This is a genomic window from Cytophagaceae bacterium (assembly GCA_016722655.1).
Taxonomy (GTDB): Bacteria; Bacteroidota; Bacteroidia; order Cytophagales; family Spirosomataceae; genus Leadbetterella.
The window spans coordinates 288,358-1,211,103 of record JADKIR010000004.1 but is presented as its reverse complement, the minus strand read 5'-3'; the positions used below and the strand labels follow the sequence as shown (position 1 = coordinate 1,211,103).

At 37.4% G+C, this 922,746-nt stretch carries 749 protein-coding genes, 8 tRNA genes, 3 rRNA genes, 10 pseudogenes and 1 riboswitch (2 of these 771 cut by a window edge); of the genes and pseudogenes, 409 read left to right on the top strand and 361 right to left on the bottom strand.

Going from position 1 to position 922,746, the window contains the following annotated elements; translation table 11 throughout:
- The 4 genes from IPP61_05805 to IPP61_05790 form a co-directional block, all read right to left on the bottom strand.
- Nucleotides 1-150, bottom strand: partial view of a hypothetical protein gene (locus IPP61_05805; protein ID MBL0324685.1) — the 5' portion only. Its footprint begins 822 nt before the window's first position; 150 of the gene's 972 nt are visible here — the first part of the coding sequence; it begins with the start codon at nucleotides 148-150; its stop codon lies beyond the left edge, outside the window.
- Between the two features lie 138 nt (nucleotides 151-288).
- On the bottom strand, nucleotides 289-2,520 hold the full coding sequence (locus tag IPP61_05800; GenBank protein ID MBL0324684.1) for a TonB-dependent receptor: 2,232 nt from the start codon (nucleotides 2,518-2,520) through the stop codon (nucleotides 289-291).
- Nucleotides 2,521-2,658: 138 nt separating this feature from the next.
- A complete protein-coding gene (locus IPP61_05795) occupies nucleotides 2,659-3,099 on the bottom strand; it encodes a hypothetical protein (GenBank protein ID MBL0324683.1) in 441 nt (146 codons plus the stop codon).
- 221 nt (nucleotides 3,100-3,320) lie between these two features.
- Complete coding sequence (locus IPP61_05790; GenBank protein ID MBL0324682.1) at nucleotides 3,321-4,775, bottom strand: FAD-dependent oxidoreductase; 1,455 nt, start codon at nucleotides 4,773-4,775, stop codon at nucleotides 3,321-3,323.
- A gap of 294 nt (nucleotides 4,776-5,069) precedes the next feature.
- On the opposite strand from IPP61_05790, the gene IPP61_05785 reads away from it, so the two are divergent.
- From IPP61_05785 to recG, 3 genes are read left to right on the top strand one after another with little or no spacing between them, the layout of a single operon-like run.
- On the top strand, nucleotides 5,070-5,810 hold the full coding sequence (locus tag IPP61_05785; GenBank protein ID MBL0324681.1) for a glycosyltransferase family 2 protein: 741 nt from the start codon (nucleotides 5,070-5,072) through the stop codon (nucleotides 5,808-5,810).
- A gap of 15 nt (nucleotides 5,811-5,825) precedes the next feature.
- Nucleotides 5,826-7,103, top strand: coding sequence for a hypothetical protein (locus IPP61_05780; protein MBL0324680.1), 1,278 nt, complete (start codon nucleotides 5,826-5,828; stop codon nucleotides 7,101-7,103).
- Nucleotides 7,104-7,145: 42 nt separating this feature from the next.
- A complete protein-coding gene (gene recG / locus IPP61_05775) occupies nucleotides 7,146-9,239 on the top strand; it encodes an ATP-dependent DNA helicase RecG (GenBank protein MBL0324679.1) in 2,094 nt (697 codons plus the stop codon).
- On the opposite strand, the gene IPP61_05770 is transcribed toward recG, so the two are convergent.
- Complete coding sequence (locus IPP61_05770; protein ID MBL0324678.1) at nucleotides 9,232-9,621, bottom strand: HEPN domain-containing protein; 390 nt, start codon at nucleotides 9,619-9,621, stop codon at nucleotides 9,232-9,234. The two genes, recG and IPP61_05770, sit on opposite strands and share 8 nt — an antisense overlap.
- Nucleotides 9,618-9,938 (bottom strand): nucleotidyltransferase domain-containing protein, encoded by a 321-nt coding sequence (locus tag IPP61_05765; protein MBL0324677.1) that lies wholly within the window; start codon nucleotides 9,936-9,938, stop codon nucleotides 9,618-9,620. The genes IPP61_05770 and IPP61_05765 overlap by 4 nt, the downstream gene beginning before the upstream one ends.
- Before the next feature lie 130 nt (nucleotides 9,939-10,068).
- Here IPP61_05765 and IPP61_05760 point away from each other — a divergent pair, with 130 nt between their 5' ends.
- The gene (locus tag IPP61_05760) at nucleotides 10,069-11,433 is read left to right on the top strand and encodes a Gfo/Idh/MocA family oxidoreductase (GenBank protein ID MBL0324676.1); all 1,365 of its coding nucleotides are present in this window, start codon (nucleotides 10,069-10,071) and stop codon (nucleotides 11,431-11,433) included.
- A 78-nt stretch (nucleotides 11,434-11,511) separates the two neighbouring features.
- On the opposite strand, the gene IPP61_05755 is transcribed toward IPP61_05760, so the two are convergent.
- The 4 genes from IPP61_05755 to lipB all read right to left on the bottom strand — a co-directional run bounded on the left by IPP61_05755 (nucleotide 11,512) and on the right by lipB (nucleotide 16,222).
- Nucleotides 11,512-13,647, bottom strand: a complete 2,136-nt coding sequence (locus tag IPP61_05755; GenBank protein ID MBL0324675.1) for a SurA N-terminal domain-containing protein — start codon at nucleotides 13,645-13,647, stop codon at nucleotides 11,512-11,514.
- Nucleotides 13,648-13,910: 263 nt separating this feature from the next.
- Complete coding sequence (locus IPP61_05750; GenBank protein ID MBL0324674.1) at nucleotides 13,911-14,360, bottom strand: META domain-containing protein; 450 nt, start codon at nucleotides 14,358-14,360, stop codon at nucleotides 13,911-13,913.
- Nucleotides 14,361-14,505: 145 nt separating this feature from the next.
- Entirely contained in the window at nucleotides 14,506-15,516 is a 1,011-nt protein-coding gene (locus tag IPP61_05745) for a dipeptide epimerase (protein ID MBL0324673.1), read from the bottom strand.
- A 10-nt stretch (nucleotides 15,517-15,526) separates the two neighbouring features.
- Nucleotides 15,527-16,222 (bottom strand): lipoyl(octanoyl) transferase LipB, encoded by a 696-nt coding sequence (gene lipB, locus IPP61_05740; protein MBL0324672.1) that lies wholly within the window; start codon nucleotides 16,220-16,222, stop codon nucleotides 15,527-15,529.
- Between the two features lie 50 nt (nucleotides 16,223-16,272).
- Here lipB and IPP61_05735 point away from each other — a divergent pair, with 50 nt between their 5' ends.
- From IPP61_05735 to IPP61_05720, 4 genes are all read left to right on the top strand, one after another.
- Nucleotides 16,273-16,623, top strand: a complete 351-nt coding sequence (locus tag IPP61_05735) for a YraN family protein (protein MBL0324671.1) — start codon at nucleotides 16,273-16,275, stop codon at nucleotides 16,621-16,623.
- A 91-nt stretch (nucleotides 16,624-16,714) separates the two neighbouring features.
- Nucleotides 16,715-18,625, top strand: coding sequence for a DUF1800 domain-containing protein (locus IPP61_05730; GenBank protein ID MBL0324670.1), 1,911 nt, complete (start codon nucleotides 16,715-16,717; stop codon nucleotides 18,623-18,625).
- Between the two features lie 4 nt (nucleotides 18,626-18,629).
- Nucleotides 18,630-20,147 (top strand): DUF1501 domain-containing protein, encoded by a 1,518-nt coding sequence (locus IPP61_05725; GenBank protein ID MBL0324669.1) that lies wholly within the window; start codon nucleotides 18,630-18,632, stop codon nucleotides 20,145-20,147.
- A 41-nt stretch (nucleotides 20,148-20,188) separates the two neighbouring features.
- Nucleotides 20,189-22,501, top strand: a complete 2,313-nt coding sequence (locus tag IPP61_05720; protein ID MBL0324668.1) for a hypothetical protein — start codon at nucleotides 20,189-20,191, stop codon at nucleotides 22,499-22,501.
- A gap of 8 nt (nucleotides 22,502-22,509) precedes the next feature.
- Here the strand turns inward: IPP61_05720 and IPP61_05715 are convergent, their stop codons facing one another.
- The 5 genes from IPP61_05715 to IPP61_05695 form a co-directional block, all read right to left on the bottom strand.
- A complete protein-coding gene (locus tag IPP61_05715; protein ID MBL0324667.1) occupies nucleotides 22,510-23,220 on the bottom strand; it encodes a 2-phosphosulfolactate phosphatase in 711 nt (236 codons plus the stop codon).
- 82 nt (nucleotides 23,221-23,302) lie between these two features.
- Nucleotides 23,303-24,094, bottom strand: coding sequence for a glycoside hydrolase (locus tag IPP61_05710; GenBank protein MBL0324666.1), 792 nt, complete (start codon nucleotides 24,092-24,094; stop codon nucleotides 23,303-23,305).
- A 179-nt stretch (nucleotides 24,095-24,273) separates the two neighbouring features.
- Nucleotides 24,274-26,172, bottom strand: coding sequence for a family 20 glycosylhydrolase (locus IPP61_05705; protein ID MBL0324665.1), 1,899 nt, complete (start codon nucleotides 26,170-26,172; stop codon nucleotides 24,274-24,276).
- A gap of 208 nt (nucleotides 26,173-26,380) precedes the next feature.
- Nucleotides 26,381-27,202: an endonuclease/exonuclease/phosphatase family protein gene (locus IPP61_05700; GenBank protein MBL0324664.1), complete on the bottom strand. Its 822-nt coding sequence runs from the start codon at nucleotides 27,200-27,202 to the stop codon at nucleotides 26,381-26,383.
- A 121-nt stretch (nucleotides 27,203-27,323) separates the two neighbouring features.
- Nucleotides 27,324-28,181, bottom strand: coding sequence for a YegP family protein (locus tag IPP61_05695; protein MBL0324663.1), 858 nt, complete (start codon nucleotides 28,179-28,181; stop codon nucleotides 27,324-27,326).
- Nucleotides 28,182-28,416: 235 nt separating this feature from the next.
- Between IPP61_05695 and IPP61_05690 the strand changes: the two genes are divergently transcribed.
- From IPP61_05690 to leuB, 6 genes are all read left to right on the top strand, one after another.
- Nucleotides 28,417-29,001, top strand: coding sequence for a bifunctional precorrin-2 dehydrogenase/sirohydrochlorin ferrochelatase (locus IPP61_05690; protein MBL0324662.1), 585 nt, complete (start codon nucleotides 28,417-28,419; stop codon nucleotides 28,999-29,001).
- Nucleotides 29,002-29,062: 61 nt separating this feature from the next.
- Nucleotides 29,063-31,168 carry a PQQ-binding-like beta-propeller repeat protein gene (locus IPP61_05685; protein ID MBL0324661.1) on the top strand — a complete coding sequence of 702 codons (2,106 nt, stop codon included), beginning with the start codon at nucleotides 29,063-29,065 and terminating at the stop codon, nucleotides 31,166-31,168.
- 212 nt (nucleotides 31,169-31,380) lie between these two features.
- Nucleotides 31,381-32,775, top strand: a complete 1,395-nt coding sequence (gene leuC / locus IPP61_05680) for a 3-isopropylmalate dehydratase large subunit (protein MBL0324660.1) — start codon at nucleotides 31,381-31,383, stop codon at nucleotides 32,773-32,775.
- A 143-nt stretch (nucleotides 32,776-32,918) separates the two neighbouring features.
- Complete coding sequence (gene leuD, locus IPP61_05675; GenBank protein ID MBL0324659.1) at nucleotides 32,919-33,515, top strand: 3-isopropylmalate dehydratase small subunit; 597 nt, start codon at nucleotides 32,919-32,921, stop codon at nucleotides 33,513-33,515.
- 87 nt (nucleotides 33,516-33,602) lie between these two features.
- Complete coding sequence (locus IPP61_05670) at nucleotides 33,603-35,096, top strand: 2-isopropylmalate synthase (protein ID MBL0324658.1); 1,494 nt, start codon at nucleotides 33,603-33,605, stop codon at nucleotides 35,094-35,096.
- 89 nt (nucleotides 35,097-35,185) lie between these two features.
- Complete coding sequence (gene leuB / locus IPP61_05665) at nucleotides 35,186-36,247, top strand: 3-isopropylmalate dehydrogenase (protein MBL0324657.1); 1,062 nt, start codon at nucleotides 35,186-35,188, stop codon at nucleotides 36,245-36,247.
- A gap of 73 nt (nucleotides 36,248-36,320) precedes the next feature.
- On the opposite strand, the gene IPP61_05660 is transcribed toward leuB, so the two are convergent.
- From IPP61_05660 to IPP61_05650, 3 genes are all read right to left on the bottom strand, one after another.
- On the bottom strand, nucleotides 36,321-37,196 hold the full coding sequence (locus IPP61_05660; GenBank protein MBL0324656.1) for an FKBP-type peptidyl-prolyl cis-trans isomerase: 876 nt from the start codon (nucleotides 37,194-37,196) through the stop codon (nucleotides 36,321-36,323).
- A gap of 67 nt (nucleotides 37,197-37,263) precedes the next feature.
- Nucleotides 37,264-38,106 (bottom strand): FKBP-type peptidyl-prolyl cis-trans isomerase, encoded by an 843-nt coding sequence (locus IPP61_05655; protein MBL0324655.1) that lies wholly within the window; start codon nucleotides 38,104-38,106, stop codon nucleotides 37,264-37,266.
- 29 nt (nucleotides 38,107-38,135) lie between these two features.
- Complete coding sequence (locus tag IPP61_05650; GenBank protein ID MBL0324654.1) at nucleotides 38,136-39,182, bottom strand: bifunctional oligoribonuclease/PAP phosphatase NrnA; 1,047 nt, start codon at nucleotides 39,180-39,182, stop codon at nucleotides 38,136-38,138.
- Between the two features lie 118 nt (nucleotides 39,183-39,300).
- Here IPP61_05650 and IPP61_05645 point away from each other — a divergent pair, with 118 nt between their 5' ends.
- Together IPP61_05645 and IPP61_05640 are read left to right on the top strand one after the other, a co-directional pair.
- Nucleotides 39,301-39,720 (top strand): nucleoside-diphosphate kinase, encoded by a 420-nt coding sequence (locus tag IPP61_05645; protein MBL0324653.1) that lies wholly within the window; start codon nucleotides 39,301-39,303, stop codon nucleotides 39,718-39,720.
- Between the two features lie 85 nt (nucleotides 39,721-39,805).
- Entirely contained in the window at nucleotides 39,806-41,326 is a 1,521-nt protein-coding gene (locus tag IPP61_05640; protein MBL0324652.1) for a hypothetical protein, read from the top strand.
- A gap of 3 nt (nucleotides 41,327-41,329) precedes the next feature.
- On the opposite strand, the gene IPP61_05635 is transcribed toward IPP61_05640, so the two are convergent.
- From IPP61_05635 to IPP61_05625, 3 genes are all read right to left on the bottom strand, one after another.
- Nucleotides 41,330-41,971 carry an outer membrane lipoprotein carrier protein LolA gene (locus IPP61_05635; protein MBL0324651.1) on the bottom strand — a complete coding sequence of 214 codons (642 nt, stop codon included), beginning with the start codon at nucleotides 41,969-41,971 and terminating at the stop codon, nucleotides 41,330-41,332.
- A 96-nt stretch (nucleotides 41,972-42,067) separates the two neighbouring features.
- A complete protein-coding gene (locus tag IPP61_05630) occupies nucleotides 42,068-44,542 on the bottom strand; it encodes a DNA translocase FtsK 4TM domain-containing protein (GenBank protein ID MBL0324650.1) in 2,475 nt (824 codons plus the stop codon).
- Between the two features lie 245 nt (nucleotides 44,543-44,787).
- On the bottom strand, nucleotides 44,788-46,251 hold the full coding sequence (locus IPP61_05625; GenBank protein MBL0324649.1) for an ATP-binding cassette domain-containing protein: 1,464 nt from the start codon (nucleotides 46,249-46,251) through the stop codon (nucleotides 44,788-44,790).
- Between the two features lie 104 nt (nucleotides 46,252-46,355).
- Between IPP61_05625 and IPP61_05620 the strand changes: the two genes are divergently transcribed.
- Nucleotides 46,356-47,303: an N-acetylornithine carbamoyltransferase gene (locus tag IPP61_05620; protein MBL0324648.1), complete on the top strand. Its 948-nt coding sequence runs from the start codon at nucleotides 46,356-46,358 to the stop codon at nucleotides 47,301-47,303.
- 10 nt (nucleotides 47,304-47,313) lie between these two features.
- On the opposite strand, the gene IPP61_05615 is transcribed toward IPP61_05620, so the two are convergent.
- Entirely contained in the window at nucleotides 47,314-47,949 is a 636-nt protein-coding gene (locus IPP61_05615; protein ID MBL0324647.1) for a NeuD/PglB/VioB family sugar acetyltransferase, read from the bottom strand.
- Nucleotides 47,950-48,112: 163 nt separating this feature from the next.
- Here IPP61_05615 and IPP61_05610 point away from each other — a divergent pair, with 163 nt between their 5' ends.
- The gene (locus tag IPP61_05610) at nucleotides 48,113-49,423 is read left to right on the top strand and encodes a hypothetical protein (protein MBL0324646.1); all 1,311 of its coding nucleotides are present in this window, start codon (nucleotides 48,113-48,115) and stop codon (nucleotides 49,421-49,423) included.
- Here the strand turns inward: IPP61_05610 and IPP61_05605 are convergent, their stop codons facing one another.
- Together IPP61_05605 and IPP61_05600 are read right to left on the bottom strand one after the other, a co-directional pair.
- On the bottom strand, nucleotides 49,424-50,308 hold the full coding sequence (locus tag IPP61_05605) for a hypothetical protein (protein ID MBL0324645.1): 885 nt from the start codon (nucleotides 50,306-50,308) through the stop codon (nucleotides 49,424-49,426).
- A 36-nt stretch (nucleotides 50,309-50,344) separates the two neighbouring features.
- Entirely contained in the window at nucleotides 50,345-51,205 is an 861-nt protein-coding gene (locus tag IPP61_05600) for a DUF58 domain-containing protein (GenBank protein MBL0324644.1), read from the bottom strand.
- Nucleotides 51,206-51,298: 93 nt separating this feature from the next.
- On the opposite strand from IPP61_05600, the gene IPP61_05595 reads away from it, so the two are divergent.
- The 6 genes from IPP61_05595 (at nucleotide 51,299) to IPP61_05570 (ending at nucleotide 57,033) form a co-directional block, all read left to right on the top strand.
- Nucleotides 51,299-51,676, top strand: a complete 378-nt coding sequence (locus IPP61_05595; GenBank protein ID MBL0324643.1) for a DUF4296 domain-containing protein — start codon at nucleotides 51,299-51,301, stop codon at nucleotides 51,674-51,676.
- The gene (locus IPP61_05590; protein MBL0324642.1) at nucleotides 51,636-52,367 is read left to right on the top strand and encodes a polyprenol monophosphomannose synthase; all 732 of its coding nucleotides are present in this window, start codon (nucleotides 51,636-51,638) and stop codon (nucleotides 52,365-52,367) included. The genes IPP61_05595 and IPP61_05590 overlap by 41 nt, the downstream gene beginning before the upstream one ends.
- A gap of 150 nt (nucleotides 52,368-52,517) precedes the next feature.
- The gene (locus tag IPP61_05585; GenBank protein MBL0324641.1) at nucleotides 52,518-55,046 is read left to right on the top strand and encodes a zinc carboxypeptidase; all 2,529 of its coding nucleotides are present in this window, start codon (nucleotides 52,518-52,520) and stop codon (nucleotides 55,044-55,046) included.
- 51 nt (nucleotides 55,047-55,097) lie between these two features.
- Complete coding sequence (gene nadC / locus IPP61_05580) at nucleotides 55,098-55,949, top strand: carboxylating nicotinate-nucleotide diphosphorylase (GenBank protein ID MBL0324640.1); 852 nt, start codon at nucleotides 55,098-55,100, stop codon at nucleotides 55,947-55,949.
- Nucleotides 55,950-55,994: 45 nt separating this feature from the next.
- Nucleotides 55,995-56,390 carry a hypothetical protein gene (locus IPP61_05575; GenBank protein ID MBL0324639.1) on the top strand — a complete coding sequence of 132 codons (396 nt, stop codon included), beginning with the start codon at nucleotides 55,995-55,997 and terminating at the stop codon, nucleotides 56,388-56,390.
- A gap of 73 nt (nucleotides 56,391-56,463) precedes the next feature.
- Nucleotides 56,464-57,033 (top strand): hypothetical protein, encoded by a 570-nt coding sequence (locus IPP61_05570; protein ID MBL0324638.1) that lies wholly within the window; start codon nucleotides 56,464-56,466, stop codon nucleotides 57,031-57,033.
- A 76-nt stretch (nucleotides 57,034-57,109) separates the two neighbouring features.
- Here IPP61_05570 and IPP61_05565 read toward each other — a convergent pair whose 3' ends face one another.
- The 3 genes from IPP61_05565 to IPP61_05555 all read right to left on the bottom strand — a co-directional run bounded on the left by IPP61_05565 (nucleotide 57,110) and on the right by IPP61_05555 (nucleotide 60,093).
- Nucleotides 57,110-58,036 (bottom strand): helix-turn-helix transcriptional regulator, encoded by a 927-nt coding sequence (locus tag IPP61_05565; GenBank protein MBL0324637.1) that lies wholly within the window; start codon nucleotides 58,034-58,036, stop codon nucleotides 57,110-57,112.
- Nucleotides 58,037-58,332: 296 nt separating this feature from the next.
- Entirely contained in the window at nucleotides 58,333-59,490 is a 1,158-nt protein-coding gene (locus IPP61_05560) for an acyl-CoA dehydrogenase (protein MBL0324636.1), read from the bottom strand.
- Between the two features lie 108 nt (nucleotides 59,491-59,598).
- Entirely contained in the window at nucleotides 59,599-60,093 is a 495-nt protein-coding gene (locus IPP61_05555) for a hypothetical protein (GenBank protein ID MBL0324635.1), read from the bottom strand.
- A 146-nt stretch (nucleotides 60,094-60,239) separates the two neighbouring features.
- On the opposite strand from IPP61_05555, the gene IPP61_05550 reads away from it, so the two are divergent.
- The 9 genes and pseudogenes from IPP61_05550 to ruvX all read left to right on the top strand — a co-directional run bounded on the left by IPP61_05550 (nucleotide 60,240) and on the right by ruvX (nucleotide 68,952).
- Complete coding sequence (locus IPP61_05550) at nucleotides 60,240-61,052, top strand: 3'-5' exonuclease (GenBank protein MBL0324634.1); 813 nt, start codon at nucleotides 60,240-60,242, stop codon at nucleotides 61,050-61,052.
- A 66-nt stretch (nucleotides 61,053-61,118) separates the two neighbouring features.
- Nucleotides 61,119-61,463 carry an NADH-quinone oxidoreductase subunit NuoK gene (gene nuoK, locus IPP61_05545; protein ID MBL0324633.1) on the top strand — a complete coding sequence of 115 codons (345 nt, stop codon included), beginning with the start codon at nucleotides 61,119-61,121 and terminating at the stop codon, nucleotides 61,461-61,463.
- 15 nt (nucleotides 61,464-61,478) lie between these two features.
- Nucleotides 61,479-63,413: an NADH-quinone oxidoreductase subunit L gene (gene nuoL, locus IPP61_05540; protein MBL0324632.1), complete on the top strand. Its 1,935-nt coding sequence runs from the start codon at nucleotides 61,479-61,481 to the stop codon at nucleotides 63,411-63,413.
- Between the two features lie 12 nt (nucleotides 63,414-63,425).
- Complete coding sequence (locus IPP61_05535; protein ID MBL0324631.1) at nucleotides 63,426-64,865, top strand: NADH-quinone oxidoreductase subunit M; 1,440 nt, start codon at nucleotides 63,426-63,428, stop codon at nucleotides 64,863-64,865.
- 32 nt (nucleotides 64,866-64,897) lie between these two features.
- Complete coding sequence (locus tag IPP61_05530; protein MBL0324630.1) at nucleotides 64,898-66,292, top strand: NADH-quinone oxidoreductase subunit N; 1,395 nt, start codon at nucleotides 64,898-64,900, stop codon at nucleotides 66,290-66,292.
- A 188-nt stretch (nucleotides 66,293-66,480) separates the two neighbouring features.
- Nucleotides 66,481-66,663, top strand: a complete 183-nt coding sequence (locus IPP61_05525) for a hypothetical protein (protein MBL0324629.1) — start codon at nucleotides 66,481-66,483, stop codon at nucleotides 66,661-66,663.
- 131 nt (nucleotides 66,664-66,794) lie between these two features.
- Nucleotides 66,795-67,228, top strand: a pseudogene (gene tnpA / locus IPP61_05520) (IS200/IS605 family transposase).
- Nucleotides 67,229-67,349: 121 nt separating this feature from the next.
- Nucleotides 67,350-68,546, top strand: a complete 1,197-nt coding sequence (locus IPP61_05515) for an insulinase family protein (protein ID MBL0324628.1) — start codon at nucleotides 67,350-67,352, stop codon at nucleotides 68,544-68,546.
- A gap of 1 nt (nucleotide 68,547) precedes the next feature.
- Nucleotides 68,548-68,952 carry a Holliday junction resolvase RuvX gene (gene ruvX / locus IPP61_05510; GenBank protein ID MBL0324627.1) on the top strand — a complete coding sequence of 135 codons (405 nt, stop codon included), beginning with the start codon at nucleotides 68,548-68,550 and terminating at the stop codon, nucleotides 68,950-68,952.
- Between the two features lie 132 nt (nucleotides 68,953-69,084).
- On the opposite strand, the gene IPP61_05505 is transcribed toward ruvX, so the two are convergent.
- The 4 genes from IPP61_05505 to IPP61_05490 form a co-directional block, all read right to left on the bottom strand.
- Nucleotides 69,085-71,559, bottom strand: coding sequence for a ribonucleoside-diphosphate reductase subunit alpha (locus tag IPP61_05505; protein ID MBL0324626.1), 2,475 nt, complete (start codon nucleotides 71,557-71,559; stop codon nucleotides 69,085-69,087).
- A gap of 365 nt (nucleotides 71,560-71,924) precedes the next feature.
- Entirely contained in the window at nucleotides 71,925-72,599 is a 675-nt protein-coding gene (locus IPP61_05500; protein MBL0324625.1) for a thiamine diphosphokinase, read from the bottom strand.
- Between the two features lie 39 nt (nucleotides 72,600-72,638).
- Nucleotides 72,639-73,067, bottom strand: a complete 429-nt coding sequence (locus IPP61_05495) for a DUF5606 domain-containing protein (GenBank protein MBL0324624.1) — start codon at nucleotides 73,065-73,067, stop codon at nucleotides 72,639-72,641.
- Nucleotides 73,068-73,139: 72 nt separating this feature from the next.
- Nucleotides 73,140-73,844 carry an SDR family oxidoreductase gene (locus IPP61_05490; GenBank protein ID MBL0324623.1) on the bottom strand — a complete coding sequence of 235 codons (705 nt, stop codon included), beginning with the start codon at nucleotides 73,842-73,844 and terminating at the stop codon, nucleotides 73,140-73,142.
- A gap of 164 nt (nucleotides 73,845-74,008) precedes the next feature.
- On the opposite strand from IPP61_05490, the gene IPP61_05485 reads away from it, so the two are divergent.
- The 3 genes from IPP61_05485 to IPP61_05475 are packed head-to-tail and all read left to right on the top strand — an operon-like array spanning nucleotide 74,009 to nucleotide 76,877.
- Nucleotides 74,009-74,740, top strand: coding sequence for an ABC transporter permease (locus IPP61_05485; GenBank protein MBL0324622.1), 732 nt, complete (start codon nucleotides 74,009-74,011; stop codon nucleotides 74,738-74,740).
- On the top strand, nucleotides 74,737-75,483 hold the full coding sequence (locus IPP61_05480; GenBank protein MBL0324621.1) for an ATP-binding cassette domain-containing protein: 747 nt from the start codon (nucleotides 74,737-74,739) through the stop codon (nucleotides 75,481-75,483). Before IPP61_05485 ends, IPP61_05480 begins: the two co-directional genes overlap by 4 nt.
- Nucleotides 75,484-75,506: 23 nt before the next feature.
- Nucleotides 75,507-76,877, top strand: coding sequence for a hypothetical protein (locus IPP61_05475; protein MBL0324620.1), 1,371 nt, complete (start codon nucleotides 75,507-75,509; stop codon nucleotides 76,875-76,877).
- Here the strand turns inward: IPP61_05475 and IPP61_05470 are convergent, their stop codons facing one another.
- Together IPP61_05470 and bshC are read right to left on the bottom strand one after the other, a co-directional pair.
- Nucleotides 76,878-77,678, bottom strand: a complete 801-nt coding sequence (locus IPP61_05470; GenBank protein ID MBL0324619.1) for a 2-oxo acid dehydrogenase subunit E2 — start codon at nucleotides 77,676-77,678, stop codon at nucleotides 76,878-76,880.
- Between the two features lie 49 nt (nucleotides 77,679-77,727).
- Nucleotides 77,728-79,275, bottom strand: a complete 1,548-nt coding sequence (gene bshC, locus IPP61_05465) for a bacillithiol biosynthesis cysteine-adding enzyme BshC (GenBank protein ID MBL0324618.1) — start codon at nucleotides 79,273-79,275, stop codon at nucleotides 77,728-77,730.
- Between the two features lie 86 nt (nucleotides 79,276-79,361).
- On the opposite strand from bshC, the gene mnmD reads away from it, so the two are divergent.
- The 4 genes from mnmD (at nucleotide 79,362) to IPP61_05445 (ending at nucleotide 83,211) form a co-directional block, all read left to right on the top strand.
- Nucleotides 79,362-79,994 (top strand): tRNA (5-methylaminomethyl-2-thiouridine)(34)-methyltransferase MnmD, encoded by a 633-nt coding sequence (gene mnmD / locus IPP61_05460; GenBank protein ID MBL0324617.1) that lies wholly within the window; start codon nucleotides 79,362-79,364, stop codon nucleotides 79,992-79,994.
- A 57-nt stretch (nucleotides 79,995-80,051) separates the two neighbouring features.
- The gene (locus tag IPP61_05455; GenBank protein MBL0324616.1) at nucleotides 80,052-81,398 is read left to right on the top strand and encodes a sugar porter family MFS transporter; all 1,347 of its coding nucleotides are present in this window, start codon (nucleotides 80,052-80,054) and stop codon (nucleotides 81,396-81,398) included.
- 628 nt (nucleotides 81,399-82,026) lie between these two features.
- Nucleotides 82,027-82,230 (top strand): helix-turn-helix transcriptional regulator, encoded by a 204-nt coding sequence (locus tag IPP61_05450; GenBank protein ID MBL0324615.1) that lies wholly within the window; start codon nucleotides 82,027-82,029, stop codon nucleotides 82,228-82,230.
- An 87-nt stretch (nucleotides 82,231-82,317) separates the two neighbouring features.
- Nucleotides 82,318-83,211: a Fic family protein gene (locus IPP61_05445; protein ID MBL0324614.1), complete on the top strand. Its 894-nt coding sequence runs from the start codon at nucleotides 82,318-82,320 to the stop codon at nucleotides 83,209-83,211.
- On the opposite strand, the gene IPP61_05440 is transcribed toward IPP61_05445, so the two are convergent.
- Nucleotides 83,180-85,162: a hypothetical protein gene (locus IPP61_05440; protein ID MBL0324613.1), complete on the bottom strand. Its 1,983-nt coding sequence runs from the start codon at nucleotides 85,160-85,162 to the stop codon at nucleotides 83,180-83,182. The two genes, IPP61_05445 and IPP61_05440, sit on opposite strands and share 32 nt — an antisense overlap.
- 168 nt (nucleotides 85,163-85,330) lie before the next feature.
- Here IPP61_05440 and IPP61_05435 point away from each other — a divergent pair, with 168 nt between their 5' ends.
- Nucleotides 85,331-86,419 carry a M48 family metalloprotease gene (locus tag IPP61_05435; protein MBL0324612.1) on the top strand — a complete coding sequence of 363 codons (1,089 nt, stop codon included), beginning with the start codon at nucleotides 85,331-85,333 and terminating at the stop codon, nucleotides 86,417-86,419.
- Nucleotides 86,420-86,463: 44 nt separating this feature from the next.
- On the opposite strand, the gene mazG is transcribed toward IPP61_05435, so the two are convergent.
- Together mazG and IPP61_05425 are read right to left on the bottom strand one after the other, a co-directional pair.
- Complete coding sequence (gene mazG, locus IPP61_05430) at nucleotides 86,464-87,279, bottom strand: nucleoside triphosphate pyrophosphohydrolase (GenBank protein MBL0324611.1); 816 nt, start codon at nucleotides 87,277-87,279, stop codon at nucleotides 86,464-86,466.
- 1 nt (nucleotide 87,280) lies between these two features.
- A complete protein-coding gene (locus IPP61_05425) occupies nucleotides 87,281-87,919 on the bottom strand; it encodes a thioredoxin family protein (GenBank protein MBL0324610.1) in 639 nt (212 codons plus the stop codon).
- A gap of 119 nt (nucleotides 87,920-88,038) precedes the next feature.
- Between IPP61_05425 and IPP61_05420 the strand changes: the two genes are divergently transcribed.
- A complete protein-coding gene (locus IPP61_05420) occupies nucleotides 88,039-89,025 on the top strand; it encodes an NADPH:quinone oxidoreductase family protein (protein MBL0324609.1) in 987 nt (328 codons plus the stop codon).
- A gap of 14 nt (nucleotides 89,026-89,039) precedes the next feature.
- Here the strand turns inward: IPP61_05420 and IPP61_05415 are convergent, their stop codons facing one another.
- Nucleotides 89,040-90,773 carry a DUF4153 domain-containing protein gene (locus tag IPP61_05415; GenBank protein ID MBL0324608.1) on the bottom strand — a complete coding sequence of 578 codons (1,734 nt, stop codon included), beginning with the start codon at nucleotides 90,771-90,773 and terminating at the stop codon, nucleotides 89,040-89,042.
- A 44-nt stretch (nucleotides 90,774-90,817) separates the two neighbouring features.
- Here IPP61_05415 and IPP61_05410 point away from each other — a divergent pair, with 44 nt between their 5' ends.
- Entirely contained in the window at nucleotides 90,818-92,263 is a 1,446-nt protein-coding gene (locus tag IPP61_05410; protein ID MBL0324607.1) for an alpha-L-fucosidase, read from the top strand.
- Between the two features lie 2 nt (nucleotides 92,264-92,265).
- Here the strand turns inward: IPP61_05410 and IPP61_05405 are convergent, their stop codons facing one another.
- The gene (locus IPP61_05405) at nucleotides 92,266-93,435 is read right to left on the bottom strand and encodes an OmpA family protein (protein MBL0324606.1); all 1,170 of its coding nucleotides are present in this window, start codon (nucleotides 93,433-93,435) and stop codon (nucleotides 92,266-92,268) included.
- 165 nt (nucleotides 93,436-93,600) lie between these two features.
- On the opposite strand from IPP61_05405, the gene IPP61_05400 reads away from it, so the two are divergent.
- Together IPP61_05400 and IPP61_05395 are read left to right on the top strand one after the other, a co-directional pair.
- Nucleotides 93,601-94,506 carry a phospholipase gene (locus tag IPP61_05400; protein MBL0324605.1) on the top strand — a complete coding sequence of 302 codons (906 nt, stop codon included), beginning with the start codon at nucleotides 93,601-93,603 and terminating at the stop codon, nucleotides 94,504-94,506.
- A gap of 53 nt (nucleotides 94,507-94,559) precedes the next feature.
- Nucleotides 94,560-95,033, top strand: coding sequence for a hypothetical protein (locus IPP61_05395; protein MBL0324604.1), 474 nt, complete (start codon nucleotides 94,560-94,562; stop codon nucleotides 95,031-95,033).
- Nucleotides 95,034-95,037: 4 nt separating this feature from the next.
- Here IPP61_05395 and IPP61_05390 read toward each other — a convergent pair whose 3' ends face one another.
- Nucleotides 95,038-95,481, bottom strand: a complete 444-nt coding sequence (locus IPP61_05390; protein MBL0324603.1) for a thermonuclease family protein — start codon at nucleotides 95,479-95,481, stop codon at nucleotides 95,038-95,040.
- A gap of 147 nt (nucleotides 95,482-95,628) precedes the next feature.
- Here IPP61_05390 and IPP61_05385 point away from each other — a divergent pair, with 147 nt between their 5' ends.
- Genes IPP61_05385 through IPP61_05350 form a run of 8 tightly spaced genes read left to right on the top strand, consistent with a single transcriptional unit; the run spans nucleotide 95,629 to nucleotide 103,549 of the window.
- Nucleotides 95,629-96,243, top strand: a complete 615-nt coding sequence (locus tag IPP61_05385) for a TetR/AcrR family transcriptional regulator (GenBank protein ID MBL0324602.1) — start codon at nucleotides 95,629-95,631, stop codon at nucleotides 96,241-96,243.
- Nucleotides 96,240-96,671, top strand: a complete 432-nt coding sequence (locus tag IPP61_05380; GenBank protein ID MBL0324601.1) for a DUF3995 domain-containing protein — start codon at nucleotides 96,240-96,242, stop codon at nucleotides 96,669-96,671. The genes IPP61_05385 and IPP61_05380 overlap by 4 nt, the downstream gene beginning before the upstream one ends.
- A 31-nt stretch (nucleotides 96,672-96,702) precedes the next feature.
- Nucleotides 96,703-97,281 (top strand): NAD(P)H-dependent oxidoreductase, encoded by a 579-nt coding sequence (locus IPP61_05375; protein ID MBL0324600.1) that lies wholly within the window; start codon nucleotides 96,703-96,705, stop codon nucleotides 97,279-97,281.
- A complete protein-coding gene (locus tag IPP61_05370) occupies nucleotides 97,282-97,629 on the top strand; it encodes a DUF4260 domain-containing protein (protein MBL0324599.1) in 348 nt (115 codons plus the stop codon). It abuts the gene before it with no gap.
- 9 nt (nucleotides 97,630-97,638) lie between these two features.
- On the top strand, nucleotides 97,639-98,049 hold the full coding sequence (locus IPP61_05365) for a PaaI family thioesterase (GenBank protein ID MBL0324598.1): 411 nt from the start codon (nucleotides 97,639-97,641) through the stop codon (nucleotides 98,047-98,049).
- A gap of 6 nt (nucleotides 98,050-98,055) precedes the next feature.
- A complete protein-coding gene (locus tag IPP61_05360) occupies nucleotides 98,056-99,402 on the top strand; it encodes a TolC family protein (protein MBL0324597.1) in 1,347 nt (448 codons plus the stop codon).
- A gap of 23 nt (nucleotides 99,403-99,425) precedes the next feature.
- Complete coding sequence (locus tag IPP61_05355; GenBank protein MBL0324596.1) at nucleotides 99,426-100,463, top strand: efflux RND transporter periplasmic adaptor subunit; 1,038 nt, start codon at nucleotides 99,426-99,428, stop codon at nucleotides 100,461-100,463.
- A gap of 41 nt (nucleotides 100,464-100,504) precedes the next feature.
- Entirely contained in the window at nucleotides 100,505-103,549 is a 3,045-nt protein-coding gene (locus IPP61_05350) for an efflux RND transporter permease subunit (protein ID MBL0324595.1), read from the top strand.
- A 2-nt stretch (nucleotides 103,550-103,551) separates the two neighbouring features.
- On the opposite strand, the gene IPP61_05345 is transcribed toward IPP61_05350, so the two are convergent.
- The 3 genes from IPP61_05345 to IPP61_05335 form a co-directional block, all read right to left on the bottom strand.
- The gene (locus IPP61_05345) at nucleotides 103,552-104,802 is read right to left on the bottom strand and encodes a porin (GenBank protein MBL0324594.1); all 1,251 of its coding nucleotides are present in this window, start codon (nucleotides 104,800-104,802) and stop codon (nucleotides 103,552-103,554) included.
- Between the two features lie 170 nt (nucleotides 104,803-104,972).
- Nucleotides 104,973-105,620: an ATP-binding protein gene (locus tag IPP61_05340; protein MBL0324593.1), complete on the bottom strand. Its 648-nt coding sequence runs from the start codon at nucleotides 105,618-105,620 to the stop codon at nucleotides 104,973-104,975.
- 138 nt (nucleotides 105,621-105,758) lie between these two features.
- Nucleotides 105,759-105,980 carry a DUF2795 domain-containing protein gene (locus tag IPP61_05335; protein ID MBL0324592.1) on the bottom strand — a complete coding sequence of 74 codons (222 nt, stop codon included), beginning with the start codon at nucleotides 105,978-105,980 and terminating at the stop codon, nucleotides 105,759-105,761.
- A gap of 173 nt (nucleotides 105,981-106,153) precedes the next feature.
- Here IPP61_05335 and IPP61_05330 point away from each other — a divergent pair, with 173 nt between their 5' ends.
- Complete coding sequence (locus IPP61_05330) at nucleotides 106,154-106,906, top strand: copper homeostasis protein CutC (GenBank protein ID MBL0324591.1); 753 nt, start codon at nucleotides 106,154-106,156, stop codon at nucleotides 106,904-106,906.
- Here IPP61_05330 and IPP61_05325 read toward each other — a convergent pair.
- Genes IPP61_05325 through IPP61_05315 form a run of 3 tightly spaced genes read right to left on the bottom strand, consistent with a single transcriptional unit; the run spans nucleotide 106,881 to nucleotide 109,326 of the window.
- Entirely contained in the window at nucleotides 106,881-107,594 is a 714-nt protein-coding gene (locus tag IPP61_05325) for a PorT family protein (GenBank protein ID MBL0324590.1), read from the bottom strand. The genes IPP61_05330 and IPP61_05325 overlap by 26 nt on opposite strands.
- Entirely contained in the window at nucleotides 107,564-108,292 is a 729-nt protein-coding gene (ubiE, locus tag IPP61_05320) for a bifunctional demethylmenaquinone methyltransferase/2-methoxy-6-polyprenyl-1,4-benzoquinol methylase UbiE (protein ID MBL0324589.1), read from the bottom strand. Before ubiE ends, IPP61_05325 begins: the two co-directional genes overlap by 31 nt.
- On the bottom strand, nucleotides 108,289-109,326 hold the full coding sequence (locus IPP61_05315; GenBank protein ID MBL0324588.1) for a quinone-dependent dihydroorotate dehydrogenase: 1,038 nt from the start codon (nucleotides 109,324-109,326) through the stop codon (nucleotides 108,289-108,291). Before IPP61_05315 ends, ubiE begins: the two co-directional genes overlap by 4 nt.
- Before the next feature lie 323 nt (nucleotides 109,327-109,649).
- On the opposite strand from IPP61_05315, the gene IPP61_05310 reads away from it, so the two are divergent.
- Genes IPP61_05310 through IPP61_05295 form a run of 4 tightly spaced genes read left to right on the top strand, consistent with a single transcriptional unit; the run spans nucleotide 109,650 to nucleotide 116,178 of the window.
- Nucleotides 109,650-110,246, top strand: a complete 597-nt coding sequence (locus IPP61_05310; GenBank protein MBL0324587.1) for a TetR/AcrR family transcriptional regulator — start codon at nucleotides 109,650-109,652, stop codon at nucleotides 110,244-110,246.
- Complete coding sequence (locus IPP61_05305; protein MBL0324586.1) at nucleotides 110,243-111,580, top strand: TolC family protein; 1,338 nt, start codon at nucleotides 110,243-110,245, stop codon at nucleotides 111,578-111,580. Before IPP61_05310 ends, IPP61_05305 begins: the two co-directional genes overlap by 4 nt.
- A 25-nt stretch (nucleotides 111,581-111,605) precedes the next feature.
- On the top strand, nucleotides 111,606-112,751 hold the full coding sequence (locus tag IPP61_05300; protein ID MBL0324585.1) for an efflux RND transporter periplasmic adaptor subunit: 1,146 nt from the start codon (nucleotides 111,606-111,608) through the stop codon (nucleotides 112,749-112,751).
- A 7-nt stretch (nucleotides 112,752-112,758) separates the two neighbouring features.
- Complete coding sequence (locus tag IPP61_05295) at nucleotides 112,759-116,178, top strand: efflux RND transporter permease subunit (protein ID MBL0324584.1); 3,420 nt, start codon at nucleotides 112,759-112,761, stop codon at nucleotides 116,176-116,178.
- Between the two features lie 105 nt (nucleotides 116,179-116,283).
- Here the strand turns inward: IPP61_05295 and IPP61_05290 are convergent, their stop codons facing one another.
- Nucleotides 116,284-117,369 (bottom strand): Gfo/Idh/MocA family oxidoreductase, encoded by a 1,086-nt coding sequence (locus tag IPP61_05290; GenBank protein ID MBL0324583.1) that lies wholly within the window; start codon nucleotides 117,367-117,369, stop codon nucleotides 116,284-116,286.
- Nucleotides 117,370-117,541: 172 nt separating this feature from the next.
- Here IPP61_05290 and IPP61_05285 point away from each other — a divergent pair, with 172 nt between their 5' ends.
- Nucleotides 117,542-118,417: an IS982 family transposase gene (locus IPP61_05285; GenBank protein ID MBL0324582.1), complete on the top strand. Its 876-nt coding sequence runs from the start codon at nucleotides 117,542-117,544 to the stop codon at nucleotides 118,415-118,417.
- Nucleotides 118,418-118,429: 12 nt separating this feature from the next.
- On the opposite strand, the gene IPP61_05280 is transcribed toward IPP61_05285, so the two are convergent.
- Both IPP61_05280 and IPP61_05275 read right to left on the bottom strand, forming a co-directional pair.
- Nucleotides 118,430-119,653, bottom strand: coding sequence for an MFS transporter (locus IPP61_05280; protein ID MBL0324581.1), 1,224 nt, complete (start codon nucleotides 119,651-119,653; stop codon nucleotides 118,430-118,432).
- A 28-nt stretch (nucleotides 119,654-119,681) separates the two neighbouring features.
- A complete protein-coding gene (locus IPP61_05275; protein ID MBL0324580.1) occupies nucleotides 119,682-120,272 on the bottom strand; it encodes a TetR/AcrR family transcriptional regulator in 591 nt (196 codons plus the stop codon).
- Between the two features lie 319 nt (nucleotides 120,273-120,591).
- Between IPP61_05275 and IPP61_05270 the strand changes: the two genes are divergently transcribed.
- Complete coding sequence (locus tag IPP61_05270; GenBank protein MBL0324579.1) at nucleotides 120,592-121,413, top strand: energy transducer TonB; 822 nt, start codon at nucleotides 120,592-120,594, stop codon at nucleotides 121,411-121,413.
- 59 nt (nucleotides 121,414-121,472) lie between these two features.
- Here the strand turns inward: IPP61_05270 and IPP61_05265 are convergent, their stop codons facing one another.
- On the bottom strand, nucleotides 121,473-122,357 hold the full coding sequence (locus IPP61_05265) for a helix-turn-helix domain-containing protein (protein ID MBL0324578.1): 885 nt from the start codon (nucleotides 122,355-122,357) through the stop codon (nucleotides 121,473-121,475).
- Between the two features lie 289 nt (nucleotides 122,358-122,646).
- On the opposite strand from IPP61_05265, the gene IPP61_05260 reads away from it, so the two are divergent.
- The 11 genes from IPP61_05260 (at nucleotide 122,647) to IPP61_05210 (ending at nucleotide 141,157) form a co-directional block, all read left to right on the top strand.
- Nucleotides 122,647-125,904 carry a TonB-dependent receptor gene (locus tag IPP61_05260; GenBank protein MBL0324577.1) on the top strand — a complete coding sequence of 1,086 codons (3,258 nt, stop codon included), beginning with the start codon at nucleotides 122,647-122,649 and terminating at the stop codon, nucleotides 125,902-125,904.
- A 22-nt stretch (nucleotides 125,905-125,926) separates the two neighbouring features.
- Entirely contained in the window at nucleotides 125,927-127,576 is a 1,650-nt protein-coding gene (locus IPP61_05255) for a RagB/SusD family nutrient uptake outer membrane protein (GenBank protein ID MBL0324576.1), read from the top strand.
- Between the two features lie 18 nt (nucleotides 127,577-127,594).
- Nucleotides 127,595-128,812, top strand: a complete 1,218-nt coding sequence (locus tag IPP61_05250; GenBank protein MBL0324575.1) for a hypothetical protein — start codon at nucleotides 127,595-127,597, stop codon at nucleotides 128,810-128,812.
- A gap of 272 nt (nucleotides 128,813-129,084) precedes the next feature.
- The gene (locus IPP61_05245; protein ID MBL0324574.1) at nucleotides 129,085-130,182 is read left to right on the top strand and encodes a beta-mannosidase; all 1,098 of its coding nucleotides are present in this window, start codon (nucleotides 129,085-129,087) and stop codon (nucleotides 130,180-130,182) included.
- Between the two features lie 5 nt (nucleotides 130,183-130,187).
- The gene (locus IPP61_05240) at nucleotides 130,188-132,011 is read left to right on the top strand and encodes a Na+:solute symporter (protein MBL0324573.1); all 1,824 of its coding nucleotides are present in this window, start codon (nucleotides 130,188-130,190) and stop codon (nucleotides 132,009-132,011) included.
- 33 nt (nucleotides 132,012-132,044) lie between these two features.
- Nucleotides 132,045-133,235: a glycosidase gene (locus IPP61_05235; GenBank protein ID MBL0324572.1), complete on the top strand. Its 1,191-nt coding sequence runs from the start codon at nucleotides 132,045-132,047 to the stop codon at nucleotides 133,233-133,235.
- 5 nt (nucleotides 133,236-133,240) lie between these two features.
- Nucleotides 133,241-136,510, top strand: coding sequence for a cellulase family glycosylhydrolase (locus IPP61_05230; protein ID MBL0324571.1), 3,270 nt, complete (start codon nucleotides 133,241-133,243; stop codon nucleotides 136,508-136,510).
- On the top strand, nucleotides 136,507-137,700 hold the full coding sequence (locus IPP61_05225; protein MBL0324570.1) for an AGE family epimerase/isomerase: 1,194 nt from the start codon (nucleotides 136,507-136,509) through the stop codon (nucleotides 137,698-137,700). The genes IPP61_05230 and IPP61_05225 overlap by 4 nt, the downstream gene beginning before the upstream one ends.
- Nucleotides 137,697-138,992 carry an acetylxylan esterase gene (locus tag IPP61_05220; GenBank protein ID MBL0324569.1) on the top strand — a complete coding sequence of 432 codons (1,296 nt, stop codon included), beginning with the start codon at nucleotides 137,697-137,699 and terminating at the stop codon, nucleotides 138,990-138,992. Before IPP61_05225 ends, IPP61_05220 begins: the two co-directional genes overlap by 4 nt.
- A 279-nt stretch (nucleotides 138,993-139,271) precedes the next feature.
- On the top strand, nucleotides 139,272-140,420 hold the full coding sequence (locus tag IPP61_05215) for a 1-deoxy-D-xylulose-5-phosphate reductoisomerase (protein MBL0324568.1): 1,149 nt from the start codon (nucleotides 139,272-139,274) through the stop codon (nucleotides 140,418-140,420).
- 5 nt (nucleotides 140,421-140,425) lie between these two features.
- The gene (locus IPP61_05210; GenBank protein ID MBL0324567.1) at nucleotides 140,426-141,157 is read left to right on the top strand and encodes an RluA family pseudouridine synthase; all 732 of its coding nucleotides are present in this window, start codon (nucleotides 140,426-140,428) and stop codon (nucleotides 141,155-141,157) included.
- Here IPP61_05210 and IPP61_05205 read toward each other — a convergent pair.
- The gene (locus IPP61_05205) at nucleotides 141,151-141,309 is read right to left on the bottom strand and encodes a hypothetical protein (protein MBL0324566.1); all 159 of its coding nucleotides are present in this window, start codon (nucleotides 141,307-141,309) and stop codon (nucleotides 141,151-141,153) included. The genes IPP61_05210 and IPP61_05205 overlap by 7 nt on opposite strands.
- A gap of 221 nt (nucleotides 141,310-141,530) precedes the next feature.
- Nucleotides 141,531-143,447: a glucosamine-6-phosphate deaminase gene (gene nagB, locus IPP61_05200; protein ID MBL0324565.1), complete on the bottom strand. Its 1,917-nt coding sequence runs from the start codon at nucleotides 143,445-143,447 to the stop codon at nucleotides 141,531-141,533.
- 254 nt (nucleotides 143,448-143,701) lie between these two features.
- Between nagB and IPP61_05195 the strand changes: the two genes are divergently transcribed.
- On the top strand, nucleotides 143,702-146,050 hold the full coding sequence (locus tag IPP61_05195) for a TonB-dependent receptor (GenBank protein ID MBL0324564.1): 2,349 nt from the start codon (nucleotides 143,702-143,704) through the stop codon (nucleotides 146,048-146,050).
- Nucleotides 146,051-146,053: 3 nt separating this feature from the next.
- Nucleotides 146,054-146,971 (top strand): DUF4249 domain-containing protein, encoded by a 918-nt coding sequence (locus IPP61_05190; protein MBL0324563.1) that lies wholly within the window; start codon nucleotides 146,054-146,056, stop codon nucleotides 146,969-146,971.
- A gap of 86 nt (nucleotides 146,972-147,057) precedes the next feature.
- Here IPP61_05190 and IPP61_05185 read toward each other — a convergent pair whose 3' ends face one another.
- A complete protein-coding gene (locus tag IPP61_05185; protein MBL0324562.1) occupies nucleotides 147,058-148,371 on the bottom strand; it encodes an adenosylhomocysteinase in 1,314 nt (437 codons plus the stop codon).
- A gap of 439 nt (nucleotides 148,372-148,810) precedes the next feature.
- Between IPP61_05185 and IPP61_05180 the strand changes: the two genes are divergently transcribed.
- From IPP61_05180 to IPP61_05165, 4 genes are all read left to right on the top strand, one after another.
- The gene (locus tag IPP61_05180; GenBank protein MBL0324561.1) at nucleotides 148,811-149,278 is read left to right on the top strand and encodes a hypothetical protein; all 468 of its coding nucleotides are present in this window, start codon (nucleotides 148,811-148,813) and stop codon (nucleotides 149,276-149,278) included.
- 222 nt (nucleotides 149,279-149,500) lie between these two features.
- A complete protein-coding gene (locus tag IPP61_05175; GenBank protein ID MBL0324560.1) occupies nucleotides 149,501-153,814 on the top strand; it encodes a T9SS type A sorting domain-containing protein in 4,314 nt (1,437 codons plus the stop codon).
- 12 nt (nucleotides 153,815-153,826) lie between these two features.
- The gene (locus IPP61_05170) at nucleotides 153,827-158,104 is read left to right on the top strand and encodes a T9SS type A sorting domain-containing protein (protein ID MBL0324559.1); all 4,278 of its coding nucleotides are present in this window, start codon (nucleotides 153,827-153,829) and stop codon (nucleotides 158,102-158,104) included.
- An 11-nt stretch (nucleotides 158,105-158,115) separates the two neighbouring features.
- A complete protein-coding gene (locus tag IPP61_05165) occupies nucleotides 158,116-162,366 on the top strand; it encodes a T9SS type A sorting domain-containing protein (GenBank protein MBL0324558.1) in 4,251 nt (1,416 codons plus the stop codon).
- A 152-nt stretch (nucleotides 162,367-162,518) separates the two neighbouring features.
- On the opposite strand, the gene IPP61_05160 is transcribed toward IPP61_05165, so the two are convergent.
- Nucleotides 162,519-162,591, bottom strand: a tRNA-Met gene (locus IPP61_05160).
- A 151-nt stretch (nucleotides 162,592-162,742) separates the two neighbouring features.
- Here IPP61_05160 and IPP61_05155 point away from each other — a divergent pair.
- The 3 genes from IPP61_05155 to IPP61_05145 all read left to right on the top strand — a co-directional run bounded on the left by IPP61_05155 (nucleotide 162,743) and on the right by IPP61_05145 (nucleotide 166,254).
- Nucleotides 162,743-164,665: a sulfatase-like hydrolase/transferase gene (locus IPP61_05155; protein ID MBL0324557.1), complete on the top strand. Its 1,923-nt coding sequence runs from the start codon at nucleotides 162,743-162,745 to the stop codon at nucleotides 164,663-164,665.
- Complete coding sequence (gene era / locus IPP61_05150; protein MBL0324556.1) at nucleotides 164,662-165,549, top strand: GTPase Era; 888 nt, start codon at nucleotides 164,662-164,664, stop codon at nucleotides 165,547-165,549. The genes IPP61_05155 and era overlap by 4 nt, the downstream gene beginning before the upstream one ends.
- Nucleotides 165,550-165,744: 195 nt before the next feature.
- The gene (locus tag IPP61_05145) at nucleotides 165,745-166,254 is read left to right on the top strand and encodes a phosphoheptose isomerase (GenBank protein MBL0324555.1); all 510 of its coding nucleotides are present in this window, start codon (nucleotides 165,745-165,747) and stop codon (nucleotides 166,252-166,254) included.
- Between the two features lies 1 nt (nucleotide 166,255).
- On the opposite strand, the gene IPP61_05140 is transcribed toward IPP61_05145, so the two are convergent.
- Nucleotides 166,256-167,158, bottom strand: a complete 903-nt coding sequence (locus IPP61_05140) for an SMP-30/gluconolactonase/LRE family protein (GenBank protein ID MBL0324554.1) — start codon at nucleotides 167,156-167,158, stop codon at nucleotides 166,256-166,258.
- Nucleotides 167,155-168,837 (bottom strand): amino acid permease, encoded by a 1,683-nt coding sequence (locus IPP61_05135; protein MBL0324553.1) that lies wholly within the window; start codon nucleotides 168,835-168,837, stop codon nucleotides 167,155-167,157. The genes IPP61_05140 and IPP61_05135 overlap by 4 nt, the downstream gene beginning before the upstream one ends.
- A 435-nt stretch (nucleotides 168,838-169,272) precedes the next feature.
- Here IPP61_05135 and purH point away from each other — a divergent pair, with 435 nt between their 5' ends.
- Together purH and IPP61_05125 are read left to right on the top strand one after the other, a co-directional pair.
- A complete protein-coding gene (gene purH / locus IPP61_05130; GenBank protein ID MBL0324552.1) occupies nucleotides 169,273-170,787 on the top strand; it encodes a bifunctional phosphoribosylaminoimidazolecarboxamide formyltransferase/IMP cyclohydrolase in 1,515 nt (504 codons plus the stop codon).
- A gap of 173 nt (nucleotides 170,788-170,960) precedes the next feature.
- Nucleotides 170,961-172,355: an MBL fold metallo-hydrolase gene (locus tag IPP61_05125; GenBank protein MBL0324551.1), complete on the top strand. Its 1,395-nt coding sequence runs from the start codon at nucleotides 170,961-170,963 to the stop codon at nucleotides 172,353-172,355.
- A gap of 13 nt (nucleotides 172,356-172,368) precedes the next feature.
- Here IPP61_05125 and IPP61_05120 read toward each other — a convergent pair whose 3' ends face one another.
- Nucleotides 172,369-173,001, bottom strand: coding sequence for a hypothetical protein (locus tag IPP61_05120; GenBank protein ID MBL0324550.1), 633 nt, complete (start codon nucleotides 172,999-173,001; stop codon nucleotides 172,369-172,371).
- Between the two features lie 369 nt (nucleotides 173,002-173,370).
- Between IPP61_05120 and IPP61_05115 the strand changes: the two genes are divergently transcribed.
- Complete coding sequence (locus IPP61_05115; GenBank protein MBL0324549.1) at nucleotides 173,371-174,597, top strand: site-specific integrase; 1,227 nt, start codon at nucleotides 173,371-173,373, stop codon at nucleotides 174,595-174,597.
- An 8-nt stretch (nucleotides 174,598-174,605) separates the two neighbouring features.
- Here IPP61_05115 and IPP61_05110 read toward each other — a convergent pair whose 3' ends face one another.
- Nucleotides 174,606-175,433 carry a hypothetical protein gene (locus IPP61_05110; GenBank protein MBL0324548.1) on the bottom strand — a complete coding sequence of 276 codons (828 nt, stop codon included), beginning with the start codon at nucleotides 175,431-175,433 and terminating at the stop codon, nucleotides 174,606-174,608.
- A gap of 80 nt (nucleotides 175,434-175,513) precedes the next feature.
- On the opposite strand from IPP61_05110, the gene IPP61_05105 reads away from it, so the two are divergent.
- From IPP61_05105 to IPP61_05090, 4 genes are all read left to right on the top strand, one after another.
- Nucleotides 175,514-175,780: a LytTR family transcriptional regulator gene (locus IPP61_05105; protein MBL0324547.1), complete on the top strand. Its 267-nt coding sequence runs from the start codon at nucleotides 175,514-175,516 to the stop codon at nucleotides 175,778-175,780.
- Between the two features lie 115 nt (nucleotides 175,781-175,895).
- A complete protein-coding gene (locus IPP61_05100) occupies nucleotides 175,896-176,198 on the top strand; it encodes a hypothetical protein (protein ID MBL0324546.1) in 303 nt (100 codons plus the stop codon).
- A 53-nt stretch (nucleotides 176,199-176,251) separates the two neighbouring features.
- Entirely contained in the window at nucleotides 176,252-178,975 is a 2,724-nt protein-coding gene (locus tag IPP61_05095; GenBank protein MBL0324545.1) for a peptidoglycan DD-metalloendopeptidase family protein, read from the top strand.
- Nucleotides 178,965-185,156: a hypothetical protein gene (locus tag IPP61_05090; GenBank protein MBL0324544.1), complete on the top strand. Its 6,192-nt coding sequence runs from the start codon at nucleotides 178,965-178,967 to the stop codon at nucleotides 185,154-185,156. Before IPP61_05095 ends, IPP61_05090 begins: the two co-directional genes overlap by 11 nt.
- 35 nt (nucleotides 185,157-185,191) lie before the next feature.
- Here IPP61_05090 and IPP61_05085 read toward each other — a convergent pair whose 3' ends face one another.
- Nucleotides 185,192-185,788, bottom strand: a complete 597-nt coding sequence (locus IPP61_05085) for a hypothetical protein (GenBank protein ID MBL0324543.1) — start codon at nucleotides 185,786-185,788, stop codon at nucleotides 185,192-185,194.
- A gap of 757 nt (nucleotides 185,789-186,545) precedes the next feature.
- Nucleotides 186,546-187,529, bottom strand: a complete 984-nt coding sequence (locus IPP61_05080) for a WYL domain-containing protein (GenBank protein ID MBL0324542.1) — start codon at nucleotides 187,527-187,529, stop codon at nucleotides 186,546-186,548.
- A 90-nt stretch (nucleotides 187,530-187,619) separates the two neighbouring features.
- Here IPP61_05080 and IPP61_05075 point away from each other — a divergent pair, with 90 nt between their 5' ends.
- The 15 genes from IPP61_05075 to IPP61_05005 all read left to right on the top strand — a co-directional run bounded on the left by IPP61_05075 (nucleotide 187,620) and on the right by IPP61_05005 (nucleotide 207,233).
- Nucleotides 187,620-188,972: an AAA family ATPase gene (locus IPP61_05075; protein MBL0324541.1), complete on the top strand. Its 1,353-nt coding sequence runs from the start codon at nucleotides 187,620-187,622 to the stop codon at nucleotides 188,970-188,972.
- Nucleotides 188,973-188,993: 21 nt separating this feature from the next.
- The gene (locus IPP61_05070) at nucleotides 188,994-193,181 is read left to right on the top strand and encodes a hypothetical protein (protein MBL0324540.1); all 4,188 of its coding nucleotides are present in this window, start codon (nucleotides 188,994-188,996) and stop codon (nucleotides 193,179-193,181) included.
- 1 nt (nucleotide 193,182) lies between these two features.
- Nucleotides 193,183-194,667 carry an ATP-binding protein gene (locus IPP61_05065; GenBank protein MBL0324539.1) on the top strand — a complete coding sequence of 495 codons (1,485 nt, stop codon included), beginning with the start codon at nucleotides 193,183-193,185 and terminating at the stop codon, nucleotides 194,665-194,667.
- Nucleotides 194,668-194,697: 30 nt separating this feature from the next.
- Nucleotides 194,698-196,176 (top strand): SAM-dependent DNA methyltransferase, encoded by a 1,479-nt coding sequence (locus tag IPP61_05060; protein ID MBL0324538.1) that lies wholly within the window; start codon nucleotides 194,698-194,700, stop codon nucleotides 196,174-196,176.
- Nucleotides 196,170-197,342, top strand: a complete 1,173-nt coding sequence (locus tag IPP61_05055; protein ID MBL0324537.1) for a DUF1016 family protein — start codon at nucleotides 196,170-196,172, stop codon at nucleotides 197,340-197,342. The genes IPP61_05060 and IPP61_05055 overlap by 7 nt, the downstream gene beginning before the upstream one ends.
- Before the next feature lie 37 nt (nucleotides 197,343-197,379).
- The gene (locus IPP61_05050) at nucleotides 197,380-198,501 is read left to right on the top strand and encodes a restriction endonuclease subunit S (GenBank protein MBL0324536.1); all 1,122 of its coding nucleotides are present in this window, start codon (nucleotides 197,380-197,382) and stop codon (nucleotides 198,499-198,501) included.
- 120 nt (nucleotides 198,502-198,621) lie between these two features.
- Nucleotides 198,622-199,623, top strand: coding sequence for a hypothetical protein (locus IPP61_05045; GenBank protein ID MBL0324535.1), 1,002 nt, complete (start codon nucleotides 198,622-198,624; stop codon nucleotides 199,621-199,623).
- The gene (locus IPP61_05040) at nucleotides 199,604-199,894 is read left to right on the top strand and encodes a type II toxin-antitoxin system HicA family toxin (protein ID MBL0324534.1); all 291 of its coding nucleotides are present in this window, start codon (nucleotides 199,604-199,606) and stop codon (nucleotides 199,892-199,894) included. Before IPP61_05045 ends, IPP61_05040 begins: the two co-directional genes overlap by 20 nt.
- 125 nt (nucleotides 199,895-200,019) lie before the next feature.
- Entirely contained in the window at nucleotides 200,020-203,466 is a 3,447-nt protein-coding gene (locus tag IPP61_05035) for a DEAD/DEAH box helicase family protein (GenBank protein MBL0324533.1), read from the top strand.
- Nucleotides 203,467-203,508: 42 nt separating this feature from the next.
- Nucleotides 203,509-204,564, top strand: coding sequence for a hypothetical protein (locus IPP61_05030; protein MBL0324532.1), 1,056 nt, complete (start codon nucleotides 203,509-203,511; stop codon nucleotides 204,562-204,564).
- 89 nt (nucleotides 204,565-204,653) lie between these two features.
- Nucleotides 204,654-204,965 carry a helix-turn-helix domain-containing protein gene (locus IPP61_05025; protein MBL0324531.1) on the top strand — a complete coding sequence of 104 codons (312 nt, stop codon included), beginning with the start codon at nucleotides 204,654-204,656 and terminating at the stop codon, nucleotides 204,963-204,965.
- Complete coding sequence (locus IPP61_05020; GenBank protein ID MBL0324530.1) at nucleotides 204,962-206,116, top strand: virulence protein E; 1,155 nt, start codon at nucleotides 204,962-204,964, stop codon at nucleotides 206,114-206,116. The genes IPP61_05025 and IPP61_05020 overlap by 4 nt, the downstream gene beginning before the upstream one ends.
- A gap of 63 nt (nucleotides 206,117-206,179) precedes the next feature.
- Nucleotides 206,180-206,359, top strand: a complete 180-nt coding sequence (locus IPP61_05015) for a hypothetical protein (GenBank protein ID MBL0324529.1) — start codon at nucleotides 206,180-206,182, stop codon at nucleotides 206,357-206,359.
- Between the two features lie 107 nt (nucleotides 206,360-206,466).
- Nucleotides 206,467-206,859, top strand: a complete 393-nt coding sequence (locus tag IPP61_05010) for a hypothetical protein (GenBank protein ID MBL0324528.1) — start codon at nucleotides 206,467-206,469, stop codon at nucleotides 206,857-206,859.
- Between the two features lie 2 nt (nucleotides 206,860-206,861).
- Nucleotides 206,862-207,233: a hypothetical protein gene (locus IPP61_05005; protein MBL0324527.1), complete on the top strand. Its 372-nt coding sequence runs from the start codon at nucleotides 206,862-206,864 to the stop codon at nucleotides 207,231-207,233.
- A 211-nt stretch (nucleotides 207,234-207,444) separates the two neighbouring features.
- Here IPP61_05005 and IPP61_05000 read toward each other — a convergent pair.
- Nucleotides 207,445-207,519 (bottom strand) — tRNA-Val (locus IPP61_05000).
- A 196-nt stretch (nucleotides 207,520-207,715) separates the two neighbouring features.
- On the opposite strand from IPP61_05000, the gene uxuA reads away from it, so the two are divergent.
- On the top strand, nucleotides 207,716-208,909 hold the full coding sequence (gene uxuA, locus IPP61_04995; protein ID MBL0324526.1) for a mannonate dehydratase: 1,194 nt from the start codon (nucleotides 207,716-207,718) through the stop codon (nucleotides 208,907-208,909).
- Nucleotides 208,910-209,051: 142 nt separating this feature from the next.
- Nucleotides 209,052-210,059: a sugar kinase gene (locus IPP61_04990; protein MBL0324525.1), complete on the top strand. Its 1,008-nt coding sequence runs from the start codon at nucleotides 209,052-209,054 to the stop codon at nucleotides 210,057-210,059.
- Here the strand turns inward: IPP61_04990 and IPP61_04985 are convergent, their stop codons facing one another.
- From IPP61_04985 to IPP61_04975, 3 genes are read right to left on the bottom strand one after another with little or no spacing between them, the layout of a single operon-like run.
- A complete protein-coding gene (locus tag IPP61_04985) occupies nucleotides 210,060-211,301 on the bottom strand; it encodes a DEAD/DEAH box helicase (GenBank protein ID MBL0324524.1) in 1,242 nt (413 codons plus the stop codon).
- The gene (locus IPP61_04980; GenBank protein MBL0324523.1) at nucleotides 211,298-211,630 is read right to left on the bottom strand and encodes an RNA-binding protein; all 333 of its coding nucleotides are present in this window, start codon (nucleotides 211,628-211,630) and stop codon (nucleotides 211,298-211,300) included. Before IPP61_04980 ends, IPP61_04985 begins: the two co-directional genes overlap by 4 nt.
- Before the next feature lie 3 nt (nucleotides 211,631-211,633).
- Nucleotides 211,634-212,344 carry an ATP-binding cassette domain-containing protein gene (locus IPP61_04975; protein ID MBL0324522.1) on the bottom strand — a complete coding sequence of 237 codons (711 nt, stop codon included), beginning with the start codon at nucleotides 212,342-212,344 and terminating at the stop codon, nucleotides 211,634-211,636.
- Between the two features lie 204 nt (nucleotides 212,345-212,548).
- On the opposite strand from IPP61_04975, the gene IPP61_04970 reads away from it, so the two are divergent.
- Both IPP61_04970 and IPP61_04965 read left to right on the top strand, forming a co-directional pair.
- Entirely contained in the window at nucleotides 212,549-214,333 is a 1,785-nt protein-coding gene (locus IPP61_04970; GenBank protein ID MBL0324521.1) for a HAMP domain-containing histidine kinase, read from the top strand.
- Nucleotides 214,330-215,010: a response regulator transcription factor gene (locus IPP61_04965; protein ID MBL0324520.1), complete on the top strand. Its 681-nt coding sequence runs from the start codon at nucleotides 214,330-214,332 to the stop codon at nucleotides 215,008-215,010. Before IPP61_04970 ends, IPP61_04965 begins: the two co-directional genes overlap by 4 nt.
- Nucleotides 215,011-215,076: 66 nt before the next feature.
- On the opposite strand, the gene IPP61_04960 is transcribed toward IPP61_04965, so the two are convergent.
- Entirely contained in the window at nucleotides 215,077-215,409 is a 333-nt protein-coding gene (locus IPP61_04960) for a hypothetical protein (GenBank protein ID MBL0324519.1), read from the bottom strand.
- 285 nt (nucleotides 215,410-215,694) lie between these two features.
- On the opposite strand from IPP61_04960, the gene prfB reads away from it, so the two are divergent.
- Nucleotides 215,695-216,772, top strand: a protein-coding gene (gene prfB, locus IPP61_04955; GenBank protein MBL0324518.1) for a peptide chain release factor 2 whose coding sequence is annotated in 2 segments (ribosomal slippage) — nucleotides 215,695-215,745 and nucleotides 215,747-216,772 — 1,077 coding nt in all. Because the reading frame shifts where the segments join, the coding sequence is not laid out codon by codon here.
- A 77-nt stretch (nucleotides 216,773-216,849) separates the two neighbouring features.
- On the opposite strand, the gene IPP61_04950 is transcribed toward prfB, so the two are convergent.
- Nucleotides 216,850-217,365: a YceI family protein gene (locus IPP61_04950; protein MBL0324517.1), complete on the bottom strand. Its 516-nt coding sequence runs from the start codon at nucleotides 217,363-217,365 to the stop codon at nucleotides 216,850-216,852.
- A 177-nt stretch (nucleotides 217,366-217,542) separates the two neighbouring features.
- The gene (locus tag IPP61_04945; protein ID MBL0324516.1) at nucleotides 217,543-218,430 is read right to left on the bottom strand and encodes a phosphodiester glycosidase family protein; all 888 of its coding nucleotides are present in this window, start codon (nucleotides 218,428-218,430) and stop codon (nucleotides 217,543-217,545) included.
- Between the two features lie 97 nt (nucleotides 218,431-218,527).
- Here IPP61_04945 and IPP61_04940 point away from each other — a divergent pair, with 97 nt between their 5' ends.
- Nucleotides 218,528-220,246: a M3 family oligoendopeptidase gene (locus IPP61_04940; GenBank protein MBL0324515.1), complete on the top strand. Its 1,719-nt coding sequence runs from the start codon at nucleotides 218,528-218,530 to the stop codon at nucleotides 220,244-220,246.
- A gap of 71 nt (nucleotides 220,247-220,317) precedes the next feature.
- Here the strand turns inward: IPP61_04940 and IPP61_04935 are convergent, their stop codons facing one another.
- Together IPP61_04935 and IPP61_04930 are read right to left on the bottom strand one after the other, a co-directional pair.
- Nucleotides 220,318-220,818, bottom strand: coding sequence for a hypothetical protein (locus IPP61_04935; GenBank protein ID MBL0324514.1), 501 nt, complete (start codon nucleotides 220,816-220,818; stop codon nucleotides 220,318-220,320).
- A 156-nt stretch (nucleotides 220,819-220,974) separates the two neighbouring features.
- Nucleotides 220,975-221,463 carry a GAF domain-containing protein gene (locus IPP61_04930; protein MBL0324513.1) on the bottom strand — a complete coding sequence of 163 codons (489 nt, stop codon included), beginning with the start codon at nucleotides 221,461-221,463 and terminating at the stop codon, nucleotides 220,975-220,977.
- Nucleotides 221,464-221,663: 200 nt separating this feature from the next.
- On the opposite strand from IPP61_04930, the gene IPP61_04925 reads away from it, so the two are divergent.
- From IPP61_04925 to IPP61_04900, 6 genes are all read left to right on the top strand, one after another.
- Nucleotides 221,664-222,596, top strand: coding sequence for a sugar kinase (locus IPP61_04925; GenBank protein ID MBL0324512.1), 933 nt, complete (start codon nucleotides 221,664-221,666; stop codon nucleotides 222,594-222,596).
- A 133-nt stretch (nucleotides 222,597-222,729) separates the two neighbouring features.
- Nucleotides 222,730-223,101, top strand: a complete 372-nt coding sequence (locus IPP61_04920; protein ID MBL0324511.1) for a DoxX family protein — start codon at nucleotides 222,730-222,732, stop codon at nucleotides 223,099-223,101.
- 4 nt (nucleotides 223,102-223,105) lie between these two features.
- A complete protein-coding gene (locus IPP61_04915; GenBank protein MBL0324510.1) occupies nucleotides 223,106-223,474 on the top strand; it encodes a DoxX family protein in 369 nt (122 codons plus the stop codon).
- Between the two features lie 191 nt (nucleotides 223,475-223,665).
- A complete protein-coding gene (locus IPP61_04910; protein ID MBL0324509.1) occupies nucleotides 223,666-224,520 on the top strand; it encodes an acetyl-CoA carboxylase carboxyltransferase subunit beta in 855 nt (284 codons plus the stop codon).
- 77 nt (nucleotides 224,521-224,597) lie between these two features.
- On the top strand, nucleotides 224,598-224,891 hold the full coding sequence (locus IPP61_04905) for a hypothetical protein (protein MBL0324508.1): 294 nt from the start codon (nucleotides 224,598-224,600) through the stop codon (nucleotides 224,889-224,891).
- A 1-nt stretch (nucleotide 224,892) separates the two neighbouring features.
- The gene (locus tag IPP61_04900) at nucleotides 224,893-225,534 is read left to right on the top strand and encodes a nucleotidyl transferase AbiEii/AbiGii toxin family protein (GenBank protein ID MBL0324507.1); all 642 of its coding nucleotides are present in this window, start codon (nucleotides 224,893-224,895) and stop codon (nucleotides 225,532-225,534) included.
- 8 nt (nucleotides 225,535-225,542) lie between these two features.
- Here the strand turns inward: IPP61_04900 and IPP61_04895 are convergent.
- Nucleotides 225,543-227,884: pseudogene (locus tag IPP61_04895) on the bottom strand (glycoside hydrolase family 3 C-terminal domain-containing protein).
- A gap of 164 nt (nucleotides 227,885-228,048) precedes the next feature.
- On the opposite strand from IPP61_04895, the gene IPP61_04890 reads away from it, so the two are divergent.
- Nucleotides 228,049-229,320 carry an Hsp70 family protein gene (locus IPP61_04890; protein MBL0324506.1) on the top strand — a complete coding sequence of 424 codons (1,272 nt, stop codon included), beginning with the start codon at nucleotides 228,049-228,051 and terminating at the stop codon, nucleotides 229,318-229,320.
- Between the two features lie 2 nt (nucleotides 229,321-229,322).
- Here the strand turns inward: IPP61_04890 and IPP61_04885 are convergent, their stop codons facing one another.
- Genes IPP61_04885 through IPP61_04875 form a run of 3 tightly spaced genes read right to left on the bottom strand, consistent with a single transcriptional unit; the run spans nucleotide 229,323 to nucleotide 232,291 of the window.
- Nucleotides 229,323-230,108 carry a 5'-methylthioadenosine/adenosylhomocysteine nucleosidase gene (locus IPP61_04885; GenBank protein ID MBL0324505.1) on the bottom strand — a complete coding sequence of 262 codons (786 nt, stop codon included), beginning with the start codon at nucleotides 230,106-230,108 and terminating at the stop codon, nucleotides 229,323-229,325.
- Complete coding sequence (locus IPP61_04880; protein ID MBL0324504.1) at nucleotides 230,099-231,391, bottom strand: NCS2 family permease; 1,293 nt, start codon at nucleotides 231,389-231,391, stop codon at nucleotides 230,099-230,101. The genes IPP61_04885 and IPP61_04880 overlap by 10 nt, the downstream gene beginning before the upstream one ends.
- Before the next feature lie 51 nt (nucleotides 231,392-231,442).
- Entirely contained in the window at nucleotides 231,443-232,291 is an 849-nt protein-coding gene (locus IPP61_04875) for a hypothetical protein (protein MBL0324503.1), read from the bottom strand.
- Nucleotides 232,292-232,398: 107 nt separating this feature from the next.
- Here IPP61_04875 and IPP61_04870 point away from each other — a divergent pair, with 107 nt between their 5' ends.
- The 13 genes from IPP61_04870 to IPP61_04810 all read left to right on the top strand — a co-directional run bounded on the left by IPP61_04870 (nucleotide 232,399) and on the right by IPP61_04810 (nucleotide 254,261).
- The gene (locus tag IPP61_04870; GenBank protein MBL0324502.1) at nucleotides 232,399-233,088 is read left to right on the top strand and encodes an NUDIX hydrolase; all 690 of its coding nucleotides are present in this window, start codon (nucleotides 232,399-232,401) and stop codon (nucleotides 233,086-233,088) included.
- Between the two features lie 180 nt (nucleotides 233,089-233,268).
- Complete coding sequence (locus IPP61_04865; GenBank protein ID MBL0324501.1) at nucleotides 233,269-234,786, top strand: alpha-N-arabinofuranosidase; 1,518 nt, start codon at nucleotides 233,269-233,271, stop codon at nucleotides 234,784-234,786.
- 48 nt (nucleotides 234,787-234,834) lie between these two features.
- The gene (locus IPP61_04860) at nucleotides 234,835-236,808 is read left to right on the top strand and encodes an alpha-L-arabinofuranosidase (GenBank protein ID MBL0324500.1); all 1,974 of its coding nucleotides are present in this window, start codon (nucleotides 234,835-234,837) and stop codon (nucleotides 236,806-236,808) included.
- A 77-nt stretch (nucleotides 236,809-236,885) separates the two neighbouring features.
- A complete protein-coding gene (locus IPP61_04855; protein MBL0324499.1) occupies nucleotides 236,886-238,517 on the top strand; it encodes a ribulokinase in 1,632 nt (543 codons plus the stop codon).
- Nucleotides 238,518-238,558: 41 nt separating this feature from the next.
- A complete protein-coding gene (gene araA / locus IPP61_04850) occupies nucleotides 238,559-240,031 on the top strand; it encodes an L-arabinose isomerase (GenBank protein ID MBL0324498.1) in 1,473 nt (490 codons plus the stop codon).
- Between the two features lie 111 nt (nucleotides 240,032-240,142).
- Nucleotides 240,143-240,502: a four helix bundle protein gene (locus tag IPP61_04845; GenBank protein MBL0324497.1), complete on the top strand. Its 360-nt coding sequence runs from the start codon at nucleotides 240,143-240,145 to the stop codon at nucleotides 240,500-240,502.
- 47 nt (nucleotides 240,503-240,549) lie between these two features.
- Nucleotides 240,550-241,248 (top strand): L-ribulose-5-phosphate 4-epimerase, encoded by a 699-nt coding sequence (locus IPP61_04840; GenBank protein MBL0324496.1) that lies wholly within the window; start codon nucleotides 240,550-240,552, stop codon nucleotides 241,246-241,248.
- Nucleotides 241,249-241,534: 286 nt separating this feature from the next.
- The gene (locus IPP61_04835) at nucleotides 241,535-243,190 is read left to right on the top strand and encodes a sodium/sugar symporter (GenBank protein MBL0324495.1); all 1,656 of its coding nucleotides are present in this window, start codon (nucleotides 241,535-241,537) and stop codon (nucleotides 243,188-243,190) included.
- A 118-nt stretch (nucleotides 243,191-243,308) separates the two neighbouring features.
- A complete protein-coding gene (locus IPP61_04830) occupies nucleotides 243,309-244,928 on the top strand; it encodes a sodium/solute symporter (GenBank protein ID MBL0324494.1) in 1,620 nt (539 codons plus the stop codon).
- A 17-nt stretch (nucleotides 244,929-244,945) separates the two neighbouring features.
- A complete protein-coding gene (locus IPP61_04825) occupies nucleotides 244,946-246,088 on the top strand; it encodes a galactose mutarotase (protein ID MBL0324493.1) in 1,143 nt (380 codons plus the stop codon).
- Nucleotides 246,089-246,377: 289 nt separating this feature from the next.
- A complete protein-coding gene (locus IPP61_04820) occupies nucleotides 246,378-246,761 on the top strand; it encodes a hypothetical protein (protein MBL0324492.1) in 384 nt (127 codons plus the stop codon).
- A gap of 500 nt (nucleotides 246,762-247,261) precedes the next feature.
- On the top strand, nucleotides 247,262-251,257 hold the full coding sequence (locus IPP61_04815) for a M36 family metallopeptidase (protein MBL0324491.1): 3,996 nt from the start codon (nucleotides 247,262-247,264) through the stop codon (nucleotides 251,255-251,257).
- Between the two features lie 373 nt (nucleotides 251,258-251,630).
- Nucleotides 251,631-254,261 (top strand): valine--tRNA ligase, encoded by a 2,631-nt coding sequence (locus IPP61_04810; protein ID MBL0324490.1) that lies wholly within the window; start codon nucleotides 251,631-251,633, stop codon nucleotides 254,259-254,261.
- Between the two features lie 229 nt (nucleotides 254,262-254,490).
- Here the strand turns inward: IPP61_04810 and IPP61_04805 are convergent, their stop codons facing one another.
- The 7 genes from IPP61_04805 to IPP61_04775 form a co-directional block, all read right to left on the bottom strand.
- Nucleotides 254,491-255,852, bottom strand: coding sequence for an SUMF1/EgtB/PvdO family nonheme iron enzyme (locus IPP61_04805; protein ID MBL0324489.1), 1,362 nt, complete (start codon nucleotides 255,850-255,852; stop codon nucleotides 254,491-254,493).
- A 10-nt stretch (nucleotides 255,853-255,862) separates the two neighbouring features.
- Nucleotides 255,863-256,687: a hypothetical protein gene (locus IPP61_04800; protein ID MBL0324488.1), complete on the bottom strand. Its 825-nt coding sequence runs from the start codon at nucleotides 256,685-256,687 to the stop codon at nucleotides 255,863-255,865.
- A 72-nt stretch (nucleotides 256,688-256,759) separates the two neighbouring features.
- Nucleotides 256,760-257,044, bottom strand: coding sequence for a LytTR family transcriptional regulator (locus IPP61_04795; protein MBL0324487.1), 285 nt, complete (start codon nucleotides 257,042-257,044; stop codon nucleotides 256,760-256,762).
- A gap of 122 nt (nucleotides 257,045-257,166) precedes the next feature.
- A complete protein-coding gene (locus tag IPP61_04790) occupies nucleotides 257,167-257,718 on the bottom strand; it encodes a GNAT family N-acetyltransferase (GenBank protein MBL0324486.1) in 552 nt (183 codons plus the stop codon).
- Entirely contained in the window at nucleotides 257,703-258,392 is a 690-nt protein-coding gene (locus IPP61_04785) for a hypothetical protein (protein MBL0324485.1), read from the bottom strand. The genes IPP61_04790 and IPP61_04785 overlap by 16 nt, the downstream gene beginning before the upstream one ends.
- 118 nt (nucleotides 258,393-258,510) lie before the next feature.
- Complete coding sequence (locus IPP61_04780) at nucleotides 258,511-259,134, bottom strand: response regulator transcription factor (GenBank protein MBL0324484.1); 624 nt, start codon at nucleotides 259,132-259,134, stop codon at nucleotides 258,511-258,513.
- The gene (locus IPP61_04775) at nucleotides 259,109-260,947 is read right to left on the bottom strand and encodes a hypothetical protein (GenBank protein ID MBL0324483.1); all 1,839 of its coding nucleotides are present in this window, start codon (nucleotides 260,945-260,947) and stop codon (nucleotides 259,109-259,111) included. The genes IPP61_04780 and IPP61_04775 overlap by 26 nt, the downstream gene beginning before the upstream one ends.
- 126 nt (nucleotides 260,948-261,073) lie before the next feature.
- Between IPP61_04775 and IPP61_04770 the strand changes: the two genes are divergently transcribed.
- From IPP61_04770 to IPP61_04755, 4 genes are all read left to right on the top strand, one after another.
- A complete protein-coding gene (locus IPP61_04770; protein MBL0324482.1) occupies nucleotides 261,074-261,679 on the top strand; it encodes a hypothetical protein in 606 nt (201 codons plus the stop codon).
- Between the two features lie 616 nt (nucleotides 261,680-262,295).
- The gene (locus IPP61_04765; protein ID MBL0324481.1) at nucleotides 262,296-263,087 is read left to right on the top strand and encodes a sensor histidine kinase; all 792 of its coding nucleotides are present in this window, start codon (nucleotides 262,296-262,298) and stop codon (nucleotides 263,085-263,087) included.
- A gap of 9 nt (nucleotides 263,088-263,096) precedes the next feature.
- Nucleotides 263,097-263,744, top strand: a complete 648-nt coding sequence (locus IPP61_04760; protein ID MBL0324480.1) for a response regulator transcription factor — start codon at nucleotides 263,097-263,099, stop codon at nucleotides 263,742-263,744.
- 2 nt (nucleotides 263,745-263,746) lie between these two features.
- Nucleotides 263,747-264,109, top strand: coding sequence for a TfoX/Sxy family protein (locus IPP61_04755; GenBank protein MBL0324479.1), 363 nt, complete (start codon nucleotides 263,747-263,749; stop codon nucleotides 264,107-264,109).
- Between the two features lie 60 nt (nucleotides 264,110-264,169).
- Here the strand turns inward: IPP61_04755 and IPP61_04750 are convergent, their stop codons facing one another.
- Nucleotides 264,170-265,621 (bottom strand): MFS transporter, encoded by a 1,452-nt coding sequence (locus tag IPP61_04750; GenBank protein MBL0324478.1) that lies wholly within the window; start codon nucleotides 265,619-265,621, stop codon nucleotides 264,170-264,172.
- Between the two features lie 78 nt (nucleotides 265,622-265,699).
- Nucleotides 265,700-266,944, bottom strand: a complete 1,245-nt coding sequence (hflX, locus tag IPP61_04745) for a GTPase HflX (protein ID MBL0324477.1) — start codon at nucleotides 266,942-266,944, stop codon at nucleotides 265,700-265,702.
- A 614-nt stretch (nucleotides 266,945-267,558) separates the two neighbouring features.
- Between hflX and smpB the strand changes: the two genes are divergently transcribed.
- The 20 genes from smpB (at nucleotide 267,559) to IPP61_04645 (ending at nucleotide 287,783) form a co-directional block, all read left to right on the top strand.
- Nucleotides 267,559-268,011, top strand: coding sequence for an SsrA-binding protein SmpB (gene smpB / locus IPP61_04740; protein ID MBL0324476.1), 453 nt, complete (start codon nucleotides 267,559-267,561; stop codon nucleotides 268,009-268,011).
- Between the two features lie 99 nt (nucleotides 268,012-268,110).
- Nucleotides 268,111-268,638 carry an HNH endonuclease gene (locus IPP61_04735; protein MBL0324475.1) on the top strand — a complete coding sequence of 176 codons (528 nt, stop codon included), beginning with the start codon at nucleotides 268,111-268,113 and terminating at the stop codon, nucleotides 268,636-268,638.
- A 248-nt stretch (nucleotides 268,639-268,886) separates the two neighbouring features.
- Nucleotides 268,887-270,707, top strand: coding sequence for a 30S ribosomal protein S1 (rpsA, locus tag IPP61_04730; GenBank protein MBL0324474.1), 1,821 nt, complete (start codon nucleotides 268,887-268,889; stop codon nucleotides 270,705-270,707).
- 217 nt (nucleotides 270,708-270,924) lie between these two features.
- Nucleotides 270,925-270,998, top strand: a tRNA-Cys gene (locus IPP61_04725).
- Between the two features lie 226 nt (nucleotides 270,999-271,224).
- Nucleotides 271,225-272,427 carry a c-type cytochrome gene (locus IPP61_04720; GenBank protein ID MBL0324473.1) on the top strand — a complete coding sequence of 401 codons (1,203 nt, stop codon included), beginning with the start codon at nucleotides 271,225-271,227 and terminating at the stop codon, nucleotides 272,425-272,427.
- Between the two features lie 37 nt (nucleotides 272,428-272,464).
- Nucleotides 272,465-275,518, top strand: a complete 3,054-nt coding sequence (locus IPP61_04715; protein MBL0324472.1) for a TAT-variant-translocated molybdopterin oxidoreductase — start codon at nucleotides 272,465-272,467, stop codon at nucleotides 275,516-275,518.
- 56 nt (nucleotides 275,519-275,574) lie between these two features.
- The gene (gene nrfD / locus IPP61_04710; protein MBL0324471.1) at nucleotides 275,575-276,939 is read left to right on the top strand and encodes a polysulfide reductase NrfD; all 1,365 of its coding nucleotides are present in this window, start codon (nucleotides 275,575-275,577) and stop codon (nucleotides 276,937-276,939) included.
- 36 nt (nucleotides 276,940-276,975) lie between these two features.
- The gene (locus IPP61_04705; GenBank protein ID MBL0324470.1) at nucleotides 276,976-277,497 is read left to right on the top strand and encodes a DUF3341 domain-containing protein; all 522 of its coding nucleotides are present in this window, start codon (nucleotides 276,976-276,978) and stop codon (nucleotides 277,495-277,497) included.
- Nucleotides 277,498-277,515: 18 nt separating this feature from the next.
- A complete protein-coding gene (locus tag IPP61_04700; protein ID MBL0324469.1) occupies nucleotides 277,516-278,121 on the top strand; it encodes a c-type cytochrome in 606 nt (201 codons plus the stop codon).
- Between the two features lie 41 nt (nucleotides 278,122-278,162).
- Nucleotides 278,163-279,458, top strand: coding sequence for a quinol:cytochrome C oxidoreductase (locus IPP61_04695; protein ID MBL0324468.1), 1,296 nt, complete (start codon nucleotides 278,163-278,165; stop codon nucleotides 279,456-279,458).
- 156 nt (nucleotides 279,459-279,614) lie between these two features.
- The gene (locus IPP61_04690; protein MBL0324467.1) at nucleotides 279,615-280,742 is read left to right on the top strand and encodes a cytochrome c oxidase subunit II; all 1,128 of its coding nucleotides are present in this window, start codon (nucleotides 279,615-279,617) and stop codon (nucleotides 280,740-280,742) included.
- A gap of 8 nt (nucleotides 280,743-280,750) precedes the next feature.
- The gene (locus tag IPP61_04685; GenBank protein MBL0324466.1) at nucleotides 280,751-282,625 is read left to right on the top strand and encodes a cbb3-type cytochrome c oxidase subunit I; all 1,875 of its coding nucleotides are present in this window, start codon (nucleotides 280,751-280,753) and stop codon (nucleotides 282,623-282,625) included.
- Nucleotides 282,626-282,680: 55 nt separating this feature from the next.
- Complete coding sequence (locus tag IPP61_04680; GenBank protein MBL0324465.1) at nucleotides 282,681-283,625, top strand: COX15/CtaA family protein; 945 nt, start codon at nucleotides 282,681-282,683, stop codon at nucleotides 283,623-283,625.
- Nucleotides 283,625-284,506 carry a protoheme IX farnesyltransferase gene (gene cyoE / locus IPP61_04675; GenBank protein MBL0324464.1) on the top strand — a complete coding sequence of 294 codons (882 nt, stop codon included), beginning with the start codon at nucleotides 283,625-283,627 and terminating at the stop codon, nucleotides 284,504-284,506. The genes IPP61_04680 and cyoE overlap by 1 nt, the downstream gene beginning before the upstream one ends.
- The gene (locus tag IPP61_04670; GenBank protein MBL0324463.1) at nucleotides 284,503-285,078 is read left to right on the top strand and encodes a cytochrome c oxidase subunit 3; all 576 of its coding nucleotides are present in this window, start codon (nucleotides 284,503-284,505) and stop codon (nucleotides 285,076-285,078) included. The genes cyoE and IPP61_04670 overlap by 4 nt, the downstream gene beginning before the upstream one ends.
- Before the next feature lie 81 nt (nucleotides 285,079-285,159).
- Nucleotides 285,160-285,921, top strand: coding sequence for a cytochrome c oxidase subunit 3 (locus IPP61_04665; protein MBL0324462.1), 762 nt, complete (start codon nucleotides 285,160-285,162; stop codon nucleotides 285,919-285,921).
- A 22-nt stretch (nucleotides 285,922-285,943) separates the two neighbouring features.
- Nucleotides 285,944-286,267, top strand: coding sequence for a cytochrome C oxidase subunit IV family protein (locus IPP61_04660; protein ID MBL0324461.1), 324 nt, complete (start codon nucleotides 285,944-285,946; stop codon nucleotides 286,265-286,267).
- Nucleotides 286,267-286,947 carry an SCO family protein gene (locus tag IPP61_04655; protein ID MBL0324460.1) on the top strand — a complete coding sequence of 227 codons (681 nt, stop codon included), beginning with the start codon at nucleotides 286,267-286,269 and terminating at the stop codon, nucleotides 286,945-286,947. The genes IPP61_04660 and IPP61_04655 overlap by 1 nt, the downstream gene beginning before the upstream one ends.
- 79 nt (nucleotides 286,948-287,026) lie before the next feature.
- Entirely contained in the window at nucleotides 287,027-287,482 is a 456-nt protein-coding gene (locus IPP61_04650; protein MBL0324459.1) for a DUF420 domain-containing protein, read from the top strand.
- A 31-nt stretch (nucleotides 287,483-287,513) separates the two neighbouring features.
- On the top strand, nucleotides 287,514-287,783 hold the full coding sequence (locus IPP61_04645) for a hypothetical protein (protein MBL0324458.1): 270 nt from the start codon (nucleotides 287,514-287,516) through the stop codon (nucleotides 287,781-287,783).
- A 124-nt stretch (nucleotides 287,784-287,907) separates the two neighbouring features.
- Here IPP61_04645 and IPP61_04640 read toward each other — a convergent pair whose 3' ends face one another.
- On the bottom strand, nucleotides 287,908-289,629 hold the full coding sequence (locus IPP61_04640; protein MBL0324457.1) for a thrombospondin type 3 repeat-containing protein: 1,722 nt from the start codon (nucleotides 289,627-289,629) through the stop codon (nucleotides 287,908-287,910).
- A 135-nt stretch (nucleotides 289,630-289,764) separates the two neighbouring features.
- A complete protein-coding gene (locus IPP61_04635) occupies nucleotides 289,765-291,843 on the bottom strand; it encodes a S9 family peptidase (GenBank protein ID MBL0324456.1) in 2,079 nt (692 codons plus the stop codon).
- Nucleotides 291,844-291,997: 154 nt separating this feature from the next.
- Between IPP61_04635 and IPP61_04630 the strand changes: the two genes are divergently transcribed.
- The 9 genes from IPP61_04630 (at nucleotide 291,998) to IPP61_04590 (ending at nucleotide 301,576) form a co-directional block, all read left to right on the top strand.
- Nucleotides 291,998-293,473: a M28 family peptidase gene (locus IPP61_04630; GenBank protein MBL0324455.1), complete on the top strand. Its 1,476-nt coding sequence runs from the start codon at nucleotides 291,998-292,000 to the stop codon at nucleotides 293,471-293,473.
- A gap of 18 nt (nucleotides 293,474-293,491) precedes the next feature.
- Nucleotides 293,492-295,036, top strand: coding sequence for a YifB family Mg chelatase-like AAA ATPase (locus tag IPP61_04625; GenBank protein ID MBL0324454.1), 1,545 nt, complete (start codon nucleotides 293,492-293,494; stop codon nucleotides 295,034-295,036).
- 35 nt (nucleotides 295,037-295,071) lie between these two features.
- Nucleotides 295,072-296,778: a DUF262 domain-containing protein gene (locus IPP61_04620; GenBank protein ID MBL0324453.1), complete on the top strand. Its 1,707-nt coding sequence runs from the start codon at nucleotides 295,072-295,074 to the stop codon at nucleotides 296,776-296,778.
- 89 nt (nucleotides 296,779-296,867) lie between these two features.
- Nucleotides 296,868-297,269: a nuclear transport factor 2 family protein gene (locus tag IPP61_04615; protein ID MBL0324452.1), complete on the top strand. Its 402-nt coding sequence runs from the start codon at nucleotides 296,868-296,870 to the stop codon at nucleotides 297,267-297,269.
- Nucleotides 297,270-297,339: 70 nt separating this feature from the next.
- Entirely contained in the window at nucleotides 297,340-297,924 is a 585-nt protein-coding gene (locus IPP61_04610) for a GNAT family N-acetyltransferase (protein ID MBL0324451.1), read from the top strand.
- Nucleotides 297,918-298,817 carry a carbon-nitrogen hydrolase family protein gene (locus tag IPP61_04605; GenBank protein MBL0324450.1) on the top strand — a complete coding sequence of 300 codons (900 nt, stop codon included), beginning with the start codon at nucleotides 297,918-297,920 and terminating at the stop codon, nucleotides 298,815-298,817. The genes IPP61_04610 and IPP61_04605 overlap by 7 nt, the downstream gene beginning before the upstream one ends.
- A 14-nt stretch (nucleotides 298,818-298,831) precedes the next feature.
- Entirely contained in the window at nucleotides 298,832-299,029 is a 198-nt protein-coding gene (locus IPP61_04600; protein ID MBL0324449.1) for a hypothetical protein, read from the top strand.
- 7 nt (nucleotides 299,030-299,036) lie between these two features.
- Nucleotides 299,037-299,369: a DUF4180 domain-containing protein gene (locus IPP61_04595; protein MBL0324448.1), complete on the top strand. Its 333-nt coding sequence runs from the start codon at nucleotides 299,037-299,039 to the stop codon at nucleotides 299,367-299,369.
- Nucleotides 299,370-299,401: 32 nt separating this feature from the next.
- Nucleotides 299,402-301,576 carry a S9 family peptidase gene (locus IPP61_04590; GenBank protein ID MBL0324447.1) on the top strand — a complete coding sequence of 725 codons (2,175 nt, stop codon included), beginning with the start codon at nucleotides 299,402-299,404 and terminating at the stop codon, nucleotides 301,574-301,576.
- Between the two features lie 166 nt (nucleotides 301,577-301,742).
- Here the strand turns inward: IPP61_04590 and IPP61_04585 are convergent, their stop codons facing one another.
- Both IPP61_04585 and IPP61_04580 read right to left on the bottom strand, forming a co-directional pair.
- A complete protein-coding gene (locus tag IPP61_04585) occupies nucleotides 301,743-302,198 on the bottom strand; it encodes an RES family NAD+ phosphorylase (protein ID MBL0324446.1) in 456 nt (151 codons plus the stop codon).
- 2 nt (nucleotides 302,199-302,200) lie between these two features.
- Nucleotides 302,201-302,629 (bottom strand): DUF2384 domain-containing protein, encoded by a 429-nt coding sequence (locus IPP61_04580; protein MBL0324445.1) that lies wholly within the window; start codon nucleotides 302,627-302,629, stop codon nucleotides 302,201-302,203.
- Nucleotides 302,630-302,869: 240 nt separating this feature from the next.
- On the opposite strand from IPP61_04580, the gene IPP61_04575 reads away from it, so the two are divergent.
- Nucleotides 302,870-305,263: a DUF4982 domain-containing protein gene (locus tag IPP61_04575; protein ID MBL0324444.1), complete on the top strand. Its 2,394-nt coding sequence runs from the start codon at nucleotides 302,870-302,872 to the stop codon at nucleotides 305,261-305,263.
- 68 nt (nucleotides 305,264-305,331) lie between these two features.
- On the opposite strand, the gene IPP61_04570 is transcribed toward IPP61_04575, so the two are convergent.
- From IPP61_04570 to IPP61_04550, 5 genes and pseudogenes are all read right to left on the bottom strand, one after another.
- The gene (locus IPP61_04570) at nucleotides 305,332-306,243 is read right to left on the bottom strand and encodes a nucleotide-binding protein (protein MBL0324443.1); all 912 of its coding nucleotides are present in this window, start codon (nucleotides 306,241-306,243) and stop codon (nucleotides 305,332-305,334) included.
- Between the two features lie 19 nt (nucleotides 306,244-306,262).
- On the bottom strand, nucleotides 306,263-306,646 hold the full coding sequence (locus tag IPP61_04565; protein MBL0324442.1) for a hypothetical protein: 384 nt from the start codon (nucleotides 306,644-306,646) through the stop codon (nucleotides 306,263-306,265).
- A 22-nt stretch (nucleotides 306,647-306,668) separates the two neighbouring features.
- Nucleotides 306,669-307,564, bottom strand: a pseudogene (locus IPP61_04560) (DDE-type integrase/transposase/recombinase).
- 5 nt (nucleotides 307,565-307,569) lie between these two features.
- Nucleotides 307,570-307,878, bottom strand: coding sequence for a helix-turn-helix domain-containing protein (locus tag IPP61_04555; GenBank protein MBL0324441.1), 309 nt, complete (start codon nucleotides 307,876-307,878; stop codon nucleotides 307,570-307,572).
- Nucleotides 307,879-307,902: 24 nt separating this feature from the next.
- Nucleotides 307,903-308,556, bottom strand: coding sequence for a hypothetical protein (locus IPP61_04550; protein ID MBL0324440.1), 654 nt, complete (start codon nucleotides 308,554-308,556; stop codon nucleotides 307,903-307,905).
- Between the two features lie 493 nt (nucleotides 308,557-309,049).
- On the opposite strand from IPP61_04550, the gene IPP61_04545 reads away from it, so the two are divergent.
- The 7 genes and pseudogenes from IPP61_04545 (at nucleotide 309,050) to IPP61_04515 (ending at nucleotide 316,608) form a co-directional block, all read left to right on the top strand.
- A complete protein-coding gene (locus IPP61_04545) occupies nucleotides 309,050-310,069 on the top strand; it encodes an LD-carboxypeptidase (protein MBL0324439.1) in 1,020 nt (339 codons plus the stop codon).
- Between the two features lie 183 nt (nucleotides 310,070-310,252).
- Nucleotides 310,253-312,433, top strand: coding sequence for a GH92 family glycosyl hydrolase (locus tag IPP61_04540; GenBank protein MBL0324438.1), 2,181 nt, complete (start codon nucleotides 310,253-310,255; stop codon nucleotides 312,431-312,433).
- Nucleotides 312,434-312,595: 162 nt separating this feature from the next.
- Nucleotides 312,596-313,135, top strand: coding sequence for a cysteine hydrolase (locus tag IPP61_04535; GenBank protein ID MBL0324437.1), 540 nt, complete (start codon nucleotides 312,596-312,598; stop codon nucleotides 313,133-313,135).
- A gap of 65 nt (nucleotides 313,136-313,200) precedes the next feature.
- On the top strand, nucleotides 313,201-314,046 hold the full coding sequence (locus tag IPP61_04530) for a methylated-DNA--[protein]-cysteine S-methyltransferase (GenBank protein ID MBL0324436.1): 846 nt from the start codon (nucleotides 313,201-313,203) through the stop codon (nucleotides 314,044-314,046).
- A gap of 71 nt (nucleotides 314,047-314,117) precedes the next feature.
- Entirely contained in the window at nucleotides 314,118-314,783 is a 666-nt protein-coding gene (locus IPP61_04525) for a flavin reductase family protein (GenBank protein ID MBL0324435.1), read from the top strand.
- 88 nt (nucleotides 314,784-314,871) lie between these two features.
- Nucleotides 314,872-315,233 (top strand): annotated as a pseudogene (locus tag IPP61_04520) (VOC family protein).
- Between the two features lie 25 nt (nucleotides 315,234-315,258).
- Nucleotides 315,259-316,608: a glycoside hydrolase family 140 protein gene (locus IPP61_04515; protein ID MBL0324434.1), complete on the top strand. Its 1,350-nt coding sequence runs from the start codon at nucleotides 315,259-315,261 to the stop codon at nucleotides 316,606-316,608.
- A 63-nt stretch (nucleotides 316,609-316,671) separates the two neighbouring features.
- Here the strand turns inward: IPP61_04515 and IPP61_04510 are convergent.
- From IPP61_04510 to IPP61_04485, 6 genes are all read right to left on the bottom strand, one after another.
- Nucleotides 316,672-316,745: transfer RNA gene (locus IPP61_04510), tRNA-Asn, on the bottom strand.
- Nucleotides 316,746-316,957: 212 nt separating this feature from the next.
- A complete protein-coding gene (gene hutG / locus IPP61_04505) occupies nucleotides 316,958-317,881 on the bottom strand; it encodes a formimidoylglutamase (protein ID MBL0324433.1) in 924 nt (307 codons plus the stop codon).
- Nucleotides 317,882-317,886: 5 nt separating this feature from the next.
- Nucleotides 317,887-319,098 carry an imidazolonepropionase gene (locus tag IPP61_04500; GenBank protein ID MBL0324432.1) on the bottom strand — a complete coding sequence of 404 codons (1,212 nt, stop codon included), beginning with the start codon at nucleotides 319,096-319,098 and terminating at the stop codon, nucleotides 317,887-317,889.
- 102 nt (nucleotides 319,099-319,200) lie between these two features.
- Nucleotides 319,201-320,880: a urocanate hydratase gene (locus IPP61_04495; GenBank protein MBL0324431.1), complete on the bottom strand. Its 1,680-nt coding sequence runs from the start codon at nucleotides 320,878-320,880 to the stop codon at nucleotides 319,201-319,203.
- A complete protein-coding gene (hutH, locus tag IPP61_04490; protein MBL0324430.1) occupies nucleotides 320,852-322,393 on the bottom strand; it encodes a histidine ammonia-lyase in 1,542 nt (513 codons plus the stop codon). The genes IPP61_04495 and hutH overlap by 29 nt, the downstream gene beginning before the upstream one ends.
- Nucleotides 322,386-322,859 carry a MarR family transcriptional regulator gene (locus IPP61_04485; GenBank protein ID MBL0324429.1) on the bottom strand — a complete coding sequence of 158 codons (474 nt, stop codon included), beginning with the start codon at nucleotides 322,857-322,859 and terminating at the stop codon, nucleotides 322,386-322,388. Before IPP61_04485 ends, hutH begins: the two co-directional genes overlap by 8 nt.
- 241 nt (nucleotides 322,860-323,100) lie before the next feature.
- On the opposite strand from IPP61_04485, the gene IPP61_04480 reads away from it, so the two are divergent.
- A complete protein-coding gene (locus IPP61_04480; GenBank protein ID MBL0324428.1) occupies nucleotides 323,101-323,691 on the top strand; it encodes a DUF975 family protein in 591 nt (196 codons plus the stop codon).
- Between the two features lie 6 nt (nucleotides 323,692-323,697).
- On the opposite strand, the gene IPP61_04475 is transcribed toward IPP61_04480, so the two are convergent.
- From IPP61_04475 to pckA, 6 genes are all read right to left on the bottom strand, one after another.
- Nucleotides 323,698-324,435 (bottom strand): hypothetical protein, encoded by a 738-nt coding sequence (locus tag IPP61_04475; protein ID MBL0324427.1) that lies wholly within the window; start codon nucleotides 324,433-324,435, stop codon nucleotides 323,698-323,700.
- A 44-nt stretch (nucleotides 324,436-324,479) separates the two neighbouring features.
- Nucleotides 324,480-325,634 carry a DUF1624 domain-containing protein gene (locus IPP61_04470; GenBank protein ID MBL0324426.1) on the bottom strand — a complete coding sequence of 385 codons (1,155 nt, stop codon included), beginning with the start codon at nucleotides 325,632-325,634 and terminating at the stop codon, nucleotides 324,480-324,482.
- Between the two features lie 23 nt (nucleotides 325,635-325,657).
- Nucleotides 325,658-327,061 carry a leucyl aminopeptidase gene (locus IPP61_04465; GenBank protein ID MBL0324425.1) on the bottom strand — a complete coding sequence of 468 codons (1,404 nt, stop codon included), beginning with the start codon at nucleotides 327,059-327,061 and terminating at the stop codon, nucleotides 325,658-325,660.
- An 89-nt stretch (nucleotides 327,062-327,150) separates the two neighbouring features.
- The gene (locus IPP61_04460) at nucleotides 327,151-327,621 is read right to left on the bottom strand and encodes a hypothetical protein (GenBank protein ID MBL0324424.1); all 471 of its coding nucleotides are present in this window, start codon (nucleotides 327,619-327,621) and stop codon (nucleotides 327,151-327,153) included.
- Nucleotides 327,618-327,824, bottom strand: a complete 207-nt coding sequence (locus IPP61_04455) for a hypothetical protein (protein MBL0324423.1) — start codon at nucleotides 327,822-327,824, stop codon at nucleotides 327,618-327,620. Before IPP61_04455 ends, IPP61_04460 begins: the two co-directional genes overlap by 4 nt.
- A gap of 125 nt (nucleotides 327,825-327,949) precedes the next feature.
- Nucleotides 327,950-329,536, bottom strand: coding sequence for a phosphoenolpyruvate carboxykinase (ATP) (gene pckA, locus IPP61_04450; protein ID MBL0324422.1), 1,587 nt, complete (start codon nucleotides 329,534-329,536; stop codon nucleotides 327,950-327,952).
- A 300-nt stretch (nucleotides 329,537-329,836) separates the two neighbouring features.
- On the opposite strand from pckA, the gene IPP61_04445 reads away from it, so the two are divergent.
- A complete protein-coding gene (locus tag IPP61_04445; GenBank protein MBL0324421.1) occupies nucleotides 329,837-331,321 on the top strand; it encodes a GH3 auxin-responsive promoter family protein in 1,485 nt (494 codons plus the stop codon).
- Nucleotides 331,322-331,602: 281 nt separating this feature from the next.
- Here the strand turns inward: IPP61_04445 and IPP61_04440 are convergent, their stop codons facing one another.
- The 9 genes from IPP61_04440 to IPP61_04400 form a co-directional block, all read right to left on the bottom strand.
- The gene (locus tag IPP61_04440) at nucleotides 331,603-331,866 is read right to left on the bottom strand and encodes a hypothetical protein (protein MBL0324420.1); all 264 of its coding nucleotides are present in this window, start codon (nucleotides 331,864-331,866) and stop codon (nucleotides 331,603-331,605) included.
- 32 nt (nucleotides 331,867-331,898) lie between these two features.
- A complete protein-coding gene (locus IPP61_04435) occupies nucleotides 331,899-332,144 on the bottom strand; it encodes a hypothetical protein (protein MBL0324419.1) in 246 nt (81 codons plus the stop codon).
- Between the two features lie 53 nt (nucleotides 332,145-332,197).
- Entirely contained in the window at nucleotides 332,198-333,391 is a 1,194-nt protein-coding gene (locus tag IPP61_04430) for an ATP-binding protein (protein ID MBL0324418.1), read from the bottom strand.
- 170 nt (nucleotides 333,392-333,561) lie between these two features.
- Nucleotides 333,562-334,305: an NYN domain-containing protein gene (locus IPP61_04425; GenBank protein MBL0324417.1), complete on the bottom strand. Its 744-nt coding sequence runs from the start codon at nucleotides 334,303-334,305 to the stop codon at nucleotides 333,562-333,564.
- Between the two features lie 208 nt (nucleotides 334,306-334,513).
- Complete coding sequence (locus tag IPP61_04420) at nucleotides 334,514-335,491, bottom strand: alcohol dehydrogenase catalytic domain-containing protein (protein ID MBL0324416.1); 978 nt, start codon at nucleotides 335,489-335,491, stop codon at nucleotides 334,514-334,516.
- Nucleotides 335,492-335,561: 70 nt separating this feature from the next.
- Nucleotides 335,562-336,266 (bottom strand): hypothetical protein, encoded by a 705-nt coding sequence (locus IPP61_04415; protein ID MBL0324415.1) that lies wholly within the window; start codon nucleotides 336,264-336,266, stop codon nucleotides 335,562-335,564.
- 163 nt (nucleotides 336,267-336,429) lie between these two features.
- Nucleotides 336,430-337,185 carry an anti-sigma factor gene (locus IPP61_04410; protein MBL0324414.1) on the bottom strand — a complete coding sequence of 252 codons (756 nt, stop codon included), beginning with the start codon at nucleotides 337,183-337,185 and terminating at the stop codon, nucleotides 336,430-336,432.
- The gene (locus tag IPP61_04405) at nucleotides 337,182-337,616 is read right to left on the bottom strand and encodes an RNA polymerase sigma factor (protein MBL0324413.1); all 435 of its coding nucleotides are present in this window, start codon (nucleotides 337,614-337,616) and stop codon (nucleotides 337,182-337,184) included. Before IPP61_04405 ends, IPP61_04410 begins: the two co-directional genes overlap by 4 nt.
- 234 nt (nucleotides 337,617-337,850) lie before the next feature.
- Nucleotides 337,851-338,411, bottom strand: a complete 561-nt coding sequence (locus IPP61_04400) for a fasciclin domain-containing protein (protein MBL0324412.1) — start codon at nucleotides 338,409-338,411, stop codon at nucleotides 337,851-337,853.
- A 170-nt stretch (nucleotides 338,412-338,581) separates the two neighbouring features.
- Between IPP61_04400 and IPP61_04395 the strand changes: the two genes are divergently transcribed.
- Nucleotides 338,582-339,199: a hypothetical protein gene (locus IPP61_04395; protein MBL0324411.1), complete on the top strand. Its 618-nt coding sequence runs from the start codon at nucleotides 338,582-338,584 to the stop codon at nucleotides 339,197-339,199.
- Here the strand turns inward: IPP61_04395 and purU are convergent.
- From purU to der, 3 genes are all read right to left on the bottom strand, one after another.
- Nucleotides 339,196-340,035 carry a formyltetrahydrofolate deformylase gene (gene purU / locus IPP61_04390; protein MBL0324410.1) on the bottom strand — a complete coding sequence of 280 codons (840 nt, stop codon included), beginning with the start codon at nucleotides 340,033-340,035 and terminating at the stop codon, nucleotides 339,196-339,198. The two genes, IPP61_04395 and purU, sit on opposite strands and share 4 nt — an antisense overlap.
- 68 nt (nucleotides 340,036-340,103) lie before the next feature.
- On the bottom strand, nucleotides 340,104-340,445 hold the full coding sequence (locus IPP61_04385; protein MBL0324409.1) for a four helix bundle protein: 342 nt from the start codon (nucleotides 340,443-340,445) through the stop codon (nucleotides 340,104-340,106).
- A 96-nt stretch (nucleotides 340,446-340,541) separates the two neighbouring features.
- Nucleotides 340,542-341,855 (bottom strand): ribosome biogenesis GTPase Der, encoded by a 1,314-nt coding sequence (gene der, locus IPP61_04380; protein ID MBL0324408.1) that lies wholly within the window; start codon nucleotides 341,853-341,855, stop codon nucleotides 340,542-340,544.
- Between the two features lie 246 nt (nucleotides 341,856-342,101).
- On the opposite strand from der, the gene IPP61_04375 reads away from it, so the two are divergent.
- A complete protein-coding gene (locus IPP61_04375; protein ID MBL0324407.1) occupies nucleotides 342,102-342,341 on the top strand; it encodes a DUF433 domain-containing protein in 240 nt (79 codons plus the stop codon).
- A complete protein-coding gene (locus tag IPP61_04370) occupies nucleotides 342,331-342,702 on the top strand; it encodes a DUF5615 family PIN-like protein (GenBank protein MBL0324406.1) in 372 nt (123 codons plus the stop codon). The genes IPP61_04375 and IPP61_04370 overlap by 11 nt, the downstream gene beginning before the upstream one ends.
- A gap of 11 nt (nucleotides 342,703-342,713) precedes the next feature.
- On the opposite strand, the gene IPP61_04365 is transcribed toward IPP61_04370, so the two are convergent.
- The 3 genes from IPP61_04365 to IPP61_04355 all read right to left on the bottom strand — a co-directional run bounded on the left by IPP61_04365 (nucleotide 342,714) and on the right by IPP61_04355 (nucleotide 346,987).
- Nucleotides 342,714-343,610: an EamA family transporter gene (locus IPP61_04365; protein MBL0324405.1), complete on the bottom strand. Its 897-nt coding sequence runs from the start codon at nucleotides 343,608-343,610 to the stop codon at nucleotides 342,714-342,716.
- A 79-nt stretch (nucleotides 343,611-343,689) separates the two neighbouring features.
- Nucleotides 343,690-346,026 carry a hypothetical protein gene (locus IPP61_04360; GenBank protein MBL0324404.1) on the bottom strand — a complete coding sequence of 779 codons (2,337 nt, stop codon included), beginning with the start codon at nucleotides 346,024-346,026 and terminating at the stop codon, nucleotides 343,690-343,692.
- The gene (locus tag IPP61_04355) at nucleotides 346,001-346,987 is read right to left on the bottom strand and encodes a hypothetical protein (protein MBL0324403.1); all 987 of its coding nucleotides are present in this window, start codon (nucleotides 346,985-346,987) and stop codon (nucleotides 346,001-346,003) included. The genes IPP61_04360 and IPP61_04355 overlap by 26 nt, the downstream gene beginning before the upstream one ends.
- 65 nt (nucleotides 346,988-347,052) lie before the next feature.
- On the opposite strand from IPP61_04355, the gene IPP61_04350 reads away from it, so the two are divergent.
- Nucleotides 347,053-348,882, top strand: a complete 1,830-nt coding sequence (locus IPP61_04350) for an ABC transporter ATP-binding protein (protein MBL0324402.1) — start codon at nucleotides 347,053-347,055, stop codon at nucleotides 348,880-348,882.
- 114 nt (nucleotides 348,883-348,996) lie between these two features.
- Here IPP61_04350 and IPP61_04345 read toward each other — a convergent pair whose 3' ends face one another.
- From IPP61_04345 to IPP61_04325, 5 genes are read right to left on the bottom strand one after another with little or no spacing between them, the layout of a single operon-like run.
- Nucleotides 348,997-349,887 (bottom strand): carboxypeptidase-like regulatory domain-containing protein, encoded by an 891-nt coding sequence (locus IPP61_04345; GenBank protein ID MBL0324401.1) that lies wholly within the window; start codon nucleotides 349,885-349,887, stop codon nucleotides 348,997-348,999.
- 30 nt (nucleotides 349,888-349,917) lie between these two features.
- Nucleotides 349,918-350,289, bottom strand: a complete 372-nt coding sequence (locus IPP61_04340; protein ID MBL0324400.1) for a DUF423 domain-containing protein — start codon at nucleotides 350,287-350,289, stop codon at nucleotides 349,918-349,920.
- A gap of 49 nt (nucleotides 350,290-350,338) precedes the next feature.
- Nucleotides 350,339-351,010, bottom strand: a complete 672-nt coding sequence (locus IPP61_04335) for a YggS family pyridoxal phosphate-dependent enzyme (GenBank protein ID MBL0324399.1) — start codon at nucleotides 351,008-351,010, stop codon at nucleotides 350,339-350,341.
- Complete coding sequence (gene pepT, locus IPP61_04330) at nucleotides 351,007-352,254, bottom strand: peptidase T (protein ID MBL0324398.1); 1,248 nt, start codon at nucleotides 352,252-352,254, stop codon at nucleotides 351,007-351,009. The genes IPP61_04335 and pepT overlap by 4 nt, the downstream gene beginning before the upstream one ends.
- Entirely contained in the window at nucleotides 352,251-352,718 is a 468-nt protein-coding gene (locus IPP61_04325) for a nucleoside triphosphate pyrophosphohydrolase family protein (protein ID MBL0324397.1), read from the bottom strand. The genes pepT and IPP61_04325 overlap by 4 nt, the downstream gene beginning before the upstream one ends.
- Nucleotides 352,719-352,851: 133 nt before the next feature.
- On the opposite strand from IPP61_04325, the gene IPP61_04320 reads away from it, so the two are divergent.
- The 3 genes from IPP61_04320 to IPP61_04310 are packed head-to-tail and all read left to right on the top strand — an operon-like array spanning nucleotide 352,852 to nucleotide 356,003.
- Nucleotides 352,852-353,484 carry a hypothetical protein gene (locus tag IPP61_04320; GenBank protein ID MBL0324396.1) on the top strand — a complete coding sequence of 211 codons (633 nt, stop codon included), beginning with the start codon at nucleotides 352,852-352,854 and terminating at the stop codon, nucleotides 353,482-353,484.
- A gap of 57 nt (nucleotides 353,485-353,541) precedes the next feature.
- Nucleotides 353,542-354,663: a hypothetical protein gene (locus IPP61_04315; protein MBL0324395.1), complete on the top strand. Its 1,122-nt coding sequence runs from the start codon at nucleotides 353,542-353,544 to the stop codon at nucleotides 354,661-354,663.
- A gap of 8 nt (nucleotides 354,664-354,671) precedes the next feature.
- The gene (locus IPP61_04310) at nucleotides 354,672-356,003 is read left to right on the top strand and encodes a dihydroorotase (protein MBL0324394.1); all 1,332 of its coding nucleotides are present in this window, start codon (nucleotides 354,672-354,674) and stop codon (nucleotides 356,001-356,003) included.
- Nucleotides 356,004-356,019: 16 nt separating this feature from the next.
- Here IPP61_04310 and IPP61_04305 read toward each other — a convergent pair whose 3' ends face one another.
- Both IPP61_04305 and IPP61_04300 read right to left on the bottom strand, forming a co-directional pair.
- Entirely contained in the window at nucleotides 356,020-356,220 is a 201-nt protein-coding gene (locus tag IPP61_04305; protein ID MBL0324393.1) for a hypothetical protein, read from the bottom strand.
- A gap of 141 nt (nucleotides 356,221-356,361) precedes the next feature.
- Entirely contained in the window at nucleotides 356,362-357,591 is a 1,230-nt protein-coding gene (locus IPP61_04300) for a 4-hydroxy-3-methylbut-2-enyl diphosphate reductase (protein ID MBL0324392.1), read from the bottom strand.
- Nucleotides 357,592-357,722: 131 nt separating this feature from the next.
- Here IPP61_04300 and IPP61_04295 point away from each other — a divergent pair, with 131 nt between their 5' ends.
- Nucleotides 357,723-359,423: a hypothetical protein gene (locus IPP61_04295; protein MBL0324391.1), complete on the top strand. Its 1,701-nt coding sequence runs from the start codon at nucleotides 357,723-357,725 to the stop codon at nucleotides 359,421-359,423.
- 19 nt (nucleotides 359,424-359,442) lie between these two features.
- On the opposite strand, the gene IPP61_04290 is transcribed toward IPP61_04295, so the two are convergent.
- Together IPP61_04290 and IPP61_04285 are read right to left on the bottom strand one after the other, a co-directional pair.
- The gene (locus IPP61_04290; protein ID MBL0324390.1) at nucleotides 359,443-359,685 is read right to left on the bottom strand and encodes a hypothetical protein; all 243 of its coding nucleotides are present in this window, start codon (nucleotides 359,683-359,685) and stop codon (nucleotides 359,443-359,445) included.
- The gene (locus IPP61_04285) at nucleotides 359,648-360,253 is read right to left on the bottom strand and encodes an RNA polymerase sigma factor (protein MBL0324389.1); all 606 of its coding nucleotides are present in this window, start codon (nucleotides 360,251-360,253) and stop codon (nucleotides 359,648-359,650) included. The genes IPP61_04290 and IPP61_04285 overlap by 38 nt, the downstream gene beginning before the upstream one ends.
- 446 nt (nucleotides 360,254-360,699) lie before the next feature.
- On the opposite strand from IPP61_04285, the gene IPP61_04280 reads away from it, so the two are divergent.
- Both IPP61_04280 and IPP61_04275 read left to right on the top strand, forming a co-directional pair.
- Entirely contained in the window at nucleotides 360,700-361,020 is a 321-nt protein-coding gene (locus IPP61_04280) for a hypothetical protein (protein ID MBL0324388.1), read from the top strand.
- A 288-nt stretch (nucleotides 361,021-361,308) separates the two neighbouring features.
- Nucleotides 361,309-362,022, top strand: coding sequence for an outer membrane beta-barrel protein (locus IPP61_04275; protein MBL0324387.1), 714 nt, complete (start codon nucleotides 361,309-361,311; stop codon nucleotides 362,020-362,022).
- A 47-nt stretch (nucleotides 362,023-362,069) separates the two neighbouring features.
- On the opposite strand, the gene IPP61_04270 is transcribed toward IPP61_04275, so the two are convergent.
- The 3 genes from IPP61_04270 to IPP61_04260 form a co-directional block, all read right to left on the bottom strand.
- The gene (locus IPP61_04270) at nucleotides 362,070-363,614 is read right to left on the bottom strand and encodes a serine hydrolase (protein ID MBL0324386.1); all 1,545 of its coding nucleotides are present in this window, start codon (nucleotides 363,612-363,614) and stop codon (nucleotides 362,070-362,072) included.
- A 106-nt stretch (nucleotides 363,615-363,720) separates the two neighbouring features.
- Nucleotides 363,721-365,028, bottom strand: a complete 1,308-nt coding sequence (gene rimO / locus IPP61_04265; protein ID MBL0324385.1) for a 30S ribosomal protein S12 methylthiotransferase RimO — start codon at nucleotides 365,026-365,028, stop codon at nucleotides 363,721-363,723.
- Between the two features lie 66 nt (nucleotides 365,029-365,094).
- Nucleotides 365,095-367,164 carry a gliding motility-associated C-terminal domain-containing protein gene (locus IPP61_04260; GenBank protein ID MBL0324384.1) on the bottom strand — a complete coding sequence of 690 codons (2,070 nt, stop codon included), beginning with the start codon at nucleotides 367,162-367,164 and terminating at the stop codon, nucleotides 365,095-365,097.
- Nucleotides 367,165-367,336: 172 nt separating this feature from the next.
- On the opposite strand from IPP61_04260, the gene IPP61_04255 reads away from it, so the two are divergent.
- Together IPP61_04255 and recO are read left to right on the top strand one after the other, a co-directional pair.
- Nucleotides 367,337-367,930: a heme-copper oxidase subunit III gene (locus IPP61_04255; protein ID MBL0324383.1), complete on the top strand. Its 594-nt coding sequence runs from the start codon at nucleotides 367,337-367,339 to the stop codon at nucleotides 367,928-367,930.
- Nucleotides 367,920-368,603 (top strand): DNA repair protein RecO, encoded by a 684-nt coding sequence (gene recO, locus IPP61_04250; GenBank protein ID MBL0324382.1) that lies wholly within the window; start codon nucleotides 367,920-367,922, stop codon nucleotides 368,601-368,603. The genes IPP61_04255 and recO overlap by 11 nt, the downstream gene beginning before the upstream one ends.
- On the opposite strand, the gene plsY is transcribed toward recO, so the two are convergent.
- From plsY to IPP61_04230, 4 genes are all read right to left on the bottom strand, one after another.
- Entirely contained in the window at nucleotides 368,600-369,199 is a 600-nt protein-coding gene (gene plsY, locus IPP61_04245; protein ID MBL0324381.1) for a glycerol-3-phosphate 1-O-acyltransferase PlsY, read from the bottom strand. The two genes, recO and plsY, sit on opposite strands and share 4 nt — an antisense overlap.
- Nucleotides 369,200-369,310: 111 nt before the next feature.
- A complete protein-coding gene (locus tag IPP61_04240) occupies nucleotides 369,311-371,170 on the bottom strand; it encodes a glycogen synthase (GenBank protein MBL0324380.1) in 1,860 nt (619 codons plus the stop codon).
- A 136-nt stretch (nucleotides 371,171-371,306) separates the two neighbouring features.
- Nucleotides 371,307-372,332 carry a Holliday junction branch migration DNA helicase RuvB gene (gene ruvB, locus IPP61_04235; GenBank protein ID MBL0324379.1) on the bottom strand — a complete coding sequence of 342 codons (1,026 nt, stop codon included), beginning with the start codon at nucleotides 372,330-372,332 and terminating at the stop codon, nucleotides 371,307-371,309.
- A 135-nt stretch (nucleotides 372,333-372,467) separates the two neighbouring features.
- On the bottom strand, nucleotides 372,468-375,122 hold the full coding sequence (locus IPP61_04230; GenBank protein MBL0324378.1) for a gliding motility-associated C-terminal domain-containing protein: 2,655 nt from the start codon (nucleotides 375,120-375,122) through the stop codon (nucleotides 372,468-372,470).
- Nucleotides 375,123-375,379: 257 nt separating this feature from the next.
- Here IPP61_04230 and IPP61_04225 point away from each other — a divergent pair, with 257 nt between their 5' ends.
- Together IPP61_04225 and IPP61_04220 are read left to right on the top strand one after the other, a co-directional pair.
- Entirely contained in the window at nucleotides 375,380-376,438 is a 1,059-nt protein-coding gene (locus IPP61_04225) for a type IX secretion system membrane protein PorP/SprF (protein ID MBL0324377.1), read from the top strand.
- A 113-nt stretch (nucleotides 376,439-376,551) separates the two neighbouring features.
- The gene (locus IPP61_04220) at nucleotides 376,552-378,537 is read left to right on the top strand and encodes a thioredoxin family protein (GenBank protein MBL0324376.1); all 1,986 of its coding nucleotides are present in this window, start codon (nucleotides 376,552-376,554) and stop codon (nucleotides 378,535-378,537) included.
- A 150-nt stretch (nucleotides 378,538-378,687) separates the two neighbouring features.
- On the opposite strand, the gene IPP61_04215 is transcribed toward IPP61_04220, so the two are convergent.
- Together IPP61_04215 and IPP61_04210 are read right to left on the bottom strand one after the other, a co-directional pair.
- A complete protein-coding gene (locus tag IPP61_04215; GenBank protein ID MBL0324375.1) occupies nucleotides 378,688-379,665 on the bottom strand; it encodes a S1/P1 Nuclease in 978 nt (325 codons plus the stop codon).
- A 144-nt stretch (nucleotides 379,666-379,809) separates the two neighbouring features.
- Complete coding sequence (locus IPP61_04210) at nucleotides 379,810-380,433, bottom strand: DUF664 domain-containing protein (GenBank protein MBL0324374.1); 624 nt, start codon at nucleotides 380,431-380,433, stop codon at nucleotides 379,810-379,812.
- 303 nt (nucleotides 380,434-380,736) lie between these two features.
- Between IPP61_04210 and IPP61_04205 the strand changes: the two genes are divergently transcribed.
- From IPP61_04205 to IPP61_04190, 4 genes are all read left to right on the top strand, one after another.
- Complete coding sequence (locus IPP61_04205) at nucleotides 380,737-381,063, top strand: nucleotide pyrophosphohydrolase (protein MBL0324373.1); 327 nt, start codon at nucleotides 380,737-380,739, stop codon at nucleotides 381,061-381,063.
- 35 nt (nucleotides 381,064-381,098) lie between these two features.
- Nucleotides 381,099-382,007 carry a hypothetical protein gene (locus IPP61_04200; protein MBL0324372.1) on the top strand — a complete coding sequence of 303 codons (909 nt, stop codon included), beginning with the start codon at nucleotides 381,099-381,101 and terminating at the stop codon, nucleotides 382,005-382,007.
- 12 nt (nucleotides 382,008-382,019) lie between these two features.
- Nucleotides 382,020-382,532 carry a DUF2480 family protein gene (locus IPP61_04195; protein MBL0324371.1) on the top strand — a complete coding sequence of 171 codons (513 nt, stop codon included), beginning with the start codon at nucleotides 382,020-382,022 and terminating at the stop codon, nucleotides 382,530-382,532.
- 150 nt (nucleotides 382,533-382,682) lie between these two features.
- Entirely contained in the window at nucleotides 382,683-383,336 is a 654-nt protein-coding gene (locus IPP61_04190; protein MBL0324370.1) for a nicotinamide mononucleotide transporter, read from the top strand.
- Here the strand turns inward: IPP61_04190 and IPP61_04185 are convergent, their stop codons facing one another.
- The 5 genes from IPP61_04185 to IPP61_04165 all read right to left on the bottom strand — a co-directional run bounded on the left by IPP61_04185 (nucleotide 383,337) and on the right by IPP61_04165 (nucleotide 387,848).
- Nucleotides 383,337-383,738: a type II toxin-antitoxin system VapC family toxin gene (locus tag IPP61_04185; protein ID MBL0324369.1), complete on the bottom strand. Its 402-nt coding sequence runs from the start codon at nucleotides 383,736-383,738 to the stop codon at nucleotides 383,337-383,339.
- Nucleotides 383,738-383,974 (bottom strand): AbrB/MazE/SpoVT family DNA-binding domain-containing protein, encoded by a 237-nt coding sequence (locus IPP61_04180; protein ID MBL0324368.1) that lies wholly within the window; start codon nucleotides 383,972-383,974, stop codon nucleotides 383,738-383,740. The genes IPP61_04185 and IPP61_04180 overlap by 1 nt, the downstream gene beginning before the upstream one ends.
- Nucleotides 383,975-384,079: 105 nt before the next feature.
- The gene (gene murI, locus IPP61_04175) at nucleotides 384,080-384,829 is read right to left on the bottom strand and encodes a glutamate racemase (GenBank protein MBL0324367.1); all 750 of its coding nucleotides are present in this window, start codon (nucleotides 384,827-384,829) and stop codon (nucleotides 384,080-384,082) included.
- Between the two features lie 89 nt (nucleotides 384,830-384,918).
- On the bottom strand, nucleotides 384,919-385,557 hold the full coding sequence (locus tag IPP61_04170; protein ID MBL0324366.1) for a hypothetical protein: 639 nt from the start codon (nucleotides 385,555-385,557) through the stop codon (nucleotides 384,919-384,921).
- Between the two features lie 122 nt (nucleotides 385,558-385,679).
- Nucleotides 385,680-387,848 (bottom strand): TonB-dependent receptor, encoded by a 2,169-nt coding sequence (locus tag IPP61_04165; GenBank protein MBL0324365.1) that lies wholly within the window; start codon nucleotides 387,846-387,848, stop codon nucleotides 385,680-385,682.
- A gap of 84 nt (nucleotides 387,849-387,932) precedes the next feature.
- Here IPP61_04165 and IPP61_04160 point away from each other — a divergent pair, with 84 nt between their 5' ends.
- From IPP61_04160 to rrf, 5 genes are all read left to right on the top strand, one after another.
- A complete protein-coding gene (locus IPP61_04160; protein ID MBL0324364.1) occupies nucleotides 387,933-388,169 on the top strand; it encodes a hypothetical protein in 237 nt (78 codons plus the stop codon).
- 661 nt (nucleotides 388,170-388,830) lie between these two features.
- Nucleotides 388,831-390,333 (top strand): 16S ribosomal RNA (locus tag IPP61_04155).
- Nucleotides 390,334-390,430: 97 nt separating this feature from the next.
- Nucleotides 390,431-390,504 (top strand) — tRNA-Ala (locus tag IPP61_04150).
- Nucleotides 390,505-390,567: 63 nt separating this feature from the next.
- A 23S ribosomal RNA gene (locus IPP61_04145) occupies nucleotides 390,568-393,384 on the top strand.
- Between the two features lie 194 nt (nucleotides 393,385-393,578).
- A 5S ribosomal RNA gene (rrf, locus tag IPP61_04140) occupies nucleotides 393,579-393,690 on the top strand.
- Together the 16S, 23S and 5S rRNA genes with 1 tRNA gene alongside form the textbook arrangement of a ribosomal RNA operon.
- A gap of 833 nt (nucleotides 393,691-394,523) precedes the next feature.
- On the opposite strand, the gene IPP61_04135 is transcribed toward rrf, so the two are convergent.
- Nucleotides 394,524-394,600 (bottom strand) — tRNA-His (locus tag IPP61_04135).
- A gap of 169 nt (nucleotides 394,601-394,769) precedes the next feature.
- Between IPP61_04135 and IPP61_04130 the strand changes: the two genes are divergently transcribed.
- Together IPP61_04130 and IPP61_04125 are read left to right on the top strand one after the other, a co-directional pair.
- Nucleotides 394,770-395,543, top strand: coding sequence for a glucose 1-dehydrogenase (locus IPP61_04130; GenBank protein ID MBL0324363.1), 774 nt, complete (start codon nucleotides 394,770-394,772; stop codon nucleotides 395,541-395,543).
- Between the two features lie 19 nt (nucleotides 395,544-395,562).
- On the top strand, nucleotides 395,563-396,417 hold the full coding sequence (locus tag IPP61_04125) for a fumarylacetoacetate hydrolase family protein (protein ID MBL0324362.1): 855 nt from the start codon (nucleotides 395,563-395,565) through the stop codon (nucleotides 396,415-396,417).
- A gap of 70 nt (nucleotides 396,418-396,487) precedes the next feature.
- Here IPP61_04125 and IPP61_04120 read toward each other — a convergent pair whose 3' ends face one another.
- The 9 genes from IPP61_04120 to IPP61_04080 all read right to left on the bottom strand — a co-directional run bounded on the left by IPP61_04120 (nucleotide 396,488) and on the right by IPP61_04080 (nucleotide 411,520).
- Entirely contained in the window at nucleotides 396,488-397,900 is a 1,413-nt protein-coding gene (locus IPP61_04120; GenBank protein ID MBL0324361.1) for a glycoside hydrolase family 30 protein, read from the bottom strand.
- 201 nt (nucleotides 397,901-398,101) lie between these two features.
- A complete protein-coding gene (locus tag IPP61_04115) occupies nucleotides 398,102-398,860 on the bottom strand; it encodes a glucose 1-dehydrogenase (GenBank protein MBL0324360.1) in 759 nt (252 codons plus the stop codon).
- 20 nt (nucleotides 398,861-398,880) lie between these two features.
- The gene (locus IPP61_04110; GenBank protein MBL0324359.1) at nucleotides 398,881-400,914 is read right to left on the bottom strand and encodes a ThuA domain-containing protein; all 2,034 of its coding nucleotides are present in this window, start codon (nucleotides 400,912-400,914) and stop codon (nucleotides 398,881-398,883) included.
- 127 nt (nucleotides 400,915-401,041) lie between these two features.
- On the bottom strand, nucleotides 401,042-402,031 hold the full coding sequence (locus IPP61_04105) for a VWA domain-containing protein (GenBank protein MBL0324358.1): 990 nt from the start codon (nucleotides 402,029-402,031) through the stop codon (nucleotides 401,042-401,044).
- Nucleotides 402,028-402,864 (bottom strand): N-acetylmuramic acid 6-phosphate etherase, encoded by an 837-nt coding sequence (gene murQ, locus IPP61_04100; GenBank protein MBL0324357.1) that lies wholly within the window; start codon nucleotides 402,862-402,864, stop codon nucleotides 402,028-402,030. Before murQ ends, IPP61_04105 begins: the two co-directional genes overlap by 4 nt.
- Entirely contained in the window at nucleotides 402,848-404,239 is a 1,392-nt protein-coding gene (locus tag IPP61_04095; GenBank protein ID MBL0324356.1) for a dipeptidase, read from the bottom strand. The genes murQ and IPP61_04095 overlap by 17 nt, the downstream gene beginning before the upstream one ends.
- 245 nt (nucleotides 404,240-404,484) lie before the next feature.
- Nucleotides 404,485-405,498, bottom strand: a complete 1,014-nt coding sequence (locus IPP61_04090; GenBank protein ID MBL0324355.1) for a hypothetical protein — start codon at nucleotides 405,496-405,498, stop codon at nucleotides 404,485-404,487.
- Between the two features lie 4 nt (nucleotides 405,499-405,502).
- Complete coding sequence (locus IPP61_04085; protein ID MBL0324354.1) at nucleotides 405,503-409,282, bottom strand: WG repeat-containing protein; 3,780 nt, start codon at nucleotides 409,280-409,282, stop codon at nucleotides 405,503-405,505.
- 135 nt (nucleotides 409,283-409,417) lie between these two features.
- On the bottom strand, nucleotides 409,418-411,520 hold the full coding sequence (locus tag IPP61_04080; GenBank protein MBL0324353.1) for a S9 family peptidase: 2,103 nt from the start codon (nucleotides 411,518-411,520) through the stop codon (nucleotides 409,418-409,420).
- A gap of 179 nt (nucleotides 411,521-411,699) precedes the next feature.
- Here IPP61_04080 and IPP61_04075 point away from each other — a divergent pair, with 179 nt between their 5' ends.
- The gene (locus IPP61_04075) at nucleotides 411,700-413,322 is read left to right on the top strand and encodes a hypothetical protein (GenBank protein ID MBL0324352.1); all 1,623 of its coding nucleotides are present in this window, start codon (nucleotides 411,700-411,702) and stop codon (nucleotides 413,320-413,322) included.
- Between the two features lie 13 nt (nucleotides 413,323-413,335).
- On the opposite strand, the gene IPP61_04070 is transcribed toward IPP61_04075, so the two are convergent.
- Entirely contained in the window at nucleotides 413,336-414,370 is a 1,035-nt protein-coding gene (locus IPP61_04070) for a LacI family DNA-binding transcriptional regulator (protein ID MBL0324351.1), read from the bottom strand.
- A gap of 170 nt (nucleotides 414,371-414,540) precedes the next feature.
- Nucleotides 414,541-415,443: a sugar phosphate isomerase/epimerase gene (locus IPP61_04065; GenBank protein MBL0324350.1), complete on the bottom strand. Its 903-nt coding sequence runs from the start codon at nucleotides 415,441-415,443 to the stop codon at nucleotides 414,541-414,543.
- A gap of 116 nt (nucleotides 415,444-415,559) precedes the next feature.
- Between IPP61_04065 and IPP61_04060 the strand changes: the two genes are divergently transcribed.
- From IPP61_04060 to IPP61_04040, 5 genes are all read left to right on the top strand, one after another.
- Nucleotides 415,560-416,255, top strand: coding sequence for an HAD family hydrolase (locus IPP61_04060; protein ID MBL0324349.1), 696 nt, complete (start codon nucleotides 415,560-415,562; stop codon nucleotides 416,253-416,255).
- Between the two features lie 49 nt (nucleotides 416,256-416,304).
- Complete coding sequence (locus tag IPP61_04055) at nucleotides 416,305-416,547, top strand: DUF4160 domain-containing protein (protein MBL0324348.1); 243 nt, start codon at nucleotides 416,305-416,307, stop codon at nucleotides 416,545-416,547.
- Nucleotides 416,528-416,758 (top strand): DUF2442 domain-containing protein, encoded by a 231-nt coding sequence (locus tag IPP61_04050; GenBank protein MBL0324347.1) that lies wholly within the window; start codon nucleotides 416,528-416,530, stop codon nucleotides 416,756-416,758. Before IPP61_04055 ends, IPP61_04050 begins: the two co-directional genes overlap by 20 nt.
- On the top strand, nucleotides 416,752-417,393 hold the full coding sequence (locus IPP61_04045; GenBank protein ID MBL0324346.1) for a chloramphenicol acetyltransferase: 642 nt from the start codon (nucleotides 416,752-416,754) through the stop codon (nucleotides 417,391-417,393). Before IPP61_04050 ends, IPP61_04045 begins: the two co-directional genes overlap by 7 nt.
- Nucleotides 417,394-417,480: 87 nt before the next feature.
- A complete protein-coding gene (locus tag IPP61_04040) occupies nucleotides 417,481-419,031 on the top strand; it encodes a hypothetical protein (GenBank protein MBL0324345.1) in 1,551 nt (516 codons plus the stop codon).
- Here IPP61_04040 and IPP61_04035 read toward each other — a convergent pair.
- The 3 genes from IPP61_04035 to IPP61_04025 form a co-directional block, all read right to left on the bottom strand.
- Nucleotides 419,024-419,470: a GreA/GreB family elongation factor gene (locus IPP61_04035; protein MBL0324344.1), complete on the bottom strand. Its 447-nt coding sequence runs from the start codon at nucleotides 419,468-419,470 to the stop codon at nucleotides 419,024-419,026. The two genes, IPP61_04040 and IPP61_04035, sit on opposite strands and share 8 nt — an antisense overlap.
- A 6-nt stretch (nucleotides 419,471-419,476) precedes the next feature.
- Entirely contained in the window at nucleotides 419,477-420,682 is a 1,206-nt protein-coding gene (locus IPP61_04030) for an ATPase (GenBank protein ID MBL0324343.1), read from the bottom strand.
- Nucleotides 420,683-420,790: 108 nt separating this feature from the next.
- Nucleotides 420,791-421,183 carry a DUF1573 domain-containing protein gene (locus IPP61_04025; protein ID MBL0324342.1) on the bottom strand — a complete coding sequence of 131 codons (393 nt, stop codon included), beginning with the start codon at nucleotides 421,181-421,183 and terminating at the stop codon, nucleotides 420,791-420,793.
- Nucleotides 421,184-421,406: 223 nt separating this feature from the next.
- Between IPP61_04025 and IPP61_04020 the strand changes: the two genes are divergently transcribed.
- From IPP61_04020 to IPP61_04010, 3 genes are all read left to right on the top strand, one after another.
- Nucleotides 421,407-423,815 carry a transketolase gene (locus tag IPP61_04020; protein ID MBL0324341.1) on the top strand — a complete coding sequence of 803 codons (2,409 nt, stop codon included), beginning with the start codon at nucleotides 421,407-421,409 and terminating at the stop codon, nucleotides 423,813-423,815.
- Nucleotides 423,816-424,017: 202 nt separating this feature from the next.
- A complete protein-coding gene (locus IPP61_04015) occupies nucleotides 424,018-424,464 on the top strand; it encodes a GNAT family N-acetyltransferase (GenBank protein MBL0324340.1) in 447 nt (148 codons plus the stop codon).
- 203 nt (nucleotides 424,465-424,667) lie between these two features.
- Nucleotides 424,668-425,927: a sterol desaturase family protein gene (locus IPP61_04010; protein ID MBL0324339.1), complete on the top strand. Its 1,260-nt coding sequence runs from the start codon at nucleotides 424,668-424,670 to the stop codon at nucleotides 425,925-425,927.
- A 14-nt stretch (nucleotides 425,928-425,941) separates the two neighbouring features.
- On the opposite strand, the gene IPP61_04005 is transcribed toward IPP61_04010, so the two are convergent.
- The 3 genes from IPP61_04005 to rpsJ all read right to left on the bottom strand — a co-directional run bounded on the left by IPP61_04005 (nucleotide 425,942) and on the right by rpsJ (nucleotide 428,329).
- Nucleotides 425,942-427,195 (bottom strand): MFS transporter, encoded by a 1,254-nt coding sequence (locus IPP61_04005; protein MBL0324338.1) that lies wholly within the window; start codon nucleotides 427,193-427,195, stop codon nucleotides 425,942-425,944.
- A 27-nt stretch (nucleotides 427,196-427,222) separates the two neighbouring features.
- Nucleotides 427,223-427,867 (bottom strand): uracil phosphoribosyltransferase, encoded by a 645-nt coding sequence (upp, locus tag IPP61_04000; GenBank protein MBL0324337.1) that lies wholly within the window; start codon nucleotides 427,865-427,867, stop codon nucleotides 427,223-427,225.
- A gap of 156 nt (nucleotides 427,868-428,023) precedes the next feature.
- Nucleotides 428,024-428,329 carry a 30S ribosomal protein S10 gene (gene rpsJ, locus IPP61_03995; protein ID MBL0324336.1) on the bottom strand — a complete coding sequence of 102 codons (306 nt, stop codon included), beginning with the start codon at nucleotides 428,327-428,329 and terminating at the stop codon, nucleotides 428,024-428,026.
- A 141-nt stretch (nucleotides 428,330-428,470) separates the two neighbouring features.
- On the opposite strand from rpsJ, the gene IPP61_03990 reads away from it, so the two are divergent.
- The 4 genes from IPP61_03990 to hemB all read left to right on the top strand — a co-directional run bounded on the left by IPP61_03990 (nucleotide 428,471) and on the right by hemB (nucleotide 433,036).
- Nucleotides 428,471-429,286, top strand: coding sequence for a 4-(cytidine 5'-diphospho)-2-C-methyl-D-erythritol kinase (locus IPP61_03990; protein MBL0324335.1), 816 nt, complete (start codon nucleotides 428,471-428,473; stop codon nucleotides 429,284-429,286).
- 183 nt (nucleotides 429,287-429,469) lie between these two features.
- The gene (locus IPP61_03985; GenBank protein MBL0324334.1) at nucleotides 429,470-431,047 is read left to right on the top strand and encodes a F0F1 ATP synthase subunit alpha; all 1,578 of its coding nucleotides are present in this window, start codon (nucleotides 429,470-429,472) and stop codon (nucleotides 431,045-431,047) included.
- Between the two features lie 55 nt (nucleotides 431,048-431,102).
- Nucleotides 431,103-431,975: an ATP synthase F1 subunit gamma gene (atpG, locus tag IPP61_03980; protein MBL0324333.1), complete on the top strand. Its 873-nt coding sequence runs from the start codon at nucleotides 431,103-431,105 to the stop codon at nucleotides 431,973-431,975.
- An 80-nt stretch (nucleotides 431,976-432,055) separates the two neighbouring features.
- Complete coding sequence (hemB, locus tag IPP61_03975) at nucleotides 432,056-433,036, top strand: porphobilinogen synthase (GenBank protein ID MBL0324332.1); 981 nt, start codon at nucleotides 432,056-432,058, stop codon at nucleotides 433,034-433,036.
- 31 nt (nucleotides 433,037-433,067) lie between these two features.
- Here the strand turns inward: hemB and IPP61_03970 are convergent, their stop codons facing one another.
- The 5 genes from IPP61_03970 to IPP61_03950 all read right to left on the bottom strand — a co-directional run bounded on the left by IPP61_03970 (nucleotide 433,068) and on the right by IPP61_03950 (nucleotide 437,490).
- Nucleotides 433,068-434,135: a Fic family protein gene (locus IPP61_03970; protein ID MBL0324331.1), complete on the bottom strand. Its 1,068-nt coding sequence runs from the start codon at nucleotides 434,133-434,135 to the stop codon at nucleotides 433,068-433,070.
- A gap of 76 nt (nucleotides 434,136-434,211) precedes the next feature.
- Nucleotides 434,212-435,132, bottom strand: a complete 921-nt coding sequence (locus IPP61_03965; protein ID MBL0324330.1) for an AAA family ATPase — start codon at nucleotides 435,130-435,132, stop codon at nucleotides 434,212-434,214.
- 96 nt (nucleotides 435,133-435,228) lie between these two features.
- On the bottom strand, nucleotides 435,229-436,074 hold the full coding sequence (gene prmC / locus IPP61_03960; GenBank protein MBL0324329.1) for a peptide chain release factor N(5)-glutamine methyltransferase: 846 nt from the start codon (nucleotides 436,072-436,074) through the stop codon (nucleotides 435,229-435,231).
- A gap of 47 nt (nucleotides 436,075-436,121) precedes the next feature.
- The gene (locus tag IPP61_03955; protein MBL0324328.1) at nucleotides 436,122-436,904 is read right to left on the bottom strand and encodes a DUF1080 domain-containing protein; all 783 of its coding nucleotides are present in this window, start codon (nucleotides 436,902-436,904) and stop codon (nucleotides 436,122-436,124) included.
- Between the two features lie 67 nt (nucleotides 436,905-436,971).
- Nucleotides 436,972-437,490 carry an NAD(P)H-dependent oxidoreductase gene (locus IPP61_03950; GenBank protein MBL0324327.1) on the bottom strand — a complete coding sequence of 173 codons (519 nt, stop codon included), beginning with the start codon at nucleotides 437,488-437,490 and terminating at the stop codon, nucleotides 436,972-436,974.
- Between the two features lie 59 nt (nucleotides 437,491-437,549).
- Between IPP61_03950 and IPP61_03945 the strand changes: the two genes are divergently transcribed.
- The 8 genes and pseudogenes from IPP61_03945 (at nucleotide 437,550) to IPP61_03910 (ending at nucleotide 445,210) form a co-directional block, all read left to right on the top strand.
- Nucleotides 437,550-438,260, top strand: coding sequence for a DNA alkylation repair protein (locus IPP61_03945; GenBank protein MBL0324326.1), 711 nt, complete (start codon nucleotides 437,550-437,552; stop codon nucleotides 438,258-438,260).
- Nucleotides 438,261-438,366: 106 nt separating this feature from the next.
- Nucleotides 438,367-439,449 carry a class II fructose-bisphosphate aldolase gene (gene fbaA / locus IPP61_03940; protein MBL0324325.1) on the top strand — a complete coding sequence of 361 codons (1,083 nt, stop codon included), beginning with the start codon at nucleotides 438,367-438,369 and terminating at the stop codon, nucleotides 439,447-439,449.
- An 84-nt stretch (nucleotides 439,450-439,533) separates the two neighbouring features.
- On the top strand, nucleotides 439,534-439,926 hold the full coding sequence (locus IPP61_03935) for a Dabb family protein (protein MBL0324324.1): 393 nt from the start codon (nucleotides 439,534-439,536) through the stop codon (nucleotides 439,924-439,926).
- A 156-nt stretch (nucleotides 439,927-440,082) separates the two neighbouring features.
- A pseudogene (locus tag IPP61_03930) lies at nucleotides 440,083-441,038 on the top strand (alpha-E domain-containing protein).
- Nucleotides 441,039-441,083: 45 nt separating this feature from the next.
- Nucleotides 441,084-441,812, top strand: a complete 729-nt coding sequence (locus IPP61_03925; GenBank protein MBL0324323.1) for a peptidase — start codon at nucleotides 441,084-441,086, stop codon at nucleotides 441,810-441,812.
- The gene (locus IPP61_03920) at nucleotides 441,809-442,660 is read left to right on the top strand and encodes a transglutaminase family protein (GenBank protein MBL0324322.1); all 852 of its coding nucleotides are present in this window, start codon (nucleotides 441,809-441,811) and stop codon (nucleotides 442,658-442,660) included. Before IPP61_03925 ends, IPP61_03920 begins: the two co-directional genes overlap by 4 nt.
- An 87-nt stretch (nucleotides 442,661-442,747) precedes the next feature.
- Complete coding sequence (gene glmM / locus IPP61_03915) at nucleotides 442,748-444,145, top strand: phosphoglucosamine mutase (GenBank protein ID MBL0324321.1); 1,398 nt, start codon at nucleotides 442,748-442,750, stop codon at nucleotides 444,143-444,145.
- A gap of 72 nt (nucleotides 444,146-444,217) precedes the next feature.
- On the top strand, nucleotides 444,218-445,210 hold the full coding sequence (locus IPP61_03910) for a glycosyltransferase (protein ID MBL0324320.1): 993 nt from the start codon (nucleotides 444,218-444,220) through the stop codon (nucleotides 445,208-445,210).
- Between the two features lie 49 nt (nucleotides 445,211-445,259).
- On the opposite strand, the gene lgt is transcribed toward IPP61_03910, so the two are convergent.
- Complete coding sequence (gene lgt / locus IPP61_03905; protein MBL0324319.1) at nucleotides 445,260-446,078, bottom strand: prolipoprotein diacylglyceryl transferase; 819 nt, start codon at nucleotides 446,076-446,078, stop codon at nucleotides 445,260-445,262.
- A gap of 229 nt (nucleotides 446,079-446,307) precedes the next feature.
- Here lgt and IPP61_03900 point away from each other — a divergent pair, with 229 nt between their 5' ends.
- Both IPP61_03900 and IPP61_03895 read left to right on the top strand, forming a co-directional pair.
- Nucleotides 446,308-447,276, top strand: a complete 969-nt coding sequence (locus IPP61_03900; protein MBL0324318.1) for an N-acetyl-gamma-glutamyl-phosphate reductase — start codon at nucleotides 446,308-446,310, stop codon at nucleotides 447,274-447,276.
- A 92-nt stretch (nucleotides 447,277-447,368) separates the two neighbouring features.
- Nucleotides 447,369-448,490, top strand: coding sequence for an aspartate aminotransferase family protein (locus IPP61_03895; protein ID MBL0324317.1), 1,122 nt, complete (start codon nucleotides 447,369-447,371; stop codon nucleotides 448,488-448,490).
- A gap of 15 nt (nucleotides 448,491-448,505) precedes the next feature.
- Here IPP61_03895 and IPP61_03890 read toward each other — a convergent pair whose 3' ends face one another.
- Entirely contained in the window at nucleotides 448,506-450,041 is a 1,536-nt protein-coding gene (locus IPP61_03890) for a hypothetical protein (protein MBL0324316.1), read from the bottom strand.
- Between the two features lie 120 nt (nucleotides 450,042-450,161).
- On the opposite strand from IPP61_03890, the gene IPP61_03885 reads away from it, so the two are divergent.
- The gene (locus IPP61_03885; protein ID MBL0324315.1) at nucleotides 450,162-450,749 is read left to right on the top strand and encodes a phosphatase PAP2 family protein; all 588 of its coding nucleotides are present in this window, start codon (nucleotides 450,162-450,164) and stop codon (nucleotides 450,747-450,749) included.
- A gap of 3 nt (nucleotides 450,750-450,752) precedes the next feature.
- On the opposite strand, the gene IPP61_03880 is transcribed toward IPP61_03885, so the two are convergent.
- Nucleotides 450,753-452,201 carry an amino acid permease gene (locus tag IPP61_03880; GenBank protein ID MBL0324314.1) on the bottom strand — a complete coding sequence of 483 codons (1,449 nt, stop codon included), beginning with the start codon at nucleotides 452,199-452,201 and terminating at the stop codon, nucleotides 450,753-450,755.
- Between the two features lie 151 nt (nucleotides 452,202-452,352).
- On the opposite strand from IPP61_03880, the gene IPP61_03875 reads away from it, so the two are divergent.
- Together IPP61_03875 and IPP61_03870 are read left to right on the top strand one after the other, a co-directional pair.
- Nucleotides 452,353-452,994 (top strand): response regulator transcription factor, encoded by a 642-nt coding sequence (locus IPP61_03875; protein MBL0324313.1) that lies wholly within the window; start codon nucleotides 452,353-452,355, stop codon nucleotides 452,992-452,994.
- A complete protein-coding gene (locus IPP61_03870) occupies nucleotides 452,991-454,829 on the top strand; it encodes a tetratricopeptide repeat-containing sensor histidine kinase (GenBank protein MBL0324312.1) in 1,839 nt (612 codons plus the stop codon). Before IPP61_03875 ends, IPP61_03870 begins: the two co-directional genes overlap by 4 nt.
- 4 nt (nucleotides 454,830-454,833) lie before the next feature.
- Here IPP61_03870 and IPP61_03865 read toward each other — a convergent pair whose 3' ends face one another.
- From IPP61_03865 to IPP61_03840, 6 genes are read right to left on the bottom strand one after another with little or no spacing between them, the layout of a single operon-like run.
- Nucleotides 454,834-455,418 (bottom strand): hypothetical protein, encoded by a 585-nt coding sequence (locus tag IPP61_03865; protein MBL0324311.1) that lies wholly within the window; start codon nucleotides 455,416-455,418, stop codon nucleotides 454,834-454,836.
- Nucleotides 455,415-456,452: a hypothetical protein gene (locus tag IPP61_03860; GenBank protein MBL0324310.1), complete on the bottom strand. Its 1,038-nt coding sequence runs from the start codon at nucleotides 456,450-456,452 to the stop codon at nucleotides 455,415-455,417. Before IPP61_03860 ends, IPP61_03865 begins: the two co-directional genes overlap by 4 nt.
- A complete protein-coding gene (locus IPP61_03855; GenBank protein MBL0324309.1) occupies nucleotides 456,430-457,077 on the bottom strand; it encodes a hypothetical protein in 648 nt (215 codons plus the stop codon). Before IPP61_03855 ends, IPP61_03860 begins: the two co-directional genes overlap by 23 nt.
- 12 nt (nucleotides 457,078-457,089) lie before the next feature.
- Nucleotides 457,090-457,392, bottom strand: coding sequence for a hypothetical protein (locus IPP61_03850; GenBank protein ID MBL0324308.1), 303 nt, complete (start codon nucleotides 457,390-457,392; stop codon nucleotides 457,090-457,092).
- A 13-nt stretch (nucleotides 457,393-457,405) separates the two neighbouring features.
- Nucleotides 457,406-457,732 carry a LytTR family transcriptional regulator gene (locus IPP61_03845; GenBank protein MBL0324307.1) on the bottom strand — a complete coding sequence of 109 codons (327 nt, stop codon included), beginning with the start codon at nucleotides 457,730-457,732 and terminating at the stop codon, nucleotides 457,406-457,408.
- An 11-nt stretch (nucleotides 457,733-457,743) separates the two neighbouring features.
- Nucleotides 457,744-459,360, bottom strand: coding sequence for a tail fiber domain-containing protein (locus IPP61_03840; GenBank protein ID MBL0324306.1), 1,617 nt, complete (start codon nucleotides 459,358-459,360; stop codon nucleotides 457,744-457,746).
- 229 nt (nucleotides 459,361-459,589) lie between these two features.
- Between IPP61_03840 and IPP61_03835 the strand changes: the two genes are divergently transcribed.
- Nucleotides 459,590-460,153: a YceI family protein gene (locus IPP61_03835; protein ID MBL0324305.1), complete on the top strand. Its 564-nt coding sequence runs from the start codon at nucleotides 459,590-459,592 to the stop codon at nucleotides 460,151-460,153.
- Between the two features lie 48 nt (nucleotides 460,154-460,201).
- Here IPP61_03835 and IPP61_03830 read toward each other — a convergent pair whose 3' ends face one another.
- The 3 genes from IPP61_03830 to IPP61_03820 form a co-directional block, all read right to left on the bottom strand.
- Nucleotides 460,202-461,491 carry an ATP-grasp domain-containing protein gene (locus tag IPP61_03830; GenBank protein ID MBL0324304.1) on the bottom strand — a complete coding sequence of 430 codons (1,290 nt, stop codon included), beginning with the start codon at nucleotides 461,489-461,491 and terminating at the stop codon, nucleotides 460,202-460,204.
- Nucleotides 461,488-462,207 (bottom strand): WbqC family protein, encoded by a 720-nt coding sequence (locus IPP61_03825; GenBank protein ID MBL0324303.1) that lies wholly within the window; start codon nucleotides 462,205-462,207, stop codon nucleotides 461,488-461,490. The genes IPP61_03830 and IPP61_03825 overlap by 4 nt, the downstream gene beginning before the upstream one ends.
- 87 nt (nucleotides 462,208-462,294) lie before the next feature.
- A complete protein-coding gene (locus IPP61_03820) occupies nucleotides 462,295-463,566 on the bottom strand; it encodes a DUF349 domain-containing protein (GenBank protein MBL0324302.1) in 1,272 nt (423 codons plus the stop codon).
- Between the two features lie 142 nt (nucleotides 463,567-463,708).
- On the opposite strand from IPP61_03820, the gene ettA reads away from it, so the two are divergent.
- From ettA to IPP61_03805, 3 genes are all read left to right on the top strand, one after another.
- Nucleotides 463,709-465,373 carry an energy-dependent translational throttle protein EttA gene (ettA, locus tag IPP61_03815; GenBank protein ID MBL0324301.1) on the top strand — a complete coding sequence of 555 codons (1,665 nt, stop codon included), beginning with the start codon at nucleotides 463,709-463,711 and terminating at the stop codon, nucleotides 465,371-465,373.
- A gap of 11 nt (nucleotides 465,374-465,384) precedes the next feature.
- Complete coding sequence (locus IPP61_03810; protein MBL0324300.1) at nucleotides 465,385-466,206, top strand: aminotransferase class IV family protein; 822 nt, start codon at nucleotides 465,385-465,387, stop codon at nucleotides 466,204-466,206.
- A gap of 129 nt (nucleotides 466,207-466,335) precedes the next feature.
- The gene (locus IPP61_03805) at nucleotides 466,336-467,550 is read left to right on the top strand and encodes a hypothetical protein (protein ID MBL0324299.1); all 1,215 of its coding nucleotides are present in this window, start codon (nucleotides 466,336-466,338) and stop codon (nucleotides 467,548-467,550) included.
- Nucleotides 467,551-467,576: 26 nt separating this feature from the next.
- Here the strand turns inward: IPP61_03805 and IPP61_03800 are convergent, their stop codons facing one another.
- Complete coding sequence (locus tag IPP61_03800) at nucleotides 467,577-468,221, bottom strand: hypothetical protein (protein ID MBL0324298.1); 645 nt, start codon at nucleotides 468,219-468,221, stop codon at nucleotides 467,577-467,579.
- Between the two features lie 176 nt (nucleotides 468,222-468,397).
- Between IPP61_03800 and IPP61_03795 the strand changes: the two genes are divergently transcribed.
- From IPP61_03795 to IPP61_03780, 4 genes are all read left to right on the top strand, one after another.
- Nucleotides 468,398-470,293 carry a mucoidy inhibitor MuiA family protein gene (locus IPP61_03795; protein MBL0324297.1) on the top strand — a complete coding sequence of 632 codons (1,896 nt, stop codon included), beginning with the start codon at nucleotides 468,398-468,400 and terminating at the stop codon, nucleotides 470,291-470,293.
- Between the two features lie 283 nt (nucleotides 470,294-470,576).
- A complete protein-coding gene (locus IPP61_03790; protein MBL0324296.1) occupies nucleotides 470,577-471,782 on the top strand; it encodes a DUF2130 domain-containing protein in 1,206 nt (401 codons plus the stop codon).
- 92 nt (nucleotides 471,783-471,874) lie between these two features.
- The gene (locus IPP61_03785; protein ID MBL0324295.1) at nucleotides 471,875-473,332 is read left to right on the top strand and encodes a hypothetical protein; all 1,458 of its coding nucleotides are present in this window, start codon (nucleotides 471,875-471,877) and stop codon (nucleotides 473,330-473,332) included.
- Between the two features lie 312 nt (nucleotides 473,333-473,644).
- Nucleotides 473,645-474,643 (top strand): hypothetical protein, encoded by a 999-nt coding sequence (locus IPP61_03780; protein MBL0324294.1) that lies wholly within the window; start codon nucleotides 473,645-473,647, stop codon nucleotides 474,641-474,643.
- 159 nt (nucleotides 474,644-474,802) lie between these two features.
- Here the strand turns inward: IPP61_03780 and IPP61_03775 are convergent, their stop codons facing one another.
- On the bottom strand, nucleotides 474,803-475,504 hold the full coding sequence (locus tag IPP61_03775) for an SDR family oxidoreductase (GenBank protein ID MBL0324293.1): 702 nt from the start codon (nucleotides 475,502-475,504) through the stop codon (nucleotides 474,803-474,805).
- Nucleotides 475,505-475,601: 97 nt separating this feature from the next.
- On the opposite strand from IPP61_03775, the gene IPP61_03770 reads away from it, so the two are divergent.
- Nucleotides 475,602-476,090, top strand: a complete 489-nt coding sequence (locus IPP61_03770) for a dihydrofolate reductase (GenBank protein MBL0324292.1) — start codon at nucleotides 475,602-475,604, stop codon at nucleotides 476,088-476,090.
- Between the two features lie 45 nt (nucleotides 476,091-476,135).
- On the opposite strand, the gene IPP61_03765 is transcribed toward IPP61_03770, so the two are convergent.
- The 3 genes from IPP61_03765 to IPP61_03755 form a co-directional block, all read right to left on the bottom strand.
- A complete protein-coding gene (locus tag IPP61_03765; GenBank protein ID MBL0324291.1) occupies nucleotides 476,136-478,691 on the bottom strand; it encodes a phosphoenolpyruvate carboxylase in 2,556 nt (851 codons plus the stop codon).
- Nucleotides 478,692-478,842: 151 nt separating this feature from the next.
- Nucleotides 478,843-479,883, bottom strand: a complete 1,041-nt coding sequence (locus tag IPP61_03760; GenBank protein MBL0324290.1) for a PA0069 family radical SAM protein — start codon at nucleotides 479,881-479,883, stop codon at nucleotides 478,843-478,845.
- Between the two features lie 279 nt (nucleotides 479,884-480,162).
- Nucleotides 480,163-481,398, bottom strand: coding sequence for a DEAD/DEAH box helicase (locus tag IPP61_03755; protein ID MBL0324289.1), 1,236 nt, complete (start codon nucleotides 481,396-481,398; stop codon nucleotides 480,163-480,165).
- 275 nt (nucleotides 481,399-481,673) lie between these two features.
- Between IPP61_03755 and IPP61_03750 the strand changes: the two genes are divergently transcribed.
- Nucleotides 481,674-482,765: a Gfo/Idh/MocA family oxidoreductase gene (locus IPP61_03750; protein ID MBL0324288.1), complete on the top strand. Its 1,092-nt coding sequence runs from the start codon at nucleotides 481,674-481,676 to the stop codon at nucleotides 482,763-482,765.
- A gap of 77 nt (nucleotides 482,766-482,842) precedes the next feature.
- Here IPP61_03750 and IPP61_03745 read toward each other — a convergent pair whose 3' ends face one another.
- Nucleotides 482,843-484,201 carry a Gfo/Idh/MocA family oxidoreductase gene (locus tag IPP61_03745; GenBank protein MBL0324287.1) on the bottom strand — a complete coding sequence of 453 codons (1,359 nt, stop codon included), beginning with the start codon at nucleotides 484,199-484,201 and terminating at the stop codon, nucleotides 482,843-482,845.
- A 177-nt stretch (nucleotides 484,202-484,378) separates the two neighbouring features.
- Between IPP61_03745 and IPP61_03740 the strand changes: the two genes are divergently transcribed.
- Both IPP61_03740 and IPP61_03735 read left to right on the top strand, forming a co-directional pair.
- The gene (locus IPP61_03740) at nucleotides 484,379-485,518 is read left to right on the top strand and encodes an aminotransferase class I/II-fold pyridoxal phosphate-dependent enzyme (GenBank protein ID MBL0324286.1); all 1,140 of its coding nucleotides are present in this window, start codon (nucleotides 484,379-484,381) and stop codon (nucleotides 485,516-485,518) included.
- 171 nt (nucleotides 485,519-485,689) lie between these two features.
- Entirely contained in the window at nucleotides 485,690-486,784 is a 1,095-nt protein-coding gene (locus IPP61_03735) for a creatininase family protein (protein MBL0324285.1), read from the top strand.
- Between the two features lie 44 nt (nucleotides 486,785-486,828).
- Here the strand turns inward: IPP61_03735 and IPP61_03730 are convergent, their stop codons facing one another.
- The 29 genes and pseudogenes from IPP61_03730 to IPP61_03590 all read right to left on the bottom strand — a co-directional run bounded on the left by IPP61_03730 (nucleotide 486,829) and on the right by IPP61_03590 (nucleotide 517,817).
- Complete coding sequence (locus IPP61_03730; GenBank protein ID MBL0324284.1) at nucleotides 486,829-487,182, bottom strand: DoxX family protein; 354 nt, start codon at nucleotides 487,180-487,182, stop codon at nucleotides 486,829-486,831.
- A 421-nt stretch (nucleotides 487,183-487,603) separates the two neighbouring features.
- A complete protein-coding gene (locus IPP61_03725) occupies nucleotides 487,604-489,229 on the bottom strand; it encodes a sulfatase (GenBank protein MBL0324283.1) in 1,626 nt (541 codons plus the stop codon).
- A 46-nt stretch (nucleotides 489,230-489,275) separates the two neighbouring features.
- A complete protein-coding gene (locus IPP61_03720; GenBank protein MBL0324282.1) occupies nucleotides 489,276-490,889 on the bottom strand; it encodes a sodium/sugar symporter in 1,614 nt (537 codons plus the stop codon).
- Between the two features lie 142 nt (nucleotides 490,890-491,031).
- Nucleotides 491,032-491,901, bottom strand: a complete 870-nt coding sequence (locus IPP61_03715; GenBank protein ID MBL0324281.1) for an esterase family protein — start codon at nucleotides 491,899-491,901, stop codon at nucleotides 491,032-491,034.
- Nucleotides 491,902-491,913: 12 nt separating this feature from the next.
- Nucleotides 491,914-492,930, bottom strand: coding sequence for an esterase family protein (locus IPP61_03710; protein ID MBL0324280.1), 1,017 nt, complete (start codon nucleotides 492,928-492,930; stop codon nucleotides 491,914-491,916).
- Between the two features lie 50 nt (nucleotides 492,931-492,980).
- Nucleotides 492,981-494,009, bottom strand: a complete 1,029-nt coding sequence (locus IPP61_03705; protein ID MBL0324279.1) for a hypothetical protein — start codon at nucleotides 494,007-494,009, stop codon at nucleotides 492,981-492,983.
- Between the two features lie 73 nt (nucleotides 494,010-494,082).
- Nucleotides 494,083-494,832 (bottom strand): NIPSNAP family protein, encoded by a 750-nt coding sequence (locus IPP61_03700; GenBank protein MBL0324278.1) that lies wholly within the window; start codon nucleotides 494,830-494,832, stop codon nucleotides 494,083-494,085.
- A gap of 28 nt (nucleotides 494,833-494,860) precedes the next feature.
- Nucleotides 494,861-496,843 carry a beta-galactosidase gene (locus IPP61_03695; GenBank protein ID MBL0324277.1) on the bottom strand — a complete coding sequence of 661 codons (1,983 nt, stop codon included), beginning with the start codon at nucleotides 496,841-496,843 and terminating at the stop codon, nucleotides 494,861-494,863.
- Nucleotides 496,844-496,993: 150 nt separating this feature from the next.
- On the bottom strand, nucleotides 496,994-498,508 hold the full coding sequence (locus tag IPP61_03690) for a carboxylesterase family protein (GenBank protein MBL0324276.1): 1,515 nt from the start codon (nucleotides 498,506-498,508) through the stop codon (nucleotides 496,994-496,996).
- Nucleotides 498,509-498,604: 96 nt separating this feature from the next.
- Nucleotides 498,605-499,537, bottom strand: a complete 933-nt coding sequence (locus IPP61_03685; protein MBL0324275.1) for an alpha/beta hydrolase — start codon at nucleotides 499,535-499,537, stop codon at nucleotides 498,605-498,607.
- Nucleotides 499,538-499,750: 213 nt separating this feature from the next.
- Nucleotides 499,751-500,653 (bottom strand): hypothetical protein, encoded by a 903-nt coding sequence (locus IPP61_03680; protein MBL0324274.1) that lies wholly within the window; start codon nucleotides 500,651-500,653, stop codon nucleotides 499,751-499,753.
- A complete protein-coding gene (locus IPP61_03675) occupies nucleotides 500,650-501,747 on the bottom strand; it encodes a PepSY domain-containing protein (GenBank protein ID MBL0324273.1) in 1,098 nt (365 codons plus the stop codon). The genes IPP61_03680 and IPP61_03675 overlap by 4 nt, the downstream gene beginning before the upstream one ends.
- A gap of 4 nt (nucleotides 501,748-501,751) precedes the next feature.
- Nucleotides 501,752-502,021 carry a YHS domain-containing protein gene (locus tag IPP61_03670; protein MBL0324272.1) on the bottom strand — a complete coding sequence of 90 codons (270 nt, stop codon included), beginning with the start codon at nucleotides 502,019-502,021 and terminating at the stop codon, nucleotides 501,752-501,754.
- Nucleotides 502,022-502,084: 63 nt separating this feature from the next.
- Nucleotides 502,085-502,459, bottom strand: coding sequence for a hypothetical protein (locus tag IPP61_03665; protein ID MBL0324271.1), 375 nt, complete (start codon nucleotides 502,457-502,459; stop codon nucleotides 502,085-502,087).
- A gap of 83 nt (nucleotides 502,460-502,542) precedes the next feature.
- On the bottom strand, nucleotides 502,543-503,097 hold the full coding sequence (locus tag IPP61_03660) for a DinB family protein (protein MBL0324270.1): 555 nt from the start codon (nucleotides 503,095-503,097) through the stop codon (nucleotides 502,543-502,545).
- Nucleotides 503,098-503,100: 3 nt separating this feature from the next.
- Nucleotides 503,101-504,147, bottom strand: coding sequence for a cytochrome-c peroxidase (locus tag IPP61_03655; protein ID MBL0324269.1), 1,047 nt, complete (start codon nucleotides 504,145-504,147; stop codon nucleotides 503,101-503,103).
- A 50-nt stretch (nucleotides 504,148-504,197) separates the two neighbouring features.
- Nucleotides 504,198-504,989, bottom strand: a complete 792-nt coding sequence (locus IPP61_03650; GenBank protein ID MBL0324268.1) for a hypothetical protein — start codon at nucleotides 504,987-504,989, stop codon at nucleotides 504,198-504,200.
- 188 nt (nucleotides 504,990-505,177) lie between these two features.
- The gene (locus IPP61_03645) at nucleotides 505,178-505,570 is read right to left on the bottom strand and encodes a hypothetical protein (protein ID MBL0324267.1); all 393 of its coding nucleotides are present in this window, start codon (nucleotides 505,568-505,570) and stop codon (nucleotides 505,178-505,180) included.
- 106 nt (nucleotides 505,571-505,676) lie between these two features.
- Nucleotides 505,677-506,864, bottom strand: coding sequence for an exo-alpha-sialidase (locus IPP61_03640; protein MBL0324266.1), 1,188 nt, complete (start codon nucleotides 506,862-506,864; stop codon nucleotides 505,677-505,679).
- A gap of 50 nt (nucleotides 506,865-506,914) precedes the next feature.
- Nucleotides 506,915-509,272, bottom strand: coding sequence for a TonB-dependent receptor (locus IPP61_03635; GenBank protein ID MBL0324265.1), 2,358 nt, complete (start codon nucleotides 509,270-509,272; stop codon nucleotides 506,915-506,917).
- Between the two features lie 148 nt (nucleotides 509,273-509,420).
- Nucleotides 509,421-509,813 (bottom strand): hypothetical protein, encoded by a 393-nt coding sequence (locus IPP61_03630; GenBank protein MBL0324264.1) that lies wholly within the window; start codon nucleotides 509,811-509,813, stop codon nucleotides 509,421-509,423.
- A gap of 84 nt (nucleotides 509,814-509,897) precedes the next feature.
- Entirely contained in the window at nucleotides 509,898-510,440 is a 543-nt protein-coding gene (locus tag IPP61_03625) for a fasciclin domain-containing protein (protein MBL0324263.1), read from the bottom strand.
- Between the two features lie 24 nt (nucleotides 510,441-510,464).
- Nucleotides 510,465-511,232 carry an ABC transporter permease subunit gene (locus IPP61_03620; GenBank protein ID MBL0324262.1) on the bottom strand — a complete coding sequence of 256 codons (768 nt, stop codon included), beginning with the start codon at nucleotides 511,230-511,232 and terminating at the stop codon, nucleotides 510,465-510,467.
- A complete protein-coding gene (locus IPP61_03615; GenBank protein ID MBL0324261.1) occupies nucleotides 511,201-512,271 on the bottom strand; it encodes a hypothetical protein in 1,071 nt (356 codons plus the stop codon). The genes IPP61_03620 and IPP61_03615 overlap by 32 nt, the downstream gene beginning before the upstream one ends.
- Nucleotides 512,271-512,996, bottom strand: coding sequence for an ABC transporter ATP-binding protein (locus tag IPP61_03610; GenBank protein MBL0324260.1), 726 nt, complete (start codon nucleotides 512,994-512,996; stop codon nucleotides 512,271-512,273). The genes IPP61_03615 and IPP61_03610 overlap by 1 nt, the downstream gene beginning before the upstream one ends.
- 4 nt (nucleotides 512,997-513,000) lie before the next feature.
- A complete protein-coding gene (gene nosD / locus IPP61_03605) occupies nucleotides 513,001-514,245 on the bottom strand; it encodes a nitrous oxide reductase family maturation protein NosD (protein MBL0324259.1) in 1,245 nt (414 codons plus the stop codon).
- Nucleotides 514,242-515,262, bottom strand: a pseudogene (locus tag IPP61_03600) (nitrous oxide reductase accessory protein NosL). Before IPP61_03600 ends, nosD begins: the two are co-directional and overlap by 4 nt.
- 61 nt (nucleotides 515,263-515,323) lie before the next feature.
- Nucleotides 515,324-517,327: a Sec-dependent nitrous-oxide reductase gene (gene nosZ / locus IPP61_03595; protein MBL0324258.1), complete on the bottom strand. Its 2,004-nt coding sequence runs from the start codon at nucleotides 517,325-517,327 to the stop codon at nucleotides 515,324-515,326.
- A 34-nt stretch (nucleotides 517,328-517,361) separates the two neighbouring features.
- The gene (locus IPP61_03590; GenBank protein MBL0324257.1) at nucleotides 517,362-517,817 is read right to left on the bottom strand and encodes a cytochrome c; all 456 of its coding nucleotides are present in this window, start codon (nucleotides 517,815-517,817) and stop codon (nucleotides 517,362-517,364) included.
- Nucleotides 517,818-518,012: 195 nt separating this feature from the next.
- Between IPP61_03590 and ric the strand changes: the two genes are divergently transcribed.
- Both ric and IPP61_03580 read left to right on the top strand, forming a co-directional pair.
- On the top strand, nucleotides 518,013-518,750 hold the full coding sequence (ric, locus tag IPP61_03585; protein ID MBL0324256.1) for an iron-sulfur cluster repair di-iron protein: 738 nt from the start codon (nucleotides 518,013-518,015) through the stop codon (nucleotides 518,748-518,750).
- Nucleotides 518,747-519,178 (top strand): Rrf2 family transcriptional regulator, encoded by a 432-nt coding sequence (locus IPP61_03580; GenBank protein ID MBL0324255.1) that lies wholly within the window; start codon nucleotides 518,747-518,749, stop codon nucleotides 519,176-519,178. The genes ric and IPP61_03580 overlap by 4 nt, the downstream gene beginning before the upstream one ends.
- 70 nt (nucleotides 519,179-519,248) lie before the next feature.
- Here the strand turns inward: IPP61_03580 and IPP61_03575 are convergent, their stop codons facing one another.
- From IPP61_03575 to IPP61_03530, 10 genes are all read right to left on the bottom strand, one after another.
- Nucleotides 519,249-519,620: a TetR family transcriptional regulator gene (locus IPP61_03575; GenBank protein MBL0324254.1), complete on the bottom strand. Its 372-nt coding sequence runs from the start codon at nucleotides 519,618-519,620 to the stop codon at nucleotides 519,249-519,251.
- On the bottom strand, nucleotides 519,604-522,699 hold the full coding sequence (locus IPP61_03570) for an efflux RND transporter permease subunit (GenBank protein ID MBL0324253.1): 3,096 nt from the start codon (nucleotides 522,697-522,699) through the stop codon (nucleotides 519,604-519,606). Before IPP61_03570 ends, IPP61_03575 begins: the two co-directional genes overlap by 17 nt.
- A 12-nt stretch (nucleotides 522,700-522,711) precedes the next feature.
- The gene (locus IPP61_03565; GenBank protein MBL0324252.1) at nucleotides 522,712-523,881 is read right to left on the bottom strand and encodes an efflux RND transporter periplasmic adaptor subunit; all 1,170 of its coding nucleotides are present in this window, start codon (nucleotides 523,879-523,881) and stop codon (nucleotides 522,712-522,714) included.
- A gap of 44 nt (nucleotides 523,882-523,925) precedes the next feature.
- Nucleotides 523,926-524,426: a cytochrome b/b6 domain-containing protein gene (locus IPP61_03560; protein ID MBL0324251.1), complete on the bottom strand. Its 501-nt coding sequence runs from the start codon at nucleotides 524,424-524,426 to the stop codon at nucleotides 523,926-523,928.
- Between the two features lie 43 nt (nucleotides 524,427-524,469).
- The gene (locus IPP61_03555) at nucleotides 524,470-525,111 is read right to left on the bottom strand and encodes a TolC family protein (GenBank protein ID MBL0324250.1); all 642 of its coding nucleotides are present in this window, start codon (nucleotides 525,109-525,111) and stop codon (nucleotides 524,470-524,472) included.
- A gap of 38 nt (nucleotides 525,112-525,149) precedes the next feature.
- Nucleotides 525,150-525,782 (bottom strand): TolC family protein, encoded by a 633-nt coding sequence (locus tag IPP61_03550; GenBank protein ID MBL0324249.1) that lies wholly within the window; start codon nucleotides 525,780-525,782, stop codon nucleotides 525,150-525,152.
- Nucleotides 525,783-525,792: 10 nt separating this feature from the next.
- Nucleotides 525,793-526,080, bottom strand: a complete 288-nt coding sequence (locus IPP61_03545) for a hypothetical protein (protein MBL0324248.1) — start codon at nucleotides 526,078-526,080, stop codon at nucleotides 525,793-525,795.
- An 80-nt stretch (nucleotides 526,081-526,160) separates the two neighbouring features.
- The gene (locus IPP61_03540; GenBank protein ID MBL0324247.1) at nucleotides 526,161-526,757 is read right to left on the bottom strand and encodes a TetR/AcrR family transcriptional regulator; all 597 of its coding nucleotides are present in this window, start codon (nucleotides 526,755-526,757) and stop codon (nucleotides 526,161-526,163) included.
- Between the two features lie 3 nt (nucleotides 526,758-526,760).
- Nucleotides 526,761-527,165: a hypothetical protein gene (locus tag IPP61_03535; GenBank protein MBL0324246.1), complete on the bottom strand. Its 405-nt coding sequence runs from the start codon at nucleotides 527,163-527,165 to the stop codon at nucleotides 526,761-526,763.
- Nucleotides 527,166-527,442: 277 nt separating this feature from the next.
- Nucleotides 527,443-527,802, bottom strand: a complete 360-nt coding sequence (locus IPP61_03530) for a hypothetical protein (protein MBL0324245.1) — start codon at nucleotides 527,800-527,802, stop codon at nucleotides 527,443-527,445.
- Nucleotides 527,803-528,877: 1,075 nt separating this feature from the next.
- Here IPP61_03530 and IPP61_03525 point away from each other — a divergent pair.
- Both IPP61_03525 and IPP61_03520 read left to right on the top strand, forming a co-directional pair.
- Nucleotides 528,878-530,065, top strand: coding sequence for a hypothetical protein (locus IPP61_03525; GenBank protein MBL0324244.1), 1,188 nt, complete (start codon nucleotides 528,878-528,880; stop codon nucleotides 530,063-530,065).
- Nucleotides 530,066-531,068: 1,003 nt separating this feature from the next.
- Entirely contained in the window at nucleotides 531,069-534,176 is a 3,108-nt protein-coding gene (locus IPP61_03520) for an N-6 DNA methylase (GenBank protein ID MBL0324243.1), read from the top strand.
- A gap of 14 nt (nucleotides 534,177-534,190) precedes the next feature.
- Here the strand turns inward: IPP61_03520 and IPP61_03515 are convergent, their stop codons facing one another.
- Nucleotides 534,191-536,560, bottom strand: coding sequence for a TonB-dependent receptor (locus tag IPP61_03515; protein ID MBL0324242.1), 2,370 nt, complete (start codon nucleotides 536,558-536,560; stop codon nucleotides 534,191-534,193).
- Nucleotides 536,557-537,282, bottom strand: coding sequence for a superoxide dismutase (locus IPP61_03510; protein MBL0324241.1), 726 nt, complete (start codon nucleotides 537,280-537,282; stop codon nucleotides 536,557-536,559). The genes IPP61_03515 and IPP61_03510 overlap by 4 nt, the downstream gene beginning before the upstream one ends.
- A gap of 272 nt (nucleotides 537,283-537,554) precedes the next feature.
- Between IPP61_03510 and IPP61_03505 the strand changes: the two genes are divergently transcribed.
- Complete coding sequence (locus IPP61_03505) at nucleotides 537,555-538,169, top strand: class I SAM-dependent methyltransferase (GenBank protein MBL0324240.1); 615 nt, start codon at nucleotides 537,555-537,557, stop codon at nucleotides 538,167-538,169.
- A 2-nt stretch (nucleotides 538,170-538,171) separates the two neighbouring features.
- Here the strand turns inward: IPP61_03505 and IPP61_03500 are convergent, their stop codons facing one another.
- From IPP61_03500 to IPP61_03455, 10 genes are all read right to left on the bottom strand, one after another.
- The gene (locus IPP61_03500; protein MBL0324239.1) at nucleotides 538,172-540,436 is read right to left on the bottom strand and encodes a cbb3-type cytochrome c oxidase subunit I; all 2,265 of its coding nucleotides are present in this window, start codon (nucleotides 540,434-540,436) and stop codon (nucleotides 538,172-538,174) included.
- Between the two features lie 78 nt (nucleotides 540,437-540,514).
- Nucleotides 540,515-540,736, bottom strand: a complete 222-nt coding sequence (locus IPP61_03495; GenBank protein ID MBL0324238.1) for a hypothetical protein — start codon at nucleotides 540,734-540,736, stop codon at nucleotides 540,515-540,517.
- Nucleotides 540,733-541,296 carry a cytochrome c oxidase subunit 3 gene (locus tag IPP61_03490; protein MBL0324237.1) on the bottom strand — a complete coding sequence of 188 codons (564 nt, stop codon included), beginning with the start codon at nucleotides 541,294-541,296 and terminating at the stop codon, nucleotides 540,733-540,735. The genes IPP61_03495 and IPP61_03490 overlap by 4 nt, the downstream gene beginning before the upstream one ends.
- A gap of 3 nt (nucleotides 541,297-541,299) precedes the next feature.
- Nucleotides 541,300-543,054, bottom strand: a complete 1,755-nt coding sequence (locus IPP61_03485) for a VWA domain-containing protein (GenBank protein ID MBL0324236.1) — start codon at nucleotides 543,052-543,054, stop codon at nucleotides 541,300-541,302.
- A complete protein-coding gene (locus tag IPP61_03480; GenBank protein MBL0324235.1) occupies nucleotides 543,054-543,833 on the bottom strand; it encodes a CbbQ/NirQ/NorQ/GpvN family protein in 780 nt (259 codons plus the stop codon). The genes IPP61_03485 and IPP61_03480 overlap by 1 nt, the downstream gene beginning before the upstream one ends.
- A gap of 107 nt (nucleotides 543,834-543,940) precedes the next feature.
- Nucleotides 543,941-545,275, bottom strand: coding sequence for a cbb3-type cytochrome c oxidase subunit I (locus tag IPP61_03475; GenBank protein ID MBL0324234.1), 1,335 nt, complete (start codon nucleotides 545,273-545,275; stop codon nucleotides 543,941-543,943).
- A gap of 5 nt (nucleotides 545,276-545,280) precedes the next feature.
- The gene (locus IPP61_03470) at nucleotides 545,281-545,727 is read right to left on the bottom strand and encodes a cytochrome c (GenBank protein MBL0324233.1); all 447 of its coding nucleotides are present in this window, start codon (nucleotides 545,725-545,727) and stop codon (nucleotides 545,281-545,283) included.
- 232 nt (nucleotides 545,728-545,959) lie between these two features.
- Complete coding sequence (locus IPP61_03465) at nucleotides 545,960-547,759, bottom strand: hypothetical protein (protein ID MBL0324232.1); 1,800 nt, start codon at nucleotides 547,757-547,759, stop codon at nucleotides 545,960-545,962.
- Nucleotides 547,760-548,050: 291 nt separating this feature from the next.
- Entirely contained in the window at nucleotides 548,051-548,524 is a 474-nt protein-coding gene (locus tag IPP61_03460; GenBank protein ID MBL0324231.1) for a group 1 truncated hemoglobin, read from the bottom strand.
- A 60-nt stretch (nucleotides 548,525-548,584) separates the two neighbouring features.
- A complete protein-coding gene (locus IPP61_03455) occupies nucleotides 548,585-548,989 on the bottom strand; it encodes a hypothetical protein (GenBank protein MBL0324230.1) in 405 nt (134 codons plus the stop codon).
- Nucleotides 548,990-549,286: 297 nt separating this feature from the next.
- Between IPP61_03455 and IPP61_03450 the strand changes: the two genes are divergently transcribed.
- Nucleotides 549,287-551,179: an amidophosphoribosyltransferase gene (locus tag IPP61_03450; GenBank protein MBL0324229.1), complete on the top strand. Its 1,893-nt coding sequence runs from the start codon at nucleotides 549,287-549,289 to the stop codon at nucleotides 551,177-551,179.
- A 54-nt stretch (nucleotides 551,180-551,233) separates the two neighbouring features.
- Here IPP61_03450 and IPP61_03445 read toward each other — a convergent pair whose 3' ends face one another.
- Nucleotides 551,234-551,392, bottom strand: coding sequence for a hypothetical protein (locus IPP61_03445; GenBank protein ID MBL0324228.1), 159 nt, complete (start codon nucleotides 551,390-551,392; stop codon nucleotides 551,234-551,236).
- A gap of 208 nt (nucleotides 551,393-551,600) precedes the next feature.
- On the opposite strand from IPP61_03445, the gene hemH reads away from it, so the two are divergent.
- Complete coding sequence (hemH, locus tag IPP61_03440; protein MBL0324227.1) at nucleotides 551,601-552,635, top strand: ferrochelatase; 1,035 nt, start codon at nucleotides 551,601-551,603, stop codon at nucleotides 552,633-552,635.
- Between the two features lie 61 nt (nucleotides 552,636-552,696).
- The gene (locus IPP61_03435) at nucleotides 552,697-553,599 is read left to right on the top strand and encodes a hypothetical protein (protein MBL0324226.1); all 903 of its coding nucleotides are present in this window, start codon (nucleotides 552,697-552,699) and stop codon (nucleotides 553,597-553,599) included.
- A gap of 435 nt (nucleotides 553,600-554,034) precedes the next feature.
- On the opposite strand, the gene ffh is transcribed toward IPP61_03435, so the two are convergent.
- From ffh to IPP61_03420, 3 genes are all read right to left on the bottom strand, one after another.
- Complete coding sequence (gene ffh / locus IPP61_03430; GenBank protein MBL0324225.1) at nucleotides 554,035-555,351, bottom strand: signal recognition particle protein; 1,317 nt, start codon at nucleotides 555,349-555,351, stop codon at nucleotides 554,035-554,037.
- Nucleotides 555,352-555,542: 191 nt separating this feature from the next.
- A complete protein-coding gene (locus IPP61_03425) occupies nucleotides 555,543-555,917 on the bottom strand; it encodes a hypothetical protein (GenBank protein MBL0324224.1) in 375 nt (124 codons plus the stop codon).
- 37 nt (nucleotides 555,918-555,954) lie between these two features.
- Nucleotides 555,955-556,329 carry a hypothetical protein gene (locus tag IPP61_03420; GenBank protein MBL0324223.1) on the bottom strand — a complete coding sequence of 125 codons (375 nt, stop codon included), beginning with the start codon at nucleotides 556,327-556,329 and terminating at the stop codon, nucleotides 555,955-555,957.
- Between the two features lie 538 nt (nucleotides 556,330-556,867).
- Here IPP61_03420 and IPP61_03415 point away from each other — a divergent pair.
- From IPP61_03415 to IPP61_03395, 5 genes and pseudogenes are all read left to right on the top strand, one after another.
- Nucleotides 556,868-558,349 carry an acyl-CoA synthetase gene (locus IPP61_03415; protein ID MBL0324222.1) on the top strand — a complete coding sequence of 494 codons (1,482 nt, stop codon included), beginning with the start codon at nucleotides 556,868-556,870 and terminating at the stop codon, nucleotides 558,347-558,349.
- Complete coding sequence (gene madL / locus IPP61_03410) at nucleotides 558,346-558,714, top strand: malonate transporter subunit MadL (protein ID MBL0324221.1); 369 nt, start codon at nucleotides 558,346-558,348, stop codon at nucleotides 558,712-558,714. The genes IPP61_03415 and madL overlap by 4 nt, the downstream gene beginning before the upstream one ends.
- Entirely contained in the window at nucleotides 558,714-559,475 is a 762-nt protein-coding gene (gene madM / locus IPP61_03405; GenBank protein ID MBL0324220.1) for a malonate transporter subunit MadM, read from the top strand. Before madL ends, madM begins: the two co-directional genes overlap by 1 nt.
- 32 nt (nucleotides 559,476-559,507) lie before the next feature.
- Nucleotides 559,508-560,469 (top strand): annotated as a pseudogene (locus IPP61_03400) (sugar phosphate isomerase/epimerase).
- A gap of 132 nt (nucleotides 560,470-560,601) precedes the next feature.
- Nucleotides 560,602-561,972 carry an alpha-L-fucosidase gene (locus tag IPP61_03395; GenBank protein MBL0324219.1) on the top strand — a complete coding sequence of 457 codons (1,371 nt, stop codon included), beginning with the start codon at nucleotides 560,602-560,604 and terminating at the stop codon, nucleotides 561,970-561,972.
- 70 nt (nucleotides 561,973-562,042) lie between these two features.
- On the opposite strand, the gene IPP61_03390 is transcribed toward IPP61_03395, so the two are convergent.
- From IPP61_03390 to IPP61_03380, 3 genes are read right to left on the bottom strand one after another with little or no spacing between them, the layout of a single operon-like run.
- Nucleotides 562,043-563,005, bottom strand: a complete 963-nt coding sequence (locus tag IPP61_03390) for an SRPBCC domain-containing protein (GenBank protein ID MBL0324218.1) — start codon at nucleotides 563,003-563,005, stop codon at nucleotides 562,043-562,045.
- A gap of 21 nt (nucleotides 563,006-563,026) precedes the next feature.
- On the bottom strand, nucleotides 563,027-563,530 hold the full coding sequence (locus IPP61_03385) for an SRPBCC domain-containing protein (protein ID MBL0324217.1): 504 nt from the start codon (nucleotides 563,528-563,530) through the stop codon (nucleotides 563,027-563,029).
- The gene (locus IPP61_03380; protein ID MBL0324216.1) at nucleotides 563,527-563,847 is read right to left on the bottom strand and encodes a winged helix-turn-helix transcriptional regulator; all 321 of its coding nucleotides are present in this window, start codon (nucleotides 563,845-563,847) and stop codon (nucleotides 563,527-563,529) included. The genes IPP61_03385 and IPP61_03380 overlap by 4 nt, the downstream gene beginning before the upstream one ends.
- Before the next feature lie 208 nt (nucleotides 563,848-564,055).
- Between IPP61_03380 and IPP61_03375 the strand changes: the two genes are divergently transcribed.
- The gene (locus tag IPP61_03375; GenBank protein MBL0324215.1) at nucleotides 564,056-564,250 is read left to right on the top strand and encodes a YqaE/Pmp3 family membrane protein; all 195 of its coding nucleotides are present in this window, start codon (nucleotides 564,056-564,058) and stop codon (nucleotides 564,248-564,250) included.
- A 146-nt stretch (nucleotides 564,251-564,396) separates the two neighbouring features.
- Here IPP61_03375 and IPP61_03370 read toward each other — a convergent pair whose 3' ends face one another.
- Nucleotides 564,397-564,921 carry a DinB family protein gene (locus IPP61_03370; GenBank protein MBL0324214.1) on the bottom strand — a complete coding sequence of 175 codons (525 nt, stop codon included), beginning with the start codon at nucleotides 564,919-564,921 and terminating at the stop codon, nucleotides 564,397-564,399.
- Between the two features lie 244 nt (nucleotides 564,922-565,165).
- The gene (locus IPP61_03365; protein MBL0324213.1) at nucleotides 565,166-566,323 is read right to left on the bottom strand and encodes a LacI family DNA-binding transcriptional regulator; all 1,158 of its coding nucleotides are present in this window, start codon (nucleotides 566,321-566,323) and stop codon (nucleotides 565,166-565,168) included.
- Nucleotides 566,324-566,643: 320 nt separating this feature from the next.
- Here IPP61_03365 and IPP61_03360 point away from each other — a divergent pair, with 320 nt between their 5' ends.
- The 7 genes from IPP61_03360 to IPP61_03330 all read left to right on the top strand — a co-directional run bounded on the left by IPP61_03360 (nucleotide 566,644) and on the right by IPP61_03330 (nucleotide 579,648).
- Nucleotides 566,644-569,718, top strand: coding sequence for a TonB-dependent receptor (locus IPP61_03360; protein MBL0324212.1), 3,075 nt, complete (start codon nucleotides 566,644-566,646; stop codon nucleotides 569,716-569,718).
- Between the two features lie 19 nt (nucleotides 569,719-569,737).
- On the top strand, nucleotides 569,738-571,675 hold the full coding sequence (locus tag IPP61_03355) for a RagB/SusD family nutrient uptake outer membrane protein (protein ID MBL0324211.1): 1,938 nt from the start codon (nucleotides 569,738-569,740) through the stop codon (nucleotides 571,673-571,675).
- A gap of 104 nt (nucleotides 571,676-571,779) precedes the next feature.
- Nucleotides 571,780-573,069, top strand: coding sequence for a cellulose-binding protein (locus tag IPP61_03350; GenBank protein MBL0324210.1), 1,290 nt, complete (start codon nucleotides 571,780-571,782; stop codon nucleotides 573,067-573,069).
- A gap of 26 nt (nucleotides 573,070-573,095) precedes the next feature.
- Entirely contained in the window at nucleotides 573,096-575,657 is a 2,562-nt protein-coding gene (locus IPP61_03345; GenBank protein MBL0324209.1) for a glycosyl hydrolase 115 family protein, read from the top strand.
- A gap of 113 nt (nucleotides 575,658-575,770) precedes the next feature.
- On the top strand, nucleotides 575,771-576,886 hold the full coding sequence (locus IPP61_03340; protein ID MBL0324208.1) for an endo-1,4-beta-xylanase: 1,116 nt from the start codon (nucleotides 575,771-575,773) through the stop codon (nucleotides 576,884-576,886).
- A gap of 18 nt (nucleotides 576,887-576,904) precedes the next feature.
- Nucleotides 576,905-578,323 carry an MFS transporter gene (locus IPP61_03335; protein MBL0324207.1) on the top strand — a complete coding sequence of 473 codons (1,419 nt, stop codon included), beginning with the start codon at nucleotides 576,905-576,907 and terminating at the stop codon, nucleotides 578,321-578,323.
- Nucleotides 578,324-578,610: 287 nt separating this feature from the next.
- Entirely contained in the window at nucleotides 578,611-579,648 is a 1,038-nt protein-coding gene (locus tag IPP61_03330) for a glycoside hydrolase family 43 protein (GenBank protein MBL0324206.1), read from the top strand.
- Between the two features lie 323 nt (nucleotides 579,649-579,971).
- On the opposite strand, the gene IPP61_03325 is transcribed toward IPP61_03330, so the two are convergent.
- Together IPP61_03325 and IPP61_03320 are read right to left on the bottom strand one after the other, a co-directional pair.
- A complete protein-coding gene (locus IPP61_03325) occupies nucleotides 579,972-582,344 on the bottom strand; it encodes a tetratricopeptide repeat protein (GenBank protein MBL0324205.1) in 2,373 nt (790 codons plus the stop codon).
- On the bottom strand, nucleotides 582,344-583,180 hold the full coding sequence (locus IPP61_03320) for a hypothetical protein (GenBank protein ID MBL0324204.1): 837 nt from the start codon (nucleotides 583,178-583,180) through the stop codon (nucleotides 582,344-582,346). Before IPP61_03320 ends, IPP61_03325 begins: the two co-directional genes overlap by 1 nt.
- A gap of 265 nt (nucleotides 583,181-583,445) precedes the next feature.
- Here IPP61_03320 and IPP61_03315 point away from each other — a divergent pair, with 265 nt between their 5' ends.
- Together IPP61_03315 and IPP61_03310 are read left to right on the top strand one after the other, a co-directional pair.
- Complete coding sequence (locus tag IPP61_03315) at nucleotides 583,446-586,103, top strand: polysaccharide deacetylase family protein (protein ID MBL0324203.1); 2,658 nt, start codon at nucleotides 583,446-583,448, stop codon at nucleotides 586,101-586,103.
- A gap of 179 nt (nucleotides 586,104-586,282) precedes the next feature.
- On the top strand, nucleotides 586,283-587,644 hold the full coding sequence (locus tag IPP61_03310; protein ID MBL0324202.1) for an acetylxylan esterase: 1,362 nt from the start codon (nucleotides 586,283-586,285) through the stop codon (nucleotides 587,642-587,644).
- 1 nt (nucleotide 587,645) lies between these two features.
- On the opposite strand, the gene IPP61_03305 is transcribed toward IPP61_03310, so the two are convergent.
- From IPP61_03305 to IPP61_03295, 3 genes are all read right to left on the bottom strand, one after another.
- Nucleotides 587,646-588,662: a DUF4249 domain-containing protein gene (locus IPP61_03305; protein ID MBL0324201.1), complete on the bottom strand. Its 1,017-nt coding sequence runs from the start codon at nucleotides 588,660-588,662 to the stop codon at nucleotides 587,646-587,648.
- A gap of 4 nt (nucleotides 588,663-588,666) precedes the next feature.
- A complete protein-coding gene (locus tag IPP61_03300; GenBank protein ID MBL0324200.1) occupies nucleotides 588,667-591,102 on the bottom strand; it encodes a TonB-dependent receptor in 2,436 nt (811 codons plus the stop codon).
- 175 nt (nucleotides 591,103-591,277) lie between these two features.
- Nucleotides 591,278-592,057: a DUF1080 domain-containing protein gene (locus IPP61_03295; protein ID MBL0324199.1), complete on the bottom strand. Its 780-nt coding sequence runs from the start codon at nucleotides 592,055-592,057 to the stop codon at nucleotides 591,278-591,280.
- Between the two features lie 227 nt (nucleotides 592,058-592,284).
- Between IPP61_03295 and IPP61_03290 the strand changes: the two genes are divergently transcribed.
- The 17 genes from IPP61_03290 to IPP61_03210 all read left to right on the top strand — a co-directional run bounded on the left by IPP61_03290 (nucleotide 592,285) and on the right by IPP61_03210 (nucleotide 616,074).
- A complete protein-coding gene (locus IPP61_03290; GenBank protein ID MBL0324198.1) occupies nucleotides 592,285-592,947 on the top strand; it encodes an ABC transporter ATP-binding protein in 663 nt (220 codons plus the stop codon).
- Between the two features lie 61 nt (nucleotides 592,948-593,008).
- Nucleotides 593,009-594,304 carry a TolC family protein gene (locus IPP61_03285; protein MBL0324197.1) on the top strand — a complete coding sequence of 432 codons (1,296 nt, stop codon included), beginning with the start codon at nucleotides 593,009-593,011 and terminating at the stop codon, nucleotides 594,302-594,304.
- 56 nt (nucleotides 594,305-594,360) lie between these two features.
- On the top strand, nucleotides 594,361-595,686 hold the full coding sequence (locus tag IPP61_03280; GenBank protein MBL0324196.1) for a sigma-54-dependent Fis family transcriptional regulator: 1,326 nt from the start codon (nucleotides 594,361-594,363) through the stop codon (nucleotides 595,684-595,686).
- A gap of 58 nt (nucleotides 595,687-595,744) precedes the next feature.
- Complete coding sequence (locus tag IPP61_03275) at nucleotides 595,745-595,972, top strand: hypothetical protein (GenBank protein MBL0324195.1); 228 nt, start codon at nucleotides 595,745-595,747, stop codon at nucleotides 595,970-595,972.
- A gap of 1 nt (nucleotide 595,973) precedes the next feature.
- Nucleotides 595,974-596,384 (top strand): putative toxin-antitoxin system toxin component, PIN family, encoded by a 411-nt coding sequence (locus IPP61_03270; GenBank protein ID MBL0324194.1) that lies wholly within the window; start codon nucleotides 595,974-595,976, stop codon nucleotides 596,382-596,384.
- A gap of 6 nt (nucleotides 596,385-596,390) precedes the next feature.
- Nucleotides 596,391-597,359, top strand: coding sequence for a histidine kinase (locus tag IPP61_03265; protein ID MBL0324193.1), 969 nt, complete (start codon nucleotides 596,391-596,393; stop codon nucleotides 597,357-597,359).
- 9 nt (nucleotides 597,360-597,368) lie between these two features.
- Nucleotides 597,369-597,713: an ATP-binding protein gene (locus IPP61_03260; protein MBL0324192.1), complete on the top strand. Its 345-nt coding sequence runs from the start codon at nucleotides 597,369-597,371 to the stop codon at nucleotides 597,711-597,713.
- Nucleotides 597,714-598,211: 498 nt separating this feature from the next.
- The gene (locus IPP61_03255) at nucleotides 598,212-599,459 is read left to right on the top strand and encodes an efflux RND transporter periplasmic adaptor subunit (GenBank protein MBL0324191.1); all 1,248 of its coding nucleotides are present in this window, start codon (nucleotides 598,212-598,214) and stop codon (nucleotides 599,457-599,459) included.
- A 154-nt stretch (nucleotides 599,460-599,613) separates the two neighbouring features.
- The gene (locus IPP61_03250) at nucleotides 599,614-600,291 is read left to right on the top strand and encodes an ABC transporter ATP-binding protein (GenBank protein ID MBL0324190.1); all 678 of its coding nucleotides are present in this window, start codon (nucleotides 599,614-599,616) and stop codon (nucleotides 600,289-600,291) included.
- A gap of 78 nt (nucleotides 600,292-600,369) precedes the next feature.
- Nucleotides 600,370-600,720, top strand: coding sequence for a hypothetical protein (locus tag IPP61_03245; protein MBL0324189.1), 351 nt, complete (start codon nucleotides 600,370-600,372; stop codon nucleotides 600,718-600,720).
- A 35-nt stretch (nucleotides 600,721-600,755) separates the two neighbouring features.
- The gene (locus tag IPP61_03240) at nucleotides 600,756-603,179 is read left to right on the top strand and encodes an ABC transporter permease (GenBank protein MBL0324188.1); all 2,424 of its coding nucleotides are present in this window, start codon (nucleotides 600,756-600,758) and stop codon (nucleotides 603,177-603,179) included.
- A gap of 100 nt (nucleotides 603,180-603,279) precedes the next feature.
- Complete coding sequence (locus IPP61_03235; GenBank protein ID MBL0324187.1) at nucleotides 603,280-605,673, top strand: ABC transporter permease; 2,394 nt, start codon at nucleotides 603,280-603,282, stop codon at nucleotides 605,671-605,673.
- A 91-nt stretch (nucleotides 605,674-605,764) separates the two neighbouring features.
- Nucleotides 605,765-608,218, top strand: a complete 2,454-nt coding sequence (locus IPP61_03230; GenBank protein MBL0324186.1) for an ABC transporter permease — start codon at nucleotides 605,765-605,767, stop codon at nucleotides 608,216-608,218.
- Entirely contained in the window at nucleotides 608,211-608,810 is a 600-nt protein-coding gene (locus IPP61_03225; protein MBL0324185.1) for a class I SAM-dependent methyltransferase, read from the top strand. Before IPP61_03230 ends, IPP61_03225 begins: the two co-directional genes overlap by 8 nt.
- Nucleotides 608,811-608,814: 4 nt before the next feature.
- Nucleotides 608,815-611,211 carry an ABC transporter permease gene (locus IPP61_03220; protein ID MBL0324184.1) on the top strand — a complete coding sequence of 799 codons (2,397 nt, stop codon included), beginning with the start codon at nucleotides 608,815-608,817 and terminating at the stop codon, nucleotides 611,209-611,211.
- 75 nt (nucleotides 611,212-611,286) lie between these two features.
- Nucleotides 611,287-613,680: an ABC transporter permease gene (locus tag IPP61_03215; protein MBL0324183.1), complete on the top strand. Its 2,394-nt coding sequence runs from the start codon at nucleotides 611,287-611,289 to the stop codon at nucleotides 613,678-613,680.
- A gap of 27 nt (nucleotides 613,681-613,707) precedes the next feature.
- Nucleotides 613,708-616,074 carry an ABC transporter permease gene (locus IPP61_03210; protein MBL0324182.1) on the top strand — a complete coding sequence of 789 codons (2,367 nt, stop codon included), beginning with the start codon at nucleotides 613,708-613,710 and terminating at the stop codon, nucleotides 616,072-616,074.
- Between the two features lie 2 nt (nucleotides 616,075-616,076).
- Here the strand turns inward: IPP61_03210 and IPP61_03205 are convergent, their stop codons facing one another.
- Nucleotides 616,077-616,487, bottom strand: coding sequence for a putative toxin-antitoxin system toxin component, PIN family (locus IPP61_03205; GenBank protein ID MBL0324181.1), 411 nt, complete (start codon nucleotides 616,485-616,487; stop codon nucleotides 616,077-616,079).
- A complete protein-coding gene (locus tag IPP61_03200) occupies nucleotides 616,477-616,710 on the bottom strand; it encodes a hypothetical protein (GenBank protein ID MBL0324180.1) in 234 nt (77 codons plus the stop codon). The genes IPP61_03205 and IPP61_03200 overlap by 11 nt, the downstream gene beginning before the upstream one ends.
- Nucleotides 616,711-616,953: 243 nt before the next feature.
- Here IPP61_03200 and IPP61_03195 point away from each other — a divergent pair, with 243 nt between their 5' ends.
- Nucleotides 616,954-619,368, top strand: coding sequence for an ABC transporter permease (locus tag IPP61_03195; protein ID MBL0324179.1), 2,415 nt, complete (start codon nucleotides 616,954-616,956; stop codon nucleotides 619,366-619,368).
- A 117-nt stretch (nucleotides 619,369-619,485) separates the two neighbouring features.
- Here IPP61_03195 and IPP61_03190 read toward each other — a convergent pair whose 3' ends face one another.
- Nucleotides 619,486-620,427, bottom strand: a complete 942-nt coding sequence (locus IPP61_03190) for an alpha/beta hydrolase fold domain-containing protein (GenBank protein MBL0324178.1) — start codon at nucleotides 620,425-620,427, stop codon at nucleotides 619,486-619,488.
- 287 nt (nucleotides 620,428-620,714) lie between these two features.
- Between IPP61_03190 and IPP61_03185 the strand changes: the two genes are divergently transcribed.
- Nucleotides 620,715-621,296: a transposase gene (locus IPP61_03185; GenBank protein ID MBL0324177.1), complete on the top strand. Its 582-nt coding sequence runs from the start codon at nucleotides 620,715-620,717 to the stop codon at nucleotides 621,294-621,296.
- 250 nt (nucleotides 621,297-621,546) lie between these two features.
- Here the strand turns inward: IPP61_03185 and IPP61_03180 are convergent.
- From IPP61_03180 to IPP61_03165, 4 genes are all read right to left on the bottom strand, one after another.
- Nucleotides 621,547-621,618, bottom strand: a tRNA-Arg gene (locus tag IPP61_03180).
- 224 nt (nucleotides 621,619-621,842) lie between these two features.
- The gene (locus IPP61_03175; GenBank protein MBL0324176.1) at nucleotides 621,843-623,093 is read right to left on the bottom strand and encodes a glutamate-5-semialdehyde dehydrogenase; all 1,251 of its coding nucleotides are present in this window, start codon (nucleotides 623,091-623,093) and stop codon (nucleotides 621,843-621,845) included.
- A gap of 214 nt (nucleotides 623,094-623,307) precedes the next feature.
- Nucleotides 623,308-623,604, bottom strand: a complete 297-nt coding sequence (locus IPP61_03170) for a type II toxin-antitoxin system RelE/ParE family toxin (GenBank protein MBL0324175.1) — start codon at nucleotides 623,602-623,604, stop codon at nucleotides 623,308-623,310.
- The gene (locus IPP61_03165; protein MBL0324174.1) at nucleotides 623,589-623,822 is read right to left on the bottom strand and encodes a hypothetical protein; all 234 of its coding nucleotides are present in this window, start codon (nucleotides 623,820-623,822) and stop codon (nucleotides 623,589-623,591) included. The genes IPP61_03170 and IPP61_03165 overlap by 16 nt, the downstream gene beginning before the upstream one ends.
- A gap of 213 nt (nucleotides 623,823-624,035) precedes the next feature.
- Between IPP61_03165 and IPP61_03160 the strand changes: the two genes are divergently transcribed.
- Entirely contained in the window at nucleotides 624,036-624,674 is a 639-nt protein-coding gene (locus IPP61_03160; protein MBL0324173.1) for a hypothetical protein, read from the top strand.
- Nucleotides 624,675-624,761: 87 nt separating this feature from the next.
- The gene (locus IPP61_03155; GenBank protein MBL0324172.1) at nucleotides 624,762-625,931 is read left to right on the top strand and encodes a glutathionylspermidine synthase family protein; all 1,170 of its coding nucleotides are present in this window, start codon (nucleotides 624,762-624,764) and stop codon (nucleotides 625,929-625,931) included.
- 41 nt (nucleotides 625,932-625,972) lie between these two features.
- On the opposite strand, the gene IPP61_03150 is transcribed toward IPP61_03155, so the two are convergent.
- Complete coding sequence (locus IPP61_03150; GenBank protein MBL0324171.1) at nucleotides 625,973-627,643, bottom strand: phospholipase; 1,671 nt, start codon at nucleotides 627,641-627,643, stop codon at nucleotides 625,973-625,975.
- A gap of 319 nt (nucleotides 627,644-627,962) precedes the next feature.
- Here IPP61_03150 and IPP61_03145 point away from each other — a divergent pair, with 319 nt between their 5' ends.
- From IPP61_03145 to IPP61_03135, 3 genes are all read left to right on the top strand, one after another.
- A complete protein-coding gene (locus tag IPP61_03145) occupies nucleotides 627,963-628,430 on the top strand; it encodes a damage-inducible protein DinB (protein MBL0324170.1) in 468 nt (155 codons plus the stop codon).
- Nucleotides 628,431-628,593: 163 nt separating this feature from the next.
- Entirely contained in the window at nucleotides 628,594-629,718 is a 1,125-nt protein-coding gene (locus IPP61_03140; GenBank protein ID MBL0324169.1) for a hypothetical protein, read from the top strand.
- A gap of 96 nt (nucleotides 629,719-629,814) precedes the next feature.
- Entirely contained in the window at nucleotides 629,815-630,450 is a 636-nt protein-coding gene (locus IPP61_03135; protein MBL0324168.1) for a hypothetical protein, read from the top strand.
- Between the two features lie 56 nt (nucleotides 630,451-630,506).
- Here IPP61_03135 and IPP61_03130 read toward each other — a convergent pair whose 3' ends face one another.
- The gene (locus IPP61_03130) at nucleotides 630,507-631,442 is read right to left on the bottom strand and encodes a polysaccharide deacetylase family protein (GenBank protein MBL0324167.1); all 936 of its coding nucleotides are present in this window, start codon (nucleotides 631,440-631,442) and stop codon (nucleotides 630,507-630,509) included.
- A gap of 162 nt (nucleotides 631,443-631,604) precedes the next feature.
- Between IPP61_03130 and purD the strand changes: the two genes are divergently transcribed.
- From purD to IPP61_03065, 13 genes are all read left to right on the top strand, one after another.
- Nucleotides 631,605-632,894 (top strand): phosphoribosylamine--glycine ligase, encoded by a 1,290-nt coding sequence (gene purD / locus IPP61_03125; GenBank protein MBL0324166.1) that lies wholly within the window; start codon nucleotides 631,605-631,607, stop codon nucleotides 632,892-632,894.
- Nucleotides 632,895-632,989: 95 nt separating this feature from the next.
- Nucleotides 632,990-634,318, top strand: coding sequence for a Signal peptidase-like protein (locus tag IPP61_03120; GenBank protein ID MBL0324165.1), 1,329 nt, complete (start codon nucleotides 632,990-632,992; stop codon nucleotides 634,316-634,318).
- Nucleotides 634,315-634,788, top strand: coding sequence for a gliding motility lipoprotein GldH (locus IPP61_03115; protein MBL0324164.1), 474 nt, complete (start codon nucleotides 634,315-634,317; stop codon nucleotides 634,786-634,788). Before IPP61_03120 ends, IPP61_03115 begins: the two co-directional genes overlap by 4 nt.
- 300 nt (nucleotides 634,789-635,088) lie before the next feature.
- Nucleotides 635,089-635,778: a hypothetical protein gene (locus IPP61_03110; GenBank protein MBL0324163.1), complete on the top strand. Its 690-nt coding sequence runs from the start codon at nucleotides 635,089-635,091 to the stop codon at nucleotides 635,776-635,778.
- Between the two features lie 68 nt (nucleotides 635,779-635,846).
- Nucleotides 635,847-636,608, top strand: coding sequence for a site-specific DNA-methyltransferase (locus IPP61_03105; GenBank protein MBL0324162.1), 762 nt, complete (start codon nucleotides 635,847-635,849; stop codon nucleotides 636,606-636,608).
- On the top strand, nucleotides 636,605-637,660 hold the full coding sequence (locus IPP61_03100) for a hypothetical protein (GenBank protein MBL0324161.1): 1,056 nt from the start codon (nucleotides 636,605-636,607) through the stop codon (nucleotides 637,658-637,660). The genes IPP61_03105 and IPP61_03100 overlap by 4 nt, the downstream gene beginning before the upstream one ends.
- A gap of 97 nt (nucleotides 637,661-637,757) precedes the next feature.
- Complete coding sequence (locus tag IPP61_03095) at nucleotides 637,758-638,873, top strand: lactonase family protein (GenBank protein ID MBL0324160.1); 1,116 nt, start codon at nucleotides 637,758-637,760, stop codon at nucleotides 638,871-638,873.
- A gap of 6 nt (nucleotides 638,874-638,879) precedes the next feature.
- Nucleotides 638,880-640,232 (top strand): carbohydrate kinase, encoded by a 1,353-nt coding sequence (locus tag IPP61_03090; protein ID MBL0324159.1) that lies wholly within the window; start codon nucleotides 638,880-638,882, stop codon nucleotides 640,230-640,232.
- Nucleotides 640,233-640,441: 209 nt separating this feature from the next.
- Nucleotides 640,442-641,011 carry a sigma-70 family RNA polymerase sigma factor gene (locus tag IPP61_03085; GenBank protein MBL0324158.1) on the top strand — a complete coding sequence of 190 codons (570 nt, stop codon included), beginning with the start codon at nucleotides 640,442-640,444 and terminating at the stop codon, nucleotides 641,009-641,011.
- Nucleotides 641,008-642,348: a hypothetical protein gene (locus IPP61_03080; GenBank protein MBL0324157.1), complete on the top strand. Its 1,341-nt coding sequence runs from the start codon at nucleotides 641,008-641,010 to the stop codon at nucleotides 642,346-642,348. Before IPP61_03085 ends, IPP61_03080 begins: the two co-directional genes overlap by 4 nt.
- A gap of 31 nt (nucleotides 642,349-642,379) precedes the next feature.
- On the top strand, nucleotides 642,380-642,889 hold the full coding sequence (locus IPP61_03075; GenBank protein ID MBL0324156.1) for a Rieske (2Fe-2S) protein: 510 nt from the start codon (nucleotides 642,380-642,382) through the stop codon (nucleotides 642,887-642,889).
- An 18-nt stretch (nucleotides 642,890-642,907) separates the two neighbouring features.
- Nucleotides 642,908-643,570 (top strand): hypothetical protein, encoded by a 663-nt coding sequence (locus IPP61_03070; GenBank protein ID MBL0324155.1) that lies wholly within the window; start codon nucleotides 642,908-642,910, stop codon nucleotides 643,568-643,570.
- A gap of 32 nt (nucleotides 643,571-643,602) precedes the next feature.
- Entirely contained in the window at nucleotides 643,603-644,148 is a 546-nt protein-coding gene (locus tag IPP61_03065; protein MBL0324154.1) for a YceI family protein, read from the top strand.
- Between the two features lies 1 nt (nucleotide 644,149).
- Here the strand turns inward: IPP61_03065 and gatC are convergent, their stop codons facing one another.
- The 5 genes from gatC to IPP61_03040 form a co-directional block, all read right to left on the bottom strand.
- Nucleotides 644,150-644,437, bottom strand: a complete 288-nt coding sequence (gene gatC / locus IPP61_03060) for an Asp-tRNA(Asn)/Glu-tRNA(Gln) amidotransferase subunit GatC (protein MBL0324153.1) — start codon at nucleotides 644,435-644,437, stop codon at nucleotides 644,150-644,152.
- Nucleotides 644,434-645,180 (bottom strand): 1-acyl-sn-glycerol-3-phosphate acyltransferase, encoded by a 747-nt coding sequence (locus IPP61_03055; GenBank protein MBL0324152.1) that lies wholly within the window; start codon nucleotides 645,178-645,180, stop codon nucleotides 644,434-644,436. The genes gatC and IPP61_03055 overlap by 4 nt, the downstream gene beginning before the upstream one ends.
- Nucleotides 645,181-645,188: 8 nt before the next feature.
- Nucleotides 645,189-645,950 (bottom strand): TerC family protein, encoded by a 762-nt coding sequence (locus IPP61_03050; GenBank protein ID MBL0324151.1) that lies wholly within the window; start codon nucleotides 645,948-645,950, stop codon nucleotides 645,189-645,191.
- Between the two features lie 66 nt (nucleotides 645,951-646,016).
- On the bottom strand, nucleotides 646,017-647,054 hold the full coding sequence (locus IPP61_03045) for a PmoA family protein (protein ID MBL0324150.1): 1,038 nt from the start codon (nucleotides 647,052-647,054) through the stop codon (nucleotides 646,017-646,019).
- Nucleotides 647,055-647,223: 169 nt separating this feature from the next.
- Entirely contained in the window at nucleotides 647,224-648,174 is a 951-nt protein-coding gene (locus IPP61_03040; protein ID MBL0324149.1) for a hypothetical protein, read from the bottom strand.
- Nucleotides 648,175-648,333: 159 nt separating this feature from the next.
- Between IPP61_03040 and IPP61_03035 the strand changes: the two genes are divergently transcribed.
- Nucleotides 648,334-649,518, top strand: coding sequence for an MFS transporter (locus tag IPP61_03035; GenBank protein ID MBL0324148.1), 1,185 nt, complete (start codon nucleotides 648,334-648,336; stop codon nucleotides 649,516-649,518).
- Nucleotides 649,519-650,541 (top strand): hypothetical protein, encoded by a 1,023-nt coding sequence (locus IPP61_03030; GenBank protein MBL0324147.1) that lies wholly within the window; start codon nucleotides 649,519-649,521, stop codon nucleotides 650,539-650,541.
- Between the two features lie 325 nt (nucleotides 650,542-650,866).
- Here the strand turns inward: IPP61_03030 and IPP61_03025 are convergent, their stop codons facing one another.
- The gene (locus tag IPP61_03025; protein ID MBL0324146.1) at nucleotides 650,867-652,939 is read right to left on the bottom strand and encodes a BatA domain-containing protein; all 2,073 of its coding nucleotides are present in this window, start codon (nucleotides 652,937-652,939) and stop codon (nucleotides 650,867-650,869) included.
- 137 nt (nucleotides 652,940-653,076) lie between these two features.
- A complete protein-coding gene (locus IPP61_03020) occupies nucleotides 653,077-653,349 on the bottom strand; it encodes a hypothetical protein (protein ID MBL0324145.1) in 273 nt (90 codons plus the stop codon).
- Between the two features lie 136 nt (nucleotides 653,350-653,485).
- Here IPP61_03020 and lhgO point away from each other — a divergent pair, with 136 nt between their 5' ends.
- From lhgO to IPP61_02995, 5 genes are all read left to right on the top strand, one after another.
- Nucleotides 653,486-654,688, top strand: a complete 1,203-nt coding sequence (gene lhgO, locus IPP61_03015; GenBank protein MBL0324144.1) for an L-2-hydroxyglutarate oxidase — start codon at nucleotides 653,486-653,488, stop codon at nucleotides 654,686-654,688.
- 84 nt (nucleotides 654,689-654,772) lie between these two features.
- Complete coding sequence (locus tag IPP61_03010; protein ID MBL0324143.1) at nucleotides 654,773-656,887, top strand: NADH-quinone oxidoreductase subunit L; 2,115 nt, start codon at nucleotides 654,773-654,775, stop codon at nucleotides 656,885-656,887.
- Nucleotide 656,888: 1 nt separating this feature from the next.
- On the top strand, nucleotides 656,889-658,460 hold the full coding sequence (locus IPP61_03005) for an NADH-quinone oxidoreductase subunit M (protein ID MBL0324142.1): 1,572 nt from the start codon (nucleotides 656,889-656,891) through the stop codon (nucleotides 658,458-658,460).
- A complete protein-coding gene (locus IPP61_03000) occupies nucleotides 658,457-658,747 on the top strand; it encodes a hypothetical protein (protein MBL0324141.1) in 291 nt (96 codons plus the stop codon). Before IPP61_03005 ends, IPP61_03000 begins: the two co-directional genes overlap by 4 nt.
- Before the next feature lie 56 nt (nucleotides 658,748-658,803).
- Complete coding sequence (locus IPP61_02995) at nucleotides 658,804-659,907, top strand: NADH-quinone oxidoreductase subunit N (protein ID MBL0324140.1); 1,104 nt, start codon at nucleotides 658,804-658,806, stop codon at nucleotides 659,905-659,907.
- Here IPP61_02995 and IPP61_02990 read toward each other — a convergent pair whose 3' ends face one another.
- A complete protein-coding gene (locus tag IPP61_02990; protein MBL0324139.1) occupies nucleotides 659,908-660,612 on the bottom strand; it encodes a response regulator transcription factor in 705 nt (234 codons plus the stop codon). It abuts the gene before it with no gap.
- A 1-nt stretch (nucleotide 660,613) separates the two neighbouring features.
- The gene (locus IPP61_02985; GenBank protein MBL0324138.1) at nucleotides 660,614-661,663 is read right to left on the bottom strand and encodes a histidine kinase; all 1,050 of its coding nucleotides are present in this window, start codon (nucleotides 661,661-661,663) and stop codon (nucleotides 660,614-660,616) included.
- A gap of 244 nt (nucleotides 661,664-661,907) precedes the next feature.
- Between IPP61_02985 and IPP61_02980 the strand changes: the two genes are divergently transcribed.
- Nucleotides 661,908-664,430: a TonB-dependent receptor gene (locus tag IPP61_02980; GenBank protein ID MBL0324137.1), complete on the top strand. Its 2,523-nt coding sequence runs from the start codon at nucleotides 661,908-661,910 to the stop codon at nucleotides 664,428-664,430.
- 66 nt (nucleotides 664,431-664,496) lie between these two features.
- Here IPP61_02980 and IPP61_02975 read toward each other — a convergent pair whose 3' ends face one another.
- Nucleotides 664,497-664,937, bottom strand: coding sequence for a hypothetical protein (locus tag IPP61_02975; GenBank protein MBL0324136.1), 441 nt, complete (start codon nucleotides 664,935-664,937; stop codon nucleotides 664,497-664,499).
- Nucleotides 664,938-665,163: 226 nt separating this feature from the next.
- Here IPP61_02975 and IPP61_02970 point away from each other — a divergent pair, with 226 nt between their 5' ends.
- The 9 genes from IPP61_02970 to IPP61_02930 all read left to right on the top strand — a co-directional run bounded on the left by IPP61_02970 (nucleotide 665,164) and on the right by IPP61_02930 (nucleotide 677,058).
- Nucleotides 665,164-665,496: a PadR family transcriptional regulator gene (locus IPP61_02970; GenBank protein MBL0324135.1), complete on the top strand. Its 333-nt coding sequence runs from the start codon at nucleotides 665,164-665,166 to the stop codon at nucleotides 665,494-665,496.
- A gap of 8 nt (nucleotides 665,497-665,504) precedes the next feature.
- Nucleotides 665,505-667,961, top strand: coding sequence for a PspC domain-containing protein (locus tag IPP61_02965; GenBank protein MBL0324134.1), 2,457 nt, complete (start codon nucleotides 665,505-665,507; stop codon nucleotides 667,959-667,961).
- A 100-nt stretch (nucleotides 667,962-668,061) separates the two neighbouring features.
- Entirely contained in the window at nucleotides 668,062-668,481 is a 420-nt protein-coding gene (locus IPP61_02960; protein MBL0324133.1) for a nuclear transport factor 2 family protein, read from the top strand.
- Between the two features lie 193 nt (nucleotides 668,482-668,674).
- Nucleotides 668,675-670,324, top strand: a complete 1,650-nt coding sequence (locus tag IPP61_02955) for an altronate dehydratase (GenBank protein MBL0324132.1) — start codon at nucleotides 668,675-668,677, stop codon at nucleotides 670,322-670,324.
- A 21-nt stretch (nucleotides 670,325-670,345) separates the two neighbouring features.
- Nucleotides 670,346-671,764, top strand: a complete 1,419-nt coding sequence (gene uxaC / locus IPP61_02950) for a glucuronate isomerase (protein ID MBL0324131.1) — start codon at nucleotides 670,346-670,348, stop codon at nucleotides 671,762-671,764.
- 9 nt (nucleotides 671,765-671,773) lie between these two features.
- A complete protein-coding gene (locus IPP61_02945; protein MBL0324130.1) occupies nucleotides 671,774-672,814 on the top strand; it encodes a sugar kinase in 1,041 nt (346 codons plus the stop codon).
- A gap of 67 nt (nucleotides 672,815-672,881) precedes the next feature.
- A complete protein-coding gene (locus IPP61_02940; GenBank protein ID MBL0324129.1) occupies nucleotides 672,882-673,553 on the top strand; it encodes a bifunctional 4-hydroxy-2-oxoglutarate aldolase/2-dehydro-3-deoxy-phosphogluconate aldolase in 672 nt (223 codons plus the stop codon).
- Nucleotides 673,554-673,592: 39 nt separating this feature from the next.
- Nucleotides 673,593-674,888 (top strand): MFS transporter, encoded by a 1,296-nt coding sequence (locus tag IPP61_02935; protein ID MBL0324128.1) that lies wholly within the window; start codon nucleotides 673,593-673,595, stop codon nucleotides 674,886-674,888.
- Nucleotides 674,889-675,120: 232 nt separating this feature from the next.
- Nucleotides 675,121-677,058, top strand: a complete 1,938-nt coding sequence (locus tag IPP61_02930) for a hypothetical protein (GenBank protein ID MBL0324127.1) — start codon at nucleotides 675,121-675,123, stop codon at nucleotides 677,056-677,058.
- Between the two features lie 41 nt (nucleotides 677,059-677,099).
- On the opposite strand, the gene IPP61_02925 is transcribed toward IPP61_02930, so the two are convergent.
- From IPP61_02925 to IPP61_02910, 4 genes are all read right to left on the bottom strand, one after another.
- On the bottom strand, nucleotides 677,100-677,837 hold the full coding sequence (locus IPP61_02925) for a glycosyltransferase family 2 protein (GenBank protein MBL0324126.1): 738 nt from the start codon (nucleotides 677,835-677,837) through the stop codon (nucleotides 677,100-677,102).
- Nucleotides 677,806-678,912 (bottom strand): NAD-dependent epimerase/dehydratase family protein, encoded by a 1,107-nt coding sequence (locus IPP61_02920; GenBank protein ID MBL0324125.1) that lies wholly within the window; start codon nucleotides 678,910-678,912, stop codon nucleotides 677,806-677,808. Before IPP61_02920 ends, IPP61_02925 begins: the two co-directional genes overlap by 32 nt.
- Nucleotides 678,913-678,915: 3 nt before the next feature.
- Nucleotides 678,916-679,977 carry an NAD-dependent epimerase/dehydratase family protein gene (locus tag IPP61_02915; GenBank protein MBL0324124.1) on the bottom strand — a complete coding sequence of 354 codons (1,062 nt, stop codon included), beginning with the start codon at nucleotides 679,975-679,977 and terminating at the stop codon, nucleotides 678,916-678,918.
- A gap of 208 nt (nucleotides 679,978-680,185) precedes the next feature.
- Complete coding sequence (locus IPP61_02910) at nucleotides 680,186-680,962, bottom strand: LexA family transcriptional regulator (GenBank protein ID MBL0324123.1); 777 nt, start codon at nucleotides 680,960-680,962, stop codon at nucleotides 680,186-680,188.
- A 405-nt stretch (nucleotides 680,963-681,367) separates the two neighbouring features.
- Here IPP61_02910 and IPP61_02905 point away from each other — a divergent pair, with 405 nt between their 5' ends.
- Entirely contained in the window at nucleotides 681,368-683,092 is a 1,725-nt protein-coding gene (locus tag IPP61_02905; protein ID MBL0324122.1) for a GMC family oxidoreductase, read from the top strand.
- On the opposite strand, the gene IPP61_02900 is transcribed toward IPP61_02905, so the two are convergent.
- Nucleotides 683,082-683,435, bottom strand: coding sequence for an arsenate reductase (locus tag IPP61_02900; GenBank protein MBL0324121.1), 354 nt, complete (start codon nucleotides 683,433-683,435; stop codon nucleotides 683,082-683,084). The two genes, IPP61_02905 and IPP61_02900, sit on opposite strands and share 11 nt — an antisense overlap.
- A 225-nt stretch (nucleotides 683,436-683,660) precedes the next feature.
- Here IPP61_02900 and IPP61_02895 point away from each other — a divergent pair, with 225 nt between their 5' ends.
- The 5 genes from IPP61_02895 to IPP61_02875 all read left to right on the top strand — a co-directional run bounded on the left by IPP61_02895 (nucleotide 683,661) and on the right by IPP61_02875 (nucleotide 693,098).
- Nucleotides 683,661-684,911, top strand: a complete 1,251-nt coding sequence (locus tag IPP61_02895) for a thioredoxin family protein (GenBank protein ID MBL0324120.1) — start codon at nucleotides 683,661-683,663, stop codon at nucleotides 684,909-684,911.
- A 54-nt stretch (nucleotides 684,912-684,965) separates the two neighbouring features.
- Nucleotides 684,966-686,354 carry a GHKL domain-containing protein gene (locus tag IPP61_02890; protein ID MBL0324119.1) on the top strand — a complete coding sequence of 463 codons (1,389 nt, stop codon included), beginning with the start codon at nucleotides 684,966-684,968 and terminating at the stop codon, nucleotides 686,352-686,354.
- Nucleotides 686,355-686,506: 152 nt separating this feature from the next.
- Nucleotides 686,507-687,451 (top strand): hypothetical protein, encoded by a 945-nt coding sequence (locus IPP61_02885; protein MBL0324118.1) that lies wholly within the window; start codon nucleotides 686,507-686,509, stop codon nucleotides 687,449-687,451.
- A gap of 638 nt (nucleotides 687,452-688,089) precedes the next feature.
- Entirely contained in the window at nucleotides 688,090-691,353 is a 3,264-nt protein-coding gene (locus IPP61_02880) for a TonB-dependent receptor (protein ID MBL0324117.1), read from the top strand.
- 23 nt (nucleotides 691,354-691,376) lie between these two features.
- Complete coding sequence (locus IPP61_02875) at nucleotides 691,377-693,098, top strand: RagB/SusD family nutrient uptake outer membrane protein (GenBank protein ID MBL0324116.1); 1,722 nt, start codon at nucleotides 691,377-691,379, stop codon at nucleotides 693,096-693,098.
- Between the two features lie 71 nt (nucleotides 693,099-693,169).
- Here the strand turns inward: IPP61_02875 and IPP61_02870 are convergent, their stop codons facing one another.
- Both IPP61_02870 and IPP61_02865 read right to left on the bottom strand, forming a co-directional pair.
- A complete protein-coding gene (locus IPP61_02870; protein ID MBL0324115.1) occupies nucleotides 693,170-694,243 on the bottom strand; it encodes a mannose-1-phosphate guanylyltransferase in 1,074 nt (357 codons plus the stop codon).
- Entirely contained in the window at nucleotides 694,244-695,302 is a 1,059-nt protein-coding gene (locus tag IPP61_02865; GenBank protein MBL0324114.1) for a DUF3089 domain-containing protein, read from the bottom strand.
- A gap of 174 nt (nucleotides 695,303-695,476) precedes the next feature.
- On the opposite strand from IPP61_02865, the gene IPP61_02860 reads away from it, so the two are divergent.
- Nucleotides 695,477-698,512, top strand: a complete 3,036-nt coding sequence (locus IPP61_02860; GenBank protein ID MBL0324113.1) for a carboxypeptidase-like regulatory domain-containing protein — start codon at nucleotides 695,477-695,479, stop codon at nucleotides 698,510-698,512.
- Nucleotides 698,513-698,670: 158 nt separating this feature from the next.
- Here the strand turns inward: IPP61_02860 and IPP61_02855 are convergent, their stop codons facing one another.
- Together IPP61_02855 and IPP61_02850 are read right to left on the bottom strand one after the other, a co-directional pair.
- Complete coding sequence (locus IPP61_02855) at nucleotides 698,671-699,444, bottom strand: tryptophan synthase subunit alpha (protein ID MBL0324112.1); 774 nt, start codon at nucleotides 699,442-699,444, stop codon at nucleotides 698,671-698,673.
- An 87-nt stretch (nucleotides 699,445-699,531) separates the two neighbouring features.
- Nucleotides 699,532-700,551 (bottom strand): M28 family peptidase, encoded by a 1,020-nt coding sequence (locus tag IPP61_02850; GenBank protein MBL0324111.1) that lies wholly within the window; start codon nucleotides 700,549-700,551, stop codon nucleotides 699,532-699,534.
- 129 nt (nucleotides 700,552-700,680) lie between these two features.
- On the opposite strand from IPP61_02850, the gene IPP61_02845 reads away from it, so the two are divergent.
- From IPP61_02845 to IPP61_02835, 3 genes are all read left to right on the top strand, one after another.
- Complete coding sequence (locus IPP61_02845) at nucleotides 700,681-701,505, top strand: N-acetylmuramoyl-L-alanine amidase (protein ID MBL0324110.1); 825 nt, start codon at nucleotides 700,681-700,683, stop codon at nucleotides 701,503-701,505.
- A 160-nt stretch (nucleotides 701,506-701,665) separates the two neighbouring features.
- A complete protein-coding gene (locus tag IPP61_02840) occupies nucleotides 701,666-702,715 on the top strand; it encodes a hypothetical protein (GenBank protein ID MBL0324109.1) in 1,050 nt (349 codons plus the stop codon).
- 46 nt (nucleotides 702,716-702,761) lie between these two features.
- A complete protein-coding gene (locus IPP61_02835) occupies nucleotides 702,762-703,436 on the top strand; it encodes a response regulator transcription factor (protein MBL0324108.1) in 675 nt (224 codons plus the stop codon).
- Between the two features lie 43 nt (nucleotides 703,437-703,479).
- On the opposite strand, the gene IPP61_02830 is transcribed toward IPP61_02835, so the two are convergent.
- Entirely contained in the window at nucleotides 703,480-704,796 is a 1,317-nt protein-coding gene (locus IPP61_02830; GenBank protein ID MBL0324107.1) for a hypothetical protein, read from the bottom strand.
- 4 nt (nucleotides 704,797-704,800) lie between these two features.
- Here IPP61_02830 and IPP61_02825 point away from each other — a divergent pair, with 4 nt between their 5' ends.
- The 16 genes from IPP61_02825 to IPP61_02750 all read left to right on the top strand — a co-directional run bounded on the left by IPP61_02825 (nucleotide 704,801) and on the right by IPP61_02750 (nucleotide 717,764).
- On the top strand, nucleotides 704,801-705,334 hold the full coding sequence (locus IPP61_02825) for a hypothetical protein (GenBank protein MBL0324106.1): 534 nt from the start codon (nucleotides 704,801-704,803) through the stop codon (nucleotides 705,332-705,334).
- Nucleotides 705,335-705,339: 5 nt separating this feature from the next.
- Entirely contained in the window at nucleotides 705,340-705,657 is a 318-nt protein-coding gene (locus tag IPP61_02820) for a hypothetical protein (protein MBL0324105.1), read from the top strand.
- Between the two features lie 35 nt (nucleotides 705,658-705,692).
- A complete protein-coding gene (locus IPP61_02815; protein MBL0324104.1) occupies nucleotides 705,693-706,406 on the top strand; it encodes a hypothetical protein in 714 nt (237 codons plus the stop codon).
- 150 nt (nucleotides 706,407-706,556) lie between these two features.
- On the top strand, nucleotides 706,557-707,312 hold the full coding sequence (locus tag IPP61_02810) for a hypothetical protein (GenBank protein MBL0324103.1): 756 nt from the start codon (nucleotides 706,557-706,559) through the stop codon (nucleotides 707,310-707,312).
- A gap of 104 nt (nucleotides 707,313-707,416) precedes the next feature.
- Nucleotides 707,417-707,851 (top strand): hypothetical protein, encoded by a 435-nt coding sequence (locus IPP61_02805; GenBank protein MBL0324102.1) that lies wholly within the window; start codon nucleotides 707,417-707,419, stop codon nucleotides 707,849-707,851.
- An 18-nt stretch (nucleotides 707,852-707,869) separates the two neighbouring features.
- Nucleotides 707,870-708,964 (top strand): hypothetical protein, encoded by a 1,095-nt coding sequence (locus IPP61_02800; protein MBL0324101.1) that lies wholly within the window; start codon nucleotides 707,870-707,872, stop codon nucleotides 708,962-708,964.
- A gap of 284 nt (nucleotides 708,965-709,248) precedes the next feature.
- Nucleotides 709,249-709,692 carry a hypothetical protein gene (locus IPP61_02795; GenBank protein ID MBL0324100.1) on the top strand — a complete coding sequence of 148 codons (444 nt, stop codon included), beginning with the start codon at nucleotides 709,249-709,251 and terminating at the stop codon, nucleotides 709,690-709,692.
- 16 nt (nucleotides 709,693-709,708) lie between these two features.
- The gene (locus IPP61_02790; protein MBL0324099.1) at nucleotides 709,709-712,267 is read left to right on the top strand and encodes a T9SS type A sorting domain-containing protein; all 2,559 of its coding nucleotides are present in this window, start codon (nucleotides 709,709-709,711) and stop codon (nucleotides 712,265-712,267) included.
- 147 nt (nucleotides 712,268-712,414) lie between these two features.
- A complete protein-coding gene (locus IPP61_02785; GenBank protein MBL0324098.1) occupies nucleotides 712,415-712,735 on the top strand; it encodes a LytTR family transcriptional regulator in 321 nt (106 codons plus the stop codon).
- A gap of 46 nt (nucleotides 712,736-712,781) precedes the next feature.
- Nucleotides 712,782-713,171 carry a hypothetical protein gene (locus IPP61_02780; protein MBL0324097.1) on the top strand — a complete coding sequence of 130 codons (390 nt, stop codon included), beginning with the start codon at nucleotides 712,782-712,784 and terminating at the stop codon, nucleotides 713,169-713,171.
- 21 nt (nucleotides 713,172-713,192) lie between these two features.
- Nucleotides 713,193-713,981: a nuclear transport factor 2 family protein gene (locus IPP61_02775; protein MBL0324096.1), complete on the top strand. Its 789-nt coding sequence runs from the start codon at nucleotides 713,193-713,195 to the stop codon at nucleotides 713,979-713,981.
- A 22-nt stretch (nucleotides 713,982-714,003) separates the two neighbouring features.
- On the top strand, nucleotides 714,004-714,969 hold the full coding sequence (locus IPP61_02770) for a hypothetical protein (protein ID MBL0324095.1): 966 nt from the start codon (nucleotides 714,004-714,006) through the stop codon (nucleotides 714,967-714,969).
- A gap of 57 nt (nucleotides 714,970-715,026) precedes the next feature.
- A complete protein-coding gene (locus tag IPP61_02765) occupies nucleotides 715,027-715,518 on the top strand; it encodes a hypothetical protein (protein MBL0324094.1) in 492 nt (163 codons plus the stop codon).
- Nucleotides 715,519-715,638: 120 nt separating this feature from the next.
- Nucleotides 715,639-716,457, top strand: a complete 819-nt coding sequence (locus tag IPP61_02760) for a helix-turn-helix domain-containing protein (protein MBL0324093.1) — start codon at nucleotides 715,639-715,641, stop codon at nucleotides 716,455-716,457.
- A gap of 68 nt (nucleotides 716,458-716,525) precedes the next feature.
- A complete protein-coding gene (locus tag IPP61_02755; protein ID MBL0324092.1) occupies nucleotides 716,526-717,317 on the top strand; it encodes a hypothetical protein in 792 nt (263 codons plus the stop codon).
- 3 nt (nucleotides 717,318-717,320) lie between these two features.
- The gene (locus IPP61_02750) at nucleotides 717,321-717,764 is read left to right on the top strand and encodes a nuclear transport factor 2 family protein (protein MBL0324091.1); all 444 of its coding nucleotides are present in this window, start codon (nucleotides 717,321-717,323) and stop codon (nucleotides 717,762-717,764) included.
- Nucleotides 717,765-717,822: 58 nt separating this feature from the next.
- Here IPP61_02750 and IPP61_02745 read toward each other — a convergent pair.
- Nucleotides 717,823-718,089: pseudogene (locus IPP61_02745) on the bottom strand (NupC/NupG family nucleoside CNT transporter).
- A gap of 224 nt (nucleotides 718,090-718,313) precedes the next feature.
- Here IPP61_02745 and IPP61_02740 point away from each other — a divergent pair.
- Together IPP61_02740 and IPP61_02735 are read left to right on the top strand one after the other, a co-directional pair.
- Complete coding sequence (locus IPP61_02740) at nucleotides 718,314-719,600, top strand: Na+ dependent nucleoside transporter (protein MBL0324090.1); 1,287 nt, start codon at nucleotides 718,314-718,316, stop codon at nucleotides 719,598-719,600.
- A 40-nt stretch (nucleotides 719,601-719,640) separates the two neighbouring features.
- Entirely contained in the window at nucleotides 719,641-720,222 is a 582-nt protein-coding gene (locus IPP61_02735) for a hypothetical protein (protein MBL0324089.1), read from the top strand.
- 160 nt (nucleotides 720,223-720,382) lie between these two features.
- Here the strand turns inward: IPP61_02735 and IPP61_02730 are convergent, their stop codons facing one another.
- The 5 genes from IPP61_02730 to IPP61_02710 form a co-directional block, all read right to left on the bottom strand.
- Nucleotides 720,383-720,616: a DUF2442 domain-containing protein gene (locus tag IPP61_02730; GenBank protein ID MBL0324088.1), complete on the bottom strand. Its 234-nt coding sequence runs from the start codon at nucleotides 720,614-720,616 to the stop codon at nucleotides 720,383-720,385.
- 16 nt (nucleotides 720,617-720,632) lie between these two features.
- Nucleotides 720,633-720,938 carry a DUF4160 domain-containing protein gene (locus IPP61_02725; GenBank protein ID MBL0324087.1) on the bottom strand — a complete coding sequence of 102 codons (306 nt, stop codon included), beginning with the start codon at nucleotides 720,936-720,938 and terminating at the stop codon, nucleotides 720,633-720,635.
- 51 nt (nucleotides 720,939-720,989) lie between these two features.
- On the bottom strand, nucleotides 720,990-722,480 hold the full coding sequence (locus IPP61_02720; protein MBL0324086.1) for a cysteine--tRNA ligase: 1,491 nt from the start codon (nucleotides 722,478-722,480) through the stop codon (nucleotides 720,990-720,992).
- A 157-nt stretch (nucleotides 722,481-722,637) separates the two neighbouring features.
- Nucleotides 722,638-723,312 (bottom strand): response regulator transcription factor, encoded by a 675-nt coding sequence (locus IPP61_02715; GenBank protein MBL0324085.1) that lies wholly within the window; start codon nucleotides 723,310-723,312, stop codon nucleotides 722,638-722,640.
- A 38-nt stretch (nucleotides 723,313-723,350) separates the two neighbouring features.
- On the bottom strand, nucleotides 723,351-724,088 hold the full coding sequence (locus IPP61_02710; GenBank protein ID MBL0324084.1) for a DUF2490 domain-containing protein: 738 nt from the start codon (nucleotides 724,086-724,088) through the stop codon (nucleotides 723,351-723,353).
- 182 nt (nucleotides 724,089-724,270) lie between these two features.
- Between IPP61_02710 and IPP61_02705 the strand changes: the two genes are divergently transcribed.
- Complete coding sequence (locus IPP61_02705) at nucleotides 724,271-727,264, top strand: CHAT domain-containing protein (protein ID MBL0324083.1); 2,994 nt, start codon at nucleotides 724,271-724,273, stop codon at nucleotides 727,262-727,264.
- Here IPP61_02705 and IPP61_02700 read toward each other — a convergent pair.
- Both IPP61_02700 and IPP61_02695 read right to left on the bottom strand, forming a co-directional pair.
- Nucleotides 727,250-727,945, bottom strand: a complete 696-nt coding sequence (locus IPP61_02700) for a hypothetical protein (GenBank protein MBL0324082.1) — start codon at nucleotides 727,943-727,945, stop codon at nucleotides 727,250-727,252. The two genes, IPP61_02705 and IPP61_02700, sit on opposite strands and share 15 nt — an antisense overlap.
- Nucleotide 727,946: 1 nt before the next feature.
- Nucleotides 727,947-728,468, bottom strand: coding sequence for a sigma-70 family RNA polymerase sigma factor (locus IPP61_02695; GenBank protein ID MBL0324081.1), 522 nt, complete (start codon nucleotides 728,466-728,468; stop codon nucleotides 727,947-727,949).
- Nucleotides 728,469-728,576: 108 nt separating this feature from the next.
- Here IPP61_02695 and IPP61_02690 point away from each other — a divergent pair, with 108 nt between their 5' ends.
- From IPP61_02690 to IPP61_02655, 8 genes are all read left to right on the top strand, one after another.
- A complete protein-coding gene (locus tag IPP61_02690) occupies nucleotides 728,577-728,903 on the top strand; it encodes a LytTR family transcriptional regulator (protein MBL0324080.1) in 327 nt (108 codons plus the stop codon).
- A gap of 68 nt (nucleotides 728,904-728,971) precedes the next feature.
- Nucleotides 728,972-730,342: an OmpA family protein gene (locus IPP61_02685; GenBank protein MBL0324079.1), complete on the top strand. Its 1,371-nt coding sequence runs from the start codon at nucleotides 728,972-728,974 to the stop codon at nucleotides 730,340-730,342.
- Nucleotides 730,343-730,354: 12 nt separating this feature from the next.
- Nucleotides 730,355-731,527: a hypothetical protein gene (locus IPP61_02680; GenBank protein MBL0324078.1), complete on the top strand. Its 1,173-nt coding sequence runs from the start codon at nucleotides 730,355-730,357 to the stop codon at nucleotides 731,525-731,527.
- A gap of 2 nt (nucleotides 731,528-731,529) precedes the next feature.
- Entirely contained in the window at nucleotides 731,530-732,255 is a 726-nt protein-coding gene (locus IPP61_02675; GenBank protein ID MBL0324077.1) for a hypothetical protein, read from the top strand.
- Between the two features lie 22 nt (nucleotides 732,256-732,277).
- A complete protein-coding gene (locus IPP61_02670; protein MBL0324076.1) occupies nucleotides 732,278-732,775 on the top strand; it encodes a hypothetical protein in 498 nt (165 codons plus the stop codon).
- Between the two features lie 35 nt (nucleotides 732,776-732,810).
- On the top strand, nucleotides 732,811-733,083 hold the full coding sequence (locus tag IPP61_02665; protein ID MBL0324075.1) for a hypothetical protein: 273 nt from the start codon (nucleotides 732,811-732,813) through the stop codon (nucleotides 733,081-733,083).
- 8 nt (nucleotides 733,084-733,091) lie between these two features.
- Complete coding sequence (locus tag IPP61_02660; protein MBL0324074.1) at nucleotides 733,092-734,069, top strand: hypothetical protein; 978 nt, start codon at nucleotides 733,092-733,094, stop codon at nucleotides 734,067-734,069.
- A gap of 98 nt (nucleotides 734,070-734,167) precedes the next feature.
- Nucleotides 734,168-735,103 (top strand): DUF4412 domain-containing protein, encoded by a 936-nt coding sequence (locus tag IPP61_02655; GenBank protein MBL0324073.1) that lies wholly within the window; start codon nucleotides 734,168-734,170, stop codon nucleotides 735,101-735,103.
- A gap of 36 nt (nucleotides 735,104-735,139) precedes the next feature.
- Here IPP61_02655 and IPP61_02650 read toward each other — a convergent pair whose 3' ends face one another.
- Nucleotides 735,140-735,283, bottom strand: coding sequence for a hypothetical protein (locus IPP61_02650; GenBank protein MBL0324072.1), 144 nt, complete (start codon nucleotides 735,281-735,283; stop codon nucleotides 735,140-735,142).
- 40 nt (nucleotides 735,284-735,323) lie between these two features.
- Here IPP61_02650 and IPP61_02645 point away from each other — a divergent pair, with 40 nt between their 5' ends.
- The 4 genes from IPP61_02645 (at nucleotide 735,324) to IPP61_02630 (ending at nucleotide 740,890) form a co-directional block, all read left to right on the top strand.
- On the top strand, nucleotides 735,324-736,754 hold the full coding sequence (locus IPP61_02645; protein ID MBL0324071.1) for an alpha-L-fucosidase: 1,431 nt from the start codon (nucleotides 735,324-735,326) through the stop codon (nucleotides 736,752-736,754).
- A gap of 60 nt (nucleotides 736,755-736,814) precedes the next feature.
- The gene (locus IPP61_02640; protein MBL0324070.1) at nucleotides 736,815-737,348 is read left to right on the top strand and encodes a DUF2911 domain-containing protein; all 534 of its coding nucleotides are present in this window, start codon (nucleotides 736,815-736,817) and stop codon (nucleotides 737,346-737,348) included.
- 112 nt (nucleotides 737,349-737,460) lie between these two features.
- Nucleotides 737,461-739,035: a dienelactone hydrolase family protein gene (locus IPP61_02635; protein ID MBL0324069.1), complete on the top strand. Its 1,575-nt coding sequence runs from the start codon at nucleotides 737,461-737,463 to the stop codon at nucleotides 739,033-739,035.
- 253 nt (nucleotides 739,036-739,288) lie between these two features.
- On the top strand, nucleotides 739,289-740,890 hold the full coding sequence (locus IPP61_02630; GenBank protein ID MBL0324068.1) for a carboxylesterase/lipase family protein: 1,602 nt from the start codon (nucleotides 739,289-739,291) through the stop codon (nucleotides 740,888-740,890).
- A 53-nt stretch (nucleotides 740,891-740,943) separates the two neighbouring features.
- Here IPP61_02630 and IPP61_02625 read toward each other — a convergent pair whose 3' ends face one another.
- The 17 genes and pseudogenes from IPP61_02625 to IPP61_02545 form a co-directional block, all read right to left on the bottom strand.
- A complete protein-coding gene (locus IPP61_02625) occupies nucleotides 740,944-741,426 on the bottom strand; it encodes a hypothetical protein (GenBank protein ID MBL0324067.1) in 483 nt (160 codons plus the stop codon).
- Nucleotides 741,427-741,544: 118 nt separating this feature from the next.
- Nucleotides 741,545-741,772 (bottom strand): hypothetical protein, encoded by a 228-nt coding sequence (locus IPP61_02620; protein ID MBL0324066.1) that lies wholly within the window; start codon nucleotides 741,770-741,772, stop codon nucleotides 741,545-741,547.
- 90 nt (nucleotides 741,773-741,862) lie between these two features.
- Nucleotides 741,863-742,687 (bottom strand): YitT family protein, encoded by an 825-nt coding sequence (locus tag IPP61_02615; protein ID MBL0324065.1) that lies wholly within the window; start codon nucleotides 742,685-742,687, stop codon nucleotides 741,863-741,865.
- A gap of 653 nt (nucleotides 742,688-743,340) precedes the next feature.
- Nucleotides 743,341-744,387 (bottom strand): response regulator, encoded by a 1,047-nt coding sequence (locus IPP61_02610; protein ID MBL0324064.1) that lies wholly within the window; start codon nucleotides 744,385-744,387, stop codon nucleotides 743,341-743,343.
- Complete coding sequence (locus IPP61_02605) at nucleotides 744,384-744,752, bottom strand: response regulator (GenBank protein ID MBL0324063.1); 369 nt, start codon at nucleotides 744,750-744,752, stop codon at nucleotides 744,384-744,386. The genes IPP61_02610 and IPP61_02605 overlap by 4 nt, the downstream gene beginning before the upstream one ends.
- A gap of 17 nt (nucleotides 744,753-744,769) precedes the next feature.
- On the bottom strand, nucleotides 744,770-745,885 hold the full coding sequence (locus IPP61_02600; protein MBL0324062.1) for a GHKL domain-containing protein: 1,116 nt from the start codon (nucleotides 745,883-745,885) through the stop codon (nucleotides 744,770-744,772).
- A 278-nt stretch (nucleotides 745,886-746,163) separates the two neighbouring features.
- Nucleotides 746,164-746,475, bottom strand: a complete 312-nt coding sequence (locus IPP61_02595; GenBank protein ID MBL0324061.1) for a hypothetical protein — start codon at nucleotides 746,473-746,475, stop codon at nucleotides 746,164-746,166.
- A gap of 8 nt (nucleotides 746,476-746,483) precedes the next feature.
- Nucleotides 746,484-746,822, bottom strand: a complete 339-nt coding sequence (locus IPP61_02590) for a hypothetical protein (protein ID MBL0324060.1) — start codon at nucleotides 746,820-746,822, stop codon at nucleotides 746,484-746,486.
- Nucleotides 746,823-746,826: 4 nt separating this feature from the next.
- Complete coding sequence (locus tag IPP61_02585; protein ID MBL0324059.1) at nucleotides 746,827-748,080, bottom strand: DUF2236 domain-containing protein; 1,254 nt, start codon at nucleotides 748,078-748,080, stop codon at nucleotides 746,827-746,829.
- Between the two features lie 194 nt (nucleotides 748,081-748,274).
- Nucleotides 748,275-749,414 carry a hypothetical protein gene (locus IPP61_02580; GenBank protein ID MBL0324058.1) on the bottom strand — a complete coding sequence of 380 codons (1,140 nt, stop codon included), beginning with the start codon at nucleotides 749,412-749,414 and terminating at the stop codon, nucleotides 748,275-748,277.
- Between the two features lie 824 nt (nucleotides 749,415-750,238).
- Nucleotides 750,239-751,600, bottom strand: coding sequence for a histidine kinase (locus IPP61_02575; GenBank protein ID MBL0324057.1), 1,362 nt, complete (start codon nucleotides 751,598-751,600; stop codon nucleotides 750,239-750,241).
- Nucleotides 751,601-751,734: 134 nt separating this feature from the next.
- Nucleotides 751,735-752,652, bottom strand: a complete 918-nt coding sequence (locus IPP61_02570) for an AEC family transporter (GenBank protein MBL0324056.1) — start codon at nucleotides 752,650-752,652, stop codon at nucleotides 751,735-751,737.
- Nucleotides 752,653-752,724: 72 nt separating this feature from the next.
- Entirely contained in the window at nucleotides 752,725-753,615 is an 891-nt protein-coding gene (locus tag IPP61_02565) for a hypothetical protein (protein ID MBL0324055.1), read from the bottom strand.
- 321 nt (nucleotides 753,616-753,936) lie between these two features.
- Entirely contained in the window at nucleotides 753,937-755,325 is a 1,389-nt protein-coding gene (locus IPP61_02560; protein MBL0324054.1) for a cation:dicarboxylase symporter family transporter, read from the bottom strand.
- A gap of 151 nt (nucleotides 755,326-755,476) precedes the next feature.
- Nucleotides 755,477-757,810 (bottom strand): GDSL family lipase, encoded by a 2,334-nt coding sequence (locus IPP61_02555; GenBank protein ID MBL0324053.1) that lies wholly within the window; start codon nucleotides 757,808-757,810, stop codon nucleotides 755,477-755,479.
- A 74-nt stretch (nucleotides 757,811-757,884) separates the two neighbouring features.
- Nucleotides 757,885-758,715 (bottom strand): 5-dehydro-4-deoxy-D-glucuronate isomerase, encoded by an 831-nt coding sequence (gene kduI / locus IPP61_02550; protein ID MBL0324052.1) that lies wholly within the window; start codon nucleotides 758,713-758,715, stop codon nucleotides 757,885-757,887.
- Between the two features lie 113 nt (nucleotides 758,716-758,828).
- Nucleotides 758,829-759,592 (bottom strand): annotated as a pseudogene (locus tag IPP61_02545) (SDR family oxidoreductase).
- 122 nt (nucleotides 759,593-759,714) lie between these two features.
- Here IPP61_02545 and IPP61_02540 point away from each other — a divergent pair.
- Nucleotides 759,715-760,719: a LacI family DNA-binding transcriptional regulator gene (locus IPP61_02540; protein MBL0324051.1), complete on the top strand. Its 1,005-nt coding sequence runs from the start codon at nucleotides 759,715-759,717 to the stop codon at nucleotides 760,717-760,719.
- Nucleotides 760,720-760,749: 30 nt separating this feature from the next.
- On the top strand, nucleotides 760,750-762,096 hold the full coding sequence (locus tag IPP61_02535; protein ID MBL0324050.1) for a hypothetical protein: 1,347 nt from the start codon (nucleotides 760,750-760,752) through the stop codon (nucleotides 762,094-762,096).
- A 290-nt stretch (nucleotides 762,097-762,386) separates the two neighbouring features.
- Here the strand turns inward: IPP61_02535 and IPP61_02530 are convergent, their stop codons facing one another.
- Complete coding sequence (locus IPP61_02530) at nucleotides 762,387-783,950, bottom strand: DUF11 domain-containing protein (protein ID MBL0324049.1); 21,564 nt, start codon at nucleotides 783,948-783,950, stop codon at nucleotides 762,387-762,389.
- Between the two features lie 196 nt (nucleotides 783,951-784,146).
- Between IPP61_02530 and rhaT the strand changes: the two genes are divergently transcribed.
- The 3 genes from rhaT to IPP61_02515 all read left to right on the top strand — a co-directional run bounded on the left by rhaT (nucleotide 784,147) and on the right by IPP61_02515 (nucleotide 786,716).
- Entirely contained in the window at nucleotides 784,147-785,199 is a 1,053-nt protein-coding gene (gene rhaT / locus IPP61_02525; GenBank protein ID MBL0324048.1) for an L-rhamnose/proton symporter RhaT, read from the top strand.
- Nucleotides 785,200-785,248: 49 nt separating this feature from the next.
- A complete protein-coding gene (locus tag IPP61_02520; GenBank protein ID MBL0324047.1) occupies nucleotides 785,249-785,755 on the top strand; it encodes a heme-binding domain-containing protein in 507 nt (168 codons plus the stop codon).
- A gap of 91 nt (nucleotides 785,756-785,846) precedes the next feature.
- The gene (locus IPP61_02515) at nucleotides 785,847-786,716 is read left to right on the top strand and encodes a dienelactone hydrolase family protein (GenBank protein ID MBL0324046.1); all 870 of its coding nucleotides are present in this window, start codon (nucleotides 785,847-785,849) and stop codon (nucleotides 786,714-786,716) included.
- Between the two features lie 51 nt (nucleotides 786,717-786,767).
- Here the strand turns inward: IPP61_02515 and IPP61_02510 are convergent, their stop codons facing one another.
- Nucleotides 786,768-787,802 (bottom strand): energy transducer TonB, encoded by a 1,035-nt coding sequence (locus IPP61_02510; protein ID MBL0324045.1) that lies wholly within the window; start codon nucleotides 787,800-787,802, stop codon nucleotides 786,768-786,770.
- A 223-nt stretch (nucleotides 787,803-788,025) separates the two neighbouring features.
- Here IPP61_02510 and IPP61_02505 point away from each other — a divergent pair, with 223 nt between their 5' ends.
- The 7 genes from IPP61_02505 to IPP61_02475 all read left to right on the top strand — a co-directional run bounded on the left by IPP61_02505 (nucleotide 788,026) and on the right by IPP61_02475 (nucleotide 800,000).
- The gene (locus tag IPP61_02505) at nucleotides 788,026-789,747 is read left to right on the top strand and encodes a GMC family oxidoreductase (GenBank protein ID MBL0324044.1); all 1,722 of its coding nucleotides are present in this window, start codon (nucleotides 788,026-788,028) and stop codon (nucleotides 789,745-789,747) included.
- Between the two features lie 49 nt (nucleotides 789,748-789,796).
- Nucleotides 789,797-790,390 (top strand): gluconate 2-dehydrogenase subunit 3 family protein, encoded by a 594-nt coding sequence (locus tag IPP61_02500; GenBank protein ID MBL0324043.1) that lies wholly within the window; start codon nucleotides 789,797-789,799, stop codon nucleotides 790,388-790,390.
- Nucleotides 790,391-790,853: 463 nt separating this feature from the next.
- Nucleotides 790,854-793,874 carry a TonB-dependent receptor gene (locus IPP61_02495; GenBank protein ID MBL0324042.1) on the top strand — a complete coding sequence of 1,007 codons (3,021 nt, stop codon included), beginning with the start codon at nucleotides 790,854-790,856 and terminating at the stop codon, nucleotides 793,872-793,874.
- Between the two features lies 1 nt (nucleotide 793,875).
- Nucleotides 793,876-795,417, top strand: coding sequence for a RagB/SusD family nutrient uptake outer membrane protein (locus IPP61_02490; GenBank protein MBL0324041.1), 1,542 nt, complete (start codon nucleotides 793,876-793,878; stop codon nucleotides 795,415-795,417).
- Between the two features lie 49 nt (nucleotides 795,418-795,466).
- The gene (locus IPP61_02485; GenBank protein ID MBL0324040.1) at nucleotides 795,467-796,312 is read left to right on the top strand and encodes a LamG domain-containing protein; all 846 of its coding nucleotides are present in this window, start codon (nucleotides 795,467-795,469) and stop codon (nucleotides 796,310-796,312) included.
- Between the two features lie 103 nt (nucleotides 796,313-796,415).
- Nucleotides 796,416-798,062, top strand: a complete 1,647-nt coding sequence (locus IPP61_02480) for an Ig-like domain-containing protein (GenBank protein ID MBL0324039.1) — start codon at nucleotides 796,416-796,418, stop codon at nucleotides 798,060-798,062.
- Nucleotides 798,063-798,467: 405 nt separating this feature from the next.
- On the top strand, nucleotides 798,468-800,000 hold the full coding sequence (locus IPP61_02475; GenBank protein MBL0324038.1) for a M20/M25/M40 family metallo-hydrolase: 1,533 nt from the start codon (nucleotides 798,468-798,470) through the stop codon (nucleotides 799,998-800,000).
- A gap of 56 nt (nucleotides 800,001-800,056) precedes the next feature.
- On the opposite strand, the gene IPP61_02470 is transcribed toward IPP61_02475, so the two are convergent.
- Nucleotides 800,057-800,129 (bottom strand) — tRNA-Thr (locus IPP61_02470).
- Nucleotides 800,130-800,356: 227 nt separating this feature from the next.
- Between IPP61_02470 and IPP61_02465 the strand changes: the two genes are divergently transcribed.
- The 9 genes from IPP61_02465 to IPP61_02425 all read left to right on the top strand — a co-directional run bounded on the left by IPP61_02465 (nucleotide 800,357) and on the right by IPP61_02425 (nucleotide 811,096).
- A complete protein-coding gene (locus IPP61_02465; protein MBL0324037.1) occupies nucleotides 800,357-802,459 on the top strand; it encodes a bifunctional aldolase/short-chain dehydrogenase in 2,103 nt (700 codons plus the stop codon).
- 117 nt (nucleotides 802,460-802,576) lie between these two features.
- A complete protein-coding gene (locus IPP61_02460; GenBank protein MBL0324036.1) occupies nucleotides 802,577-803,857 on the top strand; it encodes a sugar isomerase in 1,281 nt (426 codons plus the stop codon).
- 39 nt (nucleotides 803,858-803,896) lie between these two features.
- Nucleotides 803,897-804,067 carry a hypothetical protein gene (locus IPP61_02455; GenBank protein ID MBL0324035.1) on the top strand — a complete coding sequence of 57 codons (171 nt, stop codon included), beginning with the start codon at nucleotides 803,897-803,899 and terminating at the stop codon, nucleotides 804,065-804,067.
- Nucleotides 804,057-804,563 (top strand): hypothetical protein, encoded by a 507-nt coding sequence (locus tag IPP61_02450; GenBank protein ID MBL0324034.1) that lies wholly within the window; start codon nucleotides 804,057-804,059, stop codon nucleotides 804,561-804,563. The genes IPP61_02455 and IPP61_02450 overlap by 11 nt, the downstream gene beginning before the upstream one ends.
- Nucleotides 804,560-805,270, top strand: a complete 711-nt coding sequence (locus tag IPP61_02445) for a (Fe-S)-binding protein (GenBank protein MBL0324033.1) — start codon at nucleotides 804,560-804,562, stop codon at nucleotides 805,268-805,270. Before IPP61_02450 ends, IPP61_02445 begins: the two co-directional genes overlap by 4 nt.
- Complete coding sequence (locus IPP61_02440; GenBank protein MBL0324032.1) at nucleotides 805,267-806,652, top strand: lactate utilization protein; 1,386 nt, start codon at nucleotides 805,267-805,269, stop codon at nucleotides 806,650-806,652. The genes IPP61_02445 and IPP61_02440 overlap by 4 nt, the downstream gene beginning before the upstream one ends.
- A gap of 3 nt (nucleotides 806,653-806,655) precedes the next feature.
- The gene (locus IPP61_02435) at nucleotides 806,656-807,225 is read left to right on the top strand and encodes an LUD domain-containing protein (protein ID MBL0324031.1); all 570 of its coding nucleotides are present in this window, start codon (nucleotides 806,656-806,658) and stop codon (nucleotides 807,223-807,225) included.
- Nucleotides 807,226-807,463: 238 nt separating this feature from the next.
- The gene (locus IPP61_02430; protein MBL0324030.1) at nucleotides 807,464-810,301 is read left to right on the top strand and encodes an outer membrane beta-barrel protein; all 2,838 of its coding nucleotides are present in this window, start codon (nucleotides 807,464-807,466) and stop codon (nucleotides 810,299-810,301) included.
- Nucleotides 810,302-810,349: 48 nt separating this feature from the next.
- Entirely contained in the window at nucleotides 810,350-811,096 is a 747-nt protein-coding gene (locus tag IPP61_02425; protein ID MBL0324029.1) for a GLPGLI family protein, read from the top strand.
- Nucleotides 811,097-811,147: 51 nt separating this feature from the next.
- Here the strand turns inward: IPP61_02425 and IPP61_02420 are convergent, their stop codons facing one another.
- The 5 genes from IPP61_02420 to IPP61_02400 all read right to left on the bottom strand — a co-directional run bounded on the left by IPP61_02420 (nucleotide 811,148) and on the right by IPP61_02400 (nucleotide 815,797).
- A complete protein-coding gene (locus tag IPP61_02420; protein MBL0324028.1) occupies nucleotides 811,148-811,879 on the bottom strand; it encodes a hypothetical protein in 732 nt (243 codons plus the stop codon).
- 6 nt (nucleotides 811,880-811,885) lie between these two features.
- Entirely contained in the window at nucleotides 811,886-812,629 is a 744-nt protein-coding gene (locus IPP61_02415; GenBank protein ID MBL0324027.1) for a hypothetical protein, read from the bottom strand.
- A gap of 47 nt (nucleotides 812,630-812,676) precedes the next feature.
- A complete protein-coding gene (locus IPP61_02410) occupies nucleotides 812,677-814,230 on the bottom strand; it encodes a hypothetical protein (GenBank protein MBL0324026.1) in 1,554 nt (517 codons plus the stop codon).
- A 100-nt stretch (nucleotides 814,231-814,330) separates the two neighbouring features.
- The gene (locus IPP61_02405; protein ID MBL0324025.1) at nucleotides 814,331-815,077 is read right to left on the bottom strand and encodes a DUF1295 domain-containing protein; all 747 of its coding nucleotides are present in this window, start codon (nucleotides 815,075-815,077) and stop codon (nucleotides 814,331-814,333) included.
- Between the two features lie 96 nt (nucleotides 815,078-815,173).
- Nucleotides 815,174-815,797 (bottom strand): DUF4230 domain-containing protein, encoded by a 624-nt coding sequence (locus IPP61_02400; GenBank protein MBL0324024.1) that lies wholly within the window; start codon nucleotides 815,795-815,797, stop codon nucleotides 815,174-815,176.
- Nucleotides 815,798-815,872: 75 nt separating this feature from the next.
- Between IPP61_02400 and miaA the strand changes: the two genes are divergently transcribed.
- The 11 genes from miaA to lpdA all read left to right on the top strand — a co-directional run bounded on the left by miaA (nucleotide 815,873) and on the right by lpdA (nucleotide 841,450).
- Nucleotides 815,873-816,796, top strand: a complete 924-nt coding sequence (gene miaA / locus IPP61_02395) for a tRNA (adenosine(37)-N6)-dimethylallyltransferase MiaA (GenBank protein ID MBL0324023.1) — start codon at nucleotides 815,873-815,875, stop codon at nucleotides 816,794-816,796.
- Nucleotides 816,797-816,862: 66 nt separating this feature from the next.
- A complete protein-coding gene (locus tag IPP61_02390) occupies nucleotides 816,863-817,540 on the top strand; it encodes a (d)CMP kinase (protein ID MBL0324022.1) in 678 nt (225 codons plus the stop codon).
- Nucleotides 817,540-818,604 (top strand): FAD-binding oxidoreductase, encoded by a 1,065-nt coding sequence (locus tag IPP61_02385; GenBank protein ID MBL0324021.1) that lies wholly within the window; start codon nucleotides 817,540-817,542, stop codon nucleotides 818,602-818,604. The genes IPP61_02390 and IPP61_02385 overlap by 1 nt, the downstream gene beginning before the upstream one ends.
- A gap of 37 nt (nucleotides 818,605-818,641) precedes the next feature.
- Nucleotides 818,642-820,954 carry a hypothetical protein gene (locus IPP61_02380; GenBank protein ID MBL0324020.1) on the top strand — a complete coding sequence of 771 codons (2,313 nt, stop codon included), beginning with the start codon at nucleotides 818,642-818,644 and terminating at the stop codon, nucleotides 820,952-820,954.
- Nucleotides 820,955-821,343: 389 nt separating this feature from the next.
- Nucleotides 821,344-830,649: a DUF11 domain-containing protein gene (locus tag IPP61_02375; protein MBL0324019.1), complete on the top strand. Its 9,306-nt coding sequence runs from the start codon at nucleotides 821,344-821,346 to the stop codon at nucleotides 830,647-830,649.
- A 155-nt stretch (nucleotides 830,650-830,804) separates the two neighbouring features.
- Nucleotides 830,805-831,794, top strand: coding sequence for a type IX secretion system membrane protein PorP/SprF (locus tag IPP61_02370; GenBank protein ID MBL0324018.1), 990 nt, complete (start codon nucleotides 830,805-830,807; stop codon nucleotides 831,792-831,794).
- 34 nt (nucleotides 831,795-831,828) lie between these two features.
- Entirely contained in the window at nucleotides 831,829-834,318 is a 2,490-nt protein-coding gene (locus IPP61_02365; GenBank protein ID MBL0324017.1) for an OmpA family protein, read from the top strand.
- 58 nt (nucleotides 834,319-834,376) lie between these two features.
- Nucleotides 834,377-835,279 carry a type IX secretion system membrane protein PorP/SprF gene (locus tag IPP61_02360; protein MBL0324016.1) on the top strand — a complete coding sequence of 301 codons (903 nt, stop codon included), beginning with the start codon at nucleotides 834,377-834,379 and terminating at the stop codon, nucleotides 835,277-835,279.
- Between the two features lie 347 nt (nucleotides 835,280-835,626).
- Complete coding sequence (locus IPP61_02355) at nucleotides 835,627-838,395, top strand: 2-oxoglutarate dehydrogenase E1 component (GenBank protein ID MBL0324015.1); 2,769 nt, start codon at nucleotides 835,627-835,629, stop codon at nucleotides 838,393-838,395.
- Between the two features lie 10 nt (nucleotides 838,396-838,405).
- Nucleotides 838,406-839,950 carry a 2-oxoglutarate dehydrogenase complex dihydrolipoyllysine-residue succinyltransferase gene (gene odhB, locus IPP61_02350; GenBank protein ID MBL0324014.1) on the top strand — a complete coding sequence of 515 codons (1,545 nt, stop codon included), beginning with the start codon at nucleotides 838,406-838,408 and terminating at the stop codon, nucleotides 839,948-839,950.
- 99 nt (nucleotides 839,951-840,049) lie between these two features.
- On the top strand, nucleotides 840,050-841,450 hold the full coding sequence (gene lpdA, locus IPP61_02345; GenBank protein ID MBL0324013.1) for a dihydrolipoyl dehydrogenase: 1,401 nt from the start codon (nucleotides 840,050-840,052) through the stop codon (nucleotides 841,448-841,450).
- A 57-nt stretch (nucleotides 841,451-841,507) separates the two neighbouring features.
- On the opposite strand, the gene IPP61_02340 is transcribed toward lpdA, so the two are convergent.
- A complete protein-coding gene (locus IPP61_02340) occupies nucleotides 841,508-842,659 on the bottom strand; it encodes an ATP-binding protein (GenBank protein MBL0324012.1) in 1,152 nt (383 codons plus the stop codon).
- A 206-nt stretch (nucleotides 842,660-842,865) separates the two neighbouring features.
- On the opposite strand from IPP61_02340, the gene IPP61_02335 reads away from it, so the two are divergent.
- The 4 genes from IPP61_02335 (at nucleotide 842,866) to IPP61_02320 (ending at nucleotide 845,773) form a co-directional block, all read left to right on the top strand.
- A complete protein-coding gene (locus IPP61_02335; protein ID MBL0324011.1) occupies nucleotides 842,866-843,969 on the top strand; it encodes a Fic family protein in 1,104 nt (367 codons plus the stop codon).
- Nucleotides 843,970-843,987: 18 nt separating this feature from the next.
- Entirely contained in the window at nucleotides 843,988-844,749 is a 762-nt protein-coding gene (locus IPP61_02330; protein MBL0324010.1) for a rhamnogalacturonan acetylesterase, read from the top strand.
- A 56-nt stretch (nucleotides 844,750-844,805) separates the two neighbouring features.
- Entirely contained in the window at nucleotides 844,806-845,177 is a 372-nt protein-coding gene (locus tag IPP61_02325; protein ID MBL0324009.1) for a response regulator transcription factor, read from the top strand.
- A gap of 83 nt (nucleotides 845,178-845,260) precedes the next feature.
- Nucleotides 845,261-845,773 (top strand): DUF4199 domain-containing protein, encoded by a 513-nt coding sequence (locus tag IPP61_02320; protein ID MBL0324008.1) that lies wholly within the window; start codon nucleotides 845,261-845,263, stop codon nucleotides 845,771-845,773.
- 73 nt (nucleotides 845,774-845,846) lie between these two features.
- Here the strand turns inward: IPP61_02320 and IPP61_02315 are convergent, their stop codons facing one another.
- The 3 genes from IPP61_02315 to IPP61_02305 are packed head-to-tail and all read right to left on the bottom strand — an operon-like array spanning nucleotide 845,847 to nucleotide 851,523.
- Nucleotides 845,847-846,614, bottom strand: a complete 768-nt coding sequence (locus tag IPP61_02315; protein MBL0324007.1) for a glycerophosphodiester phosphodiesterase — start codon at nucleotides 846,612-846,614, stop codon at nucleotides 845,847-845,849.
- A 43-nt stretch (nucleotides 846,615-846,657) separates the two neighbouring features.
- Nucleotides 846,658-850,569 (bottom strand): hypothetical protein, encoded by a 3,912-nt coding sequence (locus IPP61_02310; protein ID MBL0324006.1) that lies wholly within the window; start codon nucleotides 850,567-850,569, stop codon nucleotides 846,658-846,660.
- A gap of 27 nt (nucleotides 850,570-850,596) precedes the next feature.
- Nucleotides 850,597-851,523 carry a T9SS type A sorting domain-containing protein gene (locus IPP61_02305; GenBank protein ID MBL0324005.1) on the bottom strand — a complete coding sequence of 309 codons (927 nt, stop codon included), beginning with the start codon at nucleotides 851,521-851,523 and terminating at the stop codon, nucleotides 850,597-850,599.
- 452 nt (nucleotides 851,524-851,975) lie between these two features.
- On the opposite strand from IPP61_02305, the gene IPP61_02300 reads away from it, so the two are divergent.
- From IPP61_02300 to IPP61_02270, 7 genes are all read left to right on the top strand, one after another.
- Nucleotides 851,976-852,737 carry a response regulator transcription factor gene (locus IPP61_02300; protein MBL0324004.1) on the top strand — a complete coding sequence of 254 codons (762 nt, stop codon included), beginning with the start codon at nucleotides 851,976-851,978 and terminating at the stop codon, nucleotides 852,735-852,737.
- A 66-nt stretch (nucleotides 852,738-852,803) separates the two neighbouring features.
- Nucleotides 852,804-854,684, top strand: coding sequence for a histidine kinase (locus IPP61_02295; GenBank protein ID MBL0324003.1), 1,881 nt, complete (start codon nucleotides 852,804-852,806; stop codon nucleotides 854,682-854,684).
- Nucleotides 854,685-854,789: 105 nt separating this feature from the next.
- Nucleotides 854,790-855,095, top strand: a complete 306-nt coding sequence (locus IPP61_02290; protein ID MBL0324002.1) for a LytTR family transcriptional regulator DNA-binding domain-containing protein — start codon at nucleotides 854,790-854,792, stop codon at nucleotides 855,093-855,095.
- Entirely contained in the window at nucleotides 855,092-856,444 is a 1,353-nt protein-coding gene (locus IPP61_02285; protein MBL0324001.1) for a hypothetical protein, read from the top strand. Before IPP61_02290 ends, IPP61_02285 begins: the two co-directional genes overlap by 4 nt.
- Nucleotides 856,445-856,447: 3 nt before the next feature.
- A complete protein-coding gene (locus tag IPP61_02280) occupies nucleotides 856,448-857,317 on the top strand; it encodes a hypothetical protein (GenBank protein MBL0324000.1) in 870 nt (289 codons plus the stop codon).
- Between the two features lie 49 nt (nucleotides 857,318-857,366).
- Nucleotides 857,367-858,287: a hypothetical protein gene (locus IPP61_02275; GenBank protein MBL0323999.1), complete on the top strand. Its 921-nt coding sequence runs from the start codon at nucleotides 857,367-857,369 to the stop codon at nucleotides 858,285-858,287.
- 152 nt (nucleotides 858,288-858,439) lie between these two features.
- Entirely contained in the window at nucleotides 858,440-859,483 is a 1,044-nt protein-coding gene (locus tag IPP61_02270; GenBank protein MBL0323998.1) for a hypothetical protein, read from the top strand.
- Between the two features lie 124 nt (nucleotides 859,484-859,607).
- Here the strand turns inward: IPP61_02270 and IPP61_02265 are convergent, their stop codons facing one another.
- The 5 genes from IPP61_02265 to IPP61_02245 all read right to left on the bottom strand — a co-directional run bounded on the left by IPP61_02265 (nucleotide 859,608) and on the right by IPP61_02245 (nucleotide 864,100).
- The gene (locus IPP61_02265) at nucleotides 859,608-860,729 is read right to left on the bottom strand and encodes a glycoside hydrolase family 88 protein (protein MBL0323997.1); all 1,122 of its coding nucleotides are present in this window, start codon (nucleotides 860,727-860,729) and stop codon (nucleotides 859,608-859,610) included.
- Between the two features lie 72 nt (nucleotides 860,730-860,801).
- Entirely contained in the window at nucleotides 860,802-862,166 is a 1,365-nt protein-coding gene (locus IPP61_02260) for a hypothetical protein (GenBank protein ID MBL0323996.1), read from the bottom strand.
- A gap of 5 nt (nucleotides 862,167-862,171) precedes the next feature.
- Nucleotides 862,172-863,053, bottom strand: coding sequence for a DUF4097 family beta strand repeat protein (locus tag IPP61_02255; GenBank protein ID MBL0323995.1), 882 nt, complete (start codon nucleotides 863,051-863,053; stop codon nucleotides 862,172-862,174).
- A 7-nt stretch (nucleotides 863,054-863,060) separates the two neighbouring features.
- Nucleotides 863,061-863,600, bottom strand: a complete 540-nt coding sequence (locus tag IPP61_02250; protein ID MBL0323994.1) for a hypothetical protein — start codon at nucleotides 863,598-863,600, stop codon at nucleotides 863,061-863,063.
- Complete coding sequence (locus IPP61_02245) at nucleotides 863,597-864,100, bottom strand: RNA polymerase sigma factor (protein ID MBL0323993.1); 504 nt, start codon at nucleotides 864,098-864,100, stop codon at nucleotides 863,597-863,599. Before IPP61_02245 ends, IPP61_02250 begins: the two co-directional genes overlap by 4 nt.
- A gap of 169 nt (nucleotides 864,101-864,269) precedes the next feature.
- On the opposite strand from IPP61_02245, the gene IPP61_02240 reads away from it, so the two are divergent.
- Nucleotides 864,270-865,262 carry an Ldh family oxidoreductase gene (locus IPP61_02240; GenBank protein ID MBL0323992.1) on the top strand — a complete coding sequence of 331 codons (993 nt, stop codon included), beginning with the start codon at nucleotides 864,270-864,272 and terminating at the stop codon, nucleotides 865,260-865,262.
- Between the two features lie 5 nt (nucleotides 865,263-865,267).
- Here IPP61_02240 and IPP61_02235 read toward each other — a convergent pair whose 3' ends face one another.
- Nucleotides 865,268-866,617, bottom strand: a complete 1,350-nt coding sequence (locus tag IPP61_02235; GenBank protein ID MBL0323991.1) for a glycoside hydrolase family 88 protein — start codon at nucleotides 866,615-866,617, stop codon at nucleotides 865,268-865,270.
- A 203-nt stretch (nucleotides 866,618-866,820) separates the two neighbouring features.
- Nucleotides 866,821-867,135, bottom strand: coding sequence for an L-rhamnose mutarotase (gene rhaM, locus IPP61_02230; GenBank protein ID MBL0323990.1), 315 nt, complete (start codon nucleotides 867,133-867,135; stop codon nucleotides 866,821-866,823).
- A gap of 205 nt (nucleotides 867,136-867,340) precedes the next feature.
- Here rhaM and IPP61_02225 point away from each other — a divergent pair, with 205 nt between their 5' ends.
- The gene (locus IPP61_02225; protein MBL0323989.1) at nucleotides 867,341-868,348 is read left to right on the top strand and encodes a GntR family transcriptional regulator; all 1,008 of its coding nucleotides are present in this window, start codon (nucleotides 867,341-867,343) and stop codon (nucleotides 868,346-868,348) included.
- A 1-nt stretch (nucleotide 868,349) separates the two neighbouring features.
- Here the strand turns inward: IPP61_02225 and IPP61_02220 are convergent, their stop codons facing one another.
- From IPP61_02220 to IPP61_02150, 15 genes are all read right to left on the bottom strand, one after another.
- On the bottom strand, nucleotides 868,350-869,447 hold the full coding sequence (locus IPP61_02220) for a glycoside hydrolase family 88 protein (protein ID MBL0323988.1): 1,098 nt from the start codon (nucleotides 869,445-869,447) through the stop codon (nucleotides 868,350-868,352).
- 97 nt (nucleotides 869,448-869,544) lie between these two features.
- On the bottom strand, nucleotides 869,545-870,585 hold the full coding sequence (locus IPP61_02215) for a pectinesterase (protein ID MBL0323987.1): 1,041 nt from the start codon (nucleotides 870,583-870,585) through the stop codon (nucleotides 869,545-869,547).
- A 65-nt stretch (nucleotides 870,586-870,650) separates the two neighbouring features.
- Entirely contained in the window at nucleotides 870,651-872,552 is a 1,902-nt protein-coding gene (locus IPP61_02210; protein ID MBL0323986.1) for a glycoside hydrolase family 88 protein, read from the bottom strand.
- A 34-nt stretch (nucleotides 872,553-872,586) separates the two neighbouring features.
- A complete protein-coding gene (locus IPP61_02205) occupies nucleotides 872,587-872,913 on the bottom strand; it encodes a cupin domain-containing protein (GenBank protein MBL0323985.1) in 327 nt (108 codons plus the stop codon).
- Nucleotides 872,910-874,040, bottom strand: a complete 1,131-nt coding sequence (locus IPP61_02200) for an acetylxylan esterase (GenBank protein MBL0323984.1) — start codon at nucleotides 874,038-874,040, stop codon at nucleotides 872,910-872,912. The genes IPP61_02205 and IPP61_02200 overlap by 4 nt, the downstream gene beginning before the upstream one ends.
- Before the next feature lie 133 nt (nucleotides 874,041-874,173).
- Nucleotides 874,174-876,651 carry an inorganic phosphate transporter gene (locus IPP61_02195; GenBank protein MBL0323983.1) on the bottom strand — a complete coding sequence of 826 codons (2,478 nt, stop codon included), beginning with the start codon at nucleotides 876,649-876,651 and terminating at the stop codon, nucleotides 874,174-874,176.
- Nucleotides 876,652-876,766: 115 nt separating this feature from the next.
- Complete coding sequence (locus IPP61_02190) at nucleotides 876,767-877,294, bottom strand: hypothetical protein (protein ID MBL0323982.1); 528 nt, start codon at nucleotides 877,292-877,294, stop codon at nucleotides 876,767-876,769.
- A gap of 9 nt (nucleotides 877,295-877,303) precedes the next feature.
- The gene (locus tag IPP61_02185) at nucleotides 877,304-878,401 is read right to left on the bottom strand and encodes a Gfo/Idh/MocA family oxidoreductase (protein MBL0323981.1); all 1,098 of its coding nucleotides are present in this window, start codon (nucleotides 878,399-878,401) and stop codon (nucleotides 877,304-877,306) included.
- Nucleotides 878,402-878,483: 82 nt separating this feature from the next.
- A complete protein-coding gene (locus tag IPP61_02180; GenBank protein ID MBL0323980.1) occupies nucleotides 878,484-880,907 on the bottom strand; it encodes a TonB-dependent receptor in 2,424 nt (807 codons plus the stop codon).
- A 152-nt stretch (nucleotides 880,908-881,059) separates the two neighbouring features.
- Nucleotides 881,060-881,359, bottom strand: a complete 300-nt coding sequence (gene trxA / locus IPP61_02175) for a thioredoxin (protein ID MBL0323979.1) — start codon at nucleotides 881,357-881,359, stop codon at nucleotides 881,060-881,062.
- Between the two features lie 8 nt (nucleotides 881,360-881,367).
- Nucleotides 881,368-881,751 (bottom strand): DUF983 domain-containing protein, encoded by a 384-nt coding sequence (locus tag IPP61_02170; protein MBL0323978.1) that lies wholly within the window; start codon nucleotides 881,749-881,751, stop codon nucleotides 881,368-881,370.
- Between the two features lie 177 nt (nucleotides 881,752-881,928).
- Nucleotides 881,929-882,768 (bottom strand): N-acetylglucosamine kinase, encoded by an 840-nt coding sequence (locus IPP61_02165; protein ID MBL0323977.1) that lies wholly within the window; start codon nucleotides 882,766-882,768, stop codon nucleotides 881,929-881,931.
- Nucleotides 882,768-884,180 (bottom strand): aminotransferase class V-fold PLP-dependent enzyme, encoded by a 1,413-nt coding sequence (locus IPP61_02160; protein ID MBL0323976.1) that lies wholly within the window; start codon nucleotides 884,178-884,180, stop codon nucleotides 882,768-882,770. The genes IPP61_02165 and IPP61_02160 overlap by 1 nt, the downstream gene beginning before the upstream one ends.
- A 68-nt stretch (nucleotides 884,181-884,248) precedes the next feature.
- Entirely contained in the window at nucleotides 884,249-884,848 is a 600-nt protein-coding gene (locus tag IPP61_02155) for a GNAT family N-acetyltransferase (GenBank protein MBL0323975.1), read from the bottom strand.
- 10 nt (nucleotides 884,849-884,858) lie between these two features.
- Entirely contained in the window at nucleotides 884,859-885,014 is a 156-nt protein-coding gene (locus IPP61_02150; protein MBL0323974.1) for a hypothetical protein, read from the bottom strand.
- A gap of 274 nt (nucleotides 885,015-885,288) precedes the next feature.
- Here IPP61_02150 and IPP61_02145 point away from each other — a divergent pair, with 274 nt between their 5' ends.
- A complete protein-coding gene (locus IPP61_02145; GenBank protein MBL0323973.1) occupies nucleotides 885,289-886,515 on the top strand; it encodes an insulinase family protein in 1,227 nt (408 codons plus the stop codon).
- A 362-nt stretch (nucleotides 886,516-886,877) separates the two neighbouring features.
- Here IPP61_02145 and IPP61_02140 read toward each other — a convergent pair whose 3' ends face one another.
- The 3 genes from IPP61_02140 to IPP61_02130 form a co-directional block, all read right to left on the bottom strand.
- On the bottom strand, nucleotides 886,878-887,930 hold the full coding sequence (locus tag IPP61_02140) for a ferredoxin--NADP reductase (protein MBL0323972.1): 1,053 nt from the start codon (nucleotides 887,928-887,930) through the stop codon (nucleotides 886,878-886,880).
- 74 nt (nucleotides 887,931-888,004) lie between these two features.
- A complete protein-coding gene (locus IPP61_02135) occupies nucleotides 888,005-888,412 on the bottom strand; it encodes a barstar family protein (GenBank protein MBL0323971.1) in 408 nt (135 codons plus the stop codon).
- Nucleotides 888,413-888,455: 43 nt separating this feature from the next.
- Nucleotides 888,456-888,923, bottom strand: a complete 468-nt coding sequence (locus IPP61_02130) for a ribonuclease (protein MBL0323970.1) — start codon at nucleotides 888,921-888,923, stop codon at nucleotides 888,456-888,458.
- A 176-nt stretch (nucleotides 888,924-889,099) separates the two neighbouring features.
- Here IPP61_02130 and IPP61_02125 point away from each other — a divergent pair, with 176 nt between their 5' ends.
- From IPP61_02125 to IPP61_02115, 3 genes are all read left to right on the top strand, one after another.
- A complete protein-coding gene (locus IPP61_02125; GenBank protein ID MBL0323969.1) occupies nucleotides 889,100-890,032 on the top strand; it encodes a DUF3365 domain-containing protein in 933 nt (310 codons plus the stop codon).
- 81 nt (nucleotides 890,033-890,113) lie between these two features.
- Nucleotides 890,114-891,118, top strand: a complete 1,005-nt coding sequence (locus IPP61_02120) for an NAD-dependent epimerase/dehydratase family protein (protein ID MBL0323968.1) — start codon at nucleotides 890,114-890,116, stop codon at nucleotides 891,116-891,118.
- Between the two features lie 97 nt (nucleotides 891,119-891,215).
- A complete protein-coding gene (locus IPP61_02115) occupies nucleotides 891,216-892,631 on the top strand; it encodes a tetratricopeptide repeat protein (GenBank protein MBL0323967.1) in 1,416 nt (471 codons plus the stop codon).
- 116 nt (nucleotides 892,632-892,747) lie between these two features.
- On the opposite strand, the gene IPP61_02110 is transcribed toward IPP61_02115, so the two are convergent.
- Nucleotides 892,748-893,590: an arsenite methyltransferase gene (locus IPP61_02110; GenBank protein MBL0323966.1), complete on the bottom strand. Its 843-nt coding sequence runs from the start codon at nucleotides 893,588-893,590 to the stop codon at nucleotides 892,748-892,750.
- Between the two features lie 58 nt (nucleotides 893,591-893,648).
- Nucleotides 893,649-893,981 (bottom strand): winged helix-turn-helix transcriptional regulator, encoded by a 333-nt coding sequence (locus IPP61_02105; GenBank protein MBL0323965.1) that lies wholly within the window; start codon nucleotides 893,979-893,981, stop codon nucleotides 893,649-893,651.
- A 260-nt stretch (nucleotides 893,982-894,241) separates the two neighbouring features.
- Here IPP61_02105 and IPP61_02100 point away from each other — a divergent pair, with 260 nt between their 5' ends.
- The 5 genes from IPP61_02100 to IPP61_02080 all read left to right on the top strand — a co-directional run bounded on the left by IPP61_02100 (nucleotide 894,242) and on the right by IPP61_02080 (nucleotide 898,881).
- Complete coding sequence (locus IPP61_02100; GenBank protein MBL0323964.1) at nucleotides 894,242-894,655, top strand: 30S ribosomal protein S12; 414 nt, start codon at nucleotides 894,242-894,244, stop codon at nucleotides 894,653-894,655.
- Nucleotides 894,656-894,771: 116 nt separating this feature from the next.
- The gene (gene rpsG, locus IPP61_02095) at nucleotides 894,772-895,239 is read left to right on the top strand and encodes a 30S ribosomal protein S7 (GenBank protein ID MBL0323963.1); all 468 of its coding nucleotides are present in this window, start codon (nucleotides 894,772-894,774) and stop codon (nucleotides 895,237-895,239) included.
- A 119-nt stretch (nucleotides 895,240-895,358) separates the two neighbouring features.
- On the top strand, nucleotides 895,359-895,856 hold the full coding sequence (locus IPP61_02090) for a hypothetical protein (GenBank protein ID MBL0323962.1): 498 nt from the start codon (nucleotides 895,359-895,361) through the stop codon (nucleotides 895,854-895,856).
- Nucleotides 895,857-895,968: 112 nt separating this feature from the next.
- Nucleotides 895,969-897,867 (top strand): T9SS type A sorting domain-containing protein, encoded by a 1,899-nt coding sequence (locus tag IPP61_02085; protein ID MBL0323961.1) that lies wholly within the window; start codon nucleotides 895,969-895,971, stop codon nucleotides 897,865-897,867.
- A gap of 36 nt (nucleotides 897,868-897,903) precedes the next feature.
- On the top strand, nucleotides 897,904-898,881 hold the full coding sequence (locus IPP61_02080; protein MBL0323960.1) for a Gfo/Idh/MocA family oxidoreductase: 978 nt from the start codon (nucleotides 897,904-897,906) through the stop codon (nucleotides 898,879-898,881).
- A 9-nt stretch (nucleotides 898,882-898,890) separates the two neighbouring features.
- Here the strand turns inward: IPP61_02080 and IPP61_02075 are convergent, their stop codons facing one another.
- The 7 genes from IPP61_02075 to IPP61_02045 form a co-directional block, all read right to left on the bottom strand.
- A complete protein-coding gene (locus IPP61_02075) occupies nucleotides 898,891-899,415 on the bottom strand; it encodes a DUF2911 domain-containing protein (GenBank protein ID MBL0323959.1) in 525 nt (174 codons plus the stop codon).
- A gap of 598 nt (nucleotides 899,416-900,013) precedes the next feature.
- The gene (tnpA, locus tag IPP61_02070) at nucleotides 900,014-900,481 is read right to left on the bottom strand and encodes an IS200/IS605 family transposase (GenBank protein ID MBL0323958.1); all 468 of its coding nucleotides are present in this window, start codon (nucleotides 900,479-900,481) and stop codon (nucleotides 900,014-900,016) included.
- 150 nt (nucleotides 900,482-900,631) lie between these two features.
- Nucleotides 900,632-902,659: a ComEC/Rec2 family competence protein gene (locus IPP61_02065; protein ID MBL0323957.1), complete on the bottom strand. Its 2,028-nt coding sequence runs from the start codon at nucleotides 902,657-902,659 to the stop codon at nucleotides 900,632-900,634.
- A 4-nt stretch (nucleotides 902,660-902,663) separates the two neighbouring features.
- Nucleotides 902,664-903,479: a 3-methyl-2-oxobutanoate hydroxymethyltransferase gene (gene panB / locus IPP61_02060; GenBank protein ID MBL0323956.1), complete on the bottom strand. Its 816-nt coding sequence runs from the start codon at nucleotides 903,477-903,479 to the stop codon at nucleotides 902,664-902,666.
- A gap of 7 nt (nucleotides 903,480-903,486) precedes the next feature.
- Nucleotides 903,487-904,788, bottom strand: coding sequence for a peptidoglycan DD-metalloendopeptidase family protein (locus IPP61_02055; GenBank protein ID MBL0323955.1), 1,302 nt, complete (start codon nucleotides 904,786-904,788; stop codon nucleotides 903,487-903,489).
- Between the two features lie 14 nt (nucleotides 904,789-904,802).
- Nucleotides 904,803-905,567 carry a DUF4292 domain-containing protein gene (locus IPP61_02050; protein ID MBL0323954.1) on the bottom strand — a complete coding sequence of 255 codons (765 nt, stop codon included), beginning with the start codon at nucleotides 905,565-905,567 and terminating at the stop codon, nucleotides 904,803-904,805.
- A 76-nt stretch (nucleotides 905,568-905,643) separates the two neighbouring features.
- On the bottom strand, nucleotides 905,644-907,350 hold the full coding sequence (locus IPP61_02045) for a tetratricopeptide repeat protein (protein MBL0323953.1): 1,707 nt from the start codon (nucleotides 907,348-907,350) through the stop codon (nucleotides 905,644-905,646).
- Nucleotides 907,351-907,612: 262 nt separating this feature from the next.
- Between IPP61_02045 and IPP61_02040 the strand changes: the two genes are divergently transcribed.
- On the top strand, nucleotides 907,613-909,631 hold the full coding sequence (locus IPP61_02040) for a tetratricopeptide repeat protein (protein MBL0323952.1): 2,019 nt from the start codon (nucleotides 907,613-907,615) through the stop codon (nucleotides 909,629-909,631).
- Nucleotides 909,632-909,641: 10 nt separating this feature from the next.
- On the opposite strand, the gene IPP61_02035 is transcribed toward IPP61_02040, so the two are convergent.
- From IPP61_02035 to IPP61_01980, 12 genes and pseudogenes are all read right to left on the bottom strand, one after another.
- Entirely contained in the window at nucleotides 909,642-910,481 is an 840-nt protein-coding gene (locus tag IPP61_02035; GenBank protein ID MBL0323951.1) for a hypothetical protein, read from the bottom strand.
- Nucleotides 910,447-911,256 (bottom strand): hypothetical protein, encoded by an 810-nt coding sequence (locus IPP61_02030; protein MBL0323950.1) that lies wholly within the window; start codon nucleotides 911,254-911,256, stop codon nucleotides 910,447-910,449. Before IPP61_02030 ends, IPP61_02035 begins: the two co-directional genes overlap by 35 nt.
- Nucleotides 911,257-911,266: 10 nt before the next feature.
- Nucleotides 911,267-911,686 (bottom strand): membrane protein insertion efficiency factor YidD, encoded by a 420-nt coding sequence (locus IPP61_02025; GenBank protein ID MBL0323949.1) that lies wholly within the window; start codon nucleotides 911,684-911,686, stop codon nucleotides 911,267-911,269.
- Nucleotides 911,631-912,356, bottom strand: coding sequence for a hypothetical protein (locus tag IPP61_02020; GenBank protein MBL0323948.1), 726 nt, complete (start codon nucleotides 912,354-912,356; stop codon nucleotides 911,631-911,633). Before IPP61_02020 ends, IPP61_02025 begins: the two co-directional genes overlap by 56 nt.
- 95 nt (nucleotides 912,357-912,451) lie before the next feature.
- Entirely contained in the window at nucleotides 912,452-912,889 is a 438-nt protein-coding gene (locus tag IPP61_02015) for a hypothetical protein (protein MBL0323947.1), read from the bottom strand.
- A 95-nt stretch (nucleotides 912,890-912,984) separates the two neighbouring features.
- The gene (locus IPP61_02010; GenBank protein MBL0323946.1) at nucleotides 912,985-913,431 is read right to left on the bottom strand and encodes a hypothetical protein; all 447 of its coding nucleotides are present in this window, start codon (nucleotides 913,429-913,431) and stop codon (nucleotides 912,985-912,987) included.
- Between the two features lie 148 nt (nucleotides 913,432-913,579).
- On the bottom strand, nucleotides 913,580-915,805 hold the full coding sequence (locus IPP61_02005; protein MBL0323945.1) for a TonB-dependent receptor: 2,226 nt from the start codon (nucleotides 915,803-915,805) through the stop codon (nucleotides 913,580-913,582).
- A gap of 131 nt (nucleotides 915,806-915,936) precedes the next feature.
- Nucleotides 915,937-916,034, bottom strand: a riboswitch (TPP riboswitch).
- A gap of 46 nt (nucleotides 916,035-916,080) precedes the next feature.
- Entirely contained in the window at nucleotides 916,081-916,659 is a 579-nt protein-coding gene (locus tag IPP61_02000; GenBank protein ID MBL0323944.1) for a hypothetical protein, read from the bottom strand.
- A gap of 93 nt (nucleotides 916,660-916,752) precedes the next feature.
- Complete coding sequence (locus IPP61_01995) at nucleotides 916,753-916,983, bottom strand: CopG family transcriptional regulator (GenBank protein ID MBL0323943.1); 231 nt, start codon at nucleotides 916,981-916,983, stop codon at nucleotides 916,753-916,755.
- Nucleotides 916,973-917,232 (bottom strand): annotated as a pseudogene (locus IPP61_01990) (BrnT family toxin). Before IPP61_01990 ends, IPP61_01995 begins: the two are co-directional and overlap by 11 nt.
- Before the next feature lie 58 nt (nucleotides 917,233-917,290).
- A complete protein-coding gene (gene murB / locus IPP61_01985) occupies nucleotides 917,291-918,307 on the bottom strand; it encodes a UDP-N-acetylmuramate dehydrogenase (protein MBL0323942.1) in 1,017 nt (338 codons plus the stop codon).
- Between the two features lie 27 nt (nucleotides 918,308-918,334).
- Nucleotides 918,335-918,931, bottom strand: a complete 597-nt coding sequence (locus tag IPP61_01980) for a DUF1684 domain-containing protein (protein ID MBL0323941.1) — start codon at nucleotides 918,929-918,931, stop codon at nucleotides 918,335-918,337.
- Nucleotides 918,932-919,124: 193 nt separating this feature from the next.
- Between IPP61_01980 and IPP61_01975 the strand changes: the two genes are divergently transcribed.
- Nucleotides 919,125-921,350, top strand: coding sequence for an NADP-dependent isocitrate dehydrogenase (locus tag IPP61_01975; protein ID MBL0323940.1), 2,226 nt, complete (start codon nucleotides 919,125-919,127; stop codon nucleotides 921,348-921,350).
- 63 nt (nucleotides 921,351-921,413) lie between these two features.
- On the opposite strand, the gene IPP61_01970 is transcribed toward IPP61_01975, so the two are convergent.
- A complete protein-coding gene (locus IPP61_01970; GenBank protein MBL0323939.1) occupies nucleotides 921,414-921,749 on the bottom strand; it encodes a DUF5615 family PIN-like protein in 336 nt (111 codons plus the stop codon).
- Nucleotides 921,746-921,964 carry a DUF433 domain-containing protein gene (locus tag IPP61_01965; protein ID MBL0323938.1) on the bottom strand — a complete coding sequence of 73 codons (219 nt, stop codon included), beginning with the start codon at nucleotides 921,962-921,964 and terminating at the stop codon, nucleotides 921,746-921,748. The genes IPP61_01970 and IPP61_01965 overlap by 4 nt, the downstream gene beginning before the upstream one ends.
- Before the next feature lie 193 nt (nucleotides 921,965-922,157).
- Between IPP61_01965 and IPP61_01960 the strand changes: the two genes are divergently transcribed.
- Nucleotides 922,158-922,746: the 5' portion of an SIMPL domain-containing protein gene (locus IPP61_01960; protein ID MBL0323937.1), read on the top strand. 167 nt of this gene lie beyond the right edge of the window; the window shows 589 of its 756 coding nt (coding positions 1-589); its start codon is at nucleotides 922,158-922,160; its stop codon lies beyond the right edge, outside the window.

Sequence of the window (922,746 nt, the reverse complement as noted above, 5' to 3'; positions counted from 1 at the left end):
CTGGTTAATGGCATACGTTTTTGGGAAAAACTGGATGTTTTCCAAGATTGATTTTTCTAGTTCGCAATTTTGATTAATATCCGGGATATTCTTTTTTTTACAAGAAAAAATTATGGGAATCCAAACAAGAATTAAAATGTAATTTTTCATTTAACCGGAATTTTACACCTTACACGAAAAAGAGTTATCTAATATTATATTTTCTTTCCGAATGTTACTGTAAAATGGCTTTTTGAATAAAAAAGGCGGTAAAGTAAGTTTTACCGCCTTCAAATTAAAATTATGTTGTCAGAACAAATAAGAAATATTGACCACAAAAGACCTTCCTTGTGAAAGTAATGGTTTACCCACAGAAATAAATCGGCTTAAATGCTCACGGTAGTTTTCATTGAAAGCGTTGGTGAGAGAAAGCGTGGTTTGAAGGTTATGTATCGGTGCTGCTTTAAGACCGAAATCAACAACTTTAAATGCATCTGTTGCTACTTCACCGAAATTGGTTGCGATTCTGTCCTGCTTAAATGAATATCTCAAAGAAGCATAAGGCTGAAGTCTGCTATTCAACAGATCGGCTTCCAGTGTATATCTCAGATTCATTGGAGAGATTTCGGGAAGAGGCATTTTGTCGGTATGATTTTCTCCATAAGTATAAGCAAGTGTAAATTGCTGTGTCAAAAGTTTGGCATACCTCTGGCTCCAGTTGGCCTCAAAGCCATAAAGAGTTGCTTTGTCGATATTGATATATCTTCTTACTCCCGGAGCGGTCATTAAAGGTTTAAGCGTAGGTTCTATTTTCGAAGAAATAAAATCACTAACAATAGAATAATACCCGGAAAAAGAAAGAATCGTTGAAACAGTTTTGTAAGTAAGATTTAAGTCCAGCTGATTATTATTTTCAGGTTTTAAATCAGGATTTCCCAACATTTCATAGGGGTCTTTACCTATAGCCAGATAATTTATGAACCTTTCTGAAATATTTGCTGACCTTACTCCTCTGCCCAACCATGCACCTGCGGTCAGGGTTTCTGTAAGTTTGGTACTGATACCTATACTTGCACTCACATTAATATCAGAATTTTTTAGCGTAGTGTAGTTTTTCATAAAAGTCTCTGCAGGGGTACGGGCATTTCCGGTTACCTGATCAACACGTGCAGCTACACTCAAGGTGTTTTTGCCAAATTGATGGTAGGAGTCAGCAAATACTCCATAACGGCTTACTTCACCATCTTGCCAAATATAGTCCGTAAAAGTTTTACCTTTATTTGGCCCCATCAGCATTTCACGGGTACGATTTCCTGAAATGGTTTCATATTTGGTATCGGCTCCAACAAAGAATTTAGACTTTGCTTTTTCAATCAGAAATTCTGTACGGGCATTAATGGTTTTGGTATTGGCATCGGTTTGAGCCAGCATACTTGCATTATTACGTAGTTTATTTCCCATAAGGTGATCCACAATTCCTGCAGAAACCTGGGTGGTCCATTCTTTAAACCAATGGTTATCACGGCTAATTTTGTATTTACCCTGAGTCATCCAGGTGTCATCGGTGAGCAGGTCCATCATCAAAACCGGGAAGTCTGTATTTCTTGCAAAATTGCGGTTTACATTGATGCTGAGCACTTGATTTTTAGCTGTTTCAATATCTGTGATGATACCAAATGTGCCTCGGGAGAAGTCAGCTTGCACCAGAGAGTCGTTTCCGGCTTTATAATCACCGCCTTTTGAGTAGGAGCCATTGAGTGAAGTAGAAATTCTTTTCCCTCTCAAGCCAATTTGGCCTTCAGTCCTATACACACCACCGTTGGATTCATAGCCACCAGTAATCCTGCCGAATTGAGTTAAGCCAGATGAAAACTCCGGGTCAAGCATTTTGAAATTTACAACCGCACCCATTCCCGGGCCAAAACGGAAAGAATGAGGCCCTTTTATGACTTCAATTTCCTGAATTTGGTTGATGGCAATTTGACTGGTAGGTGGATCCATGCGATTGGGACAAGCCGCAGTAGCACACATACAGCCATCGTTAACGATATTGAGCTGGTCGAGTTTGAAGCCCCTGAAAGTAGGGTCAAAACCAAATGCCGGACTTTTTTTGATGGCATCAAATCCCGGGATTTGTTTCAGAACCGATCCTGCATCGTGATGCACCCAGTCGGCATTTTGAAGACTGATGGATGCTTTGGGATTGCGTTCTTTTAAGGCATAAACCGAAATCGAATTCAAGGTAGTTAAAACGTTTTCGGTGAAAAGGATTTTTCCGGATGAAAGCATTTCTTTTAGTACTTTTCCGGTAAAAGTATGATTACCATAGCTGATGTGTGAAAGTTTCAAAAACTTAATATCAGTCGCCGGAAGTATAATCTCACCTTTTTCGTTAGATACTCCAGATTGGTTATCAGCGTAATAAGATACTTTTTCAACAGGTTTACCAGTGGTTTTATCTAGTATAGTAAGTGTCAAGGTTTGTGCATTGGCAATAGTTCCAATAGCCATAGCTATCAGGAAAATAAATATTTTTCTCATGATTTATGATATAGATAAATTGTGGATTTTTCAAAAAATCTTTTTCACAAAACTATTATTAATAGGTTTATAATTTGATTTTTATAAAAAATCCATAAAAATGTAAATGATTGGAATTTTAAAATCCAAATAAGAAGATTACACTATATCACAAGGAGGGTGAAATACCTGGTTTCGGCAGGATTTGGGTAAAAATATAAATGAATTAAAAGGTAGTTTTTCTGAAGAATTACCAATTACATTTTGTGGTTTCTTTTCAAAAACAAAATAGTCTTCAAGGGTAGTTTCAGTTTCAAACCTAAGCTTTTTTAGGACAGGAGGAAGCTTATTTTTGTTACTTTCCGCTTTTTCGAGTTGTTTTTTCAGGTAGCAATTGCCATCACAATGCAACATAGGTTTGTTTTTGTTTTCACAAAACAAATTTGTGATGGCTTTTTGGTTGATTTTCCAATAAACTATATAAGAGAACTGAAAAACTATTTGCCAACTGAGCAACGTCAGCAAGCAGATAGCCACCCATCTTTTATATTTTAGACCGATATTCAGCATTATGGAAAATCGTTCATTTGCAATAATCATACATTTGTAGATATCAAACGATGATTTTTGTCATAAGGAAAAACGAAGTTTGTTTCCTTAAAAAAAGAAAAAGCAATAAAAATAAATTTTAAGGACGTGTTCCTCCATGTTCACCAGCCACGATGATCATGATTTTTAAACTCAGTACTATAAATCTTATAAATTGAATTATTGGGTTTCTCATCAAAAATTTTTGAGTCCCGGTAAATTTTTTTGCCATATTATTCAGGGATTAACCACCAGAAAGGTTTCATTTTAGCTTTGTATAAAAACGCGTAGTGTAATGCTAGTTTGAGCCAGTGCCCTGCCAGTCCAATTTCCCCGAAGGTTTTTGACTGAACCCGACCAGTTTCAGGATATTTTTTATAATCAGGAACGATTGGATAAGTGGTAATACTAACGGCACTTCCATCAAAAATTCCAAAGCCTGCCGAAGCGATACATGCCGCCCCCATGTGCCCAAGTGAGCCTTTATGGTGCAGCTCTTTATCGCCATGATTTATCAAATCTATAATATTATCGGCAACCAGCTTGGCAGTAATACCCGATGGCATACCGGTTCGGGGTGGAGAAGGATAAATTTCAGTACCATTTTTGCTTTTTCGTGGCTTAGAAATTGCATGAGGCGGTGCAAATGCAATTCCCGGAGCGAAAATATTTTTATAGGAAGGGTTTTGGTAGGTTTCCGGCCAGTCTTGTACTGTCCATTCTTCATATGGTTTCGGAGTATAGTCCGCATCAACTATCATAAAACCCTTGAAAAGTTTATCAGTGACATCAATTCCGGTTTTATCGTAGGCTTTAAAACCATGACCTGCAAATGCAGGAATCAACATGCCAAAATCAAAATTTTCAGATTTATAATCTCCGTCAAGTGTTTCATAATGAGCAACTCCATCTTCAACTTTATTGATTCCGGCCCCAAGTATCCATTTTATTCCCCGGTCTTCAAAAAACATCTCTATCATCTCGTGGGAGGTCATTTGATTTTTACCTGTGCCCATTGTCATACCGTCAATACCGAAATCGCCCAATTTGTATTCATTCGAAATCCAGGTTATTTCGGCCATATCTCTTACTTTATGCATTCTCAGATCCTGTTCAACATTCAGAATGTATTCAAATGCAGCACCCTGGCAGGTAGCTCTCGCATGTCCTGTACCAATCAAAATTTTGGTTTTCTCACCTTTTTTCATTCTGGCTATAAGAGCTTCCAAACCTTCCCAGGCATGTGCAGCATGTGAATAGGTACATACAGAATAAGCTCTGTTGGTGCCAGGATTAAGACCTTCGGTACCTTCAAAATTGAGTTTTGGGCCTGTTGCATTGATCAGATAGTCATAGTTAACTTTGATAACCTGTCCTTTTTTTTCTCCTAAGACATATTCCGCAGTAACAAAAGGTTTTTCTGAATCCTTATCGCCTTCGGGATAGAAGTCAACAACTTTTGCCTGGATAAAATCTATGTTTTTTCTGGCATAAAGAGGTGCCAATGGGAAATACACATCCTCCGGTTTCATTCTACCAACCCCTACCCAAATATTGGATGGAATCCATTGGTAGTTAGAATTTGGAGAAACTACAACTACCTGATGTTGTTTGTTTAATTTTCTTCTTAAATGGGACGCAGCAACATGTCCTGCAATACCCGCACCCAAAACGACGATTTTTGCCATATTAATTAAAAATTTCGATATAAAGGTAAAGTGCAAGATTTTCTTTAATTGGGACAATTGTTACAAAGAACAAGAATTATGAGAAGAGTCATAAAATCCTTAATTGGTCTGAGGTTGAAAGTTTCTTTTTTCTTTATTGTCCGAATTAATATCAATTTTAAAGGAAGCTATTTCATCTAAGAAATTCTTTAATTTAAAAGCCTTTTTTTGTTAAATTGAATGGCTCTGATGCAGTTTTTCCTTTCAGATATTGTCTTTTTTAGCTAATTTTACGAAATTTTATTGCAAATAAGGATGTACCTCAACAAAAAAGTAGTAGTAGTATTGCCAGCTTATAATGCTTCAGCCACACTAGAAATCACATATAATGAAATTCCATTTGATATTGTTGATGAGGTAGTTTTAGTTGACGATGCCTCTAAAGACTCAACCGTGGAAGTAGGAAAGAAATTGGGGATTAAGCATATTATATCGCATGAAAATAACCAGGGTTACGGGGGTAACCAAAAAAGCTGCTACAATAAGGCCCTTGAACTGGGCGGGGATATTGTTATAATGTTACACCCAGATTATCAATATACACCAAAATTAATCAGGTCAATAGTTTCCATCATGGGAGAGGGTCTGTATCCGGTAGTTATTGCATCAAGAATTTTGGGTAAAGGTGCCTTGAAAGGTGGTATGCCAATGTATAAGTATATTGCCAATAGGTTTTTGACTTTTACACAAAACCTCATCATCAACCAGAAACTATCAGAATACCATACAGGTTATCGTGCGTTTTCGGGAGAGGTTTTGAGGAGTATAAATTTTATGGCCAATTCTGATGACTTTGTGTTTGATAATCAGATGCTCTGTCAGATTTTTTATAAAAACTTCGAGATTGCAGAAATTACTTGTCCGACCAAATACTTCGAAGAGGCATCTTCAATCAATTTCAAAAGAAGTACAATTTATGGTTTGGGCTGTCTGAAAGCTTCAGTGCAATATTGGCTTCAAAGAAAAGGATTGGCCAAGTACGAGATTTTCAAATAATTTTATTCAAAAAAAATGAAGAAAATCAACCTTAAAGAATCGCAAATATTCTGGTTATTGGGCTTGATTTCATTTTTAGTATTTTTTGTTTTGTTGGTCTTTTTTCTAAAAATCAACGGTAAAAACGGCAGTTATATCTTTACCCATTCCCCTTTCAATTATTTTTCCTGGCTGGCTTCATCATTTTTAGAAGGAAGACTTGACGTTACTCCTGTCAATGGCGTAATACATGATCTTAGCAATTATAAGGAGAAATACTATCTTTACTGGCCGCCTGCACCGGCAGTTGTACTTACTCCATTTGTTTTTCTTTTCGGAATGAACCTGCCTGATAGACTGATATCCATCTCACTTTCTGCTTTAAATGTCACACTCATGATGTTTGTAATCAGGCGGTTGTCTGATTTGTTGGGATTTGGCTTAAAAACCTGGGCAGTTATTTTACTAGGAGTATTCTGGGGTTTTGGAACAGTAAATTTCAGTGTGGGTTTTGAAGGTAGTGTTTGGTATATCTCTCAGGTGTTTTCTCTGACATTTTTGATTACGAGTTTATATTTTTTTCTGGCAAAAAATCCGAAATATCTACTTTCCGGATTCTTTTTTACGCTGGCAGTTTACACTCGCAACACCATGGTGTTTACCGGTTTGTTGTATTTGTATATAATCTTTTTACAGCAAAAATCTGATTGGAAAAAGAGCATTATATCAGCATTAAAATTTGGAAGTATGTTCATCGCAGGGTCATTACTTTACCTCTGGTACAATTATGCCCGTTTTGACAATGCTTTCGACAATGGTCTTGCCAAACACAACATGGGTTGGTGGTATAGGGCTGGGTATGAAAAGTACGGATATTTTAACACACATTTTATTCCTAACAACCTATATTATGAGTGGTTTAGGATGCCTGATTTTATAAATAAATTTCCTTTCATTGGTTTTATTGACCTCAAGGGTTTTGGGATGTTCTGGGCTTCTTCGGTTTTGGTTTTATTAGTTCTTTTAGTTTTTAATTTCAGAAAATCAGAAAAAACAGAATACAAAATATTTAACGTTCTCAACCTCCTAAATATCGGAATCGTACTCACTTTGATTACCATGATTATGGGTCGCGGGGTGCAGTTTGGTGCCAGGTATTCGTTGGATTATTACATATCGATAATGTTTCTTTTGGTTTTCGTTTTTCAAAAATATCAGGAAAATAAAATTTTCAAAGCCACTTTTTTAATTCTACTAATCATTTCGGTATATATTAATACGGTTGGGGCATACTATATGGCCATTCGTTGGTAATTGTCCCACAGGGATTTCTTATATTTTGCCTAAATTTGTTCAATGGCATCCTTTTTTGACACCAAAATCGAATATCTGAAGGGCGTGGGAGCCCAAAGGGCGGAGCTTTTGAACAAAGAGCTGGGGATATTTACCTATGGGGAATTATTGGAACATTACCCTTTTCGTCATGAAGACCGCACCCAATTTCATAAAATTTCGCAGCTATCAGAGGATATGTTTGCTGCCCAGATTATAGGGAAGGTAACAGCGATAGAAAAAATTGAAGGCAAGGGTAAAGGCCGGCTGGTAGTGACGTTAAGAGACAATTCTGGCTATATGGAATTACTTTGGTTTCAAAGTATTGCTTATTTTGAAAAATATCTGAAAGTCAATGCCGAATATGTGATTTATGGAAAACCCACCATGTTTGGAGGTATTTTCAGCATTACGCATCCGGAAATTGAGCTGGCTACAGCAAAAAATACTAATTCGGGTTATTTTCAACCGATTTATCCTCTTACTGAAAAACTTCGGAAAAAGTACATAGACAGCAAATTGATCGGCTCCTGGATGAAAACCTTACTCGATCAATCTGATTCCTATATCAGCGAGACTTTGCCTCAAAGTATTTTGGTAAAATATAAGTTGGTAGCCAAGAAATATGCTTTGAGGTACCTTCATGCTCCACAAAATCTTAACGAACTCACTCATTCCCATCGGAGACTAAAATTTGAAGAGCTGTTTTATAATCAGCTAAGATTACTCAAACTTAGCCTCGTAAGAAAGCATGACTATGAAGGCCAGATTTTTCAAAAAACTACCCTAATCACCGATTTTTACAAAAATCACTTACCATTTGATCTGACTGGGGCTCAGAAACGGGTAATCAGAGAGATATTTACTGATATGAAGTCGGGGAAACAAATGAATCGACTTGTGCAGGGAGATGTTGGAAGTGGAAAGACCATTGTGGCGTTCATTAGTATGCTTATGGCTATTGATGGTGGAGCACAAGCCTGCATGATGGCACCAACAGAGATTTTGGCACAACAGCATTACGCCAACTTGAAAAAATATGGTGATTTACTGGGATTGAGAGTCGAGCTGCTTACGGGTTCAACCAAAAAAAGTGAAAGGGCTGTTATACATGAGGGCCTTCGAAATAATGTAGTGAAAATTATTATAGGCACGCACGCTTTGCTGGAGGATGTGGTCCAGTTTTATAACCTCGGCATGTGCGTTATTGACGAGCAGCATCGCTTCGGAGTCGCTCAAAGAGCAAGACTTTGGGAGAAAAATAAGCACATTCATCCGCATATCATGGTCATGACGGCTACCCCTATACCCCGCACCCTGGCCATGACATTGTTTGGTGATTTGGATATTTCAGAGATTGACGAAATGCCACCAGGGAGAAAGCCCATTAAAACAGTACATCGCTATGATGCCAACAGGCTTACCGTTTTTCAGTTTATAAGAGATGAAATAGCTTTTGGAAGACAGATTTATATTGTATATCCTTTGATTGAAGAATCGGAAAAACTAGATTTAAAAAACCTTTATGACGGTTATGAATCTATTCAGAGGGCATTTCCTGAGGTGCCTTTGAGTATTGTCCATGGAAAAATGAAGCCCAAAGACAAAAATTTTGAAATGAATCGCTTCAAAAAAGGAGAAACCAAAATTCTGGTTGCTACCACCGTGATAGAAGTGGGGGTAGATGTACCCAATGCCTCGGTGATGATTATCGAAAATGCGGAACGTTTCGGATTGTCGCAATTGCACCAGCTACGAGGTAGGGTGGGTAGGGGAGCCGAGCAGTCCTATTGTATTTTGATGACAGGTTATAAAATATCTAAAGATACCCAAAAACGCATTGAAACCATGGTAAGCACTGAAAACGGTTTTGAGATATCCAAAGTAGATTTACAACTCAGAGGTCCCGGAGATATGGCCGGAACCCAACAGAGTGGATTAATTGACCTAAAAATTGCTAATTTGGCCAAAGACGAAGAAATACTAAAGATAGCCAGAGAAAATGCTTTCGAAATTCTTGGAAAAGACCCGGAATTTGAACACCCTGATAATTTCCCAATAAAACAGCACATCGAAAAAATCAAGAATAAGGATCTGAGTTGGAGCAGAATTAGTTAATAGGGTTTTTCTGGAAATATTGAACAACCTGATTAATAAAATTATGTGCTATTTTAACTGCTAATTCTGCTTCTTTATCACCTAGTTCATACTCAAGGTCATAATCAGCACCTTGTCTCATTTCAAAAATAAGGCTTACTGATTTTGCAGTTTCCAAATCAAAAACACTCTCTTTGATGAATAATTCATTGAATTTCGAAATAGCCCCTGAATGAGTCTTAACGAAAATGTCTTTAGAATATAATAAAGCGGATATGGCGTAAAATACTGAGTAATAAGCTCTGTTAACAGAGGCGAAATTCAATTCATTTTTGATTATTATATCGGTGTCGGACAAGCAATCTATGGCCCTTTCAAGGGCTAAATGTACTTTGTTTTTCATATCAATATTCCATCTTTCCGTAACTCAGAATAGAAGGGCATTTGTGAATTCAAATATTGTTTTTTTGAGGCAAATTTTACGGAAAATAATTTATTGTAAAGCAAATCATATTTTAATATTGTGTCTCCTAAAATATTCCAATACTCTACTTTACTTTTTTCCTGATTTTTTAAAACCATTAATAAATCAATATCCGACTCAGAAGAATTTTCTCCTCTGGCATAGGAGCCAAAAAGAATCACATCCTGAAGGTTTTCGCCCAGAATATTTTGCACTTCTTTTTTGAAGGAAACCAGAATTGGTTTAATATCAGACATTAATAAAGATTTTATTTTACAAAAGTATCAAAATGTTTATTTAGGTTTCAAGTTTATTTTAAATTTTCATATTAAAAGTATTGGAAGAAGTTTTTTTATATTTTTACACAAAACAATTCAACCTTATACAATGAATACTTTTAATATCAATCGCCGGAATTTTCTAAAGGGAGCAATGGCAACACTTGCGATGAGCCAGTTTGGAGCCTATGGTATGGACTTGATTAATCCATCAAAACCCTATCGGGTGGGCTTAATAGGTGCTGGCTGGTACGGGAAAAGTGATCTTTTCAAATTGATCCAGGTTGTACCGGTAGAGGTGGTTGCCCTTTGTGATGTCGATAAAAATATTCTTAAGGGTGCCGCAGAGATGGTGTCGAAAAGGCAAAAATCCGGAAAGATACCCAAACTTTATGGAGATTACAGAAAACTACTAGCTGAGAATGAGTTGGATATCGTGCTCATAGGCACTCCTGATCACTGGCACGCTCTTAACATGATTGATGCGGTTAAAAAAGGGGCAAATGTTTATGTGCAAAAACCCATAAGTGTAGATGTGATGGAAGGTGAAGCCATGTTAGCCGCTGCTAGAAAATACGATAAGACCGTGCAGGTTGGCATGCAAAGAAGATCTACGCCTATTTTTATTGAGGCTAAGAAAAACTATATCGAAAGTGGATTGATAGGTCGCATTCAGCATGTGGAAATGTGTTGCTATTACCCAATGAGAAATAACACCAACCCACCTCTTCAGCCGGTTCCAGATTTTTTGGATTATGAAATGTGGACTGGTCCGGCCCCTCTTAGACCATACGATAATTTACCTCACCGAGGCTGGTGGAGAGCATTTCGAGAATATAGTAACGGCATAGTTGGAGATATGTGTGTACACATGTATGATGCGGCTCGATGGATGCTTGATCTGGGATGGCCTACCAAAATTACTTCAGTTGGGGGTATTTACTTACAAAAGGAAAGCAAATCTAATATTTCAGATACACAGACTGCAGTTTTTGAACATGGTGAGCTTAATTGCGTTTGGCAACACCGGAGTTGGGGTACTTCGCCCGACCCCGACTATCCCTGGGCATTGTTTATTTATGGTGAAAATGGTACGCTCAAAATGAGTACAACAAGGTATGATTGGGTTCCGTTAAACGGGAAGCCTGTGAGAAAAGATGTAGTTTACGAAAGAGAAAAATATCCCGAAGACCTCAAAGAACCAGGAATTGAACTGCATGCAGCTCCGGCAACCAGAGCCCACATGCTAGATTTCGTAGCAGCTATTGAAGGTAATAAAAGACCTGTTTCAGATATTGAGCAAGGGTATATTTCAACAACCGCCTGTATTTTGGCCAACATTTCGATGGATTTGGGAAGACCACTTGTATATGATCCTGAAAACAAAGTGGTAAAAAATGACCAGGAGGCTACTTTGAGGTTAAGCAGGAGTTATCGCTCGCCATGGGAACATCCAGACTACAGGAAAGTTTAACAGAGCTTTGAAAATCAGGATAAAAAAAATCCCGCTCTCAAAAGAAAGCGGGATTTTTTATGAATTAATATTTCAATATTAATTGAACATCTTAGCTCTATTGTCTTCTATTTTGGCATTGTCTCTAAGAATTTGCTCACCAATGAAGCCCATACGTCCCTGATTGGTTCTTTGAGCAACTTGTTGTTTATAGATAGAGTAATCAGCAATGGCAGGAGCAGAGGTTTTTGCTTTTGTTTCCATCACGAAAACACCAGTTTCTCCTGCAAATGGTTTTGAACGCTGACCTACTTTCAAACCAAATAATTTACCAAGAGCAATTGCATCAAAACCGGCCGAGTTAAGCATTCCACTAAAGAAATTGATGTCTGTAACTTCTTCTACCAATGCACCGGCACCATATTTTTGCGAAAGAGCAGTTAAATCTCCTTTTCCATCACCCAATTTTGCAATGATTTTCTCAGCTTTTTTCTCATTTCTGATTTTTGCAGTAATTATATCTTTAAAATCAGAAGCTTTTGGATCGTTTTTATCTGAGGCTGATTTTAAAGCAGCAATCACGTAGGTTTCTCCCAAGACAAATACTCTGTCTGCTACATCACCTTCTTTGATATCATTCCCATATGACCACAATATTACCTCTCTTGCATTTTGTATAGTATTAAGATTGGCACTGTTTGGCATTACGTTTTCAGCTGAAAGAAGCAGCATAGAATTATCTTTTTTCACCGCCGCTTCAAACTCTTTTACAGTTTTAGCATTTGCTCTTAGGTTTTCAGCTTTTTGATAAATTTCATTTGAGGCCATTTCTCCTACCTGAAGTTCTTTGCTGATAGTAGCTAGTTTGTATTTCAGGTTACTTTTAGGGTCTGTAATTTTAACAATATGGTATCCAAAATCAGTAGTGACAAGATTTGGGATAATACCAGATCCGGAATATCCAAAAACAGCCGTTTCAAATGGTTTCACCATTGAACCGTTATTTTGGAAGGTTCCTAAATCTCCTCCATTTTGGGCTGTTCCATCAGAACCATACTGACCAGCTAAAGTGGCGAAATCAGTACCGGATTTTGCTTGAGCTAAAACTTCCATTGCTTTGTTACGGGCAGTTGCTCTGGCACTATCTGACATGGTAGAGTCAGCTCTGAACAAGATATGACTTGCTCTGATAGTATACAAAGAATCAGTTTCTGTTCCTTCGTATTTATGAATGCTATAGGTATTCCCTTCCTTGAATGGTCCGATTGTAGAACCAACAATGGCTGTTGCAAGAGCACCTTTCAAGTCAGGACTTATCTGGTTGGCAGATTTAAGATATGGGGTTCTAATATCTGTATTTGATGAAGCATAAGCCTGAGCATTTGGTGCAGATGCAAGACCTTTTGCAAGGTTTCTGATTTCTGTATTTAGTGCTGCACTATCTTCTTTTGTTGGAGATAATTGAAACGCAACATAAGAAATTGATCGGCTATCAAAAGGAGTGAACTCATCTTTATGCTCAGAATAGTAACTATTTATTTCACTTTCCTCCACTTTAATGGTTGAATCCTGAATCGAAAAGAACGGAACATAAAGGAATTTTCCACTTGCTTTTTCTGTCTGAGCAATATATTCAGCTTTGGCTTCGGCTTGTGTAACAAATGAGGCCTTGTTAAGCAGATTAGAGTATTTCTCTCTCATTCTGATTGTTTTCAATTCCCTTTTGAAATTATCCCACATCTCTTTTTGGGCTGCGGGCATTGTGTTATTGGTATATGCTTTTATAAATTCTGCGTGCTGAGCAGCGTTAAAATTTCCTGAAGCATCAGAAAATTGTTGTTTTACATATGGGTGCATATTTTTTGCTCCTTGAATCAACTCTCTTAGCTCGTCATCTGAAACTGAAATTCCCAATTTTTCGAACTCTTCTACATATACGTTTTCAAAAATAAGTTTTTCCCAAACTTGTTCTCTGATTTGAGCCAAATCTTGCTCGGAAGCTGATCTGCCGGTTGAAGTTTCAAATTGTTGTCTTTGAGCTTCTACAAGTTTAACAAATTCCTGATAATCAACGGAAGTGCCATTGATTTCACCTACTTTATTGTTAGAGTTTCCGAATAAGCTACCATATCTGTTTGAAAAAATATCACCGCCTACAATGAATAACAATAAGGCAATTGCGATAACGGTAACGGCTATCCCTGATCTCTCTCTGATTTTGTTTACTAGTGCCATTTTTTTAAATAAAATACTTAATTATGTAATATATGTGTATTTTTTGAGGTGCAAAAATAGGAATATTCCTATTGATTATCAAAGATTTCTATTTTGTTTATTTTTTCTAAATAAATGCAAGTAAACATTTGCTTGAAAATAAGCAGTAAAATTAAAACAAAAACTATGTCAGACTATCTTTTGAGCTTGTTTTTTAGAATTTGTTCAAAAAAAATGGAACAGTCTGTTGACCATTCCATTGTTTGAAAATATTTTAAGATTTCCTATTTAGCCTTTTCAAAAATCATATAAGTACCACCGTCACGTGAAGGTGTGTTATCTTTTTTGAAATGGCCTATCATAAGTTTATTGTTTTCAATTTTAAAATCAGCTGCATCGTTGAGCATTTCAAAATACCCCTGCTCACACTGCATCAAATCCGGCGGGCCTGCCATTTTTGTACTTCCCAAATGCTCGATTTTCAATGTTCCAATTCCGGTAGCCTTGTCAAATGTCAGGATTTTCAAGTCGGCAAAGAGCATATTTACTGCCGAATTTCCCGTTAGTTTGAGATTTTCTTTATTTTCAGTGTTTTCTTCAACTTTCAAAGTTAATTCCCTCACATTAGTTACAGCATACCCACAAGGCGTATCGATGGCATCACCCAGGAATCTGTTTTTGTAAATCCAGTCACCAAGAATTTCATTGGAATTTACCGATGATTGTATTTCCATTTCTGTACAGGAGTCTATTTTGAAGAGGGAAAAAAACAATAAAAGAGAGAAATATTTTACCATGGTTATTTTTAATTCTAAAACTTAGATACAAAAATGGGGTCAAAGGTTGGAATTGAACCCAAAATTTTATTTTATGGGGCATTTATTTTAGAACTACTCCTAAACCTGGCAGGTTTTTGAAAATCGCTTTTCCTTTTTCAACCTTTACACCTTCTGCAGGGTCATTGGCAATCAGCATGGCACCGTCCATGTCAACATAGTCGAGCAATGGAAGTAAATGAGCGATAGCCGAAATTCCGATACTGGTTTCGGTCATACAACCCATCATAACTTTCAAATTATTTTTGCGTGCAATTTTTATCATCCTCAGTGCAGGAGTGATACCTCCACATTTTGCGAGTTTGATATTTACACCATCAAAATATGGAGTGCATTTTTCTACATCACTTTCTATAATGCAACTTTCGTCGGCAACGATGGGGAGTTTTGAAGCTTTTTTAACTTCAATCATTTCTTCTAACCTATCTGCTTTTAAAGGTTGTTCAATAAATTCTACACCCAATTTTGCCAATTCTTCAGAATTTCTGATGGTCTCCGCCACTTCCCAACCGGTATTGGCATCTACTCTGAATACAGCGTCGGTTTCTTTTCGCAGAGCTTTAATTATTTCAATATCGTCAGGGGTTCCAAGTTTTATTTTATAAATCGGGAAATCATATTCCTTCATTTTCTTAATCATGACCGAAATCTCATCAATTCCAATTGTATAGTCGGAAAACGGGATTTTTGAAATATTCAATCCAAGAGCCTTATAAAGTGGCAAATTTTGTTTTTTGGCCCAGAGGTCATATGCAGCGATGTCCAAAGCACATTGAAGAAAGTGATTTTGGCCAATTAGTGGATTCAGTTTTTCCCATAATTCGGCCGGATGATTCCATTCTGTTTGGCAAATAGCATTTCGGTGGATTTTCGTCAATTCCAGAAGGTCGTCAGTGCTGATTCCGTAATATGGAACAGGAGTGGCTTCACCAAGTCCCGAAATGCCGTTTTCAGAGATTTCCACAACGAAAGTTTTGGTTTCGAGCCGGGTTCCGTGTGCAATTTTAAACGGATATCGGCTTTTAAGAGTGAAAATATGTGTTTTTAAGTTCATTGATGATTATTTACAAAATTTGCATTCCAAACACATCGGTCAAATGTGAAACCAATGTTTTTTCCACTTCTTTCAGGTCTATTTCTATCCCTTTTTCTTTTTGGATAGACGTAACGGCCTTATCATCTATTCCACAAGGAACAATATTTCCAAAATAATTAAGGTCAGTATTTACATTTAGTGCCAGGCCGTGCATGGTTACCCAATGGCTTGATTTTACACCCATAGCACATATTTTTCTTGGATAAGGTTCTGAAAGCCAGACTCCTGTAAGGCCCTCGATTCTTCCGGCATTTAGGCCATAGTCAGTACAAGTTTTTATGACGGCTTCTTCCAGATACCTCATATAAAGATGTATATCTGTGAAAAAATTGTCGAGATCAATTATAGGATAAACCACTAATTGTCCCGGACCATGATACGTTATGTCACCTCCTCGGTTGATTTTATAAAATTTTGCTTCTTTGTTTTCCAGCTCTTCATCACCAATCAGCAAATGGTCTTCCTTCCCACTTTTGCCGAGGGTATAAACGTGCGGGTGCTGGCAGGTAACAAGATAGTTTGGAGTAGGTTTTGGTTGTTCTGAATTTCGGTTTTGAATTTTTAATTCAATGATTTCATTGAATATTTTTTCCTGAAAATCCCAGGCCTCTTTGTAGTCAATCAGACCTAATTCTATGAGTTTTACTTTTTTGTTCTGTTCCAAAACCTTATTTTTAAAAAGAAATACAACCAGACTTCAAAATTATAAATAAAATGGCTGAAAAAATCGATAAAGGCAAGGAAGGTGAGGAATATGCTGTAAATTTTCTCATAAAAAAAGGTTTTGAAATAATCGACCGCAATTTTACTTCGCGTAATTCGGAAATTGACATTATATGTAAAAAGGATGAAATGCTTGTTTTTGTGGAAGTAAGAATGAAAGCCACTTCAGATTATGGTTATCCAGAAAGTACAATGTCAAAAAGTAAAATGAATGCTATAAAAAGAGGTGCAGAGGCTTATTTATTATTACATCCCTGGGATGGAGAGGCAAGGTTTGATTTTATTTCAATAATCGAATATCCGAAATTTGAGTTGGTTCATTTTGAAGATGCTTTTTTTTAAGGAAAATTTAAGTCTAAAATGTTTAATTTTAGGTTTTTGGCAACGAAATTGCTTGTGTTTTTAAAGTTTTAAGCTAAAAACCTTTACCTAAATGAAAACTAAAATTCTACTATTTTTAGCCTTATTGTTTTCTAATCTTACTTTTTCACAAGAATTAAAAACTTTTGGAAAAGGATACACCAAAGGTGTTTCAGTAAACGCCAGCTCTAATAGCACCAATGGCATTAAAACTTTGTTGGGCACGGGATTTCTTCCTAATCCCAAAGCAGCATCCAGGTTTTTATCACAGGCAACTTTGGGTCCTACGTTTCAGGAAATTGGGAATTTGCAAAATCAGGGAATAGAAGCATGGCTCGATGCACAGCTGGCATTACCCCGTCAGTTTAATCTTACTCAATATGTCAGAAGTCTTCACCAATATGCGTTTGACTCACTTCATGCTGTTAATCCAATTGATTATCCTTCCATTGAGGATGTTTTTGTTGATGACTGGGTATTTGATGTGGCGTGGTTTCAGGCAAATATGACTTCAGCGGATAGGCTTAGATGGCGTGTCAGCCTTGCCTTAAGCGAAATATTTGTAACTTCCCGAATTTCGGCGTTTGACAATAATCCTTATGCATTGGCAAGTTATTATGATATGCTAAACAATAATGCTTTCGGAAATTATCGTTCTCTGATTGATAGCATTTCATATCATCCGGCGATGGCAGTTTATCTTACTTACATGAACAATCATGCCACCGATACCTTGGCCACATATCCGGGTAGCCCAACCAAAAAGCAGGTTTTTCCGGATGAAAATTACGCAAGGGAAATAATGCAGCTATTTTCGATTGGATTATATAAGTTAAACAACAATGGCACCGAAATGAGAGATGCCAACAATCATTTGATACCAACTTATAACAACACCGACATTGCAGGTTTAGCCAAAGTATTTACCGGACTTTCCTGGTCACACAGCCGATATTTAGGTGAAAACAGCAATGTAAATGACCTGAGTTATACCAAAAGGCTAAAGTTTTTTCCGATGGACTCGAGTGATAAATACATCAGGACATGGATTACCAATCCGGCCAACTGGCGAATAGTAAATGGTCATGAGCCAGGTACAAAAACATTTTTGGGTCAGACTATTCCTTCCAGACCTGTTCAACAGGGAGAACAAGATATCCAGGATGCCCTTAACATAATTTTTAACCATCCCAATGTAGGGCCATTTATTTCGAGGCGGTTGATTCAGCATTTAGTTACTTCCAATCCTTCCCCTGAGTTTATTGACAGGGTGGCTGCCGTTTTCAACAACAATGGGCAAAGTATAAGAGGAGATTTGAAAGCAGTAATTAGGGCGATATTATTAGATCCTGAAGCCCGGGATTGCTGTGCTGAAAAAGAAACCAATGTTTATGGCCATCTAAGATCCCCATTTTTAAGATACATGAATATTGTAAATGGATTAAATCTCCATGCTACAAATGGGGTTTATAGAAATGTGATGTATGATTTATATGACAGAATTGAGCAAAAGCCACTGAATTCACCGTCGGTGTTTAATTATTATCAGCCAGGGTATGTTCCTGATGGACCTGTGCAGGCAGCAGGAAAAGTAGCTCCTGAATTCCAGATGTTGAATTCGCTTTCATTTGCCAATTATATGAATGCTGTTCATCGTTGGGTAATATCAAACGACCCTTTGGAGTTTTGGGGATTGTTTTCAAATGAAACCTACAAACCTGATCAGGAACCAAGATTTGATTTGACATTGGAATATCCTCTTGCAAAAACCAACCGCCTCAGAGAGTTTTTGGATAAATATAATTTGATTTTGGCACAAGGGAGAATTAAGGCAGAGAATATGTCAATTATTGAAAATGTATTGAAAGCTATGCCAATGGATTATGAAACTAACGGTGATCCTGACCCTACACTTGCCGATAGAAAGCTAAGAATGGGTATTTTTTTAATTTTAATATCTCCTGACTATTTAATCAACCGTTAATGCCATGAAAAGAAGAGACTTTATAAGAAATATTTCATGTGGTGCCATGGGTACCACCACGCTGATGAGCTCACTCACCAGTCTGGGAGCGTTAAACGGCCTGACAAAGATTGGTACAGGTAATAATGCCCCCGGAGAAGATTACAAAGCCTTGGTTTGTATATTGTTTTCAGGTGGAATGGATACCTTCAATGTGCTAGTTCCTTCCGGGACGACAGTAGGAGGCGACAATGGGTTTAATGAATACCGTACTCTCCGAACTGATCTGGCCTTGAGCAGTGCAGGTACCTTGCTGAGTTTAAATAACCCTCAATGTGGTAGTTTCAGAGGTTTTAATTGTGCATATAGTTCTTATGGAGTACATCCAGCCATGACAGGAGTGAGGGACTTGTTCAATTCAGGAAAACTTTCTTTCATCTCGAATATAGGCACCCTGGTTGAGCCCTTAATGAATGAGTCGGAATTTTATAATTCACAAAAAAAAGTACCACTGGGTATTTATTCTCATTCAGACCAAATAATGCAGTGGCAAACCTCTGTTCCGCAAAGTCGCGATGCTTTGGGTGTAGGTGGACGTATGGCCGATATACTGAACGCCAACAATTCCAACAATGGGATTTCGATGAATATTTCTTTGGCAGGTAAAAATGTTTTTCAAAGAGGGCAATTTGTTACTGAATATTCTATTAGTGATAATGTGGACCCTAATAATGTGGGTTTACAATCTTTTCCAACCTGGTGGGGGAATTCCGGATTATTAAACGACATGCGGACCAATGCAATTGATAGTCTGGTTTCCAAAACATATGCTAATTTATTGCAGAAAACATATTCTTCCACTGCGAAAAACAGTATGGCTTCTTTTGAAATATTTAAAGAAGCATTAAAAAGAGTACCCACTATACAGACCACCTTCCCTAATACCAGTTTGGCACGAGACTTACAGGCAATTACGAAAGTAATGAGCGTAAGGCAACAATTAGGAACAAAGCGACAAATATTTTTTGTAAATATTGGTGGTTGGGACATGCATGATGGTCTGATGGGTGGTTTAAACAATATGCTACCGGTTGTAAGCCAGGCCATGAAGGCTTTTTATGACAGCACAGTGGAATTGGGTATTGCTGAAAACGTGACCACCTTTACAATTTCTGACTTTGCACGTACCCTTACTTCCAATGGAAATGGCTCTGACCATGCCTGGGGTGGCAACAATATGATAATGGGAGGAGCTGTAAATGGCGGGAGGATTTTTGGAGCCTATCCAAAGATGGATGTAAGCAACAACAACGCATTAAATGTTTCATTCAGAGGCAATTTTATTCCGGCTGTTTCAACTGATGAAATGTATGCCGAGCTGGCCCTTTGGTATGGCGTGAGTCCTTCTGACCTCTGTTATATTTTGCCAAACCTGGGGAATTTTTATTCCTATTCGGCCAACAATATGCCCGTAGGATTTATGAATTTCAGTCAGAGCCCTATTTCTAACATCAATCACCCATTGGATTGTCTTACTTATTGATACCTATGAAAAGATTTTTATTTTTTGGAATATTTATTTTGATGACCGTCAAATCCTTTTCACAAGGATGTGTAGGATCTGCCGGACAGGTAAAATGGTCATATTGGGAAAACTTTGAACTTTCACCTGATTCAAATTCACTTTTTGCAAGAGAATATTATCCCGAGACTCCAGATGGTTTCCAGATGCTCCCGACATTGGCAGCTCCTAGAAATTACACTGAATATTTTGCCGGAATGATGCGAGGTTTTATCAAAGTTCCTGTAACAGCTACCTATTATTTTAATGTAACCGGCGACGATGAGGCCATATTTTTTCTAAGTCCCAATCAATCACCAGCTTCAAAAATCAAGCGTGCCGAGGCTCCGGAATACACTGATATCGACCAACACGATAAGTCTCCCCTTCAGACTTCTCAGGCTATTCAATTGGTTGCCGGGCAATATTATTATTTTGAATTACTTCAATTTGAAGGCGGTTATTCCGATCATGCCACGCTATGGTGGAAAAAATCTACCGATACGTCATGGTCTGTAGTTGATTACAATTACATTTATGAATATGCCTGTAATTCTAATTGCCCACCTCGGGGAACTGTTTGTAATGACAATAATCCCAGTACAACCAACGATGTGCAGGATGGATTTTGTAATTGTGTAGGAACTACCCCCAAACCCTCAGCTTGTGTAGGCGAAAAGGGCGTTTTGCAAGCCTATTATTATGACAATATTCCAGGGTCTTATGTTGAAAATGATTTGATAAATGCACCAAAGTTTCCATTATTGCCCGACCGGATGGAAAAACTAAAAGGAGCCTACGGGCCGCTTCAATCTTATGTAAAAGAATATTACGGTACTCTTGTGCAGGGTTATCTTACTGTACCGGTTTCCGGCAATTATGAGTTTAACTTAACAGGAGACAATCAGACATTCTTCTTTTTAAGTAAAAATGATTCTATTCAATATAAGCAAAATCATCAGATTTTTTCCTTTTATGGGGTAGGGGAATATGAACACAACAGTTCGGTTTTGCAGAATTCGGGCCCTATTTATATGGAAAAAGGAAAGTATTATTATTTCGAATTCAGGCATAAACAAAATACCTGGCGTGATCATTTTAATCTTTTCTGGAAAACACCCTTTCATCCTCAAAAAACCTGGAAAAGGATTCCTGAATTTTATATTTATGATTATGATTGCGAAGTATCGTGTATAGCTGAAAATACCCCTTGTGATGATGGCAATCCTTTTACTAATAATGACAAAATTGATGCTAATTGCAACTGCGTCGGTACGCCTTGCTCCGGACCAGATTGCGATGACCTGGGAGCCAAATATCAGCTTTACGAAGATTGCAGTCCTACCAATAATCTCAATCCTATCGAAGAAGCTACCTGGCAGTCATGTACAGCAGCTCCAAATCCTAATCCGGCAAGGAGTGCCAGTACACATTGGATAAAATACAATTTTTCGGATATCTTTAAATTCAAAAACTCAAGGGTTTGGAATTACAATGTTCAGAGCCAAACTACCAAAGGATTCAGACAAGTTGTGGTAGATTATTCTTTGGATGGTACTACCTGGTCAGCCCTGGGAGGCATCTATAATTGGCCTCAGGCACCTGGAGTGGCTGATTATGGTGGTTTTATAGGGCCAAATTTTAATGATGTCAAAGCAAAATATATTCTAATTTCAGCTTTAAACAATTACGGAGATCCATCGTGTTCGGGTTTTGCAAAAATAACCTTTGACGCTTCAATGTGTAACCCTAAAGACACCCCTTGTGATGATGGAGATCCACTTACTTCTTATGATAAATTTGACAACAATTGTAATTGCCGAGGTGTGGATATCAGTTGTGGAACCGATACTTTGTTGTTAGGAAAATTTAATTTGGATGACAGTTTGTTTGCTGCGAAAAAACGAGTGGAGGCAGCCAGTATAGTTCCAAACACCCAAAATATCAGTTTTACTGCCGGGAATAGCATTGTTTTACTTCCCGGATTTGAAGTGAAAAACCAGGGTGTTTTTTCAGCCACTATTGCTGATTGTATCCAGCAACAGTTTATGACCAATGAATTGAAAACTCAGGTCAATGGCAAGGATTTTTCAGTGGAAGATCAGGATATTACTATGAAAAAAATAGTTTTCAGGCTCAACGAACCCGGTTTTGTACTTTTAAAAATCAGGAAAAATAAAGGGACTGAAACCGTGGTTACCCTGATGGAAAATTATCAGGAAAACCTGGGTACTCAGATAAAATACGTCCCCATACGGAAATTTGAAAAAGGCAAATACGAAGTGTATCTGAAAATTAACAATATTGAAATGTCGGAATTTTTTGAAATAAAATAATTCAATAATTATTCGACATTTACCAGTTCGTTGCCTCTCAATACTGGCAATACATCATAAAGGTCATTTTGAAGGCAATAATTGATGTCTTTGTGTATTCCCAATCCCTGAAGACGGCGAATATGCGATGAATTTGATAAATATGCAGAAAGGTTGCCTTTAGCTTGCTCATAGGTACGCATGGCCAATATAGCTGAGTCTTCTGCTACAAAGAATTCATCTTTAAGGGCTGAAACCACTGCACCCGCAAAGAGTGTATCTTCCAGATTGGGTTTTCCTTTCCAACCTGCACATAGCACCAGCACATCGTAAGGTTGGTTTTTTAAATGATTAACTACAGCAGAGAGATTGAGAAAAGCTCCCACCATTACTTTTACAGCTTCTGATTTCGCTTTTGAAATTGAAAGCGTGCCGTTGGTGGTGGTCATAGCTATTTTTGCACCGATGAGTCTTTCATCCATATAGCTGAAAGGCGAATTGTCAAGGTCAAATCCATCGACTTTTTGTGCATTTCTCTCAGCAGCTGCCACATAACCTCGGTTTTGCAAGTCTTTACACTCTTCAACTGATGCAACCGGAATTATACTTCTTACACCATAAGCAAAGCCGGTAACCATACAAGATGTTGCTCTGAAAATATCAGTAACAACGACAATCGAATTGTTTAATTTATGCAAATGCAGGAGGTCAGGAGTAAGGCAAACGTCGATGTTTTTCATTTAAATCAGAAAATTTTCCACAAAAATACTCCTAAATTCAATTTGAAGAGAATTTTATGGCTTTCTGAATTTAAAAAAAGGATTATTTAGATGAAACACTCTCTACTTCCAGCTCGATTTCATAATTTTCTTCCGGGATTTTCAAGGCATCAAATTCTTTGGTGTCTCCCAAAAAGGCATTAATGTCCACATTTCCGTTGATTCCCATTATATGGCCTTTTTCGGTATACTGCCAGAATTTAAGTTTTGGGTGACCCACCAGATTTGAAACATTTGAGAAATTATAATCGGCAATCCAAAGTGGATTATTTTTAAAATATCCTCTCAGGTATTTGTTGTAGATATGGGTGTTGGTATAGATGATTACTTTGCAGCCGTAATGTTTTTCAACTATTGAAATCCACTTTTCTACATTTTTTCTCATCAAAGCCGGAGATTTGCTATTGTCGTGGATTTCAAAATCAAGAACCGGAGCCAGATCTCCTCCTGCAAGGTCAACCGTTCGGATATAATTTTGAGCCTGAGTGTATGGACTGCTGGTTGAACTAAAAAAATGGTAAGCTCCCCTTACCAAACCAGCTTCTTTTGACTCTTTCCAGTTGGTATCAAATCTTGTATCTCTGATAGTGGTGCCTTCGGTAGCCTTTAAAAAAGTGAAACTTACTTTAAACTGGCTGTGTTCCGCCACTTTTTCCCAATCAATAAACCGTTGGTGATGTGAAACATCGATACCATGTATTTCATATTGACGGGTGATATGAATATAATTAAGGCCTAAAAAACTAGTGATGGAATGTAATAAAACAGAAATGACAAAAGGAATATTTAAGAACATTATACTCAATAAGTAAACTTTAAATAATGGGATAAACATGTTTTTTCTAGCAAATATTGTGCCTTAGGATTCTTTTTTTAGAAAAAATTTCTATTCTGACAACTAAATTGAGCCCATTTTTATTTTCAGGAAAGCTTTGGTTTTAATGTTTTAAGGATGATTTTAAACAAAAAAACCACCTAAAATCAGGTGGTTTTCCATAAGTATTTATTAAAAAACTATTTTGCTCTTTTGCTCAGGTCGGCAAACGGAATGATTAATTCACGTCCGGTCGGCTGTCCATTTCTAAATGTCTGAGATCTGAGGCTAAGGTTTCCTTCCGGTACCCAGAATTCGCCTTCATACTTTTTGGCATAATTGACCGGATACGTATTGTCAATGCTATAATAAACCTCGCTATTGGCAATTTCTGAAGCTAATTTTACCCAGATTTTCCCTTCTGCATCTTTTCTTACATTTACTACTGGCTCAAGAACCGCTTTTGAAATATTAGTTTTTGCAGCATCAAATCTTGGAAATTGGGATTCTACCCGATTTACAAAATTATCAAAGTTCTTAATAGTTGCCGGGCTCCAAACACTTTCTATCGTGGCAAAAGCTCTCGGATAAGTCATATAGTAAGCAAATTGAAGATTGGGAACCACCTCCGTCCAAAGGTTGGCCTGTCCGCCCAGTATAAATTTCGGATCTACATCGGCAGGTACGGGTTCAAATTCGTAGGCTTTTCGTAGGCTCAAATCGGCGTAAATAGGGTTTTCTACACTTTTATCACCCTGAGTGTAGTCTATATAAGCATAAGTAGTTGGCGACATTACGACAGGCACTCCCATTTTGGCAGCTTCTATTCCTCCTTTCATGCCTCTCCAGCTCATAACGGCAGCACCCGGAGCCAGTCCGCCTTCCAGGATTTCGTCCCAGCCAATCAGCTTTTTGCCTTTGCTACTCACGATTTTTTCTACTCTTTTTACAAAATAGCTTTGCAACTCATGCGTGTCTTTGATTTTGTTTTTCTTCATAAATTCCTGCACAGTTGCATCTTTTTCCCAATAGCCATGATAGCACTCATCGCCACCCATGTGTATGTATTGTCCCGGGAAAAGGGCAGCCAGCTCGGTCATCACTTTATCGACAAACTGATATACTTTTTCATCGGCAGGGTTAAGAGTGTTTTCAATCAGCATCTCAAATTTTCCGTTGCCGTACCACTCGGCAAATTTAGAACCGGGGTTAACTGTTGTAGGTTTTTTCTGAGTCGAAAGCTCGGGATAAGCCGCCAAAACAGCCATACTGTGGCCCGGAATGTCAACTTCCGGTACAATCGTGATATTGCGGTCAGCAGCGTATTTGACCACATCTTTGATTTGTTCCTGAGTATAAAAACCACCATAAGTAGCTTTTTCGCCTTCTTTGGGTGCAGGACGGGTGTCGCCAAAGCGTCCGTAGCGTTCTACACGCCAGGCACCCACTTCAGTGAGTTTTGGCAGAGATTTGATTTCTACTCTCCAGCCTTCGTCGTCGGTTAGGTGCCAGTGAAATACATTGAATTTGTATTGAGCCATTTTGTCGATATAGTCTTTTACATCCTCAACACTGAAGAAATGGCGGCTTACATCAAACATCAACCCTCTCCAGCCAAAACGTGGATAATCTTTGATTTTACAGCCCATTATCATTCCCAAGCCCATTGGGTATTCTTTAGACTCAAACTGAGCAGGCAGCAACTGCCTTATTGTTTGAAAACCGTTAAAAATACCGCCCGGAGCATTGGCTATTAATTCAATTTTTGTGTCACTTACTTCCAGAGAATAACCCTCACTACCAAGTTCGGCAACCGGTTTTGCATTAAGATTTATTACAATTGCTTTGTCACTTTGCGATGGCACAGCCACAGATTTTTGTTGAATCGTAATTCCTGAGTTTCCTAACAGGGTCACAAACTGCCCGGCATATTTCTTTACTTCCGGGTTAGTGGTTTTTACATCTAGAGAGGTTTGATTATCCAGCATAAACATGCCCTCAGTTGATTGAAAACTTACCGGTGCCGGAATAATATTGTGCTGAGCAATAGAAGCGACTGTGCTTAGCAAACACATTAAATTCAGAATGAATTTTTTCATAGAGAATCGTTATTTAAGGTTAAGTTGTAAAATTATTAAAATTTTTTAAAAACTAACCTTTTTTTAAATTAAATCAGAGCAGTACCTCTTTTTCTTAAATGGAAAAAGAAAAATTATGGTTTTGAAATACCGATAATTTACAAAGTACATATATAAAAATATCGGATATTTTACTAAATCAGATCCTTTACTATGAAGAAAAAAAGCGTTATAATTTCAGATTAACCAGCACCGCATGGTGGTCTGATCCGAAGAGCCCGCCCCAGGTATTGCTCAGTGTGGCGTGTTTTTTCACGATAATATTTTTGTTGTTAAGAAAAATAAAATCAATCCTGGAGTTTTCCCGTTCTTTGGCTTCAAAACCCGTAAATGTATCCACAGGTCCAAAATGTGGCAATGTACTAATTATTTCGCTGTCTATTAATTCATTTTTGATGATTTGAATAGGCTCTGAGTCAGGCGTACCATTAAAATCTCCAATCAGGAAAACCGGCTTATCAGCTGCAATTTCTTTTATTTTTTTCAAAATGAGCTTTGCACTTTCCTTGCGGGCCACCTGACCCATATGGTCAAAATGGGTATTGAAAACATAAAATTTCTTTCTCGATTTTTTGTCTTTGAAATAAGCCCAGGTCACCACTCTCGGGAAGGCAGCGTCCCAGCTTTTACCGCGTACTTCAGGCGTTTCTGATAGCCAGAAGGTTTCAGATTTTAAAAGTTCTAATTTCGTTTTATCGAAAAAAATTGGAGAAAATTCACCTTTTTCTTTGCCGTCATCTCTGCCTTTTCCGATGTAATTATGATTTGGGAGCCTTTCTTTCAGATCGGTTATTTGTGAAAAAAGGGCTTCCTGCATTCCACAAATATCAACTTCATAATATTTCAGGATTTCCGCTACATGGTCTTTACGATTGTCCCATTGATTGACGCCGTCGGACTTGGTGCTGTATCTGATGTTATAAGTCATCAAATTGAGGTTTTGGGCTTTGGAAATAAAGGAAATTAAAAGCAGAAATATTATTTTTTTCATAAATCAAAATTTTAAGATGCCGTAAATTTTACCCTAAAAATTGAAGTTTTTTGAAAAAAACACATAAAAAAACCGGACGAATTAAAAATGTCCGGTTTTCAGAGCTAAAACTATTAAAAAATTAATACATAGTACCTACATATTCCTTAGGACGGCCACCTGGGGTAGTTACAAACGCCTCAATAAATGAATCAAATGATGGTGAAATTGCGAGCACTTCGTGTTCCTCAAATAGCACCGCATAAAACTTACCGCCAAGATTTTCTACCTTATAATTTTCTTCCAGCAAGATAGCACTTTCCATTACATCGAATGCATTGTCACGCTCATCTTCGGTTTTAAAGCCTTCTGATCTTAAATAAAGCGTGGCGTCAGGATTATATACTCCGAAATAATGTTTTCCGTTTTCATTCCTGAATTTCACAAAACCTGTCATTCCATATGAATCCCAAATCCTTTCTTTTTCCAGATAAAAACTTTCTTCAAGAAAATTATCAAGAGATTTCAAAATACTGTCTTCAGTTACTAAAGTTTCAGTTTTTTCAATTACTTTTTTAGCTTTAGTTGCTTTTGGTGTGATTGTTTTTGTTTCAGTTTTGTCTGCCACCCCTTCTGTTTTTTCTCCTGCAAAACCTGTTATTACTGTATTTGCTTCAGCCTGTGATTTGAAATCACACGACCGGGCAATCTCTTTATTGTTTCCTGCTTTCAGGATGATTACAAACTTGCTTTTCTCTTTTTCAACTGAAAGCCTACCCGCAACAGGAAGATTTTTAATGACTGAATCAATGCCGTTTTTTCTTGATTTACTGTCTTTATAACCTTCACTTTTGAGTAGAACGTCACCTTTTGAATCTACTAATGCAAAATAATACTTAAGTGTTTTTTTGTCTTGAAATGTCACAAATCCTTCATTTTTTGGATCCATTTCATGTCCTTGATATGCTTTACAAGGTAAATAGTCGTCGATTAATGCCATTTTATAGGAGATTTTATATTTTTTCAACCATAGAAATTGTAAGTAATTTATTATGAAATGTTTATTAAGGATTAAAATGATGAAGAATTAATTTTAAGATTATGTTTTTTTTCAATAAAATATAAGAATTGTTTTATTTTTTATTGTTTATCAAATAGCCTTTTTGGTAAAACAGTATTTATTTTAAAAATTTATAGATTAGAATTTTAGTTTAAAAGTTTACTAATTTTGAGTCATGAACAGCCTTTACCCAATTTTTTTAAAAGCCGAAAATTTAAGATTCCTCATTGTTGGTGGTGGGAATGTTGGGTTGGAGAAACTTGAGTCACTAATAAAAAATTCGCCTGGAGCAAATATTACGATGGTAGCTCCACAAATAAAAGATGAAATCAAGAATTTGTGTGAAAACCATAATTTGAGTTTGATTTTTGAAAAATACCATCCCAATTTTTTGGAAGGAAAGGATTTAGTGATAGTTGGGACTGACGACAAAAACGTTAATCTTCAGGTACAAAATGACTGTAAAAGTGCCGGAATTTTAGTCAATGTGGCCGATACTCCAGACCTTTGCGATTTTTATTTGAGCTCGGTGGTGAGTAAAGGCGACCTGAAAATCGCGATTTCTACCAATGGAAAATCGCCCACTTTTGCTAAGAGAATCAGAGAAATGCTGGAAGAAATCTTACCTGAAAACATTCAGGAAATCCTGGATAATCTTCAAAGCATCAGAAATAAGCTTAAAGGAGATTTTGAATATAAAGTAAAAAAAATGAATGAAATAACCGGAGCTTTCAAGAAATCTGAAGGCATCGAAGATTGATTTTTTTCTTTAATTATTAGTCTTTTTTGTTGACGAAAAAACCATTTTTATTCAACCTAATATGAAAAAAATTTTATTTGCAACTGCAATCATTTCTTTGGTTGTGATCTTTGGATTCCAAAATTCTGACCCTGTATTTGGTTCAAATGAAAACTGGGCTGATTACCTGGGAGGTCCTGACCGAAATCATTATTCGCATTTAACCCAGATCAATCAGGAAAATGTCAAAAACCTCAAAGTCGCATGGGAATATTCTATGCCTGACTCAGGGCAAATTCAGGCCAATCCATTAATAATTGATGGTGTTTTGTACGGTGTAACTTCTTCTGTACAGGCTTTTGCTCTGGACGCTGCTACCGGAAAGCAAATTTGGCGGTTTGGTGATCCGCTGAAAAATTGGGCCAGCACAAGTCGGGGAGTGGCTTTTTGGCAAAAAGGGAAAGACAAAAGAATACTTTACACCGCCGGACCCAATCTCTGGGCCCTGGATGCAATTACCGGTAAACCAATAGATAGTTTTGGAGACCAGGGAAAAGTTGACCTGCACACCGGCTTGCCTGAAATCGCCAAAGATAAGTTTTTGATCTCCAATACCCCTGGTACAGTTTTCGAGAACCTGATTTTCATGCCAACACGAGTGTCTGAAGATCCGGATGCAGCTCCGGGGGATATTCGGGCTTTTGATGTGGTTTCCGGAAAATTGGTTTGGACCTTCCATACTATTCCGTATCCGGGAGAAATAGGATATGAGACTTTCCCTAAAAATGCATACAAAAATGAGGGTATTGGCGGGGTAAACAACTGGGCAGGTATGGCTGTTGACAAAGAGAGGGGGATTCTTTTTGTTCCAACCGGTTCGGCTTCTTATGACTTTTATGGTGGAAACAGGCACGGCAAAAACCTGTATTCCAATTGTCTTTTGGCCCTGGAAGCCCGCACCGGAAAGCTGCTTTGGCATTTTCAGTTCGTACATCACGATCTTTGGGATCGGGATCTTCCTGCTCCCCCTAATCTCATCACATTAACAAAAAATGGCAAAAAAATCGATGCCGTAGCTCAGATAACCAAGCAGGGTTTTGTTTATGTATTTGACCGAATTACTGGAAAATCGCTTTTTCCGATAAAAGAAATTCCTGTAGCTGCCTCAAAACTTCCAGGAGAAAAAGCCTGGCCTACTCAGCCAAGACCAACTTTGCCTTTGCCATTTGCGAGGCAATCCAATATTCTTACCGAAAAAGATATTTCGCCATATGCCGAAAACCGCAAAGAGCTGGTATCACTTTTTAAATCTTATAAAAAAGGCTGGTTTGATGCTCCAAGCCGTGAGGGAAACGTGATATTTCCGGGATATGATGGAGGAGGAGAATGGGGTGGAGCGGCTGTTGACCCCAAGGGTGTGATGTATGTAAACTCCAACGAAATGGCCTGGATTCAAGTAATGAAACCGGTTGAAAATACTTCAGGTTTACCAATGGGAGAAAAAACTTATAAAACCTATTGCCAAAGTTGCCATGAACAGGATATGGAAGGGAATGTGGAAAGTGGATACCCTTCTTTGATAAAAATTTCAAGCAAATATGATAAAAAAGCCATAATCAACCTTATCAATTCGGGTAAAGGCATGATGCCGGGTTTTGGTTTTGTTACCAAACAAGAGAAAGATGCATTGGTTGCATTTTTGTATAATGAAGAAAAGAAAGAGGTTGGAAACGCAACGCAACAACTCAGTAAAAAAGCGGGTATTAAATTTAGGATGACTGGTTATAATAAATTTCTGGATAACCGTGGTTTACCAGCCATCGCACCGCCATGGGGTACTCTTAATGCCATAGATCTCAATACAGGTAAAAAGCTTTGGAAAATACCGTTTGGTGACGAGCCACTTTTGATGAAAGAAGGAATTTACAATACAGGTACCGAAAACTACGGTGGGCCTGTAATAACCGCATCTGGCTTACTCATAATAGCAGCAACAAAAGATGCCAATCTGAGAGTTTTTGAAGCAAAAACCGGTAAGTTGCTTCTCAAGAAACCTCTCCCGGCCGCAGCCTTCGCTACTCCGGCTACTTATATGATCAACGGTAAGCAATACATCGCAATCGCCTGTGGTGGCACAAAGTTGGGTACTCCGAAGGGGAATAAATATGTTGCTTTTGCTGTGGAATAAGGTAAAATATTGTCATTATGAGAGTAAAAATTGTTTGCTAGAGTGAAATCGAGTGGAAAAATTTTAAAATCTTTATAAAAACGGTCTTATCTAATTCCATTTTTAGCCCAAACCTACAATTGAGCCAAAAACGCTATTTTTTGGTCGAATTCCATGAATGCTTTCTTTGAGTTTATTTCCATTTTTGCATTGGAATTTACAATAAAAGAAATATGTCAAAAACATTGTTCGACAAAGTGTGGGATGCCCACGTAGTCAAAAAAATTGAAGATGGTCCCGATGTAGTGTTTATCGACCGTCATTTTATTCATGAAGTGACCAGTCCGGTAGCATTTTTGGGTCTTGAAAGCAGAGGAATTGGGGTGAAATACCCAAATCGCACTTTTGCTACTGCCGACCATAATACACCAACAATTAATCAGCACCTACCGGTAGCGGATCCACTTTCGGCCAATCAGCTGAATGCTCTCGAATCTAATTCTGCCAAATTTGGAATTTCTCATTGGGGTCTTGGTCATGAGAAAAACGGTATCGTTCACGTAGTTGGGCCTGAAAACGGCATCACCTTACCGGGAATGACTATTGTTTGTGGTGACTCACACACCTCTACGCATGGTGCGTTTGGTGCCATTGCCTTTGGTATTGGTACTTCTGAAGTTGAAATGGTGCTTTCGTCTCAGTGTATCATGCAGCCTAAGCCTAAAAAAATGAGAATCACCGTTAATGGTAAACTAGGCAAAGCCGTAACTCCAAAAGATGTAACGCTGTACATTATCGCACAAATATCTGCTGCAGGGGCTACGGGTTATTTTGCCGAATACGCCGGGGAGGTTTTTGATAACATGAGCATGGAGGGTCGTATGACTGTTTGTAATATGTCGATAGAAATGGGAGCTCGGGGAGGAATGATAGCTCCGGATGAGACAACTTTCGCCTACCTTAAAGGCCGGGAACTATCTCCAAAAGGTGAAGCCTGGGACAAATTGGTGGATTATTGGAAAACCCTGAAAACCGAAGAGGGTGCTGAATTTGACCTTGAATTAGTTTATGATGCTGCCAATATTGAGCCTCAGATAACTTATGGTACTAATCCAGGTCTGGGAACCGGTATTTCTAAGTCGGTACCAAAAGCCTCAGAAGTGATTGATGGTGAAGCATCTTACAAAAAATCGTTAAACTATATGGGCTTCAATGAAGGCGATAGCCTGATTGGCACCCACGTAGATTATGTGTTTTTAGGAAGCTGTACCAACGGCCGTATCGAAGACTTCCGGGCTTTTGCTTCAATTGTAAAAGGTAAGAAAAAAGCCGATAATGTTACAGCGTGGTTGGTTCCGGGCTCACACATTGTGGAGGCTCAAATCAAAGAAGAAGGGATTCTTGACATTCTGACAGATGCCGGTTTTGCATTGCGTCAACCGGGTTGCTCGGCATGTTTGGCTATGAACGACGATAAAATTCCTGCAGGAAAGCTAGCTGTTTCGACTTCAAACCGAAACTTCGAAGGCCGTCAGGGACCCAATAGCCGTACCATGCTGGCGTCTCCTTTAGTAGCTGCAGCAGCTGCAGTGACTGGTAAAGTGACAGATCCAAGGGAGTTTTTATAATTGGTTTAGTGACTTATTAATTTAATTACTGCGAAGTCGCCAAGTATATTGATTCAAGAGATTTGTAAATGATTATCAAAATATTTACAAAGAAAAAAAAACTTAAAACCTTTGTTTCTTAGCGGTTTCAAAACAACAAAAATATGGCATACGATAAATTTACGGTATTGCAGTCATCATGCGTACCACTTCCACTTGAAAACGTGGACACCGACCAGATAATCCCGGCTCGCTTTCTGAAAGCGACCAAACGCGAAGGATTTGGTGACAACCTCTTCCGTGACTGGAGATACAACAATGATGATTCTCCCAAGGCTGATTTTGTTCTTAACAATTCCACCTACTCTGGGAAAATCCTAGTAGCGGGTCGTAACTTTGGTTCCGGTTCAAGCCGTGAACATGCTGCCTGGGCTATTTATGATTATGGCTTCCGTTGTGTTATCAGCTCTTTCTTTGCTGATATTTTCAAAGGAAACGCACTTAACATCGGAATTTTGCCGGTCACTGTTTCTGCCGAATTTCTAGATAAGATCTTCCAAGCCATCGAGGCCGACTCCAATGCCGAGGTAACGGTAGATTTGCCCGCTCAAAAAGTGACGATTGTGGCTACCGGTGAGAGCGAAAGCTTTGACATTAATGGCTATAAAAAGCACAATATGATAAATGGTTTTGATGATATAGACTATCTTCAATCCCTGAAATCAGAAATCGGAGTATTTGAAACAACAAGACCATTTTAATAATGGCTTTCGGCTTTTCGGCAATCAGCATTTGGCTGAAAGTCGATAGCCGGTAGCCGACAGCTTATGAACAGACACATCGAAATAATGGACACTACGCTCCGTGATGGGGAGCAAACCAGCGGAGTATCTTTTTCTGCAATAGAAAAACTTACTGCTGCTCAGCTTCTTTTAGAGGAAGTGAAGGTAGATCGTCTCGAAGTGGCATCGGCAAAAGTTTCCGATGGTGAATTGGAAGCAGTCAAAAAGATTACTGATTGGGCCAAAACCAAGGGGTATCTTGAAAAAATCGAAGTTTTGACTTTTGTTGATGGCGACGCCTCTATCAATTGGATGGAAAGGGCAGGTGCAAGGGTAATGAATCTTTTAACCAAAGGCTCACTCAATCACCTTACACACCAGCTTAAGAAATCGCCGGAACAACATTTTTCAGAAATAAAAGAAGTTGTATTGAAAGCCAAAGAAAAGGGAATCAAGGTAAATATTTACCTGGAAGACTGGAGCAATGGCATGCGGCACTCCGAAGATTATGTTTTTCAACATCTCGACTATTGCATCAAACTTCCGATTGAAAGAATTCTTCTTCCTGATACCTTAGGAATTTTGACACCCAAAGAAAGCTATGATTTTGTAAAAAAAGTTGTTGATCGATATCCGGGAATACATTTTGATTTTCATGCTCACAATGACTATGACCTCAGTGTCGCCAATGTGATGCAAGCCGTGAGGGCTGGTGCTCATGGATTGCATCTTACCGTCAATGGTTTGGGAGAAAGAGCCGGAAATGCACCTCTATCGAGCTCTGTGGCGGTTTTGAAAGATTTTATGCCTGAAATAACGTTCAATGTAGATGAAAAGTCATTGTACCGTATCAGTAGGGTCATAGAAGGTTATGCCGGTATCAGGATTCCGCCCAATAAACCTATCGTAGGGGAAAGTGTTTTTACCCAGACCGCCGGGATTCATGCCGATGGCGATAAGAAAAACAACCTTTACGTAAGCAATCTTAGCCCCGATAGATTTGGCAGAAAAACGCTCTACGCATTGGGAAAATCATCAGGTAAAGCCAACATTGAGCAAAATCTCAAAATGTTAGGTATAACTTTACCAGATGAAGACCTTAAAAAAGTTACTAACAGGATTATCGCTCTTGGCGACAAAAAAGAATCAGTTACCCGCGAAGACCTTCCTTATATAATTGCCGATGTACTTAACAATCAGCAGGTAGAAGAGAAAATCAAAATCCTGAACTATGTGCTTACACATTCCAGAGGACTAAAGCCCACGGCAAGTGTTCTGGTGGATTTTGAAGGGGAGATTTTTGAAGAAAACTCATTTGGTGATGGCCAATATGATGCCTTTATGAATGCCCTTAAAAAAGTTTTTAAAACAAAAAACCGTACTCTACCTGATCTAATTGATTATATGGTGCGTATCCCTCCTGGTGGTCGGACAGACGCCCTTTGTGAAACCATAATAACCTGGAAAACTGAAACCCGTGAAATGAAAACCCGGGGGCTGGATTCCGACCAAACGGTATCTGCAATAGAGGCTACAGTAAAAATGCTCAATTTGATTTAGTGGTTTTCAGAAAATGTCTATTGGTTACAATTAAAATTAATTTAAAAAAAAGCTGAAGGCTGATTGCTGAATGCTAAAAGAAAATAAATATGAACTTAAACATTGCAAAATTGGCCGGTGACGGAATCGGCCCGGAAGTAGTTGCACAGGCAGAAAAAGTATGTAATGCCATAGCAAAAAAATATAATCACACCATCAATTGGACATCGGCACTTACCGGTGCTGCAGCAATTGATGCAGTAGGTAATCCATACCCCGACGAAACCCATGAAATCTGCATGAAAGCAGACGCCGTGCTTTTCGGAGCAATTGGTTTGCCTCGTTTTGATAATGACCCATCCAATCCTGTTAGACCTGAGCAGGGCTTATTGGCTATGCGTAAAAAACTTGGATTATATGCCAATATTCGCCCTACTCTGGTATTTCCGTCGCTTTTACATAAATCACCTCTGAAACAAGAATTGATTGAGAAAGTGGATTTTGTTTGTATCAGAGAGCTTACCGGTGGGATATACTTTGGTGATAAAGGCCGCAACGAAACCCGAGACAGAGCATGGGATGTATGTGAATATACCCGTGAAGAAGTTGAACGTATCATCAGATTGGCATATAGCTATGCTATGGCCCGTAAAAAGAAACTTACCATTGTTGATAAAGCCAACGTTCTGGAAACTTCCAGACTTTGGAGAGAAGTAGGCCAACAATTGGAAAAAGAATATCCTGAAGTAAAAACCGAATATTTATTGGTTGATGCAGCAGCTATGCGTATCATCCAATGGCCTGATGGTTTTGACGTAATGGTGACTGAAAACATGTTTGGCGATATTTTGACTGATGAGGCTTCAGTTATCTCAGGTTCAATGGGTTTGATGCCTTCTGCTTCAATCGGTTTACACACATCTGTGTTTGAGCCCATTCATGGTTCATACCCTCAGGCAACAGGTTTAAACATAGCCAACCCTATCGGCACAGTGCTTTCGGCAGCAATGATGTTTGAATATGCCTTTAAATTAATGGATGAAGCAAATGAAATAAAAGAAGTAGTAAACAAATCGCTAGCTGAAGGAATTGTTACAGAAGACATTGCCGGCAAAGACAAAGCCTATGGTACAAGTGAAGTAGGTGATTGGTTAGCTGCTCAAATAAAGTAATCGATTTGAGATTTTAAAAAAAATGCCGTCCTCTTTCGAAGACGGCATTTTTTATATCAAAAGTCAAATAAAATTAATTTCCATTAATTTTTGACAATTCTACATCGAAAAGTAAAGGTGTATATGGCGGAATTGATGATCCGCTTCCGGTTGTACCATATCCGAGTGACGATGGAAACACTAATTTAGCTTTTTCTCCTTTTCTCAATTTTAGAATTCCGGCTTCGAAACCTTTAATAGAAGAATTTGAACCAATCGTAAAGCTAAAAGGGGTGGCTCCATTATCAAAAGCAGTTTCATTTAAAAACATCCCTTTGTATTTTACCTGAACCAAATCACCAGTTTTTACGGTGTCAGCTGTAGGGTTTTCCGAAAGTTTAATAACTCTTAAACCCTGATCTGATTTATAAGTAACTGTATAGTTTTTCTTTTTGATAAAACTTTCAATCCTTTCATCCTCAGTCAACATATTTATCATTTCAATTTCAGCAACAATTATCTCATTTTTTGCAACTCCCGACGGTGGATTATCACCATAAGCGAGTTGACTTGGGATAAAAAACTGACCTTTTTCACCTTCTTTCAATAAAAACATTGAAAATAGAAAACCGGTAAATACATTGCTTCTGTAATAATTGACAATCACCGAATCTTTAGCTTCTTTCTGACCAATAAGTGTGCCTGCCAAATTTTTAAGTGAATAGGCGATATGAAACTCATAGGCTGATGAAGGCAACAGCCCTGTTGCATTAGGCTTCGTAATTCTGTAGTAAATACCAGAACTGTTATCTTTTGTTAAGGTAATAGAATTATCCAAACCGTATTGTAAAATTTTAGTTGCTTCTTCTTCATAAAGTGCATCCAAATCCGACTCAACGAATTTGTTGAGACAAGAAGTAAGCGAAAATGCCACAATAGCAATTAATCCTGTTAACTTAAATTTATTCATGTTTATTTGTATTTTCTACAACAAATTTCCTTTTTGAAAGAATCAGAACAATAATGAAAAGAGAATATTATTTCTGTTTTACATCATTCAGGGTAATTTCAAAAACCAAAGGTGTATTTGGCTGAATCGGGCCTACACCCTGTTCTCCATAGGCTAATACCGAAGGAATTACAACTGTAGTTTTTCCGCCTTTTTTCATTGTCATCAGGATTTTGTCCCAACCGGCAATAACTCGACCTTCACCAACCGGAAACTCAAATGGGTTTTCAGGAGTCGATTTGTCAAATACCTTTCCGTTTAAAAACTTACCTACATATTGAACATTTACGAGATTACCTACTACGGGCGTTGCCCCGGTACCTACTGTATTTTCAACATAATAAATTCCATCAACTGTTTTTTGAGCATTTTTCAGATTTTTTGCCACATAAGCTTCAATTTCTTTTGGTTCATTGTTTTTCTTATCCAAGAGATCTTTGTCAAATTCGGCTCTGGTCTGTACCTTATGCATTTTCACTGTAAATTTCAAATCTGAACCTTTCGTGATTCCCGGAGCAAGTGGTTGGTTCATAAGCTTAAACAATGAATCTGAGCTTACTAAAACCGTAGTGCTGTCTCCTTCACCAATATGATAAAGAGCACTTTCAAATGAACCCTTAAATTGTCCTTTTTGTATTGGCATAATAAAAGCTTGCCCTTCTTTATAGCTGTCTTTGATTACTGAATCTTTATCTGATTTTATCACGAGGTCAAATGTTAAGATATCGCCATCCTTTCCAACTTTTCCTGATTTTCCTTTTTCATGTACCAGCAATCTGTCACCGTCTTTTGTGGTGGTAACTTTAAACTTATCACATCCCCAAATGGCGGCAGTAGCTACCAACACCATTATACTAGTTTTTAATTTCATTACGATTTTATATTAAGATTAGAAAAAATTTATTTTGGTTGTAAGGCCAACGTTTTTTTGTAAAACGGCAGCAAATTTACGAATTTCTCAACAGTTTGTTCCAAAGAAAGATACGATTTCCCTCCGGCAGCATTTTTATGTCCCCCACCTTCAAAATAATCGCGGGCAATATCTGCAACAGAAAAATCGTGAACAGACCTGAAAGATATTTTTATCATACCTTCTTTTTCAATAAAAATTGCAGCCATAACCACTCCTTCTATTTGCAAACCGTAATTTACTATGCCTTCTGTATCTCCGGTTCTGGAATCATATTTTTTAAGTTCTTTTTCAGTGACACTAAAAAAGCAAGTTCTGAATTCGGGCAAGTGGGTCATTTTTTTGTTCAAAACATAACCCAAAAACTGAAGTTTGGCTTCAGGATTTTTATCAAAAAGATTCCGGTTTATTTCACTTGGCACAACTCCAAGCTCCAATAACCTGGCGGCAATACGGTGAACTGAAGGGCTGGTTGAAGGAAATCTGAATGATCCGGTGTCGGTAAGCATTCCGGTATAGATGCAAGTGGCGGCATCAAGGTCAATTTTATCCTCTTGACCCAGTTCGACTATCATATTATAAACCAATTCAGAAGCCGATGAAGCGTGTTGATCCCAATAATACAAGTCTCCAAAGTCTTCGGGCAGTTCATGGTGGTCTATTACTATCTTTTTAGCCTTTGACCCCAATACCGCATCTTTCATTTCTTTCATCCTGGAAACAGATGAATAATCAAGACAAAAAATAAGGTCGGCAGTACTTATTATTTCATCTGCAATCGCCTTATTTTCCTGATTATAAACCAATATTTTATCGGCATTAGGCATCCAGGCGATAAAATCAGCAAAGTCAGTAGGACTAATAAAGGTAATTTGCTCGATTCCAAGTTTTTGGAGAAAACAATATAATCCTAAAGTAGAACCAAAAGCATCACCATCAGGGTTTTGGTGGCTGGTTACTACCACATTACCGGCATTTTTTAGCCAATTATTAAAAAGGCTTAATTTCTCTTTATCTTTTGTGAAAAAATCAGTCATAAATCGGAAAATGGCCTGCAAGTTACAAAGTACTATCGGTTTATCAGTGCTTTAAGCTATTTTTAAAAATCTTTATGCTACGGAATTTTATATTAATTTTGTGAAAAAAATACAATTTATGGCGAATAACAGAACATACTCTATGGTAAAACCACACGCTGTGGCCGATGGCCATATTGGTGGTATATTAAAAATGATTGAAGAGGCAGGCTTCAGAATTGTGGCTTTGAAAAAAACCAAACTTAGCCCCGAACAGGCCGGGAAATTTTATGCTGTTCATGCCGAAAGGCCTTTTTATAACGATTTGTGCCAAATGATGTCTGTCGGTCCTATAGTTGCGATGATATTGGAAAAAGAAGATGCAGTGGCTGATTTCAGGGCCTTAATTGGCTCTACCGATCCTGCAGAGGCGGCAGAAGGCACTATCAGAAAAGCATTTGCCAATTCAAAAAGCGAAAATGCCGTTCATGGTTCTGATTCTGACGAAAACGCAGCTATTGAAAGCTCGTTTTTCTTTAGTGAAACAGAAAGATATTGATTTTTGCCTTTTAAGATTCATTTTCAATAAAGCATCATGAGTTATTCCTGATGCTTTTCTTTTTTTATAATTCAAATTAATTTCAATGCGAAATTTCCTCATATTTTGCTCCTTTTTATTATTGCTTGCATGTGGTGAGGCTGTAAGGAAAAAAGAGTATGTTTCACCAGATATACTGTTTCCAGAGATTTTTAGGGAAGTACAAAATTCAGGTTTAAATATTGAAGTATTTTTAGATGCGACAGCATTATATAAACCTGATGAAATCAACCAAAATTTTAAAAAACTGAAAGGCCTAAAAGGATTCAATTTCAATGATTTTTTCAAACAGAATTTTAGAGAGAATTCAAGTGCAAAAATTTACACACAAAAGATCAACTCAAAAGAAGATTTAAAAAAGTATACTGAAAATGCCTTGAAAAGCCTGAAAAGATATCCAAAGGATGATTCAAGTTCACTGATTCCAACACGAAAAGAATATTACTCCGGAGGTCCTTCTCATGAAGAGTATAATTATTTCAATTCTTTCATTTTAATGAAGGCTTTTCTTGAAAATAATCAAATAGAAGAAGCCGAAAACTTTTTGCTTAATGCCGCCCAGTTTGTTCAAGACTACGGATACGTGCCCGCAGGAAACAGAAGCTATCTTCTTGGAAGAAGCAATCCGCCGGTTTTTGCATTATTGGTATCAGAGATGGCAAAGCATAAACCCGAAGTTTTGCCTCAATATGCCTCATTGCTTACAAAAGAATACCAATACTGGATGGCCGCCCAATCTAAGGAGGAATCAAATATTCTGAGTGGCTTAAATGGCAATAAAGTTTATGCTTATAAAAATGCAGTCTTAATGCCGGATAAAAACCTGCTTAACCGTTATTTTGTGACTAATAAAGGAATATCAAAACGCAACCCTAAAGTTTCATCACCAAAGGAGCTTCAGAGTATTTTGACCTCTGAGGAATCACTTGATTTTGATGGGATGAGGTGGAAGACCGACATTTATTCTGGAGATAAATCTCCCCAGAGTTTTCTTGCGGTAGATTTGAATTCTTTATTGTTTTTTATGGAAAAAACCCTTGCCGAATCGTATAATGCAAAAGGGAATCCCGAATATGCAAAAAGCTTTAGATTATTGGCGGAGAAACGAAAAATGGCAATCAACAAATACTTTTGGAATGAAAAGACCGGTTTTTTCACAGATTATAATTTCAAATCACAAATCCAATCTAATGCTTACACACATGCGGGTCTATGGCCGGTTTTACTAGGAATAGCAGATGAAAGTCAAATCCAAAAGGTCATAGATTTTGTGGAAAATCGTTTATTGAAAGAAGAAGGTGTGGTAGATTTTTATTCAGAATATGCTACCGGAAATACTTTTTCATCTGAAAATCAATTTATCAGTTATTTGGCTTTGAAAAATGCCGGTAAACAAGATCTGGCCGATAAAATCAGAAAAAAATGGTTGTTAGTAAATCTAAATCATGCAAAAAAATTCGGAAGCATACAGTCCGATTATTTTGAAAAGACAAAAAAAACAAAACCCCAACAATCTAAAAGAATTGATGGGGCTTTGGGGGTATTGTTATACTTTTTGAATCAATAAGTTTTATCTCAAATCAACCACTTCCACACCCGGATATTTTGATTTATCAAAAATAAACATGGCATCGGCGGCGGGCACGTTAGGCACAAATTTGTCAATTCTGAATACTGTTTTTTTACCTGACTTGTCCCAAACTTTCCAGTTTTTTATACTTTTATCTTTTTTGTTAACGGTAATTTGAATCATCTTCACGTTTGATTTACCATTGGTTGGTGATAATTCCACAACCTCGTAAGACACACCGGCAACTGCATTTTCTTCTTTGAATTTATATTTATAGCCTTTTTTGTAAATCGTATAAATTTTTGATGGAGAGAAATCACTGTCATCATTAGCGTTGTAATCTGATATGTTGACTTCGTTGGTTTCTTTTACAAAAGTGTACACTTCTTTTCCATTATTGAAAATCTCCTGTCCCGCAGTTTTTAATTTAAACTTATTACCTTTTACGGTTACATTTCCTGTAAAAACATTGGAAAGCTTTCCACCGGCACCTTCCACACCGTATGTGAAATTGGCATTAAAAGTTTTCAAAGCTTTATATTTTGCACTCATAGCATCAAGTATGCCTTCAGCTTTTTTATCCTGTGATAAAGCAGGAGAAAGAATAACTGTAAAAGCTAATACTCTCAAAAAATTAATCATTTTCTTAGTTTTTGTATTTAGACGTTTTTTTTATTTAAAAAGTTTAAGTCTATGCCGAAAAAACAGCGGAATTTTAATTCAAAATTAATATGAAGCTTAAGTTCGTTTCAAATTTCGTAAAATTTCTTCTAAATGTTCCAAATCTTTCACTAAAACTTCCCGTGCCTTGCTACCTTCCGAAGGGCCTACAATACCTGCTCCTTCCAGTTGATCAATGATCCGTCCTGAGCGATTATACCCCAGTTTCATTTTTCTTTGAATGAGAGAAGTACTTCCCTGCTGATTAATAACCAACAGTCTGGCGGCATCATCAAACAAGGGATCCAGTTCTCTTGGGTCAAAATCAGAATTATCTGGCTCATCGTCACCATAATATTCCGGCAACAAGTATGGAGTATCAAAGGCTCTTTGTTCACCAATAAACTCACAAATGTTCTCTACTTCCGGAGTGTCCACAAATGGGCACTGTAATCGCACCATTTCTGAGCCCATTGACAACAACATATCACCATTTCCAACGAGCTGTTCAGCTCCACCAGTGTCCATAATTGTCCTCGAATCGACTTTTGCCGTCACTTTAAATGATAGCCTCGCCGGAAAATTGGCTTTTATCAATCCGGTAATTACGTTAACCGAAGGTCGCTGGGTCGCTAAAATCAGATGTATTCCTATTGCCCTTGCCAACTGTGCCAAACGGGCAATAGGTTGCTCAACCTCCTTGCCGGCGGTCATCATCAGATCGGCCAACTCATCAACTACCAATACGATATAAGGAAGGAATCTGTGGCCTTTCTCAGGATTTAATCTTCGTTTTACAAATTTTGCGTTATATTCTTTAATATTTCTGACTCCCGCGTCTTTTAGCAGATTATATCGGTTGTCCATCTCGATACAAAGTGAATTGAGCGTATGGATCACCTTTTTGTTATCGGTGATTATCGCTTCTTCGGAATTGGGTAACATCGCCAGGAAATGCCTTTCAATTTTGTTAAAAAGGGTCAATTCCACTTTTTTGGGATCCACTAAGATGAACTTCACTTCCGAAGGGTGTTTTTTATACAAAAGTGAAGTGAGAACTACATTCAATCCTACCGATTTACCCTGGCCGGTGGCACCCGCCATCAAGAGGTGAGGCATTTTGGCAAGATCAGTAATGAATATTTCGTTGGATATGGTTTTTCCTAGAATTATTGGTAATTCATATTTAGAATTCTGAAATTTTTCGGACGAAAGCACCGATTTCATAGAAACCATTTCCCTGTTTTTGTTCGGAACCTCAATTCCAATTGTTCCTTTTCCAGGCATTGGAGCAATAATCCTGATACCCAAAGCAGCCAGGCTCAAAGCAATATCATCTTCCAGGTTTTTGATTTTTGAAATTCTCACTCCGGCTTCAGGCACAATTTCATACAAGGTTACTGTAGGTCCTATAGTGGCTTTGATTGATGAAATTCCAATCTGAAAATTGTTGATTGTCTCAACAATCTTATTCTTGTTGCTTTCCAGTTCTTCACTACTAACTTTTGAGCCACTATTTGAATATTCCAGCAAAAGTCCAAGATTGGGATATCTGTATCCCGAAAGTTCTAGTTTAGGGTCAAATTCTCCAAATTGTGCCAAAAGACTATCTCCCTCCGCTTCTTCATCTTTGAGGAATTCCGGCTTTGGGTTCGCAGGTTCAGATTTTTCTTCGGGTTTTTCAACAGTAAACTCAATCTTCCCACCCTTAAAGGGTTCTTTTGCAAGGCTATTGGGTTCAAATTTTACTTCTCTCTCTACAGTCAAAGGATTTTCAAATTCTACTTTTGGTTTTATCGAAGGTTTTTTCAAAGGATTATCCTCTTTTGAATCGCTATCTTCAAAGTCAGAATCGTCTTCAGTAAAGTCATATTTTTCAATATCGCGATATAGAAATTTCTTTTTTCCAGGAAAATATTTTGTAAAAATGTAGTCGTCAACCGAAGTAAGCCCATGAAAGAAAATCAACCAGATCAATAATCCCAATAGAATTACTAAAATGCTGCCATATCCAAAAATTGTAAACAATAAATCGTTGGCAACAAAACCCAGATTTCCTGATAAAAGTGTGGTTTTGAGTTTAAATACAAAAACGAAAAAGCCCAGGAATACAGAAACAAAAAACAAATAAAATACACTGCCAATAATAAATCTGTTAAGCGAAAATTTGAACAGGTCTTCTTTAAAAATAAGCCTGAAACCTATTAAGAACAAAACAGGTATAATTAAAAATGATGACAATCCAAACCAGATATCTATAAACCAATGTGAGGTATTTGCACCCAGCCAACCCAAAATGTTGGCAGCTTTCCCACTTTTATGACCTACAATTTCACCTACATTATGCTGGAGCAAGTCCTGATCGGAGTTCCCTGAAAATAAAAAAGAAGAAAAAGCAAAAAGAAAAAAAACCGAAAGTAGGATTAGAAATACACCGGTCAAAAAAGAGTATTGTCCATCATTTGACAACGTGGTCTTAGAAAAAACGGAAGGTTCTACGGGTTTTTCGGCAGGCTTGACGGCCTTCTTCTTGTTCCTGAAGGAGTTTGACATCTTTAATACTTTTTATTTTTTGGAAAGCAAAACAAAATTAAAAAAGATTGAACGAATTTCTAAAGAAATACAATATTCTTTTTTGATTAAAAACCGAAAATAATTCCTTTTTTTGATTTTTAAACCATTATTTTTCAAATATTTATAAAATCAAATTTGAAAATAATAACCCCAATAATATCTTAGTTAACACAGAAGTACTCATGTGTTTTTTATTTTTTAGAGGAATGGATTTCAACTATGACTCAAAGGTTTATCACTTTCCCATTGTCTAATTTCAATCTTTTGTTCACACATGCAGGGATTTCATCTTCATAATGGGTTACGAAAATCAGGGTTTTTTCGAGGCGGACACATATCTCATTGAGTAACTCCCTGAAAAATACCATTTGATTATAGTCCAGCCCCTGACATGGTTCATCGAGGATCAGTAGGGGAGGGTTTTTAACCAATGCTCTGGCCAAAAAAACCAATCTCTGCTGGCCATTTGATAATTGTTGTAGCGGACGATCCTTTAGATGACCAATTCCCATGAGATTCAGGTAAGTATCCACAAGGGTAGATTGCTCACCGGATATTTTTCTAAACAAGCCTGCAGCATCGAAAAATCCGGAGGCAACTACTTTCCAAACCAGCGTTTGTTTGTTGAAATATTGCTGTAGTTCGGGAGAAACAAATCCTATTTTCTGCTTTAATTCCCATATGCTTTCACCGGTTCCTCTTCTTTTATCAAAAAGATATAATTCATTTTGATAGCCTTGAGGATTATCCGCATTGATTAAACTTAAGAGCGAACTTTTACCTGAACCATTTGGCCCTGTTAAAGCCCATTTATCTCCTTTTTTTACTTCCCAATTTATTTGATCAAGTACGATTTTTTCGCCATATTTTACTTTTCCTGAAACCAACTTAATTACAAAATCAAAATTCTCTGTTGTGTTGTGTAAATCATATATACCCTCAGGAATTTTTATATCCTTTTTTTGAATATATTCATTTGCTGAAAAACGGGATAATAATCCCTCGAACTTTATCTTTCCGGCATCCAACCAAATGATATTTTCAAAATTTTCAGGGAAATCAGCTGGGTTTGCTGCCAATACAACCTGGGTGTTTTTCAGATTTCCTAAAATCGTTTTTAATGTAGCCCGGCTTTCAATATCAAGACCAGTAAAAGGGTTGTCGAGCAATAAGACATCAGGTTTTTGTAATAAAGCGTAGGCAATTAGCGTTCGACGGGTTTCTCCGTTGGATAGGGAAGTGAGTTTGCGGTCCAATAAATGTTTGATATGCATTTTTTTTGCTATCTCATTCAGCCAGTCCGTTTCGTATTTTGGCGGGTTTAGCTCTACTGATTCCAAATCAACCGTGCCAAGGGGTACCACCTGATTTTGCAACGTTTCTCTAACTGAAGGCCCAACTTCTGCATCCTGAGAATTATATCTTTGCTGATAATATTGGTACGCCTGTCCCACAATTTTGTGAAAGCTATAATCTCTTCCGACCGGCACTATTTTTATTCCAGAATCTTTTTCAAATTTTCCTTTGGTAGGAAAAACTTTTGAGCCAAGCACATCTAACAAGGTGCTTTTTCCGCTTCCACTTTCACCAACCACCAGCCAGTTTTGTCCTGGAAAAAGTTCAAGATTTATCTCTTTTAAAATTTCGTAATCATTTTTTACAATATAAAGATTGGTCAGCTGAAGCATCAGGGAGTTTTTTGGCATAAAATTATGTAAATACAGCCAATAAGACCTCTTAAAATCCTACATTTGTGGTTTCGATTTTTTTATAAAGAGCCTGGCATTTAAAAATGAAGCATTTTATTAACCTCAACGACGTAAGTGATGTAAAAGAATTGGTATTGGAAGGGCTATATCAAAAAGCCAACCCTCTGGCCAATCAAAATTTAGGGAAAAACAAAACCATAGGTTTGATTTTCTTTAACAGCAGTTTGCGAACACGTATAAGTACCCAAAAGGCCGCCATTAACCTGGGAATGGATGTAATTGTGATGAACGTGGGTTCTGATAGCTGGCAATTGGAATTTGAAGATGGGGTAATAATGGATCAGGGCAAAGCTGAACATATCAAAGAAGCCGCTGCAGTTTTAGGTCAATATTGTGATGTAATTGGTGTGAGGGCGTTTGCCGAATTTAAGAGCAGGGATGACGATTATCGGGAAATAGTTTTGGAAAGTTTCAGGAAATATGCCGGTGTGCCTATTGTAAACCTTGAGTCCGCTACGAGACACCCTTGTCAGTCGTTGGCTGACTTAATTACGATTGAAGAACTAAAAACCCGCACCAGACCCAAAGTGGTGCTTACCTGGGTGCCTCATTTCAAAGCCTTGCCACATGCAGTTGCAAATTCTTTTGCTGAATGGGTTAACGAAACCGACTACGATTTTGTGATTACACATCCCGAAGGTTACGATCTCGCCTCTGAATTTGTCAAAAATGCGAGGGTTACTAACAATCAGGAAGAAGCTTTTGCCGATGCCGATTTTATTTATGCAAAAAACTGGTCATCGTACAACCAATATGGACAAGTTTTGTCGCAAGATCCAGAGTGGAGAATCACTCCTGAAAAAATGGCACTCACGCATAACGCTAACTTTATGCACTGTTTGCCTGTAAGGCGTGGATTGAAAGTCGCAGACGAGGTTCTGGACTCACCCCAATCGGCCGTAATTCAGCAAGCCGGGAATAGGGTGTGGTCGGTGCAGGCTGCATTAAAAAAGATTTTGGAAGCCCTTTAAACTATTAGGCTCAATCAATACTTTTGGCGGGATTTCCAAAAACTGTGGTCTTGTCTTTCACATCCTCAATCACTAGAGAACCAGCACCAACTCGTGCGTTTTTGCCTATTTTAATACCTGAAACTATTGTGGCTCCGGCACCAACGAAGGCTCCATTTTCCAAAGTAACATCTGAACTTATAACAGCCCCAGGGCCAATCTCTACATATTCGCCGACAGTTGCCTTTACATCAACTATGGCTCCTGAATGTATTACGGAGTGACTTCCAAGTTTAACGCCCTGATTGATAATTGCACCCGGCCCAATCAAAATGCCATGGCCGATTTCAGAATCTTCTGAAACTATTGCACGGGCATGAATCGCATTAACCGGCATGGTCTTTCTTCGGTCAAGAAGCATTTTTACTGTTTTTTCTTTGTGAGTTTTAGTTTCAAAAGCCACAAATGCTTTAGTTTTGTTCCCAATTATTTTTAAGAAACCATCATCATTGGGATCTCCCAAAATCACAGTCTCTGAAATTTCAGTGCCGTGGAGTTTTGAGTTTTCGTCAAGAAATCCATACACCAAGACTTCGTTGCTATTGAATATATCTAGTGCCAGTCTTCCAATGTTTCCTGCTCCAAAAATTACTACCGGATTTTCCATTAATCTTTTTTTATGCAAAATTAGTTATTTTTAATTTATTCTGATTTTAGGTTTTAGGTATATTTTTTGATACCAAAATATATATTTTTTAACTTTCTTTTTCAAAAGCCTTTTGGTATTTGAAGACTAAAACTTATTATTATCTCACAAAATATTATTTCAGATGAAAAAACTCTTTATTCCACTTTTTTTATCCCTCGTTTTTCGGGTAATTACTACAAATGCTCAAAACACTCCTTATTTACCTACGATTTACAATTCAGACTATACGATTCCACCACCAACATCTTTGACCCAGTTTAATGACTCGTTGGGAAATGTGTTTCAAAATATTTATTTCTATGAAAAAGAAGAATTTTCGGGTGGCTTCAAGGAAAAAAAGTTTTATTACATAAATTACGGATTGTTGAATTCATTGCAGGGAAATCATATAATATTTAACCCAAATAGTCTTTTGCAAGATAGACTTTACGGTTTTTATAAGAAACCTGACTTAAAATCGGAGGTTATAATTAATAGTAACAAATCAAAATATATAGTTAATCAAACTCCAAATATTTTTAAAGTATTAAGAGTCGAAATAAATAGAGAGACCAATGAGGTTGTGTTTTTGGAATTGAAAAAATTAAATGATGAAAAATTTCCTGTGGTTTATTTTTCTCCAAAAGATTTTATTGCCAATACACAAACCAAGGTTGGAAGTATGGCTGATTTGGGATTAATCACGAAAGAATACCTCGATTTTTTGCTTTCAAAATATCAAGGCAATGAGTATTTGCTTAAATACAGAAATAGTTCAGAAATTAATTACCCCGAAAATGCCTCTGATCCCAACTCATTGAAGATGCTGGAGAATAGCAAAAGCAACCAAAATAAAATAAATACAAATGGTCTAATATTGTATAGTCTTTATAGTGGTTATGGATTTTATGGGATGTTTGGTTACATGATGATGAAGAATAATTTCCAGAAACTTAAAAATAATATTAAGGACTTTAAGCTTAAACAAAGAAATCTTTTATATGACCTCGAACTCACGTCTAACACCAGATTGACTGAGTCTGACTTTGGATTGGATATTTTCTGGAAAGTAAAAAACATACATATCCTTGAAGAATCTACTGTTCCGGTATTGTTGCTTGAAAGCTCAAAAGGTAAGAAGATTTTGGTTTTTGAAGAGTTAAGTGATTTGATGATTTCGAAAAATGAAATCCCGGGTTTGAAAATTAAATATGGTCAGGATATAATTGATAAAATATTTGCCTCAAAAATTGACTACGGTTTCTCAATTTCACTGATTCGCTTTTCAATCGGTTATGAAAACTCACTGGTTTCGGTTGAACTTACCCCCGAAGGGAAAAGAGAAATTTTTGGATTTCAGAAAGTATGGATACACCTTAAAGATGGTGTTTATGAAAAACAAGAATGGAATTATTTCAGGCAACCTTATTCAAAAAGTGAATCTAATGAATGATTATGAAGACTTCAATTTGGTTTTATAAGATTTAAAACCGGATTTGAATGCTTCTGTTGCGGCATCCTGCATTATTATCATTGCGATGGATAAATGAGAAGAAATTTTTCCACCGTAAATTGCTAAATCAAATTCTTTCAGGGCTTCAGTAAGTCTATCATTTGGAATAGTTTCGGATATTTCCTTTGTGCTCATTGATTCAATTGGTTTTCTTATGAGCCAGGCCATGTGTTTTTTCCAAACCAAAAGGACTTCAGAAACAATTTTTTGATTTTCAATATTTCTGCCGAGTCTTTTATAAATGGATAAAAATCCCCGGTGCTTGTTTTTGTATCTCCAGATTTTATAAGTTCTGATAAAAAATTTCCCAAATATTAGCCAGATAACCGCTGAAATGGCTATTAATAAGCCCAAAAAGTACAAAATTTTTGGATAATTAAAATCAATGGGAACCTCAAAAAAACCAGTTGACGCTTCTGGTTGATACCCGGAGATTGTTTTTTGGCTAATTGCTGAATGAAGTCGAACAAATTCTTTGTCACTAAATTGATTTTTACCAGTTTTTAAGTAATTAACAGGTAAACTTAATGATAGAATACTATCCGTTGAAAAACTCAATAGGGTATATACTGCACTATCTAAGCTTACACCTCCCAATGTTTGGGTAGGGAAATACTCAATTTCAATTAGCTCAAATGGTTTATAGTTATGTGTTGAGTCAGGAAAAGTAACAGGATGTTTACTATTGTGGGTCAACGAAAGGGCAAATTTAATATTTCTACCCACTTCCAGTGTGTCACTCAGAAATCTCCCTTTTGGCTTTTGTCCATAACCCAATCCTGGTAGAATTAGCATTAATAATAAAAAGCGGAATAATAATTTCATTATTTTAATGAATCTTTCTATTATAAAATTTGATTTTTATTTTCTGTATCTAAACAAAGAGATTAAACTATTAACATAGTCAGACCCAGACTCGACTGAAAGATAATTTGCTTTATTTTGCTTGCAAAGTTTCTCTAGTTTTGATCTGTTTTCTTCAAACAAATCTTTCATTTCGCGTTTAAATATTCCCGAATACGTATTTATCCACTGTGTCTTTCCGGCCTCTTTGTCATAAACTGGTACTATTCCCAAGCTTGGCAAGCTCACTTCTCTTTTGTCAAAAATATGCAAAACCACAAGGTCGTGTTTTCGTGCAAGTGCTTTAATTCCATGTTCATAATCCTGATCCAGAAAGTCTGAAATCAAAATAATAACACTTTTTCTTTTCAAAATATTCAATGTAAATGAAATTGCATCCGCCAAATGAGTTTTTAAAGAAACCGGTTTCAGCCTGAATATCCCGGATATAATTTTATAGGCTTGTTTCATTCCTGATTCCGGTTTTATGTAAAGTTCTTTTTGGTCAGAAAAGCAATACAAACCCACCTGGCTTGCTTCTTTTATTGCCGAAAGGGTTAGAACACCACAAAGCTCTTTGGCTGTATCAATTTTTAGGGAACCTTCTTTTCCTATGTCCTGAGAACCACTTACATCAAGCATAAAAAATACTGTCTGTTCTTTTTCCTCTTTAAATATTTTCACATAGGCACCATGTCCTTTTGCAGTAGTTATCCAGTCTATAGCTCTAACATCATCACCATATTGATAAGTCCTCAAATCACTAAACTCAAGCCCTGTTCCTTTAAAAATAGAACTGAAATTACCATTAAGGTGGGAGTTCACAGCCTTCCTGATTTTTATTTCATATTTATTGAGTTTATTTATTATCTCTCTCACTACAATGCAGTTTTTGGAAAAATTAAGAATTTATAACTTATTCCCCTTTATTTTATTGATATTTTTGTGTTTCAAAATACTGAAAATCCGAAAATGAACAATATTGGCATAAAAATAGCATTTATTTGGTTGTTAAGTTTTATTTCCTGTAAAACTGAGGATACAAAGACGATTGAAAAAGTCAAAATAGCTCAAATTATAGGTGATTTACATTGGATTGAGGCAAAAGTTAGCAGGTTTAATTTCCGAAATCAGGATTCAACCAAGGTAGCTTTCCGGGAATTGGAAAAAGAAATTTACAAAAAACACAAAACCGATTCTGCTACATTTAATAAAAACTATGATTTGTATTCAAAAAATAAATCAGAAATGAAAGAGATATATGAAGCTGCAGAAAAATACTTGGAGAAGAAAAAAATAAAAAAGAAAAATGAAAAACCTGGTAATTATCCCCACATACAACGAGATTGAGAATATTGAGGCAATAATCCGTAAGGTTTTTCATTTGTCAGAAATATTTCATGTTTTAGTGGTTGACGACGGTTCGCCCGATGGTACTGCCGAAAAGGTAAAAGAGTTGATGGGAGAATTTCCCAATATGCTTTTTATTCAAGAAAGAAAAGGTAAACTGGGATTAGGCACAGCATATATCCATGGATTCAAGTGGGCTTTGGAGCACAATTTTGATTACATCTACGAAATGGATGCCGACTTTTCACACAATCCCGATGATCTTGTAAGATTGTTTTATGCCTGTCGCGACGAACGAAACGACGTGGCTATTGGATCAAGGTATATTAAGGGTGTAAATGTAGTCAACTGGCCGATGGGACGTGTGCTGATGTCTTATTTTGCTGGTGTATATGTCAGATTTGTTACCCGAATGCCTATCATGGACCCCACTGGAGGGTTTATTTGTTATTCCAGAGAAGTACTGCAAACTATTCCATTGAACAAAATCCGGTTTGTGGGTTATGCATTTCAGATCGAGATGAAATTTAACGCTTATCTTTTTGGATTTAAGATAAAAGAAGTGCCCATTATTTTCACCGATCGTACTCTTGGACAATCAAAAATGTCATCCAAGATATTTAAAGAGGCTGTTTTTGGGGTAGTTATGATGAAAATCTGGAGCCTTTTCAAAAGCTTTAAAAGGAAATAATTGTTATCATCCATTTCTGTAAATCTACGGAAATAAACTGGTTTTGGATTGAATACATGATTTGGTCTTTGAAACCCATAATATTTTCTGATTAATTTCTTCTCCCGACAGGATTTCGGTAATTTAGGGCTAAAATTAAAACCCTGCCTTATGCGATTTCTCATTGTTTTTTCATTGTTATTTTTCAATTTTAGTTCTTTCGGTCAAACTAGCCTTGATTACTATCTTCCCAAAGACGTAACTTATTCTGCCAAAATACCTACCCCGAAACAATATTTGGGTTATGAAGTCGGTGAACAACATGCCTCTCCCTATGAAGTGTATGGTTATTTTCGTGAAGTTGCCAGACTTTCTGACCGTATAAAAATTGAGACTTATGCACGTAGTTTTGAAAACAGGGAATTGATTTTAGCCACAGTTAGCAATCCCGAAAACCTCCAGAATATTGAAATCATCAAAAAAGAGCATCAAAAACTTTCAGATCCGGGGCAGTCAGGTCAATTGAAATTGGAAAAAATGCCCTTGGTGGTTTGGTTGGGGTATTCTGTTCACGGCAATGAAGCCAGTGGTGTCAATTCTGCTTTGTTGACCATTTATTATCTGGCTGCTGCTCAAGGTCCAAAAATTGAGGAACTTTTAAAAAGTAATGTGATTTTGGTGGACCCTTGCATTAATCCCGATGGCGGGAACAGGTTTGCAACATGGGTAAATCATAACAAAAGCAAAAACCTGGCAACAGACGCCAACAACCGCGAATTTAAAGAAACATGGCCCGGTGGGCGTTCAAATCACTATTGGTTTGACATGAACCGGGACTGGTTGTATCAGCAACTCCCGGAAAGCAAGGGAAGAATGATTAAATTTTATGATTGGTTGCCCAATATCCTTACTGACCACCATGAAATGGGAAGCAATTCCACATTTTTCTTTCAACCTGGTATTCCAGAGAGAACTCACCCCCTCACTCCTCAGAAAAACATAGATTTGACATCAAAAATCGGGCAATTTCATGCAGCCGGACTAGACAGTATAGGTTCATACTATTACACCAAAGAAAACTATGATGATTTTTATTATGGCAAAGGCTCTACTTTGCCCGATGCCAACGGTTCAATAGGCATTTTGTTTGAGCAGGCTTCGTCACGTGGGCATTTGCAGCAAACTACCAATGGCTTGCTGAGCTTTCCGTTTACAATTCGAAATCAGTTTTCAGCCACGCTTTCAACACTAAAAGCGGCACAAAATATGAGGGCAGAGTTGCTCGCTTATATGAAAGATTTTTATACCGAAAAACCAACGGATGACATTAAATCATATGTGTTTGGGGGAAATGGCGATAAAGTGGCTGTTTATGAGATGTTGAATGTTTTGAAAAGAAATAAAATTGAAGTTTTTGCATTATCAAAAAATGAAAACATTAACGGGCAGGTCTTTATTGCTGACAATTCTTTTGTTGTTCCCGCCACTCAACCTCGTCACCGGCTCGTAAAGTCGCTTTTTGAGAGAAGAACTACTTTTGCCGACAGTGCTTTTTATGATATTTCATCCTGGACATTACCCCTTTGTATGAATGTGCCTTTTGCCGAATCCAAAATTGCTATTGCTCAGGGAAAACCCATAGAAATACCGGATTTTTCTCCGGGAAAAGTTATCGGAAAAAGTAACTATTCTTATATTTTTGAATGGTCGGGTTATTATGCTCCCAAAGTTGCCAATTATTTGATAAACAAGGGGTATAAGTTAAAATATGCCACTCAGCCTTTCGAAGTAATGGTTGGAAATGATAAGAAAAGATTTACCTATGGTACTGTTCAGGTTATTTGTGGGGGGAAAGATATTTCAGATGAATTGAATACTCTTGCAATACAAAATGGTATTGATTTTTATGGCATCGAAAGCGGCCTGACAGTATCGGGAATCAATCTTGGAAGTGAAAAATTCAGAAATGTTGAAAAAATTAATCCTCTAATGATAGTAGGAGAAGGTGTTGATTACAACGATGCCGGCGAAGTTTGGCATTTGCTTGACCAGAGAATGGATATAGTATTGAACATGGCTGATTTAAGCCAGGTCAACAAATTGGATTTAGCCAAATACACTCACCTGATCATCAATCAGGGCAGATACAATGAGTTAAGTGAGGAAAAAATAAAAAGCTATTTGGCTCAAGGGGGTACTGTGATTACTCTTGGCGACGGAGCCGGATGGATTTCTCAGAAAAAACTGGCTTCCATAAATCTTAAACTGGAAGCTTCTGCTGACAGTAAATCAAAAAAACCATTTGATCAAAAATCGAATATCGAAGGTGCTTTGGTTACCAGTGGAGCAATAGTTGAGACTCAAATTGACATCTCTCATCCAATGGGTTATGGTTATACCCAGAAAACCCTGCCGATTTTTAAAGTCAACAATGTGGTGTTTGAAGATACGGGTAACCCATATAATACCCCATTGATTTTTAGTTCAAAACCTCTTATTTCAGGTTATATTCATGTTAAAAATCAGGAAAGAATTAAGAACTCTCCGGCTGTAATTGTTCAAAATGTTGGAGGAGGTAAAGTAGTTTGCATTTCAGATAACCCCAATTTCAGGGCTTTTTGGTATGGTACCAACAAGCTATTTCTTAATGCCCTATTCTTTAGCAATGGTATGGCTGGTGGAAGATTCGAAGAGGATTGATTTCATTAATTTATCCGTCTGATTTTTGTTAATTTTGCAAAAAAATAATTTATGGAAATTTCAGAAAAAGAACTGCGTGACTTTATAAAAAATGCATTGCATGAGGACGTTCGTGATGGTGATCATACCTCTGCATCTACGATTCCTGAAAATGCCTCAGGAAAAGCAAAATTGCTGGTAAAAGACGATGGAATTGTAGCGGGAGTAGAGCTTGCCAAATTGATATTTGACGAAGTTGACCACGATTTGAAAGTAGAAATACTCATTAAAGATGGCGAAGAAATTAAAAAAGGGGATATAGTTTTGTATGTTACCGGTCGTGACCGTTCTATTCTGACCGCCGAGCGGCTGGTACTTAATTGTATGCAACGCATGAGCGGAATAGCAACCGTAACGCACGAAATGGTTGAGAAGCTAAAGGGTACTCAATGCAAAGTTTTGGACACCAGAAAAACTACACCTGGTTTTAGATTATTGGAAAAATGGGCTGTTAAAATTGGGGGAGGGGTAAACCATCGTTTCGGCCTTTTTGATATGATTTTAATAAAAGACAACCATGTAGATTATGCCGGAGGGGTAAAAAATGCACTTTTTGCCTCCCAGAAATATTTGAAAGAAAAAAACCTTACCTTACCAATTGAAATTGAAGTTCGAAACCTGGACGAACTGGCCGAAGTTCTTGAGGTAGGAGGGGTAATAAGAATAATGCTCGATAATTTTTCTTTTGAAAACATAAAAGAAGCCCTTAAAATGATTGATGGAAGATTCCCTGTCGAGGCTTCAGGCGGAATCAACCCCGACACCATAAGAGAATATGCCGAAACCGGTGTAGATTATGTTTCGATGGGTTATCTTACCCATTCCGTAAAAAGCCTTGATCTAAGTTTAAAAGCAGTAAAGTAAATTATTTTGTAAAGTTTAAAATTTGCTTTTATCCCGAATTAAGGTATGAAAAAAGATATTGAATTTCCGGAAAACACCAAAGTGACTATGGCCATTGCCCCTACAGAATTGGACCAATGGGATGTGTTTTTAATCAATAACGGAGACCAGATTTTGAAAAATGTTTTGGCAGCCACAACCGGTTATGGTTTTGACAAAGTCGGGAACAAAATTAGCACCAGCACATTACGTCATTTTTTTGATGAAATAGAGGCAAATTCTATTCAATTGGTTGAAAAAATTGACCCTTCTGTTTTTGGTTTGCACAATGAATATTGGGTTAGCTATTGGATTGAGGGAAAGCTGTACGACCGAAAGTTTATTTTTGTGCCTGAAAGTATCACTAATCAAAACTGCATTTTTGTTAAAGCTTTAGGAAAAGAAGCCGTTTTACATTCCTGAGAAAAGATATAAATCATTGATTTTTTGAATGGTATAATTTTTGCCTGATTCCTAAAAACTTAAAATCAGTTATATGAAAATTATTAATTCTTTTATTGTTGTATTAATATCCGTATTGTTTTTTGGTTGCGAAGCAGAGGATGTTGAATTAAATCAGATATTGGGTGACTGGCAATTGCAATCCACTTCGGTTGATATTAACATTGTTGATGAAAAACCGGTAAAATTTGATCTGGATTTATCAGAATATCAATCCACAATTAGTTTTAAAGAAGATGGGACATTCACTACAAAATCCAACGAAGCAGTATTATTAAAATTAAAACAACAAAATGTTGAAATTGCAGATTATTCTTTGACTTCTGGAGGTACTTATACTATAGAAAACGGAGTTTTTACGATTAATTCAAAAGATCAGAATAATAAATCTCAGAAATCAAAATTCAAGATTACTTTTCAGTCAGATGACACATTTTGGATTGAAATGAACAAAGCCATTTATCTTGATATGATTAAAGTGGAGTTAGAAACTCAAAAAACACTTTTGGCTGCTTATGGACTTACAGTTGATATGGTAATTGAAGAATTGTCAGCAGATGTTCTAAAATTTGATTATAAAACTACTTATAAAAAAGTAAAATAACGGATCAGAAACATACAAACAAAAGGGGATGAATTTTTGTAAATTCATCCCCTTTCTTATTCTAATTCTTTAATAATTAGTTTCCTATCATCAGAGACTCACGTCTTCTCATTTTACCGGCAGGAATACCAAACATCATTTTAAATCTGCGGCAGAAATAAGCAGTGTCTTTGTATCCAACTTCACCACCTATGGCCCTGATACTTTTTTTCGAAGTACGAAGCAGATTCACGGCTTCTTCCATTCTCTGGTATTCTATATAATCCTGCGGATTGATACCTGTCAACATTTTGAAATATTGCCCTACATAATCTTCAGATACGTTGGCAACATTGGCGAGTTGTTTGTTTGACAAGTCACCCGAAATATTGTTTTTGATATAAGTAAAGATGTCAATCAATCTTGGATCTTTGAAGTAGGTGCTGTTGGTAGCCAACTGCTCTACAAACATCCTGTTTCTTAAGATATATCTGATGACTTCAATTACTGCTTCTTCAGTTTTGTTGGCAATCACCCTTCCTCTTCCGGCTTCGTCGGTAAAATCTTCAATTAAAATATCTTTGATAAGCGACGCAAGCTTTGAATCTTTGTAAATAAAGAAAGGAGGGATGTCAAGGGAAGTAAAGAAGTTGACTGAGTCAAAAACTTTTGCTTCAAATGCGATTAAACCGAAAGAGTTTTTTACAATACCAATTTCCGAAGGATCAGTCATGGCTTCAAAATAGTGTTCTCTTTTGGTCATAAACTCTTCATAAGTGATGGGTTTGGGTTCGCCCACACCATAGGTAATAGTTGCTGCCTTTCCTCCGGGAATAAAAAGTATGTCACCGGCTTCTATTTTTCCATCTACACCTTCTATCTGAACATCTCCATTATAAAGAACCAAAAGCGTATTTTCTACATCGTAGAAATTTTTGATTCTAATGGGTTGTAAAATATTAATATGGCGAGCTTTTCCAAACTTCACCCCTAAAGATTCAATGATTTTATTATAGTCTTCCATTTCACGGATTTTTACGGGTATTGGCTGTTTATACAATTATTTTGGCCATTTACCACAATTTCAAAACATAGTTTGTACAAAACTAATAATTATTATCTAAGATACAAGCACTAGTGTAACTAAAAACTGTTCAATAAATTATATATTTCTTAGATTTTTTCTGATAAATTCTAAAAATTGTTCAAATTTCGTATATTTTTTCAAGTATAAAATTTATAAAAAAATCTTGTGTAAAACATAGAAACAAAAAAAGAGCCATAAAGACTCTTTTCTGATAATTTTATCACTTTTCGATTTTATTTCAATATTTCTCTGGCAATTACCAGCTTCTGAATTTCTGATGTGCCTTCATAAATCTGAGTAATTTTTGCATCTCTCATTAATCTTTCAACATGAAACTCCCTTACGTACCCATATCCACCGTGGATTTGTACGGCCTCAGTTGTTACCCACATTGCGACCTCTGATGCATAAAGTTTGGCCATAGCCGCTGATTCCACATAGTCAAGTCCCTGGTCTTTGTCACATGCTGCTTTGTAAACCAATAGTCTTGCAGCCTGAATTTTGGTATGCATTTCGGCAAGTTTAAACTGAATCGCCTGATGATCAGAGATAGGCCTTCCGAAGGTTTTCCTTTCTTTTGAATATTTTAAGGCAAACTCAAAAGCACCTGCTGCAATACCCAGAGCTTGAGCCGCAATACCAATCCTTCCCCCATTCAAAGTTTTCATGGCAAATTTAAAACCAAATCCATCTTCTCCAATTCGTTGATTTTTAGGGACTTTTGCATCATTAAACATCAATGAATGCGTGTCAGAAGCCCTGATTCCCATTTTGTCTTCTTTCTTTCCAATTTCAAAACCCTGAACGCCCTTTTCAATTATCAGGCAATTAATACCTTTATGTTTTAATTCTGGATGAGTTTGAGCTATTACCAGACAGATATCGGAACTGTTGCCGTTGGTTATCCAGTTTTTAGTTCCATTTACCAGATAAAAATCACCTTTATCTTCGGCCAGGGTGTGCTGTGAAGTGGCGTCGGAACCCGCCTCTGGCTCAGAAAGACAAAAAGCCCCCAATTTTTGACCACTAGCCAAAGGTATAAGATACTTTTGTTTTTGTTCTTCAGTACCATATTTTAACAGGCCATAACAAACCAATGAGTTGTTAACAGACATAATTACTCCTGCCGATGCGTCAACTTTGCTGATTTCTTCCATTGCGAGTACGTAACTGAGCGTGTCCATGCCACTTCCGCCGTATTCTGTAGGCACCATCATGCCCATAAAACCCATCTCGGCCATTTTTTTGACCATTTCTTTAGGGAATTTGGACTCAATATCCCGGTCGATTACGCCTGGAAGTAGTTCGTTTTGTGCAAAATCCCTGGCTGCTTCTTTTACTGCAAGGTGCTCTTCTGTAAGTTGAATCGTTGGTAAAATCTGATTTTCCATTATTGATTGAAGTTTTCATCAAAGTTATAGAAAATCAAAAAGGTATGCAAGCATACCTTTTTTGAAATATTTTCAGTTGGGGTAATTATTTTATATAAATGATTGAATTCAAGCCGGCTCAGAAACAAAATATCTTGCGAAAGGAGAATCAGAAGCTTTTACTTTCCAATGTTTCGTTAAGCCTCCCATAGTATCTACTTGATGATTAAGCAGATAAGTATCAGCAGAAATGATATTTTCATTGATATATTTTCTGATTTGAAAAATAGGGAAATACTTGATTTCATCAGCAGTAAAATAGGGTACTGAACGGTCAAAAAAGTCAATCCCGGCTTCTGAGCCAATTTGTTTTAACCACCTCGTAGAGGAATCGATGGAACAGCCCGAAACTTCATCAAAACCATTGACTGCCCCAATAACCAGAATACGATTATAAAATATTTTGAATGAGCCTTTTATGCTTTTGCCGTGAGATTCCCAGTTATGGACTGAAGATTGAAGAAAGTCAGTAATTTTTGAAATCTCCAATGGGTTTAAATCCCTTTGAGCCTGATAAATCCAGATTCTTGATGAGTCTGGCAATTTTTCAAAATCTATATACATACATTATTAGAATTTGAATTGAAACATTATTTTTTAGAAAATAATTCTTTCCTGCAATTTATAAAATCCTTTAGTTGAATGTTATTTTCGATATCCCGAAATGATTTTCTACTTTTGCGTGATAATTTACAAAAACCGGAATTTAGATGGGAAAACATACTTTGAAACTCAAAAAACCTTTGGCATTTATTGATTTAGAAACCACTGGAATTAATATTTCTAAAGACCGGATTGTAGAAATTTCGATTGCCAAAGCCAATATTGACGGTACTGTTGATGTTAAAACCAAACGAATAAATCCCACTATTCCGGTTCCGCTGGAATCAAGTTTGATTCATGGTATTTATGATGAAGATATAAAAGATGAGCCCACTTTCAAGCAGTTGGCCAAATCACTTTCTCAGTTTTTGGATGGCTGTGACCTTGCAGGTTTTAATAGCAACAGATTTGATATTCCTATGTTGGTAGAAGAGTTTTTACGGATTGACACTGGAATTTTTGAAATTAAAAACCGGAAATTTGTAGATGCTCAGAGGATTTTTCACCTGATGGAACCTCGAACACTAGGTGCTGCTTATAAGTTTTATTGTAAAAAGTCTCTCGAAAATGCTCATAGTGCCGAGGCAGACACTTTGGCAACGCTTGAAGTAGTTTGTGCCCAGATAGAAATGTATGAAGGTGTAAAAATTAAAAACGATAAGGGAGAAGAATATGAACCTGTTCAAAATGATGTATCAGTTTTGCACCAGTTAACTTCTGATAAACTCGTGGATTTTGCCCAAAGAATGATTTTGAACAATAAAGGTGAAATCGTATTTAATTTTGGGAAAAATGCCGGCAAAAAAGTAACCGAAATACTGGCAAAAGAGCCACAATATTATGATTGGATTATCAATAATGACTTTCCTCTTGATACAAAAAGGAAGCTTACTGAAATTAAACTTAGTATGAAAAAATAACTTTTTCGAATTATTTAGGTTGTAAGTATTAATTTTGTCATAATTTTTATTAAACGCCCTTATTGAATGTTAGAGAATAGTATCAACAAGATACCTGATGTTTTTTTGCAGGTTCCGATGGTAAATTTTGTTCTTTTGGCTACCATATTATTTTTAATTGGAATTTTCGGAGTATTAATCAGACGCAATGCAATCATAATTTTCATGTCAATTGAGTTAATGCTTAATGCTGTAAATCTGCTATTGGTTACATTTTCTTCTTACAATTCTGATCCCAATGGTCAGATTTTTGTTTTTTTTATTATGGCAGTTGCAGCCGCAGAAGTAGCAGTGGGTCTGGCTATTATTGTTATGATTTTTAGAAATATCAAAACCATTGATATCGGACTTTTAAACAAATTGAGAGGTTAAAATAACAATACATTTATGGCAATTATTGCTTTAATTCCTTTATTACCATTTTTAGGTTTTCTGATTAATGGTTTTGGTTTTAAAAATCTTCCAAAATCTGTTATATCAAATGTGGCAACCGGAGCTTCATTGTTATCGTTTGTTTTGGTGGTTTATACTTTTCTTAATTTTGATTCTACTGAACCACAAATCATTCACTTTTTTGAATGGATTACTGTACAGGATTTCAAAATTGATTTTTCTTTTCAGATTGATCAATTAAGTCTCATCATGTTATTGGTTGTTACTGGAGTGGGCACGGTGATTCATTTCTATTCGATAGGTTATATGGAGCACGATGAAGGCTTTGGCCGATTTATGGCTTACCTTAACCTGTTTTTGTTTTCGATGATTTTACTTGTTATTGGAGGCAACTATTTGATGATGTTTATTGGATGGGAAGGTGTAGGATTGTGTTCATATTTGCTAATTGGTTTCTGGAATCAAAATGTTGACTATTCCAATGCTGCCCGCAAAGCCTTTATTATGAACAGAATAGGAGACCTGGGGTTTTTAGTTGGGATATTTTTAATTATTCAAAACTTTGGTACATTAGAGTTTACACAAGTATTTGGACAGGCGGGCAATTACCAGATTGGGGACTCAACGATAACTGCAATAACCTTCGCATTATTTATTGGTGCAATGGGTAAATCGGCCCAAATTCCACTTTTTACCTGGTTACCTGATGCTATGGCAGGTCCGACTCCTGTTTCTGCTTTGATACACGCAGCCACAATGGTAACTTCGGGTATTTATATGGTAGTACGGTCCAATGTGCTCTATTCCCTTTCTCCATTTACATTAGAATTTATTGCCTGGATTGGTCTTGCCACAGCATTATTGGGGGCAACCATTGGTTTATTTCAAAATGATATCAAAAAAGTTCTGGCTTACTCCACAGTGAGTCAGCTGGGTTATATGTTTATTGCATTAGGTGTAATGGCCTATAGTTCAGGGTTATTTCATGTAATAACGCATGCATTTTTTAAGGCTTTATTATTTTTAGGAGCAGGAAGTGTAATTCACGCTATGGGGGGTGAGCAAGACATCAGAAAAATGGGTGGACTTTGGCCAAAAATCAGAATAACCGCCTTCACTTTCCTAATTGGAACTATTGCCATCAGTGGTTTTCCTCCATTTGCAGGCTTTTTCTCCAAAGATGAAATCCTGGCTCATGTTTTTGAGCATAACAAAATAATGTGGGGATTGGCAGTATTGGGCTCACTCATGACTTCTTTTTATATGTTCAGATTGTTTTTTGTAACCTTCAGAGGAAAGTTTAGAGGCACTTCAGAACAAATGAGCCATTTGCACGAATCCCCCGTAACCATGACCTTTCCATTAATAATTTTGGCTGTATTGTCTGTCATTGGGGGCTATATTGGTTTACCGAAAGTGTTGCATTTTCCTCATTTTTTAAATCAATATCTGACACCAATATTTGAAGGAAGTAAAGTTATAAATCCGGAATTTGGATTAGTGACGATTTCTCATGAAATGGAATGGACACTCATTGCAATTTCTGTTGCGGTAGCCTTTGCGGGCTTGGTTTCAGCATATTTTATTTTTGTGAAAAATAGTAAAGTACCCGAACCAGACGCCGAAATTTCTGGGATTAAAAAACTTGTGTATAATAAATACTATATTGATCAGATTTACAATAAGTTAATTGTAAAGCCAATTGAAAAAAGCTCATCATTTTTAGGGAATGTATTTGAAATAAAAGTTATTGATGGGATAGTTAATAATATTGGGAAAAGTATACTTTCTGCAAGTGAAAAAATAAGGGCTATTCAGGTAGGTACTACAGGAATCTATGTACTGTTCATGGTATTGGGAATTATATTAGTATTGAGCCTTGGTCTAGTGCCTCAGCTTTTAGAGTCCATGAAAATCGTATTTAAATAATTAAAGAACTTTATGTTAACGCTATTTTTATTTTTGATACCATTGATTGGAGGGTTATTAGTCATTAACCTGAAAAGTCAGAAATCTGCCAAAATGTTTTCTGGGATAGTCTCAGTTTTACAAATCTTTTTGTACATATATATATTCATCAATTTCAATAATCCTGACTTTCAATCTCAGTTTAGTTATGATTACAAATGGTTGAGTGATTTTGATATCAGGTTTCATTTGGGGTTGGATGGCCTTTCAATTCTGATGGCAGGCTTGACGGTGGTTTTATCTGCAATAGTATTGTATTTTACTTCTACCATGAATTATGGAAAGCTATCATTGTTTTCAGGCCTGATATTCTTTACTGAGAGTGCATTATTGGGCTTATTTATGGCCAAAGATATTTTTGTTTTTTACTTCTTTTTTGAGTTGGCATTGATACCCATTTATTTTATGGCAAATATTTGGGGAGGCAAAAATTCTTCAGCTATTACTTTCAAAATGTTTATTTATACTGTTTTTGGAAGTTTATTTATGTTAATAGGTTTTGTCTTTTTGTTTATGAGAGGACAGACTGCCGATATTTCTGCACTAAAAGAAACAGTTGCTTTGCTTCCTGAAGGCTTAAAGGCATTTTTGTTTTGGGGGTTTTTGCTTGCTTTTGCTATAAAAATGCCAATTTTTCCATTTCACACCTGGCAACCTGATGTATATACCGAAAGTCCAACTCCGGTAAGTATGATGCTATCAGGTTTACTTTCAAAAATGGGGGTATATGGTTTGATCAGAATTCTGATTCCATTTGGGTACACAGGTGTAAAGGAATTTGGAATAATAGCAATATTTTTAGGTGTGGTAGGCCTTATATATGGGTCCATAATTGCAATCAAACAAAATGAAGTCAAAAAAGTAATAGCTTATTCTTCTTTTGCACATATGGGCTTAATGGCCTCCGGAGTACTTACACTTTCTTCGACAGGCATTCAAGGAGCGATTTTTCAAATGCTTGCCCATGGTATAAACGTTGTTGGGTTGTTTTACATTAGCAAAATCATTTATGAAAAAACCCAAAGCCGGGAATTGAGCGGACTCGGAGGCTTAGCTAAAAATGCACCGAAATTGGCTGTGATTTTTATGATATTTCTTTTGGGAAGTATAGCTTTGCCCTTGACTAATGGGTTTGTTGGTGAATTTTTATTATTGAAATCTGTATTTGACTTTATGCCTGTTTTGGGAATAATAGCAGGTCTAAGTATTATTTTGGGAGCTGTTTATATGTTGAGAGTTTATCAGAAGTCTATGTTTGAATATCCAGGGTTTTATGACTTAAAAGATATTGAGAATAAACATCTGATAGTGTTGATTCCTATGGTAGTGCTGGTATTTTTTATGGGAATTATGCCAAATACTATATTGGAAATCAGCCAGTTTTTTACAAATACTTTAACTCAAATTAAATAATTTCCGGTTTTTTTCTAAAGAAAAATATAAATATGTATCCAATTATTACATTATCGATAACCGGTCTTCTGACACTGTTTTTGGGTCTTACTTCTTATCGAAAAGCTTTGCTACCTTTTTCATTACTATCAATCATTGTTGCTCTGGTGAGTAATTTTTTTGATTGGGGCAAGCCAGGCCTTTATTTCGGTGATATGATTGCCATTGACAACTTTGTGTTGTTGGTTCAAAGCATTATTTTATTTTCGTCTTTTTTGATTATTAGCATTAGTGACGGGCTTTTTAAAGATGAACACTCAAGTCCTGCGGAGTATTATGCCTTAATTCAATTCACTGTTATAGGGGCATTGTTGATGGTAGCGTTTAAAAATTTTATAATGCTTTTTGTTGGCCTGGAAATTCTTTCCGTGGGATTATATATCTTGGCGGGGGTCGATAAACGAAATTTAAGAGGCAATGAGGCTGCATTAAAGTATTTTTTAATGGGTTCATTCGCAACTGGAATTCTGCTTTTTGGAATAGCCATGTATTATGGTGCAACAGGCACTTTTGATATTGATGGTGGCTTAAATGTGGCCGGAAGGTTACCCGAAGGTAAAATTTTCTTTTATATCGGCATTACGTTTATTCTGGTGGGAATGCTATTCAAAATTTCTGCTGTTCCTTTTCATTTCTGGACTGCAGATGTTTATCAGGGTTCTCCAACGATATTTACAGCCTACATGGCTACTGTTGTAAAAACTGCCGGAATTTTTGCATTGCTTAAATTAACCATGAGTTCTTTTTCTGGAGAGTATCCTTTTTGGTCAAAAATATTGGTAGTAGTAGTTGCCTTAAGTTTATTTGTAGGCAATATAGCTGCAGTATATCAAAGCAATATGAAAAGAATGCTTGCCTTTTCGAGTATTTCTCAGGCAGGTTTTATGTTGTTAAGCTTATTGGGTTTAAACGGTTTAAGCTATGGAAATTTAGCCTATTACTCTTTAAGTTATGCTTTGGCCACAGTTGGATCTTTTGGTGTTTTAATGATTATTTCGTCGAATGTTTTGGAAAATGGACGACCCAAAGAGGATTTCGATATTTTTAATGGTCTCATGAAAAAGCAACCTGTATTGGCAACAGTATTGATAGTTTCCATGCTTTCGCTCTCCGGTATTCCGCTAACTTCAGGTTTTTGGAGTAAATTCTTCGTTTTAAATGACGCTGCAGGCAGAGGTTATAGTTGGCTTCTTGTTTTCGGAATCATTATGTCGGCAATCTCGGTTTATTTTTATTTTAAACCAATTAGAGCTGTCTTTAAAGACCCTAATCCTAATCACCATGAGATTATTGAAGTTAATTCTTTTCCTAAGATAATCTTGTTGACCACTGCACTTCTTTCTATCATATTAGGTGTCTTTCCGAATATTTTCAGAGGTCTGTTTTAAGAAAAATTTAAACTGTTTTTGGCTAATTTTTGACAATTTGACGATTTAAATTGTATATTTTAAATAATGTATATAAGTAATCAAATAATTTTAAATTAAATTTTAAGAATTTTTTAAGAAAATTTGCTTAGATTCTTAAAATGCACTTAAATTTGTAATGTCTTATAACAATAAACAATCTAATAGAGATGAAAAAAGTATTTGGAATTTTGTTCGTTGCTGGTATGGTAGCTTTTGCTTCATGTACTTCAGCTACTGAGGCTACTGAAGAAGCTGCTGCTGTTGTTGATTCAGCTGCTGCTACTGTTGATTCAGCTGCTACTGCTGTTGTTGATTCAGCTGCTGCTGCTGTTGATTCAGTTGCAAAATAATTTTTGCGAACAACAAGAAATTAAGCCTTATCTTTACGATAAGGCTTTTTTTTATTGGTCACAAATAAAGTTAAAACTATGCAATTTATTGCATCTCACTTTAGTTTCTAAAAATTTTGTAACTTTAAGTTATGGAATTTCAAAGAATCGGCGGACATACAGTATCCCGATTGACTGCACATATTGTATGGTCAACAAAGTATAGATATTCAGTTTTGGAAGGAGATATTAAGATACGTTGTCGAACAATTTTGATACAAATCTGTGAGGCAGAAGGAGTACAGATTTTGAAGGAGTTGTATCAAAGAATCATATTCATATGCATATAGAATATAGGCCATCGCAAGATTTGAGTACACTTGTAAAGTTATTAAAGGGGCGTTCATCTAGGAAATTGCAAATGGAATTTCCGGAGTTAAAGAAAAGATATTGGGGGCGTCACTTTTGGGCCATAGGATTTGGTTGTTGGAGTACAGGTAATATTACAGATGAGATGGTAAATGAATATTTGGAACATCATAGAAATCCTGATTCTAATGACAATACAAATTTCATAGTTGAGTAGGCAGACTTTCAGTCTGTAAGAAAACTATGGACTTTTAGTCCATAGTGGTTTATTTTAATTTATGCTAAATCGAAGTATTCCTCCTTTTTTTTCATCTATTTCTAACATTAAGTTACCCCCGTTGTTAACAACAACTCTTTCAAACGGGTTAAAAATTCACTCCATAAAAAACAATCAATTACAAGTATTCAGGCTGGAAATCATATTTGCTGCCGGGTCATATTTTGGAGAAAAATTCGGACAATCTTTTTTTACCTCCAAAACCCTAAATCTTGGGACTAGCAACATGTCGGCTAAAGAAGTTGCTGAAGAGTTTGAAAAGCTAGGTGGTTTTCTGGAAATTAATCAAAATGTTGAACGACTGAATATTACACTTCATGGATTATCGAGTTTTTTTAAAAAGCAAACTAACAATCTATTTGAAATTATTAATTCCCCGGTTTTCCCCGAAACAGAATTAGAGATTCAAAAAAACATTACCAAACAAAGTCTATTAGTTAATCTTGAGAAAACTTCGTTTGAATCCAACAGGGTTTTCAGAGCTGGTTTATATGGTAATCATGTTTTTGGAAAATCGATGGATTATCAGGATATTGAAGATACTGAAAGAAATGATTTGCTTAGTTTTTTTGAAGAGAACATTAAAAATTCTGATTTTGAAGTATTCCTCTCCGGCAATTTCGACGAATCTGATCTTGATTTTCTTTCAGATCAATTGCAATCTTTAACTGTAAAGAATGTTAAACGGGAAGTTATAACACCAAGACTATTTCCGGCATTTGAAAATAGAATTGAAAAAGAAGGAAATATACAATGTTCTATAAGAATCGGTAAAAGGATGATTAACCGAAAGCATCCTGATTTTTATAAATTTATGGTTACCAATACTATTCTGGGCGGATACTTCGGTAGCAGATTGATGAAAAACATAAGAGAAGAAAAAGGGCTTACCTATGGTATTTCTTCGGTTTTGACTCCGATGGGAGCAGATGGAATATGGTACATAGGTGCTGATGTAAATAAAGAAAATCTTGATTTGGCGGTTTTCGAAATCGGAAAGGAGATAAATAAACTGAAAGAATCCGGAACGGTGAATGAGGAACTGGATTTGGTGAAAAGCTATATGAATGGTTCAATTTTGAATAGCATGAATACCGTTTTTGATGTTATGGATAAGCATAAAGCCTTGATTTTCGAAAATTTGGATATTAATTTCTATGGAAATTTAATTGAGGAAATCAGGTCTGTAACAGAGAGGGATGTTTTGGAAATTGCGAATAAGTATTTTGAAAACTTCTCAACTGTAATCGTAGGTTAAAATGGGGAGAATACTTGCTTTGGATTTAGGGAAAAAACGCACAGGATTAGCTGTAACTGATCCATTGAAGATAATTGCCACTGCACTCGATTTCGTCGCCACATCAGAGCTTATGGGCTATTTGGAGCTGTATTGCAGCAAAGAGCCTGTTGAAAAAATCGTTTTGGGATATCCCACTGATCTCAAATCCAGAGAAACAGATGCCACTCAGTTTGTTAAAGACTTTTTTGAAAAATTGAAAACCAAATTTCCGGATATTTCAATAATTCTTCATGACGAAAGATTTACTTCTAAAATGGCCCTCCAAAGTATGATAGATTCGGGTCATACCAAAAAACAAAGGAGAGAGAAAGGCAATATTGATAAAATAAGTGCTGTGATCTTGTTGAACTCTTATCTTCAGTAAACTAAGTATCTTATAAAAGAAGAATCATTATTAATTTATAAAAAAGAAATCCTTTATTAAGATTATTGAAAAAAAACCGCCTTACAGGCGGTCTTTTATTTTAGAAAGAGCAAAATTTGTAAGTCGGAACCCTCAAGAACCACACATAACACAACCTTCGGGATCATCTAATGAGCACTGCATAGCTGCGTATTTCTGTTCTTCTTCGCTCATTTTAAATGAAGCGGCGGCTTTTACTTTAGCCTCGTTTTCTTTGGCATACGTGTTGTAGTCCAATGGTTTTTCTTCCATTTTCTCCACTACTGGTGTGGTTTCGGCAATTGCCTGACGGTCCACAGTAAACTTAACGGCGTCAACTGCTGCTTTAGTACGTAAGTAGTACATTCCGGTTTTTAGACCGGCCTTCCACGAATAGAAGTGCATAGAAGTAAGTTTGGCGAAGTTGGGATCCATCATAAAGATATTAAGCGACTGGCTTTGGCATATAAATGCACCACGGTCAGCCGACATATCGATAAGGGTTTTCTGTTTGATTTCCCAGGCAGTTTTATAGAGTTCTTTTAAATTATCAGGAATTTCATTAATATTTTGCACAGACCCATTGGCTGCAATCAGTTTGTTTTTCATGGTGTCGTTCCACATCCCAATTTTCACCAGGTCGCGGAGCAGGTGCTTGTTTACTACCACAAATTCACCAGACAATACCCTACGAGTGTAAATATTTGACGTATAAGGCTCAAAGCATTCGTTATTGCCTAATATCTGACTAGTCGAAGCAGTTGGCATGGGTGCCAGTAACAATGAATTTCTAACTCCATTTTTTATTACTTTTTCACGCAATTCTTCCCAATTCCAAAGTCCGGAATCTGGTGTAACGCCCCACATATCAAACTGGAATATACCTTGTGAAATTGGTGACCCTTCCCAGGTTTCATACGGTCCTTCTTCAATGGCCAACTCCATTGAGGTTTCCATTGCAGCATAATATATAGTCTCAAAAATGTCTCTGTTAAGTTTTTGAGCCGGCTGACTATCAAATGGAAACTTCAGCATAATAAACGCATCAGCCAATCCTTGAATTCCGATTCCTATCGGACGATGACGCTTATTGCTTTTTTCAGCTTCCGGAACGGGATAATAGTTGATATCAATAACCCGGTTTAAGTTTCGAGTGATTACCTTAGTGATTTCATAAAGTTTTTGAAAATCAAACCCTAATGGTCCATCGCCGTCAACGTTTTTGACAAATTTTGGAAGTGCAATTGAAGCCAGATTACAAACAGCTACCTCATCAGGGGCTGTATATTCGATGATCTCGGTACAAAGGTTTGATGACTTAATAGTACCCAGGTTTTTTTGATTCGATTTTTTGTTGGCTGAATCTTTATACAAAATGTATGGTGTACCGGTTTCCACCTGAGACTCTAATATCTGGAACCATAATTCCTGAGCCTGAATGGTCTTTCTTGCTTTACCTTCCGATTCATATTTTTCATAAAGTCTCTCAAAATCATCTCCGTATGTATCTGACATACCAGGACATTCATGAGGGCAAAACAAAGACCACTGTTGGTTGGCTTCCACGCGTTTCATAAACAAATCGGGAATCCACATAGCAAAAAACAAATCTCTGGCTCTTAATTCCTCTTTTCCATGATTACGTTTTAGGTCAAGAAACTCAAAAATATCAGAATGCCATGGTTCAAGATAAATGGCGAAAGACCCTTTTCTTTTACCCCCCCCCTGATCCACGTATCTTGCAGTATCATTAAATACCCTTAACATCGGCACTATACCGTTAGATGTGCCATTAGTGCCTTTAATATAGCTACCAGTAGCTCTTACGTTGTGAATTGATAGACCAATTCCACCGGCTGACTGAGAAATTTTGGCGGTTTGTTTTAATGTATCATATATTCCTTCTATGCTATCATCTTTCATTGTTAAAAGGAAACAGGATGATAGCTGAGGTTTTGGTGTACCTGCATTAAATAGGGTTGGCGTAGCATGAGTGAACCACCTTTCTGACAGTAAGTTGTACGTCTCAATGGCTTTTTCGATGTTTTCACCATGAATACCTACCGAAACCCTCATGAGCATGTGCTGAGGACGTTCAACAATCTTACCGTTCAGTTTCATCAGGTAGGATTTCTCAAGGGTTTTGTATCCAAAATAATCAAAACCAAAATCACGGTCATAGATTATTGATGAATCAAGCAATGCCGCATTGTCTTTAATTACCTTCCATGTTTCTTTAGAAATCAATGAAGCGTTTTCACCAGTTTTTGGGTCAGTGTACTGGTACATTTGTTTCATTGTACCCGAAAAAGACTTCTGAGTATTCTTATGCAAATTTGAAATTGCTATTCTTGCAGCCAATGTAGCGTAATCGGGATGTTTGGTAGTCATCGATGCTGCAGTTTCCGCAGCAAGGTTGTCCAATTCCGAAGTTGTTACACCATCATAAATACCGGAAACGACCTTCATAGCAACTTCTACAGGTTGTACAAAAGCGGGGTCAAGACCATAGCAAAGCCTCTCGATTCTAGCTGTTACTTTGTCAAATTTTACTGACTCTCTTCTTCCGTCTCTTTTTATAACGTACATAGTAGTGGCGAATAATTTTAGCGTAAAAGTTTAATTAATTTTAATAATAGTATTGGTAATATTCCATCATTCAAAACTAGGTTAAAAAAAGCACAAAAAAAATCCCATAAACATTTGGAAAAATGAATTATCCAATTGATTTAAAACAGGAAAAATTTATTGTGTCTTATTATCAATATTTTGCAAAATATGAATCCTCAAAAAATGCTATTTTTAAAGTTATCCACATTTTTTTTGCGAAATAAATAGATATTTATTTTTTTTAAAGAAGTATTTACTTTTTGGTATCTGGTTTAGCAAAAGTATAATTTTTTTTTAACTGAAAAAAATAATTTTCCAGTTTTCCACATTTAATAGTCTCATTATTAATCGTTACATTCCATTATCAACAAATCCCCCGACTGATAAGAAATCTCTACAATTCCGTCAGAAAGTGCCTCATTGCTATTCCCATTGCGTATTCCAAGAATTAACTCTTCATTTTTTAGCTCATATTTTAGATTGGATGTGGATAAGTGAGATACCCTGGAAATCGGGATTAATGAGAGGGGAGTTTGAGCTTTAAACCACTTGCGGAAAACGGCCGGCAGCGGACCAACAGGATATATAGTTGAGTAGTCGTCCAGAATAGTTAGTTTAATAGTTTTTAAGTATTTTGGAAGGATAGAAATATTGGCAAAAGTATGGTCGGCCCTGCGTCCTGTTGCCCATACAATATTGGCAGCAGGGAATCCCCTGTCAATTAAAAAATCTATGGCTTTTTCAAGGTCGGTTTTATCCTGGTCAGGGGTATGGATCACTTCTATTGGAAATTGTATTTTTCCAAGATACTCTTTCTGAAAATCTATCCTGTCAAAGTCTCCAAGTATTACATCGATTTTGATTCCAAGATTATGTACTCTTTCATAAGCACCGTCGAGCACTACTACAAATGGACTCCATTCGAGTAACTGATTTAGGAGCTCCATTGAGCATGCCTCACCATTGGCTATTATCAATGCCGGTTCTTGTTTTTCTCTTACGATATGATGTGATGACATATTATAAAAAAGCCTAATCGGTGAAGATTAGGCTAAATTTTATTTTTTCTCTTCTTCTTCTTTCGGTGCCTCGAAGGCTTCGGGCAGGTATTGGTTTAGAATATTAAACCAATTGATGATTTTTTTGACATCGGTAGCATATACTCTTTCTCTGTCAAAGTCAGGCATTACTTTTCCCATAAAATCAAAAAGGGCAGAATTGCTGGCTTCTTTGGGATTGATATCGATTCCATCTTTAAAATTCTCTTTAATACTCATAAAGATTTCGGAAAGCGGTGTTGACTTATTGATGTCTTCAGTATAAACCGAAATTTCTTTCAAAACCGACACTTTTGAATTGGCATTGATCATTTCTTTTTTCTTCAATGCGTCTAGTGACTCAACAATAACGCCGCCACGGCCGGGTTTCAAGATTCTGAACAGACCTGGTTTTCCCGAGATATTAGCTACTTCCTGTAATAATTCCATTTATAATTTTAAAATTCAATTTTTATAAAAACGATGCAATTTAAAGAAAATTGACCACTCAAAAAATTCTGTTTAAATATCACCGGGTTGTGGTCTTAAAATAATTTCTTCGACAGTAGCACTTGCAGAAAGACTAAAAGCCGACCATAGTACCTCTGCAATGTCACTTCCTTTCATAAAGCGGCTGTCAGGTAGCTCGACTCCTGCCCAGCTGTCAGTTAATGTGGCACCAGGCAATATTGAAGTAACTCTAACATTGCTGGTCTTTAATTCTTCCCTCAGGCTTTTTCCCAGCCCCATCATGGCAAATTTCGAAATTGAATACGATCCACTTGATGCATAGGCTTCGATTCCAGCAATAGATGATATATTAAAAATATGTGCCAAAGGTAGATCTATCATAACTGGCACTATAGCTTTTGAAAGATAATACGCACTCAAAAGATTTGTTGAAAGCATATTTTCGAGATTTTCGTCAGGTTCTTCCAAAATTTTTCCCGGAATAAAAACACCTGCATTATTAACCAGTATTGTAGGAGGGATTTTTAGATTAAGAACAAAATCTCCAAATGCTTTTACCTCAGCTTTTTGAGAAACATCTGCAACAAATTCAAATACCTCAGTACCAAAATCTTCATAGATTTCATATTTAAGTGCTGAAAGGGAATCGGCAATTCTGCCACAAACCGCCACATCAAAGCCATTTTCTGCTAGTTTTCTGACAATAGCCTTTCCTATCCCCCTGCTTCCGCCGCTTACAACCGCCAATTTTTCCATTTCTGTTTTTTTTGATAAATTGTCTTAGATGAAGTTTATTTTAAAACAACATGATTTTAGATAAATAAATTACAAAAAAATGTAACACTAAATTTCATTTATGAAAAAAATAAATAAGGTTTGATTCGTTACCTTTGTAAAAAAAGAAAATAAGAGGAGAGAGCATGTTAAAGATATTAGGAAAATTTTTCTTGTTTCTGTCTGAGATGTTTACCCGCCGGGAAGCTGCCAAAGTTTATTGGAACAGGTTTTTGGATGAGTGCGTTTCATTGGGCGTTGGCTCATTGGTAATTATTTCAATTGTAGCCCTGTTTATTGGAGCTGTTACCTGCGTGCAGACTTATGCCAACCTGGTAAGTCCGATAATTCCCAAATATGTGGTAAGTAATATTGTGAGAGACATGACATTGTTGGAGCTTTCCTCTACACTTATGTGCGTGGTTTTGGCCGGGAAAGTCGGTAGCAATATCGCCGGAGAATTGGGAACCATGAAAATAACCGAACAAATTGATGCACTGGAAGTAATGGGGATAAATTCCGTGTCCTACCTGGTTTTACCCAAAGTGGCTGCAGCGGTGCTTACATTCCCAATTTTAGCTGTGTTTTCAGGTTTTCTTGGCATTTTTGGGGGATACCTTGCGGGTACGCTTACGGGAATTTTAACCCCAGAACAATATATTTACGGAATCAGGTACTCTTTTATGCCCTTTAACGTGGTGATTTCGATTATAAAATCCGCAGTATTTGGATTTCTGATTGCCACAATTGCGGCCTACAAGGGTTATCATACTTCCGGCGGGGCTCTTGAAGTGGGGCAGTCGTCCACTGCAGCGGTTACCAACAGTTGTATTGCGGTTTTGGTAGCCGATTATTTACTAGCTGAACTTCTGACATGATCGAGATAAAAAATATAAGCAAAGCTTTTAAAGGGAAGGTTGTCCTGGACGACATTTCCGGAGTATTTAAAAAAGGAGAAACCTCATTGGTGATTGGTGCGAGTGGAACAGGGAAAAGTGTGTTGCTGAAATGCATGCTTGATCTTGTGGAGCCGGAAAAAGGCGAGGTGATATATGATGGCAGGGAGTTTTTGGGCATGGAAGAAAAAGAAAGAAAAGACCTTCGGCGTGAAATGGGCGTGTTGTTTCAGGGTGGGGCACTTTTCGATTCAAAAAATGTTCAGGATAATGTGAAGTTTCCTTTGGACATGCTCACCAATATGCCTGAATCAGAAAAACGGGACAGGGTGGAATTCTGCCTGCACAAAGTTGGTCTGGACGGTGTTGGACCCAAAATGCCATCAGAGATTTCGGGAGGAATGAAAAAAAGAGTGGGAATAGCACGTGCGATTGTTTTGAATCCCAAATACCTGTTTTGTGATGAGCCAAACAGTGGACTGGATCCTTTGACCTCTATAAAAATTGATGAGTTGATAAAGGAAATCACCGACGATTTTGACATTACAACTGTCGTAATTACACACGATATGAACTCGGTGCTTACTATCGGCGATAAGATTATGTTTCTATACAAAGGGAAAAAACTCTGGGAAGGAGATAGCAAAAGCATTTTAAAATCTGATATCAAAGAGCTGGATGAATTTGTTTTTTCAAATCAGGCTCTAAAACAACTTAGAGGGTAGTAAATATTTCATCTCGGCAAATAATGAGATGGTTAATTTTCATTATTTCTATTCAATCATTTGGACAAAACGTCCAGATTGATACACTTTTTGTAAAAAATCAAATAGATTCAGCAATAGTCTTTCTACAAAATAACCAAGAAAGAGAAACTGTATTTGCCCAAAAGTATCGTGGAGAATGGCCTGTTTATATGGATATGACATCTCCTTATTTTTTTATGGGTAATAAACAAAAAGCCCGTGATTCCAATGGATTTACCGTGGCATCAATACATGACTTTTTGAGTGAAATCTATCTTGCTGATACTACCAGAAAGGATATTTTGCCGATATTAAAATCTGCATTTTCAGAAATTCAGTCATATGAAGAAGATGGCCTTTATTACTTTTGGAAAAATCTTCCTCCAAACAGAAAAATCAAACTATTTTTGGAACCATCTCCACAACCTCTGGTAAGAAGACCAACGACTTTCAGGCTAAAAAACAGATTTATCAATAAACTCGCCAACGTACCCGCTGATGCAGATGATACTTCACTGGGAAATCTTGCCAAATTATATCAAAACGAAATTTTTGGGTCAAAAAATAAATTAACTAAAATTGATGTTTTCGAAGACCACCTGGACAAAGACCGGTATAATATTAACTGGTTTAATTTTGTTTTTCATAATGACAAAAATTCTGGTGCTTTCATGACCTGGTTGCATCCTGAACATGAATATGGGCAGTGGTCAGTAGTAAAAACCGCATTCAATGTATTGCTGATTTTTGTTCCCGGAAGTTCAGCCGGGCCCAAAGCATATAAACCCTGGGTGCCGTTTGGAGCCAATGACATTGATATAGTAGTAAATGCCAATGTGCTGCATTATCTCAAAAAATCAGGACAAGATATTGAAAGCCAATCGGCAAAAGATGCCATAAAAATGATTGAAAAAAGATTAAAAATAAGCAATTGGCAAAACACATCGGTATATTATTCCAATGCTTTTCATACACATTTTGCAATTGCCAGGGCATTTGAAGATGGTATTGAAGGGCTACGACCAGCTTGTAAAATTTTGGAAGAAGATATTATCAAAAAACAACAGGCAGATGGAAGCTTTGTAAGCAGGAGTTATATTAACCATTTTGATAAAATACAATCTACCGCGAATGCCCTTTATGCAATGATTGTCCTCAGAAATAAAGGATTTGACATCCCGAAGGAGAACATTGACAGGGCAATGAATTTTCTTTTGAAAAACAAAAAAAACACACTTGAAGGCTTACACTGGGATGGTGGAGTTTTCTTTTCCGGGGGGAGCGTAATCAAGAATATATTGTTTTGGGAGTCAGACGCCTATACGACAGCCATGATTGCTTTGATTTTTCAAAAATATCTGGAAATGAAATAATCAGAGATGCTCTTCCAGTTTTTCCGGATGAGCAACGTAATATTTCAGTACTTTAAAAAGCTTTCCGGCATGGGAGGCATCAACTACACGATGGTCAAGAGCAGCTCCAAGGGTAATTATTTTTCGGGGAACAATCTCATCATTAACCACCCAAGGTTTTTTTCTCACCCCACCCATTATCATCACAAAAGACACATTTGCGGTGGGCATAAGAGCAGGGTAACCATTGTCGAGCCCTAATGTCCCGATATTAGAAAATATAAAAGAGCCGAAAGTATTATTGGTCATACCTAAAAAAGGTAACGAAATTCCCCAATCTGTTAGAATGGTTTTTATTGTTTTATAAATCCAGCCTCTGATTGGCCATGGAAATTCTGCCAGCTTGTGTTTCATTTTCATGGTTTTGTTTTCTGAGCCTTTCCGGGTGTTTTTTATAGCTTCAGATAGTAAATCCACTGATTCTCTGAGGTTAAAGGTATCGATAGCATGCACTTTTATGGAGCTCATTTCTCCATCAGGCAATAAAACGCTGACAGTAGCGTCCAGGCTCGGATAGCTGTAAATGTTACCGCGTTTTACATAAGTGTTTAGCTCAGGAACTTCGGTTTTTACGGCTCTGGCAGTGGCAAGGAGAAAAAAATGAGTCAAGGTTATCTTCAGGCCCTCTTTTCTTTTTTGTGAAATATATGCTTCCACGTCGGTCACATCAATCTCTACCGAACCGAGGATTTTAGAATCAACAGGTTTTTTGTAAATAGTAGATGCGGTTTTTCGCCAGGGGTTATTGAGATTTTTTTCCAATTTTTATGAAAAATAGTTTTACAAAAGTATAAAAACCAGGGCAATACCTTTACGTTTTTATGATGTTGAATTCAAAATTAAGCGGATCAAATGCCGTTTTCACTTTGTCCAGAAACTCAGGGTCATTGATGTAATAATTGAGGAAATTCTCGGTTCTTTCCTGTAATCCGCCACCAGGGAAAAGTTTTTCTTTTAATCCTAGTATCTGATTGATACCGGTTTCAAAATTCCGCTCTTCCGATTTTTTAAGGCGTTTTTCAATGTTTCCAATAGCATTGAGTAGTTTGGTTTTTTCACCTTCTACAACCGCTTTCAGAGTTGGGTCAACTTTTACAGCCTTTTCTGATATTTTTTCAAAAATTTCGGAGAATGCATTGTTTTCTTCCGTAAAATCAAGTGTATTTTCTGAGTTTTTTTTAACATAATCGGCCTTCAATGTATTTTCAGATTCAAAAAGCTCTTCAACTGTAAGACCCAGCTTATCGATACGTTTTTGGGATGCAGGATTAACTACCAATCCAAAATTTCGTGGCATAACAATGGGGAATGGCTGCTCAAAGTGATGGAACAAATCACCCAGCTGCAACCAATAAGCCACTTCAGAAGGGCCGCCCAGGTAGGCGAGATTGGGCAAAATTACCTCTTGATACACAGGTCTCAAAACCACATTTGGGCTGAAGCGTTCAGGATGGTTTTCGATTTCGATATTAATTTCTGATTCTGAAAATGAAATATCAGAATTTAAAATTTTATACATATCTCCATCTTTTTCAATTCGCTCGCGGAGATTTTCTTTCAAATAGAAAAAATTGATATTCCGGGCATGAATCTGGGTTTTGTAACCCCAAAATTCCAATTTATCCGAAGTAGTTTTTACAATATTTTCTGAAACATTTTCGAGGATATCTTTTTTTATTACGGGAATAAATAGCTTTTTCAGTGCGGGGTCATCACCATCTATACAAACCAAACCTTCATGGCCAAATAGCTCATGAAAATAATATCTTACAGCTACTGACAAATTGCTTTTTTCGGAATAAGCCTTTTTGAATATTTCAGGCAAATCTGGTAATTTATTCAATATGTCTTTGATTCCATTCAATTCAAAACGCCCTACGGCACCTTTCTGGGTAGTTTCCCAGATATGCTTTTGCCCGAAAAGGTTAAAGCCTGAGATTTCTGCAAAATCATGATCTTCGGTGGCCATCCAATATACCGGCACGAAGTTGTAATCAGGGAAATTCTCCTTGAGTTTTTTAGCCAGATTGATAGTGCTTATGATTTTAAAAATCACATACAGCGGACCCGTAAAGATATTGAGTTGATGGCCTGTGGTTACACAAAATGTTTTTTCATCTAGAAAAATATCAGTTGCTGGTGGGTTTTCGGTGCCTGAATATTGGTGTTTTAGGGCGTCAGAGAGTTCTTTTCTGTAATGAAAATGCGTTTCGGCTATTTGATTTCTGAAACCTGCTACATCAGGGAAATTATCATAAAAGTCAATTAATTCTGGATGTTGTTTACTAATATAGTCGGTAAAAAGCTTCGGAAAGCCTCCTACTTTTGCTAATGCAATTCTGGAGTTTTGAGTATTCAATATTTTTGAGATTTTACTTTAAATAATAGAAACACCAAGGTATTTCAATGAGTTTCAAAAACTATATTTGAATCAAATATTTTGAAATGGAAGTAAAAATAACTGATGATGGCTCAATCACACTCTTTTCTGAGCAATTTAACCAACATTATCACTCTAAGTTTGGTGCAAAGACCGAATCTGACCATATTTTTTTAGAATTAGGCTTTGCTTATGCAGCAGAAAAATTTGAAAATATAAAAATCTTCGAGATGGGTTTTGGTACCGGACTAAATTCCTGGTTGAGTGCTCTTTCTGCCGAAAAATTTAAAATAAAAACGAGCTATTTTGGCATTGAGAAATTTCCGGTTGAGGCCAATATTTTTGAAAAATTCCCAGATGATTTGAAGTTATTTCACCAATCAGTCTGGAATGTAGAAGTACAAATTAATGATTTTTTCATTTTTAAAAAGCAAAAAATATCCCTTGAAGAAGTCGATTTAGGAAGTGATTTCAACCTGATTTATTATGATGCTTTTGCCCCTGAGGCTCAACCCGAGCTTTGGACTGAAAAAATTTTCAAAAAACTTTTTGATTCTTTAGTGCCCGATGGAATTCTTACCACCTATTGTTCCAAAGCTTATGTGCAAAGGAATCTCAAAGCGTCAGGATTCAGGATTGAGAAACACCCCGGCCCACCACATAAAAGAGAAGTATTGAGAGCAATAAAGCAGATTTAGTCTTAAAATATTTCAAAAAATCCTTAATTTGCCTCACTAACACTTAATATTTTACCTATGAATAAAAACTCACTATTAATTTTCATTGCTTCGGTTGCAGCCACAGGCGGTTTGCTGTTTGGTTTTGATACCGGAGTTATCAATGTAGCACTTCCGGCCATAAGAGAGCAGTTTGCCTTAACACCTTCTCAGGAAAGCAACGTCGTAAGTGCAGTACTTTTCGGTGCTATGTTCGGTCCATTTCTTTCTGGTTTTTTGACGGATATTTTAGGCCGAAAAAAAATCAACATTATTGCATCAATCGTGTTTGTGCTGGGTTCTATCGTAGCGGCAATCGCCACTTCGCCGGGAATGCTCATTTTCGGTCGGTTGTTGCTAGGTTTAGCCATCGGTATCGTGGCGGCCACAGTTCCATTGTATTTGGCTGAGCTTTCCCCCAAAGAAAAAAGAGGGCAGATGGTTACCTATTTTCAGCTGGCTATCACATTGGGTATTTTGCTCTCATATTTGGTCGGATATATTTTTGAAGGTGCCGAAAATTCCTGGAGGTTGATGTTTTGGGCGGGTTTTATACCTGCAATATTACTTTTAGTGGGGATGTTTTTTATTCCCGAAAGTCCGAGATGGTTGTTGTCAAAAGGAAGGGAGTCGGAGGCCATTGAGGTATTGAAAAAATTGAGAAGCTCAGATGACGCTCAAAAAGAGCTTCAGGAAACCAGAGATATTATCGAAGAAGAGAAGAAAAACAAAGGGGGATGGAAGGAATTTTTCTCAAAACGCCTCAGAATTCCACTTTTTATCGGTGTCGGTATTTTTGCCATTCAGCAGTTTTCGGGTATCAATGCCATCATTTATTATTCTACAGATATCTTCAAGGGTATGTTTAGTAGTTCTCAGGCCACATTGGCTACAGTAGGTGTGGGTGTAATTAATTCATTGGCTACCATCATCGGGATGCGTTATCTCGACAAATGGGGCCGTAAGCCTATTCTTTACACAGGTTTGATTGGTACAGCGGTATGTTTAGGCACTGTGGGTCTGGCATTTTTGATGAAAGACAATCTGCCTGAAGGGTTAAGACAAATCATGTTGGTTGGTGGTATTTATACTTATATTATTTTCTTTGCCATCAGCCTTGGTCCATTGGGCTGGTTGTTGATTTCTGAAATTTACCCGTTGAAAATCAGGGGTTTTGCGTCGAGTATGGGTAGTTTTAACCACTGGATATTCGATGCCATGGTAGCCTATTCATTTCCCTTAATGCGTGTTTCTTCATTGGGTTCTAACGGTGGAATCTTCTTCATTTACATGGTTGTAGTTCTTTTGGGCTTATTCTTTGCAAAATTTGTAGTCTTCGAAACCAAAGGCCTGAGTCTGGAGGATATCGAGAAAAGGTATATTTGATTTCTTAAATTGGAATAAACGAAAAGTGCAGGTCTGAGGAGATCTACACTTTTTTATTTTTTATTTTAAAAAATTAAAATAATATTTTAAATAACTTTGTTTTTATTTTAATTCTATTTTATGTTTGTATCCTAAATAAATGGATTATGAACAGAAATATTGTTTTAACTAATTTACTTATACTTTTTGTTTCGGTATTTGTGCTAACCATTCTTGGATTGCATATTTATAACATTGAAGTGGCATTTAGAACATCTAGTCTTTTCGTTTTTTTACTTTATGCCATAAACCTCCTAATTTTTGGCATTTACCTCTTAGTAGCCTTCAAAGTCCTAAAATTAAGGAAAGTGTACTTAAAAGAGAGTTTTTTTGAGGAAAGTCAAATCAAAGATTTTCGGTTTATTGCAATTGCTTTATTGGTAATCATTCCCTTAAGAGGTTTAGTTGAGATACTAAATGACATTTTGGTTAATAATTCAAATTCTGAGATTATCATTATTAATTTCTTTCTTAAAACAATTTATAATTCACCGGCTTTTCTTTTTTGCAGTCTTTTAATTTTTATGATAATTGACTTTTTGCCAAAATCATCTAAAATAAAATCCGAATTAGATAACATCATTTGAATATGAAAATAGTTGTAAATCTTGATGTTATGATGGCTAAGAGGAAAATGTCATTAAATGAATTGGCAGAAAGAACCGGAATGACTAATGTTAATCTTTCAATTCTAAAAAATCAAAAAGCAAAGGGAGTAAGATTTGAAACTCTGGCATTAATCTGCAATGTTTTGGAGTGTCAGCCTGGAGATATTTTAGAAATGACGAATTAAATATTTTGCCGATACCGGCAAAAAAATCTATATTTACATTGGATTTTTAGAAAAAATATTGCCGGAAATGGCTATTTCTGTTTACCAATGAAATATATCTCTGTAAGTGATTTTGCAAAAAAATGGAATGTTCCGGAGAGAACAGTTAGATATAATTGTGTCAAAGGAAAAATAGAAGGTGCTTTTTTGACTGGAAAGACTTGGAATATTCCAGAAGATTATGAATGGCCGGACAAAACAATTAGACAAAACAAATCAGAGAATCATTTGCTCAAAATCCTGAAAGAGCAAAAAGAAATGAAGCTCAAAGGAGGTATTTATCACCGCACACAAATTGACCTCACCTACTCATCCAATCGCATAGAAGGGAGTATGCTCAGCCATGATCAAACCCGTTTTATTTTTGAAACCAATACACTTGGTCCAACGGTTGAAAGCACCAATGTAGATGATGTGATAGAAACATCGAACCATTTTCGATGTGTGGACTTAATCTTAGAAAAGGCCAATTTTAAGCTTTCGGAGACAATGATTAAAGATCTTCACTATATTCTAAAATCAGGCACTTCGGATGCAAGAAAAGATTGGTTTAATGTCGGCGGGTACAAAAAATTACCCAACGAAGTAGGTGGAAATGAAACATGCTTACCCGAATTAGTTGACGTGAAAATGAAAGAGTTACTTTCAGAATATCATCAAAAACGAGAAAAGACTTTAACTGACATTATTGATTTTCACCATAAATTTGAACTGATACACCCCTTTCAGGATGGAAACCGTAGAGTTGGAAGATTAATTCTATTCAAAGAATGCCTGGCAAATAATATTATTCCATTTATCATTACTGAAGACTTGAAATTTTTCTATTACAGGGGCTTGCAGGAATGGCAAAACGTAAAAGAATATCTGGTTGATACTTGTCTTACAGCACAAGATAATTATAAAAATATCATGAATAATTTCCGGATAAATCAGAATTAATGCTCACCCTACACCAATGTTCTTTAGAAAAATCCTGACTGGAATAAATTATTGTTGAACTATCTACCGAAAAAAGTTGGAGGTCAGGTTTTAAAGCGGCTTCAAATATCAGATTACCTACACTCCAGCTCATAAGAAAGTTTTCTTTATTTGGTTTGCTAATCCAGGCAAAATCATTTTGGTTTTGTTGTAAAAAATGCTTTTCAAATACCATTTTCATTTTTTCAATCTCCTGAAAAAATGCATAATTTTTCCCCCAGACAAATGGGCCGTGAGTCACCTTATCTGTCTCGGCATCATCAGTAATCTGGAAAACATACAGCTTGGTATATTCTTCGTTGATCGATCGCTCCAAATGTGGATTTCTGACTTCAAAGCCTAATGACATATAGGATGGCATTTCAGGAAAAAACGTGCCCACAAAATACCTCAAATGATTACCTTTTTTATAAAACTCATCAAAACGGGGATCGTCTTTGTCGGCAGTTATCATCGTGAAATTTGGAGCAAATTTCCGAGTTTCAGCCATTTCCAGATATTTTTCAAGATTTTTCATGAAAAGTTCTGAGCCAACTGGTGATGCCTGTAAATCACCTAGAGTACTGTCAGCTTCGATTGCCTCCAGATGGTCTTCTTCCACCCCATAGCCCATACTATCAGGCGGGGCGATAAAAGTCTCGGCAAAGAAACCAAAATAGGGCACCCCGTTTTTCTGAACATATTTTTTGATTGCCTTTAAAGGATCATAATATTCCCCGATTTCCTTCGGAACTCCATCTTTTCGGGGCTGCACATGGGCCATATCACCCCGCATAAAGTCGAAATTAAACTCCTGTTGACAAGCCAGATATTGTCGGCAAACGTATTCCCATGCAGGAATATTTGGTTTCGAAAAATCAAGATTTTGGTCGGTATCGCTTATGGTATGGTAAAATTTATAGCGTGTCAATGGGCCAAAGACCCTCGACATGCCTTCAGGTTCTTCAAACTGGTAGTTGTACCATTTATTACCCATTTGATCCATGATATAGTCGTTTTCGACCAGATGCAAACATCTGTAAGGAGGAGCCATGGTGACAGGCAAAGTTTCAAAGCCAGCATACAGAACCTGCTGCATCAGTTGAAGTCTCCTTTGCAAGCGACCATTTGTGTATTCTATTCTTCCAAAAAGGACTTCCAGTTTTTGGGCATCAGAGAGTAATGGATTATTGAAATCAAAAAAGAATTCTTTTGAATAAGAAATAAAACTGCCATTGGCTGTGCCGTTCTTTTCCAGAAACTTCCAAACTACATTTTCAACTTTTCCGGCATTTTCATAGCTTATATTCAGGAGTTTAGCTCCGCTTCTTTCGGCCCATTCAAAAATTTCAGGATAAAGAAAGACCAGCTCCGAAAACCTGTCGGTATGTGGAATCACATCCATTCCGATAGTTTTTCCCATTAAATGCACGAGATTTACAACCACTTTGAGCTGTTTGGCAGGGGTATCCAGGTGCGGAATGGCATTTTTTAGTTCCTGACTGAAAAATTCAGGATTGATGTTCCAACTGATTTTTCCGTATAAACTCGCTACTACTCCGGGCTCCCAGATGGGCAAAATGTGTACAGAATCCTGGTTGCTGCCGATGGTTAAGAGGTACTTTATAAGATTAAAAAAGTTTCCTATTGTCCTGATATTAACCCCGACCATGTTTGAGGTTTTCAACCAGGAGCCATCAGCGTTGTTTTTTACGGGACTTTCGATTTTATGGTTGGGGTCCAGAGCCCGGTTAAGGTTTTCCGAGCCAAATTTTTGAGCAAAAATCTGCAGAATATCAAAAACGCCAAGATTTACTGCAATTTCCGGAATAAGGTTATGCACAAAAGAAGATTTATGGCCGGTATAGTCCATTTTTAAATCAAAATGGCTATTCCTCCACACATCAAACGGGCTTTGATCCGGAGAGTTCATTTGAGAAAATTTGTAATCATAGGTTCTTAAGGGAGCAAACTTATTAAAAATTTTGAAAAAAACATTATTTGGAATGATTTAGACCGGGTTTGGGATCTTATTTTTTAAGCTTATCCAATAATTTCAGGAGAATTAACGTTTGGAATATCGAAAACAAAATTTTGCAAAATGCCCAGAAACCTGCTTTTCTATTTCCTGATAATATTTAATTTGAATGGTTTTGCACAGCAAAATTCAAACCTGATTATTGGAAAAAGCTATTATGGAAATACTATAAACGAACGAGAAATTTGCGATTTGGTGGCATTTTCCAGTCGGCCTGAGGTGAGCATGGCGGTAGAAAAAATTGTAAAAAGGTCGGGCTTGAAACAGAACTTTTATGTGATGGAATGCCCAAATACTGAAAATTGTTTTGCTGCAACAAGAAATGGTGAAAGGCTGATTGTTTATGATCCGGATTTTATTGGAAAACTTTCTGATGCTACCCGAACAGATTGGGCGGCAATGAGCATTTTAGCTCATGAAATCGGACATCATTTGCAGGGTCACACCATAAAATCTGGTGGGTCGGAGCATGAAAAAGAATTGGAAGCCGACGAATTTGCAGGTTTTGTCATGTATCAGCTCGGAGCAACTTTGAAGGAGGCTCAGTCAGCTATTTCGACTTTGACCACAGAATACACCACCAGCACCCATCCGGCAAGGGGTCAAAGGCTGAAAGCTATTGCAAGAGGTTACAAAAGTGCGAAAGAACTTTATCCCGGAATAAAATCAGATCTCAGGAATGAAAAACAAGAGGAGACTATTGCAAATAAAACAGAGAACATTGTTATTGAAACCGAGGTAGTTGATGCTCCAAAACGAACCAAAGGTTGCATAGAGGGGACTTGTTTTGAGGGTTATGGAGAAGCCATTAACTCCAAAACCAATGAAAAATATGCCGGAGAATGGCACATGGGAAAAAGGTCCGGGAAAGGAAAAGAGTATTATAAAGATGGCAAAATCAAATTTGAGGGCAACTTTGTGAATGGGGTGTATTCAGGTCAGGGGAAATATTTTTTTAAAAATGGTGAAAAGTATTCAGGGAGTTTTGTGAACGGAATCATGCATGGACAAAAATCTACTTTTTCATATCGAAACGGAGACAGGGTAATCGTTGATTATATCAACGGAAAAAAAGAAGGAAAAGCCAAAATAATATATTACGGTGGGGTAGAAGGTACCGCCTTTTATAAAAATGATAAAGAAATCAGGTAGACAAATTGAAGGGGGGAGCGAAAGTAATAATCCTATTTTTTCAATCACAAGCTTTTCGCTTCTTCCCAAAAAACATCCATCTCAGCGAGCGTCATCTCTGATAATTTCTTTCCTGATGCAGAGGCCTTGGTTTCAAGATATTGAAATCTTTTTATAAACTTTTTATTGGTTCTTTCCAGAGCGGTTTCAGGATTTATGTCTATAAATCTGGCATAGTTTACCAGCGAAAACAATACATCTCCAAATTCTGCCTCGGCCTTTTCATTATCGATTGTTTCCTGTGTTTCGGCATTAAAATGCTCCTTAAATTCCTGCATTTCTTCCTCCACTTTTGCCCAGACCTGACTTTTTTCCTCCCAATCAAAACCTACGCCTCTTGCTTTTTCTTGTATTCGCATGGCTTTGACCAAGGCAGGAAGTGATTTTGGAACACCGCCAAGTACCGATTTATTGCCCTCTTTGAGCTTAAGCTGTTCCCAGTTTTTTTTCACATCTTCCTCATTATTTACCACGGTATCGCCATAGATGTGAGGATGCCGGTGAATCAGTTTTTCGCAGATTCCATTGAGCACACTTACAATGTCAAAATCATCGGTTTCAGAGCCTATTTTTGCATAAAAAACCAGATGGAGCATCAAATCGCCCACTTCTTTCTTTATTTCCTTCAGGTCATTTTCAATAATTGCATCAGACAACTCATAGGTTTCCTCAATGGTAAGATGTCGTAAAGTTTCAAATGTCTGTTTTCTATCCCAAGGACACTTTTCGCGGAGATCATCCATAATGTCAAGCAAGCGGTTAAATGCCAGCAAAGCATCTGTTCTTGAATCTGAAATGGGCAAAGGTAGTATTACTGACATATCATTGAGGTTTCCATCTGATGGCACAACCAACAGGCTTGGTTTGACTTACTATTATGGGTTTGTTATCTAAAAGACTATTTACGGCATCGTCAAGATATGTGGAAGAGATTCCGGCTGCATCCTGTGGATTGTCGTCTATGGCTCCCGAATATTTCAAAAAATATTTATTTCCTGTTTTTTGAATCACAAAAACCTGTGGAAGCCGGGTTACTCCGAAAGCCCTGGCCATCGCTTGTTTTTCATCTCTGAGTATAGGGAAAACCCAGCCTTTCTCCTTTGCCCGGGCCGAAATATTCTCCTGATTGTCTTCCTGATAAGCTTCAGGATCATTTGGATTGATTAATATCATTGGATAGGACTGTGAAGTAAAACGCCTTTCTGTAGCCACCAGTCTGTCTTCATAACTTTTCGAAAAAGGACAATAATTACTTGTAAAAACCAAAATAAAGCCCTTTGCTGATGGAAATGAACTCAGGGAATATAGTTTTCCATTGATATTTCTTAATGAAAAATCCTTTATCTCATCTCCTACTTTGTAGGTCTGTGCTTTTGAAGTTTTACCCAAAAAGAAAACAAAAAATATCAAAATGAAAATTTTTAATGCTATTCCTTTCGGACGGTTTAATACTTTTATCATAATATTTTTCTCGAAATACGCTCCAAACGGCAAAAAATTGCTGGTTTCAGAAAGGTATTTTTTTCAAAATTAATATAAATGGAAAGATTTGTTAGATTTGGAAACTTAATATTTGACAAATGAAAGCTTTGGTTTGCCACCAGTATGGAAAAATCAATGAAAATCTAAGCTTGGATGAGATTCCGGTACCAGTCATTTCTCCGGAACAAATTTTGATTAAAGTTTCTGCATGTGGAATTAATTTCCCTGATTTATTGATGATTGAAGACAAATATCAGGTAAAACCCGGCTTGCCATTTATTCCCGGTGGAGAAGTTTCGGGGGTTGTGGTGGAAGTTGGGTCTGAAGTAAAGAATTTTTTACCGGGTCAAAGGGTAGTTGCCTTATGTGGCTGGGGAGGATTTGCTGAATATCTTGTTGTAAACAGGGACAGAGTTTTTGAGATTCCAGACGAAATGAATTTTAAGGACGCCGCTGCAATCGCTTATAATTATTCTACAGCCTTTTATGCACTTAATCAAAGGGGCAATCTGAAAGGTGGGGAATCTATTCTGATATTAGGGGCAGCCGGTGGAGTCGGTTTGGCGGCAGTTAATCTGGCTAAAGTCATGGGTGCCAAAGTAATTGCTGCAGCCTCCAATTTTGAGAAGCTCGAAATTTGCAAAAAACAAGGTGCCGATTTTGTAATAAATTATTCTTCGGACAATCTTAGAGAAAAAATCAATGAATATACAGGAAACAAAGGCGTTGATTTGGTTTTTGATGTAGTTGGTGGTGAAATTGCTGAAAAGGCCTTTAGAAGTCTTGGTTGGCAAGGCCGATATTTGGTGGTGGGTTTTGCAAGCGGAATCATTCCGGTTATGCCATTCAATTTGCCACTACTGAAAGGAGCATCGCTGGTAGGTGTAATTTGGAGCAATTTTTCCAAAAAAGAGCCGGAAGAGAATAGGAAAAACTTCTCACAGATATTAGATTGGTTTCAAAAAGGGAAAATAAAACCGCAAATTTTCAAAGAATACTCGCTGCTAAATGCGATTTCAGGATTAGAAGATTTGCAAAACCGGAAAGTTATCGGGAAAGCGGTAGTAATAATAGATCAAGAATAATCACGTTAGCATTCCTATTTTTTTGTTAACAATAACCTCCAGACTATGTTTTCAATTTTGTGATCTTTGATATATCCACTTTCAAGAAGCAATTTTCCTTTATATTTCTCATTTTCGCTTCTGAATATCAAAGAATCTTGTGGAGCCTGCTCATATTTTTTTTGAGTGATTTTCGAAAGGTCAAAACTCAGAATTTCCTTATCATTTTCACTAATTTTTAAAGTGTTATCCTTATTTTTTGCCAAAAATTTAGAACCATTTACAGTTAATTCTGAATATAAATGGTAGGAATCGAGCATCAGGTCGGCATTTTCGAGGCTTATATAATCATTATTTTTAGCATCAACATAATATGAAGATACCGATACCTCATTTTGTGGCCATTTTGTCAAAGCATAAAAAGCATTTTTACGGCCAATCATTGATTTTTCAGTTGAAATCTTTTTAAAGTCCACATCTGAAAACCAATCTTTAAGCTTTTCAGGCTGATTTTGAGTAAGATAATCTACCGAAGCATAAACTTTGTCAATCTCTTTTTCTGAAAGTTTCTTAAAATCTACATTTGTAGGTTTCCCATCCTTTAAAAATTCGTGAGATTCCAAAACTTTCGTTAAACGGTTTTTTTGATTTAATCCCGCACTATGAGAGGCATTAAATGGAGCATAGACCGTAAATATTCCTATAATTATCAAGGAGAGTGGGATGTAAAGAATATTGTCTTTTTTGGAGAGAACAAAATAAAGACTTATCCCTAGCAACCAGAAAGTCAATGTTGCCACATAATAGCGGGGTACTGTTACACCATATTGAGAAATTCTGACATAAATCGAAACGGCCATCAATATCACCAATGGGAGTAAGGTGATGTAATAGTAACGGGTGAAATTCCTAACCCAATTGTTGGAATCTTTGAGTGGATAAATCAGTAAAAAAGCCAGAATTCCAAACACAGCACTTGCCAGCACCATTATGCTCACGTAGCCTTTGGGTAGCGACCACATTCCCAGAATTTTTCCGGCATAGGCCAGCAATATTAATAGGTACACTGCCACCAAAGGAAGCAATACGTATTGTGTAAAATATTTTAAAGCCAGCGGAAAACTACTTTCTTTGTCAATTTCTGTCAGAGCGGGGATCTTAGAAAGAAAAATAAGGGTGTTTACGGTTCCGATGCAAAATACCCAAATATATCCAATCCAGTGTTCCGAAAAATTCAATTCGAAAAGTTCTTTTACCCCTAAAAATGCCAATGTAAGACCAATGGCAAGCGTAACCGAATACAGCAAAGAAATAAAAATTCCAAGGAAAAGGTTTTTGTTGTATTGCCAGAATGCAGGTATGTTTTTTTCTAATAAATAAGGTGCAACTGCAGCCATCAGATGTGCCGTTATGAGCAGAACAAAATATTTGATTACAAATATTTGATTTTCAAAAAGAGCCTCATTTTTTGTGGAAAAATAGTAAAACCCTAAAATATAAACCAGGCATAAGCCAACCACAAGAAACCGGGGAAGGCGTTTTCTTTCTTCAAAAATTTCGGCACTGAAAGTTAAAGGGATAGCTAAAATCAAAGACAATGCGATTCTAAGCAGACCGTCTTCATTTGGACCGTCGCTTTGTTTGACCATCATTATGAATACCCCTGTGGCTGCAACCGCCACCAAAATAGTGACTGGAAATCGTGAAACCGATTTACGGAAAGAATTGACAAGATTTAAAACCGATTCCTGAGAAAATAATTTAGCCATTTGAGATTTTTTTTACAATTTAAGGCAAATTTCAAAATATAAAAATGAGGAAAATTAATCTTTGGATTATTCTTTTTTTGATAACTGGTATTTTTTCTTGTAAAAACGCAAAAATTTCAGCTCCGGAACCAGTTTATCCGATTCCAACCCAACAACAGTTAGACTGGCATAAGCTGGAAACTTACGCTTTCATTCATTTCACTACAAATACATTTACCGGGAAAGAATGGGGCTTTGGTGATGAAAGTCCGGAAATATTTAATCCTTCGGAACTAGATGCAGAACAATGGGTAAAAACCATAAAAGATGCCGGATTGAAAGCGGTTATTCTTACCTGCAAGCATCATGATGGCTTTGTTTTGTGGCCAAGTAAATATACCCCACATTCAGTAGCTGCCAGTCCTTACAAAAATGGGAAGGGGGATATCGTAAAAGAAGTTTCAGAAGCTTGTAAAAAATATGGATTGAAGTTTGGAATTTACCTCTCACCATGGGATCGGAACCGTGGTGACTATGGAACACCTTCCTACGTGGATTACTACAGAATGCAATTACAGGAATTGTTTGAAAATTACGGGCCTGTATTTGAGATGTGGTTTGATGGAGCCAATGGCGGGGATGGTTTTTATGGAGGTAAAAATGAAAAAAGAAAAATCGATGGGAAAACTTTTTATGATTGGCCAAAAACCATCGAATTAGTGAGAGGCCTTGAGCCCAACATTCTCTTTTTCAGTGATGCAGGTCCCGATATCCGCTGGGTTGGAAACGAAAGGGGTGTAGCCGGAAGCACAAATTGGAACAATATAAGCCGTGATACGCTTTACGCTGGTAAATCTGGAATTGAAAAACTACTGAACACTGGCAATGAGTCAGGGGCAAACTGGGTACCTGCCGAGGTAGATGTAAGTATAAGACCCGGTTGGTTTTACCATAAAGAGGAAGACGAAAAAGTAAAAACTCCTGAACAGCTTTTTGATATTTATCTTACTTCTGTGGGGCGGGGTTCTAACCTGTTGCTCAATATTCCACCCGATCGTCGGGGACTCATTCATGAAAACGACGTTAATGCTCTTTTAGGATGGAGAAAACTGCTTAATGAAAGATTTTCAAAAAATCTGGCTCAAAATGCTGTAGTAAATACAAGTTCGAATTTTAGCAAAAAACTTCTTCCAAGTCATTTGACAGATGGAAATACCGATAGCTATTGGGCTGCCAAAAAAGGAAGTCAAAGTGTCGATATCACGATAAAATTATCCGGAAAGTATTTGGTTTCGTATGTTGAGATCCAGGAGAATATAGCCTTGGGTCAAAGAGTAAAGACATTTGATGTGGAGTTATCCGAAAATAATCAGTGGGTAAAAAAAGCAGAAGGGACAACCATAGGTTATAAACGAATTTTGAAAATTACACCTACAGAAACTGATAAAATCAGAATTACGATAAAAGATTCAAAGGCTGAGCCGGTTTTGAATGAGATCAAAGTTTGGTAATTTTATTTTACGGAAACATATATTCTCATTTCTACTCGTCGGTTAAGTTCCTGATTGCCTGATGAAATTGGCCTTTCCGAACCGAGTCCATAAGCCCTGATTCGTGTGGATTTGATGCCTTTTTTTACCAGGTAATCTTTACACATTTCGGCCCTTTTCTTTGATAACTCCATGTTTTGTGCTTTTGAGCCTTCAGATGAGGTGTGCCCGGTGAGCTCGATTCTGGCCCTGGGATTTTCAAGCAAAAAATCATAAACGATGTCAAGTTCATTCATTCCTGCCGGGCTGAGAACAAACTTGGTTTGCTTAAATTTTATATTTTCCAACACTATGCTTTTGCCCTCTTCAATCACTTGGCCGTCATATTCCACTTCTTCAGGCAGGAAAACAGGGTTTTCAGGTTTCAGATTTTTGATGGTTTCATTTCTTTTTATGGGTATCGAAACCACCCCCGATACGGAATTTATGAAGAAATTGATGGTGTTTTCTGACAAATAACGATTATTTTGATAAAACGAGAATTTCTCTGTAAAAAAAACCTGAGGTGAAACGTCAAGAACCACCCCAAGTTTTAAATGATTATCCAATAGCTCCACTTTTTTGTAAAAACCCAGAGAAAACTTGGCTTTAATTTCATTTGACCAAACCAGTTCTTGTTTGAGTCCGGTTCCCGAAACAAAATCTGTATCATCAGAATCCCCGATAAGGCTTTTTTTCTCGGCGTAATTATAAATATTTGGGATAAAATGTGTTTTGAAGAAAAATTCGGTTTGGGGTGTTTCATACCAAAATCCAAGACCTGTGCTGAAATATTTATAGTCAAAATAATAGCCCACTATTTCATAATTTTTGACATTGTACGGCATCGAAGTTTTGTAATACAGCAAATGAGAATTTCTTGCCAAATCAAAACTGATATTGAATTTTTCACTGATTGGGTATTTGAAGTCTAGGCCATAAGTGTTGGTTGATCTTATTAAGCCATCTTTGAGTTTTCCTGTAACTATTCCAGGCTGCCATTCATTGGTCAATCGCTCACTCCCAACCACCTGATTTCTGCCGGGGATCGAAATTCCGTAACCCAGATAAGGATTCACAGTAATATTTTTAATAGAAAATTGAGAAAAGGCCTGGTTTGTGATGAATAAAATAATGATTGATAAATTTTTCATATTGGGGATTAAACTTTCTGAACAAATAAGTATCCAATAAAAATAATATCGGTTTTTTAAATTAGCTATGAATTAAGACTGATTTTATTTGAAATAGTCAAAGTTTTTCAGAAAATATATAGCCACATTTCCATTCAATTTTTTTAGAATGAAAGAAAGAAAATTATGAAATCGTTTATTTACCTGGCCATAGTTTTGTCTGCCAATACTTGTTTTAACCGTAAAGATGAACCGATTGAGAAGAAATTTAGGTTTGAAAAACAAATTATGGTTGGCAATCTAACCCGCACTTATACGGTTGTTTTACCTGAAAATTTCTATGAGGAAAAGGATTTTCCGGTTGTTTTTGGCCTGCATGGAGGTGGCGGAAGCGGCTCGCAATTTGAAAACCATTACAATTTTTCACCACTTGCTTTGAAAAGAGGGTATGTTGTGGTTTACCCTGACGGCGTTCAATCCGATGGCATTCTCAGGGTCAGAACCTGGAATGGTGGTACTTGCTGTGACTATGCTATGGAAAAGCAAATTGATGATGTGGGATTTTTCAGTGCACTTATCGACCAGGTGGTCAAAGATTACAAAGTAAACCCCCGAAAAGTATATTTCACAGGGATGTCAAATGGGGCAATTATGAGTTACCGACTCGCATGTGAATTATCAGGCAAAATTACCGCCATTGCGGCAGTGAGTGGCCCCTTGAGTGTAATTGGGGATTGTAAGGCCACCAGACCCGTTCCTGTAATGCATTTACATTCGGTAAAAGACGAAAATGTACCACATCTTGGGGGCATTGGCATCAATGGAATCACTTTTGCACCGGTTATGAGTGGACTGAACACCTTTGCCAATCTGAACGGCTGTAATAAAACCCCGAATATTTTGGTTGATGATCAAAAATATAAGCTTACGGTCTGGAACAATTGCCGAAACTCCTCTGAAATAGTATATTATCTAACCCGTGACGGCGGGCACTCCTGGCCTGGGGCTGAGTGGGTCCGACAAGCAGCCGATGAGCCTTCTCATGTAATTGATGCAAATAGCCTGATTCTTGATTTTTTTGAGAAATTTTAAATTTTCATATTTTTTCAAAACTCAAATTCGTTTTATAAAAAAATTGAATTTAAATGCTTAGAAAGGGTTTGTTTTTAATATTATTTCTGGCATTTATTGCCTGCGAAAAAACGGCCACTACACCGGAAAAAACCCTGTTGGGAGAATGGGTTTATGCAGGGACATTTGATAGCCGGCAATCCTACAAATGTTATGTATGTGAAGGATTTGAACCTTCAGCTTCAATTTATTCAATAAATTTTCTGACAGAAAGTAATTATTCCGGAAGAGTTAATCTGTTATTAATAAAAGGTGAATACGTGCTTTCTGACATCAAAAACACTGAAAAGGGTTTTACGGCAGGTTTTGAAAATATTAATATGGAAATTTTGAATAAACCTTACGAAACTGAAGCCGACAGTAAAGTCAAAACATTTTTAGAAACCGCCAATAAGGTCGAAATAAAAACTAAATCCACTGATCAAAGCGGGGATATTCTAATTCTGAGCTCCGACGATTTTGAATTTTTGGTTTTTGCCAGAAAATAGATATTTACTCCGCCCACATTCCTTTTTTATTTTTTTTAGCCTCTATTTCGAGTTTGGCATAAAAGCTTGATTTCGAATATTTTTTAAAATGAATCGCAAGGCCATTTTTAACCAGCTCCTGATTCAGGATTTTTCCATCAGGCAGTACCACCTCACCAATTAGCCTTCCATATCGGTCATATTCAAAGTTATGAATCACCTTGACAGTTTTCTTAAAGCATGCTTTGGAGGTAAAATCTTTGGCTTTTTGATAATACGGAAATCCTCTTTCGGGACAATCAACATGTGCCAACCTGATTCTAAGGTTTTTCCCAAGTCTGGTTTTGGTTTTAGGATTGGTACCCACCATTCTCAATTCAATCGTATCACCATCCATTATTCCCACAACTGTTGACTCCAGGTTGGTTTGCAAAAACATTAAAATATTGAAAATGAGCAGGTATAGCATATTTTGTTAATGGTTTAATGCAAATTTAAAGAAATCAACTCAATGTTAAGAAAAAATTATTTTTTCAAAAATCATTAAAATATTTTGCAAAAATGAACACCGTTCATTTTATTTGTGGTGTTTATAAAATGGTACCATTAAATAAAAATGAGCGTAGCAGACAGAAAGGAAAGGGAAAAAGAAGAAATGAAAGCCAGGATACTGGATGCAGCCAAAAAGCTGTTTCTTGAAAATGGCTTTGAGAAAACCAGTATCAGGAATATTGCAGAAGAAATCGAATATAGCCCCGGCACCATATATCTATATTTTAAGGATAAAAATGACTTGTTGTTTGCCCTTCATCAACAGGCATTTGGAGGCTTGATGGAATCATTCATGAATGTAGCCACTGTTGAAGATCCTTTTGAAAGACTCATAGCCCTTGGGCATCAATATTTAAAGTTTGCATTCGAAAATCCGGAAATGTATGAACTGATGTTTTTGCTCATTGCTCCTATGGAAGCCCTTGAATGCTGCAATGAAGTATGGGAAGACGGTCGAAGATCCTACGATCTACTCAAAATAATAGTAACCGAATGTCAACAGGCCGGTTATTTTGCAGGAAAAGACATCGATGATCTTTCACTTATCATTTGGAGTGCAGTACATGGGTTAGCTTCAATTCATTTACGTCGCCGTACAATGATTTTCTCTGAAGAAGAACGGCTACCAAGACTTTACAGAGCTTTTGATTTATTAACTCCCATGCTAAAAAATCTATGAAAACATACCAGATTATCCTCCTGACTGATTCTTTTATAATATTGATGGTTTCGTTGATACATTTTTATTGGGGAATGGGAGGCCAATGGGGTGTCAAAGCAGTGATACCCACCAAACGAAACACCACAAGAGCGTTTGACCCGCCTCAATCACTTACATTTTTGGTGGCTCTGGCTTTTTTAATAATGTCTCTTATACTATTTGTTTTTGCCAATAATTGGGCAGATGGGTTTTTGCAAAAAATTCTAAAATACCTTTCCTATGCTATTGGATTGGTGTTTTTTGCCAGAAGCATAGGCGATTTCAAATTTTTCGGTTTTTTCCGGAAATATAATAATACCCTGTTTTCTTACTGGGATTCGTGGTTATTTACTCCCCTAACCTTAATAGTGGGTCTGAGTATTATGTTGGGCATTTGGTTTAGATAAAAAATCTTTTTTTCACAAAAGAATTTAGAACATGAAAAATATACTGATTATTAACGGTCATCCCAATCCAGCAAGCTATTGTATGGCTCTAGGTGAAAGTTATAAAAATGGGGCATTGATTGGCGGTGCCAATGTAGAAGAAGTGATTTTGAACAAAATGCAATTTGATCCAATTTTGAGATATGGTTATTCAAAAAGAATGGATCTTGAACCCGACCTGATGGATGCATGGGAAAAAATAAAAAAGGCGGATCACCTGGTCATAATTTTTCCGATGTGGTGGGGCAACATGCCGGCATTGCTCAAAGGTTTTTTTGACCGTTTGTTTTTACCGGGAATGGCTTTCAGTTACCGTGAAAATTCGGTTTGGTGGGATAAACTGCTCAAAGGGCGTTCAGGAAGGCTCATTATTACGATGGATCAGCCTCCATTTTACCATTATCTGGTCAACTGGGCTCCGGTAATCCGGTCATTAAAAAAGATGGTTTTGGAATTTTGTGGTGTTTCACCGGTGAGTACGACTTCAATAGGCCCAATTAGAAATTCTACAGAAGAGTATCGTAAAAAATATCTTGAAAAGGTTTTTGAATTAGGCAAAAAAATGAAATAAATGAAAACGATTTTAAAACTCGAAGAACTCGCCGAATTTATTCTGGGATTATTCTTTTTTAGTGTTTTACACTACAATTGGTGGTGGTTTCCGGTGCTATTATTTGTGCCAGACTTGTCAATGATCGGGTATTTGGTTAACCCCAAATTAGGTGCTGTAGTATATAATTTTTTCCATCACAAGGCTTTGGCAATTTTGAGCATCATTTTTGGTTATGTATTGATAAACAATCCACTCAGTCTTGCCGGTGCGATTCTGCTTTCTCATTCTGCCATGGACAGGGTTTTCGGATTTGGATTAAAATACCCAGATAGTTTTAAAAATACACATTTAGGAAAATTAAAATAAAAACATTTTATGCTAAAAGATTTTATTGGAAAAGAAGCCAAAGACAGCAGCCCATCGCCATTTGGCAGGTGGTTAAACGGGAAACTCATATCAGCTGAGCAGGGAAAACTGGTGGCTGAGTTTGTGGTTCGTGATGAAATGACCAATCCTGCCGGAATAATGCATGGAGGTGCTATAGCTGCCATCATCGACGAGATCATCGGGATGACCACTTTTTCTTTAGGCAAAAAAGGCTTTTATGTGGCGGTTAATCTCAATGTGGATTTTTTAAGACCGGGAAAAAAGGGAGAAACGATCAGAGCGGAGACCGAAATCGTAAGAGACGGGAAATCAATGGCTCATGCCGAATGCCGGATATTTAACCAGGAAGGTAAACTTATGGCCAAAGCGGCATCAAATCTGGCCATAGTAAATTTCTGATAGTTTATGAAAAAGCTTATTCTTCCAATTTTATTTATTTCGTTTTTTGGAAAAGCCGGGGCTCAGTCGGCCATTTTGGATAACTACATCAAGGCAGGAATCGAAAGCAATTCATCTTTAAGGCAGCAAGATCTGGAATTACAAAAGGCACTAAAATCAATTGATCTGGCTAAAAGTAATCTTTTTCCCAAAATTGCTTTCAATCCAAATTATACCCTTGCTGCTGGTGGTCGCAGACTGGAATTTCCTATCGGTGATCTATTAAATCCGGTGTATTCTACATTGAATGCCCTTACTAAAACCAATAATTTTCCGCAGGTAGAAAACGTAAGCGAGCTGTTGGCACCGCATAATTTTCATGACACCCGTATCACTTTCCAAATGCCGGTTTTCAATGCTGATATTCGCAACAATATAGCCTTGCAAAAACAGATTTTGACCACCGAGCAGTCAAAAAAGAAATTTCTGATGTTTGAATTAAAATCAAACATCGAAGCCGCTTATTATCAGTATTTACAAGCCACCGAGGCTTTGGAGATATTCGAAAATTCTATTGTTGTCAGGAAAGAATTTGTGGATTTAAACGAAAAATTGGTTAAAAATCAGGTTGCACTGAAAGATGCCGTTCTTTCGGCCCAATACGAACTTTCCAAACTGGAACAGCAATATCTTGAAGCACAGAAAAACAGGGAATTGGCAAGATCATATTTTAATTTTTTACTTAATAAAGATTTGAATGCCGAAATATTAATCGATTCTACCATTATTAAGTCTCTACCGGCAGTCGGCATAATCGAATTTTATCAAAACTGGGCTCAAGGAAATAGACCCGAGTTTGACCAGATAAATTCTGGCAAACTGGTGAATCTGGCAGTTTTGCATCTTCAGCAAAAAAACGAAAAGCTTCCGCAGGTGTTTTTAGGCGGAAACACAGGTTTTCAGGGGTATGGATATAAATTTAACAATCAGGCCTACCTCATTGCCCAAATTGGCCTTAATTGGGATCTTTTTCATGGTTATGAAAAGAAACATAAAATTGCCCAGACCAAAATCGAAGGAAATATTTTGGATGAAAAACAAAAACAGGTCAGGCAAATGATTGAATTGCAGGTAAAGCAAAAATATCTGGAAACAGAAACTGCCCAGAGTAATCTGAAACCTGTAGAGGAGGCGATTCAAAAAACTGAAAAAATACTGGAACTCACCGAAAGCAGATATAAAAACGGGAATGCTTTGGTAATTGAAGTTAACACGGCACAAAACGAAGTTTTGATTGCCAGACTAACCGCTTCCATCGCCCGATACGCTCTTTGGACGAAATATGCAGACTTGAAAAAAGCCAGCGGCATTTAAATATTTACGAAAAATTTATTTTCATGAAAAAACTAAAAATCTTAATTCTGTTACCTGTTTTTTTTGTTGCATGTAAATCAGAAAATAAAGCAGAAAACTCCAACACGGAGCAATTGAATACCGTAAGAGTCGCTACACTCGAAACCAGAAGTATTTCTGACGACATCGTCGCCTCCGGCATTCTGAGCTCGAAGTCTGAACTTAAACTGGCCTTCAAAACAGGCGGGATGATTAAGCGAATGTATGTTAATGAAGGACAGCAAGTGTCAGCCGGTCAACTTTTGGCCGAGTTAGAAATGGTGGAAATTGACGCTCAGGTCAATCAGGCCAAAATAGGTTTGCAAAAAGCCCAGCGTGATTATGACAGGGTGAAAAATCTGCTCAACGATCAGGCGGCTACCCAAACACAGTTTCAGGATGTAACCAGTGCTCTCGAAGCTGCCCAACAACAGGTGACGGCCGCACAATTTAATCAGAAACTATCCAAAATATTCGCCCCGGCTGCAGGAAGGATTTTGAGAAAAATCTCGGATCAGGGAGAATTAATCACCCCTTTTGCTCCAGCCTTGATTTTAGGTACCGGTTCTTCGGCATATATTGTAGAATTGGGATTGACCGATAAAGACATTGTGAAAATCAAAACCGGAAATAAAGCCACAGTCGAACTGGATGCCTATCCCGGAGAAAAATTTTACGCCACTGTAAGCCAGATAGCTCAAACTGTAAATCCCGCTTCTGGTACATTTGAAGTTCAGCTTACGCTATCATCCACTAATAAAAAACTTATTTCGGGTTTTGTGGCAAAAGGGATAATTCATGCTGGAATTGGCACCAGTGGCTTGGTTTTACCAGTATCGGCAGTAGTTGAATCTGACGGTCCAAAGGCTGTAGTATATCTCTATGATGCCCAAACTCAAACCGTCAGTCGAAAAGAAGTGATTATCGGGAAAATAGGAAATGATTTTATTGAATTAAAATCGGGCATTTCACCAAATGACCAGGTTGTAGTTCAGGGAGGCGGTTTTCTGAGCGATGGCGAAAAAGTAAAAATGGTGAAATAGTTGGGTCTGAAATTCAATGCAATAATAAAACCTGTTGAAAAATGAAATTAACCGAATTTTCAGTAAAAAACCACCAGTTTACCATAGTTGTTTTTCTGATGATCATGGCATTAGGTATCAACTCACTTTTGACTATGCCCAAGTCAGAAGATCCGGTGCTGAAGGCAACTTTTAACTCTATCGTAGTAGTGTATCCGGGTACAAGTCCCGAGGACATGGAAAACCTGATAGTAAATCCAATAGAAGAAAAAATGAGTGCCATTGCAGATATCAAAAAAATGATATCCTATTCCAACGATGGAGTGGCCTCAGTAATCATTGAATTTGAGCATAATGTTGATGAAGATGAGAAAAACAACGAAGTTTTAAGAGAGCTCAATGGTTTGAGAAATAAGCTTCCTCAGGATATTTTTTCAATTGATGTATTCAAATATACACCTGAAACTGTAAATATAGTACAGGCAGCATTTTTATCTGAAACAGCCTCATATTCAGAATTAAAAGAGCATGCCGAAGATCTGAAAAAGAAGCTTTTGAAAATCAAAGACCTAAAAGAAGTACAGATTCATGCCGCACCAAACCGACTTCTGAGAATAGCATTGAACACCGACAAGCTGGCTCAATTCCGAATTCCTATTTCCAGAATTATGCAGATTTTGCAATCTGAAAATTTAAATATTCCCGCGGGTTCCATCGAAATTGGGGACAGGAAAATTAACGTAAAAACCTCAGGATCTTATGATTCAGTAACCGAAATCGAAAACACTGTAATTAATACTTCGGGAACGCAAACGCTACATCTTAAAGATATAGCAGATGTTTATTTTGATTATGAAGATGACAGCTATTTGGCCAGATTAAATGGTAAAAGGGGTATATTTATTACGGCTTCTCAGAAAAAAAACACCAATATATTTGAAGTAAACAATCAGTTAAACCCAATTATTGATGATTTTGTAAAAAAACTACCTGCTCATATCGTATTTGAAAAGAGTTTTGATCAGGCCAAAAGCGTTTCGAAACGCCTCATGGGCTTGGCCAGAGATTTTGGAATCGCAATTTTGCTTGTATTAATTACGCTGATTCCACTTGGTTTCAGGGCAGCTTTTATTGTGATGATTTCAATTCCTCTCTCCCTGGCTATTGGCTTGGCTGGTTTAGATTTTTTGGGATTCGGAATCAATCAACTATCAGTTGTTGGGCTAGTTATATCTCTTGGTTTATTGGTTGATGACTCCATTGTAGTGGTGGAAAATATCGCCAGGTATTTACGGATGGGCCATAGCCGGAAAGAAGCCGCAATACAAGCAACCAAGCAAATCAGTCTGGCGGTTTTGGGCTGTACGGCCACCTTAATATTTGCCTTTTTGCCTTTGACCCAGCTTCCTGAGTCTCCGGGAGACTTTATACGAAGTCTCCCTATGGCGGTTATTACCACTGTTTTAGCTTCTTTGTTCGTTTCAATGACCATCGTACCATTTATGGCTTCACTCATTATGCCCAAAGAAGAGCATGAGGAGGGCAATATGTTTTTGCAATATCTTAATAAAGCCATTGACGGTAGCTACAAGATAGTATTGAGTTGGTCTTTGTCTAATCCATACAAAACTTTGATAATTGCCTTTGCATTGTTTTTGGGAAGTCTTGCTTTAATACCTGTAATAGGTGTAAGTGTTTTTCCAAAATCAGAGAAACCCATGTTTTTGATAAATATCGAAACTCCGCTGGGTACTTCACTTAATACTACCGACAAAGCAGTAAGATTTGTAGAAAATGCTTTGAAACAAGATAGTTTGGTCAAAAACTATTCATCTAATATTGGAAAAGACAACCCCAGAATTTACTATAATATTTTGCCCAAAGGGGGTGCTCAAAGTAATATTGCCCAAATTTTTGTGCAACTTCATGATGGTACCGAAGTGCCCGATCGCACGGAACTAATTGACCGTTTGCGGTTGAAATTTGAAAACTACCCCGGAGCAAAAATCCGGGCCATAGAGTTTGAGCAGGGTGCTCCGGTTGAGGCTCCTCTGGCGGTCAGGATTTTTGGGGAAAATCTTGACTCACTTAAGAATATTTCTGCAAAAGTTGAGAATCTTTACAAATCAACCCAAGGCACCATGTATGTCAATAACCCAATTGCATCTTCGAAAACTGATTTTAGGGTGAAAATCAACAAAGACAAAGCCGGGATGTATGGTATTGCCACTGCAGAAATCGACCGACTTGTTAGATTGGCTATTTCAGGCCTTTCAGTTGGTACATATCAGGACAAAAACGGAGACGATTATGAAATAAATATTACGTTACCACGGGGGAAAAAAGTAGGAATGGATGTTTTTGAAAAGATTTTTATTCCTACGGCTTTGGGCTCCCAAATTCCACTGTCACAACTGGCCACAGTTGAGTTTGAGGCATCACCTAACCGCATTCAGCATTATGACCAGGAAAGGTACACCAGCGTAACGGCATTTATAGCCAATGGTTTTCTCACACCTGATGTACAGGATAGATTTAAAGAAAAACTGAGTAAATATAAATTGCCGGAAGGCTATCATATAGAATTTGCAGGTGAGGAAGAACAGAAAAAAGAAACCTTCGGCGGATTAGGAACAATAATTCTTATTACCATTTTTGGTATTTTGGCAATTTTGATATTGGAATTCAAAACATTCAAAAGCTCATTTATTGTGCTTTCAGTTATTCCATTGGGAGTAATTGGTGGGGTAAGTATTTTGTTTCTTTCGGGCAATTCCCTTTCATTCACAGCTATTGTAGGATTGATCGCCTTGGCTGGAATCGAGGTCAAAAACTCAATTTTGCTGGTTGATTATACCAATTATTTGAGGAAAGAAGAAGGTCTCACTGTAAATCAAGCCATAGAAAAAGCCGGAAAAACGAGGTTTATTCCAATTGTATTGACTACGATGACCGCCATCGGAGGACTTATACCTTTGGTATTGGAGCATTCGCCCTTGTATTCACCTCTTGCATTGGTTATTATAGGAGGATTGCTCTCATCATTGATTTTAACCAGAATTGTAACTCCGGTGATGTATAAACTTTTACCTCCTGGTGTGGATTGATTTTAAAACCTGTATTGTACCCGACAAGATAAAGTATTGTCTTTAATATCAGATTTTGAACTTTCTTTAGATGTAAATTCATTTTTGGGCATATCATAATAAAATACCACTTTTAGGTTTTCATTTACATATCTGATATATCCTAATCCAAGCGTGTTGTACTTTATTTCGGCATCGTTAAACTCAGTGGTTATCTCTTTTCCTGATAGTTTGGTGTTAGGGTCATACCAGTCATATTTTAAGATTATCTGGTTTTTTGTAGAGACAATATTTTGAAGGAAATAAAAATAAGCACCATTGAAATTTCTGACATAAAACGGAGTTGCTACTCCATTTAAAACGGGTAATGATGTAGGTGTCTCTGTGGAGGAAACCAAGCCTGGTTGCAGTCCCTTCATATATTCGGCACGTAGCTCGGTAAACATTTTATTTTTGTTCGGAATTTTTAGCTGAATATCGGCACCTTTGTATATTCTGGGTGCAATAGCATCAGAAGTGTTCAGAGTAAATTTTCCATTTTCATTAATTCTGTATTCCTGACCGGATGGATTAGCGATTTTTCCAAACAACCCTGATACGCTTGCGGAAAGTATCATTTTATGGATTTTTACATTCCTCAATACCAATCGACTTATCAAATCTTTATGGCTATCAAAATCGGCAGATGCAGCAAGTCCTTGTCCATTAAAAAGTCCAATGTCGTATTTAATATGATTCCTCCAGTCTTTTTGGCCTTTCGGTTCAAAAGAAATCATGGCACCCAGGTCTCTTTCGGTTTTCATCAATAGTTGTGACATTCGGCCCCTTTCCAACGATTCCCGGTCTGATGAACTTAAGTTTACTTCAAATCCCATTGGGCGGGCAAACATTCCTGTTACTATCGAGAAATAATTGAGTTTGTTTTCATAAATTCTTCCCCAGAAATCTCGTATAAAAAATCCCCTTTCTGTACCATCAAACTGAAAAACAAAGTTGAGTTTTGGCATATTTTCGGCGGAAAATCTGGCATAATCTATACGAAATCGACCACGACGAAGCATAAATCTGTTATCGACTTGAGTACCAAAATCTCCTCCGTTAAAACTTTTGATTCCCTTTTCCTGGGCAATTTGAAATTGAGGCTGTATATAACCTGAAAAGCCAACATATTCGAGCTTTTTATAAGTGTTTAGGATTTTTTTTAGATGGGTGGTGTCTACACTAAGAAGTGAACCGCTTTCCTGACCAAAAGTAAATATGGATACACAAAGCATGGTAGCCATGCTTAAAATTATTTTTCTAAATTTCATATTGGTAAATGTTTTTCAGGTCTTATAACCTGATTTTTTTAAATTTTTTCGGGTGAATTCAAAGCTCTCCGAAAAAATTTCCGCAAGTTGGGATTTTTGTTTTATGTGTGATAAATTCTAATGTTATGAAATTGTTAAGTTTCTGATTCTTTGCTCATAAAAAGGTCCTCGGACTCGTTTGGCGAAACCTTCAATACTCCGGCCAATACCAAAAGTATCAGTGTTCGGCTGGCATTTTTCTTTGAGATATTTGCAATTTCGGAAAAACCTGAAACTGTGATTTCTTTATTTTTCTCTAAAAAACTCATCAATACCCTTTCTTTTTCTCCGTATTCAAATCTAAAACTCCGGTCTTTTGACTGCCCTTTCAGAATTTCTCTTACCTCTTTAGAAGCCTGGATGGACTTATCTTCATTTCTGACAAAAATCTTCTTTTCTTCTGTATCAGTTTGATAAAAGAGTGGCTTTTCGGTACTTTCTTTTATATCAAAAACTACAATTTCCCGCTCATTATCCAGCTTGATTCGCTCAATGTCATATTCAGGGCTGGGAGAGATATGTTTCCTAATACTTTTTTCAATGAGATACTCGTCTTCATCAGGATATTTGAGACCTTTGAGCATCAAATCATCAGAGATTCCCAAAAGCAATTTTCCACCACCCGAATTTGCAAAGGCAGCAATTTCTTTTGCTATTTTTTCGGGGTGGTTGGTTTTTAATTTGAATTCCAAATTGTAACCTTCACCTTTTTTTACGAGTGATTTCAGGTCTTTAAGTTCCATATTCTAAAAATAAGGAAGTATGTTGAAAAGTTTCATTATCATCTATAATTTGCGGATTTCGGTCAAACTTTTTTGGTAAAAAAAAACACCCCAAAAACTGGAGTGTTTTCAATGAATAAAATTTTTCCCGGCGATATATTAATATTCGTCTTCGTTGAAAAAGAAATCTTCTTTTGTTGGATAATCCGGCCAGATCTCCTCGATATTTTCATAAGGTTGGCCATCGTCCTCCAGTTCAGACAAGTTTTCGATTACCTCGTTTGGAGCTCCTGACCTTATTGAAAAATCGATCAATTCGTCTTTAGTTGCTGGCCAGGGTGCATCCTCCAAATAAGATACAAGTTCTAGTGTCCAATACATAGTTTCACCCGTTTTAGTTAAACATCCTTTTTTAAATTGGCTGCAAAAGTAAAAAAACTTTGTGAGTTTAACGATTTTAGTAAAAAAAAATGTGATATTTTGTGGAAAATTTTTCAAAATCGGGTTAAATACTTGATTTTTAGTCCATTAATCATTCTGTTTTTTACAAAATAATGTCAAAGAAACTCCTCGAAATATGTTGTTATTCGGTTCAATCCGGCAAAAATGCTTTTTATGGGGGTGCTGATAGAATCGAGCTTTGTGGAGGCAGACCCGAAGGAGGCACCACACCTTCTTATGGTATGGCCAGGGCACTGATTGAGGAAGTTGATATCCCGGTTTTTTTAATGATCCGGCCCCGGGGAGGTGATTTTTGTTATTCAGAGTCTGAAATAAAAACTATGCTTCTCGATATTGAGCAATTCAGAAATCTAAACCCTGGTGGATTTGTTTTTGGTGGCCTTACACCTGCGGGCGATATCGATATAAATACCATAAAAATGCTTAAGGATGCAGCCGGGAGTTTTCCTGTCACTTTTCACAGGGCATATGACATGTGCAAAAATCCGGAAATAGCTCTGGAACAACTGATTGATTTGGGGATAAATAATCTTCTAACTTCCGGACAAAGAGATAAAGCTTTTGACGGAATAGAAAATTTGAAAAAGTATAAAGAAATTGTAGGAAATCGGCTTCAGATTATGGCAGGAAGTGGGGTTAATCCCGATAATATCCCTGAAATTAATAAATCGGGGGTAGATGCTTTTCATTTTTCGGCAAGCAAAATTTTTGAAGGCAAAATGGTTTACAGAAATCCTAATGTAAAAATGGGAGACCAAAATGCCAATGAGTATTTGTTGCAGGAAGCCGACCTGGGACTAATAAAAGCCGCCAAAAGTGTTATTGAAAAACTAGATAAAATGTAACAGTGTGGGTTCTGATTTTATCAACCAACCTTAAATAACTATCCGCGGGAACGCCAGGTTCTTTCATGTTTTTTAATCCATGAGAAAAATGTACTTCAGGCGTTACTTTGAAATATTCCCTGAAGATTTCCAGACCCATTCCATAATCCAAAGTTAGGTCTGAGGATTTGGTATAAAGTGCACTGTTGGTAAATGCTTTACCTCTTTTATTGATGATATTGGTTTCAAAACCATATTTTAAACCTCCAAAAAAGAACATCCGGCTGTTGTTTCGCCTTTCTGATTTGTATTTCAACAACATTGGAATCTCAAACCAGGCCTTATCCTGCTGAGTTGATGAAATCGAATCTGACTCCAGAATTTTTCTATTAAATATTGAAATTGACAAGGGAGAAAACCTGAAATCGAAATAATCATTGAGGTGAACATTAATGACTCCTCCAGCTTTGATGCCGGTTGTACTGGGCGAAGTAATAGATTTTACCTTGCCACTGTTGGACGCCGATAACATAGTGCTGTTAAACTTGAAAAGGTAATGCGTAGTGGCAACACCCAAAAAATACCCGAAATGCACTTTTTTTGCATCATAATCAGGCTGAAACTGGACATCGTTTTGTGAATATCCAATTACAGTGATAAAAAACAAAAGTGTCGATATCAGGGTTTTTTTCCTATGTAAACTGAGCATATGCCAAAGGTTAGGGGTGTAGCCGAAGTTTCGGTGTAGCCCGCTTTCTCAAATATTTCCAGAAATTTATTGCCATCAGGGAATGCTTTTACTGACTCAGGCAAATAGGTATAAGCCGAGCTGTCATTTGAAAAAAGCCTCCCGATTACAGGCAAAATTTTAGTAGAGTAAAACCAATATAAATGTTTAAATGGAAATCCTTTTGGGTTCGAAAACTCTATAACCAAACAAGTACCGCCTGATTTGGTAACCCGGCACATATCTGTGAGACCTTTGAGCAGGTTTTCGAAATTCCTTACGCCAAATGAAACGATAACCGTGTCAAAAGTATTGTCATCAAAGCCCAGTTTTTCACTGTCGCCCAGCTGCATGTCGATTTTATCTGCGAGTCCTAGCTTTTGCATTTTCTCCCTGCCTACTTTCAACATACCTTCAGAAATATCAACCCCGATTATTTTCTTAGGTTTAAGCGTTTTCCAGGCTTCAACTGCAAGGTCACCGGTACCCGTAGCGATATCAAGAACCAAATCGTTTTTACGGTCTTTAATCTTATTCAGAGCTTTTTTTCTCCAGTAAAAATCCACACCACCGCTGAGCAGGTGATTCAGGAAATCGTATTTGTGCGAAACGTTGTCAAACATTTCGGCTATCTGCTCTTTTTTACTGCTGTCGCTTTCTTTGTAGGGAACTACACTCATATTCCTTCTTTTAGTAATCCGTCGTTAATTTTTTTTGCTATGGCCATACCTTCATATATAAACCCACTGTAAACCTGCACCAAACTGGCTCCGGCTTCCAGTTTTTCTTTTGCGTCTTTGGCATTATAAATTCCACCAACACCTATTATCACAAACTTTCCTTCTCCTTTTTTGTTCAGATACCTAATCACTTCAGTTGACCTTTGTGTTAATGGTTTTCCAGAAAGTCCCCCGGCTCCAATATTGTCCACTACAGATTTATCAGTGTTTAATCCTTCTCTCGATAAGGTGGTATTTGTTGCTATTACTCCGTCAATACCTGATTCAAGTACAATATCCACTATATCATCAAGTTGGGAGTCAGTAAGATCAGGAGCAATTTTGAGCAAAATAGGTTTCCGGGCTACCTGATTTTCAGCCTGCAAAGCTACTAAAATTTTCTTAAGTGGTTCTTTTTCCTGTAGTTCCCTCAGGCCAGGTGTATTGGGCGATGAAACATTGACTACAAAATAATCAACCCAGTCTTTAAGGCCATTAAAGGTCAGCAGATAATCATTGAGAGCATCGGCGTTGTCAGTTATTTTGTTTTTGCCGATATTCCCGCCAACAATTATGTCAGAGTTTCTTTTTTTTAGATTTTTTACTGCCTCTTCAATTCCCAAATTATTAAACCCCATTCGGTTTATCAGTGCCAGGTCTTTTTTAAGTCTGAAAAGCCTTGGTTTTGGATTACCATCCTGAGGTTTTGGAGTGATAGTACCTATTTCTATAAATCCAAAGCCCAGACAATCCAACTCATCAATCCATTGGGCATTTTTGTCAAATCCTGCAGCTAGTCCTATCGGGTTTTTGAATGAAAGACCCATTACCTTTTTGGCAAGTTGTGGATTACTTACATCAAGTGATGATTTTAAGATATATTTTGTTCCCGGAATTTTCAGAAGCAATCGCAGTGAATTCATTGCGAAATAGTGAATCTTCTCAGGGTCAAATTGAGAGAGTACCGGGAAAATCAGGTTTTTGTAAAGATCCAATTTGAAATTGATGTCTAATGGTCAACAAAATTACTCTACAAACTGCGTAAAGCCAAATTTAGAATTTTTGGTGATTTTTTTAACTTAGAAATCCCAACAAATATTTTATTTGTCTAAATTAATAGTGGAAAAATTATATTTTTTATTTTTTTTAAAAAAATGCATTTAACGGCAAAACTCCTCCATTCATCGGTGAAAATAAGCCTTTTAAATATTTGGTATAGTAGTTAAAAATTAGCGGGGGTAAATTTGTTCTCGAAAATTTCTTAAAAAAGTGATAAAAACTTTGAACCTTTTTAAAGTTTCCAAAGTTTTGTCATCATATGGAGCATAGAATCATCAATACCGCCAGAGAATTGTACTTCCGATATGGTATCAGAAGTGTAACACTGGATGATATTGCCAAAGAACTGGGAATTTCGAAAAAAACAATTTATCAGTTTTTTAAGGACAAAGATGAGTTGGTAACCAAAGTTGTTGATCAATCGGTATGTGATGAAATATGCAGGTCAAAAGATTTAAAAAAACAGTCTAAAAATCCCATTGAGGAAATCATCTTGAGTGTAAAACTGATGAAGGATATGCTGGATAAAGTTAATGTGGTGCTGTTTTATGATCTGGAAAAATACCACCCGGCGGCATTTGAAAAATATAAGGCTTTTAAGTCAAATTTTTCGGATTTGATTAGGCAAAACCTTCAGCAAGGTATTTCGATGAAGCTTTACAGAGCCGAAATGAACGTTGAAGTGTTGGTAAAATATAGATTGGAAACTGTAGATATGCTATTCAATGCCTCGGTTTTTCCCCCCGACAAATTTAAACTAACAGATACCCAACTGGAGCTTACCGACCACTTTGTGAGAGGGATAGTAACACCTCTGGGATTAGAAATTTACGAAAAAACAAAATTTGCAATATGAAAAAAGTAAAAACCTACTGGATAGGTGCTATTACACTGCTTTGGGTACAGGTGGCAACAGCTCAAAGTGCCTTTACGATTGAAGAAGCAGTAGATTACGCAATTAAAAACCACTCTAGCATAAAAAATGCTCAGGTGGGAATTGAAGATGCCGAATGGCAAATCAAGGAAATCAAGTATTCGGGTATGCCTCAAATAAACGGGCAGTTTGGATATACCTACAATGCCATCGTCCCGACGCAATTACTTGATGCAAAAAACTTTAATCCACAAGCTGCAGAAGGAGAAGTAGTTAAGTTTAAGTTTGGTGTGCCCTGGGGTGGTCAGGCTGGTATCGGTCTCAATCAGTTGATTTTTGATGCGACATGGTTAGTTGGATTGAGGGCAGCTGATACATACAGGCTGATGGCCAGTCAGGAAATGGAAAAATCAAAAAATACCATTTCAGAGAGTGTTCGCAAAGCTTATTATTCAGTGCTTGTCGCCGAGCAACGTTCTTTGACACTGGATTTGAACATCAGTAGGCTGGATTCGGTAATAGCACAAACAGAACAGTTTGTAAAACAAGGTTTTGTAGAAAAAATTGATGTAGATAGGTTGAATGTTCAACGGAATAATCTGGTTGCCGAAAAACAAAAATTATCTAATCTGATTGGGCTAACACTTCAATTGCTGAAATTTCAAATGTCATATCCTCAGGAGGCGACATTGGTTTTAAAAGATAAACTTGATGAGGCTAACGTTAAACTTATCAGGAGCGTTATTGCCGAAGATGTGAATCCTGCCAACAGAATTGAGTTTCGTCAATTAGCTACCAATAGAAAACTGATTGAACTTAATCAGGAACGTTATCAAAAATCATACTTACCATCTGTAAATCTGAGTGCTTCTTTAGGTGCTGGTCATAGTAATCCTCAGTTTAATCCATTCGAAAGATGGTTTGGGTCATCAGCCATTACATTGGGAGTGAGAGTGCCAATTTATGATTCTGGTTTAAAAAAGGTACAAATTGAAAGACAGAAACTCAATATTATCAAGATTGACAACACTGTTGAAATGCTCAAAGAGTCATTTAAACTTGAAAATACCCAGGCTAAAATCAACCTTAAAAATGGTTTTGAATCACTTGATGCCATGACAAGAAATATGGATCTGGCCAAAGAAGTATTGAGAGTATCTAAAATCAAATATCAGCAAGGTGTAGGCTCAAACATGGAGGTTGTCAATGCCGAATCAGATTTAAAACAAGCTCAAAACAACTATTTCAGTGCATTGTATGACGTATTAATCGCAAAAGTTGACCTGGATAAATCTCAGGGTAAATTAATCAAATAAGAAAACAGAAAAAACTTTACAAATAATGAAGGCAAATTTTAACATACTCAAAACATTGGTAATCGTAGCCCTTGCAACAGTAGTGGTAGCTTGTGGCAAGAAAGAGGACAATTCTCTGAAAGGTAAAAAAGATCAGCTGGCTCAATTACAAAAAGAAGCCACAACAATTGATGAGAAAATTCAGAAATTACAGGCTGAAATTGACAAACTGGAGCCAAATAAAATTGAAAAATCGAAAACTGTTGCAGTAAGTCCTATCATTCCTGCCACTTTCGATCACTATGTGGAGTCTACCGGTAGACTCGAAGCAGAAAACAATGTATTTGTGAGCCCCCAAATGGGTGGAGCGATTACTCATGTTTATGTAAAAGCAGGGGATTTTGTCACTAAAGGTCAAAAAATAGTTACTATTGATAATTCGGTTTTAAGAAATTCAATACAGGAAATTGAGATTCAGCTGGAAACTGCCAAAACTATTTACGAAAGACAGAAAAATCTTTGGGATCAGAAAATCGGTACTGAAGTTCAATTTATTCAGGCCAAAACTCAGGTGGAAGCCTTGCAACGCAGGATTACTACCCTGAAATCGCAGGATGGAATGAATATCGTTACTGCTCCGATATCAGGTGTTGTGGATGAGGTAAGATTTAAAGCCGGCGAAATGGCAGCTCCAGGTGTTGGAATCGTAAGAATCGTGAATTTTTCAGATCTTAAAGTAGTAGCCAATGTGCCTGATACTTATGCTGGTACAATCGCAAAAGGGGATATGGTTAAAATCAAATTTCCTGATTTGCAAAAAGAAATTTCTGCAAGACTCACTTTCGTAAGTCAAACTATCAATCAGGTTTCCCGGACATTTGTAGTTGAAGCCAAGGTGCCAAACATTGATAAATCGTTAAAACCTAACTTAACTGCAATTATCAATATCAATGACCAGTCTAAAACTGGTGCAATCGTGATTCCACAGAGTTTTGTGCAAAATACCGATCAGGGAAATATTGTATATGTAGCCGTTGTTGAGGGTAACAAAAAAGTAGCAAAAGCACGTCAGGTTACAACCGGCCTAACTTATGATGGAAAAGTGGAGGTTAAGTCAGGTCTATTATCAGGGGACATGCTAATCACAGAAGGTTATCAGGAAATTGTTGATGGTCAATTGATCAATTATTAAAAAAAATATGAGCGAAAAAGATATTCACAGCTCCAATTTGCCGGAGGCAAAGGGCTTTATTTATAATATGATCGGAGTTTTGGCAAGAAACAAAACTACCGTTTATCTGCTTACTTTTCTGGTTACAGTTGCCGGGTATTTTATTTTTACCAATCTACCCAAAGAGCAATTTCCGGATATCGTAATACCTCAGGTGTATGTACAAACAGTATATGCGGGTACATCTCCTGTTGACATTGAGAACCTTATCAACAAGCCAATTGAAAAACAAATCAAGGCTGAAAAGGGGGTTAAGAGAATCAAATCAAATGCCTTGCAGGATGTGTCGGTAATTTTGGTTGAATTTGACACAAAAGTTAGTGTAACTGAGGCCAAAGAGCGATGCAAAAGTGCAATTGAAAGGGCAAAAAGAGACCTTCCTAAGGATTTGACACAGGATCCGTCTGCCGTCGAAGTAAACTTCTCTGAATTCCCTATAATGAACATTAATATTTCGGGTAATTTTCCTTTGAAAAAACTCAAAGAATATGGAGAGCAGCTTCAGGATAAAATTGAAGCAATGCCCGAAATCACACGCGTAGATATTGTAGGAGCCCTTAGCCGGGAAGTACAAATTAATTTGGATATTAATAAAATGAAAGCTTATGGCATTACATTTTATGATATCCAGTCGGCTATTCAGGGAGAAAACGTTAATATTTCAGGTGGTGATTTGAGTGTAATGGATGTTAGGCGTTCTTTGAGAGTTGCCGGGGAATTTAAATCTATCGACCAGATAAGAAATGTAATAATCAGGTCAGGTCAGGGAGCCACGGTTAAACTTGGTGATGTGGCTGATGTGGTTGATAGTTTTGCTGAAAGACAAGATTTTGCGAGATTAGACAACAATTCGGTGGTAACACTGAATGTCATTAAAAGATCAGGTGAAAACCTGGTTGCTGCTTCTGAAAAAATTGAAGCAACTTTAGCAGAATTTAAAAAAGGAAATATACCAGACGGGCTGAAAATTACAATCACAGCCGATCAAAGTGAGCGTACCAAGTCATCGATCGAAGATTTAATTAACACCGTAGTTCTTGGTTTTATTTTCGTTGTACTTGTTTTGATGTTCTTCATGGGTGTTCGTGATGCAATATTTGTCGGACTTTCGGTTCCTCTTTCGGCATTATTGGCTTTTTATCCATTATTGATGATGGGCTTTACGCTGAACACCATGGTGCTATTTGCATTCTTACTTGGATTAGGAATCGTGGTAGATGATGCCATCGTTGTAATTGAAAATGCACACAGGATTTTTAATCACCACAAAGAACTCACAATTACCGAGGCAGTAAAACTTGCTGCTACGGAAGTATTTGTTCCGGTACTTTCCGGTACTTTGACGACTATAGCTCCTTTCTTCCCATTATTGTTCTGGGGGGGGATTGTAGGTGAATTTATGAAGTATCTTCCGTTTACTTTGATATTTACTCTCATTGCTTCGTTGATTGTAGCTTATGTAATGAACCCAATCTTTGCGATTTCTTTCATGAAACGTGACGATGAGGAACACAAATCTGACAATAGATGGGATCACCTCAAAAAACCAATTTACGTACTTGGTGGAATCGCCATCATAAGTTATTTGATTTCATTTTGGGGTAGCGAAGGATTCAGAGGATTAGGGAACTTCTCGGTTTTGATGATTATTCTTTATGTATTTAATCATTTCGTACTTACTCCAAAACTGATTTTGCCTTTTCAGGATAATCTTTTGCCCAAATTAAAACAAAATTACAGGAATATTATTAGCTGGCTGATTGTAGGCAGAAGGCCGATATATGCTGTTATAAGTACATTTTTGTTGTTGGTGTTTACAGTGGTAATGATGGGTATTGTAAAACCCAGCGTGGTATTTTTCCCAAATTCAGAACCCAACTACATATATGTATATAATGTGATGCCATTTGGAACTGATGCGTTAAAAACTGATAAAGTAACACGTGAGATTGAGAAAAGAGTTTTTGAGGTTATCAAAGAAAATAAGGCGGAAAGTGTAGTGAATTCGGTGATTTCCAATGTGGGAAAAAATGCCGGAGACCCTATGAACCCCGATCGGAGTAATACTCCTCATAAATCAAAAGTTACAGTGGCTTTTGTTAGTAAATCAAAACGTGGTGATGTTTCGTCTGAAAAATTATTGAATCAGGTTAGGGATAAAATGAAAGGAATCCCCGGAACCGAAATTTCAGTACAAAAGGAAAGAAACGGACCGCCTACGGGTAAACCTATTGCTATCGAAATTGTAGGCAAGGACTTTGACGAAATGCTTAAAATTGAAAAGCAAATTAAAGGCAAAATTGAAGCTTCAGGAATAAAAGGCATTGAGGAATTAAAGTCTGATTTGGTTACCAATAAACCTGAAATTATTGTAAACGTAAATAGAGAAAAAGCTTCGAGAGAAGGAATTAGCTCTGCTCAGGTAGCTATGTCGATCAGAACGGCCTTATTTGGTGCTGAAATATCTAAATTCCGGGATGCTGAAGACGAATATCCAATCCAGTTGAGATTAAAGCAGGAAGACCGCGATCAGATTGAGAAATTACTTAGTATGAACATTACTTATAGGGATATGAATATGGGAGGGGTACTTCGTAATGTTCCACTTTCTTCAATCGCCGATATTTCATATACTTCTACATTTTCTCAAATCAACCGAAAAGACAACGAGCGTACCATCACGCTTTCATCAGACGTAATAGAACCATATAATGCAAACCAAATAAACAAAGAGATATTTGCAGCAATTGGTGATATTCAACTTGAGCCGGGTTACACGATTCGTCAGGGTGGAGAGCAGGAAGAACAAAAAGAGTCAATGACTTTCCTTTCGATTGCTTTTGGTATCTCATTAATGTTGATTTACTTGATTCTGGCTACTCAGTTTAACTCTATCGTGAAGCCGTTCATTATTTTTGTGACCATCCTTTTGAGTTTAATTGGAGTGTTACTGGGCTTTATGTTGTTTGGCAAAACCTTCTCGGTAATCATGTCAGGAGTAGGTATCATTGCATTGGCTGGTATAGTTGTGAAAAACGGTATCTTGCTGATTGAATTTACTGATGAGCTCATAGCACGTGGATTTGGCTTAAAAGAAGCCATTGTAGAAGCAGGAGCCACGCGTCTTACACCGGTTTTACTTACTGCTGCATCTGCAGTTTTAGGATTGATTCCTTTAGCTCTGGGTTTAACTTTTGACTTTGAAGCACTTTTTGTACATCTCAGACCAGTGGTTCATATCGGTGGCGACAGTGCTGTTTTCTGGAACATTTTGGCCTGGACTATCATTTTCGGATTAACCTTCTCAACCTTACTTACTTTGTTAATAGTACCTTGTATGTATTATATCAATGAAAAAGCAAGATTGAGATTCAATAAGGAAAAATAAATTTTGTAAATATTTGTCAAAAAAAACCTCCATCCGGAGGTTTTTTTGTTTTACGGAAGCATGGTGTTACCTTTTTATGTTACCATTTTCAATTTGTTCCAATTTTCAAATTGCTATTTTCTCCCGCTTTCCACTTGCTGCGGCTTTGTAAATGGCATCAATCACCCGCATATCTTTTAGGCCTTCATAGCCACAAATATGGGATGGAATAGGTTTTTCATTCAGAATAAATTTCGCCAGTTCGTCCATCTGGGTTTGTTGCTGGTTGATTTCCGGGAAATTAAACTCACCAGCCGGCGAACGACCTTTGAATGGCCCGTAACTTATGGCAGGACTCAGTTCAAAATTACCATTGTCGGCCGAGGCAAAAAGACGGTCAATGCCGGAATTGTAGGTGGTGGAAGAAGTCGCCACCGTACCAGAAGCGAAAAGTAGTTGCCAGGTGATGGACTCTTCTACTTCTTTGAAATTGGGATTGGTAACCGGGCCGAATTGTGCAGTCACACTTTCCGGCTCTTCTCCGGTAATATATCGGGCTGCCTGTACACAATACACACCCAGATTTTGCAAAGGACCACCTCCCGAAAGTGCTTTTTTGTAATGCCAGTCGTCGGGATCAGGATTTACTTTGTATCCCAGAGAAGCCTCAATCAGGTTAACTTTGCCGTAAATTTTGTTTTGGCCCAAACGCATCATTTCCTTATTGTAAGGTTCAAAATGCAGGCGGTAACCCACAGCGAGTTGAACTTTATTTTTCTCGCAAGCTGCGATAATTTCTTCACATTCTTTTGCCGAAATACCCATGGGTTTTTCCACAATAACTTGCTTTTTGGCATTTGCAGCTCTGATGGCATACTCTTTATGAAGTGCATTTGGTAGGATAATGTACACTGCATCTATATCCGGATTCTGGGCTATTTCATCGAAATTCTGATAATCATAAATATTTTTTGAAGGAACACCATATTTTTTACCCCAAATCTCTTTTTTTGAGGGAGTTCCGGTCACCAAACCCGCAACCGTACAATATTTCGATTCCAATATGCCATCAGCCATATAGCCGGCATACCGCCCAAGACCGACCAGGGCTACTCTGAGTTTTCTGTCATTATTTGAAATCAGGATATTTGGGAAAGCCAAAGCTCCCAGTCCTAATGTTGATTTTTTCAGAAATTCCCTTCTCGATTCCATTTTTTTAGATTTTTAATTTCTAAAAATAAATGGAATTGGAAATTTTTCCTGCAAAGAAATGATAAATGGTATTAAATCAACCTGTAGTGCATTTAGAGGAAAAATAAAAAAAGGCTATTCATTTTGACAAAAAAGTCGTATATTTAACTGACTATCAATCGATTAAATATAAATGAATAACCTTAAGCAAAGTTACGAAGTAATTTTAACAGTTTTAAGAAAATTTGAAGTTCAAGATAATTTTTTAAATCAAATTAGGAGGCCAAAACTATCTGATATTGAGCTTATTGCGTTGGTTTTAACAGCTGAATATTTGAGTATAGATTCTGAATATCAATTATTTAGAATGTTGCCAGATGATATTTTTACAAAAATTGAGAGGTCTGTTTTTAACAGAAGAAAAAGAAATTTGTTTGGAATAATTGATAGGATAAGAAATAGCATTGCCAATGAACTTGTTCCTTTTGAAAATTATATGATTGTAGATTCGATGCCATTGGAAGTTTGCAAACTGAGTAGGGCTACCAGATCTAAGATTTGTACGGAAAATTACGAATCGGCACCGGATAAAGGTTATTGTGCTTCTCAAAAAATGCATTTTTATGGATATAAATTACATGCCGTTTCTACACTTAAGGGAGTCTTTAAAAGTTTCGAAATTACTAAAGCCTCAGTGCATGATATACATTATTTGAAAAACATAAAACAAGAGTTTGAAAATTGTACAATAATAGGTGATAAAGGATACTTAAGTGCTGATTATCAATTGGATTTGTTTGAAACAAGAAATATTACATTGGAGGTACCAATGAGGCAAAACCAAGAAAATTATAAGCCCCAAAGTTATATTTTTAAAAAATCAAGAAAGAGAATTGAAACCCTTTTATCGCAACTTTGTGACCAGTTCATGATAAGAAGAAATTACGCAAAAACATTCCAAGGTTTCAAAACAAGACTGTTGACGAAATTAACATCTTTAACCGTTATTCAATTTATAAACCACTTAAATGGAAGAAATATTAATAACATCAAAATCTCTATCTCCTAAATGCACTACGGGTTAAATCATCTTTTTCATTCTCAAATGTTTATCCAGCCACCCTATCATAAATCCGGCTATGATCATACTTCCAACTACAACATAACCCAGTATATCATATCTCTCAATAAACCCGGAAGGTGTCTGAATCACGATTAATCCTGCTACAAACGACGCTACTCCTCCTGAAATCTGCTGAATTGAAGAGTTGATACTCATATATGCACCACGGTCTTGCGGGGATGGAATGGCCGATGTCAAGGCCGAAGATGAAATCATTCGGGCGTTAATTCCCAAAAATAAAATAACGTTCAATGTTATTATTATCCAAAGTGGGGTTATTCCCATGTTTGTATAGATTAAGACCATGGCAATTGCTACTAATGTGCCTATTGCAAACATTTTAAATTTTCCGATACGATCACTGAATTTGCCAATTAATGGGCCAAAAATTATCGTAAATACTCCTGTAATCATATATAAGACAGGAAGTTGGTCCAAAGTTAGTCCAAGGTTATTTGTTCCAAACGCACTGCCAAAAGGCATCATCATAAAACCACCGGTAGCCAATAATACTGTACTCAAAAACCCACGAATATAGAGTGGGGTAGAAAGGGTTTTTCTCAAATGCTGCAAAGCATTTTTCTTTTCCTGTATATTGAGGTGCTCATTTACAGGTTTCAATTTGATAAAAATTAATATTCCAACCAATGCTCCTATAATCACAATCATCCAAAATGGGGAGTGCCATCCCATTTTATTGGCAAGATAAAGCCCGATTGGTAGTCCCAAAATTTGGCTTGCTCCAAATGCCATTTGTACAAAGCCCATCACCCGGCCTCGCTTATCTATTGGAAAAAGATCGGTTATGATAGCAAAACTCACGGAGCCAATTACTCCTCCAAATATTCCGGTTACTATGCGGGCAATTAGTAGTAAATGATATGTTGGAGCCATAGCACAGAGCATAGTGCCAATCAAAAAGCCTGTGTAAAAAAACAATAGAAACTTTTTGCGGTCATATCTATCAGCAAAGCCGGCTGCTAACAAGCCCGATGCTCCTGCACTGAAAGCATAGGCAGATACCACAAAACCAAACTGTGAGGTGGTGATTTTCAAAGTGGGCATCAAAATGGCACCCAATGGCGAAAGCACCATAAAGTCAAGGATAATAGTAAACTGTAAGAAGGCCAGAACGGCCACTACAAATGACTGATAGGGGGTAAATTTTTTTTCTTTTTTCATTTTTAAAAAATTAGCGATTCCAAATATTTTAAGGCTTTAAAGCTTTCAAAACCAAATCCAGGGCTTGATACATATATTCATCTTTCCATTCAAACGGCCGTCCGCCAATACTTTGTCCGTCGGCATGAAAACGAAGCAAATTATATAGTGGAGCAAACGCCACTGACCAGTAAACTTCTATTGGCAGCGATTTTGTCTCACCATTTTTTATTGCATTAGAGATAAACCGGCTCATAATTTCTCTGAAGTCATTTTTGAGTTTTTCTGAAACTTTGTCTCTGAAAGGACTCATTTTTATCATTTCATAAAAATCTGTCTTCAAATCATTTTTGAGATGAAAAGCAGCCCGGTTTTCCCATTGAATTCGCATCCCTACTGCAAAATTCATTTCCGGGTCAAAATTTCGCATCGTAAAATCCAGCATTTCCTTTCCGGTTTCGATTCCCAGCTGAATGATCAGATCTTCCTTGTCTTTATAATAGATATATAGTGTAGCAGGTGATACTCCTGCCGCTTTGGCAAGTTTTTGCATACTAAATCCATCAAAACCTTCATTTACGAACATTTCGATTGCCTTTTCTTTTACAAGTGCCTGCTTATTTTCGTCTCTCAATCTCATAATAGACACAAATATAAATGAATGTTTGTTTATTTATGGTTTCATTTTTTAATATTTTTCTTCAAGTAATCCATTTATTAATAATTTTTAAAATAAAAGCCATTATTAATAAATAAAAATAATATCACAAAATGCTTGTTTTGTATTATTATAACTATTAATTTAGTTTTATAAAAATATAACTCAGGGAAAAACAAAAAACCGGCTTTTGTTACTGGCACTGCTCTACGATTACTGATTTACCCTTTCAGGCTCTTTTGAATGAAGTGACATATTGTCGCATGGAAATTTATTATCCAAACCAAACCAATTAATCAAAATGAAAACCGAGAAAATCACACTGGACGACATCGTATTTGAAAATCGCAACAAAGAATACGGTGCTTATTATTTAAGAACTCACTACGAAGAGCATCTCTTCAAAGCCTTTTTTTATGGCACATCTGTGGTGCTTTTGTTATTTGCTTTTTTATATTATTATCTCAAAATTCAGGGACCGGCGATGGGTTTGCCTCTTGAAAATACAGGAGTGATTATAGATGTTACAGATTATTTTCAGAAAAAACCCGAAATAATTCCGTCATCAAAAAAATCAGCAAAAGTGCCTCAGTTTCAGCAAAAAGCAGTACTTCCGCCGGTCGCTGTAGCTGACAACACCCGTACTCAGGACGCACCCCTTCCTGATATGACCAATCTGGACGATTACCTGATTGGGACAGTAGATGTAGCAGGTATTCCTCCCACAGATGGCTTAGGCATGCTGACTCAACCTTCAAGCAATTCTGGAACAGGCACAGCTGAACCTCCCAAACCTGCAGAGCCGGATAAAACCTTTGAGAAAGCCGAAATTGACCCTTCTTTCGTAGGAGGTATAAATGCCATGTACAAATTTTTAAGTAAAAACCTGAACTATCCACCACAGGCATCCAGGGCAAATGTGGAGGGCAAAGTTTTTGTGAAATTTGTGGTAGAAAAAGATGGTTCTATTGGTCAGATTGAAATCATGAAAGGTGTCGGATTTGGCTGTGATGAAGAAGCGGTACGAGTAATCAAAAGTATGCCAAGATGGAATCCTGGAAAACAAAACGGGCAAAATGTGAGGGTTTACTACACAATGCCTATTTGGTTTAAACTGGATTAAAAATGCTGTTTAATTCAAAAGTCCGGGTTTATACGAAATCCGGACTTTTTTTTTGACTTTTACACGAAAGTTCTTGATCCTGAATAATTATCCCGGAATTCTTTGGGTGTAAGTTTCTTTTTAGACTTAAATAATCTGTTAAAATAGGATATATTGTTATAACCGCATTTATAGGCAATCTCTGAAATAGATTCAGTAGAATCGATCAAAAGTCGGGTCGCATACCCCATTCTGATGTCGTTCAGACTGTCGATAAATGTTTTTCCTGTTCTTTTTTTGATAAACCTGCTAAAAGACACCGGCGTCATGCCGTTCAGTTTAGAAATTTCATCCAAAGTAATCTCTTTATGGAAGTTTTTCCTGATATAATCAAAAGTTTTCTCCAGCCTTCGGCTATGATAATTGATAGGGTTTTCGACAAAAGTTGCACTTGAAAGCAGCCTCATACTAGGTGCGGTAGATAGTTCATGTAAAATTGAAAAGAAATCCAAAACTGAGTGAAAACCAGTTTTATTGGGCAAGTTAATTATCTTTTCTTTAAGGTTATTGGCAGTTTCTTCCGAAAACAATATCCCTTTTGAAGCTTTTTGGAATAAATTATTTATAAAAAATAGTTGATTTCGTTGAAGGAATTTTTCTTCCAGTAAATCTTTATGAAATTGAATCGTAACCTCGGTTATTTTATCATTTTGGTCTTTGGGTTCAAAATTATTGGTTTGCCAGAAATGCGGCAAATTTGACCCGATAAGCACAAGTTCTATACAGCCGATTTCTTCAGAGTGATCGCCAATTGTTCTTTTAACACCTTTTCCGTTGAGAATAAAATTCAGTTCGAATTCCTCATGAAAATGTAAGGGAAAGTCAAATTCGGTTTTTTCCCTTTTAAAAATAGTAAAACAGTCAAAAGGCGTCAGGGGAGTTATTTCTCTGGTTATATCACTCATTTTTTTAAATATGTAATTTTTGTGTTACAAATTGTTTAAATAGTGCAAGAATGTTTTTTAATTATCGTCTGGTGGCTACAAAGCATTTAATTTTAGTTTAAAGCACTAATAATGATATGTTTAAACCAATGTTCTTAAAATTTTTTAAAAATATTATTGAAAAAATTTCATCAAAAGTAATGATTTTGTAAAAAAAAGTGAATAATGTGATAAAATAGTTCAATTCTAATTGTGTCTGTATCAGCTTAATTTGTGCTTGTAAAAAGTACAATTTAAACTTTGTTTAATTATGTTAAGAATCTTTATCTCGATTCTCTTCCTTGTAGTTGTACAAGTGAATGCTTATGCTCAGGGCAGACTCATCACCGGTACAGTTACAGACGACGGAGGAGATTTTTTACCAGGAGTAAGTGTGATCGTGAAAGGAACAAGTAAGGGAACTACTACCAACAATCAGGGGCAGTATTCGTTGAACGTTCCGACGGGAAACCAAACTATGGTTTTTAGTTTTGTAGGAATGATTACCAAAGAAATTGCAGTTGGTAACCAATCGGTAGTTGATGTAAAGTTGTCGTATGATGACAAAATGCTCGATGAAGTGGTGGCTGTAGGATATGGTCAGGTAAAAAAACGCGACATTACCGGCTCCGTAGCCTCAGTGAATACCAAAGAAATGTTGCAGGCTATTCCAAATAATATCTCTCAGGGTTTGCAAGGGCGAATGGCCGGCGTGATGGTTCAAAAAAATGACGGTGCACCTGGAGGTGGTGTAAATATACAAGTTAGGGGTGCCAACTCCTTTTCAAGTAATACACAACCTTTGTACGTAATCGATGGAATACCATTTACCAGCGGAGGAGGAGCCAGTAACAGTGTGGCAGGAGGTGGAACAGACGAAACCCAACAGAACTTAAACCCTCTTTCATTTCTTAACCCACAGGATATTGAATCTGTTGAAGTACTAAAAGATGCCTCAGCAACAGCTATTTATGGTTCCAGAGGAGCCAACGGAGTGGTATTGGTCACAACCAAAAAAGGGAACAACGAAGGGAAGCATAATATAGAGTTTGTTTCCAATTTTAGTATGTCGCAGGTATCGAAGACTATTCCTATGATGAATGCTTACCAATATGCTTCATATAGAAATGAAGCCGTAAAAAATGCGTTAGCTTATGAAGGAAGGACTTATCAGGAGCTTCCTTATCCGGGAATGATGGACGCCGATACCACGTGGGTTGATCCTGTGACCAGACTTCAGATAGAAAAAATTACCCCATTTTACAATCCAAGTCCTGAAGATTTCCAAAAAGGATTTACCAACACGTTATACAACAATATAGCTGTAACCAATTTTACAGGTACAGATTGGCAAAATCAGATATTTCAAACCGCACCTTCTCAGGATTATTCATTGAGCCTTAATGGATTTTCAAAAGATGGAGGTTATTCAGTATCAGGAAACTACCTAAATCAGGATGGGGTAATTGTAAACTCCAATTATAAAAGATATACAGTAAGGTCTAATGTTTATCGTACATTCAAAAATTTCCTTACCGTAGGTACCAATAACAGTATTTCAAAATCTGAGAACAATTCGGTTCCCACCAGTTCCGGAAATGGCTCAGGTGCAGGATTGCAGGGTATTCTCAGAACGGCTTTAGTTTATTTACCCACATTGCCGGTTTTTGACCCTTCACAAAATACACAACAAAACGACCAGCTTTCATGGTTGATGGCCAATCCATATTTCTATACAAGAAACATGAAGAACCAACTCAATCAAACCAATATTTTCTCTTCAAATTATCTGGAAGTTAAGATTACTGAGAACCTGAAGTTCCGTCAGAATTTTGGATATAACTACAGTTCAGGGGAAAGAGGTATTTATTATGGAAGATTTTTGAGTGAAGGCCGTTCTCCTAAAAATGGTTTGGCAGGTAAAAACAACAATGAATGGTCTGCCATCACTTTGGAGTCTTTATTAAATTATAACCAGAATTTCGGTGATCATTCTGTCGGTGCCGTAACTGGTTTTACCCGTGAAAAGTGGAATTCAACCTATTTAAATCTGGGAGCTTCAAATTTTCCTGATGACCTAACCGCTGATTATAACTTCAAAAGAGGTGACCAGTCAACTTATATCATCGAAAACGGAAAATCTTCAGGAGGATTAATGTCGTTTTTGGCCAGAGCCAATTATGGTTACAAAGGAAAATACCTGGCCACTGCTTCCTATCGACGTGATGGAACCACTGCTTTTGCAGCTAACCATAAATTTGGTGACTTTTTCTCCGGAGCTTTGGCATGGAGATTATCTGACGAGCAATTTATTCAAAAATTAAATTTCTTTGATGAACTGAAACTAAGAATAGGTTGGGGACAAACCGGTAACCAATCGATAGGCTCATATACTACACTTGATAGACTGGAACCCCTTAATGGTGTACTCAATGGCAGTCAGGTACCTGGTTTGGTTGAAGGTTACAGACCCGGTAACCCTAATTTGCTTTGGGAAACTACCAATCAGGCCAATGCAGGTATCGATATGACCATTTTGAATAACCGACTCAATTTTACATTGGATGTTTATTCTAAAAAAACAGTGGATTTGTTGACTTTCGAACAAACACCTCCAAGCTCGGGATTTAATGAAAAAACTATTAACTCAGCTTTCGTAACCAATAAAGGTATAGAGGCGAGTTTGAGTTATAAAGTATTTCAACCTACTTCAAAACATCAGTGGGAGATTTCTGGAAATATCAGCCATAATCAAAACCGAATTGGTGGGCTTGGAAGCGACCAATATGCAGCTAACCTTTATTACAACGTAAGAGAGGTGTTCCTGAGAAGAGACGGACAGCCGATTGGTGTGATTTACGGATATGTAACAGATGGTTTTTATGACAATCTGGCTGAAGTTAAAGCCGATCCTTCGAAAGCATCACTTACCGAAGCTTCACAAAGGGAGCTTATTGGCGAAATCAAATACAAAAATCTGGATGACAATAATACTGTAATCAATGAAGGTGACAGAACGATTATTGGAAACACCAATCCGAGATTCATTTATGGTATCAACAATACTTTCAAATACGGCAACTGGAACGCAAGTGTATTTATTCAGGGAGTATATGGAAATGACATCCTGAACGCCAACTTATTTGACCTGCACATAGGCGATATCAGAAATGGTTTGGCTGATGCTTATACCTATAGGTGGACTCCTGAAAACCCTTCGGCGGCTAAATATCCTAAAGCATGGGAAACTCAAAGAAGAGACAGACGGATTTCTGACCGGGATATTGAAGACGGAAGCTACGCAAGACTCAAAAACGTAAATATTGGATATACGTTTAATAATCCAATTAAAGGGCTTGACAATATCAATGTTTATGTAAATGCCTCCAATCTCTGGACTTTAACCAACTACAGCTGGTATGATCCTGATGTAAATGGTTTGGGTGGTAATGGTGGTCGTAATGGGGTAGATTTCAACTCATATCCCAATGCCCGTACCTATTCAATAGGTTTCAAACTTAGTCTTTAATCTTTTGTAAAAATTTAAGAAAATGAGAAAAATATTTTTCAGTTTAATATTTGCATCCGGACTGCTTCTGAGTACTTCCTGCGAAGACGCCCTTCAGGAAGAGGTCTATGACTTCCTTTCTCCAAGCAGCCTCGAAGACAGCCCAACCGGTGCCGATTTATTGCTTACCGGGGCATATACAACACTAAATGAAAGCCTCTATCGGTATGATGTGTGGCCTAGAATGGGTAATTTCGATGATGACTATTCTACAGGACCAAGCTGGGCATTTGGATCATTGGGTTCCGGAAACTATAACCGTGACACCTGGATGTTTGAAGGTACCTGGGGTGGATATTATAAAATTGTACACAGGGCCAACGTTGGAATAGAAACCATGGACAAAATGACCTTTGTTGCTAAAATCAGGAATGATTACAAAGGGCAGTTTCAGTTTTTGAAAGCTTATTCATATTTCTGGCTTGTCAGAATGTTTGGAGCCATTCCAATGATGGACAAATCTCTAGGGGCCGGAGCTGAAGCACAGCAGCCACGTCAGGAAATCAGCAAGGTATATGCAGAAATAATAAAATTACTAAAAGAAGCTGAAAGTAACCTTTTGACTAACAAAGACCCGAATTTCAAAACCGGAAGAATAAGTAAAGCCGGGGCTAGTTCCTTATTGGCCAAAGTATATCTGACTATTGCGTCTTCATCACTTTCAGGTGCAAAAATTACCGTTTCAGGGGGTAAACCTAGTTTGTCGTCACCTGAAAAAACTACCTATACCAAGTCAGTGGTTAAAGGTTATGAAGGTTTTAATTCGGCTGAGTATTTCAAATTGGCCCGGGACAAAGCCAAAGAAGTGATGGATAGTGGTGAGTTTAGTCTATTTCCTACTTACAGTGAAGTTTGGAGTATAGCCAATCGTAACCGTGGAGAGCACATCTGGATGCTTCAGGCCATTAACGGTAGCAACGCTTTAGGTTTGGGTATTCATACCTGGATGCTGGGTTTCCAGAATGACGCCGGTGAAATCGCCAATGGACGTTGGGCCGGTCAACGCAATCACTGGTATGATCTTTTTGAAGATGATAAAGACGATAGGGTAGTGAAAGGTGTAATGCATACCTGGAAACAATGGGGTGCTACCCATTATTATCCGCCAAAACATGCTGCCAAAGTAACTGCAAAAGATCCGCTTTACAGCTACACAGGTGGAGAGGTCAATTGGGGCAATCAGGAGTTTTATTATGCCGGATTAACCAAGTTTGCGGCTGTTACCAATATTAAACTGGAAAGAGGAGACTTCCATTTTCCATTGTTAAGATACGCAGATGTAGTATTGATGTTTGCTGAAGCCGACAATGAAGTTAATGGAAGCCCAACGCCCGCAGCCTATGCCGCTCTGAACAGTATTAGAACCAGAAGCAAAGCAAGTACTATTTCAGGTTTAGACCAGCAAGGTTTCAGGTCATTTGTTCTTGAGGAAAGAGCACGTGAACTAGCATTGGAAATGAACCGTCGTTGGGATTTGGTTCGTTGGGGAATTTATATTCCGGTAATGAATGCAATTGATGTTGATGAAAATAACGTAGTTAAACGTAGGGAAGAAAGAAACCTGTTGTTCCCGGTTCCAGTACAGGAATTAAATACTAACAAAAACTTTGGTCCTCAGAATCCGGGTTGGTAATTCAAAATATTTATAAAGATGAAAAGAATTTTTAATTATAGCGTTTTAAAATCTTTGACGGTTTTTACCTCAATGGCAATACTATTTGGTGCCTGCCAAAAAATTGAGGTTGAAAAGGTGGCAGTTTGCGATGGCTTGCCAGCTGTGACTTCTGCAACAACCCCTACTGCCAGAACAATCACCATTCCCGGTGCCAAGCTTGACGAATGGGTGGTTTTGCAGGGAAGCAATCTATGCGGTGTAAGCAAAATAATGATCAATGACGTGGAAGTTGATTTAAAGGAGGTTTATATTACACCCACTGAAATCACTTTTAAAGTGCCTAAAACCGTTCCAAAAACCATCAATAATAAAATCATTCTCACTACTCCCGCAGGAAATGCCGAGTTTGGGTTTACTGTTTACATGGCTCCACTTCTGGCTTATGGATATGGTGGCCAGACAGAAGGATTTACGCCTATTGGACAGAATATGGTAATTAAAACCAAGAATCTCGACCTCTATGGCTTTACAGTTCAAAATACGAAAGTACTTTTTGGAACCATCGAAGCCAAGCCAACTAAAGTGACAGCTGAAGAGGTTCATGTAGTAGTTCCAAATGGTGCAGTTGAAAATACAGAAGTTACCATTACCAATGGTGCGAGTACAAAAGTGGTTGCTGAAAGATACAAAGATGCCAGAGGTCTGATATTTACCAATGACCCTGCAAAGCAAGGATGGACTTCTATGAAAGTATCTTCGGGTCCTTCCCCTGCACCGCTTTCAGGTAATTATGCCGTAGTAAAGGGTTTATACGGTGATTGGGCTTGGGACGAAAACTTCCATATTGCCGACAACAAACCTTTGGCCGATTATGGAGTAAAAGGGGGAGATGCAAAGAAAATTTTGGTGAAATTTGAAGTAAACGTACCCAAAGCCTGGGATTCAAATCCGATTAGAATTTGGTACAAAAGCCCGAAAGGCACCATGAATTACAATTTCCCGTTTGGCGGTGGAAATTTCTCGGGCACTGCTTTTAAAACCTCCGGATGGCAAACCGTCACAATTCCGCTTTCTGATTTCATTTATTCTGAAGATGATGCCGGAGCCAACAAAGGCACCAACGTAAAAACCTTGGAAGATGCCCATTTGAAAGAGTGGATTGAAACCCGGATTTATTTACATGGCGGCACAAAACAGGAAATGGAAGTGTATTGGGATAATTTCCGAATTGTACCCGCCCCCGTTCTTGAGTAATCACTGGTTATCTTAAATAATTTTTCGATGTTGGAGGGCTCGTAATGAGCCTTCCATATTCGGAATTCTTATGCAAAAATTACGTCAAAAATTCTATAAGCAAATATTTTTTCTAAAAATTGGCATCTAGAATAACGACAGATGTTTTCAAAAAAAATTTGTATTTTGATATCCCTGCATTTCAATTTTTGATATTTGTAAAATAATATTATTTCAAATAATTCTAATATTTAAAAAATACCTGAGCTATGAAAATGTATTTTCCCCAAAAAATGATTTTGGTACTTGTATTTTTGGTATTTGAAAGTGTTAGTTTTGGTCAAGTCAATAAAAAAGCCGGTAAATCAACCCGGCAGTTATATCAATCACTTTTTAAGATTCGGGGAAAAGGAGTCATTTTCGGGCATCAGGATGCCATGGCTTATGGTCTAAATCCTGATGGTTCACGTTGGATTGCAGATAAACCACTTCAGTCTGACATAAAAAATATTTCAGGAAAACATCCGGGGCTATTGGGCTGGGACCTGGGACATCTGGAACTAGACCACCCGGCTAACCTCGATGGCGTACCGTTTGATTTTATGAAGAAAACGACCATTTTGGCCTATCAGAACGGGATAATTAGTACTTATAGCTGGCACCCTAACAACCCTCTGGATTTTTCGAAATCTACCTGGGATAAAATGGAAAATACGATAGGCAAAATTTTAAATAATCCTGATAACCTGAAAAAATATCAAAAAACGCTGGATAAGCTGGCGGATTATTTCCTGTCTCTTAAAACAGAAAAAGGCGATTTGGTACCAGTAATATTCAGACCTTACCATGAACACACCGGCAGCTGGTTTTGGTGGGGAGCTGACCACTGTACACCGCAGCAATACAAAGATTTCTGGAAAATGACCTACAATTATTTCACCCAAAAGAAAAAAGTAAAAAACCTGCTTTGGGCTTACTCTACCGATAATTTTCGTGATGAGTCCCATTATCTGGAGCGTTTTCCGGGTTATGATTATGTTGATATTCTGGGATTTGACACCTATCATCGAAACGCCCCTCAATCCAATCAGGATTTTATTGTGAATACAAAAAGAATGGTAAAAACGATAGAAAAATTATCTAAAGACAACCAGAAACTATTTGCAATAACCGAAACTGGGCTGGAAAGGGTAACTGAAAAAAACTGGTGGACTCAAATTCTCGGTCCGATTATTTCAGATTCGGGGTTAAGCTATGTTTTAGTGTGGAGAAATGGGCGGCCTGACCATTTTTACGCTCCTTATTTGGGTCAGGAGTCCGCCGATGACTTTAAAAATATGGCTCAAAATGGAATGTTGTTGTTTGGAAATGATTTTAAAATAAAACCTTAACCTGAATGAAAATACATAGCCTTGATGCGGCAGTTATTGTTTTATATCTTATTGTGGTTTCTGCAGTAGGTATAATCATGAAAAACAAAGCCAACAAATCAAAGAATGACTATATGTTGGGCGGGAATAACCTGCCGTTTTGGATGTTGGGTATTTCCAACGCTTCGGGTATGTTTGATATCTCCGGTACTATCTGGATGGTCTCGATCATGTTCATATATGGATTAAAAAGTTTGTGGTTGGTATGGTTGTGGCCGGTATTTAATCAGGTGTTTATGTTTGTGTATCTGGCATCCTGGCTCCGAAAATCAAATGTAAGTACGGGTGCTGAGTGGATATTATTTCGTTTTGGGCAGGGGAAAGACGCCCTTAGGAGTCATAAAATTATTATCGCTTTTGCCCTTTTGAGCTGCTTTGGATTTATGGCTTACGGGTTTATTGGTCTGGGCAAATTCATAGAGATTTTCATTCCTTTTTCATCTATTTCCTCATTTGTTCCTTTTAATATTAGTCCTGAATTCGTCCCTCATTTTTATGGAATTATTTTCACCATTTTTGCGGTTTTTTATTCCATTTTGGGTGGAATGAAAAGCATCGTCTGGGCCGATTTAATCCAGTATTCACTCATGGCTATTGGGTCGGTGTCGATTGGGGGCATCGCAATGTATCATTTGTGGGGACATTCGTTGCCTGTTCCAGCCGATTGGAGCAATATATTTTTTGGCTGGAATCTCAACCTCGACTGGAGTGGGATTTTGCCTGAGGTAAACCAGAAAATTATTGAAGACAAATATGAGCCATTTGGTTTGTTCTTTTCACTGATGCTGGCCAAAGGAATTCTGTCATCTGTGGCGGGACCTGCACCTAACTATGATATGCAAAAGACTCTGTCGACAAGATCACCTAAAGAAGCCTCCTTAATGAGCATGTTTGTCAATATCGTTTTGCTCCCCACCCGTTATTTTATGATTATCGGTTTTACTGTGTTGGGCTTATTATATTTTTCTGAATTAAACATACAAACGGCATCCGGTGCTCTGGATTTTGAGCGGATTTTGCCAGCCTCTATCGTGAAATTTGCACCTGCCGGACTTTTAGGGCTATTTCTGGTTGAGCTAATGGCTGCTTTCATGGGTACTTTTGCAGGTACCCTCAATGCAGCCCAGGCTTATCTGGTCAATGATATTTATTTAAAAGATATAAACCCCAAAGCCAGCAATGGTCAAATCAGCCGCATGAACTACCTCAGTGGGGTTGTCGTGGTGATAATAAGTATTGCTCTGGGAATTTATGCCAAAGACGTAAACTCTGTTCTCCAATGGATTGTGGGTGCACTTTACGGCGGGTATGTGGCTTCCAATGTGCTCAAATGGCACTGGTGGAGATTCAATGCCAACGGTTTCTTTGCCGGGATGCTTTTGGGTATCGTTTCGGCAATGGTTTTGCCCTATGTTTTCCCTGACACTCTACCGCTGTACTATTTTCCGATAATCCTCGTATTATCTTTTGCAGGGGCCATTTTTGGTTCCTTGTTAAGCTCACCAACTGAAGAACCTGTATTGAAGAATTTTTATAAGACAGTAAATCCCTGGGGTTTTTGGGGACCAATAAAGGAAAAAGTGACAAAAGAAAACCCCGGTTTTGTTGCAAATAATCGTTTTAAGTATGATGTTTTCAATGTTTTTGTTGGAATAATTGCTCAAACTTCAATAACCGCCCTTCCCGTTTTTGTTGTCTTGCTCATGCCATTTCAGGCTGTATTGACTTTCTGCATATTGGCAATTTGTGTTTTTATTTTGTATAAAACCTGGTATAAACATTTATCTTGAAAACTAATAGGCCATTTTTAAAATAAGATAGTAATGATTTTTGAAGAAAGATTTAGGTTGTTAAAAGAAGAGAAAGAGGAAATTTTAGGCAAAAAAAATGAGCCTGAGTTTCTGGGAAACGGAATATATAAAAGATACAAAAATCCCGTAATTACAGCGGCCCATGTTCCACTGGAGTGGGAATATGACCTCAATCCTGAAACCAACCCTTATCTCATGAAAAGGTTTCCGATAAATGCTACTTTTAATGCCGGAGCTATAAAATTTGATGGAAAGTACCTCATGGTAGTAAGGGTTGAAGGGGCAGACAGGAAGTCATTTTTTGCCATTGCCGAAAGCCCCAATGGTATCGATAATTTCAGATTCTGGGATTATCCAATCCTTATGCCTGAAACTGATGAACCAGATGGCAATATTTATGATATGCGATTGGTGGCTCATGAAGACGGTTGGATTTACGGTTTGTTTTGCACTGAAAGAAAAGACCCCAAAGCACCGCATGGCGACCAGTCATCGGCTGTGGCTCAGTGCGGTATCGCCCGTACCAAAGACCTCAGAAGCTGGGAAAGGTTGCCTGACCTCAAAACCCCTTCGCCACAGCAAAGAAATGCCGTGTTGCATCCTGAATTTGTGAATGGCCAATATGCTTTCTACACTCGCCCGCAGGACGGTTTTATTGAAGCCGGTAGCGGTGGAGGAATCGGCTTTGGTTTTGTGAAAAATATGCTTTGTCCTGAAATTGATAAAGAGTATATTTTGGACGAAAAACGGTATCATACCGTATATGAAGTAAAAAATGGTCAGGGTCCGGCACCAATAAAAACAGAAAAAGGATGGCTACATCTGGCACATGGCGTAAGAAATACAGCGGCAGGCCTTCGATATGTTTTGTATGTATTTATGACTGATCTCAAAGACCTCACACGGGTAATTCACAAACCAGCAGGGTACTTTATTGCACCCGAAGGCGACGAAAGAATCGGTGATGTGAGTAACGTGGCTTTTTCTAATGGTTGGATTCTGGATGACGACGGTAGCGTTTTTATTTATTATGCTTCCTCCGACACCCGCATGCATGTAGCCACCAGTAGCCTTGACCAGCTTCTTGATTATTGTATCAATACACCCGAAGATGGGTTCAGTCCGTTTGAGTCAGTTAAAAAATTGCATGAAATAATCGATAAAAACCGCGAGTTTGAACTTGTTCCAGGTTTATTAAACTAAAAAATATGAGATTTTCCGGAAGTTTAAAATGTCTCTTATTTTTTTCTGTTTTTTTATATTTTCAAAAATCAAATGCTCAGGTATTTGTCGATTTTGAAACTGAAAATCAGGCCATAACTTTGTCGGGGAAGTCAGCCGGGGTGGTAGATAACTCCCAAAAGACTGGGAATAATTCCAATAAAGTAGCCTACTATCTTAAATCTGCGGGCAATTGGCAAGCAATAAGTTTTCAGTTTTCAGGTGCTGTCGAAATCAAGAAAAACAATACCCTCGGTTTTATGATAAATTCCACCACAAAGGGGCGTGTTTATCTTAAACTATGGCACAAGGGTACGCTGCTTCGTGAAGCCTGGGCACCCGAGTACAATTTTCAGCCAGAACCCAATCAATGGACCAACACCACCTTTGATCTGAGCAGTCTAACCGGAAAGCAGTTTGACAAAATTGAGATTTCGGCCTCAGTGGACAATCAAGCCGAAGCCAAAATATATTTTGATGATTTCAGGCTGTACAATTCCTTGTCGTTAAATGGCAGCCCGGTAGCCAATCTGAAATTTCCGGATATTTCTTTTACAGGAAATACCCTCAATTTTGATGCATCGGGAAGCTTTGATCCCGACGGAGAAATCAAATCCTATGAATTGGATTTTGGCAATGGGCTTATTCTTAAAAACAATACAGGCGTTTTTTCCAATATTTTCGAAAAGCCTTTTTCAGGAAAAATTGTTTTGAAAATTACTGATAATGAAGGTAAATGCAGCATTTTGGAAGACTTTCTTTTTGTATTAAATGCAACAGAAAAGATATCTGAAATTATTATAAAAAATCGGGAAATAAGAAGATTTGAAAAAATAGAAGGTGTTTTTAAAATCAACAAAAACTACAAAAACCCCTATGATGCTGCCGAAATAACATCCAATCTCAAAATCAAATTTTACGGTACTGGAAAAGAACTAAGCGTTCCCTGCTTTTTTTATCAGCCAGCTTCTTTTCAAAATAGCAACTGGGTGGCCGACACCACAAGGTCGTATTGGATGTTTAGGTTTACCCTTGATACCGAAGAGCCTTTTTCAATGAACGTCGAAATCCATGATTCTGAAGGTATTTTAAATAAAAAAGTGAAAGACATTTCAGAGTTTTCCCCTCATTATTTTCCCACTTTTGTAAATGCGATTGAGGTTTTTGATAAAAAAAATCCCATGCAATATTTTCGGTTTAAAGATCAGGACAATGTTTACACCCCTCTGGGAATCAATCTTGGCTGGGCGAGTATTGGTGACTATACCCAGATCATGACCAACCTTTCAGCGTCTGGAGCCAATACCATACGCTACTGGCAGGTGCCATTTAACCGCCAGGCTCTCGAATGGAAAAACGATGGCTATACTCAAGGATTGATGAGGTATTCCCAGGCTGCTGCTGCTTTGAATGATTCTATTTTTGACATTGCAAAAAATCTGAAAATGTTTCTCCAGCCGGTATTGTTCCAGCATGGTATGTTTTCAGAAAATGTAAATTCCAACTGGTCTGATAATCCTTACAATGCCTCTTTGGGTGGCCCATTGACCAAGCCTGAAGAATTTTTTTACAACGAAACCGCCAAAAAATACACAAAAAATTTGTTGAGATACATTGTCGCCCGCTGGGGATATAGCAACAACCTTTTCGCGTGGGAGCTTTTTAATGAGGTGCAGTTTACGGGCAATCACCCCAACCAGTCTGCTCAATGGAAGAAAGCGGTGATTTCCTGGCATGATGAAATGAGCAAATATCTCAAAAGCATTGACCCTTTTCAGCATGTCACCACCACTTCGGCATCGGACGAACAACTCAAACAAATGGGCGACCTCGAGGCTCTTGATGTACTTCAGTTTCATATTTATGATACCAAACTCGCACAGAAACTCGAAGAAAAATCGGATGAAATTAAGTCTGCAATAAATTACAAAAAGCCGGTTTTATGTGGTGAATTTGGTTTGGATGTTGCTACTGCCAATACTCCAATTGATAACCAAAAGATTTTCGTTTGGAAAACTATTTTCGGAGGCACCCCATCTTTCATGTGGATTTGGGATGTGTACAAAGATAAAAAATGGGCAGAGGTTTTCAAATTGCCTGTTTCATTTTCATATCGGAATAAAATACCGGGGCTGGCGGCAACCTACCAGGCAACCAATCGCTACAATTTACAGGCAGACAACTATTCCTTTAATGTTTTGAGTACAAGATACGAGGTTGAACACATATTTTTAAACTACCGCGAAGGTCAAAGGATAGACAAATTAAACCTGCCTTTAGACCGTGATTTGTTAGTGCAAAACGGCGTTTACGATATTTCATTGACAGATATCGAAACAGGTCTAAGTGAAAGTTTTACAAATATTGCCCTGGAAAGAGATTTCCCACTTCCGATAAAAGATTTTAATCTTGGAAAAATCTTAACCTGGCAATACAAAAAAAAAATAGATTTTTCGATACCCAGAATTTCCGCCGACTCAGTAACCGGGCAAGGACAAAAACTTACCATTGATGCAAGCAGGTCTTCAATTTATACTCCTGAAAAAACCATCAATATCTGGAAAGCGGCCGGGCAGGGGAATCCTAGTATTAAAGAACAAACCAGCTCACCACTTAAGGCTGAATTCAGCTCTGACCAGCCGGGTAAATTTTTGGTATATCTTGAAATGAAAACCGGTGAAATAGTTTTGAAGGATTCTGTAAAAATATATGTTAATGCCAGGCCGTCGGTAAAAATGTCTGAGTTGCCCTTGTTAAGCCCCGGCAGCTACAATGACCTGTACATCAGCGATATATCTGATATGGAAAATGACGACGTTAACATCACCTGGAGTTTGGCTTCGAAGCCCGAAGGTAGTCAAAGTACCATCAGCACAGTATCAAAGGTCAATGCACGATTATATGCCGACAAACATGGGGAATATCAGGTGGTTTTAAAATACGCTGATAAATTCAATATCCCTAAGTCAGACACACTAAAACTCCTTACCAACAACATTCTATCTACTTTTGAGACTCCTTCGGTTTTGGTTTTTCCCAATCCTGGTGCCGAAAAAGTCATAATAAAGTTGGGCAAACAACCCACTGATGTCGATAATTTCGCCATAATTTCTACCGATGGCCGGTTGATTCAGCCAATACAAAAACTGGAGAAGAAAGAGACACAAATTGCTATATTTCCTGGTTTTCCACCGATTTTTTTCATCAGGATTTTTCAGGATAAAAAATATTATTCTTTCAAAATTATCAAAAAATGAACCTCCCTCAGTTTGAAAAAGAAATAAACGTAGAACTCAACCGAATTTTGGACTATTGGGAAAAGTTTAGCCCTGATACCAGAAACGGAGGATTTTTGGGAGAAGTAGATATTCTTAACCAACCAGATTATAATGCTCCCAAAGGCGGAGTGCTCAATGCTCGCATCCTTTGGTCTTTTTCGGCTGCTTATGCATTTACCCAAAATCCTGTACATAAAAACCTGGCTCAAAGGGCCTATGAATACATTTGCAGGTATTTTCTTGATCAGGAATCAGGCGGTACTTATTGGTCATTAAATGCCGAAGGAACCGTTTTAGACGGCAGAAAACAAACTTATGGTCTGGCATTTACACTTTATGCTTTTGCTGAATATTTTAAAATCACCTCTGAAAATGAGGTTTTGGAGCAGGCTCAGAAACTATTTTTTGAATTGGAAGAGCATGCTTTTGACCCGAAAAATGGTGGATATTGGGAGGCTTTTTCGCAGAATTGGGAAAAATTGGATGATGTAAGGCTCAGTGAAAAAGATCGAAATGACCCCAAAACCATGAATACCCACCTGCATATAATTGAAGCTTATGCCAATCTTTACCAGATTTGGCCCGATGCATTATTGAAAAAACGGATTATCCATCTTTTGGAAGTTTTTGAAAAACATATTATTAACCCCAAAACCTGGCAGCTACAGTTATTTTTTGATGCCCAATGGCTAAGTCAGAGTGCTGCATATAGCTATGGTCACAATATTGAAGCATCATGGCTGCTTTATGAATCGGCTGAAATTATTGAAGATGCTATTTTGCAAGAAAAATGGTCGGAAATAGCCATAAAAATGGCGGATGCTACCAGCGATGGCTGTCAGCCTGATGGAAGTCTCCTGCATGAATATGACCCCGAAACGAAACATACAGATACCCACCGGGAATGGTGGGTAAGTGCAGAGGGTATGGTTGGTTACCTCAATGCATTTCAGATCAACAATAATCAGGAGTATCTGCATAGGGTAGAAGGTTTTTGGGATTTTATCAAAAAACACCTCCTTGATTTACAAAATGGCGAGTGGTTTTGGGGTGTTGATGACGCTTACCGGAAAGGAAATGAGGGCAAGGTTAGTTTTTGGAAATGTCCATATCACAATGTAAGGGCTTGTTTGGAAATATTGAAAAGAATAAAAACCATTAAATCATGAAATTAAAATTAGTCTTCTTCCTTATTTTTCTTGGGAAAATTGCTATTTCCCAGCCTCCTCCATCGGAGAAATGGATCAAAATAATGGTCTCGCCCAATCATGCCGACTGGAATTATAAGCTAGGTGAAAAAGTAAAATTTACGGTTTCAGTTTTTAAAAACAATGTATTGTTAAAAGATGCTTCCATTGAATTTGAGATAGCCCAGGAAAAGCAGGAAACCGGCAACTCCCAAAATCAAATATTGACTTCAGGAACAACTATTTTAGAACACTCTGGGCTCAAAACACCGGGATTTTTAACCTGTACGGTATCTGTAAAGTTCGAAGGTAAAACCTATAAAGAGTGGGCTAATGTAGCATACGCACCTCTGGATATCAAACCAACTGTGAGTTTACCTACTGACTTTGCTGATTTCTGGAAAAATGCCATTTCCGAAAACAATAAGCTCCCCATGGACACCCGAATGACCCTCCTTCCCGAAAGATGCACCGATAAGGTGGATGTGTATCAAGTAAGCTTGCAAAACTGGAAACCGGGGGCAAGATTATATGGTATTCTAAGTGTTCCGAAAATTTCCGGAAAATTTCCGGCTGTACTTAAAGTGCCCGGTGCAGGCATAAGACCCTACTACGGAGATGTGGCTTTGGCAGCAGAGGGATTTATTACATTCGAAATTGGTATCCATGGTATTTCGGTGATAATGCCGCAACAAAACTATGATGACCTGCTCAGTGGTTGGAACAACCAATACTGGCTCAATAACGCCCACGACCGTGACCGGTATTTTTATAAAAGAGTGATACTGGGATGTCTGAAAGCCAACGATTTTCTGTGTCAATTGCCACAATGGGATGGTAAAAACCTGGGTGTGATGGGCTCGAGCCAGGGTGGTGCATTGTCGATAATCACAGCCGGATTAGATTCCCGTGTTACCGCTGCGGCACCTGTTCACCCTGCTATGTGCGACATGACCGGCAGTTTGTATGGCAGAGCAGGTGGCTGGCCACAACCATTTGCCGATAAATCAAAGGCAAATTCTGCGATTCAAAATGAAATGATAAATGCACTCTCATATTTTGATGCAGCAAATTTTGCGAGATTTATCAAAATCCCAATGTGGTTTAGTTTTGGATACAACGACAACGTTTGCCCGCCTACATCAGTTTATGCAGCTTACAATGCAATAAATTCCAGTAAAACCACTTTTCTGGCTCTGGAATCAGCCCACTGGGTTTTTGATATTCAGATGGATCGTCAGCGGGAATGGATGAAAGGTCAATTGCAGAAATAATGGCGGGATTATTTACTTTCTTTAGTGAATTTTCATGGAAACTTTGCTTTTCAGTTTGATCAGTTAGGGCGAAATAAGAAAATAAATTCCTAATAATTTTACTATTATTTGAAACCGGGAAATTATTTTCAGGAATTTTCCTATAAATTTTTGATATAAATTCTAGTACAGATTTTCATTTAAGTACACATTTTCCTATCTATAATTTAATTAAAAAGAAAAAATTCCTGATAAAGCCTTAATTTTGTGGCCTATTTACAACAAACCGTCACTTTTTTGATGAAAAAACGAGTTGCCATTTTAGGCTCAACTGGCTCCATAGGTACACAGGCACTGGAAGTAATCTCGGCCAATTCTGATGCATTTGAAGTTGAAGTTTTGACTGCCCAATCCAATGCCGGGCTACTTATAAGTCAGGCTGCGGAATTTAAGCCAAATGTGGTTGTAATAGGACTGGAATCAGAATATGACAAGGTGCATGCCGCACTGGACCCACTGGATATCAAAGTATATTGTGGTCAGAAAGCACTCAGTTCGGTTGTAGAAAACGAAAACATTGATATTGTATTAACCGCTTTGGTAGGTTATGCAGGGCTTTTGCCAACTATCTCCGCCATAAAAGCGGGGAAAACCATAGCACTCGCAAATAAAGAAACCTTGGTGGTGGCAGGAGATTTGGTAACAAAGCTAGCCATTGAGCACAAAGTAAATATTCTTCCGGTAGATTCCGAACATTCAGCAATATTTCAATGTCTTTCTGGTGAATACATCAATCCTATAGAAAAAATCATTTTAACCGCTTCGGGCGGACCTTTCAGGGGGAGAAAAAAGGAAGAGTTGCTGAAGGTTACAAAAAAAGAAGCATTGAAACACCCCAATTGGGAAATGGGAGCCAAAATAACCATCGATTCTGCCAGCCTCATGAATAAAGGACTGGAAGTGATAGAAGCAAAATGGCTTTTTGGTGTTGATGCCAGTCAAATTGACGTAATTGTTCATCCACAAAGTATCATACATTCTTTGGTGCAGTTTGAAGACGGAAGCATAAAAGCACAGATGGGACTGCCAGATATGAAATTGCCGATCCAATACGCATTGGGCTATCCGCAACGCTTACATTCAGATTTTCCCCGGTTTGATTTCTTAAATTTTCCTAATCTTACTTTCGAAAAACCAGATTTAGAAACATTTAAAAACCTTGGTTTGGCTTTCGAAGCCCTGAATCGGGGAGGAAATGCCCCGTGCATCCTGAACGCGGCCAATGAAATCGCCGTTGAGGCATTTCTTCATGATAAAATTGGATTCCTGAATATGTCTGATTTGATACTTGATTGCCTTCAAAAAGCAACTTTTATACAGAATCCAACGTTAGAAGATTTAATTAATACCAACGAACACACGAGGAATATCGCAAAAGAACTAATTTGAAAGTCATGAAAAAAGGAAAGCCATTCGATGTCATATATGAAGACAATCACCTGATTATTGTCAATAAAGCCGCCGGAATACTTGTTCACGAGGATATCACTCAAGACAAAACACTTGAAGATTACGTAAAGGAGTACATCAAAATAAAATACGAAAAGCCGGGGGATGTGTTTCTGGGGACAGTGCATAGGCTTGACCGTCCGGTAAGTGGGGTAGTGGTTTTTGCCAGAACATCCAAAGCACTCACACGCATGAATGAAATCTTCAGAAAAAGGGATGTGCAAAAAACTTACTGGGCAATTACCTCAAGAAAGCCTGAGAAAAAATCGGGTAGGCTTGTACATTGGTTGGTAAAAGACTCAAAAGCCAATACTGTAAAAGCGTATGACCATGAGGTAGAAAATAGCCAGAAAGCCGAATTAAATTACCGTTACATCGGGAATATCAATAAATATCATTTGATAGAAGTAAATCCAATCACCGGAAGGCCTCATCAGATAAGGGTTCAGCTGGCATCTATGGGTTGTCCGATACGGGGAGATGTAAAATATGGCTTTCCGAGAGGTAATGAAGATGGCTCTATTCATTTACACGCAAGAAGAATATACTTTATTCATCCAATCAAAAACGAACCCGTATTGTGTAAAGCGGCAGTTCCGGAAACTTCTTTTTGGGAAGAATTCCTATCATTAGAGACTGAAGAAATAAAAGAAGAAAACCTGAAATTTCTTTATTGAGAAATTACCTCCTGATTTTCAAAAATATCAGATGAAGCTTGCTCAAAAATTTTCTTGATTCCTTCGAAAGCACCTGTGATGATACCTAAAGGCAATATCAATGGCATAAAAACGAGCCATTGTACGGTCATAAAAAAGTTTATTCTTTTCATAATGGTATAGTTTGATACGTTAAAATCCTTGCACAATACTTTCTGTCCAAAAAACGTACCATTTTGCTCTAAAGTTAAAATTTTTATTTAAATAATACAAAAACGTATATTATTTTTTTTATTTTTTATTTTCAAAATATTAAAAGCTTGATTTTTAGAGCAAATAAAAAGAGGCAACCACATAGTGATTACCTCTAATACTTATATAATAACCTATGGTTTTAATAATTCCATCTCACAAATGCCTCCATGGCTTCGTATTCTGCCAAGCCCAGTTTATTGTATAATTCGGCAGTTGCCTGATTTCGTTCTTCGGCTCTTTGCCAAAACTCCCGTGCATCACTTCCCTGGAATACCACGCCGTCTTTTTGAGACTGATGTTTAAAGATCCCCAATCTTTTCTGAATCACCTGGTCAGGGCTCATTGGAACAGCCATTTCTATTTCATGGATTTCCCATTCAGCCCATGCTCCTCTGTATAACCATACCCAGCAGTCCTTCATGAAGTTCTTATGCTTTAGCTCAATAGCAGCATTCATTATGGCATCGAGACATACTTTATGTGTGCCATGCGGGTCAGCCAGGTCACCAGCAGCGTATATTTGATGGGGTTTAACCTCTTCAATCAGATTTTTTATAACTTCAATATCTTCCCGGCTCAGTTTATTTTTCTGTACTTGCCCGGTTTCATAAAATGGCATATTTAGAAAATGTGCATTTTCGACCGGAATACCCACAAATCTACAAGTATTTTTAGCTTCCCCTTTTCTGATTAATCCTTTAACGTATCTAACCTGCGGGGTATCGAGTTCGCTATCTTTTTTATTATTCAGGAAGGCTTTTGCTTCGGCAAAAATCCTCGTCGTATCGTCACTTTTTATTCCAAATTGTTCATTAAAATCAACAACAAAATCAATAAATCTTAATGCTTCGTCGTCAGATACAGCAATATTGCCCGAGGTTTGATAGGCAACATGCACATCGTGTCCCTGATCAACTAAACGCTGGAATGTACCTCCCATCGAGATGATGTCGTCGTCGGGGTGCGGACTGAAAATAATAACTCGTTTTTTCTCCGGAAGAGCTCTTTCGGGTCTGTTAGTATCATCGGCATTTGGTTTTCCCCCCGGCCACCCGGTAATTGAATGCTGTAATTGATTAAATACTTCTATATTTATTTCATAAGCTTGACCATGGCGAGCCAGCAAGTCAGACAAACCATTATCATTATAATCCTTATTAGTAAGCTTCAAAATTGGCTTCTTGAGTTCCAAAGAAAGACCACAAACCGCCTTTTTGGTCAATTTATTATCCCAGATTACATCTTCTACCAACCAAGGCGTTTTAATCCGTTTCAGATCTGAAGCGGCAGATTCATCAACCACAAAAAGCACATTTGGGTGAGTTTGAAGGTAAGACGAGGGGTTTTGCTCAGTCACCGAGCCTTCTACGGCGTCGGCAATCATACCCGCTTTTCTTTCGCCCCAGGCAAGTAATACTACTCTTTTGGCTTGTAATATTTTTGAAACACCCATCGTAATGGCTTTTTTTGGTACTTTTGCTAGCTCGCCAAAGTCAGACACGGCTGCAGCTCGGGTTGAGTGGTCAAGCATCATTAGGCGGGTTTTTGAATTCATCAAAGAGCCCGGTTCGTTAAAACCTATATGACCGTTGCCCCCAATTCCCAAAAGTTGGAAATCAAGACCACCCAATTTTTCTATTTTTGATTCATAATTCCGGCAGAATTCTTCAATCTGATTTTGTGGAATATTTCCAAATGGCACAAAATAATTCTCTTTTGGAATATCCACATGATCAAATAACTGTTCACGCATAAACCTCCAGTAACTTTGAATAGCATCCTGTTCCATGGGATAATATTCGTCAAGGTTAAATGAAATTACATTTTTGAAACTGAGGCCTTCTTCCCGGTGCATCCTGATCAGTTCGGCATACACAGTTTTAGGAGATGACCCCGTAGCAAGACCCAGAATACAGTTTTTCCCTTCTTTAGCTTTCGATTTAATCAGGTCCGCAATTTCTCGGGCAACCGAAATAGAAGCTTCTTTAGGGTCTGAAAAAATCCTTGTTGGTATTTTTTCGTAAGCAATTGGTTCTTTGAATAAAAGGTTGTTCATAAAATGGTTTTGAGCTTAATTTTCAAACAAAAGTATATCAAATATTTAAATAAAAATTACAATTATTAAAATTTTTTAAAAATACAATTAAAGTCTAATAACACCTCTTATCATAAACAAATCAAAAAAAGGTTAGTAAATGGCGAAATTTAGAACAATTTTCAAATCGAATTGTTGGTTAAATAGATAGTCGAAATATTTTTTTTAATTATAAAATTTTTATTGTGTTAAAAAAATTTACCGGAATCAAACTTTTGATTTTTCTGGTCGTGGTATTTTTTGGGAAAAACCATGAGGTATTTTCTCAAACTAAACGCACTATTAGTGGGAAAATTACAGATGTTAAAAATGGTGAAGGATTGATAGGTGTTACTGTTTTTGTAAAAGAACTTAAAATTGGGACACAAACCAACCTTTACGGCTTTTATTCTATATCAGTACCTGAAGGAGGATATTCAATATCGGTATCTTCATTGGGGTACACCGGCATCACTCAAAAGATAAATGCTTCAAAAGATTTGACGATAAATCTCGAATTAATAGAGGCGGACAATAATCTGGAAGAGCTGGTGGTGCGATCTGAGCGAGAGGATCAGAATGTAAGGAATATTGAGATGTCGGTCAATAAGGTGGAAATGAAAACCATCAAAAAAATGCCTGCTTTGTTGGGTGAGGTGGATGTAATCCGTAGTATTCAGTTTTTGCCGGGAGTGAGTTCGGTAGGAGAGGGGGCTTCTGGTTTCAATGTAAGAGGTGGGGCAATTGATCAAAACCTGGTTTTGCTGGATGAAGCACCTGTGTATAATTCCTCGCATTTATTTGGATTTTTCTCTGTGTTTAACCCTGATGTGGTCAAAGATGTCAAACTAATCAAAGGAGGAATACCGGCAAACTATGGCGGAAGGGTTTCTTCGATTCTGGATGTTAGAATGAAAGAAGGGAATTCGAAAAAGCCGGAGTTTTCGGGCGGCATCGGCACTATTTTTTCAAGATTTACTTATGAAAGACCGTATTTAAAAGAAAAAGGCTCTTTCGTAGTCGCTTTGAGAAGGTCATACATTGATATACTTGCCAAACCTTTTTTAAACAATGACCTGAAAAATTCCCGGTTTTACTTTTATGATTTTACAGCTAAGACCAATTTCAGGATTAATGAAAATAACACTGTGTATGCATCGGGGTATTTCGGCCGAGATATTTTCGGTGCTGACTTTGGATTTAATTGGGGAAATACTACCACGACATTCAGATGGAACCATGTTTTTTCTAAGAAACTCTTTCTTAATACCACCGTCTTTTATTCCAATTATGACTATTCTCTGGACTCAGACCTTAAAGATGAAAATAATCAGGATTCGTTTGAGTGGAATTCTGACATCATAAATTATAGTCTCAAACCGGATTTTAATTATTATCTAAATTCCAAAAATACCATCTCCTTTGGAGGACAGATGATTTATTATACATTTAATCCCGGGAAAGCCGTTGCGACTTCAGGAGGGATCAGCCGGGAAATTGGTTTGGATAAAAAATTTGGATTGGAAAACGCAATTTATGCTTCAAATGAACAAAAAATAAATGAGCGGATCACCCTAAATTACGGATTGAGATATTCAAATTTTATGAGGCTCGGGCCCGGTATTGAATACACTCTTAAACCTGAAGAATCTAATAGCAGAAAAGAGATTTTAGGCCAGAAGGAATTTGAAAAAAATGAAAGAATGAGTTCTTATGGCAATCTGGAACCAAGGATAGCCGTAAATTTTGGTCTGGCTAATTCATCTTCTTTAAAATTAAGTTATAACCGGTTGGCCCAATATATCCATTTACTTTCCAACACAAGTGCATCTTCGCCTTTGGATGTTTGGACACCAAGTTCAAACAATATTAAACCACAGATTTCTGACCAGATTGCCCTTGGGTATTTTCATAATTTCAGCAATAACATATATGAATCGTCTGTGGAAGTATATTATAAAAAACTTCAGAATCAGATTGATTATGTTAGAAATGCCGATTTGTTGCTTAATCCGGCAGTGGAAGGCGACTTGCTTTTTGGAAATGGGCGGGCTTATGGTGCAGAATTTTTTCTTAAAAAAAATAAAGGAAAGTTTAATGGATGGATAAGTTATACCTTGTCAAGAACTGAGAAAAAAGTGAGCGGGCTCAACAACAACCAATATTTTCTTAACCGCATCGATAAATTACATAATATTTCGGCGGTTTTGATTTATGATCTTTCCAAAAGATGGTCGCTGGGATCCACCTTTAGCTTTGCTACAGGTACACCTGCAAGTTTTCCTACCAATAAGTATTTATGGCAAGGTATGGCTCTGCCTCATAATTATACTGATGAGCGTAATATCTATCGTATTCCGGCTTCGCATCGGGCTGATATTTCTGCCACCAGAAAAAACAAGCATGCGATGTTTAAAAGAGGAGAAAGTGAATGGGTGTTTTCAGTATATAATGTTTATGACAGGAGAAATCCGTTTTCGGTGTATGTAAGACAAAATCCTGATGATCCTTCCAAAACCGAAGCAGTGAGTTATTCTGTTTTTGCCTCTTTTATTCCGGCAGTAACCTATAATTTTAAATTCTAAGAAATGAAATATTATAATTTAAAAAAGTTAATAGTATTTGGATGGGTTGGATTCTTGTTTTTACTCTCTTCTTGTGAGGATGTAGTTAAAATAGAGGTTAAAGATGGTAAACAGCAGCTGGTTGTCGATGCCTGGCTAACCAATGAAGCTAAAGAGCAAAAAATTGTGTTGACTTATTCTCAGCCTTATTTTGATGATACAGACCTTATACCAGCATTGGGTGCGGAGGTAACTGTGATATTGGACAATAGCCTGACATTAAAATTTTCCGACGAAAACCGCGATGGAGTTTACACTTTTACGCCCTTAGATGGCGATTACATGGGAGATGCAAAACAGGTCAGGCTATTGGTCAAGCTGGGGGACGAACAATACCAATCATTTTCAGCTCTTAAACGTGTACCGAGGATTGATTCAGTGGCTTACGAGGAATTTTCTTTTCCTGTAGAAATTCCGGATGCAGGCCCGAAAGATGGTTTTCTGGCGGAGTTTTATGCAAATGATTTACCGGGAGAGGGTGACACTTATCTTATCAGATCTTATAAAAATGACTCACTAAGGTTTAAGCCTGAAAATATTACTTTGGCCTATGATGCCGGTTTTTCGGCGGGTTCAAAAACTGACGGACTAATGTTTATTTTGCCCATCAGGCAATCTATAAATCCTGTTTTGTTCCAGGATAAAGACAAACTAAAAGTCGAACTATTATCAATTCCGATTGAGGCGTATTATTATATTCTTCAATTACGACAGGAATCTCAAAATGGAGGGATATTTGCCACACCTTCAAGCAATATTCCCACAAATATTTTCAACATTAATCCCAAGTCTGAAAACACCGCTTTAGGTGCATTTATCGTTTCCAGGGTTAGCAGTTTTGAGACAGTCATTGATAAGAAAAAAGCAAAGCCCAAGAAATAAATAAAAGCACTTATAATTTTTTGGAAATAAAAAAAACCGCCCATTTTTTCAAATGAACGGCTTTCAATAAACAATTCTAAATAATATTAGTATCTGTACATTTCAGCTTTAAAAGGCCCATCAACGCTTACGCCGATGTATTCCGCTTGCTCAGTTGACAGTTTATCCAATTTTGCACCCACATGAGCCAAATGGAATGCAGCTACTTTTTCATCAAGGGCTTTAGGCAATACATACACTTTTTTCTCATAGGCAGCTGTATTGTTCCAAAGTTCCAACTGGGCCAAGGTTTGGTTAGAGAAAGAACATGACATTACAAATGAAGGGTGTCCCATAGCACAACCCAGGTTAACCAATCTTCCTTCAGCCAATATGATTATGTCTTTTCCTTCTACATTGTACATATCCACCTGAGGCTTGATTACGTTTTTGGTATGACCATAGTTTTGGTTTAACCAGGCCATGTCAATTTCGTTATCAAAGTGTCCGATGTTACAAACTATAGCTTTGTCACGCATTTTCAGGAAATGCTCTTTTCTGATTATCTTATAGTTACCTGTAGCAGTAACGAAAATCTGGGCTCTCGTGGCAGCTTCGTCCATAGTTACTACTTCGTAGCCATCCATTGCGGCCTGAAGGGCACATATTGGGTCAATTTCAGTAACCAACACTCTGCAACCGGCACCTCTCAACGACTCGGCTGAACCTTTACCTACATCGCCATAACCGGCAACTGCAGCAACTTTTCCAGCCAACATCAAGTCAGTAGCACGACGGATGGCATCAACCAATGACTCTTTACAGCCGTATTTGTTGTCAAATTTAGACTTAGTTACTGAATCGTTAACATTGATTGCAGGGAGTAAAAGTGTGCCGTTTTTCATTCTTTCATAAAGACGGTGAACACCTGTGGTAGTTTCTTCAGAAAGTCCTTTGATTCCGGCTACGAGTTCAGGATATACATCAAAAACCATGTTGGTCAAATCACCACCATCATCAAGAATCATATTAAGTGGTTGTTGTTCTTCTCCAAAAAACAATGTCTGCTCGATACACCAGTCAAACTCTTCAGCAGTCATGCCTTTCCATGCATAAACCGAAATGCCGGCAGCAGCGATGGCAGCGGCAGCGTGATCTTGTGTAGAGAAAATATTACATGAAGACCAGGTTACTTCAGCTCCAAGTTCTACCAGAGTTTCTATCAAAACAGCGGTTTGGATTGTCATGTGAAGACATCCGGCAATTCTAGCTCCTTTCAGAGGCTTGCTTGGGCCATATTCTTTACGGATTTCCATCAAACCCGGCATTTCGGCTTCAGCCAATTGAATTTCTTTACGACCCCAGTCTGCAAGGGCGATATCTTTTACTTTAAACGGAATGAAAGTGTTACTTTTGCTCATAAAAAAGCTATTTTATCTATATTAATATTGTTTAACTTAGTATATTATCTAAAAAACGACACAAAAATAGATATAAGTAACTTTAAAACAATGAAAAATCAGGATAAATATCTTTTTTAGGCTCTAATTTTTTTTTACGGTAAAATGAATAGCTAAACTGAGGTTGAATAACCCGGGATTGAGGAATTTAGAAAATTCAATATTCTTATTTGTAAAAAAGGCAGAATACAAATTTTGGAGAAATTTGAATATGTAATTATAGAAAGAGCAAATTCAAAGTATTTTTTGTATTCAAAACTTGAATATTAGAATTAAAAATGTAGTTTTTTACTAAAGAAAGGGCCTTAAAGGATAAAAAAATCGGGATAAAGAGATAAATTCGAAAATGTAAAACATATTTTTGCGTTGAGTAAATTTTAAACCAAAAACTAATTGAAAAATGGGAAAGTCTTTCTTGAAAAATCTCTTGTTGGTGCTTTTTGTGGGTGTTTTTATAATTTCATGTAAAAAAGATAGTGATACAGTTGAACCTGTAACCATTGATGGAACCTGGAAAATTCTCAATTTAAATGTAACACTTGGAGGAAATACTATTGATTATTGGACATTTTATAATCAGTTTTATCCTTGCACTAAAGACATTACCATTAGTTTTGATACCAAAAGCAATTTTTCAGTATTTGAGCCCGCTGGTTGTGTTGACGACAACGGCGATTCGTTTTTACCTATTGGGAAAATAGGCACCTTTACATTGGGTACTGATAACAAACTTATTTTGAAAGAATCAGGAGGGCAGACTTTAGAAGGAAATGTGGTGGTTGAAAGTGATAAGATTACCTGGAATACCAAATTGGATATTTCAGGTGTTAGTACTGATATTGTTGCAAAGTTTACGAGGGTGCAGTGAAAAAGAAAGTATAAAGTATTTCAAAAAATTAGAAATGATCTCTAGAATAAATTTTTAAGGATGTTTGAAAATTTTTAATAAAGTAATTTTTATGAAATCTTGAATTATTTAAAATTTCCGCTTAAATCTTTTTAAATGAATATTTCTTAAAAATCAATCTTTCTATTTGCTTGATTTGGCTTAAATTTTGTTAAAATTAAGTTAAACAATTTTATAGACACAATGTTTAAGAAGTTATTCCTTTTACAACTACTTTTATTAAATTCACTTATTGTAAAAAGCCAATCAAATAGTTTAAAATTGGATGAATTTTCTATAAATTCATTCTGCGAAAATCAAGATGTAGTATTAACTTTTAGCTCAAATGTAAAGTTTGGAAACTCAAACATCTTTAAAGTTTTTATAGCAAATCAATTAGATAATAATTTCCTGGAGGTCGAATCAAAATTGAAGGAGAAGACTTTAATAATAAAAATTCCGAAAATAAACAATTTGCCATTTAAATCAACCCCATTTGATTATTTAATAAAGATAAAATCATCAGAGCCGGAGCTAACAAGCAATGTTATACCAATTACAATAACCACTCTACCAAATGTCATATTAGCCGGTCAGGCACTGGTGAACCCTTATTCAAAGGTGGCGGTACCTTTGTCAGGACAAGGAAGTTGGCCCTCAAACATTGTACTTGATGACAACTCTTCGGTTAGTTTTGACAATTTTTTTAATCCATCTCTTTTGTTGCAATCAGGCATTTCGAAAGAATATAAAATAATGTCCGTAAACAACAAATGCGGTGAAGGAGAATTTAAGGGCTCTTTTAATTTAAAAATAAACCCAATTGCTCTCAAAATAATCTCTTTAGGCATGGATTATTCCTACTGCAAAGGAAGTGATTTTTATATTACAGTAGCCAAGACTGGTCAATTTAATCATAATAATAAATTTCAGGTTCAGGTTCGTGATAACAGTTCCTCCTCGTTTATAAATTTACCAACATTTGCTGAATCTGACTCTATATTAAAAGTTTCAATTCCAAAAGATTTCAATGTTAATAATATTTCCTCATTTCGGGTTACTGCATCTTCTCCTGAGGCGAATGGAGAAATCCTCGAAAAAAGAATAAGTTTGGTTGACAAATCTGTAAGCCTTTCAGCAACCCCCTCGATTAACCAATTTTCAAAAAATATTTACTTAAATGTTAAATTTAAAGGTATTGGGCCATTTGAAGCAAAATTTAAAAATGGTTTGGTTATTAGTTCTAGCTATATAGCAGGAAATGAAACATGGGCATCCAAAATAATTCCATTTACAGATAATTTGGAATCATACGAAATAGTGTCTGCTCAAAGTTCCTGTGGAAATTTACCTATACCTGAGGGTGGCCTAAGCATAAAAATTCCAAATGAAAAAAAAATATTTATTGATATTGATGCATTGGAACACCCTCCCGGAATTTGTATTAATACTGGTAAATTTGAAATTCCAATTGTTTCAAATATACCTAACCTCAAAAACTCCCTTGGAATTAAATTTAGTTTATTATATCTAAATTTTTATGGGGAGGTTTATAAAACCAGAGAGTTTGATGCCACATTAACAGAAAACAATAAAATGTTACTTGTAAATATTCCATCTGATGCCCTGGCAAACGTGAAAGAAACCGGTTTAAGGTTTAAAATTCTGGTTGCCAACCCAAATATTGAAAGCCCTATAAAAGAGGTTCGATTTTTTGACATTCCTACTCTTGTAAATATTGTGGCCTCAAATACAATCCTGGACAAACCTGAAAATGTATTAATTAGGTTAGAATATACCAACTCAAGAGCAAGAACTACGGTAATACTTAACGACAATTCGGAAAAAAGTTTTGGAGGTCTAAGTAATTCCCCTATTGAGTTTTCAGTTTTCCCCAATCAAACAACCACGTATAAGGTAAAAAAGATCTCAAATGTGTGCGGTACAATTGATAACCCAAAAACAATTTATACCTCAAGTTTTTATAGAGATAGCTTAAAAATCACTGTTTCGAGACCATTAGAATATAAAGTAAAAATAAAAATACCAGAAAAGGCTGGGTTTTGTTTAGGGGAAAGCTTCAAAATCGACCTGGAAGGCATTGGGAATCTCCCTAAAGATCAGGTTTATAAAGTTGAGATATATAATTCAAGTTCAAAAAACATTATTGGACAAGGTACATTAGGTGTTATAGATGCCAATATACCAAATGATCCAAAACTTTTGGGAAACAGCCCCGAAACTGCATTTAATCAGGCGATACGTATTCTCGGTCCAGATGGGTCGATTGTTAGCAACGCCATTGAATTAAAGGTTTTTTCAAAGCCTAAAGCATACATAGCCGACTACGACTACACTTACAATAAAAAATTAATTCTAAATGAACCATTTTCATATAGTGTTTACATAACTGGTGGTGGAAGTTTAATAAAATACCAATTTGATGAGCTACCAGAGGAAGAGTACATTCTAAATTATAATCACAAATTCTCGTTATCTAAATATAATAATCCCTATATTCCCTTAAATTCAGGTTATTATAATTTGAAAAGCATTCAAAATGAATGTGGAGTTGGCGAGGTTACAGGCGAAGGACTTAAAATTATACCGTATAATATCACACTAATAAATAACTCAAATATTCCATTTTGCGAAGGAAAACACTCAATTATCCCTATAAGCTTTATGTCACAAGGAGATATTATGAAAGCTGATTTAAAAGTAGAGGTTTCTCTATACGGACAAAATAATTTTAAAGAAATACAAATTGTAAAACCCGGCAACCCAATGTGGGTTCAGGTTCCGGAAGGTTTTTTCCAATCCAGTTCTTTAATTGATATAAGGGTAATTGATAAAACAATTGATTTCAAATCAAATACAATCCAATCGACATTTTACACCTCTCCAAAAATTACTTTAACTGGTCAAAATGGAAGTGCAAATGAGATAATCTTGAGTGATTCTGATGGATCAAGTAGCTGTATAAATATCAAAAGTACAATGCAACATTTTCATACTGTGTGGATTGAAGGAATTGGGGAAGTAACTGCAAATAATTGTGTAAGAGTTTCACCAAAAGTAAGCACAACATATAAAGTGGCAAAAGTATCCACAGCTTGCGGATATTTTAACTCCAATAGTCAAATACTGGTTAGAATCCCAAAATCAGCCAAAATAACCACAAATACGACTAGCTATTGTATAGGTGGAAAAATGTCTGTTAACTATAAAATTAAAGGTGACTTTAATCCAAACTCTTTTTTTGAATTCTTTATCGAAAATTATAATAACAATCAGGACATTTATAATCTTGGAAAAACTGAAAAATTAGAGGACACTAATTACAATTTAAATTTACCCTCAAGCTTAAAAACAGGTTTTTATAAGTTATACATAAAATCTGATGGAATTGTTTTAGGAAGCTCTGAAATAATTCAAATTTTGGATCGCCCCTCTGCCAGTATCACTGGTAATGCGACTATAAACAATGGGAAATCAACCTATCTTACTATTGTTTCTGATCTCGAAAACCCATTTTTTAATTATTCTTTATCTGACGGGATATTGGGGAAATCAGGCTCAAGAATTACCTATGTAAAAGTTTCACCCAAGCAAACTACTACTTATAAAATAATCTCTATCACAAATCTTTGCGGAAAAGGCCAGGCTTCTGGCGAGGCTACTGTAATTGTAAATACCAAAACAGAAAAAGAAATAAATGAAGTAATCCTCAATAAACAAAAAACCTGTCCTGGTGAAAAAGTTAATGTGACATTTACCTCTTCTGGTTTAGATATAAATAGTTTGAAGCTTGAAATATCAGATAAAAATGGACTGAATTTTAACAAGATGCCTTTTTCAATTATTGGAAATAGTTTTGTTTTTACAGTACCTGAAAATTTACCTACAGGAACAGATTATAGAGTCAAAATATTGTCAGATGACCCAAGCGTTTCAGGTTCGACATCAATTTTACCGTTTGAAGTTATCCAGGGAATTTCAGTTTATGTATCGTCAAGTAAACCCTATTTTACAACAGAGTCTCCCGCCACAGTAAATTTTGAATTTAATGGCACACCCCCCTTTTACCTGATTTATGACGACTCATCAGCCATCTATAAATCAAATTATTATATTCAAAATAATCAATATAGTTTATCAATAAGAAAACCAGGAAATTATAAGGTGTTTCAATTAAGCAATAACCTATGTTCAATGGGACTTGTTAAAGGATTGAATCCTTTAACAATTGAGATATTAACAGCTACAGAAAATCCATATGAAATTGAAACTCTGATTTATCCTAATCCCGCTGTAGATTATTTTGAATTCAGTGAATTTTTAAACCCAATTGTTGTGAAAATTCTAAGCCCTCAGGGAAGAATTCTTAAAATCTTTAATTCATTTTCCGAAAAATCACCAAAATTAAATATTTCTGATTTACCATCAGGTAAATACATAGTAGAAATTCTTACCAAGGAAAAATCTTTAAAAAAATCCTCAATTATCAAACTTTAATTTTTCTCACAAATGCATAGATTATTTATATTATTTATTCTGGTAATTCCAACAATAACATTTTCACAAACATTAAGTATTCAAAATCCTTCAGGAGACCTCTGTACTTCTAAAAAAAACGTCATAAACTTCACTTCCACTGGTGCATTTGGATCGAATAATAAATTTAAAATAGAGCTTTCATATAATTATAAAAAATCAGGAAGCTCTAACACCGAAACCAAAATAATTACAGTTTCAGAGGAGTCAGGCTTGAACCAAATACCAATTATAATCCCTGACACCATTTCTAATACATTCGGCAAATTAAGAGTGGTTTCTACAGACCCTATAGTCCAAAGCCCCTGGAGTGCTAATGTATATTTTAAGTTTTTAATTAGCGGGAATTTGTTAGGAGAATTTTTAACCAATTCATTTGAACAAGTTCCTCTAAATATTTCTCTATTGAAGGGAGCACGGCCCTTTATTTTGAAATTCAATGACTCCACAGGTGTTATCAAAGACCCATCATCGTTTTATGGTGACACATATATTCTAAATCCTGAAAAGACCACCTCTTATTCTGTTAAAGAGGTTACAAATGAATGTGGTATTGGAAAAATTACGGGCGAGCAATTAGTCAAAGTTAATCCGATAAATCTTCGATTGATGGGGCTGAATTTTACATCCCCTGCCTGTGTGGGAGACAAAGGTTTTGTTACTTTTAATATGGATAGGCCATTTGACAAAGAAAATAAGTTTTTTCTTTATGTGTATTCAAACGGAAATAACAATACTAAAATCAATGAAATCCGGCTCCCACTTGAATATGTTTCTGACAACACCTACTCTTATAAGTTGCTCCCTGAAATGGAAGGGAAAAACTTCCATGCAGTATTAGAATCAACAGCCCCATATTGTAAATCAACAAATAACTTTGCCTTTAGTGTTGAGCAAAACTACAAAGTAAAAATATTAACAGAGAAATTGGATATTCCTTATGGAGTAAAAGGAACAATTAATGTTCAATATGGTGGTAATGCCGATCATAATACTTATTTTGATTGGGTTGCAGAAAAAGCCAATAAGGTTCCAATAACGAATATTGAAAATATCTATGACGAAAAAATAAAGAAATACACCGTAGAGCCTTTATTTTCTGATGTTTACAAAATAACAAGTGCCGCTTACCGAAACTGTACCAGATCGTCTATAGTAGAAGGAAAAACAAATATAAATGTTACTTCGGGCTTCAATATTAGTGAGAACAATAAGCCAATTTCTGTTTGTGAAAATGGTCAGGTTGATATAATTATAAAAAAACTCGGCACTTTTCCGGCAGATAATAAATTCAAATTTGAATTTTCATATTCTTCTACCAATTCGTTATTCTTTGATGCGTATTTTATTAATGACACTACTCTCAGAGTTGATCATATAAATAGCCCGTTTCCTGGAAAAACAGCATCTGGAAATTTATGGGTAATTAGCACAAACCCCAACATTAAGAGTTTAAAGTTTTTAAGTATAACCATTAATTCCACTCCAACTCTTACGCTGTCTAATCCAAATAACCCTGTTTACAATTCCGAAGCTGGAAAAAGGTTTGATCTTCCAGTAGTTGTTAATGGTTCATCAAATATCCCATATAGTCTGTTAATAAATGATGGCAAAAATGATTTTAGTCTTATAAATACAGGGGTATTTCCAATTAGCTCTACAACTTATAATATAAAAGAAATTTCAAATGCTTGCGGAAAATCTATTTTAGTAAATAAATCAATCAAAGTCCAAGTTTCAAATCCTCAAAATCTTAAGCAATCTATATCCTTAAATATGGGATACCAACCCATTTATTGCAAAAATAAACCAATTGATGTACCATTTGTAGTAAATGGAGAGTCTGATACAAGTGATGTATATACAGTTGAGGCCATAAAATATGAAAATAGTGTTGCCAATTATATTGAACTTGGATCATCAAAAAAGTTTCAGATTAATATAAGCATTCCGGAAGTTTTTTCTGAGTATAACTCACTGCCAATAAGGGTTACAAATAAAAAACGGAAAATTTCTTCACCAGATTTATTTCTTTATTTGGATGATGTACCCAAAGCAAATTTTTTCGGTGCAGCCGAAAGAGAAGTAATATTGGGAACTCCAATTATTTTACAATTTAAAGCTAAGAGTTATTCAGAGATGGCCATTGAATTCTCAACAGGAGAAAAAATAAGTCAAAGCGTATTCAACTCCGGGTCTGGGGAATATAATTTTTCAAAATTCATCAAACAAAGTACTATATTTTCCATTTCAAAAATATCTAACAGGTGCGGTGTAGGTAATTCTACCGGTGAAATAAAAATTGATACAAAACCTTACAAATTTATAATAGAGAATTTGTCAAACTTGAATTACTGTGAAGGGGAGAATATTCATATCAGATATGGTTTTGAAGGGAATATTCCACAAAATTTCAATGCTCAAGTACAAATATCAGAATCATATAATCAAAATTATGGTGATTTACCCACTAAAGTTGAAGGTGAATTTTTAGTGGCAACAATCCCTGTTGGTCTCCTTAAAAATTCGCCGAAATTCTATTTAAGAATTAAAGAGAACAATGAAACAGGTTACCCATCTACCCCGATATTAATTTCAATAAACAAAAAACCCGAAATCAAATTAGTGGCACAGGATAATTCCGATATTGCTATTTATTCTAAGAAATCACAAGGAGCTCAGCTCAAAATAATCAACTTAAATGGTGCATTCGGATTTAAGTATGGATTATTCCCTGCAACAAATGTCAGCACCAGCTATTCTTATACTGATCCACGCGTGTCACCTGACACAAGTACTATTTATTCAATTAGATATGCCTATAATGAATGTGGGTATGGGAAGTTCCAGGGAAGTGTAAATGTAAAAGCCGCTGCAAGCTTAGTTCTCAATAATATACCTCAATTGGCTTGTTTGGGTACTAAAATTAAAATTGATTTTTCTGCAACAGGTGATTTTGAATCTAACAATATAATTACTGTTGAATTACAAAACCTGAGTAATAATGTATTTACAAAAATAGGTGAAACCAAACTAACTGGCCTCACAAAAGAATTTTTGATTCCTAACGATCTCGCTTCAGGAAATTATTATGTCAATATTAAATCTAGTGCCCCCGCTTTAGCAAGCAACTCAAATTTTTTAGGAAAAATACTTAAGGTAGAAGCTCCGCCATTAGGCAATCTTCAGGGAAATACCATTTCAAATCCCGGGGAAAAAGTAAACCTTGTACTAAAGTTATCAAGTGGAACTCTCCCTATTATTTACGAACTTTCTGATGGTACAAAAGGTAAGGTACAGTATATGGAAGCTTCAAATTCCTATTCTATTCCGGTAACACCAAAGTTATCTACAAATTATTTTATTAAAGAGCTTATTAATAGCTGTGGAACTTCAAAATCAGATAAGCAAATAACAGTTACTGTTAATGAACCCCAACCGCTTTTAATTACAACTACTAACGTTCAGCCAGTTAATGGTAAAATTTGTGCTGGAAAGAACATTTTGGTAAATTTTTCGACCACAGGGCCTCTTAAAGGAAATGAAGCTTTTTCAGTTCAAATATCTGATTTGAATGGAAACAATTTCATAAATATACCAACCAAAGGAAATTCAAGTCCGATTACGGCAGAATTGCCTTCAAATTTAGTTCAGGGCGATTATTACAGAGTTAGAGTTGTATCAAATGTACCTTCTGCTGGTTCAGCGTTTCACTCCTCAATACCTATTAAAATAGCCGCAGTTGGGCAACTTCAAATAAATAAGCTTATATATGAACCTGCCAAAGATGCTGTTGCAAACCTTAAGTTTTCCGGCACTTTTCCTATTTACTTTTCATTTGGAAATGATAGCCTTAAAGCTCCAACTTTTCAGGCAAAAGACAGCTTGTATAATTTTGCCTTTAAACCCACGTTCCCGAATGGGGTAAGTGTATATAAGTTATTTAAAGTTTCAAATTCCGATTGTGGTGTTGGAATCGTTATTGGGAATAATAAATTACAAATTGAATTATTAACAGAAGTCGAACCTCATTTCATCAACTACATTGAGGTTTTCCCCAATCCTGTACAGGAAATCTTAAAAATTAATGCCAAGGAAAATATATTCTTACTAAAACTAACCAATACTTTGGGTAAAGTGATCATTGAAAAAGATTTCTATGAAAGCAAGGAATTAAATATTTCCCATCTTCCATCTGGCACTTATTATCTAACTATCAATCACACAAACTTTAAAATCGTTAAATTATAAATATAGAACGGATGAAAAAATTGCAAATTATCTTAGCACTTTTAATATCAATTTGTACTCATGCTCAGCAAAATTCTGTTTTGGTAGAAACCTTTCTAAACCAATATTGTACAGGAACTTCTATATCTTTGAAATTAAAGACTTCAGGCAATTTTAACGAAGACAATAAATTTGTTATAGAAATTTCAGATGCATTTGGAAAAAATTTTAAGGAATTAAAACGGATAAATTCAACTTCAACTGATTTAATCATTCCATTGGAATTACCATTTGGAGAGAATTATATGATTAGGGCTAATTCAACATCCCCTGCAGTTACTGGAATTCCTTCCAATCGTTTCAAAATATTCACAAAACCTATAGCAAAATTGAGTTATGTTGGTGCTTCTCAGATAAATCCATTTAGTAAGGTTGATTTAAAAATAAAAATTATTGGTGGTGGAAGTTTTAACCTGGTTTTAAATGATAGTACAAAATTAAATACTATTTATCCAAGCTCCTATGACTCAACTTATACTGTTTCTAAACTAATAGTTAAATCCTTCAATTATAGAATTGAAAAAATCGAAAACTTATGTGGAGTGGGTATTTCCGCCGGTGAAGCAAATATCAAAACAAATCCCTATGGTTTACTAGTTACAGGGTTAAGCAATTTATATTATACTTGTCCTGGGAAAAAAATACACTACTCATATAGCTTAAATGGAACTTTAGGTGAAACCAATTCTTTCAAATTAAGAATAAAATCAGCTGTTGGGACATATCAGGAAGAGATAGAATCAAAACTCAATGAAAAAGGGTTTTTAGAGTCAACACTACCTCAAAATCTCGAATATGGCAAATCATTTTCATTACAATTAATTGGTTCAAATCCAGAAATTTATAGTGATCTGATTATGTTCTCAATTCCTCCTAAAGCAATTATTGGAAATGTTAGTACAGGTAACTCTCAATACGGTATAATTCCTTCCTTATTAGTTAATATTAATCAAGGTTTGCCACCTTATGTTGTTTCTCTTGAAAATGGTCAAAGTCATTATCTTACTAAGAACTATTCTGAAATTCCTTTGATAAATTTAAATGCAAAAAACTCATTTGTTTCAATAAAAGATCAGTGTAATTCGATAAAAAGTACAATTGATAGTGTCAATGTATCTTTACCTTCTTTTATAACCATTGATTCAATTCCATCTAAGAATTATTGTGTCGGCGAAACACTGGAAGTACCAGTTACAACCAACATGACCTTTAATAGCAAATCAAAAATTTATTTCTATTTATGGGAAGAAAGCTATGTTGTTCAGCCAAAATTTGAAGCAAAATTAATTGATAATAAATTAGTTGCTAAGATTCCACCAATGCAGGGTGGATATTATTCAATAATGATTACTACAGAAAATCCAACCACTGAACACATTGCATTTAATAGGAGGATAAAAATTAACCAACCTTCCACATCCTCGCTTTCAATAAGGACAAACCCACTTGGCAGCTGGCTGGTATTAAATCCTGGTGTAGGATTTGAACCTTCAACTGTGAAATTAATTATTGACGACAAGGAACATTTGTTGAACTATCAGAATTTTTCAAAAAATTTGAGAACCTACGAGTTTAAGATAAATCCAAAAAAAAATCGGGTATTTAGCCTTGCCGAGGTTAAAAATGAATGTGGGGCTTCGCAAATAAACCCATCAGCAAAATCTGTTTCCTTCAAATTCCAAGGCACTCAAAACAGAAATATTATTATCGGTCAAATCGAAAAATCAAACTATTGTATAGGGGAAGACATTAAGATTCCTTTTACAATAGAAGGTGAATTAAGTTCAAATGAAGTTGTAGAACTATACAATGTTGGCGGAAATGGATATAATACAATAAAACTAACCGAAGGAAAAACTAGCCCTATTGTATTAAATATATCTCCAAGTACCAGATTTGTTTCAAATCAATTTTTTTTAAAAATAAGCAATACAGAAATAGCCAGCGACGAGAAAAGCTTAACAATAAATAGTAAGCCATGGGTCGGTTCGAACACAAAATTTAAACAAGTAATTAAAAATCAACCTCTTAACTTGGAGCTTAGGTCATCCGGTAGTTATCCAATTTATTATAAATTAAATAATGAAGTGAGAACTATACCTCACGGTTCATTTAGTGATATTAATAAATATGAGAGGTTTACGCTATATCCAAAAGAAAATTTAACTCTTAAGATTGAATCTGTAAACAACTCTTGTGGGTACATGGATCAATCTCTAAAAAGTGAAATTAAAATTGAGGCATTTACTACAATTCTTTACTTTGATGAGTATAGTACTTCTATTAATTCAGGGGTTTGTACAGGAGAACTGTTAAGAATTCCGTTCAAAGGAATTTATATTCGAAAAAACACCAAAATTTACGCAGAGTTAACTGATTTAAACGGTTTGAATTTCAAAGAAATAACAACTTATCAGGATGGCAATGAGATGATTGTTCAAATTCCAAAAGATTTAAAAACTTCAAATAAATATAAGATCCGATTAGTCGCAAAAAATCCGGAAGACACATTCTATTCTGAAGAACGTTCTATTAATGTTTTTGAACCGGCAACTGGGAAAATTTCTACGAAAGAGGGAAAAGACATAATTGAAAAAAACGGTTATGAGCCAGTTAATTTGAAGCTGGAATTTACAGGTTCTCCCACCTTCCAAACTATTATTTCAAATACTTACAATATAAATTCAACTTTAGACCCGTCAATTAGATATTATGATTATATTTCAAATATAAATGTTAATCCTACAAAAAAAACCACATATTCAATCCAACAGTTGAATAATTTTTGTGGATTTGGAAAAGTCTCCGGAAACGTAACAGTGTCAGTTACTCCTTATGTAAGTTCGATTAAATTAAGTAAAAATAAGGTTTGTAAAAGCGAAAAAGTAACTCTCAGCATTGGACTCAATGGTGATTATTCTGATGAGGATATAATCATAGTAAAATTAAAAAAATTAGTTTCCAATACCTACCTTACTGTTAAAGAATTAATAAAATTTAAGGCAAAAGAAAATAAATCATTAGATGTTATTTTTCCGGAAGAATTTGAAATAGGGTCTTACGGAATTTCCGCCGATTTTGAAAAGTATCAAAATAATTCACAGTCCTCAGTATTAGGATTTGTACTTATGTCGCAAGCAAATATAAATCTTGCAGGAAATGCCACAGTGAACAACGGAAATTCAACTTTAATAAGTGCAGTTGTTTCAGGTTCAACACCGGTTTCTTATGAACTAAACGACGGTTCAAAAGGAGTCCTAAACAGTTCTGGCTTAAATTCAATTAAGGTTATTCCAAATTATAATTTTGAATACAAAATTATTTCAGCAAAAAATGAATGTGGGTCTGCAATTTTTTCTGGCCAATCTATTGTTCGGGTCAATGAACCATCTATCAAAAAAATTGATATTCCAGAAATGTCGAATTATACTTTTTGCCCTGGGGCTTCGGTTAGTTTACCCTTTAAATACACAGGTGACTTTGTTCCGAATGTCACTTTTTACGGTCAAATTTCAGATAAAGAAGGAGCTGATTTCAAAGACATTCCAGGTGCTATTTCAACTCAAAGCCCAATAAAATTCATTTTGCCAACAAATATTTCGTCCGGTAACAATTATCGTTTTCGGGTGATTTCTTCTGATGTAGGTGTTCAAAGTAGTACAAGTACAAACTTCATAAATATTATTGAAAAAATTATTGTTAAAGTAACTGGACCAAAATACTTGGAATCTAATAAGGCAGTTGAATTAAATGTGGAATCAGCCACTAATTCCGGGTTTGCATTTTATGTGATTGACTCCATTTCAAAAAAGACTTTGTCAAATACTTACATTAATACAAGTCCGCAAAAACTACTTTTGAATATTTCAAGTCCAACAATACTAAAATTCTATGCCCTCAATTCATGTGGACCAGCCATTTTTAATGGGCCAAATTTTTTGAAATTAGATTTACTGATGGCATCTGAAAACGAGAACCCTAATAATTTTTTAGCTTATCCAAATCCGGCAGAAAAGTTTATAAAAATCAAAATGACAGGAGTATTTAATTTGGAGAATTTTTCGATTTCTAATTCTATCGGGCAAGCATTAGATTTAATTCCAAATTCCAAGAATAGGGAAGAAGTTATATTAGATATTTCGAATCTTCAAGATGGAATCTATTTCATTACATATTATGATGGTAAAAACAAATTAGTTGAGAGATTTGTAGTTAGAAATTAAATTCTTTTTTGAATAGAACTAAAAGGGTAAACTAAATACTATAAAATAATAAAGTATATTCCAACTTTAGGAGTGGTACGCCACCCCGGTCGAACCAGTGACCTTCGGGTTTAGACTAAAAATAAAAAAAGGAGGTCATTTGACCTCCTTAGTAGCGGGAACAGGACTCGAACCTGTGACCTTCGGGTTATGAGCCCGACGAGCTGCCAACTGCTCCATCCCGCGATATTGGACTGCAAAGGTACAATAATTTTTTCTTTTTGCAAGAATATTTTTTCAAAATATAGTTTTATGAAAATTATCCGAAGAGTTTTAATCATTTCTACCGGATTTTTAGAAAGAATAATAAATACTTAATTTTGGGATAATATTAAAATTGCATTTGATTAAAAACCTGTTAAAGAGTATTTCCCAAACTACTTATGTTAAGGCTTTTTACAGGCTTTTGGCAGTATTGATTTTGTTCCAGATTTCAAGATGGATTTTTTATTATTTTAATCAGGATGCCATTGGAGCTTTAATGAAATCGGATTTAATTCCAATTTTAAAAGGCGGACTGCGATTTGATCTCACAACCATAGCATTTCTCAATCTCCCCTATATTTTTATTCAGATATTTCCAGTTTTTAATTTAAGAAATAAGATTGTTAAAATTTTCTCTGATTTTCTTTTTTTGGCAGGGAATATTTTGGGGCTATTGGCAAATAGTATCGATATCGCCTATTTCAAATTTAACCTGAGAAGAAGCGCCTGGGCCAACATCACGGAGACGGGTGAAATAAACAATTTTTTCAGATTGATACCGGGTTTTATCAAAGGATATCCCGAAGCAATATTTGCCGGAATTTTTCTGATTCTTTCATTTGTATTCCTGTTCAAAAAAATACAAAAGGGAACTTTCGTAAAAAGCTTTCACCGAAGAGTTGACATATTTATTGTATCGTTGTTCCCACTTGTGGCTATCCTTAGAGGCGGTGACCTGGCCCATTCGTCACGGCCGCTCAATTTTAATCAAGTAGGCGAATATGTGAGTAATCCTCAACAAGTGGCTTTGGTTTTAAATACGCCATTTTCGATTATTAAAACCATAAAAAGCAATGCAATTGGACGGATGAATTATTTTTCTGATGAAGAAAGTCTGAAAAATGCGTTCGACCCAATAATTATCCAGAAAAAGGAATTCCCAAAACCTTTGAATGTGGTGATTATAATCGTTGAAAGCTACAGCGAGGAGGCTTCGGGTTTGTTTAATCAGGAGTGGAAAACTGGCGGATTTACCCCTTTTCTTGATTCCTTAAGACAGAAATCATTTTATTCAGAATACAGTTTTGCCAACGGGAAAAAATCAATTGAGGCATTGCCGGCAATATGGGCAGGTGTACCAAGTTTTGAGCATCCTTATGTTTTGTCGGAATTTTCCGGAAATAAGATTGACGCCTTACCCGAAATGCTCAAACAAGCTGGATATCATACATCATTTTTTCATGGAGCACCCAATGGCTCAATGGGATTTGATGCATTTGCCAAAACTGCCGGGATTGAGCAATATTACGGGAAAAATGAATATCCCCTGCCTGAAGACTTTGATGGCATTTGGGGAGTTTGGGACGAGCCGTATCTGCAATATTTTGGGAGGAAATTGAGTACTTTCAAAACTCCTTTTTTTAGCACGGTTTTCACACTTTCATCTCATGATCCGTTTAGAATTCCTGAGCAATACAATGGAAAGTTTAAGAAAGGCCCACATCCCATATTTGAAACGCTTTCTTATACTGATAATGCGTTGAGAAAGTTTTTTGAATATGCAAAAACGCAATCGTGGTATAATAATACGCTATTCGTAATTACTGCCGACCACACTTCATCATTTTCAGGGAGTAAAAAGTTTAAATCAGGGGTGGGGAGATTCAGAATTCCGATATTCTTTTATTCGCCCGGAATAATTTCTGCACAAAAATCAGAAAAGCTTTTTCAACAAACCGATATCTCACCCACAATTCTTGGGTTTCTGGGTATGAATACAGAAAATATTTCTTTTGGAAAAAATCTGTTAAAAAATGACAAACCCAATTTTTCTGTTTTTCATTTTGGAAATTATCATTGGCTTGAAAACCACAGATTACTCGTGTTTAATAAAGAAAAACCAATGGGATTGTATAATTTTGCAAATGATTTTGATCTAAAAAAAGATCTCTCTGCAAAAGAGAAAAATCAATTGATTAGTATGGAGAAGCATATGAAAGGTTTTTTGCAACAATACAATAACAGGCTCATCGAAAACAAACTTAAAGCAAAATGAAGCAACACCGGGCGGGATTTATAAGTATTATCGGAAAGCCAAATGTAGGGAAATCAACCCTGATGAACCAGTTGGTGGGTGAAAAACTCAGTATCATCACCTCCAAAGCTCAGACCACACGCCACCGGATAATGGGAATTGTAAACGGTGAAACTCCGGATTTTGATTTTCAATTGGTGTACAGTGATACCCCGGGTATTATAAAACCACAATATGAGCTGCATACTGCCATGATGGAGTTTGTGCATGGAAGTATTGAAGATGCCGATGTGGTGCTTTTTGTGACCGATATCTATGAAAAATACGATGAAGAAGACGTGATACAGAAGCTTCAGAAATGCGAGAGCCCAATAATTTTGATTATCAATAAAATTGATTTGGCGAGCGAGGAGGCTATTACAGAAAAAGAAGAGCATTGGAAAACTATACTCAATCCCACAAAAATCCTGAAGATTTCGGCACTCAATAATGTTGGTATCGATTTATTATTAAATCAGGTATTGGATTTTTTGCCTGAGCATCCGCCATATTTCCCTAAAGATGAACTTACAGATAAACCAGAGCGGTTTTTTGCTGCCGAAATTGTACGGGAAAAGATATTTTTGAATTATAAAAAAGAAGTGCCGTATAGTTGTGAAGTGGTGGTAACGGAGTTTAAGGAAACTTATGATCTCATCAAAATATACTCTGAAATATATGTGGAACGAGCCACCCAAAGGGCAATTTTACTGGGGCATAAAGGTGAGAGAATCAAAAAAGTCGGGATTGAAGCCCGTCAGGAAATGGAGCAATTTTTTGGAAAAAAAGTTTTTCTGGAACAATACATCAAAGTAGAACCCAACTGGAGGCAAAAAAAGCAAAAATTGGAGAGATTTGGGTATTGAAAGGCCCTGAATTGAATTATTCATTAATGTGGAATAAAATTCCTGAGGAATTATTTACGGTCAAAAATAGACCAATGTGCCCGCTGATTCATAATTTGGGTGAATAGAAATAATTACCGTTTTTTGTATAATAATATTTTCATTTATTTGTAAAAAAAATAGCAAAAAAGCACTGAAAAAGTGCAAAATTAGAAAATGAAAACAGCAGCAAATATTGATAAGTCGGAAGTCTTTGAGTCAATTCAGGCATTTTTAGATACAGAAGGATTCAAGGTTGTGTCCACCGACCACCAGAGACCCTGGGGTGGTTTTTTTGTAATTGACGAATCGCAGGCACCGGCATTTATCGCGAAATTTTTCAGCCATTTGAGTCTCGAAGATTTTGCCGGATTTGAAAAACTTAGCCCCAAAATTTTGGTAGTAGCACCTCAAAAAAGACTGTCCTGGCAATATCACCACCGCAGAGCCGAAATATGGAAGCTGATTGCGGGCGTAGCAGGTGTGGTGATTTCTGATACTGACAAAGAGACGATTCCTCTTCCCCTGAGTGTAGGACAAGTAATAAATCTTAAATGCGGTGAGCGTCATCGTTTACTTGGTGCCGACGGATACGGCGTGGTAGCCGAGATATGGCAACATACCGACAAAGAAAACCCGTCAAACGAGGACGATATCGTGAGAGTTCAGGATGATTTTGGGAGGTGATTTAATTCGCCCCTTTTACATTCATTTCCAGAGTATAAACTGATTCCAGAGCGGTAATAAAAAGCAAATTACGTTTTTTGCCTCCGAAAGTTACGTTAGCTGTCCAACCGGCGGGAACCGGAATATTTCCTATTTTTTTTCCGGTTTTATCAAAAATTGTAACCCCTTTTCCGGTCAAATACAGATTCCCTCCAGTATCGGTTGTCATGCCGTCTGAGCCCATTTCGGCAAACAGTTGTCTGTTTGTGATTTGCCCGATTCCGGTAATGTCATAGCGGTAGGTTTTACTGGCACCGATATCAGCGACATAAAGATATTTTCCGTCACCACTACCAACAATTCCATTGGGTTGATTATAGTCGGCATCCAGAATAATAGCGGTTTTTGAGTTTTTGGGTAAATAATACAATCTTTTTCCTTCGATTTCCTGATTTTTTCTTTTCCAATATTCTCTTGGATAAAAGGGGTCTGTAAAATAAATACCTCCGTTTGCATCAATCCAGAGGTCATTGGGACCATTGAGAAGTTTTCCTTCAAAATTTTCTAACAAAACAGTATGATTTCCTTTTGCATCTATTGCCCAAATCTGATTTTTTTCATCAGCACAGGAATGCAAAACTCCATTTTTATCAAAATATAGCCCATTTGATCTTCCTGAATTTTCAAGAAATAAAGAAAGATTCCCTTTGGTATCGTATTTCCAGATCGTATTGTTGGGTTGATCAGTAAAATAAACATTTCCTTTTTTATCAGTTGCCGGACCTTCGGTAAATTTAAATTGGTTGGAAATTTTGTTAAGATTTGCTCCTTTTTTAATTAAAGAAATATTCTCAAAATCCTGAGAAAAAGATTCTGTAAACAATGAAGCCAATATTATTAGAATGGGTATAAATGTAAATTTCATGGTTTTGATTTTGCCAATTTCGAATGTTTATAACCGTATAGAAAATAAATTACTGAGCCAATAGCCAGCCAACCCAAAAACATGGCCCAGTTGGTCCAACCCAATTCTGACATCAGATATAAATTAGTGAGAATTCCTAAAATAGGCAAAAGAGAGAAATTGAATTTCAACGAACCTAGCCCCAGCCCCAGCCATGCAAGCCAAAATACTACTATTAAAGGTTTGTCTGCAAAATGAGCAAATATTCCGTCAGTATTTTGATGAGTCCACCACAAGCCAATAATCAATGCCGGAAGAATTATGTACTTTCCATTTACATAAGGTACTTTAAATTTAGACGTTTTACTGAGGCCGTTGTGGTCCATGTATAAGATGCCCCCACTTACCAAAATAAAGGCGAAAAAAGTACCCACGCTTGTAAGGTCAATAAAAAACTGCATATTCATAAACATAGAAGGGACTCCCACAAAAAATCCGGTAACAATGGTGGCAAACGCTGGTGTCTTGTATTTTGGGTGAATCTTGGAAAACTTTTTTGGTAGCAAACCATCCCGACTCATCACCATCCAGATTCTGGGTTGACCCACCTGATATGCCAAAAGGGCACTCGTTATTGCAACCACGGCACTTACAGATATGATTCCTGCAAACCAGTTTAAGTTTACTTTTTCGAATACATAAGCAAGCGGATCATTAACTTGTAATTCAGTATAATTTACCATTCCGGTAAGTACCAGTGTTATTGCTACATAAAGAATCGTAACAATTATCAAAGTAATGATCATCGCTCTTGGCAAATCCTTTTGAGGATCTTTGCATTCTTCTGCAGTTGTAGAAATGGAATCAAAGCCAATAAAAGCAAAAAATACGGAAGCTACGCTCAACAATACTCCTTTTGAACCATTAGGTGCAAAAGGAATCCAGTTTTCGGTTTTTACATAAAATACACCCCCAATAATCACGAGGAAAATTACGGCAAGTTTTATTATCACTAAAATATTTGAAGCGTTTCTTGATTCTTTAATGCCTATATAAATCAACCATGTAATAAGTACGGTTATTAATCCGGCAGGAAGATTAAATAAAATTTTAAGGCCTAAAATTTCTGGAGCATCTGAAAATGCCTGAGCGAGGATTTTAACATTAGGAGTAACCTCTGCCAAAGTCCCGTTTTGCATTGCTTTTTCTAATTCAAAAAAAGCAGATCTTGCTGTACCAAAATCAATTGCCAACCAACGTGGAAAATGTATCCGGAAGATGTTTTCCAGCATACTAACAAAATATTCGGACCATGAAATAGCCACAACCATATTTGAAACGGCATATTCCAAAACCAGAGCCCAACCGATAATCCAGGCAAACAACTCACCAAATGTAACGTAGGCATAAGTATAAGCACTGCCACTAACCGGAACAGTAGAGGCAAACTGGGCATAACTGAGAGCAGTAAAAACGCAAGCAACAGCAGTGAAAATAAATAAAAGTGAAACAGCTGGGCCTCCATTGAAGCTTGCCCGGCCTATTGTGCTGAATATCCCGGCACCAATAATAGCAGCAATCCCAAAAAATGTCAAATCTTTAACTGTCAAAATTTTGGCCAGGGAATTTTCTCCATTTTCTACTTCCGCATCTTTTATCGCCTGAGAGATATTTTTCCTTCTAAATAATGATAATGACATATCAATTGGGTTTAGGGTTTGTGATAATCATGTAAAATTATCAAAATTTCACAGTCCATCAATTTTTTTGAAAAAAACATTAAAAAAGTAGCAGGAGATTTCCCCTGGATAGTTTTTTTGATAGAATTATTTTAAAATATTTCATAAAAAATTCTACGAAAACAAAAAACCCGATATTCCTTTGTTGGGAAATCGGGTTTAAAATCAATAATTTGATTATTTCTAAAAAAATTAAGGCGTATATTTATTTCCTCCAAAATCAGAGATAGATCCTGTTTTGAGAGTTAAATTTTTAACACCGCCCAACCTTTTCAGTTTAGGCTTTGAATATCCAATTCTAATATTGATATCAGTTATTTTTTTTCGAAAAAAAAGAATTCAAAATTGCGATTGCTTTTTTAATAAGTACTTTTGCAGAAAATTTCAAAATACAGCATGTCAAAGAAAATTCAATCGGCTCTCATTTCGGTTTTTTACAAAGATGGTCTCGGCAAAATCGTAGAGTTGCTTCATAAAAATGACGTAAAAATCTATTCTACAGGTGGAACTCAGACCTTCATCGAAGAAATGGGCATTCCGGTAACTGCCGTTGAAGACCTGACTTCTTATCCTTCAATTTTTGGAGGAAGAGTTAAAACCCTACACCCAAAAGTATTTGGTGGAATATTGCACCGCAGAGATAATGAAGATGACGTAAAAACAGCAGCTGAGTTAGAGATTCCGGCTATTGATTTGGTGATAGTAGATTTATATCCTTTCGAAGAAACCGTAGCTTCAGGAGCATCGGAAGACGACATCATTGAAAAAATCGATATTGGAGGCATAGCTTTGATAAGGGGAGCCGCCAAAAACTTCAACGACGTGCTGATCGTTTCTTCAAGAACTCAATATGACGATGTTTTCGAAATTCTTTCTGCAAAAAACTGCAGCACCGACCTGGAAGACAGAAAAAGATATGCTAAACTAGCTTTTGGTACCAGTTCACATTATGATTCGGCCATCCATGCCTATTTTGCCGGAATTGACGATGGTGGCAATTTCCGTGCGGCTCACCAAACACCATTGCGTTATGGTGAAAACCCACATCAGGCGGCCACTTTTTACGGAAACCTCGATGAAATGTTCACTCAATTGCACGGTAAAGAGCTTTCGTACAACAACCTCATGGATGTTGACGCTTGCGTAAGGTTGATTGACGAATTTGAAAAACTAACCTATGTTATCGTAAAACATAACAATGCTTGTGGGGTTGCTACTGCTGATACTTCGAAGGAAGCTTATCTCAATGCTCTCGCCTGTGACCCTGTTTCAGCGTTTGGGGGTGTGATAATCACCAATGAAAACGTGGATTTGGCTACAGCAGAGGAATTACACAAGCTTTTCTTCGAGATTTTGATAGCACCTTCTATAGATGAAGAAGCACTTGCTGTTTTGAAAAAGAAAAAAGACCGTCGGTTATTGCTCAGGAAAGAAGTTAAAACATCCAAAAAGCAGTTTAGAACACTTTTAAATGGAGTTTTGGAACAAGACAAGGACCTGTCAACCGAAAAAACAGAAGATTTTAAGGTAGTTACAGATAGGATACCGACTGATTCTGAAAATCTGGCTCTGGAATTTGCATTGAAAATATGTAAGCATTTGAAGTCAAATAATGTGGTTTTGGCAAAAGATGGGCAACTGCTTGCAAGTGGGGTTGGACAAACCTCCCGTGTAGATGCTCTTAAACAAGCTATTGATAAAGCTAAAGAATTTGGATTTGATCTAAATGGTGCCGTTATGGCCTCAGAAGCATTTTTCCCTTTCCCCGACTGTGTTGAAATCGCTGACCTGGCCGGTATTAAAGCGGTTGTTCAGCCCGGTGGCTCTATCAAAGATCAATTGTCAATTGATTATTGTAATCAGCACAATATGGCAATGGTTATGACAGGAGTGAGGCACTTTCTACATTAATAAAAGTTTAGTTTTAAATATTGGCAGAAATCTCCTCCCGAGGTTTCTGCTTTTTTATGTGTATTATTTTGAATTTTTTAAATAGAGTGACGTCTTTACTATTTTTATATTCAATTTTTGTTACAAATGATTATTTTGCAAAGAAATCTTAGATTCAAAAAAAATATTAATATATGAAAGTCCAATTCTACGGAGCAGCACAAAGAGTAACAGGAAGTAAACATCTCATTACAACCCAAAAAGGCACTAAAATCCTGCTGGATTGTGGCATGTTTCAGGGTATTAATACCAGTGAGCTCAACCTGAAATTTGGATTCAATCCCAAAGAAATAGATTATCTTTTGCTTTCACATGCTCATATCGACCATTCCGGATTGATCCCCCGACTGGTAAAACTGGGCTTTTCGGGGCAAATCTTCTGTACCGAAGCCACCAAAAGTCTTTGCCAGATAATGTTGCTTGATTCGGCCCGTATTCAGGAAAGAGATTTGGAGCGTGTGAATAAAAGAAGAAAAAAAAGAGGTGAAGAAACTCTTGAACTACTCTATGAAGAAGAGGACGTAGAAAAGGCCATGTCGCTTTTTCAGGAAATACATCTCAACATACCTTTTTATCTTGAAGAAGGCATAAAAGTAGAATATTACAATGCCGGGCATATTTTAGGAAGTGCAGGTATCATGATTGATTTTGAAGAAGACCATCACACCAAAAAGCTATATTTTACCGGAGATATTGGCAGGCCAAATGATAAAATTCTTTCTAGCCCAGCCGAATTCCCTCAAGCAGATTATATTATTTGTGAGTCCACTTATGGGAATCGCCTTCACGAACCCGAAGTTGACATGAAGGCACACCTACTCGAAATTGTGCATAAAACATGTGTAAAAAAAAGAGGCAAACTTATTATCCCGGCATTTGCGGTTGACCGCACCCAGGAGCTGGTATATGCCTTAGATCAATTGGAAAACGAAGGTAAATTACCGCACATACCGGTTTATGTTGATAGCCCGCTCGCAGTACAGGCCACGATGGTCATGAAACGTCACAGAGAAGATTTTAACCCGGAAATACTGAAATATATTGAGCGTGATGGTGATGCTTTTGGGTTCAATAATCTCCATTATATCACAGAAGTAAATGATTCAAAGGCTCTAAACAATTATGACAAACCTTGCATTATTATTTCGGCATCCGGAATGGCAGAGGCGGGCAGAATTAAACATCATATTGCCAATAATGTGGAAAATGCCAGAAACACAATACTTATGGTGGGTTATTGCTCGCCAAATTCACTTGGCCAACAACTCAAATCCGGAGAACCTATAGTGAAGATTTTTGGTGAGGAGAAATTTGTAAAAGCCGAAATTGCCATTATGGATTCTTTTTCAGCACACGCCGATTATTCTGAAATGATTGGGTTACTCAAATGTCAGGATCCACAGAAAGTGAAAAAACTGTTTTTGGTACATGGCGAAATAGAAACCCAGACCGAATTCAAGAAAAAACTGGAAGCAGAGGGCTTTAAAAATGTAGTGATTCCTGCACAAGGAGAGGGGATTGAATTGTAAAACCAATTACAGCTCAATTTATTATTCCATGGCTGCTGGATTGGATATATTTTTTTTCTTTAATCATTTTCTTCAAGGCCTTCATTGAGTTGACAGGGCCCTCATCTACAAACATGTTAATAACCACGTCCGGTAGTTCTCCTGCCGGGTCAGAGTGAAGGGTGTAAACACCTTTGATGCCGTTTGAAGTTGGCGTAAAGACCCATTTTGCATGAAAATCAGTGACTCTCAAATAATCCGGATTGAGGGGCATTCCTTTATTTTGTCCAATATCTTCCAAAATTACCTCTTTAGTAACAGGGTTTTGGGTTATTTTACTCATCCCTACCAAATCACGGTCTTTGACAGGCCATGGCATATCGATCTGATTATAATACAATCGCTGATTGTGACCGACATTTTTTATAAATTTTGAATAATTTACTTTGTAAATCCATTTCGGAAAATTAGGGATATCCATCAATACTTCTATCAAAGTACTCATTTCACAATCAAAAGTCAGTTCAATTTTGACATCTTTAAGGCTGCCCACCTTTTTGTTATAAACTTTAATCCCTTCAGTATTTTTTACAAATTTCCAATCTTTTTGTGCAAAGGAAAAAGTTGAAAGCAGAATAAAAATTGCGGATAAAATTGTTTTTTTCATTGATTAAAAAAAAATGTACGTTTTGTTGAGAAAAATATTTGGCTTAAAACCTTATTTTAATTTAAACGTCAATTTTTTTAAAATGATTTTTATTAGGTGGTTTTTTTTAGAAAAAAATGTAAATCTAATTTTGGAACATAAAAAAAGTCTTCGATTTCTCGAAGACTTTCGTGGGAGTTGAGGGATTCGAACCCCCGACCCTCTGCTTGTAAGGCAGTAATACATTATTTTTTAATATTTTTTGAAATTTTGTAAAATATTGAAAATAAGTATTTTATAATTTTATTTTTTGCAATATTTTGAAGTGTATTTCAATTTTTTATACATTTGTTTAAACTATGTTTAAACCAGAAATAAACAAAATATAAAATGGCGTCAACTAACATCGTATTATTTACTTCGAAAACTCTCAAAAATGGTGAGCATCCAATAATGGTAAGAATTATCAAAGACAGGAAAACTAAATACATTTCGATAGGGCATAGTTGTAGTAAAGAGCTTTGGGATATCAAAAAAGAATTACCAAAGAGAAAGCATCCTTTGTATGCGGAACTTTGTGTTTTGATTGACTCAAAAAAGATGGAAGCCAATAAAGCACTTATAAAGGTCGAAAATGAAAACAAAAGCTTTTCTTCCCAGGATGTAAAAACAAAACTTGTAAAGCAAGTTAATAAACTATCTGTTTTTGATTTTCTGGACCAAATAATTAATGATTTAAAAGCAAATGGTAAGATTGGCAATTCAAGGGTTTATTATGATTTAAAAAGAGTTTTAAAGAAATACATGGGTGAAAAGAAATTACAGTTTACAGACATCAAAAAATCTTTTCTCACCAAATTTGAGCTTCATTTAAGATCTGAGGGTCTTAATCCTAATAGTATGAGTGTTTACTTTAGGACACTCAGGGCAACTATTAATAAAGCTATTGAGGCTGAAGTATTCCCCAAAGAGGATAATCCTTTTGAAGAATATTCAATTTCACACCTAAAAAATGAAACTGAAAAAAGGGCAATTTCCAAAGATGATGTAAGGAAGATAGAAGAAATTAATACAATTTTCAACTCGCCTATATCCCTAGCACAAGACTTCTTTATGTTCAGCTATTATAGTTCCGGAACCAATTTCAAGGATGTAGCCTTGTTAAAATGGAAAAACCTAAGGGTTGGTCCCAATGGATTAATAATGGACTACGTAAGAAGTAAAACAGGGAAAAAAATGACAATCTCATTACCTCCAAAGGCTGTCGAAATAGTTGAAAAATATAAATGTCTTACACATGGAAATGAAAACTTTATTTTCCCCTTTCTTGACAAAAATGTTCATATTAAACCCATGACTGTTGCTAATAGACTGAAGAAAACCCAAAGGATGGTAAATGCTAAGTTGAAAGACCTCTGCAAAATGGCTGGCTTAGACGAAAACCTCAATGTAACCACATACGTTGCCCGACACAGCTTCGCCACTGCTTTGAAAAAATCAAACGTAAGTACTGCCATAATTAGCGAAATGATGGGGCATAAATCTGAAGCTATAACTCAGGTTTATTTGGACTCATTTGATGATTCTGTTAAATATGAGGCTAGTTTGAATTTGTGAAATTAGTGTCACAAAATACCTTCTCGTTTCATAAACAGGGCAACTTCTTTAAGGTTTGAAAATGCTTCAATCTGAAAATACTCCCTCACCTTATTTAAAATTCTTTTGCTATCAGTTTTTTGAATAGTAATAATATTTTCACCTAAAATATTTGCAATTTCTTTGTGTTTAAGTTTTGGATTATTTGCTAATAGTTTAAGTATAGAATACTCACGCTCATTTAAACCTAAATCCTGTATTATTTTATCAAGGTTTTCGCTCTGATTTTTCTTTAAGGCATTTTCTTCCGATTGAGCGATGATTTGATTTTCTTTTCCAACTCTAATATCTAATACGTCAAATTCCTGATATTCTTTAAGTAACACAAAGTGATTCAGATAGGATAATACTTTGCCACTTTTATCTATCTGAAAAGGATAAAGTGTTCTTTTGGTTAAATAATATTTGCCATTTTGGTGCAAAAGTGGCAGCTGAATAACAATTTTCTGGTGCATGAATTTCAAATCAAACTCCTCAGAATTTGCAGTGTCAAATGCTGAAGTAGCGTTCAAATTGAGAGTTTGCAAATGTCTGGGGTGGATGATTTTAAAATAATCAAAAAGTCCAAACTGGCCGTCAGCATATCCCATCCATTCAGAAAGACCGTTAGCATGTTCAATTTTTCTACTTACGAGATTTAATACGAAAAAAAATTGTTCATACTTGACAGTGAATTTTAAGTTTTGAATCTCTGAAACTTGAGTTCTTTCATCCACCAAAGGCTTATAATCAGCATTTTGGGGATATAGTTTTTCTAATTGCTCTAGTGCAATTTGTAAAAAGGATTTATTTTCCATTATTATTTGGATTTGACTGATTGGCAGTCAAATTTAATATATAAGTGTATATATTTTTGAAGAAACAACAAAAAATCTAAATGAACTGCTCAGAAATACAGTATCTAGAAGCTTCAGCAAATTATACCATTTTTCATTTCAATGATGGGAGAAAACAAATGCAATCATACACACTAAAACATTTTGAAAAAATATTACAAACTCATAAAGCTTTTTCCCGCATACACCGTCGCTATTTGGTAAATCGAAGGCATGTAATTTCTTACACTGAATTTGAAGTTTTGCTTCAAAATGGTAAAAGGTTACCTGTGTCTAGGAGGAGGTCTTTTGAACCTAACACCGAATAATAAATATTTTTCATTTCATACTTTATTTTCATTAGGTTTGTTATTCTGCGAAATAGCCATCAGTTAGATATAAAAACTACAAACCTATTTTTAGTACAACATTGATTTTTTACTGATGCAAAAACTTTTATTTTTTTTATTATTACCATTTTTAAGTTTTTCACAAAACTCTAAAGGTCAGCTTATTTGTATTCCCCCTAAAGATTTCTCTAAAGTAATTAGAGAAGCTATAACCGCTTATAATCTTCAAAATCCAAACCAAATTTTTCTACCAATCCGGTTCTTTTTGACTGGCCTGTTCAACAAGCAACAGGATTTAATGATCCAAGTGTTTGGGGAATTTCTGCCTATTTTGATCACAACCCCTCCTATGGACAAACACAAGATTATAATTGTGGAACACATACATATGACGTAAGTGGTTATAATCACTCTGGTACTGACATTTATGCTGCACCTTTTGGTTGGAAAATGATGGATGCGGGTCAGGTAGATGTGATTGCAGCTGCTGATGGGGTAATAATTTACAAAGAAGGTAGTAATTTCGACCGAAATTGTGATTTTTCTAACCCGAATTGGAACGTCGTTGTACTTCAACATTCCGATGGTACAACAACAACCTATGGCCACCTTAAAACAAATAGTTTAACAACAAAATCAATCGGTTCGACTGTATTAAAAGGGGAGTTTCTGGGCAAAGTGGGTAGTTCTGGTTCTTCAAACGGACCTCATCTTCATTTTGAATGCAATGATTCAAATGGCGACCCTTTCGATCCTTTTACAGGCACTTGCAATACGGGTGGAAGCAGATGGCTTGCTCAAAAACCATATTTACCAACAGGAATATTGAAAGTTACCACCAATAGTGCTCAAGCGGTCTATCCAACTTGCCCAAACCCCGAAGTTGAAAATGAAAAAACATCGTTTCAAGTTGGTGAAACGGTTTTGAGTTTTGGTTATGTAAGGGCTATGAAAACTGGACAAGCCTATTCTTTAAAGTTTAAAAATCCATCTGGAGTAGTTGTCGAGAATTGGGCAGGCACTCAAAATATTGACGAACCTTACGATTATTTTATATCTGGCATTTATGTTTTACCATCAAATGCCCCATTAGGAACATGGCAAATGGAATTTACATATAATGGTGAAACAGTAACCAAGAACTTTACTGTAACTTGTTTACCTCCATCAGCACCTACAGCCATTTCCGCAAGCCGTTGTGGCAGCGGGACAGTAAATTTATCTGCCTTAAATTGCAGCGGAACTATTCAATGGTTTAATAGTACAACAGGGGGAACTGCTTTTCATACTGGAAGTTATTATACTACGCTATCATTAAGTACTTCGACTACTTATTATGTAAACTGTTCTGTCGGAACTTGTGTAAGTACAAGTAGAAGTGCTGTTACGGTAACCATAAATGCCATTCCAGCTACTCCTACAATTTCTAATAGTACCATTAATTCGGGTCAAACGGCTACTTTAACAGCTTCGGGATGCTCTGGTACAATTAACTGGTATAGTGCGGCTTCGGGTGAAAGTTCATTAGGAACAGGCAATTCGTTTACAACTCCATCAATCAACACGACTACTATTTATTATGCTTCTTGTGCTGAAAACAACTGTGTGAGTAATAGCCGTGGAAGTGGTACTGTTACAGTAAATGCTTGCACGGCTCCCACTGCTACTTTAAGCGGTACTCAAACAATAATAAGTGGTCAAATAGCAAATTTAACTATTTCATTTACAGGCTTGCCTCCTTATAGTTTCACAATTAATGATGCAATTACATATGAAAATATATCATCAAATCCTTTTATAATTGGAGCAGTTCCTGAAATGACCACCTTATATTCGTTAACTGGGGTAAGTAACGCTTGCGGACAAGGTTCGGTTAGTGGCAATGCAACTGTTACTGTTAACCCTCCGATTTGTGACCCATTCGAACCCAATAATCAAAATATTTCTAGTTACTTACTGCCTTCTGCTCCATATACATCACCTGATTTATGCTTTGAGCTAGCAACAGATCAAGATTGGTTCAAATTAATTGCTTTCGAAAAAATTTATTTCTTGAAAATCGTTTTAGAAAACAACTCAACTTTAGGAAAATATAAAATTGTATTGACTTATTTTGGTAATTATCTAGAAATCAAGACAATTAATGGGTCTAATAGTAATATTGATACCTATTTACAACTGTTTGATGCTACTGGTACTACCTCTTTGGCTTTTAGCCAGGGAGTTGGCCATGGTAGTATTTATATTGAAAACAAAAATATCCCTTGTTTTGAATCATTGGATTTTCATAAAAATTTATATCCAGACATCTATAAAACTTCAAAGGAAATAGTCATTACAACTTCTTCTTTAGCGATACAAACCACATTAAATGCAGGAACTAGTATTACACTCAACCCAGGATTTGAAAGCAGTGGCCATAAAGTATTTACAGCAAAAATTGAAGGATGCAACAGCAATATAGTTCCCAATAGCAATTTAGTAGCGAAATACAATTTAAAATACAATCAAGGTGTGATTGACGATACACGATTTCAAAATAATGGTAACATGTATGGTACAACTAATTTAATGCTTAGTAGGAGTAACACGTATTATTGCCATGACTTCAATGGAGTAACCAACAATGCTTATATGGTTGTTCCAAATCAATCGCAGCTTGCTTTGGGAACAAATTTCACTTACTCTGTTTGGTATAACCTTAAGTCTTATTTCGGTATGGATGGATTCAGGCAAAATGTAGCCAACGGTACACATGCTTTACTTGCCAAAGAAGGAGATAGGGCTGGATTTTATCTTGCTATATCAAACGACACTCAGAACGATAGACAACGAATTACCTACGCTAACGTAGATGCAAATGGCACGCAAAATTTTTTCCTCATTGGAAAACCAGCTGGTTTAGCTGCCGATAATCTTAATATATGGAATCACTTATTGATAACCTTTAGTAGCAACACCATGAAAATGTACATAAATGGAACTAAAGTCTCTGAAACCGCTGGAATAGTGCCCAATTTTGCTGCCGCAAACACAAAAAATTTGAATATAGGGCGAATGTTTGCCCTAAACAATTCCTGGTATCCTTTCAATGGAGCCGCTGATGACCTTAAAATCTTTAACCGTACACTTTCTGATACAGAAGTCTTGAATCTATATAATTATGAAAAATAAATACTCCTATTTTTTATTATTGATCATTGCATATTTCAATATTTACGCCCAAGCCCCCACCAATGGCCTTATAGCCCACTATACCTTTAGTGGAAATGCCAACAATGTGGCAGGAACTAACTATAATGGTACCGCCACGGCTACACTCACTACTGACCGATACGGTTCCACCAATAACGCTTACAGCTTTAATGGCTCTCAAAACATTGATTTGGGCAATGTAACCGAGTTAATAACTAACTCCCCTTTTTCAATTACTTTTTGGATAAAAGCCCCCAGTTCTACCACACTCTCCAGAGCTATAATATCAAACCTAAATAGTAACAAAAATTTTTATGTGAGCCTTTTAAACACTGGTAAGATATATTTTGGCTTTGGCAATGGTAGCTCGATGGCAGGTTTTGCCAGCAACCAAAACATAGCTGATGATACTTGGCATCATGTGGGCATTACCTACGATATCACTGCCACCACTGCCAAAATTTATATTGATGGGGCTTTGGATAATACCCGAACAAGTACTTCCATTACTAAACAATATGGTAAAACGATGATTGGCGACCACCCAAGTTCTGTAATTGGTTTATCTAAAATGACAGGAAAATTGGATGAATTTAGAATTTATAATCGTTTTTTATCAGACTCCGAAACACAGAATGTTTATAATTCTGAAAAAGTTGCAATTCTTCAGACTGCCCCAAGTATTGTCTGGGATAAAACTATTGGTACTACTCTTGATGACTCTAATGATCCAGTAATAATTTCTACATCAGATGGTGGATTTGTGATTGCTGGAAACTCTTCTTCAGGAATTTCAGAAGATAAGTCAGAAGCAAGTAAAGGGTCTTTTGACTATTGGATTGTGAAAATAAATGCACAAGGCCAAAAAGTTTGGGATAAAACGATAGGGGGTCCTGATTATGATTATGCAAAATCAATACTTCAAACATCTGATGGAGGTTTTGTAATTGCAGGTTGGTCAAGATCAGGTATTTCAGTAGATAAGTCAGAAGCAAGTACGACTTTTGATTATTGGATTGTAAAATTAAATGCCCAAGGTCAAAAAATTTGGGATAAAACGATTGGAGGAAATTCTGAGGATATTGCTGAATCTATAATTCAAACATCAGACGGAGGATTTGTAGTAGCTGGAATATCTTACTCAAATAGTTCTGGAGATAAATCTGAAATATCAAGAGGCGGGTTTGATTATTGGATCGTAAAATTAAACGCTCAAGGACAAAAAATTTGGGATAAAACAATTGGAGGAGATTCTGATGAACAAGCTAAGTCTATTATTCAAACATCAGATGGGGGACTTGTTATTTTTGGATATACGAGATCTTCAGCTTCTGGGGATAAGACAGAGGCATCAAAAGGTTTTGAAGATTATTGGATCGTTAAATTAAATTCACAAGGACAAAAAATTTGGGACAAAACGATTGGTACAAGATTAAGTGATTATGGTATTTCAATTGCTCCTTCATCAGATGGGGGTACAATAATGGTTGGATTTTCACAGACTTCTGAAGTTTCTGGGGATAAGACTGAGGCATCAAAAGGTTTTGAAGATTATTGGATTGTGAAATTAAATTCACAAGGACAAAAAGTTTGGGATAAAACGATAGGTGGTGGTGAAAATGATAAACCTTATTCAATTATTCAATTATCAGATGGTGATTTTGTGATTGCAGGAAGTTCAAATTCAGTTGTTCATGGAGATAAGTCTGACCCATCGAAAGGCACTTACGATTATTGGATAGTAAAAATAAATGATTTTGGGCAGAAAATTTGGGATAAATCTGTTGGTGGAAGTTATTCTGATTTCCCTAATTCAATAATTCAAACCTCCGATGGTGGCCTTGGAATTGTTGGCCATTCTTATTCGTCAGAAGCTCTAGGAGATAAATCAGAAGTATCAAAAGGGGGATCAGACTATTGGATAGTTAAATTAGGAGGAACAACGACTCCTTTAATTACTATTTCACTTTCTTCCAATCTCAAATTCGCAGGAGGTCTGACCACCTTAGAGCAAAATAAAGCCTATTCATACAATTTTGAAGTAAAAAATACAAGCACTGAAGCCTTAACAGGTGAGGTATATATGCGTGTAGGTACGGCAGGTACATATACACTCATTACCCCAATTAATACCTACAATGCAGGTGCTACTACAGGGCTTAGTGGTATGTTTACCCCTACTGCCGCCCAAATTGGTAGCAAAGTACCCATAGAGCTTTTCTTTAAAAAATCAGGCAGCAGTACCTACGAGAGTCTTGGGGTTATCAATGGTGCTAAGAACCCTGTGCTAATAGATATCATAGCTCCGTTGCAAGAGCCTGTGGTGAGGGAGCCGTTTATTAGTTTGTATAAAGCAGAGGCTATTCCTGGTGAAACGATAAAAGTAAGTGGTGGAAACTTTAAACCCAATACTTCAGTAACTATTGGTTCTATGCCTGATATTTCTGGGGCAGTTTACCCAATTGCAAATATTGGCCCGGATGGCAGCTTTTCAACTGTTTTCACTATTCCAATCAACTTCAAAGAAGAATTATTAGGAATATATGGTTTAGATGTAGAGGGTAATTCTCCGGCCAATTTAATTGCCGTTACCCAACCAGAAACTGTTGCTGAATTGAAAATAATTAATCCCGCTACGTTAAATAAAACAATTACAATTATTAAAGATGGAAATGTTTTGGTTGAATTTACTGATTTAATAAAAAAAGGAAGTGCATATCCAGTAAGAGGTGATGCTTCTCGAGCTTATCAATATGAAATCGGGCTTGTGTTTTCAGGTGGTACAGCTTTTCAACCTTTAATAACTACGCCACTTGAATATGGTACATATGAAGACTTGATTACTAAGGCAGTTCAAGTGCCAATTAGTAGCCTTTTGATTGGAGTTACGAGTGCTACCGGAATGCCTGTAAAATTCGTGATTAAAGACAAATTTAATAATCAGAGAATAGCTGAAAGCCCAATTGTGAACATTGTGGTGGTCAATCAAATTTGTAAGGCAACCCTTAAATGGGATAGAAGTTATCCGATTGTTCCTGTGAGTGAACCCTCTGGAATAGCTGCCGATGGAACTGCAAGAATGTATATGGTGGTTGAGAAAATTAATGCCTCAGGTAGCCCAATAAAATCAGTTTCTGTCATCATGTCTTCTTACGAAAGTACTCAAAATTCGACATTTCTTGATGATGCATGGTTGGGGAGGGTAAAATATGCTACTTTACAAAATAATAGTACGTATTCTGAGGAAGCAACGGGAGTAACTTTATTAGGAGGAGAAAAAACTACTCCAAATGCTAATGGCCAATATTGGTTTTGGTATGTTGCACCAGACGATTTTACGAAACCTGGCCTACCACAAGGTGATGGGTATTATAATAACGAGAGCGAAAGATATGTTGCGGCAAAGTTTACTGTAACTTTTGATGATGGTACCTCAGAACAATTCATTAAATGGATTACAATTGTGAGACCCCCTCTGATGTTAGTTCATGGTCTGAATGGTAGCGAGACATCTTGGTCAAAATCGCTATTCGGAACTACAAATGTGTATAAAGATTTATTCAAAGAAATTGAATTTGCTCACATCAGTCCTAAAGAGTCTTTTGCAGTGAATGCGAGGATACTATTAGGTGAGATAGGTGTCGGTGAGGCAATAGACTATGGTGGTGGAGTTAGTAACTTCCCAGATATTATTACCAGAATGCGGCTTAAAGGTTATGTCTGCAATAGGGTAGAGTATGTTGCACATAGTATGGGTGGCAATGTATTAAGAAAAGCGGAAACACAAGGCTCACTTTACTATGTTGGTGGGAATTCTACCAAAAAATTCAAAAATTATGGCAAAGGATATGTGAATAAGTTCATAACACTTGCTACACCCCACGATGGATCACCTATTGCAGATTTACTAGGTGGTTTTGTTAATTTTATTCCTATAAAAGCACTTTATATTATGTCTGGCGTAACTAATTTCTCTTACTTAGTTGCTGAAAAAGACTACACATGGTGGAGTAATTTTATTAGGGTAAACCCAGAATATGATGGAAGATTAACTGAAATTTTAAGAGCAGGTCTTATTGTTCCCCTTATTCCCTATGCTTTTGAAACTACACCTGCCGTAAAGAACTTAGAAGTTTTAAACGGAGGGAACGGAGAACGATTCGGGGAAACCAACATCAAAAGTCACATGATTTTAGGCGATATGTTTCCAGGGACATCCTCCATATTTAATCTTACAGGTGAAGAAATCATTCAAAGTCCGAAATATTATAAGTTTTTTGATTTTTTAGATAAGGTAATAGATTTTGCCGCATTTGAAGAAATGCCAACTGATAATAATATTTGGTTGTGGGATTTTTATCATTTTGTAAAAAAGAACTACCCCGCAGAGTTTCACGATTTATTGTTAAAATCCATTAAATCAACTGGGCCAGATACGGGTGCTGAAAAATATTTTGATAGGCTTGAGAAAATCAAACAGACCCTATTTATAGTAAAGGCACTTGGATTGTTTTTGGGTAATTATGCTGACTTTTTTGAAAATGGCGATTTCATTGTTCCTTTGAAAAGCCAAGCTGCTGGAAATATTACTGGCTCGAATGTTAGTATTATTAATAGTGGTGGGGTTTTTAGTGTAACCAATTCGATGTTTCATATTTCATCTACGGACAATACCTTAGTTTCAGAAAAAATAAAGGAATTATTAAATTCTTCAATTAAAACTTCAAAATTCAGTTCGATACCTGCCAGTAAAAACTTGAATAGGCCACCAAAACAAACGTCTACATCCACTTTAACTCTTAAAAATCAAGAGACCAGCAATAAAGCATTGACAGCCACTACTTCTAAATTTAGTATAGATAAAACCAAAATAGAAATCTTAACTCCAAATAATGGTTCTAGTTTTGATTTGAACAACACCATAAATATCCAAGTTCAAATAAAAGATACTGCAAATCTTTATCAAGTGAGTGCCACTTTTCAGGACACTTTTGTGTCAAAAAGGAAAAACCTTGGAAGTAATCAAATTTATAGTTTCGTAGTACCAGTTAATTATATTTGGAATATCAAAAACTACATTATTGCAGAAGCTAGGTATGTTATTAATGATGTAGTTTATCTTAAAATGGACACGGTTTCCATTGACTTACAAATTAATGAAGAACCCATAAAATTCAAAGCATCACCGTTGGTCAATAGTTTAAAATTAGATGAGGTATCTTTACCTAATTACCAATTGATTTACCCTCATTTAGTTACAGATAAAATTGATTTAACAAAACTTAATGTTAGCATTTCTAACACGCAAAATTTAAGTTATTACCCTTCATTGGGGAAGTTTAGAGGACTTAAGAAAGGGGAGGCAATTGCTTATTTAACCTATAATAGCACTTTAAAGGATACTTTATATTTTAGTATTGACGGCGGTGGAGATTCTTACTCTAATCAAATAACAACAGCAAGCATTTCCCAAACCTCTGTTTGCACTGGTGGTTTGATATCTGTCCCGTATACTTTTTCGGGCACCTATGACCCATCAAATAAATTTTTGGTACAAATTTCAACTGACAATGGTTTTAGTTTTAATAATTTAGAAAGGATTGGCTTGGGTAGTCCTGCTTTAGTCAGAATACCAAATAATATTAAAGTTGGTACAGGTTATAAAATCCGAGTGGTTTCTACAGACGTTCCCGTTTTGGGCAATACCTCTCAATCAAGTTTAAGTGTAAGCATATTTGCAAGCCCTCCGACAGTTTCAGTCAATAAAACAGAGTTCAAGTTAGGAGAAACAGTCACGCTTTCGGCGACGGGATGTTCAAGTACCATCAAATGGAGTACTGGGCAAACTGGGTATAGTATTACCATTTCACCAACAGAAAGTGGAGTTTATAAGGCCGTTTGTACAAATACAGCATGTAGCAGTGCAGATTCAGAACCAATAATTATTAATAAATACTTGTGTGTAACGAACGTTATTAAATCCGGTGAGACAATTACTGGTTCAAATACAGAGCTCGCTGGACAATCGATAAAATCAACAGAGAAAATAAAAGGCGTGGGGACAAAAATGTTTTATGAAGCACCCTCAATTACATTAGAGCCTGGATTTGGGACGGAACAAGGCGTAATTTTTCAGGTAAAAATTGGGGGATGTAATTGAGTAAAGCCCATTATTTAGGGCTTTACTATTCACCATTACGCCGCCCCTCTCAAATACTCATCCATAGCCTCTTTCGAAGCTTTGGCATCGTTGTATACTATTTTACCCATTTCCATTCCACCTTCGAATGGTACTAGGCCAAAATAGAGCGTATTGGGAAGTATTTGCTCAAAAGTCTTCCAGACCATGAATATCTTTGAGCCCCCTAAAATATACTTTTTATTGGTTTCATAGGCATCGTTTACGGCTTCGGCATATATTCTAAGTCTTGCCATTTTATCCTTTTTCGTAAGAGAAGGCTCTATTTTGATGCAAGTTATCTCTGAAGATTCACCAACCTTTATGTTTTTGTCACGGTAAATGGTATTTCTGACAATGTTATCAAATGGATCTAGGTAGCGAAGGTTGTTGGTTGAGTTTATCACGTAGCCAGCTACCCAGGTACCTTCCTCATCAATAAAAACTTTTACTTTGTCAGCTAAATAAAGGTATTGAAATGGAATGGGAACCGTATCACTTTTAGAGGTGTAGAATTTATTGAATTGTTCGAGTTCTTCTGGGGTTTTGAGAATTTTTGATTTTAGTGAGGTACAACTATGTGCCTCATCATCATTTTCAGATAAATTTTCCATGTTTTTGTGAGTAAATTTTTGCTAATAATTAATTGAAATAAATCTTTTGAATGCGAAAAAATATGTGGTAAACTTTCATATTTATGGGCTTCGATTTGAGATGTTTAACAGTTGCAAAATCATAAAGCAGTTTGTTTTAAGTTTTGCGAATGTAATGGAATTTTGCAATACGAAACCAACCTGGTTTTTATGAGTGGTAAAACGATTAAGGGAATCAATATTCAAAATCAGGATAAGCGGTAAGAAGTAAGGTTTATGTGTTTATATTTCAAGGAAAAAAAGCTTAAAACACTTATTTTATGTGTATTAAAAACCATTAAAATTCTAAATTGAACAACGAAAAATCAAACAAAATCTGATTTTCTTGGAATAATTATATTTTTTTGAGTGCTTTTTTACAAATTATTGGTACAAATGCTGAATATTTCTTAGTCTATAGGAAATAAAAATTTCTTCTTCTTACCAATTCTTCTTAACCCAAATTAATCCTTGTAAACCACGATTAATTCAAATTATCTGGTAGTTTTTAATCATGCATTAATCAAAAAATTATCCATAAATAAACCCAATTAATTAATAGAAAACACAATTCATTATTATTAAGCATTGGGTATTAACACATATAGGTGACAAATACAAATATGACTAATAAAACCAAATAAAATAAACATTATCAAATACATAGGCAGCAAAAAACCAATCGAAAACTAGGGGTATTTGTCCAGTTTTTTTATAAAAAAACTGGACAAATACCCTATTACTCACCTATCCTCTCCCACACCCTCCTAACCCTTTCCCTAAACTCCTTCACCATCTCTTTAGGCCCCAAAATTTCGATATCCTCAACATGCTCCATAACTTTTGCCCAAAATTCACGATTTGGAATTACTCGCAGAGAAAAGGTCATGGAAGTAGAGTCCTCTAATTCCGCAAGATTGGTTTGGGAATGATGCCATTTTTTGGTAGCAACATAATAGGCCCTATTTTTCTTAACTTTAAATCTTATGGTTTCTATCTTTATTTTTTTATCAACACTATTACCAATCACGTCTTTATAGTAATTCCGAGCATCAAATGTGCTTTCACCTGATAGGTTATCCGGACTAAACCTCTCATTAATTATCCTGTCTAAAGCAAAATTTTGATATTCGTTTTTCTCTTTCGAATACGCTATAAGCGTCCATCTATTATTGTATTCTCTTAGTTGTATGGGAACAATAGTAATATTTGTTGGCTCCTTACTTCCAAAATAATGGTAGTCTATGTCCAAAACTCTTCTTTCGGTGATATACCTATAATACAAGTCCAGTTTTTCAATGTTTTTTAGTTCCACCTTCTCAAACTGTATGTATGGATTTTCTTCCATATCAGGATTCCTGACTTCTTGCTCAAGGTTAATTAGAAGTTTTGCTAGATTACCTTTGAATAACTCATCGTTGGTCTTTTGCCTTACAAAAGCCAAAATCTCATTCATATTACCACTATCTACTCCTTCAAGTGTCTCCAACATTGAAAAAGGTTTAGCATACCAATAACCCTTGTGCCTATTCGCCGATATATCAGCTCCCAGAAGTCGAAGGTCAGCCACATCTGATGCTACCATTCTCTCATTGGTTTCAAAACCTTTACCACTAAGGAATTCGACAATTTCATTTGCTGAAATACCATCTTTATTCCTTAGAATTTTATGAACCTCAAAAATTCTTTTGATCCTCAACACACTATCACTTTTCTTTGCCATAATTCTATTTTCAACTACACTATAAAGGTAGTTGATATTTGCTTGTCCTCCAATTCACACGCAATTTTGTATCAAAAATCATTAGAAAATATGTCAAAAACTTCTACTTCGGTCTCAATATTTGATAATATCAGTTTTAAGCCGACCCATTCGCAGGCTAAAGCTCTCTATGAATTGGAGGAGTTTATCGAAAATGCTTCCGATGAAAGGGTTTTTGTGCTTAGTGGGTCTGCCGGTACAGGTAAAACCACCTTGACTAAGGTGGTGGTAGATTATCTGAATCAATTGCAGCTACCTGTTATTTTAAATGCCCCTACGGGTAAAGCGGCTTCCATATTAAAAGCAAAGTCTGGCATCGAGACCCAGACCATTCATCAATTGATTTATCATCCCGAACAGCTGGAAGACGGCAGGGTAAAATTCAATTTTAAAGGGAATTCATCGGAAGTCAGAACCATCTATATTGTTGATGAGGCTTCAATGATTTCAGCCCAAAAACCAACAGATAATGAGTTTATTGCTCAAAATCCACTCTTGCTTGATTTAATGCGATTTGTATTCTCTGGTCATGCTCTAAACCAACTGATTTTTTTAGGAGATAGTTATCAGTTAACGCCCGTAAATGAAAGCGAGTCCGTGGCATTATCGGCAAAACGTATTTTTGAGCTGTTTGAACTACCGGTAAAACAAGTACAATTGACCGAGATCACCCGGCAAGCAGGAGACTCTCCTATTTTGATATTGGCCAATCAAATAAAAGCAGCTAAAGACAACGGTCTGAGTTTATATTCCATAAAACCTCCCAGGTTGGCAAGTGCCGACCTGGCTCTGGACTATTACATGACGTTTTTTGACAACCAATCATTGGACGAAATCATCATGATTTGCAAGTCCAACGACCAGGTGCAGCATTGGAATCAGAGAATCAGAGAAAAACTTGGATTTGGGCATTATTCGCTTTGTGTTGGGGATGTAATAATGCTTCGCAGTGCATGGATGGACAGCACCCACCAAATGGTTAATGGCGACATGGGTATTATCATATCACTATCGGACCATACCGAGGAAATAGCTGGGATAAGATTCAAAAACGCTGAAATCGTTTTTAAAAAAGGAACAGAGAATATTAAAATAAATACAAAAGTTTTCTTAGATTCGCTTGATAATCCGACGGCAAAAATGGATACTGAATCTATTAAATATCTGAAAAATGACAGAATGGCCAAAAACTCAGTTTACAGGCAGACACAACGGGCCAAAGACGACCCTTACATGAACGCCATGCGACTTAGCTTCGGATACGCCCTCACTGGCTACAAAGCCCAGGGAAGTGAGTGGAAAAGAGTCCTTTTTACCCCAGATAAATTACATTCGACAGACCATGCCTGGATGTACTCAGCGGTTACAAGAGCAAGAAATGAGGTTTTTAGTTGGTGGTTTTAATTAAGTTTAAACAGAATAAATATGTTCGATATATTTAAAAAAGACATACAGATTGGTGATCATATAAAGCTATATTTAATGACTGGAAAGGAACCAGAAGGGATAGTTTTAGGTATTGGTGAAAATTTCGTATTGCTTCAATCGGAAGATTTGACCCAAAATAAATTTTTTGACAAACTGATTGGAGGTTGGGATTTAGTATTAAAAAAGAAACTAGATAATCATAAAGAAAAAGGAATCAGACTATCAAGAATTGCTCGTGAATTTGAAATTTCGATACAGGAATTAGTAGGGATATTAGAAACACAAGAAATTCGAGTTGATGTTAATCCGAACGTAAAATTGTCTAATGAAGATTTTGAAAAAGTAAAATTGGAATTATCAAAGCTTGGGCAACCATCAAATAATTTAGACCTTGAAAACTTTATTGAAAACGAAATAAAAAATGAAGACAATAACAATCCAATCTCAGATTCAAAACTTTGGAAATTGTATGCCCAAAAAACAGGAAAAGTAATTAAACCAAATAGAATAATTGAGACTAGAAAAAACTTGGGCTATCTTGAATACTTTAATAGACGTTCAAAAATTGATAATAATATTTCAGACGAGTTAATATCAGGTTTCGACAAAATTTTTAAATTTAATGATAAACACCTAGAAACTTTTCTATCACCTAATGCTGAGATTAATAGATATTTTTTTAAATATTCAAATGGCTCGGCAAAAAATGAAGACTTGGATAGAATTTTGTTTAAAAATGACGTTGTTTGTGATCTCGAGCTAATTAATGAGTTGAAAAATTATAAATGGGAAGAGTTAATTCCTATAGTTTGCAGTTATACAAAAATAGGGAAAAATGCAATAGCTCAAATAATATTCAAGCCATGCACAGTAGAGGAACTTATTTGGAAAATTGAGGAGTTAATTAAAATAAACGATAAAAAAAGAGCATCCTCTCTTTTAGCATATCTTCAATCATTGGAAATTAATGTCAAAGAAATTTCTGAATTAAGCAATAGAATATCTATTCTTCCAGATATTTTAGAAATAAAAGAACTTCAAAATAGTATCACAGTACCTCTGGATGAAAAATATAATTTTTCTCAGATATATGAAAAAGCAAGAAAACTTAGGTTAAAAAAGAATTTTGATGAAGCTGAAAAGCAATTTAAAATACTCATTAAAAATAAGTTTCAATTGGATTCAGCCGCTAAAGATTTGGCAGATCAATACAGAGAACAAGGGAGAATTAATGAAGCCATTCAGTTAATAGAGAGTCATCTTGATTTTTTTGAGAAGCCTCTACCTGCCAATAATTTTTTGTACGATTTATATGTTAATACTGGTAATTTGGAAAAAGCAAAAAATGTACTTCTAAAAATTGTAGATACACCAATTGATAATTCTAATAAAATTGAAGTAAGAAGTCGAGGAAAAGTACTTGCTAGATTAGGTGCACTTTTTCTAAAAAATGGTCAAGACGAAGTAGCTGAAAAATACTTTCAAAAATCATATGAACTTTTTCCAGACAACAAACTACTGCCAAATACCTCGAAGAAAATAATAGGGAAGCCAAAGAATATCATTAAATCAAACGATAAGAATCAAACTTATTTATCTAGACTAATATACGGAGTTACACCATTTCTTGAATTAGCACTTGAAAATTGTGACTATGAAGGTATTTCCTTAAAATCAAAGGAGAAAAGAGATTTCAGTGAAAAGACTCTAACTAATCTCCAAAACAAGATACAGCAGAACTCAAAGACTTACACTTATAAATTACCGAAGTCGAAAGCGGCACTTTATCTGACGCTAGCAAGATTAATGAAAGACCTAGAAATTGCAGAGGAAGATTCCTTTTATGATTCATTAGCTATTTACTGCTTTTCTATGGCCAGAGTTGCAATAGTTGAAAGGTTAGAACTAGATTATTGTTTGGAATGGTTCTATAATGGTTTCAGACAGGAAAGAAATAAGGATAGGATTCTTCAGCAAGTTTGGAGATTTGTTCAAACACTAATTCACTTTAAAGATGGTCAAGAAATTACAGAAGATTACGATCCTAAGGTTTTAACTCAGCAACTTGAAATTGCACTAAAGCTTGATGTAAGTTACTGGAATTACATTCTTTTATTAATTAATAGTTCAAATATTGCTGGTAATATATTGATCGATTCTTTAAGTAAGAACTCATTAAACAATGAATATATAACGAAATATCTTGTTTCTGTTAATAGTTACGATTCAAAATTGACACAAAATCAAAATTGGAATAATTATCATCTATCATTAGAAGAAAAACTGCAAGAAACGTATTCAAGAACAAATAATATTCTTCAAAGAGAAAATATAAATGATGTTATAAATTATTTTCATAGTATCAAAAATCAAGTCTTAGATAGCTTACTTTTGCCTGTTGATAAATTTAGATTTGAAGCAATTAGCAAAATGATTTCGAGTGCAGAAAGTTTCTTGAGTTCATCGAAATTTGATGACAAAGAGATTTACTACACGGACTTCGACAATAAATACAATATTTTAATAACTGAAATTAGAAGCTATCCAACAAATCTAAGCCTATCTCTTTTACTTCAAATTATTAGTCAGTTAAACAAACTTACGAGATATAAATACAATGAGTTTATAAATGCAACTCTCCCTAATGTTGATATAAATATTGAAGGTGATTGTATATTAAATGAAAATAATAATTGTGATATTCAGGTTTCAATTTCTAATTCACCTAACTGTTCACCAATAAGTGACATAGTTATAAGTGTAATTGATACAAATGATTTTCAAATCAAAAATTCATATGAATCTTTCTCTACCACACTTCGTGGAGGTGGTGAACCAATTATAGGAAAATTTTCCATTAACTTCCCTGAATCTGTAATTAAACAAGGTGCTGCTGATTTAACTTTTGCTTATAAATTCAGAGTACTTACGACTGGCGAAGAAAAGGCTCAGTCCAAAACATTGAGTATAGCATTTTATGATTCAAAGAATTTTGTTGAAGTTCAAAATCCTTATGCAGAACACGCCAAAAGTAATATTGTAGAAAATCCTGAAATGTTTAAAGGTAGAACAGAACTGATAAATAGGATCTATGATACTGTAATGAGTACAAAGTCTAAAGGTTATGTCCTATATGGTCAAAAAAGGTCTGGTAAGTCAAGTGTTTTGTGGCATTTGGAAAACAAATTTAATACAAGTTTAAAAGCCTTTGCTGTTTATTATCAAGTGGGTTTGGCTATCGCTCAAGATAGTAATGTTGAAGCCAATTTCTATTATCGAATACTGACTACCATTGAAAGGAAAATAAACAGACTTAAATCATTAGGTGAAATTGTACCCGAAATTGGCAAAACAAATTTGAAGGAGTTAATGCTGAATCCACCAATTGTGTTCTATGACAGATTAAATGAAATTAAATTGGCTTTTAGTGAGCATGATGAGTGGCGTGATAAAAAACTTGTTCTAATAATTGATGAGTTCACTTATATATACTATCAAATTAAAAAGGGGACAATTTCACAGACTTTTATGCAAAACTGGAAAGCATTCATAGAAGATGGAGGTTTTTCTGTTGTCGTCTCTGGTCAAGATACGATGAAACAATTTATGTTAGAATTTCAGAATGAGTTTGGAATGTTTAAACCTGAAAGGCTTACATATCTTGATGTGAAACCTGCTAAAGAATTGATTGATGAACCTATTTGGGATAAAGTCAATAACAGATCAAGATATACAAGAGATAGTATTGACAAAATTATAAGCTTGACTGCTCGTAGTCCATTTTACATTCAAATAATTTGTAACGAACTCGTCCGATTCATGAATGAAAAGAAAAAACCTGTATTAACACCTCGTGACGTTGAAGATGTGGTGATTTCACTATGTAAAGGTCAAAATAGCTTAACTGAGTTTGATTTTGAGAATCTATTATCAGCAGGTGATAAACAACTTGACCATATCAAACCTGATGAAGCATTTGCAATTCTTTCTGAAATGGCAAAACTTACTAAAACTCTAAATTTTGCCAGAAGAGAGGACATCTCTGTTTACTCTATAAATAAAGATAGTGAAATCATAAAAGACTTGATAGAAAGAGCTGTTTTAGAGGAAGAAAGCTTAGTATCAAATAGATACAAAATCAGAGTGCAACTTTTTAAGGATTGGTTAAATTTTAACAACAACTAGTATGGAAGATAATTTCTTTGCCGGTTATGGCAAAACAGTGTATGGTGCAAATTTTATCGGTAGGGATACGGAGATAAAAAAAATTCAACAAAGACTTTTTTCTAAGGAGTTTGGGAATTTAAGCATTGTTGGACTTCCTAAAATAGGCAAGTCTTCATTTGCCTATCATAGTCTACTTTTTCAAAAAGAAAGATTTTGGACAGAAAACAGGTTTCTTATTGAGTGGATATCATTGAAGAGTTACAATTCATCTAAAGAGCTTTATCATAAGCTAACCCTATCTATCAAAGACAAAATCTCAAAGGTTGAGCCATCAAATACTGCACTTTTAGAAATTCTTGAAGATAATTATCAATACATAAAAAATCCCGATACCTCTTTTGTTGAACTTGAACACTATCTACTTTCCTTTTTTAGCGAGATTGTTTCCAATAATATTAGAGTCTTGGTTATACTCGATGAATTTGATTATGTAAAAGAAATTCTCGGAGAAGTAGATTATCAAATGCTAAGGACACTTAGTTATGAGCCTGACCATCAGATTGCATTTATCACTACTTCAAGAAGAAGTATATTCGATATTGAAAGGTATTCTGGTCAAGGTTCGAATTTCTTTGGAACCTTTGAAAACATAAGACTAGGAGGTTTTAGCAATTCGGAAGCTAGGGAACTATTTGCTCAGGCAAAGATTGAAGACAATAAGTTAATAGATAAAATACGGTATTACACAGGAAATCATCCATACTTAGTTTCAATGGTTTTGTATAAATATCTTGAAAGTGCTGGCGAAATCGATTTTATTTTAGATAATGTGAAATCAGATATTTTACAATACTTTGATGACGTTTATAAAGTACTTGATAAAGATGACTTAGCAGAAAAGTTAATCCGTATTTACAGTGGAATTTACGAAGGCGTATCTAAAACTGAAGAAGAATATATCATGAATTATGGCCTCTTTGTTAAAGATGAAAGAGGCTACAATAAACCTTTTTCAGAGTTTTTTAACATGTACATAACCTTAAAATGGAGGGAATCTCCCTTTAAATTAGTATGGCCAGAAGCAGAAAAATGTTTAAAATCAATAATCACAGAATGTGTTAACGAAATATATGGTGATGATTGGGAACAGTTAATTGAAGATGATTTACCAAAGTTTAGTAGTCCAGAGGATTTTAATTTTATAGAATCTCTTAGAAGAAGAAGAAAACAAGAAAGAAATCTATTTGGAAACAAAGCATCAAATAACTTAATAGACCAACTATATCCTAGGCATTATGCTCCACTTATTGATTTACATTGGGATGATTTTTATCAAGATGTTTTTGATGGAACAAGCGAATATTGGATCAATAATCTAGAATTCATTGCTAAAAGAATCCGCAATCCAGAATCACATAGCAGAGACGGTTTATTAACAGATAAGGAAATGCAACGGGCATCACTTATTTGTACAGAAATTATTAAACAAACAAAAATATTTTAAAAATAAAATAATTCGTAAATAACCCACCGCATGATCACCGGAGAACTAAAACAACAAGTAGATAAAATTTGGGAGGCGTTTTGGACTGGAGGTATCTCCAATCCTATCGCAGTGATAGAGCAGTTTACCTATCTGCTGTTTATTCGTAGGCTCGACGAGGAGCAGCTCAAAGAAGAGAAAAAGGCTGCCCTGGTAGGTATTCCTGTCAAAAAAGTGATATATACCCCTGCCCAGAGGGAGCTTCGTTGGAGCTCATTTAAAGACAAAAGTCCGCAGGAAATGTTTGACCTTTTCACCAAGCCATTGGTGGATGGTCTCTCGGTATTTGACCACATGAAAAACGTGGGCGAGGGCGTATTTGCCGAATATATGCAAAACGCCACTTTTATCATCGGTACGCCACGATTGCTCGACCAGGTGGTGCAGCTCATTGATAAAATCAACATGGACGATCGTGACACCAAGGGCGACTTGTATGAATACATGCTTTCTAAAATAGCATCCGCCGGTACCAACGGGCAGTTTCGTACACCCCGCCACATCATCAAGCTCATGGTGGACATGGTGGAGCCCAAAAAAGACGACATTATCTGTGACCCTGCGGCAGGTACAGCGGGCTTTCTGGTGGCAGCGGGCGAATATTTTAGAGATAACCACCCCGACTGGTTTCACGAGGCTGACTTTAGAGAGCATTTTAACATTGAGATGTTTCATGCCATCGAAAACGACGCCACTATGGTGCGTATTGGAGCCATGAACATGCAATTGCATGGTATTGAAAACCCCAAACTTCAAAAGAACGATTCGCTCAGTAGCGACGAAAACGTAAAGAATATCAGAGAAAAATACTCATTGATTTTGGCCAATCCACCGTTTAAGGGTAGTCTGGACTATGATGCTGTGGAAAGTAGTGTTTTGAACACCGTGAAATCCAAAAAAACTGAGTTGTTGTTTTTGGGGCTTATGCTTCGCATGCTCACCAAAGGTGGCCGCTGTGCGGTAATTGTGCCTGATGGTGTGCTGTTTGGCAGCTCCAATGCCCACAAGCAAATCAGGCAAGAGATTATCGAAAACCACAAGCTAGATGCAGTAATATCTATGCCAAGTGGCGTATTTAAGCCCTATGCCGGGGTGAGTACTGCCATATTGTTTTTTACAAAAACCGGAACAGGTGGCACCAAAAGCGTGTGGTTTTATGACATGAAAGCCGATGGCTATACCCTGGACGACAAACGCAGCGAAACCCCCAATGCCAACGACCTGCCCGATATTTTGGCCAGGTATAAAAACCTGGAAGCCGAAAAAGACCGTAAACGTACCGACCCAAGTTTTTTGGTGCCTAAGTCCGAAATTGTTGCCAATGACTACGACTTGAGCATAAACCGATACAAAGAAACGGAATATGTGGAAACCCAATATAAAGCTCCTGCTGATATCATTGCGGCCATTGAAGAACTGGATAAAGAGAGATTACAGGCTTTGGAAACTTTAAAGGCGATGTTATGCTGATATTTGAGAATTTGGTTCAAAGTATTGTTTCAACCAACGAACACTTCAGGCAATCTGCCATAAAAGCAGTAAACATTAATCATACAGTAAGAAACTGGTTAATAGGTTATTACATAGCCGAATATGAGCAAAACGGCGAAGACCGTGCAGCCTATGGCGAATCATTAATTGATAAACTTGCTCTTAGAATTTCTCAGAAAGGCTTAAGCTCCAGAAACCTTAATTTATTCAGACAATTCTACTTTTCATACAAAGCACTCAAACATTCTATTTTTGAACTTCTCAAGGGTTCTACAATTGTGCAGTCGCTGCCTGCACAATCTCCATTTATTGATTCTCAAATTGTGCAGTCGCTGCCTACACAATTACAAAATACTGATAGCGAAGAACTTAAAATCAGTCAGTCAACAAATGACGAATTGGGAAATATCCATGCCGGATTTCAAATAAAATTATTAGAGCGGGTCTCATTTACGCATTTTACAGAACTTATAAAAATTGAAGATGCCACCAAAAGGAGGTTTTATGAAATACTTATTATCAAAACTACCCCTTCGATAAGAGAGCTTAAAAGACAAATAAGTACACTGGCGTTTGAAAGAACAGGCTTATCAAAAAATACAGATTTGGCCTTTGACGAAATATCAAGACTGATAGAACCCGAAAAACCCACCGAAGCCATTAAGAACATCTACTTTTTTGATTTTTTAGGACTAAGGAATGATGCCCTTATTGAGGAAGCAGATTTGGAAAAAGCCTTGATAGACCATGTGCAAACATTTATATTGGAGCTGGGCAATGGTTTTTGTTTTGAGCAAAGGCAAAAACGCATCTTGATAGACAACGAATACTATTTTGCAGACTTGGTGTTTTACCACCGCATACTCAAATGCCACGTAATAGTGGAGCTAAAAGTGGATGCCTTCAAACACGAGCATTTATCTCAGCTAAACACTTATGTAGCTTATTACAATGCTGAAGTAAAACGAACAGACGATAACCCGGCGGTGGGAATATTGCTTTGTACCGAAAAAGGCAAAAAACTGGTAGAATATGCCACTGCGGGTATGGACAATCAACTTTTCGTATCTAAATATTTATTGCAACTACCAAGCAAAGAAGATATTGAGGCATTTTTATTAAAAGAAATTGATCAACTAAAATAAAGAAACAGATTTTGGAAACTTTAAAGGCTATGTTATCATGAAGGATTGGAAATTTGTTGAACTTGGAAATGTTTTAAATTATGAACAACCAACAAAGTATATTGTGGAATCAACCAATTATGATTCCAAATTTGCAACGCCAGTTTTAACGGCGGGACAATCATTTATTTTAGGCTACACTGATGAAACAGAAGGAATTTTCAAAGATTATCCAGTAATTATTTTTGATGATTTTACAACTGCCTTTAAATATGTGGATTTCCCTTTTAAAGTTAAATCCTCTGCCATGAAGATACTTAAAGAGGAAAAAGGAGTGGCAGATTTAAGATTTTTATTCTATTGCATGCAGACAATAGATTTTATACCAGAACAGCATAAAAGATATTGGATTTCAAAATACTCTAACTTCCAAATCCCCCTCCCACCATTGGAGGACCAAAAACGTATTGCAGCTATTCTCGATGCTGCCGACCTGCACCGCCAAAAAACCAAAGCCCTCTTAGACAAATACGACGAACTCGCTCAGGCCTTGTTTTTGGATATGTTTGGGGATACATTTATCAATAATAAGAAATGGGAAACGGTTCAATTATATGAAATATGTTCTGACATAATTGATTGCCCTCATAGCACTCCGACTTATGTTAATGAGGTTACAGAATATCCTTGTATTAGAACAACTGAAATAAAAAATGGGAAAATAGAATGGTCCAAAATGAAATTTTTGGATTACGAAAACTATAAAAAACGGACAAAAAGATTTATCCCAAATAGTGGAGATATTGTCTACGGAAGAGAAGGTTCATATGGAGATGCCATATTAATACCGCCAAAAATAAAAATGAGTTTAGGTCAAAGAGTAGTGCTTTTTCGACCTAAAAATGAAATTGTAAAATCTCAATTTTTACTTGCTGTAATAAGGTCAAAAGGTGTTTATAAACAAGCTCAAAAAGTAAATGCAGGTTCAACTGTTGGACATGTAAACATTAAAGACATTAAAAAGTTTGAGATAATTTTACCTCCAATAGATTTACAAAATTTGTATTCTGAAAATAGTATAATGATAGAAAGCCAAATCTGCCAAGCTGAGAAAAGTCTTCAAAAAGCTGAGGAATTGTTTCAAAGCCTTTTGCAAAAGGCATTTAAAGGAGAGTTATGAGAGAAAATGAATCAGAAAAAGGAAATCAATATTGGCATGAAATTTTAGCAATTTTTAGATAATTATACCATATTTGCATTATAATCAGCCTATTTGAACAATTCCCGAACTTCAAAAAACATGTTAGACCAACTTCGTGACATAGCCATTCGATTTCAAATCGACCCTGAAGATACCATTGGTCATGCTGCCAAGTTGGAGTCAGTTGTAAAAGTCCTCACAAAAATCAATGAGTCGTTTATCAACTTTCTTCAAATAGAATTCATGAAAGAACCTGAATTCAAGAAAGCATACCAGTCTAATCCTCATGTTCTTAAGCCATTAATCAAAGACTTAGACCTATTAATAGTTGATCTTAAGTTTAGTAGTTTTGAGGCCGCATTGGCTCCTAATTTGTTGGATGTGCAGGCCTCATTGTTTGATAATCATATAGACTCTTGGAAGAATACCTCTTTTGCAGAATTTAAAGATGAAATTATTCTGGCAGATTTTGAAAACCCCAATTACATCAAAAAAATAACGAAACGATATACTGAAAAAGAACGTCTTAAAATTTATCAACCACTATTCTCAAGTTTGGGGAACTCCAAAGATTTTAAAGTGAATTTTAAGAATAATGTGGGTAATACGATTAAAACCTTTCATCAGCCACAAAAAGAAAAAGTAAGATATTATACTCCAAAAATCGAAAAAACAGTTGTCGAAAAAGATTACGGCACCTATCAGGTATTTGTTAAAGCTAAAAAGGGGGAAGATATTTCAAATTTGAAAAAAAGTGATATTTCCAAGTTATTGTATTTTGAAGAACTTGAACACGAGACATACCCCTATAAGCCAGATTTAATAAAGTTTGATAAAAAAATTTATAGTCTTAATGTTAAGCTAGACTGTGATGTAAATTTTGAAGAAAATCAGTATATAATACATAATGACTTTCTCGATATTACTGTTTGGGGAGAATCAAGAGAGGAGGCAGAAGAAGCCTTTAATTTTTCGTTTCATTCTACCTATATTAATTATGTTTTCGAGGAAGATCAATATCTGTCTGAAGAAGCCATTTTATTGAAAAATAAGATCAAGAGCATCGTAAACGCAATTTTTGATGAAAGCAAGAAAAACTAAAGATATACAACGGGTATTAAAAAAGAAAGGATTTAGTATTATTCCTGAGAAAGACCATCATCAATACTATGTTTTATTTATTGATGGTAAAAAACAAGCCATAAGAACCTATTTCTCACATGGTAAAAAAGAATATAACTCACATCTTATGGGACTTATCAAAAAGGAGTTAAAATTTAGTGACTCCAATAAAGCCGAAGACTTTTTTGACTGCCCTATGTCTCATCAGATGTATGTAGAAATGCTAAAGGATAATGGTAGTATAAAATAATCATTTTCAAAATGAAACAATTTTGATAATCATCCTATCTTATGTTACTTTCTACCACCTAAAATATAAAAACTCTTATTTTAGTTTGTGAACATAATTTTTCACCAAATCGCTGGCTAAATTTTATGAGCAACTTTAGTTTTCTGGCATCCCAATTCCCCGAAATAGCCCGTGAGGCCATGGAGGCTGAATCGCTCGCTCAAATTTCCCCAAAATCCTGTGCAGTCTTTTCTCGCAGTGCCTTGGAAAAGGCTGTTTTTTGGATGTATGAAAACGACAACAGGCTGCGTTTCCCTTATGACAGAAACCTTGCCTCATTACTTTTCCAGCATGATTTCAAGTCCATAGTTGACTATCGGCTTTTTCAGGAAATCAAATTAGTGAAAGACATCGGCAACAACGGTGCCCATGGCAAAAGTATTAGCCAGGTAGAGGCCATGGCCTCTCTGAAAAATCTGTTTAGATTTCTGGCATTTCTCGGTTTTTACTACGGAAACCCTCAGCTAAAATCCCAGCCATTTAACGAAAGCCTGATTCCTGATGGCGAAGAGCTAAAACGAAGCAAAGCTCAAATGCAGGAGTTGGTAGCAAGGCTGGAGGCCCAAAACGAACAACTTAGAAAAGAAAGAGCCGAAAGAGAAATAGAGCAGGAATCTGCAAAAGAACTCAAAGAACAATTCATAAAAATTCAAAAGGAAACTACCGAACGTCGAGAATTACGAGAACAAACCTACGTGTTGGAGGAAGTTGTTCCCGTTTTATTGCCTGAGGCAACCACTCGTAAGCTGTATATAGATGTTTTATTAAAAGATGCGGGGTGGGAAAATCTTCGTAAAGGCTTTGAGCTGGAATATGAAGTAAAAGGCATGCCGATCAGCACCAATCCATCAGGCAAAGGATATGCCGACTATGTAATTTGGGGTAAAAACGGCAAGCCATTGGCAGTAATAGAGGCCAAACACACCATGGTGGATGAAAAGAAGGGAAGATACCAAGCGGAATTATATGCAGATTGTCTCGAAAAAATGCATGGTCAACGTCCAATTATATTTTATTCTAACGGTTTCGAAACCAATATCTGGGATGATTCCTTTGGCATAAATCGTCCAGTACAGGGTTTTTATACACAAGATGAACTCCAACGCAGCGTTGACCGTCGCCGTGACCGAAAAGACCCGAGGCTTTTTCAGCCCAATACTAAAATTGCAGGTAGAGCCTATCAACTTGAAGCCATCAAAAGAGTGGCTGAAAACATAGCAATTACTGGAAAAGACGGAAAACTTAGGGAAGCAAGGAGGCATAGCCTACTGGTAATGGCCACAGGAAGCGGCAAAACCCGAACATCGGCTGCATTGGTAGATATGCTCACTAAATGTAATTGGGCAAAGCGGATACTTTTTCTGGCAGATAGAAATGCACTGGTGACGCAAGCAAAAAATGCGTTTAAGGAATACTTGCCTGACCTTACCACCATAGACCTTACCCAAGAAAATGACGACGGCGAAGCCAGAATCGTGTTTTCTACCTATCCCACCATCATGAACCGCATAGACGCAATCAAAAGTGGCGATGGGAGGTTTTACGGGGTAGGAAATTTTGACTTGATAATAATAGACGAAGCCCACCGCTCCGTCTATCAAAGCTACAGAGCCATATTTGAATATTTTGATTCCATGCTTATCGGACTTACGGCTACACCTAAAACCGATATCGAAAAAAACACGTATGACCTTTTCCATATCGAGGACAACAACCCCACTTTTGCTTATGAGCTAACAAGGGCAGTGGAAGAAGGCTTTTTGGTACCCATGAAGTCACTTAGTGTGCCACTCAAGTTTCAAAGAGAGGGAATCAAATACCATGAACTAAGTGAAGCCGAAAAGCTAGAATACGAAGAAAAATTTGGAGACCCAACTAAGGAAGAAGCCCCAGACGAAATAGGCAGCTCCGCACTAAATAAATGGCTGTTTAACACTGGTACCGTCGATAAAGTATTGGCTCACCTGATGGAAGTGGGAATTAAGGTTTCGGGTGGCGACAAATTAGGCAAGACCATCATATTTGCCAAAAATCACCAACATGCACTTTTTATAGAAGACAGGTTTAACAAAAACTATCCCGAATACGGTGGCAAGTTTTTGAGAGTTATTGACAATTATGAAAGCAAAGCACAAGCTTTACTGGAAAAGTTTGTAGATGAGATAAAAGAAGTAGATCCACAAATAGCAGTATCGGTTGATATGATGGATACTGGCGTGGATGCCCCAAGAGTGGTCAATCTGGTGTTTTTTAAGCCAGTAAAAAGCCCTACTAAGTTTTGGCAAATGATAGGCCGTGGTACCAGACTTTGTCCCGATTTGTTTGGGCCAGGAGACCATAAAAAAGAATTCCTGATACTGGACTATTGTCAAAACTTTGAGTTTTTTGATGAAAATCCTGATGGCTTAATCCAAAGTATTGCAAAACCTCTTCAACAACAAATATTCGAAGCCAAGCTTGACATTGCCATGCTCGTTGGCAACCTTCATGAAATCTCACCAGATGACGCAGAAACACGAGAAAACTATCTAAATCAGCTAAACCAAACTGTTTCAAATTTGGAACGTAAGCGTTTTGTGGTCAGAAAAGAACTCAGATTCGTCGAAAGATTTAGCAAATCAGAAGTTTGGCAAAATTTAAACTCGACATACATCAATGATATTAAAAGTCATTTGTCACACTTGGAATCTGGTGCTTCTGGCGATGAGGAACTTGCTAGACGATTCGATATTTTGGTATTAAACCTTCAAATCGCAAGATTGAGGAACAGCCAATCTGCTCGGAACATGATTATCAATATCATTGGCACGGCTCAGGTTTTGCAGAGGAAAACCACCATACCTGAAATAGTAGAAAACCTTCCTCTATTAAAAGATATTCAGAAGGATGTTTTTTGGGAGAATGCTAATACCAAAAGCATAGAAAATGTTAGACTTTCATTACGTGGCTTGATAAGGTTTTTGGATAAGCAAAATCAAACACCTGTTTATACCCATTTTGAAGACGACCTCAATTTGGATGGCATAGTGGTGAAAGAACCAATGAGTACTTACGGTAATTTACAATCCTACAAAGACCGTGTGGAAAGCTATATCCGCAAAAACCGTCACCATTTCAGTATTGATAAACTCAATAAAAACATCCCTATTACCGAAGCAGATCTGAAAGCTCTGGAAGACATTCTTTTTACAAATGAAGCCGCACAAAACAAACAACAGTTTGAAAAAGAGTATGGTGACCAACCTTTAGGAGTTTTCATACGTAGCATTGTTGGTTTAGATATTAAAGCCGCACAAGATGCTTTTGCCGACTTTATCAATGTAGGCACACTCTCTGCCGATCAAATCACTTTTATCAAAAATATCATCACATATCTAAGTAAAAACGGCACAATAGACAAGCTAATGTTATTTGAGTCCCCATTTACCAACGACCACTTTGAAGGTCTTACTGGTGTCTTTAAAAAGGAAACTGAGGTTATTCAGCTGGTGAGGATAATTGATACCATTAATGCGAATGCAGGGGTGGGGTGAGGAAATAAGAATTGACTACATTAACTATTTAATTTTATCAAAATGAAACATCTCCTTGATTCTAAAATAATAATGTTATTAACTGATCAGGATACTGAATCTCTTCCTGTTGAAGAAAAAGCTTTAGTTGATCAATATTTTCTTGATTATCAGGAGTATAAAAACTTTAGAAATAAATTGCTTAATAATGAAATCTCTGATAAAAATACAATAAAAGACGGATTAAGAACAATTGCTAAAGATCAAACTGATATTTTTAATAATAATCGAACCGCCTATAAAATCTTGATGGAAATTTTGTTTGGAAAAACAATTTTTGAATTCTGTAAAATGTATTTTGGTGACATATATACATACTTGTCTGAGGAAATAAATATTAAAATTGATTCTTTTTTAATTAAAAGAGCACAACTTAAAAAAGTATCAAAAGGTAATGAAAAAAATCACTCAGATTTATTGTTGGCAGAATTTAAAGAATATGAGAAAATAGGTGGTGATAGTTTTCTTAAAGTGGCAAATACTCCTTTTATAGAAATTATGTCAGATATTCCAAAATATTCTATAATTCTAAATAGTGCATTAAATGATTTAGAGATAAAAACAAATGATATTTCAAATAAACCTTATATTAATAGTAATTTGATTGAACTTAATGAAGATTCAACAATCGAGGAATTGCTTTTTGCAATAAATTTACCAATTGATAACAAGGAAGTTGAGAGGCAAAAGTCATTCATTGAAAAATATGGATATAGAATTTTAAAAACAGTCGAATTTAAAAAATATCTAGATATTATTTCGAATTATAATTCGGTGGACGACGAATATTCAGGTTCAGAATTCAAAATTGAACGTCAAATCTATGCATTAAAAATTATTTTGAAAGAATTAGGAGCAACTTCAAAAACTATAGACCAAACAAAAATTGCAAGATTTTGTCAATTTCTTACTAAGAGATGTCTTGGAGTCCCAAAAATTCATCATTCTGAATTATATAAAAATATATTAAATGAAAATGTAAACAATGCAGATAAAGAATTTGTAAAAAATCAATTAAAAAGCATCGGTCTTGAGGAGCTATTTTACAAATATCAATAAAAATTGAAAATTACGGGGTAGAGTTACTTTACCCGTAAGGCTTTTCTCCCCGTAATATTGCACCATTGTTAAACCAAATCCGCCTAACAATGGAAAAAATAATTTTAACCACCCAGCCGGAGCTCAAGGCCATAATTGAGCAGATACTTTCCGATTTATTAACTTCAAAAACGGAAAGCAGCCATCAGTCAGATGCCATTCTAACATTAGATCAGGCATCGGATTATCTACAAGTACCTAAAGGTACTATCTATCAACTCACCCATAGGCGTGAGATTAGTTTTAACAAAGTCGGACGATCATTAAGATTCAGAAAAATGGATCTTGATTCCTGGCTGAGTTTAAACAAGAAAGCATCCAAAAAAGAAATTGCTGAAAAACTAAATCTAATTTCACAATGAGTAAAAATAGAACCAGCATTCAGGAGGTCGAGGATTTCCTGAATGCAAATTATGAGATCCGACTCAATGAAGTCAACTTTCAATTAGAGGTTCGTGAATTTGGCTCAAATGAACCCTTCCATGATTTGAATGAAAATGACATTTTTAGGGACCTCCACAAAAACTATAAAGGTATTTCAATGTCGTTTCTAATGGCAATTCTAAAGTCAAGTTATGTTAATAAATATAACCCACTTTTTGAATATTTTGAAAGTATTAAAGAACTCTATAATCCGCAAGAATCGATTGATTATATAGATAAACTTTCCAATTATGTGAATGCAGAAAATCAAAGCCGATTTAGGACTCAATTTAAAAAAATGCTTGTAAGATGTATCGCATGTAGCCTCGATGACAATGTTTTTAATAAACAAGCTTTTGTATTAGTTCAGAAAAAACAGAACAGTGGCAAAACAACCTTTTGTAGATGGCTTTGTCCTCCAAAACTCAATTCATACTATACTGAAAACATTACTATGGATAAAGACGGCCTGATTGCTCTTACTGAGAATTACATTATCAACCTTGACGAACTTTCCTCTTTGAGCAAAATCGAATTGAACACCCTAAAGAGTGCTTTTTCCAGAGATCATGTAAAGGTTCGACCTCCATACGGTACAAAGTCAATTAGAATGCCCCGAAGAGCCAACTTTATCGGTTCCATTAACCAATTTAATTTTTTAAACGACGAAACAGGCTCTGTACGGTGGCTTTGCTTCAAGATTGAACAGATAGACTGGAATTATAAAAATGAGGTCAACATTGACCATGTTTGGTCCCAGGCATACAATCTTTATCTAAATGGTTTCGAATATCAACTTACATCTGAAGAGATTAAAGAAAATGAAATTGAAAATGAGAAGTTTCAATACATCTCTCCTGAGCAGGATATGCTTGTATCGGCATTAAGGCCGGCCTCAAAAGAAGATCACGACAGATTTATGAGTGCAACAGACATTATTGCTTATTTGTGTGAACATTTCCATTCTAAAGTAATCCCTAAACCGGTACAGCTCGGTAAGGTTCTTACCAAATTGGGATACGAACAAACGCAGCTTAATAGCAAACATGGGTATTATGTAAATCTTGTATATCAATCGGAACAAGAATAAAAAAAATCTAAATCCAACCTGCTTACTTGATTAAGCAAGTAAGCAGGTAAAACAAAAAATATCATGAAGATAAAAGCAACAAACAGAACAGCCATGGCTTCCTTATATGAGGTTTCCTTAGTTACATTTAATAAGTGGCTAATGGAAATTGAGGACTTAAAGCTTGATCCCAAAAAAAGGATTTTGTCGCCCAAACAGGTTCAGATAATTGTCGAAAATTTAGGAGATCCATCTGGAAATTAAAAATTAACCCGAATTATCTCCAATTAACTTCCATTTACCTGCATTATCAAGAAAGTGATTTTTTAGAATGTATAATATTTGGATATTATTAATTAAAATATTTATATATGCAAAATCAAATTCGCACAGGAAGGATGTTAGACGTAAATGCTCTGGCAACTTCAAAAACCAAAGTTACGCTAGGTTTCAAATGTGAACCAGTGTTAAAAATGGATCTCGCCCTCGAAGCAGAAAGGTTCGGAATGAGCCTTTCTGAGTATGTAGAAGTACTAGTTGCCCGAAGACATGAAAATGGTCCTGAATCAGAGTTAAAATCAGTAATAGAGCAACTTAAAAGACGGTTAACCCTTTACGAGAACGACCTTCTATACAAATTTTTCAATAAATATAAAGGCCAAACCTTTCATTTTAAGGATCAGATGGGAAAAGAATCTGACTTATTAATTGACCAACCTCATCACATATATTATTATCTTTTAAATGCCGTAAAATTTAATTAAAAATGTTAGAATTTAATTTTGAACCTTTTGCAGAGTTTCATGATGCTTCAAAGTCAGTTGAGTATCAGAATTCACCAGCCGCCTATTCAGCTACACGTCCTTCTTTTGAGCCAATGAACAGAAACGTTCATTTAAGTCCAAATTATAACTATTCCGGTTACTACCCATTGAACAGTTTGGGTTCGCCTCTGCAAAGCCATTACGATAGACCTGAGCCTAAAGAGAAATCTTATTGGTGGTTGTGGTTGTTTCCGATTGCTGGGGTCTTGATTTTTATTTATTACTATAAGAAAGAGGAGATTGATGCATATCTCAAAAGGACATTCAAACCATTTTTTCCAACTGAAATCAAAGAAGAACTCGTTTTGGAATAAAAAAAATCAAATTGAGCCTGGAAAACCATTCGATACGAATGGTTTTTTTATTTTTTTATTTTTTGAAGTAGAGGGAGGAATTATTAAACTATTGGTATTCAGTTGTTAAAAAAACAAAATGTTTAAACTATGTTTAAACCAAAAATTTTTGAAAATTTGTTTTTAAAGAAAAAAGCCTCACAATCTATTGATTATGAGGCTTTTGATTTCGTGGGAGTTGAGGGATTCGAACCCCCGACCCTCTGCTTGTAAGGCAGATGCTCTGAACCAACTGAGCTAAACTCCCTTTTCCCTTTTGCTTTGGGACTGCAAAGATGCATGACTGATTTTTTATTTCCAAAACTTTCCCAAAAAAAATCACATTTTTTTTTATTCGACAGAAACATTGAAATTTTTTGACAAAAAAATACAACAAAAGGCGTACAAAATGGTGGTATTTGGCTTTTTTAAAGCATAATTTTGGAAAAATAATATTATAGATAATGGCATTAGAGCAAACCTGGAGATGGTATGGACCCAATGACCCCGTTAGTTTGGCCGATGTAAGACAAGCAGGAGCTACCGGCGTGGTTTCGGCACTTCATCACATCAAAAACGGAGAGATTTGGACTGTGGAGGAGATAAATAAAAGAAAAACTATAATCGAGGCTGCAGGATTAAGTTGGTCTGTGGTGGAAAGTATTCCTGTACACGAAGACATCAAAAAGAAAACCGGTGATTACAAAAAATATATCGAGAACTACAAACTTTCGATTCAAAATCTGGCTAAATGTGGTATCGACACGGTTTGCTACAATTTTATGCCCGTGCTTGACTGGACACGCACCGATCTTGATTACCCTTTGCCCGATGGCTCTACAGCACTAAGATTTGATAAAGCTGAATTTTGTGCTTTCGAAGTTTATATTTTGAAAAGAAAAGGTGCAGAAAATGATTATTCTGAAGATATTTTGAGTCAGGCTGAACGCTGGTTTAAGTATGCTGATGAATCTCAAAAGGAGAAATTAACGAGAAATATTATAGCAGGTTTACCGGGTAGCGAAGAAAGCTTTACCATTGAGCAGTTCAGAGAAGTTTTAGATCAATACAAAAATATCGATGATCAAAAGCTAAGAAATCATTTGTATGAGTTTATTTCGGCTATTGGTCCAACCGCAGAGCAAGCAGGGGTTTTGCTGGCGATACATCCTGATGACCCACCGTACACGATTTTGGGTCTTCCAAGGGTTGTAAGTACCGAAAATGATGCCAAAGCACTGCTGGACGCTTATCCCAGTAAATACAATGGCTTGTGTTTTTGTACAGGAAGCTATGGAGTAAGGGCTGACAACAACCTCATCGGTATGGTTGAAAGATTGGGTGACAGAATCAATTTTATTCACCTAAGAGCTACCAAAAGAGATGCAGTGGGCAACTTCCATGAAGCCGATCACCTGGATGGTGATGTAGATATGTTTGGAGTAATGCATGCTCTGGTTTTGGAACAACAAAAAAGAATAAAAACCAGCCGGGAGGACTACCGATTGCCTTTCAGACCTGACCACGGCCACAAAATGTTGGATGATCTCAATCCTGCCAAAAAGACAAACCCAGGTTATACTGCCATTGGAAGACTAAGGGGATTGGCGGAATTACGTGGGCTTGAATTGGGAATCAGGAAAAATCTTGGATTTTGATTTTCAGGCATTTTTCATTTTTTTACTGCTTTCAGATTGATATTATTGTATCAAAAAGGTTAAATTCATATTTGTAAACTTTGAAAAGCACTGAATATTTCGAAACTATTTTTTCCTAAAAAAACATTAAATAATCTGTAAAATGCCCAAAATCGTAACATTTGGTGAAGTCTTACTCAGGCTTTCTACCCCAGGATTTCAAAAAATTGAACAGGCAGAAACTTTTGAAGTGACTTTTGCAGGTACAGAAATGAATGTAGGTGCATCACTGGCACGTTTTGGTTTTGAAGTTTACCATGTCGGAGTTTTTCCGGATAATGCTCTTGGAAAAAAAGCTAAAGCATTTATAAGGAAATTGGGCATTTCTGATAAATATATTTTTTTGAAAGGGGAAAGAACAGGCCTGTATTTTCTCGAAAAAGGTGCAGTGAGCCGTGCCAGCCAGATAGTATATGATCGTATCAACTCTGCTTTTGTAAATTTCGAACCCGCAGGTTATAATTGGGAAGAAATTTTGGAAGGGGCTGATTGGTTTCACTGGTGCGGAATTACCCCCGCATCTGGAGAAAGGCCCGCTACAGCTTTGCTGGAGGCATTAAAAGTTGCCAAAAAGCTGGGTGTAAGAGTTTCTTCGGATATTTATTACAGGTCAAATATGTGGAATTATGGCAAAACCCCTCAACAAATTCTTCCTGAACTTGCTTCATATTCTGAGATAATTTTGGCGAGCCGAAAAAACATGGAAGAGTTATTTGGGGTCACGGTGGAAGAAGACAAAGGAAAGTTTCAGATAGCAGCACAGAAATTGATGGAGCTTTATCCCAACATAAAAAAAATAATAGATACCGAAAGAACCCAAATCAGTGCTTCTCATAACCGCCTTTCGGCCCGCATGTGGAACGGAACAGAATATCTTAAAACTCAAACACTTGACGTGACCCATATTGTTGATAGGGTAGGTACCGGCGATGCCTTTTTGGGAGGCTTTGTTTATGGCCAAATGGTATTAAACGATGACCTGAAATCTATCGAATTTGGAAATGCAGCGAGTGCCCTAAAACATACTATTTCAGGCGACCAAAATCTTGTAGAGATATTTGAAATCGAGAATCTGGTGAGCGGTGACGTAAGTGGCAAAATAAGAAGATAATTATTTCTTTTTTTTGCGACTTTTCTGAATATTTTCAAATTCCGAAATCTCTTTCATTACATCTTTAAATGTACGGTTTTCGGCATCAGAAAACATGAGGGTTTCGTTATAATCCAAATTGGAGAAATCCTGCTGTGCTATAGAGTATCCCAGTAATTCTTCGATTTTAAGTAATGTTTCGGCCTCTTCAGAACTACAAAATGAAACCGCTTTCCCTTTTAATGTACCTCGGCCTGTTCGACCAATTCGGTGTACATAATTCTCGGTTTCTTCAGGCAAATCATAGTTTATTACCAGATCTACATTCGGGATATCTACACCTCTGGCACTAATGTCGGTGGCAATCAGTACTAGATTTTTCGCTGAGCTAAACCTGTTCATAGTGGTTTTTCTTTCCTGGTGGGTTTTTCCGCTGTGAATAGTTTCTGATTTTATTCCGGCTCTTTCCATGGCCGCCTGCACTCTGTCGGCACGCACTTTGGTTCTCACAAAAACCACCATTTTCTGTTCAGGATTTTCCTTTATCATTCTTTCCAGAAAGAACCTTTTGTCGTCCATTTCTATCATCACCACCGAATGCACAATGTTTTTTGAAACTGGATCATCTGGCGAAATCTGAATCCTGATGGGGTTTTTTACGATAGAATAAGCCAGTTTTTTAATCTTGTCATCAATCGTTGCAGAAAAAAACAAAGTCTGGCGGTTTTTAGGCAAAAATCTGATCACATCTTCAATATCATCATAAAAACCCATGTCGAGCATGCGGTCGGCTTCGTCGAGTACCAGCATATTAGTCAACCTGAAGTCTATGTATCCCTGAGCCCTCAGATCAAACATCCTACCCGGAGTGGCGACCAGAATATCAACTCCCCGCTCAAGAAATTTTATCTGTGGTTCTTGTTCAGTAGAGCCAAAAAGTGCTAAAATACGAAGAGGAGTATATTTTGCTATTTTCTGAAATACCTCGGCTATCTGTTGTGCGAGCTCATGTGTAGGCACCAATACCAATGCTCCTACCGACTTTCCTGATGGACCTTTTGGGCGGTTTAGCATCAACATTTCTATCACCGGAATGGCAAAGGCGGCAGTTTTTCCTGTGCCTGTTTGGGCTATAGCCAGCACATCTTCGCCATTGAGAATATTTTTTATAGCCTTAAACTGAATGTCAGTAGGCTTTTTAAAGCCCATTTCAGTCAGACTTCTTTTTATATGAGGCGAAATACGGTAATCATCAAATTTCATTTTTTGTCGCCGAAAGTGATGATAGTATCTTTTTTCTTACTTTTCTTAAACCAGTCTTTGGGGGCCTTATCAATCCTTTCTCCTTCTTTGTTTTTTTGTGCTTCGCTCACTATAATAGCTCTTCCCAGCTGGTCTGAGCCGTCAAGTGCCTTGATAGCTTTCATTGCTTCTTTGGCGATGGGCATTTCCACAAATCCAAAGCCCTTGTTTTGGCGTGTTCTTTTGTCAATAACAATAGTGGCAGAGCTCACTTTACCATAGACCTCAAATATCCCAATCAGGTCTTTTTCAGTGTATTTGAAAGGAAGACTTCCTACAAAAATATCCATATCTTAAACGTTTGTCAGTTTTCTAAAAATTTGCTCCAACGAGCCTTGTTCTTTGGTCAGTTTTTCCAGTTTATCATCGGCAACGATAGACCCTTTGTTGATAATGATAACCCTGTCGCAGATGGCTTCGACTTCCTGCATGATGTGAGTACTCAAAATAATGGTCTTATTTTTTCCAACCTCCTTTATCAGATTTCTTATTTCGACCAATTGATTAGGGTCCAGGCCTGTGGTAGGCTCATCCAGAATCAGTACTTCGGGGTCGTGAATCAAAGCCTGAGCTAGTCCTACACGCTGGCGATATCCTTTGGATAGTTGTTCTATTTTTTTATTTTTTTCAGGAGAAAGCCCCACTTTTTCAATTATTTCTTCGATTCTGTCTTTTAAATCTCCTTTTTTCAAGCCATACAAAGAACCCACAAACTGAAGGTATTCTTTGATATACATTTCAGGGTACAATGGATTATGCTCGGGCAAATACCCGATTTTCTTTTTCGTGTTGACGTTATCAATCCTGATTTCATCTTCGTCGAGATGAGCCGAACCACTATTTGCCTGAATATATCCGGTTAGGATTTTCATTGTGGTTGATTTCCCGGCTCCATTTGGCCCAAGAAAACCCACTATTTCACCTTTATTGACTGTAAAACTCACATTATTAACGGCTATTTGGCTACCGTAAATTTTTGTGAGCTGATTTACCGAAACTGACATGCTTTAATTTGTTTTCTAAAAAACTGCACGAAGTTAGTCAATATTTTTCAGAGCATGGTTTTTTGGGTACTTCTGGCTAGTTTTTTATGCTTTTGAGGGTAGGTTTTTCAAAGTTAAAAAGTGTTAAAGCTGTCAATTGCCTCGGTATTATTGATATTTTTGTTTTGAATTAAAAGAATTAGCATACGAAATCATTTTTTTGGGTTGAAAAAAATTAATATTTTAATCGGTTTTATGTTGCTGGGGCTATTGGGTCTGATTGCCTTCCAATGGTACTGGATTCAAAATGCCTATGAGATAAAAAATGCTGAGTTTGATCGTAAAGTCAATGAAGTGCTCAAAGAAACTGTCCTAAAGCTGGAAAAGCAGGAAATAATGTACCTGACCAAAAAGCGGATAGAGTTGGAAGATAAGAAGAGACTTTTGGAAATCGCAAAAGGAAAAAAATCAAAAAACAGGGTTCCGCAGAAGATTACTGTGGCAGAAAAACCAGCAATCAAATCTGATTCTATGGTATTTGCTTACCATGACGGCAATGCCCTCAGGCTGGATCCCAAGCAGGTAATTACCATTGATATTCATTCCAATAATTTCCCCAAAAACGATTATGTAAGTACAAAATACCTTATAGAACCCGATCTTCAGAAAGAGTTTTTTGGAGGTTTTCTGGAAGAAGAATTCGCTGATTTTGAAAACCTTAATCAGAAAATTCTCAGAATGTCAAAACTGAATGAAAAGTTTGAAGTTTTGTTCAGAGACCTTGAAAATGAAAGCAGATATCCTGGTCAAAAAACGGAACATTTGGTTTCCGACAATTTTAATTCTTATGAAATCAAGTCAGAACCGGAAGAAAAAACCAGGGTAAAAATAAACTGGTCTCAAAACAATGAACAAAAAACCGAACTTTTAAAAGATGTATTTAAAGAGTTTACGATAGGTAAGCGGTCTGTAAGTGAGCGTTTGGGTCATGTGATGCTCGATACCCTTTTGAAAAAATCATTTGCTGAAAATGGCATTAGCTTACCTTTTTATTACAAAGTCAATGACAACAGCAAGGTGGTTTTTGCCAATTTCAATAAGTTTAATCCTAATCCTGAAATCAAAAATTATCAGGTAAAATTATTCCCCAACGACGCCCTCCAGCACCAGCAATTCATCGAAGTAGGATTTCCAAATCGGGATAATTATATCATTCGTAACCTGTGGAGTATTTTCGGGAGCTCATTTTTGTTGATAGGGCTGATTGGTACTGTGTTTTATTATTCAGTAAATACAATGCTCAATCAGAAAAAACTGGCCAATATCAAAAATGATTTTATCAATAACATGACACACGAGCTTAAAACACCGGTTTCGACCATCAGCCTGGCCCTGGAGTTTATCAAAGATAAAACAGTAAGTACCAATTCAGAAAAAACTGAAAAATATCTCAACATCATTGAGCAGGAAAACCGAAGGCTGGGCTCACAGATTGAAACTGTATTGCAAATCGCCAAACTCGAAAAAGGTGATATAAATTTACGAAATGAGTTGCTTGAAATCAATGAAATCCTTGATCAGGTAGTGAAAAATCATGCTGTACAAATTGAGAAATTTGATGCCACTCTCGACCTTGACCTGCATGCTGAAGAAACCAATGTATTGGCCGACAAGGTACACTTAACCAATATATTCTATAATTTGCTCGATAACGCCATCAAGTATTCTTCAGAAAAACCCCGGATAACCATCTCCACTTCAAATACTGAAAATCAATTGTCTGTAAAAATTGTAGATAAGGGAATGGGCATTCCAAAAGAGCACCTCAACAAGATCTTTGATAAGTTTTATAGAGTACCCAAAGGCAACCTGCATGATGTAAAAGGTTTTGGTTTGGGATTAAGTTATGTAAAAAATATGGTGGAACTACACCACGGCACCATAGAAGTCAGCAGCAAACCGGGTGAAGGAAGCGAATTTACGGTATTATTACCCCTACAAAAATCATGATAAAAATACTTTTGACCGAAGACGACCCTAATCTGGGCAGCTTATTGCAGGAATACTTACAAGCCAAAGAATTTGAGGTGGATCTGGCACGAGATGGCAACCAGGGTCTGGATATGTTTATTCAGAATGAGTATGATTTCTGTATTCTGGATGTGATGATGCCCAAAAAAGACGGTTTTTCGCTGGCAAAAGAAATCAGAATCAAGAATCCGGGAATTCCGATATTATTTCTTACAGCGAAATCAATGCCCGAAGACACCCTTAAAGGCTTTGAAGTAGGGGCCGACGACTACATGACCAAGCCATTTAGCATGGAAGAGCTATTGGTCAGAATTAAGGCCATATTGAAAAGAGTAAAAAAAGAAGAGAAAAACCCTGAAGCCGACCAATTTGCACTTGGAAACATTCTTTTTGACTCGCATAAGCATACGCTCACACATGAAGGCAATCTCACCAAACTTACCTCCAAAGAGTCAGATCTTTTGAAGCTTTTCTGCCAAAATCTCAATAAACCGGTGAGCCGCTCTTATGCTCTGAAACTCATCTGGGGTGATGATTCTTATTTTAATGCCCGCAGCATGGATGTGTATATAACCAAGCTCAGAAAATACCTTAAGCCTAATCCCGAATTGCAGATCATGAATTTACACGGCGAAGGGTTTAAGTTGGTGTGTTGAAAGTTTTTAGTTAGAATTAAATTCAAGTGATAAGTTGAGTTATTTTTGTTAATGAGAATTCTTTATTTATTTTCTTAAAAAAGTCAAAGTGTCACCTTTTTCAATCAAGAATAATTTTTGATTTTGAATCAAATAGTTATATTCTTTAATGTCTGTTTCATTTTCTAAAACAAGTCTATTATTCTCCAAAATAAGATATTTCTTACTTAATTTTTCAGAATTCTTACTAATAACAACTGAATCATTATCCATAAAATTCAAAGAAAAGGTTTCAGAAACAGTGCTTTTTGTTGCCCACTTTCCTACCAACATGTTTTCAGCCAAATGTTTTCTGCCAAAATATATTGTGAAGAAGATTATTGTTGAAACAATTGAAAATACTTTTGTTTTCTTATCCATTTATTTACCCTCAATAAAATTTTTATTTCTACCTCTCAAAACATCCAAGTCGATATTCAGATTAACTTTTCCTCTATAAAGGATCAACTTCATTCTTTCTTCATGTTCTTTTAGGTTCTTTTTTGTATTCTTTCTTTTCTTGTTCTCCATATTGAGTTTTTAAAATCTAAATTTAAATAGAAAAACTCAAATTCTATATTTCTTCAATTCCATACTTCCATTTTCCCCCGTTTCTCCCTACCTTTGCAGACTTTTTTATTTAATGTTTAACCATTTAAGGAAATCATGACAACAGAAGCGTTGAAAGATTTGAGAGCCAGAGTGTCGGCTTTGAGGAGGTATCTTTGACTACGATAACCGTAAAGAGAAGCTTGGGGATTTAGAAAATCAACAGGCCCAACCCGAATTCTGGAATGATTCGGAGCATGCACAAAAAGTTGTTAAGGAAATCCAGACCCTTAAAAACTGGACAGAGGCTTACGAAGAAGCCGAAAACGCCATGAGCGACCTCGAAACCCTGCACGAGTTCTATCAAATGGATGAAGTGTCGGAAGAGGAAATCAAAGCCGAAGGCAAAAAAACAGAGGCCATCATAGAAGAGCTTGAGCTCAAAAAGATGCTTTCTTCGGAAGAAGACCAGTTTTCTGCCATTATCGAAATCAACTCCGGTGCCGGTGGTACCGAAAGCCAGGACTGGGCCAGCATGCTGTATCGTATGTATCTGATGTGGGCTCAAAAACACAATTATAAAGTTAGCCAAATCGACTGGACAGACGGTGACGGAGCCGGAATAAAATCTGCCTCAATGCAGATAGACGGTCCGATGGCCTATGGTTTTTTGAAGTCAGAAAACGGTGTACATCGTTTGGTGCGTATTTCGCCTTTTGACTCCAATGCCCGCCGCCATACTTCGTTTGCCTCGGTTTATGCCTATCCATTGGTTGACGATACCATCGAAATTGAGGTAAACCTGGGAGATATCGAATGGCAAACCTCCCGTTCGGGTGGTGCTGGTGGTCAGAACGTTAACAAGGTAGAAACCAAGGTACAGTTGACACACAAGCCATCGGGAATCGTGATTGTTTGCCAGATTGAGCGTAGCCAGTTGGCCAACAAAGAGCACGCCATGAACATGCTGAAGTCTAAGCTGTATCAAATTGAAGTAGAAAAACGCAATGCTGCCCGTGCCGATATTGAGTCATCGAAGAAAAATATCGAGTGGGGTTCGCAGATCAGAAACTACGTATTCCATCCTTATAAATTAGTAAAAGACGCCCGCTCGGGACATGAAACCTCCGATATACAGTCGGTGATGGATGGCGACCTCGACGATTTTATCAAGGCATATTTGATGATGGATTGAAAAGGAATTTAATTATTGTAAAAGGCATTTTCAATTTCTGAAAATGCCTTTTTTTTAACATCAAATCCTAAATCAATTTACCCTTGTTTTGTCAACTGCACATTCAGAATCAATTTCACTTCGTCGCTTACCACTACGCCACCGGCTTCGGTTACTGCTGACCAGGTAAGTCCAAAATCCTGACGGTTGATTTTTCCTGAAATCTCAAAACCGGCTTTGGTTTGACCATAAAAATCGGTCATTAATCCACCAAATTCTGCCTCAAGGCTAATTTCTTTGGTTACATCTTTAATCGTAAGATTACCTTTCAGAGTATTTCCATCATAGGAAGTTGATTCAAAATTCAATGCAGGGAATTTTTCGGCATCAAAAAATTCTGGAGACTTCAGGTGACCGTCACGTTGCTCATTTCCTGTAGAAATTGAGTCGATTTGGGCTGAAAAGCTGATTTTCACATTCTCAAATGAGTCGTCACCAGCTGTTTCTGCTGAGGCGTCATAAACTTTGAAGTCACCCGTTACGGTGCTGATCATCAGGTGTTTTACTTTAAATTGCACTTCCGAGTGCATTGGGTCGATTTTCCAGATTGCCATTATATTTTTTGTTTAATGTATTAACAATATATGTATATACATCAATTAATTTTTACAATTAAAAATTAGTTTCATTTTGGTCTAAATTTTTTTTTGAAATATTACTAATTATGTCTAATCAGATCCAAATATTTGCTTGACTTTCAATTCTGCCACCAAAGTATTTGCCGGGGATAATCACCTGATATAGAAAATATTGCTTACCGATCGCTCCCCATGATGATCAAATTTTTTATTGTCAGAAGGATAATTGACCACTCCGTTTTCGGGTTGGCCCTTGATATACATGGTAGTGGAGCCCCCGCCATCAAAATTGATGGCATCTTTGCATTTTAAACTTTGGAGTAGAATAGTAAGTTCGTTCAAACTCACTCCTTCTGACTCTGCAGCCCGGCCATCTACGGTTACTATCAGGAGCTTTTGGTCTGAGGTGACACACGCACAGGTACGCGGATGGCGGTTGTCGTTAAAGGCAGTTTTTGCTAAAGGTTGAGCTTCCTTATCGAATAACAAAAGTGGGCCAGTCAGCAGTACATACGCTGCGTCAAGCTTATCTTCCCAGCCTTTATCTTGTTCGCCTTTAATTATTTTCACCTGATTGTCCTTAATGGTGAACGCCGAAATGGCCTGTTTAAATGGTAATCTTTGTTTGGCATAAACCCTCGAAGTATCATACACCTGGCCATTGATTTTGATATAATCCACCGCTCCACCATTCTTCATATCAAAAAATCCTGCATTCACAGCTGCAACGGCACCCACAGATTGGGCAATTTCGCTGGTGGGTTTTAGAGTGCCTCCAAAAGGATTGGGGTCGGAATAACTGTCGGCCGATGCCAATCCAAATTTTAGCTTTTTTGTTTTCAAACTGACCTCCAAAATATTGATATTTTCGTTTAAACCCAGGCAGTCTTTGTTCCAAAACCGGTATGTTTTGTGTGTCAGACCTTTTTTCAATCTCTCTTTTTGAAATGATGCTTTAGTCCAATCCGGTAATTCCGGATTTTTTTGTGAAAAACTATTTTGGAAAATAAATAAAAATATAAATGGTAGAATCCGGAACATGTTTGATGATTATTTTCAGAAATATAAATCAAATTTTACAAAAAGATATATTTCATCCGCCAATCCATGGCTAAATTGTAGCCTCAATTATTGAAATATGAGCAATAGAATATTAGAACGTAGAAAAAGAGAATTTTTAGGGGAAGATTTTAAATTGGAATCTTGGGAATTAGTTAAGCCTTTTTACGAAAACCTCAAAAATAGAGACATTAATTCTAAAGAAGAATTGGAAAAATGGTTAAAAGACAGAAGCGAGTTGGAGTCGTATTTGTCAGAAAATATGGCCTGGAGATACATAAAAATGACTTGTGACACTTCCGATGAAGAAAACCAGAAAGCTTATCAGTTTTTTGTGGAACAAATAGCACCTAATACCGCAGTTTTTTCGGATGAACTAAACAAAAAATCTCTGGCTTTGGCCGAAAAATTTGGATTATCGGGTGGTGGCTATGATATTATGTTACGTGGTTTGCGTAAATCAGTTGAGATTTTTCGTGAGGAAAACATAGAGCTGGATACCAAAATTCAGCTCAAACAAACAGAATGTCAGGGAATTACAGGAGGAATGACCGTCGAAATAAATGGTGAGGAAATGACCATGCCCAAGGCAGCCACACTTCTTCAGGCCGTAAAACGCCAAACCCGGGAAGATGCCTGGCGAAAAATTTCGGAAAGAAGATATACTGAAAGAGATAAGTTAGATGTGATTTTCAATGAACTGCGTGACCTTCGCCACCAGGAAGCCCGCAATGCCGACTTCGAAAACTTCCGGGATTATATGTTTGCAGCCATGGGAAGGTTTGATTATACACCTGCTGATTGCTTTGCTTTTCATGAGTCTATAGCCCAAACCGTGGTGCCCATAGTAAACCAAATGACGGCAGAACGCAAAGAAAAATTGGGATTGGGAGAATTGAAGCCCTGGGATTTGAAAGTAGATGCCGAAGGCAGACCTGCACTGAAGCCTTTTCAAAACGGCAAAGAACTTTTAGTTAAAACCGAAGTCTGTTTCGAAAAAATTGATTCGAAACTTTCAGAATATATCAAAATAATGAGAGCTATGGGGCATTTTGATGTGGAATCAAGGAAAGGAAAGGCTCCTGGCGGTTACAATTATCCTTTGGAAGAAATAGGCGTACCATTTATCTTTATGAACGCCACCGATAGTGTGCGTGACCTTGTGACCATGGTGCATGAGGGTGGGCATGCAATTCATTCGTTTGAAGTACGTGAGTTGCCCATCAATGCTTTCCGTAATCCAACCATGGAAGTGGCTGAATTGGCCTCAATGAGCATGGAACTGATTTCGATGGAGCACTGGGATACTTTTTTTACCGATGAAAAAGAACTAAAAAGGGCCAAAATTGAGCATTTGGAAGATATTTTGGCCGCTTTACCCTGGATAGCCACGGTAGATAAATTCCAGCATTGGATTTACGAAAATCCGACCCATACCGTGAATGAGAGGAAATCGGCCTGGAACCGAATTAATGGAGAATTCTCTGATGACGTAACCGATTGGACGGGTTTTGAACATTTCAGATCATATTCCTGGCAGAGGCAGCTACACATTTACGAAGTACCGTTTTATTATATCGAATACGGTATGGCTCAGTTGGGTGCCATCAGTGTTTGGAGAAATTATAAAAACGACCCCAAAAAAGGCTTGGAGGGTTATCTGGCAGCATTAAAATTGGGTTACACCAAAACCATCAAAGAAATCTACGAAGCCGCTGGTATTAAGTTTGATTTTTCCAAAGAGTATATTGCAGAGTTGATGGATTTTGTAAAAGGGGAGTTGGTAAAGTTGAGATAAGTAGCTTTAAAAAAAATCAAGCCCGCCGGATTATACTTTCCAGCGGGCTTGTTTAATATTAGAGTTACCGATTAATTCGCCAATCCTACAACCGATTTTTCAGTCAGATTCAAGGTTTTCATCACATTTTGCAAATTGTTTTTATCCACCATTTTGGCAAATTTTCCGGGAACAATCACCACTCTGAACACTTTGGCCAAACGCATGCTGTTGTTGAGCTTCATAGGGTCAAAGGTAGCATCGAGGAAAATGCTGAAATCATGTTTGGTAAAGTCGAAATTATACTGGAAAATACCCTCACTGATAGTATAAATCTGTGGTAACGGCTTCCAGATATCAGCACCGGTTTTGTCAGTTCCGGTCAATTCATACACCAAAAGCACATCAGAGTCAAAAATTACAGGATTAAGATTATAGAAATTTCTGAACTCGTTGTTGGGCGTAAAGTCGGCTTTTACTTCAAAAACTTCCGCCAAAAGTTCATTGTTGATGGGTTGGGGTGTTTCGGTATAATTACAAGATTGCATTAAACCTGCCGAAATAAATAGTCCGATAAAAAATAGCTTTTTCATAACCATAAATATTAAAGTGAATAATTCTTTTTACTGAGATATATCCCTTAGATGCTAATGGTTGGTTGAAAGTTTGCTGAAAAATTTTGATTAGATTTAATAAAATTATAACTCGCTGATAATGTGTGTTAAGGGAAATGTTAATGCTAAATAGATTTAAATTTTATCAGAAAGCATACCCATGATTTGCTCCAAATAGACCTGATCAATTTCAGAAAAATCATTCAGTTGGTCAGAATCTACATCCAGAACCCCTCTGATTTTTCCCTTTGAATCAAAAAGTGGCACCACAATTTCCGATTTTGAATCAGAGCTACAGGCGATATGGCCGGGAAAGGCCTCAACATCAGCAACGATTACAGTTTGTTGGGTAGAAAAACAATGCCCGCATACGCCTCTTTCATACCTGATGCGAGTACATGCGATAGGCCCTTGAAACGGCCCCAAAACGAGCTCTCCTTGCTGATTATCTAAATAAAACCCTACCCAAAAAAAGTTAAATGCCTGCCTCAATGCCGCAGAAATATTGGCCAAATTGGCAATCAAATCAGATTCCGGGGCTATGAGTGCTTGTATTTGAGGAACAAGGGCCTCATACAGGTCTTTGCGATTTTTTGTTTCAGGTAAGAATAAGTTTTCAGCCATTTTATATTGAGTTAGTATTTTGCAGCAGGGATTGAGCGATTGTTTGATCCGTCAGCTGACGGAGAGTACTACGCCGGTGCGTGGCCGGCTGCCCAAAAGATTCTGCCAATTATTTCAAAAGATTATCGGACAAAATTATTGAAACAATACTTGTATTAGCTGTTTTTTTTGAGGTTTTTTGTTTTGGAAAAAATTAACCTATGAATAAAAGAGAATATGGTCTCGTGGCGGTGGGCGAGCTGCTGGGAGATTTTATTGGCAGCGAAATCAGCAACAATTTATATGATGCGGCGAAATTTGACCGCTTTCAGGGGGGTAGCCCGGCCAATCTGGCTTCGAATATGGCCCGACTGGGCTTCAAAACAGCTATCATTTCGGCGGTGGGAACCGATAATCTCGGAAAATATTTGGTGGAAAAAGTGCAGGAGGCAGGTGTAGATACGAGTCTAGTGATTTATGATAAAAACGAACCCAGTAGTATAGTGTTGGTATCAAGGACTACCGGTACTCCTGATTTTATTCCGTATCGCACGGCTGACCGCATGATTAAACCTGAAGATATTCCTGATGAATTATTGAAAAAAGCAGCGGTGTTTCATACCACATGCTGGCCCTTGAGTATGCAACCGTCGCAGGCTGCTGTGCTTGATGCTGCAAAAAGAGCGAAAGCAGCAGGATGTGTGCTGAGTGCCGACCTGAACTATGCTGAGAGAGTCTGGCCCGACCGTGCGGAAGCCCATCGGGTGATAAAAGAGTATTTATCACATGGAGCATTGATAAAACTGAGTGAAGATGATGCAGAACGATTTTATGGCGAAGAGGTGGCGGAAGATCGGATTTTTGAGGATTTTTTTAGTTGGGGAGCGGAATTGATATGTTTTACAAAAGGAAGTAAAGGAAGTGTAGTTTTGTGGAATAAAGGCAAAAACAGAATAGAAAACCAACCCAAAGCAGTGAATGTGGTAGATGCTACCGGAGCAGGGGATTCGTTCTGGTCAGGATTTTTGGCAGCCTATTTAGCCGGAAAATCACCGGAAATATGTGCCACGGCAGGAGCCAACATGGCCCGGATAAAGCTGACTACCGTGGGCCCAATCAAAGAAAATGTTGATTTGGAGCGTCTTTTTGATTGAAATAAATAAGAATTGTCGTTTTACAACCCCACAATTGTCACGATTGGAGGTCAAAAATGCGTTACTTACCTGTTAATTTTGAACTTTCTGATTGGGAATTTTATTTAAGAGTTTTAACCCTATTATTGTATTTATGAAAAAAGACAAGATTATTTATTGGGTCAGCACCGGATTCATCTTTTTGTTTGAAGGTGTTATGCCGGCATTGACCTCCCACACCGAAATGGCCAAACAAAGTATTGCCCATCTGGGTTATCCATCTTATTTCGGGTCAATGTTGGTAGTTTTTAAGGTTTTAGGAGCTTTGGCTTTGATAGTGCCACAAGTGCCAGCCAGAATTAAAGAATGGGCTTATGCTGGTTTTGGTTTTGTGTTTATGTATGCCTTTGTTGGTCATGTAGTTATGGATGGCCTAAACGGGATGTCTATTTTCCCATTGGTGGTTTTCGCAATCATGATTGTTTCGTACTTCTATTATCACAAAATCAACCCAAAAACCAATTAAAATTATGAAAAAGAATAAAATCATTTTTTGGATTAGCACGGCATTTATTGCTGTTTTGGTTGGACTAACTCCGATTTTGACCTGGAAAGACCCTCAGAGTATTGAAATGATTACCAAGCATTTGGGATATCCACTTTATTTTCTAAATACACTGAATGTCCTGAAAATTTTGGGAGGATTGGCTTTGTTGATTCCACAAGTACCGGCAAAGGTGAAAGAGTGGGCTTATGTGGGTTTTGCGATAGACTTTATCGGAGCAACTGTTAGTTTGGTTGCTGTTGACGGTGCAATTGGGCAGTCATTTTTCCCACTGATATTTTTGGTAGTTTTAGTGGTTTCTTACGTTTATAAAGAGAATTTGGCAAAAGCCTGATTTTTATATTTTTTTAAAATAAATAGAATGAGCCAATCTACTGATTTTGGCTCATTTTTATTTATTAACTTGTGATGCCGATTGGAATTTTGTTTTTTGAAATAAAATTAAATACTATAATTTCAAAAAAGCCGAATTGATTTTGTTTTGAAATTATTCCTGTATATTTGCTGCCCCAAAACCTACCATATATGTCTTGGTTTAGAAGAACTGAAAAAGGAATAAATACACCTACGGAGTTGAAAAAAGAGACTCCTGACGGTCTTTGGTACCAGTGCCCCGAATGCAAGAATATAATGCATACTCGTGAGCACAAAAACAATGCATTTACCTGTATTCATTGTAATTATCATGAAAAAATAGGGTCTGAGGCTTATTTTCAGCTATTGTTTGACGAAGGGAACTATGTTGAACTTGACAAAGATATGATTTCGGCCGATCCGCTTAATTTTGTTGATACCAAGGCTTATCCCGACAGAATCAAAACAACAGTAGCCAAAACAGGCCTTAAAGATGCATGTCGCACCGCTTTTGGCGAAATGAATGGCAAGAAAATCACCATTTCGAGCATGGATTTCGGGTTTATCGGGGGCTCAATGGGCTCTGTGGTAGGTGAAAAAATCGCCCGGGGGATTGACCATTCTATCAAAACCAGGACACCTTTTCTGATGATTTCAAAATCAGGTGGTGCCAGAATGATGGAAGCGGGCTATTCGTTGATGCAAATGGCCAAAACTTCAGCCAAACTGGCTCTTCTCGAAGAGGCCAAAATACCTTACATTTCGCTTTTAACCGACCCAACCACAGGTGGAGTTACCGCCTCTTTTGCTATGTTGGGCGACTTCAATATTGCAGAACCTGGTTCATTGATTGGTTTTGCCGGCCCGAGAGTTATTAAAGAAACTATCGGTAAAGACCTGCCTAAAGGATTTCAAACGGCTGAGTTCGTGCTGGAGCACGGTTTTCTTGACTTTATCGTAGACCGCAAAGACCTCAAAGATAAGCTTTCCAGCCTGTTGGAGATATTAGTGAGGAATTCAAAGTAATTTCTTCAAAAGATTAGGGTTTTTCTTTAATTATATTTCTTGTTCACTGGATTCGGAGACATAATTTTATCCTGCCAATGAGTAAACCTAAAATTTCAAATCTTGCTTTTTGGGATGTCGATTTTGAAAAAATTGATTTTCAAAATAGCTGTGCCTATGTATCAAGTCAGGTATTTAATTATGGCTTACATGATGAAATGATTGAAGTTTTGAGATTTTATGGTCTGAAAACAATGAGAAAAGAAATAGTCAATTCTGCCTATCTTCGTAAAGAAGCCCTTTCTTTTTTTTGTCTTATTTTGAAATTAAAAGAGACAGATTTTAAAAACTTTGAAAAGTGGAATCGGGCAAATTCAACCTGGCAATTTTAATATGTTGAATTACCAAACCTTAGAAAACAATACACTTCAATTATTGAAGGAATTGATGCAGATTCCTGAATTGGATAACTTCGTATTGGTTGGGGGCACAAATTTAGCACTTCGATTTGGCCATCGAATCTCTGTTGATATTGATTTATTTACCAATGAACCTTTTGAGATTGAAGAAGTTAAAGCTGCCATTGCATCAAAATTTGATAACAAAATACTTTTAGGAGAAAAAAAACAGTCCTTGTGGTTTGTTATTAATGGGATTAAAGTGGATTTTATATTACATCAATACAGATATATCAAAAAAATTGAAATAATTGATGGAATCAGAATGCTAAGTGTACAAGATATAATCCCAATGAAACTTCAAGCACTTGCAGGAAGGGGTGTAAAAAAGGACTTTTGGGATATTTATGAATTATTACATCATTACAATATTAATGAAATGAGGGTATTTCATGAGAATAAATATCCCGATACCGACTTTGGTTATATCGTCCTTTCATTGACATACTTTGCAGATGCCGAGGTTCAAAATGAAGATCCAATTGGATTAAAAGGGGTTACTTGGGAGGAAATAAAAAGTAAAATTTCAAGATCTACGCAGGAATATATTACAAAATCCATTACCGATAAACTATAGTTTCAATTTCACTCCACCACCACTTTCCCTTCCAACCTAATATCCACTGAACTGGCACCCACCATCACTTTAAATGCACCCGGTTCAACGACTTTTTGCATATCGATATTGATCAGAGACAAATCATCAGAAGCAATATCGAAAGTCACCCTTTTTTCTTCGCCTGGATTCAGCATGATTTTCTGAAAATGTTTTAATTGCTTTACCGGTTGCACTACCGATGCCACTTCATCCCTCAGATAAAGTTGCACCACTTCTTTTCCGGCTACTTTTCCGGTGTTTTTGATTTTGCATGAAATCTCGAAGCCCACTTTTCCTTTTTTGTTTATCACTAAATCAGAAAATTGAAAAGTGGTATAGCTTAAACCATACCCAAAAGTATAAAGCGGCAACTGGCTCATTTCTACATATTCATGACCAGTCGGGGTCTTTTTGTTGTAATAAACAGGCAATTGACCAACGTTTTTTGGAACAGAAATCGGCATTTTCCCTGAAGGATTCACATCACCCATCAAAACATCGGCTATGGCACTGCCTCCCTCCTGACCGGGGTACCACGCACAAAGCAAGGCATTGGCGTTTTGTGCTGCCCAGTTCATTTCCAGAGGTCTGCCCTGAATGTAAACCACAATCATGGGTTTTCCTGTCGCTTTGATGGCTTCGAGCAATTTTTGTTGTTTCCCCAATAAGCTCAACGATGCCCTGTCGTAACCTTCGCCGCTTTCCATGTCACTGATAGCAGCACTGGAAGTTACTGCTGCTCCCGTTTCGATGTATTTGGTTTTAAAATCCCGGGCACTTGAGCCGCCTACTACCACTATAACTACTTCAGCATTATGGGCGGCTTTTACTGCAGCCTGTATGTTTACGTCTTTTTCATCCCTTATCGCACAGCCTTTTACATATTCTACTTTGGCTTTCGGATATTTCGCTTTAATACCTTCCAAAACCGTCACAATATTGCTTTCCTCCTGCGGAGCCGTATAGTCGCCGAGTTGGTTATAAATGTTGTCGGCGTTTGGTCCGATTACAGCGATTTTCCTTAGGTCTTTAGAAAGTGGAAGAATGCCTTTTTTGTTTTCCAACAAAACTATTGACTCTGCCGCCACTTCTTTTGCAAGCTTAATATGCTCGGTATTTCTAACTTCTTTTTTGCAGTTTCTGGGTTTACATAAGGGTTTTCAAAAAGTCCCATCTCAAATTTTAATTTCAGAACCCTCGCAACAGCTGAATCTAACGTAGCCCTACCCACTTTGCCTTCTTCTACTGATTTTTTGAGTGCCGCAAATCCACTCGCACCCAGGTCAACATCTACACCGGCATTGAGAGAGATTTCTCCAGCTTCTTTAAGGTCTTTTGCCACATGATGACTGCCTTCGAGACCATTGATGCTAAAAAGATCAGACACCACAAAGCCCCTGAAACTCCAGGATTTTTTCAAAAGTTCATTGTAAAGATGTCCATTGGCAGTATTGGGTATGCCGTCGATGGAGTTGTAGGCGGTCATAATCGACAAAGCCCCGGCTTTTACAGCAGCTTCAAACGGCGGCAGGAAAACCTGTGTAAGTTCACGCTGTCCGATTACGCTCGGGTTGCCGTTGTGTCCACCCTCCGGAATACCATAAGCGATAAAATGCTTGAGTGTAGAAACCACCCCAAAAGGATTGCCCAGATTGCCAGCCCCGCCACCTTTCACTACTGCAACACCTATGGCAGCAGTTAGTACCGGATCTTCGCCAAAACTTTCCTCTACACGCGACCAACGTGGCTCACGTGAGAGGTCCATCACAGGGCCGTAGCTGATGTGACCACCTTGCAGCCGGAGTTCCTTGGCCATTGCTGCCGAGACTTTTTCTACCAGGTCAGGATTCCAACTGGAGGCCAACCCTATGCCCGTCGGAAACACTGTAGTACCTATCGCCATGTGCCCGTGAGGCGATTCTTCGGCCAGAAAAAGCGGAATACCCAGTCGGGTGTTTTCCATCACATATTTTTGCAGAGCATTCCCGGCTTTTGCGGCCAGCTCGGGGTTGAGGCCATTTTCAAGGGTCTTTTTGGTCCAGGGGTCTGCCCGATATACTCCCCAAAACATACCAATATGTTTGGTATCAATCAGGTTTTTAAAGGTGGCAGAAATATCTACCTCATTGCCGTTTTTCTCATACATTTCCCAGCCCATGGGACAGAGCAACTGACCCACTTTTTCGTCAATAGTCATTCGGTTTATCAAATCCTGTGTTCTTAGTTCAACCGAGAGCTTTGAGTTTTTATAATCAGGTAGATTTTGGGCAAAAACCTGTGTAAAAACTGAAACCAGAAAAAGTATGCTAAGAGAAATTTTGCGGCACATAAGGCAATTATTAAAATTTTTTCAAAAATAGGGGATGGGTATTGTTTTTTAAGAATTTTTGGATTGTTTCTTATTCATTTCAAATTTAAATACAGCTATTTTTTTCTCCCAAATTTTCCTCCCTATCTTTGTCCTCCCAAATCGGGCAGGAATCTTTTCAGAGCATGCAGAAATATATTTACGGGGTTGATTTTGGCACTTCCAACTCGGCATTGGCCATACTCGACCTCGAGTCCAAACAGGTCGTAAAGCTTTTTACAATACCTTCATTATTGTTTTTTAAGGAACCCAAAGTCCGGGGAGAAATGACCCAAATAGCCGTGGGCACCGAAGCGATTGAGCTTTATGTCAAAAACCGCATGGATGGCCGCTTTATGAAGTCTATCAAAAAAGTGCTGCCCAACAAGAGCTTTATCGATACCCGTATCGGAGCCAAACTTTACAAAGCGGAGGATCTGGTGGCTTTGATTCTTAAAAAATTGAAGACCATGGCCGACGAATATGTAGGTCAGGAAGTGAAAACGGCTGTAATGGGTCGCCCGGTGGTGTTTGATGAAAACCCTGAGCGTGATGCATTGGCCCAAAATAGGTTGGAAAATGCGGCCCGGCTGGTGGGTTTTGAGGAAATACACTTTCAGTTTGAGCCCGTGGGGGCAGCGTATGCTTACGAACGGGAGTCAGTGAGCCATCAATTGGTTTTAGTGGCCGATTTTGGAGGAGGGACTTCTGATTTTTCTTTGATGAAACTCAACCCGGGTGCCGCTGAACTCAGAGACCGAAGAAAAGATATGATCGGGCAGGGCGGGATTTATATCGGTGGCGACAGTTTTGACTCCGACATCATGTGGCACAAGGGTACGCCGCATTTTGGGCGAGGTGTAAAAGAGGAATTCACGCCTGGCAAGCCTCTCGATTTGCCACTTTCTTATTTTCAGAATATCTGTTCATGGGAGAAAATGAACTTTCTCGATACACTAAGGATGAAGCTCAGCATTCAGAAATCGTATAACTTTTCAGGAAAAGATTACAGGGTCAGGAATCTACAGATTTTGATTGAGGAAAATTTAGGATATTCGCTTTTCAAAGAAATAGAGAAGGCAAAAATCAATATTTCGAACGATCCGATGACCGATTTTAGATTTGAGCAAAGCGGCATCGTTTTAAATGAAACAATAGAATACCGGGAATTTTCGGAAACCATTATTTCGGAGAATCTTCAAAAAATCATGAATTACCTTGAGAGTTTTCTGGAAGATAAAAATATAAAACCTGGAGATATTGATGCCGTTTTTATGACAGGCGGAACGTCCCTACTTAAAACACTTCATGATGCCTTTTCCGAAAAATTTGGAAAGGACAAACTTAAATCAGGCGATAATTTCCACTCAGTGGCCAATGGACTGGCGTATAGTTATTGGAGTTTTGTGAAAAACTAAAATCACTCCGCCAAAATCCTCAAAACCAATCTGATGGCGTTTTCGGCGGCAGGCTTTACAAAGGTTCTGAAATCCACACTAGCGTTATTGTTGGCGTTGTCGGAGCAAGATCTGATAATCAGAAATCTAACTCCCCTTTGATAGGCAATTTGAGCCACGGCCGCCCCTTCCATTTCGGTAGCAAGAGTGTGATGTTTTTGATAAAGTTCAGCAGCTTTTTCATGACTCGACACAAATGCATCGCCGGTTGCAATTTTACCTTTAAATATTTGTGGCATATGGCCTTCGATAGGCTGAAATTTTACAAAAGCAGCTTCTGTTATCGCTTTTTTGGTCAAAATAGTATCACAAGCAAAAGCAAACGGGTTAGGTTTACCTTCGATTATGTTTCTGGTAGGCCAGCTTACCACTTTGTTGTCAGGAAGATATCTCACATAATCATGATGAAAAATCGAATCGGCTATTACAATGTCACCCGGCCGGGCATCAGGGTGCAGTCCGCCAGCTACTCCGGTAAAGATTATTTTTTCTATCGGATATTTTTCCAGCAAAAGTGCTGTGGAATACGCCGCATTTACCTTCCCAATCCCGCCTTTCATTACCACTACTTTTTGACCTTCGATTTTGCCTTCATAGAAAGTGAGATCGTGATGGGTTTTCACTTTCATTTTCTGCATATTTTCTTTCAAAAGCTCAATCTCCTCGGGCATAGCTCCGATGATAGCAATCTTTTGTGCAGCAATTTTCAAACTTAAAAACAGGATTATAAATAAGATTCTTACAGACATAAAGCTATGATTGACAAGATGTTGATGATGATTAAAACAGGAGAAGCTTCTTTTATTTTGCCCAAAAGTATTTTAATAATGGTATAACTCAAAAGGCCAAAAACTATCCCCTGGGTGATACTGTAGCTAAACGGAATAAAGCTTAATGCAATAAATGCCGGCAAGGCTTCCTCCAGATTGTGCCATTTTATGTCTTTTACCGGGTCCATCATAAAGGCTCCCACCAAAACCAGAGCTATTGAGCTTGCCGTAGCCGGAACCAACGAAACCAAAGGTGACAAAAACATGAGCGGTAAAAACAAAAATGCGGCAACAATGGCCGTTTGTCCGGTGCGACCGCCTTGTTGGATTCCTACAGCCGATTCAATGTAAGCCGTACCGGGACTGCTACCTGTAAGGCCCGCAACCAGTGTGGAGAATGCTTCGGTCATGAGCGATTGTTTCAGATTTCTTGGGTTACCGTCGGCGTCTTTGAGGTCAGCAGCTTCGGTTAGCCCAACGAGGGTCGAGATGCCGTCAAACATATCAGTGAATGCAAAAGCAAAAATGATGGGGATGTAACTGAATTTCAGGCTACCGAGAAAATCTGCCTGAAAAACCAAACTGAAATCAGGCCAGGCAAATAGGCCTGTATAATTGACCAGCGTAGGATTCCCGAAATTTACAGCCGAGGCATCGCCCCACCAGCGGCCAATAGGGATACACAGCAGAGTCGTGAGGGCTATTCCGGCGATAAGTGCCCCCGATTGTTTCTTTACTACCAAAATAGCAGTTACAAACAATCCCACAAAAAATGTAATAGTTAATGGGTCTTTTAAACTTCTCAAGCTCACCAAAGTGGCAGGATTATCCACTACAATGTGGGCATTTTGTAATCCCACAAAACAAATAAACAGGCCGATACCTACTGATACGCCTTTTCTTACATTATCAGGTATGGCTTTCAAAACAGCTTCTCTAAGGTTAAATGCTGAAATGAACATAAAAAAAACACCCGACCAGAATACCGCACCCAATGCTTCCTGGTAGGAGAGACCCATGTATTTTACTGCTGTGAAAGTAAAGAAGGCATTCATTCCCATGCCCGGAGCCACAATTATTGGGTTTTTGGCATACCAGCCCATCATGAGGCTACCCAAAAACGAAACCAGCACCGTGGAGGTCACCACTGCACCGAAGGGCATACCGGCCTGAGATAAAATGGCGGGATTCAACGCAAAAATATATACTGTGGCCAGAAAAGACGAGAAACCGGCGAGGACTTCAGTTTTTATGAGTTTCATTAAAGTAATTTTATTGGTCGGTAAAAGAAAATTTAAGATGAATATAAATTTTTAAAATTTAATCATTTCCACAGCTTTTTCGCAAAAGAGTGCAACTTTTTCAGGAAAAAAATCGAAATATAAGTCGGGCTCCAACATCTCTATTTCCATGATATGAAATTTGCCGCCTAACATTACGCCATCGATGCGACCAAAAAGAAATTCTTCTCCAAAGACTTTGAAAACAGGATTCAATTCTTTCAATAATTCCCAACCCGGCGAATAGGGGAGGTATTTCCCGCCAAATTGTTTTTGTACTCTAAAATCCCCCTCAATAGGTTTTTTTATGATAGAATGAGAATATTCATTTCCAAAAAATATCATTGAAATCTCGCCTTCTGTCTGTATTTCCGGTAAAAATGGTTGCAAAAGCCAGTCGCCATCTAAGGTTTTTGATCTGATATTCTCAGAATTTAAATCTCCTTCAGTAATGATTTCAGTTTTATATGACCCTGCCGAAACAGCCGGTTTCAAAACCATTTTTTGATATTTCAACAAATCATGGTTAGGAATTTCAGAATTATTATTCAAGAATATCGATGGAATAACCCTGTATCCCTTTTCAATAATATCTTTCAGGTAAAACTTATGGCTGTTTTTTCTAATGATTTTCAGGTCATTCAGCACTTTTACTTCTTTGGCTTCAAGAGTATCCAGCCATTTAACAAACTGGGGGAATTTGGTATAATAATCCCATGTATTTCTGATAATCACCGCATCAAAATTTTCCCAGAAAATTTCCTGGTCATCCCAGATAGTTGGGACGGCTTGAATATTATATTTTGCAAATTCCGGGATTAGTTTTTTGTCAGAATCCGACATTTCGGGAAGGCGTCCACAGGTAGCCAAGGCAATCTTCATGGGTAATTATTAAAATTTTTTCAAAAATATTGGAGTATCCACTTAATTTCATACAATTAAATAGAATAAAAATATAAATTTGTATTTAAAATAAATAAGCCCTTTCAATGTTGTATCCTCAGGAGTCCAGAATAATGCTGGCAATTGACTGTTGCATTTTCGGTTTTGACGGTGAAAATCTCAAGATTTTGTTGATTAAAAGAAATTTTGAACCCGAAAAAGGCAAGTGGTCACTAATGGGGGGCTTTATGCGGACCAATGAAGATCTTGAAAACGGAGCAAAACGCATTTTGAATGAACTTACCGGTCTGGACAATGTGTATATGGAACAACTTTTCAGCTATGGGAAAGTTGACCGTGACCCTGTGGAGCGTACATTATCTATTTGTTTTTTTGCCCTGATTAATATCAACGACCACGACCATGAGCTTGCGAAATCAAAAAATGGCTATTGGTTTTCGATGAACGAAATGCCTGATTTGATTTTTGATCATAGTGAAATGGTAAAAAAAGCCTTACATCAAATTCAATATAAGGCGGCATTACACCCGATTGGTTTTGAGTTACTTCCCGAAAAATTTACTATTCCACAGCTGCAGAAACTCTATGAGGCCATTTACGATATGCCTCTGGATCGCAGAAATTTCAGCAGAAAGATTCTTTCTACCGGCATATTGAAAGACACCGGTGAGAAAAACGAAAATTCGTCCACTAAAAAAGCCATTTTGTTTTCTCTTGACAAGGAAAAATATGAAAAGCAGTTTAATGCATTTCATTATTTTATGAGTATGAAATAACCTTTCGCTCAGGGTTTTCCGTAAAAGACAAAAATAATTTTCAGGGACTTGGAAAAATTAAAAAAAATCTGAGTTTCTTGTAATTAAAAAATATTTAAATATATTTGTGTCAAAATAACACAATTAAAGCAATTGTTCAACCTAAATAATTATATTGTGAAAAAATCGCTTATCTCTTTTATGTTGGTTTTGGTCGCGGCATTTTCTTTTGCTCAGACCAAAATAACAATCAATACTGATTTGGGTAAGACCCAGATTAGCAGACACATTTATGGTCATTTTGCAGAACACCTGGGTAGGTGTATTTATGGTGGCATGTATGTGGGTGAAGCCAACACCAAAATCCCTAATACTGCCGGCGTAAGAAATGATGTGATTCAGGCTCTCAGAGAATTGAAAGTACCTAACCTCAGATGGCCAGGCGGTTGTTTTGCCGATGCTTACCAATGGAAAGATGGTATTGGGCCAAAAGAAAAACGTCCAAAAATGGTAAACGTTTGGTGGGGTGGTGTAACCGAAGACAACAGCTTTGGTACGCATGATTTCCTTGATTTATGTGAAAAAATAGGAGCCGAGCCTTACCTCGCCGGAAATGTAGGTAGTGGTACTGTGCAGGATTTGTCAGACTGGGTAAGTTATGTGAATCAACCTACTGGTAGTCCGATGTCTGACCTTCGTATTCAAAATGGTCGTAAGCAACCCTGGAACGTTAAATTTTGGGGAGTAGGTAATGAAGCCTGGGGTTGTGGAGGAAACATGACCGCGGATTATTACGCCAATATATACCGCCAATATGCGACTTTTATGAAAGATATTACGCCCGAATCAAAACTGTATAAAGTAGCTTCGGGTGCGAGTAGTGATGATTTTGCCTGGACAGAGACATTGATGAAAAATATTCCGCACAATATGATGTCGGCATTGGCTTTACACCATTATTCCGTTTTGAGTTGGAGAGATACCAAAGGCCCGGCTGTTGGTTTTACCGAAGCCCAATATTTCAAAACTATGGAAGAAGCCTGGAAAATGGAAGAATTCGTTACCAAGCACAGTACCATCATGGACAAATATGATCCGGCTAAAAAAATCGATCTTATCGTTGACGAGTGGGGTGGCTGGTACGAAACTGATCCGGAAGGAAAAGGAGCCTTGTATCAACAAAATACCATGCGAGATGCCATGATTGCCGGACTTACACTCAATATTTTTAATAATCACGCCGACAGGGTACGTGGTGCCAACCTGGCTCAGATTGTAAATGTTTTGCAAGCAGTTATTCTTACCAATGAGGAAAAAATGTTGCTTACCCCCACATATCATGTCATGAAAATGTACAATGTACATCAGGATGCAACTTTAATTCCGATAAATATAGAATCTCCGAAATACGAATTTGATGGAAAAAAACTGACGGCAGTGTCTGTTTCAGCATCAAAAGATGCAACGGGAGCCTTAAATATCTCATTGACTAATATTGATTATGCCAAAACTCAGGAAGTTACAATAAACCTCAGAGGCGAGGACTTTACAAAAGTGACAGGTCAGATTTTATCTTCTGAAAAAATCACAGATCACAATGCTTTTGAAAGCCCAAATAAAGTAAATGTGAAAAACTTTACCGGTGCCAAAATCGAAAAAGGAGTTTTGAAGCTTACTATTCCGGCTTATGCTGTAGTGGTATTAAATGTCAAAAAGTAAGAAAGTCATAATTTTTACTTTTCTTTGATTGGTAAAAAACCTTAATAAATGAGAAAAACATTTCAGATATTATCGGGAATGATCATAAGCCTGGGCGTAATTGCTCAGGCCCCTCCCAAAATCGAAATTGATGCCACCAGGCCTTTGGTGCCCATTCAATCTACCATGTATGGTGTATTTTTTGAAGATATCAATTTTGCAGCCGATGGGGGCTTATATGCCGAATTGATTAAAAACCGGTCGTTTGAATTTGAATATCCATGGATGGGATGGAAGCATCTTCCTAATGCTGAAACTCGTTTCAGTAACACCAATGAATTAACCATTTACAACAATTCGAAAGTTTCTCCAACCAACCCCAAAGTAGTTAGGGTTGAAAAAAGAGATGCTTCACAGTTTATTGGGATTCAAAATGAAGGTTTTGACGGTGTAGGTCTGAAAAGTGGAGCAAAATATGATTTTTCGGCAATGGTGAGGTCCAACAAAGGATATATTTCAATTGAAGTCCAATTACTTAATGAAAAAGATCAGGTAATTGGCACTACGATTATCGATAAAATTCCGATGAATTGGGGGAAAATCGAAGGAGTTATCACTTCTTCAGAGACTGTTCAGAAGGGTAAAGTCAATATTTTGTTTTTAGGACAAGGACAGTTAGATATTGATTTAATTTCTCTTTTTCCTCAGGATACCTGGAAAGGAAGAAAAGGAGGTTTGAGAAAAGATTTGGTTCAATTACTCGCTGAGATGAAACCCGGATTTGTAAGGTTTCCCGGTGGATGTATAGTAGAAGGCCGAACCTTAGCCGAAAGATATCAATGGAAAAAAACGGTTGGAAAAGTGGAAGAACGGGAATTGCTCATCAATCGTTGGAACAAAGAATTCAGCCATCGTTCAGCCCCTGATTATTTCCAGACTTTTGGTTTGGGTTTCTTTGAGTATTTCCAGCTTTGTGAAGACATAGGTGCAGAACCTGTGCCAATTCTTTCATGTGGTTTAGCCTGTCAGTTTAATTCCTCAGAAATGCAGCCACTTGATGAGATTGACCCTTATGTGCAAGACGCCATCGATCTTATTTCATTTGCCAATGACCCCGTAAGTACGAAATGGGGCGGATTAAGGGCTGAAATGGGCCATCCTGAGCCTTTTAACCTAAAAATGATAGGAGTAGGAAATGAACAATGGGGAGAAGAATATTTTGAAAGATATGAAATAATTGCTGCTGCCATCAGGGCAAAATACCCCGATGTAAAAATCATTTCGGGGACCGGTCCTTTTGCCGAGGGGGAAATGTTTGAACAAGCCGAAAAAGCTCTTACGAAACTTAAGCCCAATCTCGTTGACGAACATTACTATAAGCCACCAAAATGGTTTTTAGAAAATGCTTCCCGCTATGATAAATATGACAGGGAGCGATATAAAATATTTGCCGGAGAATACGCCGCACATCCCAAAGGTACAGATCAGCCCGAAAGTCGCAATAATTGGGAGGGAGCATTGGCTGAGGCCGCATTTATGACCGGATTGGAAAGAAATGCGGATGTGGTTTACATGTGCTCTTATGCCCCACTTTTTGCACATATCAATAAATGGCAATGGAATCCTGACCTGATTTGGTTTGACAATCTCAAAGCTTTCGGAACTCCAAGTTATTATGTTCAAAAATTATATGCCAATAACCCGGGAAGTAAAACTTTACCGATTCAGTCAGGTGGAGAAAATCTTGCAGGGGAAAATGGAATTTATGCCAATGCATCATTGGATGAAAAATCCAGAGAAGTGATTGTTAAAATCGTTAATACATCCGAAAAAGAGAGTATTTATGAGCTAAATATCAAAGGGATGCCGAAGAAAACTTCAGGGAAGTTATGGACATTGAAAGCCAATGACCTTAACGGATATAATTCGCTCCAAAATCCACAAAATATTTTTCCTATTGAGTCAGAACTTACGATTGAAAAAGGAAAGTTAAGTGCCAGACTTGAACCGAATGCATTTTATGTATTTAGAATGAGGAAATAATTGAAAATATTATTAAAATTTTTAAAAATAAATTAATATTGTGTCAAAAATACACAATATTAAAATCTGATTAAATTATGAAATATACCATTGGTCTGGATTACGGTACCGACTCAGTAAGAGCACTGGTAGTAGACCAAAACGGGAAAGAAGTAGCATCGCATGTTCATTATTATCAGCGATGGAAAGAAGGAAAATATTGTAAGCCTGCAGAATCGCAGTTTCGTCAGCATCCCTTAGATTACATTGAAGGGTTAGAGAACTCAGTAATTCAAGCTCTAAAAGTTGCCGGAGAAGATGTAAGTAAAAACGTAGTCGGTATCTCGGTCGATACCACGGGCTCTACACCGGTAGCTGTTGATAAAGCAGGGACCCCACTTTCTCTTTTGCCGGAATTTTCCGAGAACCCCAACGGAATGTTTATTCTTTGGAAAGATCATACTGCCAACCAGGAAGCAGAAGAAATCAACACCCTTGCTCATAGCTGGAAAATAGACTACACCAAGTATGTTGGAGGTATCTATTCTTCAGAATGGTATTGGGCAAAAATCCTCAGAACTATAAGGGTTGACGAAAAAGTAAGAGAAGCTGCATTTTCTTGGGTTGAGCATTGTGACTGGGTTTCGGCTCTTTTGACAGGTAATACAGATCCCAAAACTCTTAAAAGGAGTCGTTGTGCGGCAGGGCATAAAGCCATGTGGCACGAAGAATTCGGTGGCTTACCGGCGGAAGATTTCCTGGTTGCCCTTGATCCGCTTTTGGCGGGAATCAGAGACAGACTTTTCTCTGAAACCTATACTTCAGACCAGGCAATGGGTACTATTTCTAAAGAATGGGCTCAAAAACTTGGATTGCCAGAGAATGTAACCATCGGCGTGGGTGCTTTTGATGCCCACATGGGTGGTGTCGGTGCCGAAATCGAAGCTTATTCTTTGGTAAGGGTAATGGGTACTTCAACATGTGATATGCTTATCGCTCCTAATGAAGAGGTTTCAGGAAAACTCGTGAAAGGTATTTGCGGGCAGGTAGATGGCTCGATAGTTCCCGGAATGCTGGGTTTAGAAGCCGGTCAGTCGGCTTTTGGAGATGTGTATGCCTGGTTTCAGAGATTGATTTTGGGACCTGTAAATGATTTGATTTCTGATGAATCCGAAAAGCAAAAACTAGCTGATAAACTAATACCTCATTTGAGTGAAAAAGCAGCATCTCTTCCTTTAACCGAAAATGACCCGATAGCATTAGATTGGTTCAATGGTCGCCGTACTCCGGATGCTAACCATACTTTGAAAGGAGCGATTAGTGGATTGAATTTAGGAAGTGATGCAGCAGTAGTTTTTAAAGCACTTGTAGAGGCAACCGCTTTTGGCTCAAAAGCCATTGTAGATCGTTTTGTTTATGAAGGAATTCCAATCAAACAAGTGATTGCGATTGGTGGAGTGGCCAAAAAATCGGCTTTTGTAATGCAAACTTTGTCAGATGTTTTAAATATGCCCATCAAAGTGGTATCATCAGATCAGGCATGTGCATTGGGTGCGGCTATGAATTCGGCTGTGGCCAGTGGGCTTTATGGTACCATTAAAGAGGCACAGGATGCCATGGGTTCAGGTTTTGATGTCGAGTATTTTCCTGACAAAAATAAAGTTGTAACGTATAATATCCTATATAAAAAATATTTAGCTTTTGGTGAATATGTAGAATTTGGCAACTAATCATAGATGCAAATAAATCGAAAGCCTTAAAACAAATTAAAATGATAGATTTAAAAAATTACGAAGTTTGGTTTATAACCGGAAGCCAACATTTATATGGAGAAGAAACACTTCGAAAAGTAGATGAACATTCAAAAATCATAGCCGAAGCTTTTGATGCTTCCACTTCAATCCCTGTCAAAGTGGTGTTTAAGCCGGTAGTTAAGACTCCGGAAGAGATTTTAACGATTTGCAATGAAGCCAACTATTCGAAAAGCTGTATTGGTATCATCACCTGGATGCACACTTTTTCACCATCAAAAATGTGGATCAAAGGTTTGACAGCCCTTCAAAAGCCTTTACTTCACCTGCATACCCAATTTAACAGAGATATTCCTTTTGACGAAATCGATATGGATTTCATGAACCTCAATCAGTCGGCACATGGCGACCGTGAGCATGGATTTATATTGACAAAAATGAAAATCAACCGCAAAATAGTGGTGGGTCACTGGCAAGATGCTCGCGTGCAGGCACAAATTGGCATTTGGTCACGAGTAGCATTGGGTAGAAATGAAATGAAAAACCTTAAACTGGCCCGTTTTGGTGACAATATGCGTCAGGTGGCTGTGACTGAGGGCAACAAGGTATCGGCTGAAGAAAAGTTTGGATTGGCTGTTAATACCTTTGCAGTAGGTGATTTGGTAAAAGTTATAAATCAGATTTCTGATGCAGAAATTGCCGCATTGATAAAAGAATATGAGGCTAGCTATGAAATGATGGCTTCACTGAAATCTGACGGAGTGATGAGATCTTCACTTGTCGAAGCTGCCCGTATTGAGCTCGGAATCAAAGCATTCCTTGAAGATGGGGATTTTGGAGCATATACCAATACTTTCGAGGACCTACATGGCATGAGACAATTACCGGGAATAGGTTCGCAGCGTATGATGGCTGCAGGTTATGGATATGGCGGTGAAGGTGACTGGAAAACCTCAGCTATGGTGAGAGTAATGAAAGTTATGGCGACAGGTTTGGAAGGTGGTAACTCTTTTATGGAAGATTACACCTATCATTTTGACCCGGCCAATCCGATGGTTCTGGGCTCACATATGCTGGAGATTTGTCCGACCATAGCTGCCGGAAAAGTGAATTGTGAGGTGCATCCGCTTGGGATAGGTGGTAAAGAAGATCCGGTAAGGTTGGTTTTCAATGCAGGAGCAGGTCCAGCTCTAAATGTGAGCTTGATTGATTTGGGAAGTAAATTCAGACTTTTGGTCAACGAAGTAGAGGCGGTAGAAGTAACCGAGAAGTTTCCTAAACTACCCACTGCCCGTGCACTCTGGAAACCGCAACCAAGTATTGAAGTAGGCTTACAGGGTTGGCTGATGGCAGGTGGAGCACACCATACCGTTTATAGCCAAAACCTTACAACCGAATATCTGGAAGATTTTGCTGAGATGTTTGATTTGGAATTGGTGGTGATTGATGCGGATACTAAGATTAGGGATTTGAGGGGGCAGTTGAGGTTTTGATTTAGATTATAAAAGTTGGTAAGAGAGAAAGATGGAAAGGTGGTAAGTTTTGAATTACTTGAATTAATTTTTAAACACTTTTAACTTTTATTAATTATGGAAACATCTAAAATTAAATCTTACCGTGAGCTACTTATTTGGCAAAAATCAATTCTGGTGGTTACCAATATTTATAAACTAACAAGAGATTTTCCGAAAGAAGAGCTATTTGGAATTACCTCTCAAATGCGAAGGTGTGCCATATCTATTCCTTCCAACATTGTTGAAGGATTCGGCAGGAAATCCCAGGGGGATTTTAAAAGGTTTTTGAATATATCATTAGGGTCAACTTATGAATTACAAACTCAAATAGAAATATCTCAAAACTTGGAATACCTAAATACTGAAAATTATAAATATCTAATGGAAAGCTGTGTTGAGTTAGAAAAAATGATGAATTCTTTAGTAAGTAAAATAAAAGCAAAGGGCTAAAAAAACTTACCAACTTTCTAACTTTCCACCTTACCAACTAAAATTATATGTATAAAGAACTCAAACAAGAATGCTTCGAAGCCAATATGCAGTTGCCAAAATTGGGGCTGGTATTGTTTACATTTGGAAATGTAAGTGCAGTTGACCGGGAAAAGGGGGTTTTTGCAATTAAGCCTAGTGGAGTGCCCTATGAGTTTCTGAAACCAGAGGATATTGTAATCATGGATTATGATGCCAAAGTGGTGGAGGGGACAATGAGGCCATCATCTGACACCAAAACCCATGCTTTGCTTTATAAAACCTGGGACGATATAGGCGGAATTACACATACGCACAGTACCTACGCAGTAGCATGGGCACAGGCAGGAATGGACATACCAATCATGGGCACCACTCATGCCGACCATACGCATCAGGATATTCCATGTGCACCAGTACTTTCAGATAAGATGATAGAGGGAGATTATGAATATGAGTCGGGAAATCAGATTTTCGGGGTATTTGCGGGAAAAGGTTTGTCGTATAAAGAGGTTGAAATGGTTTTGTTGCAAAATCATGGGCCTTTTACCTGGGGTAAAGATGCCGCAAAGAGCGTTTACAACGCAGCGGTATTAGAAGAAGTGGCCAGGATGGCTTTCCTGACTTTGCAGATTAATCCTAATACTCCCCGGATAAAAGATACGCTAAGGATGAAGCATTACGAGCGTAAGCATGGAAAGAATGCCTACTATGGGCAGGGGTGTTAAAGTGCTGAGTTCAGGGTTGCGAGTACCGAGTGCCAAATTCAGAAAGAAGACAACCAATTGATTCGTTACTCGCTACAAATAACTCGGAACTAAAAATTGCGTAAGGGATGGAAGCGGTTACCCCGCACCACGCCCAAAAGGCGTGGGAGGAGTAGTAGCGAACAGCCCGACCCCGGTCACGCCAAAGCGGGAGTGGGGATACGCTCAAAAAGATAAAATAATAATTTTGAATATGTGAAGCCTCCGGGTGGAGGTTTTTTTGATTTTTACTTCTAAAAATAACCTTATGAAACTCGGTTTAGAAACACTGGATTATCTGATTTTTTTGGTGTATTTTGTGATTGTGGCTGTGTATGGCTACTGGATCTATAAGCACAAAGGCAAGCAGTCTGCCGATTCCAAAGACTTTTTTCTGGCCGAAGGGTCACTGACCTGGTGGGCGATCGGGGCGTCAATTATTGCTTCAAATATCTCTGCTGAGCAGTTTATCGGAATGAGCGGGCAGGCGTTTCAGTTGGGAATCGCGATATCGGTTTATGAGCTGGTGGGCGGTCTTACGCTGGTGCTGATTGCAGTGTATTTTCTACCGATGTATATCAACAACGGGATTTTTACGATGCCGCAGTTTTTGCAGGTACGTTATAACAAGAATCTGGCTTTGATAATGGCCGTTTTCTGGTTGTTTTTGTATGTATTGGTTAACCTTTCTTCGATTATTTACCTTGGTGCCTTGAGTCTGGAAAAGATGACGGGCTTTGGGTTTATGACCAGTGCTTTGTTTTTGACAGTTTTCGCTATCATTATTACTTTAGGCGGGATGAAGGTTATCGGTTATACTGATGTAATCCAGGTGTTTTTCCTTGTGGTAGGAGGTCTGGCAACTACTTATCTTGCTTTGAGCTTGCTTTCTGACAAAGTGGGAACCGGTGCCGGAGTGATGGAGGGGCTAGGCCTGATTAGATCCAAGGCCGACAGCCACCTGCACATGGTTTTTAGTCCGGGACAGTATCAGGTGCATGACGGCAAGGGTGGTTTTATCGATGCTTATAAGCAATTGCCAGGTTTGCTGATGTTTATAATGGGCGGAATGTTTGTGGTTAATCTTAACTATTTTGGATGTAACCAGTACATGACTCAGCGGGCTTTGGGTGCTGACTTGAAGACAGCCAGAAATGGGGTGCTTTTTGCTGCTTTTTTAAAGTTTTTGATGCCTTTTATAGTAGTTCTTCCGGGGTTGGCTGCCTATGTGTTGTTTCAGGAAAATGCCGATGCAGGTATTGTTAACGGAATTTCAGAAAGTGGGATTGTGAAACCTGACAATGCCTATCCGGTACTTTTGAATATATTGCCTACCGGCTTGAAAGGACTTGCCTTTGCGGCACTGACAGCTGCTATTGTGGCTTCTTTAGCAGGGAAAGCCAATAGTATATCGACCATCTATATTTTGGATATCCATCAGAAATATTTCAATAAAACGATGTCAGAAAAACAAACGGTGCGATACGGTCGTATTGCTATCGTGATTTCTTTTATGATTGCGTTGTTAATCAGTCCCTTGTTGAAAAACTTTGGTCAGGGTTTTGAGTATATTCAGGAATACACCGGGTTTATTAGTCCTGGTATCACCGCGATATTCTTGTTTGGATTTTTCTGGAAAAAAACTACGGCCAAGGGTGCAACTGCCGCTGCTGTATTGAGTATTCCGCTTTCGGCTTTGTTGAAATTCCAATGGCCAGATTTACCATTTCTAAACAGAATGGGTGTGGTGTTCTGGGTTTGTTCTTTAGTTTTGGTTGTTATCAGCCTGATTGAGTCAAAAGGAAAAGACAGCGAGACCGCTTTTGAGGTAGATAAGAAATGGTTTAATGTGACAAACGAGTTTAAGGTAGGTGCAGTGATGCTTATCGGATTTTTTGTTTTGATTTACAGTATTTTCTGGTAAAATGGATTAATAACTGGTAAAATGGATTAATAATTAGAAGTGTATATTTAACATTTAAAATAAATTTATATTTTTGTATAGTATAACAAAATCGAAAATCAACCTTTAAAAAAACAATATGATACAATCATTTGATTTTGCAGACTGGCTCGTGATCGGGCTTTACTTCGCAGTTTTGTTGGGACTCGCCTGGTGGGTGGTTTCTCAAAAAGCCAATACTTCAGAGGACTACTTTCTTGCCGGCCGAAATATGGGTTGGTTTGTAGTAGGATCCTCAATATTTGCATCCAATATTGGATCGGAACACGTGGTGGGTTTAGCAGGCTCAGGGGCGGGAGGAAAGATACCCTTATTGATTTATGAGCTCCATGCCTGGATAGTAGTTATGATGGGATGGGTTTTTCTACCATTTTATCTCAGAAGCAGGGTTTTTACTATGCCTGAGTTTCTGGAAAGAAGATTTGATGCCCGAAGCCGCTGGTTTTTATCAGTTTTTTCTCTTTTAGCGTACGTATTAACAAAAGTTTCAGTAACGGTTTACGCCGGAGGTATTGTAATTGCCTCACTTTTGCACATTGATTTTTGGACAGGAGCCCTTGCGACAGTAATTCTAACCGGTCTATACACGATTTTGGGAGGAATGAAAGCCGTGGTTTATACGGAGACCCTACAGACAATAGTTTTGGTGATTGGTGCGGGTACTCTTACTTATTTTGGACTTAGTGCAGCTGGTGGCTGGGAAGCTACTAAAGCCGCATTACCGGCAGGTTACCTAAATATGTGGAGACCGGCAACAGATCCTAACTTTCCCTGGCCATCATTAGTAATGACCAGTACTATTGTTGGTACCTGGTATTGGTGTACCGACCAGTATATTATTCAGCGAGCACTTGCTGCCGATGGTTTAAAAGAGGGTAGAAGAGGGGCGATATTCGGTGGTTTTTTGAAACTTCTGCCTGTTTTCCTTTTCCTTATTCCTGGAGTGGTGGCTTTGGCACTTAAAAATATGGGAAAACTTCAATGGGAATCTGCTGACCAGGCTTTTGCTACTTTATTAATGAATACAATGCCTTCCGGATTACGTGGATTAGTGGCTGCTGGTCTGCTAGCAGCATTGATGAGCTCATTGGCATCTGTATTTAACTCTTGCTCAACTTTGTTTACAGTAGATATCTATAAAAAACTCAGACCAGAGGCTACTGAAAAGAATTTGATAAAAATTGGTAGGTTAGCAACCGGATTTGTTGTTTTGGTTGGTATTCTTTGGATACCTATTATGCAGAATATTTCCGGTGTACTTTACGAATACCTGCAATCGGTACAATCGTATATAGCTCCTCCGATCGCAGCTGTATTTTTATTGGGAATTTTCTTTAAAAGAATCAACTCACAGGGTGCTCTGGCTACATTAGTTACCGGTCTTATTGTGATGGTTTTAAGGCTTTCACTTGAGTTGGGAGGCAAAAATCTTGATCCAGATAGTTTCTTGTATATATTTGGTCAAACCAACTTCCTTACTTTTGGTTCATTGTTTTTCCTTTTCTCGGTGGCTGTTGCTGTTGTAGTTAGTTTACTTACACCTGCACAAACCAATGAGCAGCTTGAAGGATTGACATTTTCTACCATTCCTCCTGAACAAAAAGCTGCAAGTGAAGTCAGCTATAACTGGGTTGATATTGTTACCTCAATCGGTGTGATATTGATTGTGATTTATGTTATGATAAGTTTTGCAGGTTAAAATAAAAAATTTGAAAAATGGATAAACTAATAATTGCCATAATATCACTTGCAACTTGGGCGTGTGGAGGCAATAAAAATGATGATAATAATATGTCGTACAGTAAAATTGATGTTAAGCCTTTTGGAATATTGGCAAACGGCGATAGCGTGACATCATACACGCTTAAAAATTCCAATGGAATGGAAGTTGAAATAATTAATCTGGGTGGAACCATTGTAAGATGGACTGCCCCTGATAAAAACGGGAAATTCGAAGATATCACATTGGGTGTTAATGATCCCAAAGTATATCTGGGGCCTGCGAGATACCTTGGAGCTCTTATTGGGAGATTTGGTAACCGTATAGCCAAAGGGAAATTTTCTATTGACGGTACAGAATATACTCTGGCTAAAAATAATGGCCCTAATTCCCTTCATGGAGGTCGGGTAGGTTTTAACGCCAAAATTTGGAAAGTTGAGCCAAAAGACGGATCAGAGCCATCACTTAAATTAAGTCTTCTTTCAAAAGATGGTGAAGAGGGATATCCGGGAAATCTTAATGTAGAGGTAGTTTATACGCTCAACAAAGACAATTCTTTGAAAATTGCATATAAAGCAACTACAGATAAAAATACAGTAATAAACATGACAAATCATGCTTATTTTAATCTGCAAGGTGAAGGCAATGGTGATATTCTTGATCATGAACTACAACTTTCTGCCAGTAAGTTTTTACCGGTAGATGGTGGATTAATTCCCACCGGAGAGCTTAAGGATGTGAAAGGTACACCATTTGATTTTCTTACTTCTCATAAAATAGGAGATAAAATCAATGAAACTACTGATACACAGATAAAATTGGGAGGAGGGTATGATCATTGCTGGGTGTTTGATGATGCCAAAAATAGTCTGAAATCTGTGGCAATGGTGCATGAACCGGTATCTGGCCGCACAATGGAAGTGATTACTACTGAGCCTGCTGTACAGTTTTATACCGGAAACTTCCTGGATGGAAAGGCAACTGGTAAATCTGGTAAAAAATATGAGTACCGTTACGGTTTTTGTCTGGAAACCCAACATTTTCCTGATTCGCCTAACCAAAGTGCATTTCCGACTACTTTGTTGAAACCGGGCGAAACCTATTCTACTACTACTATCTATAAGTTTGGAGTTAAGTAAACTTTTCTATATAAATGCAGAAAGCCACGGGGGAATTTTCCGTGGCTTTTTTTCAAATTAAATAAAAAATTGGCGAATAATATCGCTTCCAAGTTCACATTTTGTGTGGAATGAAGGGCAGTGAGCATGGTTTTTTACCTGAAAAAAATAACAAATCCAACATTATTTTGTAAACATCTAAGACAGGATGGAAAGGCTATGTTGATTTTTTACATTCCATTTGTTGACAGTCATCATATTATTTTTCAATACAAATGTTTTGCTTTGGTATATAAAATTCAGTAAAACAATGGACAATAAAGCGTATATCTTCGAGCTGCATGATGAGCACACCAAATGGTTGAATGATTTGAAGTTTTACAAAGATCAACTCAAAAAATTTGAAGAGCGATTGGCTCACATCAGTGCAAAAAATCCTGATAAAGAAGTGAAGATTCAGGTAGAAAAATTTCAAAACAGATTTTTGATTCAAAGAAACGAGATTGATTATTTCCGTCATGACATCAAACAACAAGAAAACGAATTAGAATTAGAAGAACAAACAGCCCCAATTGTATCTGTGGAACGCACCCTCGAAGAAGAAGAGGCCTTAAAAGAAAGAAGAGAAACTTTCGTTAGCCTTTTTGAGGAAATGAAAAAAGAATTTAATGTATTTGTGGAGGAACATTTATAGTTTGCTCCGATTATGAAACCCTTCTGAGAAGGGAAATTTTAAAAAGCCACCTTTGGTCATGCTCAGGTGGCTTTGTTCGTTTTATAATTTTGGTGAAAAAATTACCTACGATTTTTTAATGCTTAGCTTTTAAAATAAATTGCCCTTTCCAGGCTTCATTTTTTGTTTTTTGAAAGTAAGATTTCAGGTTTTTAAATAATTGTAAAATGGAAAGAAATTTTGTTGAGTTTGTTCTTTAATAGAAAATACAATTACTTCTGGGGGAATTTCTATTAAGCGGTTAATCTATCTAAAAAGGCCTTCAATTCTACATTTAAGGGCGATTTTAGGGGTTGATTTTTGTTTTTTTGGTTATTAAAAGACAAATCAAAAAAATCAAAACATTGCAATGAGATATTTTTTTGATAGTTTTCGGACATAAAATTTGCATACAGATTTTAGTAAGTAAATTTTTTTGAAGTATTATCGCTGTCTTACCTTAATTTATCAAAACTATCGCCATGAGAATAATAATAACCTTAAAGGCTAAGCTATTGTATTGCTGTTTTTTAAGCTTATTGACCTTCACAACTTTTGCCCAAAATGAGGAAGAATTAGTTAAAAATTATTTTAAGAAAAATGCCTCCCAAGAAAAATTATCCGATCAAGACTTGCAGGAGATGCAAGTTTCGAGCAGGTATTTTTCATCAACAACCGGTTGGTATCATATTTATTTTAATCAAACTTACCAGGAAATAGAAGTTTACAATGGTTTACTGAATGTTACATTGAAAGGGGAGAATGTAATTCATGTAGGAAACAGTTTTGTAGAAAATTTGCCATCAAGAATTACTTCGGATTCCAAAGTTAGGCTGAAACCTGTAGAAGCTCTTCAAAAAGCGGCAATTTTCAAGGAACTGGCAGTAAGTGATTTAGAAGAAATAGCAACTGTTGGTACTACAATGTTGAGCTCAGGAATTATTAATAAAACTATTTTTACTGATAAAAAACTATCCAACGAAAAAATTGAAGTAAAGCTCTTTTGGCTACATAATGAACATGGAGAAGGTAAAAATAAACCATCGGTGAATTTGGTATGGAATGTGAGATTTTCCACATTAGATTATCAGAATAGCTGGAATATCCATGTTGATGCTAGCACTGGTGAAATATTAGGATCTAATGACGAAGTGATACATTGTGATTTTGGATATCCTCATAAGCATGCTTTTGCGGAAAAACAACACCGAACTCTGAATGTAGCTGATAATCCTTTGGCGTTGGTAGATAGCAGCTACAATGTATTTGATATTCCTTTAGAAAGCCCAAATCATGGTGCAAGGTCTGTTGTGGAAAAACCCTATACCAGGTTTGTGCCTGCCACCACCGGTCCCGGAGGTACCAACGGCTGGCATAATGATGGAGCTACTGACTATACAACCACCAGAGGCAACAATGTGTGGGCTCAAGAAGATAATAATGGCAACAATGGAACAGGTGCAAGCCCTATATCTGCAACTCTTGAATTTGATTTTTCTTATACACAGGATATTTCTACTTCAGTTGCCAATCGTAACGCCGCCATCACTAATTTGTTTTATTGGAATAACCTCACCCATGATGTGCTTTATAGATATGGATTTAATGAGCCAAGTGGCAATTTTCAGAATAATAATATGGGAAGAGGAGGCAATGGAAATGATTATGTATTTGCCGACGCCCAGGATGGATCCGGGTCGAATAATGCAAATTTTTTAACACCCATAGATGGTACATCAGGTAGAATGCAAATGTTTCTTTGGAACGATGCTGGAGGATATCAACCGGATGGAGACTTCGACAATGCCATTATAGCACATGAGTATGGTCATGGTTGGTCAACAAGATTAACAGGGGGACCTGGAAATTCGAGCTGTTTACAAAATGCCGAACAAGGAGGAGAAGGTTGGAGTGATTATCTTGCCCTTATGCTCACAACCAATTGGTCCGCTCTTACTCCTAGTCTGGCAAGTGCCAACCTTTCGCGAGGCATTGGTACTTATGCTTTAGGTCAGGCGACCAATGATTTGGGAATTAGATTATACCCTTATTCTTATGATATGGCGAATGTTAACAGCCAGGTAACATATGGTAAAGTGGGAGACGTTGCTTTTTCAATACCTCATGGTGTGGGGTCAATTTGGGCCACCATGCTCTGGGATATGACATGGGAAATTATTTTGCAAGACAATCAATTGGTCCCTGATATTTACAATACCACAAATCTGGTTGGCAATGTAGCTGCAATGAAACTCGTAAATGAGGGATTACGTTTGCAGCCTTGCAGTCCAAGTTTTATCCAGGCAAGAGATGCAATTATAGCTGCAGACCAGGCATTATTTAATGGACTCTACAAATGTGCCATTAGCAGGGCATTTGCCAGAAGGGGCTTAGGCATGAATGCATCTACCGGTATCTCAAATAACGACCGTGAAGTAGTTGAAGACTTTACGCCTATCGCTTCGCCTAGTCTTTCTTCACCAATAAATACAAGCATTTGTTCCAATACATTGTTTACATACACTGCTTCCAGTGCAACCGGGGGTGTAAGTTTTGCCTGGGTTCGTCCTGTGGTGGCTGGTATAAGTAATGCAGCTGGTAGCGGGAATACCGCCTCAATAAGTGAAACCCTTATCAATACTACTAATATACCTGTAACAGTAAAATATTATTTCAGCCTTAGTCCTTCTTCTATTTGCAACAATTTCCAACCCGTAAGTGTAATAGTAGCACCTCAATCAATTTCTACTAGTGGTTATGCAGCCACATGTTCGAGTGGTACTTTATCTCCTGGGCAAGGTCTGGTGGCAACCATAAAAACCAAGGTAATTAACGGAAGCATACAGGCTGGACCAACTTACGTAAGAGGTAGCGGAAACAATACCACAAACTATACTTCAAGTGGAACCAGCGTTTATTTCAAAAGTTATTCTTTTGTGGCACCGGTTACAGGATCAACTGTATTTGAGGTATTTTTAGCAAATTTGTCAAGTTTTTCTTCTGACGACACCTATTTGTCTTTATATCAAACGACTTTCAATCCTGCCGCTCCTTCAGTTAATTTTTTGAGAGGTGATGACGATAACGGTTTTGGTTCGCAATCACGGTTGGTACATACACTTACCCAAGGTCAAACTTATATTATAGTGGTAAGTACTTATGATAGTAATACCACAGGCACTTTTACTCTAAAAAGTTCAAAAGATGGAATAATAAGTGACAATAATAAATGGTTTACCAGTCTATTGGGTGGAACCGAGATAGGAACGGGGGCAGTCTTTAATCCTGTTGGTGCAGTTGGATCCGGTATTTCCAATATATCTAATCCTTTGTCAGTTACTTTTTATGTTGCTGACGAACATTTGCTATCTTGCCGTACTCCAGCGGTTTTTAGTGTTCAATCCACCACAATTCCACCAACTATTGTTGCAGGGGGACCCCTGGAATTTTGTCCTGGTGCTTCGGTGTCTTTATCAACAAATATTTCACAAAATAACGCACTAGATTTTTCTGGTGTAAATAGCCAATATGTTACTGTTCCTCATAGTGCTAGCCTAAATCTCACTACCTCAGCTACATTTGAAGCCTGGGTAAAATATTCTGGAACCAATTCCACAATTATAGACAAAGGGGACTATGATTTTTTGTGGTCATTAAATGCAAACGGCAATGCCAACAAAATGGGTTTTTATAATAAAACTTCCAGTATTTGGGTTTATTCAAATGACCCCGTGCCTCAAAATACCTGGACCCATGTGGCTATTACACTTAGTGGGGGTATCATCACTTTTTATATTAACGGGCTTCCGTCTGGTTCGGCTTCTATGACAATAATGCAAGATACAGGGGAAATGAACATAGGAAGACAACAACCTTCGTTATGTCAATGCAATCATTTTAATGGCACTTTGGATGAGCTCAGACTATGGAATATTGCCAGAACCCAGGAAGAAATTCTGGTAAACAAAAACAATTCTGTGGCAAACAACACTTTGGGCCTTGTTGCATATTATAAATTTGATGAAGGCACTGGAATTACTACGGCTGATGCTACGCCTAACAACAATCATGGTACCTTGGTAAATGGGCCGAATTGGGTAGTTCCATCTTCGTCTCCAATAAATTCGGTTTTTTGGTCTATACTCAATGTTACATCACCTCAAATATTAGCAACAGCCCCGGGTGATTATACCGCATCATTTACAAATGGTCTTGGTTGTATTGTAAATTCGATACCAGTACAGGTAAGAAATTTATCAAATGCTTCATCTGTCACTTTGCTTAACCCAACAGATAACTTTGCTTCTGTTAATGTTACAAAAACAGCTTCAAGTACAAATGGAAAAATAACAGCAACAAACATAATATCAGGCAATTCAAGAGTTAATTACTCAGCAAAAGCAATAGAACTTAACGCTGGATTCAAAGCCGAAAACGGAACTATCTTTTTAGCTCAAACTGGGGGATGTTCTCCTTAAGCAATTGTTTTATAGATTTTTAACCAAGTATTCAATCAAAATTGTAAACGATTAGTTTTTCTTTTTATAAAAAATATGTACTGAAAAGTATAAACAAACTTCATTTCTTGATGTGAGGTAATTTTTTATTTGGAATTGGCATTTTATAAAAGATTGATGAAGTACTTTATCCCTACTTAAAGTTTTTCCATAGGTTTATTCTTTACATAAAGAAAAATAATTTTCTGACCCTCAGTTTTGAGTCCTTATATATTATTATTCGTCTCAGCTGATATCCCCACAAACTTCCAATTTACCCACATCAATTTTCTGCTACTAATTCCTTATTTTTGCATTTTAATTCAAAATCAGGCAAAAAAGCGGGATTCAACAAATGGAAATTTCAAAAACATATAGTCCGAAAGAAATAGAAGATAAGTGGTATGCTTATTGGGAAAAAAATAAATTCTTCAAGTCCACACCCAATAGAGACAAAGAACCTTACACCATCGTCATTCCACCACCTAATGTAACTGGTGTTTTGCACATGGGCCACATGCTCAACAACACTATTCAGGACGTCCTTATCCGTAAGGCTCGTATGCAAGGTAAAGAAGCATGCTGGGTTCCAGGAACAGACCACGCTTCTATAGCCACGGAGGCCAAAGTAGTGGCCATGCTAAAAGAACAAGGCATCAATAAAGCAGATTTGACAAGAGATGAGTTTTTGAAATATTGCTGGGAATGGACTGAAAAATATGGCGGAATTATCCTGAAACAATTACGAAAATTGGGGGCTTCGTGCGACTGGGATCGTACCCGTTTCACGATGGAAGAAAGTCTTTATGATGCGGTAATTGACGTATTCGTGGACTTACATCAAAAAGGCGACATCTATCGTGGTTACCGCATGGTAAACTGGGATCCTCAAGCCAAAACCACAGTTTCAGACGAGGAGGTAATCACCAAAGAAATGCCTTCCAAATTGGTGCATATCAAGTATATTGGATATGATGCAGAGGTAATTATAGCAACTACCCGTCCAGAAACAATAATGGCAGATGCCGCCATTTGTGTGCATCCGGAAGACGAACGATACAAAAACCTGGTTGGCAAAAAAGTGAGGATTCCACTTATTGATAGAGAAATCAGCATCATTGCAGACGAATATGTGGAGATGGAATTTGGAACTGGTTGCTTGAAAGTAACTCCAGCTCACGATCAAAATGACTTTGCTTTGGGCGAAAAACACAAGCTCGAAGTTATCGATATTCTTACGGATGACGGTAAACTCAACGAAAAAGCTCAGATTTTGGTCGGTGAAGACAGATTTGTTGCCAGAAAAAAAATCATCAAAATGCTGGAAGAATCTGGCAATTTGGTGAAAGTAGAAGATTACAAATCCAATGTTGGGACTTCAGAAAGAACGGGTGCTGTAATTGAACCTAAAATCTCTTTGCAATGGTTCTTGAAAATGGAACGTTTGAGCAAACCAGCTCATGAAAACGTAATGGACGACACTATCCAATTGATTCCACCGAAATTCAAAAATACCTACAACCACTGGATGGAAAACGTTCGCGACTGGTGTATCAGTCGTCAATTGTGGTGGGGTCACCGTATTCCAGCCTATTATTTAGCTGATGGGACTTGCATAGTAGCTAAATCTTTAGAATCAGCAGTTGAAATTGCCAATACGCAACAAGGCAAAAACGTAAAAGCGGAAGATTTCACCCAAGACGAAGACGTACTTGACACATGGTTTAGCTCGTGGCTATGGCCGATTTCGGTTTTTGACGGTTTCAAAAATCCCGATAACGAAGACATCAATTATTATTACCCGACCAACGACCTCGTAACCGCTCCGGAAATCCTTTTCTTCTGGGTAGCCAGAATGATTATCGCCGGTTACGAGTACAAAGGAACTTATCCGTTCAAAAACGTCTATCTGACGGGAATAGTCAGGGATAAATTAGGTCGAAAAATGTCCAAATCACTGGGCAATTCGCCTGACCCATTAGACTTGATTGATAAATTCGGAGCCGATGGCGTTCGTACAGGTATGCTATTCAGCTCACCAGCTGGAAACGACCTACCTTACGACGAAAAACTAGTAGAACAAGGCCGTAACTTCTCCAATAAAATTTGGAATGCCTTCAGATTGGTGAAAGGTTGGAATGTTTCCTCGGAAGCTTCGGCCAATCAAGGAAATAAAGTTGCTGTTGATTGGTTTAGGGCCAAACTGAACGCCGCCGTTGTTGAAGCCCTTGATCACTACGACAAATTCCGTATGTCAGATGCCCTTCTGGTGACTTACAATTTGATTTGGAATGATTTCTGTTCGCAATATCTCGAAATGATTAAGCCTGCTTATGTGGATGGACAAAGCTTGCCGATAGATCAGGAAACGTACGATGCAACACTCGGGTTTTTCGAAGAATTGATGCGTTTGGTTCATCCATGGACACCGTTTATATCAGAAGAAATCTGGCAAAACATTCAGGAAAGAGCCGAAAATGATTCTATCTGTATTCAGGAATTCCCGGTAGGAGAGGAGGTAGATTCCAAAATATTGGCGGACTTCGAAATCCTATTCGAGTTGGTTTCATGGGTACGTAACACCCGCCAGTCGAAACAAATATCGCCAAAAGAAGCCTTGCCATTGAGCATCAATACCCAGGAAGCCACCAAATATGCACATCTGACGGATTTGATGAAAAAAATGGCCAACCTTTCAGAAATCACTTTCGTGACATCTTCTGCTAAAGGCATGAGTTTAGTAATAAAAGGGGATGAATTCGGCATTGATTTGGGCGAAAATCTTGATATTGAGGCCGAAAGAGAAAATTTACAGAAAGAATTGGAATATACCCAGGGCTTCAAAAAATCAGTAGAAGCCAAACTCGCCAACGAACGTTTCGTAGCCAACGCCAAACCCGAGTTGGTACAGCGTGAAAAAGACAAACTCGCAGATGCAGAGGCTAAGATTAAAGCAATTGAGGAGTCTTTGGCGAGATTGGGGTGAGTTGATATTTATTTTATAAATTGAAAAAGCACACATGCCTTTTTGAGGTTTGTGTGCTTTTTTTGTTTTGTAATTCTTATTGCTAATTCTTCTGTGAAGACTTCGGATTTCCAACTGTGGAGGAATTGAGATTTATAATGTGTTTAAAACAAATAGTAATATGGAACCAAAAATCTGTAGAAAATATTGTATTTTGGATAATTGGTTTTAATGTACGATTAAAATAATATTACTTTGTAAATTCTTGAACTAATCTAAATCCAGTACCTTGAAATCTACCTGTATACATTTGTTTATTTCTATGCCTAATCCGATACCCTTTCAAATCATTTTCTGAATTATATACTCCACCGCCTCTAATTACAAATTGATTAGACTCTGATCCATCAGTTTCGTCATACTTCACATATTTAGAAGTTGTCCATTCATATACATTTCCAATCATATCATATAATTCTATATTTTTGTTGTGTCTTTTCCTGCCTATTGGCTTTGTCAACTTCTCAGAATTAAATACATTCCAGCTTATCTCATTTATGTTGTTTTTATGTAAACTTATTATTTCTTCTTCACTCATTTTATATTGAGCCGCAAATTCCCATTCTTCTTCCGTTGGTAAACGATAATAATTTTGTGTAGCATCTGAAACTTTTTCGGCAAACTTTTTCGCAGCTGCTAAAGTAATTCCTTCTACTGGACACAGGTCACAATCTGAATTATTTGAAGGGTTGTTCTGATTCCCCATATATTTCTTCCAAAGTTCTTGGGAAACTTCAAACTTCCCAATCTTAAAATCTAATACTTTTACTTTATGCTGTGGTCTTTCAATATTCAAATCTGCATCAGGGTCACTATTCCCATTGCGGCTCCCCATACAATAATATTCCCCTTTGATTTTTAACATTGGATATTCTGCTTCAAATTGTTCATTGGGACTTGGTATAATATCAATGACATTTACATTTTGTTCGTTTGCCTTTTTATAAGCATCCAAAATAGCACTCATTCTTTTTTCTTTTGAAGGGTGGCTATCTGTTTCTTTTACATCAAATAGTTTACTTATGACTTCTATTTCGCCTATTTTATTTTTATAAAAAATAGCTAACTTTTCTCCCGCATAGGCGTCAGCAGCTAATTCATTAGCATAATTACTCTCCTTATGCTTTTTAACGAAATGTCCTAACTCATGCAATAATGTAAATAACTGATTTGCAGTTGGTATATTAGTTTCAGATGTACTTTTCAGCTTATTTAAGAGTTGGCTCCCTAATACGATAAAATTAGTCTTATCATTTGAAAAGTAAAAAGCATTCATTCCTGCTTTATCGTCGATAAAACTATATATTTCATTATTACTACCTAGACCTATTTTGTTTGTTAGAAAATTAAGTTCTCTATTTAAATTTTTTCTTTTTAACGTATCATTCTCATAAGAGCTAATAATTTCTTCTGCTTTAGAAGTCTCTATTTCTGTTTTGGTAAGATAACAGATAAACAGTGTTTTATACTCATTGTCTTTTAAAGTACATCCGATGGTACAAAACACCGTTACTAGAAGCAATAGTTTATTTATTGCATTCTTTTTCTTCATATTATTTAATTCATTTAATTTTTATCATATTCATAAATATAACAAATTCATCCGTTACACTTCCTTGTATTTGCTTTTTATTTATTCTTTTGAAATTAACATCAATATTCGCATCACCCAGTTTGACTTTTTCAAGTAATCCTTTATCTAATTTTACCCCTAATGTATCTGCAAGCTCTCTGTTTAAGTTAATTGTAAATGTTGCATTTTTACATTTCATCAATTGGGCAACAACTCTACTGCCTTTTTCTTTTAATTCCTTCTTAAAGTCTTTCAATCTTTCATTTTCATTTAACTCTCTTTTTAGCAATGATACATTAATTTCGTATTGAACAAAATTAATGGTATTTAAGGAGATTGAGTCATTCCAAGAAAATGCCGCATTAAGAGTAGGGTCAGCTACATTTATAAAAGACGCCCCTATTTCTGCAAATAAATCATTGTTCCTTTTCTGATTTCTCGAACACCCATTTGCTAAATTGCCAATAGGCTTTACTAGTTTTTTTAATACCGTAGTGTCTAAATCATCTAATGAATAGCTAGGCACCCCGCCTTTTAATCTTAAATCACCTAATCTAATACTGTTGGAATATCCTGCAAATTGGGCTTTCTGCAATGTTGAGGATTGCATACAATCTTTAAAATATTTATTCCACTCTTTCCATGCAGCCCCTTTACTTAATAATCCAACTCCAATATTATTTGTCGATTCTTTCGAATTAAATTCAGAAACTTCATTATCAGAAACTTCTTCAAATTCAATTTCTTTTTCATTACATGAATAAAATGTAAATCCGGCAATAAAGATTAATAATAAAATTTTAAAAATTTTCATAAAATAATTTGTAAGATATTCCCCCTACTCTCCGTAATTAAGCCGCTTTTTCGGGATAATCCGGCTGATTGTTTAATACCTATTATTCCTCCTCCTACTCACCTTCAGCTCCAGGCCGCTGGTGAGTATTACGTAGTGTTTCTTTTTGTCTTTTCTGATTTCCCTTATCACCGAGGGGTTCACAAGGTATTTGCGGTTGATACGTTTGAAGCCTTCCAGCTCCGGCATTTGGGCATATTTTTTCAGCGTATAGCTGGTCATTTCCTTATTACCATCAACCAAATGGATGATGGTATAATTGACATCTGCTTCGAGATGTACAATGTTATGAGGTGGCGGGAAGGCTAATTTGTTCATGGCATTTTTAATTTTAATAATGGGAAACCTGGTAGCCCGAAGAACTAAGCCATTGCTTTCATCTTTGGACTTCAAATCAACAGTAATTGATAACCCGGTTCAATACCCCAATCGGGGTATTTTCAAACAGTTGTTTGATTTCTTAATTGATAATAATGGGAACTAAACGGACTCCTCAACAAATCCAGCCTCAGACCATCGTTGGGGTTGATAAAAAGCTGAAAACGTGTGCCATAAGAATGGTTTACTTTTCGGTACACTTCAAAACCCAACTTTCTGTAAAAAGGCAATAGGTGCTCTTCGGCCTCCATAAAAGTGAGCTCGGTCTTATTTTTCAGGGCCACCTGATAGATATTGGTGGTGAGCAAGTATGCTGCTCTTGAATGCCTGTGAGCAGCCGAAACCACCAGACGGTCGCATATCGCAATGTTTTTGAGAATCATTGCCGGGCTAAGCCCCCAGTATTCTTTTAGATATTGGGCATCGCAGCCATATCGCAGCCTCACACAGCCAACGGTTTTGTTTTCATGAATGGCCGCCAGCCAGATGGTACCGGGGTCATTTTTTACTTCCCATTGTATGTAAGACTTGTGGAGCTCCATCAGATTTACTTCTATCAACATTTGATGAATTTCTGAGAGCTCCCGGGCGGTTTGGGCTATTCGCACTTCCATGAGCAGAGACTTGAGGTGAGTTTTCCGGTGATAATCCAATTGTAAATCTGGTCGGCATAGAGCCAGGTGGCCTTTTCGGCTCCTTCGAGGATCTGCCTCTGATGTAAAGCCGTGAAGTCTTCATTGCCCAACACTTCCATTATCTGGTCGCCGTGCGGCAGTTCCTCATGCATGTGTACACGGGTGAAGGTGGTGTTCTGATTATTGATAAAATCAGCATTGGCAAATAAATCTTTGATCAGTGGGGCGGCATAGTTGCCCACATTTTCAAGAATTGATGCTGCACCGAGCCTCTCCAGCGGTCTCTGGGCGATAGCCTCTTTTTGGTATGCCCACCACAATTGCACGATAAAAGGCATTTCGCCCGTTTCGCCTCCTAAGTTCTTAAGGTCTTTTTCGGCCAGTTTGTAATGCATTTCTTCTTCCCAGGCAAACCGCACCAAAAACTGCCGGAGTTTTTTGTAGCTTCTCACTTCCGGGCTGGCTGCCACAGCCATAAAACTTTGCTGCACTCCTTTGGTCAGGTGATACTGCATCTGCAAATACCTGATGTACTGTTCTTTTTTCAGGCCTCCGGAGAGGTACTTTTTGAGTTTTCTCTCAAACAATACATTGGCTTCGTCCACCTTCTTTCCCAGAAGGACATTAAAAGTACTGATTTCTTTTGCTATCATTTTGTATAAAGTTTGATAGCCAAAATTGGGTCTGTTTTTTTGAAGATTACATTATTAAAACACCCCAAATCACTGGGTATTTTTCAGGTAAAATGGAAGGGTATTTTTACGGTGTGAATTATAAATGCATCTTTTGAGCTATTTCTACCAGCTCTATAAGATTACTGATTCCCAACTTGTTATAGATGTTTTTCCTGTGGGTTTTAATGGTATGAAAACTCAGGAAAAGGCTTTCGCCAATCTCGGTATTGCTTTTGCCCTGAGTCAGAAGCTTTATGATTTCCTTTTCTCTTTCGGTAAGCTGATATTGTAGCAGGAAGTCGTCTTTTACTACTGGTGTAACATCGTAATCTTTTTGGGTAACAAAAATCTTCTCTCCGTTAAGTATCCGGTTGATACTTTGAAGCAGCACATCGGTTTCGCAGTCTTTGAGCAGATAACCATCCAGTCCGGCATTTTTACTTTTCTCAATAAGATGAGCCTGATTATACATCGTGATGATGATAATGGCCATTTCGGGATAATCTTTTTTCAAAATTTCCCCAAGCTCAATACCATTGATGCCATCGAGGTTGACATCGAGCAAAAGAATGCTGGGGTGATGCAGCTTTACAGCATGAATGATGCTTTGAGGTGTTTTTTCCGGGCCAAAAACCTGCAGATAGCTCTCTTTACTCAACAGTTCTTTCAAACCATTGCCAAACAGTTGATGATCGTCAGCTATCAGAATCCGCGACTTCATTTATAGGTTGTTCTAATATTACAGTGGTACCGTTAGGGTTACTATCAAAAGTAATAATTGCTCCCGATTTTTGTGCACGCAGCTGCATATTTTTTAAGCCGAGCCCTGCTTTTTGTACATTTTCAGAAAATCCTTTCCCATTATCTTCAATCATAACTGTCAGCTCATCAGTACTATAGATAAGTTGTACCGTAAAACTTTTTGCTTCGCTGTGCTTATTAATGTTTTGGATGGCCTCGCTTATAATTCTGTAAATTTGTATTTCGGTTTCTTTTTTTAGGGGTATATAGTTTCCTGAAAGGATAAATTCAGCGGGTCTTTCGGGTTGATTATTAAAATTTACCAATGCCATGACAGCATCTGAAAGCCGGGTTCTTTCGAAATCAGGTGGCATGAGGTCATGGGTGATTCTTCTCAGGTCTCCTGCAGCTTTTTCCATCAAAGTTCTAATCGGGCTGAGGGCTTTTGACTGTGTGATGGGCTCCAACTGATCCAAAATCATTCTTTTCAAAGTGGAAAGGGTACCTCCAAGGTCATCGTGGAGGTCGCCGGCTATTCTTCGTCGCTCATTTTCCTGGGCATTGATTTCGGCATTGAGCAGGGCGAGCTCACTTTGCACCAGCTTGCCTTGTATGTTTCTGTTTAATTCTCTTTCTCTGAATATTAAGGCAAAAAATATGTACAGCATCTCTACGCAAATCGCTACTCTAAAAGCCGAGAAAAAAGAAGAAGGTAAAGAAAATAATCCAAAAGTATTGGTGAGACCTTCCAGCAAGCCGGAAACTATCAGCGGCATGGCCATGAAAAAATACACTCGGGCAATAACCGAATGCCGAAACGCCCTGAGCAAATAAAATATAAGGTAAGCGATGGTAAAAATGAAAAAAGCTTCCTTTATCATGATCAAAACCGGGATATTAGACCAGGTAGGAGGGATGGAAATAAAGATAGTGATTATGAACAAAATATTGATAATAAGCAAAATAGATTTGTTAAGCCACTTGCGGTCAGGGTCAATGAAAAGGATTCCAAACCTGAAAAATGTATAGGTGCTGATGAAGATTAAAATATTGACATAATAATTGACCAAAGGATTTATGGCCTCAGACACGAAGTTGGGACCGGAAATACGAATCGTGAAAAACAACAGAAAATTGACCGCATACAAAAGATACGACCAGAGTGTTCGATGGTCTTTACCTGAGAAAAGTAAGTTATAAAGGCAATACAATATGGCCGTAATCAATGCCATGGTGACCATCCCGTCAAGTAACAGGTATTGGTGTGTATGATGAATATGGGCAGAAGGCGTGAAGGCCGTCAAGGGGAGTTTGAGCACCTGATACTGGTTTTTTACTCTGAAAAAAAAGGTGTCAGTTTGAAGAGGTTTCAGCGTAAAATCAAAAGAGTGAAAAGTGTAAGGATAGGATTTTTGTGCTACCGGAATACCCCAGCCCGATTTTTCCTGTGTCCATTTTCCGGCAGTTTTTTTGTAAAAACGTACGTCTTCGAGTATGACCTGGTCGGAGGAGAAAACGGCTTTTTGTTCCAAATGGGTTGGATTGAAGACTATTACCTTAAGCCATAGCACCGAAGTATCCAGGCCAAAGTTGACTTCCTTGGTGGCTGGTGTAAACTTCCCGGAATGGGGAATGGTAACCTCATCATTTTTGCTCAGAAGCCATTCGGTAGATTTTATTTCTATATTTTCGGTATTGAGGTTGAGGACAGGCACATTTTGAGCAAAGGAAGTATTTGCTCCAAATAGCCACAGCAATATAACCAGAAGTGATTTAGCCCGGAATGTATTCATAATATGCGATTTACAAAACAAAACCGAAAAGGTAAGAAATTATTTTTGCATTAAAAAAGGGTGTTTTTCACGGGGGGAATATAAAAATTAAGAATTATTTAGATAAAAATAAATTACTTTCAAATTATGAAACAATTGTTAGTGAGAGAAATTAAAAAGCTTATTCCTGGAATCTTATTTTCATTATTAATAATTATTATAGGGTTGGTTTTTGTTCCCGGATTAAAAGAATTCATTTTTTTCCCAGAGAATAATACAATGGTTTTTTATCCTATTGCAGGAAATGGAATTACTGAACCTGGGAAAGTTATTGATTCTTTAGATGAAAAGAAATTTACTCAAAATTTTGTTCAAAAATTGGAACGACCCATAAAATGGGATTCATTAAAGGCTATGTGGTGGAATAATAATATTGGTGGATGGCAAGTTAATGCGAAACTTTTAGAAGACGTAATAATTAAACAAAATGAAATTTCTAAATTAGACAATCCAATTGAGGAAGTTTGGTTTAGACTTGGAGAAAGAGAAGATACTATAACAAAGAGGAAATCAATGACGATAATGATTTTTGGAGTGGATACTATTAATACTAGTAGAAATGAATATAAATACAAAATAAAGACCAAAAAGAATATCGAAATAGGAAAAGTTATAAATACTGACTATTCTAACATCGCCAATGATAATTATGTAATAGAATACGTTCAACCTTGTAAGCCTCCATGTAAATAGGTTGGTATGTATCAAACATATTATTTGATATTATTTTTGGGTCTTATCCTTGGTGCGATTAAATTTAAAATCGCAAATTGGCCTATATTATTAATTTTACTTTTAACGATAGTAGTTGAAACAGCATCTTATCAGCTTTTCAAAATTAATAAGTCAAATATCTTCATATTTCATATTTTCATGCCTTTCGAAAATATTCTTTTTAGTTTAATTTTTTATCAAGAATTGAAGAAGAAATGGATTTTAAATTTAATTATTTTCGAAACAATTTTGATGATTTTAAATAGTTTTTTTATCCAAAAATACGATATCGATTTTGGGACAAATAGTTTTGTGATTTTTTGTCTTACCCAAGTTTTCCTTGCGAGTTTATACCTTTTTAAAATATTAGAGAATCCAAATGAAAAGGTTACATTTTACAACTACAGACTTTTCTCGATAAGTATTGGATTAATATTTTTTTGCTCAATAAATATTCTTCTTTTGGGATCCTATAATTTTCTCAATTCTAAATACAAAAGTATAGATGGCACATTCTCTATATTCAGGTTTCTTTCAAATGATGTTTTATATATTTCATTTATTTTTAGTTTATTTCTTGGGAAAAATGTTCTAGATGAAAGGAGAATACTATAGTGAGCTATTTGTTACTGTTGTTGCAATCATTTTGATAGTAATACTTCTGGTGATCTTCATCATCTCCTTTTTCTTTGTCCATCAAAACCGCCTCCAAAAACACAAACTCGAAAAAGCCGCACTCCAGGCACAATTTGAACAGGAAATCCTCAACGCCGAAAACGAGATTCAGGATAGCACCATGAAACACATCAGCCGTGAGCTGCACGACAACGTGGGGCAGATGCTCACTTTAGTGAAAATTCAGCTCAATAATCTCACTGAAGAGATACCGAATAATAAAAAAATATCAGATGCAAGGTCTTTTGTTGCCAATGTTCTTACCGATATCAGGGCCCTCTCTAAAAGCCTCAATAGTGATAACTTATTGCAGGAAGGTCTGGTATCGGCAATAAATTTTGAGCTCGAAAGGGTCAAATACCTCGGAATATACAATTTGGAGTTTAATTTTGACAAAGGTGAAACAGCCATTAATCCCAAAAATGAAATTCTGATTTTTAGAATTTTTCAGGAATTACTCCAGAATTGTCTCAAGCACGCACAGGCAAAAAATATTACCGTAAATTTGGTAGAATCCCCGCAATGCCTTAATTTGGAGGTGGTTGACGATGGTATTGGTTTCGATTTTCAGACAAAAATTCAGCAAAGTGGCTATAAGAGTGGGGCAGGTTTGAGTAATCTGATTCACCGTGCCCATTTGATGAATGGCACTTTAAGCTTTGAAAAAGGAATCCCCAAAGGCACCAGAGCCCATTTAACCATTCCTTTTTAAAAAAACACTATGACAACTATCGCTTTGGCGGATGACCATCTACTCATCCGCAATGCTCTCGTCGAGCTTATCAATCGTTTCCCCGGCTTCAAAGTGATTTTTGACACTTCAAACGGTAAAGAGTTTATTGATGGTATCCAGTCTTTTGGGCCACCAGATATTGCCCTTATTGATATTAACATGCCTGTAATGGATGGATTCGAAACTACGGAATATTTAGCCCGGCAATTTCCGGATATAAAGTGTGTGGCTCTCAGCGTCGAAGATAATGAAGAATCAATCATAAAAATGCTAAGGCTTGGTGCCAAAGGGTATCTTTTGAAAGATACCGATACCTCACAATTTATTTTGGCTCTTTCCGAAATTCGTGATAAAGGATATTATCATTCCGATCTTGTTTCCAATACGCTGCTTAAGTCTTTGCATAAACCTGCCGAAGTAAAAAATAAGATTCAGTCTCAGTTTCAGGCACGTGAAGAAGAATTTATTAAATTGGCCTGTACCGAAATGACTTATAAAGAAATCGCTGACCAAATGTGTCTTTCCCCAAGAACTATTGATGGCTATCGGGAGTCTCTTTTCCTTAAACTCGAAGTAAAATCAAGGGTCGGGCTGGTACTTTTTGCAATAAAAAATAACCTTGTAAATATTCATTAATTATGGCATACTCCGAAATTCTCGCCAAACGTATTCGTGAAAAATTAAAAGACCAGGCAAACCTTCGTGAAATGGAAATGATGGGAGGCTTGTGTTTTATGCTCAACGATAAAATGTGTGTTGGAATCATAAAAGATGATCTCATGTGTAGAGTCGATCCGGATATCAAGGCAGATTTGCTCGAAAAGACCGGTTGCAGCGAAATGATGTTTACCGGCAGACCGCTGAAAGGTTTTGTTTTAGTGGATGAAACCGGAATGAGAAATCAGGCAGAATTTGACCGTTGGGTTGACCTTTGTTTGGAATATAATCCCAAAGCTCAGGCATCAAAAAAGAAAAGACCTCATTCAGATAAATCCAAATGAGGTCTTGAAATTTAAATCTATAACAATCGTCAATCTAAAATAGAATCAATCTACAATCAATCAATGTCCGCCTTCGGCTGTCAATTTATCCAAATCTATTCCTTGATTTTTAAGTGATTTTGATGCACTTACAGCATAAAAAGCAAGATATGCAAAACATAGTATACCTACAATGTAACTTTCTTGTATCCCGATACTATCTCCCAAAACACCTTGTAAGTAACTAACAATTCCACCACCCATAATCATCATGATCAACAAGCTACTTCCCTGATTGGTATGTTTTCCAAGTCCGGTTATTCCCAAAGTAAAAATACAAGGCCAAAGAGTGCTACAGAATAAACCAACGCTTATAAATGCGTAAACACTTACCATGCCTGATGTAAACATTCCTATGGCCGTAGCGATTACTCCAGCTATTGAAAAATAAAGCAACATTTTGGCAGGATTACCCTTACTGGCAATATCCGCCACAATCATCACTGCTATCACAATTGCATAAATATAGAATTTCGTAACGTCATGTTGTGCTATAGAATTCACCAAAAGGAAGATTCCAAACGCAACATAAGGCATCACAAATTTTAATTTCTTTTTCCAGTCAGAACTTATATCAAAGGCACCCACGGCACCTGACCAACGGCCAATCATCAAACTGGCCCAATACAATGATATATATGGTGCGATATCTTTTGTGGCTACGCCCAGATATTTTTCCATATATGCTGGTAAATTGCTCGCTGTTGACACCTCAACACCCACATAAAGGAATATTGCTATCATACCCATCACCAACTGAGGATAACCAAAAGCCGACGATTTATGTAAAATTTTGTCATTGCTTTCCGCTTCACTTTCAGTTACTTTATCCAGATCGATTTTATTAGGAACAGACGAAAATTTAATAAAAACAGCTACCAATACAAAGGCAAGACCTAAAATCAAATAGGGCACTTTTACACTTTCTATACTAGCTTCGGTATTCCCTGAAGCTACGCTCCCAAATATCGCAAAGCTTACCAACAAAGGCCCGATAGTGGTACCAAAATTGTTAATCCCGCCAGCCATTGTCAATCTCTGTGAGCCTGTTTTAGGATCTCCCATCACTATTGCCAGTGGATTGGCAGCAATCTGTTGTAATGAAAAACCAAGTCCAACAATAAACAGTCCTGATATCATCAAAGGAAATGAACCTTGATTAGCAGCAGGATAAAACAGTAATGTACCCAATGCTGAAATCAGAAGACCAAGAGCGATACCATTTTTATAACCAATTTTATTCAAAATATCTCCGCCAATTCCGGCCGAAATACCAGTGTAGATTAATGAGCCTACCGTGTAAGCAACATAAAAGGCCACAGAAACCAGTTGACTTTCGGCTTGCGAAAGGTCAAAAGCTTTTCTAAATACCGGAATTAAAATATCATTACTTGCGGCAACAAAGCCCCAAAAGAAAAAGACAGTCACAAGTGTACCGAATTGCGACCAATTTGTTTTTACATTATTATTCATTCTGTCAGGTTTTTTAGATTTTCAAATTTAGGGAAAGAAGTCTTCTTTTTTTAAAATATTTTAATATTAAATTTCATTTCAGGCGTTTTCCAGTTCCTGCCATTCATATAAGGTGTTTTTTGAGGCATCCCAATTTGGATAAATCATAAAATGCTTTTCTTTTATTAAATTGAAAATCACTTTTCTCAACTCGCCAATGTTTTCATTATTTTGGGCAGAAATAAATACTACGTTTGAATTTTTCTTCAGATAACTCTCTTTAAGTCTTGCCAGATTTTTTACCAAATCATCTTCAGTTGCCAGGTGTTTGTCAAGCCCTTCTTCTGATTCGGGTTCAAAACTATCAAGTTTGTTGAAAACCAGGACCGTCGGTTTATCTACCGCACCAATGTCAGCCAGGGTCGTATTTACGATATCTATTTGTTCTTCGAAAGACGGGTGAGAAATATCCACCACATGAAGTAAAATGTCGGCTTCCCTTATTTCATCTAGTGTTGATTTGAAAGATTCAACGAGCATAGTGGGAAGTTTTCTAATAAAACCAACGGTGTCTGTCAATAAAAATGGAATCTGACCAATCACCACTTTCCTTACGGTAGAGTCAATGGTTGCAAATAACTTATCTTCAGCAAAAACTTCGGCTTTGGCAAGCCTTTTCATAAGTGTAGATTTTCCTACATTGGTATAACCCACCAACGATACCCTCACCAGCCGGTCTCTTTCCTTACGGCGGGTCATGGCCTGTTTATCAATCTTTTCAAGCTTATCTTTTAAAAACGATATTCTATCCTGCACAATCCTTTTGTCAGTTTCAAGTTCTTTTTCTCCCGGACCACGCATATTGGCATTTCCACCTTTTTGCTTACTTAGGTGAGTCCACATTCGGGTTAGGCGGGGAAGGAGATATTTATACTGAGCCAGTTCTACCTGTCTTTTGGCTTGGTCAGTCTGGGCTCTGAGTGCAAAAATATTCAGTATCAGCAGACTACGATCCAGGACTCTTTTGTCTTCAAATGCTTTTTCCAGATTCCTTACCTGCGAAGGGCTCAGTTCATCGTCAAAAATCACAGTATCCACAGGATTTATGGTCATCCAGGTCTGGATTTCCTCCAATTTACCTTTTCCCACAAATGTTTTTTGATCAGGATATTGTAATCTTTGAACAAAAACCTTCACAGTTTTTATGCCTGAAGTAGTTGCCAGAAATGCAAGTTCGTCCAAATATTCTTTAGTTTTTTCTGCATTTTGCTTTTGAGAAATCAAACCAACCAAAATGGCAGTTTCCTGGACTTTTTCAGTAGAAATTAACGGGGCGTTTATCAAAACTTAATTTTTTATGAAAATACAGTACAATAATAATATAATTTGTGATAAAATTACCCAAAGGATCAGATATATAAACATCAAATTTTAAAACCTATCTATTCTGATATTTGGAAAAGTTTATAAACCATGGTGCCAAAATTCTCTTATTTCTATTTTAAACATGCCATGCCGTCAAGCCATTTATTTTTTATTAATTTTCCGTTAAATAAAACTTTCAATCTGTAAAAGGTTGATTAGCAATATTTAAAATAAATAATATTTTTTTGAAATTATTTTTTTAAAAATCACATGATAGTTTTGGCACAGATTTAGCTAACTGAATAGACAATACAGAGCAATTGATTAAACGGTTACAAATACAAGCCAGATTTAGTCTAAAAGTGAAAAAAAGGCGATTTGATTGGAAAATTGTTTTTCAATATTTAAATTTGCTGACTTTTATAAGATGAATAAAAATATTTGAGAATATACTCATAAAGATTTAATCCTTCGTTAGGCCTAACGGCCATCACATGGATTATTAGGAAAGCACGTAAGTCGGAATCCCTGTCACTATCATTGAGGCGGGGATTTTTTTTGTACATTTGCAGCCTGATTTTTCAGATTCAAATATGTCAAGATTTCAAAAACATACCGATATTAAAAATAAAAAAGCCTCTTTTGAGTACTTTTTCATAGACGTGTATTCGGCAGGTATGGTATTGACCGGTACCGAAATCAAATCAATCAGAGAAGGAAAAGTAAGTATGGCCGACGCCTACTGCCTTGTCGATAAAGGTGAAATGGTGGTTAAGAATCTTAATATTTCAAAATATGAATTCGGGACGCATTACAACCATGAGCCATTAAGAGAGAGAAAACTACTTTTACAAAAAAAGGAAATTAAAAAATTAACAGCAAAACTCACAGACAAAGGTCTTACCATTATTCCAACCCGTATTTACATCAATGAAAAAGGTTTGGCCAAACTAGATATTGCCCTGGCAAAGGGTAAAAAACTATTTGACAAACGTGATTCAATCAAAGAAAAAGACTTGCAAAGAGAGAAATCCCGTTTGGACTAAAATCAAGAATTTGTGATTTTTTAATTCGTACTTCCTTATTTAATTTTTTTTAGATAAATTGCCTGACAATTAGATTATTAAACCAAAAGCTAATTGTATATGGGGCGGCACGTTTTAATTTTAAATGCAGACTACAGTGCTATAAGTATTTGCTCAGCACCAAAAGCCTTTCTTCTGGTTTATCTCAAAAAAGCCGAGCTCGTTGCAGAATCCCAGATGTTTAAGCTCAGGACGGTTTCATCCACCTATCCTATGCCATCTATAATCAAACTGAACAAGTATGTGACAGTTCCCTATAAAAGTGTAGTGATGAACAGGCACAATATTTTTAAAAGGGACAATAATTCATGCATTTATTGTGGGAGTAAACACGATTTAACACTTGATCATGTAATGCCAAAATCACGTGGAGGCAAAACCCACTGGGAAAATCTGGTCACTGCCTGTAAAAAATGTAATTCCACAAAAGGAGACCTCACTCCTGAAGAAGCAGGGATGATTTTGAAAATAAAGCCATTTAAACCCTCATTCGTTATGTTTGTAAGAGATTGTTCCGGTCATTTGGAAGAAAACTGGTTGCCTTTTTTAGGCAAACGAAAACAACAGGAATTTAGCTCTGCGGGATGAATTTTAATTCATAAATCCATCAATTATTCTTTTCAAAAAAAAATACTTAAAACTGCTACCCTAAATTTCATTTTTGTTTTTCTGAACTTAAATGAAAAAAGCACCCATTTTTTTTCTATAAATATTTGAAATTCAATTGATTTCGGCTACCTTTGCACTCCTTTTACAAAGGTAAAATATTTTTTTAAACATTTTTCGATAGGAAAGCTCGGCCTATCGATGTAATAATGAGCATCTTATATTTATTTATGGCAAATTATACATTCCCCGATTTTGATTGGGAAAAAGTAACAAAAAAAGGTATCGGTGGCGGTTATACAGCTGCAGAAAAAGCTGATTTGGAAAAAGTTTATGGTGAAACTTTCTCTGCTATCGAAGAAAAAGACGTAGTTGATGCCCTTATCGTTGGTATCACTGACAGAGAGGTGTTGTTAAACATCGGCTTCAAATCTGATGGTATCGTGTCTCGTTCCGAATTCCGTGATCTGCCTGATCTTAAAGTAGGTGACAAAGTTGAAGTGTTTATCGAAAAACAAGAAGATTCACTTGGGCAACTAGTTATTTCACGCAAAAAAGCAAGAATCCTTACAGCCTGGACCAAAATCGAAGCTGCTCTTGAAACCGACATCATCGTTGATGCCCTTATCAAGCGTCGTACCAAAGGTGGTCTTATCGTTGACATCTATGGAATCGAAGCCTTCTTGCCAGGTTCTCAAATCGACGTTAAACCAATTCGTGATTTCGACGTATTCGTTGGAAAACGTATGGAGGTAAAAGTTGTAAAAATCAACCATACTAACGACAACGTTGTAGTTTCACATAAAATATTGATTGAAAAAGACCTTGAATCACAACGTCAATTGATCCTGACTAACCTTGAAAAAGGACAGGTATTGGAAGGTGTGGTTAAAAACATTACCAACTTCGGTGTATTCATTGACCTTGGTGGCGTTGACGGTCTGTTACATATTACAGATATTTCGTGGGGTCGTGTTAATCATCCAAACGAAGTACTTAACCTTGACGACAAAATCAAAGTGGTTGTACTTGACTTTGATGATGACAAAAAACGTATCTCTTTGGGTATGAAGCAACTTGAAGCCCATCCTTGGGATTCATTGGCCGAAACCCTTGAAGTAGGTTCTAAAGTAAGTGGTAAAATCGTAAACATCGCCGACTACGGTGCATTCCTTGAACTTAAACCGGGTGTTGAAGGTCTGATCCACGTTTCTGAAATGTCATGGTCACAACACTTGAGAAACCCATCAGATTTCTTGCAAATCGGTGACGATATCTCTGCAGTTGTATTGACTCTTGACAAAGACGAAAGAAAAATGTCCTTGGGTATCAAACAATTGACCGAAGATCCTTGGACAAAACAAGATCTTTTAGCCAAATATGCAATCGGAACCAAACACAAAGGAACTGTTAGAAACCTTACTAACTTTGGTTTGTTCCTTGAACTGGAAGAAGGTATCGATGGGCTAGTGCACGTTTCTGATCTTTCATGGACCAAGAAAATCAAACATCCATCTGATTTTGTAAAAATCGGTGATGAGCTTGAGGTTATCGTTCTGGAATTAGATGTAGAAAACCGCAGATTGGCTCTTAGTCATAAACACCTTGAAGAAAATCCTTGGGATACATTTGAGTCTATGTTCGAATCAGGTACTGTTCATGAATGTACCATCGTAGGCAAAAATGACAAACAAGTTACTCTTGAACTTCCATATGGTATCGAAGGTCAGGCTTTATTAAAAGGCATTGGCAAGCAAGATGGTACCGTGGCAGAAATCGGAGAAAGGTTGTCTTTCGAAGTAATAGAATTTAACAAAGAAGAGAAGAAAATCGTACTCTCACATACCAAAACCTGGGAAGCTCCTAAAGAAGACGCTAAGTCTGAAAAGAAAAAACCAGCTAAAGGTGGAGAAAAAGCAAAAATGCCTGAAGCTGAAAAATCAACACTTGGTGATATCTCAGCATTAGCTGCTTTGAAAGATCAATTGGAAAACGAAGAAGCTTCTCCAAAAAAGAAATCAGCTCCTAAGAAAAAAGCCGACGAAGCTTAATTCTAAAGATTATTTCTATTAAAAAAATGGTCACTTCAAAAGAGTGATCATTTTTTTTAAGGACTTGATATTTACAGGATTATCATTAAATTCTTTAAAAACATTAGTTTTCTAAAAAAATCAAAAAAAATGAAAAGTGATTTTGAAGCCATATTTTGTAAAATTATTTTTGGCTGCAAGCTAATTTGGTCGTAAATTTGCATTCCTTTTAAAAAAAGGTCCTGTGGCCGAGTGGCTAGGCAGAGCTCTGCAAAAGCTTGTACAGCGGTTCGAATCCGCTCGGGACCTCCAAAAAATAAGTTCCAAAACTTAAATTAATACCATTTGAATAAACTAGGAAATAGTTCTTTCAGATGGTATTTTTTTATTGCAAATAATTGATTTTTAGGTAGTTGTATTGTTATTTAAAATCTTTCTAAATTTATTTTTATGTCAGAAAAATAATAATACATACTTTGAAAGAAAATATTCCTACATTAGCTTTGCATCTTGAAAAATTGCAATATTATATTTTAAAATGATTAATAATATTTCGAAAAAATTACTATCCTTCATCATCGTATTTTCTTCCTTCCAGGTGAGCCTTATGGCTCAAGATGGCGATGCTGCTGCAGGCGAAACTCTTTTTAAGAATAATTGTGCTCAATGTCATGCTACTGATGCCTCAGTTATTGTGGGTCCTGGTATGTCAGGCATTGAAGACAGGAGAGATTTTGCATGGATTAAAACATGGATAAACAATCCCGCCGCTGTTATCTCAAGTGGGGACAAGTACGCCGTTGAGTTATATGAAAAATATAACAAAACTCAAATGACAGCCTTCCCTGCATTTGGTGACGCTGAGGTGAAAAACATTTTGGCATACATCAAACAAGCTAATTCGGCTCCCGTTGCCGCACCAGCTGCCGAAGGTGGAGCAGCAGTTGAAGCACAAGATACCGGAGGAGGTCAATTCTTCAATATTGTATTGGTAGTTTTACTTGTCATTATGGCCTTGGTTTTGGTGGCTCTTTTGGCTGTATTAAATCTCCTTACCCGTCTTTCCACTCCGGAAGGTGGCGAAGAATATAAGAGCCCTATGGATGCTCTGAAAGCTAATCTTAAAGGACTGGCTTCTGACAATACCATTCGCACAGCAGCAGTATGGTTATTTATAATTCTTGCCACAAAGGCATCTTTAGATGGAATGTTTAAGATAGGAGTTCATCAGGGTTATGCACCTCAACAACCGATAAATTTCTCGCATAAGCTTCATGCGGGGGATATGGCTATCAATTGTGCGTATTGTCATACCGGTGTTTATAAAGGGAAACAATCTGGCATTCCTTCTTCAAGTATTTGTATGAACTGCCACAATACCATTAAAAAAGAATCTCCTGAGATTCAGAAAATATATGCGGCAATAGAAAAAAATCAGCCAGTTGAATGGGTTAGGGTTCACAATTTACCGGATTTAGCATACTTCAATCACTCTCAACACACCCAGGTTGCTGGATTAGATTGTGCCAACTGTCATGGTGATATCGCCAAAATGGAAGTTGTAGAGCAACGTACGACCCTTACTATGGGCTGGTGTATTGATTGCCATAGGAAAACAGATGTAAATGCAAAAGGGAATGCATATTATGATGCCATATTGACAGCACATAATAAGACCTCCAAAGAAACTATGAAAGTTGAAGACATTGGTGGACTTGAGTGTGCCAAATGTCATTATTAATTTAAAGAAATACAAAATCATTTATATAGAATAACTCATGGAGAATACTAATAAAAGGTATTGGAAAGGTGTTGAAGAGTTAAAAAACGATATAGAACTCGTAAAGAATTCTGAAAGAGAGTTTAATCTTGAAGGCTTGGAGTCTGGAACGTATCGAAGAGATTTTCTTAAAATGTTGGGTTTTGGAGTTGCTGCGGTTTCGCTTGCGGCATGTGATGCACCGGTTAGGAAATCAATTCCATACTTAAATAAACCTGAAGATGTAGAGCCTGGTATTCCTAATTACTATGCATCTTCCTACAATGTAGGAGGTAATTATGCCAGTGTTTTGGTAAAAACCAGAGAAGGAAGACCTATAAAAATTGAAGGTAATAAGTTATCTGGAGTTACAAAAGGTGGTGTCAATGCTCAGGTACATGCCTCTGTTCTTTCACTTTATGATTCTCAAAAATTAAAAGATCCTAAAAAAGAAGGTAAAAAGACAACCTGGGAAGAGCTTGATAAAGATATTTCTAACGCTTTAGCTACTTCTCAAAACGTTAGAATTGTATCTAATACTATTTTATCGCCTACCACAAAAGCCGTAATTGCTGATTTTGCAAAGAAATATCCTTCTACAAAACATATTACCTATGATGCAAATTCAGCGTCAGGTTTAATAGAGGCCAATGCTTCAAGTTTTGGAAAAGCTGTAATTCCATCCTTTCTTTTCAATAAAGCCAATGTAATAGTTGGTGTTAATTGTGACTTCTTAGGAACCTGGATTAGTCCAATAGAATACTCAGCTCTTTGGGCAGAAGGTAGAAAAGTAAGTAGTGCTAAAGGTGGTAAAAAGTCGATGTCACGTCATTACCAGTTCGAAACCGGGATGACAATAACAGGAGCCAATGCAGATTACAGAGGAGCTATTAAGCCATCTCAGGAAGGATTATTTTTGGCTAACCTTTTTAATAAGCTAGTTGGAATTCTTGGAGCCGGTACAGCACTCTCTGTAGCTAAGTTTGATTCACAGTATTTGGATAAATGTGCTAAAGACCTTGCCGCCGCAAAAGGAGCAGGTTTGGTGGTAAGTGGTTCAAATGATGTTGCAGTTCAGACACTTGTAAATGGTATCAACAGCCTGCTTGGAAATGTTGGAAATACCATTGATTTTGGAACTACTGTCAACTATCGTCAAGGAAGTGATGCTCAGTTGACTCAATTTGCTTCTGAATTAAAATCCGGTGTCGTTGATGCAGTGATTTTCCTAGGTGCTAATCCAGTGTATGATACATTAAAGGGTACTGATATAGCTGAAGGTTTGAAAAAAGCTAAGTTGAGTGTTTCAATTTCTGAAACTGAAACTGAAACTGCCAAACTTTGTAAATTTATAGCAACAAGTACTCATTTTCTTGAATCCTGGGGTGATGCAAATCCTAAAACGGGATTTTATTCTTTGATACAACCTTGTATTTCAAATATATTTAATTCTCGTCAGGCTGAATCCAGTTTACTGACATGGGCTGGCCAATCGTCTGATTTTCATGCTTATCTGAAATCAAATTGGAAAGCCAATATTCTTGGTGGAGTTTCATGGACCAAAGCACTTCATGATGGTGTTTTAGAGTCACCACTATCAGTAGTTTCTGGAGCCAATTTTACTGGTAACCTTGCAGGTGCTGTGGCTTCTCTTAAATCAGGAAAAGGAATAGAACTTTCGGTTTTTGAAAGTGTAACTGTTGGAACAGGAATTCAGGCCAATAACCCATGGTTATTGGAGACTCCGGATCCTATCACAAAAGTTACCTGGGAAAATACTGCTTCTGTATCTCAAAAAACTGCAGCTGATTTGGGATTAACTGCCGGAGATTGGGTAAATGTAACTGTGGGAAAAGTGACAAAAGAACTTCCTTTGGTTATTCAGCCTGGTCAGGCCAATGATACTGTGTCAATTGCAATGGGTTTTGGCAGGACATCTGCCGGCAAAGCAGGAAATACAGGAACCGAAGTTTTAAGTTTTCTTGCCGGTGCTCCTTCAGCCTCTAACCTGTGGGTGGGAGATGTAAAAATTGAAAAAACTAAAAGTGGTTATACTTTGCCACAAACCCAAACTCACGAAACCTATATGGGTCGTGAGGCAGTAGTACAGGAGACTATTCTTAGTAAATACGTAAAAGACGTAAAAGCAGGCAGATACGAACCAAAAATCAGTACATCTGAAGGTTTGCAAAGACCATACTCAATCTCCATGTGGAATGGTCATTCCAAGAAAAATCACAGCTGGGGAATGGTAATCGACCTTAATACTTGTACGGGTTGTTCTGCATGTTTGGTGAGTTGTCAAGCTGAAAACAACGTTCCTGTTGTTGGGAAAGTTGAAGTTGCCAGAGCCAGAGAAATGCATTGGATAAGAATTGACAGGTATTACAGCTCAGATGCTCCTCATGAGCAAGGCTATAGCGTTGGTGGATTCAAGGCAATGGAAATCGCTTCAGAAAATCCGGAGGTTGTTTTTCAACCAATGATGTGTCAACATTGTTCAAATGCTCCATGCGAAACTGTTTGTCCTGTTTTAGCTACCACTCATAGTTCGGAAGGTTTAAATCAAATGACTTATAACCGTTGTGTTGGTACGAGATATTGTGCCAATAACTGCCCTTATAAAGTGCGTAGATTTAACTGGTTCAAATATTTTGAAAACGATAATTTTGATTATAACCTGAATAATGATTTAGGTAAAATGGTTCTTAATCCTGATGTAACTATCAGATCAAGAGGGGTTATTGAAAAATGCTCTATGTGTGTTCAGAGGATTCAGGCTGGTAAACTTACTGCAAAAAGTGAGAAACGTCGTCCTTTTGATGGCGAAATTGAAACTGCTTGTTCTCAATCTTGTCCAACCGGAGCAATTGTTTTTGGAGATATGTTGGATCCAAATACCAAAATTTCAAAATTATTAACTGAGGAAGCTGAGGGTAGGGCTTATCATGTACTAGAAGAATTAAACGTGATACCTCAAATTAGTTACCTTTCTAAAGTTAGAAATAAAGATGAGCAGAAAAGTTCTGATACAGTTGCATCTGTTAAGCACACTGAAGAGCATGCTCATTGATTTTATAAAATAGATTTTTAAATAAATAAAGTTCCTGAAAATTCTAGGATATAATTATGTCAGTAGTTTCACCAATTAGAGAACATCTAGTAACCGGAGGAAAAACTCACCACGATGTTACTGAAGATATTTGCAGACATGTAGAAGCCAAACCTACCAAAGAATGGAAAATAGCTTTAACTATTTCTATCCTTGTACTTCTTTATGGTACTGGTTGGGTACTTTGGACATGGTGGGAAGGTCTGGGTGTATGGGGTCTTAATAAAACCGTAGGTTGGGCATGGGACATCACAAACTTTGTTTGGTGGGTGGGTATAGGTCATGCAGGTACATTGATTTCGGCCATACTTTTGCTTTTTCGTCAAAAGTGGAGAACATCTGTTAACCGTGCTGCAGAAGCAATGACAATTTTTGCGGTTATTTGTGCGGCCTCATTCATTGTAATGCACATGGGTCGTCCATGGTTGGCATTATGGGCATTACCACTACCAAATACTTTCGGATCACTCTGGGTAAACTTCAACTCTCCGCTTGTTTGGGACGTGTTTGCAATATCAACGTATTTTTCAGTTTCTTTGCTATTTTGGTTTATTGGATTAATTCCTGACCTTGCCACAATCAGAGATAGAGCAACAGGTATCAGAAAAACTATTTATGGAGCCTTGTCTTTAGGTTGGACGGGAGGAGCCAAAACCTGGGCCAGATATGAAGATGTTTCCTTAATATTGGCAGGTTTATCTACTCCACTTGTTCTTTCGGTACATACTATTGTATCTTTTGACTTTGCAACTTCCGTAATTCCAGGGTGGCATACCACTATTTTTCCTCCTTATTTCGTTGCAGGTGCAATTTTCTCTGGATTTGCAATGGTTCAAAACCTAATGCTTATTACAAGAGTTGTTTACAAACTTGAGGATTATATTACAATTGAGCATATTAGTTTAATGAATAAAATCATTACTTTAACTGGTTCAATAGTAGGTGTTGCTTATATTACCGAATTTTTTATTGCAGCCTATTCAGGTGTGGAATATGAAAAATATGCATTTCTTAATCGTGCAACTGGTCCTCTATGGTGGTCCTATGCTGCCATGATGACATGTAATGTTTTGTCGCCGCAGGTATTCTGGTTTAAAAGTTTAAGAGAAAATATTGTAGTTTCATTTGTTATTGCTGTGGTAGTAAACATAGGTATGTGGTTTGAAAGATTTGTAATCATTGTGACATCACTTCATAGAGATTATTTACCTTCAAGCTGGACATATTTTACCCCTCGAATGGCTGATATCGGTGATTATATGTTCTCTTTTGGGTTGTTTGGAACATTATTCTTTTTATTCTCTAAATTTTTGCCTGTTATAAACATGGCAGAGGTAAAGGCAGTTTTAAAATCTTCATCGGAAAAAACATCTAACCATTGATTTACTGAATAAAAATTAAATTCGAAAATTCTTAAAATGGCAAATAAAAAATATATTGTAGGCATTTTTGATGACGAGGACGTTGTCAAAAACGCTGTCGGCAAAATCAGGGGAAGCAAAGTGAAAATACATGAAGTATTTTGCCCTTATCCGGTGCATGGTCTTGATTCTGTTTTAGGATATGACAGACCTAGAATGGGTGTTCCTGCCTTTTTATTTGGAATTACAGGTACTACTTTGGCTTTTTTACTTACTTTTTGGACTATGGGTATTGATTGGCCTATGAATATTGGAGGTAAAAACTTCTTTCCATTTCCAACAAATATTCCTATTGTATTTGAGCTTACGGTTTTATTAGCAGCATTTGGTATGGCATTTACATTCTTTTTTATGGAAGGTTTAGGTCCAACTTCAAAACCTTTGATTTTTGACATTAGAAGTACTGACGATAAATTTGCTATGGCAATTGATTTAAGTAAGAATACTTTAAGTGATTCTGAAATACAATCAATATTAAAAGAATCAGGGGCTTCAGAAGTAAGTGTAAAAGAAATTTGATAGTTTAATTCATTTAAAATGAAAAACAGAAAGTCATATATAATATTAGTTTTCAGCTTTGTTGCTGGAATAAGTTTGGTATCTTGTAATAAACATGAAGATACAGGATGGGAGTTTGCTCCCAATATGTATAACTCCAGAGCTTATGAGCCATTAACCCAAATTAATTCCAATTCAATCAACCCAGGTGGTCTTAATATGCGTAAACCGGTGGAGGGTACAGTTGCAAGAAGAAATTTTAATACGAAATTTACCCAGGAAGATGGTACCGTAGTGGAAGATCTTTTGGTTTATGATTTTGGGAAAGATGATTTGGCAATTGCTCAAAATGTTAAGAATCCTATTCAATGGTCTGAGACGGTAGAAGAAGAAGGTAAAGTGCTGTATGAAAGAAACTGTATGCATTGTCATGGTGAAAAAGGTGCAGGTGATGGTAAAGTCGCTGCCAAATACAAAGGTGTTCCTAATTATAGCTCTGATGCTTTAAAAAGTATATCTGCCGGACATATTTACCATGTTATTACCTTTGGTAAAGGACGTATGTGGCCACATTCTGCTCAGGTTACTCCAATAGAACGTTGGAAAATAGCTCATTATGTTGGAAGATTACAGATTGGCGGTTAAAAATATTTATTGAAAATAATAGAAAAGAAAAATTTAAAATAATGGCTCACAAGCACGAAATACCTTCATTAGACGAAACATTTGATTTTTCATCTTCGTCGAAAAGAAAGCTGGTCATCTCCGCTATTATTGGTGTGGCTTTGGTAATATTGGGTTATTTTTTGGTAGCAAAATTTGGTCATCATGAGGCTGCACATGGGGCAGACGCTCACGGAGGAGACCATCATGGTGCAACGGTTTTTTCAAGATTGATAGCCAATCTTTGGATGAACAGCGTGTATTTTGTTGGGATTTCTGTAGTAGGAGTATTTTTCTTAAGCTACAACTATGTAGCCAAAGCCGGGTGGTACACCTCTTTTAAAAGAGTTCCTGAGGCTTTTCCAGCTTTTATCATTGTACCGGCATTAATTATGTTGGCCTTATTTATTTATCCCGAATCAAGAAACGCAATATTCCACTGGACACATCACGGAATCATGGATCCGGCCAGTGAAAATTACGATAAAATAATTGCGGGCAAATCATGGTATTTAAATTTTGGATTTTTCCTGGTAAGAATGATAGCCTATTTTGCAGTTTGGTATTATTTATGGCTACAAATTCGCAAGAATTCTTTATTGGAGGATGAATATAATGATTTGGCTTATTACACCAAAAGCCGTAATTATTCTAAACTATTTCTTATTTTCTTTGCTGTAACCTCCTCAACAGCTGCCTGGGACTTTTCGTTATCAATTGATACACATTGGTTTTCAACTATGTTTGGCTGGTATCATTTGGCGTCATGGCATGTTGCTGGTATAGCAGCTATGATGCTAACAATTTTATTGTTAAAAGACCATGGTTATTTGAAAGCAGTAAATTTCAGTGCAATTCATGATTTGGGAAAATTGATGTTTGGTTTTTCAGTTTTTTGGGCCTATGTTTGGTTTAGCCAGTATCTTTTAATTTATTATGCCAATCTTCCGGAAGAAACAATTTACTTTCAGGAAAGGTTAAGTGGATATGGTGGCAGATATTTTTGGCCTTTTATGATAAATATTGTGTTGAATTTTGTTTTTCCGTTTCTTATTTTGATGGCTCGTGATTCAAAAAGAAATGTGACTTTTTTAAAATTGGCAACTGTTTCTATATTGATAGGTCATTGGTTTGATTTTTATCAAATGCATATGCCGGGTATTGCTAAAGACCAGGGTGGGATAGGTTTGATGGAAATCGGCACTACACTTACATTCGCATCTTTATTTATCTATTTTATTATGAATCAACTTTCTAAAGCTAATTTGATTGCCAAAAATCATCCGTTCCTTGAAGAAAGTTTACATCATGATATATAAATTTTGAAACAAAGACTTTAATTCTGGAAATAATTTTCCGGATTCTTAAATCCCTTTCCAAAAGAGAGGGATTTAATTGTGTAATAAAGTAAAGGACTTTGTGAATTGAATCGTTTTTTATAGTTTTAGGCCTTATTGATTAAATAAACAAGTAAAATGACAATTGTAATTGCAATTTTGGCGATAGTTTTTGTGATTTTGACCTTTTTGGTCGTTTCAAAAACATTATCAATCGCAAAAGGAATTCAGGATAATAAGACTGAAGAAAATGATGATTATCTTGGAAAACCAGGAAAATTTAATAATGCTAACGGTCTGGCATTGTTGGTTTTTTGGATTCTAAGTTTAATTGGTGTTTTCTGGTCATTTTTTTCTGCAAAAGAGAATTTCCTTCCGGAAGCTTCCTCAATTCATGGCAAACAAACTGACTTCTGGTTTTGGGTTTCGATGTCAGTAATTTCTCTTGCTTTTGTATTGGTTAATTCAGTACTTTTCTTTTTTGCCTATAGATACCGATATTCGAAAGATCGGAAAGTTTCATTTTATACCCATAATAATAATCTGGAAATCATTTGGACTTCGGTTCCGGCGATTGTTATGGCAGGTTTAGTATTTTCTGGCCTCAGAGTTTGGACAAAAATCACAGCCGATGCCCCACAGGACGCGGAAGTTGTGGAGATTATGGGAAAGCAATTTGCATGGTCTGTTAGATACCCCGGAGTTGATGACAATCAATTGGGGGGATATAATTTTAAATTAATGGATGATGCCAATGGTAATCCTATGGGTGTTGATTTTGCTGATGAAAAATCATTTGACGATTTTTCAAATTCATCAGAGTTGCATATACCAAAGGGGAAGCCGGTTTTGTTAAAAATTAGAGCCAGAGATGTACTTCATAGTGTATTTATTCCCCATATGAGAGTAAAGATGGATGCTGTGCCAGGAATGCCAACAAAGTTTTGGTTTGTTGCAGAAAAATCCACTGATGAGATGAGAAAAGATCTGGGTAAAGAAAATTTCAATTACGAAATAGCATGCACTGAGATTTGTGGAAGGTCTCATTTTGGAATGAAATTGTTGCTGGTTGTTGACGAACCTGCTGAATACGAAAAATGGAAGAGAAGTCAAAAGACTCTTTTGGCAGAGAATCCCAAATTGATGGAATTGGTGCCCGCCAATTTAAAGGCAAAAGCTCAAAAATATCTTCCGGTTGAAGAAACAGAGGTGGCTGAGGTGGTTGCCGATGCAAGTTTAAGTAATTCAAATAATGTAATTAAATAATTAAAGAGATGTCAGCTGTATCAGTAGAAAATGTACATACTCATGATGAGCATGCCCACGGCGAACATCATGAATTAGGTTTTATCAGAAAATATATTTTTTCTGAGGATCATAAAATTATTGCCAAACAATATCTGATTTCCGGAATTGTATGGGCTGTAATCGGAGGATTATTGTCTTTGATTTTCAGGTTGCAATTAGGATTTCCTGATTTGGATATGTCCTGGATGAGACCATTTTTAGGTGATTGGATAAATGAGTCCGGGAAACTTGACCCAAATTTTTATCTTGCATTGGTTACTATGCATGGAACTATTATGGTGTTCTTTGTATTGACTGCAGGACTAAGCGGAACATTTTCCAATTTTCTAATTCCGCTTCAGATTGGTGCCCGTGATATGGCTTCTGGTTTTATGAATATGCTCTCTTACTGGTTCTTTTTTGCTTCCAGTGTGATAATGTTCATTTCTTTGTTTTTAAAGAGTGGACCTGCCGGAGGAAGCTGGGTAATTTATCCGCCTTTAAGTGCATTAAAAGAGGCTAATCCCGGTTCCGGAGATGGTATGACACTTTGGTTAGTAGCCATGGCATTGTTTATCGTTTCAAGCTTATTAGGTGGTATTAATTACGTTACAACTGTAATTAATCTTCGTACCAAGGGCATGTCGATGGATAAGTTACCATTGACGATATGGGCCTTTACTTTCACAGCCATTTTGGGAATTTTGTCATTCCCTGTGTTATTGTCAGCTGCGTTATTATTAATTTTTGACCGTAGTTTTGGTACTAGTTTCTTCTTGTCTGATATTTATATCAATGGACAGGCATTGCCTAATCAAGGTGGAAGCCCTATTTTATTTCAGCACCTTTTCTGGTTTTTGGGTCACCCTGAGGTTTATATTGTAATTTTGCCAGCATTAGGTTTGACTTCCGAAATCATTGCTACGAACTCAAGAAAACCAATTTTTGGTTACAAAGCCATGATTTTCTCAATGGCAGGTATCATGTTCCTTGCATTTATAGTTTGGGCTCACCATATGTTTGTGACCGGTATGAATCCATTTCTTGGATCAGTATTTATGCTATTGACTTTGATTATTGCCGTTCCTTCCGCAGTTAAAGGGTTTAACTATATTACTACTCTTTGGAAAGGAAATATCATTTTTACCCCTGCAATGCTTTTTGCTATTGGTTTGGTTTCATTCTTTGTTTCTGGTGGATTGACAGGTATTATACTTGGAAACAGTGCTTTGGATATTCAACTACATGATACATATTTTGTAGTTGCACACTTTCACCTTGTGATGGGTTCAGCTGCATTTTTTGGTATGATTGCCGGTGTTTATCATTGGTTTCCTAAAATGTATGGCCGTATGATGAACAATACGCTGGGTTATATTCACTTCTGGATTACTTTTGCCGGGGTATATTTTGTATTCTTTCCGATGCACTATATTGGAATTGCCGGTTTCCCGCGTCGTTATTATCAATGGTCGGGATTTGACGCATTCAATTCATATGCTGATTTGAACGCAGTTATTACAATTGCCGCTATTCTTACATTTATGGCTCAGGGTATTTTTATTTATAACTTTGTATATTCAATTTTCAAAGGTAAAAAGGCAACTGAAAACCCTTGGAAATCAAATACACTCGAGTGGACTACTCCGGTTGAACCAATTCACGGCAACTGGCCTGGAGAATTGCCTACCGTTTATAGGTGGCCATATGATTATTCAAAACCAGGGGCCTCTGATGACTTTATTCCTCAAAATGTTCCTTTTTCGGCAACACATGAATCAAATCTTCCTGAAGAGGCAGAATTGATTAAATCTGAAAAAGAAATCGAGGGTATCAAGTTTGATACTTCAATTCACGATTAAAAATTAACAAAATACAAATGTACAATGGGGTAGTACCCGTTGTACTTTTTATATAATGGCCAATTTGTTTAGGAGGTTTGGTCTTTTAACAGTGGTTACTGTAATCGGTCTGATATTCGTTGGCGGATTTGTCAGGGCGTCGGGTTCAGGTATGGGCTGCCCAGACTGGCCCAAATGCTTTGGTTTGTGGATACCACCGACCTCAGTTGAACAATTACCTATAAATTACGCTGAGATTTATGGTGAAAAACTAAAGGGAGAAATTATTTTTAATCCAACTAAAACCTGGATTGAATATATAAACAGGTTATTTGGGGTATTAACCGGAATATTTATAATAATATCTGTTTTTTTCTCATTTAAAGCGTATTTTAAAACGAAACCTGTAATTTTCTATCTAAGTTTTTCAGCTTTCGTTTTGGTTCTTTTTGAAGGTTGGTTAGGAGCAAAAGTGGTTTCATCGGAACTGCATCCAACGATGGTTACAGTTCATATGTTATTGTCAATTATTATTCTTGGTTTACTTTTGTTTGCAGTACTATTTTCTTTTCAGCAAAAAGGACATTTAAAAGGTTTGAAGAAAAACAGAGAATTAAGTTTTCTGGTTGGAATTGGGATATTACTTACTTGTGGTCAGATAATATTTGGAACGCAGATCAGAGAAGGAATTGACATTGCACAAAAAACATTAGGTGAGACTGGTAGAGAACAATGGATTGATCATGTAATAGGGAAAGTTTGGTTTCATTCTGGTTTAGGTTTTTCAATTTTACTTATACAAAGTATTTTGTTTATAAAAATTAAAAATAATTTTAACCGTTTTGCAAGGCTTGTATCTTTAAATACTCTAATTGCTGTTCTATTAATTATTTTTTCTGGATTGGTTTTGACATTTGCAGGTTTTCCTGCATTAATTCAGCCATTTCATCTAACACTCTCAGTGATTATAATTAGTTTACAGTTTGTGAGCTTATTTCTTTTTAACACAAAAAACAATTGATGGAATCGCAATCTTTTAGTGTTGCATATTTTTTAAAAGCGAAAGCTATTTTTGAGCTTACAAAGTTCAGGCTTAGTAGTACTGTGGTATTCTCAAGCTGTATAGGGTTTAGTTTGGCTGCAAATCAGATTGACTGGTTGAAGCTTGTATTTTTTGCAATTGGTGCATTTCTAATAACAGCTTCAGCAAATATTATAAACCAAATAAAAGAAATTGAGCTAGATAAATTGATGAGTCGTACTTATCACAGACCTCTTCCAGATGGGAGGATTAGTGTAAATGAGGCGATTTTAGTGTCATTTATTTTTGGAATTTCCGGCTTGTCAATAATAGTATTTGGGTTCAATATAAAAGCCGGCATTTTATCTTTGATTTCTTTGATTCTTTATGGGTTTATTTATACACCACTAAAAAGGGTTGGGCCTATTGCTGTAGCAGTTGGAGCATTGCCCGGGGCTTTTCCTCCAATGATTGGATGGGTAGCATCATCCGGCACTTTTGGTTTAGAGCCCGGGATATTGTTCGCTATTCAATTTTTTTGGCAATTTCCGCATTTTTGGGCTATTGCCTGGGTTTTAGATGATGATTATAAAAAAGCCGGATTTAAACTTTTACCATCAAAGGGCGGTCAGGATTTAAATTCAGCTATTCAAATAACGATTTATACTTTATTTTTACTGCCTTTATGTTGGGTGCCTTATTATCTTGGAATGACTGGCATCAACTCCGCATTTGTAGCCATGGTTTGCGGAATATTTTTTACTGCTCAAACGCTCCATTTGATGCGTGAAAGAAGCAAAAAAGCAGCAACGAGGTTAATGTTCGGGTCATTTTTATATTTGCCAATAGTGCAGATAGCTTATTTAATGGATAAAATATGAAAAATATAGCTCTGCAGGAGCCCAAACCAATTTTAACAGTTAACAAATGGAAGTTTATCATTTGGCTGTTTATTGTGACGATAATAATGTTTTTTGCGGCATTTACCAGTGCTTATCTGGTTAGAAGAGCAGAAGGAAATTGGGTTGAATTTCAGATACCTGTGATTTTTTATTATAGTACGGGTATATTAATACTCAGTAGTGTTTTTATGCATTTATCATATCTGGCAACAAAAAAGGATGATTTTGTAAAACTAAAAATGTTTATCTCTCTAACCTTTGGGTTTGGGCTACTTTTTTTAGTTATGCAATATTTAGGTTGGCTTGATTTGCAATCCCAGGGAATATTTTTGAAAGGAAATCCTTCAGGATCGTTTTATTATGTTCTTACCGGACTTCACGGTTTTCACTTGATTACTGGCCTGGGCGTATTGTTGTATTCATTTATTGCATCAATAAAAATAGCTTTGCATTCAAAAAACATGACCCAAATAGAAGTATGTGCCACTTATTGGCATTTCCTTGATATTCTTTGGGTTTATTTGTTTTTGTTTTTATTATTTTTTAGATAATATTTAAATTCGAAATATTATTTTGGGTTTTTCCCAAATCATTTTTTTTATATTTGTCCAAAATCTTAAAAAATTGTTTTTATGGCAGTTGCTAAAACATCTTTAAACCCTGAACATTTAACCTGGCAAGGAGGTACCCAACCACTTAAAGTTGGTTATGGAAAGATAATGATGTGGATATTTTTATTGTCCGATACATTTACATTTTCAGCTTTATTGATTTCTTATGGTTTAATCAGGTTTGGTTCACCGAGTTTCAAGGACATAGTTCCCGAAATGACTCATAAAACTTTTGAATTATCATATAAATACTGGCCGGTTCCAGAAAAAGTGTTTGAAGCTGTTCCATTTTTACATGGAGTTTCTCTGCCATTGGTATTTGTAGGAATCATGACCTTTATATTGATTTTTAGCTCAGTTACTATGGTTTTGGCAGTAGAGGCCGGGCATAGAAGAGACAAAGCTGATGTTGAAAAATGGATGTTGTGGACAATATTGGGTGGAATTACATTCCTTGGATCTCAGGCATGGGAGTGGTCACATTTTATACATGGAACAGAGCACGGTTTAGTTTTGGCTGACGGAACCAGGTTTTTTGGAGCCAATCTTGCCAAAAATGAGTATGGCCCTGTACCTTTTGCCGACTTATTCTTTTTTATAACTGGTTTTCATGGTACTCACGTATTGTCAGGGGTTATTTTGAATATCGTAGTTTTTTATAATGCCTCAAATGGAGTTTATGAAAAAAGAGGACATTATGAAATGATTGAAAAAGTAGGACTTTACTGGCACTTCGTTGACTTGGTTTGGGTATTTGTATTTACATTCTTTTATTTGGTATAATTTTTTAAAATAAGATATAAAAATGGAAAGTCATAGCATTAATAATGAAAGACAAAAACCTCAGACCAAAGCTCTTTGGAAGGTTTTTTGGATTCTTCTAGTCATTACAGCTTTCGAATTTGCTGTTGCATTTGGGTTAGATGCTGATACGTTTAAATGGACAAAAATCCTGATATTTATTATCATGACAATAGTAAAGGCCTATTATATAGTGGGTACATTTATGCACTTGAAAGACGAAGTTAAAACCATGATTTGGTCTATTATTTTACCAGCACTTTTTGTGGTTTGGCTTCTGGTGGCATTAATTATTGAAGGTGGTTATATTGGTTTAGTTAGAAATTAATGTCAAATAAAAATATTAAGGCCGGAATACTCATAATAACTTTGGGTATTCCGGCTTTTGTTTTCCTGTTTCTTAAGTTTTTTGGAAAAAATAAATTTGATTTACCCTATTATTTTCCAAAAATCAATGAGATGGGAGAAGTAATTATAGTCAAAGGAGACACAGTTTTCAATCAGGTGCCAAAATTCATTCTTAAAAATCAGGATGGTCAGAAGTATGTTTTTGATAAAGATTCCTCTCAAGTCAAAGTAGTAAATTTCTTTTTTTCGCGGTGTGGTACAATTTGTCCTGTTACCAACAAAAATATTAATAGACTTTCTGAAAAGTTTAAAGATAAGTCAGTAAAATTCGTATCAATATCTGTGGATCCTAAATATGACCAGGCAGAGATTTTGAAAGCCTACAAGAATAAGTTTTTGTATAAAAACAAAAATTGGGATTTACTAACCGGAGACAAGAAGTACATTTATGAACTGGCGATAGGTGGGTTCAAGTTACCTGTTTCTGATGCTTCGGAATACGATAAGAATATTGAGAACATTGATGAAACCTTTATCCACTCAGAAAAGTTTTTATTGATAGACGATCAAGGCTATATTAGAGGTATTTATGATGGAACCAGCACTTCTGATATAGACAGACTTGTTGTTGAAACAAAAGTTTTACTAACTCATAATTAGATTTTTTGTGGAAAAGAAAAAGGAATCTTTATTGGTAATAAATATTATATCGGTTGCGATACCTATTGTAGTGGCTGTAATGCTGGGAATCAGAACTAAACTGGAATTTGGTGACTGGACGAAAGAACTGCCGTTTCTAAATGCTATAATTAATTCTTTGACCGCCATTTTTTTACTTATAGGGCTTTATTTTATTAAAAGAGGGGAAGTTGTTTTACACAAGCTATTTCTTTCTCTAGCGTTCTCATTTGGTGGCTTATTTCTGGTATTTTATGTATTATATCATATTAGCAATCCTTCAACGCCCTTTGGTGGTGAGGGTATAGTGAGATATATATATTATTTTGTTTTAATTTCTCATATACTTGCTTCTCTGTTGGTTTTACCTTTCGTATTGAGGGCTTATTACTTTGGTTGGTTTAGGATGGATTCAAAACATAGGAAAATTGTAAAAATTGCATTCCCTATTTGGTTGTATGTTTCTGTAAGCGGAGTAATTGCTTACCTTATGATTTCACCTTATTATAATTTTTAAAATATTAGCCAGATTTTTTTCTTTACGGTATATGAAAAAATGGTTGTTTTTTGTGTTTTTTCTTTTGCTACAATTGAATTCTTATGCTCAATGTGCAATGTGTCGTGCCACGGTTGAAAGTAATCTTAGCGAAGGTAGAGGTGTAATCGGCACCGGTTTAAATTTTGGTATTTTATATCTTTTAATAATACCTTATCTATCTATTGGTGTATTGATATTCCTTTGGTTTAAATATGGGAAAAAAGAACTTAAAGAAAGACTTGAAAGTGAGGCCAGAATAAAAGAGGTGTTTGGGAAATAGTTCTAGGCTATAAATTAAAAAAATTCAATAATTGATTAGATTTCAGATATTAAAGATTTTTTAAAACCATTATTCATAAAAAAAGCGGTCATTTGACCGCTTTTTTAGATTCTTTAAAAATCAATTATTTAAGAAGGAATTCAGTTCTTGAACCTGATTTTACACCGTTTGGAGTGGTGTAAAAACTATTAGGGTCTTCGTCGCCAAATCCATTATAAATCATTCTTGATTTGGAAATACATTTCTTTTTCATAAAATATGAATACACAGCACAAGCTCTTAATTTGGCGAGTCTCACATTTTGAGCATCGTTGCCACCATCGTTATAAGTGTTTATAGTCAACTGTGCATCTTTACATCTTCCCAATACATCGCATACTTGCTGAAGAGCTTTAAAGGATGTTGGTTTGATTTTGTTGGTACCGGGATAGAATTCTATACTTTGCGAAACAAAACTCAATTTGCTTAATTCATCACTGGTAATAACGCAGCCACTTGAAGACTTAAATCCTCTCATAGGAGCCAGTCCGTTTACATAGCCTTCAGGACAACCACCGTTGCTCATTAAACCGGCAACAGACGGGCATTTGTCTTTATTATCAGGCACACCGTCACCATCTGAATCAGGGCAACCATTGGCTGAGGCCAAACCTTTGACATTTAGACAATCGTCGTTGGCATCGGCAATACCGTCACCATCGGTGTCAGGACAACCGTTAAGAGAAGCAGGACCGGCCATATTAGGGCAAGCGTCGTCCTGGTCGGCAATACCATCACCGTCGGTATCAGGGCAACCTTTTAGTTCTTTTATACCGGCTACATCAGGACAAGCGTCGTCTTTGTCGGCTACGCCGTCATGGTCTCTGTCGGGGCAGCCATTAAGCAAAGCACTACCCACTACTGTAGGACAAGCATCGTTTTTGTCGGCTATGCCGTCACCGTCAGAGTCAGGACAACCTTTTAGACCAAAAGGGCCAACCACAGTAGGGCATTCGTCATCTTTATCAGGAACGCCGTCGCCATCGGTATCAGGGCAGCCCTGAAATTTGGGTAAGCCGGCTTCGTTGGTACAAACATCACATTTGTCAACAACTCCGTCTTTATCTGAATCTTTATCTCCGAATCTGTATGAACCAAGTACATTGGCCAAAAAATAACCGTCTTTACGACCCGAATTACCCGCAAGGCTAAGGCCATCGAGGTAGTCAGAAGTTGAGAACCTATAACCTGCCTCTGCACCTAAAGTTACTCTTCTTGAAGCATTATATTTAAAACCTAAACCTACAGGAATTACAGCAGCTATACGGTTGCTGAATTTATCCATTTTGGCAATGTCTGCATTAAGATCAGAAGCTCTGACAGGAAATGTGGCTCCTGCTTCCTGATATACCGTAGGGTTGCTGTAGGTAGCTCCTAAACCTCCAAATAAATAGGGGGAGATAGTTTTTTTCATAAAACCATCGCAAGTAAATCTTCTTTCTCTAAAAGGGTAGTATTCGCCCAGAACGGCAGCTTCAATAAAAGGAGTTGAAGAAAATTTTAATCTTCTATAGTCCCACAAGCCATTTGGATTGTCCAGATCGCGACCTTCCAATTTTCCAACAAGCACCTGAGGTCTGATAGTGAAAAAATCATTGATGTGTTTTCTGAGAAACAAACCTCCCATTAAATTATTTTGAGATGAATACGGTTCGCTGCAGTGCATATCACCAAAATATTGGTTAACACCAACCAAAGCCCCAATTTCCCAGGGATATGGCTTACAAACCGAACAAGAATCTTGTGCTTTGGTTGTTATGGATCCAAAAGCAAAGAAGGTAAATAGAATAAATAATAACTTCTTCATTTTATTGAATGATTAATTTACTTAATGAAATTACGAAAAAAATTCGTAATTGACAAATTTATTGCACGTATATAGAGACAAAAATATGCTATTTAGCATAAATTTAAAACAATTTAAGCGAAATTTAATCTTATACTACAATTTTTTAGCCAATTCCAATATGAAACTGAAATTTAATGCGGTTTCTTTTAACGCTGAAAATCTGCCAGATGCACCACCATGACCGGCACTCATATTTGTATGTAAAATCAAAATATTTTTATCTGTTTTATAATCTCTCAATTTCGCAACCCATTTTGCCGGCTCCCAATATTGTACCTGACTGTCGTGTAGCCCTGCGGTCACTAAAAGGTTAGGGTAATTTTTCCTTTCTACCTGATCATAAGGTGAATATGATAGCATGTATTCGTAAGAATCTTTATTTTTCGGATTGCCCCATTCTTCAAATTCACCTGTAGTCAGTGGAATTGACTCATCTAGCATAGTGGTTACTACATCAACAAAAGGCACTGCGGCAACTACACCTTTGTAAAGTTTCGGAGCCTGATTTATGATGGCTCCCATAAGTAAGCCGCCTGCACTGCCGCCCATTGCAAAAAGACCATCTGTGCTCGTATATTTTTTTTCAATCAAGCCTCTTGAACAATCTACAAAATCATTAAAAGTATTGATTTTTTTAAACATTTTACCATCCTCGTACCATTGACGACCCATTTCCTGTCCACCCCTAATATGGCTAATGGCAAAAATAAAACCACGATCCAGTAAGCTTAACCGACTAGAGCTAAACGATGCATCGGTAGTATATCCATAAGAACCATAAGAATATTGAAGAAGTGGTGGAGTGCCATCAATTTTAGTATTTTTATGATAAACCAGCGAAACCGGAATATTAACTCCATCCCGTGATTTGATGTACAACCTTTCTGATTTATAATTGTTTTTGTCGAAACCTCCCAAAATCTCCTGTTCTTTTTTCAAAGTTTTTTCCTGATTATCCATGTTATAATCAAATGTCGAGGAGGGAGTAGTGAGTGAATTGTATCCAAATCGAAGCAATTCGGTATTAAAGTCGGGATTGGTTCCTATGTAAGCATCATAGGTTGGCTCTCCAAAATCAACATAATGTTCGGAATTATTTTTTTGATTAATTATTCTGAGTTTAATCAAGCCTTCTTTTCTTTCCTGAATCACCAGATGGTTTTTGAATACTTCTAAGCCTTCTAGTAAGACATCTTTTCGATGGGCAATTTTTTCTTTCCAAAATTTAGTATTTGCCGCGTTTTTTTCATCTACTTCAACCAATTTAAAATTAATGGCTTTGTTGAGGTTAGTTTTTACAAAAAATCTATTTTCAAAATGTTCAACATAATACTCATGGCCATTTTTTCTTGGCAAAAATGTCTTGAAATTGCCCATAGGCTTAGATGCTTCTAATAGCTGATATTCAGTAGCTACGCCGTTTTGCTCCGAGATAATTGCCACGTATTTTTTTGATTTCATCCGGTACAAACCAGTATAAAACTGATTGTCTTTTTCTTCATAAACCAATTGGTCAGAACCGGGGTCTGTGCCTAAAATATGCCGGAAAATTTTGTTTCCCAGGAGCGTTTGCTGGTCTCTGATGATATAAAAAATAGTTTTATTGTCGGCACCCCAGGCATAGCTGCCCCCTTCTGTATTTTTTATTGTTTCGGGGTAAAGTTCGCCAGTTTTAAGATTTTTAAAAATCAGGTCATAGTTTCTGCGGCTGATAGTATCTATCCCATAAGCCATAATCTCTTCATTGTCAGATATTTCAAAACCGCCAATCTGAAAATATTCTTTACCCTGGCCCAACAAATTGCCATCCAAAATTATTTCCTCGGCTGCATCAAGGTTACTTTTTTTTCTGCAAAAAACGGGATATTCTCCTCCCTCAACATATTTTGAATAATAAAAATAACTGCCGTCTTTATATGGAACCGATTCATCTTTTTCTTTGATTCGGCCTTTCATTTCTTCAAAAAGAGCATCCTTCTGAGCTGAAATGGGCTTCATTACGTCTTCAAGGTATTGGTTTTCGGCAGTGAGATATTTTATTACCTCAGGATCCTCTCTTTGGTTTAACCAATAATAATTGTCGGTACGGGAGTGGTTATGTGTTGTGATAATATGAGGTATTTTTGTTGCCACCGGGGCAGTTATTCCTTTATTGGATATTTTTTGAGCCATTGAGAAATTGGTTACTGTAAAATGCAAAAGTAGCAGTATAATTTTTTTCATACAGATAAGTAATTGAGAATTGAATAAAAAAAAACCTAAGAAATTTTATTTTTACACTTTTAAAATTGAATATTTACTAAATAAAACTCACATCAAACCCTAAATGAGTAAATTAAGAATATTAATTTTCGCAATTGTATTGGTAATAACGGCATTTTCACCTGAAAAAGATGAAATGTTAAATACTTTTTTTAGAATAAATAAAGACGTATTAGAAAATGGGCAATCTTATGAAACCCTAAAATATGCCACAAATACCATTGGCCACAGGCTAACCGGGAGTAGCAATGGGAAAAAAGCTGAAGAATATGCCTTTAATCTTTTAAAGAAATATGGGTATGCCAGCACCAGATACATGCCATTTCAAGTGGATTCATGGTCACGAGATACCGTGAGTCTTTCCTTAGTACCCGAAGAAAGCGACAATTTTGTTGATTTTCCGGTGGTAGCTCTGGCTCATTCGCCGGTCTCATCCCATATTACGGCCAAAATTGTGGATTGTGGTGATGGCCTTGAGTCTGATTTTGAAAAAGTAAAGGGAGAATTAAATGGGAAAGTGGCCTTAATGAATATAAATATTCAGAAAGAAGTAAATAAAGGACAAAAAAATCTGCACCGTTCAGAAAAAACGGCTCTGGCCATAAAATTTGGTGCGGTGGGAGTAATCATAGCCAATTCGGTTGACGGTGAGGTTTTGCTTACCGGAACGGCCTCAGTTACTGGTGACCTTATTCCGATTCCTGCCGTATGTGTTTCGAAAGAGACAGGAAAAAGTATGAGAAGGTGGATAAAAGATGAGCACAATATTTTGGCCGTAATTGACATGCTAAATTACAGCAGGCCTATCAATGCCAGAAACGTAGTGGCTACCCATTTGGGGTCTTCTAAAAAACTAAAAACAGAAAAAATCGTAATTGGTGGTCACCTTGACTCCTGGGACCTGGCCACAGGTGCTATGGACAACGGAATAGGGTCGTTTTCGGTACTTGATATTGCAAGAGTTTTTAAAGCATTGAAATTGAAAACCAAACGCTCAATAGAATTTGTGATGTTTATGGGCGAAGAGCAGGGACTTTTGGGCTCAAAATCGATGGCCAACAAATATGTTGAAACCGGTGAAATCAATAATGTTAAATTGATGATGAACCTTGATATGGTAAATAATACAATGGGTTTTAATGCTTCGGGAAATGATGCCCTAAATTTAAAACTGGAAGAACTGGGAGCCTATATTCAAAAAATAGATGCCTCTTACAAAAACATGAATCATAACCGGGCAGGATTGCACAGCGACCATCAGCCGTTTATGTTGAAAGGGGTTCCGGTGTGTAATCCATCGGGTAGTTTTCCGGTGAAAGCTTATGGTTGCTACCATGCCAATTGTGACCGAATAGACCTCATAGACAAAGATCAGATTAACAACAATGTGAGGTTTACGGCCATGATGCTCTATGCACTGGCCAATATGGATGAGTTGCCGGTGAAGTTTCGTAACAGTGAAGAAACCAGGGATTTTCTGATCAAACAAGACCTTAAAAAAGAGCTGGTCATAGGCAAGGACTGGCATTGGGAAGAATAATAAAAATTTAAAATTGATATGTTATCCACTACAAATGGTGCCGCAGTTTATGGGGTGAGTGCCACGCTCATTACAGTTGAAGTGAGTGTTTTGAAAGGCGGTTTTGGTCTGAGTGTGGTCGGGCTGCCCGACAATGCCGTAAGAGAAAGTCTGCAAAGAATTGATGCCGCTCTGAAAAATGGCGGTTATGAAGTTTCACGCTACAAAACGATTGTGAATCTGGCCCCGGCAGATATCAGAAAAGAAGGTTCGGCCTATGATTTACCCATTGCGATTTGTCTGCTTTCATCAGGTGGAAACCTGATTTATGAAAAGGAAATCAAAGAATATGTGATTTTGGGTGAGTTGGCTTTGGACGGAAAACTCAGACCTATCAAAGGGGTACTTCCTATTGCGATAGAAGCCCGGACCAATAAACTGAAAGGATTTATTTTACCCAAAGAAAATGCATTGGAGGCTTCAATCGTCAATAATCTGGATGTGATTGGCGTAGAAACCTTGCAGGAAGCAGTTGATTTTTTGACCGGCGAAATTGACATTAAACCGTTGGTTACCGATACCCGCGACATATTTTATCACACCCTCAACGAATACGAGGCCGATTTTTCGCATGTGCAAGGCCAGGAAAATATCAAACGGGCACTGGAGATTGCCGCTGCCGGTGGGCATAATGCCATCATGATTGGCCCTCCCGGTGCCGGTAAAACCATGCTTGCAAAACGGCTGCCTTCTATTTTGCCACCTTTGACGCTTTCGGAGGCTCTCGAAACCACCAAGATACATTCCGTTGCAGGAAAGCTGGATACCAATTCTTCTTTGATTGCCCGCAGGCCATTTCGAAATCCCCATCATACCATTTCTGATGCGGCATTGGTGGGTGGTGGTAGTTTTCCTCAGCCGGGCGAGATTTCGTTGGCACATAATGGGGTGCTTTTCCTTGATGAATTGCCCGAATTTAAACGTACCGTGCTGGAAGTGATGCGACAACCGCTGGAAGAGCGGAAAGTGGTGATATCCAGAACGCGTTTGGCGGTGGAGTTTCCAAGTAGTTTTATGTTGATAGCGAGTATGAACCCCTGTCCATGTGGGTATTATAATCACCCGGAGAAAGACTGTACTTGTCCGCCCGGAGCGGTAGAAAAATATCTGAATAAGATCTCGGGACCCTTGCTCGACCGCATTGACCTGCACGTAGAGGTGACTCCGGTGAGCTTTGATGAGATATCCAGCACCCGAAAAAATGAATCATCCGGAGAAATAAGAGAAAGAGTAGTAAAAGCCAGAGAGATACAGATTGATAGGTTCAAGGAATTCCCGGAGATACATTCCAATGCCATGATGCCTGCCGAAATGGTAAAAAATATCTGTGAAATTGGAGATGCCGGACGTGCTTTGCTCAAAAAAGCCATGGAAAGGCTGGGGCTTTCAGCACGGGCTTATGACCGCATTTTGAAGGTTTCCCGCACCATCGCCGACCTGGCCGGTACCGAAGAAATCAGAATCGAGCACCTTGCGGAAGCGATCCAATACAGAAGTCTGGACAGAGAAAGTTGGGCGGGGTGAAGAGAAATTGTTATTTTTGAAATTAAAAAAACCAAATGGGAACAGGACATTTATTAGATACTAAAACCGTATCCTTCAATGACATTTTAGGAAATGGTAAAATTTATAAAGTTCCTCAATTTCAAAGAGATTATTCTTGGGAATTAGACAATTGGGAAGATTTATGGAATGATATTGAAATCGCTGAAAAGAACAATAGCCCGCACTACATGGGATCAGTTGTGCTTCAGAGTTCAAATGGGAAAGAATTTTCTATAATAGATGGGCAACAAAGATTTACCACTTTGTCCTTATTAACATTAGCCGTAATCGATGCCATAAGTAAAATTGCGGAAAACGGAAAAAATAATGTTGACGAAAATTTTGAAAGAAAGGAAATTCTAATGCGTCAATATATTGGACAAAAGGATCCGAGTTCTTTAACATATTCAAGTAAATTGTTTTTAAATGAAAATAATGATGGTTTTTTCCAGACAAGATTAATTGCATTCAAAGAGCCTATAAATGTAAAAAAATTGTCAGACTCTGAAAAACTACTTTGGGAAGGTTATTTATTTTTTCAAGAAAAAATTAAGAATAAATTTAAAGATGAAGATGGGTCGAAATTGGCGTCCTTTATCAATAATATCGCTGGTGAATTGATGATGTTTATCCAAATCACAGTAAAGGATGAATTAAATGCATATACTGTCTTCGAAACTTTAAATTCTCGTGGAGTGGAACTTACTTCAACAGATTTATTGAAAAATTATCTTTTTTCATTAGTTGCGAAAAGTAACTCAGATTTAAAACAAATAAAGCATCAATGGAAAAAAATAATTGACACAATTGGATTAAAAGAATTCCCCAATTTTCTAAGGTATTTTCTTTTAGGAACTAGAAAACAAATTACAAAAGAATATTTATTTAAAGAAATAAAAAGTTTTGTAAGAAGTGGAGAGGATGTGTTCAAATTATTGGAAGAGCTTGAGTCTAATGCGTATTATTATGTTGCCCTTAGTTCTCCAGATGACGAATTATGGAGTTTGGATAAAGAAAACAAAAGTAATATAACTATCCTTAAGGCTTTTAAAGTTACACAATGGAAGCCTCTTTTGATGGTTGCTCTGAAAAAATTTGACGAATCATCAGTAAAGCGACTCATTAATTCAATTGTAACAATTTCATTTAGATATAGTGTAATATCAAAATTGCAAACGAATGAAATGGAAAAAGTTTATAGTAAAGCCTCGATAAATCTTTACTTTTCCGAAAATCCAAATTTGAAAAGTGTTCTGAATGATTTGAAAGCAATTTATGTAGATGATGAAAATTTTAGATATAATTTTTCATTTAAACAGTTTATTACAAATAACTCAACTGAAAAAAAAATCTTAAGATACATCTTATATAAACTTGAAAGTCAAATTTCGGGAGGGCATAACTTTGATTTTGAATTGGATAATGGTACAATTGAGCATATTCTTCCAGAAAGTTATTCAGAAGCATGGCAAGAAGAATTTAGCGAAGATGAATTTTATAAAAATGTTTACCTTTTAGGAAATTTGACGTTATTAGAAATGTCAAAAAACAATAAAGACGCTTCAGATAAAGGATTTGAAGAAAAAAAGGAAGTGTTTTCTTCAAGTAAATATCAGATTACTAATACTATTGATTATAATTCATGGAATCCCAAGAGTGTAAAAGCAAGGCAAGAACATTTAAGCAAAATAGCTACTGGGATTTGGAAAATTCAATTTTAATTGGGTTGGGTTTAGGTTTATTTTTTTAATCTGCAATATTTATGAATTACTTCCTTTATGGGAATTATTGATTTAAAAAATAAAAACAAATGACTTCAGTAGAAATCGTAAAAGCGTATTATCAGAATTTTAATGACAAAAACTGGCAGGGCATGCTTGACTTGCTGAGTGAGGATATCCGGCATGATGCCAATCAGGGCGACAGCAGAGTGGGGAAGGAGCTTTTCAGGGAGTTTTTGGCCCACATGGATCGTTGCTATGATGAGACACTGACTGAAATGGTGTTTTTTGCTGAACCTACTGACCAAAGAGTGGCTGTAGAGTTTGTAGTCAATGGCACTTATAAAAGTTCCGACGAAGGCCTGCCTGAGGCTACCGGTCAAAAATATGTACTTCCGGCGGGGGCTTTCCTGGATGTGAAAGATGGAAAAATCAGCAGGGTGACGACCTACTACAATTTGCCGCTGTGGGAGAAGATGGTGTTGGGGTAATGTGCTAATTATTAATGTGATAATGTGTTAATTGAATGGGCTTACAGCCAATAGCCTACCTCCTGAATATATGATTTTTAAAACATTCATAGGAAAAGAAATCGAAAGTGTGATAGAGGAGCTTGGGAGGCTTCGGATAGCGGTGTTTCGGGCGTTTCCGTATTTGTATGAAGGCAGCCTGGAGTATGAAAAGGAATATCTGAAAGTATATACGGCCTCGGAAAAATCGTTTTTGTTTTCGGTGTGGGAGGATGGCAAAATGGTGGGGGCTACAACCTGTATTCCCTTGATGGATGAGAGTGAAGAAGTACATGAGGCTTTTGATATAGCCGGCTTGAACAAGGAAAATATTTTTTATTTTGGTGAAAGCATTTTATTGCCCCAATACCGGGGAAGAGGGCTTGGGAAGCGATTTTTTGAGGAAAGAGAGGCTCATGCCCGTTCTTTTAATACATTTGAGTTTACATGTTTTTGCGGCGTCGTTAGGCCTGAGAATCACCCTTTAAGACCAAAAGATTATGTGCCATTGGATGAATTTTGGAAGGAGAGAGGCTATGAAAAGCAGGAAAATTTGAAGAGTTGGTTTGAGTGGCAAGACATCGACGAGCAGGTTTCCAGCCCCAAGACGATGGTATATTGGATGAAAAAATTATGACAAAAGTAGCAGCGGCGGCTTACCCAATTGCCTATCATACCTCATGGGAAGCCTGGCAGGAATATGTGGAAGGTTGGGTGAAAAGGGCGGCCTCTAAAAAAGCCGACTGGCTGGTCTTTCCCGAATATGGGTCCATAGAGTTGGTGAGTTTGCTCCCAAAAGCAATACAGAGCGATGCCTACCGGCAGATTAGAGAAATGCAGATTTTAGTGGAGGGTTTTCAGAATTGGTACACCGAATTGGCCAAGAAATACGATGTTTTGATAGTTGCTCCGAGTTTTCCGCTGGAGGTTTCAAGCAAGATTATCAACAGGGCATGGGTCTTTACCCCAAAAGGTTTGGCGGGATACCAGGATAAATTTTTTATGACGCCTTTTGAAAAAAATGAATGGAGCGTGAGCTCCTCAGAGAAAATTCTTACAGTTTTTGAAACTGAAAAGGGGAGTTTCGGGATTCAGATTTGTTACGATGGTGAGTTTGCTGTCGGATCATATCATCTGGCACAAAATGGGGCTCAACTAATACTGCATCCCAGCTGCACCGAAACCATCCGAGGAGCCACCCGTGTACATGTAGGGGCACGAGCACGGGCATTGGAAAATCAATGTTACACCTTGGTTTCACAGACGACCGGTGAGGCACTTTGGACTCCTGCCGCCGATTATAACTATGGCTATTGTGGGGCCTATTCTACGCCCGATTTGGGTTTACCCGAGGAAGGTATCTTTTCTGTTTCAGAACATCAAAAACCGCTTTGGCACTTCCAGGAGTTTGATTTTTCACTGCTGGAAAAAGTAAGAGAAGAAGGAGGGGTACTGAATTATGAGGACCATAAAACGCTGGATTATAATTTAAAAAATGAAGAAATCTTGATTAGAAAGGTCAAATGCTGATTTTATTTACCTTAATGGAATTTTCAAAAAAACAAGTAGTAAAAGATATCACACAGTTCCATTCCACATTATGTTTTTGTAAAATAGACAGTAATTTCTCCGTTTTTTCTGTCACAGCCGATGAATTTCAGGGATTTGAAGTGCGGTACGCAGGTCATGTAGATACGGGAAAAGAAAGTTTCACTGATCCGGCAATTGGTGGAATAATTTGATTTTTAAATGGAAATAATCGAACAAATAGAGGGCGAAATAAGAGTGGCAAAAATAAAATCTGAAGCTATTTTGATTAATAATCTCGACGATGCCACGCAGTTATTAGGGGACTTTTATTACCAGGGTTTTGACAAAATCATTTTGGAGGAACAGAATATATGCCACGATTTTTTTGATTTGAAAACAAAATTGGCCGGTGAAATTTTACAGAAATTCAGCAATTTCAAAATGAAACTCGTTATAGTGGGTGATTGGCAAAAATATGAAAGTAAAAGTCTGCAAGATTTTACTTTTGAGAGCAATAAAGGCACTTTGATTAATTTTGTTGAAAAAAAATAGATTATTTTTGCCTAAACCGTAATTTTCTAAATATGAAAAAACTTCTCATCATTCTTATCCTGTATTTTGTTTGTGAAATTTCTTTTGCACAACCTACACACTGGGCCAATGACGGCAAAAGTTATTTTGAACTAAAAAGTGGGGCGTTGGTAAAAACGAATCTTGAAACCAAAGCTTCAGAAACAATTATTGATGCCAATAAACTCGCATTCAATGGCCAACCTTTGGATATTGATAATTTTAAATTTACTCCCGACGAAAAGAAACTTGTGATTTTTGCCAATACCAGCAGAGTTTGGCGATACAATACCAAAGGCGACTACTATGTGTATGACCTTCCGGCACAAAAACTTCAAAGAATCGGAGCAACAATGCCGGCATCAACCACGATGTTTGCCAAAATATCACCCGATGGCAGCAAAGCAGCCTATGTGAGCAACCGTAATATCTATGTGGAGGATCTGAAAACGGGTACAATAAAAGCTTTGACCAAGACCGACGGCAACCCAAAACTCATTAACGGCACCTTTGACTGGGCTTATGAAGAGGAATTTGGCATTTACGATGGTTTCCGTTGGTCGCCGGACAGCAAACAGATAGCTTATTGGCAATTGGACGCTTCGGGAATCAAGTATTTCAATATGATCAACAATACTGACGACATTTATGCTAAAGTGATTCCTTTGGAATATCCTAAAGTAGGTCAGGATCCTTCATCTTGCAGAATTGGAGTGGTGGATGTAAAAACCGCCAAAACCAAGTGGATGGATGTGCCGGGAGATAGCAAGCAACATTACATTCCTCGTATGGAATGGGTAGAAGCGGGTAAAATCATGGTGCAACAACTTGACCGCAAACAGCAGGTTTCAAAATTATTTTATGCTGACAGTAAAACCGGATCAGCGACTAAAATATATGAAGAATCAGACCCCAATGCATGGGTCGATGTACGCATCACCTGGCATGAAGATCAGCCTGCCGGCTGGGAATGGATTAAAGGTGGCAATGAGTTTTTGTGGGTAACCGAAAAAGACGGCTGGAATCATGTATACAAAATCTCAAAAGATGGTAAAAACGAGACTTTGGTGACCAAAGGAAACTATGACGTGGTTGACCCCCTAGGATATGACCAGGAGGCCGATTTGCTTTACTATACAGCTTCGCCCTCAGATAGCCGCCAGCTTTATCTTTATAAAATATCGGTAAAAACCCCCGGAGAAGCCGTGAGAATATCGCCAATGAATCAGGAGGGATCACATAGCTATACACTTTCCGACAATTTCAAATATGCCCAGCATCGGTTCAGCAATTATTATACACCAAACAGTACCGAGTGGATTACCTTGCCTGACCATAAGCCTCTCGACCCTTCAAAAGGGGTGGATACCAAAATTGACCCTGCTAAAAAAGCAGCTTCGAATGTAAAAATGGTGGAAGTGGTAACAGTCAGCGGTATCCCGATGGAAGGCTGGATGGCATTGCCCAAAAACTTTGATCCTAATAAAAAATACGCCACCGTATTTATGGTTTATGGTGAGCCTGCAGCTATGACCTCGAAAGACAATTGGTCAGCAGGGAAAAATAGCCTCTATATGGGCAATATGGCAGAAGATGGTTATATCTATGTCTCTATTGATGGCCGTGGCTCACCAGCACCTAAAGGAGCCGCATGGCGGAAAGCCATCTATCGCAATATCGGAATCGTCAATATCAAAGATCAGGCGGAAGGGGCTCAGGCTTTGTTTGCCAAATACCCTTTCATCGATCAGGAACGCATAGCTGTACATGGCTGGAGCGGTGGAGGTAGCTCTACACTCAATCTGCTTTTTAAATATCCCAAAGTTTATCAAACAGGCATAGCGGTAGCAGCAGTGGGCAACCAGCTGACCTATGACAATATCTATCAGGAACGCTACATGGGAGTGCCTCCCGGCGACCTGACCGGATTTGTGGAAGGCTCACCAGTGACTCACGCCAAAAATCTTGAAGGTAACCTGCTGTATATCCATGGTACCGGTGACGACAATGTACACTACCAGAACGCCGAAATGCTTGTCAATGAGTTGATTAAATACAACAAGCAGTTTCAGTTTATGCCTTATCCTAACCGTAGCCACGGAATTTTTGAAGGCGAAGGCACCCGCAGGCATCTCAATACGCTTTTCACAAAATATCTGAAAGAACATTGCCCGCCGGGGGGGAGGTGAGAATTAAAAATTATGGTAATATTAAGCCAAATGCTAATCATTAGTAGTTTGGCTTAATTTTTTTTGGCAGCCGGGCGTGCTTTCGCTAGTCGCTCTTTTTTTAAGCTATCGCTTCAAAAAAAAGGAGCTCCAACAATAGCTCAATCACTGCTGCGAAATTCTTGTGTCAAAGCAATCTCCCATCCCATTCAAAATCTTCGGACTGCAGGAGGGTCACTTTCTTTTCGAAATCCGGGTGGTGGGTATTAATCAGGAAATTATACTCCCTAGGCACTAGTGCTGAAGGGACTTTTAGAATAAGGCTTTTTTTACTTCGGTACCATTCTGAGCCTATTTCTTGTAGTAAGGGATATGCATTTATCGATCTCCAGTTTTTGTGCAAATCTTCGGGATTGACTTTAGTAACATCAAACTTTTCATCTATTTCAAGTTTGATATTGAGCAATTTATAGTCACTATGCGTGTTTATCGCACTGCGGTGTGCCACCATTTCCAGAGTCGCAAGTGAAACAGAACTTCCAGTATATATTACAAATTCATCTTCTTTATTCCATCGGTTTTCTATCCCTGATGCACTTAACTCCCTTGCAAATTTTGCTTTTCTGATATTAAAAACAATCATAATTATGCATTTTCCCCATATTCGATGGCTGTGAGGCGGTTATCTATGAATTTGATTCCCATGATAGTATCCAAAAAACTTACAGGTGGTTTGCTGTCGAGCAATATATTGGGTAAAGAAAGCCATTTCTCAAAATCGTCTTTATTTCCGAAAGTCTCAATACCGTGCTTATAAAGGGATAGCAATACCAAAATATGCTCTTTTGTGTTTTCTTTAAGGGAGAGCTCAGGATTTTTGCGGTAATTTCTAAATGTTCTTGAGGATATATTTAGCCAATCAGCCAAAAGGTTATCATTTAAAGTAAATAACTTATTTAGAATACTTACATAATCTGAATCTTGAGAACTATTTGCTACAAAAAGAAAAAATTTGGTTGAATCATGTATAGCAGGAATCTTCCCAATAATATCGTTTTGTCGTTTATCTAACATCGAAAGTGTCATAGTCTGAAATATTAATCACGTAAAAATAGGAAAATATTCCAACATTTAAAAGAAAATATTCCACTTCTTATATTTTACAATTTTCCACCCCCAAAAAATCTCACACCAAAACCCACCCAATCTCATTTTTTTTGAAAAAGTGAATATATAATTTTGCCATAAATAAAATCCCCAATCCAAACTCCCCTCTCCTCTGGAGAGGGGTCGGGGGTGAGGTCAAACGATATCATGAAAAAAACACTCGCCATCATTCTACTGTTCTCTGGATTGGTTTCAGCTCAGGAACGCACCCTTACTATTCTAAAAAATGGTTGGAAATTCCAAAAAGGAGCCGTTGTCAATGCTCAAACCGAAAAACTCGACGATTCCAAATGGGCTTCAGTTACCGTGCCGCACGACTGGGCTATCGCTGGGCCGTTTATCCCAGACGGTGATGGAAACACGGGAAAACTTCCCTGGAAAGGAGAGGGTTGGTACAGACTGAAATTTAACGTGCCCGCATCCGAAACTGAGAAAAAATACATCCTGCTTTTTGATGGCGTTATGGCTCAGCCTCAGGTTTTTGTGAATGGACAAAAAGCAGGGGGTTGGGACTATGGATACAATTCATTTTATATAGATATTACCTCATTTTTAAAGAAAAAAGGCGAAAATCTGCTGTCAGTACACGCCGATACCCGCCAGCATGACAGCCGATGGTATCCGGGAGCGGGCATTTATCGCAAAGTAACTCTGATTGCCCTTAATCCTGTACATACCAATATCTGGGGTACGCAGGTCCAAACCGCCATTCTGAAGCCGCACTATGCCGATATATTGGTAAGATCAGCCATAAAAAACGAGTCGCTTTCAGATAAAAAATTGAAAGTCATTCAAAAAATCTACAAAGACGGAAAATTTACCGGGGTCGATTTCTGGGTTGAGATGGAAATAAAAGCAGGTCAGAGTAAAAATGCCGAAAATACACTTACCCTTCCCAATCCGGCAAGATGGTCACTGGAGCACCCCGAATTGTATGAAGTTGAGACTTCCATTTTCGAAGGCAACACACTTTTAGATGTAACCCGGACTGATTTCGGAATAAGAGATATCAGAATCACGCCTGATAACGGCCTGTTTCTCAACGACCAGCGGGTGCAGCTCAAAGGGGTTAACCTTCATGCCGACCTGGGACCATTGGGTATGGCTTTTGACGAAAAAGTTTTCAAACGTCAGCTTTTGATTATGAAAAACATGGGTTGCAATGCCATTCGTACCAGCCATAATGTACCCGCACCTGAGCTGTTGGAGCTTTGCGACCGCATGGGTTTTTTGGTTTTCAATGAGGCTTTTGACAAATACGACGCCAAGGCCGATATCACCGACACCACTGATTTTGATGCTTTCGCCAAACGCAATATTGGCAACTTTGTTCGCCGCGACCGCAACCACCCTTCGGTGTTTATCTGGAGCGTGGGTAATGAGATGGCCGATCAGCAACTCAACCTCAACGGAGGTTTTGACAAGTTGCAAACGATGATAAACTACGTTAAAAAATACGATCCCACCCGACCCATCACCATGGCTTGCGATATTTTTCCTGCGACCAAAACACGTCATTTTGACTTTTATGACGTTCACAGCTGGAATTACGGCAGGCGATATGGCCTTGCCCGGCAGATGGAACCTAACAAAAGCGTAATAGTAAGCGAGTCGGCTTCAACCATCAGCAGCAGAGGGTATTATGAATTCCCGCTTCCAAAAGATAAAACCCAGGTTTCCAGTGCCTTGCAGATGAGTTCTTATGACTTCAACGCCCCGTATTGGGCTGAGATTTCTGACGACGATTTTATGTGGCAGCAAGACGAACCCTACATCGCCGGCGAGTTTGTGTGGACTGGCATCGATTATCTGGGTGAGCCAACGCCCTATACCAACGACTGGACCAAAGAAAATGGCCTGCCGGTCACTGCATCTTCTCGTAGTTCCTATTTTGGTATTGTGGACTTGTGCGGCATGCCCAAAGACCGCTATTTTCTATACAAAAGCTACTGGAACACCACCGATACCACCCTGCATGTGTTGCCACACTGGAACTGGCCGGAGAGACTGGGCCAAAACGTGCCGGTATTTGTATATACTTCAGGTGACTGTGCCGAGTTGTTTGTCAATGGCGTATCGCAAGGCAAAAAATGCAAGAATCCTAAGTCCGACAATTCCGTGGAGCGGTTTAGGTTGATGTGGGAAAATGTGACCTACCAACCGGGCGAACTCAAAGTGGTAGCCTATAAAAATGGGGTGCGTGTGGCCGAAAAAACCATCGCCACCACCACTGCACCTGTAAAAGTGAAAATCACGAAAGACAACACCCTGAAAGAAAAAGCAGATTATTATTTCTTTGAGTTAAGCGTTACCGACCAGGCCGGTCGGGAGTGCCCGACAGCTGCCAATGTAATCAAAATCAGCCTGAAAGGTGACGCCACCATTGCAGGTATTGACAACGGGAATCCCCAGAATTTCCAGTCATTTCGCAGTGAAAGCATCCCACTTTTTAACGGCAAGGCAATGGTCATCATCCATTCCGAGTCTGGTAAATTTGAGATTTCTGCGACTTCGGAGGAGCTGGGGGAAGGGAGTAATTAAAGTACTTGAAATAACTTAAGAATATTTAAAAAAAAGTTGATAAATATTGTAAATAAAAAATACTATTTCTATAAAATGTCGTTTGCATCTACATTGAAACCTGCTGACTTCAATTCTTTTAACAATTTAATTTTCCAACTTTCAGTATCATCTAATGGAGTATATAGTATTCCTGAAATGTCGCTTGGGAGTTCAACACCAATTTCATAAAGTGGCATTACATTTTTCCTTCCAATTTTTCCTATGAAGTAACCTAATTCAAGAATTACATTTTGTCTAGCTCTATTATTTTTCGAGGGTTTATTTTTCTCGTTTCCTAAATCGTCAAATGTTAACAGCACCACCGCAAAATTAACATTTGAATATTTTTCTAACTTTTCAATAATTGTTAAACCGTCATTACTTTTTTCATGTAGAATAATTGGATTTAATTTAAGTTTTTCGATTGTTCTTGCGACTTTCTCTTTTATTTCTATGTTATGTCCATGTACAATAAAAATGTCAGTTTTTGAAAGTTCATTAATTTTGTGTTTATAGGAATCGGATTTTAAATCGGAGGAGTTTGGAAGTTTTCGGCTCTTGTGTTTTTCAAATTCTATTTCTATTTCATTCAGTGATTCTTCTGAGAATTTAGCAACTTTTAAAGCCTCAATAACATCTGAAAAATCAGTATTTGTTTTTGTATAAATAATGAATAATCTTAATATTATTATGATAAAAAGTTCTAGGTTTTTATTGGTGTCAAAGGAGTTTAATACGATTATTAAAGCATTAATATTGTCACCTTTTTCATGATTAAATCCTGGGGCAATATAAGTTCTGTTTTTTTTAGCATTATCAAAATAAATTTGCCATAGATGGTAAAGGTCAAGTTTTGATAACTCAATTTTAAAAAATCTTGAGACTAAGAAATCACCTATTTTGTGATTTCTTAAATCATTTAATAAAATTTCAAATCTAGGGATGATTTTTTCGGTCATTTTAATATATAAAATTTTTCTAAAGTTTGATTGGTGGTAAAGTATTAATAGTCATAGTATGTGCATTTCCATTACAATCAGGGCAATTTATATGAGAAATTAATTCGTTGTTTTGTTGGGCCTGATTTCTATCATGAACACAACTTTCATATTTTGAAATCCAATTTGATAATATTCTCCCAAAAATAAAAAGAGTATTTTCTAAATCTTTAGGAGTTTCGACAAATCTCTCAGCAATTATATATATAACCCCAATGAATGAATTCTCACAAACTGCTGGAATTGGACATACTATTACTTTTAGTTTTTTCTGGGCATCTTCAAATTCAATTTGAGTTTTATTATTTATCGCTGAAAGTCCGCTTGCATGCAAATCAAATTTAAAGTCTTGTCTTAAACGCAATTACTTGGACACGATAATTAATTTACATTACCCATTTTGGGTCAATTTTGACACCTATTGATTCCAGGAATTTTTTAGGTGACTTGTATCCTAATCCACCATGAATTCTCTCGAAGTTATAAAATTTCTTCCACCTTGTCATTATTTGTTTGAAATCTTCTAAATTTTCAAACTCAAGTCTTTGACATACAGCACTTTCCATTATAGAGTGATACGCCTCAATATGTGCGTTTTGCTCGGGGGTAGCAGGCTTGGTAAATTCCTGATTTACACCCTTTTTCTTAAATATTCCTGAACGATTGTTGCTTCAAATTGCGATCCATTATCATTTCTGACGATGAATTGTTTTGGCATAGGATAGGTCTGAAAAACCTGTTCAAAGAGATTTATTACGTCTTCGGATTTAATAGAATTTGCGATATATTGAGCCAGTTGCCACCTTGAATAAACATCTAAAATAGTCAATACTTGTGCATTTGAATGAGTTCCTTGTACATAAACATACTTAATATCAAATTCCAAGAAACTAAATTCACTTTGTACATTTGGCACGAGTTCTTTTACCCAATTTCTGCTTGTTCTTTTGGTCTTATTACGTTGAAACTTCAATAAATTATGCTCCTTCATAAGATTATAGGTTCTATATGCACCAATCTTTAAACCCTTTTCCTGGTTTAAATAGCGATAAGTTTTATAATAGCCATAATCAACAAACTCACCTTCTAAAAGTGTCTTAACTTCTTGTAAAACATAGTCTAAATCATGTCGGTTGTCGTCTATGTCATAAACAACTCGAGATGCTTTTTTCCTGGCTTTTGTGCCGGTAGAAGTGTAATAATAGCTACTTCTCGACAGTCCAACATGTTTTAATACTATGTTTTTGGGTTTGCCTTGCTCCAGAAATTCATCAACAACCATGATCTTCATTTCTTTATTGACTGGCTTTTTTTTAAAAGGGAATCTTTAATCTGAATGGCTAATTCTTTCTCGGCCACAATCCTTTTCAGAGCTTCGTTTTCACGACGCAATAATTTAAGTTCTCGCTCAGAGTCGGTCATTGCTCCTGATTGCAAACCATTTTTACCCAGTTGCTCAAACTTCTCTTTCCAACTGTAAATACTCACTGTAGAAACCCCAAACTCCCTTGATGTTTTACTAACGCCATGCTGGATAGAATGAAGAACTATTTTCTCCTTCTCATCTGATGACCATGTTTTTTGATGTTTTGACATACACAAATCTAATTAATTGTTAACTTAGTTTTGTGTCCAAGTTTTTATCGACCTATTAGGGTCTGAATAGTGTTGGTTTTTAATAATGTCACTTGGAAATTCATCTTTTATTTCAAAATCATCTCTTAATATAAGTGATTTATTTTCGAATGTTAAGGAGTAATCGTTATTGTGATTCGGGTAGTTTTCAAGGAATAAAACTATAGTAAATTTTGAACTTGAACAATCTAAAACATGGTTAGTATTTTGGGTAATATTAATTAATACTTTCCTCAACCCATCATCCAAATTCAAATCACAGAAATGCTCATTATTATAACCTAAGGGACAAGTATTTTCATTTAAAGTTTTTATTGCATTGTCGATGTAAGTATCAATTGTTTCTTTTCTGCTAAGTTCCCTAACCTTTTTATCATATTCAAGCTTATTTTCAATATAACTTATGGTAGATTCAGGCAAGAAGAATTGACGCTTTATTCTAAAAAAAAGAAAAAATATTGCAATCAGACAAAATATGAAGGTTATTGATTTGTTATCAAATCTGGATCCTTCTCCAATCCATGCCTCTATAAAACCACCTGCTAAAATGGCAACAAAAAATTCAAGAATATTTAAGAAAATTTCTCTTTCTTTTTCAACTTTATAAAACGCTTCTAATTTCCTAAGTATTTTATCCATTAACTAATTTACTAAAAGTTATAATACTTAAAATTAATAAATCATACTAATCATTATACCAAAAAGAATTAAAAAATACTTTAATTTCTTATAATTAACTGCTCGAAATTTATATAACTTTCTATTTTAAAAAAAACTATTTATGAATTAGGTTTTCACTTCACCACCTCCCCAATCCATCCTTTGCTGTTACCCGCTCTTATAAATACCGAAATATCGCCGTAGCTGCTATCTTTTTGATCTTTTACGACTCGAGAATATCTGTTAAGCCGCAGGAATAAAGGACAAAAGAAAGGGCAAGTACTTTTAAAGAGTTATTTAATATAATAAACATCAGGTCAGGTTTTTTCAAAAATACTCAACAAAAAACAATTCTAAATTAATATTATTGCTTTGGAGGTAATATTTGGGTTAAGATTTTGAGGAATAATTCGGTCTTTTACGCTGAAAATAGGGGCCATTATTGTAAATTGCTTTTTTCTCCCCAAAAACTATGAACCGAAGAAACTTCATTCAGAATCTGGCGATTGCTCCTGCTGCCATTATACCTTTGACTCAATCCAAAGTCATCAAACCTAAAAGGCTAATTGCGGGGGATACTATCGGACTGGTGTGCCCGGCTGCACCGGCATACAGCAAAGAACAGGTGCAGGTGGTGGTAGAGTCGATGGAAGCACTGGGTTTCAAGGTTAAGCTGGGAAAAAACCTCTGGAAACGCTACGGGTATCTTGCCGGAACCGACGAGGAGCGGGCATCGGATGTCAATGAAATGTTTGCCAATAGCTCGGTGAAAGGTATTCTGTGTGTACATGGAGGCTGGGGTTGTGCCCGTATTTTGCCACTATTGGATTATGATTCCATCCGCAGAAACCCAAAAGTCATTGTGGGATATTCTGATGTTACGGCATTATTGTTGGGAATACATGCCATGACCGGGCTGGTTACTTTTCATGGCCCGGTGGGTGGTTCTACCTGGAATGAATTTTCAGTGAAGTACTTCAAAGCAGTTTTGATGAATGCCGAAAAAGTAAAATATGAAAACCCTAAAACCAAAGGCGACAACCTCACACAGGTAGAAGATCGTATCGCCACTATTAATTCCGGAACTGCCCATGGAAAGGTGATTGGGGGAAATTTGACCGTTTTGTGTCATATTTTGGGCTCTAAATATACTCCTGACTTCAAAAATGCAATCCTTTTTTGTGAAGATGTGGAGGAGCAGCCATACAGCGTGGATCGCATGATAAACCATCTGCGGCTTGTTGGGGCATTTGAGGCTATGAGTGGCTTTGTTTTTGGAAAATGCACCAAGTGTGAGCCCGGCTCCGGCAGTTACGGTTCGCTTACTTTAGAAGACCTTTGGGAAGATCACATTAAACCTACCAAAAAACCGGCTTTTACAGGGGCTATGATTGGCCACATTACTAATAAATTCACGATTCCCATAGGCATAGAAGCCGAAATCAATGCCGATGCAGGTACGATTCAGTTTTTGGAAAGTGCGGTGGAGTGAGTTTCTCTTTAGACTAAAAAAACTCTTTGTGCATTTTGTGGCTCCTTTGCGGTTTTTGCGATACGCTGGGCCTTCTTTATAAGCAAGTTTTTGTCTGATAAAATATTTATTAAAAAAATTTATTAATTCCTGAAAATCCCCCAAAAACATCAAGTATTTTTGAGTTTAAAATCGTCCTTCTCCATGAAAAAAATACTTTTTGGCTTGATGGTGGCTGCTCAGCTACATGCTCAGGAAAAACCTGTAAAATTTGTTGACCCTATTATTGGTTCCGACGGTCATGGCCATGTATTTGTGGGGGCAAATGTGCCATTTGGAGCGGTGCAGGTCGGCCCAGCCCAAATCGTAAAAGGATGGGACTGGTGCTCGGGGTATCATTATTCCGACTCCCTCATCATTGGTTTTTCACAAACTCACCTCAGCGGTACGGGTATCGGCGACCTCGGCGATGTGATGTTGATGCCGTATTCGGGCAAACTAAAGCTCGAACATCGTCATCAAAATCGTGATAATGGGGGTTTTGGGGCAATTTTTTCTCATAAAAATGAAAAGGCCGAGGCGGGTTATTACGAAGTAAATCTGCCCGAAGTGAAAGTCAGGCTTACAGCAAGCGAAAGAGTAGGCTATCATCAATATCAATACAAAAAAAATGAGAATCGCCGGGTAGCCGTTGACCTTTTTACGGGCATTGGCTGGGATAGACCTACCGATACCTTTATCAAGCAAGTGGATGCCAATACTTTCGTCGGGTACAGGATGTCTTCAGGTTGGGCGGTAGATCAAAGATTGTGGTTTGCTATAAAAACTTCCGTTCCGGTCAAAAACTTCGGAATTGTATCTGATAGTGTTTTTGTCGATGTAAATGAAAAACAAGGTCGCCGCCTGGTAGGGCAAATAGATTTTGGGATAGGCACTGGAAAGGTCGAAATAAAAGTGGGTATCTCACCGGTGAGTTCTGAAAATGCTCTGAAAAACATACAGGATGAGATCCCGGGCTGGAATTTTGAAAACATCAAATTGCAGGCCCAGCAAAAATGGAACAAGGCTCTTTCGGTTGCCACCGTTACCACCAATATTATTTCGGAAAAAAGGACTTTTTACACCGCTCTTTACCATAGCATGATTGCCCCGATATTGTTTAACGACCACGACCAAACCTACCGCGGCACCGATAAGAAAGTTTATACTCAACCGGGTTATGACCACTATACCGTGTTTAGTTTGTGGGATACTTACCGTCAGTGGCATCCTTTAATGACCCTTTTGGCTCCGAAGAAAGTGCCTGATTTTGTAAAAAGTATGCTCGATATTTATGACCAGCAGGGTAAGTTGCCGGTGTGGCCTTTGGTAGGGTCAGAAACCAACTGTATGGTCGGTTACAGTGCAGTGCCTGTTTTGGCCGATGCCATTTTGAAAGGCTTCAAAGGTTTTGATTATGAAAAGGCTTTTCAGGCCATGAAAACCACGGCCATGGGTGATGAGTTTGGGCTTCAATACCTGAAAAAGACGGGTTTTATACCGGCAGAGCAGGAAGTAGAGTCGGTTTCCAAAGCTATGGAATATGCCATTGGAGATAAATGTATCGCCATGGTGGCTGCAAAATTGGGCCACCAAGAAGACCGTAAATATTTTGAAGAAAGAGCAGGTTATTATAAGAGATATTTTGACAAAAATTCCCGTTTTGTGCGTGGAGTGATGTCTGATGGAAACTTCAGGGAGCCGTTTGATCCTTTCAATATTGTACACATGAAGAGTGATTTTACCGAAGGGAATGCCTGGCAATATACATTTATGGTGCCGCAGGATCTGGAAAACTATACGGCTTTGTTTGGGGGCAAGGAGGCTTTTCTGCAAAAACTCGACAGCCTTTTTGTGGTATCGGGTGACCTGGGTGCCGAGGCTTCACCCGACGTGTCGGGGCTCATAGGTATGTATGCACAAGGCAACGAGCCCGAGCACCACGTGCCTTATCTCTACAGTGCATTGGGAAGACCCGACAAAACCGCTGAAAAAGTGAAGGAAATCACTTCGAAGTTTTACACCGACAAGCCCGATGGTATCTGTGGTAATGATGATTGCGGCCAGATGAGTGCCTGGTACGTAGCTTCGGCGATGGGTTTTTATCAGGTGCATCCGGCGGATGGCAGGTTCTATGTGGGCACGCCGCATTTCAGCAATTTAAAAATGAAAGTGGGTAGCAAAACCCTCAACATTACAGCCAAAAACTTCGGGAAAGACAATATTTATATTCAAAAAATCATCCTAAACGGCAAACCCATCAACCGCACCTATCTGACCTACGCTGAGCTTGCTGCCGGCGGGAGTTTGGTGTATGAGATGGGGAAAGCGGGAAGGAGGTTTTGAAATATAAACAAGAATTGAAAGAAGTGCAGAAGAGACATTTGATTGAAATAATGAATAATGAAGGAGATTTAGGCTTTTATGATTCGAATAAAGAAATAATATGAAGGCCATGCTGCAGGCTATACACAGTTAAATAAATTTATGTTGTAAATAGAAACCATCATGCCCACTCTCCTCATCATCGACATGCAAAAAGACTCTTTTACACCTTTGACATCGAAATATGATGCCTTGGGAGTGATTGAGAGAATCAATCATCTTTCCGAAAAATTCAGAGATAAAGGCTGGCCTGTAATACATATTCAGCACGATGGCACCGCGGAGGGAGATTATTTGCCAGGAACTACAGGTTTTGAGATTATCGATGAAATCACTGTGGAAGCCACAAATAAAATAGTGGTAAAAACCATCAATGACGCCTTTTATAAAAGTGAACTTGAAGCTGTTTTGAAAGATCTGGATATTGAGGAATTGATTATCGCCGGAGCTTCCACAGACTTTTGTGTGGATGCCACCATAAAAGGGGCTTTGGTGAGGGACTATAAAATTACGGTAATTTCTGATGCCCACACCACCAGCGATAAGCCCTGGGCTACTGCCGAAACGCTGGTCACGCATTATAACAACATCTGGAATTGGCTCAGCCCTGCGAAGCATAAAGTGGAGGTGCTGAGTTTGAATGAATTTTTATTCAAAATCTAAAATTAGCAAGTTTCAGATTTTTTTGTAAAATAACTCTTGTCATTTTTGTCTAAAAACCAGAAATAATGGACGCAAAACATCAGTTCAACTTCGAGAGGATAAGCAAAGCAATTGGTTATATTGAGACAGCGTTTAAGTCACAGCCTAACCTCTATGAAATCGCCGAAAGGGTACATTTGAGTCCATTTCATTTTCAGAGACTTTTCAAAGAATGGGCCGGGGTTAGCCCAAAGCGATTTTTGCAATATATAAGCCTGGAACATGCTAAAAATCTCTTAGCAGATCAAAATTCAATTTTTGATGTTGCATTTCAAACTGGCTTTTCAGGCACGAGCCGGCTGCATGATCTTTTTGTTAATATTGAAGGGATGACGCCTGCTGAATATAAAAACGGGGGAAAAAATCTCATGATTAACTACAGTTTTGCTGAAAGCCTGTTTGGAAATCTTATAGTAGCCTCTACTTCTAAAGGTATATGTCACATGGCTTTTGAAGAAGATGAATCCGCTGCTTTACAAAACCTCATTTACAGATTTCCGAATGCTGTTTTTCAAAGAAAACTTGATTTAATCCAACAAGATGCACTATTTGTTTTCAGGAATGATTGGAGCAATTTACCTAAAATCAAATTGCATCTCCATGGCACCGAGTTTCAGTTGAAAGTTTGGGAATCACTTTTGAAAATACCTTCAGGCAAACTATCGACCTATGGAAGAGTAGCTGAAAATATCGGCCACATTGGAGCCTCCAGGGCAGTTGGTACCGCTATTGGCAGCAATCCTGTTGCATTTTTAATTCCTTGCCACCGGGTTATTCAGTCAACCGGGTCGTTTGGAGGATACCGATGGGGTACCCCACGAAAAACTGCAATTATCGGCTGGGAATCTGCCAGAGAATACCAGGAAATTTAACTTATAATTTTCAGCAAGAATCAGATTTTTCTCAATCATTTCCGGCAATACTTTTGAAATAAAAAAAAAGTATGAAAATCAAAAGTTATCCTTCAATTCTTTATTTCGGAACTCCCGTAGTGTTAATCAGTTCAAAAAACCCCAATAATTCAGACAACCTGGCCCCGGCATCTTCCATTTTTTGGCTGGGGTGGCGATGTGTAATTGGTCTTGGTGCCGGTTCTCAAACTTCCAAAAATCTACTCAGAACCGGGCAATGTGTACTTAATCTTCCTTCTGCCGATTTAGTGGATTCAGTTAATAAATTGGCTAAAACTACAGGAAGATACCCTGTTCCGGAAGCTAAAATTCAAAAGGGGTATTTTTTTGTAGAGAATAAATTTGAACATGCGGGTTTTTCTTCGGAATTTTCAGAAACGGTTGAGCCATTAAGGGTAAAAGAATGTGCGGTTCAGTTGGAGGCGACTGTAGAATCATCCTACTCACTGGCAGCAAATGATGAAATCCAAAAAGGTAAAATTCTGATTTTTGAGCTAAAAATCAATAGGGTGTACCTTGAAAAAGACATTCTGCTAAATGAAAATCCTGATCGGGTTGATCCCGACAAATGGAAGCCTTTGATTATGAGTTTTCAGGAGTTTTACACTTTGGGAGAAAAGATAAATTACTCTACACTTGCTGAAATACCTGAAACGCTATATAATACTCCCGACAGGGCTATGGCAATGAAAAACTAAAAAGCAGGAAATTTTTAACAAAAATGGATGCTAAGATATTGAGCATCAATTTTATTTATATTTTGTTAATTTGGCAAAAAAATTAACTATGAAAGGATTAAGAACGGCAATTTACAAAGTAGGTGACCTGAATGCCGCCAAAGAATGGTACACCAAAGTTTTCAACAATAAGCCTTATTTCGACCAGCCATTTTATGTAGGATTTGATGTGGAGGGTTATGAACTGGGACTTGTGCCTGACGACGAGCCCGTAACCATAAAATCGTCCAATGTGTTGGTATATTGGGGTGTAGATGACATCCAAAAAGAGTTTGACCGACTGTTGACACGGGTGCTTTTTCTTTTGAAAAACCCGAAAATGTGGGTGGCGAAATCATGGTGGCGACCGTGAAAGACCCCTGGGGTAATGTTCTCGGGATTATTTTCAATCCTGATTTTAAAGTCAAATAAAGATTTCTAATTTAAAATTATCATCATGAAACATTTCGCTTGGGCCTTGCTGCTTTTTTTAGGTGTTAATAGTACCTATGCTCAAGGTTTTGAAGTAAGTCAAAACGGCCGGTTTATTATAAAAGACAAACAGCCCTTTTTGTGGGTAGGGGATACCGCCTGGGAGCTGTTTCATGCACTTGACCGCGACTCGGCAACTTATTACCTCAAACGACGGGCTGAGCAAGGCTTTACTGTGATTCAGGCAGTAGTTTTGGCCGAACTCGATGGCATTCACGCTCCCAATGCTCATGGACATACGCCTTTGCTCAACGACGATCCTACTTCTCCCAATGAGGCGTATTTTGAACATGTTGATTTTGTGATTGACAAGGCGGCAGAATTTGGACTGAATATCGGCTTGCTACCCACATGGGGAGATAAAATATTTAAGGATAAATGGGGAGCAGGGCCTGAAATTTTTAATCCTGAAAATGCCAGAAAATATGGCTTTTGGATAGGAAATAGGTACAAAAATCGAAAAAATATCATCTGGATATTAGGAGGAGACCGAAATCCAAGGTCCGGCACTCAAGACAAGGAAATCTGGAATGCAATGGCAGCCGGTTTAGCGGAAGCTTATGGTGGAAATGATAAGGTTTTAATAGGCTATCACCCCCAGCCCAATAAAGAAGGTGCCTCAGAATGGTTTCATAATGAGTCCTGGTTTGACTTTAATATGTTTCAGACCGGGCATTGCCGCGATACCGAAGTATATGATTTGATAGGTAAATCCTACAAAAGACAACCTACAAAACCTGTGATTGACGGTGAGCCCATTTACGAAGATCATCCCGTATGTTTTAACGCCAAAGAACTGGGCACAACTAATGCTTTTGATGTGAGGAAGGCATTGTATCTGGATGTATTCGCAGGTGCTTTTGGCTATACCTATGGCTGTCATGATATCTGGCAATTTCATCGGCCTGGGGCTAGTCCGGTCAATGGGCCCCATTTTTATTGGAAACAAGCCATGGAATTGCCTGCAGCCAATCAGGTGAAATTTTTAAGAAAATTATTGGAATCACAGCCTCTTTTGGAAAGAGTTCCTGATCAATCTTTGATTTTTGAAAACAATCTCTCAGCCCACGACCGCATACAGGCAGCTCGTGGAAAAGATTATATATGGGTTTACAGTGCTGTTGGAAAGCCTTTTACGGTAGTTTTGGGTAAAATATCAGGTAATAGCCTGAAGGCCAAATGGCTCAACCCCAGGAATGGAGAAATAAAAGAAGCTGGCGATTATAAAAACCAGGGCAAACAAAAATTTACACCCCCAACCTCAGGCTATGGACAAGATTGGGTTTTGATTTTGGAAAAAACCGGGCAAAAATGATTTTTGGAAGGGAACTTAAAATAGTTTAAAAACGAAAAAGCCCCAGATTTCTCTGGGGCTTAGCTCCCGAAGCTGGGCTCGAACCAGCGACCCTCTGATTAACAGTCAGATGCTCTAACCGACTGAGCTATTCGGGAATATGTCGGTTTTTTGTTAATTTTTCCCTCTGATTAACAGGCAGATTCTCTAAGCGACCGGCAGGCGGTCCTGTGAGCTATTCGGGAATCGTGGTGCAAAAGTAGTGCGTTTTTCTAATCTTGTCAAATCTTTTGCCGAAAAAAAATCAAATTTATTGTCCTTGATTTTCTTAGTATTTTATTTCCAACGATTTAGAGCACGATTTTTTCTGTCAATTTTTGGCATTTATTACTTCAAAAACCAGCGATGCACCTAATTTGGCTGTGCGGTGGTCGAAATCAAAAACCGGGTTTAGCTCAGCAATATCAAAAGCTTTGAGTTTTTGATCCCAAATAATTTTTCTGAAAATATCCTGAAAAAATGTATCAGGAATCAACCCATTGTATGCGGTCGCACTCACACCCGGAGCAAATGCAGCCGAGAAAACATCCATACAAACCGTCACATAAAGCACATCAATATCTGCAATAAATTGGTGAATTACCGCCAAAATTCTCTCTTCGTTTTTTAAATGAAAATCCTTGCCTAAAAGATATTGCATACCTGATTGATCGGCAAAATCAAAAAGTGCCCGGGTATTGGAGTTTTCCTGAATTCCGATAGCCAGATAGGCATGGTTTGGGTCGGTTTGTGCAATTTGCCAGAATCCGGTGCCTGAGGTAGGGCCGGTTTTGGGTATTATTGATCGGTTGTCAAAATGTGCATCGAAATTTATGATACCAATTTTCTGACCCGGGTAAGCCTTTCTAAGGCCAGAAAAATGCCCGTACATTACCTCGTGTCCACCCCCAAAAACTATACTTTTCAAATTTTGATTTTGTATTTCAGCCACATGAGTCGCCAATTCTTCCTGAGCTTTTTCGAGGTTTTGATTTTCACAGATGATATCGCCCAGATCTGCAACATTCAGTTTTTTATGAACCGGAAAATTTGAACAGGCATTCCTGAGTGCGTCCGGGCCACTTTTGGCACCAATTCTTCCTTTGTTACGCCTTACCCCTTCGTCACAGGCAAATCCCAGAATCACCATTTGCGTTTCAGGATTTATCTCATATTGCATCACTTGGTGCCACCGCAAATGCTCTTCCCCATCGCCATCAGTTCTTCCGGTCCAAATTAATGAATTTCCCTTCATAAGACTCAAATTTTCTTCCCCTTTTTCCAAACTGCTTCAGGCTTTAAACTTCCCTGATGATACAGAATCTCGCGATAGTCAACACAGGAGTAAGCTTGAAAATCAGCCTGAAAGCCAGATGATATTTTACCAATATTATATAAATCAAGTGCTTTTGCTGCCCTGAAAGTCAATCCTGCCAACACTTCTGCCGTGCTGAGTTTTTGATAAGTTGCCAGAATCGATGCCTGTGTCAACAAATCGCCCATAGGTGCTGACCCGGGGTTGTAGTCTGAGGCTATGGCCACACAAGCACCTGCATCCAGTAGTTTTCTTGCAGGAGCAAAGGGTTCCCCCAAGCCTATTGATGCACCGGGCAAAGCCACAGCGACCGTTTCTGAGTTCGCCAATATCTTTATATCTTCGTCGGTGCTCGCTTCCAGGTGGTCGGCGGATAGTGCCCCCAGTTTTACGGCCATCTGTGCCGAACCCGCTGTAAACTGGTCGGCATGTACGGTTATTTTAAAACCCATCTCTTTGGCCTGTTGCAGATATCTGGTCGATTCCTCAATCCCGAAAGCCGATTTTTCAGTGAAAATATCAATTCTCTGAGTTAAATTTTTGATTTCCGGGAGTAGTTTTTTGATCAAATAATCAAGGTATTCTTCAGTAGAGCCATCAAAATCACGTGGTTTTACATGTGCAGCAAGGCAGGTAGTTACCACATCGGCACTGGTATCCAACTGGTTTATTACTTTCAAAATCTTGATTTCCTCTTCCACCGACAGCCCATAGCCAGATTTTATTTCTATGGTGGTAATCCCATTTTTCAAAAAACCGTTGACCCGACTTTCTGTTAATTGCTTCAATTCAATGGCCGAAGACTTCCTCGTTGCAGTCACCGTACTCCATATTCCACCGCCTTGTTGGGCGATTTCGAGGTAGCTGCTCCCTGCATTCCTTTCTGCAAAATCCATAGCCCGGGAACCTGCAAAGCAGCTGTGCGTATGGCAATCCACAAAACCAGGCAGCAAGACATTTTTTTGATCAACTTCCTCTATTTCAGCTTCTTTGTATTCTTTTCTCAACGAATTGAAATCCCCAGTTTTTATGATCATTCCATGCTCTACGAGTACACCAGCCTCGGGCAATATTTCCAAAGCCTCATCTTTTACCGCCCCTTTGAGTGGAATATTATCTAATGTCAGAATTTGTGAAAACGGACCGATGAGTTTCATTTATTATTATTTTTTGGGCAGCCGGGCGGCCATGCCTTAGCGTGGTTCTCGCTCCACGCAAATGCGTGGTAGCTCAGACAAACGCTCAATCCCTGCTGCAAATTACCACACGTTCAAGCCAAATTTCTCTCCCCAGGCTTTGGCTTTGTCGTATCCGGCATCAGCATGTCGGAAAATCCCCATAGCAGGGTCATTGAACAAAACCCGCTTGAGACACTCCTCAGCCCGCTCGGTGCCGTCTGCCAATACCACCATACCTGCGTGTTGCGAATACCCCATGCCCACACCACCACCATGATGGAACGATATCCACGTAGCACCACCCGTAGCATTTGACATCAGGTTGAGCAGTGGCCAGTCCGATACTGCATCAGAGCCGTCGAGCATGGCCTCGGTTTCGCGGTTGGGCGATGCCACTGAGCCGCAGTCCAGATGATCCCGGCCAATCACAATCGGAGCTTTCACTTTTCCGGTTTTGACCAGCTCATTAAAAATCAGTCCTGCCTTTTCCCTTTCGCCCATTCCTAGCCAACATATCCTCGATGGCAAACCTTGAAATGCTATTTTTTCCCTGGCTTGTTTCAGCCAGTTTATCATTCCGGTGTTTTCGGGGAAAGCCTCTATTAAGGCTTTATCAGTAGTGAAAATATCCTCCGGATTACCCGAAAGTGCAACCCACCGAAACGGCCCTTTGCCCTCACAAAAAAGCTGACGGATAAACGCAGGTGTAAACCCCGGAAAATTAAATGCATTGGGCTCGCCACCTTGACGGGCAAATTCTCTCAAATTGTTGCCATAGTCAAATACTACCGAGCCACGTTTTTGAAATTGGAGCATAAAGCCCACATGTCTGGCCATGCTTTTCAGCGACAATTCATGATATTTTTTCGAATCAGCTTTTCGTAAATTTAGGGCTTCAGTTAAACTTAATCCATTAGGCACATAGCCATTGATAGGGTCATGGGCGGATGTCTGATCAGTAAGAACCTCTGGTACCATGTTGATTTCCAACATTTTTTCCAAAACATCTCCAATGTCGCCTACCAAACCAACCGAAAGATTTTCACCCTTGTTTTTTGCTTCATTTATCCAATTTATGGCTTCCTCAAAAGAATCTGTCATGCGGTCGATGTAACGGGTTTCCAGACGTTTTTTAATCCTTTCCAGATCCACATCCACTCCTAAGAACGTTGCTCCGGCCATAGTGGCTGCCAAAGGCTGTGCACCACCCATGCCGCCCAATCCACCCGAAACGATAAGTTTTCCCCGCAGGTCGCCTTCAAAATGTTGGCGACCACATTCCATAAAGGTCTCATACGTACCCTGCAATATGCCCTGCGAGCCTATATAAATCCAACTTCCGGCCGTCATCTGGCCATACATCATCAGGTTTTTTTCTTTGAGTTCATTGAAATGCTCCCAGGTAGCCCAGGCAGGTACCAGATTGCTGTTGGCTATCAATACCCTCGGGGCTTGTGGATGGGTGCGTACAATACCCACCGGTTTGCCCGATTGCACCAACAGTGAATGGTTTTCATCGAGTTCAAGCAATATTTCTATGATTTTCTCCAGACTTTCTCTGTTTCTAACGGCCTGGCCTATTCCTCCATATACTACAAATTCAGCAGGATTTTCGGCTACTTCTTTGTCCAGGTTATTGAGCATCATCCGTAGCGGGGCCTCTGTTTGCCAGCTTTTGGCATTGAGTTCAGTTCCTCTGGGTGCATGATAGGCCGGATGACTGGCATATTTTTCAAGAAATGCAATGGTCTTCGTATCCATAATCTAAGGTTTTTAGTGGTTGGGTGATTTCGAGTATCCTTCCCGACCGTATCAATTGATGAAGTGTATTAATATCTTTAGAAAAACTACGGTCTTCTTTTGCAAAAGGCACTAATTTTCGTATTTCAGATTGAATTTCCTCAATAATCCGGCTCGATTTCAAAGGTCTCCTGAATTCGAGAGCCTGAGCAGCATAAAGCATCTCGATGGCCTGAATGTATTCCAGATTATCCAATACCTGATGCAGTTTCCGGCCACTGATGGAACCCATGGACACATGATCTTCCTGACCCAGTGAAGTAGGAATACTGTCCGCAGAGGCAGGGAAACACAAGGTTTTGTTTTCTGAAACCAGAGCAGCTGTTGTGTATTGCGGAATCATAAATCCGGAATTTAGTCCGGTGTCTTCAAGGAGTAACCTCGGTAAACCATATCGACCTTCCAACATAAGGTAACATCTTCTGTCGGCAATATTTCCGATTTCTGCGGCTGCAAGCGTGCTATAGTCCAGGGGCAAAGCGAGTGGCTGACCATGAAAATTTCCTCCGCTGATACTGTTGTGTGAACCCATTATTATCGGATTGTCTGTAACTGAATTCAGCTCAGTTTCCACAAGATTTTTCAGGTGAATGTAGGCATTCCTCGAGGCCCCATGCACCTGCGGCATACAACGGAGTGAATAGGGATCCTGCACGCGGTCGCAGTCATGATGAGCCACCAAAATTTCCGAGCCTTCGAGCAATGATCTTAATCTTTGGGCCACCCATTGGTTCCCTTCAAAATTTCGGATATCGTGCAGTCGTTTGTCAAATGGCTTGGCAGAGCCCATTAGAGCTTCGAGAGACAAAGCTCCTACTACATCGGCCATTTGTAAAGCATCAAAGAGTCTTTTTGCTCCAAAAACCGCATGTGCCAGAATAAATTGGGTACCGTTGATCAGTGCCAGACCTTCTTTGGGACCCAGAGAAAGTGGTGAAAGACCAAATTTTGACAAAATTTCCAGTGCTTCAAATTCATTTCCTTCGAAAATCACCTTCCCCATTCCTATCAAGGGCAGAAAAAGATGCGACAAAGGAGCAAGGTCGCCTGATGCACCTACCGAGCCTTTTGAGGGAACCACAGGAATCACATTATTTTCTATATGCCAAAGTATCCTTTCAATTGTGCTCATTCTGATACCCGAATACGCCATACTCAGCGAATGTACCTTGCAAACGAGCATCATTTTGGCCATTTCCATGGAAATAGGTTCTCCTACTCCCACGCTATGGCTGATGAGGAGGTTATGCTGTAACTGGCTGGTTTGTTCGTCCGAAATTATTGTATCACACAATGGCCCGAAACCCGTGTTGATACCGTAAACCACCTCTTCACTGGCCACAATTTCTTCGACCCAGGCAGTGCTTTGTCTGATTTTTTCAGCAGTTTCGGGTTCTATTTGACCTTTTAGGCTGCCATTTACCAGAGCCAGGGCTTTACTTATGGTTAAATAATCTTTTCCGTAGCTAAACATTCATTTGGTTTTTTATACGTTGACTCAGACTTTTCTTCAAAAAATCATTTTCTATTTTCATTAGATGCTCAAAAATCTCCATACCTACAGTCATTTCGGTTATGGTTTTTTCCAATGCTTCCCAAACGGGCTTTATTTGATTTAGCAACTCTTTTCCGGAATCGGTCAGCACCACTATTTTTTTTCTAGCATCATGTTTCGAAGGGCTAAGAGCTACCAGATTGTTTTCGTTTAAGGTTTTTACCATTTGGCTCACTGCCGAGTGTGAAATTTCTAACACCTCTGATATTTCATGGATAGAGAGTTCTCCATTTTTGTCTAAAAGATAAAATACTCCAAACCATGAGGCTTCAAAGTCGATTCCGAGGTCTGCATACACTTTATTGACTTCGGAAAGAAAGCCCTCGCTGAGCCTTCTTAACCTGCTTCCGAATACCAGCGGACCGAGTTTTTGATAGAAATTCATAAACAAATATATATAAGTACTTATATATATTTATAATATTTTGATTTTTTATTTAATGAAAGAAAGAAAAATTAGGCTTGAATTTTTTAAACAATGATGTTTTAAAAGCTTAGAAGATGGATGTTTGCCTCTCAAAATACAGAATATCAGAAAATTAAATTTAGAATAGTTTTAGAAAAATGGAAAAGTAATTTCAGAAGTCAAAAAGTATTTATAGTTTTAGCAATAAAATAAACTAGCTATGAGCATAATCGATCTTTTCAAAGAAAGCAAACAAAAACTCGAAGGTAAGTTTTTGATTACTATTGCTGCCGTATTTATCATTTCTATGATTTCCGGGATTCCTACAAGCGTTGACCCTAAATTTGGCGTTTTAACCTTGATAATATCGGCCCCATTTAATCTTGGTATAGCAATTTTTTTCCTGAATATTGTAAGAGGAAAGGAAGTGAGAATTGAACAGATTTTTGATGGATTTAAAAATTTCATTCCTTCATTGGTCGTAACTTTACTGATGGCAATTGTGGTAGGATTTGGGTTTCTTTTGCTGATTATTCCTGGAATTATTCTGGCATTAGGGCTATCTATGGCATACTACATTTTAGCTGATAATCCTCAAATGGGAGCTGTAGATGTAATGAAGGCGAGCTGGGAAATGATGAAAGGCCATAAAATGGATTATTTTATTTATGGTTTGTTGTGCATTGTTTTTTCTGTGCTGGGCTTATTGGTTTTTATAGTAGGTATATTCTATGTTCTGCCCATTTTGTATGTGGCTTCGGCAATATTTTATGAGAAAATAAGGGAAGAGCAGACGCCTGCTTCGGTTTAAAAGCAATTATTTTTTCCGGAAAAAATTAACGCAATCTTCCGGATTGTCTGTGTTTATGAAATCGACACCTAAGCTGTGTAGGGTTTTCCATGCAAGTGGTGTATCTGGTGTTGCCCAAAAACGAATAGGGAATCCGGATTTATGAACTTTTTCAATGGTTTCAATTATTTTTTTTCGATCATTTTCAGGAAGTTCAGTTTTACCATTCCAAAGTGAAAATTTGTAAAAAGGAAAGCTAACTAAAGCGATTTTTTCTTTTTGGGCTTTTGCCAGATCATCCAAAGATTGGTGGTCAAAAAAAATATATTCAGGATATTTAGAATACTCATCTGGCTTTGGCCGGTTGCCCGAAATCACAAACTTAATTTTTCCTTTCTTCCTTTTGTAAGCCCGGGTCAGTTTTGGATATTTTTTCAAATCCTCCATCAATTTTTCAAGGGTATGCTCCGCAGGAGTTTTTAAATCTACTAATATTTGCAAGTCCTTTCTTTTTTTAGTTTTCAAGACTTTAGAAAGGGGTTCGAGATAAAGTTTAATAAATGTATTTTCCGTCTTGATTTCTTTTCTTTCATGAGCAACAAAAAGCTGATTTTCAATTAAATATACATCTACCTCAATCGAATTGGCACCGGCTTCATACCCTTCCCAAAATGGCCTTTTATGAACATAATCATTATGAGAATGGACTTTTTGGGCAAAAACTGAATTGCTCAAAAGAAAAATGATAGCGAGAATTTTATTCAAAAGTATATTCTAATAAATGTAAATTATTGAAAACCAACAAAATATTAAATGTATTTTAGCCAAAAATACTTGTGTTTAGCCTTATATCCGGCATACCATTTTGATGGGAAATACATCAGAAAAATAACCAATAGCCAAACTATATAAACCCATCCAAGTGTAAGACCACTTTCTGTATTTTGTGGGCGGCCGAAAGTACCGCTGGCAAATGAAAATTGGTCCCAGTGAAAGCCCTGGGCAAACAAAACAACCAAAGTGATGAGGTGAATCAGATAAAAATGGACAATGAAATAGAAAAGTGGTACTTTACCGAATATGATCAGGATTTTTTTGACTTTTTCATTGATTTTAGGTGTAATTGTAATCAATAAAAACATAATACCAAGAGTAATCAGACTAAAGAGTAAGGAAGGTGGATATTTGGTTAAATTGAAAAATGATAATAGGGTGAAAACAAAACTTTTCTGGGTTGACCAGGGAACCGGATCACCATAAATATTTATAAATCTCAACAGGAAAAATAGACTTATTGAAACAAGAGCTAGTTTTAGAAAAGGTTTGTTGGAGGATTCCAGGAAAAATTTTCCGGAGGCAAATCCTACCAATAATATCCCTAACCATGGAACAGGAGGATAGCCCATGATAAAAGTAATGCCACTAAAAAGCGGGAAAGCTGTAGGTGCAAACAAAGGTGTAAAAATAGTTTTTAAAACCGAGCTTTCGGCAAATGGTATAAGGGGTGTAAGGTTATGAAAAACTAAAATAATAAGGCCGATTATACCTATCGTTTTGGGGTTTAAAGAAATTAATATTCCCAAAATAATCATTCCAAAGCCAATGGTGGCTATTACCTGAAATACCAGCGAATGAAATCCGGCATCAAAAAATAATCCGAAGTTGATGATGGTGAATTCCAAAAGAATCAAAATCAGGCCTCTTTTTATAAGGTATGATCTGGTTACCGCAACACTTTTGGTTTTTGAAAAATATAAAAATGCAGATGTGCCGGCCAGAAAAACAAATGTAGGGGCACATAAATGCGTAATCCACCGGGTAAAAAACAAAATCGGGGTAGTATAGTTGAGATTTGTAGGATTTTGAGTGAGTGCATCTACATGCAAAATATCTCGCACATGATCCAGTGCCATTATGACCATAACAATCCCTCTGACAATGTCTATTTTCTCAATTCTGTTCATAAGGCTTAGGGTAAAAGCCAAATTTAGGAATTATTTTCCAGCCAATCAATCAATAAGTTAACCCCATAGCCGGTAGCCGATTTCATACTTCCAAACTCAGAATCACCAAAAGCCACACCGGCAATATCAAGATGTGCCCAAGCCGGATGATTTTCAACAAATTCTTCGAGAAATTTCGCTGCGGTAATGGCTCCGGCAATAGGTGCTGTGCTCAGGTTTTTGATATCGGCGATATCGGACTTCATCATGTCTTTGTAGTCGTCCCATAGGGGCATCCGCCATACTTTTTCACCAGTTTTGGTTCCTGATGAGCTTAGGGAATCTGCGAGTGCATCATTGTGCGTGAGCATGGCTGCAGCTGCATAACCCAATGCCTGTATGCAGTTTCCGGTTAGCGTAGCCAAGTCGATCAGATAGTCGGTAGGGTGATTTTTAACTACATAAGCAAGTGCGTCTGCCAGGATAAGGCGTCCTTCTGCATCTGTATTGATTACTTCTATAGTTTTACCCAAATAAGAGCCGATCACATCGCCGGGTTTTACAGCCAGAGAGTCGATGCAGTTTTCAGTAAGTGGAATGGCCCCGATAAGATTTATTTTTAGTTTTAATCGTGCGGCAGCTTCAAATGTACCCGCAACTGCAGCCGCACCTCCCATGTCAGACTTCATGTAGTTCATGTTGTCACCGGGTTTAAGGGATACACCACCAGTATCAAAAGTGACACCTTTTCCTACCAATCCAACGGTCTTTGTGGCTTCAGGATGAGTGTATTTCAGAATCACCATTTGCCGAGGATTTTCCACACTTCCCCTTCCCACGGCTAGTAAAGCTTTCATGCCGAGTGCTTCGCATTTTTCAGTATCAAAAATTTGGGTTTCAAATCCATGTTTTTGCCCTGATTCCAAAATCCATTCCGCCATTACGGTTGGTGTTTTAAAATTGGCTGGGGTATCGACCCATTTCATAATCTGTGACTGAGTAGCTGCTATTTTTTTTCCTTTTTCAAAAGTTTCAATATCAATATTATCATTTAAAGAAATATTGTAATTTCCTGAAAACCAGCTTTCTGTTTTTGATTTGTCCGATTTCAGATGCCCTATTTCATATTCTGCCAATGCAATGCCCTGGGCCACTGCCGATGAAATTTCTGAGCTTACTTTTTCAGAGAACAGAATCGAAATATCACCTTTTAATTTCGATTTGTTATGATAGAAAAAACTCCTGAAAGTGCTTTTTACTGCCTTGAAATCATCTTTTTTACCTAAGCCTAAAACGATAATTTTTTGATTGTCAGTAGAAAAATAGGTTACGGTCTCTTTGGCTTTTCCTGAAAAGTTTTCAAGATATGCTGGAGGAATATTCGCCAGCAGGTTTTCCAATTTGAAATCTTCGAAAAGGGGGAGAAGGATATTTTGAGAATATGCCATTTACGATAAATTAATAAAATATAATAAGAAGTAATTCGCTTGAAAATTTCAACTTAAAAACAAATTTTGGTATTTATAAAAAACTAGAATTACCTTTTGTTTTTTCTCGGAAGGTTAATTTGGTTAGTAATATAAACTTCAAATAGCTCGTCTGTATTTATTACTTTTGAATAACCTTTTCTTCTTAGTCCAGTGATTAGTTTTTTGTCTCCTGTCCATAAAATTCCTGAGAGATGATTCGTTAAGGCAACAAATAACATATCATCCGGGTCAATTTCATTAACAAGATGTTTAGCTTTCTGTAAATCACTGTCATTCAGTAGGATATCTTCGGCAAAAGTAATTCTTTTAGTGATTAATTGAAATGTTTCATTAAATTGTTCGTCAGAAAAGCCAGTAATGGATATGATTTTATCGACATGATTTAAAATTTCTTCTTTTAGTAGTCCAATAGTGAAAAATTTGAAATACTTCGAACCATTGATTATTAATTGTCCAATCTTACTTTTGGTATTTAGGATAGCACTAAAAACTATATTTGAGTCAACTATAATTTTCATTTTATTTGTTGACGCAAAGAAATTTTTGACATCATAGACTTATTTGCAATCTTAGATAATTCATCAACATCTTTTTGGTTGGCATTGGTATTTGCCGTGAGTTCTTTATACTTCAAAAAGTCCAACATATTTTGCAAATCAACCAAATCTACTTTTGGTGATAGTCTGACTATAATTTCATTTTTTGTCCTCTCGATGGTCATAAAATTCTTTTTTTGAAATATACAATTTTTTTGAAATGGCTTTTGATTTTTCATTTCGAAAAAATTCATAGCAAAAAAATGGGTACCCGCAAAGATACCCATTCAAACGATTATTAACCTAAAATTTACACTTTTGGTCCTGCATTAATTATGGCTGCCGAGCTACCTTCTTCATATTTTTTGAAGTTTGCGATAAACAAGCCTGCCAGTTTTTGGGCTGTGGCATCATAAGATGCTTTGTCAGCCCAGGCGTTGCGAGGAATCAGGATTTCAGCCGGTACTTCAGCACATTCTGTTGGAACGTCGAAACCAAATAACGGGTCTTTAGTATAAGTTGCTTTTTCTAGACTACCGTTGTGGATTGCATCGATAATTGCTCTTGTATATTTAAGCTTGATACGACTACCTACACCGTATCCACCACCAATCCAGCCGGTATTAACCAACCACACTTTTGTGCCATGTTTTTTGATTTTTTCAGCCAAAAGTTCGGCATATTTGCTTGGGTGCCATACCATAAAGGCGGCTCCAAAACAAGCTGAGAATGTAGCCTGAGGCTCGGTAACTCCCACTTCGGTACCGGCAACTTTGGCAGTGTAACCACTGATAAAGTGATACATGGCTTGCTCTGGGCTCAGTTTTGATACCGGAGGCAATACACCGTAAGCATCAGCAGTAAGGAATATGATGTTTTCAGGGTGACCACCTACACAAGGAATAGCTGCATTTGGAATATACTCAATCGGATAAGCAGCACGAGTGTTTTCGGTGATACTGTCGTTGGTATAATCAACTTCCTGAGTAACCGGATCCAAAACTACGTTTTCTAACACTGTACCAAACTTGATAGCTGAAAAGATTTCGGGTTCTTTTTCTGCAGAAAGATCGATAGCTTTTGCATAACATCCACCTTCGATGTTAAACACACCGTCGTCGCTCCAGCAATGTTCGTCATCACCGATTAGCTTACGGCTTGGGTCAGCTGAAAGAGTAGTTTTACCAGTACCGCTCAATCCAAAGAACAATGATACATCACCCTCTTCACTTGCATTAGCTGAGCAGTGCATACTCATGATACCTTGTTTAGGCATGATGTAGTTCATCACAGTAAACACACCTTTTTTCATTTCACCTGCGTATTCAGTACCTAAAATCACGAATTCTTTACGCTCAAAACAAAGGTCAACGCTTGTACGTCCACCCATGTAAGAAGTAAAAGCATTTGCTGGGAATTCACCGGCATTGTAGATAACGTAATCAGGCTCTCCAAAAGTAGCTAGTTGCTCCTGAGTAGGTCTGATAAGCATGTTGTGCATAAACAATGCATGGTAAGGACGAGTACATATTACTCTTACTTTGATTTGGTATTTTGGATCCCAACCTGCATAACCATCCACTACATAAATACGAGTCCTGGTGTTTAAGTAATCAAGAGCTCTTTGTTTGTTAATATCAAAGGTATGTTCATCCATTTTGATGTTCACATTTCCCCACCAGATATCGTTAACACTTTCAGGTCTTTCGATAATCCTTTTGTCTTTAGGACTTCTACCGGTTTTAATACCTGATTTCAATGCCAAAGCACCAGTTGAGGTGATTTCGGCTTCGTGTTCGTATTTAAGAGCGAGAGCATAAAGTTTGGCCGGAGAGGCGTTACGAATCACCTCTTTTGGGTTGATTTCGTATTGACTTAGATTAAAATTATTTGACATAGTATTGCTTAATTTTTATGTAAAACTAGGTCTAAGAATTTTCATATACAATGATAACATTCATTATTTGTTAAAGTACAATAAAATATTATTAAATAGCTGATAAACAGTATAATACATTTGTATTTTATTTGAATAGTCATATTTTATGTTGGATATATTTTGTTTAAAAAAAATAGGATTTTATGACCTACTTCATAGAAAATTTCATTTAAGATTCTTACTATTATTACCTATTTATTATGGTAATAAAATCGATGGGGAAGTGTTTTGATTTGTTTTACTTAAAACTTTGTAAAAATGGGAATCAGGTCGATAGCTAGTAAGCCTCTTGCGGCATTTGAGCATTGGAAAACACGGAAATGGTTGGCAAATCCTGAAAGTGTACAGAGGAAATGGATGCTTAAGCTTGTAAAAGAAGCTTCCAGAACTGATTTTGGCCTGGATCATGAGTTTGAAAACATTAAAAACTATGAGGATTTTAAGAAATCTATCCCTGTTCGGGACTATGAGGAGCTTAAGCCGTACATTAATAAAATACTCAAAGGTGATGAAGATGTGTTGTGGCCGGGAAAACCACTTTATCTGGCAAAGACCTCCGGCTCAACTACTGGGGTAAAATATATTCCGATTACGAAGCAATCAATTCATAACTACATCAATTCGGCCAAAAATGCGATTCTGGCTTATATTCATGAGACCGGTAAATCGGAATTTTTGGATAAAAAACTAATTTTTATGTCAGGAAGTCCTGAAACGGAGAAAAAAGCCGGGATATTAACCGGAAGTCTTTCAGGTATTTTCATTCATCATGTCCCTGGTTATCTTCGAACCAACCTGTTGCCAAGTTACAAAACCAATTGTATCGAAAACTGGGAAACCAAGCTTGATAAAATAACTGACGAGACTATCGACCAGTCTGTATCATTGATTTCGGGTTTCCCATCATGGGTACAGATGTATTTTGACCGCATAACAGAGAGAACGGGTAAAAATATTAAAGACATATTTCCTGATTTGGAGCTGCTTATTTACGGAGGAGTAAATTTTGAGCTCAATAAATCCAGGCTTTTTGAAACCATTGGAAAAAAAATCGATTCCATTGAGTTGTACACAACATCAGAAGGTTTTATTGCTTATCAGGATTCTCAAAAAGAGGAGGGAATGTTGCTACTGCTTGATACAGGTTTATTTTTTGAATTTATTCCTGCCGATGAATATTTCAATGAAAATCCAAACCGAATTGACATCAGTAGGGTAGAGTTAAATAAAAATTATGCACTCATTATTAACTCCAATGCAGGGTTATGGGGGTACTCTAATGGAGACACTGTGAAATTTGTTTCGCTTCATCCACATAGAATAGTAGTTAGTGGTCAAATCCAACATTTTATTTCGATTTTTGGTGAGCATGTGATAGCTGAGGAGATACAAAAAGCCATGAAATACGCTCTGAATAAGCACCCAGGAACGGAAGTTGTAGAATTTACTGTAGCCCCTCAGGTTAGCCCCTCCGAAGGACTTCCTTTCCATGAATGGCTGATTGAATTTACAAGGCCACCCCATAATCTGCCGGGTTTTGCAGCTGATTTGAATAAAAAAATGACCGATTTGAATGTTTATTATAAAGATTTGATTGAAGGAGGCGTACTCAGGCCATTAATTATTACAGTAGTAAAACCTAAGGCTTTCAATGATTACATTAGGTCTGTCGGCAAACTGGGCGGTCAGATTAAGGTTCCACGGCTGGCCAATGACCGTAAGATTGCGGATAGGTTGAGGTGATTGGGTGTCAACAATAATTTGCCTACCTTCTTTTGTTTTTTAAATTTGTTAAAATTAATTTTTTCATGCAGTCTGTTTTTTGGTTTATTATGGAAATATTGAAATTCATTTTGACTTTTTTGCTAATATTTTCTTTGAATTCCTGCAAAAGTTTTAGAAAGAAAGATATTGATTATTTTAAACTTGACTTTGAACATAGTAGGAGAATTCCATACAATAAATTAAGTATTGAACTTTTCAAAAAATCTAATGAGGCTACTATAAAAATCCATTCAAAAAAATTATTTCAATACCTTTTCAACTATTTTAATAATATTGGTTTTTAATATTTCAATGTCCTGAGGTGTTTTTTCTGATTTATTATAAATTGGGGTAAGTATCTCAGTTATAATTTTTGTTGATTCTACATCAAAATCACTTTTTCCAGCTGGTAAAATTCCTACCAAAACTTCTCCGATAAAGGAAGAAAAACATTCTTGATTTTCAGTATTCTTAATTAATTTTCGGATACCTTCAATAATTAAATCCTTTCCACATTCAGTCATAATTATAATTTGTTTTATTGATTTTAAAATATTTAAATTGTAGCATTAACCGGGAAGTATTTTTGATACACTTCCTCAACCTCTTCATATATTTTAAATAACTCTGAGTTATTTTTGTAAAATGCCGGTTCTAATATATGATTTGGACTTCTTGAAGGGTTCGAATGTTCTACAAAAATCATGTTTAATCGTTTGAAATGATTTTTTTCTAAAATTTTATAATGTTTCTTCTCAATTTTATCCAAATCACTTTGAAAATTGTTTAAGTTTAAATTCATAATTTCGCATTTTATTTACAAATGTAAATAATAAAGAATAAATAAACAAATTTTTAATACAAAAGACCCAATATCCAAATAGGAATTGAACGGCCAACTGGTTGCTCTATATCGTCTTTGATGATCCAGGCATCAGGGGTTTCAGTGATTTGTTTTGGCTTTTTGGTTTTTCCACCTACTTCAAAGGTGTATTTTCCATCAACCAGAAAATCAGCGGTTTTGGATTGGTTTACTTCGTGGCTTTTTCTGAGCTGATTCTGTACAAAAACTTCTCTCACAGTGCCTTGATTGGGGTTTTCCTCTGATAAAGCATAGAGTAGATTGGTGTTTTCGAGAAAAATCTTCTCTGGTTTTTGCAATGCCGACACACTAAAGGGCTTGGACTGAAGCATTGAAATCAAGCGGGCCTCTTCCAAATAAAACAAATAAGAATTCAGTGAGTTTCTGTGAATTCCGGTTTTTTCGGCTAAATCACTTAAATTAGGCTTGAATGGTACTTGTTGTGAGATAATATAAAGCAGTTGTAAGATTTTTTTAGCTTGTCTTACATCAAATCCCTTGATTTCGGCCATGTCATATTCTACAATTGCCCGGGTCATTTGCCTCAGTTGAAGCCTGTAGTCTGCTTCATTGGCTTTTTTGAAAGGATAATATCCTGATTTTAAATATTCTCTGAAATATTGATAGGGTCTGAAGTCATCAGGGAAAAACACTGAATATGAAAAATCCTCAGATATTATATTTTGGATAGAAATAGTTGGAAATATAATATCATACTCTAATTCCAGAAATTCTCTAAATGAAAGCCCCTGCATTTCGTAAAATAAAGCTCTTCTACTCAAATCACCTTCCTTTTTTGTAATGTCTAGAATTGAAGAACCTGTAAAAACTATCTGCATTTCGGGGTACCGGTCATACAGATTTTTAATTTCCTGAGACCAGGTTGGGTATTTGTGCACTTCATCCAGGACCAAAAGGCGTCCTCCGATTTCAAAAAAAGTTTTTCCAAATGCCAGCAGACTGTTTTGGGTAAAATATAGTTCGTCCAGAGAAATGTAAGCTTTTTTGCTTATGGGTAAGTCTGAAGTTTTGAGATATTGAAGCAATAACGTAGTTTTTCCAATGCCTCGTGCTCCTTTGATTCCTATCAAAGGGTTTTTCCAGGAGATTTCGGAATGAAGATATCTCTTGAATTTCAGGTCTGTTCCCGAAATTTTTCTGTTTGAATTATCTAATAAATCTTCCATAATGCATAAGTGTTTATGCAAATATAGTAAATATTTTATTTATAATTATTCAATTATGATATTTATTGCACAAATGAAAATGCAATAAAATGAAAAAATGCATAAATGAATGTGCAAAATAACATTTACATTGTGGTCAATATTATAATTTGATATAAGCAATACAACCCTTATTTCTGTTTCAAATAGATATGTCTGATATTGTTGATACCCGTTACTCTTTCATCGATTTCGAATTTATTGAGGTGCTTAATCAGAGGGAGTAATTTTGGGAATCCGTAATTACGGGGATCAAAATCAGGTTTCTTTTTCAGAATAAAATTGCCAAGGTTGGCCAGAAAAGTCCAGCCGGTTTCGTCGGCAAGGTCGTTTACGCTTTCGGTGATGAGCCTTATAGTGCCTTTATCGATCTTTCTCAGTGGTTCTTCTTTAACTTCAGGTTTTTGTGTAGTTTTTTCAGGATTTGATAGCTCTTCCTCAGCTATTTTCAGGATTTCCAAATAAATAAACTTGTCACAAGCTGAAATAAACGGTTTTGGAGTTTTCTTTTCTCCGAAACCAATCACTATCATACCCGCTTCCCGGAGCCTGGTGGCCAATCTGGTAAAGTCACTGTCACTCGAAACGATGCAAAAGCCACTAACCTTGCCCGAATACAATATGTCCATGGCATCGATGATTAGGGCACTGTCGCTCGAGTTTTTGCCAGTGGTGTAGCTGTATTGTTGTATGGGGGTTATGGCGTTTTCGAGAAGTACGTTTTTCCAGCCAGAGACGGTGGGCTTGGTCCAGTCGGCATAGATACGTTTGATTGTAGGTGTGCCGTTTTTCGAAATCTCTTCCAACATTTCTTTCACGTTGGCATAAGGTACATTGTCGGCATCAATTAATACGGCTAATTTTTCGTCTGTCATTTTTTTGAATGTTTTTTGAAGAGGATATTTTCGAATAAATAAAATATAAAAATATCTGATATTCAGTTAATTAAAATGTGGGAAGCATTTGAAAATATAATATAAAGGTAAGATAAATACTTATAAAAACTTCTTTTTCAAGTAAAACAAAGAAGAGATTTTTTCGGTAAAAATGGAAAAATAATAATGAAAAAGAATTGAAAAAAAATTAAATAAACTTCAGTAATACTTTTCCGGCAGACATATTTTGGGTATAGGCATCAATGGCTTTTTGAGCATTTTCTAAATCAAAAACACCCTGAATTTGAGTTTCAAAACCACTTCTAAGCATCTTTTTTATTTTCGAAATATCCAGAAGAACATTTAGTATTGACTTGTCTTTCAGTTCTTTACTTAGCCAATAACCCTCAATGATATTTTGTTTGAAAAGCAGATTTTGAGGCTGCATTTCTGTAGGATTGAGGTCAAGCCGTCCGTAGATCACCATTTTTGAGTTATCAGGCAGGGCATTAAGGATCTTGTAGGGAATATCACCACCGCTTACTGCATCGAAGTATATTATTTTCTTATATTTTTTTGAAAATTCTTTGAGCTGGTCAAAAACATTATCTTCAGAAAGGGCAAAAATTTCCTCAAAACCGGCACTTTTAAGTTTAGTCTTACCCGAAATATTTCTGATTACGCCAATAACCGGAATTCCGGCTTTTTGAGCGTGGTAAATCACCATTTTGCCCAGTGCACTTCCTGCTGCTGAAATTACGATGGCATTGGCTCCAAAATTTTTGGCTTGTTTGATAAAAGAAATCGCTGTAAGTGGGTTTACAAAAAGCATAGAAGCTTGTTGTTGGTCAATACTATCGGGAATATCTATGCATTTTCCGGCATCGGTAAGCATGTATTCTGCCCAGGTACCATTGCCAGATCCAGCTGTGCATGCCACACGTTTATTTAAGAGCCTATTGGCCAAAAAGCCCCCACCAGAGGCCACTACTGTGCCGCTTCCTTCGAGACCCGGAACCACAGGAAAGGGCTTTTTTAATCCATAATTACCTGTAAGAAACGACAGATCGGAGGGATTAACCGGAGCGAAGGCCATTTTTACCAAAACCTGTCCTTTGGCGGGTGTTGGAGTCGGAATCTCGGCGATTTCCCAGGTATTGGGACCTGTAAGTAAAAGGGCTTTCATAGTTTTTTTATGTAAAAATAAAAAAAGCAGCCCGAAATGGCTGCTTTCTCTGAATCAAATATTTGGAAAATTATTTCACTTCGAAAAGCTTATCATCAAGGTTTTGATTGATTTTGATAGAACTTGCTTTCAATTCAAAGGCAATCATACCCATATCTTGTTTCAGTAAATGCGGAAATTTTATTCCACCACCAACATCCTTATAGTCACTATAATCAATTGTGATTGTTGTTTTACCCATTCCTGGAACTTCACCCTCAACCAATTGACGAACTTTTAAGCCGGATGCAACTTCATAAAATTCTTTACTTTCACCTGTTGCATTTTTTACAATGATAACATTACAATCGGCACCATTTATTTTCTCGACACCCGAAAAACTCATTTTTTCGGGATCTGTCAGATATTCCAATTCCCCTACGATATTAGATTGTGCTTTTAAAGAATTGGCAGCTTCGCCTTCAATTTTTTGTTCCTGACCCATAGCCGATATACTACCTTTCTGACCATCAAAAATAGTTTTGTTTACTTCCCCCATACCGTCGATATTGACTACTGAATAAAACTTGTTGGGAAGTTTTTTCATAGTTGTATTAGAAATTGACTGACCCTGGACCTCACCGGAGAATTCCATTGTGATGTCTTTGATTCCTTTCAATGCTTCCTGTCCACCAATTTTATTCAGATAATTTTCAACTATTTCTTTGGGAGTAGGCTGTTGTGCATAAGTGGAAAGGCCCACCAGAAGTAAAACAGGTAAAATTAATTTTTTCATTTTTGAAATTTTTAAAGTTTATGATACAAAACAACGATAAAAAACTTCAACTTTCAATAAATATTGTTGAATGGATATTTTGAACTTTCAAATGGTTGATTTTAAATAAGAAAAGACACCGACCTCATCAGAAGCCGGTGCCGGGAAGGCTTCACGCTTACCTCTAAACATTCCCTATCACATACATTTCCTCCAATGTAGGCGTAGGACTTCCCCCTTGCTTTTCGAGGGTCATTGCAAAAGCTGCAGGTTTCCCTTTAATGTTTTTCATGGCCAAAACCTTACTTTCGTGCTGATTATCAATTATTCCCATATCCACCGGAACGCCATCGACAATTCCCCAAAGTTGATATTGCATTCCAGTGGGTGCCTTTGGTAATGACTCTACCATTATACTTGCAGAGGCATTTTTTTCATCATAAAATACCATGGCCAGGCTTTCTGGTGATTTCTCAACGCCTTTGAGTTTTATCATTTTGGTTTCTTTGAAAAGAGCAATCAGTTTCTGGTCTTTTGACATTTCATCCGCCATTTTCTGATTTTCATCCTTAACGATAGCCATTTGTTGTTTCATGGTGTTGTTTTGGTAAAACAAGCCCAATGCAAGCACTCCCAGTATTACGGCTGCGGCTATAGAAACTTTTGGCCAAAGACTGATGATTTTCGGCTCCAAAACTTCCGGAATTTCAGTTTTTTCGAAATCCATTCCTGCAAAAATCCTCTCTTTGAGATCTTGATTAACTGGCATGGCATGTGCTTTAGCATAGGCCTCCATCGTTAGTTCAAGCCGGGTAAGTTCTTCTTTTACCTCCGGATAGATTTTGGAAAGACACGCTACTTCTCTACGCTCCTGGTCGGTAGTTTCGCCCAAAACGTAAGCCTCGAGTATGCCTGACGCTATATATTCTTTCGTATTCATATTCTAAAATAAGCTTTTAGGTCCTGTAATGCTGTTCTGATACGTGACTTGGCCGTTCCGAGCGGAATCTGTAAAATCTCCGCGGCTTCCTCCTGTGTATATCCCTGAAAATAAACCATATCAATCAGTACTTTACGGTCGCTTTTCAGGTTTTCAGTGATGGCTTTTACATCAAAATTATAGTTGACACTATCAGCCACAAATGTAGTGTCAATCGTATTGATTTTTGTGTCGATGTCTTCCAGAAACACATTTTTGTCTTTTCGGTAGGCATCAATAGCGGTATTACGGGCGATGTTGACCATCCAGGTAAACAGGCGACCTTTTGAAGGGTCATAGTCATTGATTTTTTTCCAGATTTTGAGAAATACATCCTGAAGCAGATCTTCTGATTTTTCGCTGTCTTTCACGATTCTGGTGATAATTCCCATCAGTGCTCCGGCATAATTATCATATAAATAATCGTATGCTTGCCGCTGATTGGCTTTCAATGACTGTACTAATTCTTCTTCGGAGAGTTTTTTTAGTGCTGTCAAAATATTAATGTTTAGAGGTGATTTTTTGATTCCATCAATCGAATTAAAATTATGTAAATCTAATCCGAATTTTGAGAAAATCCGGTAGTTTGGAGGAATACCGGATTTTCTAATTTTATATTAATCCTATTATTTTGGCATCAAGACGGTGTCAATAGCATGTATCACGCCGTTGGATTGGTACACATTGTAAGTCGAAATGTTGGCCATCATGCCATTTTCGTCCTGTAAAATCACATTCATGTCGCCATTCATTTTAGCCGTAAGCGTGTTGCCTGCAAGCGTTTTGAGTTTGGCTTCACCTTTACCTTTTTCGATTTGTTTCATCAGCTCTTTTGCATCCAATTTACCTGCCACCACATGATAGGTTAAAACTTTGGTGAGCGTTGCTTTGTTTTCAGGTTTTAAAACCATTTCTACAGTGCCTTTAGGGAGTTTGTCGAATGCAGTGTTCACGGGAGCAAATACCGTGAAAGGACCAGGGCCCATGAGGGCATCAACCAATCCCGCAGCTTTCACAGCTGCTACCAACGTGGTGTGATCTTTGGAGTTCACCGCGTTTTCGACAATGTTTTTGGTAGGGTACATGGCTTCTCCGCCTACCCATACTGTTCCTTTTTGAGCAAAACCGTTGAGGCTTGAAATTGCTAATAATGCTACGATTCCGAGAGTTTTGAATTGCTTTTTCATAATTTTTACAAAAATTTATTTTTAATTTCTCTCAAATACGCAGCTACTGGCAATTTGGATTTTTTTGCAAAAGAAAAAATTAAAAAATACATGGAGGGATATTTTTGAAAGCAAAAATTGAATAAATGAGTTAATTTAGCGTTTTGTGTATTAAAAATATCGAACCTATAATGTCCAGAATACTTCTGTTGTTTTTGTTTTTAAGTTTAAGATTGTCTGCCCAGGTTATTCCTCCGGCTGAGCCCATTGAGGAGCCTGAAGAAGATGAAAAGGAACCACAGGTGTTATTTGAAAAACCAAAACCAGCCTGGAGACAAAATCTGCATTATGGCGGGAATATCTGGCTGGGCTTTTGGGGAGCTTTTTATATTGATGCCTCTCCCATGGCCGGATACGATGTGACAGGAAAAGGTACTGTTGTTGGCCTTGGAGCATCTTTTATTTATCAGGGAGCTTATAAGCAAAGTGGAAATCTGGCTTATGGAGGCCGTTTGTTTGCAAGACAGGCGGTTTGGCGTAATTTCTTTGCTCAGGGGGAATTTGAAATGATGAATGCTCCCAACAATGTTAATTATTTTTACAATTGGAAAGATGATGGTACTGAAAGAAAGTGGGGAGGTTCGCCGTTATTAGGTATTGGAATGTATCAAAATCGCACCCGAAGCCAGAACGGAAGTTTTATTTCAATTATGTACAATTTGGGTTCTCCTTCATTTGGATTTGTGAGTCCGCAATCATTAGGGGGAAATGGGTCCCCTTTTGTGATAAGAATCGGATATTTCTTTTAGAGAATTACGGTTCGGTTTCCGAAAATAAAAACTCTGTCATCCAGGACTAGTTTCAAAGCTTTTATTAATACCATTTTTTCCACGTCACGACCATCCCGGGCCATATCCTGGGCCGAATACCGGTGATCTACTTCTTTGGTATCTTGGGCAATGATTGGTCCTTCATCTAGATTATCATTCACGAAGTGTGCAGTAGCACCAATGATTTTTACACCTCTTTCATAAGCTTGCTTGTAAGGGTTAGCTCCTATAAATGCAGGCAAAAAGGAGTGATGGATATTGATGATCCTATTGGAATAATTAGATACAAAACCAGGAGAAAGGATTCTCATATATTTTGCCAAAACTAAAAATTCCGGTTTGTAGATATCCAATGTTTTCAAAACTGCTTCCTCGTGCTCTTCCCGGGATTTATCTTCAGCCGAGATGTAATGGAAAGGAATGCCAAATTTTCCCACAAATGGCTGAAGTGAATTGTAGTTACTCACAACCGCCAGTACATTGGCATTTAACTCTTCAAAGGCGTATCTTATCAGAATTTCAGAAAGACAATGATGCTCTTTTGTGCATAAAAGCACGATATCTTTCTTTTTTTGTTGGTGAAGTTTAAATTTTATCTCTTCATTCGGGATAACTTTCCTCAAATCCAGCAAAACCTTTTCCGGCTCATACCCATTAGTACTTTCAAACTCGGTCCGCATATAAAACCAGCCATTAGGGCTCACATATTCGTCTTGTTTGAAAATATTGCATTCGTTTTTGTACAAAACGCTGGTTACATGAAATATAAGTCCCTTTGCATCAGGACCTTCCATCAATAGGATATGTTTTGACATGGTTCGATTTGCGATTTACGATTGAATCGATTTGCGATTACGAATTTATAAATTTTTATTTTTTGCTCTCAAAGTTTTAAAGACGAAATAATCATAGATAAAATTTCGTCGGCTTCTTTTTTGAGGAAATTTAATGGCTCATTATTAGTGATATGTGAAGATTCTTCTATTAACTCTAACCAGTAAAGGGTCTCATCAGTTTCTTCTTCTACAATCTTCAATTTATTAATCATATCGGCCTGAGATTTTGCTCTGCAAACCGCCCTATAATTTGCACCTACAGAAGACGACGACCTAATTAGATGTCTTCCATAAATATCTAAGCTTTTTCTACTTGGCAATCCATCCACAAATTCACCGCAAATCAATGCCAGATTTTTTGTTCTTTTTTTGAAAAGTTCCTCTGTCATTAGATAATTTAATTTTGTGGCGTAGTTTAAATAATCAAACAAAAATTCTCATTCGAAAAAATCATCAATCGTCAATCGAATCAATCGTCAATCGTTTCATTTTTTCCTAAAGAAAGTCGTAATCACAACTCCCTCAAAGCCAAAGTGTTCTCTGATCTGATTTTGCAAAAATCTTTGGTAAGACTCTTTTACATATTGTGGCAAATTGCAGAAGAAAACAAATGTTGGTGAAGGCGTAGGGATCTGAACTATATATTTGATTTTCACCATTTTGCCTTTGATTGATGGAGGTGGAGTACGTTCGATAATCGGTAATAGAATATCATTAATTTTGGAAGTTGGATACACCGTTTTGCGGATTTCATATACTTCCATAGCTTTTTCAATGACCTGGAAAATACGGGTCTTTTCCAAAGCAGATGCAAATATTACCGGCATATAGTTCATTGGAGCTAAACGTTCCAAAAACTCTTTTTTCAAGGTATCGGCAGTTTTGGAGTCTTTTTCCAGAGCATCCCATTTGTTTACCATCAGCACAATACCTTTTTTGGCATTATGAGCCTGAGCTATGATACTTATATCCTGTGACTCAAGGCCAAGTGTGGCATCAAGCAGAACTATACAAACATCGGAATTGTCCAGTGCCTTTATTGACCTCAAGACCGAATAAAACTCGATGTCTTCATTTACTTTGGCTTTTTTTCTTATGCCGGCGGTGTCGGTTATCACAAAATCTTTTCCGTAGAGTGTATAGCGGGTGTCAATGGAATCACGGGTGGTACCGGCTATGTCAGTCACAATGGAGCGTTCTTTGCCAAGCAGGGCATTAAGATAGGATGACTTTCCGACATTTGGTCTTCCCAAAATCGAGATTCTCGGTACGCCTTCATTAGGATTTTCGGGCCTGTCATCTTCCAGATATTTTGACATGGCGTCGAGCAGGTCCCCAGTGCCGGAGCCATCAGCTGCCGAAATAGGATAAATCTCAGAGTCGAGTCCCATACTGTAAAATTCAGAAGCTACCAATTGGGCTCTTTCGAAAGTTTCGGCTTTATTGGCTACAATGAAAACTGGTTTTTTGGACCTTCTGAGTACGTTGGCAAACTCTTCATCGAGTTCGGTAAGACCGGCTTTTGTATCCACTACAAACAATATGATGGTAGATTCTTCAAGGGCGAGTTCTACCTGACGACGTATGGCTTCTTCGAAAGTGTCGTCAGACCCGACCACATATCCACCTGTGTCTATTACAGTAAAATTCTTTTTTAACCAAAAGGCATTTCCATAATGGCGGTCGCGGGTTACGCCTGATTGGTTATCGGTTATAGCCACTCTTTCCTCTATTAATCGGTTAAAGAGGGTTGATTTGCCTACGTTGGGTCTTCCTACTATGGCTACTATATTTGACATTTTTGATGCAGTTTTTTCTTTAAATTATTCTATATCAGCTTTTTCTATTTCTGAAAAGGGGTGCAAATATAGGCATTTTGTCTGAAATTATAAAATTGTTTTTGAATATCAGTAGGTTAGGTATATTTTTAGTATTGTTTTTTTTCAGTTTTAAAAAAAATAGCAGAAATAAAGATTGACAATTGATTAGTGAAACATTATAGATGTTTTTTTTTCGTTTATTTTTGCATTGAAAAACAATTAATTATGGAAAATTATCTGGAAAGAATTACATTGGACAAAGAGGTTTGCGGTGGTAAACCTACCATAAGAAAAATGAGGTTTACTGTAAGTCAAATGCTGGAATTGCTTGCATCCGGAATGTCTTCTGCTGAGATTTTAGAAGATTATCCATTTATTGAGGAAGGAGATATCAAAGCAAGTCTTCAATATGCTGCAAAAATTGCCAATGCAAAAACATTGACGCCTTCGTCCAATGCAGCTTGATTCTTTGAATTTTTTGATTGATACACAACTCCCTCCTGTTTTAGCTGCATTTTTTAAAAGAAAGGGATTTGTTGCCATCCATACTTCTAGGGTAAAGGAAGGTGGAGAGTTTATGTCAGATTCCGAAATAATTTCTTACGCTATTGAAAACAATCTTATAATTGTAACCAAAGATAAAGACTTTGTAGATTGCTTTTTCACAAAAGGATTTCCACCAAAAATACTCCAACTCCAATTTGGAAATATTAAGAACAACGAATTAGTTGATTTATTAGAGCTTAATATACAATCAATTATCTCTTTGTTTTCCGAAGGAAATAACCTTATAATTTTTAGCCAAAACAATCTGGTTTCTTACTGAATTTGGATTTTTTAAAACAATTTCTCCCATGAAATCAAGGCAATAGCTAAAATCGCTAAAGCAATGCCAATGGTATTTAGTTTGGAAATTTTTTCTTTGAAAAAAATAATTGAAAACAAGGCAGAAACTGCTATCACTCCAATATTATAAACGGGATAAACAAAGGCCCCGCTATTTCCGAAATGTCCTAATGTCAAAATCAGAAAATAGAAAGAAAGGAAATTGGGAATTCCGAGTGAAATTGCTGCAATCAGGTTTTTAAGCTCAAGTTTTTCTTTTTTTGCAAAATAATTGTAGAGCAAAAGAAAAAGACCTCCCATTATAGCACCAAAAATCATCACTAAAGTAACCGGAATAGTACGGGAAGGATCAGCGATATATTTGATATTGAGATAGTTGATGGCAGTGTTGGTGATTCCATACATCAAAAATACCGCTAAGGCCAGCCCGCCGGTGGTGAGCCAGTTTGCTTGTTGTTGACCGGTATCACCACTTTTAAATGTGGCAATACCGATGGCCAATATGGCCAGAATCAACCCGAAATAGTTAAGCCCACTAAATTGAATTTCGCCGGTATTGAATACCAAAAGACTGAATAATACCGGGATTACCAAAGAAATATTATTGGCCAAGGAAGTGATCGTCATCCCGATTTTTTGGGTAGATGCACCACTCAGAATGAAAGTTATGATAAATCCAAATCCCAAAAGAAGCGAAAACCATACCCAGTTTTCAGCCAAAGGCATACTGAATTTCTGTCCGGCGGGCATTAGTATATATCCTGAAATAAAACATACCGGATAATTTAGGGCAATTGCCTGGGCGGTGTTGATGCCGTATTTCGGAAATATTCTGAAATTTACCAGTAACAGAACCGAGAATAAAATACTTAATATCAGATAGATCATAATTGGGATTTTTTGTCAGCCTGAGCCTGTCTTAGGCCCTTCAAGTTTAACACTTCGACTAGCTCAGTGTGACATTTTTTTACTTCATATAATTGGCATAAGTGATACACTCCTTCAGTATCATATCCTCGTATTTAGCATTTTGATATTTGCTTTTCAGGATACCGAAAAACTTACGGAATTTGGGCAATTCTTCCGCTGACATTTTAGCAAGATATGCCTCTTCCTGATTATAATCGGTAGGTCGATTTTTGTAGAATTTCACCCAATAGTTGTTCCGCTCACACAGTGCTCCGGCATAACATATTTTGGCTCCCAATTCAGTGTCAGGGTTTTTCTGGAGGGCTTTTTCGTAATATTTAAGTGCATTTTCGGTAGTGTAATAATCGCCCGAAAGTTCCTTGCTGTACTCCAGTTCCATCATGCTTTTATCGCGGTGGCTCAGGATCCAGGCCTGTCCAAAATAACTGAGATTATACAAATGATTGCCATATTCATACAAATCGGCAGCTGTTGCTGTTGAAGCATTGGCTCGGGCTTTCAAATGGGCCAGATAGTCGAGATATTCGTCCAATCGGGTAAGTTTGTTATTTTGCTCCAAAAACAGATCTTTGGCTTTGGTGTCAAAATACTCCGCCAGGGATTGTTCTTCTTTATATTTTTCAGAGATATTCCGGCTGGTTTTGGCAGCATTTATAAAGTCCTCCTTCTTCACATATGCTCGCACGAGAGCTAGATTTACAAAATCAGCTTTAATGCCTGACAAAGTCAAAAGTTTTTTATCGTTGGCACTGAGGTCTTTTTTGTTTAGAAAAGCCACGACTTTCTCTAAAAATGGTGCTGAACAAGTGTCAATCAAGTTTTCCGGATTGATTCCCAAATCATAATATTGCCCAGAAGTAGCTACATTAGCCGCTAAAAATGCCTTCAGGTTATCACCAACGGATTTTTTTGGTTTAGAACAAGAACTAAACCAGCCTCCTGAATTTGTTTCGGTAGTTTGATTGTAATAATTGGCCAGTTTATTACTCATTTTTACTAGCATATTGTTGTCTCTGAAGGTTTCGGTTTTAGTAAAACCCTCCAGGCTGGCCAGTAATTTCGTTTCGTTTTCGGGTGTACTTGGCAGGTCACTCAGTTCAAATTTCAAAAACTCAGCTTGCTTTTTGGTAACCGGATTTTTTGTATTGGCCAATTCCTCGAGAAGTTTTTGAGATTTTTCAGAGTCGTTTTTCAGATAATAAAAATATGCCGAAGATATTTTCCAGAAATCGGGATTAGTAACTTTTCCTTCTGACGACACATCTTCTGAGAATTCCAGCATTTTTTCGAGATAAGTTTTGCCTTCTTCTTCAGCCTCTTTTACTTTTTTTGGGTCAATATTGTAGTTTTCATCATAAAAATTTATTGTGTTGGAATATAAACTGGCATTTTTATCAGCAAAAAATACCATTTCATTTTTATTGATTTCCCGGGTAAAAATCAACTCCAACAGCTCGTTTTTCGGGTCGATTTTATAAAGTTCTTTGATGGTCTCGAGCCCGTCCTGATAAGGTTGAACGCCTCTCAGTGCGAGTACATTTGCTTTTTCTTTGTCGGTTTTCGCTAGTTTTAGGGCATTTTCAAAATGTGATGCATTAATACCTCTTACGCTCAAATCTGCCTGATATCTTTTTGAAGGAGCGTTGGCAAATACCTGAGCGAAAAGCAGTACAGCCCTTGCGGTGTCGCCGGTTCTTTTATAGCTACCCGCCACTCTGCTGAGAGCCCAGTCGCTAATAAAAGTTTTGGTTTTGAGGGTCAGACTGTATTTGTTGTATGCTTCGATGGCCATTTTATGGTATCCTGAGCGGTGCAAAAGTTTAACATGCTGAAACAAATATCTTTCTTTCAGGAAATCGTCTTTTGCCGACTTGAAACTTCTAAAAGCCGCATCGGCCTCAGTTTTGATGGCGACAGTATCAACTACAGGGTCTTCATCCCAATAATTTTCTTTAACAGGAATAAGTTTATCGGTTTTTTCTGCAAATATCAGGTAATCAGAGGCTTCCGGCTTGAATCCTTTGATGCTTTGGGCCAAAGCAGAAGTGCGGGTGTTGCCATAAAGTGCATCAAATACTGTCTTACGGTCAATTTTTTTTCCTAAATAATTATACCAGGCATCGGTATTTGCAGTCTCTTCGGTAGTTTCTTTTTTAGGTTGAGGTTGCTCAGAATAAAAGTACGGCTCCTCGTTGAGAAACATGCTGGAATAATAATAAGGTTTGGTCTCAGCAGGTGTATTGGCATTTTCAGGATAAAACAGGGAAAAATACTCAGCATAATCGTAAGGTGAAGGACCACAAGCCAATATCACCAATGTTCCTAAAATGACATGGGCTTTTTTAATTCTACTCAAACAGGGTTTTAGTTTCATAATTTTTCAGGCAGGTTTTATCAAGATGAAAAAGGATAATTGCAGTACTTTTTTGGTTTAATTTGCTTAATATTAGTTTTTTAATTTTTAAAACTTCGTCAAACTCAGGTTGTTCAAATTTCAGAACATCTCCTTTTCTGAGATGTACTCCACCGATTTGCCCTGATGATTTGCATTCGAAAATTAAGTCATTTTTTGTTTCTGACAAAAACGAAGCATTCTTAAGAATATTTAAAGAGATTTTCGGTAAAAATGCATGAAAAATTCCGCTTCTGTAAACTATGGTTTGAGAAAATATCGGCAGAGCGATTTTTAATGCCAAAGGGTATTTATTTAGTCGGTCCAAATAGGCCGAAACTGTGTGGGCATCAAATACGGAATTGATTTCAGAGTACTTTCGCCAGTCGCCGGTATTGTAAACCATCAGACTTCCCTCATCTGCCGGGGGTATGCCGGTCTTTTCAAAAAACTTAATTTGATGTAGTCGTATGGTTGCCGAAATTTTCCGACCCGTTTTTTCTTTGATTTTTTGCAAAAAATAAAAATATTTTGCTCTTGTACCTTCTGTCCAATCGCAATCCAGCTGAATTTCTTCGGGAAGTTTTCTTTTATTAAAATAATCAAAAATATTAATTGTAAGTCTATCAATTTGTTTAAAATCAGCAAATTGAAAGGTTCTATTGGTGATAAAAATTACCGGAACATAATCTTTGGGGCGTTGGTCTTTCCAGGTGATAATCTTAACAGGTTCAGGTTTACCATTTCTGAAATCTACATCAAATTCTCTGATATAAAGTTGTGAATTTGGGGTATTTTCAAGAGCTTTTTTTTCTGAACTATCAAGCTGGAAAGTAGTCTTCCAGAAATAAAAACCACCCTCAGACAATTTGACTTTTTTATTTTCCTGACAAGAAAAAAGGATAAAAAGAAGAAAAATGAGAAAAAAACGTTTTGATTTCATTTAAGGTATTTTCTCCAATCGAAATTATCGGCAAACCTAATCCAAAATTCGCTAATTTTGTCAAAATGAATATATATTTTAAAATACTAAAATTTGCCGGGAACATTCGCGGATTTTTACTTCCATTTATCATTGCTTCGCTTATCGCGGGTGTTTTCGGAGTATTAAATCTCGTTCTGCTCAAGCCCTTGTTGGATGTACTTTTTGGGCAGGTTTCGAGGGAAGTTTTACAGGAAATGGCTCAGAAACCCGCTCAGGATTTTCAGTTGGTGGACCAATTTGAGCGTTTTTTCGCCCAGACTGTACTTGAAGAGGGCAAAATGGGTGGACTCAAACTTGTGGTACTTACTATTTTGGTGGTAAGTCTGATCGGGAATTCAGCCAGATACCTGAGTATGAGGGTTTTGGAAAAATTTAAAACCGGTATGGTGGCCAATCTCCGACAAACAGTTTTCGAGCATACTTTAAGGCTACATCTGGGTTTTTTTACCAATGAAAAAAAAGGGGAGCTCATTTCCAGAATTACGACCGATGTGCAGGAAGTCGAAAATTCTATCGCCAATTCATTTTCAGCAGCCATTAAAGAACTCATTTTACTTGTGGCTTATCTTGTGGCTTTATTTGTTATTTCCTGGAAACTTACCCTATTTTCTTTGATTGTTATTCCGGTAACCGGGGCGTTTTTGGGTATAATTCTGAAAAGAATGCGACACAATGCAGGTGACAGTCAGCAGCGGCTCAGCAATCTGATGAGTATCATGGACGAGGCTTTTGGGAGTATGCGAGTGGTAAAGGCTTTTTTGGCTGAAAAATATATTTCAGGTAAGTTTTTTGAAGAAAATGACGCCTACCGTAGGTCAATGTATCGCTATGCCACCAAACGCGAAATGGCCAATCCGTTTTCAGAATTCATCGGGATCAGCATGGTGGCTTCTTTGCTGTATTTTGGGGGAAGTTTGATTTTGAGCCATGAAAGTGCTCTTTCAGCTTCTACTTTTATTGCATATATCGCACTTTTTTCACAGGTGGTGAGGCCCGCAAAAGAGATTTCTCAGGCTATAAGCACGGCACAGCGTGGTTTGGCTTCCGGGAAAAGAGTTTTGGATTTACTTGAGCAAAAATCTGATATAGAGAATGTGGCGGTTTCAAAATCAGAAGTGAGTTTTTCTGATAAAATAGCCTTTGAAAATGTGGATTTTAGTTATGATAAATCTACAGAGGTTTTGAAAAACATAAAAATCGAAATCAAAAAAGGGAAAATGGTGGCTTTGGTTGGGGCCTCGGGAAGCGGAAAATCGACTCTGGCCGATTTGGCTATACGATTTTTTGATCCTATCAATGGAAAGGTAAGTCTGGATGGTGTTTCTATGAAAGATATTTCGAAAGCTGACCTCCGGGGGCATATTGGGGTGGTGACTCAAGAGGCCATTTTGTATAATGATACAGTGTATAACAACATTGCTTTTGGCCGAAAAACGACGATGGAGGAAGTGAAAAATGCGGCCAAAATCGCCAATGCTTTGGAATTTATCGAAGCCATGCCTGAAGGGTTTAATACTTCGGTGGGCGACCGTGGCTCCAAGCTCAGCGGCGGACAAAGACAGAGGATATCGATTGCCAGAGCTATTTTGAAAAATCCGCCAATTTTGATTTTGGATGAGGCCACATCGGCCCTGGATACCGAGTCGGAAAGGCTTGTGCAAGAGGCACTTACGCAACTAATGAAAGACCGAACCAGCCTAGTTATTGCCCATCGTCTTAGTACTATTCAGGCCGCCGATGTGATATATGTTGTTCAAAACGGACAAGTAGTCGAGCAAGGTTCACACGCCGACTTGATTGCCCTTGATGGCGGTTATTACAAGAAATTGGTAAGTATGCAGGAGATACAATAGGAGGGATACTAAATATTTTTTTCATCAATAAAAATATCTGGAATTAAGAGTTTGTCATCACCGTTTTTGTTCATTTTTTTAAAGGATTTTTGCCTATTTTCTCTTTTTTCATTTTTATTTTCTAGAATTATTCTTTTTTTCATGATGATTAAAAGTTTTAGACAAACCAAAAGTTAATTCGTTAAAAGTACTAATGTTATTAAATCTTATAAATGAGCCAAATTTTTTAAAATCCCTTTCAAGATTAAAATTAATTTCTTTGTAATTTTTATAAAATGAAATTTTACCACTTAAACCTAACCATAAAGGTTTTTTTGGATATAATCTAAATCCTAATGTAGGTCCTAATCGATATTGAAGGTCGTTTTTTTCAATTTTTAATCTACTAATTCCGACTATTAAACCTAATTTATTAAAGTTTAAATTGGTTTCCAAACCAGCAGTAGTTGACTTAAATTCATCTTGAAATTTTAGATTTTTTAATGAAAATATTATGTCTGAATTAAAATCACAAGATTCAAAAAGATGGTATAAACCAATATTTCCAACTAGTAAGCTATTCTTTTTAAAATTACTTTGATATCCTATAGATGATTTTAAAACTGGAAAACTTTTGATTGGAGGAGGAGGTAAATCAATTTGTCCACCAATTGGTGTAGAAAATATACCGGACATTAAAGAAAAGCTCCATTGGCTATAATCAAACCAATCTATATTACAACTTTCTCTCAAGATAACCTCTATTCTATCTCTCCCCTTAAGTTCAATTTCTTTTGGTTCAAATCCAACGAATGAAAAAACAATTGTTGAATTTAAATCCTTTACTGACAAAATAAATTCACCTGACATATTTGTTAAACAACCATTTTGAGTGCCTTTCTCCTGTATTATTACCCCAGGAATGGGCAATTTGTCGGATTTAGAAATGACTATTCCACTTACAATTTCTTGGCAAAAGGAATTTAATGGAAGGAGAAATATCAATATGATTTTTAGAATTTTCATTTTTGTGATGGAAATAAAAGAAAAATAAAATCATTTTTTACCCACACCCCAAAACAGTGATAACCAGGAAAGTATCATTAAAGTGCCACCTATGGGAGCCACAGCTCCAAATGCCTTTATTCCTGTAAAACAGATGGTAAAAATGCTTCCTGCGAAAATGATGACTCCGGCTGTCATACCACTACCTGCATATTTTAGCCATTTGTTAGAATATTTTTCCTGAATTATCCCAATGAGAATAATGCCCAAAGCATGATAAAAAAGGTATTTAACGGCAGTTTCAAAAGTATCGGTTCGGCCCGAATCTTCCAAAAATGACTTTAAAGCATGAGCTCCAAATGCTCCAAAACTTACGCCAATCGCCCCCAAAATCGCCCCTATTTTTATTAATGTATTGTTCATGATATATTATTAGTTTGTTGAAAATCAGAATTTTATTTGCAAATATAAATCACCCTCTGCTCCCAAAAATCGAGCTCCCTATTCTGACCATAGTAGAGCCTTCCTCTATCGCTATTTTCCAATCACCGCTCATACCCATCGAAATCTCGGTAAAATGCTCAAAACCAGCTTTTTGGAATTCATCTTTATATTTTTCAAAAATATTTTTCAAAGATTTGAATTCAGCTCTCACCACGCTCATATCATCCGTAAAAGTACTCATTCCCATCAATCCTCTAAGGTCAATATTTTTCAGGTCTTTCAATTCATTGCTTTTCAATATTTCTGAAAGCTCCTCTTCGTCCATGCCAGTTTTGGTATCTTCCTGAGCGATATGTATTTGCAGCAAACACGGTATTATTCTTTGATTTTTAAGGGCTTGCTTATTGATTTCTTTCAAAAGTTTAAAACTATCCACCGAATGAATCAAACTTACAATCGGGGCGATGTACTTCACTTTGTTGCTTTGCAAATGACCGATAAAATTCCACTCAATGTCTTTTGGTAGTATTTCCGCCTTTTCGACCATTTCCTGTACATAATTTTCCCCGAAAATCTTGTGTCCGCTATCATAGACTTCCTTAAGAAGAGCAGCTGGCTTTAATTTGGATACCGCCACCAGGGTAACATTTTCGGGCAATTGATTTTGGATTTTTCGTGTGTTTTCTGCTACTTCACTCATGCTTTTTCTTCGTATATTTTACAAATATTCACTATCACTTCAGCCGCTTTAAGCATATCCTGCACCGAAACCCACTCCAGTTTGGAATGGAAAGCGTGTTCTCCGGCAAAAATATTGGGGCAGGGGAGACCCATAAATGAAAGTCTTGAGCCATCTGTACCACCTCTGATACTTTGCAATTTTGGATTTAAGCCCGACCTTTTTATTGCTTCCAGTGCGTTTTCGGTCACATCAGGATACTGGTCCAGAATTACCTTCATATTGCGGTATTGTTGCTTAACCACAAAGTCCATTTTGGCTTCGGGATATTTTTTCAATACCTTTTCAGTAATATTTTTTAAAAAATCTTCTTTTTCCAAAAGTCCTTTTTCATCAAAATCTCTGATGATAAAATGCAAAGAGCAAGTTTCCTGGCCGCCTTTTAGATCAGTAGGATGGATAAAGCCTTCTTTACCTTCGGTGGTTTCGGGTGAAAGGCTATCTTTGGGAAGCTCAGCTATAATTTCACAGGCAATCTTGATGGCGTTGACCAGTTTGTTTTTTCCAAAACCCGGATGTGCACTCACGCCATGAATAGTGATTTCCACACCATCCGCCGAAAAAGTTTCGTTTTCCAGCGATCCAAGTGTTTCACCATCAATGGTATAACCAAAATCTGCTCCTAATTTTTTGAGGTCCACTTTATCAGTTCCACGACCAATTTCTTCATCAGGGGTAAACAGAATTTTTATATCTCCATGCTTGATTTCGGGATTTTTTATCAGAAATTCTACAGCGGTCATTATAGCTGCCAGACCGGCTTTATTATCGGCTCCTAAAAGCGTGGTTCCGCTTGCGGTGATGATATCGTTGCCGATTTGGTCTTTCAGGTCGGGATGTTCACCGGGTTTTATTATCTGTGTGGGGTCATCGGGCAACACTATATCATTTCCCTTGTAATTTTCATGGATAATCGGCTTAACACCGGTACCTGAGCAGTCAGGTGCGGTATCCATATGACTGCAAAACATGATTTTTGGGATATTTTTTTTCTCTGAATTGCCTTTAATAGTGGCATATATGTAGCAATACTCATCAAGTTCGACTTCATTTACCCCCAAATCCTGCAATTCTCGGATCAAGACTTTTGCCAGATCAAACTGTTTATTGGTGCTGGGATAAGTTTCAGAAAATTGATCTGACTGCGTATCAATTTGTACGTATTTTAGAAATCTTTCGGTCAAAGATTCTTTCAGATTTTTCATTTTTCAATGATAGATTTCAGGTCAGCAGGTGAGTAATTCACATTTTTAAGGGTTTTGTTATCCCCTTTTCTATAAACTAAATATCTGTCGCCGTCTTGTTTGTAATAGCATTCGGTTCCTTTGGCTTCATAATGCTTCACAGTAGCTTCTGCTTCTTCAATTGTGGCACATGCTTTACTCATATTTGATCTTTGCACCTCATCAAATAACTCTCTGAATTTTTCGCCCAGACCAAATTCCAGAACCGCCCCTGACAACACATATTGGATATCACATAGGGCATCGGCTATTTCTACAATGTCATTGTCTTCGATGGCTTGCTGCAGTTCTTTAAGTTCTTCCGATAATAATTCAACTCTAAGTTCGCAACGCTTTGGAGCAGGAATGATTGGTTTTTTTTCTATAGGATGATGAAAAGTAGTATGAAAATCAGCCACTTGGTTCAGGCAATCTAGAGCTTCCATTAAATTATAAGTTTTTGAATGAAAAAATAATTAACCGTAAAATAAATATTCATTAGAAATATCTTGCAAAGTTGTTCAATTTTGAATAATATTGCTACAAATCTAGAAGTCAATAAATCTTAATTTTAAAATTATGAACAAATTATTCAAGCTACTTTCTATTTTAACAATAGCGGTATCTGTTTCTATGTGGTCTTGTAAAGGCGATCCCGGCGTAAATGGTATAGATGGTGCAAAAGGTGAGAAAGGTGATACTGGTGCAACTGGAACCACTGGTGCTGCGGGTAAAGATGGTACAAATGGTACAAATGGTACAAATGGTAAAGATGGAAATGCTAATGTAAAAAGCTTTACTGCTACCATAAAAGCCTCAGAATGGAAAGAGGTTGATGTTACGGGTATCGGTAGTGGTGTTACCAGCAAATGGGGTGGTGCTACTATTAAAAATGAGTTGATTGCTGCTGACAAATTTGTAATGATATTTGTGAAACAAGGCGAATTATTCAAAGCACTTCCTATTACTTATACTAAAGATATGGACAACTCACTTGAGCGTCTTGATTATGGTTACAAAACCGGACAAGCTGAAATTTATTACAGATATCAGAGTCAATTCTTTGGAGGTACTGCAGTTTTCGCACCAACTACTGATCTAACTTTCGAAGTAGTTTGTACTGAGAAGACTATTCAGGGTGCCCTTGAAAAAAGTGGTGTAAATATGAAAGATTATGATGCAGTTATGAATTTTCTTAACCGTAGCTTATAATTTAGTAGTTAAATAATATTTTTAGCCCTTCTCCAACGAGAGGGGCTTTTTTTTAAAATGAGAAATCGGAAAGTCCTACTTCTGCTAGTTTTTCTAACTTTTATATGTTCTGCTGAAGCCCAGTTTTTTGAAGATATAAAAAGTAAAGAAATTGCTCAAAAAGGCCTCGATTTACTATATAATCAAGAGTTTGAAGATGCTGCTATTGTTTTTCAGACTGTGAAAAACCGCTATCCGTATCATCCGGTGAAGCACTTGATAAGTGCACTAGAAATAGAATGGAGATACCTGCCAATTGACAAAAATCCAGAACAACAAAAAAGATATTTATCTGAGCTCGAAAAGAGCATAACTGCAGCAAGAAACTTATATAAAATACCCGAATACAAGAAAGAAGCCACTTTTTTTCTTTTGGCTGCTTACGGTTTTACTGCACTCATTTATAATTACAGAAGTGATTACATTGCTTCTGCAAAAGTGGCTCAAAAAGCATATTCTTATTTTGTAGAAAGTAAAAAATACCGCGACGATAACCCCGAATTTCTTTTTCCTCTGGGTCTTTATAATTATTACCGGATTCAATATCCCGAAGACCACCCTATTACAAAGCCATTATTAGTGTTCTTTGAAAATGGAAACAAAAAACAAGGTTTAAATGATCTTGAGACTTCCATCAGGACATCGCTTTTTAGTAAAGTAGAATCCAACTTATATCTGGCCAATATCTATATTAATTATGAATCAAACTTTAAAAGGGCTCTGCAAATATCAAAAGCTTTGAGTTTAAAATATCCCCAAAATGATATTTACAGAATAAAATATGTTGAATGCCTTTTGCTCAACCATCAGTATGAAGAGGCAATAGAGGTCAATAAAAAGTACTTTAAAAAAAATCTGGAAATAGTAGAATTATCACAAACAACTTTTGAAGGCTTTTTACAGGAACATCATTACCAAAATCTCAATCTGGCTTTGAGTAGCTATGCCAGGGTTTTGAAGTTTAGCCCTGAAGAGCGTTTTACAAAAGAATACCGAAGTATGGCCTATCTTGGGATGGCAAGAATATTTAAAGCCCAAAATAACCCTGCAAAAGCTAAATTGTTCTATAAAGAATGCCTGAAAAACACAGGCTACAATTGGATTAAAAAAGCAGCTAATATTGAATTAAAAAGCCTCTAGTTGGAATTATGAGTACGATATTAATAAAAAATGCAAATATTGTAAATGAAGGAAAAATTTTCCCTTCTGACTTATTTATTAAAAATGGTTTTATTGAAAAAATAGGCGACCTGGATCTTAGTGCAGATCAGGTTATCGATGCCATGGGAAAATACTTGTTTCCAGGAGTTATTGATGATCAGGTGCACTTCAGAGAGCCGGGATTGACACATAAAGCAAATATCGCCACCGAATCAAAGGCTGCTTTGGCTGGAGGTACAACTAGCTTTATGGAGATGCCTAACACCGTACCCAATACACTCACACAAGGACTATTGGAGGAAAAATACCAGATTGCAGCTGAAAATTCCTGGGTCAATTATTCGTTTTTTATGGGTGGCTCCAACAACAACTACGATGAAGCAATGAAAACCGACCTGAAAAATGTATGTGGACTGAAATTATTTATGGGTAGCTCTACTGGCAATATGCTCGTTGATAATCCCAATACCCTAGATAAAATTTTCTCTAATTTCGCCGGTTTGATTGCTACCCATTGTGAAGACGAAGCCACTGTGAAGGCCAATTTAGAATTTTATAAAGAAAAATACCAAAACAAAGACATACCCTATGATATTCATGCTTTGATCAGAAATGAGGAGGCTTGCTACAAATCATCTTCTATGGCTGTAAATTTGGCCAAAAAATATGACACCAGATTACACATTCTACATATTTCAACAACTGAAGAATTAGAACTTTTTTCAAACGATATTCCACTATCTCAAAAGCATCTTACTTCTGAAGTATGCGTTCACCATCTATTTTTTGATGCCGAAGATTATAAAAAGCAAGGCGTAAACATCAAATGTAATCCTGCTATTAAACACAACCATCGGGAGTCCTTATTGGAAGGTCTGCTTGACAATCATCTAGATATCATTGCTACCGACCATGCTCCACACACCTGGGAGGAGAAATCTCAGGACTACTGGTCGGCACCCTCGGGATTACCTTTGGTGCAACACAGTTTGCAAATTATGCTTGATTTTTACCAAAAAGGAAAAATCTCGCTTGAAAAAATAGTTGAGAAAATGTGTCATGCTCCGGCTGAATGCTTCAAAGTTAACCGTCGGGGATATATAAGAGAAGGATATTGGGCTGACCTTGTTCTGGTTGATTTAAATAAATCATACACCGTTGACAAAGACAACATCCTTTACAAATGCGGCTGGTCTCCGTTAGAAGGGGTCATGTTTGGTAGCTCGATTTCTAAAACAATAGTATCAGGTGAACTACTTTTTGACGAAGGACAATTCCTGCCTAAAAAATCAGGAAAAAGGCTACAATTTGACAGGTAAATCAGGATTGAAATATTCAGGCAATTGCCAACTGTTTTCTCCTAAAAACTTTGTTCAGAATAGCATTGTATATTTTGCCAAATTTCTCGTAACACCAATTTTTTAATTCTTTTATTTCTATAGGAAGCAATTCTTTTATACCTTTTTTTAACTCTTTTTCAAACAATTTTTTGTCGAAACTTACTTTTTCCAGTATCATTTTAACGTATTCCAACATATTCATGGGCGTAACAGTTTATGTACTTTTCTAACGAAAACTATGAATAATTATTGAATTATCAAATTAAAACGAATCATTTTTTTTACAAAAAACCAGAAACTGTCGCCCAATTTGGTTTTTTACAAGATAAAAAAATAATTACTTCAGTTCCAGGATTTTTTGAGAAATCATTTCATTAGATATTTCAAAAAATGATAGAAGCTTTACCATTACTTCTTCAAAAATTGAGTCTGGGCATGATGCCCCACAGGTTAAAGAAACGGTAATCTGTGATTTTTCTGGTAGAAAGGTAGTTTCGAAAATTTCTGATTTTTTATGGATGTCAAATGATGAAACTGAAGTTTTCGAATTCAGACAGTCTGCATTTCTTATAAAGTAAGTTGGCATTTTTTGTACTAAAAGCTCAACAAGGTGGGTAGTATTGGAGCTATTGTATCCCCCAACTACGACAGCAATATCGGCAGGTGTTTGCATAAGACCGTAGGTTGCTTCCTGGTTGTCATTGGTCGCATAACACAGCGTGTCGCGTGTATTAGCAAAATATGCCTGCGATTCAAGCTCAGAAATATTCCGGTAAGCAATTATCTGTTCTTTCAGGTAGTCAGCTATGGCTTGAGTTTCAGTGGCCAGCATAGTTGTTTGGTTTACTACTCCAATCCTTTCAAGGTCTTTCTGAGGGTCAAAATTCACAGAATATTTTCCGGAAAACTCTTCAAAAAACTGTTCTGATGTTTTTTCTTTTCTGATATAAAAGGCTAGTTTTTGGGCATCAGCCATATCTTTAACCACTACAGTGGGTGTATTTTCTTTACTATGTGAAAACGTAGCTCTGGTTTCTTCATGTTCGGGCTTTCCATGCACGATAATAGAATAGCCTCTTTCGCCAATCTGTGCAGCCCTGTTCCAAACTTTTTCGACAAATGGGCAGGTAGTATCGTATTGATAAGGATTTATGCCTTTTTCTGAAAGTTCTTTTTGAAGTTCTACTGTGGTGCCAAAAGCCGGGACAATCACAATATCCTCTTTCTGTAATGTATCAAAATCAATAAGTTTGTTGCCTCTGGTATCCATCAAAAACTTTACACCTCTTGATAATAAGTCGGCATTTACTTCTGGATTGTGAATCATTTCGCTAAGAAGAAATATCCTTTTCTGAGGGTGTTCTGCCAGAGTCTTATATGCTATTTCAACTGCATTTTCAACACCATAACAAAATCCGAAATGTCTGGAAAGCAGTATTTTAATATTTCCAAAATCAAGTTCGGTTGGGCTAAAGTCTTTCTTTAGTTTATCATTAGCTCTCCTTACCTGTTTGATTGTTGTGATCAGATTGCTCTTATATATTTCGGGGATATCAAAACTTTTCATATTTTATTATTTAACCACATACATGTATTTTTAACCTTATGCTATGTAGTATTGTTCCAAAATTATCAATTAATACCTTCAAAAGAAAAATAATATTTACTTTTGCCTTTCTTTTAACAAAAAAATAAAAAGTGCGAAAACTACTCTCTGGATTTATTCTACTCACCGGTTTTTGGATTTCAAACCGTTCTTTCTCACAAAGTGTTTTTTTGAATAACGATTCGCATCAGGCTGCAATAATAGAAAGACTTGAGGTGAAAAGGGGAGTATTGAGCAATACGTTTCATGATAATGCCAAACCATTTTCGAGGGAAGCTATTGTGAAATATTTTTCCGGCCACGATACATCTTTTACCAATCATATTTCGAAAGTCGACCTGGCCAATATCAGATATTTATTGGCAGATAGTTGGGAACATATTCCTGAAGCAGAAGCAGACACTTTTAACAATAAGCGGCGATTATTTAAACATTTTTTTAAAGAAAAATCAGATTTTTACTATTATAAAAATGATGACTTTGACGTTCATGTCAATCCAATTTTTCATTTTATGTATGGTTCTGACAGTCAGGTAGGCGATCTGAAATCCAAGGACTTATTTATAAACACCCGAGGGGTCGAAATCAGAGGCAGGGTAAATAAAAAGCTGGGTTTTTATACCATGATTACAGAAAATCAAATGGCCAGCCCTAATTACATCGTAAATTTCTATAAATTGTATAAAGGATACCCATATCAGTCTTTGGTAAAGCCAAAAGACGAAGATACTAGAAATTTGCAGGTTGACTTTTTTTCAGCTATAGGCTACATAACGTTTAAACCAATGAAAAGCCTGACCATGAGTTTTGGTCATGACCGTAACTTTATTGGATCAGGTATAAGGTCAATGGTATTGAGTGATTTCAGCTCGCCCTATTTACAATTGAAATCGGAACTAAAACTGGGTAAAATGCAATATTTGTCGATTTTGGGACAAATGACCAATACACAAATACCTAACCCATTGAACAGCCTTTTGACATATCCTCCGAAATACCTTGCTTTTCATCATCTGAATTTTAATATTGGGAAAAATCTAAACCTGGGGCTTTTTGAATCAGTGATGTATGGAAAGCGTGATTTTGGATTTGAATTTAATTACCTCAATCCTGTTATTTTTTACCGCTGGATCGAAGGAAATATAGGGAGCTCAGACAATGCATTTGTAGGAGCCGATTTTAAATTAAACGCACTTAAAACGCTTAGCTTTTACGGACAATATTTTTTGGATGAGTATAATTCAAAAGAATTTAAGAAAGAGGGGTGGTGGGCCAAAAAATATTCCTGGCAGCTTGGAGGAAAGTATATCGATGTTTTTACCATAGAAAATCTTGATTTTCAGTTTGAGCATAACAGAGCCAGACCATATATTTACTCTCATTTCACGACCTACACCAATTATGTCAATTATAGTACACCATTGGCCCATCCATTGGGAGCCAATTTTAAAGAATCCATAATGACAATTAAATATCAACCATTATCCAAACTGTTTTTTTCTGCTACAGCCATGTATGCTATGCGGGGTGATGACAAAGACTCTGTCAATTATGGAAGTAACCTTTTGACAAGTAATCGAGTGGGAAGGGGTAGTGACTATAACAACTTTATTGGACAGGGATTGAAAAACCAATTAAAACACCATGAAGTAGCTCTGAGTTTCATGCCATACCATAATCTGTTTTTTGATTTTGTATATCAAAGAAGAAAAGATGTTTATCAATCCAAACCCGAAACAATATTTTACGTGGCTTTGAGGTTAAACATGGCAAGAAGAAATATGATTTTCTAAATAAAAAAAAAGCCTGTGATTAAATCACAGGCCTGTAAGATTTTGAGAAATTCATGATGTTTTGTATCGTGTTTTCTTTCGGACTGAGGCTAATTTTGTCCATATCTTCTTTCAGCTCAAGACTGTCAAGATAATAATCCAAAAGCTCGTTGTCGTTTAGCAAAGATTGCTCGATAAAAACATTTTCAGAACTTGAGGTTTCGCCATAAATGTAACGTAAAATCTCATTCTGCGTTGATGTACAGGTTTGTGTCATAGGCATATTTTGTTTTACTCATCAATTTTCTCAGATTGATAAGAGCATAACGCATACGTCCCAGAGCAGTGTTGATACTCACACCCGTAGCTTCGGCGATTTCCTGAAAACTGAGATCTTCATAATGTCTCATAACCAGTACTTCGCGTTGTTGCTGCGGCAATTTTTTAATCAGGCTCCTCAGGTGCTCATGAGATTCTTTCTGAATCTGTGCAGACTCAACAGAGTCTTCGGCAAAATTGAGCGAGTTAAAAACGCTGTTTCCATCTTCAAACACCACGTTAGGATAACGTTTAGCTCTACGAAAATAGTCAATGGAAAGGTTATGGGCGATTCTAAGAATCCAGGGCAAAAACTTGCCTTCCTCATTGTACCTTCCTTCTTTCAGGGTCTTGATAGCTTTAATAAAAGTGTCTTGCGTTAAATCTTCGGCTACATAACTATCTTTTACTACCAAATAGATAGTGGTATAAACTTTAGACTTGTAACGGTTTACGAGAGTGGCGAACGCCTTTTCATCACCATGCAAATACGCTGATATAAGCTCACTTTCGTTAACTAGGATTTTTTCCATTTTGTATTTTCAAATTAGTTAACGTAGAGTTTTATACCATATTGTAATTACCGGGGTTTTAATTAGAAGAAATAAATTTTCCGAAATATAAAACAATAAAAATTGAATTGTCAAATTTTATTTTAAAAATTATTGAAAATCAGTATTTTTTTTAATAGAATTATGAAAATTGAAATACTATTATGTTGATTTTCATAATGAAATACAGCAAAAATCGTTCCAGAAAGTGGAATGAATTCCTGATTCGGGCATGCAGGTATCATGGTTCACATTTATTATTTTTTATTTAAATCGGGTCATATCGGTATAATTTTTGCACAGTTATATTAAAATTATGGGTTTTGGCTTCATTGCACTAGTATTTTAAGAATCTGATTGGGATAAAATGCATAATTTTGTATAAAATTTGAGTGAAATTATTTTTCATTAACGTACGCAATTTTATAATGGCAAAATATTTAAAAGGGATTATTACGGTTTTTATTTTTGTACTTAGCTTTTCAAAAAGTTACGGGCAACGTGACCTCATTGTTACGCAGGCAGGAGAGGAAATTAGGTGTAAAATTTTAGATGAAACACCCACCAGATTTATTTATGCCTATCTCGGTGCAAAAAATAAAATTTTAAGAAATGAGATTTTCAAGAATCTGGTTAGTTCGTTTAAGTACAATTACTATTCGACAGATGTATTGAAAAATGATAAAATGATTACTAAACCTACTGGTGCAGAAACTGGTCCCAGAATTGACACAAGGCAAAAGGAATAGCCCAAAGTTGAGCCCGCCAAAAAACAGGTTGTAACAGAAAAAAAAGAACCTGAAAAAAAACAAGAGACAAAACCGGAACCAGAAAAGGTAAATAACAAAAACATTAATCCTCCAAAAACTAACAACCCTACAGCGAACGAAATTAAGCCTACTGAAGTCGCAAATCAAGAGCCCGAAAAAAAGAAAGAAACTAAAGAGGTTGAAAAAAACCAATCTGACAAAATAGCTGATACTAGGACTGTAGAAAAGAAAGCAGAATCAAAAAAAGTAGAAGTTTCCAGTAAGGACTTGTCAAAAAGAGAAATTAAACCCAGAGAAAGTACAGTTTTCAATGAACCCGCACCGGAATCGGAGTTTAAAAATTTCATGAACTTCAGAATAGGAATAAAAGGTGGATTAGGGAATATAATGGGTAAATCAGGAACAGACCCTTATGATTTATACAAAGAAAAACTACTAAGGGGATATATGTACGGAGCAGATGCTGCCTATTTTTTTAAAGATAATGTTGGATTAGGTTTAACTTTTACAAACTACAATTCAAACAATTCATCTGATGGCCTCGATTATCCAAATCTATTTACTGGAGAGGCTATTACTAAAGGGGAACTTTCAAATAAGGTTTCGCACAAATTTATTGGACCAACTTTCTTGGTAAGAAAAAGTATTGACTTCAAAACATTTGTGGTGTTAACGGCTAGTCCGGGTATGTATTTTTATTCTGATAAGGGAATGACCAACAAGTCCAATTTTAAGTTTACCGGAAATAGTTTTGGCGGTGCAGCTACGTTGGGTCTTGACTTTTTGTTGGGAAATGATATTTTTGGAAGAGATATAATTTTGAGCCTTGAGGCAGGTTACAATTACGGGCAGATAACTAAGCTTAATTTGGGGGATGCAAATGGAGTAAAGACTCTTGAAAAAAATAATCATATTAATCTTAACCGTCTTGATTTTGGAATAGGTTTAAGGTTTACACGTTTTCCAATGTATTTGCGATAAGAAAATTTTAGGAAAAATAAAGAAAAAGGGGCGGAATGCCCCTTTTTCTATGGAATCCGATTAAAATCAAGATCCTGAAAATCAAAACTAAAGTCGGTCATTGGCGAGATAGCCTTCATCCTGAATGATTGTCCTTTTCCATCTTTGTCTAAAGTAAACATAAGATAAGCATCCGCGTCAAAGCTGCGTTCAACCCATTTTACTATGTAAGTATTGCTTTTTAAATGATATACAGGCCCATGAAGCATCAATGACTTTTGGGATTCAAAATACAGTTGCCCGTTTTTTTCTGAAATCACGGCATCTCCAAACCAATTGTCGGAGTAAGTTCCTAAAATTGCTTTATTTGCCTCAGGGTTTAATGTATTAGTTTTAATACTGTTTGCAACTTCTGATGTAATCTGGTCAGCTTCTTTTACAGCATCCTGATATCGTTTGAGTTGCTCTGAAAGCCTATCTATACCTTTTACGCCCAAATAACTGTCTTTTATTGTGTTAGTTATTGCATTAAAAGCAGCTCCCACCTGTTGGTTCGTATAAACCATTATGGCCAGATTAAGTTCAGGAATAAGGGTAGTCTGGGTTACAATTCCTGCCAATCCACCAGTATGAGTTGCCTGTTTGTACCCTTTTACATCAGAAAGGAACCAGCCCAGGCCATAAGCACTGAAATGAGTATTGTAAGTACCGGGATTTTTAACAGGAATAATGGTTTGGGGTGTCCATAATTCATCCAGAGTTTTTTCAGAAAATAATTTCTTTTCAAGGTTTGAGCCATATTTTCCTTTAGTTAGAAGTACCTGCATCCATTTGCTCATATCGCTTACTGAAGCATATATTCCGCCTGCAGCATTGGCGTTTTGGCTCCAGTCACGCCTGATAACCTGAACTTTGCCATTTACTACAGCATGAGGGTCTATCACATTGGTTTTGTTTTTTAATAAATGATATGATGGTGCCGAATTTTTGATTTCCAGAGGGTCAAAAATTCTTTTTTGGATAAACTCTTCCCAACTTATTCCGCTTACTCTGGCAACAATCTCTCCGGCTACAATATACATAAGATTATCATAGTCATATTTTGTGCGGAATGAACTCACGGGTTTCAGAAACCTCAGGTTATGTATGATTTCTTTTTTAGTGAAAGTATTGGAATCAGGCCAAAACATAAGGTCACCTGCACCTAAACCAAGGCCACTACGATGGGTCAAAAGGTCACGAACTGTAAACTGGGCTGTTACATAAGGATCATGCATTTTGAATTCGGGAATAATATCCGAAACAGGGGTATCCCAGGTGAGTTTGTTCTCTTCAATTAACATTCCTAGGGCCGCAGCAGTAAATGCCTTTGAATTGGATGCGATACCATATAGGGTGTTTTCATCCACTTTTTGCCTGGTTTTGAGCGATCTCAGCCCATAACCTTTGGCGTGAATCAGTTTTCCGTCTTTTACAATTCCGACTTCGATTCCGGGAACATCAAATGCATTAAGAGTTTTGTTTACAAGATCATCAATCTCTTTTTCACTTAATTGGGCATTAACATTTTGAAAAAAGAGAAGAAGAAAGATAAAAAGGAGAAGTTTTTTCATGTAATGATGAGTTTTAGGCACAAGTTACATTCCAAAATTCAAATTTTTGAATGTATCAAATGGTTATTTTATCAAAATGATGGAAAAACTTTCGGCCTAAAAACAATTAGACGAGTTCGCCAAACAGGTCAAATTCAGTAGCTGAAGTGATTTTTACATTTGCAAAGTCCCCAACTCTTACATATTGTGAAGCTGGTATGAGCACTTCGTTGTCAACTTCGGGAGAGTCAAATTCAGTACGGCCAATAAAATGTCCGCTTTCTTTACGATCAAAAAGCACTTTGAATGTGTTCCCGATTTTTTTCTGGTTGAGTTCTTCCGATATCCCCTGTTGAAGTTCCATGATTATGTCGGTACGTTCTTGTTTTATTTCGTCTGAAATATCGTCAGGCATAGTGTAGGAGTGGGTTTGTTCTTCGTGGCTGTATTGGAAAACTCCCAGACGGTCAAACCTTTGTTTTTGCACAAAATCATACATCTCTTCAAACATCTCCTCAGTTTCGCCAGGATGCCCTGTTATCAAAGTAGTACGGATGGCAATTTCAGGAACTTTGTCCCTGATTTTTGCTAATAAATCTTCGGTTTTCGGGCGGTCTATCCCTCTTCGCATTAATTTCAACATTTCGCTGGAGCCATGTTGAAGGGGCATGTCAAGGTAATTGCAGATATTAGGTTTTTTGGCCATTATATCCAAAATGTCCATCGGGAAACCGGAAGGGTAGGCGTATTGTAGTCTGATCCAATCAATGCCTTCTACATCTGAGAGTTTATCCAGAAGCTCTGAAAGATTTCTTTTTTTGTAAATATCCAGACCATAATAAGTGAGATCCTGAGCTATCAAAATTAGTTCTTTAGTGCCTTTTGCTGCCAAATTTTTTGCAGTTAGCACCAATTCATCCATCGGACGTGATTCGTGCTTTCCACGCATGAGAGGTATGGCACAGAAGCTACAAGGACGGTCACATCCTTCAGCGATTTTAAGATAAGCAAAATGAGAAGGTGTGGTTAAAAGTCTTTCGCCTACAAGTTCATGTTTATAGTCTGCTTTAAGTGTTTTAAGCAATCTTGGAAGCTCATTTGTGCCAAACCAGGAGTCAACTTGAGGTATTTCTTTTTCGAGGTCGTCTTTGTAACGATGCGAAAGACAGCCGGTAACGTAAACCTTCTCAACATGGCCGGCTTCTTTGGCTTCAACATATCGAAGGATGGTGTCAATGCTTTCCTGCTTGGCGTTATCGATAAATCCGCAAGTATTGATTACTACAATCTGAGAATCATCTTTTTCTGACTCATGGCTTACGTCCATTCCGTTGCCTTTGAGTTGGGTAAAAAGTACTTCAGAGTCAACCAAATTTTTGGAACACCCCAAAGTAACTATATTGATTTTCGATTTTTTATTGCCTTTTGCTTTCATATTCTAATTATTCCGGGCACAAAGGTCGTAAATTTTGATTAGAATTAGGGGATAAACTTAGGGTGCTTAGTGCAATATTTCGAGCATTCCGTTTTTTGTCATGATTTCACCGTTTTTAAATTTTGCATAAATGCGGTAAAAATAAATACCGATAGTGAGGATTTTTTTGTTTACTCGTCCATCCCAAATTGGGTTATTTTCGTCAAAAGAATAAATTGTCGATCCAAATCGATCAAAGATTTCCATTTTAAAAGAAATTACATTTTTATTATATATCCCCCCAATAATTTTAAGGGTGTCATTTTTTCCATCTCCATTTGGGGTAAAGACATTTGGTAGCGAGATCCTTTGAAAAATGGGAATTGTGATTGTGTTGGTATGGGAATATCTTGGGGGTACGGTACCCGAAACAGCTGAAAGCCTCAGTGGAGCTTTTGACTCATATCTGGAAATATCAGGCACATAAGTTTGCAAATTAGATGGCTGAGATACTGAGTCAGTGATATTTAAAGTGTTTTCGTCTAAAAATAAAATATTATAGTTTTGGATATTATTCTGGCTGAAAGGAATGGTATTTGTCCACTCAATTTCCTGATTGTCTTCTGATTTGAGAAAGATTGAGGCCACTTCTGGTGACTCATCAGAAAGGGCATTACATATATCCTTGTATTGGATTTTATAGGATTCAGATTTTGTTACAAGCTCATCATCCTGAATGTTAAAGATACTATTATTAAGTGTGCTATCTATAATCTTATAGTTTCCATTATTTTGTTTTAACAAATAAAATTTGGATTTCGCCAGAGGCCAGGTAGTATTACTTTTAAAAAAAATACGGTTTTGATTTGTTGGCTCAGTATCTACCCAAAGGTCAGTTATTGGCACTGGTTTTTGTTTCGAGCCATCAAAACATACCTGATTAGAAATACTTTTGCTTTTGAACTTTAAAGGGAAAAAATTGCCGGAAGTTTGTGGGTTGTAAAAACCTGAAACTTCTCTAACAATTCTGTAACAATATTCATTTTTACAATTGACAGACAGATCAGAATATTGTGTACTGAAGGCACCAACTGGAATATTGTTTTGCTGTATTTTTCTTTCAATTTTTTGAATTTTCTGGGTGTGGTTGAAACTGTAAGGCGGTGTACTTACCTGACCAAAAATTGTGTTAGGGTACTTTTCCCAGGAAAGATTTATTCTTGAAGGAGGGGTGAATGAAATACCAGTTACAGGATTAATTGGATTAGTACAAATCTCCGCTGACCTTTCCTTTAAATTACAGCTATTCTTTTCTCTCTGAACAAAAAAACAATAGGAAAGACTATTATTATCTATGGTAATCTCATAATTCCCGGGCTTTATATCTTTAATTGCTGGTGTATATGTAATTGGGCTTCCTTTTACATACTTATACAAATTAAATAATTTATCTGGGTCGTTATCATTAATGGTTGGGCCTGAAAAAGTTAACCTGGCTTTGTCAAGGCTGGTTAGCTCGATTTCATCAATATTTGGATTAAAAGGGTAGTCCATCCCGGTGAAATTTGGGAATGGCAAAATTTCTTCATCTATATTTCCATTGCAGTTTTTAGAGGCGTCATTATAAATTCCTTCAATTTTAAATCTTGTGTTTAATCCAATCACGAAATTCAATTTTTTCGGAATATCATTTTTTTGAAAATCAATCACGGTAAATGGATTGAAAATTGTCACCTTATATTTGTCATAGTCATTTATGGGGTCAACCGGGATATTAATTTCTAAATTACCTATATTGCAGATAGAATAACCATAAACTACACTATTTCCTTTTTTAGCATTTATCTTTTTACACGCAATCATAGTTTTTCCATTTTTTTTGCCTATTTGCATAACAGTAAAGGTTTTAGGTTTTACTGCAATGGATGAATAATCAAATGTCGTGCTTGCCTGTGCCTGAGATAGAGCTTCTTCGAGGTTTTGGTTTTGATAGTCAAAAATATATTTGATATCGGTACCTCCTGACTGGTCAGTGATACTCACAATGCCGGGAAGACAAACCGTAGTTGAGTTTAAATCAAAATTACCAGCTTCATAAGCAGGGTCAATACATAAGCCCTGGGCTTGGGAATCCGGGATAAAAAAACCGAATCCCATCACTATTACTGATATTTTGAAAATTTTTATCAAAACTTAAAAAAAAATGATTTTGTTGGAGCAAAATTACTGCTTAGCGATTTAGTTTTTTCAATTTTTGTCTATTATTACATTTTTTCAATAATAAATTGATTCGCAAAAAAATGACCAATTCAGGAATCTGAAGTTAAATATGACAGAAAACATTTTTTCAAAACGAAGGGAGCCATTTATTTTCATGCTTTATCTGGGTATTGGAGGTAGTATTTTGCTTTTTTCAGGTGTCTTTTTAATTTTTTTCAGGAATGAAATTAATAGTTTTGATTTTAAAGTTATAGTGCCGGGAGCTATGTGGCTGAGTACTTTGGTAATTGTCCTTAGTAGTATTGCGATGTATTTTTCTATAAAACATATTGAAAAACAAGATTTCACTGCCTTCAGGCAGTCGCTTACTTTTAGCTATTTGCTTGGATATTTTTTTATTTTTTCGCAAATAATTGGTTGGTATAAATTGCTATATAACAGTCGTTTAGAACTTAATCTAAATTCCAGCAATGCGATTATGTTTGTGTTGTCATTATTGCATGTTGTTCATACCGGAATAGGATTGATAGCTTTTAGCCTTGTTTTGAGAAAAGTGTTTAAAAACAAAAGATTTGAAGATTCATTGGTTTATAGTGTCAATCCTCCCAATGTACTCAATCTAAGCCTGATGAGCAAGTTCTGGTATTTTCTGGCGATTCTCTGGATAATTATTTTTTCATTTATAGTATATCATGCTATTTAAAACCAAAGGGATAGTAATCAGCTTTATTCCATACCGTGAAACGAGTATCATTGTAAAAATATACACTGAGGCATTTGGGATTCAAACCTATATTGAAAACGGCGTCAGAAGTGCTAAGGGCAAGAACAGAATCGCTTTATTTCAACCCTTGACCTTGCTTGAATTAGTGGTTTACCATGATCATAAAAAGGAGATTCACAGAATTGCCGAAATAAAATGCAATTACCCTTTTCAGACTCTTTCAACTGAAATTATTAAGACCACTATAGGGATTTTTATGAATGAGGTTTTGAGCCATAGTCTGAAAGAACACGAGGCAAATCCTTCTCTTTTTAGCTTTTTGGAAAATACCTTAAAATATCTTGATCATCAGGAACTTCATGTTGAAAATTTCCATCTGGTTTTTTTGTATAAATATTGTAATTACTTGGGATTTGGGCCAGAAAATGCCTCAGAAATTGCAGCTCAATTACTGGAGCAGGGCGTGCCGGTTAAGTCTGAAGAAAGAGAAATTATCGGAAGATTTGACTTTATTAATTTTGGGGATGAAGTCAAAATAAACCGCCAACAGAGGTCTAAGGTTTTAGAGTATTTATTGTTTTTTTATAAGATTCATTTAGATGGTTTCGGCGACATGAAATCACTAAATATTTTGAAAGAAGTATTGGATTAAGAAGATTTTTTTCTTGTGAACTTGTTTTCTGTACCATCTATCAATCTTTTTATATTGGCACGGTGCGTGTATATCAATAACATAAATAATGCAAATGCAATTGCTGACATTAGTAAATTGTGAGAAAGTATCAGGAAATATACTACAAATACAAGGGCAGCCACTAAAGAACTTAACGAAACATAACCAGTAAGAAATACAACCACAACAAAAGCTATCAGGCTGATTAATGCACCAAATGGCGACACCGCTATTATTACACCAAGTGATGTTGCAACGCCTTTTCCTCCTTTAAAGCCTGAAAAAATGGGGAATAAATGTCCGAATACACTAGTTAAGCCAATTAAAAATGCGGTTGTATCTGGCATTTCCAGGTATTTTGAAACTAAAACCGGAATCAAGCCTTTCATGGCATCTATAAGAAGTACAATAATGCCGGCTTTTTTACCTAATACCCTTAACGAATTGGTGGCTCCGGCGTTTTTGCTTCCATGCTCTCTTATATCAACATTATGAAAGTATTTTGCATACCAAACAGCAGTAGGAATTGAACCTAAAAGATAAGCCAGTATAAATAAACCAATTGTTGAAATCATCAATTACAGGAATCAGCCCGCAATTTACAAAAATTGTACGATTTTTATATAAGTCGCACAAATAAACTAAATAAAGTACTATAAATTAAGCAATTGAATGATTTATAGAATTTAATTTTTTCCTACTGATTTTTTCTTCAATGCCAAATCATGAGCGGTGTCGTAATAGGCTCGCAGATTGGTCCAGTCAAATACATCGGAAATGTTTTCAACTTTATTACGTTGCATGATACGCTCTCTGCGGCTCATAGTTACAAACTTAAACATGATATTTGCAAGCTGGTCGGCGGCTTTGTCAAAGTTTTTGTCTTTGCGGTTAACCACATAAACACCTACGTTTTCGTGGTCGTCCATTAGCTGCATCATAAAGTCTCCAAAGCCCGAAAGGTCACTGGTTACGGTGGGTATTCCACGAACCACACATTCAAGTGGCGTATATCCCCAAGGCTCATAATAACTAGGAAAAACTCCCAAATGGCAGCCCCTTACAAACTGGCTGTATTCAAGACCAAACAGAGGGTTGGTGGGTGAAATAAAGTCAGGATGATAAACAAATTTGACCCTGTCCTGCTGGTGATTCATCAAATTGGTTTTTTTGAAGAATTCAGAAATCTCATCTGGCTGTTTTAAAAGGTGAGTGACAGTATGTGGAAGAGTTTTTGTTCTCCAGGTTTGAATAGTTCTTCTTAATCGCAACTGCCAGTATTCACTAACAAACTTGTTTAAATCGGGCATGTGTGGGTCTTCATTCGATGCAGATTCATAGAACAAATGTTCCCCGATTTCTTTTTCAATTGACTCGCAGGTCTGCCTTATTTCTTCCATCACTGCTCTTGATTGTAATACCTGAGGATCAATGGAATACACCGGATTTTTGGTTATCAAAAACATAACTACTGTAGTGTCAAGACCAGCTTGAACTATTTTAAAGTTTAGTCTTTTTAGTGCTTCCAGCGTAAGATCGTAGCCTTTGTTTTTAAATTCATATCGGCCCGAAGTAAAGAAATATAAAGTATTATCTAAATCCCAGGAATAACTTTGGAAAAAATGCCCCATCACAAACTGATTGATTTTTTGTTTGTATTTGAGGTGTAGGTTTTGAAATTCATGTGTTGCCGCAAAACGAGTGATGTTGAGACCATTTGGTAATATTATATCGCAACTTCTTCCAAAAAACACTTCACATTCTTTGGCTGTCACATCACTTACAGTAGTCAACACATGGCATAGTTGGGCCGACTGCCTTTCAATTCCTGCCTGGGCTTCAATGCCATAACTTTTGGCTTCAGCCTCCCAATTATATCGAGGAAGTTGTTCGTAAAAATCACTCACGTTACCGGCAATATACCTACCTAACATAGTGGCGTGAGTTGTAAAAACAGTGGCAACAGGGACCTTGTCTTTCCTTAAGTCGATCAATGCCGTAGAAGCCATCCATTCATGAAAATGAGCCACGCATTCTTGTTTTTTGGCATAAGAGCCCACAAAATGACTTATATATTTTCGAATCATTTCGCCAAAGGCAATTACTTTATTGACAAGCTCTTCGCAATTGATGGTCGATATTTTATGTCTTTCCCAAAGATTAAACTTTAAAGCGTCAACAGTGGGTAGGATATTATTAAAATCCACCAGTATTATTCTGGGATTGCCGGTTACCAGCCAGCGGCCATAAAAAACATCAAAACCCTGTTCACGTAAATCTTGGGCGGCATTTGAAAAAACTGAGTCGTCATCATCCTGGCGTTCAAATTCTATCGCAGCAGTTTGAGGAAAATATGGTCCAATAAGGCAATAATTATCACCCCATTCTTCTACCATAGCCGGTACTTTCGATCGTATTACAGTGTATATGCCACCTACCTGATTACAGACTTCCCATGCCACTTCAAAAAGTATCGGTTTTTGGGTTTCCTTTTTTTCAACTTTTATGGTCTCTTGTTGTTCTTTTTTTAGTTTTGGAATTGCCATCTATCTAAAAATTTGATTTTCAGTCTTTTATTTTATTCTGAAATTTTGTACAAAAAAAATCACCGTATCGAAAATGATCAATTCTCAACACAGTGATAAAAATAAAAATATTATTGGAAAAACAATATTTTATCCTTCAAAATAACTCACCGGCCCTATATTTTGGAACAATGTTGAGATGTTTGTATGCCTTTTCTGTTGCTTCTCTGCCTCTTGCGGTACGTTTCAGAAAACCTTCTTTGATCAAAAATGGCTCATAAACCTCTTCGATAGTTTCGGCTTCTTCACCTACTGCTGTGGCAATGGTGGATAAACCTACCGGGCCACCTTTATATTTTTCTACAATGGTCATCAAAATCTTATTGTCCATTTCATCCAGACCGTCTTCATCTACTTCCAATGCGGTCAGTGCCATTTGTGCAATCTCTACAGTGATTATTCCCTTGCCTTTAACCTGGGCAAAATCACGTGTCCTACGTAAAAGATTGTTGGCAATACGAGGAGTACCACGGCTTCGGCGGGCAATTTCGAACGCCCCGTTTTCGTCTATGGGAGTGTTCAGAATTTCGGATGATCGTTTTATTATTTTTGACAATAATACTGCGTCATAATACTCCAGTCGTGCATTTATTCCAAATCTTGCCCTCAATGGTGACGTCAATAAGCCGGATCGGGTAGTAGCACCCACCAATGTAAAGGGATTGAGCCCAATCTGAACACTTCGGGCATTGGGTCCGCTATCGAGCATGATGTCGATCTTGTAATCTTCCATAGCTGAATACAGATATTCTTCCACTATGGGGTTGAGCCTGTGTATCTCATCAATAAAAAGCACATCGTTTGACTCTAATGAAGTCAAAAGACCCGCTAAATCGCTGGGTTTATCCAAAACCGGTCCGGAGGTAATCTTAAGATTTGCTCCAAGTTCGTTGGCAACAATATGCGACAAGGTGGTTTTCCCCAATCCCGGAGGTCCATGAAGCAATACATGGTCGAGTGCTTCATTACGCATTTTTGCAGCTTGAACAAATATCTTCAGGTTTTCCAAAATTTTGTCCTGACCGGCAAAATCTTCAAAAGATATCGGTCTGAGAGCCTTCTCAATATCTTTATCCACCGGACTCATTCCATCGGTATCACCTGTTAAAAAGTCTTGACGCATTAAAAATTATTTTCTTTTTTGAATTCTATCCAAAAGTACGAATTGTTTTTCAGAATTTTTTTTCAGGATTTTGATTTAGTAATTGGATAAGAAAAAAGAGTGTAACTTGGGTTTAAAAAAAAGCTGGCATACTGCTTATTTGAGAACAATCACTGTCCCTTTTTTAGTTAATATTTTGCCTGCGATATCATATTTTGGTCGGTAATTTAGGACATAAGGATAAAGTTGGTTGCCATAAATTTTACCTCTTACTTTACCATCCCATTTTTCATTTGGGTCTTTTGATTCAAAAACTATTTCTCCCCAGCGGTTATAAATTTTCAGGTCATAGTCACTATAATTATCTATACTTATTTCAAAATCTGGGTTGAAATTATCCCCATTCGGTGTAAAAACTTCCGGAATAAATAGTATGGGGTCACAACCTGGAAGTACTTTAAAGTCTCTCAATGATGTACAACCGTAGTCGTTTACAACCTCAATTTTATAAATCAAAGGGTCGTTAGGGTCAGAATTTGCAATATTGAAATCACGGTAAGAGGCAGAACTAAGAAAGGTACTTTGGCTGGTCATCCATCGGTAAGAAAAGGTGTTTCCTCCGGTGGCATTAGCATTTACTCTTTCCGTTTCGCCCTGATTCATGCAAATAAATATAGGATCTCGAAAATTGGTAATTGGTGCGGGTTTTATATAAAATCTCCCGTTATATTCTATTTCTTTACAATCTGTTTCAGTTATTTGGTCAACTAGCTGCCCCCCCACACCCGGAACTTTTATTTTAGACTCATTTATTACTTTTACTACCAATTTTACCTCCTGCCATCCCGGTTCGGTAAATACATGACTAACATTTTGGCCTGATAGTTTTGTGCCATCTGCAAGGAACCATGTATATTCATTTTTCATGGGAGAACAAATTCCTTGAGAAGTCAATATGGTAGGGCTATTTTGGCAATTTCCACTATAATTGGCCGATAAACCTTCACCATCCTGTTCTTTTGCGGCTCCAACGATATTAGGGAAGCCTAGTTTTGCAGTTCCATCTATTTCTGCTCCGGGCTCTGCACTTCCGGGCCTTAATGAAAACCCAATCGTATTTGCATTTCCAATTTCATCGGGGTCCTGTATATATGCCACATAGTTTTTTCCTTCTATGCTCATATATAAATACTTTGTGCCTGGTTCTAATACAGGTCCTAACATCAGGGCTCCGAATAAGTCAGAAGTCGATTGGCTAATTAAAATTTTTTGAGCATTAATTTGAGCGGCATCATTTCCCAAAATGGGCAGTTGGTATAAATATGAGGGTGTACCATTGGTAAGGTCGCCTTTTAAAGTTACATATAGTATATTTCCTGTTGACGAAAACGCCAGTCCATAGACCTGGGGAGGAGAATTTATTCCAAGATCTACATCAACCGGATTAGAAAGAGCTAAGGTGCCAGGATTTACATCATAAATCAAAACATGATTTCTTCCGCCGTTTACATACCCAAATGCAATTTTTCTCTGATTTTCAGAGATTGAAATATATCCCGAAGCACTTTCGGGCGATGCCCCAATTCCTAAACCGGTTTCTGTAATAGTGAATCCAGTGTCTGAGATTCTTACGGTATTAATTTTATCTTTTTTCTGATCATATGAAAAGAATGCATAGGTGGAGTCATCCTGGGTCCTGAAACCCACCATTTTTTCACTAACAGGGTATAAAAGAGGAATGTTAGATTCTGTAACAGCACCTTTTTTATTATTGTACCGCATATCAACGATTGAATAATACAGTGTTTGGTCAGTTGGATTTACATAATAAACATAGTATTGGTCAAATTTACAGGAATTACAACTGCCTTTAGGCATAATTAATAATCCTTGAGACGTCTGTGGCAAGTTTAGAGCAAAAGTACTTCCATCTTGATTGGGTATTTCGGTATCATCAAGGCCGGAATATATTTTTTTACCATCAGTATATAAAACCATGTTGGTGCTTTGATCAAATACCATAGCTACGGCCTCATTGCTATTTATTGGGCTTGCCGGATTGTTTTCACTTGGATTATAACCCGGCTCGGTATAATCTGGCTCCGGGCTAAGGCTTCCGTCTGTTTCCAAAGAATCTTGTAGCGTGGAATCAGCATAAAATGAAAATTCTAAACTACCCCCATCTCCAAAATACCACTTTTCGCTACCTTGTTGTTGTTGACTTTCTTTCAAACAGAACTTTACTTTTATCCTGGCCGATCTGCTGCATCCGCTTACATTATCTTTTACTTCTACACTATAGCAACCATTTTCGGTGACCTCAAGGGTCGAAGTTGTTTCTCCTCCGGGGAACCATAGGTAACTAATATTTCCCGGAGAAAAACCTTTAAAAGGATCCAACTTAAGTTTTACATCTTCACATACAGTAGTATCTGTTTCAAGTTTGTCGTTAAACATTGGCTGTTGTGGAAATGTGCCAACAATAACATTTTCAGAATAATTGGAGATTGTCCCGTCAGCATATGTTTTTCTTAGATTAACCATATAGTTTCCAGGCATTGTAAATCCATTATATACACTCCTACCGGTCATTAAGTTGCCATCGCCAAAGTCCCATTCTGATAAAACCGAACTGCGATCCAAATCAAAAAAATCGGTCATTGGGTAACAAGTGGATTGGCCGGAGACAGGTTGAGCTGCTGGGTCTGCTATAACACATGCCTTTCCTACGTAGAATTGAGCAAAGCCTTCCACCATTCCTGCTAAAAGCAAGAAAGTAAGAAAATAATATTTTGGGCATTTTTTAAACATCCAAGATTAAGGCTTTATCAAAATCACTACAAAAAACGTACTATTTTACGTAATATTACTAATAAATGCTCCAAGAGTATATCAAAAAATCACATTGTACAACATTCTGATTGTTTTATCGTATTTAATTATTGTTTATGTCTGATTCAGAGAATTAAAGTTTTTATAACTAAGTAATTGATTTTTCAAAAAAAATTACCTAAAATTAATTGGAACGGATTTTGCATAACCTAGTTTGATGTTCGTTAATTTCGCTTATGAAAAGATTTTTTAAAGTAATATTACTCTCGTGTATCACCACGTTGGCTATGGGTCAAGATCCGCAGTTTACGCAGTTTTATGCAGCACCTCTGTATCACAATCCGGCATTTACCGGCTCTGGTTATGCACCCAGACTAATATTCAATTATCGGAATCAATGGCCTTCACTTGGAGCCAATTTCGTTACTACAGTTGTTTCTGTGGATCATTTTATTGACAAGGCAAATTCCGGTGTCGGTATTATGATGGTTGACGATGCACAAGGTCCGAGAATTTCAAATCGCGAAATAGGCTTATTATATTCATATCAAATGGCACTTGGAGGGAAAAACTCATTGAGAATGGGACTTCAAGGTAGTTATTCTAAAAGAGGTTTTGACCCGTCAGGTTTAATCTTTGGAGATCAGTTGACCAATTCGGGGGTGTCTGGAAGTTCGAGTGACCCCATTTTAAGTGAACTGCTGAATTATGTTGACTTTTTGGATGTTGGAACCGGTTTTTTATTTTATAATCCAAAACTATTTCTTGGCGTTTCGGCCTACCATCTGACCGAACCATCTAATTCATTTGCAGAAAGTAGTTCAATCAGTACCGTTTCGGGTTGTGAAAACGGAGACTGTCTTCCGAGAAAAATTATGGTAAACGGGGGTTTTAATATTAACTTAAGTCATCTTCTGACTGCCGCTGGCAATGCAGACAGAGAATTCACCATCACTCCAACCTTTTTATATAAAAAACAAGGTCAGTTTTCACAGTTTGATGTTTCAATGTACGCTACATATACACCTCTTACTTTAGGTTTGTCCTACAGAGGTATTCCACTCAGAAAGGTCTTTAATAAGTTTCCTAATCAGGACGCTGTAGCGGCACTTGTCGGCTTCAGAATGGACAATTTCTCAATAGGATATAGTTATGACCTTACTATCTCGGGCTTAGGTGCCGGCTCCGGAGGTTCTCATGAGATATCGTTTTCTTATCAGTTAGATAAATTCGAAAGTGAACGTACTCCATATATCAGGCAGCGTAAAAAAGAATTGTCTTGCCCTAAATTTTAGGCTTTGTGACATAAATAACATTTTAGCCCTACAAAATGAAATATTTTTGCAGGGCTTTTTGTTAACAATAGATATTACATTTTCGTATATCTTAATACATTAAAAAAAATTGTATGAAATTTATCAAAATAATAGTTTTTCTATTTTCCACAATTCAGGCCTTTGGCCAAATTGAAAAACCAACTACCTGGTCATATGAAACATCTCCGAAAAATCCCAAAATAGGCGATGTCGTGGAAGTGAAATTGAAAGCTAACATACAAAAAGACTGGAAGTTGTATTCATCAAAAATGAGTCCCGATATCGGTCCACTAATTACAGTAATCAGTTTCAAAAATTCCTCGGATTTTAGATTAGTGGGAGGTATAACCGAAAATCCATCCCCTGCAAAGGTTTATGAGGAAATCTGGGAATCTGATGTTTTGATTCATAAAAAATCGGCTACGTTTATTCAGAAGATAAAAATTCTAAATGAAAACACAGTTGTAAACACTCACATCGAGTTCCAGTCATGTACCGATGTCGACGGCAGATGTGTCAACGGAAAAGAAGATATTGAAATAAAAATCAAAGCAATACCTGGTGAAAAGGCAATTGAAAAGGACAGCTCCGAAAGCAGCATTACACCCGTTGATACCCCCTCAGGAACAGGCTCTGCTATTCCTGAAGTGAAAGAATCAGGAGTTGGAAAATCAACAACCAATACACCTCCAACCGGCACAGAACCAGACAGCAGCCTTTGGAAATTTCTATTGATTGCTTTTGGAGCAGGCTTCGCTAGTATTTTCATGCCTTGCATTTACCCTATTATGCCTATGACTGTCAGCTTTTTTACTAAACAAAAAGACGGTAAATCCAAAGCAGTATTTTATGGCATTTCTATTATGGTCATTTTCGCAATCATGGGTCTTATTACTATGTTGCTGGGTGCTCCATTTCTCAACTGGCTCAGCACCCATTGGATCCCCAATCTCATATTTTTTATAGTATTTATATTGTTTGGAGTTTCCCTGTTAGGAGCATTTGAAATCGTTCTACCGCATGAAACTGTCAATAAAATCGATCGTTTAGGCGACAAAGGAGGTCTTATAGGTATTTTCTTTATGGCTCTTACCTTGGTCGTAGTGTCGTTCAGTTGTACGGTGCCATTTGTAGGTACCTTGCTTATAGCAGCGGCTCAGGGCGAAGTCATGCGTCCGGTTTATGGGATGCTCGCTTTTGGATTACCATTTGCCATGGTTTTTTCTGGTTTGGCAATGTTTCCCCAATTTCTCAAAAAGATGCCTAAAAGTGGCGGCTGGCTTAATGAACTCAAAGCTGTCTTTGGTTTTCTCGAATTTGCCCTCGCCCTTAAATTTCTTAGTAACATTGACCTTGCATACAACTGGCATTTAATTCATCGAAACATATTTCTGGTAATCTGGATCGTCATAGCAGTAATCATAGGCATTTACATTCTAGGCTATATGCGTATGCCCAAAGATGATAAAATCGAAAAACTTACACCATCAAGATCCATTTTTGCCATAATATTTTTTGCGTTAGCTATATATATGACACCGGGTGTTGCTAATAAACCACTTAGCCTACTTTCAGGTATTTTGCCTCCCATGCCCGTAGGTGAACATTCTGATGAAATCTTCGATCCTAAACTTCGTAAATTACCCTATAACCTCAAAGGCTTCAAAGACTTTGACGACGCCCTTCCTTATGCACAATCAGTAAATAAACCCATCTTGATTGATTTTACCGGCCATGCTTGTGCCAATTGCCGCAAAATGGAAGAAAACGTTTGGTCCGACCCTGCTGTCAACAGTCGTCTTCGTGATAATTTTATAATTGCCTCACTTTATGTTGATGATAAAGAAGAGCTACCTAAAGAAAAACAATACGTTTCCAAATATGACAATAAGTTAAAAGTTACCATCGGAGACAAAAATATAGATCTCGAAATCAGCAAATACAACAATAACGCTCAACCTTTTTATATCATTGTTGATACAAAAGGAGAAATGGTAGTAAAACCGCAGGGATATTGCAGTGCAGAACAATTCATTGAATTCCTTGATAAAGGTAAAGCAGAATTTCAATCAAAATGAATTGTAAATCTTTTGAAAACCTCATTATATTCAGAATAGCCACGCTTTTTGAAATGTGGCAATAATATTATCTTTAGTAGCATTTTTACAAAAAAACTCCCGACCTCAAAATCATAGGCCGGGAGTTTTTTTTATTCAAAGTCTAATATGTCAATATTCTTTTTCCAGATATTGATAAGGTACCGTTCCTTTATTCCAGATTTTCAAGTCCTTTTTATATTGTTTTTGAGCTCTTTTGGTCACATCAGGCTGATCCATTGAAACCAAATCTGGCTTTCCGGCATCAACCCATGCAGTGTACCAGAAGTTTGCCACATCCTGCACCGATTTTCTCATTTGTTTTTCAACCATGCCATTCAGGGCATTATGAAGCAGTTCCGAATATTCTTTTGAAAAAACCCATTGACCAAATTTATTCTTTCTAACTTTTCCTTCAGCGTCTTTTTCATAAAGATTATCTGCAGGGAATTCACTTCTAAGTTTTCTGTCAACAGCCAAAAGTGTATCTACAAGACTATGGGTTTCCTTGACAATTTTCCAGATTTCGGCATCTAAATCCTTGATATATGTTGCATTGTTAACTTTCAAATTATACCCTTTACCATAACGTTCCACCAACAAGGCTTCCCAATGAGCATGAATTCCTCGTTGATTGGTTAGCTGGCCGTCATGGTTAGACGAAGTATGCAATGGCATGTGAGCGTCGGCAATATAGTGGCCCAACTCAGCTGCAGTAAAGAGTGTTTCTGTGCGGCGACCGCCTTTCATCGAAGCCACCAAACTTTTGTAAGTATCGCTCATAAACCAGGGCAGAGAACCCCATTTTTGAAGGCTTTTTTCATCCCACTTTTTGGTGCGGATACTGTCAAATGCTATATCCCCAAAGTCTTCAATATCAATATAATGGCGAGGTCCTTCAGTCTTGTCTTTTAGGTGGCTGTATTTCCTCACATCAGGCAGGTTACCACCTTCAGAAACAAAATCGATGTGATTGTAAAAAAACTGACTCAAAGGCTGCGGCAAGGCAAAAATGGCTGATTGATTGATGGCGTAATGCCCCCACATCCCCCAGGAACCCAAAAAAATAGTAAATATGCAAGCCAGGAGAAAAAGTCCGGAACGCTTCATGCTAATGGTTTTTTGTTTGATGTTTTTTTGATTTCTCAAAATTACAAAAAAAAGCCTATTGCCCTTATTTTGATTAGAGCAATGAGACTAAAAGTAAAAATCATTAGACCAAAATATACTTTAGAAAAGGTTTGAAATCGAATCTTATTTTGGCAATCTTTTGGCATACCAGGTCATTTGACCCCGATGATTGGCATAATGCTCGGCCACATGAAACCATTTACAGTAGTTGTTCCAGTCCCATTCTTTGGTTTCGCCGCTTAAAAGCCATTTGTCATCTCGTTTTTTCATTTCGGCTTTGGTCGTAGCCCGCACCTCATCAAACATATCCTTGTAATAACTCAGCGGGTTGCCTTTGATTTCTTTCCGGGCGTCATCCCCCAGTTCCATAGCAATGTTCCATTTCTTCTTGTTTTCAGGGGTGAATTCTTCCAAATTATGAAACGTAAGATCCTGATAAATAACCTCGGTGGCGGCCAAATGCATCATCAATGAGCCAATGGTATTAGATTCCTTGTCAAACAGGAAGTCCAACTGCTCGACGGATAATTTTCTATTATATTGAATCACCGAATTGCTCAGCCAGTCAAGCATCGAAATCAAGGTGCCAATTTGGGGTGTAAAGCCCGAACGGGGACCAATGTGGTTGAGGTTGTTTTCGTCGAGAATCATAACCGGTTGGCTGATTCCGGTCAATGGGAGCATAAAAGTTCCAAGGCCTATGCCGAGATTCTGGGTAAATTTCCGGCGGTCAATGTTTTTTTCCATGTCAATAGAGGGTTTGTTTATTTTCAAAGAAACGAAAATTTATGGATGAGATTGGATTTTGAAAGGGGTTTTTACTTAATGGTAATTGTCTTGTCAGGGATTTTTAGTAATTATTGCTATTGGATGATTAAATTAGCACTGTAAAAGAAGACAATTAATGCGATAGGGATAGAGCCGATACCCCGCACCACGCCTTAGCCGAATGGCGTGGCGTGGGAGGAGTAAAGGCGAAAGCCCGGCCCCACTTCTTGCCCATATCAAAGGGCAAGAGGTGGGGATCGCCCTCAAAAATATGTAAAGAATATGACAATAAATGAATTACAAAATACTGTAGATAAGTGGATTAACACAACCGGTGTAAGGTATTTCAATGAACTTACGAATACGGCGATTTTGATGGAAGAGGTAGGTGAGGTAGCCCGAATAATGGCCAGAAGATACGGCGAGCAATCAGAAAAAGAATCTGACAAAGGCAAAGATCTTGGCGATGAGATGGCTGATGTGCTTTTTGTGCTGGTAAGTCTTGCCAACCAAACTGGTGTGAACTTAACAGATGCTCTGGAGAAAAATCTGGAGAAAAAGTCAATACGAGATGCCGAAAGGCATAAGAATAATCCGAAGTTGAAATGACTTTTGATGGTATATTTGTGCAATTAAAAGAAATTATGATTAAATCGGCGTTTTCGGCGGTCTGGAGCAGACCAAAGATGTTGTTTTTGATATATGGAGTTGGATTTGTACTGGCAATGCTGGTGGCGAGACCATTTTATGTTACTTTTCTCAATGAGGCTGATACCTCGGTAGCATTGGATGCTTTGCTGAAAGACTTCGACTTTATGATTTTCAGTGATTTTATCAACCAAAGCGGAGATGCTTTCAAGCCGCTGTTTTCATTGATATTTGTAATAGGAATTGTGTACTTATTTTTGAGCAATTTTTTCGATGGTGGAATTCTGCAAGTGATTAAAAATAAGGAATTTACTTTTGCCGATTTTTTTGCAGGAGGCAGTAAGCTGTTTGGAAAATTCTTGATGTTGCTGCTGTATTCTTTGATTTTCCTGTTGGTTTTGGTAGCGTTTTCAGGTATGTTTTTCTTTATTTTTGCTTCGATAGGCGAAGGTGGAAGCGAGAAAACCTATTTTTTTGTGATGCTGCCACCGATTGCAATTTTAACGTACTTTTTTAGTGTGGTAATAGTGCAAAATATGTATGCAAAAGTCATGATGAGCCAAAAGGACGATTTAGGTCCCTGGGAAGCTTTTGGAAAGGCTTTTGGCTACACTATGAAAAGACCTGTGACATTTTTGCTGTTTTGGGGAGTTCTTTTTGTTGGTTTTTTGTTGCTATTGGTGTATTTGGGAATCGACAGCCTGACACAAATGAGCACCAGCATTACTATTTTTATGATGTTTTTGGTTCAGCAAGTTTCGGTTTTGGCAAGAACTTTTTTAAAAATCTTTAATCTTACACTTGCCAGGGCGTTTTTTGATGCCAACCCAATCAGTTTGGAAAAAAGAGTAAAATTGGAGACTAATTCTGATTTAGAGGATGATTCGGTGGTAAGGGTGGAATAGTTAAAAACCAAAATGGAAGAAACAATCGTAAATCGTGTGACGCAGAGCGGGTTAATAACTTTTGACCTGGAAGAATACTATCCTAAAGGAGAAAGGGCACTATATGACCTGAAGCAGAATCTTTTCATGGAGTTGATCCTGAAAGAAAAAGACTTCAGGGAGTTTTTGAAAACACATGATTGGGAGCAATATCGGGGAAAATATGTGGGAATAGTTTGCACTGCAGATGCCATAGTGCCTACCTGGGCATATATGCTTTTGGCCGGCCATATGAGCGAGGTGGCAGAATTGGTGGTTTTCGGCAATCTGGAACAATTGGAAATAAAAATTTTCGAAGAGATTTTCCGAAAAATAAATTGGGAGGAATTTCAGGATCAACGCATAGTGGTAAAAGGCTGTAGTAATGCTTCAATTCCAGTGGAAGTTTATGTAGAACTGACCAGAATCCTCAAACCCCTTGCCCGCAGCCTGATGTTTGGTGAACCATGCAGTACTGTACCGCTATTTAAGAAGAAAAGTAATTAATCATAAAGTTTTAGTGCCGAGTTGTGAGGGTGAATGAGTAAAATTTTCAAGGCTGGACACTTTTGATATTTAATTGTTTATAAAATAAATTCGAGAGTCTTTTTGAAAAAATCTCGGAACTCATAACTCGTTACCCGGAACCAAAAAGAAATGATTCAATTTTTCGATATAAAAAACATATTCTTCACATTCTGGGGCTATCCCATGAGTCACCTGGAGTTTTGGGCTACTTTGACCGGTGGATATGCGGTTTGGCTTTCTGCAAAAGAAAATGTCTGGAGCTGGATGGTCGGGCTAATAAATGTAGTGCTGGCAGCTATCATGTTTTATCAGATTCAGCTCTACCCCGATATGTTTTTACAAGGCTTTTTCTTTATAACCAACATAATTGGGTTCTGGTTGTGGAAGTTTCCAAAAGAATCAGAGGCCAACCAAAAACAGGAGCTTAAAATCACAAGATTGACACAAAAAAATGCTTTGTTTCTCATTGTAGGAGGCTTGATTACTACTGCTTTGATGGGTACATTTTCCAAAAACCTTCACGAATTTTTTCCGAAATTATTTAGCCTGCCCAGTGCATTTCCATATATGGACAGTTTCACAACCGTGATGAGCATTGTGGCTACTTTTATGCTCATGAAAAAGAAAGTGGAAGCCTGGTGGATGTGGCTGGCCATTGACCTGATCAGCACCTACATGTATTTTGTTAAAGATGTCAAACTTTATTCTTTGTTGTATGCAGCTTTTTGTGTGATCGCCACCTTCGGAGCTATGGAGTGGACGAAGAAATACAGAAAGGGGTGATTAATTTGTCCAATTCTCTATTTTAAGCCCTTCAACCCTTTCAAATTCTCTTTCATTGTTGGTAACCAAAACTAAATTTTCAGCTATTGCGTTTGCCGCAATCAACAAATCCATTGGGCCGATTGGGGTTCCATTTTTTTCTAAATTTGTTCTGATTCTACCATATTCTACAGCAGCTAATGAATCAAATTCAAGAATCTCTAAAGGAACCAAAAACTTTTCCAATGCTTCGGAGTTGGATTTGGAATTTGTGCTTTTGGCAACCCCATATTGCAGTTCAGCTAAAGTTATAGAAGAAATACCAACCTGACCTGGATTGAGAGAAATAAGTTTCTCGAAAACTTGAATTGGCTTCTTTTTTATAATGTAAATGCAAATATTAGTGTCAAGTAAATATTCCATTACTCTAGATTTTCTCTGTTTTGACTTTCAAGTTGATCACGTAAATTCATAAAATCGTCTGAAAAACCATTTACACCTTCAATCAGGTTTTTCCAGGCATCATGGTATGGAATAATCAATATTGTATTACCTACTTTCTTTAAAAATACCTTATCATCTGAAAATTTCATCTCTTCAGGTATAGAAAGGGTTTGATTGCCTCCAATTTTCGATATTTTAATTGATGCAATTGTCATTTTTAAGCTGATTAAATAAAAATGTAATCTATTTTATGGACATTTAATTTCAACCTATATCAATAGATATAATCAAAAGTAATAATTTCTAACGAATGACAAAAACTATCTTCCTAAATACCTCAAAAACCTGCTTTCATCTTTTACATATTGACCTGATTCCACAAATCTCACATTTCCAGTTCCATTAACTGAGAGTAAACCCAAAGCTTCAAGAGTATTTTTGAGATGACGGGCAGTGCCTTCGTTGCCATCAACCGGCGTAAGTGATGGAAAGTTTTGCTTTATAAAATCTTCATAATAAGTAAAATGTGTACAGCCCAAGACGATATATTTATAATGATAGAGGTCAAATTTCGAAAATTCAGTTTTCAGGTATTCCAAAACTTTTTCATCTTCAAAAATTTCATTTTCAGCAAATTCCACTAATCCAGGCAGGGGAAGCCTATCAACTATATGATTGATATCCAATGAATTAATAAGATTTTCAAATCTATCAGCCGAAAGTGTAACCGGTGTGGCACAAGCCAGAATACGCTTTTCTGGTTCATTATTGTCAAAAGCTACCTTCACAGCTGGCTGAATGGCAATAATCGGAAAATCATATTTTTCTCTCAAATACTCAATGCTCACATTGGTGGCGGTATTACAGGCCAGCACAATGGCTTTGCAGCCTTCTCTTCGAAGAAAAATAACGGCATTCTCCACAAATTCAAGTATTTGCTCTCTGGTTTTGTAAGAATAGGGCACATTTTCGGTATCGGCATAATAAAGAAAATCTTCTTTTGGGAGGGTTTTTACCAGCTCCTTCAAAAGTGTTAATCCTCCGATTCCCGAATCAAAGACTCCAATCATTTTGTCTGCGGTCTGATTTTTTCTGCCAAATTAATAAAAAAACCGCACCTCGTTTATAGAGATGCGGCTTGAAATTGCTATAAATTATATTAGTTACACTGCTGTAAAAAATATTGGGTTTCACCTTTACCCCAGGCCGGTGAATATGCTGTTACGGGACTTTGTTTTTCGAAAAGGCCGGCAGCTTTTTCAAAAAGTGGTTTTGCTTTTGATTTCCCACCACCAAAACCTTCCGGTGTATAAAAAGTATTCAGACCCAATGTATAAAATATCCTCGGATTGCCCGGATTGAGCTTTTCGGCTTTAGCCAAAGCTGTCTGGAAATCAGCTCCATATTTCTGCCAACGGCTCATTGGATCTACACTTACCCTTGCCATGGCATATTGTGCTTTTACCACCTCCAACTCGTCGTTATCTTTGGCCAGTGACTCAGCTTTTACAAGAAAACCTTCGGCTTTATCGAGCAACAAATCTTTGTCGGCAGTTTTTTCTGTCGTAAAACTCTCATTGATATAGCAATACGCAGCCCAGTAATTAGGTAACCACTCGTTGGCTTCAGCGGCTGCAATTCGCTCCATTTTGTTGGCAAAAGGCAGGAAGCCTTTTCCTTGTACCTGCTGAATTCCAGAAGTGATCTCGGTCATGGCACTTACATATTTTTCGGTTTGTGCCATAGAGCTAAATGCCATGCCGGCAATAAGAGAAAGGGTCAAAATTTGCTTTTTCATTTTTTGTATTTGTTTTATTTTGTTTAATTTTTTTCAGGGAACTGCAACAGGAAACAGGCAAAAGTTATTTTTCCAACTTTAAACCTGATCCTCGGTACTCGCAACCCGGTACTCAGAACTTTTTAAAAATCCAACTCCGCTTCTTTAGATCTGCCGTTCAGCTTGCCAAACGTAAATGTGGCTCCAAAAAGCAGCATCCTCCGCATCGGTGCATTCACAGCATATTTTTGTGAGCCATCCTGCGAAAATCTGTAACCAAACACATTGTTTCTGTTCAGAATATTATCCACAATCACATAAAAAACCAGGAAGTTATTCGGTCTTTGTCTGATTTTACTGGCCATAAAACTCACATTGTGATAAGGCTTTGTGAATACTGGCTCCTGCAAATCATTGCCGGGTGCATACACCGGTCTTGGCGACGAATAACTGTAGGTAAGACCCACATTGGTGGTTATTGAGGTTAAAAATTGCTTATATACCAAGCTCATATTATGTTTTGAAGCAAAATACGGCATCACTGATTTTGAATAATTCCGGAAATACCTTTCAGTATCCAAAAACGAATAACTCACCCACACATCACCATTTTTCAGGCTTTTCTGATCCCTCAAAAACACATCAAATCCTCTGGCATAGCCGTATCCCTTGTTGCTGGTCATTCCTGTTGGAAATCTGTAAGGATTAGGATCAAAAGTTTCCGTTTTTTCGGTTACCAATTTGTCATATTTTTTGTAAAAAATCTCAGTTCTAAAGGTTTTACCCGATTTAATTCTCTGAAAATTAGCAATATAATGATCCGCAATCTCAAAGTCCAGGGCCTTGTTTATATACAGATACTCTTTCTCGGGGTTTTGATAAAACCTTCCACCCGCCACTGAAACCTGCGAATATTCCCCTGTTTTATAAGCCATCGAAATTCTTGGGCTCACATTATATCTGTCAAGCACACTCGTGTACTCGCCCCGAGCTCCGATTCTCAAGGCCAGATCTTTCGAAACATAAGTTTCTGACTCTACAAAAACCGCCGAATAGTTGTCTGTCATCTTCATTTCAAATTCATTGTAGCGGTTGCTTACGTTGATATGGTGCACTTCAGTACCAAAATTAAGCGTGCTGCTGTTATTGTTGCCATACAAGCGGCTCATCACCAGCCTGCCTTGCGTACGTTCGTCTTTTCTTTCAAAACCCGCACCACTCAGAGCCAGATTGTCATTGTTTTTGCTATACGATGCCCCCGCCTGCAGTACCCAAATCCCATCCTTGTAAGTCTGACTATAATGGGCATGATTAAAGGTGTTAAAATTCTTATTGTCAAATAGATACTTACTATTTGCTTCGTCATAAGTCGGCAGCCAAATCGCCGATTTATTATCTGAAAGTGTCCCGAAAACCTTTAATGTCGCCTTATTTTTCAACACCTCATTTACCGAAATCACTGCACCCAAGCCTTGTGGAACCTTATCAAAATTAAAAGAATTGGTCGCTACTTTCAGCAGAGGACTGATATTGGTGTAATACAAACTCCCAGTCAGCCAGCCCTTGTGTGTGTGTGTAATCGCCCCACTTACCAGATTTGCACTCAATGTGGTAGAGCTATTGGTTCCTTGTTTGTCCTGTGTATTTAGCAATAGCACCGACGACAAAGCCTGTCCATATTGTGCCGAATATCCCCCGGTACTAAAGGCCGTTCCTTTAAACATAAACGGGTCAAACCGGCCCCGCTGTGGCACATCAGGTGTGCTGCTGAAATACGGATTCTGTACAATCATACCGTCAATCACCGTCTTGGTTTCGCTCGATGAACCTCCTCTCACAAAAAGCCCCTCGCGTTCGCCCACCCGGTTTGAGCCAGGTAGCAATTGCATTACCGAGGTAATGTCCGCATTTCCCCCAGCGGTAGTCACGATGTCCATCGGCTTCAGCATCACGGCTTTTTTCTCGTCCGACGCCTCAAACATCCCCGCCGACACCACCACAGCATTCAGGGTGTTTATCAACTCTTTCAGCTTGATATTAACTTCTATGGACTTTCTTTCCAGCGTTACGCTCTTTTTTACCGCTTCAAAACCCACCATCGTCACACTCAGCACCTTCTGCCCTTTTTCGTCAGTCGTAAACTCATACTTCCCGTTTACATCCGCCGAGGCTCCGTCATAAGTACCCTCCAATGCCACATTGGCAAATGGCAGCGGCTCCCCTTTATCGTCAGAAACAGTACCTGACACCCGGGTTTGAGCCTGCACCGCCATCCCCACACACATTAAAAAAATAGTAAATAGCTTTTTCATAATATTTAATTTGCTTTAAGTCAGAAGGATGAACCATCCCCTCTTTTTCATAATTGTGATCCAAAATTGGGGCATTCTGCACCGATGGCACAGCACATTTCGATGAGCAGAAACCAAAAAACCGATAAACCGGTCGATATTACCGATAAATGGAAACCGAAAAATTTGAATTATCGACAAACGAAGAAAGATCTGGGCGAGCCCCCTTTCCCTTCTAAGGTCGGTCAGGGGTCGGGCTATTCGTTACAAGTCCGTCCACGCACCATCCAGCCACACTACGGGCTTTACACTACTATCCCTCTCGCAGGGAATGAGTTTTAAGCTTATTATAAAGTTTAAGTTTGAAGAGAAAACGTACTTTTTGTCCATCCACCCCAAGACATATAAATAGGAAGGGGCTTTAGCCCCTTGAAGAAAAATTCGGAAAGATTAACTGGGTCATTAGCCCCACCCAAGATCCGTTTTAAACTCATAAACCCCAAAAAGGGATTGGAAGGAATTGTTATTTTTCACATCAAAAATATTAAGATGAAAACAATTAGGGCAAAACAATAGAATTAGGCTGGAAACAATACATATAAAAAAATCAAGAAAGGTTATAAATAAAAAGGAGTTAAAGAATAATAAGTACCTGGTTTACAGAGGAGGTGATGTTGGGGTAAAAAAATAAGGTAAAAATAAATTTGGAAAAGGGGGATAGAGGGTATTATCTTTGCAGTCCCAAAACGGGGGAGGCGAATTGGGGACAGGAAGCGGGTTCAAAAAAAATAAAATTTTTTCTTGCAAAAATTTGGATTTAGGAAAACGGCTTACTACTTTTGCACCCCGATTGAGAGTAAAGGGATAGGGAATCGGGAAGAATTAGCGATAGAGGAGTGCTAAACGAGCTCACGAAAAAAGTGGGATAAAGTTCATTAACTTGTTGGGGATAGGATAAGAAAACGATTGAAAAAAAGTTGGGATCTTTTCGTAATAAGAAATTACTATGGAGAGTTTGATCCTGGCTCAGGATGAACGCTAGCGGCAGGCTTAATACATGCAAGTCGAGGGGTCAGCAATGACACCGGCGGACGGGTGCGTAACGCGTATGCAACCTACCTACATCAGGGGGATAGCCCTAGGAAACTGGGATTAACACCGCATAATATTATTAATGGCATCATTGATAATTGAAATATTTATAGGAAGTAGATGGGCATGCGTAAGATTAGCTAGTTGGTAAGGTAACGGCTTACCAAGGGTACGATCTTTAGGGGCTCTGAGAGGAGTATCCCCACACTGGCACTGAGATACGGGCCAGACTCCTACGGGAGGCAGCAGTAGGGAATATTGGGCAATGGAGGCAACTCTGACCCAGCCATGCCGCGTGCAGGAAGACGGCCCTCTGGGTTGTAAACTGCTTTTGAATGGGAAGAATGTGTGGCTTGCGAGCTATAATGACGGTACCATTAGAATAAGCCACGGCTAACTACGTGCCAGCAGCCGCGGTAATACGTAGGTGGCGAGCGTTATCCGGATTTATTGGGTTTAAAGGGTGCGTAGGCGGCTTAATAAGTCGGTGGTAAAAGGTAGCAGCTTAACTGTTTTACATGCCATCGATACTGTTGAGCTTGAGTTATTTGGAGGCAGCTAGAATTTCCGGTGTAGCGGTGAAATGCATAGATACCGGAAGGAATACCGATTGCGAAGGCAGGTTGCTACGAATATACTGACGCTGATGCACGAAAGCGTGGGGATCAAACAGGATTAGATACCCTGGTAGTCCACGCAGTAAACGATGATTACTAGATGTTGGTAGCGATATCAGTGTCCAAGGGAAACCGATAAGTAATCCACCTGGGGAGTACGCCGGCAACGGTGAAACTCAAAGGAATTGACGGGGGTCCGCACAAGCGGTGGAGCATGTGGTTTAATTCGATGATACGCGAGGAACCTTACCTGGGCTAGAATGTGAGCGAATGATTCAGAGATGGATCAGTCAGCAATGACGCGAAACAAGGTGCTGCATGGCCGTCGTCAGTTCGTGCCGTGAGGTGTTGGGTTAAGTCCCGCAACGAACGCAACCCCTATAGACTGTTGCCAGCACGTAAAGGTGGGGACTCAGTCGAGACTGCCTACGCAAGTAGAGAGGAAGGAGGGGACGACGTCAGGTCATCATGGCCCTTACGCCCAGGGCGACACACGTGCTACAATGGCAGGTACAGAGTGCAGCGAGCTTGTAAGAGTAAGCGAATCACAAAAAGCCTGTCACAGTTCGGATTGGGGTCTGCAACTCGACCCTATGAAGCTGGAATCGCTAGTAATCGCATATCAGCCATGATGCGGTGAATACGTTCCCGGACCTTGTACACACCGCCCGTCAAGCCATGGGAGTTGGGTAGACCTGAAGCGGAAGGTAAAAGACTTCGTTAGGGTAGAACCAGTGACTGGGGCTAAGTCGTAACAAGGTAGCCGTACCGGAAGGTGTGGCTGGAACACCTCCTTTTTAGAGATATTCTGATAAAATCAGAAGAAACATAAACAAGGAAAGACGACAAACAACAATTGTGAGTAAGATTTTATCCCCACCGACAAGTTATTATGGGGGATTAGCTCAGCTGGCTAGAGCACTTGCTTTGCAAGCAAGGGGTCATCGGTTCGACTCCGATATTCTCCACTTAGTAGAATTTATTCTGCGTAAGAGTACATTGACATGATGGGAAAGACTGAGAAGAAAAAGAGAGAGCAAGAGAAGGGCGTACGGGGGATGCCTAGGGTCTCAGAGGCGAAGAAGGACGTGATAAGCTGCGAAAAGCTACGGGGAGGAGCACATATCTGTTAATCCGTAGGTATCCGAATGGGGCAACCCTCCAGGCTGAAGGCCTGGAACCGCACGATAAGTGTGGAGCGAACGTGGGGAACTGAAACATCTAAGTACCCATAGGAGAAGAAAACAACAGTGATTCCGAGAGTAGTGGCGAGCGAAATCGGATTAGCCCAAACCGGAATTGTTACGGCAATTTCGGGGTTATAGGACTGCATTTAGGAAAGTTTTTAAATTTGAATGACATGGGAAGGTCAGCCACAGAGTGTGATAGCCACGTAAGAGTAAATGAAACTGGACGAGCAGTATCCTGAGTAGGGGGGAACCAGAGGAATTCCCTTTGAATTCGGCAGTACCATCTGCCAAGGCTAAATACTCCTGAGACACCGATAGTGAACAAGTACTGTGAAGGAAAGGTGAAAAGCACGGGGAGTACCCGGGTGAAAAGAACCTGAAACCGTACGCCTACAAGCGGTCGGAGCCATGCGATATGGTGACGGCGTGCCTTTTGCATAATGATCCTACGAGTTACGGTCACCGGCGAGGTTAACTTTTTAAGGAAGGGAGCCGAAGCGAAAGCGAGTCTGAAAAGGGCGTTAAGTTGGTGGCTGTAGACGCGAAACCTAGTGATCTACCCATGGTCAGGTTGAAGGTTGGGTAAGACCAACTGGAGGACCGCACCGGTATACGTTGAAAAGTGTTCGGATGAACTGTGGGTAGGGGTGAAAGGCTAATCAAACTGGGAAATAGCTCGTACTCCCCGAAATGTATTTAGGTACAGCGTGGAGGTAAGTATTATTGAGGTAGAGCTACCGATTGGATGCGGGGGAGTCACATCCTACCAAATTCAGACGAACTCCGAATGCGATAATATATACTCTGCAGTGAGGGCTCAGGGTGCTAAGGTCAGAGTCCGAGAGGGAAAGAACCCAGAACTACAGCTAAGGTCTCCAAATCTATACTAAGTTGAACAAAGGAAGTCTGACTGCCGAGACAGCCAGGATGTTTGCTTGGAAGCAGCAATCATTTAAAGAGTGCGTAACAGCTCACTGGTCGAGCGGGGCGGGCATCGATAATAAGCGGGCATAAAGTATAGTACCGAAGCTTAGTCAAGACGTAAGTCTTGGGTAGGGGAGCATTCTAATTACGGTGAAGGTGATCTTTGAGGGTCATTGGAGTGATTAGAAAAGCAAATGTAGGAATAAGTAGCGATAATGAATGTGAGAACCATTCACACCGAAAGACTAAGGATTCCTCCGCTATGTCAATCAACGGAGGGTAAGTCGGATCCTAAGGATAATGCGAGAGCAGAAGCCGATGGGAAACAGGTTAAGAATCCTGTACCAGTGTATATTACGAAGCGGGGACGGACGCTAGAGCTTAATACGAACCGACGGAAATGTTCGTTGAGAGGAGTCTTCGGACGAATCGAATTAGGGGATAGAGTTCCAAGAAAAGCCGATAAGTTATGGATATACAGTGACCGTACCGTAAACCGACACAGGTAGTCGAGGCGAGAAGCCTAAGGTGCTCGAGTGAATCACGGCTAAGGAACTAGGCAAATTAACCCTGTAACTTCGGGATAAAGGGAACCATCAGCAATGGTGGTCGCAGAGAAATGGCCCAGGCGACTGTTTAACAAAAACACATGGCTATGCGAAGATTAATGTCGACGTATATGGCCTGACACCTGCCCGGTGCCGGAAGGTTAAGAGGGGATGTCATCGCAAGAGAAGCATTGAATCGAAGCCCCGGTAAACGGCGGCCGTAACTATAACGGTCCTAAGGTAGCGAAATTCCTTGTCGGGTAAGTTCCGACCTGCACGAATGGTGTAACGATCTGGGCACTGTCTCAGCCGTGAGCTCGGCGAAATTGTAGTGACGGTGAAGATGCCGTCTACCCGCCACGGGACGGAAAGACCCCGTGAACCTTTACTATAGCTTAGCGTTGTGACTGGGTATCTGATGTGTAGGATAGGTGGGAGACTGAGATGCGGCGTCGCCAGGCGTCGTTTAGTCAACGTTGAAATACCACCCTTTGGATATTTGGTTTCTAACCCTGGAATGGGGGACACCGCTTGGTGGGTAGTTTGACTGGGGTGGTCGCCTCCAAAAGAGTAACGGAGGCTTTCAAAGGTTCCCTCAGCACGCTTGGTAACCGTGCGATGAGTGCAATAGCAAAAGGGAGCTTGACTGCGAGACAAACAAGTCGAACAGGTACGAAAGTAGGATATAGTGATCCGGTGGTTCTGCATGGAAGGGCCATCGCTCAAAGGATAAAAGGTACTCCGGGGATAACAGGCTGATCTCCCCAAGAGCTCATATCGACGGGGAGGTTTGGCACCTCGATGTCGGCTCGTCACATCCTGGGGCTGGAGAAGGTCCCAAGGGTTCGGCTGTTCGCCGATTAAAGTGGCACGCGAGCTGGGTTCAGAACGTCGTGAGACAGTTCGGTCCCTATCTGTGGTGGGCGTAGGAAGTTTGAGGGGTTCTGATTTTAGTACGAGAGGACCGAATTGGACATACCGCTGGTGTATCTGTTGTCTTGCCAAGGGCACGGCAGAGTAGCTAAGTATGGATGGGATAAACGCTGAAAGCATCTAAGTGTGAAACCCGCCTCAAGATGAGACTTCCCTAGAGGAACGTTGGAGATTACGACGTAGATAGGCTACAGGTGAAAGTGCGGTAACGTATGCAGCCGAGTAGTACTAATGAACCGACTGAGCTCTTTATATTTAAAAAAAAACTTATTCTTCACAGTCTTTCCTTATCACAATGTTATATGAGTTGCGAGTAATGAGTTACGAGTAGCGATTAAAGACATAAATGTCAAAAAGAAAACAAAACGCCGGAGCCGACAGCAAAAGCTGAAAGCAACAGCCATAAAGAGATAAAGCAAATTCGAGAGATTAAAGCTTAAGGACCTTCATGGTGTTAATAGGGCGGGTGAACACCTCTTCCCATTTCGAACAGAGCAGTTAAGCCCCGCACCGCCGATGGTACTTGGATCAAACCCGGGAGAGTAGGTAGATGCCAGTTAATTACTAAGCCCTAGTCATATGACTGGGGTTTTTGTGTTTTAGGGATTTGATAGAAGATCTGAAAAATTAACATTACATTAATCTCACCCTGCCTTTATTATTCTTTAATAGCTTATTTAGTCATAAAAAAGATAGAATACCACCCGGCCAGGGATAGCAACGGAAAGCCCGAAGTGCGGCTGGAATGTGCGGAAATCGGACTTGTAGTGGATAGCCCGGTCACGCTTTTGGCGTGAGGCCGCCAAAAGAGATTATTTTTTATAATACAACAAGTAAATATAATTCTTTAGTTTTTTTACTCTCTTTTTGTGTTTCGACACGCTTTGCCCTGTTGGGGAGGCTAATGGGGTTCGAATCGGATCGCCGCACCGCCACGACCCTCAGAACCACAATCTGTATTTTTTTTGATAAATATTTTGGAACAAAAAAAACGAGCCTTACGACTCGCTTTACCCTGATGGGGAGGCTAATGGGGTTCGAATCGGATCGCCGCACCGCCACGACCCCCATAACCACAATCGGTATTTTTTGGATGAAAATTTTGAAAAAAAAGCGAGCCTTACGACTCGCTTTGCCCTGTTGGGGAGGCTAATGGGGTTCGAATCGGAACGCCGCACCGCCACGGCTCCAAGAAAAACAATCTGTATTTTTGGATAGATATTTTGGAATAAAAAAAAGCGAGCCTTGCGACTCGATTTACCCTGATGGGAAGGCTAATGGGGTTCGAATCGGATCGCCGCACAGCCACGACCCCCAGAACCACAATCTATATTTTTTTGACAAATATTTTGGAACAAAAAAAAGCGAGCCTTACGACTCGCTTTACCCTGATGGGGAGGCTAATGGGGTTCGAACCCACGACCCCCAGAACCACAATCTGGTGCTCTAACCGACTGAGCTATAACCTCCATCTTGATTTGGGACTGCAAAGGTATCGAAAAGTTTAGATTTTGAAAAGAATATCCGCGGAAAATTTAACGCTTTTTTTACTGATCACTCTTTTATACCTTATTTTTCGTTTTGGTTTTTGTTTACCATATTCTAATATAACTTTGTTGGAAATATTAGCAGGAATTTATGTTTAAACTTACAAAAAAAGTAGCTGTAGTTACTGGTGGAGCCAGTGGCATAGGTTTGGAAATATCCAGGGCATTTGCAAAGCAAGGGGCAATTGTTCATATTTTTGAAACGAATATTGATAAAGCTGAGAGAGAAGCTGACTTAATTAATGCTAATGGTGGAAAGGCTTATTGCCACAAAGTAGATGTTTCTAATCAGGAAAATGTAAACAAAAAACTTCAAAAGATTCAGGCTTTACTGCCTGTTAATATTTTGGTCAATAATGCCGGAATTGCCCATGTTGGAACGGTAGAATCTACTACTGAAGATGATTTGGACCGATTATATAATGTCAATATCAAGGGTTTTTATAATTGTATGCATTGTGTGATTCCGTTGTTTAAATCAAACGGTGGCGGAATAATAATTAATATTGCGAGTATTGCAGCTACAGTTGGCATACCGGACAGATTTGCTTATTCTATGACCAAAGGGGCAATTTTTGCGATGACTACCCAGGTTGCACGCGATTATGTTCATGAAAATATTCGTTGTAACAGTATTTCACCTGCAAGGGTGCATACTCCTTTTGTAGATGGGTTTATCAAAAAGAATTATCCGGGACAGGAGCAGGAAGTATTTGAAAAACTTTCCAAAACTCAACCCATTGGCAGAATGGCCAAGCCTGAGGAGATAGCTGCAATGGCGGTTTACCTTGCCTCAGATGAAGCTTCCTTTATTACTGGTTGTGACTATGTAATTGATGGTGGCTTTGTTAAACTTAATAATTAATAAATATTCAACCATTTTTATGAAACTTATACGATTTGGAGATTTTGAATTTGAAAAACCCGGATTTATTTCCCAAAATGGGAAATATTATGATGCGAGTAGTTTTGGAGAAGATTTTAATGAATTTTTTTTTACTACAAATGGTTTAAGCCGTTTTGCAGAATGGTTACAGGAAAACGAGAAAAATTGCCCAGAAATTGATAAAAGTGTAAGATTGGGCTCATGTGTTGGCCGCCCATCAAAGATTGTATGCATAGGCTTAAATTATGCTAAACATGCGGCTGAATCAAAGATGGAAGTTCCGAAAGAACCTGTGGTTTTTTTCAAAGCTTCTACCGCTCTTTGTGGCCCCAATGATAATGTGGTAATCCCTAAGAATTCGGTTAAAACTGACTGGGAGGTTGAGCTGGCAGTTGTAATCGGCAAAAAGGCATCATATATCTCAAAAGAAGAGGCGATGGAATATGTTGCCGGATATTGCCTGCACAATGACTACTCTGAAAGAGAGTTTCAATTGGAAAGAGGTGGACAATGGGTTAAGGGAAAATCTGCAGATACTTTCGCACCTTTGGGACCATTTCTTGCAACCAAAGATGAAATTGAGGATCCCCATAATCTTAATTTATGGCTCGATTTGAATGGAAAAAGACTCCAGGATTCTAATACCAATGACCTAATTTTTGATATTCCTACAATTATTAGTTATCTGAGCCAATTTATGACGCTTTTGCCTGGTGATGTGATTTCTACAGGTACGCCAGCGGGTGTAGGGTTGGGGTTGAATCCTCCCACTTATCTCAAACCGGGGGATGTGGTTGAACTAGGAATTGAAGGCCTTGGCACTCAAAGGCAAATGGCTTCTGCTTATAATTGATTTTGATTCTTTATAGTACATAAAAAAGGCTTTGAAATATCTTCAAAGCCTTTTTTGTATATAAACTATTTTAAAAAACCAAAGTTTGAATGGCTTTTGCCGGTATCATAATGTCAGTGGCTTTTTGACCTACATAATATTTGTACTGAACTTCATTCTCACTGAGATTAAGAACAATGGTTACTAATTGACCGTCGGGATTTTTAAACGATGTGCTTAACAATTGACTGCGGCTCGCTGATGTGGCTATACGATGAGCACCTTTTTTTATGAATTTGGAAAAATGACCTATCACATAGTAAGAAGGCGTGTAAATGATTTCATTGGTATTGAGATCGGCATGAATGGGGGCAAAACAGAAATTTCCAACATGATTAGGGCCACCTTTTTCGTCTAAAAGAATATTCCAGTCGGTCCAGGCTACAACACCATTGTTAAAGTCATTAATGAGCGATTTTCCATATCTTTCACCATTGGCCCAAAGCTGATAATTGGCCGGATTAAATCTTTCCACACAACCTTCAGTGAAAAGAAGCTTTTTATCGGGATACATTTCCTGTACTTTATCTACGTTTTCAAACATTGGATCTCCACCACTCCAGTTTTCATACCAATGGAATCCGACACCATAAACATATTGAGCAGCATCAGGGTCATCGAGTATGGTTGAAGCCCTTTGAGTCAACAGGTCACGGTTATGATCCCACACAATGATTTTTTTAGTTCCCAAACCAGACTTCTTAAGCGTAGGCCCCAGGTATTTTTTTAGAAAATCTCTTTCATCTTCAGCAGAATAAATGCAAGATTCCCAGGATTGAGTGGCCATTGGTTCATTTTGAATGGTTATTCCCCAAACAGGAAGACCTATTTTTTCATAATTTTTGATAAATTTTACATAATAATTGGCCCAGGATTGTGCAAATTCCGGCAACAATTTTCCTCCGCGAAGCATATTATTGTTGGTTTTCATAAATGCAGGAGGACTCCATGGGCTAACGTAGAACGTAGGAGTTTCTCCGGCTTTTTTAAATGCTTCTTTAATTAATGGGACTTTAAATTTTAGGTCATGCGAAATATCCCAGGTTTTTAAGGCTGCATCACCTTCCTGCACATAGGTATAAGAATCAGAGCTGAAATCGCAGCTATTAATATTTGTTCTGATTAGGTTATATCCTATTCCGGATTTTTTATCGTAATAGGCATTCAAAATTTCTTTTTGTTTTTCTGCAGGTAATTTGTAAAAAACCTCCGCACTAGCATCAGTTATCGCTCCACCAATACCAACCACAGTTTGGAAAGATTTTTTTGGATTTACAAAAATGCAAATCTGTGTTTCGACAGGCTGACCGGTAGGTACAAGATTGGCATTTCCGGTTAGACTTAATTTTTGGTCAGTTTGGTTGGCAGTAGTATATATTTTTACGTTTTGGGCAAAAACTGAATACCCGGCTAAAACCAATAGAATAGCAAGTAGTTTTTTCATAATAGATTTAATCAATTCAAATTTTAAGGTTTTATAAATTCAATTTCAATATAATACAAAAATTTACTTTTTTATTGATATTTTAAATGATACTAATCAGAATCGGAAAATAAAAAAAACAGGCTATTTAGGCCTGTTTGTGTTTAATTACATAAAATTAATTTTCAAAAACTGGTTTCTTCTTCTTTTTGGGAAATTAAATTAAAAACCGATTGCGTTTCCTCCATCGACTCTTAATGATACTCCGGTAATGTAATCAGCAGCCGGAGATGCCAGAAACACAACGGCATTTCCAATATCTTCTGGTTTACCAAATTTTTCCATAGGAGTGCGACCAAGAGCTTTATTCATGCGGTCAGGGTCAGAGTTCATGGCGGTTTTCATCATAGCAGTTTCGATAAAACCAGGGGCTACAGCGTTGACTCTAACGTTAAATTTCCCCCAATCAGTAGCCAAAGCTTTGGTTAGTCCTTCGATCCCGCTTTTTGATGCAGTATAGGCAGGCACACGGTCGATGCCATAATAGCCTGCCATGGATGAAATATTGATTATTGAGCCAGATTGGCGTCCAATCATTTTTTTAGCGACCTCCCGAGTCAAAGAAAATACAGCCTGAAGGTTAGTTTGTATAATATTGGCGAACTCTCCATCGGTTACTTCTACCGAAGGTTTTTTCATATTAATACCGGCATTGTTTACCAAAGTATTTATCGGGCCAAATTTACTTTCAATATCTTCCACCAATTGTATAGTCTGACTAAGATCAGTGACGTCATTTACAAGATAAAAAGCATTAATACCCAAAATAGATACCGCTTCTTTTAAAACTTCTTCTCTACGGCCGGTAATAACCACTCTGGCCCCTGCATTAACGAGACATTGGCTGATTGCCAGCCCTATGCCTGTTCCGCCACCTGTAACGACGGCTAAATTCCCCTCAAGGGAAAACGGATTGTTCATTGTATTTTAAATTGAATAAATTATTGTTTTTTTGCTAAATCCAAAGCTTGAGTGGTAATTGAATATTTTAATAACATATTTGGCACTTCCCAGTCAGGTAGGTTATTTACTTTGTAATATTTCAAAAATCTTTCCATAACCTCTCCAAAATGAGCCTCATGACCTGTTCGAAAGCTTTCCGGAATTATTATTTTGTATTCTTCTCCTTGTTTTTGAACTGAAACTCCGAAATATTTTTTTGCCAGAAAATCAACTGTATTTTTTATTTGAGACTCTGAACATCTGGCATTTTTGATATAAAGCTGAGGCACAAAGCCTTCTTTTTCACCTTGTCTTATTTCAAGGTCCGATTGGGTGCCTTTCATGATGGAATAATGAGTATCACCACCTTTTTCTGCACTGTAGTTCCATAGAACTTTGACTTTTGCATGGATTTCTTTCAGTTTAAAATCAATCTCACCATTGGCAAATACTTCCAGAGAATTGTCATTTTTCAGATTATTCTTAAGGAAATCAGGAAATTGATTGGCTCCCGTGATTTTTGAGAATTCAGACAAAGTCATGGTAGTGGGCCACCTTTTTGCTGCAATTAATTCGGCATCGGTAAGTTGTAAAGGAGTATCAGGAAATGCCGCCCACTGTACCAAATCTACTAGATGAGTAGTTACATCCACAATTCCTTCGCCTTGTTGTTTGGTATCCATAAACCATTGTGGCCGAATGAGCGGGCTTCCGGACACATATTTGAAAAAATAATGAACGCTTTCTTTTATGATGGAAGGGTTTTCCGGACTACCGGGAAGAATTTTACCAAAAACTTCGGGAGAAAAAGATAATTCTCTTTGCAAAACAGTGGTGATTTCACTCCTTTCTGTCATAATATCATAAAGCAATACCTCCTTTTCTTTTGCTATTTCAAATGCTTTTTTGAGTTTAAGAAAACCTTCTGAATCTATGCACATGGGTTTGTCGGCTAAAACATTTAAACCTGAAGAAATACTCTTGAGTATCATATCGGTCTTTTTGGCATTGTTTCCGGCCATAACCACGATGTCACCTTTTTTCTCAGAAATCATTTTTTCAAAAAAATCATCTCCGGCATAAACATTTTCCTGCCAGTGGGTTGGGTTATCTTTCCGGTTATTATAGGCTTCGATTCTTTGCAAATGTTGCTTCAAATCAGGACCCTCAGGGGCATAGACATTTACATTTGGATTTAGTCCTGGAAGAGAGGTTTTTTGAACCAATGCAGCATGAAAATGTCCGGGATCCAGAGTTATTAACCTGGCTGCAGGTTTTTCAAATTTCAAATTTTTACTATAATCAAGTTTGGTTTTCTTTCCCATGGCATATTTAATTCCACCAAAAACATGTTCTAAAAATCGGGGGTCATCAAAATCCTTTTCATTATGCCCACCGGCTGTATAAAATATCCTGCCACCTTCAAACTCATGGTACCAGGCATTGGGGTAGTTTTGAGGATGACGACCCGATTGAAAAGAAGTGGAATCCAGTACCATCAATACATTTACATATGGTTGAATTGGGCCGAATAGATACCATTCGTCCCAGCGTTCCCAGTTCTTGGGAAGGTGCCTGGTAGAAATATGTTTTCTATCAACCACTTTTACATTACCAGATTGCTGAGGTGGATGCCACTTGAAAGTAGCTCCCAGCATGCGGTTAAACCAAGTCCAGTTTCTTTCAACCCCTGAAGTGGAGTGAATACCCACGAAGCCACCTCCTGCCCTAATGTAGCGTTGTAAAGCAGCTTCCTGATCGGCATCGAGGATGTCCTGATTGGCACTAACAAATACTAAGGCAGAGTATTTTTTTAGCGTATCATCATTAAAAAGGTTTGCATCTTCAGAAACATTGGCATAAAGGCCATTTTTTATGCAATAATTTTTAATTGCATTATTGGCGTGTTCTATAGATTGATGGCGATAAGCCCATTTAGCGTTTTTAGAAAAGATCAGAATTTGTTTTTGCCCAAAATTTTCTGAAAGCATCATGAAAAAAAATGGTAAAAAAAGCAATAAAGTTTTTTTCATATTTTTGAAGATTGAATACTGCAAACCTACTAAAATTCAATAGGTCTGTTAATTTAATAATCTTTAAAAAGCAATACTATTTTGACGTTTTGTAAAAAATTATTATCAAAATATTATTAAAGTAAAATTAATCTTCCAATATATTTCCTAAAAAAGTATGTTTTAGGAGTAATGAAATCAAAAGAAATAGAATAGCCCAATTGAGATATATATAATAATAATCACTTACATTTTTAATTCCCTGATCTTTAAACCGGCTTTTTTCGAGGGTGTTTATTTGTTCAAAAATCCTTCCCAGGGTACGGTTGTCGGTTGCTCTGAAAAACTGTCCATTTCCATTGTTTGCCAACATTTTTAACGTTTTTTCATCAATCTTTTCTGATGTACCATCCTTTCCTATAGCTATAGTATAGATCCTGATTCCAAAAGTTTTGGCCAATTCAAGAGCGATTGCAGGATCAATACTTCCGGTTGTATTATCACCATCACTAATAATTATTGTCACTTTTGATTTTCCGGGAACATCTCTGAGTTTGTTGATACTTGAGGCTAAAGCCAGCCCAATGGCAGTACCTGAGGTTTTTACAAGATTGGTATTTAGTTTTGAAAGTTCATCCCTGAGTTGATCGTAATCTGTCGTTAAAGGACTTAATGTGGTAGTTTCCCCAGCAAATGCTACCAATGCAATGCGGTCATTGGATCGGCCACTTACAAAATCGACAGCGATTTTTTTGGCTGCTTCGAGGCGGTTTGGCTGAAGGTCATTTGCCAGCATAGACTCCGATACGTCAACTGCCAGGGCTATGTCTATCCCTTCTGCATATTTTTCGGTGCTTTGGTCTTCTAATTGTGGTCTGGCTAGTGCAAATATCAGATTTATCAAACCTAACATAAAAAACAACGGAACCAAATACCTCATCCAAACAAAAATTGACGACTGTATTGAAATTTCGGAAATTGATAATATTAGTTTGGGTAAACGGTGAGATTTGAAGACCCATTTCAGAAAAAATAATAGGGGGATCAGCAAAAGGAGCCAAAAATAATAAGGCCTTGCCCACTCAAAAGTCCTTAAAGTGTCAGGACTAAACCAGTTTAATGAAAACCAGTTCATCAGGTGGCTGAAAGTTGAATTTGTGCCAAAGCTTTTCGGACATTACCATATTTAAGCAGTAGATTTTTGGCTGTATTGTAATCTACACCGCTTTCTTTCATTATCATTCGGGTACCTCTTTCAACCAGTTTATCATTGGAAAGTTGCATGTCCACCATAATATTACCTTTCACTTTTCCCAATTTAATCATGATGGAAGTTGAAATCATATTCAAAACCAATTTTTGGGCTGTTCCAGATTTCATTCTGGTAGAACCTGTCACATATTCAGGACCTACAACTACTTCGACAGGATACTGAGCTTCAGTGGCTACCGGGCTGTTTTCATTGCAAACAATGCATCCAGTAAGTAGTCCGTTTTTGTTAGCGTCATTGAGACCACCTTCAACATAGGGGGTACGGCCAGAGGCAGCAATACCTACTACAGAGTCATTTGGCCCAATATTGTACTCAGAAAGGTCTTTCCAGGCTTGTTGCGGATCATCTTCAGCATTTTCGACAGCATTTCTTATGGCGAAATCTCCGCCGGCGATAATACCCACCACCATAGTGGGAGGTACACCATAAGTAGGTGGGCATTCAGATGCATCTAAAATACCCAGACGACCACTTGTACCCGCACCAATGTAGAATAATCGCCCTCCATTTTTCATTCTTTCTACTATTTCTGAAACTAAAGCCTCAATTTGAGGTATAGCTTTTTCCACAGCAAAAGGAATAGTTTTATCTTCCTGATTGATACCTTGAAGTATTTCGGATAGACTCTTTTTTTCGAGATTATTATGATTGGAAGGGGCCTCGGTTGAAAGCCCCTCCAAATTAAGATTTTTGCTCATTTAACAACTGAGAATAGTACTTATAAAACAACGGAATGGTCTCAATACCTTTCATAAAATTAAAAACACCGTAGTGTTCATTTGGCGAATGTAGTGCATCAGAGTCCAGACCAAAACCAAAAAGGATTGACTTTAACCCCAATTCTTGCTCAAATAGTGCCACAATTGGGATACTTCCTCCTCCACGTGTTGGAACCGGTGTTTTACCAAAACCTTCTTCAAGTGCTAAATATGCAGCTTTGTACCCGATAGAATCTGTAGGAGTAACATAAGGTTGACCTCCGTGATGTTTTTTTACCTTTACTTTTACCGTTGGAGAAGCTATTTTATTAAAATGTTTGGTAAAGAGCTCAGAAATTTCTTCCCAATCCTGATCTGGTACCAATCTCATAGATATTTTGGCAAATGCTTTTGAAGGTAACACAGTCTTTGATCCTTCACCTGTATATCCTCCCCATATTCCGTTTACATCCAATGTCGGACGTATGGATGCCCGCTCACGGGTTGTATAGCCTTTTTCTCCGGTTACTTCGTCGATTTCAAGGTCTTTTTTGTAAGCCTCCAGATCAAACGGAGCAGATTCAAGTGCATCTCTTTCTTCGGTTGTCAGTTCTACTACTTTATCATAAAAACCCTCAACAGTGATTTTACCGTTTTCGTCATGCATGGAGGCTATCATCTGGGCCAAAACATTGATAGGATTGGCAACTGCTCCGCCATAAACTCCTGAATGAAGGTCTCTGTTGGCAGCAGTGACTTCAACTTCCATGTACGCAAGTCCTCTCAGGCCGGTTTCAACCGAAGGTATGTCATTGGCTATGATAGAAGTATCTGAAATCAGAATTAAATCGGCTTTTAGTTTTTCTTTATTATTTTTTACAAAAGTCCCCAGGTTTTCAGAGCCAACTTCTTCCTCCCCTTCAAACATTATTTTTACATTACATGGAAGACCTTCATGCAAGTTCATAGCTTCTATGGCTTTTACATGCATGTATATTTGACCTTTGTCATCACATGATCCACGGGCGAAAATGGCACCATCAGGGTGAACAGGTGTGATTTTTATGGTAGGCTCAAATGGCGGTGTATTCCAAAGCTCTACCGGATCAGCCGGTTGCACATCATAGTGACCGTAAGTAAGGATTGTGGGAAGAGAAGGGTCAATTATTTTTTCTGCATAAACAATCGGATGACCGTCAGTTGGGCAAATTTCAGCATGGTCGAGCCCTGCTTCAAGCAATTTTCCTTTAATATATTCGGCTGCGGTGAGCATGTCGTCTTTGTGCTTTGAATCGGCACTAACTGAGGGTATTCTTAAGAAATCGAAAAGTTCGTTAAGGTATCTTTGTTTGTTTGAAGCGATGAAATCTTTCATAAAATGAGAAAATTATTTTGAATCAAATTTAGGTATTTTACCGAGGGAAAAAAATATAAAAGGGAAAGAGTAAGTTTCAAAATATGATTTTTTCATGTATAAAAATGCCTTTAAACGATATTTTGTTTTAGAATAATCCCCCAATTAAATAAATATTAATCCCGTGATAAAATTTAAAACGTCCTAAAAAATTACAGCTAATAATAACTAATTTTGAGATAAGAATTTGAATTTTCAATCTGTACTTACTCAAATTTTTTGCAAGGAACAGAAATCTGTATAATTGAATCCACAAATTTCCTGTTTTTCATTGCCGGAATAAATCCGGGCAAACTTTCAACAGCTTTTATTGCGTTCTCACCACAGCCAAAGCCCGGATCTTTAACAATCTCCAGGATTCTAATATTTCCATCTTTTTCGGCCATAGCTTTTATTTCTACCATTTCATTGATATTGGCATTTGAAGCAGCTACAGAAAAAATCATCTCTTTTTGTAAAAATCTAAGTAGCTCACTATCATCGTCGATAAATGTGGCTTTTTTGTCAGGATTTTTTTCGAAAACATCATCTGATACCTGAATTTTTAAAATTTTGCTTTCCATAACGGGGGTTTCAACAAGCATTGGGGCTGGTATTTCGCTACCAGTTCCTTCAGCAGGTGGTGGCGGAGGTGCTAAAAAAGCCTGGTTTTGTCTTTCATTTGTTATTTCAGGAGCTGGTTCAACACCAAAGGGGATTTCTACAGCAACTCTGGAATCAAAAGGCTGGCTTTCGGTATCAATTGCTGGATCCCAATTGCCAAGTGACCTGATTACCCTCTCAGCTTCGGTGTCACAATCTTTATTAAATATGCCATTGGTCTTAAAATCAGATAATTCCCCATCTTTTGACACTAAAAACGAGACGGTTAAATAGCCTTCGAACTCTTTTGCGGATTCCGGCAATTCAACACGTGCCAATGCCAATTCATTGAATGTTTCTTCACCACCCGGATAACTCGCATATCTTAATTTTCTTGATTCTTGTTGTCGCCGGAGTTGCTTCTGTTTATAATCTTCCAGATCAACAGCTCTGGAAATAACAGCCCTCTCTACTATTACTTCGGATGGCGGGGGTGGCTCCTCCATCATTACTTCTCCATCATTTTTTGGGATTGGAGCCGAAAAAATAATTGTTTTTTCTTTTTTCTTTTTCTTTTGGGCAAAAGAATCAATGCCTGCAAAAAGGCAAAATATTAATAACACGTACCTTAATTTCATGTTTTTAGTTTAATTTCTTTCCAGTTTTATCAAATTCAATCTGTACTCCATTTTCCACTGCTCTTATGGTATCACCATAGATTTCGTCTATCGAATCAAATTTTGGAGGTAATATTATTTTTCCACTTAAATCAATTACACCATAATACCCATTTAGTTTAATTTTTGAAAACCCTTCCCTGAAATACAGTTGGTCATCATATTTATAGTCAAATAGTATTTTACCTGTAACAAGATTATAAACAGACCATTTGTCGTTTTTTTGGATAGATATATTACCTAGGTAATCGACGTCAGCAATTATATTTTGAAAGTTAAAATCAAGAATTGTTTCACCCTGCTGACTGAGCAAGCCAAATACTGAATCTTTCCGGGCAACATACAAACCAAATGAAATCATACTCAAATTTGAATATATTGTTGGAAAAATTTCCTTTCCTGATATATCAATCAGACCTACTTTTGAACCCTTTCTTACTATTGCTTTCCCATTTTGATATCCGTTGACTTCATCATATTTTGCTGAAAGGATTTCATTTCCATGCAAATCAACTACACCCCATTGATTATCTAATCTGAAGCTCAGGAATCCTTCGGTATTGGAGCCCAATTGGTCATATTTTGAAGGGACTACCAATTTTCCTTTGGAATTGATCAAGCCAAACTTTTTTTCATTTGCAATGATAGCATAATTATTTTCAAACTTGTAGGCATTTTCAAATTGCACCGGAATGGTCTCCTTACCTTCCGTATTAATGTAGCCCATTTTATTATTTAGAGATACTACATAAAACCCAGTGTAGTCATAGCCCGATTCACCAAAGTCAATTTTGTCATATAGTTTATCAGTAAGAATAATTCCGTATTTATTAACAAGTCCATACTTTCCGTTTTTTTTATACCTTGCTCTATCTTGATGGAAAGAGGTAATCTCTTCAAAATCAGGGGGAATAGGCTGCCTGCAAGCGTTATCTATGATACCCCATTTACCATTTGACTTTACACGTGTGATATTTGAGCTATTGTCTTCCTGTAAGTCTTCATAAATTGGTGAAATAAGCTCCATTCCGGTATGATCTATTAAACCAAATTTGCCATCCATGTTTATTCTGGCACGATTTGTATTTGAAAAATATCCGATTTCATCATATTTGGGATCTGTTAAAACTTTCCCATTTTGGTCACAGAGTCCCCATTTTGAACCTTTTTTGTATTTAATGTTATAGTTTGAAGTGATCTCAATCTGGTCATAAGTAGGCTGAATTATTATTTTATCTAAAAAATCAACCACTCCAAATTTACTATTTTCTTTAATTACGCATCTGTTGTTGGAAACGGAGCTAATAAGCGAATATTTTGGTTTTAAGATTTCTTTACCACCGAGATCAAGTAAGCCCCATTTTGTGCCAGATCTGACCTGAAAGTATTGAGAATTATAACTTCTGACTTCATCGTATATTTTAGCAACAACTTCTTTATTATCAGCATCAATCAAGCCTATTTTTGCATTTTTTGAAACCTTAAATACCTCCTTGTCGTTTAAATACATTTTTTCGATTTTATCATACTCCAGATCCCATTTCTTTTTAGTTTTTATATTGAAAAGCCCATATTTACCATTAATACCGATAGAAATAAATGTCTCAGATAAATATTTTATATCATCATAATTGGCATCAAGCAAAACCGAATTTTCAATACCTAAAATGCCTTTTTTTTGATTTTTGAGAAATACAAGGAAGTTTGGAATTTCTAACGATTCCAGTTTTTCATATTCAAAGGGGATCACAGTCTCCATTTTTATTGAAAGTACTCCATATTTAGAATCTTTGGACGCAATCCAACCTTTGTTAATACTATAAACATTTTTAAATTCAATTGCAGATGTGTATTTAGTTTTTGAATTATAAAAACCAGTCATTTCTCCAATTTTTATCATAAATGTACCTTTATATAAATCATAAACTTCATCATACTTTAAAGGTAAAACTTCATTCCCCAGTAAGTCAATAATGCCAGTTTTGTTACTTTTAGAGGCTCTAAGAAATTCATCATTAAGGACTCCAACATAGGAATATACAAACGGTATTTTTTCTTTAAAATTGAGATCTAATACACCAAAAAAACCATTTTTATTGGTTATAAGATATTTTCCCATACCAGCCAAGCTAAAAGCCCCATCGTAAATTGCGGGAAGTTTTACTTCTCCGTTATAACCAACTATTCCCCACTTGCCCGATTGATCCTGAAAAGAGAGGTACTTAAAGTACTGATGTCCATAATCTATTATGGACAGATTGAGGTATTGAAATGGAATAATAACCTTTTCATTTTCATCTATCAATCCGTATTTTAAATTGCTTTTGGCAATCTTCAGGCTTCCTAAATTTTCAATAATTTCGTAAGCCTTACTCTCAACTTTTTCTCCTTTATAATTAAATGTAATAATCTGGTTATCAAACGTCTCTGCGGTAAAGTTTCCTTTGTCATCAACATACCCGATTGTCTGATAAATTGGCTTGATGATTTCTTTCCCTTTTGAGTCAATCATTCCAAATTTTCTTGCCCCATAGCCATCTGTTTTATCAATTATAGCCACTTTGTTCAATCCAAATCTACCTAATTGATCTATATCAGAATATTTTGGAGGAGCTACTATTTTATTAGTTTTGTCAATTAAGCCAAATTTTTTATTTATCTGAAATATTGCCAACCCATCATCATTAAATGATCTTAAATATTCATACTGGGGTTTAATAATTTCCTTCCCATCTCTATCTACCAGTCCATATTTATTGTTTTTTATCACTCTGGCATAACCGTTTTCAAAACCTTCAACCGGTTGATTGTACACAAATGGCACTATTGTTTTCTTTTCGAAGTTGGTCCAACCCCAACCCGTTGGCATTTTTGCCGAAAACTCATCAGAAGTTAAATAACTGACAGACAAATCTTCATAAATAGGATCGATCAGCCACTCCTGACTAGCATTTATTAGACCTTTTTTTAAATTTACAGTGGCGATATACCCCAAATTGACATACGACAAATTATCATATTTGAATGGTATTATGATTTCATTTTGATTATTTACCACACCGCTTTTTGTCACTTTTTTTACGATAAATTTATGATTTTTTGAATTATCATTGTTTATTATTTGTAAGTCTTTATACTGAAAAGGGATCAGAGTTTTATTTTCCAAATTAATTACACCAAAATTCTCACCTGATTGAGCTATTAATAAGTCTGAGCCATAAATTTGATCTAATTTTGAGTATTTGAAAGGGATAATTTCTTTTCCATCAGTATCAAACACTCCAAAAAACTGATTTTTATAAGCCCTAAAATAAGTTATCTCTTTTGAATCCTTGAGGCTATAAATACTTTGAAATTCTATTGGAATAATGACTGATTTCTTTTTAGTATCAAAACGACCATAGAGTTTATCGGAATTTAATATCAGATTATCACTTTTCAAACCATCAAAGTAGCAATATGTTAGATTACCAGGCACCAACTCGGTATTTTTGGAATCCAAAACATGAAATTTCCGATCCTCACTTTGAGCCCAAATCACTCCATTATTAAAATCACTAATACTTATGTAAACCGGGGGAATTACCTCCTTTTCTTTTTGATTAATATACCCATATCTGCCATTAAAAAGCTCCACTTTTCTAAGGCCAAGCTCATTTTCGGGTAAAATTTTGGAGTATTTCGCAACTTGTTGTGCATTTAAAAAGAAAGGAAGAAGAAAAAAAAGTGTAAAGAATTTTTTCATTTTTAATTTTACTGGAATTACTAAATTCAAATATAATAGAATTTATATCGGTACACAAAGATGCTTTAAAAAGCAAAAACAGTCTTCATTTCATAAAAAAAGAGACTGCTTTTACAATTATTTAAAAAAAGTGTTTTACCTCAACTCCCGCACCCCCATATTCCAAAAGATAAATCCATAGATGTCAGCCATGGTTTCGAGGTTTTTCTTGGTGTTGGAAGCACCGTGGCCTGAGTTGGTATCAATGCGTATTAACAAAGGATTTTTGGTGCTTTCGGCAGCTTTGGCTTGCAGCTCGGCGGTGTATTTAAACGAGTGGGCTGGCACTACACGGTCGTCGTGGTCGGCGGTAGTTACCAAAGTAGCCGGATAGTTTACACCTGATTTGATATTGTGCAAAGGCGAATAGCCATAAAGCACTTTGAATTCTTCGGCATTGTCGGCAGAGCCATAGTCGGCAATCCAGTTCCAACCGATGGTAAATTTGTGGAAACGCAACATGTCCATTACGCCCACTTGTGGGATTGCTACTTTGGCCAAATCGGGCCTTTGATTGATAACCGCCCCAACGAGCAGCCCACCATTGGAGCCTCCACGAAGAGCTAAATGCTCCGAATCACAATATTTGTTGGCAATCAGATATTCGCCGGCAGCTATAAAATCATCAAAAACATTCTGCTTTTTGAGCTTCATGCCTTGTTCATGCCATTTTTCGCCATATTCCGAACCACCACGCAGGTTGGCTTGAGCATATACGCCCCCGTACTCAAGAAAAGGAATCAAAAGCGGACTGAATGCAGGATTCAAACTCACATTAAACCCACCATAGCCGTATAGCAAAGTTGGGTTTTTTCCATTGAGTTTAACCCCTTTTTTGTAGGTAATAAACATGGGCACATTTGTACCATCTTTCGAAGTATAAAAAACTTGTTTGGTTTCAAAATCATCGGCCTTAAAATCTACTTCAGGATTACGGAATACCGAGCTTTTCTTTGTTGCGATGTCATACCGGTAAATTGTTGGCGGAAATGTAAAAGAAGTAAACGAATAAAACACAAACTTATCGGTTTTCTCACCACCAAAACCTCCTGCGGTGCCTAGGCCCGGTAGTTTTACTTCGTTTTCAAGTTTTCCATTCAGATTATAAACATAAATTCTCGTGGTTACATCTTTCAGATAATTGAGGAAAAGCTTGCCACCAGCCGTGCCAGCACCTTGCAATGGCTCAGGTTTTTCAGCAATAAAATCAGAGAATTTACTGGTTTTGGGATCAAACAAAAGTAGCTTTTCGTTCGGTGCTTTGTCGTTGGTTTGAACTATGAATTTCCCATTCACATTTTCAATAAAAGAAAAAGAAGAATTTGTGATTTCCTTAACAACCGGGCTAAATTCTTTTTGATCTTTGGATTTATAAAAAAGTGCATTGCCGTCAAGTCCTTTCCCACGATCGCTTACGTACAAAAACGCAAACTGCTCATCTTCAGAAGTACTCAAAGTATGAAAACGCTGTCCGTTAGCCGGATCCTGATACATCAGCTCGTCTTTTTCCTGAGTAGTGCCTACTGTATGAAACCACACCTGATGGTTCTCGTTTTTGGCCGCAAGAGCACTGCCTTCAGGCTTGGGATATCGGCTATAATAAAAACCTTTCCCCTGCCAGGCAAGGCCCGAAATTTTCACCCATTCGAGCTTATCGTCAAGAGTTTTTAAAGTTTTCAAATCCATAATAAAAACTTCCATCCAGTCAGAGCCGCCTTTTGAAAGGGCATAGGCTGCGTAATTTCCATCTTTAGAAATATTAAACTGCATCAGCCTAGTAGTGCCATCAGGCGATAGTTTATTGGCATCCATCACAACTTCAGGTGTGCCTTCGAGTCCTTGTTGACGATACAAAACCGACTGATTTTGCAGGCCATCATTTTTGTAAAAATAAAACCATTCGTGCTTTTTTGATGGAGCCGAATATTTGGGATAATTATAAACTTTTTCGAGGCGATCCTGAATCTGCTTACGATAGGGAATCATGGAAAGGTAATCAAAAGTGACCTCGTTCTGGGCTTTCACCCATGAGGCGGTTTCTTCCGACTTATCGTCTTCCAACCAGCGATAAGTGTCTTTTACCTCAGTGCCATGGTAGTTGTCGATTTGTTCTGTTTTTTTGGTTTCAGGATATTTTAATTGAGCCATTGTTAATATTGGTAGTAATACAAATGCTATGAGTTTAACTGATGATTTCATAGTTTTAATTTTATTTGAGCGTAAAAATATACTTTTTTAAATTTCTAAATTCATTTTCTATTTTAAAATTATCTCTTGCCTTTATCAAATCCTTTAAATAAAATTTTTTGAGAAACTAATTATTATCATAGCAATTACGGTTTTGAAAATTTACATTGGGTCAAAATTTAATTTTATCTATGAAAAGACTTTTTTTATCAATAATAATAGGCATATTATTTTTTGCATCACAATCTTATGCTCAGAATTTAAATGACTTAAACAAGTACATTAAAGAAGTTCAGCTCGAAAAGGAGATTTTCGGACAGGAGTTGGTATCTGCAGAAAAAAATAGTACGGAGGCAATTTTCCGACTTACTTATACTGACTCCAAAGGAAAAAGCACGGAGGAGGAATTCGTGTTTGATCTGATATTTTTTAGCCCGGTTTTGGTACAAAGAGAAGCCTCTAAAAAGTTAATAACTGTTGAACTTGCTACTGCTGAAGGTTTTGATGCTATTAAATATTCTAAAGCCGAAAAGTTTGAAAAATATGTCAACAAAATGATTTTCAGATTTGATGACGTAACTAATGCCAAAGAGTTCGAAAAAGGCATAAAAGCCGCAATTTCTGCCGCAAAAAGCAAGTTTGAATCCAGTATAAAACTAACGGATTCTTTTTCAGAACTCCAGAAAATGGTAGAAGGAACAATCACTAGTTTTGAAGAACAGGGAATAGAAGTTACACAAGGTACTCAAAGGGCCGGAAGCCTGAAAGACAGAGTAAAATTGGATTCCAAATTTGCCGCCAATAAAAAAGAAACCGACATGAGCTATGATTTTTCTTGGGGTGACCTCAATGACAAAGCTGTTGAAACTAAAGCCCAGGGAAGTATTTTTGAAGTGGAAATTCAAACCAACGACAAAGACGACTTTATAAAAATAACTGATAATTTGAAAAGTAAGGTAGAATATGGCAACAGCCTGAAGTTTTATGTTGCTAAGCCTAAAGAAACCAAGATTCTGGCCATGACTTTGAAGAAATTTTTACCAATGGCAAAAAAAGAGCTTCAAAACAGGCTGAAAACCGGGGGGTCGCCAGGTTTGGAAGCTTTATCGAAAATCTCTACTATTGAATTGGGAGAAGATAAAATCGAACAGAAAATAGAAAAAAACTGTATGTGTGAATACAGCAGGGAGATAGAAACCAAAGGCAAATCAAAAGAAGAAAAATATAGTTTTAACTTCGGAGATTTAACCGATTTTAAAATGAAAATTGACAAAAACTATCCTGTAATTTCGGCAAAAACAATTGATGGTCAAAAGTTTATATCATTAGAAAAAAGCGATAGTAAAAAATCCTTTGAAAAGGAAATTGACTTTTATATTCCGGACTTGGAATCTGCCCGCACGCTCATAGCAAGTTTGCCCGGCATTGCAAAAAAATGTCAGCAAAGTATTAAACCTGAAAATTTTCAGTGGTTGGTAAAAACACTTGGAAATGAAGAGCTGGGTGGTATTACACAGGAACTAAGTGCCTCAGAAAATAAGTGGGAGCTGGTGGTTACAACCGCTTCAGGCAAAAAAACCATAGAAAAAACATTTGAGTTTAATATCAAGGATATTGATGCATCCAAAAATAGCTTTGAAGTTGATGGCCAAAACATGGCTATTACTTTGCAGACTAAGGGGAAAGAGAAAGTTATCAAAGTAAGTGAAAATGGCAAATCGAGTTTTGCAGCAGAACTTCAGATAGTTGTAGCAAGTGCCGAAGAGGCTAAAAAAGTAAATGCAACAATTGCAGCTTTGTCAAAAGACAAATAATGAATTACTTAGATTAAAGGCCAAAAAACCTTCTTTGTAAATTTGTTGATTCACGAGGTACCACCTCGGGCTCCAACAAAATGGTTGCATCGCTGGTTTCAAACCCAAGATGTACTTGCTCAATGAGCATATTTACCGCTCGTTTTCCAAGTTCAGTGGCAGGAATGCTCACCGAACTTAAAGTCGGTGTTAAAGCACTTGATATGGGCTTGTCGTAATATCCAATAATACCAATGTCTTTGGGAATGTTGTACCCCTGGTCTCTCACGGCTTTCAGGATACCAGCTGCGGCCGAATCACTCGAAGCAATAAAGGCATCGGGGCGGTCATTGGAATTGAGGATTTCCATGGCTTTTTCGTAGGCTGATTCCAGATCAAAATCCCCGAAAACGAAATTCCTTGAATAGTCGTCTTTTCGATTTGATTCCATAGCTTCCAGAACTCCCTGCTCAAGGCTACTCTCTTTATTGTAGTTAGTTTCGGTGCCTAAAAAGTAAATTTTCTTATAGCCTTTTTCCAAAAGATGCTCCACTACTTTTTTTCCAGCCAATTTATGGTTTATCAAAAAAGAAGCTCCGGGTACTTTATGACTTTTTCGATCAAGAAAAATCAGCGGTTTGTTTAGCTTTACGATATGTTTAAAGTGTTCTTCGCTAGTGCTTTCCTGGGTTTTGCATACCAAAAATCCGTCAACTTTATGGTTAATCAGCCGGTTGACGAGTGTCAACTCTCTACCATAAGATTCATTACTAATGACATAGACTACCGAAAACCCGGCAACCAATGCATTTTCTTCAATTCCTTTTATTACTTGTTGAAAAAAATAATTGAGCTCAGGTACAATTACTGCGATCAGAAATGCCTGATCCACTGCTCCTGCGTTGGCCACCGATGGCAACTTGTAATTGAGTTTTTTTGAAAATTCCAAAACCGCCTCGCGGGTTTCGGTATTGATTTCGGGCATGCCCCTGAGAGCACGGGATACAGTTGAAATCGACAAACCTAGTTTGTCGGCAATGACTTTTAAAGTGGCGGCCTTGGGCTTCATAATGGGAGAAAAAATGTTTGTAATCCTAGCGTATATTTACCTATTCATGAGTAAGTTACGAATAATAAAGGTAAACGGTTGAAGTTAAATATCCAAAATTATTTTGCCGGAAAATTCCAATAAAAAAATGGCGACCAAAATTGACCGCCATTTTCAAGTTTTTTAAAAGTTTAATATTTCCATTTTTTCATGATTTTAAGGTCTTCTTTTATGCAATCAATGGGTGCTTTACCTTGATATGATTCCTGCTCAATTATAAACTGAGTGGTACCTCCGATTTTTTTACCTAAATCAATTACCTCTTTAACTCCTATCACACCTGCACCCAGTATAGTACTTTCATAAGTATTTCCTTCGGAATTTGCCTTAATCTCATCTTTCACGTGCATTAACTCAAACCTGCCCGGATATTGGTTTAAAAGTTCAACTGCACGGCCTCCACCACCATACATATTACCGATGTCGAGCTGCTGAGCCACCAAATTAGGGTCTGTATTCTGTAGCATAATGTCATAAACTTTGACTGAACTTAGTTTCAGACTGAATTCAAAGTCATGGTTATGATAGCCAAATTTCATTCCGCTTGCTTTGCAGAGTTCTCCGTTTTTATTAAAAATATCCATGAAAGCTTTTAGCTGTTCAAAGTCCCGGCGATAAGAAATATCAAGCCAGGGGCTAACCACATATTTTTGGCCGCAAATCGCCGCATCTTCTACAGTTTTTTTCCAACCATCCGTAAAGTCTTTTTTCGATTCGTCCCAATGCCCTTTGCCAAAAACGGTATGACCCGAAGGCATTATCAGTCCCAAATCATCCAAAACTTTCCTGAACTCTTTTGCAGTCCATCCGTAAAATTTCTGGTTGACATAATTGGCATGTTCTACGTTTTTGTAGCCCATTTCAGCAACTTTTTTCAGAGTTCCAAGTGGGTCTTTACTCATGTCATCTCTGACAGAATATAGTTGAACTCCCACCAAATGTTTTGCTTTTTTTGCAGCAAAAACATCAGTAGTGAGCAGGCTGCTTCCGGCAAATGCGAAAGCACTTTTTGCAATAAAATCTCTTCTTTTCATTAATTATAAGGTTGAAATGTCCTTTTTTTGTATAAAGATATATTTATTTGAAATATCAAACATTTAAATCCGCCAATTTTAAATTTTTTTAGAAATATAAATTTTGGTTTTATAAAATGAACAACCTTAAAGTAATTGCTTTTGATGCCGATGATACGCTTTGGGTCAATGAGCCGTATTTCCGTGAAGTTGAAGACCTTTTTTGTGCACTATTGGAAGACTATTTGCCCATGCATTCGTCAGCCAAGGAGCTTTTTAAAATAGAAATGCAAAACCTTGAGCTGTATGGCTATGGCATCAAGGCTTTTATGCTGAGTATGATTGAGACAATTTCGGTCATTACGGAATCAAAAGGCAGCCTAAAACTGGTTGAAGAAACCATCAAGCTGGGCAAAGAAATGCTGGAAAAACCCATTGAATTGCTCGAGGGTGTAGAAGACACATTGAAAGCCCTGAAAGGCAAATACCGCTTAGTAGTGGCTACCAAAGGTGACTTGCTGGATCAGGAACGAAAATTAAGGAAGTCGGGGTTGGAGGAATATTTTCATCATATCGAAATTATGTCTGAAAAACGCACCGCCGACTATCAAAAACTTATTAAACATCTTGATATCAAACCAAGTGAGTTTATGATGATTGGGAATTCGGTAAAATCAGACATTCTGCCGGTGCTGGAGCTCGGTGGCTGGGGAGTGCACGTGCCTTACCATACCACCTGGGCACATGAGCTAGTGGATGTTGAGATTGAAAATGAACAATTTAAGCAAGTTGAAAAACTGGATGACGTTTTAGGTTTTTTACATAAAAACTAAATTTTCAAATATTTTTTTGAAAATTGCATTTGATTTTCATTTCAATACTATGCCAACAATTTTTATAGTTTTCGGTCTAAAGTTCTTTTTTTACTCAAATGAGCATCTTCCCATGCACGTTCATATAAGGAATGCAGAAGGTGAAGCAAAATTTGAAATAAAACCTGTAAGAATGGTTAATAATAAAGGATTAAAACCAAAAGATTTAAAATTAGCAGAGTCAATTATTGAAGAAAATCAGGAATTATTAATTAGAAAATGGAAAGAGTTTCATGGTGAAAGTTTGGTTTAAGGACAGAGATATTTTCATTCTCACTGAAAAGGGAGAAGAAGGGAAAATGCCTTTAGATTGGTTTCCAAGACTAAAAAGTGCTTCACAAAAAGAACTGGAGAATTTCGAAATCTCTCCCATGGGAATACATTGGCCGGTACTGGACGAAGACCTAAGTTTTGAAGGCTTTTTTAATTTTAAAAAAGGAAAAATCAAAGCAGAAAAATGCTAAAAACGGCTCTTGATATTGCCACTTGGCTGCGAAAAGATCATTTTGAATTTTTCTCAAAATTTGAAGAACCATTTTTTGGAATCACTGCTGAAGTAGATTGTACTTTGGCCTATAAAAATGCCAAAGAGACAGGTGAATCCTTCTTCCTATATTATCTTTATGCTTCTTTAAAAGCGGCGAACAGTATCGAAAATTTCAGGTTGAGAATCGATAACGGGGAGGTTTACTTGTATGATGCCATTCACGCCTCGCCTACCATCAATCGCCCTGATGGTACATTTGGATTTGCCTATTTTGATTATCATTCTGACTACCAAATCTTTAAAACCGAAGCTCAAAAAGAAATAGAAAGAGTTCAAAACGCTACAGGACTTGTTCCTGCTGGAGCCGGACAAAATGTGATTCATTACAGCAGTCTGCCCTGGATTAAATTTACCTCCGTTTCGCATGCCCGGGCGTTTTCTTTCCCTGACAGTTGCCCCAAAATCACCTTTGGAAAGACCTTCGAAGAAGGAAATAAACTCCTGATGCCGGTTGCGGTACACGTCAATCATGCCTTGGTGGATGGTATTCATGTTGGAAAGTTTCTTGAGGAATTTCAAAATAATCTGAATTTGGATTTTATCCAAAAATGAAAAGGTGTTCAACATTTCATTTTTCTGCCGGGTTTAGGGTTAAATTGCCATAAAAAAGATATCAATTATTGATTCAAGAAATATTTTATGTTTTCATACCAAAAACAGAATTTTACTCAGCGAGCTTACTTTAAGGCAATTATAATCTTTCTGAGTATTTTGGCCTACTATTTCTATTCCTTTGGTCGGTATGATTTACCCACCACTGATGAAGATGTTTTTCTGAATGATGGCATAAATCTCATACTTCCTATGGCAAACATGGGAAATCTGCTGTATCTGTCCTGGATAAAAATCTTGTCTTTTTTCATTTCTGATCCATTAAAACTCATTTTCACAAATTTCTTTTTACTGTCAGTAATTGTTTTTGTTTTGTTAATATTTTTCCTCAATAAATATCTAAAAAGCTTTTACACCTCCTTCTATATCAGCCTTTTATTCCTTTTTTCAGGCATTCAGATTTCTATTTTTCCAAAAATCACTTTTCTTAATCTGGTAATAATTCTATCTACAATCATTTTAATTGACTCAAAAAGGAAAAAAAGTATAAATCTGGCCTTACTTGCTCTTGGATTTTTATTAAATATTTATGTAAGTCGCCCCGAATACCTTTGGATTTTTCCTTTTGTATTTTTGGCTTTTGTATTTTTTGCAAAAAAAGAGAAGAAACACAACACTGTGTTTTACCTGGCAGGTCTGCTGGTCTTGTTGTTCATTGCGGCAGGTGGCATTTATCCCAAAGGCATGCTCAAAGCCAATTTTATCATGCATTTTTTTGATAATTATGAAAAATGGACCGGCAAACATCTTGACCTGAACGATGAATTCATCCAATTTGAAAACCTTTTTGGAAAAGTTAACTATGAGGTTCAGCTTCTTACCTCTAACCCCACTATGTTTCTGAAACATGTACTGAGCAATATGGAAGGGCTGTCAAAAGAAATTTTGATTTTTCTGAAATCGATATTTTACGATGTTTTCCTTTCAGTTTTTAAAGAAAAAACCAAATATTTTGCAGCTGCTTTTGTCTTTTATTTTCTGTTAGCAATTGACTTTAAGGCTTCTATAAAAAAAATCCGGCTTCCAAAACCAGATGGCTACCTGGTTTTAATATTCTTGCCGGCTTTACTTTTGATACTGATTGTATTCCCACGTCAACACTTTGTATTGCTTTTAATGCCTCTGGTTTTGTTGGCAATAGGCTTTTTGACTGAGTTTTTAGTATGGAGAAAACAGCTAAAGCTAAGTCCTTATTTCATTTCAGTAGTTCTTTTGATTGGATTGACTATGGGATTTCCTTTCAAATCTCAGCACCCCAACAATGTGGATTTTTACAAAAAAATGAAAGAATTGGGTCAAGGAAATACCTTGGTATTGCTCTCCCACGATGATTTTGGCTTTAATTATTACAAAACCAATTATCGCAGATTCAACTGGACACCGGAAAAAGATAATATAGATTCATTGGCAAAAAAGCACAATGCCGACATCATTTGTCTTTTCAGATTAGACATGGAAAACCCCTCCTCCCGAGAATTTCTGAAACAAAATCATGAGGGCTACCTGAGAGTATCTAAGTTTGATACGCTACAACGGTACATTTGGGTTAAACCTGGGCTTGTGACAGCTTTTAAATGATGGAAATAATTTTTACTGATTTTCCTTTAAAATCAAAGCTTTGTCCTATGGTTTTGCCCATCAAATCTTTTCCGATTGGTGAATTTGAAGAAATCAGCATAATTGCATCACCTTCGTGAGTAATTTTCCCGAGACTAACCCCAATTAAAAATTTACCCATGCTGGTATCGGCCAAAGCACCAAGCCGCACTTCGTCAAACTTTTGAAAGAAATTTACAGTATTTAAAATCTCCATTTCACGCTTGTGTTCGCCCAGCTGGACTTCCAGCATTTCACGTTCATTTTGGGCCATTACCCGCCCTACTTCGTATTTGTCGCCCATTGAGCTTTTAGTTTCTTCATTGACAGAAGCCTGTACATTCTCAATGGCTTTTTCGATTTCGGCTATTTTATTTTCGAGGATATCCACTACGGCAGATACCAGATTTTTCTTGTTCATTTTGTTTTAATGAGTAGGTTTGTCGGGAGCCGGGGCTGAAGCATGATAACCCATTTCCACAATCATTTTGGCGTATTTATCGAGCAATTCCAAAACTCTTTTTCTATCAGCAGATTTTACAATTAATCCCACATGATATTCTTCATTCATGACCCAAACTACCTCAGGATCATTAAATGGGGTCATATCAGGCCATTGGTGTGAAGATAAACTTATGATAATTCCGGAATAGGATTTTTCAACTTTGGGCAAAATATATTTTTTCTTTTCAGCTACAGCGGTTTCAATTTTTGCCCATTCCTTCCATAGATTTATTCCTGAGGAGGCCTCCACCATTTCGGCCAGATGAGCTCCACCTACTCTTGAGGCGGTTTCTAGAAAATAATAATTGCCGTCTTCGTGGCATTTTATCACTTCAGTGTGGGTAGCACTAAAACGCATCCCAAAGGCTTTCATTACCTGATGATTGATAAGTGAAAGGGCTTCTTCGTCGAAAGAGCCATGCTCCACAGTTACAGACCTGAAAATACCTCCACCATGTGCTACGTCAAAAGGAGGACTAAGATATTGGCTGCATCTTTCAAAAACTACTTTGCTGTCAATAATCAGTGAATCAATGTGATATACATCTCCCGGTTTAAAGCATTCGATCAAAAACTGGTGTCGGTCTTCACCCAGTGAATGAATATGAGACCATGCTTCGTCTTTTGAATACACCTTCTTAATTCCGGCAGCCGAAGCCTCTGATCGTGGTTTTACCAACCAGGGTCCGGTAGTTTTTTCTAAAAATTCTGTAATATCAATATCGGTAAAAAGTGAACTGAAGTCAGGTACTGGAATCTGATAATCATCGGCTTGTACCCGCATGGCCAGCTTATCTCTGAAATACCGGGCAGTAGTTTGTCCCATTCCAGGGATCCTGAAATGCTCCCTTACCAGGGCGGCTTTTTCAACATCAAAGTCATCAAGTGCTACAACCAAATCAATTTTGTTTTTTTGCATCAAAGAGGATGTCCCCTGAATGATAGTTTTGTAGGTTTCAAAAGTATTTTCATTGTTTTCGAGATAAAAAAACTGATCAATACTCTCTCTAGGCCATGGTTTATGTTCTAAATCTTTGTGAGTAAGCAAAAAAACTATGTTTCCCTCAGCTTTTGCAGCTTTGAGAAATTCAGCACCTTTAAAATATGTACAAATACAAAGAATGGTCATACAACCCGATTTTTTTCTAAATATAAAAAATTTAGGTTAGAATTTAAAACAATTACAAAAAAAGGTCATCGATTCCGATGACCTTAAAAGAATATCTTTATTAAGAAATTATTTGCTGCCGGCAGCACTTTTTGGTATCACATTCCCTTTGATAGTCAAAATGATTGTGCCATTTTCTGCATTACTTACAACTGTGATAGTTTTTGTAAATGCATTAGGGCGACCTGATGTATTATATCCTACTTTAATTACACTTTTTGCTCCTGGCATAATTGGTTCTTTTGACCATTCCGGAGTAGTACAACCACATGAAGCTTGAGCATTAGTGATAATTACCGGAGCAGTACCTGTATTGGTTACCTCAAAAGAATACGTTGCCAAAGGACCTTCAGCGATTTTTCCAAAATCATGAGTTTCTTTATTAAACTTTAAAACTCCCTGAGCTTGAGTAGCCGCCGCAAACAAAAGCACACTTACAAGCGTAAAAAATAATTTTTTCATTCTCTTTAATATTAATTGTTATAAATAATTCTGATACTAATCTTATATGCAAAGTAAATACCAAGGTTTTAAAAACCAAAATTTTTTAACAATGCGTTAACAATACTTTTGTATAATTATTTGCTGATTGGTTTTTAAAAAAAATCCCTTAATTTTACACTATAAATCTTGAATTTTACAAAAAAACATGTAAAAATACGAGATTCTAAACCGGAATTTGCTTATGAGTGACCTTTTGAATGGTTATTATACAATAAATGACATAATCCTTTCGAAAAAAGAAATACTCGAGGACTATAAGCTTGCATGTGAAAGTCGGTCTGCAAGTTTGCTTGGAAGGAAGGACGTTTTTATGGGCAGAGCAAAGTTTGGAATTTTTGGTGATGGTAAAGAACTTGCACAAATTGCCCTCTCCAAAGTTTTCAGAAAAGGTGATTTCCGTTCCGGGTATTATCGGGATCAGACTTTAGTAGCGGCCACTGAGGGTCTTACATGGCAGCAATTTTTTGCACAGCTGTATGCTCACGCTGATCCAAAACATGATATTTTTTCAGGAGGTCGCTCTATGAATTCACATTATGGCAATCATTGGGTAGATGAAAATGGGAATTGGCTCAATCAGACCGAAATGTATAATGGGGTAGTGGATGTATCATCTACTGCAGGACAGATGCCTCGAAGCGTAGGTTTAGCATTTGCTTCAAAACTTTATCGGCATAATCCCGCACTTAAAAACCAAAAAAACTTCTCAAACCATGGCAATGAGGTGTGTTTCGCAACTATTGGCGATGCATCGACTTCTCAGGGCATGTTTTTTGAAACTATTAATGCTGCCGGAGTTTTGCAAATTCCTTTGGTTGTATCGGTTTGGGACGATGGCTATGGGATTTCGGTACCTATTGAATATCAAACTACAAAGGCAAGTATTTCGGAAGCCTTGAAAGGTTTTGAAAGAGGAGAAAAAGAGGGAATTGAAATCATAAAAGTTAAAGGTTGGGACTACCCGGCTCTGCTTGAAGCTTATCAGAAAGCTGCCAGGATAGCCAGAGATGAACATGTGCCTGTGTTGGTTCATGTATATGAAGTAACTCAACCTCAGGGCCACTCTGCATCAGGCTCACATGAAAGATATAAGTCAAAGGAAAGACTCGACTGGGAACATGCTTTTGATTGTAACCTAAAACTAAAACAGTGGATTCTTGAAAACGGAATCAGCGATGAGGCCGACCTTGCTATAATTGAAGCCGAAGCAGATGAAATAGCAAAAAATGCGAGAAAAAAAGCCTGGGATGCTGCCAGAGATGCAATAAATAAAGAAAATAAACAGGTTATTAGTCTTTTGAAAGAGATTTCAGAAAGTCAAAAAGAAAATGTTGAACTTTCTGGTTTAATAAAATCAATTGACAGCAATAATAATCTCTTAAAAAAAGACGGAGTCAAAGCACTGAAAAAGGCTCTTAGGATAGTTAATGTTGAAAAATTTAGAAAAGAAATCGCCAAACTTCTAAATTCTCTAGAGACAAAAAATGCTGATAGATACAATACCCACCTCTATAGTGAGTATCCAACATCGCCTTTAAAAGTTACCCCCGTAAAGCCTTTATATTCACCTAAAAGCCCAATGGTTGATGGTCGCGAAGTCATCAATAATTATTTTGATATGCTTTTTGCCAGTAATCCACTGGTGTTTGCTTTAGGTGAGGATGTAGGGAAAATAGGTGATGTAAACCAGGGTTTTGCCGGGTTACAGGAAAAATACGGAAAACTAAGGATCAATGATACAGGAATAAGAGAGACAACCATCATCGGTCAAGGTATTGGTGCCGCCATGAGAGGTTTACGTCCGATTGTTGAAGTTCAGTATTTTGATTACATCTATTATACTTTGGCTACATTGACCGACGACCTGGCGTCACTTCGTTATCGCACCGTTGGCAGACAATGTGCCCCACTTATCGTTAGGACCCGTGGTCATAGACTGGAAGGTATCTGGCATTCAGGTTCCCCAATGGCCGTAATGATTCATGCTTTACGTGGAATGCATGTGGTTACTCCCCGAAACTTTGTCAAAGCAGCCGGTTTTTACAATACTTTACTTAAAGGCGACGACCCTGCATTAATTATAGAAAGCCTTAACGGATATCGTATTAAAGAACAATTACCTGACAATCTCTCCGAAATCTGTGAACCTCTTGGTGTGCCTGAAATTCTTCGTGAAGGTACCGATGTCACCATAGTCACTTATGGTTCCATGTGCAGGATAGTGATGGAAGCCGCCGATGATTTGCAAAAAGTAGGTATTGATGCCGAAGTAATCGATGTTCAGACCTTATTGCCATTTGACATAGATAAGATTATTTTAAAATCTGTCAAAAAGACCAATCGGGTAATATTTGCTGACGAAGATATGCCGGGTGGAGGTACTGCTTACATGATGCAGCAGGTTCTTGACCAACATGATGCCTATCACTATCTTGATTCCAAACCTTTGGCGATCAGTGCCCAGGCTCACAGACCTGCTTATGGCTCTGATGGTGATTATTTCTCTAAACCAAATACTGAGACCATTTTTGAGGCCACCTATAAACTCTTGCATGAAGCTAAGCCAGACAAGTTTCCGGAGTTGTATTGATTTTGTAAAAATATCAATACAAAATTGGTTTTTGTAATTAAGAAATGGGTTAAATTTCTTGATGAACTTGGTTTATACTTGAGTATGAAATTTTGATTAACAATTTAATGTCCTTGAAATTTTCATCTTAGAAAATAGAGGTTTTGAAGACTAATCCAATAATTTATAATTCAAATAAAAGTCGATTGCCTGATTTGTAACTATGCACTCACTCCGTACCAATTCCTCCAATACCGACTTCCAGTCATTAGTAAAAGCTCTGGACGAATATCTGACCATTACGGATGGGGATGAGCATGCGTTTTATGACCAATTCAATAAGATTACTCATATTCAGCATGTTGTGGTAGTTTATAATGGTGAACAGCCCAATGCATGTGGAGCCATCAAAAAGTATGAGGACGGCGTGTGGGAGCTCAAGCGTATGTATGTTGTACCTGAACAGAGAGGCAGTGGTGCAGCAGTTTTTTTGATAACTGAACTTGAACAATGGGCCAAAGAATTGGGAGTAGAACGCCTAATTCTCGAAACCGGGAAACGGCAAGAAGCAGCTGTGGCTTTTTATCATAAAGTGGGCTACAAAGTCATCGAGAATTTTGGACAGTACATGGGTGTTGAAAATAGTATTTGTTTTGAAAAGCATTTGTAAGATTTTTAGGTAACAGGAAGTAGGCAACAGTTTTTAGAGTTGGTAAGTGTTGTTCATTTTTTAATTAAAAACGAGGTCTCATCTATGAAATATGTGTTCCAGTTATGGTATTCAAAATCTATTTTTAATCAAATAATATATCTAAATATTTATAAATAGCAGAAATTTATATATTTGCAAAAAATTACTCTGCTTGCATACCAATGGAAACTTACGCCCGAATTTTGCTCATAGCCATGCCGGCTTTTTTGTTTTTGGTTTTATTCGAAAAATGGTACGGCTATCGTAAACGCAAAGATCCATTTCGGGCTTTGGATACCATTTCGAGCTTAAGTTCGGGCTACACCAATGTGCTAAAGGATGTTTTGGGGCTCAGTATCACAATTATTTCATATGATTGGTTTATGACCCATTTTGCCTTTTTCAAGATTGAAAATACCATCGCTACCTATATTATCGCTTTTATTGCCCTTGATTTTATGGGCTATTGGGTGCACAGGCTTTCACACGAAGTAAACCTTTTTTGGAACAAACACGCCATTCATCATAGTTCTGAAGAGTACAATCTGGCTTGTGCTTTGCGTCAAAGTATTTCGAGCTTTGTCAATATCTGGACTTTCTTCCTTATTCCGGCAGCCATTTTTGGAGTGCCACCCATTGTGATTGCCACAGTGGCTCCGCTTCATCTTTTTGCCCAGTTTTGGTATCATACAGTTTATATTGGGAAAATGGGTTTTCTCGAGAAAATCATTGTGACTCCATCGCATCACAGAGTTCATCATTCTATCAACCCTGAGTACATGGACAAAAACCACAGTCAGATATTCATCATTTGGGATAAACTTTTTGGTACGTTTCAGGAAGAACTACCCGATATACCACCGGTTTATGGCATCACCCGCCCCGTAAGTACCTGGAATCCGGTAAAAATTAATTTCATGCATCTCTGGATTTTGATAAAAGATGCATGGCGTGCTCCAAATATCCGGGATAAGTTCAGAATTTGGTTTATGCCCACGGGCTGGCGTCCGGAGGGTTTTGATGAAAAATATCCAATCAAAAAAATAAGCGACCCATACCATTTTAAGAAATATGACATTCAGCTGAGTCAGCAAAGCCTGGTGTGGGTTTGGGTGCAGTTTTTGGCCACTTTGGGCTTTTTGGTTTTATTGTTTTTAAATATTTCAAAACTTGATTTGGTAGGAATGCTCACATTCGGGGTGTTAATTTTTCTGCATGTTTACAGTTATACCGAATTTATGGATAAAAACCCCAATGCCATTTTTTTCGAAATCATTAAAAACCTTTATCTAATCACGGGGCTTTTGGTATTTTCATTTTGGTCTCCAATTATATCAGAAAATTTGAAAATCATTTTGATACTATATGGAATTACAGCCACAATTTTGACCTGGTATTTTGCAAAAAAAAGTCCGCAACTCTCATTGTCACGGGCTTCATAAGTTTATTTTCCAAATTAATGTTCCAGATAGTCCAGATCTTTATTGTGGGTTTCTGCTATAGAAAGCGTTGAATAAAAGCCAAGGAGGTAAATCACAATTCCCAATATTGCTGCGGACCATACGACACCCTGGCTCGGTTTTAAAAAATTGAAAATTACAATCATACCGGCCAATGCTCCTCTAACCATATTGGGTACGGTAGTAGCAGCTGTAGCTCTCAGATTGGTTCCAAACTGCTCGGCACCTACTGTCACAAACATCGCCCAGTAACCTGTCCAGAAACCTAACCAAACTGCGGTAGCATAAAGCGTATTGGCTGTTTTCATTCCACCAAATAAGAAAAACAAAACTCCCAGTAACGACATGCCCATCATAAATGCGATAGCTTTTTTTCGGGAAGCCAGCCAATGACTTAAAAAACCGCTTAAGAAATCCCCTGCAGAAATTCCCACATAAGCCCACATAATTGCAAGTCCGGGTTCAACTTTTTCTGTGATTCCGAGGGCTTCTCCAAATTGATTGCTCAGATATATCAAAATTCCAATACAAAACCAGGTTGGTAGGCCAATACCGATACATTTGAGATATTTCACAAACCGGTCCCAATCGGTAAAAAAAGCGAAGAAGTTGCCTTTAGTGACACTGGATGTATGTTTGATATTTTTATACATTCCTGATTCTATCACACCCACTCTTAGTAATAACAATAAAAAGCCCATTCCTCCACCAATAAAGTATGCAATGGTCCAGTCGCCCGAAAGTTTTACGGTAAAAGTAGCCACAACAGCACCCAAAAGGCCTACTCCTGCAACCAGAGAAGTACCTTTTGCTCTTAAATGTTTAGGCAAAACCTCTGAGACAAGAGTGATACCGGCACCTAATTCGCCGGCGAGACCTATTCCGGCTAAAAAACGGAGCCATTTGTAAGCCTCAACTTTGTCAACAAAATCAATCTGAGGTATCAAACCACAAAAAATATTGGCAAGTGAATAAGTAATAATTGAACCAAAAAGCACAGAAAGTCTTCCTCTTTTATCGCCCAGCGTTCCCCAAAGGATTCCACCAATTAAAAGACCAATCATTTGAGAATTTATAATTGAGGAGCCTACCGAGTCTATTTCTGCTTTTGACAAACCCAGACTTTCAAGACTAGGAATCCTTACAATACCAAAAAGTTGTAAATCATAAATGTCAACAAAGTAGCCAAGGGCAGCTACAATTACAGGCATACTGAAAAGATGCTGAAGGTCAGTCTTTTGCGATTTCATGGTTAGGGTTCTGTTTTTAAAAAGGGTTTATATTTTCACACCAAATGCCAGGTCGCCGGCATCACCCAGCCCGGGCACAATGTACGACTTGTCATTTAGCTCTTCGTCTATATCTCCAATCCAAAGTTTACATTCAGGCATGCGGGCTTTGACAAATCTTGCCCCACGGTCACTGGCTATTACCGAAACGATGTGCGTTTTGGCGGGTATTCCAAACCTCAATAAGCCATGATAGGCTTTTTCAAGTGATTTTCCGGTGGCAAGCATTGGGTCGCAAATTATCAGCGTTTTGCCGGTCAGATCAGGGCTGCTTATATAGTCCATTTCAATATTAAAATGCTCAGATTTGTCATGAACTCCACGATACGCACCTATAAAAGCACTGTCAGATTTGTCGAAAAAATTCAGTAAACCAATATGAAGGGGCATGGCCGCACGTAGGACAGTGGCAATTATCGGGAAGTCAGTCAATACCTGTGTATTTTTTTCTCCCAACACAGTGGTTATTTTTTGATTACTAAAAGTCATGGTTTTCGATATCTCGTAAGCAAAAATCTCACCTATCCGCTCCAGATTTTTCCTGAACCGCATGGTGTCTTTTTGTATTTCCACATCTCTGAGTTCCCCAATAAAATTTTTTACTATCGAATTGCTCTCTGATAAAACAAGCATGATTTTTAGTTTTTTACAAAAATATAAATTTTGCTCAATTAATGAAACCTGAGTTTTAGGTCTTTTTATTTAAACTTAAATTTCGATAGGTTCAAAAAAAAATGCCTTTTTCCGTTATCCGAAAAAAGGCATCTGAAATGTCGGTCAGTAAATCTGTTAAACTTTGATTTCTACGTCAACACCTGCAGGAAGTTCAAGTTTCATCAAGGCATCAACAGTTTTTGGACTTGCAGAGAAAATATCGATCAATCTCTTGTAAGTACAAAGCTGAAACTGCTCTCTTGATTTTTTTGATACGTGCGGTGAACGCAATACTGTGAATTTCTCAACACGTGTAGGCAATGGAATTGGACCGCTAACGGTTGCTCCTGTTGACTTAACGGCTTTAACGATTTTTTCTGAAGAGTTGTCAACCAATGAATGGTCAAACGACTTCAATTTGATTCTGATTTTTTGAGACATTGGTTCAAATTTATTTTGGTGAAAAATAAGTCTCCGAAAGAACCATTTACTCCGAAGACCGAAAATTGAGGTGCAAAATTAGTATTTCATTTGGTATTAGCAAAATCTTTCGGGAATTTTGAACTCAATTTTATTTATAGAATGCTCACTTTTCCAAATGCAAAAATAAATCTTGGACTAAATGTTATCGGGAAACGACCCGATGGTTACCATAACATTGAGTCGGTATTCTATCCTGTAGAATGGACCGATGCTCTGGAAATCATAAAAGCCGACGAGTTTTCTTTCAAATCCAGTGGTTTAGAAATTCCTGGAGAAACTGCTAATAATCTGATAATTAAAGCTTACAAAATCCTTGTTGGTGCAGGTTTAGTTTTCGAAAATTCTGTAAATATTCACCTTCACAAAGTCATCCCAATGGGTGCTGGCATCGGTGGAGGTTCGGCAGACGGAGCCTTTGCTTTGAAAATGCTAAATGAAATTTTTGAATTAAATCTTTCAGATTTACAGCTCGAAGACTTTGCTTCCCAACTTGGCAGCGATTGTCCGTTTTTTATTCAAAATCGTCCTAAATTCTGTTTTGGTAGAGGTACAGATTTCGAGGAAATAGACTTTTCCTTAAAAGGTTACAGTCTTGTTCTGGCCAATCCTCAGATCCATATTTCTACGGCTGAAGCCTACTCAGGTGTTATTCCTCATATTCCTGAGATTTCAATAAAAGAGATTTTAAAAATGCCTGTTTCGCAGTGGAAAGAATTGCTTGTGAATGATTTCGAAGAAAAAATACAATTAAATCACCCGAAAATTTCTGAAGTAAAACAGGAACTTTATTCTGTCGGAGCCCTTTATGCTTCGATGACCGGAAGTGGCTCCACAGTTTATGGTATTTTCGAGAATTTACCTGAGAAATTTAGTCCTGAAAACTGTGTGATTTGGACAGGAAAAGCAAAATTTTGATTACTGTTTTTATTTTACAAAAAAATTACCAGCCCATTCTGAGAATAATACAAGAATTTTAGTCTTTTTTTTGCTTTTTTATCGGATTAATGAAATTTTTTTTGTTATTTCGCACCCGAAAATTCTGACAACAGAGGGTTTTCAGATTAGCTTCATAAATTAATTATTTGAATAATAAAAAGCATGGCATCAGTAAGACCAGACGAGGTTTCGGCGATTTTGCGTGAGCAATTAGCCGGTGCAAAAACCGAAGCAGAACTAGAAGAAGTAGGTACCGTACTCCAGATTGGTGACGGGGTAGCACGTATTTACGGACTTTCTAAAGTACAACAAGGAGAACTTATAGAATTTGAAAACGGCCTGAAAGGCTTGGCTCTTAACCTTGAAGAAGACAATGTGGGTGCAGTATTGTTGGGTGAGTCTTCAGAAATAAAAGAAGGAGCTATTGCCAAAAGAACAGGACTGATAGCCTCGGTAAAAGTAGGTGAAGGTATTGTTGGCCGTGTAGTAAACACACTTGCTGAGCCAATCGACGGCCATGGCCCGATTTTAGGAGAAACTTTTGAGATGCCACTCGAAAGAAAAGCACCAGGTGTTATTTATCGTCAGCCAGTGACTGAGCCACTTCAAACAGGTATCAAAGCTATCGATGCGATGATTCCGATTGGCCGTGGTCAGCGTGAGTTGGTAATTGGTGACCGTCAGACAGGTAAAACAGCAGTTTGTATAGATACCATAATCAACCAAAAAGAATTCTTCGATAAAGGTGAGCCTGTATATTGTATTTATGTAGCCTGCGGTCAAAAAGCCTCCACAGTTAAGCAAGTTGAGCAAACACTCCGTCGTTACGGTGCTATGGACTATACCGTTATCGTAGCAGCCGGTGCTTCAGATCCTTCACCTATGCAGTTTTTTGCTCCATTTACAGGGGCTGCTATTGGCGAGTATTTCAGAGATACCGGTCGTCCGGCCTTAGTAATATATGATGACCTTTCAAAACAAGCAGTTGCTTATCGTGAAGTATCATTGTTGCTTCGTCGTCCACCGGGTCGTGAGGCTTACCCTGGTGACGTTTTCTATCTTCACTCTCGTTTGTTGGAGCGTGCCGCAAAAATCAATCAATCTGATGCAATTGCTCAGGCTATGAACGACCTTCCTCCTTCATTGGCTGGAAAAGTTAAAGGTGGTGGTTCATTAACAGCCCTTCCAATCATCGAAACTCAGGCTGGAGACGTGTCAGCTTATATTCCTACCAACGTAATCTCAATTACCGATGGTCAGATATTCCTTGAGTCCAATCTGTTTAATGCCGGTATTCGTCCAGCGATCAACGTAGGTATTTCGGTATCACGTGTGGGTGGTAACGCACAGATAAAATCAATGAAGAAAGTAGCCGGAACACTGAAACTTGATCAGGCTCAGTTCCGTGAATTGGAAGCCTTTGCTAAGTTTGGTTCTGATTTGGATGCAGCAACTAAGCTAGTTATTGAGCGTGGTCGTCGAAATCAGGAGATCTTGAAACAAGGTCAATATCAACCAAGTACAGTTGGTGAGCAGGTTTCTATCATCTATGGTTCAATCAATGGTATTATGGACTTGGTGCCTGTTGCCAAAGTGAAAGAATATGAGCACGAATTCCTGACTATCCTTAAATCAACCAAGCCTGAAATTTTGGATAATTTGTCAAAAGGTAAACTCGAGAAAGAGGATACTGATTATATTATGAAATTCGGTAAAGAATTGGCTCAGAAATACGCTTGATAAAGATTTGAATTATTTTCAATCTAAAATCTGAAATCAAAAATTGTAAATTGAAATGGCTTCATTAAAAGAAGTAAGAAATAGAATCACATCTGTAAACTCTACCATGCAGATTACCAAAGCCATGAAAATGGTTGCGGCCGCAAAATTGAGAAAAGCACAGGATCGTATTATACAAATGCGACCTTATGCAAAAAAACTTAATGAGCTAATTGCACAGGTTTCTGAGGGTACTGAAGTTGGTGAAAACAGTCCATTTACTCAGGTAAGAGAAGTAAACAATGTTTTGGTGATTTTGGTAACTTCTGATCGGGGACTTTGCGGTGCATTTAATTCTAATGTAATAAAAGCAGCAATATCTCATATTCAGGAAAATTTTGCTGATAAAAATGTTACAATCTTGCCTTTAGGTAAAAAAGGAGGAGAGGCTTTTATTCGTCGTGGACTCAATGTCAATCAAAAACACATCGAGATTTTTCATAATTTGACTTTTGATGCAGCAAAAGAAGTTGCTGAGGAAGTTATGACTGATTTCGCAGGTGCAAAATTTGATGAAGTGGTTTTGATATTTAATGAATTCAAAAACGTTGCCACTCAGATTATTCGTACAGAGAAATTACTTCCTCTGGTTAATAATGTAGAGAAAGATTCCAAGACTTCAAATGTTGATTATATTTTTGAACCAACAGAAGAAGAGATTTTGCTCGAATTGATTCCAAAATCAATAAAAATGCAGTTGTTCAAATCTTTGCTTGATTCCAATGCTTCTGAACATGGTGCTCGAATGACTGCCATGGATAAAGCAACCGAAAATGGAGGAGATTTGCTAAAAGCTCTTAAAATCGAGTATAACCGGTCACGTCAGGCGGCTATTACCAAGGAAATCCTTGAGATTGTTGGTGGTGCAGAAGCCTTAAAAGGAGCTTAATAAAAAATCAATATTTTAAAACGCCTTAGATTACATCTGAGGCGTTTTTTATTTCGTTATTTTTGTAAAAATTACTAATAATGCAAATTTTGACACATCGTCCCAGAAGAAACCGACAATCGTCGGCTATTAGAACCATGGTTGAAGAAACCACACTTTCTGTAAATGATTTCATATTCCCAATGTTTGTGCAGGAGGGTTCTGGTGTTAAAGTTGAAATAAAATCCATGCCGGGCATTTACAGATTTAGCCAGGATACCTTATTAGAAGAATTAAAAGAAGTTACAGATTTAGGAATTAAGTCAATTTGTCTTTTTCCTAATTATCCTGAAAGTAAAAAAGACAAGTTCGGCTCAGAGAGTATATTGCCGGAGACTCTTTATTTGAGATGTTTGTCTTCTATAAAAGAAAACTTCCCTAATCTTGCCATTATGACTGATGTGGCTTTAGATCCTTATAGCTCTGACGGACATGACGGTGTAGTGGAAAATGGCAAAATCCTGAATGATATTACTGTTGATATCCTTGTAAAAATGGCAGTGGCACAGGCTAAAGCAGGTGCAGATATCATTGGACCATCCGACATGATGGACGGTAGGGTAGGAGCCATCAGGAAAGGTTTAGATGCAGAAGGATATACCGAAGTAAGTATTATGTCATATACTGCAAAATATGCCAGTGCTTTTTATGGACCATTCCGAGATGCATTGGATTCTGCTCCAAAGTTTGGTGACAAAAAAACATACCAGATGAACCCTGCAAATGTAAAAGAAGCCTTGTTGGAGGCAGAACTAGACTTTGCCGAAGGTGCTGATATTATGATGGTTAAGCCAGCATTTAGTTATCTTGATGTTATAAAAAGTCTGAAAGAAAATTTCAATGTTCCGATTTCTGCTTATAATGTTTCCGGGGAATATGCAATGATAAAAGCTGCCGCCCAAAATGGCTGGATTGACGGTGAAAAAGCAATGATGGAAATGCTAATAAGTATGAAAAGAGCCGGGGCAGATATAATATTAAGTTATTTTGCAAAAGAAGTGGCTACTTTGTTACAGAAATAAAAAAAGGAGTTTCGGTTTACAGAAACTCTTTTTATACCATACTGAGGTGTTCACTGAGTGATTCTTCTACTTTTGAAGTTATCATTTCATAAAAAGGTTCAGGATTGTTATTTATCTGAACTTCTTCCAAGGAGCGGTAATAAGCCATTCTTGAATCCCAATCACCTTTCAAAATAGCTATTGTAAAACCATTTTTTAGTAAAATAAAATTCATTAACAATCTGGCTGTACGACCATTCCCATCAATAAAGGGGTGAATACTTACCAGCCTTTCATGCATCTCAGCTGCTAAAATTACTGGATGCATCCTCAATTTATTTTTTTGATAAAAAAGAAAATAATCATCCATTAATTCATCCAACTGTAGGGCATCAGGTGGAATGTGCTTGCTTCCGGAAATCCTAACGCCTACTTTCCTGTATGTGCCGGCCGATTGACTATCAATTGATTTCAAAACCAATCTGTGGATATCCAGCAGACTTCTTTTTGAGATGTCCTCATTTCCGGTTACCATATCTTTAATAAATGATACAGCTTCGTAATGATTTATGGCTTCCAGATGCTCCCTCATGCTTTTTCCACCGATAGTAATTCCTTCATTTACCACCAAATGGGTTTCTTGAAGAGTTAATGTGTTTCCTTCAATTCGATTGCTGTCGAAAGTGTAATTTACATCAAAAAACTCATTCATTTTTTGTAGCTGAATCTGGGAAAGAGGCTTTTGGGCAGCCCAACGTTTTTTTAAATTGTCTATTTCTGCCAATTTTTGGTTGATTTTTTCTGAAATACCCTGAAACTGCAAAACTTGCTTACTACTCAAATATTGGATTCTGGGTTCGGCCATGGCCAATATTTCACCAGCACCTTCTTCATATCTGAGTAGTTCTGCTATTTTATCAGCCAAATACTCTCTTCTGATAGTAATCAATGGCACATTCATACCGGTTGAAAGATACAACAGGTGTTTTTCAGATGGGATTCTATTCCCGGATTCATATTTGGAGATAAGAGCCTGATCTATACCCGAAAGAGCAGATAGCTCTTGCATAGTTACATTGTTTTTTGCTCTCCAGTTTTTGATATAGGATCCAAAATTCATAATATGACTAAAATAAACATGACAAAAATAGTCATATTTTTTTAAATATTGAATCTTCCCATTATTTTTTTAATAATTATCCCCCAATTGCTACTTTTTTAAGAATATTTGTAATGATTTCTCTGGTATTTACTCCATCGGCTTCGGCCTCGTAGTTGAGAATTATGCGGTGATTAAACACATCCGAAACCAGTGCTTTGATATCTTCCGGCAAAACGTAATCTCTTTTATCAAAAAATGCAAGAACTTTTGCGGCTTTATGCAGGGCAATTCCTGCTCGGGGCGAAACTCCAAATTGTATATATTTAGCCTCATCTTTGAGACCGTATTCTTCAGGGTTTCGGGTAGCAAAAACGAGTTCAATGATGTATCTTTCAAGCATATCAGAAATTGAAACTTTGGAAATAAGTTCTTTTATTGCCTCAATATCAGACTTTGTCAATACTTGATTAACTTCCGGGTCTTCATTTTGATTCGCAATTTTTCTGAGCATATTCAGTTCTGATTTTTTATCAAGATAGCTCACAAAAACTTTCATCATAAATCGGTCAACTTGTGCTTCAGGTAGTGGATAAGTGCCTTCCTGTTCGACGGGGTTTTGAGTAGCCAAAACCAAAAAAGGTCTGTCAAGTTTATAAGATTCGTCACCCAATGTGATTTGTTTTTCTGCCATGGCTTCAAGTAAAGCCGATTGAACTTTTGCCGGTGCCCGGTTTACTTCATCCGCCAGAATCAAATTTGAGAAAATAGGCCCTTTTTTTACTTCAAAATTTCCGGATTTCTGATTGAAAATCATTGTTCCAATTAAGTCGGAAGGCAGTAAGTCTGGAGTAAATTGGACTCTTTTAAAATTAAGATGCAAAACTTTTGATAAAGTATTGATAGTTTTGGTTTTGGCCAGCCCTGGAACGCCTTCAAGCAAAATATGCCCTTCGGTAAAAAGACCTATCAATAACCTGTTAACAAGGTACTCCTGCCCTACAAGCACTTTTCCCATTTCAGAAAAGATGGCATCTATTTTTGTGTATATTGCTTCTGTATTTTCCACGAATATTTTTCAATTTCAAGAAGTAAATTACGGCATATTTTTAGTTTAACCCAAAAATTCTCCAAAAACAAACCTGTTTCTTCCTAAAAAGTCATTTATTAGAATTACGTTTTGATAACCATAATTTTCAAATATTTGGCAGGTCTCAATTCCCAATGCCGAGTTAATCTCAACTATAATTTTTCCTTTAGGTTTTAAATGGGTAAGGCCAATTTCCGCAATTTTTCTGTAAAAAATCAAAGGGTCATTGTCTGCAACAAAGAGGGCAAGAAATGGCTCAAAATCCAGAACATTTTTTCTCATCTCTTTTTGTTCACTGTCTTTGACATAGGGAGGATTACTAACAATCATGTCAAACTTTATCTTTCCAAAAGGGTTATGAAAGTCTAAGATGTCAGCAATAGATAATTTTACTTTTGCTTCTAAATTTAAATTATTTTTTTTAGCTATTTCCAATGCTTTTTCAGAAATATCGACGGCATACACTTCTGTGTTTTTAAGAATTTTCGCACAACTTATTGCAATACATCCACTTCCAGTTCCCAGATCCAGAATTGATTTAGGCTTGTAGTTTACAATATGGCTAATCAATTCTTCGGTTTCCGGTCTGGGAATTAATACATTTTCATTTACATAAAATTTATATTCACAAAACCAGGCTTCACCTAAAATATATTGAATTGGTTCATTTTGGTTTAATCTTTTAATAATTTGGTCAATCTCATTATCTTTTAAAGGGAGAAAAAAATCATTTATAACAAAATCATTTTTTTTAACGCCATAAATTTTCTCAAAAACCAAAAATAATATTTCTCTGGCTTCGGTAGGCTCATAAAACAGTATTGAAGATAATATTTCCTCAAAATGCTCTTTTAATCTTATTTTTTCCATAAAAAAAGGGGACTATGCCCCCTCAAAATTATTACTAATAAAGCTTTTTACAGTTTTCTTATCCAGATATTTCTGAATTGGGTCTTATTTCCATGATCTTGTAAGGAAATCACATCATCACCATGGGCCGCCGGATAAGTATGAAGGCCGATATAGTTAGTCAACCCTGCAATAGTGGTATTATTTTGAACTAAAACCCCATTGTGCAAAACTGTGATACGAGCCGGAGCATCCACTCTTCCGTCGGCTTTAAACCTAACCGCAGTGTAAATAATATCATAGGTATTCCACTCGAGCGGGCTACGCATGGCATTTACCAATGGCGGCACGTCTTTGTAAATACTCGCAGCCTGGCCATTGCTATAAGTACGGCTGTTATAAGAGTCCAAAACCTGCAATTCATATCTGTTTTGAAGAAAAACGCCGCTATTCCCACGACCTTGTCCCTGGCTTTCTACTACATCAGGAGCACTAAACTCGATGTGGAGCTGGCAGTCACCAAATTTCATTTTGGTTTGAATCCCTCCACTGTTAGGTACAACTTCTATATGATCATTGTCAACGATTTTCCAGGGTGCTGGTTTTGTAATGTCCCTTTGGCTAACCCATTGGTCAAGGTTTTTACCGTCAAATAGAATGATTGCATCTGAAGGTGCATCACCAAGTTTTTTGGCCGCAGTTACTACTTTTACCTGTGGTTCCCAGATTTCAGTCATTTCGGGTTTCATTGGCATTGGAGAAACTTCAGGCGGGGTGTTAGGATATTGAGCTGTGGCTAAACTGCTAATACCTAAAAATGTCACCAATAAAGTATTGAATGATTTTTTCATATTTGAAAGGTTGATTAATTTTTTCCAAAAATATATAAATCCCTAAAAGGATTGACCAAAATATAAATTAAAAAGCCAAAAAAGAGTGAATTTGTCGATTAATGAACGATTTGTACGTTTCACTGGTAATTTGACCCTCTTTAAAATGCAAATCAAGTGAGCCAAGTTTTACTCTAAGACCGAGCACGTTGGCATTTAGATAACTCAAAATGTCATTTAGATGGCTCAATCCGATTGCATTTCCCAATACTCCTGTTGACACACCCACAAGACATACCTTTTTGGAACTCAGGCTGTCGGGATGTCTTAGCCCTTCGATAAACGATTTTAAAATTCCGGGATATGAATTATTATATTCTGGTGCCACAAAGATCAGTTTTTCACATCTATCAATCAGGTCTTGAAATTTTTCAAAAGCCGGATTTTTTTTGCCATAAAGAGCCGTAAACTGAAAGTCTTTGGGAAGCTCTTTTAAATCAATCAAAATGGTTTTTTGATTTAGTATTTCTAATTCTTTTTTGTAATAAATAGCTATTTCTTCTGAAAGTGAGCCCTCCCGGTTGGTGCCGATGATTATACCTATCATTTAAAAAATTCTGGTTTAAAATTTATAAACACGATATTTGGTTTCAAAATTCGGTAATTATGTGGGAAAAAGTATTAAAACAACTGGAATCACTTAAAAATCCAGAAAAAGCACTTCAAAAATCAAAATATTTTAAAGTAGCCGAAGGCCAATATGGTGCTGGTGATACATTTTGGGGCTTAACAAACCCTGAGGTTCATAAAATTGCAAAAGAGTATTTCAAAACACTTGAATATATCGATATAGATCAGCTATTGAAAAGTGAAATCCACGAAGTAAGATTTACGGCTTTAAGTGTGCTTGTTTTAAAATATAATAAGCTGAAAGATAGGAAATTAAAGAAAGAATTAGTCGAATTTTACATCGGGCATATTCCTTATATCAACAATTGGGATTTGGTTGATTGTTCCACTCACTTTATTATTGGTCCATATTTTTTTGATGAAACAGACAGAACGATACTAATAAAACTCGCCCAAAGTGGCCACCTTTGGTCAGAGAGAATCGCAATAATTGCAATGTTGTATTTTGTGAAAAATAAATCATTTGAGTTTCCGATGATGCTAATTGAAATGTTGCTTTTCCACAAACACGATCTCATGCATAAAGCCAACGGATGGGTACTGAGAGAAATATGGCACAAAGGCGGAAATGTGATTGTTGAAGATTTTTTAAAAAAGCATATACAGCTTATTCCACGTACAACTTTAAGATATGCTATTGAGAAACTTCCCGAGGAAAAAAGGAAATATTATTTAACATTAAAATGAAAGTCGAAAGGGCTTTTTTTGTAAATTTGCACTACATTTTTACGTTAACCTTCTTCATCAGGCTAAAATAAAAAAAAATCTTTTTTAAATACTAAAAGTATATTTTATGAGCCAATCTTTGATCAAACCGGGCGTAGTAACCGGTGAAGCACTTAACCAATTGTTGAGACATGCTAATGAAAATAACTATGCACTTCCTGCCGTAAATGTTGTCGGTACAAATTCAATAAATGCTGTTCTTGAAACTGCCAAAGCCGTGAATTCACCGGTGATGATTCAGTTTTCTAACGGGGGCGGTATATTTTATGCAGGAAAAAGCCTTTCCAATGAAGGTCAGAAAGCAGCCGTTGCCGGATCTATCTCAGGAGCACTGCATGTACATCAAATGGCCCAGTTTTATGGTGTGCCTGTTGTTTTACACACCGACCACTGTGCTAAAAAACTTTTACCCTGGATTGACGGACTTTTGGATGCCGGCGAAAAACATTTTGCTGCAACGGGTTCTCCACTTTTCAGCTCACACATGATTGACCTTTCTGAAGAGCCAATCGCCGAAAACATCGAAATCTCGAAGAAATATCTGGAAAGAATGGCTAAAATGGGCATGACACTTGAGATTGAATTGGGTGTAACCGGTGGAGAGGAAGATGGTGTTGATAATTCTGATGTTGACAGCTCAAAACTATATACTCAGCCTGAGGAAGTAGCTTTTGCCTATGAAGAATTGGGAAGTATTTCTCCAAACTTTACGATTGCTGCTGCTTTTGGTAACGTTCATGGTGTATATAAGCCGGGCAACGTGTCATTGAAGCCTGTCATTTTGAAAAATTCTCAGGATTATATCCAGAAAAAATATGGAACAGGTGAATTACCCGTAAATTTTGTATTCCACGGTGGTTCTGGTTCAAGTCGCGAGGAGATTCGTGAAGCGATTACTTACGGTGCAGTAAAAATGAATATCGATACCGATATGCAGTGGAGCACCTGGGAAGGAATCCTTAAATATTACAAAGACAAAGAAGGCTATCTTCAGTCACAATTGGGAAATCCTGAGGGTGCCGATTCGCCAAATAAAAAATATTATGACCCGCGTGTATGGTTGCGTAAAGGCGAAGAATCTATGATTGCACGCCTAAAAGTTGCGTTCGAAGATTTGAATTGTATCAATCGTTGCGAAGGATTGTATTAAGATTTAATATTCTTATCAAAAATCCCGTTCATTTTGTTCGGGATTTTTTTTTGACCAATTTTGAAATTCAATCACTTATTAAAAATGAAAAATCAAAACAGAAGAGCGTTTTTACAAAAATCAGCGGTCCTGGCTGCAATACCCGTTGTTGGAATTGGAAATAAAAAAACTGAAAAAGCATTTATACATCATGTATATTTTTATTTGAAAGAGAATAATCAGGTAAACCGGGAAAAATTGATTGAAGGGTTAACGAAACTTTCTAAAGTTCCTACAATTAAATCTTTTCATATCGGGCTACCTGCAAGTACCAATCGATCAGTGATTGTGAGGGATTACTCGGTTTCATGGATGTGTTTTTTTGAAAATCTTGAGGAAGAAGAAATCTATCAAAAGCACCTTATTCATCTGAAATTTGTGGAGGATTATTCCTATTTATGGGAAAAGGTCAATGTTTATGATTCCGTCGATATCTGACATTTGGCAAAAAGAATAAGTTAAAAGAAAAATTAAGGTTTTATTATATTTTTTCAAGAAAAACATAGAAAGTATTCCTGATTTGAAAAGCATTTTGTCTGAAACTTGGATTTTATGTTGTTTTTCATAAATTTGAAATAAATAAAACCAAAGAAAATGTTAAGTAGAGTAGCCAATTCTATCTATTGGATGAGTAGATATTTGGAAAGAGTCGAAAATTACTCTCGATTTGTAAGTGTAAATATCAACCTTTCTTATGATTTACCGGGAATGATTTCCCAACAATGGACTCTTTTACTGGAAGCCACCCATGATAGAGACAATTACCTGAGTATGTATGGCGATGTGGATGATCAAAACAAAATAATCGATTTTATAACTTTCGATCAACTCAATCCCAACTCAATCTTTAATCTGCTGGCATATGCAAGAGAAAATGCCCGTACCGTAAAAGAAACTTTGCCAAAGGAAGTTTGGGAACATCTCAACGGCTTTTATCTTGAATTTAACAAAAGCAAAAAGCCTAGTTTTGATAATCTTCCCCAGTATTATGAAAAATAAAACAAAAATGCCAGCTATTTAATGGTATGATGGATGGCACTTTGAGCCGAAATGAAGCCCACTATTTTGCCAATCTGGGAAAATTTATTGAGCGGGCCGACAAAACTTCCCGCTTTCTGGATATCGGATATTTTAATTTCAGTGCTGTGTCTGACGAAAAGCAAGTCAATCCACAGGATTTATTGATATGGTCATCGGTATTAAAGTCAGTGAGTGCATTTAATATGTACAGGCAGAAATACAAAAGTCTCAGGCAAGATAACATCATAGAATTTTTGATAAAAGACCGGGATTTTCCCAGGGCTATTCATCATTCTATCAAAAAAGCAGAATACGCTTTGTATCGACTTTCGGGTGCCAGGCCACAGGACAGCTATACCAATCCTGCTGAAAAAAGTATGACATTGTTGAAAAATATGATAGATTTTACTGAAACTCAGGAAATTATAGATCAGGGATTGCATCATTTTTTAAATGAATTCCAGATAAAAAACAATAATATAGACAGCCAAATATTTAAAGTATATTTTGACCTTGATGCCAAATTTTAGACGGCATTATGATTAAATTTGCACCTTAAAAAAATATAACAACCAATGACCTTTTGTTTAGGGGTAAAGACCGCCCAGGGAATAGTAGGAATTGCCGACCGCAGAATAACTTCAGGAAGTGAGGTTTCAAGTGAAAGAAAAGTATCAACACACCAGGTAAACAATCACTGCCTGTTTGTGATGACTGCCGGCTTAAGATCGGTTCGGGATAAAGCAATAACATATTTTGAAGAAGTGCTTGAAAATGAAGACGATAAATTTGATAAGTTGTACAAAGCTGCCAACGCTTTTGGTGATCAGATCAAAAGAGTGGCAACAGAAGACAGCCATTCGCTGACCAATGCCGGTCTGAGATTTAACCTTTCGGCTATAGTTGGCGGTCAGCTTCAGAATGATAAAGAGCATAAACTGTTCCTGATTTATCCTGAAGGCAACTGGATTGAAGTAACCGAAGGCTCCCCTTTTATTATAATCGGGAATTCGGGATACGGCAAGCCAATATTATACCGTAATATCAAGTACCATACCCCTATTGAAGAAGTATTAAAATTGGGTTTTTTGGCTTTTGACTCAACCCGGGTAAGTGCCAACGACGTCGATTTTCCTTTAGATGTAATTTTATACGAAAAAAATTCTTTCAATATCGTTGAACATACTTTTGACAAGCAGGATCTGGAGCATATTTCTTATCAATGGAATGCCCTTTTGAATGCCTCAGTACAGAAATTACCCAATGATTGGATAGACCCATTATTAAGAAAACTCTCAAGATGATACTCGAAATTGAGCATAGGTTAAAATATACGTATTCAGATTATGTGGGTCTAAATCCTCACTATTTCTATCTGAATCCAAGACCTACGCCTTTTCAGCAGATCATTGAAAGTAATTTGACGATTTTACCCAAGCCCGACTTATTGGTAAAAAATATTGATCAGGAGGGAAATATTCAACAATTATGCTACATCAATCAGCTTCTAAAAAGTTTTGAGGTATTTTCAAAATTTAAAATAAAGACTGATTCATTCCAGGCTTTGAATTTCGTTTTTTTTCCATTCGAAACTGCCAAAATTCCATTTCGGTATCCCGGGAAATTAGCTTCAAATTTTGAGGCAATTTTAGGAAATAAGAAAATTGATGAAGTTGTAAGAGAATTTGCAAAACAAATAGCCGAAAAGGCAAAATATGATACCATCGATTTTTTGATGGAATTAACCACCGAAATTCATGGGAAATTTGAGTACGTTTCCCGCGAACGTGGCGATGCAAACTCAGGAGGTATTACTTTAAAAACATTACAAGGCTCCTGCAGAGACTTCTCGGTTTTAATGATGGAGGTTTGTGCTGCCATGGGATTATTATCAAGATTTGTTAGCGGATACCTATATGGAAGCGAATTGCACCAGCATGATTTGCATGCCTGGGTTGAAGTGCTTTTGCCTGGTGGTGGTTGGAGAGGATTTGATCCAACTGAAGGAAGAGTAGTAGATCACAACTATATTGCCATTGCCTCTTCTATCGAAGATCGGGGATTGACTCCCATCCGTGGAACTTATAGGTCTTCTTTTAATGTTGATTCTATGCTCGACACTCAGGTAATAATTAAAGCTGTGAAAGAATAATTTCCTTTAAAAACAGTTAATTTTACAAGCCCAAAACTATTTTCATATAAAATTGTAGTCAAATTATTAAACAAAAAGTCATACTTCGTGTCATTAATTAAGTCAATATCAGGTATTAGAGGTACAATTGGAGGCAAGACGGGAGATAATCTTACCCCAATTGATATAGTCAAATTTACAGCCGCCTTTGCTTCAATAATTTTAAAAAAAGAAGGATTAAGTAAAAAAGTCATAGTTGGACGTGATGCCCGGCCTTCCGGACCTATGGTTAACGATTTGGTGATTGCCACTTTAGTAGGCATGGGAATTGATGTCCTTGATTTGGGACTTTCTACTACTCCAACTGTTGAAATAGCCGTACCCTTAGAAAATGCTGCCGGTGGTATTATTCTTACTGCAAGTCATAATCCGGTTCAATGGAATGCCTTGAAACTCCTCAACGAAAAAGGCGAATTTATTTCTGGTGCTGATGGACAACATTTATTAGATATTGCTGAATCGGAAGACTTTGCTTTTGCAGATGTGAAACATCTTGGGAAAGTTACAAAAGACGATAGCTATCTTCAAAAACATATTGATCAGATACTCGCTTTACCTTCGGTTGATATAGAATTAATCAAAAATGCCGGTTTCAAAATAGCTGTAGATGCTGTCAACTCATCGGGAGGAATTGCCGTTCCGATGCTATTAAAAGCTTTAGGTATAACCGAAATCAAAGAAATTAACTGTGACCCAACAGGGCATTTTGCACATAATCCTGAGCCACTTCCCGAAAACCTGAGGGAGATTTCGGGCGAAATGCAAAAAGGTGATTATGATCTTGGGATTGTGGTTGACCCCGATGTTGACCGTCTTGCTTTGATTTGTGAAGATGGCGAACCCTTCGGCGAAGAATACACTTTGGTGGCTGTAGCTGATTATATTTTAAGTATCAATAAGAAACAGAAAAACACTACAGTATCTAATCTTTCGAGTACAATGGCTTTGAAAGATGTAACAATCAATCATGGCGGTGAATATTTTTCCGCTGCCGTGGGGGAGGTTAATGTGGTGGAAAAAATGAAAGAAAAGGGCTCCATTATTGGTGGCGAAGGAAACGGAGGAATTATTTTTCCTGAGCTGCATTACGGAAGAGACGCTTTAGTGGGTATTGCTTTATTTTTAACACATTTAGCAAAATTTGGTAAGCCGGTAGGTTTTCTCCGGAAAAAATATCCCAACTATTTCATTGCAAAAAAGAAAATAGAATTGAGTCAAGGCACCGATGTGGATGGGATTTTGGCAAAAATTCAGAAAAAATATGCCAAATATGATATTGATTTGAGAGATGGTGTAAAAATATATTTCGACAAAGAATGGGTGCATTTGAGAAAATCAAACACCGAGCCTATCATCAGAATATATGCTGAAAGTGAGTTTGAAACCAAAGCCGACAATCTGGCCGATAAGATAATTTCGGATATTAAAGAAGCAATGATATCTTGATATTAGGCTTTTATATATTTTTGTAAAAGAATTCTGAAAAATGCAGGGTGATAGTCCTGCATATTTTTTTATATGGAAATAAACCCGACGTTTGCATCATTGAAACCCCTGGTAAGTGTTCACCTGCTTACCTATAATCATGCAAAATTTTTCCGCCAGTCAGTCGAAAGTGTGTTGGCTCAAAAGACTACTTTTGACTTCGAAATTATTATCGGAGATGACTGTTCTAAAGACGGTACAAGCCAGATTGCAGACGAATACCAGGCTCGTTTTCCTGAAAAAATAAAAGTTGTAAGAGGTGAAAAAAATGGAGGACCACAACCCAATTCAATCAGGATTCTTGAAAACTGCCGGGGAAAGTATATGGCAGCACTGGAAGGGGATGATTATTGGATTGACCCGCTGAAGCTCCAGAAACAGGCCGATTTTATGGAGGCTAATCCGGAATTTGCGGTATGTTTTACCAACTGCCGGGTTGAGTATTTTGAAGAAGATCAACCTGCCTATTTATTAAATCAAAATCTGGAGAAAGACGTTTTCACTATTGACGACCTCATCGCTGAGCATGAAGTTTGGTTTATGGGTACGGCTTCCTTATTTTTTAGGTTTGACGCAATATTTCCTACCCGTCCCTGGTTCCCGAAAGTTAAAAGTGGCGATATACCTATGATAATGCTTGCGGCCAGATTTGGGAAAATCAAGTTTTTGCCAGATACTACCGCAGCATATCGCCGGCATGCCGCCGGGGCCAGTAATTCAGATCATAAAGACGATGCAGTATTTTTGGAAAACAGGATTTTGATGTATTCCAATTTAGATAAGGACACAGATTTTAAGTTTCATGGTAGATTTAAACGTAACCTGGGAGGCTGGTATTATTTATTGATCAATTCAAAGCAATACAGTGAAAAATATTGGGCAAAATTGGGATTGGTGGCGAAATACATTAGTCTTATGTATCCGGATATTCCAAATATCAAAATATTGCTCAGTAATCATGTTATTCCACTTTGGATACTTAATATTAAGCGAACAATCAAAAGATTATTTGGTTATGCGGGATAAAAAAAATAGGCTGAAATTAATTCAGACTATTTTTTTAACTTATTCAATATTAAATATTTAATGAGCGATTCTTGAAAGACTTTACCAAAACATAAACCCCAAATAACACCACCGGAATACTTAAAATCTGCCCCATGTTTAATGCCATACCATTTTCAAATGCCTCCTGATTTTCTTTCAGGAATTCATAGAAAAACCTCAATCCAAATATCCAGATAAAGAAAATGCCGGTCAAAGCACCTTTTGGAGTGTTAGCTTTCCATTTTTCATACAAAAAGAATAGAATAACAAACAGAATCAGGCAGCTTATTGATTCATACAATTGAGCCGGGTGGCGTGCAACTTGTTCAAATTCAAAGTTTTGTTTAAAAATTACCCCCCAGGGTTTGTTGGTAGCTTTTCCAACAATCTCGGAATTCATGAAATTCCCGAAACGAATAAATGTTCCACCAAGAGCTGAAACAATCACCATACGGTCGGTTAACCAAAGATAATCGTATTGTTTATGACGGTTTTTGAAAATAAATAGTCCGATTAAAACACCAAAAGCAGCACCATGGCTGGCTAATCCGGAATATGGAGGAATAAGCATGTCCCAAATAAACAACCCCGGGTTATTTAAGAAAGTGTGACCTTCATAGAAAACATAATGACCAATCCTGGCACCCAAAACAATCGAAAGAATCATGGTCAAAAGCAAAGTGTCAAGATCTTTTTCTGGCTGGTTTTCTATTTTGAAAATTCGGGCAATGTTCTGATAACCAAAAACAAAGCCAAGAGCAAATAGTAAACCGTACCACCTGATTTCAAAACTCCCCAACTTTACAATGGTGGGCGAAACATCCCAAACTATCTGTGCTATTGTCATCTCTGCTGTTTTATTTACGGTAGTAAAATTAAGCCTATTCCCTCAAAACAAAAAAATATTAAGGCATATTATGATTTATTAACTATTTTTACGACTCAAAAATTCTTTATCTGAAAGATGTTTTTTAAAAAAATATTAGAGCAAAACAGCCCAATCCGCAATGCTATCCGACGATAGTTTTTAAGTAATATTTTTTTAATTCTTTCATATTCAATTTCTTATCAATTTCATGGAAAAAATAAAAGTAGGAATCATCGGTGGAGCAGGCTACACCGGTGGGGAGCTTCTACGAATTTTAATAAATCATCCTCAGGCAGAGGTGGTATTTGTCAATTCTCAAAGCCAGGCCGGAAAACCAGTTTATAAAACACACACTGATCTTTTGGGAGAAACCGAACTTTTGTTTTCTGATTCTCTGGATTTCAGTGCGGTAGATGTGATTTTCCTTTGCTCAGGACATGGACAAAGCCGAAAATTTCTGGCTGAAAATGCTATTCCGTCGTCAGTAAGAATTATTGACCTCAGTACCGACTACCGTGATGAGTCGGAGGGATTTGTGTATGGTTTGCCTGAACTTAACCGCAATCGTATCAAGTCAGCAACAAAAATTGCCAATCCGGGCTGTTTTGCTACTTCTATTCAATTGGCAATGTTGCCGGTGGCTGCTGCCGGGCTATTGAAAAGTGAAGTTCATGTGAGTGCGATTACGGGCTCCACCGGGGCGGGCCAGTCTTTGAGTGCAAGTACTCATTTTAGTTGGAGAAATAACAATGTGTCTATTTACAAGGCATTTACACATCAGCATTTGGCTGAAATTGGTCAAAGCCTGAAACAACTGCAAAACGATTTTTCAGAGGATATTAACTTTATTCCATATCGGGGAAATTTCACCAGGGGAATAATGTCCAATGTCTATTTTGACTGTGATTTGGAAGAAAATGCTGCTATTGAATTATTTCAGAAATATTACCAAGGACACCCTTTTACAGTAATTGCTCGCCAGGAGATTGATCTGAAAATGGTGGTGAATTCCAATAAATGTATTTTGCAAATCCAAAAACATGGCAAAAGACTATTGGTAACTTCTATCATTGACAACCTGGTTAAAGGGGCCTCGGGGCGAGCAGTTCAAAACATGAATCTTGCCTTCGAAATTGATGAAAAAGCAGGCTTAAATCTAAAATTAGCCGGATTTTAAGAATTAAATACGGAGTCAAGTGTAACGAGAATTAAAATTTTGATTAATAAAAAAAAGCTGTAGGTTAAAAACCTTCAGTAGAAAATACAAAGATGAAATTATTTGATGTATATCCAATTAACGATATTGAGCCTGTAAAGGCTTCAGGAAGTAAAATTTGGGACGAAAAAGGCCAGGAATATTTAGATTTATACGGTGGTCATGCAGTAATCTCTGTAGGTCATTCTCATCCTTATTATGTTAAGAGACTTACAAAACAGATCAAAAATCTTGGGTTTTATTCCAATTCAGTAAAGATTTCTCTGCAAGATGAACTGGCTGAAAAACTTGGAAAAATTTCAGGATTAAAAGATTTTACTTTGTTTTTGGCTAATTCGGGTGCCGAAGCCAACGAAAACGCTTTAAAGTTGGCATCTTTTCATACTGGTCGCACCAAAATAGTGGCATTTACCAAAAGTTTCCATGGCCGTACTTCTGCTGCGGTAGCCGTGACAGACAACCCTTCTATCAAGGCCCCGATTAACTTTGCCGGGCATGTGCAGTTTGTGCCGTTTAATGATGTGGAGGCTACTAAAAAAGCCATAGACAATGAAACCTGTGCTGTAATAGTGGAAGGAATACAAGGTGTAGGTGGCATTCAGGTTGCGACTGAGGAGTTTTTAAAAACCATCAGAGCCGCGTGCGACAAAACCGGAGCAGTGTTTATTCATGATTCGGTGCAGTGTGGATATGGTCGCTCAGGCAAATTTTTTTCGTATCAATATTACAAAGTAAAACCAGATATTATTTCGGTGGCCAAAGGCATGGGGAATGGTTTTCCTGTGGGTGGGATACTGATTTCTCCAAAATTTCATGCAAAGCACGGACTGTTAGGTACTACTTTTGGTGGCAACCACCTGGCTTGTGTGGCAGCAATTTCGGTTTTGGATATAATTAAGAAAGAAAAATTGGTTGAAAATGCCGCTACCGTGGGCACTTATCTTTTAGAGCAATTATCAACTTTCAAAGAGTTGAAAGACCTGAGAGGCAAGGGCTTAATGATAGGAATCGAATTGGATAAGTCAGTTTCTGAAATAAGAAATAAATTGTTGTTTGAAGACCATATTTTTACCGGTGTTGCCGGTGCCAATACCATCAGGCTATTACCGAGTCTGGCTTTGACAAAAACCGACGCTGACAAGTTTCTTGAGGCATTTTCGAAATATGTGAAATAAAATCAAGCCGGAGATTTAATTTTCGGTTTTTTTTCTGGCAGAAGAGTATTTATTGGAAAATCCGCATCCAATTCCTTGCAAGGCCGTTGATCGTTCATTTGCAATCGATATCGAATTTCCATTTTTCCCAAAACCATTTTTGGTAAAAAGTGCATAGGTATTGTTTACGCTGACATTATTAGATCTAAACCCATCAATTACTTCCAGTTGACTCTGAAAATCAAAGTTTTTCTTTATGAAATTGCAGTTAGAAAGGTTGAGTTTTCCATTATTTGCTGAAATATTTATGTCGATATAACAGTTTTCAGTCAAAAACTCACAAGACTCCAACGTGGTATTACTCGTTTCGTTGAAATGAATACTGAAGAGGTCACCTTTCCGGAAGGTTAAATTATTCAGCGAAAGGGCAGAATTTGACTTAAAACCAAAAATGGCGATTCGGTTAAAATCAAACAGGACATGGTGAATTTTTGGTGCTACGGTACTCAGGTTGGTGGTCAAATATTCAAAACTGAGTGCATTTCCCGCATTTTTTATCATTGCATAAGAAACCTCCAGGTCACCGGTGACAATAATACCTGTCCAGTCTAGATTGGAGGTGTTAGTCACTGATTTTATCTCGATAATGTTTTCCTTGTCACCATTCATTATCAATTTACCATTAACGTTAAGACTTACAGGAGTTGTATTTTTATCAACCAGGATTTTCGTTCCGGGTTTGATAGTCAGTGTTAAACCTTTCGGAATAGTCACTGAGCCTTTTAGGTTGATTTGATCTCTCCACACTTCGTTTTTTGTAAGTGTATGACCAGTAACATCGCCAAAAATGGTATCATCGTAGTTTCCTTTCAAATTTATTTCTAACAGACTACCTTTTATTCCCATGGCCGTGGGATAAATCTTCAATTTTCCAGAAAATGCACCCCCAGGAAGGTTTGTAGGGTCTATTGATAGTGTAAGCGTATCGGTAGATTCAACAGTTTTCGAATTATGATCTAACTTTATCCATGGTTTGTCGCTTTCTGCATCATACCGTGTCAATTCATAACCTTTTTTTGTAATTACTACTTTTGTTTTAACGGCTGACCTTATTGTTCCCAAATCAATCTCGGTTTTATCAATTTCGAGTCGAGGAACTATGAAATTCCCTTTTACCTGTATCTTAATAGGCTCTTCCTGAGCAAATTGAACGGTTGGTGTAAAGGTCAAAGTTGCAATATTTTCACCTTCAATAAGATCGGTAAAAGGCATTTTTACGGCATATTTTATGGTGTCAGTAGCGTAGAAATACAGTTTTCCGTCAGTTTTGTTGATAGTAAGCCAGGATTTATCACTACTTATAGTATATTTTACTTTACCATAGCCTTGCTTTTTAAAAGTAAAAAGTCCGGAGGTGTTGGACTTAATATCGCCTAAATTAATCGTTTTTTCAGAAAATGAAATTTCAGGAAATTTGGTGGGAGTACCTTTATTGATAACTACCTCATCTTCACAAGAACAGATTGCTATGATTAGCAAAAATAGAAGTACAGCTTTATGGGTTATTTTCAAGAGATTTGGTTTATGGTAATGCAAAAATAGATGATATTCTGTAAAAATTTTATCCAATCAAATTCAAATACACATTTGAATGTTTTTTCGTTTTATATTGAGTTTTCAAAATGACTTTTGATGAAATTCCGGACACTGTTTTTTTTATACTTTATTTTTTTATATCACCTTTCATTTTCTCAAAACTGGAATATAGAATTACTTCGTAAGATTAATCTGGAAAGAAATCCTTCATTTGATGACGGATTAAGGAAACTCACCAATTCAATTACCTATACCGACATCGGCACTCCTGCTATTTTGTTTACGGTCGCTTCCATCAGACATGATTCGTTGGGGAAAAGAAAAGCAATTTATGTAGGCTCATCATTGCTATTATCAGCGGCAATTTCTGGAATAATTAAAAAAACTGTTAAAGAACCCCGTCCGTTTGTGACTTACCCTGAAATACAGAAACTCACCAAAGCCGGAAGTGAGTCATTTCCTTCGGGTCATACCACTGACGCATTTTCTATGGCTACCTCTCTGACTATTGCATATCCCAAATGGTATGTGGCGGTTCCAGCATACACTTACGCCTCTGCAATCGGCTATTCCCGTATGCACCTGGGTGTGCATTATCCTGGTGATGTGCTTGCAGGTGCAATAATAGGCTCAGGAACAGCTTTTTTGACCCATAAAATCAATTATTGGTTAGCCCAAAAATAAAACTTATTCTGTTGACTTCTTTTTAAACCAATAAAAAACCGGAATTCCCAAAGCCACAATAATCAATCCCGGAATAGTAAACTGGGGTTTTTCTTTGAATAGAATAATCACTAAGCCGAAAGCTAAAAATATATAAAAAGCAGGCAAAAATGGGAAAAGTGGAGCCTTTACCGGTCTTTCCAGATTGGGTTCTTTTTTTCTCAAAATAAAAATACCAAGAATGGTAAATGCATAAAAGAGGATTACTACACCCATAAAATAGTCAAGTAAATCGCCATATTTTCCGGTCAAACAGAGCACGCTGGCCCATATTCCCTGCCACCAAAGTGCATTTTGGGGTACTCCGTTTTTATTGAGTTTTCCGAAATTCTTAAAAAACAAGCCATCTTTCGCCATTGTATAATACACCCTGGCACCAGAAAGAATTAGGCCATTATTACATCCAAATGTGGAAATCATAATCAGCAAAGCTGTAAATATGGCAAATTTTGCTCCACCAATGACTATAGCTGTGGCGGCAGCGACTCTGTCTTCAGAAGCAAATTGAATCCCGCGAGACATCACATCTACCCCATTGGGATCACCTTTCAGTGGTAGAATAAAAAGGTAAGAGAGGTTCATGATAAAGTATAATCCCACCACGAGTAAAGTGCCAATAGCCATGCCTCTGGGGATTGTTTTGGTGGGGTTTACCACCTCGTCACCGGCAAATGTGAGGCCATTCCAGGCATCTGATGAAAACAAAGTACCTACCTGAGTCACTCCCAAAGCCAGAATTATTCCAAAGAATGTGAGTGAGGTGGTGTTTAAAATTCCATTATCAACCGTGCTTTTGGATGCCTCAAACATATCAGTGAAATTGGCTTTGATAACTTCGGTGTTACTTCCAAGAGCAAATCCCAATACTATCAATAAAAGTATTGCCCCGATTTTGGTGGTGGAAAATACATTTTGGATCAGTTTGCCCTCTTTTACTCCCTTGGTATTGAGCCATGTTAATAATAAGATACTTAAAATTGCAAGAAAACGTTGGGAAGTTAATTTAAATGACGTATCGCCCAATGCAAACCATTCGTTGGTATCATTGATTAAACCCGGAAATAGTACACCGGTGTATTTTGAAAAAGCTACCGCTACCGCTGCGATAGTCCCGGTTTGTATTACCGCAAAAAATGACCAACCATAAAGAAATGCCAGGAGTTTTCCGTAAGCCTTTTGCAAAAATACATATTGACCACCCGCATGTGGATACATGGAGGTGAGTTCTCCGTAAGATAATGCACCTATGAGCGTTAGGATTCCCGCCAAAAGCCATGAGGCAAGCAGCCAGCCGGAAGCACCGGTTTGTCGGGCCACATCGGCACTAACTACAAAAATACCGGAGCCAATCATGGAGCCGGACACCAGCATTACCGCATCATAAAGTTTGATTTCTCTCTTAAATCCAGACATATATTTTGGTTTAGGGTTTGGTTTGTTGATAAAAACATTGCAATTAAAGGATTTTTTGAAACTTTCTGATTTTTAGTTTGTGAAAAAAATTTATGCATTTTCTGAATTTTGTCAAAATCTTAATAAATTGTGACTGAAACCCCAAACCTTTTTGAAAACTAAAATTTTCATTCTTGACGATCATGAGATTTTTCTGAATGGTCTCGTAAAACTTCTGGAAGATTCTTTTGAAATCGAAGGTAGTTTTACCAGGTCTGAAGATCTATTGCAAGCTTTGAGATCAAAGCCTGTAGAAGTATTGGTTTTGGATGTACAGTTGCCCGAAATTTCCGCAGAAGATCTGCTTCAAAGAATAAGGGCTGATTTTCCCAATCAAAAGATTATTTATCTTACTCTTCTGAGAGGAACTAGGATGATTCAAAAACTTCAAAAGTTTGGAATACAGGGCTATGTTATGAAAAATGCACCTACAGAAGAGCTTTTGAAGGGAATAAAAACAGTTGCGAATGGTCAAACCTATTTCTCTAAGGAAATCGACTCCATCAACAATGATGACGATCTGAAAAATACGCTCACTTTTCCTGACAACAAAGTGGAAGATATTCTATCGCCGAGAGAAGTAGAAATTTTGAAATTGGTTTGCGAGGAAATGAGCAGCAGCGAGATAGCCGCAAAGCTTTTCCTAAGCGTGAGTACCGTGGATACACACCGAAAGAATATTTTGATAAAACTAGGTGTAAGTAATACGGTGGGTTTGGTTAAATATGCCTTAAAACATCAATTGTTAAAATGAAACAAAGATTTGTTTTCCTGTTTATTATCCTTTCAAATATTTCTTTTGCTCAAAAAACTCAGGAGGCAATTAAAGATTTGTATTTGAAAGTAATAGAATTTGATGAAACAAAGATTGACTCTTTAAGAATATATGCAAATCAGATAGAAAAAGACTCTAAATCAATCAATTATACCGAAGGAGAGTGTTATGGGTACAGACTTCGGGGGATTGCCTTTGAATTGGAAGGGAAGTATCAGGAGGCTTCAAAAGAATATCATTCAGGTCTTAAAATAAGTGAATCAAAGAAGGACAAAGCTGCAAAATTAATGATGATTAGTGACCTAGGGGCTTTGAGTATCTCTTTGAAACAATACAAAAAGGCGAAAGAACATTTCCTGAAATCACTAGAAATTACTAAAAGTCAGATACCAACACCAAAACCCAAAAGGTTCTCGTCTATTTATTCCAATTTAGGCATTTGCTACAAAAATCTAAATCAGATCGACTCTGCCTTATTTTATTATTCTGAATCTTTGAAAATTAAAAGGCAAATCGGAGATTCTGCAGGTATCGCAACTTTGGGCATTAATATGAGCTCGCTTTTGGTTCAACAAAAGAAGTATTCTGAAGCAAAAGAATTATTGGATTATAATTTGGATTACCATACCAGAAAACAAGAATTAGATGATTTGTGGCATGATAATTTGAATTTATCAACTGTTTATAGATTGACAGGTAACATTAAGAAGTCCAAAGAACATTTGGATATAGGTATGGAATTAGCTAAAAAGTTAAATTCTCAATCAAAAATCGCAGAAACGTATCAGTACTATTCTATATTATTTGAACAAACTGGAGATTTTGAGCAAGCCTATAAAAACTATGCTAAATATCACGAATTAGACAAAGAACTCATCAATACCGAAACCAATAGTGCGATAGAAGAGCTGGAAACCAAATACGAAACTGAAAAGAAAACTGCTGAAAACAAGCTTTTAACGCAGGAATTGGAAACCCAAAAACAAAGAAATATTTTGTGGGCGGCATTGAGTATTGCGGTGGCATTAGCAGCAGCTGCTATAGGCTGGGCATTGTGGCAAAATCGAAAAAAGAATAAGATTCTGACTGAAAAGAACTATTTTATTCAGTCTCAAAATAAAAAACTGGCCGAACTCAATCAGGAGAAAAATAACCTCATCAGCATTGTTTCGCATGATTTGGGAAGCCCTTTTTCAGGGATAAATCTATGGAGCAATATTTTGGGTAAAAATGAAAAGTTGGATTCAGAAGCCAAAGAAGCCGTTAGCAATATCCAAAAAATGGCGGAGTATGGTCAAAAAATGGTGCAACAGATCTTGAATATAGAGAAAGATGAAACCCAGGGCAGGAGTCTAAACCTTGAAAAATTAAATATCGTTTCCACCATCAAAGAAGTAATAGAGGATTTTGGACCGGCGGCAAATGGCAAAGGTATTCAGATAGAATTTAATTCAGAAAAAGAAACAGTTGATTATCTGACAGACAAACAATATTTGACCCGAATACTGGAGAATCTGATTTCAAATTCCCTCAAATATTCACATCGGAATGGAAAAGTATTGATTAATCTGGAGAAAGGGGTTGAAGAAATAAAAGTAAAAATAAAGGATTTCGGTGTAGGTATGACCCAGGAAGATCAGCGAAATCTTTTCTCAAAATATGGCCAAACCAGCTCAAAACCTACCGAAAATGAAACTTCGACAGGCCTTGGGCTGCATATTGTAAAACGACTTCTGGATGAACTTGGAGGAAAAATCACTTGTACCAGTGAATTGGGTAAGGGCTCGGAATTTGAGGTTATTTTCAAAAAATAAAAATTTATTCTGCCACCATATCCTGTTTTCTAACCCAGGTTCTGGTAAATTTTTTGGTGTTAGGTGTGATGTAATCCACTTTCAGCCAGGAACTTTTGTAGTCTAATACCCCCATCCATTCGCCATGGGTGATATATGATTTGGTTTTAAATTCTGTTCCGGGTTTTGAATAAAAATAAGCTCTGGGTGATTTCACAAGATTCACCCTTTTCCAATCCATGGCGTATTTCTGATAAAAATCTATGCCTGTTCCCTCAAATCCTGTCATGATACGGTTACATTGTTGAATTTCCTTTTCCAACTTAAAATTGTATTTGTACATATCCGGGAAATAGGTGAGACTTCCATAGCCAAGCAATTGATAATTAAAATTGTAAATCGAAGCCGTAAAGTGCTTTTCACTTGTATTTTTTGATGCTACCACATACAATTGGCAACGGTCCACTGTGCCGTTGGCGTGATAATCCGACAAGTCAAAGACAGCAGTAAGCGTATTTGAATCTTCATCAAAGCCTACATTTAATCCATCATACACGCCAGATTGAGAGTAAAGGCCGGTTGAAATCAATAATAACCAGAAATATTTCATTTCGAATTTTCAAGTAAAAATGTCCGGATAGGTTCAGAAGAAATCGTGGACGAGTTATCTTTTCCTTTGGTTTTTATGAGGGAAATAGTCGATAAATCAATGGCGTCCACCAAGGTATAATAACTTGAATTGGTGCCTTTTTCTGAAGTGGTAAAAGAAATAAATAGAAACGACCGGCCATCAATCATTACATTTTTTATACCTTCGTTTACTTCCATTTTTCCTTCCGGTAAGTTAAGAATCGTAGCCTTTTGTGAATGCTTCCATTTTTCAGTTTTGGGGTCATAAATGAGTTTCGAAACACCGAACATTGGTCCGTCAAAATTCATCAATCTTCCTTTTTCTGATGGCTCAACCGATTGATCGATAAACGAATACATTTGATTTTTAAGTTTAAAAACCAGGCTTGGGGTTACGCCCATTTCATCATACTGAGCGGCTTCATAATGAGAAAAGAAGAACTCATCTTTATGAGCATCATATTTTCCAAATAACTCATTTGCTCTATTTTTCCAAAATGCAATTTCCTGACTTTCAGTATATTTTTCTTCAAACCTTCTTTTGTCATTAATTTTTTTATAATCAGATTTTTCGCCATTTTCATTAAAGCTAATCAGGAATTTTCCCTCCGATTTCATAACCAATGGCTCCGGGCTCTCGTCATATGTGCTCTTATTGTATTTCAGATTTTCAGAAGTTAAAGCCAATAGTTTCCCATTTTTGAAATAGAAACTTTCTATGTTTTGGTAGGTTTCACCAAAATTGACCTTTCTGATTTTTGTAAGATCAAGATTTGGTGTAAAAAATGCCACTTCTTCTCCCCCTTCCAGTGATTCCTGATTTTCATCCAGAATATTCACCATAGAGTCGCCATCTGTTATGGCAGATTCGATTTCGCTGATAAATTTTTCAGAAGTTTGGGATATTCCTTCTCCTACGGCCAAGTCAGTCGGAGCCTCGGTTTTAGGTGAATTTTGACATGCAAAGCATACTGCAACCAACAATATTGCCTTACTCATTAGGGTTTTCTCCATGTTTTTTATCGATTTTATAAGTTTTGATTGATGTAGGTTCCATTTCAAAATAAACGCCATTGGCTGGGTACCAGAATTCACCACCACAGTCATAATGAAAGGCGGTGATTTTTATTTTTTTCCCAACTTTGGGAAGTTTCCAGATGGTTGAAAACATTTGGGAAAAGTTTTTCACGTTTTCGGGCGTGTCGTTCTCGAAACTTTTCAGTGTGAGCTTTGGTGAAAATGTTTTACTTACATCCACCAGTTTTCCATTGGTATATTCAAAAAAAGTCACTCGTTCGGAGTAATCGGTACAGTTGGCGTTTCGGTCAATCACCAAACCAAGCAGAATCGACTTCCCAAATTTCCAATACGTTAATTGTGCGGTCATGCTTTCTCCATCGGTTTTTGTAAAGAAAGACATGTATCCGTTTTTAGGGTCAATCGACTCAAGTTCAAAGTTTTCCGTTTCTTTACTTGATATTAACTTTTCCCTCATTTTCTGATTAAATTCCTCAGGAACCAATTCTTTGAAATCGCCAAAATATTGCTCCGGAATTTTGTAAAACAAATCAGTAATGGCCTGGCCAGAGGCAAGTTGTACAGATATTACCATTATGAATATTTTCAGAAATGTTTTCATGGCTAGTTTGTTTTAGTTTCTATCTTTTTTATTTGTCTTTTTGCGGTTAATCTGCCTGTTGGCTTCGTTTTGTTCTTTCGTGATTGCCGCCTTTTCTTTTTTTGTAACTTTACCATCGGCACGAGCCTGGTTTTCCATGTGTTGGATTTTTGCCTGTTTCATTTCGATTTGGGCCTTTTCTTTTTTGGTTATTTCACCCGATTTTACGCCCTGATCTACCCGCTTATCTTGTTTTTGCTGACGTTTGTTGATTTGTCCAAAACTTATTTGGCACATGGTCAACATTAACCCGAGTACTAAAATTTGTTTTCTCATTGATTACTGATATTTAAATGGTTAAACTGCTTTTTTTTATAAAATTTTCAAATCCAATTACCCTTCTTCTGGATATTTTGTGACTCTGCCCGTTGTTTAGTTTCAATTGATTGCCCTCTTGTGAATCTATCGAATCGATATTGATCAGAAGCTTACGATTAATCCTGAAAAAAGCGTTTTCCAGCTCTTCCTCAAACCTTTTCAGCGTTTTGGCAATTATCATAGACTTGCCTTCTTTCAAATGTATAATCGAATAATTTTCGGCCGCTTCAATTTTCAGAATTTCGAATGGAAATACATTCCTTGGCCTTCCGGCATATTTAAATCTGTAAGCTTTCATGTATTTGATTTTTAATTTTCTGGTTTTACAATTGACAAAACAGCCTCAATTTTCTCCAATCTGCTTTGAAGTCCATCCCGTTCAGACTGGAGCCTTTCAATTTTAGCATTCAATGCTTTAATGGCTTCCACCAGCATAGGATCAAAGTCGCCATAAGCTGCCATCAGATATCCCTTTCCATCAGTTTTTACTTTTTCAGGAAACACTTTTTGCAGTTCCTGTGCTACAAAACCATACTGTAATTCTTTGGGGCGGTCAGTGCCTGTTTTGGAATCGTTCCAGTAGTAAGTTACCCCTCTCATATTCAATACCTTATCAAGCGTTGACTCACTTTCCAGCGAAACTATTTCTTTTTTGAGTCTTTGGTCAGAGTGGGAAAGCCAATTGCCTGCAGTGTTTTTTGAAGCATTTCCATTTACCTGAAAAGTAGCCGGATTAGTATCCAGATCAGCTTTCGCTCTGTTTATACCTACTTTATTTCCAATAAAATCTCCCTGAATGAGTGAATTTAGGCTATCTGAGTTTTCAATTATTAATTGATTATTTCCGGTCAAATAAGAGCCTGCATTATTTCCGATTATGATATTATTTTGGGCAGAAGTATTGATACTCATTGCACTATTTCCGATGACTATATTATTATTTCCATCAATATTATTTGAAAGGGAATAGCTTCCAATAGCAACATTATTATTACCTGTTAAGTTAAAGCCAAGACTTCCATAGCCCATTGCAACATTTTCACTCCCGATAGAATTTCTATCCAAAGTCAAAGCTCCAACGGCCACATTATATCTTCCTGATGTGTTTTCATGCATAGAAAAATTTCCAATGGCAACGTTTTCAGCTCCTCCTGTGTTGGTGTACATTGCAGAATCACCAATTGCCACGTTACCATTATTATTGTTACTCCAAAGTGCAGCATGGCCGATAGCGATATTTCTAGAACCTGAGATATTTAAAAGCAAAGCGGCATTTCCCATTGCAACATTGTATTGACCTGTCTCATTTTTTTCCAAAGCATTACTTCCAAATGCATTGTTGTCTGAAAATACAGTGCCGTCACTCAAGGCCGAAAAACCAAATGCATTGTTTCTTGTACCAGAAATCAATGCCCTCAAAGCACTATTTCCAAATGCCTGATTATTGTCACCTGTTTGATTGGAAGTCATAGAACTGGCTCCGAAGGCAGAATTCCACTTTCCAGACACATTGGAACTTAAAGCATGAGATCCAAAGGACGCATTAGAAAAGCCCGTTTTGTTATTTCTCATGGCTCTAAAGCCAAATGCACTATTTTCAGTCCCTGCTGAGTCAAACTCCATGGCACTCGCCCCAAAGGCCGAGTTGGCACTTCGGCTGTAGTCTGCTTCTTCTGAGGGGGTGCCATTACCGTTGTGATTTTTTAATGCATTTTTCCCTACCGCAGTGTTGTTTTTGGAATCTACGTTGTTTTTTAAGGCGTCTTTTCCAAGGGCAAGGTTGGTGGTGTCATTGTTTAGAATTCTCCCTGAGGTAATACCTGAAGGTGTTATGGTGAAACTTTTGGTTTGGTCCTGAATGGTCTGCTGAGCTTTCAGGCCAAATGATAAAATGATAAACGATAATAATAAATAATAATGTTTCATGGTCAGAATTGATTTGATGGCTCAAAATTCTGAAAACCAATAACATCAGAAAATCATGTAATTAGGTATTTTTTTGAAATCGTGTAATTTTTTGTCGAGGATTCGACGGGATTTGAAATTTAATAAGCTTAATAAGGAAAGAATTAAACTTTTTTTTACCTAAATGAACTTTAAGTATTTGATATATGTATATACATTAATTGTTAAAACTTATTTAAATTTTTATCGCATGAAAAAAACATTTTTATCTCTTGTTGCTGCTTTGGTTTCAGTAGCTTCTTTCGCCCAAACCTGGACTCTTGACAAAGCTCACGCTGGTGTAAACTTCTCTATCACGCACATGATGATCTCTGAAGTTGACGGAAGTTTCAAAGCTTTTGATGCTAAATTGACTTCTTCAAAAGCTGATTTCACCGATGCAGTTTTCGAATTTTCGGCTGATGTTAACTCTATCAACACCGGAAACGATATGAGAGACGGTCATTTGAAAAGCCCTGATTTCTTTGATGCTGCCAAAACAGGTACTATCACTTTCAAGAGCACTTCAGTGAAGAAAGGTAAAGGTCAAAGCTACACTATAGTAGGAAACCTTACGATGCATGGCGTAACAAAGCCAATCACTTTGGCGGCTACTATCAAAGGACCAGTTGAAAACCCAAGAAGCAAAAAATTGATGATGGGTATCAACGCTACAGGAACAGTTAACCGTGTGGCTTTCGGAGTAGGAACTTCAGGTGCTACTTTGAGCGACGACGTTACTTTCAAAGTAGGTGGTGAGTTCACAAAAGACTGATAATATTGCCTTTATAGCCAAAAAGGGAAGCCGACGCTTCCCTTTTTTTTATTCTCTCCAGTCAATCAATGTCGGTATGGTGTCCACATCAAAAACCGGAATATTCAATTCTTTTTTGACTTTGGCTCTTTCACCGTAAGCATTGTCGATAAAAATCACCTTCTCTTTTTCCTTTATATAGCGGTATTTCTCATCTTCCATTTTCAGGTGGATGATTTCATCAAAAATCCCTTTGTGTATTGCAAGGTTTTCAAGTGTTTGGTCCAAATCATGAATATGCTTGGTGATGAGTTTTATCGTGCGTTTTTTTTGTTTTTGATGATACAAAAACATCATCACATTAGGATTTACCTCCTTATTTTTGGTAATAGTATCATCAAAATCGATGTAGATGGTATCGTATTCCAACTCAATATTGTATCGACTCTGTAAACAGCGGTCCACTTCTATGCCATAATCGTTGTGAAATACCTCCACATCATAGTCGAGGTAGTCATATACCATCAGTAAGGGCAGATTAACCCCAATGCCTCTGAATGTATTGGAGTTTCCGGCCACTTTTACCGAGGCTTCAAGCAGTTTAAATTTCCCTTTGACATCTTTCTTCAACTGAAAATACCAGGATCCACGAATACCGATTTCATCTGAAACAATTTTAGCGATAGTTCTGATTTCATCTGTTGCCGGTACTGAGTTACTGTTTACACTTATTCCATCAGATACTCTTTTGCGGTTTCTGGGACCTACAAACTGCACTCTGCCATGGCGGTCGGTGAAGCAATCAATGGTCAGTTCTTCACCTGGAAGCAGCTCCATGACCACAAAGTTTTCTATATCTTCCAGGTCGGTTAGCTGTTTTTTGACTTTTACAATAAAAGCTCCCTTGCTGCCTTGCCCCTCATCAAGCTTGGCATATACGGGGAAGTTTTCTATTTTTTCGATATCATCATAGACTTCCGGACAGAAATCATATTCCTGGAAAAGGTCATAAATTTTCTTTTTACTTCTGCAAATCTCCGTGGCCTCAAGGCTTGGAAATGCTATTCGGGTATTGATTTTTGCTGCATTTCTGGCCAGGAACAAAAGAACGGAATCGTGTGTAGGAAGTATTATGTCAATGGCTTCTTTTTCAATGAGTTGATTGAGTGTATCAATAAATTCAGGGCTGCCAACATAAGGGAAATCTCTGTAATAGTTTTTGTACACCATGCGTCCATGGTCCTGTTTTCCCGAAGCACCTACAACTCTTATATTTATGATGTCTTTCAGAGCCAGGTGTATTTCTAGGCCGCTTTCGGCACCGCATGGATATACGAGGACGTTGGTTAATTTATTCATGATTCTTTTCTTAAATGGTCAAATTCGCCCAGCCAGTTTTTGATAGTGTGCAAGTCGTTAAACATCAAAACATCCAAAATAGAAAGCCAGGGCACAAATTCTTTTCCGGGCATCTGCTGGTATTCTATATTTCTGATTTTCTGAAAATGAAGATTTATGTTTTTTTGTTCAAAATCAGCTGTATTGTACAATTCCCAACCACCAATTGGATTGAGATAGTCTGTCGCTCCCAATGCTGAGCAGATAGCCATTACCCTTTCCTGACTTTTTAAGGCATGATCACAATCAATTTCTGAAGAAACTATTAAAGGCGTTTTTATATCCAGAAGATCGCATATTTTCTTTAAAGAAGAAAAAATAAAATCGAAAAGGTTGGTTTGCTCATTTCTAAAAATTTCTTCTATTACCGGAAAAATTTGCTCAAAATGAGGAGCTTTTCTGTAGTTTTCTCTTATTTTTCTTAGTATTTTCTCTCTTTCCTCGCTCCAACCTTCACTCAGAAACCTTTGGTTAACATCCAGATAATCAGAATCTTTTTTCAGGGGAAGTGAAAAATATTCGTCTTTCCCGTTCTGCAGCATGCGGTTGCGGTGAATCCATCCTTTTTTGCTAAACTGTATGTTGTCGTAGATTACAAACTCATCTACAGCGGCTATTAACTGAAAATACCCGATATATGGCAAGAAGTAGGGTTGCATGATGGCAACTTTCTTCATTTTTTGGTCTTGTGTTTTGTTTTAAATATAAAAGGTGACAAACTTGAGGAGCTCAAATTCATCACCTTTTAATGAAATATTTCAAACTTAAAGGCTTGCTTCCTTTTGTCTCAATTCTTCAAGTATCACCTCTTTCATCAAAAGCTTACGCTTCTGAGTTTTTAGGTTTGACTGCATCATCTGATCCATTTCATAACCTGCACTTTGACTTTCATAAGATTGTACCAAATCGTCAAGGTCAGTTCTCGCTCTTTTCACGATATTGTCCATTTCACGATATTTGGTAAGGTCTTTTTGTCTGTCGCTCAGGAAGTTGAAAGTTGGATATTTCCTCGAGATTACTTTGTGCAGGTAAGACAATTCAAAAATCTTATCACAAGCTCCACGGAATCTTTCAGCAAGGTTACGGTCAGCCAAATGCGAAGGTACTCTGATAGTTTTCCACTCGTTCAACAGGTATTTAGCTCTGTTGGTAGCAGCCATCATGTCTTCAGCTTCAGCAAGTTTTTCAACTTCACGAACCATTTTCATCTGAGCTTCAATTCTCGGATCAACTCTTCTTTTCGGAACAATCCCTTTAGCTCTACAATATTTTTCGTAGAAATAACTGGTGTGTTTTTTGAAGTTTTTGTAAAGAGCTTTTAGGACTTTAGGCGGAATATCACCAATGATTTTCCACTCGGTCTGCAAGTTTTTCAATTCCACAAATGCCTCATCCCAATCTTCTCTCGAAGACAATTCCTCAGCTTTGCTGATCAAATCATTGTACTTATTGATTTTCTCATCAATAATACGATTTTGCTCTTCAAAATGAGTTTTTCTGGTCTGATAAAACTGGTCAAGAATAACTTTAAACTCTTCTTCGATCTGGTCGTTGAGTTCTTTCTCTACCGGTCCGGTACGTATCCACTTGGTGCGGATCTCCTGAAGTACGTCTGCAGTGTCTTTCCAATCGGTGCTGTCGGCATAAGGCCGAGCTTCTTCAATCAAGGCTTTTTTGATTTCAAGATTTGAAGCTTGATTATCTTGAATAAGACTTGACAGTTCATCTTCCAAAACGTCCAGTTTTTCAAGTAGAGGAATAAAATTCCCGATACCATCAAAGTTCAGCAATCGCTTGCGTAACTGAATCAGTTTTGTAAGGTATGAACCTTTGTTTTGAGCCTCTAAAATTTCGGACTCGAGCTGATTTACCTTAGATACGGCAATGTCGTATCTATTGACGAAGTACTGGAAGGCTTCTTCCTCAGTTCTTTTTACTTCTCCAATCTGTCGGTCGGGCATACCCATATAGCCCTTTAGAAATACCTTACTATCAGCGATGTAAGCGTATTCGTTTTCTAGTGTAACGCCTTTCATAATTTACGGAGTGGCTACTAAATTTGTTAAATAAGTATTTAAATGGTTTTTGAGCTGTAAAAATCGGTTTTTTTTTGAAGATTACAAAGAATGCTGTCGATATTTGTGCGAAAAATAACAATTCTAATCACTTTTTTATTTTATGAGCGAACAAATCATCTTTTCGATGGCCGGTGTAAGCAAAATTATTCCTCCCAGTCGTCAAGTTTTAAAAAATATTTATCTGTCATTTTTCTATGGAGCAAAAATAGGAGTATTGGGATTGAATGGCTCCGGTAAGTCCACATTATTAAGAGTTATTGCGGGTATTGACAAGAATATTCAGGGTGAAGTTGTATTTTCTCCGGGTTACTCAGTGGGTATGCTCGAGCAGGAACCTCAGCTTGATGGCTCCAAAACTGTAAAGGAAATAGTGGAGGAAGGTGTACAGGAAATAGTTAATCTTCTGAAAGAATTTGATGAAATAAACGAAGCCTTTGCTGATCCTGATGCCGATTTTGATAAGTTGATGGAACGCCAGGGTGAAGTACAGGAAAAGTTAGATGCCCATGATGCCTGGGAACTTGACAGTCGTCTGGAAAGAGCCATGGATGCACTTCGTTGCCCGCCATCTGAGGCTTTGGTAAGTACGCTTTCTGGTGGTGAAAAACGCCGGGTTGCCCTTTGCCGATTGCTTCTTCAGGAACCCGATGTATTATTATTAGATGAACCTACCAATCATTTGGATGCAGAGTCTGTTTTGTGGCTGGAGCAGCATCTCAATCAATACAAAGGCACTGTAATTGCCGTGACCCATGATCGTTATTTTCTTGATAATGTAGCAGGATGGATTCTGGAACTGGATAGGGGTGAGGGTATTCCATGGAAAGGAAATTATTCTTCATGGTTAGAACAAAAACAAAATCGCCTTGCCAAAGAAGAGAAAACGGAATCAAAACGTCAGAAAACTCTGCAGAGGGAGTTGGAATGGGTGCGTATGTCGCCCAAAGGCCGTACTGCAAAAGCGAAAGCTCGTTTGACAGCCTATGATAACCTACTCAATCAGGACACCAAAGAAAGAGAAGAAAAACTGGAGCTTTATATCCCACCGGGACCAAGGCTTGGAAATAAAGTAATAGAAGCCAAAAACATAAAAATGGGTTTTGGTGACAGACTGCTTTATGAAGATTTGAGCTTCAGCCTTCCACCAGCCGGTATTGTGGGAATAATCGGGCCAAATGGTGCAGGTAAAACCACGCTTTTCAAACTTATTACCGGTGCATTGAAACCTTTGAGTGGGGAATTTGAAGTCGGTGATACAGTTCAACTCTCTTATGTAGATCAGGAACATAGTAGCCTGGATGCCGGAAAGTCGGTGTATGAATTAATTTCCGGAGGCAATGAGTGGATACAGCTTGGAAATAAGCAAATGAACGCCCGGGCTTATGTGAGTAAGTTTAACTTTGCCGGCTCCGATCAGGAAAAGAAAATAGGAGTTCTTTCGGGCGGCGAGCGTAACCGCGTTCACCTGGCCATGATGCTCAAAGAAGGAGGAAACTTACTGTTGCTCGATGAGCCTACCAACGACCTGGACGTAAATACCTTGCGGGCACTGGAGGAAGGCCTTGAAAACTTTGCAGGTTGTGCAGTAGTGATTTCACACGACAGGTGGTTTTTGGACAGGGTTGCTACTCATATACTTGCCTTTGAGGGAGATTCCAATGTGGTGTGGTTTGAAGGGAACTTCTCAGAATATGAAGAAAACCACCGCAAAAGAATGGGCAATGACCTTACACCCAAAAGAATAAAATACAGAAAACTTCAATAACAAATTAAGCTATGCATCACTGTTGGTTTAACGGAAATATCACTGAAGCCTCGAAAACTCAAATAAACATCAATGACCTGGGCTTATTGCGGGGATATGGACTTTTTGACTATTTCAGAACTTACAACAAGCGGCCGTTTCAGTGGGACTGGTACTGGGAAAGATATGAGCGGTCGGCAAAATTACTGAAAATACAAAATCCTATTACCAAGCAGGAAGCTTATGAGGTGGTAACACAACTTATTGCTATGCATGGAAAAGGTGATTTGGCAATCAGATTTGTGCTTACAGGCGGATATTCTTATGACTCTGTAACGGCAGCAAAATCAAATCTTTTGATTATTTCCGAAGGTATCCACTTTGCAGCTCCTGACGATTATATCAATGGTATCAAAGTAATTAGTTATGAATTTGTAAGAGATTTGCCTGCTATAAAAAGTATTGATTACAAGCATTTTATGATATTGCAAGATGAATTTAAAGCTCAAAAAGCAGCAGATGTTTTGTATCATAAAAATGGAGAAATAAGCGAACTAAGCCGCAGCAATGTATTTCTGATCAACGGGAACAAGCTCATAACCCCTGACAAAAATATTCTGGAAGGCATCACCCGCAGAACAGTGCTGGAATTGGCTAAAAATGATTTTGAAATTGAGATCAGGCCGGTGGGATTTCAGGAAACGCTTGATGCCGAGGAAGTTTTCACTACCAGTACAACAAAAAGAGTTTTGCCTATTTCCCGAATAGATGACCATTTCATCGGCTCGGGAAAAATTGGCCCTAAAACACAGTCATTGCTTGATAAAATCAATAATATGGTGGAGAATTGGTAAAAGTAGATTTGAATTTATTTTTTGAGATCTCTATTTTTTTTAACCCTCTAATACTATTATTAGATACCTAAATTTTTATAAAGTATTTTAGTAAATACCAAATTTTAGATAAAGGGCATAATTTTTAAAATGAAATATTTTATAATACCACTGCTGTTAATCGTAAGAATATCCTTAGCACAGACACAATTAGCACCCGGATACATAATTTTTAAAAATCAAACTGATACAATTAAAGGAACGATTGAGAAAAAAAGATGGAGGATTAATCCAATGGAAGTTTCCTTTAATAGTTCAATTACAGTTGATAGGAAATATAAAATAAATGAGCTCTCAGGCTTTGGAATTACAGGTAAGTTGCATTATCGTGTTGAAAAAGTCGATTTAGATGAAACACCATACTCTCAAAACAGCATCAGAACCTTACCCAGGACTTTCATCAAAAAAGATACTACGCTGGCATTGAGGGTCTTAATTGGTGGAGAAAAAAGTTTATACTATTTGTCAGATAAAAAATTTAAAGATCATTTCTTTTATTCTGACTCAGGAATTACCCGTGAACTTATTAATATTCACCATTTAAAAGAAAAGCGGGAGCGATTATATGAAGTAAGTTTAAAACATTATCAAACTCAAATAGGGCAGCTATTTAAAAAATGCGACCAACAAATTGATTTTGAGCAAATAAAGTTTGAAAAAGAGTCTTTGGTTCAATCTTTTAAAGAACTAAATCAGTGTATAGGGGATATTCCTCAAAATTATTATTTAAAAAAAGACATAAAGGCCGGTTTCAAAATTGGACTTAATTTTGGTAGCACATTTGGTTCAGCAAAACTCATTTTAAATGACTTCAAAGAAAAGACCAGTTACCAAATGACTCAAATGCAATTTGCTTCAACATTTGGAATAAGTGGAATCATTATACCTGATAAAAGTAAAAATACCAGTGAAATTTTGGCTGAAATAAATACCAGCTTAAGTAAGTTTGAGCCAGTGGTAACTTCCAATATATTTAAATCTAAAGAAATTCAGTTTTCTGTATTTTATAGAAGAAAAACAAACGTTTATCTGGAGGTTTATCCTTTCTTTGGCATTGGTTCGGGTTACGTAATGGGTGATTTGGCTATGAGTACCATTTCAAAAACCACAAATTTTCAGACCCAATTTTATACTTTAATCAAAGTAATACCTGAATTTGGTTTTGGTAACAACAAATGGTCAATTGCCGGAAGAGCCAATATGACATCATTTAAAATAAGTGATTCAGGTGATCAAAATGAGTCCATTGCAATTTTGAAATATCCTGCTATTTATAGTCAAATTCTTTGTTCTGTTAAGTTTTAAGAAATACTCTATTAAACTTTGATATTTCAAAGTTTGATAATGATTGTATTCGTCTTATTATCAGCATATTCCTTGTCATTATCATCAACACCGCCACTGATATGCTCTTCCACAATTTCCAATTGACCCTCTTTAGAGATTTTGGCAGTAGCAATATAGTTTTCATAAAAAGGAGCATCGGCCCAGTCGTAAAAATATGCTACAGGATGACAGGCTGTGTTTTTACCCTTTTCGTTAATGGTTACCAGGATAACTTTGGCGTTGGAGTAGGGGCAGGCTTCGTAAGAATTGTAGCCAATCCCCCAGAATGTCAGGATTTTATCCGCCGAAACGGTGTCAGTTTTTACTCTAAAAACCCGGATGTCTTTAATCATTCCAATGTCGAGTTTCGAAATATAATTTTCGTAGCCACCTACTTTTTTAAGGGAGTCGATTTTACTGTAACTAAGATTTAATCCTGCAAACAGACTGGTGTCAGGTAGTTTTTCCGCAAGGAAATTCATTTCAGCTGGTGAAATGGATGAAAGACTAGAATCAGCAAAAATCTTCTCCAGACCAAGGCTGTCGATGCTCATTTCCTGTATTCCGGCGTATTGAATTTCTTTTTTATTGTCTTTTTGAGAACAAGCAAAAAGAGTAATGGTTGCAAAAATGAATAGGGTAATTCTCATGGGTTCAATTGGGTTTGGAGGCAAATATGGGGGAATTTATTCTAAAAACGCAAGCAGGTTTAGAAACATTTTTGATCTTAAAAATAAATCTTATGTAAGAACCTAAGCAATTATTTATTTGTATTTATAAATCTATTAAATCTTATCATTAATTTCACTCATTAAATTCTACAATCATGAAAAAGACCACATTTTTTGCTTTTTTATTTCTTTCATTTGCTTCACTAGCTCAAACCAAAATTTCTTCTATTGTAAAAGAAGTTACAATTTATAATTCCGGTGCTCAGGTAACCAGGGAAGTTACTGTCGATTTAAAAAAGGATGAAAATAATTTAGTTATTAAAGGTATTTCACCCGAAATTGATATTAATAGCATTAGAATAAAAACCTTTGACGAGAAAGCTTTAGTTACTGGATTTAATCATCAATCAAGTGTTTTTTCCGATGAAGAATCGAATGATAAGATAATTGAAATAGGTAAAAAGTCAGAAAATATCACTTTTCAAAAAAGAAAATTCGAAATTGAAAGGACTCTTTTAGAAAGGCAGGAAAAGTTATTGCTTGAAAATCAAAAGGTTGGGGGTGCTAGTGTAGGTATGAAGTCGGAAGATTTGATAAAAACATTTGATTACTTTGAGACTAAAATGAAGAAAATATTAAATCAACAATATCAGATAAAAACTTCAATTGACTCACTGGATAAAGTTATTAAAGAGTACAATAAGGAAATCAATGCGATTCAACAGGCTGGTGAAAATAAGTTTTCAGAAATAATTTTTACCATAAAAAGTGAAAATTTCCTTCCTAAAAGCAAAGTGATCATTTCATACTTTGTTAAGAATGCTGGCTGGCTGCCTAATTATGATTTTATTGCCACCGAACTAAATAAGCCGCTTAAAGTTGTCTATAAAAGTAAAATATATCAGTATTCAGGGGAAGACTGGAAAGATGTTAAATTGACACTAAGCAACAGCCTTCCACAGAAAAACTCAACAGCCCCCGAAATACTTCCATGGTATTGGGGTCAACCCAACGATTATTCTACCTACTTTGAAAATCTTGTAACAGTTGCAAAGGATGGAGAAGTTTGGGGGAAAGTAAAAGATAAAGAGGGGGTTGGAATTCCGGGTGTTACGATTTCATTGAAGGGGACATCTTTCGGCGTTGCTTCTGACCAAAGTGGTAATTATAGAATGGCTATTCCACCAGATAGAATTGGCAAGACCAACGAACTTATTTTTAGTTTTATTGGATTTATTTCTGAAAGTCGAATTGCCGGAAATAACCCTATTAATGTAATACTTAAAGAAGATTCTCAGCATTTAGATGAGGTAGTGGTTGTTGGTTATGCCCCTCAAAAAAGAAATAATGCAGTTGCAGCTGTCTCAGTATTTTCGGGGAAAGCTGCCGGAGTGTCAGTTAAGAGTGAGGAAATTACAACTCTAATTGAAGAAAAGGAGAAACCTATTTCTGTAGATTTTACTTTTCAGGAGAAAGTCACTTTGCTTTCTGACGGAAAAGATAAAACATTGGATATGAAAGAATTAAGTATTCCCGTAGATTATCAGTATGTGTCTGTTCCAAAAGTGGATGAAGCTGTTTTTTTGAAAGCCAATATTTTGGATTATGAAAAATTTAATTTCATAGAAGGTGAGGTAAATCTTTATTTTGAAGGCACTTTTGTTGGGAAAACTAAGCTACTCAACCAAAATTCCGATACATTGTCAATATCAATGGGTCGGGATCCATCTTTAAAAATCGAAAGAAAACATGTAAAAACTTTTTCCAAAAAACAAACATTTGGTTCTAACCGACAGGATGATTTTACATATGAAATCACCTTAAAAAATTCTAAAAATCAGGAAGTTAAAGTTTTGGTTATAGATCAGTTTCCGATTTCTGGAAATAAGGAAATAGATGTCTTCGCCAAAAAGTTATCGGAAGGAGGTTTCGATGAAAAAGATGGAAAAATTAAATTTGATTTAACATTGAAACCTCTTTCGGATAAGAAATTGACTTTCAGCTATTCTGTGAAATACCCCAAAGGTTATGTGATTAGGAATGAAGAATAAATAGGTATTTAAATTTATTCACATCTTTACCAAATATACTTAGTAAAAATTCATCTGAACTTGAAGTATTTTGATTTAGATTAAATTCTGTAAATCTCATAAATGAGGATGAATAAGCCTCAATTTGCCTAATTTTAATAAAAATACATTCCAATAATTGAGACTATTTAAGGGAATAAATTAAAATTTTGTTGAAAACAATATCCTTCTTTCAATCCTATTGCCAAATTTTTCACCCAAACACCACCAAATTTTCAATATTTTTGTAAAAAATTCTTTTCTTATGTCACCAAACCTCACTACCTGTCCCAACTGCGGTCATCAGTTTGATGCAGGAGAAGCCATGCAAAAGCATCTGGAAATTGAGCTCAAAAAAAACTTTGAAGCTCAGGAAAAAGCTAATGCCCTGAAATTGGAAGAGCTCAAAAAACAAATGGCGGAGGAAAAACGGATTTTTGAACAGGAAGAAAAGAAAAAAATGTGGGCAATAGCTCAATCTGAAGCCCAAAAACGTGCCGAATCCCAGAATGCAGCCCAACTACAAGCTCTTAAAGAAGATAACGAAGCTAAACAAAAACAAATTTTGTTGAGCCAGCAAAAAGAACTCGAACTTCTTAAGAAAGAACAAGAGCTTAAAAATCAGCAGGATATGTTGAAAATTCAGCTCGAAAAACAACTTATAGAACGATCCAAAGAAATAGAAGAAAACGCCAAAAAGAAGAAAGACGAGGAGTTTGAAATGGTGAAAAAAGAATATGAGAAAAAGCTCGAGACCCAGATGAACCTCGTCAATGAGATGAAACGCAAGGCCGAGCAAGGCTCTATGCAGTTGCAAGGTGAAGTGCAGGAGCTGGCTCTCGAAAGTATGCTCGCACAGGCTTTTCCTTATGATCTGATCGAAGAAATAAAAAAAGGGCAACGTGGTGCCGATGCCGTGCAGACAGTCATCAACGAGTTTGGGCAGATTTGTGGCAAAATCATTTTTGAAAGCAAGCGTACACAGGCTTTTGGAGGGGATTGGATTGAAAAACTAAAAACTGACCAACGTGAAACAGGTGCCGAAATTGCCGTTCTCGTAACTCAGGTTATGCCGAAAGACATGGACAAGTTTGGGGAGAAAGAAGGAGTATGGGTTTGTGGATTTCATGAAGTTAAAAGTCTGGTTTTTGTTTTAAGAGAAATATTGCTTCGGACCCAGATGGCCCGATCTGTCAACGATAACAAAGCCGACAAAATGAGTATTCTGTACAATTTTTTGACCAGCAATCAGTTTAGACAACAGATTGAAGCCATAGTGGAGGGATTCAGTAACCTAAAAGTGGAGTTGGACAAAGAAAAACGCTCAATGCAAAGAATATGGAAGGAGCGGGAGATACAGATCGAAAAAGTAATCACCAATACTATCGATATGTATGGTAGTATCAAAGGCATCGCCGGAAATGCTATCGCACCGATTCAATATCTTGAGTTGCCTGAAGGCGAAGAGTGAGTTTTTCATGTAAGTTTCGAAGGTTCTGAGATTCTCAATGCATTTTAGGCACGAATCTTGGTATATTGGTATTAACATCAGTGCGAAACTAAATGAAAAGACTAATTTTATTTTTCCTAATTGCATCGTATTCAGCATCTTATAGCCAAGGAGATTGCGATTGTAATAAAAACTACGAAGAGATTTCTCAGAAAATCAAAGACAATTATGCTGCTTATTCAATGAAAATTACACCGGCCACTAAGGTGAAATTTGACGAATTGAATAAAAAAATAAGTGCCAAAGTTAAAGGCGTAACTGACCCACGTACTTGTTATTATATTTTGAAAGAATGGACGGAGTTTTTCAAAGACGGCCATTTGTTTATTAATACTCAAACCTCGTTTACAGAAACTGAAACCAAGGAAGAGGTGGAAGCAAGAGCTGCGAAAGTGGGAGTTCAAAAATTTACTTCAGAACCCAAGTTTGAATCTTATCTAAAATCCAACCTTTCGGGCCTTTCGCCGGTAGAAGGAGTATGGGAAAGCGACGACAAGGCTTATCGAATAGGTGTAATCAAAATTGCTGATAAAAAATACACCGGATTTTTGCTAAATAAACGTGATAATCTCTGGGTAGCAGGTAAGGATAAGTTTTTGCTTGAAGAAGTGAGTGAAAATAGTTATAAAACAACTTATTATTATGCCGACTTTACCACTGAAGCCACTTTTACAAAACAAGTAAAAAATGTCCTGAAAATGGACAATATCTATAAATTTTACAAAATCAGCCCAATTCCTACAGAAACAGCTTCGCAGGATGACCTGATACATAAATTGCCGGATTACAGAATTGAAAAAATTGACGAAAACAACACTTTATTGGTGCTTCCGCCATTTACAATTCCCAATGCACCCACCTATGTGCGTGAATTGGTCAATCAAAACGCTGAATTAATACGCTCCAGTAAAAATCTTATTATTGATTTCAGAAACAATCCCGGTGGTGACGAAACCTGTTATGACGCCGTTTTTCCATTCATTGCCAATGGGCCGATTGTCAGAAAAGGCTCTACGGTGAGATCATCAGTGGAAAACCTCATTTTGCTCAATCATGAGTTGAAGGCCATCCAGGATTTTCCACAGTATGGCGAATACCTCGATCCCAAGCTACGCGATATGATCCGTAAAATGCAAAGGAATCCGGGTCAGTTGGTTCAGGTTTCTGACAAAAAGTTTGATTTCAAACCTAACCCCGGCAACCCGCAGAAAGTAGTCATTTTGATGAACAAAAACACTGCGAGTTCGTCAGAAAGCCTTATTCTGGAGTCAAAACAGAGCTCAAAAGTGATTACAATGGGTACCAACACCAAAGGATTGGCCGACTACACCGAAGTGCGTGACTGGGGACTACCTTGTTTTGGATGGAGACTCGCCCTGCCATTGGGTTACAGTCACCGGCTGCCAGCCAACCCTATCGAATTTGTGGGAATCAAACCCGATGTGGCTATTCCTGACGCTGAGGCCGACTGGGTGGCGTATGCCGTCAAATATTTAAATAGTACCAAATAGGATTCTGGTTATATGAAAAAGCTGGAAGGGCTATCCGAGAGGGTGGCCTTTTCAATTTTATAGCAATTGTATTTTAATATTATTGAGTAACAGTAAACACTTAATTGTGGCCTTATTCGTCAGCTGTTGCATCATATATTGCTACAAACTCTGTGGAAAATATCTTCGGGGTTATAATCATTTTTACAATGTTCAATCCCTATATAAATTTTTTTCTTTCAAAAAATGAAAAGCATCAAATCATAATAATTTGTTAAATCTGCGGTTTTTTACTGAAAAAAGTTTTATTTGGTAACAAATTTTGAAATCCTGATGAAAAACCTGCTTTATATATTTTTGTTTTTCTTTTCTGTAAATGTTTTCGCTCAAAACAGCTTGCCGCCATTAATGAAAAATTATTGGAAGAAAGTCGAAATTACTACCAAAGATGGCAGTAAAATTTATAACGAAGCTTTTCAAAACGCCTTATTTGATATAAAAATTATTAGCGAGGATTCCTTATGGCTATTTTCTGAAAATCGGGCAGTAAAATATGCTTATAAATACAAAGATAGTTTGTTGGTTTTCAAGCAAATGGTTTTAAAATTGAAGGCTCTTTCTGAAACCCAAATGATACTCGATCAAGCCAATGAAGACGATCCAATCAAAGCGATAAAACTAATATTTGAACCAAAAAACCTTCATGATCTCACTTATTCACCCGAATCATACATTGCTAATAAAGGCGAACAGGTCTATAAAGTAGTTTTTGGCAAATTGGAACCCCATTTCAATGATATAAACCGTACGCCCATGAATTTTATTTTCGAGAAATTTGGTTTTCCAGAATATAAAAAAGCGGGTTTTGTAGTGCGTTTTGTGATCACCAAAACCGGTGCTTTGAAAGGTATCAAAGTTTTGGCCAGTTCAAATGATCGTTATAATCAGAAACTTATTGACGCAGTTAAAAAAACCGAAGGGAAATGGATTCCAGGGGAGTTTAGGGGAGAAAAAGTTAATATTGAGGTAGAATACGATTTCAATTTGGGTTATACCGAGCAACCAGCCGATGCTGGAGTGGATTCTCTGGCATATTCAGTTACATATTATGATTATGGAAATGAGTTGTTTGAGCGTGGCTCTTACAGGCAAGCTGAAAGGTATTATCAAAAGGCCATTGATTATAACCCTTTGAATGTCAATGCTTATTACCAACATGCCGCAGCTAATATATTTCTCAGGAAAAAGGAAGAAGCCTGTAAAGACTATGAGCAATTGATTTTCCTGGAACAGAAAAAAGCCAAAACACTTTATGAAAAATATTGTAAATAATTGATGGTTTTAGGATTCAGTTAATTTGTTTGTGTCCGCCTTGTTTGTGTCTGCCCTTGTTTGTGTCCGCCCTTGTTTGTGTCCCCACAAACAAGATCTATTTATCCGCCCTTGTTTTGTGTCCACCCATGTTTGTGTCCACACAAACAAGAAAACCCATCATTTTGTCTGCGACGGTCTCACTTCTACTTTTGAAGGCAATGTTCTTGCCGGCATTTTGATCAGATCTACTACAATCTGGCCTATGTCTTCCGGCTGAATCTTCCAGTCGTCTTTTCCGGTGGGTTCATGACCGTTGAAAAAAGTTGCAACCGAACCCGGCATTATCGTACTCACTTTTATGCCCTTGTCTCTCAAGTCGAGCATAATAGCCTGTGAAAAGCCAACCAAACCAAATTTCGAGGCATTGTAAGCCGAGCCATTGGCAAAGAAATTAGTTCCAGCCAGGCTGGCAATGGTGATGACATATCCCTGACTTTTAATCAAAGCTTCTAATGTTGCCTTTACGCTATTGAAAACTCCGGTTAGATTAATATCAATAGTATCGTTCCATTGTTCTTCGGACAGGTCAATGATATTGGCAAAATGCCCAACACCGGCGTTGGCAATAAGGTAATCTACTCCTCCAAATTTCTCCAGAGTGGAGGCAACTACGTTTTTCATATCTGCCATATTTCTGACATCAGCTTCTAACACCAAAGTTTTTCCCTGACTAAGGGCATTAAGCTGGATTTCTGCCCTTCCCAATGCTTCTATATCTCGTCCCGTTATTACTACATTGATGCCCTCTTTTAGCATAGCTTCTGCTACGCCGAGACCAATTCCTTTCGATCCCCCGGTTATTATTGCTGTTTTACTCATTATTCACTTTTTTATTAAAACCAAATTTCAGATGAAATTGATTCAATTTTCTCATTTATTCTTTAAAACCATGATATTTGCAAAAAAAAACTCTGAAATGACGGTTTCGATAATAGTTGCGGTGGCAAAAAATAAAGCGATTGGAAAAGATAACAAATTACTTTGGCGACTTTCTGAAGACCTAAAGAACTTCAAAAGGATTACCTCAGGCCATGCCGTTATTATGGGCAGAAAAACTTTTGATTCTCTTGGAAAACCTCTTCCCAACCGCAGAAATGTCGTAATTACCAGACAAAAAGACTTAAAAATTGAAGTTGTAGAAATAGTAAATAGCCTGGAGTCAGCTTTAGAATTATTTGAAAAAACCGATGAAGAAATATTTATTTTGGGAGGAGCAGAAATATATCGTTTAGCCGGAAAATATGCCGACAAAATATATCTTACCATGGTTGAAGTTTCTCCTGATGCGGACGCATTTTTTGATTATGAACCATACCTTTCCTGGAATCTTATTTCCAAAACTACTTTTCTGAAAAATGAAAAGAATGAGTATGATTTTGAGGTAATGGAGTTTTCGAGAAAATAAAAAGCCCTCTGATTTCTCAGAAGGCTTTTATGGTTTTAATGCTTCTTACGCCGAATTACGACTTGCATTAATATTTCCGAATAAAGAACGGGTTACCATTTTCTCAAAAACCATTTTCTCCGATTCATCTTCAGTCTCTTCTAATTTTTGCAGTGCATATTGTTGAATTGCTAAAAGTGGCAACACAATGTGTTCCCTGTAATTTACTGATAACATGCTTATTGGGTCGGTTTCCATTAGCTCTTTTTGGTCAGAAACCAATAGCATATTTTGAATACTGCGTTGACTTTCCTCATATAGAATATTCCAAAACTCCCCGTAAACAAGGTCATTTTTCATGTATGAAGTCAATGGGAAGTACGTCTTCGAAAGGGCCATCATGGAGTTTTGCATCAAGGTTTTGAAATACAATGAATTTTCAAAAAGTGATCTCAACTCATGCAGTTTTCCCTGGTCTATTTTCTTTTGCAGGGCAGTTCCGAAACCAAAAAATCCCGGTACATTTTGCTTCAACTGACTCCATGAACCTACAAAGGGTATGGCTCTCAAATCCGAAAGTTTGAGCTTAGCCCCCGAGCTTCTTTTACTTGGTCTTGAACCAATATTGGTTTTTCCATAATATTTCAGCGGACTTTTATTTTCTAGATATGAAACAAAAAGCGGATGGTTTTTAAGTTCCAGATACTTCTCTCCACCTAACTCCGCCAATTCTTCTATGAGTTTTTTCTCGTTAATATCCAGCAAAGATTTGTTATCGGTAAATACATCGTTGATAACCCCCGCAGAGAGTAATTGCTCAAAGTTGAAAACCGCTTGCGGCACCGAACCATACATCGATGAGATGGTTTGCCCCTGAATCGTAATCTGAATCTCATTGTTTGCGATGGTAGGCCCTTGCGATGCATAAAACTGATGTGTTTTTCCACCCCCACGTGCAGGTGGCCCCCCGCGACCATCAAAGAAAATTACATTAACGCCATGCTGTGCCGAAATGGCTGTCAATTTTTCCTTCGCTTTATATATTTCCCAGTTGGCTTTGATATAGCCTCCATCTTTGGTGCCATCAGAAAAACCAAGCATAATCGTCTGGAAATGCAGACGATGGTGCAAATGTTGCTCATAATGTGGCATCCGATAGAGTTTGTCCATAGAATCACTTGCACTGTCTAGGCCTTCTATTGTCTCAAAAAGGGGAACAATATCCACATTTAAATCCTTTCCGGATATTCCACAGAACCTAAACATTGCCAATACTTCTAAAACCGAACAAGCTGAAGTAGAATTGGAAATTATGTAACGATGACAAGCTTTTTCACCATTTTTTTCTTGAATTTCAGCTACAGCTTTAATCGTTTTGAAAGTATCATTTACGAGTGGATCTTCAAATTCATCGTCATTTATGGTAATATCAGAATGAATTAGAAAATCGATTTTTTCGGCTTCAGTCCAATCAGCATAATTTTTCTCTGAAATTTTAAATTTCTGATTCACAGCCTCCATCACTTTTTCGTGGATACTACTATCCTGTCTTATATCCAGACTGGCAAAATGTAGCCCGAAAAGTTTGATTCGATGAATAAAACGATCCATTTCATCAATAAACATTGACTTATGGTTGGTCACCATTTTTTCTCTTACGGAGAGCATATCGTTGAGCAGCTCATCGGCCGTAAGGTCATTGTTAAGACCAAACATATTGGTATAAATCTTTGCATTGATTTTTTCCAGCATCGGGATTATACCCTTAAATGTAAACCTTCGTCTGATATCTTTGAAATGATTATAATAGCATTTCAAAATATTAGTTCTGAGCTCTTGAGACACTTTTTTTGTAATTTCAGCTGTTACGAAAGGATTCCCATCACGATCACCTCCCGGCCAGAAACCCAGTTCAACGATTGGCTTGAAATTCTCACCGTTGTCCATCAGGTCACCATAAATTTTATCATGAAGCATTCCCAGGGCATCGTAATATACATGTCTCAGAAAGAAAATGATACTCTGGGCTTCTTCTACCGGAGTTGGTTGCAATTCATTGATAAATGGAGTTTTTCCCAACTGCTGTAAAAGTGAATCAATAGCATTGATATCATTGATTTTGATACATTCTTCCAAATCCTGAATGATTCGAAGCACACTGTTGGGATAAAACTGGGTAGGGTGGGCCGTAAAAACCATCCTGACCTTAAAATTCCGAAGTTTTTCTTTTACCTCTTCGATTTTACCTTCTTGTTTTGCCAAAGCAACAATGGCCTGGACTGAACCAAGATTGTTTAAGGGTCGGAGCTTCTCAAAAGCGGAATCTTCCACACTATCAAAAAGTACAACCTGACGCTCGATATAAGTGATAAATCTGAAAAGCAAATCGATTTTTTCCTTCTCAGTTTTTATAGATGTATATCTTTCAAAGAAGCCATCTATGATTTCCTTTGGTGTTTTGCCGTCTTCAAAGCCCAGTTCGGCATTGTCATGCAAAAAAGGCATTAGTTGACCGATATTGGTCATTTTGTCATAAGGAAGTCTCGAAAACAAAGTATTGAATACCAAATACTTATTGTGAACTTCCTGAGTAAAAAGCGTTTCCAGGTTTTGTTTTGTCATGGTTTTGCAGGTTCCAATTTCCCAAGACAAATATAAGAAATGAGAAATGAAAGTAGCTTGAGCAAAATTTTACTTAATACAAAACCATCAAATTGTTAAATAAGCCAAATTAAATATTGGGAAAATGATATTTTGTAAAATATGATTAAGGTCAGTTAAATAAATTCAATTGTCCTGGCGGGCAAAAAACTTTTGTGTTGAGTTCAGGATATTTAAAATCCGGGAAAAATTTGCCTCTGGCCAGTTGAGCGGTTTGTCTGATACTGTCAGCCAAATGCCCGCTTCCCCGCATTCTTTCTTTAAATTTTCTGCTTCCAAGATTTCCCTCATGCAGGCTCCTGATTTGGTTTAATAATTTTTCGGCTCTGTCGGGGTAATGTTTATTAGCCCATTGCATAAATATCGGCTCTACTGCATCGTTGAGTCTTACCACGCTGTAACCCATCCCCAGGGCACCATTTTCATGCAGTGCCTTTGCCATATCAAAAATTTCATGGCTATTCAATGACGGTATCAGAGGAGCCATCATGCCAAATACCGGAATCTTATTTTCATTCAATATCCTGATGGTTTTCAGGCGATTAGCAGCGGTTGAAGTGCGGGGCTCCAGCCTTCTTCTGAGGTCTTCATTCAGGGTGGTGATACTAATTGCAACGCCTATCAATCGTTCTTGGTTGAGAGCAATAAGTAAATCTAAGTCCCTTAAAATCAATGAATTTTTGGTGATTATCGTAACCGGATGTTTGTATTTCAGAAATACTTCCAATAGTTTCCTGGTTATTTTTAGGCCTTTTTCAATCGGCTGATAGGCATCTGTATTCCCGGAAATTGAGATCGGGCTTACTTTTAGATTTTTTTTCTGGAAATGTTTTTCCAACAGTTCCGGGGCATTGGGTTTGTAAAGAATATGTCTTTCAAAATCTATACCTGAGTTGAGCGACCAGTATTCGTGGGTTGGGCGAGCGTAACAATAACTGCAACCGTGTTCGCATCCCTGATAGGGGTTTAGCGACCACACAAAAGGTAAATCAAGACTTTTTACTGGGTTCACAATGGTTTTTGGGTAAACCGGCCTTATTATGGTTTTTTGTTTAGAGGGCTCTTCATCCAACCATTCTTCTTCCCAAAAAGCGGTGGTTTCGGTTTTATCAAACCGGCTTTTTACATTGGATATGGCTCCCTGTCCTTTCATTTTTTAAAAATAGGTTGAAGGTTTTCCAGGAAAAAATAAAGCTACAAAAGTTTGCTAAGTTTGACACGATTTGCGATTGACGATTTGCGATTGACGATTTGGGAATTACGATTGAGTGGATTTACGATTGAATCAATTTACCATTGACGATTTGGGATTTACGATTGAGTGGATTTACTATTGATTCGATTTTTGTTTTTTTGCTTCAATGGCTCCAAGTGTCACAATGTGAACAGTTTAATCGGCAGATAAAACTAAGAAATCTTCTGTAAAAAATATTTATGAGTTAGGCCTGGGGCTTTTTTTCTTGAAAAATCTCTTTTTTCCGCCATTTTGTGGTTTGGGCGAGCCTGAACGCAAAGTAGCTCTGAATTCAGGAGCTTTACCAAGTCCCAAGGCCTCAGTGATATTTTGCTTTTCTACTTCTTTTTCTAGTAAACGCTCAATAAAAAGCACCTTTTTTTGGTCGGCTTCATTGATAAAAGTCATCGAAACGCCGGTGGTCTCGGCTCTTGCGGTACGGCCTATTCGGTGAATATAATCTTCCGGGTCACGAGGTACGTCGAAGTTGACAACCAAATTCAGATTGTTGATGTCAATTCCTCTAGAAAGTACATCGGTTGCCACCAGAATATTATAATTTTTATTTTTAAATCCTCTCAAAGTCTCTTCTCTTTGCTCTTGTTCAATATCAGAAGAGACACCCATAGCTTTGAGTTTTTCTTTGCCCAATGCTCTGATTATCAGGTTAATTTTTGCTTTTTGAGAAGTAAATATGATGGCAGTTTGATCTTTCTTTTCTTTCAGAAGGTGCACCAGAAGCGGAATTTTCTGCGTGTCAGTAGCCAGATAGAAATTTTGGTCAATTCCTTCTGCTGGTTTTGAAACAGCGAGGTTAATTTCAACCGCATTGTTTAAGATTTTATGAGCAAATGTCCTGATTTTAGTGGGCATAGTTGCCGAAAACATCAGATTTTGACGTTTAGCAGGAAGATGTTTGATTACATATAGTATATCATCCATAAAACCCATATCCAGCATTTTGTCGGCTTCGTCGAGTACCAGACATTTTAAGTGGTCAAATTTTACCTTTCCACTTTGCATGTGTGCCATCAACCTTCCCGGTGTGGCTATAATGATATCGGCACCTTCGGTGAGGGCATTGCGTTGTTGATCCCAGTTTTCACCTTTTCCTCCTCCATATATTGCCAGACTATTAGCTCCTACAAAATATCCCAGCCCTTCGATTTGCTCGTCGATTTGCTTGGCGAGCTCGCGGGTTGGGACCAGTATCAACACCGAAATATGGTGATTGTTGTCGCGGGCGATGCTGTCAAGCAGCGGAATTAAAAATGCCGCAGTTTTACCAGTACCGGTTTGTGCCGAAGCCAGCAAGTCCTTGCCTTCCATGATTACCGGAATGGCTTGCTCCTGAATAGCGGAGGCTTGTCTGAAATTCATGGCCTCGATGGCATCGAGAAGGTCAGGGTGTATGTTGAGTTCGTTGAATTGCAATTATTTGGAACTTTGTATATATAAAGTACAAAAATAAGCTAAAAAATGCATTATTAGATAGAATAAATTCATTTATAAGTATTGTCTCATTTTAATGTAATTCAAATTTTATCCCAAAAAATAGCTCATTTGGTCTTTCAAAAACGATATCGTTGAATATATTGGCATTGTTGTGTTAATTTTCAAAAGTATGGTAGTTTATAATTTCTCAAAAATGATTTTTGTGTAACTTTAGATTCAATTACTAAAATATTTATATTCAGCCTTTTTAAAAAATGAAAAAACTATTTCTTCTGATTTATATCCTGATCAATGCATTTTCGGTTTATTCACAAAAGCCGGTCAGAATGGGTATTGTGGGTATGACCCATGATCATGTTTGGCAAATTCTGAATGCTCCGCAGCATGAAGGAATGGAATTGGTTGGTTTTGCCGAACCCAATAAAGAGTTGGCCTTGTCTTACCTAAAAAGAGCAAATTTGCCTGAAAATCTGTGGTTTGCTTCTCTGGAAGAAATGATTGAAAAGGCCAGACCAGAAGCAGTTTGTGATTTCAGAAGCACGATTGAGCATCTGGAAACAGTTCAGAAATGTGCTCCCCAAAAAATACATGTAATGGTGGAAAAACCTCTGGCTGTAAACCTGAAAGCCGCAAAAGAAATGGAAGCACTTGCAAAAAAATACGGGATTTCACTCATAACCAACTACGAAACCACCTGGTATGCAAGCCACCATGAGGCTTTTGAATTAATAAATACTAAGGATAAAATTGGAGAAATCAGAAAGGTAGTAATAATGGATGGGCACGGTGGACCAAAAGAAATCGGCTGTTCAGAAACTTTTTTGAACTGGCTTACCGACCCCGTAAAAAATGGAGGAGGTGCCATCATGGATTTTGGATGCTATGGAGCCGACCTCATGACCTGGCTGATGAAAGGCGAAAGGCCGGTTTCTGTTTCGGCTATTGCCCAGACCAACAAACCCAAAATTTATCCGAATGTTGACGATGAGGCCACTATTTTGGTCCAATACCCAAAAGCTCAGGGAATTTTTCAGGCTTCATGGAACTGGCCTTTTGACAGAAAAGATACTGAAATATATGGTCAAAAAGGTTACATATTTGCCAATCGTGAGCCACAAATGCGGGTGAGGTCAGGTGAAAGAAATGCTTCAAAAGAGGAGGTTATTGTACCAAAACCTTTGTTGAATCCCAGAAATGATGCTTTTAGTTATTTTGCCGCAGTGGTGAGAGGTAATATAAATCCTGAAAATGATTTAGGCTCTCTGAAAGTCAATATGATAGCGATGGAAATACTCGATGCAGCTGTAAAGTCTTCAAAAACAGGGAAAACGGTGTTCTTAAAATAATTTAGTTTCGGTATTACAAAAAAGCAAAATGAATTATATCCATTTTGCTTTTTTGAGTGAAATTTTATTCTGTTTTTTTAAACCAACTTCATCGCCACAGGATCCCAGCTGATAGGTTTTTTCTGGAAATAAGAATCATTGCAAGCCAGCACCGGTGCTGCAGCACGGAAACCGAAAATCGGGTCTTCGATAGTTTCCTGACTACCTTTTCTGATATTTTCAAAGAAATTACCAAAGTGATTGGCATGCTCGTCTTCCCCTTCTTTGCCTTTGATTTTTATTTCTTTTACCGGTTCTCCTTTTCTGTCTGCTTCTGAGTATTTTTCATTATACCATTTTTCAAAATCTTTTTGCTGAGGTTCTGAAAAAGTGAAATAGCTGTCGTAATTGCCATAGCCCGGAGCTTTAGGCAATTTCTTTTTGGTAAGTGTAAGACCATCCCAGCCAAAATCTATCTGCCCCTCTGAACCGATGATGCGGGTATTGTTGTTGATGGCTCCGGCATTGGCAAAGTTTACTCTTAGCACCATCTGGAAGGGATCCAGGTTGCCTGATTTGGGATAATCCAAAATAGCCACCATCACGTCAGGCACATCGCGGCCTTCTTTCCAGTATCTTAACCCCCCTGAAGCATAAATGCGGTTGGGGCCTTTGGAGTCCATCACATAATGCACACCAGTTATCAGATGTACAAATAGGTCGCCTGCCACACCCGTACCATAATTTTTGTAATTTCTCCATCGGAAAAACCTGTTGGCATCAAAAGGCATTTTGGCCGTATCTTTCAAAAAAGTATCCCAATCGACTGTTTCCGGCGAGGCATCGGTAGGAATGCTATAATTCCAGGCTCCGATTGCACTGAAACGGTCATTGTTGGATTCCACATAGTTTACCTGGCCTATTTCACCGGCCGCAATCAGTTTTTTTGCTTCCTGAAAAACACTTCCTGAAATCCTCTGGCTACCGACCTGCATAGTTTTACCCGATTTTTTCCAGGCATTGATTACGGGGTGACCTTCATTGATGGCCTGAACCATAGGTTTTTCGCAATATACATGCTTTCCTGCATTGAGGGCATCAATCGTAATTTTGTCATGCCAGTGGTCGGGAGTAGCAATCAAAACCGCATCGATATCTTTCCGGTTTAATATTTCCCTGTAATCACGGGTTGTGAAAATATTTTGACCAAAATCAGCTTTAACTCTTTCAAGCCTGCCTGTGTAAAGATCAGCCGCAGCCACAAACTCTACGCCGGGATTTTTAAGTGCTGCTTTTGTATCATAATGACCCTGTATTCCCATCCCGATGGTTGCGATTCTGATGGTATCATTTGGGCTGTTTTTCAGGCTTTTGATAATATTAAAAGGAGCAGCATTACTCACTCCCGAAAAAGCCGCCACCGTTCCGATGCTGCTGATAAAGTCTCTTCTTTTCATTTTGAAATTTTATTAGGTTGATAAATCAAAGCTAAACATTTTATCTATTAATAAAAAAATTTAATTATTAAGGTATTCTTAAAACTTAAACCGAAATACTTTATTCCACTGAAATTGTAATCAAAATTCCTTTTGGGCATTCATGAATTTAGTAAATTGTGGAAAAAATGGAAACTTATGAATGAATTGGACAGAAGGGGTTTCCTGAAAATGTCGGCCATTAGTCCGATGATATTTTCGGGAAATAATTTTGCAAAAGGGAAATCAACAAATGGTGCTCCACCAGTCAATTTCAATTCTGATGGTTTGAATCTTTCTCCGCTGCATTATACCCAGCTTTTGCTCGACATCATTGAAAAGAAAGGCATAAAAGATGATTATTATTCTCAAAAAGGAGTAGTTGCTGAGTTGGAAGAGAAATTTGCCCGGGCCCTGGGCAAAGAGTCAGCCATCTTTATGCCTACCGGAACCCTTGCCAACCAGGTAGCCATCAGGACGCTTTGTGGTACCAAACAAAAAGCCCTGGTGCAATTGGAAAGCCATATCTACAATGATTCCGGCGATGCGGTTCAGACACTGAGCAATATCAACCTTATTCCACTTGGCGGAACAAATGCCACTTTTTCACTAAAAGAAGTGCAGGAAACGCTTGATAGAACAAAATCAGGTAGAGTGGCAACCCAAATTGGGGCTATTTCGATAGAATCACCGGTCAGGCGTAAGACCGGTCAGGTTTTTGATTTTGCCGAAATGAGAAAAATTACTGCATTTGCACATGAAAATGGAATAAAAACCCATCTGGATGGAGCGAGAATATACCTGGCCTCGGCCTACTCGGGCATCGGTGTGAAAGAATATTCTTCACTTTTTGATACGGTGTACGTTTCACTTTACAAATATTTCAATGCCGCTTCAGGGGCAATACTCGCAGGTGAAAAATCACTGATCGAACCGCTTTTTCATGTCAGGAGAATGTTTGGCTCGGGCTTGCATCAGTCCTGGCCGTTTGCTGCTGTAGCTTTGCATTATTTTGATGGATTTGAAGAAAGATATGCAAAATCGGTTAAAAAAAGCGAGGCCTTTTTAAAGAGACTATCAGAAAAAGAGCGTTTTAAAGTAAAAAGAATTGAAAACGGTACTAATATTTCTCAGATTGAAATTTCAGGAACCTCTGCTGAGAATTTTGCCCAAAAACTTTTGAAAAAAAATATCCTGCTAACACCCAGAAATGAAAAAACCATAAATCTATTGACAAATGAGTCAATCCTTAACCTTGAGATGGATGAGTTGGTAGAAAGTTTTGAGAAGGCAATTTGATAATGAGGTAATAGTATTATAGTTGGAAAGGTGGAAAGAGAGTATTTGGTAAGTGGATTTTTTGGGTTCAAAATAATAAAGTCATGGTTTGCACTGAGAAGGGTTAAGTCATGGCAGATGTTGGATTTAAGTGTTTTTATAACATATTGTAATACAGTAAAATAAGTCGCAATGAGCAAGTGTTTTTTATTTTTTTGTTTAATCGGGTATTCTGCTTTTTCACAAAAAAGAACTCCTGAACAAAAAGCAATTTTTCTGGAGGATATCAGCTGGACTACCGCCAGAGAGGTATTAAATGAAAAGAACATTGTCGTGATTCCGCTTGGAGCAGGCTCCAAAGAGCATGGACCTCATTTGCCGCTTTCCACGGACTTTTTGCAGGCAACAGCCCTGACAAAGAGAATTTCGGAAAAACGAAATGTAGTCATTGCTCCCACAGTGAATTACGGTTTTTATCCGGCATTTCTTAAATACCCCGGCTCTACAAGCACCACTTTTTATACAGCAGCAGAGACTGTTATTCAGGTGGTCAGGAGCCTGGCAGCGTATGGGCCAAAGAAGTTTTATGTCATCAACATTGGCGTAAGTACCTCTCCAACCCTTTATATAGCATCAAAAACGCTAGCCGAAGAAGGCATTTTGATGGTTTTTAGTCGTTATGATAAGCCGGCATTTGAAAAAGCTGAGGCCCAGTTTCGTACTAAATCATATAGTGGTCATGCCGATGAAATCGAAACTTCGAATGTACTGAGTGTAAGACCGGACCTTGTCAATATGAAAGTTGCAGTAAATGATTCCTCAATGAAGGGGAAAATGGGAGCTATGACCCCGATACCCGTTGAGAACGGCAATCTTAATCAGAGTGGCATTAATGGTTACGCAGCTTTAGGAAGTGCGGAAAAAGGTATGAAAAATATGGAAGCATTTGCCAACGAACTGATCAACGAAATTGACATGATGGCTCAGATTGAGTTGCCAAAAATGGTGGATAGAAAAACAGAATATGCTGAATATGAAGGAATTTATAAAAATGAGAAAAGTGGTCTGGAGCTGGTAATCAGCCAGCAGGAAAATCGACTGGAATACATTTTAAATGGCCGGGATCTGAGAAATTTCTTCCCGCTTTTTCGGGATGACAAAGATTACTTTTCTTCTATGTACCTCGATGTACTTTTTATCAGAGACGATTCAGGAGAAGTGAATAAAATCTGGGCCAGAAATCGCGGAGAGGTTGTTTGGTTAAAAAAAATCGCCCCGAAAAATTAATTCCGGGACGATGGGTTTTTTAGGGTTTAGGGGTAAAAAGTCTTTTATTCAATGGGTTGAGTACCTGCATAAACCAAAGCACCACCTGCAATTGCAACATCTTTCAGCAAGGACATCATTGACATTTGTGCTCCTTCACCACCCGCCATTACGCCTGGCAGATGAACTGCGAAAACAAAGATCAAAAGCAAAATTGCTAATAAGGTAGAGGCCAACCGGGCTTTCTTTTGCATGATAATACTCACCGCAGCAGCAATCAAAGCAACACCGGTAACATACACCCAAATCACTCCTCCGGGAATTGGAACCATTGGAGCCATGTTGTCCGCAGCCATAAAGTGTAAAACTCCGAAAACAGCCATTGGAATGGCCAGTAGAAAACGACCAATTTTGGTCAACGGACCGATGATTTGTTCCATAATAATTTAAGGTTTTAGGTTAGGGTTAAAAAGAATTCTGCGAAAATTAATATTTTTTATTGGTAAATAACAAAAAAATGCAAAAGAATTTTCTTCTTATTTTTTATTTTTTGGAAAATATTATTTCGATTTTAGCAAAAAATAGCCTTCAATTGTATGTGAAATGAAGTATTATGGTAAATTATTTTTTGTCAATTTTCATTTAAAATAATTTCAAAATTCTAACATTTGAATCAATTCCTCATTTTTTCAAATAATTATTAGTGCCATAAAAGGCTAATGAAATTGTGAAAAATAAATTTACAAGTACCTATCTTGATGTGAGAAGATCAAGAATTAATGGAATAAGTTTATTTTAAATTTTGACTATTTTAACATAATCCTCTAGGGGCGTAATCAATTATCTAAAAATCTGACCTTTTTTCAATAATTCATCATATTTGTTGATATACATTTTATCAAGGGTTTCAGAATCTTTATATTTTATTCTCAAATCGGCCAGTTTTTTATGCAATTCTGCTTTTACTGATTTGTATTTTGGGTCATTGTAAACGTTCTTCATTTCGTTAGGATCATTTTTTCTATCATAAAGCTCCCATTCGTCCACGTCGTAGTAAAAATGCACCAGTTTATATTTCTCAGTCACCACTGCATAGTGCCGCTTCACCATGTGTACACTTGGGTATTCATAATAATGATAATATGCTGCATCACGGAAATTCCTGCCCTTCCCTTTGAAAATTGGAATTAAACTTTCACCCTGCATATCAGCAGGAGGTTTGATACCGGCAGCTTCTAAAAATGTCTGAGCATAATCCAGATTTTGTACCATTTGCGTGTTTTTGGATCCTGGCTTAATTACACCCGGCCATTTTACCAAAAGTGGTGTTTTAAATGACTGATCAAAAATGAAACGTTTATCAAACCATCCGTGCTCTCCCAGATAAAAACCCTGATCTGAGGTATAAATCACAATAGTATTTTCGTCCAGACCGCTTTCTCTCAAAAAATCCAGGACTTTACCTACTCCCTCATCAACAGAAGCAATACATCCCAGATAATCCTGCATGTATCTCTGATAACGCCATTTCATTTTATCAACATCGGCCATTTGGGGATATTTTTTGATAAATTCCTGATTCATTTTGCCATAAGTTTCATCCCAAACTTTCCTCTGCTCAGAATTCATTCGTTCTACGGTCATGTTATATAGGCGTTTATCATAGTTGTGAGATTCTTTGATACCCAATTTATCCATATTTTCAGGAAAAATCTTTGAATCTCCTGCCCAGTTCATATGGGTTAACAGATTCATTTCTTGTTCATGTGCAGCCCTTCCACGACCTTCATAGTTATCAAAAAGTGTTTCCGGCTCCGGAAAAGTCTTGTTAATATATTCTTTATAATGCCTCTCAGCGGGTAACCACTCGCGGTGTGGTGCCTTATGCAAATAGGCCAGAAAGAAAGGCTTGTCATCGTCTCTCTCATTTTTTAACCAGTTCAGAGTCAGGTCCGTAATGAGGTCTGTCACATAGCCGGTCAACTTTTTAGTGCCTTCTTTTTTTGTAATGATATCAGGGTTATAATAGTTGCCCTGGTCAGGTAGAATTTGAAATTCATCAAAACCTTTTGGATTATTGCCAAAATGCAATTTTCCAAACATAGCCGTCTGATAACCACTTTGTTGGAGTAATTGAGGAAATGTCATGTTTGTGGTATCAAATGGAAAATAGTTGTCGATTTTTCCATTGATATGGCTGTGTTTTCCGGTTAAAATCACTGCCCTTGATGGAGCACAGATTGAATTGGTAACACAGGCATTGGTAAAAAGCATTCCCTCTTTTGCGATTCTGTCAATGTTGGGGGTCTGCATCAGCCTGGTATCATAAGCCGAAATAGCCTGATAAGCATGGTCATCAGACATAATAAAAACGATGTTGGGTCGCTTTTTCTTCCCTGATTTAAATGCTATGAATCCGATAACAGGAATCAATAAAATCAAAGAAAAGGCTATTTTTTTTCGCATTGAGACAGAATTTTTATAAAAATATGGAATTTTATTCAAATATTTATCACCAAAAAACGGTATAAAGAGCCACAACAATTCCGGAAACTAAAATTGAAAGAATTGCAAAAGATGAAGTGACCTTAAACCATTTCGAATCAATATCGAGTCCTTTGGGGTTGTTTTTACTGTTTTTGTCCAAAAGAGAAATTACTATCATCAACACGGTAAGAATCAGAAAAACCCAACCGGTGCGGTGTAAAAATGGCATGGGAACTTCTGGAACAATTTTGAAAGCCACCGCCAATGGAATGGAAAGTGTTGCAGCTACTACTGCCGACAAGGTGGTGGTTCTTTTCCAGAATAAACCCAGGAAAAACAAAGCAAAAGCCCCCGGAGTGAGGTAATTGGAATATTCCTGAACAAACTGATAGGCCTGTTCCAACTGTTTTAATTGCGGAGTAATTATCAATGCAATTGCAAATGCTCCAAGGATAGACCATCGACCTACTCTGACCAGTTTTTTTTCTGATGCTTTTTTATCGAAAAATTTCTGATAAATGTCGAGACTAAAAATCGTGGCAATGGAGTTACATTTCCCGGCCAATGAAGCCACAATTGCCGCAGTAAGTGCTGCAAAAGAAAGACCTTTCAAACCTTGAGGCAACAGATTCATTAACGTAGGGTAAGCTCTGTCAGGTTTCACGATTCCGGCAGCGTCAACCATTTCGTGCTGAAAAAAACCGTTTTGGTACAAAACATAAACCGCAATTCCCGGGACAGCACAGATTAAGGGTATCAATAATTTCAGTGCTGCAGCAAATAATATTCCGTTTCGAGCTGTTTTCAGGTCTGCCCCTAAGGCCCGCTGAACAATGTATTGATTACAACCCCAATAGTTGAGGTTATTGATCCACATTCCACCAAAAAGCACTGCAAGACCGGGTAATTCATAATAGTATTTATGGCCTTCAGAGAAAATCATGTGAAAATGGTCATTTGATTCCCTTTTAAGTATAGGTAATGCACTTAATACGCCACTTCCATTGAATTTTTCTGAAACCATATCCAGAGCCAGATATGTCACCACCAAACCACCTAGAATTAAAACCACCACTTGGATAATATCAGTATAGCCAATCACTTTCATGCCACCAAGAGTTATGAAAATGGCAAAAATAGCTAGCCCAAACATACAATATTCAAATGCGACACCTGAAATACTCTCCACCGCCAAAGCCCCCAAATATAATATGGAGGTAAGGTTAACAAATACATACAGCAAAAGCCAAAATACCGCCATAATTGTCGCTACTGTGCCATTGTACCGCTGAGCCAGAAACTGCGGCATGGTGTAAATCTTGTTTTTCAAATAAATCGGAATGAAAAATATGGCAACAATAATGAGAGTAACTGCAGACAACCATTCATAAGAAGAAATCGCCAGACCCATTGCAAAGCCTGAACCCGACATGCCAATAAAATGCTCAGCCGAGATATTGGAGGCAATCAAGGAAGCACCAATCGCCCACCAAGTGAGAGAGCCTTCGGCCAAAAAGAAGTCTTTGGAGTCACTTACTTTGGATTTTTTCTTGTGAAAAATATAGTATCCATAGGCCGACACTATTATAAAATACACAATAAAAACCAGGTAGTCGGGGAACGACAGACGACTATTCATTTTATCAATCAATTAGGGTTTATTCTATTGCATTACAGTAAAAGGCTAATCAAATCAAAACAATATCATTTAAAAATGCAATATTTTAATCAAATAATCCTAGAAATAGCCGAAATGATATTAGTGAAAACTTGCTTAAACTTCATTCACTTAACGCCACTCCGTTCTTTTTCAATACATTATGAAAAAATAGCACATGGAATGGCAATGAATTTTCCCAATAAGGCCAGGTATGGGCTCCGGGTCGTTCTGTATAATCATGAGCAACTCCTGCATAAAGAAGTCTGTTGTGCAGCTCCCTGTTACCTCCAATCAGAAAATCATCTACTCCACAATCTATGGTAATGGGCATCGCATTTTTCTTTATGGCATCAACCATATTGACTACTGAATTTTTTACATAAACTTCATTTGAAACATCAGAAGTGCCCAAAAGCTTTTCGAAAAGGTCCTTTAGTGTTTTTGCAAAATCAGGATTGATGTTAAATTTAGTGTAGTTCAAATCCATGGCTCCACTCATGGTTCCGGCAGCAGCAAAAAGCTCAGGATGTCGTGCAGATAGATACATGGCTCCATGACCACCCATCGACAGTCCGGTGATTACACGCCCCTTGTTACTCTTAACCGTACGATAAGTTGCATCGATTTTCTGAATAACCTCTTTTGTGATGTATGTTTCAAACTTATTATTTGGGTCGAAAGGGCTATCCATGTACCAACCAAAAGTTTCACCTTCGGGCATTACAATGATAAGATTGTATTGATCTGCCAGGTTTTTTACAAGGTTTTTATCGGGTGTGGAGGTAAGCCAATCGCGAAAATGACCTCCACCACCATGGAGTAAATATAGCACAGGATATGATGCCTGATTTTTTGTGTATGAAAGAGGTAAAACAACTGCCGCTTTGTAGGCTTTTTTCATGACAGCACTCGGCACATCAAGGGTATCAACAGTTGCAGCTTTTGCGGAAAATGCAAATAAAATAAGGATTAAATAGATGAGTTTTTTCATAATATATTAAGGTTAAAATTTCAAATAATCATTAAAAAAAGGCAACATGTCATTTAAAACCCTGCCGTCCAATGTCCAAATCTTGTTGCCATGATCTCCAATATATTCTTCCGCAAAATGATTGATGCCGAGATTTTCCAGACGCTGACTTAGCATACCAATTTGTAACGGAAATCGAGGTGAATCATTTCGTCCCCAATCCAGTTTAATTGCCGACATTTTACGCAGGTTATCAGCATATTTATCGACTATATAAACTGGCATATTGGCTTCCCATTTTTCCAAAATTGCCTGATTTACAATCATTTTGTCACCTTCATAACTAAAAGGAAAATCACAGAAAAATGGCGGTTTATTTGGGTTTGGTGACCATGCACGTCCAACTGCTACCAACACTTTTGGATAATAAGTTTTCTTTAAATCTTCGATAGTTTTAACATTTTGAACTTCTTTGAATGAAGAGCTATTGGGCCCAAACTCTTTCACCATCGCCAATAATCCGGGACTCAAGGCATAAATGCTGCTAAAAACCTCAGGATGAAGCATTCCGATTTTGAAAGCCCCATATCCTCCCATCGAATGCCCGGCAATACCTCTGCTATCTCTGGTGGGAATAGTCCTGTAGTTTTTATCCAAGTATTCTACTAATTCTTTGCTTTCAAACTCATCCCAATTACCTGTCAGAGAAGAATTTGAATAAAAGCTTCCTTCAAATAGTGTATATTGGTCAGCCTGAACGAAGATGAAAGGTTTAATTTTTTGTCGGGATATACCTTCATCTAAAACTTTTTGCATCTGAGGAAAAATGTTGTCTTTCCCCATAAAACCATGCAAATAATATATAACCGGGTAACGCTGTGTGGAAGCATCATAATTAGGAGGCAGATAAACGGAAACTTTTCGATTCGGATCTTCACCACCTTTATTCTGCAAGGCTTTTGAATTAATTGTAAAACTTACCACCTTGCCGGTTTGGGCGAATGAGATGAGTGATAAGTGGAGGGTGATTAATATGAGTAGTTTTTTCATTCGAATCTTATTTTGAAAAATATTAAAAATTACCAGGGCAAAAACCAGCGTCAAGATTTTGAAAATGACAACAAAAATTTTAATATTCTGTATATCAAATAAATAAATCCGGAAACTATTAAAAAGGTGCCAATAATCAACAAGGTGGGATAACTCATTAGTTTTGAAATCATGGCCACTGCAGATTTAAGAGAATCAACCTCTTTCAATTGCTCAGGATATTTCTTTATCGGAACAGAAAAGTCAAAATCAATTAATTTGGGCAAGAAACCCTTTTCAACCGCACCTTCCAGACTGAAAATGTGAATCTCTTGAGCAGTACCGGCTACATGACGTAAATCGAATGCTAAATCATCCCAGGTCATACTTTTCAAGGTGGGGTCAATACCACCCCCTGTACTTCCCAATGCCACAAATCTTAGCTTTTCTTCTACGGCCATCCGTTCAATCATTCCATAGGCATTTCCCATAAATGAGGTGTAAAGCATTGGAATGTCTTTGTCAGTGGTAAGGTCTAAAAAGCCACTTACCTGCTGAATAGACGATCTACCCTCTTTTGTTTCCAGCTTAATCATGGGCACATAATAACTTTCCACTTTATAACCATCTTTTCTGATGAGATTTACCAATGATTCGTAGTCTTTTTTGGATTTAGCAAAACCTTCGTTATCATACATTCTTTTAATTATTTTTCCCAAAAGCTCGATTTTGTGATTTTTTGCCAGGTCTATGTCATTGAAATCCAATTCCAAATCGATCCCGATGCCGCTAAATTTCAATCCTGATTTATCAGCCCAGTTTTTAATTTCCGCGTATCGGGCAAATGCATTTTTGGCGTTGCGTCCGTGAAACCAATATCCTTTTTCTTTGGGTAAAAGCAACCAGGCCACTAACGGAATTCCGGCTGCATTGAGTTGCTTTACTACTTCAACTCTTTCAGGACTAAAATCCAGAATACCCATCCGCACTTCGGATTTAATCCTTTGGAGAGTTGGAATGAGCGTTGGGTCAGCAAACAGCTTTTTTAATGCTTTCCCATCCTGCTCATTGAAAAATGAAAAATTAGGAGTGCCTGCCATCACCTATTGAAATGGAAATGATAGCATAAATATGATAAAAAGCTTTCTTATTTTCATCATTTTGAAATATCATCTATAATTGAGAATACGGCAATGGGTTAAGGAATATTCTCCGAATTTTATTCATATTTCCTGAATACTTTGGATCGTTTGAGATTCGTTTCCAATCGGGATGATTGCCAAATAATTTCCAGTTGGCGTCTCTTTCTTGCATATTGTCAAATGCAAGCATATAGGTCAGGCAAGGCAAATATTCACCAATAATATTTTGACCAAAAAATATAGTATGCAGGTTGGTCGCCTGAAATATTTTCAATTCTTCATCATTAAACATACTCCTTTTGTTGGCCGCCGTACCTTCGTTATGACTCTCATAAATTCTCACTTCCAGTAGTTTCTGGGTAGAGGTAAGTTTCTGAATTTTAGGGAATCCATCAAATGCCAGCATCAATGACGATGTATATCTTGCATAAGGGGTTTTTTCTGCCGGAGTTTGATCATACTCCTTACTCAATGCCTTAAAATCAGAATCATTATCAATTTTTTGAATCATACCGGCAAAACTTTCCATTGACTCATAAGGAATTAATAAATAGAGTTTTGCAGGATCTTCCTTTGATATTTCCTCAAAGGCTCCGATATTTTTTATACCGTATTTATTTAAAGTAGGAAAAAGTGCATTTTTGAAATAATTCTCTAAAACAGCTCGGGATCCTCCGAAACGAAGTTCATAAGTACGAAGCTCATAGACTTGTTTTGAAGTTTGCGAAAAAACACTCAATGAACTTAAAATCAGAACACAACCAATCAATAACCGTTTCATAATTAATAGTTTAATAATTTTTAAAAATTTAATTTTCCTCCACAATCCTCACTCCCCAGGGTTCGATATTCAATTCAGAATCTTTTGATACAGGTTGATTTGAAAGTAGCTCGGTACCACTTCCAAAAACATAGTTAATTTTCTGAGGCACTGCCGAATAATTAAAAACATATCGAATCCTTTTACCCGATTGATTAACCCCGGTTTTCAAAATAACCGGAAAAGCAAATTGCTGCTCAGTTTTCCAAAGACCTGCATTTTCTATTGTATTTTTAACAATTTTTTCGGTCAAAATCTGTGGGGTAATACAGCCTACATAAGTGGCCGAACCTTTTCCAAACTGATTTCGGGTGATGGCCGCATAATTGCTCCAAGCCGGGTGATCGTAGTATGCCAGTACTTTGGCTGTGGTAGGTGTTATGAGTTCCATCCAGGTATTTACCTGATTGTCTTTTCCTACTCCAAATGGATCATTTTTCAAAACAACATGCTCAGGAACAGTAAATTGACTGTATGAAATCCCGCAGGCTTCATTGATGTGTCCCGGCTGCAGGGTGCTTCTTACTTTCACATTTTCATCAGAAAAACCACTTTTGAAAGTGTAAAGCACATGACCGCCATCTTTTACGTATTGATTGAGTTTTTTCAGAATATCATCAGAAGCGGCATAAAGAACCGGAACAATGATGAGTTTGTATTTACTTAAATCGGGGTTCTTAGTGCCATCAATAAAATCAGTCCCCACATTCATTTTGTACAATGCATCATAATACGGTCTGAGAATATCATTGTAGGTTTCATTTGCCCCCCATCTAAAACTGAAAGCATTGAATGCGGTCTGTGCCTCGTTACTGAAAAGTATGGCTACTTCGTTGGTTTTTTTGAGATTGATAAGTTTGTCACTCATTCGGGCAAAATCTTTTCCGATGGTTTTAGCCTCGATATAGGTGGGATTGGGTTCAAAATCATGGCTTAAAAGCCCTTTCCAATAGGTTTCTGCCGAATTGTGAATCGAATGCCAGTGCCAATATTCGAGAATGTTGGCTCCAGAAGCCAGGTGACTAAATGCTTGCAACCTTAACTGACCGGGATAGGGCACCCACTGAGGAAAACCCTGTGCTTCGGTTTCGATTACTAAATAATTTTTGTTTTTCATTGAGCGGGCCAAATCGCCACCTAATGATATTTCTATTCCTGTGAGATTATCCTGAGTAGGATGATAAATGTCAATCCCAGCTATATCCAGAGCTTTTGCAGCGGCAAAATGATCTACATCGGTTTGGATTCCGTAAGAATTAGAATATCTATGCCAGTCAAGGTCAAAATTTTGGGTTACAAACTGTCCGGACCTGGCATATTCTTTTACGATTTTGGTTTGCCATGCCAGATAATCAGTGACAATCTGACGTTGAAATTTTGAAAATTCGGAATTCAAACTTGCATTTATTGAAGCACTGTAAGTACCATTTACTGTCGGGAAATCGTCCCAATTGTTGATTCTGTTACTCCAATAATCTAAACCAAAAGCCTTGTTTACAGCATCTAAAGTCTTATATTTTTCTTTCATATAAGCTACAAATGCCTTTTGTACATTTTCACCTGCCGTGCCATAATGCTTAGTTTCGTTGTCAACCTGATACCCAATGATGGCCGGATGATCCTTTACATGCTCCATGATTTTCCTGATCACCCTCTCGGCATGGAATCTGAAATGTTCATTGGTGATGTCCATATTTTGTCTTGTACCATAGAGATTTTTGCCTCTTGCAGTGGTGGCGAGAATTTCAGGGTATTTTTTGGCCAGCCATGTTGGGAAAGCATAAGTAGGTGTGCCCACAATCACTTTTATGCCGGCTTTGTGCATGGCATTCAGCACGCGGTCAATACTTTTAAAATCCCAGACATTGTCTTGCGGTTCCACCGTACTCCAGGTTGACTCGGCTATTCTGACCACATTGATGCCCGCATCTTTCATCATCTCAATATCCTTATCGAGGCGGTCATAAGGCATGTATTCGTCGTAATAGGCAACGCCGAACAATAGTTTATCCTGCTTTTGAGCAAATCCAAGAATGGCAATAAGCGACAAGGAAAAAGTAAAAAGTAATTTTTTCATTTTAGTTTAAATTCTAAATTTTTCAAAAAGGTAATTGGCAGTTCTTTATTTTTGATTGGCTTCCAAAAAATCAAATTCTTTCTTAAACATCCCGGCCCGGGTTTCTATTTTATCCCCTAAACTCATAATATTTCCCACATTTTTATCATAAACTTTCCATTCCGGCAAGCCGGGGCCATTGGGATTTCCTGTTTTGGCAAAATTCACCCAATAGCTCGACATCGTATTTTCAATTTCTTTATCAAGCTGCTGCCATGGACGCTGCCAGGTGTGTAAGGTATGTAAAGCATAAGGCACTTCTGAAGTATGAAATGCCCCGTAATTGGGAAAGTCGGGTTTATCAGGCGGTACATGACTAAACTGATAAAGATAAGCAGGTTTGTCGGTTAAAATCGCAAGTAAATGGGAAGGTAGTCCGGCAAAGCCCATAAGTGTTTGCTTTTGTTTCATGGCCTTTACTTCATCGTTGGTCGATGCCGGAAAAATGCTCAGGAATTCCTCTGCTTTGTCTTCATATTTTGTTTGAGCCTCCTTTATATATTCTTCGGCGGTCATTTTGTTTTCTCCCAAAAAACTGCCGTCACCCGTTACCCAACCAGTCATTATGGGTACCTGATTATGCTTTTTATTTTGAAAATGTTCCAAAATATTGCTTGGGAGCACATATCCATCCAAAGTTACTCCAAATCGACCCGAGGCATTGCTGTTACTAAGTTGTTGCAACTCCTCCGCAGAAATTTTTCTTAAATCAGAAATAGAATTGCATTTGGCATATTCCATAAATTTCAAACCTTGTTTTTCGGCAATATTTAAGGTTTGCCCCGTCATTCTGGCCAACAGTCCTCCGCTTTGCGGAATCGCTTTTTGGAACAATCCTTTGGCCAATGGCGAAGCGATCAGGGCATTTACACTAAATGCTCCGGCAGATTGACCTAATATGGTGACATTATTTGGGTCGCCACCAAAAGCCGCAATATTTTTCTGAACCCATTTCAAAGCAGCAATCTGATCAAGAAACCCATAATTTCCGGACGAATTATACCCTGATTCTTTACTTAAATCGGGATGAACCATGAAACCCAATACACCCACCCGATAATTGATACTGACAAAAACCACCCCTTTTTTGGCCAATTCTTCTCCATCATATATATCGCAATTGGCTGAACCGCTATTTAGACCTCCACCATAAATCCAAAGCATTACCGGTTGTTTCTCTCCGGATTTTTTAGCGGTTGTCCATACATTGAGATACAAACAATCCTCGCTCAAAGGCTCCGGTTTGGCGATAAACTCCTCTGACCAGCAATAAAATGGTGCCGGTTTATTCTGAATCGGGCTCGATGAAAACCCGGTACACTTTTTCACTCCTGTCCAGTTTTTCACGGGTTGGGGTGCTTTCCAACGCAGCTCACCTATTGGAGGTGCAGCAAATGGTATTCCTTTAAAAATTCTCAGATTTTCCTTTGAGTATCCTTCAACCTTTCCGTTAGTTGTTTTGATAATGGTCTGGGCAAATGTGGAAATGGAAATTAAAGTAAGAAAGATTAGTTTTTTCATGATAATTTAAGGTTTGATATCTGAGTAATACTTATGAAGCTTCAATTTTTTTGGCTAATATTTTTTATTTTCTAATTGCTGTACAATAAGTTAATACTATTTAGTTTTTATTTTTGATTTAAAAAAATCAACCATTTTGTCTAAATATTTATCAATCATAACACCGGGACCATGCCCACCACCATCAACAATCACCAATTCGCTTTCTATGTCATTTTCCTGCAATTTTTTATAAAGTATTTCACTTTGACAATGCGGCACCAGCGGGTCTTTGTTTCCATGAAATATTAAAAAAGGAGGATCACCAGCCGAAACGTAAGAGAGCGGATTGGCCAATGCAACTTTGTCTTTATTTTCCTGAATCGGCCCTCCTACGAGTGTAGATTCCGGAGAATTAGGGTCATCGTGTTTCATGCTACTCCCGCAAGAATCCATCAACAGAAAATCTGTAGGTCCAAAAAAATCAACAACGGCATCAACGTGACTTGAAGTTTCTTTGTATTTACCCAGATTGCCTTCCAGATCAATCTCTAAGCCATTGATTTTCTCGTTTTTAGAATGAGAAGTTACCCCGGCCATGGTAGAAAGGTGACCGCCTGAGGAAAATCCTGTGATACCGATAAATGAGTTATCTAAAGAAAACTGGCTGGCATTGGCTCTAATAAACCTTATGGCGGCTTTTACATCATGAATCTGTGCCGGCCAAATGGCATCACGGCTTGACCGGTGGTTAATCGTTACCACAGCAAAGCCTTTTTTTAGGAGTGACTGTCCATTATTGCCTGAAAAACAGCTTGCTTTTGAAGAATTTGAGAAAAAAGCACTGCCATATACCATTACAACAACAGGAAAAGGTCCTTTCCCTTTTTTGGGTAGAAAAATGTCCAACTTATGTCCTATGATTCCATCTCCCACATAATCGACATCGATCCAGGATTTGGATGCTTCGATGGCTGAGGAGGAATAATTTGAAGGAGCCTGAGCGAAACAATTGAATGCAAGCAATACCAGCCACAAAAGTTTTTTCATAAAATAAAATTTGAGTCTAAGTTACAAAAAATGTGTCCAACTGAGTATTCAAATCAAATTTTGATTTTTGTTTAGATTGAATGCTTTTGAAAAGGGAGCCATGCTTACTAGAATGATATCAGCAGATAGGTCATAAAAATAGAAACAGCTAATCAATTACAAATTAACGTGTTAGCTTGCCCCAAATCACTAATTATGGCTTGAAAAGAATTGTTAAAACAACAACGTCAGATGCCCCATAAAACTATGATTCATGCGTAGCTGGCCGTCGGAAAGGTTGCCGGCAAGGGGCAACTGCATCGAGAAACCCGCCGTGATTTTTTTGTAATAAATCTCTGAGCCTATCATGGCATTGACCATGTACCCACCCGAAAACAGGTTGTTGATGCCGTTTTGCTTGTCAAAAGTGGCGTATTCTGCCAGAGCACCTACATTGGGTAAAAGCGTGAAGTCTCCCAGATAATACTGCCCGAAGGCGTTGACAATTGCCCGGCTTTTGTTGGCAAACTTATAATGATTTTTGTTGGTGCCGTTGATTTTGTAGCTCAGGTCGGTGTTGAGGCCGTAAGAGCCTTTTCTAATGGTATAAATACTGCTAAGGGTGTAGTCCACCGAGCCTGTACCGAGCTGAAAGTTGGGATTGGCTACTTCATCGGAGTTCATAGCATAGTCATATTTTCCGGTGGGGAGTTTTATGCCTCCACCCAGGAGCCAAATGTGGTCAAAAGTGTGAGCAGTGCTGTCCATAAAGGTATTGATTACATTATAGTGAGCCAAAGCCGCCACATCTCCAAATCCTTCCAGCGTCTTTTTATCTCCCGATGCTACCATGGTTTGGGCATTGTATTGGTAAGAACCCATCAAAACCAATTGAGTCTTTTTTACTGGATAAAACCTTAGCCATGGCTCAATAGAATGGAAGCTTTCTTCAGTGCGGAGCAGCTTACTTGTAAAGTGTGATTCATATAGTTTATTCTGAAATCTTATTCCTCCAAATTTAAAATGTGATTGAGGCAAGATGCCAAAAAATGAGGAGCCGTTTCCGCATCCACACACATCACATGCAGTGGCCGAAAGATTTATCGAAACGAGGAGTATCGTAAATAATTTTTTCATAAAAATGAAGGTTTTGATTTTCTTCTCCACCAAAGCAGGAAGCCGGTTACAGACAACAAACCGGGGGTAAGACCTATGATGATAAAAAGGATTTTGAGAAAATGCCCGCCGAAATTGCCCACATGAAGTGGGAACATCAGAGCTTCCAGTTTATCCGGGAAACTCAGATTTTCGAAGGTGCCGATTTTTAATAATTTTCCGGTTTGAGCATCAAAAACTATGGAATTTCCACCGGCAAACAGCTCGTTTTGTGCCCCCAGCTTTCCTCTGATGCTGAATTTTCTTTTCGGCTGTGTAGGAAAATACACATACTCTGCCTGCATTTCGGGCCTGATTTGCCGGGCTTGGGCATAAAGTTTGTCAAATGATATGCCTGCCGGTGTGTTTTTGGGAGTAGGGATAGTTTCTTTTTCCCAGGTTTCTTTTTCAAAAGCAAAAAGATTCATCCAGAAGCCGGTAAAAAAGATTATGATGTTAAAAATCAATGACCACACACCCACCACCCGATGCAGGTCTGAAGATAGTATCCGCCAGTTTTGGTTTCTGATTTTGTTTCTGAAAGTCAACACTTTCAAGATGTTTTTTCGGTAAACTATCAGGCCAGTAAGTATCGAAATGAGCATAGTTAGCCCAAAAATGGCAGTAAGTGCCGCTCCCGGCATACCCAGATGCAGCGAAAAATGCAACTGAAATATCCACTCGATCCAGCCGACCTCCAGATCATCGCCGCGGCCATGTCTGATGATTTCACCTGTATATTGGTTAATGTCTAAAGCACCTAAATCATAAGAAATCAGTCTGGCGTCGTTGATGTACAATCTGAATCTATAGGGCTTTGTAGTTTCACCGGAGGGATTGACCCATGCCAGCCCATCAAGATTAGGGTATAATTGCGTTATTTTTTTATAAATAGTATCCAAACTTTGCTTTTGACCTTCAGGCTTAATTTCTTTTTGATAGAAATAGTCTTCCAGTGAATCCTTATAAACGAGGATTGACCCACTGAGCCCATAAATCAGCAGAAAAAAGCCTGAGAAAAGTCCAAGCCACTTATGGACTTTATAGGTCAAACGCAAAGCAGGTTTACTAAACAAGATGCTATTTTTTCAAAAACTTCTCAGGGCTTTTTACAAAATTATCCTTACACATTGGATTGCAAAAACCATATTGAACACCTTCATGAGTATGTGTAATGGTACTTCCTTTTTTAACTTTCATTTTACATACCGGGTCGATACCATCTTCTTTTAAAACAGCTGTTTCAGCTTTAGCTTTCTTTTTTGATTTTTTGGTGGGTTCCTGTTGGGCCCAGGTTGCTAAGCTTGCCACAGAGGCAAAAATCATAGCGGTTAAAATTATTTTTTTCATCTTTTTAATTTTAAAATTTTTTCTTTTCTGAATGCCGAGGGCAAAATGCCGAAAGCAAAAATATTAATGATGACAAACTTCCATTACTTCATGGAACCGGTCATGCAAAGCATAAATAGCTTTTTTCAATTCTTCTTCTGATTTGCCTTTAGTAACCATTTTGGCAAGGCCTTTTGATTCTTTTTCCAACTTTTTCAAAACTTCTTTCACACCTGGTTTTTGAAAACCGGCAGGAACTTCAGACATTTTCAAAACAGTAGCTGCTTTGGCTAAAGAGGCGGCATTTTCAAGAACCGGCTTAAGATTACCTTCTTCGGCTGGGTGAAAAGTTTTTGACATAATTGCGTGATAATCATCTAATTGGGCCCATTTGGCATCCTGAGCAAAAGAGTTAAGGGATAATAAACTGATAACAAGGACAAAAAGTACTTTTTTCATTGAAGTATTTATTTGGTTTAAAATTTAAAAATTGTTTGAAATTAAAAGAATATTTTATTTCTACATTAAAAAAAAGCTGATTTTTACCAACCAATATATCCAATGGGGGTAATGCCATTGAGTCTTAGATAACAAATAGCTTGCCCCCGATGATGAATAATATGATTTTCCAAAGCATAAAATAATCTCCAAACCGGGATATTTCCACCTGCATAAGCTTCCTCTTTTTCCAAAGTTTTTTCAGGCAGATCTTTCAGAGTTTTTTCAACCCAATCATAAAAATTATTTAACTCAGCCTCGAGCTCTACCTTGGTGAGTTTTGACCAATATTCTTTCTTTTTTGTTTCGTTTGGGTTTTTCAGGTTAAGCCTTCCGCACAATTGAGCAGCGTTAAAAGTGATGCAATGCACAAACTGCGTTCTGAATGAAAATGATTCAGGAGTATATTTATATTCAAATTTTTCTTCGGGCATTTGGTTAAATACCTTCAAAGTGTAATCTCTTGAACTTTTCCAGGCTTCCGAAAATTCATTTATAAAATCTTGTGATTTATTTGAATGATGGTTACGGGCCACCGCCGGAATACTCACCAAACCTGCCAGGGCGGTCTTTAATGCCTGTTTTCTTGAGATTTTCATTTTTTAGTAAGAGAATCGTTTATTTTTTAAGAAATCTTCATCAGTAAGTGTATTCAGAAATACTACCAATTGTTTTTTTTCTGTTGGAGTCATCTGAATACCCAATTTGGTATTTTTCTTAAATGCCGGGTCCAGATTGGGTAGGTTTACTACCCCGCTGTTGTAATGTTCCAGTGCTTCTTCCAAAGTCTGAAACCGACCATCATGCATGTAAGGAAAAGTGTAGGCAATATTCCTGAGTGTTGGTACTTTGAATTTGAAGTCGTCTTCTTTTTGTTCAGTAATCCTGCCTCTGCCGGTATCGAGGGTATCTCTGAAATATCCTGTGTCGAGGCCTGTAGATCTGAACGAATGATCGGTAAAGAGAGGGGCGGGATGGCATCCGGCACATCCTTTCTCGGTAAAAAGTCTCAAACCTTCTTTTTCATCATTGGAAAAAGTAGTTTTACCGGCCTTGTATTGATCATATTTCGAGTTTGCTGTAACCAATGTCAGCATATATTGCGACAGTGCTTTCAGAAATCGCTGAGTAGTAACTTCTTCAGTACCAAATGCCTTTTTAAATAAGGCAGGATATTCCTTGTCTTTTTTGAGCTTTTCGATAACGTTGGTAACCGTTTCGTCCATTTCATTGGGATTTTGAATGGGGGCGATAGAAAAAAGATCCAGGTCAAATACCCCTCCATCCCAAAAAAACTTATCCTGCCAGGCCAGATTCATTAGACCCGGGGCATTTCTGATACCAACACGGTCGTCGATACCATGACTTACGGCATGGCTGTGGTGCGTAAATGCATAAGGTTGACTATGGCATTCGGCACAACTTATTGTACCATCACGGGAAAGACGTCCATCAAAAAATAATTTTTTCCCTAATAGAAAACCATCAGCGGTAATTGGATTTGACTCCATTTTGTATTTCGGTTCAGGAAAACCCTCAGGTATAGTAAACAGGGGTTCATTGGGGTCAATATCCAGCGAGTCCTTTTTTTCGCAAGAAAAAAGACCTGACACCAAAAATAGCGAAACGATTTTTATCGAAATTTTCATTTTTTGAAAAACAGCTGCCGGAAATTGAATAGCCGGCAGCTGAAGTTTTTTTACATTGCGTCGTTATGAACGTGTTCCAAAGCAAAGCTATTTTTGTAATTGGCTGAAACCGGAACCCCAAGTGTAGGGTTCATGATTACTGCACTTGTGGCCAGTTTAATATTTGCACCAAATACTTTCTGTACATCCACCGAAATATGCACCTCAGGGGCAATATTTTTTCTAACAGTAGCTTTGTCAGTACTTAAATCAACGGTGATTTTCTTCAAATTATTGGCTGTTGGGGCCGACATTCCGCCAAATCCACCAATGTGGAACTGGTATTTTTTGTTAGCTGCTGTAATATTGTCAGAATTTCCTTCCATTTTGAAGAAAATGTACCCCGAATTCCATGACCAATACATATTATCGGTACCATACGAAGCCGGGTCTAATACTCCCGTTCTTTTCGAAACATCAGCTACGCTTTTGGCACTGTCAACACCCACAGTATAGGTCAATGAAACGTAATCTGCTGCAGGAACATCGTTCAGTTTAACTGTCTGACTTGCTTTGTCTGATTCTTTAACCAAAAAATACTGATCAGCAAATTTCAGAACTGTGCCATCGGCTTTTTTTAATTCAATATTGCTTACAAAATAGTTCAGAGTAGTAACAGTGAATTTTTCTCCCGAGGTATTGGTGTAGGTTTTTGTTCCCATTACCAAATCTTCAGTACCAACCATATTGTCAAAATTCAAAGAAAGTGAATTTTTGTCATTGAGGCCGATTTCGTCGGCTTTTTCACATGAATAGATAGAAACAGACAATATTGCCAGAAATAAAATTCCAATTTTTTTCATTTTTAAGAATGCTACTTATTTTTTGATTAAGAATATATTATAAAAAAATTTCAATAGAAATGACCAAAATGAGCAATTAGCCCAAACCATAAGCTGAATTGCCCAAATGTTTGGTCATTTCTATTTTCAGGTACCGCAAAGCGAAACCTGAGATTTGTTAAAAAGTTTTTGTTAAAAAGTCTTCGAAATCAAAATTTTGGAGGATGGAAAATAGAAGTGTGGTCTGTGGAGATAGCTTTATCTAAATAAAAATAATTCTTGATTGATTGAGCAAAGTAAGCCTGCTGTCCAAAAAAGTTTCTGAAATTTTCGGTTTTGGTAAAACCCTCAACACCAAAAAACTTAGTCAGGAAATTGTTAGTGGCTTCCTTTTCTTCTTTTTCCTGAGCTTTTTTGAGTTGTTTGGCAAGATAACATTTACCGTCGCAATGCATCTCCGGACGGTTTTTGTTTACACAATAATTCTTGACAATGAAGTCTTTACGAAGTTGATAATCTAAAAAAATAGCAGGAGCCATCAACAGCTTTATTGCCAAAGCTATCAATAAAGTAATGCTTAATATTTTTTTAGAACTTTCCATTATCCTGCAAATATAATCTGTAGATGAAATTTTTGATGATATTTTTTAATATTAATTTGTTCAGGTTTTTTGTTTTTCAATTATTTAAAAGACATTTAAATGCTTTTTAATCAGTAGTTAAAGAGTTTTGTTCTTGTAAAACTCTACAAACTATCTCCTGGTTAGTGTTTTTTGCAGTTCTTTCATATACCACAATTATTTTGTTCTCGGAAGTTGTTATAATTGCCGGGTAATTGCAGATTTCGAAATCCTTACTCAATGTCATTTCAGTTTTTTTCGAATTTAACTTTTGGAGTTCTATTGTGCTAAAATACTCATCATCTATATTTTTTACAGAGGTATAAACCCAGAAAGTCTCTCCTTTAGAATTGGTTGTTAATTGTGGTGCTTTAACAGTGGGTTTAACGATTGATTTTAATATTTCACCGGTCATTATGTTTACTACTTTAATTCCTGTTGCATTTTCCTTTCCGGTAAACCAACTAATGCATATTCCTTCCGGAGTCTCAGTTGCGGTAGGGCCAGCATGAGGGCATCCATCAATTTTCCATTTATCTGGATAGGCATTTCTTGATTTTGAAAAAGTTTTGCCACTATCCTTAGTAAAGATATAACTCATATCTCTTGAGCCATCAGGATACATGTCTCTGTAGAAAATGTGTGTAATTCCTTTGGAATCGGTGATCGCCTCAATTCTGCAACATTCACAAGCCTGATCATCAATAACCACAGGTTCGCCTAAGGCTTTACCTGGAATTGTTTTTGCAAACTTTACACTTCTCCCTTTACTGGTAAGTTTTTCATCTAACCATATTACTCCTATTTCGCCATCAGCCAACCTTACAGGTCTGCTAAACGAGCTGCTCTTGGTCGGTTTTCTGTCTTTAATTACAAACTGCGGTTTAGACCATTGAATTCCATCTTGAGAGTAAACATAGCATAGATCGGATCCAAATCTTGAAGTGGGATTATATTTTTTTATTTCAAAAGTTACAATCATACTCCCATCTTTTTTTACTGCCATTCGAGGCATCCCTTCTGCATGAGTGGCTGCCGAATCAGTGATAGGAACGTAATTTTTAGGGCCGAAAGTTTTTCCATCAAACTTGCAATAATAAAATCTCACTTTTTTTTCAGAGTCTTTTTCCACAAAACTCAAAAGGATTTCTCCATTATGGGTTTCTGTAAAAGATGGGTTAAAGCCTTGATTTTTGGAATCGGAAATAACTGAATCCTGTGCCAGAACTTTTGAAAAAAGCAATATAGCGAAGGTAAAAAAAATGAAATTTTTCATATTTAGAATTGTTGGGCACCTTTAGACATTTTACTAAAGGTGCCAGTTATTTATTTTTTTCCAGAAATATTATATTGAATACCAAATACTAAGGTTCTGGGTGCTGCAGGAGTAAAGGTAGTTCTGTCGTTCGCTGCATTGCCTCTTGTGGCATTGGTGGCATAGAGGGCATCTGTAAGATTAATAATATTGGAATACAGTTCAATTCCTTTCCATTTATAGCCAATTCTAAAATTCAGGATATCATAGCCTTTGTATTCAATGGTGTTTATTTGGTTTTGATACCAGCTTCCTACATGCTGCCATTCTATTGAGGATCTAAGATTTTTGACCCTGGACGGGTAATAGGTTAATTCAGTATTCCAAAGCCATTTTGGAGCTGAAGGCATCAATTTACCATTTACATTTTTCAAAGCATCAGAAGTTTTTTGACTCAAAACAAACTCATCAAATTTATGGATAGCATACGTACCACCATATCTGAAAAATACTTGTTTCGAAGGTTTAAAGGTAAGTCCCATTTCGATTCCTTTATGCATTGTTCTTCCTGCTGCCTGATAATCAGTTGAATTGTCTGGCTGGCGAATACTCAAAAGTTCATTGGTGCCAATGAGTTGATATAAAGATCCATCAAGATATATTTTATTATTTAGTAAAGATATCCAACCCCCGATTTCAGTGTTTTTAAAAGTAGCCGGAACCAGATTGTAATAAAACATATCTCCATTTTCGGCAGCTTTAGGTCTTTTTCTGAATATTGCGGTTAAACCACTTGGAGCAAAACCTTTTGAATAATTGGCATAGATTCCTTTGTTTTTGCCAAAATCATAAGTCAATCCTAGTTTTGGGGTAGTTTGGCTATAGGCTTTTGATCCTCCGATTGCTTTACCTGTGGTTTTATCAATATCAAGATTATTAGTATAGTCAAAAGCCATGTTGTCAAACCTAAGCCCGGCTGAAATTCTTAGATTTTTTATCGGTTCAAAATCATATTGAGCATAAATCGCCGTATTATGTATGTTGGCATTATAGTCAGCAAGTTTGATTTCTGGTCTTTCTTTAGTAATGGTATATTTTTCAACTGATTTTTTGTCGGCTCTAAGCTGAGCTGCCAGATCAATCTGGTAGGCCCAATAGTCATTAGGAGAGTAATCAATAGTAGTTCCTACCACAGCTTTTGAATTCAGAAATTTTAATTTTTGGGTGTGCTGTGCTATGATGCCAAGGCTTTGAAAGTCATTGGAGTTTATTTGACCAGTCGCTACCGATGACCCAGATGTCCACCTTATCTGGTAACTGGGATTTTGTCCGTGTTTGTTGTCCCGGCCAAATGCAGTAATAAATGACTGGGAGCCATTGGCCCAATCTTTTTCAAATGTTAGCCTTGTTCTCAAAGAATATGCCTTTCGATAGGTAAAACCTGTGGTGCTCACATATTGCCGGTTATAAAATGCGATACTATCCACACTGCCACTTGTTTGAGAGTCATATTTACTATAAGAAATCGTAGAAACCAATCTGGCTTTAGGAGAAAAGTGATATTCCAGGCGGGCATATTGGGCATTTTTAGAATAGTCTGAACTGTTCATCCATGCATCTTTTTGGTCAGCAACAAGTCCCCCAAGGTAAAAACCAAATTTTCCGATCATGCCACCAGCTCCATATTGTACACGCTTGTATCCCCATTGGTCAAACTGAACACCTATACGTGCCGTTGGCACAGAGGTAGGCCTTTGTGAAATAAAATTAATAGCCCCACCCACTGCCTCTGGCCCGTAAATAGACGACACAGGCCCTTTTACAACCTCTACAGAACTTACCGTAAACTGGTTCATCTCCAGGAGTGCATTATGATTAAAAACCCCCATCGGACGAATCGGCACACCATCTTCCATATACAGATAGTAGGCATTGGTAGTCATGGGTTGTCTGATTGACATGGAATGTTGCTCGTTGTTGAGGTTTACCATCATTACTCCCGGTGTTTTGTTTATTACTTCGTATATAGAAGTAGCCTTGGCTTCATCTATTTGTTTTGGAGTTAGTTTTGATATCGCAATGGGAGTTTGTGTACGAAGGGCTGCTTCTCTGTTTCCTGTTACTACCATTTGTTGGAGGTTTTCCATTGACGGCTCGAGCCCAATAATAATTTCATTTTCTTTTATTACTGTTAGTTCTTGCGGTGAATATCCAATAGATTGAATACTGATTTTTGAGATGTTAGATGCCTTTAGCTCGAACACACCATTTTGATCCGTAAATGTACCTTCAGGACCATATAAGTTTTTTATGGTTGCCCCAATTACTGCCTCTTTGCTTATAGCATCATAAATTTTGCCCTTTATTTGAGCATAAAGTGCTTTTTGGCTAAAGACAAGCATTGCTATAAAAAAAATATATTTCTTCATTTTTTTTGTAATATTAATTTTTTTTGGAAAAGAAATTCGGGGTCAGGTTTTTTGTAAAAACTTGACAAAGTGAATCTTGTATTCAGATAAAATAACTTGAAATTGCAAGCATTTTATTTGAAGCAGATAGAAATCCTTATTGAAAAAATTATATCCTTGGAGGTTTTAAAAAGGAAATTACAAATTTTGAAGAAATGGATTCTATGTAGTAGAATTGTGGTTTTTGTTTTGAAATAAAAGATTTTAAAGAGAAAAAATCTGAGAAAGCAGAGGTCTTTACTTCACTTTCTGTCAACAAAAGCTTTGATAAAAAGCTGTCAGTGGCTTGTTTTTCATCATTTTCCTGAGCTTTTTTGATTTGTCTGGCAAGATAACATTTGCCATTGCAATGCATCTCCGGACGGTTTTTGTTAATGCAATAATTCCTGACAATGAAGTCTTTGCGAAGTTGATAATCTAAAAATATAACAGGAGCCATCAATAGCTTTATTGCCAAAGCTATCAATAGGGTAATGCTCAATATTTTTTTAGATTTTTCCATTAATTAACAATGTACTATTTTGTTTTGAGAAATTGTTTTAGGAACACATTTTATTAGGAATAAAATGTGTTCCTTTTTTATTGGTTATTTTGGCAGCAATACAGTATCTATTACATGTACCCAACCATTAGAAGCTTTTACTGAGCCCAATATTTTGTTGCCATCTACATAAGTGGCTCCATCTTTTACAGTAAACGTCACATTGGTGCCATCAACCATACCCATGGTTTGTCCATCCTGAAAAAAGTCAGCCGCCAGAGCCGAGGTCATCACATGATGTTGAAGGATATTTACCAGTTTTTCCTTGTTTTCAGTTTTCAAAAGATCATCAACAGTTCCGGCAGGGAGTTTTTCAAATGCTGCATTTACCGGAGCAAATACTGTAAACGGGCCGGCATTGGAAAGTGAAGTAACCAGGTCGGCTGCAGCAACAGCTTTTACCAGTGTAGTATGGTCTGGCGATGCAACGGCTACCTTTACTACATCTTTTTCAGACTCATCGTCTTTAACTGCTTCCTGCCCACCCATTGTGGCAGTTTGCTCTGTAGAAGTACTTTCAGAACCGGTACTTTTACATGAAAAACAGATTGATGATAACAGACCGATAGAAATAATAATTGTTTTCATAAGGTTTGAAAATTTAAAATTTGATTATAAATCTTTTTTATTGAATATACGATAACTGAATACTAGCGGAACTAAGACCCAGAGGATCAGTAAAATAAATGAAAGTACGATACCCCAATTGGCCGAGAAAAAATTGTGAAAAACAGCACCGGTGATACCCATCAATGCTGAAACATCAAGCTGCATCAAAACTAAAATACGGGCCAAATCTGCGGGGTTAAGTGCTGAGAGAACCAAAGAAGCGGTTTCCATGGGATAATCACTCATATTGACCAAAACTGAGAGCACCAGACCGTCATACAAGATGCACAGATAAAACCATAAACCGAGAGCAATGCCTATACCCTTTGCTTTGTCTCGGGTAATGACTGAAGCCAGAAAAGCCACAGAAACAAAAACAAGCGTTATTAAAAGACCACTTCCAATCAAGGTAAGACCTTTGGCTGAACCATCAAATATCAATGTAGGCAAACCAATACCAATCAGAAACGCCAGACTTAAAGAGATACTTAGCCCTAAAAACTGGCTGAAGAAAATAGTTTTTCGGCTAATGGGTTGAGCCGCCATGAGCTCGATAAATTCGTAGGAATTATAAAAATGAATGGTCGAAAAAATCACACTCACCAACGGAATAACCATGATGTTGATATTGAGGAGGCTCAAAATCCCTTTATTGGAATCTGATTCAAACAAAAAGAAACTGATACTCAATACCAAAAGCAACAGGGTGTAGCCCATGACAAACCTGTTGCGAATGATGTCATATACTACGTATTTTATAGTTTTTTTCATAAATCTGATGTTTAATAATGAGTGTACCCACAGTGAGTAAATAGCCTAAAAATGATAATCCGTTGAGTAATCCGCCGGTCATTTTTAATGAATTAATTATAAAAATGTCTCCTAGAATCCTCATAAAAAGGCTTAGATTTAGTGCAGTAAGCCACAAATAGAAAACGGGATGGAATGGCTTGTGATTGATTTTTAACAATGCTGGGAATATGATAGGAGCATGGGCAAGTATCATGTTCAACACAAAACCAATAAAAAAAGCATGAAGTAATGCATCGTAAAGTAAAAAACCCTTAAGAAATCCCAGTAGCCCAGTAATTATCAGCCAAATAAAAGCTGAGAAAAGGCTAATGCCCAAAAATTTATATGATCCTTTTTTCTTTAAGTTAATCAGTGAAATATCATTTCTGATGAGCCATTGAGCCAGGCCAATCATACTGATATTAAGAATCCCAGAAGATCCGTTATGATAAAAAGCTGCAGCTAACGTTAATACCAGAAGCCAGAAATACAATTCGGTTTTCTGGAATTTTTTTTTGGGTAAAAATCGGGTCAGCTCGAGCCTTTCACCAATAATTGTAAACAAGAAAAATAACATCCATGCCGCAAAGGTCATTGGGTAGGATTGGGTCTGGAACAAAGTATAATGACCCACGAGCTGAAAAATGGCTCCAAAACTCAAAAGGAGGTCACCTTCGTTTTTATATTTTTTGAAAATATAAATACAAACCCCCAGATATGCCAGACTGCCGCTCATCAAAAGAATATTGCTTATTTTAGGAAAACCCAATAAAAAGAAAAGCACGCTAATACCAAATGATAAAGGAATAAGGAATAAAACTTTTTTATGTAGTGTTACTACCCGCTCAAGACTTACTAATGTTCCCAGAAAACCACCGACCATAAAAACACCATGCTGGCTTACGGGTACAGGTGATGGAATTGTAAAGCCCCAACCCAAACGAATCCAGCCACCCATCACTCCCAATATGAGCGAGATTAAAGCAAAAGGAATAATATATAAAAATGGAGACTTCATCAAAAACACAACATTTTTTTGCTCATTTGCATGATCTGGGCAATGATCCTGCTTAGTCGGTTCTCGCCAAATTCGCTTTGTAATACTTCTAATTCTTTGAATATTTTCAACTGACCATCCTGCAAATAAACCACATGCGTTGCCAGCTCTTCGAGGTCTGACATGATATGGGAAGTAATCAAAATGAGTTTGCCTTTTGTTTTTTCTTTTTGAATTTTTGCTTTTAAAATTTCACTCGAAACCGGGTCAAGACCTGCTGTGGGCTCATCGAGGATCAGCACTTTTGGATTAAATAAAAATGCCAGTGCAGCACTTACTTTTTGCTTGGTTCCTCCTGAAAGTGTCCCAAGTGGTTTCTGGTATATTTCACGAAGCTTAAAGGCCTCTATTATTTCCTCGTCAAGTTCATATTCTTTCAAATTGCGAATATCCACCATCATGTCAATAAGTTGACTGATCTTCAAATTCGGTGGATAGTTACCGATTTGAGGCATATAGCCGATCTGATTCCTATAATCAAAAGCATTTTTTATGGAAATATTTTGAAATCTGATTTCACCTTTGTCAGGAATTACCATTCCCAGCAATGACTTGATGAGCGTGGTTTTTCCTGAGCCATTTGGTCCCAAAATGGCAATGCACTGACCGAGTTCAAACTTTAGATTGATATCTTTCAATACCTCCAGTTTGCCAAATGACTTTCCTATATTTTCAAAAACTATCATCAATTTATGCCTTTAATTCTATTGTTTTTATGCTGTTGGGTTTCATTTGCGGGCTATCATCTTTCAGATTTTCAGGCGTAAAACTTGGGATTATCCTTTCGATTTTGTCCAAAAGCGTTACGGTAAAACTTCTCAGCAATATCATAACCTGGGGCATACGCTCCACGAGGGTAGAAAACATACTCACCGGTCTGTAGGCTACATCGCCATGGCCGTCCTTGTTGAGGTCATAACCCTGATACTTGTCCCAATAGTTGTTTTCCAGATAATTAAAAACCACTGAACCATTGGTAGCAAGATCAAAAGTATTTGCTTGAAAATTATTGTTTTTAATGTGATTTTCGTCGCAATTGGCCTGTATTCTTAATCCTATTCCGTTTTGCTCTATGATACATTCTTTTATGTTCATGCGGCTGCATCCTTCCATATAGATGCCTACAGTATTGTCAAGAAAATGATTGTGAATGATATCACTGTCTGTTATGTCTTTCAATAAAATCCCGTAAGCCGATCCTCCCCAGTTTTTATTGAAAATGTTTTCATGCATTTTTACTCTTTTCGAATACATGACGGCTACCCCTGCACCATTGTTTACAAAATTGTTTTTGTAATATTCGTCCTGGTGTGAAAACATAAAGTGAAGGCCATATCTGATATTTTTTGTAGAGTAATTCCTGAAGATACGGGAGTTGGTTACAAATTCGAAATAAATGCCGTCGCGATGTCCCTCCACATAGTTGTCAGAAATTTCAATTTCATCGCATTTCCATGCATGTATGCCATTACCGGTGGTTTGTTCTTCTTTTGGAGTCCCTTTGATGTTGTTTTTTGAGACCTGACATTTGTTAGAAGAGGAAAGATATACTGCAAAGTAGCAATTTCTGAACTCGTTGCCTGTCACCTTTACATTTTCTGATTCCAGCACTTTCACTGCAGCCCAATCGATCATGCTGGTTTCTCCAATATTGACAAATCTTATTCCTGATATTTTTACATCATTGGCTTTTACAATGAAAATCTCACCTTTCAGTTCAGCATCAAGGACCGGGAAACCAAGCCCTTTTATGCTCAGTGGCTTTGTGATTTCCAGATTTAGGACTTTGTAATTGCCCTTATTGATAATTATCTGGTCATTGGCCTGAGATAATTTCAGTGCTGCTTTAAGCTCCGAGGGATTGTTTACCTGCCATGTTTTGGCCGGCAATAAGCCCGGAATCAATGCAAGTAATATCAGAATTAGTTTATTCATTCGAGTTTTGATTTTACCTCTTCCCAGCTCATCATTTGAGCAGTGGTATCGCTTTTGAGGTAGTCATTGGCTTTCTTTGGGTCTTTAAATGCCCCAACATTGCCCAACATCGGACTCCTCATTTCACCTGAATAAACAAAAGTGGCTTCTTCAACTCCCAATAATTCGCCGGGAGCATCCACGCCATTAAATACTATGAATTTAAACTGAGCGTCCTCCTGATTGCTCACTTGCATGTATTTAACCATGCAGGCGGCGTCGTCAAACTTAAAAACCTTTCCTTTTTGGCTTACGAGTTCGGTTCCAAACTTTTTGTCCATGATGGTCATTTTGCAAAACTCACAGTTCTCTTTTCCATAATTGATAGTTTCAGGACCGCTACTACATGAAGTGACCACAGATATTACCAAAAGGAAAAGGGTGATTTTCAGGATATTAAGCATTTTACTTATTTGTTTTTGTTTCAAATATCACCACGCCAATGGTTACTACACCTAAAAGCACAAACAGCCAACCGCCAATATCCGGAATCGAATAAGCTCCGAAATTGAGGAGTTCTTTGTAGCCAATCAATGGAGGTTGATAGGCCATGCCCGGTACTTTTATGGCTGCGTCATCGCTGAGGTTATGTCCATATTCGTAGCCCCATTTCCAGAAATCATACATGGCTACAATACCTGATACAATCAGTAATGCCAGAAATCCAAAAACCATTTTTCGGTTTTTTGAAAGTGCAGTTAAAACACCCAAAGCGATGATTACTCCTACGGCATAGGGCAGGATTTTAAACTCAGGAAACATCTCTTCTTTGATGTGTGCCATGCCTATGTAATGGTTGAGACCATTGATGATATCCACCTGACCACTAAGTTTATACAACCAGATACTCATCGAAAGACCTTCAGGATATTGAGGTGCCCACAGATCGATTTTCCAGATAGGAACAAAATAGGTGATGGTCAATAATAAGGAACTTACCAAAAGGCTTATCCAGGATATTTTCTTTAAAGGTTTCATTGTTTTTTTGATGAAAAAAAGGCGAGCGAATGTTACACCCGCCTTTTTTTTTATTTAAATATTATTTTTTTGCTACTTTCTTTTCAGCCTCTGCTGTTGGGTTTTTACCAAGTCCCCAAGTGAGCGGAACATTGCTGCCCGCAGGCGATACCCTCACATAGCCCTGCATTTCCTGATGCAGTGCCGAGCAAAAATCAGTGCAATAAATCGGCGTAACTCCCACTTTGGTTGGAATCCATTTAAGTGTAGAAGTTTCGCCTGGCATTACCAAAACCTCAGCATTTTGATTTCCTCTTACGGCAAAGCCATGAGGTACATCCCAGTCTTGTTCCAGATTAGTGACATGGAAATAAACCACATCACCCATTTTCACACCTTCAATATTGTCAGGAGCGAAGTGCGACCGTATGGCTGTCATATAAACATGAACCTCGTTGCCTTTGCGTACCACTTTGGTCTCCTTTTCACCTTTGGCTGCATAAGGGTGTTTGTTTTCCTCCAGTTTAAAGATTTTCTTCACGTTTTTCTCCACCAAAGCAGCCGGGATTGATTCAGCATAGTGAGGTTCTCCTGTTGTTGGGAAGTCAAGAATAAGCTTCATTTTATCACCGGAAATATCATACAGCTGAGCCGATTGAGCCAGTTCAGGTCCTGTAGGAAGGTAGCGGTCTTTTGTGATTTTGTTGTAGGCAACTACGTATTTTCCATGCGGCTTGGCAGTTGGTCCACCGGGGATACTCAGGTGACCCACCGAATAGAAAGTAGGTACACGGTCAACCACTTCCAGTTTTTCGATGTTCCATTTTACCAATTCTGAAGACACAAAGAATGAGGTGATGGCATTTCCTCTTCCGTCAAATTCAGTATGCAATGGTCCTAAGCCCGGCTTTTTAACTTCGCCGTGTAATACCGCATCATATTTTAATACCGGGATACCGTCAAAATCTCCGTCAAAAGTTTTGCTTTCAATGGCTTTGATCATTTTATCAAATGAGAACACCGGAATCACAGCTGCTAATTTTCCGGAACCCACAATATATTGACCTGTAGGATCTACATCACAACCATGAGGCGACTTAGGGCATGGCATAAAATAGAGCATACCCGGGCATTCTTTCGGATCGAGGGTCATTACCTCGTTCATAATAGTAGAAGTGGCACTGTGGGTTTCATCACTATATACATTATGAGCATATTTTGCAGCTTCTTTTTTGCCTTTGCCCTGAGCAAGATATTCTTCGGCTTTCTTCCAGTTTACAGCCAAAATAAAGTCTTTGTCTTTTTGCGAAGCATTTACTTCCAGCAAGCTGTTGGCCTGCTCTGTATTGTAGGTGGAGAAAAAGAACCAGCCTGCAGATTTGGCTTTACCGGCACGTGCCAGGTCAAAGCTCACTCCAGGGGTTTTTAGCTGGAATTTGATTCCCATTCTTCCTGTGTTTTTATCAATACTTACAAAGCTTATATAACCCTTAAAGTTTTGTTTAAAAGAGCTGATGGGTACATCGGCTTTGGCGTCTGGTGGTACTGAAAAACGTGTTCCTGCTACTGCATACTCCGTGTTGGCAGTAATAAAAGGGGAGGAGTGGTTACCGCCCGAATTGGGTAGTTCGATGATTTCTTCTGTTCTGAAAGTCGAAAGGCTTACTCTGGCAATACGCGGTGTATTGTTACCATTGATAAAAGCCCACTTTCCATCGTGCTCTGAGTTGGTTGTCGAAAGTGCCACGTGGTGAGAGTCATCCCAGGGAACAAAACCATGAGAAGTGTTGAGCATAGGTTTGGTTTCTTCAGAATACCCCCAGCCATTTTCAGCAAATTGAGAAAATACAGGGATAATTTTTAAAGTACGACCCGAAGGCAATCCTACCACTGATAGTTGCCCGTTGAATCCGCCGGAAACTATATTGTAAAACTCGTCATATTCGCCTGGTTTTACATAAGCTCTTTCTGCTGCGTCACCTGCCAGAAAAGAATCGCTCGAGGCTTTTTCATTTGCTGGTTTACATGCAGCCATGCTGACTATTGTGGCTCCAAGAGCCACAATGCGTAAATAATTGATTTTCATTATTTTATTTTTATTTAGATATGATTTTTCGGGCTTATTTTTCGCCGTCATTTTGTCTCATGAATTCCAAAACCCCTCTGGCCTCTTTTTCAGAGATATTTTGATTTGGCATTCTGATCAGACATTCCTCCAGCATTTTTTGGGCTTCAGGGTCGCTTTCCAGCATCATGTCCACATTGGTTATCATGTTGATAATCCATTCCGGTTTACGTTTTTTGGTTACGCCAGACCAACCCGGTCCAACCAGGCGTTCCTGGGTAAGTTTATGGCAAGAGCCACATTTCATGTCATAAATTCCTTGTCCTTCTTTTACCATCGCCTGATCAAGCGGGGTACTGAGAGCAATCTCTTTTACTTCGGTGCCATGAACTTCCTCTTGTTTTAGAAGTACTGAATCACTTGTTTCCGGACTTTCTGCCCTTTTTTCTGCTCCCCCGCAGCCCCAAATGATTAATGTTAAGGTTATTAAACCCAGAATTTTGTTTTTCATTACGTTTAAATAATTTATTTGAAAATAGAAGTAAGTAAAATAATTACGAATATAAGACCTTCTTATCTTTTTAACAAAAGTATTGTTTGATTGGCTTAATGAATTATGATTAATACCAAGGATAGAATATGATATTAATCATTTAGCATAAAAAAAGACCTTTATATCTTTATATCTCAATTAAATTAACAAGAAATGGAATTAATAAGTGAACTGAAAGTGGGGCAAATTGTAAGAAAAAACCCTAAAGCTGCGGATGTATTCAACGAATATGGAATAGATTATTGTTGTGGAGGCAATGTGATGCTGAGTGAGGTATGTGAGAAGCAGGAAATTAATTTTGAGGAAATAAGTCAAAAGATAGAAAAAACATTTGAAGAAAAGCAACCTTCAAGTCTGGATTTTGATCAGTTTGAGCTTGACTTTTTAGCCGATTATGTAACCAATGTTCACCATAATTATCTTTACAAAAATCTGCCTGAAGTCAGGTTTTACGTTGAAAAGGTATTTAATAAACATGGAGAAAGGTTTGATTATCTTCCGGAATTGCATGATTTATATCTTGCATTGGAGGGTGATTTATTGGGGCACTTGCCTAAAGAGGAGAATATCCTGTTTCCTTATATAAAGAAAATGATAAATGAATTGAAACTAAAGGAAAAATCAGAGAAACCATTTTTCGGAACCATACAAAACCCAATCTCAGTGATGCATGCTGAACATGATGAGGCGGGGGAGATTTTGCACCGTTTACGAAAAATCACAAACAATTATACTGCACCCGAAAATGCCTGTAACTCACATCTGGTGATGATCAGCAAACTAAAAGAGATGGATGCTGATTTGGTACAACATATTCACATCGAAAACAATATTTTATTTCCGAAAGTAGTACTTTTGGAGGAGGAATATTTTAAAAATGCTATAGCATGATTTCAAAAACTTGCGGATATGCCATCAGAGGCATGGTTTTGCTCTCTTTAGAACAAAATCAGGAGAAAAAAATCGGGATTCAGGAAATAGCAGAAGAACTTTCGGTTCCCCAGCATTTTATGGGGAAAATCCTCCAGGATCTTTCCAAGCGTGGTTTGATAGGCTCAATAAAGGGACCGCATGGTGGGTTTTATTGCAACAACCATACTCAAGAATTACAATTGATTGAGGTGATAGAGGCAGTTGACGGCCTGGGTATATTAAAAAAATGCTTTTTAGGGCGTGACGAATGTTCTGCCATAAATCCCTGCCCCATGCATGACGATTTTGATGGTTGTCGTACAGCTATTTTTAAAGTTTTTGCAAGCAAAACCATTGCTGATCTGGTGTCAAGTGTTGATTTGGGAGAGAGTGTTTTAATAGGGTAATTAAATATGATTTTGAATTACAAAAAACCGGCTCAATGAACCGGTTTTTTTGTTTGCTAAACATTTGATATTATGTGGTTTTTACATTTAATATTATTCCCGAGTCACTAAAAAGATCATCAGTTGAAAATCCTTGAGATATTTTATTCGATATTTCCTCAGAGTTTTTTAAAAGTAATTTTTTGTTTGTGATTACTTCTGCTACAATAAAGAGAGCCACTTTTTTCTGTAAATCCGGGATATTGAAAAACAAGTTTGAATCGGATGAGTTGATTAGCTTGAGTACTGCTTTGTAAAGCAATTCCTTATTTTTGAAATAGTAGAATATCTCTGCTTTATTTACACTGGCTATTTCTGCAATTTTCTGAATACGGGTTCCATGAAAACCATATTGCAAAAATGTTTCTACCGCAGCTTTCAATATCTTATTTTCGGTTTTCATTCTTTTTGTATTTAATCGAATCTACCACATAATATATCATAGGTATGAGATATACAGTTAAAACCAATGACGATAACAGACCACCAATGATTACCCAGGCGAGACCGTTTTTCCATTCGCTGGCTGTACCTTTTGCCAATGCGATAGGAAGCATGCCTACAACCATTGACAAAGTGGTCATCAAAATGGGTCGCATTCTTCCTTTGCCTGCCATAATCAATGCCTCTTTAAAATTTTTGCCTTGTGCCTTAAGTTGATTCGTAAAATCTACAATCAGAATAGCATTTTTTACAACTAAACCCATTAACATAATCAAACCCAGCAATGCAAATAGACTAAGGTTACTCATGGCCAGATTAAGTGCGAAGAAAGCACCAATAGCTGCCAAAGGAATTGAAAACAGCACTATAAAAGGATATATGTAGCTATCATAAAGGGCCACCATGATGAGATAAATTAAGATAAAGGAAATCATCAAAACTGAACCCAAAGCCCCAAAGCTATCATTCTGGCGTTTAATATCACTACCCCAGGCCATTTGAATGTTTGCGGGAAGTGGATTAGATTTAACATAAGACACCACTTCGTCGGCCACCGTGCCGGAAGGTCTGCCTAATGCATCAGCTGTAATTGTTACTGCGGGCTGTCTGTCTTTTCTTTCCAATAGTGAGGAGGTTTTGTCTTGGGTGACTTTTGCAAACTGATTAACCTCAATGGGTAAACCCATAGGATTGACTACCGCATACTTGTTTACGTCTTCGTAATTTTGGCGGTTAAAGTCTTCAACCCAAATTCTTACCGGATATTCTACACCGTTTTCGGTCAATGTAGCATCGTCATTTCCCGAAAACGCCGCCCGGAGATTCTGCCCAACATAAGCTGAATTAAGCCCGAGCCTTTGCATTTTATCTTTATCAGGCTCAATTTTATACTCTGGACTCCCTTCTTCAACCGATAGCCTCACATTATCAGCACCGGGAATTTCTGCTATTATCTCTTTTAAATGTTTTCCAGCTGCCATCACCGAGTCAAGGTCAGAGCCACTTAAAGTAATTTCTATGGGTGCTGAACGTGGAATTAAGCCCAAAGCTGCCATAGAATAATTGATTCCGGGAAACTTTTGCTGTAGTGATGTTCTCAAGCCCTTCATGTATTCCTCAGTAGCCTGATTAGCCCTTTCTGTTTTGGGTTTAAGTTGAATTGTAAACTCCGTTTTATTGACACTTCCAACTCCAAGACTTCCGATTCCTGTGCTTGGACCACCGATATTGCTGAAAACCGTTGCTACTTCTTTTTGAGCAATAATGTATTTTTCTATTTCTGACGATACATCATTATTTTTTTGGATAGAAGTACTTTTATCAAACTCCAAAGCCATTCTGAATTTCCCCTGATCCCCGGTAGAAATGAGTTCTTTGCCAATTATTCCTTGTTTCATTACGCCTAGCGTTAAGGCAAAGAGAAAAAGAATAAATAATGTAAAGATTATTTTATGATTAAGAACCCACTCCAATTGCTTTCCATACCAGTTGGTAAATACATCAAGCTGGTGTTCAAACCAAAGCAGGAATTTGTTTATTGCATTGGTAGGTCTGAGATCTTCTTTTTTTCCAATTCTTGAGGCCAACCAGGGTGTTAACGTAAAGCCAACCAACAAACTGGTTAGAGTAGAGGTAATCACCACAACGGAAAATTGTTTCAGCATATCGGCTACAAATACCTGAATAAATAATATAGGAAGAAAAACTACCACATCAACCAAGGTGATAGACAAAGCTGAGAAACCAATTTCCATTCTACCGTCCATGGCAGCTTCGGCCTTATCTTTTCCGTGGTCAAGATGTTTTTGAATATTTTCCAATACTACTACAGCATCGTCAACCAAAATTCCAATAATTAGCGACATGGCCAGTAAAGTCATTAGATTGAGTGTATAACCTAGCAGCCACATAACAGCAAAAGCAGTGACAAGAGAAGTGGGTATAGCCACAATCACTATGAGGCTGTTCCGATAGCTTCTAAGAAATAAAAGCATTACCAAGGAAACCAGTATTACAGCAAGTATAAGGTCAACTACTACTGAGTTTACCGCTGCAATGGTATTGTCAGTGCTGTCGTCGGCGATTACAAATTTCACATTATGGAGTGCTTCTTTACTTTCAATGTTTTTAAAAACCGCTCTTACTGCTTTTGAAACCTCAACGGCATTGGCATCACCTTGTTTTTTCAAAAGTAACCCGATTCCATTTTTCCCATTGAATCGGCTCACTGAGTTTATTTCTCTTACGCCATCGCTTACTGTCGCCACATCTTTAACATATACCGGACTTCCTGCCACAGGCATAGCTATCTGTACATTTTTGATATCTTCCAGTGTCTGGAATTTGCCTGAAAAGCGTACCGCATTACTTTCAGTTTTAGTCTGGATTTTTCCTGCAGGCAAATCAATACCAGATCTATTGATGGCTTCAATCACCTGACTTAAGGCTACTCTGTAATATTTTAATTTATCTTTATCAGTTTTAACTTCAATCTCTCTCTCTTCACCACCAAGAAGCGTAAGTTCAGCCACACCCCTTACCTGCTGGATCTGGGGTAAATATTCATCTTTCATTTTTTGATAAAAAACTGTAGGTGGCATATCTCCCGTAGCACTTATTGACATAATCGGGAGATCATTGGGTGATACCTTACTCATTACCGGGCTTTGAATATCAGCAGGTAAATCTTTTCTTATGTTGTCAATATAACGCTGGGCATCCTGCATGGTTTTATCAAGGTCAGTGCCATACTTTAGATTTGCAATGACCACTGAGGCGTTTGGAAGTGATTTTGTAACCAGATAGTCCACTCCTTCAAGGTTAGCGAGTGCGTCTTCAATTTTTCGTGAAACCGAAGTCTCTACCTCTGCTGGTTCAGCACCGGGATATACAGTTTTGATTACAACAACCGGTTGATTAAAATCAGGCATCAATTCGTAGCTTAGGTTTTTGAAGCCTATCACTCCCAGCAAGGTAAAAACACTGAAAAGTACGATGATAAGAGAGGGTCTTTTTATTGCAATTTCGGTAATATTCATTTTACTGGGATTTTAATGGGTTACTTTAATATTGGCACCATCAAACAGATTGATAAAACCGCTCACAACAATTTCATCTCCAGGGTTTAGACCACTTTTGATTAACACCTTATCACTGGTTCTTTCTGCTATTTTTATCTCTTGCAATTGAGCTTTGCCATTTTTTACCAGATATACCATAGGTTTTTCGGCACTACCTTGTAATGCTGATGCCGGAATCGGGAGCCCTTTTTGTTGAGTTACTGAGTTTTGAAATACTTTGCCCATCATACCGGCTTTAATCTTTTGATCGGAAGTATTGCTGAGGCTCAGTTGTACCGGGAAACTGTTGCCTGCATTGCCTTTGCTGCCCACCATACTGACCTTTCCGCTAAATGTTACATCACTGTAGGCATCAGGGATTACACGGAAGGATTGACCCGGTTTGAAATATTTTAGGTCTGATTCGGGAACATTGATAGTAAACTTCAATGTACTCAGCTCAGTAATTTGTAAAAGAGGAACACCGGGAGCCGAAAATGATCCAATCTCCGAAAGTTTAGCCGTTACTATTCCTGAAAATGGAGCTAGTATTGATGTTTTTTTAATTTGCTCCACTATTCCGGCTTTTTGAGCTTCCGAATTTTTTATGGCCGATTGTTGCTGCAATGTCCGGCGTTGATTTTGAGCGTTTTTGAGTTGAATCTCAGCTTTTTCCAACTGCACACCTTGAATAGCATCAGAAGCAGCCAAAATATTGTATCTTCTTACATCTGCTTCCAGGCCCGCCAGTTGTACTGCATTGTTTTGCAATTGGATTTCAGTTTCAGCACTAAGATTTTGAATCATCACTTCTGCGGTTTTTAATTGTTGTTTAAGCAGAGCATCATCAAGCTTAATCAGCAATTGCCCTTGTCTAACCTGCGAACCCGCATCTACTAATATGGCATTTAATTTCCCTTGTACTTCGGCACTTATGCGGGTTTCGCGATTAGCTTCAAATACCCCGCTATAAGCCATTTCCTTTTGGTATTCTTCCTCAGAAATTTTCATTGTTTTTACCGGCAAGGCTGTATTTTTATCGTATGTATAAATTTTTTCGTTAGCTACCGATTTGTTTTTTTTCAATTTGACTACAACCAATGCTATCAATACAATGGGAATCAGAATTATGATCAGTTTTTTTAATGTTATATTTTTCATCTCAGTAAATTTTTAAATTTAATTAATGGGTTCGCATCCTGCCCTTAGAGTATTCTTTTGAAGATATTATGGCGGAATTTCAGGATATAGGAAAAAATACCTGCCAGGTGTGCAAAAAATAAGACCATAAATACATTTACCATTGCCCTATGAATATGAATTCCGTGACAGGCTTCTTCATCAAGTTTGAAGGTAAGGTCATTGGTGGTGATTGCTTCCAGATACCCGCTTTTCAGCATCATCAGGACACCAGTCATTGATAATATAAATATGGCGATATAAAACAGGTACTGCACCCAAACTATCACCTTGTTCCGTAGTAAAGAATTGGTTTTCAGTGGTTCCGGTCTTTTTTGAGTGAAATGAATAAAAACTCTTATGATAGTAAGTAAAGCCACTGTGAGGCCGACCACTGCATGTACTTTGAGAGCACCAAATGAGGTACCTTTTATTTGCTGATAATATTTTCCACTTATGACCATCAGAAGTATCAAAATGAATGAAACCCAATGGATAAATATGCTTGTTTTGTTGTATTTTTTCATAATTATAATCAGTAAATTGTATTATATTTTTTTGATGTTATTATCACTTTTTTACATTTACATTTCCCGAAATTTTTCTGAACTCGGCTATTGATTTCAGGTAATCAACCAGTGCATTGAGATGTGATTGCTGAGCATCTCTCATGGCGTTGTCGGCGAGTAAAACTTCGGTAAGTGCTGCCAGTCCTTGTTTTTGTTGCAAAAGAGTCTGATCATATATGGTTTGAGCCAGTTCTTTCTGTTTTTGTGTCAATTCAATCTGCTGTAAGCTGGTACTAATCTGCGACCTAAGGTTTTTTATCTGGATAGTGGTTTGGTCTCTGACTAAATCTGCCTGGAGATGGCTATTTATAATCTCCAGTTTCTTTTGTTTTATTTTTTGAAAATTGCTTCCACCGGAAAAAATCGGCAATGATAACTGCAAACCTGCAAAACTCACCGGGTAAAACCTCAAAAAGTCGTTGGGAGCTGTATCATAACCAAACCCCGTAGTGCCGTAAGCTCCAACAAGATTCAATGATGGTAAAGTGAGTGTTTTTAAGGTTTTCAATTCTCTTTTCAATAGTTTGTTTTGCATCATAACTATCTGATAATCTATATTTTGGTTTTCATCATCCAAGGCTTCCTCCTTTAGAGAAATAGTTGGGTCAATTTCAATATTTTGCTCCTGAGGCTTTCCCATCATTAGGATAAGATTATTGTGGAGCTGAATTTTTCTGGAAATCAATACCTCTTTTGGGTTGTCAATTGCTGCATTTGCAGCCTTACTTTTTCCACATCTGTTCCTTTGGCCATTTGCTGTGTTTGCAGCAGCTGGAGGTTAGATAGCAGTTTGCCGGTATTTTCAGTATTTTTATCAATAAGCGTGAGCTGGTGACCTATCAATTGGAGAGAAAAATATAAGCTGGAAATATCGTAAATGAGCTGTTGCTGACTTTTTTGGAACTGTAATCCACTTATTTCAGCTCCAATTGAGGTCATTTTAGATGCTCCTATCACCTGAGGTTGATAAAGCGGCATTGCAAACTGTATCTGAGCCGAAATATTATGCGGCACTCCAAACTGTGCCTCTTTAAATTGTCCAGGCTGACCGCCAAACACCGCAGCCGGTAATAGCTGCGTGGGTAATTCACTAAAATACTTATAATCTGAACCAAATGTGAGCTTTGGCCACAGATTGGCATTGGCTTCATTATGCCTAAGTTCACTTATGTGTTGATTGTTGGCAGCAATCTGAAGTGTTTTATTATGTTCACTTGCTATATTTAAACATTGCTCCAGGCTGTAAGTTTGGCTGTATGCCGGGGAGCCAATTATTACAAGAGCAAGTATGTAAATATTCACTAACTTTTTCATACAAATTTTTTTATTTTACAAGCAAAAGATTACTGGTCTCCAGTGCATCGACCCAATGTTTAACATTTGGTTCAATATTGACATAATTTCCAGGCAATAAATCGATCGACTGACCTTTTTCGTCGGAGTACCGGGCATGACCTGTAACACATACCAAAAATGCGGGAACCTTTGTGGTGTGTTCTTTGAGCTGTTTGTCTTTTAATATTTGCAAAGAAACGACCTTGTTTTCCTGGGTATTAAAGACCAGATGGGTTGAAACATCTTTGATTTCGGTATGATTATTTTTTAAATGCATTGTATTATTGTTTATTGGTTTTACTGATTTGCAGCTCATTACAAAAATTGCTGCTACTAATATTATACTCAGATTTTTCATTACTTATGTTTTACTTCTAATATGGTTATTAAACTTTCCAGTATATTATTTCCCGATCTAACTAAATCAAATTCAAAATTTGCGATTCTCCATTTAAACATCTGTAGCCTTATAGCCCCCATAATAATATGTGCAACCTCCTCAGCACTGATGGCTTTGGTAAAAGTACCCTCGGCCTGACCTTGCATGATTATTGGCAATAGATGTTTCATTTTAATTTGCATAATCTTAAAGATAGTTTGGTTTACCCTCAGGCTTTCTTCCATAAGGCCATCAGAGAATACCGCCACCACAAAATGAGGATGACTGCTAAAGAATTCAAATTGATTGTGAAAGATATTGATGAAGTTATCCCTGGCTGAACTGGAGCTTTTGATTACTTTCTGATATCTTTGATCCATACTATCAGCCAGATATTCAAGTAATTCCACAATAATCTCCTCTTTGCTGGTAAAATGCCTGTAAATGGCACTTTCCGAAAACTTCATTTCTTTAGCCAGATTTTTTATGGTCAGGCCACTAACGCCAGAATTTGTCAAAATTTTCCCTGCTGCTTCTATTATTTCCAATTGCCTTTCAGAGATTTCACTTACCATTGTTTATATATTTTTTAAATTAAAAAAAGCAAATCCCATCCATAACACTGATGTGGTCATACTTATGGCTCCGATTAGAACAAACACCGGCGACATGCCCAAATATATTTCTGCCAGAATCCCTAAAGGCATTAAAATCCCAATAAGTGCCAGCCACGAAATAATTTTAACGTTTTTCAACCGACCATTGAAATGAAATAGTAAATATCCCATCAAAATATTTAAGAAAGCAAATAAATTGCCATGAACGTGTGCCAGACGTGCCTCAAAGTGCTTTCCAATGCTGTAAGAATTAACCCAGACCTCCTTGTCAGGTGCAAAATCACGAAGATAGATCAATAAAAATCCATAGGCCATAAATAAGCCCATGATTAAAAACCCTACCGATAGATTAACTTTCCCATTCATAACCATAATGTTTTATGTTAGTGAATATTCACTTCACAAATGTAATTCTAATTATCAATAAGTCAAGTTTTATTTGATTTTTTTTTATTATATATGCAAAAAGGAGAAAAATCTATTTCTGATAGGTCGCTTTTGGTTATAAAAACTCGAAATCTATTCAAACAAAAACATAAAAAAGGTTGAGACGCAGGAAAAAAAGACTGGGTAAATTAGTTTTAGAAGATTTATTCAAGGGAAAAAATAAAGGGGCCATATCATGGAATAGCCCCTTTTGATCTTACGCTTCTGTTTTGGCTGGCACTGCTACCTTTCGACGCCTTTTACGCATCGATTTTTTAGTGCCGCCCGCCATCTGGTATTGATTGGAATCTTTACCATATCTGGCACCCACACCAATGAGAATCCGTTCGTTAAGGTCTTTTAACGCTTTCTCTTTTTCCCGAATGCGGTTTCTGACCTCTCCCATGGAGCTCAATTGGGTATTGTAAGAATTAATCAGGTCGTCCACTTCTTTGATTGCAGCCTGATAACTTTCTATATTGAGACCATTGCCCAGATCCAAATCAGTGGCAATTGCTTTAACGCCCGCAAGTCTCGAAGTGGCGTTTTGGATTGAAATACTAGAGATATATCTCATATTTTTTTAAATAATTATGCCCTTTTTTTTTAAAATCAATCCCCAATGACATATATTTAAACGCTAATTAAAAACTATGTCGGGGGGCTGCTTCTTTTTATGGAAGCGGCCTTCTGATTTTTTGTGGAATCGGGCGGTGAAAAACTAAAAACAAAAATTAAAAATTAAAAAATTAAATTAACTACACTTTCTTTTACCGGCTTCTGATTAATCAGAAACCTACGTTTGGTACCCATAACCTACCTTCGCCCATGATCCGAAAAGGTTTTGATACCCGGCTGTTCAATAGGGGATTAACCCTATTTTTTTCTTATTTGATGAAGTTTCCGTCTTTCATACAAATAAAATTTAACTATACCGCAAACATATAAAAAAAAATTCTATGAAAAATTTCACAAATTATTTGCTTTTTTAAAAAGCTTTGAAAATCAGTAAATTGAGAAAATAATTGAGGAAAAATTGATGATTTTGTTTATAAATTTTGAAATTTGAGGAAAAATTAAAAATTCAATACAACAACTATTTGAAAATCAGAAACTTGAATTGTTGACTATATTTACTTTTAGCCCGAATTATGTGGATAACGCTGGAAAACAGGTAAAATATCTAAAAATCTTATCAAAAACCTTTGATTTTTTCTCAGAATTGCCTCTTTCTCTGGGACTTATTTGAAGGTAAAATGGGAGTGTCTAATCAAGTATAGTGAATGTTGAATAAAGTTTGGTGAATGTTGAATCAAGTTTGGCGAATGTTGAATCAAGTTTGGTGAATGCCTAATCAAGTTTGGTGAATGTCAAATCAAGTTTGGTGAATGTCAAATCAAGTTTGGTGAATGTTGAATCAAGTTTGGTGAATGTTGAATCAAGTTTGGTGAATGTCTAATCAAGTTTGGCGAATGTTGAATCAAGTTTGGTGAATGTCAAATCAAGTTTGGTAATCGGTCAACAATGAAATATATAATTAAAATTTCAAATATTTTTCGATTCCCGGTAAACGATTAAGATATTTAGAAATTACCAAACCGAGAATTGGGAAATTAGGGATGTTGATTATATTGCCACAATAATTTGGAATCATGATCAATAAAAGCTGGAGTAAAGCCAGTCTGTTTTTCTTTTTGATGGTGGCCGTGATAGGTACCACTTTACGGGCTGCCGGGTATTTTAATATTCCGCTGGGCTATCGCAACCTGGTGCATGCACACTCTCATACCGGGTTTCAGGGCTGGGTATATACCATCATGTTCCTTATCATTACCAGCATATATATCAGCCCGGAAAAACTAAAGAAAGGCAAATATTCTTTACAGTTCAAGCTTACGCTTTTGGTATTGGCGGGGGTTCTGGTGTCGTTTTCCTTACAAGGTTATGGTTTGTATTCCATAGTTTTTTCGACCTTGTTTCAAGTGCTCAATTATTGGTTTATATATCGTTTCCTGAAAGATACCACCGATACGCTATCAACCCAATACTCCCTGAAATTCATCAAAACCGGCTTGTACTTTGGCTTGATTTCTACGCTTTTGCCTTATGCAATTGGCATCACCTCAGCAAAAGGACTCAATGGCACCGAGCTCTATCAATCTTTGATATATACTTTTTTGCATTTTCAATACAACGGTTGGTTTTTGTTTATCGTCATAGGTTTGTTTTTTAGATTTTTAGAAACCCATGCACCGGCAGTAAACTCAACATATATTTGGTGTTTTTATTGGTTCTTTACCTTAGCATTTATTCCGGCTACTGCTCTTTCACTTTTAGGCATGAGCTTTTCTTCCCACTTGCTTTTCTTTGCTATTTTTGCCACAGTTTTTCAGATTGCAGGTTTAATTTGTTTTTTATTGATTATCAAACAAATGCCTTTCAAATTGAAATCAAAAAGCTATTTGAGCAAAGTGTTTCTTTACCTTTTCCTAATTTCGTTTGTGCTCAAGGTAACGGTACAGGGGCTGTCGGTTTTTCCATCAATGTGGGAACTCGCTTTTTTTGAGAAGAATATCGTGCTGGCATATCTGCATCTGAGCCTGATTGGCACTATCTCGTTTTTGCTGATAGCCTGGTTGTTTGAATTGGGCTATCTGGGTCACAGTCTTTGGACTAAAACGGGCAGTGTACTTTTGATTTCTGGTTTTTTTATCACCGAAATTATCCTTATGACAGGCGGGTTACATTGGTATTATAGTCAGGATTGGCTCATTGCGGGCAGTGTGGCTATGGTATCAGGAGTTCTTGCTTTTATATTTAGTCCGGTTGCAGGCGATTAAAAAGGAAATAAATTTGTATTTTATTATCATGGAGGTATTTCTACCAAAACTATACATTTAGAAAGTTACACAAAAGCCACAAAGGAGCCACAAAATGCACAAAGAAATACTTGTCCATTTTTTTAAACATTAAGATCATTAAGGAATTAAGGGCATGAAGATTATAGTCTTAGAACATATCAAACTCAGTACTCGCAACCCGCCACCCGGAACTTACCAACTTACCAACTTACCACCTTTCCAACTAAAAGGAAACTACTTCCTACTCCCTGTTACCTAAGTTACGCAAAAGCCACAAAGAAGCCACAAAATGCACAAAGAAATACTTGTCCATTTTTTTAAACATTAAGATCATTAAGGAATTAAGGGCATGAAGATTATAGTCTTAGAACATATCAAACTCAGTACTCGCAACCCGCCACCCGGTACTTACCAACTTACCAACTTACCACCTTTCCAACTAAAAGGAAACTACTTCCTACTCCCTGTTACCTAAGTTACGCAAAAGCCACAAAGGAGCCACAAAATGCACAAAGAAATACTTGTCCATTTTTTTAAACATTAAGATCATTAAGGAATTAAGGGCATGAAGATTATAGTCTTAGAACATATCAAACTCAGTACTCGCAACCCGCCACCCGGAACTTACCAACTTACCAACTTACCACCTTTCCAACTAAAAGGAAACTACTTCCTACTCCCTGTTACCTAAGTTACGCAAAAGCCACAAAGAAGCCACAAAATGCACAAAGAATGCCGGGTTCTTTTCTTAACCATGAAGGAATTAAGGCATGAAGATTTAACCCTCTGAACATTTCATACCCAGTACCCGCCCCTCGCAACCCCGAACTTTCCAACTTTCTAACTTTCCACCTTTCCAACTTACTAACTTAAAACACTGTTGCCTACTCCCTGTTGCCTATAACCTATAATTAGCACATTAACTCATTAGCACATTATCACATTATTTACTATTTTTGAAAAAAGAAACAGCTCTTATCCAATGACCCTCGACCAATACATAGCCAGTATAAACACACGATATAAATCGGGAAACGCCACCGAACATACTTACCGCGGCGACTTGCAGCAGCTTATTGAAAGCCTGGTGCCTACCGTGAAAGCTACCAACGAACCCAAACGCCAGAAATGCGGTGCTCCTGACTACATCATCACCAAAAAGGAAATACCGGTGGGCTTTATCGAGGCCAAGGATATTGGCGACAAAGACCTTGAAGGCAATAAGAAGGCTGTTAATAAAGAGCAGTTTGACCGCTACAAAGGCTCATTGGGCAATCTCCTATTTACTGACTACCTCGACTTCCTGCTTTATAGAGAGGGCGTATTTATAGATAAAGTGTCGGTAGGAAAACTCACCGACCACGGCATAGAGCCACTGAAAGAAAACTTTGGCACTTTTGAAAACCTCATAAAGGATTTCTGTCAGCAGAAAACCCAGACCATCCGCAGTTCCAAACGCCTTGCAGAAATGATGGCAGGAAAAGCCCGGATGCTCGCTGACGTAATCAACAAGGCACTGGTCTCTGATGAAAAACACAATGAAGACAGCTCCCTGAAAGAACAAATGCAGGGCTTCAAAGATATCCTGATTCATGACATTACGCCCAAGGCCTTTGCCGATGTGTATGCTCAGACCATAGCCTACGGTATGTTTGCCGCCCGGCTCCATGACCCCACACTACCGACCTTTAGCCGACAGGAAGCCGCCGAGCTGATACCCAAGTCTAATCCTTTTCTGAGAAAACTTTTTGGATATATTGCCGGGCCTGACATTGACGACCGTATCCTGTGGATAGTGGACGACCTCGTGGAGATATTTCTGGCTTGTAATGTGGAAGAACTTCTCAAAAACTATGGCCGCAGCACCGCTATGCAGGATCCCATCATACATTTTTATGAGACATTCCTGAGTGAGTATGACCCCGCACTACGCAAAGCCCGGGGGGTATGGTACACGCCTGAGCCGGTGGTAAACTTTATCGTGCGAGCAGTGGACGACATCCTAAAGACCGAGTTTGGCTTACCGATGGGACTGGCCGACACCAGCAAAACCAAAATAAAAGTAAGACCCCAGGGTCAGGCCAAAGAAATAGAGCAGGAAGTACACCGGGTACAAATACTTGACCCGGCCACTGGCACAGGTACGTTTTTGGCGGAGGTAGTGCAGCAGATATACCAGCAGTTTGAAGGGCAGCAGGGAGTGTGGAGCAACTATGTAGAAAACCATCTCATTCCCCGGCTCAATGGCTTTGAGCTCTTGATGGCCTCTTATGCCATGGCTCACCTTAAGCTTGATTTGCTACTGACCGAGACCGGCTACCGACCCACCAAAAACCAGCGGTTTAGAGTGTATCTGACCAACAGCCTCGAAGAGCACCACCCCGAAACCGGCTCACTGTTTGCCAACTGGCTGAGTACCGAAGCCAACGAAGCCAACCATATCAAGCGGGATACCCCTGTGATGTGTGTGATAGGTAACCCTCCCTATAGCGGTGAAAGTGCAAATAAAGGTGAATGGATAATGAATCTGATGGAAGATTATAAAAAAGAACCTGGCGGGTTAGAAAAATTGAAAGAGAAAAACTCGAAATCTATTAATGATGATTATGTAAAGTTTTTAAGATATGGACAATACTTCATAGAAAAAAATGAATCTGGAATATTAGCTTTTATAAATCCTCATGGCTATTTAGACAATCCGACATACAGGGGGATGAGGTGGAACTTATTGAAAACCTATGATAAAATTTATACTATAGATCTGCATGGAAATGCTAAGAAGAAAGAGACAAATATTGATGGCACAATAGATGTTAATGTCTTTGATATTCAACAAGGAGTTTCAATAAATATTTTTGTAAAAAATGGAAATAAAAAACAAAATGAACTTGGCAAAGTTTACCACTATGATGTATTTGGAAAACGTGAATTTAAATATAATTTTTTATCTAATAACAATTTAAAATCCATTGATTTTTCCGAAATAAAAATAAATGATTCGAATTTTTTCTTTGTTCCCAAAAATTTTACAGAACAGGAAACTTACCAAAACGGTGTTTATTTACCTGATTTATTTCCATTTAAATCGAGTGGTATAAAAACACACAATGATCAGGACCTTGTTACAGATAATCAAGAAACTTTAAAATCCAATATCATTAAATTAGGCTACGAATATCAAAAAATTAAAGTTAAGAAATATTTATATAGACCTTTTGACAAAGGTTATATATATTATGACTCCAAAATCTTAGGTAGAGCGAGAGAAAAAACTATTTACCATCTTGAAAAAAATAATCTCGGTTTAATTTTAGTTAATCAACCACAGGCCGCAAATTTGGCTTTTTTTGATTGTGTATTTTTGACAGATTGTTTTGCCGATACTAATATGTTTAGAAGAGGTGGGCCGATAAATTTTCCCTTATATTATTTTAGTAATTTTAAAAGTAATGAAATATTTGAAAATACAGTCAACCGTATCCCAAACTTCAACAAAGAAATTCTAAATCAAATTGTCGAAAAGTTAGGTTTGACTTTTGTGGCGGAGAGAGAAGATGGCAATGTATGTTTTGCCAACAATAACGATGAACTCAGAGATGAGTTTAAGTCGGTGTTTGCTCCCATTGATTTGCTGGACTATATCTATGCCGTATTACATTCTCCTGCTTATCGTGAAAAGTATAAAGAATTTCTAAAAATCGATTTCCCACGGGTGCCATATCCTGAGGATGCAGCTAAGTTCTGGCAATTGGTAAAGCTAGGTGGCGAAATACGACAGCTGCATTTACTGGAAAGTGCTGCCGTCAATAAATTCATCACCAAATATCCGATAGATGGCAGCAACGTAGTAGCCAAACCGGTCTTTAAAGAAGGCAAAGTGTATATCAACGATACGCAATACTTCGACCAGGTACCGCTTACAGCCTGGGAGTTTTATATCGGTGGCTATCAACCCGCCCAAAAATGGCTAAAAGACCGCAAAGACCGTGAACTCAGCTTCGAAGATATCCAACATTACCAAAAAATCATCGTCGCCCTCACTGAGACAGATAGATTGATGAAGGAGATTGATTTGGTGGGGGTGGTGTAGGGTGGAGTTCTTAATTAATCATTTGAAAATTTATTATCCATTAACTTCTCCTTAAAAGAAGTACCAAATGTATAGGCAAAAGTTATTAGGATAGCTCTCGAATCAACTTTAAAAATTCTACTGAAGTAAAAGTCTTTGGTTTCCCAAATAAAGCCGTTTTTCTGAGTATTGAATACATCAGTAATTATCAACCCCAAACGGCCTTTTTCTCTTATTATTTTCTGTTGAAACGCAAAATCTACATTATAAATAGCTATTCTTCTTCCCTGTATAGTAGCCGTAGGGGAGTTATAAAATGCGTTGATTTGAAATCTGGAGTTTTTCTTAACAATTATATCATTTGTCCACTTAGCATTCCAACTTGTAACTTGATTGAGTATATCGGATTTAATATTTTGGGCATTGATATTTTGATTAAATATTGATGAACTTAGGTTTGTTTTCCATGCCTTATTTACTTCAAATGAAAAAAGAGTCTCCAAACCCAAAGTTGTTGTAGAGCCCGCATTTAATGGTTGGGTGAATAATACTCCATTGGGCATTAGTTTTGTAAATGGCAAAATGCTATTATGGCTATTTCGATAGTAAGGTTTTACAGAAAAGCTACCTTTGTTAAATTCATGGTCATAATTCAACTCGGCATTTTGTGCAATTTCCGGCAAAAGAGTTGGATTTCCACTTCTTTGAGTCAAAGAGTCAGTAATGTCAGTAAAAGGGTTAAGTTGCCCAAGAGATGGTCTGTTTATTCGCCTTCCATAAATAAATCTAATATTTTGAATATCAGAGATTTGATAGCTGAGGTTGGCGTTGGGAAACAAATTGATATAGTTATTATTAAAATCAATCGAAAGTGATTTTACAGTGCCGGAATTATGGGTTTGCTCCATTCTGAGGCCTATTTCATAGCTCCATTTTCCAATTTCATTTTTTAATTGGGTGTATATAGCAGGTACCCATTCCTCAAATGTTAGCGAGCCTGTGCGGTTAGGAACCAATACGTAATTATTATCTATTTGGTCTTCACGGCTAAAATCATTGGCAAACTTCCTGAATAGCGTTTTAAAGCCGGTTTCAAATGTTGCATTACTAATTTTTTGAAAATAGTCGAGTTTAAAAATATTATTTGATCCAAAATCAGAAAAACTCGTTTTTTGCATGAACGGAACCCCTGTTTCAATATTTTCGGAAGACAAATCTTGTGAAATAATTGGAGTTTTTTCCAGACCATCGCCAAATGATGTACTAAGGTTTGTACTAATTCTTGATTTATCTTTGCTAATTTCAAGCTCATATTTTATAGCTATCTCGGCAGAATATCCCTTTCTTCTTTCATCAGAATATCGCCTGCTTTTATTTTGGAACACATATTCCTGATTGTAAATTGTATTGTAAAGTGTCTCAAAATTGGTTTCTTTCTCTATCCCTATAACCATTTCAGCTCCAAAAGATTTTTTTTCACCTTTAAAGTCAATATTTGATCTAATGTTGTGGATTTCTTCCTTTCGCTCATCATTTCGTCTTTGCTTTAGGTAATATTGGGACGGAAGATTAAAATTTGTTCTGTCACCTTCAGCCTTTCTATTTCTTTCAGCAAGTCTATTATCGTATCCCAGCCCTAAATTCCATTTGTTTTTTTTATAATTGACCAAAAAAGAATTATTTAATCTCCAGCTATAACCCAAACCACCGGCTATCGAAAAAGCACCATTTATTCCCTCAGCCTTACCTTTTTTCAAAATTATGTTTATTATGCCGTTTTCAGACTCAGCATCGTATGAAGCCCCCGGAGAAGTTATAATCTCGATTTTTTCAATACTGTTTGCAGGAAGATTATTTAAATTGTCAAACTTTGAGTTTCTTCCATTAATGAGTACTAAGGGTGATTTTCCCCTGAGATTAATAGCTCCCTCTGCATCAATAAAAATCATTGGAGTGCTTCTAAGTAGATCCAGTGCATTTCCTGATTGTGTAAATAGTGAAGCATCAGTAGATATAATAAATCCGGTTTTGGTTTGTTGAATTAACTCTTTTTTTCTGGTTATCGTTACATCTTTTAGTTCAATAATTTCACTTTCTAAAATATATGGCCCAATTATTAAATTTTCGGAGTGCCGTTTTTCAATAGCGATACTTTGTTTTTTATAACCTATGCCATGAAATTTTAGAATATATTGGCCTTTAGCAATATTGATAAAATCAAAGATTCCTGAGGAGTCGCAGGTTAGTCCCTGAAAAATATTTATTGTATCAGGTTTTTTAAAAAGTAAAACATTAACAAATTCGATTGGATTTCCAGCATTGTCAATTAGTTTTCCGGAAATGTTATTTTGAGATTTACATAAAAATGAAATCAAGATAAAGGTTAAAATCAGAGGGCCTTTCATTTAACAAGCTTTAATGCATTATTTAATCTTTGAGCGGCATTGTCCCAGTCTAAAATGTTAAACAAAGCATCAACAAAATCGGCTCTTTTATTTTTGTATTTGAGATAATAAGAATGTTCCCAAACATCAATAACCATTAAAGGAATTACACCCCATTGGGTAAGTTTTTCATGATTTTCGCATTGCAGAATTGTGAGTTTATCGGTATATGGTTGATAACCTAATATTCCCCAGCCATTGCCATCTAAATTCTTGGAAGTTTGGGCGAGATAAATCTTTAATTTTTCATAACTGCCAAAATCTTTCTCAATTCTTTTAAGTAAATCACCATTTGGTGTTGTTGTTTTATTGCCCAGATTGGTCCAAAATATAGAGTGAAGAATATGTGATGAAAGATGAAAAGAAAGCTTTTTGGTCCAGTAATCTATAGTTTCGAAATTGTTAGATTCAATAGCTTCTTTAATTTTTTTCATATCATTATTGGCGGCTTTAGTTGCTCCACCATGATGAAAAGTGTAGTGAAGATGCAATGTCTCGGAGTCCATATATGGTTCCAAAAAACTTTCTGAATATGGCAATGGTTGTAAAACAAAATTCCCGTTTGCATCAACGAGTTTATCAATATTATTATTTGTTAAATTCTCACCAAATGCGTTATTAGTTCCAATTACGGCAGCTAAGCTTGTCAAGGCTCCGGTCTTTAAGAAATGTTCTCTTTTCACTTTTTCAAATGTTTAATTTATTGAATAATAAAGCAATTTTAGAAATTCAAAATAGTGCCTTTTTGAATATTGCTTTTTACACAAATGTAATTAAAAAATAAGATTAATTCTTAATTCTATTTTAACTTGAATGTTAAATTTTGACCAATGCATTTTAAGGTTTGGAATACAAAAAATGAAATATCTAGATTGTTTTATTGTATTAAGTTTCTCCAAAATAATAGAATCAAAATACCCAAAGATATGTTGTTCCAAATATAAAAACCTTAAATATGACCGATACCCGACAGCATTGGGAAAATGTGTTCTCTACCAAGGCCGAAAACGAAGTAAGCTGGTTTCAGCCCTATCCCAAAACCTCAGTCGAATTTCTCGAACTATTTAATTTACCCCTCGATGCCCATATCATTGATATTGGCGGAGGCGACAGCTATCTGGTCGATGTGATGCTTGAAAAGGGTTATCAAAACATTTATGTACTTGATATTTCAGCAATGGCTCTGGAAAGGGCAAAGCTGCGACTGGGAGAAAAGGCAAACCGGGTAAATTGGATCGTATCTGATGTGATAGATTTTGTGCCTCCTGTAAAATTTGACTTTTGGCATGATAGGGCGGCTTTTCACTTCCTTACCACCGATGCCCGAATCAACAAATACGTAAGCATAGCCGAGCAGGGCATTAGTGCAGATGGATATCTGGTATTGGGTACTTTTTCAGAGTCAGGCCCGACAAAATGCAGCGGTCTGGAAATCAAACAATACTCGGAGGCCTCTATGTCGGTGAGATTTGAGAGAAGTTTTGAGAGAATCAAATGTATAGAAGAAACTCATGAAACGCCATTTGACACTACTCAAAACTTCATTTTTTGTAGTTTTAGAAAAAACTGATTTTATTTTTTCAACCCTCTGATGCGGGTCACCATAAACCAGGTGAGCGGGCTTACCCCACCAAGGAAAAACACCATAGCCCCCACACCTCTGAGCCAGGTGAGTTGATGGAATATACCCTGATCGATAAATTCTGCTGAACGACCATACCACAGGCCTTTCTCCACTACGGCTTTAAATTGCAATGAACCCGCCGGAAACAAATCAAGGATTACCATCAGCATAAGCCCGGCATTAATTGACCAAAACACGGTGTTCATAAGTTTATCATTCCATTTTTCAGGTTTTAGAATAAGTTTTGAAGCAAAAAGACAGGCGGCTACCGAAATATTGCCATAAACACCCATCAAAGCCGCATGAGCATGATTGACAGTAAGATAGGTACCATGCTCGAAATAGTTCATGATTGGCAGATTGATGATAATTCCCATCACACCCGCTCCGAAGAAATTCCAAAAATTGACCGCCACCAGATATTTGAAAACTTCAGGAAAACCAAAACCTGAAAGTTGATTGTACTCCACATCACCCACAGCAAATTTTGGCATATTCTTAAACCTCCAGGCTTCGACTGTAAGGAGTATCAGGGGTACAAACTGCAAAGTAGAAAATACACTACCCAAAGCCATGGTGGCTACAGGTTTGGCGTTCCAGTAAAAATTATGAGAAATACCCAGAAGACCGGTTCCAAGAAATAAAATTGTAGCAAAATACACCACTCTGATAGCAGCCTGCTTGCTTACCAGCCCCATCAATACCATCAGATAGCTAACGATCACGGTGATAAATACTTCAAAAAATGCTTCTACCCACATGTGAATCACCATCCACCTCCAAAAGTCTGCAATCACGAAATTGGTCTCAGGTTTGGCCACAAATCCTGAGATAAATAGCAATGGAATACCAATCACGGAGTAAAGAATCCAGTTGGGAAGATTCCAGGATTCATTTTTGACCAGTGCGGGCTTTATACCTCTATAAATAATTACCGCCCACAGAATAAAAATGATCATTAATAGCACCTGATAGATTTTGCCTAAATCAACAAACTCCCAGCCCTGATGCCCCAGCCAATACCACCATTTGCCGAGGATGCCCAGCGGGCCCATAATCATGCCTGCCAGTGAGCCAACCACCAAAATAAAAAGTAGTACAAAAAGCGTGTTTATCATTGGCAGTTGCCCTGCAATTTCTTTTTTAGATAATAAAGGAAGAATAAAAATAGAAGAGGCTATCCAGCAAGTAGATATCCAGTAAAGTGAAAGCATCAAATGCCAGCTTCGGGGTATGGTTACCGGTACAGATGAGATGTCGATTCCAAGATATCCCAGCCAGTTGGTGAAGTCATTGATGGTCACCAGACCACTGCTTACCTGAATAAAAAACAACAGTATAGCCACCCAAAAAAACTTAAATGTGGCTTTTTGAGTAGCGGAAGGTTGATAATCAGCGACTCTGTCGATAGAAAACAATTGATTAACAGCGGGCTTAAAAAACTTATTGGGCAACTGATTGTATTGACCGATGTAGTACAGCACTATGCCACAAGCAAGAACAAATGCCAGTAAGCCCAGTACACTCCAGAGTATAACGGGCGAAGTAGGGGTATTGCCTGCCTGTGGATCATAGGGCCAGTTATGCGTGTAACTAAAGTCGGAACCGGGCCTCTGGGCTACGCACACCCAGGCACCCCAATAAAAGAATGCACTCAGGTTTTTGATTTCTGTCTTGTCTTTGATGTAATTTTTTAAGCTTTTATGATTTTCCTGGGAAGAAGTAAGAAACCGTTTTTCGTAAAAACCAATGAGTTGTTCAAATGCATAGGTCTGAGCCATGCTAAGCGTCACTTTTTCATCTTCCTTATCAAACCTGTTGACTTTTAGTTCCCGTTTTACATTTTCTAATATGCCATATATTTCCGGGTTTTGTCCTTTTGTTTTACTTTGGTTGGTATAGTACTCAATCATAGCAAGATTTATCTGGTGCAAGGCTTCTGCCGAAAAATCGGGGCCACGTTGGGCTCCATCACCAAGAAAGCTTCCGTATTCCATCAAAGCATATTTATGAAATACTTCCTGTCCATGTTCTATATCTTCCTGACTGATGATGATCTTTCCGGTTTCATCTTTAAAGCCGGACATCGGCGGGGCGTCGGTATAGGTTTGGAAACCAATCATACCCACTCCCAAAATGCTAATAATGAGGATAAACCAGAGTGGCTTACTCCAGTTTTTGGTTTCCATCAGATAATCGATACTTTTTTTCATTGTTAGTTTTCGTTAAGGTTTATCATTTTATAGTTCTGAATAATTGATTTGCTTTAAAAAGGTTGGATAAGAATGAAGTCAGAAAAGCCAAAAGCTTACTCCTATGATAATTGCATAAAATATAGCGGCTGCTTTCCAAAAGGCATGGCTGTGCTTCATTTCCATAAATATCCAAAATACAATGAGAAATTTTGCCAAAAACAGAGGCAAAATAAACTGGAATGGCAACTTGAAATGAGATAATATGGCTGCATTCACAGTCAGAAATAGGAGTAGGGTATATGCTATAATTGGTTTCATTTCAGATAAATAAAGGGAAAAATAATTAACCAAATCAGGTCACACATGTGCCAGAAAGCGGCCCCGGCCTCAAAGTCTTCGGGTTTTAGCTTTTGACTTTTTATTTTTTGGATGAAAATCACAAAAATCAGAATACCTAATGCCACATGCACCGCATGAAATCCGGTAATCAGAAAGTAAAATGTGAAAAAGGTATTTGTACTTAAAGTAATGCCACTGCTCAACTTTAATTGATATTCGGTAAATTTTACGATTAAAAACACCAGACCCAAAATCACGGAAAAATTTAATTGTATCCTTGCAGTGCTGTGCTTCAGTATTTTATAATTATTGAGGCTCAAAACCACAAAGAGACCACTGGTCAATAGAATTACAGTGTTGAGCGTTCCCAGGCGTGAACTCAGGTGTTGTCGGCTTTCGGCAAAAATCTGTGGCTCTGCAAGTTCGAAATTTTGCATTACCAGCAGGGCTATCCCAAATGTAAGCAACTCCAGTACTATCACTATCCATATCAACAATCCACCGGGAGGGTTAAAAATGTCATATTTCACCTTTTCCATATTTTAGCTTTTATATTTTATTTTTTCGAATAACAAAATCAATGATTCCAGCAATTCTTCCGGCGTCGTGAGAATCTGGTAGTGGTTTTGTCCAAACATTTGTGGCAGATAGTATTTGGCCTGTGCTTCAATGGCCAGTGCATAGGAGTTTATCTGCTGCTCATGAAGCTCTCTTAATGCTTGTTTTACATCATTAATGCCATATTTACCCTCATATTTATCATAGTCATTGGGTTTTCCATCTGATATTAAGATGATCCATTTATTCTTGGTTTTTCTTTTTTTCAATAATTGCCCTGAATGTCTCAATGCTGCCCCTATTCGGGTATATCCCTGAGGCTCAGCAGCTCCTATTCTATGTTTTGAAGCATCCCAGCTTTCATCAAAGTCTTTCAATGAAATATAGGTAGTGTAGTTACGTGTTTTGGAGTAAAAGCAATCTATCGAGAAATCAATGTTAAATTCGTTGAGTATTTCGCCAAAAAGTATTGAAACCTGTTTTTCTACATCAATTACCCTGTTGCCGGCGGCATAAGAATCGCTCGAAAGGCTTACATCCAGCAAAAGCAGAATTGAAATATCTTTTTCTTTTTTCCTGTTGGCCAGATATATATTTTCGGAAGGTGTTTTTTTTGAGAAAATGTCCACTATCATGTCGGTAGTTGCGTCGATATCAAACTCATCTCCCTGATTTTGCCTGCGGTGTTGCATCATTTTATTGTTTACATTGGCCAGCATTTTTCTGAGCCCTGTGAGCACTGTTCCTTTGCTTTTCAGGGTTTGGTGATAGTATTCTTTATCGGTTTTTAATTGGGTAAAAGGATATACTTTACAAAAGTCGGTTTTGTATCTCCGCGTGCTGAAATCCCATTCATCATAGAGCAAATGGTACCCTGTATGGTCGGTTTCCGCACTTTCAGATACTGTTGTATTCTCTATAAAATCAGCCTGATATACTGAATGAGCCATGTCATCAACTCTTACAGTATATTTCATTTTGAGTTCTTCCAGTGCTTCCTGATGTTTTTCCAGTTCATCATCCCCATCAAAATCACGCCAGGTGCCATCAAATTCTTCAGCGGTTTCCACTTTTTCAAAATTGTGTGTGAGCACATAATCTTCCTGCTGTTTTTTGTCAATTTCTACGCTTATTACTTCTTCAATAGCCCTGGTTTTTATGGTGGTTAAAACCTGTTTGTCGTCGGCAGACTTTGTTTCTACCCCAAAATTTTCAAGTTTTTTTTCAGTTTCGGTTTCCGGGTCGTTCCTCATCCATTTGCCATAGAGCCAGCTTAGGTCTGGTTCCTCAGCGGAATTAAAGTGTCCCAAAAAACTTTGGTGAAGGGCCTGCGTTAATTCAAATTCTTCAAACATTTTTTTCAAAACTAATCCAGATGTCGCTCTGGCATTTTCTCTGGATGCCATCAGCTCTTCATTATGGTTTGTTTGCCAGTTTAAGCCTAGTTTTTGCTGGGTAGAAAGGTATATTACCCTAAAAAAGTAAAATGAAAGGTTCATCTCAAATTTTTCAAAAAACGAAACCTTTTGAGGTAAGAAGAAATTATTATTTCGATAGCCTCCTTCACTTTCAGCCGGAAATATCTCAATGGCTTTTCCTGTAATGGCACGAGCAATAATCGTAAGTTTGGGCGAAATCATATCTAACCTTACCAAATTTGGATTGGCTTCTTCTTTGTTTTTCCTGACTTTTTTGAAAAAACTCAGGACTTTACTGTATATCAGCTCATCGAGTTCCATCAGATCATCAGATTACAAAGGTCGGTCAGAGCTTCATTTACTTGTGGTTCATCGCTTAGGGGTTCTACTACTGCTACTTTTACCGATAGTCTTTTGGGTAATCCTGAGTGTATAAGTTTGGCTGCATCGACTAAAAGTCGGGTCGAAACAGTTTCGGCAAGCCCCAATTCTGTCAGGTTTCTGATTTTGTTTCCAATATTGACAAGTTTCGTGGCTGTGGCTTCATCAATAGCCGTCTCATTCCTAAGGATCTCAGTTTCAATTTTTGCTTCAGGGTAGCCAAATGTAAGTGCCACAAATCTTTGTCGGGTAGAAGGTTTTAATTCTTTAAAACCCCTCTGATAGCCGGGATTAAAGGAAGCAACTAACATAAAATCTTCGTGTGCTTTTACAGTTTGACCTAGTTTGTCAATATATAATTCTCTTCGGTGGTCGGTAAGAGAATGGATAGCTACTATTACATCAGGTCGGGCTTCAGCGATTTCGTCAAGATACAAAACAGTACCTTCTTTAACGGCTTTTGTAAGCGGGCCATCCATCCAGATGGTTTCAGAGCCTTTTATGATAAATCTACCTATAAGGTCAGTAGAGGAGGTTTCTTCATGGCAACTTACCGTAATCAGTTCTTTGCTCAAACTATGAGCCATATACTCGATAAATCTTGACTTACCGGTACCTGTTGGTCCTTTCAGGAGTATCGGAATTTTGTTTGAAAAAGCATGCCTGAACACATCTTCTTCTTTATCAATCGGGAGATAATAAGGACTTTTTGCAATCATTAGTATTTTCTTGAAAAATTACCCGCAGAAAACACTCTGCGGGTAATGTGATTAAGATGGCCTTTGAGTTTTAGACTCAAATGCTGTTAAAAAAATTTATTAAACAATCAATTAGAAACTAAAGCTTCGTCATTTGGAGTGCCATATTTCAGGAATTCATATATATAATAAGATATTCCGGCTGTAAACATGGTGGCACATAATACCAATATCAGAAAATGAACCTGGATTTCCTGTTGTACTTCGCCAAACTCAATGCCTATGATGCGTTCCATATAAACCTGCGATACACCTGCTACGCCAAAGGCCACTGTCATACCCAGCATACCTATGTTACTCAGCCAAAATGCCAGTTGACCGTGTGTTGTATCATAGAGTTTTCTGCCTGTAAGATTAGGTAAGGCATAGCTTATAATAGCCAGGACAATCATGGCATATGCTCCCCAGAAAGCCAGGTGACCATGCATGGCTGTAACCAGTGTGCCATGGGTGTAAAGATTGACCTGTGGTAAAGTATGAGCGAGGCCAAGTAAACCGGCTCCTACAAATGAAACAATGGCAGTGCCAAGTGTCCAGTTAAGTGCCGTTTTATTGGGATGTCTTTTTTCACCTTTTCTATACATTGCTATTGCAAATAGTGCCATTCCCAAAAATGCCAAAGGCTCAAGGGCTGAGAATATACCTCCTATTATTAGCCACATTTTTCCTGCACCGATATAGTAATAATGGTGTCCTGTTCCTAATATTCCCGAAATGAATGTAAGTCCAACAATTACATACAACCATTTTTCGATAACTTCCCGGTCAACTCCAGTAATTTTTATCAACAAGAAAGCAAGAATTCCACCCATGATAAGCTCCCACACACCCTCTACCCAAAGATGTACAACCCACCACCGGAAAAATGAATCCATGGTTTGGTTGTCAAACCATATCATACCCGGTAAATACAACAGTGCGGCAAATACCAGTCCCATGGTGAGAACCAATGAGGTGGTTGTTCTTTTTTTACCTTTATATAATGTAGCCAATATTAAACCCAGAAAGGTTAAAACATTGACAACTACTAGCCAGTCAAGTGGGCGGGGGATTTCCAGAAACTTCCGACCTTCCCAGTAGTTTAAGTGATAACCGATTACAGCTACCACCCCAACTATAGCAAAGGAGATTAACTGAATGTATGCCCATTTTACAGAAACCAGCTCATGTTCAGCTTCCTCAGGGATAATATAATATGCAGCTCCCATGAAGCCCGACAACAGCCAAACCACTAACAGATTGGTATGTACGGCCCGGGCAGTATTAAAAGGGATTACACTGTGAAGGTTGTCATATCCCATGTGGGCAAAACCCATAATGAATCCGTAAACGATTTGGAGAGAGAGAAGTAGCATTGATAGTGCAAAAAACCAATAGGCTACTTTTTGTGATTTATATTTCATGATGATTATGGGTTTACTACTTTATTAGTTTTTTCGTATTGAGGTTTCGCCGGGAAGCCATTAAGGTCAACTTTACCAATCCAGGTCAGGAATGCCAATACATCATTGGCCTGTGCTTCTGAAAGGTTATATGCTACCATTTTTCTACCTCTTGGCGACCAGGGGATTTCAGACATTAAAACAGCTTTGATATATTCCGGAGGCCTTCTATCTACAACTTTTGTGAGTTCCGGAGCGTAATATGCTCCCTCTCCCAAAATGGAATGACATCCCATACAGTTGTTTGATTCCCATATTTCCTTTCCCCTTACTACTTCAGGGCTTATGTTTTCAGAATGGGTATTTTTAGGGACTTCTTTACTCAGGGTTGTCCAGGAGAGTGCCAGGAAAATGGCAAATGTGACTATCGTTCCTCCCAGGAAAAACAGTCGGGCTTGGTTTTTTGATAACATTTTTTATTGAATTGGTAAAAGGTCTTTAATCATATAATATTTGTTTAATAAAAGAAGACATAAAAGTCTTTTATTCTTTATATATGAAATATGATATTTACCAATTCAAAAAATGACAAATATTAGGTTTTGATTTTTAAATAAAAACGATAGCAGATTTGTGGATAATTTCAAATAAAAAATCCCTTTCGAAAATAATCAAAAGGGATTTTATTAATCTATTTTATGAAACTTAAGCCATCACTTCTTCAGTCACAGCTATTTCAGCAATTTCTTCTTCCAATCTGAAAAGATCTTTTTGCATGTTTTCCAAAAATTCTACTGATTCGTTTTTAATGGAATTCAACAGATTTTTGTAGTAGGCTATTCCTTCGTTTAAAGTTGATTTATAACCATCCACAAATTTATTTTTCTGCTCAATGGTTTCCTCGGTAAACTTCTGAATATGATTTTTCAAATATTTGATATTCAATTCGATTTCGTTTACAAACACATGCGGTCTGTGAACAGCCTGGTTGAGTAAATTATTATGACCATAGATATGGCCAATCATTTCTTTTAATGAAAACCTACCCGAAAAATAAGCCAGGTTTGGACCCGGACAGAGCGATACCGCATCGAGATTACGGTCAGGCATGATACCATGGCTAAGTAAAGCAGAAGATGCCAGGCCTTCACAAAGACATTCTTTCACTTTTATTATTTCATTGCCCCTTTCTATCTCCTTCTGAGGAGTTTCCGGCAATGCCATCTGTTTGATTTTATTGTTTTGATATTCTCTGGAAGCTGTACATATCGGAATTTTCGTAAACTCAGTATTAAACTGCAAAAATTTCTTGTAACATGCCGATCCCGGGCGGTTTTTCTCAATATTTCTATTGATCAAAGCCACCGAGCTGGTATTTTTTACATTGTTAAATGGTACACCCAATGGCGAGGCATCGCTTAAGAAATAATCATCTTTTTTGGCGTTGATGAGCAGGTTCATTGAGTCATCATCAATACTTACGGCTTCGGGTACCATCAAAAACGGGCTACCCCAGCCAACACTGTCAACTTTATAAAAGTCTAGCAAAAATTCGTGCTCATGTGCAGTACCGACACCCCCCTGAACGGTAATTTTTAGCTCAGGATTAGTTTCTGCTATTCCCATTTCAGTCCAGGTCTTTTGGCACATTTGCTGTAATTCGGCACGAAGTTCTTCTCTTTTGTTCTTGAAATCTTCAAGAATAGGACCTACCAATGAGCCACCTGAGGCAAAAGCATGGCCACCGCAGTTGAGGCCTGATTCTACTCTGAACTCAGAAACCCAAAGTCCTTTTTTGGCCAAAAACTTACCCTGAATCAAAGCTGAGCGATAGTCGCTTACTTTCAGGATGATTTGTTTTTTTATTTTACCTTCGGCATTAGGGAAAAAGTCTGAGAATGATGCACAATAGCTAAATAGCCTTGGGTTCAAACCAGCCGAAAACACAATGCCAGATTCAAGGTCAGAGTTGGCAAATCCACGCAGTGCAGCCATAGCGTCACAGAATTCGGGCGGCAATTGCTCTCCGTTTTTATCATAATTAAACTTATCAAGCTTAGTCATGATGTTGACATCTATTGAGCCTTTTACCAGAGATTCTCTGATTTGCTTTTCTATTCTGTCTTTTTCTTGTCCAACTGCTGTCAGAAAATCATGGTACATTTTCTTAAGCTCAGCGGTATCAGGAAGTAAATCGAAATATTTATGAATTTCGGTACCAATTTCGAAAGCTTCTTTTTTTAAGGAGTCAAATTGCTCATCAACAATTTTCTTGATGAGATTGAGGTATTCCGTAATCCTGCGGGCACGATAATCTTCGTCTTTGAGAGTGATCTCTTTGTAATTAACACCAATTTTTTCAGAATAAAACTTCCTCATTTTTTCGATGAGGTTGTCTTCGACGATAGAGACTACTGAACTGATACCATATCTTGCAACTCTTGCAGGAGTGTCAATGGTGTAGCCGAGTCCCATGACCGGTATATGAAATGAATGAGCTAGCATAAAAAAATGAAGTTTGGCAATTTCCAATCATTGCCCACCGAAGTGGGTTAAAGGATACTTTTTTGGTTTAAATCAACAAAACAATTCCGTAAATATACATAACAACGGAATAATTTCTAAAATTAGCTCCGAAGGGGTCCTTAATTTATGATATTTATTAGGTTTTATTTTATAAGGGTCATTTTTAGAGGATTCGTGACATTAATTATGCATAAATAAAAAAAACACTCCCAAAAATAATCAGGAGTGTTTCGTTTTGCTAAACTACTTACATTTATCCCAAAATAACCATTACTGTCCTACAATTTGAGGTTTCAGGCTACCTATGACTGTCAACAATTCACCTTTCTCAGTTGCCGGAACATTAAATTTGTCTAATGCCCCCGATAAATCACCCGCCAGTGAATTAAACTCCTTTTCAGTAATCATCATGCCTTTGTGGGCGGTAACCATGTCTTTCCCTTTGTATTTTTGAGGTCCTCCGGCGGCTTCGCCAATCTGGTCGATGAGGTTGTTTCTTAAACTCGCCAGTCTGGCCGAACTTGCACCGTTTTTGGTTACATCATCAAGCAGTGGCTTAAATGTTCTTACCATATCGGGGTTTACGGCCACTCTTCCGATAAATTCATCTACTACTGCCGAAATGGCATTCACACCTCCGAGGCGATCATACAAGGTCGGAGTAGTCATTTCTTCTTCTTTCTGGCAAGCTGATAAAGACAATACAAACGCCGCCATTAAAACACTGATTTTTAGCTTTTTCATTTTGAATAAAATTTACGATTTGATTTTGTTAAACAGTTTTTTACAATACGCTGGTAAAAATTATCTGAAGTTGAGGGCATATTTTAACTGCTCAAACTTCTGGATATATCCATGCGGAATCGGGCATTCGGGGCCTGATTCACCCTGAATTTCAGGAGATTTATATTTTATATTTTCTTTTTTGATTAAACTATTTAACTGTTCTTCTGTACAGTTTTCAGGATTAAAAAGAATACTCATCCTATTGGTTTCAGGAGAATACGAGCAAGCAGTTACTCCTTTCATTTTTTCGATTTTTGTTTCCAGAGAGAAAGCTTCTGCCTGATCAGTCTCCAATTCATAAAATAGAATTCCGGTTTTGGGTGCGTAGGCATGCATGGGCTTGGATTCGGCATTGGCATAAACCAAAAAGGCTACAAAAATTCCTGTTAAGGAGAAAACGCTGATTTTAATTAGTTTTTTCATAAAATTCCAATCGTTTATTTCAAATCTTCGGTTTAATTTTTTTTAAAATCCGAAAAATTTGTATCAATTATTTTTTCAGAATACCGGGTAAAAAGAGGAATATTTTGTAAGAAATACTCTCTGGTTCGGCTTCCCATGCACTTACGAAAGTTTTGGTGTTTTGGATTTCGGGCGGGAGATTTTTTTTAAATTTGAAAAAATAATTCAATCTTTTGGAATGGAATTTTAATATGCCGATTTTTGTATTCTAAAAAATAAAATGCAGAATTTCAGGTCTGCATACCTCTCAAATCAAATATGAGTGACGCTATCAAACACGAATGTGGCATTGCCCTCATTCGACTAAGAAAACCTCTCGATTATTACATCGCGAAGTACGGAACGCCCCTCTATGCTATCAACCGCCTCTATGTGTTGATGGAAAAGCAAATCAACCGTGGCCAGGATGGTGCCGGTGTTGCCAATGTGAAAATTGAAGTGCCACCCGGAAGCCGGTACATAAGCCGGTACAGGTCTGTAGAAAACAGAGCGGTGGTTGATATTTTCAAAAAAATCAATGAAAAATATATTGAAGTAAAGAAAACCGACCCTCAGAAACTGAAGGATGCCGATTGGTTACAAAAAAATGTGGCGTTTTCGGGTGAAGTGTGGTTGGGTCATCTTCGATATGGTACTCATGGTAAAAATGAGATTGAAAATTGCCATCCCTTGCTTCGTCAAAGCAACTGGCGTAGCCGTAATCTGGTTTGTGCGGGCAACTTCAATATGACCAATGCCGATGAGCTTTTTGGAAAATTGGTGAAATTGGGTCAACATCCAAAAGACCTGGGCGATACGATTACTGTTTTAGAAAAAATCGGGCATTTTCTTGATGAAGAAAATCAGCGGGTTTTTGAGAGGTTTAAAGGTATTTACGAAAATCCGGCTTTAAGCGATATCATTGAAGACAATATGGATCTTCAGCGTGTATTGCATAGAGCATGTCGTGATTTTGATGGAGGCTATGCACTGGCCGGCATTACGGGTTTCGGGGCTTCATTTGTTGTGAGAGACCCGGCAGGAATCAGGCCGGCATATTATTGGTCAAATGATGAGGTGATAGTAGTAGCTTCTGAAAGGCCACCCATTAAAGCGGCTTTTGGAGCTGATTATATTGATATTAAGGAGCTTACACCTGGCAACGCTCTTATCATTGACAAGCATGGGGAGTTTGGCGAATTTAATATTATGCCACCCACTCAAAAACTTTCCTGCAGCTTTGAGCGTATATATTTTTCGAGAGGCTCAGATCCGGATATTTATCAGGAAAGAAAAACTCTTGGAAGGCTTTTGATACCTCAGATTTTGAAGGAAGTAGATTATGATTTGGAAAACACAGTTTTTTCGTATATTCCTAATACCGCCGAGGCTGCCTTTTACGGCATGGTTGAGGGCATAGAAGACTATCTGGCTCAATGGAGAAAAAGTAAAATCAAATCCGGAAATTTATCTGAAGAAGAACTCGACAAACTTCTGGATTTTAAGCCAAGATTTGAAAAATTAGTGTCGAAAGACGTTAAAATCCGGACATTCATCACCAATGACGACGACCGCTCCGACATGGTCACGCATGTATATGAAATGACGCACGGTGTTATCAGGAAAAAAGTTGATACACTGGTGGTAATAGATGATTCCATAGTAAGGGGTACAACCCTTGAAAAGAGTATTTTGACTTTGTTAGATCGATTGGGGCCAAAGAAAATCCTGATAGTTTCGTCGGCACCGCAAATCCGCTACCCTGATTGCTATGGCATAGATATGTCTAAAGTTAAAGAATTTGTAGCTTTCAGAGCTATGCTAGGACTCTTAAAAGACCGTGGATTGGAGTTTAAAAAGGAAGAGGTCTATCGAAAAGCACTGGCTTTAAGAACAGAAGGCCGGTTGAGTGAACAGAATCTCGTTAAGACACTCTTCGAACCTTTCAGTGATCAGGATATTTCTGATAAAATTGCCGAAATAGTGAAGCCGGAAGGACTTAATGCCGAGGTTTCAGTGGTATATCAGACAGTAGAAAACTTAAATAAAGCTTGTCAAAAACATCTTGGAGATTGGTATTTCACTGGAAACTATCCAACTCCGGGAGGGAATAAAGTAGTGAACACGGCTTTTATCAATTTTATGGAAGGTAAAACCGTAAGAGCATATTAAACAAAATCGGAAATATTACTGTTAAGAAAATATGGTTTTAAGGCAAGTAAGAAATTATTTCTTATTTGCCTTTTTTAACGATTTCTCTTTCACAAAATGAGGCAGAGCATAGACATTGTTGGCGATCTCTTCGATACCAATAATTCTTAGGCAATCTTTGATACTAATAATTTGATTACCAATGTTTTCATGAGTTGAAACTGAAGTTGCCATTATTGATAAAGTTTTGGTTTTTAGAAAAATAAAACTTCCGGTATTTCTAATCTAAAAAAGAAAAGCGGTAATCCGGAAGATTTGAAATGTAAATTTTAAGGATTTTTGTTATAAATAATATGACAAATTACAGTTTTTTGTGAATTTTCGCTAAAAAATTTCTGAATATTTATTTTACGGAAAAATTTATAAAAATAATTAAAGAAAAGTGGTAAAAAATAAGAAGACAGGAGTTTTATTGGTAAATCTGGGTACCCCTGATTCCCCGAAAGTGCCTGATGTACGAAAATATCTGAGGGAGTTTTTGATGGATGGCAGAGTGATCGATATTTCGAATATTGCCAGGTTTTTATTGGTAAACTTCATAATTGCACCTTTCAGAGCTCCAAAATCAGCAAAGATTTATAAAAAACTATGGACAAAGGAAGGCTCGCCATTAAAAATATTCGGTCTGTCAAATCAGAAACAGCTTCAGGAAAAATTGGGAGAAGATTATATCGTAAAAATCGCGATGAGATATCAGAGCCCTTCAATTGAAGAAAAATTGTCGGAATTTAAGACTTCCGGAATTACTGAACTGATAGTTATTCCACTTTTTCCGCAATATGCTTCCGCAACCAGTGGTTCGGTATATCAGAAAGTGATGGAATTAATGTTGAAATGGCAGATAATTCCCCAGTTAAAATTTGTCAATTATTTCTACCAATACCCAAAATTTTTTCAGGGTTTTGTAAATAATGCCCGTGAAATGATGGCCAATCACAATTATGAGCATTTTGTGTTTAGTTATCACGGATTGCCTGAGCGTCAGATCAGAAAAGGAGATGATTATGGTGTTTGTAAATTGGGCGAATGTTGTGCTGAAATTAACGAGAAAAATCAATTTTGTTACCGTGCTCAGTGTTTTGCTACCACCCGTTTGTTGGTAACTTCGCTGGGTTTAAAGGAAGGTACCTATACTACCAGTTTTCAATCCAGATTGGGCCGTGATCCCTGGATTAAGCCTTACAGTGAAGATTTGGTAAAAGAATTAGCAGGAAAAGGAATTAAAAGTGTGCTTGCGTTTTCGCCGGCATTTGTTTCCGATTGTCTCGAAACTACCATCGAAGTAGGAGAAGAGTATCGTGAGCTTTTTGAAGAACATGGCGGTCAAAAATGGGATTTGGTTCCGAGTCTCAATGATCAGAATGTTTGGATAGAATTACTTCATGACCTGGTTTTAGAAAACAAAGCCAAAAATTAATTATTATTTTTACGGACTAATTGGGATAGTTTTTGCGTTGTGAAATAAAAAAATCGGAATTTTGAAAAGAGCTTTGTTGTTTGTGGCGTTGAGTTTTGGACTAAACGCTTGTTTTTTGTTTGGAGATGGAGGAGATGATCCAAAGCCCGTTGTCAAAGATAGCGTAGCGAAATTTAATGATAGTCCGGTTACAATATTGCCTTCTACTGAAATTCTGAATGAAGTCTCCGGTATGGCTGCTTCTCAAAAAAATCCGGGGTATCTCTGGCTGATTGAAGATTCTGAGGCTCAGGCAGGTATTCACCTTATTTCTGATAAGGGAATTTACCAAAAATTTATTCCCGTGGCCGGAACTAACCGAGACTGGGAAGATCTGGCGGTCGGACCCGGGCCAAAAACCGGTGTAAGTTATGTTTATGCACCAGATGTTGGAGACAATGTTAAAATTTACAAAGAATATCAAATTTACAGATTCGAAGAGCCTACTCAAAATGCCAATAATATAAATAGTGTGGAAATTATTAGGTTTACCTATCCAAATAATACTTCCTACGACTCAGAAACCATTTTAATTGATCCCAAGACTAAGGATATTTATATTGTCACAAAAGGAGAATTTAATGAAAAAATATTTAGGTTAGCATATCCTCAGTCATTAGAAAGTGTAAAAGAAGCTGAATTTATGGGTTCAATCCCGATTTGGGGAATAACCGGTGGCGATATTTCGGCAGACGGCAAAGAGATTTTATTAAAAACTTATTTTGCTGTTTTTTATTGGAGAACCCGTTCAGGAGAGTCTATTTTTCAAACTCTAGCCAGGGCCAGAGATGTAGGAGCCCCCTATGTATCAGAGCCGCAGGGTGAGGCTATATGTTGGGATGCCGGTGTAAAGGGATATTTTACGATGTCGGAGCGGAGTTCGCAAACCGAAATTCCGAAATTGTATTATTATTCGAAAAAGTAAATTTTAAAACTAATTCTGCTAAACGGATAAATTATATCAAATGTGACCTTATATCAGCCTGCACTGTTTGAACACAATCAAAATTCTCGATTGGAGAAATATAAAATTCATAAATAAATGATTTTGAGAATTTTGAGTGTGTGAGTTTGCAGGGTGCAGTTTTTTTTGCTTCGTTTTTTTTCGAAAAAAAATGAAGGCCCAGGCGGCAGCCGACACAAAGAATGTAATTGGGTGTTTTTCTATTTTTAACAATTTACCATCAAAAGTTGATTCGAGGCTTATTTTTGTTAAAAATATTAAACTGTTTGATAGTAAAAATATAATTGAGATATAATTACTTTTTTCTTTTAAAACAGGATTACATAGTTTTGGAAAAATAAAAAAAGAATCTCCAGTTTTGAAGATTCTTTTTTTATGTTATTAAATATCAGTAAATTATCCAAACATCCTGGCTTTTCCTCCCGGAGTCATTTTATTAAATTTCTTCATCATTTTTTTCATCTGTTCAAACTGCTTCAACAGATTATTGACTTCCTGAATACTGCGGCCTGCACCAGAAGCGATACGCTTACGACGGTTGCCATCTATTATATCGGGCAATTCACGCTCTTTGGGTGTCATACTTTTTATGATAGATTCTATCGGTTTAAATGAGTCATTACTGATATCCAGATCTTTGACCGCACCTCCCATACCCGGAATCATACCCATAATATCTTTGATATTACCCATTTTTTTGATTTGCTCTAGCTGCCCAAGAAAGTCGTTGAGGTCGAAGCTGTTCTCCCTCATTTTTTTGTTGAGCTTGCGGGCTTCGTCTTCATCGTAAGCTTGCTGTGCACGCTCAACGAGTGAAATCACGTCACCCATTCCAAGAATACGGCTGGCCATACGATCAGGATGGAAGATGTCAAGGTCTTCCATCTTTTCGCCTGTACTCATAAACTTGATAGGCTTTTCTACCACAGCTCTAATAGAAAGGGCGGCACCACCTCGCGAATCACCGTCGAGTTTGGTAAGCACTACACCGTCAAAATCAAGACGGTCATTAAAAGTTTTGGCTGTATTTACCGCATCCTGACCGGTCATGGAGTCAACCACAAACAAAATCTCAGAAGGAGCTATGGTCTTTTTGATGTTTTCGACCTCAGTCATCATGACCTCATCCACTGCCAGGCGACCCGCAGTATCGACGATTACGATACTTTTTCCTTTAATTTTAGCCTCGGCTACTGCATTTTTGGCTATCGAAACGGCATCTTTGTTGTCGGGTTCTGCATATACGTCCACGCCAATCTGTTCACCCAAAACCTGTAACTGGGTAATTGCCGCCGGTCTGTAAACATCACAGGCAACCAACATCACTTGTTTTCCCTGTTTTTTAAGATAAGATGCAAATTTTCCTGAAAAAGTAGTCTTACCAGAACCTTGCAAACCCGCAATCAAAATCACAGCAGGCGAGCCTTTAAGGTTTATGGCCTGGGCAGTGCTGCCCATAAGTGTGGTGAGTTCTTCCTGTACAATTTTAACAAACAACTGGCCCGGTTCTACTGCAATCATTACCTTTCGGTCTATGGCCTCTTGTTTTACACGGTCTGTTACTTCTTTGGCTACCTTGTAGTTAACGTCGGCATCCATTAGTGCCCTACGTATTTCTTTTATGGTACTGGCAATATTTACATCAGTAATCCTTCCTTTTCCTTTGAGGGTTTTGAAGGCACTGTTAAGTTTATCCTGAAGATTCTGAAACATAATTGATTATATCTGCTCAAATGAGGTGCAAATTTAAGAAAATTGGATTGAAAATTAAGATTTTTTGTAAAATGAAAAAACGAAACTTTTAATCTTAATGAAAAAAGCAAAATTGAAACTCAATAAAAAAAAGCCCAAATCCGAAGATTCAGGCTTTCATTCAAAGGTTTTAGAAATTCTACTATTAGAAATTACAGGGCAGAAGCCGTTCTGTTTACATTGGTAGAAATCTGAAATGGTTTTGTCATTTTCTCACTTCCTGTGATTACCTCGAAATAATAATTTCCATCAGGTAAGTTGCTCAAATCAAACACTTTAGAGAAAGAGTCTTTTTTGGCTATAAACTCAGTGTGAAAAGTTTCACCCTGGTTATTTTTGATAGAAATATATGTTTTTTTCGAAAGATTATCAAGACTTAATTTGAATTTCAGGCCATCGATGGCTTTTACAGTAAGTCCATTTGTTTCGGCATTGATTTCTACAATTTTAAGTCCATTGGCGGCTGTTGCCATGCTTGCAGCTGATACTCCCATCAAAACTGCGAATGTTATAATAAGCTTTTTCATAAATATTCTTTAATTTTTTTTAGTCTTTAATAATTAATTAGTTGGCAATTGCAGTTCTCTTAACATTTGTTGAGATCTGGAATGGCTTATTCATTTTTTCGTTTCCGGTTACAACTTCGAAATAATAATTTCCATCAGGAAGGTTGCTCAAGTCATACACTTTAGAGAAAGCGTCTTGTTTTCCTACATACTCAGAATGGAAAATTTCACCCTGGTTGTTTTTGATAGCGATATATGTTTTTTTCGAAAGTTTGTCCAAACTCAATCTAAATTTAAGGCCATCGATAGCCTTCACAGTTAGTCCATTCGCCTCGGCTTTGATTTCTACGATTTTAAGTCCGTTGGCGGCGTTTGTCAGGTTAGCAGCTGATACTCCCATCAATACTGCTAAAGTTAATGTAAGCTTTTTCATAATATTTTTTGTTCTTGTTTTCTTATTTGGAAAAATATTTAAATCTTGATTTTGTCTTAGATAATTTTACCTTTTTCGAAAACCTTTGATACTGCAAATGTACAGAAGATACTGAATACGTGTCAATTGTAAAAATGTACTTACATGAAAGTTCTTTACAGGATGCCATGATAATATTGGAAAAGTACCATACTTGTTAGAAAAGTGCAAGGATTGGGTAGAAAGGTGCAATGTTTTTTAAAATTGTCCAAAAAACGCCCTTAGGAGTATTCTGAGAAAAGTATAGGATGTTGAAATCAGGATGTAATAATTAATATTGAAATTTTCATATTTCGAATTTTTGACCATGTTTTCATACATTTTGAAATCATAAATACAGTAATTAACCATTGTATTTTGCCAATATTTTCGTATAAATTATTGTGACATTAAATTTTTAATCGCAAAATTCGGTTTTACCCATTTTTTCAAATATTATTGTATCTGATTGATACTTTAATTTTTTTGTCAAGTATCATGAATCTCAACCTTAACATAAATGCTTCAATTAATCAAAAATACTTCCGGTTTTGGAAACAAAACAGCCGTTGTTGATGCTGATAATGAATATTCTTATTCACAATTACTACAGTTTTCGGCAAGTGTAGCCAGTGGTTTATTAGGAAATAAGCCAGACCTTTGTCAGCAAAGGGTTGCTTACATGGTAAATCCGGGTATCAATTATGTGGCAACTCAGTGGGGAATCTGGCGTGCTGGTGGAGTAGCAGTGCCGATTGCCATCAATTATCCGCTTCCTTCAATAGAATATGTAATTGAAGACACTGAAGCCACTATCATTCTAGCCGATGCGACGTATTTTGAGTATCTGCAGGAATTAAAAACTAAATTTCCTGTAAAGATTTTAAAAGTAGAGGATTTAATCGATTCGGCCGTTTCAAAACTTCCTGATGTGGATTTGTCCCGAAACGCCATGATATTATATACTAGTGGCACCACCAGTAAGCCTAAAGGGGTAGTTACTACTCATTCAATTCTTCAATCACAAATCAGTACTTTGGTAGATTCCTGGAAATGGATAGCCGATGATTACACCATATGCATTTTACCCTTACACCATGTGCATGGTATCGTAAATGTGGTTTCCTGCGGACTTTGGAGTGGTGCAGTAGTACAATTTTTACCCACTTTCAGTGCAGAGGAAGTTTTCAGGATTTTTCTGGAAGGGAAACTAAATGTGTTTATGGCTGTGCCGACCATATATTTTAAGTTAATAGCCCATTTTGAAAGCCTTCCCATTGTTGAGCAGGAAAAACTTAGTGAAGCCATGCAGAAATTCAGATTGATGGTATCAGGCTCTGCGGCATTACCAGTTTCGGTTATGGAAAAATGGGCCGAAATTTCAGGGCATTATTTGCTGGAAAGATATGGTATGACAGAAATAGGTATGGGAATAAGTAATCCATATGATGGAGAAAGAAGAGCGGGATATATTGGAAAGCCTTTGCCTGGTGTTAAAGTAAGGCTAGTGAACGATATGAAACTGGTAGAAAAAGAAACAGAACCAGGTGAAATTCAGGTAAAGGGATCCAATGTATTTAAAGAATATTGGAATAAACCGGAGGCTACCAAAAAATCATTTACTGACGATGGATGGTTTATGACGGGAGACATTGCGGTGGTCGAAAACGGTTATTATCGCATTTTAGGGAGAGATTCTGTCGATATCATAAAATCAGGCGGTTACAAAATTTCGGCTTTGGAAATAGAAGAAGTTCTGCGAAAACATCCCGAAATCTCTGATTGCTGTGTGGTTGGTATTCCTGATGAAGAATGGGGTGAGGTGGTAGCGGCGGCTGTTTTGAGTCCTGAAAGTGATTTGGATTTTAAAAAACTAAATGATTGGATGAGGCAAAATATGCCAGCTTACAAGACACCCCGAAAGTATATAAAGGTTGAGGAGTTGCCCCGGAATGCGATGGGAAAGGTTACTAAAAACGATGTAAAAAAGATATTTGTATGAATGCACTGATGTACGGACTGGGTCTCCTGGCATTTTCTTTTCTAAGTGGCCAGTTTCTGGGTGAAGAGCTTGGTGTCTGGCTTGGGGTAAAAGCCAATGTGGGCGGAGTAGGCTTTGCAATGATTATTTTGATTTTGGCCAAAGATTTTTTGAAAAAGAAAAACCTGGTAAATGAGGATTTCAAAAAAGGAATTGATTACTGGAATGTGATGTATGTGCCGGTAGTAATTGCTATGTCGGCAAGTCAGAATGTTAAAGTGGCAGTATCGAGTGGTTTTTTGGCCATTATTGCAGGACTGGTGCCAGCTGTCTTGGTTTTTTGGTTTTTTCCTTATTTTGTTCAAAAACTTAAACCCCGCAATTAATGAAAATTTTAGAAAAACTTTTGGATAAAAACGGTTTGGTGGCAGGAATTCTTGTCGTTGCAGTAATCATTCTTTTTTCTGAGCTTTTCACAAGAAAAGTTCTTAGAAATAAGATACCTTCTTCAGCTCTCGCCATATTGATGGGACTTGTGCTGGCGTACTTTGGCGGTCTTATTTCAAATGGAGAAAAAGGATTAGCTGATATTGAAATTTTCAAAGGAGTTGGCGTGCTTGGCGGGGCAATGTTTCGTGATTTTTCAATTGTGGCCTCTGCTTTAGGAGCAAGTTTTCTGGTTATGAAAAGAGCAGGAATTTTGGGTTTGGTATCATTGTTTGTGGGTATTACGTTCTTCTTTATTTGCGGTGTCGCTATAGCTTACATTTGGGGATATCGCGATGCCGTTTCGCTTTGTACAATTGGTGCTGGGGCATGTACCTATATTGTGGGACCAGTAACAGGGGCAGCCCTAAATGCTAGTTCTGATGTTATCGCTTTGAGCATAGCTACAGGAGTTGTAAAAGCCATAGGAATAACCATTTTGACACCAGTTTTCGCACCAAAAATTGGCCTCAATAACCCCGAAGCCGCCATGGCTTATGGTGGACTAATGGGGACCAACAGTGGCGTAGCCGCCGGATTGGCAGCCACAGACCCGGCTTTAGTTCCTTATGGAACCGTGACCGCAACGTTTTATACCGGATTAGGCTGTTTGGTTTGTCCATCTCTTTTTTATCTGGTTTTGAACCTTTTTATAAATTAATTTACTGATAATAAATATACTATTTCAATATTATGAAAAACAGAAGAGAGTTTTTGAAAAGTGCAGGTGCTTTGGCTACTACTATGAGCCTGGGTTCTTTGGGTGAAGTTATGGCTCAATTAAAGCAGGAAAACAAACTTGGGATTCAGCTTTTTTCTATTCCAAAAATGCTTTCAGAAAACTTTGAAGGTGGCCTTAAAATGCTCGCTACCCAGGGATATAAAGAGTTGGAATTGTTTGGTCCTTATCCATTTAGTGCCGAAAGTGCCAAAAAAGGCTGGGAGGCTACCGGGAAAATGCTTGGCTTTTCTGGAAGTGGTTATTTTGGAAAATCTGCTTTGGAAGTAAAAAAAATGTTGAAAGACAACGGTTTGTCCTCTCCTGGTACTCACACTGATCTTGATACGCTTGAAAACAATATGGGGGCATTGTGCGAGGCAGCTCAGATTATGGGTTGGAAATATGTTACATTACCGGCTATTCCCGATGACCGCCGCAAGACTTTGGATGATTATAAAAGAATAGCGGAGACCTTCAATAAAATTGGAGAAAATGCCAGGAAGAATGGAGTAAAATTTGGCTATCACAATCATGGCTATGGCATAAAACCACAAAACGGAGTGATACCTCTGGAAATAATTCTAAAAAACACCGACCCGAAACTGGTATTTTTGAAATGGATATTTTCTGGACTACTTGTGGAGGGGCTGACCCTATCGCTCTATTGAATAAATATCCCAATAGATACAAAATGTTGCATCTCAAAGATATGAAAGAAAAAAAGCAGTTTGCAGGAGACGGAGGAAGTATGGGCGATTGGATTCCAATGTTTCCGCTCATGGCCTCTGCTGGCGATGGCGTGCTTGACCTGGAAGCTATTGTGAAAAAAGCCAAAGAAGTAGGAGTGGAGCATTTCTTTGTTGAGCAAGACATGGTAGCTAACCCTGATGTGGCATTGAAAAGAAGTGCTGATTTCCTGATTTCTAAGCTTTAAAAAAAGAATGGTAAAGATCAGGTATCTTGGCATTCTATAAATCTTGAAAATTTTGGGTGAAAATTATCATAAAAAATCGGTAATTTTACCCTATATATAAAAACCTTAAAACGCTTCAAACGCTTTTCACTTATGAAAAGAAAACTCTTCCTTTTTTTTTGCTTTATAAGCCTGATTAATAGTGCTTTGGCACAATATGACGCCAAATGGGAAAGCCTGGATAAAAGGCCTACACCGGCCTGGTTTGAAGATGCCAAATTTGGTATTTTTATCCACTGGGGTCTTTATGCTGTGCCTTCCTGGGCAACAAGATCCAATGCCGATGGCTTTGGTAGTGGTTATTCGGAGTGGTACTGGCAGCGGTTAGAAGCCACAAATCTTAAGATTCATAAGGAATTTAAAGATTTTCATGAAAAAAACTATAGCGGTCGCCCTTATCAGGATTTTGCAAAAGATTTTAAAGCCGAGCTTTTTAACCCGGATAAATGGGCAGATATTTTTGATAAAGCTGGAGCAAAATATGTGGTTTTGACCTCAAAACATCATGAAGGATATACCCTTTGGCCCAGCAAAGAAAGCTGGAACTGGAATTCGGTGGATTTGGGCCCCAAAAGAGATATCGTTGGAGATCTGGCAAAATCAGTTAAAGCCAAAAATTTAAGAATGGGTTATTATTATTCTTTGTATGAATGGTTTAATCCGGTTTACAAAAAAAGCCCTGATCAGTATGTGGCTGAAAGAATGCTGCCTCAGATGAAAGACCTGGTTACTACTTATAAGCCTGATGTTCTCTGGACCGACGGAGAGTGGGACCAGTCAGCCAAAACCTGGAGAAGTGAGGAGTTTTTGGCCTGGTTATTTAACGAGTCACCTGTAAAAAACAGTATTGTGGTCAATGACCGTTGGGGAAATGATACCCGCAGCGAGCACGGCAGTTTTCTGACTTCTGAGTATGGCCATGGAGGAGAAAATCTAAAAAACGCTATCATGAATAACCGCCCCTGGGAAGAAAACAGGGGAATAGGTGACTCTTTTGGATACAACCGAAACGAAAATCTGGAAGATTATTTATCAGGGAAACAACTCGTTCATCAATTAATAGACATCGTTTCTCGTGGGGGAAATTTGCTTTTAAATATCGGGCCGGCTGCTGATGGAAGTATCCCGGTAATCATGCAACAAAGATTAGCAGAGATTGGTGCTTGGTTAAAAGTCAACGGAGAAGCCATTTACGGCTCCAGAAAGTATAAAGCCTCAGAAGACAAGAGTATTTTTTATACCAAAAAAGGCGAGGATTTATTTGTTATTACGACTGAATGGAAAGAGCAAATCAAACTCAATGACCTGAAATCTTTTGAGAGTGTAGAAATGTTGGGTTATTCAGGAAAAGTAAAAACAGAAATAAAAAAAGGTGTACTTACAATTACAGCTCCAACAATTAATCCCGGAAATATTCCTTGTGATTATGCATGGGTTTATAAGGTAAAAGGTGCATTGAAATAGGAAAATTAACAATCAAAAAATAAAGTAAAAGAAGCCGCAGTTTTTAAAATATTTACTGCGGCTTCTTTGTTTAATTCCGGCAATTTATCATCCAGTTAATACCAAATTTATCGATAAAGCTCCCAAAATATGCTCCCCAAAACATTTCCTGAAGTGGCATAGAAATAGTTCCTCCTTCTGAAAGGCCGGCAAAGATTCTATCTGCCTCTTCACGGGTTTCAGGCTCTAGTTGGATGTGCATATTATTTCCTATAGTCACATTAAAACCCATTTCTTTGGGAGCATCTGTACCCATTAAAATATGATTGTTCATGATTGGGAGCTCAATGTGAAGTACCATGTTTTTAACGTTTTCGGCTATGGGAGGCTGAGTAGGGTCTGTGGGTAAAACCCCGAAACGCTGTATTCCTGCACCAGAATACTCATTTTTAAACACCGACTTATAAAATTCAAAGGCTTCTTCGGTATTTCCCGGGAAGTTAAGATAGGTACTTACTCTTGAATGTTTGTCTTTTTGGTTTTGTTTTCGAAGGTAAAATTGTGCTGCAATATATTGATCGAGATTGTCCATCGCCATGGTGAATCCTTCTTTAAAGCCCATTTTAATAATATTCTCCAGGTCTTCTGGTTTTTCGTACTCTAAAGTCAAATTTACCAGGGTATTGTCTCCGTTTGCGGTAAAATTACTTGCCCATTTTGTTCTTGGCATTTGGTTGTTTAATACCTGATTTTCATCGCAAAAAGCGTCCAAATGATTAAAACACTTTTGGAATTCAATATTGCTGTAGTCAGCAACACACCAATGTTTTTCACCTTCCGGACTCACCATTGCATAATACCATCTTCCTCCATTTCTAAAATCCATAGACTGGGTTTGGGTTTCATAAGGTCTGGGTGCCCACCATTGGTCTAAAAGCTCGGCGGTGGTCCAGGCGTCCCAAACCAGCTGGACATTAGCGGCAAATTCTCTGTTTATATAAATTCGGTTATTGACTTTGTCAACCTCAAAATCAAATGTCAAAGCGGTTTTCATAATATGTTAATTTAAAGTAAATTAATTGCATATTTCCAAAAGTAAATCGTCGAGTCTTTCCAGAGTAGAGATCATTCCCGGTTCCATACCCATATTGATTACAGTTTCTAAATCAGCCTGACTATTATAGGTTACCAGGGTTTCAATAACCGTATTTTTACCCAAATCACTAAAAGAAACTTTCCAATGAGCTGTAGGTAAGTCTGAATTTACCTTTCCGTTTGCATCGCAAAATGCATCTTTGGAAGTGTAATAATCAATGGGCTGAATATGCACAAAGTCTGTCCAACCCCAATGCTCGGTGCCATTTGGCTCCACCATTGCATAGTGCCAGTGCCCACCATCTCTAAAGTCCATCGACTTAGTGATTGAGGTGAGTGGTGTTGGAGCAAACCACCGGCTGAGGTATTCGGCTTTGGTGTAACAGTCCCAAACCAGCTGTCGACCGGCAGCAAATTCACGTTTGATGGTAAGCGTGTTGCTGGCCTTGTAAGGCTCAAAGTCAAATATAAAAGGCTTTTTCATTTTTTAATTTGTTTAAGCGTTTCCAATAAAGCATCCAATTGATTAAACCGGCTTTCCCAGATTTTCCTAAACTGCTCCAGCCAAATGTCTATTTCTTTCATTTTGTCAATTTCCAGTTTATAATATATCTCCCGGCCTTTTTGCTCCTGCTGTATTAACTCACACTCTGTCAGTATTTTAAGGTGTTTCGATACTGCCTGACGGGTACTGTCGAAATGTTCGGCGAGGGCATTGGGTGTCATAGCCTGCAGGGCTATCAGGGCTATAATGGCTCTGCGGGTGGGGTCGGCTATTGCCTGAAAAATATCTCTTCTCATTTTATTATGAAACTAATCAGTTGCAAATATATATGCAACCGTTTGGTTTCTCAAAATTATTTTTAATATTTTTTTTTAAACTTTCTAAATAATTGAAATACAGGTTAAAGGATTTTCTGAAAGGCTCAAAAGATAAAATCACCATTCATAAAAAATGGTTTCAACGAGCCGATTTATACTAATTATCTTTACAAAAAATGGAAAAGCTATGTTATTGATTGCAGTTTTGGTGCCCTGGTTATCTTTTTTACTTAGAGGAAAAATTCTCAGTGGTATTTTGTGTTTATTACTTCAAATCACCATCATAGGCTGGTTGCCTGCTGCACTATGGGCTGTAGCTTCGCGTCTTGATGGAAAAAACCAAACCCGCGTCAGAAGGATGGAGCGGAGAATGGCGAGATGATTCGATTTACGATTGATTCGATTATTCATTTACGATTATTTTTTCTGGGGCTCTATTCACAAAATAATAAACAGTTGGCACGGAACTGATGTCAAAGAACACAGATTTTTTGTAAAACTTAGAACCTTGGTAGTGATGAATAATTTCTACTTCACCCCATTCTCAGGATTCCAGCTTCCCTGTAGCTTGCGGGCGAAGATAATTTGACCGGTATGGTAGGCATTGTGAGTAGCGGTATTGGCCACAGTTTCAGCGATTTTTACCAACTTTTCATCATCAGCTTTTTCGATTTCGGCTTCTAGTCCCAGCATTATATCTGAAAGTTTTTTCAGGGTTTTTTCCCAGCTTTCTTTTTCAAATTTCGTAAATGACTCCTCATTGTTGCCACTGAATTTTTCAGGTGTCTCATTTCTGAAGCCTCTGAGAATCCTTTCATTCCAGAAAACCAAATGTGAAGTCAACTGCCCGATGCTGTGATTGCCTGAGTTGTCATGCCAGTTGGCTTGCTCAGCAGTGACACCCTGCAGTGCCACATCGATAGACACAAACCAGTTTTTACCATGATGTGTACTCCTGATCTGGTCAAGTAGTGTTTTTTTTAAGGTAAGATTTTGCGAAAAGGAAGTAATAGACAAACCCAAAAAGAACAAAACAGTTAGTAACTTTTTCATATTGTTAATATTTTGATATTCAGTGATTAAATCATTATTTTTTCCATCCAAAATTATTGATTTTTTTCATAAAAACGAAAACCTTAATTCACTTAAATTTTCAGAATGAAGTTTAACTAGTTAAAGTAATTGCTTTTAGATTCCTGAAAATTTTATCTTAAACTTTCACCCGGCTCCCATATTTTAAAGGTATTTTTAGGGTTCTCTTATTTCAAAAAAAATCAATTTTAAATTTAATCCATAATTAAATCCCCACTTTCCTGGTCGAATCCCGTACAATTAATTCTCCCTGGATTATTGTACTCATTTCTTTTGGGTTTTCTTTGGTTTTGATTTTATTGAGCAAAATCGCAACAGATACTTCCCCAAGTTTTACCGGATTGGGGTTATAAGCAGTCAAAGTGGGTTCTACATTACCCGAAATCGCATCGTCACCAAAAGCAGCTACGCCCAGTTGTTCAGGAATCCTTAAATTTCTTTTTTTAGCCAATTTGATAATGTCTATCGCATCTTTGAAAAATATACAAAATATTGCATCAGGGGGGTTGGGCAGATTCATGAGCGATTCGAATGCAGAAACCAAACCGGAAGATGTGAAGTCTGAATTTACCATTAGTTCTCTATCAATTTCAAATCCACTTTCTACAATAGCTTCTTCATACCCTTGGGTACGTTTATGTGTAATTGACAAATTTTCGGGTCCGGAAACTATTGCTATTCTTTTGTAATCACATGCAATTAAATGTTTTACTAATTCTTTACTCCCATTTATGTCATTATTAGCAACTTTTGGAATATCAAATAGATCAACTGTTCGGTCTATATTTAGAATAGGAACTTTCTTATTAATTACTTTCAGTATGTGACTGAAATCATTTACGGTTTTAGAATGACTGATCAAAATACCATCGACACGGTAGCTCAATAATTTTTCGATATGTAAAAATTCTAACTCGGCCGATTCATTGGAATGGCATACAATAATACTATAAGCAGTATGATTAATAATGTTATGAATCCCGGCCAGCATTTTTGCAAAATAAGGATGTTCAATCTCCGGAACAACCACTCCAATAATATGGCTATTGCCTTTATGCAAACTTTGGGCTATCAGATTTGGCTTGTAATCAAGATCTATTGCTGCCTGGTTGACAAGTTTTTTGGTATTTGGATTAATGTCATATTTATCGTTCAATGCCCTGGATACAGTTGACACAGAAATACCCAAATGTCTGGCTATGTCAACAATAGTTGTAAGGCCTTTGTTTTTAGATAATTCCGGGATTGTTTGTTCCAAAACAAAGCTAAAATCACACAACTTACAATAATACCGCTGCTTGCCCCGGACTTTCCCCGATTTTATAATTCCATCAACCTTTCCACATTTTAGACATTTTTGCATATTATCTATTGTATTTTTCCAAGTTTAAATAGTAAGGGTTAAGGCTTAAATTTTCTTAAAGTTACATTGTTTTTAAAAAAATTAATTAAAATAGTTATAAAAAATCTCTTTCAAATTCTATTAAATATCATAATCTAAAACGTTGCCGATAGTTTTCGTTTTGCCTAATGTGTAAAAATGACACTTTTAATTTGATTATACAAAAATAGGCCTATAGCTTCGAGAATTAAGAATTCAAGTGTATAAATGACAGTTAATCACTGTTTATAGTTTGAATTATTAATTTTTGTATTATTCTAATAAACTTAATCGATTTTAAAATGAAAAAAAGTTACTTCAAAAAAATCAAATCGATGCATTGGGTGGGCGTATTAACATTAATACTGCTTTTTCCAATTGCTCTTTTTGCACAATCGGGTCAAATTAGTGGCGTGGTACTCGATGGTTCTAACAACGAGGGGTTACCAAGTGTAACGATCAGAGTAAAAGGTACCCAGAAAGGTACAACTACTGATGTGAGCGGTAATTTCAAAATTGAAGCTGCTAAATCAGATGTGTTGGTGTTTAGTTACATTGGTTTCAAAACTCAGGAGGTAGTAGTTGGCAATCAGACTACTTTGAAAATTGCTCTTGCTATTGATGACCTCACACAACTCAGCGAAGTAGTTGTGGTAGGTTATGGTACACAAAGGAAAGAAGCAGTAACCGGTTCGGTTATTTCTGTTTCAGGGGATAAAATCAGAGAGATTCCTGCTCCAAATATTTCACAGGCATTACAAGGTAGAATGCCGGGAGTTGAAATGTCACAAACTTCCACCAAGCCAGGTGCAACTATGCAGATTAGGATTAGGGGAACCAGGTCTTTGAGTGCTGATAACAACCCTTTAATCGTATTAGATGGAATACCATTTCCAGGTTCTTTGGCTGACCTTAACCCTAATGACATCAAAAGCATTGACATTTTGAAAGATGCTTCAGCTACAGCCATTTATGGTTCAAGAGGAGCTAACGGAGTTATTCTTATTACAACTGAGAAAGGTCAGAAAGGTAAAAAACCAAAAATTTCGTATAACGGTTATTACGGAACACAGTCCGTTTTTTCTCCTTATCCAATGATGGACGGCCCTACGTTTGCTAAATTCAGAAAAGATGCCGGTTTATATTCAAATGGTATAGATGAGACTGACAATATTAATACCAATTGGCAAGATTTGTTTTATAGAGACGGCGTGATGACCGATCATTCATTGAGCTTATCAGGTGGAACAGAGACTGGAAATTACAATTTTGGTGGTGGATATTATTATAATCAGGGTGTAATTCCAACTCAGGATTATGGTCGCTATTCATTGAGGGGTTCTATTGAACAAAAAGTCAACAAATTTGTAAAAGTAGGATTTAACACCAATAGTAACTATAACTTCTCAAATGGTAATCAAATAGGTGTAGGTGGTATTTTGAGTGCAACTCCTATTTCAAATCCTTATAATGGGGATGGAACTTTGAAAAGAACCTTTAAAATGGCACTGGACGAACAATTTACTGTAACCAGAGGAGTTGTAGAAGACCTAAAAGATGTTTGGTTAAATGAAAACAAAGGTTACGCTTCTTATAACTCATTTTATGGTGAAGTAAATATTCCGAGAATTGAGGGATTGAAATACAGAACCAACCTTGGTCTTGATTTTATTCAAAATACCAGTGGAAACTACACAGGTGAAGGGATAAATAACGTGAATCCAACCACTATTTCAACCGCAGGTATCGGTAACTCTCATACTTACCACTGGACAGTTGAAAATATCCTAAGTTATGATCGCACATTTGCACAAAAGCATAATTTGAGCGTTGTAGCTCTTTATTCTGCGGAGCAAAATAAATATAACAGGTCTTCTGTGGCTGCAAAGGGCATTCCATCTGATGACTTTATGTACTATAACCTTGGTCAGGCAACAGGCGAAATCACTGTAAATCCTAATGATCAAGATTACCAAATGTGGGGCTTAATGTCTGGAATGGGTCGTGTTATGTATTCTTACAATGACCGCTATATGGCTTCAGCGACTCTACGTTCTGATGGTTCTTCAAGATTGGCAGATGGTTACAAATGGCATACTTATCCGGCAGTCTCGTTAGGTTGGAACATTATGAAAGAACCGTTTATGGTTCCCGTTGCAGGGCTTACTGAATTAAAACTTCGTGTAGGTTATGGTCAAACTTCCAATCAGGCGATTTCACCATATGCTACTTTAGGTCGTCTTTCTACAAGACCATATAATTTTGGACCTACAAATTATGCTGTTGGTTATTATGTTTCTACACTACCAAACAAAAATTTGGGATGGGAATATTCTGAAACATGGAATGCCGGTCTTGATTTTGGTTTGTTGAAAGATCGTTTGACTGGTAAACTGGAGTATTATATTACCAATACAAAAGATATTCTTTTAGGTGTGGGTTTACCTGCAACATCTGGTGTTAGTAGCTACACTGCCAATATTGGACAAACTCAAAACAAAGGTATTGAATTAGACCTCAATGGTTCAATTATTCAAAATAAAGGAGGATTTACTTGGGATGCAGGTGTTAACTTCTATCTTAACAAAAACAAACTGGTTGCTTTGGCATCTGGACAAACCAGAGACGAAGGAAATGCCTGGTTTGTAGGTTATAACATCAATGCTATTTATGATTATGAAAAAATAGGATTGTGGCAGGAAGGCGATGCCAATCTTACTAAATTCGAACCAGGTGGTAATATCGGTATGATTAAAGTTAAATATACAGGTGAGTTTAACGAAGATGGAACACCAAAAAGAGCAATTGGAGCTGCCGACAGACAAATCATGAATGTTGACCCTAAATTCCAGGGTGGATTTAATACAAGGGTAACTTACAAAGGCTTTGATCTTAGTTTGGTTGGTCTTTACCGGGTTGGTGGCATACTTATTAGTAATGTTCACGGGCCAAATGGTTACATTAATTTATTGACCGGTCGTAGAAACAACATTGACGTTGATTACTGGACAGCAGATAATACGGATGCTAAATATCCAAAACCAGGTGGAATTCAGAGTGGTGACAATGCGAAATACGCCAGCACTTTAGCATATTTTGATGGATCGTTCCTAAAAATCAGAACAATTACTTTGGGCCATGACCTTAACAAAAGTTTGTTGAAAAACTCTGATATTAAAATGAGACTATATGCAACAGTTCAAAACCCATTCGTGATGTTCTCAGAGTTCCATAAAGAATCTGGTTTGGATCCTGAAACTAACTCATACGGTAATGAAAACGTGGCAACTGGTGGTTATCAAAGAAGACTACTCACAGTTGGGTATAATACACCATCAACCCGAAATTATGTTTTGGGCTTCAATTTGACATTCTAAATTTAAAAATATTAAAGAGATGAAAATTAAAATATTTGCGACATTAATATTCCTAACCATTTTTTCGGTAGGATGCTCAGATATCTTAAAAGAACAGCCAAGGAGTATTTATGAACCGGGGTTCTTTAAAACTGAAAAGGGAGTTATGGGTGGTTTAACCTCTATGTATGCCCATTTGCGTTGGATTTATGGTCAGGCTTATTATTTCAATTCAGTAATAACCGGAACCGACGAAGCTACCTGGGCACAAAGTGCAGACGGTAACTTTAAAGATATGGATATGTCAGGAGTTGGTCAGCTTACTCCAACCAGTTATCCTACAAGTATTATTTGGGGAACAGTTTTTTCAAACATCAACACTGCATCAGGGATTATTGAAAATGCTGCTGCGGTAAATTTATCTCCTGCATTGATAGCAGAAGCAAAATTTTTCCGTGCATTTGACTATTTCTTGTTGGTTCAAACTTATGGTGGCGTGCCTTTGGATTTGGGAGCAGGTGAATTGAAATTTAACACTGCACCTTCAAGGACTTCGGTAAGAAACACAGTTCCTGAAGTTTATACAAAGGCTGTTTTTCCTGACCTATTGGCGGCAGTAAATGACCTTCCTGTTAGTGGTCGTGTAATTGGCGGTGTAAATAAAACTGTTGCCAGATTATTTTTGGCAAAAGCTTATCTTACTTATGCCTGGTGGTTGGAAAACCCAAATAATATTCCAACTTATCCGGCTGCAGAAAGAAAAGACCCGGCTGGAAAAAATGCTCAGTATTATTATCAGCAAGCATATGATATTGCAACCGCTGCCATAGAAAACCCGGGCCCGTTTGCTTTACAACCTACGTTCTATGATTTGCATTTAGGATCAAATGACAGAAACAATGAGTTACTCCTTTATGCTGATCACACCGAGTCAAGTGAATTATACAATGGTGCAAGTTTAACATTTGGTAGTGGTGGTGCTCCTGATAACTTTGCTGTTTGGATGCTTACTTGGAACTATACAAACATTAGAAGTAGTTCTTCCAGTACAGCCTGGAGTGCAGTAAGTACTGTTCAAAGAGCTGCAACACAAGATTTAGGTCGTCCTTGGACTCGTATGGCTCCAACCATTGAAGTGTTTAAAAAGACTTTTGCCGACAAAGTTAATGACTCAAGGTACGATGGTACTTTTGTAACAACCTATAGGTCAAACTGGGATAAAGCGGGAGATAAGAAAGAAACATATTATAACGCAAATTACCTTCCTGTAAAACCTGGCGATGCAATCCTTACTTTCCTGGATGAAGAACCAGCAACTACCATTGATTATTCAAATTCAGTATTTAAAAGTAATGTAGGTGCCGGAGTTATTCCCGGAAGAGCTGACTTTGTGATCGGGCCAACAGGAATTAGTCGTCTCAGACATCCTGGGTTCTGGAAATTAGGAACTTTCCGTACCGACAATGCCGGTGGACTAGGACAACCCAATGCCGGAACAACCCGTCCATTTAATATTGCGAAATTCTCTGAATTGTATTTTGTAGCTGCTGAAGCTGCTGTAAAAGGTGCAACTGCCAAGCCAGGTAAAAGTGCCAGAGAGCTTATTAATGTGATTAGAGCCCGTGCCGGAAAATGGCGTTATGACAACAATGGAGCTAAAGCTAAAATTGTTGATAATAGTGCAGCTATGGTTGAAGCGACTCCTGCAGTAATTGATATTAACTTTATTCTGGATGAACGTTCACGTGAATATTATGGTGAAGGTTATCGTTGGTACGATTTAGTACGTACTCAAAAATGGAATGAATATGCTGGTACATATTCGATTGGTGGAGCCGCAGTTACTGATCATACTCCGGTTACAGTTAAAAGGGACATCAAACCTTTCCATTATTTAAGACCAATTCCTCAGGGCCAATTAGACGGTATGGAAATGACTGCCGAAGAAAAAGCAGCTTACCAAAACCCTGGTTATTAATAGTTTTTCATAGTAGAATTTTTTATCATAGGTTAAATTGGAAATAGGGGAGGAATTTTTTCTCCCCTTATTTTTTCAAAAATTTCCGGAAATATTTTTATCAGATGAGATCTTCAGGAATACTCTCTTTAGTTTTTTTATTTCTTTTTTCTTGCAAAAAAGATAACACAAATACCAACAATCCCACACCAACTGTAAAACCATTTATCGTTAATATTTCACCAGAAACAACTTATCAAACTATCGCAGGTTTTGGAGGTGCTAATCGAATGTGGGGCACCATGTCATTGAAACCTGCTGAAGCACTGAAAGCTTTCGGAACTGACGATAACCAGCTGGGCTTGAGTATTTTCAGAGTTAGACTTTCATCTAATAAGGCAGAATGGTCCAACATCATTGAAGCAGTTAAAGAAGCCAACAAAAAAGGCGTGACCGTATTGGCCAGCCCGTGGTCGCCACCCGCAAATCTTAAAGATAACAAAACCGATGTAGGTGGACATCTCTTGGCCGAAAACTACAAAGCTTTTAAAGATTATATCAATGAGTTTATCAGGTTTATGGCTGAAAACGGTGCCAAAATTGATGTGATATCGATTCAAAATGAACCCGATATTAAAGTATCGTATGAATCTTGTGACTGGACCTCAGATGAAATGATTGATTTTCTGAAAGCACCCGGGCAAATTGTTGGGGCAAAAGTCGCAGCACCGGAATCCTTCAATTTTAATCCCGTTTACACCAATGCTCTTCTTAATAATAAGGAAGTTGCCTCCAAATTTGATATCGTTGCCGGTCATATTTATGGAAGTGGATTAGGAGAATTCCCACTGGCGGTTAATCAAAAAAAGGAAATCTGGATGACAGAGTATCTCATGAATCTCAACACAGGAAATGCCGGTGCTGCCAAATGGAATACATACACCGAGTCAGTAAAATGGACTGAAAGTATAAAAATGTTGGAATCAGTTCACAATGCAATGCTAAATAATTGGAATGCATATATTTGGTGGTATCTGCAAAGGTATTATTCTTTTATTGGTGATGGCGAGGAAGGCACTTCTAATGGAGAGATTTTGAAAAGAGGCTACGGATTTTCTCAGTATTCAAGGTTTGTAAGACCTGGTTTTCTGAGAATTGGCGTTCAAACTTCCGAAGAGAATAATTTAAAAATTACAGCTTATACCAAAGGAAATGAAGTTGTAGTAGTTGTGATAAATCCAGAAAATGTAACTCAGAAAAGGTTTCAAATAAATGGTTTAAAAATAAAAAATGCTGTCTCATATACTACCTCCGAAAAAGATTCAGCTTTAAAAAATACCCTGACAGTAAAAGATGGGTTGATAGAACAGGATCTTCATTCGAAAAGTATTACCACATTTGTAATTAATATTTAATTTAAAAAATAGATAATAAACTGATTATGAAAAAGTTGTTGTGTGTCTTGTCGGTTTTATTTTCAATTCAGGTCTTTGCAGTTAAGCCTGATTACTATGTTGTATTTCAAAATAGCGGAAAGGATTTTCCAATTGTTGCTCCGGGATTTACCTCTAAAATTTTAGTTTCCTCAGTTGACCATAAAGGAGTTATCCGTGCTGCCGGAGATTTGGTTTTAGACATTGAAAGAGTTTCGGGACAAAAAACTGAACTTCTTCAGAAATTTTCAAAAGAAAAACGCCTCATTTTAGCAGGCACTTTAGGAAAAAACAGCTGGATCGATAAACTCATAAAGAATAAAAAACTGGACGTTTCGGCCATAGCAGGAAAATGGGAAACTTTTCAGACTCAAATCATTCAAAAGCCATTTCCGGGAGTTGACGAGGCACTTGTAATTGTGGGTTCCGATAAACGGGGCACTATTTATGGTATTTACGACCTTTCAGAACAAATGGGGGTATCTCCATGGCATTTCTGGGCTGATGTACCTGCTCAAAAACATGCTGAAATCTATGTTAAACCCGAAAAGTATTCCGACGGAGAACCCAAAGTAAAATACCGTGGAATTTTTCTTAACGACGAAGCTCCATGTCTTTCGGGTTGGACAAACGAGAAAAATGGGGGATTTAACCAAAAACTTTATACTTCGATTTTTGAGTTAATTCTCAGACTGAAAGGGAATTACCTTTGGCCGGCTATGTGGGGCAACGCTTTTCATGTCGATGATCCTATGAACCCGGTTTTGGCCGATGAATATGGTGTGGTGATTGGTACTTCGCACCATGAACCCCTCATGCGTGCTCACGACGAGTGGAGGCGTTACGGTAAGGATAAAGGCAAATGGGATTACACTAAAAATGATTCTACCTTAAGAGAGTTTTGGAGAGAAAGTGTAAAGGAGCGTTATAAATACGATAATATTTTCACAGTGGGAATGCGTGGGGATGGCGATGAACCTATGTCAAGAGAAACAGCCACCGGTTTATTGGAAAAAATAGTTACAGACCAGAGAAAAATAATTGAAGAATTGTCAGGAAAGCCTGCATCGGATAAACCCCAGCTTTGGGCATTATATAAAGAAGTACAAGACTATTATGACAAAGGCATGAGGGTACCCGATGATATCACCTTGCTCCTTTGTGACGACAACTGGGGAAATATCAGGAAACTGCCCGGATTGAATGAAAAACCCAGAAAAGGCGGCTACGGAATCTATTATCATTTTGACTATGTAGGTGGCCCGAGAAATTACAAATGGGTTAATACCAATCCATTGCCCAAAATTTGGGAGCAAATGCACCTGGCTTATGAATACAATGCCCGGGAGATCTGGATTGTGAATGTCGGCGACCTGAAACCTATGGAATTCCCGATTTCATTCTTCCTTGACTATGCCTGGAATCCTGATAACTGGCCGGTAGAAAAACTTCCGGAATATTCCAAAATATGGGCAAAACAAACTTTCGGCGATGAAAACCATAAAGAAATTGCTGATTATTTGGAGAAATATGCAAAGTACAATGCTCGGGTAAAGCCGGAACTGCTCACTGCTAAAACCTATAACCTTGAAAGCGGTGAATGGAAGAGAGTGGTTCAAGAATATTCAAATCTTGCAGAAAAAGCACTACGGACCAACGAAAAAATACCTTCTGAGTATAAAGATGCTTATTATCAGTTAGTTTTATATCCTGTTTTGGCTTGCAGCAATCTTTACGAAATGTATTATGCTCATGCAAAAAATCTTGCAGCTTCAAAAGATTCATGTTCTGAAGCTAATATTTGGGCTGATAAAGTGGAATATTTTTACAAAAAAGATCAGGAATTGAGTGATTATTTCAATCAAAAACTTGCCGGGGGCAAATGGAATCATTTTGCCGATCAAAACCATATAGGTTACACTTACTGGCAACAACCCCGCCAGAATACGATGCCTAAGGTAATAAGAATTGATGGCGGTAAAACCAGTGAAGAGTTTTTACCCGAAATGCTGGAGACTTACACTCCCGGGCCAAAGGAATTTAAAGGTTTTTTGGAAGAAGATGGATTTGTTTCTATCGAGGCAGTACATTTTTCCAGAAAAATAAATTCTGAAAAAGTAGAATGGAAAATCATTCCGGATATTGGCCGTACCGGTGATGGAATCACAATTTTTCCGGTTAATATTGCTTCAATTTCATTAACCGAAAATAGTCCAAGGCTCGAATATGATATGTTTTGGAAAACTGAAGGAGAAGCAAACCTGACTTTGATGGTGTCGCCTACTCTAGAATTCAACGGAAATCAGGGATTGAAACTTGCAGTTTCCATTGATGGCGAAAAGCCTGAAATAATTGACATGCACGCTGACAGAAGTTTGAAAGAGTGGGAGAGAGTGGTCTCAAGAAATGCGAAATATCTGAACGCCAAAATTAAGATTTCTGGTAAAGGGAAACATACCTTAAAAGTATGGGCGATAGATCCGGCGGTAGTCTTGCAGAAAATCGTTATCAGTGTAAAAGACTTACCTTCAACGCATTTGGGCCCGGTGGAAAGTGTTTTTCAAAACTGAAAAATAAAATTATTGGATTAAAAATAATATTTTGAAATAATAAATGTTAAATTGACGCTTATTTTCAGAAATATATATATTCCTGTATTTTATTCAACAAAAATCACTTAAAAATGAAAAAGAACATATTGAAAAAAAGTTTGTTAGGGATATTGCTTCCTGCCTTCTTTTTGACTCAAATTTCCTGTGCTCAGAAAAATGTAAAAACTTTAAAATCGGCTTACAAAAAAGACTTCGTTATGGGAGTAGCTATTGGTACCGAGCATATTCTGGAAAAGGATGCCAAAGCCAATGAATTGATTAAGTCTGAATATAACGGCATTACTGCAGAAAATATCATGAAAGCTGAGGTGATTCATCCACAGTGGGACAAATACAATTTTGACCTGGCTGACAAATTTGTGGATTTGGGTAAAAAAAATAACATGTACATCACCGGTCATACTTTAGTGTGGCATTCTCAGCTTCCTCCATTTATCAGAAGAAACACCAGTAAAGATTCTGTTCAGACTTTCATGAGAAATCACATAGCGACTGTTGCCGGCAGATATGCAGGGAAAATTGACAGCTGGGATGTAGTAAACGAAGCTCTGGAAGAAGACGGAACCCTTCGGAAATCTGTTTATCTCAAAACTCTGGGTGAAGGTTACATTCAGGAAGCATTTGAACTTGCCGCCAAAGCCGACCCAAAAGCCGCTCTGTATTACAATGATTATAACATTGAGCAACCTGCCAAAAGAAAAGGAGCCATCGAAATCGTAAAAAAATTGAAAGCCGCCGGAGTAAAAATTGATGGTGTAGGTATTCAGGGTCACTGGAGTATCAATACTTTGAATCTGCAGGAAATCGAAGATGCAATCGTTGACTTTTCAAAATTAGGGGTAAAAGTTGCTTTTACCGAGCTAGATCTTACCGTTTTACCCAATCCATGGGATATGAAAGGTGCTGATGTTAACCAGAGTTATAAAAATTCGCCACAAATGAATCCTTATACTGCCGGTATGCCTGATTCAGTTGGTGTGGTATTGGCCCAAAAATATGAAGACTTGTTTAAACTGTTTTTGAAGCATAAAGACACAATAAGCCGAATCACCTTCTGGGGTGTAAATGACGGTCATTCATGGCTCAATGGTTTCCCGATTCGTGGTCGCGTAAATTATCCTTTGCTTTTTGATAGAAATTATGAAAAGAAAAAGGCTTATTTTTCAGTTTTAAATCTAAAAAAGTAAACCTTAATCTATAAAATCATGAGTCAAGAATCTCAAAAACTCTCTGTACTTGAAAAAATTGGGTATAGTCTCGGCGATTTGGCGGCCAATCTGGTATTCCAGACCTTGGTAACCTATCTGGCCTATTTTTACACCGATATTTACGGCCTGAAAACCGAAGATGCTACCCTGGTAACACTTTTTGTAGGTCTTTTTGCGGCATTTGTATTTAATCCTGTGATGGGTGCCATCGCTGACCGTACCAGTACCCGTTGGGGAAAATTCCGTCCCTGGATTCTCTGGACGGCCATTCCACTTGGAATAGCAGCACTTTTGGCATTTAGCACTCCTGATTTTTCGTATAAAGGAAAAGTAATTTATGCGGTTATTACTTATAGCTTTTTGCTTTTGTTGTATGCTGCCAATAACCTGCCTTATTCAGCATTAAGTGGTGTGATTACCAGTGACATGGGCGAGCGTAACAGCATGTCGGCCTATAGGTTTGTGGCGGTTATGTTTTCACAGTTTTTTGTGCAGGTTTTTATGTACAACCTTATCCTAAAAGCCGGAGGAGGCGATAAAGCCGTAGGTATCGAAAAAGTAATGACAATACTGGCCATCGTGGGTACCCTAATGCTATTGATTACTTTTTTGACTACCAAAGAAAGAGTGGTTCCCAAACCCGAGCAAAAATCTTCTCTTTCCGAAGACCTTAAGGACCTTTCCAAAAACATTCCATGGATCATCATGTTGGTAGTAACCACTTTGATTTTTATTACCCTGGCTATGAAAGGAGGCTCTTATGTATATTATTTTGAAAACTACGTTGACAAGGCCCAGATTACAGCTTTTCTTGATCCGATAAAGCCCTATTTGCCCACTTTTGAAAACGACACAGCCATGGGCTTAGGAGTGTTTAACGGAGGTGGTATTCTAATAGGATTAATCGGTATTATGTGGTCCAAAAAACTTGCCGATAAGTTTGGGAAAAGAAATGTTTTTATGGCCTCATTGTTTGTTTCGACCTTGTTTATTCTTGTTTTTTATTTTTATCCTCCCCAAAGTGTAGGATTGATGTTTTTGACTCAGATACTCCACATGTTTTTTTATGGTATCAGCACCCCGATTCTATGGACCATGATAGCCGATGTGGCCGATTATTCTGAATGGAAAAACAACCGTAGGGCTACAGCAATCATTTTTGCTGCTATGATGATTGGTCTAAAAGGTGGTCTGAGTATAGGAAGTGCACTTTTAACCAAAATTTTGAATATTTTTGATTATCAACCAGGAAGTACCACCGGTCAGTCGGCAGAAACTATCAATGGTATCAAAATGCTTGTAAGTGTTTTTCCTTCGATTTCATTTTTTATCGCATTTGGTCTTTTGTTTTTTTATGAAATAAATAAGAATATGGAAGGGCAGATTCAATCTGATTTAGAAAAAAGAAGGGGCTGAAAGTTCCGGGTGCCGGGTTAGGAGTATCGAGTTTTGTGTCACCCTGAGCTGAGCTTGTCCCGAGCTTGGCAAGGGGTCGAAGGGTGATTGTGAGTTAAAACGGTTGATTACTACTCGTTGCCTGTTAACTTAAAAATGGAAATGGTCACAAGTTGTAAAGGAATCTTCCTAACTTTCCAACTTACCATCTTTCCAACTAAAAAAAATAAAGGTCACAAGTTGCAAAGAAAACTTTCTCTCTTACCAACTAACCACCTTTTCAACTAAGAAATTAAACTTTTAAAAAAATGCCAGAAGATAGCATAGAACACATTGATTTTAAAGAGCTTAATAAAAAGGCAATTTCACAGCCTTTAGTGTCTCATATTTATACAGCCGACCCATCGGCACATGTATTTGATGGGAAAATTTATATTTATCCATCACATGATGTGGACGCGGGCGAAGCATTTGATGACCTCGGAAGTCATTTTGCAATGGAAGATTACCATGTGATTTCGATGGACAGCATTGATAGTCCGGCCAAAGATCATGGCGTTGCCTTGCATGTAGATCAGGTTCAATGGGCCGAAAAACAAATGTGGGCACCGGATGCTAACGAAAAAGACGGCAAATATTATCTTTTCTTTCCTGCGAAAGATCATGATGGGATTTTCAAAATCGGTGTGGCCATCAGCGATTCTCCTACCGGGCCATTTAAACCACAGCCCGAAGCTATAAAAGATAGCTTCTCTATCGACCCGGCTGTTTTCAAAGACGACGATGGCTCCTATTATATGTATTTTGGAGGCATCTGGGGCGGACAGCTCCAGCGTTGGCGTGAAGGGGTTTTTAATGCTTCGTCGCCGGAAAGCCCGTTTGCCCACTTACCTGCTGAAAACGAGCCTGCATTATGCCCGAAAGTAGCCAAGTTGACAGATGACCTACTTGAATTTGCCCATCCTGCCAAAGATTTAGTGATTTTGGATGAAAATGGTCAGCAACTGCTTCAGGGTGATATTGACCGCAGATTTTTTGAGGCCTCCTGGATGCACAAATACAACGGAAAATACTATTTCTCCTATTCAACAGGTGACTCACATTATATCTGCTACGCCATTGGTGACAACCCTTACGGGCCATTTACCTATGCCGGTAGGATTCTCGAACCTGTAGTGGGCTGGACTTCCCATCATTCTATTTGTGAGGTTGCCGGCAAATGGTATTTATTCTATCATGATTCCAGTCTTTCAGAAGGTGTTACGCACCTGAGAAGTGTAAAATTAGCCGAAATCCAATACGATGCCGATGGCAAGATTCTGACTTTAGAGCCGTATCGCAAGTAGGAAGTTTTTATATTGTTTGTTATCATCAAACAATTTCGATCTTGTACATCTTCTGTATGTCATGTCGAGGCTAGATGAAATAGGATTGGAAACTCTATTTCATCTATTTTAAGTCTAAATCTAAAATAAATGGTATACAAATAAATGACCAGCATGCTTTTACAGAATAAGGGAAAGTGAGAATGAATCGGCTAAACAATAATTTCGGATTGGAAATCCTCCCTTCCTCGCTTCGACATCGGGAAGATATCAAAGAGCTGATGATATCTCAGATTAAAATATACGTCTATTTATCTACTTTTGTTTCCAATTAAATTTTGGTTTCAGACTGCCATCAATAAAAACATTTCTTCATCGTAGATACGATTACGTACAACTCCACTTAAACCAGTTTTATTATTGGAATAAGTCAAAAGATCATTACGTAGGATTATTAAATGTGGTACTTGCGGAGTCATGGCATTCAATATATTTTGTGCCTCTACTATTTTTTTATTCTCAATTGCGGCATGTGCAATAAGCATTTTGTTAAATGGTTTATTTGCAATTGTTTTATTTATTTCATTAGCTTCATACAATGCCTTTATGTCATAGGAAAGCTTCAATCTGATTTTTGTCACACTGATTGCTGTTAAATAATATTGAATATCTTCGATATTTTTAGACTGAGAATAACCATTCTCGAAAATAGCCAATGCTTTTTGAAAATTTCCCTTTTTTAAATTAAACATGCCCAAAATATGGTACTCAACTCTATCATCCGAATTTTTTAGTATAGGTTTTTCATCCCATTTTCTGAAATCAGCAATTTGTAATTTTCCAAGTAAGAGCAAAACGGAAAGGCGGCCTATTTTTGTATAACTGTAGTTAGGGAATAGTTTAATAGTTTCATCATAACAACTTAATGCTTTTTCATATTGTCCTTGTACCTTCAAAATCTCAGCTTTGATATTTCTTGGAACAATTTCTTTTGGAAAATCTTTGATAATTTGATTGATTAATTTTTCAGCGTCTTCATATTGTCCTATTGCCTTTAAAATCTCAGTTTTGATGGTTCGTGGAACAATTTCTTTTGGAAAATCTTTGATAATTTGGTCAATTAACTTTTCAGCTTCCTCATATTGTCCTTGTGCTTTTAAAATCTCGGCTTTAATCGTTCTTGAAACAATGTCATTTGGAAAATCCTTAATTATTTGGTCAATTAATTTTTCAGCTTCCTCATATTGTCCTGTTACTTTCAAAATCTCAACTTTGATAGTTCTTGGTACAATTTCATTTGGAAAATTTTGGATTGTTTGGTCGATTAATTCTTCGGCTAACTCATATTGCCCTTTTGCCTTCAAAATCTCAGCTTTGATATTTCTTGGAACAATTTCTTTTGGAAAATCTTTGATTATTTGGTCGATTAATTTTTCAGCGTCTTCATATTGTCCTTTTGCCTTCAAAATCTCAGCTTTGATAGTTCTTGGTACAATATCATTTGGAAAATCTTTAATAGTTTGATTAATTATATTTTCTGCCTCCTCGTAATATCCTCTTTTCAACAAAATGTTTGTTCTTAATGTAAAAGGGAAAGCGTCATCATAATTGCCTAAAATATCAATATAGCCTACAAATTCTTCAGCAAGGTCTAATTGGTTAATGTCAAAAAAACGTTGAGAAAGATTAGTTAAGGTTTTTATTACGTCAGCTTGTCTGCTATTTCTGCAATTATGCTCTAAAAGTTGGTAAGCTCTTTTTTGTACGTTATAAATGTCATTTTCTTGGGCAAAAGCAATGATGATTTCAATGTTATTTGCAAGTTTTCCTTGAAAATCCTCGGTAAAAGTACGTTTTTTTGTTTTTTTAGTTATTTTTTGGTCTTTCTTCTTGTATTTATCTAGGCTAATAAAGTTTGTCAATAACTCATTAATATTGTAGTCGTTTTGGTCAAAATCAATCTCATTTTCTTCATGAGCCACATGAATATAGTCGTTTTCAAAGAAATTGTTTTGTACGTCATTTTTAAAATCAGTCAAAAACTTACTTAGCTGAGGTATATATTTTTTTAGAGAAGCATTAAACGACAAATCAAGTACGATTTTGTTGAGGGCTTTTTCGTCGGCTTTAATGGCAGCCTTAAAAAAACTAGTAAAAACACCTTCGCTCTCAAAAGTATCTTTTATACGAGGAAGCGTTTGGCTTAGTTCATAATTCAGAACTTTTTGGCTAAAAAAAAACTGTAAGCCACCTATCACTTCACCTTTTTGAGCAAGACATTCGTAGAAATAAGAAGTTTTATTACAGCCATTGGATTGGCTAATACCTAGAGCTTGAGTTAAATCGGCTTCTTTAGGAACATGATTTCCAAACAAGCGATTTTGCACAAAATTATACGTATTGGTGTCTCCCAAAAGGCTTTCAGCTTGTTGGATAGCCATTTTTCGAGTACTTATTGACAACACAGGGTCAAAACCTGCAATAGTAGAGTTTAGAGCATCAAAATTGTGTTTTTGAGTTTTTAACTGCTCAAAAACCTGCTCAACAGTTACATTTTCTAAGGTATCAATTTCGGTTTCGCTATCAAAAAAGAAATCAACATCTTGCCTAACACATGGTTTAGTAGTTTGTTTTCGGAGATTCAATGCAAAAGCACCCTCTTTTGTTTTAAAGAGTGCTTGTCCAGTTTGTCCATTTAAAAATGCTTGCCCTAACATTATTGTTCTATCCAATCAATACCCAAAGAGGTAAGATGGTTTTTTATTTTTGCTAATTTTAATTTGTCCAAAGATTCAGTTAGAATAGATGAACCTTTTACCGACTCAACAGATTCTTTGTTGAAAGGCCCAAAAATATGTACTTCTATAAAATCATCGGTTTTCCTATCGCCAGTGCTTTTCAACAAAATTTCCGCAAAGGTAGTTTTATTTTTCTTGATTATTTCTCCGGCACACTTCACAACAGCCAATAAGTGTTTGTTTTGCCATGTTGCTTTATAACCGTTGGGTATTTTATCAAAATATTTTTGTACAATAATATACGAGTTTTCTTCTAACACTGTTGCACGTTGAGCTATGGCAATATCTTTCAAAGACAGCGAATAATCAGCATAAGATTTTAAGCCAGATTTGTCAAGAGAAAGTGTTGCATAGCGAATATTGTCTGCATAACTCCCAAAAAGAAAGCCTTCCACTCCGTTTCTTTGTTTATCAAATTCAGATTTAGCATAAGCTCTTGTTTCGCCTGCTGTAGCACGTCCATAAGAACTATATAGATTATTTTTTGTAACAATAAAAGTTTCGAGATAATCTAAATCTATATTTACTACCGCTCTTGCATCTGTTTTTATGGCATCTTCAAAGTCTTTAATTTTGTTTTTATGAGCATCTGATGTTATTTTCAGAGAGACTTCATCATAACGACTACGCAACGAATCAAATTCTTCTGGTCTTTTAGCATCATTAACGTTAGGATATCCTAAAAAAGTACCACAAGAAACACAGTTTTGAACAACTAATGAATTTTCGTATTTGCAAGTTGGACAATCGATCATAAATGAGCTTATCAACGGGAATTGTGGTTAAATATAGTATTTTTTTTCGAAAAAAAAAACTTTAAGATGTTTCTCTGAAAAATAAAAAAAAATTGAATAAATTGAGTTGTGTTATTATTTAAACTATCAACTCTATTGAACTGAAGACGTCAAAAAGATACAAAATGAGTATTTGCCAAATTATTGCCCAAATTTTATTAAAAATAGAAATCGAATTTGTCACTTCTTTTTACGAAATTCACACCAAATTATTCAACTATAAAAAATGAAAAAACATCTGCTTGTTTTCGTATTCGCATTAATTGTTTTTGATAAATCCTTCTCCCAAATCCGGGTTCCAAGCTTAATATCTGACAATATGGTATTGCAGCGGGATAAACCTGTAAAAGTGTGGGGTTGGGCCTCACCTAAAGAGAAGATTTCGCTTACGCATAACAAAAAGACAATCAAAACGACAGCCACTCCTGAAGGGAAATGGGAAATTGTACTCCCGGCACAATCAGCGGCTACCGGTCAGGAAATAGTTTTGAAAGGAAAAAATGAAATCAGAATCAAAAATGTAGCCTTTGGGGATGTGTATTTTTGCTCTGGTCAGAGCAATATGGTACATCAGATGGAGCTGCACCATGTGCTGTATGCAAAAGACATCGCTGAGGCCAATAATCCAGATATCCGGCATTTCTGGATCCCGACCATGACCCATCTTTCCGGTCCCAAAGATGACATTCCTAACGCTTCATGGAAAGTTACCAACCCTGAAAATGTGCGTCAGTTTTCAGCTGTGGCCTATTTTTTTGCAAAAAAGATTTATGATAAATACAAAATTCCTGTTGGTCTTATCAATGCAAGCGTTGGAGGAACACCCATAGAGGCCTGGACCAGCGAAGATGGCCTTAAGGATTTTGAGAGTATTTATGCTACAATCCAAAAAAACAAAGACACGGCTTTTGTAAACAGATTTTCAAGATTCCCGAGACCACAGTTTAAATCAGAAGACAAAGGCCTTTCAGAAACTCCCAAATGGTTTGAAATAAATTATCAACCCAAAGGCTGGCTACCCATCACCGTTCCCGGCTATTGGGAAGATCAGGGCATAAAAGACCTCAACGGAGTGGTTTGGTACCGAAAAGAAGTGGAAGTGCCGGCATCATTCGTTAGTAAACCCGCGAAGGTTTTTCTGGGAAGAATCGTGGATGCTGACATGCTGTATATCAATGGGAAGCAGGTGGGTCAAACCACCTACATGTATCCGCAACGCAGGTATCCTTTGCCTGATGGCTTGTTGAAAGCCGGCAAAAATATATTTGTGGTAAAAGTTACCAATAATGGCGGAAAAGGAGGCTTTGTGCCCGACAAACCTTATTCTCTTATTGCCGGAAACGATACTTTGGACCTGAAAGGAACCTGGCAATATAAAGTAGGAGAAGCATTTGCTCCGATGGGTGGTTTCTTCCCGGGTTTTTCAGCTCAGAACCAGCCGGCAACACTTTACAATGCCATGGCAGCACCTGTGACACCTTACGGCATAAAAGGATTTTTGTGGTATCAGGGCGAAAGCAATGCCGGCAGACCACAAATTTATACCGATTTACAGAAAGCACAGATTTTGGATTGGAGAAAACAATGGAATCAAGGGGAATTGCCTTTCCTATTTGTGCAGTTGCCCAACTTTATGGATGCCAGTTATCTTCCTTCTGAAAGTCAATGGGCCGAGCTGAGGGAGGCTCAACTGAAAGCCACTGAAGTACCCAATACTGCCATGGCTGTGGGTATTGACCTCGGTGAATGGAATGACATACACCCTGACAATAAGAAAGATGTAGGTGAAAGGCTGGCTTTGGCAGCAATGAATGTGATTTATGAAGAAAAACAAACTGAGTATTCTGGTCCAAGATTGGTATCTAATGAGGTTATAGACAAAAAGATGGTTTTGACTTTCGACCATTTGTCTGAATCCATTCATTCAAAAGACGGAGAAGAGCTTAGATGGTTTTCGGTGGCAGGTTCTGACAAAAAATTTCATTGGGCAAAAGCCAGGATAGTTGATTTTAATAAAATAGAGTTGCAGAGTGATAAAGTCATTCGACCAAAATATGTGCGTTATGCCTGGCAAGATAATCCTACCGATGTTAATTTTTACAATTCTGCCGGCTTGCCTGCCTCGCCTTTCCGAACCGATGGCCAGGATTTGGATGAGAAAAAGCCTTGGAAAGGTAAAAAATGTGCAGTGGTACTTACTTATGACGATGCCCTCAATGTGCACCTTGACAACGTGATTCCTGCTTTGGATTCGCTGGGTTTGAAAGGTACTTTTTATATGACTGTTTCGTCTGAAGCTTCTCAAAAAAGAATCAATGACTGGCGAAGAGCAGCTGGAAATGGGCATGAATTAGGCAATCATACAGTTTATCACCCTTGCGATGCTACAGGTCCGGGAATGTCATGGGTAAAACCTGAGTATGATTTGAGTAAATACACGATGAGCCAGATTCAGGCCGAAATCAAAATGTGTAATGCTTATTTGAAAGCCATTGACGGAAAAGACAAAAGGACCTTTGCTTTTACATGTGGACATAAGAAAGTTGCTGAAGGGGAGTTTATTCAGACGATGAGTAAAGAATTCATTGCTGCTCGGTCTGTGAGACATGAAATGCATTCATTTCAGGATCAAAAAATGATGGACATAGATTGCTACAGTATGGTGGATCAAACCGGTGAACAGATGATCGAGTTGGTAAAACAAGCCGAAAAAGAAGGTAAATTATTGGTGTTTTTATTTCATGGAGTAGGAGGAGAGCATAATCTTAATGTAAGCAAAGAAGCTCACAGTCAGCTGATTCATTATTTGGAGGAAAATCAAAAAGATATTTATGTGGACACTATGTTTAATGTCTCTGAAAATATAAATGCATTGAGGAAATGATGCTGTTTGCCTGGTCAAAGTGTAGGTAAACTATCAAGAATAATACAATGTCACTAAGCAGAGCACCAATTTTAAGTCCCTCTCCCTCTGGAAAAGGATATAGGGGGAGGTTTAAAGGCAAAAATTTTCTAAACCTAACGACATTTTAGAATGAATTAAATTTTTCAACCAAAATAAAAATGAAAAAACTCATTTCCTTAATTGCCATTATTTTTATTTGCCAAATTGCCTATGCCCAATTTGGTCTTTCTCCGGCACAGCGGGATAGTATTAACAAACTAACCGAAGCCGATTATAGTCAGATGCTTAGCCAGTTGAATATTGATAAGAGTCAGATAAGAAGAGGGCCGTCTGGAAATCCGAAAGACCCCAATGCTGCCAACAGTGACGAAAACAAGGTGAATACTTATATTTTACCTGACCCTTTAATTTTAAAAAATGGCAAAAAAGTAAGCTCGGTTAAAGTATGGAATGAGCAAAGACGTCCTGAAATCGTCATGGATTTTGAAAATGAGGTTTATGGAAAATTACCTGAAAATATTCCGGGAGTAAATTGGCAGGTGGTATATAGTCGGGATACGGTAATTGGCAATTTTCCGATAAAAGAGAAATTATTAAAAGGAATTGTTGATAATTCTGCCTATCCTAAAATAAATGTAGTGATAAATTTATTGGTTGCTACTCCTTTAGGTGCGAAAAATGCCGTTCCTGTGGTTATAGAATTTGGTTTTATTAAAAATCCATTTTCGTCTGGTCCTATTAAACCAATGGGATTAGGAGGAGCTGGTGAACCCACCTGGCAGGAACAGTTAATTTCCAGAGGGTATGGATATGCAATTCTTGAACCATCAAGCATTCAGGCTGATAATGGTGCTGGCCTATCCAGTGGAATTATTGGGTTAACTAATAAAGGGTTGTATCGAAAACCCGACGATTGGTGTACTTTGAGAGCATGGGCATGGGGTGCTAGCAGAGCTTTGGATTATTTTGAAACTGACAAAGATATTGATGCTACAAAAATTGCCATCGAGGGTTTGTCAAGATATGGTAAAGCAGCTTTGGTAACGATGGCTTTTGAACCTCGCATCTCTTTAGGATTCATTGGTTCAAGTGGAGCAGGAGGTGCAAAAATATTGAGACGGAATTTTGGAGAACAAGTAGAGAATCTGGCTTCATCATCAGAATATCATTGGTTTTGTGGAAATTTTATAAAATATACAAGCCAGAAAACAACGGCTGATTTACCGGTCGATGCCCACGAGTTAGTAGCGATTTGTGCTCCCAGGCCAGTATTTATCAGTGCAGGGTCTCCCCAAGTTGAAGGCAACTGGATTGATGCTAAAGGGATGTTCCTGGGAGGTGTACATGCAGGACCAGTCTATAAATTATTTGGAAAAAAGGATTTGGGAACTTCAATATTTCCAAAAATGGGAGCAGCCTTGATTGGAGGTGAACTGGCATTCAGGCAACACGCCGGCGGGCACAGCACAGGCCCCAACTGGAGCACATGGATAGCCTGGGCCGGAAAATATTGGGATTAATCTATAATTGTATCGTTTGGATTCTTCGATTAGAACCACCAAAGCAACCCAGCCCTCCTTTTACATTGGTGAAAACAGGGTAAGGCTCAGCAAAAGGATTGTTTTCTGTATTTTCATGTTTAATAATAGAAAGGTGGTATTTACGGTAATTTTCTTCAATACTGAGTACTTCCATCACTATTTTGGGTCTTTTCTCCGATAATTTGGTGTTGTATTCGGTTCCGTTAAAATTTACCTGATGTTCGGGGATTTGAGGAAAAATTATTCCTACCGGTGATTCCAGCACAAATCCATCCCGATTAGCGTCATCGATATAAGCGTCAGTATCGGTAAATCTTCCATTCCAATTTGCCGCTGTTCTACCGATTCTAGGTTCATAAATTACGCCTGATTCTCCATTTAATAATGGCCTTAGATATTCGTATTCCAGATAGGCCCTGACTCTGTAAAAATCTGCCTGATTCTGGACATCAGAAAATCTGAATTGAACCCTGAAACCTTTCTGGTTTATTCCAAAACCACTTTGATACACGCTATCAATGGCAAATGATGCAATTAACGGCCTTCTCAAGGGGACCACACATTTGGCTTCAGCAACCCGGCCCTTTGATTTCACCTGTAAATTGTAGGTTATTCCACTTCTAATCGGGAAGCTTCGGGTTGAAATTTTATATACCTGGAATATTTTGTCAAATTCGAGTTTCGCATTTATCGTACCATTTGAAATCATTACTTCTGCGTCCGGAATGACGTTGCTTTCATCACTTACCAGTGTGTCACCATTGTCTATGACAAAACCGGCATTGGATCTTTTGTAATCTGTAAATAAAGGACTTGATTCGGTTACTTTTACCATAACTTCCGAATCCTGTGGAGAAATAAATGAAGCTATCACGATCTGAGCTTTTGTATCTAACAACTGGTCGCCGGGAATATCTTCCAAAATGGTTTCGCATGAAATCAGAAAGCCTGATAAAAATATCAGGAGGTATTTAAGGGAATCTTTTGTTCTGTTCATGATCCTAAAATTTAAAACTGTAAGAAACCGATGGTACAATTGGAAAAAGTGAATATCGTTTCATGACCAATTGCCCTTCAGCCTGATCCTGATTTTGCTCATTAATAGCAATGCTGTTTTCGGTACTGTTTCCTGTTATATAAAAAAATGGATTCCGGCGGTTGTATGCATTGTAAACCCCTATTTCCCAGGTTCTTTCATGTCTTTTTTTCTTTTTATGAAATTGTACTGCCGCATCTAATCTATGGTAATTTTCGGCTCTGAAGGCATTTCGGGCACTGTATTCATTGACTCTGTTGGATCCAAAATATGGAAATCCCGGTAATTGATTTTCAGCATTTCGGGGCATTCTTTCCGAGAATACAGTATATTCAGAAACAGGAACTGTTAGGGCATTTCCTGTGCCATAAACCCAGGTAGCCGACAAGGTTATTTTTTTCGATAATTCATAAATACCAACTATAGAAATGTCGTGTCTCCGGTCGTATTTTGGAAAAAATTTATTTCCAAAGTTGAGCTCATCAAACTGCCATTCGGTTTTTGACCAGGTATAACCCGTCCAACCCGAAAACTTTCCGATTTTTTTCTGTAGTAAAATCTCAAAACCGTAAGACCAGCCTTGCCCTGTAGTAACCTGGGATTGCCAATCAAACTCGGCTTGATTTTCAGGGTTGTCAATCACCAAAAAACTAGCCCCCTCTTTATAACTGATGATATTTTTCATTTTTTTGTAATAACCTTCCAAAGTGAGAGTGAGGCCTTGTTTGTCAAGGTCTTTGGCTATTCCTGCAGCATACTGAATGGATTGCTGAGGAGGTATTTTATCAGTGGTAGGTACCCATAAGTCGGTTGGTAAGCCGATACTGGAATTGGAAAGTAAGTGTACAAATTGGTTCATAAGTGCATAAGAACCCTTAACTGAAGTTGAAGAATTTAGGGTATATGATGCTGAAATCCTGGGTTCAAGTCTTGTATAGGTTTTTCCTTTTCCTGTGTATAAAGAGAGCCTCAGTCCACCATTAATTTTTATTTTTTTTCCAATACTGGCAATATCTTCTACATAAAAACCGGTTTCATTAACGTCTATTTCTTCGATTTTGTTGGAATATAAATTGATGTTTTCGTCGCTCAATACAGTTGCACTAGGTGTGAAGCGATGGAAAATACTTTGCAATCCAAATTTTATCTGATTCTGTGGATTCATAAAATAATCCAGGTCATATTTTACCGTCCAGTCCCTTATGCCGGAGCTATAGTTTAGTTCATAAACTTTTTCATTACCAGTATCAATATTTTGTGTTGTATTTTTTGACAATATTCCGAAGTCATATTTGCTGAAAATCAATGAAGTATTGGCAAAAAGTTTTTGATTAAAAAGATGGTTCCATCGGAAAGTGGCAGTTTGGTTGCCCCATTTGATACCGTTTTCGAGGTCGGTTATTGGGTCTGAAATATTTGCAGCAAAATTATCATTTCCAAAATAGCTACTCAGATAAAGTTTGTCTTTTCTACCTAATTCATAATTTATTTTTGCGTTTAAATCATAGAAAAAATATCCTCCTGTGACCTGATTGCTCAATCCTTTTTGACGGGCTTTTATAAACGGCTGGCTGATTACATCAATATACGTTCTCCTGCCCGACACCAAAAAACTGCTTTTGTTTTTTTTGATGGGCCCCTCCAATGTAAGTCTGGATGATATGATTCCTATACCCCCTTCGCCCGTAAATTTTTCCTTATTGCCATCTTTCATATTTAAGTCAATAACTGAAGATAGCCTGCCGCCATAGCGTGCCGGAAACCCTCCTTTGGTGAGTTCAACGCTTTTCAGTGCATCACCATTAAAAGTTGAAAAAAAGCCAAAAAGGTGGTTGGCATTATAAACTATGGCATCATCAAGAATAATCAGGTTTTGATCAGGGCCGCCACCTCGTACATAAAGACCACTCTGTCCTTCTGATCCTTTTTGCACACCGGGCATCAGTTGTAAAACTTTCAAAACGTCTTTTTCACCAAGTAAAGTTGGTATTTTTCTGATCTGACTTACCGGCAAATCGATTTTACTCATTTGCGGTGTTTCGCTTACTCTATTTTCTTGTTTTCGGGCCGAAACCACCAACTCTTCAAGTAAATTTTTAGATTCTAATTCCAGATCTAATTCATGGTTTTTGTCAAGAAATATTTTTTGGCTAATGGCTTGGTAACCAACCATTGAAAAAACAATCACACATTCCTGATTTGCCGGCAATGAAATTGAATAAAAACCATAAGTGTTGGAAACCGCATGTCGGTTAGAATTCTCCAACCTTACCGTAACTCCAATCAAAGCTTCTTTGCTGCCTTTTTCTTTGATATAACCACTGATGGTTCGTGTATTTTGAGACCAGGTATTTGAGTGAAACCCAAAAACCAACAGAAAAACAAATAGAGATATCCTCATTGAAAAATTGGTAATTGTATTTTCACCATATCTATATTACGGAGATTTTTACTGATTGGTTATTTTCTTATTTAAAATATCCGGGAATTATTTAAAATCAGGGTTCTATAAAATTTGAAAGTAGAACTTTTCCGATTTTTGAATATTCAAATGGTAGATCAGAATAATATTTGCATTATTTTTTCTTCGATAAATCTATCAAAGTAATATTCCTGAAATCAATTTCCTGACCTTCAGACTGCAAGGCAATGTAACCTTCTTTGAGTGGCTTGCCTTCCTGCCAAAGTTTTGGATCATAATTGTTGGCAACCCCACCACCCATTGTGGGCTTAGTATATTCCAAAACCACCTGACCTTCAATAATATGCTGTATCAGCGAGTCTCCATAAACTACCAATTCGGCTTTTATCCATTCCCCTGCTTTGTAGGTTTTCGAGCTGGAATTGATGCAATGTCTCGGATCTTTTTTGCCTTCAAAAACCACATCAGTGCCCGGCGAACACATGTTTCCGGTAGGCCTTGGCTCTCCTGGTTTTTCTTCTGCCAAAAGCTGCATTTCTACCGAGATCGGCCAGTCCTGCTCTTTCAGGATACTTTTGGGATCTTGTGAATGAAACATGACGCCGGAATTCAACCGGGTATAAATTGGGGCATCTTCCCGCCAAATTCCTGTAAAGCGATATTCAAATTTCAGCCGGTAATGTGAATACGGATTTTTGTAAAAAAGATGGCCAAACCGGTCATTGAATTTTTTATAACCATCATATCTTATTTTTATGATTCCATCCTCAACCCGGAACGTATTGGCATAATTATCCCCAGTTTCATGGTGATATATCTTGGGTGTCCATCCTTCCAGGTTTTTACCATTGAAAAGTTTGATTTCTTTGTTCTTTTGTGAAAAAGATGAAATTGATATGAACATCACTCCAAACGTAAGAAGAACAGCCTTCATAGGGTTATAATTTTTAAGGGTTGAATTATTTACACCTAAATGTATGAAAAAAGGTCATTTCTAAAAATTTCCAGAGAAAATTAAAAAATATTTGCCTGTCCATCTTCGTACTTATTTGTCCGATTTTGGACAGAAAAAGTTTGATAAAAATTTATAAAATATTGAAAATAAGTAAAATAAACTTATGGCACAGAATTGGACTAAAATAAATTATTCATCTTAATCAAATGCTGGAAGTACAAAACTTAAGTAAATTTTATAAAGCTGGCTCGGGCAAAGTTTATGTCCTGAGAAATATTAACCTTAAAATTGCTGAAGGAGAATTTGTCTCAATCATGGGGCCTTCGGGTTCGGGTAAGTCAACGCTTTTGCATATTCTCGGACTGTTGGAAGAGGCTTCTGAAGGTACCTATAAACTTTTGGGAGAAAATGTGTCTTCGATTTCGGAGAAAAAAAGAACAGAAATACACCGAAACACCATAGGTTTTGTTTTTCAGGCTTATCATTTGATTGATGAGCTCACAGTTTATGAAAATATCGAAACGCCGCTTTTATATAAAAATATGCCTTCTTCTGAGCGAAAAAGCAAAGTGGCAGAGCTTCTGGACCGTTTTCAGATTGTAGCAAAAAAGGACCTTTTCCCGAGTCAGCTCTCAGGTGGACAACAGCAGTTGGTAGGTATTGCCCGTGCTCTGGCAGCTGAGCCCAAAATAATTCTGGCAGATGAGCCCACCGGAAACCTGCATTCAGACCAGGCCGAATACATCATGCAGATTTTTAAGGAATTAAATGAAAAAGATGGTGTCACAATAGTACAGGTGACTCACTCGGCCACTAATGCTGCTTATGGAAACAGAATTATTACACTCAAAGACGGGTGGATGGATTAAATAAAAAATTAAATTCCTTAATTTCCTCTCCTATGGAGAGAGGTTGGGGTAAGGTATAAAAATGAAAAAGCTATTTATAATTTTATTTTTGTCGAATTGTGCTGTGGCTCAAAACTACACCCTCAAAAAGTGTATTGAAGTAGCCACGGCAAACAATCCGGCCTATCAAAAGACCTTTCTGACTGCCGAAGTGGCGGCTACCAATGTAGATCAGGCCAAAGCCAGACGATTGCCCCAGACCCAGTTTTCTGTTTCGCAAGGTATGAACTTTGGCCGTTCTATCGACCGCTTTTCCAACGATTACATCAACCAGATGTACAACTCTACCTATAGCGGTCTGCAGGTTTCTGTCCCTGTTTTTAAGGGCTTTCAGCGTCAGTTTTTGGTCGAAAGTTCAAAGTTTTTGGAAGAAGCAGAAAAACTCAATATTGATACTGAAAAAAATCGTCTTACACTGAATATTCTAAAAGCTTACCTGGAAGTGTTGGCAACAAAGGAGATGGTCCAGGTCGCAGAAAAACAGCTTCAGAATTCCAGAACCCAATACAATCGTCAAGAGAAACAGTTGCAGGCCGGCATCACCGGAAAACTCGAGCAGGTGCAATTTGCCAATCAGGTAGCGATGAACGAAGGAGGCCTTATTGAAGCCAAAACCAGCCTTCAGGTAGCCAGATTGGCCTTGTTTCAGTTGATGAACTTGAAACCCGCCGATAATATTGATTTTGAAAGTCTTGACTTATCAGAAAGCCTTAGTTTTGGAATTATTCCGGTAGAAAAAGACCCAAGTTTGTTTCTTCCTGAATACAAAAGTCTTGATATTCAATCCAAAAGTATTGACAGGCAAATTAAAGCTAACAATGCCGAGAAGATGCCAGAAATAAATCTATATGGCAACTATGGGACTTTTTATGCTTCGTCCAACCCCGAGCGGACATTTATTCAGCAAATCAATGATACCCGAAACGGATCAGTATCGCTGGGAGTTAATATTCCGATATTTTCCGGAATTTTAATAAAACCCCGCACGCAACAATTAAAGGTTCAGAAAAGGATTTTGGAGAATACCGTAAGCCAGAATAAAAACTTACTCAATCAGGAACTCGAAACGGCAAAATTGATGCTCAGTGTATTTCAGGAGAGACTGGAAAATGCGGGCAGACAAGTGGAAATTTCAAAAGAAAATCTGCATTTGGTCGAGCTCCGCATTGAGGCCGGCACCATTAATCCTCTGGAGTTTCAGGTGGCACAGGCGAGTTTGGAAAGTGCTCAGGCTACTCAAATTCAAAGTAAATACATGTTAATTTTACAGAAAAAGCTCTTATCCTTTTACTATACTGGTGAATTTGATTTTCTTTGATATCAGAAAACAATGAATCAGAGTTTTCTTCGACCGAAACGATTTTTTCAACACAGATGAACGATAAAAGTATTCTGATAATAGATGATGACGTAGATATCCTCAACGCTGCAAAGCTGTTGTTGAAGCGACATTTTCTGAAAGTTGAAATAGAAAAAAATCCTGAGAAAATCCCGTTTTTGCTGAATAATTATCAATTTGATGTCATTTTGTTGGATATGAATTTTAGCCGTGATGTAAACACCGGAAACGAGGGTTTCTTCTGGCTGGACTTTATTCTGGATAAAAACAAAAAGCAGAAAGTGGTCCTTTTCACCGCTTTTGGTGACATTGAAATGGCTGTTAGAGCCATAAAAAATGGGGCTGCAGACTTTATTTTGAAACCCTGGGTCAATGATAAACTCCTTGAGACACTGCGAGGCGTTTTTAATAAATCTGAACCCATCATCCATGATTCGGAACAGGCTTATTCAATAATCGGGGAATCAGAAGAAATGCTCAAAATCGCTGAACTGATCAGGCAGGTAGCTGCTACCGATGCCAATATTTTGATTTTGGGTGAAAACGGGACAGGAAAAGATATGGTAGCCCGTGAGATTCACCAGCAATCCAAAAGAAAAGAACGGAAATTTGTACATGCCGACCTTGGGTCAGTGAGCGAAAATCTGTTTGAAAGTGAGCTGTTTGGTCATGTAAAAGGAGCTTTTACCGATGCCCGGGAAGAACGCACAGGTCGTTTTCAAGAGGCCGATAAAGGCACGATTTTTTTGGATGAAATCGGGAATATACCTCTGACCCTGCAAAGCAAATTGCTTTTTGCCCTTCAGAACAAAAAAATCACGAAAGTTGGCTCAAATGCTGCTATAGCTTTCGATTCGAGGATTATCAGTGCCACCAATGAAGCTATTTATGAGCGGGTGGAACAGAAGACTTTCAGACAGGATTTGCTTTTTAGAATCAATACTATAGAAATCTACCTGCCACCTTTAAGAGACCGTGGACAGGATATTTTGCTTTTGGCCGGGCATTTTCTGGCTATTTACAATAAAAAATACAACCGTAAACTTAAGGGCATCAGTGCAGCTCTTCAGAAAAAACTTCTGGCATATTCCTGGCCGGGGAACGTACGCGAACTGCAGCATGTGATTGAGCGTGCGGTGATAGTAACCCAGAGTCAAATGCTTGTAGAAGAAGACTTTGTAATCAGAAAAGGTAACGCTTCTAATGCCATTGTGGTAGAGAGTTTTCATATCGAAAACCTGGAAAAGCAGTTGATTATTAAGACTTTGAAAAAATACAACGGCAATATCACTGAGGCCTCAAAAGAGATGGGAATCAGCCGGCAGGCACTATACAGAAGGATAGAGAAATTTAATTTGTAGAAATAGTGATTTGGATTTTCTCTTTACATTTTCGTTATATTTGTAAAAAAAGAATTTTATGCAAAGCTTAATAAAACAACCATTTAATAACGCTCAATTAGAATTGCTGAAGGTCTTTTCTCATAATCTTCAGGAAAATGAATTGATGGATTTGAAGCGGATTATTGTGAAATTTTTTGCTGAAAAATTAATTACTATTGCAGATAAAAAATGGGATGAGGAGCAATTGAGCGATGCCGATATGGATGCACTTTTGGCACAAAAACTAAGAAAAATCCATTCATAATTTGAAAAAAGTTGTAATTGATACCAATGTTTTCTTAGTCTCAATTTCCAGTAAATCAAAATATCACTGGTTATTTGAGGCTATTTTGAATGAAAATTTCTTTCTCTGTGTAACAACCGAAATTCTGGATGAATACGCTGAGATTATTGAACAAAAAATGGGTTATGAAGCAGGTGAAACTGCAATGGCTCTAATCCTAAGTTTGCCGAACGTTATTTTTATAAACTCATTTTTTAGATTTAATTTATTGAAAGATCCGGACGACAATAAGTTTGTTGATTGTGCTATTGCAGCCAATGCTGATTTTCTTCTCACACATGATTCAGATTTCAATATCTTGAAAAGTATAGAGTTTCCAAAAGTTAAAGTGATTGATACAAACCAATTTCGAATTGAACTTTTTAATTCTTAATAGTTTATGAAAAAGTTCAGTTTAGGCATAGTGGTCAGGGTAGCAATTATCATATTGCTGTGTTTGGCTTTTGCTTTTCTGTATCTTAAAAATCTGTTTCTTTTTGCATTTTTGGTATTAGTAGCTATATTGATTGCTGGTGTGCAATTATTCAAATATGTTACTTCCCTCAACCGAAAAATGAAACGACTTTTTGAAGCCATTCAATATCAGGATTTTGCAATCACTTTTAAAGCTGATAACACCCTTGGAGAGAGTTTCAAAGACCTTAATACCGACCTCAATGCAGTAATTGGCAGCTTCAATCAGGTGCGTGCTGAGCGGGAAGCCAGTCTGCATTTTATCAATGCCATTGTGCAGCAAATCAACGTAGGCATACTTTCATTTGATACCGAGGGCAAGATTGAAATTCACAATCAGGCGGCAGCTAAACTCCTGAAGGTGTACAGGCTGAAACATTTAAATGACATTGAACAAGTTAATCCTGAGGCTTTTGTATGTATAACCACACTTAAATCTTCCGAGAGTAAATTATTGACCTTTTCGGAAAATGATCTTTCTTTTACTGCCACTGATATCCAGATGCGGGGGAGAAAAATCAGGCTGGTGGCCATCCATAATATCCGGTCAGAATTGCAGATCAAAGAGTTGGAGGCCTGGCAGAATCTTACCAAAGTGCTCCGTCATGAAATCATGAACTCCGTTACGCCGATAGTTTCACTTTCAGAAACTATGAGCGACATTGTGGATTATGATTTGAAGACTTCTGAGTCCAACGAAGAGTCAATTCAAGACCTGAAAGAGGCCCTGAAAACCATTCAGAGGAGGGGGAAGGGTATTATGAACTTTGTGAATGCATATAGGGAATTTACGACCATCCCTCTGCCAAACAAAAGTGTGGTAGAAGTTCAGGATTTATTCCGAAATATTGAAGCAGTTTTTGTACAAAGTGCTGTCGAGAAATCTATTGGTTAAAATTTTGATATTCAAACTAATTTTGAACTTTTAGTTGATCCGGATCAGATAGAACAGGTTCTGATAAATATCGTTAAAAACGGAATGGAGGTTGATTTTGGAAATTCTTCACCCGAAATAACTGTAAAAGCTATAATAAAGAATGGTTTAAAAACTATTGAAATATCGGACAACGGCCCGGGAATTTCGAAGGAAGAGCAGGAAAAGATTTTTATTCCATTTTATACTACAAAAAAAACGGGTTCAGGTATTGGGCTTAGCCTATCGCGACAGATTCTATCTCTTAATGACGCAAAAATCAACTATGCTGAAAATCTGCCACATGGGTCTGTGTTCATCTTGCAGTTTGGATAAGTGGTGAGATATACTGCGACCCCTACAGGGTCGTTGGGAGGTATCTTCTTTCAAGTAAAATAATAAGAAATACCAGTTGATTGACAATACCATGAATATATTCGAATAATTTCGGTCGCCAACTTTTAACCAGAACAGCTTCCCGATTTTTAACCGCAAAAACCAAATGCAGCAGGATCCTTTTGTATGTATTTGCCATAAAATGAGTGGTTTAGTAATTCAAAAAATAGCATGAAAATTTTCATTTAAATTAAAAATTCTTTTTAAGAAAATTCCTGAAACTGTTTAAAAATTTCAAACTGAAAAATATTTGAATTTTTTTTTGAAAAATAAAAGAGCAAAATCCGGAAATAATTCTGGAAATTTAAATCGGACAGCGAACGTCCAAAATCGGACAAAATTAAAAATATATAATATTGTAAGTATTTGATTATAAGTAAAATAAATTCTTGGCACGAAATAGGAATCTTATATAAAAGAATTAGAAATAAATACCTGATGGATAAAATAATACCGAAAAAATTCTGGACAAAACAAAGGATAATACTTGTTGCCATTGGCACCTGTTTGGTGGCTTTCATAGCATATCTTTTGATTTTTTCCGACAAAAGATCAAAACTCAATGTCGATGCCGAAAAAATCACTATTAGTGAGGTTAAAGAAGGCAATTTTGATGAATTTATCATCGTTCAGGGAGCCGTTCAGCCTCTGAAAACCATCAGACTAGATGCGATAGTAGGTGGCTATGTAACTGAGAAATTGGTAGAAGGTGGCAATAAAGTAAACAAGGGTGACATAATCCTGAGACTTGAAAATCAATCATTGAAATTGAATTTTTTACAATCTGAAACTGAAGCTAACAGACTGGTAAACGATCTCCAAAATACCCGTCAGCGATTGAGGGTGGAGAAATTTACCCTAAGAAAAAATCTGTCGGAGCTTGATTATCAGATGGATCAAGCCAAAGATTTGTATGAAAGAAATAAGAAACTGATCAAAGATAATGTGGTTTCGGAAGCTGATTTTCAGAAATCAAAAAGGGACTATGAGCGGTATGTAAAGCAGCGTGAAATTGAGATTGAATCGCAAAAATACCAGGAAGAAAACTCGGCGATGCAAATCAAACAATTGGAAGGTACACTTCAGAGAACCCAGAAAAATGTGGATTTGTGGAGACAAACCCTGGAGAATTTGGTTGTAAAAGCACCGGTTGCAGGTCTGTTGTCATCGATTGATGTGGAAGTTGGCTCCAACATAAATCAGGGTCAAAATATTGGTCAAATCGATGATTTGGATGGTTTTAAACTGAGAGCTGAGATTGATGAGCATTATATTTCAAGAATATTTGCCGGATTGAAAGGAACCTTTGATTTTAATGGCAAATCACATGAAATTGAGATTCTGAAAGTCTATCCTGAGGTCAAAAATGGTCGTTTTGCAGTTGATTTGATTTTTAGCAGCAAGTCGCCTGAAGGTATCCGTCGCGGGCAATCGTCACCAGTGAGACTGGAATTAGGAAAAGCTGAAAAAGCAGTATTATTGCCTGTAGGTGGTTTCTTTTCAGATACCGGTGGAAACTGGGTATATGTAGTGGAGGCCTCGGGCAAAAAGGCCGTTAAAAGAAGTATCACACTTGGAAGAAAAAATCCTGAATATTTCGAAGTACTAAGTGGCCTTAAAGCCGGAGAAAAAGTGATTACCAGTGGATATGAGAACTTTGGAGATAAGGAAGTGCTGGTGTTCTAGAAAGATGCGATAAATTTTTTCTTAAAAATCGAAAATTCAATGCGAATGATTAATGTAATATTTATAAAAAATTGATTTAAAATAACACAATAATAAATATAGCAAACAAAAAAAGTAGCCCAAAGCTAACAGCTATAAACTAACAGCTAAAATTATGCTCAAAACTAACAACCTTCAGAAGGTATTTACTACCGAGGAAATTGAAACTACTGCCTTAAACGGCATTGATCTGGAAATAAAAGACGGCGAATTTGTGGCCATCATGGGTCCATCGGGCTGTGGCAAATCTACTTTGCTGAATATCATTGGGTTATTGGATAATCCATCAGAAGGAACCTATGATTTTTATGGCAATGAGGTAGCCAAAATGTCGGAAAGAGAACGGGCTTCACTAAGAAAGGGAAACATTGGTTTTGTTTTTCAAAGCTTTAACCTCATTGATGAGTTGACGGTATTCGAAAATGTGGAATTGCCACTTTTATATCTCAAAACTCCCGCTGCCGAGCGTAAAGAAAAAGTAGAAGCTGCACTTACCCGCATGAACATGATGCATCGCCGCAACCACTTTCCTCAGCAACTCTCAGGAGGTCAGCAGCAAAGGGTGGCCATAGCCAGGGCTGTGGTAGCCAAACCCAAGCTTATTCTTGCCGATGAACCGACCGGTAATCTCGACTCTACCAATGGCGAAGAAGTAATGAAGCTATTGCAGGAACTCAACAATGAAGGCACCACGATAGCTATGGTAACGCACTCGCCTTACGACGCAAGTTTTGCTCATCGGATCATCAATCTGTTTGATGGTAAGATAGTTACTGAAAACTTTCACGTATAGGCTGATTAGCAAGGCCTAAGCTAAAAAAATGGCCAAAAAGATTGAATTTAGGTAACATACTAAATTTAAAACCGAATTATGAAAAAGCTATTAACAATTACATTTTTGCTTGCTTTTGGGCAAGTTTACTGCCAAGATTTTGTTAAAAAATCAGATGGTTCCTACGAATTTGGCGAAGCATTGAGTTTTGAAAATAACCTTTTAAAACTTGTAAATGAAGAGGCAGATACGTTGGTTTACAATGCTCAAGATCTAGCCATCATTCATATTTCGAAAGAAGGATTTGTGATGAAAAATCTACAATTGAAAAATGCACAATTCAAATCCAACAAGCATGGCACCACCATAGTTTTTCCGGAAAATAATCTGAAAAGTGAGCAGAATATTGCGAAGAAGAGGAAAGAAACCCCAACGCCTTCTAAGTCTTAAATAATCTTCAAATGAAGATTTAAATTAACATTATTATGCTAAAGAACTATTTCAAAATCGCCTGGAGGAATCTTGTTCGCAACAAGGTCTATAGTTTCATAAACATTGCGGGCTTAGCAATGGGTATTTCTGCTTTTTTACTTATTCTTGAATACGTAAGTTTAGAAAAAAGTGTAAATCAGTTTCATACCAATTTGCCCAACATGTATCGTGTTATGATGGAAAACACCAATGGTGGTTCATGGTCGCAAGTGGAGCCAGGTTGGGTTGCGAAGGCCAAGGAGCGTTTTCCTGAAATGAAAGACTTTAGTAGATATGCTGAAGGTGTTGCTCAAGGAATTGTAAAAAATGAAGCCAAAAACGTTTCATTCAGAGAGCAAAGTATTGGCTATGTGGAAGGAAATTTTTTCGATTTTTTTAGTTTTCCTTTAAAATCTGGTAATTCAAAAAGTTTTAATAAGCCCAACGTAGCGTTTATTTCGGATTCATATAGTAAAAAATATTTTGGAGATGAAAATCCAATTGGAAAGACCATCTCGCTCTATAATCAGTTTGGAAAGGCTCTTTACACCGTTGATGGTGTTTATGAAGATATGGGCGAAAATTCTACGATTAGATTTGATATTGTTTTTTCTCTTGAAACCCTAAAAAATGAGGCAAATCTCAATGGAAACGGTTGGGCAAATCTCAATAATTTAGATTCTCAATTTATCAATGCCGTAATTTCGCTGCAAACCGGAACTGATTATAAAGTTTTTGAAAAGAAGCTAACGGCATTGCGACGTGAAATGCAAAAGGAAAAAGATGCCAATATTTTCAGAATTCAGCCTTTCAGTGAAGCCCATTTAGCTGCTTCGTTTTCAGATAACCTACAACACACAGGAAATATTAGGTACGTTTATATGCTTGCCGGTATTGCCTTTTTGATTTTGCTTATTGCATGGTTCAATTATATCAACCTCAGCACGGCTAATTCTCTCAAAAGAGCAAACGAAGTTGGGGTTCGCAAAGTAATTGGGGCAACACAAAGCAATTTGGTCGGCCAGTTTTTAGGTGAATCGGTTTTGCTGAATGTTTTGGCATTTATGTTAGCATTGCTGTTAATCTTCTCACTTCAGCCATTATTCAATGAAATGATAGGCAAACAACTATCCCTTAAATCTCTAAGTAATTCTAATGTATGGATTTTAGGTATCGTTCTTTTAGTGCTCGGATCTTTGAGTTCTGGGGCTTATACTGCGTTTGTTTTATCTAATTATAAGCCTATCGAAACCCTTAAAGGTAAAATTACAAAAACTAGCAAAGGAGTTTTCCTTCGCAAATCGTTGGTGGTTTCTCAGTTTAGTGTTTCAGTTACTTTGATTTTGTTTACTATACTGATATATAGTCAGTTAAATTATATGCGAAACAAAGATTTGGGCATAAATATCAACCAGCTATTAGTAGTTCGTGGACCAGATGTGGGGATAGATAGCACTTTTACAGTTCGTAGAAATGGTTTTTTAAATGAAATTTCTCAACAAAGTTTTATTAAAGATTATGCTACCAGTGGCAGCGTGCCAAGTAGTTGGTACAATTTCATGACGGAGGGCATTACATCTCCAAAATCAAAATTTGGTGATGAAAATAAGTCGTTTGCTTTTTCTATCATAGGAGATAAATACTTGAAAACTTACGATATAAAATTAAAATCTGGGCGAAACTTCACGTCTGAGGAGTGTAATGTTGAATGGAATGATAACTCCAAAGTTTTGATAAATGAGCGGGCTTTAGAGCAGCTTCATCTTACGCCGGAAGAAGCACTTTCCACAAAAATCAAATGGGACGAACGTTATCTTGAAATTGTTGGCGTGGTAAAAGACTATCATCATGCTAGTCTTCAGCAATCCATCGACCCGATGATTTTCTACCCTCAAAATAGCTCGGCTTATATTACAGTAAGACTTACTGCAGATAAAATGTCCGACAAGATTAGTTCTCTTGAAAATCTCTACAAAAAGTATTTTTCAGGAAATCCGTTTGAATATTTCTTCGTAGATGAGAATTTTCAAAAACAATATGTAAGCGAAAAACAGTACGGACACTTGTTTACATCGGCATCAATCTGGGCGATTTTCATTGCTTGTTTGGGTCTTTTCGGTTTGGCCACCTTCACTGTTGAGTCTCGAACAAAGGAAATCGGAATCAGAAAAGTATTAGGTGCAAGCGTATTTAGCATTTTTAATTTGCTATCAAAAGAGTTTTTAGTTCTGGTTGGAATTTCCATAGTTTTGGCTAGTCCTATAGCCTATTATTTCATGGAAAAATGGCTTTCAGATTTTCCTTATCGTATCAATATTGGTTTATGGATTTATGCTTTGGCTGCAGTTTTGGCCATTGCGATAGCTATTGTAACGGTTGGATTTCAGTCAATTAAGGCTGCTTTATTGAATCCAATTAATAGTTTGAAGTCGGAATGATGCCCAATATTTGAACTATGCAAATCATAAATTTAGAAAGAAGTAAAACATTAAAATAAAGCTATCAGCTAATTGCTTGTAGCTAAAAGCTAGAAAAATCATGCTCAAAAATTATTTCAAAATTGCCTGGAGAAACATCCAAAAAAACAAGATTTATTCTTTCATAAATATATTTGGCCTGGCTGTGGGGATGGCTGTTGCTCTTATTATCGGTATGTGGGTTTTTGAGGAATTGAGTTATGATTCAAATTTCAAAAATTCAGAAAAACTAGCACAGGTATATCAGCATCAGACTTTTAATGGTAAAATAGGCACCGGTCAACCGATTCCAATACCATTGGAGAAAATGCTTCGGGAAAATTACGGTTCTTATTTCAAAGAAATAGCCATGGCAACCTGGCCGCAAACAGACTATATTAAATTTGGAGAAAAGAATATTACGCAGGAAGGGAATTTTATCCAGAAAAGTATCCTCAAAATGCTCGATTTGAAAATCCTGAATGGCGACCCCGATGGGCTGAGGGAATTGAACTCAATAATGCTTTCTGAAACTACTGCACAGGCACTTTTTGGGAATACCGACCCTATCGGAAAAGTGGTCAAAGTTGATAACCTGCACAATATGAAGGTAACGGCAGTTTATGAAAACATCAACAAAAACTCATCATTTGGTTATCTGAATTTCATAATGCCATGGGAATATTTTGTTTCGTCTCAAGAATGGGTGAAAAATTCGGAAGATGACTGGGGAAATAATTCTTTTCAAATGTATGTCCAAGTTGCTGATAATGTATCAGTTGGCCAGGTTTCAAAGATTATCGGGAAAGTCAAACAAATAGGTGATCCTGAATCCAAAGAATTTAATTCCACGATGATTCTTCTACCTATGAAAGACTGGCATCTTCGGTCTGATTTTAAGGATGGGGTTCAGTCAGGCGGACTGATCGAAAATGTTTGGCTTTTTAGCATAATCGGAATTTTCGTTTTGATACTAGCCTGCATCAATTTTATGAATCTCAGCACCGCCCGTTCTGAAAAACGAGCCAAAGAAGTGGGTATCAGGAAATCGATAGGTTCTGAAAGGAATCAGCTTATTTTTCAGTTTTTAAGCGAATCTTTTTTGGTAGTGATTTTGGCATTTTTATTGGCAATTTTATTGGTCAATATTTCACTTCCGGGCTTTAATTCACTTACTGATAAAGAAATAAATTTCCCCTGGTCTAATCTTTATTTTTGGTCAACAGGTTTGGGGATAGTAGTTTTTACTGCTTTAATATCAGGAAGTTATCCGGCATTGTATCTGTCGTCTTTTCAACCGGTAAAAGTTCTTAAAGGTACTTTCAGAGTCGGGAAATTGGCCTCAATTCCGAGAAAAGTGCTGGTTGTGATGCAGTTTGCAGTTTCGGTAGGTTTGGTAATTGGTACTTTGATAGTGATGAAACAAATCAATCATACCAAAAACCGTCCTATTGGTTATGATACCAATGGTTTGATACAAGTTCCTGTAATGTACATGGATTTTATCGGTAAATATGACTTCATGCGTACACAGATTCTGAATTCTGGTGCTGCTGTTGAGATGTCGTCAAGCAGTAGTCCAACCACCGATGTATGGTCTAACCGCTCAGGATGGGAATGGGAAGGTAAGCCTCAAGGTTTTCAGGAAGATTTTGCCTGGACAGAAGTTTCACCCGAATATGCCAAATCTCTTAGATTGAAAATTGTACAGGGTCGTGATTTTTCCAGAGATATGAAAACCGACTCTGACGCTGTTTTATTAAACCAAAGTGCCGTAAAATACATGGGATTGAAAGATCCAATCGGAAAGTTTTTGACAAAAGATGAAGGAATGTATCAGAAACTAAGAATTGTGGGAGTGGTGGAGGACATGGTGATGCAATCACCTTACGCAAAAGTTAAACAGATGATTTATGCTTTTGATAGAAGGAATGCTGCCAGTTATTATAATATCAGACTTAATCCCGAGAAAAGTGCCTCAGAAAGTCTTTCTTTAATTGAAGCAATTTTCAAAAAACATTTTCCCGATATTCCTTATTCTTATCAGTTTATTGACAAAGAATACGAAGCCAAATTTGCAGATGAAGAGCAATTGGGAAACCTCGCCGGTATTTTCACGGTATTGGCAATTTTTATCAGCTGCCTTGGGCTTTTTGGTCTTGCCAGTTTCGTAGCAGAGCAACGCACCAAAGAAATTGGAATCAGAAAAGTGCTTGGAGCCACGGTGACGAACCTATGGGCCATGCTCTCCAAAGATTTTGTGCTTTTGGTGATTATTGCCTGTCTGCTTTCAGCTCCGGTAGCATATTATTTCATGAATGGTTGGCTGGAAAAATATACTTATCGTACCGAATTGTCCTGGTGGGTTTTTGTTGCCTCAGGTATTGGAGCTCTTGCAATCACACTATTGACAGTCAGTTTTCAAGCCATCAAAGCAGCATTATTAGATCCTGTCAAAAGTTTAAAAACTGAGTAAAATAGCCTTATGACATTTTTTTTGAAATATATAAAACATTAATTATTAATCTTTCAGTAAAAAAAAACTGATTGCCAAAAGCATACTATTCATGATTAAAAACTATTTCAAAATAGCCTGGAGGAATCTCCTCAAAAATAAAGCAATGTTTTTAATAAATGTCATTGGTCTGGCATTGGGAATTGCCACTTGTCTTACAATTTCACTTTTCGTGATTGACGAGATTTCATATGACAAATTCAATGAAAAAGCCAATCAAATAGTCAGGGTGAACCTAAGTGCTAAAATGGGTGACGAGCTCATAGAAGAGTCAAGTGTGATGGCACCTGTGGCTCAGACTTTTAAAAATGAATTTCCCGAGGTTTTGGGTGCAACTCGCTTGCTAAAAACTGCCGAAACCGCAAAGGTTATTTATGCAAATAAGTCTTTTAGAAATGGCAAATCTGCCATGGTAGATTCTACTTTTTTTGATATTTTCTCAATAAAATTTATAAAGGGGAATGCAAAAAATGCTTTAAATAAGCCATATACGGTCGTTTTAACCCAAAAACAAGCTGAAACATACTTTGGAGAGGAAAACCCCATCAATAAATCCATCGAGATTAAAGATCAGGGTGTTTATTCTCAAATTGGATACACTGACTTGAGCGGACTATACACTGTAACAGGAATCATTGAAGAGATGCCATCCAACGCCCATTTTCATTTTGATATCTTGACTTCAATGGCCGGCAATTCCGATGGATTAAGTCCAAGCTGGTTAAACGGAAATTACCACACTTATCTTTTGCTTGCCAAGGGAGCTGATTTAGCTCATCTGGAAACTAAATTGAAAGTCATTCCTGAAAAATACATGAGTGCTCAGATCAAATCAGGTATGGGAATGAGCTTCAAAGAGTTTTTGGATAAAGGTAATAAAGTTGGATTCAGGTTATTACCCCTTCCGGACATCCACCTATATTCAGATTACAAATTTGAGCTCGAACAACCAGGAGACATAAAAACGGTATATATTTTTTCAGCGATTGCACTTTTTATGTTATTGATTGCCTGTATAAATTTCATGAATTTGTCAACAGCCGGAGCCTCAAAACGTGTGAAGGAAATAGGGATGCGAAAAGTTTTGGGGTCTGAAAAAAGCCAGTTGGTTTTTCAGTTTTTGACTGAGGCGTTTATTTCAACTTTGGTGGCTATGATTTTGGCAGGCTTGATCTTTTATTTTGCTATTCCTTATTTCAATCAAATTTCCAGTAAAACCTACACTTTTCTGGATCTAACTACCCCTCAGGTTTTGGGTTCTGTTGTATTGCTTACGTTCTTCATTAGTTTTCTGGCTGGTGGTTACCCGGCATTTTTTATGTCAGGTTTTAAGCCATTGAATGCTTTGAAAAACAAATTTTCAACCGGAAGCTCAAAAGGCATAAGAAGCGGCCTTGTTGTTTTTCAATTTGCGATTTCGGCTACCCTGATAATCGGGACATTGGTAGTAGGTAAGCAAATGCAATATATTCAAAATAAGGATCTTGGCTATGATAGAAAACAGCTTATTGTAATTAGAGAAGCAGGGCTTCTTGGGAATAATTTCAATGCCTTTAGGGACGAATTGAAGAAAGACAGCCGGGTAAAAAATATTTCGACTTCGGCATTTGTACCTGCAGGGCCATCGGACAACAACATGACGCTCGTTTCTTCGATTAATGATCCGATACAGAGAGTCAGGGCTAAAAATTTTAATATTGACGAAGAATACATACCCACACTAAGCCTGAAAGTATTGGCCGGGAGGAATTTTTCTAAACAAAATGGCACTGAAAAGAATAACATAATTATCAATGAGTCAGCGGTTAAGGCGTTTGGTCTAAAGCCAAATCCTGTTGGACAAACCATCCTCGAATCGGTAGGTGCCGACAAACCCAAAGAGATTCTCACCGTAATTGGTTTGGTTAAAGATTTTCATTCGAGGTCTTTACACGAAAAAATTGACCCTTTGGTTATGAAATATAATCCATATTATAGCTTGATAATCAAGGTGAATTCTGAGAATTCCACTGATTTGATAAATGATATGAAAACCAAATGGTCTTCTTACGGCACAGGTGAGCCATTTACCTATGCATTTTTGGATAATCTCTATAATGAGACTTATCAAAAAGAAGCCAATATGAATTCAGTTTTGAGGATTTTTGCCCTGTTGACCATTTTTGTTGCATGCCTCGGGTTATTTGGCCTTGTAACTTTCACTACAGAACAAAGATTCAAAGAAATTGGAATCAGAAAAGTGCTGGGTTCATCTGTTCCCCAAATAGTTGGTTTACTATCTAAAGACTTTTTGAAACTGATAGTCATTTCTTTTTTAATTGCCTTTCCGTTAGGGTATTATGCTATGAATAATTGGTTGCAGGACTTTGAATACAGGACAGAAATCAGCTGGTGGATTTTCGTCTTGTCAGGATTTATGACCGTGCTAATTGCATTCCTGACAATAAGCTATCGAAGTATTAAAGCCGCATTGATGAATCCTGTAAAAAGTTTACGAAGTGAATAGGGAATCATATAACACTATTGCTAGCCAATGGGCGGAATTCAGAGATAAATCCTTTGTAAGTCAGCTTATTATGGATTTTTCCGAAAAACTAAAACCCGGTGCCAAAGTCCTGGACATTGGATGTGGAACAGGAAAACCAGTTGCTTTATTTTTAGCCGAAAAAGGTCATCACGTAACCGGAATTGACCTTTCTGAAAAAATGATTGAATTAGCCCAAAATAACGATATTCTGAATGCCAAATTTCACTATTCCGACTTTTTTGATTTCGAAACTTCCGAAACTTTCGACGGCATACTGGCCTGGGATTCTTTTTTTCATTTTCCGAAAAGTAAGCAGGAAATGATATATCCAAAAATCGCCAGATTGCTTAATCCGGGAGGTTATTTATTGTTTACCCATGGAGATGTTGATGATGAACACACCAGCCCAATGTTGGGGCAGGAGTTTTATTACAGTGCTATTCCGAAAGAAAAAATCGCTGATTTATTATCGGAAAATGGGCTGGAAATAGAATACATGATTAAGGATTTTATAGAAAAGGAAACTGATAGGGGTCTGGTGGTTTTAGCAAAGAAAATGAAAATTGAATAAGATTATGATAAAGAACTATTTCAAAATCGCGTGGAGGAATCTCTCCAGAAATAAGGTGTACAGCATTATCAATATGCTGGGTCTTTCGATTGGGCTTTCTGCTGCCATGCTGATACTTCTTTACAGTAAAGATGAGGTCAGTTATGATCGATTTCATGAGAATAATCCCAACATTTATCGTGTTGTAAATCAATGGTCCAATCCGGATGGAAGTGTCAAGAGCAAAGATGGAAATACCGGACATTTTCAGGGGCCAAAATTCAAAGAGGGTATCGCCGAGATTCGTGAATTTGTGCGGGTTAAGAGTGATTTTAGAAATATCAAGCAAAATCAGGAAGTCAAAAGTGAAGAAATGTTGGCAGCTGACAGCACTTTTTTCTCGGTTTTTACTTTTCCAATGCTAAGTGGAGACCCCCATACGGCTCTGAAAAATCCAAAAAGTATAGTGATTTCGGAAGAAATGGCTGAAAAATATTTTCATTCAACAGATGTTTTGGGTAAGTATTTGGAAATCAGCGAAGATGATAAATTTGTGCAATATCAAATCACAGGAGTTTCTAAAAAATGCCCTCAAAACTCTTCAATCAAATTCAATTTTTTGCTGCCCAACATAGTTGCTGCTGAGGAATACAAAAATGGTGACAACTGGTTCAATTTTTTCCAGAATACGTTTGTATTAATCGACCCAAAGGCCACACAAAGTCAGGTTGAAGCTAAAATGAAGCTGGTTTTTGAAAAAGATTCCCGGGATGCATATAAGCGGATGCAGGATCAGTTTGGCGTAAAAGAAAAGGTCAGCTATTTGTTGCAACCCATGTCAGCCATGCATCTCAGCACCGACTATGTTGCTACCAATGGCCTTCAGGATGCCAGTAATCCCGTTTTCTCTTATTTGTTGGGTGGAATTGCCGCCTTTATTCTTTTGATTGCCTGCATCAATTTCATCAATCTTACGGTTGCCCGGTCTTTGAAAAGAGCAAAAGAAATAGGAGTAAGAAAAGTGGTCGGGAGTAATCGTAAGCAGTTAATCTGGCAGTTTATGAGTGAGTCATTTTTACTCTGTTTTGCCTCTTTTATTTTTGCTTTGGTATTGGTACAGATAGTTTTGCCTAAATTCAATTTTCTGGCAAATAAATCTTTGGCTTTGTCTTATTTATTTGATTATAAGCTTATTGCAGGGTATTTTTTATTATTTATTATAACCAGTTTCTTGTCTGGTTTTTATCCGGCGATAGTATTGTCGGGTTTTAGTCCGGTGGCTACATTGTATGGCAGGTTCATGCTATCCGGTAAAAATTTATTGCAGAAAAGTCTGGTGGTTTTACAGTTTGGACTGGCCTCTTTTCTCATTATTTCTACACTTACGATTTTTTCTCAATTTAATTTTCTTACAAAAAAGGAACTGGGTTATGAGGATAAAAATCTGATTTTGGTAGGGAAATGGAATTTGACGCATCAGGAGGCCAGATTATTCAGAGATGAATTGCTTCAAAATCCAGATATTGTTGAAACCGCATCTAAAAATGGGGGTTCATGGGGAACAATCGCCAAGGTCAATGGGGAGAAACAGATGAATTTTGCCTACGAAACGGTGGATACCCGATATATTCCTTTATTGAAAATCAAAGTTTTACAAGGAAGGAATTTTTCACCTGACTATCCAACTGATTCTACCCAATCAGTTATTGTAAATGAAACTTTTGTAAAACAAGCTGGCTGGAAAAATCCAATCGGGCAGACTGTAAATTTTTGGTATGACAATAACGCCAAATACCAGGTAATTGGTGTGGTAAAAGATCACCATTTCGCATCGGTAAATCAGTCCATCGAACCTCAACTTTTTACAATGAAACCCGGCAACCAATACGGGATGATGTTCGTCAAAATAAAACCGGGCTCGGAGACCAAAACCCTTAAGCACATTGAGGCTTCATTTAAAAAATTATTTCCGCTCAATTCTTATGATTTCAAAATTAAGGAAAGTGAAAACCTTAAAAACTATGAATCGGAGGCTAAATGGAAGCAAATCATGCTTTTCGGTGCCATTCTGACCATTTTTATTTCATGTATCGGTCTGTTTGGTCTGGCTACACTTTCTGCCGAAAAACGCATGAAAGAGATTGGAATCAGAAAAGTGATGGGAGCAACCGTTTCCAGTGTAGTGGCCTTGCTCTCCAAAGATTTTTTGAAACTTGTGGCCTTATCGTTCCTGTTTTCGTTTCCGTTGGCCTATTTCGCTTCAACCAAATGGCTGGAAAATTATCCGTATAGAGAAAATTTCAATTTTATGATAATGGTATTTACGGCATTGGTAACCATTGTGGTGGCCTTGCTCACAGTGTCATGGCATTCGATAAAGACGGCCTTGATGAATCCGGTGAAAAGTTTGAAAACGGAGTAAAATAAGTATAATATGCTTTATATAAGTTTTTTGTGATGCCAGACGCACAGATTCATTTTAAAAAAAACTAAAATTATGATTAAGAACTATTTCAAAATCGCCTGGAGGAATTTAAAGAAAAACGGCGTTTATTCTTTCCTCAATCTTTTGGGTTTGGCAGTTGGTGTCTCTATTTTTCTATTCCTAACTTTGTTTATTAATCAAGAGCTATCTTTTGATAAATACAACAAAAATTACCAAAATATAGTAAGGATAGGACAAACAGCCAGTTTTGATGGACAACAATATGAATGGGCTACAGTACCCAATATTGTAGGGCCTACCATGACCAAGGAATTACCAGAAATAAAATCTTTTGCCCGTATTTTGGGACATTCTTTTGGCAAAACGGCCTTTGTAAATACCGATACCGACAAGTTTTCTGAAAATAAATTGTTTTGGACAGACGGCGAACTGTTGAATATTTTTGACATAAATCTTATTGAAGGGAATCCAAAAACAGCATTAGACGCTCCCAATAAAATCATATTGAGCAAATCAAAAGCTGAAAAATATTTTGGACAAACCAAACCAATTGGTAAAACCCTGAAAATTGATAATGATTATACAGTAACTGTTACAGGGGTTTTTGAGGACTTACCCAACAACTCTACCCTTGATGCTGAAATGTTGGGTTCATTTAGCACCATCCAATGGGCATCCAAAGAACTTCATTGGAGCAATGCCAGCTACGAGACCTATTTTCTATTAAATCAAGCCATTGATTTGGCCTCTTTGACAAAAAAAATAAATGCAGTTTTAGACAAAAATATTCCTAAAGACCAGCAATGGTTTAAATTTTGGTTACAACCTTTGCAAGATATCCATCTCTATTCCACTCATATTTCTATCTCGAGCACCACGCAGTCAGGTGATGCCAATCAAGTGAAAATTTTGATAGCTTTGGCACTGGCGATACTTATTATTGCCTGCGTAAATTACATGAATCTGGCTACTGCACAGTCTCAAAAAAACCAAAAAGAAGTGGGTCTTAGCAAAGTAATGGGAGCATCTCGATGGAGTTTAATCAAGCGGTTTTATGCAGAATCATTTCTGATGGTCTTGTTTTCAACAGTAGTGGGTCTAATAATTTTGGTTTTAGCACTTCCTTTTTTTAATAATTTGGCCGATACTCAAGTCTCTATAACAGAACTTTTGCAATGGAAAGTTTTAGCAACATTGGCTGTCTCTACTTTAGTTTTGGCGGTTATGGCTGGTTCTTATCCTGCACTTTTGATTTCTTCTTTTTCACCGTTGTCATTGTTTGGCAGAAAAGAAAACCATTTAGTGTCGGCACAAGGTATAAGAAAAGGGCTGGTTGTTTTGCAATTTTCCGCTTCTATTGTTCTAATTATATGCACCTTAGTTTTTTACAATCAGCTTCATTTTATGCAAAACAAAAACCTCGGTTATGAGGTAAAACAAATCATAAGTGTTACAACTGAAGCTGCCGAAAGTAAAGAACAGATTGATGGCTTGATGAATGAATTGAAATCTCAAAGTTTTGTAAAAAGCCTGGCCAGGACACAAGTTTTACCGGCTGAGTCGGGAAGTTTGAGAGCCATGACAAAACCCGAAGCACCCGAAAACAACTTTTCGGTTCAAACCAATCACAGCTCACCCGAGATATTCGAAACGCTGGGTCTGAAACTTTTGGCTGGGAAAGCTTTTATTCCTAAAACTTCTCCTAAGGATACCATGGTGCAGGTCGTTTTGAACCAATCTGCCATTAAATTTTATGGATATACCCCCGAACAAGCAATAGGTAAAACCGCCTACAATCTTTTCGGTTGGAACAACGCCCAAATCGTCGGCGTGGTAGAGGATTTTCATTTCGAAGACTTCCATAAACCTATTGGTGCTTATGGATTTCATAATCAACCATCTGAAGGAAGGCCAAATCTTTTAATAAAAGTGGAAGGAGGTGATTTAAGCCAAAATTTAGCAACCATTCAATCTATTTTTCAAAAAAACTTACCCAATTCAGCTTTTAAATATACGTTTTTAAGCGATGCCGTAGCAAAATTGTACGCCGCTGAGAAAAAAACCTCTGACATAGTTTTGTTCTTTTCGGTGGTTGCCATCTTAATAGCCTGCTTGGGTTTATTTGGTTTAGCAGCTTATATGGCCGAACAAAGAACCAAAGAGATTGGAGTTAGAAAGGTATTGGGTGCCTCCATTTCTAGTATTGTGGGTTTACTTTCTTTCAGTTTTATAAAACTAGTAATGCTGGCGTTTCTTTTAGCGGCTCCATTGTCTTGGTTTTATTTAAACACTTGGTTGAATGAGTTTAGCTATCACATCAATATGCCTTGGTGGGCGTTTTTAGTGGCGGGATTATTTACATTGACTGTGGCCATATTTACAGTAAGTTTTCAGTCCATAAAAGCATCATTGCTGAACCCTGTGAAAAGTTTGAAGTCAGAGTAAAAATCATTTTTCTTTTTCCGAAAAAAAATGTTTAGAAATTATATAAAAATAGCGTTTAGAAATCTCTGGAAAAATAAACTCTTTTCAGTAATAAATATCTTAGGTCTTGGTCTGGCCATTCCTTTTGCCCTGATGTCTATTATGCACCTACAGGGGGCTTTTGAGTTTGATAATTTTCATCCTGATTCTGACCGGATTTTTAGAATAATAACCGATGAAAAAAGTACCGAGGATGGCTTAAATCATTTTGCTTCATCTCCATATCTGCTGTCAGAGACAATTAAAAATAATTATTCAGGAATTGAAAACTCAACCAAAGTGGTACGGGAATATGGTTGGGAGCTCAATAACAGACTTAAAAACTTAAACGTCAATACGATATATGTTGAGCCATCATTCTTCCAGATTTTTGGTTTTAAAATCGATAATGGTGCTGTTCCGGTTGAGCCCAATAGTTTGATATTAAGTCATGAAACCGCCCAAAGGTTTTATGGTGATGCCAACCCGATAGGTCAGGTGTTAACACATCCGACTTATGGTGTTTTTAAAATAACGGGTGTGTTGAAGGCTTTTAAAAAGGGTACCCAATTCAGAAGTGATGTGATGGTCTCGATGGCTACTTACGAGAAATTTCACGATTTTCAATTAAAACCTTCTTCCTGGGCTACATTAGAGACTTTTACTTTTGTGAAAATTGCCCAAAAAGCACAAGTTCATACTTTGGAATTGGCCTTAAAGAATATTTCGAAACAGTCCAATTTACTCATTGCCTCTTCAAAAAAATCTAATAGTTTCAGAGCTCAGTCTCTTAGTGATATTTCTCCTAATACTGAAGATCTTAGAAATAATCCCTATGTTGAAGATTTACAGGACATTTATTTTAATTTTTCAATTCCGCTAATGATTCTGCTTTTGGCAGGCTTTAACTACACCAATCTCACTTTGGCAAGGTCTCTAAGTCGGTCCAGGGAAGTGGGAGTTCGTAAGGTTATTGGGGCATTAAGGAGTCAGCTAGTGCTTCAATTCATAGCTGAGGCAATTATTGTCGCTTTGTTTTCATTGTTTTTAGGAGTGTTAATCCTGCAGTTTCTTAAAACCTATATTCCGGTGCCCTGGGTTACGTGGGAGGTAGAAAACCAGACCTTGATTTGGATAGGTTTCATATTGTTTGCATTGTTTGTAGGAGTACTGGCGGGAAGTCTTCCTGCCTGGATTCTGTCTGGGTTTCAACCCGTGAAAGTCCTGAAGGGGACACTCTCACCTGTTTCTTTTGGGAAAGTTGGATTTCGTAAAGTATTGATAGTTATTCAGTTTGTGGCATCGCTTGGTTTTATTTTTATGATAGGCCATTTGTATAATCAATTTGAATACATGGCCACCGAAAATGATAATTTTAACAGAAAAGGCATTTTTAATTTGTCACTTGCAGACAAAAACTATTCAATTTTGGCTAATGATATTTCAAAAAATAAGAATGTAGAAAAAATAGGATTTGTTTCGGTGCCTTTTGGTGGAATCACTTCAGAATTCGCCATAAAAACGAAATCAGACGAAGAAAATAAATCTACCTTTTATTATGCTGCGGATGCCGGTTTTATTGAAAACATGAAACTGAAATTTATTGCGGGTAATAACCTTCCGGTTTCTCAGTCAGACTCAGCCGGAAATTTTGTTTTAATTAATGAACAGGCCGTCAGGAGGTTGCAATTAGGTTCACCTCAGGAAGCAATAGGAAAGATTGTATATCTTAACAATTCAAAAAACGAACTCCAGGTCGCGGGGGTGGTCAGAGACTTTTGTCATTTCAATTATCAGTTTAAAAAAGAGCCTGTTGTATTTCAATACAATCCTGCACAGTTTTCTGTTATTAACATAAAAACCAGGCAACAAACACCACAGGATGCATTTTTAAATGAAATGAAAATCATTTGGAAGCGACATTATCCTTTTCAGGAATTGGGTTATTCATGGTTTGAGAAAGACCTTTATGACCGATACTATCCCTCAGAAGACATGAAAATGATGGGAATAGCAACTCTCGTTATCATTGTAATTGCTGTAATGGGATTGCTGGGAATGGTGACTTATAGTACCGAAAAACGCATCAAGGAAATCGGAATCAGGAAAGTTATGGGGGCTTCGGTAATGAATATAGTTAAAACACTTTCATGGGGTTTTGTAAAATTACTGGTACTTGCCGGACTCATCGCATTGCCGATCGGAATAATCGAAAACTGGTTTTTAGCAAGTGTTTTTACCTATTATGCTGGTTTAAATCTGGGATTGATGGGGGTTTTCTTTATTTCCATATTAACCGTGGCACTTTTTACAGTTGGATATTATTCAATCAGGGCCGCTTTGATGAATCCTGTGAGAAGTTTGAAAACAGAGTGAGCTTAGAATTTTTCAATAAATTGAGAAGAATTTAATATGAGGATTTTTTTATAAGGGTTTAAAATCAATAAATCTTCATCGCCGGTGATGATGCAAGTGGCATTAATTGTACAAGCGAGTTCTAAAAATTTATTATCCTTTGGATCGCGGCAATCTGCTATTACAATCTCAGGATTCTTGAATTTTGCAAACCTCTCAAATCTATCAATAATAAGCCATCTATGGTTTTCATCAGTAAAATATTTGTCAAATTTTGGTCGAAATAAAACGCTGATAAATTCTTCGAAAGTTTCATTTGAAAAATAAAAATCACCAATTTCTAGTGCTTTATCAATGGCCAAACTTGTTGTGGAATTTGCAAACAGAGAACCACTAATGAGTGTGTTGGTATCGATAACAAATTTATTCGTCATTATCTTTTAATATTTCCGAAAGTGCTTCCTCGGTAAGTCCATTGTTTTTCATGGTATCTCTTAAATCAGTTAAAAACATTTTGAATTCTTCTTTTGATTCATTCATAAGTTCTTTAGCTAAATTTATTTCAATCTTTTTGGCAATCTCCTCCCTTCTTTTTTGAGAAGTAAAACGCCATTTTTTTGCCGTGGTATCTCCAACTTCTAAGACAATCCTTTCCATATCTATATCATTTTGAACAAATATAATAAAGATTTAATTTTTCTAAGTAATTGTGATTGAAATGAAGTGAGTTCAATAAGAAAACTAAATATCAATTCAATTTACTATTTCAATAAAAAATAATCGATTGCATGTTAATTTAGGATGTACTGTGAAAGTATTTTTTAGTTAAATAAAGTTAAGCCATTTTAGTTCTTTGGTTTTGTTTTTTATCTTTAATAAACGAAACTTCTCTTTTTGCAAATGCTCAAAAACTACCTGAAAATCGCCTGGAGAAACCTCAAAAAACGCAGGTTTTATTCTTTTATTACCATTTTTGGTCTTTCAATTGGCCTTACTTTTTCGCTTTTGATTGGGAGCTATGTTTGGGGTGAATGGCAAACCAATAGTAGCCTGAAAAATGCTCGAAACCAATACATGATTCAGAGCAAATGGAAAAAGGAAAACATGGGCATCGAAATCACGGCCTTGGGTGCAGTGGCAAAGGCTCTCAAAGACAATTATCCCAATTTGGTGTCCAATTATTATCGTTTTGATGGCGTTTCGACGGTGGTTTCGAAAGGAGAAAAAGTCTTCCGGGAAAGCGTTCAGCTGGGCGATTCCACATTTTTGGGTATGTATGGTTTCCCACTTCTTCATGGTGATAGCCGTACAGCTTTGCTCCAGCCCAATTCTATGGTGATTTCTTCTGAACAAGCCATCAAATATTTTGGAAAGACCGATGTAGTCGGAAATTCACTCACAGTGGAGTCTTTTTCAGGTGGAAAAGCTGAATTTACGATAACCGGTGTTTTAGATAAAGTACCTTTCAATTCCATCACCAATCTTACCGCAACAGAGAACGGTCTCCCTGTTATCATGTCATTTAATAGTGCCAATTTTTTCGGAAGAAATCAATATGACTCCTGGTTTAATCCATACATTGCCAACTATTTAGAACTAAAAGAAGGCGTTAAGCCTGAAGCGGTAGAAAAAGCCATTTCTAGATTGGTAGCTACCCATTCTACACCGGAAATCAGTGAAAACCTTATACCGAAATTAGTTCCCATAAAAGATGTTTACCAAGAAGGAAATGGTGGTTTGGTCAGAAAAACGGTTTGGACCTTGTCTTTGGTGGCTCTTTTTATTTTGCTGATGTCGGTGGTCAATTATGTCAATATTTTTGTAGGTGCGGCTTCTACGAGACTAAAAGAAATTGGCGTGAGAAAAGTGATGGGGAGTACAAAAAAACAATTGTTGTTTCAGTTTTTGGCAGAATCCATCCTCATTGCTTTGTTTAGCTATTTGTTTTCGCTCGTTTTGTATCAAATCTTCCGCCCAGTTTTTGGAGGGATTTTAGAAAAAGACATCGTTTCTATCTTTACGGCATCTCCATTTTTTTATCTGACGGGATTAGGTTTGGCCTTTTTTATTGGTTTTCTATCAGGTATTTACCCTGCTTTTGTGTTGTCAACTTTACCCTCGGTTGATTCCATGAAAGGGAAGTTGAAATCCGTAAAAGAAAACGTGTTCTTCCGGAGGGCTTTGATAGTTTCTCAATTTTCTGTTGCCATTTTCGTTTTTGGCGGGGCCTTGGTTATTTCAAAACAAGTCAACTATTTCTTTACCAAAGACCTGGGTTACACCAAATCCTCGGTTTTGAGTGTGAAAGTGCCTCGCGATTGGTCACCTGAAGGTGTGGCCAAAATGGAAACCATTAGAAATGAAATGGCGAAATTGAAAGAAGTAAAAAGTGCCAGCCTCTCGTGGGTAATTCCCGATGGAAATTTTGGACAGACAAACGGAATTTACAAAGTGGGGCAGGACTCAACCGATGCGGTCTTTACACCTTTATTGGTTACCGACGAAAAGTTTGCCGAAACCTATAAAATCAAAATGCTAGATGGTCAATTTTTCAATGCCGATGGAAAGGCTTATCAAACTGGGCAGATTGTATTGAACGAAGAAGCAGCCAAATCTTTGGGTTATAAAAATCCCCAAGAGGCCGTTGGAAAAAATATAAGGATGCATTCTACAACTTCAATTTTCACTATTTCAGGAGTTTGTAAAAATTTCCATTTTGAGTCGATGCACAAAGCCATCGGACCTGTGGCCTTCATGCATGTGCGTGACAATAATTTCTTCAGATATTTGAATTTCCAAATCCAGCCTGGAAATCCTACTGAATCTCTTAAAAACATTGAAGCCAAATGGAAAACCCTTTTACCCAATGCTCCATTTGAATACAAGTTTGTTGATGAAACGCTCCAAAAACTATATCAAACCGAAATCCAACTGAAAAAAGCGGCCCAGTTAGCTACGATTCTAGCCATTTTTATTGTTCTTTTGGGCATTTTGGGTGTAGTGTCACTAAGTATCGTTCGCCGTACTAAAGAACTAGGAATCAGGAAAGTATTAGGAGCTACCACTTTGAGTATTGTCAATCTATTCAACAAAGAATTCTCAGTTTTGATCCTCATTGCGGTACTCTTTGCATTGCCTTTTTCTATGTTTTCCATGAAAAAATGGCTGGAAAACTACGCCTACAGCATTGATTTGTCCTGGGTTTCATTCCTATCTGTGGGATTAGTTTTCGCTGGTTTGGTTTTGTTTTTGGTGAGTTTTCAGGTCATAAAAGCAGCCATGCTTAATCCTGTTAAGAGTTTGAAGGTGGATTAGGTACCCAGTGTAATTAGTATATTATAACGATAATACATTCAGTCTTTTAAATCTTGGAAAATAAAAATGGTAGAATACAGTCTGTACCCTACCATCTTTTAAGAAAGCAAAGAATATTTATTTCGCCACCAAAAACTGATTCACATCTAACCAATGCATAAAGGCATCAAACCATTTGTTGCTAGTGCGGTTGGGATTGCCAAGACCGAAACCGTGACCGCCATTTTGATAAAGGTGAAATTCTACTGGAATACCTGCCTTGTACCAGGAATCAATCACACCAAATTGTCCTCTAAAAAGAAAATCGTCAGAAGCAATTACATTAAACATCGGCGGAGCATTTTTTGGAACTTCAACTGGTCCCATTCCACCGTATATCGGCCCGATAAACGCCAATTTCATGGTTTTAGAGTGCAAAGTAGAATGCATGGTAAGTCCCGCACCAGCAGAAAACCCAATCATTCCGATTCTTTTGGTATCTACACCCCATTCTTGGGCTCTGTTGATAATCATGGCGTAGGCCGCTTCAGCATCCTGAAGTTGATTATCCAGGTTTCGCTGAGGAGCTGGTGGTGGCGAAGGTGCCTTTGAACCATCAGTTGGTGCAGGAGCTGGAGTTCGTGGGCGATTCATCCATGCCGTGAAATCTTCGAGTTTTTCAGGAGTTGGGTTAAGTCTGTATTTCAAAACGAAAGCTGCAACACCTTGTTTGGCAAGAGCTTCTGCCACTTCCCAGCCCTCATTTCCGAGTGATAACCAACTAAAACCTCCACCCGGGGCCACAATTACGGCTGTTCCATTAGCCTTTCCCGGTTCCGGCAAAAATGGTGTCAAAGTGGCTTTGGTAATGTTACGAGCCATGGGATCGCCCCACTGCTTAAACCAAGTTTCTGATGCAGGTTGATTTTCAACTCCACCAGTTCCTAATGGAATCGCATTAGGCTCTTTTGGGGTTTCTAAAGGATAAATGGTTCCATCTTGGGCTAAAGCAACTTTCGAAATTGAAAGAGCTAAAAGCACAAAAGCCAATTTCATTAATTTTTTAATACTTAATTTCATTTTCTGATATTTTAAGGTTGAAAATTCAAATATAGTGTATTTTTGACACGTTTAAATAATTTGAATTTAATATTAACTTTTTCGTGAAAAACGCCTGTAACCTAAGATGATTTTTTTACTGAATTACAATCTCTTTCGGCTTATTTTACCTTTTTTTTGTTAAATGGTCTGACTGATAAATATTGAATTTGGGTCGGTACCGAAGGTCAGACCCGATTAAGATTTCCTGAATTTGGATTGAATTTTTTTCGTAGTATTTTTGAAAAGATAATCAAAAAAGTACATCCATGGAATTTTACAATAATTCGATATATCACATTTATAATCAGGGGAATAATAGGGAAACTACATTTAAAGACAAGGATGATTACCTTATTTTCCTTCGAAAATTGGGATTCCATCTAAAACCCCATTGCACAATATTGGCCTATTGTCTGATGCCCAACCATTTTCATATTATAATTCTCACGGATGAAAATTGTAACGAAAAAGTAAAAATTGGCAGTCTGAATTTGACAAAAATCACGAACGCCTTCAGATTGATTTTGAGCGAATACGCTCAGAATTTTAATAAAAAATACAAAAGGACAGGGTCACTTTTCAGACAAAAGACAAAATTTAAATTGGCGGATAATATGGATGCTTCATATCTGAAAAACCTGATTTATTATGTTTTGAGTAATCCGCTTGAAGGTAAATTGGTTTCTAAGCTACAAGATTGGCATTTTAGTTCATTTCGTGATTTGATCGGTTTAAGAAATGGGAAACTTGTTGATATTGAACGATGTAAAGAGGTATTTCAGCTTAGTATGGAAGATTTGGAAGATTTTAATAAGGGTTATGCTAGTCCTTTGTATTTAATGAAATAAATAGGTTTTAAGTCCGGTCTGACCTTCGGTGCTGACCTACTTTTGATATTATTCCATCTCTTTTCGACCCGTTCAAAAGTACAATTTTATATTAGTAAATCAATTTAAAGGTGAAAACAAAAAAAGACCACCATCGCTGGTAGCATTTCCGTGGTCCCAAAGCTCATCTCAGCGAGTCGTCGCACCGCCACCTCTAAAGTTTAGGTAACGTCTATTCACAAAAAAAGCTCTCAGAATTCTAAGAGCTTCGTGATCCCGCCAAGAATCGAACTTGGATCTATTGTTTAGGAAACAACTATTCTATCCGTTGAACTACGGGACCTTTATTTTTATTTTAACTATTTTTTTTTCCGCACCCATATCCAATGTTAAGGAAACACTCGGGGGCAACCGTTGCTTCTATCCGTTGAACTATGGGACCATGTTTTTGTGGGTGCAAATTTCCGAAAAAAAACCCAGAAAAAAAATCCACAAGCAAATTTCACTATTTCAAAAATCAGCACTTTCAAAATCGTCGATCCAAAACCGAATCAATCGCCAATCTCCTTACCATCTTACTTGCCCGTCGCCACGACAGACCCATTTTTCGGTCACCAGTTTTACGAGGGCAAATGGTCCGCGGGCATGTAGTTTTTGGGTTGAAATACCGATTTCGGCACCCAAACCAAACTCCCCGCCATCGGTAAACCGCGTGGAGGCATTGTGGTAAACTGCAGCGGCATCCACTTCATTAAGGAATCTTTCGGCCAGGTCATGGTCTTCGGTGATGATGGCCTCAGAATGCCTCGAACTGTATTTTTCTACATGCTCAAGGGCTTCTTCAGGAGTCGAAACGGTTTTAACACTGAGTTTAAAATCCAGCCATTCTTTACCAAAGTCTTCCTCCCGGGCGTGTTTTAGATAAGGATAGTTTGCTGATTTAAAGGATATAAAGGCTTTTTCGTCGGCATACACCTCAACTTTGTATTTTTCAAGTCCGGCTTTTAGGAGCTGTGCGAGTTCGTCTAAGATTGCGGCATCTACTATGGCACAATCGAGCGAATTACAAACCGAAGGACGTGAGGCACGTGCATTGACGATGATGTCGGCAGCCATAGGCAATTTCGCCGATTTTTCTACATAAGTATGACAAACCCCTGCTCCGGTCTCGATAGTTGGGATTTTGGAATTAGCCCTTACAAAGTCAATTAAACCCTGAGAACCCCGTGGAATGATGAGGTCAACATATCGGGTTGCTTCCAGTAGTTCGGTCAGGAATTTTCTGTCTGTGGGTAATAAGTTAACTGCATCTCCCGAAACGCCATGGTTTCCCAATGCTCTTTTGATAAGGCTTACCAGGAATTTGTTGGAAAATTCGGCTTCTTTTCCTCCTTTCAGAATAGCACCATTGCCCGATGCGATACACAGTGCGGCCACGTCAATAGTTACGTTGGGGCGGGACTCAAAAATAGCACCCACTACGCCCATTGGAACAGCGATTTTTTCGAGTCTTATGCCATTTTCCAATGTTTTTTCAGAAAGTATTTTACCAGAAGGGTCCTCCAGTTTGGCCACGTCGAGAAGTGAAGCTGCCAGACTGTCGATTCTTTTTTCGTTGAGAAGCAGACGGTCGTATTTGGGGTCAGTGGAGTCCATTCGCTCGAGGTCTTTATGGTTTTCTGCGATTATTTCCGCCCTGTTTTCCAACAAAAGACTGCTCAAGTCCAACAAAATCATCGATTTTTGATCGTGACTGAGTCTTCTGAGTAGTTTGGCACTGCGGTGCGTGTTTTTTAACAGCCCTTCGATACTTTCCATTCCTACGTTATATTTTTTGTACAAATTTCGTAAAACTTGTTGAGACTGAATAATGAAAATCTTTGAATTGGTAATAAAACGAGGAAGATGTGAAGTTTAAGATGCAGCAGGGGGCGAGCGGTCTGTTTGAGCTCTTCCCGACGATTAGGAGGGAAAGCGAGTAGCGAGCACCCGCCCGGCTGCCCAAAACCAATTTTAGATTGATTCTGCAAAATCACTTGAAAGTAATTGTTTTTGGGTTTCTTTTTGTGTGCCTGATGGTCAAAATATAAATTGAATCTTCTTTAATTTGATAAAAGAGGTGATATTGATGAATAATTTTTAGGTAAACTTTTTCAAGATTTGTTTTTTTTCCAGATTTTGGGAATTGTGAAATAGAATTTAATTGATCATTTATAAGCTCGTTTAGTTTTTGACTAAAGTTTGTAGATTGATTTCTTTCGTTCCAATATTGAAAGATTTCAATTAATTCATTTTTGGCTTTTAGTGTCCAAATTATTTTCCTAGCCATTTTTCAAAATCTTTCTGAACTACATCGTGCGTGAAAACAAGTCCATCTTGTATTTGTTTTTGAGCTTCTGAAATAGCGATTTTCTCTTCAGTACTTGTTATATAGGCGATGTTATCTGATTGAAAATTAATAAGTTGTTTAATTTCATTCAGTTTAACCTTATCAGTAATATTAGTTATCTGATTAATTAAATCAATTTTTATTTCTGCAATACTCATATTCAATCGAAATTCTAATACTCAAAAATAATTGAATTTTTAAAAAAAGTAAGTTACTGAAGATTTATTTGGATAACTAAACTCTTAGAAAAATTATTTGTATCTACCTTAATTTTAACCATTCATAAACTTACAGCCTTGCTTCCTCTAATTTCTCTTCTTTTGTAGGAAATAATATCAGACCTTTGACGCTCAATTTTTTAGAAATTAAAAATGATAAAATCAAACACGTTTATCCGAAAAGCCAAGGATATCAGTATCAACGGGGCTTTGGCTCTGCTTTTGTTGGGGCAAGGTGCGGCCATGCAAAGTTGTAGCAATAATAATGACAGTGAGGGGGATTACGAAGTGACGGAATCTTACGCCCGGGGTGTAAAAACATATATAAAAGAAGTAGCACCGGGTGAATTTAAGATTACCGATGAAATCGATGTGCCCGCAGACAGCTCCCAGGCCATCATTACTTACCTGGACGGGCATCAGGAAGTGCTCTCAAAAGAAAAATCCAAAGAACTTATAGATAAAGAAATCGCAACCAACCAGGCTGGGATTGGGCATCATAATGGCCTTTCAAATGTTTTGCTTTATGGTGGGATGGGCTACTTTTTGGGTCGTACCATGAGTCCGGGTTACTCGTCGTATCGTCAGGATTTAGGTCGTGATGACCGACGTTCTTCGGGATATTACGGGGGGGGAGTTAATCGTGGTCAGTATTATTCCAATGAGTCGGCTTATCAAAAGTCAAATACTGTGCATGAGTCAATTTCAAAATCACGTACTGTGGTTTCAAGACCATCAGGTGGCAGAAGTGGTTTCTTTGGAAGCAGCTCCAGAGGAGGCTTTAGAGGGTAAAACATTTACACTTTACTTAAAATCAACATTTTAAAAATCACTTATTCTCCCCATTTCCTCTGGTGAGGGGCCGGGGGGTGAGGTCAAATCATGAAATTTCAAGAACTAAATAATAGTCCTTTGGCTCAGTTAAAAGCCGAAGGCTGGGAGTGGATATTAGGCGAAGACACCCTTCCTTACGTAGAAAATGCCCTGGTCAAAGTAAGTGAACAGGAAGCGGAGGGATATTTCGAAGCGACAAATGAGCTGTATGAAATGTTTACAGCGGCCGCCCAATATGTAATTGACCACGATTTATATGAAGATTTGGGGATACCGGCGGCATTGGTGCCAGTGATCCGGTATTCATGGGAAAATGACAAAAAATGGCATCTGTATGGGAGGTTTGACCTGGCAGGTGGATTGGATGGAAAATCGATCAAATTGATAGAATTTAATGCCGATACTGCCACTTGTATTCCCGAAACTGCTCTGGTGCAATGGGCGGCCCTGAAAGCCAATGGCCTGGATGAAGAAAGTCAGTTTAACACTTTATACGAAACATTGGTAAGCTCATTTGAAGAGATTAAAGAGGCCAATCCTGAAAAAGAACCTGCTATACTTTTTACATCGATGGAGGGCTATCCGGAGGATTATTCCAATGTGCAAGTATTGATGGAAGCTGCCAAAGAGGCGGGATTTGAGGTTGCACATGAATACATTACGGGTGTGGAATTTTCGCCTGCGGAAGGTATTTTTATTCAAAATGCTGATTCCACTTTTACCCGATATGATTTTTGGTTTAAACTCATTCCCTGGGAATTTATGGCCTGGGATGAACCGGAACTTTTGAAAATATTGACTGAGCTGGTCATTTCGGGCAAAACGGTAGTCATGAATCCTGCCTATACCATGCTGTTTCAGTCAAAGGGAATTTTGAAAATCCTTTGGGACTTATATCCCAATCACCCGCTATTGCTCGAAACCGCGTTTGAACCCTTGAAAAACAAGGCTCAGGTGCAAAAAGTGATGCTGGGTAGGGAAGGTGCCAATGTGAAAATCATGAGAGAAGGGGGCTCGGTCGAAAATTTTACTACGGGTGAATATGACCGGCAAAAAATGGTGTACCAGCAATATGTAGAGTTTCTGAAAGATGACCGTGGGAATCATTATCAGGCGGGAGTTTTTGTCTCAGGTGAAGCTTGCGGACTTGGTTATCGGAAAGGAGGACAGATAATAGATAATAAAGCACAGTTTTGCGGGCATGTGGTGGTGTAAAAAAAACCTCGGCTTTTTTAATTGAGCCGAGGTTTTTATTTTTATTTCAAATCCACTTTTCCGCTATTTTTCAAAAGCTCTTTGTCTTTTTCGGTCAATTGCCAGTTTTTATCAAAAAGACCAGTACCAATTACCTTTTTGATGTCACTGTCAAACAGCACCCAGTCTCCAAGACCTTGCAAAACACCCACCTTTGAGCTTGATCGCAGTAAAGCCGCCAGTCCGGTGGCATTATCGGGGATTTCCCAGAAAGGCAGCCCTGAATTGATCATAATGTATTTTTTGCCATTGGGATAAATATAGGTGAGGCTGGCTTCGTTTCCTTTCTTGAGACTCATAGGAAGTTTATCGGCATATTTGGCGATGATGCTATTGGTGGAGGCATCTCCAAAAAGTATCAGATTTGACCTTTCAATATCTGATGGTCTAACCTCTTTGTCAGACAAAACTCTTGGAAACACCATCACCCGACCCAGGAAATCGCCCCGGTAAAAACTCCAGTCAGCGGCCTGTTCAGCTATTTTTCTTCTCTTTTCTAGTTCTTCTTTGCCGGGATTACCTTCGGTACCATATACATAAATCTGACGATCGGCGATGATTTCACTCAAAGGGCCTTCCAATTTTTGATTTTTCAATGCACTCATCTCTGGTCTTTTTCCTACAGCCCATTTGTCGCCGGTTTTTATCAATACCTGACCATTGGTCAAACCGAATACTGAAAGATTTTGTCCGTCGATATTGAGTTGCATCGCAGACTTTTTGTTAAAATTTGGATGATCCAAAATATCAATCGAAAGAACATTAATATTTTCGGTTGTAATATCTAATTGATTTTTATTTTTAAAATGGGCATTTACTTTGGCCACCTGACCAACAGTTTTGTCCACGATTTCAACCCAATATGCCTTATAATATTTGAGTTGAGCAGTTGTAAATTTCACTTTGGAAGGATAGGGGTCCCGGGTAAATTTATCAAACCAACCAAATATAAATTCATCCTTGTAGGCATTTACCCAGCTGTCATGTTTCACCCCGGGGTATTCAATATAGGTAACTTTGGAACCTACATTTTTAAAATCTTCCACCCATTTTCGTGTTCCTTCTACTTTTACGGCGGGGTCATCGGTTCCCTGGAAAAAATGAACATTAAGGTTAGTGGCATTTTCGAGATAAATTTCTGTGCCTTTTGGCGGTGCAGGGCAAACAGGGGCAATTGCCGCCCAGAAATCGGGTCTTGTCAATCCTATCCACATGGTGCCGCCACCGCCCATGGAGAGGCCGGTGAGATAGGTGCGGTTTTCATCAATTTTGAAACGTTTTTTTACGTCAGCAATTACATCCCATACATCTTTTTCAGCAACTCCCTGATAGCCCATTGTGCCACGAGCCAGGGGTGAAACCACAATGTATTCCACATCTTTCCATTTAGGGAAATAAATACTTGCTTCAACATCATTCTCACCTTCCGAATTACTTTTTCCAAATACTCTTCTCAATGCCAGACGGTGGTTAGAACCTGCTCCATGTAACATAACCACCAATGGGTAAGTTTTTTTTTCTGAAAATGCCTTCGGAATATATATTGCGTAAGGTTGCTCGGTGTCATCAACATCGGAATGAAATGTTAATACCTGAGGGCCGGTTTTGAGTTTTTGGCTGAATGTTGATTGAATAGTGAAGGTCAAAATGGCTGTCCATAGCCCCAACTTCATTAGTTTCATTATTAGGAATCTTTATTAGTGTTTTTGTAATCTGCGAATTTTTAAATATTTCTTTAAATAACCAATCAAAAGACCAAAAAAAATACTTTTTTATCCAGAAAACCGGAGTATTACTCAATTTTAATTGATTTAATTCTGAAAAATTTCTTATCCAATTCAATCTGAAAAATTATAAAGTTATTTTCTGTTTTTCAATTTTTTTAAAACTTATCATACACTGCTGACATAAGGTTGTCAGAACGTCGGTATAGTTTTGTTTCAAATGATTTTAAAACAGCTCGACGTTTTTGAGCACAAATTTTGAAAAACTATGCAAGAAATTATCACTCCGACCGAACTTCTGGCCAACTGGCAGGGCAATCGTCGTTTAACCAGAAAGGTTATCGAACTTTTTCCGGAAAAAGATTTTTTTGAATTCTCTATTGGCGGCATGAGGCCATTTGCAGATCTAACCAAGGAATTTCTCGCCATTGCTGTTCCGGGTCTTAATGAAATTCTGGGTGGGGAAGTAAAAGCATTTAACGATGCTTTCGAAAATCTTAAAACCAAAGATGACTTTTTGAAGATTTGGGACGAATCTACTGAAAAAATCAATGAAATGTGGCCTCAAATTACCCATGAAAAATTTAGAGAAGTTCATACATTATTTGGACAGTATACCTCTTCTGCTTTGGAAAGCATCACTTATTTTATCGAAAATGAAATTCATCACCGTGGGCAAGGGTATGTGTATTTACGTGCACTGGGTATTCAACCTCCGTTTTTTTGGGAAAGATAAGTTTTAAGTTTTACCCTGATTAACACCCGATTTGTAAAATTTCGTTTGCAAATCGGGTGTTTTTTGTTGAAACTATCCTGATTCCAACCAGAATCATATAAAAAAGTCGAACCTGTCAGTTTTTTGAGATGATTACAGGGCTAAATTTTCAAAAAAAATTAACGTGAAGATTGTTGAGGTTACTGATCAAAAACTTTTAAATCAATTTATAGATTTTCCTTATATTTTGCACAAAGACCACATAGGTTGGTTGCCACCGATTTATTCTGACGATAAAATATTTTTTAGTAAAAAGAAGAATCATTCTTTCCAGGGAAATCATGTAAAAATGTTTCTGGCTATGAATGAAAACCAAGTCCTTGGTAGAATCATGGGAGTGATTCCTGAAAAATACAATAAAAGGCATGGGCTAAAGGATGCCAGGTTTTGTTACATAGAATCCATTGAAAGTATTGAAATTGTCCATGAATTACTCGCAACTGTAGAGAATTGGGCAAAGTCATTTGGATGTACTCAAATGGTGGGGCCTCTTGGATTTTCTGATAAAGAACCACAAGGTTTTGAATTGGAAGGTCTTGATAATCCTCCCCTGATCATGACCAATGTTAATTTCCCTTTCATGATTGATTTTATGAAACTGGAGGGATTTGAAAAGAAAACCGATTTGGTTTCATTTAAAATTGAAGTGCCCGAAAAATATCCTGAGGAATTGTACCAAAAGTATCTTTCGTATAAGCATTTACATCAAAACCTGAAAATTCTTAACTTCAAAACACGATTTGGCGTTTGGCGGTATCTCAGACCTGCGGTTAATCTTATCAATGAGTTGTTTGTCGAAATCTATGCCCATACCCCAATGAGTAAAAAAGACATTGATTTACTGGTCAAAAGATTTATTCTATTGCTTTCACCTCAATATATGAAGGGTGTTTTAAATGAGAAAAAGGAGCTCGTAGCATTTGTGATTGGCTTTCCTGACATTGTTGAGGGAATACAACAATGCAATGGCCGGCTATTTCCTTTAGGTTTTTGGAAAATTCTGAGGTCACAACAGCAATCCAAAGAATTGATTTTGATGATTGGAGGCATCAAAAAAGAATATCGCAATATGGGTTTGGATTATTGGTTGAGTCTGGAATATTTTGAGGCCATTAAAAAAGCAGGAATCAAAACTGTAAAAAGCCATTTGATATTGGAAGATAATCTAAAAACGCATGCTAAAATGACAAAATTTGGAGGTGAAATAAATAAACGCTACAGGATTTTTCAGAGAGAAATAAAAATCTAAACTTAAACTTAAAATTACCGTATTTCATAAAGCCTGCCTATGGTCATTGTTTAGTCAGATGAATTGAGATAGGTTTAATGCATCAAATCAAAATTTATGAAAGCAAAACTTTTTTCAGGTATAATATTGACTTTAGGGCTTTTTGCTTGTGAAAAATCAGATGTGGGTTCTGATAAAACCATAGGCGGAGAGCCACTTGCCCTTACCGAGATGGGAAATACTTTTGGATTATATACCACTCTCTCCGGAGTTAGTGTTTCAGATGGAGAAGTGACCAATGTATCAGACGGAGTTTCTACTACGACAGTTAAGGTTGCAGTTACAAACCCAACTCTCGTTAAATGGAAGGACACTTTTCCTTATATTAAAAACGTTAACGGAAATACCGCCGAAATTAGCTTTTCGGGTCGTGTGACCGACAAGGGCATACAGTCGGTTCATGAAGGGAAAAACTTCACTCTCATTGATTATGATGCCAAGGTGGGCGATAAATACGAAGGTACAATCAATGGAAACAAAATTGTGAGAGAGGTTGTTGCCAAATCAACTACCGACGATTATGCCTATGGGTTTATGGGTATCAAAGTATTCCAGATTGAAGAACAGGGAAATGCCATGCCGGGGCTTCAGAAAATCAGATATTACGCCAATCACAAGTTTGGATTGGTAGGTGTCGAGGCAGTTTTTGAGGATGGTTCTAAAAACAAAGTTTCGGTTTTTAGTGATAAATAAAATTTAATACTTTTAAAAAAATAAAGAGGTCTGATCAAAAAATCAGGCCTCTTTTCTTATTCTGCCAGTTTTTTTACGTATTCCGGTGATTCCGGGTCACCTTTAAAAAAGTCACCGGTTTTTCCGGCAGAAAGTGCCCAGCGGTCAAGCCAGGAAATGCCATATCGACCATATTTTGTAATTGGAGTCTGATAGGCCGGATCTTCCAGTGCTTTTTCTAAAGAAACAAATTCATAACCATGTCTCAGAAACACTTCAGCCAATTTTCCAAGATAATCGGCATTGAGTTTATTGGCATGAAGCAATAGAATATGAGAAATATTCCTTTCAAATAGTTTTTCTGATTGCCTTTCATAAAACAGGAGTTTTTCTTCCAAGTATTTTAGGTAGTCTTCCCCAAGTTTGGTGGCGGTTTTCTTATCATTTTTTTTCAAAAGTCTGTGATAGGCCACTGCAAACAGATAATCTTCGTTATCAATACTTACGGGAGCCACTGTATATCCATGAACAAAAAGAAATTTACTCAATGAATCGGCTTTTTCTTTTGTAGAGCCCAAATGCAAATACGGATGCCTGAAATATTTCATTTTCTTGCCAGATTCTTCCAGAAGGTTCTTCGTGATTTTTTCACCTTTCAGAATTCCTTCAGTATATTCTTCAAAAGGTGTATTGTTGTAATCTTTATGTGCAAAAGTGTGATTTCCCAGATCCAGACCGGCATTTAGCCACATTTTTAATATATCCACTTGATTTTCAGAATAATTATCATTTGGGAAAAGTTTCATTTCATTTACAAAACCAATTGCCGGAATCTTCTTTTTCTGTAAATGAGCCAAAAGATCAGCAGTAAGTGTGGTTTGGTATTTTATTTCTTTAATCCCATAATTTACCACCGGCAGGTCGTCAATGGTTATACAAATCTGTTTTTTTTGACTAAAAGACGAAACGTAAATCAAAAGAAAGGTAAAAGAAAAAATAAAGGTCTTTTTCATCCGGAATTTTTTAAGAAATTAATTTTTGTTGAAAAATAAACGATTAAAGTGCAATTTAATTCTCATAGAAGCGGCCCATTTTTTTTATTCCCCTTGTCAATCCCTATTTTTGCGTAAAAATCATAATCCATAGCCCAGTGCATGTGGTTCAAAGTAAAGATAATGAATATACTCATCATAGGTTCGGGAGGAAGAGAGCATGCTTTTGCGTGGAAAATAACTCAATCTAAAAATTGCGAAAAACTTTTCGTAGCTCCGGGAAATGCCGGAACTGCTACCATCGCAACCAATGTCAACATTAAAGTCGATGATTTTCCTAAAATTAAAGAGTTGGTTTTGGCAGAAAGTATCAAATTGGTGGTGGTTGGCCCCGAAGATCCTTTGGTTAAAGGAATCGTGGATTATTTTAATGCTGACAAACAACTCAAAAAAGTTAAAATTATTGGCCCCGACAGAAAAGGAGCACAATTGGAAGGCTCAAAAGACTTTTCCAAGGCTTTTATGCAAAAATACGGTGTTCCTACAGCTTTTTCAGAAACATTTACTAAAGAAACCTTTGAAAAAGGACTTGCCTATCTTGACAGTCAAAATGGTCCTTATGTTTTAAAAGCTGATGGCCTCGCTGCAGGTAAGGGCGTAATTATCACCGAAAGTCGTGATGAAGCCAAAGCCAGCCTGACCGAAATGCTGACAGCAGGGAAATTTGGTTCGGCCGGAGATAAAGTCCTCATTGAGCAGTTTTTGAAAGGAATAGAATTGTCAGTTTTTGTGCTTTCTGATGGGAAAAACTATGTGATTCTGCCCGAAGCCAAAGATTATAAAAGAATAGGAGAAGGGGATACGGGTCTTAATACCGGAGGCATGGGAGCAGTTTCGCCTGTCCCGTTTGCCGATGCCGATTTTATCAAAAAAGTGGAGGAGTTGGTGGTAAAACCAACTTTAGCCGGCCTGCAGGCAGAGGGAATTCATTATGTAGGCTTCATATTTATTGGGCTTATGAATGACAACGGAAACCCAATGGTTATTGAATACAATGCCCGCATGGGTGATCCTGAAACTGAAGTGGTACTGCCAAGAATCAAAACCGATATGATCAGGCTTTTGACTGCTGCTGCAGACGGGAAATTAGACAAAATCAAGCTCAATATCAACCCAAAAACTGCCGTAACAACAATGGTGGTTGCAGGCGGCTATCCTGAAGAATACAAAAAAGGTGATTTGATGGAAATCCCGGAAGCGGAAAAAGACGCAATAGTTTTTCATGCAGGCACCCAGGTGACCGACACAGGGGTTGTAACCAACGGTGGAAGGGTGATTGCCCTCACAGGAATGGCTCGTACAATGGCTGCCGCTATCAGAAAATCCCAAAAAATGGCCAGGAAGGTAAAGTTTAAAAAGAAGTACTTCCGAAAAGATATTGGACAGGATTTGATGAATTATTTCAAGAAATAATTAGTTTTGTCTTTTAAGTAAATATGGATATCAGACCCTTTTGATTGAATTTTTGATAAAATACGGCTTTCAAAAGGTTAAAAATATAAATTCTAATGGCTTGTGGACAATGTTCAACAGGAGGTTGTGGTAGTATAAAAGGACTCCCTCAAGACAAATCAAATCATATCGATACTGCCGGTTGCAGAACTGCCGGAGGGTGTTCTTCTGGTGGTTGCACCAAGATGAATTCCTTCGATTGGTTATCAAATATGCACATTCCGACCGTTGAAAAATTTTCTGTTATAGAAGTAAAATTTAAAGGCGGAAGAAAAGAATATTTCAAAAATATTCACAAAATTGAGCTTTACACCGGTGACTTTGTGGTATGTGAAATGCCTACCGGTTATCATATCGGTACGGTCTCTATGCAAGGAGAGTTGGTGAGGATTCAGCTGGCAAAAAAAAGCATCAAAGAGGAAGATGAACTACCTGTTTTACATAGGTTAGCTACTGAAAAAGACCTCGAAAAACATACTTTGGCTATAAACCGTGATTTGGTAGCCATGTATCGTACACGTGAAATATGCAAAGAGTTAAAACTCAATCTTAAACTTTCGGAGGTAGAATTTCAGTCTGATAACTCCAAAGCTACATTCTATTATTCTGCCGATGACCGTGTCGATTTCAGAGAACTTATTAAGACACTTGCAGGCGAATTTAAAGTAAGGATTGAGATGAGGCAAATAAGCCTCAGACAGGAGGCCGGCCGAATTGGAGGTATCGGTTCATGTGGTCGGGAGCTTTGTTGTTCCACATGGTTGTCAGAGTTTAAAACTATCCCTACCGCTGCCGCCAGATATCAAAATCTTTCTCTCAATCCCGCAAAGCTTTCTGGACAGTGTGGACGACTGAAGTGTTGTCTCAACTATGAGTTGGAAACATACATCGACGCCATAAAAGATATACCCGCAGTGGAGCGGCCACTTCAAACCGAGAAAGGTGACGCAACACTTCAAAAAACAGATATTTTCCGCCGGATCATGTGGTTTAGCTATCCTAATGATACCAACTGGTTCCCAATACCTTGTGCTCAGGTTTCGGAGATACAAAAGATGAATAAAGATGGGAAAAAACCACTGGGATTAGAGAACTTGATGGTGATTACCGATGCAGAACTGTCAAAACCAACCAGTATCAACAATGATCTGGAGCGTTTGGATAGAAAATATCACACCAAAAAGAAGCCTAATAAAAAGCCCAATAACCGACCTGAAAATCAGCCTCAAAATAAAGGGCCAAGATTAGAAACCAAACCTGCTGCACCGGTTGTTACACCAAATCAGTCTAGTGTCAATGCAGAGGGTGTGCCGAATCCCGAACGCCGGAATAAGAAAAGGAAAAAGAATCGTAATAATCAAAACCGACCTGAAAAGCCAATATGAGAAATCTGAAAATAATATCTTTTTTCGCCCTGATTATTATGGCTTGTCAGGGAAGTTCTGACTTTAAAAAAATCAATGATTTTAAAAATTCCGAATGGCTCTTGGCCAATCAGCAGGTATTTGAATTTGATATTAAAGATGTTTCCAAAACTTACGGGTTTCATTATCTCATAAGAAACTCAGTGTCATATCCATATTTCAATATTTATATCAACCAACAGCTTGAAAGTTCAGATAGCACCATTTTGGTAAAAACCATGGATGAGTTGGTTTTATTTGACCAAAAATCAGGAAAACCTAAAGGAGATGGGCTAGGTGATATTTTTGACAATAAATTTAAAGCCCCCACCCTCCAAAAATTCCGCTTTCCAAAACCCGGAAAATACAAATGGAAAATCAGTCACAATATGCGTCCTGATCCACTACCCGGTGTGATGTCTGTTGGTGCTATTGTTGAAGCTGACAAATAGGTTTCTTTTTTTTTTCGGTATTTTTAAATAATTGCCAGTTTACTTTTTATTGCAGCCGATTTACTAATGAGTTTTTTGGTTTTATCTGTTTGAAAGTAAAAAAAATCTAAAGTTTATATTCCAAATTTTCCTCATTTTTTGGTTCAGGATTCTGAGTTTTCTCGATCCTCTTTTATTTTAATGGGCTTTCTTTAGAAATGTCAATTATCCGTTTATTTTTGTGTATTCATTATTACAGGTTGAGTAAATCGCAATTGATAGAAATCACTTGCTTATTATTTAAGATTCTAAAATACTTTTATGAGAAAAATATTATTCCTTTTATCATTTTCTGTAATTCTATTTTCTTGCTCGCCTACAAAAAAGTTTCAGGAAGCCGCTAAAAGTTGGGAGCCGGAAATACAAAAACTTGAACAACTAGATAAAACTGAAACCGACCCCAAAGATGCTATATTATTTATTGGTAGCTCAAGCATAAGGTTATGGAATAATATCAGGCAAGACATGGCTCCATATCCGGTTATCCAAAGAGGTTATGGAGGTGCAAAATTCTCCGATTTACTGGTTTATACCAAAAGGTTGGTTTATCCCCATCAATTTAAGGCTGTAGCTATATTTGTTGCAAACGATATCACTGGTAGTGAGGAAGATAAAACACCGGAGGAGGTTTTGGATATGTTTAAAAGTACTGTAAAAATCATTAGGAAAAAGGACAGAAAAGCCCCTGTTTATTTTATTGCTATTACACCCACGGAGTTAAGATGGAATGTGTGGCCACAGGCTAAGAAAGCAAATAGCCTGATATCAGCATATTGTGCATCTCATAAAAACCTTCATTTTATCGATACAGAAACCAGATATCTCGGTGGGGACGGGCGTCCGATTGGAGAATATTTTATAGGTGACAAATTGCACCAAACTCAGAAGGGATATGATGTTTGGGCTTCGATCATAAAAGAAACATTTGATAAAACTTTAAAGTCAATGTAAAGACTGAAATTTTAAATGTAATTTTGGTTTTTATTGTTTTGCTAATGGTATTTATTAATTATTTATAAATGAATTTTGAATTGAATAAAATAATCCAAGGTGATTGTCTAGAAGAAATGAAAAAAATTTCTGACAATAGTATTGATTTAATTGTAACTTCTCCACCTTATAATTTAAAAAATTCAACTGGCAATGGAATGAAAGATGGAAGAGGAGGGAAATGGAAAAATGCGGAGCTAGTTAATGGTTATAGTCATCATAATGATTGTATGCCACATGAAGAATATGTAAAATGGCAAAGAGACTGTTTAACCGAGATGTTTAGAATTATCCCAAATGATGGAGCAATTTTTTACAATCATAAATGGAGAGTTCAAGATGGACTTTTACAAGATAGGCAAGATATTATAAGTGGTTTCCCAGTAAGGCAAATTATTATTTGGAAAAGAAGGGGAGGAATAAATTTTAACCAAGGTTACTTCTTGCCAACTTATGAAGTTATATATTTAATTGCAAAACCTGATTTCAGGCTTATTCCAAAAGCGAATGCATTTGGAGATGTATGGGAATTTAAGCAAGAAATGAATAATCCGCATCCAGCTCCTTTTCCTATCGATTTGATTGATAGAATTATTTCTTCCACAAATGCGAAGACAATTTTGGATCCTTTCATTGGCTCAGGCACAACAGCAATTGCTGCCATTTTAAATGAAAGGAATTATCTAGGAATTGAATTATCGCCTGAATATGTTGAAATGGCATTGAAACGTATAAAATTATTTGAAAGTCAAAGAAGATTAAAGTTTTCACTTAAACAAATTGAAGGTTGAAACCGACAGATTTATTATCAGAAATTCGAAACCCTTGGCATAAAGTCTATTGGTTTTCTCGGATGTTAATAAGTAGTGATAAATATGCAAAGATTGGTAATGAGCCAAAGCTTTTAACTTTGATAACTAGTAGTTTGCGAGTTATTGCTAGAGACAATAAGGGTGACAACACACTTGAGTTACAAAAACATGTACTAAAAAACATAATTGAAGAAAGATTTAAAAAAGCAACTAAAAATATTGATAGAGTAAGGAGATTATTAAATGATTTAGATTTAGAAATATCTAATTCTTTTGAGATGGATGCATTTATTCTTACATGTGAAAATATAATGTTGCCTTTGAATCAAGCTATTTCAAATATTCCAAGTGATGATAAAGAGTTTACACTAAATATAGCCAAAACATATCTTGATGTTGAGGGAGATAAGGGTTTAGCGACTGTAATTTCACTTTGGGATGATATTGGTGTGAAAGGATGCTTAACTGCAGAAAGAACCGAAATTGTAAAAGCTTTCTCAACTCTTAAAGTAATTTTATCAAGTGAATATTTACTAAGTGAAATTGATAAAGATATTGTTTTAACATCATTTGTACAAGAATTTGAAAGAAGAGCTGGACAGAAGAGAAAACAAAGAGCCGGCGGAAGTTTAGAAGATGTAACAAATTTTATTTTAGGATATTACAAGATAAAAAGAGCTGAGGCACCATCTCATTTTCAGGCCGATTTAGAAGTGGATAATTGGGTTAAAACTAAGGATGGGTGGTTAATTGGAATTTCATGTAAAAGAACAATTAGAGAACGTTGGAAAAATGTTAGTAGTAGTACAGAAGTATATAATAGATTTAAAGTAAAAAATATTTTTCACGTTGTAACTTATGATGAAGATTTATCTGATGATAAGCTAACTTTGCTTGGAGAGCAACGTCAAATTTTTTATTTACCGGATGATAGTCGCCGATTAAAGCATGCACTGAATCATGTTGGATTAAGAAATTATGTTCGACCAATTTCACAATTCATTAACGATATTAGGAAACAGATAAAGTGACGTATAAATTGTGTTGTACAACTAAAATAAGCTTTATCTTGAGGTAAGAATAACTTTCTATTTCCTTCTTTTTTAATAAAAATCAACCATATTGTTTATGAAAAAAATATCATTGATTTTTTTGATATTTTCTCTTACAGTTTTTAGCTGTAAAACTTACCAAAAAATGGATGGCAAAACCTACGATTTTCTGATTGGTACTTATACTCAAAAAGGCTCAAAAGGTATTTATTATGCCAAATATGAGCCGGCTACCGGGACTGTCAAAATCGTAAGTCATTCTGATGCCATAGAGAATCCCTCTTTTCTGGATTTTGATAGGGGGCAAAAAAATATTTATGCAGTAAGCGAAACCGACGGAGGCAGTGTTGACGCCTGGAATTTTGATAAAGCTTCCGGGATTTTCCAAAAATTAAATTCAAAACCTTCAGGGGGAGCCCATCCTTGTCACATTTCTTTAGATGCAACAGGAAAATGGGCTTTTGCAGGAAATTATACCGGCGGTACAATTGGTCTTTTACCTATTAATAACGATGGTTCATTGGGCGAACCAGTGCAGGTGATTCAGCATTATGGCAATGGTCCAAATACCGCCAGGCAAGAAAAACCTCACGTTCATTCAGTAAACATTTCGCCTGACAACCGCAATCTCTTTGTGGCGGACCTTGGAACTGATGAAGTGGTTAATTATTCTTTTGATGACAAAATTGGTCATTTGACTGAAATCCAGAGAGTGAAATTAAGTGCCGGCTCGGGTCCACGCCATTTTGTATTTCATCCTACACTTTCTTATGCCTATGTGATTCAGGAACTTACCGGCAAAGTTACTCAGTTTTTGTATGAAAACGGTAAAATCACACCAATGGATGAAGTAAGTACATTGCCCCCTGATTTTTCCGGAAATAATTCCTGTGCTGATATTCATTTTTCACCAGATGGTAAATTTTTGTATGGCTCCAATCGGTTTTATGATACCATTGTGCGGTTTTCTGTAAATCAATCAAATGGAAAACTGACTCAAATTGACCAAACTTCAGTAAAGGGTAAAGTTCCCCGTAATTTTGGTATCACCCATGACGGTAAGTACATGATGGTTGCCAATCAAAATACCGATAATATTGTGATATTTAAATTGGAAAATGGGAAAATGACCGAAACCGGTCACGAACTTTCGGTATCAATGCCCGTATGTGTAAAGTTTTTAAAGGATTGACTTATGCTGGATATATGTTTGATATTTGATTTAGGCAAAACCAATAAAAAAGTATTGGGTTTTGATTCTGATTATAATGTTGTGTTTGAAAATCAAGTAATTTTTGATGAGATTTCAGACGATGACGGAGAGCCAGCCGACGACCTGATGGCTATATCTGCCTGGGTAAAATCAATATATGATGAAATATCTAAAAACCCGGCTTTTCATATTAAGGCAGTCAATTTTTCGGCTTATGGAGCCAGTTTTGTATATCTCAACAAAGACCTTCAACCACTAGCCCCGGTTTATAATTATCTGAAAAAGCTGCCCAAAACCACTAAAAATGAGTTTATAGAAAAATACAATACTGACGGTCTGTTTTTTAAAAATGTGGCTTCCCCAGACCTCGATTTGCTTAATTCTGGATTGCAACTGTTCTGGTTAAAAAAACATAAAATTGAGATTTTAAAAAACACCCGATTCGCTCTTCATTTACCTCAATATTTTAGTTTTTTGTTTAGTGGTGAGCCCAAAGCCGAGTTAACAAGCATTGGTTGTCATACGGCTATGTGGGATTTTGAAAAGAATGATTATCATCAGTGGCTTGACAATGAACATTGGCATGTTGCCTGTTTACCTCCGGTTAGTGCCAGTAATTTTATAAAAAAAGAAGATTTAATCATCGGTCCGGGAATCCATGACAGTTCTGCTGCATTGGTGCCATATCTAAAATCAGTTAATGAGCCATTTGTTTTGATTTCTACTGGTACCTGGTGCATAAGTCTCAATCCGTTTAATGATAGTTTATTAACCGAAAAAGAGCTCCGGCAAGACTGTCTGAATTTTATCAGCTACGAAGGTAAAACTGTGAGGGCTTCCCGATTATTTTCGGGAAATGAGCACGCCCGACAGGTAAAACATTTGGCTGAATATTTCTCTGCCTCGCCGGATTTTTATAAATCTGTCAATTTTGATTATAAAATAGTACAGGCTTTGCGTAAAAAATTCCACCAGGCACTTCCCAATCAAATTGAAGTGGGAAGTCTGTTTGACAGTCCTTTTGTAGAACGTAACCTCAATTCTTTTTCCAATATTGAGGAAGCTTACCACCAGTTTATTATGGATATGGTTGCTCAGCAAGTGGCATCTACGCAATTGGTTTTCGGCTCAAAACCTCCACGTAAACTTTTTGTTGATGGTGGTTTTTCCCGAAATCCTATTTTTATGAATCTTCTGGCTGAAGCTTTTTACAATATTCAGGTTTTTGCTTCTGAACTATCACAAGCATCTTCTTTGGGTGCTGCCCTGGTCATTGCCGATGGTTGGAACGAAAAACCTTTTGATATTGCTAAACTAAAAATGAAGAGATTTATTTAAAAATATCTTATTCTTGGTATTTTTCTTAATTCTGTGTAAAACAATAATATCCAAACAATTCTAATAGAAAATTGTTATAAACTTATTTAAAAGAGTTTAAATCCGGAATTTGTAAAATAATTTGTGAAATTGTTTTTGGAAATTCAATTAATGTATATACATTGGTCAAAAATATTCTGCAACCTTACATCTAATCTTGTCGTAATAATATGAAACCAACCGCCGAATCATCAAAAGTTCGGGAAATACTTGAGGGTTGTAAACAAAACGACCGCAAGTGTCAGGAGCTGCTCTACAAGCAGTACTTTGGTTTCGCTATGAGTTTATGTTTGAGATATTCCAGTTCAAGAGAAGAAGCTCTGGAGATTTTAAATGATTCATTTTTAAAGGTTTTCAATAAAATAAACACTTATGATTTTGAGCGGCCATTTGGCACCTGGCTTAAAAGGATTGTCGTGAACACTGCAATAGACACATATAGGAGTCAAAACAAGCATTATTTTCATCATGAAATTGATACTGCAAGAGGAATGACCGTTGAGGAGGTTTCGCCCAACGACCGTCTGGCCTATGATGATTTGTTAAAGCTGGTACATAAATTGCCCAAAAACTATCTTGCTAACTTCAATTTGTATGTTATTGACGGCTATACACATGAAGAAATTAGCAAAATGCTTGGGGTGTCGGTGGGTACTTCCAAATCAAATGTTTCCAGGGCAAGAGAAATGCTGAGAAGAATGTTGGAGTCTTCAGATAAATTAAATTTTGAAAGGCAATGAGAAGAGAGTGGGAGCATTTATCTGATAGCGAGTTTGATGATTGGATCAAATCTGGAGCTGATTCCCATTCAGAACCTCTTTGGGAAGGAGCCTGGGAGGCTATGGAGTCAAAATTGGAAGAAAAAAAGGAAAGAAAAATTATACCTTTTTGGTGGCGAAGTGCCGCAGCAATTTTAATTTTTGCATTTATTGGAGGGTATTTTTATTTAAAAACAGATTCTGAAAGTGATTTGGCCAAGAATACCGGAGTTTTGAAAAATAACCTTGAAAAATTTGAAAGCAAAAGCAAAATTAAAACTCAGGAAAAGGTCGAAAAAGAAGTTTTTGGAAAAGATAATATCACTTTTGCTGGGAACACAGAGTTGGATATCGTAAAAGGGTCTGGTCGAGGCAATTTGAAACCTGTAAAAAACAGTCAGCAATCTTTTATTCCCAAAGAAATTCTGAATTCAGATTCCAATTCTCAATCCGGAAAAGAGAAATTTGAAGAACAAGTTTTGGAAAATACGGGTAAGAATGAAATTGCTCAAAATGAAACCAAAAATATTCCCTTAATGGACTCCTTGAATTCTAAGGAAGTTTTTTCAGGAACCGAAACTGCTATAAAATATGATAGTGAGATTCTTACAAAAGATGAAAGTGCCGAAAATTTAGATTCTGTTATTACTATTTCGGATGAACAATATGTTGAAATACAGCAAAATAGCAAAAGAACAAGATTTTCACGTTGGGCTATAAACTTTGGAGCTTCACCTGATTACAGCTCGGTGGTTATGGGTCAATCAGAGCCAATTGGCTACAATTTACAATTAGGACTGTCTTATAACATCACACCTGATTTGCAAATTAGAACTGCTGTAATCCGGTCACTTAAATTATACGAAGCTTATGCTGAAGATTACGCATGGCCTGCCAAATGGGGAACCCCGAGTTCGCCTTTAACAGAAGTGGGTGCATCCTGTAATATGCTCGATTTGCCGGTTAGTTTAACTTATTTTCCATTCAGAAAAAATAAAAATGCATATTATGTTTCTTTAGGTGTTACCAATTATTACATGCTTAAAGAAACATATGAATATCATTATGAAAATGACAATGACCCCAATTTGAAATGGAAAAATTGGGAAGGAAGTACCGGTTTCGCAGCTAACAGCGTTGCCAATGTTTCAATTGGTTTACAAAGAAAAATCTCCAATAAAATATCCGTTCAGGTTGAGCCATTTATTAAACTTCCTCTTCGAAACATAGGTTTCGGGAATGTCAGATTATATTCTGCAGGCGTATTTTTTAATATTATTCCAACAAATATTTTTAAAAGAGCAACCAAAATTAATTGATGTTCGTACATAGTTTAAATAATCTAAAACTATGGAATCAATATCAAGAGGACAATTTCTAAAAACACTCGGCCTTTCTTCAAAGGCACTAATGGCATTTTATTGTATTGGGGCGGTTTCGTCTTGTAAATCAGATGATAACGTTGAGCCCGATGGGTCTTCAAGAGGTAATTCAGGTAATAATAACAGCGGAAATGCTGCTTCCGGTATCACAGGGGCTACTTCTGGAAATTCACTCGACTTCATAATTGACCTTAAAAATGCCAATTATTCCAAGCTTACTACTGATGGCGAATTTGTAATTGTTGGCGATGCCTTGATAGCCAATGCCGGAGGGCAATATGTGGCAGTTTCGAAAAAATGTACCCACGAAGGTACTAATCTCCAATATCGTAAAGCACAGGGCGATTTTTTCTGTAATAATCATGGTTCAGAATTTAGCCTGACCGGAGCTGTTGAAAAAGACCCTGCATCCTCAAGTTTAAAAGTGTTTTCAACTAAATTTGATTCTGCAGCCAGTACATTACAGGTAAAAGCTTAAAACTGATTATTTAGAATAATGCAAATACAAAAAAAACTCCTCATTTTTCTTTTGATAATTGTTGCAGTGAGCAATAAAATTTACGCTCAGGATCATCCCGCAGATAGTCTTCTTACCGATTTATTAGGTGAAACATCTGCTGCAAGTTCTGAGCTTTTACCCGAGAAAATGCTTTTTACTCAAAGGATTTTTTGGGGAGAAAAAGGTTTGTATCGTAAAGTAGGATTAGCTCCTAAAGTGCTGACACCTGAGAATCGGGAAAGAGAGCTCAAAATCAGAAGAAATATGTTCAGGTTTCATCAGGGATTAGGGCTTGCAACCGCAGCGGCGATGGTTGCTCAGGGAATAGTAGGGGCTAAACTCTATAAATCTTATGATGGAGATTTGAAAGATTTTCATGAGGGATTAGCAAAAGGAATCAATATTGGCTATTTCAGCACTGCTTTACTGAGTTTTACGGCACCACCTCCAATGGTAAACCGTGCGAAATTTGACAATATTAAATTGCATAAAATTCTTTCAGTGGTTCATTTGTCCGGAATGATAACAACTAATGTACTTGCCCGGCAAATAGAGCATAGCTCAGACCCCGCAAATCTGAAAAAAATACATCGCGGTGTGGCAATGACTACTTTTGGTGCATATGCTTTGGCAATAGCATCGATAAAATTTGAATTTTAAGGTTTGTTATCTGTGTATTTAAAATATTATAAATGAAAAATATACTTCTGCTATTCACTCTTCTGAGTGTAGGTTTTTCTTCTTTTTCTCAGGAAAAAAAGAAAATAGAAGCCGATAAAAAGTCTTCATATATTACTTATGCCATGAAACACCCCATGCATGATTGGGATGCTAAGTCAAATATGGCAAAAAGTGTAATTGTATATAATTCTACAAGCCAAAAAATCGAAGCGGTGGCGGTTGTAGTTCCTGTAAAAAGTTTTGATAGTGGTAATTCTAACCGCGACTCACATGCCATCGAAGTTTTGGAAGCTCTTAAATTTCCTAATGTGAGTTTTTCGGCTTCGTCAATACAAGAGTCAGATAGTCAGGTGACTGCAAAGGGGAATTTAACATTCCATGGGGTAAGCAAGCCGGTTGAATTGAAGGCAACAAAATCGGTGATAAAAAACGCTATAAAGCTTGAAGGTGGTTTTACGATTAATATGAAAGATTTTGCGGTAGAACCTCCGGGACTGATGGGAATCAAAACCGATGACAAAATTACCATCAAATATTCAATGGTTTTTCCTTTGTAAACTACTCAATTACTTTTGGTACCTTAAAATATTCTTCGTTTTTGAGGGGAGCATTTAAAAGCCCTTCCTCTCTTGACAAGTGGATTTCGGCTTCGTCTTTTCTGTAAATATTTACACCTTTATGCATGTGTATGAGTGGTTCAGTTTGGGTGGTGTCAATCTCTTTGAGTTGATCCATCCATTCCAGAATATTTTCAAAATCCTTGGCCATTGATTGTTTTTCTTCTTCAGTAAGTTCCAATCTGGCCAAATGAGCTATTTGCTCTATTTTTTCTTTGTCAATTTTCATTTTATTGAATAATATTGATCCAACTCGGTCTGAATCACTTCGTAAACTTTTTGCTTTAAAAATTCAATGTCTCCCGAATTCAAATCCCTGGTATCGATTGGCTGATGAATTACCACTTTCGGAATTCCCCATTTCAAACTGATATTGGGCATTATTTTATGCAAATTTAAGAAAGTAATCGGCACAATGGGTACTTTCGAATCAATTGCCAGAATAAATGCACCATCTTTAAATGGTTGTTGCATTTTCGGGATGCTTGGCGAAATTATCCCACCCTCAGGCATAATAAAAAGGCTCCTGCCTTCTTCTAAAGCTTTTTTTGATCTCATGAGAGCCTTGGTTCGGCTATTTTTGTCACTTCTGTCAACCTGAATGTGCAATTTTGCAAACATATAACCTACAAGAGGGATACGTTTTACGGAGCTTTTTCCCATATAAGAAAAATAATTCCTCACTACTTTCATGCCCACAGCTACATCGAGATATGAAAAATGGTTGGCTACGAAAATATATTTTTTCTCAGGATCCGGATTAAACCTATGTTCAATCGAAACAGGGATTCCGGCTATAGGGAAAAACAAATCTGCCCATAGATTAGTGAGTTTGGTTCCATATCTGTTCCAAGACTTTTTTCGGGTGCAAATCCAGATAAACGGATGCAAAATCAGATAAATAGCTAGTAACCAAAATATCGCCCAGGCGTTGAAAAGATAATTCAATACCAGTTTTATTGATTTAATCATTGGCAAAATTACTCTTTCACGTGGGTATGTAATTCCACGGGTTTTTTAGAGCTTGTACGCATTTTAATGTTAAGCATTTCGACCAAAAACGAAAACGCCATTGCAAAATACACATAACCTTTTGGCACATGTACATGGAATGCTTCGGCAACCAAAAGAGTTCCTATCATAACTAAAAACGAAAGGGCAAGCATTTTTACTGTTGGGTGTTTTTCAACAAAATCACCTACATTTTTTGCAAATAGCAACATGGCAATCGTTGATAGTACCACCGAAGCTGCCATAACAGCTATCACGGTAGTCATACCTATTGCAGTAATAATGGAGTCAATAGAGAAAATAATGTTTATCACGGTAATATCCATAACCGCTCTTGAAAGCGATGCAACGCCTTTATTGGTGTCCAAATCATCATTTTTACCTTCCAGTTTATGGTGTATTTCTGAAGTAGATTTGTATAACAGAAACAACCCTCCGCCTAACAGTATGAGGTCTTTACCGCTAAATCCAAGGTCAATAGGTAGTCCAAGATCCTGTAGATTAAACAGATCTTTTTCCAGCCCTAAAACCCAACCTAATACAAATAGCAGACCTATTCTGATACCCATTGCAGTTAATAGGCCAATGTTTCGTGCTTTTTTCTGCTCATGGCTGGGAAGCTTTCCCGATATAATGGAAATAAATATGATGTTATCGACTCCCAGAATGATTTCGAGAATTGTAAGCGTCAAAATACTGGTCAGGGCTGCCGAGGTGAGTAAATCTTGCATTATAGAATTTATTTTTTTTGCAAAATTATAACTTATCAATCAAAAAAAATTACCATTTATGCATTTTTAGTACCGTTTATTAAAGTCCGTTGCCAAAATCTGTATTTTTTCCGGCGATAGTTTGGCACTGCTTACCGCCAATCGGTATCTGAAAGTGGTCGATTGACCCGGTTCTAAGGTCAGATTGGTTTCCTTTTTACCGTTTGTGAATACTTTTTCGCCTAAAGGATTAACACTAAAAAGACCGTACCCGCGTGTGTGCCAGTATGAAGGATAATTAACGTTTTTGGGATGGTCAAAAATACTTACCGAAATACTTTCCTGACCAATATTTCCCTGAAGAGTGACCCATTCTGAGCGTTTTGACCAGGTGTCTTCTCCGGTAATTCCCTGTGCATTGAGGTAATTTCCATTTACGCCTGTATTGTCAAGCACCGGCACTTTGGTAGCCAGACCACTTGCATCAGTAAACATTTCGGGTTTATTGGAAGGAATTTCGAGTTCACGGGCGACTCTGATGGCAAAAAAGCCATCTTTTACATCTTTAAATACTACTTTTTTGTCTGCTGCAGTCAGTTTGGTGATCCGGTCAACTATGTTAGTTTCATCTTTACCAGAAAAAATATAGGTTGTTTCTTCAATGAGCATCAATTGACCATTTTTATCTAACCAATCAGCAGTAACAACTAGTTTTCCGGATTTTTTACCGCCTTTCTGAGTTTTTATTCCGGTGTGAACAATGGTTCCAAAAGTGCGTTTATCACCTGATTTTTCTACTTCAACAGAGTTATTCCAAAAATCATGGCCGTTGGCATCCTCATAGTTAAGCCATACACCTACATGGTGCGGATGGTCTATTCTTTCGTTTTTTCGGGGTGAAATGGGCCAGCCCCGGGTCACTTCGGTGCCTTGCGGGGTAAAAACAGGATTTAATACCGCTTTTTTCAAAACATCTTTTCCCGGATAATAATAATTGGTAAAAATTTTTTCTCCAATTTTTACTTCTATCTTATGTTCTGAATCCAGGTTTTTAAAGCTCACTTTTTTCTGGGCATAAGCAGTTTGAAAAAGGCCAATGGTAGCCAAAAGCAATATTTTTTTCATTTTTTTAAGATTGATTTTTTCTGATTAATTCAAATTAGAATTAATTTCTATCAAAAATAGAGTATTGAATCAATAATTAGATTGTAAGAAATGCTTAATTCAGATATTATTTTAACCAAAAAAAAGAAGCGACAATATTGCCGCTTCTTAATTTTATCTTTTAAAAATATTATTTAATCGTAAAATTGGTTTGCCCAACTCTAAACCCATCGGCATATAATTCTATTTTATATGTGCCTTTTTCATAGTTAGTTCCGCGGTTGTAGATAAATTCCACCGTTTGACCAGAATTATTATAAAGTACAGTTTGCTTGGCAGTGTATATGGTTTCTTTTCCACCAAAATTAAATGCACCTGAACCGGTTGCCATATCAGAAATCACATTTCCTTTAGGGTCAGTCATTCGCATATAAATAGTTTTGTTCTCTTTTTTAGTCAATGGATTTTCTGAGAGTTTAAAACTTAATTTGATTCTGTCAACTCTACGTGCTTTAAATTCTTCCCCATCTCTTTCTTTGCCTCTTGAATTTATCGCTGTCACAGAGTAGTTCATAGGTCTGAGGGCGGCCGCAAGGGTTACTTTTTCTGATAATTCCCGGTTTTGTACGGTAGTTCTGTAAACTGAATCTGCCAATGCATCTTTGGCCGATTTGAGTTCGGTATTGGAGCTTTTCAAGCCTGTATTTTCAGAAGAAAGAATTTGATTTTGGTTATTAAGAACAGCATTTTCCTCACGTAATTTGGCCAGTTCGGCATCTTTTTCAGCTAAAATAGTTTCATAATTTTTTATTTTAGTCTGATATTCTTTTGAGTTGAAATTTTTTGAAGAGAGCAGAGACTTTTTGTCTTTCTCCAATTGTGCTTTCATGGCTTCAAGCTCATCAACCTGGCCGCCCAGAGCAGTGATTTCAGCAATTTTGGCATCTAATTCTGACGAAATAGAATCAAGTTTGGTATTTGTTCTTAAAAGCTCCTGAGTTTTTTCGGTAAGTGTGACATTTTGCTGAGAAGTTTGTTGCTTTTCATTAAAATAAAGATAGCCGAATACGGCTGCTAAAGCTACAGCAAGAACCAGCCCTGCTTTCATGACTGAGTTACTGCTTTTATTAGTTTCTTCCATAAGTGTTTTATTTTGGTTAGATATTAACGACAAAAATATATTTTTATTTTTGTTTTCAAAGCCCAATTGCCCTTATATTCAATCCTTTTTTGACGATTATCATAAATATTAAGTTAATTGAATTCTAAAATCCTAAAAAACCATCCTTATTTGATTGTCATGGTCGCCGCATTGGGCTATTTTGTTGATGCTTACGACCTTATTTTATTTGTTGTAATCCGAAAGTCGAGTTTATTGAGTCTGGGAGTTCCTGAAAATTTATTGGCTGGAATCGGTCTAAATCTTTTCAATATTCAGATGATCGGCACATTTCTCGGTGGTATTTTCTTCGGGGTAATGGGCGACAAGAAAGGGAGGCTTTCGGTGCTTTTTGGCTCTATTTTGGTGTATTCATTAGCCAATTTACTCAATGCCGGTGTGGATCAGCTGTGGCAATATTATGTTTTAAGGTTTGTGGCGGGTTTTGGACTTGCCGGTGAGTTGGGTGCGGGAATAACCCTGGTTTCGGAGGTTATGCCCAAGGAAAAAAGAGGCTATGGTACGGCCATTGTGGCGGCTTCAGGTGCATTGGGTGCAGTTTTTGCGGGATTGTTGGGAGACCTTACTACCTGGAGAATTTCGTTTTTAATCGGTGGTGGTATGGGTTTACTTTTATTGGTACTTCGCTTCAATACATTTGAGTCTTCCTTATTTGAAAAAGCAAAAGTTTCGGATAAACTTAAAGGTGATTTCTTTTCTTTATTCACCGATAAAAGCAGATTTAAGAGGTATTTTTCAAGTATTCTGATAAGCTTGCCCATATTTTTTACCATCGCCATTTTGATGCAGTTGGCACCCGAAGTGGCCGCAGAATTGGGTATTAAAGCAGAAATTAAAGCCGGTGTCGCTGTTTCATTGGTTTATATTGGTCTTACAATCGGCGATTTATCTTCCGGCCTTTTGAGCCAATGGTTTAAAAACAGATTAAAAGTTATTCGTTTTTTTCTGATTTTAGGGCTGGTTTTGTTGATTTTCCATTTGATTTCGAAAAACATATCAGTAGGGTTATTGTATGCAATTTATGTAGCATTGGGCTTTGCTGCAGGTTATTGGGTAAACCTAATCACACTTGCTGCGGAGCAGTTTGGCACTAATCTTAGGGCAACTGTTGCCACCACCATTCCTAATTTCGCAAGAGGTGCTGCAGTACCCATAAGTCTTTTTTACCAGTGGCTCAGGCCTGCTTTCGGTGTTTCAGTATTGGAAGCAGCTGCCATTTCAGGTATTTTATGTTTTATTTTTGCTTTTTCTTCCACATTTTTTTTAAAAGATACATTTTCCAAAAACCTTGATTATACAGAATAAATGGCACTAATATCAAAGAAAAAAATTCCATTTGCGATTTCAACAAAATTGAGGTCATACCTGACGCAGTTTGGACGGGAACAAAAAATCCCTTTGAAATACGAAGACCTGCTGCGGTATAACAGCAAGGTGACATTGTATGACAAAAAAGGAGAAGATACTCTTTGGGAAACCGTGTATTATCCCCAAAGTGATATGGAAGAAATTTATGAAAACCTGAAAGCTATCTATGCCGATTTAAAAACTGACGGTGACGAGGCGGTTATCAATCACTTGGTAGTTGACCGTGTGGATGTGTGTACTTATGCCAATACCCTGCCATTCAGAATCAGGATAATCAATAAAGTGAACGACAACGGAGATTATTTTTACATAAAAAAAGCCGACTCTTCCCGTATCTATGGATTGGAATTGGAGCACTTGCTTTCTCCTAACGCCATCTCTTACATTACCTATGAAAATACTCTGATAGAAGAGCATATTGTAGGGATTACAGGGGATCTTTTTATGCAAAAACACCTGAAAAGTGAGAACTTGAATCCAATCAGGCTATCGAAAGAGTTTGTGAAATTTAATGAGAGGTGCTTTGTAAGACTTTTGGGTGATATGCATTCCAGCAATTTTGTCGTGATTGCTATACCTGATTTCGAAGATTTCCAATACCGTATCAGGGCGATAGATTTTGACCAACAGTCGTTTGAAGGGTCAAAGTCGGTTTATATGCCACAGTATTTCAAACAAAACAATCCATTGGTGCAATTGGGTATGAAATACATGACGCCGGAGTCGGTAAAGCAATACCAGATTGAAGAACGCTCACTCATAGCGGGTCGAATGAAAGCTGAAAAAGTTAAACTGGAACACCTGCTTGACTGTATGAAAACTGATGTAATATGCATTGAGGAAAATCTCGTGAAACTCAGAAAAGACCTGGCAAAACACTATAAAAACAAGGAGTTTTTGGATTGTAAAAACATGGGTGAAGTAGTGGAGCTGAGCCTGAAAATGGTGAATTTGCATTGAGGTTGGACTTGTTTAAAGGAATACAATAAAAGGTCCGATATTAACTAAGTCGGTCTTGTTTGTGAGGACACAAACAAGGGCTAGGACACAAACAAGAGCAAGGATACAAACAAGAGCTAGGATACAAAATAAGTCTTCTTCTTGTTTGTGAGGACACAAACAAGGGCTAGGATACAAACAAGAGCTAGGATACAAAATAAGTCTTCTTCTTGTTTGTGAGGACACAAACAAGGGCTAGGACACAAACAAGGGCTAGGACACAAACAAGGGCTAGGGCACAAACAAGGGCAAGGACACAAACAAGTAAGAAGTAATCAATTACTTGTTATTTCATCAAACGCACTAAGGCTATTTCGGTCAATAAAAACAACAATGCGGCAATCAGAAAGTACTTCCAGAGGGGTTTCCCAAGTGAAGTGTCACGAAAGGCTTCTATAAATTCTCCGTCAAAAATATTGTTGTAAACTTCTACTTTGGCCTGATTTTCAAATATTTTTCTTAGCTCATCTGCCGAAACAATTTCGAGCCTCGACTCCATATTGTCATGATTGAGAGCCAGTGTTTTTTCCACTTTTCCATTTATTACCAAATCATAAAACCCGGCTTTAAATTGATTCTTGTTGCCCAGTTCCGATGACTTCGGCAAGGTAAGATGCAGCGTTTTTCCGATTAGCCTTTGGGTGGGGATAATCTCCATTTTCTGGTTTTTAAGAATATATGTGGCGTTTTTGGGTGCATTTGGCAAGTAAAATTGTATGTCAGAATTCTCAAAACTGTAGGCCACTTTTTCAGATTTACTACTCAGTGAGGCCATACGATAAAATGTAGGTACAAAAAAGGCATGCTCGGCAAAATTGCCAAATTTGGAAATCAAAGGAGCCGACATCATATAAATGTTGCCGTCACCCACTTTGGTTTTTGACATAAATACCTGTCCATTTCTGAAAGAAAGTAGTTTTTCTGCTGACCCGCCCCAACTTAACACGTTATTGCTTCGGGGTAAACTAACCATTCCATTGAATGTGCCGGATTCAAAAACTCCCTCAAAGAAAGGCGAACTTTTTTCGGGTTCAGTAATATCCATGAAGTTTTCGGGATTTATATTTTCATAAACATTCTGAATACCTGTAATACCATAGAGATTTAGAAAACTCTGAAAACTGCCAACCGAAGGATTTTCTGAAGGACTAATAAAAACATTTCCCCCGGCAAGCAGGAACGTTTGCAAAGTACTTTTCAGTTCGCCTTCAATAGCTGAAACCCCATCAAGAAGTACTAAATCAGCATTTTGCACCTGACCCGGATCAAAATTTTGCACTGAAAAACTGTTGTAATTAAACAAACTGTCGTTGGCGTACATTTTTCCGATATAATTTTGTGGACTACGTTGGCCGTATAGATGCAGAATTCGGATGGTCGGAGAAGCATTGAGAACAAAATAGTACTCATTGTCAAATATAATCGGCTGGTCATCAAAACTCACTTTTGCTTTATGGATACCCCTGTCTTTCACAGTGAATGTAAAAGAAGCAATCTGATAGCCATTGGGCTCAATGGTAACCGATGAGGTGGAAGATTGAATGTCGTCTATATAAAGCTTAAGCGGTAGTTTATCCACTTTTTTATTTCCCGAATTAAATACCTTAACATATAGCGTATTATTCTGCATTTCACGAATCAGTGGCATTGAAAGCCAAACAGAATCAACAAATACGTTTTGGTAAGCCGCCGCATTCACCGGAATCAGGTGAACCTTGTCATTTGAGTCAATTTTCAGACTTTGCAATGAACCAATGGTACTTTTTTGAAAATCAGAAAACCAGAAAAAATCATTTGACGCCGATGGGTTGTTTTTGGCTGCAATTCCATGTTGTCTTTTATATACCTGTTCCAGGGTTCTTGGACTTTCCGAAAAATCCAGAGTAGTAAGTCTGTCTTTGATTTTAGAGGAATTTGTAATAAACTGATCCTGACTATCAAAGTCATTGGTGGTGAGCTGTAAATTTGATGATCTGTTAAATATCGACAACAATTCATCGATTTTGATAATGGCATGATCCAGAAAACGCTTGTTGTCAGTTGTATTTTGCATACTGAGCGAGTTGTCGAGATAAATGCCGTTTATTCCAACGGGTTTGGTCGATGGAGTGATTTTGTTTTTGTAATAAATAGGTTGGGCAAAAGCTAAAACCAGACAAGCCAAAAATAGCATCCTGGCCGCCATAATGAGCCATCTTTTGAGTTTTCTAAATGAGGCCGATTTGGTCTCAACGGCCTTTAGGAGAGCGACGTTAGAAAAATATACTTTTTTTGTTCTTCGAAAATTAAACAAATGCACCACCAGCGGAATCGCCAATGCTGCCAATGCCCACAATACTCCGGGAAACAAAAACTGCATATCTGGTTTGTTTATTTAAAATTAAGACAAATCTGAGGAATGAATTTAGCAATATTTTTATACAAAAAAATGATTTTGCGGAATAATCCATTAGAATCAGAATCCGCAAAATCATTAAATATTAATATCCCGGGCAATTACTGAGCACTTGCTGAGTCAGCCGCAGCAACCGCAGTATTAGTTGAAGGGTATAAAATCTCTTTAATCTCAGCAGTACGGGCTTCAAGCTCTGGTTTGGCTTCGTAAGTTACACTTAGTTGGCGAGCCATTGAGTCAGGGTGTACACCATACACATATTCACTGCCTTCATTCACGTCATCTTGCTCGATTCTGTTAGTTTTTTGATAGCTGCATGAGGTCATGATAGCTACCACAGCAAAAAGTAATATAATACCCGGTTTCTTTTTCATTATAAAGCTTATATCTTTTAAATTTGCACAAATTTAAATTGAGCATTCCAAAAACACAAAGTTTATTTTCTTTATTAAATCGAAATAAGACTTAAAATCAGAATGTTTTTGTGGAATGCCCGCAAAAAAACATAAAATGAGGTATGATGTTGTTGTAATCGGAGGTGGAATAGTGGGACTTTCTACTGCCCTAAACCTAAAACAATCCAATCCTAAACTAAGATTGGTGGTAATTGAAAAAGAAGACCATATAGCTCCACACCAAACCGGGCATAATTCAGGGGTTATCCATTCGGGATTGTATTATAAGCCAGGCAGCCTTAAAGCAAAAAACTGTATCGACGGTTACCATCAATTGATTGATTTTTGTCAAAAAAATGAAATTAAATATGACCTCTGTGGTAAAATCGTAGTAGCAACCAATGAATCTCAAATTCCGATTTTGGACGGATTATACGAAAGAGGACTTCAAAATGGATTGACCGGTTTAAAAAAATTGAACCCGGAACAAATGAGGGAAATTGAGCCCCATGTGGCTGGAATCGCCGGTATTTTAGTACCTCAAACCGGTATTATAAACTATACTAAAGTTACCGAAAAGTACCTCGAATTATTTCTCAAGCTGGATGGGGAAATGAAATTTGGGGAAAAAGTAACTTCAATTTCGGCATTAAACGGAGTTTCTACTGTGGTCACCTCCCTGGGAAGTTATGACACCACCCTTGTCATTAATTGTGCAGGGTTATATAGTGACAAAGTAGCTCAATTTACTGAGAATAAAAAAGTTAATGTAAGAATAATTCCTTTCCGTGGCGAGTATTACGAAGTAAAGCCTGAAAAGCATTATTTGGTTAAACACCTCATATATCCTGTTCCTGACCCTAATTTCCCCTTTTTGGGAGTTCATTTTACCCGAATGGTAGATGGGGGAATTGAAGCGGGACCCAATGCAGTTTTGGCTTTTAAACGTGAAGGATATTCTAAATTTTCTGTTGATTTCGGTGAACTTTATGAAACACTTGCCTGGCCGGGTTTTAGAAAAGTTGCGACCAAATTCTGGCGAACTGGCCTGGGTGAATATTATCGCTCATTTTCAAAAGCTGCTTTTACAAGGGCTCTTCAGGAGCTGATTCCTGAAATAACCGAAAATGACCTTAAACCGGGTGGTTCCGGCGTGAGGGCACAGGCCTGTGACTATACCGGAGGGCTATTGGATGATTTTGCAATTATCGAAAACTCCCAGGCCATCAATGTGCTCAATGCACCGTCTCCGGCGGCTACCTCATCGTTGGCCATTGGTAAAACCATCTCTGAAATGGCCTTGAAAAGATTAAGCTGAAAAAAAGGACTGATTTTAGCTAATTTTTAAAGGTTTAAAAGGGATATTCCTTAGTTTTGTCTTTTCAACATCACCCTAGAATAAATGACTCCCGAGTCAATTGTATTTTTAAATCTCATGTTGTATTTGCTGGGTTTTGTATTCCTGATGGGATTGCAATATACAGTATTTAAGGATCTTTCCGGGTGGATATCCTTGATATTCAATGTAATGGGATTGGTGGTGAGCTCAAGCGTAGAGCTCAATTATCAGGAGTATTACGCATTTTCTTACCGCTGGCTCAATGTAGGCGATACTCATTTTGAGTTTAAATATGTAATTGACAACCAGTCGTATTTTATGTATATTCTGGTACAAGTTATCGCATTGGCAGTACAACTTTTTTCTACCAGATATCTTAAAAATGACCCCGGAATCAACCGTTTTTTTGCTTTCATAAATTTATTTGTGTTTTCGATGCTCGGAGTGGTTCTCTCTGGCAATATGCTGCAATTGTATTTTTTCTGGGAGCTGGTGGGTTTTTGCTCCTATTTGTTAATTGGTTTTTGGTTTACAAAAAAATCGGCCAACGATGCCTCACTGAAAGCTTTTTTGATGAACCGGGTAGGAGATGCCCTTTTTCTGGCCGGAATTTTTACATTTTTTCTTTTGTACGGAACACTCGATTTTCAGGAATTACCCACGGCAGTGATTACCCCAAAAATATCCCATTTTCCTTTTTTGACCGTAAATCAAATCCAAAATCTGGCAGTTTTGCTTGTTTTTGGTGGTGTGGCGGCTAAATCGGCTCAATTGCCCTTACTGACCTGGCTACCCGATGCCATGGAAGGCCCTACTCCTGCATCAGCCTTGATTCATGCTGCTACTATGGTTGTAGCCGGAGTTTATTTATTAGGAAGGATTTCACCAATAATTCCAGAGGAGGCGGGTTTGGTAATCGCTTTAATAGGTTCATTTACAAGTGTATTGGCAGGTATTTCTGCTGTTTTTCAATATGATATTAAAAAAGTGCTTGCCTATTCTACGGTGTCTCAGTTAGGTTTTATGGTGGCTGGTATGGGAATGGGTGCAGTAGGTGCAAGTTTGTTTCATCTGGCTACGCATGCTTTTTTTAAAGCAGGTTTGTTTTTGAGTGCAGGAGCGGTGATACATTATTTGCATCATGAGCAAGACATGAGGAAAATGGGGAATCTTGTGAAACAAATTCCTGTAATTTTTTATGTTTATTTGATTTGTGCTGCAGCTCTGGTAGGAATTCCTCTTACATCGGGTTATTTGTCAAAGGAGGCATTGCTCAATTCTGCAGTTGCCTATGGGTTTGAGAATAATCAGTTCAATATAAAATCTTTAGTTCCTATATTTATGGGAATAACGGCGTTCCTTACGGCCTTTTACATGGTCAGACAGATCGTAATGGTGTTTTTTGAAAGACAGGAAAGCCCGGTTGGAAAAATAATAGACACAACAAAAAGGACTTTTGGAAAAACCATAAAATCGATACAGGATATTCTGAATGCCGAAAATGATAGTTTGGGAGAGGACCGAGTGATACAGTTTTTCAGAAACCTGGGTGTATTTGATGTGGCAGTGATTTTTTTGGCTATAAGTTCAGGATATTTTTTATTTTCAAAATCTGTTTTTGAATACAAAGAAGTTTGGTTTTTAAAGATTTGGGGAGGTGGAGATATTCATTTTCATTGGATTCCTGTCACAGTTTATGGAATTATGACTCTGGCTTTGTTGATTTCATATAATACCACATTTGAAGAACTCAGACGGTATTATTTGGGAGAAACCAAAACGGGTTGGCAAAAAAACATAGCCAATTTGGCAATGAACCACTTTTATATAGATAAATTTTATCTTTTTTTAAGCCGGAAATTAACTTCCTTCAAAATTTTTAAGATTTCTGATTCAAAAGATAATTTTGATGGAATTCAGGGGCTTATTTACTATTTTGATAAAAAATGGGTTGATGGACTGGTAAATTGGGTGGGCTCATTGACCATTTCAATTGCAGGCATTTCTGCAATTTTCGAAAAAAGGTTTGTTGATGGGTCGGTTTTAGGGATTTCAGGTGGTTTACAAAATCTGGGAAATAAAATCAGGACTTTTGCCCGTGGGCAGCTCCAGTTTTATGTACTGGGAATGGTGGTATTGGCATTAGGAATTATTTTCATAAGAATATTATTTGTTTAGTATGCAATCTGGATTGATAAGTACGCTCATTTTATTGCCATTATTTGCTTCTGTGCTGATTTTGGTTTTACCTGAGTCTTACAAAGGCTCCTATAAATGGATTTCACTGATTACCCTGATCCTGATGTTTATCAATTTGGGAACTGTGCTAAAAGGATTTGATATTAAAGTCCCTGCTTATCAGTATCTTGAGCATTTTGAGTGGATTAGGTTAACATTAGGAAATACTGCAATTTTGTCAATTGATTATATTGTGGGTATAGATGGCCTGTCTTTATCGATGTTGGTTCTCACCATTTTAGTCTTTTTTATTGCTAATATTTCTTCATTTGGGATAGAAAAGAAAGAAAAAGCCTATTTTTCCTTATTTCTGCTTCTTTTGGCCTCTGTTATTGGCTGTTTCGTTGCAATTGACTTTTTCTTATTCTTTATTTTCTTTGAGTTTATGCTATTGCCTATGTATTTTTTGATAGGCATTTGGGGTGGTCCCAACAAACAGTATGCTTCCCTGAAGTTTATTATCTACACCCTGGTAGGCTCAGTAATGATTCTGGTGGTGATGATTGCCCTTTCGATGTCAACAACAGATCAGTTTTTTACAAATGAATACAAAAAACTAGTTTATAGTTTTGATTTCAGGTTGTTGAGTGATACAGGAAATCTGATTAAAAATTCTTTACTGAGTATCGAAAAGCCGGCATCGATTTTTGGACTTGACGCCCGCAGTCTTATGTTTTTCCTTTTGTTTATTGGTTTTGGAATAAAATTGCCCATGGTACCTTTCCATACCTGGTTGCCTGACGCTCACGTAGAGGCTCCAACGCCTATATCGGTGGTTTTGGCGGGTATTTTGTTGAAAATCGGTGGCTATGGAATGATCAGAATTGGATACGGCTTTTTCCCTGAGGAATTTCACAAATATGCCATTTTGATAGCGGTTATGGGATTGATATCCATAATTTATGGCGGGCTTAATGCACTGGCACAGTCTGATTTGAAAAAATTGATTGCCTACTCTTCGGTTTCTCACATGGGATTTGTTCTCGTGGGTATAGCAGCACTAAATAAAGAAGGCTTTAATGGAGCTATATTCCAAATGTTCAGTCATGGTATTTTGGCTTCGATGTTATTCTTGGTTGCAGGTGTGATTTATGAGCGTACCAAAAACAGAGAGATTTCAAACTTTCAGGGTTTGGCAAATCGAATGCCTCTTTTTACAGTTGCGGTTGCCATTGCATTTTTTGGTTCTTTAGGTTTACCATCTCTTTCTGGATTTATTGGTGAATTCTTTACACTCTTTGCCGCTTTTCAAGCCGGGCCAATTCCTAAAATAATACCGATTTTAGGCGTTTTGGGAATTGTGATTTCAGCTGTTTATTTACTTTGGACATTCCAAAAAATGTTTTTTGGTGAATATAAAACTTTGCCAGAGTTTGAAAACAAACTAACAGATCTTTCACAACGTGAATTTGTGATGTTGGGAATTCTGGCAATATTGACCATTCTTTTGGGCGTCTTTCCTAACCTATTGTTTGATTATCTTAACCCATCTGTCAATCATATTTTAAGATGATAAACAAGCAATTGACTGATATTTTCAATGATTTTGGTTTGATACTGCCCGAGCTATTTCTGGCTTTGGGTTTATTTTATATCTTGATTTTAGTTGCTTTCATAAAGAATTCAAAGAGCCTGATTCCGTTCTCAAGTTTTCTGATTTTGATTTTTTATCTTATTTATTCTACCAGTTTTTATAAAAATCAAAATCTACCAGATGGTGGGAGGCATTTATTGGGTGGTATGCTTTTGGTTGACAATGTTGGGTTGTTTTTAAGCAAATCATTACTGTATCTGCTTTAATATTTTTCATACACGCAAGACTTTTCAGGTATAAATATTCAGGCGAAATTTTCTTTTTGGTTATTTCGATTGTATTTGGGTTGAGTATTTTGGTGATGAGCACCCATTTTATGGTTATTTATTTAGCTCTTGAAATGGTTTCAATCGTGTCTTATGTATTGGTAGTCAGCAAAAAAGAGAAACATAATTTTGAAGCGGGAATAAAATATCTGATTTTCGGGTCCACCAGCAGTGCCATCATGCTTTTTGGAATTTCCTTTTTCTATGGAATGAGTTTTTCATTCGACTTTGGTTCGGAAATATTTCGGTTGGCCGTTCAATCACAATCGGGCCTAGTTATACAGGCATTGTTGTTTTTTGTTTTGGGAGGTTTTTTATTCAAAATAGCCGCAGCTCCTTTTCACAGTTGGGTACCGGATGTTTATGAATCTACTTCCACGCCAATTATTTCATTTCTATCTTTTGCCCCGAAAGCAGGAGGTTTTTTAGTGATTTCCAGATTAATTTCGGCTCATTTCGCTGATTTTGAATCATTAATTATCTTTTTGGCGGCCTTTTCAATGATAGTAGGTAACCTGGCTGCCTTGGCTCAAACAGATTTTAAACGACTGTTGGGATATTCAGGAATTGCTCATTCGGGATTTGTGTTGGTGGGGATGCTTCTGGCCACACAAAATCATTTTTACGGAAGTTATTTTTATATACTTACTTATCTGGTCATGACCATGGGGGCTTTCTTTTTGGCCGATTTACTCAATTTATACAGTGGAAGCCAAAATGTCGAAGATTTTCGGGGTCTTGGTCAAAAAAATATATTACTTGGTATAAATGCCCTGATTTTGATGGCAGCTTTGGTGGGTTTACCTCCTACATTGGGTTTTCATTCCAAGCTTATGGTATTTTCTGGTATTATTAACCCACCGGCTCATTCCGGGTGGTACTATAGTCTGTTGATTTTCGGATTACTCAATGCAGCCATTTCTATTTATTATTATTTGAAAGTCCCTTATTTTATGTTGATTAAGGGAAGTTATTCTGCTAAAGTGACTTCTAATGTAATTTTTCTGAATATAGTTTTGTCATTTTTCAGTCTGGCTATTATCTACTTGTTTTTCTTTCCTGACGACCTCACCGTTTGGATCAAAGCCATCTCAAAGTAATCAGGGTTTGTTGTAGTTTATGGCTTCCAATAAGCTTTCCATATTGGTATCACTTACCGGAATTTCGAATTTTCCGATACTGATCCGATGGTTCCTGATTGATTCAATTTTGTCAATGTTGACAATGAATGATTTTTGGACTCGCAAAAACTTTTTTGACGGCAGTTTTTCTTCAATTCCTTTCAAAGTTGATTTCGTTAGGATCGGATGTACGGCATTGTTGACATATATTTTGATATAATCTTTTAGTCCTTCGATATGGCTAATGGTGTCAAAATTTATTCTAACCAACGAATATTCAACATTTACAAACATATAATTGATTTCGGGGTCGTCTTTTTTTGCTTGCAACAAATTGTGCACTTCTCTGGCTTTCAAAACAGCCTTGGTAAACCGGTCAAGACCTACGGGTTTCATCAGATAGTCAACCACTTGCAGATTATAACTTTCAACAGCATATTGATCATAGGCTGTTATGAAGATCACCAATGGCTTAGTTACAAGGCTTTCTAAAAATTGAGTTCCCAGCATTCCGGGCATTTGAATGTCCAAAAACATGAGGTCGATTTTCTCTTTTTCAAGAATTTCCATCGCCTCAAAGGCATTTTTGCAAGTAGCCACCAACTCCAGAAAAGGAATCTGACTTATATTTTCTTCCAGTAATTTCCTGGCCAACGATTCATCATCTACGGCAATACATCTCATTTTACCTGTCATTTTGATTGATGTCTTTTAAGTCCAGTTTGAGGTCAACCTCAAAAACTGATTCATTATTCTTTACTTTCAAATTATTGCCATCAGGGTACAAAAGTTCAATTCTCCTTTTTACGTTTTTTAGCCCAATCCCTGAGTTAGAATCCTTCTGTTCATCTTTTTCGGGCCCAATTTTGTTGGAAACTTTAAAAATGAATTTGTTCGGAGCAATTACATTTAAATTTATGTCGATTTCAGGATTTTTGATAAACCCCACTCCATGCTTAAAAGCATTTTCCACAAACGGAATCAGTAGCATCGGCTCAATAAACAAACTGCCCGGGTTTCCTTCAATTTTCAGATTAATATTTACGTCATCGCCAAATCTGATTTTCTGCAGTTCCACATAGTTTTTAAGATATTCGATTTCTTTTTCCAATAGAACCTGTTTATTTTCAGACTCATAAAGCATATACCTTATCAAATTGCTCAGTTCAATCGTGACATTTTCGGCTTTTTCCGATTTTGTCCTTATCAAATATACGATACTGTTAAGCACATTAAATATAAAATGAGGACTGATTTGAGATCTCAGGAAAGAAAGTTCCGATTTTAACCTTTCTTCTTTTTCTTCAGTGTCCTTTTTGCTTTGATTTATCATAAATACAATAACTCCGTAAAGGGTACTCATTGAAATGATGAATACCACCGGAAACAGCGTGCGAGTGTCATAAACTCTGATTGGAAATTTGTCAACTACAAAGTCTTTCACATACACATAAGCTGTAAGATAAACTATAAACAAGATCAGCAGGCTCAGGAAGTATCGGGTCAGCTGATTTTTAGAAAAGAATTTTTTTATCAGGATTTCAGTATTGAGGTAGAAAAACGGAACACTCAATAAACTTGCAGGGAGTATTTTGGTTAAAAAATCATATCTCTCTGTATCATTGTCCATGACAGAGTTTAAAATGGGCAACAAAAGCCAGTAAAACCAGAATAGTAGGTGGAATAACACCCTGAATAGCAGGTCACTGGATAGTTTTTTGTTATCTAACTTCATTTTTTAATAAGAAATTCCTGTTTGCAAGATTGGAATAATTTTCTTTAAAAAAAACAAAGTAAGACCAAATGAGCGTATTCATAGATTTAGAATGTGTTTGAGTAGTTGGTACATAAATCGGCAAGTTTAAACCTTTTATCCCCGATATTATTTGCTTTATCTAAATTCTAAATGGCCTCCGGCTATGACCTGTTATTTTTGTGAGCGATTGGAATAATTTCACTTCAAGCACTAAAAATCATTTATGAAAAAAATTATCTTTTTATTTTTACTTGTTTCCACTTTTTTAAATTCTACAGCACAAACAACTCCAAATCAGGTGACCGTGAGACTCGACGGTGAAGGTAAGATTTCAGGTGTTTTGGTAGACAGCTTGACCAATAAACCGGTTGAGTTTGCCACTTTGTCACTGTATAAAGTTTCGGATCTGACCAAACCTGTTGACGGTGCCATGACTGATGATGCAGGAAAGTTTCATTTAAAAAACCTTCCATTAGGAATGTACCTTTTGAAATTCACTTCCATTGGTTTTGTTGAAAAGCAAGTTAAATTTTTGGAAATTACTTCAAAAAGCAAAAACCTGCACCTGGGTAACATTTTGATTGAGCCCGATACCAAAATGCTGAAAGAGGTAGTGGTGAGTGGTCAGGCTGCTGTAATTGAAGAAAAAGTTGATCGTATCATTTATAATGCGGATAAAGATATTTCTTCGAAAGGTGGTGATGCTGCTGATATTTTGAGAAAAGTACCATTATTGTCTGTTGATCTTGATGGAAATGTTCAGCTTAGAGGAAGCTCCAATATCAGAGTGTTGATTAACAATAAGCCATCAACCATTATGGCTTCCAGCGTAGCTGATGCATTGAAACAGATTCCTGCAGATCAGATTAAAACCGTTGAGGTAATTACATCACCATCTGCAAAATATGACGCAGAAGGCTCAACAGGTATCATCAATATCATTACCAAAAAGAACAATATCGAGGGTTATACGCTCAACACGGATATCGGTGCCGGTAACCGCGGTGGTAACCTGGGTTTAAACGGAAGCCTGAAGTCAGGTAAATTTGGTATGAATCTGGGTGGTTTTGGAAGATACAATACCAATCCCTCCGCTACGGAGTTTTTACAACAATCGCTTGATCCGGTAAATACAACTACTGTCAATCAAACAGGAGATGCCCGCGACAATATGGTTTTTGGCCGATTCACTCTGGGTGCCGATTACGATATTTCTAAAAATAAATCACTTTCCGCTGGTGCAAGATTTGGAACCCGTAGCTTTAATCGTGAGCAGGATTTAATGATAAAAACAATGACAGGTTCTGAGTTGATATCGGAGAGCAGTCTGAATGTTGATTCTAAAAATCCTATGAATTCGTATGATTTTAACATTGATTATCTGCATATTATCAAACCTCAGAAGGAACTTAGTATTTCTACTTTGTACAGTAGAAGTACGGCAAATAGTAGTTTTTCCAATTCTATTGCAGGTACAAGTGAAGCCGATATTCTGAAAAATCAAAATGATAACCTTAATCAGGAATATACCTTTCAGGTTGATTATCAGACTCCAATAAGGAAAAATCAGTTGATTGAGTTTGGAGGAAAAGGGATTTTTAGAACAGTAAACAGTGACTATGGTTATTATTTGGGTAAAATATTACAAAAAACAGATGTAACAAAACCTTTTGGTAACCTCGATTATAATCAGAACATTGGGGCCGGATATTTGGCTTATACGTATTCTACAAAAACAAAATATACCTTTAAAGCAGGTGCCAGATATGAAATGACCGACATTTCTGCTCTTCAGGATGATACCAGGACAATAGACATCCCTGCTTACAGCAATCTTGTGCCAAGTTTTAATATCTCAAAAACATTTGCCGGAAAATATACAGTCAAAACTGGATACAACCTTAGAATTCAGAGACCAGGTTTGCAGCAACTTAATCCAAACATCAATTTTACTAACCCGAACAACCCAACCAAGGGAAATCCTGAATTAAGACCAGAAGTTACTGATAATGTGGAAGCAAGTTTCAGTGCCAGTATTAAGAAAATATATGTCAATCTTGCTCTTTTTGGCAGGTTTACCAATAACTCAATTCAGCAAATCGTACAGGAATATGGTGATGATAAGACCAAGTTCCTGACTTCTTTCGAAAATATAGGTCTGGAAAAAGCCTACGGTGCAAACTGGAATGGTAACCTGAGCATAACTCCAAAATGGATGTTGAATGGTGGCATTGAGGCATTTTATAGTTTTATTTCGGGCCAAACCATCGCAAGAGATGGGTCCGCTGTACCGGTATCTTCGCAGGGATGGAACCTCAACGGCCGTCTTATGACTTTTGCCACGCTTAAAAATGGCTGGCAGGTACAGGCGTTTAGTTATGTAAGAGGTAGCAGGGTTACACCGCAAGGACACCAGGGTGGTTTTGGTTTTTATTCGATGGGATTGAGGAAAGAATTTAAAAACAAAAAAGGGAGTATCGGTTTGTCAGGCCAAAATTTCCTGACTAACTCAATGGAAATTAAGACAACAAATCAGAATGCATATTTTTACCAAACCAGCATCAATCAGATGTATAACCGTGGAATAAGCATGAACTTCTCATACAGATTAGGCAAAATGGGTATGGATGCGATGCAACCTAAGAAACGAGCAAAAGGGGTAAAGAATGACGATATCAAAGATGGTGGTTCTGGTGAGGCAGGTGGTGGTGCTCAACCGGCCCAAGGTGGATCAAGACCACAATAAAGAAGTTAAAAATAGGTTTTAGGTTAAATTTGGAGAACTTGCTGCTATGTGGCAAGTTTCTTTTTTTTATCTGAAAAAATGAACAACATATTGAAAAAACAGGGTCTGAATCAAGCCTGCAAAAAGACCACTTATCAACATTTTCCACATAATCTCAACTTTATTAAATCGAAAGGATAATGCGAGGTAGCTGCCTAAAAGGGGAGTAAAAATGAATGGGGTCAGAATTGCGATTCCCCATAGCCCAAGTTTATTCTTAACTTTTATAGCCAGTCGGTTTGGTTTTGTAAAAATTCTTCTGGGTTTATCCTTTCTGAATGATTTCACAATCTTTTTAATAATTTCACCACCATATATTACTGTAAATACAGTTATCATTAATCCAATAGCAGAGCTAAGGGTGGTTTCCCACCATTTTAGTTGTAAAGTAGCACCGGCTATTGGTCCACCTACAAACTTTAGGGTGGCAGCTATGGCCACGGTAATATATTCTGCGAGTCTAAGCATTTAATCAAATTAACAAATATTCGGGGCTTTAATTTCATTTAAATAAAAAAAAATAAAAAAATTTCACCCAGTATCTTGCATAACAAAGTACCTTGTGCTATATTTGTATCATAATTAGCAAAAATCCTTTGCAAATTATGAAAAAGCTATATTAAAATAATGAAACTACCCTGTACCCGGTTCTGCAGAAGTGGGTATAGGGTAAAAATTAAAAACAAAAAAAATCATGAATTTAGAAAATGCACAAGTTCAGATGCGAAAGGGTATCCTTGAATATTGCATTTTACAGATTATTTCTCGTGGCGAAGTTTATGCCTCCGAGATTTTAGAAGAGCTGTTGAATGCAAAAATCATGGTGGTGGAAGGTACGCTTTATCCACTCCTTACCCGACTCAAAAATGCCGAGCTGCTTGACTACAGCTGGAAAGAATCTACTTCAGGTCCTCCGAGGAAATATTATATTTTGACCGAACGGGGTCAGAGATTTCTCATAGGTCTAAACGAAACATGGATTGACTTATCAGAATCTGTAAATGCCATTGTGAATAAAAAAGCTTAAAAAAAGAAATGAAAAAGACATTACAAATAAACCTGGGAGGTATCACATTTAACATCGAAGAAGATGCCTACGAAAAACTCAATGCCTACCTCGAATCTATCAAGAAGTATTTTTCGAGTTATGAGGGCTCATCCGAAATAGTGGCGGATATAGAAGCAAGAATTGCAGAAAAATTCTATGCAAAAGCACAGCAAAATGGCGTAGTAGGCCTCGACGATGTGTCAAATATTGTTGCCTCTATGGGTACAGTGGATGATTTTGAGTCTGTAAAAGACGAAGAAGACCTTAAAAAAGATACAGAATCTCAGGAAGAGAAAAAATTCGAGACTTTTGAAGGTGGTAATGAAGGTGCCAGTGGAGCATCGGCTAAAACCAGATTTTTTCGTGATGGTAAAAGAAAAGCCTTAGGTGGAGTACTTTCAGGTCTGGCACATCGCTACGAAATAGACGTCGTGTGGCTTAGAATCCTGTTTATTTTTCTTGCCTTCGGATTAATCGAAACTGGCATCGGAGGTTTCTTTTTCATTGCTTACCTTGTTGCATGGGTTGCAATGCCTGAGCGTATGGATTTGCAGGAAAACTCAAAGATTAAGAAATTTTACAGAAACCCTGAAAACAAAGTGCTCGGAGGCGTGGCTTCCGGTTTGTCATCATATCTCAACATTGACCTGGTAGTTATTCGTGTTATTATGGTAATCGCGGGGTTCTTTGGCATCGGGATTTTGCTCTATATTGTGTTCTGGATTGTTGTGCCTAATGCCAATACCCTTACACAGAAAATGGAGCTCCAGGGTCAGCCACTTACCCTTGAAAATATTGAAACTAACATAAAATCGCAAAGTCAGCCCGAGTCTCCCAAAACCGAAAGCAGCATTGCCAAATTATTATTGTTTCCTTTCCGTTTGATAGGTATTTTTATTGGTGCTTTGGGTAAATTAGTACGCCCAGCCGGTGCTTTATTGAGGATTTTTGCTGGTTTATTACTGTTTGTACTAGGGGTAACTTTCGGTTTGTCAATTATAGTTTCGCTGGGTGTAGTGTTTGGTTTTCTGCTCAATTCCCCATTTATTTCCGGGATTACCAACGACCATATCATCAATGTTTTCCTCAATGATTTTCCTCAGATTGGCGTTTTCTTTGTTTTTCTTGCATCATTTATTCCTGCAGTTGTACTTACTGTTCTGGGTATTGGGCTGATGACCGGGAAATCATTCGTCAATAGTAATTTTTGGCAAACAACCCTTATTCTTTGGTTAGTTGGTTTGGTGGGCTCGGCAGCGGTTGGCTCTAAATATGCCATGAATTTCTCAAGCAGAGCCGGGTATTCGGTTGAAAACAATCTTAATGTACCGGCAGGAACAGTATGGCTTGATATGAAAGAGGAAGAAGAATTTGAAGATGACGATGACTTTGAAAGTTCATTTGGTCGCAACAGAGTGCAAATTGAAGCATCTGAAAATCAGGAAATGCATCTGAAAATTCAATATTCAGCAAAAGGGGCTACTAAAAAAATTGCAGAACAAAATGCCCGGAATTTGAAATACAATTTTAAACAGGCCGATTCAACCATTTTGTTTGATAATAAAATTACTTTTTCTGGTAAAAAGCAATTCAGAGACCAACATGCCGAGGTGATTTTGTATCTTCCAAAAAACAAGAAATTTAAAATGACCCGAAGGTTTTTTGACCAGGGTTATTCCAACAGCTGGCATCTTAGCGACAAGTATTCTTTTGAATACGACCAGGTTGAAAATTTTACTTTCGTACTTAATAATGAAGGGAAAATTGAATGTACCGATTGTCCTAAATTGACCGAAAATGAAAGGCAAGCTTTGAGAGATGGTGATGATTTCAATGGTAATTTCTTTGACGACGGTGAATTTGATAACCATGGCGAGCATCGACGTAATTTCAATGTAAAAGATTTCACAAAAATTGAGTTTGGATCTAATTATTTTGTGAAAATCAAGAAAGGAGCGGAATTTAAAATGGAAGCTTTTTCTGATCACAATCGTGAGTTAGAAGAACTTGAAGCCATAGTGGAAGGAAGGACTTTAAAAATCAAATATGAAGATCCTTTTCAAAACCATGATGGAAAAGTGAATATTGAAATAACCCTGCCAGAGCTAAATGAACTTGAGATTTCGGGGGCGGCTGTTGTTAAAGTATTAGGCTTTGAAAACCAAAATCAAATGGATGTGACATTGTCTGGTGCTTCAAAACTCGCATTGCAAACTGGTTTGAAAAAATTGAATATTGAATCGTCAGGAGCATCAAAAATAATGGCAAAAGGAAGCACAGATTATTTAGGGCTTGAGCTTTCGGGTGCTTCGCAATTCTTTGGAAAAGAACTAGTTGTAACCAAAGCCGATGTTGAGGCCAGTGGGGCCAGCAGGGCCAATTTGGGCAAGATTCCTGACCTCCATAGCTCAGCTACCGGAGGAAGCGAAGTGGAACATGAATAATTTCCGGCAAATTTCGAAAACGTTTGCATAAAAAAACATTTCGATTTCTTTCTTATCTATAAAAATTAGGGGTAGTTTTAGTCTTTATTCAATCAAAGACATGAAAAAACTACTCCTTTTTGTATTTATACTGATAGGTTTTAATTCTTTTTCTCAAAAAAAACCTGACCTCAAAACCACTTTAGAGAATCTTCGGAAATTGATGCTTGACCCTTCAGCTTCAGGGCTTACAGATATTTCACATCCTTCACTTACTTATGGGCATTCTTCCGGAAAAGTAGAAAATCAAAAAGAGTTTATTGAAGCTTTGGTTTCGGGAGCTTCAGATTTTACAAGCCTTACTTTTTCTGATGTTGACATTTATCAAACCAAAAACTCCGCCATTGTAAGACATATTTTGGAAGGAGAAACCAGTGACAAAGGTAAACAGCCCGGAAAAGTAAAAATCAAAGTAATGCTTGTATGGGTTTTGGAAAAAGGCCAATGGAAATTATTTGGCAGACAGGCTGTGAAAATTTGAACTAGATTAATTAAGAAAATATAGTTTCGGGACAATTTATTTATGTTTTTAGGCGAATGATTCCAGGTGCGATAAGATATTTGTCAAAAATGTATTAGAATTAGAGTCGAAATTTAATTATTTCAAAAAAATATCTTTTTAGTTTTGATTTTCAAAAAATAGGAAAATCATATTCCGAAAAGAGTACAATTTAATGAGGAAAAACGTTTTAAAAGTTCATCCAAAAGATAACATTATCGTCGCTTTAGAAAATCTCTCAAAAGGTGATTTGATTGATTTTGAGGGAAACCAAATATGCCTGGTTTCTGATATTCCGCTAAAGCATAAATTTGCTGAAAAAGAATTCAAAAAAGGTGACCAGCTTTACATGTATGGTGTTCTTGTCGGGAAGGCAAATCAGGACATAAAAAAAGGTGAATGGATCAATACTTTTAACGTTAAACACGCCGCTTCTACCTTCAGTTTAGGTCAAAGAAATCTTGAATGGAAACAACCTGATGTATCAGAATTTTCAGGAAAAACTTTCATGGGTTATCATCGTAAAGATGGAAAAGTGGGCACTGGCAATTATTGGATTGTAGTGCCTTTGGTTTTTTGTGAAAACCGAAACCTGCAGGTTATGAAAGAAGCTCTGGTTGAAGATTTGGGTTATGGAAAAAAGCAAGAATATCAGACTTTTACTCAGGATTTGGTAAGCTTGTATAAATCTGGTAAAACGGTTGAAGAAATACTAAAGACAGAGTTCAGAAAAGACAAAGCGATAAACGAAAAAAGATTATTTGAAAATATTGATGGGGTGAAATTCCTCTCTCATGACATGGGTTGCGGAGGTACCAGGTCTGATGCCCAGGCACTTTGTGGACTTCTTGCCGGATATATCGCACATCCTAATGTAGCCGGAGCAACTGTACTCAGTTTGGGATGCCAAAATGCCCAGCATAGCATGCTTCTCGAAGAGTTGGAAAAAAGAGGTGGTGCGACGGAGAAACCGGTTGTTTTTCTTGAACAACAAAAAATAGGTACCGAGGAAAAACTCATTACTGAAGCTATAAAACAAACTTTTGCAGGATTAATTGAGGCAAATAAAATCGTAAGAAAACCAGCTCCACTTTCCAAACTGACCATCGGGTTAGAGTGTGGTGGCTCTGATGGTTTTTCGGGAATTTCCGCAAACCCCGCCATAGGTTTTACTTCCGATTTACTGGTGGCACTTGGAGGATCAGTGATTTTAGCTGAATTTCCCGAACTATGTGGGGTAGAACAGGAGTTGAGTGACCGCTGTGTCAACGAAAGTAATGCAGTTCGTTTCAACAATCTCATGACACATTATGCAGCAGCAGCAGAAGCCGCAGGCTCGGGTTTTGACATGAATCCTTCACCAGGAAACATAAAAGATGGTTTGATAACCGATGCAATAAAATCAGCAGGAGCTGCCAAAAAAGGAGGTACATCTCCGGTAGTAGAAGTGCTTGATTATCCTGAAATGGTAACTAAGCCAGGACTTAATCTATTATGTACCCCGGGAAATGACGTGGAATCTACCACTGCTGAAGTAGGATCAGGTGCCAATATCGTTTTGTTTACCACGGGTTTGGGTACCCCAACAGGTAATCCCATCGCACCGGTAATCAAGATTTCAAGCAATACCCATTTGGCAGAAAAAATGTCTGACATCATCGATATCAATACGGGCACTATCATCGAAGGTACCGAAACCATTGAGCAAGCAGGAAAGAGAATCCTGGAATTTGTGATTGCTGCCGCAAGTGGGACTCAGGAGGTCAAATCAATCATTAATGGACAAGACGACTTTATACCCTGGAAACGGGGTGTAAGTCTTTAATTTATATAATATTTTACAAAAATGGCAAAGGCATTTTTAGACGAAAACTTTATCTTAAAAACAAAAACGGCACAAACTCTCTTTCACGAGTTTGCAAAAGATATGCCCATCATTGATTACCATAATCACCTTCCCCCTGATCAGATACTCAATGATATAAATTTTAATAATATCTCGCAAGGTTGGCTTTACGGCGACCACTATAAATGGCGGGCAATGAGAACAAACGGAATTGCCGAAAAATACTGTACAGGTGAGGCTTCAGATTTTGAGAAATTCGAAAAATGGGCCGAAACTGTCCCGTACACGCTCCGAAACCCGCTTCATCACTGGACACATCTCGAACTTCAACGATATTTCGGAATCAATGACATCCTTTCCGGAAAAAATGCCCGGAAAGTTTATGACCAAACTTCTGAAATGCTCCAAACCAAAGAGTTTTCTATTCAAGGTTTGCTTCGCAAAATGAAGGTTGAAACAGTTTGCACTACAGACGACCCTCTGGATTCTTTGGAACATCATATTGCATATAATGGAGGCAAAAAACAAATTGGCGATGTAGGCATGCTGCCGGCTTTCAGACCAGATAAATTTATTCTGATTGACAATCCTAACTTCAACTCTTTCGTAGATAAACTTTCCGATATTGTTGGTTTCGATATAATCACATTTTCTGATATCAAAAATGCTTTAAAACTTAGAGCTGATTTCTTTGCTCAAAATGGCTCATGCATAGCTGATCATGGTTTGGAACAGATTTATGCGTCCGATTTTTCAGAAGAAAGTGTGGAAGAAATATTCAAAAAAGTTAGAGCACGCCAGACAATTTCGGAAACTGAGGCAACAGAATATAAATCAGCCATTTTGATGGCATTGGGGCAAATGTATGCCGATTTGGGCTGGGTACAGCAGTTTCACCTCGGAGCTTTGAGAAATAATAACCTGCATGCCTTACGTACTCTTGGACCCGATACAGGCTGGGATAGCATTGGCGATTGGCCACAAGCTCAGGCACTTTCTAAGTTTTTAGGAAAATTGGGAGAAACCGGCCAATTGACCAAAACCATCATTTACAACCTTAATCCTGCCGACAATGCCGTGATGGCAGCCATGATAGGAAACTTTAATGATGGTTCAGTTGCCGGAAAGATTCAATTTGGATCTGGCTGGTGGTTTTTGGATCAAAAAAACGGGATGGAAGACCAGATTAATGTTTTGTCAAACATGGGCCTTTTAAGCAAATTTGTAGGTATGCTTACCGACTCCCGCAGTTTTCTTTCCTTCCCTCGTCATGAGTATTTTCGTAGAATTTTATGTAATATTTTCGGAAATGATATCGAAAACGGCGAGATGCCAGCCGACATTGAATGGGTTGGCAAAATCATCCAGGATATCAGTTATAACAACACAAAGAATTATTTCAATTTTAACAATAAATAATAAACTCTAATGAAAAAAGTTGTCACTTTTGGCGAAATTATGCTGAGGCTTTCACCTCCGGGATTCTTAAGATTTTCTCAGGCCAACAGTTTCGATGTAGTATATGGTGGTGGAGAATCCAATGTGGCCGTTTCACTGGCCAACTACGGTGTTCCAACCTCGTTTGTAACTCGTTTGCCTAAAAATGATATTGGCGAATGTGCCCTTATGGAAATGCGAAAACGTAATGTAGGTACTTCTGACATCGTTTTTGGTGGAGATAGATTGGGAATTTATTTTCTCGAAACCGGTGCTGTATCGAGAGGAAGTAAGGTGGTTTATGACCGGGCACATTCTTCTATGAGCGAAATCAAGCCGGGTATGGTGGATTGGGAAAAAGCTTTCGAGGGAGCCACCTGGTTCCATTGGACAGGTATTACACCGGCTATTTCACAAAGCTCAGCCGATGCATGCCTTGAAGCTGTAAAAATAGCCAGTGCCAAAGGCATTACAATTTCAACAGACCTTAATTACAGAGCGAAACTCTGGAAATATGGGGTGCCTTCAGAGCCTATCATGACCGAGTTGACTTCGTATTGTGATATTATTTTAGGAAATGAAGAAGATGCCGAAAAACATTTTGGTATCAAACCCGAAGGACTGGATGTGACCAAACATGGTCATGATGTAACGGCTGAGGCATTTCTTTCGGTTTGCCAGCAAATGATGAAGAAATTTCCGAAAGCTAAAAAGGTGATTACCACACTTCGAGGATCAATTTCAGCTTCTCATAACTCATGGGCAGGGGTACTTTACGACGGTAAAACCATGTTTAAATCGCCGGTTTATCAAATCACAGATATAGTGGATAGAGTAGGTGGCGGTGACTCATTTATGGGTGGATTGATTTATGGATTGTTGCAATATCCTGATGACGACCAAAACGCTCTCAATTTTGCGGTTGCAGCTTCGTGTTTAAAACATACTATAGTGGGTGACGCCAACCTGGTTACAGTTTCCGAGGTAGAAAAATTGATGGGTGGAGATGCTTCGGGCCGTGTGGCAAGATAATTTTTTATAATTTTAATAGTAAATATAAAAGCTGGAAGCCGGTAGCTTGCAGCAAAATGCAATAAAAATGGCAAAATATACCAGATTAGAAGTAGCCGCAAAAATGAAGGAAACCGGTATGGTGCCTTTGTTTTTTCATTCGGATGTCGAACTTGGGAAAAACATACTCAAAGCCTGTTATGAAGGCGGTGCAAGATTGATGGAATTTACGAGCAGAGGAGATTTTGCTCACGAAATTTTCGGCGAACTCAACAAGTATGCCCTGAAAGAGCTTCCCGGAATGATCATGGGTGTCGGCTCGGTAACTGATGCGGCAGCAGCTTCTCAATATATGTTACTGGGTGCAAATTTCGTTGTAACTCCCGTTTTCCGCGAGGATATTGCGATAGTTTGCAACCGCAGAAAGGTACTTTGGTCACCGGGTTGTGGCAGTTTGACCGAAATCGCCCGTGCTGAGGAATTGGGTTGTGAGGTAGTAAAATTGTTTCCGGGAGATGTCTATGGCCCAAAATTCGTAAAAGGCGTTTTGGGACCTCAACCCTGGACCAATATCATGCCCACTGGTGGAGTTACACCCGAAGAAAGCAACCTGAAGGCCTGGTTTGATGCCGGTGTATGGTGTGTAGGGATGGGCTCGCAGTTGATTTCAAAAGAAATTCTGGATACCAAAAACTATGAAAAGTTAAAAGAGGATGTAAAAATTGCTCTTGAAACTATTCAGAAAGTTAGAAAAAAGTAGTGTTGGAAATATTTCCAAAATAAATCAACCTTTTTGAAAATGAACAAAAAAATAGGAAATTACCGTTGGACTATCTGTGCGTTGGTATTTTTTGCAACTACAGTCAATTACCTCGACCGACAAGTAATTAGTCTCCTTAAATCAGTTCTTTCTGATGAAATGAACTGGGATGACGGTGACTACGCCAATATCGAAATAGCATTCAAACTGTTTTATTCGTTCGGTATGCTTATAGCCGGCAGGGTGGTTGATAAGTTGGGAACCAAGATAGGTTATGCTGTAGCAACCGGCTTATGGAGTGTGGCAGCTATTGCACATGCTCTGGCGAGTTCAGCTTTCGGATTTATGATGGCCCGGGCAGCATTAGGTGTAACCGAGGCGGGTAATTTTCCGGCTGCAATAAAAAGTACGGCGGAATGGTTTCCTAAAAAAGAGCGTGCCCTGGCAACTGGTATCTTTAACTCAGGAACAAACATCGGTGCTATAGTGGCACCATTGAGTGTTCCGTTTATAGCTGCCGCATGGGGTTGGCAATGGGCGTTTATAATTACGGGTTTGATTGGGTTTATTTGGCTGATTTTGTGGCAAAAATATTATACCTCGCCCGCTGATAACAAAAAACTTAGCAAGGAAGAGTACGATTACATTCATTCTGATGTTGAAGATGAAGCCGTTGAAGGGAAAACAGAAAAAGTGCCCTGGTTAAAATTATTGGGTTACAGACAAACCTGGGCATTTGCCATTGGTAAGTTTCTGACTGACCCGGTTTGGTGGTTTTACCTGTTCTGGTTGCCGGATTTTCTGCAAAGCGAGTACAAACTTACTCTTACTCAAATCGCCATTCCGGTAGCTGTTGTTTATATGATTTCGACTATAGGAAGCGTTGGAGGAGGATACTTGCCTATGGCTTTCATAAACAGAAATATGCCAGCTTTTAAAGCAAGAAAGACCTCAATGTTGATATTTGCTTTATTTGTATTGCCGGTAGTATTTTCTCAGGAAGCCGGAAAAATCAACATGTGGCTGGCAGTTCTAGTGATCGGTATTGCAGCGGCAGCTCACCAGGCCTGGAGTGCCAATATTTTCACCACAGTATCAGATATGTTTCCAAAAAACGCCACCGCTTCAGTTACTGGCATCGGTGGCATGATGGGTGGACTTGGAGGTATTTTCCTGACCTGGGCAGTTCAGAAAAACATGTTTGTACATTACCGTGAACTCGGTCAGATAGAAACGGCCTATTATATCATGTTTGCCATTTGTGCCGCGGCATACCTGTTGGCGTGGTTGGTTATGCATTTTTTAGTTCCAAAAATGAAGAAAATTGAGCTTTAAGTTGACGTAAAATAAAAAAAGTCGCTCATTTGGGCGACTTTTTTATTTAAAAATTGGGTTGTCTGGCCAAATTACTGATTTGGATTAAATTAATCTCCTGTTCAAATTATTGAGTTTTATACAAAATTTAAAATGGCTAAATTTGCATCAAAAAAATATCTTTTTTGAAAAAAATTTATTTCAAATCAGGTTGAATTAGAAAAATTTATTTCAGAAAAGAATACAAAAGATTATGCTAAAAAATAAAACCGATTTTCAGACAGTAATTGTTTTTTTTCTCTTTTGTTATGCTTTTTTTAGTTTGTTTTTCCCATTGAGCTATGCCAGACATGGGATAGATGCATCGTGGGTACAGGCCATTGCCCTTTCAATAGAAAGCGGGAAGATTTTCGGAAAAGACTTTATTTTTAATTACGGCCCGCTCGGCTTTTTGTACACCGGATTGCTACCCAAAGGTTTTTCGCCCTATATCATTTTTGTTTATCACTGCTTTTTATTGTTTAATTTTTACTTCCTGATTCGGGAAATTATTACGGCATTCAAAAAAGTTAAATGGTTGTCATATTTATTGCCATTTTTATTCATTTATCCTTCTGGTTTTTTTGCTGATGCCACTTTTGCTCTTATGTTTTTTGCTGTTTTCTGGCAAAATTCTTACTTAAACTCACCTAGCTATTTTAAAATAATCCTTTTTACGATAATTATAGTTTTGATATTGCCTATTAAGCTCAATCTCAGCCTGATAGCATTAGTTTATTACTTCACATTTCTGGCTTTTTCAGCGATTTCCAGAAAAGGGAAACCAATGCATTATCTGGCTTCTGTGGTGGTATTTATCTCAGGCATTTTGTTCATTTCCAACACTTTGAAGTTTGATCTGTACTCTAGTCTTTTTTACAGTGCCGATATCATCAGTGCCTATCAGGACTCTATGTCGTTTATTATGGTTGATGATTTCGAGTACGTATTTTTTCTGATTTTGGCAGTGGTGAGTGGTTTGAGTTTTATTTTCACCGGATTATCAAAATTTAGAACGTTACACAAAAATTTCTTTTTACTTTTTTGGGTAGGCATACTTTGGTTTTTGAGTTATAAACAAGGATATACAGCCTATGCAAAAGGCAATCTTAGTGCTTTTCTGACATATTTGGTACCCCTGAGCATCTTGATTTATATTTTTTCGAAAGAAATTAACCCCAAAATATTATTGACGCTAGTATTAATTTCGATTTCCATAAAAACGGCAGGAAGCTTTTATATACGATATACTGATTATGCTGGTGATAAGAAGGCTATTCTCAAATCTTATTTTAACTATAAACCAAAATTGGGAGAAACATTCACGGAATTTTTACTTAAAATCCCAATCACAAAAAATCCCTTACCCTATTTTTCAGAATTGTTTCAGTATGATTATGATAAAAATTTTAGAGAAAACCCATGTCCTTTTCCTGATAGAATTTTAAAAAAAGTAGGTAATAATGATGCTGACGTCATTCCGTGGGATATTTCATATTTGTTTTTTAACAAAATAAAATATGAAAACCGGCCGGTAATTCAATCCTATCAGGCCAATAGTAAACTGCTGATGGAAGTCAATGGAGATAAATATTGGAGTGCAGAAAAGCCTCATTTTGTAATAGCCAACCTCAAGCCTTTCAGAGAACAAAACAACTACTGGACAGATACCTGGTGCCATGCAAGTTTATATTACAATTATGAACTCACTGATACTTTTTCGGTTAAAGGCGACTCACTTTATTTGTTTGAAAACAAAAGCGGGAATAGCAGATTTTTGCCCAAAAATTTAGTTTCATCAAATGCTACGCTCGATCAGAAGATTTTAATTCCAAAAAGTGAAGGATTACTTTTTATCAAAGCCAATATCAAATATGATTTGATGGGTACCGTAATGAAAACATTCTTTCAGCCACCTTATTTAAGATGTGAGGTAGAAACTATAGACAACCAAAAAAGTACATACAGAATTCCGGTTTCGATTTTAGCCGGTGGGGTATTAATTAGTCATAAAATTGACCACAATCACGAATTCTATGATTTTCATAAATTCAGAGGAAAGAAAAATGCAATGATCAAGTCGGTAAAGTTTTATTCAGAAAAAGGAAAGGGTCTGAAGGAAAATTTCGACTATACTATTTTTTCAATTTGAATTTAGGAAAAGTTATAACAGTTAAAATTACTGGATAAAACCTACCATTTTTTAACAAAGTCACCCCTTGAAAAATATTTCTCCACAAAACAATACATCAGAATAAAGAAGTATCGGCTACCCATTTCCCTGATTTTTAATTTTGATTCTCCATATTTCCGGTTGGTCCACGAATTAGGCACTACAGTGTAGCTAAAGCCCCTTATAATGGCTTTAAGTGGTAACTCGATGGTGAGATTAAAATGAGGAGACAAAAAAGGCTTTAATCCCTCAATAGTGTGTTTTTTGTATAACTTAAAAGCATTGGTAGTGTCATTGTAATTAATGTTCATCACAGTTCTGATGATGGCATTGGCGACGCGGTTTATTATTTTTTTCAGAAAAGGATAATCAATTGTTTTTCCCCCTTTCATAAATCTGCTACCAAACACGCAGTCAAAGTTTCCTTGTACCATGGTGTCATAAAACTTGATCAGATCGTGTGGCGAATCAGACAAGTCGGCCATCATAACTGCCACACAATCGCCTGAAAACCGCTCCAGGCCATACCTTACAGCATAGCCAAAGCCATTGGGGCCGGTATTGGTCACAAATCTGACCGATGGATGAACGGCCGCCAAAGATTCCAGTACCTCGAGGGTATTGTCTTTAGAATTATCATTGACCACGAGAATTTCGTGTTCGATTTTTCTGTCAGAGAGAACTTTAACGAGTTCGTTTATGGTTTCACTTACTGATTCAGCCTCATTATAGGCCGGGATTACAATGCTTAATTTCACCTAATTCTAGTGTTTTGCTAAACTGCTTTTGCTGCGAGAAAATCTGTTCAAGGATATCTCTGAGGTTATACTTGTACGACCATCCTGGGTAATGGCTTTTGAATTTAGAAACATCTGAAACATACCAGATATGGTCGCCGATACGGTTATCTTCAGAGTAAGAGTAATTCATTTTATTGCCTGTGATTTCCTCACATATTTCTATTGCTTCGGTCATTGAGCAGTTTGAATGCCTGCTACCTCCGGCATTATATACCTCGCCCTGGCGTGGGTTCATGTAAAAATGATAGAACATATTGACGAGGTCATAAGAGTGTATATTGTCTCTGACCTGCTTTCCTTTGTAGCCAAATACGGTATAATGATTGCCAGTAACAGCACATTTCATCAGATATGAAAGAAAACCATGCAGCTGGGTGCCTGAGTGATTGGGACCGGTTAAGCAACCGCCCCGGAATATCCCGACATTCATCCCGAAATATTTGCCATATTCCTGAGCCAACACATCAGCAGCAACCTTTGATGCACCAAAAAGTGAGTGCTTGGAGTTGTCAATCGACATGCTTTCGTCAATACCTTCTTTGAAATAAGGATGGTTTACATCGATTTCCCATCTTTTTTCAAGCTCAACCAACGGCAGATAATTGGGGGTGTCGCCGTAAACTTTGTTGGTTGAAGTAAAAATAAACACTGCCTCCGGACTGTTAAGGCGGGTTAGCTCCAGCATGTTCAGTGTTCCGTTGGCATTTATCGTGAAGTCGGTATGAGGTTCTTTAGCGGCCCAGTCGTGGCTGGGTTGGGCAGCGGTATGGATCACCAGTTTGATATCAGCACCATATTCTTTAAAAACCGACTGTAAGGCTTCATAGTTACGAATATCAATTGAATAGTGCTTGTAGTTGTTGATGGTTTCTTCCAGTTCGTTTTTACTTCTTTCAGTTGAGGCGTCTTTTCCAAAAAAATAGGCCCTCTGGTCGTTGTCAATGCCTACGATCAAATCCATTTTTTCTGAAAAAAAACGTACAGATTCACTGCCAATCAGACCCGCTGAACCCGTTACTATTGCAACTTTCATATTTTACTTTAAGATGTTTATTAATTGTTGTTCATTGGTTTTAATCCACTGAAAAATATCAGCAAATATATTTTCGGCGGTCTTTTTGGGTTTCCAACCGATTTCTGTTTCTATTTTGGAATTGTCGGTAATATAGATTCTGAGGTCAGCGGGGCGGTTTTCTATTTCAGAGCCTATCGAAATTTTATTGCCTGAGATTTCTTCACAGATACGGGTCATTTCCAGCAGCGAAACACTCGAACCCAGCCCTCCACCGGCATTGAATACCTTTCCGTTAAATTTTTCGATATTATGAATCTGAAAATCAATAAGCTCGATGAGATCTTCGACATGAAGAATATCACGCACTTGCTTGCCCAGTCCGCCATAGCCAATGTATTTCAGTGATTGCTTCCAGAAGTGCTTGGCCATCCAGAGGGTTACTACTCCCTGATCTGTTTTGCCCATTTGTCTTGGGCCTGCTATTACGCCAAATCGGGTAATGGCAGACTGCATATCGTAAAAAGAGGAATACTCTTTGATAAAAAGTTCAGAGGCCAGTTTTGTGGTGCCATAAAATGACCGGGCTCCCGATAAGTCGAGTTCTTCAGAAATACCTTTTGACGAGATTCCTTTTACCAATTGTTCGTCAGAAAAAGAGAAGCGGGTAGGATCTTCTGTAAATGCCGCATTTTCTATGGTCTCGATAGGGTAAACCCGGCTCGTCGACAAAAATATGAGTTTTGCCTTGTGCTTTAAGCAGGCATTGAAACAGTTTATCGATCCATACAGATTATTGTTAATCACATAACTGGGGTCAGAATTCAGGCCTGAAAGTACCGAAGGTTCGGCAGAAGCTTCAATCAAAACGTCAAAACCTGCTACGGCGTTGATATCTTCCATGTTTCTGATATCACCGTGAATAAACGCTATATCTCTCTCTTTGAAATCAGCCAGATTGAGCTCGGAGCCTCTGCGTTTTAGATTGTCAAACGCTATGATTTTGTAATTTGGATATTTTTCCTTGAGTTTTATACAAAGAGAAGAGCCTATGAAACCTGCACCACCGGTTACTAAAATAGTCATTTATCGCTAAGATTATCGTTGTTTCCCAGACATTTCTGTTAGAAACCCGCTTTAGTTTTTCAACCCAAACATCCCGCAAAATTATCATTATTGATTATGAATTACAAACTAATTGCAGAATTAATTGAGTCGGCAATTTGGCTCATAATTACAGCCATGAGAGGCTTTTTTTGAAAAAATCATCAAATAATCTTTAGTTAAGCCATAATCAGACTTTTCCTTTAAGCTGCTGCATCCTGAGCTGGGCCACATCGGCCTGGATACTCTGAATAGTATTGTAAAGTAAATCTGAAATAGGCTGGTCGGTAGGGTTGAGGCTCGCTACAAAACTCCATAGTTCAAATACTTCTTCGGGTTTGATTTGATAGGGTACATAGGTTTTGTTGTCAGAGTGCAGGTGAATGGTGCCATCTTCCTCAATTTTATTATAAAGCCGCTTGTACACAAGCCCATCGTTTTGAGTGAGTACCACATAGGTTTTCCCGTCTTTGATGTCGGTCAGATCTTCCACATATTTCCCGATTACATAGGCTCCGGTTTCGAGCGGGGGCATGGAGTCTCCTTTGATGGGAAAGCCCCTAAACTTACCCACATCGGTAAATGGGAGCGATATACGTGGTAGATTTTGTATATATTCCTCATCGCTGTACCCCTGGAGGTATCCGGCTGAGGCTCTTATGGGTACCAGCTCTACCAGGTCTCTTCCTTCGCCATCTACCATCACGGGGAACAATATGCGGTTACCCCCGATTTTGAGCAGATCACGCAAGTCTTTTACTTTGGTCAGGTCTATTTTAAGTAAAGAATCTACCGATACATTAAAATACTCCGAGAGCCTCACTATGAGGTCTATTGGTGGCTCGGCACGGTGTTCTTCCCAGGAGCTCAGTCGTGAGCGTGTGATGTCGAGGTCATTGGCCAAGGCCTCCTGTGAGATTCCTCTCAGGTGACGCAGGTGGGCAATATTTTTACTTATCTTTTTCATAAAATGCTGTTTTCAAAATAATCATCAAGTAAATTTAGGAGCTCCTTGGCCGGTTACTGGAAAGCAAATTCAAATCTTATTTGCCCGAAATTCTTACCATTTCTAAGAGATATGCCTTGCTCTTATTTTATAACTTGCTAAAATATATACCATAAAATTGGTGAAAATATTAGTAATCGTCAAGAAAATCTTTCTTATTTTTTTAATTTGCTAAAAAATTTGGCTTATTGATTTTTTAAAAGTCATTGAGTCTGGACTCCTGAATAAGAAATCTTTGCTGCTATTATTGGTCATTTCTGTTTTATATATGTCAAAAAAATACCATAATCAGCCATCAATATTACAATCCTCCTGCAGGAAATTTGATTATTTTTGAATCAAAAATCTAATCGTTCGACCGGATAAATGAATCTTAACCTGACGGCCAAGGAAAAAAACACATACGATGCCATAGTGGTGGGCTCGGGAATAAGCGGAGGCTGGGCAGCCAAAGAACTCTGCGAAAAAGGACTAAAAGTGCTCATGCTCGAAAGAGGGAGGGACATTAAGCATATAGAAGACTATAAACATGCTATGCAGTCGCCATGGGAGCTCGATCACCACGGCCGACTTACCAATGAACTCAAACAGAAATTCCCTGTTCAATCAATTGAAGGAAGCTACCCTATTACCGAAGCCAATCAGGAATTTTGGTTACCTGAAGATGTGAGCCCATACCTCAGTGAAAAACCCTTTGACTGGTATCGCGGAGCAGGAGTAGGAGGGAAGTCGTTGCTTTGGGGCCGGCAGGTGTATCGCTGGAGTGATTTCGATTTTGAGGCCAATGCCCGTGACGGTGTGGGAACTGACTGGCCCATCAGATACAAAGACCTGGAGCCCTGGTATGCTTATGTAGAGAAGTTTATAGGGGTGAGTGGTAGTTATGAAAACATTCCGCACATACCTGACAGTGTTTTTCAGCCTGCAATGGACCTAAACTGTGTAGAGGAGGATTTTAAAACCAAAATTCATGCAAAATATGGTCGCGAAAGGTTGGTGACCATTGGCAGAGTGGCACATATCACCAAGGCTACTGAAGAACAGACGGCTTTGGGCAGAGCATCATGTCAGCATCGTAATGCTTGTTCCTCGGGTTGTCCGTTCGGAGCGTATTTTAGTACACAATCGGCCACATTGCCTGCTGCAACGAAGACCGGTAACCTTACACTCAGGTCAGATGCGGTGGTGTCCAGGGTGATTTATGATGAAAAAAAGCAAAAAGCCACCGGCGTGGAGGTGATAAATGCGAACACCAAAGAGTCGGTAGAATATTATGCTAAAGTCATATTTTTGACGGCCTCCACTATTGGTAGTACGCATATTATGCTCAATTCGGTGTCGGGTCGGTTTCCTAAAGGCCTTGGAAATGATAGTGATCAATTGGGTCGCAATCTGATGGACCATCATTCACGTGTAGGAGCCAATGCTCTCGTGGAGGGTTTTACTGACAAGTATTACTTTGGTCGTCGGGCCAACGGTATTTTTGTGCCCCGTTATCGCAATATTGGAACTGACAAGCGTAACTATATCCGTGGATTTGACTATCAGGGTGGTGCAAGCCGGAGTGGTTGGAGCCGGGGTTTTCAGGCTGATGTTTTTGGAAAGGAACTCAAGCAGATGGCTACCGAACCGGGAGAATGGAGCATCAATCTGAGTTCATTTGGGGAGTGTCTGCCTTATGAAGACAACCGCATGTATCTGCATGCCGATGAAAAAGACCAGTTTGGAATGCCAAAGATAGTTTTTGATGCCGAAATTAAAGAAAACGAGCACAAAATGAGGATAGATATGGCCAATGATGCCGCAGAAATGCTCGAAGCTGCCGGATACAAAAATGTAAAATCTTACAAAAAAGAAGATTTTCATCTCGGATTGTCAAAGCATGAAATGGGTACTGCCCGCATGGGCCTGGATGCCAAAACTTCGGTGCTCAACGCTAATAATCAGGTGTGGGGTTGTGAAAATGTATATGTGACCGACGGTGCCGCCATGGCTTCTTCTAACTGTGTGAACCCGTCACTTACTTACATGGCCCTCACTGCCCGTGCGTGTGCCCATGCGGTGGCTGAGCTAAAAAAACTCAACCTTTAGAGAATAGCTTTTCGTATTGGTCTTTGTCAAAACCTACCGCCACTATTTTTTGGTCTTCTATTACCGGGCGTTTTATTACCGATGGGTTGCTCATTAGTACAGGAATGGCCGTTTCAATGCTTTCCAGGTCGCTTTTCTGTTGTTCATCCAATCCGCGGTAAGTGGTTCCTTTTTTGTTAACAAGCGTACTCAATGGAATCTGTTGCAACCACTCCTCCAGTTTATCCCGGCTGATTCCGTTTTTTTTATAGTCATGAAAAAGGTATTCTATGCCATAATTGCCGATTGTATCCCGTGATTTTTTTACTGTGTCGCAATTGGGTATGCCGTAAATGGTAAGCATGTTTTATATTTTTTTTGCAAAAATAGAGCATTTTTATATGTTTTGCTTTTTGAGAAAACAATCTATTGTAGTTTGTTGATTAAAAAAAAAGAATGTGGACCGCCCAAAAAATCTGATTAACGCAACATTAACAAGGCATTATTTGTAAGTAAGCGTTTATTTTTCAATTTTTGTGATTCTGTTTTTTCAAAATATTTGATTTACAATTTGTTTCGTGATATTTATATGAAAAAGTCTTTTCTGCAGGTTATTAAGTTTTTTGTGGTTTTCGGAATGGTTTCGCTCAGCAGCTGTCACAGCCAGACTCAAAAAAAAGTCGAAAGTGTAGTTATTGACAAAACCAAAGTGACCTGGAACCCTAGCATTGATGATGCCCTGGCCCAAGCTAAAGCACAAGGTAAAATACTTTTTGTGGAGTGTTTTTCACCCACCTGTCCTGTTTGCCAGAGTATGGAGCCTTTTTTTAAAAAACCGGAAGTGGCCACAAAATTCAATACTGACTTTATCAATTATAAGCTCGATGTGGGTAATGCAGAGCAAGTTAAGTTTCTCAACGCCAGGAATATTTGGTTGCCTAGTTTCCCGCAATTTTTATTTTTTGACTCGGAAGGTACGTTGGTGCATCAGGCAGAGGTGACCCCTGATGTTAAATCATTTTTAAGTGCTGCTGAAATGGCACAAAACCCTGATAAACGTGCCGGAAATTATAAAAAACGCTTTGATGGAGGAGAAAGGTCGTTCGATTTACTTGTGCAGTATGCCGCCTTTTGCAGGCTAACCAAAGATACTTTATCCAATATTTCTGCTGCCAATGAGCTGTTTAAACTGTACCCCAAAAATGAATTGGGAACCGAAGCCAGTTGGAAAATTACCAAAAAATGCGTTTCAGATATTGATAATGGATTTGCGACTTATTGGTTTAACCATGTGCCACAGGCAGCGGCTTTTGAAGTAAAAGAAGGTCATGCTGGTAATGAGAATAATATTTTAGGAACAATAGTTCAAACTTCTTTATTTAGTGCCAAAGGAAAACAGTATGGAACTGCCAAACTTGCAATGGTTAAAGATTATATGGTAAAATCGGGTGCCGGTCAATATGTAGATGGGGTTACCTGGGAACTGGAATCACTGGCTTTGATAAGAGAAGGTAAAGCTCCTCAATCATTGGTGGTAGGTGACAAAATGTCGAGAAAGTATGAGGGAAATGGCCAGGCTCAGGTTTATATTACCAGTTTATTTAACAAAAATTATCCTGATAAAGCCTACGTTGCAAAAGCAAAAGCCTGGATGGCAAAAGCCAAAGCCTCTATTAAGGATGAGAAATTGATGGCAGAGTATTATTATGAATCAGCCAGGTTAAATAAAAATGCCGGCGATATACCTCAGGCCAAAGCCGATGCCACTCAAGCAAGAAATCTGGCCGTCAAGTATCAAATGGACCTTGTTAAATATAATGAGCTTGTAAGTTCATTGTGATTAATTTATTGAAATACAGCAAAATATATTCTTTTTTTTGCAAAATGAGAGTTTATGGCATTCAGACTGAAACTAAATATTAGAGGGCAACTCACCCTTCAGTTTTTGATGCTGGTGGGATTCCTGTTTATGTTTTTTTCGGTAAGTATATATTTTTTTAGTAAGCTATATCTTGAAAAACGATTTTATAAAAAACTGCAGGACAGAGCCATCACAACTTCGGCTCTGTTTTTTGATTTTCAAGCCAATAATAAAGCCATAAGGAAAATTGTAGAAAATACTGAAAAAGAATATCTTACACAGGAAATCATTTCAATAATCGACATCAAACGTGATCTATTTGTGTTTTCTACAAGTTTCAGAAATGAAGAATTTCACAGGCTTTTGCTCAAAAAAATAGATTCATTGCAAACTTTTGGGACTTCCAACCTGGGAGCCTATAAAATGGCGTTTCTTAAAATAAAAGATTCATCAGGCGATTATTGGGTTTTGGTAAGTGCTAAAGACACCGTAGGTGCCGAAGCATTGGACGATCTCAGAAAAATCCTGCTCATAATGCTGTTGGTGGCTTTGCTTTTGATAGGTTTTATGGGGTGGTATCTTGCCAATAGTGCGTTTTCGCCTATATCTGGGATAATTAATCAACTGGGAAGGATTTTCCCCAAAAATATTTCCAAACGCATAGAACTCTCCAACTTTGAAGATGAAATAGGTCAATTGGCCAGTACCATAAATCAATTGTTAGAAAGAGTCGAAAACTCAGTTTTTACCCAAAAAATGTTTGTCGCAAATATTTCTCATGAGTTAAAAAATCCACTGACCAAGATATTTACCCAGATCGAATTGTTGGAAATGAAATATAAAGACAATGCAGAATTGTATCCACAAATTAAAGGGTTACGGGAAGATACCCTAAAACTCAATCACCTTACACAATCGATTTTACAGTTGGCCAATGTATTTTCTGATGAGTCTGCTCTTCCAATGCAGAAAATCAGAATAGATGAATTGCTTTTTGATTCCATCTCAGATTATAAAAAATGGAATCCTGAAAACCAGGTTGAAGTAGGATGGGAGCAAGTGCCGGAAGATGATAATTTGCTTATTATCAATGGCAATGATGATGCTCTGAAAGTGGTTTTTAAAAATCTGATTGATAATGCCTGTAAGTTTTCTGATAATCATAAGGCCAGAATTTTAATTAATCCACAAACTGAATGTGTACAAATTAGTGTCAATAACAGAGGCATTCAAATTCCTGCCGATGAGTCAGAAAAAGTGTTCCAACCATTTTTTAGATCCAACGCAACTGCTAAAGGAAAGATTGGGCACGGTGTCGGACTTGCAATTGTTAAGCAAATAGTTGATTTGCACAAAGGTAAACTGACCGTTGAGCCAATTGTGGATGGCAATAGTTTTATTCTTCTATTTTATCATAATTGATGATAAATATTTCAAAATACTGATAATTAAATACTTAAAAATTTTATTGATTTTTATTAACTAAAATTTTAAGCTAAATTTAATTTGTCCTTAAGTCTGATTTAATACAAAAGAGTGAAGTTTGTGCCAAACAAAACGAGAATATTTTCATTATGGAACAACAATCATCAAATAATTCAAACACACTTAAAATTGGTGTAGTGGTATTATTGGGAGCACTGGGACTTTTGGGTTATCTATATTACGGTTCACAAACTGAGAATGAAGATTTGCAAAAATTATTGACTGGCAAAGTTGACGAACTATCTTCTACCAAAGTAAAACTTGATTCTATTAGCAGATCTCTTGATGCCAAAATAGCCGAGGTGCAATCACTTGGGGGTAGCGTGGAAGAACTCCAAAAAATCAAAGCACAATTGGAAAATGATAAAAAGAAACTTAGAGCAGATTCAAATTTTTCTTCTAAGAAATATGAAGGGAAAATTAAGGAATACGAAACTTTCCTTGCCGAAAAAGAAGTTGAGCTTCAGAAGTTGAGAGAAGAAAACGGCATTTTGACTAACCAAAATCAAATGCTTCAAACTGAAAAGCAGACTGTTATTGCAGAAAACAGTGGCTTGAAATCTACAAAAGATTCGTTGAATCGTACTTTGAGCGATGTTAGTGCTAAAAATGAAGATTTGAAACAAAAAATAAATGTTGGCTCAGCTTTAAAAGCAGTTAAAGTAACCGTGGTAGCATTGAGCAGCAGAGGAAAAGAGCGGTCAGGAGAGGTTAAAAACAAAAAAATTGACCAACTGAAAGTTTCATATATTTTGCCATCAAATCCGCTTACAGCTACGAACAATAAAGATGTTTATTTGAGATTGCTTGATCCCAATGGTGGTGTAATCAACGACATGAACAAGGGTGGAGTATTGAAATATAACAATCAGGAGATTGGCTATAGCATGAAACAAGCCGTGCTTTATTCCAATAATGATCAGGCAGTAGATATGTATTACAAAAAAGACCAGGCTCTTAAGTCAGGTACTTATTCAATAGAATTATATTCTGAAGGCTTCAAAATCGGAACAGGGAGCTTTTTGGTAAAATAAAAAGATCATAATGGTTTATAGGGTTATATTGGATTCCTGCATTGACATTCAGTGCAGGAATTTTCATTTTTTAGATTTGCCGGTTAAAATTTTATTCTTCTGAAATTATTAGATTTTGCATTTCGGTTCGTATCCCATTATTTTCAAACAAAAAGGTTTAAATACTTCAATAGGTTTTTATTTAACTAAAATTTAGGAAAATCACCTGATTAAAAGAGAACTATAGTTCTGATATTCAACTCTCTTCTATACATTCAAAATTGTTTTCCGTCTATAATCTGAGTAATTCATTGATTTGGATTTTTTTTATTACATAATTTTCTTCAGTTCTATAATTTCTTGGGAAATCTTAAGAAAAAACAATAAAAATTAGAAAAAATACCATAAAATAAATTTAAATGTGTCAAATCTACACAAATAATAAATGTGTAATATCGGAAAAAATAAAATTATATTTTGCATGTAATTAAGAAAGTTATCGAAAATGTTGATTGACAACAAAAAAGAATATTATTTATTAAAAAAAAAAAAAATTTCAATAAATATTTAAAAAAATATTGCGTTTTCATTTTTTATCTCTAATCTTGCACTATTCTAATAAAAAATAAACTTTTTTTTAACAATTAACCTTAAGTTCTATGAAAGGAAAATTCTATTTGAGATCTTTTCTGATGCTTATGCTTGGGCTTGTAGTGAGCCTTCAGATGACATTTGCACAGGGAAGAAAAGTTAGTGGAAAGGTGACCGACGCAGCCGATGGTTCCGGCGTACCGGGAGCATCTGTTACCATTAAAGGTACTACCAGAGGTGCAGCTACAGATGCCAGTGGTAACTTCTCTCTTGATGTTCGGGGTGCAGGAGATGTTTTAGTCGTAAGTTTTGTAGGTTACAAAACAGAAGAAATCACAGTAGGTGCTCAGACAGTAATCAATGTAACATTGACTTCTGATGCTGCTTCACTTGAAGAAGTTGTAGTAACAGGATATTCTGTTGACAAAAGAAAAGAATCAACTGGTGCTGTTGCCATTGTAAAACCAAAAGATTTGACAGTTGTGCCTTCTTCCAGTATTGATCAGCAGCTTCAAGGTCGTGTTGCTGGTGTTAATGTAGTAACAACCAGTCAGCCGGGTTCAGGTTCTCAAGTAAGGATCAGAGGATTTGGTGCATTTGGTGGTAACGAACCACTTATAGTTGTGGATGGATTGCCAGTAGGTGATGTTAACTTCCTTAATCCTGAAGACGTTGAAACTGTTACAGTGTTGAAAGATGCCTCTGCAGCTTCAATCTATGGAGCAAGAGCTGCCAACGGTGTAATTATCTATACTACCAAAAAAGGGAAAAAAGGTACAGGGAAATTAAACATTTCTTATGACGGTGTATTTGGTGCTACAGATCCGGGTGAAGGACAACAAATGATGAATCCACAAGATCAGGCTACCTGGACATGGAATGCATTACGTAATTCTGGTTCTCCATTGTCACATCCGCAGTATGGTTCGGGTGCAACTCCAATTTTGCCAGATTATTTAAAGGTTGGTAACAGAAACGGTGTTGTTGGAACCATCGATTTGGCTGCAGAAAAAGCCAAATATAACATTACAGGACCAACAATTGGCGATTTCTATCAAGTAATCAAAGCCAATAAAGAAGGAACTGACTGGTATAAAGAATTGACTCAAACTGGTACTATTAGCCGTCATACTCTTGGATTTTCAGGTGGTGGTCAAGGTTCAAGATTCTATGTAGGTTTATCGAGCCAAAAGCAGCAAGGTATTTTACCTAGCCAGTCGGCCACAAGATATGCTTTCAGAGTTAATACTGAATTTGATATTTTGAAAAACCTTAGAATCGGTGAAAACTTGCAGGTTACTTATCTTTCAATTAATGGAAGAAACGGTGGAAATAACGGTTTGGAAAGTTCGCAGTTGGAAAATGATATCTTGGGAGCATTCAGATCTCCAACAATTATTCCGGTTCGTGATGAATTTGGGGGATGGGCAGGTACTACTGCTATTGGTTTTGGCCAGGGTTCTAATCCTGTAGCAAATCAGCAACATAATAAACTCAATAAAAACTTTAATGCAATTGGTACCGGCAATTTATATATTGAATGGGATCCAATCAAAGATTTGACATTAAGATCGTCTATAGGTGGTAATTATAATAACTTCTATGGTTGGGGTTATGGACGACCAATATATGAAACTCTGGAAAATAAAGGAGTTGTATGGTCGTATAATGAAAATGGTGGATTTAGAATGGGGTGGACATTTACAAATACTGCTACCTATAAAAAGAAATTTGGAATCCATAACATTGAAGTTTTAGTGGGACAAGAAGCTCTAAATACAGGTGCCGGTAAAAATATGGCGGCCAATGGTAGAGATCCTTTTGCAGGTGATTTGGATTATATTACTATTTCAACTTTGAATACTTTAAATCCTGCCACCAGTACTAAAGATAATGGCATTAACTTTTTATCTTATTTTGGTAGAGCCATTTACAACCTTCATGACAAATATTATTTGACTGGAGTTTTAAGAAGAGATGGTTCTTCAAGATTTGGTTCTGAGTCAAGATTTGGTATTTTCCCAGCTTTCTCTGCTGCATGGAGAATTTCTGAAGAGTCATTTATGAAAGATCTTCCTTGGGTAACTGATCTTAAAATCAGGGGAGGTTATGGTACAATGGGTAACTCTAACAACGTAGACCCAGGTAACCAATTTAGCCTTTATGCTCAAAATTTGGGTAATTCGGTTTATGATATTAGTGGAACCAACGGTGGGATTGCTCCTGGATATACTCAAACAAGAATTGGTAACCCAGGTGCGAAATGGGAAACTTCTGTAACTCAAAATATTGGTTTTGATGGTACTTTCTTAAAAAGCCGTTTAGAAATTGTTTTTGACTTATGGAGAAAAAATACCAAAGATCTATTGTATAGACTTCCGATTACTCAAACCGCTGGTGAGGCAACTCCACCATTTGTAAACGTGGGTACTATGTTAAATGAGGGTGTTGATGTTCAGGTGATTACACGTGGTAATCTTGTAAAAGATGTTAAATATGAATTAGATCTTACTGCAAGTTTCCTTCATAATGAAATCACAGAAATTGGTGGTGGACTTACATATCTTCAGGATGTTAACCCTGGCTTTAGAGGAGTTAACCCAGTTAGAAACCAATTGGGATTATCACTTTCTTCGTTTTATGGATACAAAGTACAAGGTTTGTTCCAGTCAGCTGACGAAATCAAATCTGCTCCAACTCAGGACGGTGCTGGTGTAGGTAGATTCCGTTATATGGATTTAAATGGTAGAGATGCTAAAGGTCAATTAACTGGAAAACCAGATGGTAAAATTGATGCAGATGACCGTACTTATTTAGGTTCACCTGTTCCTAAATTTACAGGCGGTTTGAACTTCAGATTGAGCTATAAAAACTTTGACTTGGTTAGTTATTTCTATACTTCTATTGGAAATAAAATCTTTAATATATCTAAAAGATTTACAGATTTCTATCCATTGTTTGCCGGTTCTGCTATCTCAGAAAGAGTTAAAGATTCATGGACTCCTGAAAACAGAGATACAAATATTCCAATTTTTGAGGCCAATGACGGATTCAGTACAGGTTCACAATCAAGTGACTTCTACGTTGAAGATGGCTCTTATTTAAGATTCCAAAATCTTACTATAGGTTATAACCTTCCAACCAATGTTGTAGAAAAACTTAAACTTGGAAGAGTAAGAGCAAGTGCATCAGTAAACAATCTGTTTACTGTAACAAAATATGGTGGACTTGACCCACAAGTGGCAGGAGCAGCTGATACTAACTTTGGTATTGATTTGGGTAACTTCCCAATGACCCGTCAGATTACATTTGGCTTGAATGTCGGTTTTTAATCCTTTAAAAGTTAATTATTAATATGAAAAAAATATCAATAGCAATCGTATTTTTAGCGTTAATCGTTGGAGGATACTCGTGTAAAGACACATTCCTCGACGTAGCACCAACCGGTTCGATTTCCAAGAACCAATTAACCACCAAAGCAGGTTTAGAAGGTAGTTTGATAGCTGCTTATGCTCAGTTGAGTGGATTAGGTAGTTATGCAGGTGGCCCTTCAAACTGGGTTTGGGGTGCTATTCGTGGTGGAGATGCCAATAAAGGTACTGACCCGGGTGACTTCTCTGACATCAACCCAATTCAAAGATTTGAATATAACCCTTCATTACCATTTTCTGGTGAGTTGTACAGAGAGCATTTTGATGGAGTTGCCAGAGCAAACGCTACTTTGGCTCTTATTAAAGAAGCTCAGCCTGATGTAAAGGAGGAAGAAAAGGTAAGAATGGCTGCTGAGGCTAAGTTTATCAGAGCACATTTCTATTTTCAATTGAAAAGAAACTTTGACAATGTACCTTACGTAGATGAGAATATAAACGTTTCAAACGGAATTGAGAAAGTTAAAAATGATGTTGATATCTGGCCTAAAATTGAGGCTGACTTCAAAGAAGCTTTTGATAAACTTCCTGAAACTCAAACAGCTGTAGGTAGAGCAAACAAATGGGCAGCAGCAGCATACCTTGCAAAAGCCTATATGTTTCAGAAAAAATACCCTGAGGCTAAAGCCCTTTTTGATCAGATCATAGCAAATGGAAAAACTGCAGGTGGTAAAAAATATGCTTTGCTTCCTAAATACTCTGATCTTTATCGTGTAGCCAATGACAACAGTGCCGAGTCGGTATTTGCTGTACAAGCCACAGTTAAATCAGGTAATGGTAATAATGCCAATGCAGATCTTCAATTGAACTTTATACAAGGAACTGAACCAGGTACATGTTGTGGATTCTTTCAGCCAACATTTGAGTTTGTGAACTCTTTCAGAACTACTGCTGACGGTCTTCCTTATCTTGATGGTTCTTATAACGACCCTTCAAAAGCCGTTAAACATGATATGGGTATTGCTTCAACAGCAGGTTTTACTCCAGATAATGGTCCACTTGATCCAAGATTAGACCATACCGTGGGTAGAAGAGGTATTCCATTTTTGGATTGGGGACTTCATACTGGTTTTAGTATGATTCGTAACCAACCCAATGCCGGACCATATTCTCCTAAAAAGTATCTTTATACTAAAGCTGAGAAAGCCGCAGGTATGACAGAAACTGGAGGTTGGGGACACCAAACTTTTAATGCCTACAATGTTACAATTATCAGATATGCTGATGTACTTTTGATGGCGGCTGAAGCTGAAATTGAAGCTGGATCTTTAGCAAAAGCTCTTGAATATACCAATATGGTTAGAGGAAGAGCAGCAAATGAGTCTGATTATGTTAAAATTGACGGTGCACCTGCAGCCAATTATTCAATAAAAACCTATGCATCATTCCCTGATAAAGACTTTGCCCGTGCTGCTGTAAGGTACGAAAGAAGAATGGAACTAGGAATGGAAGGTCATCGTTTCTATGACTTGGTTAGATGGGGTGAGGACGTAGCCGCTATCAATAAATATTTGAAATATGATCAGGTATTATTACCTGGTGCATTTGGCGGAGCTTCTTATCAGGCAAAGCATAAAATATTGCCACTTCCTCAATCTCAGATTGACCTTGTTGGTGCTGATGTTTTAAAACAAAATGCAGGTTATTAATCTGATTTGAAATTTATTGTATAAAAAAATAGGCTATCAGTAATGGTAGCCTATTTTTATACTTTTATTATTTATACGTATCGCTTACCGTAGCTTTCGGCTTTAGTTACAAACTCTTTGACTTTTTGTTCATCATCTTTTTTACAAATCATCAAAACATCGTCAAATTCAGCAACGATATAGCCTTTTAAATCATTAATGACCACTAATTTGTGTTTTGGTGTTTTTATTACACAATCTTCAGTCGCAAAAAGCATCACCTGACCATCAACCACATTGTTGGTATCGTCTTTCTCCGAGTTTTCATATACTGACTTCCACGTACCCAAATCACTCCAACCAATATCTGAAAGAACCACAAACACATTTTCAGCTCTTTCCATAACGCCATTGTCAATTGAAATCGACCGGCAACGCTGATATGCCGTGTCCAGAGCATCTTTTTCTTTTGATGTATAGAAGCTTTTTTGAGCAATTGAAAAAGCATCGGCCATTTCGGGAAGGAAAGCATGGAATGCATTTTTTATAGCATTTATATTCCAAACAAATATTCCCCCATTCCAAACATAATCCCCGCTGGCTAAAAACATTTCAGCTAACTCCAAATTTGGTTTTTCTGTAAAAGTCTGAACTTCTTTCACTTCTGTTTTACCAGAGTCGTTAAATTTGATATAACCATATCCGGTGTCAGGTCTGGTGGGTTTTATGCCTAAAGTAACCAGTACATCATTGTTTTTTGAATAATCCAGGGCCACATTTATCCTGTTTCTGAATTCTTCTTCTTTCAATATAATATGGTCTGCCGGTGCTACTACAATGTTGGCGTTTGGGTCTTTTTTTTCGATTTTATAACAAGCATAGCCAATACAAGGTGCTGTATTACGACGACTGGGCTCAAGTAGAATCTGGTCATCGGTCAGATAGGGCAGCTGGTCTTTTGTAATTTGATAATATTCAGGGCTTGTGACCACGTAAATATTTTCTTTAGGACAAATACCCTCAAATCTATCTGCGGTTTGCTGTATGAGGGTTTTACCAGTTCCCAGGATGTCATGGAATTGTTTTGGAAATGTTTGTCGGCTAAAAGGCCAGAAACGAGTTCCTACTCCTCCGGCCATAATTATCAGGAAATTTGAATTTGCCATTTATTTTTTATTATTAAGAAAATACTGATTTGTACGTAAAGCTACATTTTCTCTAATATCCAACCAAAAAAAATTGTAATCAGCGAAATGCCAGATTTTTTCGTTAAGAAATGCTTTTCCTGGAATATCGGGTTTTTTTATCCATAATATACCATTTTCGACTTTGCACGTAATGATACCCGGGCTCAATTTTGATTTAATACCCAATGTGCCTTTGTGCCAGCTTTTTTTAGACCAGTTAGTGTTTGGTTTCCAGGATACAGGATTGATACATTGTGCCTGGTTCAAGCCATTTTCGTAATAAGAAGGATAGTAATTTTCTGAAAATGTATTCCAACTTAAATATCCTCCTGTTTGGTTGGGTTCGGTCATAAGTTTTACAGTTTCAAACATACTGTCATTTACTGGCATACCAACCAAATATGCAGCAATCATTCTTTCCTGCAAGGGTTTATTATTTACAAATTCTTGAATGAGCCTAATTGCAAGTAAAGTACCTTGACTATGCCCGGCAATTATGAACGGCCTCGAATGATTATATTTTTCAAGAAAAATCTCAAATGCTTTTCTAATGTCAAAATATGCTAAATCCAATGCTTTTTTTGATGAAATGGAGTCTTTGGTTGTAAAAACCGAATAGTGTGCCTGCCGATATATTGGAGTATATATTTTTGCAATACCATTGAACACTGAGGCTTGATTATAAATTGCAGATTTTTCGATTTTTTCATTGAGATCTGAGTCAGTCGTAGATGCATTCCAGGTGTATTGGTTGGTTGGTTGCTGAGTATATACCGTAGGATAAATATAGAAAACATCAACTTGAGCTTGAAACTGAAAGTCTTTTAAATTGTGTTTTCCTTTAGGTAATTTATCTGCCATATCAATTTTGGTTGGTAATGCCAGCCAACTTGATGTTTGGGTGTAATCAGGGCTTAAAGGCTGGGTCTTTTCGTCAAAGGTTGATGTGATTTGAAAATGTTTTTGAGCCATTACAATTTCTGTGTTTAGCCAAAAAAACACCAATAAAATCAACCATTTTTCCATATCTTTTTTCATTTTATAATTATTTTTTGATTTTATTGTATTCAAATAATTTATCTTTCTTATTTTTGACCAACGAATTAGTTTCTTAACCAAATAATAACCTTTTAAACTATGTTAAATTTATACCCTAATCTTAAGAAATTATTCCTGATTACCATCTTTAGTTTAGCCACTTCTGTATTTGTTATGGCTCAAACCAAGGTTTCAGGGATGATTTCTGACGCTCGTACCAAAGAGCCTTTGGTAGGAGTTAGTGTTCAAATCAAAGGAAAAATCATTGGTACCATTACCGATTTAAATGGTAAATTTGATTTTACTACCGCAACTCCCGTGCCATTTCAATTGGTAATCTCTTCGGTGGGATATAAAAGCCAGGAATACACCCTTAAATCAGAAAATGCTGCTATAAATATCAGTCTCGAAGAGGAAAACATAATGGGTCAGGAGTTGGTTGTATCTGCATCCCGGATGGAGGAAAGTGTGATGAAATCTCCGGTTTCGGTTGAAAAGCTGGATTTGAGAGCTATAAGAGAAACTACTGCTCCAAATTTTTATGATGCTCTTGGAAACATGAAAGGTGTGGATTTGACTACACAAGGTTTGCTATTTAAATCTATCAACATGCGTGGGTTTAATTCGACCGGTAACGTGCGTACTGTGCAGATGATTGATGGAATGGACAATCAGGCACCTGGACTTAATTTTCCTGTAGATAATATAGTTGGTATGCCTGAACTTGACGTAGAGAGCGTAGAGTTAGTTTCTGGTGCTGCTTCTGCACTTTATGGTCCAAATGCATTGAATGGATTAGTATTGATGAATTCTAAAAGCCCGTTTTTATACCAGGGACTTAGTGCTAATATCAAAAGTGGTATTATGAGTGCATCGAACAGAGCTGTTCAAACTACTCCTTTTTATGATATGTCCTTAAGATATGCCAAAGCTTTCAATAACAAAGTGGCATTTAAAGTAAACTTGTCATATTTGGGGGCTAAAGACTGGGAAGCCAATAGCACTGATAACCTTAATTATGTAAAAGGTGGAGCAAATGACCGCTCAGCATTGGATTATGATGGATTAAACGTTTATGGTGATGAGGTGCAAACTAATCTTGGGACCGTTGCAGATGCATTGGTAAAAGGTGGTTTACTCCCTGCAAATGCCAGAGGACTTGTGCCTAATACAATAGTTAGCCGTACTGGTTATAGCGAAAGCGATCTAATGGATTATAATACTAAAAGCTTCAAGGTAAATGCCGCTTTGCACTACAGAATTACTGAAAAAATTGAAGCGATAGGACAGATTAATTATGGATATGGAACTACAGTTTATACCGGAACGGGTCGTTACGGTCTTCGTAATTTTAACATAATGCAGGGGAAACTTGAGTTAAGAGGTGATAATTTCACTTTGAGAGGATATACTACTCAGGAGAATTCAGGACAATCGTTTTTGGCAGGTTTGACAGCTGTAGATATGCTAAACGAAGCAAAGCCTCACGCCAATTGGTTTGGGGAGTATGTAGGAGCATTTGTTCAGGCTAAATCTCTAAATCCTAATATTTCAGAGGCTAATGCACATGCTACTGCCAGAGCTTTTGCGGACAAAAACATGCCACAACCGGGATCTGATCAGTTCAATACTTTACTTGACAAATATAGAGAAATGCCTATAAGTAAGGGAGGTAGTGCATTTACAGATAAAACTGATATGTATCACGCAGAAGGGTTTTACAATTTCAAGAATCAAATTAAATTTATTGATCTGATTGCCGGTGCCAATGTAAGACAATATAGACTAAAATCAGACGGAACACTTTTCTCTGATACTAAAGATGGCCGAGACGGAGTAATTCCGATAAATGAATATGGTGCTTTTACTCAGGCAAGTAAAAACCTTTTTGGAGATCATCTTAAGCTGATTGGTTCAATTAGATATGATAAAAATCAAAATTTTGACGGTCAGTTTACACCAAGAGTATCAGCTATTTCAACTTTTGGTAATCACAATATCAGAGCATCTTATCAAACTGGCTTCAGAATTCCAACTACTCAAAATCAATATATTGACCTTACCACGCCTACTGGAACATTGGTAGGAGGTATGGATGAGTTTAATGCCAGGTATAATCTTACTGCAGGTATTCCAAGAAACGTATTGGCTGATTTTCAGATTAATGGAGCTAATTCTAAATATTTGGATGCCGCAGCCAAACAAAAACTGGCAGCAAATGTTGGTGCATTTGTTACTTCAAACCTTTCTGCTATTCAAAGTGCCGTAATAGCAGCAGTACAAGCAGGTGTGGTTTCAAAGGTAACTGCAGCTGTACAAGCTTTAGTTGCTGCAGGACAATTGCCGGCTGAAGCTGCCCCGGCCGCTATTCAGGCTCAGGTTACGGCACAAATGGGTAGCCAGGCAGTTAAGGATCTGATTACAGCTAATGTTACCTCTCAAGCCAATGCTTTAGCTACTCAGGTGACACCTGCTTTTGCCTTAGATGTACTTCCAAAATACTCTCCTGTTAAACTTCAGCCTGAAAGAATCAAATCTTGGGAGATTGGATATAAAGGTCTGATAGGGAAGAAATTGTTTGTTGATACTTATTATTACAGTAGTGTATATAGTAATTTTATTGGGGGAACGGTTATCGTGGTGCCAACTGCACCGGCAGCTGCTGGTCTTCCGCTAGCTTCGGGCATTGGTGTGGGAAATTTCAAAGGCTATCAAAGAGTATCAAATACCAGCGAAAAAATAACTGCTGACGGTTGGGCTTTAGGTTTAAATTATTCCCTTCCTAAAGGATACAGTATAGGTGGAAACTGGGCTGTAAACAGACTTAAAAACTTTGTTGCTACCCCAGAGCAACAATATGCTGGATTTAATTCTCCGAAAAACAGGTATAATGTTAATTTTGCAAAAAGATTGGGTAGTGGTGAAAAATTTGGTTTCAATGTTTCTGCACGTTATCAGGATGCATTTGTTTGGGAATCAAGTTTCGTAGTTCCAACTACAAGCACAGTGCCTTTATTTGGAAATACAACAGTACCATCAATATTTAATATCGACGCACAAGTAAGTTATAAACTTCCTGCTGTGAAGTCTGTTATCAAACTTGGTGGAACAAACATTGGCGGAAAACCATACGTTCAGGCTTATGGAAGTGCGTATGTAGGTTCAATGTATTATGTATCAATAGCTTACGACGAATTATTTAACAGATAAACTTATACCAAAAATTATCGATAATTGGCTCCGGCCAAACTTCATAATTTTCTTTGGTTTAAGTGAAAAAAGCCTTCCATTGGAGGGCTTTTTTTTTTGTGCAAAAATAAATGGAGCTCCTTTTCAGAAGCCTCTTTATTCAAAAATTTTATAAGAATCTATCTTAAAGATTCTACAAATTTTTCAATATCTGCCGGTAGGTCAGTTGCGGTTTCCAATACTCTCACAAACTGACTACCAATAATGGCCCCAGACGCTGATTTTGCGGCCTGAGCAAAAGTTTCCTTGTCTTTTATTCCAAATCCTATAAGGCGGGGGTTTTTAAGGTTCATGGCATTGACTCTTTCAAAGTATTCTTCCATGTTATGACTTACACCTGTGACTGCACCCGTAACACTTGCAGATGAAACCATATAAATAAATCCTTTTGATATCCCGTCGATTTTTCTGATTCTGTCTTCAGACGTTTGTGGAGTAATTAGAAATATATTTAGCAGGCCATATTTTTCAAAAATTTCTCGGTAGTGATCATTGAATTCATCTAATGGTAAATCAGGTAAAATCAACCCGTCAATGCCAACTTCACTGCATTTTTTACAGAATTCTTCCACACCATATTGATAAACCGGATTGAAATACCCCATCAAAACTACGGGAACTGTAATTCCATGATTTCTAAAGCCAGCGAGCTGCTCAAACAAAACCTTAACTGACATTCCGTTTTCAAGAGCTTTTTGGTTTGAGCCCTGAATAGTTTCGCCATCCGCAACGGGGTCAGAATAAGGCATTCCAATTTCAACTATATCAGTCCCTGAGTTTTGAAGTGCCTGAAGTATAGGTAAAGTATCCTTAAGTTCAGGAAAACCGGCAGTGAAATATATGTTGAGTATATTTTGTTTATTGTTCTTAAAAAGCTCCTCTATACGGTTCATTAGGTCTATTTTTTGGAAAGTGCAAAAATACTAATATTTGTATCCGGCATTCCAAAATTTAAAGAATAATAATAATTTGAATAAGAATTACATTTCAGTAGTCTCATTGTATAAAACCTGGAGCATAGTTTGCCCCACAGCTTTCAAAGTGTTTTTATCAATATTACTCATATTGTCCTGCATGGTATGATGGTGCTCGAAAAACAGGTTGTCAGTATTTCGGGTGTCAATGATGTCAATCATCGGAATTTTTGCAATTGTATTTACCGGAACATGGTCGTCAGTAATTTGAGAACCCGTGCTTTCTACAAAAAAATTACTGAAACCAAGTTGAGAAGCCGTATTCCATACATTCTGAACAATTGATGGAGCCACTGCGACTGAAACTCCTTCTTTTTGAAAGGTTGCATCTTTTGCCCCAACCATATCCAGCAATATTCCAAAATATGCAGAATATCCTGTTTTATGCAGATTTTTCGACCAATATTCAGACCCCAGGCAATATCCGCCATATTCATGTTTTACATCACCTGTAAAATCTTGGGGTGCACCCCAGTCCTCTGAGTCAAATAGAATGAAATCTACACCAATATTCAGGCTATCCCTGCTGATAATTCGAGCCATTTCCAAAATTACAGCAACGCCACTGGCACCGTCATTGGCACCGTCAATGGCTTTATTTTTCACAGATTTATCTTTGTCACCGTAAGGTCGGGAGTCCCAATGGGAGGCAAAAATCAATCTTTTAGCCGCACCGGGGTTATAACTGGCAATGATATTTCTGGAAGGCACTGATTTTCCATTGTACAATACAGCATTGAATTTCTGCTCGGTGACATCTAATTTATATTCTTTGAATTTTTTTACCAACCAATCACCACATTTTTGTGAAGCAGAACTCCCTGGTACCCTCGGCCCAAATGAAACCTGTTTTTCTGTAAATTTATATGCTGAGTCTTGCGAAAATTCAGGAGCTTTTACTATAGCTTGAGTTGCAGTTTCTGTTTCGGTGGACTGATTTTCAGAGGCATTGTTGGAATATTTGCATGAAAACAAAAAAATAGTATAAAATACTATAAGTGAGTATCTTAATATACTTTTGGACATTGTTTTTGAGTTAATTTTTAACAAAAATAAGTTTAATGAATGAAAAAAATAATTTTTTGGCACAGTATTTGAAATTTACATTTTACAAGCAGACTTAGTCTGTGAGCTTTTCTAATTAACTTTACTCTTATGAAATTATTATTTACTTTAGGTCTAAACCTAATAACTTTTCTGCTTTTTGGAAATGTAGATGATAAAAAGCCCAAAAAAACTGCCGGATTTGCTTCTGTAAATTATGAAATATTTGGTGATGACCATGCTTTTACTCCAATTGTTGACCAGGAGTTAAAAGAGCATGTTTATTATATCGTAAGTGGTCATGGCGGACCTGATCCCGGTGCCAATACCCTTGTAAATGGTAATATGGTGGCAGAAGACGAATATGCTTATGATGTAAGTTTGAGATTAGCAAAAAACCTGATATCACATGGGGCAAAGGTATATATGATTGTGAGGGACGAAAATGATGGCATCAGAGATGAAGAATATCTTGATGTAGATACCGATGAGGTAGTGTGGGGTGGAGAGAAAATCCCTTTGAATCAATCGCAGAGGCTTAGACAAAGAACACAGATTATCAATAGTTTATACGAAGAAAATAAAGCCAAAGGATATGAGATTCAAAGGGTAATTGAAACCCACGTTGACTCAAGATATACCGATCATAAAGTGGATATTTTCTTTTATTACAATGAAAACAAGCCCGAAAGCAAGAGATTGGCTGAAGGTATGTATGAAACTATTAAGACTAAATACGATGCTAAGCAGAAAGGCCGTGGCTATAATGGTGAAGTGAAACCAAGAGCACTTTGGACTATCACAGCCTCTAAGCCTCCTGTAGTATTTATTGAGCTCGGGAATATCACGAATGAGTACGACCGCAAGAGGTTGCTCATCCCCGATAACAGACAAGCGATAGCCAATTGGTTTCTCGCAGGATTACTTGATAACTAGGATTATTACTTCACATACAATTTTAAGATACCGGAGGCCCAAAGCCTTCGGTATTTTTGTTTTTGACCGAATAATAAAAATAAATCAAAAAATATGACGAAAGTCAATTATTTAATATACATTTGGTTACCCTATAAAAGTAAAATAACCTACTCATTCTATGAAACTTATATTGTTTCATTTGATTTTAACGGTAAATCCTCTGGTAAAAATCATTACCAATGAAAGGGTTATTTTAAAACCTTCAGACACGATTTTGCAATTTAATGCCCTTGAAAACGACATTAGATTTTTTGTAAATAATTCAAAAACTATTGGCGATTCTATCAGCTATCAATTAGTAGGATTTGATCAGAAGCCCAATTTTTCATCTTATCCTGAAATCAGATACACCGACTTAAAAGGTGGGAACTATACATTTATTATAAAGAAATATTCGGGAGGAAAAGTAATTGAAAGTAGCTCTGCAAAAATTGAAGTGGAGAGAGAATTGGCTGAGGAATGGTGGTTTTGGCCTTCACTGGCTTTGTATGCAATGTTATTAATCGGGGCTGGGTTTTATTTTTATCTTATCAACTCTTTCCGGCAAAAAATGAAGGTTCAAGTGTTGCGAAACCGCATAGCCTCTGACCTGCATGATGAAGTGGGAGCTACCTTGAGTAGTATTGCGATGTCCTCAAATCTGGTAAACAGAAAAATAGGAGCGGCAAATCCCGAAATACAAAGTATGCTGGCTCAAATAAAAACCGACTCTGAGGAAACCATTCACACGATCAGAGACACGGTTTGGACTATTAATCCTGACAATGACAGTTTTGAAAAACTCATAGAAAAACTTCGTGCCTTTGCTTTTCAAATTTTTAATGCAAAAGGTATAGAGCTCATATTTCTCAATGAATTAAATGACAAAAAAGCACCAAAACTTTTGATGGAGCAGCGGCGGAATGCCTATATGATTATCAGAGAGGCTTTAAACAATATTGCAAGACATTCTGAAGCCACTGTAGCTGAAATGCATATAAAAAAGATTAAAGAAGGGATTAGTATCAGCCTGAAAGACAATGGGATAGGATTTGAAAAAGACCCGAATAACCATGGAAACGGACTGAAAAACTTTGAAAAAAGAGCTAAAGAAGGTTTTATGGATTTTGAAATAAAAAGTGAAAAAAGAAAAGGGACTCAGATTTCACTTTTGATACCTGAACTATAATTCCACCAATATTGGTGGGTTTGAGGGAAATCAAAAAGCAGAATATTTGCATAAAAAAAACGAAATGGTGGAAGAAGCAATGAAATTGGTAACCGTGATATTGTTTGAAGACAATACCAGCTATAGAAATAGCCTGACCAATTTCTTTAAGGGTGTGGAGGGGATTTTGTTTGCCGGAGCTTTTGGCGATGCCAATGAGGTGCTTTCAAAAATCAGAAAACATAAACCCGATGTGGTGCTGATGGATATTCAGATGCCTGGAATAAGCGGAATAGATGCTCTGAAAAAGATAAAAAGCAGTCACCCGGAAGTAAAGGTTTTGATACAGACGGTGTTTGAAGATGAGCATAAGATATTTTCGGCGATATGTGCCGGAGCGAATGGTTATGTGCTCAAAAGCCCCGACCCGGAGCTGATGCTGCAAGCCATCATGGATGTATATGATGGAGGCGGGCACATGAGCCCTACGATAGCTCTGAAAGCCATGAAGATGTTCCAAAATCAGTTTGTGGCCAGCCAAAGCACTTATGTGGAATTGACAGAAAGAGAAAAGGAAATATTAGGCCTAATGGTAAAAGGCAAAAGCTATAAAATGATAGCCGACACAGTGTTTTTGAGCTATCACACCGTGCATTGGCACGTAAAAAACATTTACGAAAAATTACACGTAAACTCCGCCCCAGAAGCAGTCGCCAAGGCTATTGAGGGGAGGTTGGTTTAAGTTATTTTCGAATAAAGTTCTTTGATTTCTTGGTGTTGGGATTTCAGAGGGAGAATATTCCACCTTTGGGTAATTTATTTATTTCCTCCTTGGTCTTTTTTTCTAAAATGCTCTTTATTTCATTAAATCGGTATGGTACGAATGGAGATAATTGTGAGTCACTAATTAATTGAAGGGTTTCCTTAGATTCAAAAAATACATATTCCTCTCCTTTGTATTCAAAAACGTAAAACCATGTCTGAAGGAATTCATATTCAATTATTTTAAATGATAGATTTCCTTTTCCTCCCAGAAATAATGTTTTATCATTAAGTTTTATATCAATATTTTCCAAAGGTTTTCCTTTAAGTTGATATTCGCTGAGGTATGAAAAATTATAAAAGATTTTATCAATAACCCAAAAACTAAAGGGGTTAATTCTGTTAAATAGATTTTTATTTCTAAAATATTTATAAGACATTGAAGCTTTCTTTTTCTGTAATAAGTATTGTTTACCATTTTCATTGGCAAACTGGTAAATCATGCTCCTCGTTTTAGAACTATAGTTGTTTGCTAAAACATCCCGGATGTCAATTTTATGAATAACCGCTTTAGCGTTTGAACAGTAAGAGCCAGGATTACAATTGATTTGATTTTTAACAAAAACTTTGGAATTATTTGATCTGACTGAAGCATTGGGTTTTAGCGACGAAAAATTACCAAATTCCTCTAATTCAAATCTTTGGTAGTCTGAATTAATATTATCAACAAAGTATTGAATAGAAGCAATAATTGTATCAGATCCAGTCCAACGTAAACTATCTGTTAAATTAGCATCATATACTCTGCCGCGGTTAACTGGCCAAGGATCTAGAATCCGTAAAAATTTTTGACCTGAATTATTATACGCTTTATTAGCAATTACAAAATGCCCTGTGGTATTATTCTCAGTGGTATATGATTTGCTGGAAGTAAAAAGAATTATGTCCTCATATTGAAGCTTCAATTTTAAAAAAAGCCATGATGGAGGAGATGTATGTTCTTTACTATTAAATTTTAATGAATCAAAAAAGTATTCAATACCTCCAAGGCAATAACAAGGCTCCCTACGCCAGTCGTAACTATAAAAAACAAATGCTTGGTTGCAATTTTCGCAGTCAAAATCATTGCATTCATAGTTACAGGTAGGACTTCTTGAATTAGCAATTTTCACTAAACTACATTGTGTAGAATCTGGAATAAAGTATTGTAAACAAGCTGCCCAACACCAAGCACTTTTTCGCTGTATAACTAGAGATAATACTCTTCCTTGAGAAAAAGTGTAATTGAAAGAGAATGATATCAACAAAATTAGTACTATTTTTAAATATAAATTTTTCATTATTATGCCTAGATTAGATACGACAATTAGTTTTATAAGAACAATTGAGGGAAATTTTGGAATAAGTCTTCCAAATTATTCGGAATTTGTCAAATTAATCCCATTACCGCTAACAAAATATAAATTTGCTTTGGTTAAAGCTCGTGCAAGATACGAAATATCAAGAATAAGCAAATTTAAGTTTCAGCCAGAATACCTTGAACTGACAATTCATTACGACTATCTAAATAATAGTAAAATACAATCAATCGATTATGCAATTACCGATAGCACTGGAAAATTAGGAGCTTATTATTTACCATTAGTCGATTTTTGGAGTATGGCCTCTTATTGGGGGGGAAACCCAAGAAGAAATGCTAATTATTTGGCAGTATTTGTAGATAATTCATATACAACTCCTAAGTCAATTCCTAAGTCAATTATACTAGTTAAATGTGAGTTAAATGGGGACCCATCTTCATTTACATTAGACCAGCTTACATTTCCAATGGGTGGTGGTGGACCCGATCCAAATCATACAGGTACTAGACTACCATGATAATTATGATTACATTGGAGAGGATTTTTTCTTTATCGGGTAGTGGCATTTATGTTGGCTACCTGATACTTCTCTTTCCAGGTTTTAAATTAAAGATATTTAATGTAAAAACATTATGTATTTCCCTTTTTGGCATTGGCCTTTTACTTTCAAATCTTTCTAGCTTTTTTAAGTCATTTTCTGGTGATAAACTCAATGAAACTGACTTCCCTTTGTTTGTAAAGCTTTCGTTAGTAAGAAATATTTTTGCAGTTATTGGCCAAGTCTTTTTTGCCATAGCTTTCTATAGAGCGGGTTATGCTAAATTTGTGGTAAACAAATAGCTTCTCTTTATCAAGTAAAAAGTACCCTAAAATAAATGGAAGAAAAGTATGAAAATATTTATAATATAGTTGGTAGCATTACCTATTTTTTTCTTGCTATTACTGTTCTTTTTGGTTTCTATAAATTTAAGAGCTTTGGTAAAAATATAGCTAAGTTTTTTTATTACGCCATCGCAGTATTTGTGTTTAATGGCTTAGAAGAACTGTTTTTATGGTCAGTAAAAACTTATACCTCCTGGTGGATTCCATGGCTCAATAAATTCAGTATTACTGATACCAATTTTATGGCATTGTATGGAAGGCTTATAGACATAGCCTTCCTTTTGCCATTCTATTTTTTGATACTTGAGCTAAAACCTCGAAAAAATTGGAGAATAGCCAACTGGGCTCTATTATTGATATGCATATTGATTGCTATATACATTGATGGCTGGAGAAACTATGGCACGGTAAATTCTATTATTAACAGAGGACTTCTTATCATTCTTCCCATGGCCTATTTCTGGAAATTGTACCGCCAATTGCCCTCATTAAGTCTGTGGAAAAACCCTTATTTTTTGATTTCCTTAGGTTTGTTAATCCCCAATCTACTTTCTATTGTGATGTCTTTTATTGGAGATAAGCTGTCGGCTACTGATTATGTATTGTTTATTAAAGTTTCTCTTTTTCGCAATTTTGTTTCCCTGATTGGGCAGTTGCTATTCATAAGGGCATTTTTATATGCCAGATTTGAGAAATTTCTTTCATAGCCTTTAGATTTTAATTTTCAAATAATAACCACCTCACAAGGGTGGTTTTTTTATGCTCAAAAACCACCAGAATTGGTGGCTGTGAGGGGCTTCAAATATTCGGAATTTTGAATCAACGATAAATAAATTTTTCATTTAAAGAGAATCAGCATGAGCAATTTTTCTAATTTAAAACATCTGGTAATTATGTCAATAGCGGTTTGGCATTATCAAAAACTTGATAATGTAAGAGAATATTTAAAACCATATTCAAATTTGGCATTTTCATTTGACCGTGATCATTCTAAATTGGATAAAAAAAATAATTCAATTTCTGAGCATGGAGAAATTGATTTTCAAAAAACAGACAATGGAAGAATAGTGAAAAATGATGATTATGGATTTTCATTTTCATTGCCTCAAAATTTAAAATTAAGAATTAAAAATGCCCAAAATACCTCCTTGATTTTGCATAATTCAGTGGCAGAGGTTTCAAATGAGATATTGGTAGCTGCACCTACCTCACAATCAAATAGAAGTTTAATCGGAAATTTACAATTGATAGGTTTTAATGTAAATGAAGACCAGTCGGTTGCCAGTTTCAATATGAACGGCACTTTTATAAAAATTTTCTATGTGGCTTCTCCAAATACTGGAGGTCTGGTTTTTACTTACATATTGACAGGTTATCAGGATGGAAGCATCACAGATGAGGATCTGGAAGCGATTTTCAATTCAATAAAATTTTACCGGCCAACTCTTACTCTATCACAACGGCAATCTATTGAATATCAGCAACAATTGGAACAACAAAAAATAGAAAAACAGAGAGCCTTTCAAAGAAAACGAAGTAATCCTATTGATGTAAATATGGACATATTTGAGCGAAGGATAATGTCCGGTATGGGAGTTTATTATAATAATTGAGGAATTATACATATAAAAAGTGGTAAACAATATCACCGTGAGAATTTCATAAAAAGGGAATGCCGATGCCCAATTAAGTAAGCAAAATCAAATTAAAAAGTAAAATGAAAAACCGGAAAACCTTACTCCTGGGATTACTATGTCTGGTATCAAGTCAAATGATTGCTCAGGAAGTAACTCCAACCAAAACCATTGATAGTGTCGAAACGCAGACTATGCCATTGCCTTTTTCTGTACTAAAAAAACAAGCCATCGGCAAATCAATACTAATGCCTGGTCTTGGAGACAAAATAGTAAGAAAAAACTCAAAAAGAATCTGGATGGGCATCATAGGATATGGTGCCTTGGCTGGAGGCATTATTACTCAAAACAAATCCAATAATTATGTTGAGGCTTATAACAGGTCACTGAATCAAACCGCTATTACGAAAAATAGAAATAATGCTAACAAATTTAATTCATTGAGCACTGCTCTTTGGAGCTTGTCAGGTCTTATATGGACCATTGATATCGGTGGTTTGATTTCCTTAAAAAAATAAAATTTAATTTTTAAAAATATGAAAAATATAAAATATACAATCCTTGTTTTGGCATTACTATTTTTTAGTTGTTCAAAAGAATTCCTAAACGATTGTGATCAGGAAAGTCCGGCTTTCAAAACTATAACTGCAGATTTTACCCCGATCATAAACAATAATATAGTTACGTTCAAAAATAATTCAGTTAATGCCGAAAGCTATTCCTGGGAATTTGGAGACGGCACCACCTCTAAAGTTTTTGATCCTACGAAACCATTTGTATATCGCGACACCCCGTATTCTGTGAAGTTGACAGTAAGCAGATGTGGGGGTGAGAGACAATCCTCGATATCAAAAAACATTGATGTAAAATGCACTACCAGGGCACCTGAAATAGAAACAGACAAAAGAATTATTTGTGCCGGAGAGAGTACCATTCTAAAATTAAAAACAAATTGTGCCTCGGGAAGTACTGTAAAATGGAGCAATGGAGCTCTTACGAATACCATTACAGTCAATTCGGCTGGAACTTACACGGCACAGTGTGTAGCAAACTGCACTAGTGTGGTGTCAAATGCCATTGAGGTAACAGTTAACCCTAAACCCAATCAACCAAATATTACTGCTTCTTCATTTGATGTTTGCGAAGGCTCAACATTTTCATTACCAAATACTATATGTAATGTGGGAACTTTAATTTGGAATGATGGAACCACTGGGCTTTCAAAAACACCAAATACCACCTCGATTTATAGTGTGACATGTAGTAGCAACGGATGCGTTTCGCAATCATCAGGTGCATTTACGCTAAGGATATTGCCGTCAAAAGCCACGGTTTTTACATTGGATGGTGTAATAAATCCTTTTGCCCAAATTATGACTTTTAAAGGTAGTATAGACTATAAAGCGAACCACATTGTTGAAGATCATGGATTCATTTATAAAACTGGTTTAACAGATACTCCTTTTAAAATTGGAGATGAAGGGGTAACTACTATTTCCTTGGGTTCAAGACAAGTAAGTGCGGTATATACATTCAACATATCCTCAAAGCCACCAGCAAAGAATATTTCCTTTATTGCCTATATAAAAGATTGTTCAGGATACAAATACGGAACTATTAAGAAATTGTAATTCTGAATGTCATTGGCGTAAGACGAATAGCTTTCTATAGAGTTGTATTTAGAGTTAAAATTTTATTATGGAGACAAATTGGATTTGAGTGAATTTACGAATTGTCAATATTATAAAAGGGTAAAAAGTGAAGACACAAATATTCTAAGAAATTGAAAAAAATAGTCTACTAATACAATTTAAATCTAAGTAAAACTCTTTTAATACCTCAAAAACCACCAGAATTGGTGGCTGTGAGGTGCTTTAAATAATCGGAATTTTACATAATTAAAATTAGTAGTACAATGAAGAAATTTTTATTCTTATCACTATTGGGATTTGTGATAGCCTGCAAAAAAGATGCTCCTATTCCAACCGACAATGGGCCTGGCGTAGCCCAGAAAATTAAAAAAGTATGGGTAGCCAACCAAGTAACTGAGGGTGGAACGGTAGTGTTTTCAAAATCTGGCACCAACAACCTAAAGGCAGGGTATTCACAATTCAAATTGGATTTAGCCAATACTTCGGCAGCTTCACTGACTGAGTTTGACGGTAATTCTTTTAAGGGTCAATATGAATTAAACAATGATAAAACATTGATTTTGAAAGACCTTTCTCCTATGCCTACAGGAAATAATGGGTCAATAGAATTTACGATAACCGAGGTTTCAGGCAGTATTTTAAAACTCAGTAGAGTTACCACAAGTGCTAAAACCGGCGGTCAAGCTGTCTCTTATATTTTAGAATAAATAAAACGCTATAATTATGAAAACAAGATTACTATTTATATTTATTCTTTTGAGCTTTAAGGGCATTTTTGCTCAAAATCAGGGTAATTTCTGTGGAATTACACATCAATCACAGGCAGAATCTGAAGGCGTTGAATCATTTATCCGGCAGTTTCAAAAAAATGCAGTAAATCTCCGCCCATCAGCAGAAACTATTTATATTCCGCTGAAACTCCATGTTGTAATCAACGATGCTGGCTCTGTTAATTCAAGTTTTTTTCGTTCAAAAGACTTTAATCAATCATTGGCATATACCAATGCAGTTTATAAAAAAGCAAATATTCAGTTTTTTGTAACTGGCAGTATCAATTATATCAAAAGTAGTAAACTTCAAAACTTGGTTATAAAAAACACTGAAACCGTTGTAATTGATGGTTATACCGAGAACATTGTCGAAGAAGAGCTTTGCAGGCCTCATGAAATACCTAATGCCATTAACCTCTTTTTTGTAAACAATACAAACATTGACGGTTTCATTAGTGCTTCTTATGCCAAATATCCGAATACTACCTCTGTTCAAAAAATCAGTTCTTATAGGATCATTATGAATGCACAGGCGATTGGTGGTTATGGAGATATTAAATACCCCGGTTTACCGCATGAAATCGGCCATCATTTTAGTCTTTATCATCCGTTTGACTACAATGGTGGAGCAAAAGAGCTGGTGAAAAGGGACACAGGAGCCAATTGCGAAACTACCGGTGATTTTCTTTGTGACACCCCAGCCGACCCTTACAACGATATTCCCTCTAATAGTCCGGACAGGTCACTTTGTAGTGAATTGCCACCCAATTACCGAGATGCAAACGGAGATATTTATAAACCTGATATGAGCAATATAATGACCTACTATAGCAATTATTGTAAATCTGGCTTTACTGCAGGGCAATACGAAAGAATTTTAGCAGGTCTGGCACTTAGAAAAACTTCTGCAACATTTGGAAAATATGATGCACCTGACGCAACTGTTACACCTCCGACAATTACAGGTATTAACAATTATGAGGGCGGAGTCATGCAGCTTTTTCTAAAAGATAATTCAAATAATGAAACTGGTTTTATCATTGAGAGGGCTAGCTCTGCCACAGGTGAGTTTGTGGCTATTGGTGGCATAGCCGAAAATACTACGATTTATACCGATGAATTGGTGGGAATTGACAATGTCACCAATACTACTTTCTATTATAGGGTGAGGCCCAGTAATAGCAAAAATGCATACAGTAATGTATTTGAGAAAACCACTAAAACAAAGTTTGGGTGTATTCCTCCAGTTAATATCAAATGTGGTGAAACCACATTCAATATGGTATTCAGGACTGTGAAAGCTGCCGGTTCTACGCTAAACGAAACCTACGCACCTTGTCGTAGTGTGGCCAATTATAGTTATAATAATACGAAAGAGTATCTTTTTCAAACCAATACAGATTATACCATTGAAGGTACCATCCAAAACGAAATTCAGGCCTATCATAATATTTATGCATGGATTGATAAAAACAAAAACGGCTCCTTTGATGAGAATGAGCGGATTTATGCGACTAATTATTCGGCTATAAACAAGCCTGCAGACAAAAATTTCAAATTTATTTTCTCAACCAAGGACTTGTCAGGAACTTATACCCTGAGGCTCAGAATGGGATTTGTTACAAATCTGAGAGATGCCTGTGCAGGAGTACAGCAAGGCGAAACCAACGATTATGTCATTAATGTTGCAGGAGGTTTTTCATTGAGTGCAGGTGCTATAACATCACCTGCCGTTTGTCCGGGTGGAACGATTACAGTTCCTCTAACTTTTGATGGTGCTCCTTTAGCTACTACTAAATTTTCGGTATTAATTTCAGACAAACAAGGAGCAAATTTCAAAGAGATTAGTTCGGTTCTGGAAGGAGCAAATATTAAGGTAGCTATACCAAAAGACTTTGTCTCAGGAACTGGATTTAAAATAAAGGTTGTCAGTACAAATCCGTCTTCTGAGTCTGTAAGCCCTTCATCAATTACCATAATGGCATTGCCCACTGCCAAATTTGAAACGAAAGAGGCTTCAATTCAACAATACCAAAGTCTTGATGTCAAATTGAATTTAACAGGCGATTTGACAATAAAAATTAAGCTTTCAGATAATCAAACTTTTGAGTTAAATGACCTAAATCCAACTGTAAGACTTTCGCCAAATGTAAGTACTGACTATAAGATAAGTGCTGTAAATAACACTTGTGGTGAAGGAAGCGTAGATAATTCGATTTTGAAAATAATTGTCAACCAGGTTTTGGGCTTAGAAAAAGAAAAATCTGAAGAATATTTTAAAATTTTCCCCAATCCTACATCAGGAGTATTTACACTTCAAATTTCTAAAAGCTCCCATAATCCGAAGGATTTGGAGATTGTAGATACCAATGGTAGAATACTATTCTTTAAGAAAATAACAAAAGATGAGGAAGAAATAGATTTGAAGGGATTAACCTCTGGAATGTATTTCATCAAAATAAAAACTGATAATTTGATATTGAATAAGCGTTTGATCAAGATTTCCCAATAATCTCTTAATCTGTTAAAGCAACCATTCAAATTCTTAAAAGACTCTGGCCAGACCAGAGTCTTTTTATTGAAAAACCACCAGTATTGGTGGCTGTCTTGCCTTTCATTCTTCATGAACTTTGGAGTATTAATAAACAACCCAAAAAACATGGAAACAATTAATCTTGGAAGCAGAAGTCAGGTCAGGCCCGAAAGCATCAAGCTGCTCAAAGCCGACATCAATTACACCACTATTTTTTTTCTGGATGGCACAAAAGTGTTGGTATCTACTACTATGGGCATTATCGAAAGCCGATTGCCCAGAGAAAAATTCCTGAGGATCAACCGTGGCACGGTGATTAACCGGGAGATGGTTTCCCATTATTTCATCCGTCCCGATTACGATGAGGTAAAGCTCCAGGACGCCTCGTTTGTGAAAGTAAGCAGGAGACGGAGAATGGAGATGCGGCAGATATTGATTTCGCAATAGTAAAATTCCAATCAATTGTTTTTGAATAAAGTAAAAATTAAAAAAAATGAAAACTTCAAATTACATTTTCTTTTTGGCCATTTATGGTGGAATAACAGGAGCCATGATGCTTCTCGATGGCAAAGGCAGTCTGGAAACCTATGGTGTTTCTGCAGACCCATATCATGTCGTAATCATGGAATACCTCGGTATTTCTAACCTTGCGATGGCAGCATTGATTTTTTTTGTACGTAACGAGGTTAGCCTAAAAGTACTTCGAATCATCTTAATTATTTCAGCCATAGAAATGATAGGTAGTTCACTAAAAGGCTTTTACGATGTACAAATATCTGGAGTCCCGGGAAATACTTTCTTTTGGGTTGATGCCATCATCAGGTTTTTGGTTGGTCTGATATCAATATTTATAACACTCAGAATATCAAAAGAAACATTTTAAATATCAAAAAGTAAATTAATCATGAAAAAATTAATCGTATTTATTCTCGCATTGCTGGTAACCCAAACTCTTACAGCTCAAAGCACCTTTTCCGAATCTACTTTCAGGACAATGATGGCTGATTTTGCCCAAAATCCTGTTTCCTGGCTAACTACTAAAACCGCACCTGGTTTTACCTATATCGACAACAATGGTAGTGTTAAAAATGTGGAACAAACCAAGGGGATTTTTAAGAATGTGAAAGAATTTGACAGGAAATTTTCTGATATAAAAGTCAGTCAAAATGGAGATTTGGCTACTGTTACCGCAAAGCTGGACCAACATGTGGAATTATTGGGAAATGGGCAGAAAATCAAATCAAAACATGCCATCACCTATACATTTTTTAATCAAAAAAATAAGTGGTTGATGACCTCTGCACAGCATACATCTTTGGCGAGTAGCTCCGTATTCACATTGGAAACCTGGAATGATTTCAATGACCAGTGGAATAAAGATCAATTAAAAACTTTAACTGAAAATTCGGATCCAAAGCTGAGCTTTATTGATGGAAAAGCGGAAATGAAAACACTAAAAGATCTGGTAGGATTTTATACCTACTATCAGGAAACATCCCGAAAATACAGTGACCTGAGTGTGAACCATTCAGGAAAAACAGCAGTAGTTACGGGATATCTTCATCATGAATGGTACCTAAAAACTGAACCACAAAAATTAGCTTCTTACGATGGGGCATTTACATACACTTTTGCCCATGACGGTGAAAATTGGGCATTGCTGGCTTGTCAACATACAGATAGAAAACATTAAAAACTTTAAAAATAATATTATAATGAAGACACTAATTTATACGATTCTATTTCTGAATATTTCGACATATGTTTTAGGTCAAAGTATTACGCTTGATCCTAAGACTACACAAGCAGCCGGAATTCAGGTAAATTCAGACCTGGCCTTTAAAAAGGAAAAAAGAGAAACTGCAAATGGTGGTTGGGCAAATTATCCAAGAGACAATTCGTCGGTTCTGATTTTTGAAGGTGGAGGTTCATTAAACGGCATTGCCGATGGTCAGGACGGATTGATAGTTTATGTTTTTAATGGGTATCCCACAGGTGCCACCACTACCGGGCAGCTCCTCCTTCAGCATGAAAACGCTTCAAGCACATCATCCAACCGTATTTTGACGCCAAATGGGACTGATTTTCCGGTCGGAAATGGTGGGACAGCCTTAATATATGATAGCTCTAAACAACGCTGGCGAGTTGCTACTCCCGAACAATTGGGTAGTGGAGGATCTTTTTCAGGTTGGGGATTATCAGGTAACGCCGGAACCAACCCTTCAACCAATTTTATTGGAACAACTGATAATACGGAGCTAAATATCAGGACTAATAATGTTGAAAGGGTTACTGTAAATAGTGCAGGTAATGTGGGGATTGGTTCCCCTTCTCCTACCACAAAGCTGGAGGTTACAGGAGATTTTAGACTCAATAAAAAAACTACAATTAATACAGTCGGTACCCAAAATGCATTGGATAGACTCGGGGCTCCGATTATTTATTTTAATACAACCGGAACTGTAACACTAAATGGAATTGCCGGTGGGTCAGATGGAATGATTTTGTATTTATATACATCAAGTTCTAATACACTAATCCTGAATAACGAAACTTCACCAGCAGCATTTAATGATCAAATAGTGACTCACACTGGCGGGACTTTAACGATTACCGGTAGAGGCGGAGTTACCCTATTGTATGAAAATTCCGGTTGGAGGGTGATTGGATATGCTGAATAATTTCCTATAAGGTTCTTATTATTAATAAATAAAATTCAATTTTTAAAAATTACTAAAATGAAAACAATTCTTTTCTTAGCCTTTATTTCTATTTCATTTTTATCAAATGCACAAATAGATTTTGCAGATACTGCTATCGAATCTGCTGCTGTGGATACTACAAATCCGGGTCGTTTTAAACTTAAAGCAAAAATCGTGAGTAACGAGTTTGGAAATAATGCATCTCATGGTGTAAAAATCGTGATTTTATTACCGGAAGCCAGACTTTACAGTTATTCGGTGAGAACCGAACGAGGAATTCCATTATCGTGTAGTGTTATGAGACATATTTCTGCCGGAGTTACTCATCCAGTAGGCTATTTAATATGTGATGGAAGAACTCTTCAAAGAAGAACAAGTACTTCGCCTGATAGATTTATAAATATTAAGGTTGAAACCGGTGTTCCTGATCCTATATTGATTTATCCCATTCAAACCAATTTTAGTATTATGACCTTCAATTTAGTGCCGGATAACAATATGAAAAACAATTTTTGGTCCTGGAAATGATTAAAAAAAACGGTTGACAAAATTCATTTCCAAAACTAGTAAACAATAAAACTACCACTAAATAAAAACTATTCCAATTTTTTAGAAATATTATATATTTTTATAAAAAACTGATTAAAAGTGTTTTATAAAAAATACCAGGCTGCATCACATTTAAGCCCTTTCGTGGAATGTTTTTACATCTGGGAAAATGTGGATTTTGAGGTCCACCATCAAATCATCGAGTCGCCGCCTACAGCGTTTGGCTCGATGGTTTTTAACTATGGAGATACGTATTCTTTCAAAACACTTGGCAACGAAAAATTCATTTCCGTTCCCCAAAATTTCATAACAGGTCAGGCTACCCAAAACTATTTTTTGCAATTGCCCCGTAAGATCGGCATGATTGGGGTAGTTTTTAAACCCGCCGCAATTTCTACCTTATTTGGCATGCCTATGTATGAATTTGTCAATACCAGATACGAGCTATCAGATGTTTTTGGAACTGAAATTGATATAATTTCAGATAAAATTAGAGAAGAAAATTCGAAGGAGTTAAAAGTAGAAATTCTTAATAATTATCTTACCATTAAGCTCATGAAACTAAAAAAAGGACCCGACAGAACCGATTATGCGGCCAATCTTATTCTCGATCAAAAAGGGATGGTTAACATTTCAAATCTGATGTCAGAATTGTACGTATGTAGAAGGCAGTTTGAACGACAATTCTTACAAAAAGTGGGCATGAGCCCCAAGTATTACGCCCGAGTTCGCCGGATTGGGTATTTGTGTGCGTCTTTGGCCTCAAAAAAGTGGAAAATCGATGACTGGCATGACCTCATCTATAAAATGGGTTATTACGATCAATCTCACTTTATTAAGGAATTTACAAGTTTTACCGGAAAATCTCCCAGATTTTACCTGAAAAACAATCTCGAATTGGCCAATTATCTAGAATAAAAGTCGCTTTTTTACAATTTTCCGAAGTCAAACTTTCTGAGTTTTGTACCATAAACAAAATTTAAAAAATGAGGAAGTTTGTAATCAGTGTAACCATCTTATTCTTGTTGTTCGCATTCAAAAACGACGACAGCATTACCGAAATTAATGGTGCATTTTTAAGGAAAGAATTCAGGTTTGGTGATATGAAACAGTGGAGTCAAGACCAAGACCGAAAAGTGGTTAAAATATTCAGAGATGGCTACTGGATGACATTTTTCTATGATGACCGCCGACCCAATAGGAAAATATTTGATGGTGCGGGAGGTGGAACCTACCACTTAAAGGACAGAAAGTATGTTGAAAAAATTGATTTCTATCCGTGGGATTCTACAGCCGTTGGTACCGAAATATCCCTGAATTATTCTGTGAATGAAAAGGGTTTTCAACAGTTTGGAAAAATGAATTCTGAAAAATATCCAAACTACGATGTAAATGAAAAATTTGAAAGAATTATTGGTCAAGAAGCCCTCAAAAACAAAAAATTAGAAGGTGTTTGGGAAATGACAGAAGGCACTTGGGGCGGTGAAAATAGGTTTGGAGCGGGGAAATATAAAGACGCCAAAATGGTGGTGATATTTCAATACCCAAAAATGGCTTTGGCCTATTTCTTTCCTAAAACCAAGACTTTTGATGGAGCCGGACTTTACACTTATCAGTTTGATGGTAAAACATTTACAGAAACCAACGAAGCCTACTCTTGGGATGAAAAACATGTGGGAACAAGAAATAATTTCAACATCAAATTTGATGGAAATACGTTTACAAAAACCAGTTTGACAAATAAAGGATTTAAAGAGGTTTATAAAAAAATCAGATAAATTATGAAAACAGTAACAAGAACAGACAGCGTGACATCACTCACCAGAAAGGGCACTTGCGTGGAATTTTTCTCGGCTTATCAAGATCATGACTATCAAAGAATGATTAACCTTTGCACTCCAAACGCAGATGTGAATTTTACACCATTAGGAGCGGGTGGTGTTGGTAAGGTTTCAGAACTTGGAAAAGCTTTGTGGTCAGGCCTTATGGATGCTTTTCCAGATATCGACAATACCATAGATTCCTTTGTAGAAAACGGCGATGAGTTGACTTGCAATGTGTCGATTTTTGGTACACAGGCCAAAGAATTTTCCGGGATACCCTCTAAAGGCCTGAAATTTGAAAATGACCATATTTTCGTGTTCCGTTTTGATGATGATGATAAAATTAGCTCAATCATAATCAGCTGGGATCATGATAGTTTTCAAAGACAATTGAGTCATTGAATCAAAAAAAAATGCCTGATTCCTTTTCAGAATCAGGCATTTCCTAAATATCTATCAATCAAAACAACAGCCCCGCAAACGTAGCCGACATATAGCTGGCAAGCGTACCAGCAGCAAGGGCTCTTACTGCCACTTTCGTGAGGTCATTTCTTCTTGAAGGCTCAAGTGCTGATATTCCACCTATTTGAATACCCAGGGAACCAAAATTGGCAAATCCACAAAGGGCGAAGCTCACAATAGCGATGGTTTTAGGGGAAAGAGCACCACTTTCAATCATAGGTATAAGGTTTAAATAGGCCACAAAATCTTTAGTGGAAAGTTTTGTTTTTTTGCCATATTGTTATTCTTATTACATCCCAAAAAAGCCAATTGGTTTCTAACAGGATTACTTAACAACTAGGATTATTACTTCACATACAATTTTAAGATACCAGTGGCTCAAAGCCTTCGGTATTTTTTTTTTTGAAAGGCTTAACAATTTCTTCATATTCAGCCAAAATCTTTCATTTCTCTTAAAAATGTATTTAATTCACACCTTTAAAAATTTAAATGGGAAGATATACAGGAATTTTGGGCATCATAGCCTTGTTAGGAATAGCATATTTGTTATCAAGCAACCGCAAAGCCATTAATTTTAAGGTAGTTGGTATTGGACTTCTTGCACAGTTGATACTTGCTTTTGGTGTTTTAAAAGTCCCGGTTGTGGAAAAAGCCTTCAACTTTGTGGGTGGCATTTTTGTTCAGGTTTTAAATTTTACCAGGGCAGGAAGTGAATTTTTGCTCGGTAATATGATGAACGTAAAAAGTTTCGGTTACGTTTTTCTTTTTCAGGTGATTCCAACTATTATTTTCTTTTCAGCTCTTACTTCTCTGTTGTTTTATTTGGGTGTTATTCAGGTCGTGGTGAAAGGATTCGCAAAAGTTTTGACCAAACTGCTGGCTGTTTCCGGAGCCGAAGGATTATGTGTAGCAGGAAATATTTTTCTGGGTCAAACCGAGGCCCCTCTTATGATCAAGGCATATCTTGAAAAAATGAACCGTTCTGAAATTCTTTTGGTAATGATAGCCGGTATGGCCACTTTGGCGGGTGGAGTTTTAGCAGCATATATTGGTTTTTTAGGCAATGGCGATCCCGTAGCTGAAGCTGAGTATGCCCGTCATTTGCTGGCAGCCTCAGTTATGGCTGCTCCTGGTGCAATTGTTGTCTCAAAAATATTGTATCCCCAGACAGAAATTATCGATACATCGGTGACAGTCACCAAAGATAAAATCGGTTCCAATATGCTCGATGCTATTGCGACGGGTACAACGGAAGGGCTTAAGCTTGCTGCCAATGTGGCGGCTATGTTATTGGTATTTATTGCATTTATTGCAATGATAAATTATTTAATGGGAGATGTAATTGGCTCCTATACCGGTTTAAATGATTTGATTGCGGCTAATACTCCATATAAAAAGTTCTCGTTGGAATTTGTTCTGGGTACTGTTTTTTCTCCTCTGATGTGGTTGATTGGGGTTGCCAGAGAAGATATGATGCTGATGGGGCAATTGTTAGGAATCAAATTGGCTGCATCAGAGTTTGTAGGATATGTGCAGTTGGCTGAACTTAAAAACACCGCCAATGCTCTGCATTTTACAGATAAGAAATCTGTAGTTATGGCTACCTATATGCTTTGTGGTTTCGCAAATTTTGCTTCAATTGGAATACAGATTGGGGGAATAGGATCACTTGCTCCCGGACAAAGAAAGACACTTTCTGAGTTTGGAATCAAAGCTGTAATAGGTGGCAGTATGGCTTCTTTACTTTCAGCTACCTTTGCGGGGCTGCTGTACTGATTGAAATAGAGCGATTTAGTTATTTTGTCGATTTTTATGAATGTTAAAAAGTGAATTCATAGATTATTGGAATAAGGAATTTTCGGAAACTTATCCAATCAATTACGAATTGAAATGGGTTTATCCCGACCGATGGTTTAGAATTCATAATTTGCCTGAATCGAAAAGATATGCTGAATCGAAAAGCGAGTATAACATAATACTTGATCGACAAAATCAATTGTTTAATGACCTTTTTGGCGAAGGAACAGGAATAATAATTTCATTCGGACTTTTCAATGACTGTCCAAACATAAGCAATTACAAAAAGCTCTTTGGGGAATTTTCAAAGGTGTTGACAATTAACCTAAAAGAGGAAAGGCCAGAAGATTTTTTTGATGAAGATAATGCATTATTTGATATTTATATTAAAACTGAAAATTGGAAAAATGGGAAGATAGATGTAGCACTTAAAGTAATTGCCAATGATGAAATTAGAGCAATGTTTATCTGCCCTTCAAAGAAATGTATCATTGCACCTTATGACGGTGGGGTCGATGTGATAGTTGATAATACTGAAAAACGCAACCGATTAAAGCGTAAATATAGAGATTGGCTTTCTAAACGAAAAGATGGTATGTAAAGGAAGAAAATTAGCAAAAAGAAAATCTGTACAAATTTATATAATTTCAGTTCGAAATTCCCTCTATCAAAGTTTGTGTTTGTTTGAATGTTTTTTACTTTATAACCTCCCCTTCGGGTAACTACTAAACGTCTTAGAAATAATAATCCGTTTTTTATTATCAATTATTTAGCCACAGTTTTTGACCATATATAATATTTTTTATTCCTATAATTTCATCTAACTTATCCCAAAAAATAAAATAATCGTTGAAAACAAAGTTTTTCCTTTGATTCAAATCGGCATCATATAGTTTTTTAGACCAATGGATAGGAATCATAACAATCCTTTCATCACTAAGACAAACTACTATAAAATCGTCTTTTACAGTGACTTCCCTGATTTCAGGAAGCATACTAAATTTTATACTACTAACGCTTTTTTTTATAGTTGGCCCTGGCATTGACCTCTTTGCAAAGGTGTTCATATTTTTCCTTTATTAAAAATTCATTTTCTATTATTGTGGTCGAAATCTTTTGTAATTCAACCTTTGAAAAGCCTTTATTGTCAGCTAATTCAATTTTTCCGTCCTCAAAAATCCAAAATTTGCATAGTTTTTTATTGTTATCGGTAATATGTACATGTAAAGGCTCATGAAAAATATCGTACATTACCATAAAAAAACGCAAACCAAGTGCTGTGAAAAAAGTTGGCATAAAAGTATTACAAATCTTCATCAAATATATAAAATTTTGATAAAGAATGAATTAATTCAAAATAATTAAACCCTATTCTTCCCAAGCCCAGTCAATCCGGTGTTTAAGGTCTTTAATCACCATGTTATTGGCTTTGAAATAATTTCTAATCTGGTCTATTTTGTCGTATTGCTGATTGAGTTTGTATTCACGGTAAAGTTCCAGCATACCCATAAATACCATTTCGTCATTTTGGCCTTTTTCTTCCTTTAAGCCAAGAATATTCTCAAAGAAAATTCCAAATTTAGAAATCAGATTGTCAAAGGTTTCCTGGCCTAAGGCAGCAGGTTGAAGCTGGTTCATATACAGCATATTTACATATTTTAGTAATGTAAACATCTGAGCCAAACCTACTGCTGTATTCAGGTCGTCGTTAAGGGCATCGTAAAATCCCTCAATGGCTTTTTCAATTTCGGCTTTCTTTTTCTCATCAATCGCAACTTCAGGGTTTTCAGAATAAACCAAAGTTTTTGAAACCCTAAACCCATTTAAAAGTCTTCGGAAGGCTTTCTGTGCGGCTTTCAATGCGTCATTAGAAAAATCGAGAGTGCTTCGGTATTGTGATTGCAACATAAAAAACCGTACTGTCATAGGGCTATAGGCCTGATCCAATAGCGGATGGTTTCCGGCAAATAATTCAGCAGGTAAAAAGCTGTTGCCCAATGATTTCGACATCTTCTGTCCATTGACGGTCAACATATTGGAGTGCATCCAGTATTTTACGGGATCCACACCGGTTAGTCCCACTCCCTGAGCAATTTCACATTCATGATGCGGGAATTTTAGATCCATTCCACCTCCATGAATATCAAATTGTTTACCTAAGTACTTGGTGCTCATGCAGGTACATTCAAGATGCCAGCCAGGGAATCCCATGCCCCAGGGGCTCGGCCATTGCATGATATGCTCCGGAGCGGCTTTTTTCCAGATGGCAAAGTCTAACGGATTACGTTTTTCGGCCTGGCCGTCCAGCTCACGGGTCTCATTGAGGAGGTCTTCCAGTATTCTGCCGGAAAGTTTACCATAGTTATTACCCTCTCCGTTGTATTTGTTGATATCAAAATATACCGACCCATTCGATTCATATGCCAATCCTTTGTCTATCAGGTCTTTTACGGCTTCAATCTGCTCCACCATGTGGCCTGTAGCTGATGGTTCTATATTGGGCTGGAGGAAATTGAACTGTTCCAACACCCAATGGAAATCATTGGTGTATCGTTGAACTATCTCCATAGGCTCAAGTTTTTCCAGCTTAGCCATTTTGCCTATTTTATCTTCGCCTTCATCACCATCACCTACCAGATGCCCTACGTCTGTTATGTTTCTTACATATCTTACTTTGTAGCCGATATTTGTCAGATAACGATAAAGTACATCAAAAGTGAGGAAAGTACGCACATTGCCCAGATGCACATTGTTGTACACGGTAGGTCCGCACACATACATGCCCACGTAACCGGGCGTGATAGGTTCAAATTCTTCTTTTTGTCTGGAAAGTGTATTGTAAATCTTGAGTTTTTGCATTGAGAAAATTGAAAAATGAATACAAAAATAGTTGATATAGTTTAATTGGTGACAAACTTGGACTCAACTATAATTATTAAAATAGAAAACAGACCGGTAATATTTCTTCAAAAATTCTACCAATCCAAATCATTAACAATTTTTTAAGAAAAAGTATTCATTCCTTCATCACATAACCCATCCCTATTTGGGTATGAAGTAGCTTCTTTTCGAAGTCTTTATCGATTTTTTTTCTGAGGAAATTCACAAAAACTTCAATCACATTGGTACCGGTGTCGAAAGTAATATCCCAAATCTTTTCGGCCAGCTCTACTTTGCTGATTACTCTTCCGGGATTTCTCAGAAAGTATTCAAGCAGATTAAATTCCTTGGCAGTCAGTAGAATCTCTTTTCCGGCTCTCTGAACTTGTTTTGAATCTACATTTAGCTCCAGATCGGCCATTCTCAATATATTAGCGGTTGAATTGGTATTGGTTTTTCTTCGGGTCAATGCCCTGATTCTTGCCATCAACACCGCAAATTCAAAAGGCTTGGGAAGATAATCATCGGCTCCAGCATCAAGGCCGGTAACTATATCTTCAGGCGTACTCATGGCTGTCAGAAGCAAAATTGGCGTAGCTATATTTTGTTCCCTTATTTTTTTACAAAGCTGCAAACCGTTGAGTTCGGGCAGAATTATATCTGAAATAATAAGATCATAATAATTTCTTTGAGCCAAAGTCAGTCCCAAAAGTCCATCGTAGGCGATGTCAACTTCGAGTTGGTGTTGTTCCAAACCTTCCTTGATGAGTTGCAAAGTTTTGGGTTCGTCTTCTACCAGTAGTATTTTCATAATTTTCCTGAATTAATAACCATTTGAATGTGAATATATCATTTTTTTGTCAGATTGAGCTTTTGAAGCAACGTAAATCTGATAATATTTCTTTGAAAATAGGTGTCAATAGTTTGTCTTTGCTGGTACCAGCGTAAATAACCAATTTCAAGAGAAGTGTTATTTAATAAATATTTTTCAAAACCTACATATACTCTATTTTGGTCAAAAAAATTAACATTTTTCCCCGAATTCAACATTAATTCATCTAATACCTTCACATTGTCTTTTTTCTTCCTTCCAACCAAAAACTGCATTTGAAGTCTGGTTCGGTATCTGAAATTAAAATTGTTGCCATCGAACAATTGCACGCCATCATTTTTTCGGATAAAACGCTCATCTATTCTTAATCTTGTTGAAAATATTACGTTTTTCATCGAATTTTCAGAAAAATTAAACTCCTGAAAGGGCCTGATTTCAGGAATTACCAGTTTTTTTTCAGCATCCGGAAATTGTGGACTCTGCCACGAAAATGTTTGCCCCCATGCCACATCAAATTTTGGGTTAACTTTATAATGGAGGTGATTATGCTGGATGGTATGATGTTGAATATTGCCTTCAATAAACCGGCGATTGTCGATTTCGTTGACCAGATAAAGCTTTTTGCTCAAATTAGTATGGGTCATAGCCCTAAACCACATCAGGTTTTGCTGCGTGATGTGGTTTTGAGAAAAAACAAAATTTGGAAGTAAAATAATAAAATAAAGTATTAAAAAGGAATCAGATTTAATATTCACAAAATTCAGGGAGTTTTTATGCAAAATTAGTTAAAAATGCCATTTAGGTACTTTAATTAATAAAAAGTGCGAAAACCTTAAAATAAAAGATTCAGAGCAAATCATATTTCTGTTTGTTAAAAGTAAAATTGGGCAATATCTTGCATATCTTGAATGGACGATTGGAATATTTTTTTTAATATATGAAAGCAGGGATTTTTATTTTTATTTTATTTTCAACAACGGCTTTTGCACAATCTGATTGGTTTATTAAGGCTGATAGTCTGAGCAATTGCGGGTATTTTAAAGAGGAGCTGTTTTACCGGAAAAAAATATTAGATGCCGCTCCCCCAAATTCCTCCCAATTCAAAACCGCCAAAGTACTCTACGACATTGCTGAAATGGGCGTTTTGGGAAAATCTAGGGAATCAGAAAAAGCAGCTTTGAAACAAGAGGCCATTTTTAAATATTTCAACTCACTTTCTGAAAAAGAAAAAAAAGTAGTTGAAATTGAAATAGATAGGTTGAAAGCCAATCAGTTAAGTGCAGATAAAAAGGTTGAAGAGGCCATAGCACTATTTAAGTCTGCCTTAAAAAAAGTGCCTGCAAAATCAATTAAAGCAGCCGAATTGCATCTCAATATAGGTCAAACCTACTCTGCAAACTATAATTATTTTGATGCGATTATCCACCTAAAAAAATCTATTGAAATTTTTGAACGTAACGGTTGGAAAAACCACTACGCCACAGCTTTGGCCTACAACGGATTGGCATTTGCCTATGATTATGCCAATACCGAAAAAGAAATGATTCCCACATTTGAAAAAGCATTGCATATTTGGTCAAAGTATTATGCTGCCGATGCTTCCATAGTTTCAGTGGCTTACAATGATGCCATGTACACGGCTATTGAATATGGCGACAGGAAAAAAGCTGCCGAATATCAAAGGCGGTATGATGAATATATGGCCGGATTTATGAATCCTAAGAATATTAAAAACTACAAAAATGACTATCCTTTTGAAAGATTAAATGCCTTGTGTATGTATCACCTTTCGTCAATTGGTTTTTATGATATGAGTTTTAATGAAGAAAAGTTATTATATCATTTAAAAGCACAGGAAAAACTCTTTGCCTCTGCACCCAAAAAATGGATTGAAAAGGAAAAAAGTGTGTTATTGGCTTCTTATGATGGAGCATCACATGCTTTTTACATGAACGAGCAATCAGAAAAGGCTCTGGAATATAATAGGATTATTGAAAAAATGGCTCATGATGACTTTTACAAAATGAAGGTTTCGGCCAATAGGGCAATGTTGTTTTATTATAAATATAATTATAGTAAATCGCTGATTCACAATCAAAAAGCTTTGGATTATTTGGAGATTTTGGGATATAAATCGAGTTATTTGACATTACTTACCTTAAAAGCTGAAAATCTGGCCAATTTGGGAAAGTATAAAGAGGCTAAAGCTGCTGTAAAAGAGGTTTTTCGAACAGAATTTGATAAGGATATTCCACTCGAAAAGATCAGGTTAAAAAATTTTGGTGAGGTTAATAATTCAGCTTATATCAATATTTTTATCCACTCCGGTCAGGCTTTTCGTAGAATTTATGAGAAAAATGGTAGGTCAAAGGCTGATTTAAAAATAATCAGAAACCTGTATAAACTGGCCGGTGAAATGTTTAAAGGATATTATAAAGAGGGTTTTTTCAATCCGGACCTTGAGCGGCAGCTAAACAATATTAAGGAGGGCATGATGTTTTCGGCTATTCAAACTCCTGGTGACAATACTTATCTTGCCGAATGCATTAACACCATCGAGAATTTAAGTTCGCAGCACCTGTGGAAACAGTTTTTGTCAAAATATAGCAATAATCTGAACTTGTCAAAAGAGCTGATAAGCAAAAGAAATGAGGCTGTGATTGAGTTGAGTTATTTGACTCAAAAAGAGAAAAAGACTCAAAAAGAAACGCAAAGAGAAAAGATTTTGAACAATAAACTTGATGAAATAGATGCCGAAATAGACAAAAAATACTCAAATTATGGCAGATTTCAGTCTTCTGATTTTAATATTGGAGATTTGCAAAAATCCTTAACTCAAGATCAGGTATTAGTGAAATATTATGTAACTGATAGCTCGGTATTTGCCTCTAAAATCGTAAAAAATGCCATTGATTTGAAATATTTGGGTCATCGGAAAAATTTTGAAAAACTCTCAAAAGACTATCATGGACAAATCAGTAAAATAGATTTTGATTTCAAACAAAACTCGAGAAAATTAAACAATCTGCTGCTAAAACCTTTGGCTTTAAAAAAAGAAAGTTCGGTTGTATTTATACCCGAAAGTTTCCTGAATTTCTGTCCCTTTGAAACCCTAATGGATGAAAATGAACAGCCGTTTGCTGTTAAACATTCTGTGTCATATTCCAATTCTCTCAAATTTTCACAAAAAATATTTGCCGTTAAGAAATCTACTTTTGATAATTTTTTAACCGGTTTTGCCCCTAAATATAAAGACGGAATAGGAGTAACCCGGGCTGCGAATGGTCAACTTATTTATACCGGAGCTGAGCTCAATAGTATCGCAGAAATTTTTAGGAACTCTTCAATTTTTGTCAATGAAAATGCCACCAAAGGTAATTTTCTAAAATCGCTCGGTAATAGTAACATACACCATCTTGCCATGCATTCGTTGCTGGATGAAAACGACTATGAATTTTCGAGTTTGATTTTTCAAAACAACGAAAAATTACATTTTTATGAGCTTTATGCCTTGAATTTTCCTTCGGAAATGGTTGTTTTGAGTGCATGCAACACGGGCGTGGGCAAATACCTGAATGGTGAAGGGCTGATGAGTATTTCCAGAGCTTTGAATTATGCCGGGGTGCAATCAACCGTTAACAGCCTGTGGCAGGTGCCTGATAAAGAAACTTCGGAGCTCATGTCTTATTTTTATGAATATCTGGATGAAGGCATGGCGAAAGACAAGGCATTGGTAAAAGCAAAACGTAAATTTATAGAAAAAAATCCTTTGAAAAGTCACCCTTATTATTGGTCTGGTTTCATAATTAACGGCGATGTATCACCCCTTTCATCACCCCAAAACTGGTGGCTTTATGGCTTAGCTTTTGTTTCTGTGGTAGCTTTGGGTCTGTTTTTTTATTTTTTCAGGACTAAATCACCAATTGCCTAATAGCTCTTTGGCTTTTTCTTTTTGTGGATTTTCGGTTTTCGAAAGTTCTTCCAGAATTTTTTTTCCGCTTTCTATTTGATTGGTTTTCAGATAGGCAAGAGCCAAATACCATTTTCGGTAGGTTTCAAAAGGATATGGGTTATTACTAAATTTCTCGGATTCAAGTATCTTTAGTGCTTTTTGACTTTCATTAAGCTCCAAATAGGAAACAGCTGTGTAAAAAACCGAATATTCCTCATTTTTTATCTCAGAAAACAATCGGATGGCTTCCATGTAATTCTCAGTATCATAAGCCTTAAAAGCCTGATTTTTAATATCTTCCTGATTCTCTCCCCGTACATTGGGTGCAATAACGTTGGGGTATGTTTGGTAAAAAGCCATATACAGTTCTTCATTACTTTTTCCAGAATTAAGATAGGAAAATATGCCGATTCCGGCTAAAATTACAACTGCAGCGGCGGCGGCGTATTGCCACCAATTGCCTTGTTTCTTCGGTTTTTCAAAGCTTGCGACCAGATTTTTGATTTCGGTTCTTTCTTTTGCGTGTATGGCCTCCTGGACCGACTTATGAAATTCAAACTCTGCCTTGAATTCAGCGTCAGTTTCGAGTTTTTGCTGAAAATCTTCTAACTCCTTTTCAGTCAGTGATTTCTCGAAATATTTATTGATCAGGTCTTCCATTTTAGTTTTTCGATAACATTTCTTTGAGCTGTTTAAGACATCTCGCTTTTTGACTTTTTAGCACATCTTTTGACTGATAAGGGAGCATTTCCATTATTTCGTCAAGTTTTCTTTCTTCATAATAAAACAGCCTCAGAATTTTGTAACATTGTTCTCCAAGTTTCTTTAAATTTTCTTCTAATTGGCTGATATGCTGGTTATTTTCATCAATTTCAGCCCATTCTAGGCCGTCAGGAAGCGTTTCTATTTCGACAAAATCCTTCTTGTTTTTCCTCAATTTGCTAAAAATCATGTATTTGCCAATAGAGAAAAGATAGGTTTTCAGTTTGGCATTCAGTCCGTCGAGTTTGCCTTTTTCGGCGTTTTCGATTAAGGCAACAAAAGCATCCTGATACACATCTAAAATATCTTCCCGAGATAAATTATACTTTGAAGCAAACATCAAAAATCCGCTCCGATACGAAGTATAGATTCGCTCCAGTGTTTTGCCGTCCCTCCTTTTTAAATTCTCTATTTCAGTCACTGTACAGAGCTTAGTGTTTTTTTTCTTGAAAAGTAAACATACGAAATTTTTTATTTTACGGCAGTTTACTTTTTGGCTTTTTTGACACAAACTTAAAAAAAAGCCATAATGAAATACCAATTCAAAAATGTAAGAGGTCTAAAAAAGACCAAACCCGAGGAAGTAATAAAAGTTGAGGCCGACGAAAACTACAGTGTATTTTATTTTTCTGATGGCCGGAACATCACATTAGCCAAGACACTCAAAGAGTGTGAAGGTATTTTTGAACCCTATCCATTTTTTCGTACACATAGGTCTTGTATGATTAATCTGTTGTACTGTATTGAAATTCATCAAAAAGAAGTGATTCTTATCAATAATCTGAAAGCGAATATCTCAAGAAGACGGCTTACCGGGTTGAAAAACAGCCTTTTATATTTAAAGAATATGACCTGATAAAGAATATTAAAAAACTTGAGTTTACTTTTTTTTCAAAATGACACTAATACAAAACTTTATATAAAATGAAATTTTACTTAACACTGATTTTGTTTGTGGCGATGCAAAGCATTTCGGCTCAAATCATAAAACCCAAAGAAGTTGCGAAAAGAAAAGCTACCGTTCGTACCAATAATGCCATTGACAGAAGTATCGACAAAGGCCTGGACAAAGTAGAAGAGGGTATTGGGAATATTTTTAAGAAAAAAGATAAGCCAGAAAAGGAGTCTAATTCTAAGAAATCGGAAGAAAATGATTCGGAGGAAAATGAGGATGTTAAGGCTTCTGATGGTTCAGAATCTAATGAAAAGAAAGAGATAAAAAAGGAGCAAACCGCCCCTGCTCAAAAAGCCAGCATGAAGGCATATTCGAAGTTTGACTTTGTGCCAGGAGAGAAAGTTTTGGGCTTTGATGATTTTAATGAGACTAGTGTAGGAGACTTTCCTTTAGAATGGAACACCAACTCATCAGCAGAGATAGTCACTTTTAACGATAGCCCTGAAAAATGGCTTTTCATGAGCCAGGACGGCTTTTTTCAGCCTGATTTTATGAAGGATATGCCAGAAAATTTCACGTTGGAGTACGATATTTTTACCAGATACCGCAGCAACAACCTGTTAAATTACAATTTCTATATCTATGCAAGTCCAAATCCTAAGGCTGATTTTACCGAAAAAAACATCATCAATGGATTCTATTTCGACTGGAGTGGGGGTAAGGAATATGCGGGTTTTCAGGTTTATGAAAAAGGTGAAGTAGTCAATAAAAACGACAATTTGATTATCAAAAGTTTGATTTGTGGAGGCGAAAGTTTTGAGGAAGCCAGTAAAGTACATTTCTCGATTTGGCGACAAAAAAGCAGGCTGCGTCTATACGTAAACGAAGTCAAGGTGCTGGATATTCCTAAGGCCTTTGATCCAAAACTTAAGTATAATGCCTTTAAGTTGGGCTCTAGTTATATGAACTACTCGGAACAAGAAAACAAAGACGAGTACATGGTAGCCAATATACGCTACGCCGTAGGTGCCCCTGATACCAGATCCAAGCTCATTACCGAAGGCAAACTGGTGACCAGAGGAATTCTTTTCGATGTCAATTCAGACAAAATTAAGCCGGAATCTTATGGCGTATTGAAGGAAATAGGTACGGTGTTGAAAGAAAATCCTGACGTAAAAGTAAAAATAATAGGCCATACGGATTCTGATGGCGACGATACAAAAAATTTAGATTTATCGAAACGACGTGCAGCTTCAGTGAAAAATGCACTTTCGACAGAGTTCGGCATAGAAGCCGGAAGATTAGAGACAGATGGTAAAGGCGAAAGCCAGCCATCTGAGCCCAACACTTCGCCTCAAGGCAAGGCCAATAATAGGAGAGTTGAATTTGTTAAATTGTAAAAATTTTATTGCGTGAAAATAATATTTAATACTTTAATATTTAGTTTTTTAACGATAGCGTGCTTTTCTCAATCGGTGACGCTTGAGCCAGGTAAGAGTATTTTTGAGAATACTGTTGATGGAACTCAAATTAACGCATCACCTAGCAATCCGGTCAAATTATATTCTGATGGACATATTACTCCAATTGATTTTTATAATTATACGTTGCTACATGGTCGAATTAGTACCAGTTACGGAGGTTTAAAGATTTATGGAAAAGACAATGTCTCGCTTTTTACAAATTTTCAGTCCAATATCCAAAGCAAATTTTATTTAAACTCCACGGGTAATGTAACTATTGCAGATAACGCTCATGATGGTTTCAATAGATTCAATGTAATATCAAACGATGAGAATGTTGCTTTTTTTGGAAATTCAAGTGGTGTAAATTCTGTAATTAATTTTAATCATGAAGGAAGCATAACCACTAGTAGCTTTGGATTAGGTTTGAAATCAAATAGTAGAATTCATTTTGATTTCGAAAATAATTTAAAAATGAATTCTGTTTATGGCACTGTTCTACGAGTTGGAAACGATCAAAAAGTAAGTATAAATCCTAGCATTTCAGGTACTGGAATTGATGGATTAGCACCTGCAAAAGCCCACTTAGATGTCAATAATACAGTGCGTTCTGGCGAACTTGATTTTGACGAAAACAATAACACTGAACGCCGCCCTGTTTTTGCAGACAAAGATGGGATATTAAGAATACAAAATTCATCGTACCATGCTTTATCATATAATTTTACAGCTGTTCAAGCTCAAAATTATAACGATCAATTAAAAAAAGGTAGTGGTTATGCTTGGTTCAACACTACAAATGAACCCAAAACTATGTACCTACCCATTAATTTACCTGATAACGTAAAGTTAGTCACTATACGGTTATATGTATTGGATAATTCAACCTCAAATCTATCTTTTACTTTTTATAAAAATAGCCATATTTCAAACGCTTTTACCCCCTTTTTAAGCTTTGAAAGTGATTCCAATGGATCAAATGTTGTAAATCTTAATGCAACTAGCAATGAAGTAATTGATAATTTCAGTAACTCCTATTATCTAAATATATCTTCAGTAGGAAATTGGACAGGAAACACACTTCAATTTCACAGTTTAGTAATCACTTATCAATATCAATAATCATGAAAACAATCAAAATGCTATACCTTCTCACTTTACTTCTTTCGTTTTCGGCCTGTGGAGGAGCAAAATCTACAGAAAATGCCGTAAGTAATATCGAAACTATCGGCAACGAGTCATGTATCAAAGATTATATGACAAAATACGACAAACTGCTACCGCTTGAAGTCATCAAAATACATTACGACCTACCCGCCAATGCAAAAATGAAGTACAATTACAGACCGGAGGCTAAAAGGCACGACCAAGACACTTACGAGTTTACATGGGATAGTGGCAGAAAGCGGAAAATGAAATTTGGCGGCCAGGAAATGGAGTACCCATCTCCCAATCGCATCGGCTTACGTTGGGTGGGCAGCGATTTGTTTATGATTCAAGGCAAGCCTACACCTTTAGAAAATTTCAGAGGTTTTTATAGAAATGCCTCGGCAGCGGAAAAAGAAGCCGCTTTTAAACAAGCCTCCGAAAAACTCATAGAAAAAGGATACGATGGCAAAACAGTTGAAACTGCTACCAGTTTGGGAAAAGACTTGTCGGCAGACGAGATTATTTTCAATAATATTGACGGATTGGGTGAAGCTGCTGTTTGGCGTATTAAAGAGAAAGAGCTAACTGTTTTAGTGGGTAAAACCTCCTTTCAGGTAAGTGTCGAAATAAGTGAAAATGATGAAGAAAATATAGCTCTAGCCAAAAAATTGGCTCAGGAGGTTTTGAATAAATGTAAATAAATGAAATTGAAAATATTAAATCATGAAAACAATCAAAAAACTCTCTATTCTATTTTTAGTCGCTTTGTTTATCACTTCATGTGGTAAGATCGACATCACTCCTGACGATAATGACGACTCAGGAAATTCTTCGAGTAGCAAAATCTCCGGAAGTATGAAAGGTACGCTGGATGGTAAAACTTGGCAGGCAAAAACGATTAGTTTTGGAGGCCCTTTTGCACTCATTGATGTCAGTGGCAAAGTGGATGACTCTAATCTTATCTCCCTCCAGTTTGTAGAAACTAAACTAGAACTTAACAAAACGTACCAGTTTGATTTAAAGAATGGAGAAGCAAATCTAAACGGCAATCTTGTGGTAAAATTTAACGATAAAGCCCTCTTTGCAAAAAGCGGAACTTTTAAAATCACCAAATACAAAAAAGGACAAGTCATAGAAGGTGAGCTAAATGCCGAGGTGTCGAACTACTTTGATACCGATATAAAACTTGAAGCATGTAAGTTCTCGATGGAATACAAATAATCAATTATCTATCAAAAAAACTAAAATTTATAGCCATGAAAAAAGTACTTCTAAGCATAGCATTTTTCGCTTTGATTTCCTGTAGCCCGGGCGGAGGAATTGACCCTGTTACGTCGAAAGGGTGTGATAATGCCATTGTTGACTATGAAAATGCAATTCAAAACTGGGCAACAGACATTGAAAATAAATCTAAATGCGAGGCGGTTAAAAAGTCTTTAAACAGCATCATAAAGACCTGTTCAATGTACACTGCTGCTCAGCGTAAGTTATACGAGGACCAACTCAATGAATTTTCCTGTGAAAACTGATTTATACTATGAAAAATATACTTTTGCTTTTTTTCTTTCTTCCGTTTTTTGTTTTGGCTCAAAACTCCGAAATTTTACCTAACCTAATAGTTACCAATAAACTAGTCACTGATTCTGTCCGTGCCAAATCGCCCGATAGTATTGGTATTTCACAATTCCGCTCCACCGGTGCACGTATCAATAACCTCAAAACTGCTGCTTTGAATAGTCATACCATTTCATCTCAGACGGTAACCGCTGCAGGCAATGTTTCAGGTCAGAGTGGTGGATTTGTAAATCTTTCAGTAAGTGGCAATTCCAACCTCAACACGGTGGCGGTTGGTACACTTGGGGCAGAATCTATAGTTATTCCGAACAATAATTTGGCAAATCCGCTTTTTGTTAATGTTGACGGCACGCTCACCAAAACATCGCCCTTGCAATACTTGTCTTTACCTGCGGCAGCATTTTTTCCGGAGCAAATTTCCCCTTTTCAGGAACAGGTGGGGTTTTTTGAAATGGGTCAAATTCGGAAGTTTTCAGCCGACGGTCAAGTGGAGGCTCAGTCAAAGTTTAATCAGGATCTTTATCGACTCATGGCTCCACTCACCTATCCATTAGCTCCTAATTTCTCAGCTTTATTTGTTAGAGAAGGCAAAATGTGTGTCCTTGATAATGAAAATGCCCGTGATCTGGCCGCGATGGTATATGAAGTAAATGATTCTCAAGGTCAAATGAGCCTTTTAGTAAATCCCAAAATGGTAATCAGAAGCGAAGGTGCAGCCAATACTTACCGTTGTTATACATTAGCTGATAAAGGAGCAGGTACTTCATTTGAGGTGGATGCCACCTCCAATAGTTATTATGTTGCCGTATTTCCGGTTTCCAGTTCTTTGTCTTCCGAAAGCATTCTTCAAAATCCTTTGAACAGCATTATTTCATGGCAAATAGACAATCCAAGACTTAAGCTGGTTCATTATATTTCACTTTATGATTACCACAATTAGCAATACTTTTGGCTACGTCACAAAATAAAATTATGAAATTCTTTTAGGAATAAATGAGGACTTTGAGTAAATTTTGAAATTATAAATCTTAAAAAACAATGAAAAAATTCTGTATTTTTATTTTATTGATTATAAGTAGTTTAACAGTTTTTTCACAGGAAAAAGAATCCGAGAAAAAATCTGAGAAAGATCCACTCAAAAACGCCGAGGCTGCATTTGACAAAGCATTTGACGGGCTTTTCAAAACCAAAAAGAAAACCGAAGACCCTAAAAAACAAGAACCTGCAGCCAAAGAAAAAGAAGTTGAGAAAAAAGAATCGAAGGGCTCGTTTGGTGGTTTTAGTTTCGGAGGTAAACCCAAAGCCACTTACAATTTTGTATCTTCAATGACCATGAAAATTGCTACCACTCCTGCCAAAGAAAAAACCGCTATGATAATGCGGTCAAAGTACCTCTTTGGTGCCGACGACAAAGCCGTGGGTGTCAAATTTCTGAGTTCTACCAATTCCGATATGCAAAAATCTCAGGCTACCATGGAAATGTTCGTGATGGATTTTGAGCAAAATAAATTTTTTACGTTTACCAATAACGAAGGCACTAAAAATGTGATGGCCATAGGCTACAAGCCTGATAAACTCGAACAATACGCCACCGAAAATGAGGAACAAATTAAAATCACGAAAACTTCTGAAACAAAAACCATCGCCGGTTACAAATGTGACGGTTACCGCATCGAAGACCAGGAATCAAAAGACCAGGTGCTGATGTGGATAAGCCAAAGTAGGGTAGGCGATTTCGCAAAAATGGGCCAGAAAATGGGTGGAAATGCCGGAATGACCGGAAAAGGGGCTTCGAAAAACTACATGGCTTATACTGCTCATCCCGAGCTTGCCAAAATAATGGCACAAGGGCGGGCGGTTTTAGGCTACAGCATCAGGTCCGAAAAAGGCGACCAAACTGATATGGAAGTGGAAGAAATCAAAGTCAGCGATAAATTCACTTTCGATACAGCTGCCTACAAATCGATGTTTTAAGCAAAAAAAAATTCCACCGAAAGTAGCCGGTAAGTTTCAAGCTTTCCGGTTATTTTTTTTGGGTGGCTCACGCTTAGGCGTGACCGGGCTATACACTCCCGCTTCCCTCCCTGGCGGTCGGGCGAGCTCCGTTTCTATCCCTGCCACAAATTCCTTCACTTTTATTCCTCCCAATTTCATATTTGATAATTAACTTTGCCCCACATTTCAAAAACTCATTATGAATACACTGAAGACCCTGTTTTTTATTTTGATTCTAAATTCCGCATTGGCTCAAAACACCCTCCATCCGTCTTCCAATCTGTACGAATATCCTAAAGACCCGCTGGTAGCTCAAAAACTGGAACAATGGCGAGAACAAAAATTCGGGATGATAATCCATTGGGGTGTTTACGCCGTTCCCGGAATCATCGAGTCCTGGTCTATATGTAATGAAGATTGGATCACACGTGACTCAGCTTCAAGATACGACGACTATAAAAAATGGTATTGGGGATTGAGTGAAAAATTTAATCCCACCAAATTTGACCCGGACCAATGGGCACAGGCTGCCAAAAATGCCGGGATGAAATATGTAGTCTTCACCACCAAGCATCATGACGGATTCAATATGTTTGATACCCAATTTTCGGATTACAAAATTTCGAATGGACCATTTAAAGAAAATCCCAAAGCCGATGTCGCAAAATATGTGTTTGATGCATTCAGAAAACAAAATATGATGATCGGGGCATACTATTCAAAGCCCGACTGGCACTCTCAGTATTTTTGGTGGGATTTATACGCCACTCCAAACCGCAACGTAAATTATGACATTAGAAAACATCCCTGGAGATGGAATCAGTTTATAAATTACACGCACAATCAGATTGATGAACTTACCAGCAAATATGGGAATGTCGATATCCTTTGGTTGGATGGGGGTTGGGTGAGACCCAGAAGCACCGTTACTGAGGAAGTACTCGCATGGGGAGCTCCTATTCCGGATTTTGACCAGGAAATAAATATGCCAAAACTCGCCGAAAAAGCAAGGAAAAATCAGCCCGGCATTTTGATTGTTGACCGTACCGTTCATGGGGAATTTGAAAATTATCGCACTCCTGAGCAGGCGGTTCCTAAAGTCATGTCACATGACCCATGGGAAAGCTGCATTACACTTGGAGGTGCCTGGAGTTACGTGCCCAATGACCAGTTTAAATCAACAGAAAATGTTATTCATCTTTTGGTTGAAATAGTTGCTAAGGGCGGAAATTTGCTTTTGGGCGTTGGTCCAACACCTGAGGGTCTGCTATTGGATGAACAAATCAAAAAGCTGGAAGAAATTGGTAATTGGTTAAAAATAAATGGTGAAGGCATTTACGAAACCAGAGCTATTGATAATTTCAAAAATAACTCAACCTATTTTACTGCTTCAAAAGACGGAAAACTGATTTATGCTATTCAACTTTTAGGAAAAGAAACCCAATTGACTGAAACTGTACAATGGGAAGGAAAGGAGCCCACGAAAAACTCAAAGATGTATATTTTAGGGCAAGAGAAGCCATTAAAGTGGGAAGTTAAAGATGGGAAAATAACGGTTAAGTTGCCTATAAAAATAGTTGAGACACTGAAATCTCAAGCGGCGGTAGTTTTTAAGTACAGTGTTGAATAAATAGTTTTGAACGCAAAATCTTCATAATCTGTTATTTCCCAAAACCTTAATTTAAACAAAATGTTAAAAAAGATTCTTATTGGGTTGGTCGTTTTGGCCATAATACTGTTTGGTGTGTTTAAATACATGCAATTCAATACTAAAAAATATAGCCCGGAAGTTCAAAAGACCTACAAAGTGGGCGATGCAACCGTAAAACTTTTTTATTGCAGTCCTTCGAAAAATGATCGGGAAATATTTGGCAATTTGGTGCCTTATGGTGAAGTATGGCGTACCGGAGCCAATGAGCCAACAACACTCGAAACCGACAAACCCATCACTCTGGGCAATCAAAGCCTACCAGCAGGTAAATATTCATTGTGGACAATACCCGGTAAAGATAGCTGGAATATCATCTTAAATACCAAAATTCCGGGATGGGGGATTGGTTTCGATGGTAAGGCACAAAGGAATCCAAAGGCTGATTTACTCAATGTTACGGCTAAAGTATCTGGCTTACCCGCTATTCAGGAGAATCTGCGAATCGACATAGATTCAACCCTCAATTTTAATTGGGATAATGTGAGAGTGGCAGTGCCTATAGGAAGATTGTAAAAAAACTTGATACATAAAAAATTGCCCCGAAAGGGGCTTTTTTTATGATTATTATTTTAAAAAGCATAGGTTGTTTTCCTTAACTTTCGGAAAATTTATTCCGACCTTTAAAATGAAAAAAATCTTAATTCTCCTTGTTTTGGGCTTTAGTGTAAAAGCTCAGGAAGTCATTAATCTTTATCCTTCAGTTGCTCCCGGCTCCGAAACCTGGGATTGGAAAGAAGCAGAAATAAAAACACCGGATGGAAATGCCATCGCTTACAATGTAACCATTCCTACACTTACGGCATATATTCCATCCAAAAGTAAGGCTACCGGAACTGCCATGCTTATTGCTCCGGGAGGAGCATTTCATATATTGTCGATGGATAGCGAAGGTCATCAGGTAGCCAAACACCTTCAAGCCAACGGTGTAGCGGCGTTTGTGCTGAAATACAGATTGGTACAGCTTAAAACTTCAAACCCCATGGCAGAACTCATGGGCAAAATGCAGGACTTCAAAAAACTGGATGCCGAAAATGCTCCGGTAATCGAACTAGCTATAAAAGATGCTCAAACTGCCCTGAAACATATCAGAGACAATGCTACCAAATATGACATCAACTCCGACAAAGTGGGCATGATGGGCTTTTCAGCAGGTGGAACACTTACATTAGGGACATTTTATGCTTCAGAAAAATCTGCAAAACCCAATTTTATTGCACCCATTTATCCTTACGTGCCGGCAGTTGATTATCTGAAGAAAATCCCTGAAGAAAAATACCCGATATTTATTGCCCTGGCTTCTGATGATAACCTGGGATTTGCTCCCGCCAACGCCCAACTGTATCTTGAGTGGAAAAACGCCAGTCAACCAGCTGAAATGCATATTTATGAGAAAGGGGGACATGGATTTGGAATGAACAAAAAACACCTTCCGGTAGATACATGGATTGATCGCCTGACTGACTGGATGAAAATGCAGGATTTTATGAATAAAAAGTATCCAAATCAATGGGAGATAGGCCGAAAATACTGGGAGCTGGAAGAAGGGGCAAAACAAAACGAAGCTCGGGCAAGAAGAGACTTTGCTAATTTGGCCAGATACAAAGATGCCAATTTGAAAACTGGATTGCCCAAAGCCGGGAAACGGCGGGTAGTATTTACAGGGGATTCAATTACGGATGGCTGGGTCAATGCCGATAAAGAATTTTTTGAAAAAAATGAATATGTAGGAAGAGGGATTAGTGGTCAGACATCACCTCAAACACTACTAAGGTTTCAGCAAGATGTAGTGGCCTTAAAACCTAAAGCGGTGATTATTAATATCGGAACCAATGATGTGGCGGAAAATACTGGTGATTATTCGGAGGAATATACTCTCGGCAATTACCGCTCCATGATAGCCGTAGCAAAAGCCAATGGTATCACTCCAATTTTAGCATCAGTATTGCCTGCTTCTGCTTTTCCTTGGAGACCTGAAATAAAAGACGTGGCAGCCAAAGTATTTGCTATGAATAGTGGTATCAAAAAACTCGCTGGAGAATACGGTTTGGTGTATCTGAATTATTACGATAAACTCAAAAACAAAGAAGGCGGTCTCTCACCAGACATGGCAGCCGATGGCATACATCCCAACCTTGCCTGTTATAAAATCATGGAAAAACTGGCCGATGAAGCCATTAAGAAAGCATTGGCGAAAAAGTGATTATAGTTTTGAAGGATTTTTATAAAGCAGTGTAGATTTTATTTACACTGCTTTTTTTGTTTGATTTAAAAATTTCAACTTTAAAATTACTTTTCATACTCTGATTTTTTCCTTTCATCTATTTATTGTATCATTTTGCGACAATAAATTTCTTTTGCTCAATTAATTTCATTTATTTTAGAAAATAAATAATTAAAGACAGAAATGTCTAAATTCTCAGCCTTCATTTCTGAATAACAAAACACCATGTTTTATGAAAAAAACACTTAGTTTTCTTTTGATAGCGGCACTGTCGGAAGGCAGTGTGTTTGCTCAGATTACCTCCGGTCCCGGTATTGCAGAAACCAACACCGAGTATGGTAAAGTACGTGGATATATCCACAATGGTATTTTTACTTACAAAGGTATGCCTTATGCCACCGCAGGAAGATTTGAAACTCCCAAAAAGCCTGCTAAATGGGAAGCGGTAAGAAGCTCAATGGTTTATGGTCCGGTGTCACCGCTAATGACCCCGACTACACAAGTACATGACGAAAGTGAGTTTGTGTTTTCGCATGACTGGGGCTATACCAACGAAGACTGCATGCGTATCAACGTTTGGACTCCCGGCATCAACGATGGCAAAAAACGCCCGGTATTATTTTGGATACATGGCGGAGGATTTGCTGCCGGTTCAAGTCAGGAACTTCCCTCTTATGACGGTGAGGCTCTTGCCAAAAAAGGCGACGTAGTGGTGGTTTCTATCAACCACAGACTCAATATCCTTGGATTTTTGGATCTATCGGCCTTTGGTGATAAATACAAAACATCGGCCAATAACAGTATCGTAGATATGGCAATGGCCCTGGAGTGGGTTCGTGACAATATCTCTAATTTTGGTGGGGATGCAGGTAATGTGATGATCTTTGGTCAATCAGGCGGTGGAGCTAAAGTAAATACCCTTATGGCTATGCCACGTGCAAATGGATTGTTCCACAAAGCCGTGAATCAATCCGGTGCATTCAGATCAAACATGCTCGAGAAAAAAGATACCCAAAAACTTGGGGTAGAAACTTTGAAAGAACTTGGCATTGCACCTGATAAGGTAGATGAAATACAAAAAGTACCTTATGACAAATTAGTTGCTGCCGGAAACAAAGCCTTAAAAATTGTAGCAGACCAGATGAAAGCTGAAGGTCGTCCGGTACAAGGATTTGGACTGGGATGGGGACCAAGCCTTGATGGTGAAGTATTGCCTTATCAGCCATTGTCTGTGGAGGCTTTGCAACTTTCAAAGAATGTGCCTTTGATGATTGGGACCGTTAAAAATGAATTCATGGCTTCAATGGGGGCCAACCTTACCGATGCCACTGAAGCTGAGGTTGATGCATTCATTGCAAAAAAATATGGCGAAAAAGCTACAGCCTATAAAGCAGCTGCAAAAAAAGCATACCCCGGGTATAAAAAACCATCTGATTTGATTGATATTGATGCCATGTTTCGTCCGGGTACGGTAAATCAGGCTAATGTTAAATCTGAGGTTTCGGGCGGTGCTCCGGTTTATGTGTATCTTTTTGACTGGCAGTCGCCAACGGTAGGTGGGAAATACAAATCTATGCACTGTATGGAGCTTCCTTTTGTATTTAACAATATCCAACGCTGCGAAGAAATGACTGGAGGTGGTAAAGAGGCAATTGCTTTGGCTGCAAAAGTAAGTCAGGCGTGGATCAATTTTGCAAAAACCGGAAATCCCAACCATCCAGGGTTGCCTGTTTGGCCTAAATACAACAGTACCAATACTTCTACGATGCATTTTGACCTGAAATGTACCGTACAAGCACAGCAAGACAAAGAATTATTTGATTTATTGAAGTGAAAAATTTAGAATAATATTATTCAAAAAAATACCTGCTTTTGGCGGGTATTTTTTTATATTCTAGCAAGTAACTTTTCTGCTACTTTCTTAAGTTCAGAAGTTGAGGTTTTTGGGGTTAATTTATTGACTTTCAGTCTTATGAGTTCATTGTTTTTTCTGGCAATCAAAATACAAAAATTCGAGTAATCTGTTTGGAAAAATGCCTCGTCTCCAATATTTGTTAATAATTCAAAGCCATTACTTACATTATTTAAATCTCTGAAAGTTGCAAAAGTCTTTTTAGCTGTAGTTTCATCTTTATAACTTTCAAACATATAATAGAGAGCCACCATTTTTGCCTGATTTTCTGAACTTGAACTAGCTGTGAAAGTACTTTTAAATTGATGCCCAAAAGATTTGTTGGTACTCTCTGTTTCTGTTTGATAACACGATTCTCCCAGAATAAGGGTGGCTTCCTCAACTGTGATTTTATGTCCTCCAAAAAGGCTTAGAAAATTGAAGGAATTAAAAAGTAAAATCGAAACAAGTGTTTTCATAAGCTTTTCTATAAAATTTTAAGTATAAAAGGCTGAAAATGAACAGAAATTGCTGCTTAGGTTAAGTTGTAAGTAATTCTATTTAATAGATTTCTTAAACTTAATTACCTAATTGTTTTTAATCTTCAGCATCAATTTCTTTTTCTTTGTGTGATTTAAAATTTCCATCCAAATTATCCAAATGACTTTGCTCCAATGTTTTCCGTTCAAAATCATATAATTCCAAAGGCTCGGTAGTTTTGGCAACAGAATTAAGATATTCGGTAATCGTATCAAGAATATTTTGATTCTTGATAGTCAGCAATTTGTCAATGATCTTGTTTCTGGTGAAATCAACAACTGTCATTGTTGTTTTTTAAAATTGATTTAAAACAAAATTTCAAAAAAATATAAACTATAACAAAAAAGTAAGGCATTTTTCAAATCCTATCAATCCTCAATGATGTTGTCTTCTGGTGGTTACTCCGCCTGATGCTTCTTTAATGGTATTGGCAAAAACAAAGGCTTTTGGGTCGATGTCGTACACCAGATTCTTGAGTTTTCTGAGCTCTAAACGGGTGATAACTGTAAAAATAATATCACAGTCATTGGAGATTTCATAGCTACCCGGTAAATATCCACGCTCACCTTTATAGACCGTAATGCCTTTTTGCATGGTATTGACCAGCTGAAATTTGATTTCTTCGCTTTTTGCAGAAATAATCGTAACGCCGGTATAGGCCTGTAAGCCTTCCACTACATAATCGATGGTTTTGGAGGCGGCGAAATAAGTCAGAATGGAATACAGGGCGGTTTCAAGTCCAAATTTAAAGGCTGCTATGCTGAAAATCAGGATATTAATACCAAGGATGATTTCGGTAATAGTGAAGGAAGTCCTTTTGAGCGTGTAAAGAGCTAATACCTCAATGCCATCTAATGCTGCTCCTGTACGCATGATCAACCCAACACCTAAACCGAGGAAAACCCCGCCAAAGATAGAAATCAAAAGCTTATCATGGGTCAGGTCAAAATAGGGGAGGAAGGTAAGGCAAATACCCAAAAATACCACCGCCAGCAATGTGCGATAGGCAAACCTTTTCCCAACTGAAAAGTATGATGCAATAATAAGCGGGAGATTCATCAAAACGATAATGATACCCAGGTTGAAATGGGTGATTTCGTGGATAAGCAGCGAAATACCCGTAACACCCCCATCAAAAAAATGGTTGGGTACAAGGAAACCTTTCAGGGCGATTCCGGCAAGCAATACGCCGAGAATCATGAAAACAATGTCCTGGGCAATTTCTGAAAAACCGGGCTTGTGGTGAGGTTTTGAATCTGTGATTTGAGTCTTTTCCAATTTCTTTAAGTTTTCTTTCTTTATGGGTTCAAGTGATTTTTTTGCAAAATCGGTAAAATATTTATGTTCTTCAAGAAAATCAGTCTGGAGTTTTAGCCATTGATCTGTTGAAAGCGTTTGACCCATTTTAATGAGTTCTTTTCTGAAGTTCTCTGCAATTGCCGCATAATCGTCTGATCCTAAATAAAATAAGTCTGCATCACATGCTATTTTTTCCAGAAGATTTAACGGAGTTTGAGGCAATCGGGTGGAATTGATGATACCTTTTATTTGAGTAATCTGATTTTCATTATATCCAAATTTTGGCAATAATTCTTCAGCAGTCTTACATCCCCGGTCTTCATGCCCTGCGGCTATTGGGTTTTCAAGAAATCCATAATCATGAAGCAGCATCCCGGTCAAAAGAATAGTTTTTTCCTCAAAATTAATTTCTGCCTCAGTTGCAAGTTTTTCGACTGCATCCAGGACATATTCGGTATGGTGAACATTGTGATAACTTAACCTGGGGTCAAGTTTGGTACGTAGATTATCCAGAATGATTTCCCTAAGTTCGTCAAATCGCATGGTGTAAAGATTTAATTCATCACTTCATAAATTTTGACTTCACCGGCCTTGTTTTTTAATGAAACAGAGCCTTTCTCTTTACAAACAAACGAGTCTTTGATAATCTGATAATCGTCTTCTGCTATTATTATCTGACTCTCTCTTGCCACCGATTGCAACCTTTGAGCGGTATTTACAGTATCTCCGATTACGGTATAATCCAGTCGCTTGAGAGTGACCGAGCCAATATTTCCGGAAACCATCTCCCCACTTTTTATACCAATGGCTACTTTTGGAATGAATTCACTTCGTCCGTCAATGGGGTCTATGATTTTATCAATTTCTTCTCTCACGGCAAGGCTTGCTTCTACGGCTCTGTCCAGATGATAATCACCTTTGAATATGGCCATTACGGCATCGCCCATAAACTTGTCAATGATACCATTCTGAGCGATGATACCTTTGACCATTATATCAAAATATTTGTTTATCAGGCTTACCACCACATCAGGTTTTTCTTTTTCTGAAATGGCCGTGAAGCCACAAATATCCATAAAGACCACACTGGCTGTAATGAGATCACTTGAAACAAGAGATTTCTCGAATTCCTGCCTTGACATAAAGTTGAGCACAGAGTCATCGACATACATTTTCAGGATGTTATTTTCTCTTATGGCCTCGAAAGTCTGCCTGATCTGATCAATATGCTTGATGGTCTTCTCCATGGTGGTTTCCAGGTCATCAAAATTTACCGGCTTACACACAAAGTCAAAAGCCCCCCGATTCATGGCTGTGCGTATATTTTCCATGTCACCATAGGCCGACACCATCACCACTTTGGTTAGAGGATTGCTTTCGCTTAATTTGACCAAAAGCGTAAGACCATCCATTTCCGGCATATTGATGTCGCTCAACACCATCGAAATATCGGAATTGGTGTCCATCATTTCCAATGCCTGACGTCCGTTTTCGGCAAAAATAAATTCGTACTTTTCTTCTCTGATCTGCTTTCTGAACTTCTGTTTGATCAAAATCTGCAAATCACTCTCATCGTCAACTACCAGAATTTTGGTTTTCATTTCAAAAGTTTGTTTTTCAATTCATTAAAATCCAGTGGTTTAGCCAGGAAATCGTTGGCACCTAAAGCCATTGCCTGCTGCCGGTTGGCCTCATCGCCATAAGCGGTTATCATCATCACTTCGGGAGGAGGAACCGGATATTTGGCTCTGATTCGTTTCAGGAGCTCGATGCCGGTCATGCCAGGCATGTTGATATCCGACAAAATCAGGATAGATTCTGACTCATGACTATTCATAAAATCAATGGCCTCTTCTCCCGAAAATACAAAAGTAAATTCTGTCAGACCATTTTTGATTTCTTTTCTGAATTTTTGCAAAAACAAATCCTTTATGTCCAGTTCGTCGTCAACCACTAATATTTTCATAATAGAAAAAGAGAATTCTAATTTGAAGGTAATCTAATAATAAATTTGCAATATTCACCGTCCACAGTATCAATTTCCATGTTTCCACCATGCATTTTCGTGATAATGTCATAACTCAGACTCAAACCCAGGCCGGTTCCTTCGCCGGTAGGTTTTGTGGTGAAGAATGGTTGAAATATCTTGTTTCTTATGGAATCCGGAATGCCCTCGCCATTGTCTTTTATGCTTATAATCACTTCTTTTTTAGTTTTTTGAGTCGAAAGCTCAACCATTGGTTTGTAATTCGTTCCGAGTTTTTTTGATTTTTCAAAAACTGAATAAAAGGCATTATTGATAAGGTTCAGAAAAACTCTTCCCAAATCCTGTGGTACTCCATATATTTCAGGTAAATCGGGGTCGAGATGGGTCTTGAAGTCGGCATTGAAGGTCTTGTCTTTGGCCCGCATCCCATGAAAACTCAGCCTCAGGTATTCCTCGGTGAGCTCATTGAGGTTAATAAGTTTTTTCTCTCCGGTCGAAACCCGGCTATGGTCGAGCATCCCTTTCACAATATTGCTGGCTCTTTTACCATGAAAATTTATTTTTTCCTGATTTTGCACCAAATCTGCCGCCAGCTCTTTTATAAGTTCTTTATCAATATTTTCCTTTTCAAATTCTTCTTTAAGCTCATCTGCCAGTTCGATACTTAATTCTGAAAAATTATTAACAAAATTCAAAGGATTTTGGATTTCATGGGCTATACCTGCGGTGAGCTCGCCCAGGGAAGCCAGTTTTTCTTTTTGTACCAACTGTTCCTGGGTGTTTTTCAGGTCTTTGTTTATACCTTTTAAGGCCAAAATCGCCCGGTTTTTTTCATATTCAAATATTACTGCAAATACAAAAAGGTTTACAAAAAAGCCCATGATAGTTGAAAAATAATAAACACCTGTCGGGTCAGGCGGGGATACCTCAATAAATTTTACTATCTCCAGATAATATTTATTTGAGAAAATATAGATTGCCAAAGTAACTAAAAACCAAAAGAATCCGATTCGTAAGTTGTTGGTTAAAAGTAAAATATAAATAGGAGTGAGGATGGTGGAGATGGCTGCGGAGGTCTGCATACCGCCACTGGAATGGATCATGTAGAACATATAAATGCTTACGTTGACACCAAAGAAATTGGCACATACGTTAGGACTGACCCTGGCTCTGAAAAGAAAAGCCGCCGAAAGGCAGACGATTCCGATTAGAAAAGTCGAATAAAAATGAGGTAAAAAATTAAAGAAAATTCCGTTTACTGAAAACAACGTAAACGAAAGAAAATTGAAAAGATAAAAACTGATACTAATCTTGGCTTGCCGTAGGCTTTCAGGCTCAGAATAGTATTCTTTCGGAATAAAAAACCTGAACATTTGGTCCAGTTTATGATTCAGATTAGTTTTCCATGTCGCTTCCATAATACGTAAATGTAGGTACTGTCAATTATAAAACAAGAGATTCCGAGAAGCTGAACAAACTGATTAGCAGGAAAAAAGTAAAATAAACTTACCGAGATAAGTCCGGTTCCCAGCATTTTGCTCCAGGCCAGCAGCATGGAAAAATCCTCGGTTTCTTTTACCTGAAAAAGCATAAAAAGGCACTGCAATGAAAGGATTACATTGATAATATAGCCAGAGTTGGCACCGTTGAGGGTGTCATAGCCTTCGTCACGAAAAGTATAACAGAACAGAATCCAAAACACGAAATTTATCAAAGAAAAAGCTTAAAATGCTTTCTTGCTTCGGGATTCATAGGTTGCTTAGAGCCGTATTTTATGATGGCATAAAAAATATAACAATCTAAAAAGAAAGCCGCCTGATAGCTAAGCGAGTATAAAAGGCCGGAGTTGGGGTGATAAATAAAACTCCAGACAAACTCCCAGCCGATATTGGCCCCTGCCACGTATGCGGGCATTTCGACAAACTTCTTTTTTCTGATTTCCAAAATCAGCACAGCATAGGTGACTACCCAAAGAATACAGCCCAATCCGTTGAATATCAATCCGGTGGTGGAGTATTCGGCAAAATTTATTAATGGCTGCGAAAACATAATTTCAATTATTTAATCCCCAATCTTTCTGCAAGGATTCGGGTATATAAAAGTTAATTTTTTGGTTGTCATCCATGAAATTTATCATGGCCGTAAGCATTATTTTACCAATGCCTTTCATCATCAGTGCCAGCATGGCATTTTGACTAATGTCTGAAATAGTACCCACAATCTCCCTGAAATCTTCGGCAAAATCTGCAAGGTCTTCCTTGTCCACTTTGGGAATTCCAAGATAGTCGGCCAGTTCCTCATCGATGAGGTACCTGTACATTTTGTAAAGGGTATTAGGGTGCATTTTTACAGGAAAAGAGTTTTCGTTAAACTCTATCAATGCATTCATCAATGATTTCCCCTGCTCACTTTCTCCTTTTTGGTGGTCAATGATGGCATGGCCAAGAGCAAGTGCATCAGCGGCATTGTTGGGTAAAAGTTCAGGATCAACTCCCATAAAATGCCCTACAACTCTCCAGGTATGTACGTAGGCCTCTTTTTCGTCATGGCTCAGCTCAACATCGAGCAGTTCAAGTCCTTCCAGTATCAAAGCCGAAAATGACATTAAAGTACCGGCCATATCTTCCTGATTGATAGGTTCATCGAAGGTATCAGCATCCCATTGATGTTTTTTTAGGTAATATCTGATGACGGCGTGAATCAATCTTACTTTTTGAGCAGCTCTTATGCCTTTTCCTTGCGGATCAAGTCCACCGGGCGACATTGCCAGAATCACAAACTGAGCGGTTTCGGCAATCCTTCGGGCAAATGCATTTTGAGCACCATGTGAATGGTTCAATCTGCCGGTGTGATGCAGTACATTGGCTCCTTTGGCACCACTGTAGCATTCGGGCAGAGACTTAAATGATAACAACATGCCTACATAAACACCATTTCGGGCATATACTTCCTGGCCCATCGCAATCAATTCAGGGTCAGCCCAATCGGGGAGTTTTTCGGTTTCAAGAAAATACTTTTTTACTTCCTCCGGAAGGTGGTCAGGGATGTCTTCGGCGGTTTCGTTGATGGCTCTGAACAGCTTGTTTACGGTATCCAGCTCGCCCTTGGTCATGATCTGTTCGATTACATTATCGGCAAGGGGGTCGGTATGCTTTCTTTTACTTTCCAAAAAATCCAGGTCCCATTTTCTGACAGTGAGCTCTTCTTTAATTTTAACCGAAGATGCGGCATTTTTTCTTAAATAAAAGTACCACAATGAATACAATAGTGATACCACCACCAGAATTAACAGTAGAATCCACAGCATAATCAATTAGAGTTAAGGGTTTGTTAATTTTCAGTTGTTGATAAAAGTAAAAATAATTTCTTGATAATCAAGAGAAAAGGATGGAAAATAATAGATTCGAAATATTAAGATTGTTTTTACATCGGTTAGTAAATCAAAATATTTCTTTTTTTGGAAAATCAAACCATGGTTAGAAAAAATACAAAAAAGATTTTTTATGAATTCAGAGGGAGTTTGATAATAAAGGTGGTGCCTTCACCTTCCTGACTATCAACTTCTATTTCGCCATTGTGGCCTTTTGTGATGATGTCATAACTCAGTGAAAGACCCAAACCCGTGCCTTGTCCGGTAGGTTTGGTGGTAAAAAACGGTTGAAATATTTTGGATTTCAGATCATCCGGAATTCCCGTACCATTGTCGGTGATGATAATTTTCAGTAAATCTTCTCCCTCTTCGCTAATTTTCGAAGTGGAAATAGTAACCAAAGGTTTGTAATCGGCAGTTTTGTCAGGCAAGTTGGATTTTTTCTGGACAGCATAAAAAGCATTGTTGCAAAGATTAAGGAAAACCCTGCCCAGATCTTGCGGTACAGCCGAAATTTTTGGAAGATTTTCGGCCAAATCCAGTTTGAAATCAGAATTAAAGCTTTTGTCTTTTGCCCTCAAGCCATGAAAGCTTAACCTCAAATATTCGTCAGCCATGGCATTAATGTCCACTTCCTGTTTTTCACCGGAGTTTGTGCGACTATGCTCCAGCATACTTTTTACGATTCCGCTTGCTCGCTTTCCGTGATGCGATATTTTCTGAAGATTTTGCACCAAATCGTCAATAATGGCGGCAGAATCTTCAGGAATTGACACTTCCCCTAACTCTTCTTTCAGTTCGTCAATCAGATCAATGCTGACTTCTGAAAAGTTATTTACAAAATTCAGTGGATTCTGAATTTCGTGGGCGATGCCTGCTGTGAGCTCACCCAATGATGCCAGTTTTTCTGATTGGATGAGTTGGGCTTGGGTGGATTTGAGTTTTAGTAAAGTGGTTTGGATTTCCTCTTTCTGGGATGCCAGCAATACATTAGCTTTTTTCTTTTGAAGATAATAGTATAACAATACAGCTCCAAACCCAAGAAAAACGAGTAAAGTAGCTATTAAAATATACATTCTAATTCGACCTTGTGTTTCTATTTTTTCACGCTCTAAATCTTTTAGCGTTAGTTGCCTTTTTAGAAGCACTTGTTGAAAATCTGCGAGATTTGAAATTGTCCTCTTTGTAAAAACATCTCTTTCTTTATGGGCAAGTCTTAAGTATATGAAAGCACTATCTGATTGTGAAAAACGCTGATAGTGTTCGAACATATTTTCATAAGCAGACGCTAAATCTACTTTTACAACTTGTATTTCTCTGATTTTTTTTAAAATATTCAGCGATTTAACCCCATAATAATAACTTGAATCTCTTTTGTTTAAGTGTTGATAGGCTTTGGATAAACCTAGATAGTTAATAGACAGGCCAATATCCAAATCAAAATTATTTTTCAAAACATTCTCAATACCTTTTAAGAATAAACCTTTTGCTTGCTCATAATTGCCTGCTTCTAATCTTATACCACCAGATTGGTAAAAAACATAAAAAAAATATCCCCCGAATGGATCTACAGGTTTTGCAAAAATTTTATCCAGATAAAATTGGGCTGAGTCAAGATTGTTATTTTGTTGGAAAGCAAAAGCAATATTACTCAGAATGGTAGTCTGTTGCCAGAGATTATTTCTATCCTTTGCCATCTGATACGCTTTTTTAAAATAATGCAACTGCTCTTCGGTGTTTGCTGTTGCACCCATCAGCACAGCATAGTTAAAGAGGTCATTATTAAAGGATGCCCTGAATCTTTCGTTGATATCGCTTTCCTTGCCAACTCTCTCAAATAATCGTTGATTTTCAAGGTTTTCGTAAATATCCAATCTACTTCTATAAGCGTCGTACGCTTTATCAAAATGGCTCTTATTTAGATTCCCTAAATTATCATCACCGATATTGGTCACTATTTCGTAAAGAAATTCCGCTTTTGAAGAATCTGTTTTGGCATGTTTATATTGTTTTTGCAGAGAATCTAAAAAGGCGGTTTTGTTTTTTTGACAAAATCCATTGTAGGAAATAAAAATTAGGAAAAATAATAAATTCTTCATGATTCGTCATTTTTGAAGGGTAATGTAATGCTAAAAGCAGTTCCTACTCCTTCTTCAGACGATACAGCCAATACCCCACCATGTCCTTTTGTGATAATGTCATAAGCCAAGCTCAAGCCCAAACCAGTACCTTTCCCAGTTGGTTTTGTTGTAAAAAATGGCTGAAATATTTTTTCAAGATTTTCCTCCGAAATACCCGAACCATTGTCTTTTACTATTATTTCAATATTATCGTCAACTTTTTTGGTTGATATAGTAACCATCGGTTTATAGCTCTCTGCATTTCCGTTTTCTACATTTTTCTTAGCTCGTTCATTACATGCATAAAAAGCATTGTTGCAAAGATTAAGGAAAACCCTGCCCAGATCTTGCGGCACAGCCGAAATTTTCGGAAGATTTTCGGCCAGATCCAGTTTGAAATCAGAATTAAAACTTTTGTCTTTTGCCCTCAAGCCATGAAAGCTTAACCTCAGATATTCGTCAGCCATGGCATTAATGTCCACTTCCTGTTTTTCACCGGAGTTTGTCCGACTATGCTCCAGCATACTTTTTACTATTCCGCTGGCTCGCTTTCCATGATGCGATATTTTCTGAAGATTTTGCACCAAATCGTCAATAATGGCGGCAGAATCTTCAGGAATTGTCAATTTCCCCAACTCTTCTTTCAGTTCATCTATTAGCTCAATACTTACTTCAGAAAAGTTATTAACAAAATTGAGCGGGTTTTGTATTTCGTGGGCGATGCCGGCGGTGAGCTCACCCAATGAGGCAAGTTTTTCCTGTTGAATGAGCTGGTTCTGAGTGTTTTGAAGCTCTGAAAGTGTATCTTCGAGTTGATTTTTTTGTTGTAAAATTTCTTTTGTGCGTTCTTTTACCAGCAGGTCTAATTTTTCATTTTCCTCGGTTACAATTTTATTTTTTTCCTCCTGTTTTTTTAGGTTTTTTAGTTGATTACGGGCACTTAAGCCATAGGCAATCATCCAGATTAGCCCTCCAAGAAAGAAAAGGTCAAAAACATTGTCATATTCTTCCTGAAATTTCGGTAAGAAATATTGGGCAAAATCATTGATAGTATTGATTACGTAGAAAGGTAAACCGGCTTTGAAAAGGAGACTTGCTATGTTGTTTTCTTTTAAAAGATAAAGTACATACATTACAAATGAAAGAAGCATAAACCATGAAACGTCGGTAATATGTTCCATTTTTGTACCATTAGACAAATCAAATGTTAAAACTAATGGAATAATAATGTAATGTATTAAAGTCAGGTATTTGTCTAGCCATGGGATAATATCTTTATAATTAACGTTTTTCCGGACGATAGTCAGAGCAAAAAATAGTACGAAAAAATATATCATCTGCGGGCTTGGTTAAAAAAAGTATATCTCAAAAAATGAAAAAATGTTGATAAATCAAAAGAGAAATCAGTAAAGGGTAAAAGTAATTATTTAATAGTTTTGAATATTCTACAAAAATTAGCTTTCTGGAAAACTTAAACCAATCCCAGAACCGCAACCAGACCCCACATTAAAATAAAACTGATGACCAGAGACACGTTGACCATAGTACCTGCGATGCGGCTGTCGTAACCCAGTTCATCAGAAAATGGCAAAATAGTCATGCCCAACGGCAATACCACCAAGACAATGAGCACATTTCGCATCAGAGATGGCTCCAACCCAAAATAGATTGCTGCCACAGCGATAAGCCCAACAGTATATCGGATTATCAAAAGTTTGCTGATGTCTTTGAGTTGAGATTTGTTCAGTTCAAAACTCAGGTAGATTCCCATCAAAAGAAGAACCAGCGGCTTATTGGCCTTGGCCAGAATTTCCAGGAAATCAAAACCGATTTTTGGAACCGGAATATTAAATGCATTGATGCTTAGACCAATAATCATTCCTGTAACCGGGGGAAGAGCAATAATCCTGATAATCAGTTTTTTGATGTCTAATTTCCCTGTGCCTTTATGAGCATGATAAGCACCAGATGGGTACACTCCTGCGAAAGTAGAAATTGCATTTCCGATGTCAAACATTACCGCAAAAACCATGGCTTCGATTCCCCATATCCCCTCAATCAATGGAAAGCCAAATAAACCAACATTGTACCCGCCTGCTCCCATCATAAAGATGCCTTTCAGGTGGTCAGGCCGGTTTTTAAAAACAAACCTGGCGATACTCATCATAACAACAGAGAGCACAATACAAAGCAAGGGAATGAGAAAAAGATGAGGTTTTATTACAACTTTGGAGGTCGAAATAATCATTAATGCCGGAAAAGTGGTGTGCATCAAAAATTTTGATAATATTTTTCCTTCTTTTTCAGTAATATAACCATACTTTTTTATCAAAAAACCCATGGAAATCATGGCAAAAGTGATAAAAAAAGTACTATTGGCTTGGTTCATGAAAATTAATTTTGGCAAAAATAGGATAAACTTTTCCGGAGGAAAAATGGTAGTCTAAAATTGATAGTACAATTAAGGTATCAATAATTTTATTTTTTGTTTGTGAATCAAAACTTCAAAATTTCCCGGATCATATTGCTCACCATCAACAACCAGAAAAGTATTGGGCGAAGAAATGCTTATGCGGTCTGCATGAAAATATTGAACAAACGGAGAAAGAATATGTTTTCCGGAAAAAATAGTCGGGAAAAGGGTCAGGAATCTATAAAATGGTTGTTTTTTGACAATTAGAATATCCAATAGCCCATCACGAAGGTCGGCGTTTGGAGCCATTTTCATCGACTTTCCGGTATGCATGGTATTCATAATCATCACAAAAGTCAAGCCTTGTTCGGCTCTTACATTTTCGAATGATATTCTGGCAAAATATTCAGGATTTTTGAAAATATGATAAATCGCACTCACAGCATATCGGGCTCCACCCATCCATCTAAGTTTATCTGATGATTTGTTAATAGCTGCCACCATTCCCCAACCAATGGCATTAAAAGCATAAAGTGTTCCTTTGCTTGACCGAATTTCTATCAAATCGATGTATTCAATTTTGGGCTTTAATATATTTCTGATTGATTTATCTAAATCCAGATTTTTAAAGTCATGATTAAGCGAATTGCCACTCCCGGCGGGCAAAAGGTATAAAGGAGGATATTCTGAAATTTGATTTTTAAAAATTACGTTTATGATTTCATTGAGGCTGCCATCTCCACCAATCACAACCATCAATTCATATCCATAGATAGGATTATTTGGAATCCATTCACTGAAATAACCAATTCTTTCGCTGATAACTTCTTTGTATCCAATATTTTCCGTGTCGAGGAAACTTTTGAGTTTTTGGGAAATTTTTAAACCCTTTTTGTTTCCCGAGTGAGGATTAACCAAAATCAATAACTTTCTATCCATAGTTTAGGGTTTATAGTTTCAGAAAAAAGAAAATTCTGAAATATCGAAATTTGCTTTTATCTCACGGTGAAAATAACCTGTTTTTATGCGTAGTGTGAATTTATTGGAAATTCCAAAATGACTCAAAAAAATATTTTGACCTATTAATTCTTTTTCAATTTAAAAATCAATTCTAAAAATTATCCTAAAAAACGAAGAATTCAATTTTGCGGTAAAAATGTAGCTTAATTTATTTACAAAAAAAATTGGTTGGTGATTAAAAAAAAGATTCTGTCTTTATGTAAAATAAAAACAGAATCTTCGATAATAGTTTATTGAATATTAGTCAATTACCGGCTCGGTATGCATTTTTTCGTCATCTAGTTCTCCCTCCCAACGGGCTACTACTGTGGTAGCGAGGCAGTTGCCAAATACATTCACTGTGGTGCGGGCCATATCCATAAGCTCATCGATCCCGATAATCAGCAAAACGGGCCATTCGGGTAAACCAAAAGAGGCCAAAGTGCCTAATAAAATAACCAAAGTGGCTCTTGGAACTCCGGCTACACCTTTGCTGGTAAGCATCAAAGTGAAAAGCATAATAATTTGCTGACTAACAGGAAAATCAACCTGAGCAGCCTGTGCCACAAAAATGGCCGCCAGTGACAGATATAAAGTTGAGCCATCGAGGTTAAAACTATAACCTGTTGGCATTACAAATGATACAATATGTCGTGGAACTCCAAACCGCTCCATTTGCTCCATAGCTTTTGGGAGTGCTGATTCTGAGCTGGTTGTGGCAAAGGCAATGGAGAGTGGTTCAGAGATATTTTTAATAAATTTAACAACCGGAACTTTGATAATAAGCATAACCGGCACCAGAACCAAGCCAATAAACGCGGTAAGGGCGAGGTACAAAGTCATTAGCAACAAAGCCAGGTTTTTTAATACTTCAAATCCCATATGACCCACCGTAACTGCGATGGCCGAGCCAACTGCAAATGGTGCAAAGTACATCACGATAGCTGTAAATTTAAACATCACCTCAGAAAGTAGTTCTACTGCTCCTACAACTTTTTCTCTTTTTTTATGGCTGAGCATCGCAACACCTATTCCGAATAAGACTGAAAAAACTACGATTTGGAGTGTTTGTCCTTCAGCTATTGATTTGGCTATGTTTTCAGGGAAAATATGAAGTAATACTTCCTGCCAGGTCTGAGAAGTTGCCTGTGGCAGCTCTTCATGGGTGCCGGGCATTTGCATGATACCTTCGCCGGGTTTAATCCAGTTTGCGAAAAACAAACCTATAAAAAGTGCAATAGTGGTAACCACTTCAAAATAAAGTAAAGATTTCCAGCCCATTCTACCCACTTGTTTCAAATCAGAGTGTCCTGCAATCCCCGCTACAAGTGTTGAAAATAATAGTGGCCCGATGATGGTCTTGATAAGTTTGATAAAAATCTTACTTACCACTTTGAGGTTTACTGCAAACTCAGGGAAATCATTGCCTACCTCGGCACCAATAAGCATACTGATCAGGATCCAGGCAGTCAGAGATTTTTTCTGATATCCGTACCATATCATGCTGGCAATAAATGCCCATCGAAAAATGGAGGCAATTAATTCATTGATTTTCAGATTAGTAAAGTGGGGGATTACAGAAACCAAAGATGCGAAAAACAAAGTTATGAAAATCGCATAAATGGTATATTTTGAAACATCTTTTTTCATAAACAGATTATGGGTTAGGTATTTGGTTTTTTTGATGAAATAAAAACAATTTTATTCAAAAAAAAATTAGAAAACTAAAAATAACCTGAATGTTCCCAAAAAAGCTTTAAAAAGTTTAATTTTATAATAATTGAAAATTAATGTTTTTCAATTATTTCAGTTTTAAATCATTGGGTTTAGCTCCATTACTAAAAATCGCCAATTTCGATTTTGGCTGAGAAAGAGGTTTCGAATATCTGATATTTTTGTTTTGGTTACCAGTGATTTCGAAAACGGTTTCAATGTTTTTTCCAAATTTTAAACTATTGAAAACCAAGTTTTTAGAATTCTGAATAGTGCCTAGTTGGTTTTCTTTCGTAATAATATTCACATTTTCAAAAGTTATGTTTTCGGCTTCTACACATAGCAAGCCCTTGTTGGCAGTAAAGGATGAGTTTTTCAGAGAAATGTCTTTTATGTTCATTTCCGGAAGCCCCCGAAATATAACAGCGGTTTCTGCTTGCCAACAGTTTACGTTTTCGATGTAAAATTTACGGAATGACGGGGTACCCTCATTGACCGGCATGGATTTAATTTCGGGTAAGGTATTTTTTTCTCCCTCGAGTGGCACAGGATCTTTGGCTTCATAATACATATCAAAGAGAATCGCTTCGCCCGGTATATTATTCATTTGAATATCAGAAATATAGATATTTTCAACTATTCCACCACGGTCACGTTTGGTTTTGAATCTTAATCCGATATCGGTACCCAAAAAGTTGCAATTGTTGACATACAGGTTTTTTACTCCGCCCGACATCTCGCTGCCTATCACAAAGCCACCATGGCCATGATATACGGTGTTGTTTCTAACAATAATATTTTGGGTGGGTTTACCACGTTTACGGCCTTGTTCGTCTTTACCCGATTTTATGCAAATGGCATCGTCACCGGTGTCAAATGTGCAGCCTTCTACCAGTCCCTCAGAGCAAGATTCCAGATCCAGAGCGTCATTGTTTTGACCAAACCATGGGTTTTTTATGTTAACATTTCTGATTGTAATATGCTCACACATAAGCGGATGGAGGGTCCATGCTGGAGAGTTTAGCATACTTACTCCTTCTATCAAAACATTGCGGCAAGAAGTGAGGCTTATCATATTAGGTCTCAAAAAGTCTCTGATTTTTTGGTAATCTTCAAGTGTTTTTCCTTCCACTTTTTTGTTGGACCACTCCATATTTTCATTCCCATATCTTGACTGTTCTGATGGATACCAAGCGTCTTTTTTATCATTCAAAACTCCACCAGATTCCACGAGTTTTTTCCACTGTGTTTCGGTAAGTTTCGACTTTTTCACCTGTTTCCATACCTGACCTGCTCCATCCATGTGGCCTTGTCCAGTTATGGCAATATTTTGCTGTTTTACTGCCGAAATGGGTGCCTGACAACGGTAGGCTACATTTCCCTCCCATGTGGTTTCGATCACCGGGTACTGATTTCGGTCATCAGAAAATTGTAACACACAGCCTTTTGCCAGATGGAGGTTTACGCCGCTTTTGAGCACAATAGGCCCCGTAACCCATAATCCAGACGGAATCATTACCGTGCCTCCTTTTTCAGAGGCCAGATTGATACAGTTTTGGATGATTTCGGTATTCAAAAACAGGCCATCGGCTTTGGCACCGTATTTTGTGATATTGAAAGTGTCTTTCGTAAATGCCGGCGTATTGATTTTAGGCAGCTGATATTCAAAAGTTTCAGGGTAAACCGATTTTTTGAGCCAGTTTCTGAGCGGAAGAGATTGTGTCATCAGATCCTCAGCAACCAATGCTGCCATTTTACGTGCTCCAAATGGGGAAAGATGAGTGTTATCTTCGATACCTTTAGGAAATTTTCTAAAAACCCCGGGTTTGATGTGCATAAATATATCTTTAGAGGCTTCAATTCCGAGGCTTTCTATCAATTTTCTACTCAGAACATGCATGTCAATGAGTTGGACACCGGTTTCTTTGGCCACTTCCTTCACTACCTGAGGGTATTCGCCATGTTGATCCACAAATTTTCCCTCTTCATCAAACTTCCGACGCATCATCGGAGTGAGTATAACAGGGATGGCTCCTTTTGATTTAGTTTCGGCAATATATCTGAGCAGATTGGCTCTGTAGGCCACTTGCGGGTCAGCATATTTTGTAGTGTCGGAAATTTTCTGGTCGTTGTGTCCAAATTGAATAAAAACATAATCTCCTTTCTGTAATTGACTAAAAACCTTGTTCCAGTGTCCTTCATTTCTGAATGATTTGGTGCTTCTTCCGTTTAGGGCAAAGTTTTGAATTTCTACTACATCAGTAAAGTTTTCCCCAAACACCATTCCCCAGCCTGTTTCAGGGGCATCGTATGGATTTTTGTTGGCCATGGTTGAGTCTCCAATCATGAAGATTCTAACTTTGGGTTCAGAAATAGTGAAACCAAATAATATGAAACTGAATAGAATTGCCAGATTACGCATAGTAAAATAGGAAAAAGTAAAAAATGAGGATTTTGTGAAAATCCTCGAAAACTAAATTATTCGAATCGAAAAGATTAACGCAAATGGTTGAGATTTACGAAGTCCATATCCGTAAAATCTTTGTTTTCTCCGGCCATTCCCCAGATAAAACTATAGTTGGCTGAGCCCGCACCTGCATGAATGCTCCACGGAGGTGAAATAATGGCCTGATGGTTTTGTATCCACATGTGGCGTGTTTCAGAAGGCTCGCCCATAAAGTGCATTACGCCCTGGTTTTCAGGTATATCAAAATAACAATACACTTCACTTCTACGATCATGAACATGTGGAGGCATAGTGTTCCAGATTGAACCCGTACTTAATACTGTTAGTCCCATCACCAGTTGACATGACATGATGCCATCATTGTGAATGTATTTATAAATAGTACGGTTATTGGAGGTCTCAGCTGCACCAAGGTTTACCGGAGAAGCCTGTTCCTTGGTAAACATTTTGTTTTCATAAGTCTGATGTGCCGGGGCAGAAAGTATAAAAAATCTGGCCGGGTTTGTAGCATCAGATGAGCTGAAACTTACATTTTGTGTTCCTTTTCCAAGATAAACACAGCTTAGTTTTTCAACCGAAAACTCCTGACCATCAGCTTTAACTACACCTAAGCCACCTACATTTATGATACCTATTTCTCTTCTTTCCAAAAAGAAATTGCTTTTAAGGGCTTCATAAGTTTCGAGCGTAAGTACCTGATTTACGGGCATTATTCCACCCAAAATCATTCGGTCATAATGCGTGTAAGTGAGTTTTATCTGATTTTCTTGGAAAAGTGTTTCGACTAAAAAATTCTCTCTTAAATCGCTGGTTTTCATAGTAGCTACCTCTCTTGGGCTGCTTTCGTAAATTATTTTCATTTTTATTGATAGGTATTCCTTTCGGGATATTTCGAATTATTTATTGTTGAATAAAAACATACATTATTTTTTATACAAAGACCTCAACAAGATGTATTACTTTAAAAAAAGTCTCATCTGCCCATCCATCCTCCATCCACTGTAATTATAGTACCATGAACATAGTCAGATAGTGAAGATGCCAGAAATACTGCAGGGCCTTTAAAATCCTCGGGCTGACCCCATCTTCCCGCAGGAATTCTTCCCAGAATAGAAGCACTTCTCTCGGGGTCATTTCTCAGGGCCTCTGTATTATCAGTTGCAATATAACCCGGAGCTATGCCATTGACATTCACACCTTTACTTGCCCATTCGTTTGCCAATGCTTTTATTAAACTTCCGATTGCTCCTTTACTTGCAGCATAGCCTGGAACGGTTATTCCGCCTTGAAAAGTAAGAAGAGAGGCTGTGAAAATTATTTTGCCAGCTCCACGATTTATCATTTCCTTGCCGATTTCCGGCTCAAAATAAATTGGGAATTTAGATTTACATCTATCACTTTATCCCACAGTTCATCATCATGTTCTGCCGCAGGTTTTCTTAAAATTGTTCCCGAATTATTTACCAAAATATCAATTACCGGATGATCTTTTTTTACTTTTTCTATAAATGCATAGAGTGAAATCCGGTCGGAAAAATCTGCCTGATAAGGAAAGAATTTTTTACCATAACCAGACACAGTTTGGGCAATGGCACTATCATCCAAAGGCATATTTGCTGACACTCCAATGATATTGGCACCGGCTTCGGCCAGGCCTTCTGCCATAGCTTTCCCGATGCCTCGATTGCAACCGGTTACAAGAGCTGTTTTGCCTGAAAGATCAATTTTTGTCATTATTATTTTAAAATTATTGTAAGATTAATCAGCAAATACCCTAAATACAATTAATGATTTCAAAATATTTATGCAATCGTTTTCATAGATTTGTTATTTTTAAAACCAAATCGATTAAAAATTAAGTGGAAACCAAACCAAGCACCCTGAAAGATATTGCTAAAGCCTTGGGGATGAGTACATCCACGGTATCAAGGGCTTTGAACGACAGCTATGAAATCAACGAAAAAACAAAAAAAATGGTCGTTGAGTATGCAAAAAGTGTTAATTATCGCCCTAATCCTATAGCTCTAAGTTTAAAAGAAAATAAAAGTTGGAGTATTGGAGTTGTGGTGCCGGAGGTAGCCAATAATTTTTTCTCTATGGCCATCAATGGTATCGAGGATGAAGCCAATGGTCGTGGCTATCAGGTAGTAATTTGTCAGAGCCATGAGTCCTTGGAAAAGGAAATTGACAATGTACGTCACCTGGCAACCCGGAAAATTGATGGTCTTTTGATATCACTTTCAGGTAAAACCAATGGGATTGAGCACGTGATGCAATATAGTCGAGACCCATATTCGGTAGTTTTTTTTGATCGTGTACCGGAGTTTGGAACTTACCATAGGGTGGTTTCTGATAATTTTAAAGGAGCTTATGACGCCACCGAATATCTGATAAAAACCCTTGGGATCTCAAAAATTGCTCATATCACCAGTCCACCGAGTCTTTCAATAACACGTGAAAGACTGGAGGGTTACGAGGATGCATTGATTAAAAATGGAATCGAAGTTGACCCTAAGTTAATAAAATTTTGTGGTTTTGACCCTGAAGAGGCTTACCAGACGATGAATCAATTAATTTCTGAGTTACAACCCGAAGCATTTTTTGTTGCCAGTGACAGACTCGCCCTAAACTGTTATGAGGCATTTTTGAAGAATAAACCTTATTCCAAAAAACCGGTTCCTTTTCTGGGATTTACCAATTTGTCGGTCTCCCATTTATTCAATCCCAAAATATTAACAGTGGTTCAACCAGCCTATGAAATTGGCCGGAATGCTGCCCGAATATTAATTGACTCAATTGAATCGAAGAAAAAAAATAAAGAATTTGAAAATATAATACTCGAAACCAAATTAAAAATTGAGTAGTATATTTGTTCACTTTCTTACAAAATCACTATGACGACCAAGGTCAAAATCATTAGTATTACCGAATTCTGGGTGGTATTTTTTATATTATTTGTAAAAAATCTTTTACTGAGTTTCCTGTATCAGGGGCAAAACTTAGGTTTGGCTGATCCTCAAAAGGTATTCCTGTTTTATTTTGCTTTCAATGTTTTCGATTGGGCGGTTTTTTGGTGGGTTGGGCGTAGGATTCTTGATTCAAAAGGTCAGAATATTTTAATGGCAATACTCAGTATCGGTTTTACGAGTATTCCGATATATTTTACTACTAGTCCAATCAGGCTGGACTATGATAACCTTTTGATGCAGTCTGTGTGCTATTTTATTCCTTTTTTGATATTTATTTTTCTAAAAAAAGCTCCCAAACTTATTTTTCTTCCGATTCTAATGGGTTTCGTTCCATTGGTTAATTTACTGATAGCCAATTCTTTTATTGGTAATATGTCAGTTTTGTTGCCGTTTTTCAAATTAGGTTGGCTTCAATGGATTCAGGCCGAAGGAATATTGCTTGATTTTGGTCTGGCATTTGTTCAAAGTGTGTTATGGGCAGCCTTATTTATTTTGTTTCATGAAATAAACCACCAGTTTTTTGGTTTAAAATCCTGGAGATTTGATGTCGAATTTCCACTCAAAAAGTCTTACTTAATAATTATATTTTTTGTTTTCAAAACATTGATTTACTGGATGTTGTCTTCATTGCTGATAGCGATGTTGGGTAATTCTTCGGTTTCATTGTTTTCAAACAGACCGGGGTTGGTTCTTTCAGCCATAGGTTTTTTGGGGATTTTATCTATTTCGGCTATTTTCTTCAGGAAATATATTACGATGTATTTTTATGATAAAGTAGGAAATAGCAACTGGTTATACATGGGCTTTTTTATTCCGTTTGTTGATATTATTGCTCTGGTGGTCACGTTATTTGTGCCTTTCTCCATCTCTAAAAAAATAATAAATCTTCGGTTCAGCAGGAAAAACCTGGTATATTTTGTGTCAATTTTGCTTCTTGGATATGCTTTATATTCTTATTGGTTTCATATCAGGCTTACACCTTCAAGTAGTCAGGATCTACGTTATTCTCTTTTTTTAAGCAGAATATTTCTGCCAATTTCAATAATTGCAGGCATGTTTTTATCATTGAAAAGCGTCAATTTTTACAAAGGAATGCTGATTATTTTATTGTTGTTGGTGCCCGTGTTTTCAATGTTTATTTTGCCAAAAATCGAAACTTCCGGTAATATTTTTCTTCTTATCAATACCGCTCAGGTTTTCCTGCAGGTTGGCTTATTCCTGTTTTTTGTTTATCCTATTTTATATTTTAAAGAGTTTTTGAAAATAAAATAACCCTACCTGCAATCTTAAAAATATTCATTTGCCGGAAGTTTGTAAAAGAACTCCGGCATATTTTTTTTCGAATATTATCCTATTCGATTTTCCTTTTAATAATATGAAATATGAAGTTTTTCTAATGAAAGCATTAATGTTTTCCCCCGGATTTAAGTAAACAACGCACTGATAATCTGACCGTATTCTTGATTAAAATAAATTGAGGTTTAATCCAATTTCCATTATTTCGAAATCCGAAATTTAGGATTAAAAAAATCCCCGACCGGAGCCGGGGAAATGTAGTTTATTTATCTAGTTTTGGTTATTTTCAATGGGACACAAATCGCAGGCGGACAATAACAACTATCCTGAACGATTATTGGGCAACAGCCACTTATACAAGCCTGACCATCAATGATGACGGTGTAGTCACCTGCGGCAGATATCGTTACACTTGAAGTATTTGCTCCGGGAATATCCACGCCATTTCGTTGCCACTGGTAGGTAGTATGGCCTGTGGTGGTCGAAAGGGTAGTAGTCTCACCTTTTGAAACACAAATGTTGATTGGCAGACTTTTACATGATTTAGTGTAATCGTCCTCAGTGCTTACCTGATTTCCCGGATTGGAATCAACATCGTTGTATTCTGAAGAATCAATATAAGCGATGTTACACATCAGGCCGCCAATTTGTGTCAAGACTCGAGCTCTTATTGTCAATGTATCAGACTGACCGCTAGAAAGACTCAGGTTGTCCCAAACTCCAGTGGCACTGTTGAAGGTACCATTCGTGGTCGTTGCCGATACAAAACTTACTGTTGATGGCAGACTGTCGGAAATAATCACTGCTGAAGGCAATGACATAGTATCCTGACGGGTGACCACTACCTGATAAGTAACGGTGTCGCCTATTGCTACCTCACAAGTGCCGATTATGTTGGAACTTAATGCAAAGTCAACTTTTGGTATCGTTACAACTGTGGTGTCATTCAGTCCAGGATTTGCCGGATTATTGTCATCGGAAATGTCTGAAACCAAATCACCTTCGGGGTCAGTACCATAAACAATTGCCGAGTTACTCACAGAACCTCTTATTATGTCAGTTGGAGTCAAAATATAAGAACCGGTTGCTGTTCCGCTTTGTCCAGCCAATAGTGAATCAGGACTCAAAGTTATTGGAGAAGCATTCAGCAAACTGTCAATGATATAAATATTCCTGAGGGTATTTTCTCCTGTGTTGGTAACAGTAAATGTATAATTGATAGTATCACCTACAAAGCCTTTTCCGGACAAAATACCTGTTTTTACCAATGTTATTTCCGGAATTTGTGCGAAAATACCAATGCCAACAGAATTATTTATTTCTCCACTTGTAATCGTATAATTTGTTGAAATACCAGTTCCAGCGTTAATATCACTGTCAAGATTGTCATCAGATCCGGAATCTGTTGGAGAATATACGAAGCCGCTTGGCTTTAGAATACTAACCGAGTATTGACCAGGAGCCAGACTATCAAAATTAAAGAGGCCATTTGAGTCTGAAATTGTACTTAGGTTTATTAGTGATCCGCTTCCGGTTACACCAGTTAAATATACCGTGGTGTTCGGCATGGGTGATTCAGTCAAAACTTGAAGTCCATCGCGATCGTCATCATTCCAAACTATACCTGAAAGAGTTGAAAATTGATACTGAGCGGCATCGACATTATCCAGATTTTGTCCACCTGTAATGACAATCGGCGAGGAGTCTCCAAATGCGTTTATTATATCAGAATCTAATGTATCTGTAATTTCTTGATTTTCAGGTGCAAAAGCAAATCCTGAAGGCAGATCAACATTAATCTGATAAGTGCCCGGGTCAATATTTGTGAAATAATATTTACCCAATGAATCAGTTAAAGTGTTGATATTTATCGTATCTCCAAGATAAGTTATTCCTGTAAGGGTGACATTTATGCTGTCCAATCCAGGCTCACCTATTTCCTGAATACCATTTCCATTAAGATCATTCCATACGAAATCTCCAATTATTGATTTTTCATAAAGCATTAATCCGGCATCTGCTGAATCCAATTTTATTATCTCCTCATTTCCTGCCGAAGAAATAGTAATCAGGTCAGTTCTGCTCGTTAATACGTTTACATCACTGTCTTTGGAACTATCCAATCCCTGGTTTTTCAGTGTAAATGCTTCATAGAGAAGTGGTTTTACAAAACTAACATAATACTGACCAATGGTAAGGCTGTCAAATTCGAAATTGCCCGTTGAGTCTGTTGTTTTGCTTGAGATTAGGTTATTAGAATAATCATAAATCCTCACTGTAACACCCGAAATACCAGTTTCGGTGCTATCCTTGATACCATTTCTGTTCGTATCTTCCCAAACCATATCCCGGATGGTTCCGACTTTTATAAAACCGGCGTCAATTTCTGTATTATCTCTTCTGAGATGCCTTCTTGGATATGCTGCACTTACCGTTACTTTTGTGGAGAATCCAGATATACGGTCAAAATCAGAATCAGAAGAAGAATCAGCAGACACTGAATTATTATTTGTGAAAATAAATCCGGATGGAATCTGAACTTTCACTAAATATTCACCTGCTAACAGACTATCAAACAAATATTTACCATTTGAATCTGTTAAAACTGAATCAAGAATTATTCCTGAGGTATCAGCCAGATATAGTTTAACATTTGGCAATCCACTTTCACCCAAATCAAATTTACCATTTTGATTGTCATCTCTCCAAACCTGATCACCGATGGATCCATAAATCATCTGGAGAACAGTGGTACTTGCTGTGGCTGTACACCCATTTAAGGCAGTGCCCGTAACAGTGTAAGTTCCAGGAATTGAAATGTTTACAGAGTCTGAGGTTCCAAGTCCGGCTGACCATGAATATGTGCTAGCACCACTTGCAACCCTGGCAACAGTTTGACCGGTGACAAATAGCGTATCCATACCCGATATATTTACCACCGGAACAACGATGTCTCTGAATACTTCAACGGAGGCGGTTGAGGTACAACCATTGGTTGCAGTAACAGTAACATTGTACGTTCCAGGGCTTGAAATATTTACCGAGTCATTGGTTCCGAGTCCATCAGACCATGCATATGTCACACCTCCGCTCGCTACCCTCATTACTGAGGTTTTTGCACAGGTGATTGTATCTATTCCGGAAATTGCTGCAATAGGCTTGAGAGTATCAACAGTGACCGTTATGGTATCATAACCGACACAACCATTTGCAATCCTGGTTTTTGACATATAGTAAGTCGTAGTAACAGAAGGTCTGGCCATAGGTCTTGATATCACGGCTGAACTTAATCCTGAAGAAGGAGTCCATGCATAAGAATGTCCGGCTTGAGAAACTTCTCCTATAAAGTTCCCGGTTGGGTTTTGCGAACAACTTATTGTGAAATCGGCACCAGCAGAGATCGACGGAATTGTTGTATTTACAGTAACCGTAATGGTATCAACATCAAAGAAAAGATTGTTGAGATTGGTTTTTGTAACATAATATGTGGTCGTAACCAATGGATTGGCCACCGGATTAGAGATGGTTGTGTCACTCAAACCAGTTGACGGATACCAACTATAAGAATGATTCACTTGAGATGCTTCTCCGATAGTTCTTCCAGATGGATTGATAATACATGTTTTGTTAAAATCTGCACCTGCATTTGCTACTGGAACTGAGCTATCTACAATTAGATTTTGTTCGTCATAATCATCCTCAGTCGTCACACCATTTCCTGGTGTACTATTAGGGTCAAACTGGTCAGAACTTGTTATTTCGGCAGTATTGAGATAGGTTACTCCGGAAACAGGTTGCTGAACGATTCCTGAATAATTCAGAAAAACGGTGTCATTAGCTGCAATTGAGACTATATTCCAGTTAATATTTGAAATATTCAATACTCCACCATTGTTGATATTCATTATACTACCCAGACCATTTGGAATTATGTCGTTTACCGCAACGTTTGTAGCAGTGTCCGGGCCGGCGTTAATAATCGTAATTGTATAATTTACAGTGTCACCAACAATTGGAGTAGTTAAATCTTCAGTTTTTACCAGGCTGATATCGGCTACTTTTGACAAAATGTTCACTTCATCCTGATCATTTTCAGCAGGATTGTCATTACCCGGAGTACTGTTAGGGTCATATTGATCTACTTCGAGAATCTGGGCAATATTATTGAAAGTCACACCAAAACCCGGAGCAGCCACCGTAGCCTGATAAGTAAGCACGATGCTGTCAGCAGGAACTATCGAAGCGATATTCCAGACGATAGAATCACCTGCATACACACCAGAAGCCGAGATATTACGGATATTACTCAGACCATTAGGCAGGAAGTCACCCGCCACGATATTGGTGGCAGTATCTGGTCCGGCATTGTAAATTTTTACAGTATAAGTGATTGTATCACCCACATTAGGGTTGGCATCACTAACAACTTTCACCAAAGAAATATCGGAAGACCTTGGAGAGACAATGATTTCATCCTGATCATCTTCAGCAGGGTTATCATTGCCCGGAGTACTGTCAGGGTCGTGCTGGTCAGTATCAGTAATCTGAGCGATATTGTTATAATTATTTCCAGGTAAAAGTGGTAAAACAGTCGCCTGATAAGTCAAGAGTATAGTATCGTTGGCAGGAACAGAAAGTCCTGTCCAGTTGATAGTTGATCCTGAAAGCAAGCCACCATTACTGATGTTGATGATATTGTTGAAGCCATTTGGCATAATATCTTCGACAGCCACACCTGTTGCTGAATCAGGTCCTGCATTAGCCAAAGCGATAGTGAATGTCACCACATCTCCTACATTAGGTCTGATATTATTTACCGATTTGGTAAGTGTAATATTGGCCACCTGAGGCACGATAGTGATTTCATCCTGATCATTTTCGGCAGGATTGTCATTACCTGGAGTACTGTTAGGGTCAAACTGATCCACATCGTGAATCTGGGCAATATTATTGAAAGTCACACCAAAACCCGGAGCAGCCACCGTAGCCTGATAAGTAAGCACTATGCTGTCAGCAGGAACAATCGAAGCGATATTCCAGACGATAGAATCACTTGCATACACACCTGAAGCCGAGATATTACGGATATTAGTGAGACCATTAGGCAGGAAGTCACCCGCCACGATATTGGTGGCAGTATCTGGTCCGGCATTATAAATTTTTACAGTATAAGTGATTGTATCACCCACATTAGGGTTGGCATCACTAACAACTTTCACCAAAGAAATATCGGAAGACCTTGGAGAGACAATGATTTCATCCTGATCATCCTCAGCCGGGTTATCATTGCCCGGAGTACTGTCTGGGTCATGCTGGTCAGTATCAGTAATCTGAGCGATATTGTTATAATTATTTCCAGGTAAAAGCGGTAAAACAGTCGCCTGATAAGTCAATAATAAAGTATCGTTGGCAGGAACAGAAAGTCCTGTCCAGTTGATAGTTGATCCTGAAAGCAAGCCACCATTACTGATGTTGATGGTATTGTTGAAGCCATTTGGCATAATATCTTCGACAGCCACACCTGTTGCTGTATCAGGTCCTGCATTAGCCAGAGCGATAGTGAATGTCACTACATCTTCTACATTAGGTCTGATATTATTTACCGATTTGGTAAGTGTAATATTGGCAACCTGAGGCACGATAGTGATTTCATCCTGATCATTTTCGGCAGGATTGTCATTACCTGGAGTACTGTTAGGGTCATATTGATCCACATCGAGAATCTGAGCAATATTATTGAAAGTCACACCAAAACCCGGAGCAGCCACCGTAGCCTGATAAGTAAGCACGATGCTGTCAGCAGGGTCAATCGAAGCGATATTCCAAACGATAGAATCACCTGCATACACACCTGAAGCCGAGATATTACGGATATTAGTGAGACCATTAGGCAGGAAGTCACCCGCCACGATATTGGTGGCAGTATCTGGTCCGGCATTATAAACTTTTACGGTATAAATGATTGTATCACCCACATTAGGGTTGGCATCACTAACAACTTTCACCAAAGAAATATCGGAAGACCTTGGAGAGACAATTATCTCATCCTGATCATCTTCAGCCGGGTTATCATTGCCCGGAGTACTGTCAGGGTCATGCTGGTCGGTATCAGTAATCTGAGCGATATTGTTATAATTATTTCCAGGTAAAAGTGGTAAAACAGTTGCCTGATAAGTCAAGAGTAAAGTATCGTTGGCAGGAACAGAAAGTCCTGTCCAGTTGATAGTTGATCCTGAAAGCAAGCCACCATTACTGATGTTGATGATATTGTTGAAGCCATTTGGCATAATATCTTCGACAGCCACACCTGTTGCTGTATCTGGCCCGACGTTAGCCAGAGCGATGGTGAATGTCACTACATCTCCTACATTAGGTCTGATATTATTTACCGATTTGGTAAGTGTAATATTGGCCACCTGAGGCACGATAGTGATTTCATCCTGATCATTTTCGGCAGGATTGTCATTACCCGGAGTACTGTTAGGGTCAAATTGATCTACATCGAGAATCTGAGCAATATTATTGAAAGTCACACCAAAACCCGGAGCAGCCACCGTAGCCTGATAAGTAAGCACGATGCTGTCAGCAGGAACTATCGAAGCGATATTCCAGACGATAGAATCACCTGCATACACACCTGAAGCCGAGATATTACGGATGTTAATCAGACCATTAGGCAGGAAGTCACCCGCCACGATATTGGTGGCAGTATCTGGTCCGGCATTATAAACTTTTACGGTATAAGTGATTGTATCACCCACATTAGGGTTGGCATCACTAACAACTTTCACCAAAGAAATATCGGAAGACCTTGGAGAGACAATGATTTCATCCTGATCATCTTCAGCAGGGTTATCATTGCCCGGAGTACTGTCAGGGTCATGCTGGTCGGTATCAGTAATCTGAGCGATATTGTTATAATTATTTCCAGGTAAAAGTGGTAAAACAGTCGCCTGATAAGTCAAGAGTAAAGTATCGTTGGCAGGAACAGAAAGTCCTGTCCAATTGATAGTTGATCCTGAAAGCAAGCCACCATTACTGATGTTGATGATATTGTTGAAGCCATTTGGCATAATATCTTCGACAGCCACACCTGTTGCTGTATCAGGTCCTGCATTAGCCAAAGCGATAGTGAATGTCACCACATCTCCCACATTAGGTCTGATATTATTTACCGATTTGGTAAGTGTAATATTGGCCACCTGAGGCACAATAGTGATTTCATCCTGATCATTTTCGGCAGGATTGTCATTACCTGGAGTACTGTTAGGGTCAAACTGATCCACATCGAGAATCTGAGCAATATTATTGAAAGTCACACCAAAACCCGGAGCAGCCACCGTAGCCTGATAAGTAAGCACGATGCTGTCAGCAGGAACTATCGAAGCGATATTCCAAACGATAGAATCACCTGCATACACACCAGAAGCCGAGATATTACGGATGTTAATCAGACCATTAGGCAGGAAGTCACCCGCCACGATATTGGTGGCAGTATCTGGTCCGGCATTATAAACTTTTACGGTATAAGTGATTGTATCACCCACATTAGGGTTGGCATCACTAACAACTTTCACCAAAGAAATATCGGAAGACCTTGGAGAGACAATGATTTCATCCTGATCATCCTCAGCCGGGTTATCATTGCCCGGAGTACTGTCAGGGTCATGCTGGTCTAAACCAATCAACTGAGCAATATTGTTATAATTTCTTCCGGCAATTATTGGAAGAACCGTTGCCTGATATGTCAATACCAAAGTTCCGGCATTTGGAATCGTCAAATTATTCCAATGAAGAATATTGGCAGCTCTTGTTCCCCCATGACTAATATTTGTAATGTTGGAATAGCCATTCGGCATAATGTCTTCCACATCTATACCAGTGGCGGTATCAGGACCGGCATTGGTTAGTGTCAAGATAAAAGTAATTACATCTCCAACGTTAGGTCTGATATTGCTAACTGTTTTAACTAAAGAAATATTTGCCTCAGTTGGAGATAGGGTTACCTGTGACTGATCGTCTTCAGCAGGGTTGTTATTTCCTGGAGTACTATTCGGATCAAATTGATCTAAACCGGTGATTTGAGCAATATTGGTAAAATTAATTCCTGGGTCTGGCTCGGCAACAACTATTTGGTAAGTAACGGTAACAGAATCCCCATTTGGAATATTTGCAATATACCATTCAAGATTACTGCCCACCATTGTACCAGAATGGCTCACATTCATTATGTTGGAATATCCATTTGGAATAGAATCTCTAACATATACATTAGTTGCGGCAAATGGTCCGGCATTTTTAATTTTCACAAAGAATGTAACCGTGTCACCCATATCAGGCAGGAGGGTATTTGAAGTCTTAATCAAACTTAAATTTGCCTGCTGAGGTACAGCAGTAACTTCATCCTGATCATTTTCACCTGTATTTCCATTTCCGGGAATACTATTTGGATCGTATTCGTTTACACTTTGAACCTGAACAATATTTGTGTGACTTATTCCGGCTCCAGACTGTAAAACAGTAGCCTGATAAGTGAAAACTTCATTTTGACCAATTGCTAATGAAGGGACAAACCATGTTATACTATCACCAACAAAGTTTCCTCCTCCGGTAATATTGGTTATGCCTGAATAGCCATTTGGAATTTTATCTGATATAACAATATTTGAAGCGGTATCAGGCCCGGAATTACTAAGTGTAATTGTGAACGTGACCATATCACCGGCTAAAGGATTGATATTGTTAATTTGCTTAATTATACTTAAATCTGCTACTTTAGGGTCAACCGTTACACCATCCTGATCATTTTCAAGGAAATTATTATTATTTGGGGTACTGTTTGGATCAAATTCATCACTAGCTGAAACCTGGGCAATATTGGTATAAATTACTCCCGGAAGTGGAGGTAGTACGGTAGCCTCATAAGTGACTGTTTGGTTAATTCCAAAAGGTATATTGGCAAAATTCCAGTTAATAACATTCCCAGTCAAAATTCCTCCTCCAGTAATATTTGAAATATTAGTATAACCATTCGGAATCGTATCTTTTACAGATACAAAATTTGCACTATCTGGTCCGAAATTTTGAATTTCAATTGTAAATGTAACCACTTCCCCAACCTGAGGAGCAGGATTGTTTACACTTTTGGTTAATGCCAAATCTGCTACCCTTGGAACCGATGTAACAGAAGATTGATCATCTTCAACCGGATTATCATTACTTGGTGTACTATTTGGATCAAACTGGTCAGAAGCGGTTATCTGGGCAGTGTTTGTAAAATTGATTCCAAATACCGGGGCATTTACAGTTGCCTGATAGGTTAGGGTAATATTAGAACCATTTGAAAGGTTCGGTATGTTCCAATTTATCGTATTTCCTGTTAAAATACCTGAATTACTTATATTTGAGACCAAAGAATAACCATTAGGAATTACATCTTCAATACTCACATTAGTTGCAGCATCTGGTCCCGAATTAGACAAAACAATCGAAAATGTTACAATATCACCAATGTTTGGAGTTGAATCGTTTATAGATTTGAGAAGGCTTAAATTGGCACCTTGCAACAATGCAGTAACCTCTGCCTGATCATCCTCTGTGTTTAAATTATTATTTGGACTACTATCTGGGTCAAATTGATCAGAAGCTGAAACTTGAGCTATATTGGTTTGACCAATTCCTGGCCCTGGGGCCAATACAGTTGCCTGATAAGTAAATGTTCTGCTTTGCCCACTTAATAAACTTCCAATATTCCATTCAATAGTATTCCCTGTAAGAATTCCTCCACCACTTATGTTTGTAATGGTATTAAAACCATTATCAATGACATTTGAAATATCAACATTTGTAGCTGCATCAGGTCCATCGTTATAAACTGTCACAGTATAGGTTACCACATCTCCAACGTTAGGAAGGATACTTGAAATTTGATTAGTTAAACGTAAATCGGCCACCTGAGGAACAACTGAAATAGTGTCCTGGTCATCTTCAGATGAAACATTGTTATTTGGAGTAGAATCAAAATCCAGTTCATTTGCTGCTGTAACCTGGGCCAATGTATTATAGGTTACCCCAGATCCGGGAGCCAGCACTGTTGCCTGATAAGTAAGTAAATTATTAGTGTTATTTGATAAACTGGCAAGATTCCAGGTGATTTCATTACCTGCAATGGAACCCCCATCACTAATTGAAGAAATTGACCCAAATCCATTCGGAATAACACTCTTCACTATTATTCCTGTGGCAGGACTATAGTCAGCATTTGTAAGATCAATAGTAAATGTCAAAACATCACCTACATTAGGATTTGCATTACTTGTACTCAAATCAAGTGCAAGGTCTATCAAGGCTGTCGGATTTGTGGAAGCCGAATCAGTATTATTGGTCAAGAATACGTCCGCCTGATCTCCGGCTATATTTGCAATATTAATATACCCGGTTGAAGGAACAACTCTGGTTGTTAATTGTAGATTTTCAGTATCTCCATTGTTCATGTAACCAACATTCCATGAGTTTCCAACCCAGGTTCCTTTTGAGGAAGCTGCTGCTACAATATTATATCCTGAAGGAACTACATCAGACACCACTACATTAGATGCTGCTGTCGGTCCATTATTAGTGGCAGTGATAGTAAATGTTACTGTATCACCCACATAAGGCGTAGAATTGTCAACAATTTTTGTTACAGCAAGGTCAGTAACAGCCAAACCAAAGTTTTTATTACATTCCCCCTGACCGGAAGATGCAAAACCGACGGCATAATAACCAGTTGGGTTAGGCAATGGTGTAGTCAATGAGTAACCTGTTGGGATTGGTTGAGTTAACTGAACAACATAATTGGCGGCAACAGGTTGTAAATAATCAACTTGTACGTTATCAAAATAAATAACATCGCCTGGCACCATCAAGGTACTACCCGAGGTCACAAATCTAATTGTTGTGGCAGATGAGATATAATCACTTATATCAAAGCTTATTGAACCGGTTTGATTACCATCAGCACCGGTAAATCTTTTAAGTAAATGCCATGATGAAGGGCTTGCTGAATTCGCAATTTGTAAATCAACATAGTCATTAACTTCCAATTCAAGGTTTTGTTCATTAAATGAAACTGACATTGTTGCAGAAAGTGCTCCATTCAAATTTAGGGACCTGTAAGCACCACTTACAACTCCAGCACTAGATTGGATTTGAAGACCTGTGGAACTTGAAATTTGAATGTTATTCTGACTAAAAGTGCCACCTTCACCAATTTTTATCCAGCTATTAGTCCAGCTGGTACTACCATTTGATTGGTTTGATATTCCACTGAAATTAAACTGGTCAAGATAATTCAGCGAATTGGTTGGAGGGTCAATGTGGAATTCATAATAGCCGGTTGAATCAGTTAATGTTGTTTGAACTGTAGGTTCGCCCACATTTGGCACACCATTATTATTTTGATCCAAAATCAAATTGACTCCGGCATTTACATATCCTGTTTCTCCTAAACCATATAATCCATTACTGTTACCGTCAACAAAAACAGTTCCTGTTACAGCATTTGAAAGTGGGCTGGAGGCACAAGAAACTGTAACATTTACTAATGCAATATCACAAACATTAGAGTCTTCTAAACTACAAACCCGATACTCAAATTGATCAGTTCCGAAATATCCTGGATTAGGAATATACCGTATTGTTCCATCCTGGTTAACACTCACAGTACCATGAGCTGGCACAATCGAAACACCTGTGAAAGAAACTAAACTTGTGTCAGGCTTTCCTAAAAATTCATTTTGAATTACATTAATATCTATTGCATTGTCTATTGTGGTAAATGCATTGTCATCAGTAGCTACCAGATGAGGTATTACCCCCAGATAATTATCTTTGTCACAAACACCTAAAACATTAAAAGTAGCTGTCTGTGTATCAAGCAAAGAAGGAGAATAAGCACCTAAAGTAGAAGCAGTATTGACCTTTGCAACATAACAGATTGGGGGGTTTCTATAATAAGACAATTCTACATTATCGATCCAGAAATAGTCATCAGTTGACACAGAACCATTGGTAATAAATTGTAATGTGTTAACCCCGTTGGCATTATACGCTGAAAGTGGAAGGTACACATTGGTATAGTTTAGGTCTGTTCCTACAGCCTGACCGTCATTTAAGGTAAATACAGTAGTACCATTTATTAAAACGCTTACGCCTTCTCCTTGTCTGTCAAGACTCTGTCTCCGATAACTAAATTTCAATAATGCACTTACAGTGTTATTAAAAGTTAGTGATCTGCTAATTCCATTTGAGGGTCCGGATAACCTGATGGCATTTCCCATGCCACCGGTACTGGCATCAGTAGTCACTCTAATATCACCTGAAGAAAAAGAGCCGTCATCACCAGATTCTGTCCAGTTGTTGTTCCATAATAGTCCCCCATCATTACCATTGAAGGCTGCAGTTGGATCAAAATTATCTCTGGCATTGTTACCATCCTGAGTACTAAATGAATAACGGCCACCTATATCGGAAACGGTTGATTCTGTTATGCCTTCACCAATATCAATTATTCCATTACAGTTTGCATCGATGTACAAATCGACTTGAACCCCTGCGGCACCCATTTCCCCATTGTATGTAGCATCATCAGGTGATGCTTCCACAAATACTTTTCCTCTGAAAAGATTCTCATTTGGATTTGCAATACAAGTAGATACGCGAACGGTTACTATGGCAACATCACAAATACTTGGATATTCGGCTGAACATACCCTATACTCGAAATAGTCGGTACCCTGGAAACCAGTATTTGGGGTGTATGTTACAGTTCCATCGGTATTTTTAATTACTATACCATTAGAAGGTTGTAGAAGTCCAAGCGTTGATAACGAGTTTTTATCAGGAGTACAAAGGAATCCATAATCATTGTTTTGTACTTCAATAATTACCGGTGTATCTGGTTCAGTATCACTCAAATCGTCATTTTCTATAATCAATTGTTGTAAGCATCTTGGTTCCAGAACATAACCCACATCCATTCCAGGGGAGCCTGGCAAAGCAACACTTGGGTCTTGTCCCCAAACTGCAGCAATTTTAGTTCCATCACAAGTATATACAGCTAGACCCGTCTGGTCGTTGTCTGAAGTATCAAAGATCCTGTAGCTTTGTAAAGCAGAAACCGGAACAGCTATATCGTATGGAATGCCACAAGGGCTTAATGTAGCAGTTTGAGTAGCTAAATTTCCATCAAATTTAATATAAAGAGTTGTTGCTGTAGGAGCAGTTACCCATACAGGATTATAATTTGCAGTACCATTACTACTGCCAGGTGCCCATGCAACACTTGCAAAAGTTGATAGGCGTGATTCTGGAATCATATTAAATGACCAGTCATATTGTAGCCCAGTAGCATCGGCATCAAAAACTGCTACAGCGGTATAAGCTTCTCCATTTCTACTTTTAAATCTATAGCCTGCGTTTTGGTTTAAATCCAAATAATTATTTGATTTCCCTGCCACGACAAAAGAACCTGTTGCACCCGTGCCAGAAGTCCAATCTATAGTAATTGGAGTAGCCAGATTGTTGGTGAAAAATGCAAATACCGGAGCAATGGCATTAGTAGTATGTGCTGGAGAGAAGTAGGTATCACCATAATAATTACCTGGAAGTAGTGCCATATTTCTGGTGCCATAGTGGTCGATTCCTCCAAAAACTACATCTACTCCAAAATCATTATTTGATGTCAGAATTGCTCCTGATTTTATATCATTTGCCAGATTAACGTCAGTAGGTAAACCTGGTGTTGAGGCCGTTCCGTTGTAATAAATAACATCACCTTCATTCATAGTTGGAGATGACAAGTCCACTAATCCATCTCCATCCAAATCGAGATTTACAATAGTTCCATTTTTAGAGGCTCTAACAAATAAACCGGTAAATTTAAATGCAGATGTTCCCCCAAGGGTCACATCTTCTCCAAATGGCACAACAAAAAACTTACCGAATCGAGTGATGTCAAAAACATTTGTTTTTAGGTTTTGTACATCAAAATTATTACTTCCAGTAGCTGATCCGGCATCTCCCGAAATTTTTGAAATAGCAATATCGCTCGAACTTAATATTTTATCCTTTCCATCGTAATAGATTTGATTTTGATCCCTTGGATTATATATGAAATGATTGTCAATAAGAATGTACCCACCCGCTGGAATTATATCAGTAGGATAACCTGGGGCAACGCCATTATTTAAAATTCCATCACCCCAGATTTCAGTGGAAAGCTGGATAGGAATAGTGATATCAGATTCATAACCATCTTCCCAATGGTCATATGATATAATATTTCCCGGATAAGGGATTTTTATACTTAATACTGTTCTGGCTGAATCAGTCAAGTAACTTACATCACCAGCATTCCACAAAGCTTGCCTTAGAAAATTAGTATTTTCCGGAAAAGGCAAATAATAAGTTTTACTCTTTGTTGCTTCGGAACAAGGATCATTTAATGTTTCATCAATTTGTAAAAATACTGTTGCCTGCGAACAACAAGAAGAGGAACCTCCAGAACAAACAGTGTATGTAAACTGATCAACACCATAAAAGTTACCATTAGGCAGATAGGTAATCTCGCCATTTGAGGCAATTTGTATGAAACCATTGTTGGGTTGAGATGCTATAGATATTTTTGTTGGATCTACATCACCCAAATCATTATTTAAAACCTGAATGATTGTCGGACTACCTTGCAAACCAGTTGCATTATCATCAAATGCCTCAATATAAATAGTAGTTATGTTATGGCTATTCATTCTTGGGCCATTACATCCTGTAGCAGAAGCTGTTACTGTTGATAATCCAGTCCATGTATTTACAAAAGTTACCTGTCCGGTGGAAGGATTAATTGTATTGCCGGCCAAAAGGCTAGTCGCATCCAAAGAATAAGTAATGCCAGTATTATTGGTTGCTGTAGCAGAATAAGTTGCTGTACCAGCACCCTGACATCTGGTTGAACCAGCACCCAAGCTAAAAATAGGTAAACCAACAGTTGGAGTTACAGTAATGTTATGATTTGACGATTTTGGTCCACTACAACCAGTTACAGTCGCAGTTACCACACTTGTGCCACTCCATCCTGCTGAAAAAGTAACCTCCCCAGTGCTTGAATTTATTGTGTTCCCTCCGGAAATACTTAGTCCATCAAGAGAATAAATTAGTGAAGTAAAATTCGTAGCAGTTGCCGTATAGGTTACAGCATTTGATCCCTGACATCTTATGGAAGTTGAACCCAAAGAAAAAATTGGGGTGGAAACTGATGGGGTTATGGTTATAGTATGCGTTTGTTGAGTAGGCCCATAGCATCCTGTAGCAGTAGCAGTTACCGTTGAAGTACCTGTCCAGGTCGATGAAAATGTTACAGCTCCGGTACTAGAATTTATAGTATTTCCTCCTGCCAAACTGCTTGCATCTAAAGAATATGAAATTCCTGTAGAATTGGCTGCCGTAGCCATATAAGTAACTGTTCCATTTCCCTGACAACGAACTGAACTTGCCCCAAGACTAAACACAGGAGTAAGGACAGCTTGATTTGTGGTCACAATATGATTTGCGGATTTTGGACCATTACAACCCCAAACTGTTACAGTTATAGTAGATGTCCCAAACCAACCCGGTGCAAATATTACTTCGCCTGTAAGTGAATCTATGGTATTACCACCCAATTGGCTGGTATTATCAAGATAATACTTAGTTTCAGTACTGTTTGTGGCACTAGCAGAGTAAGTAACAGACCCAGCAGCAATACATCTTGTAGAAGAATTTCCTAATGCAAAAACCGGATTTCCAACAGTTGGAGTTGTAGTAATATTATGTGTTGAAGTTAAAGGGCCTGCACAACCAGCTGCTGATGCAGTTACAGTTGAACTTCCGGACCAACCAGCCACAAATGTAACAACCCCGGTACTCGAATTAATGGTATTTCCTGCATTTCTTGAAGTAATATCTAGAGAATAGGTGATTCCAGTTGAATTAGTTGCTGTTGCCCCATAACTTACAGGACCGGCTCCCTGACATCTGATTGATGAATTACCTGAAAGAAAAATAGGAGCTTCGACAGGTTGACCAGTAGTTGCAAAATGGGTTGTACTTTTTGGACCATTACATCCCGTTGCAGTGGCAGTGATTTCTGAAGTACCAAACCAACCAGCTACATATGTTACCTCACCAGTAGTGGGGTTGATTGTATTTCCAGCCAAAATACTTGTTAGATCTAGTTCATAAGTGATTCCTGTATTATTTGAAGCTGAGGCAGAATATATTACAGAACCTACTCCCTGACATCTTCCTGAGGTATTTCCCAGTGCAAATACTGGAGTTCCAACTGTGGGAATAATGCTTACTGTATGTGTTGCAGTTTTTGGACCATTACATCCACTTGCAGTAGCAGTTATGATTGATGTTCCAGTCCATCCGGCTGTGAAAATCACTTCACCAGTTGCTGAATTAATAGTATTTCCTGCTGAAATACTGGCTGCATTCAACGAATAAACTATTCCTGTTGAATAAGATGCGGTGGCAGTATAGGTTACAGTATCAATTCCCTGACATCTTGTTGAAGTGGCACCTAATGCAAAAACAGGTGTAGCCACTGTTGAATTGGTAGTTACTTCATGAACTGCGGTAGTTGGTCCGTTACATCCTGTTGCGGTTGCTGTAATATAAGAAGTCCCAACCCAGGAACCTGAATAATTTACCCTGCCATTTGAAGAATTTATAGTATTTCCAGCTGCTAAACTGGTTGCATCTAAAGAATAAGTTAAACCTGTGCTATTTGAAACAGTTGCGGTATAGATTACATTAGTGTTCCCCTGGCAGCGTACCGAATTACTTCCTAATGAAAAAACTGGTGTAGTAACAGAAGGTGTCACAGTTACCGTATGATTTGCTGTTCTAGGTCCGTTACAACCGGCAGCTGATGCGGTAATAGTTGATGTTCCACTCCAAGTTCCTATATAAGTAACTTCACCTGAGGAGGCGTTTATTGTATTTCCAGCGGCTAAACTGGTGGCATCCAATGAATAAGTAATTCCAGTTGAATTGGTAGCATTCGCCGTATAAGTCACATTACCTGCTCCCTGACATCGGGTCGAGCTGGATCCAGATACAAAAGATGGAGTGCCAACAGATGGTGTGATAGTTATTGTATGTGTAGAGGTTGTTGGTCCATTACATCCGGTAGCTGTAGCTGTTACAGTTGATGTACCCGTCCAACCAGCCACAAAAGTAACGGCACCTGTGGCTGCCACAATTGTATTGCCTGCCAGCCTGCTGGTTAAATCCAAACTGTAAGTAATTCCTGAGGAATTAGTAGCAGTTGCTGAATAGGTTATTGTTCCAGCTCCCTGGCATCTTGTAGAGATTGCCCCTAAAGCAAAAACTGGTGTAGCTACCGACCCTGTTACAGTAACAGTATGATTGGAAGAAGAAGGTCCGTTACATCCTGTTGCGGTTGCGGTAATCACCGAAGAACCGGTCCATCCTGCAACCCATGTAACTGCTCCGGTTGATGAGTTAATTGTATTTCCTCCGGCGAGACTCAAAGCATCTAAAGAATACCTAATTCCGGTTGAGTTACTTGCTGTTGCACCATAACTAACTGTTCCGGCTCCCTGGCATCCCGTCGAAGTAGCACCTAAAGAAAATACCGGAATTCCAACAGTTGGTGTAACAGTGACAGTATGAGTTGCAGTTCTTGGCCCATTACAACCTGCAGCTGATGCTGTTATAACCGAAGTACCCGACCAGGTTGCCGAATAGGTTACTTCTCCGGTCGATGCATTTATGGTATTACCTCCTGTTAAACTAGTCGCGTCAAGCGAATAGGTTATACCAGTTGTATTTGTAGCAGAAGCAGTATAAGTGACGTTTCCGGCACCCTGACACCGTGTTGACGTTGACCCAGATGCAAAAACTGGTAATGAAACCGTAGGTGTAATAGTTACTACATGAGTTGATACAGTTGGACCATTACAGCCTGAAGCAGTAGCTGTAATGGTTGTTGTTCCCGTCCAACCAGCTACATAAGTTACCGCACCTGTTGAACTATTAATAGTATTTCCGCCAGCCAATGCCAGTGCGTCTAAGGAATATGTTATTCCGGTAGCATTTGTAGCAGTAGCTGAATAAGTCACAGTTGTTGCCCCTTGACATCTTACAGAGGTAGCACCAAGCGAAAAAACAGGTGATTGTACCGATCCATTATTCGAAACAGTATGAGTAGAACTTACAGGACCATTACAACCTGTTGACGTTGCTGTAATAATAGATGATCCGGTCCATCCAGCAACCCATGTTACTTCTCCGGTAGAACTGTTTATAGTATTTCCTGCCCCCAGGCTTAAAGCATCCAGGGAATATGTAATTCCTGTAGAATTTGACGATGTTGCACTATATGTTACAGATCCAGCACCTTGACATCTGTTTGAAGTCGCTCCCAATGCAAAAACTGGGTTGCCTACGGTTGGAGTTATTGTAACAACATGTGTTGAAACCGCAGGTCCGTTACAACCTGCCGCAGAAGCTGTAATAGTTGTAGTTCCTGACCAGGTTCCTGAATATGTAACCTGTCCGGTAGAACCATTTATCGTATTTCCTCCGGCTAAACTAGTTGCATCTAAAGTATAAGTGATACCCGTAGAATTGGCGGCTGTCGCACTATAGGTCACTGATCCGACTCCCTGACATCTTGTGGAAGTTGCCCCAGATGCAAAAACAGGTAAAGAAACCGTTGGAGTTATCGTTACAGTATGACTGGAAATTGCAGGTCCATTACATCCGGCAGCTGTAGCAGTTATTGTTGAAGTACCAGACCAGCCCGCTGCATAAGTAACCTGACCAGTTGATGCATTAATTGTATTTCCACCTGCCAGTGAAGTTGCATCCAAAGTATAGGCAATCGAAGTAGAGTTGGCAGCTGTTGCAGTGTAGGTTACAGTGTTATTCCCCTGACAACGTGTTGAACTTACACCCAATGAAAATACTGGAGTACTTACATCCGGAGTGAGTGTTAGTTGAACTGTAGCAGTGGCTGAGCAAGCAATACCATCATTTACAGTCAAAGTATAAATCCCTTCTTCTGAAGGAGAAACATTTAATAATGTTGGATTTTGTATTCCCGAAGTAAAACCATTAGGTCCTGTCCATGAAAACGATGTTCCTCCAACAGATCCACCTGTGAAGTTTGCCGTTCCTCCATCGCAAATCGGGCTATTTACACTTGCGGTTGCAGAAATAGGACTGTCGCAAATCGGATGAATACCAAGATCAAAACCCATATAAACGCTTTCTGCACCGGTAACTACTATGTCGTCAGTCAAAAGCAAAGAATCTCCACTGATATTTACCAAAAGGCTTCCATCAGAATCAAGATTGTCATTTCCTCCGGCATTGGCCAACGTCCCAATGTAATGAGTTGGTAAATGAACAGCTACATAATAATTCCCGTTTGGAATATTTGAAAATTGGTAATATCCGGGATTTCCTCCGGAATTGCTTGAAAGAGTATAGGTTATTAATGAATCTGCTAAAGGATTACGAATAGCCCCAAGTTTTTGGAATAAATCTACCCTAAGATTATTTTGACCGTTCGCAGTCCCTTCATCCTGAATACCATTAGCATTATTATCATACCAGATATAATTGCCAATCAAAGCAGGATTTACCGGATTGGACTCTATCCCAACTTTTATCGGTTCTGATGGTAATAATACTGAATTATTGTCATTTCTTGTTGCAATATATCCAAAAGAATTCCAGGCAGGTTGACCGGTTATTGAAGTGTTAATAGGAACCCTCATTGGCCATTGAATCACAATACTATCTCCTGGGGCCATTACCTGAGTACCAAAATCAAACTTTAACGATTGAACAGTCGTAATGTCAGATGGGGGAGTTAAGCTCCATGCTGGGGCATCACAGGGTGAAGGAATTCCTGGTGTTAATTGATCTCTGCATGGTTTATCGGCGGTACTATAAAATATCTGTACAGTAGGAACACTACTCACAATAGTGTCTATCAAAAATGGTCTCCATTGTGAACTTCGGGCTGATAAATCAATTACTCCAGAATCACCTACATATGGTAAAATATCAATGATTTTTATGTCCTTTAAGGCTACATTTCCCGAATTTTTGATTACCAGTTTAACATCGGCTTTTCCTCCGGGTGAAGAATTTCCTGATACCGGATATCTCTTGTATGAATTATCATTTGTACCTTTTACAAATTGAATAGCCTCTAGTCCGGCACCTGATGGAAAAACTACATTAAAATTCCTGTAGGCAGCCTGGAGTGTGTCATTGGAGAATCCATCTCCATCCATATTGTTGATATCAATATGTGTTCCATATAGTGCTGGGTCATACCAATCCCACCAAAGACTTCCTAAAACTTCTCCACCTAATTCGGATGTTTGATAACTCCGGTTTTGATAAGTTCCAGATGGTACACCTGACTTTATTTTAGCTTTTATCTGTACCCTAAATGTTTTCCCGGTTTTGTCAGATTGTCGTGTTACCGTGTAATTATATTTAAACCTTAAAAAGGTTTGACCGGTACCTAAATAATTGTCAATTTTTGTAAATGTCGGTTGTAGATTTGTACCTCCAAATGGATTCCCCCACATTTCATTTGATGTGTATGAAATGTAATCAAGTTCAGGAGGAAGAAGACCTATAACAGTAGGATTTATTTGGTCTAATCCGGTTACTTCAGAAATTCCTCCAAAAAGATTAAATGTCAATGTATCTCCTGCAAGATAACCTGATTTTGGGTTTTCTATCTCATTTTCAACTACAAAGGCCTGGGTTGGACTTGAGGTTACAACGTTTGCACACGAATTTACATTTATAGGGGCTGAATTCATTACACCATTTGCGGCAACACAGTTATTTACTGTAGAACCAATTGGTGTACCAGGTAATATATATCCTAAAATTCTCCCTTCGTGAAAGTTTGGCAACCATTGAAAAAATTGACCGCCTCCGGGAATAGGTTGGAGGTAATTAAACCTTAATTCTGTTACGTATTCTCCAATCGGTACCCCAATGTCATCAGGAGAAAGATAATATTCCTGTGATAAATCATAACTTCCACCAGCTCCAAGGGTCCATGATGAATTTAAGTTAGTTTTGTAATATATATTATAAAAAATTCCACTAGCATCCCTGAATCCCACTGGTGAAAATATGGTAAGTCTCATTTCTGCAGGAATTACTTCAGTAAATTCAAGGTTATTTATACTGTAAGTCTGACTGCTATTTGCCCAAGCAAAGGTGTATAAAACCCCATTTCCTTCAGATGCTTCTTGAATCGCATTTTTAAAAGTATAAATAGTATTGGCCCATGAATACACAAATCCGTTGGTCAAAGTGGTAGAGACCGTATTAGAAAAAATACCTCCAGTACCCTGGGCAGTATTATTTGCAACTGTTCCATTTGGAGTGTAGTTTTTAAATGCCGCTACAATTTGCACTTCATCACTTGTCCCGTTTAAAGTCGGGTTCATTGTGATTGTAACCTCATGTGAACCTGAATTGTAATTCACTGATTGTACATTACCGGTCGGAGAGCTTGCCGCCAAAAAATCAAGATTGGAAGAAAGCAAATCGGTAACAACCACATTAGAACATGTCCCGCTTGTCCCGGGGCAGTTAATCTGGATGGTGTAAGTGAAAGGAGTACCCGGATCAGCTGTAACTTGGTCAACACTCTTTGACAAAGCAATCTGAGCCCAGGATTTGTTTATGTTTAATATTAGGAAGCCCGTAAGAATAATGAAATAAAACTTTTTCATAATCCTACTGTTTGGTGCTGTTATTCCTATAACTAAAGCAAAATTTATGCCACTTAATAATTTTTTATGATTTTGATCAGAATTCAATTTAATGGTCAAACCTAAACAAGGAGAGTAAAGGAGAGTTAATGATTATGACTTGTGCTATATTTGTATTTTTCAAAATAATCAAAGAAAAATACAATATTTTATAGATATGGAAGCATTATTAGGCATAATTTTCCACTCCATTGGAGGGTTTTCATCAGGTAGTTTTTATATGCCATTTAAAAAGGTAAAAGGCTGGGCCTGGGAGAGTTTTTGGATAGTAGGAGGGCTTTTTTCCTGGTTAATTGTTCCGCCTTTGGCTGCTTATCTGACCATTGATAATTTTTCAGAAATAATCTCACAATCAGCCACTTCTGTTAAGAAATTTACCTTCATAATGGGTCTTTTATGGGGAATCGGAGGTCTGACATATGGGCTGGGAGTGAGATATTTGGGAATGTCTTTGGGAAATTCTATAGTTTTAGGATTTTGTTCGGCCTTCGGTGCCTTGGTTCCTTCCATTTATTACGATTTTGTTCCAACAGATGGAAAAACTACATTTTCCGATATGTTAAATACACCGGGCGGGCAATTAGTATTATTGGGTGTAATCGTTTGTATCATCGGCATTGCGATATTAGGCTGGGCAGGTATGCTTAAAGAGAAAGATCTTTCTCACGAACAAAAACAAGAATCAGTTAAAGAATTTAATCTTACAAAAGGCCTCATAATTGCCATTATTTCAGGAGTTTTGAGCTCTTTTTTCAACTTTGGAATTGAAGCAGGAAAACCTCTGGCCGATGCCGCAGTGGCTGCCGGAAACAATCCTCTTTTTCAAAATAACGTAACATACATTGTTTTACTTTGGGGAGGTTTAACCACTAATTTCATTTGGTGTATGTACCTCAATTTTAAAAATAAAACTTTTGGTGATTATGTAAATACAAAGACACCTATCGCTTCCAATATTTTGTTTTCAGGTATTGCAGGTACCATGTGGTTTTTGCAGTTTTTCTTTTATGGTATGGGTGAAAGTAAGCTTGGTAATGGAGCTTCATCCTGGATTCTGCACATGGCCACTATTATTCTTACGGCTAATCTCTGGGGTTTTTGGCTGAAAGAATGGAATGGTGTGTCGGCCCGATCTTTCAGGATATTTTTAATCGGAATAGCCATAATGATGTTCTCAATTGTTTTAGTGGGTATCGGTAATTCGATGTAATATTCTTTTTCTCGATTTTATTTTTTATTTTGGCATAAAAATCAAAACAATTATGAAAAAAATCCTTATTTCTCTCCTTGTAATTTTGGTAGTGATTCAGTTTATAAAGCCGGAAAGAAATCTCTCAGATGATAATTCATTTGGAGTATATACCAAATACAATACCTCTCAGGAAGTAAAAGATATTCTATCGGTGGCCTGTAATGACTGTCATAGCAACAAGACCACTTATCCATGGTACGCCAATATTCAGCCGGTTGCGTGGTTTCTTGACCACCATGTGACTGATGGGAAGAAGCACCTTAATTTTTCAGAATTTACTAAAAGGCCTATAGCTGTTCAGAATCATAAATTTGAAGAAGTGATTGAATCTCAGGAGGATAAATGGATGCCACTGGAGTCTTATACCTATTTGGGCTTGCATGCAGGTGCCAAACTTACTGACGAACAAAGGGAGAAAATTATCACATGGGCCCGTGCAAATATGGATTCTTTGAAAGCCCAATACCCAGCCGATAGTCTTGTTTTGAAAAGAAAAAAGCCAGAAGGTAAATAAGTTTCAGAAAAATATTGGAGGTCGTACAAAACACTGTGCGACCTTTTTTGTTTTATTTACGTATCATTTGAAACCTTAATTGATTGATTTTATGCTTAAATTGTATTTTGCTCTACCTCTACTTCTTATTTTTTCTTTGTTTACAGGAATGGAAATCAACCCTGTGTCCACCTCACGATTAGACGCCGGCATGGCTATTTGTCATTCTGAACCATTAAACGATATGCGGCAATGGGCCATGGATCCTGAGTTTCAGGCTTTACATCCGGCTCCGGTTTCAATTATTTTCGAAGGAATTGGTGCCGAAATTACTATGCCAGCAGCGGATGGAATGGAAGCCAAAGGTTATTTGGTAAAAGCTAAAAAGAAAAGCAACAAATGGCTTTTTGTATATCAGGAATGGTGGGGACTCAATGACTATATTCGTCGGGAAGCCGATAAGTTTTACAAAGATTTGGGCGAAAATGTAAACGTACTTGCACTGGATATGTACGACGGGAAATCAACCTCAGACCCGCAGGAAGCGGGAAAATTGATATCCTCAACAAAAGAAGAGCGACTGATAAATATCGTAAAAGCAGGATATGATTTTGCCGGAGCAAAAGCACAGGTAGCCAGCGTAGGCTGGTGTTTTGGGGGCTCGTGGTCATTGCGTTCAGCGATAATTGGCGGTAAAAACAACATTGGCTCCGTGATTTATTATGGAATGCCGGTAGACAAAATCGATGAATTGAAAAAGCTGAATTCCGATGTTTTGGGGCTGTTTGCTACCGAAACCCGCATCTCAAAAGAAGTTATCGAGAAATTTGCCGAAAACATGAAAGCTGCCGGTAAAGGCCTGGAGTACAAAATATTCCCGGGAGTACACGGTTTTGCCAACCCCAGCAACCCAAAATACGACAAAGAAAACGCCGAAGTTGCCTATGGTATGGCTTTGAAGTATCTGAAGGGGAAGTTTTGAGAGGGTTAAGTAGATTTTAATAAAGCCAGGATTAAAGTATTCTGGCTTTTTCTAATCCAATTTGTAAATGATTGGCATATTGTAATACACCCTTACAGGTTTTCCGTCTTGATAGCCTGGTTCCCACTTTGGCATCAATTTGATGACTCTGGTTGCTTCCTGTTCCAGGCTCTCACATAATGGGGTCAATAATTTTATTTCTCCTATCGCACCATCTTTTTCAACCACAAATCTTATAAATATCCTTCCGGATACATTTAGTTTTTGTGCAAGAGCGGGGTATTTAATATTTTCACCCAAAAACCTGTACAATTCTCTTTGATTACATTCTTGAAATTCCTCTGAACCAAGCCTTTTTTTACAATTCCCAATAAAGTGGGGAGCATTTTCAGAAACTAGTAATATTTCATCTTCCAAGATTACTGGTTCCTTGATTTTAACGGTTTTTTCAAGGTCACCTTTGTTGTATATTTTAGTTTGAATCATTGATCCAGTCGAATCATAATAATTTACTTCCCCATCCAGTTTTCCATCGAGATATTTTTCTTCATGTTCAATCTTCCCATTTTCATGAAAATACTGCCATCTTCCTATCGGAGCATCATTTTGATAAAAGTATTTCCTTTCTGTTTGCTTGTTGGAATAAAATCGGTAACCAATTCCTTCTTTTTTCCCATTAACAAAATGATAAATAGCCTTGATTTTTCCTGACGTATCTATCTGAACCCATTTCCCATCTTCCTTGTCATTAACATAATTCCCAATTTCCGTGTCATAGTTGGTATAGATAAGCCTCAGTTCCTTTCCATCCCTTATTTTCAATTTTTTATCTAAAAACCTTGTTTCTCTTAGCATTAATCTTTTTTCAGGATGAAATGTCCTTAAAATATACCTCTTTTCTTTTTCACTGTAAGTAACCATGTAATGATACCAGGCATTAATGATTTTTTCATCTTCACTTTTAAATGGCTCATAGAAATCGTTGAACTCGCTGTTATGCTGGTCAAATGGTCCAAAATATTGACCAAAACAATTATTGAAGATAAAAAATAAAAATAGGAAGGTTATGTAACTTAAATTTTTCATTTATTTGGATATGAATTTTGATTTAAAATGTATAGCAAAACTAAATTAATCTGGTCTTTTTTTGCAGGTTTTTTTTTAAAAATACCTTTAATTGGCTATATAGGATTCTATGTTTCAAATATTCAACTAAAAGTTACATCCTTCTTAATCCGTTTAAGCTTTTTTTTGCCATTTCTGAAAATCTTCCCTACTTTGGGAAATATTTCAACCTCTCCAAATTTTAATGGCTAATCTTAATACCAAACTCAATCAAACCAATACGTATGATGCAATAGTGGTAGGCTCGGGAATGAGCGGAAGCTGGGCGGCAAAAGAACTTTCAGAAAAAGGGCTTAAAACCCTCGTTTTAGAAAAAGGTCGCATGGTCAACCACATTGAAGACTACCCGACTATGAACCATGACCACTGGGATCAGGAGCATCGTGGTGATCTTACTGTGGAAGATCGAAAAAAACACCATATACAGATCAGAAGTGGGTTTGTAGGTGAAGATACCAAGCATTTTTACACCAATGACCTCGAAAATCCTTACCAGGAAGTGCAGCCTTTCGACTGGATCAGAGGACACCAAACCGGCGGTCGAACGCTGATTTGGGGTAAGCAAACCTACCGTTGGAGCGACCTGGACTTTGAAGCCAATGTCCGTGAGGGTATCGCAGTCGATTGGCCAATCAGATACAAAGATATTGCTCCCTGGTATTCTTATGTGGAGAAATTTGTTGGTATAAGCGGAGAAAAATTAGGCTTAAGTCATTTGCCTGACGGCGAGTTTCAGCCGGTAATGCCTCTTAACTGCCTCGAAACTCATTTTAAGCAGCAGGTCATGGGCAAATTCAAGGGTCGCCATGTGACCTCTGGCCGTGTGGCTCACCTTACCGAACCCACAGAAGAACAAATCAAGCTTGGTCGTGGAAAATGTATGAACCGAAATCGATGCTCAAGGGGCTGCCCTTACGGAGCCTATTTTAGTGCGAATGCCGTAACTCTTCCTGCAGCAAATAATACCGGGAATTTTACAATTAGACCAAATTCCGTGGTTTCAGAAGTTTTATATGATTCGGCTACACAAAAAGCCACTGGTGTAAAAGTAATTGATGCCGAAACACTCGAAGAGCATATTTTTAAAGCCCAAATCATATTTCTCAATGCCTCAGCCATGACCACCGCACAGATTTTGCTCAATTCAAAATCTGACCGTTTTCCCAACGGAATGGGTAATGACTCCGGCGAAGTTGGCCACAATATCATGGATCACCATTACCATGTAGGTGCAATGGGCGATTTTGATGGTATGGAAGACCAGTATTACAAAGGCCGCCGGCCAAATGGAATCTTTATTCCGAAGTATGTAAACATTGATGAACAGTCAAAAAATGCCAATTTCCTCCGCGGCTATGACTACCAGGGGAGTGCGTTTAGAAGCAACTGGGGCAGAGGCTCCGATGCCGTAGGAATTGGAGGGGACTTTAAGGAATCACTCTACAAACCGGGTGGATGGAGCATGGCTTTGATGGGATTTGGAGAGGTATTGCCCTACCATGAAAACAAAATGACCCTTGACTTTTCCAAAAAAGACAAGTGGGGCGTGCCTCAAATAGTTTTTGATGCGGGTTTTAAGAAAAATGAGCTCGAAATGCGGAAGCAAATCAAAGCCGATGCTGTTGAAATGCTTGAAACTGCCGGTTTTAAAAATATCGTTCCGTTTGACAATTCCGGAGGCATGGGCGTAGGTGTACACGAAATGGGCACCGCTCGTATGGGTAAAGATCCGAAAACCTCGGTGCTTAATGCAAACAATCAGTTACATGCGGTGAAGAATGTTTTCATTACTGATGGTGCTTGTATGACCAGCTCAAACTGTGTCAATCCTTCGATAACCTATATGGCATTAACCGCCCGTGCGGCCAATTTTGCGGTGGAAGAATTAAATAAGAAGAATTTGTAATCAGATTTTAGTCTGATAAGCTTTCAGCTTTTCAAAGTTTTTTAAAATTATGAACAGAAGAGATTATATAAAAAATACAGCCACCATGCTGGGAATAAGCCTGGTGGGAGTTTCGTTGAGTGAAATATTGGTTTCGTGTAAAGAAAATGCTAAACTTAACTGGAAACCCGTCTTTTTTGACAACAATCAGGCGGCTTTGGTAGCTGAGGTAGCCGAAACAATTTTGCCCAAAACCAAAACTCCGGGAGCTAAGGAGATGGCTGTACCGCAGTTTATTGATAAAATGGTCAAAGACACGATGGATGAAGGTGCCCAGAAAGACTTATTGGAAAGTTTGGGCGAATTTGAAGATGAGGTCGATAAGAAATTCGGAAAAAGTTTTTTGGAACTGACCCAGGCACAAAGAACTGAATTCCTAACCGAAATGGATAAAAACAAACCCCGCTCTGGTGTGGGTATGTGGGGGATAGCCCTGGAAAAAGAGGCTCCAAAGCCTACTTTTTTCAAAATTATCAAAGGTCTAACGCTTTTCGGGTTTTACACTTCAGAAGAAATCGGCCGAAACGTATTGGCCTATGACCCTGTACCAGGGGAGTATATTCCTTGTATGCCCTTGAATGGTCAAAACGCCTGGAACGAATAAAAACATTTTTTTGATTAATTAAAAGCAGAAATCTGAAGTCGGATTTCTGCTTTTTTGTTTGAAATCTATATTAGAGTACTTTTTAATTCGCTAAATTTTCAATAAACTATTAAAATTATTAATTCCAAATATCTGAAAAGACCCGGGAGCTTAATATTGAATCATGTCGTTTTTTTTGCCTGAAATTGGAAAGTATTTTATTTGAAAAAATCTTAATCCTAAAAAGAAGTACATTTTTTTATACAAAACTTTTTGTACTCAATAAAAATCTGACATTAAGATATTTTAACAAAAATTAATTGCAATGATGTAGCCAAAATGCCCCTGAATTGCTTGTATTTTTAATTTTTGATGTAGTTTTGATGTAGTAGAAAATTAGATTGTTGTTGGCATAGTTTCTAAATTTGTTCTTTGATTATGAATAAAATTTATTGAAAAGTCAATAATTAATCAACCTTGGATTATGAGTAATTTTTTCCGAAAAGCCGTACTTTTAAGAAGCACATTTTTATTTGTGCTTTTGTTAACTTCAATGGCTGTATGGGCACAACAGATTACCGTGAAAGGCATTGTAACCGACGCCCAAACCAAAGAAGGTATTCCGGGAGTTTCAGTAAGGGTTAAAAATGCCACCGCTGGTACCATTACCGATGTTAACGGAACTTATTCGCTCCAGGTTTTGCCAGATGCAGTTTTGCTTTTTAGTTCTGTCGGGTTCGATAATAAAGAGGTATCCGTAAAAGGACAAACACAACTCAATGTTACGTTAGGATTTGCAGAGAATATTCTCGAGCAGGTCGTTGTCGTAGGTTATGGCAGCCAGCGAAAAGTGGACATCACCGGTTCAACCAATAGTATCAAAGGTGAGGATCTGCTCAAAATGCCGGTAATGACTCCTACTCAGGCCATTCAGGGCAGGGTTGCGGGTGTACAGATTATTAGTTCCGGTAAACCCGGAAGTTCTCCTTCAATCAGAGTTAGAGGGACAGGTACTGCTCTTGCCGGTACAAGTACGTTGTTTGTAGTAGATGGTGTACTTACCGACGACATCAGCAACATTAATAATTCGGATATTGTAAACATTGATATCCTGAAAGATGCTTCGGCAACTGCAATATATGGTGCCAGAGGTGCCAATGGTGTGGTAATCATTACAACCAAAAGGGGTCAAACAGGGAAATTAAAAGTTGATTACTCGCTTAACACAGGTTGGAGGTCAGCCTCAAATTTGGTTAAAATGGCCAATAATACCGAATATGCCAACTATGTAAGTGCAGCGACATCAAATGTTGTCAATGCCGGGGCCGTTTCAACCGACTGGTACAGTCAGATACTTAGAGATGCTTTCATGCAAAACCATAACCTTTCGCTATCTGGTGGTTCAGAAAGTAATCGTGTTTTTCTGAGTTTGGGATATTTAGGTGATCAGGGAATTGTGCTTAAAAATCAATTTAACCGTTTTACTGCCAGGCTCAACAATGACCTTAAAATCAATGATTACATCAATACCGGTGTGAGTATTTCATTTGCTAACTCACATGATCAGAATGTAAATCTTGGGTCAGCCTATAACAACGCTTACCGTGCTGCTCCAATCATTGAGCCTCGCGATGCAAACGGACTTTACGGAAATACCTCACTTTACCAAAACGTAGGTAACCCTATTTTGGATATCAATAATAATGATGACAAAATTGTAAGAAACAGATTACAATCTTCAGGTTTTTTAGAAATTAAACCATTGAAATTCCTGACTTTCAGAAGTAGTATAGGTGGTGATCTCAATTTTACCAATGAAAATATTTATAATGTAAAATTTGACAATGATCAGACCACATTTATCCTTCCGGGTGGAAATCAAAGAAATCCCAACAGTAACCTAACCGCAAGGTTTGACAACTCGTTTCACTGGGTTTTTGACAATATTGTGACATTCGAAAAAACAATACAAAAAAATACCATCAAATGGTTGGTCGGAACTACAGCAGAAGAGTATTCTTTCAGAAACCTTTCAGGCTTTAGAAAAGACATACCTGCAGCTGACAACTTATGGTATCTCAATACTGGTAATGCCAACACTTCAACAAATAGTGGCTCAGGAGACAAATGGGCACGTAACAGTTACCTTACCCGTTTGAATCTTAACCATGATGATACCTATATGCTTACAGCAACTTTACGAAGAGACGGATCATCAAGATTTCCGGTTCAAAACCGTTGGGGTATGTTTCCATCATTTGGTGCAGGTTGGATAATTTCCAATGAAAAATTCATGGCGTCGCAAACCTTCTTCAATACACTTAAAATCAGGGCATCCTGGGGTCAGGTGGGTAACGACCGAATCCCTAGCGATGGCTACATTGTAACCGTAGATCAAAATCAGGCATATGCATTTGGTGGAGGTACTGCTACTCCTGGTGTGGCCATCACTCAAATCAAAGACTCAAATCTTAGGTGGGAAACAACTGAGGAAGCCGACTTTGGTCTTGAATGGAGTGCTAAAAATGGGAAACTCCAGGGGGAATTAGGTTTTTATGACAAAAAATCAAAAGACCTTTTGATCAATGTAAAAGTCCCTTCGGTAACAGGCGACAAAGATGGGATAGTGCTCACCAATGCAGCCTCTATTCGTAACAGAGGTTTGGAAGCTTCGGTTAACTGGAAAACCAGAATCAATCCCAATTTTTCATATAACATTGGAGGAAACATCACATTAAACAAAAATACGGTTATTGGTCTTAACGGCGGACAACCCATTCTTGATGGAGGTATTGGTGCCGGGCAACAATATACTACCAAAACTGACAATGGTCAGCCGGTGGGTAGTTTCTATGTTTACAATGTTCTGGGAGTTTTCCAAACCGACGAAGAAGTCATAGCTTATAAAAACACTGGTGGTGAAGTGATTCAGCCAAGTGCCGCCGCCGGTGACTTTAAATATCAGGATGTAAATGACGATGGAAAAATAGACGACAATGACAGGGTTTTTGCAGGTTCTTATCAGCCAAAAGCCTATATGGGTATCAATTTGGGTGTAAGTTGGAAACAATTTGATTTTAGTACTGATTTATACGGTGCTTTTGGAGGAAAAATTTATAATGGGAAAAAAGCATTTCGCCAGGGTTTGCTCGATAACGTTGAAAAATCAATGGCATATAGCAGATGGACCCGGGGAAGCGGAATCAATGACGAACCTGCTGCCAATGGAGGGTATCTTCCTGCATCTACCTATTTTGTAGAATCTGGTGATTTTATAAGAATCAATAATCTTACTGTGGCATACAATCTAAAATCTGATTTTATGAAAAAACTGAAAGCAGAATCAGGTAAGGTATTTATTATGGCTCAGAACTTTTTTACTTTCAAAAAATACTCCGGTTTTACGCCTGAGCTGAGTTCTGATTCACCTACACGTAGTGGGATTGAGCTCAATGCTTACCCTACCACAAAAACATTAGCATTTGGACTTAATATCGGATTTTAAGATGAAAACAAAGGATATGAAAACGAAAATAATCATAAGCATTCTTACCGGCAGTTTAATCTTAAACAGCTGTAAAAGTGATTTTCTCGAAGTACCCCTTCAAGGACTACCAACAGCCGAAACTGACCCAAATTTGGCACAAAATTTAGTTATTGGGGTTTATAATAGCCTTATGTTGGGCGAAGCATTTGGTGCTCAAGGCGATGCCCACGGTATTGCCTTTGTTACTGCCACCAATATTATTTCTGACGACGCTGATAAAGGCAGTACTGCCTCAGATCAAGCCGGTACAGTTGGTGTTTTGGATAATTTTACCCATACGCCAACCAATTTATTTGTGCAATCATTGTGGGCAGGGCATTACAACGGAATTGCCAAGGCAAATAACGCCATTGCTATAGTTGAGAAATCACAGTTGCCTGATGCAGAAAAAAATAAGCTGCTGGGCGAAGTGAGATTTATCAGAGGATATTATTACTTTAATCTGGTCAGATGGTTTGGCGGTGTCCCTAAAATTCTTAGGGTTCCCGTCAATGCCGAAGATGCCAACAGTGATCCTGTATTTCAGACCCGTGCATCAGTTGCCGAGATTTATGATGTAATCAAAACTGATATGCAGTTTGCGGTTGATAACTTACCCCTAAGGACACAGACCCAGGCTGGTCGAATATCTAAAGGCACAGCACAGGCCATGTTGTCGAAGGTTTATCTCTATCTTAAAGATTACCAAAAAGCTTATCAGTTGAGTAAAGAAGTGATGAATTCTGGTCAATACAATTTGTTGGCTGATTACTCACAAATCTGGCGTCAGGCGGGAGACAACAGCCGTGAAGCTATTTTCGAAATCCAGACCGGCGTATTCAATAACTCAGATTTTGGTGTAAATACTTACTCAATGTTTCAGGGACCACGCGTCGGAGGTAAAGGAGGTTGGAGAGACCTGGGATGGGGCTTTAACAATCCCAGCACTTCATTGGTTAATACCTATGAAAACGGTGACAAACGCAAAGATGCTACGATAATTTTCATTGACAATTCAGGAAAATACAAAGGCACCTTATTGTTTGATGGATTCAGAGTTCCTTCATCCGATTCAGTAGAAAACCTGAGATACAATTATAAAGCTTATCATTCTGAAAATCCTAATGTGGAAAATTATCTTGGAAACAGAGATTTGAAACAAAAAAATGTTCATTTGTTAAGATATGCTGAAGTGCTTCTGATCAATGCCGAAGCGGCCAATGAAACGGGCAATTCCGGAGAGGCTTTAAACGTTTTAAATATTATCCGCAAAAGGGCCGGCTTGGCCGAATCCGCTGTTTCAGGTCAGGCAGCTCTAAAAGAAGCTATTTGGAAGGAGCGTCACCTTGAACTAGCTATGGAGCACGACAGATGGTTTGATCTTGTCAGAACAGGGAAAGTGGAGCAGGCAATGAAAGCTGCTGGTAAGCCATTTGTAAAAGGCAAACATGAGCTATTACCTATTCCGGCTTTACAGATAGCCCTGAGTGGGAATAAGTTGACCCAAAATCCGAACTATTAATTAATCTAAATACTGGTAATTTTTTTCAAATCACAAAATTCAAATTTCTATGAGAAAACAAGTTTTAAAACTAAGTGTTATCGCCGCTATGATGGGCGTTACTTTTATGGCCTGTAAGGAAGAAGAAGCTCTTCCGCCCATTGGTGGTTACAATAGTGCTTCTGAGGTAGGTTCTGCCAACCTTGTTGCTTATTGGGATATGGAAGGCACTGGAAAGGAAGCAAAATCAAGTGCAATGCCTACCAAATCAATCAATGCTACATTTGGTACAGGAGTAAAAGGCAAAGGAGTTACTTTCGCAGATGGATATATGGCTTTTGATGCCATTACAGCTTTGAATAGTCTTCCAAATGTAACAGTAAGTGCCTGGGTTAACGTTTCTAACAACGGTAGCTCACCTGCATGTTTCTTCTCTTTGTCACGTCCTAACGAATGGGCCGGCAATATCAACCTAATGGCTGAAACAGGCTGGAAAAAAGCTACTTCAGATACCATGGTGGTAAAAGGTTTGGTAGTTACTAAAGTAAACGGTAACGATTCATGGCAAGATTCGCGTAATGAACCTACTAAAGGTGGTGTTCAGGCTGCGAAAATTGGCGGAAAATGGGCACATGTTGTAATGACCTGGGATGGTGCTACATCTATGTTTAAAGTTTATGCCAACGGAGTGAAAATTTCTAACCCTGAGTGGGAAGCCAGAGGAACCACCGGTCCTTTGAACTTCACAACTCCAACCAAAGCAATCATCGGTACATGGGGTTCTGTAGTTGCAGGAAATCCTGAATCGTGGCAAAAAGCAATGACCGGCTCTATGGACGAAATCAGAGTTTTCAACAAAGCTCTTTCTGATGCCGACATCAGTGCATTGTATCAATTGGAAATGGCCGGAAGATAATTTCATCCGGTTTTAATTCAGAGTGAATGCCTCAATCAGGCATTTACTCTGTTTTTCAAAAAATCCTTTTTTTCTTCTCCCTGTATTTTACCCATCATTTATCATGAGCTTACTATTAAGGATTTTCATCCTGAGCATGTCCCTATTGTCTTCCTGTAAAAACGCCAGCCCAACACCGGTAACATTTTTAGAGGTTAAGTCAGTCCTGATTGATGGGCTGAACACATCGAACAACACCCTTCAAAATATTTCTGCTAATCCCAAAATAACCATTAACTTTTCCTCAAAACTTCAGCCAAGTTCACTCGATAACTCATTGATTCTAACCAATTTTGCAACCAAAGAAACCGTTAAAACCAATTTTCAATTAATAAAAAATGATAGCTCGGCTGTTTTCACCCCACAAAATCCACTAAAGAATTTATCAAAATACAGTTTGGAGTTAAATCAAACTGTGAAATCCAGTAAAAATGAACAGTTACAGTCGGGCATTCAGGTTAATTTTACAACCCTGATGGACTCCACCGACAAATTTCCCCGGATTTCAGATGAAGAATTGTTGACTTTGGTTCAAAAACAAACATTTAAATATTTCTGGGACTTTGGTCATCCGGTATCAGGTCTTGCCCGTGAACGCGACACCTCCGGTGATATCATCACTTCCGGTGGCTCGGGATTCGGCATATTGGCCATTCCGGTAGCCATCGATCGTAACTTTATTTCGAGGCAGGAAGGACTCGATCGAATGCTAAAAATCACAGATTTTCTTATCAATAAAGCCGAAAAGTTTCATGGCGTTTTTCCGCATTGGCTCAACGGTGCCACAGGGGTTACCGTTCCGTTTAGTTCAAAAGATAACGGTGCCGACCTGGTCGAAACCTCCTATCTTATGATGGGATTATTAGCTACCAGACAATATTTTGATCAAAATTCTGAAAAAGAAAACCTGCTAAGAAAACAAATAACTCAACTTTGGGAAGCTGTAGAATGGGACTGGCACACTCAAAACGGTCAAAAAGTACTCTATTGGCATTGGTCACCAAATTACGGATGGCAAATGAACCACCAGATTCATGGCTGGAACGAAGCCCTCATTACCTATATCCTTGCCGCTGCATCACCCACGCATGCTATTTCCAAAGACGTTTATGACCAGGGTTGGGCACGCTCAGGTGCACAAAAAAACGGTAAAACCTTCTACGGTTATAAACTTCCGCTCGGCGAAAACCTCGGTGGACCACTATTTTTTGAACAATATACATTTCTTGGCATTGACCCCCGAAATCTTACTGATTCCTACGCCAATTATGCCGAGCAGACACGAAATCATTCTCTGATAAACCGGGCATATTGCATTGAAAATCCTAAAAAATATCTGGGATACAGCAAAGACTGCTGGGGACTTACCGCTTCCGACACCTACAATGGTTACTCTGCCCATAGTCCCACCAACGACCTTGGCGTGATCACTCCCACAGCTGCCTTGTCTTCAATTCCCTTTACCCCGGCTGAGTCAATGGACGCAATGCGTTTCTTTTATTTCAAACTTGGAGATAAACTCTGGAAAAACCACGGCTTCATTGATGCCTTTAGCCTGGATCGTGGGTGGTATGCCACATCGTTTTTAGCTATCGACCAGGGTCCAATTATCGGAATGATCGAAAACCACCGCACAGGCCTTTTATGGAAACTCACCATGAAAGACCCCGATGTACAGGCAGGACTAAAAAAACTAGGTTTTAAATTTTAAAAACACAAATAGATAAATTATCAGGGCGTGCCCCCATCAAAAAAGCCTCTCAGCTTTTTTGATGGGGTCGGGTGTTCACCACTCGCTTTTGCGTGTCCGCCATGCGGCAGTCCACCCAAAGAGCTCAAACAATGGCTCACCCCCTCACGCGAAACTCACCTGTTCATTGTAATATTTTTAATTCATTATTCGTCAACTTTTCAGATTATCATCGTTTTCCATCTGAAACTAATCCTTTATCATTTTTTGATTTTCTAACCCATTAAACATTAAATCATAATGCATATATATCCTCGAAAACCCTTCATTTATCTTACAATTTTCAACTTTTATCCCAACTAAACCTTAATTTCAAAATAGTTTCTTAATTTCATTGCTAAACTCTAACTAAAGCATCAAAAAACTATGAAAAAATTTCTATTTGTAATTCTTTTTTCCGCGGTTTCATTGTCCCTCAAAGCTCAATCTGAGGATGTTGACATGGAAGCCATTAAAAAAATCAGAAAAGAAGGCCTCGAAAACTCAAAAGTGATGGACATCGCTTTTTATCTGACCGATGCCAACGGCCCTCGCCTTCAGGGATCACCAGGCTTCATGAAAGCCGCCAATTATGCCAAAAACAAACTCACGGAATTTGGCCTGAACGATTCACGTCTCGAAGCCTGGGGTGATTTTGGTAAAGGCTGGGAATTGCAAAAAAGCTATATTGCTATGACTGCACCGTATTACCGTCCTTTAATCGCTCTGCCAAAAGTTTGGACAGGTGGCACCAAAGGATTAGTCCAGGCCGAAGTCCTATTAGTTGACGAGACCGACACTACTGCATTGGAACAATACAAAGGGAAAATGAAAAATAAAGTTATTTTGCTTTATAAAAATGATAAAATCAAACTCTCATTTGGTCCTGATGCAAAAAGATTTACCGAAAAAGAGTTGGAAGAAATGGTTAATGCCAAACCCGAAGCTACAAACCAGAGAGATACCACTTTCAGAAACATGATTGCAGCCATGCGAAAAGCCAGTTATTTGTCCAACAAAACCAAAGAAATGGCAGTAAAAGACGGTGCGATAGCATTTTTTAGCATGAATCCACTCGGAAAAGACGGGACAGTATTTGTTACCGGCGGAGGTTCTTACAAGCCGAAAGACCCTGAAAACCTCTTGGATATAGCTCTTGCAGCTGAAGATTATCTGACATTGTGCAGATTGGCCAAAGCCGGTATTCCTGTTAAGCTTGACTTGGATGTGAAAACGAAATTTTATTCAGATGATTTAAAAGGGTACAATGTCCTGGCAGAGATTCCGGGTTCTGACCCTAAATTAAAAGATGAAGTTGTAATGCTGGGAGCCCATCTTGATTCCTGGCATACAGGCACCGGGGCAACAGACAACGCAGCCGGTTCGGCCGTTATGATGGAAGCCGTAAGAATTCTTAAAGCTTCCGGACTTAAGCCCAAAAGGACCATTCGCATTGCTCTTTGGAGTGCCGAGGAACAGGGTTTACACGGTTCCAGAAACTATGTAAAAAATCACCTCACTGATACCACTACCATGAAACCTAACGCTGAAGGTGACAAGATTGCAGGGTATTTTAATGTTGACAATGGTACCGGAAAAATCAGAGGTGTCTATTTGCAGGGAAATGAAGAATGCCGGTCTATTTTCACTAAATGGCTGGAACCTTTTGCTGATTTGGAAGCCAAAACCCTTACAATCAGAAATACAGGAGGAACTGACCACCTGGCTTTTGATAGAATTGGCCTTCCGGGCTTTCAGTTTATCCAGGACCAGATCGAATACAATACCCGTACGCATCATACCAACATTGATACTTTCGATCACCTTTTGGAGGATGACCTGAAGCAAGCCGCTACCATTGTTGCAGCATTTGTATATAATGCTTCGGTAAGGCCGGAAAAACTTCCCAGAAAAAAATAAAAAGTACAGTAATGTGATTTTTATAGAAAAAAGCCGGCTATTGTCGGCTTTTTTTGAGCCACTGAGCGGACTCGAACCGCTGACCCACGCATTACGAATGCGTTGCTCTACCAACTGAGCCACAGTGGCAACAAAAGTAAAGATTGATTTTTTTCGCCGATAAATAAAAGGCTTTTATCAGTTTTTTTTAAAAAATCAAAATAAATATCAGGGTATTTTTGTATTTATAAATTGTAAATAAATCAGTTAAATATTAATCCTTTACTACTAATTTTTTCCCCTTGACAGCACAGTAAAGGACAGTCTCGGCCCCGCAAACTTTTATTTTTACCTTAAATATTGTCAAATAAAAAGAGATGTTAAAACAGTATAAACATGTAAGTTATTTATGGGATGAAGGCAAAGCCGCCGAACTGGCCGGTGATGAGGTCGCCCTTTTTATATATAGATCCAATATGTTAGGGGCAGACCTACGCCTGACCAACTATGGTGGAGGTAACACATCGGTTAAAATTACTGATAAAGACCCACTTACAGGTTTCGAAACCGAAGTGATGTGGATCAAGGGTTCGGGCGGTGATATCGGTACATTGAAAAAATCAGGTTGTGCAGCACTTTATATGGACAGGCTGCTGTCGCTTGAAAATGTCTATCGCGGCATCGAATTTGAAGACGAAATGGTGGGTCTTTTCAATCATTGTATTTTTGATTTAGACTCAAAAGCACCTTCAATTGATACACCACTGCATGGATTTTTACCATTCAAGCACATTGATCACCTTCATCCCGATGCTGCGATCGCAATAGCTGCTGCAAAAGATGGGCAAAAAATCACAGAAGAGCTTTTAAATGGTGAGATCGGTTGGGTTGGCTGGCAAAGACCGGGTTTTGATTTGGGCTTAAAACTCAGTGCTTGTCTCAACGGAGCTGCCGAAAAAGGTATAAAGCTAAAAGGAATTGTGTTGGGTTCTCATGGCTTATTTACCTGGGGTGATACTGCATATGATAGCTATATAAATACACTTGAGGTAATTGAAAAATGTGCCGAATATCTTGAGCAAAATCTTGGGAAAACCAGACCAGTTTTTGGCGGGGCAAAAATCCAGAGTTTGGATAAGAAAACAAGAAAGTCAACAGCTGCCACGATAGCTCCGATTTTGAGAGGCTATTGTTCTTCCGAGCGAAAAATGGTGGGCCACTTTACTGATGATGAGCGGGTTTTGCAATTTATCAATTCCAATGACCTCAACCGTCTGGCTCCTTTGGGTACTTCATGTCCTGACCACTTTTTACGGACCAAAATCGCCCCATTGGTTTTGGATCCTGCAAAAATCGAAGACTCAACATATCTTGATTCCGTTTTTGAGGAATATAGAACAAGTTATAAATCTTATTATGACACATGCAAGCATCACAACTCGCCTGCCATGCGTGACCCCAATCCGGTTGTGATACTGTATCCGGGTGTGGGTATGTTTACTTTTGCAAAAGATAAAACCATGGCTCGTCTGGCTTCGGAATATTATATCAATGCCGTAAATGTGATGCGGGGTGCCGAGGCCATTTCAGAATATACTGCCTTGCCACGCCAGGAGGCTTTTGATATCGAATATTGGCTTTTGGAAGAAGCCAAATTGCAGCGTATGCCGAAGCCAAAAGCACTTTCAGGTCGTATTGCTTTGATTACCGGAAGTGCCGGTGGCATTGGAAAGGCCATTGCTAAAAAATTTGCAGAAGAAGGAGCTTGCGTGATTTTGAATGATATCAACCAGGAAAGACTGGACGGTGCCACTGAAGAGTTTTTGAAGCTTTTCGGAAAAGATGCGGTGTCATCTACAGTGTTAAATGTGACCGACAAGGATTCAGCTTTCGAGGCCTTTGAAAACGCCGTTCTGGCATTCGGTGGAGTTGATATTGTAGTGAATAATGCCGGAATAAGTATCTCTAAATCAATTGGAGAGCATACCCTTGAGGAGTGGGATAGACTCTATGATATTTTGGTAAAAGGCCAGTTTATTGTTTCTCAGGCAGGGATTGCTATTATGAAAAAGCAGAAAATTGGCGGAGATATCGTAAATATTGTTTCAAAAAATGCAGTGGTTGCCGGGCCTAATAACCCAGGCTACGGTTCTGCAAAGGCCGCTCAGGCACATTTAACCCGTTTGATGGCAGCAGAATTGGGTGCTGACAAAATCAGAGTAAATACTGTAAACCCTGATGCTGTCATTTCTGATTCCAATATCTGGGCAGGAGGTTGGGCAGAAGGCCGTGCCAAAGCTTATGGAATTACTGTAGAAGAACTTCCGGCTTATTATGCAAAAAGGACTTTGCTCAACGAAATCATCCTTCCTGATGATATTGCCAATGCCTGTTTCGCTTTTGTGGGAGGACTGCTCAATAAATCTACAGGCAACGCCCTCAACGTAGATGGCGGCGTTGCAATGGGATTTTATAGATAAGATTATTATTTTGTAATTTGAGGACTTTAATCTCTTATTACACAAAGAAAATAGAAAAGAATAAATAAATTCTTCCTCCCCTCTCCTCAGGAGAGGGGCAGGGGGTGAGGTAAAACTATGATACTACAATCAACCGAAATAGAAAAATCAAATGCCGGAAAGCTGGCAAAGCATAAGGCACTTTTTGAATTTGCAAAAAATGAAATCCCGAATGCCGAGGAAATCATCAAAAGACTTATTGACTTTCAGGTGGCGATTCCTTCCTGGGCTTTAGGTACCGGAGGTACGAGATTTGGCCGTTTTCCGGGTGGGGGAGAGCCGGGAAGTTTGGAGCAAAAAATCGAAGACGTGGGTCTTTTGCATAAGCTAAACAACAGCTCTGGAGCCATTTCACTACATATTCCCTGGGATATTCCTACCTCTCCCAAAGATATTCAGGCATTGGCCGCTCAACATGGCCTGGCATTTGATGCTGTCAATTCCAATACTTTTCAGGATCAGGCCAGACAGGAATTGAGCTATAAGTTTGGTTCATTGCAAAATGTCAACAAAGCCATCAGAAAGCAAGCCATTGAGCATAATATTGAAGTGATAAAGCATGGCATTGATTTAGGTTCCAAGTCATTAACCGTTTGGCTATCAGATGGTTCATGTTTTCCGGGTCAGTTAAATTTTAGAAAAGCTTTTGAAAATACACTCGAAAGCCTTCAGGAAATATATGCAGCACTGCCTGAGGACTGGAAGATGTTTGTGGAATACAAAGCCTTTGAACCCAACTTCTACTCCATGACTGTGGGCGACTGGGGGCAATCTTACCTTTATGCCTCAAAATTGGGTCCTAAAGCTTACACTTTGGTCGATTTGGGCCATCATTTACCCAATGCCAATATTGAGCAAATCGTAAGTTTATTGATGATGGAGGGTAAATTAGGTGGTTTTCATTTCAATGATTCAAAATACGGCGACGATGACCTCACCGTGGGCAGTATCAATCCTTATCAGTTGTTTTTGATATTCAATGAGTTAACCCAGGGTTCACAACCCGGAAATGCCCCTTTTGAGGCAGGATCAGGATTTGGTTGGATGATCGATGCCAGTCATAACGTTAAAGACCCGTTGGAAGATTTGCTTCAAGCGGTAGAAGCCATTATGATTTCTTATGCTCAGTCACTTTTGATTGATTCCATAGCACTAGAGGAGGCACGTGAAGACAACGATGTGGTAAAAGCTCAGGAAATATTGCAGGGAGCTTACCGCACCGATGTCAGAACCTTGGTTTCTGAATCAAGACTTAGAACCGGAGCCGCTATTGACCCATTGGATGTTTTCAGAAGGCTGAAAATCAGAGAAAAACTAATCGCTGAGCGTGGCAAAATGACCATTGCAACCGGATTGTAATATTTTTTGTTTGTATATTTGGATTAAAATTTTAACAAAATGATTACGGTATCGATAAAAAGCAAAGGTTTGAGTAGTCCCAAGGCTATTTCGTTAGCGAAAAAATTATTAAAAAGTAAAAATGATTTACTCGAAGAAATTAAACTTGATGGTCAAAATCCAGCTTTTATAGAAAAAATAGACGAACTCAGGAAAAAAAATGCAAAATGATGCAAAAAGATATTATGATTTTTTCTATTTAGGAGGACCAAATGAATCTTATGCGTTTGTCACTGAAAATGAAATATATTATGAGGCTAAATTTAAGCCGAGTAACTATTTGTTTTCCAATCTAAAGGATGTAGAAATTAATGTCTTTGAATTTGTTATTGACATAGCTATACCTTCGAAAAACGGCAAGTTTCCATCGGATTCAAAAATACCAGAAACAATTTCTTTACTCATCAGGGATTTTTTCAAAAAAAATTCAAATAAAGCCATTTTGTATATTTGTGATTCCTCCGATTCAAAGCAATCAGCTAGAAAACGTAAATTCGATAATTGGGTTCAATTATTTAAAGGGAATGAGTTTTTTAAAGTTGATGCCGAAATTATTGATAATGCTAAAAACAAAATTTATAGTTCGCTGATAATTAAGGCAGATAATCCACATTTCAATGCAATTATCAAATATTTTGGCTCCTTATCTTCTGAAAATTCCAAATGAAAGTAGCCCTTTTCATCCCCTGTTACATTGACCAATTTTATCCAAAAGTTGGAATAGCAACATTGGAATTGCTTGAAAAACTGGGCTGCGAGGTTGTTTTTCCTGAAAACCAGACTTGCTGTGGTCAGCCTATGGCCAATTCGGGTTATGAACATGAATCGGAAGGCAGTACCCGTAATTTTCAGAATAATTTTGACGAATATGAATACATTGTTGCCCCTTCCGGCAGTTGTACTTTGCATGTCAAGGGGCACATTCCCTTAAAAGGAAAAATATACGAACTCACCGAATTTATCACAGATATACTAAAAATCGAGACTATGGAAGGAAGTTTCCCTCATAAAGTGGGCCTTCATCAAAGTTGCCATGGATTAAGAGGATTATTTACGGCTCAAATGTCAGAACTTAATGCACCCCAATTTTCGAAACCAGAGCAATTGCTGAAAAACTTTAAAGGAATTGAATTAACCAATCTTTCCCGAAAAGATGAATGTTGTGGCTTTGGAGGAACTTTTTGTGTCACAGAAGAAGCCGTTTCGGTAAGGATGGGACAAGATAGGATAGCTGATCATCTGAAAAGTGGTACAGAAATACTAACAGGCGGAGATACCTCATGTTTGATGCACTTGGAAGGAATCATTCGAAGAGAAAAGCACTCAATTAAAGTTATGCATATTGCTGAAATCATAAATCAGGCTATTTCATGACCACTCACAGTAAGTCTGCTGAAATATTCAACAGCGATTTTGATCGCACCACCTGGCACGATGAAACCTTGTATTTTGTTCGTCAAAAAAGAGATAAAGCCGCATTTCAGATTGACGATTGGGAATTATTACGAGAAACGGCTTCTCAGATAAAGTTTAACGTACTTTCCAATCTTTCAGAATATCTCATTCAATTTGAGGAAAATGCTTTAAAAAACGGCATTAAAGTACATTGGGCAGCCGATGCCAAGGAGCACAATGAGATTGTTTTCAATATAATTTCAAAATATTTTGAGGGAAATATACCCAATGACACCTTCAAAGGCATAGTAAAATCAAAATCTATGCTCACAGAGGAGTGCCACATGAACGAATACCTGATTTCGAAGGGAATCGAAGTGGTGGACACCGATCTCGGTGAAAGAATCGTGCAGCTGGCTGAGGAACCGCCATCACATATCGTTTTGCCCTGTATTCATTGGAAGAAGGAGGAAATTGGTGAGCTTTTTCATAAACACCTGGGAACCGAAAAAGGCAACAAAGACCCCAAATACCTCACAGAAGCTGCCCGACAACACCTTCGGGATAAGTTTTTAAACAGAAAAGTGGCTTTGACTGGTGTAAATTTTTCAGTAGCAGAAACCGGTGAATTTGTGGTTTGTACAAACGAAGGCAATGCCGACATGGGTACCCATCTTTCTGACTTGCACATTGCAAGTATGGGTATGGAGAAAATCATTCCTCAAAGGCAACATTTAAGTGTGTTTTTAAGATTACTGGCACGCAGTGCTATCGGGCAGCCCATTACGACTTATTCCAGTCATTTCAGGAAACCCAGAGACGGCCAGCAGATGCACGTTGTAATTGTGGATAACGGCCGTTCAACGCAATTGGGTAGGGAAGATTTTAGAAATTCATTAAAATGTATTCGTTGCGGGGCTTGTTTTAATACTTGCCCTGTTTATCGCCGCAGTGGTGGTCATAGCTATCATACAGCCATTGCCGGGCCAATAGGTTCTATTTTGTCTCCAAATCTTGATATGAAAGCCAATGCCGATTTGCCATTTGCGAGTACGCTTTGTGGTTCATGTAGTAATGTTTGTCCGGTTAAAATAGACATACATCAGCAATTGTATAAATGGCGTCAGGTTTTGGTAAAAGAAGGGCATACTTCTGCTACTAAAACATTGATGATGAAAGGGATGTCAAAGGTTTTGGCGAGTCCGGCAGTTTTTAAGTTTTCGGGAAAAGTGGGAAGGGTGCTTATGGACAAAATGCCATTTCTTGTTAATAATGGCCTGAATCCCTGGTACAATCAGCGGGAAATGCCGGAGCCACCTAAAGAGAGTTTCAGAGATTGGTATAAAAAAAACAGGGGCTAGGAAATGACAACCAGAGACCAAATATTAGCCAAAGTAAAGCAAAACCAACCTCAGTTGGTACCTTTGCCTGATTTAAGTTTGCTGGGCAAAGAATCATTTGATTCTGTAACAAAATTCGCAGAAACTGCCATAGCGATAGGTTCGGAGGTAATCGAGATCCGGGATTTTTCTGAAATCCATAAATATATTAATTCAAAATATTCTGGAAAAACCCTTAGATCAACTTTGGCTGATTTTAATATTGAAAATTGGCTGGATCTTTCCCCAAAGGAACTTGACGGAACAGATTTTCTTTTAGTTGAAGCCCGATTGGGGGTTGCAGAAAACGGCTCTATTTGGATTTCAGATTTAGAATTAGGTCAACGTGTGGCACCATTTATTACCGAATATTTAGGGGTCATTCTGGATAAATCAAAAATTGTAAATACCATGCATCAGGCTTACCAACTTATCGGAAACGAAGATTATGGTTTTGGTCTTTTCCTTGCAGGTCCATCGAAAACTGCAGATATAGAGCAGTCTCTTGTGCTCGGAGCTCATGGGGCAAGAGGCCTTGTTATTTTTCTTAAATAATTCTTATCAGAAATTTTTAGTCCATCCAAAAGCTTTTTTTTCCTTACAAACTTTACTTCTTTTTCCCCAAATGCCTATACGTTTACTTTGAGACGTGATTTTATAAAAATATTTTTTATTTTTTTACAATAAATTCACAAAAACTAAAGTTTTAGTTAAAATATCTTAAATTTTTTCCCTGTACATTATTCAAACCAAAAACAATTAACAACTTGCATTCAATATCCTTTTAAACATTATGAAAAAGCTATTACTATTAACATTTGCGGCAATGATTTCATTTGCCGTCTCGGCTCAGTCTTACTCTATCAAAGGCACGCTCAAGGACACTTCCAATGCACCTTTGTCATTTACTTCGGTGTTTTTGCTTTTGCCTTCCGATTCCTCATTGGTGACTTTTTCCAGAGCAGATGAAAACGGGAATTTTGTTTTCAAAAACATCAAAAAGCAAAACTATCTGTTAAAAGCCACCTTTGTAGGCTTTCTTCCGCTGCAGGAATTAATAAAATTTGACCCAGCGGTATTGAATAAGGAACTCGGTGATATCGTTTTGAAACCTATTCAAAAAGAGCTTTTTGAGGTGGTAATTCGGACAGCAAAGGCTCCGATGGAAATTAGGGGAGACACCATCGAATATGATGCCCGGAAATTTAAGGTACCACCGGGATCATCGGTTGAAGACCTACTGAGAAAACTCCCTGGAGTACAAATTGACGCCGAAGGGAACATAAAAGCCCAGGGAGAAGAAGTGAAAAAAGTGCTCGTGGATGGCAAAAGATTTTTTGGTGATGATCCGAAAGTCGCGACCAAAAACCTGCCGGCTGAAGCCATCAATAAGGTTCAGGTTTTTAATGATAAATCAGAAGCTTCAAAAGTTACAGGAGTGGAAGACGGCAAACATGAAAAAACTGTAAACCTCGAATTGAAGGAAGAATTTAAAAAAGGAGGTTTTGGAAAAGGTACAGTAGGGGCAGGTACAGATGATCGCTTAATGGCAAAAATGAATTACAATAAGTTTGACAAGAAAAACCAGTTTGCCATTGTTGGTTTTGGGAACAATATCAACCAGTCTGGATTGTCAAATAATGATTATCAGGACTTTAGGGGAAGTCAGAGCTACCAGTGGAATGACAACGCTGACTTTGGTTTTAATTCTGGTGGTGCTTTCAGGATTATTTATGATGATGGGAGTAGCAATGACGAAAGTCTGGAAATCCCGCAATCATGGGGGCCGGGACAAGGTCTCTCCAAAAACCTCGCAGGTGGTATGAACTATAATTATGATACCAAAAAGACAAAATTTAGCTCAAATTATTTCTTTAATCAAACCGATCAGTCCTTAAATCAAATCATAAATTCCCGGTATCTGTTTTCAAATTTGAGCTATAATACGGCTGACTCCAGTCGTTTTGGAAATTTTATTCAAAACCACCGATTAAGTTTGCGATTTGAAAAAGAATTGGATTCACTTAACACATTGGTTACTTACGTTAACGGTCGTTTTGGCTTTAGAAATCAAAGTACCTTTACGATGCGTGACTTTAACAATAACGATTCAGAGAATTTCAGAAATCAAAAAACCGACAATAGTTTTGACGGAAGCTCTCATAACATCGTTGGTTCTGCCATTTACAGGCATAAATTCATGAAAAAAGGCCGAAATTTCTCACTTTCAGGTACTTTTAGTGAAAGTAATAATGATCAGGACGCATTACAAGAATCGCTTCTTAAAGAATTTCCGGTCAATGGTCAGAGTTTTCCACTTGGCGGATTTTATGATATTTTCCAAAATGTTTTAAATCTTAGCCAAAATCGGGAATATAAAGCTTCTGCATTGTTTATTGAGCCTTTTAAAAAGAAGTTTTTCTGGGAAACATTCTATAATTTTTCTGTAGCCAATCGTTTGGTTGATCGCGACGTTTTTAGTTTGTTTACTGATTCAAAACCGCGTGTTGACTCATTGAGTCGCTATTTTGAGAGTAATCAGGTTTATAATCGATTGGGGAGTTCGGTAAGATATTCTCATAAAGGATTCAACTTGTCGGTAGGCCTGGCTGCTCAACAGATTGATATCACCGGCCAATTTTTTAATACCAAAGGAGGAAAAGAATTAGGAGTAATTGATAATCCATATTTTTCCGTAGTACCCAATATCGGCCTGAATGTACAATTAAAAAACAACAAATATCTGTTTGCCAATTTTGATACGGGTGTTGAAGCGCCTTCTATTCGCAACCTCCAGCCATTCGCCGATAACTCCAATCCTCTTTATATCAGAAACGGGAATCCCGATTTATTGCCAACAACCACCCGCTCAGTCGGTTTAGGTTTTGGGTCGTTTAATCCAGCTACTTTCATAAATATGTGGCTCAATATTAATGGTTCGTTTATCGAAAACCAGGTTGTTCAAAACCAATTTATTGATTCAAAAACTTTATTGACCACCCTCACTCCCGAAAATGTTTCAGGAGGAAAGAGATTTCAATCTTATTTTGATCTGGGTTTTCCTATAAAAAAGACAAAAGTAAGTGCCGGTTTAGGCCTAAACAATGGAATAAGTAAAAACCTGGTTTATATCAATTCAGTTTTAAACGAAAACCTGACACAATATTATGGGCTTAATTTGCGTCTCGATCTTACTCCAGTGGCTTGGTTCTCTATGTTTTCAGCTCTCAATTATGGACTAAATTTCAGCGATTTCTCCATAAATTCTGCTCAGAATCAGAAGTTTAATAATACTTCAATCAGGAATAATTTAACATTGCAAATGCCAAAAATGTGGTATTTTTCAGCAGATTTTAATTATTCTCATTTCAAAAATGAAAAACAAAACTTTGACCAACATTTGCCAATATTAAATGTAAGTACCTATAAAATATTTGGAAAAGGTAAAAAATCGGAATTGAGATTGAGTTTGTATGACGCCTTTAAAAGAAACCTGGGTGTAAATCAGTCTGCATATCTCAATGTGGTAAGTAATACCGTCACCCAGACCCTCTCCCGATACGCTATGCTGTCTTATACCTATAATATGAAGGGTATGAAGACAACTATGAAAAAATCAAGATGGGAATAATTTGATTTTGGATTTACGATTTTGGATTTTTGATTAAAAAAAGAAAATATGAAAAATATAGTTAAAATATTAATAATTAGCTTTTTGAGTTTTCCGGCAATGGCACAGTTGATGTCGGGTCAGATAATTTTTGAACGGAGAGAAGATTGGGTAAAAAAAATGAATAAGGCCAAATATCTGACTCAGGAAGAGAAAGACAGGGAAGAACAAACCTGGAAAAATGATGAAATATATGTGCATAAACTTGTACTGACATTTACCCCCAATCAAACTTTTTATACTCACGAAAACCAGACCCAAACGTCTCAGGATGGTACCTATTCATGGAGAGCCGATGATTATATAGTAACCCGTGATTTTGACAAAAATACCTTGTTTGAATATAAGGAAATGCTGGTGAAAAATTATATAATCAAAGACAGCCTGCAGGCTCCTAAATGGAAGATTTTGAATGAAATCAAAGAAGTGGCGGGCTATATATGCATGAAAGCCTCTACATTTGATGCTATAAAAGACCAGGAAGTAGTAGCATGGTTTTCTACAGATATTCCCGTTTCGGGTGGTCCTGAAGAATATTATGGCTTGCCGGGCATGATATTGGAGCTCAATATTGATAATGAGGCCGTGCTCGTTACGGCTACAAGTGTTGTTTTAAACAAAGACCAAAAGTTGCCGGAATTACCTAAAAAAATGAAAGGTAAAACGATAAACCTAAAAACTCAAAGTGAGCTGATTACAAAATATCGCAAAGAGCAGGAAGCCTTACACCGTTTCCCCTGGGGCATCAGATATTAAGATACGACAAAATTTCAAAATCCTCATTTGTGTGCTACAGATGGGGATTTTTTATTTTGGAGGTGGCGGCGGGGGAGGAAGGTCATTATACTGTCCAAATTGCAGATCAATTCTCAAATTAAATCTTTTTTTTAATCTCTTTAAACTTTCATTGTTTAGGTCACACAATGCTTTGCCAAATACTTTTTGAGAAAATTCAGAAATGTTTTCTATATAAATTGTACTGATTGTTATGATTAACTTATCTAAAACTTCGGGTTCAACGTTATTTTTGAATCTAATTGTAAATTCAAAATCATATTTATTTTTTTCCTTTTGATTGAAGATTTGAAAATCTTTTTTTAAATCATTAATTCTGAGTTTTTTGTTTTCAAAAAATAAGTTAATATAATATTTTTCGTCAATTACATTAATTGTATAACCAAATTCCTGAGGTTTATCATATACAATATTATTGCAACCGGATATAAAAGAAGTTTGAAAAGCAAACAAAGTTGGATTTTTGGTACTTTCTAAGTGGATATTGGAGCTAAAAGAGAATAAGTCTCTATTACATGAATCTAAAAGAATATTTCTTTTAAACATCTCTACCACCGTATCCATTGGCAAATCAAAATCCACAAGCCTATTGCTCAGGCTATCAGGGGCTTGTAACAGAAATAGAGCATTTTTGCAGAAAACTTCTTTTTTGTCGTCTTGCTCAAGTTTGTATTCGTATGCTTTTTGGCCCATTAAGCCCAAAAATGCCAATGAGAAAAGAAGGAAGTAGGGGGTAAGTTTCATGGTGGTTTAATTTTCTGCTGAGGGTGGAAGGTTAAGTCGCTCAAAATAGACTGTAGCTGGAATATTCAATACTTCTTTTTTTAAATTATATACTTCTGCTTTATTTAAATCACACAAATTTTTGCCAAATTTGGATAAAGATTTCTTATTTAAACTCTCTAATTTTAATTCTTGATAAGTAGTCAAAACAGTCTCAATAAATTCTTGACTAATTTTCTTATCTATAATTATTTTAATAAATGGAGGATAATATTCGTAATTTTTAATTCCATTTTTTAAAATCATTTGTTTTAATGAATCTAAAGGAAATTCTATCTCATTATATGGCAATGAAAATGTATTGTTATTGATATAGTTAATTTTAAAACTAATGTCCATACAACTAGTTGCGACCATTCCAATTGGAAAACAATCAGAAACATACTCTGTAGTGAGAGGTACTTTTAATATTATGTACTCTTTATTATTTTCTTTTTTCTGGAGACTGACTATAGAAACGTATTCAAAATAATAATTTTCGCAAGAATCAAATAGTATTTTTTTCTTCATAAAATTCACCAAAGAATCATAAGGCAAATCAAAATTCACCACCCTATTACTCAGGCTATCAGGTGCTTGTAATAAAAACATTGCATTTTTGCAGAAAACTTCTTTTTTGTCGTCTTGCTCAAGTTTGTATTCGTAGGCTTTTTGGCCCATTATGCCCAAAAATGCCAATGAGAAAAGAAGGTAGTAGGGGGTGAGTTTCATGGTGGTTTATTTAATTCTCAAGTGTATTTCAAAAATACAAATTTTCCTCACTTCTCCGCAAACCACCTATAAAATCTTGAACCCTCTATATCAGCCATATAGTTCCAGATTACCGGGTTTTTTGGGTTTACCACAGTGCCCAGATCCTGGATACATATGTTTTTTCCTTCAAGGGATTTTAGATGAGTACCAAGTTTTCTGATCCCGGTATTTTCCGAATCCATCATCCGGTCGTCGAGGGTGGTTTTATGACTGATATTTTCGGCAGAAGTATATAAAATTGACTTTCCGGTTTCAAAAAATAAATGTCCTCCTGCGGAAATTACCAGATAAATTAATACCGGAATTCTCTTCCATAGGTTTCGCTCCTCAATCAGGAATTTACCTACCAAAAGCATAAGGAAAAACAATGCAGGAATCGACAAGCGACCTGGGAAATCAATCCCATAGCCCTGTTGAAAGAACGGCAGAGGAATCAAAACCGCCAAAATAAGCCAATAAAACGGGTCTTTTTTGTATTTTGAAAAAATAGCTATCGCAATCCCCGCCCAGGAAAGCAGATAAAAAATTATCAGAATTCGGGGAGAGTGACTAAGCATCTGGAAAAACTTCCCTGCCTGATTGGAGCTCAGATATACATAATTGAGTCCAAAAATGAGTGCTGCACCGAGCGTATTTTGAAATGAAAGGTATCGGAGTAAATTGGTTTTCCAGTCTTTGATTTCTGAAAATTTACCTTCAAAATTTTTCCAGAAATAATATAAAATAAATGGCAAAAACCCTGCAAAAGCAAACGGACTCAGATAAAAGCAGAGGGCATATAGAAAAACAGCATTTTTGCTGCTTCCGTTATTGTAAATCAATAGCATGATAGTCCATGCTGTAAGTGACTGATTAAAAGTCCAGTATATCATTCCAAGATTGCTGTCGGCATACAAAATCATTCCTGCCCAAAGGTAATTATCTTCTGGGTCGGTAAATAATTTCAGGAAATCGTATTTGTAAAGTGAGCCGATAAAAAACAAGGTACCCCATCCAAAAAACAATAATAAAACTTTGTAATTAAACCTTTTAAGGAATTTTCCAACCTGATAAAGTGCCAAAATAGTTCCCAAAACAGTCCAGGCGAATAATGCAAATCGTGCAAAATCATAGCCAAAAACCTTCCCCAAAGCCGCAGAAGGCAGATAATAACCCAGATAATAGGTCATCATGGTGGTTTTTCCATCTAAAAAATGCCCGGGAAAACCCTTTACATGGTATATGACAGGCCATTCGTATTTAACCAGATCACGAAAAATGGCGTTTCGGTAAAGGTGATCGTCATTTTGAAAAGTATAGGAACCGATGCCCGAAAAGAATATTATAAAAACGATAGCAATTAGTATCCAGATTAATTGTTTGGGGTGTCTGAGAACTGCCATTGAAGATTCCCGGTCGTTTTTTACGGTTTTAAGAATAAAATAAAAACTTACCAGAATGATGATAGAAAACAAGGCCGCTGACCAATTATTGAGCCATGACATACAAAAAATAAGGAACGGCAAGCTTAGGTATCCGTAAGATATTTTTGTCAATATGCCATCGATTTCTCTTTTCATTTTTTGGTTAATTTTTAGGCAACAATGAACAGGCAACTGTGAATATTTACAAGAATAGTTAAAAAAGCAATCCCCCTTTGAGGTAGGGACAGGTTTGCTTTTACCTGCCTTCTTCGTCCAGAATCTGAGTGTATTTTTTGATAAATTTAAGAACTAAATACACCACTGTACTTACTGCAAAGCCCCAGAACCAAAAAGTAGGCTTAAACTCAAAACTTCCCCAGCGGATATATTCGCCTACGATTTCAAAAACATAAAACAGCAAAAACAAGGCTGCAACTCCATTCTTCTCTTTTTTCAGGATTTTTTTGATGGAAAATGGGTATTTTGGTTTTAGAGGAGTTTTAAATTTTGGAATAAATGCCGGCTTGTCAGAGGCCCATTTCAGATATGTCTCTCCAAATTTTTTCCTTAAAAATGCTTCTTCGGCAAACATAATACGCTCATAATAAACCCAATAAGCCAAAGTAAATGCCACGATATACCAAAGGTCAGCTGTGAGCATACCCACTGCCAGCCACATCAGAAAATTGCCCAGATACAATGGATGACGCACAAAAGAATAAATGCCGGTTTGATTAAGTTCGTCGGCGATTTGACCATCAGCAGTATTACGACCAGAGGTGTTTTTTGGAGTATGTCCCACGGCATAAATACGTACAGCAAGACCGGCAAACCCAACAAAAAGTGAGATCAACCAATAGTTAAAACCCAGGTCGGGGTAAGTCATATTGTTGATTTTGTAAATATATAAACCCAGTCCGGTGCCCAAAAATACCAGTGGGATATAACTACGGTATCTGAACAGCACATTTCCCTGGTCTTCCAGTTCTTCTATTAAAGCCATTAATTTATTTATTATTAAAATACAAAGGTAATGCTTAAAACCGAAATCGTGTGTTTTTAGAACCCAATAAAGCCCAAAACTTGATTTTTAAAAGGGTCAGTTTGTATCTCCTTCAAGCAATAAAGTAGCGTTTTGGGGTGGCAATGCTTTTATGTCCAGTTCCCAGTTCATTGAAGCTGCCAGTTGTTTCATCATCACTTTCACCTGATTGGCTGCGATTTGAGGCAAATCACTCTCTTTGGCCTTCTCAAGCATCATTTTTTTGGCTTCAGAAAGAATAGAAGTGTAGTCTTCATTGTTAAATTTCATCAAAAGGCCCTGATTGATATCGTAAAATTTATAATCGGTATCAATGGAAAGGATCTCGGCAGGAGCAAATTCTTCAATCACCAGCTTACGTTCGGCATTATCGCGGTTAAATTTCATTTTCGAAAAATCATAACCTACTGACACCTTGGCTTTTGCCACCACAAGGGCTTTGTTTTTTAATTTGAAAAGTCCAAAAACATCTTTGTGAGAATTGTGATCATATATTTCAGTAAAATACCCCTCGGCCAATACGACTTTGAATACTTTTTCAATTCTTTCCAGCAAAATATTAGATTCTACTCTGATATTTTCTTTGTTGTCTTTGAGCTTTTTGCCATACATCCAGTTAAAAATCTGCCAGGAAGCGATTCCACCAATTATTACAGCCACCAAGAAAAGAATGATTTCCATATTTGTTGTATTGAGATTCGAAGTTAAGAAAAAACTAATTTTATAGTAAGTTTGTAACAGAAAAATGAAGATAGTTTGGCAGAAAAGCTCAAAAAACCTGTTTTGATTGTGGTAGTGGGTCCTACGGCGGTGGGGAAAACAGATTTTTGTGTACAATTGGCCCAAAAACTCGATTGTGAAATATTCTCGGCTGATTCCAGACAGTTTTACAAAGAAATGACCATTGGTACAGCCAAACCAAGTCAGACCGAAATGGGTGGAATCAAACATCATTTTATTGATAGCCATAGCATCAATGACGATTTTAGTGCCGGTGATTTTGAAAGACAAGCCGATAATCTTTTAACAGAATATTTTAAAAACAACCATGTGGCCATACTCACCGGTGGCTCAGGATTGTTTGTAAAAGCATTACTATATGGACTTGATGATATGCCCGCCGTTGCCCCGGAAATCAGAGAGAAATATATGAAAAGACTTGAAAATGAAGGGATTGAGATTTTGCAAAAAGAATTGAAAGAAACTGATCCTGAGACTTTTGAAAATATTGATATCCAAAACAGCCAGCGTGTAGTCCGTGCCCTGGAAGTTTGTGAAGGCACAGGTAGTAAGTTTTCTTCATTTAAGGCGATAAAAGAAAAACAGCTTGATTATGAGGTAATTAAAATTGGTCTTGAACGCCCCCGGGAAGAGCTTTATAGCAGAATCAACCAAAGAGTTGATCAGATGCTGGAGTCCGGGTTACTTAGTGAAGTAGAAACTTTAAAAAATTTTGAAAACCATAATGCTCTGCAAACGGTTGGTTATAAGGAGGTTTTTGGGTTTTTTAAAAACGAATATGACTTTCAAACCATGGTTGAGCTTCTCAAACGCAACACCCGCAGGTATGCAAAACGCCAGCTTACATGGTTTAAAAATCAGGATACTTTTGAGTGGTTTGAAGCCGGAAAACCACGAATTGCTGAAGACTTTATTCTGAAAAAGCTGGGTAAAATCTGATATTCTTCATAAGATTTGATTCGGGTATTTGAGTCAAATTTCTTTATTTTGTATAAAATTTAAACTATGTCAAAAATCATCATAGCAGTTGACGGCTATTCGTCTTGTGGGAAAAGTTCAACCGCAAAAGCAGTGGCCCAAAACCTCGGTTACAGCTATATCGACACCGGTGCTATGTATAGGGCGGTTACACTGTATTTTATCCAAAAACACGTCTCGGTCAATGACGATAAAGCAATAGAAACTGCACTCTCCAATATCACAATTGACTTCAGACGAAACGCCGAAGGACAAAATCACGTATATCTGAATGGACTGAATGTAGAAGACGAAATCAGGAAACTTTATGTGGCAAATAGGGTAAGTGAGGTTAGTGCAATTGCTTCTGTAAGGCATGCAATGGTAGATCAGCAGCGGAAAATGGGTAAGAAAAAAGGGTTGGTTATGGACGGTCGAGACATAGGCACAGTGGTTTTTCCGGAAGCAGAATTGAAAATATTTATGACTGCCGACCCTCTGGTAAGGGCCCAAAGGCGACAAATAGAATTGATGGCTAAAGGGGAGACATTAGACCTGGAAGAAATTTTAACTAATATCGAAAATAGGGATAAAATTGACACAACCCGTACTGAAAGTCCATTAAGAAAAGCCGAAGATGCTATTGAAATTGACACTACTTTTATGACGCTCGATGAGCAGGTAGATCAGGTAATATTATTGGCCGATATGGTCATGAACCGATAATGAAAACATACGATTATATCATAGTGGGCAGAGGACTGGCCGGCTCACTTATCGCCAACGAACTCACCAATCAGGGCAAAAAACTACTCATAGTTTCTGACGATTCTATGGGCTCCTCAAGCCTCGTTGCAGGTGGAATGTTTAATCCTATCACAGGGAAAAGTCTTGGAAAAACATGGCTAGCCGACAAACTTTTTCCATATTTCTTCGACTATTTTACTGCCATGGAAAAGGAATTTCAGGCGAGTTTTTTTCACCCCATCGGGGTTTTCAGGCCTTTTTCCAATGAAGAAAACAAGGCATATTTTGCGAGACAAATGGAGCACAACGACCTCTACGATTATCTCGATTTGAAAGCACCAGATTCCCAACTTGAGAAAGATATCAAATCTGAATTAGGGGGACTCGACACCAAAATGGCCGGCTGGGTTGACATCAAAGTGATGCTGGATAAAATCAAAGAAAAGTTGATTTTAAATGGGCAAGTTGTTTTAAATGAGTTTATTGATTATAAGCAAATTATGGTGAATCCAGATAAGGTTTCTTATAAAGATTTCTCAGCCAATGCTATAATATTTTGTGATGGTTTTTTTGCAAAAAACAACCCCTGGTTTTCCTGGTTGCCATTTAATCCGGTAAAAGGTGAGACTGTAATAGCGGAAGTAGAAAACTACAATGTCACCAAAATTATGAATCAGGGTAAGTGGGTAATGCCATTGGGAGATGGAAAAGTAAGGCTAGGAGCAACTTATAGTTGGGACAAACTTGATTTTGAAATCACTTCCGAGGCCAGGGAAGAATTATTGACAAAAACTTCTAAATTTCTTAAAAAAGCCGTTAAAGTAATAGGCCAGCAGGCAGGTGTAAGACCTTCTACGCAAGACAGGCGGCCATTTTTTGGAGTACATCCCTCAGAAAAAAATGTATTTTGTTTCAACGGATTGGGTACAAAAGGCGTATCTATTGCACCTTACTTTGTGGAGCAGTTTCTGGGATTTTTATCCGGAGAAAAAGATATACATCCTGAAGCAAACATTGAAAGGTTTTATTCGTTATTTTCGTAATCTAAACTATCTGAAAAAGATATAATTATTGATCGGAATGAAGCTAAAAAGTTTATTTTTTGTAATAATCGGGTTGTTTTTTTCTGAAAATATTGCGTTTTCACAGAATTATTATGGTATAAAAAATGAAGAATTTGGCAAAAGTAGGGTTCAGACCAAGCGGTTTGAATGGAAAACAATAAAGAGCAATAATTTCGAATTTAACTTTTACCGGGGGGGAGAAGAACTAGCCAAAAAAGCTGCCAGAAAAGCCGAAGAAGAGCATGGAAGAATAACTGATATACTTGGTTATACGCCATTTTCGGTCATGAAAATCTACATTTATACTTCACCGGAGGATAAAAGACAAAGTAATATAGGTCTGGTTTCTTCGATGGAATTAGATGGTAAAGTACTGAACCTCAGCAAAGCACGTATCCAGATTGCCTACCAAAAAAACGATTCCCTTTTTCAGAAAGAATTAATAAAAGAAATTTCAACCTTATTTGTATATGATATGCTGTATGGAGGGTCTTTGAAAGAAGCCGTCCAAAGTCAACTATTATTGATGGTGCCTGATTGGTATATCAAGGGTATTGCGGCCTACATTGCTGAAAATAATAACAATCATAAATTTTCCGAATTCAGGAATAGAATTGATGTTTTACAAAATCAAAAACTTTCTAGCCTTAAAGATGCTGATGCTGAGTTAGTTGGTCAATCTATCTGGAATTATATTGCCCTAAAATACGGTAAAGAAAATATCTCCAATATTTTGAACTTGACCCGAATTATCAGAAATGAACAATCGAGTATTACTAGCACACTTGGGGTATCATTTAATAAGTTTTTGAGGGAGTGGAAGAGCTTCTATGTCAATCCTGTGGTTAACGAAAAAACAATAGAGGCTCAGATAAAGCCAACTGAATCTTCAAATGAAACGATTGTTACAAATGAAAGTGTGGAAAAACTTAATCCGGGGGAAATTGATACAGAGAACTATGTCTTTGATTTAAAGAATATTGAGAAATACAAAAGTGAACGAAAATTTACTGATAATCAGTCAACTGCAGTTGTTTCAAATAAGGATTCCGGTCTGGAGAAATCCACAGATAGAATAAAATTGAGCCAGGTGAAGGCCTATAAAAATTATTTTGTATCAAATGGTAGTACCTATGATATTCTGATCGATCCAATTAGGCGATTTGGTATAGGTAGTAGATTGATATTTAATGATTTACTTGAGAATAATATTTTAACATTTTCCGGATATCTAAGGCCCTCGACCCCCTTATTTAAAAACTTCGATTACACAATTAATTATGGTAATTACACTAAAAAGCTAGATTTTATTTTTGAATATAAGAAACGATCTATAAATATTGAAAGTATAGATGAATCTAATATTTACCTGTTCAGAGCATTGAAAATGTTTTTGACAGAAGAAAATCCATATTTGCTCAGGCGATTGATATCTCAAAATTTTTCTACAGCAGGAGTATATCCTATAAATCAGAATTTAAAAGCATCCATAGCTGTTAATTTGCTGAAAACCACAGATATAGAGTATGATATTTTTGATCTTTCAAAAAACAGGTCTAACCTAAACCAGTATTATTTAAACCCTAAGTTTGATTTGGTTTATGACAAAACCAAATTATCTGATTCCAAAGGATTTGAATTGGGTACAAAAGGTATTTTATCTTATGAAAAAGTTAAGAATATTGGAGATAATAGATTTAATTTCAATAAGTTAAATATTGATATCAGGCATTATCAACCCATAGTGAAAGGGTTAGTTGGTGCAGGGAGAATCAATTACGGTCGTTCGTCAGGTAATTCGCCCAAATTTACTTTCATTGGGGGTGCTGAAAACTGGATAAATCGCTCTATCTATTTTGCTGAGACACTTATTCCGGGTAAGGAGGGTGATATGAGAGATATCCTTTTTTATAATTTTGCGGGCAATCTCAGAGGGTTTGACTTTGCACGGCTTTATGGACATAACCATTTATTAACTAACTTGGAATTAAGGGCTTATATGTCAGAGTACTTTCCCAGAAGCTCAATGTCCAGCTCACTTTTGAGAAGCTTACAATTAGTATTATTTACAGATATTGGCACCGCCTGGAATGGCTCTGCAGGACCTTTCTCAAAACAAAATAGTTTAAATACCATCCTATTAGGCGACGATAAAAGCCCGTTTTTTGCAGAAGTAACTAATTTCAAAAACCCGTTTTTGGCTGGTTTTGGTGCCGGAATAAGAACCACAATTTTGGGCGTTTTGGTTAAAGTTGACTATGCGATTGGCCGGGAAGATAAAGAGTATAACAGCCCCAAGTTTTATATTTCAGTAGGGAAAGACTTTTAAGATCTATTGATTCTCCTCTAAAAAAGTAATTGTATTTTTCTGGTTTTTTAGAAATATTTAGCCGTTAAATTGGTTGATGTATATCAATATTGATACCCTTAAATCAAGAAAAATTCTTCATTTGGCATAGTTTTAGCAGTTAATTTTATAGTTAAAATTTGGAAATTTATCTTTAAAATTCCAATAAATACATTTCCTAAATATTTTTCGATCATAAATTTAATTTATTTTAAATCAGTAAATTAAACAGTTTCATCTCGCCGTTAGATAATTTAAAATCTTCTCTTTTGTTGATTGGCATAGTTTTGGATGCCTTAGAATCTGAATAGGATTATTGTGTCCATTTCATATCTAAACCAGATATGTGAAATGAAAATAGGATTCAGGAAATGAAAAGATTTTTTTACCCACGTAGGAGACTAGAAGAATTTGAAACGATTGGTTCGGAATTAACACCGAATCAGGCGGGTTTATTTAGTGAAATTCCTGTTGGTTCTGCTCCTTACTATGAAAGCACTCACGATAATTTATTTCTATCCGCATATAAGTGTATTGAACCTAAAAGTGATAATGTATTGAATAATCAATTACCCGAAAGTAAGATAGTTTCTTTTTTTAAGCACAAGAATATGAAGCAGTTTTCCTTAAGTCTATTAACAATAAGAACAATTGTATTACGATTTTTCAATTTTGAAAAATTCATATTACAAAGAGGTTCTAATTCAGGTTTCCGAAAAATTGGAACAAGTTCATCTTTTTTGATGGGTTACGGGTTAGCTCTGTTGTTTTTATTAAGCAGCGGTTTGTCTAAAGCCGCTGATGTTGATTTAGCCTTAAAGCAAAGTGTAAGTGTTTCCCAACCATCGATTGGAAATTCTTTGACATATACAGTATGGCTGGTTAATCAGGGAACAAATACTGCTACTGATATTCAAATTCAAAATGTAGTTCCTATTTCTGGACTTAACTCGGTGAACGCAACAGTTACCGGAGGAAGCTGGACATACAATTCAGTTTCAGGTGTAGGTAGTTGGACGGTCAATTCTTTAGCGGGTGGTGATTCGTTGAGACTTCAAGTTTCAGGAACAGTTTTTGGAAGAGGTGTGTTTTTCAATACGGCGGAAATTCAGAGTAGTCCCGATTATGATATAGATTCTCAGCCGGGTAATGCCGACCTCACTGAGGATGATATTGCCTCTTCATGTTTTTCTGTACCGATACAATGGTACCCCGGAGATGAGTACCTCGTTGAAGTTCCCGCCCCTTATACATTAGGGTCCGGGATTGTTTGGTATAGAAACGGTGTCATGATCAATGCCTCTACGCCTGAGGCCACCATTAACTTAGACAGTACCCTTACCATAAAAGGAATCGGTGATTATACCTTTAGTACAACTTTGACAACTTGCCCTGCAACCGGTTGCTGTGCTATTATGGTTGAAGAAGGTCCAAGGTTTGACCTTGCAATGGTCAAAAGGAGTTCTGCTCCTTCGGTAGTTGCTGGAAATAATATTACATTCTATTTTGATATTTATAATCAGGGTAACCAAAATGCTACTCAGATTCAGATTTCGGATTATATACCAGCTGGCTTAACATTAGCCGATACCAATTGGACCAATACTTCGGGTATTGCCACATTGAACAATTCGATTGATAGTCTGGCAGTGGGTGATACAATTACAACCTCAATCACTTTTGCTGTTTCTTCAGCTTATGTGGGAGCTTTGCGTAACTCAGCTGAGATTTCCTCTGCTACAGGTCCAGCATTGGAAGCAGTGACTGATTTCGATTCAGATATGGATAATAATCCTTCCAATGATAGTACTTCAGTTGATGGTGCAATTACTCAAAATGGAAAACTAGGAGGAGACGAAGATGATTTTGACATTTCAGATATTACGGTAACAGCTGCACCTGTATTTGATTTGGCTCTGACTAAAGCCAGGGCCTCTGCCGGACTTGTTTATCCTGGAATGGGAATTACCTTCAATTTGACCGTTTTAAATCAGGGCACTATTGATGCTACACAAATTTCTTTGGTTGATTATGTTCCAGCAGGTTTAATGCTCAATGATACCGCATGGAATCAGGTTGGAAGTGTTGCTCAATTAAATAGTCCGATATCAATATTAGCAGGTAGAAGTCTGACAATACCTATTTCATTTATTGTTACTCCATCTTTTGTTGGAGGTAATATTACAAACAGTGCAGAAATTAGTGGAAACAAAGGCTCGGGTGGTGAAGATGTTATAGATTTCGATTCAACACCTGATAATATAGCTTTAAATGACAACAATACTGTTGATAATGATGTAACTCAAAATGGTAAATTAGGCGGAGATGAAGATGATTCTGATTTCGAAACATTTTTGGTTACTGCATACGGTACAGTAGGAGATTTGGTTTGGAATGATATAAACAAAAATGGACTTCAGGATGTAGGAGAATCTGGCATATCGAATGTGGTTGTGACCCTTCAAACCTCAACAGGTACTTTTGTGGCGTCAACTTTAACTAACGCCAGCGGTAATTACCAATTTAGTAACTTATTACCCGGAAATTATAGAATCGTTGTAGGAATACCATCAGGATATGTTGGTTCTACAGCAAATGTAGGAGCAAATGACGCACTGGATAGTGATATTGACCCTACCACCGGTATATCAAATACATTTACAATTACCTCTGGTGCAATTTATAATACCGTTGATGCGGCTTTATATCTTTTGGTTTGTCCTACAATTCAGACCATCTCAGCTACAGATAATGACATCTGTAATGGAGAAATTACAACACTCGTTGCAAATTCTTCTGATGGAACACCAATTCAATGGTATCTGTCTCCAACAGGTGGTACTTTGGCATATACTACCAATAGTGGACAAAATCTAACTTTAAGCCCGACAGTTTCCACTGTATATTATGCCCAATTGGATTCCGTTCCGGCAACATGTTCTAATAACAGAACCGCCGTTTCAATATCTGTAAATCCGATACCAACAACTCCTGTAAGTTCAGTAAATGCCACAATTTGTGATACTGAAACCGCAAATTTGAACACTTACATTACAAATGGTACTACCACAGTTGGTGGTGTTTTTGAATGGCACACAGGAATAGCTTCATCCTCACCTTTGGTTTCAGGACCTACTTCGGTGGGAGCGGGCACATATTATTTATTTGAAAGGTCGGGAGCTGGTTGTTACAGTGCTCCTTCTACAACAACTATCACAGAAGTTAGTTGTGCCAAAGTGGTTGATATTTCATTAATTAAAACAGCTGACCGCAGGATTGTTTACTTGGGTGATGTAATACAATATACAGTAAATGTCTCCAATGCCGGACCTGACTCTGCAACCAATGTTGTCCTGAGAGATATTTTGCCTGATGGTTTGACTTTCGTTTCAAGTCCTACATTTACAAATAACAATGATACGCTAACAATGAATATTCCGCTGTTAGTACCAGGACAGACTTTAACTTATACTTACAATACCTTGGTTTCGACAGAAGGAAGTATAATAAATATAATAGAAGTAATCGCTGCAGATCAAAGTGATGTCGATTCATCTCCTAACAATGGCGTATTCTTAAATGAAGACGATGATGATGATGAGGTTATTAATGTAATTATACCTAGTCCGGTTTCTGATATTAGTTTAAGGAAATTTGTAAGTGTAGGAAATCCAAATGTAGGTGATATTTTGACTTATACCATAAATGTTCAAAACTCAGGGCCAAATACTGCAACTAATGTTGAAATTACTGACGTTCTGCCTGCTGGTTTAGATTATTTATCTTCAACAGGAGCCAATAGTTTCACCATTACCGGCGATTCAATAGTTGCCACTCTTAATTCTTTACCTCCGTTTACTGATGTGGATATCACTATAAATGTAATGGTGTCAGATAGTGGTTCAATTACTAATACGGCTCAGGTAACTGCTTCTGATCAACCAGATCCTGATTCAACACCAAATGCAGGAATTAATGAGGATGATGATGATGCCGTAAGTATTAACGCAACCCAGCCATGTAATCCTTCTGTTCCGGTTATTTCAAGTACTAATCTGTTTATTTGTGCAGGAGAAAGTACCACTTTAAGTGCAATAAACTGTAACGGAACTGTGATATGGTCAAATGGTCAGACTGGAAATAGTATTACTGTTTCACCTGTTGTGGCTACTACTTATTACGCTCAATGCCAGGTGGGTACTTGTGTTAGCTCGGCATCAAACAATGTACAGATAAATATTAATTCTATTGCACCACCTACAATTAGTGCATCTTCAACCGTGGTATGTTCTGGTGGAAGTGTTACCCTTTCAGCTACTGGGTGTACTGGTTCTGTATTATGGTCAAATGGTGTGGTTGGTAACTCAATAGACGTTTCCCCAACACTTTCTTCGACTTCATACACAGCCGTATGTAATGTGGGTGTATGTCAAAGTAATGCCTCAACAGCTGTTGTTATTTTACTTTCAACTAGCCCATCGGCTCCATCAATTGGAGTTACAACATCAGATATTTGCCAAGGTCAAAGTGTAACTTTAACAGCCAATGGTTGTACCGGAACTGTAAATTGGTCTAATGGTCAGTCAGGGGCTTCAATTACTGTAACTCCTTCTGTAACTACAACTTATTCAGCTACTTGTTCAGCAGGTTCTTGCGTGAGTGCAACGTCAAATCTTCTTACTATCAACGTTTCTGCCTTGCCAACACCTTCTATAACAGCATCAAGAAGTGTTACTTGCGGAGTTGATCCCGTTACACTTACTGTAAATGGATGTACTTCAAGTGTGCTCTGGTCAACTGGATCAACTGCAAATGAAATCGTTGTGACACCATCAACAACCACAACCTATACTGTTACCTGTGGAAGCGGAGCATGTTCAGCTTCTGCCCAAAGTACTATAACGGTTGGCGGATTGGGAGAAACTCCAACTTTATCAGCAACAAATACCAATATTTGTTCAGGAGGGTCAACAACACTGTCAGCAAGTAGTTGTTCAGGTACTATAGATTGGACACTTACAACAAATACTCTTTCAGTATTACATACCGGAAGCACGTTTACCGTATCTCCAACAGATACTACTTCATATACTGCAATTTGTAACACAGGAACAAGTTGTGCTGGCTGGGCAATCATGGTAATAAATGTTCAACCACAACCAACGGCTCCTATTATTTCGAGTGGAGCAACAACAATTTGTGCCGGCGACAGCACTGTTCTAACGGCATTTAATTGCTCAGGAACAGTAAGTTGGTCTAGTGGTGGTAATGCTATTAGTTTTATTGCAAAACCAACTGTTACTACTACTTATACCGCTACTTGTACTCAAAATGGTTGTACAAGTATAGCTTCAGCACCAGTTACAATCAATGTAAGTACTTCCAATCCTACAATTAGTGCGAGCTCACTTAACATTTGTACAGGCGGAAGTTCAACATTATCTATAAATAATTGTTCGGGTACGGTTCTTTGGAGCACAGGTTCAACTTTGGCTTCGATTACAGTATCACCATCTGCAACAACCACTTATACTGTTGAGTGTCAGGTTGGAACTTGTATTTCTTCGACTTCCGCCACTGTAAACGTTAGTGTTGGTCAAATGCCTACAATTACTGCTAGTGAAACTAATATTTGCTTGGGAGGCAGTGTAGAATTAACAGCTGCTAATTGCTCAGGTACACTTACCTGGAGTACGGGAGCCGGTACTAATATTATTACTGTATCACCTACTGATACAACAATTTACACAGTAATTTGTGAAATTGGAACATGTTCTCAAAGTGCGGGTATAACCATATTTGTAAGTCCTGCTCAGACACCAAATATCTCAGCATCGGCTACCTCAATATGTGTGGGTCAAAGTGTAACGCTTACAGCATCAAATTGTTCTTCGGGTGTAACATGGAGTACCGGAGCCACTACAAATGAAATTGTGGTAAGTCCATCGGTAACCACAAACTATTCTGTATCCTGTGGGTCAGGTACTTGTTCAAGATCAGCCACATTGACTATAACAGTTGGTTCCGTTTTGGCACCACCGGCAATATCTGCTAATCAGACCACTGTTTGTCCATCTACAAATGTAGTATTGACAGCAACTGGTTGTACAGGTACAGTAATATGGTCTAATTCTTCCCAAGGTACAGAAATCACAGTGTCACCTGTTGCAACTACATCATATACAGCTATTTGTGACAACGGCGGATGTGTAAGCTCACAATCCAATACCGTGACAGTTACAGTTTCAGGAACAGCAATTCAGCGTCCGGTTGTTAGTTCACCATTGGCAAATGTTTGTCCGGCTACTACTGTTAGTTTAAGTTCTGCAGTTACAAGTTCGCCGGTTACTTCTGGAGGAATTTTTGAATATCATACTGGTAATTCGACTTCTTCTCCTTTGGTTACAAATCCTGCTCAAGCCATTGCTGGAAGTTATTATGTATTTGAAAAATCAACTTCTGGTTGTTATAGTACTCCGGCATTGATAACAGTAACTATTGACAATTGTAATATCAATCAGGGAGATGCTGATATTCAGGTGAATATTATCGGGAATAAATCATATGTAATCATAGGTGATACCGTAATTTATACATTGACTGTTAAAAATAACGGTCCGACGGATGCATCGAATGTTAATTTTGAGAATATAATTCCGGAAGGTTTGTCTATAATAGGTGGTACTCCGGGAATGCTGCAAATTGGTAATAAACTTGTTGGGGTAATTCCTACTTTGATTACCAATGCTACAAGAACTTATACATATTCTGCTAAAGTAACAGGTGCAGGTCAGGTAGTAAATGTAATTAATAAGGTATCGGCAGATCAAAATGATCCGATAAACAGTAATAACTCAGATAGTTTTACAGTTGAGTGTACTACATGTCAACAAACATGTATCGCTACATCTTTGAAAGCGGACACATTGCGTCAGGTAAACGGTTCATATAATATTAAGTTTACCGCATTGCTTAAAAACTGTGGTAATACTCCGCTAGATTCTGTCGAATTGGATGAAAATCTGGCAAATATGTTTACGAGTCCAACGCAATTTACTATGGTTCAGGCTCCAACGGTAGGATCTGGTAGTTCACTTGTAGGAAATTCAGCTTACAATGGAGGTTCTAATATTGGATTACTGAATAGAAACCTAAGTAAATTACCTGTAGGCAGAACAGATACTGTGACATTTACAATAAATCTTCAGCCAAATGGTGAAGATGGACCATTCTCAACCAATTCAATAGCTAAAGGTGTCGGAAAAACTCAGTTTGGAATTGATCAGCAAGTTTCTGATGTTTCAAATGACGGACTTGTGGTAAATAAAGACCTGGCCGATCCAACAGTTGTGAAACTTTATAAGTCTCCAGCGATAGGCCTCGCATTAGCCATAACAGACACTGTTAAATTATTTGATGGAAGTTATAATGTTCAGTTCCAGGCGATTGTTAAAAATATTGGTTCGCTTGATTTGACAAATGTCTTGTTAAAAGATACACTTGCCAATTATTTCAAACTTCCTGCTACATTCGAAATGGCGATTTCACCATCAACAAATGAAAACAGTAATCTGGACGTAAATCCTGATTTCAACGGGGTTTCTGATGTGAATTTGACTTTAGCTACGAGTACACTTCCAATTGGTAAGTCTGATACTGTTTGGTTTACTATTAACTTGAAACCTTCTACTATTACCGAGTTCATTGACAGGGCGGTAGTTCTGGGTGATGGTACTTATACTAATGGAAGCATTGAAACCGTAATAGATTATTCAAATACTGGAATTGATCCAACCGCTCCTGGAAGTGAACCAACCGAACTAATATTGGGTAATGAATCAACTCCAACAGCATGTATTGGTTCTGCACTGGCAACAGTTAATAAAACCAAACTGGAAGATGGTACATACAATATAACTTACCAGGCAATAGTAGGCAATTGTGGCAACGTAAATCTTACTAATGTTACAATTTGTGATACGCTGGCAAATACCTTTAATGCACCTACTGAGGTGAAAATGGTGACCAAACCGTCAGTAGGTCAGGGAAGTACATTGTTGGCAGATACGACATTTAATGGTGTAGCCAATACTTGTCTTCTAAAAGCTGGTAGTACTCTTGCTCCGGGTAAAGTTGATACCGTGAAATGGACAATCAATGTTAAACTGAATAGCAATAACGGTCCATTTAGAAACAATATTACAGTTAATGCGACCTCGCCTACAAGTCAGGTTGTATCTGATATGTCAAATGACGGAATTAACCCTGCTCCTGAAGGGTCATTGCCAACTATACTTAATTTCAATGATAATGTTTCTGATTCTTTAATTGGTCTTGCGAAAGAACTGATAGGTATCAAAAAAGTGGAAGGAAGTCTGGCTAAGTTTGATGTAGAATTTAGATTTGTAATCAAAAACTACGGTATAGTAGGCTTTAACAGACTACAATTACAAGATAATATTGCCTTGACATTTGGACCAAAAGTAGGGATAGATACAGTAATCATCAAAGATGTTTCTACAGGTTTGGTTCCAAATCCTAACTTTACAGGTAAGGGTGATCTGACCAACATGTTGGATGAGCCATTAAGTTCACTTCCAACCAATACCAGTCGTACTGTGAATTTGGTTGTAAGAGTTGACTTAACCAATGCCGATACGCTCAGATATGAAAATATCGCAATGGCGTGGGCTCCATTCCCAACTGGGTCTTCTATGGCGGAAGATGCATCGACCGACGGTGCCAATCCTGATGCTGATTTGTCAGGAACACCAACAGACGATTCAGATCCAACACCAATTGATTTTACTAAATTTCATACATTATCAAGATTAACTCCATTTGGTATTGCCAAATCTGTGGATAGTCTTTCAAGTGCTGACGGTAGTTATCTGCTATCATATAAAGTAATTGTGAAAAACTACAGTGCCGTTGATATGGATAGTGTACAATTGATTGACGACCTTGCAAATGTATTTAGTAATAATACTCAGTTTGTATTGGTTGGTAGACCGGTTGTGTCAGATACCAGTTCTTTAGTTGTCAATCCGGATTTTGATGGTGAAAAAGATAAGAATATGCTGATAGCTTCATTAAGCTCTCTGAAAGCAGGCAAATCAGATACTTTGACATTCAAAGTTAAAGTTGCCAATCAGGATGCTGACGAACAGACATATTTGAATATCATTGACGGTAAAGCATGGATGGGAGACAGCCTGGTTACAGATAAATCTACTGTAGGTGTAAATCCGGATGCCACTCCAGATGGTAACCCTGGCAATGACTCTGAACCAACCGGAATAACTCTTCCAGTTGCCAAAGAAGATACATCTGCGGTTAATGTTATGGTTCAGGATGGTCTTTCACTTGATGGAAACAAAGTCAACGATGTACTTGTAATCAGAGATAAAGACAATAAAGTTGTATTGACGGCCGACGATAACATCGAGATTTATATTTATAATCGTTGGTTCCATTTAGTTTATCATTCAGCAAACTATATTTCAGATTTTGAAGCTGGTAATGGCTGGGATGGAAAAACTAATGTCCAGGGTCTGAAAGTAAAAGACAACAAATATGTCTCTGATGGTACTTATTTCTATGTTGTTTCCAGTACCAATAAGCGTTTGTTTGGAGGAAAACCTCAAACCGGTTTCATAACCGTGGTTAAAGATTAATTAATAAAAAAAGAATCAGGGAGTAGAAATATTTCCCTGATTACTTTGAAAATAAAATTTTTTTATATTTTTGCTAAACTATTGAGTGTCAACCTATTCTTGGAAGGCTATCAATTGTATAAATTTTCAGGAAAAAATACACAAATAAAAAAGAAATGAAAAATCTCTATTTTGCCAGAAAAAGGGTACTGCTATTGGTATCTCTACTGTTTGGATCAATGTCTTCGTTATTTGCACAACAAGAAGTGATGTACTCTCAGTATATGTTTAATACACTTGCACTCAATCCGGCTTATGCAGGCAGTAGAGATGTGTTAAGCTTAACAGCCGTAGGACGATACCAATGGATGCAGAGTATTGATGGTGCACCCCGCACCCATTCGTTCACTCTTGATATGCCAATTCGTAATGAAAAAATGGGTATTGGGCTTATCGCTTACAACGACGCCATTGGCGTGGCCGCCAATACAGGCATCAATCTAGCTTATTCTTATCGTTTTAAATTAGGAGCCAAAACCACTATGGCATTAGGTGTTCAGCCGACTTATTCCAATGTAAGTCAAAAACTTTCAGAAGTAAAAAACCTTGATATCACTGAAGCAGTTTTTGCCAATGATATTACCAGTAATCTCTTCAATGCAGGTATGGGTTTATATTTGAGTAATGACAAAGCATTCTTTAGTTTTTCAGTTCCTCAGATTATTGAGCAAAAATATGGGACAAGTGACTCGGCAAAGGGAAAAATTCGCCGTCATTATGTTGCAATGGCTGGTATTGTTATTGGTAAAGGTAATGTTAAAGTTAAACCATCGGTCATGATGCGTTATTCAGGAGGTTCAAATATGGGATTTGATCTCAATGCAAATGTATGGTTCAAGGATAAAATAGCGGTAGGTGTTTCGGGTAGAAAATCACAAACCGCCCTTTATGGTCAGGATTTTGTAGATGCTATAGTGGGTATGTTTGAAGTTCAGCTAACACCTCAGTTGAGGCTTGGATATGCATATGACTATAATACTACAAGATTGAATACCAAAAATGGTACATTGTCCCAAAATTTAATCAGTACACCTACTCACGAATGGCTGCTGAGATATGAATTTGGTTATGGAAAATCAAAAATTCTTACTCCAAGATATTTCTAAGTTTATCATAAGTCCAATTTTAATACAAAAAATTATGTTAGTCAGGATTAAAAGAAAAATTGCCCTTTTGGCTTTGATAAGCGTTTACAGCACCTTTTCATTTGCTCAAAATACCTTATTAAAAACAGCCGAACATCATTTTGATAACCTCAGTTATGTAAAAGCTATCGATGCTTACGAGCAGGCATTGAAAAAGAAAGGAATAGCAGAGCCTGAAAAGTTTAATGCTATGAAAAATCTGGCTGAGAGTTACATGAAAGTAAAAGATGCTCAAAATGCCGAGAGAGTTCTTCGCGAATTGGTAGGGTCATCATCTGATTTTTCAGGAGAAAGAGCACCGGTATTACTTCATTATGCTCAGGCTTTGGCTAGTAATGCCAAATACAAAGAATCGCAGGAACAATACCAGAAATATATGCAATTGGTTGAGTCTGATCCCAGGGGAAAAGGCTTTTCAAAATTATATAATGATGTAAATGTCCTTTCCAAAAACTCAGCTTGCTACAAAGTAGATTACCTGTCAATTAATACGACAGCTGCCGATTTTAGTCCAACCTTATATCAAAACGGACTGATTTTTGTATCAAACCGTCGCAATACAACAGGCTTAAGAAGGGTTTATACATGGAACAATACACCGTTTCTTGACCTTTACCACCTTGACGACATAGCCTATCTTACTGGTGGAGAGGCTGGATTGAGCGGAGGAAAATCTGCTGCAAAAGGTAAAGCGAAAAATCCTGGTGGTGCCGTTGGTGCCGACGAATACACCGCTCCAACAGCCAATGACTCCCGTACAATAGGTGTTTATGGTGGAAAAAATATTTCAACAGGTTTTGGTTATTCTGACAAACCTCTCACCGAAAGCGACAGACTTTCAGGGAGCATAAACTCAAAATACCATGAAGGACCTGCTGCATTTTTTAAAGATGGCTCCAAAGTGATTTTTACCAGAAACAATGTCAATAAAGGTTCTGCAAAAAAAAGCTCTGATGGAATAGTGAAATTAAAAATGTATTTGGCTGAAGCTAAAAAAGATGGTTGGGGAAATATCACCGAACTTCCATTTAACTCAGATGAGTATTCTACTGGCCATCCGGCCATCTCACCTGACGAAAAGTTGGTATTTTTTGCCTCTGATATGCCTGGTGGATATGGTGGAACCGATATATACGTAACAAGATATGATGGTACAAACTGGTCTGCTCCAATCAATATGGGCAAAACAATTAATACAAAAGGAAATGAAATGTTTCCGTTTGTAGATGAAAAAGGCAACCTTTATTTTTCATCTGATGGCCTTCCTGGCTTGGGTGAACTTGATATCTTCTATACCCAACTTGATGGAGTAACTCAAAAGGGACGAGTAATTAACCTGGGGGCTCCTATTAATTCAAGTAAAGATGACTTCGGTATTGTAACAGATGGTACTCGTCAAAGCGGATACTATAGCTCAAACCGTAAGCGTGGAGGAAATGATGACGATATCTATAAGTTTGAAAGAGAATGTGAGCTTAAAGAAGGTTGCGAATTGTTGATTGCGGTATATGATGCCGAAACTAAAATGCCTTTGGATAATACAAATCTGAATTTTGTTGATGCTGATGGAAATAATATCGAGCTTATTACCAATGCTGAGGGCATGATCTCTCTCGATAATATTATGGTCGACAATGAGTATGTTTTCAAAACAACTCGTGAAGGATATGCCAACAATTCAGTAAGTTATTCAACAGATGAGTGTGACAATGAACCTTCCAGGTTGGAAATTCCTTTGGAAAGACCAAAAGAAGGTACTGATTCAACAGAAAATGTTACAGCAATTGATCCAGATGCCAGTGCTCTGATTTCTAATGACCCCAATAATCCAAATGTGATTCCGGGAGCAAAAAATACTTGTATCATTAAAGGTAAAGTTTATACTCAATCATCGAGGCAAAAACTTGAAGGAGTTACTGTTACTTTGAGAAACGCCTGCGACGGTTCATTAGTGACTGCTATTTCAGACAAAAACGGTTCGTTCCAGTTTACTGCTTATGAAGGTTGCGATTATACTCTTGAAGGCAAAAAAGACGATATGGCCTCCAATTCGAAGCAAATCAAAAAACTTAATTGTAAAACATCAGAAAAAGAATCATCTGATATCATGATGTTTACAACAGGAGACGTAGTTAAAATCGAAAATATTTATTATGATTATGGTAAATACTTTATAAGGCATGATGCTAAAATTGAATTGGATAAACTGGTGAAAATCATGCGTCAGTATCCAAAAATGAGGATAGAATTAAGCTCACATACTGATAGCCGTAGCCCTATTGATTTCAATCAGACACTTTCTGATAACAGAGCTAAAGAAGCAGCAAATTATTTATTTAAAAGAGGTATTAGCCGTTCTAGAATCGAATACAAAGGTTATGGCGAGACGCAACTTACCAACCAATGTGCCGACGGTGTGAAATGTTCTGAAGCTGACCATCAGCTCAACAGACGTACCGAATTTAAAATACTCCAGTTGAATTAATCGAAAATCATATACTATTATTAAATTGGCCGTTTATTTAGATAAGCGGCCTTTTTTTATGAAAAAATTCCAATATTTGTTTTCATCCTTTTTGTTATTCTTTTCAATTGCCAAAGGACAAGATGGGCTCATAAGACAATATCAGTTCAATCAACTTTCTTTTAATCCTGCTTTTGCCGGTGAAAATGGAATTTTTTCGGTCAAAACCCTTCTGGGACAACAATTTAATGGCACACTGAGGTTTAATCAGGTCAATCAGGTTTTGGCCATCGATGGTCAACTATTTAATCAGGGAGGTTTGGCATTTCAGGCTTATCGTTCCAATCTCGGTAATGTTTTGAGCAGAGGACTATTGACTAGTTATAGCAAAGGTTTTGATTTGGGAGAATTGCTAATAAAAGGGGGAATAAACGGGGGATTGATGATAACCAATATCGTAACCAACGCCGTAAACATGCAGGTAGCCCCTTTCGCTGGAATGGGTTTTTTGGCTTCATATAAAGGTGTTTTTGCCGGGGTTTCAAAGCCAATGCTTATTTATTCTAAAAACGTTATTGACAAAAAACCGGCATTCATTCAGCTGGGATATATTTACTCGCCCCAAAGTTCTTTACTTAATTTTAATGTGAATTCTATTTTTTATACATATTCCAATAAGAATAATATAGACTTCAACGCCAAAGCCTGGTACAATCAGAGAGTTGGTTTAGGTGTTTCTGTCCGAAATGATAAAATCTATAACTATTTCGAAAAAAACCTTTCGGTTGTCCCTTCTATCGAATATAAATTATATAAAACAGTTCATGTAGGAATTTCCTATGATAAAAATGAAATAAGAGACATTGGAGCCACCAATCCAACCTTAGAAAATGACTTGAATTTTAGAGGAGTTTTTCAATTGTTTTTCAGATACACATCCAATCCTGAACAGGGAGAATCAAAATTTTATAATAAATTTTAATATTTAGAAAAATATTTAAATAAAAATTGCGAATTTTTAAGATTTAGATTAGAATTTTCTTAAAAAAGTTAAATTTTTTGTACTAAACTGTCCAATATTTATAAAATAAACACAATTTTTTTGTTAGTTATAAATAAAACTATTTAGTTCGCATGCTGATTTTCTTGAGTGTAGTAAGTAAAGTACATTTTAGATAAGTCAATTGGCAAACTTAGAGGTAGAGGGTTATCTAATTATTTTTATAAAATATATAGTATTGGATTGATTTTTGGCGTTCTACGACACAAGGTATTTTTGTACCTATTTTTTTGATTCTTAATAAAATTAGCTTTTTTAAAAAAACAATAATGGATCAGTTTTCTTACATTGCCAATGCAGATGTAACCGCAATTGAATCGCTTTACCAGCAATATCTTCAAGACCCTGCCTCAGTTGATCAAAGTTGGCAGTATTTCTTTAAAGGTTTTGAGCTATCAAAAACCTGGAGTGGTGAGACTTCCCAAATTAACAGTGGCGGTACTACAGATACGCAAAAAATCTTCAAAGAGCGGGAAGTAGTACATCTGATTCGTGGGTTTCGTTCAAGGGGACACATGTTGGCTAAGATAGACCCACTGTACGAAATAAGGAAGTTTAACGCCAATCTTGATTTGGCTTACTACCAATTGTCCGAAAATGACCTGGACACAGTTTTTGAAGCAGGTATTGAGGTCTTTGGACGCCCTGCTACGCTAAGAGAAATCTATAATTCACTTTTGAAAATATATGGTGGAAAAATAGGTTTCGAATATTTGTATATCAGAGACCGGAAAATCAAAAGTTGGTTTCGTAGAAAAATAGAAAAAGAATATCTTGATTATAATCCACCACAAGACCAGAAAATCAGAATCCTGAAAAAATTAAATCAGGCGGTTGCTTTCGAGAATTTCCTTCATACCAAATTTTTAGGAAAAAAAAGATTTTCGCTGGAAGGTGGTGAATCTGCCATTCCTGGTTTGGATGCTGCCATTTTAAAAGGTGCTGAACTCGGCGTAGAAGAGGTAATAATTGGTATGGCTCACCGCGGTAGATTAAACGTTTTGACCAATATCCTCCAGAAACCTTATGATCAGGTTTTTAATGAATTTGAAGAAAATGTTCCTACAATAGAATTCAGTGACGGTGACGTGAAATATCACCAGGGCTACGAAAGTCAGATAGAAACGCCTTCAGGAAAAAGAGTGTCTTTGAAATTGATGGCCAACCCTTCTCACCTCGAAACCGTTGACCCTGTGGTGTTGGGTTATGCCCGCTCCAGAGCCGATGCTCACTTTGAAAGTCACGGATTCAAGCCCAACGAATTTGCTGATATTTATGATAAAATATTACCAATAATCATCCATGGGGATGCATCTTTGGCTGGTCAGGGTATAGTTTATGAGGTTGCTCAGATGTCAAACCTTCCCGGATATTATGTTGGGGGAGCCATTCATTTGACAATTAACAACCAGATAGGTTTCACTACCGACAACGTGGATGCCCGCTCAACACTTTATAGTTCAGATGTAGGCAAAATGCTGGATACTCCTATTTTCCACGTCAACGGCGACGACCCTGAGGCTGTAGTTTATGCAATGGAGTTGGCTATAGAATTCAGGAAAGAATTTAACAAGGACGTGTTTGTAGATATGATTTGCTATCGTAAACATGGTCACAATGAAGCCGATGAGCCTCGTTTTACTCAACCGGGTATGTATGAGTTGATCAGCAAACATCAGACACCAAGAGAAATTTACATAGAAAAGCTTAAAGCAGGAGGCGATATAGATGAGGAGCATTTCAAACAAATAAAAGCTCAGTTTGATGACGATCTGCAGAATATTTTGGTAAAAGTAAAACAAAATCAGTTGCCTTATGAATTGCCAAAATTGGAAAGAGATTGGGCAAAACTACGGAGGTCTGTGGTTAGCGATTTTGATGAATCTCCTAAAACAGGCATCTCCAAAGAGGAAATCGCTGTAATTGGAAAAGCACTTTCGACGGTACCAGCAGATTTTACTCCTATCAAGCAAATTGAGAAAGTTCTCGAAGAAAGAAAAGATATTTTTGAAGGCAAAAAACCATTTAACTGGGCTGCAGCTGAGTTGATGGCATTTGGCTCAATCCTGAATCAGGGCAATTGGGTAAGAATGAGTGGCCAGGATGTGCAGCGAGGTACTTTCTCGCACCGTCATGCTGTTTTACATGATATAAAATCTTACACCAAATACAATAATCTTCAACACATTAGAGAGGGGCAAGGTAAATTCGAAATTTACAACTCATTCCTCTCAGAATATGCCGTAATGGGCTTTGAATATGGGTATGCTTTGGCTAATCCTAATGCCCTTGTGATTTGGGAAGCTCAGTTTGGTGATTTTGCCAACGGTGCCCAGATCATGATCGACCAGTTTTTGGTGGCTGCTGAGTCAAAATGGAACTCAATGAATGGACTTGTGTTGTTATTACCTCATGGCTATGAAGGTCAGGGACCAGAGCACTCCAATGCTCGTCCTGAAAGATTCCTGCAGTTGGCCGCAGAATACAATATTTATGTATGTAACTGTACAACCCCTGCCAACTTCTTCCACATGCTGCGTCGCCAGGTTTCATTGCCTTTCCGTAAGCCTTGTGTTCACATGTCGCCAAAATCGATGCTTCGTCATCCGATGGCCATTTCAAATATGGAAGAATTCTTGCCTTATACTCAATTCAAAGAGGTGATTGGAGACGAAACTTCAGATCCTAAAAAAGTGAGAAGGGTGTTGGCTTGTTCCGGTAAAATATATTATGATTTGCTGAAACGAAAAATGGATGAAGGCCGCGAAGATATTGCTATCATCAGAGTTGAACAGCTGCATCCATTCCCTAAAACTCAGGTTGAAAATGAGTTTGCAAAATATGGTAAGGCTGAAAAACTTTGGGTTCAGGAAGAACCTCTTAATATGGGTTATTGGTCGTATATCGTTCGTGAATTCCCTAACGGATTTGACGACGTAATCTCAAGAAAATTGAGTGCCTCACCTGCGACAGGTTACACCAAAAATCACAATCAGATTCAGAATAAAATATTAGATAAAGCATTCCAATTGAATTAATACCTAAGTCATGGTTATTGAAATGAAAGTTCCCTCGGTAGGAGAGTCTGTAACGGAAGTTACTATTGCTGCCTGGGTCAAAAAAGATGGAGATTTTGTAAAAATGGACGAAGTGATTTGTGAACTGGAGTCCGACAAAGCGACATTTGAATTACCTGCTGAAGCCGACGGCATATTAAGGATTATCGGCAAAGAAGGTGATGTATTGGCTATTGGTTCACCAATTTGCAAAATCGAACCTTCGGGAGCTCAGCCAGTTGCTGCCCCTGCTCCGGCAGTCGTTGTGGCTGCACCTGTTGTTGTAAAAGAATCGGCTCCTGTTGCCTCTGCGGCACCAGTTGCTTCCCAAACCATTGAAATAAAAGTGCCGGCTGTAGGCGAATCTATCACTGAAGTGACAGTAGCTAGTTGGTTAAAAAATACCGGAGAGACTGTTTCTTTGGATGAAATCATCTGTGAGTTGGAATCAGATAAGGCTACCTTTGAGTTGCCTTCACCACAAGCGGGTGTTTTGACAGTTATTGCTCAACCGGGAAGTGTGGTGCCTATTGGCGGCATTTTAGCTACCTTGCAAGTAGGTGGTTCGGCTCCGGTTTCTCAATCTCAAGTTGAAGCCGCTTCAACTGCTGCACCGGTGGCAACTTCAGATGCCAATTATGCATCGGGACATCCATCTCCTGCCGCAGCCAAAGTAATGGCAGAAAAGGGACTTTCATCTACCGATGTACAGGGAACTGGCGTTGGAGGAAGAATCACCAAAGAAGATGCTCAGAATGCCCAGATTGCAACTGTGGCTCCTCAATCTCCTACGACAACAGCCCATGCCACTCCTTCAGCTCCAGTTTCAACAGACAGCCGTGGAACCAGAAGAGAAAAAATGACCACTTTACGTAAGACTATCAGCAAGCGTTTGGTAGCGGTGAAAAACGAAACCGCCATGCTCACTACTTTCAATGAAGTGGACATGAAGCCGATCATGGATTTGCGTAAAACTTATAAAGATAAGTTTAAAGATACGCATGGGGTAGGGCTTGGTTTTATGTCATTCTTTACAAAAGCTTGTTCTATCGCCCTTCAGGAGTTTCCATTGGTAAATGCATACATTGACGGCGAAGAAATCGTTTACAATGATTTCACAGATATCTCGATCGCAGTTTCTGCTCCTAGAGGATTGGTTGTTCCGGTTATCAGAAATGCTGAAAAAATGTCATTTGCTCAGATAGAGGCCGAAGTCGTAAGATTGGCTACCAAAGCCCGTGATAATAAGCTTACTATCGAAGAAATGACAGGTGGAACTTTTACTATCACCAATGGAGGTATTTTTGGCTCTATGCTTTCAACGCCTATCATCAACGCACCGCAGTCTGCCATTTTGGGTATGCACAATATCGTTGAGAGGCCTGTAGCCATCAACGGTCAGGTTGAAATCAGGCCTATCATGTATGTGGCTCTTTCATATGACCACCGTACTATCGATGGTAAAGATTCTGTTGGCTTTTTGGTAAGAGTAAAACAGCTTCTGGAAGATCCGATGAGGATGCTTTTGCAAGTGTAAGTATAGTTAAAATGTCACACTGAGCTTGTCGAAGTGCCTTACCGAAATGTGGCTTCGACAGGCTCAGCCTGACAAAATCTTCAAAAAATAAACATAGAAATGCAATACGACGTAGTAGTAATAGGTTCGGGTCCAGGTGGTTATGTAGCGGCCATCCGTTGTGCTCAGTTGGGTTTCAAAACCGCCATCGTCGAAAAATATAACGCCATGGGTGGAACATGTCTCAATGTGGGATGTATCCCTTCTAAGGCTCTTTTAGATTCTTCTGAGCATTATTACAATGCAGTACATCATTTTGAAGAACATGGTATCACTACCGGAAAAGTAAAGGCCGACATCAAAAAGATGATTGAACGCAAAGCCGGTGTTGTGAAAAAAATGAATGATGGTATCAACTATCTGATGAAGAAAAATAAAATTGATGTTAAAAATGGTTTTGGCTCTTTTGTAGATAAAAATACCGTGAAAGTAGCAAAGGCTGATGGCACAGAAGAGTTATTGACCACAAAAAATGTGATCATAGCGACTGGTTCTAAGCCGACCATTTTGCCTTTTATGAATTATGATAAAACCCGTATCATTACTTCGACTGAGGCCCTCAACTTGCAGGAAGTGCCTAAGCATTTGGTAGTTATCGGAGCCGGTGTAATTGGTGCAGAGTTGGGATCTGTTTATGCCAGATTAGGTGCCAAAGTGACTTTTGTAGAATTTGCCGACAGTATGATTCCGACTATGGACAAAACTATGGGTAAGGAGCTCCAGAAGTCTGTCAAAAAACTTGGGGTTGAGTTTTATTTTAATACCAAAGTAAGTTTGATTGAAAATCTTGGCAAAGAAGTTAAAATCACTGCTGAAGATAAAACCGGTAAAACCGTTGAAATCACCGGAGATTATTGTCTGGTAAGTATCGGACGTCGCCCATATATTGATAATCTTAACCTTGAAGCTATCGGTGTTCAGACCGACAGAGGCAAGGTTGTAGTCGATGAACATACTTTGCAAACCAACGTGCCGGGTATTTATGCCATCGGCGATGTGATCAGAGGTGCTATGCTCGCCCACAAAGCAGAAGAAGAGGGCGTATTTGTGGCCGAAACACTGGCCGGTCAGAAACCGCATATCAATTACAATCTCATTCCCGGGGTAGTTTATACATGGCCTGAAGTTGCTTCAGTCGGTAAAACCGAAGAAGAACTGAAAGCAGCCGGTGCGGCATATAAGTCGGGAAGTTTTCCATTCAAGGCATTGGGTCGTGCAACCGCCAGCGGTGATGTGGACGGAATGGTGAAAGTATTGGCCGATAAAAATACCGATGAGATTTTGGGTGTACACATAATTGGTGCCCGTGCTGCCGATATGATTGGCGAGGCCGTAACAGCGATGGAGTTCAGAGCAAGTGCCGAAGATATCTCCCGTATTTCGCACGCTCACCCGACCTATCTGGAGGCTATGAAAGAAGCCTGTCTGGCTGCAACCGACAACCGGGCGATACATTCTTAAGGATTTTTTTGAATTATTTATAATGAAAACCGGCTCAATTGGGTCGGTTTTTTTTTGTTAAACAAAAATTTTATTCATCTCCCTCCAACTAACCAAATTCACCTCACTTCTGGTTTGAGATTGGTCACCACCATAAATCACGTATCCGGCATTCGGGGCAATTTTGGCCAGGGCATTCCATTTTTTGAAGCCTTTCCAAAGATGGTCTGTGGGTGTTTGTGCCGATTTTATTTCGATTGGAATCAATCTTCCTTTGGTTTCAAGAATTAAATCCATTTCGTTGCCATTACTGTCACGCCAATAATAAATCTGTGGTTTTTCTCCTTCGTTTATGAGTTTTTTCATGATTTCCAGAATAATCCCATTTTCAAAAATAGAACCATAAGCAAAATGTGTATCCAACTGTTTTTCATCGGCAATATCCAATAAATAAGTCAGAAGGCCTGTGTCATAAAAATATAGTTTACTCATTTTTGTGAGCCTTTTTCCCCAGTTTTGATAGTAAGGATTTAACAAAAAGATTACATATGAGTTTTCCAGCACCGAAAGCCATGATGCAGCTGTGTTTGGACTTATTCCGGCATCATTTGCCAGAGCCGAAACGTTGAGTAATTGCCCTGCTCTGCCAGCACAAAGTTTCAAGAAACGCATAAATAAACTCAAATCTCCGATATTTTTGAGTTGCCGCACATCTCTTTCTATATAGGTTTGTACATAAGAGCTGAAAAATATATTTTTCGGAATTTGGTTGGCAATTATTCCTGGATAGCCCCCATTAAACAGCAAGTTTACGGAGCTTTTTTCTTTTATTTGCATTTCATTCCACGAAAATGGGAGTAAATTCAGCAGCCCAACTCTACCAGCCAGAGACTGAGTGATTCCCTCCATCATGAGATAGTTTTGCGAACCTGATAATACAAATTTCCTGGAAGGATCAGCATCGGCCATTCCTTGCAAATAAGTAAAGAGCACCGGTACCCTTTGTATTTCATCAAGTATGGCACCGTTGGGGTATTGGGCCAGAAATCCGCGAGGGTCTGATTCTGCAAAAAGTTGAACGTCCCTATCTTCCAGAAGTACATAAGGTAGGTTTTTAAGGACTTTTTTTACCAAAGTGGATTTTCCGGATTGTCTTGGGCCACTTACTGATACAATTGGGAAGTACTTAATGAGTTCATTAAGAGCATATTCCAGGTCTCTGTTAAGCATTTTATGTAAAATTTCATTCCTATTGCAAAATTGCATAAAAATATTAGAATTTAAAAATATTTATGCAGATTTTCATTTCAATTGCAAAATTGCATAAAAAGTAAAATATGTGCGGTGAATAATGTATTTAATCACCGCAGAATTTGCGGTAAAAAATTTGCATTTGCGGTGAATAAAAGTTTTATTTGTAGCAAAATATGCGGTGAATGAATCTTTATATATATCAAAATCCGGATTGGCCAGCTTTTTTCTGGGAAGATTCTCAGATTTTAAGGCAGTTGGGAGAAGTTCGTCATCTTCAAGGTAAACTCCTGGGGAAAATGGAATCCCTGGGTTTTGAGTTGCAAAATGAAGCATTGTTGAATACTTTAACAATGGATGTATTGAAATCGACAGAGATTGAGGGAGAATTTCTAAATCCCGGGCAAGTACGATCTTCACTGGCACGAAGATTAGGCCTGGAGATAGCTGGTACAGTGCCATCAGACCGTAATGTGGACGGAATGGTTGATATGATGCTGGATGCAACTCAGAATAACTCGCAGATATTAGATGAAGAAAGACTGTTTGGATGGCACAGTGCTTTATTTCCATCTGGACGAAGCGGCCTTTATAAAATACAGGTGGGAACCTGGCGGGAAGACACTACTGGCCCCATGCAAGTGGTTTCGGGTGCAATTGGTAGAGAAAAAGTGCATTATCAGGCTCCGGATTCGGAAAAAGTACCTTTTGAAATGGAGCGATTTATTGAATGGTTTAATTCAGATTCGAAAATCGACGAGGTAATTAAATCTGCTGTGGCTCATTTATGGTTTGTCACTATTCACCCATTTAATGATGGAAACGGCAGGGTCACAAGAGCTTTAACCGACATGTTATTAGCAAGAGCAGACAAAAGCAAACAGAGATTCTATAGTATGTCGGCTCAGATTAGGTTAGAAAGGAAATCATATTATGACATTTTGGAAAAAACTCAAAAGGGAGATTTAAATATCACAGACTGGCTTTTATGGTTTTTGGACTGCCTAATAAAAGCTCTCAAATCTACAGAAACAGTATTGGTACGAGTGCTAACAAAGGCGGATTTTTGGCAAAAGCAAAAAGATACTGATTTGAATGTTCGCCAGAAATTGATGTTAAATAAGCTTTTGGATGGGTTTGAAGGAAAACTTACAAGTTCAAAATGGGCAAAAATCACTAATACATCCACAGATACGGCTCTAAGAGATATTCAGGATTTACAGAATAAAAATATTCTAAAAAAAGATGAAGCTGGGGGAAGAAGTACAAATTATGAATTGATTTTTTAAATATTTGCAAAAAAGATAATGAAATACCTAATTCTCTATTTAACACTTATTTTTTTTACCCATAAACCCAAACCAATACTTTTTTTGATTGGCGATAGCACTGTAAAAACCGGCCAGGGCAAGGGTGAAAATGATATGTGGGGGTGGGGGAGCAAGCTTGGGGCTTATTTTGATGCAACAAAAATCAACATCGAAAATCATGCAATAGGAGGTCGTAGCAGCCGCACTTTTCTTACTGATGGCAGATGGGAGCCAATTTTGGTAAAAATGAAAAAAGGTGATTTTCTGATGATACAGTTTGGCCACAATGACGACTGGGCCATCAATGATACCATCAGAGCCAGAGGGACAATTAAGGGAATTGGTAAGGATTCGGTCGAAATCGATAATCTGATTACCAAAAAACATGAAGTAGTGCATAGTTTTGGGTGGTATTTGCGAAAATATATTGTGGAGGCTCGGGCGAAAGGTGTGGAGGTATTTGTGTGTTCGCCGGTTCCATTTTGCCGGTTTGAAAATGGGAAAGTGCAGAGAAAGGCTGAGTCTTTCCTGTTTTGGGCCAGGCAAGTTTCAGAGCAAACTCAGGCTCATTTTATAGATTTACATGAAATTACCGCTAAGCATTATGATAAGTTGGGACCGGAAGAAGTAAAAAAGCAATATTTCACTCCAAAAGATAATGTACATACCAACGCTTTAGGTGCTGAAATAAATGCTCAAAGTGTGGTTAAAGGTCTCATACGCATCAAGAAATCAAAATTGAGAAAATATTTATTATGAAATTATTTTCCGGGAAAAACCACAATTTAAAACCTATTCTCCTCTATGGTGTCTCCATGGCCATTCTACTTTTTGTCCTGAAATGGCTTGAATTGAAATATGTTTATATCGAGCATCGCTTTGAGATTTATGCCGGCATAATAGCCTTGATTTTTTTGGGTTTGGGAATTTGGCTGGCTTTGAATTTTCAAAAAAAAATCATTGAGAAAAAACAAAGACTTCGTGCTGCCAATTTTCCGGACTTAAGCAAAAGAGAAAAAGAAGTACTGGAATTGCTCACTGAGGGACTCAACAATCAGGAAATTGCAGATAAGCTTTTTGTAAGCGTGCCTACCGTAAAAACACACATGTCAAATCTTTTCCTAAAACTTGATGTAAAAAGCCGCTCGCAGGCTATTATAAAAGCCAGGAATTCCGGGAATTTATAGGAAATCATAAAATTCATACTTTAGTATGAAGGCATTTTGACTTCAATTCTTTTAGTTTGCCTCAAATTTAAACCTTTTAAAAGATGAAAAACATTATTATTAAAAACGGGCTGATTGCCGGAACAATTGTTTCTTTGTTCATGGTAATTTCGATGTATTACCTGCATGAATCGGGCAAGGCGGAAGGCAGTATGTTGCTGGGCTACGCTTCGATGCTGGTGGCTTTTTCTTTTGTGTTTATCGGTGTGAAAAAATACCGTGATACTTTAGGTGAAGGAAAAATCACCTTTGGAATTGCTTTTAAAGTTGGCTTGGGGATTTCGGTCATTGCGAGTGTGATGTACACTTTGGCCTGGGCCATTGAATACCATTTTTTTATGCCTGATTTCATGGAAAACATGATAAGTGCTACATCAGAAAAACTGAAGTCTGAGATTAAAGATCCGGTTTTACTGGCAGAAAAAATTAAAGAAATTGAATCAGGCAGAGATTTGTATGCCAACATTTTCTCCTTTTTAGGTATTACTTTTTCTGAGATTTTCCCGGTTGGCCTTTTGGTAAGCCTGGTGAGTGCACTGATTTTAAAGAAAAAATGAGTTGGGTATTTCCTAACTCTTTTTTCCTCAGCTATTTAATATGAAAAGTCTGTAAAGGATATTCTTTGTAAGCTTACTTCCTTTTTCCTTTCTCCAGCTCCAAAGCCAGCTCCGGTTCGTTGGTAGTGATCTGGTCAAATTTGTTTTCCAGAAACCACTTTATCGTTGCTTCGTCATTGACCGTCCAGGCATTTAGGCTCATTTTCAAGCTTTTGGCTTCGGTGATCCATTCCGGTTTCTTTTTGAAAACACTGAAATGATAGTCTAGACCGTCCACTCCGTCAGCATGAAGTTCGGCAGGTGATTTTTCGCCATTGAGATATTGTACGTGTGCTTTAGTGTTAAGTTTTTTAAGGTTTTTTACAATACGATAATCAAAACTGATGTAATCTACTTTTGAAGTCAATTTCAAATCTTTGACCATGGCTAGGGTTAATTCTACTATTTGAAGGGCTTTTTCGTCGCTGCTTACAGGTTTAATTTCACATATTAACCTGGTCTTAGTTTTTTTTGTTTTATAAGCCAGGAAAAACTCCTTTAATATAGGAAGTTTTTCACCATTTGAAAGCGGAAATTTATGTAAATCCTCCAAAGTAGTTTTCTCAATTATCATGTCATGGTATTTGTCGTCATGATTGATAACCAAGATATTGTCAGCCGTCAGATGCACATCAAATTCGGAGCCGTAACAACCCAACTCTACTGCATGAATCATAGAAGCAATGGAATTTTCGGGCAATTTTTGAGTCTTCCAGGCTCCACGATGGGCAACGATGGTATTTTGAGACATTGAAACAAAGTTGATAAACATGATATAAATAAATAGAAAGGCTTTTTTCATCGGATATTTTTTAAAACCTAAAACTAAATAAAAACTCGTAAAGTCAATTACATCCACCAATTTTTGCGATAAAATAAGAATTTACCGAAGCAGTAACTTTGAATCCAGGATTTAAAGTGACAGACTTGCCAGCATCATAAATGACTTTGGAGTCTCCGGAAATCTGAATTGGAGAAAGAATAGAACTGATTACCGGAACGTTCAGACTCTGACCCGAGAGATTGTCCAAAGGAGAAACAAATGTTTGACTGTTTTGACACGGCAATGCATTTCCTTCGATGGTAAAGTTGAAAATCTGGTCATTTTCAAAAGAAATTCCTCCGAAGTTTTGAACAGAATCTTTATTTATAGTTAATGAATAGTTGCCCACCGGTAATTTTTGAGTAGGAATAATTGTGATTTTATTTTGATTTAAATCGATAGAGAAATTATAATTCTGAATTTCATTTTTATGATTTTTAAGCAAAAAAGTATTCTTTGCATTTCCGGAATTAAAATTAGCACCTAAGAAACCTGTCATATCTTTCTTCAAAACCGGCTCATCAAAATTTAGAAAAAGACGTGAAGTATCTGCCACAATTCCGGGTGATTTTATGGAAGAAAAGCTTAATATTGGAAGGTTAAATGCCGGTTTTTTATTGAAAAATACCTTGAATTCACCCGGCTGTAAAGTCATAGAACTACTTACCGGAAGCCATTGATTGCTCACCAAATCGTACCACTGGTTGCTCACCGAAGCATTAAATTCAGGATTTCCGGACATTACACTGTTGGCTGTATTGGCAATTATAGTTACGGCAGTATCACCCACAGAACTATAAAAATGGTATCGCTTAAACTGGCTCGTCCAATCTGTTTTTGTGCCTCCAGGGTTATCTACATCTTTGTGAAATGTGAGCGGATATCTGTTTCTAAGCCAAAATAACCTGGCGTAGGTTTGATAGATTTTCTTTCTTTCGGGCATATCAAAATAATCCCAGCGAACAGGTTTTTTGCCTGTCCTGCCATTGAAATTGATGTTATAGTCATATCCGAGCTCACCAAACTGCCAGACTTGACGTGGACCTGTAAACAAAAGGTTCATTGCGGCAGCTGCCTGTAAAAACTGGGATCTTACAGCCAAATCGGTTTTGATAGTGCCATTTCCAAAGGCCGTCTGAAAATACCCCAACCGGTCTTCATCATGGCTTTCCATATAGCTCACCCATACTGGTTTTGTAAATCCTTTGTTTTTATAATATGCCTCCGACACATTGCTTTTATTGGGGTCACCGGCATCTGGTGCCCAGCCCATAGCGATTTCTCCATATTTATGATTGGGCGATACCCCCGACCAGAGCATTATTCCGTTGCCATAATTTCCAATTTCCTGATCCTCCGCCGGAGTGGCCAAATGCTCAAAAATAACATAGGGTTGGCTACCAGTTGCACCATTGTCAACCAGCCACATTTTGTCTGCCATTCTTTTAAGTAAAGCAATCCGGGAGGCATCATAACAACCTCCCCATTCATCACCACAAGTGCCATTAGGATATGGGGTGTTACCAAAACCTTTTGTAAAGTCAAATCTAATACCATCAATCCTGAATTCTTTCAGCCAAAATACAATTGTACTGTCCACAAAAGCTTTGGTATGTGCACTTTCATGGTTGAAGTCGTTGCCCCATTGAGCAGCAGGATTTGAAAAATTAGATACGGCATTAAACCAGGGATTGTTGGTAGCCGGGCGATTTCTAAGGTTGTCCCAATACATACGTGCATGAGGATTGGTGCCAAAAGCATGATTAAGCACTAAATCACCGATTACAGCGATGCCCCTTTTATGACATTCATCCACAAATTTTTTGTAGTCATCAGGCTTTCCATAAGCTTTGTCTGCGGCAAAATAAAAGTTGGGATTGTATCCCCAGCTGTCATTTCCTTCAAATTCGCTAACAGGGAGCGTCTCGATAGCGTTGATACCGAGTCTTTTAAGATAGTCAAGTTTTTCAATGGCCGCCAGATATGTGCCTTCGCTTGTAAAATCACGAAAATGCAGTTGGTAAATATTTAGCTTTTCCTGCGGATGCCTTTTAAATGAGGTTATCTCCCATGAATAATTGCTCTGAGCAGTTTGTAGGACCGAAGCTATAGTTGGCACTTCGCCATTTTTAGGTCTGGCTGCCTCGGGATATGGAATTAAATCAGGATAAACTGAAGGTGAAATGGAACCATCATTCCATGGGTCACTTACTTTTTGTGTGTAAGGGTCGCCGATTCGTGTTTCACCATCAATAAGATATTGGAAAACATATTCTTTATTTGAAATCAATCCACTGAGGTTTTTCCAGAAGACTTTTTTCACATTGTCATAATTCATCAAAAAATCACAGTCAACGGTCCAATCATTCATATCACCAATAATATGAACCGATTTTATGGATTCAGTTGGAGCATGCAAAACCAATGTGGCTTGAGTATTATCTGCAGGATTATAATTTATCCCATATTTCAGGCCTGCAGGCAATGCAAGCGGGGTGTCTATAGATTGCGTGGAGCAAACTGTAACTTTAGTATTTTTTACAAAAACAGAATCGCCAAAATCAGCTTCGACAGAAATATCATAGACACCAGGCAAAGTAGGAGTAAAGGTTTGGGTGCCTCTATTTATTGCGGAACTGGTAAAAATTGCCGTTCCATCAACTTTTATCGTAATATCCGAGGTTTCATTGGAGTAACCTGTGATTCGGAAAGGTTGATTAAGTTTTGAAGTTGAAAAAGCACCCAAAGGCTCCCTGATTTCCAGATATCTGGCTGCTTGTATTTGCAGTTGGTAGTCTGCACTGCCATCTTTTTCAACCACAGTGCCATCTGCATTCCTAAAAACTGCCATAATTTTATAGGCTGTTTGATCAGGTGTTAATTGAAAATAATCTCTAATGGAAGGAATCGTGATTTCATAGGTATTTAGACCTGTTTTTGTCATTTTTCCGGGGCTAGTGAGCGAGTCACCCCAAATTCCCCGGGTGTTGTTCCATGAAGTTGATGAAAGGCCATCAGTTACCACCCCAGCATGCATAAATATAGAGGCACTGCTGTTTTTTAAGGATTCCCTGGCAATGAACTGAATAGTAACAGGCACATTATCAGGTGGAAGTGTGGGTGTGAGAGTAATATTTGAAGCATTTTTTTGGAAAATAGAATATTTCAGATGTGTTTTCCCTGCACCAAAATCATTGGTTTTGCCATCGTTTCCGTTTAGTTTTTTCACCAAACCAAAAAGATTGGAATTAGAAAAATTGACTGCTGATGTTCCAAAAATATCATTAGGTACAAAATCGAAATACCACAGATTGCTGCTTCCGATACGGGTCATTTGCATGTTCGAAGGAGAAGCGTTCCAATTTCCATTATTGGGTGAGTTATTATCGCCCGTACCAGTGTTGTACCATGTCCAGAAATAAAGCGGACCTGAGAAACCGTCAAGTGGAGTAGCGGTGACATCCACCATTATCCGTATTTCTTTTGAACCCACCCATGCTGTGTTGGGTTTTATTCCATTGTCATAAAAAGGGAGGATTTTCTCAAAATTGCTTGTTTGCTGGGTTCCGGTTTGATTTTTTACTAAAAAATTTATCCCTGCAACCGACAGAAAATCAGTATTTTGATTGAAATATGTGGACGGAACGAGGCCTATACTTCGGATGTTGTTTCCTTCATCGGTAAGAAGAGAATTTACTGAAGAAGCTGCCCAGGTACCGTTATTAGGCGAATCCATTCCTTGCCCGGCACTGTTGTTTACCCATGACCATAAGTAAAGATTACCCGCAAAACCTGAAAAAGGTGTACCGCTGAAATCAAATTTTATTTTGACGGTTTGATCAGTTTTCCAATCCACAAGGTCAAAAGTTACTTTTTGCCCCTTAAGTGTAAGGGCAAAAAGCATCCATGTTAAAAGAAATACTGATTTCTTCATATCTAAAAAATGGAATATTTTGAAAGATTAATTCTTGATAATCCTTTCGGTCAATATCGAATTGTCTTGTTTTTTCAATAGTAAAATGTAATTTCCGGCGGGTACAGCCGAAACATCATAGGTATCTCCTCCAACCACTTTTTTGTAGAATATTTTTCCGCTGAAATCAATAATTTCAATTTCTTTAACTACCTGGCTATCATTGATTTGTAAAATATCTTTTACAGGATTAGGATATACTTTTGTAAGACCGGAAATCTCCTGAGCGGCAATAATTTTAGAATATTCAGATTTCCCATTGAAATCAACTTGTTTTAATCTGTAATAATTAATGCCATTTTTGGGTTGGTTATCAGTGTATTCATAGGAAATGGTTTCTTGTGTATTACCTTTTCCATTTACTCTGCCTATCATCGTAAAATCTTTGCCATTAGCACTTCGCTGAACATCAAAATACTGATTGTTGGTTTCGGAGGCTGTCTTCCAGATGAGTTTTACGGATTGATTATTAGTAACTTCTGAGTCAAAAGAGATTATGTTGACAGGTAAGGGGCCCGAAGCCAAAAATTGAAACCCGGTATATTCAAATCCATTGTTTGTGGTACCATAATCAGATTTAGCACCTTCGTAATAAATATTGAGGGCATTAGTATGAACCGTTTGAGATCCACCACTTGCCGCATCACTAATAGGGATAACAACCCTGAAGTTTGCACCAGCAACGGTGGCATCGTCAAATACTCCAGGTACAAAACCTGTGTAAATTTGGGTTGGGTCACCTCCCAAAGTATATCTTAATTGAGCCATTACGCCTTGACCGAAAGCGGTATTGGAATTAAACCATAATATTCTTTGAGTTCCCCCTGCACCCCAAGTTGCAGATATAAAAGTGACGTAGGCATTGGCTGTATTAATTGCCAATAAAAAAATAATTAAAAAGTATATTTTTTTCATAAAATTTAGGTTTAAGTATTTATTGATGAAATCAGATCAGGGAGCATATTTATTGCTACCAAAGTCGGCTATTGAGCCGGTTTTTAGGGTGATTTTCCCTACTTTTCCGAGCTTGATTAATTGAGGTTTTTGATACACCTGAGTGTACAGTCGTTTTTTCTGAGGCATAATTTAGGTTTTTAGTTTTTACAAAGTATTTTCATTTCAAATTTAATTTTTTTTCCATAAAATCCAAAAGAAAATTGGATTTAGCGTAGGTTTTTTATGTTTTATATCGGGATTTTTTTTAAAATCTTAACAAGGACTATTGATTGGGATTTGAAATTCGATTTCCACAAAATAAAAAACTTATACTATCAAATATTTTTTTCAGGATATTGCAAATACCAAAAAACATACGGATTATTGATACGGAATTTTATTATTTGCTTATTAAGATTTTCAAATACTGAATGATAACCGCTTTACTGCTCGACGACGAAACCACTAATCTCGAAATTTTGTCGCATGATCTTGCTACCTATTGTCCGGAGATAAAAATTGAGAAGGCTACCACCAGCTCTACCGAAGCATTACAGTTTTTGGCCACTAACAAAATCGATGTGGTTTTTTTAGATGTCACTATGCCTCAAATGTCGGGTTTTGATTTTTTGCTTTGTCAGAAAAGTATTGATTATCAGGTGGTTTTTGTTACTGCCCATCAGGAGTATGCACTCAGTGCGTTTGATTTTTATGCTGTCGATTATCTGGTAAAACCTGTGAGTAGTCAAAAACTGATGCGGGCAGTGGAAAGGTTAAAAGAGAAAATCGGGTCCAGTCGAAATCTTGAAAACATAGGGCCCAGATTGGAAGGTATCAAGTCTCATCATTTGAGAAGTGGCCACATTGCAGTGCCTAACACCGAAGGATTTGAAATGATTGATCAGGAAGAAATCAATTATTTGCAGGCTTGGGGCAATTATACTACCATATATTTGACTAATCGTGAGATAGTTGTCTCCAAAAATCTCGGGGAATTTGAGAAAATTCTGGATGACTCGAAGTTTATCAGAATCCACAATTCAGCGGTTGTTCAGATAAAAAAAATCAAGAAATATATCAGAGGTGATGGAGGCCAGGTGGTTATGACCGATGGAAAAACTTTGTCGGTTTCCAGAATAAATAAACCCAAACTCTTAAGTCTTATTTTAGTCGACAATAATTCCATTCGTTGAAAATGCTACATTTTTGGTTCTATTGAGAAAAAAATCCTTCTATCTTTCGGGAGAAAAATTCATTTTTTGAAAAATAGCATTTTCATATTTCTGTTGTTTGTATTTTTTCAGGCAAAATCTCAGGATTGTTTCAGGAGTACTGACAACAAGCCATTTAATGCTATTTCCCAAGTTTTACTTTATGCCGATACTACGGGCCAACTTTCAAAAGAAAAGATTTCCGCCAAAAAATTCATGCCTTTAAATTCATTTCAGATTCCACGGCTTTTGGGTGAGGAATTCAGGTACAATTTTTACCTTAAATTTTGTATCGAAAATCCCAAAAACATCATTGATACCCTGTTAATGAGTTCCGGGGTGGTTAAGCAACAGGAAATCTGGAAGTTTACAAGTGGAAAATGGGTGCAAACAGGATTTACAAAACAGAGCCTTCCGGAGAATAAGAGGCCATACCGATTTGACCAAAAATTTCTGAAAGTAGTCCTTTTACCCAAAGAAAGGGCAGTTTTTTTGTTGAAATTCAATGATTTGACCGGAAAAGAATTTGAAATAAATCCTTTGGTATTAACAGCTGGAGAGGAAGCTAAAATAAAGCTCAAAGATCTGTATGACAATAGGTTACCGATGTTTACCAATACCGCCATGTATAGCATTTTGTTTTACATTTTGATCATGGCGATGGCCCTTTATTATTTTCTCAGGCAAAGGTTTCTGGTTTATTATGCACTATATCTTATTTCCATGTTGCTCTTCAATATTTATGGATTCAGTTATTCGCCCTTTATCGTAACACCCTTGAATTTTTCGGAAATCTTAAATATCGATCTCAGGCAAAATTTCTATATCCTTTGTACGCAGATTTTCTACATGCTTTTTTTGAGTGAATTTTTGGAAGTAAACAGTCGGGGAACGCAAAATCAGAAGTCATTTTTCAGAATTATTATTCCGGCGTTTATTTTTCTGCTAATTGTAGAATTGTTTTTGAGTTTGATTTTAAAAAGGTATGATTGGCAGTTTTACAATACCCTTATCTCCGAATTGTTAATTCTGGTAGTGAGTATTTATTTGATTATCAATCTTTTTAAATGGAAAAACCTCTACACGCCACCGTTGTTAAAGGCTGCAAGTATCGTTTTGTTTTTGGGGGTTATCTTTGGATTTATTTCCAGCACCTTAGGTTTTTCAAAAACCTCTTCCAGTATTTTGTTGTACTATCCCAATTATGTTTTCAATTTAGCAGTACTGGCCGAAGTGATTTTATATACAATGGCCATTTTGCAACAGTTTTTTCAAACCAAAACTGAGCAAATAAGACTGCAACAACAATATGCCATGTCGGAGCTCAGCTTGCTGCGATCGCAAATAAACCCTCATTTTTTGTTTAATACACTCAACTCTATCAAAAATTATATAATCAGAAAAGATACCAATCAGGCCACGGAATACCTGACCGAATTCTCGGATTTGATACGGGCAATTTTGGAAAAAAGCAGGGAGCATATTATCAGCCTCAACGAAGAACTGGTATTTTGTGAACACTATCTGAGACTCGAACAAAAACGGGCAGAAGGAAAATTTAAGTATTTCATTGACAGGGATTTAATTATTGACTTGTCGGCCACAAATGTACCTGCATTTATTTTGCAACCCTTTCTGGAAAATGCCATAAAACATGGTTTTAACAATTTAAATAAGCAGGGATTTATAAAAATTTCTATTTTCAAAAAAAGTAATGACTTGTCTGTCGTAATCGAAGACAACGGTATTGGCCGCGAAGAAGCCACCAAAAACAGGCCGGCGGGGCATCAGTCTATGGGTGAGCAGCTGATTACCAATCGCATAAATCTGATTTCTGAAATTTACAATTGGTCAATAAAAGTAGAAATAGAAGACCTGAAAAATCCTACAGGCACAAAAGTCAATATCAGAATCCCTGACTTACGTTAATTATCCTCCAAAATCCGTCAGATATTCATTCTGGTCTGTTAAGTATTCATTTGTGATGGATTTGTTATTCTGGAAAAATTATTTTTCGGAAAAATATTTCCGGTCATGATTTCAATTAATACTATTCATGTGGGTTCCAGAACCTACCTGTCGCCTGATGAAATAGAATTCATCCAGGCCGATTTTAGCTATTCTCATATTTTTCTGAAAAACGGAAGAAGAATCCTGGTCTCCACCAATCTTCAAAAACTTCAGGAGCGTTTTGGCGAAAATATGGTGCGGGTTCATCGCAGTTTTTTGATTAATCCCTTAGCTGAACTTACGATTTATGAAAAGGAATTTGTTAGTAAATCCGGAAATAAGGGGCTGATTAGCAGGAGAATGGGTAAGAATATAAATTTAAGATCATGAAAAAAATACTATTATTATTGCTTATCGTCATTGCAAACAAATCCCAGGTTCATTGCCAGTCCTCGGAACTCTCCAACGGTGGGGCACTACTTAAATCTCCTTTCACTCAATTAGAATTAAGAAATAAAGGTTTGATTGTTCAAAGCGATTTTTCAATTCGAAACGTTAATCCCAACTCTAATATCTATACTCTTATCAACAGTAACATACAAACTCCAGATGGTAGGCTTGGAGGAACCATTTTCGATCCGGGTGGTAATGGCCCTTACCTACAGGGAGTTGCATTTTCAGCAAGAGCCCTTATCTCACCAGCTAGTCTATTGGATGGAAGTGTTGGTGGTTATCAAATAAGCTTTGATCTTATGGACATACCTGACGCGGGTGATTCTTTAATTATTTACGATTATGGACAGCCGATTCATATTTTCAATGGAACAACTACTATTCCAAACAAGATTATTATCCGCAATCCAAACATAGAAATTGCATTTCGAACAAATAATAACACTCAGGTTGGTCAGGGATTCATTCTTAAATTCATTCCATTGGATAACTCATTTGAAGAAATAATGGATGTTTATTACGGTGGCCCCCTTTTTGAATACTCAACGAACAAAGGAAGCATAAGTAGTGGTCCAACTAGTATTTTCAATTATAAAAACCGGGGAAATTTATCTTTTAATCATGGTTGGTTCAATTCTGTATCAGGCTATAATTCATTCACTGTTGGCAATGAAAACAATACAACTGCTCAGCATGGATTTACAATTGGGTATCGCAATTCGAATTTCGGAAATACATCCTTTGTTGGTGGTTTGACGAATGAAAATAAAGCAACTAATTCATTTACATTTGGAGAAGGGTTACAAAATTATTCTTCAAATACAGCCATATTTGGATCGTATAATGAAGTCATTATTTTTGACCCCGATGATGCACTTCATAGCAGAATCCCGTCAAACCCAATTTTTATTGTGGGTACCGGTTCTGCACCCCTCGACAGAAGAAATGCATTTGTAGTAAGAAACAATTCAAATGTTGATTTATGGGGATATACAAAACTCGGTCAATTTGCTCCACATATAAAAATGCTTGAAATCACTGGAAATATGCCAGCAGCAAATGTAAATGGCACCTACCCTCACGGACTCACAGACGCCAAAATACTATCAATTGTGGTAACGGCCGAGGTTAACAATCAATTTATTCCGGCAAATTATACTGGAAACGCATCTTTAGAATACAACTATTATTGGACCGCAGGAAACCTTTATATACTTAACAAAAATGGAAATAGCTCTGGACTTGCAAATATGCCATTTAAAGCATTAATCACTTATAAAGAATAAATTATGAAAAACAAAGTCACTATTTTTCTAATTATTATAATTTCGAGGGTAACTTCTGCCCAAGTTACCACTTTGCCAAATAGCATCGGAATTGGGCAAACCATAAACACAGCCATTCCTCTTCACATCAATAAGTCAGGTGAAGTAGCAAGATTTCAGGGTGCTAGTCCATACGTGACTTTTTATGATGCCTTGAATTTTAAAGGTTATATCCAAGCTATTTCAGACCATCTTGAAATCGGTACTCAGAATTTTAACAATTTGGACTTTTATACCAATTTCTTGCCTAGATTTAGGATTGACGGCACTACTGGCCAAGTTACAGCATTTGAGAAAATAAATGCAAATAATGGAATTCGACTTTCGGGCCCTTTACAAGCTGAGAACGAAAGTGTTGGACCTGCGGGAAGTGTTTTAGTTTCTAGAGGCAATGCTACACCGGCTTGGGAAGAACAAAAGGTAGGCTTTAGGGTAATTACACCTGTTATTGTCATTCCCAATTATTCAAATACTGAAATAGTGACTTATAATTTCCCTACGTTCAATGATGGAAGTGGATTTAACAAAAATACTGGAGTTTTTACTGCCCCTTCAAGTGGACTTTATTCATTTAATGTTAAAATTAATCTTCATAATACTACAACACCTTTATATGACTTTATAGGACAAATAGGTATTATTAAAAATTCCTTCCTCAATTTACAATATATTACTCGCTTTAGTACTGATAATAATTATTTCACAACTCTCGAGTCAAATTTTTTAATTAGATTAGATCAAAATGATGCTGTTAAATTTTCATTTTTTCAAGTTTCTGGACATGCCATAAGTTTAAATATTGCGGCGGATATGTCGGGTTTTAAAGTTTATTAATTTTGTTATATTTTATTAATTTTGGAAATATCCTTAAAAGCAAAATATTATGCGATTTTTTAACTTAACCTTTGTATTGTTGTTAGTTAATGGAGCTATTGCTCAATCTTTTACCGCGAAAACGGGTTATCTGTATTTGGGAGAAAAAGATACAGAACTCAATGGAGGAATGGAGGTTTTATCAGGCATTATCAAGAAGAATGATAAAATTGATATTTACGCTCCTTCAGGAAGGAAATTTACGGCTACAATTGTAAAAATTTCAGGCAAAAATAATGATGAATTGAGTCAAGTTAAAGCGGGTGAATATGGCTATTTTGATTTAAAATTTACCGAAAATCCTTCAACAGGAAAGGATTATATTAACAAAGACTATAAAGTATATCCTGCTGGTTTTAAGGTAAATAGTAGCCAAATGAAAGCAGAGGCCGATGCAAAGACCGCAAGTGTTAATTTTAAATCCAAACTGAATGGAAAAAATTGGAATGCAAAAGTGACCTACAAAGGTGCTTCTTTTTGGAGAAAAGGCGTGAAAGGTCTTCTTGAAAAACCATACATGCAACTTCAGTTTGCAAGCGTTCAGACACCAGATGAAAGACTCATAACTATCCAAGTTCTGTATCCAAAAGAATCACCTGCAAAATACGTTTCAAAAGACCTCGAAGTAAACTTTAGTGGTACACCTGATGGAAATACTGCCCACACCGAAATATACGGATTTGTAAACGGAAAAGGAAACACCGACTTCAGTCTGGAAATTACAAAATGGCAAAAAGTATCCTCTTCAAAAGCTATCATTTCAGGCAAAATTTCGGGTGATTTGAAAGAAGTAAAACTACTCGGAACTCCAAAACTAATACACCGTTTCTCCGATGGTGTATTTGAGAATATAGAGGTGGAAATCTTCAACGAACAGGTTGATTTTAAACAAATGATAAAATCTGTCGTTGGGGAATCAAAGAAAAATTGAACTTTGACTCTATTAAACAATTTGTTTTAAAATCGCTGTAATTGATAAAAGAGAACAATACTACACCTTTTGTGGTATTTTAAATATACTATTTTTGGTTGATGTAATAGTTTTCAATTGTCTTGAACTTTGTTACATTAATTAAAATTTTAATGGGCGAATTTGCAAACAGAAATAAGAGACAATCAAAAACATTTCAAAAGCACAAATTTGTTAAGGACTCTATCAAAAAAACGCTATTCTTAAAGTTTTTACTTTTGACCGTGCTCGTCAGCACCAATTCTAAAGCTCAGAGAATATATAAAAACGGAATTCTGCATACAGATACACTTTCAAATAGTGGAGTTGCTGCTCCTGCTGGTTATAGATGGTCAGAAATCCAAAACGATACTGGAAATACCACAGAATCAAATATTAATATTGGACCAAGTTGTACGCAAACTGCTTTCAATTTAGCCGATGATTTTACTGTGCCAGTTGGTCAGACTTGGAGTATTTCTAAGTTTTCATTTTATGCATTTCAATTAAATGCGACAACCCATCCCATTGACGGTCTCTACTTTAGAATCTATAATGGCCCTCCAAATGCTGGTGGAACGGTAATTTTCGGTAATTTGACTACAAACCGTTTGTCAAAGTCCACTGATACCAAAATTTATCGTATTTTTAATTCTTTAGTGCCCGCACCAGGTTCGACCCCTACGACGAATCACCTCATTTTTAAAGTCAGTAGCAATGTGACATTAAATCTTTCAGCCGGCACATACTGGATTGAGTGGGCTATCAGGCCCATAAACCGTAGGGTATTAAATGCCCCTACAAGTACAGTGAAAGGGCAACGTACTCCTTGGTCAGCTTCAACTCCCAATGCCATGCAGTTAAGGGTTGGAACCAATACCTGGTCAACAATTGTGGATGCAGGAAAACCCGATTCTGCACCAGATGTAAATGTAGAATTTCCTTTTGAAATAGAATACACTACAGCGTGCCAATATGCAGTTGATGTTACTAATTCAATTAATTTTAATGATATAAAGGCCCACGTTTCCATTACTACGGGCGACAATATTTCAAATGCAATTCCTAACTCAGCAAACGTAATTTTTCAAGCTGGTAATAGTATCCTATTAAACCCAGGATTTAAAACTTCAAATGATGTAATATTCACAGCAAAAATATTAGACAATTGCTTGTGAATGTTTTAAAATTTTGCTGTTTTTTATTAAAATATATTGGTTTGGAATCTTCAACTAGCAAGTTGCTTAGAAGAAAATGATTAGTCAAGTAGACAAGTCAAACTAACTGCAGAATACAAAATTCTCACTTCAATAAATAAACCTGCGTTCCCGCCAAAAGATAACAACCTAGTCCATAATCCTCAAAATTAGCTTTTTTTTCAAAGCTGAGAGGTTGGCCATCTTTGGGTTCTTTGCCGGTGGATTGCACATACCCAAGCATGCCGTCAGAATGCAGACTGGTTTTGTTCATCGCATCCCAGGCTTTTAGAGTTGGTTTTATGTAGGTTTTTTTGCTCAAATACCCGTTATTTATTCCCCAAGCCATGCCGTAAGCAAAAAGTGCGGTGCCGGAGAGTTCGGGCCCTCCAAAATCATTGGGATCGGAGAGTGAAACATTCCAAAAACCATCCTTTCTTTGAAGTGGCAAAAGCGATTTCATCATTGTGAGGTACATTTCTTCATATTCTTTGTAGTGTTTGGCATTTTTGGGCAAAATCTCCAACATTTTTACCATAGCAGCTACAACCCATCCATTGCCACGCGACCAGTGGCATTGTTTTCCATTTGGGGTGTTAAACGGCGGCACAAAACCTTTATCACGATACCAGAGGCCATCTTTTGCATTGTAAAGTCCACCACCTTCGATGTTTTTTGAATGCAAATACAATTGATGCATTTTCTCAAAATAGCGTTCGTCATTGTACATCACCCCCAACTTGGCAAACACCGGCATGGCCATCTGTAAGGCATCAATCCATGACCAGTCGTCCACTTTGTCGGAGGCCAACATAAGGTCTATTGAAGCTTTTATTTCTGCCAATCGTTGCTTTTGGGTGGTGTCCATTTGATACAAATCTATATAGGTTATGCCACAACAATGACTGTCGGCATGTCGGCTTTTTACTCCAAACCAGGTCGCCCATTTGTTGCCTTCGCCCCAGGCAATTGCGTAATCGATATATTTTTTGTCAGGATCAATTTTGTAGAAATCCATCAATCCTTCGTAGTAAATGCCTCTTGTCCAGAGATTTGAGGTTCTGACTTTGTCCAAAACAATCTTTTGTGATGGATCAGGCCATATTTTCATGAAATAATCATTGGCCAGTCGCATATTGGCCAATACCTCATTCTTTTCGGGGAGTTTTTGCGAAAAAGAATCGAGACTACAAATCAAAATAAAAATCCAGACAACATTTTTTTTCATTAGGTTGAAATTTTACTCAATAATCATGAAAAAACTTTTGTTTACTGTCCTGCTGATACCTGATTGATTTACTTATTTGGCCAGGCCGAGTTTGATTCCTATTTCGAAATGAGTTTGATTAAACCAATCACGAGGTAAATCGGATTGTCCAAAAGATTTAATTGATTCAAAACCCAAGGCTATGTTAATATCAAGAAATGAATTTTTGTTTGTCAATGTCTGGTATCCAATGATTCCACTTATTGCTTGTAAATCAGTTCTGTTTGGAAATGATAAATTGATGATTTTTCCATTTAATGTTTTGTTGATTTGATAGAGATATTCCAATCCTGAGTACAATCCATTCAGGTTATTACCTTGTTTGCCCGCCAAAATCTTCTTCTTTTGACCAATATAGTATCTAAGTTGCTCCTTAAGGCCTATTTCGTAATTTAGATTATTGTATTTCCTTTGAGAAAAAACCGCAATATTGCCTTTATATTCTGTTCCATCAGGGGAAACAAAAGTAGTATCCTTATAATGGGAAATTTCAGATATTTTCCAATTTTTCAAACCCTGAAAAAGATTTGAATTGATTGAAAAAGCAGAATTGGCTATTTTTTGTTCAAAAGCCAAATCTAGTTTAATGTCCTGAGTAGATTTATCAATATATAAAGTATTGTTAATGTTTAATTTAAACAAATCCTTATTGTTAAAATTACATTTCAAAAACTCGCAATAGTCCTTTGATTTTGATCGTTCATTTGGGGATAGAAGTCCAAATCCTACCTGATTTTGCATTGAAACAAAGAAAGGAAATTTGTTTTTTCCATAATCTTTATAGCTGTTCGATTGGTCTATTATATAGCCTTTTTTAACCCCAAACTGAAACCCCAGATTCAAAGTATTGCCAAATTGCTTTCCAAATTTGAGAGAAATATTTGATTTTTCTAGAAATATTCCATCTACAAAACCTCCAATAACCTGATAACTGGATCCAAGTAAATTCACCATTTTATAGTAGTTTGGAATTTCATTTTCGAATACTTGATACTTTATTGCAATATAATTTCCGGTAATGTTTGATTTTTGCAAACCATTCTTAATTCTATTTTTCATATTGAAATAATATCGGGCTTCCATACTACCTTCAAGGCTGGATTGCGAAGTATTCATATTAAACATATATCCAGCTTCTGCTATTAGGGAAAAGGACTTTCCAATTTTCTTTTCCAGCTGAATCCCTAAAAGGTTTGAGTTCAATAATCCCGGATCAGTAGCAAAAACCCTCAACCCACTCTTCACCATTCGATTACCACCAAAGGCTTTTTCGTATTCGTCTATGAGGGTAGTTTTTTCAAATTTCTCCACTTTTTCTTCTGAGAAAGTCACTTTTGTGCTGTCGGTTTGGGCGTGTAGCGAAAAAGACATTGCGAGTAAAATGATAAGTTTTTTCATGATTTTCATAGTTTTTCGAGTGTGATATTGCCTGACTTGTTTGTGATATTCATACTTGATTTTTCATTCGAATTAAATATTAGTTGAGCTGTTTTTTTTGTCATTTTTACCTTTCCCATTTCTGTTGGAGTAATAATTTGACCGAAAATTGTACTTAGATTTAGAGCTAATTTTTTGATTGGGATGGCAATGAGCTTGATTTCTGACTTGTCGGCATTAAGTGTGAGATTTTGAACCTCTTTTGGGCCATTTAAAAGGATTTCTCCATAAAAAGAAACTATCGAAATATTGCCTGAAAAAGCTCTTAATGAAAGGTTTGTTCGTTCGGTTTTAATATTTGTTGTCCCTTCAATTTCATCAATTTTTACTTCTCCATATTTTGTTTGGATTTTAGTATTTCCTGAAATTTTGCTCAAAGAATTGATACAGAATTCAGAATTGAGGGTCAGCTTTTTTGTCTCGCCTGAAATATTGATTTTTCCAAAACTATTTTTTAGCTCCATTTCCAATCCTGCCGGAATTCTTATTACATATTTTGTTTTAAAGTTTGATTCTGGCTTTTGGTCTTTTTGGCTTAGTAAAATGTAATTTCTAGTGTGTAGAACCCCGTTTTTTACATCGATAGCAAGTTTCAAAAAGTTGAGGTCATGGGCAGCAGTATTTTTTTCTGGGTGCTTTGCACTGAGATCGGCACTTAGGCTCACTTTCGATTTATTCCACACTATTATTTCAATATCAGCTTTTTCAGCATCTAATTTCAAGGCTTTTATTTGCTCAAAATCTTTTTCAAAGTGCCTGTTAGCCACCTGGAGCGTGGTTTGTGCCCAGGCCTGAGTCATAAGTCCAAACAAAATTGTCGTTAATAATATTTTTAATTTCTTTTTCATTATTCTTTCAAATTTGTGCTGCCATTTGGCGTATTATGTCGGATTTTTGGTTTTCAATTTCGGCCAATTGAACTACGAGTTCCGGCTCTGTATTGTACTTGCCCATCGCTTCTTTTAGTGCCTTACTAGCCGTATTTAAATCGTCGAGTTCAGCTTCCAATGCCTTAAATTCAGGTTTTTCGCAAACTATTTTGTCTTCAATGCAAATCTTTTTTATTTGTTCGTATCCGTATTCACTATTGTCGTTTTCATTCAAAACCAACTCAGGGTCAAGCGATTGTTTGGTAAAACTTACACCTGCATTTTTTTGAATAAAAAATATACCTGCGATCAAAATGATTGAAGCCGCTGCTATCCATTTCATCCAGATGAATTTTGTATTGGTAATATCTGAAGTAATATTTTTCCATACTTTTTCTTGAGGTTCATACTGAGGCAAATCATGTAAAATTGACCTGAAATTTTCCTCATCGAATATATTTTCAATGCTTTGCCAAATTTTATCTGATGGTTCGTATTCCGGTAAATTCATTTTTAAAATTTTCATTTTAACATTTCTCTCAATCTTTTTTTTGCATAAAATAGCTGTGATTTTGAGGTGCCTTCCGTTATCCCCAGGACTTCACTTACTTCTTTGTGGGTATATCCCTCAATCTCTAGCATAAGAAAGACCGTTCTGTATCCATCGGGCAAACTCAAAATGGCTTTTTCAAGATATTCGGCATCAATTTTCTCATGAGATAAAGTAATTACGACATTTTGATAATCTTCAATATTCTCTGGCATCACCGGCCCTTTTATTTTTTTATAGGCTTTTCTGATGACAATGGTTTTTATCCATGCCCCGATGGTCGATTCTCCTCTGAAATTTTGCAGATTTCTGAAAATATCAATAAAAGCATCCTGTAATACATCGTCAGCATCATCGAAATTCCCCGTTAACCTGTAGGCAAGTGTGTACATGGCACGTTTGTATTTGTCGTAAAGCGTGCGTTGTGCAATCCTGTCATTTTTCTTGCAAGCTGCTATGAGCTCTGTTTCTGTCATAAAGCCTGGGTTTCAGAGGGTTTTATTATAAAGTGGAATAAAAGCATGGAAATGGTTGTATCGGTTAAAAATTATTTATTTAAATTAATGAATTTCTTTGGAAGAATAAATCTTTAAAAGACCTTTTTATGAATTTATCCATATTTTTACCCAAACTAATTACCCTGATATGCATTTTGAATACGGTGTTCTGTTTGAAAAAATCACCAATCTTTTCCAATCACATGGCCTTGACCCTGAAAAATCAGCGAGCATCGCCCGAATCCTGACTGAAGGCGAGTTGCTAGGGCATACTACTCATGGTTTGGCTTTGGTTAAGCCTTATCTTGAAGAATTGGAAAATGGTCAAATGGAAAGAAATGGAAGCTTTGAAGTAATAAATACCACTAACACGACACAAACCTGGTATGGCCGGTATCTTCCCGGTACATGGCTCACTGAAAAGGCGATCGAAACCGCAATCGAAATGGCAAAAAGTGAAGGGGTAGGGACTGTGGTAATCCAGAAATCTCATCATATTGCCTGTTTGGCTGCATTTTTGGAAGTTGTTGCCCGCAAAAATTTGATGGTGATAATCGCCTGTTCTGATCCCAGAAACAAAACTGTGGCACCTTTTGGCGGTAAAATTCCGGTTTATTCTCCTAATCCATTGGCCATTGGAATTCCAACCGAAGGTGATCCGATTTTGATAGATGTGAGTATTTCAGCCACAGCCAATGCGGTGGTTAACCGGGCAGCTAAAAATCAAGAACTGTTAGGAGGAAACTGGCTTCTGAAACCCGATGGAACCGCCAGCAGTGACCCCCAATCCTTTTTTGAAAATCCACCATCTACCATTTTGCCGCTCGGTGGAATGGATTTGGGCTATAAAGGCTTTGCCCTGGGCATCCTGATTGAAGCCATGACCAGTGCATTGGGTGGTTATGGACGAAAAGATAATCCTGAAAGATGGGGAGCATCGGTTTTTATTCAGGTAATTGACCCCGGAAAATTTGCCGGTGAAATTGCATTTTTAGCCGAAATGGAGAATTTCAGGAATCAATGTTTGGCCTCAGGTGAAAATGTAAGAATGCCGGGGGCAAATGGCTTAAAAAATAAGGAGATGCTTTTGAAAAATGGCATCCTGTTATCTGATGAAATAGTTAAATTATTTTTTGCTTGATTTTCTCATTTCTTCCATTGTACCGAGCTGTCGTTGATCTCAAACTTATTGTTGTTGAGTAAGTTAATGATTTCTGATGCTGCGAAAATCGTTGGGCCGTATCCGTGTGCAGCAAATGGACTAACCGGACGGTGATAGTAAAACGCCGTGTCAAAGCCCATTCCGGTACCAACGCAGGTACCTTCTACTTGTCCTTTTTCGTTGATTATGGTTGAAACGGCATTCCAGCCCAGCATGACCATCGGCGAGTAAGCCATTTTATCGATCCATCCCTGGTTGATAGCGTGAGCTATGCAGTAGGTGTAAATGGCCGTTGCTGAAGTTTCCAGGTAGGAATCTTCCCTATCGAGCAGTTGATGCCAAAAGCCTGAGCCGGACTGGTATCTTGCCAGACCACGGATATGGTCTTTCAGCATTTTGATAATTATAGGTCTGCCAGGATGATTGGCCGGAAGTACATCCAATACTTCAATCTTGGTCAAAATCGCCCAACCATTAGCTCTTGCCCAATGAAACTGCGGATGCTCGCTCATGCCTTCAATCCAGCCGTGCATATATACACCCTTTTCTTTGTTAAACATCTTACTATGAAATAGTTGAATTTGTTTCACAGCTTCATCATAATATTTTTTCTGACCGGTGTATTTTCCCATATTGGCGATGGCCGGCACACCCATAAACATATCATCAAGCCAGAGTGCATCAGCCTGTGGACGCATTCGTGCAAGTGTACCGTCCTTTAGGCGATGTTCTTTGTTTAAAATATAATCTATGTGGGTATCAATCAGTAGCTTAGCATCAAGATTTTCTCCGCTCATTTTAGTTTTCAAAATGGCCGTACACATGGCCCCACAGTCGTCAAGAGCTCTTGGAGCTATCAAGCCACGAAGTGGACCGGCGGTGGCCCAGTCGGCATGTTCTTCCGAGGTTTTCTTGAAATATGGGGCTGCATTGCTGATAAACTTTAATCTTTCAAGTGTATAGTTTTTATACTTTTTGTCACCTGTAGCTTTTGTGGCGGCCAGCATGGCGGCATAGGTTACGCCCCATTCGTAGCTTACGAGCCTGTAATCACCTTTTTTGAGAGCAGTGGTAGCCGAAATTTTGGATAAATCATTAATTTCTTCTCCGGTTTTTGAATCTACAAATGCCATAGGAGTAACTCCATTGAGGTAATTGAATACCCGGTCAAGTGAGGCTTTAACTTCTTCGGTTTTCGGGATTCCGTATGGGATAGGGTAGTCGGGTTGCAAAAGGTGAAGAGGTGTATTGCTATCATTGGCATTGGTTACATTTCTTTGAGCAAACATTGCCATAGGTAGAATTATCAGACTGAGAGTTAATATTTTTTTCATTTTTATAAAATATTCAAAATCCAATTTTTAAATCATTTTTAATTATTTCTTTACAAAAATTGAGATACATCCAAACCTAATTTTAGAATAATAAGAGGTAAATACCCAATCGAGCCAAACCCAAATCGAATCAATCGTAAATCGAATCAATCGTAAATCGAATCAATCGTCCATCGAATTAATCGAATCAATCGTCCATCGAATCATTTCATATAAAACACATCTTTCAGGCTAATACTAACTGGTGAGTTGTCGGGATTACTCTCCATGATATCAGCCATATAAGCCCACCATTTTTTCATGATCGGGCTTTCAGGTAGCAGGTTCATGGAGGTGGCATCAACAATATTGAGAACACCAAACAGGCTTAATGTTTCTTCATCGAGGAAAATGGAATAATCAGAAATACCATTTTGATGCAACAAATCAACTAATTCAGGCCAGATTTCATCATGGCGTTTTTTATATTCCGCTTCTTTTCCAGGGAAAAGTTTCATTTTAAAAGCCAGTTTCTGCATCTGCGATTTTTTATTTTAGGTCAAATTATAATACAAATTACAAACACCAGTCCTGCTCTCATTGGTATTTTTAAAAAAAATAAATGCAAACGATTGCGTGATTTTTTTAATAAAACCTTTCTCAATAAATAAATTTTTCCTGAATTCAAGCTAAATTTAACTCCACAGAAAGAAAAACCGGCCAAAAATGGGAAAAGAGAATATGTTGAGGGCATTGAAAATCAACGAAAAAGATAAGATGCCCAAATACAAGCAGATTGTCAATTCTGTGATTGATAATATCGCACGGGGTTATCTGAAAACCGGAGATCAACTGATGTCGATTACTGAAATGAGCATCGAATATCTGTTGTCAAGAGATACTGTTGAAAAAGCATATCGTGAACTTAAAAAACGAGGCTACATTGAAGCAGTTCACGGAAAAGGATTTTTTGTGAAGTCTGAAAGAGACAGCAAGAACAGGGTGTTGCTCATTATGAATAAAATGAGTTCTTATAAAAAAATCATATATTATGCAATAATTAATGAACTTGGGGATGATTTTGTGGTTGATTTGCAGATCCATAACTACTCTGTTGAAGCCTTTGACGATATTCTTTCCCGTAATCTTGGAAAGTATAATCATTATATGGTTATGCCCCATTTTTTAGAAGATAAAGCAGATTTTCTTCCGATAATGAACCGGATTCCCAAATATGAACTCATATTACTGGATAAATTTATACCCGAATTTCCAGATACACCTACTATTTATCAGGATTTTGAGAAGGATATTTTTGAAGTTTTCGAGAAAAATCTTAAAAAAATAAACAAGTACAAAAAATTGGTTTTAGTTTTTCCTGAAGATGGAAATTATCCTGAAGATATCAAGAATGGATTCAGGGCATTTTGTGCATATAATAACCTTCCACATAAAACATACCCAACCTCTTCATTAGCACTGGAAGACCATTCTGAAGAAACCCTGTATGTGGTAATTGAAGAAAGTGATTTGGCCGATGTGATTAAGTTTTCGAGAAAAAACCATTTGAAATTAGGCAAAAAAACAGGCGTAGTTTCTTTTAATGACACCACTCTCAAAGAGGTGCTCGACATCACGGTTATCACCACCGACTTTGAAGCCATGGGTACCCGTGCCGCTCAAATCCTGAAAAACAAAGAGCAGGTAATCGAGAAAAATCCCTTTTATTTAATTGACAGAGGGAGTGCCTAATCTACTTTTTCAAATATTTCAACATCTCTGAGCCTGCCAATAAATAAGCACCGGTACCATATACTTCCCAACTTTCTTTATCAAAATTACGTCTGGGGTCAGCTCCGATAGGCTGCACCCATCCCACTTTACCATTTTCTTGAACAAGGGTATTCAACGCTTTCCAACCATTTCTTATAGTGTTTTTAAAGTCTTTTTCGGGTAGAAGACCGTGGTTTACTCCCCAGGTGATTGCATAGATGTCAAATCCCGAACCGGAAGCTTCTCCCCCGGGATAGGCATCCGGATCAAGCAAACTTGACCTCCAGAGTCCGTCGGGTTGTTGAAGTGATTTTAACCTGTAAGCCATTTCTTTGAATAGTGTTTCATAAAATGACCGGTTAGGATAGTCAGATGGTAGTTCAGCTAGCAAGCGGGCCAATCCCCCAATTACCCAGCCATTGCCACGGCTCCAGAATATTTTTTGTCCGTTGGCTTCGAGTTTTTGATTTCCCTGAGCGTCTTTCAAATAAGAAGCATCACGGGCAAAAAGTTTTTCTTCTTTATTGTAGAGTAAATCATAACATTCCTTAAATAGCTCATCATTAGTCTTCAGCAAAGAAATATCCCCTGTTTCTTTGGCTATTTTAGCGAAAACAGGAGGGCCCATAAAAAGGGCATCGCACCACCACCAGGTAATGCCATGATTGGCTTTTTCTTTACCTGGCCAAAACTGCACTTTTATCAAGGTATCCCAGGTAGGTTTTATCAATTTTTCGTTTTTATTCTGACGATAAAGATCTATATAGGTCTGAGAAATTGTAATATCATCGGCATGGTCGTATCTATTTCCGGGTTGCCAGGAAGTTTTTTTTCCTAAATTCATCAATGAATCCATAATCCATTGTTTCTGAGTGGCTTCCCATGCTGCAAATACTCCGGCATAAAACGCTCCGTTTGTCCAATCGGTTGGTTCATGTTTTGGGTTTTCCAGTTGCCATTTGGTGGCTTTTTCTAAACGAGATTTTATTTCTGATGCTTTAAAGACATTTTGAGCCGAAAGACTGAGGCTTAGGAATAAAAAGAATAAGATTTTTTTCATTTTATAAGGTTGAAACATTGACAGGCAAGATAATAATTAATTTAAAAGAAATCATTATTATTAAAAACTGAAAACAATAAACAGATTTCTTTAAAAGGTGTTTTTTCAAAGAAAATCACCACTTTCTCCCAAATACACCCTTGAATCCCAAATCTTTGGCTTTCAAACTTGTATTGTCTTTATGCCAGTCGAAATCTCCGCCTTCACGGTGGCAGTTTTTATAATATATACGGTGTCCCCAATTGAGTTTTCGGTCGCCGGACTGGTAGATAGGGGCATCGGCCATTTCTTTACTAAACTCACAATCAAACAAATACATTTGAGCCTCTCTATGGTAGCGGCCCAGTTTGAAACCCTGGTCGCCCAAAAATTTGCAGTTTTTCAAAACTGTCTTGTCACTTTCTTTTGCCGAACCGTCATGCCAGATGGCCGCTGACATATTGTGACAAATAAACAATGAGTTCTCTATCAGTGCATTACCTCTCGGGCAATACAAGTCAACATGACCTTCGATGGTACAATGGTTGAAATAATACATGCCGCCCTCTACATCCCATGGGCTCACTGTATCGCCACCGCCGGAGCGGAAAGTACAATGAAGGAACTTGAGTCTTGTGGCACCCGGTATAGATCGGAACGCAAACTGGTGACCATCCTTTCGAACAATTTTTTCTCCATCTCTTTCGCCTGGCTCGCGTGGCAAAGCGTAGTTCTGAACGGTGGAGGGATTTACTTTTCCTGCTTCGTTAAGGCATTTGATTACGCTGTCACCTTTTGCATTAAATCCATAATCATTTAGGATGGTCAGGTTTTTAAAAACCACATCAGAGGCCATTACATTGATGGTGGCTGCACCATAGTCGTTGGGGTTTTCGCACCGCCAGATGTCCCGTGCCTGAGTAAAAGTGATGATTACGCCTTTTTCTGACTCACCCTCCAGGACCAAATGATGTCTTACGATATCAATCCACAGTTTCTCGTTATAAGTGCCGTTTTTGACAAAAATCTTTCGGTATTTATCTTTCGTTGAAGGCTTGAAGCTTTCAATGGCTTTTTGAATGGACTTAAAATCACCACTACCATCTTTCGAAACTGTAATGGTTTGAGCTTGGCAAATATTTGCATATGCAAAAAGAAATATTAAAATATATTTCATTTATATTTTTTGATTGAAGAATAAAGCCCTTTCTTAAGGGCAATAAATTCAGATTTTATCATTTTTTATTTCCCCAGAGCCCACCTTGCCAGATCTTTAGCTGCCTGATAGTTTTGGTATTCCATTGGTATTTTTCTTCCATCTACATATTCATTGTAAAGCCATGGATCACCAATCACAAAGACCCGACCTTTTCCATAAACATTGGTGGCCATTATAACATCACCGTCATCTTTGATCAGAGGTGTCGCTCCTTTACTCAGTTTTAGGGTCACAAGTTCTTTTACATAAACGCGTTTCGTGTTTTTAAATACACGGTTAGCAGCCGGAATGTCAATTTTTCCCTGATGAAATTGATCACCTTTTACCATATTTCGGCTTTTACCGGTAAACTCTATTCCAAAAGCCTTTGACAATTCATTGAATCTCGGAATCTCGCAATTGGAAGTGTCGTTGGCCATTAAAATGAGCGTTCCACCATTGTAAACCCATTTTTTGATCGGAATAATATCTCCGGCGTCCACAAAGTTGGGCTCGGCGGTTTCTTTTTGTGTATCAGGATCTACAATAATATATACATTTTTTCCAGCAAGATTCTTAGCTGTTGGTGCTTCTTTGATGGCGGTGATTTTTGCACCATAATTTTGGAATATTTCGCCAAACCAACCAAAACCCGAATGATAGGTATCTTCCCAGGTATAATGAAACTGCTCGGTATTTCCGTTCCAGTCTTTTCTGAATTCCCGGTTAAAATGATAGTCCAGTGCAACAGTTTTTCCTTTTCCTATCTGGTTTTCATTCAGCATTTCCATTTCGATGCTCGCAAAAATAAATGGCCCAACACCTTTTAAGTCGTTTTTCCGGATTGGCTCACTCAAATAGTATTCATAAGTGCCATTCCTGTATGGATTTCCGCCCAGGCCACCTACCGAAACAGTTTTATCGAGCCCAATACTACCATCTGCTTCTTTTATCAAAAACTCTTTCAATATTCCATGGTAGCCTTTTTTTGCCGATACAAGATAGGAAGCCGGCAAATATCCCTTTCTCACGCCTTTCAGCAAAGCATACACAAACATATTAGAAACTGACGCTTCCAAATAATTGCCTTTTTTGCTTCCTAATGCCACCATTTGATACCAAACACCTGATTTTTGATCCTGGTACTTTACTAAAACCGGAGCCAATCTTTTCAAATAACCAATTATTTCAGGTCTTTTTGGATGATTCTCAGGGAAATAATCTAATACTTCTACCAAAGCCATTGCATACCAGCCGATGGCTCTTCCCCAAAAATGCGGTGAAAGTCCTGTCTTTTTGTTGGCCCAGCCTTGTTCGCGTGATTCATCAAAACCATGATATAGTAGGCCCGTAGTGGAATCCACCATGTGTTTTTCAACTTGTTCAAACTGTCGGGCGATGGTTTCAAAATGATCTGGATGATTGAATATTTTGGAATATTCTGCGGCAAACGGCTCAGCCATAAAAAGGCCATCGAGCCATATTTGGTAAGGGTAGCGTTGCTTATGCCAATAAGCACCTTCATTGGTGGTCGATTGGTTTTCAAGTTGAGCCCAAAGTTGATCAGCCGCTTTTCTGAACTTGTCTTTATTGGGTAGAGTTTGCTGATAAAGCATCAGAAGAGCCCTTCCCGTACTTATATTATCGAGATTATAATCGTCTTTTCTGTAGGTCTTTATTTTGCCTGTACTGTCCACAAAGCGATTAAGGTCAGCGAGAATATAGTTATAATATCTGGGATCAGCAGTGCGATGCCAAACCATTTCAATGGCTTTGAGCATAAGACCCTGTTCATAATCCCAGGTGGACGATTTTCGGGGTTTTACCACTATGGAGTCAGGGTACCAGCCTATAAAAGAATCGGCCATTTGTTGTGAAAGCGGCTTTTGGCCGATACTGAAATTTAAAATAAAGACTAGAAAAAATGAGGCTATATATTTTTTCATAAAAGTATTGGTTTCAATTTTTTCAAATATTTTATTAAAGAAAATCTTCTCTCATTGGATTAAAAACATCTATCAGTTCACCAGCTTCAATACAAAATGCTCCATGAATGAGTCCTGATGGAACAAAATAAACATCACCCGCGATAAGCGTTTGAGTTTTACCATCAATAGTTATTTCAAAAACTCCTTTACTCACATAGCTAGCCTGAGTATGCTGGTGAGAATGTGAGGCTCCGACTCCTCCGGCTTCAAATGCTACCTTGACAACCATCATTTGGGCATCATAAGCCATGATTTTTCGTTTGATGCCACCCCCCAGTTCTGACCATTCTATGTCACTATCTTTTACTAATGTGTTCATTTTATGTTGGTTAATGCTTTTAGTACTTCTTCATTTCCTGTTTTTGCATTTTCAGGTAAAGGAAATTCAGAATTAAATACACTCAAATGATTTTTGTCCAGAATACTTACACTTTTTTCATCGGCCTTTGAAATATTAAGTCCAAAATGTTTTGCTAAAAATTCGTAAGCAGCCTTCCTTTTTGAAGGGCCATAATCATGTTTTTCATTGGCAAAATGTGCATTTTCTACATTTTTTTCTTTGCCATTAAAAGAATAAATTCGTTGAATATGGGGAAATTCAACCTCCGGAGTGTATTTAGTCCAGTCGTCACCATCAGAAATCAATAACATTGGCTTCGGAGCGGCACAGGCAGCTATTTCTACATTAGAAGTGGCATGATGTTGACTCACATGTACGGGCATGCCACTCTCACACACGCATCCGCCAAAAAAGTGACTTGAAACCATCACGACCGGTATGGAAAGCTTGATTCTGTCGTCAAGAGTAGTAAGCATAAAAGTCTGGGTACCACCGCCGGATTCGCCACTAATTGCAATTTTATTTTTATCAACATCAGGCATTTGGTATATAAAGTCCAGTGCCCTTATGCTGTTGATAGTCTGTAGTTTAAATGCCTGGCTGATTTTGTGATCGCATTGTTTCATGTCACCATAGCCAATCATATCCCAGGTAAAAACTATTGCACCCATCCGAGCCATTGTTGCACATCTTTTCTGAGTCGCTTCGCCAAATCTTGGGTCGTTTCCGTGTCCATGCGGTGCCAATACGGCAGGGTTCTTTTTTTTCAGAATAGAAGGTTTGTAAAGATTTCCGGTAATATAAATACCAGGATAACTTTCAAAAAATACATTTTCAACAGTATAGCCATCCAAAGATTTTTTACTGTGAATGGTAACGTTAAACGGCTGACTTGATAGGATTGTACTTATTTCCCCACCTTGAATTATGCCATTTTTGATGATTTCGGCTCTATTTTTCCACTCTTTTTTATTGTTGTAAAGTTTGGACGCTTCACTGAGTTCTGTTTTTCCTTTTTCAGGTGTAAAAAAAGCACCTTGTCGCAAAGAGGGACTTTGTGCCCATGCTACAGTAGGAATTAACAACATGACAATTGATTTTTTCATAACCCAGGTTGAATCTGGATAAAATTAGTACAAAAAAACCATTGTAAGAAAGTGCTTTTGATAGATTATTTATGGGAACGATTGCAGAAAATCGAATTTTTCTGCAAAAATATTTGCCAAAAATAAACTGAATCTACCTGTTACCCAATGGGCTTTGACCTTTGTTGAGTCTGTTGAGTAATTTTGCAAAACGCACAGCAATGGCAACTAAGTCCTTGATTTCGAGTAATAATCTCAGTGTGAGATCAGTGTTTTTAAAACCATAATCTTTTTTGGAGATACCTTCCACCTGATTGGAGAGAGCATATTCTATATGATCAAAAATTGATTTTTTCAGTTTTCGTGTTTCGTCCAATTCAGAATAATCATTGTTTGAAAGCCCATTGGCAATCTGAATGAGATATTTGTCAACTTCGTTGGTTATCCTTACTGCTAAATCAGTCTGGTTTTCCATTAAAGGCTTGTGGGCGTTGCTAACATGGCTTTCAGCTGCCAAAATAATAAAACTCAAAGATTGCAAAATATCCTGCATCATGTCGTTGGTGAGTATATACAGCTGGGCAGTGTGTTTTTCACTCAATTTTGACTTTTTGATTGCCTTAAAAAGGTTATTTTTTATGTCAAAGTAATATTCAGTGAGCTCGTTGCTCATCAATTTTGCTTTTTTTATTTTCGTTTTATCTTCAGAAATCAAGCCGTCGATCGCTAGCTTAAATGCTTTATTGATGGTAAGTAAACTTTCAGAAATTTCTACTGAGGTTTTTTGGAAAGAGACATCAGAAGTAAGCTCAATATTTTGTATGATTTTTTCGGTTTTTTCCTTTCTTTCGTTTTCTTTTTTATGAAAATAATTGGTGAATAAAACCACGGAGATTAATGCAATAACTAAAAAAATCAGACCATATATTTGAAAATTTATCAATATAACGGCTAAAATAGATGACACAATAAATGCTACGGCGGCAGTTACAAACCATCCCATGATAACGTTTATAACACCGGCAATCCTGTAAGAAGCTGACTCTCTACCCCAGGCTCTGTCGGCGAGTGAGCTACCCATTGCCACCATGAATGTCACATAAGTGGTTGACAGTGGAAGTTTTAGACTTGTTCCGGCGGCTATTAGCATACTTGCCATTGTAAGATTTACCGATGCTCTGATAAGGTCAAATGCTGGAGCCTCTTTACTGTCCGTTACGATTTTTGGAATAAACTGTCTGTTAATCCATCTTTTCATTCCGGATGGTAGAACTTCACTCAGGGTTTTTGAAAGTAGTATAGAAAAACGAACAATATATCTTGAAAACCAGTTGGATCTGAATTTTTCCTGAGTTTCCTCCTGAGTACCTAGTTTTACTTCTGTTTCGGTTACTGTTCTTGCTTTTTTCGAAAACCAAAGAGTTAAAGTCATGATTAAGCCAGCCACAAAAAGAAAAATATATGGTGCTTGCATTGGGAATTTCAGCCCTATCATACTATATTCAGAAGGGTTTATACCACCTCCCGCTGCCAAGGATGCCTGTCGAAACATATCAAAGGATTGCCAACCTGCCAAAGGCACACCTATGAAATTAACCAGGTCATTGCCTGCAAACGCCATTGAAAGGGCAAATGTGCCGGCAAAAACCACAATTTTGAGTGGGTTTAGCCCATATTGATTAAGAATGGCAAAGAGAATAATCCAAAAAACAAAAAATACCAGCAAAAACACCGCAAAGTTGTCTTTGATTGTATCTGCTATTTCTTTGATTCCCTTATTTCCGAAAAAGATACTGTAAACTTCTTTACCCTTTTCATTTACTTTTTTATTGAAAACCAATTCATTCCCCTCTGCATCTTTGATTTTTACAATGTCTTGATTGGCAAATGTTTCCGTTGATTTTGGGTTGAGAGCTTTGCTGTAATCTATGAGTTCTTTTACACTCAATTCTTTGGTAGAATATGTACTTTTTAAGCCTTTATATACTAAAAAATAACTCATGGCCAGCATAGCAAGCGATGCATACACCAGGCCAACCGTTTTCATGCGTTTTTCAAATTGAAAACTAAATAGTAAACGGCTGATAAACATCACCAAAGCACCAAAAGAGAAGGCAATTAACACAGAAAGAAAAATGCTGGAAACAATGGTGTTGGTTTTTTCCCAGTTGATATAACCAATTATGTTGTTGGCGGTGTCGTTAATATTGAACAGAAAATTCAATGGCTCATTGTTGCCCATGATTTTAAATGCCGAAACTATGATTGAGGCTCCCAAAAGCTCAAAAATTAACGAGACTGTAGTACTGGTTGGCAATCCTAGAGTATTGAAGGCATCTAGCAGGAATATATCGGTGAGCATTACAGCCAGAAAAATGACCAGGACATCAGTAAGAGTAAAATATTCCGGATTGAAAATGCCTTCCCGGGCGATTTCCATCATACCTGCTGAGGACAAAGCTCCGAGGAAAATACCCCCGGTGGCTATCCACATGATGGTTCTGAAAGGTGCTGCTTTGGAGCCAATGGCCGAGTTAAGAAAATTTACTGCGTCATTAGCCACACCAACCATTAAATCAGCTACAGCTAAAAATGCTAAAACAGCCACCGCCAACCACAAAAATCCCTCCATATTTTTAGGTTTATTTTATATGTAAAAATACGAAATATTTGAACTTTTTGTGGCTTTCTCAATATTAAGAAATTGTTAAGAAAGGGGTTTTTGTGCTATTGAGGATTGTATTTTTTTAAGGCATTTCCTCTACATCATCTATCCAAAATTTTCCTTTTTGCCCCACCACTTTGATTTTTCTATGATAGGTCTCTTTAAAGTCAGGATCATCGATCTTACAATCAAAAACCATAGTAGTATCATTAACCGGTACACAGGATTGGAATTTTATTTTGCCATTATCCTGATTACCAATTAAAAATGACTTCCCGATCTGGTCAAGATTTATGTTGTATTTTCCAGCCCATTTTTTTTGAAATTGTTCCACGGTCATTCCCCCGTCATAATCTACGTTGATGGCATCCATTTTATATTCTTCATATTGAGGCGTGCATATTTCGAGTATTTCGGTGTGGTTTTCATTAAAGAATTTTTCAACTGCCGGCACCAGCCAGGCCTGAGCCAGTTTAACCGAATCCATTTTGTCCTGAGTTGATTTAGAAATAGTGGGAGGAGCAGTGGTATCTGTTTGATCTGCTTTATTTTGGCAGGAAATCATTAATACTACGGCGGCAAATGCAATAATTAGTCTTTTGAAATTCATTTTGATGTATTATAAAATATTTATTTTCACTTCTTTGCCGGTTTTTGCGGCTTTTTTTATGGCTTCAATGATAATCATGTCTTTCAGTCCTTCTTCGCCAGGGGTTAGAATCGGCTTGTTATTGAGAATTGCATCGGCAAATCCGTCCATTTGATAGGCTTGATGATGGACTACAGGCATTTCTAGTGGCCCTTTATTCGTACTACCTTTCAATGGACCATAGTCATAGGCCGGAGCAAGGTCAAGTCCACCGGTTTCATAATGTATCGAAAGTTTTTGAGCATTTGTAGCGTAGGAACTCATTCCGCTTGCTATTGCACCTGACGGAAATTTCAATTGCCACAAAAGTGTTTCTTCAATATCGCGGTATATTTCGGGTTCGGTTTTAACCGCCTGGGCTGTTACCGAAATAGGCTCCTCTCCGGTGGCATAGCGACTTGCATTGATACAATAAATGCCCACATCCATCAAGGCTCCGCCACCCGAATATTTGTTTTGCATACGCCAGGCATTTGGATTTCGGTTTCTCCAGGCAAATTTCGTCTCTACAAATTTTACTTTTCCAAAATCTTTATCTTTTACCAATCGCATGATTTCTTGTGTAAAAGGTTCATAGTGAAGTCTGTAGCCAACGCCTAGTTTTACCCCTGCTTTTTGACAAACCTCAATCATTTCTTTGGCCTCTTTCACCGAAACCGACATAGGTTTTTCTGTAATCACATGTTTGCCGGCTTTGGCTGTACGAATCACAAAATCGGCATGCATAGAATTGGGAAGTACAATATACACTACATCGATGTCAGGGTTGGTGGCAATCTGGTCAAAGTTTTCGTAATTATATATGTTTTTGTCTTGTAGCTTATATTTTTCCTTCCATTTGGTGGCTTTTTCAGGGGTTCCGGTCACAATTCCTACCAGTTCACAGTTTTTTGATTTCTCGATTCCCGGAGCAAGCTGATTAGTAGCATATGAGCCCAGGCCACATAGTGCAACCCTGAGCTTTCTTTCGGTAATAACCGGATAGCTCAAAGCATCCTCTGAAATTAGGGGTGTTAAAATACCCGCTACTGATATTTTTTTCAGGAAATCTCTTCTTGAATTTTTCATGATTCTTTTTTTGGTTGAATAATTCCTGAAATTTAACAAAAAAGAATGTTTCCCGGAAAGTTTTTTATGGTTTACAATTAAATCAAAAATCTACCCGATAGAAAAATACCGGTAAAAAGCCCAGCTGATATTCAGTTTTGATAAAACTACCATCAGGCTGCGGAGCATAACTCATTGACAGAATGTTCTGAATTCCCAAAATATTAACCAGATCAACAGCAATTGTATGGGTCAGTCCTTTACGGTTGATTTTGTAATCTACTTTTAGGTCAAGTCTGCGATAAGGATCAAATTGTAATGAGTTTCTGGTTTCGCTTTTGTAGATAATTTCCTGAGCAGCAATTGTTTTTGCTTCATCTACCGGTCCGTACCAGCGGCCACCCACCATGGTCCATTTAGCCCCAAGGTCAATACTCGATCTTTTGAGTTTGAATTCTTTGGCAAAAAGGAAATTGCCGGCGTATTTTCCGTTGAAATCCGAATTTCTCAAAACTCCATCAGAACCTTTGTATTTGGCATCAAAAAGCGAGGAGGTTACCAGGAAATAATATCCCTGACTGAAGAATTTCTCCAGGGTAAGTTCTACGCCGTAGTTTCGGCCGGTACCCTCATTTACTAATTTTTCAGGGAAAATCCGTGAGAAAGCTGCTCCGGTGTTAACCATTGAGAATGAGGAAGGACTTTTTTCGACCGGAATATTGAATAAATACTGATAATAAGTTTCAAACATCAACCGCATGTTTTTGCCCAGAAGGGTATTGTAACCCGCCACAAAATGCCAGCTTTTGGTAAGCCCCATGTCACGATTGTTATAGATAAATCTACCACTCAGACTTTCATTTCCATAGAAATACGTATAATTAGACTGTAAGTTGGAGTGTAAACCAGTTGCCAGATTTATTTTTTGGCCTTGAGCTACATCCCAGTTAAGACCGGCACGAGGTTCAATCGGCGAAACAGAATTTTTGTTTATAGTACTAAATAATCCTGTTACCCCAATGTTTGCAGAGAGTGTTGGAGAAATAGTATATTTCCATTGGGCATAGGGTTGGGCAGTAACATAATAATCATCAGATTTCCAGCGGTTTTGCCATGAGCTTATGATTAGTTTTGGGTAGCCTACCACAGTACGGGCACTGTCGTAAGAGTAAAAATTATTAAGGTCTAGATTCAAACCTGCTTTGAGTGTACTTCTGGTCGAAAACTTCTTATTTATAGAAATCACTCCATGTAATTTATTCTCTTTAAAAGTATAATCCATGATAGGTATGATCTGGTCAATAATAAATTTATTACCCATGGTTTTAGGATTACCCTGGTCATCATAATTAAAAAGCACATAATCATGGTTGGCATCAACGGCATTGGTCGATGCCGCCAGTGTGGCTTTCAGAAAAGTGGTTTTATTTAAAGGTTTGGAGTAAGTTAAACCCGCCACACCAATTCTGGAAGAAAAATACTGGTCGCGGTCATTTGAGCCAAAGATATTCCGGTCTTCGGTGGTTTGTTCACTGATCATGATGTCAACGGTGCTATTTCCTGCAAAGCCCCAAAGGGCCACACTCGCTCCATTTTTTTTAGGAAAATTAAACCTGAAAAACCCATCCTGATATTTTGGAACTGCCTGGGTACCAATGTCGATACCGATTTTATTGAATAGCCAAAGGTTGGCATATCGATAAGTCAAAAGATAAGAAGAGCCTTTGTCTTTATTTAAGGGTCCCTCGGCCATGGCTTCAGTGCCCAAAAATCCAAACTGTGCCATCATTTCATGGCTCTGGTTGTTTCCGTTTCTGAGTTTCAGGTCGAAAACCCCCGAGATACTATTGCCAAATTCTGCCGGAAAAGCCCCAGTGAAAAAGTCGGAATTGGTCAAATATTTATTGTTGATTATACTTACTGGTCCGCCTGAGGTGCCCGGAATAGCAAAGTGATTAGGATTGGGAATACTCACACCTTCTACCCTCCACAATACACCCGACGGGGAATTTCCACGTATTACTATATCGCTTCTGGAATCATCGGCACCCTGTACTCCGGCAAAGTTGGAAGCCATACGTGCGGGCTCCCCACGGCTACCCGCATAGCGGTTGGTTTCTTCAACTGAAAACTGTCGGGCAGAGATAGTGGCCATTTCATTGGAAGCTTCACCATTTCGACGGGCTTTTACAATCACTTCGTTCAGCTGCATTGGAGCTTCTTCCATTTCCAGATTAAGGATTACCTCTTTTCCGGCATCCACTACTATATTATTGATTAGTAACTCTTTATATCCTACATAGGTGACTTTTAAGGTTTGACGACCTACGGGTACTTTATTGATTTTAAAATTGCCTTCTTCGTCGGTTACATTGCCTAGCGTGGGCATGCCAACTACCATTACCGAAACCCCCGGGATGCCATATTTGGCTTCTTTGTCCACGATTTTCCCTCGGATATTTTGGGTGAGTTGGGCAAAAACAGATCCTGAAAATATTAGACAAACTAAAATGTAGATGTATTTCATTGAGAAGGTTTTTAAAACTAAAAAAACGGTTTATTTCAGCAAAAATAACCTTTGAAATAGCAATTTTAAATGTCAATAGACATATTTTTAGAAGACTTGAAACAAAAAAAACCGGTTTAAAATAAACCGGCTCAATGTACGAATAGTCTTTTTTACAAAAAATTACTCACAATTTGTTTGATTTGATGCATAGGCAATACACCACTTTGACGCCATTTTTGCTGTCCATTTTTGAAAATCATCATCGTGGGTACTCCTGAAATGTTGTATTTGCGTGACAAAGAAGGATTTTTGTCTGTATCAATTTTTACAATTCTTATTTTATCACCCATTTCACCTGCCAATTGTTTCAATATTGGAGCCAATGCCTTGCAAGGTCCGCACCATTCTGCAGAAAAATCAATCAAAACAGGTTTGTCAGAATTTATGAGATCATTAAAATTTCCAGTCATTTTATTATTCATTTTATAATTTCTTTTTTTTCAGGATCATAAGAGATAAAAAACATAAGCCATATTGATCGCGACATACGGTATATCCACCTAATCAATAAAAATGTTAACAAAACATAACCCAAAATATACCAGGTGCCATCAACTTTATCTTCTAAAAACAGATAATAACCCACTGTAGCTGTCACAAAAAGGGCGATATTCAGCATATATGAAATATACATAGCACCATAAAAAAAGCCCATTTCCTTTTCATATTTTAATCCACATTCACTACAATGTGTATTCATTGAAAACATTCCGGCTTTGGGTATCAGAGTGCTTCTGTCGTACAATTCGCCTTCCCCGCATCTGGGGCATTTCATTTTTACTGCTGATATCAGCTTTCCCATACTTTGATTTGCTTTTTATGGCAAAATTACCAAATATGTTTGGCTTAAAAATATATTTTTTAACTATTCTAGAATATGAACATATTTTCATATTCAAAAAGTTTCTTTATTCTTTTCGTAGTGTGAGAAATGTTACTTAAATGGGTTGGTTTTAGGTCAATAATCTGAAAATGAAATTCAATCATTCTGGTGAAATCGCTGGAGTTCATCCATTGGTTTTTCTATGATTTTGCTGATTTCAATACCGTGCTTTTTACAAATTTCCTCAAGGATATCTTTGTAAAAAAAAGCGATGGAGCCCACGAAAGCTATTTGATATTCAGCTCTTTGTGGGTATTTCAATAAATATTTTTCCAGATATTGAGAAAAAGAATTTTCGATTAGTTTTTTACAATAAACATTTTCCCTGTTTTCCGATAAAAAAACTGAAAATCCGGCAAAATATTTGTTGGGTTTGTCTTCTTTATAAGCTTTGGTTAGTATTTCAGATCGGGTCAGAATGCCGTATTTTTTTTCAAATATTTCCAGAATATCACCTGGCATTTCTTTATGTAAATAATCTAACAAAAGTAGTTTTCCCAAATGTCCGCCACTGCCTTCATCTCCCAGCCAAAATCCTAGCGGAGGAATCTGGAAGCTAATTTTTTCTCCATCCCACAAGCAGGAATTTGAACCCGTTCCCAAAATACAGGCGATTCCTTCTTTTCTTCCAAAAAGTGCTCTTGCAGCAGCAATTACATCGGAATATGTAAACACTTTGGTTTCATAACCCAGGGCTTTCAGGATTCCGGATTTTACAATTTCAGATTTACTGTCATCGGTTATCCCTGTTCCATAAAAATGAACCTCAGTGATTTTTTCTAAACAGTTTTCAATGAAAGGCTTTATCTCGTAGGCGATTTGGTCAGCATCCACAAAATAAGGATTGAGTCCGATGGTTTCGGTTTTGGCTACTGTTTTTTCTCCCAGCAGTCTCCAGTCGGTTTTGGTAGATCCTGATTCGGCTATGAGTATCATCAGATAAGGTCTTGGGTGTTTTTATCTTTGAATGTTTCGGTAACAAAACCAAAAAATGTGTCCAGGTCGCTTTGGGTGGTGGCAATACCCACCGAAAGTCGGATTGCCCCTCTGATTTTGCCTACAAATGTCACCCAGTCATGATAACTTCCATGGTCACGACTGGTGTAAAATTCGGCCAGTTCATCGGTAGTCACACAGCTGTTGACCTCATCAATGCCAGGATTGCAAAAGCAGCCGGTTCGGACCGAAATTAACCTTTCATTTGCTTTTTGCTCTACCAACTCAAACGGAAACTGCTTTCCGTCGGCTCCTTTTACATTGAAAATGAAAGTTCCGCCCTTTTCATCATGATTTTTTGTGCCAAAAAAGTTAAATAAAGTTTCGCCATTGCTGTGTTTGAGGTTTTCAAACTGATGAATCAAATAAGCATTCAGAGATTTTATTCTGTCCGAAATTTTCTCAATTCCTATTTTTTGAATAAACTCCAGACCATTTTTTATAGCAGGAATTTCCAGATAATTTACTGTTCCGTTTTCAAATCTTTCGTGGTTTTCAGTCAAAAAGTAACTTTCATAATTGACTGATACCCAAGTTACTGTCCCACCTGCAAACCAAGGCTTTTTAAGCTTCGCAAATTTGTCTTTTTTTAATAACAAGCAACCCAGGCCGGTAGGGTATCCAAAGATTTTGTAAAACGAAACCGACACATAATCAGGCTTATATTGGGTCAGATCAAGTTTGGATGTGGGTACAAATGCAGCAGCGTCGAGCAAAACATCCCAGCCTTTTTTATGGGCTTTTTCAATTAATTCGAGGGGATGTTTTATGCCGGAAACATTGGATTGACCCGGAAAAGCGAAAAGCTTATTGGTCTCTTTTTCAAAGCCATTCAGGCCTTCTTCCAGTTTTTGAGCATTAATTTTCAGGTCTTCATAGTTGAGCTGAATATATTGATAATGCCCGCCCTTGAGCTTGCAATATTCCCTGATTCCGTTAACTGAATTATGATTGTCAGCAGTGAGCAAAAAAACCGATTCAGAAGAAAAAGGATAACATTCGCCCACTATTTGTAGGGCAGCCGATGCATTAGAAGTAAATATGCAATAATAATCGTCCCCGGCACTGAAATAATCCAATACCGCTTTTCTGGCTTCATCGACATGAATTGTTGATTGACGAGAACTTGGGTTAGTGGAGTGGGGGTTTCCGTAAACACCTGATAGTAAATAATTAAAGTGTTTTTCGACGATGCTTTTAGGGTATAGATTTCCCCCTGTAAAATCAAGGTAAATCTGCCCTGACTCTTCCAGATTTGCATATTCTGTTTGTCTCAGATTTTCAAAGAAATCATTTTCAAATAATTCCGGTTGCACTTTTATTGGGTTTGTTTTTCGAAGTAATTTTCCCAAAAATAGGATTTTCGGCTTTCATTTTTATGATTTTTTTGAAAAAATGGAGAATTTGGTTTTTTGAATATTTATAATTGATTTTTCAAAAGAATTAAATCGAAGAACATTAATCTGGTTTTTAATGGATCTGAAGATTGAATATTTGAATAACGTTTCTCCTGATCTTCTGTACTAAAAAGAAAATCAAAACCACATGATTTATAATATTTAATAGGTAGGTTTTCATTATATGCATCAACGACAACAAAACGACATCCGGTTTTATTTTGTGGGTCAATAAACCATGATTTTATAAAGTCCATTAAACTTTTTCCAATTCCTTGATTTTTGTAATTTACACTGACACCAAGCCTTCCTATTAAAACTGCGGGGTAATTTTTAGAGGTTTTGACATGAGGGATTTGTTTAGTTACTTTATCTTTTCTGCCTCTGGGTAACAGACTTGCCTTTATACTATCGTTTGAAATAGAGAATGCACAAACTATTGATTTTAAATCATTATTATCAATAAAACAATAGGATTTGCCCAGTAATTGATTGGCATAACTTTCAGCATCTTTTAGAAAAAATTCATTTAAGTCAGAATGACCACAATCAAATTGATTAGAAGATTCAATTAATTCTGGTGTGAGTGTGTAAAAAGTGCAGGATTCTTCTAAAAAGTTCAATTCAGTGCATTTATAATTTAGCTTTTTCTAAAATTCTTTTAGTCGATTCCAATTGTTTACTGAAATCTACGCTACCTTTTTTAGCTATCGAAGCCTCAGCTCTTGAAATAAAATCTTTGGCTTCTTTGCTTTTTAGTGTTGGAATACCTTTGATTGTCAATGCCATATATGTATTTAATTTCTTTACAATATTAATCTGTAAAAACCAGATTATAAAATAAATAGTTCTGTTTAATAATTATTGATGGATATTAATCATAATTATAATTCGAATTACATTCTATATTGAAGAAGGTAACTTCTAAAATTATACAAGCACTTTTTGGTGAGAAATCTTGTTGAATTATTCAGACAAAGCGTTTTATTAAATTCTAAAGTATTATTTAGCATATAATGTATTAGCTTTGCAGACTTTTTTGAATGTTACGGAAAAGAAATTAATGTCTGAATATCAATTATATACGCTACCTAATGGAATCAGGGTAGCTCATAAATTTGTCTCAAATACCAAAATTGCCCACTGCGGTATCATGCTTGATATTGGCAGTCGCGATGAAAAACCTCACCAGGCCGGGCTGGCCCATTTTTGGGAGCATATGGCCTTTAAAGGCACTCAAAAACGTAAAGCTTACCACATTATCAACAGCCTGGAGGCAGTAGGAGGGGAGCTCAATGCCTATACCACCAAAGAGAAGATTTGTTTTTATGCTTCAGTTTTAGACACCCATTTCGAAAAGGCAGTTGATTTATTGTCTGATATTGCCTTCAATAGTATTTTTCCCGAAAAGCAACTCGAAGTTGAGCGTGGGGTGATCCTGGAGGAGATGTCGATGTACCTCGACTCGCCCGAAGATGCCATTCAGGATGAGTTTGACGCTATTGTTTTTCCACAACATCAGCTGGGAATCAATATTTTGGGTACTCAGGAAAGTGTAAAAGCCTTTAAAAGAGAAGATTTCCTGAATTTTATTTCTGAAAATCTTGATACCGATAAAGTTATCTTTTCTGTGGTAGGAAATCTGGAGCCAAAGAAAGTACAAAAAATGGCAGAAAAATATCTTGGGGATATTTTACCTAAGCATACGCAAAGAATAAGATTGACACCCGATATTTATTTCACCCAAAACCAAATATTAGAAAAAAACAATAACCAGGCACATGTAGCTATTGGTCGCCAGGCTTATGCCTTGCATCACAAAAACAGGCTTCCTTTTTTTGCACTGGTCAATTTGCTGGGCGGGCCGGGAATGAATTCTCGTTTTAACCTTACTCTTCGTGAAAAATATGGCCTGGTGTATCAGATAGAGGCCAATTATACAAGTTTTAGCGATACCGGTTTCTTTGGGATATTTTTTGGTACTGACCCGCAAAATCTCAATAAATCTCTAAAACTTGTCAAAAAAGAATTGGAGATCCTGAAAGAACGAAAAATGGGTGATGTTCAGATCAGAACCTTGAAGGAGCAGCTTAAGGGTCAACTTGCCATGGCTGAAGAAAGCAATCAGGGTTTTATGCTCATGATGGCCAAAAGTATTCTGGATTTGGGTAAAGTGGAAACTTTAAGTCAAATTTTTGATGAAATTGATGATATAAATGCCGGAGTCTTGCAGGATTTAGCCAATGAAATGTTTGATAACGAAGAGCTTTCGCAGTTGATTTACAAATAAAAAGGCGAACTTTTGGTCCGCCTTCCGTAACAATGGGATTTATGCAATAAAAACATTCTTCTTCAAAAGCAATGGACTCTCAAGAATAAAAGTACCCGGTTCGTCAAAAGTTCTGATTCTTCTAACAGTGGTTGGCAACTTTTTCATCCTTTTCGGTTTGGGCTGTTTGGAATAAGACGCGAACGGAAAGGCAACAAGTGCAATTAACACAATAATCCAAAGTCGTTTAGACTTAAACATTTTGTTCACTCGATAGTAATGCATATTTGACTAGACCAAAATCCTTTGGTCACAATTTCAGATGGAAAATTTTTACTTTTTTATAAAGATACAAATTTTCTCAAAAAGGTTGTAATTATTTCTTAATCAATCTCTAAAATCACTCCTTCTGTAATTGGGTGTGACACGCAGGTCAGCACATAGCCTTGCTCGATTTCCTTGTCGGTCAATCCCTCTTCTTCGTCCATTTTGATTTTTCCAGAAGTACATTTTCCCAGGCATGCCGTACACATACCGGCCTGGCACGAGTAGGGTAACTCAATATTCTGGTCCAGGGCGGCTTCAAGGATAGTTTGGTGTGGTTCTACCTCGAATTCATGCGTTTCTCCGTCGTATTTAACAGTAACTGTTTGTTTTTTTAGCTCTTCGCCACCTTCATTTTCGGAATCGGTGTTTACAGGAGCGTTAAACCGCTCATAGTGCATCCTTTCTTTGGGGATGTCATATAACTCAGCTATTTTAAGTGTATTATCAATGATTTCTTCAGGTCCGCATACAAAAATCTGGTCATTTTTTAAATCCGCATCAATTTCTTTCAACCACATGATGGTATTTGCCTGATGTATTCTGCCTTTCAGTCCCACCCAGGTATCGGTGCTTTGACTGATTATATGCGTTACACCAAATCTTCCATGAAAGGTGCTTTCTAAAGCATCCAATTCCTTTTTAAAAATAATCTGGTTTTCGTTTCGGCTGCCATAAAGCAGGCTAACTTTTAAGCCGGGAAGTGTTTTGAGGGCAGTTTTAGCAATGGACATCAGGGGAGTTATACCACTACCTGCTCCGATTAATATCAGATGTTTGCCGTTAAAAGTTGCCGGATTGAACGTGAAGTTCCCCATAGGCTCAATTACTTCCAGAAAGTCTCCGGTTTTTATTTGGTCGTTTAAATAATTGGAAACCAGTCCTTTGTGAACACGTTTTACTGTAATGCCAACAGCGGTGTCAGAGGCAGGTGAAGTGCTCATCGAGTAGCTTCTTTTTACCTTTTTACCGTCGGGTCCCGGTATGGATACAGTTAAAAATTGCCCTGCTAAATATTTTATTTGTTCACTTAGTGGATGCCAAAAAAGTATAGTTACCGTGTCTTCAGTTTCTCTGATTACCTCTTTTACCTGCAAAAAATATGATTTCATCTGTTAATATTTCTTAGAAAAAATACTTCGGTCTGTGCCGAAAATAATGTCGTTTTTTATTTTAAAAACGTTTTTCAGGAAAGTTTGTTCAATAAGTCCTGAATTCTTTCTCCTGCCGAAAACCCAAAAAGCAAGCTTTTTTTTGGCAATTCATCATCCACCTCTTCCATCCATTTCCAATCTTCACAAGTAGCATCCAGCATGTCGAGCAAGGTAATGATTTTGGTTTCGTTGCGTTCGTTGACCAAAAAAGATTCCGAATTTTCGAAATATACAGCCAGTTTTTCATCCTCAATCCAGCTCAGATCATTGATCATTTCGTCAAAAGAGTCAAGATTAAATCCAAAATAATCGGGAAATTCAAAGACTTCGGCCATTACTTCGTAAAATTCACGAAGGGTTTTGGTTTTGTTGGCATCTATTTTTATTACCCCAAATTCTTCAGGGAAATCTGCCGGAATACATATTGAAAGGTTATTCATGTTAATTTTTTGTTTTGAAAAAATTCAGATAGCAAATAATCTTTTATCTTATTTTTTTGAAAGAATCATAATGGTCATCGGTATAATATGCACTGCCGTCATCCCCGGTTACCAACCTTTCGGCTCCGCGGTTTTGACCTTCTACATGCTCGTGAACATCCCATTCCTGATAATTTATTCTTTGCCCGCTGTCTGATTTCTGTGGTAATAATTTCTCAAGATTTTTAAATTTCCTGCCACCCACATACCCTTCAGGTGCTTTTTGGTATTTTGTTACATATTCTAAAACTTCATTTACATATTTTGGGAAGTCCTTAGGGGTTTCAAAATCTGTATTTTGAGTTGATTTTTTGGCACTACTTTCATTTTTTTCTTGAATACTTATTTCGGTTTGATGTGCCGGATTATTAGTATCTGAAATGTGGTTTTTTCTTACAAAATAACCTATCACAATACCCAGGAGCAGGAATATCAGATATTTAACAAATTCAGGGATTTTGGTTTTTTCCATTGATTTTTTTTAAAAATAGGTACAAAAATAAAGTTTAATTTCCAAAATATGGGCTTATTTATTAGCCTGGATTTGCAATTTTTTATTTGGCAAAACCACTTCTGTGATAAATGTCATTGGCTTTGGGTTCTCTTTGGTGGTAATTGTGAAAATATTTGATTTTGAAATATTTAAAAATGAAGAAAAGAACATACACTATCGCAATTTTATTTTCGGGTATAATCGCAGTTTTAGCTTGTAAAACAGGAAAAAATCCTGCTCAAGGTATTAAAAAAGAGGAAGGGCTGGTATTGATGGAACAAAACTGTTACACTTGTCATAGTCCAAATGCTACAGAAAGTAATCGGTTGGCTCCTCCCATGATCGCTGTAAAAAAACATTATTTTACAGAAAAAATGTCGGAAGAGCAATTCGTCAATGATTTGGTGAGTTTTGTCTTGAATCCAACTGATGAAAAATCAAAAATGCCGGGGGCAAAACGTCGGTTTAATCTTATGCCGAAAGTGGAATATTCGAAAAGTGATGTTGAGAAAATTGCAAAATATATATACAGAAACAACATTGAGCAGCCTGAGTGGTTTGAAGAGCATTATAAAAAAGAAATGGGAAACGGCAATCAGATGATGGAAGAGGATACCTCATTTCTGGCAAAAGGAAAGAAATTGTCCATGAGAGCTCAGCAAGAACTTGGAAAAAATTTGATGGGAGCCTTAAACAAAGGCGGAGCAGTACATGCGATGAATTTTTGCAATGACAAAGCCATGTTTTTGACAGATAGTATGGCCAATGTTTTAAAGGTAAATGTAAAAAGAGTTTCAGATAAAAACAGAAACCCAAAAAATGCTGCAAATGAATCCGAAATAGCTTATATACAGTTGCTTAAAGATAATCTTAAAATGGGTATTGAACCAAAACCTGGCAGCAAAGTCATTGATGGTAAAAAAGTAGGGTATTATCCAATACTGACCAATCAGATGTGTATGCAATGCCACGGCAGCGAGGCAGAAATTAATTCGGAAACGATGGAGAAAATTTCAAAGTATTATCCGGCTGATAAAGCAAAAGGTTATAAGCCCAACGAAATCAGAGGCTTGTGGGTGGTTGAATAATAATGTTTTTTTAGATTTAAAGCCCGAATAATAACCGGATTATAAGTTTTGCAGACTAATTTTGTGCAAAATAGAGTATATATGAAGGTGTTGATTACAGGTGCTACCGGGTTGGTTGGGTCTGCATTATTAAAAAAACTGAATTCTATGGGTCATGAAATCAGTGTTTTGGTAAGAAACGCCCAGGATTTTTTATTACAGAATTCGGCCCTTCGAAATATTAAAATTATTGAAGGAGATATACTGGATGTATTGGTCCTTTCTCAGGCAACAGTAGATAAAGATTGGGTCATTCATGCAGCAGCGGTTGTCTCATTTTCGCCTAAAGACAGGGCAAGTTTGTATAAAACCAACGTCGAGGGTACAGCCAATGTCGTGAATTCCTGTTTGGAAAACAAAGTTAAAAAACTGCTTTATGTGAGTTCGGTGGCTGCTTTTGGAAGGCCAGCTATCAATAAGGAAAACAAGGACCAGACCTTCAATGTATATGAAAATCAAAAGTGGGAAGATTCTGATTCCAATTCGCATTATGCCATTTCTAAATTTAAAGGAGAAGAAGAAGTTTGGCGTGGTATGGCCGAAGGTCTTGATGTGGTGGTGGTAAATCCATCCATAATTTTTGGTGAAGGCGACTGGAATCGTTCCTCTACAAAGATTTTAAAATATATTTTCGAAGAAAAACCTTTTTATACTGCAGGTTATCTCAATTATATTGACCTGGAAGATTTGGTCAATATTTCAGTTGAATTGCTTGAGAGCGATATCAAAAATGAAAGATTTTGTGTTTCTGCCGGTATGATTTCGTATAAAGATTTTTTTGAAAAAGTGGCTCTTAAATTTGGTAAAAGACCGCCGGCAATTGAGGTGAAATCTTTTTGGTTGGCCATAATCTGGCGTTTGGAAGCAATTCGTTCCTTTTTTATGGGCTCTGATCCACTCATAACCAAAGAGACTGCGAGGTCGGCCTCAATGAAAATACATTACGATAACAGCAAGATAATTAAGGCTTTAGGGTATAAGTTTAATTCTTTAGACAATACTTTGAATCGTATTTGCCCATATTTTCTGGCAAAAGCTCAAAAATAGTTTTTCGAAATTATTTTTCTTTTTTTTTTGTTTAAACAAAAAAGCCATTAATTTTAAAATTGAGTAATCTATAATATTTGAAAACCTACATTACTGCATGAATCAAGACTTTAGTGAGTATTTTGACGAGTCAAACGAGGCCACCATGGCCGATGCAGCCAAAAGGTTTGAATCGATGATCAAAAAAAAAGAAACTCCCTACTTTAGTGAGGAAGTTTTTGAGTCTCTTGTTGAATATTATTTACTTGCCGGGAAACTAGACCTAGCCCTAAAAGCCTGCAATTCGGGCTTAAATCAGTACGAGCATTCTCTGGAACTCATGCTTGGCAAAGCTCAAATTTTAATCAACAGATTTGAACTTGACGAAGCAACTGAACTTCTGGATCATGCCGCGATTTTCAATCCTTCTGATACTGAGATTGAGTTTTTACGAGGCATAATTCTCATTTATTCTGGTGAGAATGCGGAAGCCCTCAGTATTTTTAACCAGATTTTGCCTTTGGTCGATGAAAAAGAGAATGTCTTTTTTCAGATGGGAATGGCACTGACCGGGCTGGGCAAAGTTGATGAAGCCATTGAGGTTTTGAAAAAAGCAGTGGATTGCGAAACAAGAAACGAACTGGTTTATAATGAGCTTGTTTATTGTTTTGATGTACAGAAAATCCTGCCAGATGGAATCATATATTTCAATCACTTAATTGACAATGATCCATATAATTATTTGGCTTGGTTTGCTTTAGGGCAATCATATAATCTTCAGAATCAATATGATAAAGCCAAAGATGCATTTGATTATTCGGTTACTATCAATGGTAAGTTTTCTTCTGGTTGGTATAACCTGGGCTTGAGTCAAATGAACCTCGATGAGTTCGTTGAGGCCAAAGAGTCTTTTACAAATACGCTTAAGTTTGAAGTGCCTTCTGCTGAAGTGCTCACCCATTTAGGTGCAGCCCATGAAAAATTGGAGGAATTTGCTGATGCCTACAAATTTTATAAAAAAGCCACAGAACTCGATGAACTTTGGGATGATGCCTGGTTTGGGATGGCTTCTGTTCTTTATGAGCAGGAAAAATATCTGGAATCGATACATTTTGTAAAAAAAGCCATCAAAACCAATGACATCAGTGCCGACTATTGGCTCCTTTTGGCTGACAACGAAGCAAAGCTTGGTAATGTAATATCGGCTCATGAGGCATATTTCAGGGCGTCTGATATGGATTCAACCAATGTCGATATCTGGCTCAACTGGTCATTACTCTATTTTGATCAGGAAAATTATATCAGAGCATTTGAGATTATTTATGATGCCATAGAAGATATGCCCGAAGCCGCCGATTTGTATTACCGTGCCACAGTGTATCTTTTGTACAATACCACTTACAATGAGGCCTATAAATATTTGCAGGAGGCATTGACACTTGATTACGACGGACATATTCAGATGTACGATTTCTTCTCTAATCTGGATACTTTAAAGGCACTTCAAAGGATTGTAGAGCAATATAGAAAGTAATATAAATTTCTTTGTCTGATTTATTTTTAAAAATCAGTAATGAACATTTTACTTTAGATTTATAGATTTTAAAATTTTAGAAGAGCGATTGTGATTTTACAATCGCTCTTCTACTTTTAGCAGCAGCAGTTTGGCCCGCAGTCCGCTTCACCTTTTGGTTTTTCGGCATAAACAGTCACACTAAAAATCCCCATTTTAGAATTTTTAAAATCTTCCAACTGGCCTTCTGTCAGATATTTCATAAGAATGTCGTCAGGAATTACAATGACTTTTTCTTTTTGTACCTTAATATTTTCGAAACCATTTTCCTTAATCAAACCCAAATATGAATCTTTTTGAATGGCTCCGGAAACGCATCCTGCATACATTTCAGCAGCTTCTTGCAGGGAAGTAGGCAAGTCACCCACCAAAACCACATCAGAAATACTAAAATGTCCGCCGGGTTTCAGAACCCTGTAAATTTCTTTGATAACAGCATCTTTGTTGGGCACCAAATTCAAAACACAATTACTCACTATAACATCGGCAATGTTTGAAGTGACAGGCATTTTTTCGATATCCCCTTGCCTGAATTCCACATTGTTAAAACCTCTAATTTCGGCATTTTCTCTGGCTTTTTCTATCATAGCGGGGGTAAAATCTATGCCAATTACTTTTCCGGAATCCCCAGTTTCAGCTCTTGCTATAAAACAGTCATTGCCGGCTCCACTTCCAAGGTCAATTACTACATCACCTTTTTTAATTTTTGCAAATTGCGTGGGCAACCCACAGCCTAATCCCAGATCTGCATCGGGATTGTAGCCATCCAGATGGGTGTAATCGTCACTCATGATATTGTAAACCTCGGTAGTGCAGCCCCCTGAGCCACAGCATGACGACATATTTGTTTCTTTGTCCTGTAAAGCAATTTCACTATATTTTTGCTTTACCATTTCTTTTATTTGATCTTCTGTTTTCATTTTATAAGTATTTATTTTATTTAATCGTAATAATGCGATAAGCTTTGGCAAAAAAATGTCAGCAACAAGCAGATTTATTCGAAAAATAACTGATAAAAAGTTCGTTAATGTAATCTTTTGCCATTATTAATTCCGTTTCATCAATGCAATAGCACACTTTTGCACCTTCTATTTCACCTTTTATCAATCCCGCCTCTTTCAATTCTTTGAGATGCTGCGATACTGTACTTTGCGACAACGGCAGTTCATCAACTATATCACCACATATGCACGATTGTCTTTTGATTAATATTCTCAAAATCGCAATTCTGGCGGGATGTGACAACGCTTTGGCGTATTTTGACAATTTATTATCCTTAACCGTAAACTCTTCAGATTTGGTAATTCCCATAATTTATTATCTTATCGTAAAATTACGATAATATATTAAAGTCACAAAATTTTTATTCTTTTTTTTGAAATATGCCAGATAATTTAATTTTTGAGAATGAAAAATTAGCGATTTTAAAAAGTCAGGGAAAGAGAATGCTTTAACTATAGAAAATATCAGAAAACTTTGAGCTATTTTTTTATTATTTAAAAATTAATCTTACCTTTGCAGTCCGAATTTTCGGGAGATAGTATTTAATTATTAAATTTTAACAGTTTACAATGCCTACTATACAGCAGTTAGTAAGAAAAGGAAGAGAGACTTTGATTTACAAATCTAAATCTCCGGCATTGGATTCTTGTCCTCAACGTCGTGGTGTATGTACGCGTGTATATACGACTACACCTAAGAAGCCTAACTCGGCTCTTAGAAAGGTAGCTCGTGTGCGTCTTACCAACCAAAAAGAGGTGAACGCCTACATTCCGGGCGAAGGTCACAACCTGCAGGAGCACTCGATCGTATTGATCAGAGGTGGTCGTGTTAAGGACCTTCCGGGTGTACGTTATCACATCGTACGTGGGGCATTGGATACAGCCGGTGTAAACAACCGTAAACAAAGCCGCTCGAAGTATGGTGCTAAAAGACCAAAACCAGGTCAGGTAGCAGCAGCTCCAGCAAAAGGTAAGAAAAAGTAACAAGAAATTCTTTTTAGTCTGTAAATCAGGCTATTATAGGGGAAGTAATGTTCAGGTTTTACCGAATGTGAATCAGTTTAAATCGTTAAACGAAACCTTCTTAAAAACATTAAGAAATGAGAAAAGCAAAACCAAAAAAGCGTTACGTGTTGCCTGACCCTAAGTTCAGAGATGTAACCGTAACAAAATTTGTAAACAACCTGATGCTTGAAGGTAAAAAATCGCTGGCTTACGGCATTTTTTACGGTGCATTGGAGATTGTAGAAAAACGCACCAGCGAAAATGGTTTGGAAATCTGGAAAAAGGCATTGAGCAATGTTATGCCTGCTGTTGAAGTAAAAAGCCGCCGTGTAGGTGGAGCTACTTTCCAGGTACCTACCGAAGTTAGAGCTGAGCGTAAGCAGTCATTAGGAATGAAATGGATGATCAATTATGCTCGTAAGCGTGGTGAAAAAACCATGACTGAGCGTTTGGCAGGTGAAATCATCGCCGCTTCAAAAGGCGAAGGTGCTTCTGTCAAGAAAAAAGATGACACCCACAGAATGGCAGATGCCAACAAGGCATTCTCTCACTTCAGGTTGTAATCGTCCTGTTTCAATTAAACTTAGCCTCCAATTCGTTGGGGGCTTTTTTTATGTCAAATTATTGGGTTTTATGAAAATTTGATTAATTTAGTATTAAAACCATAACCTGAATAAAAATTATGACGAGTTTCAGAGTAAGACCCAAATTTAGAATCACATGCGATTGTCCTCCCAAATTGCTCTTGGACAGGATAAATAACAATTTGGAAGGAAATCAGGATATTATTGAAGGTAAGGTTTTTGTAACCCATGGCCTATTTCGTATTGTTCCCGAGAGCCAGCACTTTTGGTCACCTCAGTTAAGTGTTTCTTTCGAGGAATCAGAAGGTAAGACTATAGTCAGAGGTATGTATGGCCCACATCCTACCGTCTGGGCAGTATTTTTATTTGGCTATGCCATATTGGGTTTGGCCCTTTTTTGGACACTACTGGTTGGTTTGGTCAAAATGTCATTACATCAGGAATCTCAGATTCTTTGGGCAACGCCTTTTATTCTGGGTGGATTTGTTACGATTTGGTTTATTGCTCAATTTGGTCAGAAAGTAGGAGTTGAGCAAACATTCCAGATCCATCATTTTTTTGAAGATGTTATCGGCCAATCGATTCATATAGGATAATTTCCATTTTCGAAGACATTAGATTTTATTGCAATTCTACTCCTTAAATAAGGTATTTTTAATGAAAGGCACGGATTTTGTATCCTTTTCTTGAAATCAATAGGGATTGCTTTTGCAAAAATTATTCAAATATATATTACTTCTCAATCTCCTCTTTCAAAACTCAGGTTTGAAAGCCCAGCAGCTTATTGTCAACTGGCAAAAAGTAGCCGGAGGTGAAAGAAATGAGGTGGCATATTCTGGAGTAGAAACCACAGATGGAGGATATATTGTAGTCGGATCGACCAATAGTAAAAACACTTTTGATGTAAAAGAATCCAAGGGATATGACGGTACAGGCGGAAATGATTTTTGGGTAGTAAAAGTTAATAGTGCCGGTGCAATAGAATGGTCAAAAACCTTTGGAGGTACAAAAGATGATGTAGCCACTTCGATTGCAAAAACCCAAAACGACGAATATGTGATACTTGGCACCACACAGTCAAGCGATGGTGATGCCCAATACAATGGTAGCAACGGCGGTTTGCTGTTAGTAAGATTAAAGCTCAATGGAGACGTAGTTTCGAAAAGGTTATTTGCTGGGGGAAGTATCTCTGCATCAGTAAAATACGCTGAGCCAACAAGTTACTATAAACCAACTATAAAAGTGTTGACCAATGGTCAGATGGTCGTGGCTGCCTCAAGGTCAGTAGGTGCAGCTCCATTTTCAGGATATGATTTTTATCTGGCACTTCTATCTGCTTTTGGTGATACCATCTGGGAAAAAACTTTTGGCGGTGGCCTTGAAGATTATCCCAATGACATAATTCAAACATCGGATGGTCACTTATTAATGGTAGGTGGCACTTTATCGCTTGAGAGGGATATTTCGGGTGCGGGTCAAGGGTTTTATGATATTCTCGCCATAAAAGTTGATGCATTAGGAAGGCAGGTTTGGGAAAAAGGCTATGGGGGACTGGGATATGATGTAGGATATGCAGTATTGGAAAATACAACTAAAAACGGCTATTATATTCTGGGAGAATCCAGCTCATCTAATGTGACTATGGGTACAAGTTTTGGAGAAAAAGATGGGATTATTCTTAAAATAACCTCTAATGGAATTCTCGAAAACAGGTTTAGGTTTGGAGGTACTGAAAATGACGGACTTTATAACCTGACACGGGGCGATGACGGATTAATTTATGCAGTAGGTACATCTCAATCAGATATAGGCACAGTTACGACTCGTGGAACATTGACCGATTTGTGGTTAATGGTACTCAATGAGACCACCATGAAGGCCGACTATCACAAACTTTTGGGCGGAGCAGACATTGATCTTGCCCGAAGCGTAACATATAATTCTAAAAAGGGTTTGTTTATTGCAGGAAGTTCCAGATCGACAGATACTGATGTGGCTTTAAATCGTGGGCAAAGTGATTTTTGGATTTTAAATATGGCACCTCCGCCCCCAATTTTGTTTGGGAAATTTGACGTTTTTCTAAATGAAAATCAATACATTGAATTAAAATGGACTACTACTTATGAAAATAATTCCCAATACATTTTGGTCGAAAAAAGTATTGATAATAAAACTTTTACATTAAAAGAAGAAGTTTTTGCAGCTGGTAGTTCTAATGCTATCAAAACATATAATTTTATAGATAAAAATCCGATATACGGAAAAAACTACTATCGCTTACGATATGTTGATGTGTTAAATAAATACTATAACGGGCCTGCGGGCACCTATAATTATTCTCCATTGGCCACTGAGCCAATAAATCAAATACAAAAAAGTATTATTTATCCCAATCCGGCTTCGGGAAGTTTTTTTGTAAAAACTAATCTGAAAAATCCTGAATTTGACTTACATAGTCTTATAGGCTTAAAAGTATCTGTTGATGTTTCGCAACTGGCTGATGAAGAATATGTTATTGATCCAAAAGGTAAGGTTATGCCCGGAGTTTATTTTTTGAAAATTCACAATTCAGAAGAAAAACAATTCCAAAAGATACTCATGAAGTGACATCCGGCATTAATTTGCAGTAAAGTTTGAAACTAAATGAAAAAATCACAAAAAATTAAGTGGGGAATTATTGGAGCTGGGCGAATTGCCGCAAAGTTTGCATCTGATTTAAGCACTTCAAAAAACGGAGAACTTATTGCCGTGGCGAGTACCTCACTCCACCGGGCACAAGATTTTGCACTGAAATTTAATGCTGAACATGCTTTTGGAACCTACGAAGAAATTTTTTCAACCGAAGTAGAAGCTATTTATATTGCCACACCTCATACTTTCCATAAAGAACACACTTTAATGTGTTTGGAGAGAGGAATAGCGGTGCTTTGTGAAAAACCCTTCGGAATGAATGAAGAGGAGGTTATTGAAATGATTTCCATGGCAAGAGAGAAAAAAGTCTTTCTGATGGAAGCTCTTTGGACGAGATTTATCCCTTCGACATTGAAAACATTGGAGCTTATCGAAAGTGGTGCGATTGGTGAGGTGGTTACAATTCACGCCGATTTTGGTTTCAGTGCTGAATACGACCCTGAGGCGAGGCTTTTCAACATGAAGTTGGGTGGTGGGGCATTTCTTGATATTGGAATTTACCCTGCATTTTTATCACTTTTGATTTTAGGATATCCCAGTAGAATTCAGGCAACGAGTACATTTTCACCCACGGGGTCTGATGTAACTACTTCATTTATATATGCTTATGATAATAGTGCGACAGCTGTTCTCAACTGCACGGTAGCCTCCGAAACCCTTAGTGAGGCAGTAATCTACGGTACCAAAGGGCACATAGTTTTGCATAAAAGATTTCATGAAGCCCGAAAACTTACTTTAATACAAGCCGGGAAAGAGGAGCAAGTTTTCGATTTTAGTCGTGAAACTTTTGGCTATGATTATGAAATAGAAGAAGTAAATCAATGTCTTTTACAAGGAAAAACAGAAAGCGAACTGATGCCACTTTCTTTCAGTCAAAAACTCATTCATTTGTTAGATCGCACGCGTGAAGCAGCAGGAATACATTATTGATTAACTAGTTTAATCTTTTATTGGAATATTAATGATGGTGTTTTCCCATTTTAACTCCATATTCAGCCCATTTTTTATATTTTTAAAGCCTATGGTTAATTTATCAGTAAGTTTTGGTGAGCTTTCTGATTTGATTGTGAACCTTAAGTAGTCTTTATTTTCGTCATAGTTGGTGCCCCACTGGCCGGTTTCATTATTGAGAATAATTACCCAGTTTTTTTTCCGGGGGATAGTCCATAGGCTATAGTCTCCTGCTTTTATACTTTTGCCAGCCATAAAGCAATTTTTTGAAAAAGTTACAAGGGTGGCCTCATTGGCTCCTGTTCGCCAAACTGTATTGTAGGGTACCAATTCTCCAAAGATCTTGCGGTTTTTCATAATCGGCGGGCTGTAACCCACCTTTACCTGGAGGTCGCCAGTTTTTCCAATGACGGTATCAAATTCGCTATGACTTTTAGTATAATATCGTACTCCAAAAAGTGATAATATCAGTAAGCCGATTGCAATGAAGATGACGTTGATTATTTTTTTCATTTTGATTAAAAAAATGACTGAATGTGTATTAAATGGATTCCTTTTATTTTAATACCCATTCAATTTTTATCAAAGGACTTTTTTCTTTGATAGATCCGAATTGACTGATTTTTTTGTAAAAATAGTGAATTACTATAAAAAGTATAATTGGGTAGGTAAATAACATTACTATTTTAATTTATATTGTCCAATAGCCCCATTCTGGGTACATTTTGTTAGCAAAAAGGAATTTAGGAATACTGAAACAGCCCCATTTGGGGCGTTATTTTGTTAGAAAAAAGGAATTCAGGAATACAGAAACAGCCCCATTCGGAGCGAAATTTTGTTAGCAAAATGGAATTCAAGAATACCGAAACAGCCCCATTCGGGGCGAAATTTTGTTAGCAAAAAGGAATTCAAGAATACCGAAACAGCCCCATTTGGGGCGTTATTTTGTTAGAAAAAAGGAATTCAGGAATACAGAAACAGCCCCATTCGGAGCGAAATTTTGTTAGCAAAAAGGAATTCAAGAATACCGAAACAGCCCCATTCGGGGCGAAATTTTGTTAGCAAAAAGGAATTCAAGAATACCGAAACAGCCCCATTCGGGGCGAAATTTTTATGCTATATCATAAAATTCGAACAAATATTTTTCTTCAAAAGAAACCTCAAAATCATTTAACATTTTTAAATATTCTTCCTTAAAAGTCTTTTTCTTATGATGTTCCTCTTGATTCATGATATATTGTATGGCATTGTTTCTATGACTTTTAGAAAACGAAAATGCTGCAAAACCCGATTGCCATTGGAACTTACCATTGACCAACTTTTTTTCATTAATCCATCTACTGTAATTAGATTTCACCTCCCCTACAAAATCAGAAATACTACTTGTAACAGGTAAGCCAAATAAAATGTGAACGTGGTCTAACCAACCACCTACAGCCAGAGATTTCCCTCCCTTGTTTGTAATAATTCCGGCTATATATTGATGGAGGCTATCTCGCCAAACGGAAGTAATAATGTTTTGTCTGTTTTTTACTGCAAAAACAGCATGAATAGTTATTTGTGAATAAGTGTTTGCCATTGAAATGTCGCCCTGACGGGGCTCAATTTGAAATTCATACTTTAAAATTAACAAAATATCGCCCCCAAAGGGGCTTTCTTTTCATCATTTAAATTTCAAATTTTCAAAAAAGTATTTAGGATTTAAAGGAATATTACCAGAAAATCCGAATCACATCGAAAAAGTCCTGGAGCCGGTTTCATATAAAACTATGAGTTTTGAATCAGGGCCAATTTTTTCTTTCGATAACTTTTCAATTGATCTTTTGGTATTGGATCCATCCAGAATTATGGTTCCATGATAATCCTTTAGGTCTTCAATATAATATCCGGCATTGTTTGATATCAAAAGGAAATCAGTTTTTGGGTCAATTCCGGTTTTGATTTTCCCTTTTACCCATTGAATTTTTTTGTTTTCTATCTCAAACTGGTAGCTTCCTTTTTCTTTGATAGAGGCTATGTTTTTGTTTTTTATTCCTGAAAAATCATAATAGTTCTTTAAATGGAATTGATGTATAAGAGGTTCATTTACAAGGGAATCAGTAGAAATAAAAGTGGCATCCCGACCCTGGATATAGCTTATGCCCGATCCATTTGGAATAAAATGGAAAGTGAGCTCATGTTGTCGGTTTTGATGGCTGACTTTATAAATGCCCATTGCACTCAATATAAACACAATAAATGCTATGCTTTTTGCCAATCGGGCTTCCGGATATTCAAGATATTTTACAAAAAGTGAAATCAAAAAGTACAATAGAAATACACTCAATACCGAAATCTGAATTCCGGTTGTTAGGGCGTTGGGTAAACCCTGAATATAATAAACAATGCCGTTTAAAATGTCTATGGTGTATTTGAGTAAAATTCCTGAAAATGAACCAATAATGGGTATTGGATAGATTATCAAAACGGTAAGTCCCAGTGGCAATAGTACGGTTGATACCAATGACACCAAAGGGTTGGCAACCAGGAAATAATTGGGAAATTGATGAAAATAATAGAGAGTAAGGGGTAGTGTAAAAATTTGAGCTGCAATCGAAACCATCGAAATCTCCCAAAGCCACCTTAAAATTTTATTTCTGAATACCACTGTAGATTTTAATACAGGCAATAATACTAAAATTCCTAAAACTGCCATATATGAAAGCTGGAATCCCACATCGTAAATCCAATTGGGTTCGATTATCAATAAAAATATGGCAGAAAGTAGCAAGGTATTAACCGGGTTGTCATCTCTCCTGAAATAAATGCCCATTTGAATCATACTAAACATAACCGTAGAGCGGCAAACACTTGGACTTAAACCTGTAAAAACAGCATAAGTCCACAGAAGTGTGAGAATAGTAAGGATGAATGGCAGTTTTCTTCGATTTAGAATTAATCCCAAACTTGCATTTAATACCCAAAAAAGTATTGCGACATGCATTCCCGAGACCGCCAGGACATGAATGGCACCTGTGGCTGAGTACCACTGCTTGGTTTCGAAATCCAGCTCGGCTTTCATGCCTCCAATCAAAGCTTCTGCCACACCGAGTTGCTTGGGCGTATCCAGAAAACTAGAGAATACCCGATGGGTGTAAACATTGAGATAGTTGGCAAAAGTAAAAACAGGATTGAGACTGTGACTCCCGGCTTTAATAAAATCACCTTCTCTCAGGAACTGATGTGAAAAGATATTTTTTCTTGCCTGATAAGTTTTATAGTCAAATTCCAGAGGATTTTTCGGCGGTTCTATTTCTCTCAGGTTATTTTTTATGGCAAAAACCTCCCCAAATTTTGGGTAAACACTTGCTTCTTTGTTAAAATAAAGTAAAACCTGTCCGGAAGATTTTTCCCAGGTGCTGGTATTTTTTACAGCAAGTATTTTGGCAATTACTTTATAGGTTTTGGGCTTAACTTCTGTGTATGAGTCTATTATAGCCAGGTATTTTCCGAAGCCTCTTTTATGACTATAATGAATTTCAGTGTTGCGATCATCAAAATAATGACTGCTTATCAATCCTATCAAAAAAAAGATGGGTAACAGAGCGTATTTTAGCCAATGGAACTTTGGCATTTTGAATGAAAAAGACACGAGAAATATCAAAATACCTGTCGTAATCCAGATATAGTTAATATTAAATTTATAAATTGGATAAATAAATATACCGGCTGTTAGTGCCAGAAAATATCTTAGTGCGGGGTAGGAGCGGAGGATCATGGCATTAGTAAGATTCTGATTTATTTGGGAAATCGCCGGATTTTACATCGGTCATATATTTTGTAAATGCTCCCTGCATGATACTGGCAAGGTCGGCATAGCGGCGTAAAAACCTCGGTGAAAAGTCTTTGTTGATACCCAGCATGTCATGGATTACCAAAATCTGGCCATCACAACCTGCACCCGCTCCAATTCCAATAGTCGGAATTTGTAATGATTGACTCACTTCAGTGGCCAATTTAGCCGGTATTTTCTCTAAAACTACTCCAAAACACCCCAATGACTCAAGCAATAAAGCGTTGTCTTTCAGAAGTTGTGCTTCCTCCTCTTCTTTTGCTCTAACCGTATAGGTGCCAAATTTATAAATCGACTGTGGTGTAAGGCCCAAATGCCCCATCACAGGTATGCCGGCACTTAAAACTCTTGCAATGGATTCTTCTATTTCTTTGCCTCCTTCCATTTTTACGGCATGACCACCTGACTCTTTCATGATTTTTATGGCAGAACGTAGGGCTTCTTCGGAGTTGCCCTGGTAGCTGCCAAATGGTAAATCTACAACCACCAAAGCTCTTTTTACAGCTCTGACTACACCTTGGGCATGATATATCATCTGGTCAAGGGTAATTGGAAGGGTGGTTTCGTGGCCTGCCATTACGTTGGAAGCCGAGTCACCAACTAATATCAACTCAACACCGGCGGCATCGACAAGTGTTGCCATCGAAAAATCGTATGCGGTTAGGCAAGCAATTTTTTCGTTTTTTGATTTCATGTCGCGTAAAGTATTAGTAGTTACGCGTTTGATTTCTGAATGTACAGACATACGTTTGCTATTTTGAACCGAGCCAGGGCTCGGGGTTGAGTTTATCGAAATTGTGCCAAATCTGAAAATTAATCTCCGGACTGCCATCTTTAAATGCCGCTTTCCCAAGGGTTTGGGAGGCACTTACTTCCTGATTTATACGAACATTTACTGTCTCAAGGTTGGCATAAACTGTATAATAGTCGCCGTGCTGCACAGCCACTACGTTGTTTAAGCCCGGTATCTGCGAAATATCCAGGACTACACCCTCAAAAACTGCTTTTACTGAGGCATTGGGCGAGGTTTGAATATCTATTCCATTGTTATTTACTTTCAAACCTTTTAGTACAGGATGTGATTTTACCCCAAATCGATCAGATATAAAACCATCGACCGGCCAGCGAAGTCTGGATTTTGCCGCTGCAAAATTTTTAAAAGTCCTTGTTGATTTTGGGGCAATAACTTCTTCCTCCTCAATAGGGGCTTTTTCAGGTTCAGTTGAAGTATTTTTCTTTCTGGCCTCCAATATTTTTCTTTCTCTTTCTCTAATTTCAGCAGCTTTTTCACTCCTTGCTGAGCTTGTAGCGGTGGGAGTTTTTCTTTCCTTTTTATCTTTAGTGATTGCATTGGCAATCATGTTATTGAGACTGTTGAGAGCAACTTTTGATTTTTCGAGTTCAATTTTTAGTTCTCCTTCTTTTTCTATAAGTTGATTTACTGCCTGGGTCTGTTTTTCTTTTAAAACAACCAGATTTTTATTTTCTTCTTTAATTTCTAAAATAAGTTTTTGTTGCCTGATTTTTTTGTCCAAAAGGGTTCTTTGCCTTTGTTTGAGCATTTCCCCAATTTTTGAGATTTGCCCGAGTTGTTGTTTTCGGCTTTCGGAGTATTGCTCCAGATATTTGTATCTTAAAAAGAGTTCGTTGATTGAACCTGAAGAAAACAGGAATCCCAGTTTACTAAGTTTTTTGCTGTTTTTTGATTCCCTATAGATGGTTTCAGCATAGTCTTTTTGTAATGATTTGAGCTGTTTGAAAAGGTCATTTTTTGCTTTTTCAATCTCAACCATTTCAGTTTTTATCAACTCAATATCTTCTTTTGCCAATGAAATTTTACTCTCATGGTTTTCAATTTGCGTATTTAAAACCTTTATTTCGCCTAGGGTATTTTGCTTTTCTTTTTGGGTTTGGGAAAGGATTTTTTTGGTCTGGGCTATTTGCTGCAGATTTTGTTTTTTTTGTCTTTCAAGGCTAGCCCTATCTTTTTGTTTTTGAGCAAAAAGGTTAAAAGAAAGTAATACAAGTAATATTATTTGGATTTTTTTTAACATATTTTTTTGCCTTTTCAAAAATTTGGAATTTCTGATTTGGTATAACCTTTAGGAATATTAAACGGGAATCTTATGTTTCGGTCGAGGAAATCAAGCTTACTATGCTCAAATTCTATCGTGGCTTTGGGCTGATTTTCAGCTGAAATCATAAGGTTGATTATTGAAGGAACAATTTGGTCATTTTCATTTATAAAGTTTTTATAATCAATCCTAAGTTCAGTATTTCGGGTGTTGTCTTTTGCCGAAATTGAATACAATTTACTTTTAATTTTTTCGAAAAAATTGGTAATTATCACACCCGATCTATTTTGAGTAATTGTGTTATACTCACTCAAAACCTGGTATTCATCTTCTTCGAGTTTATCAATTGGAAGGTTTCCGATTAAAAGCGACTGAAGCATGTGATAGTTTACATCAAATCCCAACCTGGTACTCAGTTGGGTAAAACTCATCTTGTAATAATTGCGGTTGAGTCTGTCGAGAAGAGCTATACTGTCTTTATCGATATTGGCCCTTGCCGCTTCAAGTCCAATCGCAATTGAGATCCAAATCACCGAGTCTTTTTTTACATGAATGGTTGCCGGAATGCTCTGTTTTATTTTTTCGGTATTGAGCGTGATCTTACTTTTGATTTTTAGTTTGTCGAAATCAACCTGCTGTACATCGAAAAACACTTTCTCTTCTTTTATTGAAATGCTACTCGTTGAATCAATTTTCAGACTGTCATTTTGAGCAGTTTTGGGCTCATTGGTTACAATTTCAATAGCTTTTTTTTTCATTTTATGAGTTCGGCAAGAGCTCATAAATGCGATTAAAGCCAGAAAAATAATACTATTAATTTTGAAGTTCATAAGTTTATAGGGTTCCTTCTTTTAGTTTGTTTTCAAGTTTTTTGTTGGTTGGATCGAGTTCCAAAGCGTTTTTCCAGAAATTATTGGCTGCTGATTTGTCGCCGGTTTTAAACAAAATATCACCTTTGCGTTCTAAAAATGAAGCAACAGGTTTTGGACTTAAAGATATGGCTTGGTCAATGCTTTTTTGTGCTTCAGGATATAAACCAGACTGATATTGCACCCAAGCTCTGGTTTCAAAGTAAATGGCTTGATTTGGGTAATTTTTTATCAGATTTTCACTCATTTTTAAGGCATTATCCAGGTCTTTTTTCTCGTTTGCCAAAAGTAAACTATAAGCATTTAACACCTGCTCATTTTTAGAATCTTTTACCAAAATCTCTTTAAAAATATTTTCTGCTTTTAAGATGTTATTTTGCTGTCCATATATTTCAGCCATCGATGCCTGAATATGATTTCTGAGATTTGGATTGTTGTTACTCAATCTGAATGCCTCTTCTAAAGAAATAAGGGCATCATCAAATTCTTTTATTTGTTTTAAAGCGAATCCATGGTGATACCAAAAATATGCCTGATTGGGATAATATTGAAGGGCTTTGTCAGAATGCGTAGCCATTGCTTTAAAGTCCATGAGTTTTACATCCAGCTCGATTATAGCCAGCCATGCTTCAAAAATGCCTTTTTCGAGGCTTACAGCTTTAAGATAAGCATCGCGGCCTTCGATGTTTTTTTTCATTTTTACCAATAGGTCGCCTTTAAAAACATAAACTTTGCCTTGCTCGGGATGGCTGGTCAATATTTTTTCGACTATTACGAGGTTTTCTTTTAAAGATTCTTCTGATTTGATGTCTTTTGTAAGTGATAAATAGGCCGAAAGAGCATTCATTTTTACCGATATCGGCAAGTTTTCCTGGTTTATACTGTTATGCAATATTTCGCCTGCACCTTGCTTATTTCCGGTTTTAAGATATAATTCAGACAATAAATTATAGGCTTCGAAAAAATTGGGGTTTTGAACTATGGCATCTTTCAGAAGCATTTCTGCATTTTCAGTTTTTCCATTTTCAATCAGTATTCTGGCTTGTTGCAAATTGTATTCCGGGTCAGCCTGAGCCATTTTTTGACCTTCCTTTAATGCATCTTTAAGTTTGTTGGATTGAAGCAAAATCGCCTGCTTTTTTTCAGTAATTTCATTGACCTGCCCAATGTTATCTTCTAGTTCCGAAAGTATTTTCAGTGCATCTTTTGGGTTTTCATCAAGAATATAAAGGTCTGAAAGTTTGAGGTAATTTTGTGATATCTCCGGTTTTAGCTTTATAAGCTTTTTAAAGTTTTGTGCAGCTTCGCCGAACAATCTGGCTTTGATTTGGATTTCAGCAAGATTCTGAATATAATAGAAATTGTTTTTATCACCATTAACCGCTTTTTGTGCCGATACTATGGCATTTTCATTCTGATTAGTAGCACTTTCGGCTTTGGAAAGCATAAAATATACAGATGCCGACTCCCCGAAAAACTTCAGATTGTTTTTAAATTCTTCAGTAGCTTTTTGAAATTCTTCGAGCATGAAATACTTCATACCTTCGGTAAAGGAGGATTCCTGTTTCAGTTCTTTTGCCTGAATCTGAGGCGTTCTAGTGTTTTCGGTTGCTACCTGAGCCAATGATTTTTGAAACAAAACTATGAAGCCAAATACCAAAACTGAAAACATTTTTAAATTCCTGAATTCTCCCATTTAGAATGATATAAATCTAATAATTATTTAAAAAATGACTTTCTTATATTAATGAATTAAAATATCGAATTTCAAACAAAAGTTAGATAGAAAAACATCAATTATTTTATTTTACTGATTATTTTTGCCTTACAAATGCCATGAAATTGAATAGTTTAAACCTCGAATCAAACGTAAAATTCGGGATTTTGTTACAAAATATCAATTTTTGGCCGGTTATTATATTTTTATCAAAAATATGGCTAAAAAGACTAATCTTAAAAAGTCAGTTCAGGCTCCTGAAACTGCCAGTGTGCCTTTATCTAAAGTAAACCAAAATCAAAACTATCTTCTTGTTCTTGGTGTGTTGTTTGGGGTAGTTTTTGTAGGATATGGTAAAATTTGGGGCAATAATTTGGTCTGGGATGATGATCCTTATATCACTCTCAATGAGGCCGTTAAAAATCTTGATTGGAAAAGTCTTATTACGGGTTTTCATGTAGGCAATTATCATCCATTGACTATGCTTTCACTGGCTCTGGAATATGCTCTGGTAGGTGGAAAACCCTGGCTTTATCACTTAAATAATCTGATTTTACATACCTTAAATAGCTTTCTTTTATACAGAATTATTGGTAAAATTGGATTAAATATCACTATTTCCTGGCTTACAGCATTGTTTTTTGCACTTCACCCCATGCACGTAGAGTCGGTAGCCTGGGCAGCAGAGCGTAAAGACGTACTATATACTTTATTTGTTTTTCTTTCCTTTTGGTATTACCTGAAATACAAAGATTCGTCCGATAAAATAAGCTTTTTACTTTCGCTTTTGATGTTTCTATTTGCTAGTTTGTCAAAAGGTATGGCTGTAGTTTTGCCGGCTCTTTTATTGATAACTGACTGGTGGATGCTTGGTAAAGGGTTTACTATTAATGGATTATTAGAAAAAATTCCTTTTTTTATCATCACTTTTATATTTGCTTATATTGCTACCAAAGCTCAAAAAGACGCCGGAGCCGATGCCACTTCCGTGATTAATGCTGCATATTCGGCTTCAGAGAGGTTCCGGATTGTAAATTATTCATTTCTTTTTTATTGGGTAAAAACCATTTGGCCGGTTGATTTATTGCCATTTTATCCCTATCCCGGAAAACCCGGGGGCAGTTTGCCCGGCATTTACAATTTGGCAATGATTGGTTTGTTTTTGTTTTTGGCAGCAACCTTTTGGTTTGGTCGGAAAGATAAAAAAATATGGTGGGCTGTTGGTTTTTTCACCATTGCGATTTCGACAGTTATCCAGATTTTGCCCGTTGGAAGTGCCATAGTAGCTGATCGTTACTATTATCTGTCATCAGTTGGACCATTGTTTTTGCTGGCATATTATTTAGGAAAAAATCCAAATGGAGTTTGGGGGAAAGTAGGTTATGCTGTTTCTTTTATTTGGCTTGTTATGACGTTCTTTCAAACCGGTCATTGGAAAAATGGATATGAGCTGTTTAAACCTGCCGAAAAGTTTTATCCTGAAGATGCCATGATATTGAGCAATATAGGTTGGTATTATTTGGCCGAAAAGGACTTCCCAACCGCAAAAACTTTCCTCATGCGGGCGGATAACAATGGTTTCAAAAATGCTGATGTTTGCAGGACCATCGGTTCAATGTACATTGACGAAGGTGATTTCAAGTCTGCATTGAAATATTTGGAAAGAGCACAGACTTTTACTCCGAAATCTCCGAGAACCGATTGGTTAATGGGATTGGCCTATTTGCGAATGGGAGAAAATGCTAAGGCGTTGCCATACAGCGAGATAGCAATAAAAAGCGATCCTGAAAATGTTGATTATTTGACCTCTCATAGTCAGATTTTGTTGGCATTGAATCGTCATGATGAAGCAAATAATTATTTTAAAAAGATAATAGAACTTAAACCCGATAGCTGGGATTCCTATCTGAATATTGCATACAGTTACCGCCTTAAGGGTGATAAAATAACCGAAATAAAATTGTTAAAAGAACTGATAGAAAAAGCTCCGGATTATTTGCCGGCTTATCGAAATATTGGCGTTACTTTCAGTGACTTAGGTCGCCATGACGAGGCTGTAGAATACTGGCAAAAAGCCACCATTTATGATACCACCGGCGATTATGAATACAATATTGGAATTAATTATGCCATGAGGGGAAGGCCCGAACTGGCAAAAGACTGGTATATAAAAGCTGCCAAAAAGGGAAAACCCGACGCGATTAATGTGTTAAAGGCCAATGGAATCAAACTATAATCCGAATATTTCAGATTGGTTTGAACCCGGTTTTATTTACTTCGTCGAGTAGTTGATTGAAGATTTTATGTCTTTTTCTTTCAATTTTGGCTTTAGTAATAATCTCTGCTTTATTAAAGCCTCCCTGATAATATCTTTGAAACCAGGGCAATACTGAAATGGCAGCATCAAAAAATCCATTTGAAATTGCCGAATGAATACCAATTGCAAAAAGTCCTCCTGTTAAAATCAAAGAATTAAGGCCATTTTTGATGTCGCCGGCATATAATTGACCCAGACCCGGAATAACCATGCTCATAATCTTGGCTTTTTTGGGACTTATCTTATTGATTTTTTGATTCTTTTTAAAAATTGAAGTAACTAATGAAGTATCGGGAATTAATTTTTTAAATTCAGCTTCTGATTCCTTAAACTCACCTTTCGAAAAGTATAACATAGACTCTAAGAAATCTCTTTGTTCATTATATATCTCCGGAAGACTATCTGAAAGATTCATTAATTCGATTTGAGTGTAATCATACTGTTTTAAGATGAGATTACTGGAAGCTTTTTTTAAAAGAAATAATGTCTTAAGACTATCATTTTCTTCTGAAAAGTAAGCGAGGTCATAATATTCAGATGCTTCTGTGTATTTTCCGGTTTCAAAGAGGCTATTGGCTATTTTTGGATAAATTGCTTTGGTATATTGACTGGTGGAATCAAAAAACAATACTCGTTTGTATGCTTCAACGGCACTTTGAAATGACTTTTGAACATACATATTCTCAGCAAAATCATAGGTTTGGGGCAGAGTTTGCCCCAGTGCCATGAAGCTCTTAATAATAAAGATTGAAATGATTACTAGCCTCATGTTGTAAAGTATTGATTTTCTTTCTGTTATAGTCTTTTGTTGATTTTACACCACCATATATATTCCCTAAATAAAAACCAAAGCCGATACCTGAATAAATCCAGCCACGGTAATTATTGAAACCATGTTTATTGAAACTCCGATATGCCTGTATTGACATTCCGGCAGTAAAAAATAAGGAGACTATGCCGTCTTTCCAGTTTTTCGAATAAGCTTTTCCAGAACCCGGTAACACCATTGACATCATTGCTGCAAGGGCGGGACTCTTTTTGTGCGTTTCTTTTTCTAGGATTGATTTGTATGCAATTCCAAGGGGATTTTCCTCATTTTTTACCTCTTTTATAGTTTCCCGGGCTTTTGTAAAATCATTTTCAAAGATTTGTACTGTAGTTTTCAATAAAGATTTATCATCTGATGAAAGAGAATTGTTGGAATTCCAGAATTCGGAGGCCGCATTCCAGTCTCTTTTAATGAAGTATAATTTTGAAATTTCCACTGCCGGCGAATAAGGAATCTGAGCAGTTTCCGGATAAATTACCTGTAACCGCTGAAGAGCAAGGTCAGTTTGATCGGCAAGTCGATAAGACCTTAATAATAAAGTTTTCATACTATCACTCTCAGGTGAAAAAAACACAAGTCGCTCATATTCTTTAGCTGCCAGCTCGTATTGACCTGATTTTAGCAGATAGTCGGCATATTTTTCTGAGTTTTTGGGTGTGAAAATGTCTTGAGAAAAGCCCGAAAGGCTTATAAATAAAAGAAAAATATATTTCATTTAGATTTTATTATTTTAAAGAGGAAACAACCGGAACTCTGTAAATATATCCTGGATCATCTTTGAGTAACATTGTTTTTTTATCGATTTCGTAATTTGAAGGTGAAAGGCCATTGCATCTTGTTAGCCTGTCCATAGTCATAACTCCACCTTTTATCACTCCAAATTTTTTCACAGCCAAAATTCCGAATTCAGAACAAGATGGTGAGAATGTGCACACAGTGAGGTCCTGAGAGGAAAAAAAAGTTTTATAAAATAAAAACAAGCCAGAAAAAACTACTTCTATTTCGTTTTTATTGTTTTTTGCCTCATTATGTTCAAGTTTAATATTGCCATCGGGTACAACATTTCTATAAATGTCGATTTGGGCAAAACTATTTCTTGCTCCGAGCAGACTTAATAACAGGAAGCTTATAACGATATATTTCATCTTCAGTATTTTGGTCAATTAAAACGTTTTTGTAAGTAGTAAGCTGGATATTTTTTTCACCTTTTTCGTTTACACTTATCATTGTGATTTCAGTCGGAAACTCAACCCCTTTGTTGTTTATATATTTTTTGAAATATTGCTGACTAATTATTTTTCCCACTGGATTATAAAAAATCATAGCATCGAGCCTTTTGTTGACGTTAAGCATTTTAATATTGCCAAAAGTCTTTTTTAGAGATTCATCTGCTGGTATCCAGGTGGTCAATATCCCTTTTTCTGTTTTCTCTACTTTTCCGATTTTATAGATTGACTTTTCGTTGCTTTTGGGTTTAAGGCCATAATCTGAAAGTTTACCGGTGAGAGCCAGATGAAAGGCGGTGAATTCGGGTATTAAAAAAGTATGGTTAGAGTTGGTAATGATATTTTTCTCATTAACCACAAACATTGTTGTATCCTGAACGACAATGGTTTCAACGTTGGGAAATTTAAGCTTATATACTATTTTTTTGTAAATTTTATCATAATAAACCTGACCCATTGTAAGTCGGTAAGCCCCAGTAGCCAGTTTATCTTTAATTGAAACGTCGGCTTTGAATCTATAAAACTGTTGAGCAGAAGTAGAAAGATTTATTAATATAAAAAACAACAAAAAGATCCCAAATTTCCTCATTTAACTATTTTTTCTAAAGCCAATTTTAAATATTTTGGCTAAGATATTACAGAAAAATGAGCTTTGGAAGTCTTAGGTATTAAAATAGAGAAGTTTTAATAATAATATCCTGTTGAAACGGAAGTCAGGCCAATAATGATAAAAATCATATATAACCCAACATAGATACCTGCAGCAGTAATACATCCTTGCAATGCTTTTTTGGTGGCCGATTTGTCATTATCAGAAATTATATAAACGATGATAATACCCCAAAACCCCAGGCAAAAGCCCCACCAAAAGGGCGGAATCCCCATAGTATCACTTTCAACGAGAGCAAAGTTGGCTCCAATTTCTTCTGAAATCGTAATGTTTTTAATCAATTCCGAATTTTCTGATTTTAATTGATCAATAGTGGTTCCCGGATGCTCGTTAACATATTTTTCAATCTTATTGATCTGGTCAAATTCCTGATTCAGGTTTTCAACCGGAATATTGGCAAAGCTGAAATGTGAAAGGAGAAGGAATAGAGTAAATAGTTTTGCGATTTTCATTTTTTTTGGAATTTAAATTTATATTTTTTCTTCAAAAAACATACCAAAAAAAAGACCCGGACTAGCCGGGTCTTTAATAAATAATATTTTGATTATCAGAACCACCAATAGGCTGATCCACCTACACCGGCTACAACAACTATTACCCACCATAGTACCCAAACACCACCAGTTACTAAGCAACCCATAAGTGCTTTTTTGGTTTGATCTTTATCGCTGTCAGTCAAAACATAAACCAAAATCACACCCACAACTGTAAGGATACATCCCCACCAGAATGCAGGAATGCCGGCAGGAAGTTCACCAGCAGCAACTGAGGACATAGTTTGAGCTTCCATATCAATTCCTTTCAAAAGCTCAGAGTTTTCAGATTTTAACTGTGATAAAGTTACACCGTCATTAGCCTGAACGTATTTTTCGATTTTGTTAATCTGATCAAATTCTGAATTGATATTTTGGGAATCGAAATTAATTGGTTCTTCAGCATAAGCAAAAGTAAAACTCAATGCTAAAATACTTAGGAGGGAAAAGATTTTTCTCATGATAAATTTTAAAATTTAGATGTTCAAAGTTTCTACAATAATAATTTATTTACTTTCTAATTTCAAAACCTTATTACTTTTTTTTTAATTGATACTGCTTATTTATAATGAATTTTATTTAAAGGCAAAAATTCATTCCTTCAAAAAATTATAATTTTACTCTAATCCCCATCAAAAAATTAATCCCTGCCTGCGGGAATACAAAGTTTTCAGTAATGGTTTTTCCATAAATATAGCTATATGTATATCCGTTTGACTCATATTTGTTATTTAAAATATTGTTTATGAGCAAGTTAAGTCCTATCTCTTTCATGTTTTTGGGTTTGATGATATAGTTTATTCTTAAATCATTAACCAGGTATCCATCCAGTTTTTTGTTTTCAGAACCCGAATTGTCAAGATATTGCTTTCCTACGTATTTTGGAAGTAAACTGATTTCCAGATTTTGAATGGGTTTGAAATTTAATATTCCTCCCGCAATGATTTCAGGAGAAAAAGAAATATCAGTTTGGTTGAAAATGTTGATTTTATTCGGGGTTTCATCATAACTAATTATCGTTTCCTCAAAATCTCTGATTTTATTTTTACTAAAGGTAGCGTTGGCTTGTAGGCTCCATTGTTTATTTAGCTGAACACCGGCTTGTAATTCTATGCCGGCCCTATAACTGTGATCCACGTTGGTTCTGATGGCTTCGCCCACCTGATTAATCTGACCAGTAAGCACCAATTGGTCTTTATACATCATATAATATAGATTGGCTTCGGCCGTAATTTTTTTATTAAAAAACCTGTATCCTCCTTCAAAATCATGCAATTTTTCAGCCTTAGGAAGATTGGGGGCATTATCAACAAAGTCCTGACGACTGGGTTCTTTTGACCCTTTCGCATAGCTTAAATAAAGTGTTTTCTGTCCTGATAATTGGTACGTTAGTCCGGCTTTAGGATTAAAGAATGCGTATTTTTTAGAATAATCCAGAAATTGCCGGGCATCTCCTGTGCCGTGCATTTCAAAATTTACTGATCTTAATTGCACATCGAGATAGGTAGAAAGTCGGGTATTAAGATCATAAAACAGTTTTCCATAAAGGTTAAAATCAGTTTTCAGGCCGTTATTGTCATAAAATCGCTCTCTTATTTTGCCGTTAGAAGCATACTGAGCCCAAATAATCTCACCAAAATGGTCACCATCGTACCTGTTCCATCCACCGCCAAGGTTTCCTTTTAACTTGTTTTGTCCTTCGTAATCGAGTGACCATACACCGCCATAGAAATCATTTTTGAGCCATTTTCTTCGAATCAGGTTTGTATGGGTTATTTCATTTCCTGGAAGTTTAATGTTTTCAAGACCGTAGCTTTCAAGCTCGGAATTGGGTTTGTATTGTTCATAATACCCGGCACCATTGGTATAATGAAGCGTTGGATTAAATCGCCAATTGGATGCAATTTTGAAGGATGTAATCAGGTGAATGTGGGTTTGAGTGTAATCATCAATTTCGTTTTCATAGCTATAGAAGTTGAATTTTCGGCCTTTTTCCAACATCTGTTTTTTAAAATCCTCATCGTAATAATTTCTTTCTGCAAAGTCATTGATTCCTTTCAGATCATTTTTTGCCAAAGCTTCAGGAATTCCATTCCATGATTGGTAGGTTTTTTCATTTCCTCCAAAAACATTTAGCCTAACAAATGAATTTTTTCCATAATAACCTCCTGAAATATAATATGATTTAAGGTTAGATGCCGCCCTGTCAACAAATCCATCCGAAGTAATTCTGGAAAGCCTCGTATCTAAAACAAATTTATTTTGGAGTAAGCCGGTTGTGGCTATAATATTGGTTTTTAGCGTGTTAAATGAGCCGATTGTGGTGTTTATTTCGGCAAATGGCTCTGTTTGGAGTTGTAAAGTATTGACATTAATCGATGCACCGAATGCTCCTGCACCATTTGTCGATGTCCCCACACCCCGCTGAATTTGTACACTTTGAACCGAGCTGGCGAAGTCAGGCATGTTGACCCAATATACGCCTTGTGACTCAGAGTCATTGTAAGGAATGCCATTGAGTGTAACATTGATTCGGGTTGGATCTGAACCTCGCACACGAATGCCCGTGTACCCAACGCCAGTGCCGGCATCAGAAGTAACTACAACCGAGGGCATTTGATTTAACAAAAATGGCATGTCTTGCCCCAGATTTTGTTTTTTGATGTCTTTTTGAAGCACATCGGAGTAAGCCATAGCAGTTTTTGCATTGGCCCGGGTCGATTTTACCACCACTTCACTCAGGTCTTTGACCCAAACGCTGTCATTTTGATTTTTTTGTGCCAAAGTTTGGTTGAAATAAGTCACCAAAATGGCAAATAAGAAAAGATTTTTCATAATAATTTTAGATAAATCATTACGAAGAAGTCAAAGGAGCAAAATGCTGTCTTCGGGCCATTTGGCCTTGTTAAACTTTATTTTACTATTGAAATTTATGAGTCTCTTCAGATTTTTATCCTTTACAAAATCCGAAGATTCGGCTCAAATCCCTTCGTCGGTATTAACCGCATCAGGTTCAATGGGTATGATCTCAGCCCGTTGTTTTCAGGCACCCCTTTATGAGATTTCTGAGGCAAAGATAAGCTCAGAACAATCTAAATCAAATGTTTTTTTTAAGAATTCGCTTTACCGATACTAAATAGCCCACCGGCAGTCAATAGATGAAAAATATCAATGGTTATATCTGATGAACCGAAAATTTTGGCTCTGAAAGTTCCCAGAGCAAAACAAGCCACAGCTACCAAAAGCCAAATAGCACTTTTGAATTTCCCTGTACTTAAACCTGCCAAAGCGATTATTACTACTGCAATCATACTGAAGATGGGGACATAAACTTCCAAAATTTTAAATTTGAAAATTTCTGCAATGGTATATAATAAAAAACCCAGTGTTAAGGCCACGTAAGCTGCCATTTTTGGTATTTCGATGCCTCGGATTAATGCAAAAGAGGCAACCGCCAAACCAACGCCCCCGGTCAGGGTTGCGATTTTCTGGAAGAAATCAGATATGAGATTGGCCTCAGGATAGCCCATGAAATTGATAGCCCCAAAAATAGCAGCAGCTGTTACTGAAAGTACGAATGACTCCCAGAGTATTTCGTGAGAAAGCTCCAATTTTGAAAGGTATTTAAAAAAAACAAAAAGGCCTGTTGCGGCTAAAAGGAGGTCAGAAATAACATGATATAATTGCATAATTTTACGTATTACTTTGAAATCAAGACTTTGTGTTTGATGTAAAATGGTCTATTTTGGTTTTAATTTTAAAGAATTGTTATATTAATTGTTTTAACTTGACACTAAATGATCGATTTTATCGGCAAGCCAAAGTTTTATCAATGACTGGCGGGTTACACCTAGCCTAATTGCTTCTTTATCTATAGATTGAACCATCCATGCAGGAAAATCAACATTTACACGTTTATATTCCAGTCCTGCTCTGGAAGAAGTTTTAAGGTCAAAATGTTCTAAAACATCTTCACCATTGTCAAATTTTTTATCTAAATCTTCAGCTTTCATATAATTCAATTTTTTTTAATCTAGCTCTTCTTACTGAAATAAGTCTAATATTTTTATTTCTTATGGTTGATATGGCGGACCAATTTTTACTACCTATTTTACCTATATGCAATGTTCTGGGTTCATCGGTAGAACGGGCCTCCAGGCTTAATAAGTAAAAATCATTCCATAAATTTGAGCTTGTTCAAAATCAATACCGTGTTTTTCCAAATTTGAAATACTCTTTCTAATATCAAATTCAAAATTCATAGTTCAAAAATAATATAATTAAGGTATAAAAAAAACATCCTTTTTGGTAATTTTTTATCTAGCCAATAAAATTCACTTCAGGGTTGATTTTAATGCCATATTTTTCAAATACCGAAGTCTGAATTTTCTCAGACAATGCCTTTATTTCATTTCCTGTTCCCCCACCGTAATTGACCAAAACCAGTGCCTGTCTGGAATGTACCCCTACGTTCCCTTCTCTGAAACCTTTCCATCCTGCTTGTTCAATAAGCCACCCAGCCGGTACTTTCACAGTGTTTTCATTGATGGGGTAAGAGGGAATGGTCACAAATTTCTCTTTCAAGTCTTTAAATTTTTTCACGGAAATTTCCGGGTTTTTGAAAAAACTTCCCGAATTTCCTATATCTGCCGGGTCTGGAAGTTTATTCTTTCTGATATTGATTACAGCATCGCTCACATCTTTCAAAGTTGGTTTCTTGATTCCCATTTCATCCAATGTGTCTTTAATAGCCCCATACTCCAAATGCAGCTCTGAGTGTTTTTTAAGTTTAAAGCTTACATTCAGAATAACATATTTTCCTTTGGCGTCATGTTTAAATACACTTTCGCGGTAGCTAAATCTGCATTTTTCAAGGTCAAAATATTCTATCTCATTAGATTCAATATTTAGAGCTTCTAGGCTTTCAAACACATCTTTGATTTCGACACCATACGCCCCAATATTTTGCATGGGAGCAGCACCCACTGTGCCGGGAATAAGGGAAAGGTTTTCGACTCCAAAATGTTTATTTTCAACACAATACATCACAAGTTGATGCCAGATTACACCTGCTCCAACTTTCAGAATAACCTCATTTTCTGATTCAGTAACTTTATTGACGCCCGGAATTTCAATTTTCAGTACCAATCCATCAAAATCATTGAGCAAAAGGACATTGCTTCCCCCTCCCAAAAAGAGTTTTTTAGTATTTTTGAATTCCTCAATGCTAAGAACAGATTTCAGTTCTTCAACTGATTTTATGGTGATGAAGAATCTGGCTTTGGCTTCAATTCCAAAAGTATTGTAAGGTTTCAGGGATATGTTTTCTAATACCATTAAAGTTTTTCTATAAAAAATTCAATTTCAATGTTTGGTCAAAGGTAATTTTTCTCCTGCCTCGATATTTACTTCCAAATGATTTTCTTTAGGCGGAATCGGACAGCTGTAATTGTCGGAATAAGCACAGTATGGATTATATAATTTGTTGAAATCCAGCACTGTTTTTCCATCTTTAAAATCATCCGAACTTAAATCCAAATATCTGCCTGCTCCATAAGTTTGCTCGGGGGCGGTCAGGTCTTTTAAGGGTAAAAACACCAGTTTGCGGTACATTGCGGGTGCCGGATAGAATTTATAGGTGGTCAAATGGTATTTTTTTCCTTCGATTTCAAAAGAAATAGTGGCGAAAACCTGATATTTTTTATAAATTCCATCGGAGGTTAAAAAACTCACCACTTTGTTTTTTTTCTGCAATTTGTAATCAGCTTCAATTTTGAAATTCTGATTTATCTCAAAAAAATCCAGTTTTTGATTGGCAAATTTCTTGTGCACATCTTTTATATAATTTTCCCGAAATTCACTTAATTCTGCAACATAATTTTGTGAAAAAGCCTGAACAATCAATCCAAATAAGAGGAAAATATAAATGGATATTCTGTTGAAATACCTTTTATATGTCATTCGTTTTTTTATTTTTTTTTCCAAAAGTACAAAAAAACAATGGTCTGAATCTTTGAAAATCACAAATTGTTTGGGGAAATCCATTACAAAATTTTCAGGAAAAAAACTTATATTTGCCCTTTCTTGGCTAAAGAAGCAATTTTTGTTCAAAATTCCGAATCATTTTTATAAGCTATAACAATCATTTTAAGAGATGTCAAATAAAGAAAAAATTATTTATACCATAACAGATGAAGCACCGGCATTGGCGACGTACTCATTTTTGCCGATAGTCGAAGCTTTTTCAAAACCAGCAGGAGTTGAAATCGAAACCAGAGATATTTCTCTTTCAGGTAGGATTGTCGCCACTTTTGCGGAATACCTTAGTCCTGAGCAGCAAATCACCGACGACCTGGCTTATTTGGGCGGTTTGGCTACTCAACCTGAGGCAAATATCATCAAATTGCCCAATGTTAGTGCTTCGATTCCTCAGTTGATAACAGCCATAAAGGAGCTTCAATCCAAAGGATATGCCTTGCCTGACTATCCTGAAGAACCCTCCACAGATGAAGAGAAGAAAGTTAGAGCAAAATACGATAAAATAAAAGGTAGTGCAGTAAACCCTGTTTTGCGTGAGGGTAATTCTGATCGTCGTGCTCCTAAAGCCGTAAAAGAATACGCCCGTAAACATCCACATTCGATGGGTGCATGGAGTGCTGACAGCAAATCGCATGTGTCTCACATGACTGATGGTGATTTTTATGGAAGCGAGAAGTCTGTGGAAGTTGAAAAAGCTACTACAGTGAAAATATCGTTTATTGACAATGCCGGAAACGAAAAAGTATTAAAAGAATCGACTCCATTGAAAGATGGAGAGGTGATTGATACTTCTGTTATGAGCCTGAATAAATTGAAGGCATTTATTGATGAGCAGGTTACCGACGCGAAAGCAAAAGATGTGTTGTTTTCTATCCACCTGAAAGCCACTATGATGAAAGTTTCTGATCCAATTATGTTTGGAGCAGCGGTTTCGGTGTTTTTCAAGGATTTATTTACCAAACATGCTCAGGTTTTTGATGAACTAAATATCAATCCTAATAACGGTGTCGGCGATTTACTGGTGAAAATCCAGAGTTTGCCGGCAGACAAGAAAGCCGAAATCGAAGCAGACATCGCCGCGATTTATGATAAAAATCCGGCCCTAGCGATGGTTAACTCCGACAAAGGGATTACCAATCTTCATGTACCGAGTGACGTGATTATTGATGCCTCTATGCCTGCAGCAATTCGTACTTCGGGACAAATGTGGGGACCAGATGGCAAGTCAAAAGATACAAAATATGTAATTCCTGACCGTTGTTACGCTGGTGTATATCAGGTGGTTATTGATTTTTGCAAAAAGAATGGTGCCCTGAATCCTGTCACTATGGGAAGTGTGTCAAACGTAGGTTTGATGGCTCAGGCTGCCGAAGAATATGGCTCGCATGATAAGACTTTCCAGATGAGTGCAAATGGTAAAGTAGTCGTTTCTGATGCATCGGGTGCTGTATTGATGGAGCAGGCAGTTGAAGCTGGCGATATTTTCAGGATGTGTCAGACCAAAGATCTGCCTGTTCAGGACTGGGTGAAATTGGCCGTAAATCGTGCCAGAGCTACAGGAACTCCTGCCATTTTCTGGTTGGATAAAAACCGTGCTCATGATGCCAAATTGATAGAAAAAGTAAACAAATATTTACCCAATCACGATACAACTGGCCTGGATATCAGGATCATGACCCCAATGGAAGCTACACAGTTTTCATTGGAAAGAATCGTTCAGGGGTTGGATACCATATCGGTAACCGGAAATGTACTTCGTGATTATAACACCGACCTTTTCCCTATTTTGGAAGTGGGTACTTCAGCAAAAATGCTTTCTATCGTTCCACTGATGAATGGTGGAGGATTGTTTGAAACCGGTGCAGGTGGCTCGGCACCGAAGCACGTGCAACAGTTTATGGAAGAAGGTTATCTTCGTTGGGATTCTTTGGGCGAGTTTTTGGCTTTGGCTGTATCTTATGAGCACCTGGCCAATACATTTGGTAACAAAAAAGCACAGGTTTTAGCAGATACACTGGATGCCGCAACCGGAAAATTCCTGGATAATGACAAATCGCCGGCACGTAAAGTAGGACAAATCGACAACCGCGGATCACATTTTTATCTGGCGATGTATTGGGCTGAGGCACTTGCTGCTCAAAATGATGATGCGGACTTGAAGGCCATATTTACACCCATTGCAGCTGAGATTACTTCGAATGCTGCTCAAATTGATGCCGAATTGATTGGCTCACAAGGAAAACCTCAAGATACAGGTGGATATTATAAACCTGATTTTGCCAAAGCTTCAGCTGCCATGAGGCCAAGCAGTACTTTCAATGCCATTTTGGGTAAAATCTAAGTAAGAAAAACTCTTAAATTTGAGGACTTTCCGGAAGGGAAGTCCTTTTTTTGTTTAAAACTTTTAGTTTCCAGAGATTTCAACAATATCTGATAAATCTAATAGCTGAAGAGCTTGTGAGAGATATGATTTTAGAATATTTTTCAACTTTTCTTTTGAAGTATTTCCACAAGTAAGCCAAATGATTTTTGGTGGACTTCCAAATTTTTCAATTAGTTTTAGAAAATCATCATCTTTGGTGATTATGATTGCATTTTTTTGTTTTGCGAATTCAAATATCTCTAAATCATCCGCATTTTGTAATTTTAAAAAGCTCGCAGAATAGGTTTCAATGTTGTAAATTTCTGATATCCAGTTAGCTAGAGAAGGTGATATATGTGCATCAAGAATTATCATCATGCTGCTTGGATGACAGGATGGTTTAGTTTTTTTACAGCATAATTCAAACAAGCAATTACATCTTCATATTCCAGGTCAGGAAGTTCTTCTGTAATAATTTCATTAATACTTAATCCTGTTGCTAGCAGCTCTAAAACGTCGGTAACTCTGATTCTCAAGCCCCTAATACAAGGTTTTCCTCCACATTGATTCGGATTAAATGTAATTCTTTCCATTTTAAACTTAACTTTTAAGCAAATTTATTGATTAATAATGAATTCCAAAACGAGAATTTTGAGTTTGATATTTCAAATTCAAATTTCATAAGATTTGATAAATTAACAAAATATTCACCAAACCAATTGTTAATCTGATTTTTAAGCATAGGATTTTTGCTATATTTCGCCCAAAATAATTTAAACTATCGTCATGAACGAAACAAACAAGTATTGGATTGCTGCCGCAATCGCTCTCGGACTTATTCTAAATGGATTTTTTATCGGACGTGCCGTACAGCGGTTTAAAAAAGAGGATCGTTCGGTTTCAGTAAAAGGCTTTGCAGAAAAAGAGGTAAAAGCCAACCAGGCCGTGTGGACTATAAAAACTCGTGTGACCACCAATGACCTCAGCGATGGAAGCCAGGAGATTGAGGCTTCAAAGAAAAAAATCATTAATTTTTTGATACAAAAAGGAATTAAAAAAGACGAGATCATTCAACAAAATCTGAGTGTGACCGACAAGGTAGCACAGGATTACAGCGGTGCCAACTATGGAGAGTACCGGTATATCATCGAAAATACCCTTCAGGTGCGTACTGGCGATGTGGATAATGTGCAGAGCATCAGCCGAATGACCGATGAGTTGCTCAAAGTAGGCGTGGTGATTTCCAATTCCAACGATTATAATCCGGCGGTACAATATCTATATACCCAGCTCAACGACATCAAGCCACAGATGCTTTCAGAAGCTACTCAAAATGCCCGCAAGGCTGCAGACCAATTTGCCAAAGAAAGTGGTG

What these genes read in the sequence shown, in the direction of transcription:
- IPP61_05800 (MBL0324684.1), bottom strand. Translation starts at nt 2,520, where the DNA reads ATGAGAAAAATATTTATTTTCCTGATAGCTATGGCTATTGGAACTATT.
- IPP61_05795 (MBL0324683.1), bottom strand. Translation starts at nt 3,099, where the DNA reads ATGATTATTGCAAATGAACGATTTTCCATAATGCTGAATATCGGTCTA.
- IPP61_05790 (MBL0324682.1), bottom strand. Translation starts at nt 4,775, where the DNA reads ATGGCAAAAATCGTCGTTTTGGGTGCGGGTATTGCAGGACATGTTGCT.
- IPP61_05785 (MBL0324681.1), top strand. Translation starts at nt 5,070, where the DNA reads ATGTACCTCAACAAAAAAGTAGTAGTAGTATTGCCAGCTTATAATGCT.
- IPP61_05780 (MBL0324680.1), top strand. Translation starts at nt 5,826, where the DNA reads ATGAAGAAAATCAACCTTAAAGAATCGCAAATATTCTGGTTATTGGGC.
- recG (MBL0324679.1), top strand. Translation starts at nt 7,146, where the DNA reads ATGGCATCCTTTTTTGACACCAAAATCGAATATCTGAAGGGCGTGGGA.
- IPP61_05770 (MBL0324678.1), bottom strand. Translation starts at nt 9,621, where the DNA reads ATGAAAAACAAAGTACATTTAGCCCTTGAAAGGGCCATAGATTGCTTG.
- IPP61_05765 (MBL0324677.1), bottom strand. Translation starts at nt 9,938, where the DNA reads ATGTCTGATATTAAACCAATTCTGGTTTCCTTCAAAAAAGAAGTGCAA.
- IPP61_05760 (MBL0324676.1), top strand. Translation starts at nt 10,069, where the DNA reads ATGAATACTTTTAATATCAATCGCCGGAATTTTCTAAAGGGAGCAATG.
- IPP61_05755 (MBL0324675.1), bottom strand. Translation starts at nt 13,647, where the DNA reads ATGGCACTAGTAAACAAAATCAGAGAGAGATCAGGGATAGCCGTTACC.
- IPP61_05750 (MBL0324674.1), bottom strand. Translation starts at nt 14,360, where the DNA reads ATGGAAATACAATCATCGGTAAATTCCAATGAAATTCTTGGTGACTGG.
- IPP61_05745 (MBL0324673.1), bottom strand. Translation starts at nt 15,516, where the DNA reads ATGAACTTAAAAACACATATTTTCACTCTTAAAAGCCGATATCCGTTT.
- IPP61_05735 (MBL0324671.1), top strand. Translation starts at nt 16,273, where the DNA reads ATGGCTGAAAAAATCGATAAAGGCAAGGAAGGTGAGGAATATGCTGTA.
- IPP61_05730 (MBL0324670.1), top strand. Translation starts at nt 16,715, where the DNA reads ATGAAAACTAAAATTCTACTATTTTTAGCCTTATTGTTTTCTAATCTT.
- IPP61_05725 (MBL0324669.1), top strand. Translation starts at nt 18,630, where the DNA reads ATGAAAAGAAGAGACTTTATAAGAAATATTTCATGTGGTGCCATGGGT.
- IPP61_05720 (MBL0324668.1), top strand. Translation starts at nt 20,189, where the DNA reads ATGACCGTCAAATCCTTTTCACAAGGATGTGTAGGATCTGCCGGACAG.
- IPP61_05715 (MBL0324667.1), bottom strand. Translation starts at nt 23,220, where the DNA reads ATGAAAAACATCGACGTTTGCCTTACTCCTGACCTCCTGCATTTGCAT.
- IPP61_05710 (MBL0324666.1), bottom strand. Translation starts at nt 24,094, where the DNA reads ATGTTTATCCCATTATTTAAAGTTTACTTATTGAGTATAATGTTCTTA.
- IPP61_05705 (MBL0324665.1), bottom strand. Translation starts at nt 26,172, where the DNA reads ATGAAAAAATTCATTCTGAATTTAATGTGTTTGCTAAGCACAGTCGCT.
- IPP61_05700 (MBL0324664.1), bottom strand. Translation starts at nt 27,202, where the DNA reads ATGAAAAAAATAATATTTCTGCTTTTAATTTCCTTTATTTCCAAAGCC.
- IPP61_05695 (MBL0324663.1), bottom strand. Translation starts at nt 28,181, where the DNA reads ATGGCATTAATCGACGACTATTTACCTTGTAAAGCATATCAAGGACAT.
- IPP61_05690 (MBL0324662.1), top strand. Translation starts at nt 28,417, where the DNA reads ATGAACAGCCTTTACCCAATTTTTTTAAAAGCCGAAAATTTAAGATTC.
- IPP61_05685 (MBL0324661.1), top strand. Translation starts at nt 29,063, where the DNA reads ATGAAAAAAATTTTATTTGCAACTGCAATCATTTCTTTGGTTGTGATC.
- leuC (MBL0324660.1), top strand. Translation starts at nt 31,381, where the DNA reads ATGTCAAAAACATTGTTCGACAAAGTGTGGGATGCCCACGTAGTCAAA.
- leuD (MBL0324659.1), top strand. Translation starts at nt 32,919, where the DNA reads ATGGCATACGATAAATTTACGGTATTGCAGTCATCATGCGTACCACTT.
- IPP61_05670 (MBL0324658.1), top strand. Translation starts at nt 33,603, where the DNA reads ATGGACACTACGCTCCGTGATGGGGAGCAAACCAGCGGAGTATCTTTT.
- leuB (MBL0324657.1), top strand. Translation starts at nt 35,186, where the DNA reads ATGAACTTAAACATTGCAAAATTGGCCGGTGACGGAATCGGCCCGGAA.
- IPP61_05660 (MBL0324656.1), bottom strand. Translation starts at nt 37,196, where the DNA reads ATGAATAAATTTAAGTTAACAGGATTAATTGCTATTGTGGCATTTTCG.
- IPP61_05655 (MBL0324655.1), bottom strand. Translation starts at nt 38,106, where the DNA reads ATGAAATTAAAAACTAGTATAATGGTGTTGGTAGCTACTGCCGCCATT.
- IPP61_05650 (MBL0324654.1), bottom strand. Translation starts at nt 39,182, where the DNA reads ATGACTGATTTTTTCACAAAAGATAAAGAGAAATTAAGCCTTTTTAAT.
- IPP61_05645 (MBL0324653.1), top strand. Translation starts at nt 39,301, where the DNA reads ATGGCGAATAACAGAACATACTCTATGGTAAAACCACACGCTGTGGCC.
- IPP61_05640 (MBL0324652.1), top strand. Translation starts at nt 39,806, where the DNA reads ATGCGAAATTTCCTCATATTTTGCTCCTTTTTATTATTGCTTGCATGT.
- IPP61_05635 (MBL0324651.1), bottom strand. Translation starts at nt 41,971, where the DNA reads ATGATTAATTTTTTGAGAGTATTAGCTTTTACAGTTATTCTTTCTCCT.
- IPP61_05630 (MBL0324650.1), bottom strand. Translation starts at nt 44,542, where the DNA reads ATGTCAAACTCCTTCAGGAACAAGAAGAAGGCCGTCAAGCCTGCCGAA.
- IPP61_05625 (MBL0324649.1), bottom strand. Translation starts at nt 46,251, where the DNA reads ATGCTTCAGCTGACCAATCTTTATATTGTAAAAAATGATTACGAAATT.
- IPP61_05620 (MBL0324648.1), top strand. Translation starts at nt 46,356, where the DNA reads ATGAAGCATTTTATTAACCTCAACGACGTAAGTGATGTAAAAGAATTG.
- IPP61_05615 (MBL0324647.1), bottom strand. Translation starts at nt 47,949, where the DNA reads ATGGAAAATCCGGTAGTAATTTTTGGAGCAGGAAACATTGGAAGACTG.
- IPP61_05610 (MBL0324646.1), top strand. Translation starts at nt 48,113, where the DNA reads ATGAAAAAACTCTTTATTCCACTTTTTTTATCCCTCGTTTTTCGGGTA.
- IPP61_05605 (MBL0324645.1), bottom strand. Translation starts at nt 50,308, where the DNA reads ATGAAATTATTATTCCGCTTTTTATTATTAATGCTAATTCTACCAGGA.
- IPP61_05595 (MBL0324643.1), top strand. Translation starts at nt 51,299, where the DNA reads ATGAACAATATTGGCATAAAAATAGCATTTATTTGGTTGTTAAGTTTT.
- IPP61_05590 (MBL0324642.1), top strand. Translation starts at nt 51,636, where the DNA reads ATGAAAAACCTGGTAATTATCCCCACATACAACGAGATTGAGAATATT.
- IPP61_05585 (MBL0324641.1), top strand. Translation starts at nt 52,518, where the DNA reads ATGCGATTTCTCATTGTTTTTTCATTGTTATTTTTCAATTTTAGTTCT.
- nadC (MBL0324640.1), top strand. Translation starts at nt 55,098, where the DNA reads ATGGAAATTTCAGAAAAAGAACTGCGTGACTTTATAAAAAATGCATTG.
- IPP61_05575 (MBL0324639.1), top strand. Translation starts at nt 55,995, where the DNA reads ATGAAAAAAGATATTGAATTTCCGGAAAACACCAAAGTGACTATGGCC.
- IPP61_05570 (MBL0324638.1), top strand. Translation starts at nt 56,464, where the DNA reads ATGAAAATTATTAATTCTTTTATTGTTGTATTAATATCCGTATTGTTT.
- IPP61_05565 (MBL0324637.1), bottom strand. Translation starts at nt 58,036, where the DNA reads ATGGAAGACTATAATAAAATCATTGAATCTTTAGGGGTGAAGTTTGGA.
- IPP61_05560 (MBL0324636.1), bottom strand. Translation starts at nt 59,490, where the DNA reads ATGGAAAATCAGATTTTACCAACGATTCAACTTACAGAAGAGCACCTT.
- IPP61_05555 (MBL0324635.1), bottom strand. Translation starts at nt 60,093, where the DNA reads ATGTATATAGATTTTGAAAAATTGCCAGACTCATCAAGAATCTGGATT.
- IPP61_05550 (MBL0324634.1), top strand. Translation starts at nt 60,240, where the DNA reads ATGGGAAAACATACTTTGAAACTCAAAAAACCTTTGGCATTTATTGAT.
- nuoK (MBL0324633.1), top strand. Translation starts at nt 61,119, where the DNA reads ATGTTAGAGAATAGTATCAACAAGATACCTGATGTTTTTTTGCAGGTT.
- nuoL (MBL0324632.1), top strand. Translation starts at nt 61,479, where the DNA reads ATGGCAATTATTGCTTTAATTCCTTTATTACCATTTTTAGGTTTTCTG.
- IPP61_05535 (MBL0324631.1), top strand. Translation starts at nt 63,426, where the DNA reads ATGTTAACGCTATTTTTATTTTTGATACCATTGATTGGAGGGTTATTA.
- IPP61_05530 (MBL0324630.1), top strand. Translation starts at nt 64,898, where the DNA reads ATGTATCCAATTATTACATTATCGATAACCGGTCTTCTGACACTGTTT.
- IPP61_05525 (MBL0324629.1), top strand. Translation starts at nt 66,481, where the DNA reads ATGAAAAAAGTATTTGGAATTTTGTTCGTTGCTGGTATGGTAGCTTTT.
- ruvX (MBL0324627.1), top strand. Translation starts at nt 68,548, where the DNA reads ATGGGGAGAATACTTGCTTTGGATTTAGGGAAAAAACGCACAGGATTA.
- IPP61_05505 (MBL0324626.1), bottom strand. Translation starts at nt 71,559, where the DNA reads ATGTACGTTATAAAAAGAGACGGAAGAAGAGAGTCAGTAAAATTTGAC.
- IPP61_05500 (MBL0324625.1), bottom strand. Translation starts at nt 72,599, where the DNA reads ATGTCATCACATCATATCGTAAGAGAAAAACAAGAACCGGCATTGATA.
- IPP61_05495 (MBL0324624.1), bottom strand. Translation starts at nt 73,067, where the DNA reads ATGGAATTATTACAGGAAGTAGCTAATATCTCGGGAAAACCAGGTCTG.
- IPP61_05490 (MBL0324623.1), bottom strand. Translation starts at nt 73,844, where the DNA reads ATGGAAAAATTGGCGGTTGTAAGCGGCGGAAGCAGGGGGATAGGAAAG.
- IPP61_05485 (MBL0324622.1), top strand. Translation starts at nt 74,009, where the DNA reads ATGTTAAAGATATTAGGAAAATTTTTCTTGTTTCTGTCTGAGATGTTT.
- IPP61_05480 (MBL0324621.1), top strand. Translation starts at nt 74,737, where the DNA reads ATGATCGAGATAAAAAATATAAGCAAAGCTTTTAAAGGGAAGGTTGTC.
- IPP61_05475 (MBL0324620.1), top strand. Translation starts at nt 75,507, where the DNA reads ATGAGATGGTTAATTTTCATTATTTCTATTCAATCATTTGGACAAAAC.
- mnmD (MBL0324617.1), top strand. Translation starts at nt 79,362, where the DNA reads ATGGAAGTAAAAATAACTGATGATGGCTCAATCACACTCTTTTCTGAG.
- IPP61_05455 (MBL0324616.1), top strand. Translation starts at nt 80,052, where the DNA reads ATGAATAAAAACTCACTATTAATTTTCATTGCTTCGGTTGCAGCCACA.
- IPP61_05450 (MBL0324615.1), top strand. Translation starts at nt 82,027, where the DNA reads ATGAAAATAGTTGTAAATCTTGATGTTATGATGGCTAAGAGGAAAATG.
- IPP61_05445 (MBL0324614.1), top strand. Translation starts at nt 82,318, where the DNA reads ATGAAATATATCTCTGTAAGTGATTTTGCAAAAAAATGGAATGTTCCG.
- IPP61_05440 (MBL0324613.1), bottom strand. Translation starts at nt 85,162, where the DNA reads ATGAACTCTCCGGATCAAAGCCCGTTTGATGTGTGGAGGAATAGCCAT.
- IPP61_05435 (MBL0324612.1), top strand. Translation starts at nt 85,331, where the DNA reads ATGCCCAGAAACCTGCTTTTCTATTTCCTGATAATATTTAATTTGAAT.
- mazG (MBL0324611.1), bottom strand. Translation starts at nt 87,279, where the DNA reads ATGTCAGTAATACTACCTTTGCCCATTTCAGATTCAAGAACAGATGCT.
- IPP61_05425 (MBL0324610.1), bottom strand. Translation starts at nt 87,919, where the DNA reads ATGATAAAAGTATTAAACCGTCCGAAAGGAATAGCATTAAAAATTTTC.
- IPP61_05420 (MBL0324609.1), top strand. Translation starts at nt 88,039, where the DNA reads ATGAAAGCTTTGGTTTGCCACCAGTATGGAAAAATCAATGAAAATCTA.
- IPP61_05415 (MBL0324608.1), bottom strand. Translation starts at nt 90,773, where the DNA reads ATGGCTAAATTATTTTCTCAGGAATCGGTTTTAAATCTTGTCAATTCT.
- IPP61_05410 (MBL0324607.1), top strand. Translation starts at nt 90,818, where the DNA reads ATGAGGAAAATTAATCTTTGGATTATTCTTTTTTTGATAACTGGTATT.
- IPP61_05405 (MBL0324606.1), bottom strand. Translation starts at nt 93,435, where the DNA reads ATGAAAAATTTATCAATCATTATTTTATTCATCACAAACCAGGCCTTT.
- IPP61_05400 (MBL0324605.1), top strand. Translation starts at nt 93,601, where the DNA reads ATGAAATCGTTTATTTACCTGGCCATAGTTTTGTCTGCCAATACTTGT.
- IPP61_05395 (MBL0324604.1), top strand. Translation starts at nt 94,560, where the DNA reads ATGCTTAGAAAGGGTTTGTTTTTAATATTATTTCTGGCATTTATTGCC.
- IPP61_05390 (MBL0324603.1), bottom strand. Translation starts at nt 95,481, where the DNA reads ATGCTATACCTGCTCATTTTCAATATTTTAATGTTTTTGCAAACCAAC.
- IPP61_05385 (MBL0324602.1), top strand. Translation starts at nt 95,629, where the DNA reads ATGAGCGTAGCAGACAGAAAGGAAAGGGAAAAAGAAGAAATGAAAGCC.
- IPP61_05380 (MBL0324601.1), top strand. Translation starts at nt 96,240, where the DNA reads ATGAAAACATACCAGATTATCCTCCTGACTGATTCTTTTATAATATTG.
- IPP61_05375 (MBL0324600.1), top strand. Translation starts at nt 96,703, where the DNA reads ATGAAAAATATACTGATTATTAACGGTCATCCCAATCCAGCAAGCTAT.
- IPP61_05370 (MBL0324599.1), top strand. Translation starts at nt 97,282, where the DNA reads ATGAAAACGATTTTAAAACTCGAAGAACTCGCCGAATTTATTCTGGGA.
- IPP61_05365 (MBL0324598.1), top strand. Translation starts at nt 97,639, where the DNA reads ATGCTAAAAGATTTTATTGGAAAAGAAGCCAAAGACAGCAGCCCATCG.
- IPP61_05360 (MBL0324597.1), top strand. Translation starts at nt 98,056, where the DNA reads ATGAAAAAGCTTATTCTTCCAATTTTATTTATTTCGTTTTTTGGAAAA.
- IPP61_05355 (MBL0324596.1), top strand. Translation starts at nt 99,426, where the DNA reads ATGAAAAAACTAAAAATCTTAATTCTGTTACCTGTTTTTTTTGTTGCA.
- IPP61_05350 (MBL0324595.1), top strand. Translation starts at nt 100,505, where the DNA reads ATGAAATTAACCGAATTTTCAGTAAAAAACCACCAGTTTACCATAGTT.
- IPP61_05345 (MBL0324594.1), bottom strand. Translation starts at nt 104,802, where the DNA reads ATGCTTTGTGTATCCATATTTACTTTTGGTCAGGAAAGCGGTTCACTT.
- IPP61_05340 (MBL0324593.1), bottom strand. Translation starts at nt 105,620, where the DNA reads ATGGAACTTAAAGACCTGAAATCACTCGTAAAAAAAGGTGAAGGTTAC.
- IPP61_05335 (MBL0324592.1), bottom strand. Translation starts at nt 105,980, where the DNA reads ATGTATTGGACACTAGAACTTGTATCTTATTTGGAGGATGCACCCTGG.
- IPP61_05330 (MBL0324591.1), top strand. Translation starts at nt 106,154, where the DNA reads ATGTCAAAGAAACTCCTCGAAATATGTTGTTATTCGGTTCAATCCGGC.
- IPP61_05325 (MBL0324590.1), bottom strand. Translation starts at nt 107,594, where the DNA reads ATGCTCAGTTTACATAGGAAAAAAACCCTGATATCGACACTTTTGTTT.
- ubiE (MBL0324589.1), bottom strand. Translation starts at nt 108,292, where the DNA reads ATGAGTGTAGTTCCCTACAAAGAAAGCGACAGCAGTAAAAAAGAGCAG.
- IPP61_05310 (MBL0324587.1), top strand. Translation starts at nt 109,650, where the DNA reads ATGGAGCATAGAATCATCAATACCGCCAGAGAATTGTACTTCCGATAT.
- IPP61_05305 (MBL0324586.1), top strand. Translation starts at nt 110,243, where the DNA reads ATGAAAAAAGTAAAAACCTACTGGATAGGTGCTATTACACTGCTTTGG.
- IPP61_05300 (MBL0324585.1), top strand. Translation starts at nt 111,606, where the DNA reads ATGAAGGCAAATTTTAACATACTCAAAACATTGGTAATCGTAGCCCTT.
- IPP61_05295 (MBL0324584.1), top strand. Translation starts at nt 112,759, where the DNA reads ATGAGCGAAAAAGATATTCACAGCTCCAATTTGCCGGAGGCAAAGGGC.
- IPP61_05290 (MBL0324583.1), bottom strand. Translation starts at nt 117,369, where the DNA reads ATGGAATCGAGAAGGGAATTTCTGAAAAAATCAACATTAGGACTGGGA.
- IPP61_05285 (MBL0324582.1), top strand. Translation starts at nt 117,542, where the DNA reads ATGAATAACCTTAAGCAAAGTTACGAAGTAATTTTAACAGTTTTAAGA.
- IPP61_05280 (MBL0324581.1), bottom strand. Translation starts at nt 119,653, where the DNA reads ATGAAAAAAGAAAAAAAATTTACCCCCTATCAGTCATTTGTAGTGGCC.
- IPP61_05275 (MBL0324580.1), bottom strand. Translation starts at nt 120,272, where the DNA reads ATGAGATTGAGAGACGAAAATAAGCAGGCACTTGTAAAAGAAAAGGCA.
- IPP61_05270 (MBL0324579.1), top strand. Translation starts at nt 120,592, where the DNA reads ATGAAAACCGAGAAAATCACACTGGACGACATCGTATTTGAAAATCGC.
- IPP61_05265 (MBL0324578.1), bottom strand. Translation starts at nt 122,357, where the DNA reads ATGAGTGATATAACCAGAGAAATAACTCCCCTGACGCCTTTTGACTGT.
- IPP61_05260 (MBL0324577.1), top strand. Translation starts at nt 122,647, where the DNA reads ATGTTAAGAATCTTTATCTCGATTCTCTTCCTTGTAGTTGTACAAGTG.
- IPP61_05255 (MBL0324576.1), top strand. Translation starts at nt 125,927, where the DNA reads ATGAGAAAAATATTTTTCAGTTTAATATTTGCATCCGGACTGCTTCTG.
- IPP61_05250 (MBL0324575.1), top strand. Translation starts at nt 127,595, where the DNA reads ATGAAAAGAATTTTTAATTATAGCGTTTTAAAATCTTTGACGGTTTTT.
- IPP61_05245 (MBL0324574.1), top strand. Translation starts at nt 129,085, where the DNA reads ATGATTTTGGTACTTGTATTTTTGGTATTTGAAAGTGTTAGTTTTGGT.
- IPP61_05240 (MBL0324573.1), top strand. Translation starts at nt 130,188, where the DNA reads ATGAAAATACATAGCCTTGATGCGGCAGTTATTGTTTTATATCTTATT.
- IPP61_05235 (MBL0324572.1), top strand. Translation starts at nt 132,045, where the DNA reads ATGATTTTTGAAGAAAGATTTAGGTTGTTAAAAGAAGAGAAAGAGGAA.
- IPP61_05230 (MBL0324571.1), top strand. Translation starts at nt 133,241, where the DNA reads ATGAGATTTTCCGGAAGTTTAAAATGTCTCTTATTTTTTTCTGTTTTT.
- IPP61_05225 (MBL0324570.1), top strand. Translation starts at nt 136,507, where the DNA reads ATGAACCTCCCTCAGTTTGAAAAAGAAATAAACGTAGAACTCAACCGA.
- IPP61_05220 (MBL0324569.1), top strand. Translation starts at nt 137,697, where the DNA reads ATGAAATTAAAATTAGTCTTCTTCCTTATTTTTCTTGGGAAAATTGCT.
- IPP61_05215 (MBL0324568.1), top strand. Translation starts at nt 139,272, where the DNA reads ATGAAAAAACGAGTTGCCATTTTAGGCTCAACTGGCTCCATAGGTACA.
- IPP61_05210 (MBL0324567.1), top strand. Translation starts at nt 140,426, where the DNA reads ATGAAAAAAGGAAAGCCATTCGATGTCATATATGAAGACAATCACCTG.
- IPP61_05205 (MBL0324566.1), bottom strand. Translation starts at nt 141,309, where the DNA reads ATGAAAAGAATAAACTTTTTTATGACCGTACAATGGCTCGTTTTTATG.
- nagB (MBL0324565.1), bottom strand. Translation starts at nt 143,447, where the DNA reads ATGAACAACCTTTTATTCAAAGAACCAATTGCTTACGAAAAAATACCA.
- IPP61_05190 (MBL0324563.1), top strand. Translation starts at nt 146,054, where the DNA reads ATGAAATATTATAATTTAAAAAAGTTAATAGTATTTGGATGGGTTGGA.
- IPP61_05185 (MBL0324562.1), bottom strand. Translation starts at nt 148,371, where the DNA reads ATGAGCAAAAGTAACACTTTCATTCCGTTTAAAGTAAAAGATATCGCC.
- IPP61_05180 (MBL0324561.1), top strand. Translation starts at nt 148,811, where the DNA reads ATGGGAAAGTCTTTCTTGAAAAATCTCTTGTTGGTGCTTTTTGTGGGT.
- IPP61_05175 (MBL0324560.1), top strand. Translation starts at nt 149,501, where the DNA reads ATGTTTAAGAAGTTATTCCTTTTACAACTACTTTTATTAAATTCACTT.
- IPP61_05170 (MBL0324559.1), top strand. Translation starts at nt 153,827, where the DNA reads ATGCATAGATTATTTATATTATTTATTCTGGTAATTCCAACAATAACA.
- IPP61_05165 (MBL0324558.1), top strand. Translation starts at nt 158,116, where the DNA reads ATGAAAAAATTGCAAATTATCTTAGCACTTTTAATATCAATTTGTACT.
- era (MBL0324556.1), top strand. Translation starts at nt 164,662, where the DNA reads ATGAAGCAACACCGGGCGGGATTTATAAGTATTATCGGAAAGCCAAAT.
- IPP61_05145 (MBL0324555.1), top strand. Translation starts at nt 165,745, where the DNA reads ATGAAAACAGCAGCAAATATTGATAAGTCGGAAGTCTTTGAGTCAATT.
- IPP61_05140 (MBL0324554.1), bottom strand. Translation starts at nt 167,158, where the DNA reads ATGAAATTTACATTTATACCCATTCTAATAATATTGGCTTCATTGTTT.
- IPP61_05135 (MBL0324553.1), bottom strand. Translation starts at nt 168,837, where the DNA reads ATGTCATTATCATTATTTAGAAGGAAAAATATCTCTCAGGCGATAAAA.
- purH (MBL0324552.1), top strand. Translation starts at nt 169,273, where the DNA reads ATGTCAAAGAAAATTCAATCGGCTCTCATTTCGGTTTTTTACAAAGAT.
- IPP61_05125 (MBL0324551.1), top strand. Translation starts at nt 170,961, where the DNA reads ATGAAAGTCCAATTCTACGGAGCAGCACAAAGAGTAACAGGAAGTAAA.
- IPP61_05120 (MBL0324550.1), bottom strand. Translation starts at nt 173,001, where the DNA reads ATGAAAAAAACAATTTTATCCGCAATTTTTATTCTGCTTTCAACTTTT.
- IPP61_05115 (MBL0324549.1), top strand. Translation starts at nt 173,371, where the DNA reads ATGGCGTCAACTAACATCGTATTATTTACTTCGAAAACTCTCAAAAAT.
- IPP61_05110 (MBL0324548.1), bottom strand. Translation starts at nt 175,433, where the DNA reads ATGGAAAATAAATCCTTTTTACAAATTGCACTAGAGCAATTAGAAAAA.
- IPP61_05105 (MBL0324547.1), top strand. Translation starts at nt 175,514, where the DNA reads ATGAACTGCTCAGAAATACAGTATCTAGAAGCTTCAGCAAATTATACC.
- IPP61_05100 (MBL0324546.1), top strand. Translation starts at nt 175,896, where the DNA reads ATGCAAAAACTTTTATTTTTTTTATTATTACCATTTTTAAGTTTTTCA.
- IPP61_05095 (MBL0324545.1), top strand. Translation starts at nt 176,252, where the DNA reads ATGATGGATGCGGGTCAGGTAGATGTGATTGCAGCTGCTGATGGGGTA.
- IPP61_05090 (MBL0324544.1), top strand. Translation starts at nt 178,965, where the DNA reads ATGAAAAATAAATACTCCTATTTTTTATTATTGATCATTGCATATTTC.
- IPP61_05085 (MBL0324543.1), bottom strand. Translation starts at nt 185,788, where the DNA reads ATGGAAAATTTATCTGAAAATGATGATGAGGCACATAGTTGTACCTCA.
- IPP61_05080 (MBL0324542.1), bottom strand. Translation starts at nt 187,529, where the DNA reads ATGGCAAAGAAAAGTGATAGTGTGTTGAGGATCAAAAGAATTTTTGAG.
- IPP61_05075 (MBL0324541.1), top strand. Translation starts at nt 187,620, where the DNA reads ATGTCAAAAACTTCTACTTCGGTCTCAATATTTGATAATATCAGTTTT.
- IPP61_05070 (MBL0324540.1), top strand. Translation starts at nt 188,994, where the DNA reads ATGTTCGATATATTTAAAAAAGACATACAGATTGGTGATCATATAAAG.
- IPP61_05065 (MBL0324539.1), top strand. Translation starts at nt 193,183, where the DNA reads ATGGAAGATAATTTCTTTGCCGGTTATGGCAAAACAGTGTATGGTGCA.
- IPP61_05060 (MBL0324538.1), top strand. Translation starts at nt 194,698, where the DNA reads ATGATCACCGGAGAACTAAAACAACAAGTAGATAAAATTTGGGAGGCG.
- IPP61_05055 (MBL0324537.1), top strand. Translation starts at nt 196,170, where the DNA reads ATGCTGATATTTGAGAATTTGGTTCAAAGTATTGTTTCAACCAACGAA.
- IPP61_05050 (MBL0324536.1), top strand. Translation starts at nt 197,380, where the DNA reads ATGAAGGATTGGAAATTTGTTGAACTTGGAAATGTTTTAAATTATGAA.
- IPP61_05045 (MBL0324535.1), top strand. Translation starts at nt 198,622, where the DNA reads ATGTTAGACCAACTTCGTGACATAGCCATTCGATTTCAAATCGACCCT.
- IPP61_05040 (MBL0324534.1), top strand. Translation starts at nt 199,604, where the DNA reads ATGAAAGCAAGAAAAACTAAAGATATACAACGGGTATTAAAAAAGAAA.
- IPP61_05035 (MBL0324533.1), top strand. Translation starts at nt 200,020, where the DNA reads ATGAGCAACTTTAGTTTTCTGGCATCCCAATTCCCCGAAATAGCCCGT.
- IPP61_05030 (MBL0324532.1), top strand. Translation starts at nt 203,509, where the DNA reads ATGAAACATCTCCTTGATTCTAAAATAATAATGTTATTAACTGATCAG.
- IPP61_05025 (MBL0324531.1), top strand. Translation starts at nt 204,654, where the DNA reads ATGGAAAAAATAATTTTAACCACCCAGCCGGAGCTCAAGGCCATAATT.
- IPP61_05020 (MBL0324530.1), top strand. Translation starts at nt 204,962, where the DNA reads ATGAGTAAAAATAGAACCAGCATTCAGGAGGTCGAGGATTTCCTGAAT.
- IPP61_05015 (MBL0324529.1), top strand. Translation starts at nt 206,180, where the DNA reads ATGAAGATAAAAGCAACAAACAGAACAGCCATGGCTTCCTTATATGAG.
- IPP61_05010 (MBL0324528.1), top strand. Translation starts at nt 206,467, where the DNA reads ATGCAAAATCAAATTCGCACAGGAAGGATGTTAGACGTAAATGCTCTG.
- IPP61_05005 (MBL0324527.1), top strand. Translation starts at nt 206,862, where the DNA reads ATGTTAGAATTTAATTTTGAACCTTTTGCAGAGTTTCATGATGCTTCA.
- uxuA (MBL0324526.1), top strand. Translation starts at nt 207,716, where the DNA reads ATGGCATTAGAGCAAACCTGGAGATGGTATGGACCCAATGACCCCGTT.
- IPP61_04990 (MBL0324525.1), top strand. Translation starts at nt 209,052, where the DNA reads ATGCCCAAAATCGTAACATTTGGTGAAGTCTTACTCAGGCTTTCTACC.
- IPP61_04985 (MBL0324524.1), bottom strand. Translation starts at nt 211,301, where the DNA reads ATGAAATTTGATGATTACCGTATTTCGCCTCATATAAAAAGAAGTCTG.
- IPP61_04980 (MBL0324523.1), bottom strand. Translation starts at nt 211,630, where the DNA reads ATGGATATTTTTGTAGGAAGTCTTCCTTTCAAATACACTGAAAAAGAC.
- IPP61_04975 (MBL0324522.1), bottom strand. Translation starts at nt 212,344, where the DNA reads ATGTCAGTTTCGGTAAATCAGCTCACAAAAATTTACGGTAGCCAAATA.
- IPP61_04965 (MBL0324520.1), top strand. Translation starts at nt 214,330, where the DNA reads ATGATAAAAATACTTTTGACCGAAGACGACCCTAATCTGGGCAGCTTA.
- IPP61_04960 (MBL0324519.1), bottom strand. Translation starts at nt 215,409, where the DNA reads ATGGATAAGAAAACAAAAGTATTTTCAATTGTTTCAACAATAATCTTC.
- IPP61_04950 (MBL0324517.1), bottom strand. Translation starts at nt 217,365, where the DNA reads ATGGCAATCTGGAAAATCGACCCAATGCACTCGGAAGTGCAATTTAAA.
- IPP61_04945 (MBL0324516.1), bottom strand. Translation starts at nt 218,430, where the DNA reads ATGTTCCGGATTCTACCATTTATATTTTTATTTATTTTCCAAAATAGT.
- IPP61_04940 (MBL0324515.1), top strand. Translation starts at nt 218,528, where the DNA reads ATGAGCAATAGAATATTAGAACGTAGAAAAAGAGAATTTTTAGGGGAA.
- IPP61_04935 (MBL0324514.1), bottom strand. Translation starts at nt 220,818, where the DNA reads ATGAAAAAGCTATTTTTTATCGGACTATTTATTTCGGCAGGTTTAATG.
- IPP61_04930 (MBL0324513.1), bottom strand. Translation starts at nt 221,463, where the DNA reads ATGGCTGAAAACTTATTCTTACCTGAAACAAAAAATCGCAAAGACCTG.
- IPP61_04925 (MBL0324512.1), top strand. Translation starts at nt 221,664, where the DNA reads ATGAATAAAAGAGAATATGGTCTCGTGGCGGTGGGCGAGCTGCTGGGA.
- IPP61_04920 (MBL0324511.1), top strand. Translation starts at nt 222,730, where the DNA reads ATGAAAAAAGACAAGATTATTTATTGGGTCAGCACCGGATTCATCTTT.
- IPP61_04915 (MBL0324510.1), top strand. Translation starts at nt 223,106, where the DNA reads ATGAAAAAGAATAAAATCATTTTTTGGATTAGCACGGCATTTATTGCT.
- IPP61_04910 (MBL0324509.1), top strand. Translation starts at nt 223,666, where the DNA reads ATGTCTTGGTTTAGAAGAACTGAAAAAGGAATAAATACACCTACGGAG.
- IPP61_04905 (MBL0324508.1), top strand. Translation starts at nt 224,598, where the DNA reads ATGAGTAAACCTAAAATTTCAAATCTTGCTTTTTGGGATGTCGATTTT.
- IPP61_04900 (MBL0324507.1), top strand. Translation starts at nt 224,893, where the DNA reads ATGTTGAATTACCAAACCTTAGAAAACAATACACTTCAATTATTGAAG.
- IPP61_04890 (MBL0324506.1), top strand. Translation starts at nt 228,049, where the DNA reads ATGCAGAAATATATTTACGGGGTTGATTTTGGCACTTCCAACTCGGCA.
- IPP61_04885 (MBL0324505.1), bottom strand. Translation starts at nt 230,108, where the DNA reads ATGTCTGTAAGAATCTTATTTATAATCCTGTTTTTAAGTTTGAAAATT.
- IPP61_04880 (MBL0324504.1), bottom strand. Translation starts at nt 231,391, where the DNA reads ATGAAACTCATAAAAACTGAAGTCCTCGCCGGTTTCTCGTCTTTTCTG.
- IPP61_04875 (MBL0324503.1), bottom strand. Translation starts at nt 232,291, where the DNA reads ATGAAGATTGCCTTGGCTACCTGTGGACGCCTTCCCGAAATGTCGGAT.
- IPP61_04870 (MBL0324502.1), top strand. Translation starts at nt 232,399, where the DNA reads ATGTTGTATCCTCAGGAGTCCAGAATAATGCTGGCAATTGACTGTTGC.
- IPP61_04865 (MBL0324501.1), top strand. Translation starts at nt 233,269, where the DNA reads ATGTTGGTTTTGGTCGCGGCATTTTCTTTTGCTCAGACCAAAATAACA.
- IPP61_04860 (MBL0324500.1), top strand. Translation starts at nt 234,835, where the DNA reads ATGAGAAAAACATTTCAGATATTATCGGGAATGATCATAAGCCTGGGC.
- IPP61_04855 (MBL0324499.1), top strand. Translation starts at nt 236,886, where the DNA reads ATGAAATATACCATTGGTCTGGATTACGGTACCGACTCAGTAAGAGCA.
- araA (MBL0324498.1), top strand. Translation starts at nt 238,559, where the DNA reads ATGATAGATTTAAAAAATTACGAAGTTTGGTTTATAACCGGAAGCCAA.
- IPP61_04840 (MBL0324496.1), top strand. Translation starts at nt 240,550, where the DNA reads ATGTATAAAGAACTCAAACAAGAATGCTTCGAAGCCAATATGCAGTTG.
- IPP61_04835 (MBL0324495.1), top strand. Translation starts at nt 241,535, where the DNA reads ATGAAACTCGGTTTAGAAACACTGGATTATCTGATTTTTTTGGTGTAT.
- IPP61_04830 (MBL0324494.1), top strand. Translation starts at nt 243,309, where the DNA reads ATGATACAATCATTTGATTTTGCAGACTGGCTCGTGATCGGGCTTTAC.
- IPP61_04825 (MBL0324493.1), top strand. Translation starts at nt 244,946, where the DNA reads ATGGATAAACTAATAATTGCCATAATATCACTTGCAACTTGGGCGTGT.
- IPP61_04820 (MBL0324492.1), top strand. Translation starts at nt 246,378, where the DNA reads ATGGACAATAAAGCGTATATCTTCGAGCTGCATGATGAGCACACCAAA.
- IPP61_04815 (MBL0324491.1), top strand. Translation starts at nt 247,262, where the DNA reads ATGAGAATAATAATAACCTTAAAGGCTAAGCTATTGTATTGCTGTTTT.
- IPP61_04810 (MBL0324490.1), top strand. Translation starts at nt 251,631, where the DNA reads ATGGAAATTTCAAAAACATATAGTCCGAAAGAAATAGAAGATAAGTGG.
- IPP61_04805 (MBL0324489.1), bottom strand. Translation starts at nt 255,852, where the DNA reads ATGAAGAAAAAGAATGCAATAAATAAACTATTGCTTCTAGTAACGGTG.
- IPP61_04800 (MBL0324488.1), bottom strand. Translation starts at nt 256,687, where the DNA reads ATGAAAATTTTTAAAATTTTATTATTAATCTTTATTGCCGGATTTACA.
- IPP61_04795 (MBL0324487.1), bottom strand. Translation starts at nt 257,044, where the DNA reads ATGAACAAATTAGCCTTCCCGCCACCTCATAACATTGTACATCTCGAA.
- IPP61_04790 (MBL0324486.1), bottom strand. Translation starts at nt 257,718, where the DNA reads ATGGAAGTGCGAATAGCCCAAACCGCCCGGGAGCTCTCAGAAATTCAT.
- IPP61_04785 (MBL0324485.1), bottom strand. Translation starts at nt 258,392, where the DNA reads ATGATAGCAAAAGAAATCAGTACTTTTAATGTCCTTCTGGGAAAGAAG.
- IPP61_04780 (MBL0324484.1), bottom strand. Translation starts at nt 259,134, where the DNA reads ATGAAGTCGCGGATTCTGATAGCTGACGATCATCAACTGTTTGGCAAT.
- IPP61_04775 (MBL0324483.1), bottom strand. Translation starts at nt 260,947, where the DNA reads ATGAATACATTCCGGGCTAAATCACTTCTGGTTATATTGCTGTGGCTA.
- IPP61_04770 (MBL0324482.1), top strand. Translation starts at nt 261,074, where the DNA reads ATGAAACAATTGTTAGTGAGAGAAATTAAAAAGCTTATTCCTGGAATC.
- IPP61_04765 (MBL0324481.1), top strand. Translation starts at nt 262,296, where the DNA reads ATGAAAGGAGAATACTATAGTGAGCTATTTGTTACTGTTGTTGCAATC.
- IPP61_04760 (MBL0324480.1), top strand. Translation starts at nt 263,097, where the DNA reads ATGACAACTATCGCTTTGGCGGATGACCATCTACTCATCCGCAATGCT.
- IPP61_04755 (MBL0324479.1), top strand. Translation starts at nt 263,747, where the DNA reads ATGGCATACTCCGAAATTCTCGCCAAACGTATTCGTGAAAAATTAAAA.
- IPP61_04750 (MBL0324478.1), bottom strand. Translation starts at nt 265,621, where the DNA reads ATGAATAATAATGTAAAAACAAATTGGTCGCAATTCGGTACACTTGTG.
- smpB (MBL0324476.1), top strand. Translation starts at nt 267,559, where the DNA reads ATGTCAAGATTTCAAAAACATACCGATATTAAAAATAAAAAAGCCTCT.
- IPP61_04735 (MBL0324475.1), top strand. Translation starts at nt 268,111, where the DNA reads ATGGGGCGGCACGTTTTAATTTTAAATGCAGACTACAGTGCTATAAGT.
- rpsA (MBL0324474.1), top strand. Translation starts at nt 268,887, where the DNA reads ATGGCAAATTATACATTCCCCGATTTTGATTGGGAAAAAGTAACAAAA.
- IPP61_04720 (MBL0324473.1), top strand. Translation starts at nt 271,225, where the DNA reads ATGATTAATAATATTTCGAAAAAATTACTATCCTTCATCATCGTATTT.
- IPP61_04715 (MBL0324472.1), top strand. Translation starts at nt 272,465, where the DNA reads ATGGAGAATACTAATAAAAGGTATTGGAAAGGTGTTGAAGAGTTAAAA.
- nrfD (MBL0324471.1), top strand. Translation starts at nt 275,575, where the DNA reads ATGTCAGTAGTTTCACCAATTAGAGAACATCTAGTAACCGGAGGAAAA.
- IPP61_04705 (MBL0324470.1), top strand. Translation starts at nt 276,976, where the DNA reads ATGGCAAATAAAAAATATATTGTAGGCATTTTTGATGACGAGGACGTT.
- IPP61_04700 (MBL0324469.1), top strand. Translation starts at nt 277,516, where the DNA reads ATGAAAAACAGAAAGTCATATATAATATTAGTTTTCAGCTTTGTTGCT.
- IPP61_04695 (MBL0324468.1), top strand. Translation starts at nt 278,163, where the DNA reads ATGGCTCACAAGCACGAAATACCTTCATTAGACGAAACATTTGATTTT.
- IPP61_04690 (MBL0324467.1), top strand. Translation starts at nt 279,615, where the DNA reads ATGACAATTGTAATTGCAATTTTGGCGATAGTTTTTGTGATTTTGACC.
- IPP61_04685 (MBL0324466.1), top strand. Translation starts at nt 280,751, where the DNA reads ATGTCAGCTGTATCAGTAGAAAATGTACATACTCATGATGAGCATGCC.
- IPP61_04680 (MBL0324465.1), top strand. Translation starts at nt 282,681, where the DNA reads ATGGCCAATTTGTTTAGGAGGTTTGGTCTTTTAACAGTGGTTACTGTA.
- cyoE (MBL0324464.1), top strand. Translation starts at nt 283,625, where the DNA reads ATGGAATCGCAATCTTTTAGTGTTGCATATTTTTTAAAAGCGAAAGCT.
- IPP61_04670 (MBL0324463.1), top strand. Translation starts at nt 284,503, where the DNA reads ATGAAAAATATAGCTCTGCAGGAGCCCAAACCAATTTTAACAGTTAAC.
- IPP61_04665 (MBL0324462.1), top strand. Translation starts at nt 285,160, where the DNA reads ATGGCAGTTGCTAAAACATCTTTAAACCCTGAACATTTAACCTGGCAA.
- IPP61_04660 (MBL0324461.1), top strand. Translation starts at nt 285,944, where the DNA reads ATGGAAAGTCATAGCATTAATAATGAAAGACAAAAACCTCAGACCAAA.
- IPP61_04655 (MBL0324460.1), top strand. Translation starts at nt 286,267, where the DNA reads ATGTCAAATAAAAATATTAAGGCCGGAATACTCATAATAACTTTGGGT.
- IPP61_04650 (MBL0324459.1), top strand. Translation starts at nt 287,027, where the DNA reads ATGCTGGGAATCAGAACTAAACTGGAATTTGGTGACTGGACGAAAGAA.
- IPP61_04645 (MBL0324458.1), top strand. Translation starts at nt 287,514, where the DNA reads ATGAAAAAATGGTTGTTTTTTGTGTTTTTTCTTTTGCTACAATTGAAT.
- IPP61_04640 (MBL0324457.1), bottom strand. Translation starts at nt 289,629, where the DNA reads ATGAAGAAGTTATTATTTATTCTATTTACCTTCTTTGCTTTTGGATCC.
- IPP61_04635 (MBL0324456.1), bottom strand. Translation starts at nt 291,843, where the DNA reads ATGGCTCAAAAAATATCCAATAAAGGAATAACTGCCCCGGTGGCAACA.
- IPP61_04630 (MBL0324455.1), top strand. Translation starts at nt 291,998, where the DNA reads ATGAGTAAATTAAGAATATTAATTTTCGCAATTGTATTGGTAATAACG.
- IPP61_04625 (MBL0324454.1), top strand. Translation starts at nt 293,492, where the DNA reads ATGTTATCCACTACAAATGGTGCCGCAGTTTATGGGGTGAGTGCCACG.
- IPP61_04620 (MBL0324453.1), top strand. Translation starts at nt 295,072, where the DNA reads ATGGGAACAGGACATTTATTAGATACTAAAACCGTATCCTTCAATGAC.
- IPP61_04615 (MBL0324452.1), top strand. Translation starts at nt 296,868, where the DNA reads ATGACTTCAGTAGAAATCGTAAAAGCGTATTATCAGAATTTTAATGAC.
- IPP61_04610 (MBL0324451.1), top strand. Translation starts at nt 297,340, where the DNA reads ATGATTTTTAAAACATTCATAGGAAAAGAAATCGAAAGTGTGATAGAG.
- IPP61_04600 (MBL0324449.1), top strand. Translation starts at nt 298,832, where the DNA reads ATGGAATTTTCAAAAAAACAAGTAGTAAAAGATATCACACAGTTCCAT.
- IPP61_04595 (MBL0324448.1), top strand. Translation starts at nt 299,037, where the DNA reads ATGGAAATAATCGAACAAATAGAGGGCGAAATAAGAGTGGCAAAAATA.
- IPP61_04590 (MBL0324447.1), top strand. Translation starts at nt 299,402, where the DNA reads ATGAAAAAACTTCTCATCATTCTTATCCTGTATTTTGTTTGTGAAATT.
- IPP61_04585 (MBL0324446.1), bottom strand. Translation starts at nt 302,198, where the DNA reads ATGATTGTTTTTAATATCAGAAAAGCAAAATTTGCAAGGGAGTTAAGT.
- IPP61_04580 (MBL0324445.1), bottom strand. Translation starts at nt 302,629, where the DNA reads ATGTTAGATAAACGACAAAACGATATTATTGGGAAGATTCCTGCTATA.
- IPP61_04575 (MBL0324444.1), top strand. Translation starts at nt 302,870, where the DNA reads ATGAAAAAAACACTCGCCATCATTCTACTGTTCTCTGGATTGGTTTCA.
- IPP61_04570 (MBL0324443.1), bottom strand. Translation starts at nt 306,243, where the DNA reads ATGACCGAAAAAATCATCCCTAGATTTGAAATTTTATTAAATGATTTA.
- IPP61_04555 (MBL0324441.1), bottom strand. Translation starts at nt 307,878, where the DNA reads ATGTCAAAACATCAAAAAACATGGTCATCAGATGAGAAGGAGAAAATA.
- IPP61_04550 (MBL0324440.1), bottom strand. Translation starts at nt 308,556, where the DNA reads ATGGATAAAATACTTAGGAAATTAGAAGCGTTTTATAAAGTTGAAAAA.
- IPP61_04545 (MBL0324439.1), top strand. Translation starts at nt 309,050, where the DNA reads ATGAACCGAAGAAACTTCATTCAGAATCTGGCGATTGCTCCTGCTGCC.
- IPP61_04540 (MBL0324438.1), top strand. Translation starts at nt 310,253, where the DNA reads ATGAAAAAAATACTTTTTGGCTTGATGGTGGCTGCTCAGCTACATGCT.
- IPP61_04535 (MBL0324437.1), top strand. Translation starts at nt 312,596, where the DNA reads ATGCCCACTCTCCTCATCATCGACATGCAAAAAGACTCTTTTACACCT.
- IPP61_04530 (MBL0324436.1), top strand. Translation starts at nt 313,201, where the DNA reads ATGGACGCAAAACATCAGTTCAACTTCGAGAGGATAAGCAAAGCAATT.
- IPP61_04525 (MBL0324435.1), top strand. Translation starts at nt 314,118, where the DNA reads ATGAAAATCAAAAGTTATCCTTCAATTCTTTATTTCGGAACTCCCGTA.
- IPP61_04515 (MBL0324434.1), top strand. Translation starts at nt 315,259, where the DNA reads ATGAAACATTTCGCTTGGGCCTTGCTGCTTTTTTTAGGTGTTAATAGT.
- hutG (MBL0324433.1), bottom strand. Translation starts at nt 317,881, where the DNA reads ATGAAGGGAAATTCATTAATTTGGACCGGAAGAACTGATGGCGATGGG.
- IPP61_04500 (MBL0324432.1), bottom strand. Translation starts at nt 319,098, where the DNA reads ATGAAACTCATCGGTCCGTTTTCACAAATTCTGACATTAGATAATATT.
- IPP61_04495 (MBL0324431.1), bottom strand. Translation starts at nt 320,880, where the DNA reads ATGGATACGAAGACCATTGCATTTCTTGAAAAATATGCCAGTCATCCG.
- hutH (MBL0324430.1), bottom strand. Translation starts at nt 322,393, where the DNA reads ATGTTTAGCTACGGAAAAGATTATTTAACCATAAGTAAAGCCCTGGCT.
- IPP61_04485 (MBL0324429.1), bottom strand. Translation starts at nt 322,859, where the DNA reads ATGAATTTCTATCAAAAACTCGGTCCGCTGGTATTCGGAAGCAGGTTA.
- IPP61_04480 (MBL0324428.1), top strand. Translation starts at nt 323,101, where the DNA reads ATGAGCATAATCGATCTTTTCAAAGAAAGCAAACAAAAACTCGAAGGT.
- IPP61_04470 (MBL0324426.1), bottom strand. Translation starts at nt 325,634, where the DNA reads ATGAACAGAATTGAGAAAATAGACATTGTCAGAGGGATTGTTATGGTC.
- IPP61_04465 (MBL0324425.1), bottom strand. Translation starts at nt 327,061, where the DNA reads ATGGCATATTCTCAAAATATCCTTCTCCCCCTTTTCGAAGATTTCAAA.
- IPP61_04460 (MBL0324424.1), bottom strand. Translation starts at nt 327,621, where the DNA reads ATGAAAATTATAGTTGACTCAAATATAGTTTTTAGTGCTATCCTAAAT.
- IPP61_04455 (MBL0324423.1), bottom strand. Translation starts at nt 327,824, where the DNA reads ATGACCATCGAGAGGACAAAAAATGAAATTATAGTCAGACTATCACCA.
- pckA (MBL0324422.1), bottom strand. Translation starts at nt 329,536, where the DNA reads ATGTCAAATAATTTTAATCTAAGTCAATACGAAATCAACCCAAAAGAG.
- IPP61_04445 (MBL0324421.1), top strand. Translation starts at nt 329,837, where the DNA reads ATGGGAATCAGGTCGATAGCTAGTAAGCCTCTTGCGGCATTTGAGCAT.
- IPP61_04440 (MBL0324420.1), bottom strand. Translation starts at nt 331,866, where the DNA reads ATGACTGAATGTGGAAAGGATTTAATTATTGAAGGTATCCGAAAATTA.
- IPP61_04435 (MBL0324419.1), bottom strand. Translation starts at nt 332,144, where the DNA reads ATGAATTTAAACTTAAACAATTTTCAAAGTGATTTGGATAAAATTGAG.
- IPP61_04430 (MBL0324418.1), bottom strand. Translation starts at nt 333,391, where the DNA reads ATGGAAGATTTATTAGATAATTCAAACAGAAAAATTTCGGGAACAGAC.
- IPP61_04425 (MBL0324417.1), bottom strand. Translation starts at nt 334,305, where the DNA reads ATGACAGACGAAAAATTAGCCGTATTAATTGATGCCGACAATGTACCT.
- IPP61_04420 (MBL0324416.1), bottom strand. Translation starts at nt 335,491, where the DNA reads ATGAAAGCCCTTTTACTTACAGGTCCCAATACCTGGGAAATCGCCGAG.
- IPP61_04415 (MBL0324415.1), bottom strand. Translation starts at nt 336,266, where the DNA reads ATGAAAAAATTAATTTTACCTGTTTTACTTCTGGTGGGCCTTTCCACT.
- IPP61_04410 (MBL0324414.1), bottom strand. Translation starts at nt 337,185, where the DNA reads ATGAATACGAAAGAATATATAGCGTCAGGCATACTCGAGGCTTACGTT.
- IPP61_04405 (MBL0324413.1), bottom strand. Translation starts at nt 337,616, where the DNA reads ATGGGAATTATCACCAGAATCGTGAAAGACAGCGAAAAATCAGAAGAT.
- IPP61_04400 (MBL0324412.1), bottom strand. Translation starts at nt 338,411, where the DNA reads ATGAAAAAGCAATTCAAAACTCTCGGAATCGTAGCATTATTAGCAATT.
- IPP61_04395 (MBL0324411.1), top strand. Translation starts at nt 338,582, where the DNA reads ATGTCCAGAATACTTCTGTTGTTTTTGTTTTTAAGTTTAAGATTGTCT.
- purU (MBL0324410.1), bottom strand. Translation starts at nt 340,035, where the DNA reads ATGTCAAAACATATCCTATTGATGGAAGGTCCTGATGCAAAGGGACTT.
- IPP61_04385 (MBL0324409.1), bottom strand. Translation starts at nt 340,445, where the DNA reads ATGACAGAGGAACTTTTCAAAAAAAGAACAAAAAATCTGGCATTGATT.
- der (MBL0324408.1), bottom strand. Translation starts at nt 341,855, where the DNA reads ATGTCAAATATAGTAGCCATAGTAGGAAGACCCAACGTAGGCAAATCA.
- IPP61_04375 (MBL0324407.1), top strand. Translation starts at nt 342,102, where the DNA reads ATGGAAAATTATCTGGAAAGAATTACATTGGACAAAGAGGTTTGCGGT.
- IPP61_04370 (MBL0324406.1), top strand. Translation starts at nt 342,331, where the DNA reads ATGCAGCTTGATTCTTTGAATTTTTTGATTGATACACAACTCCCTCCT.
- IPP61_04365 (MBL0324405.1), bottom strand. Translation starts at nt 343,610, where the DNA reads ATGATCTATCTGATATTAAGTATTTTATTCTCGGTTCTGTTACTGGTA.
- IPP61_04360 (MBL0324404.1), bottom strand. Translation starts at nt 346,026, where the DNA reads ATGAAACTAAAACCCTGTTTGAGTAGAATTAAAAAAGCCCATGTCATT.
- IPP61_04355 (MBL0324403.1), bottom strand. Translation starts at nt 346,987, where the DNA reads ATGAAATCAAAACGTTTTTTTCTCATTTTTCTTCTTTTTATCCTTTTT.
- IPP61_04350 (MBL0324402.1), top strand. Translation starts at nt 347,053, where the DNA reads ATGAATATATATTTTAAAATACTAAAATTTGCCGGGAACATTCGCGGA.
- IPP61_04345 (MBL0324401.1), bottom strand. Translation starts at nt 349,887, where the DNA reads ATGAAAATTCTAAAAATCATATTGATATTTCTCCTTCCATTAAATTCC.
- IPP61_04340 (MBL0324400.1), bottom strand. Translation starts at nt 350,289, where the DNA reads ATGAACAATACATTAATAAAAATAGGGGCGATTTTGGGGGCGATTGGC.
- IPP61_04335 (MBL0324399.1), bottom strand. Translation starts at nt 351,010, where the DNA reads ATGAGTGAAGTAGCAGAAAACACACGAAAAATCCAAAATCAATTGCCC.
- pepT (MBL0324398.1), bottom strand. Translation starts at nt 352,254, where the DNA reads ATGAAAAATCTGAAAGAATCTTTGACCGAAAGATTTCTAAAATACGTA.
- IPP61_04325 (MBL0324397.1), bottom strand. Translation starts at nt 352,718, where the DNA reads ATGGAAGCTCTAGATTGCCTGAACCAAGTGGCTGATTTTCATACTACT.
- IPP61_04320 (MBL0324396.1), top strand. Translation starts at nt 352,852, where the DNA reads ATGAACAAATTATTCAAGCTACTTTCTATTTTAACAATAGCGGTATCT.
- IPP61_04315 (MBL0324395.1), top strand. Translation starts at nt 353,542, where the DNA reads ATGAGAAATCGGAAAGTCCTACTTCTGCTAGTTTTTCTAACTTTTATA.
- IPP61_04310 (MBL0324394.1), top strand. Translation starts at nt 354,672, where the DNA reads ATGAGTACGATATTAATAAAAAATGCAAATATTGTAAATGAAGGAAAA.
- IPP61_04305 (MBL0324393.1), bottom strand. Translation starts at nt 356,220, where the DNA reads ATGTTGGAATACGTTAAAATGATACTGGAAAAAGTAAGTTTCGACAAA.
- IPP61_04300 (MBL0324392.1), bottom strand. Translation starts at nt 357,591, where the DNA reads ATGAAAAGTTTTGATATCCCCGAAATATATAAGAGCAATCTGATCACA.
- IPP61_04290 (MBL0324390.1), bottom strand. Translation starts at nt 359,685, where the DNA reads ATGCCTATGACACAAACCTGTACATCAACGCAGAATGAGATTTTACGT.
- IPP61_04285 (MBL0324389.1), bottom strand. Translation starts at nt 360,253, where the DNA reads ATGGAAAAAATCCTAGTTAACGAAAGTGAGCTTATATCAGCGTATTTG.
- IPP61_04280 (MBL0324388.1), top strand. Translation starts at nt 360,700, where the DNA reads ATGGCAAAATATTTAAAAGGGATTATTACGGTTTTTATTTTTGTACTT.
- IPP61_04270 (MBL0324386.1), bottom strand. Translation starts at nt 363,614, where the DNA reads ATGAAAAAACTTCTCCTTTTTATCTTTCTTCTTCTCTTTTTTCAAAAT.
- rimO (MBL0324385.1), bottom strand. Translation starts at nt 365,028, where the DNA reads ATGAAAGCAAAAGGCAATAAAAAATCGAAAATCAATATAGTTACTTTG.
- IPP61_04260 (MBL0324384.1), bottom strand. Translation starts at nt 367,164, where the DNA reads ATGGGATTCGGTTTTTTTATCCCGGATTCCCAAGCCCAGGGCTTATGT.
- IPP61_04255 (MBL0324383.1), top strand. Translation starts at nt 367,337, where the DNA reads ATGACAGAAAACATTTTTTCAAAACGAAGGGAGCCATTTATTTTCATG.
- recO (MBL0324382.1), top strand. Translation starts at nt 367,920, where the DNA reads ATGCTATTTAAAACCAAAGGGATAGTAATCAGCTTTATTCCATACCGT.
- plsY (MBL0324381.1), bottom strand. Translation starts at nt 369,199, where the DNA reads ATGATTTCAACAATTGGTTTATTTATACTGGCTTATCTTTTAGGTTCA.
- IPP61_04240 (MBL0324380.1), bottom strand. Translation starts at nt 371,170, where the DNA reads ATGGCAATTCCAAAACTAAAAAAAGAACAACAAGAGACCATAAAAGTT.
- ruvB (MBL0324379.1), bottom strand. Translation starts at nt 372,332, where the DNA reads ATGCGTCAAGACTTTTTAACAGGTGATACCGATGGAATGAGTCCGGTG.
- IPP61_04230 (MBL0324378.1), bottom strand. Translation starts at nt 375,122, where the DNA reads ATGTTTAAAAAATGCCCAAAATATTATTTTCTTACTTTCTTGCTTTTA.
- IPP61_04225 (MBL0324377.1), top strand. Translation starts at nt 375,380, where the DNA reads ATGAAAAGATTTTTTAAAGTAATATTACTCTCGTGTATCACCACGTTG.
- IPP61_04220 (MBL0324376.1), top strand. Translation starts at nt 376,552, where the DNA reads ATGAAATTTATCAAAATAATAGTTTTTCTATTTTCCACAATTCAGGCC.
- IPP61_04215 (MBL0324375.1), bottom strand. Translation starts at nt 379,665, where the DNA reads ATGAAGCGTTCCGGACTTTTTCTCCTGGCTTGCATATTTACTATTTTT.
- IPP61_04210 (MBL0324374.1), bottom strand. Translation starts at nt 380,433, where the DNA reads ATGGAAAAAAACATTGACCGCCGGAAATTTACCCAGAATCTCGGCATA.
- IPP61_04205 (MBL0324373.1), top strand. Translation starts at nt 380,737, where the DNA reads ATGACAATAAATGAATTACAAAATACTGTAGATAAGTGGATTAACACA.
- IPP61_04200 (MBL0324372.1), top strand. Translation starts at nt 381,099, where the DNA reads ATGATTAAATCGGCGTTTTCGGCGGTCTGGAGCAGACCAAAGATGTTG.
- IPP61_04195 (MBL0324371.1), top strand. Translation starts at nt 382,020, where the DNA reads ATGGAAGAAACAATCGTAAATCGTGTGACGCAGAGCGGGTTAATAACT.
- IPP61_04190 (MBL0324370.1), top strand. Translation starts at nt 382,683, where the DNA reads ATGATTCAATTTTTCGATATAAAAAACATATTCTTCACATTCTGGGGC.
- IPP61_04185 (MBL0324369.1), bottom strand. Translation starts at nt 383,738, where the DNA reads ATGGAATATTTACTTGACACTAATATTTGCATTTACATTATAAAAAAG.
- IPP61_04180 (MBL0324368.1), bottom strand. Translation starts at nt 383,974, where the DNA reads ATGACAATTGCATCAATTAAAATATCGAAAATTGGAGGCAATCAAACC.
- murI (MBL0324367.1), bottom strand. Translation starts at nt 384,829, where the DNA reads ATGATTGGAGTCTTTGATTCGGGAATCGGAGGATTAACACTTTTGAAG.
- IPP61_04170 (MBL0324366.1), bottom strand. Translation starts at nt 385,557, where the DNA reads ATGAAAAAGCAAATTTTGACCCTTTCTCTTATTGCCGGCATGGCATTT.
- IPP61_04165 (MBL0324365.1), bottom strand. Translation starts at nt 387,848, where the DNA reads ATGAAAAAGCTATTTACTATTTTTTTAATGTGTGTGGGGATGGCGGTG.
- IPP61_04160 (MBL0324364.1), top strand. Translation starts at nt 387,933, where the DNA reads ATGGCACAGCACATTTCGATGAGCAGAAACCAAAAAACCGATAAACCG.
- IPP61_04130 (MBL0324363.1), top strand. Translation starts at nt 394,770, where the DNA reads ATGTTTAAACTTACAAAAAAAGTAGCTGTAGTTACTGGTGGAGCCAGT.
- IPP61_04125 (MBL0324362.1), top strand. Translation starts at nt 395,563, where the DNA reads ATGAAACTTATACGATTTGGAGATTTTGAATTTGAAAAACCCGGATTT.
- IPP61_04120 (MBL0324361.1), bottom strand. Translation starts at nt 397,900, where the DNA reads ATGAAAAAACTACTTGCTATTCTATTGGTTTTAGCCGGGTATTCAGTT.
- IPP61_04115 (MBL0324360.1), bottom strand. Translation starts at nt 398,860, where the DNA reads ATGAACAATCCGTTTTCCCTTGAGGGGAATTTAGCCGTCGTTACAGGT.
- IPP61_04110 (MBL0324359.1), bottom strand. Translation starts at nt 400,914, where the DNA reads ATGAAAAAAACTTTATTGCTTTTTTTACCATTTTTTTTCATGATGCTT.
- murQ (MBL0324357.1), bottom strand. Translation starts at nt 402,864, where the DNA reads ATGAGCAAAAATCTTAATTTGGAGGGGCTTTCAACCGAGGCCCCTTCC.
- IPP61_04095 (MBL0324356.1), bottom strand. Translation starts at nt 404,239, where the DNA reads ATGAAAGATTTCATCGCTTCAAACAAACAAAGATACCTTAACGAACTT.
- IPP61_04090 (MBL0324355.1), bottom strand. Translation starts at nt 405,498, where the DNA reads ATGAAATTAAGGTACGTGTTATTAATATTTTGCCTTTTTGCAGGCATT.
- IPP61_04085 (MBL0324354.1), bottom strand. Translation starts at nt 409,282, where the DNA reads ATGAAAAAATTCTTTACACTTTTTTTTCTTCTTCCTTTCTTTTTAAAT.
- IPP61_04080 (MBL0324353.1), bottom strand. Translation starts at nt 411,520, where the DNA reads ATGAAATCATCAGTTAAACTCATAGCATTTGTATTACTACCAATATTA.
- IPP61_04075 (MBL0324352.1), top strand. Translation starts at nt 411,700, where the DNA reads ATGAAAAGACTTTTTTTATCAATAATAATAGGCATATTATTTTTTGCA.
- IPP61_04070 (MBL0324351.1), bottom strand. Translation starts at nt 414,370, where the DNA reads ATGAAGCCCAAGGCCGCCACTTTAAAAGTCATTGCCGACAAACTAGGT.
- IPP61_04065 (MBL0324350.1), bottom strand. Translation starts at nt 415,443, where the DNA reads ATGAAAAGAAGAGATTTTATTGCAAAAAGTGCTTTCGCATTTGCCGGA.
- IPP61_04060 (MBL0324349.1), top strand. Translation starts at nt 415,560, where the DNA reads ATGAACAACCTTAAAGTAATTGCTTTTGATGCCGATGATACGCTTTGG.
- IPP61_04055 (MBL0324348.1), top strand. Translation starts at nt 416,305, where the DNA reads ATGCCAACAATTTTTATAGTTTTCGGTCTAAAGTTCTTTTTTTACTCA.
- IPP61_04050 (MBL0324347.1), top strand. Translation starts at nt 416,528, where the DNA reads ATGGTGAAAGTTTGGTTTAAGGACAGAGATATTTTCATTCTCACTGAA.
- IPP61_04045 (MBL0324346.1), top strand. Translation starts at nt 416,752, where the DNA reads ATGCTAAAAACGGCTCTTGATATTGCCACTTGGCTGCGAAAAGATCAT.
- IPP61_04040 (MBL0324345.1), top strand. Translation starts at nt 417,481, where the DNA reads ATGTTTTCATACCAAAAACAGAATTTTACTCAGCGAGCTTACTTTAAG.
- IPP61_04035 (MBL0324344.1), bottom strand. Translation starts at nt 419,470, where the DNA reads ATGAACAAGAAAAATCTGGTATCTGCCGTAGTGGATATCCTCGAAAAT.
- IPP61_04030 (MBL0324343.1), bottom strand. Translation starts at nt 420,682, where the DNA reads ATGACCATTCTTTGTATTTGTACATATTTTAAAGGTGCTGAATTTCTC.
- IPP61_04025 (MBL0324342.1), bottom strand. Translation starts at nt 421,183, where the DNA reads ATGAAAAAATTATTTTTTACGCTTGTAAGTGTGCTTTTGTTTGCGGCG.
- IPP61_04020 (MBL0324341.1), top strand. Translation starts at nt 421,407, where the DNA reads ATGAGTGACCTTTTGAATGGTTATTATACAATAAATGACATAATCCTT.
- IPP61_04015 (MBL0324340.1), top strand. Translation starts at nt 424,018, where the DNA reads ATGCACTCACTCCGTACCAATTCCTCCAATACCGACTTCCAGTCATTA.
- IPP61_04010 (MBL0324339.1), top strand. Translation starts at nt 424,668, where the DNA reads ATGGAAACTTACGCCCGAATTTTGCTCATAGCCATGCCGGCTTTTTTG.
- IPP61_04005 (MBL0324338.1), bottom strand. Translation starts at nt 427,195, where the DNA reads ATGAAATCGCAAAAGACTGACCTTCAGCATCTTTTCAGTATGCCTGTA.
- upp (MBL0324337.1), bottom strand. Translation starts at nt 427,867, where the DNA reads ATGCTTGTTTTATCAGAGAGCAATTCGATAGTAAAAAATTTTATTGGG.
- rpsJ (MBL0324336.1), bottom strand. Translation starts at nt 428,329, where the DNA reads ATGTCTCAAAAAATCAGAATCAAATTGAAGTCGTTTGACCATTCATTG.
- IPP61_03990 (MBL0324335.1), top strand. Translation starts at nt 428,471, where the DNA reads ATGCTCACTTTTCCAAATGCAAAAATAAATCTTGGACTAAATGTTATC.
- IPP61_03985 (MBL0324334.1), top strand. Translation starts at nt 429,470, where the DNA reads ATGGCATCAGTAAGACCAGACGAGGTTTCGGCGATTTTGCGTGAGCAA.
- atpG (MBL0324333.1), top strand. Translation starts at nt 431,103, where the DNA reads ATGGCTTCATTAAAAGAAGTAAGAAATAGAATCACATCTGTAAACTCT.
- hemB (MBL0324332.1), top strand. Translation starts at nt 432,056, where the DNA reads ATGCAAATTTTGACACATCGTCCCAGAAGAAACCGACAATCGTCGGCT.
- IPP61_03970 (MBL0324331.1), bottom strand. Translation starts at nt 434,135, where the DNA reads ATGAATTTTGGATCCTATATCAAAAACTGGAGAGCAAAAAACAATGTA.
- IPP61_03965 (MBL0324330.1), bottom strand. Translation starts at nt 435,132, where the DNA reads ATGGGAAAAGTGCTTGTAGGGCAGGAGTACCTTGTTAACAGGTTATTG.
- prmC (MBL0324329.1), bottom strand. Translation starts at nt 436,074, where the DNA reads ATGGAAAAAATAAGATTAAAAGAGCATTTTGAGGAAATATTATCTTCA.
- IPP61_03955 (MBL0324328.1), bottom strand. Translation starts at nt 436,904, where the DNA reads ATGAAAAAATCATTCAATACTTTATTGGTGACATTTTTAGGTATTAGC.
- IPP61_03950 (MBL0324327.1), bottom strand. Translation starts at nt 437,490, where the DNA reads ATGATAGGTATAATCATCGGCACCAACCGGGAGGGCTCACTTTCAGAA.
- IPP61_03945 (MBL0324326.1), top strand. Translation starts at nt 437,550, where the DNA reads ATGTGGGAAAAAGTATTAAAACAACTGGAATCACTTAAAAATCCAGAA.
- fbaA (MBL0324325.1), top strand. Translation starts at nt 438,367, where the DNA reads ATGAGCCAATCTTTGATCAAACCGGGCGTAGTAACCGGTGAAGCACTT.
- IPP61_03935 (MBL0324324.1), top strand. Translation starts at nt 439,534, where the DNA reads ATGAAAAATCAAAACAGAAGAGCGTTTTTACAAAAATCAGCGGTCCTG.
- IPP61_03925 (MBL0324323.1), top strand. Translation starts at nt 441,084, where the DNA reads ATGACCTTTTGTTTAGGGGTAAAGACCGCCCAGGGAATAGTAGGAATT.
- IPP61_03920 (MBL0324322.1), top strand. Translation starts at nt 441,809, where the DNA reads ATGATACTCGAAATTGAGCATAGGTTAAAATATACGTATTCAGATTAT.
- IPP61_03910 (MBL0324320.1), top strand. Translation starts at nt 444,218, where the DNA reads ATGGAAATAAACCCGACGTTTGCATCATTGAAACCCCTGGTAAGTGTT.
- lgt (MBL0324319.1), bottom strand. Translation starts at nt 446,078, where the DNA reads ATGACAATAGCACAGATAGTTTGGGATGTTTCGCCCACCATTGTAAAG.
- IPP61_03900 (MBL0324318.1), top strand. Translation starts at nt 446,308, where the DNA reads ATGGAAAAAATAAAAGTAGGAATCATCGGTGGAGCAGGCTACACCGGT.
- IPP61_03895 (MBL0324317.1), top strand. Translation starts at nt 447,369, where the DNA reads ATGAAATTATTTGATGTATATCCAATTAACGATATTGAGCCTGTAAAG.
- IPP61_03885 (MBL0324315.1), top strand. Translation starts at nt 450,162, where the DNA reads ATGAAATTCCGGACACTGTTTTTTTTATACTTTATTTTTTTATATCAC.
- IPP61_03880 (MBL0324314.1), bottom strand. Translation starts at nt 452,201, where the DNA reads ATGTCTGGATTTAAGAGAGAAATCAAACTTTATGATGCGGTAATGCTG.
- IPP61_03870 (MBL0324312.1), top strand. Translation starts at nt 452,991, where the DNA reads ATGAAACAAAGATTTGTTTTCCTGTTTATTATCCTTTCAAATATTTCT.
- IPP61_03865 (MBL0324311.1), bottom strand. Translation starts at nt 455,418, where the DNA reads ATGAAATATTTCTGGTTATTATTGATTTCAACCGGCCTTTACTCTCAA.
- IPP61_03860 (MBL0324310.1), bottom strand. Translation starts at nt 456,452, where the DNA reads ATGGAGAAAACCCTAATGAGTAAGGCAATATTGTTGGTTGCAGTATGC.
- IPP61_03855 (MBL0324309.1), bottom strand. Translation starts at nt 457,077, where the DNA reads ATGAAAACATTTCTGAAAATATTCATAATGGTAATATCTGTACAACTT.
- IPP61_03850 (MBL0324308.1), bottom strand. Translation starts at nt 457,392, where the DNA reads ATGAGAAAACAAATTTTAGTACTCGGGTTAATGTTGACCATGTGCCAA.
- IPP61_03845 (MBL0324307.1), bottom strand. Translation starts at nt 457,732, where the DNA reads ATGAAAGCTTACAGATTTAAATATGCCGGAAGGCCAAGGAATGTATTT.
- IPP61_03840 (MBL0324306.1), bottom strand. Translation starts at nt 459,360, where the DNA reads ATGAAACATTATTATTTATTATTATCGTTTATCATTTTATCATTTGGC.
- IPP61_03835 (MBL0324305.1), top strand. Translation starts at nt 459,590, where the DNA reads ATGAAAAAAACATTTTTATCTCTTGTTGCTGCTTTGGTTTCAGTAGCT.
- IPP61_03830 (MBL0324304.1), bottom strand. Translation starts at nt 461,491, where the DNA reads ATGAATAAATTAACCAACGTCCTCGTATATCCATGCGGTGCCGAAAGC.
- IPP61_03825 (MBL0324303.1), bottom strand. Translation starts at nt 462,207, where the DNA reads ATGAAGAAAGTTGCCATCATGCAACCCTACTTCTTGCCATATATCGGG.
- IPP61_03820 (MBL0324302.1), bottom strand. Translation starts at nt 463,566, where the DNA reads ATGAAAGGCGTTACACTAGAAAACGAATACGCTTACATCGCTGATAGT.
- ettA (MBL0324301.1), top strand. Translation starts at nt 463,709, where the DNA reads ATGAGCGAACAAATCATCTTTTCGATGGCCGGTGTAAGCAAAATTATT.
- IPP61_03810 (MBL0324300.1), top strand. Translation starts at nt 465,385, where the DNA reads ATGCATCACTGTTGGTTTAACGGAAATATCACTGAAGCCTCGAAAACT.
- IPP61_03805 (MBL0324299.1), top strand. Translation starts at nt 466,336, where the DNA reads ATGAAATATTTTATAATACCACTGCTGTTAATCGTAAGAATATCCTTA.
- IPP61_03800 (MBL0324298.1), bottom strand. Translation starts at nt 468,221, where the DNA reads ATGAGAATTACCCTATTCATTTTTGCAACCATTACTCTTTTTGCTTGT.
- IPP61_03795 (MBL0324297.1), top strand. Translation starts at nt 468,398, where the DNA reads ATGAAAAAGACCACATTTTTTGCTTTTTTATTTCTTTCATTTGCTTCA.
- IPP61_03790 (MBL0324296.1), top strand. Translation starts at nt 470,577, where the DNA reads ATGTCACCAAACCTCACTACCTGTCCCAACTGCGGTCATCAGTTTGAT.
- IPP61_03785 (MBL0324295.1), top strand. Translation starts at nt 471,875, where the DNA reads ATGAAAAGACTAATTTTATTTTTCCTAATTGCATCGTATTCAGCATCT.
- IPP61_03780 (MBL0324294.1), top strand. Translation starts at nt 473,645, where the DNA reads ATGAAAAACCTGCTTTATATATTTTTGTTTTTCTTTTCTGTAAATGTT.
- IPP61_03775 (MBL0324293.1), bottom strand. Translation starts at nt 475,504, where the DNA reads ATGAGTAAAACAGCAATAATAACCGGGGGATCGAAAGGAATTGGTCTC.
- IPP61_03770 (MBL0324292.1), top strand. Translation starts at nt 475,602, where the DNA reads ATGACGGTTTCGATAATAGTTGCGGTGGCAAAAAATAAAGCGATTGGA.
- IPP61_03765 (MBL0324291.1), bottom strand. Translation starts at nt 478,691, where the DNA reads ATGACAAAACAAAACCTGGAAACGCTTTTTACTCAGGAAGTTCACAAT.
- IPP61_03760 (MBL0324290.1), bottom strand. Translation starts at nt 479,883, where the DNA reads ATGAAAGGACAGGGAGCCATATCCAATGTAAAAAGCCGGTTTGATAAA.
- IPP61_03750 (MBL0324288.1), top strand. Translation starts at nt 481,674, where the DNA reads ATGAAAAAACTATTTCTTCTGATTTATATCCTGATCAATGCATTTTCG.
- IPP61_03745 (MBL0324287.1), bottom strand. Translation starts at nt 484,201, where the DNA reads ATGAAAAGAAGAGACTTTATCAGCAGCATCGGAACGGTGGCGGCTTTT.
- IPP61_03740 (MBL0324286.1), top strand. Translation starts at nt 484,379, where the DNA reads ATGAATGAATTGGACAGAAGGGGTTTCCTGAAAATGTCGGCCATTAGT.
- IPP61_03735 (MBL0324285.1), top strand. Translation starts at nt 485,690, where the DNA reads ATGAGCAAGTGTTTTTTATTTTTTTGTTTAATCGGGTATTCTGCTTTT.
- IPP61_03725 (MBL0324283.1), bottom strand. Translation starts at nt 489,229, where the DNA reads ATGCGAAAAAAAATAGCCTTTTCTTTGATTTTATTGATTCCTGTTATC.
- IPP61_03720 (MBL0324282.1), bottom strand. Translation starts at nt 490,889, where the DNA reads ATGAATAGTCGTCTGTCGTTCCCCGACTACCTGGTTTTTATTGTGTAT.
- IPP61_03715 (MBL0324281.1), bottom strand. Translation starts at nt 491,901, where the DNA reads ATGAAAAAACTCATCTATTTAATCCTTATTTTATTTGCATTTTCCGCA.
- IPP61_03710 (MBL0324280.1), bottom strand. Translation starts at nt 492,930, where the DNA reads ATGAAAAAACTACTCATATTAATCACCCTCCACTTATCACTCATCTCA.
- IPP61_03705 (MBL0324279.1), bottom strand. Translation starts at nt 494,009, where the DNA reads ATGGCAGGCACTCCTAATTTTTCATTTTTCAATGAGCAGGATGGGAAA.
- IPP61_03700 (MBL0324278.1), bottom strand. Translation starts at nt 494,832, where the DNA reads ATGAAACGGTTATTGATTGGTTGTGTTCTGATTTTAAGTTCATTGAGT.
- IPP61_03695 (MBL0324277.1), bottom strand. Translation starts at nt 496,843, where the DNA reads ATGCCTTATGACCGCCTCGATAAGGATATTGAGATGATGAAAGATGCG.
- IPP61_03690 (MBL0324276.1), bottom strand. Translation starts at nt 498,508, where the DNA reads ATGAAAAAACTAATCTTTCTTACTTTAATTTCCATTTCCACATTTGCC.
- IPP61_03685 (MBL0324275.1), bottom strand. Translation starts at nt 499,537, where the DNA reads ATGAAAAAACTTTTGTGGCTGGTATTGCTTGCATTCAATTGTTTCGCT.
- IPP61_03680 (MBL0324274.1), bottom strand. Translation starts at nt 500,653, where the DNA reads ATGAAAAAATTATTTACGATACTCCTCGTTTCGATAAATCTTTCGGCC.
- IPP61_03670 (MBL0324272.1), bottom strand. Translation starts at nt 502,021, where the DNA reads ATGAAAAAAATAATTTTAACCGCTATGATTTTTGCCTCTGTGGCAAGC.
- IPP61_03665 (MBL0324271.1), bottom strand. Translation starts at nt 502,459, where the DNA reads ATGAAAAAAGTACTTTTTGTCCTTGTTATCAGTTTATTATCCCTTAAC.
- IPP61_03660 (MBL0324270.1), bottom strand. Translation starts at nt 503,097, where the DNA reads ATGAAAATCTCAAGAAAACAGGCATTAAAGACCGCCCTGGCAGGTTTG.
- IPP61_03655 (MBL0324269.1), bottom strand. Translation starts at nt 504,147, where the DNA reads ATGAAAATTTCGATAAAAATCGTTTCGCTATTTTTGGTGTCAGGTCTT.
- IPP61_03650 (MBL0324268.1), bottom strand. Translation starts at nt 504,989, where the DNA reads ATGAAAAAAATTGGAATTTTATTTCTGGCAATATTGTCTGTTTCTATC.
- IPP61_03645 (MBL0324267.1), bottom strand. Translation starts at nt 505,570, where the DNA reads ATGGAAAGTTCTAAAAAAATATTAAGCATTACTTTATTGATAGCTTTG.
- IPP61_03640 (MBL0324266.1), bottom strand. Translation starts at nt 506,864, where the DNA reads ATGAAAAATTTCATTTTTTTTACCTTCGCTATATTGCTTTTTTCAAAA.
- IPP61_03635 (MBL0324265.1), bottom strand. Translation starts at nt 509,272, where the DNA reads ATGAAGAAATATATTTTTTTTATAGCAATGCTTGTCTTTAGCCAAAAA.
- IPP61_03630 (MBL0324264.1), bottom strand. Translation starts at nt 509,813, where the DNA reads ATGGAAAAATCTAAAAAAATATTGAGCATTACCCTATTGATAGCTTTG.
- IPP61_03625 (MBL0324263.1), bottom strand. Translation starts at nt 510,440, where the DNA reads ATGAAAACAATTATTATTTCTATCGGTCTGTTATCATCAATCTGTTTT.
- IPP61_03620 (MBL0324262.1), bottom strand. Translation starts at nt 511,232, where the DNA reads ATGAAAAAAACTATAAAATACGTAGTATATGACATCATTCGCAACAGG.
- IPP61_03615 (MBL0324261.1), bottom strand. Translation starts at nt 512,271, where the DNA reads ATGAAGTCTCCATTTTTATATATTATTCCTTTTGCTTTAATCTCGCTC.
- IPP61_03610 (MBL0324260.1), bottom strand. Translation starts at nt 512,996, where the DNA reads ATGATAGTTTTTGAAAATATAGGAAAGTCATTTGGCAAACTGGAGGTA.
- nosD (MBL0324259.1), bottom strand. Translation starts at nt 514,245, where the DNA reads ATGAATAAACTAATTCTGATATTACTTGCATTGATTCCGGGCTTATTG.
- nosZ (MBL0324258.1), bottom strand. Translation starts at nt 517,327, where the DNA reads ATGAAAATCAATTATTTACGCATTGTGGCTCTTGGAGCCACAATAGTC.
- IPP61_03590 (MBL0324257.1), bottom strand. Translation starts at nt 517,817, where the DNA reads ATGAAAAACAAAATTCTGGGTTTAATAACCTTAACATTAATCATTTGG.
- ric (MBL0324256.1), top strand. Translation starts at nt 518,013, where the DNA reads ATGGAATTAATAAGTGAACTGAAAGTGGGGCAAATTGTAAGAAAAAAC.
- IPP61_03580 (MBL0324255.1), top strand. Translation starts at nt 518,747, where the DNA reads ATGATTTCAAAAACTTGCGGATATGCCATCAGAGGCATGGTTTTGCTC.
- IPP61_03575 (MBL0324254.1), bottom strand. Translation starts at nt 519,620, where the DNA reads ATGAAAACCGAAAATAAGATATTGAAAGCTGCGGTAGAAACATTTTTG.
- IPP61_03570 (MBL0324253.1), bottom strand. Translation starts at nt 522,699, where the DNA reads ATGAATATTACCGAAATTGCAATAAAAAGACCCTCTCTTATCATCGTA.
- IPP61_03565 (MBL0324252.1), bottom strand. Translation starts at nt 523,881, where the DNA reads ATGAAAAATATAACATTAAAAAAACTGATCATAATTCTGATTCCCATT.
- IPP61_03560 (MBL0324251.1), bottom strand. Translation starts at nt 524,426, where the DNA reads ATGAAAAAATACAACAAAACAAGCATATTTATCCATTGGGTTTCATTC.
- IPP61_03555 (MBL0324250.1), bottom strand. Translation starts at nt 525,111, where the DNA reads ATGATGGGAAAGCCTCAGGAGCAAAATATTGAAATTGACCCAACTATT.
- IPP61_03550 (MBL0324249.1), bottom strand. Translation starts at nt 525,782, where the DNA reads ATGAAAAAGTTAGTGAATATTTACATACTTGCTCTTGTAATAATTGGC.
- IPP61_03545 (MBL0324248.1), bottom strand. Translation starts at nt 526,080, where the DNA reads ATGCATTTAAAAAATAATCATACCGAAATCAAAGATGTTTCAACCCAT.
- IPP61_03540 (MBL0324247.1), bottom strand. Translation starts at nt 526,757, where the DNA reads ATGGTAAGTGAAATCTCTGAAAGGCAATTGGAAATAATAGAAGCAGCA.
- IPP61_03535 (MBL0324246.1), bottom strand. Translation starts at nt 527,165, where the DNA reads ATGAATGGGAAAGTTAATCTATCGGTAGGGTTTTTAATCATGGGCTTA.
- IPP61_03530 (MBL0324245.1), bottom strand. Translation starts at nt 527,802, where the DNA reads ATGAGATATATCTCTAGTATTTCAATCCAAAACGCCACTTCGAGACTT.
- IPP61_03525 (MBL0324244.1), top strand. Translation starts at nt 528,878, where the DNA reads ATGATCAATAAAAGCTGGAGTAAAGCCAGTCTGTTTTTCTTTTTGATG.
- IPP61_03520 (MBL0324243.1), top strand. Translation starts at nt 531,069, where the DNA reads ATGACCCTCGACCAATACATAGCCAGTATAAACACACGATATAAATCG.
- IPP61_03515 (MBL0324242.1), bottom strand. Translation starts at nt 536,560, where the DNA reads ATGAAAGGCCCTCTGATTTTAACCTTTATCTTGATTTCATTTTTATGT.
- IPP61_03505 (MBL0324240.1), top strand. Translation starts at nt 537,555, where the DNA reads ATGACCGATACCCGACAGCATTGGGAAAATGTGTTCTCTACCAAGGCC.
- IPP61_03500 (MBL0324239.1), bottom strand. Translation starts at nt 540,436, where the DNA reads ATGAAAAAAAGTATCGATTATCTGATGGAAACCAAAAACTGGAGTAAG.
- IPP61_03495 (MBL0324238.1), bottom strand. Translation starts at nt 540,736, where the DNA reads ATGAAACCAATTATAGCATATACCCTACTCCTATTTCTGACTGTGAAT.
- IPP61_03490 (MBL0324237.1), bottom strand. Translation starts at nt 541,296, where the DNA reads ATGGAAAAGGTGAAATATGACATTTTTAACCCTCCCGGTGGATTGTTG.
- IPP61_03485 (MBL0324236.1), bottom strand. Translation starts at nt 543,054, where the DNA reads ATGGAACTCGATGAGCTGATATACAGTAAAGTCCTGAGTTTTTTCAAA.
- IPP61_03480 (MBL0324235.1), bottom strand. Translation starts at nt 543,833, where the DNA reads ATGATTGCAAAAAGTCCTTATTATCTCCCGATTGATAAAGAAGAAGAT.
- IPP61_03475 (MBL0324234.1), bottom strand. Translation starts at nt 545,275, where the DNA reads ATGAAATATAAATCACAAAAAGTAGCCTATTGGTTTTTTGCACTATCA.
- IPP61_03470 (MBL0324233.1), bottom strand. Translation starts at nt 545,727, where the DNA reads ATGTTATCAAAAAACCAAGCCCGACTGTTTTTCCTGGGAGGAACGATA.
- IPP61_03465 (MBL0324232.1), bottom strand. Translation starts at nt 547,759, where the DNA reads ATGCTAGCTCATTCATTTCATATACCGGTCATGGGACTCGGCTACACC.
- IPP61_03460 (MBL0324231.1), bottom strand. Translation starts at nt 548,524, where the DNA reads ATGAAAAAGCTAAAAATCAGTGTTTTAATGGCGGCGTTTGTATTGTCT.
- IPP61_03455 (MBL0324230.1), bottom strand. Translation starts at nt 548,989, where the DNA reads ATGAAAAAACTAATTAAAATCAGCGTTTTCTCCTTAACAGGAATTTTT.
- IPP61_03450 (MBL0324229.1), top strand. Translation starts at nt 549,287, where the DNA reads ATGAGTGACGCTATCAAACACGAATGTGGCATTGCCCTCATTCGACTA.
- IPP61_03445 (MBL0324228.1), bottom strand. Translation starts at nt 551,392, where the DNA reads ATGGCAACTTCAGTTTCAACTCATGAAAACATTGGTAATCAAATTATT.
- ffh (MBL0324225.1), bottom strand. Translation starts at nt 555,351, where the DNA reads ATGTTTCAGAATCTTCAGGATAAACTTAACAGTGCCTTCAAAACCCTC.
- IPP61_03425 (MBL0324224.1), bottom strand. Translation starts at nt 555,917, where the DNA reads ATGAAAAAGCTTATTATAACATTCGCAGTTTTGATGGGAGTATCAGCT.
- IPP61_03420 (MBL0324223.1), bottom strand. Translation starts at nt 556,329, where the DNA reads ATGAAAAAGCTTACATTAACTTTAGCAGTATTGATGGGAGTATCAGCT.
- IPP61_03415 (MBL0324222.1), top strand. Translation starts at nt 556,868, where the DNA reads ATGCTTCAATTAATCAAAAATACTTCCGGTTTTGGAAACAAAACAGCC.
- madL (MBL0324221.1), top strand. Translation starts at nt 558,346, where the DNA reads ATGAATGCACTGATGTACGGACTGGGTCTCCTGGCATTTTCTTTTCTA.
- madM (MBL0324220.1), top strand. Translation starts at nt 558,714, where the DNA reads ATGAAAATTTTAGAAAAACTTTTGGATAAAAACGGTTTGGTGGCAGGA.
- IPP61_03395 (MBL0324219.1), top strand. Translation starts at nt 560,602, where the DNA reads ATGAAAAGAAAACTCTTCCTTTTTTTTTGCTTTATAAGCCTGATTAAT.
- IPP61_03390 (MBL0324218.1), bottom strand. Translation starts at nt 563,005, where the DNA reads ATGAAAACCGCTTTGACATTTGATTTTGAGGTTGACAAAGTCAATAAC.
- IPP61_03385 (MBL0324217.1), bottom strand. Translation starts at nt 563,530, where the DNA reads ATGAAAAAGCCTTTTATATTTGACTTTGAGCCTTACAAGGCCAGCAAC.
- IPP61_03380 (MBL0324216.1), bottom strand. Translation starts at nt 563,847, where the DNA reads ATGAGAAGAGATATTTTTCAGGCAATAGCCGACCCCACCCGCAGAGCC.
- IPP61_03375 (MBL0324215.1), top strand. Translation starts at nt 564,056, where the DNA reads ATGTTATTGATTGCAGTTTTGGTGCCCTGGTTATCTTTTTTACTTAGA.
- IPP61_03370 (MBL0324214.1), bottom strand. Translation starts at nt 564,921, where the DNA reads ATGAAAAAGTTACTAACTGTTTTGTTCTTTTTGGGTTTGTCTATTACT.
- IPP61_03365 (MBL0324213.1), bottom strand. Translation starts at nt 566,323, where the DNA reads ATGCAAAAATGTCTAAAATGTGGAAAGGTTGATGGAATTATAAAATCG.
- IPP61_03360 (MBL0324212.1), top strand. Translation starts at nt 566,644, where the DNA reads ATGAAAAAAAGTTACTTCAAAAAAATCAAATCGATGCATTGGGTGGGC.
- IPP61_03355 (MBL0324211.1), top strand. Translation starts at nt 569,738, where the DNA reads ATGAAAATTAAAATATTTGCGACATTAATATTCCTAACCATTTTTTCG.
- IPP61_03350 (MBL0324210.1), top strand. Translation starts at nt 571,780, where the DNA reads ATGAGATCTTCAGGAATACTCTCTTTAGTTTTTTTATTTCTTTTTTCT.
- IPP61_03345 (MBL0324209.1), top strand. Translation starts at nt 573,096, where the DNA reads ATGAAAAAGTTGTTGTGTGTCTTGTCGGTTTTATTTTCAATTCAGGTC.
- IPP61_03340 (MBL0324208.1), top strand. Translation starts at nt 575,771, where the DNA reads ATGAAAAAGAACATATTGAAAAAAAGTTTGTTAGGGATATTGCTTCCT.
- IPP61_03335 (MBL0324207.1), top strand. Translation starts at nt 576,905, where the DNA reads ATGAGTCAAGAATCTCAAAAACTCTCTGTACTTGAAAAAATTGGGTAT.
- IPP61_03330 (MBL0324206.1), top strand. Translation starts at nt 578,611, where the DNA reads ATGCCAGAAGATAGCATAGAACACATTGATTTTAAAGAGCTTAATAAA.
- IPP61_03325 (MBL0324205.1), bottom strand. Translation starts at nt 582,344, where the DNA reads ATGTTAGGGCAAGCATTTTTAAATGGACAAACTGGACAAGCACTCTTT.
- IPP61_03320 (MBL0324204.1), bottom strand. Translation starts at nt 583,180, where the DNA reads ATGATCGATTGTCCAACTTGCAAATACGAAAATTCATTAGTTGTTCAA.
- IPP61_03315 (MBL0324203.1), top strand. Translation starts at nt 583,446, where the DNA reads ATGAAAAAACATCTGCTTGTTTTCGTATTCGCATTAATTGTTTTTGAT.
- IPP61_03310 (MBL0324202.1), top strand. Translation starts at nt 586,283, where the DNA reads ATGAAAAAACTCATTTCCTTAATTGCCATTATTTTTATTTGCCAAATT.
- IPP61_03305 (MBL0324201.1), bottom strand. Translation starts at nt 588,662, where the DNA reads ATGAACAGAACAAAAGATTCCCTTAAATACCTCCTGATATTTTTATCA.
- IPP61_03300 (MBL0324200.1), bottom strand. Translation starts at nt 591,102, where the DNA reads ATGAGGATATCTCTATTTGTTTTTCTGTTGGTTTTTGGGTTTCACTCA.
- IPP61_03295 (MBL0324199.1), bottom strand. Translation starts at nt 592,057, where the DNA reads ATGAAGGCTGTTCTTCTTACGTTTGGAGTGATGTTCATATCAATTTCA.
- IPP61_03290 (MBL0324198.1), top strand. Translation starts at nt 592,285, where the DNA reads ATGCTGGAAGTACAAAACTTAAGTAAATTTTATAAAGCTGGCTCGGGC.
- IPP61_03285 (MBL0324197.1), top strand. Translation starts at nt 593,009, where the DNA reads ATGAAAAAGCTATTTATAATTTTATTTTTGTCGAATTGTGCTGTGGCT.
- IPP61_03280 (MBL0324196.1), top strand. Translation starts at nt 594,361, where the DNA reads ATGAACGATAAAAGTATTCTGATAATAGATGATGACGTAGATATCCTC.
- IPP61_03275 (MBL0324195.1), top strand. Translation starts at nt 595,745, where the DNA reads ATGCAAAGCTTAATAAAACAACCATTTAATAACGCTCAATTAGAATTG.
- IPP61_03265 (MBL0324193.1), top strand. Translation starts at nt 596,391, where the DNA reads ATGAAAAAGTTCAGTTTAGGCATAGTGGTCAGGGTAGCAATTATCATA.
- IPP61_03255 (MBL0324191.1), top strand. Translation starts at nt 598,212, where the DNA reads ATGGATAAAATAATACCGAAAAAATTCTGGACAAAACAAAGGATAATA.
- IPP61_03250 (MBL0324190.1), top strand. Translation starts at nt 599,614, where the DNA reads ATGCTCAAAACTAACAACCTTCAGAAGGTATTTACTACCGAGGAAATT.
- IPP61_03245 (MBL0324189.1), top strand. Translation starts at nt 600,370, where the DNA reads ATGAAAAAGCTATTAACAATTACATTTTTGCTTGCTTTTGGGCAAGTT.
- IPP61_03240 (MBL0324188.1), top strand. Translation starts at nt 600,756, where the DNA reads ATGCTAAAGAACTATTTCAAAATCGCCTGGAGGAATCTTGTTCGCAAC.
- IPP61_03235 (MBL0324187.1), top strand. Translation starts at nt 603,280, where the DNA reads ATGCTCAAAAATTATTTCAAAATTGCCTGGAGAAACATCCAAAAAAAC.
- IPP61_03230 (MBL0324186.1), top strand. Translation starts at nt 605,765, where the DNA reads ATGATTAAAAACTATTTCAAAATAGCCTGGAGGAATCTCCTCAAAAAT.
- IPP61_03220 (MBL0324184.1), top strand. Translation starts at nt 608,815, where the DNA reads ATGATAAAGAACTATTTCAAAATCGCGTGGAGGAATCTCTCCAGAAAT.
- IPP61_03215 (MBL0324183.1), top strand. Translation starts at nt 611,287, where the DNA reads ATGATTAAGAACTATTTCAAAATCGCCTGGAGGAATTTAAAGAAAAAC.
- IPP61_03210 (MBL0324182.1), top strand. Translation starts at nt 613,708, where the DNA reads ATGTTTAGAAATTATATAAAAATAGCGTTTAGAAATCTCTGGAAAAAT.
- IPP61_03205 (MBL0324181.1), bottom strand. Translation starts at nt 616,487, where the DNA reads ATGACGAATAAATTTGTTATCGATACCAACACACTCATTAGTGGTTCT.
- IPP61_03200 (MBL0324180.1), bottom strand. Translation starts at nt 616,710, where the DNA reads ATGGAAAGGATTGTCTTAGAAGTTGGAGATACCACGGCAAAAAAATGG.
- IPP61_03195 (MBL0324179.1), top strand. Translation starts at nt 616,954, where the DNA reads ATGCTCAAAAACTACCTGAAAATCGCCTGGAGAAACCTCAAAAAACGC.
- IPP61_03190 (MBL0324178.1), bottom strand. Translation starts at nt 620,427, where the DNA reads ATGAAATTAAGTATTAAAAAATTAATGAAATTGGCTTTTGTGCTTTTA.
- IPP61_03185 (MBL0324177.1), top strand. Translation starts at nt 620,715, where the DNA reads ATGGAATTTTACAATAATTCGATATATCACATTTATAATCAGGGGAAT.
- IPP61_03175 (MBL0324176.1), bottom strand. Translation starts at nt 623,093, where the DNA reads ATGGAAAGTATCGAAGGGCTGTTAAAAAACACGCACCGCAGTGCCAAA.
- IPP61_03170 (MBL0324175.1), bottom strand. Translation starts at nt 623,604, where the DNA reads ATGGCTAGGAAAATAATTTGGACACTAAAAGCCAAAAATGAATTAATT.
- IPP61_03165 (MBL0324174.1), bottom strand. Translation starts at nt 623,822, where the DNA reads ATGAGTATTGCAGAAATAAAAATTGATTTAATTAATCAGATAACTAAT.
- IPP61_03160 (MBL0324173.1), top strand. Translation starts at nt 624,036, where the DNA reads ATGATAAAATCAAACACGTTTATCCGAAAAGCCAAGGATATCAGTATC.
- IPP61_03150 (MBL0324171.1), bottom strand. Translation starts at nt 627,643, where the DNA reads ATGAAGTTGGGGCTATGGACAGCCATTTTGACCTTCACTATTCAATCA.
- IPP61_03145 (MBL0324170.1), top strand. Translation starts at nt 627,963, where the DNA reads ATGCAAGAAATTATCACTCCGACCGAACTTCTGGCCAACTGGCAGGGC.
- IPP61_03135 (MBL0324168.1), top strand. Translation starts at nt 629,815, where the DNA reads ATGAAAGCAAAACTTTTTTCAGGTATAATATTGACTTTAGGGCTTTTT.
- IPP61_03130 (MBL0324167.1), bottom strand. Translation starts at nt 631,442, where the DNA reads ATGAAAAAGACCTTTATTTTTTCTTTTACCTTTCTTTTGATTTACGTT.
- purD (MBL0324166.1), top strand. Translation starts at nt 631,605, where the DNA reads ATGAATATACTCATCATAGGTTCGGGAGGAAGAGAGCATGCTTTTGCG.
- IPP61_03120 (MBL0324165.1), top strand. Translation starts at nt 632,990, where the DNA reads ATGGCTTGTGGACAATGTTCAACAGGAGGTTGTGGTAGTATAAAAGGA.
- IPP61_03115 (MBL0324164.1), top strand. Translation starts at nt 634,315, where the DNA reads ATGAGAAATCTGAAAATAATATCTTTTTTCGCCCTGATTATTATGGCT.
- IPP61_03110 (MBL0324163.1), top strand. Translation starts at nt 635,089, where the DNA reads ATGAGAAAAATATTATTCCTTTTATCATTTTCTGTAATTCTATTTTCT.
- IPP61_03105 (MBL0324162.1), top strand. Translation starts at nt 635,847, where the DNA reads ATGAATTTTGAATTGAATAAAATAATCCAAGGTGATTGTCTAGAAGAA.
- IPP61_03095 (MBL0324160.1), top strand. Translation starts at nt 637,758, where the DNA reads ATGAAAAAAATATCATTGATTTTTTTGATATTTTCTCTTACAGTTTTT.
- IPP61_03085 (MBL0324158.1), top strand. Translation starts at nt 640,442, where the DNA reads ATGAAACCAACCGCCGAATCATCAAAAGTTCGGGAAATACTTGAGGGT.
- IPP61_03080 (MBL0324157.1), top strand. Translation starts at nt 641,008, where the DNA reads ATGAGAAGAGAGTGGGAGCATTTATCTGATAGCGAGTTTGATGATTGG.
- IPP61_03075 (MBL0324156.1), top strand. Translation starts at nt 642,380, where the DNA reads ATGGAATCAATATCAAGAGGACAATTTCTAAAAACACTCGGCCTTTCT.
- IPP61_03070 (MBL0324155.1), top strand. Translation starts at nt 642,908, where the DNA reads ATGCAAATACAAAAAAAACTCCTCATTTTTCTTTTGATAATTGTTGCA.
- IPP61_03065 (MBL0324154.1), top strand. Translation starts at nt 643,603, where the DNA reads ATGAAAAATATACTTCTGCTATTCACTCTTCTGAGTGTAGGTTTTTCT.
- gatC (MBL0324153.1), bottom strand. Translation starts at nt 644,437, where the DNA reads ATGAAAATTGACAAAGAAAAAATAGAGCAAATAGCTCATTTGGCCAGA.
- IPP61_03055 (MBL0324152.1), bottom strand. Translation starts at nt 645,180, where the DNA reads ATGATTAAATCAATAAAACTGGTATTGAATTATCTTTTCAACGCCTGG.
- IPP61_03050 (MBL0324151.1), bottom strand. Translation starts at nt 645,950, where the DNA reads ATGCAAGATTTACTCACCTCGGCAGCCCTGACCAGTATTTTGACGCTT.
- IPP61_03045 (MBL0324150.1), bottom strand. Translation starts at nt 647,054, where the DNA reads ATGAAAAAAATATTGCTTTTGGCTACCATTGGCCTTTTTCAAACTGCT.
- IPP61_03040 (MBL0324149.1), bottom strand. Translation starts at nt 648,174, where the DNA reads ATGGAAGAAACTAATAAAAGCAGTAACTCAGTCATGAAAGCAGGGCTG.
- IPP61_03035 (MBL0324148.1), top strand. Translation starts at nt 648,334, where the DNA reads ATGGTCGCCGCATTGGGCTATTTTGTTGATGCTTACGACCTTATTTTA.
- IPP61_03030 (MBL0324147.1), top strand. Translation starts at nt 649,519, where the DNA reads ATGGCACTAATATCAAAGAAAAAAATTCCATTTGCGATTTCAACAAAA.
- IPP61_03025 (MBL0324146.1), bottom strand. Translation starts at nt 652,939, where the DNA reads ATGCAGTTTTTGTTTCCCGGAGTATTGTGGGCATTGGCAGCATTGGCG.
- IPP61_03020 (MBL0324145.1), bottom strand. Translation starts at nt 653,349, where the DNA reads ATGAAAAAGAAACCGGGTATTATATTACTTTTTGCTGTGGTAGCTATC.
- lhgO (MBL0324144.1), top strand. Translation starts at nt 653,486, where the DNA reads ATGAGGTATGATGTTGTTGTAATCGGAGGTGGAATAGTGGGACTTTCT.
- IPP61_03010 (MBL0324143.1), top strand. Translation starts at nt 654,773, where the DNA reads ATGACTCCCGAGTCAATTGTATTTTTAAATCTCATGTTGTATTTGCTG.
- IPP61_03005 (MBL0324142.1), top strand. Translation starts at nt 656,889, where the DNA reads ATGCAATCTGGATTGATAAGTACGCTCATTTTATTGCCATTATTTGCT.
- IPP61_03000 (MBL0324141.1), top strand. Translation starts at nt 658,457, where the DNA reads ATGATAAACAAGCAATTGACTGATATTTTCAATGATTTTGGTTTGATA.
- IPP61_02990 (MBL0324139.1), bottom strand. Translation starts at nt 660,612, where the DNA reads ATGAGATGTATTGCCGTAGATGATGAATCGTTGGCCAGGAAATTACTG.
- IPP61_02985 (MBL0324138.1), bottom strand. Translation starts at nt 661,663, where the DNA reads ATGAAGTTAGATAACAAAAAACTATCCAGTGACCTGCTATTCAGGGTG.
- IPP61_02980 (MBL0324137.1), top strand. Translation starts at nt 661,908, where the DNA reads ATGAAAAAAATTATCTTTTTATTTTTACTTGTTTCCACTTTTTTAAAT.
- IPP61_02975 (MBL0324136.1), bottom strand. Translation starts at nt 664,937, where the DNA reads ATGCTTAGACTCGCAGAATATATTACCGTGGCCATAGCTGCCACCCTA.
- IPP61_02970 (MBL0324135.1), top strand. Translation starts at nt 665,164, where the DNA reads ATGAATTTAGAAAATGCACAAGTTCAGATGCGAAAGGGTATCCTTGAA.
- IPP61_02965 (MBL0324134.1), top strand. Translation starts at nt 665,505, where the DNA reads ATGAAAAAGACATTACAAATAAACCTGGGAGGTATCACATTTAACATC.
- IPP61_02960 (MBL0324133.1), top strand. Translation starts at nt 668,062, where the DNA reads ATGAAAAAACTACTCCTTTTTGTATTTATACTGATAGGTTTTAATTCT.
- IPP61_02955 (MBL0324132.1), top strand. Translation starts at nt 668,675, where the DNA reads ATGAGGAAAAACGTTTTAAAAGTTCATCCAAAAGATAACATTATCGTC.
- uxaC (MBL0324131.1), top strand. Translation starts at nt 670,346, where the DNA reads ATGGCAAAGGCATTTTTAGACGAAAACTTTATCTTAAAAACAAAAACG.
- IPP61_02945 (MBL0324130.1), top strand. Translation starts at nt 671,774, where the DNA reads ATGAAAAAAGTTGTCACTTTTGGCGAAATTATGCTGAGGCTTTCACCT.
- IPP61_02940 (MBL0324129.1), top strand. Translation starts at nt 672,882, where the DNA reads ATGGCAAAATATACCAGATTAGAAGTAGCCGCAAAAATGAAGGAAACC.
- IPP61_02935 (MBL0324128.1), top strand. Translation starts at nt 673,593, where the DNA reads ATGAACAAAAAAATAGGAAATTACCGTTGGACTATCTGTGCGTTGGTA.
- IPP61_02930 (MBL0324127.1), top strand. Translation starts at nt 675,121, where the DNA reads ATGCTAAAAAATAAAACCGATTTTCAGACAGTAATTGTTTTTTTTCTC.
- IPP61_02920 (MBL0324125.1), bottom strand. Translation starts at nt 678,912, where the DNA reads ATGAAAGTTGCAATAGTAACGGGTTCAGCGGGTCTGATTGGCAGTGAA.
- IPP61_02915 (MBL0324124.1), bottom strand. Translation starts at nt 679,977, where the DNA reads ATGACTATTTTAGTAACCGGTGGTGCAGGTTTCATAGGCTCTTCTCTT.
- IPP61_02910 (MBL0324123.1), bottom strand. Translation starts at nt 680,962, where the DNA reads ATGAAAAAGATAAGTAAAAATATTGCCCACCTGCGTCACCTGAGAGGA.
- IPP61_02905 (MBL0324122.1), top strand. Translation starts at nt 681,368, where the DNA reads ATGAATCTTAACCTGACGGCCAAGGAAAAAAACACATACGATGCCATA.
- IPP61_02900 (MBL0324121.1), bottom strand. Translation starts at nt 683,435, where the DNA reads ATGCTTACCATTTACGGCATACCCAATTGCGACACAGTAAAAAAATCA.
- IPP61_02895 (MBL0324120.1), top strand. Translation starts at nt 683,661, where the DNA reads ATGAAAAAGTCTTTTCTGCAGGTTATTAAGTTTTTTGTGGTTTTCGGA.
- IPP61_02890 (MBL0324119.1), top strand. Translation starts at nt 684,966, where the DNA reads ATGGCATTCAGACTGAAACTAAATATTAGAGGGCAACTCACCCTTCAG.
- IPP61_02885 (MBL0324118.1), top strand. Translation starts at nt 686,507, where the DNA reads ATGGAACAACAATCATCAAATAATTCAAACACACTTAAAATTGGTGTA.
- IPP61_02880 (MBL0324117.1), top strand. Translation starts at nt 688,090, where the DNA reads ATGAAAGGAAAATTCTATTTGAGATCTTTTCTGATGCTTATGCTTGGG.
- IPP61_02875 (MBL0324116.1), top strand. Translation starts at nt 691,377, where the DNA reads ATGAAAAAAATATCAATAGCAATCGTATTTTTAGCGTTAATCGTTGGA.
- IPP61_02870 (MBL0324115.1), bottom strand. Translation starts at nt 694,243, where the DNA reads ATGGCAAATTCAAATTTCCTGATAATTATGGCCGGAGGAGTAGGAACT.
- IPP61_02865 (MBL0324114.1), bottom strand. Translation starts at nt 695,302, where the DNA reads ATGAAAAAAGATATGGAAAAATGGTTGATTTTATTGGTGTTTTTTTGG.
- IPP61_02860 (MBL0324113.1), top strand. Translation starts at nt 695,477, where the DNA reads ATGGCTCAAACCAAGGTTTCAGGGATGATTTCTGACGCTCGTACCAAA.
- IPP61_02855 (MBL0324112.1), bottom strand. Translation starts at nt 699,444, where the DNA reads ATGAACCGTATAGAGGAGCTTTTTAAGAACAATAAACAAAATATACTC.
- IPP61_02850 (MBL0324111.1), bottom strand. Translation starts at nt 700,551, where the DNA reads ATGTCCAAAAGTATATTAAGATACTCACTTATAGTATTTTATACTATT.
- IPP61_02845 (MBL0324110.1), top strand. Translation starts at nt 700,681, where the DNA reads ATGAAATTATTATTTACTTTAGGTCTAAACCTAATAACTTTTCTGCTT.
- IPP61_02840 (MBL0324109.1), top strand. Translation starts at nt 701,666, where the DNA reads ATGAAACTTATATTGTTTCATTTGATTTTAACGGTAAATCCTCTGGTA.
- IPP61_02830 (MBL0324107.1), bottom strand. Translation starts at nt 704,796, where the DNA reads ATGAAAAATTTATATTTAAAAATAGTACTAATTTTGTTGATATCATTC.
- IPP61_02825 (MBL0324106.1), top strand. Translation starts at nt 704,801, where the DNA reads ATGCCTAGATTAGATACGACAATTAGTTTTATAAGAACAATTGAGGGA.
- IPP61_02820 (MBL0324105.1), top strand. Translation starts at nt 705,340, where the DNA reads ATGATTACATTGGAGAGGATTTTTTCTTTATCGGGTAGTGGCATTTAT.
- IPP61_02815 (MBL0324104.1), top strand. Translation starts at nt 705,693, where the DNA reads ATGGAAGAAAAGTATGAAAATATTTATAATATAGTTGGTAGCATTACC.
- IPP61_02810 (MBL0324103.1), top strand. Translation starts at nt 706,557, where the DNA reads ATGAGCAATTTTTCTAATTTAAAACATCTGGTAATTATGTCAATAGCG.
- IPP61_02805 (MBL0324102.1), top strand. Translation starts at nt 707,417, where the DNA reads ATGAAAAACCGGAAAACCTTACTCCTGGGATTACTATGTCTGGTATCA.
- IPP61_02800 (MBL0324101.1), top strand. Translation starts at nt 707,870, where the DNA reads ATGAAAAATATAAAATATACAATCCTTGTTTTGGCATTACTATTTTTT.
- IPP61_02795 (MBL0324100.1), top strand. Translation starts at nt 709,249, where the DNA reads ATGAAGAAATTTTTATTCTTATCACTATTGGGATTTGTGATAGCCTGC.
- IPP61_02790 (MBL0324099.1), top strand. Translation starts at nt 709,709, where the DNA reads ATGAAAACAAGATTACTATTTATATTTATTCTTTTGAGCTTTAAGGGC.
- IPP61_02785 (MBL0324098.1), top strand. Translation starts at nt 712,415, where the DNA reads ATGGAAACAATTAATCTTGGAAGCAGAAGTCAGGTCAGGCCCGAAAGC.
- IPP61_02780 (MBL0324097.1), top strand. Translation starts at nt 712,782, where the DNA reads ATGAAAACTTCAAATTACATTTTCTTTTTGGCCATTTATGGTGGAATA.
- IPP61_02775 (MBL0324096.1), top strand. Translation starts at nt 713,193, where the DNA reads ATGAAAAAATTAATCGTATTTATTCTCGCATTGCTGGTAACCCAAACT.
- IPP61_02770 (MBL0324095.1), top strand. Translation starts at nt 714,004, where the DNA reads ATGAAGACACTAATTTATACGATTCTATTTCTGAATATTTCGACATAT.
- IPP61_02765 (MBL0324094.1), top strand. Translation starts at nt 715,027, where the DNA reads ATGAAAACAATTCTTTTCTTAGCCTTTATTTCTATTTCATTTTTATCA.
- IPP61_02755 (MBL0324092.1), top strand. Translation starts at nt 716,526, where the DNA reads ATGAGGAAGTTTGTAATCAGTGTAACCATCTTATTCTTGTTGTTCGCA.
- IPP61_02750 (MBL0324091.1), top strand. Translation starts at nt 717,321, where the DNA reads ATGAAAACAGTAACAAGAACAGACAGCGTGACATCACTCACCAGAAAG.
- IPP61_02740 (MBL0324090.1), top strand. Translation starts at nt 718,314, where the DNA reads ATGGGAAGATATACAGGAATTTTGGGCATCATAGCCTTGTTAGGAATA.
- IPP61_02735 (MBL0324089.1), top strand. Translation starts at nt 719,641, where the DNA reads ATGTTAAAAAGTGAATTCATAGATTATTGGAATAAGGAATTTTCGGAA.
- IPP61_02730 (MBL0324088.1), bottom strand. Translation starts at nt 720,616, where the DNA reads ATGCTTCCTGAAATCAGGGAAGTCACTGTAAAAGACGATTTTATAGTA.
- IPP61_02725 (MBL0324087.1), bottom strand. Translation starts at nt 720,938, where the DNA reads ATGAAGATTTGTAATACTTTTATGCCAACTTTTTTCACAGCACTTGGT.
- IPP61_02720 (MBL0324086.1), bottom strand. Translation starts at nt 722,480, where the DNA reads ATGCAAAAACTCAAGATTTACAATACACTTTCCAGACAAAAAGAAGAA.
- IPP61_02715 (MBL0324085.1), bottom strand. Translation starts at nt 723,312, where the DNA reads ATGAAAATACTACTGGTAGAAGACGAACCCAAAACTTTGCAACTCATC.
- IPP61_02705 (MBL0324083.1), top strand. Translation starts at nt 724,271, where the DNA reads ATGAAAGCAGGGATTTTTATTTTTATTTTATTTTCAACAACGGCTTTT.
- IPP61_02700 (MBL0324082.1), bottom strand. Translation starts at nt 727,945, where the DNA reads ATGGAAGACCTGATCAATAAATATTTCGAGAAATCACTGACTGAAAAG.
- IPP61_02690 (MBL0324080.1), top strand. Translation starts at nt 728,577, where the DNA reads ATGAAATACCAATTCAAAAATGTAAGAGGTCTAAAAAAGACCAAACCC.
- IPP61_02685 (MBL0324079.1), top strand. Translation starts at nt 728,972, where the DNA reads ATGAAATTTTACTTAACACTGATTTTGTTTGTGGCGATGCAAAGCATT.
- IPP61_02675 (MBL0324077.1), top strand. Translation starts at nt 731,530, where the DNA reads ATGAAAACAATCAAAATGCTATACCTTCTCACTTTACTTCTTTCGTTT.
- IPP61_02670 (MBL0324076.1), top strand. Translation starts at nt 732,278, where the DNA reads ATGAAAACAATCAAAAAACTCTCTATTCTATTTTTAGTCGCTTTGTTT.
- IPP61_02665 (MBL0324075.1), top strand. Translation starts at nt 732,811, where the DNA reads ATGAAAAAAGTACTTCTAAGCATAGCATTTTTCGCTTTGATTTCCTGT.
- IPP61_02660 (MBL0324074.1), top strand. Translation starts at nt 733,092, where the DNA reads ATGAAAAATATACTTTTGCTTTTTTTCTTTCTTCCGTTTTTTGTTTTG.
- IPP61_02655 (MBL0324073.1), top strand. Translation starts at nt 734,168, where the DNA reads ATGAAAAAATTCTGTATTTTTATTTTATTGATTATAAGTAGTTTAACA.
- IPP61_02650 (MBL0324072.1), bottom strand. Translation starts at nt 735,283, where the DNA reads ATGAAATTGGGAGGAATAAAAGTGAAGGAATTTGTGGCAGGGATAGAA.
- IPP61_02645 (MBL0324071.1), top strand. Translation starts at nt 735,324, where the DNA reads ATGAATACACTGAAGACCCTGTTTTTTATTTTGATTCTAAATTCCGCA.
- IPP61_02640 (MBL0324070.1), top strand. Translation starts at nt 736,815, where the DNA reads ATGTTAAAAAAGATTCTTATTGGGTTGGTCGTTTTGGCCATAATACTG.
- IPP61_02635 (MBL0324069.1), top strand. Translation starts at nt 737,461, where the DNA reads ATGAAAAAAATCTTAATTCTCCTTGTTTTGGGCTTTAGTGTAAAAGCT.
- IPP61_02630 (MBL0324068.1), top strand. Translation starts at nt 739,289, where the DNA reads ATGAAAAAAACACTTAGTTTTCTTTTGATAGCGGCACTGTCGGAAGGC.
- IPP61_02625 (MBL0324067.1), bottom strand. Translation starts at nt 741,426, where the DNA reads ATGAAAACACTTGTTTCGATTTTACTTTTTAATTCCTTCAATTTTCTA.
- IPP61_02620 (MBL0324066.1), bottom strand. Translation starts at nt 741,772, where the DNA reads ATGACAGTTGTTGATTTCACCAGAAACAAGATCATTGACAAATTGCTG.
- IPP61_02615 (MBL0324065.1), bottom strand. Translation starts at nt 742,687, where the DNA reads ATGATTCTCGGCGTATTGCTTGCCGGAATCGCCCTGAAAGGTTTCCTT.
- IPP61_02610 (MBL0324064.1), bottom strand. Translation starts at nt 744,387, where the DNA reads ATGAAAACCAAAATTCTGGTAGTTGACGATGAGAGTGATTTGCAGATT.
- IPP61_02605 (MBL0324063.1), bottom strand. Translation starts at nt 744,752, where the DNA reads ATGAAAATATTAGTGGTTGACGACGAACTGGACATAAAGGATTTGTTT.
- IPP61_02600 (MBL0324062.1), bottom strand. Translation starts at nt 745,885, where the DNA reads ATGTTCTACATGATCCATTCCAGTGGCGGTATGCAGACCTCCGCAGCC.
- IPP61_02590 (MBL0324060.1), bottom strand. Translation starts at nt 746,822, where the DNA reads ATGTTTTCGCAGCCATTAATAAATTTTGCCGAATACTCCACCACCGGA.
- IPP61_02585 (MBL0324059.1), bottom strand. Translation starts at nt 748,080, where the DNA reads ATGCTGTGGATTCTACTGTTAATTCTGGTGGTGGTATCACTATTGTAT.
- IPP61_02580 (MBL0324058.1), bottom strand. Translation starts at nt 749,414, where the DNA reads ATGTTCGAACACTATCAGCGTTTTTCACAATCAGATAGTGCTTTCATA.
- IPP61_02575 (MBL0324057.1), bottom strand. Translation starts at nt 751,600, where the DNA reads ATGATATATTTTTTCGTACTATTTTTTGCTCTGACTATCGTCCGGAAA.
- IPP61_02570 (MBL0324056.1), bottom strand. Translation starts at nt 752,652, where the DNA reads ATGAACCAAGCCAATAGTACTTTTTTTATCACTTTTGCCATGATTTCC.
- IPP61_02565 (MBL0324055.1), bottom strand. Translation starts at nt 753,615, where the DNA reads ATGGATAGAAAGTTATTGATTTTGGTTAATCCTCACTCGGGAAACAAA.
- IPP61_02560 (MBL0324054.1), bottom strand. Translation starts at nt 755,325, where the DNA reads ATGAAAAAAGATGTTTCAAAATATACCATTTATGCGATTTTCATAACT.
- IPP61_02555 (MBL0324053.1), bottom strand. Translation starts at nt 757,810, where the DNA reads ATGCGTAATCTGGCAATTCTATTCAGTTTCATATTATTTGGTTTCACT.
- kduI (MBL0324052.1), bottom strand. Translation starts at nt 758,715, where the DNA reads ATGAAAATAATTTACGAAAGCAGCCCAAGAGAGGTAGCTACTATGAAA.
- IPP61_02535 (MBL0324050.1), top strand. Translation starts at nt 760,750, where the DNA reads ATGACGACCAAGGTCAAAATCATTAGTATTACCGAATTCTGGGTGGTA.
- IPP61_02530 (MBL0324049.1), bottom strand. Translation starts at nt 783,950, where the DNA reads ATGAAAAAGTTTTATTTCATTATTCTTACGGGCTTCCTAATATTAAAC.
- rhaT (MBL0324048.1), top strand. Translation starts at nt 784,147, where the DNA reads ATGGAAGCATTATTAGGCATAATTTTCCACTCCATTGGAGGGTTTTCA.
- IPP61_02515 (MBL0324046.1), top strand. Translation starts at nt 785,847, where the DNA reads ATGCTTAAATTGTATTTTGCTCTACCTCTACTTCTTATTTTTTCTTTG.
- IPP61_02510 (MBL0324045.1), bottom strand. Translation starts at nt 787,802, where the DNA reads ATGAAAAATTTAAGTTACATAACCTTCCTATTTTTATTTTTTATCTTC.
- IPP61_02505 (MBL0324044.1), top strand. Translation starts at nt 788,026, where the DNA reads ATGGCTAATCTTAATACCAAACTCAATCAAACCAATACGTATGATGCA.
- IPP61_02500 (MBL0324043.1), top strand. Translation starts at nt 789,797, where the DNA reads ATGAACAGAAGAGATTATATAAAAAATACAGCCACCATGCTGGGAATA.
- IPP61_02495 (MBL0324042.1), top strand. Translation starts at nt 790,854, where the DNA reads ATGAGTAATTTTTTCCGAAAAGCCGTACTTTTAAGAAGCACATTTTTA.
- IPP61_02490 (MBL0324041.1), top strand. Translation starts at nt 793,876, where the DNA reads ATGAAAACAAAGGATATGAAAACGAAAATAATCATAAGCATTCTTACC.
- IPP61_02485 (MBL0324040.1), top strand. Translation starts at nt 795,467, where the DNA reads ATGAGAAAACAAGTTTTAAAACTAAGTGTTATCGCCGCTATGATGGGC.
- IPP61_02480 (MBL0324039.1), top strand. Translation starts at nt 796,416, where the DNA reads ATGAGCTTACTATTAAGGATTTTCATCCTGAGCATGTCCCTATTGTCT.
- IPP61_02475 (MBL0324038.1), top strand. Translation starts at nt 798,468, where the DNA reads ATGAAAAAATTTCTATTTGTAATTCTTTTTTCCGCGGTTTCATTGTCC.
- IPP61_02465 (MBL0324037.1), top strand. Translation starts at nt 800,357, where the DNA reads ATGTTAAAACAGTATAAACATGTAAGTTATTTATGGGATGAAGGCAAA.
- IPP61_02460 (MBL0324036.1), top strand. Translation starts at nt 802,577, where the DNA reads ATGATACTACAATCAACCGAAATAGAAAAATCAAATGCCGGAAAGCTG.
- IPP61_02455 (MBL0324035.1), top strand. Translation starts at nt 803,897, where the DNA reads ATGATTACGGTATCGATAAAAAGCAAAGGTTTGAGTAGTCCCAAGGCT.
- IPP61_02450 (MBL0324034.1), top strand. Translation starts at nt 804,057, where the DNA reads ATGCAAAATGATGCAAAAAGATATTATGATTTTTTCTATTTAGGAGGA.
- IPP61_02445 (MBL0324033.1), top strand. Translation starts at nt 804,560, where the DNA reads ATGAAAGTAGCCCTTTTCATCCCCTGTTACATTGACCAATTTTATCCA.
- IPP61_02440 (MBL0324032.1), top strand. Translation starts at nt 805,267, where the DNA reads ATGACCACTCACAGTAAGTCTGCTGAAATATTCAACAGCGATTTTGAT.
- IPP61_02435 (MBL0324031.1), top strand. Translation starts at nt 806,656, where the DNA reads ATGACAACCAGAGACCAAATATTAGCCAAAGTAAAGCAAAACCAACCT.
- IPP61_02430 (MBL0324030.1), top strand. Translation starts at nt 807,464, where the DNA reads ATGAAAAAGCTATTACTATTAACATTTGCGGCAATGATTTCATTTGCC.
- IPP61_02425 (MBL0324029.1), top strand. Translation starts at nt 810,350, where the DNA reads ATGAAAAATATAGTTAAAATATTAATAATTAGCTTTTTGAGTTTTCCG.
- IPP61_02420 (MBL0324028.1), bottom strand. Translation starts at nt 811,879, where the DNA reads ATGAAACTTACCCCCTACTTCCTTCTTTTCTCATTGGCATTTTTGGGC.
- IPP61_02415 (MBL0324027.1), bottom strand. Translation starts at nt 812,629, where the DNA reads ATGAAACTCACCCCCTACTACCTTCTTTTCTCATTGGCATTTTTGGGC.
- IPP61_02410 (MBL0324026.1), bottom strand. Translation starts at nt 814,230, where the DNA reads ATGAAAAGAGAAATCGATGGCATATTGACAAAAATATCTTACGGATAC.
- IPP61_02405 (MBL0324025.1), bottom strand. Translation starts at nt 815,077, where the DNA reads ATGGCTTTAATAGAAGAACTGGAAGACCAGGGAAATGTGCTGTTCAGA.
- IPP61_02400 (MBL0324024.1), bottom strand. Translation starts at nt 815,797, where the DNA reads ATGGAAATCATTCTTTTCTTGGTGGCTGTAATAATTGGTGGAATCGCT.
- IPP61_02390 (MBL0324022.1), top strand. Translation starts at nt 816,863, where the DNA reads ATGTCAAAAATCATCATAGCAGTTGACGGCTATTCGTCTTGTGGGAAA.
- IPP61_02385 (MBL0324021.1), top strand. Translation starts at nt 817,540, where the DNA reads ATGAAAACATACGATTATATCATAGTGGGCAGAGGACTGGCCGGCTCA.
- IPP61_02380 (MBL0324020.1), top strand. Translation starts at nt 818,642, where the DNA reads ATGAAGCTAAAAAGTTTATTTTTTGTAATAATCGGGTTGTTTTTTTCT.
- IPP61_02375 (MBL0324019.1), top strand. Translation starts at nt 821,344, where the DNA reads ATGAAAAGATTTTTTTACCCACGTAGGAGACTAGAAGAATTTGAAACG.
- IPP61_02370 (MBL0324018.1), top strand. Translation starts at nt 830,805, where the DNA reads ATGAAAAATCTCTATTTTGCCAGAAAAAGGGTACTGCTATTGGTATCT.
- IPP61_02365 (MBL0324017.1), top strand. Translation starts at nt 831,829, where the DNA reads ATGTTAGTCAGGATTAAAAGAAAAATTGCCCTTTTGGCTTTGATAAGC.
- IPP61_02360 (MBL0324016.1), top strand. Translation starts at nt 834,377, where the DNA reads ATGAAAAAATTCCAATATTTGTTTTCATCCTTTTTGTTATTCTTTTCA.
- IPP61_02355 (MBL0324015.1), top strand. Translation starts at nt 835,627, where the DNA reads ATGGATCAGTTTTCTTACATTGCCAATGCAGATGTAACCGCAATTGAA.
- odhB (MBL0324014.1), top strand. Translation starts at nt 838,406, where the DNA reads ATGGTTATTGAAATGAAAGTTCCCTCGGTAGGAGAGTCTGTAACGGAA.
- lpdA (MBL0324013.1), top strand. Translation starts at nt 840,050, where the DNA reads ATGCAATACGACGTAGTAGTAATAGGTTCGGGTCCAGGTGGTTATGTA.
- IPP61_02340 (MBL0324012.1), bottom strand. Translation starts at nt 842,659, where the DNA reads ATGCTTAACAGAGACCTGGAATATGCTCTTAATGAACTCATTAAGTAC.
- IPP61_02335 (MBL0324011.1), top strand. Translation starts at nt 842,866, where the DNA reads ATGAATCTTTATATATATCAAAATCCGGATTGGCCAGCTTTTTTCTGG.
- IPP61_02330 (MBL0324010.1), top strand. Translation starts at nt 843,988, where the DNA reads ATGAAATACCTAATTCTCTATTTAACACTTATTTTTTTTACCCATAAA.
- IPP61_02325 (MBL0324009.1), top strand. Translation starts at nt 844,806, where the DNA reads ATGGCCATTCTACTTTTTGTCCTGAAATGGCTTGAATTGAAATATGTT.
- IPP61_02320 (MBL0324008.1), top strand. Translation starts at nt 845,261, where the DNA reads ATGAAAAACATTATTATTAAAAACGGGCTGATTGCCGGAACAATTGTT.
- IPP61_02315 (MBL0324007.1), bottom strand. Translation starts at nt 846,614, where the DNA reads ATGAAAAAAGCCTTTCTATTTATTTATATCATGTTTATCAACTTTGTT.
- IPP61_02310 (MBL0324006.1), bottom strand. Translation starts at nt 850,569, where the DNA reads ATGAAGAAATCAGTATTTCTTTTAACATGGATGCTTTTTGCCCTTACA.
- IPP61_02305 (MBL0324005.1), bottom strand. Translation starts at nt 851,523, where the DNA reads ATGAAAAAAATATACTTTTTAATTATTTTTTTATTGGCAATTAATACA.
- IPP61_02300 (MBL0324004.1), top strand. Translation starts at nt 851,976, where the DNA reads ATGATAACCGCTTTACTGCTCGACGACGAAACCACTAATCTCGAAATT.
- IPP61_02290 (MBL0324002.1), top strand. Translation starts at nt 854,790, where the DNA reads ATGATTTCAATTAATACTATTCATGTGGGTTCCAGAACCTACCTGTCG.
- IPP61_02285 (MBL0324001.1), top strand. Translation starts at nt 855,092, where the DNA reads ATGAAAAAAATACTATTATTATTGCTTATCGTCATTGCAAACAAATCC.
- IPP61_02280 (MBL0324000.1), top strand. Translation starts at nt 856,448, where the DNA reads ATGAAAAACAAAGTCACTATTTTTCTAATTATTATAATTTCGAGGGTA.
- IPP61_02275 (MBL0323999.1), top strand. Translation starts at nt 857,367, where the DNA reads ATGCGATTTTTTAACTTAACCTTTGTATTGTTGTTAGTTAATGGAGCT.
- IPP61_02270 (MBL0323998.1), top strand. Translation starts at nt 858,440, where the DNA reads ATGGGCGAATTTGCAAACAGAAATAAGAGACAATCAAAAACATTTCAA.
- IPP61_02265 (MBL0323997.1), bottom strand. Translation starts at nt 860,729, where the DNA reads ATGAAAAAAAATGTTGTCTGGATTTTTATTTTGATTTGTAGTCTCGAT.
- IPP61_02260 (MBL0323996.1), bottom strand. Translation starts at nt 862,166, where the DNA reads ATGAAAAAACTTATCATTTTACTCGCAATGTCTTTTTCGCTACACGCC.
- IPP61_02255 (MBL0323995.1), bottom strand. Translation starts at nt 863,053, where the DNA reads ATGAAAAAGAAATTAAAAATATTATTAACGACAATTTTGTTTGGACTT.
- IPP61_02250 (MBL0323994.1), bottom strand. Translation starts at nt 863,600, where the DNA reads ATGAAAATTTTAAAAATGAATTTACCGGAATACGAACCATCAGATAAA.
- IPP61_02245 (MBL0323993.1), bottom strand. Translation starts at nt 864,100, where the DNA reads ATGACAGAAACAGAGCTCATAGCAGCTTGCAAGAAAAATGACAGGATT.
- IPP61_02240 (MBL0323992.1), top strand. Translation starts at nt 864,270, where the DNA reads ATGCATTTTGAATACGGTGTTCTGTTTGAAAAAATCACCAATCTTTTC.
- IPP61_02235 (MBL0323991.1), bottom strand. Translation starts at nt 866,617, where the DNA reads ATGAAAAAAATATTAACTCTCAGTCTGATAATTCTACCTATGGCAATG.
- rhaM (MBL0323990.1), bottom strand. Translation starts at nt 867,135, where the DNA reads ATGCAGAAACTGGCTTTTAAAATGAAACTTTTCCCTGGAAAAGAAGCG.
- IPP61_02220 (MBL0323988.1), bottom strand. Translation starts at nt 869,447, where the DNA reads ATGTTTCAACCTTATAAAATGAAAAAAATCTTATTCTTTTTATTCCTA.
- IPP61_02215 (MBL0323987.1), bottom strand. Translation starts at nt 870,585, where the DNA reads ATGAAATATATTTTAATATTTCTTTTTGCATATGCAAATATTTGCCAA.
- IPP61_02210 (MBL0323986.1), bottom strand. Translation starts at nt 872,552, where the DNA reads ATGAAAAAATATATAGCCTCATTTTTTCTAGTCTTTATTTTAAATTTC.
- IPP61_02205 (MBL0323985.1), bottom strand. Translation starts at nt 872,913, where the DNA reads ATGAACACATTAGTAAAAGATAGTGACATAGAATGGTCAGAACTGGGG.
- IPP61_02200 (MBL0323984.1), bottom strand. Translation starts at nt 874,040, where the DNA reads ATGAAAAAATCAATTGTCATGTTGTTAATTCCTACTGTAGCATGGGCA.
- IPP61_02195 (MBL0323983.1), bottom strand. Translation starts at nt 876,651, where the DNA reads ATGGAGGGATTTTTGTGGTTGGCGGTGGCTGTTTTAGCATTTTTAGCT.
- IPP61_02190 (MBL0323982.1), bottom strand. Translation starts at nt 877,294, where the DNA reads ATGAATTTCAAAAGACTAATTATTGCATTTGCCGCCGTAGTATTAATG.
- IPP61_02185 (MBL0323981.1), bottom strand. Translation starts at nt 878,401, where the DNA reads ATGAAAAATTCAAGAAGAGATTTCCTGAAAAAAATATCAGTAGCGGGT.
- IPP61_02180 (MBL0323980.1), bottom strand. Translation starts at nt 880,907, where the DNA reads ATGAAATACATCTACATTTTAGTTTGTCTAATATTTTCAGGATCTGTT.
- trxA (MBL0323979.1), bottom strand. Translation starts at nt 881,359, where the DNA reads ATGACTGGAAATTTTAATGATCTCATAAATTCTGACAAACCTGTTTTG.
- IPP61_02170 (MBL0323978.1), bottom strand. Translation starts at nt 881,751, where the DNA reads ATGGGAAAGCTGATATCAGCAGTAAAAATGAAATGCCCCAGATGCGGG.
- IPP61_02165 (MBL0323977.1), bottom strand. Translation starts at nt 882,768, where the DNA reads ATGATACTCATAGCCGAATCAGGATCTACCAAAACCGACTGGAGACTG.
- IPP61_02150 (MBL0323974.1), bottom strand. Translation starts at nt 885,014, where the DNA reads ATGGCATTGACAATCAAAGGTATTCCAACACTAAAAAGCAAAGAAGCC.
- IPP61_02145 (MBL0323973.1), top strand. Translation starts at nt 885,289, where the DNA reads ATGTCTGAATATCAATTATATACGCTACCTAATGGAATCAGGGTAGCT.
- IPP61_02140 (MBL0323972.1), bottom strand. Translation starts at nt 887,930, where the DNA reads ATGAAATCATATTTTTTGCAGGTAAAAGAGGTAATCAGAGAAACTGAA.
- IPP61_02135 (MBL0323971.1), bottom strand. Translation starts at nt 888,412, where the DNA reads ATGAATAACCTTTCAATATGTATTCCGGCAGATTTCCCTGAAGAATTT.
- IPP61_02130 (MBL0323970.1), bottom strand. Translation starts at nt 888,923, where the DNA reads ATGGAAAAAACCAAAATCCCTGAATTTGTTAAATATCTGATATTCCTG.
- IPP61_02125 (MBL0323969.1), top strand. Translation starts at nt 889,100, where the DNA reads ATGAAGAAAAGAACATACACTATCGCAATTTTATTTTCGGGTATAATC.
- IPP61_02120 (MBL0323968.1), top strand. Translation starts at nt 890,114, where the DNA reads ATGAAGGTGTTGATTACAGGTGCTACCGGGTTGGTTGGGTCTGCATTA.
- IPP61_02115 (MBL0323967.1), top strand. Translation starts at nt 891,216, where the DNA reads ATGAATCAAGACTTTAGTGAGTATTTTGACGAGTCAAACGAGGCCACC.
- IPP61_02110 (MBL0323966.1), bottom strand. Translation starts at nt 893,590, where the DNA reads ATGAAAACAGAAGATCAAATAAAAGAAATGGTAAAGCAAAAATATAGT.
- IPP61_02105 (MBL0323965.1), bottom strand. Translation starts at nt 893,981, where the DNA reads ATGGGAATTACCAAATCTGAAGAGTTTACGGTTAAGGATAATAAATTG.
- IPP61_02100 (MBL0323964.1), top strand. Translation starts at nt 894,242, where the DNA reads ATGCCTACTATACAGCAGTTAGTAAGAAAAGGAAGAGAGACTTTGATT.
- rpsG (MBL0323963.1), top strand. Translation starts at nt 894,772, where the DNA reads ATGAGAAAAGCAAAACCAAAAAAGCGTTACGTGTTGCCTGACCCTAAG.
- IPP61_02090 (MBL0323962.1), top strand. Translation starts at nt 895,359, where the DNA reads ATGACGAGTTTCAGAGTAAGACCCAAATTTAGAATCACATGCGATTGT.
- IPP61_02080 (MBL0323960.1), top strand. Translation starts at nt 897,904, where the DNA reads ATGAAAAAATCACAAAAAATTAAGTGGGGAATTATTGGAGCTGGGCGA.
- IPP61_02075 (MBL0323959.1), bottom strand. Translation starts at nt 899,415, where the DNA reads ATGAAAAAAATAATCAACGTCATCTTCATTGCAATCGGCTTACTGATA.
- tnpA (MBL0323958.1), bottom strand. Translation starts at nt 900,481, where the DNA reads ATGGCAAACACTTATTCACAAATAACTATTCATGCTGTTTTTGCAGTA.
- IPP61_02065 (MBL0323957.1), bottom strand. Translation starts at nt 902,659, where the DNA reads ATGATCCTCCGCTCCTACCCCGCACTAAGATATTTTCTGGCACTAACA.
- panB (MBL0323956.1), bottom strand. Translation starts at nt 903,479, where the DNA reads ATGTCTGTACATTCAGAAATCAAACGCGTAACTACTAATACTTTACGC.
- IPP61_02055 (MBL0323955.1), bottom strand. Translation starts at nt 904,788, where the DNA reads ATGTTAAAAAAAATCCAAATAATATTACTTGTATTACTTTCTTTTAAC.
- IPP61_02050 (MBL0323954.1), bottom strand. Translation starts at nt 905,567, where the DNA reads ATGAAAAAAAAAGCTATTGAAATTGTAACCAATGAGCCCAAAACTGCT.
- IPP61_02045 (MBL0323953.1), bottom strand. Translation starts at nt 907,350, where the DNA reads ATGTTTTCAGTTTTGGTATTTGGCTTCATAGTTTTGTTTCAAAAATCA.
- IPP61_02040 (MBL0323952.1), top strand. Translation starts at nt 907,613, where the DNA reads ATGGCTAAAAAGACTAATCTTAAAAAGTCAGTTCAGGCTCCTGAAACT.
- IPP61_02035 (MBL0323951.1), bottom strand. Translation starts at nt 910,481, where the DNA reads ATGAGGCTAGTAATCATTTCAATCTTTATTATTAAGAGCTTCATGGCA.
- IPP61_02030 (MBL0323950.1), bottom strand. Translation starts at nt 911,256, where the DNA reads ATGAAATATATTTTTCTTTTATTTATAAGCCTTTCGGGCTTTTCTCAA.
- IPP61_02025 (MBL0323949.1), bottom strand. Translation starts at nt 911,686, where the DNA reads ATGAAATATATCGTTATAAGCTTCCTGTTATTAAGTCTGCTCGGAGCA.
- IPP61_02020 (MBL0323948.1), bottom strand. Translation starts at nt 912,356, where the DNA reads ATGAGGAAATTTGGGATCTTTTTGTTGTTTTTTATATTAATAAATCTT.
- IPP61_02015 (MBL0323947.1), bottom strand. Translation starts at nt 912,889, where the DNA reads ATGAAAATCGCAAAACTATTTACTCTATTCCTTCTCCTTTCACATTTC.
- IPP61_02010 (MBL0323946.1), bottom strand. Translation starts at nt 913,431, where the DNA reads ATGAGAAAAATCTTTTCCCTCCTAAGTATTTTAGCATTGAGTTTTACT.
- IPP61_02005 (MBL0323945.1), bottom strand. Translation starts at nt 915,805, where the DNA reads ATGAAAAATCTTTTCTTATTTGCCATTTTGGTGACTTATTTCAACCAA.
- IPP61_02000 (MBL0323944.1), bottom strand. Translation starts at nt 916,659, where the DNA reads ATGCAATTATATCATGTTATTTCTGACCTCCTTTTAGCCGCAACAGGC.
- IPP61_01995 (MBL0323943.1), bottom strand. Translation starts at nt 916,983, where the DNA reads ATGAAAGCTGAAGATTTAGATAAAAAATTTGACAATGGTGAAGATGTT.
- murB (MBL0323942.1), bottom strand. Translation starts at nt 918,307, where the DNA reads ATGGTATTAGAAAACATATCCCTGAAACCTTACAATACTTTTGGAATT.
- IPP61_01980 (MBL0323941.1), bottom strand. Translation starts at nt 918,931, where the DNA reads ATGACATATAAAAGGTATTTCAACAGAATATCCATTTATATTTTCCTC.
- IPP61_01975 (MBL0323940.1), top strand. Translation starts at nt 919,125, where the DNA reads ATGTCAAATAAAGAAAAAATTATTTATACCATAACAGATGAAGCACCG.
- IPP61_01970 (MBL0323939.1), bottom strand. Translation starts at nt 921,749, where the DNA reads ATGATGATAATTCTTGATGCACATATATCACCTTCTCTAGCTAACTGG.
- IPP61_01965 (MBL0323938.1), bottom strand. Translation starts at nt 921,964, where the DNA reads ATGGAAAGAATTACATTTAATCCGAATCAATGTGGAGGAAAACCTTGT.